The sequence below is a fragment of the Proteus vulgaris genome (assembly GCF_023100685.1).
In the GTDB taxonomy this organism is placed as follows: Bacteria; Pseudomonadota; Gammaproteobacteria; order Enterobacterales; family Enterobacteriaceae; genus Proteus.
The window spans coordinates 2,359,919-3,282,664 of sequence record NZ_CP090064.1 but is presented as its reverse complement, the minus strand read 5'-3'; the positions used below and the strand labels follow the sequence as shown (position 1 = coordinate 3,282,664).

General features: G+C 37.1%; 804 protein-coding genes, 26 tRNA genes, 2 other RNA genes, 19 pseudogenes and 3 riboswitches (2 of these 854 only partly in view). Of the genes and pseudogenes, 450 read left to right on the top strand and 401 right to left on the bottom strand.

The genetic code is table 11. The features are described from left to right. The 15 genes and pseudogenes from tssC (LW139_RS15760) to LW139_RS15690 all read right to left on the bottom strand — a co-directional run. A protein-coding gene (gene tssC / locus LW139_RS15760; protein ID WP_247850206.1) for a type VI secretion system contractile sheath large subunit crosses the window boundary here: on the bottom strand, positions 1-909 show its 5' portion. It extends 570 nt beyond the left edge of the window; the window shows 909 of its 1,479 coding nt (coding positions 1-909); its start codon is at positions 907-909; its stop codon lies beyond the left edge, outside the window. 20 nt (positions 910-929) lie between these two features. Next, positions 930-1,427: a type VI secretion system contractile sheath small subunit gene (gene tssB, locus LW139_RS15755; RefSeq protein WP_088494827.1), complete on the bottom strand. Its 498-nt coding sequence runs from the start codon at positions 1,425-1,427 to the stop codon at positions 930-932. 746 nt (positions 1,428-2,173) lie between these two features. Continuing rightward, complete coding sequence (locus LW139_RS15750; RefSeq protein WP_166539860.1) at positions 2,174-2,659, bottom strand: hypothetical protein; 486 nt, start codon at positions 2,657-2,659, stop codon at positions 2,174-2,176. 108 nt (positions 2,660-2,767) lie between these two features. Then, a complete protein-coding gene (locus LW139_RS15745; protein WP_247850205.1) occupies positions 2,768-3,250 on the bottom strand; it encodes a hypothetical protein in 483 nt (160 codons plus the stop codon). Positions 3,251-3,597: 347 nt separating this feature from the next. Beyond that, positions 3,598-3,822, bottom strand: a complete 225-nt coding sequence (locus tag LW139_RS15740; RefSeq protein WP_247850204.1) for a hypothetical protein — start codon at positions 3,820-3,822, stop codon at positions 3,598-3,600. 174 nt (positions 3,823-3,996) lie between these two features. Next, the gene (locus LW139_RS15735) at positions 3,997-4,329 is read right to left on the bottom strand and encodes a hypothetical protein (RefSeq protein ID WP_247850203.1); all 333 of its coding nucleotides are present in this window, start codon (positions 4,327-4,329) and stop codon (positions 3,997-3,999) included. Positions 4,330-4,386: 57 nt separating this feature from the next. Next, positions 4,387-4,878 carry a hypothetical protein gene (locus LW139_RS15730; RefSeq protein ID WP_247850202.1) on the bottom strand — a complete coding sequence of 164 codons (492 nt, stop codon included), beginning with the start codon at positions 4,876-4,878 and terminating at the stop codon, positions 4,387-4,389. 53 nt (positions 4,879-4,931) lie between these two features. After that, positions 4,932-5,402, bottom strand: a complete 471-nt coding sequence (locus LW139_RS15725) for a hypothetical protein (protein WP_227335925.1) — start codon at positions 5,400-5,402, stop codon at positions 4,932-4,934. Positions 5,403-5,415: 13 nt separating this feature from the next. Continuing rightward, positions 5,416-6,024 carry an aminopeptidase gene (locus LW139_RS15720; protein ID WP_166539865.1) on the bottom strand — a complete coding sequence of 203 codons (609 nt, stop codon included), beginning with the start codon at positions 6,022-6,024 and terminating at the stop codon, positions 5,416-5,418. Positions 6,025-6,230: 206 nt separating this feature from the next. Then, the gene (locus LW139_RS15715; RefSeq protein ID WP_247850201.1) at positions 6,231-6,554 is read right to left on the bottom strand and encodes a hypothetical protein; all 324 of its coding nucleotides are present in this window, start codon (positions 6,552-6,554) and stop codon (positions 6,231-6,233) included. A gap of 189 nt (positions 6,555-6,743) precedes the next feature. Continuing rightward, positions 6,744-7,073 (bottom strand): hypothetical protein, encoded by a 330-nt coding sequence (locus LW139_RS15710; RefSeq protein WP_227335923.1) that lies wholly within the window; start codon positions 7,071-7,073, stop codon positions 6,744-6,746. A gap of 120 nt (positions 7,074-7,193) precedes the next feature. Continuing rightward, positions 7,194-8,411, bottom strand: coding sequence for an RHS repeat domain-containing protein (locus LW139_RS15705; protein WP_247850200.1), 1,218 nt, complete (start codon positions 8,409-8,411; stop codon positions 7,194-7,196). A gap of 131 nt (positions 8,412-8,542) precedes the next feature. Continuing rightward, the gene (locus tag LW139_RS15700; RefSeq protein ID WP_210813821.1) at positions 8,543-8,695 is read right to left on the bottom strand and encodes a hypothetical protein; all 153 of its coding nucleotides are present in this window, start codon (positions 8,693-8,695) and stop codon (positions 8,543-8,545) included. 607 nt (positions 8,696-9,302) lie between these two features. After that, positions 9,303-9,737, bottom strand: a complete 435-nt coding sequence (locus LW139_RS15695) for a hypothetical protein (protein WP_166539869.1) — start codon at positions 9,735-9,737, stop codon at positions 9,303-9,305. Then, positions 9,738-10,628 (bottom strand): annotated as a pseudogene (locus LW139_RS15690) (RHS repeat-associated core domain-containing protein); the annotation flags it as partial. Positions 10,629-10,726: 98 nt separating this feature from the next. Between LW139_RS15690 and LW139_RS15685 the strand changes: the two are divergent. Then, positions 10,727-10,915: a SymE family type I addiction module toxin gene (locus LW139_RS15685; RefSeq protein ID WP_247850199.1), complete on the top strand. Its 189-nt coding sequence runs from the start codon at positions 10,727-10,729 to the stop codon at positions 10,913-10,915. Between the two features lie 138 nt (positions 10,916-11,053). Here LW139_RS15685 and LW139_RS15680 read toward each other — a convergent pair whose 3' ends face one another. The 11 genes and pseudogenes from LW139_RS15680 to LW139_RS15630 all read right to left on the bottom strand — a co-directional run. Further along, positions 11,054-11,326 (bottom strand): hypothetical protein, encoded by a 273-nt coding sequence (locus LW139_RS15680; protein ID WP_247850198.1) that lies wholly within the window; start codon positions 11,324-11,326, stop codon positions 11,054-11,056. Then, entirely contained in the window at positions 11,323-12,000 is a 678-nt protein-coding gene (locus LW139_RS20785; RefSeq protein ID WP_432652191.1) for an RHS repeat-associated core domain-containing protein, read from the bottom strand. The genes LW139_RS15680 and LW139_RS20785 overlap by 4 nt, the downstream gene beginning before the upstream one ends. 540 nt (positions 12,001-12,540) lie before the next feature. Continuing rightward, positions 12,541-13,071, bottom strand: coding sequence for a hypothetical protein (locus LW139_RS15670; protein ID WP_247850197.1), 531 nt, complete (start codon positions 13,069-13,071; stop codon positions 12,541-12,543). Next, positions 13,068-13,838, bottom strand: a complete 771-nt coding sequence (locus LW139_RS15665; RefSeq protein WP_247850196.1) for an RHS repeat domain-containing protein — start codon at positions 13,836-13,838, stop codon at positions 13,068-13,070. The genes LW139_RS15670 and LW139_RS15665 overlap by 4 nt, the downstream gene beginning before the upstream one ends. A 513-nt stretch (positions 13,839-14,351) precedes the next feature. Beyond that, positions 14,352-14,603, bottom strand: coding sequence for a hypothetical protein (locus tag LW139_RS15660; RefSeq protein WP_247850195.1), 252 nt, complete (start codon positions 14,601-14,603; stop codon positions 14,352-14,354). Beyond that, the gene (locus tag LW139_RS15655) at positions 14,603-15,019 is read right to left on the bottom strand and encodes a zincin-like metallopeptidase toxin domain-containing protein (protein WP_247851229.1); all 417 of its coding nucleotides are present in this window, start codon (positions 15,017-15,019) and stop codon (positions 14,603-14,605) included. Before LW139_RS15655 ends, LW139_RS15660 begins: the two co-directional genes overlap by 1 nt. Positions 15,020-15,040: 21 nt before the next feature. Continuing rightward, a pseudogene (locus LW139_RS20780) lies at positions 15,041-15,413 on the bottom strand (RHS repeat-associated core domain-containing protein); the annotation flags it as partial. Between the two features lie 198 nt (positions 15,414-15,611). Continuing rightward, on the bottom strand, positions 15,612-16,148 hold the full coding sequence (locus LW139_RS15645) for a hypothetical protein (RefSeq protein ID WP_166540402.1): 537 nt from the start codon (positions 16,146-16,148) through the stop codon (positions 15,612-15,614). A gap of 59 nt (positions 16,149-16,207) precedes the next feature. Beyond that, the gene (locus tag LW139_RS15640) at positions 16,208-16,510 is read right to left on the bottom strand and encodes a hypothetical protein (RefSeq protein ID WP_247850194.1); all 303 of its coding nucleotides are present in this window, start codon (positions 16,508-16,510) and stop codon (positions 16,208-16,210) included. Positions 16,511-16,843: 333 nt separating this feature from the next. After that, positions 16,844-17,308, bottom strand: a complete 465-nt coding sequence (locus LW139_RS15635) for a hypothetical protein (RefSeq protein ID WP_210813966.1) — start codon at positions 17,306-17,308, stop codon at positions 16,844-16,846. A 371-nt stretch (positions 17,309-17,679) separates the two neighbouring features. Then, positions 17,680-18,147 (bottom strand): annotated as a pseudogene (locus LW139_RS15630) (RHS repeat-associated core domain-containing protein); the annotation flags it as partial. Positions 18,148-18,263: 116 nt separating this feature from the next. On the opposite strand from LW139_RS15630, the pseudogene LW139_RS20660 reads away from it, so the two are divergent. After that, positions 18,264-18,350, top strand: a pseudogene (locus LW139_RS20660) (SymE family type I addiction module toxin); the annotation flags it as partial. 231 nt (positions 18,351-18,581) lie between these two features. On the opposite strand, the gene LW139_RS15625 reads toward LW139_RS20660, so the two are convergent. The 31 genes and pseudogenes from LW139_RS15625 to LW139_RS15445 all read right to left on the bottom strand — a co-directional run bounded on the left by LW139_RS15625 (position 18,582) and on the right by LW139_RS15445 (position 48,426). After that, positions 18,582-18,791: a hypothetical protein gene (locus LW139_RS15625; protein ID WP_210813820.1), complete on the bottom strand. Its 210-nt coding sequence runs from the start codon at positions 18,789-18,791 to the stop codon at positions 18,582-18,584. A 4-nt stretch (positions 18,792-18,795) separates the two neighbouring features. Then, positions 18,796-19,188: a hypothetical protein gene (locus LW139_RS15620; RefSeq protein WP_247850193.1), complete on the bottom strand. Its 393-nt coding sequence runs from the start codon at positions 19,186-19,188 to the stop codon at positions 18,796-18,798. A gap of 713 nt (positions 19,189-19,901) precedes the next feature. Continuing rightward, positions 19,902-20,366, bottom strand: a complete 465-nt coding sequence (locus tag LW139_RS15615) for a hypothetical protein (RefSeq protein WP_165122666.1) — start codon at positions 20,364-20,366, stop codon at positions 19,902-19,904. After that, complete coding sequence (locus tag LW139_RS15610; RefSeq protein WP_247850192.1) at positions 20,363-21,280, bottom strand: RHS repeat-associated core domain-containing protein; 918 nt, start codon at positions 21,278-21,280, stop codon at positions 20,363-20,365. The genes LW139_RS15615 and LW139_RS15610 overlap by 4 nt, the downstream gene beginning before the upstream one ends. 6 nt (positions 21,281-21,286) lie before the next feature. Beyond that, entirely contained in the window at positions 21,287-21,535 is a 249-nt protein-coding gene (locus LW139_RS15605) for a hypothetical protein (protein ID WP_247850191.1), read from the bottom strand. Between the two features lie 442 nt (positions 21,536-21,977). Further along, complete coding sequence (locus LW139_RS15600) at positions 21,978-22,751, bottom strand: hypothetical protein (RefSeq protein WP_247850190.1); 774 nt, start codon at positions 22,749-22,751, stop codon at positions 21,978-21,980. 243 nt (positions 22,752-22,994) lie between these two features. After that, the gene (locus tag LW139_RS15595; protein WP_247850189.1) at positions 22,995-23,726 is read right to left on the bottom strand and encodes an RHS repeat domain-containing protein; all 732 of its coding nucleotides are present in this window, start codon (positions 23,724-23,726) and stop codon (positions 22,995-22,997) included. Between the two features lie 420 nt (positions 23,727-24,146). Then, positions 24,147-24,398, bottom strand: a complete 252-nt coding sequence (locus LW139_RS15585; RefSeq protein WP_247850188.1) for a hypothetical protein — start codon at positions 24,396-24,398, stop codon at positions 24,147-24,149. Next, positions 24,398-25,525, bottom strand: coding sequence for a zincin-like metallopeptidase toxin domain-containing protein (locus tag LW139_RS20605; protein WP_282186880.1), 1,128 nt, complete (start codon positions 25,523-25,525; stop codon positions 24,398-24,400). Before LW139_RS20605 ends, LW139_RS15585 begins: the two co-directional genes overlap by 1 nt. A gap of 362 nt (positions 25,526-25,887) precedes the next feature. Continuing rightward, positions 25,888-26,268, bottom strand: a complete 381-nt coding sequence (locus tag LW139_RS15570) for a hypothetical protein (protein WP_166540420.1) — start codon at positions 26,266-26,268, stop codon at positions 25,888-25,890. 16 nt (positions 26,269-26,284) lie between these two features. Continuing rightward, positions 26,285-27,127, bottom strand: a pseudogene (locus LW139_RS20775) (RHS repeat-associated core domain-containing protein); the annotation flags it as partial. Between the two features lie 452 nt (positions 27,128-27,579). Beyond that, entirely contained in the window at positions 27,580-28,194 is a 615-nt protein-coding gene (locus tag LW139_RS15555) for a DUF1963 domain-containing protein (RefSeq protein WP_247850186.1), read from the bottom strand. 11 nt (positions 28,195-28,205) lie between these two features. Then, positions 28,206-28,754, bottom strand: a pseudogene (locus LW139_RS15550) (RHS repeat-associated core domain-containing protein); the annotation flags it as partial. 624 nt (positions 28,755-29,378) lie between these two features. Further along, on the bottom strand, positions 29,379-29,681 hold the full coding sequence (locus tag LW139_RS15540; RefSeq protein ID WP_247850185.1) for a colicin immunity domain-containing protein: 303 nt from the start codon (positions 29,679-29,681) through the stop codon (positions 29,379-29,381). Further along, positions 29,671-29,892, bottom strand: a pseudogene (locus tag LW139_RS15535) (colicin D domain-containing protein); the annotation flags it as partial. The gene LW139_RS15540 and the pseudogene LW139_RS15535, both read right to left, overlap by 11 nt. A 78-nt stretch (positions 29,893-29,970) precedes the next feature. Further along, positions 29,971-30,456 (bottom strand): annotated as a pseudogene (locus LW139_RS15530) (RHS repeat-associated core domain-containing protein); the annotation flags it as partial. Between the two features lie 412 nt (positions 30,457-30,868). Then, positions 30,869-31,312, bottom strand: coding sequence for a hypothetical protein (locus LW139_RS15525; RefSeq protein ID WP_166540396.1), 444 nt, complete (start codon positions 31,310-31,312; stop codon positions 30,869-30,871). 414 nt (positions 31,313-31,726) lie between these two features. Beyond that, a pseudogene (locus LW139_RS15520) lies at positions 31,727-32,203 on the bottom strand (RHS repeat-associated core domain-containing protein); the annotation flags it as partial. 417 nt (positions 32,204-32,620) lie between these two features. Beyond that, positions 32,621-32,893, bottom strand: a complete 273-nt coding sequence (locus LW139_RS15515) for a hypothetical protein (RefSeq protein WP_210813599.1) — start codon at positions 32,891-32,893, stop codon at positions 32,621-32,623. A gap of 431 nt (positions 32,894-33,324) precedes the next feature. Then, positions 33,325-33,801, bottom strand: a pseudogene (locus LW139_RS15510) (RHS repeat-associated core domain-containing protein); the annotation flags it as partial. Positions 33,802-34,024: 223 nt separating this feature from the next. Continuing rightward, the gene (locus tag LW139_RS15505; protein ID WP_247850184.1) at positions 34,025-35,110 is read right to left on the bottom strand and encodes an ankyrin repeat domain-containing protein; all 1,086 of its coding nucleotides are present in this window, start codon (positions 35,108-35,110) and stop codon (positions 34,025-34,027) included. Positions 35,111-35,446: 336 nt separating this feature from the next. After that, positions 35,447-35,845, bottom strand: a pseudogene (locus tag LW139_RS20770) (RHS repeat-associated core domain-containing protein); the annotation flags it as partial. A gap of 408 nt (positions 35,846-36,253) precedes the next feature. Next, positions 36,254-36,907, bottom strand: a complete 654-nt coding sequence (locus LW139_RS15490) for a hypothetical protein (RefSeq protein ID WP_247850183.1) — start codon at positions 36,905-36,907, stop codon at positions 36,254-36,256. 14 nt (positions 36,908-36,921) lie between these two features. Further along, the gene (locus LW139_RS15485; protein WP_247850182.1) at positions 36,922-37,188 is read right to left on the bottom strand and encodes a hypothetical protein; all 267 of its coding nucleotides are present in this window, start codon (positions 37,186-37,188) and stop codon (positions 36,922-36,924) included. Positions 37,189-37,680: 492 nt separating this feature from the next. Beyond that, positions 37,681-38,061 carry a hypothetical protein gene (locus LW139_RS15475; protein ID WP_166539024.1) on the bottom strand — a complete coding sequence of 127 codons (381 nt, stop codon included), beginning with the start codon at positions 38,059-38,061 and terminating at the stop codon, positions 37,681-37,683. 367 nt (positions 38,062-38,428) lie between these two features. Continuing rightward, positions 38,429-39,394: pseudogene (locus LW139_RS15470) on the bottom strand (RHS repeat-associated core domain-containing protein); the annotation flags it as partial. Positions 39,395-39,625: 231 nt separating this feature from the next. Further along, positions 39,626-40,030 carry a hypothetical protein gene (locus tag LW139_RS15465; RefSeq protein WP_210813997.1) on the bottom strand — a complete coding sequence of 135 codons (405 nt, stop codon included), beginning with the start codon at positions 40,028-40,030 and terminating at the stop codon, positions 39,626-39,628. Between the two features lie 10 nt (positions 40,031-40,040). Further along, positions 40,041-44,657, bottom strand: coding sequence for a DUF6531 domain-containing protein (locus tag LW139_RS15460; protein ID WP_247850180.1), 4,617 nt, complete (start codon positions 44,655-44,657; stop codon positions 40,041-40,043). A 14-nt stretch (positions 44,658-44,671) separates the two neighbouring features. Further along, positions 44,672-45,676 (bottom strand): DUF2169 family type VI secretion system accessory protein, encoded by a 1,005-nt coding sequence (locus LW139_RS15455; protein WP_247850179.1) that lies wholly within the window; start codon positions 45,674-45,676, stop codon positions 44,672-44,674. Between the two features lie 9 nt (positions 45,677-45,685). Then, positions 45,686-47,806: a type VI secretion system Vgr family protein gene (locus LW139_RS15450; RefSeq protein ID WP_247850178.1), complete on the bottom strand. Its 2,121-nt coding sequence runs from the start codon at positions 47,804-47,806 to the stop codon at positions 45,686-45,688. 101 nt (positions 47,807-47,907) lie between these two features. Next, on the bottom strand, positions 47,908-48,426 hold the full coding sequence (locus LW139_RS15445) for an Hcp family type VI secretion system effector (RefSeq protein WP_036939804.1): 519 nt from the start codon (positions 48,424-48,426) through the stop codon (positions 47,908-47,910). Positions 48,427-49,401: 975 nt separating this feature from the next. Between LW139_RS15445 and LW139_RS15440 the strand changes: the two genes are divergently transcribed. The 3 genes from LW139_RS15440 to LW139_RS15430 all read left to right on the top strand — a co-directional run bounded on the left by LW139_RS15440 (position 49,402) and on the right by LW139_RS15430 (position 52,883). After that, positions 49,402-50,817: an NAD(P)/FAD-dependent oxidoreductase gene (locus LW139_RS15440; RefSeq protein WP_109410189.1), complete on the top strand. Its 1,416-nt coding sequence runs from the start codon at positions 49,402-49,404 to the stop codon at positions 50,815-50,817. A 254-nt stretch (positions 50,818-51,071) separates the two neighbouring features. Continuing rightward, complete coding sequence (locus LW139_RS15435) at positions 51,072-51,776, top strand: hypothetical protein (protein ID WP_109410188.1); 705 nt, start codon at positions 51,072-51,074, stop codon at positions 51,774-51,776. Between the two features lie 813 nt (positions 51,777-52,589). Then, complete coding sequence (locus LW139_RS15430; protein ID WP_166540107.1) at positions 52,590-52,883, top strand: helix-turn-helix domain-containing protein; 294 nt, start codon at positions 52,590-52,592, stop codon at positions 52,881-52,883. A 150-nt stretch (positions 52,884-53,033) separates the two neighbouring features. Here the strand turns inward: LW139_RS15430 and LW139_RS15425 are convergent, their stop codons facing one another. The 34 genes and pseudogenes from LW139_RS15425 to LW139_RS15260 form a co-directional block, all read right to left on the bottom strand. Beyond that, positions 53,034-53,771, bottom strand: a complete 738-nt coding sequence (locus tag LW139_RS15425; protein ID WP_208105153.1) for an ankyrin repeat domain-containing protein — start codon at positions 53,769-53,771, stop codon at positions 53,034-53,036. A 412-nt stretch (positions 53,772-54,183) separates the two neighbouring features. Further along, positions 54,184-54,765 carry a hypothetical protein gene (locus LW139_RS15420; RefSeq protein WP_247850177.1) on the bottom strand — a complete coding sequence of 194 codons (582 nt, stop codon included), beginning with the start codon at positions 54,763-54,765 and terminating at the stop codon, positions 54,184-54,186. Positions 54,766-54,835: 70 nt separating this feature from the next. Then, entirely contained in the window at positions 54,836-56,212 is a 1,377-nt protein-coding gene (locus LW139_RS15415; protein ID WP_247850176.1) for a VasL domain-containing protein, read from the bottom strand. A 90-nt stretch (positions 56,213-56,302) separates the two neighbouring features. After that, entirely contained in the window at positions 56,303-56,731 is a 429-nt protein-coding gene (gene tssE / locus LW139_RS15410; protein WP_247850175.1) for a type VI secretion system baseplate subunit TssE, read from the bottom strand. Positions 56,732-56,733: 2 nt separating this feature from the next. Beyond that, complete coding sequence (tssJ, locus tag LW139_RS15405) at positions 56,734-57,297, bottom strand: type VI secretion system lipoprotein TssJ (protein WP_166540096.1); 564 nt, start codon at positions 57,295-57,297, stop codon at positions 56,734-56,736. Beyond that, positions 57,272-58,369 (bottom strand): type VI secretion system baseplate subunit TssG, encoded by a 1,098-nt coding sequence (gene tssG / locus LW139_RS15400; RefSeq protein ID WP_166540095.1) that lies wholly within the window; start codon positions 58,367-58,369, stop codon positions 57,272-57,274. The genes tssJ and tssG overlap by 26 nt, the downstream gene beginning before the upstream one ends. Beyond that, positions 58,333-60,096, bottom strand: coding sequence for a type VI secretion system baseplate subunit TssF (gene tssF / locus LW139_RS15395; RefSeq protein ID WP_166540094.1), 1,764 nt, complete (start codon positions 60,094-60,096; stop codon positions 58,333-58,335). The genes tssG and tssF overlap by 37 nt, the downstream gene beginning before the upstream one ends. A gap of 32 nt (positions 60,097-60,128) precedes the next feature. Then, on the bottom strand, positions 60,129-61,751 hold the full coding sequence (gene tssA, locus LW139_RS15390; RefSeq protein ID WP_166540093.1) for a type VI secretion system protein TssA: 1,623 nt from the start codon (positions 61,749-61,751) through the stop codon (positions 60,129-60,131). 8 nt (positions 61,752-61,759) lie between these two features. Next, positions 61,760-62,326 carry a hypothetical protein gene (locus LW139_RS15385; RefSeq protein WP_247850174.1) on the bottom strand — a complete coding sequence of 189 codons (567 nt, stop codon included), beginning with the start codon at positions 62,324-62,326 and terminating at the stop codon, positions 61,760-61,762. A gap of 247 nt (positions 62,327-62,573) precedes the next feature. Then, positions 62,574-63,119: a DUF3304 domain-containing protein gene (locus tag LW139_RS15380; RefSeq protein WP_247850173.1), complete on the bottom strand. Its 546-nt coding sequence runs from the start codon at positions 63,117-63,119 to the stop codon at positions 62,574-62,576. Beyond that, positions 63,104-63,652, bottom strand: a complete 549-nt coding sequence (locus LW139_RS15375; protein WP_247850172.1) for a DUF3304 domain-containing protein — start codon at positions 63,650-63,652, stop codon at positions 63,104-63,106. The genes LW139_RS15380 and LW139_RS15375 overlap by 16 nt, the downstream gene beginning before the upstream one ends. Next, positions 63,637-64,158: a DUF3304 domain-containing protein gene (locus LW139_RS15370; RefSeq protein ID WP_247850171.1), complete on the bottom strand. Its 522-nt coding sequence runs from the start codon at positions 64,156-64,158 to the stop codon at positions 63,637-63,639. Before LW139_RS15370 ends, LW139_RS15375 begins: the two co-directional genes overlap by 16 nt. A gap of 183 nt (positions 64,159-64,341) precedes the next feature. Continuing rightward, positions 64,342-67,692 carry an ImcF-related family protein gene (locus LW139_RS15365; RefSeq protein ID WP_247850170.1) on the bottom strand — a complete coding sequence of 1,117 codons (3,351 nt, stop codon included), beginning with the start codon at positions 67,690-67,692 and terminating at the stop codon, positions 64,342-64,344. Continuing rightward, positions 67,689-68,831 carry a hypothetical protein gene (locus LW139_RS15360; protein WP_247850169.1) on the bottom strand — a complete coding sequence of 381 codons (1,143 nt, stop codon included), beginning with the start codon at positions 68,829-68,831 and terminating at the stop codon, positions 67,689-67,691. The genes LW139_RS15365 and LW139_RS15360 overlap by 4 nt, the downstream gene beginning before the upstream one ends. A gap of 2 nt (positions 68,832-68,833) precedes the next feature. Next, positions 68,834-69,100: a PAAR domain-containing protein gene (locus LW139_RS15355; RefSeq protein ID WP_166539420.1), complete on the bottom strand. Its 267-nt coding sequence runs from the start codon at positions 69,098-69,100 to the stop codon at positions 68,834-68,836. A 465-nt stretch (positions 69,101-69,565) separates the two neighbouring features. Beyond that, entirely contained in the window at positions 69,566-70,132 is a 567-nt protein-coding gene (locus LW139_RS15350; RefSeq protein WP_247850168.1) for a hypothetical protein, read from the bottom strand. A 43-nt stretch (positions 70,133-70,175) separates the two neighbouring features. Next, positions 70,176-70,970: a hypothetical protein gene (locus tag LW139_RS15345; protein WP_247850167.1), complete on the bottom strand. Its 795-nt coding sequence runs from the start codon at positions 70,968-70,970 to the stop codon at positions 70,176-70,178. Positions 70,971-71,001: 31 nt separating this feature from the next. Continuing rightward, on the bottom strand, positions 71,002-71,796 hold the full coding sequence (locus LW139_RS15340) for a hypothetical protein (protein ID WP_247850166.1): 795 nt from the start codon (positions 71,794-71,796) through the stop codon (positions 71,002-71,004). A gap of 31 nt (positions 71,797-71,827) precedes the next feature. Then, positions 71,828-72,622 (bottom strand): hypothetical protein, encoded by a 795-nt coding sequence (locus LW139_RS15335; protein ID WP_247850165.1) that lies wholly within the window; start codon positions 72,620-72,622, stop codon positions 71,828-71,830. After that, the gene (locus tag LW139_RS15330) at positions 72,570-74,483 is read right to left on the bottom strand and encodes a lipase family protein (protein WP_247850164.1); all 1,914 of its coding nucleotides are present in this window, start codon (positions 74,481-74,483) and stop codon (positions 72,570-72,572) included. Before LW139_RS15330 ends, LW139_RS15335 begins: the two co-directional genes overlap by 53 nt. A 486-nt stretch (positions 74,484-74,969) precedes the next feature. Continuing rightward, the gene (locus LW139_RS15325; protein ID WP_166540034.1) at positions 74,970-75,593 is read right to left on the bottom strand and encodes a type VI secretion system amidase effector protein Tae4; all 624 of its coding nucleotides are present in this window, start codon (positions 75,591-75,593) and stop codon (positions 74,970-74,972) included. After that, positions 75,583-78,321, bottom strand: a complete 2,739-nt coding sequence (locus tag LW139_RS15320) for a type VI secretion system Vgr family protein (RefSeq protein WP_247851223.1) — start codon at positions 78,319-78,321, stop codon at positions 75,583-75,585. Before LW139_RS15320 ends, LW139_RS15325 begins: the two co-directional genes overlap by 11 nt. A gap of 108 nt (positions 78,322-78,429) precedes the next feature. Continuing rightward, a complete protein-coding gene (locus LW139_RS15315) occupies positions 78,430-78,867 on the bottom strand; it encodes a hypothetical protein (RefSeq protein WP_247850163.1) in 438 nt (145 codons plus the stop codon). Beyond that, on the bottom strand, positions 78,867-81,110 hold the full coding sequence (locus LW139_RS15310) for a T6SS phospholipase effector Tle1-like catalytic domain-containing protein (RefSeq protein WP_247850162.1): 2,244 nt from the start codon (positions 81,108-81,110) through the stop codon (positions 78,867-78,869). Before LW139_RS15310 ends, LW139_RS15315 begins: the two co-directional genes overlap by 1 nt. Beyond that, complete coding sequence (locus tag LW139_RS15305) at positions 81,095-81,625, bottom strand: DUF3304 domain-containing protein (protein ID WP_247850161.1); 531 nt, start codon at positions 81,623-81,625, stop codon at positions 81,095-81,097. The genes LW139_RS15310 and LW139_RS15305 overlap by 16 nt, the downstream gene beginning before the upstream one ends. Then, a complete protein-coding gene (locus LW139_RS15300) occupies positions 81,610-82,128 on the bottom strand; it encodes a DUF3304 domain-containing protein (RefSeq protein ID WP_247850160.1) in 519 nt (172 codons plus the stop codon). The genes LW139_RS15305 and LW139_RS15300 overlap by 16 nt, the downstream gene beginning before the upstream one ends. A gap of 24 nt (positions 82,129-82,152) precedes the next feature. Next, entirely contained in the window at positions 82,153-84,825 is a 2,673-nt protein-coding gene (tssH, locus tag LW139_RS15295; protein ID WP_247850159.1) for a type VI secretion system ATPase TssH, read from the bottom strand. A gap of 342 nt (positions 84,826-85,167) precedes the next feature. Then, a complete protein-coding gene (locus LW139_RS15290) occupies positions 85,168-85,659 on the bottom strand; it encodes an Hcp family type VI secretion system effector (RefSeq protein ID WP_023583757.1) in 492 nt (163 codons plus the stop codon). A 22-nt stretch (positions 85,660-85,681) separates the two neighbouring features. Further along, a complete protein-coding gene (locus LW139_RS15285; RefSeq protein ID WP_227335864.1) occupies positions 85,682-87,400 on the bottom strand; it encodes an OmpA family protein in 1,719 nt (572 codons plus the stop codon). Further along, on the bottom strand, positions 87,400-88,068 hold the full coding sequence (tssL, locus tag LW139_RS15280; RefSeq protein WP_227335863.1) for a type VI secretion system protein TssL, short form: 669 nt from the start codon (positions 88,066-88,068) through the stop codon (positions 87,400-87,402). Before tssL ends, LW139_RS15285 begins: the two co-directional genes overlap by 1 nt. Then, a complete protein-coding gene (gene tssK / locus LW139_RS15275) occupies positions 88,065-89,402 on the bottom strand; it encodes a type VI secretion system baseplate subunit TssK (RefSeq protein WP_166540608.1) in 1,338 nt (445 codons plus the stop codon). The genes tssL and tssK overlap by 4 nt, the downstream gene beginning before the upstream one ends. Before the next feature lie 12 nt (positions 89,403-89,414). Then, on the bottom strand, positions 89,415-90,962 hold the full coding sequence (tssC, locus tag LW139_RS15270; RefSeq protein ID WP_166540609.1) for a type VI secretion system contractile sheath large subunit: 1,548 nt from the start codon (positions 90,960-90,962) through the stop codon (positions 89,415-89,417). Positions 90,963-90,985: 23 nt separating this feature from the next. Beyond that, positions 90,986-91,483, bottom strand: a complete 498-nt coding sequence (tssB, locus tag LW139_RS15265; protein WP_227335862.1) for a type VI secretion system contractile sheath small subunit — start codon at positions 91,481-91,483, stop codon at positions 90,986-90,988. Positions 91,484-92,239: 756 nt separating this feature from the next. Beyond that, positions 92,240-92,530, bottom strand: a pseudogene (locus LW139_RS15260) (LexA family protein); the annotation flags it as partial. 162 nt (positions 92,531-92,692) lie between these two features. Here LW139_RS15260 and LW139_RS15255 point away from each other — a divergent pair. Then, on the top strand, positions 92,693-93,316 hold the full coding sequence (locus LW139_RS15255; RefSeq protein WP_247850158.1) for a hypothetical protein: 624 nt from the start codon (positions 92,693-92,695) through the stop codon (positions 93,314-93,316). 44 nt (positions 93,317-93,360) lie between these two features. Here the strand turns inward: LW139_RS15255 and LW139_RS15250 are convergent, their stop codons facing one another. From LW139_RS15250 to LW139_RS15220, 7 genes are all read right to left on the bottom strand, one after another. Beyond that, positions 93,361-93,942 carry a DJ-1/PfpI family protein gene (locus tag LW139_RS15250; protein WP_166540612.1) on the bottom strand — a complete coding sequence of 194 codons (582 nt, stop codon included), beginning with the start codon at positions 93,940-93,942 and terminating at the stop codon, positions 93,361-93,363. Positions 93,943-93,947: 5 nt separating this feature from the next. Beyond that, the gene (locus tag LW139_RS15245) at positions 93,948-94,589 is read right to left on the bottom strand and encodes a bifunctional 4-hydroxy-2-oxoglutarate aldolase/2-dehydro-3-deoxy-phosphogluconate aldolase (RefSeq protein ID WP_109407524.1); all 642 of its coding nucleotides are present in this window, start codon (positions 94,587-94,589) and stop codon (positions 93,948-93,950) included. Further along, positions 94,570-95,541: a sugar kinase gene (locus LW139_RS15240; RefSeq protein ID WP_166540613.1), complete on the bottom strand. Its 972-nt coding sequence runs from the start codon at positions 95,539-95,541 to the stop codon at positions 94,570-94,572. Before LW139_RS15240 ends, LW139_RS15245 begins: the two co-directional genes overlap by 20 nt. Next, entirely contained in the window at positions 95,538-96,392 is an 855-nt protein-coding gene (locus LW139_RS15235) for a tagatose bisphosphate family class II aldolase (RefSeq protein ID WP_166540614.1), read from the bottom strand. Before LW139_RS15235 ends, LW139_RS15240 begins: the two co-directional genes overlap by 4 nt. Positions 96,393-96,506: 114 nt before the next feature. Continuing rightward, positions 96,507-97,982, bottom strand: coding sequence for a DUF2264 domain-containing protein (locus LW139_RS15230; RefSeq protein ID WP_247850157.1), 1,476 nt, complete (start codon positions 97,980-97,982; stop codon positions 96,507-96,509). A 54-nt stretch (positions 97,983-98,036) separates the two neighbouring features. Beyond that, complete coding sequence (locus tag LW139_RS15225) at positions 98,037-99,647, bottom strand: sulfatase family protein (RefSeq protein ID WP_227335860.1); 1,611 nt, start codon at positions 99,645-99,647, stop codon at positions 98,037-98,039. A 38-nt stretch (positions 99,648-99,685) separates the two neighbouring features. Beyond that, positions 99,686-100,921 carry an anaerobic sulfatase maturase gene (locus tag LW139_RS15220; RefSeq protein WP_247850156.1) on the bottom strand — a complete coding sequence of 412 codons (1,236 nt, stop codon included), beginning with the start codon at positions 100,919-100,921 and terminating at the stop codon, positions 99,686-99,688. Between the two features lie 535 nt (positions 100,922-101,456). On the opposite strand from LW139_RS15220, the gene agaR reads away from it, so the two are divergent. The 11 genes from agaR to LW139_RS15165 all read left to right on the top strand — a co-directional run bounded on the left by agaR (position 101,457) and on the right by LW139_RS15165 (position 111,477). Next, positions 101,457-102,236: a transcriptional repressor AgaR gene (gene agaR / locus LW139_RS15215; RefSeq protein WP_036912386.1), complete on the top strand. Its 780-nt coding sequence runs from the start codon at positions 101,457-101,459 to the stop codon at positions 102,234-102,236. Between the two features lie 53 nt (positions 102,237-102,289). Continuing rightward, positions 102,290-103,570 (top strand): tagatose-bisphosphate aldolase subunit KbaZ, encoded by a 1,281-nt coding sequence (gene kbaZ, locus LW139_RS15210; protein WP_166540617.1) that lies wholly within the window; start codon positions 102,290-102,292, stop codon positions 103,568-103,570. A gap of 12 nt (positions 103,571-103,582) precedes the next feature. After that, entirely contained in the window at positions 103,583-104,773 is a 1,191-nt protein-coding gene (locus LW139_RS15205) for an SIS domain-containing protein (protein ID WP_210813054.1), read from the top strand. A 24-nt stretch (positions 104,774-104,797) separates the two neighbouring features. Then, on the top strand, positions 104,798-105,292 hold the full coding sequence (gene agaV / locus LW139_RS15200) for a PTS N-acetylgalactosamine transporter subunit IIB (RefSeq protein WP_072069319.1): 495 nt from the start codon (positions 104,798-104,800) through the stop codon (positions 105,290-105,292). Positions 105,293-105,340: 48 nt separating this feature from the next. Then, positions 105,341-106,108: a PTS N-acetylgalactosamine transporter subunit IIC gene (gene agaW, locus LW139_RS15195; protein ID WP_069367637.1), complete on the top strand. Its 768-nt coding sequence runs from the start codon at positions 105,341-105,343 to the stop codon at positions 106,106-106,108. After that, complete coding sequence (locus tag LW139_RS15190; RefSeq protein WP_072069318.1) at positions 106,098-106,988, top strand: PTS system mannose/fructose/sorbose family transporter subunit IID; 891 nt, start codon at positions 106,098-106,100, stop codon at positions 106,986-106,988. Before agaW ends, LW139_RS15190 begins: the two co-directional genes overlap by 11 nt. Before the next feature lie 101 nt (positions 106,989-107,089). Then, complete coding sequence (agaF, locus tag LW139_RS15185) at positions 107,090-107,524, top strand: PTS galactosamine/N-acetylgalactosamine transporter subunit IIA (RefSeq protein WP_109407516.1); 435 nt, start codon at positions 107,090-107,092, stop codon at positions 107,522-107,524. After that, positions 107,521-108,690 (top strand): N-acetylglucosamine-6-phosphate deacetylase, encoded by a 1,170-nt coding sequence (nagA, locus tag LW139_RS15180; RefSeq protein ID WP_247850155.1) that lies wholly within the window; start codon positions 107,521-107,523, stop codon positions 108,688-108,690. Before agaF ends, nagA begins: the two co-directional genes overlap by 4 nt. Before the next feature lie 42 nt (positions 108,691-108,732). Continuing rightward, positions 108,733-109,563: a 5-dehydro-4-deoxy-D-glucuronate isomerase gene (gene kduI / locus LW139_RS15175; protein WP_109407514.1), complete on the top strand. Its 831-nt coding sequence runs from the start codon at positions 108,733-108,735 to the stop codon at positions 109,561-109,563. A gap of 79 nt (positions 109,564-109,642) precedes the next feature. Further along, the gene (kduD, locus tag LW139_RS15170) at positions 109,643-110,398 is read left to right on the top strand and encodes a 2-dehydro-3-deoxy-D-gluconate 5-dehydrogenase KduD (protein WP_109407513.1); all 756 of its coding nucleotides are present in this window, start codon (positions 109,643-109,645) and stop codon (positions 110,396-110,398) included. A gap of 17 nt (positions 110,399-110,415) precedes the next feature. Further along, a complete protein-coding gene (locus LW139_RS15165; RefSeq protein WP_166540619.1) occupies positions 110,416-111,477 on the top strand; it encodes a glycoside hydrolase family 88/105 protein in 1,062 nt (353 codons plus the stop codon). Positions 111,478-114,034: 2,557 nt separating this feature from the next. On the opposite strand, the gene LW139_RS15160 is transcribed toward LW139_RS15165, so the two are convergent. The 8 genes from LW139_RS15160 to LW139_RS15125 form a co-directional block, all read right to left on the bottom strand. Then, the gene (locus tag LW139_RS15160) at positions 114,035-117,085 is read right to left on the bottom strand and encodes a chondroitinase family polysaccharide lyase (protein WP_247850154.1); all 3,051 of its coding nucleotides are present in this window, start codon (positions 117,083-117,085) and stop codon (positions 114,035-114,037) included. 54 nt (positions 117,086-117,139) lie between these two features. Next, entirely contained in the window at positions 117,140-120,205 is a 3,066-nt protein-coding gene (locus tag LW139_RS15155) for a chondroitinase family polysaccharide lyase (RefSeq protein ID WP_227335857.1), read from the bottom strand. Between the two features lie 12 nt (positions 120,206-120,217). After that, positions 120,218-122,383 carry an autotransporter outer membrane beta-barrel domain-containing protein gene (locus tag LW139_RS15150; RefSeq protein WP_166540912.1) on the bottom strand — a complete coding sequence of 722 codons (2,166 nt, stop codon included), beginning with the start codon at positions 122,381-122,383 and terminating at the stop codon, positions 120,218-120,220. Between the two features lie 36 nt (positions 122,384-122,419). Then, positions 122,420-123,304: an OmpG porin family protein gene (locus LW139_RS15145; protein WP_072069308.1), complete on the bottom strand. Its 885-nt coding sequence runs from the start codon at positions 123,302-123,304 to the stop codon at positions 122,420-122,422. 145 nt (positions 123,305-123,449) lie between these two features. Beyond that, positions 123,450-125,009: a sulfatase-like hydrolase/transferase gene (locus tag LW139_RS15140; RefSeq protein ID WP_109407507.1), complete on the bottom strand. Its 1,560-nt coding sequence runs from the start codon at positions 125,007-125,009 to the stop codon at positions 123,450-123,452. Positions 125,010-125,335: 326 nt separating this feature from the next. Then, positions 125,336-125,827: an N-acetyltransferase gene (locus LW139_RS15135; protein WP_166540911.1), complete on the bottom strand. Its 492-nt coding sequence runs from the start codon at positions 125,825-125,827 to the stop codon at positions 125,336-125,338. Between the two features lie 237 nt (positions 125,828-126,064). Then, the gene (locus LW139_RS15130) at positions 126,065-126,814 is read right to left on the bottom strand and encodes a hemagglutinin (RefSeq protein ID WP_166540910.1); all 750 of its coding nucleotides are present in this window, start codon (positions 126,812-126,814) and stop codon (positions 126,065-126,067) included. A 222-nt stretch (positions 126,815-127,036) separates the two neighbouring features. After that, entirely contained in the window at positions 127,037-127,864 is an 828-nt protein-coding gene (locus LW139_RS15125; RefSeq protein ID WP_109407504.1) for a MurR/RpiR family transcriptional regulator, read from the bottom strand. 494 nt (positions 127,865-128,358) lie between these two features. Between LW139_RS15125 and LW139_RS15120 the strand changes: the two genes are divergently transcribed. The 6 genes from LW139_RS15120 (at position 128,359) to tehB (ending at position 133,496) form a co-directional block, all read left to right on the top strand. Next, on the top strand, positions 128,359-128,559 hold the full coding sequence (locus LW139_RS15120; RefSeq protein WP_109407503.1) for a hypothetical protein: 201 nt from the start codon (positions 128,359-128,361) through the stop codon (positions 128,557-128,559). Between the two features lie 319 nt (positions 128,560-128,878). Beyond that, on the top strand, positions 128,879-129,433 hold the full coding sequence (locus LW139_RS15115; protein ID WP_109407502.1) for a cytochrome b: 555 nt from the start codon (positions 128,879-128,881) through the stop codon (positions 129,431-129,433). 33 nt (positions 129,434-129,466) lie between these two features. Further along, the gene (locus tag LW139_RS15110) at positions 129,467-130,045 is read left to right on the top strand and encodes a YceI family protein (protein ID WP_109407501.1); all 579 of its coding nucleotides are present in this window, start codon (positions 129,467-129,469) and stop codon (positions 130,043-130,045) included. Between the two features lie 237 nt (positions 130,046-130,282). After that, on the top strand, positions 130,283-131,368 hold the full coding sequence (locus tag LW139_RS15105) for a linear amide C-N hydrolase (RefSeq protein WP_247851222.1): 1,086 nt from the start codon (positions 130,283-130,285) through the stop codon (positions 131,366-131,368). Between the two features lie 22 nt (positions 131,369-131,390). Next, entirely contained in the window at positions 131,391-132,563 is a 1,173-nt protein-coding gene (locus LW139_RS15100; RefSeq protein WP_166540909.1) for an NAD-binding protein, read from the top strand. 78 nt (positions 132,564-132,641) lie between these two features. Continuing rightward, entirely contained in the window at positions 132,642-133,496 is an 855-nt protein-coding gene (tehB, locus tag LW139_RS15095; protein ID WP_109407498.1) for an SAM-dependent methyltransferase TehB, read from the top strand. A 69-nt stretch (positions 133,497-133,565) separates the two neighbouring features. On the opposite strand, the gene clcA is transcribed toward tehB, so the two are convergent. Further along, positions 133,566-134,987, bottom strand: coding sequence for a H(+)/Cl(-) exchange transporter ClcA (clcA, locus tag LW139_RS15090; RefSeq protein ID WP_210813064.1), 1,422 nt, complete (start codon positions 134,985-134,987; stop codon positions 133,566-133,568). 196 nt (positions 134,988-135,183) lie between these two features. On the opposite strand from clcA, the gene LW139_RS15085 reads away from it, so the two are divergent. Beyond that, on the top strand, positions 135,184-136,590 hold the full coding sequence (locus LW139_RS15085; RefSeq protein WP_109407496.1) for an alanine/glycine:cation symporter family protein: 1,407 nt from the start codon (positions 135,184-135,186) through the stop codon (positions 136,588-136,590). 187 nt (positions 136,591-136,777) lie between these two features. On the opposite strand, the gene LW139_RS15080 is transcribed toward LW139_RS15085, so the two are convergent. Then, complete coding sequence (locus LW139_RS15080; RefSeq protein WP_166540907.1) at positions 136,778-138,259, bottom strand: aldehyde dehydrogenase family protein; 1,482 nt, start codon at positions 138,257-138,259, stop codon at positions 136,778-136,780. 492 nt (positions 138,260-138,751) lie between these two features. Between LW139_RS15080 and hcp the strand changes: the two genes are divergently transcribed. From hcp to mgtE (LW139_RS15060), 4 genes are all read left to right on the top strand, one after another. After that, positions 138,752-140,404, top strand: coding sequence for a hydroxylamine reductase (hcp, locus tag LW139_RS15075; protein WP_072069297.1), 1,653 nt, complete (start codon positions 138,752-138,754; stop codon positions 140,402-140,404). 57 nt (positions 140,405-140,461) lie between these two features. Then, positions 140,462-141,466 (top strand): NADH oxidoreductase, encoded by a 1,005-nt coding sequence (hcr, locus tag LW139_RS15070; RefSeq protein ID WP_166540906.1) that lies wholly within the window; start codon positions 140,462-140,464, stop codon positions 141,464-141,466. 271 nt (positions 141,467-141,737) lie between these two features. Next, entirely contained in the window at positions 141,738-142,073 is a 336-nt protein-coding gene (locus LW139_RS15065) for a DUF6694 family lipoprotein (protein ID WP_247850153.1), read from the top strand. Positions 142,074-142,289: 216 nt separating this feature from the next. Further along, a riboswitch (M-box (ykoK) riboswitch) is annotated at positions 142,290-142,461 on the top strand. Positions 142,462-142,537: 76 nt separating this feature from the next. After that, entirely contained in the window at positions 142,538-143,611 is a 1,074-nt protein-coding gene (mgtE, locus tag LW139_RS15060; RefSeq protein WP_109407492.1) for a magnesium transporter, read from the top strand. 70 nt (positions 143,612-143,681) lie between these two features. Here mgtE (LW139_RS15060) and LW139_RS15055 read toward each other — a convergent pair whose 3' ends face one another. Next, positions 143,682-144,197 carry a SprT family zinc-dependent metalloprotease gene (locus tag LW139_RS15055; RefSeq protein ID WP_247850152.1) on the bottom strand — a complete coding sequence of 172 codons (516 nt, stop codon included), beginning with the start codon at positions 144,195-144,197 and terminating at the stop codon, positions 143,682-143,684. 105 nt (positions 144,198-144,302) lie between these two features. Here LW139_RS15055 and LW139_RS15050 point away from each other — a divergent pair, with 105 nt between their 5' ends. From LW139_RS15050 to LW139_RS15040, 3 genes are read left to right on the top strand one after another with little or no spacing between them, the layout of a single operon-like run. Continuing rightward, the gene (locus LW139_RS15050) at positions 144,303-144,626 is read left to right on the top strand and encodes an ArsR/SmtB family transcription factor (protein WP_036912417.1); all 324 of its coding nucleotides are present in this window, start codon (positions 144,303-144,305) and stop codon (positions 144,624-144,626) included. 3 nt (positions 144,627-144,629) lie between these two features. Then, positions 144,630-145,064, top strand: coding sequence for a YeeE/YedE family protein (locus tag LW139_RS15045; RefSeq protein ID WP_006533791.1), 435 nt, complete (start codon positions 144,630-144,632; stop codon positions 145,062-145,064). A gap of 4 nt (positions 145,065-145,068) precedes the next feature. Continuing rightward, a complete protein-coding gene (locus LW139_RS15040) occupies positions 145,069-145,482 on the top strand; it encodes a DUF6691 family protein (RefSeq protein WP_227335851.1) in 414 nt (137 codons plus the stop codon). Positions 145,483-145,563: 81 nt separating this feature from the next. Here the strand turns inward: LW139_RS15040 and bcsC are convergent, their stop codons facing one another. From bcsC to bcsR, 5 genes are read right to left on the bottom strand one after another with little or no spacing between them, the layout of a single operon-like run. Then, positions 145,564-148,872: a cellulose synthase complex outer membrane protein BcsC gene (gene bcsC, locus LW139_RS15035; protein ID WP_247850151.1), complete on the bottom strand. Its 3,309-nt coding sequence runs from the start codon at positions 148,870-148,872 to the stop codon at positions 145,564-145,566. 4 nt (positions 148,873-148,876) lie between these two features. Continuing rightward, positions 148,877-151,198 (bottom strand): cellulose biosynthesis cyclic di-GMP-binding regulatory protein BcsB, encoded by a 2,322-nt coding sequence (gene bcsB / locus LW139_RS15030; protein ID WP_247850150.1) that lies wholly within the window; start codon positions 151,196-151,198, stop codon positions 148,877-148,879. Between the two features lie 59 nt (positions 151,199-151,257). Further along, positions 151,258-153,843 (bottom strand): UDP-forming cellulose synthase catalytic subunit, encoded by a 2,586-nt coding sequence (gene bcsA / locus LW139_RS15025; RefSeq protein ID WP_247850149.1) that lies wholly within the window; start codon positions 153,841-153,843, stop codon positions 151,258-151,260. Beyond that, the gene (locus LW139_RS15020) at positions 153,843-154,580 is read right to left on the bottom strand and encodes a cellulose synthase operon protein YhjQ/BcsQ (RefSeq protein WP_227335848.1); all 738 of its coding nucleotides are present in this window, start codon (positions 154,578-154,580) and stop codon (positions 153,843-153,845) included. The genes bcsA and LW139_RS15020 overlap by 1 nt, the downstream gene beginning before the upstream one ends. 8 nt (positions 154,581-154,588) lie before the next feature. Then, complete coding sequence (bcsR, locus tag LW139_RS15015) at positions 154,589-154,780, bottom strand: cellulose biosynthesis protein BcsR (protein ID WP_166540900.1); 192 nt, start codon at positions 154,778-154,780, stop codon at positions 154,589-154,591. Between the two features lie 852 nt (positions 154,781-155,632). Here bcsR and bcsG point away from each other — a divergent pair. Then, positions 155,633-157,387 carry a cellulose biosynthesis protein BcsG gene (gene bcsG / locus LW139_RS15010; RefSeq protein ID WP_166540899.1) on the top strand — a complete coding sequence of 585 codons (1,755 nt, stop codon included), beginning with the start codon at positions 155,633-155,635 and terminating at the stop codon, positions 157,385-157,387. Between the two features lie 181 nt (positions 157,388-157,568). Here the strand turns inward: bcsG and metK are convergent, their stop codons facing one another. Next, on the bottom strand, positions 157,569-158,723 hold the full coding sequence (gene metK / locus LW139_RS15005) for a methionine adenosyltransferase (protein WP_109407482.1): 1,155 nt from the start codon (positions 158,721-158,723) through the stop codon (positions 157,569-157,571). Positions 158,724-159,413: 690 nt separating this feature from the next. On the opposite strand from metK, the gene speA reads away from it, so the two are divergent. The 3 genes from speA (at position 159,414) to LW139_RS14990 (ending at position 163,471) form a co-directional block, all read left to right on the top strand. After that, entirely contained in the window at positions 159,414-161,321 is a 1,908-nt protein-coding gene (gene speA / locus LW139_RS15000; protein ID WP_109407481.1) for a biosynthetic arginine decarboxylase, read from the top strand. Positions 161,322-161,424: 103 nt separating this feature from the next. After that, entirely contained in the window at positions 161,425-162,345 is a 921-nt protein-coding gene (speB, locus tag LW139_RS14995; protein WP_247850148.1) for an agmatinase, read from the top strand. A 346-nt stretch (positions 162,346-162,691) separates the two neighbouring features. Then, a complete protein-coding gene (locus LW139_RS14990; RefSeq protein ID WP_166540897.1) occupies positions 162,692-163,471 on the top strand; it encodes an acetoin reductase in 780 nt (259 codons plus the stop codon). Between the two features lie 88 nt (positions 163,472-163,559). Here LW139_RS14990 and mutH read toward each other — a convergent pair whose 3' ends face one another. The 6 genes from mutH to leuA form a co-directional block, all read right to left on the bottom strand. Then, positions 163,560-164,237 carry a DNA mismatch repair endonuclease MutH gene (gene mutH, locus LW139_RS14985; RefSeq protein WP_166540896.1) on the bottom strand — a complete coding sequence of 226 codons (678 nt, stop codon included), beginning with the start codon at positions 164,235-164,237 and terminating at the stop codon, positions 163,560-163,562. Between the two features lie 633 nt (positions 164,238-164,870). Beyond that, entirely contained in the window at positions 164,871-166,541 is a 1,671-nt protein-coding gene (gene sgrR / locus LW139_RS14980; protein ID WP_227335846.1) for an HTH-type transcriptional regulator SgrR, read from the bottom strand. Between the two features lie 278 nt (positions 166,542-166,819). Next, complete coding sequence (leuD, locus tag LW139_RS14975) at positions 166,820-167,425, bottom strand: 3-isopropylmalate dehydratase small subunit (RefSeq protein ID WP_166540894.1); 606 nt, start codon at positions 167,423-167,425, stop codon at positions 166,820-166,822. 8 nt (positions 167,426-167,433) lie between these two features. Next, entirely contained in the window at positions 167,434-168,843 is a 1,410-nt protein-coding gene (leuC, locus tag LW139_RS14970) for a 3-isopropylmalate dehydratase large subunit (protein WP_247850147.1), read from the bottom strand. A 1-nt stretch (position 168,844) separates the two neighbouring features. Beyond that, positions 168,845-169,936: a 3-isopropylmalate dehydrogenase gene (gene leuB / locus LW139_RS14965; RefSeq protein WP_109407475.1), complete on the bottom strand. Its 1,092-nt coding sequence runs from the start codon at positions 169,934-169,936 to the stop codon at positions 168,845-168,847. Between the two features lie 2 nt (positions 169,937-169,938). After that, complete coding sequence (leuA, locus tag LW139_RS14960) at positions 169,939-171,498, bottom strand: 2-isopropylmalate synthase (RefSeq protein ID WP_166540893.1); 1,560 nt, start codon at positions 171,496-171,498, stop codon at positions 169,939-169,941. A gap of 869 nt (positions 171,499-172,367) precedes the next feature. Between leuA and leuO the strand changes: the two genes are divergently transcribed. The 19 genes from leuO to lpxC all read left to right on the top strand — a co-directional run bounded on the left by leuO (position 172,368) and on the right by lpxC (position 194,809). Next, a complete protein-coding gene (gene leuO, locus LW139_RS14955) occupies positions 172,368-173,312 on the top strand; it encodes a transcriptional regulator LeuO (protein WP_166540892.1) in 945 nt (314 codons plus the stop codon). 519 nt (positions 173,313-173,831) lie between these two features. Then, positions 173,832-175,637: an AMP-dependent synthetase/ligase gene (locus LW139_RS14950; protein WP_227335844.1), complete on the top strand. Its 1,806-nt coding sequence runs from the start codon at positions 173,832-173,834 to the stop codon at positions 175,635-175,637. Positions 175,638-175,859: 222 nt separating this feature from the next. Further along, entirely contained in the window at positions 175,860-176,867 is a 1,008-nt protein-coding gene (cra, locus tag LW139_RS14945; protein ID WP_247850146.1) for a catabolite repressor/activator, read from the top strand. 684 nt (positions 176,868-177,551) lie between these two features. After that, complete coding sequence (gene mraZ / locus LW139_RS14940; protein WP_072069274.1) at positions 177,552-178,010, top strand: division/cell wall cluster transcriptional repressor MraZ; 459 nt, start codon at positions 177,552-177,554, stop codon at positions 178,008-178,010. A 3-nt stretch (positions 178,011-178,013) separates the two neighbouring features. Then, positions 178,014-178,961 (top strand): 16S rRNA (cytosine(1402)-N(4))-methyltransferase RsmH, encoded by a 948-nt coding sequence (rsmH, locus tag LW139_RS14935; protein WP_109407471.1) that lies wholly within the window; start codon positions 178,014-178,016, stop codon positions 178,959-178,961. Beyond that, positions 178,962-179,279, top strand: a complete 318-nt coding sequence (ftsL, locus tag LW139_RS14930; protein ID WP_082151795.1) for a cell division protein FtsL — start codon at positions 178,962-178,964, stop codon at positions 179,277-179,279. Between the two features lie 11 nt (positions 179,280-179,290). Then, positions 179,291-181,087 carry a peptidoglycan glycosyltransferase FtsI gene (gene ftsI, locus LW139_RS14925; protein WP_247850145.1) on the top strand — a complete coding sequence of 599 codons (1,797 nt, stop codon included), beginning with the start codon at positions 179,291-179,293 and terminating at the stop codon, positions 181,085-181,087. Further along, positions 181,074-182,561 (top strand): UDP-N-acetylmuramoyl-L-alanyl-D-glutamate--2,6-diaminopimelate ligase, encoded by a 1,488-nt coding sequence (gene murE / locus LW139_RS14920; protein WP_166540889.1) that lies wholly within the window; start codon positions 181,074-181,076, stop codon positions 182,559-182,561. Before ftsI ends, murE begins: the two co-directional genes overlap by 14 nt. Continuing rightward, positions 182,558-183,940 (top strand): UDP-N-acetylmuramoyl-tripeptide--D-alanyl-D-alanine ligase, encoded by a 1,383-nt coding sequence (gene murF / locus LW139_RS14915; RefSeq protein WP_247850144.1) that lies wholly within the window; start codon positions 182,558-182,560, stop codon positions 183,938-183,940. The genes murE and murF overlap by 4 nt, the downstream gene beginning before the upstream one ends. After that, the gene (gene mraY, locus LW139_RS14910) at positions 183,934-185,016 is read left to right on the top strand and encodes a phospho-N-acetylmuramoyl-pentapeptide-transferase (protein ID WP_023581493.1); all 1,083 of its coding nucleotides are present in this window, start codon (positions 183,934-183,936) and stop codon (positions 185,014-185,016) included. The genes murF and mraY overlap by 7 nt, the downstream gene beginning before the upstream one ends. 1 nt (position 185,017) lies before the next feature. Continuing rightward, the gene (gene murD, locus LW139_RS14905; RefSeq protein WP_166540887.1) at positions 185,018-186,328 is read left to right on the top strand and encodes a UDP-N-acetylmuramoyl-L-alanine--D-glutamate ligase; all 1,311 of its coding nucleotides are present in this window, start codon (positions 185,018-185,020) and stop codon (positions 186,326-186,328) included. Beyond that, on the top strand, positions 186,328-187,521 hold the full coding sequence (gene ftsW, locus LW139_RS14900) for a cell division protein FtsW (protein ID WP_109407466.1): 1,194 nt from the start codon (positions 186,328-186,330) through the stop codon (positions 187,519-187,521). Before murD ends, ftsW begins: the two co-directional genes overlap by 1 nt. Next, positions 187,518-188,600, top strand: a complete 1,083-nt coding sequence (gene murG, locus LW139_RS14895; protein WP_210813311.1) for an undecaprenyldiphospho-muramoylpentapeptide beta-N-acetylglucosaminyltransferase — start codon at positions 187,518-187,520, stop codon at positions 188,598-188,600. The genes ftsW and murG overlap by 4 nt, the downstream gene beginning before the upstream one ends. Positions 188,601-188,641: 41 nt before the next feature. Further along, positions 188,642-190,105, top strand: a complete 1,464-nt coding sequence (gene murC / locus LW139_RS14890; RefSeq protein WP_072069267.1) for a UDP-N-acetylmuramate--L-alanine ligase — start codon at positions 188,642-188,644, stop codon at positions 190,103-190,105. 5 nt (positions 190,106-190,110) lie between these two features. Then, positions 190,111-190,467 carry a hypothetical protein gene (locus LW139_RS14885; protein ID WP_166540885.1) on the top strand — a complete coding sequence of 119 codons (357 nt, stop codon included), beginning with the start codon at positions 190,111-190,113 and terminating at the stop codon, positions 190,465-190,467. A 1-nt stretch (position 190,468) separates the two neighbouring features. Beyond that, positions 190,469-191,254: a cell division protein FtsQ gene (gene ftsQ / locus LW139_RS14880; RefSeq protein ID WP_036934971.1), complete on the top strand. Its 786-nt coding sequence runs from the start codon at positions 190,469-190,471 to the stop codon at positions 191,252-191,254. Positions 191,255-191,299: 45 nt separating this feature from the next. Further along, positions 191,300-192,556, top strand: a complete 1,257-nt coding sequence (gene ftsA / locus LW139_RS14875) for a cell division protein FtsA (protein ID WP_006533748.1) — start codon at positions 191,300-191,302, stop codon at positions 192,554-192,556. A gap of 70 nt (positions 192,557-192,626) precedes the next feature. Beyond that, positions 192,627-193,793, top strand: coding sequence for a cell division protein FtsZ (gene ftsZ / locus LW139_RS14870; RefSeq protein ID WP_072069264.1), 1,167 nt, complete (start codon positions 192,627-192,629; stop codon positions 193,791-193,793). A gap of 98 nt (positions 193,794-193,891) precedes the next feature. Then, entirely contained in the window at positions 193,892-194,809 is a 918-nt protein-coding gene (gene lpxC, locus LW139_RS14865) for a UDP-3-O-acyl-N-acetylglucosamine deacetylase (RefSeq protein WP_036913397.1), read from the top strand. A gap of 34 nt (positions 194,810-194,843) precedes the next feature. On the opposite strand, the gene LW139_RS14860 is transcribed toward lpxC, so the two are convergent. Continuing rightward, positions 194,844-195,359 (bottom strand): DUF721 domain-containing protein, encoded by a 516-nt coding sequence (locus tag LW139_RS14860; protein WP_166540884.1) that lies wholly within the window; start codon positions 195,357-195,359, stop codon positions 194,844-194,846. 45 nt (positions 195,360-195,404) lie between these two features. Between LW139_RS14860 and secM the strand changes: the two genes are divergently transcribed. Both secM and secA read left to right on the top strand, forming a co-directional pair. Beyond that, positions 195,405-195,932, top strand: coding sequence for a secA translation cis-regulator SecM (gene secM, locus LW139_RS14855; protein WP_166540883.1), 528 nt, complete (start codon positions 195,405-195,407; stop codon positions 195,930-195,932). Between the two features lie 99 nt (positions 195,933-196,031). Then, entirely contained in the window at positions 196,032-198,740 is a 2,709-nt protein-coding gene (gene secA, locus LW139_RS14850) for a preprotein translocase subunit SecA (RefSeq protein ID WP_247850143.1), read from the top strand. 90 nt (positions 198,741-198,830) lie between these two features. On the opposite strand, the gene cueR is transcribed toward secA, so the two are convergent. From cueR to LW139_RS14830, 4 genes are all read right to left on the bottom strand, one after another. Continuing rightward, positions 198,831-199,280, bottom strand: coding sequence for a Cu(I)-responsive transcriptional regulator (cueR, locus tag LW139_RS14845; protein ID WP_166540881.1), 450 nt, complete (start codon positions 199,278-199,280; stop codon positions 198,831-198,833). A gap of 111 nt (positions 199,281-199,391) precedes the next feature. Further along, the gene (locus LW139_RS14840; RefSeq protein ID WP_227336970.1) at positions 199,392-199,466 is read right to left on the bottom strand and encodes a hypothetical protein; all 75 of its coding nucleotides are present in this window, start codon (positions 199,464-199,466) and stop codon (positions 199,392-199,394) included. A 333-nt stretch (positions 199,467-199,799) separates the two neighbouring features. Then, positions 199,800-204,533 (bottom strand): calcium-independent hemolysin HpmA, encoded by a 4,734-nt coding sequence (hpmA, locus tag LW139_RS14835; RefSeq protein WP_247850142.1) that lies wholly within the window; start codon positions 204,531-204,533, stop codon positions 199,800-199,802. Between the two features lie 33 nt (positions 204,534-204,566). Further along, positions 204,567-206,252 carry a ShlB/FhaC/HecB family hemolysin secretion/activation protein gene (locus LW139_RS14830; RefSeq protein WP_166540879.1) on the bottom strand — a complete coding sequence of 562 codons (1,686 nt, stop codon included), beginning with the start codon at positions 206,250-206,252 and terminating at the stop codon, positions 204,567-204,569. An 827-nt stretch (positions 206,253-207,079) separates the two neighbouring features. Here LW139_RS14830 and tnaC point away from each other — a divergent pair. The 4 genes from tnaC (at position 207,080) to mutT (ending at position 210,524) form a co-directional block, all read left to right on the top strand. Beyond that, complete coding sequence (gene tnaC / locus LW139_RS20765) at positions 207,080-207,184, top strand: tryptophanase leader peptide (RefSeq protein WP_071788547.1); 105 nt, start codon at positions 207,080-207,082, stop codon at positions 207,182-207,184. A 114-nt stretch (positions 207,185-207,298) separates the two neighbouring features. Continuing rightward, positions 207,299-208,702, top strand: a complete 1,404-nt coding sequence (locus LW139_RS14825) for a tryptophanase (RefSeq protein WP_109407456.1) — start codon at positions 207,299-207,301, stop codon at positions 208,700-208,702. A gap of 72 nt (positions 208,703-208,774) precedes the next feature. After that, positions 208,775-210,025 (top strand): aromatic amino acid transporter, encoded by a 1,251-nt coding sequence (locus LW139_RS14820; protein WP_166540878.1) that lies wholly within the window; start codon positions 208,775-208,777, stop codon positions 210,023-210,025. 106 nt (positions 210,026-210,131) lie between these two features. Then, a complete protein-coding gene (gene mutT / locus LW139_RS14815; protein ID WP_166540877.1) occupies positions 210,132-210,524 on the top strand; it encodes an 8-oxo-dGTP diphosphatase MutT in 393 nt (130 codons plus the stop codon). Positions 210,525-210,601: 77 nt separating this feature from the next. On the opposite strand, the gene yacG is transcribed toward mutT, so the two are convergent. The 6 genes from yacG to ppdD form a co-directional block, all read right to left on the bottom strand. Then, positions 210,602-210,814 (bottom strand): DNA gyrase inhibitor YacG, encoded by a 213-nt coding sequence (yacG, locus tag LW139_RS14810; protein ID WP_166540876.1) that lies wholly within the window; start codon positions 210,812-210,814, stop codon positions 210,602-210,604. Between the two features lie 54 nt (positions 210,815-210,868). Further along, positions 210,869-211,621: a cell division protein ZapD gene (zapD, locus tag LW139_RS14805; protein ID WP_166540875.1), complete on the bottom strand. Its 753-nt coding sequence runs from the start codon at positions 211,619-211,621 to the stop codon at positions 210,869-210,871. Further along, on the bottom strand, positions 211,614-212,237 hold the full coding sequence (gene coaE / locus LW139_RS14800; protein WP_247850141.1) for a dephospho-CoA kinase: 624 nt from the start codon (positions 212,235-212,237) through the stop codon (positions 211,614-211,616). Before coaE ends, zapD begins: the two co-directional genes overlap by 8 nt. A gap of 233 nt (positions 212,238-212,470) precedes the next feature. Then, entirely contained in the window at positions 212,471-213,670 is a 1,200-nt protein-coding gene (locus LW139_RS14795; protein WP_166540873.1) for a type II secretion system F family protein, read from the bottom strand. Next, positions 213,667-214,767: an ATPase, T2SS/T4P/T4SS family gene (locus LW139_RS14790; RefSeq protein ID WP_208105209.1), complete on the bottom strand. Its 1,101-nt coding sequence runs from the start codon at positions 214,765-214,767 to the stop codon at positions 213,667-213,669. The genes LW139_RS14795 and LW139_RS14790 overlap by 4 nt, the downstream gene beginning before the upstream one ends. Positions 214,768-214,851: 84 nt before the next feature. Beyond that, positions 214,852-215,295: a prepilin peptidase-dependent pilin gene (ppdD, locus tag LW139_RS14785; protein WP_109407448.1), complete on the bottom strand. Its 444-nt coding sequence runs from the start codon at positions 215,293-215,295 to the stop codon at positions 214,852-214,854. 211 nt (positions 215,296-215,506) lie between these two features. Here ppdD and ampD point away from each other — a divergent pair, with 211 nt between their 5' ends. The 11 genes from ampD to LW139_RS14730 all read left to right on the top strand — a co-directional run bounded on the left by ampD (position 215,507) and on the right by LW139_RS14730 (position 229,980). Then, positions 215,507-216,049 (top strand): 1,6-anhydro-N-acetylmuramyl-L-alanine amidase AmpD, encoded by a 543-nt coding sequence (gene ampD, locus LW139_RS14780; protein WP_227335839.1) that lies wholly within the window; start codon positions 215,507-215,509, stop codon positions 216,047-216,049. Between the two features lie 325 nt (positions 216,050-216,374). Beyond that, positions 216,375-217,145, top strand: coding sequence for a pyruvate dehydrogenase complex transcriptional repressor PdhR (pdhR, locus tag LW139_RS14775; RefSeq protein ID WP_166540924.1), 771 nt, complete (start codon positions 216,375-216,377; stop codon positions 217,143-217,145). A gap of 163 nt (positions 217,146-217,308) precedes the next feature. Then, positions 217,309-219,975 carry a pyruvate dehydrogenase (acetyl-transferring), homodimeric type gene (gene aceE / locus LW139_RS14770; RefSeq protein WP_109407446.1) on the top strand — a complete coding sequence of 889 codons (2,667 nt, stop codon included), beginning with the start codon at positions 217,309-217,311 and terminating at the stop codon, positions 219,973-219,975. Between the two features lie 12 nt (positions 219,976-219,987). Beyond that, positions 219,988-221,844, top strand: coding sequence for a pyruvate dehydrogenase complex dihydrolipoyllysine-residue acetyltransferase (gene aceF, locus LW139_RS14765; RefSeq protein ID WP_247850140.1), 1,857 nt, complete (start codon positions 219,988-219,990; stop codon positions 221,842-221,844). Positions 221,845-222,045: 201 nt separating this feature from the next. Further along, the gene (lpdA, locus tag LW139_RS14760; RefSeq protein ID WP_072063363.1) at positions 222,046-223,473 is read left to right on the top strand and encodes a dihydrolipoyl dehydrogenase; all 1,428 of its coding nucleotides are present in this window, start codon (positions 222,046-222,048) and stop codon (positions 223,471-223,473) included. A gap of 517 nt (positions 223,474-223,990) precedes the next feature. After that, entirely contained in the window at positions 223,991-226,588 is a 2,598-nt protein-coding gene (gene acnB, locus LW139_RS14755; RefSeq protein WP_166540870.1) for a bifunctional aconitate hydratase 2/2-methylisocitrate dehydratase, read from the top strand. Positions 226,589-226,726: 138 nt separating this feature from the next. Next, positions 226,727-227,098 (top strand): YacL family protein, encoded by a 372-nt coding sequence (locus tag LW139_RS14750; RefSeq protein ID WP_109407443.1) that lies wholly within the window; start codon positions 226,727-226,729, stop codon positions 227,096-227,098. Positions 227,099-227,190: 92 nt separating this feature from the next. After that, entirely contained in the window at positions 227,191-228,051 is an 861-nt protein-coding gene (mscS, locus tag LW139_RS14745; RefSeq protein WP_247850139.1) for a small-conductance mechanosensitive channel MscS, read from the top strand. A 118-nt stretch (positions 228,052-228,169) separates the two neighbouring features. Beyond that, entirely contained in the window at positions 228,170-228,394 is a 225-nt protein-coding gene (locus LW139_RS14740; protein WP_166540868.1) for a hypothetical protein, read from the top strand. Between the two features lie 140 nt (positions 228,395-228,534). Next, positions 228,535-229,158: an arginine exporter ArgO gene (gene argO / locus LW139_RS14735; protein ID WP_166540867.1), complete on the top strand. Its 624-nt coding sequence runs from the start codon at positions 228,535-228,537 to the stop codon at positions 229,156-229,158. Between the two features lie 87 nt (positions 229,159-229,245). Next, on the top strand, positions 229,246-229,980 hold the full coding sequence (locus tag LW139_RS14730) for an oxidative stress defense protein (RefSeq protein ID WP_166540866.1): 735 nt from the start codon (positions 229,246-229,248) through the stop codon (positions 229,978-229,980). A 71-nt stretch (positions 229,981-230,051) separates the two neighbouring features. On the opposite strand, the gene LW139_RS14725 is transcribed toward LW139_RS14730, so the two are convergent. After that, complete coding sequence (locus LW139_RS14725) at positions 230,052-230,951, bottom strand: LysR family transcriptional regulator ArgP (RefSeq protein WP_166540865.1); 900 nt, start codon at positions 230,949-230,951, stop codon at positions 230,052-230,054. Positions 230,952-231,112: 161 nt separating this feature from the next. On the opposite strand from LW139_RS14725, the gene rpiA reads away from it, so the two are divergent. Both rpiA and serA read left to right on the top strand, forming a co-directional pair. Continuing rightward, entirely contained in the window at positions 231,113-231,769 is a 657-nt protein-coding gene (gene rpiA / locus LW139_RS14720) for a ribose-5-phosphate isomerase RpiA (protein WP_072063358.1), read from the top strand. Between the two features lie 272 nt (positions 231,770-232,041). Beyond that, positions 232,042-233,292, top strand: a complete 1,251-nt coding sequence (gene serA / locus LW139_RS14715) for a phosphoglycerate dehydrogenase (protein WP_109407437.1) — start codon at positions 232,042-232,044, stop codon at positions 233,290-233,292. Between the two features lie 70 nt (positions 233,293-233,362). Here the strand turns inward: serA and LW139_RS14710 are convergent, their stop codons facing one another. The 6 genes from LW139_RS14710 to zapA form a co-directional block, all read right to left on the bottom strand. After that, positions 233,363-235,483, bottom strand: coding sequence for a type I secretion system permease/ATPase (locus LW139_RS14710; protein ID WP_247850138.1), 2,121 nt, complete (start codon positions 235,481-235,483; stop codon positions 233,363-233,365). 18 nt (positions 235,484-235,501) lie between these two features. After that, on the bottom strand, positions 235,502-236,863 hold the full coding sequence (locus LW139_RS14705) for an HlyD family type I secretion periplasmic adaptor subunit (RefSeq protein WP_247850137.1): 1,362 nt from the start codon (positions 236,861-236,863) through the stop codon (positions 235,502-235,504). Between the two features lie 2 nt (positions 236,864-236,865). Further along, on the bottom strand, positions 236,866-238,926 hold the full coding sequence (locus LW139_RS14700) for a peptidase domain-containing ABC transporter (protein WP_247850136.1): 2,061 nt from the start codon (positions 238,924-238,926) through the stop codon (positions 236,866-236,868). Positions 238,927-239,047: 121 nt separating this feature from the next. Then, the gene (locus LW139_RS14695) at positions 239,048-239,641 is read right to left on the bottom strand and encodes a 5-formyltetrahydrofolate cyclo-ligase (protein WP_166540861.1); all 594 of its coding nucleotides are present in this window, start codon (positions 239,639-239,641) and stop codon (positions 239,048-239,050) included. 172 nt (positions 239,642-239,813) lie between these two features. Then, positions 239,814-239,997: non-coding RNA, 6S RNA (gene ssrS, locus LW139_RS14690), on the bottom strand. 110 nt (positions 239,998-240,107) lie between these two features. Then, the gene (gene zapA / locus LW139_RS14685) at positions 240,108-240,437 is read right to left on the bottom strand and encodes a cell division protein ZapA (RefSeq protein ID WP_036934918.1); all 330 of its coding nucleotides are present in this window, start codon (positions 240,435-240,437) and stop codon (positions 240,108-240,110) included. Between the two features lie 176 nt (positions 240,438-240,613). Here zapA and LW139_RS14680 point away from each other — a divergent pair, with 176 nt between their 5' ends. The 7 genes from LW139_RS14680 to gcvP all read left to right on the top strand — a co-directional run bounded on the left by LW139_RS14680 (position 240,614) and on the right by gcvP (position 250,119). Next, complete coding sequence (locus tag LW139_RS14680) at positions 240,614-241,192, top strand: YecA family protein (RefSeq protein ID WP_247850135.1); 579 nt, start codon at positions 240,614-240,616, stop codon at positions 241,190-241,192. Positions 241,193-241,243: 51 nt separating this feature from the next. Then, the gene (pepP, locus tag LW139_RS14675; RefSeq protein WP_247850134.1) at positions 241,244-242,554 is read left to right on the top strand and encodes a Xaa-Pro aminopeptidase; all 1,311 of its coding nucleotides are present in this window, start codon (positions 241,244-241,246) and stop codon (positions 242,552-242,554) included. 13 nt (positions 242,555-242,567) lie between these two features. Next, the gene (gene ubiH, locus LW139_RS14670; RefSeq protein ID WP_247850133.1) at positions 242,568-243,740 is read left to right on the top strand and encodes a 2-octaprenyl-6-methoxyphenyl hydroxylase; all 1,173 of its coding nucleotides are present in this window, start codon (positions 242,568-242,570) and stop codon (positions 243,738-243,740) included. A gap of 201 nt (positions 243,741-243,941) precedes the next feature. Beyond that, on the top strand, positions 243,942-245,177 hold the full coding sequence (ubiI, locus tag LW139_RS14665) for an FAD-dependent 2-octaprenylphenol hydroxylase (RefSeq protein ID WP_247850132.1): 1,236 nt from the start codon (positions 243,942-243,944) through the stop codon (positions 245,175-245,177). 414 nt (positions 245,178-245,591) lie between these two features. Beyond that, positions 245,592-246,686, top strand: coding sequence for a glycine cleavage system aminomethyltransferase GcvT (gene gcvT, locus LW139_RS14660; RefSeq protein WP_210813435.1), 1,095 nt, complete (start codon positions 245,592-245,594; stop codon positions 246,684-246,686). A 34-nt stretch (positions 246,687-246,720) separates the two neighbouring features. Next, on the top strand, positions 246,721-247,113 hold the full coding sequence (gcvH, locus tag LW139_RS14655; protein ID WP_166540857.1) for a glycine cleavage system protein GcvH: 393 nt from the start codon (positions 246,721-246,723) through the stop codon (positions 247,111-247,113). A gap of 129 nt (positions 247,114-247,242) precedes the next feature. Then, positions 247,243-250,119, top strand: a complete 2,877-nt coding sequence (gene gcvP / locus LW139_RS14650) for an aminomethyl-transferring glycine dehydrogenase (protein ID WP_166540856.1) — start codon at positions 247,243-247,245, stop codon at positions 250,117-250,119. Between the two features lie 67 nt (positions 250,120-250,186). On the opposite strand, the gene LW139_RS14645 is transcribed toward gcvP, so the two are convergent. Continuing rightward, complete coding sequence (locus LW139_RS14645) at positions 250,187-250,789, bottom strand: HD domain-containing protein (RefSeq protein WP_109407425.1); 603 nt, start codon at positions 250,787-250,789, stop codon at positions 250,187-250,189. A gap of 27 nt (positions 250,790-250,816) precedes the next feature. Further along, the gene (gene ygfZ, locus LW139_RS14640) at positions 250,817-251,803 is read right to left on the bottom strand and encodes a tRNA-modifying protein YgfZ (RefSeq protein WP_109407424.1); all 987 of its coding nucleotides are present in this window, start codon (positions 251,801-251,803) and stop codon (positions 250,817-250,819) included. Between the two features lie 264 nt (positions 251,804-252,067). On the opposite strand from ygfZ, the gene sdhE reads away from it, so the two are divergent. Together sdhE and LW139_RS14630 are read left to right on the top strand one after the other, a co-directional pair. Next, a complete protein-coding gene (gene sdhE / locus LW139_RS14635) occupies positions 252,068-252,343 on the top strand; it encodes an FAD assembly factor SdhE (protein ID WP_036938885.1) in 276 nt (91 codons plus the stop codon). A 466-nt stretch (positions 252,344-252,809) separates the two neighbouring features. Then, positions 252,810-253,217 (top strand): protein YgfX, encoded by a 408-nt coding sequence (locus LW139_RS14630; protein WP_109407423.1) that lies wholly within the window; start codon positions 252,810-252,812, stop codon positions 253,215-253,217. A gap of 16 nt (positions 253,218-253,233) precedes the next feature. Here LW139_RS14630 and fldB read toward each other — a convergent pair whose 3' ends face one another. Next, positions 253,234-253,752 (bottom strand): flavodoxin FldB, encoded by a 519-nt coding sequence (gene fldB, locus LW139_RS14625; protein WP_247850131.1) that lies wholly within the window; start codon positions 253,750-253,752, stop codon positions 253,234-253,236. Positions 253,753-253,860: 108 nt separating this feature from the next. On the opposite strand from fldB, the gene xerD reads away from it, so the two are divergent. The 8 genes from xerD to LW139_RS14585 all read left to right on the top strand — a co-directional run bounded on the left by xerD (position 253,861) and on the right by LW139_RS14585 (position 264,858). Further along, positions 253,861-254,799 (top strand): site-specific tyrosine recombinase XerD, encoded by a 939-nt coding sequence (gene xerD, locus LW139_RS14620; protein ID WP_166540855.1) that lies wholly within the window; start codon positions 253,861-253,863, stop codon positions 254,797-254,799. Between the two features lie 33 nt (positions 254,800-254,832). Further along, positions 254,833-255,540, top strand: coding sequence for a bifunctional protein-disulfide isomerase/oxidoreductase DsbC (gene dsbC / locus LW139_RS14615; RefSeq protein ID WP_072069225.1), 708 nt, complete (start codon positions 254,833-254,835; stop codon positions 255,538-255,540). Between the two features lie 9 nt (positions 255,541-255,549). Continuing rightward, on the top strand, positions 255,550-257,283 hold the full coding sequence (gene recJ, locus LW139_RS14610; protein ID WP_247850130.1) for a single-stranded-DNA-specific exonuclease RecJ: 1,734 nt from the start codon (positions 255,550-255,552) through the stop codon (positions 257,281-257,283). 171 nt (positions 257,284-257,454) lie between these two features. Next, positions 257,455-258,553 (top strand): peptide chain release factor 2 gene (gene prfB, locus LW139_RS14605; RefSeq protein ID WP_247850129.1). Its coding sequence is split into 2 segments (ribosomal slippage): positions 257,455-257,529 and positions 257,531-258,553, totalling 1,098 coding nucleotides; the frame shifts between segments, so codons are not numbered across the junction. Positions 258,554-258,561: 8 nt separating this feature from the next. Beyond that, a complete protein-coding gene (lysS, locus tag LW139_RS14600; protein WP_166540851.1) occupies positions 258,562-260,076 on the top strand; it encodes a lysine--tRNA ligase in 1,515 nt (504 codons plus the stop codon). A gap of 164 nt (positions 260,077-260,240) precedes the next feature. Then, positions 260,241-260,314: transfer RNA gene (locus tag LW139_RS14595), tRNA-Gly, on the top strand. A gap of 355 nt (positions 260,315-260,669) precedes the next feature. Next, positions 260,670-262,934, top strand: a complete 2,265-nt coding sequence (locus LW139_RS14590; RefSeq protein ID WP_247850128.1) for a TonB-dependent receptor domain-containing protein — start codon at positions 260,670-260,672, stop codon at positions 262,932-262,934. Between the two features lie 373 nt (positions 262,935-263,307). After that, the gene (locus LW139_RS14585; RefSeq protein WP_247850127.1) at positions 263,308-264,858 is read left to right on the top strand and encodes a methyl-accepting chemotaxis protein; all 1,551 of its coding nucleotides are present in this window, start codon (positions 263,308-263,310) and stop codon (positions 264,856-264,858) included. Between the two features lie 412 nt (positions 264,859-265,270). Here LW139_RS14585 and LW139_RS14580 read toward each other — a convergent pair whose 3' ends face one another. The 3 genes from LW139_RS14580 to LW139_RS14570 all read right to left on the bottom strand — a co-directional run bounded on the left by LW139_RS14580 (position 265,271) and on the right by LW139_RS14570 (position 267,037). After that, on the bottom strand, positions 265,271-265,474 hold the full coding sequence (locus tag LW139_RS14580; protein ID WP_166540848.1) for a hypothetical protein: 204 nt from the start codon (positions 265,472-265,474) through the stop codon (positions 265,271-265,273). A gap of 296 nt (positions 265,475-265,770) precedes the next feature. Next, positions 265,771-265,980, bottom strand: coding sequence for a sigma-S stabilization anti-adapter protein IraP (locus LW139_RS14575; protein WP_072069219.1), 210 nt, complete (start codon positions 265,978-265,980; stop codon positions 265,771-265,773). Positions 265,981-266,488: 508 nt separating this feature from the next. Then, the gene (locus LW139_RS14570; protein WP_166540847.1) at positions 266,489-267,037 is read right to left on the bottom strand and encodes an NADPH-dependent FMN reductase; all 549 of its coding nucleotides are present in this window, start codon (positions 267,035-267,037) and stop codon (positions 266,489-266,491) included. A 439-nt stretch (positions 267,038-267,476) separates the two neighbouring features. Here LW139_RS14570 and LW139_RS14565 point away from each other — a divergent pair, with 439 nt between their 5' ends. After that, positions 267,477-267,974 (top strand): hypothetical protein, encoded by a 498-nt coding sequence (locus LW139_RS14565; protein ID WP_227335827.1) that lies wholly within the window; start codon positions 267,477-267,479, stop codon positions 267,972-267,974. Positions 267,975-267,979: 5 nt separating this feature from the next. Further along, entirely contained in the window at positions 267,980-270,796 is a 2,817-nt protein-coding gene (locus tag LW139_RS14560; protein WP_247850126.1) for a sugar transporter, read from the top strand. 71 nt (positions 270,797-270,867) lie between these two features. Here the strand turns inward: LW139_RS14560 and LW139_RS14555 are convergent, their stop codons facing one another. Next, positions 270,868-271,743 (bottom strand): T3SS regulon anti-activator ExsD domain-containing protein, encoded by an 876-nt coding sequence (locus LW139_RS14555; protein WP_247850125.1) that lies wholly within the window; start codon positions 271,741-271,743, stop codon positions 270,868-270,870. A gap of 84 nt (positions 271,744-271,827) precedes the next feature. Beyond that, positions 271,828-272,664 (bottom strand): helix-turn-helix transcriptional regulator, encoded by an 837-nt coding sequence (locus LW139_RS14550; RefSeq protein WP_166540843.1) that lies wholly within the window; start codon positions 272,662-272,664, stop codon positions 271,828-271,830. 1,172 nt (positions 272,665-273,836) lie between these two features. On the opposite strand from LW139_RS14550, the gene LW139_RS14545 reads away from it, so the two are divergent. Both LW139_RS14545 and LW139_RS14540 read left to right on the top strand, forming a co-directional pair. Next, entirely contained in the window at positions 273,837-274,352 is a 516-nt protein-coding gene (locus tag LW139_RS14545) for a bactofilin family protein (protein ID WP_227335824.1), read from the top strand. A 74-nt stretch (positions 274,353-274,426) separates the two neighbouring features. Next, positions 274,427-274,984, top strand: a complete 558-nt coding sequence (locus tag LW139_RS14540) for a GNAT family N-acetyltransferase (RefSeq protein WP_247850124.1) — start codon at positions 274,427-274,429, stop codon at positions 274,982-274,984. On the opposite strand, the gene LW139_RS14535 is transcribed toward LW139_RS14540, so the two are convergent. After that, a complete protein-coding gene (locus LW139_RS14535) occupies positions 274,962-275,312 on the bottom strand; it encodes a nitrous oxide-stimulated promoter family protein (protein ID WP_247850123.1) in 351 nt (116 codons plus the stop codon). The two genes, LW139_RS14540 and LW139_RS14535, sit on opposite strands and share 23 nt — an antisense overlap. Before the next feature lie 178 nt (positions 275,313-275,490). Between LW139_RS14535 and LW139_RS14530 the strand changes: the two genes are divergently transcribed. Beyond that, positions 275,491-275,736, top strand: a complete 246-nt coding sequence (locus LW139_RS14530; RefSeq protein WP_162556965.1) for a DinI-like family protein — start codon at positions 275,491-275,493, stop codon at positions 275,734-275,736. Between the two features lie 119 nt (positions 275,737-275,855). Here the strand turns inward: LW139_RS14530 and LW139_RS14525 are convergent, their stop codons facing one another. Both LW139_RS14525 and LW139_RS14520 read right to left on the bottom strand, forming a co-directional pair. Continuing rightward, a complete protein-coding gene (locus LW139_RS14525) occupies positions 275,856-276,095 on the bottom strand; it encodes a YecH family metal-binding protein (RefSeq protein ID WP_109407408.1) in 240 nt (79 codons plus the stop codon). Positions 276,096-276,205: 110 nt separating this feature from the next. Beyond that, positions 276,206-276,421, bottom strand: coding sequence for a DUF465 domain-containing protein (locus tag LW139_RS14520; protein ID WP_247850122.1), 216 nt, complete (start codon positions 276,419-276,421; stop codon positions 276,206-276,208). Positions 276,422-276,685: 264 nt separating this feature from the next. Between LW139_RS14520 and eco the strand changes: the two genes are divergently transcribed. Then, on the top strand, positions 276,686-277,165 hold the full coding sequence (eco, locus tag LW139_RS14515) for a serine protease inhibitor ecotin (RefSeq protein WP_166540839.1): 480 nt from the start codon (positions 276,686-276,688) through the stop codon (positions 277,163-277,165). An 86-nt stretch (positions 277,166-277,251) separates the two neighbouring features. Here the strand turns inward: eco and LW139_RS14510 are convergent, their stop codons facing one another. Beyond that, complete coding sequence (locus tag LW139_RS14510; protein WP_023581562.1) at positions 277,252-277,689, bottom strand: universal stress protein; 438 nt, start codon at positions 277,687-277,689, stop codon at positions 277,252-277,254. 535 nt (positions 277,690-278,224) lie between these two features. Between LW139_RS14510 and LW139_RS14505 the strand changes: the two genes are divergently transcribed. Beyond that, entirely contained in the window at positions 278,225-279,139 is a 915-nt protein-coding gene (locus LW139_RS14505; RefSeq protein WP_247850121.1) for a cation diffusion facilitator family transporter, read from the top strand. 75 nt (positions 279,140-279,214) lie between these two features. On the opposite strand, the gene ghrB is transcribed toward LW139_RS14505, so the two are convergent. After that, the gene (ghrB, locus tag LW139_RS14500; RefSeq protein ID WP_166540837.1) at positions 279,215-280,174 is read right to left on the bottom strand and encodes a glyoxylate/hydroxypyruvate reductase GhrB; all 960 of its coding nucleotides are present in this window, start codon (positions 280,172-280,174) and stop codon (positions 279,215-279,217) included. 579 nt (positions 280,175-280,753) lie between these two features. Between ghrB and galE the strand changes: the two genes are divergently transcribed. From galE to LW139_RS14450, 10 genes are all read left to right on the top strand, one after another. Further along, complete coding sequence (gene galE, locus LW139_RS14495) at positions 280,754-281,770, top strand: UDP-glucose 4-epimerase GalE (protein ID WP_166540836.1); 1,017 nt, start codon at positions 280,754-280,756, stop codon at positions 281,768-281,770. A gap of 45 nt (positions 281,771-281,815) precedes the next feature. Then, on the top strand, positions 281,816-282,871 hold the full coding sequence (locus LW139_RS14490; RefSeq protein WP_166540835.1) for a UDP-glucose--hexose-1-phosphate uridylyltransferase: 1,056 nt from the start codon (positions 281,816-281,818) through the stop codon (positions 282,869-282,871). A 131-nt stretch (positions 282,872-283,002) separates the two neighbouring features. After that, positions 283,003-284,163, top strand: coding sequence for a galactokinase (galK, locus tag LW139_RS14485; RefSeq protein ID WP_166540834.1), 1,161 nt, complete (start codon positions 283,003-283,005; stop codon positions 284,161-284,163). Next, positions 284,163-285,233: a galactose-1-epimerase gene (galM, locus tag LW139_RS14480; RefSeq protein ID WP_247850120.1), complete on the top strand. Its 1,071-nt coding sequence runs from the start codon at positions 284,163-284,165 to the stop codon at positions 285,231-285,233. The genes galK and galM overlap by 1 nt, the downstream gene beginning before the upstream one ends. A gap of 181 nt (positions 285,234-285,414) precedes the next feature. Then, a complete protein-coding gene (locus LW139_RS14475; protein ID WP_109407551.1) occupies positions 285,415-286,425 on the top strand; it encodes a substrate-binding domain-containing protein in 1,011 nt (336 codons plus the stop codon). Between the two features lie 326 nt (positions 286,426-286,751). Further along, positions 286,752-288,386: a sodium/sugar symporter gene (locus tag LW139_RS14470; RefSeq protein ID WP_166540832.1), complete on the top strand. Its 1,635-nt coding sequence runs from the start codon at positions 286,752-286,754 to the stop codon at positions 288,384-288,386. Between the two features lie 255 nt (positions 288,387-288,641). Then, positions 288,642-290,678 carry an IreA family TonB-dependent siderophore receptor gene (locus tag LW139_RS14465; RefSeq protein WP_247850119.1) on the top strand — a complete coding sequence of 679 codons (2,037 nt, stop codon included), beginning with the start codon at positions 288,642-288,644 and terminating at the stop codon, positions 290,676-290,678. A gap of 115 nt (positions 290,679-290,793) precedes the next feature. Further along, positions 290,794-291,651 (top strand): alpha/beta hydrolase, encoded by an 858-nt coding sequence (locus tag LW139_RS14460; RefSeq protein ID WP_247850118.1) that lies wholly within the window; start codon positions 290,794-290,796, stop codon positions 291,649-291,651. 392 nt (positions 291,652-292,043) lie between these two features. Further along, a complete protein-coding gene (locus LW139_RS14455) occupies positions 292,044-293,213 on the top strand; it encodes an MFS transporter (protein ID WP_227335817.1) in 1,170 nt (389 codons plus the stop codon). Positions 293,214-293,416: 203 nt separating this feature from the next. After that, the gene (locus tag LW139_RS14450; protein ID WP_247850117.1) at positions 293,417-294,004 is read left to right on the top strand and encodes a DUF1287 domain-containing protein; all 588 of its coding nucleotides are present in this window, start codon (positions 293,417-293,419) and stop codon (positions 294,002-294,004) included. Positions 294,005-294,485: 481 nt separating this feature from the next. Here LW139_RS14450 and LW139_RS14445 read toward each other — a convergent pair whose 3' ends face one another. From LW139_RS14445 to LW139_RS14410, 8 genes are all read right to left on the bottom strand, one after another. Further along, positions 294,486-294,869, bottom strand: coding sequence for a YkgJ family cysteine cluster protein (locus LW139_RS14445; RefSeq protein WP_109407394.1), 384 nt, complete (start codon positions 294,867-294,869; stop codon positions 294,486-294,488). Positions 294,870-295,273: 404 nt separating this feature from the next. Continuing rightward, on the bottom strand, positions 295,274-295,618 hold the full coding sequence (locus tag LW139_RS14440; RefSeq protein ID WP_109407393.1) for a DMT family protein: 345 nt from the start codon (positions 295,616-295,618) through the stop codon (positions 295,274-295,276). A 254-nt stretch (positions 295,619-295,872) separates the two neighbouring features. After that, positions 295,873-296,418, bottom strand: a complete 546-nt coding sequence (locus LW139_RS14435; RefSeq protein ID WP_247850116.1) for a hypothetical protein — start codon at positions 296,416-296,418, stop codon at positions 295,873-295,875. Between the two features lie 480 nt (positions 296,419-296,898). Continuing rightward, a complete protein-coding gene (locus LW139_RS14430) occupies positions 296,899-297,603 on the bottom strand; it encodes a LutC/YkgG family protein (RefSeq protein ID WP_227335815.1) in 705 nt (234 codons plus the stop codon). Between the two features lies 1 nt (position 297,604). Then, positions 297,605-299,026: a LutB/LldF family L-lactate oxidation iron-sulfur protein gene (locus LW139_RS14425; RefSeq protein ID WP_166540825.1), complete on the bottom strand. Its 1,422-nt coding sequence runs from the start codon at positions 299,024-299,026 to the stop codon at positions 297,605-297,607. An 11-nt stretch (positions 299,027-299,037) separates the two neighbouring features. Continuing rightward, complete coding sequence (locus LW139_RS14420; protein WP_099659343.1) at positions 299,038-299,757, bottom strand: (Fe-S)-binding protein; 720 nt, start codon at positions 299,755-299,757, stop codon at positions 299,038-299,040. A gap of 120 nt (positions 299,758-299,877) precedes the next feature. Beyond that, on the bottom strand, positions 299,878-301,404 hold the full coding sequence (locus LW139_RS14415) for an L-lactate permease (protein ID WP_109407390.1): 1,527 nt from the start codon (positions 301,402-301,404) through the stop codon (positions 299,878-299,880). Between the two features lie 1,945 nt (positions 301,405-303,349). Next, on the bottom strand, positions 303,350-304,900 hold the full coding sequence (locus LW139_RS14410) for a methyl-accepting chemotaxis protein (RefSeq protein ID WP_166540824.1): 1,551 nt from the start codon (positions 304,898-304,900) through the stop codon (positions 303,350-303,352). A 447-nt stretch (positions 304,901-305,347) separates the two neighbouring features. Here LW139_RS14410 and LW139_RS14405 point away from each other — a divergent pair, with 447 nt between their 5' ends. After that, on the top strand, positions 305,348-305,935 hold the full coding sequence (locus LW139_RS14405; RefSeq protein WP_227335813.1) for a phosphoglycerate mutase family protein: 588 nt from the start codon (positions 305,348-305,350) through the stop codon (positions 305,933-305,935). Between the two features lie 149 nt (positions 305,936-306,084). Here LW139_RS14405 and LW139_RS14400 read toward each other — a convergent pair whose 3' ends face one another. Then, complete coding sequence (locus LW139_RS14400) at positions 306,085-306,999, bottom strand: LysR family transcriptional regulator (RefSeq protein WP_247850115.1); 915 nt, start codon at positions 306,997-306,999, stop codon at positions 306,085-306,087. 79 nt (positions 307,000-307,078) lie between these two features. Between LW139_RS14400 and LW139_RS14395 the strand changes: the two genes are divergently transcribed. The 3 genes from LW139_RS14395 (at position 307,079) to LW139_RS14385 (ending at position 309,882) form a co-directional block, all read left to right on the top strand. Continuing rightward, on the top strand, positions 307,079-307,957 hold the full coding sequence (locus LW139_RS14395) for an HARLDQ motif MBL-fold protein (protein WP_432652190.1): 879 nt from the start codon (positions 307,079-307,081) through the stop codon (positions 307,955-307,957). A gap of 24 nt (positions 307,958-307,981) precedes the next feature. Further along, on the top strand, positions 307,982-308,770 hold the full coding sequence (locus tag LW139_RS14390) for a MipA/OmpV family protein (RefSeq protein WP_227335812.1): 789 nt from the start codon (positions 307,982-307,984) through the stop codon (positions 308,768-308,770). A gap of 644 nt (positions 308,771-309,414) precedes the next feature. Then, positions 309,415-309,882, top strand: coding sequence for a hypothetical protein (locus LW139_RS14385; protein ID WP_247850114.1), 468 nt, complete (start codon positions 309,415-309,417; stop codon positions 309,880-309,882). Between the two features lie 186 nt (positions 309,883-310,068). Here the strand turns inward: LW139_RS14385 and LW139_RS14380 are convergent, their stop codons facing one another. Continuing rightward, a complete protein-coding gene (locus LW139_RS14380) occupies positions 310,069-310,221 on the bottom strand; it encodes a hypothetical protein (RefSeq protein ID WP_227335810.1) in 153 nt (50 codons plus the stop codon). Positions 310,222-310,361: 140 nt separating this feature from the next. Here LW139_RS14380 and LW139_RS14375 point away from each other — a divergent pair, with 140 nt between their 5' ends. From LW139_RS14375 to LW139_RS14355, 6 genes and pseudogenes are all read left to right on the top strand, one after another. Next, on the top strand, positions 310,362-311,792 hold the full coding sequence (locus LW139_RS14375) for a DNA translocase FtsK (RefSeq protein WP_247850113.1): 1,431 nt from the start codon (positions 310,362-310,364) through the stop codon (positions 311,790-311,792). Between the two features lie 588 nt (positions 311,793-312,380). After that, positions 312,381-312,950 carry a hypothetical protein gene (locus LW139_RS14370; RefSeq protein WP_166540816.1) on the top strand — a complete coding sequence of 190 codons (570 nt, stop codon included), beginning with the start codon at positions 312,381-312,383 and terminating at the stop codon, positions 312,948-312,950. Between the two features lie 178 nt (positions 312,951-313,128). Then, positions 313,129-313,215 (top strand): annotated as a pseudogene (locus tag LW139_RS20760) (type I restriction-modification system subunit M N-terminal domain-containing protein); the annotation flags it as partial. Positions 313,216-313,712: 497 nt separating this feature from the next. Further along, positions 313,713-314,315 carry a hypothetical protein gene (locus tag LW139_RS14365; RefSeq protein WP_166540815.1) on the top strand — a complete coding sequence of 201 codons (603 nt, stop codon included), beginning with the start codon at positions 313,713-313,715 and terminating at the stop codon, positions 314,313-314,315. Between the two features lie 189 nt (positions 314,316-314,504). Beyond that, positions 314,505-316,289, top strand: coding sequence for a colicin-like bacteriocin tRNase domain-containing protein (locus tag LW139_RS14360; protein ID WP_247850112.1), 1,785 nt, complete (start codon positions 314,505-314,507; stop codon positions 316,287-316,289). A 2-nt stretch (positions 316,290-316,291) separates the two neighbouring features. Continuing rightward, positions 316,292-316,552, top strand: a complete 261-nt coding sequence (locus LW139_RS14355; protein ID WP_166540812.1) for a bacteriocin immunity protein — start codon at positions 316,292-316,294, stop codon at positions 316,550-316,552. Positions 316,553-316,632: 80 nt separating this feature from the next. On the opposite strand, the gene LW139_RS14350 is transcribed toward LW139_RS14355, so the two are convergent. After that, a complete protein-coding gene (locus LW139_RS14350; RefSeq protein ID WP_166540811.1) occupies positions 316,633-317,007 on the bottom strand; it encodes a hypothetical protein in 375 nt (124 codons plus the stop codon). A 268-nt stretch (positions 317,008-317,275) separates the two neighbouring features. Between LW139_RS14350 and LW139_RS14345 the strand changes: the two genes are divergently transcribed. After that, positions 317,276-318,618 (top strand): IS3 family transposase gene (locus tag LW139_RS14345; protein ID WP_432652189.1). Its coding sequence is split into 2 segments (ribosomal slippage): positions 317,276-317,726 and positions 317,726-318,618, totalling 1,344 coding nucleotides; the frame shifts between segments, so codons are not numbered across the junction. Positions 318,619-319,219: 601 nt separating this feature from the next. Here the strand turns inward: LW139_RS14345 and LW139_RS14340 are convergent. After that, positions 319,220-320,827 (bottom strand): hypothetical protein, encoded by a 1,608-nt coding sequence (locus LW139_RS14340; RefSeq protein ID WP_247850110.1) that lies wholly within the window; start codon positions 320,825-320,827, stop codon positions 319,220-319,222. A gap of 360 nt (positions 320,828-321,187) precedes the next feature. Here LW139_RS14340 and LW139_RS14335 point away from each other — a divergent pair, with 360 nt between their 5' ends. Both LW139_RS14335 and LW139_RS14330 read left to right on the top strand, forming a co-directional pair. After that, positions 321,188-322,273: an AAA family ATPase gene (locus LW139_RS14335; RefSeq protein ID WP_042844860.1), complete on the top strand. Its 1,086-nt coding sequence runs from the start codon at positions 321,188-321,190 to the stop codon at positions 322,271-322,273. Beyond that, positions 322,263-324,458: a S8 family peptidase gene (locus tag LW139_RS14330; RefSeq protein WP_247850109.1), complete on the top strand. Its 2,196-nt coding sequence runs from the start codon at positions 322,263-322,265 to the stop codon at positions 324,456-324,458. Before LW139_RS14335 ends, LW139_RS14330 begins: the two co-directional genes overlap by 11 nt. A 70-nt stretch (positions 324,459-324,528) precedes the next feature. On the opposite strand, the gene LW139_RS14325 is transcribed toward LW139_RS14330, so the two are convergent. Together LW139_RS14325 and LW139_RS14320 are read right to left on the bottom strand one after the other, a co-directional pair. Then, positions 324,529-325,143 carry a hypothetical protein gene (locus LW139_RS14325; protein ID WP_247850108.1) on the bottom strand — a complete coding sequence of 205 codons (615 nt, stop codon included), beginning with the start codon at positions 325,141-325,143 and terminating at the stop codon, positions 324,529-324,531. Next, positions 325,144-325,590 carry a hypothetical protein gene (locus tag LW139_RS14320; RefSeq protein WP_247850107.1) on the bottom strand — a complete coding sequence of 149 codons (447 nt, stop codon included), beginning with the start codon at positions 325,588-325,590 and terminating at the stop codon, positions 325,144-325,146. Between the two features lie 225 nt (positions 325,591-325,815). On the opposite strand from LW139_RS14320, the pseudogene LW139_RS14315 reads away from it, so the two are divergent. The 3 genes and pseudogenes from LW139_RS14315 to LW139_RS14305 all read left to right on the top strand — a co-directional run. Further along, a pseudogene (locus LW139_RS14315) lies at positions 325,816-325,941 on the top strand (ash family protein); the annotation flags it as partial. A gap of 24 nt (positions 325,942-325,965) precedes the next feature. Further along, on the top strand, positions 325,966-326,139 hold the full coding sequence (locus LW139_RS14310; protein ID WP_247850106.1) for a host cell division inhibitor Icd-like protein: 174 nt from the start codon (positions 325,966-325,968) through the stop codon (positions 326,137-326,139). After that, positions 326,132-326,320, top strand: coding sequence for a hypothetical protein (locus LW139_RS14305; RefSeq protein WP_247850105.1), 189 nt, complete (start codon positions 326,132-326,134; stop codon positions 326,318-326,320). The genes LW139_RS14310 and LW139_RS14305 overlap by 8 nt, the downstream gene beginning before the upstream one ends. Before the next feature lie 19 nt (positions 326,321-326,339). Here the strand turns inward: LW139_RS14305 and LW139_RS14300 are convergent. Then, positions 326,340-327,508: pseudogene (locus tag LW139_RS14300) on the bottom strand (IS3 family transposase). A gap of 77 nt (positions 327,509-327,585) precedes the next feature. Between LW139_RS14300 and LW139_RS14295 the strand changes: the two are divergent. Beyond that, on the top strand, positions 327,586-328,389 hold the full coding sequence (locus tag LW139_RS14295) for a hypothetical protein (protein WP_247850104.1): 804 nt from the start codon (positions 327,586-327,588) through the stop codon (positions 328,387-328,389). 39 nt (positions 328,390-328,428) lie between these two features. Here LW139_RS14295 and LW139_RS14290 read toward each other — a convergent pair whose 3' ends face one another. The 3 genes from LW139_RS14290 to smpB all read right to left on the bottom strand — a co-directional run bounded on the left by LW139_RS14290 (position 328,429) and on the right by smpB (position 329,874). Next, positions 328,429-328,788 carry a hypothetical protein gene (locus LW139_RS14290; RefSeq protein ID WP_247850103.1) on the bottom strand — a complete coding sequence of 120 codons (360 nt, stop codon included), beginning with the start codon at positions 328,786-328,788 and terminating at the stop codon, positions 328,429-328,431. Between the two features lie 177 nt (positions 328,789-328,965). Next, positions 328,966-329,332, bottom strand: a transfer-messenger RNA (tmRNA) gene (gene ssrA, locus LW139_RS14285). Positions 329,333-329,391: 59 nt separating this feature from the next. After that, a complete protein-coding gene (gene smpB, locus LW139_RS14280) occupies positions 329,392-329,874 on the bottom strand; it encodes an SsrA-binding protein SmpB (protein ID WP_109407355.1) in 483 nt (160 codons plus the stop codon). Between the two features lie 155 nt (positions 329,875-330,029). Here smpB and LW139_RS14275 point away from each other — a divergent pair, with 155 nt between their 5' ends. Beyond that, positions 330,030-330,464, top strand: a complete 435-nt coding sequence (locus tag LW139_RS14275) for an SRPBCC family protein (protein ID WP_006533588.1) — start codon at positions 330,030-330,032, stop codon at positions 330,462-330,464. Continuing rightward, positions 330,454-330,750, top strand: coding sequence for an RnfH family protein (locus LW139_RS14270; RefSeq protein ID WP_413685691.1), 297 nt, complete (start codon positions 330,454-330,456; stop codon positions 330,748-330,750). The genes LW139_RS14275 and LW139_RS14270 overlap by 11 nt, the downstream gene beginning before the upstream one ends. A gap of 202 nt (positions 330,751-330,952) precedes the next feature. On the opposite strand, the gene bamE is transcribed toward LW139_RS14270, so the two are convergent. The 3 genes from bamE to nadK form a co-directional block, all read right to left on the bottom strand. Next, a complete protein-coding gene (bamE, locus tag LW139_RS14265) occupies positions 330,953-331,315 on the bottom strand; it encodes an outer membrane protein assembly factor BamE (RefSeq protein WP_088495022.1) in 363 nt (120 codons plus the stop codon). A gap of 113 nt (positions 331,316-331,428) precedes the next feature. Continuing rightward, complete coding sequence (gene recN / locus LW139_RS14260; RefSeq protein WP_166540809.1) at positions 331,429-333,090, bottom strand: DNA repair protein RecN; 1,662 nt, start codon at positions 333,088-333,090, stop codon at positions 331,429-331,431. 87 nt (positions 333,091-333,177) lie between these two features. Continuing rightward, positions 333,178-334,077 carry an NAD(+) kinase gene (gene nadK, locus LW139_RS14255; RefSeq protein ID WP_109407352.1) on the bottom strand — a complete coding sequence of 300 codons (900 nt, stop codon included), beginning with the start codon at positions 334,075-334,077 and terminating at the stop codon, positions 333,178-333,180. Between the two features lie 100 nt (positions 334,078-334,177). Between nadK and grpE the strand changes: the two genes are divergently transcribed. Beyond that, entirely contained in the window at positions 334,178-334,789 is a 612-nt protein-coding gene (grpE, locus tag LW139_RS14250) for a nucleotide exchange factor GrpE (RefSeq protein ID WP_166540808.1), read from the top strand. Positions 334,790-334,908: 119 nt separating this feature from the next. Here grpE and ung read toward each other — a convergent pair whose 3' ends face one another. Beyond that, entirely contained in the window at positions 334,909-335,589 is a 681-nt protein-coding gene (gene ung / locus LW139_RS14245; RefSeq protein ID WP_247850102.1) for a uracil-DNA glycosylase, read from the bottom strand. Positions 335,590-335,923: 334 nt separating this feature from the next. On the opposite strand from ung, the gene grcA reads away from it, so the two are divergent. Beyond that, positions 335,924-336,307: an autonomous glycyl radical cofactor GrcA gene (gene grcA, locus LW139_RS14240; RefSeq protein WP_023581591.1), complete on the top strand. Its 384-nt coding sequence runs from the start codon at positions 335,924-335,926 to the stop codon at positions 336,305-336,307. A gap of 143 nt (positions 336,308-336,450) precedes the next feature. Here grcA and srmB read toward each other — a convergent pair whose 3' ends face one another. After that, positions 336,451-337,815, bottom strand: coding sequence for an ATP-dependent RNA helicase SrmB (srmB, locus tag LW139_RS14235; protein WP_247850101.1), 1,365 nt, complete (start codon positions 337,813-337,815; stop codon positions 336,451-336,453). Positions 337,816-338,079: 264 nt separating this feature from the next. Between srmB and trmN the strand changes: the two genes are divergently transcribed. From trmN to acpS, 12 genes are all read left to right on the top strand, one after another. Beyond that, the gene (trmN, locus tag LW139_RS14230) at positions 338,080-338,835 is read left to right on the top strand and encodes a tRNA(1)(Val) (adenine(37)-N(6))-methyltransferase TrmN (protein ID WP_227335780.1); all 756 of its coding nucleotides are present in this window, start codon (positions 338,080-338,082) and stop codon (positions 338,833-338,835) included. A gap of 296 nt (positions 338,836-339,131) precedes the next feature. After that, on the top strand, positions 339,132-339,710 hold the full coding sequence (gene rpoE / locus LW139_RS14225) for an RNA polymerase sigma factor RpoE (protein WP_023581594.1): 579 nt from the start codon (positions 339,132-339,134) through the stop codon (positions 339,708-339,710). 38 nt (positions 339,711-339,748) lie between these two features. Further along, positions 339,749-340,378, top strand: a complete 630-nt coding sequence (gene rseA / locus LW139_RS14220) for an anti-sigma-E factor RseA (RefSeq protein WP_208105208.1) — start codon at positions 339,749-339,751, stop codon at positions 340,376-340,378. Between the two features lie 46 nt (positions 340,379-340,424). Beyond that, a complete protein-coding gene (gene rseB / locus LW139_RS14215; RefSeq protein ID WP_166540803.1) occupies positions 340,425-341,393 on the top strand; it encodes a sigma-E factor regulatory protein RseB in 969 nt (322 codons plus the stop codon). A gap of 12 nt (positions 341,394-341,405) precedes the next feature. Further along, on the top strand, positions 341,406-341,870 hold the full coding sequence (gene rseC, locus LW139_RS14210) for a SoxR-reducing system protein RseC (protein ID WP_072068725.1): 465 nt from the start codon (positions 341,406-341,408) through the stop codon (positions 341,868-341,870). Between the two features lie 301 nt (positions 341,871-342,171). Next, entirely contained in the window at positions 342,172-343,968 is a 1,797-nt protein-coding gene (gene lepA / locus LW139_RS14205; RefSeq protein WP_166540801.1) for a translation elongation factor 4, read from the top strand. Between the two features lie 14 nt (positions 343,969-343,982). Continuing rightward, entirely contained in the window at positions 343,983-344,954 is a 972-nt protein-coding gene (gene lepB, locus LW139_RS14200; protein ID WP_166540800.1) for a signal peptidase I, read from the top strand. Positions 344,955-345,149: 195 nt separating this feature from the next. Continuing rightward, a complete protein-coding gene (gene rnc / locus LW139_RS14195) occupies positions 345,150-345,830 on the top strand; it encodes a ribonuclease III (protein ID WP_166540799.1) in 681 nt (226 codons plus the stop codon). Continuing rightward, on the top strand, positions 345,827-346,735 hold the full coding sequence (gene era / locus LW139_RS14190; RefSeq protein WP_036935334.1) for a GTPase Era: 909 nt from the start codon (positions 345,827-345,829) through the stop codon (positions 346,733-346,735). The genes rnc and era overlap by 4 nt, the downstream gene beginning before the upstream one ends. A gap of 9 nt (positions 346,736-346,744) precedes the next feature. Then, positions 346,745-347,485: a DNA repair protein RecO gene (gene recO / locus LW139_RS14185; protein ID WP_088495032.1), complete on the top strand. Its 741-nt coding sequence runs from the start codon at positions 346,745-346,747 to the stop codon at positions 347,483-347,485. Positions 347,486-347,554: 69 nt separating this feature from the next. Further along, entirely contained in the window at positions 347,555-348,286 is a 732-nt protein-coding gene (pdxJ, locus tag LW139_RS14180; RefSeq protein WP_109407343.1) for a pyridoxine 5'-phosphate synthase, read from the top strand. Beyond that, positions 348,286-348,666, top strand: coding sequence for a holo-ACP synthase (gene acpS / locus LW139_RS14175; protein ID WP_247850100.1), 381 nt, complete (start codon positions 348,286-348,288; stop codon positions 348,664-348,666). Before pdxJ ends, acpS begins: the two co-directional genes overlap by 1 nt. 41 nt (positions 348,667-348,707) lie before the next feature. Here the strand turns inward: acpS and LW139_RS14170 are convergent, their stop codons facing one another. The 3 genes from LW139_RS14170 to LW139_RS14160 form a co-directional block, all read right to left on the bottom strand. Beyond that, positions 348,708-348,968, bottom strand: a complete 261-nt coding sequence (locus tag LW139_RS14170) for a YfhL family 4Fe-4S dicluster ferredoxin (RefSeq protein WP_072068718.1) — start codon at positions 348,966-348,968, stop codon at positions 348,708-348,710. A 246-nt stretch (positions 348,969-349,214) separates the two neighbouring features. Beyond that, complete coding sequence (locus tag LW139_RS14165; protein WP_166540798.1) at positions 349,215-349,523, bottom strand: addiction module antidote protein; 309 nt, start codon at positions 349,521-349,523, stop codon at positions 349,215-349,217. A gap of 11 nt (positions 349,524-349,534) precedes the next feature. Continuing rightward, complete coding sequence (locus tag LW139_RS14160) at positions 349,535-349,843, bottom strand: type II toxin-antitoxin system RelE/ParE family toxin (RefSeq protein ID WP_247851220.1); 309 nt, start codon at positions 349,841-349,843, stop codon at positions 349,535-349,537. Positions 349,844-350,016: 173 nt separating this feature from the next. Here LW139_RS14160 and LW139_RS14155 point away from each other — a divergent pair, with 173 nt between their 5' ends. After that, positions 350,017-350,652 (top strand): LysE family translocator, encoded by a 636-nt coding sequence (locus LW139_RS14155; RefSeq protein WP_166540797.1) that lies wholly within the window; start codon positions 350,017-350,019, stop codon positions 350,650-350,652. 107 nt (positions 350,653-350,759) lie between these two features. Continuing rightward, positions 350,760-351,290, top strand: coding sequence for a tRNA adenosine(34) deaminase TadA (gene tadA / locus LW139_RS14150; RefSeq protein WP_109407340.1), 531 nt, complete (start codon positions 350,760-350,762; stop codon positions 351,288-351,290). Between the two features lie 8 nt (positions 351,291-351,298). On the opposite strand, the gene LW139_RS14145 is transcribed toward tadA, so the two are convergent. The 6 genes from LW139_RS14145 to mltF form a co-directional block, all read right to left on the bottom strand. Then, positions 351,299-351,847, bottom strand: coding sequence for a fimbrial protein (locus LW139_RS14145; protein ID WP_247850099.1), 549 nt, complete (start codon positions 351,845-351,847; stop codon positions 351,299-351,301). Beyond that, on the bottom strand, positions 351,847-352,917 hold the full coding sequence (locus tag LW139_RS14140) for a fimbrial protein (RefSeq protein ID WP_109407338.1): 1,071 nt from the start codon (positions 352,915-352,917) through the stop codon (positions 351,847-351,849). The genes LW139_RS14145 and LW139_RS14140 overlap by 1 nt, the downstream gene beginning before the upstream one ends. A gap of 25 nt (positions 352,918-352,942) precedes the next feature. Further along, complete coding sequence (locus LW139_RS14135; protein WP_166540795.1) at positions 352,943-353,707, bottom strand: fimbrial biogenesis chaperone; 765 nt, start codon at positions 353,705-353,707, stop codon at positions 352,943-352,945. A 36-nt stretch (positions 353,708-353,743) separates the two neighbouring features. Next, positions 353,744-356,224, bottom strand: a complete 2,481-nt coding sequence (locus LW139_RS14130) for a fimbria/pilus outer membrane usher protein (protein ID WP_166540794.1) — start codon at positions 356,222-356,224, stop codon at positions 353,744-353,746. Between the two features lie 190 nt (positions 356,225-356,414). After that, on the bottom strand, positions 356,415-356,963 hold the full coding sequence (locus LW139_RS14125) for a fimbrial protein (RefSeq protein ID WP_247850098.1): 549 nt from the start codon (positions 356,961-356,963) through the stop codon (positions 356,415-356,417). A gap of 809 nt (positions 356,964-357,772) precedes the next feature. Continuing rightward, positions 357,773-359,245 (bottom strand): membrane-bound lytic murein transglycosylase MltF, encoded by a 1,473-nt coding sequence (gene mltF / locus LW139_RS14120; RefSeq protein WP_166540792.1) that lies wholly within the window; start codon positions 359,243-359,245, stop codon positions 357,773-357,775. A gap of 264 nt (positions 359,246-359,509) precedes the next feature. Here mltF and purL point away from each other — a divergent pair, with 264 nt between their 5' ends. From purL to LW139_RS14085, 7 genes are all read left to right on the top strand, one after another. After that, positions 359,510-363,400, top strand: a complete 3,891-nt coding sequence (purL, locus tag LW139_RS14115; protein ID WP_247850097.1) for a phosphoribosylformylglycinamidine synthase — start codon at positions 359,510-359,512, stop codon at positions 363,398-363,400. A 689-nt stretch (positions 363,401-364,089) separates the two neighbouring features. Continuing rightward, positions 364,090-365,538 (top strand): sensor histidine kinase, encoded by a 1,449-nt coding sequence (locus tag LW139_RS14110; RefSeq protein ID WP_162556961.1) that lies wholly within the window; start codon positions 364,090-364,092, stop codon positions 365,536-365,538. Continuing rightward, complete coding sequence (qseG, locus tag LW139_RS14105) at positions 365,538-366,569, top strand: two-component system QseEF-associated lipoprotein QseG (protein WP_244179630.1); 1,032 nt, start codon at positions 365,538-365,540, stop codon at positions 366,567-366,569. The genes LW139_RS14110 and qseG overlap by 1 nt, the downstream gene beginning before the upstream one ends. A gap of 11 nt (positions 366,570-366,580) precedes the next feature. Beyond that, positions 366,581-367,918, top strand: a complete 1,338-nt coding sequence (gene glrR / locus LW139_RS14100) for a two-component system response regulator GlrR (RefSeq protein ID WP_087803278.1) — start codon at positions 366,581-366,583, stop codon at positions 367,916-367,918. A gap of 73 nt (positions 367,919-367,991) precedes the next feature. Further along, a complete protein-coding gene (locus tag LW139_RS14095; protein WP_166540790.1) occupies positions 367,992-369,608 on the top strand; it encodes an NAD+ synthase in 1,617 nt (538 codons plus the stop codon). A 15-nt stretch (positions 369,609-369,623) separates the two neighbouring features. Beyond that, positions 369,624-369,962: a nitrogen regulatory protein P-II gene (gene glnB / locus LW139_RS14090; protein ID WP_109392985.1), complete on the top strand. Its 339-nt coding sequence runs from the start codon at positions 369,624-369,626 to the stop codon at positions 369,960-369,962. A gap of 266 nt (positions 369,963-370,228) precedes the next feature. Then, positions 370,229-370,876: a hypothetical protein gene (locus LW139_RS14085; RefSeq protein ID WP_166540789.1), complete on the top strand. Its 648-nt coding sequence runs from the start codon at positions 370,229-370,231 to the stop codon at positions 370,874-370,876. 106 nt (positions 370,877-370,982) lie between these two features. On the opposite strand, the gene hmpA is transcribed toward LW139_RS14085, so the two are convergent. Then, positions 370,983-372,179: an NO-inducible flavohemoprotein gene (gene hmpA / locus LW139_RS14080; RefSeq protein WP_247850096.1), complete on the bottom strand. Its 1,197-nt coding sequence runs from the start codon at positions 372,177-372,179 to the stop codon at positions 370,983-370,985. A gap of 366 nt (positions 372,180-372,545) precedes the next feature. Here hmpA and glyA point away from each other — a divergent pair, with 366 nt between their 5' ends. From glyA to LW139_RS14060, 4 genes are all read left to right on the top strand, one after another. After that, positions 372,546-373,799, top strand: coding sequence for a serine hydroxymethyltransferase (gene glyA / locus LW139_RS14075; protein ID WP_164526493.1), 1,254 nt, complete (start codon positions 372,546-372,548; stop codon positions 373,797-373,799). 92 nt (positions 373,800-373,891) lie between these two features. Next, positions 373,892-375,046 (top strand): 3-phenylpropionate MFS transporter, encoded by a 1,155-nt coding sequence (locus LW139_RS14070; RefSeq protein ID WP_166540787.1) that lies wholly within the window; start codon positions 373,892-373,894, stop codon positions 375,044-375,046. A gap of 165 nt (positions 375,047-375,211) precedes the next feature. After that, a complete protein-coding gene (locus LW139_RS14065) occupies positions 375,212-376,480 on the top strand; it encodes a M24 family metallopeptidase (protein WP_227335767.1) in 1,269 nt (422 codons plus the stop codon). A 26-nt stretch (positions 376,481-376,506) separates the two neighbouring features. Continuing rightward, complete coding sequence (locus LW139_RS14060) at positions 376,507-377,169, top strand: CerR family C-terminal domain-containing protein (RefSeq protein ID WP_166540785.1); 663 nt, start codon at positions 376,507-376,509, stop codon at positions 377,167-377,169. 87 nt (positions 377,170-377,256) lie between these two features. On the opposite strand, the gene suhB is transcribed toward LW139_RS14060, so the two are convergent. Continuing rightward, the gene (gene suhB, locus LW139_RS14055; RefSeq protein ID WP_166540784.1) at positions 377,257-378,060 is read right to left on the bottom strand and encodes an inositol-1-monophosphatase; all 804 of its coding nucleotides are present in this window, start codon (positions 378,058-378,060) and stop codon (positions 377,257-377,259) included. Positions 378,061-378,184: 124 nt separating this feature from the next. On the opposite strand from suhB, the gene trmJ reads away from it, so the two are divergent. The 24 genes from trmJ to LW139_RS13935 all read left to right on the top strand — a co-directional run bounded on the left by trmJ (position 378,185) and on the right by LW139_RS13935 (position 405,378). Continuing rightward, positions 378,185-378,913 (top strand): tRNA (cytosine(32)/uridine(32)-2'-O)-methyltransferase TrmJ, encoded by a 729-nt coding sequence (gene trmJ, locus LW139_RS14050; protein WP_166540921.1) that lies wholly within the window; start codon positions 378,185-378,187, stop codon positions 378,911-378,913. 131 nt (positions 378,914-379,044) lie between these two features. Continuing rightward, positions 379,045-379,539, top strand: a complete 495-nt coding sequence (gene iscR / locus LW139_RS14045) for a Fe-S cluster assembly transcriptional regulator IscR (protein WP_006533450.1) — start codon at positions 379,045-379,047, stop codon at positions 379,537-379,539. A gap of 68 nt (positions 379,540-379,607) precedes the next feature. After that, positions 379,608-380,822, top strand: coding sequence for an IscS subfamily cysteine desulfurase (locus LW139_RS14040; RefSeq protein WP_072068700.1), 1,215 nt, complete (start codon positions 379,608-379,610; stop codon positions 380,820-380,822). Between the two features lie 24 nt (positions 380,823-380,846). After that, positions 380,847-381,233: a Fe-S cluster assembly scaffold IscU gene (iscU, locus tag LW139_RS14035; protein ID WP_036935393.1), complete on the top strand. Its 387-nt coding sequence runs from the start codon at positions 380,847-380,849 to the stop codon at positions 381,231-381,233. Between the two features lie 89 nt (positions 381,234-381,322). After that, positions 381,323-381,646, top strand: coding sequence for an iron-sulfur cluster assembly protein IscA (gene iscA / locus LW139_RS14030; RefSeq protein WP_036935396.1), 324 nt, complete (start codon positions 381,323-381,325; stop codon positions 381,644-381,646). A gap of 48 nt (positions 381,647-381,694) precedes the next feature. Then, positions 381,695-382,216 (top strand): co-chaperone HscB, encoded by a 522-nt coding sequence (gene hscB / locus LW139_RS14025; protein ID WP_109407324.1) that lies wholly within the window; start codon positions 381,695-381,697, stop codon positions 382,214-382,216. A gap of 11 nt (positions 382,217-382,227) precedes the next feature. Further along, on the top strand, positions 382,228-384,078 hold the full coding sequence (gene hscA / locus LW139_RS14020; RefSeq protein WP_227335766.1) for a Fe-S protein assembly chaperone HscA: 1,851 nt from the start codon (positions 382,228-382,230) through the stop codon (positions 384,076-384,078). Positions 384,079-384,080: 2 nt separating this feature from the next. After that, complete coding sequence (fdx, locus tag LW139_RS14015; protein ID WP_006533442.1) at positions 384,081-384,416, top strand: ISC system 2Fe-2S type ferredoxin; 336 nt, start codon at positions 384,081-384,083, stop codon at positions 384,414-384,416. 15 nt (positions 384,417-384,431) lie between these two features. Next, on the top strand, positions 384,432-384,626 hold the full coding sequence (gene iscX, locus LW139_RS14010; protein WP_072068697.1) for a Fe-S cluster assembly protein IscX: 195 nt from the start codon (positions 384,432-384,434) through the stop codon (positions 384,624-384,626). Positions 384,627-384,905: 279 nt separating this feature from the next. Further along, complete coding sequence (gene pepB / locus LW139_RS14005; RefSeq protein ID WP_109407322.1) at positions 384,906-386,201, top strand: aminopeptidase PepB; 1,296 nt, start codon at positions 384,906-384,908, stop codon at positions 386,199-386,201. A gap of 27 nt (positions 386,202-386,228) precedes the next feature. Then, positions 386,229-386,654 (top strand): enhanced serine sensitivity protein SseB C-terminal domain-containing protein, encoded by a 426-nt coding sequence (locus LW139_RS14000; protein ID WP_247850095.1) that lies wholly within the window; start codon positions 386,229-386,231, stop codon positions 386,652-386,654. A 294-nt stretch (positions 386,655-386,948) separates the two neighbouring features. Continuing rightward, positions 386,949-392,042, top strand: a complete 5,094-nt coding sequence (locus LW139_RS13995) for an alpha-2-macroglobulin family protein (protein ID WP_247850094.1) — start codon at positions 386,949-386,951, stop codon at positions 392,040-392,042. Between the two features lie 48 nt (positions 392,043-392,090). Next, positions 392,091-394,412, top strand: a complete 2,322-nt coding sequence (gene pbpC, locus LW139_RS13990; protein WP_247850093.1) for a peptidoglycan glycosyltransferase PbpC — start codon at positions 392,091-392,093, stop codon at positions 394,410-394,412. Between the two features lie 345 nt (positions 394,413-394,757). Further along, positions 394,758-395,183 carry a nucleoside-diphosphate kinase gene (gene ndk / locus LW139_RS13985; protein ID WP_023581630.1) on the top strand — a complete coding sequence of 142 codons (426 nt, stop codon included), beginning with the start codon at positions 394,758-394,760 and terminating at the stop codon, positions 395,181-395,183. Positions 395,184-395,339: 156 nt separating this feature from the next. Then, positions 395,340-396,521, top strand: a complete 1,182-nt coding sequence (locus tag LW139_RS13980; protein WP_109407318.1) for a bifunctional tRNA (adenosine(37)-C2)-methyltransferase TrmG/ribosomal RNA large subunit methyltransferase RlmN — start codon at positions 395,340-395,342, stop codon at positions 396,519-396,521. 88 nt (positions 396,522-396,609) lie between these two features. Beyond that, entirely contained in the window at positions 396,610-397,044 is a 435-nt protein-coding gene (locus LW139_RS13975) for a hypothetical protein (protein WP_166540780.1), read from the top strand. A gap of 74 nt (positions 397,045-397,118) precedes the next feature. Continuing rightward, entirely contained in the window at positions 397,119-398,087 is a 969-nt protein-coding gene (rodZ, locus tag LW139_RS13970) for a cytoskeleton protein RodZ (protein WP_210812925.1), read from the top strand. 47 nt (positions 398,088-398,134) lie between these two features. After that, on the top strand, positions 398,135-399,256 hold the full coding sequence (ispG, locus tag LW139_RS13965) for a flavodoxin-dependent (E)-4-hydroxy-3-methylbut-2-enyl-diphosphate synthase (RefSeq protein ID WP_166540778.1): 1,122 nt from the start codon (positions 398,135-398,137) through the stop codon (positions 399,254-399,256). Between the two features lie 122 nt (positions 399,257-399,378). Then, positions 399,379-400,662 carry a histidine--tRNA ligase gene (gene hisS, locus LW139_RS13960; RefSeq protein ID WP_247850092.1) on the top strand — a complete coding sequence of 428 codons (1,284 nt, stop codon included), beginning with the start codon at positions 399,379-399,381 and terminating at the stop codon, positions 400,660-400,662. A gap of 10 nt (positions 400,663-400,672) precedes the next feature. After that, on the top strand, positions 400,673-401,293 hold the full coding sequence (locus tag LW139_RS13955; RefSeq protein WP_227335761.1) for a YfgM family protein: 621 nt from the start codon (positions 400,673-400,675) through the stop codon (positions 401,291-401,293). 14 nt (positions 401,294-401,307) lie between these two features. Continuing rightward, the gene (bamB, locus tag LW139_RS13950; protein WP_227335760.1) at positions 401,308-402,480 is read left to right on the top strand and encodes an outer membrane protein assembly factor BamB; all 1,173 of its coding nucleotides are present in this window, start codon (positions 401,308-401,310) and stop codon (positions 402,478-402,480) included. Between the two features lie 119 nt (positions 402,481-402,599). Beyond that, the gene (gene der, locus LW139_RS13945; protein WP_109407312.1) at positions 402,600-404,090 is read left to right on the top strand and encodes a ribosome biogenesis GTPase Der; all 1,491 of its coding nucleotides are present in this window, start codon (positions 402,600-402,602) and stop codon (positions 404,088-404,090) included. 202 nt (positions 404,091-404,292) lie between these two features. After that, entirely contained in the window at positions 404,293-404,862 is a 570-nt protein-coding gene (locus LW139_RS13940) for a hypothetical protein (RefSeq protein ID WP_247850091.1), read from the top strand. Positions 404,863-405,030: 168 nt separating this feature from the next. Continuing rightward, entirely contained in the window at positions 405,031-405,378 is a 348-nt protein-coding gene (locus LW139_RS13935; RefSeq protein ID WP_247603573.1) for a hypothetical protein, read from the top strand. A gap of 220 nt (positions 405,379-405,598) precedes the next feature. Here the strand turns inward: LW139_RS13935 and hemF are convergent, their stop codons facing one another. Next, positions 405,599-406,507, bottom strand: a complete 909-nt coding sequence (gene hemF / locus LW139_RS13930; protein ID WP_247850090.1) for an oxygen-dependent coproporphyrinogen oxidase — start codon at positions 406,505-406,507, stop codon at positions 405,599-405,601. Positions 406,508-406,640: 133 nt separating this feature from the next. Here hemF and LW139_RS13925 point away from each other — a divergent pair, with 133 nt between their 5' ends. From LW139_RS13925 to cysM, 8 genes are all read left to right on the top strand, one after another. Continuing rightward, a complete protein-coding gene (locus LW139_RS13925) occupies positions 406,641-407,078 on the top strand; it encodes a GNAT family acetyltransferase (protein WP_166540773.1) in 438 nt (145 codons plus the stop codon). A gap of 333 nt (positions 407,079-407,411) precedes the next feature. Next, positions 407,412-408,029: an RpoE-regulated lipoprotein gene (locus LW139_RS13920; protein ID WP_227335758.1), complete on the top strand. Its 618-nt coding sequence runs from the start codon at positions 407,412-407,414 to the stop codon at positions 408,027-408,029. 120 nt (positions 408,030-408,149) lie between these two features. Next, positions 408,150-409,046 (top strand): Dyp-type peroxidase, encoded by an 897-nt coding sequence (locus LW139_RS13915; protein WP_166540772.1) that lies wholly within the window; start codon positions 408,150-408,152, stop codon positions 409,044-409,046. 235 nt (positions 409,047-409,281) lie between these two features. After that, positions 409,282-410,301: a thiosulfate ABC transporter substrate-binding protein CysP gene (gene cysP, locus LW139_RS13910; RefSeq protein WP_247850089.1), complete on the top strand. Its 1,020-nt coding sequence runs from the start codon at positions 409,282-409,284 to the stop codon at positions 410,299-410,301. Further along, positions 410,301-411,134: a sulfate/thiosulfate ABC transporter permease CysT gene (gene cysT / locus LW139_RS13905; protein WP_072068681.1), complete on the top strand. Its 834-nt coding sequence runs from the start codon at positions 410,301-410,303 to the stop codon at positions 411,132-411,134. The genes cysP and cysT overlap by 1 nt, the downstream gene beginning before the upstream one ends. Beyond that, the gene (gene cysW, locus LW139_RS13900) at positions 411,134-411,976 is read left to right on the top strand and encodes a sulfate/thiosulfate ABC transporter permease CysW (protein WP_247850088.1); all 843 of its coding nucleotides are present in this window, start codon (positions 411,134-411,136) and stop codon (positions 411,974-411,976) included. The genes cysT and cysW overlap by 1 nt, the downstream gene beginning before the upstream one ends. Positions 411,977-412,008: 32 nt before the next feature. Continuing rightward, complete coding sequence (gene cysA, locus LW139_RS13895; RefSeq protein ID WP_247850087.1) at positions 412,009-413,097, top strand: sulfate/thiosulfate ABC transporter ATP-binding protein CysA; 1,089 nt, start codon at positions 412,009-412,011, stop codon at positions 413,095-413,097. Between the two features lie 169 nt (positions 413,098-413,266). Then, the gene (gene cysM / locus LW139_RS13890; protein ID WP_109407304.1) at positions 413,267-414,151 is read left to right on the top strand and encodes a cysteine synthase CysM; all 885 of its coding nucleotides are present in this window, start codon (positions 413,267-413,269) and stop codon (positions 414,149-414,151) included. Positions 414,152-414,736: 585 nt separating this feature from the next. Here the strand turns inward: cysM and crr are convergent. The 4 genes from crr to cysK form a co-directional block, all read right to left on the bottom strand. Next, on the bottom strand, positions 414,737-415,246 hold the full coding sequence (gene crr, locus LW139_RS13885; RefSeq protein ID WP_036935451.1) for a PTS glucose transporter subunit IIA: 510 nt from the start codon (positions 415,244-415,246) through the stop codon (positions 414,737-414,739). A 49-nt stretch (positions 415,247-415,295) separates the two neighbouring features. Next, on the bottom strand, positions 415,296-417,023 hold the full coding sequence (gene ptsI / locus LW139_RS13880; protein ID WP_109407303.1) for a phosphoenolpyruvate-protein phosphotransferase PtsI: 1,728 nt from the start codon (positions 417,021-417,023) through the stop codon (positions 415,296-415,298). 138 nt (positions 417,024-417,161) lie between these two features. Then, complete coding sequence (gene ptsH, locus LW139_RS13875; RefSeq protein WP_006533407.1) at positions 417,162-417,419, bottom strand: phosphocarrier protein Hpr; 258 nt, start codon at positions 417,417-417,419, stop codon at positions 417,162-417,164. Positions 417,420-417,751: 332 nt separating this feature from the next. Continuing rightward, positions 417,752-418,705, bottom strand: coding sequence for a cysteine synthase A (gene cysK, locus LW139_RS13870; protein ID WP_109407302.1), 954 nt, complete (start codon positions 418,703-418,705; stop codon positions 417,752-417,754). A gap of 236 nt (positions 418,706-418,941) precedes the next feature. On the opposite strand from cysK, the gene LW139_RS13865 reads away from it, so the two are divergent. Next, positions 418,942-419,472 carry a hypothetical protein gene (locus tag LW139_RS13865; RefSeq protein WP_109407301.1) on the top strand — a complete coding sequence of 177 codons (531 nt, stop codon included), beginning with the start codon at positions 418,942-418,944 and terminating at the stop codon, positions 419,470-419,472. Between the two features lie 114 nt (positions 419,473-419,586). On the opposite strand, the gene cysZ is transcribed toward LW139_RS13865, so the two are convergent. Beyond that, the gene (gene cysZ / locus LW139_RS13860; RefSeq protein WP_210812930.1) at positions 419,587-420,357 is read right to left on the bottom strand and encodes a sulfate transporter CysZ; all 771 of its coding nucleotides are present in this window, start codon (positions 420,355-420,357) and stop codon (positions 419,587-419,589) included. A 223-nt stretch (positions 420,358-420,580) separates the two neighbouring features. Here cysZ and zipA point away from each other — a divergent pair, with 223 nt between their 5' ends. The 4 genes from zipA to LW139_RS13840 all read left to right on the top strand — a co-directional run bounded on the left by zipA (position 420,581) and on the right by LW139_RS13840 (position 425,492). Beyond that, complete coding sequence (gene zipA, locus LW139_RS13855) at positions 420,581-421,615, top strand: cell division protein ZipA (protein ID WP_432652188.1); 1,035 nt, start codon at positions 420,581-420,583, stop codon at positions 421,613-421,615. Positions 421,616-421,672: 57 nt separating this feature from the next. Beyond that, complete coding sequence (gene ligA, locus LW139_RS13850) at positions 421,673-423,700, top strand: NAD-dependent DNA ligase LigA (RefSeq protein ID WP_247850086.1); 2,028 nt, start codon at positions 421,673-421,675, stop codon at positions 423,698-423,700. A gap of 228 nt (positions 423,701-423,928) precedes the next feature. Then, entirely contained in the window at positions 423,929-425,113 is a 1,185-nt protein-coding gene (locus tag LW139_RS13845; RefSeq protein ID WP_036935465.1) for a NupC/NupG family nucleoside CNT transporter, read from the top strand. A gap of 163 nt (positions 425,114-425,276) precedes the next feature. Continuing rightward, the gene (locus tag LW139_RS13840) at positions 425,277-425,492 is read left to right on the top strand and encodes a DUF3820 family protein (protein WP_023581656.1); all 216 of its coding nucleotides are present in this window, start codon (positions 425,277-425,279) and stop codon (positions 425,490-425,492) included. A 2-nt stretch (positions 425,493-425,494) separates the two neighbouring features. Here the strand turns inward: LW139_RS13840 and LW139_RS13835 are convergent, their stop codons facing one another. Beyond that, on the bottom strand, positions 425,495-425,935 hold the full coding sequence (locus tag LW139_RS13835; RefSeq protein ID WP_166540764.1) for a MarR family winged helix-turn-helix transcriptional regulator: 441 nt from the start codon (positions 425,933-425,935) through the stop codon (positions 425,495-425,497). 180 nt (positions 425,936-426,115) lie between these two features. Between LW139_RS13835 and LW139_RS13830 the strand changes: the two genes are divergently transcribed. Beyond that, on the top strand, positions 426,116-426,871 hold the full coding sequence (locus LW139_RS13830) for an SDR family NAD(P)-dependent oxidoreductase (protein WP_166540763.1): 756 nt from the start codon (positions 426,116-426,118) through the stop codon (positions 426,869-426,871). Positions 426,872-426,932: 61 nt separating this feature from the next. Here LW139_RS13830 and LW139_RS13825 read toward each other — a convergent pair. From LW139_RS13825 to gltX, 3 genes are all read right to left on the bottom strand, one after another. Further along, positions 426,933-427,008, bottom strand: a tRNA-Ala gene (locus tag LW139_RS13825). A gap of 26 nt (positions 427,009-427,034) precedes the next feature. Next, positions 427,035-427,110, bottom strand: a tRNA-Ala gene (locus tag LW139_RS13820). Positions 427,111-427,267: 157 nt separating this feature from the next. Further along, complete coding sequence (gltX, locus tag LW139_RS13815; RefSeq protein ID WP_166540762.1) at positions 427,268-428,686, bottom strand: glutamate--tRNA ligase; 1,419 nt, start codon at positions 428,684-428,686, stop codon at positions 427,268-427,270. Between the two features lie 319 nt (positions 428,687-429,005). On the opposite strand from gltX, the gene LW139_RS13810 reads away from it, so the two are divergent. From LW139_RS13810 to LW139_RS13775, 8 genes are all read left to right on the top strand, one after another. Then, positions 429,006-429,081 (top strand) — tRNA-Val (locus tag LW139_RS13810). A 39-nt stretch (positions 429,082-429,120) separates the two neighbouring features. After that, positions 429,121-429,196 (top strand) — tRNA-Val (locus LW139_RS13805). A 43-nt stretch (positions 429,197-429,239) separates the two neighbouring features. Beyond that, positions 429,240-429,315: transfer RNA gene (locus LW139_RS13800), tRNA-Val, on the top strand. Positions 429,316-429,356: 41 nt separating this feature from the next. Continuing rightward, a tRNA-Lys gene (locus tag LW139_RS13795) sits at positions 429,357-429,432 on the top strand. 38 nt (positions 429,433-429,470) lie between these two features. Further along, a tRNA-Lys gene (locus tag LW139_RS13790) sits at positions 429,471-429,546 on the top strand. Positions 429,547-429,586: 40 nt separating this feature from the next. After that, positions 429,587-429,662: transfer RNA gene (locus LW139_RS13785), tRNA-Lys, on the top strand. A gap of 14 nt (positions 429,663-429,676) precedes the next feature. After that, positions 429,677-429,752 (top strand) — tRNA-Val (locus tag LW139_RS13780). 2,175 nt (positions 429,753-431,927) lie between these two features. Beyond that, the gene (locus LW139_RS13775; RefSeq protein WP_166540761.1) at positions 431,928-432,230 is read left to right on the top strand and encodes a helix-turn-helix domain-containing protein; all 303 of its coding nucleotides are present in this window, start codon (positions 431,928-431,930) and stop codon (positions 432,228-432,230) included. Positions 432,231-432,820: 590 nt separating this feature from the next. On the opposite strand, the gene LW139_RS13770 is transcribed toward LW139_RS13775, so the two are convergent. The 6 genes from LW139_RS13770 to LW139_RS13745 form a co-directional block, all read right to left on the bottom strand. Continuing rightward, on the bottom strand, positions 432,821-433,870 hold the full coding sequence (locus tag LW139_RS13770) for an ABC transporter substrate-binding protein (protein WP_247850085.1): 1,050 nt from the start codon (positions 433,868-433,870) through the stop codon (positions 432,821-432,823). Between the two features lie 12 nt (positions 433,871-433,882). Next, positions 433,883-436,024: a TonB-dependent receptor gene (locus LW139_RS13765; protein ID WP_247850084.1), complete on the bottom strand. Its 2,142-nt coding sequence runs from the start codon at positions 436,022-436,024 to the stop codon at positions 433,883-433,885. Positions 436,025-436,302: 278 nt separating this feature from the next. Further along, the gene (gene phsC / locus LW139_RS13760; RefSeq protein ID WP_109407292.1) at positions 436,303-437,082 is read right to left on the bottom strand and encodes a thiosulfate reductase cytochrome B subunit; all 780 of its coding nucleotides are present in this window, start codon (positions 437,080-437,082) and stop codon (positions 436,303-436,305) included. Then, positions 437,079-437,657: a 4Fe-4S dicluster domain-containing protein gene (locus LW139_RS13755; RefSeq protein ID WP_247850083.1), complete on the bottom strand. Its 579-nt coding sequence runs from the start codon at positions 437,655-437,657 to the stop codon at positions 437,079-437,081. Before LW139_RS13755 ends, phsC begins: the two co-directional genes overlap by 4 nt. 14 nt (positions 437,658-437,671) lie before the next feature. Continuing rightward, positions 437,672-439,951 (bottom strand): thiosulfate reductase PhsA, encoded by a 2,280-nt coding sequence (phsA, locus tag LW139_RS13750; RefSeq protein WP_109407290.1) that lies wholly within the window; start codon positions 439,949-439,951, stop codon positions 437,672-437,674. Between the two features lie 861 nt (positions 439,952-440,812). Then, the gene (locus LW139_RS13745; protein ID WP_227335750.1) at positions 440,813-441,616 is read right to left on the bottom strand and encodes a sulfite exporter TauE/SafE family protein; all 804 of its coding nucleotides are present in this window, start codon (positions 441,614-441,616) and stop codon (positions 440,813-440,815) included. A gap of 104 nt (positions 441,617-441,720) precedes the next feature. Between LW139_RS13745 and LW139_RS13740 the strand changes: the two genes are divergently transcribed. The 3 genes from LW139_RS13740 (at position 441,721) to LW139_RS13730 (ending at position 444,098) form a co-directional block, all read left to right on the top strand. Further along, complete coding sequence (locus LW139_RS13740; protein ID WP_166540757.1) at positions 441,721-442,497, top strand: AraC family transcriptional regulator; 777 nt, start codon at positions 441,721-441,723, stop codon at positions 442,495-442,497. Positions 442,498-442,692: 195 nt separating this feature from the next. Next, positions 442,693-442,767 (top strand) — tRNA-Arg (locus tag LW139_RS13735). Positions 442,768-442,931: 164 nt separating this feature from the next. Beyond that, complete coding sequence (locus LW139_RS13730; protein ID WP_247850082.1) at positions 442,932-444,098, top strand: tyrosine-type recombinase/integrase; 1,167 nt, start codon at positions 442,932-442,934, stop codon at positions 444,096-444,098. Between the two features lie 43 nt (positions 444,099-444,141). On the opposite strand, the gene kwaB is transcribed toward LW139_RS13730, so the two are convergent. The 11 genes from kwaB to LW139_RS13675 form a co-directional block, all read right to left on the bottom strand. Next, a complete protein-coding gene (kwaB, locus tag LW139_RS13725) occupies positions 444,142-445,116 on the bottom strand; it encodes an anti-phage protein KwaB (protein WP_247850081.1) in 975 nt (324 codons plus the stop codon). 9 nt (positions 445,117-445,125) lie between these two features. After that, on the bottom strand, positions 445,126-445,728 hold the full coding sequence (gene kwaA / locus LW139_RS13720) for an anti-phage protein KwaA (protein ID WP_247850080.1): 603 nt from the start codon (positions 445,726-445,728) through the stop codon (positions 445,126-445,128). Between the two features lie 746 nt (positions 445,729-446,474). After that, the gene (locus tag LW139_RS13715; RefSeq protein WP_247850079.1) at positions 446,475-446,630 is read right to left on the bottom strand and encodes a hypothetical protein; all 156 of its coding nucleotides are present in this window, start codon (positions 446,628-446,630) and stop codon (positions 446,475-446,477) included. Further along, positions 446,620-446,847, bottom strand: a complete 228-nt coding sequence (locus LW139_RS13710) for an ogr/Delta-like zinc finger family protein (protein WP_247850078.1) — start codon at positions 446,845-446,847, stop codon at positions 446,620-446,622. The genes LW139_RS13715 and LW139_RS13710 overlap by 11 nt, the downstream gene beginning before the upstream one ends. Before the next feature lie 288 nt (positions 446,848-447,135). After that, positions 447,136-449,838, bottom strand: coding sequence for a DUF927 domain-containing protein (locus LW139_RS13705; protein ID WP_247850077.1), 2,703 nt, complete (start codon positions 449,836-449,838; stop codon positions 447,136-447,138). Beyond that, complete coding sequence (locus LW139_RS13700) at positions 449,835-450,065, bottom strand: hypothetical protein (protein ID WP_247850076.1); 231 nt, start codon at positions 450,063-450,065, stop codon at positions 449,835-449,837. The genes LW139_RS13705 and LW139_RS13700 overlap by 4 nt, the downstream gene beginning before the upstream one ends. Further along, positions 450,062-450,487, bottom strand: coding sequence for a host cell division inhibitor Icd-like protein (locus LW139_RS13695; protein WP_247850075.1), 426 nt, complete (start codon positions 450,485-450,487; stop codon positions 450,062-450,064). The genes LW139_RS13700 and LW139_RS13695 overlap by 4 nt, the downstream gene beginning before the upstream one ends. Positions 450,488-450,633: 146 nt before the next feature. Next, on the bottom strand, positions 450,634-451,167 hold the full coding sequence (locus LW139_RS13690; RefSeq protein ID WP_247850074.1) for a GPO family capsid scaffolding protein: 534 nt from the start codon (positions 451,165-451,167) through the stop codon (positions 450,634-450,636). Next, complete coding sequence (locus LW139_RS13685) at positions 451,164-452,180, bottom strand: P2 family phage major capsid protein (protein ID WP_247850073.1); 1,017 nt, start codon at positions 452,178-452,180, stop codon at positions 451,164-451,166. The genes LW139_RS13690 and LW139_RS13685 overlap by 4 nt, the downstream gene beginning before the upstream one ends. 17 nt (positions 452,181-452,197) lie before the next feature. Then, the gene (locus LW139_RS13680) at positions 452,198-453,067 is read right to left on the bottom strand and encodes a hypothetical protein (RefSeq protein WP_247850072.1); all 870 of its coding nucleotides are present in this window, start codon (positions 453,065-453,067) and stop codon (positions 452,198-452,200) included. Then, the gene (locus LW139_RS13675; RefSeq protein ID WP_036918688.1) at positions 453,057-453,287 is read right to left on the bottom strand and encodes an AlpA family transcriptional regulator; all 231 of its coding nucleotides are present in this window, start codon (positions 453,285-453,287) and stop codon (positions 453,057-453,059) included. Before LW139_RS13675 ends, LW139_RS13680 begins: the two co-directional genes overlap by 11 nt. A 913-nt stretch (positions 453,288-454,200) precedes the next feature. Between LW139_RS13675 and LW139_RS13670 the strand changes: the two genes are divergently transcribed. The 4 genes from LW139_RS13670 to mlaA all read left to right on the top strand — a co-directional run bounded on the left by LW139_RS13670 (position 454,201) and on the right by mlaA (position 457,251). Continuing rightward, on the top strand, positions 454,201-454,758 hold the full coding sequence (locus LW139_RS13670; RefSeq protein WP_247850071.1) for a fused DSP-PTPase phosphatase/NAD kinase-like protein: 558 nt from the start codon (positions 454,201-454,203) through the stop codon (positions 454,756-454,758). A 108-nt stretch (positions 454,759-454,866) separates the two neighbouring features. Beyond that, on the top strand, positions 454,867-455,115 hold the full coding sequence (locus tag LW139_RS13665) for a GDCCVxC domain-containing (seleno)protein (protein WP_166540755.1): 249 nt from the start codon (positions 454,867-454,869) through the stop codon (positions 455,113-455,115). A gap of 294 nt (positions 455,116-455,409) precedes the next feature. Beyond that, positions 455,410-456,306: an AAA family ATPase gene (locus LW139_RS13660; protein ID WP_227335740.1), complete on the top strand. Its 897-nt coding sequence runs from the start codon at positions 455,410-455,412 to the stop codon at positions 456,304-456,306. Positions 456,307-456,513: 207 nt separating this feature from the next. Next, the gene (mlaA, locus tag LW139_RS13655) at positions 456,514-457,251 is read left to right on the top strand and encodes a phospholipid-binding lipoprotein MlaA (protein ID WP_166540754.1); all 738 of its coding nucleotides are present in this window, start codon (positions 456,514-456,516) and stop codon (positions 457,249-457,251) included. A 79-nt stretch (positions 457,252-457,330) separates the two neighbouring features. Here mlaA and fadL read toward each other — a convergent pair whose 3' ends face one another. Beyond that, complete coding sequence (gene fadL / locus LW139_RS13650; RefSeq protein ID WP_227335739.1) at positions 457,331-458,686, bottom strand: long-chain fatty acid transporter FadL; 1,356 nt, start codon at positions 458,684-458,686, stop codon at positions 457,331-457,333. Between the two features lie 344 nt (positions 458,687-459,030). Here fadL and LW139_RS13645 point away from each other — a divergent pair, with 344 nt between their 5' ends. From LW139_RS13645 to sixA, 4 genes are all read left to right on the top strand, one after another. Next, positions 459,031-459,327, top strand: coding sequence for a YfcZ/YiiS family protein (locus LW139_RS13645; RefSeq protein WP_247850070.1), 297 nt, complete (start codon positions 459,031-459,033; stop codon positions 459,325-459,327). Between the two features lie 235 nt (positions 459,328-459,562). Beyond that, positions 459,563-460,867: an acetyl-CoA C-acyltransferase FadI gene (gene fadI / locus LW139_RS13640; RefSeq protein ID WP_109407283.1), complete on the top strand. Its 1,305-nt coding sequence runs from the start codon at positions 459,563-459,565 to the stop codon at positions 460,865-460,867. After that, the gene (gene fadJ / locus LW139_RS13635) at positions 460,867-463,026 is read left to right on the top strand and encodes a fatty acid oxidation complex subunit alpha FadJ (protein ID WP_432652187.1); all 2,160 of its coding nucleotides are present in this window, start codon (positions 460,867-460,869) and stop codon (positions 463,024-463,026) included. The genes fadI and fadJ overlap by 1 nt, the downstream gene beginning before the upstream one ends. A gap of 390 nt (positions 463,027-463,416) precedes the next feature. Further along, the gene (sixA, locus tag LW139_RS13630) at positions 463,417-463,890 is read left to right on the top strand and encodes a phosphohistidine phosphatase SixA (protein ID WP_109407281.1); all 474 of its coding nucleotides are present in this window, start codon (positions 463,417-463,419) and stop codon (positions 463,888-463,890) included. Positions 463,891-463,969: 79 nt separating this feature from the next. On the opposite strand, the gene smrB is transcribed toward sixA, so the two are convergent. Beyond that, entirely contained in the window at positions 463,970-464,512 is a 543-nt protein-coding gene (gene smrB, locus LW139_RS13625) for an endonuclease SmrB (RefSeq protein WP_247850069.1), read from the bottom strand. A 590-nt stretch (positions 464,513-465,102) separates the two neighbouring features. Here smrB and prmB point away from each other — a divergent pair. From prmB to LW139_RS13590, 7 genes are all read left to right on the top strand, one after another. Next, the gene (gene prmB / locus LW139_RS13620) at positions 465,103-466,035 is read left to right on the top strand and encodes a 50S ribosomal protein L3 N(5)-glutamine methyltransferase (RefSeq protein ID WP_109407279.1); all 933 of its coding nucleotides are present in this window, start codon (positions 465,103-465,105) and stop codon (positions 466,033-466,035) included. Between the two features lie 84 nt (positions 466,036-466,119). Then, positions 466,120-467,205 carry a chorismate synthase gene (gene aroC / locus LW139_RS13615; RefSeq protein WP_109407278.1) on the top strand — a complete coding sequence of 362 codons (1,086 nt, stop codon included), beginning with the start codon at positions 466,120-466,122 and terminating at the stop codon, positions 467,203-467,205. Positions 467,206-467,378: 173 nt separating this feature from the next. Further along, complete coding sequence (locus LW139_RS13610) at positions 467,379-468,179, top strand: sulfite exporter TauE/SafE family protein (protein WP_072068644.1); 801 nt, start codon at positions 467,379-467,381, stop codon at positions 468,177-468,179. 18 nt (positions 468,180-468,197) lie between these two features. Next, on the top strand, positions 468,198-468,752 hold the full coding sequence (locus LW139_RS13605) for an elongation factor P hydroxylase (protein WP_166540749.1): 555 nt from the start codon (positions 468,198-468,200) through the stop codon (positions 468,750-468,752). A 152-nt stretch (positions 468,753-468,904) separates the two neighbouring features. Then, a complete protein-coding gene (locus LW139_RS13600; protein WP_109407276.1) occupies positions 468,905-469,177 on the top strand; it encodes a YfcL family protein in 273 nt (90 codons plus the stop codon). 327 nt (positions 469,178-469,504) lie between these two features. Beyond that, the gene (locus tag LW139_RS13595) at positions 469,505-470,401 is read left to right on the top strand and encodes a hypothetical protein (protein WP_227335737.1); all 897 of its coding nucleotides are present in this window, start codon (positions 469,505-469,507) and stop codon (positions 470,399-470,401) included. Between the two features lie 110 nt (positions 470,402-470,511). Continuing rightward, positions 470,512-471,063, top strand: a complete 552-nt coding sequence (locus LW139_RS13590; RefSeq protein WP_247850068.1) for a GNAT family N-acetyltransferase — start codon at positions 470,512-470,514, stop codon at positions 471,061-471,063. 78 nt (positions 471,064-471,141) lie between these two features. Here LW139_RS13590 and mnmC read toward each other — a convergent pair whose 3' ends face one another. Further along, complete coding sequence (gene mnmC, locus LW139_RS13585) at positions 471,142-473,193, bottom strand: bifunctional tRNA (5-methylaminomethyl-2-thiouridine)(34)-methyltransferase MnmD/FAD-dependent 5-carboxymethylaminomethyl-2-thiouridine(34) oxidoreductase MnmC (RefSeq protein WP_247850067.1); 2,052 nt, start codon at positions 473,191-473,193, stop codon at positions 471,142-471,144. A 205-nt stretch (positions 473,194-473,398) separates the two neighbouring features. Here mnmC and fabB point away from each other — a divergent pair, with 205 nt between their 5' ends. Then, positions 473,399-474,610, top strand: a complete 1,212-nt coding sequence (fabB, locus tag LW139_RS13580; protein ID WP_109407272.1) for a beta-ketoacyl-ACP synthase I — start codon at positions 473,399-473,401, stop codon at positions 474,608-474,610. 562 nt (positions 474,611-475,172) lie between these two features. Here fabB and LW139_RS13575 read toward each other — a convergent pair. Continuing rightward, positions 475,173-476,093, bottom strand: coding sequence for a DMT family transporter (locus tag LW139_RS13575; protein WP_109407271.1), 921 nt, complete (start codon positions 476,091-476,093; stop codon positions 475,173-475,175). A 121-nt stretch (positions 476,094-476,214) separates the two neighbouring features. Here LW139_RS13575 and LW139_RS13570 point away from each other — a divergent pair, with 121 nt between their 5' ends. The 11 genes from LW139_RS13570 to LW139_RS13520 all read left to right on the top strand — a co-directional run bounded on the left by LW139_RS13570 (position 476,215) and on the right by LW139_RS13520 (position 486,961). Further along, complete coding sequence (locus tag LW139_RS13570) at positions 476,215-476,997, top strand: AraC family transcriptional regulator (protein WP_109407270.1); 783 nt, start codon at positions 476,215-476,217, stop codon at positions 476,995-476,997. A 149-nt stretch (positions 476,998-477,146) separates the two neighbouring features. Further along, positions 477,147-478,289: a 4-phosphoerythronate dehydrogenase PdxB gene (gene pdxB, locus LW139_RS13565; RefSeq protein WP_227335732.1), complete on the top strand. Its 1,143-nt coding sequence runs from the start codon at positions 477,147-477,149 to the stop codon at positions 478,287-478,289. Between the two features lie 45 nt (positions 478,290-478,334). Continuing rightward, the gene (locus LW139_RS13560) at positions 478,335-479,345 is read left to right on the top strand and encodes an aspartate-semialdehyde dehydrogenase (protein ID WP_247850066.1); all 1,011 of its coding nucleotides are present in this window, start codon (positions 478,335-478,337) and stop codon (positions 479,343-479,345) included. Then, positions 479,345-480,229 (top strand): tRNA pseudouridine(38-40) synthase TruA, encoded by an 885-nt coding sequence (gene truA / locus LW139_RS13555; RefSeq protein WP_227335730.1) that lies wholly within the window; start codon positions 479,345-479,347, stop codon positions 480,227-480,229. The genes LW139_RS13560 and truA overlap by 1 nt, the downstream gene beginning before the upstream one ends. Before the next feature lie 24 nt (positions 480,230-480,253). Continuing rightward, positions 480,254-480,955, top strand: a complete 702-nt coding sequence (locus tag LW139_RS13550; RefSeq protein ID WP_109407267.1) for a DedA family protein — start codon at positions 480,254-480,256, stop codon at positions 480,953-480,955. A 169-nt stretch (positions 480,956-481,124) separates the two neighbouring features. After that, positions 481,125-482,087 carry an acetyl-CoA carboxylase, carboxyltransferase subunit beta gene (accD, locus tag LW139_RS13545; protein ID WP_166540742.1) on the top strand — a complete coding sequence of 321 codons (963 nt, stop codon included), beginning with the start codon at positions 481,125-481,127 and terminating at the stop codon, positions 482,085-482,087. After that, complete coding sequence (folC, locus tag LW139_RS13540) at positions 482,080-483,378, top strand: bifunctional tetrahydrofolate synthase/dihydrofolate synthase (protein WP_247850065.1); 1,299 nt, start codon at positions 482,080-482,082, stop codon at positions 483,376-483,378. The genes accD and folC overlap by 8 nt, the downstream gene beginning before the upstream one ends. Beyond that, positions 483,368-484,036, top strand: coding sequence for a cell division protein DedD (gene dedD / locus LW139_RS13535; RefSeq protein ID WP_247850064.1), 669 nt, complete (start codon positions 483,368-483,370; stop codon positions 484,034-484,036). The genes folC and dedD overlap by 11 nt, the downstream gene beginning before the upstream one ends. Before the next feature lie 184 nt (positions 484,037-484,220). Next, positions 484,221-484,712, top strand: coding sequence for a colicin V production protein (gene cvpA / locus LW139_RS13530; RefSeq protein WP_023581692.1), 492 nt, complete (start codon positions 484,221-484,223; stop codon positions 484,710-484,712). A 30-nt stretch (positions 484,713-484,742) separates the two neighbouring features. Beyond that, on the top strand, positions 484,743-486,260 hold the full coding sequence (gene purF / locus LW139_RS13525; protein WP_072068629.1) for an amidophosphoribosyltransferase: 1,518 nt from the start codon (positions 484,743-484,745) through the stop codon (positions 486,258-486,260). Positions 486,261-486,379: 119 nt separating this feature from the next. Then, positions 486,380-486,961: a UbiX family flavin prenyltransferase gene (locus LW139_RS13520; protein WP_166540740.1), complete on the top strand. Its 582-nt coding sequence runs from the start codon at positions 486,380-486,382 to the stop codon at positions 486,959-486,961. 198 nt (positions 486,962-487,159) lie between these two features. Here the strand turns inward: LW139_RS13520 and LW139_RS13515 are convergent, their stop codons facing one another. Both LW139_RS13515 and LW139_RS13510 read right to left on the bottom strand, forming a co-directional pair. Continuing rightward, positions 487,160-488,065 carry a TIGR01777 family oxidoreductase gene (locus LW139_RS13515; RefSeq protein ID WP_166540739.1) on the bottom strand — a complete coding sequence of 302 codons (906 nt, stop codon included), beginning with the start codon at positions 488,063-488,065 and terminating at the stop codon, positions 487,160-487,162. A gap of 64 nt (positions 488,066-488,129) precedes the next feature. Then, positions 488,130-488,747 carry a glutathione binding-like protein gene (locus tag LW139_RS13510; RefSeq protein WP_072068626.1) on the bottom strand — a complete coding sequence of 206 codons (618 nt, stop codon included), beginning with the start codon at positions 488,745-488,747 and terminating at the stop codon, positions 488,130-488,132. Between the two features lie 198 nt (positions 488,748-488,945). On the opposite strand from LW139_RS13510, the gene yfcD reads away from it, so the two are divergent. Beyond that, entirely contained in the window at positions 488,946-489,488 is a 543-nt protein-coding gene (gene yfcD / locus LW139_RS13505) for an NUDIX hydrolase YfcD (RefSeq protein ID WP_072068625.1), read from the top strand. Here the strand turns inward: yfcD and LW139_RS13500 are convergent. Then, a complete protein-coding gene (locus LW139_RS13500; protein ID WP_227335728.1) occupies positions 489,485-490,531 on the bottom strand; it encodes a LacI family DNA-binding transcriptional regulator in 1,047 nt (348 codons plus the stop codon). The genes yfcD and LW139_RS13500 overlap by 4 nt on opposite strands. A 227-nt stretch (positions 490,532-490,758) precedes the next feature. Here LW139_RS13500 and LW139_RS13495 point away from each other — a divergent pair, with 227 nt between their 5' ends. From LW139_RS13495 to LW139_RS13485, 3 genes are read left to right on the top strand one after another with little or no spacing between them, the layout of a single operon-like run. After that, positions 490,759-491,202: a PTS sugar transporter subunit IIA gene (locus LW139_RS13495; RefSeq protein WP_072068623.1), complete on the top strand. Its 444-nt coding sequence runs from the start codon at positions 490,759-490,761 to the stop codon at positions 491,200-491,202. Positions 491,203-491,232: 30 nt separating this feature from the next. Next, the gene (locus LW139_RS13490; protein ID WP_088495113.1) at positions 491,233-491,520 is read left to right on the top strand and encodes a PTS sugar transporter subunit IIB; all 288 of its coding nucleotides are present in this window, start codon (positions 491,233-491,235) and stop codon (positions 491,518-491,520) included. A gap of 10 nt (positions 491,521-491,530) precedes the next feature. Continuing rightward, the gene (locus LW139_RS13485) at positions 491,531-492,787 is read left to right on the top strand and encodes a PTS ascorbate transporter subunit IIC (protein ID WP_227335726.1); all 1,257 of its coding nucleotides are present in this window, start codon (positions 491,531-491,533) and stop codon (positions 492,785-492,787) included. Positions 492,788-492,864: 77 nt separating this feature from the next. Here the strand turns inward: LW139_RS13485 and LW139_RS13480 are convergent, their stop codons facing one another. Next, positions 492,865-493,047, bottom strand: a complete 183-nt coding sequence (locus LW139_RS13480; RefSeq protein WP_247850063.1) for a helix-turn-helix domain-containing protein — start codon at positions 493,045-493,047, stop codon at positions 492,865-492,867. A 292-nt stretch (positions 493,048-493,339) separates the two neighbouring features. Here LW139_RS13480 and alr (LW139_RS13475) point away from each other — a divergent pair, with 292 nt between their 5' ends. Next, positions 493,340-494,563 (top strand): alanine racemase, encoded by a 1,224-nt coding sequence (alr, locus tag LW139_RS13475; RefSeq protein ID WP_247850062.1) that lies wholly within the window; start codon positions 493,340-493,342, stop codon positions 494,561-494,563. A gap of 70 nt (positions 494,564-494,633) precedes the next feature. On the opposite strand, the gene LW139_RS13470 is transcribed toward alr (LW139_RS13475), so the two are convergent. The 3 genes from LW139_RS13470 to ackA form a co-directional block, all read right to left on the bottom strand. Next, positions 494,634-494,777 carry a Hok/Gef family protein gene (locus tag LW139_RS13470; RefSeq protein ID WP_166540735.1) on the bottom strand — a complete coding sequence of 48 codons (144 nt, stop codon included), beginning with the start codon at positions 494,775-494,777 and terminating at the stop codon, positions 494,634-494,636. A 410-nt stretch (positions 494,778-495,187) separates the two neighbouring features. Then, complete coding sequence (pta, locus tag LW139_RS13465) at positions 495,188-497,332, bottom strand: phosphate acetyltransferase (RefSeq protein WP_166540734.1); 2,145 nt, start codon at positions 497,330-497,332, stop codon at positions 495,188-495,190. Between the two features lie 77 nt (positions 497,333-497,409). Then, positions 497,410-498,612, bottom strand: coding sequence for an acetate kinase (ackA, locus tag LW139_RS13460; RefSeq protein WP_072068617.1), 1,203 nt, complete (start codon positions 498,610-498,612; stop codon positions 497,410-497,412). Positions 498,613-499,004: 392 nt separating this feature from the next. On the opposite strand from ackA, the gene yfbV reads away from it, so the two are divergent. The 4 genes from yfbV to LW139_RS13440 all read left to right on the top strand — a co-directional run bounded on the left by yfbV (position 499,005) and on the right by LW139_RS13440 (position 502,730). Further along, a complete protein-coding gene (yfbV, locus tag LW139_RS13455) occupies positions 499,005-499,460 on the top strand; it encodes a terminus macrodomain insulation protein YfbV (protein WP_166540732.1) in 456 nt (151 codons plus the stop codon). 139 nt (positions 499,461-499,599) lie between these two features. Next, the gene (locus tag LW139_RS13450) at positions 499,600-500,094 is read left to right on the top strand and encodes a YfbU family protein (protein WP_072068750.1); all 495 of its coding nucleotides are present in this window, start codon (positions 499,600-499,602) and stop codon (positions 500,092-500,094) included. 34 nt (positions 500,095-500,128) lie between these two features. Beyond that, positions 500,129-500,791 carry a sugar phosphatase gene (locus LW139_RS13445; RefSeq protein ID WP_166540731.1) on the top strand — a complete coding sequence of 221 codons (663 nt, stop codon included), beginning with the start codon at positions 500,129-500,131 and terminating at the stop codon, positions 500,789-500,791. A 109-nt stretch (positions 500,792-500,900) separates the two neighbouring features. After that, positions 500,901-502,730 carry an SLC13 family permease gene (locus LW139_RS13440; RefSeq protein ID WP_166540730.1) on the top strand — a complete coding sequence of 610 codons (1,830 nt, stop codon included), beginning with the start codon at positions 500,901-500,903 and terminating at the stop codon, positions 502,728-502,730. Between the two features lie 57 nt (positions 502,731-502,787). Here LW139_RS13440 and yfbR read toward each other — a convergent pair whose 3' ends face one another. Together yfbR and LW139_RS13430 are read right to left on the bottom strand one after the other, a co-directional pair. After that, the gene (yfbR, locus tag LW139_RS13435) at positions 502,788-503,369 is read right to left on the bottom strand and encodes a 5'-deoxynucleotidase (protein WP_004243705.1); all 582 of its coding nucleotides are present in this window, start codon (positions 503,367-503,369) and stop codon (positions 502,788-502,790) included. 135 nt (positions 503,370-503,504) lie between these two features. Next, positions 503,505-504,719: a pyridoxal phosphate-dependent aminotransferase gene (locus LW139_RS13430; protein WP_072068611.1), complete on the bottom strand. Its 1,215-nt coding sequence runs from the start codon at positions 504,717-504,719 to the stop codon at positions 503,505-503,507. Between the two features lie 853 nt (positions 504,720-505,572). Here LW139_RS13430 and hexA point away from each other — a divergent pair. The 14 genes from hexA (at position 505,573) to nuoN (ending at position 522,239) form a co-directional block, all read left to right on the top strand. After that, positions 505,573-506,490, top strand: a complete 918-nt coding sequence (hexA, locus tag LW139_RS13425; RefSeq protein WP_166540729.1) for a transcriptional regulator HexA — start codon at positions 505,573-505,575, stop codon at positions 506,488-506,490. 800 nt (positions 506,491-507,290) lie between these two features. Continuing rightward, complete coding sequence (locus tag LW139_RS13420; RefSeq protein ID WP_072068609.1) at positions 507,291-507,743, top strand: NADH-quinone oxidoreductase subunit A; 453 nt, start codon at positions 507,291-507,293, stop codon at positions 507,741-507,743. 17 nt (positions 507,744-507,760) lie between these two features. Then, on the top strand, positions 507,761-508,435 hold the full coding sequence (locus LW139_RS13415) for a NuoB/complex I 20 kDa subunit family protein (RefSeq protein WP_004243697.1): 675 nt from the start codon (positions 507,761-507,763) through the stop codon (positions 508,433-508,435). Positions 508,436-508,511: 76 nt separating this feature from the next. Further along, the gene (gene nuoC / locus LW139_RS13410) at positions 508,512-510,308 is read left to right on the top strand and encodes an NADH-quinone oxidoreductase subunit C/D (protein WP_166540727.1); all 1,797 of its coding nucleotides are present in this window, start codon (positions 508,512-508,514) and stop codon (positions 510,306-510,308) included. Between the two features lie 2 nt (positions 510,309-510,310). After that, positions 510,311-510,856, top strand: coding sequence for an NADH-quinone oxidoreductase subunit NuoE (gene nuoE / locus LW139_RS13405; protein ID WP_006533305.1), 546 nt, complete (start codon positions 510,311-510,313; stop codon positions 510,854-510,856). Then, complete coding sequence (gene nuoF / locus LW139_RS13400) at positions 510,853-512,217, top strand: NADH-quinone oxidoreductase subunit NuoF (RefSeq protein ID WP_072063177.1); 1,365 nt, start codon at positions 510,853-510,855, stop codon at positions 512,215-512,217. The genes nuoE and nuoF overlap by 4 nt, the downstream gene beginning before the upstream one ends. A 53-nt stretch (positions 512,218-512,270) precedes the next feature. Beyond that, on the top strand, positions 512,271-515,003 hold the full coding sequence (gene nuoG, locus LW139_RS13395; RefSeq protein WP_227335719.1) for an NADH-quinone oxidoreductase subunit NuoG: 2,733 nt from the start codon (positions 512,271-512,273) through the stop codon (positions 515,001-515,003). Further along, entirely contained in the window at positions 515,003-515,980 is a 978-nt protein-coding gene (gene nuoH / locus LW139_RS13390) for an NADH-quinone oxidoreductase subunit NuoH (RefSeq protein WP_006533300.1), read from the top strand. The genes nuoG and nuoH overlap by 1 nt, the downstream gene beginning before the upstream one ends. Positions 515,981-515,994: 14 nt before the next feature. Beyond that, positions 515,995-516,537: an NADH-quinone oxidoreductase subunit NuoI gene (gene nuoI, locus LW139_RS13385; protein WP_006533299.1), complete on the top strand. Its 543-nt coding sequence runs from the start codon at positions 515,995-515,997 to the stop codon at positions 516,535-516,537. Between the two features lie 12 nt (positions 516,538-516,549). Then, complete coding sequence (gene nuoJ, locus LW139_RS13380; RefSeq protein ID WP_072063175.1) at positions 516,550-517,083, top strand: NADH-quinone oxidoreductase subunit J; 534 nt, start codon at positions 516,550-516,552, stop codon at positions 517,081-517,083. After that, positions 517,080-517,382 carry an NADH-quinone oxidoreductase subunit NuoK gene (nuoK, locus tag LW139_RS13375; RefSeq protein ID WP_023581731.1) on the top strand — a complete coding sequence of 101 codons (303 nt, stop codon included), beginning with the start codon at positions 517,080-517,082 and terminating at the stop codon, positions 517,380-517,382. The genes nuoJ and nuoK overlap by 4 nt, the downstream gene beginning before the upstream one ends. Beyond that, positions 517,379-519,214: an NADH-quinone oxidoreductase subunit L gene (nuoL, locus tag LW139_RS13370; RefSeq protein WP_247850061.1), complete on the top strand. Its 1,836-nt coding sequence runs from the start codon at positions 517,379-517,381 to the stop codon at positions 519,212-519,214. The genes nuoK and nuoL overlap by 4 nt, the downstream gene beginning before the upstream one ends. 19 nt (positions 519,215-519,233) lie before the next feature. Next, on the top strand, positions 519,234-520,763 hold the full coding sequence (gene nuoM / locus LW139_RS13365; protein ID WP_166540724.1) for an NADH-quinone oxidoreductase subunit M: 1,530 nt from the start codon (positions 519,234-519,236) through the stop codon (positions 520,761-520,763). A 6-nt stretch (positions 520,764-520,769) separates the two neighbouring features. Beyond that, a complete protein-coding gene (gene nuoN / locus LW139_RS13360) occupies positions 520,770-522,239 on the top strand; it encodes an NADH-quinone oxidoreductase subunit NuoN (protein ID WP_109407241.1) in 1,470 nt (489 codons plus the stop codon). Positions 522,240-522,299: 60 nt separating this feature from the next. Here nuoN and LW139_RS13355 read toward each other — a convergent pair whose 3' ends face one another. Continuing rightward, positions 522,300-523,346 (bottom strand): alpha-xenorhabdolysin family binary toxin subunit B, encoded by a 1,047-nt coding sequence (locus tag LW139_RS13355; protein ID WP_247850060.1) that lies wholly within the window; start codon positions 523,344-523,346, stop codon positions 522,300-522,302. A 15-nt stretch (positions 523,347-523,361) separates the two neighbouring features. Then, complete coding sequence (locus tag LW139_RS13350) at positions 523,362-524,573, bottom strand: alpha-xenorhabdolysin family binary toxin subunit A (protein WP_109407239.1); 1,212 nt, start codon at positions 524,571-524,573, stop codon at positions 523,362-523,364. Positions 524,574-524,784: 211 nt separating this feature from the next. Here LW139_RS13350 and LW139_RS13345 point away from each other — a divergent pair, with 211 nt between their 5' ends. The 6 genes from LW139_RS13345 to menE all read left to right on the top strand — a co-directional run bounded on the left by LW139_RS13345 (position 524,785) and on the right by menE (position 532,161). Beyond that, a complete protein-coding gene (locus LW139_RS13345) occupies positions 524,785-526,116 on the top strand; it encodes an isochorismate synthase (RefSeq protein ID WP_166540722.1) in 1,332 nt (443 codons plus the stop codon). A 352-nt stretch (positions 526,117-526,468) separates the two neighbouring features. Then, positions 526,469-528,163 carry a 2-succinyl-5-enolpyruvyl-6-hydroxy-3-cyclohexene-1-carboxylic-acid synthase gene (gene menD, locus LW139_RS13340; RefSeq protein WP_247850059.1) on the top strand — a complete coding sequence of 565 codons (1,695 nt, stop codon included), beginning with the start codon at positions 526,469-526,471 and terminating at the stop codon, positions 528,161-528,163. Next, a complete protein-coding gene (gene menH / locus LW139_RS13335; protein WP_166540720.1) occupies positions 528,138-528,905 on the top strand; it encodes a 2-succinyl-6-hydroxy-2,4-cyclohexadiene-1-carboxylate synthase in 768 nt (255 codons plus the stop codon). The genes menD and menH overlap by 26 nt, the downstream gene beginning before the upstream one ends. Before the next feature lie 12 nt (positions 528,906-528,917). After that, positions 528,918-529,775: a 1,4-dihydroxy-2-naphthoyl-CoA synthase gene (menB, locus tag LW139_RS13330; protein WP_109407235.1), complete on the top strand. Its 858-nt coding sequence runs from the start codon at positions 528,918-528,920 to the stop codon at positions 529,773-529,775. Continuing rightward, entirely contained in the window at positions 529,775-530,746 is a 972-nt protein-coding gene (gene menC, locus LW139_RS13325; protein ID WP_227335717.1) for an o-succinylbenzoate synthase, read from the top strand. Before menB ends, menC begins: the two co-directional genes overlap by 1 nt. Next, positions 530,734-532,161 carry an o-succinylbenzoate--CoA ligase gene (gene menE, locus LW139_RS13320; RefSeq protein ID WP_247850058.1) on the top strand — a complete coding sequence of 476 codons (1,428 nt, stop codon included), beginning with the start codon at positions 530,734-530,736 and terminating at the stop codon, positions 532,159-532,161. Before menC ends, menE begins: the two co-directional genes overlap by 13 nt. Before the next feature lie 178 nt (positions 532,162-532,339). On the opposite strand, the gene LW139_RS13315 is transcribed toward menE, so the two are convergent. Next, positions 532,340-533,794 (bottom strand): catalase, encoded by a 1,455-nt coding sequence (locus tag LW139_RS13315; RefSeq protein ID WP_166540717.1) that lies wholly within the window; start codon positions 533,792-533,794, stop codon positions 532,340-532,342. 284 nt (positions 533,795-534,078) lie between these two features. Between LW139_RS13315 and LW139_RS13310 the strand changes: the two genes are divergently transcribed. Then, the gene (locus LW139_RS13310; RefSeq protein WP_166540716.1) at positions 534,079-534,621 is read left to right on the top strand and encodes a YfaZ family outer membrane protein; all 543 of its coding nucleotides are present in this window, start codon (positions 534,079-534,081) and stop codon (positions 534,619-534,621) included. An 84-nt stretch (positions 534,622-534,705) separates the two neighbouring features. Here LW139_RS13310 and tyrP read toward each other — a convergent pair whose 3' ends face one another. From tyrP to ubiG, 6 genes are all read right to left on the bottom strand, one after another. Further along, entirely contained in the window at positions 534,706-535,917 is a 1,212-nt protein-coding gene (gene tyrP, locus LW139_RS13305; protein ID WP_166540715.1) for a tyrosine transporter TyrP, read from the bottom strand. A 182-nt stretch (positions 535,918-536,099) separates the two neighbouring features. Continuing rightward, positions 536,100-536,333 (bottom strand): YgdI/YgdR family lipoprotein, encoded by a 234-nt coding sequence (locus tag LW139_RS13300; protein WP_166540714.1) that lies wholly within the window; start codon positions 536,331-536,333, stop codon positions 536,100-536,102. Between the two features lie 90 nt (positions 536,334-536,423). Further along, positions 536,424-536,702 (bottom strand): class I ribonucleotide reductase maintenance protein YfaE, encoded by a 279-nt coding sequence (gene yfaE, locus LW139_RS13295; protein WP_109407229.1) that lies wholly within the window; start codon positions 536,700-536,702, stop codon positions 536,424-536,426. Positions 536,703-536,727: 25 nt separating this feature from the next. After that, entirely contained in the window at positions 536,728-537,858 is a 1,131-nt protein-coding gene (gene nrdB / locus LW139_RS13290) for a class Ia ribonucleoside-diphosphate reductase subunit beta (protein WP_247850057.1), read from the bottom strand. Between the two features lie 11 nt (positions 537,859-537,869). Then, a complete protein-coding gene (gene nrdA / locus LW139_RS13285) occupies positions 537,870-540,161 on the bottom strand; it encodes a class 1a ribonucleoside-diphosphate reductase subunit alpha (protein WP_166540713.1) in 2,292 nt (763 codons plus the stop codon). Positions 540,162-540,509: 348 nt separating this feature from the next. After that, complete coding sequence (gene ubiG, locus LW139_RS13280; protein ID WP_109407225.1) at positions 540,510-541,247, bottom strand: bifunctional 2-polyprenyl-6-hydroxyphenol methylase/3-demethylubiquinol 3-O-methyltransferase UbiG; 738 nt, start codon at positions 541,245-541,247, stop codon at positions 540,510-540,512. Positions 541,248-541,419: 172 nt separating this feature from the next. Between ubiG and gyrA the strand changes: the two genes are divergently transcribed. Together gyrA and rcsC are read left to right on the top strand one after the other, a co-directional pair. Continuing rightward, positions 541,420-544,047 (top strand): DNA topoisomerase (ATP-hydrolyzing) subunit A, encoded by a 2,628-nt coding sequence (gene gyrA, locus LW139_RS13275; RefSeq protein WP_227335715.1) that lies wholly within the window; start codon positions 541,420-541,422, stop codon positions 544,045-544,047. A 192-nt stretch (positions 544,048-544,239) separates the two neighbouring features. Continuing rightward, positions 544,240-547,074 (top strand): two-component system sensor histidine kinase RcsC, encoded by a 2,835-nt coding sequence (gene rcsC, locus LW139_RS13270; protein WP_247850056.1) that lies wholly within the window; start codon positions 544,240-544,242, stop codon positions 547,072-547,074. Between the two features lie 307 nt (positions 547,075-547,381). Here the strand turns inward: rcsC and rcsB are convergent, their stop codons facing one another. Both rcsB and rcsD read right to left on the bottom strand, forming a co-directional pair. Then, positions 547,382-548,038, bottom strand: a complete 657-nt coding sequence (gene rcsB, locus LW139_RS13265; RefSeq protein WP_036935620.1) for a response regulator transcription factor RcsB — start codon at positions 548,036-548,038, stop codon at positions 547,382-547,384. A 2-nt stretch (positions 548,039-548,040) separates the two neighbouring features. Further along, on the bottom strand, positions 548,041-550,749 hold the full coding sequence (rcsD, locus tag LW139_RS13260) for a phosphotransferase RcsD (protein ID WP_166540711.1): 2,709 nt from the start codon (positions 550,747-550,749) through the stop codon (positions 548,041-548,043). A gap of 203 nt (positions 550,750-550,952) precedes the next feature. Here rcsD and LW139_RS13255 point away from each other — a divergent pair. The 4 genes from LW139_RS13255 (at position 550,953) to LW139_RS13240 (ending at position 551,585) form a co-directional block, all read left to right on the top strand. Continuing rightward, positions 550,953-551,040, top strand: a tRNA-Ser gene (locus LW139_RS13255). A 6-nt stretch (positions 551,041-551,046) separates the two neighbouring features. Next, a tRNA-Thr gene (locus LW139_RS13250) sits at positions 551,047-551,122 on the top strand. Between the two features lie 293 nt (positions 551,123-551,415). Next, positions 551,416-551,503, top strand: a tRNA-Ser gene (locus LW139_RS13245). A 6-nt stretch (positions 551,504-551,509) separates the two neighbouring features. After that, a tRNA-Thr gene (locus LW139_RS13240) sits at positions 551,510-551,585 on the top strand. Between the two features lie 129 nt (positions 551,586-551,714). On the opposite strand, the gene LW139_RS13235 is transcribed toward LW139_RS13240, so the two are convergent. Further along, positions 551,715-552,452: a S24 family peptidase gene (locus LW139_RS13235; protein ID WP_109407864.1), complete on the bottom strand. Its 738-nt coding sequence runs from the start codon at positions 552,450-552,452 to the stop codon at positions 551,715-551,717. A gap of 239 nt (positions 552,453-552,691) precedes the next feature. Here LW139_RS13235 and LW139_RS13230 point away from each other — a divergent pair, with 239 nt between their 5' ends. The 7 genes and pseudogenes from LW139_RS13230 (at position 552,692) to LW139_RS13200 (ending at position 555,957) form a co-directional block, all read left to right on the top strand. Continuing rightward, complete coding sequence (locus LW139_RS13230) at positions 552,692-553,507, top strand: antitermination protein (protein ID WP_166540710.1); 816 nt, start codon at positions 552,692-552,694, stop codon at positions 553,505-553,507. Between the two features lie 364 nt (positions 553,508-553,871). Continuing rightward, positions 553,872-554,180 (top strand): phage holin, lambda family, encoded by a 309-nt coding sequence (locus LW139_RS13225; RefSeq protein ID WP_072068579.1) that lies wholly within the window; start codon positions 553,872-553,874, stop codon positions 554,178-554,180. After that, on the top strand, positions 554,173-554,577 hold the full coding sequence (locus LW139_RS13220; protein WP_166540709.1) for a structural protein: 405 nt from the start codon (positions 554,173-554,175) through the stop codon (positions 554,575-554,577). Before LW139_RS13225 ends, LW139_RS13220 begins: the two co-directional genes overlap by 8 nt. After that, positions 554,574-554,882: pseudogene (locus LW139_RS13215) on the top strand (lysis system i-spanin subunit Rz); the annotation flags it as partial. The gene LW139_RS13220 and the pseudogene LW139_RS13215, both read left to right, overlap by 4 nt. Beyond that, on the top strand, positions 554,791-554,985 hold the full coding sequence (locus tag LW139_RS20655; protein WP_347877533.1) for an Rz1 family lipoprotein: 195 nt from the start codon (positions 554,791-554,793) through the stop codon (positions 554,983-554,985). The pseudogene LW139_RS13215 and the gene LW139_RS20655, both read left to right, overlap by 92 nt. 62 nt (positions 554,986-555,047) lie before the next feature. Next, a complete protein-coding gene (locus LW139_RS13205; RefSeq protein ID WP_432652215.1) occupies positions 555,048-555,365 on the top strand; it encodes a tail fiber assembly protein in 318 nt (105 codons plus the stop codon). A gap of 172 nt (positions 555,366-555,537) precedes the next feature. Continuing rightward, a complete protein-coding gene (locus LW139_RS13200) occupies positions 555,538-555,957 on the top strand; it encodes a GNAT family N-acetyltransferase (protein ID WP_166540708.1) in 420 nt (139 codons plus the stop codon). Positions 555,958-556,317: 360 nt separating this feature from the next. Here the strand turns inward: LW139_RS13200 and LW139_RS13195 are convergent, their stop codons facing one another. After that, positions 556,318-556,497: a GhoT/OrtT family toxin gene (locus tag LW139_RS13195; protein ID WP_109407857.1), complete on the bottom strand. Its 180-nt coding sequence runs from the start codon at positions 556,495-556,497 to the stop codon at positions 556,318-556,320. A gap of 699 nt (positions 556,498-557,196) precedes the next feature. Between LW139_RS13195 and LW139_RS13190 the strand changes: the two genes are divergently transcribed. Further along, a complete protein-coding gene (locus LW139_RS13190; RefSeq protein ID WP_166540707.1) occupies positions 557,197-557,739 on the top strand; it encodes a DUF924 family protein in 543 nt (180 codons plus the stop codon). A 71-nt stretch (positions 557,740-557,810) separates the two neighbouring features. Here the strand turns inward: LW139_RS13190 and LW139_RS13185 are convergent, their stop codons facing one another. The 4 genes from LW139_RS13185 to LW139_RS13170 all read right to left on the bottom strand — a co-directional run bounded on the left by LW139_RS13185 (position 557,811) and on the right by LW139_RS13170 (position 563,267). After that, positions 557,811-558,587, bottom strand: a complete 777-nt coding sequence (locus tag LW139_RS13185; protein WP_210813148.1) for a dimethyl sulfoxide reductase anchor subunit family protein — start codon at positions 558,585-558,587, stop codon at positions 557,811-557,813. A 3-nt stretch (positions 558,588-558,590) separates the two neighbouring features. Next, the gene (locus LW139_RS13180) at positions 558,591-559,208 is read right to left on the bottom strand and encodes a DMSO/selenate family reductase complex B subunit (protein WP_023581764.1); all 618 of its coding nucleotides are present in this window, start codon (positions 559,206-559,208) and stop codon (positions 558,591-558,593) included. An 11-nt stretch (positions 559,209-559,219) separates the two neighbouring features. Continuing rightward, a complete protein-coding gene (locus LW139_RS13175) occupies positions 559,220-561,652 on the bottom strand; it encodes a DMSO/selenate family reductase complex A subunit (protein WP_227335707.1) in 2,433 nt (810 codons plus the stop codon). Positions 561,653-562,010: 358 nt separating this feature from the next. Continuing rightward, positions 562,011-563,267, bottom strand: a complete 1,257-nt coding sequence (locus tag LW139_RS13170) for a mechanosensitive ion channel family protein (protein ID WP_227335706.1) — start codon at positions 563,265-563,267, stop codon at positions 562,011-562,013. A 597-nt stretch (positions 563,268-563,864) separates the two neighbouring features. Here LW139_RS13170 and LW139_RS13165 point away from each other — a divergent pair. Continuing rightward, on the top strand, positions 563,865-565,484 hold the full coding sequence (locus LW139_RS13165) for a hypothetical protein (RefSeq protein WP_166540704.1): 1,620 nt from the start codon (positions 563,865-563,867) through the stop codon (positions 565,482-565,484). Between the two features lie 101 nt (positions 565,485-565,585). On the opposite strand, the gene LW139_RS13160 is transcribed toward LW139_RS13165, so the two are convergent. Then, entirely contained in the window at positions 565,586-566,164 is a 579-nt protein-coding gene (locus tag LW139_RS13160) for an HdeD family acid-resistance protein (protein ID WP_109407851.1), read from the bottom strand. Positions 566,165-566,358: 194 nt separating this feature from the next. Between LW139_RS13160 and LW139_RS13155 the strand changes: the two genes are divergently transcribed. Then, on the top strand, positions 566,359-567,213 hold the full coding sequence (locus LW139_RS13155) for a D-amino-acid transaminase (RefSeq protein WP_227335705.1): 855 nt from the start codon (positions 566,359-566,361) through the stop codon (positions 567,211-567,213). A 92-nt stretch (positions 567,214-567,305) separates the two neighbouring features. Here LW139_RS13155 and LW139_RS13150 read toward each other — a convergent pair whose 3' ends face one another. Further along, a complete protein-coding gene (locus LW139_RS13150; protein WP_166540702.1) occupies positions 567,306-567,866 on the bottom strand; it encodes a helix-turn-helix domain-containing protein in 561 nt (186 codons plus the stop codon). A gap of 84 nt (positions 567,867-567,950) precedes the next feature. On the opposite strand from LW139_RS13150, the gene LW139_RS13145 reads away from it, so the two are divergent. Together LW139_RS13145 and LW139_RS13140 are read left to right on the top strand one after the other, a co-directional pair. Continuing rightward, positions 567,951-568,613, top strand: a complete 663-nt coding sequence (locus LW139_RS13145) for an AzlC family ABC transporter permease (RefSeq protein WP_166540701.1) — start codon at positions 567,951-567,953, stop codon at positions 568,611-568,613. Then, positions 568,613-568,939 carry an AzlD domain-containing protein gene (locus tag LW139_RS13140; RefSeq protein ID WP_166540700.1) on the top strand — a complete coding sequence of 109 codons (327 nt, stop codon included), beginning with the start codon at positions 568,613-568,615 and terminating at the stop codon, positions 568,937-568,939. Before LW139_RS13145 ends, LW139_RS13140 begins: the two co-directional genes overlap by 1 nt. Positions 568,940-569,020: 81 nt before the next feature. On the opposite strand, the gene LW139_RS13135 is transcribed toward LW139_RS13140, so the two are convergent. The 3 genes from LW139_RS13135 to LW139_RS13125 form a co-directional block, all read right to left on the bottom strand. After that, complete coding sequence (locus LW139_RS13135; protein WP_166540699.1) at positions 569,021-570,424, bottom strand: ATP-binding protein; 1,404 nt, start codon at positions 570,422-570,424, stop codon at positions 569,021-569,023. Next, on the bottom strand, positions 570,425-571,090 hold the full coding sequence (locus LW139_RS13130) for a response regulator (protein ID WP_109407845.1): 666 nt from the start codon (positions 571,088-571,090) through the stop codon (positions 570,425-570,427). It lies immediately after the preceding gene. A gap of 697 nt (positions 571,091-571,787) precedes the next feature. Beyond that, positions 571,788-572,519 carry a hypothetical protein gene (locus LW139_RS13125; RefSeq protein ID WP_227335704.1) on the bottom strand — a complete coding sequence of 244 codons (732 nt, stop codon included), beginning with the start codon at positions 572,517-572,519 and terminating at the stop codon, positions 571,788-571,790. Positions 572,520-572,673: 154 nt separating this feature from the next. On the opposite strand from LW139_RS13125, the gene LW139_RS13120 reads away from it, so the two are divergent. The 7 genes from LW139_RS13120 to LW139_RS13090 all read left to right on the top strand — a co-directional run bounded on the left by LW139_RS13120 (position 572,674) and on the right by LW139_RS13090 (position 578,435). Continuing rightward, complete coding sequence (locus LW139_RS13120) at positions 572,674-573,012, top strand: DUF5713 family protein (RefSeq protein WP_247850054.1); 339 nt, start codon at positions 572,674-572,676, stop codon at positions 573,010-573,012. 295 nt (positions 573,013-573,307) lie between these two features. Further along, complete coding sequence (locus LW139_RS13115; RefSeq protein ID WP_109407842.1) at positions 573,308-573,586, top strand: DUF2798 domain-containing protein; 279 nt, start codon at positions 573,308-573,310, stop codon at positions 573,584-573,586. Positions 573,587-573,912: 326 nt separating this feature from the next. Beyond that, positions 573,913-575,004 (top strand): NADH:flavin oxidoreductase/NADH oxidase, encoded by a 1,092-nt coding sequence (locus LW139_RS13110; protein ID WP_166540696.1) that lies wholly within the window; start codon positions 573,913-573,915, stop codon positions 575,002-575,004. A 257-nt stretch (positions 575,005-575,261) separates the two neighbouring features. Then, positions 575,262-575,891 carry a CatB-related O-acetyltransferase gene (locus LW139_RS13105; RefSeq protein WP_247850053.1) on the top strand — a complete coding sequence of 210 codons (630 nt, stop codon included), beginning with the start codon at positions 575,262-575,264 and terminating at the stop codon, positions 575,889-575,891. Between the two features lie 431 nt (positions 575,892-576,322). Continuing rightward, on the top strand, positions 576,323-577,546 hold the full coding sequence (locus LW139_RS13100) for a hypothetical protein (protein WP_432652186.1): 1,224 nt from the start codon (positions 576,323-576,325) through the stop codon (positions 577,544-577,546). Further along, positions 577,521-577,985, top strand: coding sequence for a YadA-like family protein (locus tag LW139_RS13095; protein ID WP_247850051.1), 465 nt, complete (start codon positions 577,521-577,523; stop codon positions 577,983-577,985). Before LW139_RS13100 ends, LW139_RS13095 begins: the two co-directional genes overlap by 26 nt. A gap of 132 nt (positions 577,986-578,117) precedes the next feature. Beyond that, entirely contained in the window at positions 578,118-578,435 is a 318-nt protein-coding gene (locus tag LW139_RS13090) for a hypothetical protein (RefSeq protein ID WP_166540694.1), read from the top strand. Positions 578,436-578,665: 230 nt separating this feature from the next. Here the strand turns inward: LW139_RS13090 and LW139_RS13085 are convergent, their stop codons facing one another. From LW139_RS13085 to ttrS, 7 genes are all read right to left on the bottom strand, one after another. Next, positions 578,666-579,076, bottom strand: coding sequence for an acyl-CoA thioesterase (locus LW139_RS13085; RefSeq protein ID WP_072068555.1), 411 nt, complete (start codon positions 579,074-579,076; stop codon positions 578,666-578,668). A gap of 108 nt (positions 579,077-579,184) precedes the next feature. After that, entirely contained in the window at positions 579,185-579,964 is a 780-nt protein-coding gene (locus LW139_RS13080; protein WP_227335701.1) for a PhzF family phenazine biosynthesis protein, read from the bottom strand. A 156-nt stretch (positions 579,965-580,120) separates the two neighbouring features. Beyond that, complete coding sequence (locus LW139_RS13075) at positions 580,121-581,656, bottom strand: peptide MFS transporter (RefSeq protein ID WP_227335700.1); 1,536 nt, start codon at positions 581,654-581,656, stop codon at positions 580,121-580,123. A gap of 420 nt (positions 581,657-582,076) precedes the next feature. Further along, on the bottom strand, positions 582,077-583,285 hold the full coding sequence (mdtG, locus tag LW139_RS13070) for a multidrug efflux MFS transporter MdtG (RefSeq protein WP_072068552.1): 1,209 nt from the start codon (positions 583,283-583,285) through the stop codon (positions 582,077-582,079). A gap of 272 nt (positions 583,286-583,557) precedes the next feature. Further along, positions 583,558-584,499 carry a Kdo(2)-lipid IV(A) acyltransferase gene (locus tag LW139_RS13065; protein WP_166540691.1) on the bottom strand — a complete coding sequence of 314 codons (942 nt, stop codon included), beginning with the start codon at positions 584,497-584,499 and terminating at the stop codon, positions 583,558-583,560. A gap of 74 nt (positions 584,500-584,573) precedes the next feature. Further along, a complete protein-coding gene (gene ttrR, locus LW139_RS13060; RefSeq protein ID WP_166540690.1) occupies positions 584,574-585,176 on the bottom strand; it encodes a tetrathionate respiration response regulator TtrR in 603 nt (200 codons plus the stop codon). A gap of 10 nt (positions 585,177-585,186) precedes the next feature. Next, positions 585,187-586,950, bottom strand: coding sequence for a tetrathionate respiration histidine kinase TtrS (gene ttrS, locus LW139_RS13055; RefSeq protein WP_247850050.1), 1,764 nt, complete (start codon positions 586,948-586,950; stop codon positions 585,187-585,189). 177 nt (positions 586,951-587,127) lie between these two features. Here ttrS and ttrB point away from each other — a divergent pair, with 177 nt between their 5' ends. Genes ttrB through ttrA form a run of 3 tightly spaced genes read left to right on the top strand, consistent with a single transcriptional unit; the run spans position 587,128 to position 591,969 of the window. Beyond that, positions 587,128-587,871 carry a tetrathionate reductase subunit TtrB gene (gene ttrB / locus LW139_RS13050; RefSeq protein ID WP_072068548.1) on the top strand — a complete coding sequence of 248 codons (744 nt, stop codon included), beginning with the start codon at positions 587,128-587,130 and terminating at the stop codon, positions 587,869-587,871. Beyond that, positions 587,868-588,896 (top strand): tetrathionate reductase subunit TtrC, encoded by a 1,029-nt coding sequence (gene ttrC / locus LW139_RS13045; RefSeq protein ID WP_166540688.1) that lies wholly within the window; start codon positions 587,868-587,870, stop codon positions 588,894-588,896. Before ttrB ends, ttrC begins: the two co-directional genes overlap by 4 nt. Then, the gene (ttrA, locus tag LW139_RS13040; RefSeq protein ID WP_247850049.1) at positions 588,889-591,969 is read left to right on the top strand and encodes a tetrathionate reductase subunit TtrA; all 3,081 of its coding nucleotides are present in this window, start codon (positions 588,889-588,891) and stop codon (positions 591,967-591,969) included. The genes ttrC and ttrA overlap by 8 nt, the downstream gene beginning before the upstream one ends. Before the next feature lie 264 nt (positions 591,970-592,233). On the opposite strand, the gene LW139_RS13035 is transcribed toward ttrA, so the two are convergent. From LW139_RS13035 to LW139_RS13010, 6 genes are all read right to left on the bottom strand, one after another. Beyond that, the gene (locus LW139_RS13035) at positions 592,234-592,836 is read right to left on the bottom strand and encodes a response regulator transcription factor (RefSeq protein ID WP_166540686.1); all 603 of its coding nucleotides are present in this window, start codon (positions 592,834-592,836) and stop codon (positions 592,234-592,236) included. A 291-nt stretch (positions 592,837-593,127) separates the two neighbouring features. Beyond that, positions 593,128-593,382 (bottom strand): biofilm formation regulator BssS, encoded by a 255-nt coding sequence (gene bssS, locus LW139_RS13030; protein ID WP_064720401.1) that lies wholly within the window; start codon positions 593,380-593,382, stop codon positions 593,128-593,130. 211 nt (positions 593,383-593,593) lie between these two features. Next, positions 593,594-594,646, bottom strand: a complete 1,053-nt coding sequence (pyrC, locus tag LW139_RS13025) for a dihydroorotase (RefSeq protein ID WP_166540685.1) — start codon at positions 594,644-594,646, stop codon at positions 593,594-593,596. Between the two features lie 198 nt (positions 594,647-594,844). Then, positions 594,845-594,920 (bottom strand) — tRNA-Asn (locus tag LW139_RS13020). Positions 594,921-595,210: 290 nt separating this feature from the next. Then, positions 595,211-595,286: transfer RNA gene (locus tag LW139_RS13015), tRNA-Asn, on the bottom strand. A gap of 323 nt (positions 595,287-595,609) precedes the next feature. Continuing rightward, a tRNA-Asn gene (locus LW139_RS13010) sits at positions 595,610-595,685 on the bottom strand. A gap of 297 nt (positions 595,686-595,982) precedes the next feature. On the opposite strand from LW139_RS13010, the gene LW139_RS13005 reads away from it, so the two are divergent. Both LW139_RS13005 and LW139_RS13000 read left to right on the top strand, forming a co-directional pair. Then, positions 595,983-596,924 carry an AraC family transcriptional regulator gene (locus tag LW139_RS13005; protein ID WP_247850048.1) on the top strand — a complete coding sequence of 314 codons (942 nt, stop codon included), beginning with the start codon at positions 595,983-595,985 and terminating at the stop codon, positions 596,922-596,924. 89 nt (positions 596,925-597,013) lie between these two features. Next, positions 597,014-597,607 carry an NAD(P)H-dependent oxidoreductase gene (locus LW139_RS13000; RefSeq protein ID WP_227335697.1) on the top strand — a complete coding sequence of 198 codons (594 nt, stop codon included), beginning with the start codon at positions 597,014-597,016 and terminating at the stop codon, positions 597,605-597,607. Positions 597,608-597,789: 182 nt separating this feature from the next. On the opposite strand, the gene LW139_RS12995 is transcribed toward LW139_RS13000, so the two are convergent. After that, a tRNA-Asn gene (locus tag LW139_RS12995) sits at positions 597,790-597,865 on the bottom strand. Between the two features lie 157 nt (positions 597,866-598,022). After that, positions 598,023-598,529, bottom strand: coding sequence for a YlaC family protein (locus LW139_RS12990; protein WP_227335696.1), 507 nt, complete (start codon positions 598,527-598,529; stop codon positions 598,023-598,025). Between the two features lie 455 nt (positions 598,530-598,984). Between LW139_RS12990 and cspE the strand changes: the two genes are divergently transcribed. From cspE to flhA, 17 genes are all read left to right on the top strand, one after another. Continuing rightward, positions 598,985-599,197, top strand: a complete 213-nt coding sequence (cspE, locus tag LW139_RS12985) for a transcription antiterminator/RNA stability regulator CspE (RefSeq protein WP_004243573.1) — start codon at positions 598,985-598,987, stop codon at positions 599,195-599,197. A gap of 110 nt (positions 599,198-599,307) precedes the next feature. Beyond that, positions 599,308-599,502 (top strand): protein DsrB, encoded by a 195-nt coding sequence (gene dsrB / locus LW139_RS12980; RefSeq protein ID WP_109407827.1) that lies wholly within the window; start codon positions 599,308-599,310, stop codon positions 599,500-599,502. Between the two features lie 405 nt (positions 599,503-599,907). Further along, on the top strand, positions 599,908-600,606 hold the full coding sequence (locus LW139_RS12975; protein WP_072068540.1) for an MgtC family protein: 699 nt from the start codon (positions 599,908-599,910) through the stop codon (positions 600,604-600,606). A gap of 3,593 nt (positions 600,607-604,199) precedes the next feature. Continuing rightward, positions 604,200-604,550 carry a flagellar transcriptional regulator FlhD gene (gene flhD, locus LW139_RS12970; protein ID WP_036935704.1) on the top strand — a complete coding sequence of 117 codons (351 nt, stop codon included), beginning with the start codon at positions 604,200-604,202 and terminating at the stop codon, positions 604,548-604,550. A gap of 2 nt (positions 604,551-604,552) precedes the next feature. After that, positions 604,553-605,134 (top strand): flagellar transcriptional regulator FlhC, encoded by a 582-nt coding sequence (gene flhC / locus LW139_RS12965; protein ID WP_006533207.1) that lies wholly within the window; start codon positions 604,553-604,555, stop codon positions 605,132-605,134. A gap of 134 nt (positions 605,135-605,268) precedes the next feature. After that, positions 605,269-606,162, top strand: coding sequence for a flagellar motor stator protein MotA (gene motA, locus LW139_RS12960; protein WP_036935706.1), 894 nt, complete (start codon positions 605,269-605,271; stop codon positions 606,160-606,162). Positions 606,163-606,164: 2 nt separating this feature from the next. Next, positions 606,165-607,211: a flagellar motor protein MotB gene (motB, locus tag LW139_RS12955; RefSeq protein ID WP_109407826.1), complete on the top strand. Its 1,047-nt coding sequence runs from the start codon at positions 606,165-606,167 to the stop codon at positions 607,209-607,211. A 35-nt stretch (positions 607,212-607,246) separates the two neighbouring features. Continuing rightward, complete coding sequence (gene cheA, locus LW139_RS12950) at positions 607,247-609,421, top strand: chemotaxis protein CheA (protein ID WP_166539680.1); 2,175 nt, start codon at positions 607,247-607,249, stop codon at positions 609,419-609,421. Between the two features lie 21 nt (positions 609,422-609,442). Continuing rightward, positions 609,443-609,943, top strand: coding sequence for a chemotaxis protein CheW (gene cheW / locus LW139_RS12945; protein ID WP_023581802.1), 501 nt, complete (start codon positions 609,443-609,445; stop codon positions 609,941-609,943). Positions 609,944-610,327: 384 nt separating this feature from the next. Then, complete coding sequence (locus tag LW139_RS12940) at positions 610,328-612,034, top strand: methyl-accepting chemotaxis protein (RefSeq protein ID WP_227335695.1); 1,707 nt, start codon at positions 610,328-610,330, stop codon at positions 612,032-612,034. A 59-nt stretch (positions 612,035-612,093) separates the two neighbouring features. Then, positions 612,094-613,740, top strand: coding sequence for a methyl-accepting chemotaxis protein (locus tag LW139_RS12935; RefSeq protein WP_247850047.1), 1,647 nt, complete (start codon positions 612,094-612,096; stop codon positions 613,738-613,740). Positions 613,741-613,746: 6 nt separating this feature from the next. Continuing rightward, positions 613,747-614,637: a protein-glutamate O-methyltransferase CheR gene (gene cheR / locus LW139_RS12930; RefSeq protein WP_109407822.1), complete on the top strand. Its 891-nt coding sequence runs from the start codon at positions 613,747-613,749 to the stop codon at positions 614,635-614,637. Next, positions 614,630-615,682: a protein-glutamate methylesterase/protein-glutamine glutaminase gene (locus LW139_RS12925; RefSeq protein ID WP_109407821.1), complete on the top strand. Its 1,053-nt coding sequence runs from the start codon at positions 614,630-614,632 to the stop codon at positions 615,680-615,682. Before cheR ends, LW139_RS12925 begins: the two co-directional genes overlap by 8 nt. Positions 615,683-615,741: 59 nt before the next feature. After that, on the top strand, positions 615,742-616,131 hold the full coding sequence (gene cheY / locus LW139_RS12920) for a chemotaxis response regulator CheY (protein ID WP_023581807.1): 390 nt from the start codon (positions 615,742-615,744) through the stop codon (positions 616,129-616,131). A gap of 9 nt (positions 616,132-616,140) precedes the next feature. Further along, positions 616,141-616,797 carry a protein phosphatase CheZ gene (cheZ, locus tag LW139_RS12915; protein WP_023581808.1) on the top strand — a complete coding sequence of 219 codons (657 nt, stop codon included), beginning with the start codon at positions 616,141-616,143 and terminating at the stop codon, positions 616,795-616,797. Positions 616,798-617,216: 419 nt separating this feature from the next. Next, on the top strand, positions 617,217-618,365 hold the full coding sequence (gene flhB / locus LW139_RS12910; protein WP_227335694.1) for a flagellar biosynthesis protein FlhB: 1,149 nt from the start codon (positions 617,217-617,219) through the stop codon (positions 618,363-618,365). After that, positions 618,358-620,448, top strand: coding sequence for a flagellar biosynthesis protein FlhA (gene flhA, locus LW139_RS12905; RefSeq protein ID WP_227335693.1), 2,091 nt, complete (start codon positions 618,358-618,360; stop codon positions 620,446-620,448). Before flhB ends, flhA begins: the two co-directional genes overlap by 8 nt. A 380-nt stretch (positions 620,449-620,828) precedes the next feature. On the opposite strand, the gene LW139_RS12900 is transcribed toward flhA, so the two are convergent. The 3 genes from LW139_RS12900 to flgA form a co-directional block, all read right to left on the bottom strand. After that, complete coding sequence (locus tag LW139_RS12900; RefSeq protein ID WP_227335692.1) at positions 620,829-621,266, bottom strand: flagella synthesis protein FlgN; 438 nt, start codon at positions 621,264-621,266, stop codon at positions 620,829-620,831. Between the two features lie 17 nt (positions 621,267-621,283). Further along, positions 621,284-621,583: a flagellar biosynthesis anti-sigma factor FlgM gene (flgM, locus tag LW139_RS12895; RefSeq protein WP_099075771.1), complete on the bottom strand. Its 300-nt coding sequence runs from the start codon at positions 621,581-621,583 to the stop codon at positions 621,284-621,286. A 628-nt stretch (positions 621,584-622,211) separates the two neighbouring features. Then, positions 622,212-622,868: a flagellar basal body P-ring formation chaperone FlgA gene (gene flgA, locus LW139_RS12890; RefSeq protein WP_166539684.1), complete on the bottom strand. Its 657-nt coding sequence runs from the start codon at positions 622,866-622,868 to the stop codon at positions 622,212-622,214. Positions 622,869-623,077: 209 nt separating this feature from the next. Between flgA and flgB the strand changes: the two genes are divergently transcribed. From flgB to flgL, 11 genes are all read left to right on the top strand, one after another. After that, positions 623,078-623,488, top strand: a complete 411-nt coding sequence (gene flgB, locus LW139_RS12885) for a flagellar basal body rod protein FlgB (protein WP_006533174.1) — start codon at positions 623,078-623,080, stop codon at positions 623,486-623,488. A 10-nt stretch (positions 623,489-623,498) separates the two neighbouring features. Further along, a complete protein-coding gene (flgC, locus tag LW139_RS12880; protein WP_023581815.1) occupies positions 623,499-623,903 on the top strand; it encodes a flagellar basal body rod protein FlgC in 405 nt (134 codons plus the stop codon). 12 nt (positions 623,904-623,915) lie between these two features. After that, complete coding sequence (locus LW139_RS12875) at positions 623,916-624,746, top strand: flagellar hook assembly protein FlgD (protein ID WP_109407818.1); 831 nt, start codon at positions 623,916-623,918, stop codon at positions 624,744-624,746. A 27-nt stretch (positions 624,747-624,773) separates the two neighbouring features. After that, complete coding sequence (flgE, locus tag LW139_RS12870; protein ID WP_247850046.1) at positions 624,774-626,126, top strand: flagellar hook protein FlgE; 1,353 nt, start codon at positions 624,774-624,776, stop codon at positions 626,124-626,126. Positions 626,127-626,147: 21 nt separating this feature from the next. Further along, positions 626,148-626,903 (top strand): flagellar basal body rod protein FlgF, encoded by a 756-nt coding sequence (locus LW139_RS12865; RefSeq protein WP_166539686.1) that lies wholly within the window; start codon positions 626,148-626,150, stop codon positions 626,901-626,903. A gap of 19 nt (positions 626,904-626,922) precedes the next feature. Next, positions 626,923-627,705: a flagellar basal-body rod protein FlgG gene (gene flgG, locus LW139_RS12860; protein WP_072068525.1), complete on the top strand. Its 783-nt coding sequence runs from the start codon at positions 626,923-626,925 to the stop codon at positions 627,703-627,705. 63 nt (positions 627,706-627,768) lie between these two features. Then, on the top strand, positions 627,769-628,512 hold the full coding sequence (locus tag LW139_RS12855) for a flagellar basal body L-ring protein FlgH (RefSeq protein ID WP_166539687.1): 744 nt from the start codon (positions 627,769-627,771) through the stop codon (positions 628,510-628,512). A gap of 14 nt (positions 628,513-628,526) precedes the next feature. Then, positions 628,527-629,633: a flagellar basal body P-ring protein FlgI gene (locus LW139_RS12850; RefSeq protein ID WP_109407815.1), complete on the top strand. Its 1,107-nt coding sequence runs from the start codon at positions 628,527-628,529 to the stop codon at positions 629,631-629,633. After that, positions 629,633-630,619: a flagellar assembly peptidoglycan hydrolase FlgJ gene (gene flgJ, locus LW139_RS12845; RefSeq protein ID WP_247850045.1), complete on the top strand. Its 987-nt coding sequence runs from the start codon at positions 629,633-629,635 to the stop codon at positions 630,617-630,619. The genes LW139_RS12850 and flgJ overlap by 1 nt, the downstream gene beginning before the upstream one ends. A 117-nt stretch (positions 630,620-630,736) precedes the next feature. After that, a complete protein-coding gene (gene flgK / locus LW139_RS12840; protein WP_166539688.1) occupies positions 630,737-632,389 on the top strand; it encodes a flagellar hook-associated protein FlgK in 1,653 nt (550 codons plus the stop codon). A gap of 31 nt (positions 632,390-632,420) precedes the next feature. Next, complete coding sequence (gene flgL / locus LW139_RS12835; protein ID WP_166539689.1) at positions 632,421-633,365, top strand: flagellar hook-associated protein FlgL; 945 nt, start codon at positions 632,421-632,423, stop codon at positions 633,363-633,365. A gap of 86 nt (positions 633,366-633,451) precedes the next feature. On the opposite strand, the gene LW139_RS12830 is transcribed toward flgL, so the two are convergent. The 15 genes and pseudogenes from LW139_RS12830 to fliF form a co-directional block, all read right to left on the bottom strand. After that, positions 633,452-633,943, bottom strand: a complete 492-nt coding sequence (locus LW139_RS12830; RefSeq protein ID WP_247850044.1) for a GNAT family N-acetyltransferase — start codon at positions 633,941-633,943, stop codon at positions 633,452-633,454. Beyond that, a pseudogene (locus LW139_RS12825) lies at positions 633,931-634,198 on the bottom strand (DUF1778 domain-containing protein). The gene LW139_RS12830 and the pseudogene LW139_RS12825 overlap by 13 nt, the downstream one beginning before the upstream one ends. 123 nt (positions 634,199-634,321) lie before the next feature. Then, a complete protein-coding gene (fliR, locus tag LW139_RS12820) occupies positions 634,322-635,104 on the bottom strand; it encodes a flagellar biosynthetic protein FliR (protein WP_109407809.1) in 783 nt (260 codons plus the stop codon). A gap of 5 nt (positions 635,105-635,109) precedes the next feature. Beyond that, positions 635,110-635,379 (bottom strand): flagellar biosynthesis protein FliQ, encoded by a 270-nt coding sequence (gene fliQ / locus LW139_RS12815; protein ID WP_072068516.1) that lies wholly within the window; start codon positions 635,377-635,379, stop codon positions 635,110-635,112. Between the two features lie 14 nt (positions 635,380-635,393). After that, positions 635,394-636,164, bottom strand: coding sequence for a flagellar type III secretion system pore protein FliP (gene fliP / locus LW139_RS12810; RefSeq protein WP_072068515.1), 771 nt, complete (start codon positions 636,162-636,164; stop codon positions 635,394-635,396). Beyond that, a complete protein-coding gene (gene fliO / locus LW139_RS12805; RefSeq protein WP_109407808.1) occupies positions 636,164-636,610 on the bottom strand; it encodes a flagellar biosynthetic protein FliO in 447 nt (148 codons plus the stop codon). Before fliO ends, fliP begins: the two co-directional genes overlap by 1 nt. 3 nt (positions 636,611-636,613) lie before the next feature. Then, positions 636,614-637,024: a flagellar motor switch protein FliN gene (gene fliN / locus LW139_RS12800; protein WP_006533153.1), complete on the bottom strand. Its 411-nt coding sequence runs from the start codon at positions 637,022-637,024 to the stop codon at positions 636,614-636,616. Next, complete coding sequence (gene fliM / locus LW139_RS12795) at positions 637,017-638,045, bottom strand: flagellar motor switch protein FliM (RefSeq protein WP_088495228.1); 1,029 nt, start codon at positions 638,043-638,045, stop codon at positions 637,017-637,019. The genes fliN and fliM overlap by 8 nt, the downstream gene beginning before the upstream one ends. A 5-nt stretch (positions 638,046-638,050) precedes the next feature. Beyond that, positions 638,051-638,533 (bottom strand): flagellar basal body-associated protein FliL, encoded by a 483-nt coding sequence (gene fliL / locus LW139_RS12790; RefSeq protein ID WP_006533151.1) that lies wholly within the window; start codon positions 638,531-638,533, stop codon positions 638,051-638,053. Positions 638,534-638,710: 177 nt separating this feature from the next. Continuing rightward, positions 638,711-640,114, bottom strand: a complete 1,404-nt coding sequence (locus LW139_RS12785) for a flagellar hook-length control protein FliK (RefSeq protein WP_247850043.1) — start codon at positions 640,112-640,114, stop codon at positions 638,711-638,713. Then, on the bottom strand, positions 640,114-640,560 hold the full coding sequence (gene fliJ, locus LW139_RS12780) for a flagellar export protein FliJ (RefSeq protein WP_006533149.1): 447 nt from the start codon (positions 640,558-640,560) through the stop codon (positions 640,114-640,116). Before fliJ ends, LW139_RS12785 begins: the two co-directional genes overlap by 1 nt. Before the next feature lie 36 nt (positions 640,561-640,596). Further along, a complete protein-coding gene (gene fliI / locus LW139_RS12775) occupies positions 640,597-641,964 on the bottom strand; it encodes a flagellar protein export ATPase FliI (RefSeq protein WP_247850042.1) in 1,368 nt (455 codons plus the stop codon). After that, positions 641,964-642,683 carry a flagellar assembly protein FliH gene (fliH, locus tag LW139_RS12770; protein WP_109407805.1) on the bottom strand — a complete coding sequence of 240 codons (720 nt, stop codon included), beginning with the start codon at positions 642,681-642,683 and terminating at the stop codon, positions 641,964-641,966. The genes fliI and fliH overlap by 1 nt, the downstream gene beginning before the upstream one ends. After that, positions 642,676-643,674 (bottom strand): flagellar motor switch protein FliG, encoded by a 999-nt coding sequence (fliG, locus tag LW139_RS12765; protein ID WP_109407804.1) that lies wholly within the window; start codon positions 643,672-643,674, stop codon positions 642,676-642,678. Before fliG ends, fliH begins: the two co-directional genes overlap by 8 nt. Continuing rightward, entirely contained in the window at positions 643,671-645,398 is a 1,728-nt protein-coding gene (gene fliF, locus LW139_RS12760; RefSeq protein WP_166539692.1) for a flagellar basal-body MS-ring/collar protein FliF, read from the bottom strand. The genes fliG and fliF overlap by 4 nt, the downstream gene beginning before the upstream one ends. A 276-nt stretch (positions 645,399-645,674) precedes the next feature. Here fliF and fliE point away from each other — a divergent pair, with 276 nt between their 5' ends. Continuing rightward, positions 645,675-645,986 carry a flagellar hook-basal body complex protein FliE gene (fliE, locus tag LW139_RS12755; RefSeq protein ID WP_004248328.1) on the top strand — a complete coding sequence of 104 codons (312 nt, stop codon included), beginning with the start codon at positions 645,675-645,677 and terminating at the stop codon, positions 645,984-645,986. A gap of 466 nt (positions 645,987-646,452) precedes the next feature. Here fliE and LW139_RS12750 read toward each other — a convergent pair whose 3' ends face one another. From LW139_RS12750 to LW139_RS12740, 3 genes are all read right to left on the bottom strand, one after another. Next, positions 646,453-647,079, bottom strand: coding sequence for a hypothetical protein (locus tag LW139_RS12750; protein WP_247850041.1), 627 nt, complete (start codon positions 647,077-647,079; stop codon positions 646,453-646,455). A gap of 164 nt (positions 647,080-647,243) precedes the next feature. After that, complete coding sequence (locus tag LW139_RS12745; protein WP_109407801.1) at positions 647,244-648,470, bottom strand: hypothetical protein; 1,227 nt, start codon at positions 648,468-648,470, stop codon at positions 647,244-647,246. A gap of 57 nt (positions 648,471-648,527) precedes the next feature. Further along, a complete protein-coding gene (locus tag LW139_RS12740; RefSeq protein WP_247850040.1) occupies positions 648,528-649,178 on the bottom strand; it encodes a hypothetical protein in 651 nt (216 codons plus the stop codon). 249 nt (positions 649,179-649,427) lie between these two features. On the opposite strand from LW139_RS12740, the gene LW139_RS12735 reads away from it, so the two are divergent. Beyond that, a complete protein-coding gene (locus LW139_RS12735) occupies positions 649,428-649,598 on the top strand; it encodes a DUF2933 domain-containing protein (protein ID WP_166539695.1) in 171 nt (56 codons plus the stop codon). Positions 649,599-649,668: 70 nt separating this feature from the next. Here LW139_RS12735 and LW139_RS12730 read toward each other — a convergent pair whose 3' ends face one another. Further along, positions 649,669-650,040 (bottom strand): DUF4440 domain-containing protein, encoded by a 372-nt coding sequence (locus LW139_RS12730; protein WP_247850039.1) that lies wholly within the window; start codon positions 650,038-650,040, stop codon positions 649,669-649,671. Positions 650,041-650,193: 153 nt separating this feature from the next. On the opposite strand from LW139_RS12730, the gene LW139_RS12725 reads away from it, so the two are divergent. The 5 genes from LW139_RS12725 (at position 650,194) to LW139_RS12705 (ending at position 653,242) form a co-directional block, all read left to right on the top strand. Continuing rightward, positions 650,194-650,532, top strand: coding sequence for a GlpM family protein (locus tag LW139_RS12725; protein ID WP_208105127.1), 339 nt, complete (start codon positions 650,194-650,196; stop codon positions 650,530-650,532). Between the two features lie 54 nt (positions 650,533-650,586). Continuing rightward, positions 650,587-650,817: a DUF6500 family protein gene (locus tag LW139_RS12720; RefSeq protein ID WP_166539698.1), complete on the top strand. Its 231-nt coding sequence runs from the start codon at positions 650,587-650,589 to the stop codon at positions 650,815-650,817. A 104-nt stretch (positions 650,818-650,921) separates the two neighbouring features. Continuing rightward, positions 650,922-651,137, top strand: a complete 216-nt coding sequence (locus LW139_RS12715; RefSeq protein ID WP_006533140.1) for a hypothetical protein — start codon at positions 650,922-650,924, stop codon at positions 651,135-651,137. Between the two features lie 351 nt (positions 651,138-651,488). Beyond that, complete coding sequence (locus LW139_RS12710) at positions 651,489-652,622, top strand: hypothetical protein (protein WP_227335579.1); 1,134 nt, start codon at positions 651,489-651,491, stop codon at positions 652,620-652,622. 164 nt (positions 652,623-652,786) lie between these two features. Next, the gene (locus LW139_RS12705; RefSeq protein ID WP_227335578.1) at positions 652,787-653,242 is read left to right on the top strand and encodes a GNAT family N-acetyltransferase; all 456 of its coding nucleotides are present in this window, start codon (positions 652,787-652,789) and stop codon (positions 653,240-653,242) included. Between the two features lie 153 nt (positions 653,243-653,395). Here the strand turns inward: LW139_RS12705 and fliT are convergent, their stop codons facing one another. Genes fliT through fliD form a run of 3 tightly spaced genes read right to left on the bottom strand, consistent with a single transcriptional unit; the run spans position 653,396 to position 655,604 of the window. Then, on the bottom strand, positions 653,396-653,749 hold the full coding sequence (fliT, locus tag LW139_RS12700) for a flagellar protein FliT (protein ID WP_166539701.1): 354 nt from the start codon (positions 653,747-653,749) through the stop codon (positions 653,396-653,398). Positions 653,750-653,767: 18 nt separating this feature from the next. Beyond that, positions 653,768-654,166 (bottom strand): flagellar export chaperone FliS, encoded by a 399-nt coding sequence (fliS, locus tag LW139_RS12695; RefSeq protein ID WP_023581844.1) that lies wholly within the window; start codon positions 654,164-654,166, stop codon positions 653,768-653,770. Between the two features lie 19 nt (positions 654,167-654,185). Then, positions 654,186-655,604: a flagellar filament capping protein FliD gene (fliD, locus tag LW139_RS12690; protein WP_247850038.1), complete on the bottom strand. Its 1,419-nt coding sequence runs from the start codon at positions 655,602-655,604 to the stop codon at positions 654,186-654,188. A 386-nt stretch (positions 655,605-655,990) separates the two neighbouring features. On the opposite strand from fliD, the gene LW139_RS12685 reads away from it, so the two are divergent. From LW139_RS12685 to fliZ, 4 genes are all read left to right on the top strand, one after another. Further along, complete coding sequence (locus LW139_RS12685) at positions 655,991-657,076, top strand: FliC/FljB family flagellin (RefSeq protein ID WP_247850037.1); 1,086 nt, start codon at positions 655,991-655,993, stop codon at positions 657,074-657,076. 316 nt (positions 657,077-657,392) lie between these two features. Beyond that, positions 657,393-658,514, top strand: a complete 1,122-nt coding sequence (locus tag LW139_RS12680; protein ID WP_166539704.1) for a FliC/FljB family flagellin — start codon at positions 657,393-657,395, stop codon at positions 658,512-658,514. Positions 658,515-658,956: 442 nt separating this feature from the next. Beyond that, positions 658,957-659,679, top strand: coding sequence for an RNA polymerase sigma factor FliA (locus LW139_RS12675; RefSeq protein ID WP_036912728.1), 723 nt, complete (start codon positions 658,957-658,959; stop codon positions 659,677-659,679). Between the two features lie 58 nt (positions 659,680-659,737). After that, complete coding sequence (fliZ, locus tag LW139_RS12670) at positions 659,738-660,268, top strand: flagella biosynthesis regulatory protein FliZ (RefSeq protein WP_006533125.1); 531 nt, start codon at positions 659,738-659,740, stop codon at positions 660,266-660,268. A gap of 466 nt (positions 660,269-660,734) precedes the next feature. Here the strand turns inward: fliZ and putA are convergent, their stop codons facing one another. After that, entirely contained in the window at positions 660,735-664,697 is a 3,963-nt protein-coding gene (gene putA, locus LW139_RS12665; RefSeq protein WP_247850036.1) for a trifunctional transcriptional regulator/proline dehydrogenase/L-glutamate gamma-semialdehyde dehydrogenase, read from the bottom strand. A 467-nt stretch (positions 664,698-665,164) separates the two neighbouring features. Between putA and putP the strand changes: the two genes are divergently transcribed. After that, a complete protein-coding gene (gene putP, locus LW139_RS12660) occupies positions 665,165-666,649 on the top strand; it encodes a sodium/proline symporter PutP (protein ID WP_109407791.1) in 1,485 nt (494 codons plus the stop codon). Between the two features lie 114 nt (positions 666,650-666,763). Here the strand turns inward: putP and LW139_RS12655 are convergent, their stop codons facing one another. The 3 genes from LW139_RS12655 to LW139_RS12645 form a co-directional block, all read right to left on the bottom strand. Then, on the bottom strand, positions 666,764-667,594 hold the full coding sequence (locus LW139_RS12655; RefSeq protein WP_247850035.1) for a hypothetical protein: 831 nt from the start codon (positions 667,592-667,594) through the stop codon (positions 666,764-666,766). Between the two features lie 601 nt (positions 667,595-668,195). After that, complete coding sequence (locus LW139_RS12650; protein ID WP_247850034.1) at positions 668,196-669,026, bottom strand: hypothetical protein; 831 nt, start codon at positions 669,024-669,026, stop codon at positions 668,196-668,198. 220 nt (positions 669,027-669,246) lie between these two features. Beyond that, a complete protein-coding gene (locus LW139_RS12645) occupies positions 669,247-670,083 on the bottom strand; it encodes a hypothetical protein (RefSeq protein ID WP_247850033.1) in 837 nt (278 codons plus the stop codon). A gap of 317 nt (positions 670,084-670,400) precedes the next feature. Between LW139_RS12645 and LW139_RS12640 the strand changes: the two genes are divergently transcribed. After that, a complete protein-coding gene (locus tag LW139_RS12640; RefSeq protein ID WP_166540593.1) occupies positions 670,401-670,844 on the top strand; it encodes a DUF6386 family protein in 444 nt (147 codons plus the stop codon). Positions 670,845-671,261: 417 nt separating this feature from the next. Here LW139_RS12640 and LW139_RS12635 read toward each other — a convergent pair whose 3' ends face one another. The 5 genes from LW139_RS12635 to LW139_RS12615 all read right to left on the bottom strand — a co-directional run bounded on the left by LW139_RS12635 (position 671,262) and on the right by LW139_RS12615 (position 674,504). After that, positions 671,262-672,071: a hypothetical protein gene (locus LW139_RS12635; protein WP_247850032.1), complete on the bottom strand. Its 810-nt coding sequence runs from the start codon at positions 672,069-672,071 to the stop codon at positions 671,262-671,264. Continuing rightward, positions 672,064-673,050: a phage integrase gene (locus LW139_RS12630; RefSeq protein WP_247850031.1), complete on the bottom strand. Its 987-nt coding sequence runs from the start codon at positions 673,048-673,050 to the stop codon at positions 672,064-672,066. The genes LW139_RS12635 and LW139_RS12630 overlap by 8 nt, the downstream gene beginning before the upstream one ends. Continuing rightward, positions 673,037-673,477, bottom strand: a complete 441-nt coding sequence (locus LW139_RS12625) for a hypothetical protein (protein ID WP_109407784.1) — start codon at positions 673,475-673,477, stop codon at positions 673,037-673,039. The genes LW139_RS12630 and LW139_RS12625 overlap by 14 nt, the downstream gene beginning before the upstream one ends. Before the next feature lie 14 nt (positions 673,478-673,491). Then, positions 673,492-673,683: a hypothetical protein gene (locus LW139_RS12620; protein WP_247851217.1), complete on the bottom strand. Its 192-nt coding sequence runs from the start codon at positions 673,681-673,683 to the stop codon at positions 673,492-673,494. A 745-nt stretch (positions 673,684-674,428) separates the two neighbouring features. After that, a tRNA-Lys gene (locus LW139_RS12615) sits at positions 674,429-674,504 on the bottom strand. A 259-nt stretch (positions 674,505-674,763) separates the two neighbouring features. On the opposite strand from LW139_RS12615, the gene cycA reads away from it, so the two are divergent. The 3 genes from cycA to LW139_RS12600 all read left to right on the top strand — a co-directional run bounded on the left by cycA (position 674,764) and on the right by LW139_RS12600 (position 677,931). Further along, entirely contained in the window at positions 674,764-676,176 is a 1,413-nt protein-coding gene (gene cycA, locus LW139_RS12610; protein WP_109407760.1) for a D-serine/D-alanine/glycine transporter, read from the top strand. Positions 676,177-676,482: 306 nt separating this feature from the next. Continuing rightward, positions 676,483-676,917 carry a universal stress protein gene (locus LW139_RS12605; protein WP_109407759.1) on the top strand — a complete coding sequence of 145 codons (435 nt, stop codon included), beginning with the start codon at positions 676,483-676,485 and terminating at the stop codon, positions 676,915-676,917. A 195-nt stretch (positions 676,918-677,112) separates the two neighbouring features. After that, complete coding sequence (locus LW139_RS12600) at positions 677,113-677,931, top strand: MBL fold metallo-hydrolase (RefSeq protein WP_227335554.1); 819 nt, start codon at positions 677,113-677,115, stop codon at positions 677,929-677,931. Positions 677,932-678,120: 189 nt separating this feature from the next. Here the strand turns inward: LW139_RS12600 and LW139_RS12595 are convergent, their stop codons facing one another. Continuing rightward, positions 678,121-678,567, bottom strand: coding sequence for a universal stress protein (locus tag LW139_RS12595; protein WP_109407757.1), 447 nt, complete (start codon positions 678,565-678,567; stop codon positions 678,121-678,123). Positions 678,568-678,804: 237 nt separating this feature from the next. Between LW139_RS12595 and psiE the strand changes: the two genes are divergently transcribed. Together psiE and rlmA are read left to right on the top strand one after the other, a co-directional pair. Next, positions 678,805-679,218 (top strand): phosphate-starvation-inducible protein PsiE, encoded by a 414-nt coding sequence (gene psiE / locus LW139_RS12590; protein WP_072068485.1) that lies wholly within the window; start codon positions 678,805-678,807, stop codon positions 679,216-679,218. Positions 679,219-679,353: 135 nt separating this feature from the next. Continuing rightward, positions 679,354-680,169: a 23S rRNA (guanine(745)-N(1))-methyltransferase gene (rlmA, locus tag LW139_RS12585; RefSeq protein WP_247850030.1), complete on the top strand. Its 816-nt coding sequence runs from the start codon at positions 679,354-679,356 to the stop codon at positions 680,167-680,169. A gap of 94 nt (positions 680,170-680,263) precedes the next feature. Here the strand turns inward: rlmA and mntP are convergent, their stop codons facing one another. The 4 genes from mntP to pabB all read right to left on the bottom strand — a co-directional run bounded on the left by mntP (position 680,264) and on the right by pabB (position 685,032). Continuing rightward, positions 680,264-680,851, bottom strand: coding sequence for a manganese efflux pump MntP (gene mntP, locus LW139_RS12580; RefSeq protein WP_109407755.1), 588 nt, complete (start codon positions 680,849-680,851; stop codon positions 680,264-680,266). 59 nt (positions 680,852-680,910) lie between these two features. Continuing rightward, a riboswitch (yybP-ykoY riboswitch) is annotated at positions 680,911-681,050 on the bottom strand. A gap of 499 nt (positions 681,051-681,549) precedes the next feature. Further along, entirely contained in the window at positions 681,550-682,911 is a 1,362-nt protein-coding gene (locus LW139_RS12575; protein WP_166540587.1) for an L-serine ammonia-lyase, read from the bottom strand. Positions 682,912-683,096: 185 nt separating this feature from the next. Beyond that, positions 683,097-683,660 carry a CoA pyrophosphatase gene (locus LW139_RS12570; RefSeq protein ID WP_166540586.1) on the bottom strand — a complete coding sequence of 188 codons (564 nt, stop codon included), beginning with the start codon at positions 683,658-683,660 and terminating at the stop codon, positions 683,097-683,099. Beyond that, entirely contained in the window at positions 683,647-685,032 is a 1,386-nt protein-coding gene (pabB, locus tag LW139_RS12565) for an aminodeoxychorismate synthase component 1 (RefSeq protein ID WP_247850029.1), read from the bottom strand. The genes LW139_RS12570 and pabB overlap by 14 nt, the downstream gene beginning before the upstream one ends. A gap of 112 nt (positions 685,033-685,144) precedes the next feature. Between pabB and LW139_RS12560 the strand changes: the two genes are divergently transcribed. Both LW139_RS12560 and yebF read left to right on the top strand, forming a co-directional pair. Next, the gene (locus LW139_RS12560) at positions 685,145-685,327 is read left to right on the top strand and encodes a YoaH family protein (RefSeq protein ID WP_072068479.1); all 183 of its coding nucleotides are present in this window, start codon (positions 685,145-685,147) and stop codon (positions 685,325-685,327) included. A 96-nt stretch (positions 685,328-685,423) separates the two neighbouring features. Then, positions 685,424-685,813: a protein YebF gene (gene yebF, locus LW139_RS12555; protein WP_166540584.1), complete on the top strand. Its 390-nt coding sequence runs from the start codon at positions 685,424-685,426 to the stop codon at positions 685,811-685,813. A gap of 98 nt (positions 685,814-685,911) precedes the next feature. On the opposite strand, the gene LW139_RS12550 is transcribed toward yebF, so the two are convergent. Further along, the gene (locus tag LW139_RS12550) at positions 685,912-686,145 is read right to left on the bottom strand and encodes a DNA polymerase III subunit theta (protein ID WP_247850028.1); all 234 of its coding nucleotides are present in this window, start codon (positions 686,143-686,145) and stop codon (positions 685,912-685,914) included. A gap of 1,340 nt (positions 686,146-687,485) precedes the next feature. Between LW139_RS12550 and LW139_RS12545 the strand changes: the two genes are divergently transcribed. Next, positions 687,486-688,958 carry an alanine/glycine:cation symporter family protein gene (locus tag LW139_RS12545; RefSeq protein WP_227335552.1) on the top strand — a complete coding sequence of 491 codons (1,473 nt, stop codon included), beginning with the start codon at positions 687,486-687,488 and terminating at the stop codon, positions 688,956-688,958. 98 nt (positions 688,959-689,056) lie between these two features. Beyond that, positions 689,057-689,896, top strand: coding sequence for an N-acetylmuramoyl-L-alanine amidase (locus tag LW139_RS12540; protein WP_247850027.1), 840 nt, complete (start codon positions 689,057-689,059; stop codon positions 689,894-689,896). Between the two features lie 130 nt (positions 689,897-690,026). Here the strand turns inward: LW139_RS12540 and brnQ are convergent, their stop codons facing one another. From brnQ to LW139_RS12525, 3 genes are all read right to left on the bottom strand, one after another. Continuing rightward, entirely contained in the window at positions 690,027-691,373 is a 1,347-nt protein-coding gene (gene brnQ / locus LW139_RS12535) for a branched-chain amino acid transport system II carrier protein (protein WP_109407747.1), read from the bottom strand. A 302-nt stretch (positions 691,374-691,675) separates the two neighbouring features. Next, entirely contained in the window at positions 691,676-692,482 is an 807-nt protein-coding gene (gene yidA / locus LW139_RS12530) for a sugar-phosphatase (protein ID WP_166540582.1), read from the bottom strand. Between the two features lie 127 nt (positions 692,483-692,609). Beyond that, a complete protein-coding gene (locus tag LW139_RS12525; protein WP_006533085.1) occupies positions 692,610-692,996 on the bottom strand; it encodes a helix-turn-helix domain-containing protein in 387 nt (128 codons plus the stop codon). A gap of 339 nt (positions 692,997-693,335) precedes the next feature. Between LW139_RS12525 and mgrB the strand changes: the two genes are divergently transcribed. The 4 genes from mgrB to LW139_RS12510 all read left to right on the top strand — a co-directional run bounded on the left by mgrB (position 693,336) and on the right by LW139_RS12510 (position 695,832). Further along, the gene (gene mgrB / locus LW139_RS20650; RefSeq protein ID WP_227335537.1) at positions 693,336-693,512 is read left to right on the top strand and encodes a PhoP/PhoQ regulator MgrB; all 177 of its coding nucleotides are present in this window, start codon (positions 693,336-693,338) and stop codon (positions 693,510-693,512) included. A 148-nt stretch (positions 693,513-693,660) separates the two neighbouring features. Continuing rightward, on the top strand, positions 693,661-695,043 hold the full coding sequence (locus tag LW139_RS12515) for an amino acid permease (protein ID WP_109407745.1): 1,383 nt from the start codon (positions 693,661-693,663) through the stop codon (positions 695,041-695,043). A 304-nt stretch (positions 695,044-695,347) separates the two neighbouring features. Further along, positions 695,348-695,548, top strand: a complete 201-nt coding sequence (locus LW139_RS20755) for a retron system putative HNH endonuclease (RefSeq protein ID WP_432652214.1) — start codon at positions 695,348-695,350, stop codon at positions 695,546-695,548. 98 nt (positions 695,549-695,646) lie between these two features. After that, the gene (locus tag LW139_RS12510) at positions 695,647-695,832 is read left to right on the top strand and encodes a hypothetical protein (RefSeq protein WP_166540579.1); all 186 of its coding nucleotides are present in this window, start codon (positions 695,647-695,649) and stop codon (positions 695,830-695,832) included. A 64-nt stretch (positions 695,833-695,896) separates the two neighbouring features. Here the strand turns inward: LW139_RS12510 and pagP are convergent, their stop codons facing one another. Next, entirely contained in the window at positions 695,897-696,532 is a 636-nt protein-coding gene (gene pagP / locus LW139_RS12505; protein WP_247850026.1) for a lipid IV(A) palmitoyltransferase PagP, read from the bottom strand. A gap of 600 nt (positions 696,533-697,132) precedes the next feature. Then, positions 697,133-697,777 carry a hypothetical protein gene (locus LW139_RS12500; protein WP_227335530.1) on the bottom strand — a complete coding sequence of 215 codons (645 nt, stop codon included), beginning with the start codon at positions 697,775-697,777 and terminating at the stop codon, positions 697,133-697,135. A gap of 316 nt (positions 697,778-698,093) precedes the next feature. Then, a riboswitch (TPP riboswitch) is annotated at positions 698,094-698,182 on the top strand. Between the two features lie 51 nt (positions 698,183-698,233). Between LW139_RS12500 and thiD the strand changes: the two genes are divergently transcribed. The 5 genes from thiD to LW139_RS12475 all read left to right on the top strand — a co-directional run bounded on the left by thiD (position 698,234) and on the right by LW139_RS12475 (position 709,274). Next, positions 698,234-699,031 carry a bifunctional hydroxymethylpyrimidine kinase/phosphomethylpyrimidine kinase gene (gene thiD / locus LW139_RS12495; RefSeq protein WP_166540576.1) on the top strand — a complete coding sequence of 266 codons (798 nt, stop codon included), beginning with the start codon at positions 698,234-698,236 and terminating at the stop codon, positions 699,029-699,031. A gap of 157 nt (positions 699,032-699,188) precedes the next feature. Further along, the gene (locus tag LW139_RS12490; RefSeq protein WP_227335526.1) at positions 699,189-701,027 is read left to right on the top strand and encodes an AAA family ATPase; all 1,839 of its coding nucleotides are present in this window, start codon (positions 699,189-699,191) and stop codon (positions 701,025-701,027) included. Further along, the gene (locus tag LW139_RS12485; RefSeq protein ID WP_166540574.1) at positions 701,027-701,656 is read left to right on the top strand and encodes a 4Fe-4S single cluster domain-containing protein; all 630 of its coding nucleotides are present in this window, start codon (positions 701,027-701,029) and stop codon (positions 701,654-701,656) included. The genes LW139_RS12490 and LW139_RS12485 overlap by 1 nt, the downstream gene beginning before the upstream one ends. 17 nt (positions 701,657-701,673) lie before the next feature. Next, complete coding sequence (locus LW139_RS12480) at positions 701,674-707,922, top strand: protein kinase domain-containing protein (RefSeq protein ID WP_247850025.1); 6,249 nt, start codon at positions 701,674-701,676, stop codon at positions 707,920-707,922. Next, on the top strand, positions 707,919-709,274 hold the full coding sequence (locus LW139_RS12475) for a hypothetical protein (RefSeq protein ID WP_247850024.1): 1,356 nt from the start codon (positions 707,919-707,921) through the stop codon (positions 709,272-709,274). Before LW139_RS12480 ends, LW139_RS12475 begins: the two co-directional genes overlap by 4 nt. A 61-nt stretch (positions 709,275-709,335) precedes the next feature. Here the strand turns inward: LW139_RS12475 and fbaB are convergent, their stop codons facing one another. From fbaB to LW139_RS12435, 8 genes are all read right to left on the bottom strand, one after another. Then, positions 709,336-710,385, bottom strand: coding sequence for a class I fructose-bisphosphate aldolase (fbaB, locus tag LW139_RS12470; protein ID WP_109407737.1), 1,050 nt, complete (start codon positions 710,383-710,385; stop codon positions 709,336-709,338). Positions 710,386-710,434: 49 nt separating this feature from the next. Beyond that, positions 710,435-711,328, bottom strand: coding sequence for a lipid kinase YegS (gene yegS / locus LW139_RS12465; RefSeq protein ID WP_247850023.1), 894 nt, complete (start codon positions 711,326-711,328; stop codon positions 710,435-710,437). A gap of 296 nt (positions 711,329-711,624) precedes the next feature. Further along, a complete protein-coding gene (yegQ, locus tag LW139_RS12460; RefSeq protein WP_072068445.1) occupies positions 711,625-713,004 on the bottom strand; it encodes a tRNA 5-hydroxyuridine modification protein YegQ in 1,380 nt (459 codons plus the stop codon). 119 nt (positions 713,005-713,123) lie between these two features. Beyond that, positions 713,124-713,831: a two-component system response regulator BaeR gene (gene baeR / locus LW139_RS12455; protein WP_109407735.1), complete on the bottom strand. Its 708-nt coding sequence runs from the start codon at positions 713,829-713,831 to the stop codon at positions 713,124-713,126. Between the two features lie 23 nt (positions 713,832-713,854). Further along, positions 713,855-715,231: a two-component system sensor histidine kinase BaeS gene (baeS, locus tag LW139_RS12450; RefSeq protein WP_247850022.1), complete on the bottom strand. Its 1,377-nt coding sequence runs from the start codon at positions 715,229-715,231 to the stop codon at positions 713,855-713,857. Beyond that, positions 715,228-718,311 carry a multidrug efflux RND transporter permease subunit MdtC gene (mdtC, locus tag LW139_RS12445; RefSeq protein WP_247850021.1) on the bottom strand — a complete coding sequence of 1,028 codons (3,084 nt, stop codon included), beginning with the start codon at positions 718,309-718,311 and terminating at the stop codon, positions 715,228-715,230. Before mdtC ends, baeS begins: the two co-directional genes overlap by 4 nt. Next, positions 718,308-721,439, bottom strand: a complete 3,132-nt coding sequence (locus LW139_RS12440; RefSeq protein WP_247850020.1) for an MdtB/MuxB family multidrug efflux RND transporter permease subunit — start codon at positions 721,437-721,439, stop codon at positions 718,308-718,310. Before LW139_RS12440 ends, mdtC begins: the two co-directional genes overlap by 4 nt. Beyond that, positions 721,439-722,674, bottom strand: coding sequence for an MdtA/MuxA family multidrug efflux RND transporter periplasmic adaptor subunit (locus LW139_RS12435; protein ID WP_247850019.1), 1,236 nt, complete (start codon positions 722,672-722,674; stop codon positions 721,439-721,441). Before LW139_RS12435 ends, LW139_RS12440 begins: the two co-directional genes overlap by 1 nt. 561 nt (positions 722,675-723,235) lie before the next feature. On the opposite strand from LW139_RS12435, the gene dtpA reads away from it, so the two are divergent. Next, complete coding sequence (gene dtpA, locus LW139_RS12430) at positions 723,236-724,702, top strand: dipeptide/tripeptide permease DtpA (RefSeq protein ID WP_166540566.1); 1,467 nt, start codon at positions 723,236-723,238, stop codon at positions 724,700-724,702. A 164-nt stretch (positions 724,703-724,866) separates the two neighbouring features. Here the strand turns inward: dtpA and LW139_RS12425 are convergent, their stop codons facing one another. Continuing rightward, entirely contained in the window at positions 724,867-726,240 is a 1,374-nt protein-coding gene (locus LW139_RS12425; protein ID WP_247850018.1) for an MFS transporter, read from the bottom strand. A gap of 771 nt (positions 726,241-727,011) precedes the next feature. On the opposite strand from LW139_RS12425, the gene LW139_RS12420 reads away from it, so the two are divergent. Next, positions 727,012-727,233, top strand: a complete 222-nt coding sequence (locus tag LW139_RS12420; protein WP_166540565.1) for a hypothetical protein — start codon at positions 727,012-727,014, stop codon at positions 727,231-727,233. Positions 727,234-727,316: 83 nt separating this feature from the next. Here LW139_RS12420 and mgtE (LW139_RS12415) read toward each other — a convergent pair whose 3' ends face one another. From mgtE (LW139_RS12415) to purM, 6 genes are all read right to left on the bottom strand, one after another. Further along, complete coding sequence (mgtE, locus tag LW139_RS12415) at positions 727,317-728,780, bottom strand: magnesium transporter (RefSeq protein ID WP_109407727.1); 1,464 nt, start codon at positions 728,778-728,780, stop codon at positions 727,317-727,319. Between the two features lie 232 nt (positions 728,781-729,012). Then, positions 729,013-730,545, bottom strand: a complete 1,533-nt coding sequence (gene ppx, locus LW139_RS12410; RefSeq protein ID WP_227335507.1) for an exopolyphosphatase — start codon at positions 730,543-730,545, stop codon at positions 729,013-729,015. 4 nt (positions 730,546-730,549) lie between these two features. Next, complete coding sequence (ppk1, locus tag LW139_RS12405) at positions 730,550-732,631, bottom strand: polyphosphate kinase 1 (RefSeq protein ID WP_109407726.1); 2,082 nt, start codon at positions 732,629-732,631, stop codon at positions 730,550-730,552. Positions 732,632-732,677: 46 nt separating this feature from the next. Further along, complete coding sequence (speG, locus tag LW139_RS12400) at positions 732,678-733,268, bottom strand: spermidine N1-acetyltransferase (RefSeq protein WP_072068434.1); 591 nt, start codon at positions 733,266-733,268, stop codon at positions 732,678-732,680. Positions 733,269-733,375: 107 nt separating this feature from the next. Continuing rightward, the gene (gene purN, locus LW139_RS12395) at positions 733,376-734,005 is read right to left on the bottom strand and encodes a phosphoribosylglycinamide formyltransferase (protein ID WP_166540563.1); all 630 of its coding nucleotides are present in this window, start codon (positions 734,003-734,005) and stop codon (positions 733,376-733,378) included. 13 nt (positions 734,006-734,018) lie between these two features. Next, positions 734,019-735,059 (bottom strand): phosphoribosylformylglycinamidine cyclo-ligase, encoded by a 1,041-nt coding sequence (gene purM, locus LW139_RS12390; protein WP_109407724.1) that lies wholly within the window; start codon positions 735,057-735,059, stop codon positions 734,019-734,021. 231 nt (positions 735,060-735,290) lie between these two features. On the opposite strand from purM, the gene upp reads away from it, so the two are divergent. From upp to hda, 4 genes are all read left to right on the top strand, one after another. Then, positions 735,291-735,917: a uracil phosphoribosyltransferase gene (gene upp / locus LW139_RS12385; protein ID WP_072068431.1), complete on the top strand. Its 627-nt coding sequence runs from the start codon at positions 735,291-735,293 to the stop codon at positions 735,915-735,917. Between the two features lie 191 nt (positions 735,918-736,108). Continuing rightward, the gene (uraA, locus tag LW139_RS12380) at positions 736,109-737,410 is read left to right on the top strand and encodes a uracil permease (RefSeq protein ID WP_166540562.1); all 1,302 of its coding nucleotides are present in this window, start codon (positions 736,109-736,111) and stop codon (positions 737,408-737,410) included. A 267-nt stretch (positions 737,411-737,677) separates the two neighbouring features. Beyond that, complete coding sequence (locus LW139_RS12375; protein ID WP_109407722.1) at positions 737,678-738,883, top strand: mechanosensitive ion channel family protein; 1,206 nt, start codon at positions 737,678-737,680, stop codon at positions 738,881-738,883. Between the two features lie 248 nt (positions 738,884-739,131). Next, entirely contained in the window at positions 739,132-739,839 is a 708-nt protein-coding gene (hda, locus tag LW139_RS12370; RefSeq protein WP_166540599.1) for a DnaA inactivator Hda, read from the top strand. Positions 739,840-740,046: 207 nt separating this feature from the next. Here the strand turns inward: hda and LW139_RS12365 are convergent, their stop codons facing one another. The 3 genes from LW139_RS12365 to LW139_RS12355 all read right to left on the bottom strand — a co-directional run bounded on the left by LW139_RS12365 (position 740,047) and on the right by LW139_RS12355 (position 743,843). After that, on the bottom strand, positions 740,047-741,297 hold the full coding sequence (locus LW139_RS12365) for an MFS transporter (protein ID WP_166540561.1): 1,251 nt from the start codon (positions 741,295-741,297) through the stop codon (positions 740,047-740,049). Between the two features lie 708 nt (positions 741,298-742,005). Continuing rightward, positions 742,006-742,362, bottom strand: a complete 357-nt coding sequence (gene arsC / locus LW139_RS12360; protein WP_166540560.1) for an arsenate reductase (glutaredoxin) — start codon at positions 742,360-742,362, stop codon at positions 742,006-742,008. Between the two features lie 8 nt (positions 742,363-742,370). Next, the gene (locus LW139_RS12355) at positions 742,371-743,843 is read right to left on the bottom strand and encodes a tetratricopeptide repeat protein (protein WP_109407719.1); all 1,473 of its coding nucleotides are present in this window, start codon (positions 743,841-743,843) and stop codon (positions 742,371-742,373) included. 154 nt (positions 743,844-743,997) lie between these two features. Between LW139_RS12355 and LW139_RS12350 the strand changes: the two genes are divergently transcribed. Further along, on the top strand, positions 743,998-745,074 hold the full coding sequence (locus LW139_RS12350; RefSeq protein WP_166540559.1) for an AI-2E family transporter: 1,077 nt from the start codon (positions 743,998-744,000) through the stop codon (positions 745,072-745,074). An 83-nt stretch (positions 745,075-745,157) separates the two neighbouring features. Here LW139_RS12350 and bcp read toward each other — a convergent pair whose 3' ends face one another. Together bcp and LW139_RS12340 are read right to left on the bottom strand one after the other, a co-directional pair. Continuing rightward, positions 745,158-745,628: a thioredoxin-dependent thiol peroxidase gene (gene bcp, locus LW139_RS12345; RefSeq protein WP_166540558.1), complete on the bottom strand. Its 471-nt coding sequence runs from the start codon at positions 745,626-745,628 to the stop codon at positions 745,158-745,160. Positions 745,629-745,646: 18 nt separating this feature from the next. Then, entirely contained in the window at positions 745,647-746,204 is a 558-nt protein-coding gene (locus LW139_RS12340; RefSeq protein ID WP_166540557.1) for a glycine cleavage system transcriptional repressor, read from the bottom strand. Between the two features lie 215 nt (positions 746,205-746,419). On the opposite strand from LW139_RS12340, the gene dapA reads away from it, so the two are divergent. From dapA to purC, 4 genes are all read left to right on the top strand, one after another. Further along, complete coding sequence (gene dapA / locus LW139_RS12335) at positions 746,420-747,319, top strand: 4-hydroxy-tetrahydrodipicolinate synthase (RefSeq protein WP_072068421.1); 900 nt, start codon at positions 746,420-746,422, stop codon at positions 747,317-747,319. 16 nt (positions 747,320-747,335) lie between these two features. Next, a complete protein-coding gene (gene bamC, locus LW139_RS12330) occupies positions 747,336-748,382 on the top strand; it encodes an outer membrane protein assembly factor BamC (protein WP_072068420.1) in 1,047 nt (348 codons plus the stop codon). A gap of 289 nt (positions 748,383-748,671) precedes the next feature. Beyond that, the gene (locus LW139_RS12325) at positions 748,672-749,262 is read left to right on the top strand and encodes a phosphatase PAP2 family protein (RefSeq protein WP_072068419.1); all 591 of its coding nucleotides are present in this window, start codon (positions 748,672-748,674) and stop codon (positions 749,260-749,262) included. Positions 749,263-749,774: 512 nt separating this feature from the next. Beyond that, positions 749,775-750,488 (top strand): phosphoribosylaminoimidazolesuccinocarboxamide synthase, encoded by a 714-nt coding sequence (gene purC / locus LW139_RS12320; protein ID WP_247850017.1) that lies wholly within the window; start codon positions 749,775-749,777, stop codon positions 750,486-750,488. Between the two features lie 174 nt (positions 750,489-750,662). Here the strand turns inward: purC and LW139_RS12315 are convergent, their stop codons facing one another. Next, a complete protein-coding gene (locus LW139_RS12315; protein WP_247850016.1) occupies positions 750,663-751,274 on the bottom strand; it encodes a glutathione S-transferase family protein in 612 nt (203 codons plus the stop codon). Between the two features lie 92 nt (positions 751,275-751,366). After that, on the bottom strand, positions 751,367-752,065 hold the full coding sequence (locus tag LW139_RS12310; RefSeq protein WP_109407715.1) for a helix-turn-helix transcriptional regulator: 699 nt from the start codon (positions 752,063-752,065) through the stop codon (positions 751,367-751,369). Positions 752,066-752,285: 220 nt separating this feature from the next. On the opposite strand from LW139_RS12310, the gene ypfJ reads away from it, so the two are divergent. The 3 genes from ypfJ (at position 752,286) to LW139_RS12295 (ending at position 755,735) form a co-directional block, all read left to right on the top strand. After that, positions 752,286-753,170 carry a KPN_02809 family neutral zinc metallopeptidase gene (gene ypfJ, locus LW139_RS12305; RefSeq protein ID WP_109407714.1) on the top strand — a complete coding sequence of 295 codons (885 nt, stop codon included), beginning with the start codon at positions 752,286-752,288 and terminating at the stop codon, positions 753,168-753,170. Positions 753,171-753,231: 61 nt separating this feature from the next. After that, the gene (locus LW139_RS12300) at positions 753,232-753,684 is read left to right on the top strand and encodes a DUF441 domain-containing protein (protein ID WP_006533030.1); all 453 of its coding nucleotides are present in this window, start codon (positions 753,232-753,234) and stop codon (positions 753,682-753,684) included. 2 nt (positions 753,685-753,686) lie between these two features. Further along, positions 753,687-755,735, top strand: a complete 2,049-nt coding sequence (locus tag LW139_RS12295) for a tRNA(Met) cytidine acetyltransferase TmcA (RefSeq protein ID WP_247850015.1) — start codon at positions 753,687-753,689, stop codon at positions 755,733-755,735. On the opposite strand, the gene LW139_RS12290 is transcribed toward LW139_RS12295, so the two are convergent. Next, positions 755,698-755,907 (bottom strand): YpfN family protein, encoded by a 210-nt coding sequence (locus tag LW139_RS12290; protein ID WP_036936107.1) that lies wholly within the window; start codon positions 755,905-755,907, stop codon positions 755,698-755,700. The genes LW139_RS12295 and LW139_RS12290 overlap by 38 nt on opposite strands. 99 nt (positions 755,908-756,006) lie before the next feature. Between LW139_RS12290 and LW139_RS12285 the strand changes: the two genes are divergently transcribed. After that, positions 756,007-756,390 (top strand): DUF454 family protein, encoded by a 384-nt coding sequence (locus LW139_RS12285; RefSeq protein WP_247850014.1) that lies wholly within the window; start codon positions 756,007-756,009, stop codon positions 756,388-756,390. Positions 756,391-756,392: 2 nt separating this feature from the next. Here the strand turns inward: LW139_RS12285 and LW139_RS12280 are convergent, their stop codons facing one another. The 3 genes from LW139_RS12280 to LW139_RS12270 are packed head-to-tail and all read right to left on the bottom strand — an operon-like array spanning position 756,393 to position 758,565. Continuing rightward, on the bottom strand, positions 756,393-757,061 hold the full coding sequence (locus LW139_RS12280) for a M15 family metallopeptidase (protein ID WP_247850013.1): 669 nt from the start codon (positions 757,059-757,061) through the stop codon (positions 756,393-756,395). Next, positions 757,058-758,188 carry a succinyl-diaminopimelate desuccinylase gene (dapE, locus tag LW139_RS12275; protein ID WP_247850012.1) on the bottom strand — a complete coding sequence of 377 codons (1,131 nt, stop codon included), beginning with the start codon at positions 758,186-758,188 and terminating at the stop codon, positions 757,058-757,060. Before dapE ends, LW139_RS12280 begins: the two co-directional genes overlap by 4 nt. A gap of 5 nt (positions 758,189-758,193) precedes the next feature. After that, positions 758,194-758,565, bottom strand: a complete 372-nt coding sequence (locus LW139_RS12270; RefSeq protein WP_072068406.1) for an ArsC family reductase — start codon at positions 758,563-758,565, stop codon at positions 758,194-758,196. Between the two features lie 206 nt (positions 758,566-758,771). Here LW139_RS12270 and LW139_RS12265 point away from each other — a divergent pair, with 206 nt between their 5' ends. Beyond that, on the top strand, positions 758,772-759,332 hold the full coding sequence (locus LW139_RS12265; protein WP_109407709.1) for a hypothetical protein: 561 nt from the start codon (positions 758,772-758,774) through the stop codon (positions 759,330-759,332). Positions 759,333-759,410: 78 nt separating this feature from the next. On the opposite strand, the gene LW139_RS12260 is transcribed toward LW139_RS12265, so the two are convergent. After that, positions 759,411-760,034, bottom strand: coding sequence for a response regulator (locus LW139_RS12260; RefSeq protein ID WP_166540552.1), 624 nt, complete (start codon positions 760,032-760,034; stop codon positions 759,411-759,413). Between the two features lie 762 nt (positions 760,035-760,796). Here LW139_RS12260 and maeB point away from each other — a divergent pair. The 5 genes from maeB to LW139_RS12235 all read left to right on the top strand — a co-directional run bounded on the left by maeB (position 760,797) and on the right by LW139_RS12235 (position 769,568). Further along, a complete protein-coding gene (gene maeB / locus LW139_RS12255) occupies positions 760,797-763,079 on the top strand; it encodes an NADP-dependent oxaloacetate-decarboxylating malate dehydrogenase (RefSeq protein WP_166540551.1) in 2,283 nt (760 codons plus the stop codon). Between the two features lie 182 nt (positions 763,080-763,261). Beyond that, positions 763,262-764,131 (top strand): ChaN family lipoprotein, encoded by an 870-nt coding sequence (locus LW139_RS12250; protein ID WP_166540550.1) that lies wholly within the window; start codon positions 763,262-763,264, stop codon positions 764,129-764,131. A 45-nt stretch (positions 764,132-764,176) separates the two neighbouring features. Beyond that, complete coding sequence (locus tag LW139_RS12245) at positions 764,177-764,959, top strand: energy transducer TonB family protein (protein ID WP_247850011.1); 783 nt, start codon at positions 764,177-764,179, stop codon at positions 764,957-764,959. A gap of 28 nt (positions 764,960-764,987) precedes the next feature. Continuing rightward, the gene (locus LW139_RS12240) at positions 764,988-767,156 is read left to right on the top strand and encodes a S9 family peptidase (protein ID WP_247850010.1); all 2,169 of its coding nucleotides are present in this window, start codon (positions 764,988-764,990) and stop codon (positions 767,154-767,156) included. A 168-nt stretch (positions 767,157-767,324) separates the two neighbouring features. Next, positions 767,325-769,568 carry a TonB-dependent receptor gene (locus LW139_RS12235; RefSeq protein ID WP_247850009.1) on the top strand — a complete coding sequence of 748 codons (2,244 nt, stop codon included), beginning with the start codon at positions 767,325-767,327 and terminating at the stop codon, positions 769,566-769,568. 108 nt (positions 769,569-769,676) lie between these two features. Here LW139_RS12235 and xseA read toward each other — a convergent pair whose 3' ends face one another. Further along, positions 769,677-771,059 (bottom strand): exodeoxyribonuclease VII large subunit, encoded by a 1,383-nt coding sequence (gene xseA / locus LW139_RS12230; RefSeq protein ID WP_166540546.1) that lies wholly within the window; start codon positions 771,057-771,059, stop codon positions 769,677-769,679. A gap of 169 nt (positions 771,060-771,228) precedes the next feature. Here xseA and guaB point away from each other — a divergent pair, with 169 nt between their 5' ends. Both guaB and guaA read left to right on the top strand, forming a co-directional pair. Beyond that, positions 771,229-772,695 (top strand): IMP dehydrogenase, encoded by a 1,467-nt coding sequence (gene guaB / locus LW139_RS12225; RefSeq protein ID WP_109398397.1) that lies wholly within the window; start codon positions 771,229-771,231, stop codon positions 772,693-772,695. An 83-nt stretch (positions 772,696-772,778) separates the two neighbouring features. Beyond that, positions 772,779-774,356: a glutamine-hydrolyzing GMP synthase gene (guaA, locus tag LW139_RS12220; RefSeq protein ID WP_109407702.1), complete on the top strand. Its 1,578-nt coding sequence runs from the start codon at positions 772,779-772,781 to the stop codon at positions 774,354-774,356. An 82-nt stretch (positions 774,357-774,438) separates the two neighbouring features. Here guaA and LW139_RS12215 read toward each other — a convergent pair whose 3' ends face one another. Together LW139_RS12215 and LW139_RS12210 are read right to left on the bottom strand one after the other, a co-directional pair. Continuing rightward, entirely contained in the window at positions 774,439-775,062 is a 624-nt protein-coding gene (locus LW139_RS12215) for an XRE family transcriptional regulator (protein WP_247850008.1), read from the bottom strand. Between the two features lie 221 nt (positions 775,063-775,283). Further along, entirely contained in the window at positions 775,284-775,877 is a 594-nt protein-coding gene (locus tag LW139_RS12210) for a hypothetical protein (protein WP_166540543.1), read from the bottom strand. Positions 775,878-776,024: 147 nt separating this feature from the next. On the opposite strand from LW139_RS12210, the gene LW139_RS12205 reads away from it, so the two are divergent. Together LW139_RS12205 and LW139_RS12200 are read left to right on the top strand one after the other, a co-directional pair. Beyond that, complete coding sequence (locus LW139_RS12205) at positions 776,025-776,804, top strand: nucleotidyltransferase domain-containing protein (protein WP_247850007.1); 780 nt, start codon at positions 776,025-776,027, stop codon at positions 776,802-776,804. Next, positions 776,788-777,843, top strand: coding sequence for a DNA polymerase beta superfamily protein (locus tag LW139_RS12200; protein ID WP_247850006.1), 1,056 nt, complete (start codon positions 776,788-776,790; stop codon positions 777,841-777,843). The genes LW139_RS12205 and LW139_RS12200 overlap by 17 nt, the downstream gene beginning before the upstream one ends. Positions 777,844-777,965: 122 nt before the next feature. Here LW139_RS12200 and sra read toward each other — a convergent pair whose 3' ends face one another. Then, positions 777,966-778,199, bottom strand: coding sequence for a stationary-phase-induced ribosome-associated protein (sra, locus tag LW139_RS12195; protein WP_166540540.1), 234 nt, complete (start codon positions 778,197-778,199; stop codon positions 777,966-777,968). A gap of 391 nt (positions 778,200-778,590) precedes the next feature. After that, on the bottom strand, positions 778,591-778,899 hold the full coding sequence (gene cutA / locus LW139_RS12190; protein ID WP_166540539.1) for a divalent-cation tolerance protein CutA: 309 nt from the start codon (positions 778,897-778,899) through the stop codon (positions 778,591-778,593). Between the two features lie 371 nt (positions 778,900-779,270). On the opposite strand from cutA, the gene LW139_RS12185 reads away from it, so the two are divergent. The 4 genes from LW139_RS12185 to LW139_RS12170 all read left to right on the top strand — a co-directional run bounded on the left by LW139_RS12185 (position 779,271) and on the right by LW139_RS12170 (position 782,762). Beyond that, positions 779,271-780,254, top strand: a complete 984-nt coding sequence (locus tag LW139_RS12185; RefSeq protein ID WP_166540538.1) for a sugar-binding transcriptional regulator — start codon at positions 779,271-779,273, stop codon at positions 780,252-780,254. Positions 780,255-780,508: 254 nt separating this feature from the next. Beyond that, positions 780,509-781,264, top strand: coding sequence for a molybdate ABC transporter substrate-binding protein (gene modA / locus LW139_RS12180; RefSeq protein ID WP_166540537.1), 756 nt, complete (start codon positions 780,509-780,511; stop codon positions 781,262-781,264). A gap of 101 nt (positions 781,265-781,365) precedes the next feature. Continuing rightward, on the top strand, positions 781,366-782,142 hold the full coding sequence (locus LW139_RS12175) for an ABC transporter permease (RefSeq protein WP_109407692.1): 777 nt from the start codon (positions 781,366-781,368) through the stop codon (positions 782,140-782,142). After that, positions 782,136-782,762: an ABC transporter ATP-binding protein gene (locus LW139_RS12170; RefSeq protein WP_247850005.1), complete on the top strand. Its 627-nt coding sequence runs from the start codon at positions 782,136-782,138 to the stop codon at positions 782,760-782,762. The genes LW139_RS12175 and LW139_RS12170 overlap by 7 nt, the downstream gene beginning before the upstream one ends. 21 nt (positions 782,763-782,783) lie before the next feature. Here LW139_RS12170 and LW139_RS12165 read toward each other — a convergent pair whose 3' ends face one another. Continuing rightward, entirely contained in the window at positions 782,784-783,476 is a 693-nt protein-coding gene (locus LW139_RS12165) for an XRE family transcriptional regulator (protein WP_109407690.1), read from the bottom strand. Positions 783,477-783,586: 110 nt separating this feature from the next. After that, on the bottom strand, positions 783,587-783,844 hold the full coding sequence (locus tag LW139_RS12160; RefSeq protein WP_109407689.1) for a hypothetical protein: 258 nt from the start codon (positions 783,842-783,844) through the stop codon (positions 783,587-783,589). An 811-nt stretch (positions 783,845-784,655) separates the two neighbouring features. Here LW139_RS12160 and LW139_RS12155 point away from each other — a divergent pair. From LW139_RS12155 to LW139_RS12140, 4 genes are all read left to right on the top strand, one after another. Continuing rightward, positions 784,656-785,063: a DUF4878 domain-containing protein gene (locus LW139_RS12155; protein ID WP_247850004.1), complete on the top strand. Its 408-nt coding sequence runs from the start codon at positions 784,656-784,658 to the stop codon at positions 785,061-785,063. Beyond that, complete coding sequence (locus LW139_RS12150; RefSeq protein WP_244179645.1) at positions 785,060-785,617, top strand: YiiX/YebB-like N1pC/P60 family cysteine hydrolase; 558 nt, start codon at positions 785,060-785,062, stop codon at positions 785,615-785,617. Before LW139_RS12155 ends, LW139_RS12150 begins: the two co-directional genes overlap by 4 nt. 255 nt (positions 785,618-785,872) lie before the next feature. Further along, the gene (locus LW139_RS12145; protein ID WP_247850003.1) at positions 785,873-786,586 is read left to right on the top strand and encodes an RNA ligase family protein; all 714 of its coding nucleotides are present in this window, start codon (positions 785,873-785,875) and stop codon (positions 786,584-786,586) included. Then, positions 786,573-787,709, top strand: a complete 1,137-nt coding sequence (locus LW139_RS12140; protein WP_247850002.1) for an AAA family ATPase — start codon at positions 786,573-786,575, stop codon at positions 787,707-787,709. Before LW139_RS12145 ends, LW139_RS12140 begins: the two co-directional genes overlap by 14 nt. 151 nt (positions 787,710-787,860) lie before the next feature. On the opposite strand, the gene LW139_RS12135 is transcribed toward LW139_RS12140, so the two are convergent. Further along, positions 787,861-788,352: a DUF4822 domain-containing protein gene (locus LW139_RS12135; RefSeq protein ID WP_247850001.1), complete on the bottom strand. Its 492-nt coding sequence runs from the start codon at positions 788,350-788,352 to the stop codon at positions 787,861-787,863. A gap of 1,016 nt (positions 788,353-789,368) precedes the next feature. On the opposite strand from LW139_RS12135, the gene LW139_RS12130 reads away from it, so the two are divergent. From LW139_RS12130 to LW139_RS12115, 4 genes are all read left to right on the top strand, one after another. Beyond that, complete coding sequence (locus tag LW139_RS12130; RefSeq protein WP_247850000.1) at positions 789,369-790,589, top strand: PfkB family carbohydrate kinase; 1,221 nt, start codon at positions 789,369-789,371, stop codon at positions 790,587-790,589. 27 nt (positions 790,590-790,616) lie between these two features. Beyond that, positions 790,617-791,354, top strand: a complete 738-nt coding sequence (locus tag LW139_RS12125) for a glutamine amidotransferase (protein WP_166540531.1) — start codon at positions 790,617-790,619, stop codon at positions 791,352-791,354. A 129-nt stretch (positions 791,355-791,483) separates the two neighbouring features. After that, positions 791,484-792,440: a DMT family transporter gene (locus tag LW139_RS12120; RefSeq protein ID WP_166540530.1), complete on the top strand. Its 957-nt coding sequence runs from the start codon at positions 791,484-791,486 to the stop codon at positions 792,438-792,440. A 10-nt stretch (positions 792,441-792,450) separates the two neighbouring features. Continuing rightward, positions 792,451-793,482: a phosphotriesterase family protein gene (locus LW139_RS12115; RefSeq protein ID WP_166540529.1), complete on the top strand. Its 1,032-nt coding sequence runs from the start codon at positions 792,451-792,453 to the stop codon at positions 793,480-793,482. 108 nt (positions 793,483-793,590) lie between these two features. Here LW139_RS12115 and glpX read toward each other — a convergent pair whose 3' ends face one another. Further along, positions 793,591-794,571, bottom strand: coding sequence for a class II fructose-bisphosphatase (gene glpX / locus LW139_RS12110; protein WP_166540528.1), 981 nt, complete (start codon positions 794,569-794,571; stop codon positions 793,591-793,593). Between the two features lie 206 nt (positions 794,572-794,777). Between glpX and LW139_RS12105 the strand changes: the two genes are divergently transcribed. From LW139_RS12105 to LW139_RS12060, 10 genes are all read left to right on the top strand, one after another. Continuing rightward, positions 794,778-797,810 carry a DUF2339 domain-containing protein gene (locus tag LW139_RS12105; RefSeq protein ID WP_166540527.1) on the top strand — a complete coding sequence of 1,011 codons (3,033 nt, stop codon included), beginning with the start codon at positions 794,778-794,780 and terminating at the stop codon, positions 797,808-797,810. 97 nt (positions 797,811-797,907) lie between these two features. Continuing rightward, positions 797,908-798,312, top strand: coding sequence for a GFA family protein (locus tag LW139_RS12100; RefSeq protein WP_166540526.1), 405 nt, complete (start codon positions 797,908-797,910; stop codon positions 798,310-798,312). Positions 798,313-798,508: 196 nt separating this feature from the next. Further along, the gene (locus tag LW139_RS12095; RefSeq protein WP_227335440.1) at positions 798,509-799,192 is read left to right on the top strand and encodes a LuxR C-terminal-related transcriptional regulator; all 684 of its coding nucleotides are present in this window, start codon (positions 798,509-798,511) and stop codon (positions 799,190-799,192) included. Next, positions 799,176-801,008, top strand: a complete 1,833-nt coding sequence (uvrC, locus tag LW139_RS12090) for an excinuclease ABC subunit UvrC (RefSeq protein ID WP_247849999.1) — start codon at positions 799,176-799,178, stop codon at positions 801,006-801,008. The genes LW139_RS12095 and uvrC overlap by 17 nt, the downstream gene beginning before the upstream one ends. 55 nt (positions 801,009-801,063) lie before the next feature. Beyond that, positions 801,064-801,612 (top strand): CDP-diacylglycerol--glycerol-3-phosphate 3-phosphatidyltransferase, encoded by a 549-nt coding sequence (gene pgsA / locus LW139_RS12085; RefSeq protein ID WP_109407677.1) that lies wholly within the window; start codon positions 801,064-801,066, stop codon positions 801,610-801,612. 141 nt (positions 801,613-801,753) lie between these two features. Then, positions 801,754-801,829: transfer RNA gene (locus tag LW139_RS12080), tRNA-Gly, on the top strand. Positions 801,830-801,854: 25 nt separating this feature from the next. Continuing rightward, positions 801,855-801,928 (top strand) — tRNA-Cys (locus tag LW139_RS12075). Positions 801,929-801,933: 5 nt separating this feature from the next. Then, positions 801,934-802,020, top strand: a tRNA-Leu gene (locus LW139_RS12070). A 126-nt stretch (positions 802,021-802,146) separates the two neighbouring features. Next, a tRNA-Leu gene (locus LW139_RS12065) sits at positions 802,147-802,233 on the top strand. Positions 802,234-802,398: 165 nt separating this feature from the next. Continuing rightward, positions 802,399-802,485 (top strand) — tRNA-Leu (locus LW139_RS12060). A 50-nt stretch (positions 802,486-802,535) separates the two neighbouring features. On the opposite strand, the gene LW139_RS12055 is transcribed toward LW139_RS12060, so the two are convergent. From LW139_RS12055 to copM, 3 genes are all read right to left on the bottom strand, one after another. Continuing rightward, on the bottom strand, positions 802,536-803,705 hold the full coding sequence (locus LW139_RS12055; RefSeq protein WP_166540524.1) for an iron-containing alcohol dehydrogenase: 1,170 nt from the start codon (positions 803,703-803,705) through the stop codon (positions 802,536-802,538). 241 nt (positions 803,706-803,946) lie between these two features. After that, the gene (locus LW139_RS12050; RefSeq protein ID WP_109407675.1) at positions 803,947-804,858 is read right to left on the bottom strand and encodes an AraC family transcriptional regulator; all 912 of its coding nucleotides are present in this window, start codon (positions 804,856-804,858) and stop codon (positions 803,947-803,949) included. A gap of 168 nt (positions 804,859-805,026) precedes the next feature. Beyond that, complete coding sequence (gene copM, locus LW139_RS12045; RefSeq protein WP_109407674.1) at positions 805,027-805,392, bottom strand: CopM family metallochaperone; 366 nt, start codon at positions 805,390-805,392, stop codon at positions 805,027-805,029. Positions 805,393-805,683: 291 nt separating this feature from the next. Here copM and LW139_RS12040 point away from each other — a divergent pair, with 291 nt between their 5' ends. The 5 genes from LW139_RS12040 to LW139_RS12020 all read left to right on the top strand — a co-directional run bounded on the left by LW139_RS12040 (position 805,684) and on the right by LW139_RS12020 (position 809,591). Beyond that, positions 805,684-806,469, top strand: coding sequence for a class I SAM-dependent methyltransferase (locus tag LW139_RS12040; RefSeq protein WP_166540522.1), 786 nt, complete (start codon positions 805,684-805,686; stop codon positions 806,467-806,469). 202 nt (positions 806,470-806,671) lie between these two features. Next, positions 806,672-807,091 carry a hypothetical protein gene (locus LW139_RS12035; protein WP_247849998.1) on the top strand — a complete coding sequence of 140 codons (420 nt, stop codon included), beginning with the start codon at positions 806,672-806,674 and terminating at the stop codon, positions 807,089-807,091. Positions 807,092-807,553: 462 nt separating this feature from the next. Next, positions 807,554-808,783 carry a sugar transporter gene (locus LW139_RS12030; protein ID WP_166540521.1) on the top strand — a complete coding sequence of 410 codons (1,230 nt, stop codon included), beginning with the start codon at positions 807,554-807,556 and terminating at the stop codon, positions 808,781-808,783. Between the two features lie 133 nt (positions 808,784-808,916). Then, a complete protein-coding gene (locus tag LW139_RS12025) occupies positions 808,917-809,249 on the top strand; it encodes an SMR family transporter (protein ID WP_072068325.1) in 333 nt (110 codons plus the stop codon). A gap of 33 nt (positions 809,250-809,282) precedes the next feature. Further along, a complete protein-coding gene (locus tag LW139_RS12020) occupies positions 809,283-809,591 on the top strand; it encodes a putative hemolysin (RefSeq protein ID WP_166540520.1) in 309 nt (102 codons plus the stop codon). Between the two features lie 74 nt (positions 809,592-809,665). Here LW139_RS12020 and dsbB read toward each other — a convergent pair whose 3' ends face one another. Next, positions 809,666-810,190, bottom strand: a complete 525-nt coding sequence (gene dsbB / locus LW139_RS12015; protein ID WP_109407670.1) for a disulfide bond formation protein DsbB — start codon at positions 810,188-810,190, stop codon at positions 809,666-809,668. Positions 810,191-810,364: 174 nt separating this feature from the next. Then, positions 810,365-811,909, bottom strand: a complete 1,545-nt coding sequence (nhaB, locus tag LW139_RS12010) for a sodium/proton antiporter NhaB (RefSeq protein WP_247849997.1) — start codon at positions 811,907-811,909, stop codon at positions 810,365-810,367. Positions 811,910-812,142: 233 nt separating this feature from the next. Here nhaB and fadR point away from each other — a divergent pair, with 233 nt between their 5' ends. The 5 genes from fadR to LW139_RS11985 all read left to right on the top strand — a co-directional run bounded on the left by fadR (position 812,143) and on the right by LW139_RS11985 (position 818,965). Continuing rightward, positions 812,143-812,862, top strand: a complete 720-nt coding sequence (gene fadR, locus LW139_RS12005; RefSeq protein WP_109407668.1) for a fatty acid metabolism transcriptional regulator FadR — start codon at positions 812,143-812,145, stop codon at positions 812,860-812,862. A 472-nt stretch (positions 812,863-813,334) separates the two neighbouring features. Beyond that, entirely contained in the window at positions 813,335-814,639 is a 1,305-nt protein-coding gene (locus LW139_RS12000) for a D-amino acid dehydrogenase (protein ID WP_166540518.1), read from the top strand. 13 nt (positions 814,640-814,652) lie between these two features. Further along, positions 814,653-815,765, top strand: coding sequence for an alanine racemase (gene alr, locus LW139_RS11995; RefSeq protein WP_227335428.1), 1,113 nt, complete (start codon positions 814,653-814,655; stop codon positions 815,763-815,765). A 49-nt stretch (positions 815,766-815,814) separates the two neighbouring features. Further along, entirely contained in the window at positions 815,815-818,118 is a 2,304-nt protein-coding gene (hypF, locus tag LW139_RS11990; protein ID WP_227335426.1) for a carbamoyltransferase HypF, read from the top strand. Between the two features lie 94 nt (positions 818,119-818,212). Then, positions 818,213-818,965, top strand: coding sequence for a MipA/OmpV family protein (locus LW139_RS11985; protein WP_227335424.1), 753 nt, complete (start codon positions 818,213-818,215; stop codon positions 818,963-818,965). A 103-nt stretch (positions 818,966-819,068) separates the two neighbouring features. Here the strand turns inward: LW139_RS11985 and LW139_RS11980 are convergent, their stop codons facing one another. Continuing rightward, positions 819,069-819,953 carry a D-hexose-6-phosphate mutarotase gene (locus LW139_RS11980; RefSeq protein ID WP_247849996.1) on the bottom strand — a complete coding sequence of 295 codons (885 nt, stop codon included), beginning with the start codon at positions 819,951-819,953 and terminating at the stop codon, positions 819,069-819,071. A gap of 114 nt (positions 819,954-820,067) precedes the next feature. After that, complete coding sequence (gene gapA / locus LW139_RS11975; RefSeq protein ID WP_036936343.1) at positions 820,068-821,063, bottom strand: glyceraldehyde-3-phosphate dehydrogenase; 996 nt, start codon at positions 821,061-821,063, stop codon at positions 820,068-820,070. A gap of 343 nt (positions 821,064-821,406) precedes the next feature. On the opposite strand from gapA, the gene msrB reads away from it, so the two are divergent. Both msrB and LW139_RS11965 read left to right on the top strand, forming a co-directional pair. After that, positions 821,407-821,844 carry a peptide-methionine (R)-S-oxide reductase MsrB gene (gene msrB, locus LW139_RS11970; protein ID WP_072068316.1) on the top strand — a complete coding sequence of 146 codons (438 nt, stop codon included), beginning with the start codon at positions 821,407-821,409 and terminating at the stop codon, positions 821,842-821,844. An 82-nt stretch (positions 821,845-821,926) separates the two neighbouring features. Beyond that, entirely contained in the window at positions 821,927-822,208 is a 282-nt protein-coding gene (locus tag LW139_RS11965; protein WP_036912841.1) for a YeaC family protein, read from the top strand. Positions 822,209-822,314: 106 nt separating this feature from the next. Here LW139_RS11965 and pncA read toward each other — a convergent pair whose 3' ends face one another. The 3 genes from pncA to sppA all read right to left on the bottom strand — a co-directional run bounded on the left by pncA (position 822,315) and on the right by sppA (position 826,106). Next, positions 822,315-822,959 (bottom strand): bifunctional nicotinamidase/pyrazinamidase, encoded by a 645-nt coding sequence (pncA, locus tag LW139_RS11960; RefSeq protein WP_247849995.1) that lies wholly within the window; start codon positions 822,957-822,959, stop codon positions 822,315-822,317. Between the two features lie 22 nt (positions 822,960-822,981). Next, a complete protein-coding gene (gene ansA, locus LW139_RS11955; protein ID WP_109407661.1) occupies positions 822,982-824,004 on the bottom strand; it encodes an asparaginase in 1,023 nt (340 codons plus the stop codon). Between the two features lie 245 nt (positions 824,005-824,249). After that, complete coding sequence (gene sppA / locus LW139_RS11950; RefSeq protein WP_227335412.1) at positions 824,250-826,106, bottom strand: signal peptide peptidase SppA; 1,857 nt, start codon at positions 826,104-826,106, stop codon at positions 824,250-824,252. Between the two features lie 546 nt (positions 826,107-826,652). Between sppA and LW139_RS11945 the strand changes: the two genes are divergently transcribed. The 3 genes from LW139_RS11945 to LW139_RS11935 are packed head-to-tail and all read left to right on the top strand — an operon-like array spanning position 826,653 to position 830,229. Continuing rightward, positions 826,653-827,204, top strand: a complete 552-nt coding sequence (locus LW139_RS11945) for an NAD(P)H nitroreductase (protein ID WP_166540510.1) — start codon at positions 826,653-826,655, stop codon at positions 827,202-827,204. A gap of 15 nt (positions 827,205-827,219) precedes the next feature. Beyond that, positions 827,220-828,263, top strand: coding sequence for a selenide, water dikinase SelD (gene selD / locus LW139_RS11940; protein WP_166540509.1), 1,044 nt, complete (start codon positions 827,220-827,222; stop codon positions 828,261-828,263). Positions 828,264-828,267: 4 nt separating this feature from the next. Further along, positions 828,268-830,229 (top strand): DNA topoisomerase III, encoded by a 1,962-nt coding sequence (locus LW139_RS11935; protein WP_166540508.1) that lies wholly within the window; start codon positions 828,268-828,270, stop codon positions 830,227-830,229. A gap of 66 nt (positions 830,230-830,295) precedes the next feature. Here the strand turns inward: LW139_RS11935 and xthA are convergent, their stop codons facing one another. Beyond that, on the bottom strand, positions 830,296-831,102 hold the full coding sequence (gene xthA / locus LW139_RS11930) for an exodeoxyribonuclease III (RefSeq protein WP_166540507.1): 807 nt from the start codon (positions 831,100-831,102) through the stop codon (positions 830,296-830,298). A 425-nt stretch (positions 831,103-831,527) separates the two neighbouring features. Between xthA and LW139_RS11925 the strand changes: the two genes are divergently transcribed. Further along, positions 831,528-832,391, top strand: coding sequence for a LysR family transcriptional regulator (locus LW139_RS11925; protein ID WP_166540506.1), 864 nt, complete (start codon positions 831,528-831,530; stop codon positions 832,389-832,391). Positions 832,392-832,421: 30 nt separating this feature from the next. On the opposite strand, the gene LW139_RS11920 is transcribed toward LW139_RS11925, so the two are convergent. The 3 genes from LW139_RS11920 to LW139_RS11910 form a co-directional block, all read right to left on the bottom strand. Then, positions 832,422-832,506, bottom strand: a tRNA-Tyr gene (locus LW139_RS11920). A 254-nt stretch (positions 832,507-832,760) separates the two neighbouring features. Beyond that, positions 832,761-833,609 carry a formyltetrahydrofolate deformylase gene (gene purU, locus LW139_RS11915; RefSeq protein ID WP_166540505.1) on the bottom strand — a complete coding sequence of 283 codons (849 nt, stop codon included), beginning with the start codon at positions 833,607-833,609 and terminating at the stop codon, positions 832,761-832,763. A 38-nt stretch (positions 833,610-833,647) separates the two neighbouring features. Next, positions 833,648-834,121, bottom strand: coding sequence for a YchJ family protein (locus LW139_RS11910; RefSeq protein WP_166540504.1), 474 nt, complete (start codon positions 834,119-834,121; stop codon positions 833,648-833,650). Positions 834,122-834,270: 149 nt separating this feature from the next. On the opposite strand from LW139_RS11910, the gene rssB reads away from it, so the two are divergent. From rssB to LW139_RS11895, 3 genes are all read left to right on the top strand, one after another. After that, positions 834,271-835,290, top strand: a complete 1,020-nt coding sequence (rssB, locus tag LW139_RS11905; RefSeq protein WP_109407653.1) for a two-component system response regulator RssB — start codon at positions 834,271-834,273, stop codon at positions 835,288-835,290. 178 nt (positions 835,291-835,468) lie between these two features. Beyond that, positions 835,469-836,377, top strand: coding sequence for a UTP--glucose-1-phosphate uridylyltransferase GalU (gene galU, locus LW139_RS11900; protein WP_109407652.1), 909 nt, complete (start codon positions 835,469-835,471; stop codon positions 836,375-836,377). 270 nt (positions 836,378-836,647) lie between these two features. Further along, positions 836,648-837,655 (top strand): NAD-dependent epimerase, encoded by a 1,008-nt coding sequence (locus LW139_RS11895; RefSeq protein ID WP_109407651.1) that lies wholly within the window; start codon positions 836,648-836,650, stop codon positions 837,653-837,655. A gap of 229 nt (positions 837,656-837,884) precedes the next feature. Here the strand turns inward: LW139_RS11895 and hns are convergent, their stop codons facing one another. After that, positions 837,885-838,289, bottom strand: a complete 405-nt coding sequence (hns, locus tag LW139_RS11890; RefSeq protein WP_072068302.1) for a histone-like nucleoid-structuring protein H-NS — start codon at positions 838,287-838,289, stop codon at positions 837,885-837,887. A 509-nt stretch (positions 838,290-838,798) separates the two neighbouring features. On the opposite strand from hns, the gene LW139_RS11885 reads away from it, so the two are divergent. Further along, the gene (locus LW139_RS11885; RefSeq protein WP_072068301.1) at positions 838,799-839,395 is read left to right on the top strand and encodes a thymidine kinase; all 597 of its coding nucleotides are present in this window, start codon (positions 838,799-838,801) and stop codon (positions 839,393-839,395) included. 1,259 nt (positions 839,396-840,654) lie between these two features. Here LW139_RS11885 and adhE read toward each other — a convergent pair. After that, positions 840,655-843,321: a bifunctional acetaldehyde-CoA/alcohol dehydrogenase gene (adhE, locus tag LW139_RS11880; RefSeq protein WP_109407650.1), complete on the bottom strand. Its 2,667-nt coding sequence runs from the start codon at positions 843,319-843,321 to the stop codon at positions 840,655-840,657. A 514-nt stretch (positions 843,322-843,835) separates the two neighbouring features. Between adhE and LW139_RS11875 the strand changes: the two genes are divergently transcribed. Next, positions 843,836-844,480, top strand: coding sequence for a YchE family NAAT transporter (locus LW139_RS11875; protein WP_109407649.1), 645 nt, complete (start codon positions 843,836-843,838; stop codon positions 844,478-844,480). Positions 844,481-844,561: 81 nt separating this feature from the next. Here the strand turns inward: LW139_RS11875 and LW139_RS11870 are convergent, their stop codons facing one another. The 5 genes from LW139_RS11870 to LW139_RS11850 all read right to left on the bottom strand — a co-directional run bounded on the left by LW139_RS11870 (position 844,562) and on the right by LW139_RS11850 (position 849,609). Further along, positions 844,562-845,275, bottom strand: a complete 714-nt coding sequence (locus LW139_RS11870) for an ABC transporter ATP-binding protein (protein WP_166540502.1) — start codon at positions 845,273-845,275, stop codon at positions 844,562-844,564. Next, positions 845,265-846,101, bottom strand: a complete 837-nt coding sequence (locus LW139_RS11865) for an ABC transporter ATP-binding protein (protein WP_247849994.1) — start codon at positions 846,099-846,101, stop codon at positions 845,265-845,267. Before LW139_RS11865 ends, LW139_RS11870 begins: the two co-directional genes overlap by 11 nt. Further along, positions 846,094-846,924 (bottom strand): ABC transporter permease, encoded by an 831-nt coding sequence (locus tag LW139_RS11860; RefSeq protein ID WP_247849993.1) that lies wholly within the window; start codon positions 846,922-846,924, stop codon positions 846,094-846,096. Before LW139_RS11860 ends, LW139_RS11865 begins: the two co-directional genes overlap by 8 nt. After that, positions 846,924-847,967, bottom strand: a complete 1,044-nt coding sequence (locus LW139_RS11855) for an ABC transporter permease (RefSeq protein ID WP_247849992.1) — start codon at positions 847,965-847,967, stop codon at positions 846,924-846,926. Before LW139_RS11855 ends, LW139_RS11860 begins: the two co-directional genes overlap by 1 nt. A gap of 76 nt (positions 847,968-848,043) precedes the next feature. After that, positions 848,044-849,609 carry an ABC transporter substrate-binding protein gene (locus LW139_RS11850; RefSeq protein ID WP_247849991.1) on the bottom strand — a complete coding sequence of 522 codons (1,566 nt, stop codon included), beginning with the start codon at positions 849,607-849,609 and terminating at the stop codon, positions 848,044-848,046. A gap of 604 nt (positions 849,610-850,213) precedes the next feature. On the opposite strand from LW139_RS11850, the gene nirB reads away from it, so the two are divergent. From nirB to oppF, 9 genes are all read left to right on the top strand, one after another. After that, positions 850,214-852,760, top strand: a complete 2,547-nt coding sequence (gene nirB, locus LW139_RS11845; RefSeq protein WP_247849990.1) for a nitrite reductase large subunit NirB — start codon at positions 850,214-850,216, stop codon at positions 852,758-852,760. Next, positions 852,757-853,101 (top strand): nitrite reductase small subunit NirD, encoded by a 345-nt coding sequence (gene nirD / locus LW139_RS11840; RefSeq protein WP_247849989.1) that lies wholly within the window; start codon positions 852,757-852,759, stop codon positions 853,099-853,101. Before nirB ends, nirD begins: the two co-directional genes overlap by 4 nt. A 14-nt stretch (positions 853,102-853,115) precedes the next feature. Then, positions 853,116-854,498: a siroheme synthase CysG gene (cysG, locus tag LW139_RS11835; protein ID WP_247849988.1), complete on the top strand. Its 1,383-nt coding sequence runs from the start codon at positions 853,116-853,118 to the stop codon at positions 854,496-854,498. 654 nt (positions 854,499-855,152) lie between these two features. Beyond that, positions 855,153-856,790: an ABC transporter substrate-binding protein gene (locus LW139_RS11830; protein ID WP_227335394.1), complete on the top strand. Its 1,638-nt coding sequence runs from the start codon at positions 855,153-855,155 to the stop codon at positions 856,788-856,790. 272 nt (positions 856,791-857,062) lie between these two features. After that, positions 857,063-858,700, top strand: coding sequence for an oligopeptide ABC transporter substrate-binding protein OppA (gene oppA / locus LW139_RS11825; RefSeq protein ID WP_227335393.1), 1,638 nt, complete (start codon positions 857,063-857,065; stop codon positions 858,698-858,700). Positions 858,701-858,778: 78 nt separating this feature from the next. Continuing rightward, positions 858,779-859,699, top strand: coding sequence for an oligopeptide ABC transporter permease OppB (oppB, locus tag LW139_RS11820; protein WP_023581988.1), 921 nt, complete (start codon positions 858,779-858,781; stop codon positions 859,697-859,699). 18 nt (positions 859,700-859,717) lie between these two features. After that, complete coding sequence (oppC, locus tag LW139_RS11815) at positions 859,718-860,626, top strand: oligopeptide ABC transporter permease OppC (RefSeq protein ID WP_166540494.1); 909 nt, start codon at positions 859,718-859,720, stop codon at positions 860,624-860,626. A gap of 10 nt (positions 860,627-860,636) precedes the next feature. After that, the gene (locus LW139_RS11810; protein WP_166540493.1) at positions 860,637-861,623 is read left to right on the top strand and encodes an ABC transporter ATP-binding protein; all 987 of its coding nucleotides are present in this window, start codon (positions 860,637-860,639) and stop codon (positions 861,621-861,623) included. Next, positions 861,620-862,627, top strand: a complete 1,008-nt coding sequence (gene oppF / locus LW139_RS11805) for a murein tripeptide/oligopeptide ABC transporter ATP binding protein OppF (RefSeq protein ID WP_036936438.1) — start codon at positions 861,620-861,622, stop codon at positions 862,625-862,627. Before LW139_RS11810 ends, oppF begins: the two co-directional genes overlap by 4 nt. Before the next feature lie 94 nt (positions 862,628-862,721). On the opposite strand, the gene LW139_RS11800 is transcribed toward oppF, so the two are convergent. The 5 genes and pseudogenes from LW139_RS11800 to LW139_RS11775 form a co-directional block, all read right to left on the bottom strand. Continuing rightward, positions 862,722-862,979, bottom strand: coding sequence for a hypothetical protein (locus LW139_RS11800; RefSeq protein WP_247849987.1), 258 nt, complete (start codon positions 862,977-862,979; stop codon positions 862,722-862,724). Positions 862,980-863,221: 242 nt separating this feature from the next. After that, positions 863,222-864,927, bottom strand: a pseudogene (locus LW139_RS20750) (T6SS effector phospholipase Tle3 domain-containing protein). Continuing rightward, positions 864,927-865,679 carry a T6SS immunity protein Tli3 family protein gene (locus LW139_RS11785; protein WP_247849984.1) on the bottom strand — a complete coding sequence of 251 codons (753 nt, stop codon included), beginning with the start codon at positions 865,677-865,679 and terminating at the stop codon, positions 864,927-864,929. The pseudogene LW139_RS20750 and the gene LW139_RS11785 overlap by 1 nt, the downstream one beginning before the upstream one ends. A 165-nt stretch (positions 865,680-865,844) precedes the next feature. Continuing rightward, positions 865,845-866,597 carry a T6SS immunity protein Tli3 family protein gene (locus LW139_RS11780; protein WP_247849983.1) on the bottom strand — a complete coding sequence of 251 codons (753 nt, stop codon included), beginning with the start codon at positions 866,595-866,597 and terminating at the stop codon, positions 865,845-865,847. 165 nt (positions 866,598-866,762) lie between these two features. Then, entirely contained in the window at positions 866,763-867,515 is a 753-nt protein-coding gene (locus tag LW139_RS11775) for a T6SS immunity protein Tli3 family protein (RefSeq protein WP_247849982.1), read from the bottom strand. Positions 867,516-868,120: 605 nt separating this feature from the next. Between LW139_RS11775 and LW139_RS11770 the strand changes: the two genes are divergently transcribed. Then, the gene (locus tag LW139_RS11770) at positions 868,121-869,020 is read left to right on the top strand and encodes an endonuclease/exonuclease/phosphatase family protein (protein ID WP_247849981.1); all 900 of its coding nucleotides are present in this window, start codon (positions 868,121-868,123) and stop codon (positions 869,018-869,020) included. Positions 869,021-869,092: 72 nt separating this feature from the next. On the opposite strand, the gene LW139_RS11765 is transcribed toward LW139_RS11770, so the two are convergent. Then, positions 869,093-870,250: a pyridoxal phosphate-dependent aminotransferase gene (locus LW139_RS11765; protein ID WP_247849980.1), complete on the bottom strand. Its 1,158-nt coding sequence runs from the start codon at positions 870,248-870,250 to the stop codon at positions 869,093-869,095. A 158-nt stretch (positions 870,251-870,408) separates the two neighbouring features. After that, positions 870,409-871,284, bottom strand: coding sequence for a LysR family transcriptional regulator (locus LW139_RS11760; protein ID WP_109407624.1), 876 nt, complete (start codon positions 871,282-871,284; stop codon positions 870,409-870,411). Between the two features lie 202 nt (positions 871,285-871,486). Between LW139_RS11760 and LW139_RS11755 the strand changes: the two genes are divergently transcribed. Then, a complete protein-coding gene (locus tag LW139_RS11755; RefSeq protein WP_247849979.1) occupies positions 871,487-872,101 on the top strand; it encodes a LysE family translocator in 615 nt (204 codons plus the stop codon). 62 nt (positions 872,102-872,163) lie between these two features. Here LW139_RS11755 and LW139_RS11750 read toward each other — a convergent pair whose 3' ends face one another. Further along, entirely contained in the window at positions 872,164-874,206 is a 2,043-nt protein-coding gene (locus LW139_RS11750; RefSeq protein WP_109407622.1) for a choline transporter, read from the bottom strand. A 209-nt stretch (positions 874,207-874,415) separates the two neighbouring features. Between LW139_RS11750 and betI the strand changes: the two genes are divergently transcribed. From betI to LW139_RS11725, 5 genes are all read left to right on the top strand, one after another. Beyond that, the gene (betI, locus tag LW139_RS11745) at positions 874,416-875,018 is read left to right on the top strand and encodes a transcriptional regulator BetI (protein ID WP_109400562.1); all 603 of its coding nucleotides are present in this window, start codon (positions 874,416-874,418) and stop codon (positions 875,016-875,018) included. A 24-nt stretch (positions 875,019-875,042) separates the two neighbouring features. After that, positions 875,043-876,518 carry a betaine-aldehyde dehydrogenase gene (gene betB, locus LW139_RS11740; protein WP_227335388.1) on the top strand — a complete coding sequence of 492 codons (1,476 nt, stop codon included), beginning with the start codon at positions 875,043-875,045 and terminating at the stop codon, positions 876,516-876,518. Between the two features lie 39 nt (positions 876,519-876,557). Then, positions 876,558-878,237: a choline dehydrogenase gene (gene betA, locus LW139_RS11735; RefSeq protein WP_247849978.1), complete on the top strand. Its 1,680-nt coding sequence runs from the start codon at positions 876,558-876,560 to the stop codon at positions 878,235-878,237. Between the two features lie 365 nt (positions 878,238-878,602). Then, the gene (gene codB, locus LW139_RS11730; RefSeq protein WP_166540023.1) at positions 878,603-879,853 is read left to right on the top strand and encodes a cytosine permease; all 1,251 of its coding nucleotides are present in this window, start codon (positions 878,603-878,605) and stop codon (positions 879,851-879,853) included. Further along, positions 879,843-881,120 carry a cytosine deaminase gene (locus tag LW139_RS11725; protein ID WP_227335384.1) on the top strand — a complete coding sequence of 426 codons (1,278 nt, stop codon included), beginning with the start codon at positions 879,843-879,845 and terminating at the stop codon, positions 881,118-881,120. The genes codB and LW139_RS11725 overlap by 11 nt, the downstream gene beginning before the upstream one ends. Positions 881,121-881,181: 61 nt before the next feature. Here LW139_RS11725 and LW139_RS11720 read toward each other — a convergent pair whose 3' ends face one another. Further along, the gene (locus tag LW139_RS11720; protein ID WP_227335382.1) at positions 881,182-881,922 is read right to left on the bottom strand and encodes a hypothetical protein; all 741 of its coding nucleotides are present in this window, start codon (positions 881,920-881,922) and stop codon (positions 881,182-881,184) included. Positions 881,923-882,211: 289 nt separating this feature from the next. Between LW139_RS11720 and LW139_RS11715 the strand changes: the two genes are divergently transcribed. Continuing rightward, complete coding sequence (locus tag LW139_RS11715) at positions 882,212-882,430, top strand: hypothetical protein (RefSeq protein WP_036912865.1); 219 nt, start codon at positions 882,212-882,214, stop codon at positions 882,428-882,430. 2 nt (positions 882,431-882,432) lie between these two features. Then, the gene (locus LW139_RS11710) at positions 882,433-882,777 is read left to right on the top strand and encodes a low molecular weight protein tyrosine phosphatase family protein (RefSeq protein WP_227335381.1); all 345 of its coding nucleotides are present in this window, start codon (positions 882,433-882,435) and stop codon (positions 882,775-882,777) included. A gap of 112 nt (positions 882,778-882,889) precedes the next feature. Here LW139_RS11710 and LW139_RS11705 read toward each other — a convergent pair whose 3' ends face one another. From LW139_RS11705 to LW139_RS11690, 4 genes are all read right to left on the bottom strand, one after another. Continuing rightward, positions 882,890-883,354: an HIT family protein gene (locus LW139_RS11705; RefSeq protein WP_247849977.1), complete on the bottom strand. Its 465-nt coding sequence runs from the start codon at positions 883,352-883,354 to the stop codon at positions 882,890-882,892. A gap of 171 nt (positions 883,355-883,525) precedes the next feature. Then, on the bottom strand, positions 883,526-884,503 hold the full coding sequence (gene hemB, locus LW139_RS11700) for a porphobilinogen synthase (protein ID WP_072064069.1): 978 nt from the start codon (positions 884,501-884,503) through the stop codon (positions 883,526-883,528). Between the two features lie 315 nt (positions 884,504-884,818). Further along, complete coding sequence (locus tag LW139_RS11695; protein WP_006536483.1) at positions 884,819-885,181, bottom strand: hypothetical protein; 363 nt, start codon at positions 885,179-885,181, stop codon at positions 884,819-884,821. Between the two features lie 729 nt (positions 885,182-885,910). Further along, positions 885,911-886,132: a DUF2594 family protein gene (locus LW139_RS11690; RefSeq protein ID WP_036936466.1), complete on the bottom strand. Its 222-nt coding sequence runs from the start codon at positions 886,130-886,132 to the stop codon at positions 885,911-885,913. Positions 886,133-886,395: 263 nt separating this feature from the next. Here LW139_RS11690 and LW139_RS11685 point away from each other — a divergent pair, with 263 nt between their 5' ends. The 7 genes from LW139_RS11685 (at position 886,396) to LW139_RS11655 (ending at position 891,129) form a co-directional block, all read left to right on the top strand. Then, entirely contained in the window at positions 886,396-887,280 is an 885-nt protein-coding gene (locus LW139_RS11685) for an NAD(P)H-hydrate dehydratase (protein WP_227335379.1), read from the top strand. A 142-nt stretch (positions 887,281-887,422) separates the two neighbouring features. Next, positions 887,423-887,851 carry a universal stress protein gene (locus LW139_RS11680; protein WP_036912874.1) on the top strand — a complete coding sequence of 143 codons (429 nt, stop codon included), beginning with the start codon at positions 887,423-887,425 and terminating at the stop codon, positions 887,849-887,851. 114 nt (positions 887,852-887,965) lie between these two features. Then, positions 887,966-888,304, top strand: a complete 339-nt coding sequence (locus LW139_RS11675; RefSeq protein ID WP_109407610.1) for a hypothetical protein — start codon at positions 887,966-887,968, stop codon at positions 888,302-888,304. 66 nt (positions 888,305-888,370) lie between these two features. Next, a complete protein-coding gene (locus LW139_RS11670; protein ID WP_109407609.1) occupies positions 888,371-888,808 on the top strand; it encodes a universal stress protein in 438 nt (145 codons plus the stop codon). Between the two features lie 249 nt (positions 888,809-889,057). Further along, positions 889,058-889,471: a hypothetical protein gene (locus tag LW139_RS11665; RefSeq protein WP_166540018.1), complete on the top strand. Its 414-nt coding sequence runs from the start codon at positions 889,058-889,060 to the stop codon at positions 889,469-889,471. Positions 889,472-889,861: 390 nt separating this feature from the next. After that, positions 889,862-890,665, top strand: coding sequence for a threonine/serine ThrE exporter family protein (locus LW139_RS11660; protein ID WP_109407607.1), 804 nt, complete (start codon positions 889,862-889,864; stop codon positions 890,663-890,665). Further along, positions 890,656-891,129, top strand: a complete 474-nt coding sequence (locus tag LW139_RS11655) for a threonine/serine exporter (protein ID WP_176694679.1) — start codon at positions 890,656-890,658, stop codon at positions 891,127-891,129. Before LW139_RS11660 ends, LW139_RS11655 begins: the two co-directional genes overlap by 10 nt. Positions 891,130-891,133: 4 nt before the next feature. Here LW139_RS11655 and LW139_RS11650 read toward each other — a convergent pair whose 3' ends face one another. After that, positions 891,134-891,316, bottom strand: coding sequence for a hypothetical protein (locus LW139_RS11650; RefSeq protein ID WP_036912881.1), 183 nt, complete (start codon positions 891,314-891,316; stop codon positions 891,134-891,136). 253 nt (positions 891,317-891,569) lie between these two features. On the opposite strand from LW139_RS11650, the gene LW139_RS11645 reads away from it, so the two are divergent. After that, positions 891,570-892,553, top strand: a complete 984-nt coding sequence (locus LW139_RS11645) for an endonuclease (RefSeq protein WP_247849976.1) — start codon at positions 891,570-891,572, stop codon at positions 892,551-892,553. Between the two features lie 15 nt (positions 892,554-892,568). On the opposite strand, the gene LW139_RS11640 is transcribed toward LW139_RS11645, so the two are convergent. Then, positions 892,569-893,012 carry a methyltransferase family protein gene (locus LW139_RS11640; protein ID WP_109407605.1) on the bottom strand — a complete coding sequence of 148 codons (444 nt, stop codon included), beginning with the start codon at positions 893,010-893,012 and terminating at the stop codon, positions 892,569-892,571. A 350-nt stretch (positions 893,013-893,362) separates the two neighbouring features. Between LW139_RS11640 and phoH the strand changes: the two genes are divergently transcribed. Then, the gene (gene phoH / locus LW139_RS11635) at positions 893,363-894,148 is read left to right on the top strand and encodes a phosphate starvation-inducible protein PhoH (protein WP_109407604.1); all 786 of its coding nucleotides are present in this window, start codon (positions 893,363-893,365) and stop codon (positions 894,146-894,148) included. Positions 894,149-894,249: 101 nt separating this feature from the next. On the opposite strand, the gene LW139_RS11630 is transcribed toward phoH, so the two are convergent. The 5 genes from LW139_RS11630 to LW139_RS11610 all read right to left on the bottom strand — a co-directional run bounded on the left by LW139_RS11630 (position 894,250) and on the right by LW139_RS11610 (position 898,870). After that, positions 894,250-895,095 carry a siderophore-interacting protein gene (locus tag LW139_RS11630; protein WP_109407603.1) on the bottom strand — a complete coding sequence of 282 codons (846 nt, stop codon included), beginning with the start codon at positions 895,093-895,095 and terminating at the stop codon, positions 894,250-894,252. 391 nt (positions 895,096-895,486) lie between these two features. Continuing rightward, positions 895,487-895,870, bottom strand: a complete 384-nt coding sequence (locus tag LW139_RS11625) for a DUF805 domain-containing protein (protein WP_088495407.1) — start codon at positions 895,868-895,870, stop codon at positions 895,487-895,489. Positions 895,871-896,396: 526 nt separating this feature from the next. Further along, positions 896,397-896,558 carry a DUF2474 domain-containing protein gene (locus LW139_RS11620; RefSeq protein WP_072068259.1) on the bottom strand — a complete coding sequence of 54 codons (162 nt, stop codon included), beginning with the start codon at positions 896,556-896,558 and terminating at the stop codon, positions 896,397-896,399. Then, complete coding sequence (gene cydB / locus LW139_RS11615) at positions 896,539-897,546, bottom strand: cytochrome d ubiquinol oxidase subunit II (protein ID WP_109407602.1); 1,008 nt, start codon at positions 897,544-897,546, stop codon at positions 896,539-896,541. The genes LW139_RS11620 and cydB overlap by 20 nt, the downstream gene beginning before the upstream one ends. Then, the gene (locus tag LW139_RS11610) at positions 897,536-898,870 is read right to left on the bottom strand and encodes a cytochrome ubiquinol oxidase subunit I (RefSeq protein ID WP_166540016.1); all 1,335 of its coding nucleotides are present in this window, start codon (positions 898,868-898,870) and stop codon (positions 897,536-897,538) included. Before LW139_RS11610 ends, cydB begins: the two co-directional genes overlap by 11 nt. Positions 898,871-899,000: 130 nt before the next feature. Between LW139_RS11610 and LW139_RS11605 the strand changes: the two genes are divergently transcribed. Together LW139_RS11605 and LW139_RS11600 are read left to right on the top strand one after the other, a co-directional pair. Then, on the top strand, positions 899,001-900,416 hold the full coding sequence (locus LW139_RS11605) for a PLP-dependent aminotransferase family protein (protein ID WP_109407600.1): 1,416 nt from the start codon (positions 899,001-899,003) through the stop codon (positions 900,414-900,416). A 115-nt stretch (positions 900,417-900,531) separates the two neighbouring features. Next, positions 900,532-901,101 (top strand): HutD/Ves family protein, encoded by a 570-nt coding sequence (locus LW139_RS11600; RefSeq protein ID WP_166540015.1) that lies wholly within the window; start codon positions 900,532-900,534, stop codon positions 901,099-901,101. Positions 901,102-901,158: 57 nt separating this feature from the next. Here LW139_RS11600 and LW139_RS11595 read toward each other — a convergent pair whose 3' ends face one another. Continuing rightward, positions 901,159-901,770: a LysE family translocator gene (locus tag LW139_RS11595; RefSeq protein WP_109407598.1), complete on the bottom strand. Its 612-nt coding sequence runs from the start codon at positions 901,768-901,770 to the stop codon at positions 901,159-901,161. A gap of 161 nt (positions 901,771-901,931) precedes the next feature. Here LW139_RS11595 and LW139_RS11590 point away from each other — a divergent pair, with 161 nt between their 5' ends. Further along, entirely contained in the window at positions 901,932-902,396 is a 465-nt protein-coding gene (locus LW139_RS11590) for an Lrp/AsnC family transcriptional regulator (RefSeq protein WP_166540014.1), read from the top strand. Positions 902,397-902,901: 505 nt separating this feature from the next. On the opposite strand, the gene bla is transcribed toward LW139_RS11590, so the two are convergent. After that, complete coding sequence (gene bla, locus LW139_RS11585; protein ID WP_247849975.1) at positions 902,902-903,798, bottom strand: class A beta-lactamase; 897 nt, start codon at positions 903,796-903,798, stop codon at positions 902,902-902,904. A gap of 170 nt (positions 903,799-903,968) precedes the next feature. On the opposite strand from bla, the gene LW139_RS11580 reads away from it, so the two are divergent. Continuing rightward, complete coding sequence (locus tag LW139_RS11580; protein WP_247851216.1) at positions 903,969-904,847, top strand: LysR family transcriptional regulator; 879 nt, start codon at positions 903,969-903,971, stop codon at positions 904,845-904,847. Positions 904,848-904,915: 68 nt separating this feature from the next. On the opposite strand, the gene lhgO is transcribed toward LW139_RS11580, so the two are convergent. The 10 genes from lhgO to LW139_RS11530 all read right to left on the bottom strand — a co-directional run bounded on the left by lhgO (position 904,916) and on the right by LW139_RS11530 (position 914,255). Beyond that, the gene (lhgO, locus tag LW139_RS11575; protein WP_166540012.1) at positions 904,916-906,118 is read right to left on the bottom strand and encodes an L-2-hydroxyglutarate oxidase; all 1,203 of its coding nucleotides are present in this window, start codon (positions 906,116-906,118) and stop codon (positions 904,916-904,918) included. A gap of 15 nt (positions 906,119-906,133) precedes the next feature. Next, the gene (locus tag LW139_RS11570) at positions 906,134-906,847 is read right to left on the bottom strand and encodes a FadR/GntR family transcriptional regulator (protein WP_109407595.1); all 714 of its coding nucleotides are present in this window, start codon (positions 906,845-906,847) and stop codon (positions 906,134-906,136) included. Then, on the bottom strand, positions 906,848-908,815 hold the full coding sequence (locus LW139_RS11565; RefSeq protein WP_166540010.1) for a TRAP transporter permease: 1,968 nt from the start codon (positions 908,813-908,815) through the stop codon (positions 906,848-906,850). It lies immediately after the preceding gene. A gap of 12 nt (positions 908,816-908,827) precedes the next feature. Then, positions 908,828-909,862 (bottom strand): TAXI family TRAP transporter solute-binding subunit, encoded by a 1,035-nt coding sequence (locus LW139_RS11560; RefSeq protein ID WP_109407593.1) that lies wholly within the window; start codon positions 909,860-909,862, stop codon positions 908,828-908,830. A 387-nt stretch (positions 909,863-910,249) separates the two neighbouring features. Then, positions 910,250-910,762 carry a DedA family protein gene (locus LW139_RS11555; RefSeq protein WP_247849974.1) on the bottom strand — a complete coding sequence of 171 codons (513 nt, stop codon included), beginning with the start codon at positions 910,760-910,762 and terminating at the stop codon, positions 910,250-910,252. Between the two features lie 58 nt (positions 910,763-910,820). Further along, entirely contained in the window at positions 910,821-911,642 is an 822-nt protein-coding gene (locus tag LW139_RS11550; protein WP_247849973.1) for an energy-coupling factor ABC transporter ATP-binding protein, read from the bottom strand. After that, a complete protein-coding gene (locus LW139_RS11545; RefSeq protein WP_166540006.1) occupies positions 911,626-912,471 on the bottom strand; it encodes an energy-coupling factor ABC transporter ATP-binding protein in 846 nt (281 codons plus the stop codon). Before LW139_RS11545 ends, LW139_RS11550 begins: the two co-directional genes overlap by 17 nt. After that, the gene (locus tag LW139_RS11540; protein ID WP_166540005.1) at positions 912,462-913,166 is read right to left on the bottom strand and encodes an energy-coupling factor transporter transmembrane component T; all 705 of its coding nucleotides are present in this window, start codon (positions 913,164-913,166) and stop codon (positions 912,462-912,464) included. Before LW139_RS11540 ends, LW139_RS11545 begins: the two co-directional genes overlap by 10 nt. A 2-nt stretch (positions 913,167-913,168) precedes the next feature. After that, positions 913,169-913,750, bottom strand: coding sequence for an ECF transporter S component (locus LW139_RS11535; RefSeq protein WP_109407589.1), 582 nt, complete (start codon positions 913,748-913,750; stop codon positions 913,169-913,171). A 76-nt stretch (positions 913,751-913,826) separates the two neighbouring features. Then, positions 913,827-914,255, bottom strand: coding sequence for a PPC domain-containing DNA-binding protein (locus tag LW139_RS11530; protein WP_247849972.1), 429 nt, complete (start codon positions 914,253-914,255; stop codon positions 913,827-913,829). A gap of 296 nt (positions 914,256-914,551) precedes the next feature. Here LW139_RS11530 and LW139_RS11525 point away from each other — a divergent pair, with 296 nt between their 5' ends. After that, on the top strand, positions 914,552-917,047 hold the full coding sequence (locus tag LW139_RS11525; protein WP_247849971.1) for a sel1 repeat family protein: 2,496 nt from the start codon (positions 914,552-914,554) through the stop codon (positions 917,045-917,047). Between the two features lie 70 nt (positions 917,048-917,117). Here LW139_RS11525 and alsS read toward each other — a convergent pair whose 3' ends face one another. Together alsS and budA are read right to left on the bottom strand one after the other, a co-directional pair. Continuing rightward, positions 917,118-918,797 (bottom strand): acetolactate synthase AlsS, encoded by a 1,680-nt coding sequence (gene alsS / locus LW139_RS11520; RefSeq protein ID WP_247849970.1) that lies wholly within the window; start codon positions 918,795-918,797, stop codon positions 917,118-917,120. A gap of 68 nt (positions 918,798-918,865) precedes the next feature. Beyond that, positions 918,866-919,669, bottom strand: a complete 804-nt coding sequence (gene budA / locus LW139_RS11515; protein ID WP_432652213.1) for an acetolactate decarboxylase — start codon at positions 919,667-919,669, stop codon at positions 918,866-918,868. Between the two features lie 446 nt (positions 919,670-920,115). Between budA and LW139_RS11510 the strand changes: the two genes are divergently transcribed. Then, positions 920,116-920,259, top strand: a complete 144-nt coding sequence (locus tag LW139_RS11510) for a hypothetical protein (RefSeq protein ID WP_247849968.1) — start codon at positions 920,116-920,118, stop codon at positions 920,257-920,259. A 228-nt stretch (positions 920,260-920,487) separates the two neighbouring features. Here the strand turns inward: LW139_RS11510 and ychF are convergent, their stop codons facing one another. Together ychF and pth are read right to left on the bottom strand one after the other, a co-directional pair. Next, positions 920,488-921,579, bottom strand: a complete 1,092-nt coding sequence (ychF, locus tag LW139_RS11505; RefSeq protein WP_072064039.1) for a redox-regulated ATPase YchF — start codon at positions 921,577-921,579, stop codon at positions 920,488-920,490. 184 nt (positions 921,580-921,763) lie between these two features. Further along, entirely contained in the window at positions 921,764-922,348 is a 585-nt protein-coding gene (pth, locus tag LW139_RS11500) for an aminoacyl-tRNA hydrolase (RefSeq protein ID WP_072068240.1), read from the bottom strand. Positions 922,349-922,692: 344 nt separating this feature from the next. Here pth and ychH point away from each other — a divergent pair, with 344 nt between their 5' ends. Next, positions 922,693-922,746, top strand: partial view of a stress-induced protein YchH gene (gene ychH / locus LW139_RS11495; RefSeq protein WP_072068239.1) — the beginning only. Its footprint extends 225 nt past the window's final position; only the first 54 of its 279 coding nucleotides appear in the window; the start codon lies at positions 922,693-922,695; the stop codon falls past the right edge of the window.

Here is a 922,746-nt window from a genome sequence, read left to right as displayed (position 1 = left end):
ACTTTGAGGACCAATAATATTTGGACTCCAGCGATATTTTGCAAAGCTATCATTAATACAACTTGCTAATAAGAAAGCAGTATTACCCCATAAGTAATGCTCATGATCTTGCTTCACATCTTCAGAGTAATTAAATAACTTAATTGGATTCTCAGTAGGTGAATAAGGTAAGCGCACTAAGAAACGAGGTGCTGTTAAACCTAAATAACGTGCATCTTCAGATTCGCGCAATGAACGCCATTTTGTGTGAGCAGGACCTTCAAATACTGATTTCAAATCTTTAATAGCTGGTAATTCAGCATAGCTATTAATGCCTAAGAAATTAGGTGAAACAGATGAAATAAATGGCGCATGAGCCATTGCGCCCACAGCACTGACGTACTGCATTAATTTCAGATCAGGCGTGGTGTTATTAAAGGCATAGTTACCAATCACAGTCGCGACAGGTTCACCACCGAATTGACCATAGCCTGAAGAGTAAACGTGCTGATAAAAGCCTGATTGTACAATCTCAGGTGAAAATTCAAAATCTTCTAATAATTCTTCTTTTGTCGCATGTAAGATATTGATTTTAATGTTTTCACGAAAGTCAGTACGATCAACAAGTAATTTTAATGAACGCCATGAAGACTCAATTTCTTGAAATTTTGGCGCATGTAAAATTTGATCGACTTGAGCACTTAGTTGAGAGTCCAACTCAACGAGCATTTTATCAATCAAAAGCTTATTAATAGGCTCTTCTTCTGACGGATTAGCAAAAATATTACTAATAAAAGCAGCAACGCCTTGTTTGGCAATATCATAAGCTTCGGTTTCTGGCGACATTCTAGATTGCGCCATAATTTCATCAAGTAAAGAGCCACCAGATGTTATTACCTGCTCTTGTTGGGCTTCATTAACTAAAGACATAGAATAATCCTCTGTAAATATTATTTTTGGCTAGCAATATCGAGCTCTTTGAGTAACTGTTCGCGTGTGGCTTCATTTTCCAGAAGCTCTTGCAGACGTTTTCTAAAAGCAGGAATATTGCCAAGAGGACCTTTTAGCGCAACGAGCGCTTCTCTTAGTTCTAATAGTTTTTTTAGCTCAGGAACTTGGCGTGCGATATTATCAGGAGAAAAATCTTGTAGTGATTTAATCTCTAAATTGACGTTAAGATCAGATTCACTTTTTTCATCTAATGCATTTGGAACCGCAATATTTAGATTAATACCGGCGCTTTCCATAACAGAATTAAAGTTGTTCTGGTTAATCGAAATGGTTTTACGATCTTCAATGGGGGTTTCTTCCGTCTTTCCTTTCATATCGCCCACAATAAGCATATTTAAAGGCAATTCGACTTCAGATTGAACACCACCATCATTAGGAATGTATTTAATATTAATACGTTCTTTGGGCGCAACACTACCAAGAGTATTTTTACTCATTTAAACTAAGCTCCTTATTTAGCTTAAGTTCTTAATTAAATACTCAGCGTATTGATGAATAATTTAAATTAAGAAATACCTATCCTAGGCAATAATGTAATTACCTTATATGAGTTTAATTTTCCTGGTAGAAATAAAATAATAACTAAAAATAAAATAATAAGTAATTTTTTCTAATATATGCATTTAGTTTTATATAAAACCGTCCTTGAGTCAATAAGAAATATTTAATGTTTTTTACTTTTCATTACATTTAATTAGTATCGTATTTAATTTAAATATAATGATTTAACTTTATAAGTAAGTTTTTTCATCTATTTTACTCATATTATGCAACTCGATAGGGATAAATTAATTTATATTTAATTTAAATTGCAAATATGGAAAATATAAATTTCACTATGAATTATTTATTCCGAATCTCTATAACCATAAGAAATTTAACGTTAATTTTACTTTAATTTTTGGTTGGTTATTTATTTTATTTTTTTATATTTAATGTTTGTTTTGATGAAAAATAGAACTGTGATATAAGTAAAAATAATGTAACCTAGCGTTATTGTTATGGTTGAAAGTTAAATTTAATATAAGAAAATAATATTAAGTGAAATTGTTTGATAAAAACAAGAAAGAATTCTTAAGTCATTTTGAATATAATTAGTAAGATTTTAAATGATATATTACTTATCTCTGATTTATTGAAAATATGATATTTAACTTAAATAAAGGTAATTTACCCGTTACCATTATCTTTTATTTTGTTTATGGAATGTTTTCCATTCGATATCACTATTGAAGTCTGAACGATAGTGGCAGACGATAGAGCCTGAACAATTCCACGGATCGTAAGATACGCCGATATGCATTTTTTGACTTGCAATCGGGAGCTTCATTCTGGTTTCTTGATGAAACCATTGTTTTAGATTGTGGGTTATTTTTCCTTTAGGGCTATTTTGTATTCCATCCATTAATTTTTCGGGTGCCAAGTACCATGAACTTAGCAAGGCGTTTTCATTTGCGGGTGATGTAAAATGAGTGACTAAAAATAACCGACCATATCGGTTTTTCGCTTTACCTAAAACTAGCCGATAAGCAACAGTTTCGCCTTGGGAGTTGGTTATCCATTTTTCCCAAGAATAAAGGGAAGTGATGATATCTTTCAGGGTACAGATAGGAGTTAAGTAGATATCGTTATTTATGATAATTGTATTATTTTTTTCGTATTTAATCATAGAGATAATAAGGTATTTATTGCTAATAGTCTTAGTATAATTTAATCAACTGAGAATAAAGTTGCTATGAGGATGAGTCTTAAAGAGTAATAATTGTTGAGCCTTTTGTTATTTACTAGTACTAATAATTTGATCAATAGAATAAAAAGTATAGTAATAGCTTTGATTATAATGTTCTACATGATCTGCTAATGTGCGTAGTTGCTTGTTTTGTATTCTTTTTCTAACTAAGCATGAATAATTAGCTAATTCCATTCTCAATCGACTTAATGTATATATTTTGCATGATTTATCATAGATAAGTTCTTTAGTACTCTTTAATAAACAAAGAATATTCAATACTTCTGTATGAGTTAAATATCCTTTTTTAACTGTTTTTATATATAAATAAGAGAAGGTATTATTATGTTTTTTCTTTTCAATTTCTTCTAATTGAAGTATTAATTTATCCGTCAATGATTTTTCTTGTAGAAATATTGTTGCGTTTTCCCATTTATCACATAATCCTCTAGCAATAGATAAATCTGTTTGCCGAAGATAAGCATAGACTATAATTAATAAATCATCATCATAGCAATATAAAGTATCCAAATGTTTTATATCCTAAACTATAAAGTTATTTATAACTTATTCATGAATAATAGAAGTATATTCTGGTGCTTCTTTAGATATATTTCGATATGAATTTTTTTCATCATCTTTCCACCAATCAACTTGAAATTTATCCAGAGATTTAAATTCATAAATTGCAACAACTCCCAATAATCCACAAGGAGTATCACTAATAAAATCCCATCCCTCTTTTTCAGCATAATAGGTTCGAATTTTTTCATCATACTAAGCGCGATATCCTTTTTGATCTAAAATATTTAAAGCAGTATTATAAACATTAATATATTCAGACAGTGCTGGCACTTTAAGTTCCTCTGGTTTAGTATTTAGTTAATTTTAATTATATTACAATTATTTTTTAGTAAAATCTCTATAAAGACATCATAATAATTATAACTACAAGGGCTTATTCTCTCTAAAAATAATTTTAATTTTTTCTCATCTTTGATATAAATATTCGTCTTAGCATGTAACTCACTTAGTTGATCATCAAATCCGTGAAAATCTCTACCAATATAGCCTTTTCTTCCCCAGAATTCTTCTCCTAGCATACAGAAAAAATCAAGATAATTATTAACGTTATCTAAATTTAAGTTAACATCAATAGATGTTTGCTTGTTCTTAGGAAAAAGCTGTTGCCAATATAGACATGAGGTTAACCATAAGCTTTTAGCCTCTTTACATCTATTATCTTTCCAGTAAAAAATTTCATTTCCATCTGCCCACTATTTCAAAATGGTAGAAACAGTTAATGGTGGAAAATCTGTTGTTTTCATTAATAATAAAAAAGGATTTTCTTTCTTTAAATTTACTTCATTTTCTAATATATAACCGCTTAACTCATAAATACAGATGTTATTTATATAAAAAAAGATATCAATGATATCTTCTTCTCTTATTATTATATCCCTATTTACTTTTAGGTTTGGTTGTTTAATTAATAAAGTTTGAAATGTTTGGTTATTTTCTTCACTTAAGTTATAAAAATAGAGGTTATCACTAGAGGTTATTCTTATATTATTGATATGTATATAATAGATGCTATTAATTTCTTTCATTGTTTTTTAATTAAAATCCAACTCTAAAGTAATACAAGGTATCATGTAATGAAAACTTTATAAAAGATTATTTTTTAAACAGAATACACTATCCACTTCTTTTAATTCACTAGTACCCAATTTCATAAATAAAACTTCTAATGATTCCCAAGGATATGGATGCTCATAAATGATAATCTCTATTTCCAAGTTTTCAATATCAATTTCATTTATTCTCCATAAAAACCAAAATCTATTTTCAGGCTCTAACCAATATAACCAATCATCTAGGCTCCAATCATCGGGGGTAGTAGAATTTAAAAAAGAATTAATAAATTCTTTAGGTAGAATAGAATACCATTCATCAATTGTTGGCCATTTTGAAAAACTATATTTTTGTATTAATAATAATATATTTTTTGCTATGTTAGCTATTTGGCTGCTATTTTTTTCATTACAATAAGTTGTGTATCTCATGATGAAGTTATTATTGTCTTTCTCAAAACAGGGAGATAGTATTCTTTTTCTTTCTTCAATTAGGTCTTTTTTTATACTTTCTGATAGCATCATAATGGTACCTTTGATAAATAATTTATATTACTATTAAAACAAAATATTTTATTTTAATTCTCTATAAAAACATTGCTATTAATTAAATTAAATTTAACAAAAAAATTAGAAGTTGATTGAAAATAAACTATATTTTCTTTTCGTTCTATACTTATAAATGGGTTTGAAGTTGTTGAATATAAAAACCATAATATATTATTATTTATATCTGTTTTTACAATAAAACCATCACTACCCATTTCACCTTCACCACATAATAGAATGTATTTATTATCAATCAATATTTTATTATTTATCTGAATTTCAGACCAAAGATCATCATCACTTTGAAGCAAGTTATCGACAGTTGTTTCACCTTTATATGAAAGGAAATATTCCTTTTGATAGGAATGTATTAATTGAGGATTATCAATAAAATCAATGTCGATAAATCTTATCAATCCAGAAGGCTCATAAACAAGATCCAGCCCGATTAGCTGATTATTTATCCATTTTTTTTGGATGGGGTTAGTTGGATTTTTCATAATTTATAGCATATTAAAAATAACCATTTGGAAAAATTTCTGATAAACTTTTTTTATAAAATTCTATTTTTTTAGAATGACTGATGATCCCACATGCTCTATTAAAATATTGGCTTAACCAGTAAGCATGAATGTAATTAAAATACTCATGTGGATTATTTTCTGAAAAATTTATGATAGATTCTAATGTTTCTATAATCTGTTTTTCACTAAAAACCTCATTATAAGATTGTACAATGATATTTTTTAATTTCATATAAATTTTATTAAATTTATTTACACTTAGAGGATCTTTTGATTTATCGTAATTAATAAATAACGCTGACTCTATATCATAAATGAAAAGATCATCAATTAAAGTAAGTTTGTTTTTTAGTTTTTTAATATAATTAACAAAACTTTCACTTTGAACGGATTCTATAACAGGGATGATAATAGTGTCATGATATAAAATTTCAAGATATTTATCTTCAACTGTACTGTATAAATTTATAAGGAAATCGCTATCAATATCTATCAATTCTATAATCGGCCAAAAAAAAGATTCATTTAAATTAAACCACAAATTAAATGAAAGAATTTCATCACATTTTTCTTTAATCTTATAAATTCTGTTTTCCATATTAATCCAATGGTGACTAATTAAGAACAGGCTGTATTATAACTAGATAATAGTCCGATAAGTTAAAGTTATTAAGTTCATCTGATTTTTATAAAAATCAAGTCTTATAATGGTTTTTTATTATAAAATTACACTGTTAATGTAAAAATCCTAGTTGTGTATTTTTATTATTTTCTTTATTAAATTTCTTTAATTTACATGAAAATTTATCCCTGAACAATTATTTTATATTCAATAGAGTCTGCAATTATATGTACCCATTCTTTTGAAGAAAAAAACTCTGCTAAAAATGAAAATGAATACTTTCCACCTAGATGAAAATATTTTTGGTAGTTTGGCGAGTGTTCTAGAAAATGTATTCTATCAGTAACTTTTATAAATTCTCCATTTGTTGTATCTATCGTCCATGACAGCGGTGCATCAATATAGCTTACATTTCCAAATTTTAATTCAATAAGATAATTTTGGTCTGTTATATCCAAACATCCTTTAACGATTAGATCATTTTTATGGAAGCCACATATTTCCATATCACACCAATCATTTTATTTTAAAATAGAGCTTATTTTTTCTATATTCATAATATCAACAATATTTTTAATAAGATATATAAGCGGTAAAATATTATAACTACTGTTTTCTACACTTAATCTTAAGTAAAGAAGTTATCATATATCAAATGATAATTTAATGCATTAATATATTCGTTTATAGTTGAATCATTCTGGCCCATCCCATTCAAGTTTATCTTTTAAATTTTCCGGAACTAATTTAAATAATAATTTAATATTTTTTTTATGAGAATTGTAGTTGTTGAAATGTTGTGGGCTAGCATTTTCTAAATAATAACGAGCATGGTGATTAAGAAAATATACATCATGCTCAGTCATTTGTGGATAGGATAGTGATTTGACAATATCATGCAACAATTCTGCTTCTTGATAACAAGTCTTGTCTAATGCTTTTTTTAAGGCAGACAGGGTTTGAATGTTTCTTATATAGGATAATACCTTGTTAAGCATGTCAATATATATATTTATTTTGTCCATTAAATTTAAATCCCTGTTTGTTTCTTAATAATTTGCATGATCAGGTAAAATATATTTTTTCGTGTCCTCATCATAGTAGAAATAATGATTGTAATATAGCTCATTTTCTTTATCTTCATATTACTCAGTAAAATAAAAATGATATTCAGTATTGTTATCGGCATAAATCTGGATTTCTTGCACCATTTGGTCGCCAGACCACAGGTAATCAACACGCTGAATGCGTTTATTTTTAAACGGTGAATTGGGCGGTGAAATAGGGCGATTATCGACCACCTTACTTTTACTGAGTCGTCGCCCAAAAGCATCGTAAGTGTAACGCCAACATTCACCCTCAGGATTAAAACAGGCGATAAGTTGGTTAAGCGTATTCCATTGGTAATACCACGTTTTTGCTCGAAAACCGTGTTGATGAACCACTTTTGGGGTTAATCGGCCATTAATATCGTAGTGATAATCTTGATAACCTTTGGCGGTGATACGGCGAGTGGCACGGCCTTTTTGTTGCTGCTGCGCCAGTTGTAAAAACGCACCTTGCGCATCAGATGGAATAAACTGATGCTCTGTGATGTTCAGATTGTTATCGTACTGAAACTTCTCGCTTTGGCGTTCAAACTGGTTGCTATATTGCGTTTCAATAATTTGGTCGTTGGCGTTATAGCGGTATTGTGTACGGTTCCAGCGAGCATCATCGATATTGACCAGATTAAAGGCTTTATCGTATTGATAACCTCGATGAACATCGGTCGACATCGGTGGTTGAAGCGGATTATCGTGTAATGACTGTAAAAAGGACTCCGTTCCCCGTCCAGCACGTTGATGCGCTAATAACCCAGTGGCGGTGTAATGGCTGGAGTTAGCAAAACCCGCTTGGCTTTGGCGTAAAAACTCTTGGCCTAAGGCGTTATAACTAAATTGTAAGGGCGCATGTTGATTGACTTGCAGCGAGGTCAGTTCATGGAGTTGACCAAAGGTATAATTAAGCTCACGCTCACCAAAGCGGGTTTGGGTGAGAATATCGTGCTCCTCATCCCATTGATACGTAATCTCTTGTCCATTAATACGCTCGCAACATAAATGCCCTCGGTCGTTATACTCAAATTCCACCACCGAATCAGGATTGGTGGCACGAATAAGTTGTAAACGTTCATTGTATTGATACGTGGTGGTAGAAAGGCATTTATTCTCAATATCATCAGCAAGCCAAATGCTTTGTTCGGTGACTAATCCTGTCTCATCATAATGATAACGGAGTTCATGATTATCAGGATAACGAGTCGCAATACGTCGCCCTAAGCGGTCATCGCGATATTGGATTTCACGTCCTGCAAAATCCACTTCACGAATAATTTGACCGGCTTTATCACGCTCATAAGAATAGACATCGCCGGTGGCGTTGATGACGTTTTTGAGTCGTGTTAAAGAGATAATCCATTTTCAAATAATTTGATTAATAAGCTAATAGATAATTAAAATCCTTTAGTGAAATATTCCAAAACATCATCCATGGTTTCTTTATATTTAAAATTACCAACAAAAATAATTTTATCTACAAGTTTTATTTTTCCCCTATAGTTAAAATCAGGAACAGCAAGAACAAAGTTTATTTTATCAATTTTCATTTTTCGTAATTTTTTTCAACTTGAGGCCAAAAATCCGAAACTAGTTCGTTATTACCAATTTCATCTATTTTTTTTCCTGTGTAATCTAATTCTTCTGTAGATAAGATAATTAGGTGTTCATCATCAAAAAAATCACTACCATTATCTATTTTGAAATCTATCTTTAATTTAATATCATTATTGCTAATTTAAAAAAGATCTTTTATTTTTTTATTTGAAATAGATTCAGCAACCCATACAGCTATAGTTGTATATTCGTTCATTCCCAAAAACCTCGAGGTAAATTATATTGTCCAAAAGGAAGGTGTTTTCCTGACCATTCTTTTATAGCATTAAAATAGCCTGATTTGGTTTGAGCTAATTTTGCCATTTGAATTAACTGTCTATGTGCTTGAGCAGATGATTTTGATACTCCCCCTGTATATGTTGTATGAGCTCCGTATCTACCAAATTTATCAAGAAAACCAACAACAGCCAGCGCAGCTAACCGCCATACGGCACAGTATGCGCGAGCTGATGGCAGAGTATATCAGCGGTTAAAAGGTAAACTGAGCGGCTCTTAACAACGAAGAAGCCAGAAGATTGGATGATTTTCTGGCCTCTGCGTTTAAATATCAAAGAAAAACTCTAAAAAATCACTAAAACTAGACCATTGCGGCTTCAAAGTACCAGACATAAAATCGTGAATTTCTTTGCCTAAACCTAATCCAATAACTTCTCCAGTTTTTTGATTATAAAAATAGCCGTATTCACCTTCAAAATTATCTAGTGGCAAATATTCTTCTGGCATTTTTAATGCTTTATGTGTTCTTTCAATACTTAATGGATAACTATTACTATTAATTAAAAACCAACCAATTTGATAGATCTCTCTATTTCGGCCTAAAAATGTTGGGCAATCTTCAACATGTAAATAAAACTGTGCGAAATCAGAGTTAATATCAACATTAATACTCAACAAGGCACCACGGTACTCATTTGAGGGTTCATCAAACCACCAATTTTTATTTTTAAAATAATCAATCAATTTAGGGGTTAACATTTACCCTCCTTTTTTACAGCAATTAATCAGATTTCTACGATTGAGTTCTTCTCCAGCTCTTTGCTTCCAGTAAGCTTTCCAATCTGCATCAAAAAGATTACGATCTACAGGATTGATAGGGTGAGCATCCAGTAAATGTGGATGTAAAGCATTACTATATCTATATTGTTCGTGCGTTGGTGTTGATAACTCAAATAAAGGCCCTAAGCCATTTTGTTTAGAGTGATGTAGACTCACGATCTCATATTTACCATTTTTCACCACCATAGGACTTCGACCATCTTCAAGAACTATTTGAAGGTTAGTTTTTACACCATCTCGTGTATTAACGTTTAAATCCCAGTCAATAGGTTGTTGATAGACAGTATAAGTAATGCCTGAAGGTCCTGTAAAAGTCGATCCTGTAAATAAGCCACTAAGGCCTAATGGATCAACCCACCCAGTAGGACAATGCACGTACCCATACGGATTAAAGCCACCTAATAATCCGATAGGGTCAGGTGAAATATATTGCCCTGTGTCCTTATCATAGTAGCGAAAGCGATTGTAATACAAGCCACTTTCTTTATCTTCATATTGTCCGGCAAATCGAAAATGACATTCGGTATATTCAGGGTCATTATCGGCATAATCATCATTCGATTGCCAAAACGCCATTTGTCCCCAGGTATTTAACCGTCCTGCCCAGCTGACAATGCCTTTTTCGCTAAAGATTTCTCGTGGCGTGCCTTGATGGTCAGTGACGACATAATGCAGTTTTCCACGTTGATAACGCGCTGTTGGAGTAATTTCGCCGGGTTGATAGAGCCACTGAATTTGAGCGTCATAAGCCGGTGTGCCATCGGCGTAAATCGGGGTTTCTTGCACCATTTGGTCGTCAGACCATAGGTAATCAAGTACACCAATACCATTAACAAACAATTAAAGGTAAGGGATAGTTGCTATGGTTAAGATGAATTCTAAGCAACCCAAGTGGTAAATACTACGCGGTGGGGTATGTTCCGAGTGGCCATAAAACCAGCCTATCACTGGCAATCCACTTAACAGGGCATTGGTTAAAAGACGTAGGTTTTGAGACCGGTTTCACGTTCACAATGAAGATATTAAACGGCTGTTTGGTATTGATACCCGACAGCGACGACACTCGCACCATGAAGCAACAGTACCAACGCCAGTAAGACCAGCTAACTGCCATACGGCACACCATGTGCGAGCTGATAGCGGAGTATATCAGTGGCTAAAGGCAAAACTGAGCAGCTCTTAAAAACGGAGAAGCCAGAAGATTAAATGATCTTCTGGCTTATAGATAGGCAATTTTACTTCTTTTTTCTTATTTTTTTGTAATTGTAATCAGCATCAATCAAAGCTGAGATAAGACCAGCCTCATCAGGCCAATCCATGATAAATCTAGGATATGATGGCTTGTATTCTTGAGGATCCATCACTCTTATCATTTCAGTTAATTCACTTTTCACCTTGTTCAATACATCAATAGACAAAGGTGCATTTTTTCCATTTTTATGCAATTCAATTGCATCTTCAACAGACTGAAGGGGGGGCGTCAAAAATGTGTTATTTAATGTTTTCATTTCATTAGAGATCCATATTTCCATGGTTCGAGTATAAACAATTGTTCAGCCCCTCCACCATACTGAGAACCATACTCATATTGTGGCGCAGCCTTTCCTTTAATAACAGTTGTTCCAGGTTTTATTTGAAATTGTTGGATTCCTGTCATTTCATTCCAAGCAGGGGGTAATGCCAAACCACTTCTATTAGTTTGGGATGTAAATGTTTCAAATACATACTGTCCTTCAGGTCTAGCATTTTTTCCAAAATCATGGAAACGTGTACCATAAAGGTTATCTCCAGCTTTTGAAACAGACATTCCAGATAATTCAAAGGAATCAATTATTTGTTTTCGTTGGCTTCTGCTAACATCCATTGAACGCAAATACTCTGATGCATCTCTAACACCCTGATATGGATGAGGTTGTTCACTACCGAGACTTGATGTTCCACACAACCCAAACGGATCTACCCACCCAACTGGACAATGCACATACCCATATGGATTAAAGCCACCTAATAATCCGATAGGGTCAGGTGAAATATATTGCCCGGTGTCCTTATCATAGTAGCGAAAGCGATTGTAATACAAGCCACTTTCTTTATCTTCATATTGACCGGCAAAACGAAAATGACATTCAGTGTATTCTGGGTCGTTATCGGCATAATCATCATGAGATTGCCAAAACGCCATTTGTCCCCAGGTATTTAACCGTCCTGCCTAGCTGACAATGCCTTTTTCGCTAAAGATTTCTCGTGGCGTGCCTTGATGGTCAGTGACGACATAATGCAGTTTTCCACGTTGATAACGAGCTGTTGGGGTGATTTCATTGGGTTGGTAAATCGCTCGAAAACCGTGTTGATAGACGAAATAAACTGGTGCTCGGTGATATTGAGGTTGCTATCGTACTGAAACTTCTCACTTTGGTGTTCAAACTGGTTGCTGTATTAGGTTTCAACAATTTGGTCGTTGGTGTTATAGCGATATTGTGTACGGTTCCAGCGAGCATCATCGATATTGGCGGTTGAAGTGGATTATCGTGCAATGACTGTAAAAGAGATTCCGTTCCCCGTCCAGCGCGTTATAGATAATCCAGTTTTTCCCCATTATCATATGTTCTGGAATGCTATACTCAATCTAAATAACACAAATTGCATTATAATTAGACTGAGATTTATAATTTTATATACATCGAGTTAATAATAAAGATGAGTGTTTTATTTATTGGATAATCTATAAAAATCCTTTAATTGTATTTTGTTTATTTTCTGTATTTTTTTCTAACACTAGAAATTCTTTATTTCTTAATTGTATTAAATTGTTTTTTATTATTTCATCTAGGTTTTTTCTTTCATTAATATATAAATTAATTTCATCTTCTGAAAATATAATAAATAAAGATGATTCAAAATTCTTTGAAGCTAAGTAAATTGCTATTATTTCATTGTAATTTGAGTTAAAAAATAATTTTATATTTTCCACTATAAATGAAGGTGTGATTATTTTCTTTATTTCATGTAATTCTTTATAGGTTGAATATAAGTTGAAGCTATCAAGTTCATTTATTTTTTCTCTGGTAACGAAGGGGTTGCTATCGTTTTTATAAAATCCAACAACATTTTTTGAATTAATTTCAAAAAATAATACGTTATCTATATTTTCGCCTTCTTCATCATTAATAAAAATAATATTTGTTATTTTTTTAAGAAAAAAAAGTGTAGATATTTTTTTTAAAAACGAGTGATGGAATTTTTCTTGTTTCATTTTATAGCCTCCTGTAAGTAAGGTGATATTCTGTTCTTATGAAGAAATGTCAAAATTTCATTTGTAGAATTATTTATCAATACAATAGCATCACCTTTAACATAAATTCTTGTTGATTCAATTGTGTTCCATTTAAAATTAGGATTAACTAAATTTTTATCATCATTAACAATGGATAGAATGAAATTTTTCATACCATCCTTATCACCTTTTACAACAGTAACTCCTAATCTTCTTGAAGTTTCATATATATCTTGAGCGTGTTTTTTCAATTTTTTATCAAAATTTTCACTAAACTTAGGGGGACAAGGAATTAACCCAAACGGATCAATCCACCCCGTTGGACAATGCACGTACCCATACGGATTAAAGCCACCTAATAATCCGATAGGGTCAGGTGAAATATATTGCCCTGTATCCTTATCATAGTAGCGAAAGCGATTGTAATACAAGCCACTTTCTTTATCTTCATATTGACCGGCAAAACGAAAATGACATTCAGTGTATTCTGGGTCGTTATCGGCATAATCATCATGAGATTGCCAAAACGCCACTTGTCCCCAGGTATTTAACCGTCCTGCCCAGCTGACAATGCCTTTTTCGCTAAAGATTTCTCGTGGCGTGCCTTGATGGTCAGTGACGACATAATGCAGTTTTCCACGTTGATAACGAGCTGTTGGAGTAATTTCGCCGGGCTGGTAGAGCCACTGAATTTGCGAATCATAAGCGGGCGTACCATCGGCATAAATCGGAGTTTCTTGCACCATCTGGTCGCCAGACCACAGGTAATCAACACGCTGAATGCGTTTATTTTTAAACGGTGAATTGGCGGGGGGGTAATAGGGCGATTATCGACCACTTTACTTTTACTGAGTCGTCGCCCAAAAGCATCGTAAGTGTAACGCCAACATTCCCCTTGCAGGGTTAAAACATGCAACAAGTTGATTAAGCGTATTCCATTGGTAATACCATGTTTTTGCTCGAAAACCGTGTTGGTGAACTACTTTTTGTATTAATAGATCGTAATCAAATTTAGATGTGAGCTATGTTTTTACGGTGAAGTTTTTAAATGATTGTTTTGTATTGATACTCAATAGTGAAGATTGAATAGCCATTAAGTAACAAAACTAGCAACAGTAGTGGTAACAGAGTGCGACTATGTTGTGATTGTAGGAGCGAGTTATTGAGTAATATATAGGTATTTACTTGCTTTGATTTTTAAATATACATCAAAGCAGGCAACTTTATGATTTAAGTTATAGTTCTTATTATATCAAGTTCTATAGCATATCAGGGATATAAACTTCTTCATCGTCCTCTGCTACAGCGATAAAAATCATATTTGGTTCAAAGGAATCAGGAACATTTAATTTAGCAGAGATTAACCATCCTGATTTTTTATTATGTTCAAAATTCAATTTTGTATCATAGTTAATATCTAATGTTTTAGTATCATATGATATTTTATTTCGAGCTAATGTATCTCTAGCTATTTGAATAGCATCATTATTACTACGCTTTTTAATAAGCATTAGTTTATTGCTCCTCTAAAATATTTACTCTTAAGGTATCTCATATAACCAATGGCATGTTTAAGCTCTGCTGAAGAAAATATTGTTCTATTTCCTATAATCGTGTTAAACACATGAGATTCTCTTGCATAAGTGCCCAAAGCGATATAGGCCTCTTTACCAATAGCCGCGTATTGCTTTGCATGCGTCATTTCATGAAATGCTTCATATCGGGTAGCACCTCTTTTTAAATAGACTGTTCCAGAAGTATAATCGAATCCACCGCGTGTATGAGGTGGTAATAGCCTATCTGCATTTTTCACAAATTTAATACCTAATTCGTTCAATTCATTCCGGATATCTGTTAGCTCTCGTCTAGAAAGTCTAGGGCTATTTAAATATCCAGTATGTCCACTAACTGGTCTTCCATCTCCAATATGGTCTATTGTTGACGTCCCACTTAACCCAAACGGATCTACCCACCCAGTAGGACAATGCACATACCCATACGGATTAAAGCCACCTAATAATCCGATAGGGTCAGGTGAAATATATTGCCCAGTGTCCTTATCATAGTAGCGAAAGCGATTGTAATACAAGCCACTTTCTTTATCTTCATATTGTCCGGCAAACCGAAAATGACAGTCGGTATATTCGGGTCGTTATCGGCATAATCATCGTGAGATTGCCAAAATGCTATTTGTCCCTAGGTATTTAAATGTCCTGCCCAGCTAACAATGCCTTTTCGCTAAAGATTTCGTGTGGCGTGCCTTGATGGTCAGTGACGACATAGTGCAGTTTTCCGCGTTGATAACGGGATTCTGGGGTTAATGAAATTTATATTTAAAAATATATCAGAGAGCAAGAAAACTGGATTTAATTGAAGGTAAATCAAGAGCGAAAAAATATATAAAACTCTTAAATAGTGGAAGAATAAATAGTAGACTTACCTGAATTTAATGAAAAATAATATTAATTAGGTAAGGAGGATATTTGATTAGTAAAAATCCCCGTTATACGGGGATATAATTAATGTAACGATGAAAACTTTTCTAAATAGTCAATATTATTAATTATCCAATATTTTTTATTTCTAGGTAGAATTTTTTTATCTAGATTACGCATAAAATCAGTAAATTCACCTTTCCAATCATCTGGAACATACCTTTCAATAGGTACATTTCCCGGATATGGATAACATGCACTTAATTTTTTTGAATCAAAATCAATAAATGCAATTGGAAATATATCATGAGCTTCCCACCAAGAAGATGATTCTTTTATTTTATTTTGTATAACTTCTAATTTTTCATCATCAAGTCTAAAGGGAGAAAGATTTTTAATAAAATCTACTTTATTTTTATCATTAATAACCAGAATACCAAATCTATCATCTGCATTATCTTCAGAACAAGTTATATTTTTATCGATAAAATCTTTATTCCATTTATATCTATCCATTATCCATATTTCTCTATCAGCTTGATACCAAGTAATCAAATTTTTATATTTTATTGCTACAATAACATTATCATCTGATAATAAATCGTTACTTTCTTCTAACATATAAATACCTTAATCTATTTTTTTATTTTACCTGAACCTGGAATTGCATTTTCTTCTAACTATTTTGCCCATACACTAGGAAATTCGTATGAATCAACAGGAGTTGTTGGATCTACTATTTTAGGTGCAAGTCCTTTTTGGTATAATGGATTTATTTTATAATTTCTTTGCTGAATAGCATTTTCTTTAATAAATTCATTGAGCCAATTAGGTATTTCAAATGAAACAGTTTCAATATCTTCACCCCTAATACTTTTAAAATATTCAGCATGCTTTGTATCTCCAATACTGATATTTAAAGTGGTATTTTGACTTATAAAATCTAACAATATTTTTTGAATCAATTTCAAGAAATAATGCATATATCTATATTTTTTTCCTTCTTCATCATTAATAAAAATAATATTTATTGTTTTTTAAAGGAGGAAGGATGTAGATGTTTTTTTAAATGAGTGATGAGGTTTTTCTTGTTTCATTTTATGGCTTCCTGTAAGTAAGAAGATATTCTATTTTTATTAAATAATTTTTTGGTATTGAAATGATAAGATATAAGAATATAATTAGATTATAAAGTTAACAACAGAAACTAATAACAATACGTAAGTTAATGTTGGAAATTATCAGCTCCTAAAAACTGCATGGACTCTTAAAAATAATGAAGCCAGAAGATTCGAGGTTCTTCTAGCTGACTAAAATTATTCAATTTCATAAAAGGTCATACAAAAACCATCTTCATCAAATAAACCTTCATCAGTAATAATAAACTCAAATGTTTTACTAGGGTAAAGACTTTGTAATCTAACTCCCCAAAAATATTTAAGAACCTCACTAAATTCAGTCATTAGTATTTCATCTTCACATGCTTTATCTGCCGCCATTAAAAAAAAATCACTAATGGGAAAAACATTGTTGGCCATTTCTAATGTTTTTTTATCTTTACCGTAACCTTCATAAGGTATAAATTTTTGATTATTATTTTCGCTACGATAAATGGCGCCTTCAATTTCAATAATTTCAGGGCAAAATAAACCTGCACAAGCGAGAATAGATTCCAATCCAACGCAGTTTGCCACAAAATTAGGTAGACTTGCATTTAATGGATAAGATGTAGGAAATCTTCCTATTAATTCATTAGAAACAATACTTTCGTGTATTTTCATATTTATTCCAACAATTTTTTGATTTTGTCTGGTATTACTCTGTTAGCAAATTTAGTATCGCTACCAACATCAGGATAATACTGCCCATTTGGTGCTTTATTCCATTCTGTGATTTTAATTCTTTCTTTACTAATATCTGCTATTCGTCGACCATCAGGGCCAAAAACAATAACATGCCCACCATTTGTTTTTGAATAGGTGTTTGGGGTACCCATTGTTGGTAATTTATTACCACCTCGTCCCCCACCTTTGATTATCTCACCGGATGGCTTCAAGTTTCCAAAATACTCAAGATCTAGAACTTGAGCATTTGAGTCAATCAAGAATCGGGTTTTATTTTCACCTGAAGGGTCATCAGGCTTCGACGTTCCCGCCAATCCAAACGGATCAACCCACCCCGTTGGACAATGCACATACCCATACGGATTAAAGCCACCTAATAATCCGATAGGGTCAGGTGAAATATATTGCCCTGTGTCCTTATCATAGTAGCGAAAGCGATTGTAATACAAGCCACTTTCTTTATCTTCATATTGACCGGCAAACCGAAAATGACATTCGGTGTATTCAGGGTCGTTATCGGCATAATTATCATGAGATTGCCAAAGCGCCATTTGCCCCCAGGTATTTAACCGTCCCGCCCAGCTTACAATCCCTTTTTCGCTAAAGATTTCTCGTGGGGTGCCTTGATGGTCAGTGACGACATAATGCAGTTTTCCACGTTGATAACGGGCTGTGGGAGTGATTTCGCCGGGTTGATAGAGCCACTGAATTTGCGAATCATAAGCGGGAGTACCATCGGCATAAATCGGGGTTTCTTGCACCATTTGGTCGCCAGACTACAGGTAATCAAGTACACCAATACCATTAACCAAACAATTAAAGGTAAGGGATAGTTACTATGACTAAGGCGTATTCTAAGTAAAACCAAGTGATAAATACCTCTCTCTAAAAAATAGAGTGTTATTACACGGTCGGGTATGCCTCGAGTGGGGGTAAAATCGGTTCACCACTCACAATCCACTTAACAGGGCATTGGCTGAAGGAAGTGGGTATTGAAACGGGTTTCACGTCTGCAGTGAGGATATTAAACGGGGGAATTGATATTGGACAGCGAAGACATTCGATCGTTGAAGCAACAGAACCAACAACAGCAAGCACAAGCTGATGGCAGAGTTTATCAGCGGTTAAAGGGTAAACTGAGCGACTCTTGAAAACGAAGAAGCCAGAAGCTCCTTCAATCTTCTGGCTTCTTTTATATTGATAAACTAATTTAGCAATAATAAAAGTAAATAGCGCGAATTAAGCCTCCATCATCTTGACTAATTATTTTTACTCCAAAATCATTAATATCTGCTAATATTCCTTTTACAGGTACATCATCTCTATCAATATAATTATATATTTCATCTTTTTTATTTTTATCGACTACGTATTTATCGGCTAAATATCTAAGGTTTTTTCGTAATTCATCTTCTGTCATATAATTATTCCGGAATAATTGTAACTTTATCGAAAGTTACAGGTAAATTTTTCTCTACAGGTAATAACTGGACTGCACCACCTTTACCATATTGAGGATACGCACTAGTGAATAGTTCAAGTTCAGGTCCTTTACCACCATTAGCAAGAGGAACTTTAACTTGTGGTACCCCATTTTTATAAAGTTGCAATGTATCAAATTCACCCAGTAGTCGAGCATCACTCCAAGATGCAGGATTGCCTTTTTCATAAAATATTTGATAGGCATCACGAGCTTCTTTACCAGAGCCATATTTTGTATAGCCAAAATAGCTCAATGGTGCAGTTTTATTTTCTAATGTAGCGGCACTCCATTCAGATTGGCTATTAAATAATTGGTAAAAATCCTTTAAATACATTTTATTTATTCTCCATGTTTTTTTGAGTACTAAAAATTTTTATTCTTGAATTGTATTAAGTTGTTTTTTATTATTTTATCTAAGTTTTTATTTGTATATGAATGGGATTTCACCTTGTGAAAATATAATAAATAAAGACAAGTTTAAATTATTGATGCTAAATAAATTTCTACAATTTAATTATAATTTTAATTAAAAATAATCTTATATTTTCCACTATAAGTGAGGAGTGATTTTCTCCTTGATTTTATGTGGCTCTTTATAGGTTGAATATAAGTTGAAGCTATCAATTTCATTTGTTTTCTCTATAGAGATAAAGGGGGCGCTCTCGTTGTTATAAAATCCATCAACATTTTTGGAATCAATATCAAGAAATAATACATTATCTATATTTTTGCCTTCTTCATCATTAATAAAAATAATATTTGTTGTTTTTTCTAAGGAAAAATGTAGATATTTTTTAAAAAAAAGTGATGAATTTTTTCTTGTTTCATTTTATGGACTATTGTAAGTAAGAAGGTATTCTATTTTTATTAAATAATTGCTTGGTATTGAATTACTAAGATATATGAATATAATTAGATTATAAAGTTAACAACAGAAACTGATAACAATACGTAAGTTAATGTTGGAAGTTATCAGTTCCTAAAAATTGCATGGACTCTTAAAAATAATGAAGCCAGAAGATTCTAGGTTCTTCTAGCTGACTAAAGTTATTCAACTTCATAAAAGGTCATACAAAATCCTTCTTCGCCATATAAACCATCATCCGTAATAATGAATTCAAATATTTTATTTGGGTATAGGCTTTTTAATCTAATATTCCAGAAATACTTAATAACTTCACTAAATACAGTTATCAGCATATAGTCATCACTAGCTTTATCATTTTCCATCAAAAAAAACTGACTAATTGGAAAAACATTACTTGCCATTTCTAATGTTTTTTTATCTGTTCCATATGAGTCATTTGGGTATACTTTTTGGTCATTATTTTCACTTCGATAAATAACGCCATCTATTTCTATGATTTCGGGGCAAAATAATGCAGAGCAGGCAATAACTGCTTCTAGTCCAACACAATTCGCTACAAAGTTGGTTAAGCTAAGTTCTGTTGGAAAATCAGATGGGAACTGACCAATAAGTTTATTAGACACTATGCTTTTATGTAATTTCATTCTAATCCCCATAATTTTTTTATTTCATTAGGTATTTCTCTACCTGCAAATTTTGTATCACTACCCGTTCGAATAAAATATTGTCCTTTGGGTGAGCGATTCCATTCAACTATTTTTATTCTTTCTTTACTTATATCTGCAATTCGGCGACCATCAGGACCAAAAATAATGATATGTCCACCTGTAGTTTTAGAGTATGTAGCAGGTTCACCCATCATAGGTAACTTGCCTCCACCTCGCCCAGCATCAAGAATTTGCCCATTAAATTTCAAGTTTCTAAAATATTCAATATCTAGAACTTGTCCTTTTGAATCAATCAAGAATCGGGTTTTATCTTCACCTGAAGGGTCATCAGGCTTCGACGTTCCCGCCAATCCAAACGGATCAACCCACCCAGTCGGGCAATGCACGTACCCATACGGATTAAAGCCACCTAATAATCCTATGGGGTCTGGTGAAATATATTGCCCTGTGTCCTTATCATAGTAGCGAAAGCGATTGTAATACAAGCCACTTTCTTTATCTTCATATTGACCGGCAAACCGAAAATGACATTCGGTGTATTCAGGGTCGTTATCGGCATAATTATCATGAGATTGCCAAAGCGCCATTTGCCCCCAGGTATTTAACCGTCCCGCCCAGCTTACAATCCCTTTTTCGCTAAAGATTTCTCGTGGGGTGCCTTGATGGTCAGTGACGACATAATGCAGTTTTCCACGTTGATAACGCGCTGTTGGAGTAATTTCGTCGAGTTGATAGAGCCACTGAATTTGAGCGTCATAAGCGGGTGTGCCATCGGCATAAACTGGCGTCTCTTGCACCATTTGGTCGTCAGACCACAGGTAATCGACACGCTGAACACGTTTATTTTTAAAGGGAGAATTGGGCGGTGAAATAGGGCGATTATCGACCACTTGCTTTCACTGAGGCGCTAGTTGTAAAAAGGCACCTTGTGCATCAGGAGGAATAAACTGATGCTCGGTGATATTGAGATTGCTATCGTACTGAAATTTCTCGCTTTGTCGTTCAAACTGGTTACTGTATTGGGTTTCAACAATTTGGTCGTTGGTGTTATAGCGATATTGTGTACGGTTCCAGCGAACATCGTCGATATTGACCAGATTAAAAGCTTTATCGTATTGATAACCTCGGTGAACATCGGTCGACATCGGGGGTTGAAGCGGATTATCGTGTAGGGATTGTAAAAAGGACTCCGTTCCTCGTCCTGCACGTTGATGTGCTAATAACCCAGTGGCGGTGTAATGGCTCGAGTTAGCAAAACCCGCTTGGCTTTGGCGTAAAAACTCTTGGCCTAAGGCGTTATAACTAAATTGTAAGGGCGCATGTTGATTGACTTGCAGTGAGGTCAGTTCATGGAGTTGACCAAAGGCATAATTAAGTTCACGCTCACCAAAGCGGGTTTGAGATAGGTTCCATTTTTGTTACCAAAATCTTAAACAGCTGTTTGGCATGAATACTAGAAGGTAAAAACTTAAATATAATATACGTAAGGTGATGGTGATATATTAGAGGCTAACGATTTGGTTGAACAATTTTTATCAAATTCTAAAAGAAATTAATCATTTTTTGGATTCCGTATTTTTAAAATAATTAAATACTGTAGTAATTATTTACTATGAAGTCACATTGTTTATATAATGACTTTAATTGAATGTGTTGTACATTAATTTTAGTTATATTATTTTTAATTTCATTTATCTTACTTAGCATAATTAAATCACCATCATTTATCCTATCCCATCCTTCTTCATCAACTAAATCAAAATAGGTAATAAAAATATTTTTTTCATTTGAAGATAAAGGTACTTTATTTTCGTTCTCATATTCATAGTTTATATCATCAAAGAAAACCAGTTTCTCAAGTGGTCTAATTAGTAAAAAACCAATCATTTTCTTGTTTAAAAAGATAAATTCAAAATCATTTTGAGTTTTTATTCTCTCAATATATCCATCCAAACTTATATTAGATAGACATAGCAAATAATCTCCATCTCGACTTAAATATCTAAAGTCGCAAGGTGATACTGAATTAAATTTAATCGGATTTATTATTTCAATAGATGCATATGTAGAATCAAAAGATAGGATAGTATTTAACACATCAGGATTAAAATAGTTATTATCGGGAATGTACAAAAACACATCACTTAATAATTTATCTGATGTATCAAATATATATCCATCATCACCTATATAATGACTACTACCAATATATTCTGGTAAAAGGTAGTTACTTAGCTCATCCGCAAAAATATTATCGGAAATTATAATCTTATCAAACACCCATTTAACTGCTGATTTTATCTTTTTTGAGGAAGTTAAATTTATTTCGATTTTTCCCCCATCAGTGTTTATGTAATACATATTTTATATTATCACTCAATTTTCCAAATGGATTCAGCTTTAGGAACAGTACCTGATTTACTTGGTATTGTTCCAGACACTATACTTTCTGAAGTAACAATACCACCTCTTGGGGTATTTGGTACACTACCTAAAGGTACTCTTCCTTCACTCCCCAAGGGACCATAATTAGTTACCACCCAGCCCTTTTCAGATCCTTTAGTTCCTACGATGACGACATTCTCTCCATCATGAAAAATTAACCTAGGATTTTTCCCCCCCACTTCTGAAGATTTCTTTAGGATTATTAATTATATTTTCGATATCTTTCGAATTTTCAAAATGGCCATGCCTCACTCTTGTATGAAGCTTTCCTGTAGCTATTTTATCAATTAATCCCTCAATTACTTTTTTTTCATCAGCATTAAGTGCATAAATATACAGACAACCCGCCAACCCTAACGGATCAACCCACCCAGTTGGACAATGCACATACCCATACGGATTAAAGCCACCTAATAATCCGATAGGGTCAGGTGAAATATATTGCCCAGTGTCCTTATCATAGTAGCGAAAGCGATTGTAATACAAGCCACTTTCTTTATCTTCATATTGTCCGGCAAATCGAAAATGACATTCGGTATATTCAGGGTCGTTATCGGCATAATTATCATGAGATTGCCAAAACGCCATTTGTCCCCAGGTATTTAACCGTCCCGCCCAACTGACAATCCCTTTTTCGCTAAAGATTTCTCGTGGGGTGCCTTGATGGTCAGTGACCACATAATGCAATTTTCCGCATTGATAACGGGCTGTGGGAGTGATTTCATTGGGCTGGTAGAGCCACTGAATTTGCGGATCATAAGCGGGCGTACCATCGGCATAAATCGGAGTTTCTTGCACCATCTGGTTGCCCGACCACAGGTAATCAACACGCTGAACACGTTTATCTTTAAAGGGCGAGCTTAAAGGTGGTATAGGGCGATTATCGACCACTTTACTTTTACTGAGGCGTCGCCCAAAGGCGTCGTAAGTGTAACGCCAGCATTCCCCTTCAGGGTTAAAACAGGCAATAAGTTGATTAAGCGTATTCCATTGGTAATACCACGTTTTTGTTCGAAAACCGTGTTGGTGAACTACTTTTTGTATTAATAGATCGTAATCAAATTTAGATGTGAGCTATGTTTTTACGGTGAAGTTTTTAAATGATTGTTTTGTATTGATACTCAATAGTGAAGATTGAATAGCCATTAAGTAACAAAACTAGCAACAGTAGTGGTAACAGAGTGCGACTATGTTGTGATTGTAGGAGCGAGTTATTGAGTAATATATAGGTATTTACTTGCTTTGATTTTTAAATATACATCAAAGCAGGCAACTTTATGATTTAAGTTATAGTTCTTATTATATCAAGTTCTATAGCATATCAGGGATATAAACTTCTTCATCGTCCTCTGCTACAGCGATAAAAATCATATTTGGTTCAAAGGAATCAGGAACATTTAATTTAGCAGAGATTAACCATCCTGATTTTTTATTATGTTCAAAATTCAATTTTGTATCATAGTTAATATCTAATGTTTTAGTATCATATGATATTTTATTTCGAGCTAATGTATCTCTAGCTATTTGAATAGCATCATTATTATTACGCTTTTTAATAAGCATTAGTTTATTGCTCCTCTAAAATATTTGCTCTTAAGGTATCTCATATAACCACTGGCATGTTTAAGCTCTGCTGAAGAAAATATTGTTCTATTTCCTATAATCGTGTTAAACACATGAGATTCTCTTGCATAAGTGCCCAAAGCGATATAGGCCTCTTTACCAATAGCTGCGTATTGCTTTGCATGTGTCATTTCATGGAACACTTCATAACGCGTTGCACCTCTTTTCACGTAAACGGTTCCTGTTGTATAATCAAACCCGCCTCGAGCTTGAGGTGGTAAGTGTTTATTGGCATTTCTCACGAAATTTATACCTAATTCGTTCAATTCATTCCGGATATCTATTAGCTCTCGTCTAGAAAGTCTAGGGCCATTTAAATATCCAGTATGTCCACTAACGGGCCTTCCATCTCCAATATGGTCTATTGTTGATGTTCCACTTAACCCAAACGGATCAACCCACCCAGTCGGACAATGTACGTACCCATACGGATTAAAGCCCCCTAATAATCCGATAGGGTCAGGCGAAATATATTGCCCCGTATCCTTATCATAGTAGCGAAAGCGATTGTAATACAAGCCACTTTCTTTATCTTCATATTGACCGGCAAAACGAAAATGACATTCAGTGTATTCTGGGTCGTTATCAGCATAATCATCGTGAGATTGCCAAAACGCCATTTGCCCCCAGGTATTTAACCGTCCTGCCCAGCTAACAATGCCTTTTTCGCTAAAAATTTCGCGTGCTGTACCTTGATAGTCAGTGACGACATAATGCAGTTTTCCACGTTGATAACGTGCTGTTGGGGTGATTTCATTGGGTTGGTAGAGCCACTGAATTTGCGGATCATAAGCCGGTGTGCCATCGACATAAATCGGAGTTTCCTGCACCATCTGGTCACCAGACCAAAGGTAATTGACACGTTGAATTCGTTTATCTTTAAAGGGCGAATTGGGCGGTGTAATAGGGCGATTATCGAACACCTTACTTTTACTGAGACGTCGCCCAAAAGCATTGTAAGTGTAACGCCATAATTCCCCTTCAGGATTAAAACAGGCAATGAATTGATTAAGCGAACTCCATTGGTAATACCACGTTTTTGCTCGAAAACCGTGTTGATGAACCACTTTTTGTATTAATCGACCATTAATGTCGTAGTGATAATCTTGATAACCTTTGGCGGTAATACAGTCTTTTTATTGCAGCTATCCAATAATCCAATTGCAGTGTAATAGCTAAAATTAGAAAAATAGGTTTGGCTTTGGCGTAAAATTCTTGTCTGTTTATCTGCTCATAATAGAGTTGCCATAAATGGTTCTAACGATATCGAACTTCATGTTCTATAAAACGCACATTCACGAATGATTAAGTTTTATTATTAGTATTATAAAAATTTATTCATGTAGTAGGTTGTCACTCAAAATTTTTGAGTAACATATGGACTTGGGTATAACCATATATGAAAAGTTAATTTTATTTTTACATATAATTAGAGTAACCGAGTTCTTAGTTTTTTAGTGAGTTCTTTAATATATTCAATATCACCAAGATATAAGTAACCATCTCCATGGTCAGGTAGTGATAAGGTATTGTTTATAACGCTATTTAAAATTAATAGTTTTGATTTTTTCATTTGAGTCTCATATATAAAATCAATACCTTTTTCTTTGTCAAGATCACTTTTTTTGATAAATGTCTCTATACTTTTAATTGCCTCTTTTTTGTTTTTATATTTTTTTTTAAATTCAATGTTGAAATCTAAATCTCCAATAATAGAAAATTCAATAGATGCTATATTGTCATCAAGATATATTGTTCTCTCAACTAAAGGGAGGGTTTTTAACTCTCTATTATCTATTATTTCTTTCATTTTTCACTTTTCCTTTCTATGGAACTATTATTATTCCTGCTTTGGTGCCATTTTTAAATAAAATATTATAATGAGGATTTAAATCATGCAGTTTATTACTCGATTCATGTACAACATCAGACAATGGATTTCTTATATTATATAAATCACCTCGATAAGTACCAACTGGTTGTTTCCATACATCACCAAATACTGTTCCACGATATAATTCACCTGATTTAGCGGGGAATAAATCTATATGAGGGCGAAGCTCTGGCATGTTATCTAATAATTGTCTTGCTTCTTCGACATTTCTAACTGTAACATCCTTACCTTCTCTAAGATTGGAAATATTTTTCCGTTGTGCTGAATTAAGTTTGAGTAGCTTATCACAATCCTCACCCGCCAACCCAAACGGATCAACCCACCCAGTCGGACAATGTACGTACCCATACGGATTAAAGCCACCTAATAATCCGATAGGGTCTGGTGAAATATATTGCCCTGTGTCCTTATCATAGTAGCGAAAGCGATTGTAATACAAGCCACTTTATTTATCTTCATATTGTCCGGCAAACCGAAAATGACATTCGGTATATTCGGGGGCGTTATCTGCATAATCATCATGGGATTGCCAAAACGTCATTTGTCCCCAGGTATTTAAACGTCCAGCCTAACTAACAATCCCTTTTTCGCTAAAGATTTCGCGCGGTGTACCTTGATGGTCGGTGACGACATAATGCAATTTTCTACGTTGATAACGCGCTGTTGGAGTAATTTCGTCGGGTTGATAAAGCCACTGAATTTGCGGATCATAAGCAGGTGTGCCATCAGCATAAACTGGCGTTTCTTGCACCATTTGGTCGCTAGACCACAGGTAATCAAGCACACCAACACCATTAACCAAACAATTAAAGGTAAAGGATAGTTACCACGGTTAAGACGAATTCTAAGTAAAACCGAGTGATAAATACCTCTCTCCAAAAAAACAGAGTGTTATTACACCATGGGCTATGCTCTGAGTGGCAGCAAAACCAGCCCACTGCCGGCAATCCACTTAACAGGATATTGATTAAAAGATGCAGTCTTTGAGACGGGTTTCACGTCTGCAGTGAAAATTTTAAACGGCTGTTTGGTATTAATCCCGGACAGCGAGGATATCCGGACGATTAAGCAGCAAAATCAGCAGCAACAAGCCCAGATCGCCGCATTTAAGCTTAAAGTTAAGGCGCTGATCGGGGAGTGATGTGGTGATTTACCTGCTTTGGTGTGCTGTTTTAGCCAAAGCAGGTGATTATATAATTTGAGTTATAAGGATGGCTATTAGGATTTTTATGCCGTTTGCACGAAGAAAAGACCTTCTATATTATTTCCTTCATTTTTAATAAATAAGTATCCTATGGCATCAGACAATCCCAATACATCTTTAAAGGGATAAGGAAAGTCAGCGGAATAGACCTGGCAGACAAAATGATAATTATTAAAAACCTCATCCACACAGGTTAAACCATTGGGAATATGTTTTGAGAAAAATGATATCATTGGATACTCTTCACTATCAATTCTCGTATTTAATAAATCAACTTTAGTTTCAGGTATAAAATTTTCATTACTTTCACTTAAACTACCAGTCAATGAATAAGATACAAAAGTGAAGCCTGACCGAATCAAATTCAAATCATCTTCATCACCAAAGTATGTTATTTCATCAAGAAAGTAATCACTGCTAGAATATGTTGAAAATATAGACAAATAACCGGTTTTTGGCAAAACACCATCAGCGACCTGAGGAGCTACCTTTTCACAATCTATAGAAAAAAGATGCAATAGCTCCTTTCCGTTTGGATTAACAGGCCATTCAGACACATATCCTTTATTGCCCCCTATAATTAAGCCTGAGTCTATATCTTTGTTATCACTTACAATAAATTGAGTAATTTCATACATGATATATATTCCTATTTACAACCTTTTGCTTTTGCAGCAGCTTGTTGTTTATAAAATTTCAATGCATCTCGTCTTAATTGTTTAACTCGACTAGCAGGAACACCAGCTTTTCTTAAACCACCTGATGTTATATCTAATTCACGTTTTAATGTTGATGCAAACTCATTTCTACCCAGACCTTGATTCGCTCTAATTTCAGCCTCATGCCAATGAGCACCGCCAATACCTCGAGTATCCTTCAACGGGCCTCTGGTATGATGATCCAAATCTAAAGCTATAGATGGATTTCCAGATAAACGTGATGTGTTTGCAAGACCTTGCTGTTTTAAATATTCGTGTCTCAATAATTCGTGAGCTTGTAATTGATCCCGCACATGTGAAGGGCCATTTAACTCACCATAGGTGCCTAATGCAAATAGCTTAGCCCAACCCCACGGATCAACCCACATCAGCGCATACTGATACAGATTCAGCCCGCCCATCAGCCCTATCGGATCATGCTGGGTAAATCGACCAATATCAGGATCATAATAGCGAAAGGTATTGTAGTGTAAACCTGAATACTCGTATCATCCTGATACTCGCCCTACGGGCCAGCGTAAATGCTGTTCAAATTTGTTCCCGACAAATTTGTCTCTATCGAGATATTGCCCCTGAAAACGTAAGTTTTGATCACGATTTTGAGGTAAACGTTGTTGTGCCTGTGGTAGTTGTAGTGCAGGAAGATATTCGACAGTTTTATGTAAACGACGCCCTAATGGGTCGTAATCAAATTGGACAAAACATCGTTTTTCTTCTGGATTAACAGGATGATGAAGTACGGTTTTTAAACGGTGCTCAGCATTATAGGAATAAGTCCAAGAGCCAGTATCGGTGCGTTTCTCAATCGTCCTACCATAAATATCATATTGATAATACTTCCAACCATAAGGTACTGTTTCTTATTGTGTGGTGATTAAATTATGGCGTAAGTCATAATCCCAACGGGTTTCATTGATAGGGCGCATATATTGCCCCTGATGATATTGAGCTTATAGTAAATTTTGCCACTTAAAGTGTGTTCTATACCAGCAACTTTATATGTACACTAGAGAAAGATGGATGTAATGAATTGGTATATCTATATTGTTTATATGTTAATGTAGATAATTCAAATAATAACCTCAATCTATTTTGTATAGTTATTATTTATTGTTTTTTAGTAGTTCCCATCCGTTTTTTATCTTAATAATTTCTTCTAATAAGTTATCTTCATCAAAATCATATTCATCTCTGATTTCTGGATCTGAACAATAAAGATCAACAGTTGTAAAAACACGATTAATATATGTTTTTGTATTATTATCAATTTCATTTTGAGCATTAAAGTCTCTATAAATTCTCCACATAACAATATAATTATCTTCAAACTTAGTTGCTGATATGTTACCAGAGATTAAATTATCAATTAGTTCTAATAATTCAGTTGTAACTTTTTTAGAACACATTTCCTTTCTCCAATAAATCAGTTGTTTGTTTTTCTGATAATTTCCATCTAGATATAAAACTCCCATCCATATCGATCATAACATTAAGATTAGTTTCTAGATTAAAATAATGATAAACATCTTGAACCCATCTATATTGTCTCTTTATTTTTATTGTGCTAGATAAGCTCATATGATTTTTCATCGCAATTTCAAATTTGGCTATATTTATCTTATTAGTATTATCTGTAACACCAAGATTAATGGCATGTTTAAAATTCTTTTGTAATTGTTTTGAATCAAAAATATAAGGACTACCCGCCAACCCAAACGGATCTACCCAACCCGTTGGACAATGCACATACCCATACGGATTAAAGCCACCTAATAATCCGATAGGGTCTGGCGAAATATATTGCCCAGTGTCCTTATCATAGTAGCGAAAGCGATTGTAATACAAGCCACTTTCTTTATCTTCATATTGACCGGCAAACCGAAAATGGCATTCAGTGTATTCAGGGTCGTTATCGGCATAATTATCATGAGATTGCCAAAATGCCATTTGTCCCCAGGTATTTAACCGTCCTGCCCAACTAACAATGCCTTTTTCGCTAAAGATTTCTCGTGGTGTGCCTTGATGGTCAGTGACGACATAATGCAGTTTTCCACGTTGATAACGGGCTGTTGGGGTAATTTCGCCGGGTTGATAAAGCCACTGAATTTGCGAATCATAAGCTGGTGTGCCATCGGCATAAATCGGGGTTTCTTGCACCATCTGGTCGCCAGAACATAGGTAATCAAGTACAACTAGGGGTAGTTACTATGATTAAGATGCATTCTAAGTAAAATTGAGTGGTAAATACTCCTTCCTCAAAAACGGAGTGTTTTACATGATGGGATATGCCCAGAGTGGGAGTAAAATCGGTTCACTACTCACAATCCACTGAACAGGGCATTAGTTAAAGGGCACAGGTTTTGAGGCCAGTTTCACGTTCACAGTGAAGATTTTAAACGATAGTTTGGTATTGATGCCTGACAGCGAAGACATTCGAGCGATAAAGCAACAGAATCAACAACAGCAAGCGCAACCGAGCACAATATGGCACACGAGGCGTGAGCTAATGGCTGATTATCTTAGCGGCTAAAGACTGTAAACTGAACAGCTCTTAATAATGAGTAAGTCAGAATTATTGAAATATCTGGCTTGCTTATATTTTTCTCTTCATTAGAACAAGATTTTTTCTGAACTCATTATTTGAGAGTTCACCTAATGAAATGAGTATATCTTTTTCATTTATTATGGTTTTATGTGTGTAAGATTCATAATCCTCATTAAATGTCAAAAAGTACCACTCATTTAAATTTTTGTTTATCATTTTCAAAAAATTAATAATGGTATTAATATCTTTAGAAGTATTTTTTAATTCTAATTTATATGAATAAAAGTCATTTAAATTCAATGTCTTACTAAAGATATAATCAATAACAAAACCCTCGCACTCATACTGGGTTAATGTAATTAAAGTTTCCCATTTAAATACTTTTGGCTCCTGAGAGAAAGATTGTTCTCCCCAATAAACTAATTCTTCATTTAAATTTAACTCTTTTAGATTTAAACTTTTTTTAAGTAAAATAGAAAAATATATTTCCATAATTATCTCTGCTAATAATTAGTTATGTTTTAGTGGGTAATAAGGTACTTGATTCTGTCGCTTCCACCCAAATTTATCTTCATATAAAAACATATGCTGATGTGGATTCGTATGAAATTGAGGGGAACCGTGATCGCCCCAATGTACTTCACTGAACGGGACTGGCTTACCATTTGCTGTCGGCCAAGTTGATGATGGGAAGGTGGCTGATTGTCTATATAACTGACCATTTTCGCTACTTATTTTCCCACCTAAAACAGTATGAGCTCTACCTTCCGCCATAGGATCTGGTAAAGGAATATCTTGCCCATTGACCCTTTGCTTATCTAAAGGTGTTGGTCTGCCATTTGCATCACGAGGAATATAATGTTTATCTACAGGGCTAATATTCTCATTATCAAGCTTCGACGTCCCTGACAACCCTAACGGATCTACCCATCCTGTCGGACAATGTACATACCCGTACGGATTAAAGCCTCCTAATAATCCTATGGGGTCTGGTGAAATATATTGTCCCGTATCCTTATCATAGTAGCGAAAGCGATTGTAATACAAGCCACTTTCTTTATCTTCATATTGTCCCGAAAAACGAAAATGACATTCGGTATATTCAGGGTCGTTATCGGCATAATCATCATGAGATTGCCAAAATGCCATTTGTCCCCAGGTATTTAACCGACCTGCCCAGCTGACAATGCCTTTTTCGCTAAAGATTTCGCGTGGTGTGCCTTGATGGTCAGTGACGACATAATGCAGTTTTCCACGTTGATAACGGGCTGTTGGAGTAATTTCGCCGGGTTGATAAAGCCACTGAATTTGCGAATCATAAGCCGGTGTACCATCAGCGTAAATCGGGGTTTCTTGCACCATCTGGTCGCCAGAGCACAGGTAATCAAGTACAACTAGGGGTAGTTACTATGATTAAGATGCATTCTAAGCAAAATTGAGTGGTAAATACTCTTTCCTCAAAAAACGGAGTGTTTTACATGATGGGATATGCCCAGAGTGGGAGTAAAATCGGTTTACTACTCACAATCCACTGAACAGGGCATTAGTTAAAGGGCACAGGTTTTGAGTTCGGTTTCACGTTCACAGTGAAGATATTAAACGGCTGTTTGGTATTGATTCCCAACAGCGAAGACATTCGAGGGATAAAGCTGCAAAACCAACAACAGCAAGCCCGCCATACGGTACACCATGCACGAGCTGATGGCAGAGTATATCAGCGCCTAAAGGGTAAACGGAGCGACTCTTAACAACGAAGAAGCCAGAAGATTAGATGATCTTCTGGCTTATAGATAGGCAATTTTACTTCTTTTTTCTTATTTTTTTGTAATTGTAATCAGCATCAATCAAAGCTGAGATAAGACCTGTCTCATCAGGCCAATCCATGATAAATCTAGGATATGATGGTTTGTATTCTTGAGGATCCATCACTCTTATCATTTCAGTTAATTCACTTTTCACCTTGTTCAATACATCAATAGACAAAGGTGCATTTTTTCCATTTCTATGCAATTCAATTGCATCTTCAACAGACTGAAGGGGGGGCGTCAAAAATGTGTTATTTAATGTTTTCATTTCATTAGAGATCCATATTTCCATGGTTCGAGTATAAACAATTGTTCAGCCCCTCCACCATACTGAGAACCATACTCATATTGTGGCGCTGCCTTTCCTTTAATAACAGTTGTTCCAGGTTTTATCTGAAATTGTTGGATTCCTGTCATTTCATTCCAAGCAGGGGGTAATGCCAAACCACTTCTATTAGTTTGGGATGTAAATGTTTCAAATACATACTGTCCTTCAGGTCTAGCATTTTTTCCAAAATCATGGAAACGTGTACCATAAAGGTTATCTCCAGCTTTTGAAACAGACATTCCAGATAATTCAAAGGAGTCAATTATTTGTTTTCGTTGGCTTCTGCTTACATCCATTGAACGCAAATACTCTGATGCATCTCTAACACTCTGATATGGATGAGGTTGTTCACCACTGAGACTTGATGTTCCACTCAACCCAAACGGATCAATCCACCCCGTTGGACAATGCACGTACCCATACGGATTAAAGCCACCTAATAATCCGATGGGGTCTGGCGAAATATATTGCCCTGTGTCCTTATCATAGTAGCGAAAGCGATTGTAATACAAGCCACTTTATTTATCTTCATATTGTCCGGCAAACCGAAAATGACATTCGGTATATTCGGGGGCGTTATCTGCATAATCATCATGGGATTGCCAAAACGTCATTTGTCCCCAGGTATTTAAACGTCCAGCCTAACTAACAATCCCTTTTTCGCTAAAGATTTCTCGCGGGGTACCTTGATGGTCAGTGACGACATAATGCAGTTTTCCACGTTAATAACGGGCTGTTGGAGTAATTTCGCCGGGTTGATAAAGCCACTGAATTTGCGGATCATAAGCCGGTGTGCCGTCGGCATAAATCGGAGTTTCCTGCACCATCTGGTCACCAGACCACAGGTAATCAACACGCTGAATACGTTTATTTTTAAAGGGAGGATCTAAAAATGAAGAAAGGGGATATTAGCGTATTTATTTTTATTTAGTTATTGAATTATGAATATTATAGATAGAATATTAACACTCACTTTTTTATTATAATACTTTTGGGTTTTTATTGTATATCTTGATTAATTATTATAAAGGCATTGTTAATACAATGCCTATTTTATAAATAAAAAATAAATTATTTATCTGAGAGCCAATCATTTTTAAATGAAATACTTTTCCATGATGCTGTTCTTTTTCTCTTTAGCCATTTTTCTAATTTGTCCCCATCTGGTTTTCCTGTTTTAGTATATTTCATTGGGATTAATAGTAATAAATTAACCTCTTCATCTTCAGGAATAGATATTTCTTTTTCTTGATGATCGAAGGAATAATCAACGGTAACGAGTGCATCGATTTCATCAGGCCAATGAAGGTGTTTCCATTGCTCGTCATTTTTATCTAAAATGAAACCTTCTTTAATGATTTCACTTTTTTTATAATATTCAGAGAGTGAGAAAAGTAACTTCATTGGGAAATTATCTTTGTAATTACTTTGGAGTATTGCCCGATTAATTGGCCAATTATAAGGCAAGCAGATTAAAAATTCAGTGTGAGGTAATCTTTTAAAATTGCCGAAGGTAAAAAATAATTTATGGTAATTACCATTTCCTACCCATGATGTCATTAACCTAATATTATCAGAAGAATATTCATCAGTTAGAATAGGGCCAACATTTTTATAAATATGGGAGAGAATACCATCGCCTTCAATGACGCCAGCTTGCATTTCTTCGAATGCTTTTCGTCCTCCTATCGATTGTAAATATTGAGCAACATCGGTATGCCCATAGGATATAGCGAGATCTAAAACAGTACGATTAAAATTCATCTGTAAGCGGTTAATCTCTGCGCCTGATTTGATAAGTAATTTGACAATGTCTAAATGACCACCACATGATGCCTCAATTAATGGTGTAGTGATCCCTCGAGGATCTCCATCAATCCATGCTTTATTATTAAGCAAAAGAGTTAATATATTTATATATCCTTCAAATGCGACCTCAACAAGAGGTGTTAGATAGCTACTATCTATCACATTAGTATTGAAACCTTTATTTATTATGAAGTCACATAATAAATATTTACCTTCTTCTGAAAATCTATGTAATAGTGATTTATCAAATTTAATCTCAGATAAGTTTAAATCTTTTAGATATTCTGATAGTTTTTCTACATTCTCGTCTTTTATTATTTTATATATATCTATGTTATTTTCTTTCATAAAACTTACCTTTTATCATTTCTTTCCCTAAATCATTTAAAGCTTCCTCTACAGCATTTTTTCCTTGAGGTGCCGCAGTTATTATTTTTTCGTGAACATGTTGTGCCGCTTTTATTGTATGAGCACCACCACCATTTCTAGCCCAAGTGAAATTTCTTAAATCTGTATTTAGATCAATGCCATAGTATTTAAGAACATCTTGTGCTTGGAGTATATAATCTCGATTTTCTTTAGACCAATTTGAAGGTGCATTCTCTCTAACTTATGGTGTCTATGTGGGTTTTTCATTCCGTCAGGTGCGGACCCTAGTTTTTCTAGATCTTCTTTAGATAAACGGCATTTTTCCCAACCCCAAGGATCAACCCACACTAATCCATTGGGTGCATATTGATACAGATTTAACCCACCAGCTAACCCAATAGGGTCATGCTGGGTAAATCGACCAATATCAGGATCATAATAGCGAAAGGTATTATAGTGTAAACCTGAATACTCGTATCATCCTGATACTCGCCCTACGGGCCAGCGTAAATGCTGTTCAAATTTGTTCCCGACAAATTTGTCTCTATCGAGATATTGCCCCTGAAAACGTAAGTTTTGATCACGATTTTGAGGATAATAATGAAACTCCCCTAATTCAATTTCTGTTTTACCCCAAGAGGTGAAGCGAGCTTGCCATTGAATATCACCGTTACCATCAACTAACGCATCAGGTGAACCATTAGGCTGACAATGAAAATAAAAAACAGTTTGTTTATTTTTTAATGTATCAACGCGCGCTAAGGGAGAGTAACTGCCCACATCTTCATAGATATAGAGCATGTCAATGCCGTGTCGATATTCGCTTAATAATCGCAAGCCTTCCCATAAAAAGGTAGTCGTACCACAAGTGTGTGCTTTTAAAGGCAAACGTTGTTGTGCTTGTGGTAGTTGCAGAGAGAATGATGAAGTACGGTGTTTCAAACAGTATTTTGTATAATAGGAATAATGCTAATATTTATTTTTTGTAAATTTTAATGTGAAATATAGATATATTTAAGCTGTTTAGATAAGAGATATCATCTATTTTATTTTTTATAAATAAATATCATGTTCCCGATTTAAATCAGCTAGTTATAAAAATAACCAGCTGATTATTAAAGCTTATAAATATTGTATGAAGAAAAAACCAGCATTAGATGTCTTATTTGTGTTCTTTATTTTATAATCTAAGAAAATATATCCCATACCATCGTTAAATATATTTTCATATGCTTTATTGAAATTTTTTAGATCCGTTTCATTTATTTGTGTTATAAAGTGATATCTGGAATTTATATTTATTTGATCTTGTAACCAAGCTGGTCTTCCAAATTGTTTGGAAATTTCAATACCATTTATTTCATCTTCTATTTCTTCTTTGAGTTCATCGCTTGATAAGCTTTTCAAATTAATAAATCCTTTAGGTAAAGCAAATTCATTAGGGATAATCAATTCATTAGTTCCCTTCCGATGAATTAATACTTTAGCACTTAATTTTTTTATATCAATATTATCAATATTTAGATTTAAAGAAATATCTCTAAAGTAATTTATGGAAAATATATTTTTTTTAGGTAAAGGTAAAAATACAGTTATCATCATATGATCTGGAAAAGCATTTGTTGGAAAAAAATTTTTTTCCAAGCTAATAAAAGGAAACATTGGTCGTTTATTATTATCCATAGGCCAATCTGCTATATTTTCTAGGTATGCTCCACCACCAATATAGCCTATTTTATGATCTACACTGTCTATAGTAATTTTATTAAATCCCATTAGATATACCTTATTTAATAACAACCTTTAGATTTTGCAAAGGATTTTGCATATCTTCTTGCTGTTCTCAATTGTTGTTGTGAAATTATATTGGTATCAACAAGTGATAGTTGTATAGCTTTAGACATTAGTTTTATTTCTAATCTAGCTGAACTAAGCATATCATTTACACCTAATTTCATAGCTTTACGTAATGTATTTTCAGCCGCATGAACCCAATCATGGTGTTCAGGTGTTAATGCTATTGATGGATTTCCTTTAACTCTTCTTCCTCTCATCATACGATCCCACCATGATTGTTTTTATCTTTTAAAGATAAGGGGGTTCACTTGGTATTATTGCTGTGGCCCTATTACTACCAAGATATGTTTGAACTAAGGTATCTTTGTGAACTTCATATTCTATATAGGATCCTTGTCCATTTGCACCTACATCTTTAGCGCTAGTAAAAGGAGTATCTTTAAAGGGAGAGCTTAAAGGTGGCGTAGGGCGATTATCGACCACTTTACTTTTACTAAGCCTTCTGCCAAAAGCATCGTAAGTATAACGCCAGCATTCCCCCTCAGGATTAAAACAGGCGATAAGTTGGTTCAGCGTATTCCATTGGTAATACCACTTTTTTACAGCGAAGAATCAGAGCTATGAAGCAACATCACTAACAATGGCAAGATACAAGAACTGATGGCAGAATATGCCAGTAGTTAAAAGGGATGTTGATCAATTTTTAAAGACAATTCAGTCAGAAGATTTTAAGATCTTCTGACTATTCTTAATTACTTAATGAATACACTATCTCTAATTTTTCTAATTTCTGGAGTTAATTCAAAACAGTCTTCTAATGGCTCATTATCTAAAGACCAGTGTTCTATTAATTGTAAATGAATCTGATTATTATCAGATAATAAAGTTAAAACTTTTATTATCAAATCATCATTCTTATTATTTTGAACCAATAAATCATTTACAATGTCAAGCATCAATTCCATTAATTCATTCTTTTCAAATGTATTATATTTATCATTCGTGTATGCTTGAATATATTTTTTTAACCATTCTTTTGTACGATATGGTTCTGATAATTCATAGCTCCAATCTTGAGTATATTCATCCCCTACTGGTAATTCTAAGTCTATAGCCAATTGATTTATATGCATAAATAAGGGTCTCTATTTAATTGGGATGAGATGAGTTATATGGAAATGATGTTCTAATCGAGCCATCAGGCTTTACGACCACTCTGGCCATATCTGGTTTTATTTCCACTCCATTAGGTAAATAACCGCGACCATTTATATTATTGGGCAAAGGAACATCATGAACACCAGGTCCTTTTTTAGCAACATCAGAAATAAAATTAGCAGCCGCGTTATCATCTAAATATTGTCCTATCTGATGATTTTTAGCTCTGGCTCTATCCATAAGTTGAAGAGGTTTTAATTTTTGGCCATGATCAATAAATGTATGTCCATAAGTTGGTTTGCTTTTAGGGTTTCCCCACTTCAACTTATCACAATTCTCACCCGCCAACCCAAACGGATCAACCCACCCAGTTGGACAATGCACATACCCATACGGATTAAAGCCACCTAATAATCCTATGGGGTCTGGTGAAATATATTGCCCGGTGTCCTTATCATAGTAGCGAAAGCGATTGTAATACAAGCCACTTTCTTTATCTTCATATTGTCCGGCAAACCGAAAATGACATTCGGTGTATTCTGGGTCGTTATCGGCATAATTATCATGAGATTGCCAAAACGCCATTTGCCCCCAGGTATTTAACCGTCCCGCCCAGCTTACAATCCCTTTTTCGCTAAAGATTTCTCGTGGGGTGCCTTGATGGTCAGTGACGACATAATGCAATTTTCCGCTTTGATAACGGGCTGTGGGAGTGATTTCATTGGGTTGATAGAGCCACTGAATTTGCGGATCATAAGCGGGCGTACCATCGGCATAAATCGGAGTTTCTTGCACCATCTGGTTGCCCGACCACAGGTAATCAACACGCTGAATGCGTTTATTTTTAAAGGGAGAGCTTAAAGGTGGCGTAGGGCGATTATCGACTACCTTGCTTTTACTGAGTCGTCGCCCAAAGGCATCGTAAGTGTAACGCCAACATTCCCCATCAGGATTAAAACAGGCGGTAAGTTGGTTAAGCGTATTCCATTGGTAATACCACGTTTTTGCTCGAAAACCGTGTTGATGAACCACTTTTTGGGTTAATCGACCATTAATATCGTAGTGATAATCTTGATAACCTTTGGCGGTGATACGGCGAGTGACACGGCCTTTTTGTTGCTGTTGTGCCAGTTGTAAAAAGGCACCTTGTGCATCAGATGGAATAAACTGATGCTCTGTGATATTGAGATTGCTATCGTACTGAAACTTCTCGCTTTGGCGTTCAAACTGATTGCTGTATTGCGTTTCAACAATTTGGTCGTTGGCGTTATAGCGGTATTGTGTGCGGTTCCAACGCGCATCATCGATATTTTATGAAGAGAAAAGAGCCACGGCTAAAATAAGCAAATTTAGATATGAGCCATATTGTTACAATGAAGATTTTAGATGGTTGTTTTATATTGATATCTGATGGTGAATCTATTCGAGCGATTAAACAACAGTCGGCATTCTTAGCGTAGTGCACTAAGCTAAGAATGCTTTAGATAAATATAAAGTAGTAGGTTGAAAGCAATCCTTCTTGGTTCATCAAATTTAAAATTATTTAATCCAGTAGGCTAGCCTTTGCTGCGGTAATAGATTTTCTCTTTTATAATAAAAAACGGTATCAAAATTGACTGAAAATGATTTTGCAATAATAGTAAACATTTGCTTATTTTCTGAAAAGAAAGTTAAGCTATTAATGGTGTTATTTTCTATATCTTCTTTATTTGACTCAATATTTGCTTTAATAAAGTCATCTGATATATCACTGCTCCATTCCATATATCCTTGCATGTATATTGGAAAGTCTATCCTTATTTCCATATTGTGATAATAAGAAAAATCATCACTTGCTACTATTATCAATTTTTCTTTTTCATAAGAAAATATAGAAAAATCTAACCAAGGAGCATTCCATGTATGATTTTTGATCGAGTTAATCAAATCGTAGTCTTTAGTCATATATCTTCTCCTATGGTATAGGTATATGTGTATTATTAGCTGCAATTGGGTTGTAATTGGGACTATTTGGTTTCAATATTGATGTATGATGCCAATTTCCATTATGATCAATTTGTTCCCATCCATAACCTTGTTTTGTAGTAGGGTTAATGCCTTGTTTACTACGGGCTATTCGATATATAGGGCCTACTGCAGAATTACTTCCTGGCGGTGCATTTAAGTTTATCCCGTGGGCTCTCACTTCATATTTATAATTACCACCGGTAAAGACCTCTTTAAATTGAGTAGGGTATTGTCCTGAAGGTATTCCTTGTCGGCTCATAGCGTAATTGAAGATTTCTTGAGGTGAGGCATTTTCTAGAGCATCACTTCCTTTTATGAATTTACCTGTTGAGCTATCACGCCATCGTTTTGCGTTTGAATCCCATTTAGGACACCCTTCCAACCCAAACGGATCTACCCACCCCGTTGGACAATGCACATACCCATACGGATTAAAGCCACCTAATAATCCTATGGGGTCTGGTGAAATATATTGCCCGGTGTCCTTATCATAGTAGCGAAAGCGATTATAATACAAGCCACTTTCTTTATCTTCATATTGTCCGGCAAACCGAAAATGACAGTCGGTATATTCAGGGTCATTATCGACATAATCATCATTCGATTGCCAAAAGGCCATTTGTCCCCAGGTATTTAAACGTCCTGCCCAGCTGACAATGCCTTTTTCGCTAAAGATTTCGCGTGGTGTACCTTGATGGTCAGTGACGACATAATGCAGTTTTCCACGTTGATAACGAGCTGTTGGAGTAATTTCGCCGGGTTGATAGAGCCACTGAATTTGAGCATCATAAGCAGGGGTGCCATCGGCATAAAGCGGGGTTTCTTGCACCATCTGGTTGCCCGACCACAGGTAATCCACACGCTGAACGCGTTTATCTTTAAAGGGAGAGCTTAAAGGTGGCGTAGGGCGATTATCGACCACTTTACTTTTACTAAGCCTTCTGCCAAAAGCATCGTAAGTATAACGCCAACATTCCCCCTCAGGATTAAAACAGGCGATAAGTTGGTTAAGGGTATTCCATTGGTAATACCAGGTTTTCGCCCGAAAACCGTGTTGATGAACCACTTTTTGCGTTAATCGACCATTAATATCATAGTGATAATCTTGGTAGCCTTTCGCGGTGATACGGCGAGTGACACGGCCTTTTTGTTGCTGTTGTGCCAGTTGTAAAAAGGCACCTTGTGCATCAGGAGGAATAAACTGATGCTCGGTGATATTCAGGTTGTTATCGTACTGAAACTTCTCACTTTGGCATTCAAACTGGTTGCTATATTGCGTTTCAACAATTTGGTCGTTGGCGTTATAGCGATATTGTGTGCGGTTCCAGCGGGCATCATCAATGTTGACCAGATTAAAGGCTTTATCGTATTGATAACCTCGATGAACATCGGTCGACATCGGTGGTTGAAGCGGATTATCGTGTAATGACTGTAAAAAGGACTCCGTTCCTCGTCCTGCACGTTGGTGCGCCAATAACCCAGTGGCGGTGTAATGGCTCGAGTTAGCAAAACCCGCTTGGCTTTGGCGTAAAAATTCTTGCCCCAGTGCGTTGTAGCTAAACTGCAAGGGCGCATGTTGATTGACTTGCAGTGAGGTCAGTTCATGAAGTTGACCGAAAGCATAATGGAGTTCACGCTCACCAAAGCGGGTTTGGGTGAGCATATCGTGCTCCTCATCCCATTGGTGCTTAATTTCTTGTCCATTAATGCGCTCACAACACAAATGCCCTTGGTCGTTATACTCAAATTCCACCACCGAATCAGGATTGGTAGCACGAATAAGTTGCAAACGTTCATTGTATTGATAAATGGTTGTAGAAAGGCATTTATGCTCAATATCATTGGCAAGCCAAATGCTTTGTTCGGTGACTAACCCTGTCTCATCATAATGATAACGGAGCTCATGATTATCAGGGTAACGAGTCGCAATACGTCGCCCTAAGCGGTCATAGCGATATTGAATTTCACGTCCTGCAAAATCCACTTCACGAATAATTTGACCCGCTTTATCACGCTCATAAGAATAGACATCACCGGTAGCGTTGATGACGTTTTTGAGTCGAGTGAGTGAGTCATATTCAAAGCGAATTTCTGTCCCATCAGGGCGTATGGTGGCGAGTAATAAATCAAAGGGACCATAGCGATAGCGCGTAGTTTTACCTTCGCCATCGGTGACAGCAACAACACGGCGTTCGCTGTCATATTCAATATGTTGATGGATATCATCAGGTAATAAAATATCACTGAGACTGCCGTTAACACCATCATGCTCTTTACTGTATTGATAGCGAGTGGTGTGGTTTAGTGCATTGGTGACTTGCAGTAAGCGACCTAGCTCATCACTTTGGTATTCCGAGCTATGTTGATAAGGGTTGGTGCTTTTTATTAATTGATTAGCTTGGTTATATTCATAGTGCCACTGTGCACCATTCGGCTGAATAGCTTTGAGTAACTCGCCATGTTGGCTGTATTCATAGGCTTGTTGGCGACCTTGTGGATCGGTAACTGTGGTTAAGTTACCTTTGTTATCGTAGGTGAGTTGCCATTTGTCGCCAAAGGGGGAGACATATTCTATCAACTGACCTTGAGTATTATATTGATACTCAATGGATCGCTCATCAGGAAAGGTAATTTGTGCAATATTGCCATCATAATGATAGAGATAAGACGTTGTTTGCCCTAATGCATTGGTTTCACTTATTTTTTGATTATTATGCCACTGTGTTTTGGTTTCACGCCCTAATGCATCAATCGCATGTGTAACGAGACCGGCATCATTATAATAATAGTAAGCTTGCTCTCCTTCATTGTTGAAATAGGTGGTCATCTTATGAACATCATCATAAATAAAACCACCACACCAATAACCGGAGGGTGAGCTGTTTTTTATCGCTCTGCCGTATTTGTCATATTCAAGGTAATAATCCGTTTGGTCTGTATCATGCCAACGAGACATAAAACCTTCAGCCGTGTATTCATGCCATAAGTGATTTTGCTGGTAGGCATTACATTCACTTAAATAACCTTGTTTATCATACTGACAAGTCACCAAAGGCTGAGAGATAACCTTATTCGCTAAGGTGATATGGCTTAATTGATGAGAATGGTAGTCCAAATAAAGCGCAGTAATACCATTACGCGATACAGAGATTAATTGGTGTTGTTCGTTGTAAATAAAATCAATGCGTTGATGATTATTATCTGTAATGGCAGAGAGACGTCGATAAGATCCATCGATATGGTTGAAATGATGCGTCAACTGGGTGCGATTGTCGAATAAACCTATATTAGCTTGTGTATCACCAGAGAGCAGAACATGGGGATAATAAGTATTACGGATATTGAGGTGATTATCCGTATAAGGATAGGTGATTTGTGTCCCTTCCTCATTGTGATAAATAATATTCTCTGATTGAATTTCTAAGAATATCGACCAGTTATCTGTCCATTTGGGACCAAATAATCCAGAGGCGGAGCCTGTGGAACGATAGGTTCGTTGTAATGAAATGGGTAAAAGCCCTGAAAGGGAGAGCACATCCCAAACTTGAATAAAATCACCTGTGGCAACGTTCACAGGATCGGATTCACAGACCGCTTTATTGTTGCAGGATTTATTGGGTTTTATATTGGCACTGTTTTCGCCTTGCGGTTTTGTTATTACCGTGACTTCTTTCGGCGGAGGTGGATCTTTTCTAATGAGTCGAGGTAATGCTTTAATGCCATTTTGTAGTAAGCCAGCTGCCGCTTTGGTGAGAAAAACGTATTCACCCACTTCTTCTATTAAGGCACCTGATTCTTGTGCTTGGTTGTCGTATTTTAGCCGTTCAAATTGGGGTAAGTTTTCCTCTTTGCGCATTTCATGAGCAAGTGACGTCATTGTCTCTGCGTATTGTTGTTTTCCTTCTTCTGACATAAACCATGTTGCAGGGCCATAGGCTTGCGATTCCATTTGATAAGAGGCACTGACGGCATTGGCTTTGGCAACGGTTTCAGCCAAACTAATTAAACCATTTAAAAAGCCTTTTCCTGCACCTATGGTGGTATCAGGTAAATTTTCTCCACCAATTAATTCTGCCTCACGGTCTGAATCATCTATCAAGTGTTTCAGTTCTCGATAGGTCATCTGTTCTGGACGTTTTTTTTCAGGTGGTACTTCAGTAGAGATCTCGGTGGCTTCATTGGCTTTTTGTAGCGCTTTTTCTTCAGAATAGAGGCGACCTGGTACATTATTGTTGTTCATCATGACGTCAGAGCCATGAAAAGCCGCCGATTGTCCACAAAAACGCACGGTTGGCGAGCCACTAGTAATAACGCAGTTTCCACGTCCTAAACTGGTGCCCGAAATAATGCCAGACCCCGTATTTCCTTGTGTTCCTTTAATCACACTTCCCACTGTTAATGTCGGTACACCATTCACGCGTACCGTGGAAACATAGGTTTCTTCTGCACTGAGTTGCTGAAAACTGTCAAAAGGAACAACAATATTGCCGACTTGGCAAACATCAGGACCTGTGGCGATAACGCAGTAATCGGCATTTTTATTCCCGACGATTTTTTTTGTCATGAGTAATATCCTTATTACAACTTATAAGCTTGAAGTTGCAGAGTGCTTTCCATCGTCGAGATCAATTGGCGATAACGCCATGTGAGGTATAGCTTTTGTTCATCAAGCGACACACATATTGTGTCTAGCTCTAATAATTCATAGGGCGTTTTTGAATGAGACAAATGAGGAATGGCGACAAAACCAATATTAGGCAATGCAAGATCTACACGAGGCGTTTGTGCAAAGAAACCACTCAGTGAGAGGAGTTCATTGCCCACAAAAAAGCCTTGTTGATGTTGGTCAACGGGCGTACTCATAAAGAAATCAGACTTAAAATCATCAGGATAATAAGGTTTTATGTGATTGAGCCATTTGTCTTTATAGGTACCCGCAAATTGTGATCGTTGTTGCCACCAACGACTATATTGCCCATAGCCTGCAACCTCCCACGGTTTATTCAGGTGAAAGACTTGCTCTGAAAAGGGATAGTGAATTTGAGGCGCTGGGTATTGAAGCGCTTTATCAAGATAGCGACTTTCATACCAACCTAAACCAACAGGGTTTTTCTCATAAGCTTTTTGATGGCTATTCTTGCCACCATAAGTATTTTCATAAATAAGCGGTAAGGCAGAAATGGGCTGTGGAGAGCTTAATTGCCAATCATGGTGATGTTCCCAATAACGAGGGCCACTGATAGTCAACTTCTTGTGTATTTGACCTATTGAGAGCTCGGTCTCCCACTGAGCCAAAGGTGTTTCATCTAATGTTCGGGCGGTACCCACAAGATAAATTTCAGAATTGGGTTTATAAGACACAAGATCTGTTTCGTGCAATAAACTGCTATTTTCAGGCGTTGTGCGGTAAACATCCGCCATAATGAGCGGTTTTTGCTCATCAGCAATGTCACACATACCCGTGAGAGGATCAAAATCACAAGTGACTTTTATCGCAATAGTTTGCCAATGCTCATCTTTATACCCCAGTTTTTCAAAGGAAAAATGAGGAAAAGGAGTCTGGTTAATAACGTGTGCTAACATCCCAAACCCCTAGTTGATATCGACATCTTTGCCCGTGATCTGCACCGGGCCTGAGGCTTCAAAACTAAATTCCGTACCATTAATAGTGATATGGCCTGCACTATCCATTCTTAACACGCTGGCACCGCAACGCAGCTCAAGGGCATCACCTGCATCAATCGCTAACGTATTACCCACACTGATTTTTTTATGCTGACCGACGGTTTCGGTGTTATTTTCATTGATGGTTTCAGTGCGATTACCTTTTACCTGCATCTCTTGATTTTTATCGATGATCTCAGCGTGGCTATTGAGTACATGCGTGGTGCGATTGTTGAGCACCACCGTATTCATATCCTTCTGCGCATGAATAAAAATCTCCTGCTTACCACCCGCATCTTCAAAGCGCAGTTCGTTAAAACCATCGCCTTTATGGGTTTTGGTTTTGATTGTCGTGCGGGTCATATTTTCAGGGAATTTCAGCGGGGGGGCGTTGCGACCGTTATAGGTGCACCCTGTAATAATCGGTCTATCAATATCGCCATTAAGATAAGAGACAATCACCTCTTGCCCGATACGCGGTACAGCAGAAAAACCATAGCCATTGCCATTCCAACCCATTGCTACACGCACCCAGCACGAGGCACTGTGATCGGGCTTGCCATAGCGATCCCAATGAAAATAAACTTTCACGGCACCCACTTCGTTGACGTAAATCTCTTCACCGGGAGGGCCTACCACTGTGGCAACTTCATCACCATCCGCCGTCGGTTTGTAATAATGCGGCGGTCGCCATTCTTGCGTGCCGGGAATAAATTCGACGCTATTAGAAAGCTGTGTACCTTCGCCTCCGCTGTTATCTGCCAAGGGTTGCACGCCATGATGTGAAACTTGAATAACTTGCCAGTTATCATTCATCATTAAACTAGGGTGATTGCTCAGCGAGAAAATCTTGCCTGGCATTAAGGCAAAACAGTTGGTGCTGGCGCGTCCAACACGACTGCCGTTGCGCAGTTGTTCAAAACGAATGGCCGTTAAAGGGGCACCTTGCGCATCTTCTTGAAAGCGTCCATAGCTTTCGAACACACTATGTTGACCGCCCTTTTCTAATTTGGCTTGGTGCGCTAATGGGTAAGAAGGGCGGATAAAGTTATTGTCTTTTTGAATGGTTTCATCCACACAGAGATATTCACCGTATTGCCATGTGGTCGCTGTGCTATCCGTAATATCGCTTTCAGCTTGCGGGTTATAGGTAAGGTGAATGCCCGCCGTCATGCCCATATGTTCATCGCTATAAAACAGTTGGTTCTCTTCAAACCAAAAGTTAATCCCTTCTTCAAAGGCTAAACGACACCAAAACGCATAGGCAGATTCCCGTTTTTGCGTGGTATAGGGGCGTTTTTGGTGTAAATCATCGCGATAGAATTTGCTGTCTGCTTTGATATGGGCCTCTTCTAACAGCGTTTTTAAAATCTCAGGCACTTTTTTATGCTGGAAAATACGACTGTCTTGATTAAGCGTCATCACCCACATTTCAGGGCGAATATCGAAGTGATACCACGTTTTTACACCGTCGGTATTGCCTTGCACGGCACCGGCTAAGATCCCACGTACAGTACGGATTTCTTTGCCATTACGCTTAACGGTTAACGAGGACGCCACACCCAATAGCGATTGAAAATCGATAAAAGGTAAGGTGGTGACGGCGCTAATTGACAGTGAAAATAAACGTGATAACCCTTCATTTAGATTAAATTCCGTGACTTGAAAGGTGCTTTCAGGCAAGCCAGCAATTTGGCAAGTGAAGACTAAACCAGAAGGTGATACCGCACCTAATAGCGAATCTAACAGTTGTGCATAGGCTTTATTTTTAGCCAATCCTTCAGAGAAGGTAAGTCCCGGTACATCATCGTTATTTATTCCACCGGTAAAACCGCCACCAGGAATAAGTGATGAGGCTTGAGAGGCCATTGACGAGGCTTGCGAAAGCCCTTGTTGTGCCGTTTTTGCTGTGGCTAGCGCTTGCTGAGTAGAGGCTGAAAGTGTCGATGTTGCTTTAGCAATCGCTAAATCCTGCGCTTTATTGAGCGCCTTCTTTTTTAATCCACCAAGCTGAGAGGTGAGATTATTTTTTTTATCTTTCGCAAACATCATTCGCTCCAATATCCACTGAGCAAGCTACCGCTTGTTTTATCCATTAAGAAAATGCAAAGAAACACCCACACACCTTGGTGTGCAGGTGAAAAGAAGGATTAACCTTCGAGAGGGGCGCGCCAGTCGTCAGAGCCAGACGTGCCTGCAACGGTGTGTTCCCAATCAATTTTGCGATAAGACAGGGAGACTTCGATCAGTTGTGTGAAGTCTGATTTTGCCGGATCTTGGCAGTGTGGCATTTGGCAATCGATGTTGACGATAGTCGCATCGGTTAATGTGGTGGTGAAGAAATGCTCTTGTTTCCCTTCAACTGAAGTGCGATACCATTTTAAGGTGGTTTTCGGCAGCATTTCGCCTGAGGCTAATGCGTTATACAGCAAAGGAACGGCTTTGTTTAGCGCCACCGTAAAACGGAAAGGTTTATGGGCGCGTTGACCGGAAGGCTGACCCGATTGTGGATCAGTCGGTACGGTGACTACGTGAGAAAATGCTTGCACCAGCATTTCATCTTCGTGACCTTGAACATAAATATTACCGACGGATTCCGCGGTAAATGCGCCCGCAGTGATGTTACCTTGAGTTTTCCCTTCGATAGAGATATAGCATGGAGTTGGCATGGCAAGTCCTTAATTTATAGTGAATAATCGTTTCTCAACAAAATCATTTTGTTGAAGTCCTTTCGATAAAAATCAGCCAGTGCGCACAGCGATTTGATAAGAGTAGCTTAAGTAATTTTGGAAGGAAGTAAAGAAAGCGGCAGAAAGAAAGGGCGTTGTATCCTCGTAGGATAAGTGACTTAGCGTAAAATAATTGTTCACGCGATATTTAATGCTTTCGTTTCTTATTATAAGTGTATTTGCTTATATGATTTACTTTCGTAAATGTCCGAAATCTCGCTAAAGCCAGTCCGTTCTAATGTACATGGATTTTTAATATGTAACAAAATGTGTATTTTGTTTCAAATTGTAACAATGTTGATTTATAAGGAAAAATTAAGGTCTATTTTACAAAAATAATCAAAAAAAGACTTATCTTGTTATTGGTTTAAAAATGAACACTTAAAATTTGGTTATACAAAGAGATAAATATAATCTTAAGTATGGTCATTTCAACTACCTCCTTATTTTCTTCTGAATCACTATCAAATAACCAGCCCATTGTTATATTTCTTATCATTATCTCCTTTTTATATACCCAACTTATTATCTTAGTAACATTAGTAATTTTGTGGATTATTTGTTAATCAATTTATTTAATTCAACTTATTTATTTGTAATTTGAATGTGTAATAACGTGATGTTTAACAAGTGGGTTGTAGCACTTTAATAGTGGAAAATTTTATATATTGATGAAAAAACCAAGAAAACAACTAGTTTGATATGCTCTAATCTTACTTAATTGACTTAAATAATCGATAAAAAACAAAATGATAATTAATCCCCTTCTTTGTATAAGTAAATTAAATAGTACGGATTTTTAAGAAAAAAACAGATGAAAAAGTTTACAAATACTTTACTAATAGTTTACAAATGAAATAAGATATCGTTATTGTTTTAATGCTAATAATTCATTGAGTAAAAGGAACGAGTAAAATGGCGATATCTAGAAGAAAATTTATCATTGGTGGAACAGTCGTGGCTGTAGCGGCTGGTGCGGGAATTTTAACACCAATGTTAACTCGCGAAGGGCGCTTTGTTCCGGGTACACCAAGACATGGTTTTGTTGAAGGTACGGAAGGGGCTTTACCAAAACAAGCGGATGTTGTTGTTATTGGTGCGGGTATTCTCGGTATTATGACGGCCATTAATCTTGTGGAACGTGGTTTATCTGTTGTGATTGTAGAAAAAGGTAATATCGCGGGTGAGCAATCTTCTAGATTCTACGGTCAAGCAATTAGCTATAAAATGCCTGACGAAACATTCTTATTACACCATTTAGGTAAATATCGCTGGCGTGAAATGAATGCAAAAGTAGGTGTTGATACCACTTATCGTACACAAGGCCGTGTAGAAGTTCCTCTTGATGAAGAAGATTTAGTAAACGTAAGAAAATGGATTGACGAAAGAAGTAAGAATGTTGGCTCAGATATTCCATTTAAAACCAGAATTATTGAAGGGGCTGAATTAAATCAACGTCTTCGCGGTGCAACAACAGATTGGAAAATTGCTGGCTTTGAAGAAGATTCAGGTAGCTTCGATCCAGAAGTTGCAACCTTCGTTATGGCTGAATACGCTAAAAAAATGGGCGTTCGAATTTACACTCAATGTGCGGCTCGTGGCTTAGAAACACAAGCGGGTGTGATTTCTGATGTTGTAACAGAGAAAGGTGCAATTAAAACTTCTCAAGTTGTTGTTGCTGGTGGTGTTTGGTCACGCCTATTTATGCAAAATCTCAATGTTGATGTACCAACACTGCCTGCCTATCAGTCTCAACAGTTAATCAGTGGTTCACCAACAGCACCGGGTGGCAACGTTGCTTTACCGGGCGGTATTTTCTTCCGTGAACAAGCTGATGGTACTTACGCAACTTCTCCTCGTGTTATTGTGGCTCCAGTAGTGAAAGAATCTTTCACTTATGGTTATAAATATCTGCCATTATTAGCTCTACCTGATTTCCCTGTGCATATTTCTTTAAATGAACAATTAATCAATTCATTTATGCAATCAACACATTGGAATTTAGATGAAGTTTCTCCGTTTGAGCAATTTAGAAATATGACAGCACTGCCAGATTTACCTGAGCTAAATGCTTCATTAGAAAAATTAAAAGCAGAATTCCCAGCCTTTAAAGAATCGAAATTAATTGATCAATGGAGTGGTGCAATGGCTATCGCACCAGATGAAAATCCAATTATCTCAGAAGTTAAAGAATATCCAGGCTTAGTGATTAATACAGCGACAGGTTGGGGTATGACAGAAAGCCCAGTATCAGCAGAATTAACAGCTGATTTGTTACTTGGTAAAAAACCTGTTTTAGATCCAAAACCATTTAGTCTTTACAGATTCTAATCCATATAGTTTAAAAAGCCCTCTAGTAGAGGGCTTTTTTTGTATATACTTAATCATAACTAAACTTATTGTTTTAATTAATTGAAAATATTATTTGGGTTATGAAATAATATTGTTTTTTTATAAGTTAGATATTTAAATAAATAACTATCTATTTATTCTAAATAAAATGTAAGTTGATAAAAATAAGAGCAACTGCTATTGTTGCTTCAATATAAAGGATTATTAATTAATAATAGAATAAGGATATTTATATGGCTAACCGTTCTTACTTATATAGTATTTCTAATCAACCTAGTAATCATAATGATCGACCTGATATTGTTTATGGATTATCTGAATGGGCTTACTCTGTTCCTCTAATACATCGAATTCTGATGTCTGGTGATCCTAAACGATGTGAGTCTTTGATCTTCTCTGGATTAGAAAGTGATGATTTTGATGAAGATGAATGCGAAATTGATGAAGAGCAAGATCTTCCTTTATATGCAGTAACCAGTCATTTTGAACCCGGATATAAACGATTAAAGAAATTTTTATCCATTCTTGAAGTTCTCTTTTCTGATGTAAAAAGTCATATTGTCGAAGATATTCAGGAAACAATTTGTTTCTTAGAAAAAAATAAATTGCCTTATTTAATATTAGATACTGTTGAAATTGATATGATGTTAATTTCAGGTGCTGATAATTTACGAGATGCTGTCGATGAAGAGGTTGAACGCTGTTTATCTATAGGGAAAGTTATTGATGAGTTACCTGATAATATTGAAGAAGCAGCGAAGATAATAAAATCAGCCATAATAAAACCTAAAGCGAATGAGCTTTATGTTTTCTCTGATATTCGATTAGATGAAACTTACGATCATATTCGTTGCGGTGAGCCTCTAGGGTTGTCTTATTGGAGTAATGAATTATATTATTATCTGCTTAATAAAAAAGAATTCGAAGAAAATAAATAATAAGCACTCCCAATAATCTAAAAGTAGATTGTTGGGGGGGGGTATTAATTAATATTAATTTAAATAAAAACTATTTATAATAGTGTATTTTCTATTTTTCTATTTTTATAAAAGATATTTTTGCTATTGCATATTTTGTTTTTCTTTATTTTAAAATAAAAGCAATTAATATTATTAATAGTGATATAAAACTAATAATAGTTAATATTATCATGCTGTTAAATAAAGAATATAATAAAATGTAAAGATATAAAAAATGAAAATAAAAATATTAGATAGGTTTGTACTAATTTATAATATTTTTAATTCAGTTTTTAATTGTTGTTATTTGAAAAAATTATTATTTATTTGTTGAGTTATAATTTTTTAATATAGTATGAAATTGTTACAAAAATAATAACATAGAGATATCTTTATGATGTATTATAGCTTCTATATTAATGATAAACATCCATCTATAAATTATTGATTATATCCATATGTTTTTATTTTAGAATAAAGCCCTTTTTTCTAAGAAAAAAATAGATAAAAACTATCTAACATATTGAGTTACATGTCGATTACGAATTCGATATTTAATACTATTGCGTTACTCTAAATATGATGTAGATTAAAATAACATATAGAAATGTAAATTACTTTAAATTTAAAATATCGGAATAACCTTATTAACAGAGTTCGTGAAAGTAAGTACTGTTACGAGTGTTCAATAACAAATGGTTAAGTATTTTCAGTTTATGATTTGATCGTTTTTAAACTGTAATTCGGTGTTTTATCGATATGATCATCTAATAAAAGAAGGAGAACAATGGGATGATTAACACCAAAGTTGGAAATAGAATAAAAATGATAAGAAGACAATTGAAAATAACAGAGAATGAAATGTCTGAAAGGTTGGGAATAAGCATATTACATTATTCTCAATTAGAAGATGGGCATTTAAAAATAACGGTAGATCAATTGATTACTATTTCTTTTATACTGGGTGTTACACCTCAAAGCTTAATTTTAGAGGCTAAAAAAACAGATTTTATGATTTTTGAAGATAGAGAATCAATAACACAACCTAGTGAGATTGTAATATTTAGAAAGAAAAAGGTAGTTTGAAGAAATAGTATTATAATATCTTTATTAACATTGAGTTCAGATAAATATATTAAACTGTATTTTTAATTGTTTTAATTAAAGTTATACTTCATTAAAACTTAATAAATAATAGCATAAATGCCATCTTATTATGAGATGGCATTTATGTATTTAATGGCAGGACGTTGTACCGGTTCTATGATTTATAGCACCGTTTCTAATCAGTAGCCTCTGCATATCTTTAAGATTATTTTGGCAAGCATAGCTTAATGCACTATGATTATAAGAAAATAGTGATGTATCTTGTGTTGTGGTAACAAGATTAACATCTGCACCTTGAGAAATAAGATATTTTACAATATCAATGCGATTATTGCTTGCAGCAATCATAATAAAGGTTTCACCATCACTTTCTACTCTTTGATTATTAATTTCAATATCACTTCTCATTAGGGCGTGAATTTTTTTGACTACATTAACGTTGTTTCCTAATACAGCTGACTTAAAGACATTATAAACATCGCCTTTATCTGTAGCCCATAAATTAGCACCTTGAGAAATAAGATAATCAACCATTTCCTCATCACCAATAAATGCGGCCCAACCTAGTGCTGTTTGGTCTAAGCTACCTGTATCTTTTGCTTCAATATCTTGACCATTAGCAAGCATCTTTTTAACTTCATTTAAATCACCGTGTTTAACAGCATCAAACCATAGCGCATTTCTACCTGTACTTGGTGAAGTATAGAAAACACGATGTGGCAAGCGTGATTTATTAGCCAACTCAATCATATCAGAATAATTTGATTTAAAAGATTGATATTCTGGTGGATTATTTTCATTAATAATCAATGCTTGTGCGCCAAAAGAAACCAATAATAATGAAATAACAAACATTTTTATATTCATTCAAACACCTTACAATCTAAATAATTAATAAAATCTACTACAATTAGTTTATTAAAAATTAATATTTATTAGTGTTGATAATTGAAACAGAATGTAATTAAGGTGTGTTTTAGTAATACGTATTTGTAATAAAGATAAATCTTATTAATTGATTTGTTTCTTTAGTGATTTAAAATACGTATTTTTACTTGTATTTTGTTGAATATAATGAGAATTATTCATTTTTAGTCATTATATGATAATTTAATTGTGTCATGCACTGATGGTTTAATACTGTAATTTTATTATTATCTTCTTTTTTAGTTATTAATTTAAAAGCTATTTTGTAATAACTCGTTACTTTTTAATGAATATTTCTATCAGTATTAAAAATAGTGCAATTATGATTATTTTTAACTTTTCAATATTTAATTTAATGATAGGTTATTTTGTCGATTTTATAGTCTTTTTCATCTATTGTTATTTTTGATTTTAATGTTGAATTATTGTTTTTAATTATAAATTCTTCATCTGATCTATAATTTGTTTCTGATTGAGAACCAGTAAAAGTTATATTTAAACTGAAATTATTTTTTTTACTGAAAATATAGAGATTAGCAGAGGATAGTTTATAATCAGGATAGCGAATATCTCTTTTCTCATAATCAACTAATGGTAATTTGTTTTCTTTATTGTTCATGATTAAATATATTTCTGATTCTATTACCTTATTTTTATCATTTTGATATACAAGGTCTAATAAAATTTTGTATTCATTCTCATCAGGAAATGTAAAGTTTATTGAACCAATATTAGTTTTAGAAGATAAAATATCTTCTTGATTTAGTGTAATATCTGCAACTTTTATTGGTCTTGGCTGATTATTATAATAATTAATAACAGGTTCTGATCGAGTATTGTTAGATGGGCTTATTCTTTCATCTTCAGAGTCAAAAATTATTTTAATAAAATCTATAGGGCCAACAAAGATAGCTCCTCCATAAGGTGAACCCATAATACAACCACTTAATAAACTAACAATGGTAATAAGGATTAAGTTCCTTATAAAATACATATTTTTTTCCTTATTTAGAACGTAATAACGAATATCGATTTAATAGTTGTTTAAAATGGTTATCTATTTGTTGATATTCATAGTCTGAAATTGCATTTTGTGTTGGTTGCTTTTCAAGTAAGCGTAACTCTTCCTCTAAAGGCTTAGCTTGGTTGAAATGTTGGCGAACTTTAAAAATGATCGATTTTAATTCAGAGCCTGTTATGTAATTTTTGGGATTACCATCAAAGCTATCTAGCCTTTGGCTTAATCCGTCGAGTTCAGCCATCCCTTTAGACCATTGATTGAGTTGTTCATCCGTGGTGGCATTTATTTTTAGATTATTTTTCCAAAGCTGCGTAAATGATAAAAGCTCTGGATTATCTTCATACTGCTCATTCAAATAACTGATTACTTCAAGTCCATAACTCTGTGCCCATGTGGGAGAAAGTAATGCGAGTTCATCTAAACGTTGTTGTATCACGTCAATCTGCTCAGAATTGAGTATTTTTGTTATATTTTTACCATTTGCAGTTTGCTGTTCAATAAGAGAGCCTGCATGTGCATTAATAGTTGGAATATAAGGAAAAGCATCTGTCAGATTGTTATTTTTTAATTCAGATAACCAAAAATAAAATAGGATAACAAAAAATAAACTACTGGTTAATGTGCCAATTAAAATACCTTTCCATAATTCTTGATGGTTGTTTTTTTTAGCTGGTGTTTGTAATGCAATAGATGGGGAGATATAGGTTTTAGGTGGTATGGTCTTTTCAGTTAAATGAGGGGATGTAGATAATGCTGATTCAGCAATTTGAGGTTGATTGTTTTCTTCTTTATTAATAATAGGTGATAAATCAGGTGAATAAAAATTATTATCTAATGTATCTGCATTTTCTAGTTGTCTCGCTTGGGTGATAATTAAATTTTGTAAATAATCAAACTGGATAAGATGTTTTATTTCTAATGTTTGAAGGTGATGATTAATATTTTTTAATAACTCTTCAATTTGATAAAGAATAGGTAAGTCAGTATAAACAAATGTTGTTCCTCGAATGCCAGAAATTAATTGTTGGCTTAATGTAGAAAGAATATTAATACGAGTATGTGTTTGTACAGGCCATAATGTTTGCCAATACTGAGTTAATATTTTATGGGTTAGATAAAGGCCTTCATTTAAACCATCTAATCCAGACTGTTGCTGACGAGATAAAACAAACCAAGCTGCTGTTTGAAGATCAACACCATTTTGATTAAATAAAGAAATACACAATTCATGGACATATTGCCAATTAATATCAGGGCGTGCTGGATGAAAGCGTTTATCAAGTTCCTCTTTAATATTAAGAAATTGATTAAATACACGAGGATCACCTCCAACAGGAAGTGAGTCTAAGTAAGAGTTCATAGAAGCCTCAAGTTAATTTAAGGTCTAAATGCTATAAGATAAAGTTAAACAAAGGAAAATAGGCTAAGAATAAAATGAATGGAAATATATTTACGATAAGTTAAATTGTTTTTTTAAATGATGGAGAAATATTCGTCCATCAGGAGAAAATTCAGTGCCATAACGTATAAGCCCTCTTTCATGTAATTCAATATCTAAAGAATAATATAATTTTCCAAATTCATTTTCAGGTAATATACCTAGTGTTACTGATTTTATTCTAGGTTCATACTTGAGTAATGTTTTTGATAATATTGCCATTACTTTATGTGAACTTCCTGGTAATCCTTGAATAAGTTTGCTCATATCGGGTAAGCCATAATCAGGTAGATGTTTTAATGTTCCTGCTCGTGAGTTTAATATTCGACGAATATTATCCATAACAGATAAAATAACTTGGTCTTCTTCGGAGATGGCATCTACAGGCAATCCTCCAGAAAAATATCCCGTTAGCATTTCATAAAGAGAGGGTTGTGGCATCGTTATTTTTTATCCAAAGGTTGTAATGTTAGTGTATTTTCAGCTAACTCAATTTTTCGTGCTTTATCAGGATCAAGTTCATTTTTAGGAATAACAATACGCCAGTTATTTTTAATTTCATCAGGAGTGTGAAACATTACTGCTATTGCAACAAATTCTGTTTCTTTCTCCATTGGCATATCTAAAGAAATAGATTCTCCAGGACGAATACGTAAGTCTTTTTGTGTTAGCAATGAAGATTTTAAAATATCGTTATTTTGATTAAACAGCGAAAGATAATCACTATCATTAAAGGTGTCAGCAGATTTTAGTTGGAATACTCTAACAATGACGGAAAGTGAAGAACCGTTATCGTCAGTATTAAGTGCTTCTCGTGCAGTAAAATCTAAATGTAGCACTTTAATTTGCTTATAGAAAATAGATTTAGTTAAAGAGACTGTACCATCACTAATAGTTTGTGTTAGACCACATCCTGCAAGAGTAAAAACACCAATAAGTAATAGTGCTAGTCGGTAAGTATGGGAGAAAAATATTTGAGGTTTAGAATTGATAATTGCCATATTCATCACTTTTATAATGTTGAGTGCGGAGTGTTAGATATTGATAAAAACCAAGGCCGATGGTGATAAAAGAGGGCGTTGATGGTTTTTCAATAATGTAATGAGGTCGCATAACTGCAGTTCTACCCAGTTGCACACCTTGGCTTTTAGAGGTGCTCAGTGTTGCATCAGGTAATAAATCTCTTGGTAGTGTTAAACGCAATCGTGCATTAACGCGAGAACCTAAATAAACACGAAGCAATGCCATAAAATCTTGATAAATACTGCCATCAGGTAGCCAGCCTTTTGCTTCATCTTTATTTTCAGTATGTAACTTTATTAATACTTGGCTATTTACGTCTATCGCATAACTCCCCAAAACGGGTTTGTTTTCTAATGTAATAGGGGATGTACACGACATTGCGGTGGGGATCTCTAGCGCTATTCTTCGTGGATCATGAGGAATAATATTGACCTTTGTCGATGGTGCTAATAATTTTACTAATGCACTAATTCCTTCCGCCGTGCGTGTAGGTAAGCGTAATATTCCTAATAAAGCTAAAAAGCGAGATAGGGGAGACTGCACCTGATTAGCACAACCTGGAATACCTAAACCAATTAAACCATAAAGATATTGTGATGTATTATCACTGCCTCCTTCATCGAAGGTTGCAGGATACGAATATTTACGCCAAATTCGATAAAATTGTGTAGTAAGTCGATGGTTAAAAATATCTAAAAAATCAGTGAGTGAATCCGTACCATCTCTATATTGTGCAATATCGTCAAGGTAAGATGTTGGAAGAGGTGAGGTGATACCATAAAGTCCTAGAAAGGTAGTACGTAAGCTTGGTACTGTACTTTTACGATATTTATCAAGGGAGTCAATCCCTTTGATTTCAGTCACTGGAAAACCCATACCTCGATGAGGGCGAAAACGAATAGGATCATCTTTAGGGTCGTGAGAACGCCCTAATTCATAGAACTTAGCATTGGATTTTTCAAGTAGTTGGCAAAAGCGATAGAAATTTATATAAGGTAATTTTTCGCCTAAAGCCTCAATTAACGGGGTAGCTGTGGATTGTGGATCTCTTTCCATTGAATGCGTTTTCCTGTTGGTAAGATAATCAGTGTTAATTGATTAAACAGATGAACATCGGCATAAAGTGCAAAAAAGCGATTAAGCATTTCACCAAATAAATGCATATCCCCTTCACCATTAAAACCATTACTGTCTAATGTCACTTCAATATCAATGCCTCGTTGTAAAAAACCTTTCTCAAAACGCTCAATTAAATGGTGTTCAACATGAATAATGGCATCGAGTTTTCGATGATTCATATCATCATCTCGCCAGTCATAGAGTGCGAGTGTACCTCGGAGCACTTCGGCATTGTCCATCATATTAAGAAAACTTGAACCAAGGTGGCTGAGTACTCGCCAATGAAAGCGATCTTCTGAAGGTGGATAAAGCGGTAAAGTGGGTTTACATAAATTACGAACAGTTAATGGAATTTGTAAGGTTTGTTCTGTTCTATCAAGCAATGTACTTTGCAGTGCTTTACGAGGTAATTGCCCATTAGTGCCAGTGAGTTGTAATGAAAGTGTTTCTGTTTCGGTAGCTAAATCAAGATCTTGTTTTTCACCCCCCAAAATAAGCCAAGTATCATGAAGTCCCGCTACACCACGTTTAACACGGGTATGATAATAACGTTCGGGGGCATTATGGCGTAACATACCACCACGATGACGAAAGCTAGTAAATGGCACATAAATAGATTCATTTGTTCGTTGAGAACCATGTACGCTATCCACACTATAAATTTCAGTATGCCCATCTTGAATACGACGCGGGCGTAGTAAATATTCGCTTTCCAATCCATTAACTGTGAGGGGATCTGCTTCTATATTGAAAAGATTAATAACAGGAATACAATGTAAACGGATATTTTCATCACTTAATGTGAGTGAGCTATCCCATAAAGTATTTAGAACAATATCTAACTCAAATTTTGATGTTTCTTCAGGAAAATGGATATCACCTAATCCATTAAGTGACACAAACATAAACTTTTCACGAAAAGAAAAATATTCCAGTAGCAATTGATAACCACTAAATGTGGTATCACCTTTAGGCCAAAGGGCATCCGTATCCTTAAATCCTCCTGGTGAAAAATAGAGGGGCACCGCTATTCTGTCTTTTGATTGAGGAAGTTTTAAATAGATTTTTGAAACTTGTTTGGTTAATGCTAAATGCAGTGCATTAGTTGTTGGAATATCACCAGATAAATAAAATGAAAGCTTATGAAGGTTAACCTCAGACCAGTTAATAATTTCACTACATGTAAATTTTAACTGAATAACTGAGCGTCCATCTGGCTCAGTTGTTAAATTAACGGTCTCTATTCTTATTGGATTAAGTGTTAAATCTTGCGTTGTTCGATAGTGACAAATTGTTTTTTTCGGGCCAATAGGACGAGAAAGTACCTCGAATTGAGCCGATATTTTATCTGTCATTTTCATTTTCTGAATATCTGGTGTTAATTCAATGATTGATAATGAAGGAATTGTTTGTAAATAATGAGGCCACAATAAACTAACAAGGCCTTCTGTTAACTCAGGTAAATCATCATCAATTTTTTGTCTTAATTGCCCCATTGAAAAAGCAAAGCCTTCAAATAAGCGTTCAACAAAAGGATCGGGTGTACCTGCTTTATCTAAATCGAGCATTGCGGCTCTATCGGGGTGTGCTTGTGCAAACTCTTTTGCGGCTTCTCTAAGATAGCGCATTTCCGCATCAAAATAGCGAAGGGTTAAATCATCCATTAATTTGATACCTTGATTTTTTGAGTAAAATATTAAGAATATAAAATTGAAGAACGTACAGGATCGATAGCTGTCAATTCACTGAGTAACAGTTCCATTTGTTGTTCAATGCGGTTTTTATCTGAAGTATTACGTTGAATTTTGGCTCTATAAAGGTGAAGTTGTCGTGCTTTCACTTCAAAAATATAGTTAGGCTCCCATTGTGTTAATGGCATTGAAAGTGCTTTTTTATCAAGTTCTCGTAATAAATTTAATGCCAGATCGTGACGAGCAAATTGTTCTGCTACTCTTGCCATAACTAGGTTTAATAGCCATTTTTGTCTTGGCGTGTTGATATCAGGACGATGTTGTAGCCATTTTAAGGCAATCTCAATGCCTTCATTATCTGCTTGAGTAATGGCTTCAGGCTCTAGTGCTAATATAGGCTCGTCTTCGGATTGGTGAGATGATGAACTTGATAATCCCTGCATGGCATCAAAATTCTCTTCCATAACATGCTGTTTTATCCAACTTAAGGTTACTTCATCAGCAAAGGGAGTACCATCTTCCCATGACAGTTTTTCTAAATCAGGAAGGCGAGTAAGAAATTGTTTTAAATCGTTTTTTATAACATCAGACCATGCATTCCAAGGGGCAGAGGATTTGCTGAGTGCTTGATATAAATACCATTGCACATCTAACCAAAAATGGTTAACACCTTCAGCAAAAAGCTTGTCAGCTTGTTCTGCCAGTTCACCCCAGCTTTGTTGTAAATAGAGGCGTTTAAGTTGTGCTCTTGCATCCGTTCTTGGGGGGGAAAGGCGAGTACAACCTTGTTGATCTTGTGGTGGAAGTTGATGAAGCGTATCCCATCTCACTACTTTCATTAATCTATGTCCTGCTAACCAGCCATTAGGCTGATTGCGTAAGTAGTTAGCAAGCATTTTAGATTGATCTAATAATTCACGACCTGATTGTATTGTCTCTATTGGCGTGTTTTGTGATAAAGAAGATGGCTTTGAAGAAGAGTTATAAGCAGATTCATTTCTGCTGATATTTTGTGGTACTAATGAGCTTGTGCCACCAGATTGAGCAAGGCGTTTTTCGAGTGCTTGATGTAATCCCGCAAGTTGTGGCCTTTCAGCTTCGTTCCATGTTTCAAGCTCAGTTTCAATGGTGGCTAATAGGGCGATAATCCGAGAAAATTCATTATGATCGACTTCGGGATAAAGCGATAAGCTATCTAAAACGCGTTGCCCTGATAACCACTCTAAGGCCGATTTTCTACTGGTGGCTCGGCTAGGTAATAGCGTGTCGTGATAGCGAATAAGCAATCCACTTAAAAGTCCTAAAGAATCGGCAAGTCCGTGTTCACCTTCTTTGTGTAAGCGTGCCCAAATATAATAAGTCACCACACGCACATCTTTGCAGGAATTGAGCAATAATTTTTCAGCCAATAAGCAAATCAGTTCAGTATCTGCGCCAGAGAGTTTATTGACTTCTTCTTTCATTCGCTCAAAGTCATCTTCATAACTGGGATCATCACCAATGGGGTGATTGGGTGTAATGGGTAATAACCAACGATCCCACAAAGCGATTTGTTGTTGAGCAAGTTGTGTTTCTAAGGATGCGTCTTTATTGAAACAAGCAGTTCTAAGAGATGTTAATATAGACATGTATTTTCCTAGTAATAATTAATATTATCATTATTATCTATTGCCATGAGTAAACTAAGTCTTCCTCCATTATTATCACCTATGATATTTAATATAGTGGTAACGTTATTGGTATCATATTGGCTTTTTATTTCACCACACTCTTTATTTTCGAGACATTGGAAAAAAGTATTATCTCGAGGGATATTATCAATTTGATAGCTAGGTGGGCCAAATATATTAAATAATGACTGATTTAATTTATTGTAGTTATTTAATAGTGTTTGTTGGTTATTTTGATTTTTTAATTCTAGAATAAGAAGAGATGCAAGACCTTTATCTCTTAATACCACAAAAAAGTAATAATAACTGTCCTTTATACCATAAGGAGATGACCATGAAGAACATGCCCATCCTTCGGGTGCAGATGTACATTTTAAATTAGCTAAATCTAATTTTTTAATATCATCCATTGATTGATGCCATTTAAAACCATGCATGATTTTTTTAATATCTGCTTGTTTGTTATCACAAGAACTAAGTGTTGAAATAACAAATGCCAAACTAATTAAAAATAAGATTTTTATTTTTTTCATTAAGTACTCATTGTTTTATTAAGAAAACTTATTTTTTGTTGATTACAATTTTTATAAAATAAATTTATAAATATTTATTTTATTGTATTACTTTAATAATAAAGTGGATAAAGATATGTGAAAATTTCGACTGCAGTTATAATTTTTTATTCTTCTCGTGTTTTATAATTATTTTCTATTTGTTGTTGAGATAATTCCAATCGCCCATCATTAGGGAAATGATTAGGTACCCAAACTGGTTCTGCTTTTATTTCTTCAAACATACGGTTGGCTCCTTCATATTATGAGGTTCATTAATTGGGTATTCAGGATGACCATATCCTTTACAGGAGGTAGTGATTTTCACTTCATTACAAGGTAAGAAATGCACTTTGACGCTACAAGGTTCATCATATTGTGGGATTGGCACCCAAGTTTCGTGACTGGAGGTATTGTCGCGGAGTTGTTGTTTCCAGTGTTTATAGGCTTCTACTTGGCTAAATTTTGGAGGTGGTGGAAATTTGCTGGTATCGACAGTTTCCCATCGAATATGTGCGGTTAAATTAGGACGCCATTTTTCGGGGATCATCACACAACAGACCGTACCGCCAATACTGCCATACCCTTCATTAATCGAAAAACCTGAAATTTCAAATTGAGTGTGGTTATAGCCTTGAAGACCTGCTCCCAAGATGGAGTTTTCTGGTTTTGCGCCCCAAGAGCCTGCATTAGCACAACCGGAAAGTAACAGAGAGATGATCAAGAGCGTGGTAAGTTTAGGGGAAGTTTGCCAAAAGGTTATTTTTGAGGACATACAGCAGGCTCCTTCATATTATGAGGTTCATTAATTGGGTATTCAGGATCACCATAGCTATAGCAAGAAGTGGTAATTTTCACCTCATTACAAGGTAAAAAATGAACGTCGACACCACACACTTCTTTATCATATTGTGGAATGGGCACCCAAGCTTCGTGATAGGTCGTATAGCGGTCTAATTCTTTTTCCCAGTGATCATAGGCTTCGACTTGATCAAAATCAGGAGCAAGAGATATTTTGCTTTTATCGAGTTTCTCCCACTTTATGTGAGCGATTAAATTAGGACGCCATTTTTCGGGGATCATCACACAACAGACGGTTCCGCCAATACTGCCATATCCTTCATTAATCGAAAAACCGGTAATACTGTATTGAGTGTGGTTATAGCCTTGAAGTCCTGCTCCCAAGATGGCGTTTTCCGGTTTTGCGCCCCAAGAGCCGGCATTAGCACAACCGGAAAGCAACAGAGAGATGATCAAGAGCGTGGCAAGTTTAGGGTAAGTTTGCCAAAAGGTTATTTTTGAGGACATACAGCAGGCTCCTTCATATTATGAGGTTCATTAATTGGGTATTCAGGATGACCATATCCTTTACAAGAGGTAGTAATTTTTACTTCATTACAAGGTAAGAAATGCACTTTGACACTACAAGGTTCATCATATTGTGGGATGGGTACCCAAGCTTCGTGACTGGAGGTATTGTCGCGGAGTTGTTGTTTCCAGCGTTTATAGGCTTCGACTTGGTCAAAATCAGGTGGTGGTGGAAATTTGCTGGTATCGACTGTTTCCCATCGAATATGTGCCATTAAATTAGGGCGCCATTTTTCGGGGATCATCACACAACAGACGGTTCCGCCAATACTGCCGTAACCCTCATTAATTGAAAAACCTGAAATTTCAAATTGAGTGTGGTTATAGCCTTGAAGTCCTGCTCCCAAGATGGAGTTTTCCGGTTTTTCGCCCCAAGAGCCCGCATTAGCACAACCGGAAAGCAACAGAGAAGAAGTGAGAATTAATGATATTACTTTTAATGACATAGAATAATTAAGATTTATTTAAATGTTAGTTTGTTATTTAACTTAAAAGAAAGCTTTCCAGAGATCTTTTGGCTAAATAGGGCGGTGACTAGTTAATATTCCAATATAATGGAGAATACTTGGTGTAAAAATAACTGAGATATCAATAATCCATTTTAATCATCTTTTTATTTATTTAAATTTTTAATCTAAAAAGATCTTTTCTGGTAAAACAAAATTGCGTAGTTGCAAGAGTGCGATTGGGCCATCGCCCATTTCTGTTCTTAAAGTGTAATTGAGTGACTGTCCATTTAAGGTTTTCCAACTGACAGAGTAACTGCTGGTGCTACCAGCATAAGGGGCGATATTGGCATCCTCCAATAACCGAATGATGCCCCAGACGCCACGATAATCGCCATAAATACGTGTACCTGTATTGGTGGTGATCCAACTCAGCGATGCACCTGAAGCAACGGTATCAGCTGGCCAAACAAAGCGTTGCCATTGCGGTTGTTGGTTATCATAGATAAGAGATTGTTTATCTATCATTAGGTGGGTTTGCATAATGTCAGGTGATGTACCTGGACGTAATTCAAAGTAAAGACGCGCTTCACCATTCGCAAAAACGACATCTCCGAGATAGCTTAGTTTGTCTAAGGCTTTTAAGAACTCAGGGTTAAAGGTTAAGCCCTGTGCATTTGTGGTATCGGGTACCCAGTGCGTACCTTCTTTATGCAAAACGCCGTTAAGGTGAGTTTCAAGGAAGCGCTGAATACGACCATTATCAGGGCGTAGATATTGCGCCATTAAAGGTAATGAGATTTCACTTTGCGTATTTTTGAGTGGATAGCGACCACCGAATGCCATATTCCAGTCATTAACAACGGCATTTCGCCATTGAGTGTTAATACCTTGCGAAGTGGGCGCTAATAACTGTTGCCATGCTTGAGACATGGGTTGCACAAGCAATGTATCACCAAAGCTATTCCACTCTTGCCCAAAGCTTGCTGCAATCAAACTGCCGTAATCTTGCGTTTCTGATAAATCGACGGTTTTTCCTTCAAAAACACTTCGAGCCAATGCTTGAGACATGGCTTGTGGATCGGGTGCATTAACAACTTGTTGAAGTTTTAAGCGAACTCGAGTCACGCGTGTGAGGTAGGCTTGTAGGCTTAACGCATCACTGTTTTGCGCTGAAGATTGAGGATCGGTAAAGGCCAGTATTGGCGCAAAAACAGGCTCTAGAGGGCCGGTAAATTCCGCTTTTTGACTAATAACCGGCTGTTGTTCTTTGTTTAATAAATCTTTGGCTGAGTTAACAAAAGAGTCTGCTAATTTTTCTTGTTGGCGACCGGTTTTACCTTGATAAGAAAGCGTATTCATTAGAGCAATAATGGGGGATTGTCTGACATCGCTCATTAAGGTGAGTTGATCAATGGTATCTGAAAGACTTTGTGTTTCTCGCCACTGCAAACCATTGAGGAAGCTTAACCAACTGCCTGAAAAATCATTAAAATAGCGTTCTGTGAGATTTTGCTGGAGTTTTTCAGGTGAAATATCAATATCGGTTTCTTTTTGTGTGTCACTTAATACCCAATCTATTTCTTCTCGTCTTTCATAAACGGCTTTTTTAATCGCGGGCTCAATCGACTCTTCCCACGCTTTACGGGTAAAAATACCGGGTACGGTTTCAGTGGTACTGAGTAAGAAGCTAACATCAGTATCACCGGTCATATCATCTAAGCTCATATCTGCAAAGTTATGCTGTGCCTGTTGTAAGATTTTTTGGTAAAGCGCAGATTCGCCATTACGTTGACCAATTTGGCGAATAAGAATGGTTCGGCTTCCTGCCACTAAAGTACGATTAGGCTTGATTGTCCATTCATGGTGATAAGGCAATTGAGAGGCATAGAAGGTTAATAATTCGGTGCCTAATGTCTGCCATTCCCCCTCTTTTAATCCGTTATAGTCAGGCCAAATGCGTAATGCACTTTCAGTGAAGAATGCAGGATCAATACGGGATGGATCGCTCATCATTAAATAGGCTTTTAATGCTTGATAAGCGGATTGAGCACCTTCAATACGTTCTGCGCTTTCTGGTGGGAGTTGCATAAACGCGTGAAGGTAATTTTCAAGGTGTTGTTGGGTTGAATCGCGCAATAACGGCAACATAGATTGGCTATAAACCGGCCATAGATGACTAAGTAATGCGTTATTACTGCTTAAGCCAAAGCGTAGCCAAAATGGAACAGAAGTTTTTTCTCGATGGCTTAATAAACCTAAGGTTTGTTGTAAGCCATATTGTGCCTGCAAGCGGGCAAATTCAGATTGATGATTGTCTGTTGCTAACTGCGCTTGTTGTTGGCTTTGGGTAATTAATTGGCGATTCATAAAATAAGAAACCACCATACCAATCCCCCACAGTGTCATGGCAGTGGCAACGGTATATTGCAAAATACGTTTTGAGTTTAGCCCTAAAGGTGATGCCTTTAGTTGAGGGGGAAGGTGTGAATTTGCCGTGAGAAGCGCTTTCCAATGGGGATTGGATATCCATTGATTATTTTGTGATAAAGTTGCAGACACGTTATTGTCAACAGGTGTACTAAAGAGCACACCAGCGAACGGCAAGGAGCGATAACCTGATAAAAGCGGTGCCAAAGTATTGGCGAGTTTTTCACATCCTTCATGTTGAAGAAAACGCGCTAATGCTAATAGGTAAGTTTGTGTTGGGTTATGCAAGACAGCTAGTGTGCCTTGTTCCACTAGTGCCGGTAAAAGCGTTTTTAAGTCATTAGAAAGCGTTTCAGATGTCGCTTTTAAAGGGGCTGAATAAAGGATTGTGGGTACTTCATTTGTTGTTATTTCACCGTTATTACTGATATTCCAAAGCCAAATGGGGGCTTGCCAGCGTAATTGACGAAAGAGCTGGTGGAAATAACGGCTTGCCATATCGGTATTGGTCGGCGTTAAGTGATTAAATAAGGAATGGCCCAGCGGTTGTTGCGATAAGTTGTTTTCTGACACCCAAATAACCGCATCGAGCGGACGACGTCGGCGCAGTTGTTTTAAATCTTGAATTAAATTTTCATCAATACTTTGATGGATATCACCACCATAGATAAGCAACGTGCCGTTGTTTTCTTGCCAGATGTCCGTTGTTAGATTGGGAGTCAGTTTTTCGATAGAAGTAGAGGTGCCTATTAACAAGTTAATTTTTACTTTACTCTGCCAAAATAAGCCATAAACTCTTTTCATTCTTTCTAATAAAAGATTATTACTATTACCTTCTTCTTTTATTCTATTTTCTTCAGATGGGTATTTGTTGAAATTTTTATCATTATTTCTATATTTATATTTTTTGATTTTATTGAAATAAAAAAATAATGTGCTAATAAAAAAAGACACCAATGCTAGAATAATAATAGCTACTTCTTTCTTTCTTGTCGTATCGATGAAAAAATATTCACCATAACGCCAGATGACGATACAAAGTATTAATATAATAAAAAAGAAGAAGATAGTTTTTATAGACAATGATAAAAATTTTGCATTCATTCTATTTGCTCATTATTTGTCGTTACTGTATTAATATAAAAATTATTTTCACTCTGACATAAAGAAAGAATGTTTTTTTTATATTGATATACAAAATTTACGGACAATCCCATTGTTATCCAAGAAGAATAATCATCAATAGGTCCAATAAAATACTCTATATCTAAGGTATTATCTAATGATATATCATTTAATGAATTGTCATTATTAAATAATGCCATAAGGATATTACTATTTGCTTTACTATCTAGAATAATATGCGTGGCTAAATTCGAATCAATTTGAATTTCACTAAAGATATTTAGTGCTTCTTGATAATTTTCATCTTCTGCTATTAACATTGGACGCTGAACATTAGCCATTATGTCAATATGATGTTTTTTGATTATATCATCTGATGACATGATCAATATTCCCAAGGCCGCAGATTGATTCTCTTTAACACTCTGATCGATAATTATTATTTCAATATTATCATCATTATTTGCTATAGTGTTTTCTATATGCTGATACGATAAGCCATCAACTATTTCAAAATCAGGTATTTCTTTATTAAGAAAGAGTTCTCTCCATACAAGATAAAGTTCATCTCTTATTTTGTTTTTATCTTTAGTCGTTAGATATTTTATTTTGATAGACAATTTATCAAGTAATTTTTCTATGGTTGGTTGTGTACTTTTTAATAAATAATAAACTGATGGTTTTTTCTCATCTAAATAGTCGATATTCTGAGGAATGTGATAACATGATATATGTTCTGCTGCATTATTGTTTATATATGAAATCGTTGTTTTTTGTGGAAGGAAAAAAATGCTATCGATAACACAAACACTACGTCTTCCCCAATCCTCCCATTTTTTATCTGCAAATTTTTTCTCATTATATAAAAAAGAATAAATATTTTTGTTTTTTATATAAACTATATGCTTATATAAAAATGTAATTATTGTTATTAAAAAAGGAAGAATAGAAATAATAATTCTAAAGAATTCTTTTTGTTGTGTAACTTCATCTTTATTTTTTAAACTTAAAGAGTAGATTAGAAATAAAATCGACAAACCTATTGCTAAACACCATTTAAAATAAGGAAGATGAGTTGGTTTTGATGTTAATTTAATTGATTTTTTATTCCATGCCATAATTAATCCAGTGAAAAATCAGTAATGCTAGCAATAAGATAACAACCACACTCTGTATGGCATCCCTCAGTCGCAAGAGCTGTACCTTGACAAGTAAAATAAGATGAACCTTCAATAATAGAATTAATTCCATGTCCTTTCTTTGGGCAATTAACTTTATCTCCTACTTTAGCCGCTTTTTTTCCATTGATAATAAAATCAGAGGTCGCTGTAATAACTATGCCGCCATGACTGGTTTTATCTCCTAATAAAATAACTTTTTTATTCATAAATCATTCCATTAATATACATTAAAGGGTGATAATCCAATTTTTTAGATATTGAATACCAACGGTAAGCTATTTAGTGTCAAATAAAGAACTGTATTTTATCACTACGAGGTGCACAGCCTTGGATCATAATGATGATAGGCAGTAAGAGAAAACATTTATAAACGCTCCATCTCTTCTTTTGCCTTACATTTGAAGTAAATGAGTTCAAATAATCTCCTAGATTTTAATTGGAATTATATTCAGTTAAGACTTTTTAATTTATTATAATTGGGTCTCCAATATTTTACTTTTTCTATAGTACCATCTGAATAATAAATAATAACACCCGTTCCTCGCTCTTTAGGGATATCAATATTCGTGATATTATCCTTATGAAAGAGAGGGGTAAATAATATATTTTTTTCATCATTGACTGATATATATTGAGGCCTATCCCAACTATTAAATAGGATTATTTTTTTTCTATTTTCTATTTTCTATTTTACTATTAATAAATACTGGATAGTAATTAAGTTCTATTTTTTCATTTTCTATTAAATTTCTTATAATTTCTCCTTCATTATATTTATTGTTATTAAAGAGTAAAATAAGTTTATGTGATGGTATTGCTTCAAAGTCACTATCAGTATTCAGAGTTTTTTTGTAAATGATTGATATCCAAACTTCACTTAATTGCCATTGACATGAACCGCCTCCATTCAGGGCGATTTTAGTCTGATAGATATCACTGCTACCTTGTTGTTTAAGTGCTACGGCGTTAGGATTAAAACCAGAAATATACTCTTTCTCACCTGCAGAGTTATATTGAGCGCGTTGGCAAATTTCGGAACGATAAAGCACATTTAAAGGTAATACCTCAATTCCTGCTGGAAGCTTGATCCCGACGGTAACCCACTCTGTATTAGCAGGAGGAGACAGTGTTTTATTTTTATCACTACGAGGAGCACAGCCTTGGATCATGATGATGATAGGCAGTAAGAGAAAAAACTTATAAACGCTCCATTTCTTCTCTTGCCTTATATTTGACATAAATAGGTTCAAATAACCTCCTGAATTGTAATTGAAGTTATATTTAGTTAAGACTTTTTAATTTATTATAATTTGGAGGCCATGAAGATTTTTTTTCTATGGTGCCATCTGAATAATAAATAATAATATCTTTTTCTAGCTCTTTAGGCATGTCAATCTTCGTGATATTATCCTTATGAAAGAGAGGGGTAAATAATATATTTCTTTCATTATTAACTAATATATATTGAGATCTACCCCAATGGTTAAATAAAGTTATTTTTTTTTCATTTGATACTTCGTTATTAATAAATACCGGATAGTAATTAAGTTCTATTTTTTCATTTTCTATTAAATTTCTTATAATTTCTCCTTCATTATATTTATTGTTATTAAAGAGTAAAATAAGTTTATGTGATGGTATTGCTTCAAAGTCACTATCAGTATTCAGAGTTTTTTTGTAAATGATTGATATCCAAACTTCACTTAATTGCCATTGACATGAACCGCCTCCATTCAGGGCGATTTTAGTCTGATAGATATCACTGCTACCTTGTTGTTTAAGTGCTACGGCGTTAGGATTAAAACCAGAAATATACTCTTTCTCACCTGCAGAGTTATATTGAGCGCGTTGGCAAATTTCGGAACGATAAAGCACATTTAAAGGTAATGCCTCAATCCCTTCTGGAAGCTTGATCCCGACGGTAACCCACTCTGTATTAGCAGGAGGAGACAGTGTTTTATTTTTATCACTACGAGGTGCACAGCCTTGGATCATGATGATGATAGGCAGTAAGAGAAAAAACTTATAAACGCTCCATTTCTTCTCTTGCCTTATATTTGACATAAATAGGTTCAAATAACCTCCTGAATTGTAATTGAAGTTATATTTAGTTAAGACTTTTTAATTTATTATAATTTGGAGGCCATGAAGATTTTTTTTCTATGGTGCCATCTGAATAATAAATAATAATATCTTTTTCTAGCTCTTTAGACATGTCAATCTTCGTGATATTATCCTTATGAAAGAGAGGGGTAAATAATATATTTCTTTCATTATTAACTAATATATATTGAGATCTACCCCAATGGTTAAATAAAGTTATTTTTTTTTCATTTGATACTTCGTTATTAATAAATACCGGATAGTAATTAAGTTCTATTTTTTCATTTTTTATTAAATTTCTTATCAGTTCTGGTGGACGAAAATTATGGTCCTTAAAGATTAAAATAAGTTCATCTGATGGTATTGTTTCAAAATCATTATAAGTATTTGGTGTTTTTTTATAAACGATTGACATCCAAACTTCACTTAATTGCCAGTGACATGCCCCGCCCCCATTAAGGGCTATTTGTGCCTGATAGATATCACTGTTACCTTGTTGTTTAAGTGTTACGGTATTAGGATTAAAACCCGGAATATAATATTTCTCGCCAGCTGAATTATATCGAGCACGTTGGCAAATATCGGAGCGATAAAGCACATTTAGAGGTAATGCCTCAATGCCTTCTGGAAGTTTGATCCCGACGGTAACCCACTCTGTATTAGCAGGAGGAGACAGTGTTTTATTTTTATCACTACGAGGTGCACAGCCTTGGATCATAATGATGATAGGCAGTAAGAGAAAAAACTTATAAACGCTCCATTTCTTCTCTTGCCTTATATTTGACGTAAATAGGTTCAAATAACCTCCTGAATTGTAATTGAAGTTATATTTAGTTAAGACTTTTTAATTTATTATAATTTGGTCTTGAAGAGTTGATTTTTTCTATAGTGCCATCTGAGTAATAAATAATATTAGCACTTCCTAGCTCTTTAGGCATATCAATATTCGTGATATTATCTTTATGATAGATAGGGGTGAATAATATATTTTTTTCATCATTGACTGATATATATTGAGGCCTATCCCAACTATTAAATAGGATTATTTTTTTTCTATTTTCTATTTTACTATTAATAAATACTGGATAGTAATTCAGTTCTATTTTTTCATTTTCTATTAAATTTCTTATTAGTTCTGGCGGGCGAAAATTGTGGCCATTAAAGATTAAAATAAGTCTATGTGATGGTATTGCTTCAAAGTCACTATCAGTATTCAATGTTTTTGTGTAAATGATTGATATCCAAACTTCACTTAATTGCCATTGACATGAACCGCCTCCATTCAGGGCGATTTTAGTCTGATAGATATCACTGCTACCTTGTTGTTTAAGTGTTACGGTATTAGGATTAAAACCCGGAATATAATATTTCTCGCCAGCTGAATTATATCGAGCACGTTGGCAAATATCGGAGCGATAAAGCACATTTAGAGGTAATGCCTCAATGCCTTCTGGAAGTTTGATCCCGACGGTAACCCACTCTGTATTAGCAGGAGGAGACAGTGTTTTATTTTTATCACTACGAGGTGCACAGCCTTGGATCATAATGATGATAGGCAGTAAGAGAAAACATTTATAAACGCTCCATCTCTTCTTTTGCCTTACGGCTAAAACGGATAAGGGCATTTTCGCCTCCTGGAATTGATTTTGTGATATTAAGAGTGATAGCCACTGATTCTTGCATGCCTAAAAAACATTTATCTCTTGCAACTCTTTTGGGAGGGATCCTAGTTTGATCAGTATCATTTCTATTGGTGTATTGTTGTATTTGTTCTTTAAACTTCTGTCGATTGAGTTTGCGTTGTAATTCTAGCTCTGGCCAAGAAGCTTCTAATAATTCATTGTTTATATATGGAACATACATATCTGACATAGAATGATTTCTAGGATCTGTAAAGCTATCTAACAATGGATTTGTATTGGAGGGGAACAAATTTTCATAATCATCGAGGTTATATTCTTCCATTAATGCTTCTTGGTTAGCCCGTGCCTGCTCATTATCTAGCTTTGCTAACGATGGAACAAGAAAAAGCTTTACTTTATAAGGAAGTGGGCTAGTTTGCCGACGGCAATATAATTGTAAAGTATAATCATGGCATACTAAATATTCAATATGTTGTGATATTTTAAAAAAGCAAACTAATTCACCATGATGCCAAAAAGGATCTCCAGATATGGCGCCTATTTTATCTAATGGAAGTTGAACTAAACCCGCCCAAATAAAACCAAAAGTGTTACCCAAGTAACCAAATTTGCCATATAACCAGTTATCTAAATCAGCGTCAGGAGGCACGCTGGTGACAGTATCGGAATCATTAACATGTCGGTAATGAACAAAACTAGTCATCGTTTGAATGGCTTTAGCTGAAAAAATACGAGGCATACCATAAGTATATAATAAAGGTTTATAATTTTTCATTTCAGCGGCATAAGTTAGACCAAGTGCGCCTCCTAAACTATGTCCACAAATAAATGTTTTTTTATTTTTTATTTTATCAACTAGCTCATCCCAAATATCTTTAAAACTCACTTTTGCTATATTATAGGCATCTAAAAACCCCCCATGTATTTTCCCTTCAGAGGCAATCTCTTTTGGGCAAATACTTGGAATATAATTAATATCAGTAAACCAATCTGGTGCCTCCCATGTACCTCGCCAAGAAACAATAATATGCTCTTTATTTTCAACATAAAAAAGTTGCGTATTACCAACTGGAGTTTTTGCGTTTGCCGTATCCATAAAAACAGGAGGATAGTAACGTTCACTAAATGGGACATCATTCACTACGGTGTAAGGCATACTCTTGGATTTTGTCAGTTGTGGAATAGTCGATAAATCTTGAAAGTCACGATTGAAAAATTTAATTAAATCGGGTTCATCAAGGTAGGCTAAATCAGACATCACAGCGAGATTATATGCATTAACTAGGGAATATTCGGGTATATGATGAAGAATGAGTAACCATGCGCGGAAAGGGCAAATTTCAATAACATGACGTTTATCTAACTGTTGATCGGAAATTTTATATCCATTAAATTTATTTCCATTTGGGAAATGATAAAATGGTAATTTATCATCATCCCAATTTTCAATTACAGGAGCTTGGTTGCATAGTTCCCCAATTTTTGCATAGTGATAAATATGGCTCTTATCTGTATAATATTTGACTGTTGAACTTTCATCAGATCGGCTTAATCTAAGTTGTCGTTTTTCCATTTCATCAGCAAATTCCTGAGCCTCTAGAAAGAGAGAAAGTTCCAGTTTATGTAAGTTTTTAATGGTAATTATTCCATCTTTATCACTTTTTCCTTTATAAATCTTATTATGCCCACAATGTGTTGATTCATTTTCAGCATACCATGATATACCAGCAATAGGTTTATTTAGCTCATCAACTAACTTTATTTCAACCCAGTATTTTTTTTGATTATTATTCAAACTTACTATTTTTGTTTGACAGACGGACGATGTGTTATTAGAAAACATATTTATTTCCTTATAAATTTTTACTTTTACTTTTACTTTTTTTAAAAAAACTTATTAATGTAATGCTGAAAATGGAAATTATAGTGAATATTCGAAACATAAAAGAGAAAATTTGTTGCGTACGTTCCTCTCCATTATAAATAACCCCATTGTAAAAAATAAAAATATATTTATCATATAAATAGGTGTTTAAACTTGGCATTAATATGATGGCAAAATAAATAATCAATGAAATGAAAAATGAAGGTATAATTACTGAACTAACTTTCATTCTAAATTGTTTAAATAGAGAAAATGCTATTGTATTTAATATTATTATTATAATAAATAAAAAAATAAAAGAATAAGTAGGAGTAAAAAATGACGGAAGCTCATTTAATAAATTATTAATTTTACTATTTCGTTGAAAACCATCAATGGATAACAATAGAATTAAAGAATAAAATGAAATGATTAAAATTGATAAAACACTTAAAATACATTTATTCATAAAATCTCCCAAAAAAGAACTTTTTTTGCTTTTTCAAGGGATGTTACTCGCGCATTTGAACCAAATAAGTCAGTAAAACTTTCTGTAAAATTAGGAAAAGTCACTCTAAAAAAAGAGCCTATTGTTCCACTACCGGCTAATTCACCTTTATTCCATAAATCAATATGGTCTCCTGTTGCTGTTTTTTCTCCTGCCCGTAACCAATAATCTTGAAAGAATATAATGCCAGTTTTATCTGATATTACGCTTTCGTATGAACTCCCAGTTAATTCTATTGCTTTAGGACAACCTGCAAAAGGTTGATTTTGTAAATAATTACTTAATTCTTGTGCCCTAATTGCATGTATCCCTTTTTTTGTTTTATCGTCAGGTGTTGGGCAATGCCAACAACGAGTACCATGGAAACTCCTCATGAGTATTCCACATTGATATAGTGCTTCACTGACATGTATAGCACAGTGATCTGAAAAAACATCATCTCGCGTTTTAGGATCTTTGTGTTCTATTGTTGAAGATGGATAAGCATCCCATAATTTCTCAAATTGTAAGACATTAAGTGAGAGTGTTTTGATCGAATTTGAGTTTCCATTAGTTTTAGCTGTTGTCTCTTTATTCGGCATTTGTTTCTCCTAGTTCTATTTTTTCTAGTGCTTCATCTCCCCATAAAATTTTGATGTCAGATTCAACACCTGTTTCAAATCGTTCTGTTAATCCCTCACTGTTTGTATATCCAAATAAAATCTTACCGTTATTTGATGTCATATAATATGGGTAATTAGGAATAGGAGCTCCTGTCAATATATTGGTTGCTTTGAATTGCTCATCGTGAATGGTATCAGGAAATTCGATTTCTAATGAGTTGGGATAAGACGTATAGATAGTTAGTGTTTTCCCATCTTTATCAGAAACTCCATTATATTCTTCGCCTTCCTCTGTTGTGATTTTATAAGAAGTGAAAGCCAATGGCTCTCCAGTTTGTTCACTCGTTAATACATATTCACCACTAAAACCTCGAGGAAGTTCATTAATTGGGGTTGATAAGGAAGCAGCTCCCATTTTTTGGACATTAGATGATCTTAATAGAATATTTTTAGGACAACCCAGTTCAATATTTCCATTTTTAAGCGTAATATAAGCATCACCACAAGTTAAAGTAAGCTCTTGCTCAGCTTTAATAAGAACCTTACCTTGCTCACTACTTAATAATATATTGCTTAATGCGATGGCATTTAATTCATCATCCTGAGCTTGTAATTCTAATTTTCCTTGTCCTGCAAATAATTTCATTCCTGATTTTCTAGCAAATAAACTTATTGTTTCACTCGCTGTTGCTGTTATTGAATTTTCTGCACTAATATCCGTATTATGGCCCGATATGATCCCAATGCTTTCAACTCCAGAAGAAAGCATAATAGCTTTGGGACTTAAAATACCAATACCTTTTGGTGCATGTAAAAGCATACCTGCGGAGGATAAATATTTTAAAGTTGAATTTAAACTTGATTGACTTTCTAAATCATTGCTACTGGCATGAGCGACTATAGCTGCTTTTTGTAGATTTCTAGCGAGTGATAAAGCCTGCTCTAATTGTTCAATAGCCTCCTCCATTGCCAGCACTTCACCACCTGCTTTGGCTTGATTATCTGCACTAATAAACAATCCTTTACCTGCTCTTATTGCTCCCCAACTGTCAGTGCGTAACTCAAAACCTTCGCCACGTTTATCACGATTGGCATCGACAATATGACCTAAGCTTAACTGAGATTTACCACCATATTCGGTGCTGAGTTTAATATGCTCCTGTCCACGTTTATCCTCCATTCGCAATTTATTATTTGCAGGGGTACGAATCACATTACGAGTGTTGTTTCTATCCGTTACATGATCGGGATGACGCGAATCATGCAATACATGGGCGATGTAAGGCCGGTCTGGGTCGCCCTCATGAAAGGCGATAGCGACTTCAGTACCTTGAATTAACGGAAAATGCATCCCGTAAGTGTCACCTGCATAAGGTTTTGCCAAGCGTACTGGCATACTTTCATAGCCCATGGGTTTTTCATCACGGTCAGCATCAAATTTTACCCAATAAAAACCGTGTTCATTTTGGTGAGCGTAAATATCGTTATCTTTTGCACTCGTAATACGCGCAGTCAGTGTGCCTGTAATAATTGGACGAGGTTTAATAACTGGACGCCAACAAAGTGTTTCACTATAAGGAATGGCATTAAACCGCACTTGTAGTGCTTTTTCTCGACCACCACTAAAGCGTAAGCGAGTGATTAAAATCGGTGATTGAAACACAGACGGTAATGATGAAGGTATTGCGTTATCAGTGATTGAAAGGACTTGTAGCGGTGATAAAAAGTCGGCATTACTTTCACCTTTTAAGCGCGTTTGTCGAGTGAGAAAACGTTCATGATCGAGTCTTGCCCAAAAGTTTGCCGTTTCTGCTTCAGGTGTGAGTTTATCGCCACGAGTAAGATGTCTTGCTCGGTAATGATAAACTTCACCATAGTGGATTTCATCACCTTCACCACGTGTCATATCAGCAACTGCAGATAATAATGTGTCTTGCGCTTGACGATGGTTATAGTCTTTGGTGAATACATTCTGTTCGACCACTTGATGGTGTAATGATAATCCCCATACACTTTCTTGGTGATTATCATTCATGCCCGATGGGCTATTTAAAGGTAGTGTTTTATCAAAGGTGTAAGCGCTTTGGCGATCGGCAAAACGGATGACTTCGGTTTGTGTTTGGTCTTGTAAATAAAAAGAGTAAAAAATACCGACTTCACTTAATAGTCGTTCAATAAATTGGCGATCACTCTCATTGTATTGATTAATTTGCTCGCGTTTGGGATATTCATTTTTAAGTGTAAATTCAAACTCCCAATCTTTAAAATTATGCTCACGTAAAATTTGGCTTACAACATCGGGCACAGATTGATTGAGAAAAAATCGATGAGAGCGGATTTGATGACGTAATAATGCAAAGACAGGCTCAATAACGAGTTGATAACGCGCTTCATCCACCGAACCTGATAAACGCCGAAATTGTGTGATAACACCATGAACTTGCTTAGTGATGGGCTCTTGCGTTGCCAAATCGGTAATACTATTAATTGGCGGTGTAAAGGATAGCGTTGCACTACGGCGCAAGAGTTGTTGTGGCTGTAAATCTTGAGCTTGGCAAGTAAAGGTAATTTGATAATGGTAGGGTTCACTTATTGCTTCGCGTCCTGTGAAGTGTTCTACATCAAGTAAAACATCACACTCTTGTACAGTAAGATGATAGCGATTGTGTCCATTAAGTAGAGTCTGAGTTGTTTTTTTTAAGTTCATAGCTGAGTTATACAAACACATCCCGTTTGTTTATTATTAACAAACTTTCGGTGTTTATCCTTGTGAAGGAGTTTTAATTGATATAATAACGTTTAATAATTGTAGATATTATTTTTCAATAATTACTTGTAAATCTTGCATAGTATTATTTAATTCTTCTTTTTTTTGTTGCTTAATAAGTTCTGATATTTGATCAACTAAATAATATGTTGGAGGGGGAAATTTAGCTATATCTATAGGAGCTTCTTTTCCTGTCGATAAATCTACAAATATAATTCCATATAAAGGTTTATATGCTATACCTAGTAGTATTATTGTATCTAAATAACTAGATGTTCCTTCAGGTTGCATAATTAATTGCATAGATTTATTTGATTTATGACCAAAGTAGATCATTCTTGATAAAAAATAACTGCTAAAAGGTTCTCGAAGTCCACTCTCTGAGTGCATAAACCATGCACGGGAATCATGTATTTGATCATCAAGCAAATTAATAACATTTTTAAGGTCTACATCTTGAGTTGTTTTTCTCATTGATAAAGACATTATTTTTCTAAATATGGTACTGCTAATCGCTTTAAACTTAGATATTCTTGTCTTTCATCTTGAGTTGTCGCTATGTAGACATACTTATTAGCAGATTGTAATGCGTTTAGTAAATTTGCTTGAGATATAACATCAGATGGAAAAATAACTTCAGGATCATTTTTACAGTTTTCTAAATGTGTTTGATATATTGATGATCCTTCACCATGCACTTTTTTAAACCATTGTGCTTCTTGTTGACATTCTACTTTTGATTTTTGGTTTATTTTTATTAGAGGCGTAGGTCTGGATACTCCTTTTAAATCTTCTAATTCAAATTTAAATTCTAAAGATGCCTCCCATAACTGACCTCTAGCATTTGTTGCATCAAAAAGTGGTGGCCCTATATTTTTATCACTTGGTTTCCAATTAGAAAGGCCAGTTATTGTCTTTTTTTCTTTATCTCTGAGTGATGTTTTCTCAGCGATATCTTTTGCTTTTTTCTCATATTCTAGAGCTAACACCGCTGTAGCTTGTCTTGAAAATTTAGCATCATAAGGTTCGACTGAAATGTCAGGGTGTTGCGGTGCATTTGTAAAAAATGGTTGATACGTTAAATTAATTTTTTCACTTTGTTTTGTACCATAGCGGCCAATTCTCCAGGCTGTGATTAAAATAAGCTGAATTTCCATAGCATATTCTAAAGTACTCGTTACAAAACGTGGAGGTATAAAACATAAGGTTTCATTACTAGTAGCAGTAATATGATTAGATAAAGCAGGCTGTTCAGGTAAAGTATAGTTTCGCCAAGAGTTAAATTTATCTACTAAATCTTCTGATATTGCAAATTCTTTTAGAGCTGATGGAGATATTATCCGGAAAGAATATTCATTTTTAATTTCTGGTAATTGTATAAGAATATCTTCTCTAATCGCTAATGGTGCTCCTGCATCGATTGCTGCTGCATACATATCATGTAATGTGATTTGTGATAATAATTCTTTATGGTGATTCCTTGCTTTACCTTGGTCGCCTGGTGGATAACCTCCACCAATATCAGAGTGTACTCCTGGGTAAATGACTTCAACAGAATTCAAGGGATAATGGCCTTCAGGTGTTCTAATTGAGTCAACAGTAAAACATTGTCTCTGTTCATGGGCAGCAACAAGATGACAAATATTTTTGACAAGTGATGACTTTGGCAACTGTTGTGTACCACTTGCCCAGCCATTATGTCCCGTAGCGCCAGGGATAACATTAGCTAATCCCACCGCAGCAACAGTGTCAAATAAGCCTAGAAATTCAACGGAAACAGGTAAACTATAAATGGTTCCCAAAGGACACGGTTTTTTCCATGCGTGAGGTAACTCTTCAAAATGATAATTTAAAAATTGATTAAGCCAGTAAACAAAAGTACGTGCTTCTGCTGCACCTCGAGAAAATCCATAAGCGTAAATTTTTAAAGCGACAATATGCGGTTTTACTTTAGATATTTTCCATTTTAGCGGTTTAAGTAAATCGTTTAACGGTTTGACGGGATTATAGGTTTTATTAAATTTACTATATGCGGAACCAACGATTAACCCTAGACTACCCATAGCGACGGCTCCAGTCACGCCATAAAAAATATCCGTAGAGTCTAGATCGGTATTTATCATTGATTCAAAATTTAAATCTGTACTCATTTCTTTAAGTAGGTCTCGTTTATCTGCTAAAGAGAGACCATCACCTGTTACTGCATGGTAAATTGCATCACAAACTTGAATTAATCCCCAACTTATTCGAGCTTCGCCACCGGTTGCAAAAATTAATCCATCAGAATAGTACTCATCAGTGCCGATATCTGGAAAAGGGGTACCAACACCAGGAATATAATAACTATAGAAACCCTTATTCTTAACTTCATTCTTTTCAGGAGAAGAGGCATGATAAAGCTTAGCAACATTAGAGGGATGTGGTGGAGTTGATGCTTTAGTATCATTGTAATTATTATTATTAGTACCATCAAAAAATAAACTCACGTGTAATGTTTTACAACATAACGCTTTTTTTTGTTTTTTAGCGTTTTGATAATATTCCTTTTCTTTATTTGTTAATTTTTCATGATTATTACGAATTTGTTTCTGAGTAAGTTTTAAGCGCCCATCTTTAGGAAATAAGGGGGGAGCCCAACAAGGATCACCTTGAGATCTTATGGTTGAAATAGCTTTAGTGGCTTCTGCTTCTATAGTTTCAATAAAAATGGAGTTTATTTGCTTGGACATGTTTCTGGTTCCTCCATATCATCGGGTTCATTGACTGGATAGTCAGGGTGTCCCCATGATTTACAAGACAAGGTGATCTTGACTTCTTGGCAGGGAAGAAAATGCACTTTGACATCACAGGGGTCGTCATATTCGGGAATTTCTACCATTTTGCTATAACGACGGTAATTGGCCTCATGTAGCCTCATATATTCATCGTAGTAAGGATCGCTAAACTCGGGAATATCACCGGGATAAGCATTGGGATCGACTTCCCATTCCACTTTGACCCATTGATTCGGCGTCCACTTGGCGGGCACGACAATACAACAAGTCCCGCCACCCCCTTTGCCATAATAGCCATTGACCATAAACCAATTTACAGAAGTACCTTTGACATGATTAAACCCGTGTAAATTCCCAGCAAGGTAGTCATCTTGTGGTTTTTTTTGGGGGAAAAACAGTGAACTCACGGCAACAATGGCAAGAATAACACCCACGACAATAACTTTTTTACGGGTTATTTTTTCGAGCATATTGCAGGCTCCTCCATTTCTAATGGTTCTTTTATTGGATATTCGGGAAGCCAAGGGGAATAACAAGACAGGCTAATTTTTACTTCTTGGCAAGGGAGAAAATGGACTTTGACACTACAAGGCTCATCGTATTCGGGGATTTCTACCATTTTGCTATAGCGACGATAATTTGCTTCGTGTTTTTTCATATAAGCATCAAATTTGGGATCTGTCACACCCGGTGAATCTGTAGGGTAAGCATTGGGATCGACTTCCCATTCCACTTTGACCCATTGATTCGGCGTCCACTTGGCGGGCACGACAATACAACAAGTCCCGCCACCCCCTTTGCCATAATAGCCATTGACCATAAACCAATTTACAGAAGTACCTTTGACATGATTAAAGCCGTGTAAATTCCCAGCAAGGTAGTCATCTTGTGGTTTTTTCTTGGGAAACAACAGTGAGCTCACCACAATAACGATGAATGTGAAAATAATTATAGTGAGCGTTTTACGAGTCATTTTGGCGATAGATCTTAGTTATTGTTAGTTTGGCAACTCATCACTAAAACTCAACGTAATACCTTCTTCTTCATTAAAACCTAAAATAACATATCGTGATTTTTCAGCATTGGCTTGGCGTAGAAGGAGTTGCTGGCTAAGAATAGGGAGAATTTGTTGATTAAGCAGGCTATCGATATTTCGCGCACCTGTATCGGGTAATAAACAGGCATCTACAATGGTGTCGTAGAGGGCTTCTTCAACAATACCTGTTAATCGATAGTGAGTGTAAAGTCGCTTGATCACATTTTTTAATTTCATCTCAACAATAATACGTAGTGCCGTTGCATCAAGAGGACGGTAAATTAATGTTTGGAAACGAGCCAGTAGTGCGGGTTGAAAATGGTCACGTAAAATAGGGCGAAGCGTTTCTTGTAAATCGCTATCTGTACTTAATGGTGACTCTTCCAGTTGTTGCATTAAATCATCACTGCCTAAATTTGCAGTCATTAAAATAACGGTATTACGAAAATCAATTTCACGGCCTTCACCATCACGCATAAAGCCTCTATCAAATACTTGATAGAAAAGATTGAGTACATCGCGATGTGCTTTTTCAACTTCATCTAATAACACAATGCTATAAGGCCGTTTTCTTACGGCTTCAGTTAATACGCCACCTTGACCGTATCCGACATAACCTGGAGGCGAGCCTTTTAATTGGCTGACAGTATGTGCTTCTTGATATTCAGACATATTAATAGTGATTAGGGATTTTTGACCGCCAAACAGACATTCTGCCAGCGCAATGGCAGATTCTGTTTTACCTACACCACTTGGACCCACTAATAAAAATACCCCTTGAGGGCCGTTTTCAGACACTAATCCTGTTCTCGATGCACGCAGACGTTGTGCTAACGCGAGTAAAGCACTGTCTTGTCCAACAACATATTTTGATAAGTTACTTTCTAGCTCTAATAGGCCGATTTGTTCATCTTTAAGAAGACTTGAAAGTGGAACACCTGTCCAATCGGCAATAACCGTTGCCACTGTGCGAACGTCTACATCAGGATTTAAAAGTGGTGCTTCTTGTTGTAATTGTGAGAGTTGTTGCTGTAACTGTGCCGATGCTTCGGTATTTTCGGGATCTTGTCTGCTTTCAATTAGCTGACAGATAATCTCTTTTTCTTGCTCAAAACGCTGTTCTAAGGCTTCAAGTTGAAGTGCTAATTGGGCATCTTGAGAAGATAAATCAGATAACTTGGTTTGATTGGTTAAATTACCAATAGTGATGTCATCAAGTATTGCTTTTTGTTCTAGTTCAAGTGCATAACGCTTGGCTTTAATGCGAGTGAGTTCTTCAGGTAAGGTGTCTAAACTCATTCGAATACGCGCACTTGCTGTATCAAGTAAATCCACCGCTTTATCAGGAAGTTGGCGACCTGTTAAATAACGGCGAGATAAAGTGACGGCGGCTTTTACTGCATCATCAGTAATGTGTACGCCATGATATTTGGCATAACGAGATTTTAATCCTCGTAACATTAAAAAGGCTTTTTCATCATCAGGCTCGTCAACTTTAACTATTTGAAAACGACGTTCTAATGCGGCATCACGTTCAAAATATTGTTTGTATTCTGACCAAGTGGTTGCTGCGATAGTCCGTAATTCACCGCGAGCCAATGCGGGTTTTAATAAGTTAGCGGCATCAGCACCACCAGCTTGATTACCTGCACCAATAATGGTATGCGCTTCATCGATAAAAAGTAGAATTGGTGTGGGTGATTGTTGAACGGCATCGATAACGTTTTTTAACCGCTGTTCAAATTCACCTTTTACTCCCGCCCCCGCTTGTAATAGACCTAAATCTAGAGTGCGTAATGAGGTAGTTTGTAAACTGATAGGAACATTTTTTTCAGCAATACGTAATGCTAATCCTTCAACAAGTGCGGTTTTACCTACACCAGGCTCTCCAACAAGAATAGGGTTATTTTTACGACGACGAGAGAGAATATCGACCATTTGACGAATTTCGTCATCTCGACCAAAGACAGGATCAATTTCACCCAGCCGTGCTTTTTCTGTCACATCAAGAGTGAATTTATTTAATACTGCTTGTAATGCATCACTAAGAGTGTGACCAATAATGGCGTTATCTGTCGTTGAGGATGGAGTATTGGTTTCATTATGTTGAGTAAGAGGGGCTTCAGGTAAATGATTATGTGAAGCTAACTGCTGAATTTCTGGTCTTTCATCAGATTGAGCATCAAGTAGAGGTCTTAATCGTTGTAGTTGTGTCTCACCTAATGTCATTAAAGGCCAAAGTGCATCGAGTGGAACTAATGCAGGTTGTTTTGTCATTGTGTGTAATAAATGTACACTGCGAATTTGTTCGATATCTTCATCAAGAGAAGCAATTACCCATGCATTTTTAATTAATTCTAGTAAGGATTTGGATAATTGAGGTCGGCTACGTACAGAGCGGGGCAATTTATCAATCGCATCAAGTAAGCTTTGCCAAAGTGCAGATAAATCCCATTCATAGCGACGTGCTAATACAGTGATATCACTTTCGCCAAGTTCTGGAATTTTTAATAGCCAGTGTTCAATAGTGACTTCTGCATGGGCACGGGTTTGGCATAATGAGGCCGCCGCTTCCAGCGCTTTTGCACAATAAGGATTTAAGCGACGTAATAGCATGACAGATTGATTTTCCATATTTTCTCCCAGTAATGAAGTCCCTATTGAGGGAATTTAGGTACGCTACCGCCCTTAGCCATAGACCGAGGCTCATAAGGTATACTTGTCATATTTCAAGTTGTAGCGTTGTTGGCTATGCTCATTCGCACTAGCCACATACTTTTGTATGCTCCTAGCAACTCATTCATTTGTCGCCTAGCTACATCTCGAACTATTTAGAGTATTTGCTCGTTGTGCTTTAAATAGTGATCTTGCTATGCCTTGAACTATTTAGAGTATTTATTTGTTAAATTTTGAGTTGTGGTGCTTTACAATAATTGGTAGTTAAAACAGGCGGTTAACCGCCTGTTTGTTTTGGTTTTACGCAGTGGCGCGTTCATTCCATGAATCTGAATGAATGATATTTCCGTCTTTGTAAGTCCAAGTGATTTTTTCGTAACGCAATTCAACTTCTTCAAGGTGATTGTGTTTTTCTTTAGTTGGATCTTTGATGTTGTGCATCTTAGGAGCCACTTTTACGACTTTGACGTTTTCAAGCGTAGTGTTGAAATATTCAACTTCTTGGCCTGCATCATCGATGCGATACCACTTAAACTCTGCCTTTTTCAAGGTTTGCCCAGTTGTAACTGCTTTGTATAAATACGGACTGGATGCATCAATTTCTTTTACGAAGATAAATGGAGTATGGATACGTGTACCGGTTAATTTGCCGGTATTGTTATCTGTTGGAATGTACAAGTTGTGATCTTGAGCGACGACTTCAATACTGCCTTCACGATCTTGAACATTAACAGAACCTTTGATATCCGCATTACCGTCATCTTTTAACCAGAGGTATACAGGAATAGCCATAATTACATCTCCTTTCTAAGGTTTAGTTGCCACCATCCTTCAGTGGCGTAAGGTCATCAGCTAATACCTGACAAGCATCGGCTTGAGGTATCAGGCGAATTTCAACTCGACGATTACGAGCACGTCCATCGAGTGTTGAGTTATCTGCAACAGGTTGGCGCTGACCATATCCTTGCACTGCAAAGCAAGAAGGTGCGATATCACTGGTTTTAATCATCCAGTCGCGCACAGCTTCAGCTCGTTTAAGAGAAAGTTTTTGGTTTAAATCGGGGTTACCTGTGTTGTCGGTGTACCCTGAAATAACAATTAACCAACCCGGTTTCGCTTTGATATTGATAAGGGCATCAACAAGTACTTTGGTGGCTTCATTTTTTAATTCGTATTGACCAGAAGCAAAGAGAGCAAGACTATCTAAAGTCACCATTTCAGGGACTTCTTGCACAATAATGGGAGCTGGTGGCAGTGGTGGGGACCATGAACTGAGTAAAGTATGCAAATAAGGCAATATGTTATTACCTTGGTATAACGCTAAAGAGTAACGAGCAGGAATACCTTCTCGTTGCCAATGAGAAAGAAAAGCTGCATCTGAAAGTAGCTGTTTATAAGCTACTTTTTTAGGTTCTAAGTTTTCATCAGTAATACTTTTAAAGTGATGAATATCATTACCTATATCATAAATTAGCTGTTTGTTATGATGATAACTTCCTGATATTGCTCCAATAAGAAATAATCCACAGATCATGCCAACAACACCAAAGGTGTTTTCTATTTGCAGTAAGTTAACATCGTGGGTGAATTTATTAATCAGAACATCAGGTAATGGTAATTCTTCACTTTGATTGGGGGCTTTAGTAATAGATGGGAATAATGTGGTTTTATGATGAATAAATTGAGCCCAGCTGTTATCTGAAATGGTAGGTACGGTCGTAAATTGCATTGCCCAGGCCACAGGAATAAGACTTGGAGCACCAGATTGAGCAATGGTAAGCAGAGGAATAAACGTATTTTTTAACCAAGCAAGTAATTGATCAATCCAGAGTGCCATAGTGAGTTGATGTTCAACGTGCTTAATGTTTTGTGATAACCATTTTGAAATAGGCTGTGTTGCTAAGTTATCAGAAACAACGAGTAATTCTTGCTGATCTTTTAAGTGAATGATCCATGGTGTAGTGTCATCAAGATGTGAATTTAGATAATCAATGGGAGAATTAAGATAAAGAGTCACCCAAAATGGCAGGGATTTGCTCGCTTTTTTATTACATTCATTAATAGCTCTACGCCAATTTAATGTGTCTTGGGTAACTTCCTCTAATTGTGATAACTGTTCTGGTAAGAGAGAATATAACAGCGATAAACGGTTAAATTGAGTAGGTGAAACATCACTAATATGCTGAGTAATGTTAATCAAATCAATTGGCGATGACGCACGGATATACCAGCCTTTAGCTGTTTCTCGATAAGTTTGATTTTCTTCAAAAAGAGCTTGTGATTGTCCACAAACAATAACAACATCACCTTGGTAGTTTTCAGGGGGAAGTTGGTTTGTTTGAGTATCTTTAAGATAAGGTATACTTTTTTGTTGGCGGAAAAACCAAATACATAAAGAGAGTGTGACAATACAAATAAACGCCGTCAGGAAAAAAGAGATCTCTTTACCAAAAGACCAAAATCCCCAAATTAACCATAATAGTAAGCTTGCTGAAAACAATGTAATACACTGTTTTATCCTGTTTTTTTGCATCACTTTCCTTGAATTACCCATTGTTGAAGTAAATGTTCTAATGACACAGAAAAGCCCCACCACAATGCTGCAATCACGATAAATCCGCCTAACCACCCTAGCCAATATAGGTGACGACGATTCATTCGGTTTTTGGGTTTCATTACTAAAGGTAAATCACTTGATAGGGCATAAGTGGGAAGTTGGGTATTAAGTAACTCAATTATTTTTTCTCGCTCTGGAGCATCGGTTTGGCGATATTTGCCAACAAAACCAAGCGTAATAACACGATGAAAACAGATAAGCACATCATGGTTTGGTGCTGGTTCATTTAATAGATTACGTAATCTATCCCAAAGCTTATCTCCAGCTTCTAACGTATTGAAATATTTGGCTTGTAATGGAGATTGTATCCACTGTAAGTAGCCATCATCACGCTCAGTCCGATTCATCACGCTTTCATCAATTAAGGCACACTGTGCATAAAGCATGTTTTCAATGGCAGATTGTGAGTAACCTTTTTCAGTGAGATTTTGGCGTGTTTTGTCAATATGTTCGCAAACGCGTCGATAGAAGGTTTTCCCATCAGTAATTTCAGCTCCTTGACGTAGTTGACATACCATTAACCAAGTATCAGCAAAAAGCACATCAATCAGGTTATTTTTAACTGTTCTTGAATTAGTCATCATGATCGAAGCACCGCAAAAAGTTCGAGTTGAATTTCACCTAATGTTCCCGGTACATAAAAGGCGCAATGACCTGAAGACAACATGGCTTGGCCTGCTGAATTATTGAGTTCAAGCGCAAAATAGTGGTTTTCTAAACGTAGAGGGATAGCGGCAGGAACATGCGTTAATGGTTGTAATGGAATACCGTTAAGCGCCACGTTAACGACACTAGCAACATCGTCATTACTGCCTGCTTTACAAAGCAATGGAAATTGAGTGATCAACAAGTGAGCTGGCAATGCAGAACGTACTGAAAGATAGAAATCAGCGTCTTCGCGTAGGCGAGGATCATGCAATTCACCACGCCAGAAAGGCCCTTCTTTATCAAGCACAATACTAATCACACGAGAAGGTAAACTTGCTTCTAATAAGGTGTTAAGTAAATTGAATAACGGTGGAAAAACCTGTTCAGGAAAAGCGTGTTGATAAAGAGGAATATCACCATTTTCATGATCGAGTGAAAATGTCAGTAGTGCCCCAGCTAAACGTACTAATTCACGATAAAGAAGCTCTGGGTGGCGACCCATTGATGATAGTAATTCGCTTAATACTGGTTCAGCGCTATTAATCGCATTTAGTAGCCAAAAAAGCGAGACATCAGCAACCGCAAAATCTGCCATTTGCTCATTATTTTCGCGACGCATAGTCATTAGGCGACGGCGCTTTGCGACTAAGCGATGCATGAATTCTGAAAACAATATGGTTAATTCAGCGCTCGCACTACAACTTAATAATGGAGGAATAAAATGCTTATCTATTTCCCATGCACCTTGTGCATTGCGAATTAATCGAGCAACGGGACAAGTCATATATGCACTGTTTTCTTCATGGGCATAGCGCAAAGTAATACTGTGGCGTAATACGGCAATATCCGTTTGTTCTTGACCAACTAAATCTTGGACTTTCATCCACTCTTGATAGAACTGTTGTGGTCTATCAGAGCGACCCTCTTGCATAAGATTGCCACCATTGGCTTGCAATAAAGGTAAGGCAAGAACGATATCAAGTGTTTGATGTTGAGAGTAATGGCTGAGTTCATTGACTGGCGGTAAATTGTCAGCCAGTGTCGTATCGATCAGTGTTCCATCAGGAAAACGCACAATTAATTTTTGTGCGCTAAGGCGTGAAATCGTTAAAGCACTTTCATCAAATTCAGCACAAATCACGCCCCATGTTGATGCAATCGTCATATTGGCGATTGTGCTAATGAGATAGCTATCCCATCTTGCTTGTTGTTGAAATTGCTGAGGAGCCAAAAAGGCCCCATCACTCCAGAGGGGGCGGTATATTTTCATCCGTGCTTCACCTTATGCTTTCGCTTTTGGCATTTGAGATACTAACGAGAGATCTACATCCATTCCTTCTACTTGGAAGTGAGGAACGGCATACAGTTTCACTCTGAAAAATCCTGGATTATCTTCAATATCTTCTACAACGACTTTGGCATCGCGCAGTGGGTGAGAAGCTTGTAAATCATCACTTGGATCAGTCATTTCAGTAACTAAACCACGAACCCAATTATTTAATTCGAGCTCTAATAAACGGCGATCTTTAGTAGTACCGATATTTTCACGCTGAATTAATTTTAAATAATGAGCAATTCGTGAAAGTAGGAAGATATAAGGTAAACGCGCATTAATACGGCTGTTTGCAGTTGCATCAGCGGTATCATAAATAGCGGGTTTCTGAGCCGAGTTTGCTGAAAAGAAACAAGAATAATCACGATTTTTATAGTAAGACAATGGAATAAAACCGAGGTTGGCAAATTCAAACTCTCGTGTCTCAGGGATCATGACTTCAGATGGAATTTTGACCTGACTTCCTGTGCCTAAATCATAAAGATGAATAGGTAAATCTTTTACAGCTCCGCCAGCTTGAGGGCCGCGAATTTGTACACACCAACCATTATTAATAAAGCTTTTAACCATATTTGCAGCAAAAGCAAAGGTTGCATTTGTCCACAAATATTTTTCATGATCTGGGCCTTTTACTTCTTCAATATAATTAAAACTACGTACAGGAACGGTATCAGGACCATAAGGAAGGCGGCCTAAAACGCGAGGCATTGTTAAACCAATATAGCGGGCATCGTCAGAGTCACGGAAAGATTTCCATTTGATGTATTCAGCACGGTCAAAATAGTTGCTGATATCTTTAATGGCAGCGACTTCTTCCATAGAGTCTTTACCAAAAAATGCAGGGCCAACAGAGCCAACAAATGGCATATGTGCGGACGCTGAGATTTTTGCAATATTACGTAATAACGCAATATCTTGTGGGCTACGATCAAACTCATAATTAGAGACAATAGCTGCAATAGGCTCACCACCGGGAGTATCATATTCTTCGATATACGTATGGTGATAAAGGCCACTTTGAATAGTTTCAGGGCAATCTTCAAAATCTTGGCGTAAATCGTCTTTGGCTACATCGAGTAATTCGATTTTCACATTTTGGCGAAAATCAGTGCGATCCACTAAGAATTTTAGTCCACGCCATGCTGATTCTATTTTTTGGAAATCGGCATGATGCATGACTTCATCAAGTTGCTCACTAATTTGTCTATCTAAATCTGCAATATGGTGATCGAGTAGAGTTCTATCTAAACGTTCAACCTTTTGGCCTGAAGATTTCAAACGATCGAGAAAAACTTGAACTGCAACAGTAACGCGTTCATTTGCAGTTGTATCAGCCAGAGCACTATTGTCTTGGAAGATATTAATATCGCTCACCTGAGAAACAGGAGTGAGATTGATTTTCTCAAAGAGAGAGGCGTAAACACCGCTATTGGCGGGCTCATCAAGTACAGTTGTTGTACTTTTTGAAATACTTTCGCTATTCACTGACATAAGCATAATCCTGTAATGATAAAACCCAATTAGTCTTTTTTCGGTGCGAGTTGAGATAACTCTTCGCGTAATTCATCACTTAATGCAGGATCTTTAAGGATATTTTCGAGTTCACGGCGAAAAGTGATGTTATCAAGAAGGTTAGATTTCAAATCACGTAAGAGATTACGCATTGCCAGCATGGCGCGCAGTTGCGGTATTTGGCGAGCAACTTGTTCTGGCTCAAAATCAGCCATTTCTTTAAATGACAGATTAATATTTTCTTCGCTACCATCATTCGTTAATGTGTTTTTTACGGTAAGACTGATCGATGGAGAAAATTCAGTAAGAACACTATTGAAATTATTTTTATTAATATTGACCTTTTCTCTTTCTGAAAGAACACGTTTATCTTTTCCGTTACTGTAGTCACCAATGGCCAATAGTTTTAAAGGCAACTCAACTTTTTTCTGTGCACCACCTGTGTGCAAGTCGAGTTTTATATTTACCCGCGCTTTAGGAACTTCATTTTGAAAGCTATCTGACATAATAAAATCCTTGTATTAAAACGAATAAAGGATCTCTTGAGAGTGGGAATAATAAGTAAATCCACTACCAGGAAATTTAATTTAAGGCATGATTACTTATATTAAATTATTTTAAATAAATCAATTTATCTTAACGTTTTTAAGAGATATCTCTAAAAATAAAATGTAACAACAAATAGGAGTAAATAATTTATTAGTTTTATATTTCTATATTTATTTGCATTTTTAGTATTTATATAAAAATTATAATTTAAATATTTATTTTATTCTGCTATGGGTCGTAAAAAACATCCTTACTCAGTATTTGTACATAGAACATATGTTTAATAATTTACATTAGATACTATAACTCTTTTTCTAGTTTCGTTAAGTTATTAATTAGGGGTAAAGAAATAAGAATGTAAGTTAAGCCATGAAGAGTATGAGCGTAAATCACTTTGAATCTAATTGGTCAGACATTAATGAGTAATGAAAAAATATTGAGGGAGTGATAACTACGCATGTATTGATAGCGATACTCAGTGGGATGTTGCGAGTGATTACAGCATATTACATGATATTTAGCTGTTTTCTGTTTCTGGGCGCTATTACTAAACAGAAGAAAAAAATACGTGAAGGCAAAGTCCAGACAACTATGGGATTCACGATTATTTATCACTAAATCTATGATGAAAGTATTAAACAGATAAAACTGTTTTTTGAGTTCAACCGCAATAATAGAGTTAGTTATTATTGGGGTACTTTTGGGAATAATAGTTATCGTTTACGACGATAAATGCGATGTCCAATCATTGTACCAATGATCATTAATGGTGTGTTTTCACTGCTAATTATTGGATAATCATTATTTAATGGTACAAGTTTAAAATGTTCATTGTTATTTGCATCAATGCGAGTTGGCCTGTATTTCTTAAATGTTGCCTCTCTTTCATGATTAGCAGCAACAATAAATTCACCAGGATGTGGTTTTATCTCAGGATCGACAATGATTACATCTCCTGATTTAAAATCAGGTTCCATTGAGTCACCTTCTATTTTTAATGAAAAAGGAAGTGATTAAGTATCATGTGGAAATAATTAAAATTGTATTAAATTATCATATGTCTGATAAATCATGTTGTTATAGGAATAAAAATATTTTATCTATATTAATTGAAAACTAATTATTTAAATAATATGGACGCCCTGTTTGTAAAATAAAGGAATATTATGAAACTTATTGATGGATTGAAAACAGAATTAAAAGGTTTCTTCAATGAAATATCAGAAAATAACTATGTGAAGATTTTTGACACTCCTCATATATGGGGAATGCCATTTGGTAAAGAAATTATGCCAAAAGCGATAGAACGTGAGGCTGAGTTTGAACAGGCTATTACATCTATCTTAGATAAAATGCTATATCGCTGTGATATTTCATCGCTTAATGCCCCTGATGAGGAGTGGCGTAAAATTATTCTTGCTGCAATTGATAAATCTTTTTCTGAAAAGAAAGGACGTAAAGAACGCACTCAAATTCGATTTTTATTTGCACAAACACCAACAGTTTTATTAAACGGTGTGAAATATTATTTTAGTGGAACACCTGAATACCTAACATTGAAAAAAGATCTTATTGAATTAATTAAAGAGCGTGGAAAATATTGGGAAGGGCCTGATATGCGCACTGATTATAAGAAAGGTTCCGAAAAAATGAAGGAATACCTTATAAAAAATGCGAAGAAAAAAATTCGTATGTCTCAGCAAGATGTTGTGAGCGCATGGAAGAAAATATGGAAAGATCACCCAGTTTGCCATTGGATCATTGAAGCGTTATTAAAAATAAAACTATAAAGGGGAGTTAATCCCCTTTATATCGTAAATAATAATTAATTTAGCTATTTTAGATAACCTAACGGCCAGTGTTTGAAATAAATATGATTAGCTTGCCAGTCTACTTTTTCTGTATTGTCGCTTAATAAATGGCGAGCCACAGTAAAGGCAAATTCAAAACTTACACCTAATCCTTTTGCACTGATAAATTTTCCATCGACAACTACATCTTGATCAAGATAATTGCCATCATCATATTTATCTGCCAATTTATCGCCTGTGCTGTAATTACGACCGTCAAGAAGATGGTGTGCCGCTAATACTTTTGCTCCAGAAGAGCATAGCGCACAAATATATTTATCTTCAGCAATATGGCGTTTAATAAATTGAATAACTTGTTCATTCGCACATAAACGATCAGTACCTTTAGGACCACCTGGCATCATTATTGCGTCATAGCTGTGTGTCAGTTTTTCAGTTAATAGAAAATCAGCACTGATTTTAGTTTCAAAATAAGTATTTAATACCAATGTATCCATGCAAGAAAGTACATCAACATGAATATCAAGACGGCGCATGATATCAATAAAAACAACGGCTTCGCCTTCTTCGAATCCGTCTGCTAATAAAACGGCAACCTGTTTCATTGTATTTATCCTTTATTGATTTTTAGTAATGAATGGATACTTTGAATATGATTAACAATGGTTTGCTTATCTTGTTTATCAATAGCTTCAGTAGTTGCTATCCAGCTACCGCCACATGCCACCACTTGTGGAATAGCGAGATAATCACTGACATTATTTAAACTAATGCCACCCGTCGGCATAAATTGCATTTGTGCGTAAGGTGCCGCAAGTGCTTTTAGCATTTTTATACCGCCAGAGGCTTCTGCTGGGAAGAATTTAACTAAGGTTAGGCCTCTTTCAAGGGCTACTTCTATTTGGCTTGGATTATTAATTCCCGGCACAATGTTGATGCCATTATTCAGACAATAATCAACTGTACTTGGGTTATAACCTGGAGAAATGACAAAGCTTGCTCCAGCTTCTTTTGCCATGTCTGCTTGTTGTGCCGTTAATACTGTTCCTGCGCATAAAATAAGCTCAGGAAAATGCTCATGCATTAACTTAATAGCTTTAGCTGCCGCAGGTGTACGAAAGGTGATTTCAGCAACAGGTAATTGATTTTGGGTTAGAATTTCACCCAGCCAGATTGCATCTTCTGCGCGATTAATTTGGATCACGGGGATCACTTTCAGTGAGGAAAGTGTATCAACAATTGACTGTGTCATGGTTATCCTTGATTAATGTATAGAATGAATCGGTGACTTTATGAGGGATGATGGCGCCATGGTGTTGAATAACGAGTCCGGCTAATGTATTTCCCCATAAACAGCAAGTTGGTAAGCGATTATTTTGTAGCCAAGCAGCAATAAAACCAGCATTAAACGAGTCGCCCGCTGCGGTAGTATCAACAACCAAATCAATCGGTTTGGGAGAGATATAGCCCGTATCTATGCCATCAGACCAGAAAGCGCCATGAGCACCGAGTTTGACAATCACGTTTTGATTGCCCCATTGATGAAGGCGTTGTGCAATATCTTGTTCTGTCAAAATGGGTTGTTGCCAAAGCATTTGCTCATCATCACCCGTAACTAAAGCGATATCGCTAAGCCTGTACAGTTTTTCAAACCATTCTTGTGCATGAGATATTGAATCCCATAAGCGAGGTCGATAATTTGAATCCACAATTAAAGTGATCCCACGCTGTTTAAGGTGGATTAATTGCGTGAGTAGAGACTCTTTTCCTTCCGGCGTTAAAATAGCAAGAGAAATTCCGCTGAGATAAATTACACTATTATCAGGTAGTGCATTGAGATGTGTTGTAAAACGGCTATCTGTTGCAATATAACGTGCGGCCGCATCATTACGCCAATAATGAAAACTACGCTCACCGCAGGGATCAATTTCAATGGCATATAGGCCGGGAAGTTTTTCGGGAATAGTAATAACAGACTGGCAGTTAATTCCTTCTTCTTCCCATGCTTTTTGCATTAAGGCACTGTAAGTATCAGTGCCTAAACCTGTCATATAGTACGGATGTAATGTAGGGATAAGTCGCGCTAAGTACAGCGCTGTATTTAGCGTATCACCGCCAAAGCGCTGTTGTTGTGGTAAAAACGGTTGACCACTAAGCTCTATCATACATTCGCCAATAATGGCGACAGTTCTATTTGTTTTCACAGTTTCCCATCACTTTTACAGACACGAATTTTATCCGCAACCACCGCTTTCATTGCGGCTTTGCCCGGTACAAGGTAATGGCGAGGATCACTTGCATCAGGATTATCTAAAAAGTACTGCTTGATTGCGTTAGAGAAAGCTATTTTTAGTTCAGTTGCGACGTTAACTTTACAAATACCTAAATCGATACAACGGCGCACATCCGCATCAGGAATACCCGATGCACCATGAAGAACTAAAGGGACGTCTGTTTTTTGGCGAATAATCTCTAAGCGATCAAAATCGAGATGAGGCTCATGTTTATACATGCCGTGTGCTGTACCGATTGCAACAGCTAATGAATCAATACCCGTTGCTTTAATAAATTGTACCGCTGAATCAGGATCGGTGAATAGGGCATCTTTAGCATCAACGATAAGATCATCTTCCTGTCCACCAAGACGACCTAATTCAGCCTCTACAGTGCAATCCCAATGATGGCAGAAATTGACCACTTCTTTGACGATACGAATGTTTTCTTCAAAATGAAAATGAGAGGCATCGATCATGGCGGAGCGCACACCTGAAATGACTTTATGGCAAATATCAGGAATATCTTCATGGTGATCTAAATGTAGTGCAACGGGAATTCGGTATTGCTCTGCGGCTTGTTGACAAATAGAGATCAAATAATCACTACCTGCATAAGCAAACGTACTTGGTGTACCAGCTAAAATGACGGGAGATGCCATTTCAGCAGCCGTCTCCATCACAACTTGGATAGTTTCCAAGTTGTGAATATTAAAAGCAGGCACAGCATAATTTTCACGCTGTGCTTTATTGAGCATATTACGAGTAGAAACCAGATACATGTTTGCCTCTCATCTTTCGTTTAATTACGAATTATAATAAACGAAAGAAATGGAAAGGTAAAAGATCTAAATCACATTTTTATTCCCTTCGCACTGAAAGCAAATGAAAGGTAGTTAGAAAAAATGTGCCATTTTTGAACTATAACTGGTGATCCCTTTGCGTAATAAGTTATTTTTAGGTCGTCTTGACTGTCCTATTACGGTTTCAGTGACTTTTTGTGCTAAGGTCTGTTTTTCTAAACGGCGAGTTAATGGGGTTTGCTGAGTTGTATAATCTTCACAAAAAATGACAGTTACCTCTTGTGTTGCTTTCATTCCAGTTACTAAAGCTTGGATAGATGGAATTTCGAAACGAAAGTTATCTTTTTCGATAGGTAAAGGAAGTGAAGGCGTTTGCCATAAATTGATACGATCAGCACAATAGAGCGCGATAATCACAGCACGTAATGACCAAAAACTACTGGCTGGCCCACTGTAGTTATCGACCAAACGAGGATCGTGAGTAAATAAGCCTTGAGTTGGTGCGCCATTTTTTAATGCACCTTGAGAAATAAAATAACGTAAGCTACTTTCAAAGGCGCGTTTTGCCTCACCTACTTTGACTGAAGGGCAATGCAAATCGACGCCTGCTAATAATGGCGCAGAAACCGCAAGGCGATAGCAGGCACTTCGACCAAAGAAAGGAATACCTTTGGGAGTCATAAAATAAAGGTAGTGCTGATTAAAGGTGTTAAGTGATTGAGTAATAAATGTCGAATCAAATTGAGGGTCGATTTGCGCTAACCAATACAGTGAATAGTAAAAACCCCACGCATTGTAGTAATCATAATTACCTTTTGCGCCATCACGAAACCATCCATCACCAACATAAAACTCTTTTAATCGTTCATAACGCCAATGGGCAATTGTGTCTTTTCCTGTGAGTGCTTTAATGACAAATTGGACGGTAAGAGGGAAGAAATGCCAATTATTATCAACAATTTCACAATGATTAACTTGTTCGAACCAAGCAATAATTTGTTGTTGTGTTGCTGGTGCTAATGTATCCCAAACCCATTCACGGCTTATCCAAAGTGTGAGCGCTAAATCAGATGCTTCACAAATTCGTTGATCGTAATTTTCAAGTTTCCCCCAATATCCTTTATGAAGTGGATCAGTACCATGAATAAAACTTTGTTTGATCATTAATGGTAAATTAAATGCTTGCTGATTTAATCCCATCAACGTACTTTTTTTGCTGCTAACTATCCATGCTGCAAGTAGAGGAAGTACTCTGCTAACACCTTCAAGAGCATCCGTTCTTGCTGTTTGTTGCCCGGGACTTCCGGGATAATAAGCATGGGAATAACCCCAGACTTGATAATGATGAAAAGCCTGAGTGACATACTGTGTCAACATTTCGCATAAAGAGAAAAGAGACTGATTTTCATCATTAAAAAAGTGAGTGATCGTTTTATCATAGCGACGATAAGCTGATTTTCTGACTAATCGTCGAATGATATTTTCCTTAAATAAGCGTTGATAGATTTCTACGTTTGGGTGCTCATAAGGGAGTTTTGGACGTGCTGAAGATGCAATTTTAATAGCCATTTTCGTATCTCAGAAAAAAGACGCATCCTTGCGAAACAAAACGGAGGTTGAATATTAAGGTTTTGCAGAATCCACTAATATTTGATAGTGATCTTGCCCCCAAATAACGGGCTTTGGCTTATCTTTGATCCACTGGTAATACGCATTTTTTAGCTCTGTAACTTTTTGTGGGTTTTGTTTGGCAAGATCAATTGATTCGGACGGATCGTTTTTATCGTTAAAAAGTTGAGGCTGATTTTTCCCGTCATCATAAAAATAGAGCGCCCATTCACCGTCGCGTACAGCCCAAGCACCTTTAGAGAGTTTTTCTAAATTAGGATTTGTAGGCGGTGTTTTACGTTGATAGGTTATCCATTGATGATATCCATGCCAAAATTCTTGGTTTTCCTCACTGTAATGTTTAGTGCCAGGACCGGCCCAATAAAGATAATTGTGAGGGGATTTTGTTGTTTCACCTTTGAGTAAAGGCATGATGTTTTTCCCTTCAACATTTAGATTGTCAGGAATAGTAATACCTGCTGTTTGTAGCGCAGTCGGTAAAATATCAAGTGCGGAGATCATCTCATCACTTTTTGTACCAGCAGGAATAGTGCCGGGTTGATAGGCAATGAAAGGTACTCTGACCCCACCATTAAACATTTGTCCTTTAAAGCCTCTATCCATTGCATTCATTGGCATTGGTGATTCATTAACTGCACCATTGTCGGATAAGAAAAAGATAAGTGTATTTTCTAATTCACCATTTGCTTTTAATTTTGCAAGAATTTGACCAATACCTTCATCGGCTGCATTTAATGCTGCAAAGTATTTATCTGCTTCAACATTACCAGTATCAAATTTTTCCATATATTTCGCAGGTGAGGCTTGTTCCAACGGAATATGAGGAACGCTATAGGAGAGATTAATAAAGAATGGTTTATCTTTATGTTCATCAATAAATTTTAAGGTCTCATCCGTTAATAAATGTGTGGTATAGCCCGGAGCTGGAACATTGACACCATTACGCCAAAATGCAGGCGAATTCCATAAAGCCACACCCGATGCGTAATAGCTAAAGTCATAATCAAAACCTCGTTCATGAGGTGTGTAACCCACTTCTGGTGTTGAAATCATGTTGTCGTGATAATCGCGAGTTTGTTTACTTTCATTAATTTTCGGTTTGCGGATCACTTTTGCATTGTGCCATTTTCCAATGCTGGCTGTGGCATAGCCATTTTCTTGGAAAAGTGAAGGCAATAGTTTGATATCTTTGGGAATACCTAAAATGGCATCATCATTACTGTAAGTACCAAAGCTTGCAGGAGAACGGCCCGTAAAAATACCTGCTCGAGAAGGGCCACAAACAGGATGAGCAACAAATGCATTGGTCATTTTGGCACCATTTGTAGCCATTTGACTGACATTTGGCATTGCAATGCGTGCAGCTTCAACCATCTTATTGATATCGCCTTCATAACGTGGCGGTGTCGGTCTTTGTGCTAATTCATCAACATTTAAGGTATCCAGTACAAAATCAAGCTGTCCTGTTCCTAAATCATCCATCACTATCAGTAAAATATTTGGCTTTTCAGGTGTACCACCTGCATTGGTAGTGATTGGGATGCTTAAACATGATGTAGCAATCAGCCCAGTGAGTAAGCTTTTTTTAACAGAAGGTAAGATCACGGATTGTCTCCAGAATAAACAAGATAAAATAAAAAGAGTTACTTTAAGTAGTTTTTTTTCATCGCAGGAAGTGCATCACTAGCAAGGCCTCCGCGCGAAATAGCTTGTTGCATTAATTGCATGCCTATCGCGGTATGGTGAAATATTTTTTTATAAGAGCGACATAGGTAGTTATGGCGATGTTTTTCACCTTCAATAGCAATAATGCGATGTTTAGGGCAACCGCCGTAACATAAGCTTTGCACTTCACACTGTTTGCAAAGGCTAGTTTGTTTATCATATTTATTTTGGCCAAAGCGCTGCTGCTGTTTTGATGTGGCTAAATGAGCAAGACTATTTTGATGAATATTGCCCAAATTATTGGCGGGATAGACATAGTGATCGCAAGAGTAAACATCACCATTGGCTTCAATGATCAATGCCTGACCACAGGTTTTAGATTGAATACAGGTTGATGCGGGATATCCCATCCATGTGCCTAATAAACTATCAAATAAGCGGATATATATTTTCCCGATATCGCCTTGCCGTATCCATTCATCAAATACTTCAGCCATAAATTGCCCATAGCCTTCAGCCGGAACAGAAAATGGTGCTAATTGTGCATTAGGGCCCGGCGCATAATGTCCTCCGTGAGTATGAGGAAAGCGTCTATCGACTTCGACAATGGGAATAAATTGAAAGAAAGTGGAACCTAATTCTTTTAAGGCTTGATAAGTTTCTTTTCCTTTATTCCAGTTTTGGTCATTAACGACAGTGAGTGTGTTAAATTCGACGCCATATTCATTGAGTAACTTAATTGCACGTTTTACTCGTTCAAAAGTAGGGCTTCCATTGACTGAAATACGATATTTATCATGAACAGCTTCAATACCATCAATTGAAACGCCTAATAGAAAGTGATTATCAGCAAAGAATTGTACCCATTGGCGATTAATAGCAATTGCATTGGTTTGTACACTATTTGTAATTGTCTTGCCGTTAGCAAATTGCTTTTGGTATTTGACAACTTGCTCAAAGAAAGCCAATCCTGCAAGCGTTGGCTCTCCACCTTGCCAAGAGAAATCAACCTGATCTCCACCGTGTGACTGAATATAGTCTTTAATATAACGACGAAGTACACCATCTGGCATCACGGTATGGTCTGTCTCTTTTTTTTCATCTTGAAAAATATTTTCTTTTTCCAGATAAAAGCAGTATTCACACTTAATATTACAGTGGTAGCTTGTAGGTTTTGCCATCATATGAAAATAAGCAGGTTGATTTAATGCCATTAGTCATTTCCTGAGTTTCTTTTTTATCCTGTTACATTACGTAAAATTTATCAAAACAAAAGAGATTAAAATCACAAATACGAAACAACGAAAGTAAATGAAAGATTTTTTCGAAAGATAAATACTGTTTTTTTCGATAAAAATACTTTCGATTCGATACTATTTCATATTCTATTGACTATTTGAGCTATTTAGTTTGATTTGTTTTTCGAAAATAAATGAATGTATTGAAGTTTTAATCTTTATTTTGTGAGATAAGGCGAAATTAAATCTATGTTATTGTGCTTTACCTAGCTGTATATGGTGTAATCATAAGTATAGTGTTGCGTTATATCATTTTATTTATTGGAAACTGATGGCCTGAAGGCTATCATTGAAATGACACGAAAATAATCGTAAGCATTCGATGATGAATCGAAACTTTGTGAAAGAGATCAAAAGTTTTGTTTTTTTTCATTGTCGGTTAAAATTGGCGTAGTAAACTACATTCGAAACCAATCGAAAGAAAGTCTTTTGGTTTCGTAAGGAGACGAAAGTGAAAGCGGCAGTTGAGAGGCGTATGGAAATCCTCGATATGGTAAACCAGCAAGGTAAAGCCAGAGTCGAAGATCTCGCTGAATTATTTAAAGTCTCAAGTGTCACTATCCGCAGCGATCTAAGCTTTCTTGAAAAAAATGGTTATATCGTTCGCTCTCATGGTGCAGCAATTCCTAACACAGGATTTATTGCCGAATTGAGTATCCACGAAAAACGTGGACAAAATGCGGGCATAAAAACATTAATCGGGAAAGCAGCCGCAACGCTGATAAAGGATGGAGACACCGTCATTCTTGACTCGGGGACAACTACTCGCGAAATCGCGACACATTTAAAGTCGCGCGAAAATGTAGTGGTCATGACTAACGGTCTGGATGTCGCAATGGAGTTAGCAAATACCTCAGGTGTGGAAGTATTAATGACCGGTGGTGTATTGCGAAAAAGTGCGTTGTCTTTTTCAGGCTCACAAGCTGAAAATAGCCTTAGAAATTACCGTTTTGATAAGGTTTTTCTAGGTGTTGACGGATTCGATTTACGTGTTGGTATTACTACACACAATGAACAGGAAGCTAGTCTTAACCGTTTAATGTGTGATATCTCAGAAACGATTATTGCGGTTGCCGATTCTACGAAATTCAGTAAACGCAGCTGTCATATGATCAGAGAGTTTGGTGATATTGATATATTAGTGACCGATTCAGGTATCCCTGAAGAATATATTCAGGAACTGAAAGATCACAAAATCGAAGTGATTATCGTCGACGATAAGGCATCGTAATTTGCTAACTCCATTAGCAACACCGCCGGTGTTGATTATGGAGTTAGTATTTAATGCATCCTTTAGAAAAGATTGTTCAGCTACACAAATCAGGCAAACAGAATGGTATTTATTCTGTTTGTTCTGCCCATCCTTTAGTAATAGAAGCAGCTCTATTACAAGCGCTGGATAATGATTCCTTTCTGCTAATTGAAGCCACCTCTAATCAGGTTGATCAGTTTGGTGGTTATACAGGAATGACTCCCGCTGACTTTTACCAATATGTTATTGAACAGGCTAAAAATGTCAGCTTTCCTATCGAGAAGCTTATTCTTGGTGGCGACCATTTAGGGCCTAATCGTTGGCAACATCTAAACGCTGAAGAAGCGATGGCGAATGCAGATGTGTTGATTGCACATTATGTTGCCGCAGGTTTCAAAAAAATCCACCTTGATTGCAGTATGTCTTGTGCTGACGATCCCGTTCCTTTAACCGATGAAATTGTGGCATCTCGTGCAGCACGCCTTGCTGTTATTGCAGAAAATACAGCAAAAGAGACTTTTGGCTCGAGTGATATTGTTTATGTTGTTGGCACAGAAGTGCCTGTCCCGGGCGGTGCCGCTGAAGAGCTTGATACGGTTGAAGTGACTTCACCTGATGCTGCACGTAAAACCTTAGAATGTCATCGCCAAGCTTTTCAACATGCTGGTGTCGGTGATTGTTGGGAACGTGTTATTGGTTTGGTGGTTCAACCGGGAGTCGAGTTTGATCATACAGGTATCATCGACTACCAACCAGAAGAAGCACAAGCATTAAGCCAAGTCGTAAATGATTATTCTCATCTTGTTTTCGAAGCTCACTCAACGGACTATCAAACCAAAGAGGCTTATAAACAATTAGTTCACGATCATTTTGCAATTTTAAAAGTTGGGCCTGCACTAACGTTTGCTATGCGTGAGGGTTTATACGCACTTTGTGCCATTGAAGAGACTTTATTTCCGCAAGAACAGTGCTCTAAATTGCGTGAAAAGATGGAACAACTGATGTGCCGTGAGCCTGGATTTTGGCAAAAATATTATCACGGTGATGAGCGTCAACAAGCCTTTGCTCGAGTGTATAGTTTTAGTGATCGTATTCGCTATTACTGGCCTGATGCTGAAATTAATGCCGCTATAGATACGCTAATGGATAACTTATCCGTTAAACCAATTCCACTGCCGTTACTGAGTCAATATCTGCCTTATCAATTTACCCAATTTAGAGAGGGCATGATTGACGGCTCCCCTGAATCTTTTGTTATTGCGAAAATTCGTGACGTGTTATCGGTGTATGCCGATGCCTGCTATGTCCATTAATTGAGGGAAACCATGGAATATTTAAGCTATCAGACCGCTAAATTAGAGCAACTGAATGCATTTTGGACTGCGAAAGAAATTGAGCAACAACCAGAATGTTGGAAGAAAACATGGCAATCAGTAAAAGAGAAACGTGCTGATATTGAAGCCTTCTTAGATAAAGCGCTCGCAGCGCCTCATGCACGAATTATTTTAACAGGTGCTGGTACGTCCGCATTTGCTGGAAAAGCATTAGCCCCTATTTTAAGTGGCCATACAAAACGTCGAGTAGATGCTATTGCAACAACCGATTTAGTGGCTGATCCACAAGAATATTTAGCAGAAGACATCCCAACGTTATTAATTTCTTTTGCGCGTTCAGGGAATAGCCCTGAAAGTGTGGCGGCGTTAGATGTTGCGACTGAATGTCTATCTCAGTGTCATCACTTAGTACTGACATGTAATGCAAATGGCAAGCTTTATCAGTATTGCCAAAATAACAGTAGAGCATTGGCATTGTTGATGCCTGAAGAATCCAATGACCGTTCTTTAGCAATGACTTCTAGCTTTTCATCCATGATGATGGCTGCAGTGACTATCTTTTTAGGAGATAACGTCTTTAGTGATTCTATTGCACCTTTTTTTAGTCACTATAAAGCACAGTTTAATAAAGCGAATCAAATTATTCGGGATAAATACGCGGGTAAGTTTAAACGGGTTATTTATCTAGGAAGTGGTGGATTGCAAGGTTTAGCGCAAGAAGCTGCGTTGAAAATGTTAGAGCTTACAGCGGGTAAAGTGGTTGCGAGCTTTGATACTCCATTAGGTTTTCGACATGGGCCTAAGTCTATCGTAAATAAAGAAACTTTAGTGGTGATGTTTTTCTCTAATGATCCTTATACACGTCAATATGAGACTGACTTATTACGAGAGGTTATTCACGATAATGCATCAGGCAAGGTGATCGCGATCACCGCACGAAATGATAAAGCTTTTTCGCCTGAGAGTTTTGTTTATATTCCTGCGTTAGAGAACTGTTCTGATGTGGCGCTATTGTTCCCTTACTTGATGTTGGCGCAATCATTCGCATTTCACAGTTCCATTGCACTAGGGAATACGCCTGATAACCCGTCTCCAACAGGAGAAATCAATCGTGTTGTACAAGGCGTCACTATTTATCCGTTCTCATACAAAAAAGACGACACACAGTCTGCTTTAAATTAATAAAATATAATAAGAGAGCTAATCATGAACACACCGAATATTGTCTGGACCCGCATTGATGAACGTTTACTCCATGGTCAAATCCGCATTACATGGGGAAAACATACAGAAGCAAACCTGATTTTAGTGGCTAATGATGACGCAGCAGAAGGCCCAAACGCCGCATTCATGCAAGCTGGAATGAAAGCATCAGCAGGTGGTGAATATGCTGTTCGCTTCTTCTCTATTCAAAAAACCATTGATGTTATTAGCAAAGCATCACCTCGTCAGAAAATTTTTGTGTTGTGTAATAACCCGAAAGATGTTGCCCGTTTAGTGGAAGGTGGCGTGCCCATTACTCACTGCAATGTTGGCAATATGCATTTTCATGAAGGGAAACGCCAAATTGCAAAAACAGTATCCGTTGATGAAACCGATATTGATGCATTTAAACGCCTTGTTGCAAATGGGGTAACTTGCACAATTCAAAACACTCCCGATCAGACACCTGTTGATGTATTAACACTCGCATCTGCTTGATAAATTTCTGAATAAAAAAACCTGCATTAGCAGGTTTGAGGATTATTTATGATTTTTGAAGCTTCTTTAGTGGCTTTATGGGCCTTCTTTTGCGGTATAGATAAGTATGACGTTGCATTAAATATCCATCGTCCATTAATTACAGGGCCTGTTGTCGGGCTGATTATGGGCGATATGCAGGTTGGATTGATTGCAGGGGCAACATTAGAACTTGCTTGGTTAGGACTTGTTCCTAACGCTGGTGCTCAGCCACCAGATGTAACATTAGGCACTATTGCTGCGGTTGCTTTTGCAGTAATGACAAATCAATCACCTGAAGTTGCTATGGGTATTGGTATGCCAATTGCGGTGTTAATGCAAATGTTGGTGATTGGCTTCTTTGCAATGACTGCGTTCACTATGGGAAAAGCCGATAGATACGCAGAAAGAGCCGATGCTGGTGGTGTGTCACGGCTACTGATTATCACGATTATAGTACGTTCATTACTCTACGCATTAGTTGCCTTCGTAACGGTCTATTTCGGTGAACATGCGGCCCAGTGGATTGATGATAATACCCCGAAAGTGTTGCTTGAAGGTCTAGGTATTGGCGCGAAGATGGTTCCGGCTATTGGTTTCGCAATGTTGTTGAAAATCATGTGGTCAAAAGAAGTTGCTGGTGTGTTCTTCATTGGTTTCGTGATGACAACCTATTTAAAACTCCCAATTATGGCGGTCGCTATTTTAGGCGCATCAGCCGCTGCACTCTACTTCTTCTTTAGCGGTAATAACAAAAATACAAGTCAGCAAAATGAGGATTTCGAAGATGGTATCTGATAACAGCACTGCATTGAAAACACAAGATAAACCAGAAACGGGTTCTTTGATTGATGGCATTGATGAGTACCAAGATACTACGGTCAGAAAAGTTATCACTAAAGGTGATCTTTGGAAGTGTGCGTTCCGAGGGTTATTTATGGAAGGTAACTTTAACTTTGAACGTATGCAAGGCGGTGGATTTGCCTTCTCAATTATTCCGGCACTAAAGAAGATCCACGGGAATAATAAACGCGATTATGCAACATCACTGAAAAACCATCTGCAATTTTTTAATGCCAGTCCTAAGCTGTTTACCTTTTTATTAGGTACAGCTGTTGCAATGGAAGAAAACAAAGAAAAACCATCAACTGTTAACGTGATGAAAGTAGCAGGAATGGGGCCAACAGGGGGCATTGGTGACGCTATCGATCATATGACCTTAATGCCACTTACATTAGCATTGGGCGCATCTATTGCAATGGAAGGCTCGATTGCGGGACCTTTTGTTTTCTTCTTTTTATATCAAATTGTGCACTTTTTAGTGTATTTCGGGCTGATGTTTATGGGTTATCGCGCGGGAACTGCTGCGATGGTCAATATGAGTGATGCCACTGAAAAACTGGCTAAAGCCGCCAATATTATGGGGATCTTTGTCATTGGGGCGCTCTCCGCGACCTTTATCAAGGTGCAAACCACCGCCTCGTTAGAGCTGGGAGGAAAGGTGGTCGAATTGCAAAGCGCGCTCTTTGACAAAATCATGCCGAATTTACTGCCTCTGTGCTTAGTTTTCCTGATGTACAAAATGGTAAAAAGCACCGGCTTTTGGGGAAAACCTCCGGTATTGATTTTCTCAACTCTTGCATTTGGTGTTGTCGGCCACGTATTAGGATTCTTATAACAGAGAGCCTTTACCACCGTCGTTATCGTCAATCGAAATACATTATTAACTTGCTATAAACGGGCAGGAGAGTCTTCTGTTGCCCGCAAGGAGTCACACTCATGATAGGTCTTATTGTTTCAGGACATCTTAATTTTGCTTCAGGTATGGCATCAGCCGTAAAAGCGATTGCTGGCGAGCAAGAAGATATCGCATTTATCGATTTTGTTGAGTCAATTTCTCCTGATGAACTTGAAGAAAAAATGCGTGAAGCGATTAACTCAATGTCATGTCAGCAATATCTATTCTTAACAGATTTACCCGGTGGAACCCCTTGTAATAGGGCAATGGCCATTATGATGCAGAACCCTGCTGTTGAAGTGTTAGCGGGTGTGAATCTACCGATGATTGTTAATGCGGCCTTTGAACGAGAAGGATGTTCAACGTCAGAGTTAGTGCAAACGTTACGCGAAATAGGTCAAGACAGTATTCAAGATATTCGTGAGCAATTGGCTCAAATAGACAGCAATGATACTGATGAAGAAGACGGCTTATGAGTCAGCGATACGCCATTTTGGCAGATAGAACGTTTACGCCTGAAGGAATTCGTTATCTCTGTTATGTCTGTGTTAGGGGCGATGTCATTGAATCGATCACCTCGCAAGCACCAACAGATTGCCCCATTATTCGCCTAAAAGGGAAATCATTATTACCCGGTTTTGTGGATATCCATATTCATGGTCGTGAAGGTGCAGATGTCATGGATGCGACTGAACAAGGGTTGCAAACCATTGCTGATGCTTTAGTGAAAACAGGCGTTGTAGCGTGGGTTGGTACAACAGTTACTGCGCCTATAGATGATATTCGCCTCGCATTATCACAAGTACGTGAGTTTTTATCAAAGCCACAAATGTCCGGTGCGTTGTTGCTTGGGAGTTTTTTAGAAGGGCCTTATTTTACCGAACGCCATCGAGGCTCTCACCCAGTGAAATATCTAAAAGCACCAACAATATCAGAGTTAGAAACACTGCTTGAAAGTGCAGGTGACACATTATTGCGTGTCGCTGTTGCGCCAGAAGCACAAGGTTCAATAGAAGCGATTGATTGGTTGGTCAATCGAGGTATTAAACCAAGTGTGGCGCATACAGCGGCAACTTACGAGCAAACTTCAGATGCTTTTTTACATGGAGCTGATTGTGGTGTGCATTTGTATAACGGTATGACGGGACTTCATCACCGTGAGCCTGGATGTTGTGGTGCCGTGTTATATCACGATGTATTAGCAGAATTGATTGCCGATGGCATTCACGTTCATCCCGTGATGATGCAATTAGCGTATCGCATGAAAGGTTACCAGCAACTCGCGTTAATTACAGATTGCATGCGTGCAGGTGGGTTGCCTGATGGTGATTATACGTTGGGTGCTCAAACAGTGAGTGTTACTCAAGGCCAGGCCAAAACAGCAGATGGCTCTTTGGCTGGGAGTACCTGTAGCTTAGATAGTGCATTGCGAAATATGGTGCAACTTGCGCACATACCTGAGTGGGAAGCTGTACAAATGGCGACTGCGATCCCAGCTGAGTATCTCGGTATCGGCGACAAATTGGGTTATATCAAAGTAGGGCAACAAGCCAGCTTTGCTGTGGTGGATGAGTGTTTTCATCTCACCGATACATTCATCAGAGGAAATCATATTTACTCTGTATCCGGGGAAAATGTATAGCTTTTCAGTTATGCACCCATCAGTAAAAATGAGGTATTTATAATGGAAATTCGTCAGCCAATTCATAGTGAACATGCTAAAAGGCTTGATACAGAAGGACTTCGCAAGGAGTTTCTGATAGAGAACCTATTCTGTGAAGGGGAAATGAATCTCACTTATAGCCATATAGATCGTATTATTGTTGGCGGTATTGTTCCTACAACACAGCCTTTAGCATTAATGGCGGGTAAAGCCTTAGGCGTTGATTTCTTTTTAGAAAGACGTGAGTTAGGTGCCATTAATATTGGTGGCGCTGGTAAAGTGGTTGTTGATGGAGAAGTATTTGATATTGGTCCTCGTGAAGCCATTTATATTGGAATGGGGGCTAAAAGTGTTGAGTTTATGAGTGATAATATGGAAACTCCAGCTCGTTTTTATATGAACTGTGCGCCAGCTCATCATACTTATCCAACACGCAAAATAACGCAGCAACAAGCATCACCAGAAAAAATTGGTAATGCAGAAAATTGTAATGTTCGTACTATTTATAAATTCTTACACCCTTCAGTTCTGCCAACGTGCCAATTATCCATGGGGATGACAGTTCTTGAACCAGGTAGTTTATGGAATACCATGCCTTGCCATACTCATGAGCGTCGCATGGAAGTGTATCTCTATTTTGATATGAAAGATGATAACGTGGTGTTCCATTATATGGGAGAACCAACGGAAACTCGTCATTTGGTTGTTCGCAATGAACAAGCCGTCATCAGCCCTAGCTGGTCAATTCACTCAGGTGTAGGCTCTGCATCTTATACCTTTATTTGGGGAATGGTTGGTGAAAATCAAGTCTTCCACGATATGGATCATGTGGCAATGAAAGATCTGAAATAACCACAAATAGTTACATTTTCTTCTTACCCTACTTATAAAAAAGGTGTGGCAATAAAGCCACACCTGAGAGGTTACTGCTATGAATTTATTCGATTTAAATGGCAAGATTGCTATTGTCACTGGTTGTAATACAGGTTTAGGCCAAGGTATGGCTATTGGTTTAGCCAAAGCGGGCGCAGATATTGTGGGGGTGGGCATTCAAGATGCGCCTGAAACTCGTCAGCAAGTGGAAGCATTAGGTCGTCGTTTTCATTACATTACACAAAATTTAATGAAACAAGATGGGTTACAAGCGCTGGTGGATGAAGCTGTTTCTGTTATGGGACGTATTGATATTTTGGTGAATAATGCAGGGATTATTCGTCGAGAAGACCTTTTAGAATTTAGTGAAAAAGATTGGGATGATGTGATTGATATTAATCAGAAAACATTGTTTTTTTTATCTCAAAAAGTAGCTCGCCAATTTGTAAAACAAGGTGACGGTGGAAAGATAATTAATATTGCTTCTATGCTCTCTTATCAAGGAGGTATTCGAGTACCTTCCTACACAGCAAGTAAATCTGCAGTCATGGGATTAACCCGTGCATTGGCAACGGAATTATCTCAATACAATATTAATGTCAATGCAATTGCTCCTGGTTATATGGCAACAGATAACACTGCAGCCCTACGTGCTGATGATGCACGTAATGCGGCTATTTTAGAGAGAATTCCGTTAGGGCGCTGGGGTGTTCCCGAAGATGTTGCAGGTCCTGCTATTTTCTTAGCGTCTAAAGCCAGTGATTATGTTAATGGATACACCATTGCGGTTGATGGTGGTTGGTTAGCTCGTTAATTTCATGGAGAAATAGGATGGAACACGCTAATACAGATACTTTGCAAAGAGAGCTTGTATTAAAAAACATGAAGCGAGTGTATCGTTATCAATCGGCTAATCAAGTTCGCAGTGTTCGTCGCCGTAGTGGTAAAACCCGTTTTATTAAAGATACCGACTGGGAACGTGGTGTTTTATGGAGTTGTGTAAGTGCAGCATGGCAGGCAACACAAGATGAAGAGTATCTCAATGGTGTGTTGAATTACACTTTACATACTGGGTTTAGAACAGGCCCCAACGCACGTTTTGCAGATGATCATGTTTGTGCACAAGCTTATCTGGCTATTAGCCCGCTTTTTGAACAATCTGAAGTGGTTGAACCAACAATCAAAGCGTTTGATATTATGCTTAATGAGCCAAAACGCGGTCGTGAGGATTGGTGGTGGTGTGATGCACTCTTTATGGCGCCTCCAGGCTTTGCTGCATTAGCTGAAATTACCAATGAGCGACGTTATTTAGATTATATGCACACAGCTTATTGGGATGCGATTGACCATTTACGTGATCCTGAAACAGGGCTTATCTTCCGTGATCATCGCTATATTCCTGATGGTCAAGGTAATGAATTACGCGAAGCTAATGGTGAAAAAGTATTTTGGAGCCGTGGTATCGGTTGGGTCTTAGCTTCGATACCGCGTATTTTAAAATATATGCCTGATGATTATCATGATCGTGAGCGTTATATTGCACTGTTTAAAGAATTAGCGACATCCATCCTAGATTATCAACATGAAGATGGTTTTTGGCGAACAAGTTTACTCGATCCTGATAATTTTCCTGCACCAGAAAGTTCAGCAACAGCGCTATTTTGTTACGGATTAGCATGGGGAATTAATCAGGGAGTATTAGAGAAAGATGTGTATTTTCCTGCATTAAATAGAGCATGGTCAGCATTACAAACCTGTATTCATGACAATGGCATGATAGGTTGGGTTCAACTTCCGGCATTTAACCCTCGTGAAGTGAAGTTTGAACATAATATGGATTATGGTGCTGGTGCTTATTTATTGGCAGGAAGTGAAGTTTTAAATCTTTTGTAAAATTGCTAGCGCTTTGATATTGACGCTTTGTTGTTTTTCTTGCGCTTCACATGCCTTCCGCGCAATATTTTCCTATCTAGGATGCCGACCAAAAAATAAGGTCGGCTTTTTTATTTTTAATATAATAAGAGGTAACGCTGATCTGTTACCTCTTATTATAAATTTGGGTGCTGAGATAAACACACAATAATTGAAAAAAGAAACTGTGGGGGAATGCTCCCCCACAAAATTAATATAAAGTGAAAGCTATATTAACCTGAATAATTAAATATCCATTGTTTGGTATGAGTAAATAAGATATTTACGCTCTAATAATACATGACTTGGTAATATCATTGTCACGATCACTAGCCCGATTAAAGAATATTTTTTCATTTCCTCTTGCACTCCGTTAAAAATGGAGGCAGAATCAAATTGTTTGTGTTTGAGTCCGCCTCGGTTAATATGAATATATTATCCGGGGCTTTTCTCTTTCTGGTGCTTGCGATATGCTTGAACCAGATTGATCCAAGCACCCGCGCAGAGAATAACAAATTATTTAAATGAGACGACACATTTATTATTAATAATAAATTTATCGATTTGTTTTTGCTATTTTAAATAATTAATTGATTCGTTAACTGGTGTGGTTAATAGAGTAAGAGGTAACAATAATCTGTTACCTCTTATTCTAAAATTGGGTGCTGAGATAAACACACAATAATTGAAAAAGGAAACTGTGGGGGAATGCTCCCCCACAAAATTAATATAAAGTGAAAGCTATATTAACCTGAATAATTAAATATCCATTATTTGGTATGCGTAAATAAGATATTTACGCTCTAATAATACATGACTTGTTAATATCATTGTCACGATCACTAGTCCGATTAAAGAATATTTTTTCATTTCCTCTTGCACTCCGTTAAAAATGGAGGCAGAATCAAATTGTGTATGTTTGAGTCCGCCTCGGTTAATATGAATATATTTTCCGGGGCTTTTCTCTTTCTGGTGCTTGCGATATGTTTGAACCAGATTGATCCAAGCACCCGCGCAGAGAATAACAAAATAATCATCGAGCACAACACATTTATTATTAATAATAAATTTATCGATTTGTTTTGCTATTTTAAATAATTAATTGATTCGTTAACTGGTATGGTTAATAGAGTAAGAGGTAACAATAATCTGTTACCTCTTATTATAAATTTGGGTGCTGAGATAAACACACAATAATTGAATACGGAAATTGTGGGGGAATGCTCCCCCACAAGATTAATATAAAGTAAAAGCTATATTAACCTGAATAATTAAATATCCATTGTTTGGTATGCGTAAATAAGATATTTACGCTCTAATAATACATGACTTGGTAATATCATTGTCACGATCACTAGTCCGATTAAAGAATATTTTTTCATTTCCTCTTGCACTCCGATAAAGATAGAGGCAAAATCAAATTGTTGGGTAAGATTTGGCCTCGGTTAATGTTGAATAACGTAATCGGGGCTTTTCTCTTTCTGGTGCTTGCGATATGCTTGAACCAGATTGATCCAAGCACCCGCGCAGAGAATAACAAATTATTTAAATGAGACAACACATTTATTATTAATAATAAATTTATCAATTTGTTTTGCTATTTTAAATAATTAATTGATTCGTTAACTGGTGTGGTTAATAGAGTAAGAGGTAACAATAATCTGTTACCTCTTATTCTAAATTTGGGTGCTGAGATAAACACACAATAATTGAAGACGGAAACTGTGGGGGAATGCTCCCCCACAAGATTAATATAAAGTGAAAGCTATATTAACCTGAATAATTAAATATCCATTGTTTGGTATGAGTAAATAAGATATTTACGCTCTAATAATACATGACTTGGTAATATCATTGTCACGATCACTAGTCCGATTAAAGAATATTTTTTCATTTCCTCTTGCACTCCGATAAAAATGGAGGCAGAATCAAATTGTTGGTGTTTGAGTCCGCCTCGGTGAATATATAAATATATTTTCCGGGGCTTTTCTCTTTCTGGTGCTTGCGATATGTTTGAACCAGATTGATCCAAGCACCCGCGCAGAGAATAACAAATTATTTAAATGAGACAACACATTTATTATTAATAATAAATTTATCGATTTGTTTTTGCTATTTTAAATAATTAAATATCCATTGTTTGGTATGAGTAAATAAGATATTTACGCTCTAATAATACGTGAGTTGGTAATATCATCGTCACGATCGCTAGTCCGATTAAAGAATATTTTTTCATTTCCTCTTGCACTCCGTTAAAAATGGAGGCAGAATCAAATTGTCTGTTTTTGAGTCCGCCTCGGTTAATATGAATATATTATCCGGGGCTTTTCTCTTTCTGGTGCTTGCGATATGCTTGAACCAGATTGATCCAAGCACCCGCGCAGAGAATAACAAATTATTTAAATGAGACAACACATTTATTATTAATAATAAATTTATCGATTTCTTCTGGTTATTTTAAATAACTAATTAATTCGTTAATATCTTTTAATAATAAAAGAGTCTCGATGTTTCATATCGAGACTCTTTAGTTTAAATTTTATGAATTATACTTAACTAGATTAATAACAATAGGTGCTGCCTGTATTGTTGTTGTCGAAATAAGAGTGTTGTTATTGTGATGCTTAATAATAACACCGGCTTGAGGTGTTGCTAATTTCCATATTCCTTTTACGGTAATAGTGCTGTTTATTGGTTGAGATTCTGCTGTAAGCCAATCTCGAGAATAAACACTGACCTCAATTTGATCACCTTTATGATCAATTTGATCTTTTTCTATACCTTGATATAAATTTAAATCAGGGTTAACAATACTTAATGTTAATTGCTGATTTTGTGTTTTAGCCATGACCATAACCGGTGCATCACTGGATAATAATGTTGCATTCGCTGAATCTAACTGGGTGGCTTCAAAAAAAGCATATCCCTCCTCTTGGGTTAATTTATCTTTTACCGCATGAAGTTGATTATTATGTTGTAATACTGTGTATTCGGGGGATTTATTATCTTGAGATTCAATCGCTATCGCATACTCATAAGTTGCATTACTAGGCGCGTTACCATGAGAAATAACGGCTGTTGCAAATAATTGTTCTGTTGGTTCTGAATTTCTGTCATCAAGCGAATGTTGTTTTTGATAACTAAATTTTACAGTTTGTCCTTTTGTGAGCTTATATAAGTTTCCAGCAGGATCAATTAAAGTATCTGCATTATTTAAGGTTAATTGAGTATCTAATTGATTCACCTTTTTACCATTAATTATCACTGACTGTAATTTAGGAACGGCAAACTGGAATAGCGTTGTTTCGGTTGTATGTTGTTTATCGTTATTTTCAATACCAGAGCCTAAAGCGATAACTCTATTATCAAATAAGAAATAGGATTTATTAGCTCTTAAGCTTTGTTGTTGATATTTACTGTGACCATGTAATTTCATGGCAAACATACTGTTATTATTAAGTGTATTTGCACCAGAGTAACTTTCTGTTGAAAGCAACATTTCTTCAATACCGGCAGCAGGTAATTGACTAAGTTTTGCTTCAAGTTCGTTATAGGGAAGATGAATAGTTGTTGTACCTGGATATCTATTCCAATCCCATCCAGCATGACTAAACCCTGATTGAGTTAAATCAGCTGGAATAATTTCTAATTGTCCATATTGTAAATAACGACCATAACGGTTGTTATTTTCATAGCTTTCATTACCAACAAGATAACGGCTAAAACCACGCGCTATGGCGAGCCAGCTTTGTTGCGGTGATTGAGTCGATGCTCTTCGTTGTATTGCCATTGATGCATAATTCATTGCCCATGCACCAACCGGTTCACTTTCAGCTTTAATATCTTCAAAATGCGTTTTGTTGTCTAATTTTGCATAAGCGGCGGATAATGTGGTATCTAACTTTTGTTTACCATCTGGTGTTCCTGCTAATGCCATCCATTTAAATGGAGCGATCCCTATTTTATGCAATCCAGTTGGGTGACGACCACTTAATACCACAGGAATTTGTGCCTCTTTGGTGTAGATCCGCATTTTTAACAAAACATCTTTTAAACGTTCATGTGCTGAAGTAGTTAAGCGAAAAGGTGAATCACTTAACGCATAAATACTGGGCGCTAAACCACCAAATGCGTCTTTCGCATAAGCAGGGTAATGTTGTGAATGATGAAAAATAGAACCATCAGATTTGAAACCGCCAGCAACACCTTTTGAGCTTAGTATCGTTTTACTTAACCAATTTTGCAGTTGTGCTAAGGCTTGTTGACGTTGCTGATAATCAGGTAGCATCAATAAACTTTTTATCATCCATTGCAATTGAGTATTGAGAATATCGACATTTGCATCAACGATTTCATTATCTTTTTCAAAAATTCGTCCTGTAGCGTTGTACCACATCATGGCCTGTTGAGTGGGCGCTAGAAGGTTATTTTTTGCGAGAATATGACGGCCAATAAACCATGCGTCAAAAAGTTCTCTGGTTTGATAACCAACATGAGTAATAATTTGATAACCACTACCACGTGTAAAACCTTGTTCGAGAACGTAACGAGTGCCTAATAAATAACGATCTTCTAATTTTTGCCTATCAGTCGTTGATAATGAATTACTACGCAAATAAATAGCAGTTTGAAGAAGCGTTTTACCTACATCTCTTAGCATATTGGTATCAAGTAATGCTTTTTTAGTCTCCTCACTAAATACACCTTCGACTTTCATAAAATTCTGTCGGTTAGGGTGATCAAGTGCTCTTCCTGTGATTGATCCATCAGCGTGTTGCGTTAATTCTAATTTTTCCCAAAGTGCTAAATTTTTATTGAGCATGTCAGAGGTGATTTTTTTATCACTATCAATTCCCTGATAATGCTCAAAACGCTGATAAATCGAAGTCATTTCTATTTGATCATCGCGAAATTCAGTATCGAAGTTTAAAGTGGGGTAATGAGCTTGAAACATTTGATCGTACATCAATAACGCACTCCAGTTTTTACTAACCATCGTGTTTACTGCGTTATTTACGTAAGGTGTTTGATAGTCAGGAACAGCCCAACGATTGTCTAACGGTACGCTCATCATTATTTGATCAAAAAAGAGTGTTCCGGCTTGGTTTGGGGCAGTGATCACCAATTGTTCAAATTGACCTGTTGCAGAGCCTTTCATATCACGAAAAGGAACAGCAATACCTCGCCATCCCGTAAAATTAAGTTCAGTATTAAAACTTAGTGCAATTTTATTATTTTGTTTAAATGCGAACGTTAATGGGGAAGATTGAGGTTTTTCATTATAAATCCACATCATAAAAGTGAGTGGAGTTGCTGTATTTTTATCATCTTGGTAATTAACAATATTATTTAGCGTTAATGTTGCTTGTGGTTGATATTGCCATTGTAGTGATTTTTCACCGTCTTTAGCATGCTGTTTGCTTAGCGATAATTGATTATTATTTGAAGTAATAAGGGTATTAGGTAGTTCATTTTCAAAAAGATAAATATCGCCGAAAGTTTCATGAGATAGAGAGGGTAATGCTTGTGCGGGTAATGATAAACAGAGGCTTAATGTAACCGCGTGGGCTAAAGGGTTTTTTATTAGCATAATCAGATTTCCTGCAAATAAAAAAGGAACGCAAGAGCGTTCCTTTTAATTAAATCAAGGGAGTGGTGAGAGTTTGATTTCTTGTGGAATACCAAAGTAGCTGGTAAAAGTCAGTTCAGTGTTATCACCTGAAACGCTATATTTTACGTTGCTATTTTTATCAGCAGATTGCCATTTACCATTAATCGTGACATTGATGGTGACAGGCGTTGCTGCTTTTTGGCGAGTCATATTTAAATCAGGTGTAACAGCACTGACAATAAGAGTATCTTTTTGTCGATGAGTCATCACAATCGCGGGTTTATCAACTTTTTTGATCCATTTATCTTCAATTGAAGTAGACTGATAAAAGGCATATCCCGTTACATTACTGAGTTTATCGAGAATAATATGAACGTCTTTATCCTTACGAAGAACCTGATATAACCCATTATTTTCACGAAATTTTTGTGCTATTTCTCCCATTCTTTCAGGAGTAGCATCTAAAAAGACCATATACTCATAGTTGGAATCTTTAGGTTGAACACTGTGATCAATCCATGCCGAGCTAAAGTTTCCTTCTGTTGGTTGGCGATTTTTATTTTCAGCCGAAGTCTGGTGTTGACGGCTAATATTTACTTTTTCAGCTTGCGTAATTAAATAGCCATTACCGTTGCTATCAATTAACCAATCACCTTGTTTAAGTGTTGCTTGATAAGGAAAGGTCTCAACTTTTTGTCCATTAACCCAAAGGGTATTTAATGTTGGTGTTATGGCATGTTGAAATAAAGTCGTTTCAACATTTTTATTTTTATCACTACTATTTATATTGCTACCAATAAAAATTAAGTGATTATCAACGGCTAATACACTCTTTTTCGCAGTGAAATTAGGATCAAAACGTTCAAGGTTAGTAGGATAAATAAGATCGAATGCCATCATTCCATATTTACCATCAAGGGCAGATGTTCCGCTAAATCCACGCTCGCCACGTTGCATTAATGTATGAGGTTTAGGGCTATCTAACTCTTTAAGAGAAAGATGAATAGTGGTTGCTCCTGGCATCCTATTCCAATCCCAACCTTCTTGCTGATAGCCCTGTGAAAGCTGCGAACCATTACTCACTATTTGAGCGACACCATGACTTTGATAACGACCATAACGGTTATCTTTATTATAAATTTCAGATGACCAAACATTGGTATTATAAGCTTTCAGTGTCACCATTTTATCTTGCCAACGATGAATACCAAAAGCCCCGCCATTAAAGGCATAGAAACCTTGAGGCAACGCTGCTGGTGCAATAGTTTCTCCAAAAATAGCCTTCGATTCATTTTGTGTTTTATCACTTATTGCAAGATAAATAGACGCGAGTGTTTTATCTGGAGACGGTTTTGCAGACATGGCAAGCCAGTAGTAACCTTGAGCGACTGATTTTAACGAAGGTGAGTTAAAAGGGTGCCTTCCAGCAAGAGGTAATCCAACTTCTGGATTACTGTAGATCCACGCTGAAACCATCGCTTTTTTTAGGTTATTCCAACCACTTTCACCTACTGAAAATGGGGTACCACGTAGTAAATAAATAAGTTGAGAGGCATTTTTAAAGGCAGGGAAAGAGTAGCCTGGATAGTTGCCTTCATGTCGCCACGCAGTACCGTCAGGGCGTAAACCATCTTTACCACCCGGCGGTACTTGAGTTAATGCGCCAGTGATGTAATGGCTGAAGGTATTAACTAAGTTGATACGTTTTTGATCATCAGGCTCTAGTAGTAATAAGGCTAAGTGTTGACGAGATAGGGTATTGAAATAGTCTAAGTCGGAGCTATCTGCACCCACTTTCATATCAAAACTACTTTTAAACTCTCGTGAATACCACAACAATGAATCATAAACTTGAGTTTGTAAGTTTGCCTCTTTTAGAGCATCAGACATTAGTAATGTGGAAATATACCACCAACGAGAACTATACCCCCAGTGATGGGTTGTGACTAATGCACTTCCTTTAACAAAGCCTTGATCTAATAAGTGTTTTGTCATTAATAAGTACATCTGCTTTAGTTGAGCTTTTTGTGAGGGATCTTTTTCCAGCACATAAGCCCGACTAATATTAAACATCAATGTTGTGTAATTACCTAAAATGACATAATTATCAAATAGTTGTTTATCTTGAGGGTTGAGATTTTCAGGTTGGTAAATAATAGTTTGTTTGTCTGTGATCAGGTGTCGCCCTTGTATTGTGCCATTCTCTAAAGCGTGAATATTAAGAGCATCAAAATCACTTTTTAACTTACCAATATTTTCTTCTAGTGCGAGATTTGTCTCTTTTTCGCCGCCAACAAACTCATTTATCAAACGTTGGCGAATAAGGTCAATTGCAGCTAGATTTTCAGGTGTCACCGGTAACTGAGGTTGTACGTTATGAAACTGAATTTCAGGTTCCGATAAACGCGTTTTTACTTGATAATCAGACCATTGGTAGCGAGCATCATCGATAGAAAACATAATACGATCGATATAGATTTCACCTTGTCCAACATTCGAGGGGGCTTTAAAGCGAATGCTATCGACATTAGCGCCTAAAGAGCGCCCAATGCTGTCTTGAGTACCATCAGAGGAGGTATTCATTGCATTTAAGGTCATCTCACGATTTTCAAGATCGTTATTTAAAGAGACACCCACTGCACGCCAACCAGTGAAATTTAGTTTTACTTTAAATCCAGCTTGAGCCTCACTGATTGAATTGAGTTTTTCCCCAAAATCGATAGTGAGATAACCATCAATGGGTTTTTCGTTATAAAGCCAAAATGAAAAAACGGGTGTAGATGCACGCCCCCATGCTTTAGATGCTTCTTTATCTGTTGGGACAATCAACGTTTTATGTAAAGTAAAACTACTGCCACCTTTCCATTTCCACAAAAGGGATTGGTTTCCCATAATGCTACGTTTATCAGATAACGTCAGTGTTGAATTCTTATCTGATGAGAAGTCTGCTAATGGGTTATTTTGTGCAAAATGATAGATTTCTGACTGCATCAGATTTTTAGGATCAAATGCAGGATTGCTGGTGGCTGCCATTGCGTTATAAGGGGCTGATAATAGCCCCAATGTCATTGCAAGTGCAGTAAAACGAAATATCGGCATTATTTTTTCTCCTTAGAAACGCTGGCTAAAAGTGAAACCAATGCGTCCTTCATTAAATTTGTCATAACGCTGATAGCCCATCGTTGTGCCTAAATTTAATGATTGAGTGATATCGAGATTGGCACCTAATTCCGCACTAATAATGTCACCACCAACAGTATTTCCTTTAATATCAAAGGTATCTCCTCCAGTATTAAAATAAGTCAGACTGTGGCGTTGATTAATATTATTGTCACCTGCGATATCTTTGAAATAACGAAGATTAAGGGATGGGGTTAATTTTCCATAAGCAGTTTGATAGCTATTCCATAAAGCAACAGAGCCACCTAATTGATTAACAGCATATCGTTGGCCATAAGTACGCATAGATAAGGCGGAGCCTGTTTCTTCCCAAGAATCAATATTGAGCCATTGATATTGGTAAGTCAGCATCGGTTTAATATAGATGAAATCAAAATCAAAATAGGTTCCAGCGTTAATTTGATAACCTAATTGCACACCAGAATAATCACCTTTTGCTTTGGTATTTCCTTCCCATCCAGTATTATCACCAATATCTCGTTCGCTATCGACAGTGTAATAACCAATATTTAAATTACCGTTTAGGAATAATGTGTCACTATACCAACCGGTGTAAGGCATAAATTCAAAATGGTTAATTTCTTTACTTGCGTTACGTTGTTTGGCGTCAGCCTTTGCGTAGTTATAAGCAAAAGAAACACCAATAAGAGCATCTTGATTAATTTCATAATCAGTACCGATTTGAATACCAGTACGATAAGTGTTGTAACCGTTAATTCCACCCTGATTGCTTTGTGTGCCATAACCATACAGTAAATTGGCCCAACTATTCCAGCCAGCTTCTCTTTCTTCAATTGGCAATTGGTTATCATAGCGTAAATAGCGATGTGCGATATTATTGCGCATATCTTCAACCATGATTAATCCCGCTTGAATATCACTGCCATCAGCAATAGGGGCTAAATCATTTGATAATGCAGCAATATTATTATCGTCATTTCCAGCTGCAACTAATAAACTCAAAGCCTCATCTGAAATTTGACTACGGGTATTATTAAATTCATTTAAAACAGTTGGAATAATAAAATTAGCTGCTGTTAATCCATTTTCATTGACGCCACCACGTTCAGCAGCACTAATAAAGTTATTACCACCTTCATAGCTAATGCCATAACGTGCAACTAATTGATTGCCGCTAACACCACCACTAATATTAGGCGGTGTAGTTTCTAACCATGAATCTGTTTTTTCTAATAAAGGAGATACATCTGGTGCAATGGCATTGGCGTCAGTAACCGTAATACCAGCTTCATCTTTAATCGCTGAATTGGAAGAAATCAAAATAATATCTTTATTTATAATGTTATCGACACTGGTGCCTTTAAAATCTAATTTGGCTTGGCTGCCTTTTTTAAAAGTGACATCACCGTCAACATGAAGAATGGTTTCATCAGTATTGGTATTATCATCGAGACGGAAAATTAACTGGCTATTTTCCTTATTCATGAAATTACCTTCCCAATGAATCGTTTTATCTTTTCCTTGGATAGTTAAATTGCCATGGTTTTCAATTAATGGAACACCCGTGATTTGATATCCATCAAATAAGGCGTTTTGAGCCCCACCTTGATATGCAAAGTTTATTTTAGTATCTGCGTGACCATTTCCTAATATATCGCCGTGGATCTCACCATTTACATCACTTCTAAAACCTGTTTTTAGTGTTCTAAAATCAATGGCTGCGGTTTTTCCACGAATAATGGCACCGTCTCTTACATAAACGCCAGTACCTCGTTTAGGAAAATCGCCTTCAACCAATATGGCTGTGCCATTTTCACTAGTCACATTAGCGCCATTTAGGTTGATATTACTGCTAAAAGAAGCACCTTGATTTATCTTAAGGCCACTTGCGCCATCACCAGTAACAGTAATGTTTTTTGTGATTGCTTGAGCTTTATATTCTGTTGATGAGCCATTAAATACAACACCATCACCTTGAGAAACCGTAACATCTTTATTTATTTGAGCCGTATTACCGTCATTAACATTAACCGTTTCACAGATATTTAAAGTAGGATCACATTCTGTCGCCCATGCTGAACCATAAATAGCTGATAAAATAGCAGCGCTCAAAAATAACAATTTTTTATTTTTCACAATATAACTCCATGAACAATTATATGATTTTAATTATTAGAATGTTGCTCGGAATGAAACTTTGAAATAATCCTGAGTCGATTTACTACCATCATTTTTATTTTCAACTCGTTCATTATAATATTCCGTCATGACACGCCATTGAGGTGATATTTGATATGCCATTTGTAGGGTATAACGTGTCATATCTTTTTCGATATAAACGCCTTTATTTGTTCTATCTTCTATTTTTCCAAAAATAGATTTACGCATTGATGGAGAAACTATTAATCCTATTGGTGTTGTCCAGTTCACATACATACGTAATTGTTGATTATGGTTTGTTTCTTTTGTGTCGTATTCTTCATGTCGTATTGCTTGCTTACCACCATCAAAATAAGCAACAGTAGTATTAATATTAGGGGTAACAAAATAACGTAGACCAGGTTCAATTTCCCAGCCTAAATAATCCGTATTTGTGACACCATTGCTACGTTTGTCTTCTTTCTTTTGTAAGCCAAATAAAACACTACCTGTTAAAACCCAATCTTTATTAATTGGAAATTGGTAATTGGTTTTTGATTCATAAAAATCAATAGTTAAACGACTGCCGTTATCATAATTAGTGAGATCTTGGCGGATTTTTAAACCAGGTTGGATCCAACCATTGTTTAATTTAAAACGATAACTACCTTGTAAATCATAACGTTGGTAGCGGTTTTTATTATCATGTTCACGTTGGCGAAAGCCAACATCGAAATACCAGTTAGATTTTTCTGGATTAATATTAAAATCAACACGATAACCAGCATAGTTATTGGGTGTGTCGTAATCTGCTGTTTCCCAAGAAAACATGGCGTTGACATTAGCTGCCTGAGAATGAAAAGAAGTTAAACCTAAGCCAAGAAGAGGTAAGAAAAGAGCAATACGAAGTTTGTTCATGGTATATATCCAATTCTTTATTCGCTTTTATTAATGTCAATTTTTAGGTGTAGGACGTCTTTCCTTTTATTCTATTAAAAGGATTTTTATATAAGCGAATTGGGTTTATATATAGCGCCATAAAATAATGGCGCAGATATTTTTATTATTTTTCTTTACATGTCGATATTGTTTTATTTAATTTATTGGTTGTTGCCGTAATAAATTCAGAGGCGCGCCAAGAATCTCCTGTTTTTTCCAACCAAGGGGTTAATTCTTCTTTAATTAATTTCTCAATTAAAGGCATATTGTCTTTGGCAATATTTTTCATTTGATAGGGATCATTCACATTGTCATATAAGGTATATTTCAATGGATGACCATCTTGTCTATCGATAACCAGTGTATGAGTTTTGGTTCTGACACCTCGTTTACCAAATGAAGGTTCTCCATAAGGAATAAAAAGATAAAGCTGCGAGTTTGCTGTGTCGCCTTTGCCTGTGACCACTCGGTCTGAAAGATCACTGCCTTCGACAGAATCAGGTATCCATTCGGATAAGCCAAGTAGCCCTAAGATAGTTGGGTAAATATCAGGCGCTGACATTAGTGCGTCATCAGATCCTGGTTTGATTTTACCCGGTAAACGAAACATCATAGGAACACGCATGGATTCTTCATAAGGGTTATTTTTTGTTGCCTGCCCATTTGACCCTAAGCAACTACCATGATCAGAGAAGAAAACAACGAGAGTATTATCTGCAAGGCCTTGTTTTTCTAATTCATCGACGATGCGACCAAATTGCTCATCAACACCGTTGACCATTGCCATGTATTCTTTGAAATATTGAGGTCCATAGCCTTCTTGGTATTCACTTTCCCATTGTACGTTCGGGCGAGTGTTGAGCTCTTTAGACGTTTTACCTTGATAAGCATCGAGATATTTCTTCGGTACTTGGTCATAAGGCGAATGCGGTGGATTCATTGAAACCACTAATGCAAATGGTTTTGAATTATCCCTAAATTGATTGTTTTCATTTTTGAGGAACTTGATTGCCATGTCAGCTTCATGTTCAGGCCCCCATTGATCAATGTAAATTGGTTTATCACGAGGTGTATCGTTTGCCCAATACATAGGTTTTAAATGTAAATCGTAGGTACCATAAGAATACCAAAAGTCAAAACCATGACGTCTATCAGGAGCTGCCCATTCATTCCAATAACGACCTTCCATTGGATTATTGTAACTTTCAATAAATGGTTCGTAAGGTGCATCAAGATGCCATTTTCCAATATAGCCAGTGCTGTAATCGAGTGATTTTAAAACATCAGACCAGCATTTTGCATAAGGAGATAAATCAATACCTACTTTGCCACCATAATCATGTGCATTTCCTGTAATGCCATTGCGAACAGGGTATTGCCCAGTCATAAACATGCCGCGGAAAGGAGAGCAAAGAGGGTAATTTGAAGCCATTTGTGTCATTACTTTGGCTTGCTTCGCAAATTTATTCAGATTTGGTGTAATTGAGGGATCTTCTCCCATAAACTGTAATGCGTGTGCCCGCATTTCATCAGGAAAAACAATTAATAGATTAGGGGCGTTTTCCGGACGAGATCGCGTGTTAGAGGCAGTGCTTCCTGAATTAGCAATAACAGGGGTAGAAACAGTCATTGCTGCTCCGCTGGCTGCAAGCCCTTTTATAAAAGTTCTGCGGGAAACAGTCATTGCTTCCTCCTATTTTACGTTTACTTTCGAATTGGTGTCTTTTATCTTATTTATACTTTTACATAAGATCAAAAAGTAAGTTAACGAAAGATCAAGAATTGAAAGGGAGATCACAGAATGGTGTCAAATTGTAAGCAATTTGACAGCTAAAATAGGAGTTGGAATATTGTTAAGAATAGATTAACTTTTTACAAAACAATATAATTAATTGATTTTAAATGATATCTGTTGTTTTGTGATGATGGTTGCAAAAATACCTTAAAGTTTCATTTTTTAGCTAGAAAGTTGGATAACAGAAAGTGTAAGTCTTTTTCTTTCGTTTGTTTTCATTGTCCCTTTATGACCCACCAAGATGTTCCTTTAAACTCAATGCTTTTAACTATCTTCATGCCTAACTTTTGGTGAGCTTTTAGAGATCGAATATTATCACCATTAACAAATGCAATAGGATGTCCACCATATAAAGCGCAAATATGTTGGTAAAGATCGCTTAATAGTGATTTTCCTCGATGTGATTTATCAATACAGACTGGACCATAAAACCAATTATTTTGTGTTATCTCTGGAAAGCGTCGATTAATTTCTTGAGCAATAGGCGGAATTGAGAATGATGTGACAGGGAAGCTGAAAACAACCGCAACGATATTTTCTTGATTAAGTGCAACAATAGTATTTGTACTACTTTGATACATTGCCTCAACTTTGTTTTGGGGATATTCACCATATAATCCGCCTTGTTGAGATTCTGAATTTGACTGTAATAATGTTGCCACTGAACTGATATCTTTAGATGTCATTTTTCGAAATATATAATCCATTTTCTTATTCCTTTTTATGCTAAATTATAATCTTAGTATATAAAAAATATTTTATAATACAAAAACATATTAATAATGCTAAAGATAAATTTATTAATTTAAGTGCGGTTATTTAATTTTGACTATCTAAAAAATCTCTTTTTGAAAGAAATGTAATAAAAGCAGCAATAGAATATATTTATTACTGCTTAATTAATAACATGATTTTTATTCTTTATTTATAGAAAATAGACGTAATTAGAAACCATAGGCTAAACCACCCCCGATAATGATTTCTTGTTCACTGTTTATTGACGAATTTAATCTAAATGCAATGTCGTTATTAGGTTTATATTGTATGCCTCCGGCAAAAGCCGTACCAGTTCGATAATTACTAATACCAATTCCCCCACTTAAGGTGTGATGGCTAAGATAAGGAATATTCGTCATTGCAACAGATGAGGCAATACCTGCAAATACTTTCTTTTCTAATGCGATGATTTTTTTATCTAAATTTGCAACCGAGTCTGTGATTTCAGCTTGTCTTTTCCTGTAATATTGATCAAACGTATTAACATGAGTTTTGAGATCATTAATATCTGTACTGATACTTCTTTTTAGCTGATTGATGGCGTTATTTGTTGTTATTCTGTTTTTATCTACCATTTTTTTAGTCTGGATAAGATTGACGGCATCTGTATTATTTTTACCATCACTAATATTAACTAATCGAGATGTATGGTTCTTTTCAGTGTTACCAAATGAAACCGTATTTTCTTCTGTGGCTAATGCATTATGACCAATAGCAACAGAGTGTGTATTTTTAGCTTGGCTATTGACACCTATGGCAATTGAACCATTACCTGAAGCATTACTATTATCACCTAATGAAACACCAGGGATGTTAACGATAATAGGTATTTCTTCTTTTCCTTTTGTTGAGTCTACATTTGAATAAGAAAATGAAGGAAATAATATAAAGAATAAAAATAACTTTTTAAATAACATTTAATTTAACCCTTTGAAAGGAATTTTTGGCGTAAATCAATGCTAAATGATTGTTTTTTTCATCACAAATAAAACATTCTGGAATTACTCTTAAAAATAGTTTTAAATAAAATTATATATTTTTTAATGTATTATTAATTATTTTTAAATAAAATTATATTTGATAAGTTATTAAATAAAAAACTGCATTTTTATTAAAATGCAGTTTTGGATAAATGTTAACTAATGTTTTTTCCTAAAGGCAAAAGCAACAGAAATCGCTTGTAGCAAACACATTGTTGATGTTTGAGAGCGAAAGGTTTTTATTTGAGCTTCTTTTACCGTTAAACAAACGTCACTCAAACTCGCCAATGGGCTAATGGGACTGTCTGTAACAATAATTTGTTTAGCTTCTTTATATGTTGCCATCTCACACATTTTTTGCATTTCATCTGAGTATGGATGGAAATGAATGCCAAAAAGCACATCCCGATGCGTAATATTTCTCAATTGCTCTTTGTACATTCCTCCTAAGCTGTTTACAAAGACAGTTTCACAAGGAATGTGCGAGAGCGCATGAAAAAAATAACTCGCAGCACTGAATGAGTGATGAAATCCACAAATATAAATTGTTTCAGCATATTCGAGTAATTGTAATGTTTTATTTAACATTTCTCTGTGAGTCTGATTTGCCAATTGTTGCAATGAATGGCTATTTGCTTGTGCAAATTCTTGCAAAATGTAGGCAGGCTCATTCAGATTAGGTGGTTCCTCTTTATATTTCTGTTTATAAGTTAAATTTTCATTTTCATTTACCATTTCATTCATCAAGTGATGTTGAAATAATTGTTTCATTTCATTAAAACCATTGAAATGAAACGCATTGGCAAAACGAATTAATGTCGATGGAGGAACATTTGCTTTATCTGCAAGGATTGCAATTGTATCAAATGCCACACTGTTTTTATTATCAAGTAGATAATGTGCAACCTGCTGTAGCCTTTTACTTAATCCATTATAGCGGGAGCGAACTTGTTCCTGTAGTTCATTCAGATTTGTTGCAGTAGACATAGTGCCCTCAATAAAAATACTGCTGTAATTGTAGTGTTTTTTGAGTCGAAATTGAATGTTTTTAGCTAATAGCAATTAAAATGAAATATAGAGTTAATTCAAAGTAAATGAATAAACTAAAGGTAATTATTTGATGTTTAAAACTCTATTTTATTTATTCTTTATTAGTTTTATTATCACTTATCGAAATTAATTTTCTTTATTTGAAATTAAATGAAATTATTATTTCATTTTGGTAAGGTTGGGGTAATAACAATATCGTTTCTATTTATTCGATTTTGTTTTATTTAACCTATTTCATTTCATATTGTTGTTAATTTAACTTAGAATGATATTTTTTATTATTGATGTTGTTGTAAATTGAAGATTGAAGTGTTTTAATATCTTTGTGCGCAATGATTGATATTCATAATACAACACTTGTTTTATTTGTTAATGATAGTAATTTATCACTATCTTAATTTAAATATACTTATATTGGTTGAAATTTTTATATGCAAAACGATCATTCGTGGATTAATTTATTAATGCACTATTTTCATGATCACTACTCAGAAATGATGCCTGTTATTTTTTTTGTATGTATTGTGGGAATTATTTTTGGTGTTGTACGTGAAATGCGTTGGTTATCTGTTTTTTTTACTGTACCTTTAATTATCATTGTATTTTGTTTAATTAGTTCTAATTTAGGATAAGTAAATATACAATTGTTATGAAGGTTGAACAATAGTTGTATAAATCTTATTTTTAGGCATTGTTTTTCTCTATATTTTCTTCTGTTATTGAGTGTTATAAATCAGCAATGTGTTTATTCTATTTTGCCCATAAGCGATGATTTCAACAATACTATTGATTAGATAATCAACTAAGTGACTAATAAGAGCTTATTACTTATTGATTATTATTGATAAAGATAAGCAAATTATTTGTTGAATTATGGACTAACATTTTATTCCCAATACACTAAACTAGATAACATTATTTTAATGAATTAGAAACTATTGGGTTTTTATTATGCAATGGCGAAATAACACTTCTCGCTACGGGCACTTGTCACTCCTTTTGCATTGGGGGTCAGCACTTACTGTTTACGGTATGTTTGCTTTAGGATTATGGATGGTGACGCTAGGTTATTATGATAGTTGGTATCATTCAGCACCTGAAATACATAAAAGTATCGGTATTCTTTTATTTATTATTCTGATAGTACGTGTGATATGGCGTTGGATATCGCCACCACCTAAAGCATTAGCAAGCTACAGTAAATTTACTCGTATTAGTGCCCATATCGCGCACATGCTCTTATATTTAATTTTATTTTCCATTCTCATTAGCGGTTATTTAATTTCCACTGCTGATGGTCAAGCGATATCTGTATTTGAATGGTTCTCTGTGCCCGCTATTTTTACAGGGGAAGCCGAACAAGCAGATTTAGCAGGTGATATTCATCTTTATTTAGCATGGTCAGTTGTTTTGTTATCACTATTACATATGGCTGGTGCCTTAAAGCATCATTTTATTGATAAAGATGTAACGTTAAAACGCATGCTAGGAATGCGAACTAAATAATTAAATTTATAAAACAAAATTATGGAGATAGCCATGTTTAAGAAAGCTTTATTGGGTTTAACCGCAGGTGCGTTGTTATTTAATGCGAGCACTGCTTTAGCAGCTGATTATGCTATTGATAAACAAGGTCAGCACGCATTTGTACAGTTTCGTATCCAACATTTAGGCTATAGCTGGTTATATGGCACATTTAAAGATTTTGATGGTACTTTTAGTTATGACAAAGAAGATCCATCAAAAGATAAAGTTGATGTTGTGATCAAAACTGGAAGCTTAGACACAAATCATGCTGAACGTGATAAACATTTACGCAGTGCTGATTTCTTTAATGTGAGCAAATATCCTGAAGCACGATTTGTATCAACCAACGTTACTCGTGAAGGTGAGAACTATGTAGTGGTTGGTGATTTAACATTAAATGGTGTGACTAAGCCAGTATCATTAAATGCAAAATTAATTGGCGAAGGGACTGATCCTTGGAAAGGTTACCGTGCTGGTTTTGAAGCAACAGGTAAAGTAAACCTAAAAGAGTTTAATATTAAATCAGATTTAGGGCCAAAATCACAAGAAGCTGAACTAATTATCTCAGTTGAAGGTGTAAAAAAAGCGTAATTAAATGCTTTCTGTAGGGCAATAAAGCCTCTTATCACCTAGATAATTTATAAACCGATACCTTAGAGTATCGGTTTTTTTATGCGCAATTAAGGTGAGTTGTTTTATACTTAGGCAATAGTTCTTATTTTTTCATACAGTTAATAAAAGTCTATTTATTAGCTAATCTATTTTATGTAAGGATAAAAAAAGAAAAATTTTCGCCATCTCATCCATTCATTTAACGGGAAAGAGTCAATAATGAAAAAACTACGTCATACTTTTTTGGGTACTCTGCTTATTTCTGCTTTTTTTACAGCAGGAGTGTCAGAGGTTGATGCGTGTACTCGGCTTGTCTATTTAGGTGATAATAATCAAGTTATTACAGCTCGTTCAATGGATTGGAAATACGATATTGGAACCAATTTATGGATATTTCCACAAGGTATGCAACGTTCAGGAGAGGCGGGTGATAATTCAATTAAATGGGCATCTAAATATGGAAGTGTTGTTGCATCCGGTTATGATATTTCAACAACAGATGGTATGAATGAAAAGGGATTGGTTGCTAATTTATTATGGTTGGCAGAATCAGATTACCCAGCTTATACCAAAGAAAAACCAGCTATTTCGATTTCAGCATGGGCTCAGTATGTGCTAGATAATTTTGCTACCGTAGAAGAAGCCGTGACAGCATTAGAAAGTGAACCTTTTATTGTTTTAACGGATAAAGTGCCAGGACAGGATAGGATGGCAACGTTACATCTTTCTCTTTCGGATGCTACAGGTGATAGTGCCATTATTGAATATATCAACGGCAAACAAGTAATTCATCACAGCAAAGAGTATCAAGTGATGACGAACTCGCCTATTTTTTCAGAGCAGTTAGCATTAAATAGTTATTGGCAACAAATTGGCGGAACCGTGATGTTACCAGGAACAAATCGTGCATCTGATCGTTTTGCCAGAGCTTCTTTTTATGTGAATGCTATTCCTAAGGCTCAATCGAGTAAAAAATCGCTTGCTAGTGTTTTTGGTGTGATCAGAAATGTTTCTGTTCCTTATGGATTAAGTACCGTTGAATCGCCTGAAATCTCATCTACACGCTGGAGAACGGTGGCTGATCATAAGAATCAATTATATTTTTTCGAATCAGCATTATCACCAAATACCTTTTGGGTTAATTTAAAGGAAATTGATTTTTCAAAGGAAAGCGGGAAAGTCATGGTGCTATCATTAGGTGAAGAGCAATCAATCATTTATTCAGCTAATGCAACAAGCCATTTTAAACCAGCAGAGCCTTTTAAATTTCAAGGATTAGATAATATTCCTTTAAATAACTAGTCGAGTATTCACGATACCTAATATGAAATTATCCGTAATACTAAATGTGATAGAGACATCTAAAGTGACAAGAAAGATGATGTCTTTATTACTTATCTTAAATGGTATATTTATCATTTATTCAATTTTGTTGTCCCGTGGTATTTATCTGGATTGGGAAATACACGGTTTTTCTGCATGGCTTAAATCATTGGGTGTATTAAAGCTTCTTGATATACCTAAAGTGATGTTAGCTTGTGCGTTGATCTTGCTTTCAATATTTATGTATTTAGGTGCAAGGATCGCATGGTGTGTCTCTATTATTTTATTAGCTACCATTGTTTTTCTTGATGTTGCGGTTTACCAGCAAATTGGTTTTCAGGCTTACTTTTCTTTTGCTTTGGTGGTTGGATTATTAATCAGTTGGCGAGCTTTTCCACATCATAGTTTAACTAGTGCTGGCTTTGTGGCTTTTATCTGTATCCTTTCTTTGCTGTTATTCTCAATGTTAGGAAGCCTTTATATTGGGAATGAGTTTAGGCCTCATATTACAACATTGATGGATGCATTTTATTTTTCTATTGTCTGTATGACGACATTGGGATTTGGCGATATTGTGCCAATTAGTACAAATGCACGTATTTTTACACTAACTGTTGTGATCTTGGGAATAACCGTTTTTACCACATCCATTGTTTATGTCATGGGATTTCTTGCTCGAGGGACTCGTGAGATTGTTAAGAAAAGGATCGCTAAAATGCATAATCATTTTATTATTATTGGATCTTCGGCACTGGCATCACAATTAGAAAAAGGATTAAGAGAGCAGGGAAAACCAGTTATTGCGATTTGTACTGATAAAAGTAAAGCTGTTTATGATGCACAAGCAAATATTATTGAAGGTGATCCGACTAACCTTAAAACACTTGAATCCGCTAATATTGCGAAAGCCAGCTGGGTAGCAACTTTATCTGAAAGTGACGCTGAAAATACCTTTATCCTACTCACTATCCAAGAATGTTCTAATGTTGATGCCAAGTTAATTACTATTATTAATCAGGATGAAAATAGAGATAAAATCAGTCGATTACGTCCTGATATGTTGTTTTCTTTAGCGTCGTTAGGTAAAGAAATTATGATGAAGGTATTATGTGGTGAATCTATTTCTTCATCAGATGTGACAGATCTGCTTTTAAACAAATATTTAAAATCATAATTTTGTTCAAACTATCTTTACGAACGATAATGATTACCATAAGATGTATTTAAAATGCATCTTAATTGAGGTTGGATTATGGAACTTGTTAGTTATAAAACAATGCCAGAGTGGACACGAACATCAATTCCTTTGGCGTTATTAGAACGCCACAATACAAAGGAAGGCACTTATGCTCAAATGCGAGTCCTGCAAGGTAATATGACATTTGTTGTATTTAATGATGATGGTTCACAAATTTCGGTGGATTGTGATACGGAAAATCAACCCCCATTAATCCAGCCTCAACAATGGCATAAGATTGATAAAGCGAGCGATGATGTACGTTGTCAGCTTTCATTTTTATGTGCGCCAGAAGATAAACTTTTTAAAGAAAATGACTTATCACTACCACACTCAGAAGTTCGTTACATGGCAACATTGACTCAACCTTGCAAGGTTTTGGATTTAGGTGCAGGGCGTGGGCGCAATAGCTTCTATTTAGCGTCTCAAGGGTATGATGTCACCGCATTAGATATTAATGTTTCTCATATTGATGCAATTGAATCCGTTAAAGCTAAAACGGGTTTGGCAGTAAAAAGCGGTTTATACGATATAAATGAAGCTTCACTGACTGAAAAATATGACATCATTATTTCAACCGTTGTATTGATGTTCTGTCAACGTGAACGCATCGAAAGCATTATTAAAAATATGCAAGAATGTACCAATAATAATGGTATTAATGTGATTGTTTGTCCGGTTGAAACAGCAAATAGTGATCCTGCTGAAATTCCTTTTAAAACCTTTTTACGCCAAGGTGAATTAGCGGATTACTATAAAGACTGGGAAATTATTAAATATAATGAAAACCCTGGGCATTTACATAAAACAGATGCCAATGGTAATCGTATTGCTTTGAATTTTGCGACGTTAATTGCCCGTAAAAAATAATTCAGGCCATATCATTTATTTTGAAATACCCCATTTTATGGGGTATTTTTTTATCTGTTAGAGCCTGTTTTATTGTTGTGGTGATTTATCACTTTTAACGTCATCAGCTTGGTCTGTTTGTTCTTTTGTTTCAGACTTTTGTAAGATGCGCTCTAATAAAACAGTATAAATAGGACGACCACCTAATAGCTGAGCCAACATTGTCGCTCCTAAACAGGTGATTATCATTGGAAGGATAAGCTGATAATTATCTGTCATTTCTAAGACTAAAACTATTCCTGTCAGTGGTGCTCTTACGGTTGCGGCAAATAAAGCGCCCATTCCTGCAATAGCAAACGTACCAATTTGAATTTGATAATCAGGGAAAAGTAATGTTGCCATTAATCCGAAAGCGCTACCGAATAGCGTACCTAATGCCAGAGTGGGGGCGAATATACCGCCAGGAGCACCTGAGGCAAAACTGATAATAGATGTGATAGTTCGTAAAATAAAGAAAAGTAACAGTGCAATAAGAGAATATTGTCCGGTACTGAGTGCTGGAATAATGCTAAATCCACCCCCCGTAATTTCAGGAATAATTAGTGCCAATAGGCCACAAAGCCCACCAATAATACCGCCGGTTAAAACAAAACGTGAAGTTTTATCTTGGTAAAAATGTTGGAATTGAGTTTGAACATAAAAAAGCAATTTACTGAAAATGACACCAATAACGCCGAATAACATACCTAAGACTAAATATAACCAAAGCGTATTAAGTGGGGCTGATGAAAATTTACCGATATGAATAACACCGCCTTCACCATTAAATAGGCGAAAGACAATGCATGACATAATTACTCCAATAAAAACCGCTTTAATTGAAATCAGGCTGTATTTAAATTGAGGGCGCATCTCTTCAATAATAAACAAAATACCCGCAAGAGGTGCATTGAAAGCTGCGGTTAATCCGGCAGCGGCGCCGGTTGCTAATAATGTGTGACGTGATTCTTTATCTTTTAAGCGAGAAATATCATTTACTAATTGACCAATATTGGCACCCAATTGAACCGTTGGGCCTTCACGACCTAATACCATGCCTGAGCCCAATGTTCCAATACTGGCAATAAATTTTACTGGTAATACTCGCCACCAACGAACAGGGCGAATATCTATCATTGCACCTTCAATTTCAGGGATACCAGATCCCCCTGATTCAGGTGAGAATTTTTTCACTAAATAGTAACCAAGCATGGCTAAAATAGAGGAAAAGAGCAATGTAATAATCGCTAGAACATAAGGGTTGGTGAAGGTTTTGACGAGTTCTTCTTGCCTGAAGTTTATTACCCAGCTCACGCTTTTTTCAAATAAAACACCCACAAATCCAGCAAGCGAACCGACTATGGCAGACAGTAGCAGGACTTTCAGTGGCGCAAGATTGGTTTCTTGTGCTTTTCTGAATAAATTAAAACGTCGTTCATTTTGGCTATTTTGGATAGATTTACGGTTATGCATAACTTTGATTTATGTATTGTAACAATGAACATAATGATAGCGTAATTTTGTATTGAAGTGATATTTCTCACATAACGTAATCAATTTTAGAGTTAGTCGTTTTTTTTTCTAGCATATTTTCACTTTTTCATCTTTAGTGTAATTGATAACAAAAAATACATATTTATATAACATTTTGGACGAGAAAGGGTAATTTATGGATTTCATCACGAATATATTAAGCGCTATAAATGGCGTGGTGTGGGGAGTACCGATGCTTGTCGGTATTCTAGGTATTGGTCTTTTTATGCAGTTTCGGCTCGGTTTCTTACCTATTCGAAAATTAGGTACAGGATTTAAGCTTCTATTTGAAAAAAATGATAAAAGAGGCGAAGGACAAATATCGCCCTTTAATGCACTAATGACGGCCCTTTCAGCAACTATCGGAACAGGTAATATAGCTGGTGTTGCAACGGCCGTTGTATTAGGTGGCCCCGGTGCTTTGTTTTGGATGTGGATGACGGCATTAGTGGGGATGGCAACAAAGTATTCTGAGGCTGTACTAGCGGTACGTTTTCGTGAAGTTGATAAATACGGGAACTATGTTGGTGGCCCAATGTATTACATCAAAAATGGTTTGGGTAAAAATTGGGTTTGGTTAGGTACTGTTTTTGCTATTTTTGGTAGTTTTGCTGGTTTCGGTATTGGTAATACAGTGCAAGCTAACTCAGTCGCAGATGTATTACAAAGTAATTTTGGCATTTCAACTACTATTACAGCCATTGTGTTAGTTGTCTTAGTTGGCGCGGTACTCATTGGTGGGATCAAACGTATTGCCGATGTTGCGGGTAAATTAGTTCCTATCATGACTGTCGGTTATTTTGGTGCTGGTATTGTTGTTTTAGCGCTAAACGTGACAGCTATTCCTGATGCTATTGTCCTTATCGTTAAATCAGCATTTACCCCAGTTGCTGCTCAAGGCGGGTTTGCTGGTGCTGCCGTTTGGGCCGCGATCCGTTTTGGTGTAGCTCGTGGTGTTTTCTCTAACGAAGCGGGATTGGGTAGTGCGCCTATTGCACACGCAACAGCAAAAACACAAAATCCTGTTCGGCAAGGTTTGATTGCGATGTTGGGGACATTTATTGATACTATCATCGTTTGTTCTGTTACGGGATTAACCATCGTTATTACTGGCCAATGGCTAACAGGACAAAGTGGAGCGACATTAACTGCTGCATCATTCTCTATCGCTATTCCGGGTGGTAACTATATTGTGGCCATTGCTTTAGCTATCTTTGCATTTACGACTATTTTAGGTTGGAGTTTTTACGGTGAGAAATGTGTGCAATATCTTTTTGGACCTAAAGCTATTATGCCATTTCGTATTGCATGGTTGATTGCATTACCAGTAGGGGCAACACAATCATTAGAGTTTGTATGGTTATTAGCCGATACACTTAATGCAATGATGGCTATTCCTAACTTAATTGCATTAGCCTTATTGAGCCCAGTAGTTTATCGCTTAACAAAAGATCATATAAAAGATGTTAATGCTGACAATATCGGGTTAGATTTAGATAAAGAAACTCATTCAGTGAACAAAAAAGAAGCCGAAGCAGAGTAACTCGTTCTTACTTATTGGCTAAAAAAACACAACAAAAAACCGTATGCATTTAGAGTTTGGCATACGGTTTTTTTATGGTGGTAACTTAAAGTGTGAGAAATTACAGATAATAAAAAGCCTTCTGGGGAGAAGGCGAAGAGATGAGTATAGATATTATATTTATAAGAATTTAGAAAAGAGAGAAATCTTATTCTTTCATACTGATGAAGATGTTTTTCACTTGGCTATAAGCATCTAACATCATTTTATGAGTTTCACGTCCTAAACCTGATTTCTTGTAACCCCCAAATGGTGCGTGAGCGGGGAGTTCATGATAAGTGTTAACCCACATACGACCAGTTCTTACTGCTTTTGCAACACGCAAGGCACGGTTAATATCTTGAGTCCAAACACCACCACCGAGTCCATATTCTGAATCATTTGCCATTTCGATCACTTCATCTTCATTATCGAATGGAATAACACATAATACCGGTCCAAAAATTTCTTCTCGTGCAACGCGCATTTGGTTAGTTGCGTTGATGATGATAGTAGGGCGAACAAAGAATCCATCATCGTAACCTTCACCCGTAATACGTTCACCACCAGTTAAAACAGTAGCACCTTCTTTTTTTGCGAGTTCAACGTAGCCTAAGATAGTATCCATTTGATCTTGGCTAACTTGTGTGCCCATTTGTGTATTAGGATCAAGGGGATCACCGACACGAATACTCTCAAATTCAGTTTTTAATGCTTTCAAAAAGTCATCATGAATATCTTTGTGCAAGAACAGACGTGAACCTGATTCACAAGCTTGTCCTTGGTTCATTAATATTGCCAATGCTGAATATTTGACCGCTTTTTTCATATTTGCATCAGGGAAAACAATATTGGCTGATTTTCCGCCTAACTCCAGTGTTGCTGGAACCATTTTTTTCGCGGCAGCTTCTGCTACGGTATAACCCACATTGGTAGAACCTGTAAACGCCAGTTTATCAATATCTTGGTGTTCTAAAATAGCTTGTCCTACAACAGATCCACGTCCCGTAACAATATTAATTACACCAGCTGGTAATATTTCATTTAAAATACGACCTAGCTCTAATAATGAAAGGGAAGTCAGTGTTGCTGGGTTAATTACGACAGTATCACCCGCGGCAATTGCTGGCGCCAATTTCCATGCTGCCATTAATAATGGGAAGTTCCATGGAATAATTTGTCCAACTACGCCAATGGGTTCACGAATAACAAGGCTAATGGTATTTTCGTCTAGGATGGCACTTTCATCGGTATGAGAGCGTATCACGCCTGCAAAATATCGAAAATGGTCAATAGAGGCTGGTAAATCTATGTTTTTCGACTCATTGAGTGGCTTACCATTATCTAATGATTCAATCCAAGCAAAACGTTCTTGTTCTTGCTCTAAGCGATCTGCAATTTTTAATAAGAGGGCTTGGCGCTCTGCTGGAGATGTTTTACTCCATGTTTTGAATGCCTTACGTGCGGCAGTGACTGCACGATCAACGTCTTCGGCACTTCCTGATTGGTATTCACTTAATAATTCACCAGTTGCAGGGCTATAGGTTTTAGTTGTTTTTTGCGATGTGCTAGTTACCCATTCTCCTCCAATTAGCATTTTGTAGCTTTCTAGAGGACGAAATTCTGATGGAACATTATTTAATTTAATCATTTTTAATCTCCAATGTAGGGGTGAGCATCATTTAAACTTATAGTTTCATTTCGTAATACTCGTGCTAATAACATATATCAAATGAAATAATTTGATTAGCTATTGATGCAATAGGTGATATTAACTATAAAAAATAGTAATGAATATTACTGATTTAACAAAAATGAATTAACTTAATCGTTTCATCTCTCAGTCTTTATATGATTAAACAAAAAATACCCATCAGTTATTCTTCAATATTCTTTCTTATTTGCTCATCAAAGGTGTAATGCGATTAAGCAAACTGTTTAAAAAACAGGCTTTAGACTTATGTGAAATCAATAGATAAAAAAAGAGATATTAAAAGATCCACTAGAAATTGCGTTAGATCAAACAACATTTAAATTGTTCAATATTGCACTTTCTCTCTGATAAAAATGGCGTATTCTTATGTTGCATATGAAATGCAACTTATAAAAATAAAGCGTTATCTTATATTAGAAGGAATACGATATGTATTGTGTGCAATGTGAACAAACAATGAAAACGCCTGTAGGTAATGGTTGTGCCTATGCGCAAGGTATGTGTGGTAAAACAGCAGAAACTTCAGATCTTCAAGATTTACTGGTTGCTGTATTAGAAGGACTTTCTGCCTGGGCATTAGCGGCACGTAGTGTTGATATTATTGATCATGATGTAGACAGCTTTGCGCCTCGCGCTTTTTTCTCTACGTTAACTAACGTCAATTTTGATTCTGATCGTATTGTTGGCTATGCGAAAGAAGCTATCTATTTCCGTGAAAGTCTGAAATCTCGTACCTTAGCAAAAAATGCAGCGATTCAAGTCACTAATCCAAGAGCTGAAATTCAATTAGCTGGAAATGATTTAGACAGTTTACAAAAACAAGCCCAGCTTTTTGCCTTAAATGGTGATAAAGCACAGATTGGTGATGATCTTCATGGATTACGTATGCTGTGCTTGTATGGCTTAAAAGGGGCTGCGGCTTATATGGAGCACGCACATGTTTTAGGTCAGTATGACAATGAAATTTATGCAGAATATCATCGTTATATGGCGTGGTTAGGTACTGATCCTGCTGATATGAATGAGTTGTTAGAAAATGCGATGGGCATTGGCCAAATGAACTTCCGCATTATGGCTATTCTTGATAAAGGCGAAACTCAAGCTTACGGCAACCCAACGCCGGTTACTGTTAACGTTCGTCCTGTTGCAGGTAAAGCTATTTTAATTTCAGGCCATGACCTGAAAGATTTACAAATGCTACTTGAACAAACTGAAGGTAAAGGCATCAACATTTATACCCATGGTGAAATGTTACCTGCTCATGGTTACCCTGAACTTAAAAAATACAAACACTTAGTGGGTAACTATGGTAGTGGTTGGCAGAATCAGCAAATTGAATTTGCGAAATTCCCAGGCCCTGTACTAATGACATCAAACTGTATTATTGATCCTAATGTAGGTAATTACGGTGATCGTATTTGGACTCGTAGTATTGTTGGCTGGCCGGGTGTAAAACACATCACAGGTGATGATTTCTCTGAAATGATTGAACAAGCTCAATCATTAGAAGGTTTCCCATATAGCGAAATTGAGCATTTAATTACGGTTGGTTTTGGTCGTGAAACACTATTAAATGCGGCTGATACAGTAATTGATTTAGTTTCACAGAAAAAATTACGTCACGTTTTCTTAGTTGGTGGTTGTGATGGTAGCCGTGGTGAGCGTAGTTATTACACTGATTTAGCAAGAGAAATACCACAAGATTGTTTAATTATGACATTGGCGTGTGGTAAATATCGCTTTAATAAATTAGATTTTGGTACTTTAGAAGGGTTACCACGCTTACTTGATGTGGGTCAGTGTAACGATGCTTACTCTGCGATTATGCTAGCAGTTAATCTAGCTGAAAAATTAGGTTGTGGTGTCAATGATTTACCATTGTCCTTAATTTTGTCTTGGTTTGAGCAAAAAGCGATTGTTATTTTATTAACTCTGCTTTCATTAGGCGTAAAAAACATTTATACCGGCCCTACAGCACCTGCGTTCTTAACAGATAATCTGCTGGCGGTCTTAAATGAGAAGTTCGGTATGCGCTCTATTACTACACCAGAACAAGATCTTAAAGAGATCCTTTCAGCTTAATCGTTTAATTCATCATCATTGCCGAAGCCTACGGGCTTCGGTAAGGAATAAATATCCATGACGATGCCAAGTTCCCTTTGTCCTAATCGTATGCAGGTTCACTCAATTGTTCAGGAAACCCCTGAAGTGTGGACACTAAATTTAATTAATCACGATTTTTATTCATACAAACCAGGCCAATTTGCATTGGTTAGTATCAATAATAGTGATGAAACAATGCGTGCTTATACCATTTCATCTTCTCCAGGATTAAGCCCTTTTGTCACTTTAACTGTCCGCCGTTTAGAAAATGGTATCGGGTCAGGTTGGTTAACATCACAAGTAAAACCTGGTGATTATCTTTGGTTATCTGATGCCCAAGGTGAGTTTACTTGTGCAGGAAAAGAAGATGCTCGCTATTTAATGTTAGCTGCAGGGTGTGGTGTTACCCCTGTGATGTCGATGACACGCTGGTTGCTAAATACTCAACCTAAAGCAGATATCACTGTTATTTTTAATATTCGTGAGCAAAGCCAGTTTATCTTTGAGAAAGAGTGGATCGAATTAGCCAATGCGTATCCCTATAATCTCAATTTTATTATGATGCCTAAATTACCTGACAATAAAGGGATATTTAGTGGTCGCATTTCTCAAGAAAAATTAGCTGCGTTAGTACCTGATATTGCGAGTCGCACTGTTATGTGTTGTGGCCCAAATAGTTACATGGAAGATACAGGACGTTTTGCAAGAAATCTTGGCGTACCTGCTGAGAATATCTTTATGGAACGTTTTGGTGATGAACCCGTTTGCGTTGATGAAAATGAACAATTAACCATGACTATTCGTCATCCATTATCGCAAATTAAAGTTCCTGTTGGTGTCACTTTGTTAACGGCAATGGAAGAGAATAAAGTACCCGTTTTTGCTGCTTGTCGTGCAGGTGTTTGTGGCAGTTGTAAAACGAGAATTGTTAGTGGTGATTATGATGTTTCCAGCACCAGTACATTAACGCCTGAAGAGATTGCGCAAGGTTACGTGTTAGCGTGTAGTTGCCGTTTAAAGGGTGATGTTGAGCTAGCATAATCGCTTTTTATTAAACTCTTTCCTTCTATTCTTCTATTTTTTTGCCCTGTTAATTTATTAACGGGGTTTTTTATGTCTATTCTTCCCATTAAATGTGGCATTAATCTGGAAAATACCCCCCTTTATTTTAATTTAAACTCCCTTTTTATTTATTCAGAATAATAAGAATATTGAAATGGGAGAGTTAATAAAAATATATTTTAATCAGTGTGGAGTTTCCTTATAAACATTCTGCTATTATTTAAACCATTGATTGGGTAAGGGGGGATATATGAAAAAATTGTTAGTTATTTGTTTATTTAGTGTCGTGTTATCTGGCTGTGAAAAACCTCAACAAACCCTTGATGGCTCTAATGTAGAGTCATTACGTATGTCAATTGTTGAAATGCGTAATTCTCTCCCCCTCGATGAGCAAGCGCGTTTTGATGAAGCAATAGAATTAGCGATCCTTAATGATATTAATTTTAATGATTTAGTGATTGCAGGGCGTCATAAGAATGGCGATATGATCACCCGCAAAATGTGCCAATCATTAGATGGTAAAACAGTAAAAGAGATATTTTCACAGGCAGAAGAAATAAAAGTGCAAAAATTAGCATTTAAATAATCAATTAATAAACAGATTATCTCTGATTATGCGATTTTCACTTTCGTAGAAGAGGTTTATTTCTTTTTTATATATTAGTTCCAAATGGAATTATATTATTTAATTGTATGATGAATATTCTTGGCGTCATTTTCAATAGAACTTAAACAAAATCGTTATCGTGCTTTCCATTATAGTGTGAGTGGTTATAATGCGCGCCGCATTCGCAAGAAAATGGCAGTATCTCGTTAGGCGAGGCTCCTATACAAACACAGGTTACTGATCTGACGACGTCGAGAGACGCCCAAGATTAGGACAGGATATATCGACCGAAGGTATATCCCCATGTAACTTCCAGTATTCATCGGATACGTTGTATAGTGCTAAAACCGAGACGTGTAGATAGCTTTTGCATTCTCGCTTCTGGTTTCGCCCCTATGGAGAACTGATTTGCTAAACACAAACAGTAATAGGGAACCACAAAAATGACTTTCAATACTCAAAACAAAATGGATGCTGTCTTAGTTGCAGATGCATCCTTAAACACACCACAAAATAATTCAACACAAGATCAATACAATCGTTTAAAAGATGATACAACGGTTAGCGCATATATGAGCCAGTCTTATATTGCGGTTTCTGTTGCCGATTCAGTTGAGAATGTAAAAACCCAACTGGTTAATGATTTAAAAGATGAATTAATTCCAACCTATCTCTATGTTGTTGATAAAGATAATTATCTTAATGGAATTTTACCTGTTAAATCATTATTAACCGCGGCAAATGATCTGTTTGTGTCTGATGTTATGCGTCAAACTTTTTTCTCTGTATCACCTGAACAGAATCGACATGATGTGTATCAATTGATTAGCCATAGCGGTTTAGACAGTGTGCCTGTGATGCATTTTGGAAAATTAGTGGGTGTGTTACGTCCTCAAGATATTGCGGAATTGATTGAAGATGAAAATACCCTTGATGCACAGATGCAAGGGGCAACGTCACCATTAGAGCAGCCTTATTTAGAAACCAGTCCAGTAACATTATGGCGTAAACGTGTTGTATGGTTATTGATGCTGTTTGTGGCAGAAGCGTATACCAGTACGGTATTACATGCTTTTGAAGATAGACTAGAAGCCGCTATTTCATTGGCATTCTTTATTCCATTACTGATTGGTACTGGGGGAAATAGCGGAACACAAATTACCTCAACGCTTGTTCGTGCGATGGCGTTAGGTGAAGTTAGCTTACGCAACGTGTGGTCTGTTTTAAGAAAAGAGATAACAACATCTATCATGGTTGCGTTAACCATGGGGATCGCAGGTTTTGTACGAGCTTGGTTCTTAGGCGTTGGAATGGAAGTGATGATTGTTGTTGGATTAACACTTGTTTCCATTACCGTTTGGAGTGCAATTGTTTCGTCTGTTATTCCAATGGTATTAAAGCGTTTAGGGATTGATCCAGCCGTTGTGTCAGCACCGTTTATCGCAACGTTAATTGATGGTACAGGTCTTATTATTTACTTTGAAATTGCATCTCATGTGATGAGCGAGTTTGCCTAAGACAATCCTACATATTCATTTTCAAGATAAAGCCGATGTGATTTAACTAACACATCGGCTTTATTTTTATCTACACGAGTTCGTGTTCTTTAAATTGCAAAATTGACTGACAATGACGGCAACGATATTGAGTTTCACCACGTAATACCTTGTTATGACGTCGAATTGTAAGCTGATGTTCTTCTTCACATTGGCAAGCATAACGAAAGGTTTTGGCTTTAACGGTACTAACATCAAAATGATGGGTACGTTTAGCCGAAACGCCTAATACTGTTTCCATCATCCATTTCCACTCTTTTCCATGAGGCGCTACGCGGCCGAAATGGCGATTAACTAATAAGTGCGCCAGTTCATGAGGAATAACTTCCTCAATAAAATTCTGTTTATTTTCAATCAATAATGTAGGATTAATACGGATTTCCCAATTTGCATAATAGGCACTGCCTGCAATAGTTCCTCTCTGATTATAATGTAGAGTAGGTTCTGGGTAATTTGTATTAAGATAAAGATTAGCCTGCTGCAATTTTTCACGCAGTGTTCGCATAACGCTTTGCACTAAGGCGATGGGGACTCTTACCGTTTTCATGTTACAGAGCATATAGCGCCTTATACAAACACGCAATAAAAAGAAAACTTGCACAATATATAAATTAACATATTATTAAAAAGTATATTGATTATGGAGTTTACCATGACACAACGAGTTCAACCTGATTTATTAGATGCAATGAAATTGGCGGCTAATGAAGCGTCTAGCATGCTTAAGACGCTAGGGAATGGCGATCGCCTCTTATTATTGTGTCAATTAAGTCAGGGCGAAAAAAGTGTGAGTGAATTAGAAGAAAGTTTAGGTATACGTCAACCAACACTTTCTCAACAACTGACTGTTTTACGCAATGAAGGATTAGTGAATACTCGTCGTGATGGGAAACGTATCTTCTATTCTATTGCTGATGAAAAAGTATTAGTGCTTCTTAATACGCTTTATCAGCTTTATTGTCCTATAGCAGGTTAAGTTATGAATATAGATTGGGTTCACTTTACGCCTTTAAGTGCGGCAATAGGTGGACTAATGATAGGTGCGGCTGCCGCTATTTTATTGTTATTTAATGGTCGCATCGCAGGAATAAGTGGAATTTTAGGTGGTATTTTATCAACAAAACAGCAGGGTAATGGTTGGCGTTGGGCATTCTTAATTGGCATGTTAATCGCACCGACACTGTTTTATTTTTTTGATAAACCTTTAGCGCCAGTGATTGAAACATCGCCTTGGATGTTGATTATTGCAGGTGTGCTGGTGGGAGCCGGTACACGTTTAGGTAATGGTTGCACTAGCGGTCATGGTATTTGTGGATTAGCTCGATTATCGCGTCGTTCTATAGTTGCTGTGATAGTGTTTATGGTGACGGCTTTTATCACTGTTTATATTCAGCGTCATGTAATAGGAGGCTAATAAAATGACAAAGTTCGTTGCTTTTCTTTGTGGCCTTCTATTTAGTGCAGGGTTGATCGTGGGTGGGATGAGTAACCCGCAAAAAATCTTAGGATTTTTGGATATTACAGGAAACTGGGATCCTTCTTTATTGATAATCATGGGGGTGGGTCTTGTTGTCAGTATTATTGGCTACCAATTAACACGCCGTAGACAACAAAGCATATTAGCCTGCCCTTTAAATATTCCAACCAATAAGGTTATTGATAAACCTCTCGTATTGGGAAGTGTGTTATTTGGGATTGGCTGGGGATTAGCTGGGATTTGCCCAGGCCCAAGTTTGGTATTAGCGGGTGCGGGATTTTATCAAGGTATTTTATTTGTTCTTGCAATGATTGCTGGTTGGTTGTTAGTCGGTTTTTTGCGTAAAGCACCGTAATGGTAATGTAATCTGTCTATATTTGTGGAAATATTAAACGGGAAGCTCTAGGCTTCCCGTTTGTGTCTGACGAGTTGAACATTATTTAAAGTCAGCGTAAGGGATCAGCGGATTCGGTGGTAAATCTAAATCTCCGTTCCAGCCATCAAAAGAATAACGTAAATACATTAATGCATGGCTAGGGGTATAGTTTTTAGCTTGTTGAATATCGATAGCTGCACCGATAAACCAATGCGGTGTAATGCGATGTTCAACTAATGCTCTTGCGGTATAACCAACGCCAGTACCTGAGTCACCTTCATCAACCGCATTGCGCTCTTGATAATAAAGTTTCATCATTTCTTCTCGATCTTCGGGGCTAAGTTCATTCATATAGCGATTAAACTTATCGACGGAGACGAGATTTTGTAAGGGATAGCGTTTTCTGTCATCAGTTTGGGAGTAGGACCAAGAAACAGAACCTGATAATTCCCAAGACCAGTTTTCAGTGCGTTCACGATAATTAATCGGTATTCCCAAAGAAACATATTTTTGAGGGCTATAATAACCACCTTGGCCTAAGGTATAGCCACTTAAATCTTTATCGTAATGCCAAAGCATCGAACTTAATCCTACGGAAACCCGACGATTATTTTCATTGATAACTTTGTAATAGTAGCCGCCCATACCTCGGATACTACTATTATCTTCAACGTTTTTACCAGTGAGTTTATCAACAGAAATCTCCCCCCAATAACCGTCTTTTCCACCAAGATCATAACTTCCACTCAAACGGATACCGGTTCTTCTTACCCCCCCCCACGTTTGGTTTGTCCAAATATCTCTTTGCCCACCAAAAGCAAGTAAAGAGCTATTAACCGGGCGACGATGAATATCAAGTGTCCAACCAACATTAAAAAGATCATGACTATAGGCAATTTTACCAACCCAGTCTGTCACTTCAAAACCTAATGGTGTTGTACCCAGATCCCACTGCCATTGTTCATTTTCCCAACCAATTGCAGGACTGACACCAAAGGCTTTTTGCTCTAGAGGAAAGCAGCCTGTACGGTAACAAGTTCCAAATTTAGAGTCATAAGGTGATGTGCCAAGTTTACCACTGTTGAGATTGACTAAATCTGCCCGCCAAAAAAAACGGCCATCATAAACAGGATGATCAAGTTGTAACATCGTAGTGTGAGCACGTAATTTTGAATAGCCTTCACTTCCACTAGAGCCCCAATAATCATGTTCCAGTGTAAAACGCCATTCTTGCTGGCGATAGAGTGATTCTGCATCGGCACGTAAGCTTCGAGATAACCAATTATCTTTTTCGTCATTACGCATTAATGTGGTGTATTCAATATTATCGTTGGGCAATCTATCTGTTATTCCGTCTTTGATCATGGCTTGTTGATAATAATAGTGGGCTTGTTGACGGTGTTGTCCATCACGCTGAAAACGTGCAATATCGCGTAACACTAATGCATCAGCACTATCCGGCTCTTTTTCGATTTGTTGCGTTAAATACGCAAAGTAATGTTGTGCTTTTTCTGTATTACCCACCTCTTTTTCTGCATTAGCAACGCGCCTAAGAGAATTGCTATTAAATTGGTTGGGTGAAAGGGTTTCAATTTTAGCAAGATAATATTTTGCCTGTGCTTTCTTCCCTTGCTCTAAGGCAATATCTGTCGCGCCTAATAATGCAGTTTCATTGTTGGGCTCTAAATTGAGTGCGGTATGATAATAACTTAAGGCTTGTTCAAGGTTATTTCGTTCTTCAGCCCAATTGGCTAATAGTAAATAAGTCTGTATTTTTTGCTCTGGTGGAATATGAGCAAAAAGATAATCAACGGCTTGTTGTTCTTGTCCTTTTGCACGTAGAGACTCAGCATGTGCAAATATTTCACCAGAACGTAATCGGCTATCTAACGCTTTCATACTTTCACTACGTTGAGATAAAGGGATCATTTTTAGTGTATCAAGAGCCTGTGTTTCTCGGCCTGTTTTGTTCAGGTATAGCGCATAAGCATAAAGGCGAGATGCGTCATTAGGGAGACGACGATTTAATTGATTAAAATATTCTTCGGCAACGTTGGTTTGTTGTGTCATTAATAAATCATCAGCAAGACGATAAATATTCCAAACATCATTAGGATAATCTTTAGCGATCGCCTTACGTTTTTCAATGGCACTTAGATATTGCTCTTTATGCTCTTCATCGGCAGCTAAATCTTGTCTGATACCAGAAATGATATAACTATAATCTTCCGCTAAATTTTTATATTGTCTTGGCGTTAAATGGGAAATAAATTGTTGTGCCTTTTCATGGGACTGTTGGCGATAAAGCTTCGCTAAGCTATGTAAAGTGGCAGGATGATTGGGTTGATATTTTAATGCCTGTAAATAATGTTTTTCCGCTATCTCCAATTGGCGTTGTGCGACAGCGATATCACCTAAGCCAAGATAAGGTTCACTTTCATAAGGGCTTAATTTATTAAGTTGATTGAAATAGCGCTCAGCTGTTTCATAATCTTGTTTTAATAGGGCATCATCTGCTTTTGAAAGCAAATACCAATATTGATTAGACTGCAACATTGTTCGCCATTGACCACTATTATCATGATTTGGCGCTAATTTTAACGCCTGAGAAAGATAATAAATTGCTGCACCACGTTGATTAGCACGAGAATAGCGTATCCCCAAGGCACCTACAATATCAGCATTATCAGGCTGCTGGCGTACTTTTTGCTTCAATGTAACGAGAGGCAATGACGAAACATCAGATTTAGGCTTTATGCTTGCCATACTACTTGTTGTTGCCATCGTTGTTTGTTGCTGATAAATACTCGCTATTTTTGCATTTTGAGAGTATTGACGATAAACCTGATTGAGTCGCTCTATTTTATCCTCGAGTGAGGATTGCATTAGCACTTGGATATACTCTAGTGCTAAGGTTTCATCAGGTGGCATTCCCCGATAGATTTCATCGTATAAAGTTAAGGCATCATCATAACGCCCAGCGGTGCGATAAAGCTGGGCTCTTTGTAGTTTTTGCCGATTTTCATCTGTTGTTAATGATAACGTTTTTATTGCACGCTGATATTGCTCTGATTGTGGAAATTGAGTGCCTAATTGAGTAAATAACAGTTGTGTTTTTGCACTGTCTTTCTGTTTTACAGCAAACTGAATTTGCATTAATAGGATATCAGGATCATTGGGTTTAATTAAAGATAAACGATGTAGCGATTGAGCCACTAAAGCTTCATTTCCTGTGGATGTCCCTAATCTAACTTGCTCTTGCAAAAAGGCTTCAGTTGTTTCTTCACTGGCTTGTGTGACAGGCAAGAAGCCTGTCAGCACAAAGAGAGCAATAATAGATTGTCGATGCGAGTGACCAAAATGCCACATAGCCTTAGTCCTTAGCCGCTAAACGACGTTGGCTTCTTATTTTCATTGCTCGCCAAATAAGAAGAGAGACAAGAATAATACCGATGATTGCCGCTAAACCAAGCCAGACTGGGTGAGAAGCAAAGACATACCAAACTTCCTCCCACCAAGGTAAGTAACCTACGTAATATGTATCACCAACACGTAAGCTATTAACGCCAGATTCTCTGACTAATACCACGGAGCCATGCATTGCATCACGTTTACCGCTATCACTAATAGCTTCATTTAATAGCTTGTAACCTTGGGTACTGTCAGCTAACAGCGCGACCACGCTACGTTGTGAAAAGAACGGTGATTGGAATCCGATAATGGCGCCCATTGATCCCTTAGAGGTCAATGAGATCCGACTATCAGGACGTTTATCTGTCGGTTGATAGCTAGTATGACTAAATATACTGATCTCACGAGAAGGCAATGTAATTTCACTACGTGCCTTATCAATCAATACGTTCATCTGTTTGTCATTATTTAATGCGGGTGGAATAGTCCCAATGAGGAGTAGGTCGGCATCCCTTTTTTGCAGCTCTTCTAATGAATCAGTTAGCGAAACATTAAGCGCTGGGTAGCCTGTTTGAGCACCAATATTCCCTGTAGAGATCAAAAGAGTCGATAACTGCGTCGGTGACGGTTGCTGATTGACAAAAATTAGTGTTTCAGAAAGGTCGGCATAACGGCTAAACGGGAAGCCTGCGTGGCTGTAAACACGTAAATCAGGTAAGGCAATATAATGTCGATAATCACCTGTAAAATTAAAACTGGATAAATCATCAATAGCAACAGCGTTTGGAACGGGTTGATAAGTAATACACTGGTCAGCTGAACCTCCCGGTATTGGATTAGTGTAATCAAATGCAAATGTAATTTGGTTACGTTCACCTAATTTTACTGCAGGGATATTCAATAAATTTTTATGCTCAATCCAACCTTGAATAAGCGGTAAATAAGCAATGACAAGATTGTCTTTTTTATCTTTTTCGAGAGGATAGGACTTAATAAAATGGTCATTTACTGAAATAGACATGCGAGAATTATCTTGAAATGCAGGTGCGGTATAGCGATAACGCAATTGCATTTGTAATCCCGTATTATTAAACATAAAGAGATCAGGTGGTAAGGTCATATTTAACGTAATCGGATTAGGTTTTAATCCCCGTGATTGCAATTGACCTGCATAATCTTGTAACGTATTAAAATAAATAGGTTTATTTAATTGTACCCATTTGGGTGCATCATAAGGCTCGCGAGGGATAAGCTTTTCTACTTCATTGATAGTGACAACATTTCCTCTAAAAATAACTTGCCCACGAGCGATGCCATTTACAGCAGTGATCAAATCATTATCATCACGTCCCATAATAAGAAGTAATTTGATATAAGGATTTGTTGGATGTGTCAGCATCTCGATAGTGGGAGCATTAACATCAGCATGCTGTTTTAAAAATTCAGGTTTTTGTTTATTGGTCGCAAAAACAATACTGTGTTGATTTGGTAATGCATCGTAATACACAGGATAATTTTGCTGACGCCAATCGACTTGAGTACCAAACCAAGAGGTGAGTATTGCAGCCGCTTTTTGTTGAGTGAGGTTAGGTGATTGGTTGAAAACCATCGGTAGAGTTATTGAACCGAAATCACGACTATCAAAGAATGGCTCAGGAAAATGCGCTAATTCATTACTTAAACGGAGTGACTGAAAGGTCAGATTTAATTGACTATTTTTACTGACGTCAAGCCAAAGCGTAGTATTGGCTTGGTTTTCACAAATTTCACGATAGTGACCAATAAAAGAGAGTTTTATATGGTTAAAATCTTGAATGAAAAGTGGATCAATCGGTAGGGTAATCTGATTTTTCTTACCTAAATCTTCTGGTTTTAGAGTAATAACCCCCATCATTTCATCGTTTAAATAGACATTAAGATGAGACTCGACAGGGAGTAAAGACGGCGAAGGAGTGAATTCTAAATCTAGGGTCGCCTTTGAAACATATTCATCACTCCGTACACCAAATTCTAAATAGCCATCTGGGCTGACTCCGGTTAAATGAATAGCGCCATAGCTAGGGGCTGTATTTGCAAATTTCAGTATTTTTTGACGTACAGAAGGTGTTATATCACCAGATGACAATGGTGTATTTACTGGTTCTGCTTGAGAAATAATTTCAGATGTTGCTTCAGTTATTGTGACCGGTGGCACTGAAGTATTCGTTTGCACTTCTTGCGTTTCATCTCCATGAACTGAAGAAGTCAGCATAAATAAGGCAAGTATGAGAAAACGTTTTTTCATTATTGTTACCCAATGATCTTATTGTTTATTAATAAATTCCCAAAAAACGGAGTTTTCCTTTAAGACTGATGCAATATTTTTGAAACATTAACGTGTTGAGGGAGTAAAGATGAAAGCCACAGCAAAAAGAGGCCAAGTAGGCGGAAAGTGGCATAAATAAAGTAAGGTGCTCGTTTTAACAAGGTGTTATAGCCTTGCATGCTGATGAAAATAATATTTTTTAGACTATTTAAAGGTTTATCCACAGGAAGATCGTGTTGCCAATCAGCCCAGGTATCAGCTCTATCAAAGGTACAAGCTGTAAAATCAATGGCTTTTTGCGTGGTCATTTCAAGTAGTTGCAACCCAATAATTTGTCCATCTATACGTGAAATATTGGCTTTAAAAGCATGCTCTCGCTGATTTTGGCTCAACAGTAGCGTGATATTTTCATTTTGAGGTAAAGAGAGAGTGACATTATCAGGCAATAAAATAGCGCAGCTATTATCAGAGAAATCATAGAGATAGCATCTGTATAGAGCTCCGTTGTTTAACAACAACATAGCCGGAACCTTGACTCTAACGCGAGGGAAACGGCGTTGTTGTTTAGTTTCAACAGAAACGGCAATTGCAACACCTAGTAAGACAAGGTTATAGCAAACCCATAATAAACACATGACAGCAGCCCAAACTTCGTCAGGATCGCCAGTTGCTATACGCCAAAAAGCAAATAAAATGCCCAATAAATTGAGATTGAAAAAGATTAAGTAAGGGCGGTTAATATTCCAATCAACAAACCCTTCTTCCATCACTCCGCCTTTTTCAGTGACGTTGAATTTGCCTTTATATGGGGAAAATAGTGTGCTTAATACAGGTCTAGTGGTGTACCACGCTAAAATTGTTTCATAGACCTCACCCCAAAATGAGTGGCGATAAGCACCTTGTAATTTCGCACTTGCCAGAGATATGTGGATCAAATATGGCACAACGTATAAGGCGATAGCGATAGCAGGCGCATAAATGATATAGGCGTGAAAAATAAGAAATGTCAGAGGGGCTAATAAGAAAATCATACGAGGAATGCCTGAGAAAAAATGCAACATGGCATTTAAATAACAGAGGCGTTGAGGAATGCTCAGTCCTTTACCGAATAGAGGATTATCGAGGCGAAATATTTGTACCATACCTTTTGCCCATCGAATACGTTGCCCTATATGTGCTGATAATGATTCAGTTGCTAGCCCAGCAGCTTGTGGTATACGGATATAGGCAGATCGCCAACCATGGCGATGTAAACGTAATGAGGTATGCGCATCTTCGGTGACAGTTTCAACAGCAATACCGCCAATTTCATCTAGTGCTGTGCGGCGTATAACTGCGCAAGAGCCACAGAAAAATGCCGCATTCCAAGTATCATTTCCATCTTGAACTAAACCATAAAATAGTGTGCCTTCATTTGGTGTTTCACGGAAATTGCCTAAGTTACGTTCAAATGGATCGGGTGAGAAAAAATGGTGAGGTGTTTGTACTAATGCCATTTTTTCGTCTTTTAAAAACCAACCCATCGTAAATTGTAAAAATGAACGTGTTGGAATATGGTCACAGTCAAAGATAGCGACAAACTCACCTGTTGCGTGTGTTAATGCATGATTGATATTACCTGCTTTGGCAAAGTCATGTTTTTCACGTGCGATATAACGAATACCCACTTCTTGTGCAAATGCTTTAAATTCAGGGCGATTACCATCATCAAGTAAATAAATAGAGAGTTTATCTTTAGGCCAATCTAAATTTAAGCTGGCATAAATAGTGGGTTTAACCACTTGCAGATCTTCGTTATAGGTGGGGATAAAAATATCGACACTTTGCCATTTTGTAATATCTTCAGGCATAGAAACTGGGTTTCTATGCAGTGGCCAAATACATTGCATAAAGCTGAGAAATAGCACACACCATGCGTAAGTTTCAGCAAGTAACAGCAGTAAACCGCAAAAAAGACTAAAATTATCAACCCAATACAGCGTAGATTGATAACGCCACCAGATATATCGACATGCAATGGTGAGTGCCAACATAATCATGGCAATGGAGGCCAAGCGACCAGGGATCTCACGGATCGCCAAAGCTACTAACCAAAGAACAATGACAAAAACAAATTGGAAAGTGAGATCAAATGGCTGGGTAATACTCAGTAAAATAAAGAAAATAGCTAAAACAGCAATGGCAGAGTAAAGCAAATATTGCCAAATGGGGGTGTTTTTTTTCTTGTGTTGAATGATTTCAATTGCAATAGGTGAAACCTGAACAAAGAATTTTTTGTATAGGTTTCGGATATGGGAAATAAACTGAGTTGGTTTCTTTACCAATAAATACCCAATGTAATGACATGTCAGCCAAATACTTTGTAATAAATAGCGTAAGGGATCGAAAATTTTAGGGCAACGAGGGTTAATATGAGGAAATAACTCACGCTGTTTTCTAGCTATTTTTCGCCAAAAAGGTGATTCCATTCGTAAAAAAATCCACATAATGCCGATAAATAGCTCGTTAACAATGGCTGCACTACGAGAGGCTCCGTTATGGCGATAGAATTTGTAATAACGAATAAGAATGTGTTGTGGCACATTCTTTTCTGTTTTTTGCTTGGCATCGAAAGATGATGGCATTATGGCTGTCCTTCTTTCCTCTCTAATAACGGAATACACCATTGGGTTAGTTGTGTAATTTCTTCAACTAACATGCAATTGGCTCGATAATCATATAAAGGTAAACGTGAGGCACAGGCTTCTAATGACGCCTCATCTCGATGAAGAACCATTGGGCATAAGGGAAAAGAAGTAGTTTGCCAAAATTGATAAAAATCTTGGTGAACTTGGCTAGTTGCTCGAAATTGATTAATGAGTATGTACTCATTTTTACTAAATTCATGTTGATTTAGGCGGATATGGCAGTTGCTTTCAGCCATTGCAACAGTGAAAAAAATAGCTGCTTTTTCTATCCAAGGGGTAAATAACGTATCTTGTGTATGTTGCAAGTCCATTAAAATAATGGCGTCTGGATGCAGTTGAATAAAGGATGATAAAAAGTGATTGAAATGCTGTTTTGCTGAAAATGATAACTGTAAGAGTAAATTATCCTTCGTGTTAACAAAACCAAAGGGTAAAACTTGATAGTGTGATCGATAGCTAAAAAGACACTCCTCTATAGGGGTTTGTGCCAATAATGCCTGACTTAATGTGGTCATTTCTTGCTGTGCAGGGAAATAATAAGACAAAATACTTTCAGTGCAATTATCAATAATAAGCACTTTTTTATTTTGTTGGTTAAATTGCCGAGCAAGAGCAATTGCAGTGGATGTTGTACCCACTCCGCCTCGTATCCCTTTTAGTACAATAAGTGGCATAGTTAGCCTCATTTAGTCATGTAATGAAATGCATTGAGTAATGGCCATCGATAAATAAGCACACTATTTTCTTCTTCTTTATTAATATCCTGATAGTGATAGTTATTTAATGAAAATAATTTTTTTAATTTATCGATGTCCTTATTTAGATTATTTTTTTCTATTTTTATATTTGAGTTAATAAAAGTTTCATTTTTCATATTAATAACCTCTAGATAAAAACAAAATAAATCCTTTCCAGGATTAAATTCCCGGCAAAAGAATGTTTAATTAATCTTGTTTACTAATTATTTAAAACTTCCATTTTAGAATATGCTTTAAAAATAATTATTTCAATTACGTAAAAACACATAAAATAGATATTTATTATCTTTTTTATGTAATGGGTGGTTATTGGTTTTTCTTTTTAATTTATATTTTGTTTTTTTAATAATTGACTTTTCAAATAATGAACAAATGAGTTTAACTGCAAAATAAGGCAAAGAAAAAGAATTGTAAATTGCCTGTTTATAACAATATATTAAATTATTTAATTATGATGTTCATTATTGTATATTGATCTTAATCATTTTTAATCAAAAAGTTATTATTAGATAGTCACTTTTTGATTATTTATGTTTTTATATTAAGTGAATTATTTATTTATCGTAGTTGGTGTTTTTAAATTGTTATTTATCTGTTGCTTATTTTGTTTTTGTTTAGAAATATAAAAATAAGATAACTCTGTGTTTTATTAATTAATGAAAATAATGCACCATTTTTAAAAATAGTGGCTATTATATAAATAGAAGCTTGAGTGTTTTCTTTTAATACCGACTTAAATAAGTTGGTTTTTATTATTATCTTTATTTTTATATAAGAGGCCAGTATCCGTCTGGTTAATTTCTTTTTTGTTTTTTTTATTTAAGGGTTTTTACTAAGTGGTTAAATAAATATTCTCTTATATCTTTATTTAGTAGTTAATTTAATATCAGAAGTAATAAAAAGACAGATATGAATCATCATATAACTGTCGAGTTGGATTTATTTATACTAATAAGTAGGAAATCAAAATGAACAAGTCTAATTCAACCCAATTCGATTTTTTACATTACTGGCATGGGTTGGGAGCATGGAATTTCTATTTTTTACTAAAGTTTGTTTTACTTTGGTATGGTTATTTAAATTTTGATGCTTTTAGTAATCTACTTTTCCTCGCATTTTTATTGTTTCCATTACCTAAAAACATTTGGCATAAAATGCGCAATTGGATTGCTATCCCTATCGGAGCCATTTTATTTTATCATGATACATGGTTGCCCAGCTTTTCAACGGTATTAGCGCAAGGTGGACAACTTAAACAGTTTTCGTTTGATTATCTTGTTGAATTATCTGTTAATTTTATCAACATTAAAATGATCGGTGTTGCCTTTATTTTGCTGGTGGCTTACCTGTTTATTGAGCAGTGGGTAAGGGTTTCTGTCTTTATCATTGCGGGGGTCCTTTGGTTAAATATTGGAGGGTTTACCCATTTTTCGCAAGGTATGGTACCTGCTGTTTCAGCCAATAGCTTTACCCAAGAAAATAGTGTCAATAATGAGATAAGTAGTGAAAGAGCCAGTGAAATTGAAGTGTTACCCGCAACTGTTGGATCTCCAGCTGTGACACCTGTAGCGCCTGAAGTTATTACGAAACCGGTAGAACAAACAGTAATGGGAACACTTTATCCTCCCCAAAAACATCAGTTTAATAATAAAGTATTAGATGATTGGTTAACTCAATTTTATAGCTATGAGAAAAAACGTATAACGCCATTCCCAGTGCAGTTGTCTGCAGATGCTCAACCTTTTGATATCTTAATTATTAATATTTGTTCACTTTCAACAGCGGATGCCGCAGCTGTAGGGCTACAAGAGCATCCTATTTGGGGAAATTTTGATGTGCTATTTAGTCACTTTAATACCGTATCTTCTTATAGTGGCCCTGCATCACTAAGATTATTACGTGCTAGTTGTGGTCAAACTCACCATTCTGATTTATATGATCCGACCGATACACAATGCTTGTTAATGGACAATTTATCTTCGTTAGGTTTTGCAAAGAAATTGGTGCTCGATCATAACGGGAAGTTTGGCAATTATCTTCAAGAAGTTCAGCAACTTGGTAATCTTAATATCGCCTTACAAGATCAAGAGAATCTTTCTCATCAAATAACGGCCTTTGACGGCACTAAAATTTATAACGACAAAGAGACGTTGATGCGTTGGTTGCAAGGACGTGAACAATCAAATGAGAGTCGTAGTGTGACGTTTGTGAATTTAGTGTCATTACATGATGGTAATCGTTTTGTAGGGGAAAATAACACCGCTGATTACGGTAAGCGAGCCAGCACTTTATTAGACAGTTTAGATAACTTTATGAATGAGTTAGATAAAAAAGGAAGAAAAGTGATGGTAGTCATTGTGCCGGAACATGGCGCCGCTTTACTAGGTGATAAAACACAGATGTCAGGTTTAAGAGACATTCCTAGTCAAAGTATTACCACAGTACCTGTCGGTATTCGTTTTACAGGGATCAAAGATAGAGCACAATTTTATCCACCTGTGATTGTTGAAGAGCCAAGTAGCTATTTGGCCTTGTCTGAATTTATCTCTCGTAATGTGAATGGTGATGTTTTTAATCAATCTTCTATTGATTGGAATGCATTAGCCAGCGGATTACCTCAAACAGCCAATGTTGCAGAAAACCAAGCTACCATTGTGGTTGATTATCAAGGTCAGTCTTATATCAAGTTAAATGGAGGTGAGTGGATTAATTATCCTAACTAACTTGTTATAGAAAATCATTTCATTATAAGTCTATGTTCTCGTTTTCTCCTTTTGAGATCCCCGTGTTGATTGCGGGGTTTTTTTTATAGATTTAGAAATAAAATGAACAGCAATAAAAAACCACATCTCAAAAGATGTGGTTTTATCAAATAGTTAATAGCGTGATGTTAATAGCAGAGGATTATTTTAAACCCGCAGCTTCACGTAAGATTTCTGCTTTATCTGTTGCTTCCCAAGGGAATTCAGGGCGACCAAAATGGCCATAAGCCGCTGTTTTTTGGTAGATTGGATGCAGTAAATCTAGCATTTGAATTAATCCATAAGGACGTAAGTCAAAGAATTCACGTACTAACAGAATAAGTTGTGCTGTTGGGACTTTTTCAGTACCAAATGTTTCTACCATAATTGATGTTGGCTCTGCCACACCGATTGCATAAGAAACTTGAATTTCACAACGGTCTGCTAAACCAGCAGCAACGATATTTTTAGCAACGTAACGTGCGGCATAAGCTGCTGAACGGTCTACTTTCGATGGATCTTTACCAGAGAAAGCACCGCCACCGTGACGGGCCATACCGCCGTAAGTATCGACAATGATTTTACGACCTGTTAAACCACAGTCACCCATTGGGCCACCGATAACAAAACGACCCGTTGGGTTGATGAAGTATTTAGTTTGCTCATTTAACCATTCTGCTGGCAGAACAGGTTTAATGATCTCTTCCATCACCGCTTCATGCAGGTCTTTTTGTGAAATATCTTCAGAATGCTGAGTTGATAATACAACCGCATCAATACCAACAACTTTATTGTTGTCGTATTGGAGGGTAACTTGGCTTTTCGCATCAGGGCGTAACCAAGGTAAAGTGCCACTTTTACGTACTTGTGCTTGACGCTGAACTAAGCGGTGAGCATAAGTAATTGGTGCTGGCATTAATACGTCAGTTTCATTTGTTGCATAACCAAACATTAAACCTTGGTCACCAGCACCTTGTTCTAAAGGATCAGCTCGGTCAACACCTTGGTTGATATCTGGTGATTGTTTACCAATCGCACTGATAACTGCGCAGGAATTAGCATCAAAGCCCATATCAGAACTGGTATAACCGATTTCACGAACGGTATTACGTGTAATTTCTTCGATATCGACCCAAGCTTTGGTGGTAATTTCTCCGCCTACCATAACCATGCCTGTCTTAACGTAAGTTTCGCAGGCAACGCGCGCTTTTGGATCTTGTTCTAAAATTGCATCCAGAACAGCATCAGAAATTTGATCTGCAATTTTATCTGGATGACCTTCTGAGACTGATTCAGAAGTAAATAGGTGTGTAGTCATTATATCTCGTTACCTTAATACAAACGGTTTAAGGATGGATGTTTTAACATCTAGACGTCTATTTTATGACTCTTCTCTCTTTAATTCCAGCTTTTTTTAATCAAATATAGGGATAAAATAGAATCAAACAGTTAATCTTGTTTTTTATTGTGTGCTATTTTCTGATGATAAAAGATCGAAAATAAGAAAAAAAAGGTTTTTGTGCATTTTGCTTTTGCATTTTATGTTAACTACAGGTATAAACTCGCGGTTACTGTGAAATCTGAACACAGTGTAAACCGCAGAATTTCTAATTCTGTTTCTCTGTTAGGGAAATGGCTTATAGGTTTAAGCCATGTGTGGAGTGAATGGGTAATGATCCATTGTCTACAGGTTAGTCTTTTCAAAAACCAAAACAGCACTCGTCAATACTATACACGTAGTATATCTAGAGTGATTTCCTCTCTGAGCTCTTTCTCTTTAGAGCGAAGTTGTCTGTTACTTGCCAATAGGTGATTGTGTTAACTCGTTATAGGTTAACTCAAGAACTTTCTACTATTATGTCCGGCGAATAGCTGGATAATCATATAAAAATATATAGTGAGTCATTACTTCCAACTGTTATTTATCAGTCGTTTCAGATTTTCAATAAATTATTGACTACTATAGTGACAGGCAAGGTATAAACTCATACTCCCTAAGGAGAATGTCATGAATGATAACATCGCTCGTAAGATGCAGCAGACCTATAATATTGCATATTGGGGTGGCGGTTACTATTTAGCGAACAATCGGGGAAATATTAGCGTTTGCCCTAATCCTGATGTTCCTGATGCCACTTTTGATTTAACTGAATTGGTTAAACGGGTTCAAGAAGAGCAATCACATCTGCGCTTACCTGCACTTTTTTGTTTTCCTCAAATTCTACAGCATCGCTTACGTTCGATTAATGCGGCGTTTCATCGTGCGCGTGAATCTTATGGTTATAAAGGTGACTATTTTTTAGTTTACCCAATCAAAGTTAACCAACAACGCCGTGTTATTGAGTCATTAGTCAATGCAGGAGAGCCTTTAGGTTTAGAAGCTGGTTCTAAAGCTGAATTAATGGCCGTGCTTGCTCATGCCAATATGACAAGCTCTGTGATTGTGTGTAATGGTTATAAAGATCGTGAGTATATTCGCTTAGCACTCACAGGCGAAAAGCTTGGGCATAAAGTTTTCTTAGTGATTGAGAAAATGTCTGAGATAAAAATGGTACTTGAAGAAGCTGAACGTTTAGAGGTTATTCCTCGTTTAGGCGTTCGCGCTCGTCTTGCTTCTCAAGGATCAGGCAAATGGCAGGCAAGTGGTGGTGAAAAATCAAAATTTGGTTTAGCTGCGACACAAGTTCTGCAATTAATTGATATGTTACGTCAAGCTGATCGCTTAGAGAGTCTGCAATTACTGCATTTCCATTTAGGCTCTCAGATGGCGAATATCCGTGATATCGCAACCGGTGTTCGTGAGTCTGCTCGTTTCTATGTTGAGTTGCACAAATTAGGTGTGAATATTCAATATTTTGATGTGGGTGGCGGGCTAGGTGTGGACTATGAAGGCACTCGTTCACAATCTGATTGCTCGGTTAACTATGGCCTTAATGAATATGCAAATAATGTTATTTGGGCAATTGGTGATGCGTGTGATGAAAATGATTTACCACATCCAACCGTAATTACCGAATCAGGCCGTGCGTTAACTGCACATCATACCGTATTGATTTCTAATGTCATTGGTGTTGAGCGTAATGAATTTACCGCGATTACGCCACCGGAGGAAGATGCAGCAAGACCAATCGCTAGCCTTTGGGAAACATGGGAAGAGATGCAAACCAAAGGGCATAGTCGTTCATTACGTGAATGGTTGCATGATAGCCAATTAGACTTGCATGATGTGCATACTCAATATGTTCATGGCATGTTAAGCCTGACAGAGCGTGCATGGGCAGAAGAGTTATATTTAAATATCTGTCGTCGTATCCAATATGATTTAGATCCAAGTAATCGTGCTCATCGCCCGATTATCGATGAGTTACAAGAACGTATGTCAGATAAGTTCTATGTTAACTTCTCATTATTCCAATCTTTGCCTGATGCATGGGGTATTGATCAATTATTTCCTGTATTACCGATTGAAGGGTTAGATAAACCACTGGATCGTCGTGCGGTACTACTCGATATTACGTGTGACTCAGATGGTATTATTGACCATTATGTTGATGGTGATGGCGTTGAAACAACGATGCCTATGCCAGCTTATGATCCTGAATACCCGCCTATGATTGGCTTCTTTATGGTTGGGGCTTATCAGGAAATTTTAGGCAATATGCATAATTTATTTGGTGATACTGCTGCTGTTGACGTTTATCTTGATGAAAAAGGTAATCTTACTTACGTCCAAAGCGAAGAGGGCGATACCGTTGCCGATATGCTTCAGTACGTTAAGTTAAATCCAACGGTGTTGTTAGATCGTTTCCGTACCCAAGTAAAAAATGCACAGTTAGATGAAGCGTTGCAAGAACAATTCCTGACTGAATTTGAAAGTGGCTTATACGGTTATACGTATCTGGAAGAAGAAGAGTAATTCTTAATTTTCCAATGCAGGAGTGATGTTATTAAACATCACTCTTTATCTATCATATTGATTTGTATGTTACTTATTTAAAATAAGTGACAGAGGTAATAGCATGAAAAATAGTACGTTAGGTAATGAGACTGATAATTCATTGATCTCTAATGCATTTGGTTTTTTACGTTTTCCACTGAATTTTCAGCCTTATAGTAGTGATGCGGATTGGGTTATTACGGGTGTACCTTTCGATATGGCAACATCGGGTCGTGCGGGAACTCGTCATGGACCAGGCGCTATCCGCCAAATCTCAACCAATTTAGCGTGGGAAGGAAACCGCTGGCCTTGGGATTTTGATATGCGTGAGCGCTTAAACGTTGTCGATTGTGGTGACTTAGTTTTTAATTTCGGTGATGCACAAGATATGAGCGATAAACTACAAGCTCATACAGAGAAGCTATTAGCCGCAGGTAAAAAATGTTTAACCTTTGGTGGTGACCACTTTGTCACATTACCTTTACTACGTGCTCATGCTAAACATTTTGGCAAAATGGCATTAGTCCATTTTGATGCGCATACCGATACTTATGGTAATGGCAGTAAATTTGATCACGGTACCATGTTCTTCCATGCACCTAATGAAGAATTAATCGATCCTAATCATTCTGTTCAAATTGGTATTCGTACCGAGCATGACAGTGATAACGGCTTTACCGTGTTAGATGCTGCACAAGTTAACGATCGTGGTGTGACTGATCTTGTCGATCAGATCAAAGGAATTGTTGGTGATTTACCTGTTTACCTGACTTTTGATATTGATTGTCTTGATCCTGCATTTGCACCTGGAACAGGAACACCAGTCGTCGGTGGCTTAACAACCGATAAAGCACTGAAGATCTTACGTGCATTACAACCGTTAAATATCGTCGGTATGGATTTAGTTGAAGTCTCTCCAGCTTATGATCAATCTGATATTACAGCACTTGCTGGAGCTACAATTGCACTTGATATGTTATATCTGCAAGCAACAAAAAAATAATTTCTGTTAACCCCAGAAAATAAAGATAAAGCGATATCTTGTAGGTATCGCTTTTTCTATTTCTATTTCTATTTTTCTTCTATCTATGAATAAGTTAAGCATTTTTTGCTAATAAATAAACTTACTTCTCAAATGCCTTTTCTGCTCTTTTTAGTGCTTATTTTATCATTTATTGAGCACTTATTCTAAATGATAATTATTTACAGAGTGTTTGATCGCTATTATTGAGTTTACTAGCGAATGATCGTTATTTTGTCACCCGCCTGTTTAATTGCTACTGTTAATCTATTAACAAAGTTCTTTTTTAGAAGAGCTTTTTCATCTGTAAATATTCAGGAGAAAGACAATGGCTTTGAATGGTAAAGTAATTTTAGTTACAGGCGCTGCTCAGGGAATTGGCCGTGGCATTGCATTGCGTTTAGCAAAAGAAGGTGCTGATATTGCTCTGGTTGACTTGAAAGCAGATAAGTTAGCGGATGTTGCAAAAGAAATTGAAGCTCTCGGACGTAAAACAACAATTTTTGCTGCAGATATTAGTCATCGTGATGAAGTTTTTGCTGCTGTTGAACATGCTGAAAAGGCATTAGGTGGCTTTGATGTGATGATCAATAACGCAGGTATTGCCCAAGTTAAGCCTCTGGCTGACGTAACACCTGAAGATATGGATAGGATCTTCAAAATTAACGTAAATGGCACCATGTGGGGGATCCAAGCAGCATCAGAGAAATTTAAAGCATTAGGTCATAAAGGTAAAATTATTAATGCTTCTTCTATTGCAGGACACGATGGCTTTGCAATGTTAGGTGTTTATTCCGCAACTAAGTTTGCTGTACGTGCGCTGACACAAGCCGCAGCAAAAGAGTATGCTAGTGCTGGTATTACTGTAAATGCTTACTGCCCAGGTATTGTAGGCACAGATATGTGGGTTGAAATTGATGAGCGATTTGCTGAGATAACTGGAGCACCAAAAGGCGAAACCTATAAGAAATATGTTGAAGGTATTGCATTGGGTCGTGCTCAAACCCCTGATGATGTTGCTGCCCTCGTTGTTTTCTTATCAAGTGATGATTCTGACTATATTACAGGCCAAGCAATTTTAACTGATGGCGGTATTGTTTATCGTTAATCAATAAAATAAAAAGTTATTTATCAATACCCTGTGTGATTTAAAAGAATGACACAGGGTTATTTATTGCGAGCGATTTATAACGAAATCAAAGCTGAAAATACCGTGCCAGCAGCGGGGCGGTAAAATTCTTTTTCAAATAGAAGCCTCTGGGTAAGGTCATAATACGTTTTCCATCTTCACCAATAGCTTCTGTTAATGCTTTACTGTTTGCGGCTTTTGGACGGATTTGTAACACTTGTCCGTGGCGTGCAGTAATACTTTCTACTTTACCCAGCACAATCATATCCATTAACTCTTCCCAATCATGGCGTAAGAGTTCTTCTTCCAGACTATTAGGGCTCCAAAGTAACGGAGAAGCGACACGACGTTGTGCTAATGGTATTTCCCTTTCACCTTCAACAGGAACCCATAAGACTCTAGAGAGCTTACGTTTTACATGGCTGTTTTCCCATGTAATACCACTATTACCTGTTAATGCAGCAACACAGACAAAGGTGGTTTCTAAAGGCATACCTAGTCTGTCAATCGGGATTGTTTTAAGTTCAATACCCAATTCACTGAAATCTTGTTCGGGTTTACTGCCTGCACTTGCACCTAAATAATATTCTAACAACATTCCTACCCAGCCTTTATCTCTTTTTAGGTTGGCAGGAATAGGCAATTGTGCAAAAGCAGCAAGTTCACCAAATGTATAACCTGCTAGGGCTTTTGCCCGCTCAAATAAAACTTGCTCATTTTCAGGTGCTACAGGTGGCGTAAACATAGTTATCATCTTCTTGTTTAAAAAATAGACAGAAAAAAAAGGTTGTTGATAATGTATTTCACTTTATTTTATTTAAATCATAATAGCATGATATATCATCATTTTTTTGAGTTAATCCTTCAATTGAAATTTATAATATCAAGTTGTGCACGGTTATCCTGAAATCATAAACAGGCTTTTACACTAGGTTATCCACAGCTTTATGGGATAACTCACAGAAAGTGAGATCACTGTTCTGATTTACAGCCTTGACTTTTGCAGATATTCCTCAAAATAATCCTATTTTGTCTAACTAATCGGCATAACCTGTGGATAAAACATCCTGTGATTGTTTTTTGTACGATTTAAGGCGGTGAGTCTTTTAATTGTTTTATCTAATCGCTGAAATAGGCATTAAAAACTAGCTACTAATTTGAATTATAAGTGATATTTTAAAATTTATATCAACAGCCTTTTTTATGATATAAAAACTATACCCTGATTATCTCACTCTTTTTCACATAGATATCCACAGAAAAAGTGAATAAATCCCCTAAGCATTTATGTGGGTGTTTATAACTTTCAAGTTTTCTGTGAATTAACTTAAATCGTCACAATCATGACGATGAAAAAGTTCGTTATCTCTTATTCTGGTTACTGTGGCTCAATATCGGGTGTGAACCATGCTGATTTGAAATCAAACCAACCAAAAGTATTCATTTTGACACCACGTATGGTTCTTTCTCCTTGTAACTCAAGTAAATGGTGGAATAAAGGATAAAGCCAAATATTGTGTGTTAACTGACGACACCACTCTTCTAGTGGTAGCTTTTTTTGATGCCATAAAGAGAGCTCGTGTGTAAATGAACGCCCTAAACAGTGATGAAAAAGAGGTAATTCATAAAGAGTAGCGAAAATAGAAAATTCTAAAGGTTTATAGAAATTTACCGTTGCTAACCAGATATCACTTTCTGCCTGGCCGTAATACCATTGTTCGTAATCAAGAACTTGAATGGTGAGCTCAATACCATACAGAGATAAAATATTTTTGATGAGTTCAGCGATAGTGCTGTATTCATGATGCTCTTTATAGAGTGTGACAGTCAGTTTGGTTAATGATGCAGGTTTGGGATGTTGACGTATTAATTTACTGTGATGCCAATGAAGTAGTAAACCATAAGCAGGAGACCAATGGCGTTGATAGAAAGGATCGCAATGTGTCAGCATATTAACTGGAGTTAATACACTGCTTAACCACTCTCTTATTTCTATTTGCTGGCATTGTGCTGAGCGACTATCGTAAAGTAAAAAATAACATCCTTCCTCTTTACGACTTTCCAGTGAATCTTTGTTTGTATCATCATCTGTTAAATGAATGGTTGAACAGACCATTTTTTTATTCAGTTCAGGTACAACCCATATATCAATTTCATCTAATAATGCTCGTAACCCAAAATAGCGACTAAAGGCTTTGATTTGCAGTTTATGCTGATCATTAGCCATGATTTGATAAGCACCTGTTCCTATTGGGTGCTGTGCAAAGTCTGAGAGTGATGCCCATTCTTGTGGCAAAATAACAGCTTGAGGGCTCCCTAATAATGTAGCAAATTGTTTATCCGCTTCGTTTAAGAAAATATCAAGCACATAAGGTTGAGGTGAGGAAATACGTTCTATATGTGCATAAAGTGGATTACAGTGCTTCATACGCATTAAGGAAGTGCTGATATCTTCAAAAGTAAGCTCGCGACCATGATGAAAGTAGATAGAAGGGCGTAAATAAAATCGCCAATGTTGCTCTGTGATCATTTGCCAATGGTGAGCTAATTCTGCTTCAACTTCCCCATTTTCCTCTTTTAAATACACCAGAGAATTAAATATTTGACTCATTAAATGTAATTCAGATCGCCTTAAAGGCGTTCCTGGCAATAAATTTCTAAAAGGACGATAGTAAATAATCCGAAGTAACTGTTGACCAGGATGAAAACTTTTTTCAATTTGAGAGAGCACCATTTGGCGCACGGAGTCTTTGTCACCCATTAGTGCAACAAGCTTTTCAATATCGTTCTCTTTTATTAATCGCTCAGCACGATTTTGTTGAATTTCCTGCGCATTAGATTGAAAACTCAATGTGGACTTTTTGCCTCTACCTACTTCTGCTTGCCAATTTATCCAGCCTATTTCTTGCATTTTATTTAATAAAGAACGGACATGACGGCGCGTACAATGTAGCGTTTGTGCTAATTCTTGTAAGGTAGTTTCAGATGTTTTTCCCTGAAAGGCTTGCCATAGGCGAATAAATTGTAACTCTAAGCGGGGTGTAGTCATAAAAGAGGAAATCCCTTAATAAAGTGATCAATTTTAATTTCCTTATATTAGACCGATAATGTTTGTGTTTAAAGTTAGCTCTCATGTTAGTTATCACAAATTATGAATACTGACAGACTCCCCCATTTGAGCATTCGGTGATTGCCGGCCAGTGATAATTGATCACTGGCTTTTTTATTGGCTATTTATTGAGATAAAAAAAAACCGTAAACGAATTTACGGCAAGAATGACAAAGTAAACATCACAGAAAGTAGAAGAAGGTAAGAAATTGTCTTTATTAGCGCATAAAGGCAGGTTGTTTTGCCTCGTAAGCACTAATGTCATCTTGGTGTTGTAGCGTTAATCCAATACTGTCTAATCCTTCAATCATGCAATGACGGCGAAATGAATCGATTTCAAAAGAGAAACATAATTCACCGGCTCTGACTTCTTGTGCCACCAAATCGACAGTAATAGGGGTACCTGTGTGTTGTTTCACCCAATCAAATAATTGTGAAACTTCATTGTCACTTAATTTGATTGGCAACAGTTGGTTATTAAATGAATTGCCGTAAAAAATATCAGCAAAACTAGGGGCGATAACGGCGTGAAAACCATAATCTGTTAATGCCCAAGGAGCATGTTCACGAGATGATCCACACCCAAAGTTTTCTCGTGCTAATAAAATAGAAGCGCCTTGGTAAATAGGCTGATTCAAAATAAAAGCTGGATTAGGCTGAGTACCTTCATCATCTAAGAATCGCCAATCATGAAACAGATGCTTACCAAAGCCAGTACGAGTGACTTTTTGTAAAAATTGCTTAGGAATAATGGCATCGGTATCAACGTTTGCTGCATCTAAAGGAACCGCAATACCCGTATGTTGAGTAAATTTATTCATCATGTTCTCCTTTAGGATGCCACTGCAAATGTACGGATATCTGCAAAATGGCCATTAATTGCCGCAGCTGCTGCCATTGCAGGACTGACTAAATGTGTTCGGCCTCCACGGCCTTGACGTCCTTCAAAGTTACGGTTGCTGGTGGATGCACAACGTTCGCCCGGATTTAATCGATCGTTATTCATAGCTAAACACATCGAACAACCCGGTAAACGCCATTCAAAACCTGCTTCAATAAAGATTTTATCTAAACCTTCGGCTTCAGCTTGTGCTTTAACCGGCCCTGATCCCGGAACAACAATAGCTTGAACATGGGATGCAACTTTATGGCCTTTTGCGATTTCAGCTGCAGCACGTAAATCTTCAATGCGTGAGTTTGTACAAGAGCCAATAAAGACTTTATCAATAGCGACATCTGTTAAATTAACGCCTTCACTTAATCCCATATATGCCAAGGCTTTTTCAGCAGAAGCGCGTTCAACAGGATCATTAAAGCTATCTAATAACGGTACGATTTGATCAATAGCAATAACTTGCCCTGGGTTGGTACCCCATGTAACTTGTGGTGCAATGTCGGCAGCATTAATCGTGACAGTGGCATCGAAAGTGGCATCATCATCAGACTTTAAGGTTCTCCAATAAGCAACAGCCTCATCCCATGATTGGTCTTTAGGGGCAAATTGACGACCTTTTAAATAAGCAAAAGTGGTGTCATCAGGCGCCACTAAACCTGCTTTAGCACCCATTTCAATTGCCATATTGCATAAAGTCATTCGACCTTCCATGCTTAAGGCTTCAATAGCTTCACCTGCAAATTCGACGATATAACCAGTACCACCAGCACTACCTAATTTGCCAATAATCGCTAATACGATATCTTTTGCGGTGATCCCAATGGCAGTCTTGCCTTGAACTTCAATTTTTAATGTTTTAGCTCGTGATTGTTTTAACGTCTGAGTTGCTAAAACGTGTTCAACCTCAGATGTGCCGATCCCAAAAGCTAATGAGCCAAAAGCACCATGAGTTGCTGTATGTGAATCACCACAAACAATCGTCATTCCGGGCAAGGTTAAGCCTTGTTCTGGCCCCATTACGTGAACAATCCCTTGATATGGATGGTTTAAGTCATACAGCGTAACGCCAAATTCTTGGCAGTTTTTCATCAACTCTTGCATTTGAATTCTCGCCATATCACCACAAGCATTAATATCTTTAGTCTGTGTTGATACGTTGTGATCCATCGTTGCAAAGGTTTTATTGGGTTGACGAACAGGACGACCTTTTGTTCTTAATCCATCAAAGGCTTGAGGTGATGTCACTTCGTGCACTAAATGGCGATCGATATATAAAATCGGTGTTTCATCACTCACTTCTCTGACAACATGTGCATCATAGATTTTTTGATATAATGTTTTACCCATGTTATGCCCCTTCACGAATATATTGAGTGATACGATCACCCATTTCTGTCGTTGTAATTGCGTTACCATCTCCCGCTAAGTCTGCGGTACGATAGCCTTCTGCTAATACTTGAGTGATAGCATCTTCAATGGCTTGGGCCGCTTTGTCTTCATTAAAGCTGTAACGCAGTAATAATGCAGCCGACAAAATTTGTGCAATCGGGTTAGCGATATTTTTACCTGCAATATCTGGTGCTGAACCACCAGCTGGCTCATATAAGCCAAAGCGTTCTTCATTAACGCTTGCGGATGGTAACATCCCCATTGAACCAGTGATCATGGCGCATTCATCAGATAAAATATCGCCAAAAATATTGGAGCACAGTAATACATCAAACTGAGATGGATCTTTAATTAACTGCATTGTGGCGTTATCGATATACATATGCTGAATTTCAACATCTGGGTATTCTTTGGCAATACCAGTTACGACTTCACGCCATAAAATAGAGCTTTGTAAAACGTTCGCTTTATCAATAGACGTTACTTTATGGCGACGTTTACGCGCTGATTCAAATGCAAAACGGGCAATACGCTCGATTTCGTAACGATGATAAACTTCAGTATCAAAAGCGCGTTCTTGAGCACCTTCGCCTTCACGGCCTTTAGGTTGACCAAAATAGATACCGCCTGTTAATTCACGTACACACAAAATATCAAAGCCACGCTGTGCAATATCAGCACGTAATGGACAATAAGCTTCTAAACCTTCATATAGGCGAGCAGGGCGTAAATTGCAGAACAATTTAAAATGTTTGCGTAAAGGCAGTAACGCACCACGTTCAGGTTGTTCATTAGCGGGTAAATGCTCCCACTTAGGGCCACCGACAGAACCAAATAAAATAGCATCGGCTTGCTCGCAACCTGCTAAGGTATTTGCTGGTAATGGTGTGCCATGATTATCGATGGCAATACCACCGATATCATATTCTTTTGTAGTGATATTGAGTGAGAAACGCTCACTTATGGCATCCATCACTTTGTGTGCTTGAGCCATAACTTCAGGACCAATACCATCTCCGGGTAATACTGCAATATGATAATTTTTTGACATAATTAAACCGCTTCTTGTGTTGTATGTTGTTTGCGTTTTTCTATTTCGACTTGCTCTGAGCGCCAAATACTATTGATAACGTGGATCATGGCATTGGCGGATGAACCAACTATGTCTGTTTCTAACCCCATTCCATGAAATTTACGGCCTTGATACTCAACGACAATATCAACTTGTCCTAAAGCATCTCTACCTTCACCTTTGGCTGTTAATTGGTAAGTTACTAACTTTAATGGGTAACCCGTTGCACGGGATATTGCTTGATATACTGCATCTACGGGGCCATTACCGGTTGCTGCTTCAGTAATTTCTTTATCACCATGTGTAATGCTGACACTTGCGGTGGCAACAGTTGATGAACCAGATTGAGTATTAAAATAGTTCATAACAAATTCATCTGGCTCTTGTTGTTGCTGACCAATAAATGCTAATGCCTCTAAATCATAATCAAAGACTTGGCCTTTTTTATCTGCTAAACGTAAGAAGGCTGCATATAAATTATCTAAGTTATAATCTTTTTCTCGATACCCCATTTCTTCCATACGATGTTTGACTGCAGCTCGGCCAGAACGAGAAGTTAAGTTTAATTGCACTTCTTTTAATCCAATTGATTCAGGTGTCATGATTTCGTAGGTTTCACGGTTTTTCAGTACGCCATCTTGGTGAATACCTGATGAATGGGCGAATGCATTGGAGCCGACAACCGATTTATTAGCATGAATAGGTGTATTACATAATTGGCTGACTAATTGACTGGTACGATAAATTTCTTTGTGATTAATGCGTGTTTGAACATTCATCATTTGTTCACGGACTTTTATTGCCATGATAACTTCTTCTAATGCACAGTTACCTGCGCGTTCACCTAACCCATTAATAGTACCTTCAACTTGTCTTGCACCTGCTTGTACTGCAGTAATCGAATTAGCAACAGCCATGCCTAAATCATCATGACAATGGACAGAGATAACTGCTTTATCAATATTAGGTACTCGCTCAAATAAGTTGGTGATAATGCCACCGAATTGATAAGGTGTTGTATAACCTACAGTATCAGGAATATTAATTGTGGTTGCCCCAGCATTAATGGCGCTTTCTACGATCCGACATAAATTATCAATATGAGTACGACCGGCATCTTCACAAGAAAACTCCACATCATCGGTATAACGGCGAGCACGTTTTATGGAATTCACACCCATTTCAATAATATCTTCGAACGATTTCTTCAATTTATGTTCAGCATGTAATGCCGAGGTCGCCAAGAATACGTGGATACGAAAAGCTTCTGCGACTTTTAAAGACTCTGCTGCAACATCAATATCGTTATCAACGCAGCGTGCTAATGCACAAATACGGCTATTTTTGATCTCACGTGCAATAGTTTGCACTGATTCAAAATCACCTGGAGAAGAAACAGGAAAGCCCGCTTCAATGATATCCACACCTAAACGCTCTAAGGCATAAGCAATTTGTAACTTTTCTTTTACGCTTAAGCTTGCTTGCAATGCCTGTTCGCCATCTCTCAATGTGGTATCAAAAATAATCACGTTGTTGCTCATAATCTGTTCCTTTCTCTTTTTATTTGCTGTTTGCGCTCTCCCAGGTATAAAAAAACCCGCGACTAGCGCGGGTTTTCTCTTTAAGGGTAGGTGTGTTTCATTTTTTACCCATAAGCCGACCGCGCATAAAAGTTGCGAGTAGTAGTAGGCTTGATAGTAAAATTGCGTTTAACATGAAACACCCTTAGATAAGTTCTCAATAATCTTTATTTATTGATACCTAATACCAATAAAGATGTCAAGCATTGGAATTTATAAAATCATTTAGCCATATTATTTATAAAATTTTCACAGTGATTTTGACTAATATCTAAATTTTTACTAATGATTATGACTATCAGCAAATCATTGATTGGGTTAATGTTCCGTACATTGTTTAAAAAAGAGTGAAATGAAAAATTAAACAACTGTTTGCTTTTTTTTTAATCAGCTAAATGAGAAGGAAAAAGAGTATCAATGAGATAGTAAAGATTAATAAATGTAAGCAAGGTTTTGAATGTAAGCATAAAAATCATTGTATTATTAGAGTTGATAGCTCTTGGATACTTATTTTAGGAATGAAAATACATCATTTTATTATGATTTTTATCATACTTTGTTTTATTATTTGCAAGGCAGAAGGTAAAACAGGTTGTAATATATATTGATATAATCATTTTCTATACATGTAATTTTAATATCAATTTTTCATCTTTATATGAAAAATGTTTTTTTATTGATATGAAACTTATGTGTTTAGTTATATGCATGGACGATGAATAATAAATTTTAATAAATAGTTAAAGTAATAGTTAAGACATATCTATTATTAATAATGCCTTTGTTAATAATAGTTAATTAACCATTATAATAACATAGTGGAGTAAGAAATGACGGATTACACATCAGCAACAGTTACCAGTAAAGAATCAGCAGATATGCATTTACGTAATGTTGATCTTAATTTATTAACGGTATTTGATGCTGTTATGCAAATGCAAAATGTCACTCGAGCCGCACAGGTTCTTGGCATGTCACAACCCGCAGTTAGTAATGCAGTATCTCGACTTAAAGTAATGTTTAATGATGAATTATTTGTTCGTTATGGTCGTGGTATTCAACCTACATTAAGAGCAAAACAGCTTTTTGGTCCTGTTAGACAAGCATTGCAATTAGTACATAATGAACTTCCAGGGGCTGGGTTTGAACCAGAACAAAGTGAACGTATATTTAATTTATCTATTTGTAGCCCGCTAGATATTAAATTAGCACCAAAAATAGTTGAACAAATTAAAAATAAAACACCTAACATTAATGTTAATATTAAATCTTACTTAAATAGTAATATAGAACACCAATTAAAATATCAAGAAGTCGAATTCTTTATTAATTATAAACAATTTGATAGAGCAGAGTTTCATTCACAGCCATTGTTTAATGATGAACTTGTTTTAGTTGTTTCTAATAAGCATCCACGTATTAAAGAAAGTGTGACACAAGAGATGTTATTAAATGAACAACATTCAATTGTTTCTTTAGATGATGTTGGTTCATTTAGTACTCCTTATTATAAAGATACTCATTTAGAAAATCTTATCACTTATCAGGGAACTGATTTAAATAGCGTATTAAATATTGTCTCTAAAACTTATTTAGTTGCTATTGCACCAAAATGGTTAGTGGAATGCAATGCTGAGCAATTAGACATCAAAGCCATTTCGTTACCTTGGGAAAAGACACTGCGTCCATGTTATTTAATTTGGCATGAATCAACCGAGCGTGACAAAGGTCACTTATGGATGAAAAATTTACTTAGTGAAGTTTGTCAGAACTAGAGTGTTTTCGCTCATAATTAGTTTTTATTTCTAATTATGCAGAAATAGTGGCAGATAACATTAGTTGTTAGACTAATGACCAACATGAGTTTTATGCGGTTAGATAAAATAAATTGGATTGCTGTCACTATTTTTGCCCTTTATTTATAATAATGACTATTATTCGCATTTTACTCGCTCAACGGTGATTTTCTACACCAATACTCTTTTCTATATATTGTCACTGATTACGTAATAACAGTTACTTGTTGTTATTCATCTATTTTTCTTTTTATCTTCCATAAAAAAATAGAATTGTAATGTCGAACTCCCTCACTGAGGTGAGATAGCTCCTTTTGACAAAACTTTTCATAACTCACAATTTTACAAATTTATGTAAAATTGAATTCCTTTATTTTGGTGGATCACTTAGACTTTTATCCGAGTCAGCGAACAAGTGTAAGCTGAAATTATAAGTGGCGTATTTTGTCCATTTCAGTTTGATAACACGGTCGCTTTTCCATAAATAGCAGGAAAATTATGATAACTAATAATAATCTTCAAGATTATCATATAATTAGAAGATTGCAGATGCGGTTTTTGCACAGCGGGAATAATATTGCTTATCGTCAGTGGGATGCTAAGCGCAATATCGAAATGTCATGGACAGAGGTTGAAAAGAAAACACGCGCGCTCTCAAATGCATTATTAGAAATGGGTGTGAGTGTTCAAGAAAATATAGGGATCTTTTCTCAAAATACCATTGATTGGTCTTTGGCTGATATTGCTTCTTTGCAATTACGTGCGGTAACTGTTCCTCTTTATGCAACCAGCAATGTTGAACAAGCCGCTTATATTTTAAATGATGCAAATATTCGCATTCTTTTTGTTGGCGACCAAAAGCAATACGATATTGCTTCTGAATTATTAGCGTTATGTCCTCAACTTGAACATATTATTGTATTTAACTCTGATGTCGTATTAAACACAAATCCAGCTTCATGTTATCTCGATAGTTTAATTAATAACACTCAATATCAGTATGATGACGTGTTAGTACAACGCATTGGTGAGTGTAATTTAGACGATCTGTTTACCTTGATTTATACATCAGGAACAACAGGGGAACCTAAAGGTGTAATGCTTGATTACACGAGTTTAGCATCTCAACTTTACCTGCATGACGAACGTCTTTCATTATCAGATAAAGACGTTTCATTATGTTTCTTACCGCTTTCTCACGTTTTCGAACGTGCTTGGAGCTTTTATGTCATGCACACGGGAGCTGTCAATGTGTATTTAACGGATACTCATGCTGTTAGAGAAGCAATGAGTGAGGTTAAGCCTACCGTTATGTGTGCTGTTCCGCGCTTCTATGAAAAAGTATATAGCGCAATTCAAGACAAAGTGTCTCAGGCTTCACTATTACGTCGATTTATTTTTAAATGGGCAATCAAGCAGGGTGAAAAACAGCGCGAAGCACAACTTAATCAGCGTAATCTTAGTTTCATTTCTCGTTTATGTTATCGCTTTGCTGATAAGAAGGTTTTAAAACCATTACGCCAAATTTTAGGTGGACGAGTCCGCTTTTTACCAGCAGCTGGTGCGCGTTTAGATGATGCTGTTATTCGTTTCTTTTTAGCAACAGGCATTAATATTAAATACGGTTATGGTATGACCGAAACCTGTGCCACTGTTTCATGCTGGGAAGAAAATAAGTATAAATTAGGCTCTATTGGTACACCACTACCAGGTATTGAAGTTCGTATTGGGGCTGAAAATGAAATTCAAGTCCGTGGTAGCATTGTTATGAAAGGGTACTTCAATAAACCAGAAGATACCGCGGCTGCTTTTACAGAAGACGGTTGGTTACGTACTGGTGATGCCGGCGCGCTTGATAGTGATGGTGCACTATTTATCACTGAACGTTTAAAAGACTTAATGAAAACGTCGAATGGTAAATATATTGCACCACAAATGATTGAAGGTACTTTAGGGCAAGACCGTTTTATTGAGCATATTGCGGTGATTGCTGATACGCGTAAATTTGTTTCTGCGCTGATTGTGCCTTGTTTTGATGCTCTTGAAGAACATGCCCGAGCATTAAATCTAAAATACCATGATCGCATCGAATTATTACGTCATACAAAAATTAAAGAACTGTTTGATGAGCGTTTACGTGAAATGCAAAAAAACTTTTCTAGTTTTCATCAGGTTAAGCGATTTACGTTGCTTGCTGAAGGTTTTTCAATGGAATCAGGTGAGTTAACACCGACATTAAAACTTCGCCGTAAAATTATTTCAGAACGTTATCGAAATGAAATTGAATTGATGTATCAAGATTAAATTTAAGCAAGAAAAAGCACCTTTAAGGTACTTTTTTCTTGTGAAATTACTGATTGATAGATAATGATGATTGAAATAATTGATAAAAGGCATAAACGGAAACGTTGACGCATACGGTTTTATCAGTAAATTGTGTTAAAATGCAAAATCAGATCAGCATAATGACTGAAGTTCATAGCAATATGTAATAAATAACACATTTAATAATTAAAAGAGGCTAATGTGAAACTGGATGAAATCGCCCGCTTGGCTGGTGTTTCACGAACAACAGCAAGTTATGTCATTAATGGTAAGGCGAAACAGTACCGTGTAAGTGACAAGACTGTTGAAAAAGTGATGGCGGTGGTCAGAGAGCATAATTACCACCCGAACGCTGTTGCCGCGGGATTACGTGCTGGTCGTACGCGTTCTATTGGTTTGGTTATTCCTGATTTGGAAAACACCAGTTATACCAGGATCGCAAATTACCTTGAACGACAAGCACGCCAACGCGGTTATCAGTTGCTAATTGCATGTTCAGAAGACCAACCTGACAACGAAATTCGTTGTGTTGAGCATTTATTACAACGTCAAGTTGATGCCATTATTGTTTCAACGGCATTGCCACCAGAACACCCTTTTTATCAGCGTTGGGCTAATCGCTCATTACCGATTATCGCGCTAGATAGGGCATTAGAAAGTGAGCATTTTATCAGCGTTGTTGGTGATGACTTAGAAGATGCCAAAATGTTGGCAACTGAACTGAAAGCTTTTCCTTCGCAATCTGTACTTTACTTAGGGGCCCTTCCTGAACTCTCTGTGAGTTTTTTACGTGAACAAGGTTTCCGTAGTGTTTGGAAAGATGATCCTCGAGAAGTAACCTACCTTTATGCTAATAGCTATGAGCGAGAAGCCGCAGCAGTCGCTTTCTCAGAATGGCTAAACAATAATCCAATGCCAGATGCATTATTCACAACTTCGTTTGCTTTATTGCAAGGGGTTATGGATGTGACGTTACAACGAAGTGGCCGTTTACCAACACAATTGGTTATTGCGACTTTCGGTGATCATGAGTTATTGGATTTCCTTGAATGCCCTGTTTTATCTGTCGCTCAACGACATCGTGATATTGCAGAACGTGTATTAGAACTTGTTCTTGCTAGTCTGGAAGAAGAACAAAAACCGCAAGCGGGAATTACACGTATTCGTCGTGATTTATGTCGCCGAGGCAGTTTAGGACGCGCACGTTAATTTGATATTGCTTTATCATAATTACCTGCATTTATACTCATCCCTGTTTTATTAAATTAAAACGGGGATGCTTTATTTGATTTAAGAATGTCGAATAGCTTAGAGAATATTAAATTTGAGATTAATCTTAAGCTTTTTTTTACTATTTCTTTCATTTTTCTAAGTTAATAGATTAAATTTTGACATACCCATAAGTGATATTGCTTAACTTTAATAAATAACAGATTTTACTTTAGAGAAAGTGAGAAGAAAATAAATAACTATCTGCCTGATATTGAATTATTTTTTTAAGCCTTTCTATTTTTATTTATATAAAAGCACCCTCAAATGATTATGTTGGCTAAAGGTAAATGAACTGCTATAAATTAGTTTTTTATCATTAAAATTATTATTTACTCATTATGATTTCTTTATCTGGTTTTCTTCCTTGTTATCGTTATAAATAATTACTTTTCGTAATTAAAAATATAAAATGAAAAATAATCGCTATTAATCATAGTGTTAATATTCCTTATTTCTTTTTTGTCAATAATTTCAACATTTCGGTGTACTCATCAAATTACTGTAAATATAAATAAAGCTTCCTACATCTGGCTTGACAACGTTTTCATACCATCCGTAAACTCTATTTGTGGGGATTTGTGGGATAATGTGGTGTAAATTACAAAGCTGAGGGTAATGAGGATGTTTCGTGGAGCAACACTCGTTAATCTTGACAGCAAAGGGCGAATAACAGTTCCTTCCCGTTATCGAACAACGCTGAGTGAGATTTCTGAAGGTCAAATGGTTTGTACCATTGATCTCAATCAGCCGTGTTTATTGCTTTATACACTTCCTGAATGGGAAAAGATTGAGTTAAAATTGGCGGCTTTGTCTTCCATGAACCCGGCTGAACGTCGAGTTCAACGTCTGTTATTAGGACATGCCAGCGAATGCCAAATGGATAGTGCAGGACGTCTTTTGCTAGCTAGCACGCTAAGACAGCATGCGGGGCTAACCAAAGAGGTCATGTTAGTCGGTCAATTCAATAAATTTGAATTGTGGGATGAACAGGTCTGGTATAGCCAGATTGAAAAAGACATTGTTGCCGAGCAAACCTCTCAGGAACCGTTATCGACACGACTATTGGATTTATCACTTTAAATAATGACAACAAATAATTTTAGCCATACCAGTGTACTACTGGATGAAGCAGTGAATGGCCTGAACATTAAGTCTTCAGGTATCTATATCGACGGAACATTTGGTCGCGGAGGCCACTCCCGTTTAATTTTATCGCAATTAGGTGAGCAAGGTCGCTTGATAGCGATAGACCGAGATCCACAAGCTATTGCAGTTGCCAATGAAATAGATGATGCACGATTTTCTATTGTTCATGGGCCTTTTTCAAATATTGAACAGTATGTCAAAGAGTTAGGTTTAGCTGGGAAGATTGATGGCGTTTTGCTGGATTTAGGCGTTTCTTCTCCTCAGCTTGATGATCCTGAACGTGGTTTTTCTTTTATGCGAGACGGGCCACTTGATATGCGTATGGACCCCACTTCAGGGCAATCTGCTGCGCAATGGCTAATGACAGCTGCAGAAGATGACATTACTTGGGTACTGAAAACATTTGGTGAAGAACGTTTCGCTAAGCGCATTGCACGCGCCATTGTTGCTCGTAATAAAACAGAAGAGCCGTTGACACGAACTAAGCAGTTAGCTGATTTAATTAGTGAAGCAAGCCCTGTAAAAGAGCGCCATAAGCATCCAGCAACACGAAGCTTTCAAGCAATTCGAATCTATATCAACAGCGAATTAGATGAAATTGAAAAAGCATTAAAAGGTGCAGTCTCAGTTTTAGCACCAGAAGGGCGTTTATCTGTGATTAGCTTCCATTCATTAGAAGACCGATTAGTAAAACGCTTTATTCGTGATGAAAGCAAAGGGCCAGTTGTCCCAGCGGGTATTCCACTCACAGAAGCGCAGATAAAAGAGTTAGGAAGTGCTCGCTTATCCAGTATTCACAAGATGAAACCGACAGGTATAGAGGTGGAAGAGAACCCACGGGCACGAAGCTCTGTATTACGTGTAGCACAACGTATTGAGGAATAAATGTCTACAGAACGACACACACTACCAGGAGTTATAGGGCAGGATTTACTGCGTCATGGCAAGTTACCTGTATGTTTACTGATAGCCGTGATTATTTCTGCGGTGTATGTCGTGACGACAGCGCACAAGACACGTTTATTGACAGCAGAAAAAGAGCGTTTAGTGCTGGAAAAAAATGTATTGGATATCGAATGGCGCAACCTCATTCTTGAAGAAAATGCACTGGCCGATCATAGCCGAGTAGAGCGTTTTTCAAGTGATAGTTTGGGGATGGTTCATGTTGATCCAACAAAAGAGAACATCGTGGTTACTAAATAATTAAGGCAAGTATGAAATTTTCACGTTCGGCAAAAGCGAAAGCAAAGACAAAGTCAAATGCCAAACTACGCAAGCCTGAAGAAAAAACAGGATTTGTGAGTTGGCGTTTTGCGTTGCTTTGCACAGGCATTGGTATCGCTTTAGCCGCGCTATTAATCCGTGTTGCCTATTTACAAATTATTAATCCAGATCCCCTAATTCGTGAAGGGGATATGCGTTCTTTACGTGTACAAAAAGTCCCAACAGCAAGAGGGATGATCAGCGATAGAATGGGAAGACCTCTTGCAGTCAGTGTGCCTGTGTATGCTATTTGGGCAGATCCTAAAGTTGTATTGGATGCCAATCCAGATATGACAGATTCTCGTTGGTTAGCGCTTGCTGACGCACTAAAGATCTCCGTCAGTCAAATCGAACAGAAAATTGCTGCCGCACCTTCCGCACGTTTTATCTATCTTGCTCGCCAAGTTAATCCCGAAATTAGTGATTACATTAGTAAATTGAAAATTACTGGGATTAACATGCGCCAAGAATCCAAACGTTATTATCCATCGGGTGAAGTAACTGCTCATATTATTGGTGTAACGAATATTGATGGTGATGGCATTGAAGGTGTTGAAAAAAGTTTTAACCAATGGCTAACAGGTGCTCCTGGTGAACGTGTCGTTCGTAAGGATGGTTTCAATCGAGTCATTGAAAATATTGCTCAAACAGATAGTCAAGCTGCTCATAACTTGATGTTAAGTATTGATGAACGCCTACAATCCGTGGTTTATCGTGAATTAACCAATGCTGTTATCAAGAATAAAGCAGAATCTGGAACTGCTGTTTTAGTAGACGTCAATACAGGCGAAGTGTTAGCAATGGCGAATAGCCCATCTTATAACCCGAATAATTTAGCGGGAACGCCTAAAGATGCGATGCGTAATCGTGCTATCACCGATATTTTTGAACCAGGTTCTACAGTAAAACCGATGGTTGTGATGAGTGCTCTGCACAATCATATTGTTAAAGAAAATAGTGTTATTAATACAATTCCTTATCGTCTTAACGGACATCAAATAAAAGATGTGGCGTTATATCATGAGTTATCGATAACAGGAATATTACAGAAATCGAGTAACGTTGGTGTTTCACGACTAGCGTTAGCGATGCCTGCATCTGAACTTGTGGATGTTTATTCACGATTTGGATTCGGGAAGCCAACTAACTTGGGGCTAGTTGGTGAAAGTAGTGGCATATTTCCAATAAAAAAACAACGGTGGTCCGATCTTGAAAGGGCCACCTTCTCATTCGGATATGGGCTAATGGTAACACCGTTACAATTAGCGCGTGTCTATGCAACGATTGGTAGTTTTGGTATTTACCGTCCACTCTCAATTACAAAAGTTGATCCTCCTGTACCAGGAACGCGCGTATTTCCTGAGCCAGTAATGAAAACGGTCGTGCATATGATGGAAAGTGTTGCATTGCCCGGTGGCGGTGGTGTAAGTGCGGCTATTAAAGGGTATCGCATTGCGATTAAAACAGGTACGGCGAAAAAAGTAGGACCAGACGGAAAATATATCAATCAATATATCTCTTATGCGGCGGGCGTTGCGCCTGCGAGTCGTCCACGTTTTGCGTTGGTTGTGATAATCAACGAACCTAAAGCGGGTAAATATTACGGGGGCGCAGTATCTGCACCGGTGTTTGGCACAATCATGGGCGCGGTTTTACGAACAATGAACGTAGAACCAGATGCATTGATGCCAGACGATAAAAATGAATTTGTAATTAAAAAAGAAGAGGATACAAGTGGCCGATCCTAACTTAAGTGACCTATTAGGGGCACTAGGGATACAAGCACCGTCATTGATGCTCAAAGACATGACACTCGACAGCCGAAAAGCGGCAAGCGGTGATCTTTTTATCGCCATTAAGGGTCATGAAACTGATGGTAGACGCTATATTCCTCAAGCAATTGCTCAAGGTGTTTCTGCGGTATTAGCGGAAGCACAAGATGTTGCAACGCATGGTGAAATTCGTGAAAGCCACGGCATACCTGTTATTTATATTGATAATCTCAATGCGGAATTATCAAAATTAGCTGGATATTTTTATCATCAACCAGCTGAAAAACTGAAATTAATTGGTGTTACTGGAACTAACGGAAAAACAACAACAACACAATTGTTAGCGCAGTGGGCACAAGGATTAGGCGAAACCAGTGCTGTGATGGGAACAGTAGGTAACGGGCTATTAGGTCACGTTGTTCCAGCCATGAACACCACAGGCTCTGCGGTTGATATTCAATTAGAGTTACAACAACTATTAAATCAAGGCGCGACATTTACAGCGATGGAAGTCTCTTCTCATGGCTTAGTGCAAGGTCGCGTTAGCGCTTTACCTTTTGTGGCCAGTGTGTTTACTAATTTAAGTCGTGATCATCTTGATTATCATGGTGATATGGCAAATTACGAAGAGGCCAAATGGTTATTGTTCTCCACACATCATAGTGGTGAGAAAATCATTAATGCGGATGATACTGTTGGTCAAAAATGGTTATTACGTTTGCCTGACGCTGTTGCAGTGACAATGGATAATAAATTGCCTGTAAATTGGCAAGGTCGCTTCGTTAAAACAACAAACATTAATTACCACGATGAAGGTGCAACTATTCGCTTTAGCTCAAGCTGGGGTGAAGGGGAAATTGAAAGCCCATTAATGGGGGCATTTAACGTCAGTAATCTATTATGTGCTTTAGCGACATTGTTAGCACTGGAATATCCATTAGATGCTGTGATTAAAGCATCGTCTGCACTTACTCCTGTTTGTGGTCGAATGGAAGTGTTTAGTGCAGATAATCGTCCTACCGTTATTGTCGATTATGCTCATACTCCTGATGCACTAGAAAAAGCACTCCAAGCCACTCGTTTACACTGCACTGGTAAATTGTGGTGTGTGTTTGGTTGTGGTGGTGATAGAGATAAAGGTAAGCGCCCACTAATGGGTGCAGTTGCAGAAGAATTAGCAGATAAAGTTGTTATCACTGATGACAATCCACGTAGTGAAGAGCCAAAAGCCATTATTCAAGATATTCTTTCTGGTTTAATGGAACCTGGCCGTGCAATTGCTATTGAAGGCAGAGCAGAAGCAGTGACTAACGTGATTATGCAAGCCGATGCTAATGATATGATTTTAGTCGCAGGCAAAGGGCATGAAGATTATCAGTTAGTCGGTTCACGTCGCCTTGATTATTCGGATAGATTAACCGTTGCACGGTTATTAGGGGTGATAGCATGATCCCTTTATCACTAGAAATCATTGCACAAGTTACAGATGGTCAGTTGAGCCATATTGCTCAAAGCCAAGCTAATCAGTTAACGATTAAATCAATTTCAACAGATAGCCGCAATATTGATGAATATTGCCTCTTTATTGCATTAGCAGGTGAGCGTTTTGATGCGCATGACTTTATCGCTGATGTCAAAGAAAAGGGCGCCGTTGCCGTATTGGTTAACCGTGAAATTGATATTGATTGTCCGCAAATCATTGTGAAAGATACTCGTTTGGCAATGGGGGCGATTGCTACTCATATCCGTTCACTGAGCAATGCTAAAATTGTGGCATTGACAGGCTCTTCAGGAAAAACATCTGTCAAAGAAATGACGGCTTCGATTTTGCGTCATTGTGGTGAAACTTTATATACTCACGGTAATTTAAATAATGATATTGGTGTGCCACTAACACTGTTTCGTTTAACACCAGAGCATCGTTTTGCCGTTATCGAGCTAGGTGCAAATCATATTGGTGAAATTGCCTATACCGTGGATATGGTTAAACCTGATAGCGCTTTGGTAAATAATCTCTTTTCTGCTCATATTGAAGGTTTCGGCTCACTTGAAGGTATTGCCCAAGCAAAAGGCGAAATCTTTACACATCTAAAAGAGCAAGGTACTGCCATTATTAATCGTGATAGTAATGACTTACCTCTATGGGAACGCCACTTTAATGCGCGTCAAACGCAATGGTCTTTCTCTTTATCAGCTCACAGTAATGCTGATTTTTATCCGACGGATATCGCTATTAAGCAATTCACCACTAACTTCACCTTACATACACCAGAAGGTTGTGTTGAAGTCACTCTTCCATTGCCGGGACGTCATAATATTGCCAATGCTTTAGCTGCTAGTGCGTTGGCACTTTCAGCAGGCGCAACGCTTGATGCGGTTCGCCTTGGGTTATCAACATTAAAAGCGGTACCTGGGCGATTGTACCCTGTGGAGTTAACCACCGGGAAAATGGTGTTAGATGATACTTATAATGCGAATGATGGTTCGATGATTGCGGGCTTGCAAGTGCTCTCTCAATTGCCGGGATATAAGATTTTTGTTGCGGGAGATATGGCTGAGTTAGGTAAAGACTCAGAGAAATGTCACCGTGATGTGGGACGTTTTGCACACAATGCAGGGATTGATAGTGTATTTACCGTAGGGGATCACAGCCACTTTATTAGTGATGAAAACCAAGGTGGTCAGCATTTTACATTTAAAGCCGACTTACTCGCTCAATTAATTCCATTATTACAGCAGCATGATGTTGTTTCAGTTTTAGTAAAAGGTTCACGAAGCTCCGCAATGGAAGATATCGTGAACGCATTAAAGGAGTGCTTTGAATGTTAGTTTGGCTAGCCGAATATTTGGTTAAATACCATACATTTTTTAATGTGTTTTCTTATCTGACATTCAGGGCGATTGTTGGTTTATTGACGGCATTAATTATTGCTTTGTGGATGGGGCCTCACCTCATTGCTTGGTTACAAAAAATGCAAATTGGACAAGTGGTTCGTAGTGAAGGGCCAGAGTCTCACTTTAGCAAACGTGGCACACCAACAATGGGCGGGATTATGATCCTGTTCTCTATCTCCATTTCCACATTACTATGGGCAAGACTAGACAACCCTTATGTTTGGTGTGTGTTATTGGTTTTAATTGGTTATGGCGTTATCGGCTTTGTTGATGATTATCGCAAAGTCGTTCGTAAAGATACTAAAGGCTTGATCGCACGTTGGAAATATTTCTGGCAATCCGTGTTGGCGTTAGTCGTTGCATTTAGTATGTATGCTATTGGTAAAGATACTCCTGCAACACAGCTAGTCGTTCCATTCTTTAAAGATGTTATGCCTCAATTAGGCATGCTTTATATTTTACTGGCTTATTTCGTCATTGTGGGAACAAGTAACGCCGTTAACTTAACGGATGGTTTAGATGGTTTAGCCATTATGCCAACTGTTTTTGTCGCCGCTGGTTTTGCATTAGTCGCATGGGCGACAGGTAACGTTAATTTTGCAAGTTACTTGAAGATCCCCTATTTAATGCATGCGGGCGAATTAGTGATTGTATGTACCGCTATCGTCGGTGCGGGTTTAGGTTTTCTTTGGTTTAACACTTACCCAGCGCAAGTCTTTATGGGAGATGTTGGTTCTCTCGCATTGGGTGGTGCGTTAGGTACGATTGCTGTGTTATTACGCCAAGAATTCTTATTAGTGATTATGGGAGGTGTGTTTGTTGTTGAAACACTCTCCGTTATTTTACAAGTCGGTTCATTTAAATTACGTGGTCAGCGTATTTTCCGTATGGCTCCAATTCATCACCACTATGAATTAAAAGGCTGGCCTGAACCTCGTGTTATTGTCCGCTTCTGGATTATTTCACTGATGTTAGTGCTTATTGGTCTGGCGACGTTAAAGGTACGTTAAGATGGCAAATTATCAGGGAAAAAAAGTCGTTGTTGTTGGGCTTGGAATAACAGGTCTTTCCTGCGTTGACTTTTTTATCCGTCAAGGTGTTACACCTAAAGTGATTGATACGCGCCAAAAACCAGGAGGCTTAGATAAGCTTCCTGTTGACGTTGAATATCATACAGGTAGCTTTCACCAAGCATGGCTTAACGATGCTGATTTAATTGTCTCAAGTCCTGGTATTGCCCTTTCGACTCCTGAGCTTGTTGAAGCTGCAAGTCATGGTGTCGAAATTGTGGGGGATATTGAACTGTTTTGTCGCGAAGCAAAAGCACCTATTGTGGCTATTACAGGCTCTAATGGTAAAAGCACAGTTACAATGCTTGTGGGTGAAATGGCAAAAGCGGATGGTATTCGAGTTGGTGTTGGGGGGAATATTGGTGTTCCTGCACTGACCTTGCTAACTGAGCCTCATGATCTTTATGTATTAGAGCTATCAAGTTTCCAACTAGAAACCACGTATAGCTTAAAAGCAGCTGCGGCGACAGTCTTAAATATTAGCGAAGATCATATGAATCGCTATCCATTAGGATTGGAACAGTACCGTGAAGCGAAATTACGTATCTATGATAATGCTAATACCTGCGTTTATAACCAAGATGACACACTCACATTACCTTTAATGGGTAAAGATGGCCGTTGTGTCAGTTTTGGAGTAGGGCAAGGTGATTATCAGCTTGATAACACAAATCGCGTCTTAAAAGTAAATGGTGAAAAAGTTCTTTCAACGTCCGAAATGTATCTTTCAGGACAGCATAACTATACCAATGCATTAGCGGCACTAGCACTTGCAGATGCAGTGGAGATTTCTCGTCAAGCAGCAACTGAAGTACTGAAAACGTATCACGGTCTTGCTCATCGTTTTCAATTAGTTTATTCACATCAAAATGTACGCTGGATAAATGATTCGAAAGCGACCAATGTGGGAAGTACAGAAGCGGCATTACGAGGACTCGACGTCGAAGGTACATTGCACCTTTTATTAGGTGGTGATGGAAAATCAGCCGATTTTACAGCTTTATTGCCTTATATCAGTGGTGACAATATTCGCCTCTATTGCTTTGGACAAGACGGGCAAGCTCTAGCTAGTTTACGACCAGATGTCTCTTTATTAACAGTGACAATGGAAGAGGCAATGCGTGCATTAGCCCCTACTGTTAAACCAGGGGATATGGTGTTGCTTTCACCAGCTTGCGCAAGTTTAGATCAGTTTAAATGTTTTGAGCAACGTGGTGATGAATTTGCGCGCTTGGCAAGGGAGCTTGGCTGATGAGCATATTCGCAATGCGAAGACTAAAACAGTGGTTAGTGGGCAGTTATCAAACTGAGAATACGGCGTTTGTGCCGTATGATCGCACTTTGCTCTGGTTTACTTTCGGATTAGCGGTTATCGGTTTTGTCATGGTGACATCAGCTTCAATGCCTGTTGGTCAACGACTTGCAGAAGATCCTTTCCTATTTGCAAAGCGTGATGGAATTTACCTTATCGTGGCGTTTTGTATTGCGTTAGTCACTATGCGTATTCCTATGGCAATTTGGCAACGTTATAGCAGTCTAATGCTGTTTGGTTCAATACTACTTTTATTAGTGGTATTGGGCGTCGGAAGTTCGGTTAATGGTGCTTCACGTTGGATTGCTGTGGGGCCATTAAACTTTCAACCTGCTGAATTATCAAAATTGGCTTTATTTTGTTACTTATCTAGCTACTTAGTTCGAAAAGTTGAAGAGGTCAGAAACAACTTTTGGGGTTTCTGTAAGCCGATGGGCGTTATGTTAGTACTGGCTGTTTTACTGTTATTGCAGCCAGACTTAGGTACCGTGGTTGTGTTGTTTGTTACCACATTGGCACTTTTATTTTTAGCGGGTGCTAAGATCTGGCAATTCTTAGCGATTATCGGTTCAGGTATTGCCGCTGTGGTTATGCTTATCATTGTTGAACCTTATCGTGTTCGCCGGATCACTTCTTTCTTAGAGCCTTGGGAGGATCCATTTGGTAGTGGTTACCAATTAACGCAATCTTTGATGGCATTTGGCCGAGGCGATTTGCTTGGACAAGGTTTAGGAAACTCAGTACAAAAACTGGAATATTTGCCAGAAGCACATACCGACTTTATTTTCTCCATTTTGGCAGAAGAACTTGGTTATATCGGTGTGGTTTTAGTGCTTTTAATGGTATTCTTCATCGCTTTTCGCGCGATGCAAATTGGGCGACGTGCATTGATACTCGATCAGCGCTTTTCAGGCTTTTTAGCGTGTTCAATTGGGATCTGGTTTACATTCCAATCCTTGGTCAATGTAGGCGCAGCAGCAGGCATGTTGCCAACGAAGGGATTAACTCTTCCTCTTATTAGTTACGGTGGTTCAAGTTTGATTATTATGTCAACAGCCATCGTGATGTTGTTACGAATAGATTATGAAACACGTCTAGCACAAGCTCAGGCGTTTGTAAGGAGCCCGAAATGAGCGAGCGTAGACGCCGTTTAATGGTAATGGCTGGTGGTACGGGGGGACACGTATTCCCCGGGCTAGCTGTTGCTCATTATCTACAATCCCAAGGTTGGGAAATCCGATGGTTAGGAACGGCGGATAGAATGGAAGCTGATTTAGTACCCAAACACGGTATTGATATTGAATTTATTCGTATTTCTGGCTTACGTGGTAAAGGTATTAAAGCATTAATAGCAGCGCCAATTCGTATAATTAAAGCCATTTTTCAGGCGCGCGCCATTATGAAACGTTATCAACCCGATGCTGTGCTTGGTATGGGCGGTTATGTTTCAGGCCCCGGTGGTGTTGCGGCTTGGATGTGTGGCATCCCCGTTATTTTGCATGAACAAAATGGGATTGCTGGATTAACCAATCGTTGGCTATCCAAGATTGCTAAACGTGTATTACAGGCTTTTCCGGGCGCATTTCCTAAAGCGCCAGTTGTTGGGAATCCTGTACGTGAAGATGTATTAGCGCTTGAAGCGCCATCGGTACGATTAAAAGAGAGAACTGGTCCGATTCGAGTGTTGATTATTGGTGGTAGCCAAGGCGCTCGAATTTTAAATCATACCTTGCCGGTGGTCGCTGGTTTGCTTGGTGAACATGTTACAATCTGGCATCAAGCAGGAAAAGGTGGCGAAAGTGATACAAAAACACGCTATCAGAATGAATTAGCGAAAAATTCAGTTAAATCTGAATACAAAGTTACTGAATTTATTGATGATATAGCGCAAGCTTACCAATGGGCTGATGTTGTCGTATGTCGTTCCGGCGCATTAACAGTCAGTGAAATTGCCGCTGCGGGATTACCCGCTATTTTTGTTCCCTTCCAGCACAAAGATAGACAGCAATATTGGAATGCCCTGCCATTAGAAAAAGCGGGGGCAGCGCGAATTATCGAGCAAAATGATTTAACTCCAGAAGTCATTGCACAAACCCTAAAGCAGTGGGATAGAGAAACATTGTTAGCGATGGCAGAAAAAGCAAAAAGTGTTGCGATTACGGATGCCACAGCGCGTGTAGCGAATGTGATAATCGAAGTGGCAAAGAAATAAACGTAACTTGTAACCATTAACTTAGAGTGAAGAAGTAAATAGTGAATACACAACAACTGGCAAAATTAAGATCGTTTGTGCCTGAAATGAGAAAAGTTAAGCATATTCACTTTATTGGCATCGGTGGTGCCGGTATGGGTGGGATTGCTGAAGTGCTAGCGAATGAAGGCTATGAAATCAGTGGTTCTGATTTAGCGCCAAATGCCGTTACACAACAGCTCGTTGCTTTGGGCGCAACTGTTTATTTTAATCACCGCCCTGAAAATATTCGTGGCGCTAGTGTTGTTGTGGTCTCGACTGCAATCAGTGCTGAGAATCCTGAAATTATTGCCGCGAGAGAGGCACGTATTCCAGTTATTCGTCGTGCTGAGATGTTGGCTGAATTAATGCGTTATCGTCATGGTGTGGCGATTGCAGGAACTCATGGTAAAACCACCACGACAGCAATGATTTCAAATATTTATGCACAAGCAGGATTAGATCCTACTTTTGTAAATGGCGGATTAGTTAAATCAGCGGGTACGCATGCTCGTTTAGGATGTAGCCGTTATTTAATCGCTGAAGCTGACGAAAGTGATGCATCGTTTTTACATTTACAACCTATGGTGGCTGTGGTTACGAATATCGAAGCAGACCATATGGATACATATCACGGTAATTTTGACAATTTAAAAGAGACGTTTATTACCTTTTTGCACAATTTACCGTTCTATGGTCGTGCAGTGATGTGTCTTGATGATGATGTTATCCGTTCTATCATCCCTAAAGTGGGTCGTTATATTACGACTTACGGGTTTAGTGAGGATGCAGATGTTCGTATTACGCATTATGAACAAAAAGGTGCTCAAGGTTTCTTCACTATTTCTCGTGAAGATATGCCTGATTTACAAGTTGTATTAAATGCACCTGGTCGTCATAACGCATTAAATGCAACTGCGGCAGTGGCGGTTGCTACTGAAGAAGGTATTGCTGACGAACATATTTTAGCTGCATTACTTAACTTCCAAGGTACAGGACGCCGTTTCGACTTCTTAGGTAATTACGGTCTTGAACATGTTAACGGTCAAGAAGGTGAGGTGATGTTAGTTGATGATTATGGTCATCACCCAACAGAAGTTGACGCAACGATTAAAGCAGCGAGAGCCGGTTGGCCAGATAAACGTCTTGTAATGATTTTCCAACCGCATCGTTATACACGTACACGTGATTTGTATGAGGACTTTGCTACTGTTCTCAACCAAGTTGATATTTTATTATTAACAGACGTTTATTCTGCCGGAGAAACTCCGATTGCAGGCGCAGACAGTCGCTCACTTTGTCGAACAATTCGTCAGCGTGGCAAGCTAGATCCTATCTGGGTATCTGATGTCGATAATATTTCATCAATATTAGCGGGTGTATTAACAGATAATGATCTTGTTTTAGTTCAAGGTGCTGGAAATATTGGTAAAATAGCGCGTCGCTTAGCAGATACAAAATTACAGCCATCTTTAAGCGAGGATTAAGACGGATGTTTGAGCAAGTGAACATCATTTATGGTGAAATGGGTAATCAACTCGCTGTAATGATGAGGTGTTATGAGAAAAATAGCACTGTATTGGCGAAAAAAATGAACAAGAATTCGCTTGCTCAAAACCGTGTTGAGAGAAAATTTCAGTTAAAAAGCAAGAAAAACGCAGAAAAATTCGCAATTTCTTCTTTTAAAGTAAATAATTCTCAACAGATTGAACAATTTAGTGATTTAATTATCAAACCTAAAGGTGTTCATAAAGTATATATATGTAGGAAAAGTATTAATCGAAGGAACATCGGACAAAAGGATGGGCGATTCTCTGGTTTAAACGTTGCTCAGGAGTTAGTGGGTTAATATGTCACAAGCAGCGCTAAATATAAAAGAACACAAAGAGAAACAGCATTCTGACAGACCGAGTAATGGTACTTATTTATCAGGATTAATCTTTTTCTTATGTGTGATTGCCACTATCGTTTGGGGTGGAATACAAGTAGTTAACTGGATGAAAGATGCAAATCGTCTTCCTATCTCAAAACTTGTATTAACCGGTGAGAGGCATTACACAACGAATGATGATGTGCGTCAGGCGATTTTATCTTTAGGACAGCCAGGCACATTTATGACACAGGATGTGAATATCATTCAGCAACAAATTGAACGTATGCCATGGATTAGGCAAGTCACTGTGCGTAAACAGTGGCCTGATGAGCTTAAGATCCATCTGGTAGAGTATGTTCCCTTTACCCGCTGGAATGATACTTACTTTCTTGATAAAGAAGGGCGCGTTTTCAGTCTGCCAACGCAATTGGAAACCAAAGGTAATTACCCTTTGTTATATGGCCCTCAAGGAAGTGAAAAAATGGTGTTATCAGGTTATGTAGCAATGAGAGATCAACTTCTTGCAAGTAACCTGAATTTAAAAGCAGCGTCAATGTCTGCACGTCAAGGATGGCAATTAGTTTTAGACAATGATGTCCGATTGGAGTTAGGTCGTAAGGATAACGAAAAACGGATCGCTCGCTTTATTGAGTTGTATCCGATACTGCAACAACAAACAGATAAACGAGTTGATTATGTTGATCTGCGTTATGACAGTGGTGGTGCAGTCGGATGGGCTCCTTTATTACTTGAGAATGAATAAACAAGACGTGGCAGATGACACGATGAAGGCGAAGGCAGAACAATAATGATCAAAGCGACGGACAGAAAATTAGTAGTTGGTCTTGAGATTGGTACGGCCAAAGTAGCCACCCTTGTCGGTGAGATCCTGCCTGATGGTGTTGTGAATATTATTGGGGTGGGAAGTTGTCCATCTCGAGGCATGGATAAAGGTGGCGTTAACGATCTTGAATCCGTCGTAAAATGTGTGCAACGGGCGGTAGATCAGGCTGAATTGATGGCTGACTGTCAAATATCTTCAGTATATTTGGCGTTATCAGGCAAGCATATCAGCTGCCAAAATGAGATTGGTATGGTGCCAATTTCAGAAGAAGAAGTGACTCAAGATGACGTTGATAGCGTGGTTCACACTGCGAAATCCGTCAAAGTAAAAGATGAACATCGTGTTTTACACGTTATACCGCAAGAGTATGCCATTGATTATCAAGAAGGGATCAAAAACCCTGTTGGATTGTCGGGTGTACGTATGCAAGCTAAAGTTCATCTAATTACCTGCCATAACGATATGGCAAAGAATATTGTAAAAGCAGTTGAACGCTGTGGGTTAAAAGTGGATCAACTGATTTTTGCGGGACTAGCTTCAAGTTTCGCTGTATTGACAGAAGATGAACGTGAACTTGGTGTGTGTGTTGTTGATATTGGTGGCGGTACGATGGACATTGCCATTTATACTGGTGGAGCATTAAGACACACTCGCGTTATTCCTTATGCTGGCAATGTAGTAACAAGTGATATCGCTTATGCGTTTGGTACACCCCCAAATGACGCTGAAGCTATCAAAGTTCGCCATGGTTGTGCATTAGGCTCTTTAGTTGGTAAAGATGAAAATGTCGAAGTTCCTAGTGTCGGAGGCAGGCCACCAAGAAGTCTGCAACGACAAACTCTTGCTGAGGTGATTGAGCCTCGTTATACCGAATTGCTCAATCTTGTTAATGAAGAGATTTTAAAAGTTCAAGAACAATTACGTCAGCAAGGGATTAAGCATCATTTAGCCGCAGGTATTGTGCTAACAGGTGGTGCTGCACAGATTGATGGACTTGTTGAATGTGCTCAACGTGTTTTTCACACGCAAGTACGGATCGGTAAACCGTTAAATATTACCGGGCTAACAGATTATGCGCAGGATCCCTACTACTCAACAGCGGTTGGGCTCTTGCATTACGGTAAAGAATCCCACTTTGGTGAGGAAACAGAAACCGAAAAACGCTCTGCTGTCAGTGGTTTGTTTAAGAAACTCACCGGCTGGCTGAAAAGAGAGTTTTAATAATCAGACAAATTTAAAAAGAGGTCGTTTGAGCAAGCGACCCTGAGAAGGCACAAAACGGAGAGAAATTATGTTTGAACCTATGGAATTAACCAACGATGCGGTGATCAAAGTCATCGGCGTTGGTGGCGGCGGCGGTAATGCGGTTGAGCACATGGTTCGTGAACGTATTGAAGGCGTAGATTTCTTTGCAGTCAATACGGATGCTCAAGCGCTACGTAAAACAGCGGTCGGACAAACTATCCAAATTGGTAATGCCATTACGAAAGGCTTAGGTGCAGGTGCAAACCCTGAAGTGGGTCGTAATGCCGCAGAAGAAGACCGTGAAGCGTTGCGTGCAGCGCTTGAAGGTGCCGATATGGTCTTTATCGCAGCAGGTATGGGCGGTGGTACTGGTACAGGTGCCGCACCAGTTGTTGCTGAAGTTGCTAAAGAATTAGGTATTTTGACCGTTGCTGTAGTAACTAAGCCTTTTAATTTTGAAGGCAAAAAACGTATGGCATTTGCGGAACAAGGTATTACTGAGTTGTCAAAACATGTTGACTCATTAATCACTATTCCTAATGACAAATTATTAAAAGTATTGGGTCGTGGAATTTCATTATTAGATGCGTTTGGCGCGGCTAATGATGTCTTAAAAGGCGCAGTTCAAGGTATCGCTGAGCTAATCACCCGCCCTGGTTTAATGAACGTTGACTTTGCTGACGTAAGAACCGTGATGTCTGAAATGGGTTATGCCATGATGGGCTCTGGTGCTGCTAAAGGTGAAGATCGCGCTGAGGAAGCCGCAGAAATGGCGATTTCAAGTCCATTATTGGAAGATATCGACCTGTCTGGTGCGCGTGGTGTGTTAGTCAACATTACCGCTGGCTTTGACTTACGTCTTGATGAATTTGAAACAGTGGGTAACACCATTCGTGCATTTGCATCAGACAACGCGACTGTGGTTATCGGTACATCCCTTGACCCAGAAATGAATGATGAACTGCGTGTAACTGTCGTTGCAACAGGTATCGGCATGGACAAACGTCCAGAAATTACGCTGGTAACGAATAAGCAAAATCAGCAAAGCGCAATGGAGAATCGTTATCAGCAAATGCAAAATAGCATGTCTTCTTTTACCGCTGTAGAAGAAAGCAAGCCAGCAGCAAAAGCAGTTAACGAACAATCTACTCAGGCGAATAAAGAGCCCGATTATTTAGATATCCCTGCGTTCCTGAGAAAACAGGCTGATTAATCGCCAAAAAGATTGGCATCTCCGCTTTTTGTGCTAAACTGTCCTGCCAATTATAAGTATAATGATTGGTAGGACGGATAACATTGCGAGATAAAATGATGATCAAACAACGGACATTAAAACGAATTGTACAAGCAACTGGTGTGGGACTTCACACGGGTAAAAAAGTTACGCTTACAATGCGTCCGGCGCCAGCCAATACTGGGGTCATCTACCGTCGTACTGATTTAAATCCACCGGTGGATTTTCCAGCAGACGCAAAATCAGTTCGTGACACTATGCTATGTACTTGCTTAGTTAACGAAGATGATGTGCGTATATCAACCGTTGAGCATTTAAACGCAGCACTGGCTGGTTTAGGCATTGATAATATCGTAATTGAAGTGAATGCACCTGAAATTCCAATAATGGATGGAAGTGCAGCACCTTTTGTTTTCTTGTTACTTGATGCAGGAATTGAAGAACTTCGTACTGCGAAGAAATTCATTCGTATCAAAGAAACAGTACGTGTAGAAGATGGTGATAAATGGGCAGAAATGCGTCCATACAATGGGTTCAAATTAGATTTTACTATCGATTTTAATCACCCAGCCATTGATGCAAGTACACAGCGTTATAAATTAGATTTTTCTGCTGAATCCTTCATGAGCCAAATTAGTCGTGCTCGTACTTTTGGATTTATGCGTGATATTGAATATCTGCAATCTAAAGGATTGTGTTTAGGCGGAAGCTTCGATTGTGCGATTGTAGTTGATGACTATCGTGTTCTCAACGATGATGGTTTACGTTTTGAAGATGAATTTGTTCGTCACAAAATGTTGGATGCAATCGGTGATTTATTTATGTGTGGCTATAACATTATCGGTGAATTTACCGCGTTTAAATCCGGTCACGCATTAAACAATAAATTACTCCAAGCTGTATTAGCAAAAGAATCTGCATGGGAATTCGTCACATTTGAAGACGAAGCACAAATGCCAGTGGCATTTAAAGCTCCCTCAATGGTTTTTGCTTAATTCCAGTAATGGAAAGCACGTTAATTATCTCTAATTAACGTTCATCTTTGGTTGCACTTGTACTCTCTCCGGCAAGTGCAGCCAACCGTTCTAATTTCTCTCTTAACTTCTTCGGACTTTTCTGCGCCAAATACCTTAATGATTGAGCACTTTCTAAACTCAAGTGACGTCTCTTTGTAGGCTCTTGTTCTTTTAATGATGATATTAAAGATCTTTTTTCCGGTTTTATTCCTAAAGTCGGATTAATTTTGATGTCTATTGAGGATAAGGATGGTAAAATTTCTTGTCTTAATGCAGAAAGTAATGATGGAGTTTCATAGCGTAATCGCGTTAACCAACTTGCGTTTGCTACTTCAATAATTAAAATAGCATTGCGATAATTTGCGACACGGCATTTATCTCGTAAAGGAACAGGTAAAAGAGCCATGACGGCGCGATTTAATTTTAGTAAAATCGTTGCACGCTGTTGTATGAGTTGTAATGTATTCTTATTGGAACCTTCAAGTTCTATGAAGATTTTTTCCAATGATTGTGGGTAACTATCCCGCATAGATTTTGACTCCACAAAATAAAAATTAATGAGCAACAAAGATTAATGAGCATTATAAGTTTTTGGCGACAGTTTGGCAGGCGATATTTTTGGTCGCATCTGCTTTTAGGGATGGTAGCAGCAGGTATTGGAATACCTTCGCTGTTGTCTGCTCATGCCGAAAATCCACAGCAAACAGATACACCTTCTTCACAGAATCGTCAAAGTCAGGCACTCATTGCATTTGATAACTTATTCTTACGTCAAAGTGTACAGAATCCTGCCTCATCCTTCACCTTTAATTACTGGCAACAGCATGCAGTAAAAAATGTTATTAAACAGCTTTCTTTTGCGTTCACCATTAATTCTCCTGAATTGATGGTTAAAGCCAAAGATGAGCCGTCTCCTGTTTCTAATGTTGCAGAGGTCATGCTTGATACTCTGTATGCGTTACTAACAAACACATCATCAACCGCATTAACTCATTTACCGCTTTCTGGCTATGCTTTAGTACAGAACACCACTTCTTATCATACCGGATTGTGGCTTGCACAAATCCGTGGGATCCGCGCTGGGCCTTACCTAACTGCTTAATTGAGTCACTTAATCTAATAAGATTATGATTATCTCTGTTAATACATAAAACAGAGGCTTTTTTCGGCGTTTTCACGCCATAAATGAGAATAAAGATTTATGTTAGGTAAAATTGTAACCAAGATTTTTGGTAGCCGTAATGATCGTTCTATCCGCCGTATGCGCAAAGTAGTTGTTGAAATTAATAAACTAGAGCCAGAATTTGAAAAACTGACTGATGATGAATTAAAAGCAAAAACAGATGAGTTTCGTGAGCGCTTAAAAAAGGGTGAAAAAGAAGAAGGTATTTTACCAGAAGCGTTTGCAACTGTTCGTGAAGCAAGTAAACGTGTCTTTGGTATGCGTCATTTCGATGTGCAGCTAATCGGTGGTATGGTGCTAAATGAACGTTGTATTGCTGAGATGCGTACAGGTGAAGGTAAAACATTAACTGCAACATTACCGGCATATTTAAATGCGTTATCAGGTAAAGGGGTTCACGTTGTTACCGTCAATGACTACTTGGCACAACGTGACGCCGAAAATAACCGTCCTTTATTTGAGTTTTTAGGATTAAGCGTTGGTATCAACCTACCGAATATGGCACCACCAGTAAAACGTGAAGCCTATAACGCTGATATCACCTATGGTACTAACAACGAATTCGGTTTCGATTATCTGCGCGATAATATGGCATTTAGCCCACAAGAGCGTGTTCAACGTAAATTACACTATGCATTAGTGGATGAGGTTGACTCAATCTTAATCGATGAAGCGCGTACACCTCTGATTATTTCAGGCCCAGCAGAAGATAGCTCTGAGCTTTATATCCAAATGAACAAAGTGATCCCTCATTTGGTTTCTCAAGAAAAAGAAGATTCAGATACTTTCCAAGGCGAAGGTGATTACTCTGTTGATGAAAAAACACGTCAAGTAAATATCACAGAACGTGGTCTGGTTAAGATTGAAGAATTATTAGCAGATGCGGGCATGATGAAAGAAGGCGAGTCTTTATACTCACCAGCTAATATTATGTTAATGCACCATGTGACAGCGGCATTGCGTGCTCACGCTCTATTTACTAAAGATGTTGACTACATTGTTAAAGATGGCGAAGTTATCATTGTTGACGAACATACTGGTCGTACAATGCAAGGTCGTCGTTGGTCAGATGGTCTACACCAAGCAGTTGAAGCAAAAGAAGGTGTGAAGATCCAAAATGAGAACCAAACATTAGCGTCAATCACATTCCAGAACTATTTCCGTTTATACGAAAAATTAGCAGGGATGACGGGTACTGCGGATACTGAAGCGTTTGAATTTAACTCTATCTATCGTTTAGAAACGATTGTTATCCCAACGAACCGCCCAATGGTGCGTAAAGATCTGCCTGATTTAGTTTATATGAATGAACAAGGTAAATTTGCTGCCATTATCGAAGATATTCGTGAGCGTACCAAAAATGGCCAACCTGTACTTGTTGGTACTATCTCAATTGAAAAGTCAGAAGAAATCTCTAATGCGTTAACGAAGGCGAATGTTCACCATAACGTGCTGAATGCGAAATTCCACGCAATGGAAGCTGATATTATTGCTAACGCAGGTTTACCTTCAGCGGTAACTATTGCAACTAACATGGCGGGTCGTGGTACTGATATCGTGTTAGGGGGTAGCTGGCAAACTGAAGTGGCTAAACTTGAAGAGCCAACTGAAGAGCAAATTGAAGAAATCAAAGCTAAATGGAAAGAGCGCCATGACGCAGTATTAGCTTCAGGTGGTTTACATATCATTGGTACTGAACGTCACGAATCTCGTCGTATTGATAACCAGTTACGTGGTCGTGCGGGGCGTCAAGGTGATGAAGGTTCTTCTCGTTTCTATTTATCTATGGAAGACTCCTTAATGCGTATTTTTGCTTCAGATAAAGTATCTGGCATGATGCGTAAATTAGGTATGAATGAAACCGAAGCGATTGAGCACCCTTGGGTAACTAAAGCAATTGCAAATGCGCAACGTAAAGTAGAAAACCGTAACTTTGATATTCGTAAGCAACTGCTTGAATATGATGACGTAGCTAATGACCAACGTCGTGCAATCTACACTCAACGTAACGAATTACTGGATGTGGCAGATGTAAGCGAAACTATCGACAGTATTCGTCAAGATGTCTTCACTACAATGATCGATAACTACATTCCGCCTCAATCACTGGAAGAAATGTGGGATATCGAAGGTTTAACGGCATGTCTACAAAAAGACTTTGATTTAAATTTACCAATCAAAGAATGGTTAGATAAAGAGCCTGAGTTACACGAAGAAACATTACGTGAACGTATTTTAGAAAAATCTATTGAAGTCTATAAAGCGAAAGAAGAAATTGTTAGTGCTGAAATGATGCGTAACTTTGAAAAAGGTGTGATGTTACAAACGCTAGATTCATTGTGGAAAGAACACTTGGCCGCAATGGATTACTTGCGTCAAGGTATTCACTTACGTGGTTATGCACAAAAAGATCCAAAACAAGAGTACAAACGTGAATCGTTCGCGATGTTTGCTAATATGTTGGAATCACTGAAATACGAAGTGATCAGCACACTAAGCAAAGTCCAAGTTCGTTTACCGGAAGAAGTTGAAGAGTTAGAACGTCGCCGTCGTGAAGAAGCAGAACGTTTAGCTAAACAACAGCAGTTAAGCCATGAAGTGACAAAAGAATCTCAAATGTCAGCGGTTGATGGTCAAGTGGCTGCGGGTAAAAAAGTGGGTCGTAATGAACCATGCCCTTGTGGATCAGGTAAGAAATTTAAACATTGTCATGGTCAATTAGGTTAATTGACGAACTGATGATAATAGCTATTTAATCGAGCTTTTAATAAGAAAATCCCGCTGAGTAATAAGCGGGATTTTTTTATCACAAATAAATTAGATTGAAGAGCGAAGGCGAGAGAGATGGCTTTTGGTTATTCTCTTTTCAGAAGTCTCTTCAGTCGCCGCTAATCCTGCAATAATCGGACAATTTGGATTATTGTCACCTTGGCAATCTTTTGCTAAATGTTCTAGTGTTTGTGTCATCTGCTGAAGTTCAGCTATTTTGCGGTTAAGCTCTTCAATATGAGAAATGGCTATGGATTTCACATCTGCGCTAGCTCGCTCTCTGTTGTTCCATAAAACTAATAACGTTGATATTTGCTCGATTGAAAAGCCAAGTGCCCGAGAATGACGAATAAAACGAAAGCAAGCCACATCTGCATCTGTGTAATCTCGATAGCCTGAACCAGTACGAATAGCCTTTGGAATTAAGCCAATCTGCTCATAATAACGGATCATTTTGCTGGAAATACCGGACTTTTTTGCTGCTTGACCAATATTCATCATATTTTCCTTATTAGAATAATGAAGCGTGCTTTTATAAGTATAGGATAGTCGCTTTATAGTATTGAGTCTGGTCATAGAGGTGATCTATCTATTTTATAACCAGAATGCTCAATGGCAGTAACGGCAATGATAGGGCGCTTTTAATGCTCGTTCAACACGACCAACACATGAAGCACATGTCATGCCTTCCACTGGTAAGCTCAGCCGGCTGGCAGAGATAATGCTGTCTTCGCATTCATTAAAATTCCCCTTCTAAATATGGTATGAAATAAAGCTTAGGCTTTACCATTAGGGGAAGGTCAAGGGTTGTGTGTTATTTATCTTTTACAGTGTTGAGTAATTTTTTACTTTAATTCAAATGATTATGTTTTTATAAGGCTATTTGGAATATTAGAAAATGTAAATTTATGGGAGAAGAAAAGGCTAAAATACAAAAAGATAAAAACCCCGCTTACTGTAATAACAAGCGGGGTTGGCTTATAAAAGAATAGGCATTACTCTTTTATCAGGTATCTATTACTTTTCAGAAATAGATGATTTTGTGTTTACAGTCTCATTGACTTTAACTGGTGATTTTAATGATAAATCACCACCTGCCAGTTGTTTCACTAAATCAACGGCTGATGATTTCAGATCAAGATCTGCTCCCGCTTCATAATGATGGCCTTCAATATTATTTAATTGAACGTTGCTACCACCTAAATCAACCTGTCCTTGCTCACTTTTCACTTCTGCACCTGTAAGTTTAGTTGTGCCACTTACATTTAATGAAATGTCATTTTTGCTGGTTAAGGTCGAGGTTTGGGCTACAGCATCATTATCAATATGAGAGACATTGATATCGGCATTGGCGGTATGACCTTCCGCACCAGTAACGATATTTTTGATACCGTTACCCACTGTGCCAACACCTTTATCAATTTTTGCTTTTGTCTCACCACTGATACCGGTTTTATCTGCAATAGTGGAAGAAAGAGAATTGTATTTATCAGAAATAACATCTGTTGCAGATTTAATTCCTGAATCAATAGTCTCTTTGATCGTATTTTCTAACAATGATCCGCCTGCTTTGGCTGTTTTATCAACTTGGCTAGATTTAGGATCATTGTTGTGGTTGTAACCGACATTTACATCAACATTAACATGACGATCACTGTCTTTCTGGCTAGTTACTGTAAAGTCACCACCTACATTACCCGTTACATTATCCGCAGAAACATTTGCACCAGAAAGAGCGAGGTTTTTATCGCTATTTACAGTTAATGTGCCTGTTTCTACAGAGGCATTTTGGTGAGTAGATTTTTGCTGATCTTCAACGTTTACTAAAACTTTGCCACCAATATTATGGATAGAGGTTGCTGGATTTTCTTCAGTCACTTCTTTTGGCGTAGTATTGGTTTGTTTGCCATTTAAAGAAATATCAGTACCCCAATTGTTTTTGTAATCAGTTGATTGTGCTGATGTGAGTGTAGTATCTCCAGATTGAGACGTTAATTGCGTATCTTTGCTATTAACTTTAGTACCTTGAAGGTTAACTGAACTACCATTAACGGTTAAATTACCTTGGTTAGCGATTGTGCCACCTTCACGCGAGACTGTTTTTTCATCTTGCTTACCAATAGCAAATTCAGCGCCACCTAATCCATTGACAGAAGAGGATTTCTCTCCCGTTTTTTGGCCAAATCCTGCTTGTAATCCACCTGATAAGTTTTTACCTGTTTCAGTACGTTGAGATTCAGTTGCTTGGAAATCAACTTTGTTGGTTGCGGTCAGAGCAACATCATTTTCGCTGGTTAAATGAGTGCCTTGTAAAGTCAGATTATGGCCTGAGTTTAACTCAATACCTTGAGAACCATTTACTGAACCCGCTTTTGCTGTTGTCTGATCTTTTTGATGATTTGCACCACCTGCGTTAAAGCCGCCACCATAATCTTTATTGTCTGGTGTTGTACCTACTTTTAGGTTTGCGCTACCATTCACGTTATGTTGACTTTCAGTATGGGTATCTGTTGCTTGTGCAAGCGTTAAATCGCCCCCAGCATTAATGACAGTTTTACCCTCTTGAGCATCAAACTTAGCGCCTTCATAATGTGCATCTTCGCGTACATTAATATTGATATTGCCTGCTGAGTTAAATTGGCTACCTTCAGCTTTTATTGTCGTTAAACTAGTGTCAGTGGTTTTACCTTCACCTTTAATTGCTACGGTAATGTCAGAGCCAGTTTTGGTGCTGACACCTACTTGACCACCACCTGTTGTTTCATGGAAGGAGCCTTGGTGTTTATTTTGTGCTGCTTCACTAGTATGAGTGTTAGCAGTTAGTGCAACATCACCTTGGGTTGATTGATAATGAGTTCCTTGATCATGTAAGGTGTTATTGCTGTCAGTATTAATTTTACCAGCAGTAATCGATGTTGAAACCGCTTGGGTATCGTTTTGTGATTTCTGACTTCCGCCACCTTTCACTCCAACTTCAACGCCCACATTAGGTGCTTCTAAGCTACTTAAGTTAGCAAGATTGCTAATGGCATCTCTAAAGGTAACTTTTTTATCAATACCTTTGTTGCTGTCTGGATTAGTAGCATCAACACCATCTTCAACGGCTTTCTTAATTGGTTTAGTGACGCCACTATAATCAAGATTAACACCCACATCGACACCTACATTTAAAGTATCTGTTTTAGATGTTGCACTATCATTGGCGGCAAGGTGATTAATATTTTCACCTGATTCTTTATAAGCGCCATCAACTTTGTGTGATGCACCTTGGTGGGTTACATCATTGTTTGCAGTGATAGTTAAATCACCCGCAACTTGAGTTTCGCTACCTTTATTTTTGGTGATTTCGGTTGTTGTATGTTGTTTGTCATATTGGAAATCAGCTTTGTTACCGATTTTATCAACGCCACCAGTATAGCTAAAGCCACCTGAAATGGTTCTATCTGTACTGTCAGTCTCTTTTTTGTTTTCTGTTGAAACAAAGGCAACATTGTCACCAGAAACGGTGGCATTACCTGCTGTTGTTTTTAGGTCAGAACCAGCAAAAGTGACATCTTTATCCGCTTGAACTTTAACACTGCCACCACTGAGAGTAGAGCCGACTTGTTCTGCCTCTGTGCTATTGTTTTTATTGGATGTATGAGTGATATGAAAACCAGCGCTATATTGTTTGTCTTCAACTTCTTTAGCGTGGCCAGTGATTTCTAATGATGTTTTTTCATCATTGATTTTTGTAGTTTGTTGTGCCGATTTAACGTTGATATCACCTAAAGATTCAATACCTAACTCATCAGCACTTTTAATTAGGCTACCGATGACATTGACATCTTTCCCACTGACAACAGTTAATTGCGCATCAGAAACTAATTCACTACCAGTTGAAAGTTGTTGATTAGTTTCATTTTTGTGGGAGTTTTTAGTAATATTAAAAGCTGTACCTGTGCGTTCATCCGTTTTAGTGATGGTTTCGCTAATTGCATTATCAATTACGATATCACCTTGGATTGTCTTAACAAAAGCACCTTGATTGCCTTTGACTTGGCTCCCAGTGATTTTGACACTGTTATCTGCCGCAAGTAACAGTTGTCCATCTGCCGTTAATTGTGTTGAATGGCTGACTTCTTGTTTGTTGTTATTGTTCTTATTATTACCACCGCCGATCCCGCCCCAAACAACATGATTGTCGGTCACGGTTTTATCATTGTTGGTATTTTGAACATTAAGATTGATATTCTCTTTGGCGTTAACCACAACATTCTCATTAGAATGTAATTTTGTACCTTGAGCTGTTACTGAGCCTTCAGCATTTAAGCCTAGTGTTTTACCTGCAGTCAATTCACTGGCTTTTAACGTTTCTGTTTGATGGCTATTGCTCCAACTACCTGTCTCTAGACGAGAAGTGTGGTTACGTTTATAGCCATTTTCACTGCGATTTTCTTTTTCAATTAATCCATTGATATTAATATCTTTATTGGCATTAATTGCCAGAGTATTACCTGCATTAACTTTTGCACCTTCAAGAGTGACATCACCTTGAGTTGCTGTTAGTGTGGCATTGTTTTTGGCATCAATATGGCTACCAACTTGTTGTACGAGTTCTTTTTCTTTAGTGACATCATACTGCCAAGAATAGAACCAGCGATTGTCGGTATCAGTCTCTTTTTGTTGTAGCTGCTTTCCATCAACAGTTAAATGAGCGCCTTGTAATAAAATATCATCACCCATTAAATCAGAGGCTTTGATTTGGTTTTTATTATCAGCAATTAATGTGATGTTTTTACCTTTTAACTCTGTTTTTGTTAGAGTTTGGCTTGAACCACTATTATTAACTGCGATACCACCACGGTAATTTTGGTAATTTTCACTGCCATCTTTGTCGAAACTATCGTAACGAACTTGACTATCTGTTTGAATGTTATCTGCTTTTACACTTAATTCATTATCAGAAATGAATTTACCAGTTAACTTAACACCACTTCCTTCTGCGGTATTAATAATACGAATACGACCAGATTGCATGCTTCCGAAGAAATAGCTATCTAGTGCAGAAGTTGGTTTTTGTGATGTAAGAATATCAAAACGTTGAGAGAAGGTGTTTTGTCCTGTTAACGCTGAAATTTCAGCAGCAGTTATTTTTCCTTTGCTATCAATACGCGGCGCTATTAAATCTAAAAGACCCGGAGCATATAAACCGTTTTTACCAATAGAAAGTAAATTGGTGTTGTTAAGTGTGCTATATCCTTTTAACTCACCGTTTTCAAACAGTGGATTACCCACGACTAAAGAAGACCGGCTTGTATTGATAAAACCACAGCCATCACAAGTGATGCCATTCGGGTTAGACAGAACATATTCCGCAGCAATACCAAAGACTTCTTGTTGACCTAATAAGAATGATGGGTTACGGCTAACAACTTCATTTAAAATTAAAGACGCGGCTTGCCCATTTAAATTACTGTTGGCATTTAATTGCCCTGCAAGTTGTGATTGCCCGGCTTCTAAGGCGTTGTTAAATACTGCGCCAGGTTTGCCTACATTAAAATCTTGATATTGGTTGTGAGAAATACCTTCACTATTTGGTGTAACGATATTAATGACTTGAGTGCCACCATTGACTGATGAAACATTCGGTCCTTGATTGCCCGAATCAGGAACAATACCGCCAGCATATGCATTTAATGATACGAAAATAATCGCTAAAGATGCAGCAAGCCTACCCGAAGGAGAGAGCTTGAAATTTTTTGAGTTCATAGAGTTTTCTCCGTTTATTGCTATGAGTGTGAATCAAAATAAATATGAAAATCTAACTAACACTTGAGTAGGGTCTTTGGTTTTATTGGAATTCGTTTGGTTGTAAAGCAAATGCCCCTTAGCAACTTCAATATCAAATTGTGCTTTTTGATATTGAAGATTTAAGCCTGAACTGAGTCCATAACCATTACGCCATCCTTCATAGTTGCCATGTTGTTGAACACGACCTGCATCTAGGCCAATTCTAGGGGTGATTGAAAAGGTATTTCTTCGATAAGGATAAGAAAGGGTATTACGTAAATACCCTCCGTTATCGCCAGAAAGCGTGCTTTGATCAAAACCGCGGATCGCATTTTTATCGGTTAAACTGAGCCATTCAACTCCCGGTAAGGTGTCAGGACTATATTGACCAATGAAAGCGCTATTGAATAAAAATGTAGAATCCGATAATGAAAAGCGATGTTGCCAATTGGCAAAAAGTTTAACTTTTGTAAAGCGATAGTCATTACCACCACCATTAGCAACATGAGGTGAGCCGTCTGCACCAAACCAACCAATGGCTTTTTCTGCGCTTAAATTAACACTGACAACGCCGTTGGAAATAATGTGTAAATGGTTGATGCCTAGCTCTACGGTTGTGAGTGCTGGACTACTTAGATCTAAGCGGATTTGGCTGAAATAGTTGCGTATCCGTTTATGTGTTATCTGCATGTTTAAGGTATCTATCTGTTTTTGACTACGATAAAAAGCGTAATCTCCCCTTAAACCTACTTGTGTGGTATTCCCGGATAAACGTATCGTACGTGTTTGTAATGCTTGATGAAATTCGTACTCTGAATAGCTACCAAAAGCACTTAATGTTAATGCGCCATAAGGTAAAGAATAGAGTAGAGTATAAGCACGATTAAAACGTGCATTTGGATTGTCTGTGGTGATGCTAGTATTTAAGCTGATAAAATCGGATAGCCCCAAAGGGCTGTCTAAGCTTGCATTCGTTCGAACTAACCAGCGTCCTGAGTTTTTTTGCCCATAATTATCACTTGAAATATTCAAGTGCCAAGGCGCTTGGCGTTGATTGGTAAGCTGAATAATGGAGCCACCTAATTGTGTACCCGGTAATATATCCAGTTTGACCTTATTGGATTGTAAACGGTTAGCTTGATCAAGTCCCTGATCAAGCTTTGACAGTTTTAGCGGTTTTCCTTCAATATGAGGAAAAAGTAAAGTTGTGTTAACACCTCGGTCACCACCCTGTATTTTTTCAATAAAGCCTTCAATAACATATAATCCAAGCTGTTGTTCTTCATTAGGGCGTAAAAATTGGACCCTGGCTGTGATATAACCATGTTGAAGGTAGCGTTGAGTTAACTCTTTGACTAATCGGTTAACGTCTGCACTTTTTATACATTGCTCTGGTATTGGTGTTAATGAATCAAGATCTTTTTCATTAAGTAAAGTAATTCCTTGAACATAAACACCATTAATAGGTAAACAATGTTCTGATTCAGTAATAAGTGTGGGGGTAGGTGAAACCTCTAATGCATTTTCTTGAAGTTGCTGATAGCGATTTTGTTCAATAAGTTGATTTATTTCACGTTGGCTATCTTGTAATGCGCGCCGCGATTCTCCCATCGAGCCTAAATAACCGGCGTCATTTGCTGTTAATCCACTGGTTGAAAATCCACTTAATAGTGTTAATAAAATAACTTTTTTTCTCATTTTACCTCAATATAAAGGTATTAATTCAAATATAAATAATATGGCTTAAATATAGTAAGATAATAATTAATGTTTTTATATTATCTTTAATTTAAAAATAATAAATACCAGTCACTCTCAATATGAAAAGAAATTAAAAATCAATGAAATAAAGATAAATTTTTATCTCTTTTAACATAAAATATCGCCATAACTAAAATGATTAATATTGATAATAGTGTTAATTAAACAAATGATTCAATTGAATGCTATCTATAACATTGATTTTCATAGTTATAATCTATCATGTTATTTTTCTCTCTGTTTAAGTTAACATCAATTTTTCTGTGTTAATTAATAAAATTTCGTTTTTTATTAAGAGAGTGTAAATAATGAGAGGAAGTTCTAGTAAATGAAGAAATTTAAAGTAATCCCTTTTCATTTGTTATTTGCAAGTTTATTAATGTTGTATTATGAAATAAAGATTTTATGAATTATTATTTCATTTTAATGAATAAAATAGGATTTATAAAAGTAAAGACATCATGTTTTCATTGTTAAATAATTAGTCATGATTAAAAGTAAGGTTATTGGGGTTTTATTTCAATATTATGAAAATGTAATATAAATACAGGTATTACCACTTAATGATATCAATAAAAATTTAAACTATAAAAAATAGTTTATTAAAAATTGAAGTAAGTGATAGTGATCACGTTAATATATTATTTATCATAAATAGTGTGATAACTGTCCAAAATATACTATTGTTATATTACTAATCGTGTTTAACTGTTATATAAATTAGCATGTAAATTGTACTATTTCCTGACTATAAGGGTTAAAGTATGTTCTCATCATTTAATGTCTTGATAATATTAAGAGGTTTCTTCAGATTGAAGAAATGGTTTAATATTGATTCTGAACTCGCCTTCTTCTTTCCTGAAAAATAATCCTTTTTTATATCTATCAAAATAATTTAATACTCTTTTTCCGTTTAATTTAAATGGAAAGATTATTTTATTTATTCGTAATTTTATAATTTAATATATATTAAAGGTATTATCATGGCTAAAAGAATTGTAGAACCATTCCGCATTAAAATGGTAGAAAAAATCCGTGTTCCTTCAAGAGAAGAACGTGAGGCTGCATTAAAAGAAGCTGGTTATAACCCATTCCTATTACCAAGTCATGCCGTTTATATAGATTTATTAACAGACTCTGGTACTAACGCAATGAGTGATCATCAATGGGCAGCGATGATCACAGGTGATGAGGCTTATGCAGGTTCAAGAAACTATTATGATTTAAAAGATAAAGCCAAAGAACTATTTAATTACGATTATATTATTCCTGCTCACCAAGGTCGTGGTGCTGAAAATATTCTTTTCCCAGTATTATTAAAATATAAACAAAAAGATGGAAAAGCGAAAAATCCTGTTTTCATTTCTAACTTCCATTTTGACACAACAGCAGCACACGTTGAATTAAATGGCTGTAAAGCAATTAATATTGTTACTGAAAAAGCATTTGATTCAGAAACCTATGATGATTGGAAAGGCAATTTTGATATTGCTAAATTAAAAGAAAATATTGCTAAGCATGGTGCTGATAACGTTGTTGCCATTGTTTCAACCGTGACCTGTAATAGTGCTGGTGGTCAGCCTGTTTCAATGGATAATTTAAAAGAAGTTTATGAAATTGCCAAACAACACGGTATTTTTGTTGTGATGGATTCAGCTCGTTACTGTGAAAATGCGTATTTTATTAAACAGCGTGATCCGAAATATAAAAATGCCACAATTAAAGAAGTTATTTTAGACATGTATAAATATGCTGATGCATTAACCATGTCAGCGAAGAAAGATCCATTGTTAAATATCGGTGGTTTAGTCTCTATTCGTGATAATGAAGAAGTCTTTACATTAGCAAGACAGCGTTGTGTACCGATGGAAGGTTTTGTCACTTATGGTGGTTTAGCTGGTCGTGATATGGCTGCTATGGTACAAGGTTTAGAAGAGGGTACAGAGGAAGAATATCTGCACTATCGTATTGGTCAGGTACAATACTTAGGCGATCGCCTACGTGAAGCGGGTATTCCAATTCAATATCCTACAGGCGGACATGCTGTTTTCGTTGACTGTAAAAAACTAGTGCCACATATCCCTGGTGATCAATTCCCTGCTCAAGCGGTAATTAATGCTCTTTATTTAGAATCTGGTGTCCGTGCAGTTGAAATTGGCTCGTTCTTATTGGGTCGTGATCCTGCAACAGGTGAACAAAAACATGCAGATATGGAATTTATGCGTTTAACCATTGCTCGTCGTGTTTATACTAACGACCATATGGATTATATTGCTGATGCGCTTATTGGCTTAAAAGAGAAGTTTAAAACGCTTAAAGGTCTTGAGTTCGAATATGAACCACCTGTATTAAGACACTTTACTGCTAGATTAAAACCTATCAAATAAATAATACTCCACAATAATAATGGCTCTCGTGCAATGCGAGAGCCCTATCCTTATTTCAGTAAGGACTAAAAAATGGAAAATAAGTCGGTAAATAAAGAACCCTCAATTATTGTAGGGGGATTTGTGTTGGGTGGCGCCATGATCGGTGCGGGAATGTTTAGCCTCCCAACAATAATGTCTGGCGCTTGGTTTATTAACTCACTCTTTATATTGTTTATTGTTTGTTTTTTTATGTTTCACTCAGGGATTTATATTCTGGAATGTATTTCAAAATATGGGGCAGGAACAAACTACTTTCATATATCAAAAGAGTTATTGCCAACATGGGCCTGTTATCTTGCTAATGCATCTTTAATATTTGTATTATATATATTAATTTATGCTTATATTTCTGCAGCGGGTTCGATTATTTATGAGGCGTCATTATTATATGGCATTAATCTAAACCTTAAAGCAATATTTTTTGTATTCACTATCGTGCTTGGAGCAACAATATGGTGGGGAGGCGCTTGTGCGAGTCGCTTAACTTCCATTTTCTTATTTATTAAAATTGTTCTATTTGTATTCGCTTTTTCTGGTTTATTTTTTAAAGCAAGTGGCGACTTATTATTTAGCGCAACTTTTGAAGGGAAAAGCCAGTTATATCTTTATCCATTTATTTTTATCATTATTCCTTATGCGATAACTTCATTTGGATATCATGGAAACGTTTGTAGCCTTTATAAGCTTTATCATGAAAATGAAAGAAAGGTTGTTAAGAGTTGTGTGATTGGTTGTGTATTAGCGCTAGTGATTTATTTACTTTGGATGATTGGTACTATGGGGAATCTACCCCGTGAACAATTTATTACCATTATTCAAAAAGGTGGTAACTTAGATGCCTTTATTGATTCGTTATATACCGTCTTGAATAGTAAATATATTGAAGGTTTTTTATTATGGTTCTCAATTAGTGCCGTATTCTGTTCATTCTTAGGGGTAGCGATTGGTTTGTTTGACTATATTTTAGCATCACTGAAATTTAAAGATAACAAAACAGGGCGCTTAAAATCAGGTGTTTTATGTTTCACACCACCTTTATTGCTCTGCTTGCTTTTCCCTAATGGTTTCTTAATTGCAATTGCGTATGCAGGTACGGCGGCTTGTGTCTGGGCAATTATTTGTCCTGCAGTTATGGCATTGAAAGCGCGAGAAAAATTTCCTAACTCAGGTTTTAAAGTGTGGGGGGGGAAAGGGTTAATTTATTCTGTTATCGCTTTTGGTGCTGTAGGTATTATTTGCCAAACATTAGCACAGTTTGGTTTCTTGCCTATTTATCGTTAATTAATCGATATAATCAGGGAAAGAAAACCAGAGTAGCGCCATTGGATATACGTTATAATAACGTTAAGTTGTTATAATAACTGGACTATTCAATAGGTTGCCTATAATGGATAAAAAAAAGCTACATATTGCTGCGGGTATTATTTGTGATCAAAACAATAATGTCTTTATCACCCAACGCCCTCTAAAATCGCATATGGGGGGATTTTGGGAATTTCCGGGGGGAAAGTTAGAAGATAAAGAAACTCCGGAGCAGGCGTTAGTGCGTGAGTTACAAGAGGAAATTGGTATTGATGTAACACAGTGCTCGCTTTTTGAAACGGTAGAGCATGATTTTCCAGATAGGCACATCACATTATCTTTTTTCTTAGTGACTCAATGGGATAATGAGCCATACGGTAAAGAAGGGCAAGATTCAAAATGGACTTCTATCGCATCATTAAATGCTGATGATTTTCCACCGGCTAACCGCACAATTGTGGCGTTGTTACAAAAATAAAAGTATATAAATGATGTAGTAATAAATAAAATAGCCACTCCAATGAGTGGCTATTTTTTATATTCTTAATCGGAGCATTAAAAATCTTTAGGCTCAGATTGTGGCGCTTCACTCCAGTCGTCACTGTCATTGATATCGCTTTGACTTGGAATGCGTTTTGATTCGTCAGCCCATTCACCTAAATCAATAAGTTGGCAACGTTTACTACAAAAAGGACGATAAGGGCTACTTTCATTCCAAATAACTTCTGTTTGACAGGTTGGACATTTCACAATTAATTCTTCGCTCATCATCTCTCCTAGATTTCATTGGCGCGATAGGTGTTCATGGTAATCAACACAATGTTAGCAACAAGCAATCTCAAAGGGTAGTTCTAGCGGTATTGTTCCATTTTCACTATTAAGTGGTAAGAAGCGGATCGCGTAACGATTTTTATGACCAGATACTTGAGGGTAGATCTGGTGGTCAATGGCAATTTTAAGACGTAGCAATTCACCTTCTTCAGCACTATCTTGGTAAAAACCACGATGGCTTAACGCTGGTTTAAAAATATCTGATTGTCGAATAAGCGTTAGTAAGCTATTTAATGCATTTTGTAATGGTAACAAACCTGTCATCCAGTTTTGTAATCTTTCATCACGGGTGGTTTGAGGTAAACTTAACCACAAATGCAATGCTGGCACATCAAAGTTACAGCATCCACCAGGAATGCTTAGACGCTGTTTGACTAAGCTAATCACTTTATCTTGTTTTAAGTGCTGACCAATTCGCGGAGCTTGACTTAATACCGCTGCATTTTCGGCCAGTTCATTAATAATTTGAGTGACAATTTCTTTATCAACATTGGGAAATGAAAGCCATTGTTGTAATTTTTTTTGTCTTTTTTCTAATTCTTTAAGTAGTTCAGCACGAATTTCACCACGATCAAGCACTTCAATAAATTCTGATATCGCGCGGAAAAAAGAGAGTGCGGTGGGTAATGAATCAATTGTCCGAAAACTGTTAATTTGAATTAATGAGTTTTCAATTCTAAGCCATGAACGCATTTTTTCATTTAAGGGATGTTCGAAGATGATAGTTGTGATGTCATCACTCATGGCTGTTGTCCTGTAACGCTTGTTGAGCTAATTCTAAGTAATGCTGATGGAGTTGCTTAACTTTGCCAATTATATTTTGGCTATTATCGTGATTTTCAATAATATCATCAGCAGCGGCTAATCGTTCTTGTCTTTGAGCTTGTGCCTTTAAAATATAGAGTACTTGCTCTCGGCTTACGCCATCCCGTTTCATTGTTCTTACTATTTGTTCTTCTTGGGTGACATCAACGACAAGAACACGAGAGGCTAAGTGAGTTAATTTATTTTCAATTAATAAAGGAACAACCCAAATAAAATAAGGGGTTTTAATTTGTTGTATTTGTTTTTGAGTCTCTTGCTGTATCAAAGGGTGAAGAAGATTATTGACCCAAGTTTTTTCTTCATCATTTTGAAAAATAATCTGGCGTAGCTGAGCTCGGTTTAATGAACCATCAGGCAATAAAATGTTGTCACCAAAATGTTGATGTAGCGCATTTAGCCCAAAGGAATGAGGTTCTACCACTAATCGAGCAATAACATCAGCATCAACAAGAGGTACACCTAATGAGGCAAAAGCATTAGCAATAGTGGTTTTACCACTACCTATTCCGCCTGTAAGAGCAACCGTATAAGCCATTGTGTTTATCTATTTTTAATGAATTAAAATTTGCTATTAGTATGGATATTCTAAAGCCTAATTTTGTTTTTATCACAAGATAATAACCGCAATATTTAGGTTTTATTCGGTTATTATGATAGATGATTTTCTGCTACCCTGACATCCTACCTCATAATCAGTAATAGAATTATCATCAATCAATCACTTAGCGAGAAAGATCACAATAGCATATTACTCATAAAATTTGTGATTCACTGTATAGTATCACCTAACTGTAATATAGGAAGATACATAGCCATGATTAATGTACCAATAATCAATGCAATTATCGCCATTAACATCGGCTCTAACCATGTACTGATAGTATTTAATTGTTCTTCAAGCTGATGATAAAACCAATCACTTAATTGTTGACAAAAATAGAGTAACTGTCCTGAATTTTCTGCACAAATGATAAATTGATGGCAAATGGGTGGAAAATAAGACGCATTTTTCATAAATAAACTTAATGATTTTCCTTGCGTAATGTGTTCACTCATTTGTAATAGCTGGCGTTTATAAATGGGATGTGTAAGTTGTTCTATAATAATCGTTAAGCCTTGTAATAACGGTAATCCAGCTTGTTGTGTAATACTTATTATCTGAAAAATAAGATAGAGTTGATGGTATTTTAATAGCGTACCGAAATAAGGTAGATGAAGCAAAATAGCTTGTTCATAATAATAAAAGAGTGGTGAATAATGCCGGATAAAATGATAAAGCAATATTAGCCCAATAAAGGAAACGAGCATTATAAAAATATAGTTAGAAAACCATTTTGAGAAAGAAATTAATGCTAATGTTAAATCAGGAAGCTCAGTATTAAAGGCACTGTATAAGGATTGATATTCTGGTAAAACATATAACAACATAATACTGGTAATAGAAAATAAAATAACCAATAAAAAAAGTGGGTATTTAAAAGATTTTTTTATTTTTTTAACTATTTCTTGTTGTTTTTTTAATTGTGTTATTTGAAGTGTTATGACTTCATTTAACTTTCCACTTTCTTCGCCAATAAAAATAAAGCGTACTAATGAAAGTGGAAAATAAACGGGATAACGGCTTAACTGTTTTGATAATGTACCGCCTTGCATTAAGTTAAAAATAATATCATCTAATACACATTGCCAATGAACATAACGACACTCATTTTTTAATAGCGTTAAAGCAGGTAAAAGTGCTAAACCTGAGTGAAGTAATAATGCGAGTTGTTCAAGTAATTGAATACGATATTTTTTATCATTTTCTTGGAATATCACGATTTTGTATAAATGTATTTTTATGGGAATTTTTTGTTGCTGTACTAATTTAATAAAAACATCATTATTTGATGATGCGAGAATGTTTCCTGAACACCATTCGCCTTGATAGCTCAATGCATCGTAATGATAAATTTGCTGTAATCTCATTCAATATCCCCCAGTGTTTGATAAACCTCCTCAAGTGTTGTTATCCCTTGTTTTATTAATAGAAAACCTGAATGGAGTAAATTATAGGGAGATGCATGTGCTTGTTTTGTTGGTTCAAAACAGTCATAGATTGCCGTTCTTCCTTTATAACCAGAACTGCATTGCTGGCAACCTATTGCTTGCCAATTCGGTAATTCAATGATTTCTTCATTGATATTAATCTGTTTTTTATTGGGTAAGCAGGTTTTACAATGTGAGCATAAACAGCGCACTAATCGCTGTGAAATAATCAAACTAATACAAGAGTGAATAAGATCTTTTGCAATGCCTAAATTATGTAGGCGCATTAAGGTGGCATCTGTGGAGTTAGTGTGTAATGTGGATAAAACAAGATGTCCTGTTTGTGCTGTTTTTATTGCCATTTCAGCAGTGGGGGGATCGCGAATCTCACCTACCATTATAATATCGGGATCTTGACGTAATAATGCGCGTAGTATTGTAGTAAATGTGATCCCCATTTTTTCACAAATCTGAATTTGATTAATACCATCTAGTGGTAATTCGATGGGATCTTCAACACTATTTATATTACGGTTATCTTTATTTAAATAATGTAAGCAACTATATAAAGTTAGTGTTTTTCCACTACCTGTTGGGCCTGTGACTAAAATCATACCTTGCGGTAAATTTAAATATTTTTTTAATAGTGTTAAATGAGATGGTTGAAATCCTAAATGGTTTAATTCAGGTTGTTGGAGGTTATTAATAAGGCGCAAAACGATTTTTTCACCATAAAGAGTGGGAAGTGTGGCTATTCGTATTGAATAGTTTTTATCATGATAAGACCAAGTAAATTGACCATCCTGAGGTAATCGTTTTTCTGTAATATTTAAGTTAGCCAATATTTTTAAACGTGTCACTATTTCTTCTGAAAATTCATCCGGAGGTGGAGAAAATAAATATAAATGGTTATCTATTCTGGCTCTAATTCTAAAATTGAATTGTTGAGGTTCAATATGTAAATCAGAAACACGCATTAAAATGCTATGGCGTAATAGATGTTCAATAAATTCTGTTGCTGAGTATGTGATATCCATTATTCACCTTTTTATATTTACTTTATTTGCGTTGTTTTAATACAGGAACATTCGATACGAATGCTCCCCAATATCCATAATGTATTAATATGATTTGAATATTTCAGTGCATTGCTTTTGTAACCTAGTATTAGTGGCGGAGCATTGTGTCCTCCATATAGGAAGATAATCTCCCGCATTTTTTTCTAAAGACATAACAATAGTTAGGCCTTCAAGTTGTGCTTTCCCGGTTGCATTAATGACACCATTTAATACGGATACTTCAGAAAGATATCGACTGCGAAATTGTGGTGGCATAAATGTTGAGTCAGAATCGCAATGGTGAAGTTCATTTTCATAACGACATAATTCAACGGCTGAACGATAAGGGGAGAGCGTTTGCAAAATATCGGTTAAAGCCGCTTTTTGGATATAGCCTTGATAAGCAGGAATAGCGACAGAGCTTAGAATAGAAATAATGGCAATGACAATCATGAGTTCCATAAGGGTAAAGCCATTTTCAGATGAGTGATAATTAAGTGCGTTCATCTAGCGTCCTCCTTGATTAATAGACACTAGAAGTATGAAAAAAAAGGACTTTATTGGCGAATAGATAAAATAAAATTTGAGTAAAATATCGAAAAGAAAACAGAGTTATACAAAATTAACCTTTATTATTGAGAGAAAGTTCGCATTTATTGATGAATATGAGTTAATAAAATTATTGATAATAGCTAAAACATAGTAGAAGAGGGTTGATGTGGAAATTAAACAAGGTTGGCTTATTGATGTAAGAAAAGTACCTTCACCAAATCATGATAAAAGGCCTGAAGGCGAAGCCCCCTCTTTACTGATTGTTCACAATATCAGTTTGCCACCAGGTCAATTTGGTGGGCCTTATATTGATAGGTTATTTACCAATACGTTATCAGAGGAAGATCATCCTTTTTTTAGTGAAATAATCGACTTAAGAGTATCTGCTCATTGTCTTATTCGGCGTGATGGTGAAATTGTGCAATATGTGCCTTTTACAGATAGAGCGTGGCATGCGGGCGTTTCTTTATATAAAGGTAGAGAAAAGTGCAATGATTTCTCTATTGGTATAGAGCTTGAAGGCACTGATAATTGTGATTTTACACCAAACCAATATCAGCAATTAGCCAAGATAACTCAATCACTTATTACGCTTTATCCTGCCATTAAAGAGAACATTACAGGGCATAGTGATGTTGCACCAAATAGAAAAACAGATCCAGGGCCTCACTTTGATTGGGACTATTTTCATAGTTTGTTAACGAAATAACAGAGATGGATGAATTAAAAACTGATTATAATGATTGTTTATTCAGTTAATTATTGCTGTCACGCTTCAGTTTGACTGTTTATGTGTTTAAAAAACGTTAAAAAATTTATTTTTAACGTTTCAGTATAATGCGATCTAGTTATCACTTTTGATGAATTTTTAAAATAATTTGTTAAAATTTGCAGGTTTTTATGATTTCGCTCAACAACTGTATGGACAGTTAGTGAATACTTTGTTACTTTATTATCCGTTATATTAAATTGGTATTACCAATTGACAACTCAATCACAAAGGTAATAGTTATCCAATAATGGCTTCCAGCAATATGGCTTATACAAAAATCCGTCAACCTAAGCTTTCTGATGTCATTGAGCAACAGCTTGAGCATCTGATTTTAGAAGGCACTCTGCGTCCAGGAGAAAAACTCTTACCTGAGCGTGAGCTGGCGAAGCAATTTGATGTATCCCGCCCTTCATTGCGTGAAGCTATCCAAAAATTAGAAGCTAAAGGTTTTTTACTTCGTCGCCAAGGCGGTGGAACATTTGTTCAGCATAATCTCTGGCAAAGTTTTAGTGATCCTTTAGCTCAACTGCTTAGCGGACATCCCGAATCTCAATTTGATCTCTTAGAAACGCGCCATGCCCTTGAAGGTATTGCTGCTTATTATGCAGCGTTACGCGGTACTAATGAAGATCTTGCTCGTATCAAGGCAAGCCATGATTGTATTTTGAAGGCCCACGAAAAGGGTGATTTAGTCGCTGAGTCTGAAGCTGTATTGCAATATCAATTAATTGTCACGGAAGCTGCTCATAATGTTGTTCTATTACATTTATTAAGATGCATGGTACCTATGCTTGAGCAGAATATCCGCCAGAATTTTGAGTTTCTTTACACTCGTAAAGAGATGTTAACTGCCGTAAGTGAGCATCGTAGTCAGATTTATCAGGCTATTATTAATAGAGAGCCAGAGGTAGCGCGTGAAGCTTCACATCGCCATTTAGCCTTTATTGAAGATGTTTTGTTGGATATGAGTCGTGAACATACTCGCCGTGAGCGCTCTTTGCGCCGGCTCCAACAACACCCTGATTTATTTTAGTAGCACAGATCCTGACCGCTGAGTCTGTACTACCTATCTCCCTGTGATTTTCAGGGATAGCGGTAATAACAGCAGGGTCTATCTTCCCGTCATATCAAATGGGTATAACGGGAAGATAGACTCCCATAACCATTAAAAACAGATAACAGATAAGGAATACACCATGTCAGATATGCTGAAAAATGACGTGGATCCGATCGAAACTCGCGACTGGTTACAAGCGATCGACTCGGTCATCCGTGAAGAAGGTGTTGAGCGTGCACAGTTCCTGATTGATCAGGTATTAAAACAAGCCCGTAATGGCGGTCTTAATATTGCTTTAGGCGGCTCTGTACACAGTGATTATATCAATACCATTCCTGCTGAAGATGAACCCGCTTACCCTGGCAATCTGGAATTAGAGCGTCGTATTCGTTCTGCTATTCGCTGGAACGCAGTAATGATGGTTCTGCGTGCATCCAAAAAAGATTTGGAACTCGGCGGACACATGGCGTCATTCCAATCTTCTGCAACGTTATATGAAGTGTGCTTTAACCACTTCTTCCGTGCTCAAAATGAAACTGATGGCGGCGACTTAGTTTACTTCCAAGGACATATCTCCCCAGGTATCTATGCACGCGCATTCTTAGAAGGTCGTTTAACAGAAGAACAATTAAACAACTTCCGTCAAGAAATTGGTGGTAAAGGTTTATCTTCTTATCCACACCCTAAATTAATGCCTGAATTCTGGCAGTTCCCAACTGTTTCTATGGGTCTGGGGCCTCTATCTGCAATTTATCAAGCTAAATTCCTGAAATATTTAAATCACCGTGGCTTAAAAGATACGACTAAACAAACTGTTTATGCGTTCTTAGGCGATGGCGAAATGGACGAACCAGAATCTAAAGGTGCAATCACCATCGCAGTTCGCGAAAAATTAGATAACCTGTGCTTCGTTGTTAACTGTAACTTACAACGTCTTGATGGCCCAGTTACAGGTAACGGCAAAATTGTTAACGAATTAGAAGGTATCTTTGCCGGTGCTGGCTGGAACGTTATCAAAGTAATGTGGGGCGATCGTTGGGATGAGCTTCTGCGTAAAGACACCTCTGGTAAACTCATTCAATTAATGAATGAAACCCTGGATGGTGATTACCAGACATTTAAATCTCGTGATGGCGCTTATGTTCGTGAGCATTTCTTCAATCGTTACCCAGAAACTGCTGCATTAGTTAAAGATATGACTGATGATGAAATCTGGGCATTAAACCGTGGTGGTCACGATCCGAAGAAAGTTTTTGCTGCATTCCAAAAAGCAAAAGATACTCAAAACAAACCAACTGTTATTTTAGCTCAAACCATTAAAGGTTATGGTATGGGTGAAACAGCAGAAGGTAAAAACATTGCTCACCAAGTTAAAAAAATGAACATGGATGGCGTTCACCATTTCCGTGATCGTTTCAATATTCCAGTTGCTGATGAGCAAATCAAAGACCTGCCTTATATTACTTTTGACAAAGAGTCAGAAGAATACAAATACCTGCACGCACGTCGTCAGGATTTAGGCGGTTATTTGCCAGCACGTCGTCCTCGTTTTGAAGAAAAACTGGATATTCCGACACTGGAAGATTTCAGCCAATTACTGGAAGAACAATCTAAAGAGATTTCTACAACTATCGCATTCGTTCGTGCACTGAACGTAATGTTGAAAAATAAATCTATCAAAGATCGTTTAGTTCCAATTATTGCTGACGAAGCACGTACTTTCGGTATGGAAGGCCTGTTCCGTCAAATCGGTATTTATAGCCCGAATGGCCAGCAATATACGCCTCAAGATCGTGAGCAAGTTGCTTACTATAAAGAAGACGTTAAAGGTCAAATTCTGCAAGAAGGTATCAACGAACTGGGTGCTGGCGCATCTTGGTTAGCAGCTGCAACATCTTACAGCACTAACAACCTGCCAATGATCCCATTCTATATCTACTACTCAATGTTTGGTTTCCAACGTATTGGCGACCTATGCTGGGCAGCAGGTGACCAACAAGCTCGTGGCTTCTTAGTGGGTGGTACTTCAGGCCGTACAACACTTAATGGTGAAGGTTTACAACACGAAGATGGTCATAGCCATATTCAATCGCTGACTATCCCTAACTGTATCTCTTATGATCCAGCATTTGCTTATGAAGTTGCTGTTATCATGCAAGATGGTTTAGAGCGTATGTATGGTGATAAACAAGAAAACGTTTATTACTACATCACTACACTCAACGAAAACTACCATATGCCAGCAATGCCAGCCGGTGTTGAAGAAGGTATCCGTAAAGGTATCTACAAACTGGAATCACTGGAAGGCGCGAAAGGTAAAGTTCAGTTACTGGGTTCAGGTTCTATTCTGCGTCACGTTCGTGAAGCAGCACAAATCCTGTCTACTGAATACGGTATTGGTTCTGATGTTTATAGCGTAACTTCATTCACAGAACTGGCTCGTGATGGTCAAGATTGTGAACGTTGGAACATGCTACACCCATCTGAAGCACCGCGTGTACCTTACATCGCTCAAATTATGAATGATGCACCAGCTGTAGCCTCTACTGACTATATGAAACTGTTCGCTGAACAAGTTCGTACTTATGTACCAGCAGATGATTACCGCGTATTAGGTACAGATGGTTTCGGTCGTTCTGATAGCCGTGAAAACCTGCGTCACCACTTCGAAGTTGATACTTCTTATGTGATTGTTGCTGCATTAGGTGAATTAGCTAAACGTGGTGAGATTGATGTGAAGGTTGTTGAAGAAGCAATCAATAAATACAACATCAACCCTGAAAAAGTAAACCCACGTCTGGCGTAAGAGGTAAAGTGAATGTCTATTGAAATTAAAGTCCCAGATATCGGTGCTGATGAAGTTGAAGTCACCGAAGTGATGGTGAAAGTGGGCGACCGTATTGAGGAAGAACAATCCTTAATTACTGTAGAAGGTGACAAAGCTTCTATGGAAGTCCCATCACCACAAGCGGGTGTAGTGAAAGAGATCAAAATTGCTGTGGGCGATAAAGTCCAAACTGGTTCTCTTATCATGATTTTTGAAGCAGAAGGTGCCGCGCAAGCTGCACCAGCTCAAGCCGCAGCTCCTGCGCCAGCAGCATCGCCTGCAACGGCAGAATTAAAAGAAGTTCATGTACCTGATATCGGCGGTGACGAAGTTGAAGTTACCGAAGTGATGGTAAAAGTGGGCGATAGCGTTGCTGAAGAACAATCGCTGATCACTGTAGAAGGTGATAAAGCTTCTATGGAAGTTCCAGCTCCATTTGCTGGCGTTGTGAAAGAAATTAAAATCGCAACTGGTGATAAAGTGAGCACAGGCTCTCTTATCATGGTATTTGAAGTTGCAGGTAGCGCACCTGTTGCTCAAGCAGCTCCAGCAGCATCTGCACCAGCAACATCTGCTGTGAAAGAAGTGAATGTTCCAGATATCGGTGGTGACGAAGTTGAAGTTACTGAAGTGATGGTTAAAGTAGGTGATTCCATCTCTGAAGAACAATCACTGATCACCGTTGAAGGTGATAAAGCTTCTATGGAAGTTCCAGCACCATTTGCAGGTGTGGTTAAAGAGATCAAAATTGCAGTGGGCGATAAAGTGAAAACTGGCTCACTGATCATGACGTTTGAAGTTGCCGGTGCAGCACCTGTTGCTCAAGCAGCAGCAGCCGCACCTGCGCCAGCAAGTTCTGCACCAGCAGCACCTGCTAAAGCACAAGCAACTGCACCAGCAGCAAAAGAAGAATTCGTTGAAAATGATGCTTACGTTCATGCAACACCTGTTATTCGTCGCTTAGCGCGTGAATTTGGTGTGAATTTAGCGAAAGTGAAAGGTACTGGTCGTAAAGGCCGTATCTTACGTGAAGACGTTCAGTCTTACGTGAAAGAGTTAATTAAACGTGCTGAATCAGCGCCAGCAAATGCAGGTGGCGGATTACCAGGCATGTTACCTTGGCCGAAAGTTGACTTCAGCAAGTTTGGTGAAATTGAAGAAGTTGAATTAAGCCGTATCCAGAAAATCTCTGGTGCTAACTTAAGCCGTAACTGGGTGATGATCCCTCACGTAAATCTGTTCGATGAAGCAGATATCACTGAGGTTGAAGAATTCCGTAAACAGCAAAATAAAGAAGCAGAGAAGAAAAAACTGGATGTTAAGATCACTCCGTTAGTCTTCGTGATGAAAGCAGCAGCAAAAGCACTGGCAGATATGCCACGCTTTAACAGCTCTATCTCTGAAGATGGACAGAAACTGATCCTGAAAAAATACATCAATATCGGCATTGCTGTAGATACACCTAACGGTTTAGTTGTTCCTGTTTTCAAAGATGTTAACAAAAAAGGCATTATCGAACTGTCTTATGAGTTAGCTGAAGTTTCTAAGAAAGCACGTGCAGGTAAACTGACAGCTGCGGATATGCAAGGCGGATGTTTCACAATTTCTAGCCTTGGTGGTATCGGTACTACCGGTTTTGCACCAATCGTTAACGCACCAGAAGTTGCGATTATGGGACTTTCCCGTTCTTCTATGAAACCTGTATGGAATGGTAAAGAGTTCGTACCACGCTTGATTCTACCAATGTCATTATCTTTCGATCACCGTGTGATCGATGGTGCTGATGGTGCTCGATTCATCACTCTGATTAATCAGTACATGAGCGATTTACGTCGTTTGGTAATGTAATTATTTAAACCGGTGCTTAGCGCCGGTTTCTCTGATTACGATGATAGATTTTACAGTCATACATCTTAGGTTGTGAGATCCGTCATGTTAGAGCGCTTTTCAGTTTATTAACATTTCTGTAAACTGCATGCGGTATGTAAGTCTCGGTGTTAAATATGGATTTTCGTCTGACTCGCCGGACAAATAAATAATGAGGTCACGATGAGTACTGAAATTAAAGCACAGGTAGTGGTTCTCGGCGCAGGCCCTGCGGGTTATTCCGCGGCGTTCCGTTGCGCTGACTTAGGTTTAGAAACAGTTTTAGTTGAACGTCACTCTACTTTAGGTGGTGTTTGTCTGAATGTGGGTTGTATCCCTTCTAAAGCGTTACTCCACGTTGCTAAAGTTATCGAAGAAGCGAAAGCATTATCTGAACATGGTGTTGTTTTTGATGCACCAAAAACAGATATCGACAAAATTCGCATCTGGAAAGACAAAGTTATTTCTCAATTAACCGGTGGCTTAGCGGGCATGGCTAAAGGCCGTAAAGTGACTGTTGTTAATGGCGAAGCACGATTCACTGGTTCTCATACATTGTCTGTTGAAGGTGGTGAAGGTACAACTACCATCACTTTTGAAAATGCAATCGTTGCTGCCGGCTCACGTCCAATCGAATTACCATTTATTCCACATGAAGACCCACGAGTATGGGATTCAACAGATGCGCTGCAACTGAAAACCGTACCAGAGCGTTTACTGGTTATGGGTGGCGGTATCATCGGTCTGGAAATGGGAACGGTTTATCACTCTCTGGGTTCTCAGATTGACGTGGTTGAAATGTTTGATCAGGTTATTCCTGCTGCTGACAAAGACGTGGTTAAAGTATTTACCAAACGTATCAGCAAGAAATTTAACCTGATGCTAGAAACCAAAGTAACTGCGGTTGAAGCAAAAGAAGATGGCATCTACGTAACGATGGAAGGCAAAAAAGCCCCAGCAGAACCACAACGTTACGATGCAGTATTGGTTGCTATCGGTCGTGTACCTAATGGTAAATTATTAGACGCAGGTAAAGCAGGCATCGAAGTTGATGATCGTGGCTTTATCCATGTTGACAAACAAATGCGTACTAATGTACCTCACATCTTTGCTATCGGAGACATTGTTGGTCAACCAATGCTGGCTCACAAAGGTGTTCATGAAGGTCACGTTGCAGCAGAAGTTATTTCTGGTAAAAAACATTACTTCGATCCTAAAGTTATTCCATCAATCGCTTATACTGAACCAGAAGTTGCATGGGTTGGTATGACAGAAAAAGAAGCGAAAGAGAAAGGCGTTAGCTATGAAGTGGCTTCTTTCCCATGGGCTGCATCAGGCCGTGCAATCGCATCAGATTGTGCTGATGGTATGACTAAACTGATTTTCGACAAAGAAACTAACCGTGTTATCGGTGGTGCAATTGTTGGTTCTAACGGTGGTGAACTGTTAGGTGAAATTGGTCTGGCAATCGAAATGGGTTGTGATGCTGAAGATATCGCATTAACTATCCACGCTCACCCAACGTTATACGAATCAATTGGTATGGCTGCGGAAGTATTTGAAGGTAGTATCACTGACCTGCCAAATCCAAAAGCGAAAAAGAAAAAATAAGCGACTTTTTACTGGAAACGGTTTTGCTGAAAATAGCTTTACTGAAAACAGTTTACTAAAGTAGTTTAAATGATAAGGGCTAAGTTCTTTATGGAACTTGGCTCTTTTTTTATATTTTTTATTGAAATGCTGATCGTCTTCTACTGTGTGATGCTGGTTATTTTGTGTGATTGATGTTTATTTGGCCGCAAATTTTACTTTAGTGCTAATTTGAGGATGAAAAAAACTATAAAAAGTGTGGTTATTAACCAAAATCTTGGTTAAAAGTCCCTGTTATATATTTTGTTTAAGTGTTTTAATCTGAATAAGTGGATATTTGAATCTGATTAATGTTACTTTTATGTGAACGAATTAACATCGTGTTGAAGATTTGCTATGCTGATAGCCCTTAGCTGGGCATAATTTTACAACCTCTTATGTTTTATGCGAGCAAAAGATCCTCTGACCTGGCATCCTTCAACAGACAGGGTGCAGACAGCCGGGTTATACAAAATGACAAAGAAGCGAGGAGACAGTCGTGCTAGAAGAATACCGTAAGCACGTAGCAGAGCGTGCAGCTGAAGGTGTCGTTCCAAAACCTCTCGATGCCACACAAACAGCCGCACTTGTTGAGCTATTAAAAAATCCCCCTAAAGGTGAAGAAGAATTTCTTCTTGATTTAATTGTTAACCGTGTTCCACCCGGAGTTGATGAAGCTGCCTATGTTAAGGCGGGTTTTTTAACTGCCCTCGCGAAAGGCGAAACCACATCACCTCTTATCTCGCCAGAAAAAGCCGTTGAATTATTAGGTACCATGCAAGGTGGCTATAATATTCATGCTTTAATTGAATCTCTGGATAACAACAAATTAGCCCCAATTGCAGCCAAAGCGCTTTCTCACACATTACTGATGTTCGATAACTTCTATGATGTTGAAGAAAAAGCCAAAGCAGGCAATGTGTATGCTAAACAGATTATGCAATCTTGGGCTGATGCAACATGGTTTACTGAACGTCCAGAATTAGCAGAAAAAATTACTGTTACCGTATTTAAAGTCACTGGTGAAACCAATACCGATGACTTATCTCCAGCTCCAGATGCTTGGTCTCGCCCAGATATCCCATTACATGCTTTAGCTATGTTAAAAAATGCGCGTGAAGGGATTGAACCAGATCAACCGGGTAGTGTTGGTCCTATCAAACAAATCGAAGCATTAAATAAAAAAGGCTTCCCACTAGCTTATGTTGGTGACGTTGTAGGCACTGGTTCTTCTCGTAAATCAGCGACAAACTCCGTGCTTTGGTTTATGGGGGATGATATTCCATTCGTTCCTAATAAACGCGGTGGCGGGGTTGTTCTCGGTGGTAAAATTGCACCTATCTTCTTTAACACAATGGAAGACGCAGGTGCATTGCCTATCGAAGTTGATGTTTCTAAATTAAATATGGGTGATGTCATTGATATTTACCCATATAAAGGTGAAATTCGTAACCATGAAACGAATGAGTTACTGGAAACCTTTGAGTTAAAAACCGAAGTATTAATTGATGAAGTTCGTGCTGGTGGCCGTATTCCATTAATCATTGGTCGTGGATTAACATCAAAAGCGCGCGAATCACTAGGTTTACCAGTTAGCACACTGTTCCGTCATGCTAAACCTGTTGCAGAAAGCAACCGTGGTTTCTCACTAGCTCAGAAAATGGTAGGTCGTGCTTGTGGTCGTACAGGTATTCGCCCGGGCGAATATTGCGAGCCAAAAATGACCTCAGTAGGTTCACAAGATACAACAGGTCCAATGACTCGTGATGAGCTAAAAGACTTGGCGTGCCTTGGTTTCTCTGCTGATTTAGTAATGCAATCATTCTGTCATACTGCGGCTTATCCAAAACCGGTAGACGTTACAACGCATCACACTTTGCCTGACTTTATTATGAATCGTGGTGGTGTTTCACTGCGTCCGGGCGATGGTATTATCCACTCATGGTTAAATCGTATGTTATTACCTGATACTGTTGGTACAGGTGGTGACTCGCATACTCGTTTCCCTATTGGTATCTCATTCCCAGCAGGCTCGGGCCTAGTGGCTTTTGCTGCAGCAACTGGGGTTATGCCATTAGATATGCCAGAATCTGTTCTGGTTCGTTTTAAAGGCAAAATGCAACCGGGTGTGACACTGCGTGATTTAGTTCATGCTATTCCTTATTACGCAATTCAAGATGGTTTACTGACAGTTGAGAAAAAAGGTAAGAAAAACATTTTCTCTGGTCGCATTCTTGAGATTGAAGGCTTACCAGAGCTGAAAGTAGAACAAGCATTTGAGCTTGCTGATGCATCAGCAGAACGTTCAGCTGCGGGTTGTACCATTAAACTGGATAAAGCGCCTATCATTGAGTACCTCCAGTCTAACATTATCTTATTGAAATGGATGATATCTGAAGGTTATGGCGATCGTCGGACTATTGAACGTCGTATTACTTCAATGGAAAACTGGTTGAAAGATCCGCAATTACTTGAAGCGGATGCTGATGCAGAATATGCCGCAGTGATCGAAATTGATTTAAATGAGATCAAAGAGCCAATTCTATGTGCGCCTAACGATCCAGATGATGCTCGCTTACTATCTGAAGTGGCAAACAGCAAAATTGATGAAGTGTTCATTGGTTCTTGTATGACTAACATTGGTCACTTCCGTGCTGCGGGTAAACTGCTTGATCAACACAAAGGTCAATTACCAACACGTTTATGGGTTGCTCCACCAACAAAAATGGATGCGGCACAATTAACGGAAGAGGGCTATTATAGCGTCTTTGGTAAGAGTGGAGCACGTATCGAAGTACCTGGTTGTTCACTGTGTATGGGGAACCAAGCGCGTGTTGCTGATGGTGCAACTGTTGTTTCAACCTCGACACGAAACTTCCCTAACCGCTTAGGTACAGGTGCAAATGTGTATCTTGCTTCAGCAGAACTTGCGGCAGTTGCGTCATTATTAGGTCGTTTGCCTGAGCCACAAGAGTATCTCGACTTTATGAATAAAGTTGATGAAACCGCAGAAGATACTTATCGCTATCTGAACTTTGATCAACTTGCTCAATATACAGATAAAGCAGACCAAGTTATTTTCCAAACAACGGTATAACGATTAATTTATTGCTTTAAACGTATTTAATATGAACAAACGGGAGGCTAATACCTCCCGTTTTTTGTTATTTTTGTCATAATAAGAATAAGGTATTTTTTTATTAAAAAAGCGGTAGCTTAATAAGGGGCGTACACCATGGACTATGAATTTCAGCGAGACCTCACTGGCGGTATACTAGCCCGTTTTTCGATGGATCATGAAGCGATAGGCTATTGGCTGAATGATGAAATTCAGGGCGATATTAGTCTGATAGATCAAATTCTTGAAGAGATGGATGGTATTAAAGGCAGTGAAAGACAGTGGGAGCTAATTGGTAAAGAATATAGCCTTTCGATTGATGATGAAGAAGTAATGATAAGAGCCAATACTTTGCATTTTGAAACAGATGAAATGGAAGAGGGCATGAGCTATTACGATAACGAAAGTATCTCTTTTTGTGGTTTAGATGATTTTGCTACCATGCTACAGAAATATCGGTTATTTATTCTGGAAAATAAAGAAAATTAACAAATACTATATATTTTTTGAATAAATCTGCCACAATATATTACTGAATTGCTATTCTTCTATTATATTTTTAAGATTTAAAAGGTGGTCTAATGAATGAATTACCTGTTAGTTTAGATGAAGCATCAGGTTGGTTTGTCGCAAATCAGGATCTCTTTATTCAATATGCTGTGAATATTGTAGCCGCATTTTTGATCTTATTTATTGGTCTTTTTGTCGCAAAAATGATCGGTAAAGGTGTCGCAAGAGTTCTTACATTGCGTCATATTGATGCTACTGTTGTGACATTTTTATCTGTTTTAGTTCGTTATACTGTTGTTGCTTTTACCTTAATTGCCGTATTAGGACGATTAGGTGTTCAAACTGCGTCGGTTATCGCGGTATTAGGTGCTGCTGGTTTGGCGGTTGGTTTAGCCTTACAAGGATCACTATCTAACTTTGCAGCGGGCGTATTAATTGTTATCTTCCGTCCGATCCGCACAGATGAATATGTCATGATTGGCTCTGTAGAAGGTACGGTAAGAGATGTACAAATTTTCTCTACCACATTACGCTCAGCCGATGACAGAATTATCGTTATTCCAAATAGCAAAATTATCAGTAGCGAGGTTATCAACTTAACGCGTGAGCCTAATCGCCGTACACAAATTATTGTCGGTGTGGCTTATGATGCTGATATTGATAAAGTAAAACAAGTACTGGGTGATGTTGTTGCTAAAGACAAACGTATTCAACATGATAAAGGTGTGACTATCCGTTTACATGAAATGGCACCGTCTTCATTAAACTTTGTGGTACGTGTTTGGACAACCAATGGAGATGCATGGCCTGTTTATTGGGATTTGATGGAAGATTTTAAACGCGCATTAGATGCGAATAATATCGGTATTCCATTCCCACAAATGGATGTTTATATGCATCAAACACCAAGTGCGACGGCAAAAGCAGAATAGTCTCACAAGAATAGATGACATAGAGCCACGTTAATAGCGTGGCTTTTTTGTATGATAAGAAATAAGAAAGGAAGAATAATGAGATAACACAGACTATAAAAGGGATTAAGTATTAAAAATGGAGATAATCTTAAGGAGTTTCTTTTTTGTTTTTCATTATGCTGATGGCTATCTTGTTTTTTCTTTGGCGCTATTATTATTGTGGTATTCACATAAAGTAGCTAAAAAGCGAACACGTATTATCTTATTTATTACTGCATTAATTGTGGTAACACCTCATGTTACTATCTGGTCTAATTTTATTTTTATTCTATTAATGAATATGGTTATTTCATCTTATTAACCTTACTGAAATTATTATTTTTATCTATTTTATGGCCATTAGTTTTTCTTATTATCAATAAGAATGATTCATTTCCTCTAATATCAAAATCCCTCTATTATTCAGCTAATATCTAACGAATAATTATTAAGGTATTTTGCATGTTTACAACTTTTTTTCAGGGTTTTTTATTGAGTGCAGCCATGATTTTACCTATAGGTGCTCAGAATGCTTTTGTTTTACAGCAAGGGAGTAAAAAACAATTTCATTTAATGAGCGCATTTTTATGCGCTTTAAGTGATGTTGTATTAATAACAGCAGGTGTCTTTGGTGGCAGTGCATTGCTTAGTCAATCAGAAACACTTTTATTATTGATCACATGGGGAGGAGTGGTATTTTTACTTTGGTATGGTTGGAAAGCATTTAAAACAGCTTTTTCAAAAGATATCGAATTATCACAAAGTGAAAATCAGGTAAAAAACCGTTGGCGTGTGATTGTGACATTAATTGCCGTAACTTGGCTTAATCCTCATGTTTATTTAGATACTTTTGTTGTGATAGGCAGTATAGGTGGACAATTAACCACAGAGCTTCGCCCTTGGTTTACAATTGGTGCTGTATTTGCCTCTATAAGTTGGTTTTTCGCATTATCACTACTTGCGGCTTGGTTTTCTCCAATATTAAGCAAAACACACTCTCAACGCATTATTAATATGTTTGTAGGATGTGTGATGTGGTTTATTGCTGTTCAATTAGTAGCACAAGGATGGAAAACTCTCTTTTAATCTTAAAGAACTTTACATCATATATGCTAATGTTCTTCTTAGTCCTAAAAACAGGACATTAAAATTAATTTTGTCAGGGGGTTTTTTGTGAAATTAAGAGCGATTGTATTAGCATCCATGTTTACGCTGGGATTACCTTCCATTGCGCTAGCTGCTTCGGAGCCAGAAGGACCACATATTACAACATCGGGTAATGCGACAATTAAAGCAGCTCCTGATATGGCGACATTAAATATTCAGGTTAATGAAAGAGCAAAAGATGCGGCTCAGGCTAAGAAACAAGTCGATGAGCGTGTTGCAAAGTATTTTGCCTTCTTAAAAGAAAATGGTGTTGTGAAGGAAGATATCGACGCTGCTAATATCCGTACTCAACCAAACTATGAGTATGATAAAAAAGCAGAGCGTTCGGTGATTAATGGTTATACAGCAACACGTACTGTGAATGTCAAAATTAAGAAATTAGAACAGCTTAATACGTTACTTGATGGCGCATTAGCGGCTGGTTTAAATGAAATTAATAACGTTGAGTTTGGCGTAAATAATCCAGAACAATACAAAGTAAAAGCACGAGAAGTGGCCATTAAAAATGCCATTGATCAAGCAACTTCTGTTGCAAAAGGTTTTGGTGCTGATTTAGGTGCAGTCTATAGTGTAAGCTATCGTGCGCCAGAAGCGACACCTTATCCAATCGCACAAGTACGTATGGATGCAATGGCATTAAAAGCCCAAGCACCAGCAGCAGTGCAAGAAACTTATGAACAACAAAGTATCGAATTTAAAGATTATGTGGATGTTGTTTTTGAACTAAAACGCACTAAATAATTATGTTACGGTAAAAAAAATAGGCTTCTTAGAGAAGCCTATTTTTTGTGTTAAAAGATGAAATAGCCGTGCTACTCTTCACCTTGTTTTAAAACCTTACGGCCAAAATTAATCAGTGCATCTGTCACTTTTCTCATCGTTCTACTTTCTGGTGCAAAACGATGCCAATAAAGCATACGCCGCTGGCAAAGTCCCGGAGTTAAATCAACCAGCTCTCCACTCTTTAGCTCATTAGCAATTTGTAGATGAGGGATCATGCAACATGTCGAACCTTGTTTTGCTAATTGCACAAATGCTTCAGAAGAATTAACGATATGGCAAGGTACGCTACCCGGAGATAAACCAAAGTTTTGCTGTAAAAATGCTTGATGCATATCATCAAGATGGTCAAATGCGACTGCAGGGGCTTTTAATAACGATGACTTAGTTACGCCATTTGCAAAATAACGCTGAGCAAAATCAGGAGAGGCCACAAATAGATAATCAAGAGCGCCTAATTGATCAACAAGGCAACTTGGTAATGCTTGTGGCTGAATACTGATTGCACCAACGACTTCGCCTCTTCTTAAGCGTTCTTGTGTTCGCGTTTCATCTTCAACTTGTATATTAAGCCGAATAGGCAGTTGTGTTAAAACTGGGTGCAAAGCGGGTAATAACCACGTTGCTAAACTATCAGCATTCACCGCCAAAGAGAGTAAAAGCGGTGTGGAGCCACTATTTTCATCACCTAACCATTGTTCTTCAAGTAATTCTACTTGATGCAATAATGCCAATAGTTTTTGCCCTTGCTCTGTGGGCTTAGGGGGAACAGTTCGCACTAATAATGGTTGGCCGAATAAGTTTTCTAATTGTTTAATACGCTGTGAAACGGCAGATTGTGTAATACATAACTTTTGTGCAGCTCTTTCAAAACCACGTTCGCGAATGACGGCATCAAGGGCTTGTAATGCTCGATAATCAGGGCGTTTCATTAACAGACTCTCTTTGATTTTATATTCTGTTGCTTACTATGCCATATTTTTTGTTGTAATGAGTTAAAATGTTGCTTCTCAGTTTTTGATGTGTCTCGTGCTAGTTTTGAATGCAATATGCTATTCTTAGTCCATTAACGTGATAAATAAGGTTTTTTTAAATGACTCAGGATGAATTGAAAAAAGCAGTAGGTTGGGCGGCGCTTGAATATGTAAAACCCGGTACTATCGTGGGAGTGGGAACAGGCTCCACAGCTTCTCATTTTATTGACGCATTAGCGACAATGAAAGGTCAAATTGAAGGTACGGTTTCAAGTTCAGAAGCATCAACAGCAAAACTAAAAAGTTACGGCATTCCTGTTTTTGACTGTAATGAAGTCGATTCTTTAGATATCTATGTTGATGGTGCTGATGAAATCAACCACCATATGCAAATGATCAAAGGTGGCGGAGCTGCATTAACGCGAGAAAAAATTATTGCAGGTGTGGCAAAAACATTTATCTGTATCGTTGATGAATCTAAACAAGTGGATGTATTAGGTAAATTTCCTCTACCTGTTGAAGTTATTCCAATGGCGCGCTCTTATGTAGCTCGTGAATTGGTTAAATTGGGTGGTTTGCCTGAATATCGTGAAAACGTGGTAACAGATAATGGAAACGTTATTTTAGACGTTCATAACTTAACAATTCTTAACCCTATTGAACTGGAAAATAAAATTAACAGTATTCCAGGCGTGGTTACAGTAGGATTATTTGCTAATCGTGGTGCAAATGTCGTTTTAATGGGAACATCTGAAGGCGTTAAAACTATTAAGTAAGATGACTAAAAAGAGGTGGCGATGGCGACCTCTTTTTAAAATTATTTTAGAAACTGCAAATTCAGTGATATATATCACACCATAGTTATATCTCTCTTTAAAATCCTGCCTTTTTCAAAGTCAAAATCATTTTACTCGGTAGAAAATCGCTTTCTTTATCGCTTATTCTGCCATCACTGCAATCGGTTGTATTGCCACAAACTCTATTTTTGTTATGTTGTTGAGACAGGATTTTGTTTTTCATTAAATGTAACAACGATAGGGCAGGGTAAATGGTCAAAGTATCTTTGGAAAAAGAAAAGATAAAGTTTCTACTCCTTGAAGGTGTGCACCAAAGTGCAGTAGAAAATTTAAGAGCTGCGGGTTATACCAACATTGAATATCACAAAGGTGCGTTATCGGACGAAGAATTAAAAGAAGCTATCCGTGATGCACGTTTTGTTGGTCTTCGTTCCCGCACTCATTTAACAGAAGAAATTTTTGCAGCCGCTGAAAAATTAGTTGCTGTAGGATGCTTCTGTATTGGGACCAATCAAGTTGATTTAGATGCGGCAGCTCGTCGCGGTATCCCTGTTTTCAATGCGCCTTTCTCAAACACTCGTTCCGTGGCTGAGATGGTGCTAGGTGAATTACTGTTATTACTGCGCCGTATTCCGGAAGCCAACGCGAAAGCACATCGTGGTGTTTGGGATAAGCAAGCCAAAGGCTGTTTTGAAGCGCGTGGTAAAAAACTAGGTATTATTGGTTATGGCCATATTGGTACACAGTTAGGTATTTTGGCTGAAAGTGTCGGTTTAGATGTTTATTTTTATGACATTGAAAATAAACTGCCACTGGGTAATGCAACACAAATTCGTCATCTGTCTGAACTATTGAATATGTGTGACATTGTCAGCTTGCATGTACCAGAAACACCATCAACAAAGAATATGATTGGTCATGAAGAAATTCAGCGCATGAAACCAGGTTCAATTCTTATCAATGCTTCTCGTGGTACAGTGGTTGATATTCCTGCATTAGCACAAGCGTTAGAATCAAAACATTTATCTGGTGCTGCCGTTGACGTGTTCCCATCTGAGCCAGGTGCAAATAACGATCCTAACGATCCGTTTGTCTCTGAACTTATTAAATTCGATAACGTGATATTAACGCCACATATCGGTGGTTCAACACAAGAAGCGCAAGAAAATATTGGTTATGAAGTTGCTGGTAAATTAGCTAAATATTCAGATAATGGCTCTACGCTATCTGCGGTTAACTTCCCTGAAGTTTCATTACCAAGCCACGGCGATGATGTAAACCGTTTACTGCATATTCATGAAAACCGCCCAGGTATGATGAATAGTATCAATAATGTGTTTACTGAACAAAACATCAACGTGGCAGCACAATTCCTGCGAACTTCAGGCAATGTCGGTTATGTTGTGATTGATATTACAACGCAAACCAAGGCTCAAGCAGAGTTAGTGTTGCAAAAAATTAAAGCATTACCTGGTACTATTCGTGCTCGTATGCTGTACTAATTATTGATGTAATCATCAGTAAAATATTGAAGGCTCGGTATTTCGAGCCTTTTTTGTTTTTTAAACTTTATTATTGAATTTGCTGTTTCCATAATTGGTAATAAAGCGCTCTATTTTCAAGCAAATTAGAATGTGTTCCTTCTTCTAATATCCGTCCTTTATCTATGACATAAATATAATTTGAATGTGCTAAGGTATTGAGACGATGTGCAATACTAATCACGGTTCTGTTTTTACAAATCCGAGGTAAATTTGCCAAAACTTGCGCTTCAGAGATGTAATCTAATGCTGATGTGGCTTCATCTAAAATAAGAATACGTGGGTTTGTTAATAAAGCTCTTGCCAGTGCAATACGTTGGCGTTGCCCTCCTGATAAATTAGCTCCTCGCTCTCCGACTTGAGTGTTAAATCCCAAAGGAAGTTGCTCAATAAACTCTAGAGCGCCTGCAAGTTGGCATGCTTCTATTAATTCTCTTTCATTTGCATTGGGCTTTGATAAACGAATATTTTCGATAATAGATCCACTAAATAAAAAACTTTCTTGTAAAACAATGCTAATACTTTGGCGTAATGAGAGAGGATCGGCGATAGCCAAATCCATGCCATCAATATAAATTTGTCCTTGTTGAGGCGTATAGAGACGTTGAATTAAACGTGTAACGGTACTTTTTCCTGAGCCAGAGCGACCGGTAATACCAATAAATTGTCCAGCAGGAATAGAAAACGAGAGAGATTCAATAACATCTGGCGTATGAGCGGTATAACGAAAATAGACATTTGAAAAATCAATACGACCTATGATTTGGGGTACTGTTGCTAATCCATAATATTGATGTTCTGTCGGCGTATTTAAAATTTCACCGATACGACGTAGAGAAATCGTTGCTTGTTGAAAATCCTGCCAGCATTGTGCTAAACGTAAAATAGGTTGTGTGATATGCGCAGTAAAGAGATTAAATGCAATAAGTTCACCCACGGTCATTTGTGCATTAATAATTAAATTAACACCTTGCCACAAAATAATCGCCGTTGTGATTTTATGAATGATAAATATAAGCTGCTGAGCTAATAAAGTTTTTTTAGTAGCTGAAAACCGTTTGTTAATATGGTCGGTGAGTTTATATTGCCATTTGTCGATAAAGCGATTTTCTGTTGCTGTAATTTTGATAGTTTCTATACCGTTCATTGTTTCGGTTAATAGGCTGGTATTATCAGCATTAGCTTGATATTCCTGTTCAACCCAATAACGAATAAGAGGGCCAAGGATCAGCCAAAGTGTAAAATAAATAATTAATGCCCCTAACGTTACCCAAGTTAATGGTGTGGAATAAGTAAACATTACAGAAATAAACACAATAATAAAAATCAGGTCGAGCACTAACATTAATGCGGAACCAGTAATAAATTGACGAATATGTGAAAGCTCTTGAATACGAGCAATTATTTGGCCTGACTGTCGCTGATTAAAAAAAGCACTCGGTAAGCGAATAAGATGCTGATAAATTTTTCCTGAAAAATCGGCACTAAATTGGCAAGAAATAAATGTATACAGTTTGTCTCTTAGAAAAAGATAAACAGGTTCGGTAATTGCTATTAAGAGTAATAAATAACCTAATAGATGTAAGTTTGATAAATTTCTTCCAGTTAATACCTTATCAATTAATGTTTCAAAAATTAAAGGGTTAACTAATGCGAAGAGTTGGCTACAACATGATAAAATAAAAATCAGTAAGAGTGATTTTTTTTGTTTTAAAATAGTAGAAATAAACCAATTAATATCAAATTTATTACGCAATGAGGTGTGCTGTTGATTGCTTATTAATACTATACTTAATTTTTGTTTTTTATCTATTCTATATTCAATGGTAATATTGCTTTCGAGATCGAATATTATCAAAAACTTTTCATTTTTTTCTTTTAAAACATACCATTTGTTATTTATTTCAATAAGGGTATCAATAAGATGATGTTTTTTACTCTCATAATCAATAATATCGAATTTACAGTTTAAATTAAGTAATTGAGCTGCTTCTAGAATGTTCCATTCATTAAATGAAGTGTCATTTCCAAGAAAATGAAAAATGTTCTCCCTTTTTATGTTTCTATTATTTTTTTTAGAAAAGTAAATTAATCCATCAATAATAGAGCAAGGATATTGTTTCATTTTTGCTACATTAGTTATATTTTCCATGATATTAAATACCCAATCCTATTTTTCAGTCAGTGCGTTATATCGATAAACTTCTATTGGGCTTAAAATATAATCAATAACACGGCGTTTATCTGTAATTATCTCAGCGACTAAAGACATCCCCGGAGTAAGTTGATAATATTGATTATTCTTTTCAATGGTTTGTTTATTTAATTTAATTGTAGCGGGGTAAACTAAACCTAATTGTTCATGTTGAATAGAATCTTTAGCGATATTAATAATTTCCCCTTCAATTGTGCCATAACGAGTATAAGGAAAAGCATCTATTTTTATCATCGCTTTTTGTCCAATATGAATAAAACCGATATCTCTATTGAGAAGATTAACCTCTGCAAAATTCTCTTGATGATTGGGTACTATCGTCATGACATTTTGTGAAGGTTGTAATACGCTGCCGAGTGTATAAATAGAAATTTGTTGCACTGTTCCTGTGATGGGTGAACGTACTATTTTGAGTTGCTGTCGCTTTTGGAAATGATTAAGATTTTGAGTATAAATTAATAACTCGCTCTCATATTTCTTATACTTATCATGCCATTCTAGTTTTTTTTGTTTTTCTAATTGATTTAAATTTTTATTTAATTGTTGTTCTTGGCTTTTAATAATATGTAATTCTGCATTCTTTATTGTTATTGAACGATTTATTTCTAATAATTCTTTTTCACTTTCAAGATATTCCATTTTGCTAATTATTTTTTTATTGTAAAGATTTTCTCTAATAATAAATCGTTGCTTTATGTTTTTTTGTATCTTTTTTAAAGACAATAGATCATTGTAAGTTAATGTTTGATTTTTATTATTTACTTCAATTTCGGTTTCTAATACATTTATATTGCTATCAAATTCATCTTTTTCTTTCTGATAACCTAATAAGATTGATTTTTTTATTTTATTATCTAATTTATTAAAATGATAAAGATTTTTAGGTGATACTTCTTGGCTCAAGGCTTGATAGCGAATTTTAAGTAATAGTAGATCATCCCTTTTTTTTCTTATCCCTTTAATTTCCTCATCAATACCCAATATATCAAGTGTTAATAAAGCATCACCTTGATTAACTTTTTGCCCATCTTTTACATGAAGAATAGCCAATCGACTAGGCTCATGTATTTGAATTATTTGGGAACGACCAGTAACGACAAGCTTACCCATTGCAGGGGATTGCACATCTAATTTCCCAAAATAAATCCACAAAATAAAAGCCACAATACTGAGTGAAATGATAGAAGCAATATAACGACTATAAGGGGTCAATGGTTTTTCTATAAGAGCTATATGATTAGGATAAAAATCATAGTAGAGCGACTTTTTATTAGGTTGAAAGACCGTCGATAATAAGTGTTTTATATTTAGTTTCATGCTCAACATCCTTGTTGAATTTGCCAAAGTTTTTTGTAATCACCGTTATTTTTAATTAAAACTTCGTGTCTCCCTTCTTCTACAATTTGTCCCTTATTTAACACAATAATACGATGACAATCTCGTATTGTTGACAGACGATGGGCAATGATAATTACGGTTTTATTTTGTGTAATAAGTGGAAGGTTATTTTGAATAATCGTTTGAGAATCATCATCTAACGCGCTGGTAGCTTCATCAAAGATCAAAATTTTAGGTGATGTTAATAAGGCTCTAGCAATAGCAATACGTTGGCGTTGCCCTCCTGATAAGGATGTTCCTCCCTCGGTGATCAAGGTGTCATATCCTAACGGTAATTTTAAAATAAACTCATGTGCACCTGCGATTTTTGCAACATCAATCACTTCTTCTAAAGAAGCTTGGGGGTGCATCAGTTTAATATTGTCAAAGATCGTTAAGTGAAATAAAAAATTTTCTTGTAGTACAAAACCAATTTGTTGGCGTACACACTTTAAATGAAGCTGTGATAGCGGAATATTATCAAATTTTATACAACCTGATTGTGGTGTATACAGACCCGAAATCAGACGCGCTAAGGTGCTTTTCCCCGAACCGGAAGTTCCCACAATACCAATAACTTCATGTTTTTTTATCTGTAATGAAATATTGCGTAAAATAAGTGGTGTATTATTTTGATAACAGAAACTTACGTTATCAAACGTAATGTCACCTTGAAGTTTGGTGTTTGAGCCTATGATATTTTGCTCATTAGGTAGATTAAGAATATCTTGTAAATTATAAATGGCTGTTTTTGTTCTGATATATTTTCCCCAAACATCAATAGCGACTGCTAAAGGTTGTAGGCAATATCCTAGTAGCATAATAAAGGCAATTAGCTGACCAATTGTCATTGAGTGTGAAATCACTTCATAAGCACCTAGCCATAGCAGTAATGCTGTTGTTGTTTTATTGATAAATAGCACAATAAAGCGAGAGAGTGAGTCTATACTCTGAAGTGTTAAATTTTTACAGGTAAGCTGATGAATTTGTGTATGCCATTGTTGTGTAAATCTAGGCTCCAGAGAAAGGCTTTTAATGGTTTCGATGCCACTTAAACTTTCGGTAAGAAATGCCGTATTGGTCGCTATTTTTTGATAAAGCTGTTGAACGGCTAGTTCTATCTTTGGGGCAAGCAATTTAGCCAAAATAAAATAAAGTGGAAGGGTTGCCATAAAAAATAATGTTAGCTTTATTGATAAAATTGCCATGACAAAGATAAATATAAAGATAAAAGAAAAATCGACAAATAACATTAATAATGTATTGGTGATAAAATCTCTAATAATATCTAACTCTTTTACTCGAGTTACAATGATCCCAGTTTGTCGAGACTTAAAGTAACTTATGGGTAATTTTAATAAATGGTTAGCCATTTTTAAACTTAAGCTGATATCAATTTTATTTGCGGTATGATGATATATATATTCTCTAATGCCTTTCAAAGTTCCTTCTGAAATAGCAATAAAGATCAATCCAACTACTAATACATCAAGTGTTGATAATGCTTGATGTACAATTACTTTGTCCATAATGATTTGTGTAACTAAAGGACTAGCCAAAGATAATAACTGTAAGATTAATGAATAGAATAAAACACGATAAAAAATAGCTTTATAGCGTATGAATATAGGGAAAAACCAATTGATATCAAAATGATGCTGTGCTTTAAAATCAAGGTGATAAGCATGGATTATATTTATCTTAATGATTTTATCTTTATTAATTTTCTCTATTTTATGAGTTTGATAATTATAAATAAGAAAATCATTTTTATTTTGTTTTAATAATATGAATAAATTTTTACTTTCGTCATAAAAAATAATTTTATGATTAAGTTGTTTTTTAAATATAAGTGATGATTTTATTTTTTTTAATTTAAATTTATATTCTTTTTCTAAATCCTTTATTGTGTGATTGTTTTTTATTTCTATTTCTTTGTTTTTAGTTAGGCTGATAATAATGTTAATGCATTTTATAAGATGAACATCTTTTTCATTTTTCATTTAAATAAAAATACCTTTAGATTGGTTGGGGTATAAAAAGGTATTTAAAGTTTTTTCTAAAATAAAAAATATAAAAAAACACAGATAATGTTCGGTGTTTTAAAATGAGTTGTTCAGAATATTAAAAATTCCATATTTTTTCTGGAGTGATGATCTCAGGTAATGGAACATCCCAATTTGCAATAGGGAGATGTTCAACTTGTTGGCAAGCATGAGCAAGCCCTATTGGATAAAATGATTTTTGTTGCCAGTTTTCTAACGTTCTATCGTAAAAACCGCCTCCCATACCTAATCGTTGGCCTTGAGCATCAAAAGCCACTAATGGTGTAAAAATAATATCGATATTATCTGGGGGAATAACTGCATTTACATTTAAAGGCGGTTCTGAAATTGCAAAGCGATTTTTCACTAAAACAGTGGTTGGTGTATAACGTAAAAAGAGAAGATGATGGCGATGAAAAGGGTGTAAAACGGGTAAACAAATCTGTTTCTTCATTGCCCATAATTGTGAAATTAAAGGTGATGTATCAATTTCACCATCAAAAGAGAGAAATAAGGCAAGGGTGTGTGCATGTTGGATTTTGGGATGACTGAGAACGCGTTCACATAATTGATATGCAGCTCGCTGCTGCTGTTGTGATGTGAGTAAACGTCTTTTTTGGCGAATTGCTTTACGTATCTCATCTCTTTGTTGAAACAGTGATGTCTGAGTCATTCATCAATCCATCAATAAGTAGTGGTCATTAAGTGGGAATTATCATTTTAGTCAATTTATCACACTTTAGAGGTAAGAAAGCGAAGAAGTTGAAGAATTAAGGAATTAGACGCATAAAAAAAGTTCTAAATATTAAGTATTTATAAAATACTCAGTATTCAGAACTTTAGTAGAGGTCTCCAAGATGCCGCCGTAGGCTGTAACCCTTGAACCCATGGTCCAAGGTGAACATAGTGTTGTTACCATTAGGCTGCCTGAACGAATCAGGTATGCTCACAAGTAACAGATCACCACATTCTATGTGTTTCGAATATCGGCTCAGGGGACTGGCCCACTGGCAAACATCTCAGAGAAATTTGGTGGATGCTGTTAAGCACCTTATCTATGAACTATTGTATTATTTTAATTGTAGAAAGCAACCTATTATCTGTGAATTTCGTGGCGTACGCATGCTTTCTGAACAAATCTACTTCGCAGTTGAAAAAGTGCGATCGTGGTGCTTGCCTTGATCGTGTAAAGCTTGTTCAATAGATTGTTGTAGCATTTTTATCTTCTCTTCCATGTTGTAGGCATAGTCTCTAGTTTTTAACTTTTCTTCTGCCAACTCATGACTCATATTTAATGCCACGATAAAAATTAAGTGCTCTGTATTGGAAACACCACTGCGCTCTTTGAGATCTTGTAATCGTTGTTCAAGTTCAGCAGCAGAAGCCAGTAAAGCATCTTTTTGTTCTGGTGGGCAATTGACACGTAATGATCGCCCAAAAATTTGAAGTTCAACGGGTTGTGCGGACATGATTCCTTCCTGACATAAAATCTGTGCTACGTGTTGAGTAGTGTATACGGTTATAACGCTGTATTAAACGCTATTACTACAAAAATTCCAATGATTAACATGGCTTAACTGGTACAGCGACTTCTATTGATGGTAGCATATCTTGAACTATTCCCCTAAATGCGACGTTTATTCTTATGTCAAAACAAAACACATTACCAAATTATCAATCTATTGATGCTTTATTACAGCAACATACTGTGCCTTTAACGGTAGCTGAAATGCACGGATTGATTACAGGATTTATTTGTGGCGCTGTGCGCGACAGCAGTTGGAAAACCTTATTGCATGATTTAACCAATGAAGGTTTAGCTTTCCCTAAAACGTTATCAGACCCACTCGAAGCGCTTTATCACATTACTTACGAACAACTTGATGACAGTGTATTTAACTTCTCAATGTTAGTTCCCGATGAATCCGAATCCGTTTTTCTAAGAGCAGATGCTCTTGCAGGGTGGGTTAATCATTTTCTTTTAGGCTTGGGTGTTGCACAACCTAAATTATCTGAGCATAAAGAGTTGACTGAAGTTATCACCGATTTACGTAATATTGGTGCGCTAGGTTATGAAGAAGATGAAAACCAAGAAGAACTTGAAGATGCGCTAGAAGAAGTTAGCGAATATGTGAAAGTATCTGTTCAACTTTGTTATATCACATTTGTCGCACCAAAAGACAAAGAAAATAATGAACAAAATGAGCAACGTATACTACATTAATGGCATCATTCATTAGATAATCATAAAGATAAACGAAAGACAGGAGTGGGTATGAATAAGCAAGAATTTTTATCCCGTCGTCAGGCATTATTAGCTCAAATGAAGCCTGCGAGTGCCGCCATCTTTTTTGCCGCACCACCAGCGCAACGTAATGCGGATAGTGAGTATCCTTATCGCCAGCATAGTGATTTCCTTTATCTAACTGGTTTCAGCGAACCTGAGGCTATTCTTGTACTGATTAAGAGTGATGAAACACATAACCATAGTGTGCTCTTTAATCGTGTAAGAGATTTAACGACTGAGATCTGGTTTGGTCGTCGTCTTGGACAAGAAGCTGCGCCTGAAAAATTAGGTGTTGATAAGGCACTTCCTTATGAAGATGTTGGTGAGCAACTTTACCAATTATTAAACGGATTAGATGTTGTTTATCACGCTCAGGGCGAATATGCATTTGCTGATGAAATCGTTTTTAATGCATTAGAAACCTTAAGAAAAGGCTCTCGTCGGAATTTAAAAGCGCCTCAAACTATTATTGATTGGCGTCCTCTCGTTCATGAGCAACGTCTCTTTAAATCTGACTTTGAACTTGAATTACTGCGTAAGGCAGGAAAAATTACAGCGTTAGCACATACTCGAGCGATGCAAAAATGTCAGCCGGGTATGTATGAATATCAGCTGCAAGGTGAAATAGAACATGAGTTCGTTTCTCACGGCGCTCGTTTCCCTTCATATAACAGTATTGTAGGGAGTGGTGAAAATGGGTGTATTCTTCACTACACCGAAAATGAAACCAAAATGCGTGATGGGGATTTAGTACTCATTGACGCAGGCTGTGAATATGAAGGTTATGCAGGTGATATCACTCGTACTTTCCCTGTCAATGGTAAATTTAGCCGTCAACAACGTGAAATTTATGACATTGTATTAAAATCCATCAATGTATCTTTGGAATTGTACAAACCTGGTACAAGCATCAAAGAAGTCACTGAGCATGTCGTGTATATCATGGTCGAAGGATTGGTTAAACTGGGCATTATGCACGGTGAAATTGAGCATCTTATTGAAACCAAAGCTTATCAGCGTTTCTTTATGCATAGCCTAAGCCATTGGTTAGGCCTTGATGTTCATGATGTTGGACATTATGGCACAGATCGTGACCGTATTTTAGAACCAGGCATGGTGCTGACTATCGAACCGGGATTATATATCGCGCCAGATGCCGATGTACCACAAGAGTATCGCGGTATTGGTATTCGTATTGAAGATGACATTGTTATCACTGAAACGGGTAATGAGAACTTAACGGCATCTGTCGTTAAAGATCCTGATGAAATTGAAGCTCTGATGGCAGGAAAAATTTAAGGCTAAAATCAGTATGAATGTGATTATTGTGGGTGGTGGAATGGCGGGTGCAACATTAGCACTGGCTCTTTCTGCATTAAACAAAGGCAATATTTCAATTTCGTTAATTGAAGCAAGAGAGCCTGATAATGGGCACCCTGGATTTGATGCAAGAGCGATTGCATTGGCCCATGGAACCGCAAAGCGGTTATCACAAATTGGGCTTTGGTCAACATTAAAACCTTTTGTTACCCCCATTAATCACGTTCATGTCTCAGATAGAGGTCATTGTGGTTTTGTTAATATTCATGCACAAGACTATGATATATCCGCTCTGGGTTATGTGATTGAGCTGCATGACGCAGGACGGCAACTCTTTGCCAAGCTAAAAAAGCAATCTAATATCACGCTTTATTGCCCTGCTAAAGTTGAACAAGTTCAGCGTAATATAGACTGCGTTGAGGTAACGCTTGATAATGGTACGCAATTAACAGGTGATTTACTGATTGCAGCAGATGGTACAAATTCGCCTATAGGCCACCAATGCCATATTCAATGGCAACGTGAGCCTTATCATCAAGTCGCCGTAATTGCTAATGTCAAAACAGAAATAAACCCAGAGGGAAAAGCCTTCGAGCGTTTTACTGAATTTGGCCCATTAGCAATGCTACCGATGAGTGAAGGACGTAGCTCATTAGTGTGGTGTCATCCGATTGAAAAATGGGATGAAATTTCACGGTGGGATGATGAAACAACCATCGCACATTTACAACGTGACTTTGGCTGGCGTTTAGGAAAAATAGAGCATATCGGTAAACGAAATTGCTATCCTTTAGCGCTACAAAAAGCCAATCAAATTATCAGTCACCGTTTAGCCTTAGTAGGCAATGCATCACAAACACTCCATCCTATTGCTGGACAAGGCTTTAACCTTGGTTTACGTGATGTTATGGCACTCGCCAATACGCTCACTCAAGCGATTAATACTAATACTGATATTGGTAGTTACCGAGTGCTCTATCAATATCAACAACTTCGCCAACAAGATAGAGAAAAAACAATCTCTATTACTGATGGGTTGGTGAAAGTGTTTGCAAATCGTTGTGTGCCACTGATTGTTTCTCGCAACTTAGGATTAATGACGATGGAGTTGCTCCCAATGATGAGAGATAAATTGGCGCATCAAACACTGGGCTGGACAGACTAGAGCGTGTTGATCTTTGATGGTCAATTTTCATCGAACCTATAAGGCTGTTTTTTAACGTCTATTTTTATTTTAAGTGGTCATTGTTAATATCAATCAATACTTAAAATAATAGATAGGTTGCTTTATAAATTTTTTTTGTTTTAAAAATAAGCAGAAAAGAACAGCGCGCTCTAAAATAATCGCTTTTTAGGATATTTTATTATGAAATCATTTGATGTTGTTATTGCTGGTGGTGGAATGGTTGGGCTTGCATTAGCCAGCGGATTACACGGGTGTGGATTACGTATAGCGATAATAGAAAATCACCCAGTAACAAAACATTTTCACCCGCAAGATGATTTTTCATTACGGGTATCCGCTATTAATACTGCCAGTGAGATGTTGCTGAAAAAATTAGGTGTTTGGGAAAACTTAAATGCTTTACGAGCAACGCCTTACCAAGGTATGGAAGTTTGGGATCAAGATAGTTTTGGTCGTATTGAATTTTCGGCACAAAAAGAAGGGTTCAGCCATTTAGGCTCTATTATCGAAAATAACCTTATTCGAGAAGTGCTTTGGCAAAAATGTGAAAGCCACAGTGATATAACCTTCTATTCATCGACACAAATTGAACGTGTTGTTTGGGGGGAAAATGATGCATTTATTACCCTTAATGATGGTGAAATGTTGACGGCAAGATTAGTTGTCGGAGCCGATGGTGCTAATTCATGGTTACGTAAACATGCAGATATTCCTCTGACTTTTTGGGATTATGAACATCATGCCTTAGTTGCTACTATTCGTACTGAACAACCCCACGACAATGTTGCTCGCCAAGTCTTCCATGGTGAAGGTATTTTAGCATTTCTACCTCTTTCTGAACCTCATACTTGTTCTATTGTTTGGTCTTTACCAAGCCATCTAGCTGAACACTACAAAAATGCAGATAAAACCTTATTTGAGCGCACATTAGGTGTGACATTTGATATGCGTTTGGGTCAATGTGAATTAATCAGTGATCGCATGACAATACCACTAACTGGTCGTTATGCACGCCAATTTGCAGCGCCTCGTTTAGCGTTATTAGGAGATGCGGCACATACTATTCATCCTTTAGCAGGGCAAGGCGTTAACCTAGGTTTTATGGATGTTGCAGAGTTAATTGGTGAGATCCGTCGCTTAAAAGCAGAGGGTAAAGATTTTGGTGAATATCTCTATTTGAGACGATTTGAGCGTCGTCGCAAACATGCGGCTGCCGTGATGTTAGCCAGTATGCAGGGATTTCGTGAACTTTTTGCTGGCAACAATCCAGTTAAAAAGCTGGTTCGAGATATCGGCCTTTCGTTAGCAGATAGTTTACCGGGCGTAAAACCAAAGTTACTTGAACAAGCAATGGGGCTTTCTGATTTACCTGAATGGTTAAGTGATAAAAATTTCACTTCAGTTGAAAAAATCTAATTCCTCTCTTATTTCACATTACTTTTATTTATATCTGACTGAAGAAATAGAACTAAAAAAATCTATTTTTTCAGTCTATTCTTTGCACTAATTCCTTTTTCACAGGAATTCCTCGCCAAAAATGAGCGCTGATACGCATAATTGCAATCATTAGTTCTGCATACTCATATCTCTCTATTATGATTGAGAGACACAATACCCTATTTTAACTTATGGTTTATTTTTTCTGACAATGCTAAGTTCAAGAAGGTGGTATCGTTTGCGTTGTACGTTAATTGCTCGTATTTGTTAAATCCCTGTTTAAAAATAAACTTAAACTCGTGATTAATACGCTGATTTCTAATCAAGTTTAATTTTATATTTAACAAATTGCGTTCTCTGAATAATCTAAAGTAAAAGTAGAAAGAGGGAAGAATGGCAAAACAGACTCCGTTGTATGATGAGCACGTAGCCTGCGGTGCTCGTATGGTCGATTTTCATGGTTGGATGATGCCACTGCATTATGGCTCTCAAATAGATGAACATCACAATGTACGCCGTGATGCAGGTATGTTTGATGTTTCTCATATGACCATTGTTGACTTACATGGCTCGCAAGTTAAAGATTTCCTACGTTATTTATTAGCGAATGATGTCGCTAAACTCACCGAAAAAGGTAAGGCGCTTTATACCGGTATGCTTAATGCTTCAGGCGGTGTAATTGATGATCTTATCGTCTATTACTTTGATGATTCTTTCTATCGCCTTGTGGTGAACTCCGCTACTCGTGAAAAAGATCTGGCATGGATTGAGCAACATGCTTCAAATTACGTGGTTGATATTACTGTTCGTGATGATTTGGCATTAATCGCGGTTCAAGGCCCTCACGCACAAGAAAAGGTTCAACGTTTATTAACTGAACAGCAACGCCAAGTTGTTTCAGCTATGAAGCCTTTTTATGGTGTAGAGCTTGATGATTTGTTTATCGCAACAACAGGCTATACCGGTGAAGCGGGTTATGAAATTGCGATGCCAAAAGAGCAAGCCGTCAATTTCTGGAAAAAATTATTAGCGGTGGGTGTTAAACCTGCCGGATTAGGTGCAAGAGATACATTACGCTTAGAAGCTGGAATGAATCTTTATAGCCAAGAGATGGATGAAACTATTAATCCACTTGAAGCTAATATGGGCTGGACGATTGCGTGGGCACCTGAAGATCGTCAATTTATTGGTCGAGAAGCATTAGAAAAATTACGCGCAACAGGCACAGATAAACTTGTTGGACTTGTTATGCGAGAGAAAGGTGTGCTACGAGCAGGTACTGCCGTACACTTTACTGATGATTTGGGGGAATTAAGAGAAGGTGTGATTACAAGTGGTACTTTCTCGCCCACATTAGGCTTTAGTATTGCATTAGCAAGAGTTCCCGCAGGTATTAAAGATAGCGCAATTGTATTAATGCGTAATCGTGAAATGCCAGTAGAAGTTGTTAAACCTGGTTTTGTTCGTTCAGGTAAAGCATTGGTATAACACGCACAATTATTTTAAATGGAGAGTAAGGTCAATGAGTCAAATACCTAGTGAATTAAAATACGCGCAGTCTCATGAGTGGGTCCGTTCAGAAGGAAATGGTGAATACACTATCGGTATTACTGAACATGCACAGGAATTATTAGGTGACATGGTGTTTGTTGATCTACCTGAAGTGGGTAGAGAAGTGGCAGCGGGTGATGATTGTGCAGTAGCGGAATCAGTAAAAGCTGCATCAGATATCTATTCACCATTATCAGGTGAAATTATCGCAGTAAATGAAGAGTTAGATGGTTCTCCAGAGCTGGTAAACAGCGCACCTTACGGAGAAGGTTGGCTATTTCGCATTAAAGCAAATAATGAAAGCGAATTAGATGACCTACTTGATGCTGCTGGTTATCAAGAGCTGGTAGATAGCGAAGAATAAAACTAAACGCCCCGTCAAACCATGCCGGGGCGTTTTTATTTATTAGCTTGTTATTTATAGCTATCACTACGTTCTTTAAGCCATGGCTATTACCTATCCATTCATCGTGAATTCAGGAAATTACTTGCAATGACACAGACTTTAAATCAGTTAGAGTATCGTGATGAATTTATTCGTCGCCATATTGGTTCATCACCAGAACAGATTAAAGAGATGCTCAGTGCTGTTGGCGTCTCCTCATTAAATGAATTAACCCAAAAAATTGTTCCAGATAATATCCAACTAGATACTCCACCAAATGTGGGAGCTGGAGCAACAGAGCAAGAAGCCTTGGCTGAACTTAAAGCCATCGCCAGCCAAAATAAGCGATTTACTTCTTATATTGGTATGGGTTATGCGCCTTCTGTATTACCTCCAGTGATTTTGCGTAATTTATTAGAAAATCCGGGCTGGTATACTGCTTATACACCGTATCAGCCAGAAGTGTCTCAAGGTCGTCTTGAGTCGCTGCTGAATTTCCAACAAGTCACTATTGATTATACGGGAATGGATCTTGCTTCTGCGTCGTTACTTGATGAAGCAACGGCTGCCGCTGAAGCAATGGCGATGGCAAAACGTGTAAGCAAACAAAAAAATGCAGATCGTTTCTTTGTCGCTGATGATATTCATCCCCAAACCCTAGATGTGGTAAAAACACGGGCAGATACCTTTGGTTTTGAGGTTGTTGTTGATAAAGCGGAAAAGGTATTAGAGCTTGAAGGTGTTTTTGGTGTGCTATTACAACAAGTTGGCACAACGGGTGAAGTTCATGATTACAGTAAGTTATTGGCTGAACTGAAAGAACGTAAAATCATTACTAGTGTTGCTGCCGATTTAATGGCGCTGGTGGTATTAACAGCACCGGGTCATCAAGGCGCTGATATCGTATTAGGTTCAGCACAACGTTTTGGTGTACCTATGGGATATGGTGGCCCTCATGCGGCATTCTTTGCTTGTCGTGATGAATATAAGCGAGCAATGCCAGGTCGTATCATCGGAGTGTCTCGTGATGCCGCGGGTAATCGTGCATTACGCATGGCAATGCAAACTCGAGAACAGCATATTCGTCGTGAAAAAGCCAACTCCAATATCTGTACATCTCAAGTTTTACTTGCCAACATTGCTGCTATGTATGCGGTTTATCATGGGCCAGAAGGGTTAAGAACCATCGCTCAACGTATTCATCGTTTAACAGATATTTTGGCTGCCGGTTTACAGCAAAATGGTATGGTCTTACGCCACCAAACTTGGTTTGATACCTTAACAGTTGAAACAGCAGACAAAGCCGCTGTATTACAACGTGCAAAAGACGCTGAAATTAACTTGCGTACTGATATTGTGGGTGCCGTTGGTGTCACATTAAGTGAGATTACAACTCGTGAAGATGTATCAAAGCTTATTGAGATCATCAGTGGTAAAGCATTGGTGGGTGATATTGATGCACTTGATAAACAAGTCGCTTTATCTTCAGCATCTATTCCCGTGTCTATGCAACGTAAAGACACTGTGTTAACACATGAAAATTTTCATCATTATCACAGTGAAACTGAAATGATGCGTTATATGCATCGTTTAGAAAATAAAGACTTAGCTTTAAATCAAGCCATGATCCCATTAGGTTCATGTACGATGAAACTAAATGCAGCTGCTGAAATGATCCCAATTACATGGCCTGAATTTACAGAGCTACATCCATTTTGCCCAGCCTATCAAGCGAAAGGCTATCAGGTGATGATTGGGCAATTGGCTAATTGGCTTGCTGCATTAACCGGTTATGATGCAATGTGTATGCAACCAAACTCTGGGGCACAAGGGGAATATGCGGGTCTATTAGCAATCCGCCGTTATCACCAAAGTCGTGGTGAAAATGTACGTCATATTTGTTTAATTCCAAGCTCTGCACACGGTACTAACCCTGCGTCTGCCCATATGGCAGGCATGACTGTGGTGGTTGTTGGTTGTGATGACAATGGCAACATTGATATTGCAGACTTAAAAGCCAAAGCAGAAAAACATCAAGCTGAACTCTCTTGTGTGATGGTGACATATCCATCAACACATGGTGTTTACGAAGAAGGTATTCGTGAAGTTTGCGAGATCATTCATCAATATGGCGGACAAGTTTATCTTGATGGTGCCAATATGAATGCGCAAGTAGGGATAACTACACCAGGCTTTATTGGCTCTGATGTTTCTCATTTAAACTTACATAAAACCTTCTGTATCCCTCATGGCGGCGGCGGTCCAGGTATGGGGCCTATTGGTGTGAAATCACACTTAGCGCCATTTGTACCAGGACATTCTGTTGTTGAAATGGAGAATGTCACTACACAAGGTGCCGTTTCTGCGGCCCAGTTCGGTAGCGCTTCAATATTACCAATTAGTTGGATGTATATTCGTATGATGGGGTCACAAGGGCTTAAACAAGCAAGCCAAGTGGCAATCTTAAATGCGAACTATATCGCGCAACGTCTGAAAAATGACTATGACATTCTTTATGCTGGTGCTGATGGTTATGTCGCACATGAATGTATTATCGATATTCGTCCATTAAAAGCGAATTACGGTATCAGTGAAATGGATGTGGCTAAGCGTTTAATTGACTACGGATTCCACGCTCCAACCATGTCATTCCCTGTTGCGGGTACATTGATGATTGAGCCGACAGAATCAGAAAGTAAAGTAGAAATTGACCGCTTTATTGAAGCTCTGCTTTCTATTCGTGCTGAAATTGCACAGGTAGATAAAGGTGTATGGCCAATTGATGACAATCCATTAGTTAATGCACCTCATACACAATATGAATTAGTGCAAGAGTGGCCACACAGTTATAGCCGAGAATGTGCTGTATTCCCAAGTGAAGCAACGAAACAAAGCAAATATTGGCCTGCGGTTAAACGTCTTGATGATGTGTATGGCGACCGCCATTTACATTGTTCATGTGCGCCAATTAGTGATTACGAATAAGCTTTAATCTAACAATATTCCTAAATAAAATACCGATGGTTAAGTTAGCCATCGGTATTTTTTGTTGTTATTTTAACCAGCCTTTTTTCTGCGCCTCTAATAATTGAGGGTAGAGATATTGCCAAAACTCTGGCCACTGTTTTTCAATAAACAGATTGCGCGCTAATACTTGTTCTAAGCGGATATTATTTTCTACCCAACTTTGACCTTCATTATGTAAGTTCATCAGCATTGGCATGGCACGATCAAGAATATTAGCAAACTGAGATTCAGGTGTTTCAGCCGCATCATATTCCAGCCATAAATTGAGGAAATATTCACTTTGTGGAGAAGGTAATAAAGCAAAAATGCGTCTTGCCGCTTTTTGCTCGTGTTCTTTGATGGCTTCACGAGCAGCAACGTCATACACCATAACGTCACCAGCGTCGATTTCAACGATATCGTGGACTAAAGCTAATTGAATAGCACGGCCCATATCTATATCGCCCGCATAAGGTTGGAAACTCATTGCAGCAACCGCAAAATGCCAGCTATGTTCTGCCGTATTTTCAGAACGGCTATTGTCTAATACATTATTTTTACGATAAACACGTTTAAGTTTATCTAATTCCATAATGAAATTAATAGTTTCTGAAAAGGGGCCAAAAGCCCCATTAGTTTGTTGTGTCATAAAAATCCATTCTGATTTAAATAAGTGTTACTCTTCTTCTAAAGAGTAAGGAAGAGGTTTAATGGATAAGCGACTGATGTTATCGCCTTGGACACGAAATACGCTGTCAGCTTCCATGTCGTTATTCATAATAACTTCTGCAAGAATAGTATTGTCAGCCATACGTACAGCACTTAATACAGTGCCCGTTTTACGCCATTTATCTTCACCCAATTGCCACTCAATACTACCGCCAATTTCTGGTAACTCAGTACTACCACCAGATAATAGATACATAGCACGTTTATTGGCACCTCTGAATTTTGCACGAGAGACCATTTCTTGCCCTGTATAACAACCTTTTTTAAAGCAAATGCTCAGTGGCAATGCTTGTAGGTTTGTTGCTTGAGGTAAAAACTGTTCGATATTAGGGGTATCAATAATAGGGTATCCAGCTTCAATATCTAAAGCTAACCATTGCTCACTATCACTTGTTTGCGCTTTTAATGTCGTGGCTAGATTTTTTGCTGTTTCTTCGTCCGTGACAATTAAGAAACGTTCAGTAGGTAAAGGCAGTTGAAGAATATAAGTATTGTCGTGATTAACGACTTCGTTCGCTTTGCGAGGAATATTAGGAAAATAGTCAGCTAAAGCCTGAGCTGCGCCTTGTCCTGCTAATCCTAATAATACGGCTTGTGTATTTTCTGCTAAGGTTATTTTTGAAAATACTGCGTATTTCTTTAATTCAGTCAGTTGTTTTTGTGCGACATTTTTACGCAAAATATAAGCAAAGCCGTCTTGCATATGGAAAAAGCGTAATGTACTCCACATTTTTCCTTTTGCTTCACAGTGTGCTGATAGTGTATGCGTGGTTGCAGGAAGTGCTGTAATATCGGTAGTTAATTGGCCTTGTAGATATTTTTCACTGTCAGCACCGGTTGCTGTTATCAGTGACCATTCATCTAAAGAAATCAGTGTTAACGGTAAATTGATTGCCGCATGAGGGCGTTTAGCCTGAGTCGAATTTTGAGTCATGATGTCACCAGCGATTAAATTAATCAGATACATCAGTTATGGTAAAAGAGTCACAAGACAATGCAAGTCATTATTATTTATAACGCACAGAAAATGAACCTGACAAATAATCAATAAATGTGTGTTCAATATGGTGTCTATGAGACGAAACCTGCAAACTGTGATCATTTTGATGTTAAAAATTTCGTGATAAGACTATCATCGGAAGCAGGAAGAAATCGTAGTATTTCTTGATTTGAACAATGTAAAGAGCAGAGTATGACTATCGATATAGAGAATAAAGCACGAATTAACTGGGCATGTCGCCGTGGAATGCGCGAGCTGGATATTTCTATCATGCCTTTTTTCGAAAATGAGTACGATACGTTATCTGATAACGATAAAGCGCTTTTTGTTCGTTTACTCGAATGTGCAGATCCTGATTTATTTAACTGGTTAATGAACCATGGTCGTCCTGACGATGAATCGCTCTATTATATGGTGAAGTTAATCCAAGAGCGTAATAGGGCGAGAATGGCAGAGATCGTTGATAAATATTAATAAAAAAAACGTATAAAATCAGCGATAGGCTAAATAATAATTTTTTGTTGATTATAAATGGCGCTTTTATTATCCAATAAAGGCGTTTTTTTATTTTTATATAAAAAATAATATTAGTCATGTTCTAAAATGTGATGAAATAAAGAACAAGTTTACGATAAAAATGCGTGTTATCTCTATAAATTACCGTTTAAATGATTTTTTTTCACGATTATCTTCTGAATATTTAGTCAATCAGGTATGCTCATTTTATTAAAACAGTAATTAAAAAAGAATAAAAATTACGTACTTATTATTAAATTGTGTTTTTTTGATTAAGTATAAAAAAGTCAAAAATAATAAAAAATTAAATCTAAAATATAAGGTAAACTATTTACAAGGTTAAAAAAGAAGTTACATTATAAATAGGTTATTCTTTAACGCTATTTATATCGGTATAGAACTAAAGCAGGAGTTAATATAACTCGTGATCTTATGGAAATCGCATCTTACAGTGTCATGGTTTACACAACTCTTTTCAACGGCAATTTATGTTGCTTTCGAAATAGGCTTATTGCTATATCCATGGCCTCCTGATTTTATTTATATTTGGGTGCCTTTATTACTATTTTTGATTGGAAGCTGGTATTTTACGCAAAAAAACATTAGTCGAATCAAAGGCGATTTTGCTTTACTGAATGGCAATAGAGTGCAATGGAAACTTCATGAGTGGCAAATAACAAAGCGCCCTTGGATTAGTCGATTTGGTACTCGAATAACACTGACCTCTATTTTGAATAAAAAACAAATCACGTTATGGGTCGCTTTTGATAGTATGACTGAAAATGAATGGCGTAATTTTTCGCAATTATTAATGCAATACCCAGATATTTAATCTCTGGGCATTATATTTATAGATTTTCTTCTATTTCACGTAAAATTTGCATACACCATTGTGATAAACGTTCATCAGTTTCTTCAAATTGATTAACGTCATCTAATGCAAGACCAACAAAATACTTACCATTATCTGACAACGGTTTTGGGCTGACAAACTCATATCCATCAACAGGCCAGAACCCAATAAATTTAACGCCACTTGGCAATAAATGATGGTAAAGCATACCTAGTGCATCAAGAAACCATTCGCTGTAATCGATTTGGTCGCCCATTCCATACATTGCAATAAGTTTGTTTTTTAAATTTAATGTTGGCAATGTTTCCCAAATATTGAGCCAATCTTCTTGGATCTCGCCAAAATCCCAAGTGGGAATACCTAAAATAAGAATGTCATATTGCTCCATAAGCGTGATATCACACTCTTGAACATTATGAAGATCAACGAACTCTTCACCGAGAATATCACGAATTTTTTCTGCTGCCATTTCGGTGTAACAGGTGCTAGAACCGTAAAATAGACCAATTTTCATAAAGATTTTTAGGATATTTTTGCCAATAAAGGTCACTATTGTATCAGAAAAAAAGTTTTATAAGGCATAATGTAAAGGCAATAAACTAAAGAGCAGGAGAGTAAGACTGTGCCACAAACCAAATTATCGACAAAAAAAACAACGCAGACTCATGAAGATACAGATATTATCATTGAGCAATTTCTCGACAATATTTGGTTAGAGCAAGGATTATCAGCCAATACACTCAGTTCTTATCGTTTAGATTTACAAGCATTAGGTCAATGGCTTATACATCATCAATTGGATTGGTTATCTGTGACCACCTTGGATTTACAATCCTTTCTCGCAACGCGTCTTGATGAAGGCTATAAAGCCAGTAGTGCTGCTCGTTTGCTCAGTACAATGCGTCGATTATTTCAATATCTTTATCGTGAAAAATTACGTTTAGATGATCCTAGTGCATTGCTCTCAACCCCAAAATTGCCGAAACGCTTACCTAAAGATTTAAGTGAACGGCAAGTGGATGATTTACTCAATGCGCCTTGTATTGATGAGCCATTAGAATTACGTGATAAAGCAATGCTTGAAGTGCTTTATGCCTGTGGGCTTCGTGTGTCTGAATTAGTGGGATTATCTCTTTCTGATATCAGCTTACGGCAAGGTGTATTAAGAGTGATCGGTAAGGGCGATAAAGAAAGATTAGTCCCTTTAGGGGAAGAGGCTATTTACTGGTTAGAGCAATATCTGCAATATGGAAGACCCACTTTAATGCAAGGAAAAACAGACGATATTGTTTTTCCTAGCCTAAGAGGGCAGAAAATGACACGACAAACTTTCTGGCATCGGATAAAACATTATGCTGTGATTGCTGGAATTGATACTGAAAAGTTATCACCCCATGTGTTGCGCCATGCATTTGCAACACATCTTTTAAATCATGGAGCAGACTTGCGTGTTGTACAGATGTTATTGGGGCACAGTGACCTCTCTACAACACAGATTTATACCCATGTTGCAACAGAGCGCTTGAAAGTGCTTCATCAGCAACATCATCCAAGGGGATAGCCACCAACACGCTGGCATTAAATAGGAATTTAAATGAAAAAGAAATTACTCTGGTTGCCAATACTATTAAGCATGGTGTCAATGCCTGTGCTTGCTGACAATGCTTCTATTGAAGCGCAACTGGCTAAAATGCAAATTAAAGCAGAAAGCATTCAACCAACTCCGATTGTTGGATTAAATGCAGTGTTATCCGATAAAGGTATTTTTTACATTACTGACGATGGTAAATACCTAACAGCAGGCCCTATTTATAATATCAGCAGCGGTGAGCCTGTTAGTATTGCCAATCAAGTTATTATGAAAAAAGTAGATTCACTTAAAAATGAAATGATCGTTTATAAAGCGCGTAATGAACGCCATGTGATCACCATTTTTACTGATATTAGTTGTCCTTACTGTCAAAAACTTCACCAAGAAGTACCTGAACTGAATAAACAGGGAATAACGGTACGCTATTTAGCATTTCCTCGTAATGGTGTTGGCAATAATATTGTGAGTAAAGAAATGAATGCTGTGTGGTGTAGCGGTTTCCCTAATAAATCGTTAGACAGTGCATTTAAAGGTGACAAAATTATTCCCATTGATGAATGTAAAAAAATCAATATTAATGAACATTTTAAATTAGGCACCATGATGGGAATTCAAGGTACGCCTGCTATTGTGTTACCTAATGCGAGTATTTATGGTGGATATATTTCTGCTCAAAACCTTATTGAATTATTAGATAAAAAAGAGAAGTAATCACGTTTTATGGTCACTATTGAACCGACACTACGTCGTCGAATTGCGCAGGCAACTCAATTGCCAAATAATTTAGATCCTTTATTACGACAGATTTATGCTAATCGTGGAATAACATCCGAAGTTCAACTAGAACGATCGTTAAAAGGCTTACTTCATTACCAAGCATTAACAGGAATTGAAACGGCACTTTCATTGCTCATTGAGGCTTTAAAACAGCAATCTCGTATCGTGATTGTTGGTGATTTTGATGCCGATGGTGCAACCAGTACAGCATTGGCTATCAAAGCATTACGCCAAATGGGATTTAAGCAAGTAAGCTATCATATTCCTAATCGCTTTGATGATGGTTATGGCTTAAGCCCTCAAGTTGTTCATGATGTTGCAAAAAAAGGGGTTGATCTCATTATCACAGTTGATAATGGTATTTCATCTTTTGAAGGTGTGGAGACTGCCCATGAATACGGTATTCGAGTCCTAGTAACAGACCACCATTTGCCGGGGCAAACATTGCCTGCTGCTGATGCGATTATTAACCCTAATTTGGCTGATTGCGATTTCTTATCTAAATCATTAGCTGGCGTTGGTGTTACTTTCTATTTAATGACGGCATTGCGAGCTGAATTAGAAAAATTAGGCTGGTTTGAGCAACACAATTTAGCTCGTCCTAATATGGCTGATTTTCTCGATTTAGTTGCATTAGGAACTGTGGCGGATGTTGTTCCTCTTGATGAAAATAACCGTATTTTTGTTTATGAGGGGTTACGTCGTATTCGAGCTGGTCGCTGTTGTGTAGGGATAAAAGCACTTACTGAGGTTTCTCGTAAAGAGCTATCTCAGCTGGTAAGCAGTGACTTAGGTTTTTCTTTAGGGCCACGCTTAAATGCTGCAGGGCGTCTTGATGACATGTCTGTCGGTGTTGCTCTACTTTTAACGGATAATATTGGTTCTGCCCGTGAAATTGCTAATGAACTTGATGGTTTAAATCAAACTCGCCGTGAAATTGAAGCGGGTATGCAAGAAGAAGCCTCCACTATTTTCCGTCAATTTATGGGCACTCAACATGTCTTGCCGAATGGTTTAGCAATTTATCATCCAGAATGGCATCAAGGTGTTGTGGGTATTTTAGCGTCTCGCATTAAAGAAAAACTACATCGTCCTGTTATTGCTTTTGCACCTAGCGGTGACGGTCTATTAAAAGGTTCTGGTCGTTCAATCAGTGGTGTACATCTCAGGGATGCGTTAGAACGATTAAATACTTTAAACCCAGGTTTGATGCTGAAGTTTGGTGGACATGCAATGGCTGCTGGGCTTTCACTTGAAGAAGATAAATTCCCGCTATTTCAGCGTCATTTTTCGTCTTTAATGTCTGAATTGGTTTCTGACGAGCAGTTGCAAGGTGTTATTTTATCTGATGGTGAACTAACGGAAAATCAATTATCGCTACCTATCGCTGAAATGCTAAGAGAAGCAGGCCCATGGGGGCAAGCTTTCCCTGAGCCATTATTTGACGGCAAATTTACGTTGTTGCAACAACGTATTGTCGGTAGTAAGCATTTAAAAATGATGCTTCAGCCTGTAAATAGTCATCTGATGATTGATGCTATTGCATTTAATGTTGATATCAATATTTGGCCTGATAACAGTATTAAAACCGTTGAATTAGCTTATCGATTAGATGTGAATGAATTTAGAGGGCAAAGAAATGCGCAACTGCTTGTTGAGCACATTTGGCCTTGTTAATACGAATAATTTAAGCAATTTATTGTGATATAAAGTAAAACGTTGTTATGGCAACAACTATTGAGTAGACAATTGTATATAAATGCTATAAACCCGTGGATATATCCGTTACAATATGCGGTTCAAAATTTATTCCAATTGTTTTTGAAAACAACATAAAGACGAAAAAGCATGTTTGAAATCAACCCAGTAAAACACCAAATTGAAGAAGTCTCTGAAAGAACAAATGTTCTCAGGGGGTATCTTTGACTATGATGCCAAGAAAGAGCGTTTAGAAGAAGTTAACGCTGAATTAGAACAACCTGATGTGTGGAATGAGCCAGAAAGGGCGCAAGCATTGGGAAAAGAGCGTTCATCTCTTGAGGCTATTGTAGAAACTATCGACCAATTAGACCAAGGACTAGAAGACGTTTCTGGTTTACTTGAATTAGCGGTTGAAGCTGATGACGAAGAAACATTTAACGAAGCTATTGCTGAATTAGGTGTGTTAAATAAAAAGCTTGAGCAATTAGAATTCCGTCGCATGTTCTCAGGTGAATATGACAGTGCGGCTTGCTACCTTGATTTACAAGCCGGCTCTGGGGGTACAGAAGCGCAAGATTGGGCAAGTATGCTGATGCGCATGTACTTACGTTGGGCTGAATCAAGAGGCTTTAAAACTGAAATTATTGAAGAATCTGACGGTGATGTTGCAGGATTAAAATCAGCGACTATCAAAATTATTGGTGAGTACGCTTATGGTTGGTTACGTACAGAAACAGGTGTTCACCGCTTAGTTCGTAAAAGCCCATTTGATTCAGGTGGTCGCCGCCATACCTCATTTAGCTCAGCCTTTATTTACCCTGAAGTTGATGACAATATTGATATTGAAATCAATCCAGCTGATTTACGTATTGACGTTTATCGTGCTTCAGGTGCGGGTGGACAGCACGTTAACAAAACAGAATCTGCGGTACGTATAACCCACGTTCCTACAGGTCTTGTCACTCAATGCCAAAACGATCGCTCTCAGCATAAGAACAAAGATCAGGCAATGAAGCAGATGAAAGCGAAGTTATACGAGCTAGAAATGCAGAAGAAAAATGCAGACAAGCAAGTAATGGAAGATAACAAGTCCGATATTGGCTGGGGTAGTCAAATTCGTTCTTATGTTCTTGATGATTCACGCATTAAAGATTTACGCACTGGTGTGGAAACGCGTAATACACAAGCAGTGTTAGACGGTGATCTTGATAAATTTATTGAAGCTAGCTTAAAAGCGGGCCTGTGAGGAAAAACATGTCGCAACAGCAACAAGGTGCGGAGCAGGCACCTGATTTAAATAACGAACTGCAAACACGCCGCGAAAAATTATCCGCTTTACGTGATAATGGTAACGCATTCCCAAATGATTTCCGCAGAGATGCACTGTCTGACGAATTACATCAAAAGTATGATGCAATGAGTGCAGAAGAGTTAGAAGCAGCGAATGTGGAAGTTGCTATTGCAGGTCGTATGATGACTCGCCGTATTATGGGCAAGGCATCTTTCGCTACATTGCAAGACATGGGTGGTCGCATTCAGCTTTATGTTTCTCGTGATGATTTGCCAGAAGGCATCTACAACGAGCAATTTAAAAAATGGGATCTTGGCGATATCTTAGGTGCTCGTGGTCGTGTTTTTAAAACGAAAACAGGTGAATTAAGTGTTCACTGTACAGAAGTGCGTTTATTAACTAAAGCACTGCGCCCGTTACCAGATAAATTCCACGGTTTAGCTGACCAAGAAATGCGTTATCGTCAGCGTTATTTAGATCTGATCTCTAACGACGGATCACGTAAAACTTTCCAAATTCGTTCACAAGTTATGGCGGGTATTCGTCAATTTATGGTGAACAAAGGCTTTATGGAAGTTGAAACACCGATGATGCAAACCATTCCTGGTGGAGCAAGTGCGCGTCCGTTTATTACTCACCATAATGCGTTAGATATTGATATGTATCTGCGTATTGCACCTGAGTTATATTTAAAACGTTTAGTTGTCGGTGGTTTTGATCGCGTATTCGAAATCAACCGTAACTTCCGTAATGAAGGTGTATCACCGCGTCATAACCCAGAGTTCACTATGATGGAACTCTATATGGCGTATGCAGATTACCGTGACTTAATTGAATTAACGGAAGAATTATTCCGTACATTAACTGAAAATGTACTGGGTTCTTCGTTAGTGAAATACGGCGACCAAGAGTTTGATTTTGGCAAGCCATTTGCCAAATTAACCATGAAAGAAGCTATCTGCAAATATCGTCCAGAAACTGTAATGGCTGATCTTGATGATATGGATAAAGCAGTTGCTATTGCCCAATCTATTGGTATTAAGATTGAGAAAAGCTGGGGCTTAGGCCGTGTTCAGTGTGAAATTTTTGAAGAAGTTGCAGAAAGCCACTTAATTCAACCAACTTTTATCATTGAATACCCGGCAGAAGTTTCACCATTAGCTCGTCGTAACGACGATAATCCATTTATCACTGACCGCTTCGAATTCTTTATTGGTGGTCGTGAAATTGGTAATGGTTTCTCAGAACTTAATGATGCACAAGACCAAGCTGAACGTTTTGAAGATCAAGTTCGTCAAAAAGAAGCCGGTGATGCAGAAGCTATGTTCTTTGACCATGACTATATTACGGCATTAGAACATGGATTACCGCCAACAGCAGGTTTAGGTATTGGTATTGACCGTATGGTAATGTTATTTACTGATAGTCATACTATCCGTGATGTCATTTTATTCCCGGCAATGCGTCCTAATAAATAATTGTTACTTCTTAATTAGAATAATAATTAATTTAAAGCCACCAATAGGTGGCTTTTTTATGTTTATTATTAATAGTTTATATTTTTCATGATGATTAAATAATCACTTAAATAAGAAGGGGATTGCTGTTCGATTAGGTGAGCGTATAATTGGAAAAACCAACTGCGGGCGTAGTTCAATGGTAGAACGAGAGCTTCCCAAGCTCTATACGAGGGTTCGATTCCCTTCGCCCGCTCCAACTTATCTTCCCTCAATATCATCTCAATACTCACTATTCAAATCCTATTTTCATTTATTTTATCAAACCAATAAGCCAAATGTTCAGAATAAAAATCTAAATGTTAACTAGATGATAATAATAGTTATTATTATATTGATAATTATTATCATTGGAGTATATTTCTATTCCCAAAATAAGCCATTAAAGGAATATAACCCTATAAATAATATAGTTATTTTGTTTTCATTCATTGTTCAAAAAGCTAATAGTTATTCAAATTTATTAGATAAATGACAGATGGGTTTTTAACATTCATCAAATTACTTGATGATATAAAACGATTGATAGTTGATAAGTGAAAGGCATTACTTAAATGATATTTCAAGCAAAGAAAAATATAATAACCTTGGTTATTTTATGCATATCAACGTCATCTTTAGCCAGCCAAAATACGCCAGCAAATCAAGAAGACAAACTTGTTGTTACCGCAAATAAAACTAAAACAGATATTAAGCATATTAATACAAAAGACATTAGTACGATAAGAGGAACGACTAATTCAGATATCTTTGCTAATGAAACATCGCTTCAAAGCAATAACTCTAGAAATGAAGCTGGGGCACTTGATATTGGTATTCGCGGATTACAAGGAAATGGCCGTGTTCCTATCATTATTGATGGAAGTCTACAATCAACCAATACTTGGCGAGGTTATCAAGGAAGTGCAGACCGAACATATATTGATTCAGACTTAATTGATTCTATTGAAATAGAAAAAGGCGCTTCCATGAGTAAATTCTCTGGGGGAGCGATAGGCGGAACCGTTAAGTTAAAAACGATTTCAGCAAATAGCATTATCCCTCAAGGGGATCAAGTCGGCTTTCTGTTTAAAGGCAGTCTCTATAATAATAATGTGCGACCAACAGTGAGTTCGAGTGAAGAAAATGAAGGTAGTTATCAGCCATCAACAGATTTAAAAAGTACCCATTTTAATAATGGTTCTTATACTGCTGGTGTGGCATATAGAAATGATAAATTCGACTTTTTAATCGCTTATAGTGACCGTACGCAAGGTAACTTTATTGCGGGTAAACATGGGTATGATAAATATAAACAGACGGATGCGCCGATTAAACCAGGTCAGGAAGTCGTTAATACCAGTTATGAAAGCCAGTCAACTTTATTGAAATCCAATATCTATTTTAATGCTGATTCCAGCCTAGAAATTAATTATCGTCACCATGAACAAAAGGCGGGTGAAGTTCTTGCCGCTTATTGGTATCAATATGATGGAAAAATGTCTCAATGGACACTCGGTAGCGCCAAAATAGATACAACATCTGTAAATTACTCTTATAAACCAGAATCGATTCTAGTGGATATGAATGTCGGTGTTTGGTGGACAAAAGGGAGATTTAATCAAAGAAATGGCTTAACGGATGATGTTACTGCTCATAATGGAAATCAATATAAACATAAATACAATGATGAACGTATTGGTTTTAATATAGAAAATACATCTCAGTTTGCGAATCAGCCAATAGATATCACTTATGGTATTGAGTATATGACCCAAACGACAAAACCATTAACCAAAAGATATGAATCTAATTGGAGTCCTGAGGGTACAACGCCAGGTAAAGAGCTTCCTCCTGCAAATCGGAATGCAAAAGGGATAACGAGCTCATTGTTTACCAATATTGCTTATAAAGGTGAATGGATTGATACATTGGGCGGTTGGCGTATTCATTCATTTAAAGTTGAAGATCATATCGCTGGAAAAACAACAACATATGGGCCTAAAAATGATTTCTTTGGTGAGATCCGTTTCCATGTGACACCAGACTTAGATCTTTATAGTAAATATTCAGATACTTATAGAGAACCAAGTTTATTTGAAAGCTCTGTATCAGATCAAACATATTCTTATAACCCTAAGTATCCGATTAAACCTGAAAATGCACGATCTTTCGAAGTCGGTATCCATTTAGATAAAGATAATCTTATTTTTGATGAAGATAATACGTCATTACGTATTGCTTATTTCAACAATGATATTAAGAATTATCTTTCTCAAGGGGTAAATCCAAATGGTGGATATTATCCTGAGTCTTACGTTATTACTAAGAATTACGATAAATTTAAATTATCAGGTTATGAAGTTGAATTAAAATATGATTCAAATTATCTTTTCGGTTCCGTTGATGCGACTTTCTATAATAAAGCTAATTTATGTTCAAAAGCTGAAATGGAATTAGGTCGTCTTGAATCAGCCTGTAATTCTGTTGGCTTTGCATGGGGATTATCGCCATCAAGAATACCACCAGAGAAAATTTTCTCCGGAATTGCGGGTATCAAAATGTTTGATCAAAAATTACAAACAGGTGTTAGGGTTCGTTATAATTCAGGAAAAGATTATCCTCAAAAATGGTTAGTTGGAACGGCGGCTGCTCCTGTTCAGAAATTATACTCATCAACGACTGTCGATCTTTTTGGTAAGTACGCATTAAGAAAAAACATCAACTTCACATTTAATATTGATAACTTAACGGATCGTTATACATTTGATCCTGGTACGGTTATTTATATGCCAATTCCAGGACGTACTGTTAGATTTGGGATAGAAACCACTTTCTAACTATTAAATACGAACACCTCAAGTCACGTATAACTTGAGGTGTTTTTTATTAATTGATTAAATTAAGAATATTCCAAAATTTATTTCCTCCCCAAATTATCTTTTTATTTCTTTAACACTTCTTATTTGTTATTTAAGTCACTAAATTTATAGTTAGTTGATTTTACGGTGTTTTTTGTTTTTTATATTAAATTATAAAAAATGATACATAAGTAACATTTTTGCTTCTCTTAACTAACTCTTTTTATGTATAGAAAATAAAAAACCAATTTATAAAAAACTTTAGTAAAAAATTAAAATAAATTGAAAAAGTGTCGATAAGAGTACATTACGCCCTATTGGGCTTACTTTATCTTGTTAGTTGAGAAATTCGATGCAGAAACTTCGTAACATTACTATTCGTCTGATGATGATAATCATACTGGGGGCTTTATGTGTGTTATTTGGCAGTGTGAGTCTTTATAGCGCATGGTCACTATCACAAATATCTGAAGGCAATCGGGCTGATAATCAAATAATAAAGCAAATGGCCGCACTCAGTCAGGGAAATGACCAATACTTTCGTTTTACTTCGCGGCTTAATCGTTTGGTTGAACAAAAAGCAGAGGGTAAAGAAGTTGACTTTGCACAAGCACAAATCGCAATGGAGAACATGGAAAAACAGATTGAATATATGAAATCTGTTTCTCCGGGGCCGATGGATGCAAAAGTATCAAAAGAGCTAATGGATGTATGGCAAACGCTTTTTGAGCAAGGAGTAAAAAAGCAAATGGAGTTAGCGCTCAATGGCACTATTGAGCAATATGAACACCATGCAAAAAATGTAACGCCTACGTTGAGCCGTGAATTGGGTAATGTGAGTGAAAACTTTAATAATGCCGCAAATATAAAAATTGATAGAACCATTGCAGAAGTGGATGAGCTTATCGAAGTGACACAAATCGTTATTATCATTAGCGCTATTTTAGGAGGAATTATTCTGATCCTAACTGATCGTTATTTAGTGTCAATGTTACAAAAACCACTCGAAAGTATTCGCCAACATTTTGTGAAAATTACAGAAGGTGATTTGAGTCAGCCACTCGAGCCTTTTGGTAATAACTGTGCTGGGCGATTAATACCATTATTGAATGGAATGCAAAATAGTTTACATGAGGCAGTAAGCACTATCCGTCAGGGAAGTGACAGTATTTATCGAGGTGCATCTGAAATTGCCAAAGGGAATAATGATTTGGCGTCTCGTACTGAAGAACAAGCGACGGCACTAGAGCAAACAGCCGCAAGTATGGAAGAAATCACAGCTGCCGTTAACCAAAATATGGAACATGCTTATCAAGCGAGAGAATTGGCTGAAGTCGCATCAATGACTGTTGAAAAAGGTAATGAATTAGCTGAATTAGTTGTAACAACAATGGATGGGATCTCTGACAGTTCAAGTAAAATAGCAGATATCATCACTGTCATTAATAACATTGCATTTCAAACAAATATACTGGCTTTAAATGCGTCAGTTGAAGCTGCAAGAGCAGGAGCTCATGGGCGAGGATTTATGGTTGTCGCTAATGAAGTGCGCAATTTAGCTGGAGATAGCGCAAAAGCCGCTAAAGAGATTGAAGTCCTTATTGCTGATTCCACAACGCGTGTAAGAAAAGGTGCCAGTTTAGTGAGTGATATGGAAAAAACAATGGAAGATATTTTGACTGGAGTAAAGCAGGTCACTTCAATAATGAAAGAAATCACTATTGCATCAGAGGAACAAAGTAAAGGAATTGGTCAAGTGAGTGTAGCAATTACTCAAATGGATGGCGTAACACAACAGAATGCCTCTTTGGTTGAACAGGTCTCAGCAGCTGCCATTTCGTTAGAAAGACAGACCGAAGAACTACAATTATCAGTAAAAAAATTCAATCTAGTGCATCATTAATATCAAAATACGTCCATAAATCATGTGTCTAAGGTGGTAAGTTTTTACTCGTTAGGCGCATAGATGAAATAAACAAAGGTATATATATTATTCTATATTTATTCAATATTGATAAGATAATTACTCAATCAGCTAACCAATCAGTCATTGATGAAGTATCAATATGATGATAATTTTTCTCAATCCATCTGAAAGTTAAAAAAATTTTATAAAATAGGCTATTTATAAGGAATTAATTCATTTATTTTATTTTTAATAAATTACAGAATATTTTCTATTTTGTTTTTTATAATCAATCAATCATTGATTACGTTATCTTTAAGATGATTTTAATTTTTAAAGGCGCTAATATAATTTACCTCAAAATAAATAATAATAAAAAGAGGTGTATGGATGATATAGCGCCAACTTTTTAGATCATTTTTTTTATATATTGTTCTGTCTTGGTTATAACATCTTTGTATTGAGGATGATTGATATAGGCATCATTGACGGTTTTGTTTATATCTTGAATTGCGATTTCTTTTTGTTTGTCTGTTAAAGTCAATAACAATGCCTTTAATACTACTTTTAATGCTGCAATTTCATACTCTATATTGATAACTTTTTTTTCCATATGACCCTCAAAAACAATGCTATATTACTGTATGATTAATTATTTTTTATATTAATTAATTGTTTAAGTAAAACCAAGGAAAAAATAAATCAGTCAAAAAGAACAAGAGTTTTGTGATGTTTTTGCTGAAAAATAAAATTAGGAATATTTGAGCTAGGGAGCAATAAGTTAATAAATTTCACTTAATGCTATATTAACAGGAAGAAATTAAAGCATATTCTATTTAACAAAATAAGTAGGATGCAATATGCACCCTATAATATTTTGGGAAATATAAATTTGAATAACTCTCTTTACTAAGCTTGAGTGAGTTTTTTTACATATTGCTCTGTTAAGTTAATAACTTCATTAAGCTGAGGATATCGATTTGATGTATCTTCAATTACAATAGATATATTGCCGAGCATATCTCTTCGTTGTTTATCACTTAGCGTGGAAAGTAAAGATTTGATAACAATTTTCAGTGCCGCAATTTCACACTCAATTTCTTTTAAATTTTTATCCATGGTTTACCTGCCAGTATTTAATGGATGAGTAATATAGGTAATTTTTTTGTTTATCACAATTATGGAAGCATATTATTTAGAGATGTATCGCACATTATGCCTAATATTCTAATCTAATATAAATTATTAGAAATAATTATCAAATTCTAAATTCCACCAATAAATATCGATAGAAGTTTATTGATATTTTCGAACTTTGATGTGACTGAGCGATGTGGTGTATTTTGATCTTGTCTCTGTTTTTATTTAAACTACTTTACTTTTGCTTATATAGTAAGCATTTTCATTATAATTGTAATGTGCGTCTTTTCAGGATGGTCTAAATTAGTCTTGATGTGTTGTTTAATATTAAAATGAGGTGGTTATATTATTCAGTAAATATTAAAACTTCTATCAGTGGTGATTTATTCATAGATGAGAAATAGAACACTTTATTTTTTTTAATGGTCAAAAAATGAAAATAAAAAGAGCCATGTATTAAAAACAAAGCTCTTTTTAGTGGTATTGATTATTGATTATTTTGTTTTACAAAAGCGACATAAGCATCAACCCAATTTTGCATAAAATGTGCTGTTTTTTCAGAAAATTCTCCATCTTCAACCATCCCATCATACCACTTCAGATAACACTCAGGCTGATTTAAGGTCGGCATATTTAAGAAAGATAACGAGTTACGTAGATGCTGTTGTGCTATAGCTGTACTAATATTACCGGTTGAAACACCGATAATACCCGCAGGAATTTTATCCCAAGCATTCATTCCATAGGGGCGAGATGCTTGATCAAGCGCATTTTTGAGGACACCAGGAATAGAACGATTATATTCTGGTGTGACAAAGATAATGCCTTGGCACTCTTTTATGTGTTGCTTGAAACTGATAACAACAGAAGGTGTATTATTGTCATCATCTTGATTATAGAGAGGAAGATTACCGATATCGATAAATTCGTGACTAAACTCTTTAGGAAATAACTTAACTAATGCATTTGCTGTTTGTTTATTATACGAATCTTTTCTTAAACTTCCGACAACAATACCTATTTTAAAATGATTCATTTTAGTTCTCCTATATTGAAGGATAGAAAAAATATCAGTGACAATATCTGATATTCATTTCTTGATTTTATCTTAGTCGTTAAAGAACGATAACAAAATATAAGCTTAATTTTCACACGTAAATGGTGTAAATAAATGATAAAATTAGTATTATTATTTTTATTATTATCTGGTATTATTTTACTGAAATAAAAAATAACCAGTTTATATGACAACATTTTTACTAAATAAATCCGATATTCAAAAAATGACATCTTTAGTGTGATGTAGGTAGTGTTTTGAGAAAAAATAAATGAAATGATAGGAGCACTCATTGCAACCTTGAGTGTTAGCCTATTTATTTAGTATGCAGTAGGTAATAGAAAATTATAATAAAATGGCTTAAAATGCGACAACTCATATGCTCTTATTTAAGTCTGATCGGGATTAAGGAAAAATGATGTCCTTATTACAAAATAAAAAGAATGTCCTTGCTGTATTTATAACAACCAGCATTCTCGCTTTGTCTGGGTGTGTTTGGTCAGATCAAACACGTCCAGTTGAGACGCCAGCACAGGCGCAAGCTCCAGCAACACAGCCCGTTGCTGTGACTCAGCCAGTAGCAACAGCACAACCGATTTCTATGACACCTACAGCAGGGGCTGTTGACAGTGGCGTAGATGCAAGAAAATTAGGATTAGCACCACAAAGCGCTTGTATTAAACAACTTGATTCTCTAAAAACTTTTTCTCCATCGGACTATCAATCCATGATGAGTTCATTTAAAGAAATTAGTGAAATTAATGCGATGTACCGTAGTGTTCAAGGTACTGCAAGTAAAGATAGCTTAGATTTACTAAAAATGAGTATTGAATCAAAAACAGAAGTTTTGTGTGCAAAAGTTCGCTATCTGTCGATTATGTCAGTTAATTCGACATTGAAAAAACTAGGTGAATAATTACTATGAAATTAAAGCAGAGTGTTTGTCTCGCTTTTATGCTGTTTCCAACACTGTCGTTTGCCAATAATGAGTTTAATTCTGTTATTGAAGATTTTGATCGTTATTTTGAAACGCAAGAGCCAATTAAAATTGAGCCTAAAACATCTGCTACAATTTCATCGTCAACGAGAACTGGTCAGGCTAATCGTGGAGTAAACCGTACAACAACGGTATCTCAACAAAACAAGCCAGAGCAACGAGTTAAGCCTTCTACACCAGCAGAAATAGATAATCAGGTTGTCGAGCCTGTAAAGACACCTGATATCACGCTGGCTGAAAATTGCCCAGTCTTACCTTCAGATTATTCTAAATTTAAGAGTGATAATACTCGTTATTTGACCCCATTACTCTCATTTGTTCCGATTAAACCTCAGTTTACACCCGAAGATCTTAATCGATATCAGTATAGAAATAATGCGACGGTCTATAATCCATTAGCGCTTTATTCGAAAGAAAGCTATTCAAAACCTCAACAAAATCAAAATTTATTATTAGATATTATTCCAGGCACATTTTATTCTGTGACTGCAATTCCTTTCCATTTTGTATATCAATTTAATCGCTCTGTGCTCGATCATAAACAACCTCTTTTTAATAAAACGTTGTTGAATCGTTTAGCCGACACAAGAAATAAATATCAAACTCTGTATCAGAAATATACAGAGCAAACACTAGCGTTAAAGGAACATTTAGAAAAACTTCAAAATGCGAATAACCAAATTAAGCAATTGGAACTATCGCTGGCTGAAACAGAAGAAAAATTAGCGACTGCAAATAACTTACTCAATGATGATACATTGAAACAAGCTGTTGCCAAGCTACAAACAGACCTGAAAGAAACAAAAGAAGAACGTGATTTATTAATTAAGCAATTAGCCGATAAAGAAAACGTGTTAAGTGCAACAACTGCAAAAAACACAGAGCTAGCAAAACAACAACAAGATTTCGAAAAACAATCAGAAACACTTAAAAATTTAGAAGTGAAGTTTACTCAACTTGAGCAAGAAAAAGAGCAATTACAATCTCAGTATTTGCAGGCTCAAGCGCTACTAAAAGATGATAGTGCTAAAAAAGAAATTGATAAGTTACAAAAGTTACTTGAGAGTACGAAAGCCGAACAAGAAAAACTATTAAGTCAATTAAATGAAAAACAAACATTATTGACTAAAATCGAGCAAGAAAAAGAAAATGTCCAAGCTCAATATGTACAAGCTGAACAATTACTCCAAGGTAGTCGTGAACAAAAAGAACAAGAATTAGCCAAGCTAGAAGCTGTAAAAAATAAAGAAATAATAGCATTAGAAAAGTCGTTATCGACAATAACCAATGAACAAACTAATTTGGCCAAGCAACTGGCTGATGTACAGAGCCAATTAGCAACCATTAAAAAAGAAAAAGAAGATATTCAATCTCAGTTTGTGCAGGCACAATCTTTATTAAAAGATAATACTGCGAAAAAAGAGATAGAGAAACTACAAAGTACATTATTGAAAATCACATCAGAACGTGAAGATTTATCTAAAGAGCTTGCATTAAAAGTAGCAGATGCAGAAAAACAACAAGATGCTAATAACAAACTTGTTGATGAACAACGTCAAGAGATAGCACAATTAAAAACACAAGTTGAAAAGAATAACCAAGAACAAACTCAACTTAATAACTCACTTTTAGCTGTTCAACAGCAAAAAGAGCAGGCTGATGAAAAGCTGAAAGCTATACCAGAATTAAAATTACAATTAGAGAGTAAAATAACAGAATTAGCTGACCTGAAAAAAAACTTATCTGCAGGTGAAAAAGCGGTTGATAATTTAATTACAGATAAAAATAATTTAATTGCTAAATTAGAAAAAGCACAAAATGAATTGTCAGCTAAATATCAAGCATTAGATACGCAATTTAAAGAAAGTAATATTGCATTAGCACAATTAACAGTGAGTCAAACAGAAAGTGCCAAGGCCTCTGCATTATTGGAAAAGCAGCTTACTGAAAAACAAAATGCTGTTGATAAATTAAGTAATCAATTAGCTGATGTAAAAGCACAATTAGAAAAACAAAATATAGAAAGCACACAGCAAATTAGTGTGTTAAAGCAACAGCAAACAGAAGCAATTGGGCAATCAAAACAGCAAGAAAAGACATTAGCTGACACCCAAAAAGAGATGCTTGATATCACTAAACAGCTTGAAACTCAACGTGCATTAACTCAATCTTTAGAAGAAAAGAGTACGCAATTAAACGAGAAAATTAAGGCAAAAGAAGCTGAATTAGCGAAAGCTAATACTGAGACAAGCAATGTATTAAAAGAAAATAAAACATTGAAAGAGCAGCTTGAGAAAATAGCAGGTGAAGGGCAAATGATCGCAGGGCAACTTGCTTATGCTTATTCAATTATTGGTAAAGATAATGCTCAACGCAATAAGTCTATTCTATCTGAGATTCAAAAACAAAATTATATACAGTATGACGATAATACCTATTTTAAAATTTTAAAACAGGGTAAACCTGTTGATTCAATTGCAGGTAAAACGGTTATATTTACGATGCATGAAGAGTTAACTGACGGGACTGTAACGCTTAATTATGATAAAGCTAAACCACTTACTTTACCTTACCGCCAACTACCATTACCACTGAATACCTTTATTGCTAAAGCTGGTATCAATGGTAAAGCTAAAATTTATATAAAACCAGGTGGTGGCTATGGGAAAAATGGTGTTCCTGGACAAGTACCACCGGAATCAATGTCTATTGTGACAATTGAAGTTTTAGACGTTAAATAAATGATTAAATGATTAAATGATTAAATGATAGTATCAGCTCTTTTTTCTTTAAAAGAAGAGCTGATTTTTATTTATTTCCATAAAAATAGATCATTCTTTAAACAAAGATCCCTTTCTAATAACCAATGTTTTAGTATATGACAATTTTCAGGAGCCTCTGGAATACTATTTAAAATCTCCCATAAAGGTTTTAATAGTTCAGAATTCGGTGTCACATTACGTATATAATCTAATGTATTAGTTATTTCAATATTAAAGACTGGTTCGGTCTCCCAATGTTCTAAGAGTAACTGAATACTTTTTTGTAATAAGTCATTAATGACAATCAATCTAACATTATCTGTACTAAGTTTAATATTGATATCATCTAAAGATAGAAAAGAGTCTTTTATATTTGATAATTGTTTTTTTTCAAATGACTTAATGTTTTCACATTGCTTAATTTGAAGCTCAAGCTCTTTTTTTGTTTCATAAAGGGTGAATAATTGAGGTGTAATATGTTGAGCCCACCAAATAAAAAGTGGTTTTATAATGGCTTGAATTAAGCGCATATGCTCATTGATATTAACGGTTGCTCTTAATGACTGATCCCAATCCATTACAGTAAAAGCAGAATATAACCGCGGTGGATGAAAAGAACGGGAAATCTCAATGATGTCGCGAATATCCTCTTTAGTAATAGCGATAAAGCAATGTTTTTTCCGTAAAAACCAAGTGGATTGTAATAAGCTATCTAAACTTTCACGGCATAGTACGCGAGATAATATTTTTATCTGTTGCTCGTTTATATTGTATTCGTTAGTAATATTTTCATTGATATGCAAAGAAAACTGTAGGTTAAATAGTCTATCTACAGTTTTTTTATCATTGCCAGCCATCATTTTTTTTAGTAATGCTAAGTAGTCATAATAATGAGGTTGGGGAGGGAATTTATGTTCTTTTATCACGATATACAACTCACTCATAAGAATAAATTCTAAGCATTCTAACGATGAATGGCTTTTTTATATTATGATAATCGACCGGATTTTTTATAATTTTAATCTAAGATTTCTCGCTTTGCTCGGTGTCATGTTAAAACGACGATGGTAGCTTTGTGTAAAGTAAGATTGACTTGAAAAACCAGATTCCATTGATATATCAACGATACTCATTTCAGTGGTAAGTAGTAACTGATGTGCATAAATGATCCTTCTTTCACAAATCCATGTTCTTGGGGACGTTCCATAGACATGGTTAAAAAGCTCTTTAAATGTTGTTAATCCCATACCAAATTCACGAGCAAATTGTTTGAGTTTCCAATTTTTTAAGTGATTTTTTTCCATAAACAGTTTTAAACGATCGATTTGGCGGTGACTGAGTTGGCGCAATAATGCCATTAAATCTGAGCCTTGTTCTGTTGAAAGCAAAAGGATTAAAAGTTCTTCAATTCGTAACTGTGTAAATGTTTCAGGGCAAGAGTGAATAGTAATATATTCAAAACCATTACTACAAAACTGTATAAGAGGCGAATTTTGGAAACAGATAAATGCACTCGAAAAATCCTCATCTCTTTCTATTTGACTCAGAATATCATTGTATTTTGATGTGAAATCTCTTAAAAAATCATCAGAGAGAGGTATGTAAATAATCTCTGCTGGTTCTGTAGCGGGTGTTTTTATTGTGTAATTACCTTGCTGTAAAAAAATAATCTGATCTTGATTAACTGTTACTGTATCAGTGCAGTTTTGTAAAATAAGTGTGTTTTTTCGTATTATAAAGAGTGCTTTTTGTTCATTTTCTAGTATTTGATATTGTGGATAAAAATAAGATTTCTTTTGAATCAAGCAATCATATTGGTTTTTATTATCACATTGTATGGTATTCATTTTTCGCCCAAAAAATCATTATATAAGTATCACTGTGTTTTTATAAAAATAAATATAATAGTATTTATAAAAACACTTCTTTATTATTTAAATGCTATTAAAAATAAAAAAAAGAATGTTTTCTTTAATTTGATGTGGTTTTTTTTTAGATATTAGACATTGAATTTCTATTGCTAATTTAAGATAAGGAGCATTGTTGATTTTAAGATGTTATTAATGATTTGCAAAAGAAAATTAAAGATAGAAAAAATTTAATCAGTAACAATAAAGGATGCTAAACATATTTATGTAATAAATAATTTACACTTTATTTTTTTATTATTAAATGTATTGTATAACAAATAGTTGGATTTATTGTTTTTCTTTACAGTGTAAAGAGATAGTAAGTGTATTTAAAATGTAACTATATTCTTTGTTTTTTAATTGTAGTTTATTTGATATCGATTTGTTGCTGTTTTTTTAGATTAATTGAGCGTTTTTTGTGTGTAAGAAAACTTAAGATTAAATTAATTTCATTTATTTTAAATAACGTTCCGTTATTATAACTTGCGTTTTTATAAGTTCTATAAAATGGAAAACAAAAATTTAATAAAAAATAAGTTTGTTCTTATTAAGAAGAGGTAGTTCTTTTTCTCACTGCTTTTCATTTATGCGACTATAGTCTCAGATTTTCAGTAGAAGCAAATAGAGAAGAGCTTGTTAAATTTAAATATTTTTTCTAAATAAAAAGATAAGTATGTACATATGATGTTAATTTGTATTAAAAAATATTTATCTAAAAAAGAGTGATGTTTTTACAAGTTACTTACATTAAATTTGGGTTATTTAAATAAATAGCTTTATAGCTTTATTCTATTTATGCAATTTCTCTTAAGGGACAAATCAATAAACTAAAAGGTAATAATAGCCTTATTACTGGCATCATGCTTAGCGTAAATTTATTAAAATAGTGAATGCATAAGTGTATTTATTGTCAGGGAGGTAGGGTATAGCTAATTATGGAGAATAAGCGGACACTGCGAAATATTATATTTAGTGGGATATGGATAATTTGGACTCTTGCATTAATCGCCTTTTGGCGTTCTAAAATGGCAGGAGAGTTTTTGATTATCTTGATCCTAATTTTTAGCATTATTATTTATTCCATGACTTTGAGGTTAAAAAAAACCGCTATGTTTAGTCGTAAAACTGAAACACCAAAAGTAGCAGAACCTGTTACACCAGTCATAACAGAAGAGAAAAAACCGATGCCAGAGCAGAAACTGTATACTATTATTGCGAAAGGAACGGTATTCCAAGGTGATATTAATGTCGATGGCGATATCCAAATTTGGGGTAAAGTATCAGGAAATATTAATGTCAAAGATGGTGTTATTCGTGTTATGCATGCAGGACAAGTTGAAGGTGAATTAACTGCGCCTGATATTATTATTGATGGTTTTGTTAAAGGCATTTGTGCTGCAAATAATCTAGATATTTTAGAGCATGGTGAGTTACGTGGTACCAGTCGTTGTGGAAGTATGTCTATTAAGCGTGGTGGTATTTTTACAGGGCAATCAGAGCAAGTTGAACATCAAGCTAAATCCGTTGCTCAACAACGAGTGGTTTCAATCAAAGAAAGTGCTAATGTAAATAAAGATAAAGTAACGGCACCTGTAGAAAACCAACTAAAAGAAAATAAAAAATAAGTCTTCTTTTCATTATTTTTTGCTTGTCCTATTTTATCGATATTACCTTAGCTCTGTATAAATAGAGAATAACGATGAATTTAGAGACTCCTAGACTACACTTACGAGAATGGCGTGAAAGTGATAAAGCGCCATTTTTTTATGAAGTTAACTCCTCATCTGAAGTGATGCGTTACTTTCCTTGCACTTTATCTCAATTAGAAAGCGATAAAATGGTTGAGACTATCCGTGAAAAATTTATTCAGCAAAATGGATGGGGAATGTGGGCGGTTGAATTAAAAGAAATCCAAGAATTTATTGGCTTTGTTGGGTTAAATATTCCAGCTGCCTCTTTACCTTTTAGTCCTTGTGTAGAAATTGGCTGGCGTATAGGACAAAAGCATTGGCGTAAGGGATATACTTATGAGGCCGCTTTAGCTGTATTTAAATTTGCTTTTGAAACGATGAAACTAGATGAAGTTGTTGCTTTTACTGCTGTTCCAAACCTTCCGTCTCAAGGTGTGATGCAAAAATTAGGTATGCATCAATTTGATAACTTCTTTCATCCCGCATTAGATAAAACTCACCCTTTAGCGGAACATGTTTTATATCGATTGAATAAATCTGACTTTATTTTTCAGTTGAACGAATAGTACGCTTTTTTTCAGGAAGCGGAGGTACCGGTTTTTTATCATCAATAAGATGACGTATTGCCAAAATTGGATGATAAATCAGCATCCGTGGACCAGCCCAACGCATGATTTGTTTCATGGTTTCTCTTTTTATAGGTTGGTAACAATGGATAGGACACTGCTTACAGGCGGGTTTGTCTTCACCATAGCGACATTTATCTAATCTGTTGTAGGCGTAATCGATTAATTTTTGATAATAATCTGAGTCGGTTTCAGGGTGTGATTTTGCATAAAGAGAAACCATTTTTTGAATGGTTTGTTTCTCACGAGAAATTCTTTTTCCTGACATATCTTTCTCTCTTAGCAATGGTGTATTTATTATGCATCTTATCATTAAGCCTATAGAGACGCTAAAAAATTATTTAATGAACAATGATGAAAAAATTTTAGTAAAAAGGCTTTTCTTTTTTCCTAGAATATAATACTGTATTTATATACAGTTTATTTGCCTTTAAATGGTGAAACCAATGCGTGTGGAAATTTTATTTAATAAACAATCTAAGATAACCGACTCATTATTTCCGCTTTTAGAACACGAACTAAGAAAAAAGATTATTCCAGAATACCCAGATATGCAGTTTCGTATCGCTTTTAGTAGCATGAACTCAATTCAAGTTACAGGCATAAAAGATGAAACTAAGCACGAACATATTATGGAACTTATTCAAAGTGTTTGGGAAGATGATTCTTGGTTACAAACAGATGATGATTAAAGTTCAATAAATAAAGTCCTTACGATTGCCAGAAATAATGGTCTTTTATTTTTTAAAGTTAAAAGCACATTAACTAGAAAAGGAAATCACTGGCAATCGAGTTTTAAATTGTATATTTATCAATGGCGACAAATTTTATTTTCACTTGTCGTAAAACCACCTTCAGCAGGAATAAATTTCCCTTTTTTTTCTAAGAAATCAACTAATTCAGTTGCTGTCATATTTTCAGCTGAACAAGTATGAAATCGAGAGTCATTGCCAAATTGCTGATGAATAGCATCAATAAGTGACGCTTTGGTAAAAGCGGTATCTGAAGAAAGGATCATTTGTAAAACTTCATGACCGTGGATCGATGACATGTTGAACCCCTAAAAAACAAAAGATACATTAATTATGCATCTTTATGGGGTGATATCTTTGCTTTTAATCATAAAAAGCGATGACATCTATCATCGCTTTAAAAAGAACATTATTTTTCACTTCTCTGAAGTATTTTTTGCATTTCATCTTTGAGATGAAGTTTTTCTTTTTTTAGTTTGACCACTTCATCATTATAGCCTGCTCCATTAGGGCCTTCTAATTTTGCAATTTCTTGATTGAGTCGATGATGTTTATCGTAGAGAGCCTGAAAGAGAGGATCACTGTTTCTTAATTGAGAAACAAGGGCTTGTTGATCTGAGAACATATAACCTCCTATGAAAAGAAATTGGGTCTCTATTTCAGTATAATCATAGATTGGATATCTGCATGGTGGAGTATCACAAATTTACATTTCATAAAAAAACATGATTTTTCTTTTTAAAACATTCAGAATTATCCTCTCATAGTGATATTTACTAAGATGTTAGCATTCAAGCACTAAAAATATTAGTATTCAGATAATGAGCAATAAAAACATCTGACTAATTTTATTAACAGCGAAGTGTTCGCTGTAAAAATGGAGAAAGTGATGAACAAAGTAATATTATCTTTAGTAGCAGCTATGTCTTTATCTGCGTGTGCACAAGCTACCGACAGTTTAGATAAAGTTGCGCCTTATCCTAAAGCTCAAGAAAATCAAGTTCGTCATGTTATCGAGTTAGAACAAAAAGATAATGAAGGTAATTACCAAGTTGAGCTAATCGTTGGTAAAGAGCTAAAAGTAGATTGTAATCATCAGTGGTTTGGTGCTGAACTAGATGAAAAGAATTTAGAAGGTTGGGGCTATAGCTATTATGTTGTTAGTGATTTAAATGGCCCAATGTCTACTATGATGGGTTGTGCGGATAACACGAAGAAAGATGCTTTTGTTCAGGCCAATATGGGCTCTGATGCCTTCATTCGTTATAACAGCAAATTACCTATTGTTATTTATGCACCAAAAGACGTTGATGTGAAATACCGTATTTGGTCTGCTGCTGATACTGTCCAAGATTCAGTTAAAAAATAACAGCTAGCTTTATTTAAAACGACCTTAATTTACTAAAAGCCCTTTGTTATTGAAACAAAGGGCTTTGTTATTATTGAAGTGACAGATTAACGGATAACTAAAACTGACATTTTTGCATGACGTACAATAGATGATGCTGTTGAACCTAATAAGTAGGATGAAACATTAGGTCGATGCGAAGCAATCGCAATTAAATCAGCGTCAATGTGGCGGGCATATTCTAAAATTTCATCTTTTGCATTACCAACACCCACATTACATATAATTTGCTCATCAGGAATTTTCGCATCTTTGATCATTTCTTGTAGTGCGACAAAAGCAAGACGAGTGCGTTCTGATGAATCTTTGAATTTTTCAGGAATAGCCGCAAATTCAATACCAAAGAAAAGTTCGGCGTTAGGGATAACGGTGAGGAAGTGGATCTCAGGTTTACCCACCTTTGCAATTTGTTCAATGTGAGCGATCAGTTCCTGAGAAAGTTCATCTTCTAAAATATCAATAGGAACTAGGATTTTCTTATACATTACAAACCTCACTTAGCGTTAGTTTAAAATATTTACTATTATTACATAATAGTGAAAAATAGCTGTGATCTGTGTTTTAAATAAGAGTGAGAATGATTATTTACTGCTTTACATTATAAATCATAAAAAAGTAAATACTGGCTGAAATAATATCAAAAATATAATTAAAATAAGTTATACACCTTAACTTACTGACAGAAAAGCAATTAATAATATCGTCTTAAAAATAAAAAATCTTTACCTTGTTCTCAAAGAGAAAATGCATAAAAGAATGATTATCAATTATATTATTGTTCTGTATCTATAAGATTTTATTAGTAAAAATAAGAGACATAAAGAATTAAATATGGCATATTAATAGGTAATGACATCTCAATATGATGTCTGGACAGCAATCTTAGTCCCTAAACTGGATTGTTATTCAGAGTCGTCCTTTATCCTCACCAATGAGTTATGGAACCTGAAATAACCTATGGAACTCTATTTAGCTATTATAAATAGAGTAGGCTATTTAAAACCAAATAAGATTATTATTATGACACATAATCACATTGATGATATTGAGTTGGATCGGGCTAGTAATACGCAGTCTGAAAAGTTTAAAGCAGCTAAAAAAAGCACGTTAGTGAGTATTTTTGTTAATATTTTTTTATCCATTTGGCAAATTACCGTAGGTTTTTTCTCACACTCTCAAGGCTTAATTGCAGATGGTATTCACTCACTTTCTGATCTTATTGCTGATTTTGTTGTTTTAATTGCTAATAAAGGCAGTCAAAAACAACCTGATGCAGATCACCCTTATGGTCATCTGCGTTATGAAAACGCAGCTTCACTTATCCTTGGAACTATTTTATTAATTGTCGGCTTAGGCATGGTGGTTTCTGCAATCCATAAAGTTTTAGATCCCTCAACTATTCCTGAAGTCCATCGCGTTGCATTGTATGTTGCTTTATTAGCGTTAGCGGCCAAAGAAGGGCTTTTTCGTTACATGCTTGGTGTCGCTAAAAAAGTAGATTCTAATATGCTGGTCGCGAATGCATGGCATGCGCGCTCAGATGCCGCCTCTTCATTAGTTGTTGCTATTGGTATTCTTGGTAGTCTTGCTGGATTTAAGTTCTTCGATCCGCTTGCAGCATTAATTGTAGGTTTATTTGTTGGCCGTATGGGATGGCGTTTTACTTATCAAGCCTTGCAAGATTTAATGGATAGAGGGGCAGATGAAGAAACCTTGGAAGAAATTAAACAGAAGCTGATTACAACCCCAGGTGTGCAAGGTGTGCATGATTTAAAAACCCGCCGTTCAGGTGATTATTTATTGGTAGATGTACATCTTGAAATAAAAGGGGATCTTACTGTTAGCGAAAGCCATGAGATTGTCGTTAGTGCTCGCAATAATGTTTTGCAAAATAAGCAGATATTAAGTGTGATGGCTCACGTAGATCCCGCTTAAATTAAAAATATAATAAAAAGGTAATGGTAAATTTCCATTACCTTTTTTGTACCTCAAAAAGATCTATTTACTACTTTAGAAATTAACGCAGTTTTCTTTTACGTTATCACTCAGTGCCGCAATCAGATTATCTACCGCACATTCGGCCATTGCGTAGCGAGTTTCTTTTGTCGCAGATCCAATATGTGGAACGGCAACCACATTTTTCATGCTCAATAAAGGTGATGACAGCGACAGTGGCTCTGTTTCAAAAACATCAAGTCCAGCACCTGCAATTTCTTTTTGTTCTAGCGCATTAATTAATGCTTTTTCATCAACGACAGCTCCTCTACCTGCATTAATTAAATAAGCGTCGGGCTTCATCATCGAAAACTGATTTTGGCTTATTAAATGATGTGTTTCTGGTGTTAATGGTAAGGTGATACACACAAAATCAGATTGCTGTAGTAGCGTATCTAAATCACAATACTTAGCATCAAAACGGTCATTTGCATCAGTATACTCTGTCCTTGAGTGATAAAGAATATTCATATTAAAACCAAAGTGGGCGCGTTGTGCCAATGCTTTGCCTATTCGGCCCATACCAAGAATACCCATGGTTTTATGATGAACATCAGTACCGTACCAATCTGGTGTGATACCTTTGACCCATAAGCCTTGTTTAACATTATCTGCGAGCTCTGGGATACGTCTTGATACAGCAAGCACTAATGCCATCATAGTGTCAGCAACGGTGTCTGTTAGTACGGTTGGCGTGTGCATTAGCTTTATATTGCGTTTAGTTAGTGCGTTAACATCAACATTATCATAGCCAACCGAAACGGTTGAAACCGCTTTTAAATGAGGGGCGTGGTCTATAAAATTTTTATCAATATTGCCACCAGCGCCTAGTAATCCAGAAGCATTGGCAAGTGCTGAACGAAAATCATTCGAGTCTAAAGAGAGCGTATTAAATTGTTTGATATCAGCAAAGTTAGACAGTTTTTTGTACAGTGTTTCGGGCAGGTTTTGGTAGAGCAAGACAATCGGTTTCATTATGTTCTCCATTCAATACTTGTCATACTTCAATACTCGTCATACTTCAAACTACATGCGTTTATTCGTACTAGTCACATACTAATACATGCTCCTAGCAACTCATTTACTTGTCGCCTAGCTGTGACTTGAATTATTTAGAGTATATATTCAATGTGCTTATTAATGGTGATTATTGTATGTAGTCGTTGACTCGTTTTTCCCCGAATTATCTAGAGGGGGAGTGTTCTTACTCCGCTTAAACATATTAGCGGGGAGCTTAATAAGGTATGATAAAACGTATTGAATGTCAGTTTTATCATGTAATTAACAGATTAATTTGGATGTAATCGTTTACTTTTACTAGGTATTGTTTTTAGTGATAAAGAGGTGGGATGTATTACATGCTTTATTAACTTACTGTAATACAATTCTAAATTAAGGTTTTTATAAAATATAAGCGTGTGCGAAAAGAGTGTAAACGTTTACATTAAATGTCGGTTTGATCACGAAATTATTTTGTTGATCTTGTTAAACTCTGTGTCAGTGAACAGAAACCGTCTTGCTCTTTTCCGTTGAATTGAATCAAAAGAGGTGAATGTGGAAATATTAGTGACAGGTGGCATGGGATATATTGGTAGTCATACTTGCGTTCAAATGATTGAAGCTGGTATGACCCCAATTATTTTAGATAACCTTAGCAATGCGAATGAAGAAGTGCTTAACCGCGTTGAAGCATTAACCGGTAAACGCCCACTGTTCTACAATGGTGATATTCGTAATGATCAATTATTAGCATCAATTTTTGCTAAACATACAATTCAATCTGTTATTCATTTTGCGGGATTGAAAGCAGTAGGTGAATCTGTTCAAAAGCCGATTGAATATTATGACAACAATGTTAATGGCACATTGGTGTTAGTGCGCTGTATGCGAGATGCTGGTGTTAAAAGTATTATTTTTAGCTCATCAGCAACGGTTTATGGAGATCCTCAATCTGTACCTATTAATGAAGATTCACCTGTTGGTGGTACAACCAATCCATATGGCACCAGTAAATATATGGTTGAGCGTATTTTATCTGATTTATATGTTGCTGATGAGAGCTGGTCTATCAGTTTACTGCGCTACTTTAATCCTGTTGGTGCCCATCCATCAGGCACGATGGGAGAAGATCCTAAAGGTATTCCAAACAATTTAACGCCATATATTTCTCAAGTCGCTATTGGTCGTCGTGAACACGTTGCTGTGTTTGGTAATGACTACCCAACAAAAGACGGCACAGGCGTTCGTGATTACATTCATGTTATGGATCTGGCGGATGGCCATATCGCTGCGTTAAATGCATTAGGTAAAAAAGCGGGTCTTCATATTTATAATTTAGGAACGGGCAACGGCACGAGCGTGATAGAAATGATTGAAGCATTTCGTAAAGCCAGTGGTAAACCGATCCCTTATCAACTACAAGCTCGCCGCCCTGGTGATATCGCTGAATGTTGGTCAAGCCCCGCAAAAGCAGAGAGAGATTTGCATTGGAAAGCCATTCGTTCAATTGATGATATGGCTGCTGATGCTTGGCGTTGGCAGTCACAAAACCCAAATGGTTATCTGAAATAAGATTTACAGTATTCAGATAATCTTGAATAAATAAGAGAGAAGGTTATGTCAAAACTGATTTTTGATCCTGTTGAACATCCTCATCGTCGCTATAATCCACTCACTGATCAGTGGATTTTGGTTTCACCTCATAGAGCGAAACGACCTTGGAATGGTAAAGATGAAAAACCTCAGATTGCGACCCTTCCCTCTTATGATCCGCATTGTTATTTGTGCCCAAATAATATACGTGTTTCTGGTGATCAAAATCCAGATTATACCGGAACGTATGTCTTTAATAACGATCACTCCGCGTTATTACAAGATGAATATGATGTTGATCCTTCATCAAATCCTTTATTTCAAACACAAGCAGTAAGAGGAATTAGTCGCGTTATCTGTTTTTCGCCTGATCATGGAAAAACAATACCTGAATTGCCTTTAAGTAGCTTACGTAAAATTGTCGATACTTGGGATAACCAAATAGAAGAGCTCAGTAAAGAATACCTTTGGGTTCAAGTGTTCGAGAATAAAGGTGAAACAATGGGATGTTCCCAACCGCATCCTCATGGGCAAATTTGGGCGAGTGATTTCTTACCTAATGAACTAGCGAAAAAAAATACACATTTGAAAACGTATTTTGAAAAATACGGGCGTAATTTATTAATTGATTATGTTGATGCTGAATGTAAAGACGCAAGCCGAACCGTTGTTGAAACTGAGCATTGGCTGGCAATAGTGCCTTATTGGGCAGCTTGGCCTTATGAAACAATGTTATTACCTAAAACGCATATTCGTCGAATGAATGAGTTAAATAGCGCTCAACGCGATGATCTGGCTATTGCAATGAAAAAACTAACCAGCCGTTATGACAATTTATTTCATTGCTCTTTCCCTTATTCAATGGGGTGGCATTTTGCGCCATCTTTTAAAGACAGCAGAAATACCGATCATTGGCAATTACATGCACTTTATTACCCGCCATTATTACGTTCAGCCACTGTGCGTAAATATATGGTGGGATATGAAATGCTGGCGGAATCGCAAAGAGACCTAACACCAGAACAAGCGGCAAATAATTTACGTCAATTAAGTGACATTCATTATAAAGAGCAACGTTAATAACCTGCAATATGGCAAGGTATTTTAGTTAATCTGCTTTTTGCGCACCAAATAAATTAAACCAAACATCTCATTATTTACATAATGATGTGGTGGGATTTTATTACTTAATTTTAAGCTAAGGATTTATTATGCAGGCACTTATTAATAATGTGACTCGTTCATTTACATCTATTTTTGGTTATGCGCCTACACATTTTATTCAAGCGCCAGGAAGAGTAAATCTTATTGGTGAACACACTGATTATAATGATGGTTTTGTTTTACCTTGTGCTATTAATTATCAAATGGTCGTCGCCGCAGCAAAACGAGAAGATAACATTATTCGAGTGATTGCAGTTGATTACCAAAATGAGGTTGATGAATTTAGCCTCGATAACACCATTGAATTTTTACCTAATAAAATGTGGGCGAATTATGTTCGGGGTGTTATTCATTTTCTACAAAAAGACAATTATTCTTTTCATGGTATGGATATCGCAATATCAGGAAATGTCCCTCAAGGCGCGGGATTAAGCTCCTCCGCTGCGTTAGAAGTGGCTATTGGTCAAACGCTTAAAACACTTTATCAATTACCTATTAGCCAAAAAGAGATTGCATTAAATGGCCAAAAAGCAGAAAACCAATTTGTTGGCTGTAACTGTGGCATTATGGATCAGCTTATTTCGGCTTGTGGTGAAGAAAATCATGCACTATTAATCGATTGTCGTTCACTAGAAACGTCAGCCGTAACGATGCCCGAAAATATGGTTGTGATGATTATCAATACCAATAAAAAGCGTGGCTTAGTTGATAGCGAATACAATACCCGTCGCCAACAGTGTGAAGAGGTTGCTCATATTTTAAATGTGACTGCATTAAGAGATGCCACATTAGAGGATCTACTCGCTAAAAAAGCAGTAATGAGTGATGTGGTTTATCGTCGGGCACGCCATGTTATTACTGAAAATAGTCGTACATTAGATGCTGCAGAAGCTTTACGTCGTGGTGATTTAACCACATTGAGTCAATTAATGATGCAATCACATCACTCAATGCGTGATGATTTTGAAATCACAGTCAAAGAGGTTGACTCATTGGTTGAAATCGTGAAATCGGTGATCGGTGATCGTGGTGGTGTGAGAATGACTGGTGGTGGATTTGGCGGTTGTGTCGTAGCATTAGTGACACCAGATTTAGTGGATAAGGTCGTTGACTCTGTTAAAGCGCAATATGAAGCCTTAACAGGGTTGAAAGAAACTATTTATGTCTGCTCTGCAAGCCAAGGGGCGGGCTATTCGGAGGCAAAATAATGGCGACTAATGAAATGCGATTTCTAGAGCCAGAACAAATGACTGCACAACCTGCATCAGACGGAAATCCTGCACAAGTGGTCGTGCTTAAAAATCGTTTTGGTATGTCGATTTCTTTAATGGATATTGGTGCGACTTGGTTAACTTGTATTGTACCTGTTAATGGATACCGTCGAGATGTTTTGTTAGGCTCTGCAGATATGAATACCCATAAACAGCAAACAGCTTATTTGGGGGCCACAGTAGGGCGTTTTGCCAATCGTATTGCTGGTGCAAAATTCGTATTAGAAGGGCAAGAATATCAAATCAGTGCTAATGAAGGTAAAAACACATTACATGGTGGTAAACAAAACTTCAGTCATCGTCGTTGGGGGATCACGGCACAATCATCTCAATCAGTGACCTTTTCATTGATTTCAAATGATGGTGACCAAGGTTTTCCCGGTACACTCAAAGCTAGTGTGACTTATACACTCACTGATAATAATGAAGTTTGTATCGATTATCAGGCAATAAGTGATAAAACCACGCCACTTAGTTTAACTAACCATGCCTATTTTAACCTTGCAGGTGAACACACTGAACGCACAGCGCTTGAGCACGATTTAAAAATCTGCGCTTCTCATTATTTGAAAAATGGTGAAGGCAATATTCCTACTGGAGAGTTTGTGAGCGTTGTAGGAACAGGATTTGATTTTGGTAAATTAAAACGCATCGGTCTTGATTTTATGGTTGATGAGTGTCAAAAAGCAGCGAGTGGTTATGATCATGCATTTATTTTAGATAAACAGGCTATCGACGATAAAGCACCTATTGCAACAGTCATTGCACCTGAGGGCGAGCTTAAAATGGATGTTTTTACTACTCTGCCTTCTGTTCAATTCTATACAGGTAACTTTTTAGCTGGAATAAAAGGAAAAAGTCGCCGTTATGGTAATTATTCTGGATTAGCTTTAGAGACACAATACTTTCCTGATGGGCCGAATCATCCTGAATGGCATGAAAATCAAGGTGTTTTACCTGCGAATACGCCATGGAATAGCCAAACTATCTATAAGTTTTACTCTTAACAATAAAAGGAAAGTGTAAACGCTTTCCTTTTCACTATTTATTTGATCTTTTTACTTTTTAAATTTCACTTCTTCGCTGATAATCAAGCCACTTAAATTTTATTATTTCCTTTTTTCTTTAGTCTTAGATTAACAACCCGTTATTTTTTGATAATGAAGAAAGGTGATCCATGAGGTGGATATGGCGACTATCAAAGATGTAGCAAAAGAAGCGGGAGTTTCTGTTGCTACGGTGTCAAGAGTCATTAATAACTCGCCGAAAGCAAGTAAGACATCAGTAGAAACAGTTAATGCGGCAATGCAAAAACTAGGTTATCGACCTAATGCAGCGGCTAGAGCGTTGGTCAGTCAAAGTACACAAACTTTAGGTGTCTTAGTCCATGATGTTTCTGATCCCTTTTTTGGCACATTGGTGAAAGCGGTTGATAATGTGGCAAGACAAGCGGGAAAACATATTTTGGTGTGTAATGGCTATCATGATGCACAAGACGAACGTCAATCTATAGAGTTGCTAATTAATAGTCGCTGTGATGGTTTAGTGATCCACTCAAAAGCACTCTCTGATGAAGAATTACTAGCTTATGCTCATGAAGTCAAAAGTATGGTACTGATTAACCGCTTTATTCCTGAAATTGCGGAACGCTGTGTCGCTTTAGATAATTACAAAGGGGCATGGATGGCAACAGAACATCTTATTCGCCAAGGGCACACCAAGATTGCTTATATCTCTTCCACGCATCATATTGAGGATACTACTCAACGCCTTGCGGGTTATAAGGCTGCTCTTGAAGCCAATAACATCATATTGCCCGAAAGTTATATTGAGTATGGTGAGCCTGAAGGTGAAGGCGGTGAAAAAGCAATGATGCACCTGTTAACGAAATCAATCGATTTTACAGCCGTAGTGACTTACAACGATTTTATGGCTGCTGGTGCTTTGTCTGTTCTCGATGAAAATGAGATCCCTGTACCTGAAAAAATCTCTGTTATTGGTTTTGATGATGTATTAATTGCTCGTTATATCCATCCTCGCTTAACAACCGTGCGTTATCCGGTACAAATGATGGCCGAACAGGCTGCTACGTTGGCTATTAGACTATCTAAAGGTGAAGTCCTCGAACAAAAACAACGTATTTTTTCACCTACTTTAGTTCAACGTAATTCTGTTTTTAATCTTAGCCATCTCTCTTAACCACATCACTTATTTTTATAATATTGTCGATCCTCTTAATGAGGATCATCATCACCTTAAAAGCCATTCTTACTTAATCTGTGTAATCGTTATCATTTTAATGTTTTTTTAAATTTCATTTTAAGATACTTTCTTCTTGGATAAATATTAAGAGAGGATTTTTAGTGATAATTTGGCTTTTCTCGTCATAGTAATCGTTTGTTTTTTATTTTTAGATGCATTTACGTAACATAAGCGACAAAATTGTGAAGGGAGTAACGGAAAAAGATTGTGAAAACGTTTACATTAAAAATCTATTCTCTCTATGGGTCTGAAAGGAAAATATTATGCATACAGAAGGTGTTGGATTAAGCACAATAGACTATGCAATTTTTGCCCTCTATGTTGTCATCATTATTAGTCTAGGATTGTGGGTTTCTCGTTCAAAGGATGGTGAGAAAAAAGGAACAAAGGACTATTTCTTAGCAGGTAAAACCCTTCCTTGGTGGGCAATTGGTTCTTCGCTTATTGCCGCTAATATTTCAGCAGAACAATTTATTGGTATGTCAGGTTCTGGTTTCTCCATTGGTCTTGCTATCGCTTCTTATGAATGGATGGCTGCACTGACACTGATTATTGTGGCGAAGTATTTTTTACCTGTATTTATCGAAAAAGGTATTTATACCATTCCTGAATTTGTTGAGAATCGATTTAAAAACCGTAACCTAAAAACGATCCTCGCAGTATTCTGGCTCGCATTATTTATCTTTGTTAACTTAACATCTGTACTTTATTTAGGCTCATTGGCACTAGAAACCATTTTAGGTGTACCAATGATGTATGCCATTATTGGTTTGGCATTATTTGCCGTTGTTTATTCACTTTATGGTGGCCTTTCTGCCGTTGCGTGGACAGACGTGGTGCAAGTATTCTTCCTTATTCTCGGTGGTTTATTTACTACGGTATTAGCTGTCAGCTATATCGGTGGTGATGGCGGGATCATGGAAGGCTTAAGCAAAATGACACAAGCCGCGCCCGATCACTTTAAAATGATCTTAGAAAAAGATAATCCGCAGTTTATGAACTTACCGGGTATTGCTGTGCTAATTGGTGGTTTATGGGTTGCTAACCTTTATTATTGGGGTTTTAACCAATACATTATTCAGCGTGCTTTGGCTGCTAAATCTATAAATGAAGCACAAAAAGGACTAGTGTTTGCTGCATTCTTAAAATTAATTGTTCCTGTTCTTGTCGTTGTTCCGGGGATTGCTGCATTTGTTATTACTACTAATCCAGACTTAATGGCAGGGTTAGGCACAATGGCTCCACAGCATATTCCAACGCTAGCACAAGCTGACAAAGCCTATCCTTGGTTAACACAGTTCTTGCCTGTAGGTGCAAAAGGCGTTGTTTTTGCAGCACTTGCGGCGGCTATTGTTTCGTCTTTAGCATCCATGCTTAACTCTATCGCGACTATTTTCACGATGGATATTTATAAAGAATATGTTGGACCTAAAGCTTCTGAAACACGCTTAGTGAATGTGGGGCGTATTAGTGCGGTTGTTGCTCTGATTATTGCTTGTTTTATCGCACCATTATTGGGTGGTATCGATCAGGCATTCCAATATATTCAAGAATATACTGGCTTAGTAAGCCCAGGTATTTTAGCTGTATTCCTATTAGGCTTATTCTGGAAAAAAACAAACGCAAAAGGTGCAATTATTGGTGTGGTTTTATCTATACCATTTGCTCTATTCCTAAAATTAATGCCTTTAGGTATGCCATTCCTCGATCAAATGATGTACACCTTTATGTTTACAACTGTCGTGATTGGTTTAGTGAGCTTAACCTCAACGAAAACAGATGACAGCGTAGGGGCGATTGCATTAACAGATAAGACCTTTAAAACACAAAGCGGATTCAACATCGCTTCCTATGCCATCATGGTTATATTATGTGTACTTTATGCTGTGTTCTGGTAATAACAGCGTGATGATTTGTTGATCCGTTAAATCTAAAAATATCCTACAAAAGAAGAAAGCAGAGGGTTAATACCTTCTGCTTTTTTACATCTGAAATTGTTTACAAAATGGCCTAGCGAAAATGGTGCTGATTTACTTTGATACAGATTAAAAAAAAACACTAAATATGAAAAGAAAATCATTCTCATGAATATTTGATTAAGATAATATTAATCATTCTCATTACTATAACTGTTATAATTTCAGGGAACCACTATGAACTTTAAAATGGGTGTTTTAACAGCCTGTATTTTATCTGCCTCTTACCCGCTGTATGCACAAGAAAATAAAGAAGAAAAACTTGTTGTATCAGCATCAGGGTTTGCTCAACAAATTACAGATGCACCAGCAAGTATCACCGTGATTAGCAAAGAACAACTTGCAAAGAAACCGGTTCATGATTTAGCTGATGCTGTAAAAGGGGTTGAAGGTGTTAGCATTAACGGTAATGCCAATAAACAAGAAATCACGATGCGTGGTTTGCCAGGTGAATACACGCTTATTTTAGTTGATGGCCGCCGTCAAAATAGCCGCGAGTCGCGCCCAAATGGGAGTGGTGGTTATGAAGGTGGTTTTATTCCACCCGCAGATGCGATCGAACGCATAGAAGTTATCCGCGGACCAATGTCATCACTATATGGCTCTGATGCAATGGGTGGTGTTATCAATATCATCACCAAACCAGTAACAAAAGAGTGGCATGGCTCTGTTGCACTTGGCGGTACGTTGCAACATAACCGTGATGCTGGCGATTCTATTAATGGTGATTTTTATCTTTCAGGGCCTTTAATTGAAGATAAACTAGGCTTACAGCTTTATGGCAGTAGCTACTTACGTGCAGAAGATAAAATTACTTATGGCCAAGGTCGTAATGACAATAAAAACATTACAGCGAAATTGGCATTTACACCAACTGATAATCAAACCATTTTATTAGAAGCAGGCCGCAATACGTTACAGCGTACAACGACTCCAGGTAAATCCATGAGTGAATTTACTATCCGTGGCGGCAAAGCGGATGAAAATAAAATGTTAGAAACCAATAATGACCGTAATCACTGGGCATTAACTTATAAAAATCAGTTTGATATTCTGCATTCAGAATTAAGTGTGTATCAAGAACAAACTAAGCGTATTACCAAAACAGAAATGATTGATAAAACGACGAAGGAGCGTGAAGAGTATTACGAAGATCGTCGTCCTGAAATCACTAACACCGTTTTTGATGCGAAATTTACTGCATTTTTACCTGATAACGTGATGACCTTTGGTGGTCAATATCAATACTCGCGCTTAAAAGATGAATCATCTACTGGCTCAGGCATTAAACAATCCACTATTACAGCGGATCAAAAAGCGTTATTCCTTGAAGATGAATATAGCGTAACAGACAATCTCGCGTTAACCGGCGGTGTGCGCCTTGATGATCACGAGTATTACGGTAATCATTGGAGCCCAAGAGCCTATGCCGTTTATCATTTAACGGATGAATTCACCTTAAAAGGGGGCGTGGCGAAAGCTTTTAAAGCGCCAAGCCTGCGTGAAATTAGCCCTGAATATGGCACTTCAACAGAAAAAGGCCGTGCAATTATGTACGGTAATCGTGATTTAAAACCTGAAACATCAGTCAGCCAAGAAATTGGTATTGGTTATGATAATGGGGATGGTGTGACTGCGAGTGTGACTTTCTTTAATACTGATTTTAAAGATAAGTTAACGAACTATGACTCAGGTGAAATAGATCCAATTACAGGTTTAAAACTGTACCAATACGATAATGTGGGTAAAGCCAATATTAAAGGGATTGAAACTGCGGTTGGTTTCCCAATTACAGAAAGCTGGCATGTCAATGCTAACTACACCTATATTGATTCAGAACGTAAAAGTGATGATGAAAAACTAGGCTCTGGTGAATCACTAAAAGGCTATCCATTAGATTTAACACCTAAACACAGTGCCAACGCGCGTGTTGATTGGCAGTTTGATGAAGCGACCAGTTTTTATGCCAATACGGCTTATACGGGCAAACAAATTTGGGCAGCTCAACGTAATGGTTACACAGGTGCGCGTTATCGTAGTGGCTACACAACCTTTGATTTAGGGATGACCTACAACTTTAATAAAAATACCATGTTTAACTTTGCGGTATTAAATATTACAGATGAAACAGGCCCTGCTGTGAATGATAAAGGCGGTAACTGGGTAGTTGATGAAGGACGTCGTTATTGGGCGAACATTAAATATAGTTTCTAATTGAGTCTAAATTGAAATAAACCCCGTATTTATATGGGGTTTATTTTTTTATCACTTTCTATTATTTTCAGTTTAACTGTTCACCTTTTTATATTACTGACAGAGTGTCTGATTTATGCGAATACTAATGTTATGTGGAATGATTATGTTATCTGCGGTTGCTCAAGCCAGACCAAACCAAGAAGTGCCTAAGATTGAAGATCAAGCACAATCTTATTATCAAATCACACAAAAAGAAGTCGCTTATGAAGGCAAACAATATCGCCTTTTTCTTGCTGTACCTAAAAATACAACAAAGACCACATTAATTTATGGTGTTGATGGTAATGCGCAATTTCCATTGATGGTCAATGAAGCCATAAAACAAAAAAATAGCCCATTACCTGCGATTATTAGTGTGGGCTATGTGGGAGATAAGGCCTATTTTATTACAGAAAGAACGCATGATTATACGCCAAGTGTAAAAGGTGAGGCATTTGGCGGTGGTGGAAATGCAGAGAGTTTTTATCATTTTATCCTAACGCAAGTCAGGCCTTATGTGTTTGAACAGCTTGCGAAAGAGAATATTTCAGTTACCCAGCAATCTCTTTTTGGTCACTCTTTTGGTGGTGTATTTACGTTGTACGTTTTATTTAATCATCCAGATACATTTCAACGTTATATAGCAGCAAGCCCTTCTTTATGGTGGGGAAACGGTGAGTGGGTAAAAAAAGAGCAATGGCAGGCTATTCCTAATGACATTTCCATTGCAATAACGCTAGGTGAAAGAGAAGAAAAACCAGATTTAAGTAAATTAAGTGAAGAACAACAAAAAAATTATCAAGAGCGCAGTAGTTGGTTAACGCAACGCCAGTTATGCCAATATTTATTGGATGAAGGAAAACAGTGTGAATTTTATCTATTTGAAGGTAAAGGCCATGGTGGTTCAATTCCTGATGCCATCAATATTGCTTTAGAAAAAAGCATGAAATAAACACCATAACTTCTTTAAGTTTAGCTATCCTATTCGATAACAATAGGGTAGCTATAACAATTTCTTATTTTATTTAATACGTATTTATCCGTAATAATTTTAATAAGAAAGACTTATCTTTTTATTAAAATAAATATCTTAACCAAGCTATTTCTTTTTTGTAGGAAAAGACGATAATCGTGATTGATATAAATAAAATTGTTTGTTGGCATTAGATTTTATAATTTTATTTATGGCAGTTTAAGCGCTATATTCGCGTCTCCTGAATTTAGGGACGCCATCCACTGTTTTCACCTTAGTTTCTTTTATCTCTCCTAGATAAAAGAATTGCCTCTATCAGGCATCGAGAAAACAGCGCATTATCAACCGTTTTGATTGTGGAGACGAGGGTAGTGAAACAGAACACTACTTTGGTACATCAAGGCGACAGTACACTAGTACCTGTAGCTGGGTTAACGGTATTTGCTATCGCGTCAGGCTATTTAATGAGTTTAATTCCACTGTCTATGGACAGTTTTGGAATGGATACACTCTATGCTAGCTGGTTAGCAAGTATTTATTTTATCGGATTATTAATAGGTTCAGTGATGATAGAACCTATTATTGCAAGAATAGGGCATCGTCTTTCTTTCGTCGTATTTTTATTATTACTGGCAGTGACTGTCGGTATATTACCTTTAATGCCTTATTTATCAGCATGGATGGTTTTTCGTTTTATTGGTGGTATGGCGGTTGCTGGTATTTTTGTTGTGGTCGAGTCATGGTTATTAATTGGCGATAATCCTAAAGAGCGGGCTAAACGCTTAGGTTTTTATATGACCTCGCTGTATGGTGGCACAACATTAGGACAGTTAGCGATTGGTGCAATTGGCACACAAGGTGCAATTCCGTTTATGACGGTATTAGCCTTGTTATTAATTGCAGTATTGCCGCCTCTGTTTTTTAAACAAGGGCAACCCCAAGGGCATGACCATAAAAGTTTATCACTTAAACAAATGCGCCGTTTAAATAAAGCCGCTTTAGTGGGCTGTATGGTCTCTGGTGTGGTGATGGGCAGCATTTATGGCATGATGCCCTTAGCATTAAACCAAGGGCAATTTACAACAGACCAAATAGGTGTGTTGATGGCAGCAATTATTTTAGGTGGAATGGTAATTCAGCCTGTTATTAGTAAGTTGTCTGTGGCTATCAGCAAAACGTTGTTATTAGCGATGATGTGTTTAGTGGGCGTGTTTGCTATGGGGCTGACTTATCTTTCTAACGATTATATGGTGCTTATAATAGCACTGGCGTTATTGGGAATGTCTTCTTTTGCACTTTATCCTATCGCTATCACTTTGGCGTGTGATCATGTTAATGCAAGCTATATTGTTGCAATCACACAAATCATGTTATTAAGTTATAGCATTGGTTCTGCCATTGGACCTTTAGGTGCAGGAATGTTTATGGCTCAAGCTGCTAATAATGGCATTATGAACTTCTTCTTTGTGGTGTTATTAGTGACAGCGATTTATATGCTTTTTGCCAGCTTACGGCGCAAAAGCCATATTGTGTTGAACTAACAATTTCTCTTACTTTGATCTTTTTCTCTTTCATTTTATTATCAGCCGAGCTTACTGTAAAAAGTAGCTCGGTTTTTTTATGTTATATTTAAAAATGAATTAAGATTCCACTTATATTTTTATACTGTGTTTTATCAGTATAAACAGATCACCCAATCCCTTCTTTAAAGATAATGGATTTAACTTTTCATGGAGATTATATAATGAAAATAACGGTACCCAGCTTTTTGCTTCTATTGATTATTCCTTTTTCAAGTGCCAAAGCAATAACGGCAGAGCAAAATAAAAAGCTGGTGGAATATGCCGCCGATTTACCAAGAGCCGTAATCTATGACTCTGATTATCGCAAAATAGATTACCCAAATGGTGATGTTCCTGCTTATAAAGGGGTTTGTAGCGACGTTATTATTCGTAGTTATCGTGGAATTGATATCGATCTACAAAAATTACTGCATGAAGATATTAAGGCAAATTTTTCAGCTTATCCGAGTAAACGGATGTGGGGATTGAATAAGCCAGATACAAATATAGATCATCGCAGAGTGCCTAATTTGGAGGTTTTTTTCTCACGAAAAGGCAAAGTAAAGCCTATTACCAAAAATGCAGAAGATTATGTACCCGGTGATATCGTTAGTTGGCGTTTAGACAACGGTCGTCCTCATATTGGTATCGTGGTAAATAAAAAGAGTTGGGACAATCAACGTTATCTTGTCATGCATAATATTGGCTTTGGACAAGTTGCCGAAGATGTTTTATTTTCATGGAAAATAACGGGGCATTTTGTTTACTAAATAAAAACAGGTATTAGAGAAAATAGAAACTTTTAATTTTTATAAAAAATAAAATAGAAGTAATAACAACAAAATAAATCTAAAAACTAAACGATAAGTAAAATAATGCCCATACTAATTTTATGTAAAGTATGGGCATTATTTCTGGGAAAGAATATTTTCATCAGAAATATTCATAATTATTCCTCTAAGCCACCGAGTAACATACTAACGACAGCAGTAGAACAGATAAAAGAAAGGAAAAGGATAAAAAAAGAGCTACTGATCATAATGCCCTCCAAATTTATTGCTATTTTTAAATAAAAAACCTCACAAAAGACACGTTATTAATTCATTACCTTATATATTAGGTTATTTAAAAATAAAGTCAAACTAACGTATTATTTAATAATGATTTTTTATGATGTAATTTTATTTTTTATAAAAACAAATAGATTGGATAGTGTTAAATGATCAGGAGGGGCTTAACCCCTCTGATGTCTTACGCAGAGTGAGGTAACGTAGTGCGTGTTAATGGTGGTAGACCATAAGCAGCTCTAGCACGATCACATGCTTCATTAGGAACACCATTTACCCAAGATTGTTGAAACTCACGACAAGGGGAAGGGCGCTGTTCGTAAATAGAACAACTTACACACTCACCCACTTCTCCAATAAGTTTGTCACAGCGCGGTTTTTTAGAATTTGTGCCTTTCATACAAGAGAGGAAAGGAGTAAGTGGCTCAGTTAACTCATCAGGAACAACTCCTCCTCCACTCACCATTTCAGCCCAATAGAACGAAACTCTAAAATAGGCACAACAAGCGCCACAATGCATACAGGGATTATCCTGCATATAAATAAAATCATTAGAATGTTTGCTCATACCAGATACCATTTTATCTGACGTTAAAATGACAAAAAGCACGTTTTAAAGGTGCCGTTGTTTAAGAGAAGCAAAAATAAAGGTAGAGAAACGATGCTTCTCCTAGAGCAATCATTATGCGCCGAATGAAAAATATTTTTCAAGAGAAATGTTTCTGTATGCAGAATATATTTATTTCAAAATAGACTATTATTTTGTAAAAAATAGCTATGTAGACTATATGACTTAATGATAAGTGATTTTATTATTTAACACTTGTAAAAAGCACATCCCAGATAGTATTAAAAATAATCAAAAATTGAGGTTTTAAATAAAAAGAAGCCCTATCATTTTTGATAAGGCATAAAAAAGCATAGACAAATAAGGTTGAAAAATGAGCTATATTGTTTATTTATAGAGGGGACTTAAAAAGGGCCTTTAAAAATAAATAAGGCGCCTGCACCAATTAAAAGAAAACCAATAAAGTGATTTAATGTGAAATTTTCGCCTAAATAAGTGACAGAAAAAATAGCAAAAATCGTTAATGTGATCACTTCTTGTATGGTCTTTAATTCTGCTGCGCTGTAGTAATTATGGCCAATTCTATTTGCAGGCACAGCAAAACAATACTCAACAAATGCGATCAACCAGCTTAGAAGAATGACGATGATCAGAGGTTTATTGCCATATTTTAGATGACCATACCAAGCGAACGTCATAAAAATATTAGAAATTATCAGAAGAATGATAGGTGTAAATTTGTAGAACATTATGCTCATACCATTGGATGATTTTCTGGCGATTTTGCCAATAAGAATGACATGAGATTACTGCAAAAAAAGCGGGTTTTCTATCAGTATGATAAGGAAAATGGTGTAATTTACATTGAGATTATTTTATCTTAAAGAAAAAACATTGAACTATTAAATAGTCGAGTAATTACTTAAATTATTAAATACTATTTAAAATAAAGAAAGGTTATTAACCTTTCTTTATTGAAATAATAAGATAACGACTATTTAAATTAATTATCTTTATTTTTTGTAGCTGTTAATAAATTATTTATTTTGGTCATTGATAAATTCTGAATCCCAAGTCTATCTGGAAGAGTTTTATCATCAGAGCTAAAATAAATATCAACTTCTTCAATAATTTTTTCTTTTAATTTTATTGTTTCGTCATGAATTTTATTCATTTTAGGTATGATTTCATCTGTATTTTGTGTGGTAAATTCAAATGCTTTTTGGTGTTTTTCTTCTAATTTCTTAAAGTTATTATCAATACTATTTTTTTTGGTGCCTAAGAGTTTGATTTGTTTTTCTGAATAGAGATTAGCTTCTGTTTTTTCGTTCTTAATTTGTTGGTTTGTAATTTCGATAAGATGATTAACTAAGACACTGATTAACTTTTTACTTAGCTCGGTATCTAACAATATTTTCTCTCGTAATGTTTCTATTTTTTGTTGATTACTCCCCATTTTTAAATTAGTGTTTTTTATTAATATATTTGTCGTTTTTGTCGTTTCTGGGTCTTTGATGCTAGGGGATTGATTTATTTGTGATATTCTCATTTTTTAATACCTTTTTATATTTTGAAAGTTAAAATATCTTTATGTTTTATTAATGATGGAATAAATAAAACAAGAGTATTATTAATATTATAAATAGGTAGTTTTTATTAATATCAGATTTCAAACTAGACATTATTTTATGTTTTTTAATAGTATAAATATTAAAATAATAAGCTTTTTTTGAAAGAATTTTTTATCAGTATTAAAGGGAGGATGTAACACTTGTATTAATATGATATTAACTTATCAGTCAATAATATTGAAAATTCTTTGAAAATTGGGTTGTTGAAGGTGATGTATTGAGCTGAAAAAATTGAGAAAAATTATTCACATTGATTGTGTAGATCAAAGTTCCCATCTGAAAATGGGAACTTTATCAGTAATTCTAAGGTGTTATATACCTTTTTATGTTGGTCAATCCTTTGACCATGACTTTAAGTTATTTAGTTATCGTACTTTTTATTGTTGATTTATATTGAATTAACAATCTTCTATGATCAAATAAGCCGCATGAACAGGGCCATGAACCCCCCATACTTTAATCAATTCAATGTCTGCTGTAGAACTTGCACCACCAATTAAATTGATACAAGACGGCATTCTTACGCCTTCTTGTGCCATTTTATGTAAACGTTCAGCAATTTGAGCTACTCGAGGCAAAATATCACTTTTACGTAGAATAACAATTGATGTTTCAGGTAATAAACTAACAGCACGTCCTTTTTCTGGTGAAGAAAATAAGACAATCCCTCCAGATTCAGTCAGACCCGCTTCTGCAAATACAATTCCAATTTGAGAGCGTTCCGCATGAATAATATTTTCATGACCAAGTTCTGGGTTCCAAATATAGGTTTCGTATTTTTCACTGATAGCTTTTGTTACACCTAGTGCATTTAGGCGATCATCACCACTTATTACCACTGAGCCTTTACAATCATAGCTTTCACAGAGATCAATTAAGCTATTAATGAGCTCTTCTGGTTTACTAACAACACATTTCACCATTTGGGTTTGTGCAAAATCGGTAAATTCTTTGCACAATTCATCTTGACTCAGATTAGCTAAACGTGTTTTAGCTAAATTATTCACTGGAGTTGGTTGTGGTTGCGGTTTATGCGCAATTGGACGCCCTAATTTTTCAGCAATAGTTTGCAAAAATTCATTACGGTTTTGTTCGTTTAACATATTATTTTTTTCCTTCTGCTTTATGGCGTTTAAACCAACTACGGAAGCTATAGCCATCCGGTTTAGGGAGATCTCGTGACTCCATCCAATCATTAAGAACACTGATTTTGATTGGTGTAGAACCATTTTTGATCATTAATCCCGCCATTTTCGCACCAACATTCATTCCCACTTTCCAAAGTGCGGGGTGTGAATTGAGGTAGTTAAACATACCTGTGACTCGGCGTTCTGCTTTCGGTGTTAAACCGGTTTCAGCCATCACTCGACGATGTTTTAAAATTAACTGAGCTAAAGGAATTTTGACTGGGCAAACCACATTACATGCATTACATAATGAACAAGCGTAAGGGAGATCGTGGAAATCTTTATAACCCCCTAGTAGTGGAGAAATGACCGCACCAATTGGACCTGGATAAATTGAACCATAAGCATGGCCACCAATATTACGATAAGCAGGGCACGTATTAAGGCAAGCACCACAACGGATACAGCGTAAAATATCTTTAAATTGTGAGCCTAAAATTTCAGAACGGCCATTATCCACAATTACTAAATGGAATTCTTCAGGACCATCAACATTGCCGGCTTCACGAGGACCAGTCACCCAAGTGTTATAACTGGTTAAACGAGAACCAACTGCGCTACGGCATAACATCGTAATTAATGGATCAACTTCTTCAAATGTCGGTGCCACACGCTCCATACCCATAACAGCAATATGGGTTTTAGGTAACGTGGTGGTCATTCTGGCATTACCTTCGTTGGTGACTAAACAGACTGTGCCTGTTTCAGCTACCGCAAAGTTACAACCAGTAACGCCAATATCAGCAGAGAGGAAATCTTGTCTTATACGTTGTCTAATGAAAAGTGTCATATCTTCAGGCGTTTCACTGCCTTCATAATTGAGTTTTTCATTTAAGACTTTGCGAATTTGATAACGATCTTTGTGGATTGCTGGAACGACGATGTGAGACGGTGGATCGTTATCTAATTGAAGAATATACTCGCCAAGGTCAGTTTCGATGATCTCAATGCCTTCATTTTGTAAGGCTTTATTCATCCCAATTTCTTCGGTGACCATTGATTTAGATTTTACGATCTTCTTCGCGTTTTTCTTTTTGGCAACGTCACAAATGTAACGAGAGGCATCTTCTGCTGTTTTAGCAAAATAAACATGACCTCCGTTTTCTGTTACTTTTTCAGATAATTGATAGAGATAAGCATCTAAATTTTCAAGAACATGGTTACGGATTTGTTCAGCGCGATCTCGCCATTCTTCCCAATCCCCCAGCTCTTTGACCATGATTTGACGGTTAGCCCCAATGCGCTCTTGTGCCATAACGACCGCATTACGCATGATTGTGTCTTTCATTTCATGTTCTAGGCGAGGTCTGAAATCGATATCACTGGTTTTGATAGACATAGCAGGCTCCCTTATTGGCTCATTAAAACTTGTGCAATGTGCAACACTTTTACAGGGCGTTTTTCACGGCTTAGACGGCCTTGTATGTTAATTAAGCAACTCGTATCTGCACCAATGACATAATCAGGACTAACATCCATAATATGTTTTACTTTTTCGGTTACCATTTCGCCTGAAATTTCAGACATTTTTACAGAGAATGTTCCACCAAAACCGCAACAGGTTTCTGAATTAGCAAAAGGTAACATTTCAAGACCCTCAACGTGTTTTAATAGTGTTAAAGGCTCACTAACAACACCCAGTTTTCGGGTTAAACTGCATGATGGATGATAAACCGCTTTACCCGGAAGACGGGCACCAACATCGACAACACCCAAGGTATTAACAATAAAACTGGTTAAATCAATAAGACGATCGGCAACACCTTGTGCTCGTAATGCCCATTGTGGTTCATCAGCAAGATAAGTTGGGTAGCCTTTTATGGCATAAGTACAGGAGCCAGCGGGGGAAATAATCGGGTAGTCATTTACTTCTAATGTTTCAATTAACGATTTCATGGCAGGCTTTGCGTTATTGACATAACCGCTATTAAGTGCGGGTTGACCACAGCAACCTTGGCGCTCTTGAAATAGTACTTCGCAACCTAATTTCTCAAGTAACAAGACGGTGTCTCTGGCTGAATCTGCTTTCAGCACATCACCAAGACAGGTCGCATAAAAATTAACTTTCATTAATCGAACTCCAAAACATCGCTCAGATGTTGTCATTTTTACTAAAGATAAAATTCTTTTTATTGCTTCGTTATAAGAGGAGAAGGGAATGGAATAAGCTCATTCCCTTTTCCTTATTAATTAGTTCATTAAGTGATAAATAATGCCGATCTTAGCCCCAAGAATAACGATATAGGCGATACAATATTTTAAGGTTTCACGCATAATGGCACTGCTTTGGCCATCCATTTTTGTCGCTGAAACAGCGATGGCGATACTTTGAGGTGAGATCATCTTACCGCCCGTTGCGCCAGAGGTATTGGCGGCAGCCAGAATGAATGGGTCAATATTAAGTTTAGCTGCAGCACTGGTTTGTAATTTACCAAATAGCACGTTGGAGTTAGTGTCACTGCCAGTTACAAATGTTCCCAATGCACCGATCACTGGGGCAATAAAGATAAATCCTGCACCTGTAAAATCGACCAAGGTTTCAGCAATACTGCCAATCATGCCACTGAAATCCATGACTGTTGCCATTGCCACAATTGCAGTGATAGCAATAATCGAGTTTTTCAGTTGGATAGTTGTTTTAACAAGCACAGAGATAAGTGTTGAAACGCTAGCACCTTGAATGGTTCCCCCTACAAAGCTAGCTAAAATAATCAACACACCTGGTGTGCTTAACCAAGCAATGGTTTGATATTCAGTTTGTGTTTCACTTAATACAAACGGGATCTTTGTGGAAATAGCCCCCGCCATACTTTGTATCGCAGGAAATAAAGGTGAACATGCTAAAATAAAGATAAAGGTAAACAGATAAATAGAACTTGCTACTAACAACTCTTTTCCAGTGTGCTTTTTGACATTTTTTTGTTTGTCACCACTGTTTTTCATGCGTTTAGCAAGGAAAATAACGACAATTAAGCTGACTAAGCTACCTGCAAACGCCGGTAATTCAGCACCTAAATTGGCTGCAACGATATATTGAGGGATTAGTGTACTGATACCACACATTAAGGTAATAAATCCGACACCTTTAATTGCTTTAATGCCACCACCCGCAATGGCTACGATGACAAAAGGTAAAAGGATATTGAATAATCCCAACTGAATAATGATGGTTTTACTCAACACTAATACATCAAGCCCAGTGTTTTGCGCCAAAATAGAAACTGGGATACCCACTGCACCAAAAGCAGTAGGAACGGTATTGGCAACTAAAGAGGCAACAGCGGCTTTAAAAGGATCAAACCCAAGTGCAATTAAAATACCGATAGGAATGGCAACTGCAGTACCATACCCCGCAACCGCTTCAAGAAATCCCCCAAAGCACCATGAGATAAGCAAAACTTGCACTCGTTTATCATCACTTATTCCTGCAAGCACATCTTTAAGTACTTCCATCCCCCCTGTTTTTAACATTAGGTTATAACTATAAATAGCAGCAAGGATCACGATAATGATTGGCCACAATCCTTTTATTGCGCCATAAAGCACAGAAACAGAGGCAAATTGAATGGTGTTGTTCCAATGGAAAATAGCAAGTGCAACAGTTATCACTAAAGAAACTAGTACGGCATGATGAACGGCTGATTTCATTTTTAAGATCATAAAAATCAAAACCGCTAAAGGTACTATACCTAATAAGAATGAGAGATAGTCTGACATGATTATTTTTATCCTTAAGTTTGCAATTTTTATCGTTTATAACTGCGTTGGCAAACCTATAAGTTGGTCATTATATAATTGTGTAGGGTACTAGGTTTTATTAATGCTCTACTTTGCTGAAACGATAAATCATAAATAAAAAAAGATAGTTACTAACCTAAACAATGAAAGGTATCATTACTTAGGAAATTGTCAGGTTAGATTAGTTGGCTATTGTAGGGAATATTTATTGAGATGTAATAGAATAAAATCAATTGTGTGACAAATATAAAAAAATTCCTTTTTTCTCATTATTTGCTTGTTAATTGTCGAGTTTTTTGATGTTCATCAATGTAATTGAGTTATTAATGTTGTTATCAAATTGGTTTTTGATGAAAAAAAGAACGATATTGATGGTTCCAGTCATGTAACAGAACAGTGAAAGTAGACAGCAAATGTCATTTTTTATGATAAAAACAACTATAATAACCACGCTGAATATTAAAATAAATTAATGTATTTTAATTGTGTTTACTTTATTAGTAAATAAAATAAAAATTATCTTTTATTTATATTTCATTTATTTTTTGTTTTTTAAATTTTCTTTGTTTAATTATTTTAAAAGTGTTTAAATTTCATTTGTAATAAATTTAATATTGTTTTTTTGTTTTTATTTTATTTTTTTTTATTAGTGATGGTTTGAAGTTAAATATTAATTGTTTTTTATTTTTATTTTATCAATGACTCTATTTTTATTATTTGTTTTGTTTTTAATTTTTAGTGTTTTTTATTTGTATTTTTATTATTTTATATTGTTTAATTTTTAAATTAAAAGTTATTTATATTATTTGCTTTTATTTTAATTATTTTTTTAATTTATTATTTTATTTTTAATTATACTTATTTTATATTTTTGCATTAACTGTTTAAATAATTTTTAATGTAATTTATAATCAATGATTAACTTCTTTTTGATGCTTAAGTCGCATGATTGTTCAGTTTTATGAGATTTTTATTTGTAATACAAATCATAGAGATAACAAATACTTGATGAGAAGAATAATTAATAAATGAGAATGATTCTTTTTAAATTCACTCACATAATAGTATAGATAGAGTGATCTTGATCATATAGAAAAAAAGGTATAGCTATATTTTTTATTTTTTTATCACAAAAAAATAGACAATATATTTATTTTTAATAATAGGGAATGCCTTATTAAACCAGTTTGTTTACCATTTTAGAGAGTTTTAATGGATTTTTAAAGAAAAGGGAAAAAATGAAATGTTTTTGAAGTTATTGGGCTCATTTTTTGAAGAGATATAAATTTCACCTTGGTAATTGTCATACAAATAATTAAGATGAAAAAAGATGACCGAAAATGAGTGTACAGATAATCATTGTAGCGTTAACTACGTAATAACCTCTAATGAGGTATTTTCTTTTGATGGAAAGTAACCATAGCTCCTTTTTTTCCTTTTTCGTTATCAGTATTTGTTTCACAACTAATGGCATTATTGTGGGTAATTAATTGTGGGAATATTAATGATGAAAAGATTCTACCCATCATCAAATAGCCCTATTTTGATAACAAAAATCAGCGATTATGTTAGTGATGTTTTAGGATTTAACATTTGAGACCGTATTTTTTTTCTAAAAGAATGGGAGAGTTAACAACAACCTGTCTGATATTAGGAAAATTGTCTGTATTTCATCGTTGATAAAATGACAAATAAAAAAAGAACCAAAGTGTGAGCTAGGTTCCTTTTTTAGTTACTGTAAATTGGAATTAAAGATGGATCGAAGCTGTGTAATGGCTATTTTTACATGGCAGTTGTGTCTAATAAGTATGCCTTGTAGTAATAATTTATTATTTTTGTACGGTTGCTTGAGAGGAGCGTTGATATAAAGGCCACTTAAATATGACGTTAAGTGACCTTTATATGAAGTTAATATAAACGTGAATTAGGCGCGAGTGATCTGGAAGTAGTTCACTAATTTGTTAAGATTGAGCGCCTGTTCATTGAGTGAACCCGCGGCAGCAACCGACTCTTCCACTAATCCTGTATTTTGTTGCGTTGTTGAATCAAGCTGGCTTACGGCATTGTTGATTTGTGAAATACCATCACTTTGCTCATTACTTGCTTGTCCAATTTCTCGTAATAATGCACTGATTTCTTCAACATCTGTGATCATTTTTTGGATCTGTAATTCGGCTTGTTCCACTAAATCCATCCCTTCTTGTGTTTGGGTTGATGAATTTTCAATCAGTGTACGTATATCATTTGCTGAATCAGCACTTTTTTGTGCTAGTAATCTGACTTCACTTGCGACAACGGCAAAACCTTTACCATGTTCGCCAGCTCTTGCCGCTTCAACCGCAGCATTAAGTGCAAGAATATTTGTTTGGAAAGCAATGGAATCAATCAAGTTAATAATGTCTGTCATTTGAGATGATGAATTATTGATTGCTCTCATTTTTTCCGTTAACTGAAGCATCATTTCACCATTATGATGGACGGCAATTTCTGTTTTTTCAGCAACATTAATCGCATCAAGAGTATGCTCTGCAGTATTTTTAACCGTTGACGTCATTTGCTCCATTGAGCTTGCCGTTTCTTCTACGGAAGTTGCCTGTTCTTCTGTTCTTGCTGCTAAATTTTGGCTACCTGCTGTGATCTGCTCAGCGGCAGATGAAATGTTTTCAGCACCGTTTTGTACATTTTGCACAACATCTAATAGATGTTTTTTCATTTCAGCAAGCGCTTGCAATAACATTCCTGCTTCATCATGATAATTAGTGTTTACTTCTTGTGTTAAATCACCATTAGCAATCGCTTTAGCAAAGTTCACAGCTTCATCTAACGGGCGAGTAATGCCTTTCGTAATAAACCACCCTAAAACACTACCCAAAATAATGCTAATAAGTGTTAATAATACTAAAAATACTCTCTTCTCAATAAAATCGCGTTCAACAGCTTCACCTGCCGCATTCATTTTTTGATTTTGTAACGCAATAAATTCCAAAAGTTTATCGCGATACATAAGTTGAATACCTGCTGTTTTGGTGATTAATTCATTAACAGCGGCGTGCCGATTATTTTCGTTAAATGCTTTTACTACAAAATTTTGAGAGGTGATATATTTCTGACGGATCTCATAAACTTCAGCGAGTATTTTTTTTGACTCATCATCGTGAGCCGTTTCTTCTAACTCTTTTAGTAATTGAGCAACTTTGGCGGTGATCTCAGCTTTTTTACTCTCTTGTTCAGAGGCTAAACTTCCTTGCTCATCTAGCATGGTGAGTTGCTGAAAGATAATAAATTCATTGAAATTATTAATTAGCAAATTGGCTTTTACTGTGGCTGGATAGATATCGTCAACGACATCATGAATATCTTGATTTGCACTATTCAATCCTATTAATGCAAAACTAGAACCTAACATAATTAACATTACCAATGTTGTAAATGCGATAGTTAACTTGGTACGAATTTTAACGTTTTTAAAGAACATGCTTAACCCTGGATAAATAATAATTAATAAGTATTAGTAACTTATTGAAGAAAAGACAGTATCGGTAAGCAGTGACAGAACTTTAGTCATTAAACGAAATAAAGGCAGATAAAAAGACTTGCATTGATTTTTAACACACTATTTTTAGTGTGAAAAAGAGATTTCCTCCCTTTTTTTATCTAAATGTGCTTAGTATTTAATTTTCATTCAATTTTATAAAATTGAGAGTTAATTAATAAGAGCTCAAGATATTCTTTATTTTTTGTTAACAATTGTTTGCCTTGTTTTTATGTATGTTAATTTGATCTTGAAGATTAAGAAGATATCGTCTCTGAAAAATTTTCGGCTATGATAAACTGAGTGAGCCGCACAGGTAAGTGTATGGCTAGTGTTAAATATATAACTCTCCATACTTCTTATACTTAACTGACTTAAAGGTAACGCTGTATGCGCAGTGTATTTATATTTTTGAGCGTATTTATTTTAGGGTTTAGTCATATGGCGTATTCAGATCAAACACTCGTTTTTATAAGACATGGTGAAAAACCTGATAATGAAAGTGGGCAACTGACCTGTAAAGGATTAAATAGAGCCCTCGCTTTACCTGATGTACTTATCAATCAATTTGGCAAACCTGACGCATTATTCGCGGCGGCGCCTAAACAAAGTAAGTTAGGTAATTCATTACGTTCACTTCAAACTATCTCTCCTATTGCTATTAAAATGTCATTACCTATCCATCTTCATTATCATGCTAAAGAGATAAAAGAGTTACGTGAAGACCTGTTAAGCCAGCAATATGAAAACTCAGTTATTTTTATTGCATGGGAGCATGATAATTTAGTCAAAGTGGCACGAGATATCATAAAGAAAGAAGGGGGAGATCCTAAATTAATCCCTAAATGGAAGAGTAGTGATTTTGATAGTATTTATATCTTAAAAATAATCCGAGAAGGTGATAAAAAAAGTATCATCTTTGAACAAAGACAACAAGGGTTAAATGATGTGTCGGACGATTGTGGTAAGGCCTATTAAATTTATTATGTATAAACACAAATAGTATTAATTGTGATAAGGAGTAATTAAATGAGGATGGGTAGTTATAGTTAATAAAGGTCGTTAAATAACGACTTTTATCTTTTGCCTAGTATGTGAATTTTTTTTTGTAAAATCTCTACATATTGTTATTGATCAGTCGGTTTATAGTACACCGCAACTTTCGCTTTAAGTGACGATACAATTTTTTTCTTCCACGGCAACATTGATTTTCTATTCATCATAAATAAATGCCCTACAGCAAGGCTATCAACGAGCTTAATTTTATAAACGGTATGTTTGAGTGATTGATATTCTAGCCATGGTTCAGGCACAACAGCTATATATGGGCTGCTATTAATAGCGGGTATAACTTGTGCATATTCAGGACATTTAAATCCGATCGTTCTAAATAGTCCTCTTCTACGTAATTGCCTATCAAGTTCATTATCATCTTGAGACCAAGGTAAACAATAAACATGTTTATAAGAAACCAATTGTTCAAGACTAAAATCGTCAATATTTTTTAAAGATGATCTTAATGGCTCTCCATAAATAATAACGAGCCTACTTTTACCTATAGTTTCAAATTTTAAAGACGATACTGGGTTTTGATCTCCACCAACAGCAAAGACTAAGTCTACAGTGCCATCAAGTACTTCTTCTCGCCAAGAGCGACGTTGGTATGGAATACATTCCGCATAGAAGTTCAACTCAAAAGAGAGTTCAGAGAGTGTTGGGGTAATAATGTTCATTAACGCAGGGGGACAAACCACTTTAAAACTTCTTGAACCATCAAAAGTATCGGTAAATAGATCATCATTTAAAGAAATAAAAAGAGGAACTAATTTTGCTTTTAGTGTTAAAGCAAATGGTGTTGGGACTTGAATATTATTTTCTCGTTTAAATAAAGGATCGCCCAGTGTTAAGCGTAGTCTACTTAGTGCATGACTTACCGCAGAAGGTGAAATACCCAGTTTATGAGCTGCTTCTTTAGTACTTCCAGTCAAAAGCAAGGCATAGAGCACTTTGAGAAGATTAAAATCAAATTGAGCAAGATTCATTTTGTCTCTTTATAAATGAGCAGAATTCAATTTACTTATACTATTATCTCAGCTTAACGACAAACAAATAATGGTATATATGAAAAAGTTAACATTAATTGCATTGCTTTGTATGCAAGGATTGGCTATGCCAACTACGGTTTATGCATCATTGCACCCAGAACAACCGTTATCAACAGTACCGCCGAAAAGTGTATTTACACAATGGGCCAAACCTATAACGTCTTTTAAAATAGCACCTCAAGTTTGGTATGTAGGAACAGAGAATTTAACTTCTATACTGATCACTACAGATAAAGGCCATGTTCTTATTGATGCAGGCTTAAATGAAAGTGCAGAACTAATCCAAAGTAATATTGAAAAATTAGGATTTAATATTAAGGATGTTAAATATATTCTGAATAGCCATGCGAGATTAGATCAAGCTGGTGGAATAACAAAATTAAAAGAAATAAGTGGTGCACAGGTTATCTCAAATAAAATAAATGCAGAACAACTAGCGTTAGGTGGAGCGAATGATTTTGCTTTAGGTGATGCATTATTGTTTCCGCCAGTGAAAGTAGATCTTATATTAAACGATAATGAATCATTTGAGCTTTCTGGTGTGATGTTTACAGCTTTACTAACGCCAGGGCATTTACCAGGTAGTACGTCATGGAAAGTAAAGTTAAATAACAATGACATACTTATTTATGCGGATAGTTTAGCGACACCAGGATATTATTTGGTTAATAACCTTAATTATCCAGAGATAGTTAATGATCTTCATTACAGTTATCAAGTATTAAATAATCAAAAGGTGGATATATTTATTGCGAGTAAAGGAGATCGATTCAATTTATTAGACAAAATTAAAGATTTAAATAATGGAAATGAAAAGGCATTTTATGATGCTAATGGCCTTAAACCATATGTTGAAAAATCAAGAACATCCTTAATAAACCAATTAAAAAAATAACTTTTAATAAAGAATGGAATATATATGTCATTAAAATATTTACTCCCCATTTTTGGTGCTTTTGTTTGCTCAAATTCTTATGCAGATGAATTAAAAATAGGCGCAGGCATTGGCATGTCTTCGCCATACGAAGGATCGGATAAGTATATTTTAATTCCAGATGCTATGCTGCAATATACAACAGAAACAAATAGTTTTGGTTTATTTAGTCTGGGCACCAGTGGAGCAAAATGGCAATTTAATATTTTTGATAATATTCATATTGCTCTGCTTGGAACGTATATGCAGGGTCGTAAAGAAGAAATAGGCTTTTCTGGTAGTAAAAATAAAGATTTAAAAGGAATGGGAGATCTAAAAGGAGCCGCTGGTGCAGGTGTTGAACTAAGTTATAATATTATTGGCCATTCTTTTTATATAAATTCGCTGACTGCTATTGGTCATAGAGATTATGGTGGTAAAAATATTGATAATGCCACTCGGTTCGAGTTTGGTATTAATTCGCATTTCGATATAAATAAAAATTGGTCTATTGATTCGAATATATCCACAAGATATGTAAACAAAAACTATAGTCAGGCTTATTTTGGTGTCACAGAAAAACAGGCACTTAATACTGATTATTCTATTTATACACCAAATTCTGGAATTAAAGATGCCGGTATTTTAATTGGAATAAATTATAAAATAAGTGAAGGTTTTTTTGTTAATCTAAAATCGGGTGGTTATTACTTGTTTGGTGATATGGCAGACAGCCCGATCACAAAACAGAAATACGGATTAGTAAATATAATTGGCCTATCATATATTTTTTAAAGATCATGAAAATAAATACTAAATGTTTTTTATTTATATCCATGTTTATATTGAGTGGGTGTGTTGTTGGCCCAGGTTGGTATAAAGAAGGAGTAAGCTATGAAAACTCTCAAGATATATTAGCGAAGTGTAAATATGATATTGGTATCGCTAAAGTAAATATAAATGAAAAGCCAGAACTAATAGCTGAGTGTATGAAATCTCAAGGATATAGATATAAAAACTATTCACATACTTATTAAGTAAATGTTTTTAATAATAAAAGATGCTGATTTACAGCATCTTTTTTCTATTTATAAATAGTATTGCTTTAATGTTGTTTAATCATTTTTAATAATATTTTATTAAAAATAATTTATAACATGAAAACTATATACAATATCGAGAGAAAAAATATAGACTGAAATAAAGGATTGATTGTTATAAACTAATATTTATTAGAAAGTAAGTATGTATAGCATACGGCTTTTTAAGCACTAAATTAGTTTTAATATAAAACTAATAGATAAATGTTCTGCGAAAAATTTTTTAACTGGTATAAGGTTTATATGGACTATCAATTCAAATCATATAGTAAGAATAGCAAGAAAAAATCACTGCCTATTTACCTTATCTTTATTCCTTTTGTTCTCTGGATAGCTTACATGGGTTGGTCAATAAGTTTACACCGTAGAGTCGTGATGTTTGAATGGTTTCCCAAATGGACTATTTCTATTACTTTTGCTGTTTTTTTAGGAATGATTGGGGGGATTTGGAGTATTTTTCGTCGCCCAATAAAACATGCATTTAAAAATTTCCTCTCGACTGGGTTTGCTGGTTTTGTATTAATAGTACCTGCATTTGATGTGCTGACGTATTTATTATCAGTGAATACAATTCGCTATCAGACAGAATATAAAATTACATCACCAGGCCCTATAACCAACAGATTTGGTCGATGTGAACACGGTATATGGATAAAAGAAATCTATACTGAACGAGGGGCATTATTTTGTATTAGTGATCCAAAATCGAAAACTCAGAAAAACATAGGAACACTATGGGTCACAACAATGACGGGTCCTATTGGTTCATATATTGTTGATTATCAGTTCACACCATTCAATTCTTAATTATGGTTTTACATGTAATGATACTTTAAGGAGACTTATATTCTTGCCAAAGTGTCTAATTCCATCTTCAATAATCTCTTTATTTTTAATGTGTGACTATTTTTATTGTGAAAATTGCCAATAAACACAGATTTATTGTTATATAGATCTAATAAATCACCAGCATAAATTCCTAATTCCTCTGGATTAAGAATATAATATTAATTTCCCGATAATAGTGTCTTCATCAAATTCTTTATAGTTATAAATATCACCTTGAATTTCAAATAAATTTCTCTCTTCATAATCGGAAGTTATTGATGTAAATTGATAATCAATATGATTTATTTGTTCTTTCATAATAACAGTTACTTTTTATTTTAAATGTAAGTAAGCATTTGTTGTTAATAAATGGTAGACTTTTTATAAGATTAAAAATAGTTGTTTTTAATTTATTTAACTTTATGTTTTACATGGTATTTATACTTTTGGATAATGCAATGTATCAATTAATAAAACAAGAAATAGGATCTTGCTGGACACGTCAGGAATTAGATGAGATGTCTCATTCTATCGAATCATGCCTACTTATTTATAAAGTAAATGTGTCAGTGGTTGATTATTTCATGGGGTCATCATTTACTCTTTTTAGATTAAAAGTTGATGCTAAAATACGAGGAATGCATGTTAAATCATTGATAACTGAGTTATGTCGAGCCCTTAATGTTATTAATATTAAAGTAATTGATTTTTTACCAGGAACACCCTATATCGGATTACTGATAACGAATAAATATCGTCGATTAATTCCTTTTTCATCATGTTTTAATCAATGGTTAAAACAGAAAAATATTTCTCCATTATCGATTATGTTGGGTGAAAATATTATAGGGGAGCCTATCGGTATTGATTTGATCCCATGCCCACATTTATTAATTTCAGGTTCTATTGGTTCAGGAAAATCAACATTAATTCATTCTATTATTATGAGTATAATATATCGTCTATCTCCTAAAGAGATTAGACTGATTATATTTGATACAAGTGGAATAGAGCTGACTCCTTATTTTAATCTTCCTCATTTAATGTTTCCAATAGTTGATGATATGTCTGAAGTTATCAGAGCATTAGATTGGATTATAGCTGAAATGAATAAACGCTATAAATTGTTTAGTGCTTTAGGTGTTAAAAGTATTGATAATTATAATGAAAAAATTATCCAAGCAGAAAAATTCAATAGATCAATTCCAGATCCTTTTTGGAAGCCCGCTAATATTAATGATGTTTCAATGCCTTTTCTGAAAGTTATGACTCCTATAATGGTTGTTATGGACGATTATATTCAATTTATATCTTATAATAATGAAATTGGTCGTAAGTTAATTACCTTAAGTCAATCAGCAAATATAGTTGGAATACACCTTATTTTATCTACAAGAAATCTATTATCATCGAGCATAGATAATCAACTGAAAGTTAATATACCGACTCGTATCTCTCTTACTATGCCTTCTAAAAAGGAATCACGTTCTATTTTAAATCAAAATGGTGCAGAAGAATTATTTGGAAATGGCGATATGCTTTATTTATCACCTTATCTTGAAAGGTTAGAGCGTATTCAAGGTGCATTTGTTACTGATGAAGATATATGGCAAGCAATAGGTCATACTTTAAAATGGGAAAGGGCTGAATATATTAATTTAAGCTCTAAAACTGATTATTTATTAAAAAATAGCGATTTTGATGAGTTAGATATTTTATTTTATGAAGTTGTTGAGTTTATCGCAGAAAAAAATAGAGTTTCTATATCAGGTATTCAAAGAAAATTTAGAATTGGATATAACAGAAGTGCAATGATTGTAGAGCAGCTAGAAATGCAAGGATTAATAAGTATTCCTGATCATAATGGAACTCGAACTATTTTAATATAATTTTAGGGGTTATTAACGATTTGTAGCGTAGATATAAATATATAACCATGTTCCAGTGGCGATTTAAATCGCCACCAAATCTATCCATTAATGCAGTTCGGTTTAGTTCATATGTTAATGAATTCTGATTGAAGCAATACTTACTGTTAGTTGCGCTGTGGACTAATGAGACAGTGGCTATTCAGTCAATAATCAGTACTTCTTTTTCTTCAACTGTGGTGGATTTTGGACATTTAATCTTAAGCTGTTTGGCCACATCGTCTACAATTTCGGCGTATTTAATACCGTTACGACGGATCGTATTCGCTAATGTTCTACTACCAAAATACTGTAGTTCCCGAACAAGTAGATGTAGAGTTTCTTCATCTGATTTATTATAGTTTTTAGCGTTCAGTCACACACTTTTTACTTTATTTGACATTGAAAAATCATACTTACCAGTATTATTTATGTAATCAATCAGCAAATTGATGTCACTTTAGAGTTTAAAATAATGGTTCTCATTATTTTCACGGAAGGTTATGGTTAGTAAATAGGTAGCCAATCTGAACTATAAATAATTAATTTAGGGAAATAATTAAGGTTTCTATGGAATATCAATTCAAATCATACAGTAAAGGTAGTAAGAAAAAATCATTGCCTACTTACATTTTTATTATCCTTTACGGCTCTTGGTTAGTTTATCTATTTTTGTCGTTTTATTTAGGCGATAACATTGTATTATTTGAATGGTTTCCTAAATGGACGATTATTATTGTTTTTGCCATTTTTACAGGGATTATTGGAGGAATATGGCAGCCCTTCTTTCGCCCATCAAAGTATGTAATCATTGATTATTATTGGGGCGCCTTTCTTGGGCTTATGTTTATTATTCCAACTTTCAATGTGCTTGTTTATTTATCATTAGACCAAACAATTCAATACCAAACAGAATATGACATCGTATCGCCAGGGCCTCCGCGCCTTAAATCCCCTCAATGTGAATATGGTATACGGATAAAAGAAATCTATACAGGAGAATGGGGTTTATGGTGCATTAGCGATCCAAAATCGCAAACAAAGGAAAATACGGGAACAGTGTGGGTTACAACAAAAACAGGACCTATTGGTGCATACATTGTTGATTATCAGTTTTCTCCTCCTAACTTTAAGCAATAAGTATTGGGCTATATAGGTTGATATAATGTTAGCTTTAGCCGCTCAAACCCACCTGATTTTTATACGATAATCTTACCTAAACTTATTTTGTATACATTATCGGCAGTTAGCGTAAAAATAACTGACACTAACTCTGCGCTTGCCGATAATAACTGATAAGAAAAGAGAATCTATCTACATGGCTAAATCACCCGCGAAAAAACCGACGAAAGGCTTTGAAGAAACCCTTTGGGATATCGCTAATCAACTGCGTGGCAGTATTCAAAGAACGACAGGCTAAGTACATAGCGTCAGGCATTAATAGAGTTCTTTGGTTACACAAATTGAGAAAAGGTAAAGAATTTTATTTTCGTGATATTTGTATATCCAACGATTTACCAATGTTCGGTATGCTACAAGACGAAAATAATAATTACTATCTGCCTCAATTCTCGGTTTCAGTAGATCAGTTCATTACTGGTGTTTTAAATAAAAAGTTAGCTTGGTACCCACAAAATAATGCAAAGCTACAAGCTAAGGTTATTTTGTATAAAGAGAAATATTGGTGCTGCGGAAAGAATACTAACAGCGTCCGAGGAATAGGGGGGGGATTATGGGATAGGTGCGAATGCGCCTTATTTTACTGATAATGATGTAAAAGATAACTCGAAAGGAACTAATTTCTTTTCTCAGGAGGCCGCTGTTGGTAGTAATTATTTCGGTGGGTATGGCTCTGGTCTTTCAATTAAATATGACAATAGCATATCATTTAAACTTTTTATTATGGGAGATGGCGCTGTAATTGCTGAGTGTTTAAATACTGGGAATCAACGCCGTAATGTTCTATGGGGAACAAGAAATACAACCATAGATAGCAACGGCTTCATCAAAAAAGCCTCTCCAATCATTGACATCAACCCTGATGGCACATTCACTACTAACGACGAATCAGAAGGCGCTACGGTTACTCGATTAGGGCAGGGTGAATATCTTATCGAAGGTGTATTGGGTTTTAACTCAGACGCAGAATGGGGCGGTGTTGATGGTGGTATTGAAATTCCACTTGATGTAAATAAACAACCCCTTATTTGGGTAGACTCCAAAGTTAACAAAGACGGCTCTATTCTTGTTAAAACGTATCACCGCACTCATCCTAACGCGCCTGAGTTTGCCCGTAATGATATTGACGGCTTCAACGATGGCGACCCAATTGATATCCCTGATGGTCGTTTTATTTCTGTACGTGTACAGATGCCAGAGCAATCAATCTATAACGTGAGAATGCGTGAGATGGAAGAGGCGCAGAAAGTGGAAGAGGAGCGTAGACAAAAAGAAGAGGAGATGAAAGCGCAATTCGGGTTAGGTGAAAATGATGTATTACTTTAATAATCAGAACACCAATAAGACACCAGAAATTGATAATTAATCAAATGCATTTAATTCAAGGAAGAATTAAATACTAATGATAATCATTCCTAATACAGCCGAAATAAGACGATTGTTTTACGACTACCATTGATTATACTGTATTTGTATACAGTGATCGTGTGCTGTTAAATATAAAAAGGAATTTATATGAGCGATAATGAAGATAGAGATATTCGGATTGAAATAACCGATGGCGTCAATAGTCATGATTACTATGATTATGACGAAGATGATAATTCAAATTACACAGATAATGACAATGAAGATCGAAATAGCGGTGGGAATCACTCGTCATGGTCTGACATTGATCTAAAAGAAACACCTGAAGCAATGGCTGTGATGTCTTATGCCGCCATTCCAATGACAGCATATCCAATTAATGGAGTTTTGGGTTTCACAATTAATTGGGGAGCCATCGATGCAGCCTTGGTTCAGGGAGTTAATGTTTTAAGTAAAGCATTGCCTTATGCTGGTGGGTTGACCGCTGGTGTTTTAGTCGGAGCTTTATATCCTAGCCAAACAATTATGTCAGAAGCTAGAGAACAGGCTTTGCTAGATCAATATAGAGGTGCTAATTTTCTTGATAAAACGAAGCCATATCAAATTGTTAGTTTGCCGAGTAGCGCTGTTACCACTCTTCCTGCCAATCAGATTTCAAAGAGCAAAGTTGTTCCTGTTAGCGTGCTGGCAGAGCCTGTTGTTAGCTTAGATACTAAGAAACGGGAAGTAGCTATTACACAACAGACAATTTCAACTATGGTTTCTGTTGTTCAAGCTCAAAAAACTAAACAACGTGATGTTTATACAGCACAAATTATACCGGGAATGAAACCGGTACAAATTCAAGTTAATCAGACTAAATCTGATAATACAAAAAATACAAAAGCAAATACAAAACCGAAAGTCGATTATGTATTGCCTATTGCTTCAGCAATTAAAGGAGTGGAAACACACCATGCTGTAGTCTATTTTGATGATTCTCATGATCCTGTTTATGTGTCTATTTCGCAAAATCCCAAAGAAAATAAGAATGTAATTGAGACCACTCTAGCTGAATGGAGTTCTTTGTATCCACTTGAAGTTGCTAAATACGAGTTAGAACAAGCAAATAATCAACTGGAGAAAGAAAAGCAATTAGTTGAAAAATATCAAAAAATTATATATTCAGCGAAGCAAACTAAAGAATATCAAACGTTATTAGATCCAGTAAAATCACCTTATTATTATCAAAAAGCCTATATAGAAACACCCGATGAATTAACAATGATATTAAGTGAGCAGGGAGTTGAAGCGTTATCTGCTTATATCATGGTGGTAAATAATTGGTTTGGAGTAATTACTGATACAGATCAGGCAAATAAATTTAATCAAAGAGTATCAGCTCTGCATAGTGATGTTGAGTTTGTTCGTAATAAACTTATTAATATTCAGAGTCAGGTAGCTGAAGCTGAAACATTACTATTGATTGCGGTGGAAAATCGCAAAAAAGCAGAAGAAAAGAAAAAATCTGCTGAAGATAAGGTTAAAAAAGAAAATAAACGCTATCAACCAGGAAAGGCTACGGGTAAAGGGCAAAAAGTAGGTGATAAATGGCTTCATGATGCAAGCAAAGAATCCGGTGTGCCAATCCCTGACCGGATTGCGGATAAACTGCGGGATAAGAAATTTAATAACTTCGATGACTTCCGGAAGCAATTCTGGGAAGAAGTGTCAAAAGATCCCGAATTGTTAAAGCAATTTAGTAAAAGTAATCAAACATTGATAAAAAACGGTAATGCACCTTATCCGATCCCTGAAGAGCAAGTTGGAGGTAGGGAAACATTTGAGCTTCATCATGTTAAGCCTATTATTGAAGATGGTGGAGTTTATGATATGGATAATATCCATGTTATTACTCCTAAACGACACATTGACATTCATAGAGGACAATAATCATGGAACTGAAAAATAGTATCAGTGATTATACTGAAGCTGAGTTTTTGAAATTGTTACAGGGAATCTGTAATGTAACAACTTCTAATGAAGAAGAACATAAATCATGGGTTAGACATTTTGTTAAATTATCAGAGCATCCTCGTGGTAACGGTTTGATCTATTATCCTAAAGATGGTGAAGATGATTCACCAGCAGGGATTTTGAACACAGTTAAAAAATGGAGAGCTCAGAATGGTAAGCCAGGATTTAAAAAAGGTTAACTATTGCTCTTGTTAATTGATAGAAGCCTCTTAAATGTGGCTTTTATCTTTTTAATTAGTGACTTAGATGAATTGGTTATTTAATCAATCTTAACACACTCACCTTTAATAAAATCCTCTCCGTCATTTTCGTATTTCACAAGACGACATTTCCCACATAAACCATATCGAGTGACGACGCAACGAACACCAGGAGAACTGCTTGAGCCTTGGTGTTTGTTTTGTCGCCTCTCATAGCTAGATACCTTTTCTAACAAGCCATCTTTAACCATGCTATCTAATGTTCTACGAGTAGATTCAAGAATGCTTTTCTTGTTAAAAGAATCCATTCCCTTAAGCATATAAGCTACACCTGAAACATCAAAAGGTGGTGCGCCAATTTCACCCGTTACCCATTCAAGATTGTCGGGTTTAAATAATTCCATTATCTCTTTTTTACGTGCAGTCATTCTCATTTTTAATATTCCTTATCGTGGGTTATATCTATCCTACAATAAGGAGCCGGAGGGAGATATAAATAAAAGAGGCTGCCTTCCAGTATGTTGAGTAAGGGAGTTAGATGACATGCATATTATTTCAAAATTAATGAATTAATATTGTTCTAGAGTTCTTTTTTAATGTAGGGATTGAAAGAAATAATTTATTACACTTTGTTACAAATAGAAAACCCCAAGGAATGAACTGCACCCCAAAAGTTGGACACCAACTTTGGGGTGTTTTTCTATGGCTAAATATTCTCTTGATTTTAAACTAAATGTGATTAATTTTTATCTCGAAGGCAATGGTTTTCTATCAACGGCTAAGCATTTTTCTATTGATACTTCTCAGGCTCGTCACTGGTGCTCCGCTTATCAATTGCATGGTATTGAGGGGATTAAGCCTCGAAAATCCAAAGCAATCTATTCTCTTGAGCTAAAAATGCATATATTGTCTCACATGGCAAAACATTCGCTCTCTATCAGAGAAGCCGCCGCTCTTTTTAATATTCCAACCTTTACAACTCTATGGGAATGGAAAAATATTATGGATATTCATGGTATTAAAGCATTAGCTCCCAAGAAAAAAGGAATACCTACATTGACTAAAAAGAAAACAGAATTACCTAAAAATGACAAAGATAAATCGGTTAAAGAACTTTTAAAGGAACTCGAGTATTTACGTGCTGAGAATGCTTGCTTAAAAAAGTTACAAGAATTGCAGGAAACAAAACGACGGTAAAACAACGTGTTGCGGTCGTTAATCAACTAAAAATGATTTATCCTATTTTGGTTTTATTACGTGCCCTTTCCTTATCAAAAAGTACGTTTTATTACCATCAAAAAAATAGTAATAACTCAAAAGATAAATTATTAAAAGATAAAATAAGGACTATTTATCATCAACATAAAGGTCGATATGGTTATCGAAGGATCACTGCTGTACTGCGAAATGAAGCCGTTATTAATCATAAAAAAGTACAACGATTAATGCAGGCTCAAGGATTAAAATCAGTTGTAAGACCTAAAAAATATCATTCTTATAAAGGTCAATTAGGCCGAATTGCTGATAATCATCTCAAAAGAAATTTTCATGCCAGCAAGCCCAATGAAAAATGGGTTACCGATGTCACCGAATTTAAGGTAAAAGGTGAAAAGCTTTATCTTTCGCCTATTCTTGACTTATTTAATCAAGAAATTGTTTCCTATCAAATAGCTAGACGTCCTCATTACAACATGATTGAACAGATGCTTACCCAAGCCTTTTCAAAATTGACTCAGGGAGGCGAGCTTATACTGCACTCAGATCAAGGATGGCAATACCAAATGAGCCGTTATCACAATAGCCTTAAGAAACAAGGCATTACTCAAAGTATGTCACGAAAAGGAAATTGTTTAGACAATGCAGTAATAGAGAATTTTTTTGGCATATTAAAAACAGAATGTTTTTATACAAAGCAATTTAGAGATTTGGATGAACTAGAAGAAGAACTTCATGAATATATCAAGTATTACAATACGGAACGGATCAAGATAAAATTAAAAGGACTGAGTCCAGTTCAATACCGAACTCAGTCTTTACCTAACTAATTTAAACTGTCCAATAAACTGGGGTCAGTTCAGAATGACCCTCAGGGTTTTATTTTCAAATGCACGTGCATTTCGCGTGCACTTCATAGTCCTACTGTTGTCAGTGTGTAGTCCTATCGATTTCGCTAACTTCTTGTTTTTGAAACCGTTGTCCTATCATTGACCCACCAAATTTGGGGTGGAGGAATTGGAATTGGTAATGTAATCATTTGATAAATAATGTTATTTGCATTTATTATTTTTAATTTTACTACCAAGCTTACTACCAAAGTATTTTGCTAGGAGGGTTAGACCGAGGAGGGGGAGAGTATAGTATTTTTATAAATACATTTATCTATTTGTGTTTGTCCCGCTGTCCCATCTGTCCTATATAGTATATATAAATATAAAAATATTATATATATTATATAGTTAATATACCTGCCTAACGTACATATCATGGGACAATGCACAGGACACTCATTTTTCAGTGTCCCGAGTCTGTACCCCTCCTCGGATTGTACCTAATAGGTGTGGCTGAATTTTAACCTGTGCTTTTCTGTACCAGTTTTTATATGTTCAATCGCCCTTTTTGAATTTGTAAGAGGTTACTGCAGCATATTTAAACATAGTGTTTTCGTAGTTCATTCTGCAAGTTAGTATTATTAATAAGGTGATCACGCTCTGTCGTTAAATACCCTTTTTCTATAAATCGATTTAACATTGCGGATAAAATTTCCTTTTTATTAAAAAATTTCTTGCTATTTTTCTCTATATATTGACTATTCTGTATGAAATTTTCATATTCATAAAATTCATTTTTTATTGGTAAAATATCCACTAAGGTATCAAATAATTTATTATGTTTAATCTCGGAACCAATAGGATGCTGATCAATTAAAATAACTAATACACTTAAAACAAAAACATTCCAATTATTGAACATCCAAAAATAAGAGAAGTTTTTGTTGACTCTAAAAAGCTTTGGAATGGTCATTTTCTCATTATAGTTTAACGGGGTTATCTCATACAGTTTTAACCATTTTAACCACTCTTTATAATCTTGAGAATATGCTTTGTTTTTATTAAAAAGGATGTATTCATCTACCATATTTAAAAGTATATTTTCTATTTCTAGCGCATTCATTACTCTTACTTTTATACAATCTATTACCTTTTTTTTATATTTGTAATTTAGCCAAGATAATTTAGCTCCTTGGTTCTTATTATAATAATCAATACATAAAGTCATTGAACTAACGTTTTTATCTTCAAAATTAGGTATTGCGAAACCATAGAAAGGAATAATTATCTTCAATAATTTATCTTTTATATAGCAATTCAAAGTGATACACGTCTTCGTTTCATGTGTAATGATGTTATCGAATATAAAAGGTTTCTTTTTTTCTAGAAGGTCAGCATGAACTGTTTTTACTCCCCCATTGAAATTAACAGTAATATCTTCGTAAAGTTCAGGTGGAACTAGTTTATTTTTTGACTCTATCTCTTGTGACTTTTCTTTTGCAATATCTATTGATACTAAGTACTTACGTTCTTCTTCTAATTCAGATACCTTGCTTTGATATTCAATATCTAACTTAACTTTATTCTCATAATATTCTTTTTTTAAATACTGAGTCCAGCTAACTGGTATATTATTCATACTTATATCATGAAAAACTTGAGTTATTGGTATATCTCTATAATTACTAAAATCGTATTCTAAAGATGCTACATTGTTATTTTTATAGTAATTTATCTTTTCTTCTTCATTTTTATGTGTAACAAATATTTCTATTGCAATATTACCTAATTTTGTCTCTAGTAGCACATCAGCATAATACTGACCTATTTTAAACTCTAGTTTAGCGCCAAGAACTTTAACTTTTCTTTTTGGGACATTAATACTTTTATCAAAAATCGAAAGTTCAGCAGCAGGGAGAGAGAGAAACTCTAGACACGCGAAATGTTGCTGCATTACTTTATGTAACATAGTCATATAGCATGATTCACGTTCTGTTTTATTCGAATGTGCGAAATGATGAACCTTAACCTTACCTTTTTTAGCAATCATCGGATCATGGCAATCTGGACAGATACAATTACATTCTAGTCCTTTCTTAACACTATCTACATGAAGCAGCTCATTTGTATCATTACTTACCGCATACTCAAATATGGCCATAAAATAAGATTCCCTCCCTATATGCGGTACTTTTGCATAGCCCAAAAACGATACCCCTAGCAGTATCACTTAGAAGTCTATTCTAAGAGACATTATGATTAGGTAAAGTCCAAACTCGCAAAAATTCGCAACTTATGCGATATGGATATTTTTAGCTTGTGAGCTAATCAGCAAAAATGAAAGGTAATCTATTGAAAGTGAAAGGCTATAGCACTGTTACCTCTGTTGTGTAATCAGCGGCTGCCTGAACTTTGAGCAAAGATAATTACTATAAAACAGATTGGTAATAAAATTTGAATTAATGGCAATAAAAAATAGAATTAAAAAACAAAACAACTGGATATTTGCACAATATGGTATATCATTTAGCTAATTTTGGTAAAGATTGCCTTTGGAGTGGTTAATATGATAAACATCACTAAGGATATGTTTGTTGAAGTGATGAATGATGCATTACAAGGAAAGCGAGAAAGCTTAGAAATGCGCCTTCGGATCATGATTAGAAAAATCAAAAAAGATTCCCCTGAACTAGCCTCTGAGCTTAGCGATATGCTTATGCGAGCTACAGGAACAATGCATGCTGTGAGAGGGGCATCAATTCAAAGGCTACCCGCACCTGTTGATGCTGATACGCGACAAAAACTTTTAGTTGAAAGCTATCCAGTTCAAATATCTATAGACCCGTTATGGCCTGAGCATATATCGACTTCACTTGTACGTTTCATATCTGAGTGGGAGAAAAAAGAACAACTTTTAGAAAATGGCTTACTTCCGTCTAGATCTTTATTAATGGATGGTCCACCAGGAGTAGGTAAAACCTTAGCTGCAAAATGGTTAGCAGGGAAGCTAGATCTACCCTTAATGACTTTAGATTTAGCAAGTGTAATGAGCAGCTTTCTAGGAAAAACGGGGAATAATATCAGAGCCGTATTAGATTATGCACGCTCATTTCCATGCATATTATTACTGGATGAATTCGATTCCATTGCCAAGAAAAGAGATGATTCATCCGATGTTGGTGAACTAAAAAGATTGGTCACGGTACTATTACAGGCTATAGATGAATGGCCAAATACATCAATACTTGTTGCTGCTACAAATCATGGTGAATTGCTAGACCCTGCAGTTTGGCGGCGATTTGATCGGGTAATCAGTTTTGATTACCCGTCAGAAGACCTAATTGAAAAATTTCTTATAAAACATGAAGTGCCACAAGGTATAGCAAAAAATATTAGTAACAAACTAGTAGGCCGTTCGTTTGCGGTTATAGAGCGCTCAATAAATCAAGCCAAGAGAAATTCAATACTTGAAGGTATCCCTGTAAATAAAGCGATAGTTGAAGAGCTATTTGAAAATGAATCATTAGAGCAACTAGTTAAGCAGCTATATGAGAAAGGAATGTCTCAAAGATTAATATCTTCTGAGCTTTCTTTATCTAGACCTTTAGTTAAAAAATTAATCCAATTTGAGGGTAACGATAATGAAAAATAAAAACTTATTATTAGGATATGGAGAAACTTTAACTAAAGAAGTTAAATTAGATAGGGGGGGAGGAACAAAAAATAAACCTTATACTTACGAAGAAAATAAAATTATCATCATGCAAGAACTGCTTTCATTGGTTGATTGCATCAAGGATATTCCTGATAACGCCAAACCTAATGGTGAGGCTGTTGCAAAAATAACACTTCACCCAGCATTTTTAGCAAAATCCTATTTTCCTGTAAATGTTTTTAAACATTTTAGTTTGCGTAGTATAGGTAGTAAATCTGTTAAAGTAAGGCCAAGAAAAGTCGTTCAAGGGCGGGGGAAAATAAAAGAAGAATATTCAAGTGCTTGTATCTATGTTTCTGGAAAAGTAAAAAGTTTTCAGGATCTTTACAGTGCAATGGATAAAAATACCCTTAAAAAGGGAGAAAAAGATGAAATCATTACTTTTGAAGAGATTTCTTTTTTTGATGCCAATGATAAAATAAAAAATATCGAACAATCTCAAAATATTAGAAAGTTAGAAATAGCGCTTCATACTCCAAATGAAGACAAAAGTATTATTAACAGTTTTATTCAATATGCTGAAAGTTGTGGAGCACAAACAAATAAGAATAAGATAATTTCAATTAATGGGTTGACTTTTTTACCTATTGAAGCGAGTGCGTCGGCAGCGAAACAAATAGCTAATTTTTCTTTTTTACGTGTTATTCGTGACCTTCCAAGTCTACGAATAAATAATCCTGTTTTTACTAGATCAATTAGTGAAAGTAAATTTAACATCCCAAAGGAAAAAGCCTTAAATAATGATATTAAAGTGGCTATTTTCGATGGAGGAATCGGTAATACAGACTTTGAACCTTGGGTTCAAGAATATACTTTTTCTGATGATGCTAAAACTAGTGGTCAGCTTTTATCTCACGGGCAGGATGTCACTTCAACCGTTCTTTTTGGACCAATAGCTGAGGGCCAAGAGCATTTACCTGTCCCCTACACAAATATCGATCACTATAGAGTTCTAGACGGTACGATAAACGGCAGTGATGAAGACTTTTTTGATGTGCTTATTAGAATTAAGTCCGTATTAGACTCTAAAAATTACGATTATATTAATCTCAGCTTAGGTCCTAGGTTTCCAATAGAAGATGATGACGTTCACGCTTGGACTTCAACGCTAGAGCAATATTTATCCTCGGGTAAGACCTTATGTACTGTAGCCGTAGGAAATGATGGAGAACTTGAGGAAGGACTAAATCGCATTCAACCACCATCAGATCTAGTCAATGCATTAGCTGTTGGCGCTGCAAGTTCACTATCAGATATTTGGGAAAAAACTGATTATAGCTGTATAGGCCCCGGAAGAAGCCCCGGTTTTGTTAAGCCTGACGGTGTCGCGTTCGGAGGATGCAAAGACGAACCTTTTAAAATATTCAGTCCATTTTTAGGTAGCATAGCAAATACCGCAGGCACAAGCTTTTCATCACCTTTAGTTTTAAGACAAGCAATAGGTCTAGCAGCTAGTTTACAATACGATATAACACCTTTAACGGCAAAAGCGTTACTTATACATCATGCTGAGAATCTTGGTTTCGAACGTAGCCATGTAGGCTGGGGAAAATTCCCTCATGAAATATCTAGCTTAATTTATAGTGATGATAATGAAGTTAAAGTTATATATCAGGGTACTCTAAAACCGACCCAAAACTTACGAGCGTCCATACCTTTTCCTGATACCGCTATAAATGGAAAAGTGACATTGAAAGCCACTTTCTGCTTTACAACACCTGTTGATGTTGAGCATCCTGTTAACTATACAAAAAGTGGTCTAGAAGTTATCTTAAGAAAAACACCAAATGATAGCCCAGGCTCAACATTTGCCCTTTTTAACAAAAAGCATATTTATGCTACGGAAGAAGAGTTACGTGAAGATTCCCACAAATGGGAAACTACATTACGTAGTGAACATACTTTCAATAAAGATACATTAAAAGATCCTTGCTTTGATGTTACATACCATGGTCGTGAAGGGGGGTTGCCTGTTGAAGTAGATGATTTACCAGATCTTCCCTATGTATTAATCGTTTCTCTACAGGCAGTAGATACACCTGAATTGTACAATAGCATACGGCAAAGATATCAAACATTACAGCCAATACAAATAAGGCAACAAATTCAACTTAAATTATAAAATAGCTATTCATCAAAGCATGGTGTAAGGCCATGCTTTACTTTATAGCTAAAGGTACAGGATCGGATTCTTATTTCTTATTACTGTTTTCATCTTGAATCCTTGATAGGCTAAAATGTCCTTTACCATTTCTTGATGTAAAATATTGACCATTTAGATTATTACTGTCATTTTTTATTTTTAAAATAGCAGTACCTAAATAAATATCGGGGAGTGAACTATCATCTTGTTTTATAACCTCATTTCTGTAGATGTAATGGAGCTTTATATATCCTGATATCAAATCTTTTTCAGCAGATATAGACAGAGTCTCAGATTCTGATGTTTCTGTCTGAATATTTATGCTTAAACTATAAATATTTTGATGTATTTGGCATTTCCCTTCAATTTCTTTTGTTTTATTATCCTCTTTATTAAAATATTCGATGGTTATTATCCAGTCTCCACTTAAATTTGGAAAGAATATTTTAGAGAGTAATGGGATTTTTTTCCATAGATATTCCCATGTAAAACACAAAATGAAAATTATTAACCAAGTGAACGAAATAGCTTTGAAAAACATACTTAGATATGAAAATAGTCCATCAGTAGTGTAGTAATAGAATGTAAATAGGATGGATATAATTATGAAATATAAAGATAATATAAAGATAACTATGGTTTTAGGTTCTATTAGTTTTAACATTTAATTATCCTCATGGTAAATTTCAATTCCATTATTAAATATGGATATCCCAAAATTATTGCTGGCAATTCCGGTTAACATAATTCCATCAATACAACTTCCAAATAATGCAGCTAAATACCTGCCTCCAAACCCATCTTTCCTTGTTAAATTAATATTATTGATAATGGGTGGAGAAAAATATTGAGAGACATGAGTGATTTCTAATCGATTATTTAGTAGATGAAATCCATCGTGAAAGCCACTGGTATACTCAGATATTTTTTTCAAATGATCTATTGTATTCAAGTGAATGTAAGGTGATTCTTTCACTCTCAAAGGGTAAATTGGTATTGATTTTAAGTCAGAATAAACAATTAGGCCAAGCCCCGAAAAGTTGTGTGCTTCATGTTTTACGGCTTTTAGTATAAATTTCAGTTGTTCTATATTTTCAACCATATCGTTCATATTACATTCCGAGTAACAATTCACGGTAGTCTAGCATTTTAAGACTCACAAAAGCATTCAAAATAACTTGCTTCTATTGGTATCAATTCGATATAGTGATCCTGCACTAGCAAAATCTAGTGTCAGGATTGAGACCCTGAAACAGTTACTGGCGACACACGACGCGCCAGCGTCTTTTTTTGTGTCTATGCCTACGCATACCTATTAAATACGGTATTATACCGTTCCGAATCTATGGTGGCGTTGGCGGGGCAGCCTTCGGGCTGGCTGGAATCCAGTAACTCCAGTAGTCTCAACCCTGTCAACGTCACCACCCCTTTAGAGATTGAGACCTCTCGTGGTGACTCCCTAACTAAGTTACTGGAGATCATCTTTATGATGGCTACCCCTGCCCAAACTCATCCTAAATTTATATGGCGTTTTTTCTCCTGCCAACAATTTAAGTACTTCATTGTTGAAGCCACCAGCGAACAAGAAGCGCGTTCATTACTTCCCGACTCACCTTGTGTATTTTCTGCGCGTATTCGTCAGGAGGTGGCACATGCCTAATCATCCTGTTTTTGCTACTCCAGCGGATGTTATTCGCCCAATTGCTGCAGCATTAGAAGCGGCTCAGTTCTTGGCGTTAGATCCACAGGCTAAAGACCTCTCCAATGACCTAATCGCATGGGCGCAAGAAACCGCTGCACAAATGGCTATTAAGATGCAAAACGAAAAGCCAACTGATTAGTAATTGGTGTTTGTAGTGGTCAACTAAAACTGGCCATCGTTTTAGAGTTTTTCCAGTATCTCTTTTCGGATTCGTTTGGTGATAATCCTCCGTTATATTCGTGAGGTCTGTGTACGCTGTAATACCCGACAATATAGTCCGTTATTGCATGGACAGCATCACTAAAACTTATGTAGCCAGTCATGGGTACCCACTCGTTCTTCAGGCTCCTAAAGAAGCGCTCCATTGGACTATTATCCCAGCAGTTTCCGCGTCTACTCATACTTTGTTTGATCCGATATCTCCATAGTAACTGCCGAAACTGATTACTTGTATAGTGGCTACCCTGATCACTGTGGAACATCATCCCTGCTGGTTTATCCCGAGTTTCCCACGCCATTTTCAGCGCTTTGATGGTCAATCGACTGTCCGGAGAGAACGACATTGCCCAGCCCACCAGTTTTCTGGCGAACAAATCGAGAACAACGGCGAGATACGCCCAGCGTTGGCCTGTCCAGATATAGGTGACATCGCCACACCACACTTGATTGGGCTCAGTCACTACAAATTGACGTTCGAGATGATTCGATATAGCAATATGTTCTTGTCCGCCACGTTTGTAGCGGTGTTTCGGTTGTTGACAACTTACAAGGCCGAGCTATTTCATGAGCCTACCGGCAAGCCAACGCCCCATAGGGAAGCCCTTGAACGTTGCCATTATGGCAATACTCCTTGCCCCAGCAGAGCCATGGCTGATGTTGTGTAGTTCCTGAACTTGACTGCGCAATACGGTGCGTCTTCTATCAGGCTGAATAGGACGGGCATTCCAATATTTATAACTGCTGCGATGAACCCCGAATACATGGCAGAGAGTGGTTACGGGATAACGCGCCCTGAGCTTTCCGATTAACGTAAATTGTTCAGGGAGTCTGACATCAAGAGCGCGGTAGCCTTTTTTAATATTTCATTTTCCATTTCAATACGTTGAAGTTTCTTTTTGAGTTCACGTATTTCAATTTGCTCTGGCGTGATGGGAGAGGCTTTCGGCGTTTTGCCAGCCCGTTCATCGCGCAACTGTTTTACCCATCGGGTCATAGTGGAAAGACCGATATTCATGGCTTTAGCTGCATCAGCAACAGTGTAGTTCTGATCAACAACTAACTGAGCAGATTCATGTTTAAATTCTGCACTGAAATTTCGTTTTTTCATTAAGGCACCTTTATTGTTTGAGGTAAGCATATCACCTCTATTCAGGTGGCCAAATTTATTAAACCACTACATATAGAATGCGAAATGTTAACAACTGGACTTATTGGTCTGAGTTAATGAATGTGCGTAGCGATGGAGTTAAATCATCTAAAGCAGATTTTTTAGATAACGGATTTTATACATCAACTGGAATTGATAATGATCTCCCATCTACTGTTTATAACGGGATCATATCAGCACATGCTCATCAACCAACGTCTTATCAGATGGGAATATTTGGGCGAAATAAAAAGCTTTTATACACTCATAAAGAAAATGATAGTTGGGTTGGTACGTATGAAATTCTTCATACAGGTAATGCTAAACCAGACTCTAACGGGTTCTATAAAAAAGCCTCCCCAATTATCGACATCAACCCTGATGGCACATTCACAACTAACGACGAATCAGAAGGCGCAAATGTTACTCGAGTAGCTCAGGGTGAATATCTTATCGAGGGTGTGCTTGGTTTTAACTCAGATGCAGGCTGGGGCGGTGTTGATGGCGGTATTGAAATTCCACTCGATGTAAATAAACAGCCGTTGATATGGGTTAACTCTAAAGTTAACAAAGATGGTTCGATTCTCGTTAAAACCTATCACCGCACTCACCCTAACGCACCTAAATTTGCCCGTAATGATATTGACGACTTCAATGACGGCGACCCAATTGATATCCCTGATGGCCGTTTTATCTCCGTGCGTGTACAGATGCCAGAGCAATCAATCTATAACGTGAGAATGCGTGAGATGGAAGAGGCGCAGAAAGTGGAAGAGGAACGTAGACAAAAAGAAGAGGAAGAAAATCAGGACACCAATAGCGCACCAGAAATTGATAACTGATTGATTATATAACTCGGTCGGTTCCATCGAGCATCGGAACTACTCTGTTTCTTTCAATAAATTAGCCATTTCTGACATCCGTTTAGATCTGGAATTTAATTCCTTTATTATATCCAAGGCTGTAATTGAAGTGTTGGACTCTATCATTTTTACTACATCATTTATTTCACTAACTCGCGCTGATAATTCGACAATAGATGTGCGTCTATTATTTTCTTGTAGATCTCCCCACATCTCATCGGCATCATAGGAGTTGAATTGAATATATGTATTGGGTGGGGCGTGGTAAACATTTTCAACGCCACAGGGGAGCCAGTCATCACCAGTAACAATGTCAGCATCAAAAGGTACAGTTTTATCTATTTCTTGTAGCTTCTTAATTAATTCTGACGTTTTCATTTTTCACCCTTATCGATCTTAATAAAAAGGCCCACCGAAGTGAGCCTTTTAAACTTTAAATGATCCGCGTGTCATTTGCGTGTCATTTATAGTCCTTTTGTTGTCAGTGTGTAGTCTTGGTGATTTCGCTAACTTCTTGTTTTTGAAACCGTTGTCCTATCACTGACCCACCAAATTTGGTGGAGCTGGCGGGAGTTGAACCCGCGTCCGAAATTTCTACGTCCTCGGTACTACATGCTTAGTCTATCTTTAATTTCACTTACCCACTGCGGACAGACGCGCCATGAATAAGCTAGCTTGATTAAGTTTAACGCTTTGACCCCAAGCTAGGTCTCCACGCGATCTCTTTTGGGTTTGACCTCTCTTGATCCCCGTCTTAAGAGCGGAAGCTAGGGAGAGAGGGCTCTAAGCAGGTTATTAAGCTGCTAGTGCTTCGTACTGATTGTCGTTTGCGACTATCTTTTTTGCGGCTTTTTACGAGGCCAACCGCCCCTCGGCATGCACCTTGGGTTTCGCAAATCCCGTCGAATCCAGAATCAGCCCCAAGTTGTTGAAAGCGAGTATATCAGAAAAATACTTGTAATTGCTAGTACTTAACGAAATTTAGCGGTTAGCATTTTTCATGATACGTGCTTTGTCTAATTTCCACTCACGATCTTTAATGGTATCGCGTTTATCATGATCTTTTTTACCTTTGGCTACGCCAATTTTAATTTTACACCATGCATTCTTCCAATAAAGAGAAAGAGCAACGACGGTGTATCCATCACGATTGATTTGACCGTAAAGTGAATCTAATTCGCGTTGTTTTAATAATAGTTTACGGGTACGAGTCGGGTCACAAACGACATGGCTTGATGCAACATTTAAAGGAGTAATGGTTGCACCAAAAAGATAAGCTTCGCCATCACGCATGATAACATAGCTATCACTGATGTTTGCTTTACCGGCACGCAGTGATTTAACTTCCCAGCCTTGTAACGACAGACCCGCTTCAATCTCATCTTCGATGAAATATTCATGGCGAGCACGTTTGTTTAACGCAATGGTCGCGGAACCAGGTTTGTGTGATTTTTTCTTTGTCATAATGTCCACATTATACTGTATGAGCAATAGAAAGAAATCATTTAACCGACTGTTTTCTTTTCAATTGCATAAAACTTAAGCTATATTCCATTAGATTTTTAATTAGTCACTGTTCAATGATATGATCCACACAGTGTTGTCGTACAGGAATAACTATGCCTCAGATTAGTCGATCTGCTCTCGTCCCTTTTAGCACAGAGCAAATGTTTAAACTGGTTAATGATGTTCTTACTTATCCTGATTTTCTACCAGGATGCGTTGGAAGTAAACTGATCAAAAGCACACCAGAAGAAATGATTGCATCAATAAATGTCTCAAAAGCGGGAATTAGTAAAACATTTACTACCCATAACTTTTTAAAGACTAATGAACGTGTTGATATGCGTCTTGTTGATGGCCCCTTTCGTAAATTGACTGGGGGATGGGTGTTTACCGCACTTGATGATAATGCGTGTAAGATAGAATTTCAGCTAGACTTTGAGTTCACTAATAAATTAATTGAGTTAGCTTTTGGCCGTATTTTTAAAGATTTAACGAACAATATGGTTCAAGCATTTACTCACAGAGCGAAAGAGATCTATCGTGACTAAAATATGGGTAGAGGTAACCTATGCGTTGCCTGATAAACAGTATCTTATCCCTGTAGAACTAACGCTAGGGGACACTGTTGAACAAGCCATTATTGCTTCAAATATCTTAACTATTTGTAATGATATTGATTTAACTAAGAATAAAGTTGGCATTTATAGTCGGCCAGCAAAGCTAAGTGATAATGTGAAAGACGGTGATAGAGTTGAAATTTATCGACCTTTAATTGCCGACCCTAAAGAAATGCGTCGTAAGCGTGCTGAAAAAGCACGACAAAAAGCGGAGTAATACCATGCTTTTGCCCAATATAGGGGCGCTACATACTGCATTGATAGGCGCTTGATTACAGACAGATACAATAAAAGATAACACTGCTATAAAGTAATTTCTCTTTATAAAAACACACCCCAACGTCAAATTTAACGTATGGGGTGCAATTCGCTTTTGCCAATCTTATATAAAACTAAGCTTTCTTAGCACTGTAATCACATTACGATTTAGTTGCAGGTGCTGAGAAATTAGGCATATTGCCTTGCTTGTCAATCTTAGTCAGTATGCCATTGCTATCAAAAGTTAGTGTCAGCGTTTCTTGACGTACTTCCTGGTGACCTGGCTCCTCACGGAAAACATAATACCAAGTTTGGCTTCCGAAAGGATCTTTAAGCATTGGCGTACCAAGGGCAAATTGAACTTGCTGCTGTGTCATTCCTTGCTGAACTTTTGCGACTTCGGCTGGTGTTAAATAATTTCCCTGATTGATATCTGGGTGATAAACCAGTCTCTCGAACATAGAGCAACCTGAAGTCATTACGACTAAAGATAAGGCGGCAACTTTTAACAGTTTAAAACGCATGGTTATTACATTCCTTTTAGGGTCATAGTGACGATGATAATCGACAACGCAGCAATTGAAAACCTTTCACGCTCTGCCTATGACCCTAAATATCAATAAAAGTTTGTTAATCGTTATGCAGCCAACAAATCTTTCGCATTTGCTAAGGTATTTTTGGTGACTTCACTTCCTGCTAATAAACGGGCGAGCTCTTGTAATCGTTCTTTTTTCGATAATAGTTTCATTGTGGTTTCTGTCTCTTCACCGTTGGTTTCTTTATTAACAAAATAGTGTTGATGTCCACAACCCGCGACTTGAGGTAAGTGAGTAACACACATTACTTGAGTTGATTCACCCAATTCTCGCAATAATTTACCTACAATAGCGGCTGTAGGGCCACTGATCCCCACATCTACTTCATCGAAAATTAGAGCTGGTGTATCCATTTTTTTCGCTGTGATCACTTGTATTGCGAGCGCAATGCGAGATAACTCACCACCAGAAGCCACTTTAGAAAGCGCTTGGTGAGGTTGTCCTGGATTAGTAGTGACATTAAATTCAACTTTTGTGGCGCCATCGATTTGCAGTGAACTGTCATCAAAGTAAGTATCAACAGTAAAATAACCATGAGGCATTGATAACTGATGCATACTGTTTGTGATAAGTTGGCTTAGTTCATTAGCATATTGTTGGCGAACTTGATGTAATTGTTTAGCAACATCTAACGCCATTAAATGATCTGCCTTTACTTGTTCGATTAACGTTTCACAATCATCATTTTGGCGAAGTAAGGCATTTTTCTCTTCAATTAATTGCTGATGAAGATCATATAATTCTTCAGGTGCTACGCGATGTTTACGTGACAAACTAATGTATTTAGACATGCGTTTTTCAACTTCAAATAAGCGATTAGGATCCATTTCTAAACGATCACTATAGTGGCGAAGTTCGTCACTCACTTCACTAATTTGGATTGAGGCTTCTTCTAGCATCTCTAACAATGAATTAAATTGACTCTCCATAGAGGTGAGCTCTGCAATTTCATGTTTAACGACATTGAGCATACTTAAAATATTTTGTTCTTCGTTGTCGCTTAAGAGTTGTAAGCTATTTTGGCTTAAGGTCAAAAATTGTCCGCAGTTAGATAGGCGTTTATATTCTTGATCTAATTCAGGATATTCACCTTGTACTGGTTGAAACTCGTTAAGCTCTTTTAAATGATAATCAACCAGTTGTTTCCTTGCTTCTCTTTCTAGGGAAAGTTGTTGAAACGAGGCCAATGTCTGACAACTTTGATGCCATGTTTGATAGGCTAATTTCATGCTTTTTAATAAAGCAGGCTCATGAGCATAAATATCAAGCAGTTGTTTTTGATAACGAGGTTCTAAAAGTTGCTGATGAGCATGTTGCCCATGAATTTGGATAAGTAAAGAACCTAGCTCTCTTAATTGTGAAAGGGGCACGGAAGTACCGTTGATAAAACCACGAGAACGCCCATCAGCGGAGATGGTTCTTCTTAATAGGCATTCGTTATGATCATCAAGATGATGTTCTTCAAGCCAACGTTGTGCTGATGGCGTGTCAGAGAGTGAGAATCGTGCGCATAAATCAGCTCTAGCTGCACCTGGGCGCACCATATTAGCATCACCACGGTTACCTAAGCATAAACCTAGTGCATCAATGGCAATAGATTTACCGGCACCAGTTTCACCCGTAATGGTCGTCATGCCACCAGAAAAATCGATTTCAAGTTCACGGACTATGGCAAAATGACTAATAGTTAATTGAGTCAGCATAGTGCCTCTCCTGTGTATAAAAACATATCTGTAATTACATACAGTATAAACTGGTTTTTTATACAGTAAAGTAGTGAGGCACAAAAATTAGAACATTTTTTTTGACCAACCTAATTTTGAGCTGAGTGTATTAAAATAATTGTAATCAGTCGGATGAACCAAATTGAGTTTTTGACGGCTACGTTTAATGATAACTTCATCGCCTTCTTTAATAGGTAATACTAATTGGCTATCACAACTTACTTCGTAATCGATATTCGTTTGTGAGAATTTTAGACGAATTTGACTATCACTACTGATAACTAAAGGGCGTGCTGACAAGGTATGGGGAAACATAGGTACAAGCGCAATAGCATCAAGATTGGGCGTTAAAATAGGGCCGCCAGCAGACAATGAATAGGCGGTTGAACCTGTGGGGGTAGCTATAATTAAGCCGTCAGAACGCTGTGAAAAGGCAAAGCGATCATCAATATAAACCTCAAACTCAATCATATGAGCCACTTTACCAGGATGAAGCACGACTTCATTTATTGCTGTACCAATACGTGTTCTTTGACCTTCAGCGCAGACTCGAGCTTCAAGTAAGAACCGTTTTTCTTCACGATAGTGTCCTGCTAAGACATTAGTTAATTGTTGTAAGGCATTATCAGGATCAAGATCAGTAAGAAAACCTAAGTTACCACGGTTAACGCCAATTACTTTGATATTATAGCGAGATAACACTCGCGCAGCACCGAGCATGTTGCCATCACCTCCGACGACAATCACGAGATCAGCGACTTTACCCACTTGTGTTAAATCACCCGTTTGTGCATTTTCAAGTTTTAGCTCATGAGCGACTTGTGTATCAATAATAACATCATAGCCTTGAGCTTGTAGCCAATGATAAAGCATTTCATGTGTTGAAAGTGCCTCTGGATGGCGAGGATGGCCGACAATGCCAATACATTTAAAGTGTTTTTTTTCCGTTACGGTATTATCTGGCATTTTTTTACCCTCGTTTTGCGCCAATTCCTTGAAACCCGTTTATTGATCCCCATAATAAACTAAATATGAAGATGAATACCAAAACTACGCGGAGATGTTCATGAGTAGTAAAGAACAAAATGTACATGAAGAGCAAGTCTCAAAAGAAAAAGAAGGAATGGGATCGGTAATGGATGAATCTCAAGAACAGGTAATGACCGAAGAAGAACAAGCGGATTTTAATGCTCAAGCTGAATTAGTTGAGGCATTAGCGCGTATTGATTCTCTTGAAAAACAACTGGAGCAATCACAAAAAACAGAGCGTGAAGCTATGGCTCGTGCTTTGGCTGAAGTTGAAAATGTGCGTCGCCGTACCCAACAAGATATTGAGAAAGCTCATAAATTTGCACTTGAAAAATTTTCTAATGAATTATTGCCGGTACTTGATAATTTAGAGCGCGCTTTATCTGCTGCTGATCATGAAAATGAATCGCAAAAACCAATGATTGAAGGGTTAGAGTTAACACTGAAGTCATTCTTAGATGCCGTGCGTAAATTTGGCATTGAAGTCGTTGAAGAAAAAAATGTGGCATTCAACCCTGATGTTCACCAAGCGATGACATTGATTGATAGTCCTGAACATGAATCTAATCATGTTGTTGATGTTATGCAAAAAGGATATACCTTAAATGGTCGTTTATTACGTCCAGCTATGGTTATCGTTTCTAAATAGCATTAATAAAAGTATTCGTTATCACACGTTTTATTCAGTGTAGATAAAGTAAACCGCACAATACGAAGTTTATAAATCTTCAAGTTATTGTGCGGTTTTATATTTTTTAAAGGCAGGTCTTACTCAATCGCGTCAAGATACCAATTGATAGGTGTTCGGCCTTGTTGCTGTAAAATATCATTAGCCTGTTTAAAATGACCACAGCCTAAAAAGCCTCTATGTGCTGAAAGTGGTGATGGGTGAGGTGCTTTTAAGATAACGTGTTTATTTGTATCAATAAAACGACCTTTTTTCTGAGCATGGGCTCCCCAAAGTAGGAAAATAACCCCTTCTCTACGTTGATTAATCTGCTCAATAACAGCATCTGTGAATATTTCCCAACCATAATTAGCGTGAGAATGTGCTTGGCCTTTCTCTACGGTCAATACGGTATTAAGCAATAAAACACCTTGTTTTGCCCAACTTTCTAAGTAGCCATGGTTAGGGCGCTTAAAATCAGAGTATTCTTTTTCAAGCTCTTTATACATATTAACTAGTGAAGGGGGGGCAGGTACACCTGGGCGTACAGAAAAAGAGAGTCCATGAGCTTGGTTTGGGCCATGATAAGGATCTTGTCCTAAAATAACGACATTCACATTTTCAAAAGGCGTAAAACGAAAAGCATTAAAAACGTCTTCTTGAGGGGGATAAATAATTTTTCCGGCTTCTCTTTGTTGTGCGACTTGAGACATAATTTGATGAAAGTAAGGCTTTTCTTTTTCAGCACCTATTACATCATGCCAAGTTAATGCGGTAGTCATAACATAAAATCCTTATTGATATCTTATAGTGCCTAAGCTTACAGATTTCATTGAATGAATGAAAATATAACGGTTTAAAAATTAGAATTAATTGAATATTCAAATTTTCTTTTAAAATTTACAAAAAAAATTGCAAATCAAGAAAGGGCGATTGTTGATTTAAAACAACACTTTGCACCTTGGTTGATAAAGTGCTTATGAATTTTATTGATATTAGTCAAAGAATGACGCCATTTATACTGGTATATAAGTAGACAGAAACATTGGTTAGACCAAATACCCAAGTTCTGATACGAGATTAGAATTTGATTTTGCGCCCATATTGGAGGTCGAAATGATTACTGGTATCCAAATTACTAAAGCTGATAACGACGATTTATTACACTCTTTCTGGTTATTAGATGATGAAAACGGCGAAGCTCGTTGCATCTGTGCTAAAAAAGGCTTTGAAGAAGGCCAAGTGATTAACCGTAAAGAGTTAGGCAATATCGAATACCGTGAAGTGCCTGTAGAATCTAAACCGGTTGTTCGTGTAGAAGGTGGTCAACACCTTAACGTTAACGTGTTAAGCCGTGAAACACTGGAAGATGCAGTTAACAACCCTGAGAAATATCCTCAATTAACTATTCGTGTTTCTGGTTATGCAGTGCGTTTTAACTCACTGACTCCAGAACAGCAACGTGATGTTATTACTCGTACTTTCACTGAAAGCCTGTAATTTTCACTAAAGTAATAAGTTAATGATAAAGCTCGATATGAAAATATCGGGCTTTTTTATGCACAATAAGTGTTATTAAATAATAAAAAACCGTAGCGATATTAATTCGCTACGGTTCTAAATAAATGAAGAAATAATGCAGATTATTCGCTATCAGTCAGTGTTTCTTTTGCTGAATTTACTGGTGCCGCACTTTTTGTCGCGCTATTGGTGGCCGTTTTACGACGCTTGCCAATATTTTTACGATCGCGAGCGCGTACTTTTTCTTTGACTGCTTTTTTCTCTTCGTCTTTTTTCGCTTTACGTTTAGCCAGTACTTTTTTAGATGGCTTAAAGGTTGCTTTTTGACTCGGTGCTTTAGTGGTTGGACGTAGTTCAGCGACGACACGGTATTTTATTGGCTCTTGAACATAACGGCCAATCTTGCCTAATAATGGGTGATCGTGTGCTTCAACCAATGAAATGGCGATACCTTTACGACCAGCACGTCCTGTACGACCAATACGGTGCAAATAAACATCAGCAGTGCGAGGTAAATCAAAGTTAAACACATGGGTGATGTCGTCCAAATCAAGACCACGAGAAGCAACATCTGTCGCGACCAATACATTCATTTGGCCTGATTCTAATCGTTTTATTGCATCATTACGTTGTGTTTGCGCCATCTCACCTTCAAGATAGCTACATTTAATACCTTGTTTTTCTAACGCAGAAACGAGCTCTCTTACTCGCTCTCTTTTACGCACAAAGACAATCGATTTTTTAACATCGTCTTGCTTTAGCAATGCGGCCAGTAATGCTGTTTTATGTTCAAGATTATCTGCATGATAATAGAACTGCTGAATTTTTTTACGTTCACGGCGTGAAGGGTCAGCATTCAGTTCAACGGGCTCATTGAGGATACGTTGTGCAAAATCAATGACAGCATTACCTTCAAGTGTTGCTGAGAATAGTAATGTCTGTTTGCGCCAGCGAGTTTCGCCCGCGATGGTTTCAATATCATTAGCAAAACCCATATCTAACATGCGGTCTGCTTCATCTAAAATCAGCATTTCTACCGCACGGCAGTCAAAGTTTTCTTCTTTGATGTACTGTAATAAACGACCTGTTGTTGCAACAACGATATCTTGGTTTTCGCTGAAGACTTCAGCGTGATTCATATAAGCAACACCGCCCGTGATAGTGGCGATATCTAAATGTGTGTGCGCACATAATTCTTTTGCCTGCTCGGCAACTTGCATAGCAAGTTCGCGTGTTGGTGTCAGTATAAGAATACGTGGCGGGCCTGATTTTTTACGTGGGTAATCAAGCAAGTGTTGAATTGCCGGAAGTAAAAAGGCCGCAGTTTTCCCTGTGCCTGTTGGCGCAGAGCCTAAAATATCACGTCCATCCATTGCTGCTGGAATAGCATCTGCTTGAATTGCAGTAGGACGTTGATATCCTTTTTCTTCTAATGCGGTCAATAAACTTTCATCAAGTTCAAGACTAGAAAATGTCGTGGCTGTCATTGTATACCTCTGTTTAGGGCGCGGATTTTGACATTATCCCCTGCTAAAAGCCAGCGGATTTACCGCTATCACATTATATATTACCGATAGACGAAGGTATTCGTTGTTTTTAGGCTTAATCTAAATAAGCGCGCATCGTATACAAATAGTTTAATGTTAAGATAGGGGTTGCAGAAGCGTTATCATACCATATATCTCTTTTTCAATGACATGAATGATAAGTAATAAAAAAGAGATAGTAAGACGAATCAATAGAGCCTATAGATGAATCAAAAGAAAGTGAAAAAAGCGGGATTACGCAAAGGTGGTTTTACATTTAAACAATTTTTTGTTGCTCATGATAAGTGTGAAATGAAAGTAGGGACAGATGGCGTTTTACTCGGAGCCTGGGCACCTATCGAGAATGTAAAAAGAGCTCTTGATATCGGTACGGGGAGTGGATTAGTTGCTTTAATGTTGGCTCAACGGGCTAACCAAATTGAGTGTATTGATGGCATTGAACTTGATGAAAATGCGGCATTACAAGCTACAGACAATGCCCAAGCATCACAATGGTGTTCATTAATTCATATTTATCATTGTGATATTCATCATTATGCAGAACAAACACAAGGTAAGTATGATTTAATTGTCAGTAATCCCCCTTATTTTGAGCCGGCAATTGCTTGTCGTAATGATGTTCGTGAACAAGCTCGTTATACTAAAACATTAACGCATGAGGGATTATTGGACAGTGCGCAATCACTTATTACAGATGATGGTTTATTTTGTGTTGTGTTGCCCTATGCTATTGGTGAACAATTTATTGAAATAGCAGAAAAAAAAGAGTGGAATATTGTCAAGCGAGTGAATATCAAAGATAGCGCAGACAAACCCTACCATCGAATATTGTTAGCATTTCAAAGACAAAGTGAAAGTTGCATTGGATGTAATATAGAAGAGCTTATTATTCGTCATAATGAAGGTCATTACACTGATAAGTTTCAATCTTGGGTAACTGACTTTTATTTATATTATTAAATCTATATTTAATAATGCCTTGTTTAAGATAATATATATTGTTGTAAGTAATCGTATATATCTAAATAATATCATTGTGTTATCGTTTCTTTATTGGCAAATTGCATATTGGCTGGTGATCACCATGATAATTTTTTTGTGATTCATCTCTTAAAATAATGATTGAATTGAACTTCATACTATTTTTACGCTCTAAGTCATGTAGCTCATAAAAAACGAGAAGGAATAACGAGAGTAAATATGACGGAGTCATTTAAAAATAGTGCGAAGCTTGACTTCGGGAGAGTCCATCTCTAATGAGCGAGCAGTTAACGGACCAAATGTTGGTTGAAAAGGTACAAAATGGTGACCAGAATGCGTTTAATTTGCTGGTTATCCGCTATCAACACAAGGTAGCAAGCCTGATTTCCCGTTATGTACCACAGGGTGATGTGCCAGATGTTTCGCAGGAAGCCTTTATTAAAGCTTACCGAGCCATAGGTTCTTTTCGTGGTGATAGTGCTTTTTATACATGGCTTTACCGCATTGCGGTGAATACCGCAAAAAATTATCTGGTGGCACAAGGGCGACGTCCGCCTTCAAATGATTTAGATGCGAGTGATGTCGAAAATTTTGAATCACCAAACGCATTAAAAGAAATTTCGAACCCTGAGAATTTAATGTTGTCTGAAGAGTTACGGAGAGTGGTTTTTCACACCATAGAGTCATTACCTGAAGATCTAAGGGTTGCTATAACACTTCGGGAACTTGACGGACTGAGCTATGAAGAGATAGCCGTCATTATGGATTGCCCTGTCGGAACAGTACGTTCACGTATTTTTAGGGCGCGAGAAGCTATTGATAATAAGGTTCAACCATTAATACAAGAGTTTTGATTGTGGGTGAACCATCATTGACTGAAGGGTACTTTTACATGCAAAAAGAAAAACTTTCTGCATTTATGGATGGCGAAGTTCTTGATAAAGAATTAATGGGAACAATTGCGCGTGATGACTCCATGAAAGAGACATGGCAACGTTACCATTTAATTCGTGACACAATGCGTGGTGATGTAGGTGAAGTAGTCCACTTTGATATCGCAAGTCGCGTTGCGCTCGCTTTAGAGAATGAGCCTGTCCGCATAAGTCCTGAACAACAACGAGAGCAGCAACCTGCGCCATCACAATGGCGTCAGCACTCTTTCTTACAAACGTTACGTCCTTGGGCAAGTCAGTTAACTCAAATCGGTGTCGCGGCTTGTGTTTCATTAGCTGTTATTGTTGGTGTTCAGCAATATAATGGAAAGAATGGTTCTGAAGATTTCCAAGTAGACACTCCTGTATTTAATACCCAACCTATTATGGGTTCAGGTGCGCCAGTGAGTTTAAATCTTCAAAACGATACTTTAGGCAAAGACCAGCAAACACGTTTACAAGAGCGCAATCAGCGCCTTGGCTTAATGTTGCAACAGTACGAGTTAGATCGTCGTATTTATAATGCACCACAAAATGAAGCACCTGCGAATGAGCAAGGTGTCACTCAACCAGTAGCTGCACAGCAATAATAACGACGTAAATGTATAAATAACGTGTGGGAATGAAACAGTCGTAATGAAAAAATCATGGTTATCCGCCTTATTATTGGTGGGCAGCCTGTCAATGTCGATACAAGCCTTGGCACAACCTCAAACGGGTAGTGTCGAGGCTTTGTTGCAAAAGATGGGTCATACAAGTCAAACTTCTACCTATGAATTATCTTTTATCAATATCAATTCTCAAGGTATTGTCCCTATTCGCTATCGTCATACTCTTATTGATGACAAACCCCTTGCACAACTAATGCAAATGGACAGTACACGTCGTGAAATTGTTCAACGTGGTAATGAAATTAGTTATTTTGAGCCAGGATTAGATGCCTTTAGCTTGAGAAATGATCATATTGTTGATTATATTCCAGCTATTATCTACCAAGATTTCAATGAGTTATCGGGATATTATAACTTTATCGATGCAGGTAGAACACATATCGGTGATATTCCAAGTCGCGTTGTGCGTGTGCTATCAAAAAATAATGACCGTTATGATTATGTCCTGTTTATTGATGAAGAAAGATATCTTCCTTTAAGAGTGGATCTTTTAGATAAAAATAATGACATTATTGAACAATTTAGGGTGATCACGGTGAATGAAGGCAATGAGGTTGAAACTAAATTGAATTCATTACGTACGGTTAATATGCCGCCAGTGTTACTTATTCCTAAATCTAAATCTTTAGTTTATAACTGGTCAGTCAGCGAGTTACCTGATGGTTTTAAAGAAGTAAAACGTAGTAATCATCAGATTTCTGAAACTGAATTTAGTCAGTCTATTTTATTTAGTGATGGCTTATTTGACTTCTCTATTTATGTTAATAAAAGTGGTCAGCAAACAAATTCGCCCGAACGCGATAAAATGTTAAGGTATGGTCGTAATACAATTTATACCTATGACAAAGAAGGCAATGAAATTACCTTTATTGGTCAATTACCATTTTCTACGGCACAGAAGATAGTCAACAGTGTTGTATTTACGAAAAAGTAAAAGGTATAAGTTATGGTTAAAGAGTGGGCAACAGTTATACATTGGCATGAAGGAAGAGCGTTATTGCGCTACGGTTCCTCTTCTGGCTGTGGTAGTTGCCAAGCTCGTGCCGCGTGTGGCTCTTATTTATTAAATAAAATAGGGCCCGAAACTGTTCATCAACTCGAACTTCCTGTTGCACAACCTTTAGTTGAAGGGCAAAAAGTGGAAGTAGGGATCCCTGAAAATAATTTACTCCTTTCGGCTATGTTGGTGTATTTAACGCCACTTATTGGTCTATTTATTGTTGCGGGTATTGCGAGCCTTTGGTTTTCCAGTGAATTTGCTATTTTTTGTAGTGGTCTTGCTGGTGGCCTTCTTGGCTTTTTATTAGCAAAAAAAGTGGCAACATGGTGGAGTAAAGACGAAGGGTTTGAGCCTGTTATATTACAAATAGGTCTTCCTCCTCATGAACTTAAGGTTCAATTTCAAGAGTAGCTGACAGATAAAAAAGATGGGGCATTAGCCCCATTATTTTTGCTTGGTTAATTTTGTTATCGTTTTCATCTTAAATTAACACGTTTCGATATCTGGAAATTACCTCAAAAAAATCACAAATAAATGTAAGTCTTAGCATAAATGTTTGTGTTTGATGAACGTTTCTTTGAGTATAATGTCTCTAGTGTGTAGAATGCGTCATCAATAATAACTCCTGCAATATAGAGTTTTCGCTTTGTGTCCATGAATGACTCCAAAGCCAGATTTATAGAGCAAAGCAATAGAGAAAAATAATTTCAGAATGAAAAACATACGTAACTTTTCCATTATCGCACATATTGACCACGGTAAATCGACGTTATCAGATCGAATTATTCAAATTTGTGGTGGCTTATCAGATCGTGAAATGGCTGCGCAGGTTCTTGATTCTATGGATCTTGAGCGTGAACGTGGTATTACAATCAAAGCGCAAAGCGTAACCTTGAATTACACCGCAGATGACGGTGAAGTTTATCAGCTTAACTTTATCGATACCCCAGGACACGTTGACTTCTCTTATGAAGTATCTCGTTCACTTGCTGCTTGTGAAGGCGCCTTATTGGTCGTTGATGCAGGACAAGGGGTTGAAGCACAAACATTAGCAAACTGCTATACGGCGATGGACATGGATCTCACCGTCGTTCCAGTTTTAAATAAAATAGATTTACCTGCAGCTGAACCTGAGCGCGTTGCTGAAGAAATTGAAGACATTGTGGGAATTGATGCCACAGATGCAGTTCGTTGTTCTGCAAAAACAGGTATTGGTGTTAAAGAAGTTATCGAACGCCTTGTTAAAGAAATTCCAGCACCTGAAGGTGATCCCGATGCTCCATTACAAGCACTGATCATTGATTCATGGTTTGATAACTACCTAGGTGTTGTTTCACTGATCCGTGTTAAAAACGGTAAAGTGAGTAAAGGTGATAAAATTAAGGTGATGAGTACTGGTCAAGTTTATAACATTGACCGTATTGGTATTTTCACACCAAAACAAATTGATACAACACAATTAAATTGTGGCGAAGTAGGTTGGGTTGTTTGTGGTATTAAAGATATTTTAGGTGCGCCTGTTGGGGATACTTTAACAGCAGCCCAAAAACCAGCAGATAAACCATTACCGGGCTTTAAAAAAGTGAAGCCACAGGTTTATGCAGGTTTATTCCCAATTAGCTCTGACGACTATGAATCATTCCGTGATGCATTAGGTAAATTAAGCCTGAATGATGCTTCATTATTCTATGAGCCAGAAAGCTCAACCGCGTTAGGTTTTGGTTTCCGTTGTGGTTTCTTGGGTCTTCTTCATATGGAGATCATCCAAGAACGTTTAGAACGTGAATATGATCTTGACCTGATCACAACAGCTCCAACCGTAGTTTATGAAGTTGAAATGACGAGCGGTGATATTGTATTAGTGGATAGCCCGTCTAAATTACCGCCACTGAATAATATTGAAGAAATCAGAGAGCCTATTGCTGAATGTCATATGTTATTACCGCAAGAATACTTAGGTAATGTAATTACTTTATGTATCGAAAAACGCGGTGTTCAGACCAATATGGTCTATCATGGTAATCAGGTCTCATTGACTTACGAAATTCCGATGGCTGAAGTGGTCTTAGATTTCTTTGATCGATTAAAATCCACATCACGCGGTTATGCCTCTTTAGACTATAACTTTATCCGCTTCCAAGGCTCTAACATGGTGCGTGTTGATGTCTTAATAAATAGTGATCGTGTTGATGCATTAGCATTGATTACACATAACGATAATGCACCTTATCGTGGCCGTGAATTGGTGGAAAAAATGAAAGAATTTATTCCACGTCAACAGTTTGATATCGCTATTCAAGCGGCAATTGGTAACCATATTATTGCTCGTTCAACTGTTAAACAGTTACGTAAAAACGTATTAGCCAAATGTTATGGTGGTGACGTTAGCCGTAAGAAAAAACTGTTACAAAAACAGAAAGATGGTAAAAAACGTATGAAGCAAATTGGTAACGTAGAGCTACCACAAGAAGCGTTTTTAGCCATCCTTCATGTTGGTAAAGATAAATAATTTAAGGAGAAAACATGGCTAACACGTTTGCCTTGATCCTAACGCTGGCAACGCTAATAACGGGAGTTTTTTGGGGAATTGAGCGCTTTAAGCTCAAGCCAGCCCGAAAAGCAAAACTAAAGCGTCTTCAAGAGATGACGCAAGGGACCGAGGATCAGCAAGAGTTAGCAAAATCAATTAATAAACCAAGCTGGGCTGAAACCTTAGGTTCTCTTTTTCCAGTATTGATTATTGTTTTGGTTCTGCGTTCATTTGTGTATGAGCCGTTTCAAATACCTTCTCGCTCCATGATGCCAACCTTATTGGTTGGCGATTTTATCTTGGTTGAAAAGTTTGCTTATGGATTAAAAGATCCAATAACACAAACAACGTTAATAAATACAGGAAAGCCAAAACGAGGTGATATTGCTGTCTTTAAATATCCTCGTGATCCTTCTACTGACTTTATTAAACGTGTTATTGGATTACCGGGCGATAAAATTGTTTATGATATGATGTCGAAAAAAATACATATCTACCCAAATTGTAATAAAGCGATTTGTAACGATGAGATTTCGGTGACATATGGTACCGCTTATCCAAGTGAATGGACGCTGTTGTTACAAAATGTACCGGGTGGTCAGCGTATAAATGGCATGAAATCAATTCCGATTGAAGATCCTATTTCAACAGCAACTCAACTACGTGAAGAAGAACGCGTAGAAACGATAGGAAAAGTCTCTCACCGTATTATGACAATACCTGGTGATATGACAATGCCTGAGTTTATCCAACCAGGATTACCCGTTGGTACTTGGATTGTTCCTGAAGATCATTATTTTATGATGGGGGATAATCGTGATGGAAGTTCTGACAGTCGTTTCTGGGGCTTTGTACCAGAGAAAAATTTAGTCGGTAAAGCGACAACAATCTGGATGAGCTTTGAAAAAGTAGAGAATGAATGGCCTACAGGTGTTCGTCTCAGTCGTATCGGTGGCATTAAGTAACTATTGACAAAATAGCTACAGCATTCCTTTCTATCTCAGTGTAGAATATGCCACTTCTTTAAATATGATTGGCTCCTGTTATTCACAGGAGCCAGTGCAAACGCAACAGTTCTGTTATCCAACCCGATAATTTCTCGTTGTCTTAAACAGATTTGTTGCGTGTGCTTCAAATTAAGTTATGGAACTTGATCGCACATGAATACTTTATTAGTAAACCAGTTACAAAAGAAACTGGGCTATACTTTTACGCAAAATGAATTATTACTACAGGCTTTAACGCATCGTAGTGCAAGCAGTAAACACAATGAACGTTTAGAATTTTTAGGTGATTCAATTCTAAGCTATGTTATTGCTAACGCGCTCTATCATCAATTCCCTCGTGTTGATGAAGGGGATATGAGCCGAATGAGAGCAACGCTTGTTCGTGGAAATACACTTGCTGAATTAGCGCGTGAATTTGAACTAGGTGAATGTCTGCGTTTAGGCCCTGGAGAATTAAAAAGTGGCGGTTTCCGCCGAGAATCAATTTTAGCGGATACGGTGGAAGCTTTAATTGGTGCTATTTTCCTTGATAGTGATATTCAAAATATCGAAAAAATTATTTTAAAATGGTATGAGAATCGTTTGGCTGAAATCAGCCCAGGCGATAAGCAAAAAGATCCTAAAACTCGTCTGCAAGAGTATCTGCAAGGGCGCCATCTACCACTACCATCTTATATTGTGGTACAGGTTCGTGGTGAAGCCCATGACCAAGAGTTTACGATCCATTGTCAGATAAGCGGTATCGATCAACCAGTCAAAGGGATGGGTACAAGCCGTCGAAAAGCTGAACAAGCCGCTGCTGAACAGGCATTAATACAACTGGAGCTTGAATGAGCGAAGAACAAACCTATTGCGGATTTATTGCGATAGTCGGTCGCCCAAATGTGGGAAAATCAACACTACTGAACCAATTATTGGGGCAGAAAGTATCTATTACATCACGTAAACCGCAAACAACGCGTCATCGTATCATGGGTATTGATACTGACGGTGCTTACCAAGCGATTTATGTTGATACACCGGGCTTGCATATTGAAGAAAAGCGAGCTATCAACAGACTAATGAATCGCGCAGCAAGTAGCTCGATTGGTGATGTTGAACTGGTGATTTTTGTTGTTGAAGGCACCAACTGGACGCCTGACGACGAAATGGTATTGAACAAATTAAAATCATTGCGTTGCCCTGTTTTATTAGCAATTAATAAAGTGGATAACGTCATTGATAAAACCAAGTTACTTCCACATATTGGCTTTTTAAGCCAACAAATGGATTTTCTTGATGTTGTGCCAATCAGTGCAGAAAAAGACATGAATATCGATACAATTGCAAAAATTGTTCGTAAATGTCTGCCTGAAGCTATTCATCATTTCCCAGAAGATTATATTACTGATCGCTCTCAACGTTTTATGGCGTCAGAAATTATTCGTGAGAAATTGATGCGTTTCTTAGGTGAAGAATTACCTTATTCTGTCACTGTCGAAATTGAGCAATTTGTGACTAATGAACGCGGTGGTTACGATATCCACGGATTAATTCTGGTTGAGCGTGAAGGCCAGAAAAAAATGGTTATTGGTAATAAAGGCGTAAAAATCAAGAAAATTGGCACCGAAGCCCGTATGGATATGGAAGACCTATTTGAAAACAAAGTTCACTTAGAACTTTGGGTGAAGGTTAAAGCAGGTTGGGCTGATGATGAACGTGCCTTACGTAGCCTTGGCTATGTGGACGATTTAAAGTAGGTAACTGAAGTGGATGGCTGGCAACGTGCATTCGTTATCCATGCTCGACCTTACAGTGAAACGAGTTTATTACTCGATTTTTTCACTGAAAATGAAGGGCGAGTACGCATATTGTCAAAAGGTGCGCGAGGCCGTCGTTCTCCCTTAAAAGGGGCACTTCAACCTTTTACTCCTCTGCTCATTCGTTGGAGTGGGCGAGGAGAAGTTAAAACCCTTCGTGATGCTGAACCTATCTCTTTAGCTTTACCGCTGACAGGCTCTGTTCTTTATAGTGGCCTGTATCTTAACGAACTCTTATCTCGTGTTTTGGAAAATGGCACTTCTTACAGTGTGCTTTTTTTTGAATATCTTTCTTGCTTACAAATTCTTGCAGCTAGCGACACTACACCAGAAGCAGCCTTAAGACGCTTTGAACTGGCGCTATTAACCCAACTTGGTTATGGACTGGATTTTTTGCATTGCGCAGGAAGTGGAGAGCCTGTTTCAGATTCGATGACTTATCGTTATCGAGAAGAAAAAGGTTTTATTGCGAGTTTAGTGGTTGATCATAATAGTTTTACTGGATTTGAATTAAAATCCTTAGCCAGTCGCGAATTTCCTACTGTTGAAACATTAAAAGCGGCAAAAAGGTTTACTAGAATGGCATTAAAGCCTTATTTAGGTGGAAAACCATTAAAAAGTAGAGAACTTTTTAGACAATTTGCCATTAAAAAAGCCCCAAAGAAAAGAGCATTGATGGTAGAACAGTAATATTGTCTTTTTCTTCTCTATGGAATGTGTAAACTAAGGTAATGCAACGTTATTTTTCAGGAGAAGAGCATGTCTGATATTCTACTTGGCGTTAATATTGACCATATCGCCACCCTTCGTAATGCCCGTGGCACAACGTATCCCGATCCTGTTCAAGCGGCTTTTGTTGCAGAACAAGCGGGCGCTGATGGTATCACTATTCATTTACGTGAAGATAGACGTCATATCACTGATCGTGACTTAATGCTGATAAGCCAAACAGTTCAGACAAGATTAAATCTGGAAATGGCTGTCACTGAAGAAATGATCGAGATCGCGTGCCAAACACAACCTGATTTTTGTTGTTTAGTGCCTGAAAAACGCCAAGAAGTAACAACAGAAGGTGGTTTAGATGTTGTTGCTAATGAAGAAAAGATAGCTGATGCCATTAAACGCTTATCTTTGGCGGGTATTAAAGTTTCTCTGTTTATTGACCCTGACCATGAACAAATTAACGCGGCGGATCGTGTTGGCGCACCTTTTATTGAGATCCACACTGGCGCTTATGCTGACGCTGAAGATGAAATGGCTCAAGAAAAAGAATTTGTACGTATTCGTGATGCAGTGACTTATGCCGCCTCTAAAGGCTTAAAAGTAAATGCAGGGCATGGTTTGCATTATCACAACGTACAACGTATTGCTGCCTTACCTGAATTGTATGAACTGAATATAGGTCATGCCATTATTGGTAGAGCCGTATTTAGTGGTTTAGCGCCAGCAGTTGAAGAAATGAAACGTTTAATGCGAGAAGCGCGCCGCTAATGGCTATTGTTGGTTTAGGTATGGATATTGTTGAAATATCGCGTATCGAAGAAATTATAGGGCGTACTGGTGAACGCCTTGCTCGTCGCATTCTCACTAATGCAGAATGGGAAATTTACCAATCCCATAAACAGCCAATACGTTTTTTAGCTAAGCGGTTTGCAGTAAAAGAGGCCGCTGCAAAAGCATTAGGAACAGGTATTCGTTTAGGATTGGCTTTTAATCATTTTGAAGTACGTAATGATGAGTTAGGTAAACCCACATTGCATTTTTTAGCGGTTGCAAAAGAAATGGCAGAGAAAGCGGGGATAAACTCTATTCACGTGACACTTGCTGATGAACAGCGCTATGCTTGTGCGACAGTTATTTTAGAAAAATAGCTCTCTTAGATTTATCACCCACAAAATCATGGATATAAGGTTTAGATCTTATCTGCGTGGTGGATCAACACGAATTTTTCCCATAACTCATCTTGAGATTCAGTATGAGTAGGATCAATGATGATCGTGTTAGTAATCGGACAAACCGATTGGCAAGTTGGTTTATCGTAATGTCCTACACATTCAGTGCAAAGATCAGGATTAATTTCATAAATATCATCCCCCATTGAAATAGCATCATTTGGACACTCTGGTTCACACATATCGCAGTTGATACATTTCTTCGTAATTAGTAAAGCCATATCAGTCACTTAATATATAAATTATTAAATTTCAGTAACTTATATCTTGCACTTATATGTTACCATCTATCAGTTTTGTGTCGCTATATCCGATAAAGTAGTGTTTTATCATTCAAATAGGAATATTACCCCAATCTTTTTGCTTAATAGGCACTATAAGTATAGGGGGGAGTAAGGTTACCATTTATAGTGAGTTTCCTAAAGTAGCATCGCTCAAATGCTTTATTAGAATGTATAAATAAAAGATTAAATATTTGCTAATGAAGAGAAATGAAAGCCAGTTGCACTAATAACATTACGTAATGTTTTTAATGTTGGGTTTCCTGTTGGTGATAATGTTCGATAAAGCGTTTCTCGAGATACTCCTGCTTTTTTGGCAATTTTTGCCATACCGCCCCGAGCTTCTACGACATGGCGTAATGCCATAAGAAAAGCTTCTTGCCCACCATCTTCATCAATATCAAGAAAAGCTTGGTGTAAATATACTTTTGCAAAACTAGGATCTTCACGCAAAAGCTCAATCATTGCGTCATTGTGTAAACGAGATTTTGGCATAATCTACCTCTTTAAATAATCTTCAGACATAGGATGGCTTTATTGATGTCAGCATCCTGAGTTCGTTTATCTCCTGCTAGAAGTAGCAATATAATTTCGCCATTGATTAAACTATAGTAGACGCGATAATCCACATCTTGATCAATTCGTAGCTCCCAAATGCTTTCACGACAAGGTTTATGATCGCCAAAACATTCACTTGCCATTCTATTTACTCGCGATGCAATTTTGGCTTTAGCAACAGGATCACGTATCTTTCTGAAATAGTCGGCATATAAGTCTTTGCCATCTATTGTTAGATAATGTTTGATAGTTTTTATTGGCAAAATGTAGCTTATAAGCTACTAAAATATATCAGTAATATATATTTAAAGCAAAACTATCTAAATAGAAAAATGAAAACAAATAACAAAAAATAGTATTTTTTGTGGTATCCCGCACACCTAACACTCTGTTATTGATGTTAAATAATGCAATAAATAAGGGGTGTATTATGCCAACACTGTTTAATATGTGGACATTTGCGCTTTTGTCCTTGGGTTTGGTATTAACACCAGGCCCTAATATGATTTACCTGATTTCACGCTCAATCTCTCAAGGGAAAAAGGCTGGATTTATTTCATTAATCGGTGTGGCTGTTGGCTATATTTTTTATATGTTATTAGCTGCATTTGGTATTACGGCTATTTTTATGGCGGTACCTTATGCTTACGATACATTAAAAATTTGTGGTGCTATTTATCTGTTTTATATTGCTTGGCAGTCGATTAAACCTGGTGGACGCTCTATCTTTCATCCGAAAAAACTCCTTTCAGGTAATACGACAAAGCTTTTTGTAATGGGATTTGTCACTAATCTTCTCAATCCTAAAATCGCATTGATGTACCTTTCACTTCTACCTCAATTTATAACTATTGGGAATGGTAGTGTATTAAATCAGTCATTAGTCCTTGGTAGTATCCAAATTATTATTAGTATTACAGTGAATGCCTTGATTGTTATTGCTGCGGGATCAATCGCTGGATTCTTTATGCAAAGACCACGCTGGGCATTAATTCAACGTTGGTTTATGGCGACAATCTTAGGGGCTTTAGCTATAAAATTAGCCACAGAAGCGCGCGTAAACTAAAGTTTTATCTTGCTATCTTTGTCATAAACAATTCAAGACAATCTCTTTAGTTATCAATAGAAAACAGGGTACAATATCCCGCTATATGATAATGAAGAGATATCCTTGTGAATAAAGTTAAAGATGATATTTATTGGATGCATAAAGCGATTGAGCAAGCGCAAAAAGCACAAGAAATCGGTGAAATACCGGTGGGCGCTGTATTAGTCGTTGATAATAAAATCATTGCTAAAGGATGGAATCATTCAATTATTGATAACGATCCCACGGCACACGCAGAGATTATGGCGTTACGCAAAGGGGGAAAGCATTTACAAAATTATCGTCTCCTTGATGCTACTCTCTATATTACTCTCGAGCCTTGTGTGATGTGTGCTGGAGCGATTGTACATAGCCGTGTAAAACGCGTGGTTTATGGTGCATCCGATCTAAAAACAGGTGCTGCTGGCTCATTTATTGATATCTTACAGCATCCGGGAATGAACCATAAAGTTGAGATAACGTCAGGTGTATTAGGTGAAGAGTGTTCACAGCTTTTAAGCCAATTTTTTAAGATGAGAAGGGCTGAAAAGAAACAACTTAAAAAGCAAAAGAATAGCCCTGTTTTAGTCAATACAGAACAAGCTACAAAAGAATAAATATCTGTTTACTGATAATTAAGGGTATAGGTTGCTTGTGCTTGGAAAGGGCCTGTTAGCAATGTTTGATTTTTCAGTGCAGAGGGTGATGCCTCAACATACGTCATAAAATTAAACTGAATACGTTTATTATTAAGAAGTCGAGTTGTGCTCGGCTTTTTTAATTGAATAACATTGCGTTGCACATCAGTAAATACAATCCCGATACTTTTAGGATCTTCAGATCCTGTACCAACAACGGCAAGATGATTCGACATAGTTGGATGCTCTTTCCCATCAAGTGTAATTGTGACACTTTTATAAATATCTTGGCTGCAATTTTCTAAACTAATACTAAAAGCAACGGGTTCACTTTTTTGAAAGGTATAGAGATCTTTGGCGGATATCTGCTTAAAATCGATTACCTTATTTTCATCACCAGCAACTATGGTACAACCATGTGTAACCACAACGCCTTTAAACTCCATATCACCACCAATCAGCTCTGTCGCAGCAAAGGTAGAAGGTGATAGTAACAATAAAAGAAAAATAGCAGATTTTATTATTGGATTTTCCATTACATAAACTCCGCAACTAATGTGGCATGTGCTGAAAACTCACCTTCTGTGATTTTGCTCCCTGCCTTTGCAATCGGAGCAGCAGTGACTTCCCAATTACCTTTAAAATTATTCAGCTTCCCGACAGAAAAATATTTATTAGGTGGCACAATCGTTCCTGATTTATCTCTTAAAACAATACCTAAATTTGTTCTATCTACAGGTCCTGTTGTACCAAGATAATTAGGATTAAAGCTGGCAACACCTGAGCTTCCTGTTTGAATTTTAAACATAATTCGACTGTTAGGGTTAGTAAAACTACCACCTTCACATTTTATTGGAATATTGCGTGTGATTTTATAGTTTTGGCCATTTAAATAGTCAGAAGTATTACCAACATTGCCAAAATCAAAGGTAATTGGAGAGCCATTATTAAATATGCATCTATCTTCAGTGGTTAAGATCCCTGAACTAATCACTAATTTTGAAATTGGTTCAGGGCCATACTCTTGATATAAGCCATTACCTACACGGGCATACATTTGCGCTACAGCTTGCCCTGTTAATGAAACCCCATTAATAATCGGTTTTTTCAGACGAAATACTAATACACCGCTACTTCCGGATGACATGTTGGGTTTTGGTGATTCAGGAACGCGACAACCTTGTTGCCCATTTCGATTGTTCGGCTTTTCAATAAAAGGAACTGTAGGAAGTGTTTCTGGGCCCCAAATAGAAAACTTGATCTGAACATCGACGTATTCATTAAGTTCATAGTAATTATTGCCTAAATAGCGTAGATCAGAATTCGCCATATAATAAGTGCGAGAATTCGGAACTAAGGGATCTTTAGGACAATAAACCGTTGCTAAATATCTATCAGGTAAAGAAAAATTTACTGTGGCAGTTTCACCGGGTCTGTTATTAGGAAATGTTGCGTTATTTAACTCAACTCTAAAAATATTAGGTCCTCCGACAGTGCGAACTTCACCATGAATATAAGCAGATGCCACAATCGGAGTACATAATATTGCGCCAGTAAAAAATAATTTTAGCGTATTGAAATAAAAATTTGCTGTTGTTGGTTTCATTTTATTCCTACCGGCGTCAAGTTGATTAATATTTTGGTTGTTGTTCTTTCGGTGCCACTTTGCAGCTGTTTTGTTGGCAAACAAATTTCAATTCAGGATGTCCACCATAATCATTTACATACATCATATAAAATTGATTGACGCCATTGGTTTTAACTGGAATTTCCAGTGATGATTTAGGTGCAACCATTAAACCAGGGAAAGTGGTTAACTTATCGCTATCTTCACCATTTAATTTATTCGAAAGACCAATAATAGTGATGTAGTAAGGTGTTGGATTTTCTGCGATAAATTGATTATTTTGTTTCTTAAATACCAACTGATCTTGCCAAACCATGCCCGGTTTTTCAGGAATAATAGCCGTAGGTCGATAGAATAATTTGATTCGTGACTGCATTGCCATTTGCAACACATTCGCTTGTTTTGGTGCTGGTGGAATTTCACGAACGTTTAAATAAAACAATGATTCTCTATCTTGTGGCAAAAGCCCAATCTCTGCAGTTTTAGTTATTCTTACAACCCCTTTTTGGTCACCATCAAGACGTTGTAAAGGAGGAAGCGCCACTAAAGGAGAGGCAATTTTTTGCCCATGTTCATTTTCAACCCATGATTGAGCCAAAAATGGAATATCAGGGCTAGTATTTTTTAAATTTACGCTGGCTGAATTTTCACTACCAGTTAACACGATCCGTGTTCTATCTAATGACACACCAGCTTGTGTTGTATTCACCATGCTTAATGCAAGTAGTGAACCGCAAAAAAGTGTTTTAAGTGTGTTGAATGAGTTCATACATTTATCTCTAGTAATTCATTTTGTTCATTAAAATCACTGACATAATAACAATTCACGTTTTAGTGGATCGTTAATGGTTGCCGGGATCGTAATCGTACATTGGGTTTTACCACCCCAGATCACGTTTAATGATTCATTGAGGTTAACACCCGCAATATAAACTAGGCCTTCTTCCATCACCATTCCCATATTTTCACCATCTTTATTAGTGACGTCAGCACCAAACGGCGGATATTTTTGATCAGCTGTTTGTAAGATAGCCATTAGACGTTCACCTTGACGCACTGGGAATGTGTAGTAACCAATAGCCCCTTCAGTTAATGTTGTGGAGGTGATGGCTTTATGTGTTTCAATATTTGAATCCATTTTATCAACATCAATACGCGCATCAACGTTGTTATAGCTGGTTAAGTCAGTAATTACCCCAATACCAAATAGATTTGTTGTCGTACTTTGGTTATTAAACGGCACACCTGGGACGCCATCTGTATCAACCATCATTCGAGCTGTACTGGATGTCATGCTGCTACTATGTAATGCAGCTCCATGACGAGTAGCTGTAAATCCGCCTTTTACTGTCGCACCTACAGCAACATAATTATCTTGTTGATAGCTTGCATTAGCGTTAATTTCAGCATATTGCGAACGGTGTTGATAATAACCATCAGTATTGGCTTTATGGTCTGAACTTAACCCCGCACGGACACGCCACAAATTATTATAATTGCTGTTATCGGAATAAGAGGCCATTTGGTTCACTTTTCCGTTACTGTCTTGCAGGCTATAACCTATATTTTTGCCACTACCTAATGGAACTGAAATATTGAAAGAAATACTGTCATCAGTATTTCCTTTATGCTGAGTACGGAATGCAGACAAGTTAGTGTTAATCTGCTCTATACCCATAATCGAAAAGTTACGGCTTACCGTTACACCATATTGTTCTTGTGTATTTTTATCCCAATAATTTTGATGACGATAAGAAAGATAAAGTGTTGTTGATTTTTCAGTATCATCAGCCCAGAAAGTTTTGTTACCAGTAATGGTATACATCTCTTTTTCATAACCATTGTTATTGATAGCGTTGTAACGCTCATCAATATATTGAGAAAAAGAACGGAATGTTTTCTCTGAAAAACGATAGCCTGCAAAAGTAATTGTACTATGGTATTCATCGAATGTTTTCGCATAGTTCAGTTTGAATGACATTCCGTTGATATTTTCATTATCATAGGTTTGGCTATAAGATTGAGTTACATCACCAGAAAGCGTACCTAGGCGCCCCATATCGTGACCTAAACCTAATGACCACGCATTGTAATCTTTAGCTGTTAATAAAACACCACCATACAGTGACCATGTGTTATTCATTCCCCATGAAAAATCACCTTGATAAAAAATAGGGCCTTGCATTTTATGGTTGTTGAGTGATGGCTGACCGATTGATGTGTTATAACGCACTGAACCAGGGCGTGTCATATACGGTAAATTAGCTGTTTGCACTTGAAATTCGTTTACTTTGCCGTTTTGTTCTTCCACTCGAACATCTAATTGACCTTGTACCGTATCTTGTAAATGTTTAATAACAAAAGGGCCAGCAGGAACAGTGGTTTCATAAATTAAGCGACCATTTTGAGTGACGGTAACTTTAGCATTAGTATTTGCAATACCATGAATTTCTGGTGCATAACCTTGCAAAGATGGTGGCAACATTCTTTCATCACTTTGGATATTGGCGCCAGTAAAACGAAAACTATCAAAAACTTGGGAATTTAAATACGTTTCACCTAACGTTAATTTAGCTGCTTGAGTGGGCAGTGGTTTGTAGGCGTAGATCTGATTCCAATCAAAGCTATTGTTTGATGAGTATTCAGATGAATAATTTCCTTGGTATTCAGCGCGTAAACGCCATTCACCAAAGTTAATACCCGCTTGCCCATAGCCTGTCAGCGAGTTGTTATTGTTACCTTTATTAGGACGTGTTGATGTTCCTGTTAAGGTATAGTCAAGTAACACCCCTGATACACCTGGGTCCCATAATTCGGGAGGAGTCCAGTCTGCATCTTCGTATTTCATTAATGAACGAGGAATAACAATATCAAGAATACCGCCATCATTTTTGATGGAGATACCAGGTAATTGATTGATATTGAAGCAATCAGGGGAAATTTCTTCGATAAATTTTTGATTTTCTTCGTTAATGGTTAATTTTTTTAGAAGAGAAGGGTCAATACAAGCAACAGAATAATTAGGTTTTACTTCAACATAATTAATGTTTTGGCGAGGGAAATCACGTCCATTTATACGGATATCCAAATAGTACATACCAGGAATAATGTAATTAGAAGTTGCAAAGCGAGACAGATCGACATTATCTCTATCTTCAGCATCTAACATGTGAATGTTAAATTCCACAGAATCATCTTGCTCGGCTTGAGCGAAAAACGCTAAGCACAATAGCAAAATGGCACAAATGTTTTTCCATATTGTGCTGTGAAAATAAGAAATTAACATGAATAAACGCCTAATTATTAATTAAATAGAAACTAATTAATTAAATAATGAATATTTATTTAATTACTTTTTATTTTTATTTTTATTTTTTATTAAATTGAAGTGTTTTATCAAATTTAACGCAGAGGAAATCCCCTGCGTTAATGCAGTAATTAATTTATTATTTAATTAATTTAAATAAATAAAACGATTACTGATAATCAACTTGGAAGTTGATAACGGCTTGGAATTCACCCGGAGTTACAGTTGCGTCTGCTGATTCAGCTTGAACGTAAGCAACGAATGGAATTTTTGAAACACCATTAACTAATTGTACTGGCGTTGTTGCTGTATTCCATTTAACTGATTTGCTACCAGCATCCATTAAACCGATACCCGCACCAGAAGCTGAGCCAGAAACGAAAGATGCTAAATCTTTGTTTGTTGCATTAACAACGCTTGGTGTATAGCTAACAGTTGCTGTTTTTGCTACGGTAGTATCACAGTCTTGTAATTCGATATCTTTTTTAACGTTACCCGCTTTTTGCATATTTGCTAATGCAGATGTTGGGATTTCGCTGAAATCAACAATAACTGGACTTGAAGAAGCTGCTAATCCACAAGCTGAATTAACAATTTCACCTTTTAATTGAATTTCGCCTTTAGTTGCGCCAACTTTTGGTGTAGAAGTTTCAGCAGTTGCAACAGAATTAATACCAAATACTAAAGCAGCAGCTAAAGCAATTTTACTCAGTTTCATTATAGATAATCCCTTGAAGATCGTGCGTATTATTATTTATGAAAAAATAATATTAATGTCGGAATATAAAAATTGATTTGCATTATATTTCGAGTTGTTTCGAATAATGACTGGTTTATATGATATCAACAAAGGCATTCTATTTGATATAACGTTTTGTCAGTTTCCGCAAATTTCAGATTTAATCTGGCCTATTCCACATTAATAGAATTTTATATAGATTTATTCTTTTTATTACTCAATTTATGGGTAAAAAAGTTTATCAGGCAGATAAATTTAATAGACAATATAATTAACATTGTTTTAACTTTATAGAAATTGATATTATTAACATTACTTTAAGAAAATTAATAAAATCAATTATAGATTATCATAATGCATACAATTCAAAGGGTTATATGTTAATAACATAGATATTAGGTTAATTTTTATCGAAAAAAAAGTTTTCCAAAAAGAATAATCATAAAATGAACAATAACTAATGAGATAATTCCTACGTATTTAAGTTAATTTTTTCTTATATTTCACCTATTCTGATAGTCAAAAAAAGACTTGTTGGGCTATTTTTGATACATTTTACTCATCGAGTGAGTGATTTAACTAATGAGTGTTACCATTCATTAACACGATTTTTTTCCAACTTTGGTTAAATAAAGGTAGGGGAAAATGTAACAATTTTTAATATTAAGAAAATATTAAGGAGATATTGAGAGGGAAAATCTGCTATGGGATATCAGGAATGGCAGGGTAAATGTGTTAAGCCTAGAATAAGCCTCTATAAAAGAGGCTGAACGGTATGTAGTACATCATTAATAACGAGATGATTCTTGCGTTAATGTTAATGATGATGTCTCTTGATCCGCACCTTCAGTGCTTTCTTTGTCTTTAGATAGGATCTTGTTTTTACTCTCTTTAGCTTGGAGATAGCCTACAAGGCTCAGTTGATATCGACGAATATTCTCAACGTAGCGATAAGCTTCATGTCCTCTTGCGTAGCCATAAGGGAGGTCAACATAATATTTTTTCTGACTAAGTAGCGGTAATCTTGATTTCACATCTAACCAACTGTCAGGATCTGCGCCTTGTTGTTCGGTCAGCCTTCTGGCGTCAAGCATATGACCAAAGCCCATGTTGTAGGCGGCTAATGCAAACCAAATTTTCTCATCTTCAGGGATAGACTCAGGTAAACGAGAAAGAAGATGTTTAAGATATTGAGCACCACCACGAATACTTTCTTCAGGATCAAGCCTATCAGTGACTCCCATACTTGATGCTGTAGGGCGTGTTAGCATCATAAGCCCCCTAACGCCTGTTGGTGACGTTGCATGAGGATCCCAATGTGATTCTTGCCATGCCATTGCTGCTAATAATCGCCAATCAAAGGTATCCGCATATTTCTCAAAAAGAGGTTGATAGTTTGGCAAAATGGAATCAATTGCAGTAATAAAAGAGATAGTGTCGAAGTAATCAAATGAACCTACATGACCAAAATACTTTTCTTCTAATCGTGCTAATACATCTTCTTGAGATAATTGGTTAAAGTAATCTAGCATAGCGGCATACAAACTATTATCTTCACTATCAGGTAAATACCATGTCAGAGGACGACTTTCAGTGACTTCAAATCCTACGGCAACATTAGGGTGAATACGTTGTTGTACCGCAACACTGATTGAGTCGGCTAAAACATAGGTAATTTTACCTTCTGATAGCGCTTCAAGTAGTTGAGAGGTTGTTTGATTGTCTGATTCTTCCCACTCAAGCTCAGGGTATTGCGTTTCTTTTAGTGTACGCAATAAGCTTGCATGGGCTGATCCTGCTGTGACGACAAGGCGTCCATCTAAAGCATCAAAGCTACGTGGCCTTAATGTTCCTTTACGGTAAATTAATTGCTGAGACACTGAAAAGTAAGCAGGTCCACTACGTGTCGTATCTAATCTCTCTTTGTTGTAAAGTAATCCAGCTGCGATAAAGTCTGCTTTATTGTTCTCCAGATCATCAAACATTTGGTTGATATTTGTCCGCATATTAACGACAAGCTTCACGCCCAGATAATCAGCAAAGCGTTTCACTAATTCATAATCGAAACCTACGGGGTCCTTTTTATCGTTCATCGTTATCAATGGTGACGGCATCGTACTAATTCTTAACTCACCACGAGATAAAATCTTATTTATCTGCGCTTTTTGCCTATCGGGCCAAGTAATATTCAACGCAATAATTGCCGCTGAAAAGAGCGCTATGATAACGATAACGAAATAGTTTATCCTTATATTATTCAATAGGTTATTTCTCGTTAACGTTGTTTGTTGTTGTGTGTAAAGTCGTTATCTTAACATGGATAAATTTCCAGTAATCGAGCATTTTGCTTAACATATTGGTAATACGCAACTTGATTACACCAATTAATCATTAAAACACACTAAGTCAAATGCCGTTATTTTGTTCACGCAAACGGTTTCGTCTGAGCGGTTATTCTATTATACTAGGCGCGTTTCCCCTGAATGATTGATCAGGCTAGCTGCTAAAAGAGAGAACTCAATACTATGGAAATCCTGCGTGGCTCCCCCGCTTTATCCGCGTTTCGTATTAATAAATTACTCACTCAATGTCAGGAAAATGACCTTCCTGTGCAAGGTATATATGCGGAATTTGTTCATTTCGCAAAAGTGGAAGGGCAGTTATCTGAAGATGACCAGATTAAATTAAGCCAATTATTACATTACGGGCCTTCATTAACAGAGCATGAGCCTGTTGGGGAAATGCGAGTGGTGACACCTCGCCCTGGAACGATTTCACCTTGGTCTTCTAAAGCAACAGATATTGCACATAACTGTGGTTTATCCAAGGTGGTCAGAATTGAACGTGGTATCGCTTACTTTATTGAAGGCGATACGATGACAGAAACTCAATGGCAACAGCTTTATGGTTTGATTCATGACCGAATGATGGAAACCATTTTCTTAAATCATCAAGATGTGAATGCACTGTTTGCAGAGCAAACGCCAGCACCATTAAAAACGATAGATGTGCTTGCTAAAGGTAAAGATGCGCTTGTTAAAGCAAACATTGAAATGGGATTAGCACTTGCTGATGATGAAGTTGATTATTTAGTCGATGCTTTTAATCGTTTAGCGCGTAATCCAACTGATGTTGAGCTTTATATGTTTGCACAAGCCAACTCTGAACATTGTCGCCATAAAATATTTAATGCAGATTGGATTATTGATGGCAAAGCGCAAGATAAGTCATTATTTAAAATGATTAAAAATACGTTTGAGCAAACTCCTGATTATGTCATGTCAGCATATAAAGATAATGCGGCTGTTATGGAAGGGTCGGTTGCTGGACGTTTTTATCCAGATGCTGAAAAAGGGCATTACCATTATCATCAAGAACCCGTACATATCTTGATGAAAGTAGAAACACACAACCACCCAACAGCGATTTCACCTTGGCCGGGAGCTGCAACAGGCTCTGGTGGTGAAATTCGAGATGAAGGTGCAACGGGGCGTGGTGCTAAGCCTAAAGCGGGTTTAGTAGGATTTTCAGTATCTAACCTGCGTATTCCAGGATTTGAACAGCCTTGGGAAGAAGATTTTGGCAAACCAGAGCGTATTGTTAATGCATTAGACATCATGACAGAAGGTCCACTGGGTGGTGCCGCATTTAATAACGAGTTCGGTCGTCCTGCATTACTAGGCTATTTCAGAACTTATGAAGAACAAGTTAATAGCCATAATGGTGTTGAAATTCGCGGTTATCATAAACCAATTATGCTAGCTGGTGGCATTGGTAATATTCGTGAAGACCATGTTCAAAAAGGGGAGATCACTGTTGGCGCTAAGTTGATCGTATTAGGTGGCCCATCTATGAACATCGGTCTGGGCGGCGGTGCGGCTTCTTCTATGACTTCAGGGCAATCTGATGCGGACTTAGATTTTGCTTCTGTTCAACGTGACAATCCAGAAATGGAGCGACGTTGCCAAGAAGTTATCGATCGTTGCTGGCAGTTGGGTGATGATAACCCTATCTTATTTATTCATGATGTAGGGGCTGGTGGTCTTTCTAATGCGATGCCTGAATTAGTCAATGATGGTGGTCGTGGTGGTCGTTTTGAACTGCGTGATGTTTTAAATGATGAGCCGGGGATGAGCCCACTTGAAATCTGGTGTAATGAATCTCAAGAACGTTATGTGTTGGCAGTATCACCAGAAAAAATGCCTCTGTTTGATGCGTTATGCCAACGTGAAAGAGCACCTTATGCTGTAATTGGTGAAGCAACGCAAGAGCGTGAATTAGTATTAAACGATACACACTTTGATAATAAGCCCATTGATATGCCATTGGACATATTATTAGGTAAAGCGCCTAAAATGTTACGTGATGTGAAATCACAAAAAACAGAAGGTGAGTATCTAGATCGTAAAGATATTGATTTAAAAGATGCAGTTTATCGAGTGCTTCATTTACCTACTGTGGCAGAAAAAACCTTCTTAATTACCATTGGTGACCGCACTGTAACAGGCATGGTTGCTCGTGATCAAATGGTTGGTCCTTGGCAAATACCTGTTGCTAACTGTGCTGTTACCACAGCAACATTAGATAGCTATTATGGTGAGGCAATGTCGATTGGTGAACGGGCGCCAATCGCACTATTAGATTTTGCCGCATCTGCACGTATGGCTGTCGGCGAAGCGTTAACAAATATGGCTGGCTGTGATGTAGAAGCACTTAATCGCATTAAGCTTTCGGCTAATTGGATGTCGGCAGCGGGGCATCCTGGTGAAGATGCAGGTTTGTATGATGCAGTGAAAGCTATTGGTGAGGAGTTATGCCCAGAGTTAGGTATCACTATTCCTGTTGGTAAAGACTCTATGTCAATGAAAACACGTTGGCAGGATAAAGATGGAAAAAACAAAGAAGTTACCTCTCCGCTTTCTTTAGTTATTACAGCATTCTCTCGCGTTGAAGATGTACGTAAAACGGTAACGCCTGAATTATCGACACAATCAGGTAACCGTTTATATCTGATTGATCTGGGTAATGGACATAACGCATTAGGTGCGACAGCTTTAGCACAAGTTTATCGCCAGTTAGGTCAAAAAGCCGCAGACCTTCGTAATGTAGAACAGCTAAAACAATTCTTTAATGTGATGCAACAATTGGTCAATGAAGGCAAATTGTTGGCTTATCATGATCGCTCTGATGGCGGTTTATTTGTCACTCTTGCAGAAATGGCGTTTGCTGGTCACTGTGGGTTAAATGTTGATATTAGTGCTTATGATGAAGATATCTTAGCGGGACTCTTTAATGAGGAGCTAGGTGGCGTGATCCAAATTAGTGCTCAACATCAAGATGCAGTTGAATCATTATTTACCCAATGCGGTTTAGCCGATTGCTTACACTATTTAGGTCAAGCAACACAAGATGATGCCGTTATAATTCAAAGTCGTGAAACTGAAGTTTATAATGAAAAACGCAGTACGCTACGTCTTTGGTGGGCTGAAACAACATGGCAAATGCAACGTTTACGCGATAACCCTGAGTGTGCTGATGAAGAACATCAGGCAAAACAGGACATCAATGATCCGGGATTAAACGTGCATTTAACCTTTGACCCAAGCGAAGATATTGCAGCTCCTTATATTGCAACAGGAAGCCGCCCTCGTATTGCTGTACTAAGAGAGCAAGGCGTTAACTCTCATGTTGAAATGGCGGCAGCTTTTGACCGAGCTGGTTTTGATGCTATTGACGTTCATATGAGTGACCTACATTCGTCACGACGTTCATTAAGTGATTTTGATGTGCTGGTGGCGTGCGGAGGATTCTCTTACGGTGACGTATTAGGTGCAGGTGAAGGTTGGGCTAAATCTATTCTATTTAATTCTCGTTTACGTGATGAATTTACTCAATTCTTTGAACGCCAAGATACCTTATCGCTTGGTGTCTGTAATGGTTGTCAAATGATGTCAACATTATCTGAACTTATTCCGGGGGCGGATTTATGGCCTCGTTTTGTTCGTAACCGTTCTGAGCGTTTTGAAGCTCGCTTTAGTTTGGTCAAAGTGACAGAAAGCCCATCATTATTGCTACAGGGCATGGTGGGTTCACAAATGCCTATCGCTGTTTCTCATGGGGAAGGTTTTGCGGAATTTCGTCATGCTGAACAATTAGCACAATTAGAGGCACAAAATTTAGTGGGATTACGTTTTGTTGATAATTATGGTCAACCAACAGAACAATACCCATTAAATCCTAATGGTTCAGTAAAAGGGATCACGGCTGTTACAACAAAGGATGGACGTTCAACTATTATGATGCCTCATCCTGAGCGTGTATTTAGAACGGTCAGTAACTCTTGGCATCCTGATAACTGGGGTGAAGATAGCCCTTGGATGCGACTATTCCGTAATGCAAGGAAGCAGTTTGATTAATTAGAAGTAAATTATCTTAGTAGTAAATACATAAAGCCTCTACTTAGCGAGAGGCTTTATTGTATTGATAATAAAGGCATTATTTTTTATTGTGTAAAAACAACGACACTTAGTCATTAGCTTGTCTCTTTTTGGCGACACTTAATTTATTGAAATATAAGCGTTTATAAAATATGGGGTAACTCTGTCTGGATATGGAGACAGCTTGGTTACTTTATAACTAGATAAAAGAGAGACGTAATTAAAATATCATAGAGGTGTTTTTATTTCTTGTTTTCTTTCAATTACTTAATGTTATTCTTGAAAAGTTGGCACGCGTTGTGCATTATATAAATCAGTTGCTCATTCAACTTTTTATGTCGGTCCACAATATGGGTGGGAACATACCACATAAGCCAGGAATGACGCCAGAGTAAGGTGCCTACCGTCCAACATCATGATACTCGTCTTCGGACCTTATCAAACACAGGGCGACACGTGGAGTGAGGCACCACCTTCATCCTCTTTTAGAGAGAAAAGAGATGAAATTTTGACGGGCGGAATATCTCAGTAAGATATTCCGCTCTCCCACTTCTAGAGCCTGTCATATTTTCTCGCTTGTGTTTGTTATCCTCACCTGATTTTCTAATGTCGGACTTTTTTCTTGTTATCAAGTCATGTAGCATCGCATTACTCTAATAGGTGTTGAGATGATTTCATTGAAAAAGTGGCGTATTTTTCCTCGTTCTTTAAGACAGCTCGTGATAATGGCATTTTGGATGGTGCTATTACCTTTACTTGTCCTTGCTTATCAAGCTTATCAAAGTCTCGATCAATTAAGTAATCAAGCAGCAATTACTAATAAAAATGCATTAGCTGATACTGAACGCAGTGAAGTTATGCGAAATTTAGCTATTGAGATGGAAGGAAACTATCGTCGTTATTGTGTTTTACGTGATAAGACTGATGATGATATGTACCAACAACGCTATCAGCAATACACCAAACTCTTCTCAACATTACAACAAACCATAATTCCACTTTCTTCATCTAAAGAAGCCGACGTGCTTAATTCTTCACTTGAAAAGCTAAAGTCTATTCAGTGTGAAAGCAGTGAACCTACGAAAGATATGCAACAAGCTCTTGAGCAGTTCTCTTATGCCAATAATCGTATAGTAATGCTAACAAAAGAGATTATCTTTAGCCGTGGCGAACAGTTACAAATGGCAATTGCTGAGAAAGGACGTTATTTCGGCTGGCAAAGTCTTATTGTGTTCGTATTCAGTTTGATCCTCATCGCACTATTTACACGAATGATCATCGGCCCAGTTAAGGGAATTGAAAAGATGATCAATCGATTGGGAGAAGGGCGAACGCTTAGTAACAATTTGGATTCTTTTCAAGGGCCTAGAGAGCTTCGATCGTTAGCTCAACGTATTATTTGGTTAAGTGAACGATTAGCATGGCTTGAATCACAACGTCATGAGTTTTTACGTCATATTTCTCATGAGTTAAAAACGCCACTTGCTAGTATGCGAGAAGGTACAGAATTATTAGCTGATGAAGTTGCGGGTCCTTTAACGCTCGATCAAAAAGAAGTGGTTTCTATTCTTGATAATAGTAGTAAACAGTTACAGTTATTGATTGAACAACTACTTGATTATAATCGTAAACTTTCTGAGGTTCCTCAGCAAATTGAAGAGGTCGATTTAACTCATTTAGTGAATGATGTGGTATTAGCACACAGCTTACCTGCTAGAGCAAAAGAGATTAAAACGATAATTTCACTTAATCTGACAAAATGTCGAGCAGAAGCGACATTATTATCACGAGTTATCGACAATCTCTATTCGAATGCGGTGCACTATGGTGCTGAATCAGGTAATATCTGGATCTCTAGTTATCAAGTTGAACAGAAGATAGTGATTGATATAGCCAATAAAGGAACGCCTATCCCTGAATCTGAACAAAAAATGATTTTTGAGCCCTTTTTTCAAGGTTCTTTACTACGCAAAGGTGCTGTAAAAGGAAGTGGTTTAGGTTTAAGCATTGCTCATGACTGTATCAAAAGAATGGAAGGTGAATTAAGTGTTGTTCCTTCTGACTATGCCGATGTCTGTTTTCGTATTGAATTACCGCTACTTTCTGAGAATAAATAATGCAAATCAGGTCACAAATACAAGCATCTCCTCATCATGAGTATAAAAAAATAAATAAACAGATGCTTGGTACTGAACCGTTATCTATGGCTCCTGCATCAACTAGAAAGATCGCATTAAATTGGAAACAGTGTGTCTTGTTTATTATGCTTCCACTGGTTCTTTCGGGCTGTACACCAAAGTCGCTCACTGCGTCGTTAGAACCCGAGCCTGATGTACCCGTTGTTAAACAAAGAACAATTGATTACCGTTGGGCTGAATGTAAAACATTAAGTGCTTTTTATGATGAAGGCATTAATAATGCACTTTATTGGTTACGCACAATTGAATGTACGAATCGCATTATGACTACAGAAGCACAACGCCAAGCAAATAGTGTTGTCGTTACAGGTTGGGATGATGCATTTTATAAAAGCATTTTATTAGAGCGTGCTGGTATGACGATTGCTGATCGTCGAACACAATTAGTGTTACTAGAAAGCTATAAGCTACAATTTCCAAGTTCTATGCGTGTTTTATTATCAACATGGATTGAAAATCAAACACTCATTCTCTCTTTAGCAGAAGAAAAAAATCGTTATCGTCGTTTAACCACAGAAACAGATAATAGAATAGATACCCTAAGAAAAGAGAATAATGCATTACAGCATGAACTGAATATCACACTGAAGAAGCTTGAAAGCCTTACCCAAATTGAAAGGCAGTTATCGAATAGAAAACAAAGTGGCTCTGTTGATTCGTTATCACAAAATGAAGACTTAACGGAGAGTGTGGCAACCACATCCCCTGAAACAGAAAAGACAGTTGTTGAAAAGCCAGTCGTTGAAAAACCGACTGAAAAGTCTACTTCTACACATACACAATCGATAACAGAAAAAACAAAGGGTGAGGAAAAAACACCTTCTGCAACAGCGGTTAAACCTGAACCTTCAAAACCAGAATCTGCAAAACCTGAAGTGGTTAAACCTGAGCCTGTTAAAACTGAAATAGAAAAACAGGATGCTAAACCGACTGAAGCAGGATCTAAATAAGGAGAATGTGCATGGCTGGCCATAAATCAGCAAATCTTTTACTTGTCGATGACGATCCTGGGCTATTAAAGTTACTTGGTATGCGGTTAACAAGTGAAGGTTTTCATATCTTCACCGCTGAAAGTGGGCAAGAAGCACTAAAACTTCTCTTAAAAGAAAAAATAGACCTTGTTATTAGCGATCTGCGCATGGATGAAATGGATGGTATGGCATTGTTTGCTGAAATACAGCGCCAGCAACCCGGAATGCCAGTCATTATTCTAACTGCTCATGGCTCTATTCCTGATGCCGTTGCAGCAACACAACAAGGTGTATTTAGCTTTTTAACTAAACCCGTTGATCGAGATGCACTTTATAAGGCAATTGATGAAGCGCTGGAATTAGTGACCACGGTTTCAGATGAAGAGTGGTCAAAAGATATCGTGACGCGTAGCCCACAAATGCTACGTTTATTAGAGCAAGCAAAGTTAGTCGCACAATCTGATGTCAGTGTACTTATTAATGGCCAAAGTGGTACAGGTAAAGAAGTTCTTGCTCAAGCTATTCATCGTGCAAGTCCTAGAGCCAAAAAGCCTTTTATAGCCATTAACTGTGGCGCCTTACCAGAACAACTTTTAGAATCTGAACTATTCGGTCATGCGAAAGGTGCTTTTACAGGAGCAGTAAGTAGTCGTGAAGGTCTATTTCAGGCGGCTGAAGGCGGTACACTGTTTTTAGATGAAATTGGCGATATGCCAATGGCATTACAAGTTAAATTATTACGTGTTTTGCAAGAGCGAAAAGTTCGCCCATTAGGAAGCAACCGTGATATTGATATTGATGTCCGTATCCTTTCTGCCACACATCGTGATTTACCTAAAGCGATGGAACGTAATGAATTCCGTGAAGATTTGTTCTATCGTTTAAATGTGGTGAATCTACGAATTCCTACATTAAGTGAGAGAGCTGAAGACATTCCTGTGCTTGCAAATCACCTATTACGCGAATCAGCTAAACGCCATAAGCCTTTTGTCCGAAGTTTTTCCACTGATGCGATGAAATGCTTGATGACAGCAAGTTGGCCCGGAAATGTGCGTCAATTAGTTAACGTGATTGAACAATGCGTCGCTTTAACGACAGCTCCAGTTATTAGTGAAGCTTTAGTGACACAAGCCTTACAGGGTGAAAATACCGCTTTACCCACATTTGCTGAAGCAAGAGGGCATTTTGAAATGACTTATTTGAGAAAGCTACTGCAAATGACGAAAGGCAACGTGACTCAAGCGGCACGCATGGCAGGACGCAATCGAACTGAGTTTTACAAATTGTTATCCCGTCATGAGCTAGATGCGAATGATTTTAAAGAATAACCTTTTCAGATAACGAATATATTTTTAAACTAGCTTTCTTTTAATGCGAAAGATAGCGGAGAGACTAATTTTTATGAGTCGTAAATTAAAACTCGCAATGGCTCAACTCAATTGGGTTGTTGGCGATATAGAAGGTAACTGTGAACGCATGTTATCTACCGTTAAAGCGCAAGAAGAGGCCGATTTGGTCATGTTTTCTGAGCTGGCGTTATGCGGTTACTCTCCTGAAGATCTGCTATTTCGTCCTGATTTCCAGCAACGCTGTGAAACACAACTTACGCGTTTAGAACAAGCAAGTAAAAAAACAGCAATTGTTGTTGGACATCCTTGGTGGCAAAACGGCAAAATTTATAACGCACTCTCATTTTTCTATAAAGGTGAGTTACAAGCACGTTATTTCAAACAACAATTACCTAATTACGGTGTGTTTGACGAAAAACGATATTTCCAACAAGGAAATGAACGTTGTGTTGTGCCATTTAAAGGTTACCACTTAGGTTTGTTAATTTGTGAGGATATCTGGATTAATGAGCCTATCGATGCATTAAAACAAGCAGGGGCAGATCTTGTTTTATCTATTAACGCCTCGCCATATAACCGTGAAAAACCCCATGTCCGTACACAGTTAATTAAAGAGCATTGTCAAAGAACGCATCTTCCAGTGATCTATCTTAATCAAATTGGCGGTCAAGATGAGCTGGTCTTTGATGGTTGTTCTAAAGTATTTGATGAAAGAGGCACGATCACTCATCGTTTAGCTGCATTTGATGAGCAAACCGCAGTTGTAGAGCTTGATGAATTAACGATTATCCCAATGGTAGATCCCGCACCAGAACTTTCACCTTTAGCGCAAGTGTATCAAGCATTAGTGCTTGCAACGCGTGATTATGTCACTAAAAACGGTTTTAAAGGGGCAATTCTCGGATTATCTGGAGGGATTGATTCTGGATTAACGGTTGCTATTGCTGCTGATGCATTAGGAAAAGAGAGTGTTCAAGCGGTTATGATGCCTTTTCGTTATACTTCTGAAATGAGTATTCATGATGCCAAAGAACAAGCAGATTTATTAGGTATCGAATTCGATACGGTATCTATTGAACCCATGTTTGATGCCTTTATGGCACAGTTAGCACCTATGTTTAAAGATACTGCCGCTGATACTACAGAAGAAAATCTACAGGCTCGCTGTCGCGCGGTGATCTTGATGGCGATGTCAAATAAACGCCGTCGTTTAGTGCTCACCACAAGCAATAAAAGTGAATCCGCAGTGGGATACTCGACATTGTATGGTGATATGGCAGGGGGCTTTGATGTGTTAAAAGATGTCCCTAAAACATTAGTTTTTGAACTATCTAAATATCGTAATACACTTTCACCGGCTATTCCTCAACGTGTGATTGATAGACCACCATCAGCAGAGTTAGCGCCGGGGCAAACTGACCAAGATAATTTACCACCTTATGATATTCTTGATGCTATTCTTGAAGGTTATGTTGAACAGGATAAATCTGTTTCTGATTTAGTTGCCGCTGGATTTGATGAAGCAACGGTCCGTAAAGTGATAAAATTAGTCGATATTAATGAATACAAGCGACGTCAAGCCCCTGTCGGGCCACGTATTACAAGTCGTAATTTTGGTAAAGATCGCAGATACCCAATAACAAGCGGTTTTGGTCGCCACAACTGGTAATAGCAGGATAATACGATGAAAAAAATTGAAGCGATAATTAAGCCGTTTAAGTTAGATGATGTAAGAGAAGCGCTTGGTGAAGTGGGTATCACTGGAATGACCGTAACTGAAGTGAAAGGTTTTGGTCGTCAAAAAGGGCATACTGAACTTTACCGTGGTGCGGAATACATGGTCGATTTTTTACCTAAAGTAAAAATTGAAATTGTTGTTGCTGACGAAATTGTTGAAACCTGTGTAGATACAATTATGACAACAGCACAAACAGGTAAAATTGGTGACGGTAAGATTTTTGTTTTTGATGTGAATCGTGTTATTCGTATTCGTACTGGCGAGCAAGACGAAGAAGCTATTTAATTATTGTTCAAACTTAAGCTAAATAGTTACATTATTTATTTTTATTAAAGCCTGATATTTTTTAATCAAAATATCGGGTTTTTTCATTTTCTTGCGCATAATTAATTTTTTTATGTTTTACCTAAAATGCTATTTATATCTTATGCAAGTCTATTGATGATTATTAACAATTTATTTTACTATTTTTTATAAATTCTAAGGCACAAAATGTTATTCAATAACTTTTAAGTAAAGCTATTATCATCGACATTAAAAATCATTAAGGTATGGGCAAAATAATGTTTAATTATTTATTAAAGCGTCTTGCTTTATTTTTATGTGCAGCAGTGTTAATCGCTATCACTACGGGATTTATATTTCTTGATATTTTTGTTTTTGATAATGGTATTTCAGAAACGTCAGTAACTGAATTAGGCCAAGAAACTATTGTCGCAATGATTTGCTTATTCTTTTTTGTTAAAGCCTATCAAGACAGTGAACAACGGGGAGCGTTCACTCTAATTATGGGCTTTTTCTTGTGTATTTTAATTCGTGAGTTAGATGGTGTTTTTGATCAGATTGCACACGGCTCTTGGGTTTGGTTTGCTCTAACGGTGACGTTTATTAGTATTGCTATTGCGATCAGAGAAGGTAAGAGAACATTAAAAGGCTTAATTCACTTTATTACTCATCCAAGCCATGGAATGTTAGTTGCAGGCCTATTATGTATTTTGTTGTTCTCTCGTCTATTTGGTATGGGAATATTATGGTCTAAATTATTAGGTGAGGATTATAACCGCACTGTTAAAAACATGGTGGAAGAGGGATCTGAATTATTTGGTTATACACTCTGTCTAATTAGTGTTATTTGGTACGGTTTTTCTGCTAAAGATCATGTTATTCCTGCTACGATTGAAAATAAATATCAACCATAAAAATAGTATGATCTAAATAACAAAAGCGCTGATAAATATGATGCTATCAGCGCTTTTTCATTATTCTATTTTAAAGCTTTGTTTTAATGGTTTGATTATTTATTGATTATAAATCTTGCATAATAACAGCATGAGGGCCAAAACATTCATAATGAAATTTTTCACGATTAATACCTAATTCAATAAGTTGTTTTGCAACAGACTGCATAAAAGGTAATGGTCCGCAAAAATAGAAATGCATATCAGGAATGCTTATCCAATCCTCAACTTGTTTTAATGTCATTAGACCTTCAAATTGATATTCTTGATTTTGTACATCTTCAGGTCGTGGTGTGCGATACCAAACTGCTTGTTGATAATGTGGAAGTTTACTACCGACTTGATGAACTTCACTTTTAAAGGCATGAACACCTCCATGTTCAGCAGCATGTAACCAATTAACATTGGCTTGATGAGCAGAAAGTGTGTGTAACATTGATAACATGGGGGTTAAACCCACACCCGCTGAAATTAATGTAACAGGTGTTGTTGGTGATACCTCTAAATAAAAATCCCCCCCTGGTGCGGCGACTTGTACAGTATCCCCTTCTTGAATATGGTCATGAAGAAAATTCGATAAAATACCTTTCTCTTCGCGTTTGACTGCGATGCGGTATGTTTTATTATTTGAAGATTGAGTTAATGAATATTGACGTATTTCTTGGTTTTCAAGACGTTCATCACGGATATAAAGACTTAAATATTGCCCAGCTTGATAAGGTGTAATATCAAGGCCGTCTTCAGGCGCTAATTCAAAGCTGGTAATAACATCACTTCGTTTTACTTTATGTGTGACTTTAAAAGCTCGTAATCCTCTCCAACCACCGCTTGTTTGTTCTTTTTGTTGATAAATTTGCTCTTCACGATTAATAAAAACATCTGCTAACACTTGATAAGCGGCGCCCCAAGCGTCTAACACTTCTTGCCCGGGATTAAACATTTCATCAATTGTAGCCAATAAATTTTCACCTACGATGGGATAATGCTCAGGAAGAATATTTAAACTGACGTGTTTTTGTGCGATTTTTTCAACTGCCGGTAAAATTGTAGGTAAGTTTTCAATATTAATTGCATAAGCGCATATCGCATTAAATAAGGCTTCACGTTGAGCGCCACTACTTTGGTGACTCATGGTGAAGATATCTTTTAATTCAGGATGACGAGAGAACATTCGATCATAAAAATGTGCGGTTAATGCAGGGCCTGTTTTAGCAATAAGAGGAATTGTTGATTTAATTGTCGCGATAGTTTGTGCATCTAACATAATTGCTCCTGAAAAATTTTCAGTTTATTGTGAATTTTTATAAATTGCATTTTATATGCAACTTATCGCTTTTTGATTATTTTGTAAATAACTGTTTTTATTTTTTAACAAAAAATATCAAATCTTAGAGAATGATGCGGGGTGTTTGCATAATAAGGCGAGATGTGCCTCAAAAAGAGGAATAAGCACAGGATAAAATGAGGTTGTTAAAAAGTAATAAGGTGCTGTTATAATTGAATGGCAAACGATTGCGTATTTTTTCATTAGGGGCTATCTCAATGAAGAAAAAGAGTTTACACTGTATGCCATTCTTTCTCCCGTATGGGAGTTTGTCTTTAGTGAAGTTAGCTGAGTCAGGAGATCTGAATGTTAAAACGTGAAATGAATATTGCTGATTACGATCCAGAATTATGGAATGCAATGGAAGGTGAAGTGACTCGTCAAGAAGAGCACATCGAACTTATTGCTTCTGAAAACTATACCAGTCCTCGTGTTATGCAGGCGCAAGGATCTCAGCTGACAAATAAATATGCTGAAGGCTATCCGGGTAAACGTTACTACGGTGGTTGTGAGTATGTGGATGTTGTAGAGCAACTGGCAATCGATCGTGCAAAAGCATTATTTGGTGCTGACTATGCTAACGTACAGCCTCACTCAGGTTCACAAGCGAATGCGGCTGTTTATATGGCATTGTTAAAACCGGGTGATACTGTTTTAGGTATGAACTTAGCACAAGGCGGTCACTTGACTCATGGTTCACCAGTTAACTTCTCTGGTAAACTATATAATATCGTACCTTATGGTATTGATGAATCAGGTAAAATTGATTACGAAGATATCGCTATTCAAGCTAAAAAACATCAACCAAAAATGATTATTGGTGGTTTCTCTGCCTATTCTGGTTTGGTTGATTGGGCAAAAATGCGTGAAATCGCAGATAGCATTGGTGCCTACCTGTTTGTTGATATGGCGCACGTTGCAGGTATGATTGCTGCGGGTGTTTATCCTAACCCAGTTCCTCATGCACATGTTGTTACAACAACAACGCATAAAACATTAGCTGGCCCACGTGGTGGCCTTATCCTTGCTAAAGGCGGAGATGAAGAGTTCTACAAAAAACTGAACTCAGCAGTGTTCCCTGGCTCTCAAGGTGGCCCTTTAATGCACGTTATCGCGGGTAAAGCGGTTGCATTAAAAGAAGCTATGGAACCTGAATTTAAAGTTTATCAGCAACAAGTTGCTAAAAACGCGAAAGCAATGGTAGACGTTTTCTTAGAACGCGGTTATAAAGTAGTGTCTGGCGGAACTGAAAACCACCTGTTTTTATTAGACTTAGTTGATAAAGATATTACAGGTAAAGATGCAGATGCAGCGCTCGGTCGTGCAAATATCACTGTTAACAAAAACAGTGTACCAAATGATCCACGTAGCCCATTTGTCACTTCTGGTGTTCGTATCGGTTCTCCTGCAATTACACGTCGTGGTTTTAAAGAAGCGGAAGCTCGTGAATTAGCCGGTTGGATGTGTGATGTCCTTGATAATATCAATGATGAAGCGAACATTGAAAAAGTGAAACAAAAAGTCTTGGATATCTGCGCTAAATTTCCAGTTTACGCATAAGTTTGTAACGATATAATAAAACCCGTTGTACAAGCCCGCTTCGAGAACTTGTTCTTGGCGGGTTTTTTTGCATCTTAAAAATGGGGGATTGGATGGTTATTCCATCAACACTGTGGCTTGCCTTAGATTATTTTACGTATTTTTTCTCATACGGTATCTTTTTACCTTTTTGGTCAATATGGCTAAAAGGAGAGGGTGTCGATCCTGCGATGATAGGTCTGTTATTAGGTGTAGGTTTAACTGCACGTTTTGTCGGTAGCCTTATCTTAACGCCTGCAGTAAAAGATCCATCAAAACTTATCACAGCATTACGACTATTCGCCTTTCTCTCATTACTCTTTACTGTTGCATTTATGATGGGCAGCCATTGGGCATGGCTATTCTTTGTGATGACTGGATTTAACGTATTCTTTTCACCTATGGTGCCTTTAGGGGATTCCTTGGCTGGAACTTGGCAAAAACAGTTCCCCTTTGATTATGGAAAAATCCGTGTTTGGGGCTCTATTGCTTTTATTATTAGTTCATCATTGTTGGGGATTTTAATTGATGCTTTTGGGCATCCCATCATTCTTTATGGGTTGATTGCCAGTACCCTCGCATTATTTCTTACATCGATGCTTCGTCCTAAAGTCATGCCTCAAGGAAAGGTCAAAAAAGCAAAACAGAGTAATGTGTCTTTTATGAAACTCATTTCTGATGGGCCTGTTTGGCGCTTTTTGTTATGTGTTTCTCTACTACAAGGCGCACATGCAGCCTATTATGGTTTTAGCGCGCTTTATTGGGAAAAGGCTGGGTATGACACTGCAACAATTGGCTATCTTTGGTCATTAGGTGTGGTTTCTGAAGTTATCGTTTTTATGCTCAGTCACCGTTTATTCCGCCGGTGGAGTGCAAGAGATCTACTGCTACTTTCTGCTTTTGCAGGGCTTTTACGTTGGGGATTAATGGGAAGTTTTACCGCATTACCCGCACTTATTGTCGTTCAAATCTTACATAGTGGTACGTTCACAGTATGTCATTTAGCTGCAATGCGTTTTATTAGCGCCCGCCAAGAACACGAAATTATTCGTCTGCAAGCAGTGTATTCCGCTTTAGCAATGGGAGGAAGTATAGCCATTATGACGATTATATCGGGCTGGCTATATGAAAAACTCCCAAATCAAGAATCGTTGATCTTTTGGTTAATGGCAGCATTAACGATCCCAGCGATGTTTATCAGACCCAAAGTACAACCTCAAAATACCTAATTCTTTTATTTCATAAAAATTAAGATCTGTAATGTTTCTGATATTGCAGATCTTTTTTTTCTCCTTTTAAAAGCGCATTTTTTGATCAAAAGAATAATTGACCATTTCAAATATTAGGTTTAAATTTAATTCATTCAAATGAATTAATGCAGAGAGAGTATTATTATGAACAATAAATCGGTGATCCCAGCGAGTTTTTCTTTACAAGAAAGAGACAGACGCTGGCAATTAGCTAGAGATATTATGAAAGATAATCAGTTAGATACATTGATTATCTATGGTGATAGAGAATCCGCAGCACCTGCACCATTTTGTATTGATCACTATTTTACAAATGATCGACTAGGCTCAGTTGTTATTTTTCATGAAGATAAAAAACCCTTAATTGCCACTTTTGCTCCAATGATGATCGCTGATCATATGCAGGCAAAATTACGCGGTGATTTGCAATGGATAGATGAAGATAATCTTGTTGTAGGAAAAACAGGGCGTAATATTGCTCAATTTCTGAAAGAAATGGGTGTACAGCAAAATGCACATATTGGTGTTATTGGTTTAGAGCCTTATCCTCCATTCTATTTTGATGGTGCAATGCCATTTAATACTCTAAACGGTATTAAAGATGCATTCCCTCATGCGAAATTTAGCTGTGTGTATCGTGATTTCTTTAAGCGCGCATCGGTTAAAAGTGAAGAAGAACTGACACATGTAAGATATGCAGCCGCTATTGGTGAAGCAATGAGTGAAGCAATGCGAGTCACCACTAGACCTGGAGCGACAGAAGCCGATCTTGCTGCCGCCATTACTGCAACTTGCTTATCAAGAGGTGGATTTACGGCTGAAATTCTAATGGGATCAGGTTCTGAATATATCGGTTGGGGGCCTCCAGCTTGGCAATATCGTTCACAAGCACCTCGTGAAATTCAAATTGGTGATATTGTGTTATCAGAAATTTTTGCTTTATATGGAATGTATGAAACACAACATCAGGCTGCTGTTGCCGTAGGTAAAATTCACGAAAACTTAGAAAAAGCCGCTTTGGTTGCTCGTGAATGCTATGAAATAGGTGTTGAACATTTAAAGGCGGGGATTACTTTTGGTGAAGTGGTTGATTTAATGGAAAAACCATTATTAAAATCAGGAGGATGGCATGTGCATCCACTTATCCATAGTATCAATCCATACGGACCTATTGGGTTTGGTACTGCTCCAGGTATCGAATCATTGCCATTAGCGAGTCGCTATAAACAAATTGAACGATTACCAAATCCGGGACGAGAGCTTGTATTACAAGAAGGCATGACGTTTGCGTTTGAGCCTAACTGTGGCTTCGGTCATCACTTATGTAACTTAGGTGGTACGGTTGTTGTTGGTAAAAGTAAAGGGATTGAGTTAAATTCAAACTCAACACAATTAATGCGTGCTGATCTATAAGCCAAATATAAAATAGTTAACAAATAATGAAAAACACCAGTAAAACCGCGATAAGTACAGAACAGACTCAAGAAAAGTTAATACAAGAAGGGATTAAACTTTTTGCGCTACATGGAATTAGCGGGTTGAGAACGCGACAACTTGCGCAGGATGCTGGTGTTAATCAGTCAGCAATTCCTTATCATTTTGGTGGGAAACTTGGCGTGTATACTGCTGTTATTCAATATATTGCGACAGAATTAGCCTCAGAAATTCATTTTGACCAATTTGATAATAAACTTCAGCGTATATTAAAAGAAGATAAACTTAATTATGAATTATTTGCTGAGTTAATTCCTTTATTGATGACGGGATTAGCGCGAGCGTTATTAGCACCAGAGCGCCATTATTATAGTCAATTGATTTTACGGGAACAGTTAGAACCGACTGAAAATTATGAATTAATTTATCATAATCTCATAGAACCTTTTCATATAAGACTTTCCCATCTTATTGAATTAATAGATAAAGATTGCGATAAATTAACCACTACTATTCGTGCTCATGCGATGATTGGGCAAATACTAGGATTTGTGATAGCCCGAAAAGCATTTTTATTACGTATTGATAAGCAAGAAATAACATCGCAATTACTGGACAAGATAGCGCTAGAAATCAGCAAATTATCAGTAAATGCATTATTAATATAATAAGAAATGGATAGGTGAGAAAAAAGGCCATTACATTTCAGTGATGGCCTTTTTCGTTATATTTTTATCGCTATTTGTACTGACAAATTAACGTTTTAACGCATCTGTGAGTTCGCTACGAATTTCAGCTAATAATGCTCTAACAACACGAGGGTTACCAGCAACAATGTTACCTGTTTGGAGATAGCCATGATTACCAGTAAAGTCAGAAACGATAGCACCTGCTTCACGAGCAATTAACTCACCACCTAAGAAATCCCAAGGTTTTAAGCCAATTTCAAAGAAGCCATCAACACGGCCAGCGGCAACATAAGCTAAATCTAATGCAGCTGAACCTGTACGACGGAAATCAGCACAAGGAACAAACAGTTTACTTAACATGTTCATATAAGCGGCTGAATGTTGTTTGCTTTTGAATGGGAAACCAGTTGCAAGAACAGCACCATCTAAATCACGGGCATTAGAGCCACGCAGACGATAACCATTTAATTGAGCGCCTTGACCACGAACGGCTGAGAATAATTCGTTACGCATAGGATCATAAACAACAGCCACTTCAGTACGGCCTTTAATGCGTACAGCAATAGAAACAGAGAAGTGTGGAAGACGTTTAATGAAGTTAGTCGTGCCATCAAGTGGATCAATAACCCATTGTATGTCGTGATCTTCACCGAGTAACTCGCCACTTTCTTCCGTAATAATGGTGTGTTTTGGATAAGATTTACGGATGATTTCAATGATTGCTTGTTCTGCGTCACGGTCAACGTTAGTGACAAAATCATTGGTACCTTTCTGATTAGTTTCTACAGATTCAGGATTTTCGTAATTTTTGGCGATTAAATTACCAGCCTTACGTGCGGCACGTATGGCAATATTCAGCATCGGATGCATGGTTATCTTCCACAAGATGTTAAAGAACGGGGATAAAAAACGTGCGAGAGTATAACAGGCATTCGTGTTTCTGGCTACATTTGTGATAAAATAGATGGATCACAAAGCAATTAACAAGAAATCAATGTTAGAAAATATTCGCATCATCCTTGTAGAGACCTCACATACAGGCAATATGGGCTCTACAGCTCGAGCTATGAAAACCATGGGATTGACCAACCTTTATTTTGTTAATCCGAAAGAAAAACCAGATTCACACTCTATTGCCCTATCAGCAGGTGCAAGTGATGTTATTGGCAATGCACGTATTGTTAATAGTATCGATGAAGCGATTGAAGGTTGTGGTTTAGTGATTGGAACAAGTGCTCGCAGTCGTACGCTTTCTTGGCCCATGCTTGCTCCCCGTGAATGTGGTGAGCGTTGTGTTATGGAAGCTAAAAATAAGCCAGTTGCGGTTATTTTTGGTCGTGAACGCACAGGTTTAACCAATGAAGAATTACAAAAATGTGACTTTCATCTATATGTTCCGACTAATCCAGAATATGGTTCTTTAAATTTAGCGATGGCAGTTCAGCTTGTTTGTTATGAAATTCGTATGGCAGCACTTGCCCAAGAAGAAAAACAAGAGGAAAATAACCCATCAGAGATTGATTATCCACCAGCAGATGATATTGAACGTTTTTATGTTCACTTAGAACAGGTGCTTAACGAGTCTGGCTTTATTCGCCCTAAACATCCAGGACAGGTCATGAGCCGTTTACGTCGTCTATTTACGCGTGCACGCCCGGAAACACAAGAGCTCCATATCTTACGTGGTATTCTAACGTCAGTTGAGAAATGGGCTAAGAAATAGAGGGCAAAGTTGATTAACTTAAGTCAATTTTGGGCTGAGTATAATACTTGACTAAAACACTCGGATAAATAGTTGACTAAATTACTCGGGAATGACACAATTTGATTATTGTTCACCACGGAGTATTTGTTATGAGACTGACATCAAAAGGGCGTTACGCAGTTACTGCAATGCTTGATGTTGCATTGCATTCACAGCAAGGCCCTGTTCCCCTCGCCGATATTTCAGAGCGTCAAGGGATTTCCCTTTCTTATCTTGAGCAGCTTTTCTCGCGTTTGCGTAAAAATGAATTAGTTGCAAGTGTTCGTGGTCCTGGCGGCGGCTATTTATTAGGCCGTGATGCTGGGCAAATTTTTGTTGCTCAAGTTATTTCTGCGGTTGATGAATCTGTCGATGCTACCCGCTGTCAGGGTAACAAAGAAGGTTGTCAAGGTGGCGATCGTTGCCTGACTCATACTTTGTGGCGTGATTTAAGTGATCGTATAACCAGTTTCCTAAGCAGTATCAGCCTTGAAGAGTTAGTGAATAACGAAGAGGTTATGGATGTCGCCGATCGTCAAGACAATGAAAAACGCCATGCTATCAATGGTCGTTTACAAGAAACCATTGTTAATATGCGAGTTTAACGGCGATCTCTAGGTAGGCAAAAACAAAATTATTAAAGAAGATCCGTCGTCTTTGGAGTTAGTGAGCAATGAAATTACCCATTTATCTAGATTATTCAGCAACCACTCCTGTTGATCCACGAGTTGCTGAAAAAATGATGCAATGCCTAACTATTGATGGCATTTTTGGTAACCCAGCCTCTCGTTCACATCGTTTTGGTTGGCAAGCAGAAGAAGCTATTGATATTGCACGTAATCAGATTGCTGATTTAATCGGTGCTGATCCTCGTGAAATTGTATTCACATCAGGTGCAACTGAAGCTGATAACCTCGCACTAAAAGGTGTTGCTAACTTTTACCAGAAAAAAGGTAAGCACATCATCACTTCAAAAACCGAACATAAAGCGATTTTAGATACTTGTCGCCAACTTGAGCGTGAAGGTTTTGAAGTCACTTATTTAGCACCAAAAAGTGATGGTCTGATTGACCTGAAAGAACTTGAAGAAGCAATGCGTGAAGACACTATTTTAGTTTCTATCATGCATGTAAATAACGAAATTGGTGTTGTACAAGACATTGCTGCTATCGGTGAACTATGCCGTAGCAAAGGGATTATTTACCACGTAGATGCAACGCAAAGCGTTGGTAAATTACCTATTGATCTTTCTAAGTTAAAAGTTGATTTACTTTCTCTTTCTGCGCATAAAGTTTACGGTCCTATGGGGATCGGTGCACTTTATGTTCGCCGTAAACCACGCATTCGTTTAGAAGCACAAATGCATGGCGGTGGACATGAACGTGGTATGCGTTCAGGTACATTAGCCGTTCACCAAATTGTAGGTATGGGCGAAGCTTACCGTATTTTGAAAGAAGAAATGGCTGATGAAACTAAACGCTTAAACGAATTACGTTTACGTTTATGGAATGGCATTAAAGATATTGAAGAAGTTTATATCAACGGTTCTTTAGAACACACTGCGCCAAATATTCTTAATGTAAGTTTCAACTATGTTGAAGGCGAATCATTAATGATGGCACTGAAAGATCTTGCTGTTTCTTCAGGCTCTGCCTGTACTTCAGCAAGTTTAGAACCTTCTTATGTACTGCGTGCTTTAGGGTTAACTGATGAACTTGCACACAGTTCTATTCGCTTCTCTCTGGGTCGTTTCACAACAGAAGAAGAAATAGATTATGCAATTAAACAAATCCACAGTGCTATTGGTCGCCTACGTGATCTTTCGCCTCTTTGGGATATGCATAAACAAGGTGTTGATATCAACAGTATCGAATGGTCTCACCATTAATCAGACGTTTTCAGGAGTTAAATCATGGCTTATAGCGATAAAGTAATTGATCATTATGAAAACCCTCGTAACGTGGGCTCATTTGATAACAACGACCCTTCTGTAGGAAGTGGTATGGTAGGCGCACCTGCTTGTGGTGACGTCATGAAATTGCAAATCAAAGTTGATGATAACGGCGTAATTGAAGATGCGCGTTTTAAAACTTATGGTTGTGGTTCAGCGATTGCATCAAGTTCACTGGTTACAGAATGGATGAAAGGCAAAACATTAGATGAAGCCGAATCCATCAAGAACACTGCAATTGCAGAAGAATTAGAATTACCACCAGTGAAAATTCACTGTTCAATTCTTGCAGAAGATGCAATAAAAGCAGCGATTGCAGACTATAAAAGCAAACGCCAAGGCAAGTAATTGTCTTTTATAATAAAAAAATAAAATATTGGCGGATGCTGAAACTTTTTTTCAGTATCCGCTTTCGTTCTTTATGAGTGAGGTGTGCCATGTCAATTTCCCTTACAGAATCCGCCGCTAATCGTGTTCGCTCTTTCCTGTCTAATCGCGGTAAAGGTGAAGGTTTGCGTTTAGGCGTAAGAACATCTGGTTGTTCTGGAATGGCTTATGTTCTTGAATTTGCTGATGTCATCAATGACGAAGATACTGTTTTTGAAGACAAAGGTGTGAAAGTTATCATTGATGGTAAAAGCATGGTCTATTTAGATGGAACTGAGCTTGATTTCGTCAAAGAAGGATTAAACGAAGGCTTCAAATTTAACAACCCCAATGTATCCAATGAGTGTGGTTGTGGTGAAAGCTTCACCGTGTAATTTGTGTTAAAACACGGTATTAACGTTAATTAATCCAAGAGTAGATGTATGGACTATTTCACACTATTAGGCATGCCTAATCGTTTTGATATTGATAAACAGCAGCTTGCTACACGTTATCAAGATATGCAACGTCAGTATCACCCAGATCGCTTTGCTGGTAAATCTGATAAAGAACAGGTTCAAGCTATCTCGTTTGCCTCGACTATCAATCAGGCTTATCAAACCTTAAAAAATCCACTCTCTAGAGCTGAATACATGCTCTCATTACACGGTATCGACATTGCCAATGAGCAACAAACAATGCACGATACTGCATTTTTAATGGAGCAACTCTCATTACGTGAAGAGCTGGATAACATTGAGCACAGTGCTGATGCCGAAAGTTTGTTAGCTGATTTTTCTGCGCGTTTAGAGAAAATGTACACTTTACGCCATGATGAAATGGTTAAAATGCTAGATAACCAAACTTGGGATATTGCTGCGGATAATGTGAGAAAATTACGTTTTCTTGCAAAATTAAAAGAGCAAGTAGAGCAACTTGAAGAACGCTTGTTTGATGGTTTTTAAGGGAAATTGTTATGTCATTATTACAAATTAGTGAACCAGGTCAAACACCTGCACCACATCAGCGTAGACTTGCCGCAGGTATTGATTTAGGAACGACACACTCATTAGTTGCCACTGTACGTAGTGGGCAAGCCGAAGCGCTTTCAGACAACGAAGGTCGCTATTTATTGCCATCTGTTGTGCAGTATCAAGTTGATAATATCAACGTTGGTTGGAATGCTAAAAAAGACGCAGAAAAAGATCCTGCTAACACGATAAGTTCAATTAAAAGAATGGTGGGTCGCTCACTAAGTGATGTGACAAGCCGTTATCCAAATCTTCCTTATCACTTTCATGAAAATGACAATGGTTTACCGTTAATTAAAACAGCAGCGGGTATTGTCGATCCTATTCAAGTCTCTTCTGACATCTTAAAAACATTGGCAGAACGTGCAACGCAATCATTAGGTGGTGAACTTGATGGTGTTGTGGTCACTGTTCCTGCTTATTTTGACGATGCTCAACGCCAAGGTACAAAAGAAGCGGCTCGCCGTGCAGGGTTGCATGTTTTACGTTTATTAAACGAACCAACAGCCGCTGCTATTGCTTATGGTTTAGATTCAGGAAAAGAAGGCACCATTGTTGTTTATGACTTGGGCGGTGGTACCTTTGATATTTCCGTTTTACGTTTAACCAAGGGTGTTTTTGAAGTCTTGGCAACCGGCGGTGATACCGCTTTAGGTGGCGATGATTTTGATATGATGTTGGCGGATTGGATAAGAGAGCGCGCAGGTTTTGGCCATCAAAAAGATGCGATATTACAACGCCAACTGCTGGATGTAGCATCAGAAACTAAAATTGCATTAAGTGATAATGATGTTGTTGATATCAATATTAATGGTTGGAAAGGTGAAATTACTCGTGCTGAGTTTGAATCATTAATTCAATCATTGGTGAAGCGTACATTGTTGTCTGTCCGTCGTGCTTTAAAAGATGCAGATATTGACGTTGATGAAGTTTTAGAAGTGGTTATGGTTGGGGGTTCAACACGAGTTCCATTAGTTCGTCAAATGGTTGGCGACTATTTTAAACGTGAACCACTAACCTCTATCGATCCTGACAAAGTTGTCGCTATTGGCGCTTCAATTCAGGCTGATATTTTAGTGGGTAATAAACCTGATAGTGAAATGCTATTGCTAGATGTTATTCCACTTTCTCTTGGTCTTGAAACGATGGGCGGATTAGTTGAGAAAGTGATCCCTCGTAATACCACGATCCCTGTTGCGAGAGCGCAAGAATTTACGACATTCAAAGATGGTCAAACGGCAATGAGCGTTCATGTTGTTCAAGGTGAGCGTGAATTGGTTAGTGATTGTCGTTCTCTAGCACGTTTTACATTACGTGGTATTCCGCCGATGGCTGCAGGTGGTGCTCATATTCGTGTGACATTCCAAGTTGATGCTGATGGTTTACTTAGTGTCAGTGCGATGGAAAAATCAACGGGTGTTGAAGCTTCAGTACAAGTCAAACCCTCTTATGGTCTTAGTGATACTGAAATCGCTAAGATGATCCAATCTTCGATGGAAAATGCCCAAGAAGATTTACAAGCTCGTCGCCTAGCCGAGCAAAAAGTCGAAGCAGCACGTGTGTTAGAAAGTTTAACCGCGGCATTAGAAGAAGATGCTCATCTGCTAAATGAAGATGAGAAAACCGCTATCGACAAAGTTGTAGATACCTTAATAGAGAGCGTTGAAGGAACAGATCCTGTTGCCATTGAAAACGCGATTAAACTACTGGATAAGCAAACTCAGGATTTTGCAGCGCGTCGAATGGATTCATCTATTCGTCAAGCGTTGGCAGGTCATTCTGTGGACGAGATATAACTATGCCTAAAATTGTATTTTTACCCCATAGCACACTGTGCCCTGAAGGTGCTGTTGTTGACGCAACAGAAGGTGAGTCTATTCTAGATGTTGCATTACGCAATGGTATTGAGATTGAACATGCTTGTGAAATGTCTTGTGCATGTACAACTTGTCACTGTGTAGTGCGTGAAGGTTTTGATTCACTGGAAGAGAGCTCTGAGCTTGAAGACGACATGTTAGATAAAGCATGGGGTTTAGAGCCTGAAAGTCGCTTAAGTTGCCAAGCTAAAGTGACTGACGAAGATTTAGTCGTTGAGATCCCTAAATATTCGATTAACCATGCAAGAGAGCACTAATTTTAGGAGCCAAGTATGAAATGGAGTGATACTCGTGAAATAGGGGAAGCGTTATTTGATCTTTACCCTGACACTGATCCTAAAACTGTGCGCTTTACAGATATGCATCAATGGATCTGTAATTTAGACGGTTTTGATGATGATCCACAAAAATCTAATGAAAAAATTCTTGAAGCCATTTTGCTTGTTTGGCTTGATGAATTTGAATAATTGATTGCATTATAAATTGAAAAGACTGGCTAATTGCTGGTCTTTTTGCATTATGGCGTCTGCATTGAATAGATTAATCACGTTATAAATAACTCTAAAGAGGGATGCCTTGGGTTTTTGTTATGAGAGATATTCCGAAGAAGACAATGCAAGAGCCTAATATAAATTGATGATGATAGTGGTCTCTGGATTTTTGCAGTAAATTGATCACGCTAAAAGGTAAATATCTGGTAGTCTGAATAGGTTAACTGTCACCAGTAATAATAAGTGAGATAATAAATGAATAAACAAATTATGCCTATCATGCTGTCTAATGAACCTGCAGCAGCATGTTGGGGTGATAAAGCACTAATTAGCACTAGCGAAACAGGCATGACAATCCATTTAACGGAAGAAAACCGTTTAGGCGCGATTCAGCGTGGTGGACGTAAAGTTGATAGCCAAGGTATTCGTAATGTTGCTCTTGTTGGTGAAGGCTGGGATATAGAGCGTAGCTGGGCTTTTTGGTTAGGTTTTAGAGCACCTAAAGGCGCTCGTTCTATCGAATGGCCACAATTAAGCGAAGCGGATAAACACGAATTAGAATCACGTATTCGTATCGTTGATTGGGTTAGAGACACAATTAATACGCCGGCTGAAGAATTAGGCCCAGAGCAACTGGCACAGCGTACTGTTGATCTTTTCTGTGGTCTTGGCAAAGAAGACATCAGCTATAAGATCACTAAAGGCGCCGATCTGCGCGATCAAAACTATGCCGGAATTTATACTGTAGGTCGCGGTTCTTCTCGTGATCCTGTCTATTTAGCATTAGATTTTAATCCGACTCAAGATAGCAATGCTCCTGTATTTGCATGTCTAGTAGGTAAAGGTATCACCTTCGATTCAGGCGGTTATAGCATCAAACCCTCATCATCTATGAATTCAATGAAAGCAGACATGGGTGGTGCAGCAACGTTAGCGGGTGCTTTAGCATTAGCAATTACTCGTGGTTTAAATAAACGTGTGAAACTACTGCTATGTATCGCAGATAACATGGTTAGCGGTAATGCCTTTAAGCTGGGTGATATCATTCGTTACCGTAATGGTAAATCAGTCGAAATCATGAATACAGATGCGGAAGGCCGTTTAGTGCTAGCTGATGGCTTAATTGATGCAAGTAATATTGCTCCAGAACTGATCATTGATGCTGCAACATTAACAGGCGCAGCTAAAGTTGCTGTGGGTAATGACTATCATTCAGTATTAAGTTTCGATGATAAATTAGCGGCTGAATTACTGACAAGTGCTGAACAAGAAAATGAGTTGTTCTGGCGTTTACCATTAGCTGATTTTCACCGTAGCCAATTGCCTTCAAGCTTTGCTGATCTGAATAATATTGCAGCGCCTTCGCATACTGCGGGAGCAAGTACAGCCGCGGCTTTCTTATCGCATTTTGTCACTAACTATAAAAAAGGTTGGGTACATATCGACTGTTCAGCAACTTACAGAAAATCGTCTGTAGAACAATGGGCTGCCGGTGCGACAGGTTATGGCGTGCGTTCTATCGCAAATCTGTTATTAGCAAAAGCAAAATAATAAACGTTATTGGATTTGGAGTTTGTAATGGGTGTATCTGAACAATTTGAGACACAAGAAATTGTTTCTGTTGAAGGTTCTTCGTTGAAGTTAAGTGTTTTAGAACCACAACCTGAAAAATTAACAACCGCACTTAGCGAATTTTTTGGTGAACATAAACCAATCCGCCGTGCCTTTATTGTTAATGCTCAGGAGCTAGATAATGAAGAGGAATTTTATCTTATTGGTTTAGAGATAACTGGCGAAGAAGATGTGATTGCGCAGATACTCCCACAAGCGGCTGAATCAGCTTTTGAATATTTAGAAGAAGGGCAATCCTTAGATTTTTGTTTTGTGAATAAAGAGGAAAAAGGTGTGAGCCATTTTATGATCCATCACGTATCACCTTTTTATCAACGCAAACTTGGGGGATTTTTAAGAAAAGGCATCCCGATAGTGAATTTGGATAGTTAATTTTGCCCTTTAAATTTAGGCGATATCTCATCAGATATCGCTTTTTTTTATCCTATAATAGAAAGTTGACTAATTTAGCAAATTGTTTGCATTTTTATGTAACGCATTGTTTTATCAGATCTTTATTTTTAATGTAAAAATAGGGCGACTTTTGCCTGTAAAGAACTTCATTATTTTCGATAAAATATAGTCAATATTGTTATTTTTTATCTTATTAGAACAAAGAAAAATCTATATTATCTCTGCCCGGCCTGCATAAAACATCGCATTATTCAGGGGTTGAATTTAAAGGAAATGGATATGAATCAAAACCAATTTAGACAATATACAGAAAAGAGAGGCTATCGTTGGTGCTCACTTGCTGTGGTATTGGCGTCTGCGTTGGCACTGAGTGGGTGTGATGACAAAGCTGATGAAAGCTCGTCATCAACAGACAAAGCGCAAAACGTACAAACAACTGAGCAAAAAAATACAGCTCAAAATGCACCAGATACTGCCACTCAAACTAGCGAAAAATCAGCAGTTACAACAAAAACGAATAATGAAACTGCATTAAAAAGTAAAGAAGTTCGTGATGAATTGGCTATGCGTTTTGCAGGAAAAGATGTCACTGTATTAGATGCATCAGAACTGCAACGTGATGGTGCAAGTACTATGGTGGTGACTTTCTCTGTACCACTTGATCCAGACCAAAAGTTTGATAACGTTATTCATCTTGTTGATACCAAAAAAGGAAAACTGGAAGGTGCGTGGGAGTTATCAGACAACTTGATGGAGTTGCGTTTTCGTCATTTACCACCATCAACAGAATTGAATTTGACCATTGATGAAAAAATCAAAGGTATTAATGAGCGTACATTAACAACGCCTTTTAGCCAGAAATTAACCACAGAAGAAATTTTCCCTTCAGTTGGATTTACCAGTAAAGGATCGTTATTACCATTTGATGCTGCTGAAGGCTTACCTATTATTGCCTTAAATGTAGATCAAGTGGATGTTAACTTTTTCCGTGTAAAGGACGAGCAATTGGCTCAATTCTTAACGCAATGGGAAAGTCGTTCCAACATTAACTATTGGGAATCTGATGAATTTTTATCTCAAGCTGATTTGGTTTATACCGGTCGTTTTGAGTTAAATACAGAAAAAAATACCCGTGAAAACGTATTATTACCGTTAAAATCAATAGATGCCCTGAAAAAAGAAGGCGCCTATATTGCTGTAATGCAACAAGCCGGTAAATACTCTTATACGGTGCCGGCTACGGTATTCACTTTTAGTGATATCGGATTGTCGATGCACAGCTACCTTGATTCGTTAGATGTTTTCACCCAATCACTTAAAAATGGTTCTGCGTTAAATAAAGTAGAAATCCGCTTATTAGATGAAAAAGGTGGTTTAATCTCCAAAGCACAAACAGATAGCCAAGGACATGCCACACTTGAGAAAAGTGATAAAGCGCGTTTATTAATGGCTATTCGTGATGGTCAAACTAGTATGATTGATTTGCGTAAACCTGCGCTTGATCTTTCTGAGTTTGATATCGGTGGCCCTCAAGGTTATAGCAAACAGTTTTTTGCTTTTGGCCCTCGTGATCTTTATCGTCCAGGTGAAACTTTAATTGTTAATGCATTACTGCGTGATGGCGACGGTAATCCAATTAAAGAGCAGCCCGTTAAAGTGGATTTACTCAAAACAGATGGCCAAGTGTCACGTAGTTTTGTATGGCAACCTGAAAATGGGCTTTACCAGTTAAAATTAGCTATTCCTGCTGATGAAAATACCGGTACACGTACCTTACGTTTTGATGTAGGCGATGGTACTCCTCGGTTCTATGAATTTCAGGTCGAAGATTTTATGCCAGAACGTATGGCATTAGTTATTACGGGTAAAAAAGGCATTTTACTTAGTGGCAATGATGCTTATTTTGATCTTGAAGGGCGTTATCTCTATGGCGCGCCAGCGGCCGATAATCGCTTACAAGGGCAAGTATTCTTAAAAGCCTCTCGTGAAGCGGTCAGTAAATTACCTGGCTATGAATTTGGTGCCGTAAAAGATGAAAACTTCAGTCGCTTATTGGATGAGTTTGAACTTAATTTAGACTCTGATGGACAAGGTGAATTAAGTGTTGATAGTGATCGCTATGCTGAACTGAAATCACCAATTAATATTATTTTACAAGCAAGCTTGCTCGAAGCAGGTGGCCGTCCGGTTACTCGCCGTTATCAACAAGCTGTTTGGCCAGCCACTCATCTTGCTGGCATTCGTCCAGTCTTCCCTAAAAAAGAAGTTTATGACTACCGTACAGACAAATATAAATCAGGTTACAGCGTTGATGAAAATTCAATGGCTGAATTTGAAATTGTCTATACGGACCAAGACGGTAAAAAGCTACCTGCTAACGATCTCAAAGTGAAGTTTATCTATGAACGTCATGATTATTACTGGCGTTGGTCTAGTTCGAATGGCTGGGAATCTGGCTATAACGAAAAAGATCTGCAAATGGATGAGCAAACAATCAAGATTGCAAAAGATGGCACTGCAAAAGTGGCCTTCCCGGTTGAATGGGGTTCTTATCGTATTGAAGTGGTCGATCCTAAAACAGAATTAGTCAGTAGCCTACGTTTTTGGGCAGGTTATTCTTGGATGGATAACACTGGTGGAACAGGTGCTGTAAGACCAGACCAAGTTAAACTAAAACTGGATAAAGACGGTTATTTACCGGGCGAGAAAGTGAAGTTAAATATTGTTGCTCCTCATCCGGGTAAAGGTTATATCTTATTAGAATCAAGTAATGGGCCTTTATGGTGGCAAGAAATTGATGTGCCAGAAAAAGGACTCGATGTTGAAGTGCCGATTAATAAAGAGTGGGCAAGACACGATCTCTATCTGACATCTGTTGTTGTAAGACCTGGTGATACGTCAAAACAAGCGACTGTAAAACGTGCTGTTGGTATTTTACATTTACCATTACAGGATAAAAATCGCCGTATTGATATTTCACTTGATGCACCTGAAAAAATTCGTCCAAATCAAGATTTAAAAATCCGCATTAAAGCGAATCCAGTTGCAGGTCAGCCATTACCTGAAAATATTAATGTATTGGTTTCTGCGGTAGATACGGGCGTATTAAATATTACAGAGTATAAAACACCTGATCCTTACGATGCTTTCTTTGGTCGTAAACGTTACAGCATCGATCAATATGATGTTTATGGACAATTAATTGAAGGGCAGGGTCGTTTAGCGAACTTACGCTTTGGTGGTGATGGTGGTGAAGCTGCCGCGCTATCTCGTGGTGGTAAAAAACCATTAACTGATGTGCAAATCATTGCTCAACAAACAGCACCTGTAAAATTAAATGCCCAAGGTGAGGGTGAAGTTTCTTTACCTATTCCTGAATTTAATGGCGAAGTTCGTTTAATGGCGCAAGCTTGGACAGCTGATAAATTCGGTAGTCAAGAAGGTAAAGTGGTTATTGCGGCACCTTTAGTGACTCAACTTTCATTACCTCGATTTATGGCGGGTGGTGATAATGCGCTGTTATCTTTAGATTTAACCAATCTAACGGATGATGCACAATCTATTACGTTAAATTACACCGCTTCTGGTCTGGTAGGATTAGGTGGTGCAGAAAGTAAAACAGTATCGCTGACGAAAGGTGAACGTACCCAAGTTCAGATCCCAGTAAAAGCAAAACATGGCTTTGGTCAAGGCGAATTCTCACTATCTATTTATGGTATTAAAGTACCCGGTGAAGAAATTAAGCCTTACCACAACACATGGAATATAGGCGTTCGTCCTGCTTATCCGGCAGAAACACTTCATTATGCAAGTACGTTACAAGATGGTGAGACGTGGCGCTTGCCAACAGACGTTTTAAATCGTTTTAATAACTCAACGCTTGAAGGTGAATTATTACTGACAAGTCGTCCTCCATTACAAATTTCACGTTATGTAAGAGAGTTGTTTGCTTACCCTTATGGTTGCTTAGAACAAACCGTCAGTGGGCTTTATCCTTCTTTATATTCAACAGAAAAAGAGTTGAAGCAATTAGGAATTAAAACGCAAACTGATGCGGATAGAAAATTGGCAATTGAAAAAGGTATTGCGCACCTGCTGACAATGCAAAAAGCAGAGGGCGGATTCTCTTTATGGAGCCAAGATGGGCGTGAAGAGTATTGGTTAACAGCCTATGCTACTGACTTCTTATTCCGCGCTTCACAACAAGGTTATGCTGTTCCGGCGGAACCATTAAAACGTGCTAATGATCGCTTATTACGCTATTTACAAGATAAAAGCTTAGTTAACTATGAATATGCGGTTAACCAAGATGCTGCCCGTTTCTCTGCCAGAGCATATGCAGCACTTGTATTAGCGAATCAGCAAAAAGCACCTTTAGGTGAATTACGTCGTCTTTACCTTGAACGAAATGATGCCGGTAGTGGTTTGGCGTTAGTTCAGTTAGGTATTGCGTTGAAACTGATGGGTGATAACAGCCGTGCAGAAGGTTTAATTGCAGAAGGTGTGACAACAACTCGTAAATATAATTATGGGTTAGGTGATTACGGTAGTGTTATTCGTGACCAAGCGTTAATTATTGCTTTATTAAGTGAAAATAATCTTGAAACACAATCTCGTGATGCAAGTATGATTACGTTATCAGATAACTTAATGAGTCGTGAATGGTTCTCAACACAAGAAAGCAACTCTTTATATCTTGCGGGTCGCTTCTTTATTAATATGTCTGAGCAACCTTGGGAAGTCGCTGTAAATCGTCAAGTCCCTGCAATCAGTAGCGATCGCGCGGTGAATGAAACATTAACATCAACGCAATTACAAGAAGGGTTGGAATTAAACAACCGTGGTGGTGCTGCGATTTATTCTCGCATGAATATCGTAGGCTATCCAAAAGTAGCTCCAGCACCTTATAGTAATGTGTTAAATGTTCATCGTAGTTACTACGATTTAAAAGGAAATCGCGTTCATCCAAATCGTTTACAAAGTGGTGAAATGCTGGTGGTGAAACTAGAGGTTTCAGCAGATAGAGATGTACCTGATGCTTTGGTTGTTGATTTATTACCAGCAGGTCTTGAAATCGAAAACCAAAACTTAGCATCAAGCAGTGCAAGCTTGAGTGATAGTGCTGCCGACTTACAGGAGTTTATCGACGATATGGGGCAAGCGAATATTAAGCACCTTGAATATCGTGATGATCGCTTTGTTGCCGCAGTTTCTGTAGATAGATATCGTCCGACAACATTACTCTATTTAGCAAGAGCAGTTACACCGGGTAGCTATCAAGTACCACCTCCACAAGTTGAATCAATGTATGTGCCTTATTGGCGAGCAATAGGTTCAACAGAAACCAAGATTGATATTGTTCCTTAAATCTTGTAGCCCTTTCTTCGGAAAGGGCTTTTTCCTTTGAGTGATTGAATGAAACTAGGATATAAACGGCTTATTGCTGTTATCATTATTTTTCTGTTTGTGACCCCCATTTTAGTCTGGATGGCAGACAAAATTTGGCCTCTCCCTGATCCTGAACCTCAAATAGCAACTATTGTCACGGCACAAGATGGTACACCTCTTTGGCGTTTTGCTGATAAAGAGGGGGTGTGGCGTTATCATGTCAAACTTGCAGATGTTTCTCCTGAATATTTAGATGCTCTTATCACCTATGAAGACCGTTGGTTTTATCAACACCCAGGTGTTAACCCAATGGCAATATTACGAGCCGCATGGCAAGACTTGAGCTCAGGAAGGATTGTCTCAGGGGGAAGTACATTATCAATGCAAGTGGCTAGACTGATTGATCCACATTCTCGAACTTTGAGTGGAAAAATCAAACAGCTTTGGCGTACCTTGCAATTAGAATGGTATTACTCAAAAGACGAAATTTTGGAGATTTACCTCAATAGAGCACCTTTTGGCGGTACTTTAGAAGGTATTGGTGCGGCAAGTTGGGCTTATTTAGGTAAATCGCCCGCTGATTTGTCTGCAGGTGAAGCAACATTAATGGCGGTATTACCGCAAGCACCAAGTCGTTTGCGACCTGATAGATACCCTGAACGAGCTCAAGCTGCTCGCGATAAAGTGCTAGATAGGCTGGCAGAATATCAGATATGGTCACAAGAAAAAGTTGATGAAATAAAAGAAGAACAGGTTTTATTAGCACCAAGACAGACGCCACAATTGGCACCATTGCTTGCTCGTCGTATGTATAACGAAAAGCGAGAGCCTGTTATTACAACAACGATTGATATTAATATTCAACGACAACTTGAAGATATTGCCAATCAATGGAAGTATCAATTAGCCGATAAAACATCCTTGGCCATCTTAGTGGTTGATCATACGGATATGAGTGTGAAAGGGTATGTTGGCTCTGCGGATTTTAATGATAATTCGCGCTTTGGTCATGTTGATATGATCAGCGCATGGCGCTCGCCAGGTTCAACATTAAAACCTTTTATTTATGCACTTGCATTAGATGAAGGGCTTATTCATGCGGAATCACTCTTACAAGATGTACCTCGTCGATTTGATAATTATCGCCCCGGTAATTTTGACTCTGGTTTCAATGGTGCAGTCAGTGCCAGCGAAGCCTTAAGTCGTTCTTTGAATCTACCAGCAGTACAACTTATTGAGGTGTATGGTGCCAAGAAATTTGCAGCAAAATTGCGGCATAATCATCTTGAAATGCGCTTTCCTTATGGTTCAGAACCTAATTTAGCTCTGATTTTAGGGGGAACAGCAACACGTATGGATGAACTTGTTTCCGCCTTTAGTGCGTTGGCAAGGCAAGGAAAAACAGCACCTTTACGTTTTAAACCAGAGCAGATAATCGAAAATCGGGTATTAATGTCACCGGGCTCTGCGTGGATCACAAGGCGTATTTTGGCTGGAGAAGCCAGACCTCGTCCAGATAGTACTATTTCCCCCGTTGTTCCTTTGGCTTGGAAAACTGGTACCAGTTATGGCTATCGTGATGCATGGTCTATTGGAGTAAATGCACGTTATACCATTGGAGTCTGGGTGGGGAGGCCAGATGGCACTCCGGTTGCAGGACAATTTGGTTTTGCAACAGCGGTACCTATTATGAATCAAGTCAATAACTTACTCACAGGCTATTTCTATCAAAATAAACAGCGTCCACCGACAGATCTACGTCCTAGTAGTGTAACGGCGGCAACCATTTGTTGGCCAACAGGTAAGGCACTACCAAAAGAAGATAGCAATTGTAGAGTCAGTCGTCGAAGTTGGATCTTAGATAACACCATTCCACCAACTTTATTAAATGATAACCAAGAAGGTATTTTGGGGATCAACGAAAAAATTTGGTTAGATAATGAAGGTAAACGCACAGGGCCTAATTGCCCTAATGCAGAGTTAAAAGATATCGCCTTATGGCCGATAGCATTAGAAGCATGGTTGCCTGAAAAAGAGCATAGAGCAAAACGACTACCACTGATTTCTGAAACTTGTCCACCAATTAAAGAGGACATTATTCCCTTGTTTATTTCGGGTATTCGTGCGGGTGATTTACTAAGACCATTACCTGGTGAAACTAATCTTGAAATAACCGTTTCTACGCAAGGTGGAAGTGGTATGCAATGGTGGTTTTTAAATGGTGAACAAATAGGGAAGACTGAAAATGGTGAAACGTTCTCTTATTTACTAGAGAAACAAGGTAAATACCAATTATCGGTGCTTGATTTAAGTGGTCAAACGGATATGGTTAATTTTATATTCCGTTAAACTGAAACGATGAGATAAACGAGAACCGAGTGATTTTTAACTAAAATACGCTTTTTAATAAAGATAAAAGGATGATTAATAGCGTTTCATTACGGTTCTTTTTTATTATCATTTTTCAGTTTGAGCATGGGAAACGTTAAAAATGTGATTAGATCGATAATTTATAACTTTTTTGCCACAGTTTTTTAAAAAAAAAGGCTATTCAATCTGTGCAATTCATTTTTATCCTCCTATAATCGAGCCCTTATTTTTTGCAGGGAATGCGGTTTTTGATTCGTTTTTCCATGATCTGCGATAAAAGAGATAACAAAAGTTATCATTAATAAAATAATTTAGAGGTAAGACATGGCTATTCAGCGCACATTTTCTATTATCAAACCAAACGCAGTGAAAAAAAATGTTATCGGTGCTATCTACCACCGTTTTGAAAGTGCAGGTTTTAGCATCATTGGCGCTAAAATGTTGCATTTAACTCGCGAACAAGCTGAAGGCTTTTATGAAGAGCACAAAGGCCGTCCATTCTTTGATGGCTTAGTTGAATTTATGACTTCTGGCCCAATTATGGTTCAAGTGTTAGAAGGTGAAAATGCGATCCAACGTCACCGTGATCTGATGGGCGCAACTAATCCAGACAATGCATTAGCAGGCACATTACGTGCTGATTACGCTGACAGCTTTACTGAAAATGCGGTACATGGCTCAGATTCAGAAGCTTCTGCTGCTCGTGAAATCGCCTACTTCTTCACTGAAAACGAAGTTTGCGCGCGCTAATTTATTAGCATCTCTACGCGAAAAACAGTACAATGCGACGCCCTGTTTGATTATTAACAGGGCGTTTTTATTTATTGTTTAATTATACAAATATATAAGTATCCCATTAGCATCCATGCTAATGCAGGCCGCATAGTGTAACAACGAGGCAATGTCATGACCCAATCTACCACCCCAGCGCCAAGCGCTTCTGTCGCTGTTTCTAAAGAAAATACTGTGAATCAAAAAACTAAAATTAATCTGTTGGATTTAAATCGTAAACAGATGCGAGAGCTTTTTGTCTCTATGGGCGAAAAACCTTTCCGTGCTGACCAAATTATGAAGTGGATGTATCACTACTGTTATGACGATTTTGATCAAATGACAGATATCAACAAGGTGTTACGCAATAAATTAAAAGAAATTGCTGAAATTAAAGCACCTGAAGTTTCTGAAGAACAACGTTCAACTGATGGCACGATTAAATGGGCAATTAAAGTTGGCGATCAACAAGTCGAAACTGTGTATATCCCAGAAGATGATCGTGCAACGTTATGTGTTTCCTCCCAAGTCGGTTGCGCTTTAGAGTGTAAATTCTGCTCAACTGCACAGCAAGGTTTTAACCGTAACCTAAAAGTGTCTGAAATCATTGGGCAAGTGTGGCGTGCTGCTAAAATTATTGGTTCATTAAAAGAGACAGGGCGTCGTCCTATTACTAACGTTGTTATGATGGGAATGGGCGAGCCATTACTGAATTTAAATAATGTTATTCCAGCTCTTGAAATCATGATGGATGATTTTGGTTTTGGTTTATCTAAACGTCGTGTCACTGTATCTACATCAGGTGTTGTACCTGCATTAGATAAATTAGGTGATGCTGTTGATGTAGCGTTAGCTATTTCATTACATGCGCCAACCGATGATATTCGTGATGAAATCGTACCAATTAACAAGAAATATAATATTGAAATGTTTCTTGAAGGTGTTCGCCGTTATATTGCTAAATCAAATGCGAACCAGGGACGTGTTACTATTGAATATGTCATGCTTGATCATATTAATGATAGCACAGAACAAGCTCACCAATTAGCTGAGCTTTTAAAAGATACACCATGTAAAATTAACTTAATTCCATGGAACCCGTTCCCAGGCGCGCCATATGGACGTAGCTCTAATAGCCGTATTGATCGTTTCTCTAAAGTATTAATGGAGTATGGTTTCACAACGATTGTACGCAAAACGCGTGGTGATGATATTGATGCAGCGTGTGGACAATTAGCGGGTGATGTTATTGACCGCACAAAACGTACGCTGAAAAAACGCCAACAAGGTGAACTAATTTCAGTAAAAGCAGTCTGATACAGTTGGATATCTCTTTCTTTGTGAAGTGTATTACATAATTGCAAAGTAGAGAGAACAAGGATGAATATATTTAAGGAATATGACGATGATAAGGATATCATCAGTAATTATAACTATTGGCTTGATGTTATTGACACTAGGTTGTCAATCATCAGCCAATCAAGAACGTGTTGCAGTATTGACACGTTTACAATTAGGTGATGCTTACTTAGCTGAAAGGCAATACCAAGCCGCACAATATCATTTCCAAAAAGTGTTATCGGTGATGCCAAATCACCCTGAAGCTAATTTAGGAATGGCATTAACATCGCAGTTACTAGGGAATTCTATTCAAGCGTTAGATTATTACAAATTAGCGATGAAGTCGAAGCCAGTAAATGTTAATGTATTAAGGCTTTATGGTAATTTCCTTTGTGAACAAAAACTATTAAACAATAATAGTGTGTTAATTGAGGATATACCGCCAGATTATTTGGTCTGTCAGCAAAGTTTTCATAAAATATCAAAAAATTCGCGGTGATACGCTAAAGTACTTTGTGCTTTTGCGAGTTCATCAATGTTAAACATCCAATAGCCACAGTGCCTAGATTGCTAATGAATACTGAAAACAAAACCGAAGAAGTGAAATTAACAGCAGGTCAACTTTTACGTCAGGCACGAGAAAAAGTAGGGCTAACACAACAAACTGTTGCTGATCGACTTTGTTTGAAGTTATCAACAGTTCGCGAAATTGAAACAGATTCCGTTTCTTCTGATATTGCACCAACCTTCTTACGCGGATATATGCGTTCTTACGCCAAATTAGTTGGCGTTCCTGAAAAAGACATCCTTGGTTTTATCGACCAACAAGCGCCTGTGAAACAAATTAGGATGACAACCACACAAAATTATTCATTAGGTAAGCGTCACAAAAAACGTGAGGGTTGGCTGATGAAAATCACATGGGTGATTGTCATTGTAATGGTCGCACTCGTTGGTGTTTGGTGGTGGCAAGGTCATCAGGCGGATCAACAAGAATTAGTCTCTATGGCATCACAAGACATAGGGCAAAATAGTACACAAGAAAACACCAATACGGTAGATTCTCCATTAGCAACCTTAGATAATACGTCAACATCTGAAGGTGATAATTTACAAGTACCTGCATCGCCATTAGTCGATACTCAGGGGAGTAATGTTGCTACGTCACCAACAATTGAAACGACAACACCAGCACCTATAGAAGTTAGAACAGTTCCATTACCGGTATCGCCGTTAACAACATCAACAACTTCTCGTGCAAATTCAACACAAGAATCAACATCATCACAAGCGCCAGAGATAGCAAACCAATTAGTGTTAATGTTTGATGGTGAGTGTTGGTTAGAAATTCGTAATGCTCAAAATAAAATCTTATTTAATGGTATTAAGAAAGCGGGTGATCGTTTGGAATTTGATGGTGAGCAACCTTATAAACTAAAAATAGGCGCACCTTCTGTTACTCGCTTACAGTTTAATGGTGAATCAATTGATTTAAGTCGTTTTACTGGAAAAATAGCAAAAATAACAGTACCGAGCGCTTAATCTGACTACACATTTGAGCAAGCATGGAAGCATGGGAGAATTAATCAATGCATAAAGAATCACCTATTATTCGTCGCAAATCGACCCGAATTAATGTAGGTAATGTTCCTGTTGGCGATGGCGCACCTATCGCTGTACAGTCGATGACGAATACACGAACAACAGACGTAGAAGCGACTGTTCGCCAGATAAAATCTCTGGAACGTGTTGGGGTGGATATTGTTCGTGTTTCTGTACCTACAATGGATGCTGCTGAAGCATTCAAATTAATTAAGCAACAGGTTAATGTGCCTTTAGTAGCTGATATTCATTTTGACTATCGTATTGCATTAAAAGTCGCTGAATATGGCGTTGATTGCTTGCGTATCAACCCAGGTAATATTGGTAGTGAAGAGCGTATTCGTCAAGTTGTTGACTGTGCTCGCCATTATAATATTCCTATTCGTATTGGTGTAAACGGAGGCTCACTTGAAAAAGACATTCAAGAGAAATACGGAGAGCCTACACCTGAAGCGTTAGTTGAATCAGCAATGCGTCATGTCGATATTCTCGATCGACTGAACTTTGAACAATTTAAAGTTAGTGTAAAAGCCTCTGATGTTTTCCTTGCCGTAGATTCTTATCGCTTATTAGCGAAAAAAATTGATCAACCTTTACATCTTGGGATCACTGAAGCCGGTGGAGCAAGAGCAGGATCAGTTAAATCGGCTATTGGTTTAGGGATCTTATTATCAGAAGGTATTGGCGACACATTAAGAATTTCATTAGCGGCTGATCCTGTTGAAGAGGTTAAAGTCGGTTTTGATATTCTAAAATCATTACGTATTCGTTCTCGTGGTATTAACTTTATTGCGTGTCCGACATGTTCCCGTCAAGAATTTGATGTTATTGGAACAGTTAATGAATTAGAACAACGTCTAGAAGATATTATCACTCCAATGGATGTCTCTATTATCGGTTGTGTTGTTAATGGCCCTGGTGAAGCTGAGGTATCAACTTTAGGCGTTACTGGTGCTAAAACACGCAGTGGTTTTTATGAAGATGGCGTAAGACAAAAAGAACGTCTTGATAATGGTAATATGATTGATTTATTAGAAGCGAAGATCCGCGCTAAAGCGTCAATGCTTGATGACAGCATGCGTATAAATATAAATCAATTGGATAAATAACACTCAAAAAACTGGCTCATTAATCAATGAGCCAGTTTTACTATTGATTTCACGTTGAATACTGATTGATTTCGCTTCTATAATCAGCCTAACAATCAACTAATAACTATTAGAGAAGAAAAGTGGCACAAAAAATCCAAGCCATTCGTGGTATGAACGACTATCTACCTGCTGACACTCGTGTATGGCAGAAAATCGAAAATACGCTAAAACAAATTTTAGCGGGTTATGGTTTTAGTGAAATCAGAACACCTATCGTAGAGCATACCCCTCTATTTCAGCGAGCAATTGGTGAAGTCACTGATGTTGTTGAAAAAGAAATGTATACTTTTACCGATCGTGGTGAAGATGCGCAAAGCCTGACGTTACGCCCAGAAAATACTGCGGGCTGTGTACGTGCAGGTATCGAACATGGTTTGCTTTATAACCAAGAACAACGTTTATGGTATTTAGGGCCAATGTTCCGCTATGAGCGCCCTCAAAAAGGTCGTTATCGTCAATTCCACCAGTTAGGTGCAGAAGTCTTTGGTCTACAAGGCCCAGATATTGATGCGGAATTAATTATGTTAACTGCGCGCTGGTGGAAAGCGTTAGGTATTGCAGAACATGTAACATTAGAACTTAACTCGATTGGTTCATTAGAAGCGCGTGCTAAATACCGTGAAGCGTTAGTTGCTTTCTTAGAGCAGCATGTAGATAAGCTAGATGAAGACTGCAAACGTCGTATGTATTCTAACCCATTACGCGTTTTAGACTCAAAAAATCCAGAAATTCAGACTTTATTGAATGATGCGCCTGAACTTTTCGATTATCTTGATGACGAATCAAGAGCGCACTTTGATGGTCTTTGTGCATTACTAGATGCTGTGGGTATTACCTACCGCGTTAATCAGCGCTTAGTGCGAGGTTTAGATTATTATAACCGTACTGTTTTTGAGTGGGTTACCAGCGCATTAGGATCACAAGGCACAGTTTGTGCCGGTGGGCGTTACGATGGTCTAGTGAAGCAACTTGGCGGACATCCAACACCAGCGGTGGGTTTTGCAATGGGTATGGAGCGCATGATTTTATTAGTTCAAGCGGTTAACCCTGAATTTGTTGCAGACACTAATGTGGCTGATGTTTACCTTGCTTCTTTTGGTGAGAAGAGCCAAAGCTCAGCATTAATGCTTGCTGAAGAAATTCGTGACCAATTACCAACCTTACGTCTAATGACGAATCACGGTAACGGTAACTTTAAAAAGCAATTAGGACGTGCCGATAAACAAGGCGCTAAAATTGCATTGATTTTAGGCGAAGATGAAATTAATGCTGGCACCGTTGCAGTGAAAGATTTGCGTTCAGGAGAACAAACAATCGTTGCTCGTAATGAGCTAGCTCAGCAATTGACTCTGTTATTAGGTTAAGGAGAGACTTGTGGAAGTTTATAGCACCGAAAACGAACAAGTTGATGCAATTAAACAGTTTATAAAAAATTACGGTTTAACCATTGTTTTAGCTGCAGTTATTGGTTTTGGTGGTGTGTTTGGTTGGAAATATTGGCAATCACATCAAACAAATCGCCTGCAAGAAAGTGCAGGGGCTTTTGCAACAGTGAGTGAAGCACTCGCTAAACCGACTCCTGAAAATATTGCGTTAGCCGAAAAATTTGTTACAGATACAAATGATATTTATGGCGCATTAGCGTCATTAGAACTTGCACAGATTGCTATTGATGCTAATGACTTAGTTAATGGTGAGCGTCATCTGACAACCGCTGTTGCAAAAGTAAAAAATGATGCATTTGCAGATATGCTTAATCTTCGTTTAGCTCGCGTACAATTAGCATTAGATAAAACTGATGCAGCTTTGATTTCGTTAGAGCAAGTGAAAGGCAAAGCATGGAATGGAATGAAAAATTATATCCGTGGTGATGTATTAGCGAAAAAAGGCGATAATGCAGGTGCAGCAACGGCTTATCGTAGCGCATTAACAGATGAAAATGCGGGTGCTATTCGCTCACTGGTTGAACTTAAACTCAATAATTTATCCAATTAAAGGGATCTTCAGACATGCAACTGCGTAAAACTCTCCTGGTTGGTCTACTAGCATCTGCTTTATTGGCAGGGTGTTCTAGTGAACAGGATAATGTGACAATGTCTCCATTACCTGAGGTGCAGAGCCAATTTACACCTAGAGCTGTTTGGGACAAATCAGTTGGAAATGGTATTGGTAAATACTATTCTCACTTGTCACCAACATGGGATGGCCCAGTTGTCTATGTCGCTGATCGCCATGGTTTAGTTAAAGCGTTAGATTTGGAAACAGGTAAAGAGCTTTGGTCACAAGATCTCTCTATTAAAACCGGTTTTCTTTCATCTAATGAATCCGCATTACTTTCTGGTGGGCTGACTGTTTCAGGTACTCGTGTTTTTGTGGGAACTGAAAAAGCCAAAGTCTATGCGCTAAATACTGATAATGGTTCTATTGATTGGGAAACCGATGTTGCAGGGGAAGCCATTTCAAAACCTGTTGTTAGTGATGGATTAGTGCTTATTCATACCAGCAATGGCTTATTGCAAGGATTGGATTTATTAACTGGCGAAATATCATGGACAGTTAATTTAGATACCCCATCATTATCTCTTCGTGGTGAATCTGCGCCAGCTGTCGCTTATGGTGCTGCAATTATTGGTGCAGATAATGGCCGTGTCAGTGCAGTTATCCTTTCTCAAGGACAGCTGATTTGGCAACAAAATATTTCACAAATTAAAGGCTCAACAGAAATTAGCCGATTAAATGATGTGGATATGACACCTATTATTGATGAAAATACAGTATATGCAATGGCATATAACGGTAGCTTAGTTAGCCTTGATATGCGTTCTGGACAAATTCTTTGGAAACGCGATTTAGGTTCAGTCAATGATATGGTGCTATTAGGTGATAATCTTTACCTTGTTGACCAAAATGACCGAGTTTTATCTGTTCGTAAATCTGATGGTGTGACATTATGGACACAAGAAGATTTATTGCATCGTAATTTAACCGCACCTGCTATTTTTGATGGCTATTTAGTGGTTGGTGATGCAGAAGGTTATCTCCATTGGATTGATACTTCGACAGGTAAATTCATTGCACAAAACGAAGTGAATAGCTCTGGTTTATTAAGTCGTCCTCAAGCGGTAAATGATAAACTGATGATCCAAGCTCGTGACGGTAAGCTTTATCTTTATAGTCGGTAATTAATTACTGACAAATCTATTTATTTTACGGCTCCTTTAAAGGAGCCGTTTCGTCTTTTTAGTAATTACATGTAAAATACAATCAGAATTATGATTGTATTTTTATGAGGCATCAAAAAATGATACCCGTTATTGCCTTAGTAGGGCGCCCTAACGTGGGTAAATCCACGTTATTTAATCGACTAACACGCACCAGAGACGCATTAGTTGCCGATTTTCCAGGCCTCACTCGTGACCGTAAATACGGTCGTGCAGAGTTAGAGGGCGAAGAGTTTATTATTATTGATACTGGTGGTATTGATGGTGCTGAAGAGGGTGTTGAAACCCATATGGCATCACAATCATTACAGGCAATTCAAGAAGCCGACGTTGTACTCTTTTTAGTGGATGCACGTGCCGGTTTAATGCCAGCAGACCAAGGCATTGCCAAACATCTTCGTGGTGTTGAGAAAAAAACATATCTAGTTGCGAATAAAACAGACGGTATTGATACTGATACAGCATTAGCTGATTTCTATTCTTTAGGTTTAGGTGAAATTTTCCCAATTGCGGCTTCTCATGGTCGTGGTGTGGCTCAATTAATTGAACAAGCATTATTACCGATTACAGGAAAAGTGGTTGAAGAAGAAAAAGAGCTGACTGAAGAAGAAGAGAATGCAGCATATTGGGCTGCATTAGAAGCTGAGCAAGAAGCACAAGCATTAGAAGAGGAAGAAGATGACTTCGATCCTTCTACATTACCTGTAAAATTGGCGATTGTTGGTCGCCCTAATGTAGGTAAATCGACGCTGACAAATCGTATGCTTGGTGAAGATCGTGTTGTTGTTTACGATATGCCCGGTACAACCCGCGATAGTATCTACATTCCTATGGAACGAGATGATAAAGAATATATCATCATCGATACAGCAGGCGTTCGTAAGCGCGGCAAAGTGAAAGAAACTGTAGAAAAATTCTCTGTTATCAAAACGCTGCAAGCGATTGAAGATTCTAATGTTGCATTGTTAGTTATTGATGCGCGTGAAGGTATCTCAGACCAAGATCTTTCATTACTAGGTTATATCTTGAATGCGGGTCGTTCATTAGTGATTGCTGTTAATAAATGGGATGGCATGACACAAGACGATCGTGAACAAGTAAAAGCCATGCTTGATCTTAAACTGGGCTTTGTTGACTTTGCGCGAGTTCACTTTATTTCTGCATTACATGGTAGTGGTGTAGGTAATCTTTTTGAATCTATTCAAGAAGCTTATGTCTGTGCAACGCGTCGCGTAGGTACATCAATGCTCACTCGTATCATGAAGATGGCTGAAGATGATCACCAGCCACCAATTGTTCGTGGACGCCGTGTAAAAATGAAATATGCACACGCTGGTGGTTATAATCCACCTGTTGTAGTTATTCATGGTAATCAGGTAACTGATTTACCAGATAGCTATAAGCGTTATTTGATGAACTATTTCCGTCGTACTCTGCAAGTTATGGGGACGCCAATCCGTATTCAATTTAAAGAGGGTGAAAACCCTTATGCGGATAAGAAAAATAAATTAACACAATCTCAGTTGCGTAAACGTAAGCGTTTAATGTCACATTTGAAGAAATCAAAATAAGTTAATTTAGTACCAAAATAAAAACTGAGTTCAATTTATAATGAACTCAGTTTTTTTATCTCTAAGCATTATTTTTGGCTGCTTTCTTTCTATTATTGACGTGCTAACATCGCTAAGATAATTTAGTCTCTATTATTTATAAAAATAGTTATCACTGCCAGCTATAAAACTGGTGTTCCTTTCTTATTTTTGAGAAATATCTATGCTTAGAGTTATTCTTCTTTTTATTCTTTTGGGATATCAACATGTTGCTTTTAGTAGCAATGGTTCGGATGATTTTTCTATTGGACTCGTTTCCAATAAAGAAGATGGACTTTTTTTATACACCGATAAAGCGATACTTACAGGGCAATCTGTTTATACTTGCTTTAATGATCTCACAGATAAAAACAACGATCGTTGCTTATCATTAAAAGGTGAAGATTTTACCATTTCAGACAAACACAATGTGGTTTATGATCCTGTTGACGATAAAATAACTTATACATTTATTTATAATAAAAAAACGATGCAACTTGCACATTTTATGGATGAGTTGTCAGTATCTGTTATTTACCCTAATAACCCTAAGCAAGAAAATACAGTTAAAATCACAGGTGTTTTAAAGCAAGTTGAAATTACCTTTAATGAAAACAAAGTGAATATAACGAATTGCTATAGCTCTGAGGGAATACATATTTATAATAAAGATAATCTGAAAAAATATCACTTATATTATTATTTAGGCTTTGATGTTATTTCAGATTGCCCTGATGAGTTATTTGAAGAATAAAAAAAGCATCATTTAAACAAGGTGTTACTCCTCATTTGATATTGATTTCATTAATTTTTTTAATTTAATTATCATATAATGATATGGTTTTCATAAAAACTTAATTTAATTTTTCAAATAATAATTTAAAATGTAATTGATTCCTATTCGTCTTAATGAGCTATTATTTTGAAAAAAACAATTATCATTGCATCAATTTTTATGCTTTCTGCTTGTGCAACACCTGAAAAATGGGAAGCAAACACCAGCACACCATCTCCTTTAGATATCGCTAAAAATATGTGTATGCAAGAAGCCAATGCACGATATCCTGCGAGATATGTGGCTTCAAGTCAGCCTTCTTTTGCTCCAATGAAAATAAATGGTAAAGATATTCCAACTTCAGGGGCCGGGACATCTTTTCCTTCAGATGCGAATGAATGGCAGCGTAGGGATTATTTTAATACCTGTATGAGAGGAGAAGGCTGGGAAAATAAAAATAAAGTTACAGGATTACTGGCCTTTTTGTTTAATTGACTTTTAGTTAGTTAAACAAAACAAGTTAAAAATGAATTAAATACCCTGAATTTATAATAAATTCAGGGTTGTTTTTTCAGCATTAAGTAATGTGATATCAATGGTAAGCATACTACCTATCGCATCAATATAACGTTTAAGTATTAATAGTTTAAGGTCATTATCAGCACGTTACATTGTGGCGGTCGCGTGTGGCTGTACCTTTAATGATTTATTTTCTTTATACCCACTCTTTTTGGATCAAAAAGTCACTGTATAGCTTTGCTTCTGGAGTATCTGGCTCAGGCGAATAATCATATTCAAAACGGACCAAAGGTGGCATAGACATTAAAATAGACTCTGTTCTTCCACCACTTTGCAAGCCAAATAAAGTTCCTCTATCCCACACTAAATTAAACTCAACATAGCGACCACGGCGATAGAGTTGGAATTGGCGCTCACGCTCTCCCCAAGGCATTGATTTGCGTTTTTCAACTATAGGTAAGTAAGCATCAATATAACCAAGGCCGACACATTGAACAAACTCGAAACAATGGTCAAAATCTGGTGTATTTAAATCATCAAAGAAAAGCCCACCGACACCACGGGGTTCGTTGCGGTGTTTAATATAAAAGTAATCATCACACCATTTTTTATAACGTGGATAATAATCTTCACTAAAAGGGGTACAAACAGATTTAGCAACCTTATGCCAATGAATAACGTCTTCTTCAAATCCATAATAAGGTGTTAAATCAAAACCACCGCCAAACCACCAAATGGGATCTTCACCTTCTTTTTCAGCAATAAAAAAACGCACATTAGCATGAGAGGTAGGAATATAAGGATTAAGTGGGTGAATAACTAATGAAACACCCATTGCTTGGAAACGGCGTCCGGCTAATTCAGGACGATGTGCTGTTGCCGATTTAGGGAGTGACTCACCATAGACATGTGAAAAATTAACACCTGCTTGTTCGAAAAGTGCGCCATGAGTTAATACACGAGTACGGCCACCACCACCTTCTTTTCTTTCCCAATTATCTTGCTGAAAAGTAGCTTTTTGGTCTATGTTTTCAAGAGAGTGACAAATCGTATCTTGTAGTGATAAGAAAAATTCTTTAACGCGATGAATATCAGGTAAATTCATAATAACCTACAATTTTTATCATATTTATTAAAAATAGAACTCCATATTGTCTATGTTCTCATTTTCAAGTTGATTCATAAACCAAACAAGCGATAATAAATTCAGATTTGTATGAACAATAACAGGCAAAACCATGGAAATACGTGTATTTCGCCAAGATGATTTTGAGGCAATTATTACACTTTGGGAACGTTGCGATTTAATTTCGCCAGAGAACGATCCCGAAATTGATATTGAAAGAAAAATAAACCATTCACCTGATTTATTTCTGATTGCAGAAGTGGCCGGTGAACTAGTGGGGAGTGTAATGGGGGGCTACGATGGTCATCGTGGATCTTTATACTATTTAGGGGTTCACCCAGACTTTCGTGGCAGAGGCATTGCGAATGCATTGATCTCTCGATTAGAAAAAAAACTGATCGCGAAAGGATGCCCACAAATTACATTAGTTGTACCAGAAGAAAATGATGCAACGATTTTTATGTTTGAAAAGCTGTTGTATGAAGATCAAAACCAAGAAAGTACAACTTATACTAAACGATTAATTGTCGATCAGGATTTTGATCTCTAACATGACATAAGCCCTCAATATTTTGAGGGTTACTCTTACTTTTGTGTTTGCCTTTTCTGTTTCTCTATTTTTATCCCACACTTTATTCCCTTATTTTATACGTAAAATCTGATATTGCTTTTTCTGTGGAACAAACCGTGATGTAAAGGGTCGTAACTAGGCTTTCTTTTTCATGAGATTATTCGACGTTAAATTAGGTAATACTTTGTTATGCTAATTTATTGTGGGTGTTTTAGTCTGATGATTGAGGTGCGGTAAAGAGTAAGATAAGGTGTGCCTAATGACATCAATATCTATTTTAATGAGTGATGAAAAAGTTTAACGGAGAAATAAATGATGCCTAAATTTTGGTTACCCTTGTGTTTAAGCACAAGCGTTTTGTTATTAAGTGGCTGTTCATCCATGGGAGGAATGTCTTTTTCTGCACTAAATCCGATGAATTGGTTCTCAAATGATACGCTAACCGTTTCCGCTAATGGATTAGGTAATATTACAAACTCAACAAAAATTACAGAAAATGATATTAAGAATGAGTTAGGAAGTCGCTTTCATTATCGTGAAGGTATGGAAATGCAAGGCAATGATATTATCGTCGTTGTTCAGGGCCTAGATGATAATAAAATTCAAGTGGCTTTCTACGGCAAAGAAAAAGGCACAGTAGAGAAAATAGAAGTCTTTGATGCCAAGGCAACGACAGATTGGGGTACAACTATTGGTACACCATTTAAAGATATCTATAAAAAAGCCTTTGGTGCATGCAGCAAAGGCCCTAAGGATGAAAAACAGAGAACAATTTTATGTCAATCCACAGAAGCTAAATCGGTGAGTTATGTCTTTAGTGGACAATGGGATGGTCCTGATGGATTGATGCCACCGGATGAAGTTTTATCAAATTGGACGTTAACGCAAATTATTTGGCAGAACAAAACGCCTACACGCTATTCTCTATAATATATGGAAGATTTTATAATCAGACTGTCTGATATTTGTTAAAAGGCAAATCTTCGGAAAAAAATATTCGATATAATTAACATTATTCCGAGCGTTTTGATTATTGATTAGGGAAGCAATATGTCTCATGCACAAAGTGGCATTTTAGTCGCACATAGTAAATTTGGTCTTTTTATCGAAGCAATGGTCGTGGGTGAATTAGAATTTCTGCGTCAAGGATGTCAGAAATTTATGCAATCATTATCTGATTTACAAAAGCAATTTCCTGATGCGTCATTAGGCGCAGTTGTTGCATTTGGCTCTGATCTTTGGAAAAAATTATCAGATGAAAACAGTGCTCCTGAGCTAAAACCTTTTCGCCCATTAGGTAAAGGTTTAGCACCAGCGACACAACGTGATCTGCTTATTCACATTCAATCTATGCGCCATGATGTGAACTTTTCATTGGCACAAGCGGCAATTGCAGCTTTTGGGGATGTGATTAAAGTTGAAGAAGAAATTCATGGTTTCCGTTGGATAGAAGAGCGTGATTTAAGTGGTTTTATTGATGGTACTGAAAACCCACAAGATGATGAACGCTACGGTGTTGCATTGATTAATGATGGTGTAGATGCTGGTGGTAGTTATGTTTTAGTTCAGCGTTATGAGCATAACCTAAAAAAATGGGCTCGTTTTAGTGAATCAGATCAAGAAAAAATGATCGGTCGAACTAAAAAAGACAGTGTTGAACTTGATGAATCAGAACGTAATGTCACATCTCATGTTTCTCGTGTTGTGATTGAAGAAGATGGCGAAGAGTTAGCAATTTTACGTCACAGCCTCCCTTACGGTACTGCAAGTGGTAAACATGGTTTATATTTCTTAGCTTATTGTGGTCGTTTATATAATATTGAACAGCAATTACTAAGTATGTTTGGTGAATTAGATGGTAAACACGATGACTTATTACGTATGAGTAAGCCTGTTACAGGAAGTTATTACTTTGCTCCATCTTATGAAGTCTTAAAAGCACTATAAATTGCCAAGCATTAAATAATTTTTTATTGATAAAATGCCTGCTTTAATCGCAGGCATTTTTGTCTGAATTTTTTTCACATTAATTCCAATTGATGTAAATTTAATTAATTAGCTTGCGTTTTACTCAATTTTAATAGCTTTCAGTTATATCAAATAACAAAAGCTAACTACACTGTTATAAATAAAGCCGATAAAGTAACCATTAGAATAAAACTTACAATGATGGGTACTTTTGATGAAGAAAAACACAATCAGAACCTTTGCATTACAAGCAACTACAGCATTGTCTTTGGTTGTCAGCAGTTATGCAGGGGCTGCTCAATTACTTAATAGCTCTTATGACATTGCGCGAGAGTTATTCACACAGCTAAATAGTGATTTTAAAACTCAGTGGGATGCACAGCATCCTGATGACAAAGTGACTATCAAACAATCTCATGCGGGTTCTTCTAAGCAAGCACTTGCGATATTGCAAGGGCTACCTGCTGATGTAGTGACATATAACCAAGTGACCGATGTGCAAATTCTGCATGATAAAGGCAAGCTTATTCCTGCGGATTGGCAACAACGTCTTCCTAATAATAGCTCACCTTATTATTCCACTATGGCGTATTTAGTGCGCAAAGGTAATCCTAAAAATATTACGACATGGGAGGATTTAATTCGCGAAGATGTCAAAGTGGTTTTCCCTAATCCAAAAACATCAGGTAATGGGCGCTATACCTATTTAGCTGCTTGGGGAGCTTTTGAAAAAGCCTATGGTAATGATGAGAAAACCCAAGAAGCAATGAAAAAGTTCCTTAAAAATGTTGAAGTGTTTGATACAGGAGGGCGTGGCGCTACAACCTCTTTTATTGAGCGTGGTCTTGGGGATGTGCTGATCAGTTTTGAATCCGAAGTTAATAATATTCGCCAGCAATATGGTGAAGATGAATATCAAGTTATTGTGCCACCCGTAGATATTCTAGCTGAGTTTCCAGTCGCTTGGATTGATAAAAATGTGCAACGTAATGACACAGAAACATTGGCAAAAGCTTACCTCAATTATTTATACAGTCCTAAAGCACAAGAGATCATCACGCAATTTAACTATCGCGTGAATGATAAAGCTGTTATGGCTCAAAAAGCAGCACAATTTCCAGCAACATCTTTATTTACCGTTGAAGAGATATTTGGTGACTGGAATAACGTGATGAAAACGCATTTCACAACTGATGGCATGCTTGACAAGTTATTAGCGCAAGGACGTCAATAATGTTTACCACAACCAGTAAACGAGTATTACCGGGATTTGGATTAAGCTTAGGCGGAACACTGTTTTATACCTGCTTGATCTTACTATTACCAATGAGTGCGCTGGTTGTGCAACTTTCTGATATGAGCTGGGCGCAATATTGGGCCGTCATAACGCATCCCCAAATTGTTGCCGCGTATAAAGTCACACTACTTGCGGCTGCGGTTGCCAGTATTTTTAATGCTATTTTTGGCATGTTGCTTGCGTGGATCATTACACGTTACCGTTTTCCAGGTAGACAACTACTTGATGGTTTAATGGACTTGCCTTTTGCTTTACCTACTGCGGTTGCAGGATTGACGCTCGCTACTCTGTTTTCAACGCAAGGTTGGTATGGCTTTGTGTTAGATAAATTTGATATCAAAGTAATTAACACATGGATTGGTATCGCTGTTGCGATGGCTTTTACCAGTTTACCTTTTGTAGTAAGAACGGTTCAGCCAGTGCTTGAAGAGTTAGGCCCAGAGTATGAAGAGGCCGCTGAAACGCTAGGAGCGAGCCGTTGGCAAACATTTCGTAAAGTTGTATTACCTGAATTATCACCCGCGCTAATTGCTGGAACCGCGCTCTCTTTTACACGCAGTTTGGGGGAGTTTGGTGCCGTTATTTTTATTGCCGGTAATATTGCATGGCAAACAGAAGTGGTTTCCTTGATGATTTTTATTCGATTACAAGAGTTTGATTATCCTGCAGCTAGTGCTGTGGCTTCTGTGATTTTACTTGTTTCTTTAGTCTTACTGTTTTCAATTAATGGATTGCAAAGCCGATTTGGACAACGGTTGAGGGGGCATTGATGTCAGATATTATACAGCAACGCTCTATTTATCGTCGCCAGATTGATTGGATAAAATGGGGATTAATCCTTACAGGCGTTGTGTTATCCATTTTATTTTTAGTTGTGCCTATAGCGTGGATCTTTATGACCGCGTTTTCAAAAGGTATTGAAATATTTACTGAAAACTTATTAGACGGCGATATGTTACATGCTGTCTGGTTAACGGTATTAATCGCGTTAATCACCGTACCTGTCAATATGTTGTTTGGTGTCAGTATGGCATGGCTGGTTACTCGCTTTCGTTTCCCAGGACGCCAACTATTAATGACACTAATTGATATTCCTTTTGCGGTATCGCCCGTTGTCGCTGGACTGCTCTACTTACTTTTTTACGGTAGTAATGGATGGGCAGGGCAATGGTTATCTCAGTTTGATATTCAGCTTATGTTTTCATGGCCGGGAATGGTATTAGTTACGGTGTTTGTCACTTGCCCTTTTGTGGTTAGAGAACTGGTGCCGGTGATGATGAGTCAAGGTAGCCAAGAAGATGAAGCCGCTGTGTTATTAGGAGCGAGTGGATGGAAAATGTTTTGGCGTGTGACATTACCGAATATTCGCTGGGCATTGTTATATGGTGTGATATTAACCAATGCCAGAGCCATTGGTGAGTTCGGAGCTGTTTCAGTGGTATCTGGTGCTATTCGTGGTGAAACCTATTCACTGCCGTTACAAGTTGAATTGCTACATCAAGATTACAATACCGTTGGTGCCTTTACGGCCGCCGCATTACTCGCCATGATGGCGATATTCACCTTAATGTTTAAAAGTGCATTGCAATGGCACTTAGCGCGTCAGCAATGACATCATTATTGACACAAAAGTAGAGGCAAAATATGAGTATTGAAATTAATAACGTCACAAAATATTTTGATCGCACCGAAGTGTTGCATGATGTCAGTCTTGATGTCGCTTCAGGTGAAATGGTGGCATTGTTAGGGCCTTCAGGATCAGGAAAAACAACACTTTTACGTATTATTGCGGGATTAGAACATCAAACCCAAGGGAAAATCTGTTTTGAAGGACAAGATGTTAGTCGATTACATGCTCGTTCACGTAAAGTCGGTTTTGTTTTTCAGCATTATGCGCTGTTTCGCCATATGACCGTATTTGAGAATATTGCATTTGGCTTAACCGTATTACCACGTCGTGAAAGACCAAGCAAAGATGCTATTCATAAAAAAGTGACTCAACTATTGGAGATGATCCAATTGCCTCACTTAGCTCAACGTTATCCTGCACAATTATCGGGTGGGCAAAAACAGCGGGTGGCTTTAGCAAGGGCTTTGGCTGTTGAACCTCAAATTTTACTACTCGATGAGCCTTTTGGCGCTTTAGACGCAAAAGTAAGAACAGAATTACGCCGTTGGTTACGTGAGTTGCATGAAGAACTTAAATTTACTAGCGTTTTTGTGACTCATGATCAACAAGAAGCAATGGAAGTGGCTGATCGCATTGTGATAATGGGGAATGGAAAAATAGAACAAGTAGGTACACCACAAGGAGTGTGGCAATCACCTTCAAGCCGTTTTGTACTCGAATTTCTAGGTGATGTTAATCATCTACAAGGTGAGATTAATGGCGCACAATTACATATTGGGGGCTATCACTTGCCATTATCGGTGACACCGCTTTATCAAGGTGAAGTAGATGTATTTTTACGTCCTTGGGAAATAGCATTAAGTACACATGAAAATAGTGTCTGTCGATTACCGGTTAAAGTCATTGAGGTTTCACCTAAAGGACATTATTGGCAATTGATTTTACAACCCATTGGATGGAGTAAAACGCCAATTACGGCAGTATGGAATGAGATGTCTTTAACGCCAGCAAAAGGAAACACCTATTATATGGGAGGTGCCCAAGCCCGTTTATATTCGGGTGATACTCCCTTAAAAACCGTGTCGTTGGCGTATACCGCGTAATTATATTTCTCATTGTACTTTCTAATTATCACCCATGCCTATTTTTAAGCATGGGTGTTTTGGTTTTGACAATAGCCTAAAGTTATCTAAATACGTTAATGCTATTGCGTTAATAAGTTAAATGTGATTTCTTCATTAATACAGACAAATAAATGAGCAGGGACTTATTGTGGCAGGGTTAGAACAATTTATTGGTAATACACCATTAGTAAAACTACAACGACTTACGCAAGAAGTAGACGCTGAAATCTGGGTTAAACTTGAAGGTAATAACCCAGCAGGTTCAGTGAAAGACAGAGCCGCATTATCTATGATTGAACAAGCAGAATTACGTGGTGAAATAAAGCCAGGTGATACGCTTATTGAGGCAACTAGTGGTAATACTGGGATTGCCTTAGCCATGATTGCAGCGGTAAAAGGTTACCGTTTAAAGCTGTTAATGCCTGAGAATATGAGTAAAGAACGTCAAGCATCAATGCAAGCTTATGGCGCAGAATTGATTTTAGTGAGTCGTGAAGTCGGTATGGAAGGTGCACGAGATCTCGCACAACAAATGGAACAGCAGGGAGAGGGAAAAGTATTAGATCAATTTAATAACCCAGATAATCCAAGAGCCCATTTTTTGTCAACAGGCCCCGAAATTTGGCAACAGACGCAAGGTCGTATTACACATTTTGTTTCGAGTATGGGAACAACGGGGACGATCACCGGTGTGGGTAGTTACTTAAAAACACAATCTGATAGCGTGCAAATTATTGGACTTCAGCCAGAAGAAAAAAGCCAAATTCCAGGTATTCGTCGCTGGTCGCCCGCTTATTTGCCGGGAATTTTTAAAAAAGAGCTGGTGGATAGTGTGATTGATATGTCTCAAACCGAAGCAGAATCAACGATGCGCCTTTTAGCAAGTCAAGAGGGTATCTTCTGTGGTGTGAGTTCTGGAGGCGCTGTTGCTGGCGCTCTGCGCGTTGCAAAAGAAAATCCAGGGGCAGTGATTGTGGCCATTGTGTGTGATAGAGGGGATCGTTATTTATCAACAGGCGTTTACTCGTCATAATTCAAGTTGTAGCGTTGTTGACTGCGCTCATTCGCACTAGTCACATACTTGTGTATGTTCCTAGCGACTTATTCCCTTGTCGCCTAGCTACACCTTGAATTATTTAGAGTATTTACTCGTTATACTTCAAGTTGTAGCGTTGTTGACTGCGCTCATTCGCACTAGTCACATACTTGTGTATGTTCCTAGCGACTTATTCCCTTGTCGCCTAGCTACACCTTGAATTATTTAGAGTATTTACTCGTTATACTTCAAGTTGTAGCGTTGTTGACTGCGCTCATTCGCACTAGTCACATACTTGTGTATGCTCCTAGCGACTCATTTACTTATCTCCTAGCTACACCTTGAATTATTTAGAATATTTACTCGTTATACTTCAAGTTGTAGCAGTTGTTAACTGCGTTCATTCACACTAGTCACATACTTATGTATGTTCTTAGCGACTTATTCCCTTGTCGCCTAACTGCATCTTGAATTATTTAGAGTAATAATATCGTCGAATGAGTTAGAGTATTTTTTGGGTTTTGAATATAAAAAAACCGCCACATTATTGGTGGCGGTTTAAATAGAGAACATCTCAGAAGATTATTTTTTAATCTGAATAATAACGGTTTCACCAACAGTAACTGGGCCTGTCATTTTGGTTAAACCTTGAATTTCATCCATATTAGAAATGACAACTGGCGTTAGAACTGATTTTGCTTTTTCTTCTAATACAGCCAAGTCAAATTCTAAAATAGTATCACCAACTTTTACTTGCTGACCTTCTTCAGCGATACGTTTAAACCCTTCACCTTTCAGTTCAACAGTGTCGATACCGAAGTGGACAAATAACTCGATACCGTTGTCAGACTCAATAGAGAAAGCATGGTTAGTCTCGAAAATTTTACCGATAGTACCATCGACTGGTGCAACAATTTTATTACCAGCAGGTTTGATAGCAATACCGTCACCTACGATTTTTTCAGCGAAAACAACATCAGGAACATCTTCGATATTGACGATTTCACCTGAAAGTGGTGCAACAATATCAATCGTGCCACTGCCTTTCTTTTCCTCTGAAACCAGTGATTTTAATTTATCAAACAGACCCATGAATCTTCTCCTAATTATTGTAGTTGGGACCGGGCTCTGGCTAATGCGATTAGCACAGTGTCTTTTCTTTAGTAAAAGTTTCTACTAAGTCCATCAATTCTTTTGCAGTTGGCTGAGCAAGTGCTTGCTCTGCTAGTGCTCTTGCATCATCGTAATTCGCATTGCGGATCACTTTTTTGATGCGAGGAATTGAAATAGCACTCATACTAAACTCATCTAATCCCATGCCTAGAAGGAGCAGTGTTGCTCGTTCATCTCCAGCAAGTTCACCACACATTCCAGTCCATTTACCTTCAGCATGTGATGCATCAATCACCTGTTTTATCAGGTTGAGTACTGCAGGTGACATTGGATTATATAGATGAGATATCAGCTCATTTCCACGGTCTACAGCCAGAGTATATTGTGTTAGATCGTTAGTCCCAATACTGAAAAAGTCAACTTCTTTTGCCATATGGCGAGCCATTACTGCAGCTGCTGGTGTTTCTACCATCACACCGACTTCAATAGACTCATCAAAAGCTTTATTTTCTTCACGAAGTTGGCTTTTCAATATTTCAAGTTCTGCTTTCAATGCGCGGATCTCTTCAACAGAGATAATCATTGGAAACATAATACGCAGTTTACCAAAAGCAGATGCTCTTAAGATAGCACGTAATTGTGAATGAAGGATCTCTTTACGGTCAAGACAAATACGAATTGCACGCCAACCTAAGAATGGGTTCTCTTCTTTGGGTAGATTCATGTAAGGTAAGTCTTTATCACCGCCAATATCCATAGTACGAATAATGACCGCAGGACTTCCAACCGCTTCTGCTACCGCTTTATAGGCTTGGAATTGCTCATCTTCTGTTGGTAAAGAGTCTCTATCCATAAATAAAAATTCAGTACGATACAGACCAACACCTTCAGCACCGTTACGTTCAGCACCAGCAACATCACGAACTGTACCAATATTAGCGCAAACTTCGACTTGGTGCCCATCAAGTGTAATGGCAGGTAAATCTTTGAGTTTTGCTAATTCTTCTTTTTCGTGCAGATACTCTTCTTTGATGGCTTTTAATGCTTCGAGTTCTTCGTCAGATGGATTAATAATGATTTTGTTATTAATCGCATCAAGAACCAGATAATCGTCTTTTTTAATGGTTTGTGTCGCATTAGATGTGCCCACAATAGCAGGGATTTCTAATGAACGAGCCATAATAGAAGTGTGAGATGTTCTGCCCCCTAAGTCAGTAATAAAGCCTAATACGTTATCTAGGCTTAATTGAGCTGTTTCAGAAGGGGTGAGGTCAGTTGCCACTAGAATAACTTTTTCTGAAATAGCACTTAAATCGATAATTGGCATTTCTAAAATATTACGCATCAAGCGTTTACCAATATCACGAACGTCAGCAGCACGCTCTTTTAAATACTCGTCATCTAATGCTTCTAATGCGGTGGCTTGATCTTCAATAACAGATTGAACAGCAGCTTCGGCAGTTTTTTTGTCGCTTTTGATAAGAGTAACAATTTCTTGTTCCAACTCTTCATCTTCTAACAACATGATATGGCCTTCAAAGATTTCGGCTTTATCTGCACCGAGATTCTTTTCAGCACGCTCTTTAATGATTTCTAGTTGTTGTGCAGATTTATTACGGCCATCTTTAAAGCGCTCGATTTGATTCTCAATTTCATCACTTTGGATCTTACGTTGGCTAATGATGATTGGTTCTTCTTTGAGGAGAAGGGTTTGACCAAATGCGATACCGGGTGATGCTAAAATTCCTGAAATCATAATTTATCCTACGACTTGCTGGTGATAATCTTAAAAGAATAGGATTGCAAAATACTGTTGTTTTAAAATCATCATTAGAGGTTAACTCCCCTGAATGGTTTCAGGGGAATAAATACTGTGCTAATGCTTAATCGCGAATTATTCTAATTCCGCCATTAATTTTACCAGTGCTTCAACGGCTTGCTTTTCGTCTTCGCCTTCAGCAGAGATAGTCACTACAGTACCTTGGGTCAAACCTAAGGTTTGTAATTTGAAAAGGCTCTTAGCACTAGCAGATTTACCACTAGAGATAAGGGTGATATCAGAAGAGAACGTTTTGGCTTCTTTTACAAATTGTGCCGCAGGACGAGTATGTAAGCCGTTTGGTGCTGTAATAGTAACTTCTTGCTGGTACATAGGATTTTTTTCCTTTTATAACTCAATTGTTCACATTAAGTCAGGACTTAGTAAGTGTAGATGAAATTGTCCTGCTTTGCGTAGCTATATCAGATAATATTAAGTCGTAAAGCGTCATCTGATAAAAATAGTGTTCAGGAAAATAAAAGAGGGTGATTTTATCATCTCGGTTATTTTCTGATTAATTTCGACCTTCGAAATAATTAATTGATTAAATACTAAACTCGAAGGAATAAATCACCTGTCTGGATGACAAAGTTTGATCTCTACCACAAAAAAAGCACCTTTAAGGTGCTTTTTTAATAAATATTTTACAATTGAGATGATGCGATTTAGCTATCAGAAATGTCAGCAAAAAGTGGTGTGCTTAAATAACGTTCACCTGAAGAAGGTAAAATTACCACAATTTCTTTGTTTGCAAATTCGGGTTCTTTTGACAGTTTTACGGCGGCTGCAATCGCTGCTCCAGAAGAAATCCCCGCTAAAATACCTTCTTTGGTCATTAATTCTCGCGCAGTATCAAAAGCTTCTTCGTTGGTGATCTGAATAACGCGATCCAGTAATGATAAATCTAGGTTTTCAGGGATAAAACCAGCACCAATACCTTGGATTTTATGAGGACCTGGTTTAATCTCTTCACCAGCTAAGGCTTGTGTAATAACAGGGGAACCAGTTGGTTCAACCGCAACCATTGTTACTGCTTTACCTTGAGTCTTTTTCAAGTAACGACCAATACCCGTAATAGTACCGCCTGTGCCAACACCTGCAATTACAGCACCGACTTCACCATCAGTGTCGTTCCAAATTTCAGGGCCTGTGGTTTTTTCATGAATTTCAGGGTTAGCTGGATTACTAAATTGTTGTAGTAGGAGATAACGGCTAGGATCGCTATCACGAATTTCATTGGCTTTATCGATAGCCCCTTTCATGCCTTTCGCGCCATCAGTTAGCACTAAGTTGGCGCCTAATGCTTTGAGTAGTTTTCGGCGTTCAACGCTCATGGTGTCAGGCATGGTTAGCGTCAATTTGTATCCGCGTGCAGCTGCAACATAGGCAAGTGCAATCCCTGTATTACCACTTGTCGGCTCTACAAGTTCAACACCTTCTTTTAGGATACCTTTCTTTTCAGCATCCCAAATCATGTTGGCACCGATACGGCATTTCACACTAAAGCTTGGGTTACGAGATTCCACTTTAGCTAGAATGTTTCCATTTCCGAAATGCTTTAAGCGAATTAAGGGAGTGTGTCCAATAGTTTGCGAGTTGTCTTCGAAAATCTTGCTCATTTTTATCCTCGGTACATGATTTTTTATAAGGTCAGATGAAATTACCATACGCCATCAAGACAAAGATGGAAATAAGCTTTATGAATAACCTTATAACTTTTTCTTCTTTTTATTCCAAAAGGTTCTAATCAAGAGTGAGTGAGAAGATTCACAAATTAATAAATCAAGAGATGTGCAGTATATTGATGGCTGATAATCTATTTTTAACTACGTTTATTGTAAATACAGGGGTCATAATGGAAACTATTGAAGAGTTGATTAGCGCACTGGAACTCGCTGTACCTGAATTAGACGCGCAAGCTTTGCGTGAAAATTTACCTGAGTCTGATGCTCAAGAAGATGTACTTAATTGGCTATACGAATCACTCTCTGCTCAAGGATTAATGGATTATGTGGAATGGACAGAATATTTTGGTGATATTCCTGATTTGAAATCCTTAGAACAAATTTCTTTGTCTGAATCACCTAGCGCATTGATTTTATCTCAAGTTGAAAATATTGATTGGGATGAGGTGAGTGTTGATCCTTATATGTTGCCTTATGAATTACCTTATCTGGAATATATTAACCACTTTTTGACAGAAAAAGGGTTACGGTTAGTGGATCTCACACCGTTTGAAAATGCGTATATTTTCTGTATTCGAGACGATGAAGAGCTGATTGAAAAATTAGATGGTGCTTTAAATATCTTTGAAATGGGCATCAATGAACGTGAGCCGATGGATAGAGAAGAAACGAAAGATTATATTCGTTCACTCATTGAGTAATATGTTCAATTGCTAAATAAACACAATTAGCATTTTAAATATAACCTATAAAATAAAACCCCGTTTTAATAAAACGGGGTTTTTCAACATGATCGATAAGCGACGAGATAATGCTTACCACTGCCCTTGTTGTGTATGTTGTTTGCGATAACGATCGCACCACATTGCTGTTGCACCACAAATAGCGACAGGCATGATGACTAAATTTAGAATAGGGATCATGGTAAAAATATTAATAATCATACCAAATTGAAGATTATTCCATTTGTCCTGTTTGAGTGAGGATTTCATCGCTGCAAATGAAATTTTATGGTTATCAAATGGGAAGTCATTATATTGAATTGCCATCATCCAAGCACCAAAAGCAAACCATAAAATAGGAGCAACAGTTTGTCCGACAACAGGGATAAAATAAAGTAATAACAAGACAATAGCTCGAGGTAAATAATAAGCTATTTTGGTTAATTCACGTTTTAGAATACGTGGAATATCTTTTAATATACCCGTAACTCCCGTATCTGGTGGTGCAATACCGGTTATTTGACCTTCTAATTTTTCAGCCAACAGACCATTAAAAGGAGAGGCAATAATATTAGCTAAGGTGCTAAAGAAATAAGTGAACACCAATAAAATAAAAATAACGGATAATGGCCAAATTAAATAGCTTAGCCATTGTAACCAATCAGGGACTTTTTCCATCATCCAATTGACCATATCGCCAATTTGACCATATAACCACCAAAAGGCACTTCCGAGAATAATAATATTGGCAAGTAACGGCAAGATAACAAAACGTTTTAGCCCTTTGCGTGTAATTAAACGCCAACCAAGAGCAAAATAATGAAATCCATTTAAATTTTTATTCGTTTCTGTCAAATTTGTCATACTTCCTATTCTCTCCAATGAGGGCAAGCTAGTATCATATAGGGAGATAATCAGCCTTACTAGTCATGAATTGTCTAAAAAATGCGCATAAGAGATTGAAGTGTGTATCTTTGTGACAAGAAAATTAAGTATTGGCTTGCACTTATGAGCATTGGCAAATACTCTTAGTAAAAAGTAATATTCGCCAACGTGGCTATTAAACCTCAAGACAACAGAGATAGAAATGATGCAGCAAAATTTGCGTCTGATATTAATCGTTGTTGGTGCGATTTTAATCATAGCTTTGTTATTACACGGCTTATGGATTGGTCGAAAAGAGCGTTCTAAGCTTTTCCGTAATCGCCCAGTAAAACGTCAGAAACAGAATTATCAGTCAGATGAGAACGATGACGAACCACAATATGCTGAGACTAGTCATCAGACATCAACTTTATCCTCTACTGAAAAGCGGGAGAGTGAGCTACCGATAAAATCGGAGTCTCTACATGAACCTGAATTTTCGGTGGCAGATAGAGATCCATTAATGTCTGAGAACCAAGCAAAAGGGCATTCTAATGAAACATCACTACAACAAGAGCCAAGCCTTGGAGTATTTGATGTTATTGAAAAAGAATCTGCACCTGTTGTTAGGGATGAGCCAAGACAAGCTCCAGTGGTCAATGTAGCGGGTGAAATAAAATCACACGTTAATGCAAGCTCATCGGTGAGCTCAGAGCCTTCGATTTCAGAGACAACGGCTCATGTGACTCCTGCTGAAACTGAATCTTCGCATCATGCTCCGGCTGAAGAGCCAAAAACGGGATCTGCGCCAGTTGTAGAACCTGTAGAAGAAGCAGAGAAAGAGCTGGTTATTGTCTTAAACGTAAGTGCGCACCATGGTCAAATGTTGGATGGTGAAATATTGATGCAAAGTATTATTCAAGCTGGATTCCAGTTTGGAGAAATGAATATTTTCCATCGTCATCTAAATCCAACGGCTAATGGTCCTGTTTTGTTTAGCTTAGCCAACATGGTGAAGCCGGGAACCTTTGATATAGATACCATGGCTGAATTAACCACACCAGGTGTCTCTATGTTTATGATGGTGCCATCTTATGGTGATGCTAACCAAAACTTTAAATTGATGTTGCTTGCAGCTCAACGTATTGCATCTGATGTGGGAGGAGTTGTACTTGATGATGAGCGCAAACTCTTAACACCACAAAAAATCGAGCTTTATAAATCTAGAATTCGCAGGACGCTGGATTTAAATCAATAGTTTCTATCTGTAAAAAAGCCCCCGCTTGCGGGGGTTTTTCTTCTTTGGTGATAAATCATGAATAAAAATACTCAACAAAAAATTGATAAACTTCGCGTTACCTTACGTCACCATGAATATCTTTATCATGTCATGGACGCGCCTGAAATACCTGATGCTGAATACGACCGCTTAATGAATGAGCTAAAAGCATTAGAAGCCCAACATCCTGAATTAATTACCTCGGATTCACCTACACAACGTGTTGGTGCATTACCACTCACTGCATTTGAGCAAGTGAGACATGAAATTCCAATGTTGTCTTTAGATAATGCTTTTGATGAAACCAGTTATCAGGCATTTGATAAGCGTTTGCGAGATCGTTTAAAAAATAGTGAAGAAATCACTTTTTGCTGTGAATTAAAACTTGATGGACTTGCAGTTAGCTTACTTTATGAAAATGGAGTTTTAGTACAAGCTGCAACGCGAGGGGATGGTACAACAGGAGAGAACATCACTGAAAACGTAAGAACCATTAAAGCTATTCCATTGCGTTTATATGGTGAAAATATTCCTGCACGTATTGAGATCCGTGGTGAAGTCTTTATGAATGAAAAAGGCTTTGAATATTTAAACGAAGAAGCTCGTCGCACAGGGGGAAAAGTATTTGCTAACCCTCGTAACGCAGCTGCGGGATCTTTACGACAACTTGATCCGCGTATCACAGCGAAACGCCCATTAACCTTTTTCTGTTATGGCGTTGGTGTACTCGAAGGTGGTGAGTTACCTACAAGCCACTATGCCCGTTTACAACTATTTAAAGAATGGGGATTACCTGTCAGTGATGCAGTAAAACTGTGTACTGGTAGTAAAGCCGTTCTTGAGTTTTATCATCATGTAGAAGAAATTCGCCCTAACTTAGGCTTTGATATCGATGGTGTCGTTATTAAGGTGGATGATATTGCGCTGCAAGAAGAGCTGGGTTTTGTCTCAAGGGCACCACGTTGGGCTATTGCTTATAAGTTCCAAGCTCAAGAGCAAATGACGATTATCAAAGATGTTGAATTCCAAGTAGGGCGTACTGGTGCAATTACCCCGGTTGCCCGTTTAGAGCCTGTGCAAGTTGCTGGTGTTGTCGTGAGTAATGCTACATTACACAATGCTGATGAAATCGAACGCTTGGGATTGCGTATTGGCGATACTGTGGTTATTCGTCGTGCGGGTGATGTTATTCCTCAGGTTGTTAGTGTGATTGAAGAGAAACGTCCTGCTGATGCACAAGAGATTATTTTTCCAACGCAATGCCCAATTTGCCAATCTGATATAGAGCGTATTGAAGGCGAAGCGGTAGCGCGTTGTACTGGGGGATTAATTTGTGGTGCACAACGTAAAGAAGCGCTTAAGCATTTTGTTTCTCGTCGTGCGATGGATGTTGATGGTATGGGCGATAAAATTATCGACCAATTGGTTGAAAAAGAGTATGTCAAAACACCAGCAGATCTTTTTCGTTTAGATGAGAAAATCTTGTCTGGTTTAGAGCGAATGGGTGAAAAATCAGCAAAAAAATTAATTGCTGCATTAGATAAATCAAAATCAACAACATTTGCGCGTTTTATTTATGCTCTTGGAATTAGAGAAGTTGGTGAAGCAACGGCAAGTGGATTAACCGCTCATTTTTCTACGCTTGAAGCATTACGAAATGCAGATGTTGAAGCACTAAAATCAGTCCCAGATGTGGGAGATATTGTGGCTAAGCACGTTGTGAATTTCTTCCAAGAAGAACACAATAAAATGGTTATTGATCAGCTAATTAATGACGCAGGCATTACATGGCAAGCACCAGTAATAGTCACTCATGAAGCGGGTGATAATCCTTTTGCTGGTAAAACCGTAGTGTTAACAGGCTCACTATCACAATTAACACGCGATGAAGCAAAAGATAGATTAGTGGCTTTAGGGGCAAAAGTGAGTGGAAGTGTCTCTAAAAAAACTGATATGGTGATTGCAGGTGAAGCGGCAGGTTCTAAGTTAGTGAAAGCTAACGAGTTAGGGATAGACGTTATTGATGAAGATGAAATGATAAGATTACTTGATCAATCTAAATAATCACTCTATTATTTAGTAAATGCTACTGAGAAACGCTCTCAGTAGCATTTTTCACTTAAGTGAAATTTACATTTAATGTTTCTTTAGTAACTTATAAAGTGTGATCAACCTATCTTATTTAATAAATAGTGTGTATGCGGTTTCATGATATTGTGACAATAGTCACATCCTAATGTTACGCGTTACATAAAATGCTCCTCAAGATTTATTTTTATTTTTGGAGCATGCATGTCTTCTATCATTCACTTCGTTTTAGCACTCGCCGTTATTGGCGCATTAGCATTCATTGCGAGTAATAATCGCAAAGGGATCCGTCTGCGTTATATCGTGCAGTTATTAGTTATTGAAATCGCATTAGCATGGTTCTTCCTCAACTCTGATGTTGGTGAAGGTTTTGTTCGTGGTTTTGCTGGATTATTTGATCACTTATTAGGTTACGCTGCCCAAGGTACTGAATTTGTATTCGGTGGCATGATGAAAGGTGGTTTAGCATTCTTCTTCCTGAATGTATTATGTCCAATTATCTTTATTTCTGCATTAATTGGTATTCTTCAACATATCAAAGTATTACCTTTCGTGATCCGCATTATCGGTACTGTGCTTTCTAAAGTGAATGGTATGGGGAAACTGGAATCATTCAACGCAGTTAGCTCATTAGTTCTTGGTCAATCAGAGAACTTTATTGCCTATAAAGATGTTTTAGGCAAAATGTCTCAGCGTCGTATGTACACCATGGCTGCAACAGCAATGTCGACAGTATCAATGTCAATTGTTGGTGCATACATGACAATGTTAGATCCAAAATACGTTGTTGCTGCTCTAGTACTGAATATGTTCAGTACCTTTATCGTCCTTTCTGTGATTAACCCATATTCTGTTGAGAATGAAGAAGATATTCAAATGGGTAATCTTCATGAAGGTCAAAGCTTCTTTGAAATGTTAGGGGAATACATTCTAGCTGGTTTCAAAGTTGCATTAATCGTAGCTGCAATGCTGATTGGTTTCATTGCTTTAATTGCTGCAGTGAATGCAATTTTCAGCATGATTTTTGGTATTAGCTTCCAAGATTGCTTAGGTTACGTTTTCTATCCATTAGCATGGGTAATTGGTGTACCAGAACAAGATGCATTACGTGTTGGTAGTGTGATGGCAACGAAATTAGTGTCTAACGAATTCGTTGCAATGGGTAGCTTACAAGATATCGCAGCCGATATTTCACCACGCTCAGTGGGTATTTTATCAGTATTCTTAGTTTCATTTGCTAACTTCTCTTCAATCGGAATTGTAGCAGGTGCGATTAAAGGTCTAAATGAAATGCAAGGTAACGTTGTTTCTCGTTTCGGTCTGAAATTACTGTTCGGTTCTACATTAGTGAGCTTCTTATCAGCGGCTATCGCAGGTTTGTTTGTTTAATCGCTCAAGATAAAACAGATAGCATGTGAATAAAATAACAATGTAAACCACATTACTTGTTCATCAGGTAATAAAAAATCAAGCAGTACCTTCGGGTACTGCTTTTTTTATCTTTAAATTACCCTATAATTGATCCTTTCCTTCGATAACAACGGTATAGAATATGCTAGAAAAACAGCATCTTATTGATATAGCAAACACACAAATGCCATTTGGTAAGTACAAGGGGCGAATGTTGGTTGATTTACCTGAAGAGTATTTATTATGGTTTGCTAAGAAAGGAGAGTTCCCTGAAGGAAAACTAGGGCAACTCATGGAGATGACCCTTGCAATTAAAATTGAAGGCTTAGAAGGACTATTAAAGCCCTTAAAGCGGTGATATTAATTATTATCTAGACCTGATTTTTCAGGTGCTAATGCGTTAATAATTTTCTGACTTAATTCAATAAATAATGTTTGTTCTCCCAATGTCAAACACTCACTTATTTTTTCAGCATTTTGTTTACGACCTAATGCTGCTCTTGCTAAAAAAGCGTGGCCATCATCAGTTAAATGGGTAATAAACTCACGTTTATCTTTTTCTGAACGATACTGTGCAATAAATCCTAAGGTTTTTAACCCTCGCATAAACTTCGATAAATTTTGTCTTGAAATCGCTAACGAATGACTTAATTGGGATGGGGTTAAATCACCTCGTAAGCGCAATAATTCTAAAACATCATATTGACCCCAAGTGACTTGTTCTGGGGTATAACGAGTGCGTTGCGCGACTAATGTGCATTGTAATAATGATAATGCATTTTCTAATTCACATTTTTCCATAAATACGTCATCTCATGAATAATATTAACTAAAGTTAATTTTATCAGGTCATCCCGCGTGAAGAAACTTTATATTGATTAACTAAAGTTAATCAAATATCATGATGTATAGTTAACTTTAGTTAATTACCTTCCGATTGTACGATAAAACGAGATGTCATTGTTAATAGGTGAAATAAAAATGAAAGATTATTTTAAGGATAAAGTGATTTTAGTCACTGGTGCAAGTACAGGTGTAGGTGAAGGTATTGCACAATTGCTATTTCAACGTGGTGCGACGGTTTTCATTACCGGTAGGCATTTAGATCAAGTAATAAAAACAGCGTGTTCTATTGATATAACGGGTAAAAAAGTCATTGCTTTGCAGGCTGATATGACCTCACCTTCTCAGGTCGAAAAAATGATTGAGGCTGTTATGTCGCAAGCTGGAGCATTACATGGCTTAGTTAACAATGCAGGGATCACGGGGCCTCATAATACATCTATTGTGGATTATGAGATTGAAGATTGGAAAGCAGTAATCGATACCGATATTAATAGCGTATTTTATGGCTTGAAATATGGTATACCCGCAATATTAAAAAGTGGGGGAGGGAGTATTGTTAATCTTTCTTCATCTAATGGCGTTGTCGGTATTGCAGGTATTTCAGCATATACGGCAGCTAAACATGCCGTATTAGGGATCACTCGTTCAGCTGCACTTGAATTTGCAGATAAAGGAATAAGGATCAATGCAATAGGTCCTGGTTATGTCGATACACCAAGGATGCAAATGCTACCCAACGAAGTACGTGAATGGATGGCAGATACACACCCAATGAAACGTATGGCAACCAGAGAAGAAGTCGCTAAAACCGTTGCTTTTTTACTTTCAGATGAAAGTAGTTTCACAACAGGTGCATTTTATGCCGTTGATGGGGGTTACACTGCACAATAGAAATGAATAAGGAGTAGAAAACAAAAAATCCCGAAGATTTCTCTTCAGGATCTTGAAATTCTGGTGGAGCTAAACGGGATCGAACCGTTGACCTCTTGCATGCCATGCAAGCGCTCTCCCAACTGAGCTATAACCCCACATATTGGATTGTTCTAGAGTATATTGGTGGAGCTAAGCGGGATCGAACCGCTGACCTCTTGCATGCCATGCAAGCGCTCTCCCAACTGAGCTATAGCCCCAACATACTGGAACGGGCTTGATAATAGGCAACAAGCACAATACTGTCAATCAGTTAATCTCACATTATTTGTTGATTGCTGAAAAAGAATACAAAAAAAAGATACATTCCGTAATTTAGGAATGTATCTCTCTTAGTCAGCAAGTTTAATGTGTAAATTAAGCTTGATTTTCTCTTTCTGTAATAAAGTCTAATGCTTTATTAATACGCGCAATACTACGTGTTTTACCAATAGCATGAACAGTAACATCTAAGCCAGGAGATTGGCCTGCACCCGTTACAGCAACACGTAATGGCATACCAACTTTACCCATACCGATTTCTAATTCATCAGCGGTATCTTGAATAGCTTGGTGAACATTTTCAGCAGTCCAATCAGTAATAGCAGATAATTTATCACGAACCACTTCTAATGGTTGGCGAGCGACTGGGCGTAAATGTTTTTTCGCAGCTGTTTCTTCAAAGGTTTCGAAATCAATATAGAAGTAATGACAACTTTCAGCCATTTCTTTTAATGTTTTACAGCGTTCACCTAATAATTTGATCAGCTCAACTAATGATGGACCATTGCTGGTATCAATATTTTGTTGTTTGATATGCCAATCTAAATGAACAGCGACTTTTTCTGCTGGCAACGTATTGATGTAATGATGATTTAACCAAAGTAATTTATCAGTATTAAATGCACTGGCTGATTTGCTGATAGCTTCTAAAGTGAAGTGCTCAATCATTTCATCAATAGTAAAGATCTCTTGGTCACCATGAGACCAGCCTAAACGTACTAAGTAGTTTAATAGTGCTTCTGGCAAATAGCCGTCATCGCGGTATTGCATCACACTTACAGCATTATAACGTTTAGACAGTTTTTTACCGTCATCACCTAAGATCATTGATACGTGAGCATATTCAGGTACAGGTGCACCCAATGCTTTGAGAATATTGATTTGGCGAGGAGTGTTATTGATATGATCTTCACCACGGATCACGTGAGTAATTTCCATATCCCAGTCATCAATAACAACACAGAAGTTATAAGTTGGAGAGCCATCAGTACGACGAATAATGAGGTCATCCAATTCTTGGTTGCTAAATTCAATCGGGCCACGGATTTTATCATCAAAAATCACAGAGCCTTCTTGTGGGTTTAAGAAACGCACAACATGGGGTTCATCAGCACTGTGATTATGATTACCACCACGGCAACAACCATCGTAACGAGGTTTTTCACCTTTCGCCATTTGATCTTCGCGTAACTGTTCTAAACGTTCTTTAGAGCAGTAGCAACGGTACGCAGTGCCCGCAGATAACATCTGATCGATAACTTGGTTATAGCGATCGAAGCGTTTAGTCTGATAATAAGGACCTTCATCCCAATTCAGATTTAACCAATTCATACCGTCCATGATTGCATCGATGGCTGGCTGAGTAGAACGTTCTAAGTCGGTGTCTTCAATACGCAGTACAAACTCGCCCTTATTGTGACGGCTATATAACCAGGAATAAAGTGCGGTGCGCGCACCACCAACATGTAGATAGCCAGTAGGACTTGGTGCAAAACGGGTTTTTATTTTACTCATTGGGATTGCCTTAGTACGTCTTACTTATATAGATAAGTAATCGTGATTATCAAAAAAACGAAATGGTTGCCTTATTTTATCACTGGATGCTAATTCCTCAATGACATTAAGCTTTTAACAGAGATAAAAATTTCAAATTGATGATGTTTTGTTTGACGAAGGCTACTCATAAGATTATTTTGGTTAATTGCTGTGTCACTTATGGTGCTAAAAAAAGCATCTTGACTAAAAATAAAACGAACAGTCATTTTCACGATAAAAATCTGATAAAAATCGTTGACTCATAGCGCAGTATCCCTATAATGCACCCCATCACGACGGGCGGTTAGCTCAGTTGGTAGAGCATCTCCCTTACAAGGAGGAGGTCGTTGGTTCGAGCCCAATACCGCCCACCATTATTTTCGTTGTGATACGTTGTATGATTTGATGTAATTGGGCGGTTAGCTCAGTTGGTAGAGCATCTCCCTTACAAGGAGGAGGTCGTTGGTTCGAGCCCAATACCGCCCACCAATTACATTAAAGCGTGGTAGTGAGAATTTAGTCATCATGAAGTGGGCGGTTAGCTCAGTTGGTAGAGCATCTCCCTTACAAGGAGGAGGTCGTTGGTTCGAGCCCAATACCGCCCACCACTTCATTCGGTTATTTCGCGCAATATCACATAATTAGGTATGGGTCGTTAGCTCAGTCGGTAGAGCAGTTGACTTTTAATCAATTGGTCGGGCGTTCGAATCGCCCACGACCCACCATTCCTAAAAATACAACATAAAGTAGTGAACATTGTGACGGGTCGTTAGCTCAGTCGGTAGAGCAGTTGACTTTTAATCAATTGGTCGGGCGTTCGAATCGCCCACGACCCACCATTCACAAAGCTACTTACAGATTTACGCAAAATTATTAAATGGGTCGTTAGCTCAGTCGGTAGAGCAGTTGACTTTTAATCAATTGGTCGGGCGTTCGAATCGCCCACGACCCACCATTTAATAATCAAGCGGGCGGTTAGCTCAGTTGGTAGAGCATCTCCCTTACAAGGAGGAGGTCGTTGGTTCGAGCCCAATACCGCCCACCACTTCTTTTTATCCTCTCTCATTACTTTCTTATTTACTTCCTATATTCTCTTTAAATAATCATGATCAGTGATTTAACGTTTTATTTTTATATGTTGTTCTACAACCTAACTAATTGATTTTTAAATTAGCTTTTCATAAGTTATCGCATCGTTTTAGCTATTACACTAACTTCAAGTGTATGCGCTTTCTAAGTCATCCTAATGGCTTCATTCATTTTCATGTACCACAGCTCGTTTCATTTTCTTTGATTCTTTCCTCTTATTCACTCTGTTTCTATATGGTTGTTTTAGCCTATTCAGACATTAAGCCTTCTACATGATGCAAAAGTTAAAAGGCGGTTTTTCAAAACGTTTTTTACATTTTGTTATGTTTATCCGGAAAATAGAGGTGTTTCCAAAGAGAAAATAAGGGCTTTCATATCTTAATTGGCATTCTATATTTAAAACAAAGATGAGTAACTCTTTGAATACCTTCTACGTATTAGCCTGAAATATTCAAAAAACGATATTAATATTAAAAGAAAGATCTGCTCTTTTTTTGATGATTTATAGGTTTTTTCGGTTTATTTATAAAATTAAATAACCTTAAAAACAGTATATTGAATGACTCTAACGTATTTAGTGAGCCAAAAACTCCATAAAATGAGTGGGTTAAAACATTTTTCATAACTATAAATAAACGTACATTTGATTATTTCTAATGAGGAAATTGAAGGAATAAAGATAAAAAATACAATTTTATAGTTAATCTTTCTTAATTATCATCCATTTATTACTAACGTGATGAAATTAAATGATTAAATATAATAATATTTAATTTTTTTCATTCTTCTTTTAAAGAAACTTTAAGTTAAAAATATCTACATAACTAAATGATTATTATGTTATTTTTATAAAAAATTGATATTTGTCAAAATTTGCACCATAATGAACTACGTAGTAAATGATATGAAGCAAAAAGAACTTATTTCATCATTAATTGATTTGCCATTAAGTGGTTAATTTCATTTTTTACTGAAAATGGAGAAAATTGTGCATTTGACAGGAATATAAATTATATAAAAATATTAATGTTTATTTGGGCCTAAGAATAACTCTTATATAGAATGAGTATAAATACTTAGGACATAAAAAGAATATTTCTTATGTTTTTTAACAAAATTAGATCATACCAAAATGGATATTTAACAGCTTATTCATTTTTAAATTTAATTTAAGTTGTAATAAAGATTCTGTTTTTACGCTATCCAAATGCGCGTATTTGAGTGAAAAAGAAAGAATAGAACAATGTGATGATAAAATGTTCAATTTTTATTGTGGTGAGCTCAAGTGTCGAATAACTTACTGATAAAGCAAAAAATATTTATATCAATGATTATGTTTTTTTATTGTAAAAATGAGATTTTTAATCTTATTAAAAATAAAAGGTAATTATTCATTAATAAAAATTCAAAAAAAATGATTAATTAAATGTATTGCCTATTTATGCCAATGTAATAAAGATTTATTACATCTTAAATATATTTAGCTGAAACGCTAAGGGTTTATGCTTATATAAATTAATTAACAAATGTTTAAAAGGTGATCTATATCTTAATCCTAATGTAATAATTGTAATTTGTTGATTTTAAATAATAATTTATATGAAATTATTAATTCATCAGATTTCATTGACATTACTTAAGCTATTTTAGAAAAATAGGAAAATTACCTTCTTTATGAGGTTAATTTATTATTTTAAATAAATTAGACTAATACAACTTGATTTATTTTTGCACAATTCGGGTTATCACGCTTTAAATTAAGAAGATGATAGATAATTATTCTGATTAATGAGTAAAGTTTAAGAAAAAAAAAGCGCTATTTTATAAATAAAATATTTTAACTATATGAAAACAAAGAATATATAGTGCTATCCTAGGTATTGTTTACTAGTATGAGTAAAGTACCAAGCCTTGATTGTCTTTTTTCGACTAGTTGAAAGTGTTTAAATGCGTAGTATATTATTTACATATGATAAGTCATGTTATGAATTGTAATATTTCTTATCTACTAAAAATAATATTTTATTAAAACAAAAAGGTGTCCTCGATAATATATAATTTTATATATTATTGCGCGATAACACACCATTATAAATTAGATATCAATCAAAGTGAAAAGCGAGAACATATTATGAGTAGCAAGTATCCAGTCGCTTATGCAGTTGGACAAAAAATTAAGTCATTAAGAAAATCTCAGGGTTATACTGTATTTCAGTTAGCAAAAGAGATTGATATTAGTGAGCAACAATTATTCCGTTATGAGCGTGGTGTAAACCGTATTGATATTGATTGCTTAGTTAGAGTGCTTGAAGTACTAGGCGTTAATATTGGTAGCTTCTTTGAAGAAGTAACAAGTGGAATGACTCAAGAAATTGAGCATAATGAACAACATATTCCAGCTCATTTCGATAGTAAGGCTCTTTCTATTTTCTAAAAATATCTTTAAATTAGAAGATAACTCATTTTAGAATAACTAAATTGAGTAGGATAATTCTTATATATGTATATCTTTAAGATTAGTAAATAATAAGAATTTTCTTAATTATAGAAATAAAGCCTCTATATAATATTAATGCCCTTATTAGGGCATTTTACGTTTTTATGGGAATGAAATTTTTTAATTCTCTTCAAGAAAAAGAAAAATATTATCGCAGAATATCCGAGATTTACATATCTGTAGAAATATACTCTCATACCTATTGTTATGTGTAAATTAACAGGGGATAGATACCTATAAATATAAATCTATTACTAATCAGCTCTTATATTACCTGCTATGATTTTACTTTTTGGTAACATTTTTAAAGCTATTAATGTATAACTTGTGTGCTTTATACCAAGGAATTTAAAAAGCATAAACGTTGATACGATAAAACTTGAAAAAGAGAACTGGGTCAGAAATTAGGATTAGATCAAATTTTCAAATTTAAGCATTTAATAGCAATGTAGAAATGGCAACAGATAGTCTTTATACAAGAGGAGAGCTTACAGCCTCTTCACCTTCATGATGAAAAGGCTGTTAGTTTAGTCTTGGAGTGGCGGTGTCAAAATATATTCGACCTGTTGATCGCTCAGGGAGATATTAAAAAATGTTTGGTAAAACTGTTTTGTCTCTTTGATGATATCAAAGTGCTGTGTTTGCTCTGGGTATAAAATTGTTGCAAGCCATAAAAATTGTAGCGCTTCTTCTGTCGTTTCTCTGCACCACCAAAATAGACCTTTGGGATTTGTGTAGACACGACCTTCACGTACCGCAGTAATTGATTGCCATTCAGGTGAATTCTTGATGATTTCCGTATCTCTTGCATACATAGTGACAATGACATCAGGATTAGCATGAATAACTTGTTCTAAGGAAACTTCACCTGCTCGACTAGGTACATTGTCAAACCAATGTTCTGCAACATTGACTCCTCCAGCAAGTGTTATCCAATCATGATTTAGCGAAGGCGCGCCAGATGTTCTTAATGGCGACCCAAAAGCATGATAAACCTTTATTGGTTTCTTGATGCTTATCTCGCTTACAGCACTGTTTACAAGCGCCGTATTACGCTGAAAGTAAGCTAAATAATCTTTTGCTAATTGGTGGCTACTTGAGCCTAAAATTTCACCCGTGATCACGGTTCTTTCTAACAAGGCATCCATTGAGCCTGACTTTAATAATGCAACACTGATCCCTGCATTTTCTAGCGTCGTCATTTGTGCATCAGATAGCTTTCCTGTTGCAAAAAAGATTTGAGGCTGGCTAACAATTAATGTTTCGATATTCAGTGTGTCATTATTACCTTTACTGGAAATTGAAGCCGTTTTTATAGCTGGAACAATCTCAGTAAAAAAGGGAATAGTTTTGACTAAATCGGTTGTAGAAACAATTTTATCTCCAGCACCAAGCATCGCAAGGATTGCATTTTGTGCATTCCAACTCGTGGCGACTCGTTCTGGGGTATCAGGAACAGTAATTGATTGATCTTGATAATATTGAATAACTCTTTGTGCCTGTACATTGGAAGAGGTACTGAGGGCCGAAACCCCCAGTAATGCAATGCACAGGGTTTTAAAAAACCCTTTATACATTTAACTATCCCCTTAGAGTTCAATACTGACAGATGCGGAAATTTGGCGAGGTGTACCTAAGAAAGCATTAGCACCACCAATTGCACCATTTTGGTTACCAGAGAAGATAGACGCCCAATAATGTTCATTAGTCACATTATCTAAATTGAGGCGGAAAGTTGTTTTCTTATCCCAATATTGTGTTTGATAACGAGCCCCTAAATCGAGCGTGGTATAGGCTTTTGCCCACATTGTATTAGTAGTATTTGCTGCACGCTTACCTGTGTAGTGAACATTAGCACTGTAGATAACATTTGGCACGGTAGGGTAATGGTATTCGGCTAATAGATTTGCTTGGTATTTTGGTACACCCACAACATCTTTATCCTGGGTTTTCGCATTACCTGTATTAGTTAATGTTGGATCTAACCATGTCATGCTACTGAATACGAAAAGTTCATCAGTCACTTGTCCATTAGCAATCAGCTCCAATCCTCGATTACGTTGTTTGCCTTGTTCTTTAAAGATATTGTCATTTCCTACGTAAGCAAAAGGACGTTCTAATTGAAAAATTGCAGCATTTAAATTGAGATCGCCAATTTGTGATTTAACCCCCATTTCCCACTGCTCACTGCGGTAAGGTTTTAGCACTTCACCTTTGTTATCTGCAGTATCGGGCGCTGAATCACCTTCTTCTAATGAATCAGCATAAGAAACATAAGTCATTACTTCTGGAATAGGTTTAAACATTAATGCGACAGCAGGGCTTAAACCATTTTCGGTGTGATTCTCACCACCAGCACGATAGGAAGTTTCTTTGATCCAGTTTTGGCTTAGCGATCCCATCACTGACCATTGCGGATTAAAGGTAACTGTATCACCGAAAGTAACGGATTGAACTTGTGAGCGACTGTTTTTGGTGCGAGCGCTGCCAGTATAGAAGCCTTCATTAGATGGATCATCATAACGATGCGGATTATTAATATCTTGAGTTGGTAATGTAAATTTCAGATCGTTGCCGTTTGCTCCGTAAATATCCCAACGATAACCGCTAGTAGCGAGCACTAAATCATGAGAAAGTGCGCCTGTCATCACATGACCATTAACATTGACAGAATGACTTAAAACAGTAAAACGACCATAAGTAGAAGGAACGGATAACGTTGGTGTAAATTGCTTACCATCATTACTTAGCTGGTTAGAAACAGAACGGAATCCGCGATCAGCCGTTTGATAGCCAATTGCTGCACTGATTTGCCAATCTTCGTTAAAATCATGTTTTAGTCGGCTACTTACTGTTCTGGTATGAAGATCAACGCCCGCAAAAGCTTGACCATAGCCCGCTTTAGTTGGATCTGGTGCATCAGGTAATGCGGTGACTTTTGGTCCATACGAAAATGCACCCGGATAACCCATTTTTTTAAACCAATAATCACTAAAATTCACTTCTAAGACAGTATCAGACGAGATATTCCAATCAAATGCGGTACTGATTAGCTGGCGACGTGTTTTGCTACCTGCGACATAACCTTTACCTTCATCATGCATTAGATTAATGCGATAACCAAAAGTGTTGTTATCATCAATAAAACCGCCTAAATCAAGATGGCCTTTAAATTGGTTATCATTGATATAAGTAGCATTCAGTGAAGTTAAGCGTTTTAAGGTTGGGCGTTTTTGTGTGAAATTAAATTGCCCACTTGGACTTGCTGGTCCATAAAGTGAACCTGTTAGGCCATTTATAATATCTACGCGTTCAAGCATTTCGACAGGAAATGCAGTGGTAGAAATAATATTCACACCATCTAAACGAGAGTTAGCGACAACATTACCCTGCATTCCACGGTTTTGAGGACGACCAACATCCATACCACCACGTGCTTGCATTTGAGAGGAGGCATTATATTTTAAAATATCCGCAACACTGGTAACTTGTTGATTTTCAATCATGGATTGAGTGAAGGTATTTGTTGTGTAAGGTGTATCTAACCATTTTTTTTCACCTAATGGCCCCATATCAACTTCACGAGTAACAAATCCCGCACCGGCTTCACTATTATTCACTGGCTGTGCAGTAACGACGATTTTTTTAGCATTTTCAGCGGCTACACTTGCTGATACAGCGAATGTTTGCGCTATAGCACAAGCTATTGTCGAAATGATAAATTTCTTCACGATAGACTCCCAAAATATATTTTTTAGTTATTTAACTCCATCGATATTAAAAAATTTATACAACGATGCTCATCGCAAATGTGATGCAATGTATATCATTGTATAGGTTTTTATATAGCGAGGATGGGCGCTGACTATACACCGAATAACATGTAAATAAAATGATATATTTGCTAATAATAAGATTATGAAATTGTTTCTGAATTAAGATCAAAAAAATGCCCGTTTACACGGGCATTTTAGATAATGATCTTTCTGTAAGGAGTAACCAGAGGGAATTAATGCTCTGCTTTTTTAGTTACTGAACCATGAGTATCATGCTTTTGGTGGCGATGATGACCATCAACCATACTGCGGAATGTCTGTGTAAAAGTGTCTCCTAATGTACATAAATAGAAGTGAGCACAAATAAACATTAATGCCACAATACCCAAAACTAAGTGTGCTTTTAACATCCAATAGCCATAACCAAGTACTTCTGGGTATAAACATAATAATCCAGTAACAAGTAACAGTGGCACTAAACCAAACATCACACCTAAGTAAGCAAGTTGTTGAAGAGGGTTAAACTTATCAGTTTCAGTTGCAGCAAAAGGATGTGGTTCACCTTTCATTATGCCATAGAGGTAAAAGCGAGCTTGTTTGATACAACGGCCAATTAACCCATTAAATCTTACTTTGTAATGTACACCGTTACTGGTTGTTAGATTAATCAGAATAAAACCAATCCAGAACGCGATAAGTACAAAACCACAGATTTTATGTAATAGCACCATTGAAGTGACATTTCCGATAGAGAAATGCCCTAAAAAGCCACTTAGTAATAATAGGATAAAAAGTAAAGCATTACCCCAGTGCCAAAAACGGATCGCTTTAGAATATAAATAAACACGCTCTTCTTCGTAATGGCCTGAATGTTTTGGTGCAAGGGCATAGCGTAGCAAGCCATGAATAACTAAAATGGCTATCATGGCAACAATTAATAAACCTGCCGCCATTAACCATACAGGCCAATAATCTGGCGTATAATGGAGTTCTGCTCCCCAGATACTAGTCATGCTTTATCCCCCTGATGGATTTCTTTACGACGGAATAAACTTGGTTTTCCGACATTATCTAATTGGTATTGATAAACGGATTTTTGTTTGATCCAAGCCTGAATTTCAGGTGAGTCGATACGACCAAAAGCAAGTGCATCCGTTGGGCATACCGATACACACGCAGGTAATTCACCCTCAGCTAATCGAGTATCTGAGCAGAAATTACATTTATCTGCGATATGCGTCATTGGGTTGATATAACGAACATGGTAAGGACAGGCACCAACACAATAATCACAGCCAATACACAACTCTTTTTTTACCTGTACGATGTCATTTTCATCAATAAAAGAGGCGCCAGTTGGGCAAACAGAAACACAAGGTGCATCTTCACAGTGCTGACATGAAACACGGAAAAATTGATAATGTGGATCACCCGCTTCATCGTTGTGTGGGCCTTGAATTTGAACTTGAAGTCGGCTGAAACCTTCAGGAATGTCATTGATGACTTTACACGCAACAGTACAGGCCTGACACCCAATGCAACGTTTTTCATCATGTAGCATGACAAATTGTTTATCATTATTGTTCATCGTTATTTTTTTCCTTAAGCACGACTAATTCTGACACCTGATGTATGCACATCAGTACCCGATACAGGACTAATTTCATGAGGTAATAAGTTGCCACAGTGAACACCTGTTGTAGTCGCTGCTGTTTTTGCACCCGCTTTTGCACCCGAACCCATATAAACAAATACGGTGTCAGGGCGAATGCCTTCAGTGATTAAAGCGTGTGCTTTTTCTTTGCCTATATTGTTTTCCAGAATGATTTCATCACCATGTTTAATACCATGGTTTTTTGCTGTTTCTGGATGAAGCCAAACTGGGTTTTCCCACATTAATTCAGCTAATAACGGTACATATTGTGTTGCACCATTAGTATGAACGGCGACTTTGCCTTGAATAAAATAAAGCTCGTCTTTTTCTTTTAATGGGAAGTTGTGGAAGCGAGGAATACCGTAATTTTCTAAACGGCTTTCTAATTCTTCAGAGTAGATTTCAATTAAGCCACTTGGTGATTTAAATGAGAGCGCTTTTTCCATTGTGTTATTGCTATCAACATGTTTGATGGCTTCTGGATATTGCTCAACAAAAGCTTTTACATAAGAAGGTTCGCGTAACAATAATGGAATACCATAAGAGACATAGCCTTTTTTATGCATCTCTTTGTATAGCGCTTCGCTACCATTAACTTGATAAAGCTGTCTTACCCCCATGTTTTCCCAAGGGAAATAAGCTTCTAATCCCAACGCTTTACCTAATTCCATCCAAATTAACCAACTTGGTTTGGTATCACCAATAGGTTCGACAACTTGCTGGCGTAATGCATAAGCGGGATTTAAACCTGAAACATCAGCAACTTCTTCATCACGTTCTAAATAGGTGCATTCAGGTAAAAGGTAATCGGCATAAGCGGCACTTTCGCTTAAATACACGTCACAACTAACAATTAAGTCCAACTTCTGCGCTGCTTTTTCTAGCTCAGGACGGCAACTGACTGTTTGGAATGGGTTATGACGAGACATAATCCATGCTTTTGTTTGATATGGTACGCCTTCTAATGTTGAGTCGATAATCGATTGAACAATACCGCCACCTTTATTGATATATTTAAATTGAGGCGCTGTCGCATCAATGCGTTTTGCGGTAATTTCAGGCATACCTTTAACACTTGGTTTTGCCAATTCAGGAGCAATATTAATACCTGCTAATTTATTGTATTTTGCTGCTGCCTTTTTCTGATACATACCACCTTCACGTTCAATGTTGCCTAGTAAAGCATTGAAGGTGAAGATCATTCTGCGCATATTGATCTCTTCTTTATTAAAGGTCGCGCGGTGGCCTGGCATAATCAGTGCATGAGGAGCTTTTGCTGCAATTTCTCTGGCGATACGAGCAATATCTTTAGCAGGAACATCTGAGTGTGCTTGAGCCCATTCAGGAGTTGTATCTTGTAGAACTTCTTTTAATTGTGGGAAACCTACCGTAAATTTCTCAACAAACTCTTTATCGTAGAGATCTTCTTTAATTAAGATATGGCACATTGCCATTAGAACAGGTAAATCGCCACCAGGGCGGATTGCGAACCACTCGTCTGCTTTACTTGAAACGACAGATAAACGAGGATCAAAACTGACTAATTTTGCACCACGTTCTTGTGCTGTCATTAATTCATGCGTTTCAGCAACTTCAATGCCCTCATAAAGGTTATGACCAAAAGAGAGAATATATTTAGAGTTTGCTAAATCCATTGCAAGATCACCACCCATCATAACGGATGCTGCAATGGCTTTACCTGCTGGGCAAGTAGTTGCGTGTGTAAATGTATTTGGAGAACCAAATGCGGCGGCTAAATGGAAAAGGTGAGAAGAAAGCGATCCTGACTTAGATGAAAAAGAGATGCTTTCAGCTCCATAGCTTTGTTTTATTGCATTCATCTTTTCAGCTATTTCTTTATAGGCTTGTTCCCAGCTTATGACTTCCCATTCACCTGCACCTCTAGGGCCTTTGTGTTTCATGGGTTTGACAATACGGTTTGGATCGTTAACCAGACTAACGCCACTTCCACCTCTGGCGCAAATACGGCTACTTTGATGCTCTGCGTTTCTGTTTCCTTGGATAAATACAGTTTTATTGTTAACAACCTGAGCTTCTATAGGACAACGATAAGAACACATCTCACATAGACTAGGTGTTAATGTTGACTGACCCTTAAGAGAATCTACAGGATTAAATGCAAGTGCACCCGGTGGTAAACTACTCACAGTACAACCCACACATCCTATCCCCATCCCCTTAATGAAAGAACGACGACTAATACTCATATAACCTCCAGTTTCTTCTTATAGCTAAATATTATATACAGACGATTAAATAAATATTTGAAGGCGTCTCCAGTTTATTAATCCATAAGTGATGAGTTAGTTGTAAATAATAAATAATAGAGAATAAGACGTTAATAAATGTCACAAAATAAATTAACTAAAATAGACAAAATCAAATGATAATTATTTTCTTCTATTAACTCGTGTTATAAAGATTTTGAGGAGAAAGAGAGGATCTTAGAGGCTGAGGCATTTATGCTTACTTCTTTTAAATTCACTTACTTACGACATTAATTTGTTTTATTAAAGTGTATTTTAAATATATGATTAAATACAATAAATAATTGACAAAAAAGCCTATCGATATATAATTATTTATATATCGAAGTTCAACGTTATTGTAATTAATTTGTTATTTAAAAATCAAATTAAATAATATTTTTTAGCGTTATTTAAATCCAGTTTCTTCTTAAAATATATTTTGTAAAAAATAGCTAACTTATTATTTTGATGATAAATACGAATAAAAGAGAAAAATAAAGAGATGATATTTTGTGCAGAAAATGCTCAGTGAAACGTAATCAAACTGATACTAAAAATGAGACAATCTATAAATTATTATTCATTATGTTTAAATATTAATTAATAAAGCTAATAGTTATGGGGCTGTATATTGATTGTCAAAAAGAGCTGTTTTTTGTTTTATACATCTTAATAATATTAACGCCAAGTAAATATGCGTAGGAAAAGGTTTAAAGCAAATGTTAAAAATAAAGTGGCTCATTAAATATTGAAAGCCACTTTGTTTGCGTGTTGTCAAAATTGTTTTTCTGTTTATCTTTTTTATATAAAAGAAAGGATTTAAAACAACATAACGATTAAGACAAGGCTCAGTAATAAGGGATAAACTCTTGCATGCCATTTATCGGGAATACGAGATAAAAAGCGCTCAGAGATCTTTAACCCTATCCATGTGCTACAAATCAGAATAAAGGCTGCCTTTAGCCAAATATAACCAATAAAGCCAGATTCACTATTTAAAGGTGATGCAAAGGAAAGTGTGACATAAGTGAATGTTGCAGTGAGAGCTAAAGGTAAGGTTAAGGCATTTGCCATTGCTGCAGATTGTGCCATTGGTGTACCTCTACGACGTAATAGAGGAACTGTCATTACACTTCCGCCAACCCCTAAAAAAGCGGCAATAATACCAATCACAGTGCCATTAATGCTTTCTTGTGCTTTGGTCACCTTTTTTGCGTTGTGAGTCGGTGCCATAAAACCAGGGCGAAAATAGCAATCTAAAATAGTGACAAAGAGATAACCAATAAAGATCCATTTGATCCAAGTACCTTCAACTGTTAATGCGAGAAGGGCACCAAAGATCCCCCCAAACGCAATCCCAATAAAAAGGATGAACATGATATGCCAATCAAGCCTTTTTGCCTTATGGTGTTTAATGGTTGTGACTGTTGCAGAAAACAACATAATTAATGCAGAGGTGGCAACTGCGATTTGCATAGCATGTTCGGCAGGTAAACTGTCTATTCCCCAGAGCGTCAGAATAAGTGTATAGAGTAAGGGAACCGTGACAAAACCACCGCCAAAGCCAAATAGCCATGTTGTGATGCCCGAAATTAAACCAAAAGAAATCAGCCAGAGTGTCATTTCAAATCTCCTGTTGAGTCAGGAGATTAACAATATAGAATAAAACGATGGCTTACCCACGCGATAATGACAAGTTTATATGAATTTAGGACAATTTTAATATTATGCGTAATATCGATATTAACAGTGTGGATCATCTTCCTCGTGATATTTTAGCATTAGGCTCTGATTATCCTTATGACACATTACTTGAAGCACATCATCATCGGCGAGCCCAATTTTTATATGCACCCAATGGCGTAATGAAAGTCAAAACAGAAGATGGCCAATGGATTGTATTACCTTACAGTGGTGTGTGGATCCCAGCTGAAAAAACACATCAAGTATTAATGTTGGGTAGCAGCACTTATAGTCTCTATATTGAGCCGAATAAAGTACCTCGTTATTCGGAATATTGTGAGGTTTTACACGTTTCGCCTTTGCTTCATCAGCTATTACTTTGTGCAAATCAACTTCCTTTACTTTATGATTTAGGTGGGAGAGATAGCGCTTTATTAACGTTACTTTGTCATGAACTAGCTGAGGCCAAACCATTACCTTATTTTACTCCTTTGCCCCAACATGCTTTATTAGATGGGTTGTGTACTGAATTTATGTCACAACCGAATATTCGTACTACGCCAGAAATGTGGGCTGAAAAGTTAAATAAGAGTCTACGCACTTTTACGCGTTTATTTCATAAGGAAACAGGGCTTTCTTTTCGAGAATGGCGTCAAAAAGCATGTTTAATGTATGCATTAACGGCGTTAAAGAAAGGTCATTCAGTTACCGAAATTGCTTTAGAATTAGGATATGAGAATCCGAGTGCCTTTAGTGCAATGTTTAATAAAGAGATGGGATACTCACCGAAATTATTTTTGAAGCAATTGAAAGAATTTTAGTAAAACTGTTATATATAAGAATAAACACAATCATTGATGATGGTATTTATTATTCCTTTTTTAAGGTAAATTTCACTGTTCAAAAAAGAAACAAAAAAATTCCTTCCAATATCAGTGCGTTAAAACTTGATTAATAGAGAGTGAGGGAGGTAAAATACAGCCCATCCATTAGTCATACATTACCTCGTTACGTACGTTCCCTTAGTTAAATGGATATAACAAGCCCCTCCTAAGGGCTAGTTACAGGTTCGATTCCTGTAGGGAACGCCATCTATACATCTCATGATGTTCAGTAATATCTAAAATAATAATTTAAACAATAAGTTATTTAAAAATAGTGTTCAGTAATGTTCTAAGATGTTTACTGGAATCCAGCCACTAATGTGTATAAAATTGAGTGTACTTCTAGGTTCAATGGAAAAACTATACACATTATGCCATTAACAGATATTCAAATCCGCAAAGCTAATCCCAAAGAAAAGCCGTATACATTGAATGATGGTAACGGATTATCTCTATTGATTGAACCTAATGGCTCTAAGGGATGGCGTTTCCGTTATCGTTTTGCGGGCAAACCTAAAATGATTTCGTTGGGCGTATATGGGCAAGTCACACTAGCTGAAGCAAGAAAGAAACGTGATGAAGCTAAAAAGCAGTTAGCTGAGAATATTAATCCAAGCGATGCCCGTAAATCAGAAAAGATAGCGTTAAGATACGCAACAGAAAATACGTTTTATGCAGTAGCGATGGAGTGGCATAGCTCTAAATGCTCTACATGGAGTGATGGTTATGCAAGCGAGATATTGCGTTGTTTTGAAAATGATATTTTTCCCTATATAGGAAAGCGACCTATCGACCAAATTGCTCCCTTAGAATTATTAGCTGTTCTTCAAAAAATTGAGAAAAGAGGTGCATTAGAACAAGCAAATAAAATCCGTAGGCGCTGTGGTGAAGTTTTTCGTTATGCAGTCATAACGGGTAGGGTAAAATATAATCCTGCACCTGATTTAGCGGGAGCAATAAATAAACCTGAAACTAAACACTTCCCATTTTTACGTGAAGATGAGATCCCTGATTTTGTTAAAGCGTTAAATAACTATCAAGGCAGTAAAATAACGAAGTATGCCACCCAGCTGTTAATGCTGACAGGTGTTAGGACTGTTGAATTGAGACTAGCTGAATGGTCAGAATTTGATTTCGATAATGTTATTTGGGAAATACCCAAAGAGAGAATGAAAAAGCGCCGTCCTCATTTAGTACCATTATCCCCACAAGTTATTGCGATACTCAATGAGTTAAAAGTAATTACAGGATATTACCCATTATTATTTCCTGGTCGAAATGATGTAAGAAAACCAATCAGCGAAGCTAGTATTAATAAAGTTATTGAAAAGATAGGTTATAAAGGCAGATTAACAGGGCATGGATTTCGCCATATGATGAGTACTATTTTACATGAAAACGGTTTTGATAGCGCATGGATAGAGTTACAGCTTGCTCATGTTGATAAAAATTCCATCCGTGGAATTTATAATCATGCTTTGTACCTTGAAAACAGAAAAAACATGCTCAAATGGTATTCATCTAATATTATGCGTTGATATAATACACTTTTGTTTTTTCTTTGTATAAATGATCATTGTCTTAACTATCAACTGATTCAGCAATCAGCGCATCTTTAGCGATGCTATCATAGTAAAACTGAGTTAATTGAGATGTTAAAAAATCATCCATCAATACTTTAATAAATAAATCCTTTGAAACTTTTGTATCCAAAGTGATCATTGTGTCATCTTCATTAAATCTAATACGCCCTTTTAGAGTTGGATAAGATTTACAAAATGAAATAATGCTTGAATTATTAATACCAGCCTGAATTACTGGGGAAGATTTAGCGACGCGAGTCAATTTCCTTGCGTATTTAACGTCATCAATTAATTCTTGTATAACATCGATATTTGAGATTAAATTCATATTACGAATAGACCGTATTCCCTGGTTGGCCTCTTTTTTTATAACATCATGAAAACCAAACATTTTTTCGACCAAACTCAAATCTATAACGTAAAGTTCTCCATTTACTTTAATTAGTTGAAAATTTCCGCTAACTCTGAAAAAATCCTGCTTGATCTCTTTAAATCTGGTATCAGATTTTACAAGAAAGAAACTATCTCGTGAAAATATATTTACAGTAGCCATTGTTTTATAAATAATAATATTATTTTCTGCATTACCTATACAGATTAGTAAAGCTTTTATTTCATCTATATTATGCGTATTAAAATCAAATTCTTGCTCGTTCTCGTTCTCTAAAATAGTATTTATGCACACTAACTCCTGAGGGAGCTCAATATCATAATGATATAATACATTATTTCGTTCATCTGCTGACGATAGAGGTAATATAGTTAACTCACTATTTTTAATAATCTCATTATCTATAAAGTTTAAAAATAAAGATTTAAGTCCAGATTGAGCTGGAGATTCTATATCCATTCTTAAAGGTACATTATTACCCTTAATAATAGCATAAACTACTACGGCAATGTCATTAATATTATTAACATAATATTGTAGATCAATATCTAAGCTCTCTTTAGTCGGTATATTTACAGCCATAACTAATCCTTAATCACCAGAATAATAAACCCTATCATCAAGTACTATATAACTAATTTTATCTTTTATTTTTAATTTTTTACGAGTTATAACTATTACACATTCCTTTATATCATTCTTACCTATCTTTATATTAACTTTATAGATATTAAAACCTAATAATGCTAAAGAAGGGTTAGCATAAAAAAGATCTGTTTTTATATAAATAATACCCATAATTATTAATAATGCAGCTAAAACTAGAATATAGCGTTCTTTTTCAAAGTCAAAAGTTATCAACGGTATTATATATGTCGCCAAAAAAGTTAAATGTTCATAGTTGATTTTATCTATCTTTATAATTTCGACAGGAAGTTCAACAGATCGTTTTGTATCATATTTAAACCTTAAATATGCGTAGGATGCATACATCAATAAAAGTATGCAAACAATAGGGACGACATTAATTTTTAATAATTCTAAAAAACCAATAAACTCACATTGTGATGAGAAGCATATAGGTATTTTACCTGTAATAAAAATAAAAAAAACAAACAAAATAGCAAGAGATAAGATATATAAATCTATTTTTCTTCTTGTTCTCTCCTTATTTTTTTTTGATTCATCACTCATTTTTCATTCCTTAATGAGGTCAAAAAACACCTCACCTTTTAAAATACTTATAACCCAGCATAGTACAATAACTATGAACATCATATATGTAGCTGATCACATCCTTTTATATGAAAAAGATAACTTATTGATAAATTTTCAGTACAATAAGAAACCTTATCAAGCTTAAGTATGGCTAAAAATTATAAAACTACAAATCTAAATTATTTAGAAATGTTATCCAGTGATGAATATCATATTTTTAAAAACATTTTATGTTAGCGCAAGTTCATTTGTACCTTTTTGCTAATATCATATTTAGTTAATACTTAGCAGAATAAGTTCTAAACCAAAATAAAACAGTAGTCTATCCATTCCGCATAACTATTTAGAATTCATTATAAAGCTCAGGAGTTTACAAAGATAAAATAAAACTCCACGTAAAATGCACTACTCCGCACCCGCCTGCACAATTTGGATCTAAAAATTATTTCAGTTTGAATTTTTTACAAAACATATCGCGAGAGCGCATGGTAACTGGGTTCTTTGCATCAGCGTCAAACTGAAATGATTGAAAAAGATTTCAGGTTATTTCAGTTTGACGAAAAAAAGAGAGAATCAAGCAGGCTTGTAATATCATGAAAGTAAAAGAGTTTTCATACTTTACGTGAGAATTGTTTATAATGTAAACCCCACATGAAAAACTGAAATGCCCAATTCATGCGGGTTCACAGAAAATTCAAACTGAAATCAAATGAAAAAATAAATCAGGAGTGGGGCGGTAACAATGGATGTTTTACTTGTTCTGATACGAGAGCCTGAATAATTTTTATTGAATCTTCAGCACCAAATCCAGATAAATTAATCACCATTGAATTTTGATTTACTTCGACAGAAATAGACGGTGTTGTTTTAAATAACATGACTATTTTCTCCTTGTTCAATGGAAGGACTAGATTGTGTTAATTTACTGGGATTCAATGTGTGTGAAAAAGTGACATCTAAAACAAACGTCATGCCACACTCCAAGTCATTACAAGCACAATACAATTCAGGGTCATTATTTTCGCCTTTCATTTTAATGTAATGGATCTTCGCTTTTGCTGAACATGCAGGACAAAGCACTTTTATTAATTTCACCTTGTTTTTCCTTAATCGTTTTTTATGCCCGCCAGAAAAAAGCCAATTAAATACATCTCTTGCTATTTTGATGGGTAACACGGGTAACATGGGTTACAGCGTTGAATATAAAGAAATTATTCTGTTACCTAATTAAAAAATAAAAGGGTAACAAGGGTAACAAAGCGGGTATGTTACCCATTGTTACCCATAAAAAAGTTAAATGGGTAACAACTAAAACCTTTTAAAATCAATCTTGTAACCCAAGTTACCCTTGTTACATTAAAAAGATAAGAGGGTCAGTTTTTCTTACTCTATTTCGGAACAACCTAAAACTTCGCTATTAAAGATATAAACCCGTTTAACGCCTATTTCTGGCAGGCGAATACTGGTCTGTGGTTTGCCGTCTTTACCCGTTTCAAGCCACCCTTTTTCAACACACAAACGCACTACTTTACGGGCATCAAATCCTTTACATATTTCTTTCCATGCAGTGGGTAACACATAAAAGGTGATACTGCTTTCACCATTACCCGTGTCTTTCTCAACACGCCTAAAACCCATCATGCTTGCAGGTCGGCTGTATTCATCGTACCAATCCGCAAAACGGCTAAATTGATGACGAGAAATAAAATCACTGACTTGCTCCAATGCGGTCATATCTTCCTGATTTGCCGTGTGCCCGCGCTCTTTCATCCATGCGGATAAGCATTTCTTCGCCGATATAAACGCTTCGCCTTCTTTCCAGCCTGTAATACCTGCACGCGTGGCCATTTCTCCCGCCATAGCTACTAACGCAAAGCGTGTAATGGCACGACCCACTTGATTTCCTGCATTTTCAGGCATCAATCTTGTGGTGTACTCTTTCAATAAGGCTTTAGCGGTATTCGACACATCAGATAAATTGTTAGTGATGTATTTGAGCCAATCACGAAAGGGCGTTCCGTGATAGCGTGTGACGGCATGTTCAAGGTATTCGGCAATCGCTTTACCACTGGTAAAGTGGTGTAAGTCTTCAAAAACACCGTATTTACCTGAGTCACTCGGAATTTGTATCATCCGCACTTCAACCCCCGCATAAGTGCGTTCACCTGCGTTTGAGGCGTGTTCAACAAGCGAGAGTTCCCCTGTTGATAGGAATAAGAGATTCCAACGGTTGGTCTCACGGACACTGCCGTCTGTTTTGGCGCGGGCTTTTCCTTGTCCGTTTGCCAGCATATAAGCAATGTTACCCGCTTCGCGTCCGTCTACTTCCCTAATTTCATCTAACATCAACGTGGCATCATTACGACGGCAAGCCGTTCCTTCAAGGGCATTCCCCGTAGCACGCCATGTATACCAATAATCCGTACCGCCACACACTGACGATGCCACTTTCATTGTGGTTGTTTTACCGTCTGTGGATTCACCTTTTAAGTGATAACCGCCACCGCCTACACCTGCTAACCGTAATAAAGGGGAAGCAAAGGCAAGGCTCACCGAAAAGGTAAGGCGGGCATTACCGACACAATATTTACCAATATGCTCACGCCATTGTTCGCTTGTGCCTGAGACTCTAAAGTCTTTACCCTGAACGCTAGACGTTTGTAAAATTACCGAGTCCGCCCCGTTGCCGACCACTTCATCTTGCAGAACGTACACATTGCCATGCCAACCCGTTTTATTTACACAGGTGACTTTTCTTTCTGGGCGACAAAGGGAGATATACTCCATTAAATGGGCGCGCGCCTGTCCTGAGATATTGATATAAGATAATCCGTTCACCAAAAGTACACGGCGTAACTCTTCCCCACTTCCACTTAACATCTCCATCGGCATTGCCCATTTACGACAGTTACCGTAAGTGTCTTCCCATTCCAATAAGCGTCCGTAGTTACTCCCATCGGCATCACACGTAATCGCAGTAACTTTTATTGGACTGCTGATTTTGATGTTTCTGACTTCGATATCACCGTCTGATTTAGTGATTTGTTTATCAAACCACAGATATTCTTGCGTGAGACGAAAACCTTGCGGTAAACGGGTACGGTCTTTGCCGTAATACGTCATTTCCTCAAAGAACGCTTCTTTGAGCTTTTCAAGACTATTTTCTTGTCGGAAATCATCCCAATCGGCTTTATAGTGCGTTGGCGGTAATGTCACCCATCCGTCAACCGCTTTCCCTGCACGCTCCGCCCACATTTTTCCCGTGTTGTCTTTACCATCCACAAAGTCATTATCCCCTGCGATAATTATCTTCGCGTCAGGGTATTGCGCCCGTAGCTGTTGAGCGACTTTCACTAAGTTAGTCGCGGAAACACTCGCCACAATCAACGCATCAAGGCATTTTGAGAGACTTAATCCCGTGGCAAAGCCTTCTGTGATAACGATTTGCTCTAAAGGCTTCTTCTCTGGCTGGCGAACGATAATAAAAGAGCCTGAAAGGGTTGAGCCTGATAACAGACTTTTTTCACCGTTTAGGCTAATCAGTTGCCCGCCTTTAATCACCGAATCGGTATCAACCAACGGAAGCAATAAAGAGCCTACTGGAAAGCTAAACTCACCCTGTGTATACTGTTGGCGAGTTATTAAGCATTGATGGTTTGATAACCCTTTATTGATTAAATATTGGCTTTCGCCCAAAGAACAAAAGGCTTTTATTTTTTCATAATGTTCAATGCCTTTCTTAGCGCTAACGTTCTTCACGGGAGTTGGCGCTATTTCTTTAAATGCGGGTAATAAAATAATTTTATTCACTTCCTGACACGCTGTTTTCGTCTCTTTCCCTGTTACTAATTTGACTAAATCTAACCCATCACCGTGTCCGCATTGGTTACAAAACCATGTGCCTTTGCCGTTCTTATCATCAAAACGAAATCGGTCTTTACCTCCACATTTAGGACAAGCACCGTGTTTATGGTTATCAGGTACGGTAATACCGAGATTCGCTAGGATATAGAGCCAGCGCCCTTGTGACGCTTTCACAATATCGGTGACAGAGGAGGTTTCTGCTGAAAAATGAGTCTGAGTCATGACTTGATCTCCTCCGTCATTAAACTGCTTTCTTGAATAATGGATTCCATTTGCTCAGAAAGGCATTCCATCAGTGCGCCCATACCTTCACAAGATACGACTTCGCTTCCTGTCATGCTGTGGCTGACTAAAAGTTCAGAAATAAATGCGGTAACTTGTGCCATGCGAATGAGTTGCTTTTCACCCACAGAAGACAGCGTAGTCAATTGAGATAAGCCATTTTTCATTGTGCATTCCCTCTTGTGTGCAGAGGAATTTGCCCCGCAAATGACAAAACATAATCACGAGAGAGAGACAAACGGGCATCATGTTCATTAGATGCTGTTACTTCCAAACGACAAGGTTTAGCCGTGGTATCTGCGCGTTTAACGCTCAAAAAGAGGAATTTAAATTGAGTTAGGGTAGGGATAGCCATCATGATGATGATCTCCTTGTACTTGGTAAAGGAGTCACCGCAAGAGTTTCCACGCTCAATAGGGGCGGTGACGTTATCAGAGGTGGAAATACTGGTGTACAAGGTAACCAGCCACCCTTTCGGGTGCTCCAATAACGCCACCATAGAATCTGTATAGGCGCAATTCGCCATAAGGTAGGCATTATCAACGACATAAAAAAAGACGCATGTGGCGTCTATTGTCGCCTTGTACATTTTCAGGTTTCCACGCCTGACGTTAGATTTTGCTAACGCGTCAACAATATAGCCTATCCATTTAAAGGTATGCAACACTTTTATTATCCTTAAAAAAGTTGAATAGGGGGATGACATGAAAAGCCCAGCCGAAACTGGGCATCGTATTAACCCGCAGAGATAGCGGAAAACCAGAGATTTTTGGATTGCTTCAAACCTTTATCTAAATGAAAAACGGAAGGTGAACTTAAACTCAACTTACGTTTTCTTCGGGAAAAATGTGCCCGATTGATACTAAATTGAAGCCTATCCGTTCCTACACTGGCGGGGCTATCAGTGACGGCAAGTCCACCTAAATAAAAAATCCCTCTGCCTTGAAAATCGTCTTCTACTTCGATTGAACAAAATAGCTTTTGTCCTTTTTCGTTGTAATTCAGTAGTTTTCCATTTGGTCTTAAACGAACATAGAGTTTTGTTTCACCGTCAACGATATCCACTTTGGCATCGAGCACTTCGCCTAGATTATCCAGATTACGGTTATGCTCTTCCCAAATTAACGCGGTGTAATAACTGGGATCGTAATACTCGGCAATATCAGTTAGCCATTCCGCCTCAATTTCACGGTCATCCATACTCGTGAGTCCCGCTGTTGCGACACAAATCCAACCGGTTGTTAATTGTGATGTGCTTTTATCACTCATAAGGAATAGACTCCTTCCTCAATCTCAATGGCACTTTCATCAATCGAAGCATACAAATTGATATCACCTAAGCCATAACCCTCGTTACGTAAATAGCTATGCTCATAGGCTGAACGGTCATCAACAAACTCAGCTCTAAAGCGACGGCTTCCTGTTTGTGTGTAGATATGCAAATTATCAAGACGAGTAACAACAATGCGTCGCCCAGGCATAAAGGGGGGAACAATAGCAAGACGACCTGCAACGGTACTGAGCATTTTTTGACTGGCATTTAAATCGGATGGGCTGTTAGCACCATTAAATAAGGATGTGCGATACATGCCTGCTAATTCAGCGCCCACAAGTACCACTAAGCGAGGGTCTTCGCGGTATTCTTCGGGAATTTTTTGCATAATGAGGTAATTCACCAACGCATCTAAATTAGGAAATTTTCCATCCTTACCTAAGGTAATTTTGTCAGTAATAATTTGAGCACCATCATTCGTGGTTTTGGCGATTTCATGCCAACCGATATTAACATCTTGCCCTTTAGGGAATTTTTGCGGATTGGTCGGATAGTTACAAAAGTGACCATTAAAGCCAATGCGTAACATATCTAAAGCAACCGCTTTTGACATATAATCGGACATGGATTTATTGATATGGTCATCATCTCCACTACCACTATTGCAAATTAAAGATAATTGTTGATACGTGAGCGAACAGCAAGTGTCTACTTCCTCTAGTGCAAAAGGTGTTCCTGCAAAGGCAACATTTTTATAGAAACGGCTTTCAACTTCTCGCCCAGTATGCAGTGAATTGTCCCCTAAATTAACGGTATCCCCTTTAGCTTCATCAACATCAGCAAGCGTTAATTGATTAATCAACCAATTAGAATCCATCAACGCAACACGAATTAAATTTGTTGACGGTTCTGATAATGAAAAATAACGACGCGCTGAAGATAAATACTTTACGCCATGGGTGAAATTCTCGTGAAAAACCCTTGCGCCCTGAGGTGCAATATAAGACATAATTAATTTCCTTATTATTAAATAAATGATTTAGTCATTAAGTATTTTTTATCGTGAACTTCTTTCTCTTGAGTTAGAATATAATTCACATAATCATCTGCACTCAAAATAGTTTTTATAATACAATCTGTCTGACTGTAATAATATTGATATAACTCTACACCTCGTTGGTGCTCCCACATTCGCAGTTTGTATCTATCATTAGATGGTGTGCAGGAATTAAGAATGCGTAAGATATTTTCATTCAGTTTTTCAAAAGATGATTCAATATATTGATACGCATCTTTATATTTCATCGGTTTTCCATAATATACATTTATACGAAATTTATTCCCTTTATATATTTCATCAGGAATGACATTCATCTGTTTTTTGTTAATGTTTTTTATGTTTTCTTGTGGAAGATATTGAATGATTATTCTCAACAACCCAAAAATGCCATTAAAATCATTTAATTGCTCTTTAGCAATAAGTAAATTACTTTCATGCTGACTTACTCTAGCAGAAAGACTTTCTTTCCAAGCCTTTACTGATGGGGCGCTATCAGGTTTTTTAAGTCCACCTTCTTCGGCTTTTTCTTTTATATTTTTTGCCAAATCATAATTCTTTGATAATTCAGTAACGATTTCTTCATTCTGCTTTGAAATAGCTTTCCCTCGTTCAATTAATGCAATAACTTCTTCTATTGATGGTTCGATATTATCTAACGTTAACCCTGTAAGCTTTTGCAATTGTATTAATTGATTTTTAATTTGAGTAAACTTAAATAGCTCAATAATACGAATAATAAAACCATTGTCCTCGTGTTTTTCATTAAATGGAATGGCTTTATAATTTGCAATGGCGTGTAAGTTTTCATCTTTATAAAACTTTATTTCATTTATCATTATTTTTTCCTTTTGTTAATTTGTCATTAATCCATTCATATATATCTGCTTCAAGCCAAGCGATAGAGCGTTCACCTATTTGTATTTTGGGTGGAAATTCTTTCTTCTTCATTTTGAAATAAATGGAAGAACGAGATAAGCCTGTTAGTGAAATAACATCTGGCATCCTTATTAGCCTACTTTTTTTAGGGCGAAGGCTACCCTCAGATAATAAGCTCATGGCTTTTCCTTGATATAAATTAGACGTTATTGTATTTTGTTGAATATTATTGCATCTCATTGAATGAGACAATAATTGCATATAATTACTCATAGGTAAAACAGTAGAAAATATTAAAATTTATTTAATTTAAAAATATAAAACTTATAAATATATAAATTGTAAAACTTTAAATTTTAAGTGTTAGCCTTTATTAACCCTTGTTAATGCTTGTTAACTAAAAAGCACAAAAAACACCCAATAAATATTTGTAATAAATTGTAATAAAATGTAACAAATTATTTCCTCTTGAGTATTTTGGATGTTTTTTATTATAAAACAATATGTTAATTTATTATTGGTTAATACTTTAAATAATAAAAATTATTCTTAAGTAATAAATGCATAGAATTTCACTTGTTATTAAATTAGATGTCATAGTGTTTTATTGGATGTCGTTGTATCTCCTTGGATGCGACAATCTTTGCATATAATTCCAATAAGGTAAATTAGTTTGAAGTGTTTTAAAAATAACATTTTATAGATTATTATTCTGATATTTTAATATTATTTCTTTCTTTATACTTTCTACACGATTGTCCACTAATCATCACCAATCCTCGCCAATTAACACGATGTATTTTTTAGTGTAAATATATGTAAATATTCACATTCTATATATATTAACTTTAATGGTAAGAGATTAGGCTAGAAACTTTGTGTGTAGTTTTGTGTGTAGATATGTTTTTTTATTTTTAAATAATGTTTTAATTCAATGTGTTATTTGTTTTTTTAGATTCCTGTAGGGAACGCCATCTATTGCCCATTCGGTCATTTTAGAAATTATTCTTAGAGCCACGCTTATCAATTCAGGCTATTATCGCTATTGTTTTACTTCCTCATTCAATAACCAACAATAAATTTAGGTTTTTATATGGATATAAAATCAACTAATGATATTCGCTATTTAAAATTTTTATTTATTGTTTGTTTTTTTCTGCTGGTGGGATGTAATTCAAGGCCAACTGATATTCTTGTGCCGCCTGAAAACTTTTACCAAGTTTCAGAAAAAGTTTATCGTTCAGGGCAACCAACGCCGGGTGAGATGAAATGGTTGGAAACCCAAGGCATAAAGACGATTATTAATTTACGTGAATATCATAGTGATAATGATGATGTAAAGAACACGCAACTAGAAGCTTTTCAAGTAAAAATGAACGCAGGTAGAATAACGGATGAGGATATTATTGCGGTATTGCGCAAAATAAAAAGTACGTCTGGGGCAGTCGTGGTGCATTGTTGGCATGGTAGTGATCGTACAGGAACTATCATAGCAATGTATCGGTTAATCTTCAAAAATTGGACAAAAGAGCAAGCAATTACTGAATTAAGAAAAAAAGAGTATGGCTATCATGAGCTTTTTTTCCCTAATATTGTTCAGTATTTAGAAGAAGTGGATATTTCAGCAATAAAACAACAAGTATTCGATTAATAAGTGATGGATAAATAAACAATTTATTGATTTTATATGCTATTGAAAAATAAAAAGAGCGTATTCTAAACAACAAAGATGATGTTTATAAATTTATGTGGAAATAAAATGTCAAATAATCAGATTAACTTGATGTCAGAAATCACTTGCCCGCATTGTCATACGAAAAAAATGGAAACAATGCCAACGGATGCTTGCCAATGGTTTTATGAATGCACACATTGTCATGCTTTATTAAAACCCCTTGAAGGAGACTGTTGTGTATTTTGTTCTTATGGAACAGTACCTTGCCCACCTATTCAAGAAGCCAAATTATCTGGGAAAACATCATGTTGTTGCCAACATGAGAGCAAATAATTATTTATCTATAACAGTTAAATAAAACAGTTTTATATTCAAAGGTAAATTAAACATCAATTAATTTATTGGTTTGATTTTAAAAATATATTCTTGTTTAAAAAATAAATTACTGCTAGATTTTGTTTAGTCTATTTATAAGGTTTATTTTTATGTCATATTTTACAACCTCTCCAGCAATTATTATTACCATCACTTAGTGGTGGGGATTGGTTGTATTAAGAACCCGCCAGATAAGCGGGTTTTTTTATTTTAAACTCCTTATCTGGTACAAAGAAAAGATAAGGATAAAAAATGTTTACTCCACAAGAAGTTGAACAACATACCCAATCGCTAACACAACTAATTGCAAATGCAGATCAAGCTATTACTGACGAAAACTTTGAGTATTTAATGAACTTTTATACTGAAAATGGCACGTTGGTGGTTAAAGATGATTTGCATGTTTCTGGTAAGCCTTCACTGAAAAAAGCATTTATGGCGATTGCCGAATTTTTTAATCACTCACTGCAAGTTTCTCAAGGTAAAGTAAAAGTTATTTTTGGTGAAGATTGTGCGCTTGTTTTAGCACAAACACTTTTAAGTGCAAATATGCCAAATGAAGGAAAGTTTAATACGGTAAGAGAAGCTACTTATGTTTTTAAACTTATTAATGACCAATGGCTTTGTGTTATCGATAACTCTTATGGTACTGATTTATTAAAATTATCTTCTGATGCTCGTTTGCATTTTTTCTGTGGAAAAATTGCTTCTGGTAAATCAACGTTAGCAAAATCATTTGCTAAATCACCCAGAACGGTATTAATCAATGAAGATGAATGGTTATCGCGACTTTATCCAAATCAAATAAAGACAGTAACTGACTATATTGAAAAAAGTGAGTTAGTGAAGAGTGTATTAAGCGAACATATTGCAGTTCTTCTTAAAGCTGGAAATACCGTTATTATGGATTTTCCGGCGAATACAGCGAAGCAACGACAATGGTTAAAATCATTAGCTGATAATACGGGAATGCCCTATTTATTTCATGTTTTGAAAGTAGAAAGTGCTGAGTGTAAAAAACGATTATCTTTACGTAATCAATCAGATGAGAACCCGTTTAAAACCACAGAAGTAGAGTTTGATTTTATCACAGAGCATTTTTCGTACCCTGTTCCAGAAGAGCGATTAGTGATAAAAGAATATAATTAAATAACATCATAGATTTTTATATTAGCCCATAATATTGGGCTAATATTGTAAATTAGCTCAATGGGATAATCCTAAAAACTGAATTATCTTATAAGATCAACGCCTAATAAAAGTACCACTTGTTACGCATTGACAGTATTATATATAGAGTTTATGAATATGCGAACTATGATGCTGCTCATCATAAGATAATTAGCGGAGAACATTATGAAGTATCGCCTGTGCGGTGTTGCTCTTTCAGTCGCCTTACTTTCAGGATGTGCAAGTACCCCTAATAATGGGGAGGGGCGCTCTGACCCATTGGAAGGGTTTAACCGCCAGATGTTTGATTTTAACTACTATGTTTTAGACCCTTATATCCTACGCCCCGTTGCTGTTGTTTGGCGTGACTATGTACCGCCACCAGCAAGAAATGGCTTATCTAATTTTCTCGGTAACTTAGAAGAGCCCGCTAGTATGTTAAATAGTGTATTGCGTGGCGATTTTGAAAAAGGAGCAAAACATTTTGGTCGTTTTTGGATCAATACAGTCTTTGGTATGGGTGGCTTAATTGATGTTGCTGGTATGTCCAAAGAAACGATGGAAAAAGAAGTTCCAATGCGATTTGGTAGTACATTAGGTCATTATGGTATGGATTATGGCCCTTATGTGGTTGTACCGGGCTATGGTAGCTTTACTGTCCGTGAAGAGGGTGGTGACTGGGCTGACTTAACGTATCCTATGCTGAGTTATTTAACGTTTTGGATGTCAGCCGGTAAGTGGGCATTAGAAGGCATTGAAACACGGGCACAATTGCTCGATTCTGATGCTATTTTGCAAAATTCGTCTGATCCTTACTTAATGATGCGTGAAGCTTACTTCCAGAGTAATGACTTCAAAGCTGGTACGGTAAAAGAGAACCCTAATGCGAAAGCGATTGAAGATGATTTAGATTCAATTGACTAATTTTTGTGGTTAGTTTTATGTATAAATAAAAAATGGTCTTAAAAAAGACCATTTTTTGTATAAAAAGCACAGTGAGAAATTAGAAACGGTAATTAAAGTTCATACCGTATAACCATGCTTTACCTGATGACTCGAATTCATAAGCAGGCAATGGCAGATCTTCAGATAATTTCTCTTTGATTGTGACTTTTTTACCATGCATATATGCTAAGCCAACATCAATAGACATATCTTTGTTAAATGCGTAGGTTGTACCCGCACTTAACCAGAAACGATCTTGGTCTGGAATGGAGATAGAACGTTTATCAGCAGGGACTGGGCTATCATCGAAAGCGATACCGGTACGGAATGTCCAGTTATCATCGTGATAATAGGTTGTACCTAAAGCCACACGCCATGCATCACGGAAGCCTTCTTCTTTCCTGAACAGTTGTTGACCATCACTCTTACGTGTGGCCTTTAACTCTTCGAAAGCACTCCAGCTTGTATAAGCAAAGTTATAGTGAACCGCCCATTTTGGCGCTACACGATGATAAGCGGCAAACTCCCAAATTTCTGGTAAGTTAAGATCAAGTTTACCTTTAATGGTTTCGCCGTTAGTACCTACAATTCCCATTCCTTCGAGTTGTGGAATTGAACGTAAGTCACTTTGGTATTCACCGTCTTTAAATTTCACTTTAACTTTAGAACGGTAAGTAAAGCTTATACGGTTGCCTTCGTCGAATTCATATAATAGACCGGCGTTCCAGCCAAAGCCCCATGCATCACCTTTCAATTGAGCAAAGCGATCACTTGGCGATAGGCTTGATAAATAACTGCCTAATTGTCCCATGCCCGGTTTTTGTGATACAGCACTACCTAAAACTTTACCCGCTTCACCAACATGGCGGGTAATTTCAGCATCAGCATAAAGGGCATTTAAGCCTAAGCCGACACTGAATTGATTATTTACTCGATAACCTGCACTTAAGTTTAAGTTCATGGTTTTTAAATCGGTTTTACCACCAATAAGGCCTGCAGCATAATCCTTTTTAAAATCAGTCGCTAAGCCAAAGTTTGTTGTGCCCGAGGCACCAATCGCCCATTTATCATTAATAGGGGCAACAAAGTGGATATTAGGGACTAATGCACTTGGTGCGATATCACCAGCAGTAGTGCTAGTTCCTGTAAGTGGAGATTTACCTTTAATGTCGACGCTTGGATTAATATGGATAGCACCAACAGAGAATTCAGGACGATCAAACATAGTGAGTGCAGCTGGGTTACGGCTACCTACGCTTGCGTCATCGGCAATAACGCCTTCTCCTGAAAATGCACGCCCTAGTGCTGAAGTAGAATATTCATTTAACTGAAAACCGGCAGCACCTGCTTGAGAGGAGATAACACCTACCAAGGTAGCTAGTGCTGTGCGGGTAAACAGGTTTTTACGGTTCATGACCTAAACCCTCATAATTTTTTTAAGTTGTTACTTCTGATTAGAAGCGCTGGATTTTAGGTGCGGTTGTCGCTATGACAAATCAGACCAGTTGTTTAAGTATAAAGTTGAACACCCCAAATGTTGCAAGTATGTTTTGCAAATATTGCTGTTTTGATTTAATAATTGGGATTTACTTAACATTATTTTCACAAAACATCCCAATAAAGATATTTTTGATTGTTAAATAAACAGAATAATCAATTATTTTTGTAAAATTGTAAGATAATTTGAGCTAAAGCAGTTTATTTTATTTTTTTGCAATTATGATAGATAATTAACATTTCTTTCGTTGGGAGACTAAAATGGCAGACGCAATTAATCGTTGTAGTGCAGAAGAAACCGCTGCTTGCTGTTGTGTAGATGTGGGTACTATTATTGACAATAAAAATTGCACTGCGTCATATCAGCATGCCTTCGCTGATAAAGTAGAAGCGCAAGCAATGTTGGATCAACTCAGTGCAAAAGCACAATCTATCGCTTCAGAGCCTTGCAAAATTAATCAACAATTTGCTGATGTAGATGGTGGTGTTCAACTTACTGCTGATTTTACATTTTCGTGTGAAGCAGAAAACCTGATCTTCCAGTTAGGATTACGTTAATCCGCTGAAAATAAATAGATTTAAGGCTGTTGAAATTCAACAGCCTTTTTTATTGCCCACCATTGTGTTTTTACCCTTTCTATCGTTATTGTTGGGTTTCAGACATTCTATCGAAATAATGCGCGCTAACTCCCACTTCTCATAAAATGATGTTTCTGATAGGTGAAATTTTTGTTAACACTATTGTCAGGTCAGACCTCTTTGGTGTTAGGAACTCATTTTGTCAGGAGCCGTTATGAAGTCATCAACGAACAGTGCTATGAAAGATCGCATCGCCATTGTCAGCGGGCTACGCTTACCTTTTGCTAAACAAGCGACTGCGTATCGAGGAATACCTGCGGTTGAATTAGGGCGTTCAGTGGTTCAAGAATTAGTGACTCGCAATGAAATTCCTCCCGAAATTATCGATCAACTTGTTTTCGGACAAGTGGTTCAAATGCCAGAAGCACCGAATATTGCCAGAGAAATTGTACTCGGTGCTGGCTTAAGTGTAAAAACAGACGCTTACAGCGTTACAAGAGCATGTGCAACGAGTTTTCAAGCGATTGCAAATGTTGCTGAAAGCATGATGGCAGGGCATGTTTCTGTCGGTATTGCGGGTGGCGCAGATTCATCATCAGTTTTACCAATTGGTGTCAGTAAAAAATTAGCGGATGTCTTATTAAGTCTTAATAAAGCAAAATCATTAGGCCAGCGTTTAAGTTATTTAAGTCAATTGCGGTTTCGTGATCTTCTCCCTGTTGCTCCTGCTGTGGCTGAGTATTCAACGGGATTACGTATGGGAGATACCGCTGAGCAAATGGCAAAGACTTATCATATTTCTAGAGTTGCTCAAGATGAATTAGCACATCGTTCTCATCAATTAGCCACTAAAGCATGGGAAATGGGAAAACTAGATAATGAGGTAATGACCGCTTTTTTCCCGCCTTACAAAGAAGGTTTTCATCAAGATAACAATATTCGTAAAAACTCCGTTCTTGATTCTTACGCCAAGTTAAAACCGGCTTTTGATCGTCGCCATGGTAGTGTTACTGCTGCAAACAGTACGCCATTAACGGACGGCGCAGCCGCAGTATTAATGATGAAAGAGTCAGTTGCAAAAAGCTTAGGCTATCAACCGATTGGTTATCTACGTAGTTATGCGTTTACTGCAACAGATGTCTGGAAAGATATGTTATTAGGACCATCTTATGCCACGCCACTTGCGCTTTCGCGCGCAGGCCTCTCTTTGAGTGATCTAACATTAATTGATATGCATGAAGCTTTTGCTGCGCAAACGTTGAGTAATTTGACGTTATTTGCGAGTGAACGATTTGCTAAAGAGCAATTAGGATTATCTAAGGCAATTGGAGAGGTGGATATGGATAAATTTAATGTGCTAGGTGGTTCTATTGCTTATGGACACCCATTTGCAGCAACTGGGGCAAGAATGGTGACACAGACGCTCCATGAGCTTAAACGCCGAGGTGGTGGGTTTGGGTTAACGACTGCATGTGCGGCTGGTGGATTAGGTGCAGCTATGATTTTGGAGGTGGAATAATGGAACAACAACAAACAACACTAGAAAAACCTTCCGTTTTCCAATTTTCAGTTCGTAACGATAAAGTCGGCGTTATAACAATTGATGTTATCGGCGAAAAAGTGAATACCTTAAAAGCTGAATTTGTACAGCAGTTCCAAGATGTTTTGAAACAAGCGCAACAACATTCTGGTGTAAAAGGATTAATTATCACATCAGGTAAGGCAGATAGTTTTATTGCTGGCGCTGATATCTCAATGATTGCAGGTTGCAAAACAAAAGAAGAAGCAAGTGCACTCGCAAAAGCAGGACAAGACCTTTTTACCCAACTTGAAAATTACCCATTACCCGTTGTTGCAGCTATCAATGGTGCATGTCTTGGTGGGGGACTTGAATTAGCATTGGCCTGCCACGGACGAATTTGTTCGGATAATAACAAAACACGTTTAGGGCTTCCTGAGGTGCAACTTGGGTTATTGCCCGGCTCAGGGGGAACTCAGCGTTTACCTCGTCTTATTGGTGTGACGTCGGCGTTAGATTTAATTTTAACAGGTAAACAAATCAATGCTAAACGAGCGTTGAAATTAGGTCTTGTTAATGATGTTGTTTCACAAGATATTTTATTAGATGTTGCAGCAAAATGGATTTTGTCGGGTAAAAAAGAGCAGAAAAAACATTCAATCATGGATCGTTTCTGGGCAAATACCACATTAGGGAGAAATATACTTTTTGGGCAAGCGAAAAAACGCGCATTAGCTAAGACAAAAGGGCATTATCCTGCAGTTGAACGTATTTTGCATGTAATAGAGCGTGGACTCGAAAAAGATATTCAAACAGGGTTTAAAGAAGAGGCAACTGCTTTTGGTGAGTTAGCGATGACACCAGTTTCATCGTCGTTAAGACATCTCTTTTTTGCTTCAACAACACTTAAAAATGAGACAGGTTCATCTCAAAAACCTGATGGTTTGCATCATATCGGTATTTTAGGTGGGGGATTAATGGGGGGCGGTATTGCTTTTGTTACTGCCACAAAGGGCAATTTACCTGCAAGGATCAAAGATATTAGCGATAAGGGAATTGCTCAAGCCTTAAATTATAGTTGGAAAGCGCTTTCGTCCAAGGTCAGTAAAAAAAGATTATCTGCACGTGAACGTCAACGCCAAATGAGCTTACTTTCTGGTTCATTGGATTACAGCGGTTTTCATCAATCCAACATTATTGTTGAAGCGGTGTTTGAAGATCTTGCTTTAAAACAGAAAATGGTGGCAGATATTGAAGATGTGGGGAAAGGTAAAATTATTTTTGCATCTAACACCTCTTCATTACCTATTCATGAAATTGCAAAAACAGCGAAATATCCAGAAAAAGTGATTGGGCTTCACTATTTTAGCCCTGTAGAAAAAATGCCATTAGTTGAAGTTATTCCACATGATAATACTAACGAAAAAACTATTGCAACAACGGTGGCTTTCGCTAAAAAGCAAGGTAAGGTTGCGATAGTTGTAGGTGATAAACCCGGATTCTATGTTAATCGTATTCTAGCTCCTTATATTAGTGAAGCATTGACCTGTTTAGTACAGGGTGAACCGATTGAAAATATTGATAAAGCACTCGTTCAATTTGGCTTCCCTGTAGGGCCTATTCAGTTATTGGATGAAGTTGGTATCGATATTGGTACAAAAATAACACCAATATTAGTGAATGCATTTGGTGAACGATTTGCTTCTCCACCTGCTGTTGATGCCATTATTGCTGATGATAGAAAAGGGCGTAAAAATGGCAGAGGTTTTTACCTTTATACAAAACATGTTCTGCCTTTTTCATTTGGAAAAAATAAAAAACAGCCCGATCCTACTATTTATCGTCTTTTACAAATTAAACCCAAAAGCCAATTGTCTTACTCTGAAATCACAGAACGTTGTTTGTTATTGATGCTAAATGAAGCAGTTCGTTGCTTAGATGAAAATATTATAAAACAACCTCGTGATGGTGATATTGGTGCTGTTTTTGGTATCGGTTTCCCTCCTTTCTTTGGTGGCCCTTTCCGTTATATGGATAGTATGGGAACAACAAAAGTAGTAGAAAAACTTAATCAACTTGCTGATAAATATGGTGAAAGATATCGTCCTTGTGAACGGTTAGTTGAAATGGCTAAACGAAATGAACGTTTTTATGACTAATTAAACCTCTATACCATTGCATTTTCCTTTTGTGACACTTGTTTAGATTGAGGCGCTTAGGCGCCTTTTTTCTTGTACTTTTTGCGTCAGATTAATAATTGATGAATTTTTAATGGAAAAAAGGGTCGAAAGTGTTAATGATAGCCAGATATGGCAATATAGTTATTTGAAAATAAATTTAAAAATGAAGTTTTTTAAAATAAAATCCTGAAAAATGACATGAAATTTGTAAGACAATGGCATGATTTTAAATAGGTGAATTATGCAATTGCAATTAGGACATTGGCGATTTGATATAAGAATATATTCATTTTATCTTGATTAGATTAATTATCTTAAAAACGTTAATGCCAGTAATTACAAAAAATAAAATAGGTTTAATAATTTACTATGCAAATTTTTATTATGCGCCATGGAGAAGCAGCGCTTGATGCTGCAAGCGACGCACTACGACCACTGACTGAGCGTGGAAGAAGTGAATCAATAAAGATGGCTGAATGGATGACAACGCAAGGGCATCCTATCGATTATGTTTTAGTTAGCCCTTATTTACGAGCTCAACAAACATTAGAGGCTGTAAAAACAGATTTAGCGCTACCAAGCAAAATAGAAACCGACGAAGGGCTTATTCCTGGTGGTAATCCTTCACATATTGCACATTATTTACGTGCTTTAGGAGATACAGGATATCAAAATATCTTGGTTATATCCCATTTGCCTTTAGTCGGCTATGTTGTGGCTGAATTGTGCCCTGCAGTGTGTGCGCCTATGTTTTCAACATCAACGATTGCTTGTGTTGATTTTGATTTGTCAAAAGGTGCAGGGGAGTTGCTATGGCAAGTCTCACCTTCAACATTGAAATAAATTAATTCAATAAAAATAATTAACGCCTTATTTCACCATTCGGGTGATTTAAGGGTTAATGCTTGAGATAACTGATATATCAACGACGGGCAATATCATCATTTTCGACTAACACTAATAACGCGGCATCACCTCCCCATTCTTTTGGGGCTTGATGGAACGCAATGACATCTGGGTGCTGCGCTAACCAAAGTGGTGTTTGTTGTTTTAAAATATGTTTGCCATGTCCATGCATAATACAAGCACAGTAAACGTGCTCTCGCCTACAGGCTGCAATCAAAGCACCAATCTCTTGTTTGGCAATTAGTTGTGTTAAACCATGTAAATCTAGAAAAAAATCAGGAACATAATCGCCACGACGTAGTTTTTTCAACTCATAAGCATTTGCGCCTTCTCTTAGGTAGCGCATAGGGCCTTCTGTCGCTAAATTAGGTTGAAATTCATCAGAAAAATAATATGAAGCATCAACTTGTTCTTGTTGCAAACGTTCAATAGCGTAGTGTGTCACTTTTTTACGTTTTGGCGAGTGAAGTATTTTATCTTGAGGTAATTTCTTTGTACCTTTTATCATTTCCTGAAATAACTCAATTTCAGAAGGTGGCAGTGAAAATTTTTTATTCATTTTTTATGATTCTTCATAGTGTTACTGTTTTTATAAGGCAATAGTACATGAAATAGTGTCAGAGATAAAAAAGTATAGGTTATAAATTTGGCATAAAAAAAGGCAGGGTATCTACCCTGCCGAAATAGTCACATAGCTAGCAAATACGAGGTGATTAACAAGTTGCTTTGCTCAGAATATCTGTGGAACATAAACTTTTTTATATCTTAAGCTTGCGGTAAAACTAAGATAAAAAGATATCAAAAAGAGTTTTCAAAAATTATGTATTTGTTATCAAGTGACTGCACATTGAATGAAAAACATCTCTAGGCGCATATTGGTATACAGTTAATTCTTTCATGTATTAAGTATGGTTCATTTTTAATTTCTTGCTAATGAAAGTTAAATTAAAAGTATAAAATATCAAATTTTAATTTTAAATAGTTTGTATGTTTTGCTTTTTATTCTATGACTGAAGTATAAAACCATAATAAGTGTGTTGATATAATCCGTAGTGATAACGTTGTTATGTTTTTTTACGGTTTCCCGCTGATTTATCACCATCTTCATGGCAAACTACAGACTTTCTATTTCTTCAGAGGACAACCATTTTGGATATAACACTAAAAGAGGAAGCAGTTGCTGATTTAAGCACTATCCTAGATATGCTACGTTGGGCTATGAGTCAGTTTAATTCATCTGACATTTATTATGGTCATGGCACAGATAACGCATGGGATGAAGCATTACAGCTTGTATTACCAACTATTGCACTTCCTTTAGATATTCCAGATGCGCTGTTATCGACTAAATTAACAACCTCTGAAAAAATGGAAATTATTACTCTGATTGAAAGTCGAATTGAGGAAAAGATCCCTGTTCCTTATTTAACTCATCGAGCTTGGTTCTGCGGTCATGAATTTTATGTTGATGAACGTGTGCTTATTCCTCGTTCCCCTATTGGTGAATTAATCAATAACCATTTTGATGGTTTAATCCAGCAAGAGCCAACACGTATTCTTGATTTATGTACCGGAAGTGGTTGTATCGCCATTGCATGTGCTCATGAATTTGAAGATGCGGAAGTGGATGCGGTTGATATTTCTGTAGATGCTCTGGAAGTGGCAGAATTTAATATTGAAAACCACGGTCTGGCTCATCGTGTTTACCCAATGCAATCTGATTTATTTAACGCTATTGTTCCAACGCCTTACGATATTATTGTGACGAATCCGCCTTATGTTGATGTTGAAGATATGGGTGATTTACCAGATGAATACCAAGTTGAACCAGAATTAGCATTGGCATCAGGTATTGATGGTCTTGATATTACACGCCAAATTTTACTAAAAGCGCCTGAATATTTAAGTGAAAAAGGTGTTCTTGTGTGTGAAGTAGGAAACAGCATGGTTCATCTTATCGAACAATTCCCAGACGTTCCGTTTACATGGCTTGAGTTTGATAATGGTGGGCTTGGTGTCTTTATGTTAACTCGCGAACAGCTTGTCGAATATTCAGCGTGTTTTTCTACTGATAAACGTTGATGTAACAGCAATGAGACGGTAGATTGTTATTTATTGCAAATAACATATTGATAACATCACACAGTAAAAGATAGGAATAAAGGGATGGCAGGAAACAGTATCGGACAATTATTCAGAGTGACGACTTTCGGTGAGTCTCATGGTGTTGCATTAGGTTGTATTGTTGATGGTGTGCCTCCTGGATTACCTTTAACAGAAGCCGATTTACAAGTTGATTTAGATAGACGTAGACCCGGAACTTCACGCTATACCACACAACGTCGTGAGCCTGATCAAGTTCGTATTTTGTCGGGTGTATTTAATGGTGTCACTACAGGAACTAGCATCGGTTTGTTGATTGAAAACACTGACCAACGCTCTCAAGATTACAGTGAAATCAAAGATGTTTTTCGTCCTGGTCATGCTGATTATACCTACGAACAAAAATATGGTTTACGTGATTATCGTGGTGGTGGACGCTCTTCTGCTCGTGAGACAGCTATGCGTGTTGCCGCAGGTGCAATTGCAAAAAAATACCTAAAAGAGAAATTAGGTATCGAAGTTCGAGGTTACCTATCTCAATTAGGGCCAATTACGTGTGATCTTGTTGATTGGTCTATTGTCGAAAGTAATCCATTTTTCTGTCCTGATCCTTCGCGTTTAGATGCACTTGATGAATATATGCGCGCACTTAAAAAAGAAGGCAATTCTATTGGTGCAAAAGTCACCGTTGTTGCTCAAGGCGTACCTGCTGGATTTGGTGAACCTGTCTTTGATCGACTAGATGCTGATTTAGCACATGCTTTGATGAGTATTAATGCCGTTAAAGGTATTGAAATTGGTGATGGTTTTGGTGTTGTAACATTAAAAGGTACAGAGAACCGAGATGAAATCACCAAGAATGGTTTTACCAGTAATCATGCTGGTGGGATTTTAGGGGGAATTAGCAGTGGTCAGCCTATTGTTGCACATATCGCATTAAAACCGACCTCTAGTATCACGATTGCAGGCAAAACAATTAATCGTGACGGTGAGGAAGTCGATATGATAACTAAGGGGCGTCACGATCCTTGTGTGGGAATACGCGCTATTCCAATTGCAGAAGCGATGATGGCAATTGTATTACTCGATCATGCATTGCGTCAGCGTGGTCAGTGTGGTGATGTTGTGCCACCTTTAATGCAGTGGTAATCATTCTACATCAATAACGTGATTGATAAGCTGTAGTAAGTTTGATGTTAGCTTTAAAGGTGTGAGCGCCTAATTTTATTATGCTCAGACTGTGTTGCTGTTACTCTCTTCAAAATAAATAAACGAAAGAGACAGCAACACGTCCTTTCATTTCTGATAATTCGGATAGATAAATGGATTGGCTCTTTTCAGATGGCATCTACCTTCTTCTCTTCTTTGTCGCTTTAATTGCGGGTTTTATCGATTCAATTGCTGGTGGCGGCGGTTTAATTACTATTCCTGCTTTACTTTCGGTCGGTATTTCACCAGTACAAGCGCTTGCAACCAATAAACTGCAGTCTGTTGGTGGTTCATTTTCTGCAACACTCTATTTTATACGTCGCAGGGTTATTGATTTAAAATCCCAACGATTTGCGATTTTAATGACCTTTATTGGTGCGGTTTCTGGCGCTATGTTGGTGCAATTTATTAATCCAGAGGTTCTGAAACAAGCACTTCCTATTCTCACTATTGCTATTGGTCTTTATTTTCTTCTTACTCCGTCAATTGGTGCTCAAGACAGTAAACAACGTATTGGTTACTATACATTTGGCGCAATATTAGGCGGAGGTGTGGGTTTTTATGATGGTATTTTTGGACCTGGTACAGGTTCTTTTTTCGCTTTAGGTTATGTCATGTTACTTGGATATAATCTCTCAAAAGCGACTGCCCATGCTAAGTTACTCAATTTCACCTCTAATTTTGGATCCCTACTATTTTTTATTATTGGTGGGCAAGTTATTTGGACTCTTGGTTTAGTTATGCTTTGTGGGCAATTTATTGGTGCTCGCTTAGGTGCAGGCTTGGTTTTAACGAAAGGGCAAAAATTAATAAGGCCTATGCTGGTCATTATCTCCTTCTTGATGAGCATCAAACTCATTAATGACAATCATGGCGATACTATTGCACTTTGGTTCTCTGCACTTTTTAATTAGGAATAAATGGTTTTTTAAATGTCAGCACATCATTACCAACAGTTAATTGATATCTTTAATCAATGTTTTAGCGAAAGTTTTCAAACCCGTTTAATCAAAGGGGATGATGAGCCGATTTATTTGCCAGCAAATGAAGAGACACCTTATCACCAAATCATTTTTGCTCATGGCTTTTATGCGAGTGCATTACATGAAATATCACACTGGTGTATTGCAGGCGCGGCTCGTCGTCAACAAGTTGATTATGGTTACTGGTATTGCCCCGATGGACGCGACGAAACGACGCAAGGGCAGTTTGAGGCGGTAGAAATTAAACCTCAAGCACTGGATTGGTTATTTTGCCAAGCTGCGGGTTATCCTTTTAATGTCAGTTGTGACAATCTAGAAGGTAACTTTGAGCCTGATCGCTATGAGTTTAGAAACAAGGTCAGAGAACAAGTGCTTGCTTATTTACGAGATAAAAACACGCCACCTCGTGCTCAGCTATTTATTAATGCGTTACATTTGTTTTACAATACCCCTGAGCTAACGGAAGAGATGTTTCCTTATCAGGAAAACCCTTTAGTTAATTAAGGATTGCGAGAATAACTATCGCTTATCCACTGTGAAGGTTTTACCCGATAGGGTGGAGTCTGATGTAGTAAGGTTGCTGTATCATACGTTTTCTGCATTGATAATGCAGTGTAGATACTGAATACAGCAACATTATATATTGAGGATAAATAATGCTTTCTGAGTATGAAACGTACTTGTTAGATAGAATTGATAGCCGTGTTGAACATGCCACTGACGATGAGTTATTTGCTGGTGGATATTTACAAGGCCATATAACACTGGCTATTGCTGAGCTTGAGCAAGAAAACAACACACAATTAGAAGCGCTAAGAGCGCGTGTGGAAGAGAGCATTCAAAAGGCAATAAAAGCAGGTGAGCTATCGCCACCTGATCAAGTATTAGTATTATCTACGTGGCACGATTTAGTTAATTCAATTAATTAATTCTATATGTCTACCTAAGAGAACAACCGGCACAATCGGTTGTTTTTTCTTTCTTAAAATCTTATTAAAATAATGACACTTAAGTCATATTTAGGATATTTGCTGTTGAAAAAAGTGAGTGTTTAGTCAAAAATCAATCCTCACTATTTATCAATTGTTTTTATTTGATTTTTCAAAGTCGATGTATCTCTCATTGATTAAGCATAATAGTGCTATCTTTTGTAACACCTTGCCATTTCTGTAAAATTACTTTTAAATGTTTTTTAGGAATGTTTCTCGGGATGCAAATGATTTGCATAGAATATTTATGATAAGGATAACGATACGATGAAAAATTTCTTTAAAATAAGCCTACTTACAAGCGCCATTTTATTTTTGTCTGCTTGTGATCAAGTTGATTTAGATAATAAAAAAAATAAATTTTATTACAGTAATCCAAGCGAAAATATGATCAGCTTTAGTGTTGATGGTAAAGAATATCAGGTTGAACCTGGTAAAAATGGCTATATTACATTGTCGCCTGGTGAGCATAACTTAAAAGACAGTGCAGGCAATAATGCCCTTTTTATGATTTATGACAACAATAATGGTGGCATATTAAACCCTGATAATTTCATGTACTACACCCTTTCTGAAGTGTATGCCGTGAAAGGAAAAACAGACCAATTTAAAACGGTTGACTACCCACTGATTATTAATGGTTACGAGTTTGAACTCCCCGTACGTAGCACTAATGCTACATTAATTGATGGTAATACCTTTCAATGTACCTACCCTCTAGGCGAGCCATTTCCTAATGAAATTCGTACACGCAATAAAAATAATGACGGTGGTATAAAAAATAAGTGTTTTGATAAACCAGAATTTATTAAATACATTTCTGCTGAGTACGCTAAAGATTTAAATCCATTTACACAAGAAGATGAGTATAACGATTCGGTGAATCTCAATTTAGATTACATGCTACCGACGGCAGAATTTACTGATCCCGATATTCAAGCAGAAGCAGAAGAGCTTGTGTCGCTTTTAAATCAAATTCAGGAAAGTGAAGATCCAAAGATCCACAACGCATTAAAAGATAAACTTTATAAGGCGACATTGGCAGTCTCTAATGCGTATGCTAATAGGGCTGTAAAGGACTCGGTAGAAGATAATAAATATTACACACGTTTTATTGAGGCGAGTGGTCAGTTTCAATCTTATGGTATTTTACCGAAAGATTAAAATAGCTGAAAAAGTAGTCATCAATTTAGTGTTAATGTAAGCCATCCAATAGGATGGCTTTTTAATAAGTTTAACTATCAAAGTATTAAAGTATAGAACTGGAAATAGATATGACGATCACACAAAATAAAATAAAAAATAATGGTATTACACTTCGCCAAACACAAATTGATGATGCCATTAAATTACCTACGATTGAGCAATCTGCAGGGCAACTTTTTAGCATATTAGAAGACTTAAAGTGGATCAGCGAAAGTGATGTCCAAGGGGTTGAAACACATCTAGAATTTATTAACCAACATGAACATTGGGTTGCGGTTAATCACGACAATGAACCTGTGGGATTTATTATGACGCAAGCATTGACTGATAGTTTATTTATTCATGAACTCTCTGTCAGCCAAGATTGGCAAAATAACGGAATTGGTAAATTACTTATTCAAAAAGTCAAAGATGAAGCAACGGCGCGCCAATTCAGTACCGTTACATTGACAACATTTCGTCATGTTCCTTGGAATGCACCGTATTATCAACGCTTAGGTTTTTCTATTTTGCCAGAAAATGAAGTTCCACACTCTTTGCAAGAAATCTTAGACGATGAAGTTGAAAGAGGGGGGTTCGTGAAAGAAACGCGCTGTGCAATGAAATGTAAGGTTTATTAGTTCATAACATTAAAAAATAATAACGTTAAAATAAGCAACCTAAAGCGGTTGCTTATTCACTAACGGGAGAAGCTACTTTTACTTTTTTACTTCAATCGGTTTTCCGCGTAGTAAAGGCCTTACCCAAAAACGATTAGGGTGTAAGGCATTCAACACACTATCTTCGACAGGGAAGGGTTCATCAAAAATTTGGCTTGCGAGAATTTCGGCTGATAACGGTGCTGAACATAATCCACGAGAGCCTAATGCACTGATGATATAAAGCTGATGATAAGCAGGCGCTAAAACGGGCGTTTGTCTTCTCCGCTTAAACCTATCTAAATGGGTATATGCTAATAGCAAGTTTTCAAAGTTGGGTACTTCACCTAATAGCGGTAGATGATCGCGTATCGTACAACGAATACCGACTCGTGCATTGTTTTGGCTAAAATCAACATCAAAGCACCAAGGTGTTTTGGCTAAACAGTGCGTAAGATGATATTGATTGTCTTCTTGCTCCTCACTGGAAACCGTCAAATCTAACCTATCTCTGCGAAAGCTTGCGCCAACACAATGCAAATTATCTTGATTATCAACTGGCGTAAAATAGCCATCATAACAAAGCACTGTTTTTAATTTTGATAGTGTATTTGTTGTTGGAATATGACTAACTTGGCCTCTAACCGCACTAATCGGTAACTTGGCACTTTGGGTAAAGTCGGTAATTCGATGTCCATTTGCCAAAATTACGCAATCATGTTGTGATTGAATTTGTGTCACATGATTATCGTTATGATGAACGATATTTAAGCTCCAAGATGAGTCATGTTGCATTATCTGCGTAACTTGATGATTAAAATGCAGTGTTAAACCCAATTGTTGAGCATGTTTTAGTGCTTGAGTGGTTAATTCAGTGGGAGAAAGCCAGCCAGCTTGCGGGTAAAAAAGCCCTTCGTAATTAATATCTAACCCGCACTGGGTATTTATCTCATCTTGAGAAAGGTAACAAGCTATTTCATGAAAAGATGCAGAATGATTAATTATTCGTTCTGCTTTTTTTCGCACTCTATCATTATAAATAAGTTGAGCAACACCAGACCATTGGTGAGAAAACATAATGCCAGCTTGGCTTAGATTGTCATAAGCACGTCGAGCAAATAAGAATGCGGTTGTAAAAAATTGCTCTATTTCGTCTGACTTACCATTTAACAAAGGGTATAAAACACCTTGTCGATTACCTGATGCATTTGTTGCGGGCTGTTTACCTTCACAATATAAGGTGACTTTAGCGCCTCTTCTTAAGCAAGAAAGTGCGATAAAGGTGCTAGCAATACCACCACCTATGATAGCGATATCTTGTGCTTGTGTTGCATGAGGTCGTGCATAATAAGGTAGGTATTCGGGGGAGGATGAATGAGGGAATACACCTGTCAACATCTCTCTTTTTTGCCCAAATCCTTTGATTTTTTTTATCTCAAACCCAACACTTTGCAAACCTCGTTTTACAATACCGGCAGCAGTAAATGTCGAAAATGTACCATTTTCTCTCATTGAATCTGCCATGGATTGAAAGAGTGTTTCACTCCACATTTGTGGATTTTTAGAAGGGGCAAAGCCATCGAGAAACCATGCATCTACTTTATTGCGTAGTGCTTGGCGAGTTTGCGGTAACAAGGTGTTGATATCACCAAACCATAAATCTAGTGTGATTGCCCCATCTGCGAGAATAATACGGTGGCAACCAGCGATAGGTAATGGCCATTGAGAACAAAGTGCTTTTGAATATTTTTCAAGTTCAGGCCAATGGCAATGAGCGGATTGTAAATCATTTTTTGTGAGAGGGAATTTTTCAAAGCTAACATAGTGAAGGCGCTTTAAACATGCGTTGGGTGATGTTTGTCTAAATTGCTCAAACGCTTGCCACAGTGTTAAAAAATTCAGTCCAGTACCAAACCCTGTTTCTGCAATAACACATTCAGAGCGTACATGTGTACCAAAACGTAATGGAAAATGATTTCCCTGTAAGAATACGTGTCTTGTTTCTTCTAGGCCGTCTTGGTTTGAAAAGTAAATATCGCCAAATTGTTCTGAGATAGGCGTACCAAGTTCATTCCAACTTAAAGATGCGGTATTTATCGGGCTATTATTCACGGAACTGCCTGTATTTCTCCAAAAAATTGTCTAATATCTTAGCGCTGTTAGCTAGGTTGTACCAGCCTTTAAGGGGAAACTGTTTTATCAGCTTATCTGCATTTTTGTAAAAAAGATCCTGATCGGACTTGTTCAGCGTACAACTGTACGCTAGAGTGCTACTCAGAAATCCCGCAGCTACAACTATTATTGTAAAGAGGTATGAATGAAGCGCGCAGTGATCACGGGTCTGGGTATTGTTTCGAGCATTGGTAATAACCAGAAAGAAGTGCTGGATTCTTTAAAGGAAGGCCGTTCCGGGATAACTTTCTCAGAAGAATTTAAAGAGATGGGGCTTCGTAGCCACATTTGGGGCAACGTTAAGCTTGATACTGAAGGTCTTATTGACCGTAAAATCCGCCGTTTTATGAGCGACGCATCGGTTTATGCCTATTTATCTATGCAAGAAGCGATAGCAGATTCAGGTCTGAGTGAAGACCAAGTTTCTAATATTCGTTCAGGTTTAGTCGTAGGATCTGGTGGTGGTTCTCCACGTAACCAAGTCCAAGGTTCTGATGGCATGAGAGCAAAAGGTCTACGTGGCGTAGGTCCTTATATGGTGACTCGTGCAATGGCATCGGGTGTTTCAGCGTGTTTAGCAACACCTTTTAAAATTAAAGGCGTTAACTATTCAATCAGTTCTGCTTGTTCAACATCAGCACACTGTATTGGCCACGCCGTTGAGCTTATCCAATTAGGCAAACAAGATGTTGTGTTTGCAGGTGGTGGCGAAGAATTAAGTTGGGAAATGACCTGCGAATTTGACGCTATGGGCGCACTTTCAACGAAATATAACGAAACACCAAGTAAAGCTTCCCGTACTTACGATAAAAACCGTGATGGTTTTGTTATCGCTGGTGGTGGCGGTATTGTGGTTGTTGAAGAGTTAGAACACGCATTAGCGCGTGGTGCACATATTTATGCTGAAGTTGTAGGCTATGGTGCAACTTCCGATGGCGCAGATATGGTTGCTCCTTCTGGTGAAGGTGCTGTGCGTTGTATGCAAATGGCAATGCAAGATGTTGAGAAAGTTGATTACATCAATACACATGGTACTTCAACGCCAGTTGGTGATTTAAAAGAACTTGAAGCTATCACTGAAGTATTTGGTACACATACACCAGCTATTTCAGCCACTAAAGCGATGACCGGTCACTCATTAGGTGCGGCTGGTGTACATGAAGCAATTTATAGCTTATTGATGTTAGAGCATGGTTTTATTGCACCAAGCATTAATATTGAAGAATTAGATGATAAAGCACTGGGTATGAATATTATTACTCAGCCAACAGAACAAAAGTTAAACACTGTAATGTCAAATAGCTTTGGTTTTGGTGGTACTAATGCTTCATTAGTAATGAGCAAATATAAAAACTAGTTAGTTATACTTATATTTTCTTATTAAAAAAGGCAGGCTTCATTTTAATGGAGACTGCCTTTTTATTTTAAATTCACAAGTTAAAATAAATTATTATTCTAATAAAGATACTTTTTGAATAAAAACTATTTAAAAAAGATTATATAAATAATCTTTAAAAATACCCCTTCTAATAGTTACCTGTTTTATTATTCTAATAAAATAGACGGTTTTTTATAACTAATTGTTTTAAATAATTAAATGAAATTAATCGTGTTTTATTTCAATCGTTTAATTTAATTGTAACTAAAATCATTAAATGTTTTGTTTTATATGGAGTTAGGTTAATAGAAAGGACTAATAGGACAAAAAGAGCTGAAAAAAATTGATCTGGATTATTTTATTACAAATAAGTAGAAGCTATTTAATATAAAAGTTGGTAATGTTTGCCACGGATACTTGTATTACTTTATATTTTATACTTTGATTTCTTATGTCAGTTTTATTTATAAAACCTAACATCATGATGTGACCGGCTAAGAATTTAGCCGGTATTTTTTATTGTTGTCTTTTTGACATTGACTCACATCTCCTGATGACAATCTGCTTTTTTCGTTGCAGACTGACGTCGGAAATTCAGTGGTGTTCTCAGTTGTTGCACTAAGAGCACACCCAATAACACAATACCACCACCCACTAAATGATAACTATGCATTTCTTCACCAAGAAGTGTGATAGCAATCATTGCTGTAAATAATGGCATTAGGTTCATAAAAATAGAGGTTGTATTCGCACCTAATTTCATCACACCTAAGATCCACAGGTAAGGAGCAAGAATAGAAGCACCAATCCCCGCGAAAATCACTAATCCAATATTGTCTTTCGTTAATGCCACGCTTTCGGCAAGAAAGAAGTTTGGTAATAATAACAGAACACCAAACCCAATTTGAACATAAAGTGATTGCCAATTAGGTAGTGCGATAGACCACCGTTTTGTTAAAACGCCATAAAGTGCGTATGATGCCGAAGCAATAAACATCATTAGCTCGCCATATCCCAATCCTTGAGAAAGTAACTGGGTCGGTTCTCCACGACTAATTAGCCAGACCAAACCACTAATTGAAAGCACAGTACCGAGTACTATTCCGACAGTAGGCACAACGCGTAAAACAAAAATACTGATAATAACCGTCAGTAATGGGATCAACGAGTTCAAGATGCCCATAAATGTGGCGCTAACATAATGTGCAGCATAATAAGCCAAACTCTGGTACATCACCATTCCTAATGCACCAAGAATAAATAATTTCCACCAATATTGTTTGACGGTTTTACGATGATGCCAAACAGGCATGATCAAAAAAGGCGTCATAATTAAAAAGGCGAGAAACCAACGATAAAAAGAGATAGCCGCAGGATCGATAACAGACGCAGCTGCTTTATTGACGACGGCATTAATGGACCAGATCAGTACTGCTAAAAGCGGAAATATTGCGTTTTTCATTGTTCTCACATCTATTTTTAAACCAGGTTGCTATTGTAAGCTTGTCTGATTAGATATATATAATGAAAACCAGACAACAGATAGGCCAATAAAGACAACATGACAAGAGAACAACATAAAGATGACAATTGAACAACAAAAAATGCAATGGTTATTGTCTGATCCAGATACAGTGCGATTTCGTGATGAGCAGCTATTAGCTGAAACCGAGTTTGTTTATCATCAACATGACTTTGGTCAGTTGCTTTATGTGATTTCTGGTGTCATGGATTTAGAAGCTGGAGGACAGCGGTTTTTAGCACCCCCTGAATTTAGTGTGTGGATCCCTAAAAATGTAGGGCATGCTAGTTATAATAAAAAGACACTCTCTTTTAAGGTGCTAGATATCGCACCAAGTTGGTGTGAAGGTTTGTTAGATAAACCGTGTTTAATTCAATTAAGTGCTATTTTTTCAACTATATTTTCTGATTTCTTTCATCGTGGAGTCTGTAAACCACAAACAGAAGAAGATTTTCGCTTAGCGCAAGTGTTGATAGATCAACTTAAAGCTTCACCGATTCATCATACATACTTACCTTCTTCTAAAGATAAATTACTTGCCCCAATACTTTCTGCATTAGAGCAGGACCCAGCTGATAATACTTCGTTAGAAGAATGGGCTAAAAAACGTTATACCTCAGAGAGAACACTTTCTCGTCGTTGCCAACAAGAATTAGGCATGTCTTTTAGTGAATGGCGTAAGCGCTTACGTTTTTTACATGCAATTTCTTTATTAGAACAAGGAAAAAGTGTGAATGAAATTGCGTTTGATGTGGGATACAGCTCTTCGTCTACATTTATTGCAATGTTTCAACAATTTGCTGGCACAACGCCAGAACGTTTTCGTCGATTACCCAATTGCTAAGTCTTCTTTTCATATATTTACTTAAAATCTAGGCAGATTTTACTGTCAATAATAGGCTTTGTTGTTAATAAGTGGCAAAATAGACCGCTTAAATTTATTTTTTGATTGATTGTTTACACACATAAATACCAAATCAGTGAGATAACACAGTGAAAATTCTGGTTGATGAAAACATGCCTTATGCGGAACAGCTTTTCCGCCAATTAGGTGAGGTAAAAGCGGTTTCTGGTCGTCCTTTACCTATTGATGAACTTAATGATTCTGATGCCTTAATGGTGAGATCGATTACTAAAGTCAATGAATCCTTATTATCAGGCAAGCCAGTGAGATTTGTTGGAACGGCAACGGCCGGTTTTGACCATGTGGATATTGCATGGTTAGAGCAACAACAAATTGGTTTTTCATCAGCACCAGGTTGTAATGCTATTGCTGTTGTAGAATATGTATTTTCTGCACTGATGATGCTCGCAGAGCAAGATGGCTTTCAATTAGTCGATAAAGTTGTTGGTATTGTGGGCGTGGGTAATGTCGGAGGGCGATTAGCGACACGTTTACGTGCATTGGGTGTCAATGTATTACTTTGCGATCCACCTAGAGCAGATAACGGTGATAATGAAGAATTTTATTCATTGGAAACGCTATTAGAAAAAGCGGACATTCTGACTTTCCATACACCTCTCAATAAATCAGGTCCATACAAAAGTTATCATTTGATAAATGAGAACAACCTCGAAAAATTACCTGAAGGACGTATTTTAATTAATGCGAGCCGTGGTGAGGTTGTTGATAATCAAGCACTATTATCTGTACTTGAGAAAGGTAAATCCTTACGTGTGGTATTAGATGTTTGGGAGCCAGAGCCTGATCTCTCTATTGAATTATTAAATAAAGTCGATATAGGCACTCCACATATTGCGGGTTATACCTTAGAAGGTAAAGCGCGCGGTACAACACAAGTATTTGAAGCTTACTGTGATTTTATTGGACAGCCTCAACAAGTTGAATTATCAACCTTGTTGCCAGCACCGACTATTTCAACAATTTCAGTACAAGGTGAGCTAACACAAACGTTATTAAAACAACTGATCCACCTTGTTTATGATGTGCGTCGAGATGATGCACCATTACGAAAAGTGGCCGGTGTAAAAGGAGAGTTTGATAAATTACGCAAACTTTATCCTGTACGCCGTGAATGGTCTTCACTACATGTAATTTGTGATAACCAAACCACGGCCAATACATTAAGTGCGATTGGTTTTAGTGCTACATACAAAAGTGCTACACGCAAATAAAGCACAACATTATTTTTAAAATTTTATGGTATTGGAGGATATCTTATGGGAGAAGGTTGGAATATTGCTGTTGTTGGTGCAACAGGTGCTGTTGGTGAAGCTATTTTAGAGCTGTTGCAAGAGCGTGAATTTCCCATTGGTGAACTGACCGCAATCGCAAGTGAAGACAGTATTGGAAAATCTGTGCGTGTAAACAGCAAAAGTGTTGCTGTTCAAGGTGTTCACAATATCGAATGGGCAGATATTCAATTAGCTTTCTTTGCTGCTCCGACAGAAATTAGTGCGCAATATGCACAGCAAGCAGCAGATTCAGGCTGCATCGTCATTGATTGTAGTGGCATATTTGCTATGGATTGGGATGTACCACTGATAGTCCCTGGCGTGAATAGCTCAATGCTTGCAGAATATCGCACCCGTAATATCGTTTCTATTGCTGATAGTATGGTAAGCCAATTGTTACGTGCGATTAATCCATTAACAGAAGCTGCTGGTTTGACTCGTCTTAGTGTGACCAATTTAATGTCAGTCTCCCGTTTTGGAAAACAAGCAGTTGATGAACTTGCTGGACAAAGTGCTCGTTTACTTAATGGTGTTCCACCTGAATTAGGCCGTTTTAATAAGCAACTGGCCTTTAATATTCTACCTCTTATGGTTGATGACGAAGGCTCAGTACAAGAAGAGCGTCGCATGGTTGACCAAATTCGTAAAATCTTACAAGACGAAGGTCTTCCAATTTCAGTCACTACATTACAAGCTCCAGTTTTCTATGGTAATGCGCAATCAGTGCAATTAGAAACATCACGCCCGATGGGCAGTGATGAAGCGCGTGAAACATTGCAAGAAAATGAAGGCCTGAGTATCAGTGATGAAAATGATTTTCCAACACAAGTGACCGATGCTTCGGGGAATGTGAGCCTAAATTTAGGTTGCTTCCGTAATGATTATGGTATGCCAGAAGCCTTACAATTTTGGTCAGTGGCAGATAATGTGCGCTTTGGTGGGGCATTAATGGCTGTTGAAGTGGCAGAACAATTAATGCAGGAGCAGTTTTACTAATGAATGCGCCAGTGAGTGCTGAAGTAACAGAACAACCTTTGACTGAGTCAACGGTTATTTCTGAAAGCACAACAATCAAAATCGCGTTAGGCGTTGAGTATGATGGTAGTCGTTATTATGGCTGGCAACGCCAAAATGAAGTGCGCAGTGTACAAGAACGGTTAGAAAAAGCCCTTTCACAAGTGGCTAATGAACCTATATCAGTTTTTTGTGCCGGAAGAACAGATGCTGGAGTGCATGCAACGGGGCAAGTTGTCCATTTTGAAACAACGGCGCACCGTAAAGATCCCGCATGGACAATGGGTGTTAATACCCATTTACCTGCGGATATCGCTGTACGTTGGGTAAAAACGGTTTCTGATGATTTCCATGCACGTTTTAGTGCAACGGCAAGACGTTATCGCTATGTGATTTTTAATCATCGCTATCGTCCCGCTATATTATCATCTGGAGTGACGCATTTTCATTACCCTTTAGATGCTGAGCGTATGCATCAGGCTGCACAATGTTTATTGGGTGAAAATGATTTTACCTCTTTTAGAGCCGTTCAATGTCAATCACGAACGCCATGGCGTAACGTTATGCATGTTAACGTTTCTCGATATGGTGATTATGTTGTGGTGGATATTAAAGCGAATGCTTTTGTACACCATATGGTGCGAAATATTGTCGGTAGCCTTTTAGAAATAGGGTGTGGCAATCAGGACATTACTTGGATGGCTGAATTATTAGCCTTAAAAGACAGAACCAAGGCTGCTGCAACAGCTAAAGCAAATGGCTTGTATTTGGTGGCAGTGGATTATCCTGAGCATTTTGAATTACCAAAACCTGCAATGGGCCCACTATTTTTAGCGGATAACCCTATTGAAATATCTCAATCATAAAAACACCCAGTTCTCTGAGGATTTATGGAAATATTAACGCAATTTGTTGATTTGATAAAATTTCTAATTGATTTTATTTTACATATTGATGCGCATTTAGCAGAGCTTGTCGCGCAATATGGTACATGGGTCTATGCCATTTTGTTTCTGATTGTTTTTTGTGAAACAGGGCTGGTGGTAACGCCATTTTTACCTGGTGATTCATTGCTGTTTGTTGCTGGTGCTTTAGCTTCTTTAGATACCAATGATGTGAATGTCCATATTATTGTCTTACTGTTGCTTTGCGCCGCGATTTTAGGTGATGCAGTGAACTATTCTATAGGGCGACTTTTTGGCGAAAAGCTATTTAGTAAGCCTAATTCACGTATTTTCCGTCGTGAATATCTGGACAAAACCCATGCTTTTTATGAAAAACATGGTGGTAAAGCGATTATTTTGGCAAGATTCGTGCCGATTATCCGAACTTTTGCGCCATTCGTTGCAGGAATGGGAAAAATGTCATATCGTCATTTTGCCTTTTATAATGTTACTGGGGCAATTGCATGGGTACTGTTATTTACTTATGCGGGATACTTTTTTGGTGACTTAGATATAGTTCAAAAGAACTTAAAATTGCTAATTGTTGCCATTATTGTTATTTCTATTTTACCGGGCGTCATTGAGATCATACGCCATCGCAGAGCGAGTGCAAAAGCGAAGAAAGAAAGTGATAGCAAAGAGGTTTGAGCAGTTATCATTAGTTTTTGCCGTAGAATAGCCATAATAAAGAGATGCGCTGAAATTCAGTAAGCGGTATCATCATAAACTTTGCTAACCACACAGCCAGTGCATTGTGGTTGATACGCTCACAATAATTTTACTGGCGAAGGTCAGATTCAGACGAAAAGGTCCGTTAATGAGCTGGATTGAAAAAATTCTAAATAAAAGCACTATCACAAGTTCACGTAAAGCCAATATCCCAGAAGGAGTTTGGACTAAATGTGATAGCTGTGGACAGGTACTCTATCGCGCAGAATTAGAGCGTAATTTGGAGGTTTGTCCTAAATGTGATCACCATATGCGCATTTCAGCGCGCCGTCGCCTTGAGACTTTCCTTGATACAGGAAGTACCACAGAATTAGGTAGTGAATTAGAGCCTAAAGATATTCTGAAATTCCGCGACTCCAAAAAATATAAAGACAGAATTAGCGCTGCTCAAAAGCAAACTCAGGAAAAAGACGCATTAGTCGTCATGAAAGGAACATTGAAAAAGATGCCAGTTGTTGCTGCTTCTTTTGAGTTTGCGTTTATGGGCGGCTCTATGGCTTCTGTTGTGGGGGCGCGCTTTGTTCGTGCTGTTGAACAAGCACTAGAAGATAATTGTCCTCTGATTTGCTTCTCTGCAAGTGGCGGTGCGCGTATGCAAGAAGCGCTGATGTCATTAATGCAAATGGCAAAAACCAGTGCAGCATTAGCAAAAATGCAAGAACGTGGTTTGCCTTATATCTCAGTGATGACTGATCCTACAATGGGCGGTGTTTCTGCAAGTTTAGCCATGTTAGGCGATATTAACGTTGCGGAGCCTAAAGCACTGATTGGTTTTGCAGGCCCACGCGTTATTGAGCAAACTGTACGTGAGAAACTGCCAGCAGGTTTCCAACGTAGTGAGTTTCTGTTAGAAAAAGGGGCGATTGATATGATTGTTCGTCGTCCAGAAATGCGTGATGAGCTGGCTGAATTACTGGCTAAGCTGACTCAATATGATTTAGTCGAAGATGAAGATGAAATTATTGGCGAAGAAATGATTGCTGATGAAATCGAATCTGCTGATAACGAGCCAGAAATTAACATCGAAACGAATAAAAAAGAAGATGTCTAATATCATAACTGCTCCTAAAGCCACATCGCCTCTGTCGGTGTGGCTTTCTTATCTTGAACACTTACATTCAAGCGCCATTGATATGGGGTTAGAACGTGTAGGCGAGGTAGGAAAAATATTAAATGTGTTACGCCCTGCACCTAAAGTCATTACTGTTTCAGGTACAAATGGAAAAGGCACAACCTGTCATATGCTAGAGTCAATCTTGATGGCATCAGGATTGAAAGTCGGCGTTTATAGCTCACCTCATCTTGTTCGCTACACAGAACGTGTACGTATTCAAGGCAAAGAACTTTCCGAAGATGCTTTTTGTGAAGTTTTTGCAGAAATTGAACAAGCTAGAGGCGATATTTCGCTGACCTTTTTTGAATATGGCACTCTGGCTGCGCTGAAGTTATTTCAACAAGCACAACTTGATGTTGTTATTCTTGAAGTAGGATTAGGCGGTCGATTAGATGCGACGAATATCGTTGATGCAGATATTGCTGCTATCACAAGTATTGCACTCGATCATACTGATTGGTTAGGTGCAGATAGAGAGCATATTGGTCACGAGAAAGCCGGTATTTTCCGTGCTAATCACTACGCTGTTGTGGGTGAGCCAGATATGCCTCATTCCATTGCTGAAGTTGCCAATGGAAAACAGGCTAAGCTTTTCCGTCGAGAAACGGATTGGTCTTTTGTTATTGTAGGTGATCATTGGCATTGGCGTTGTGCTGATTGTGAATTTGATGCGTTGCCTATCCCTAATATTCCGCTAGCCAATGCGGCGACAGCGATGGGGGTCATCCGTTGCTTGCTCAAATCTGATGATAAGGTCAGTCAAGCAATAACACAGCAAAGCATTGTTGAAGGAATGTCTCGAGCACAATTACCTGGACGTTTTCAGGTAATTTCACAACATCCTCTAGTTATCTTTGATGTGGCACATAATCCTCATGCAGCAGGATATTTAGCTGAAAAATTATCACAATTACCGCGTAAGTCTGATACCAAAGTGCGTATTGTTGTTGGTATGCTAGGTGATAAAGATATTGCGGGAACATTAGCGTGCTTAATGCCATTGGCGGATAGTTGGTATGTTGCGCCACTTAATGAATTTCGTGGCGCTTCAGCGGATGTACTTGCTCAACATCTTGAAAACCCATCGGTATTTGAGAGTGTAGAGGCGGCATGGAAACAAGCTATGTCCGATGCTAATCCTAATGATATCGTCGTGGTGTGTGGCTCATTTCATACAGTCGCACATGTGATGGAACTTTTGGAAAAGGAGAGTGTGGGTGGCGAGTAAATTTCAAAATCGCTTAGTCGGAGCCGTGGTATTAGTGGCAGTAGGGGTTATTTTTTTACCTGCGTTGCTTGACGGCGATAAGAAATATAACGAAGACCAATTTGCCGCTATTCCTTTAGTACCCAAACCAGGCGATGAACAAGAAATTGAATCTATCGCTCCTATAGAGCAAACAACGACGCCTTCAACACCATCAGAAGGCGCTTCTGAAGCAATGCTTTCTGAAGCAGTCACGGGTGTTGAACAATCTACGGCAACAGCACCACAACCACCAACCGTTGTTCCTGTTACGCCACCAGTACAACCAACGCCGACACCTCCTGTACAGCCAACGCCTGTACCACCGGTGGTCACGCCACCTGTACAACCACCAGCACCACCACCAGCACCACCAGTGCAAGAAACCAAACCACCAAAAGGTGAAGCTTGGGTTGTTCAATTAGGTGCATTGAAAAATGCGGCGAAGGTTGAAGAAATTATTGCGAAAATGCATTTCTCAGGTTACCCGGTGTATACCGTACCCGCGCGTCCTGTTGCTGGTCAAATGACTCGAATTTACATTGGGCCAAGTGCATCTAAGTCAGAATTACAGGCTATTTTGCCTCATTTAAAAGAGCTTACAGGCTTACAAGGTGAGGTAAGGGCATATAAGCCTTAATTTTTCTAAATGAGTCATCTGATGAGCGATGTAACAAAGCGTTAACTTATTGCGGCGATTATGATTTTTCATATCGCCGTAAATTATTTTGAAATTAGTGAAAATTAGCATTACGCAAACGTTTTCGTTTTCTGTTAGAATGCTTCCGTATTAATGCGGAGCATCATTTTTGGATAAAGAATTTATGGTCTGGATAGATTACGCCATCATTGCCATTATTGGTTTTTCCGCATTAGTCAGCCTGATCCGTGGCTTTGTTCGTGAAGCATTATCACTCATCACCTGGGGTTGTGGTTTCTTTGTTGCTAGTCAGTTTTATCCTTATCTTGCCGTCTATTTTACCCGGTTTGAAGATGAACTGGTTCGTAACGGGATTGCAATAGTCACTCTGTTTATTGCGACACTGATTGTTGGTGCTGTTGTGAACTATGTGATTAGCTCTCTTGTTCAACGCACAGGGTTATCAGGTACAGATCGAGTTTTGGGGGTCTGTTTCGGGGCATTAAGAGGCGTGCTGATCGTGTCAGCATTATTGTTTGTTTTAGGGGCATTTACGCCTATGGCAGATAGCGCTGATTGGCAACGTTCTGAACTTATTCCTCAATTCAACCATATTATTAGGTGGTTCTTTGACTACCTGCAAAATGCGTCAAGTTTCGTGTCGGAGAGAATATAACCTCTCCGTCTGGCTGATGAGGATCTATTCATGTGCGGTATTGTCGGTATCGCTGGAGCGAATCCAGTAAACCAATCAATTTATGATGCGTTAACGGTGTTACAACACCGAGGTCAAGATGCAGCTGGCATTGCAACGATAGACGGTAACAACGGTTTCCGTCTTCGCAAAGCTAACGGACTGGTTAAAGATGTGTTTGAAACCCGTCATATGTTGCGTTTAAAAGGTACTATCGGGATAGGGCATGTCCGTTATCCAACAGCGGGTAGTTCTAGTGCATCAGAAGCGCAGCCTTTTTATGTGAATTCACCTTTTGGTATTACGTTGGCGCATAATGGTAATTTAACCAATGCGCATTTATTACGTCGACAATTATTTGAAACAGCGCGTCGCCATATCAATACCACCTCTGATTCTGAAATCTTACTTAATGTATTGGCATATGAATTAGACCGTTTTGACCATTTCCCTCTAGAGCCTGATAATATTTTTGCTGCAGTCGCAGCAATGCATAAAAAATTACGTGGTGCTTATGCTTGCGTTGCGTTGATCATCGGCCATGGTTTATTAGCTTTCCGTGATCCCTTTGGTATTCGTCCTTTAGTTCTCGGTAAACGTACATTAGAAGATGGTCGCCATGAATATATGGTCGCATCTGAAAGTGTTGCATTAGATACTTTAGGCTTTGAGTTCTTGCGTGATGTTGCCCCCGGTGAAGCAGTTTATATCACTGAACAAGGACAACTCTTTACCCGCCAATGTGCTGAAAATCCACAATTAATGCCTTGTCTATTTGAGTATGTTTATTTTGCTCGCCCAGATTCCTTTATTGATAAAATTTCTGTTTACAATGCACGTTTGCGTATGGGGCAAAAATTAGGCGCTAAAATTGCGAAAGAGTGGGAAGATTTGCAGATTGATGTGGTCATTCCTATTCCAGAGACCTCGTGTGATATCGCATTAGAAATCGCTCATATTCTTAATAAACCGTATCGCCAAGGCTTTGTAAAAAATCGCTATGTGGGGCGTACTTTTATTATGCCCGGTCAACAAGAACGTCGTAAGTCAGTAAGACGTAAATTGAATGCAAATCGTGCAGAGTTTCGTGATAAAAATGTTCTGTTGATTGATGATTCTATTGTTCGTGGCACAACGTCAGAGCAAATCGTCGAGTTAGCAAGAGAAGCAGGAGCGAAGAAAGTCTATTTTGCTTCAGCTGCGCCAGAAGTTCGCTTCCCTAATGTGTATGGTATTGATATGCCAAACGCTAATGAGCTTATTGCTCATGGACGTGAAGTGGATGAAATTCGTAAATTAATTGGTGCTGATGGGCTTATCTTCCAAGATCTCTCTGATTTAATTGCCGCTGTACAAGAAGAAAATCCTGATATTAGTCAGTTTGAATGTTCTGTATTTGATGGTGTTTATATAACGAAAGATATCGACCAAGATTATCTAGATTATTTAGAAAATCTTCGTCGTGATGATGAACACAAAATTCGTGATCAAAATGAAATAGAAAACTTGGAAATCTATAACGAAGGTTAGTTTTTCGGTAATATAATGCCCTTATAAAGCGTCGATGCTAGCGTGTTCTGCATCGGCGCTTGTTTTTTGAGGGTTAATCATCATAATGATTTATGTTGATATATATTCTGAGGATTATAATGAAAAAGCTGATAGTTGGGCTAACCGGTGCCAGTGGTGCAATTTACGGTATACGTTTATTAGAAATTCTGAAATCTGTACCGTCAGTTGAAACGCATTTAGTGATTAGCCAAGCTGCTCGCCGTACTATTTCATTAGAAACTGATTATTTACTAAAAGATATCCATGCTTTAGCAGATGTGATTTATGACGATCGCGATATTGGTGCGTCAATTTCTTCAGGATCGTTTCGTGTCAGTGGGATGGTAATTTTACCTTGCTCAATTAAAAGTTTATCCGGTATTGTTCATAGTTATACCGATACTTTAGTCACTCGTGCTGCAGATGTTGTGCTGAAAGAAGGGCGTAAATTGGTGTTGTGTGTGCGTGAAACGCCTCTGCATTTAGGTCATTTGCGTTTAATGACACAAGCTTCTGAGTTAGGTGCCGTGATTATGCCACCTGTACCAGCATTCTATTTTCAGCCTAAAACCATTGATGATATTGTCAATCAAACGGTTAATCGTGTACTTGATCAGTTTGAGATTGATTTACCTGATGATTTGTTTCAAAGGTGGGAAGGCGATAAGCCTGCCCGCTAAGTATACTCGTCGTTACTCGTCATACTTCAAGTTGTAGCGTTGTTGACTGCGTTCATTCGCACTAGTCACATACTATTGTATGCTCCTAGTGACTCATTTACTTGTCGTCTAGCTACACCTTGAATTATTTAGAGTATCTATTAGGTAGAATATTTATTCGCACTAGTCACATCGAATTATTGAAAATAGAAAAAGAGATTATTTTCCTGTGGTTATAATATCTTTTAATGCCTCTTCTAAATGTGGGTAGCGAAACTCAAAGCCAGCACTGAGTAATTTTTCAGGAATGGCTTGTTGCCCGCCTAATACTAATGTGGCGCTTTCTCCCATCACTAAACGTAATACACTTTCAGGAACCGTCATTAAGGCAGGGCGATTAAATGCTTTTCCTAATAAGCGAGTAAATTCTTTATTCTGTACAGGGTTAGGTGCAGTTAAGTTAAAAGCGCCTTTAGCATCTTGAGTCTTAAGCAAGAAAATAATCGCACTGACCATATCATCAATATGGATCCACGGCATATACTGTTTTCCGCTTCCTAATTTGCCACCTAATCCTAACTTAAAGGGTTTACTCATTTTAGGTAGTGCGCCACCGAGTGTTGAAAGTACAATTCCTGTACGTAACAAACAAACACGAGTTAATGGTGTTTGTGCTTCAAGAGCAATACGCTCCCACTCAGCACAAAGCTCATGTGTAAACTCAGGGTTTGCTGGCGTCTGTTCAGTGACTTGCAAATCACCTTGGTCACCATAAAAGCCAACCGCAGAACCAGATATGAAAACAGAAGGGGGAGAGTCGCTGGCTTTAATTAACTCAACTAATTTTTGAGTTAAATCACAACGGCTGTTAATGAGTTTGTGTTTTTGAGCAGGTGTCCAACGGTTATCGGCAATGGGTTCTCCAGCAAGATTAATGACCGCATCAAACCCATTAAGATTTTGTTTATCACTGAGTTGAGTCCAACAGGTGATTTCATTACAAAAGTGCGAATAGACTTTTTGAGGAGAACGAGAAAGCACTGTAATATCATTATTAGACAGTGCAAGTTCACACACTAATGCTTTGCCAATTAATCCTGTACCACCTGTGATAAGTATTTTCATCACCATCCTCCTGATCATCTTACCTAATAAAGAATAAATATCATCCTGACATTATGAATTGCTTTTATTCACCAAAGAGTTTTTTAGCTGCTGGGCGTTGGTTGATCTTATTTAGCCATTTTTCTATCGCAGGATAATTAGCCAAATCAATATTGTGGTGAGCATGAAGACGGGCCCATGTATATGTAGCGATATCCGCAATGCTGTATTCTTGGCCACCAAGGTAAGGTGATTGCGCTAATCTTTTTTCCAATACGCTATATAGACGCTGTGTTTCTTCAGTATAACGTTTAATTGCATAAGGGACTTTTTCTGTGGCATAGCGGGTGAAATGATGATTTTGTCCTAACATGGGGCCAAAACCTCCCACTTGCCAAAACAACCATTGTAGTTGTGTTGTTTTTTCGCGTAAATTTTGGCTAATTAATTTGCCACTTTTTTCAGCTAGATAGATAAGAATAGCACCAGACTCAAAAATAGAGAGTGGTTCGCCTCCATCTGCTGGTGAATTATCAACGATGGCAGGAATTTTGTTGTTAGGGGAAATTGCTAAAAACTCAGGCTTAAATTGATCACCTTTACTAATATCAATGCGATGTAACTGATAAGGTAGGCCTGCTTCTTCGAGAAAAAGTGTTATTTTCTGGCCATTTGGGGTATCTGCATAATATAAATCAATCATTGAAAGCTCCAAAGTAAAGTAGGCACGAAATGTTTAGTATATCCACAGTCTGCCTTCTAACATCATAAAAAGCAAAAAAGCGCAAGATGGATAAGACAAGTCTCGTATGATTATTGTAGTGGTGAAAAATAGTGATTTTGGTATATTCAGGATAAAAATTACGATCGTTTAGTATCGGTTAAAAAAGGTTTGTTGAGGATGGAACAAGAAAAGACGGCATTGGTTGAGTGGGTTGATATTGTTGATGATAAAAATGAAGTCGTTGCACAAGCAACACGTCAACAAATGCGAGCTGAAAACCTACGACATAGAGCAACGTATATTGTTGTTCATGATGGGATGGGTAAAATTTTGGCGCAACGTAGAACAGAAACAAAAGATTTTTATCCCGGTTGGTTAGATGCCACAGCAGGTGGTGTTGTCCAACAAGGTGAAAATTTACTGGAAAGCGCGCGTCGTGAAGCAGAAGAAGAACTCGGCATTGCGGGGGTTCCTTTCGCTGAACATGGGCAATTTTATTATGATGATAAAAGCTGTCGTGTCTGGGGAAGTCTATTTAGTTGTGTTTCTCATGGGCCTTTCGCTCTGCAAGCAGAAGAAATAGAGGAAGTGTGCTGGTTAACCCCCTCTGAAATCACAGAGCGTTGTGACGAATTCACGCCAGATTCACTAAAAGCGCTTTCTCTTTGGTTAACACGTAATAACAGTACACGTTTAGAAACCCGAGAAACCGTCGATTAAGGGGTACTTTGCCCTATTTCAAAGCGATAAGCATAGTTGATAACGGTATCTTCGAATATAGCGTTATCATCTTCGTCTTTTAAGCGTTGTAAAAGGGCGATAAGGTGTTTTCCTGCCTCTTTTCCCATTTTGTGATAATCAAAACGAATTGACGTAAGAGATGGTGATATTTGATCACTATTATCAGAGCCTTCCAAACAAGCAATGGCCAGATCTTGAGGGATCTTAATTAATCGCCTTTGGCACTCAAAAATCATTCCTAACGCAATGCTCTCATGACTACAAATAACGGCATCTAATTCAGGTTGCCGCAATAAAATTTCTGTTAAAGCTTGTCTACCATAAGCCATAGATGCGGGATCAGGTGTAGTGACACTTTGCTCAGCATTTAAATAATTTTTCAGTAAGGCTCGTGACCAACCTGTTATTTGCTGGTGGTGTAAACGCTGGCCTTGTAAAGCGCCAATATAACCGATACAACGTCTTCCTTGGGTGATTAAATGACTAGTTAAATCATATGCAGCTTGCTCATAAGAGCAATCAATACTAATGGCGGCTTGTTCATCAGATTGACTTGCAACACTGACAACCGGCACGTTGGCATTACTAATATGTAAAAAATGAGTGGGACTGAGTTGTGATCCAAAGACAACCAATGCGGCAGGATTGCTTTGTAATAGCATATTAATCACATCACTGGCTTTATGTGGTTGATATTCATAACAACCAACGAGAATTTGATATTGATGGCGATTTAATATTTGCTGTAAAGATTGCATAAAATCAGCACTGGCTTTATCTGTGAAAGAGGGTAACAGTACTGCAATAATATGACTTTGAGCCGATGCTAACGCGCCTGCTGAGGCATTAGGAATATAACCAAGTTCCTCTACGGCTTGATTAACTTTCTCTCTTAACTTATCAGAGACCAACTCAGGGGTTCGTAATGCACGCGAAACGGTCATTGAACCGACTCCAGCGTGTTTAGCGACATCTTGTAATGTGACGCGACCTGTATTTCGGCGCTTACGTGTTTTGATCATGTGTGATTATGCTTGCTTAGCCTATTTTATTAACCGCAGATCCTACCTGAAATCTTTCTATTATGCTGAAACAATACAGTGTCAATTGTTGGCATTTTCTGCAATTAACATTTTATTAAAATGATAGCGCTATCACAATTACGAACGATCTATCTAGATAGCGCTACCATTAATGATTACTATCCTTAATAACGAAGCTCAAAGAGAGTCTTATTGAGGTTACAAAGATGCTTAAAACATTATTAACACCTGATGTGGTACAAGTGGTTCCAAGCGTTAGCGATTGGCGAGAAGCCGTTAAAGTGGCGTGTCAGCCATTAGTTGATAAAGGGTGCGTTGAACCTCGTTACATCGATGCTATTTACAAATCACATGAAAAAATAGGGCCATATTATGTTTTAGGTCCGGGTATTGCGATGCCTCATGCTCGTCCTGAAGATGGTGTTAACCAACTTTCTCTTGCATTAACGATTGTTGAGCAAGGAGTGGAATTTGGTGCTGATGAAAACGATCCGGTGAAATTACTGATTGTTTTAGCTGCAACAGATAACGATAGCCATATTAATGCCATTATGAAATTAGCCGAACTTTTTGATAACGATAAAGATATTCAAACGCTATTTAATGCGAAAAGCAAAGCGGATGTATTAGCAGTTATCAACAACTATTAATGACAATTTAAAATTACCAAGGGGAATACCATGAAAATTACAGTTGTGTGTGGAAATGGTTTAGGCAGTAGCTTAATGATGGAAATGAGTATCAAAAGTATTTTAAAAGATCTCGCTGTCAATGCAGAGGTGGATCACGTTGATTTGGGTTCAGCAAAAGGTACGCCAAGTGATATCTATGTTGGAACTCGTGATATTGCAGAACAGCTTAATTCTCAAGCCGTAAATGGAAGAGTAGTTTCACTGGATAATATGATTGATAAAGTTGCGATGAAAGAAAAACTTTCTGTTGCATTACGTGAATTAGGCGCGTTATAAGGAGCCTATCATGGACTTTTTCCGCTTTCTAATGAGTGATGTGCTTTCAGAGCCTTCTATTTTAGTGGGTTTGATCGCATTGATTGGATTAATTGCCCAGAAAAAACCAGTTACGGAATGTATTAAAGGCACGGTAAAAACCATTATGGGTTTTGTGATTTTAGGTGCTGGTGCCGGTCTTGTCATTAACTCACTGGGTGATTTCTCAACGATTTTCCAACATGCATTTGGCATTCAAGGTGTTGTGCCTAATAACGAGGCAATTGTCTCTATTGCACAAAAAAGCTTTGGTAAAGAAATGGCTCTGATTATGTTCTTTGCCATGTTGATTAATATTCTAATTGCTCGTTTAACACCGTGGAAATTTATTTTCTTAACGGGTCACCATACATTATTTATGTCAATGATGGTGGCAGTTATTCTGGCAACAGCAGGCTTAGAAGGCGCTGTATTAGTTGCGGTAGGTTCATTAGTTGTTGGGATTTCAATGGTGTTTTTCCCAGCCATTGCACACCCTTATATGAAAAAAATTACCGGTTCTGATGATGTGGCATTAGGACACTTCTCAACTATTTCTTATGTCGTTGCGGGCTTTATCGGCAGTAAATTTGGTAATAAAGAGCATTCAACAGAAGAGATGAATGTGCCTAAAAGCTTGCTATTTTTACGTGATACGCCAGTCGCAATTGCCTTTACTATGGGCATTATTTTTGTCATCACATGTTTATTTGCGGGCGATACTTTTGTTCGTGAAGTTAGTGGTGGTAAAAACTGGTTTATGTTCTCGTTAATGCAATCTATAACCTTCGCAGCAGGTGTTTATATTATTCTGCAAGGTGTGCGTATGGTTATTGCTGAGATTGTTCCTGCATTTAAAGGTATTTCAGATAAGTTAGTTCCTAATGCAAAACCTGCTTTAGATTGCCCAGTTGTATTCCCTTATGCACCCAATGCGGTATTAGTTGGCTTTTTAAGTAGCTTTGCTGCGGGTGTTATCGGCATGTTTATTCTGTATGCTTTAGATTGGACAGTAATAATTCCTGGTGTGGTTCCTCATTTCTTCGTGGGTGCAACAGCTGGGGTATTTGGTAATGCGACCGGTGGACGTCGTGGTGCGATTTTAGGGGCATTCGTTCAAGGCTTATTAATTACTTTCTTGCCTGTATTCTTATTACCAGTACTTGGAGACATCGGTATTGCTAACACCACATTTAGTGATGCAGACTTCGGTGTTATCGGTATTTTATTAGGTATTATTGTTCGTTGATATTTTTTGAATTTATTAATTAAAAAAACGCCTTGCTGAGTTAAATCAACAAGGCATTTTTTTACAAATATTATTATTCAAGTAAGTATCAGGCTGTTAGCAATGTTTGGATTTTTTTCTATCATTCGTAATAGTTTCAAACTACTTCCTGTCGGAAATCTACGCTTTTGTTCCCATGCTCGAACTAAAGAAGTCGATACACCAAGAGCAGTAGCAAAATCAGTTTGTTTTAATTTTGTCAATTTACGGATTTCTTTCACACAGGCTCTGTAACAGTAAATACTCGAGAAGGCATGACCTGTTTTTTATGTATTTGTACCGTTTCTTTTAAATTATCAAATAATTTACTATTAAAACAATAGGTTAAATTTTATCGTAATTTTTTTAGTGAATAAATAAACGAATTAATTCTAATTAAAACTTGTGAATTAATATCTTTATTTTATGAATAATAATGCTATTATCCTGAGTGAATATTCACTATGTGTATATTTTCGTACCTAATTAATTATAAAAATAGGTTTAACATCACAATCACTAAGGAAAAAGAAGATGTCTTTTGGTATTCGATATCTTGCGTTGTTACCACTTTTTGTTATCACTGCTTGCCAACAACCTGTTAATCACAATCCACCAGTGACTCAAACAGCTCAGGTTCAACCTGCAATCGTGAATAACTCATGGATTGAAATTTCACGTAGTGCGCTCGATTTTAATGTGAAAAAAGTACAATCACTTTTAGGTGATAAATCCTCGCTTTGTGCTGTTTTAAAAGGGGATGCATATGGCCATGATTTATCGTTAGTTGCACCTGTTATGATTGAAAACAATGTGCAATGTATTGGTGTAACGAATAACCAAGAGCTAAAAGAAGTGCGTGATCTAGGATTCCAAGGTCGTTTAATGCGTGTGCGTAATGCCACAGAGCAAGAAATGGCTCAGGCGACAAGCTATAACGTGGAAGAATTGATTGGTAACTTAGATATGGCTAAGAAATTAGATGCCATTGCTAAACAACAAAATAAAGTGATCCCTATTCATCTTGCCTTAAATTCAGGTGGAATGTCTCGTAATGGATTAGAAGTTAATAACAATGCGGGGCTTGAAGAAGCAAAGCAAATTGCTCAATTAGCTAACCTTAAAGTGGTTGGCATTATGTCTCATTATCCTGAAGAAGATGCGGATAAAGTAAGAGAAGATCTCGCTCGTTTTAAACAGCAATCACAAAAGGTATTGGGTGTTACTGGGCTAAACCGTAAAGACGTTACTCTGCATATGGCAAATACTTTTGCCACAATTACCGTACCTGGATCATGGTTAGATATGGTGCGTGTAGGCGGGATTTTTTATGGTGATACCATCGCAAGTACAGATTACAAACGTGTTATGACTTTTAAATCCAATATTGCCTCAATCAATTATTATCCTAAAGGTAATACTGTTGGGTATGATCGCACTTACACACTAAAACGTGATTCAGTATTAGCTAATATCCCTGTTGGCTATGCAGATGGTTATCGTCGAGTTTTTAGTAATGCAGGACATGCTTTAATTGGTGGTCAACGTGTGCCTGTTTTAGGTAAAACATCAATGAATACGGTGATTGTTGATATTACCGATCTTAAAAATATCAATTCAGGGGATGAAGTCGTGTTCTTTGGTAAGCAAGGTAATGCAGAGATCACTGCTGAAGAGGTTGAAGATATTAGTGGTGCACTGTTTACAGAGATGTCGATTTTGTGGGGGGCGACCAATCAGCGTGTACTCGTGGATTAAAGTAGGGTACTTGTGATCACCAATCTCAACAACTTTTGAGAGAAATTGTGGGGGAATTTCCCCCACAAAACTATTTATCGCAAGATAAAATAGCTTGAACTACGGTGTCGCCACTACTGATATTAAAAGAACATAATCTTTCATGTTTCAGTAAAGCAAAACACCAAACTGTAATACATACAGTAATCAGCCCTAATAGGGCAAGCTTAGTCACTTCTCTTGACACTCCTTTATAAAGGAGACAGAATCAAGTTGGTTGGTTTTGAGACTGCCTCGGATTTTAGTAAATTAAAATTCGGGGCTTTCGTCTTTTTGGCTCCTGCAAATGCTTGAACCAAAATGATCCAAGCACCCACCAGCATACTAACAGAAACTCACCTCACTCCTATCTTTTTCTGAATAATAAAGATATAAATAAGTAAGTAAAATCAATGTGTTAATTGTTTTTATGTTGAGTGTTTATATGTGTGATTTTATTTGACACTCTTTTATAAAGGAGACAGAATCAAGTTGTCTAGTTTTGAGACTGCCTCGAATTTTAGTCAAATAAGAAATCTGTAGAATAAAAAACGCCAAATGAAATTAATCATCTGGCGTTGTTTTATTTGAAGCGAACTTCAATAATTATGCGTTTTCTTGTTGGCTTGCTTGAATAGCTGTCAACGCAACGGTGTAGACGATATCGTCTACTAATGCACCACGAGAAAGGTCATTCACTGGTTTACGCATACCTTGTAACATTGGTCCGATTGAAACCAAGTCAGCTGAACGTTGTACCGCTTTATAAGTGGTATTACCGGTGTTCAGATCAGGGAAGATAAACACAGTCGCTTTACCTGCAACTGGTGAGTTTGGTGCTTTAGATTTAGCAACATCAGCCATAACAGCTGCGTCGTATTGTAAAGGACCATCAATCATCAGATCAGGGCGTTTTTCTTGCGCTAAACGTGTCGCTTCACGAACTTTCTCTACATCGCTACCTGCACCAGAGTTACCAGTAGAATAAGAGATCATCGCAACGCGTGGGTCGATACCGAATGCAATTGCAGAGTCTGCAGATTGGATTGCGATTTCAGCCAGTTGTTCCGCTGTTGGATCTGGGTTAATTGCACAGTCACCATAAACATAAACTTGTTCTGGTAACAGCATAAAGAACACAGAAGACACTAATGAGCTACCCGGTGCAGTTTTGATTAACTGTAGTGGTGGACGAATAGTGTTAGCCGTTGTATGAACAGCACCAGAAACAAGGCCATCTACTTCGCCTTTTTCCAGCATTAATGTGCCGAGAACAACGTTATCTTCTAACTGCTCACGAGCAACAACTTCTGTCATACCTTTGCTTTTACGCAGTTCAACTAAGCGAGGTACATAAATTTCACGTACTTCTTTAGGATTGACTAACTCAATGCCTGTGCCTAATTCAACACCTTGTGCGGTTGCTACACGACGAATTTCTTCAGGATCGCCTAACAGTACGCAAGTAGCGATACCACGATCAGCACAAATTGCTGCTGCTTTAACAGTACGTGGCTCATCACCTTCTGGTAAAACGATACGTTTTTTCGCTTTACGTGCTAATTCTGTTAATTGGTAACGGAATGCTGGTGGTGATAAACGGTTAGGGCGTTCAGAGTTAGCGGTCAGTGAATCAATCCATTGTGTATTGATATGTTGAGCAACGTAGTTCTGAATTTTTTCAATACGTTCATGGTCATCAGCAGGCACTTCTAAGCTAAAACTTTGAAGATTTAAAGAAGTCTGCCAAGTGTTTGCATTAACCATAAAGATTGGTAAGCCAGTTTCGAATGCACGTTCACAAAGTTGTTTGATAGGAGCATCGATTTGGTAACCACCTGTTAGTAGGATTGCACCAATTTCAACGCCATTCATTGCTGCAAGGCACGCTGAAACTAATACATCTGGGCGATCCGCAGAAGTTACTAAAAGTGAACCAGGGCGGAAGTGCTCTAACATGTGTGGAATACTACGGGCACAGAAAGTCACAGACTTAATACGACGGGTTTCAATATCGCCTTTATTGACGACAGTCGCATTTAAGTGTTTTGCCATATCTGTTGCACGGGTAGCGATTAAATCGAAGTTCCAAGGAATGCAACCCAGTAAAGGCAGTGGGCTATTCTTTTCAATGGTTTTTAAATCGACATTAGAGATAATCGCTTTACTTGAATCATCAAATATTTCAGATAAGTCAGGGCGAGTACGGCCTTGATCATCAACAGGTGCATTTAGTTTGTTAACAATAACACCGGTGATATTTTGGTTTTTTACACCGCCAAATTCAGCACGCGCAAATTCGATACGCTCTTTTAGCTGTTCAACCGTGTTGTTACCTAATGCAGTAACGAAAACAATTTCAGCACCTAATGTTTTTGCAATTTCATAGTTTAATGATTGTGCAAAAGGGTGCTTACGCATAGGTACCAGACCTTCGATGAGAATAACTTCTGCATCAGCGGTGTTTTCATGGTATCTAGCAACAATTTCTTCCATCAGAACATCTTTTTGGTTTGAGCTGAGCAGAGACTCAACATAATCCATGTTTAAAGGTTCTGATGATTGAATAGTGGAGTGAGAACGGATAATCGCAGTTGTCTGATCTAATGCGCCTTTTACACGAGGTTGTGCAATAGGTTTGAACACGCTAAGGCGAACGCCTTTTTGTTCCATAGAACGGATAACACCCAAGCTGACGCTGGTTAAACCTACGCGTGTATCAGTTGGGACTAACATAATTGTACGGGACACGGAAACCTCTTTAAATATCGGTTGCTCGTTATGTAAAACAGTACTGCCAGCATGACACTGGCAGTACATCAAAGAACTTAAGCGGTCAGGCGACTTGCGTCCTGAGCGATAACTAACTCTTCGTTAGTTGGGATAACAACAGCAAGACGGCTGTTATCGGTAGTGATAGTGCCTGATTTACCGAAACGTGCATCTAAGTTACGTTGATGATCAACTTCAAAACCTAATAGAGCCAGTTTTTTCAGAGATAATTCACGTACCATTGCTGCGTTTTCACCGATGCCACCAGTAAAGATAATAGCATCTAAACGACCTTCCATCAGTGCACAGTAAGAGCCGATGTATTTCGCTAAACGATGGCAATAAACGTCCATTGCACGTTTAGCATCTGCTTTAGTTTCATAGTTATCTTCAACATAACGGCAGTCACTAGTGACTTCAGTTAAACCTAATAAGCCTGATTCTTTAGTTAGCAGTTTATTAATGTCATCAACGCTCATACCTAAAGTATCATGTAAATGGAATACGATAGCAGGGTCGATATCACCACTACGTGTACCCATCACTAAACCTTCTAATGGAGTCAGACCCATAGAAGTATCAACACATTTACCGTTAACGATAGCAGATACAGAACCACCATTGCCTAAGTGGCAAGTGATTACATTCAGTTCATCAACAGGTTTATTTAACATTTTAGCGGCTTCACGGGAAACGAAGAAATGGCTAGTTCCGTGAGCACCGTAACGACGGATGCTGTGATCTTTATATAAGCTGTATGGCAGTGCATACAGATAAGCTTCTTCTGGCATTGTTTGGTGGAATGCAGTGTCAAATACCGCAACCATTTTCTCAATTAAATGAGGGAATGCTTTACGCGCTTCTTCAATACCAATAAGGTGAGCTGGGTTATGTAATGGAGCAAATGGGATAGCAGCTTCAATACCTTTGATAACTTCGTCAGTGATCACGACAGATTTAGTGAACTTCTCACCACCGTGAACAATACGGTGACCAATTGAAGCGATTTGTGCAGACAGTTCTGGTTTTTCAGCCAGAATAGTATTTACGATAAAGTTTAATGCTTCGCTATGAGCAGCACCTGCGCCTAACGCAGCTTCATGTTTTTGGCCATCCATTTTCCACTTCAGGCGGGCTTCAGGAAGGTTGAAGCATTCAGCCAAACCTGAAAGGAATTCTTCACCATTTTCTGGGTTGATAATTGCAAATTTAAGAGAAGAACTACCGCAGTTCAGTACCAGCACCAGCTTACTTGACATGGAATTACCTATTTATCTTGTTGTCGTAGTGTCTTTTATATTATAAAGACGGTGGTTAATAAAACGTCAATCATAAAAGCCTATCGCATTACTATGATGACATTAATGACGCGCATCATGCTTAAAGTAAAAAACTTGATGCTAATTATAGTTGCCAATCATTAATTGGACGATTTTTATTCACCCATTAGCTTTTCGCGTTAAAATCGGCGAAAAGGGTTGAAAATCACGCCGGCAAACAAAATATAGCGCTTTATTGCCACAAACCTTTAGAATGGGCACAGGATACAGAGTAAAGGCAACAAAGACAAAATATACTTAATTCTACTAAAAGATTTTTATTCTTTATAGATATTTTTTAAAAGTTACAGAAGAAATTGATTGAGGTCATTATGAGCGAACCGACAGTGACTCCTCCCGGCTTTTTTAAGAAGCTTCGTTTGGGTAATGAGTATTTAAAAACCTGGCCGGTTGAAAAGCAATTAGCGCCCGTATTCCCTGAAAATCGCATTGTCAAAGCAACACGATTTGGCATTCGCTATATGCCGCCGATCGCCATTTTTACAATGACATGGCAAATTGCTTTAGGGGGAAATTTAGGGCCTGCAATTACAACAGCGTTATTTGCCTGTAGCCTGCCAATGCAAGGGTTATGGTGGTTAGGTAAGCGTGCAGCAACCCCTCTTCCTGGCACATTATTACGCTGGTTTTATGAGATACGCGAGAAATTTGAAGAAGCAGGCATTGCTTTAGCACCTGTGGAACAAACGCCGACTTACCTTTCTCTAGCACATTTATTAAAACGTGCTTTTAAGCAACTTGATCGCTCTTTTCTTGATGATGTGTAGAACATTTGTTCTACCTTCGTCATTTGTCATTATTGTCTTTAGAATTACCCCGTTGAGATCAAAAAACGCGTAGTTAACACTACTCAATACTTTTGATTAATGTCATGCTCTTCTCAATGATTTCTTTGGAGAATTAATGATGGAAATGACACACGCACAACGCTTGATCCTCTCTAATCAATATAAAATGATGACTATGATGGATCCTGATAACGCTGAACGTTATCGTCGCTATCAGACAATCATTGAACGCGGTTACGGATTACAATTACGTGAACTAGACCGTGATTTTGATGAAATGTCAGAGGAGACTTGCCGTACCATTATTAACGTCATGGAAATGTACCATGCACTGCAAGTTTCTCGCGATAACTTAAAAGACCAAGAAATGCCGGATGCTCGTCGTGTTGCATTTATTGGCTTTGATGCGGCGACAGAATCCCGCTATCTTAGTTATGTGCGTTTTATGGTGAATACAGAAGGGCGCTATACGCATTTTGATAGCGGTAGTCATGGTTTCAACTCACAAACACCAATGTGGGAAAAATACCAAAGAATGCTGGCTGTTTGGTTAGCCTGCCCTCGTCAATATCACCTTAGCGCCGTTGAAATCCAACAAATTCTTAATGCGTAATAAGTAACGCATCATTCTAAGGTAGGCATAAATTATGGCGATCACATGTAAAGGCTTTCTGTTTGATTTAGATGGAACATTAGTTGATTCATTACCCGTTGTTGAATATTGTTGGGCGTTATTTGGTGAACGCGTTGGCATATCAACACAAGAGATTAATGACTATATTCATGGAAAGCCAGCCATTGAGTCGATTCGCCATTTTATGCCTAATGCTTCCGAACAAGAGATAACAGATACCTTTCGTTGGTTAGAAAAATTAGAATCAACACAAACAGAAGGTTTAGCACCGCTTCCGGGGGCTATTGAGTTAATTAATCACCTTAATGAATTAGATATTCCGTGGGCAATTGTGACTTCAGGTACCGTACCAATCGCATCAACGCGCCAATCTGTCACTGGTATTCCTGAACCTAAACATTGGGTTACAGCGGAATGTATTAGTAAGGGTAAACCTAATCCTGAGCCTTATCTTTTAGGAGCAAAAAAATTGGGTTTATTGCCTCAAGAATGTGTGGTTTTTGAAGACGCAGCGGCCGGTATTTACTCTGGTTTAGATGCAGGATGTCAAGTCGTTGCTGTTCATGCTCCTTTATCCCTTCCTCGCCGTAATGAGATTCATTTAATTATTGATTCTTTAAATGATATTCAAATCGAGAAGCAAGCTGAAAAAGTGATAATAACGCACAAAAGATAGTCTTTTCTTTGATCATACTAGAAGACTTATCGATGTAAAAATGGTCTACTTATCAATGTAGTGAATTGATGTCTTAACCTGTTTTCACTTATTGCTGATCGAGGCCATTTTGAATAGCGAATTATTATGGGTTTTAAGCCTGCTATTGATAGCTATTGTCCTTTTTACGACCAACAAAATCCGCATGGATGTGGTCGCTTTACTTGTCATCATCGCATTCGTTCTTAGCGGTACACTTACATTAAATGAAGCCACAGTAGGATTTAGTGATCCTAACGTATTACTTATTGCTGCCCTTTTTGTTATTGGCGAAGGGTTAGTGAGAACAGGCGTGGCTTATCAAATGGGTGACTGGCTTGTACGTGTTGCGGGTAGCAGTGAAGTTAAAATGCTTGTGCTATTAATGATATGTGTTGCAAGTTTGGGGGCTTTCATGAGCTCAACGGGCGTGGTAGCTATCTTTATCCCTGTTGTGCTGAGCGTTGCTGCTCGGATGAAAACATCACCAGGTCGTTTAATGATGCCGCTAGGTTTTGCGGGCCTTATCAGTGGATTAATGACCTTAGTGGCGACTCCGCCTAATATGGTTGTTAACAGTGAATTAGTCAGAGAAGGATTGCCAAGTTTTCAATTTTTCTCCATTACACCAATTGGTATTGCTGTATTGTTTGCCGGTATTCTATATATGCTGGTAGTACGTCGTTGGTTAGGAAATAACGATAATGGGAAGCAAAAAGAGGCTTATCGTCGTACTTTCCGTGATCTTATTCGTGATTATCAATTAGCAGGACGTGCTCGTCGTTTAGCCATTCGTAAAGGCTCCCCACTTGTAGGTCATTCACTTGATGAATTGCACCTACGTTCTCGTTATGGTGCAAACGTTGTTGGTATCGAACGCTGGAGGCGGTTTCGGCGTGTGATGGTCAGCGCAACAGGGGGCACTGAATTAAGAGAGCGTGATGTTTTATTGATAGATATGTCTGCCAGTGATGTTGATTTGCGCGAATTTTGCCGTGAACAGATGCTAGAGCCGATGGTATTACGAGGAGAATATTTCTCAGAACAATCCCGCGATGTCGGTCTTGCTGAAGTATCTATGAATCCAGATTCAGAGTTATTAGGCAAATCATTAAGAGAGATAAAATTCCGTACTCGCTACGGGTTAAACGTTGTTGCTATTCGGCGAGAAGGTAATGCGTTACCGGGTAAAATTGTTGATGAGCCATTACGCCTTGGTGATGTGTTGTTGGTTATTGGTGATTGGAAGCTTATTCGGGTTTTATCGACTAAACCACGTAATTTTATCGTGTTAAATTTAGCCGCAGAAATTGAAACGGTTGCGCCAGCTTCATCACAAGCACCTCATGCATTATTTTCGTTAGCATTAATGGTGGCATTAATGGTGACAAATGAAGTGCCTAACTTTATTGCTGCACTTATTGCTTGTTTATTAATGGGTAAATTCCGTTGTATTGATATGGAAAGTGCCTATCGTTCTATCCATTGGCCAAGTATTATCTTGATTGTGGGTATGATGCCATTTGCCGCGGCATTACAAAAAACGGGCGGTATTGAGCTTATTGTAAATGGTTTAATGGATGTCGCTGGTAGTGCAGGGCCTCAAGTGATGTTGGTATGTTTATTTGTACTCTGCGCATCAATTGGGTTGTTTATCTCAAATACGGCAACGGCGGTATTAATGGCTCCCATTGCGATTGCCGCTGCAAACCAAATGAATGTCTCACCGTTACCATTTGCAATGGTGATTGGTGTTGCTGCATCAGCCGCATTTATGACACCTGTATCATCACCAGTTAATACACTTATTCTTGAACCTGGCGGTTATAAATTTGCAGATTTTATTAAGATTGGTGTGCCATTTACGATTATTGTAATGTTTATTAGCGTATTCTTGATCCCGCTATTATTTCCATTCTAATGTTCTGCATTTTTCTGAAACGCCGTTTAGTTATTATAAACGGCGTTTTTTGATCATTTACTCACTAATTTCATCAAGAGATAAACTAAACCCAGGTACAAACACCTTCATAAAATAGTCCATTTCAGGGCTGTGTCTTTCTGCCAATGTTTTTTCTAAGCGATTTTTTGCTAGATTAAATTCACTGTTACCTGCAGCAAGTTCTTCAAGGCATTTTAAATAAGCACATAAACTATCAGCTTGTTTGACAATAAAGGTTTCTTCCTCACTATGTAATTGTTCATCAATAAGAGGACGAAAATCTTCTTGTAATTCTTCGGGTAGCATTTCAATTAATTTTTGCTGTGCGTATTTTTCTATTTTTTTATATTCATGAGCAATCTGTGGATTATGGTACTTAATTGGGGTTGGCATATCGCCAGTGATCACTTCGCTGGCATCATGATACATCGCTTGTAATGCAATACGCTCCGCATTGACATTACCATCAAACTTACGATTTTTAATCACCGCTAAAGCATGGGCGACAAAAGCGACTTGTAAACTGTGCTCAGAAACATTTTCTTGGCGAATATTACGCATTAAAGGCCAACGAGTAATGAGTTTCAAGCGAGAAAGGTGGGCAAAAAAGTAACTCATAATATCTCCCAATTGCGTGATTGATGACATTATTGTGAGTGGATAACTAACAGATGTAAACGTCAATAAAAAAGAAAATAAAAAAACGCAATATAACGGGTTGTTATACTGCGTTTTCTCTAATAGAAGACAATTTTATTGGTGATAACCCACAATAAAGCGCCCAAATTTTTGAATTGCCATATCTAAATCATCTTCACGGGGAAGGGTGACGATACGGAAATGGTCTGGATATGGCCAGTTAAAGGCCGTACCTTGTACCAGTAACACTTTTTCTTGCAGTAATAAATCAAGGATCATTTTCTGATCGTCTTTAATACTGTAGCGATTAAGGTCTATTTTAGGGAACATATACAATGCACCCATAGGTTTAACGCAAGACACACCAGGAATTTGATTGATCAGTTCCCAAGCACGATTGCGTTGTTCGTATAAGCGACCACCCGGTAGAATAAATTCGCTAATACTTTGATAACCACCTAATGCAGTTTGAATGGCGTGTTGCATCGGAACGTTGGCGCATAACCGCATGGAAGCCAGCATATTTAAGCCTTCAATGTAGCTTTTAGCATGCTTTTTAGGGCCGTTTAATACCATCCAACCTTGGCGGAAACCTGCAACGCGATAGGTTTTTGATAAGCCGTTAAAGGTGACTGTTAATAAGTCAGGAGCCATTGCTGCAATAGAGTGGTGTTCGGCATCATCATAGAGAATTTTATCGTAGATTTCGTCGGCGAAGATAATTAGGTCATGCTGACGAGCTATTTCAACGATTTCCATCAAAATATCTTTGCTATATACCGCACCTGTTGGATTGTTTGGATTGATAATGACAATACCACGGGTATTTTTTGTAATTTTGCTACGAATATCATCGAGATCAGGGAACCAGCCTTGCTGTTCATCACACATATAATGAACTGCGTTTCCCCCGGAAAGGGAAACAGCTGCTGTCCATAAAGGATAATCTGGAGCTGGTACCAGCATTTCATCGCCATTATTTAATAAGGCTTGCATCGCTTGTACGATTAATTCAGAAACACCGTTACCAATATAGATGTCTTCAACAGTGACGTCACGCATGTCACGAGCTTGATAATGCTGCATGATTGCTTTGCGCGCAGAGAACAGTCCTTTTGAATCACTATAGCCCTGTGAGCTTGGTAGATTGCGAATAACATCTACTAAAATTTCATCAGGTGCTTCAAAGCCAAAAGGTGCCGGGTTACCAATATTGAGTTTTAAAACTTTATTACCTTCTTCTTCCAGACGTTTTGCTTCTTGCAAAACCGGACCTCTAATGTCGTAACAGACATGTTCGAGTTTGTTTGATTTTTTAATCTGATTCATAGCGCGTTTACCTAATAGGGTCTGACGTGTATCTCTACTGTGGCGACTTAGCGACATTTATCGCCAATTGCTATTCATATAGAAAGATACAAATGAAAAGGCTGTCCCAGCAAATAACTGTTCTATCACTCTACTCTTACGTTACAAACTTTTGAAGATGCTAGGTAATTTTTGGTGTAAAAGGTCAGTTTATTCTTAGAATGTTATTTTGATGACTGATTGTGTGGCTTATGTGAGATTTATATTTCAGTTTCAAGAATAATTCTGGATTATTATTCTGGTGAATAAGGGCTTTTTAGTGTGGTTATCAGAAATAAGTTGATGTGATACATAGATAGATGGAATGTTGCATAATCAATTATTGAATAATTTTATCGGATTTGTATTATCTGACTTAATATATTAAATTTTCAAATAATATGGTTAAATCTACTTTATTCTATAGCAATCAATCAGTTTAAGTATAAATTAAATTTAAATCTTAAATTTAATTTATAGGGGAAGATACTTAAATTGGAATGTATAGTTAAGATAATTTAAATTATTTTCAAAATGTTAAAATTTATGTACGAGAAAGCAATATAGTATGATCCAAGTCTAACTTGTGATGATGGTATGCAGTTCTTTCTTGTGAATGCTTGAAATGATAATAAAATTTAATTTGTTACAAAAAGATGCAATTCCTTTCTATCTAGGAGGTGTAAACGATAAGAAACAAATGTAAAGTATTCGGTATGTCTTTGCTCTCCTTTTCAGAGTAGAGTACTGTCTAATTAGAAGTCTTTTTTAGACTTTTGATAAAAAACACCAGGTATATGTAATTTAAAAATCAAAAATAAGTGAAGAATAAACAATGATTAATGCAAATCGTCCGATAATGAATCTCGACCTCGATCTGCTTAGAACGTTTGTAGCTGTAGCAGATTTAAACACGTTTGCAGCCGCTGCAGCTGCCGTATGTCGAACCCAGTCTGCGGTTAGTCAGCAGATGCAACGTTTAGAGCAATTGGTGGGCAGAGAGCTTTTCGCCCGTCATGGTCGTAATAAGTTACTTACAGAGCATGGCCTTCAATTATTAGGTTATGCACGTCAAATTTTACGTGCGAATGATGATGCAACTGCATCATTAACGTATAGCGATGCGGAAGGGGAACTACGTATTGGTGCCTCTGACGACTCTGTTGATACTTTATTGCCTTTTTTATTAAATCGTATCGCATCAGTATATCCACGTTTAGCGGTTGATGTACGTATTAAACGTTCTCAATATATTGAAACAATGCTAGATAATCATGAAATTGATTTAGCATTAACAACAGCCCGTATTGGTCATCATCCACGTACAGCGTTACGCACTGCACCTGTGTTATGGCACTGTGCACCTGATTTCCAAATACAAATGAATGAGCCGCTCCCTTTAGTTGTGATGGATGAAACAAACCCATTCCGTCAATTAGCAACGAACACACTAGATGATGCGGGCATTCAATGGCGTATTGCTTATGAAGCGGCTTCTTTATCTGCTGTTCGTGCTGCCGTAAATGCAGAAGTGGGTATTACAGCGCGTCCACTTGAAATGCAAAATGCCGATTTACGTATTTTAGGCGAAAGCGAAGGTTTACCGCGTTTACCTGAAACACAATATTGGTTATATCGTAACTTTGATGAACAAAATGAAGCGGTGTTAACAGTATTCAATGCAATTGAAAACAAGAAAACACCTTATACCGTCACTGCACCTGAAGATATTAGCTCTACTGATCTGGAATAATCACATTAATCGTTGTGTAAATATTGAGTGTTAAAACACAAAAATTAAAGATTAAAAAAACAGTCAAATAAGACTGAATAGTGATGAATAATGATAAACGGGAATAGATGCAATTAAGCGCATTTATTTCCGTTTTTTTATTGTCATATTTGTATGTAGTAACATTATGTTAATATTTATGTTGATTTATGTATTTATCTTTGTGACATTTCATTCCATAACCGCCTTAACTGCTTGTTAAAAAAATGTTTAACTTCCTCCTGGGTTAATCAGTTGTAGGATTTGTTAACAAATAAAAAGATTGTCTAGGTTTTTAGAGAATAAAAACGCAAATCAAAACGGATATTTGACCTCCTCCACAATATTGGAAAGTTAATTTGTTAAAATTTGGATAAATTTTAAACTGATTAAGTATTTTTTCGACTATTTTGTGAGTTTGATCAAGAAAATAAGGCACATTTGCCTGTGTTGAGTCAGGTTTTTCCTGAGATACTGGTGTAGTAAAATCGAATTATCGGTTAGACTAAGCGTGTTAGCAAAAATTTTGTAGATTGACTGACACGTTTTAGCATTAGCCAGTAATTGGGTGTTAAAAATGAGTGTTAAATTTGTTAAATCGCGATAGAAAACAGCGTAATTTATTACAAAGTTTTCTAAAAAATAAGAAAGGTATAAATAGACTGTTATTATTTCTTTAATTAGCAAGCCTGTTTAATTCGCCTTTTTTTTCGTAATTAGAAATGTGGTGTAAACCGCCGGATAAGAGTTGGTTAATTGACACCACCTTTGATGAGTAAGCAATGAGTATGTCTACAACCACCGAAGTTATCGCCCATCATTGGGCATTTGCTGTCTTCCTCATAGGCGCATTGGGGTTATGTTCGCTCATGTTGTTGGGTGCCCGCTATTTAGGCGGACGCGCACAGGCAAGGGCAAAGCATGTTCCTTATGAATCTGGTCTTGATTCTGTTGGCAGCGCTCGTCTGCGCATGTCGGCTAAATTCTATTTAGTTGCCATGTTTTTCGTTATTTTCGATGTTGAAGCACTGTTTCTTTATGCCTGGGCTGTTTCCGTTCGTGAAGTCGGCTGGTTAGGCTTTATTGAAGCATCAGTCTTCATCGCTATTTTATTAGCTGGATTATTCTATTTGGTTCGCATAGGTGCATTAGATTGGACGCCTATTCGCTCTCGCCGTGAAACTGCGAGTAAAAGCCATGTTCGATTAACCAGCGGCAAACATCCGCAGCAGTAATAAGCGAGGCATTAGAAATGGATTATACCCTCACCCGCATAGATCCGAACGGTGAGAATGACCGTTATCCCCTGCAATCACAGGAAATTGTCAGTGACCCATTAGATGCTCACGTTCATCGCAGCGTGTATATGGGAAAACTGGAACATGCGTTGCATGACGTTGTGAACTGGGGACGGAAAAACTCTTTATGGCCATATAACTTTGGTCTTTCTTGTTGTTACGTTGAGATGGTGACGTCATTTACAGCTGTGCATGACGTGGCTCGTTTTGGTTCAGAAGTATTACGTGCATCCCCTCGTCAAGCTGACTTTATGGTGGTTGCAGGTACTTGCTTTACGAAAATGGCACCGGTTATTCAGCGTTTATACGATCAGATGTTAGAACCTAAATGGGTTATCTCTATGGGTGCATGTGCTAACTCTGGTGGTATGTATGACATCTATTCCGTAGTGCAAGGTGTGGATAAGTTCATTCCAGTTGATGTGTATATTCCTGGATGTCCGCCACGCCCTGAAGCTTATATGCAAGCATTAATGTTATTACAAGAGTCCATTGGTAAAGAACGTCGCCCATTATCATGGGTTGTCGGCGACCAAGGCGTTTACCGTGCCAATATGCAATCAGAACGAGAAAGAAAACACGGTGAGCGTATCGCAGTCAAAAATCTGCGTACTCCTGACGAAATTTAAAGGCTTTTGCCTAAGACGTAACCAGAGCAATGTGTTGCGATCATAGTAACCCTGATCAAAGTTGTGGTGAATAGAAATGACCGATCAGATAGCGCAAAAAGGCGCTCGGCCAGCGTGGGAAACGACCGATCATATTGATGATCAGGTGGTTAATGAACTGCGTCAGAAATTTGGGCCAGATGCGTTTACGTTCCAGCCTACTCGTACTGGCATGCCAGTTGTTTGGGTTAAGCGGGAACAACTCATTGAGGTAATGCAATACCTCAAATCTTTACCAAAACCTTATGTCATGCTGTTTGATATGCATGGCTTTGATGAGCGCCTTCGTACGCATCGTCAAGGCTTGCCCGCAGCAGACTTTTCCGTTTTCTATCATCTGATATCAATCGATCGTAATAAAGATATTATGTTGAAAGTCGCATTAAGTGAAAATGATCTTAATGTTCCGACAATCACATCTCTCTTTCCTAACTCGAATTGGTATGAGCGTGAAGTCTGGGATATGTTTGGGATTGTCTTTAATGGGCACCCAAATTTACGCCGTATAATGATGCTTCCTGATTGGGAAGGTCATCCACTGCGTAAAGATTATCCTGCTCGTGCGACAGAGTTCGATCCTTATGTGCTGACAAAGCAGAAGCAGGATCTGGAAATGGAATCGCTGACATTTAAACCTGAAGAGTGGGGAATGAAACGCGGTACGGAGAATGAGGACTTTATGTTCTTAAACCTCGGCCCTAACCATCCATCCTCTCACGGTGCATTCCGTATTATTCTTCAGCTTGATGGCGAGGAAATCGTCGACTGTGTGCCTGACGTGGGTTATCACCACCGTGGTGCTGAAAAAATGGGTGAGCGCCAATCTTGGCACAGCTATATCCCATATACAGATCGAATCGAATACCTTGGCGGATGCGTTAACGAAATGCCTTATGTACTTGCAGTGGAAAAACTTGCCGGTATTGAAGTGCCTGAACGCGTTAAAGTCATTCGTGTCATGCTGTCTGAGCTATTTCGTATTAATAGCCACTTACTGTATATCAGTACCTTTATCCAAGACGTTGGTGCAATGACACCGGTGTTCTTCGCCTTTACTGACCGTCAGAAAGTTTACAACATCGTTGAAGCGATTACTGGATTCCGTATGCACCCTGCATGGTTCCGTATCGGTGGTGTTGCTCATGACTTACCACGCGGTTGGGAACGCTTATTACGTGAATTCTTAGATTGGATGCCAAAACGTCTAGATTCTTACGTAAAAGCAGCGTTACAAAACAGTATTTTGAAAGGTCGTACTATCGGTGTCGCCTCATATAACTCGAAAGAAGCGTTAGAGTGGGGTGTCACAGGTGCAGGTCTTCGTTCAACAGGCGTTGAGTTTGACGTGCGTAAATGGCGTCCATATTCAGGTTATGAAAACTTTGAATTTGAAATTCCTGTCGCAAGTAATGGTGACTGTTACGATCGTGTAATGCTGAAAGTAGAAGAGCTACGCCAGAGCTTACGCATCTTGGAACAGTGCTATAAAAACATGCCAGAAGGGCCATTTAAAGCAGATCATCCACTGACAACGCCTCCACCAAAAGAGCGCACATTACAGCATATCGAAACCATGATTAACCACTTCTTACAGGTTTCATGGGGCCCGGTTATGCCTGCTAATGAATCATTCCAGATGGTTGAAGCCACTAAAGGGATTAACAGCTATTACTTAACCAGTGATGGCAGCACAATGAGCTATCGCACACGTATTCGTACGCCTAGCTTTGCTCACTTGCAACAAATCCCAGCGGTTATCCGCGGTAGCTTGGTTTCTGACTTGATTGTGTATCTGGGAAGTATTGATTTTGTAATGTCGGATGTGGATCGTTAATCATGCAAAATGAATTAAACCAAAAAGATGATGCGGTGCAGATTGAAATTGTTGATGTCACGCATTCAAAGAAAGCGACGTTTGTATTAACTGAAGAAGAACGTGCCGAAATTGAACAAGAAAAACATCACTACGAAGATCCGCGAGCAGCATCTATAGAAGCACTGAAAATTGTGCAAAAGAACCGTGGATGGGTGGAAGACGGCGCAATCTATGCGATTGCGGATGTTCTTGGGATCCCTGCTAGCGATGTTGAAGGCGTTGCTACGTTCTATAGCCAAATTTTCCGTCAACCCGTTGGTCGTCACATTATTCGTTTTTGTGACAGCGTGGTTTGTCATATTACAGGTTATCAAGGCATTCAAGCAGCAATTGAAAAGCATCTTAATATCATCCCTGGTCAAACAACACCAGATGGTCGCTTTACATTACTGCCAACCTGCTGTTTAGGTAATTGTGATAAAGGTCCTACCATGATGGTAGATGACGATACTCACAGCTTTGTTAAACCTGAAGAGATTGAAACGTTACTGGAGCAGTATCCATGACAGCAATTTCAGGAGCAAAACCGATTATTCGTAGCGCAGAAACGCACCCGCTAACGTGGCGCTTACGCGATGATCGTCAGCCTGTATGGCTGGATGAATACCGTGCTAAAAACGGTTATAAAGCGGCAGAAAAAGCATTAAAAGGCATGTCACCGACTGAAGTTACGACAGAAGTCAAAGATGCTGGCCTAAAAGGTCGTGGTGGTGCTGGATTCTCAACAGGCTTGAAATGGAGCCTGATGCCAAAAGATGAAAGCATGAATATCCGTTACATCCTTTGTAATGCAGATGAAATGGAGCCGGGAACATATAAAGACCGTCTCTTAATGGAAGAACTTCCACATCTGTTAATTGAAGGGATGATTATCGGTGCTCACGCACTAAAAGCTTATCGTGGTTATATTTTCCTTCGTGGCGAATATATTGAAGCGGCTAAGCATTTACGCCATGCAATCGAGGAAGCAAAAGCAGCGGGTTTCCTTGGTAAAAATATCTTCGGTTCAGGTATTGATTTTGAACTGTTCGTTCATACAGGTGCTGGTCGTTACATCTGTGGTGAAGAAACAGCATTAATCAACTCCTTAGAAGGTCGTCGTGCTAACCCGCGCTCTAAACCACCATTCCCTGCAACATCAGGTGCATGGGGTAAACCAACCTGTGTCAATAACGTTGAAACACTGTGTAATGTGCCCGCGATTATTGAACATGGCAAAGATTGGTATATCGGCTTAAGTGAAGGCAAAAGCCCAGATGCGGGTACTAAATTAATGGGATTCTCAGGTCGCGTGAAATTTCCGGGCTTATGGGAATTACCATTTGGTACAACAGCGCGTGAGATCCTTGAAGATTACGCAGGCGGTATGCGCGATGGTCTTAAGCTGAAAGCATGGCAACCGGGTGGTGCAGGTACTGACTTTCTAACTGAAGATCATCTCGACCTCCCAATGGATTTTGGCACGATTGCAAAAGCAGGTAGCCGTTTAGGCACAGCGCTTGCGATGGCAGTAGATAATGAAATTAATATGGTTTCATTAACTCGCAACTTAGAAGAATTCTTTGCGCGTGAATCTTGCGGCTGGTGTACACCTTGTCGTGATGGCTTGCCATGGAGTGTCGAAATCTTACGTGCGATAGAAAACGGTAAAGGTCGCCCTGGTGATATTGAAACCCTTGAGCATTTATGTCGTTCTTTAAGTCCAGGACACACATTCTGTGCTCACGCACCGGGTGCAGTAGAACCTTTACAAAGCGCCATTAAATATTTCCGTGAAGAATTTGAAGCGGGCATTATTCAAGAAGATTATACCAATGCCAACTTAATCAGAGGTATTCAGCCTAACTTGCTGAAAAGCCGCTGGTAATTTTTTACGACACATTCTAGGTTTAACGCCTGCTGTGCAGGCCTTTGGGAAGCATGCTGACTATGGCTACGATTCATGTAGACGGCAAAGAATATGAAGTTAACGGGGCTGATAACCTGTTAGAAGCCTGTCTTAATTTAGGCTTAGATATTCCTTATTTTTGCTGGCACCCAGCGCTGGGAAGCGTTGGCGCTTGCCGCCAGTGTGCGGTTAAGCAGTATCAAAATGCTGAGGATACCCGCGGTCGTTTAGTGATGTCTTGTATGACACCAGCGACTGATGGCACGTTTATTTCTATTGATGACGAAGAAGCGAAGAAATTCCGTGAAAGCGTTGTTGAATGGTATATGACAAACCATCCTCATGACTGTCCAGTTTGTGAAGAAGGCGGTAACTGCCACCTTCAAGATATGACGGTAATGACAGGTCACACTATGCGTCGCTATCGCTTTACGAAGCGTACACATAGAAACCAAGATCTGGGACCGTTTATTTCTCATGAAATGAACCGTTGTATTGCTTGTTACCGCTGTGTTCGTTACTACAAAGACTATGCTGATGGTACTGATTTAGGTGTCTTTGGTGCACATAACAACGTTTTCTTTGGACGTGTTGAAGATGGCACATTAGAGAGCGAATTCTCGGGTAACTTGGTCGAAATTTGTCCGACGGGTGTATTTACTGATAAAACTCACTCATCACGTTATAACCGTAAGTGGGATATGCAGTTTGCACCAAGTATTTGCCAAGGTTGTAGCATGGGCTGTAATACAAGCCCAGGTGAACGTTATGGTGAATTACGTCGTATTGAAAACCGTTATAACGGGACTGTAAACCGCTATTTCCTCTGTGACCGTGGTCGTTTTGGCTATGGCTATGTGAACTTAGCAAGCAGACCTCGTCAACCTAAAAAACGTTTAGGTAGTAACTGGTTAGAGATCAATGCTGTTCAAGCAACTCAAGCTGCTGCGGATATGCTGAAAAAAAGCCAGCGTATTGTTGGTATTGGCTCACCGCGTGCAAGTATCGAAAGTAACTTTGCATTACGTGAAGTTGTGGGTGCTGAAAACTTCTATAGCGGTATTTCTGCATCAGAGCAGAAACGTTTGACATTAATGCTAGAGATTTTACAAAAAGGTGGTGTTCATACTCCATCTCTACGTGAAATTGAAGATTACGATGCAGTTTTAGTGTTAGGTGAAGATTTAACGCAAACCGGTGCTCGTATGGCATTGTCTGTACGCCAAGCAGTGAAAGGTAAAGCTCGCGAAATGGCAGCAGCTCAAAAAGTGGCTGATTGGCAAATCGCTGCGATTATGAATATCGGGCAACGTGCTAAATACCCACTGTTTGTGACTCATGTTGATGAAACTCGTCTTGATGATGTTGCTGCGTGGAGTTATCGCGCCCCGGTTGTTGATCAAGCACGCTTAGGTTTTGCAATTGCCAATAACATTAATGGTGAAGCACCAGCGGTTGATGGCATTGATGAAGCGCTGAATAAACATATCGAGATGGTTGTTCAAGCACTTTCTCAAGCGAAAAAACCATTAATTATCAGTGGTAGTCATGCAGGTAGCGAAGACGTTATTAAAGCCGCTGCCAACATTGCGTTTGCATTAAAAGCAAAAGGCAATGAAGTGGGACTTTCTTTCGTTGCTGATGATGCAAACAGCATGGGTCTTGCCATGATGAATGCGCAACCTCTTGATGATGCGTTAAAAATCATGCGCAGTGGTCAAGCAGACACCGTTGTTGTTATGGAAAACGATTTATATCGCCATTACGATGCTGATGTGATTGATGATGCGGTTGCGAAAGTGGATAACTTAATTGTTATTGACCACCAGCAAACAGACATTATGGCGAAAGCACATCTGGTTCTCCCTGCTTCTTCATTCGCTGAAAGCGATGGAACAATGGTGAGTCAAGAGGGCAGAGCACAGCGTTACTTCCAAGTTTTCGAACCTTCTTTCTATAACAAAGAAGTCGTGATGCATGAAAGCTGGCGTTGGTTAAGTGCGGTTGATTCACAATGGCATGAAAGAACACTGGATTGGACACAGTTAGACAATGTGATTGAGCATTGTGCAACACGTCTTCCTCAGTTTGCGGGCATTGTTGATGCTGCACCGAATGCGTCATTCCGTATTCGCGGTCAAAAACTGGCACGTGAACCACATCGTTATAGTGGTCGTACATCTATGTTGGCGAATGTGTCTGTTCATGAACAGCGTCAGCCAAAAGATATCGACACACCATTTGCATTCTCAATGGAAGGTAATAACAGCCCAACAGCGCCTCGCCAGCAAATTCCATTTGCATGGGCACCGGGTTGGAACTCACCTCAAGCATGGAATAAATTCCAAGCCGAAGTGGGTGGCAGCTTACGCTTTGGTGATCCAGGCGTGCGTCTAATTGAATGTGGTGATAATACACTAGGCTACTTCACGGATATTCCTGCGCCATTTAATGCACAGAAAAATCAGTGGACTGTCGCACCTTGCTACCGTTTATTTGGTAGTGAAGAATTATCACAACGTGCAGAAGTTATCCAATCTCGTATGGAAACGGCTTATCTAACATTGAGCGAATCTGATGCACAAGCATTAGCGTTAACTCAGGGTCAGCAAGCCATGTTTACTTACGAAGGTCGTGAATTCACCTTACCTGTGAAAATCAGTGCTCACCTGACTCAAGGTCAAATCGGCTTGCCGTTAGGTATGGCAGGTATTTCTCCATCGCTGGTGGGTGTATCGGTTCGTCAACTGCGGGGTATTGCATAATGAGCTGGTTATCTCCTGAAGTTACAGAGATTTTACTCACCGTTCTAAAAGCCGTGGTGATCTTGCTTGTCGTGGTTACCTGTGGTGCTTTTATGAGTATGGGGGAACGCCGTTTACTGGGATTATTCCAAAACCGTTATGGGCCTAACCGTGTAGGTTATGCAGGTTCAGCACAGCTAATTGCGGATATGATCAAAATGTTCTTTAAAGAGGACTGGATCCCAAAATTTGCTGACCGCTTTATCTTCACCATAGCACCAGTAATTGCGTTTTCATCTTTATTACTGTCATTTGCTATTGTACCTGTTAGCTCAACATGGGTTGTTGCTGACTTAAACATCGGTATTTTATTCTTCTTGATGGTTGCGGGTATCGCGGTTTATGCCGTGTTATTTGCGGGTTGGTCAAGTAACAATAAATACTCATTGTTAGGTGCAATGCGTGCATCAGCACAAACCGTAAGTTATGAGGTGTTCTTAGGACTCTCAATCTTAGGGGTTGTTGCTCAAGCAGGCTCTTTTAACTTGACAGATATTGTGAATTCACAAGCGAATATGTGGAATGTCATTCCACAATTCTTCGGCTTTATTACGTTTGCGATTGCTGGCGTTGCTGTTTGTCACCGTCATCCATTTGACCAACCAGAAGCAGAACAAGAACTTGCTGATGGTTATCACATTGAATATTCCGGTATGAAATTCGGTCTGTTCTTTGTCGGTGAATATATCGGGATCGTTGCAGTATCAGGTCTTATCGTGACGTTATTCTTTGGTGGTTGGCAAGGTCCTTTCTTACCATCATTCATTTGGTTTGCACTGAAAACAGGATTCTTCATGATGATGTTCATCCTTATTCGTGCATCGTTACCGCGTCCGCGTTACGACCAAGTGATGTCTTTTGGTTGGAAAATTTGCTTACCGTTAACTCTTATCAATCTGCTGGTAACTGCTGCAGTGATACTTTACAACGCTCAATAAGGGGTGATTGAACCATGACTTTAAAAGAGTTATTGACTGGTTTCGGCACCCAGGTACGAAGCATTTGGATGATTGGCTTACACGCCTTCGCCAAACGTGAAACACAGATGTACCCGGAAGAACCTGTCAATGTTGCACCACGCTACCGTGGACGTATTGTATTGACGCGTGATCCCGATGGTGAAGAGCGCTGTGTTGCTTGTAACTTGTGTGCAGCAGTTTGTCCAGTTGGCTGTATTTCATTACAGAAAGCAGAACATGAAGATGGTCGTTGGTATCCGGAATTTTTCCGTATCAACTTTTCTCGCTGTATTTTCTGCGGTTTATGTGAAGAAGCTTGTCCAACAACGGCGTTACAATTGACGCCTGATTTTGAAATGGGTGAGTTTAAGCGTCAGGATCTGGTTTATGAAAAAGACGATTTGTTGATTTCTGGACCCGGCAAATATCCTGAATATAACTTTTACCGTAAAACAGGTATGGCGATTAACGGCAAAGACAAAGGTGATGCAGATGATGAAGCTAAACCTATCGATGTCAAAAGCCTGTTACCGTAAGGAGCGATATTCATGGAATTTGCATTTTACATCGCGGGGCTGATTGCCATCCTTGCAACATTGAGAGTTATCACTCATACCAATCCAGTACACGCATTGTTGTACTTAGTGATTTCATTGATTGCACTCTCTGTGGTTTTCTTCTCGCTGGGCGCCTATTTCGCAGGTGCATTAGAAATCATCGTTTACGCTGGCGCCATTATGGTGTTGTTCGTTTTCGTGGTGATGATGCTCAACTTAGGTAAATCCGTCGTTGATCAAGAGAGAAAGTGGCTACAACCGAAGTTTTGGATTGGGCCAGCACTTTTATCTCTGATGCTATTAGTCGTGCTTATTTATGCAATTAGTAGTGTTACTCACGGTGAAATTACTGGAGAAATAATTGGCGCGAAAGAGGTCGGTATTAGCTTGTTTGGGCCTTATATTCTGGCTGTTGAGTTAGCATCTGTTCTCTTATTGTCAGGATTAATAGTTGCTTATCACATTGGTCGTGATCAGAGCCATGACGATCTCGTCGAAAACGAAAACGCAGGGGAGCAAAAATGATACCTCTTCAACATGGTTTGATCTTGGCTGCGGTACTGTTTGTGTTAGGTTTTACCTGCTTAGTACTTCGCCGCAACCTGTTGTTTATGTTGATCGGACTAGAAATTATGATTAATGCGGCTGCACTGGCATTTGTTGTCGGTGGTAGCTTTTGGGGTCAAACAGATGGTCAGATTATGTATATTCTGGCAATCAGCTTGGCAGCGGCAGAGGCAAGTATTGGTCTGGCATTGTTGTTACAGCTTCATAGACATCGCCAAAACATCAATATTGATACAGTCAGTGAGATGCGCGGATGAATATACTCTATTTAACCATTCTGCTACCACTGCTGGGATTTTTACTGCTCGCTTTCTCACGTGGTCGTTGGTCTGAAAACGTATCAGCATGGATTGGTACAGGTTCGGTTGGTTTATCGGCTTTAGTTGCACTTTGGGCTGGTATGGATTTCTTTGCCAATGGGCAAGAAACTTATGTTCTGACTTTATGGAACTGGATGTCAGCAGGGAATTTTAATATTCCATTCACTCTGGTTCTTGATGGTCTTTCATTAACCATGCTGGGTGTTATTACCGGTGTTGGCTTCCTTATTCATATGTATGCATCGTGGTATATGCGTGGAGAAGAAGGATATTCTCGCTTCTTTGCTTATACCAACTTATTTATCGCAAGTATGGTTGTTTTAGTACTGGCTGATAACATGATGCTGATGTATATGGGGTGGGAAGGGGTTGGCTTATGTAGCTACCTGTTAATTGGTTTCTATTATAGCAATCCTGCCAATGGCGCAGCGGCGATGAAAGCGTTTATCGTAACGCGTATCGGTGATGTGTTCTTAGCTATCGGTATGTTTATCCTGTTTGACCAATTAGGTACATTAAGCTTCCGTGAAATGGCAGTGCTTGCTCCTGAGCAATTAGCAGTAGGTTCAAGTGTTATTAACTGGGCAATGTTAATGGTATTAGGCGGTGCCGTAGGTAAATCTGCACAGCTTCCATTACAAACTTGGTTAGCCGATGCAATGGCAGGCCCAACACCTGTATCTGCATTAATTCACGCCGCAACCATGGTTACAGCAGGTGTGTACTTAGTGGCACGTAGTAATGCGCTATTCTTAATGGCACCAGAAGTACTGGAGTTAGTTGGTATTATCGGTGCTGTGACATTAGTGTTAGCGGGTTTTGCTGCCTTAGTACAAACAGATATTAAACGTATTCTTGCTTATTCAACCATGAGCCAAATTGGTTATATGTTCTTGGCTTTAGGCGCTCAAGCATGGGATGCCGCAATTTTCCACTTAATGACCCACGCTTTCTTTAAAGCGTTACTGTTCTTATCCGCAGGTTCGGTAATTGTAGCCTGCCACCACGAACAGAATATCTTTAAGATGGGCGGGTTACGTAAGAAGATCCCATTTGTTTATGCATGTTTCTTAATTGGTGGTGGCGCATTAGCGGCATTACCACTGTTAACAGCAGGGTTCTTCAGTAAAGATGAAATCTTATGGGGTGCGTACTCAAACGGGCATTTTAACTTAATGCTAGCAGGGTTAATTGGTGCGTTATTTACGTCACTTTATACCTTCCGTTTGATTTTCATCGTATTCCATGGTGAAACCAAAACCGAAGCACACCAAGTTAAAGGTTTTACACATACTTTCCCATTAGCGGTATTAGCACTGTTATCAACGTTTATCGGTGCATTAATTACTCAATCGTTAGGTGCTGTGTTCCCTGAAGGAAGCGCATCTCATGATGGTAAGTATGTGTTAGAAATACTTTCTGGTGTGGTAGCGATTGTAGGCGTTGCCATTGCAGCATGGTTATACCTGAAACAGCGTCAATGTGTTTCTAAGGTTGCCAATACTCGTACCGGTCGTTTCTTCTCAACATGGTGGTTCCATGCTTGGGGATTCGATGCTCTGTATGAAGTGCTGTTTGTCAAACCTTATAAAGGGGCGGCGTGGCTTATCCAAAATGATCCTGTGAACCAATTCTTTAATTTATTTGGTTGCTTGCTTAAAGGCACCAATAAAGGATTAAGTTTCAGTGAAAATGGATTAGCACGTTGGTATGCGGCTTCTCTCGGTTTAGGTGCAGTGCTGGTTATCGCTCTGCTGCTTCTGGTTTAATTAAGGGACACATTGCGCCATGTTATTACCCTGGCTAATACTTATTCCCTTCATCGGTGGCCTGCTAAGTTGGCAGGCTGAACGAATTGGCTCGCAAGTTCCTCGCTGGGTTGCGTTGCTGACGATGGGATTAACACTCGTTATTTCTGTGCAACTTTGGTTGCAAGGCGATTATCAACTACTCAGTGCTGATGGAGCACCACGCTGGACAGAGTATTTCTTTGTGCCGTGGATCCCTGCGTTAGGGATCAACATCCAGTTCGCACTTGATGGTATGTCATTACTGATGGCTGTATTAACTGCGATTTTAGGTATCTTAGCGGTACTTTCATCGTGGAATGAAAATCAACCATCACAAGGTGCTTTCCATTTTAACCTGCTGTGGATCTTAGCAGGTGTAATGGGGGTATTTTTAGCGACGGATCTGTTCTTATTCTTCTTCTTCTGGGAAATGATGTTGATCCCAATGTATTTCCTGATTTCTTTATGGGGACACAAAGGAAGTAGTGATAAAGCACACGTCAGTGCAGCAACGAAATTCTTTATCTATACACAGGCAAGTGGCCTGTTAATGTTGCTGGCCATTATCGGTTTAGCGGTTGCTTTCTACCGTGAAACAGGTATTTGGACGTTTAGCTATGACACCTTATTACAAGCACACACCGTATTAGGTACTGAGCTACAATTTATCCTGATGCTAGGTTTCTTCGCTGCATTTGCGGTGAAAATGCCAATTGTTCCTGTTCATGGCTGGTTAGCTGATGCGCACGCAGAAGCACCAACAGCGGGTTCTGTTGACTTATCCGGTATTTTGTTAAAAACAGCAGCTTACGGTTTATTGCGTTTTAACTTACCACTGTTCCCAGAAGCATCAGCATTGCTTGCTCCTGTGGCAATGTGGTTAGGTTTAATTACCGTATTTTATGCAGCATTACTGGCATTTCGTCAGACAGATATTAAACGTCTTGCGGCTTACAGTAGTATTTCTCACATGGGCTTTATCGTGATTGCGATTTATGCTGGCTCTGTATTGGCTTATCAAGGTGCTATCATTCAGATGATCACTAACGGTTTGTCAGCTGCAGGTCTATTTATCATGTGTGGCATGCTGTATGAACGCTTAGGTACGCGTGATATGAATCAAATGGGTGGATTGTGGAAAAGCATCCGTTTCTTACCTGCGTTTTCACTGTTCTTTGCAGTTGCCTCTTTAGGTATGCCAGGAACAGGTAACTTCGTTGGTGAGTTTATGATCCTGTTTGGTACTTATGGCAACTTTAAGCTGATCACGATTATTTCGGTCTTTGGTTTAGTCTTTGCATCTGTTTACGCACTATGGATGATGCAACAGGCTTACTACGGTTCACCGAAAACAGCTGAAAGAACCTATAAAGGGTTGGATCTGAGAGAATTCTTTATCCTGATCACCTTGGTGGTTTTACTGGTTATTTTGGGCTTCTTCCCACAACCAGTATTAGACACCTCGGCATCAGCGATGGAAAATCTCCAGACTTGGTATTCCGCTTCTATTTCAACAGTAAGGCCGTAATTCGCCATGACAATAACTCCTGAACAATTGATCGCAATGCTACCGCTATTAATCGTCGGATTGACGGTGGTGGTTGTGATGCTGTCCATTGCGTGGCGACGCGATCATTTCACCATTGCCACTTTGACAGCAACGGGTTTCATTATTGCGTTGGGATCACTCTATTACGTTAATGCATTAGGCGTCGTTGACGTGACCACGCTTTACCATGTTGATGGATACTCTAGCTTCTTTACTGCGCTAGTTATTCTTTCTGGTATTGGTACTATCGCTTTTGCTTATCCTTGGTTAGAAGGCTATCAAGATAACAAAGAAGAGTTTTACTTGCTGATTGCGATTGCAGTAGTGGGGGGGATTTTACTCTCATCTGCTCATCATTTCGCATCGATGTTTATTGGTATTGAATTGCTGACATTGCCACTGTTTGGTCTTATCGGCTATGCATTCCAACAACGTCCATCACTGGAAGCGGGTATTAAATACATGCTGCTTTCAGCAGCTGCGTCTTCTTTCTTACTGTTTGGTATGGCACTGCTCTATGCAGAAGCAGGAAACCTTTCCTTTACTGCTATGGGACAAAGTTTAAGTGATAGCAATATCCATAAACCATTAGTGCTTGCAGGTTTAGGCATGATGTTGGTGGGAATTGGATTTAAATTATCTTTATTCCCATTCCAATTATGGACACCTGATGTTTACCAAGGTGCGCCAGCACCAACGGGGGCATTCTTAGCCACTGCAAGTAAGATTGGTATTTTTGCAGTTGTGATGCGTTTATTCCTTGAAGCGCCTGCAGCAGATAGTGAAACCTTACGGATGATCTTAGGTTTCATGGCAATTGCCTCTATTCTGTTTGGTAACATTATGGCGTTAACGCAAAAAAGCGTGAAGCGCTTACTGGGTTACTCTTCGGTATCACATCTTGGTTATCTGCTAGTGGCATTAATTGTATTGCAATACAGTCCTGTGCTGGCGCAAGAAACGGCCGAAATCTATTTAGCGGGTTACTTGTTTGCAAGCTTAGGTGCATTTGGTGCAATCGCGGTAGCTTCAAGTCCTTATCGCGAAAGCGAAATGGATTCACTAGAAGATTACCGTGGATTATTCTGGCGCCGTCCTGTTGTTGCTGTAGTTATGTCCCTGATGATGTTATCACTGGCTGGTGTACCAATTACCTTAGGATTCATTGGTAAACTATATGTGATTATTGCAGGTATTAACTCAAGCTTATGGTGGTTAACTGGTATGGTCGTGTTAGGTAGTGCGATAGGTTTATTCTACTACCTACGTGCAGCTGCGATTGTTTTCTTACGTAAACCAGACAATGACAATACGCCAGCGGTTGCAACCACATCACAAAATATGGCGACATTTGTTGCATTAATCTGTGCGATTGTTGTGATTGCATTAGGTGTATGGCCACAACCATTAATTGAATTGACGAATTTTGCGATTATTGCACCTGCTGTAAATTAATCGTAAGAACAAAAAATTCAAATAATAAAACGGCTCTTTTTATAGAGCCGTTTTTTATGGTTAATTCTCGGTGTATTTTAATTGTTCTTTATTACTATAATATAAAGTGAAGTCATCTAAGAATGGGAAAAGGGGGATAAGAATTTTTTCCGTTAATGACATATTACTTTTCAAAGTTGTAAATTGTGAATTTATCATTTTCCAAGACTTATTTAACACGATTAATTGTTCAATAAATTCCCTTAAAAAAAGGTCAATATCAATTAACATATAGTAGTGTTTTAATGTAAATGAAGTATTTTGCTTCTCATTTTTTAATTGGCTAAGTTGTTTTATTTGTGAAAGAAAAAGCGTTGTGAGTTGATGACGAGTTTCAACAATTTTAGCATATGAAAAACCATGGCTTAATGTAGAAAATAATTTATCAAGTATTTCTATCAATGAAGATAAAATATTTTTTTCCTTATTTTCAATGTTAAGTGCTTCAATTTCTGATTTTAAAGGAATAGAGCCATTAAAAAGGTCGAAAAAACTCCGTTTGTTTAAAATATCTTCACTTTGGCGTATGATATCGAGTTCTTGTTTTGTCTTTTCATTTTCATGCTCTAATGTTGCAATTTGAGTTGTTAATGTATTGATGAGATTTTCTTTATCAATAATAAAAGGCATGATCCTATCACTAACAAACTGTGTTTTGAGTTGATTTATTTCTGATGAAAGAAATAGACAATGTTCATCAATGATTTTTTTAGTTTCATTGACTTCATTTAGAAATATATCTAGTATCTCTTTCTTTTCCTCTTCTAATTTTATTTTTAATTCGATACTGAGTGAATCTTTTTTTATCTCATTATCAATTTCATTAACTATTTTAAATGTATCATTAAGTAATTTCTGCCTTAATCTTGTTTTTAAAACAAGTGAGAAATAGATAATGTTTTCAATATTTTTATTATTTCTTTCTATGAATAAGGTTAATTCGTTGTTGAAATCATTATTCATGTAACATTTATTATTACTTAAATAAAGAATGTTTCGATAAGCATGAAATAGTTTTGTATGCTCAAATTTTATTTCAGGCGTTACCTGTTTTCTACTATTATTCATAACAATTTCCTTTTGTTAATTTGATGAGTAAAAAGAAGAGAGTGCATTATCAAAAGAAATAAAAATCTCTTTTGAATACCCAATAACCATATACCAAGGTGAAATGATTTTTTCTAAATAGATACTAAATTTAATGAGTTCTAATGCATTGTTTATTTTATTGAAGTTACTTATTGATGCATCTATCTCTGTTATTATGGCCTGCCAGACATATTCAATATGCTCTAATGCTATATTTGTATCTTCGATAAGTTGTTCTACATCGTCCAATTCAATATAAAGAGAATTTAAATAGAGAGATAAGTTAGTATAGATATCTATCTCCTTATTAAGGCTTTTTACTTTTTCTATTGATTCATTTCTCTTTTTGCGTATTTTTTCAGCTTTAGCGCCAAAAATACCTCCTGTAATAATAACGCCAATAATACCTGCCGCAAGTCCTGTAAAAGCAAGACCAACATAGTTTTTATACTCCTCTTTTAATATTTTAATATCCTCAATCAGTAAGTCTCGTTCATCAATGAGAGAGATATTATTACTATTATTGAATTCATTAATGAGTTTTTTTTTGTTAATGACCTCATGATAAATAGATTGATATTGTATATTTCTACTATCTTTCCCACCCATTATTTTACTTCTAAAGGTAGATAAAAGATCTTTTATTTTAAGGGTTTTATCTCGTTCAGTTTCGATATCTTGTTTCATACTTTCTAATATATGAATAAGTTGAGTCGAAATTTGTTTATCCTGATCGGTATATTTAATATTAGCCAATTCTTGATCGGAAAGATCATTGATAACAGTTGAGATTTTGGTTAATAAAGGCATTTGGCTAATAAATAAAATGATGTTTTCACCCGTAGATGTTATTTCCCTTCCCATGATTTCTAAATCAATAGCTTGTTGTTTTATTGCATATTCAATTTTATTCCATTCAAATGCATGTTCTCGGATCCGAACAAAAAGAGACAAGATATTATCAGAGGAGAGTTGTTGTATGCTTATTTCATTGTAACCAATAAAATTGATAACATCTTCTAATTTGTAAGGGAGTGAAAGTGCTTTGTTAATATAAGATTTTATCTTAATTAAATCATGAGAAGTAACAATTCCGGGTAAGCGCCCATTTTCGTTATCTATTCCGAGTATTAAGCTGAGTGCCTCTTTGGGAATATCGGGCGTTTCGATAATTTTATCTATATGTTCATAGGTGGTTGTATCCATATAACCTCTCTTATGTATAATAATTTTTTATCTATACAGCATGTTCTTAGAATGATTTGTTTACTATTTAGGATTTACAGATTAATGCTTCTACTTTGTAACATGAAAAATACAAAACTTTGATAAATGACAAAGGTTATAATTAATCAGCCCTTTGATAATTCTTATAGAGACGTATAATCTCCCTTTTAATTAGTTGTGGGTATTTGGAGTGGAAAAGGTTAATCCTGTGTTTTCGACACTGTACGAAAAAGTTAAAAAAATAAATCTGACAGCACAAGGTAATCTTTTACATTTGAAAGTCGCCTTGCCGTCAGAGGTTTCGTTCCCATTACTCTCATGGCTTGCTGCTCAAGTGTATTATCCGCAATTTTACTGGCAGCATCGCGATGAGAGTGAAGAAGTGGCAGCATGTGGGCAATTATGTTGCTTCAATCATATTCAAGACGCTCGCCAATTTTTAGCAATTCATCAGTCTGATATAAATATTGATGATGTGCGTATTTGGGGCTTAAATGCGTGGGATACCATTATTCCTGGCCGTATAGATGAGATAAATGGGGATGATGCCTATCTTTTTTTACCTAGAATTGAAATTAGGCGCCACCAGCAGCAGCTTTCTGTTCATTTAAATCTACTTGATGACGCTGATAAAAAAGACACCTTAGATTTTCTGCAAACATTAAATCAATCGCTAGATATTGAGCCTCTTTCTGTTTCTGTGACTCAAGTTAATCACTCTTTAACGCAAGAGCAGTGGACTCATTATCTTGATATTGCATTAGATGAAATTAACCAAGGCTTATTTGAAAAAGTAGTGCCAGCAAGGGCTACATGCTTAACATTAGATAATCCACTTAAAGCCATTCAATTTATGAAAGCAAGTCGTGATGTCAATCATCATTGCTATCATTATATGCTGGCATTTTCACCTTCAGATGCCTTTATGGGATCAACTCCTGAAAGATTATATAAACGTGATGAGTTGATGTTGTATACCGAAGCGTTAGCTGGAACTGTAGCGAGTTCGGATAATGAGCAACAAGCGATAGCGTTTGCAGATTGGCTGATGAATGACAAAAAAAACCAGCATGAAAATTTGGTTGTCGTTGATGATATTTGTCAACGATTACAAGGTGGTGTTGACGGTATTGATGTCTCTCCAGCTGATGTTATCCGTTTACGTAAAGTACAACATCTTCGTCGTTATATTCATGGAAAATTAATTAATTCAGATGATATTGATTGTTTAAAACGATTACAGCCAACTGCGGCGGTGTGTGGATTACCAAGAAGTGTTGCGCGCGCTTTTATTCGCAAACATGAGCCTTTTGAACGTCGTTGGTATGCCGGATCTGCAGGGTATTTATCGCTTCCTCATGCCGAATTTGCAGTAAGCTTGCGTTGTGGTGAGTTGCACGATGATACCTTGACGCTGTATGCAGGTGCGGGTGTTGTGGCCGGCTCTGATCCACAGCAAGAGTGGACAGAAATTGAAAATAAAGCGGCGGGTTTACGAACATTGCTAGAGAAAGAGAGTTAATTTTCTACTAAAAGTCTGAGTTAGGATAAATAGCATCAGCAATAATCATCATAATTTGATGAGTGTTTTTTTACAGTCAGTTATTTAGTGCTACTCTTCAAATAACCACTGCTAGTTGTTAACTAATTGATGCTATTCTTTAGCACTGTAGCGTTATTTATTCTTATTCTTAACGATAAAAAAGAGCGCTTTGAAAATAAGGCGGACAACTCGCCTAAATAATGCACTCTTTGAGTGTTTTCTTTAACGATTTATTTAACGAAAACTTCTGTTCATTGAACTAGGCTAAGGAAAAGTATTTAGGAACAGATATTATAATAGCAATTGCAGGTTTTCGTTGTTGGGATGATCAATGTCTAATAGTTCGTTTAATCGCCAATGGGCTAAAGTTATACTCGAAACTTTGACTCGTCATGGTTTACGCCATATCTGTATCGCACCCGGATCACGTTCGACTCCTTTAACACTCGCAGCTGCCGCTAATCAAAAATTAATATGTCATACGCATTTTGATGAACGTGGGCTTGGTCATTTAGCTTTGGGGTTGGCAAAAGCAACCAAAGATCCTGTTGCCGTGATTGTGACATCAGGTACCGCTGTCGCTAATTTGTATCCGGCATTAATTGAAGCGGGATTAACAGGGGAGCGTGTTATCTTTTTAACCGCAGACCGACCGCCCGAATTAATTGATTGCGGTGCAAATCAAGCTATCCGTCAGCAAGGTATTTTTGCAACGCATCCTTCACAAACACTCTCTTTACCACGACCGACAGCGGATATTCCCGCAAACTGGTTAGTTTCTACACTTGATAATGCGATGAATACATTGGTTCATGGCGCGTTACACGTTAATTGTCCTTTTGCTGAACCGTTATATGGTGATGATGTTGAAACATTAACACCATGGACTGAAGCTTTAGGGAATTGGTGGCAAAATGATAAACCGTGGTTACATGAAACTCGCTTTAATGCAGTTTCAACACATCCTCAATGGAATGAGTTACGCCAGAAAAAAGGTGTTGTGATCGCTGGGCGTATTAGCCCAGAAGAAGGTGTTGAAGTCGCAAAATGGGCATCACAATTAGGTTGGCCTTTATTAGGTGATGTATTATCCCAAACAGGGCAACCGTTACCTTGTGCTGATTTATGGTTGAATAACTCACAAGCAAAATCAAAACTCAATAATGCCGAAATCGTTATTCAATTTGGCTCAAGCTTAACAGGTAAACGTTTATTGCAATGGCAAGTGGGATGTTCTCCCAACGCTTATTGGATTGTTGACCTTATTCCGGGACGCTTAGATCCCGGCCATCATCAAGGTGAAAAATTCACATTATCACCCATGCAATGGTTAAGGGCACACCCAGCTGTTGATAATTTATCTTGGGCTAAAGCATTAACAGATATAGCTACACAAACCTATCAAAAGGTAAGTGAAATAACGAATTATTTTGGTGAAGCACAGGTTGCACATCAATTAGATAAATTACTTCCTAGTGATGGACAGTTATTTGTTGGCAATAGTCTGATAGTGAGATTAATTGATGCTTTTGCTCGATTACCACAAGGTTATCCGGTAATGAGTAACCGAGGTGCAAGTGGTATTGATGGTTTAATTTCAACCTCTGCAGGTGTTCACCGCGCGACAAAAAAGCCAACATTAACAATTTTGGGCGATTTATCGGCATTGTATGATTTAAATAGTTTAGCGTTACATCAACAAGTTTATGCACCTAATGTTATTATCGTAGTGAATAATAACGGTGGGCAAATATTTTCTATGTTACCCACGCCAGAGGCAGAACGAGAACGTTTTTACTGTATGCCTCACTCATTAAATTTCAAACATGCAGCCGCAATGTTTGGTTTGCATTATGTATCACCAACAAGTTGGGATGCACTGTTAACGACTGTTCAGGATTGCTGGACAGGGGCGCCAACAACAACATTAATTGAATTAATTGTTGATGATACTGATGGCGCAAAAACATTAAATCAGCTGGTAAAACAGGTAACATCTCATGACTTTAGCATGTCAGCGATATAATACCCATAATGAAGGGCCTTGGTTAGTTTGGTTGCATGGGCTATTAGGTGAAGGTTGTGAATGGGAGCCTGTCATTCAGGCTTGCCATGAATATCCATCACTTGTGATTGATTTGCCTCGTCATGGTGGTTCTGCATCTATCAGCGCGAAAGATTTTGTTGAAGTGAGCACTTTGTTAACAGACACTCTAAAAGAGCAAGGTATTGATCACTATTGGTTAATTGGTTACTCGTTAGGTGGCAGGATCTCGATGTATCATGCATGTTTTGGTGATACGGCAGGATTAATGGGATTGATTGTAGAAGGTGGCAACCCAGGTTTAAATGATGCAACAGAAAGGCAAAATCGCATTGCGCATGATAAATGTTGGGCTGAGCGTTTTCGTAATGAACCTATTTGTGATGTATTAACACAATGGTATCAACAACCTGTATTTGCTGATCTAAGTGATGAAAACCGACAATTATTGATTGAAAAACGTCGCCATAATGCGGGGTTTTGTATTGCAGAAAGTTTAGAGATGCTTTCTTTAGGTCATCAGCCTTGGCTAGTCTCTGAATTGCAGCAACTCACTTTGCCATTTATTTGGCTTTGTGGTGAGAAAGATAAAAAATTTCAAGCGATAGCGCAGCAATATTCGCTACCATTAACGACTATCCCGCAAGCTGGACATAATGCGCATCAGGCACAGCCAGCTGCTTATGCTGCGGTGATAAATCATGTTTTATCCCTCTTTGGTTAAAGGAACCTAATTATGCTTTACCCGAGCGAAGAAAAGTTATATGCACCGATTGAATGGCTAGATTGTTCTGAAGGTTTTGAAGATATTCTCTACCATAAATCAGTCGATGGCATTGCAAAAATTACGATTAACCGCCCGCAAGTGCGTAATGCTTTCCGTCCTTTGACAGTGAAAGAGATGATCCAAGCATTAGCCGATGCACGTTATGATGACACAATTGGTACTATCATTTTAACGGGTGCAGGTGAAAAAGCATTCTGTGCTGGTGGTGACCAAAAAATTCGTGGTGACTACGGCGGATACCGTGATGATAGCGGTACGCATCACCTGAACGTGTTGGATTTCCAACGCCAAATCCGTACTTGCCCGAAACCTGTTGTGGCAATGGTCGCTGGTTATTCTATTGGTGGTGGTCATGTGCTTCATATGATGTGTGACTTAACTATCGCGGCAGAAAACGCTATTTTTGGTCAAACAGGCCCTAAAGTGGGTTCCTTTGATGGTGGTTGGGGTGCTTCTTATATGGCTCGTATTGTTGGCCAAAAGAAAGCGCGCGAAATTTGGTTCTTATGCCGTCAATATGATGCAAAAGAAGCATTAGAGATGGGCTTGGTTAACACTGTTGTACCTTATGCTGATCTTGAAAAAGAAACCGTTCGTTGGTGTCGTGAAATGCTGGAAAACAGCCCAATGGCATTACGTTGCTTGAAAGCAGCATTAAATGCGGATTGTGATGGTCAAGCAGGCCTGCAAGAATTAGCGGGTAATGCAACTATGCTGTTCTATATGACGGATGAAGGTCAAGAAGGCCGCAACGCCTTTAACGAAAAACGTCAACCTGATTTCTCTCGATTTAAACGTAACCCATAATGCGAAACGCCAAACTCTATTCATTCAGCCTACCTGTAGATGCAGGCGTTGTTCTGCGCTATCAAAGGCTAAAAACGCGTGATGGTTTTCTTGTCTGTTTAGAGCAAAATGGCAAACAAGGATGGGGTGAGATTTCACCTCTTCCTGAGTTTAGCCGTGAAACTTTAGAGCAAGCACAAGTATCAGCGCAATCTTGGTTAACTGCGTGGTGTGCGGGTGAAAACCCTGAGCACAGTGAACTGCCAAGCGTGGCTTTTGGCCTAAGTTGTGCATTAGCAGAGCTTGAAGGCACATTGCCACTAGAGGCAAACTATCGCGCAGCTCCTTTATGTAATGGCGACCCTGATGATTTGATTTTAAGCCTTAATGATATGGAAGGTGAAAAAGTCGCTAAAATCAAGGTGGGATTATATGAAGCGGTACGTGATGGGATTGTTGTTAACCTGCTATTAGAAGCCATTCCAGACTTAAAATTAAGGTTGGATGCGAACAGAAGCTGGACACCAGCCAAAGCAGAAGGATTTGCGAAGTATGTAAACCCTGCATGGCGTGATCGTATTGCATTCTTAGAAGAGCCTTGCAAAACACCAGAAGAGTCGCTGGCTTTTTCTCAAGCAACAGGAATTAATATTGCTTGGGATGAAACAGTGCGTGATGACGGTTTTGAAGTAAAACCACAACCTGGCGTCACTACGATTGTGATAAAACCTACGCTGGTGGGAAGCCTTGAACGCTGTCAACTGCTTGTTAAACAAGCGCATGCGTTAGGATTAGATGCCATTATCAGTTCAAGTATTGAAAGTAGCTTCGGGCTGACTCAATTAGCAAGAATTGCACAGTGGTTAACACCTAATAGCATTCCGGGGCTCGATACTGTTGATTTAATCAAACAGCAACTTATTCGTCCTTGGCCAAATGTGGATATTCCACTTATCTCTCTTGAACAGCTAGAGACAGTATGGCAACAGTAGTTCCATTTAAACAATGGCCGTGGCATCACTGGGCACAATTAACCCCAAATGAAACGGCCATCATTTCAGGCAATTCGCCTATTACATGGCAACAATTAAGTTGTCATATTAATCAATTAGCGAACCATTTTATTAAGCAGGGTATTAATACTCAAAGCACAGTATTGTTACGAGGCAAAAATCATATCAATCTTGTTTTTACACTACTCGCTATTTTTCAATGTGGTGCGAAGGTTTTACCTTTAAATCCACAGCTTCCAAAATCTTTACTTGATGAATTATTACCTCACTTAGGTATTGATTTTTATGCTGATTTGAGTGAGATACCGCTAGATTTAAATGCAACATTGCTTGATCTTAGAGGTATTGAGTTAGATAACACGTCACGTCAATATAAAACTCAAACTATAAATGATGTCTTATGGGAGCCATCTCGTATGGCAACACTTATTTTGACATCAGGTTCATCAGGTTTACCCAAAGCTGCGGTGCATACTTTTGATGCGCATCTTTGCAGTGCAACGGGGGTTTTGTCATTAATACCTTTTGAAAAAGGGGATAGTTGGTTACTTTCTTTACCTCTATTTCATGTCTCTGGGCAAGGTGTTTTTTGGCGTTGGTTGTTACGTGGCGCAACTCTAGTGGTACGTGATATGCACCCTTTTGAAAAAGCGTTACAAGGTTGCACTCATGCTTCTTTGGTTCCTACACAATTATGGCGCTTCTTACAAAGTAGAACGCAACAAGATAAGCAACCTATTACCTTAAAGTCGGTTCTATTAGGGGGAGCAATGATCCCTATTGAGCTAACGCAAGAAGCAGAACATTGGGGAGTTCAATGCTGGTGTGGTTATGGTATGACTGAAATGGCATCAACTGTTTGTGCAAAACGTGCAGATGGTAAAGCAGGAGTCGGGTTTCCACTAAAAGGTAAAGAAGTTAGGTTAGTGGATGATGAACTTCAGATAATGTCTGATAGTGTCGCATTAGGTTATTGGTTTGATGGTAAATTAAAACCGCTATCGCTTACGGCTGATGGCTGGTATTCAACGCGAGATAAAGGCTGTTTTAGTGCAGATGAGTGGTGTGTTTTAGGGCGCTTGGATAATCTCTTTTTCAGTGCCGGTGAAGGAATTCAACCAGAAGATATTGAAAAAATCCTTAATACACATCCAAGTATTAGCCAATCTTTTGTGGTCCCTATTGATGATGCTGAATTTGGGCAGCGTCCAGTCGCAGTTGTGGATGCTGATATTGAAATAATCAATCAATTACCACAGTGGTATCACTCTCGATTAGCCGGATTTCAACGACCCGTTGCTTGTTTACAACTTCCTGAAAGCCTTAAGAATGGCGGAATTAAAATCTCTCGTAAACAAGTGCAAGAATGGGTGAGAGGGCAAATGTTGAAGTGATATCTATGCATTTTTCGAACTTCCCCTCAAAAATATATATAAACTTAGTTTGAAGAATGCCTATTTTTGATAATTTATTTTAATAACAGTAAATCATAAAGATTATTAGAGATAATGAAGGCGCCCGAAGGCGCCTTTCTGTTTTGCCGAGTTGCTCACAAGGCTTCTTATTATGCAGTTACTTAGCTTCTGCTTTCGCTAAAGCTTTCATTGCTTTTTCAACGCCTGCGCCATATTCAGGATGGACTTTCTTAAATAAGGCAATTTGGCGTTTTTGTGTATCTTTACTTGCCTGTATTAATTCACCCGCGATACGAGCAAACATACGTTGATGCTCTTCATCACTCAGTAATTCATACAGTGCACGAGGTTGGCTGAAATAATCTTCGTCTTCACGATGGTTCCAGTGATCTGCTGCACCTTCGATAGATAATGGTGGCTCTTTAAAATTAGGCTGTTCTTGGAACATGCCACCATTATTTGGCTCATAAGTAATACCGCTACCACTATTACCATCGACACGCATTGCACCATCACGGTGGTAATTATGGAACGGGCATTTTGGTGCATTAACTGGGATCTGATGATGGTTAACACCTAAACGATAACGGTGAGCATCACCGTAAGAGAATAGGCGACCTTGTAGCATTTTATCTGGAGAGAATCCGATACCAGGAACAATGTTAGCAGGACTAAATGCTGCTTGTTCAACATCAGAAAAATAGTTCTCAGGATTACGGTTTAATTCAAAGTAACCCACATCAATTAATGGATAATCCGCATGAGGCCAAACTTTGGTTAAATCAAAAGGATTATAAGGTACAGTTGATGCTTCTTTTTCTGGCATCACTTGAATTTGTAAATTCCAACGTGGGAAATCACCGCGCTCAATAGCATTAAATAAGTCACGTTGTGAACTTTCTCTATCTTGACCTACGAGTGTTTGTGCTTCGTCATCCATCAGGTTTTTAATGCCTTGTTGGCAACGGAAGTGGAATTTAACCCAAAAACGCTCATTATCTTTATTAATAAAGCTGTAGGTATGGCTACCAAAACCATGAATAAAACGGTAGCTTTGTGGTAAACCACGGTCACTCATATCAATGGTTAATTGGTGTAATGCTTCTGGTAAATGAGAGAAGAAGTCCCATTTGTATGCCATATTACGTAGGTTAGTTTTAGGATCACGTTTTACAACGTGGTTTAAGTCAGGGAATTTCAGCGCATCACGAAGATAGAAAACAGGGGTGTTGTTACCCACCATATCCCAGTTACCTTCTTCAGTGTAAAATTTTAACGCAAAACCACGAATATCACGTTCTGCGTCTGCGGCACCTCTTTCACCAGCAACTGTTGAAAAGCGAGCAAACATTTCTGTTTTTTTACCCACTTTAGAGAAAATTTTAGCGCGAGTATATTGTGTAATATCGTGAGTAACTTTAAATGTACCAAAAGCGCCTGAGCCTTTTGCGTGCATACGTCTTTCAGGAATAACTTCACGATCAAAGTGAGCAAGTTTTTCTAGAAACCAGACATCTTGAAGCAACATTGGGCCACGTGGGCCTGCGGTCATTGAGTTATTATTGTCTACAACAGGTGCGCCAGACGCCGTTGTTAGCTTTTTCTTTTCCATCACATATCTCCAGTTTATGAAATAGTAAACGTTCTAAAAAAATAGCATGTGTGAATAAAACGAAGCGAACAGCCTTATATTTATTATGGTTAATATTGACTGCAAATCCACTTTAACAATATTAAACTCATTAATAAAACCGATTAGACCAATAATATTGATAGACGTAACTTATTTACATAGATTGAAAATTCTACAGATTAGCTTTCAATTTTGACTCAAGTTGTTTAATAAATTTGTTGTATAATTATAAGTTAGGACAATTATTTGCTGGAGTAATAACAATGAAAAAATATTTATTGGTCGGCGCTATAAGTACATTATTTATGGCGGCAAATGCCAATGCAGTATCAATGAATATTCAAGCGGGTGAGCATTATACGGACGTTCGAGCAGGACTAGGTAATCCTAATGCGGGCCTTTCTTTTAATGGTAACTGGGCTCGTAGTGATCATGATGGTCAGTTAGGTAGCTTAGGTGCGAAGTTTGCTCTGCCTTTAGGGCCTTTTTCAGCAAGTGTTGGTGGTAAAGCGCTCTATTTATCACCAAAAAATGGTGATGATGGCGCTGCTTTAGCGGGTGGTGTTGGGCTTAATTGGGATATTTTACCTTCTTTAAGTGTTTATGGTGAGGCTTATGGCTCTCCTGAAGGATTAACGTCTGGTAGCAAATCTTATTATGAAGCCGATGTGGGCGCGCAATTAACGGTATTTAAACCATTGCATGTCAATGCAGGTTATCGTGTGATTGAAATCGAAAACTCACATAATAGAAGTAATAATAAATTAGCTGATGGGTTCTATGTGGGTGCAGGTTTAAGTTTCTAAGCAAAAACTTGCAGTAACGTTAAATAAAAAGCAGGTGTTGAACAATCAACACCTGCTTTTTTGTTGTCTGTATAAAAAATGTGATTAACCGACTTGAGGTAATAAACCAAAAGTGATGGCGACTTGAATACTGATCACAACTAAGCCACAAGTAAAGACAATGGCTAATGCACCTTTTCCACCTTTGACTTTGTATTTATCCGCGCTGTGTTGCTCTTGTCTTACTTTCCAAACTAATAAGGCAGGTAGTAGCAATGCCAAAATAGATAATGCAATAGCTGCATAAGCTAATGCTTGTACAAAGTTAGGAAAATAAAGAGCACAAAGTAAAGGCGGAACGAAGGTTAATAAGCTTGATTGCATACGACCTGTAGCACGATTACTGCGTTTAAATAGGTCAGCAAGATAATCAAATAAGCCTAGTGCAACACCAAGGAATGAGGTAGCTAACGCCAATGCAGCAAATAGGTTTACTGCAATATTGACGCGAGGCGTTGCAACGACATCGCGGATAGCGGTAAGTAGGCCATTTAAACCTGATTGTTGCGCCATAATTCCCATAAAAGTATTTGTAGGAATGGCTCCTAATGTGGCAATTTGCCATAAAATATAGGCAACAAGAGGGATTGCACTACCAATAATAAAGATAATACGTAACTTTTTAATATCGCCATTCATATAACTTACAATACTTGGCACGCTACCGTGGAAACCAAATGAAGTAAAAATAACGGGAATAGCAGAAAGAATAAGCCCGTGAGCGACTGGCATTGACGTTAAATTGACACTTTCAACGTGGGGTAGCATCACAACCAGCATAAAGATTAAGAAGAAAACTTTTGCTGTAAATAGCAGCCGATTAATCATATCAACTGATGTGGTACCAATACCTACTACAGCACCACCAATCACTGTAAAGATTATAATACCTTGAGTGACAGAGAGTTCATGACCAATCCAAGAGGATAGGGTAGATGAAAGCAATTCGCCAGCGCCGCTAATGTAAGCTGTCGTCAATGCATACATCAATAAGAGTAGAGCAAGTCCAGTGATCACTTGACCACCAACACCAAGATAACGCTTAGCGATTGAACCAAGACCAGTATGAGGATCGTTGTATTGATAAACTTCCACTAGCAAGAGCGCGGTATAACTCATTAATAACCACAGTCCTACGAGTAATAGCATAATAGTACCAAAGCCAATACCCACCGCAGCCAGTGGCATTGCCAACATGCCTGCCCCAATTGTTGTTCCTGCAACAATAAAAACACTACCTATAGTGCGATTTTTCACTAAGTCCTCTGCTCGCTAGCTATTTTATTTATATAAAATGCAGAGTATAAGAATGGTAAATACCTGTCAAATTTTAATTACGTATACTGTAATTATTTCTTTACGGAAAATAAAAAATGAATAAAAAAACGCCAATTAATAAGTATCAATTGGCGCTTAATAGAGGTGATTAATTAAGAATATTAATCGTCAAGCTCTACCATTCGTCTTATCTGCTCACGATTAATTTGTTTCAATTGCCCAGTTTCTGCATCTTTATAGGTAATTAATCCAGTTTTTTCATCTTCTTGGGGCTTATCTGTTGTTAAAATCGTTTCCCCATTTACTGTTTCTATTTTTTGTGGAGTTGAACAACCCGCAACTAATAAAAGTGATGCAGAGATAGCAACAACTGAGAAAATAGAATTTAATTTCATAATGTTTTTCCTTTTTTCATCAATGTAATTTAATTCTAGTCAATGATGGACAACAATGTTAGAAAAAAAGGAAAATTAAGATAATTCAAATCATTCAGAGCAAATTTCTATTTCAATGTCACTAATAGGATGACAGCTACAAGGTAAGATTTCATCGGGTTGGATAAATGCTAAAGGTTCATTGCGATAGCAAACCTTGCCTTTCACTAAACGTAGACGACAAGAGCCACAATAACCCTCACGGCATTGGTATTCGACTTGAACTTTCCCATGCTCTAAAGCATCAAGCAATGAAGGGTGGGCGTCAGTATGAAATTCTAGTGGTGTTGAAAGACCCTGCTGATGCAGGGTCACTTTATGAGATGCCATAACGTATCAGTGTTATTTCTCGGTATTACAGTTCAAAATTACTCAAGTCATCAGTATCAACTTGTGAATCAATTTGGCCCACAAGATAAGAACTGACTTCAACTTCTTGAGGTGCTACTTGAACGTTGTCAGACACTAACCATGCATTGATCCATGGAATAGGATTTGAGCGCGCTTTAAATGGTAATTTAAGACCTACTGCTTGCATACGAATATTGGTAATATATTCAACATATTGGCAGAGAATTTCTTTATTTAAACCAATCATCGAGCCTTCTGAGAACAGGTATTCTGCCCACTCTTTTTCTTGCTCTGCGGCTTCAACAAACAAGTCATAACATTCTTGTTCACATTCTGTGGCTATTTCTGCCATTTCAGGATCGTCTTGACCTGAACGCAGTAGATTCAGCATGTGTTGCGTACCCGTTAAGTGCAATGCTTCATCACGTGCAATCAATTTAATGATTTTAGCGTTACCTTCCATTAACTCTCGTTCAGCAAAGGCAAATGAACACGCAAAGCTTACATAGAAACGAATCGCTTCTAACGCATTTACACTCATGATACACAAATAAAGTTGTTTCTTTAATTTGCGTAAAGTCACATTAACGGTTTTACCTTGAACATGATGATCACCTTCACCATACATGTGATAAAGGTTAGTTAATCTGATCAACTCATCGTAGTAAGAAGAAATATCACGCGCACGTTTTAAAATTTCTTCATTTTCAACGATATCATCAAACACAACTGACGGATCGTTAACAATATTACGGATAATATGAGTATAAGAGCGCGAGTGAATGGTTTCAGAGAATGACCATGTTTCAACCCATGTTTCTAACTCAGGGATCGAGATTAAAGGTAAGAATGCCACGTTAGGGCTTCTGCCTTGAATCGAATCCAACAGAGTTTGATATTTTAAATTACTAATAAAAATGTGTTTTTCATGATCAGGCAGTGCATTGTAGTCAATACGATCACGAGAAACGTCCACTTCTTCTGGACGCCAGAAGAAGGAGAGTTGTTTTTCAATTAGCTTTTCAAAAATAGGGTATTTTTGCTGATCATAACGCGCTACGTTAACAGGCTGCCCAAAAAACATGGGCTCCTGAAGTTGATCATTTTTAACTTGTGAAAAAGTAGTATAGGACATAGCTTCCTCAATTAAATTTTACACGCGCCGCCTTCACAATCTGAATCTTCAGTCTCAACGACTTCTTCCAGATCACCCTGTACATCATCTGCACCATCACGGGTGTTGTGATAATAAAGTGTTTTCACACCATATTTGTAAGCGAGCAGCAAATCTTTCAGCAGCTGGTTCATTGGAACCTTACCGCTAGGGAAACGAGTAGGATCGTAGTTAGTGTTCGCTGAAATCGCTTGGTCAACGAATTTTTGCATAATGCCCACTAACTGCAAATAACCTTCAATACTTGGCATTTGCCACAGTAATTCATAAGCGCCTTTCAAACGCTCATACTCAGGAACCACTTGACGTAAAATACCGTCTTTAGAGGCTTTAATACTGATATAACCACGAGGTGGCTCGATACCATTGGTTGCATTCGAAATCTGAGAAGAGGTTTCTGATGGCATCAGTGCAGACAATGTTGAGTTACGTAAGCCGTGCTCTTTAATGTCTTTGCGTAAGCCTTCCCAGTCGTAATGCAGAGGTTCTTTTGTCAGAACATCTAATGATTTTTTATAGGTATCAATAGGTAAAATACCTTCAGCATAAGTGGTTTCATTAAACCATGGGCATGCGCCTTGTTCTTTTGCTAATTCATTAGATGCTTTTAATAAATAATATTGAATTGCTTCAAATGCACGATGAGTTAAGTTATTTGCACTGCCGTCAGAGTAGCGAACACCGTGTTTAGCTAAGTAATAAGCAAAGTTAATAACACCAATACCTAAGGTACGACGGCCCATTGCGCCTTGTTTAGCGGCTAAGATTGGATAATCTTGGTAATCTAATAGCGCATCCAGTGAGCGAACAGCTAAACGAGCTAGCTCTTCTAAATCATCAAGATTTTCAATTGCGCCTAAGTTAAAGGCTGACAAGGTACAGAGTGCAATTTCACCATTAGGATCTTTAATATCGTTTAATGGTTTAGTAGGTAGTGCAATTTCTAAACACAGGTTTGATTGGCGGATAGGTGCAATAGCCGGATCAAATGGGCTGTGTGTATTACAGTGGTCAACATTTTGAATGTAAATACGGCCCGTAGATGCACGCTCTTGCATCATTAATGAGAATAACTCAACCGCTTTAACTTGTTTTTGGCGGATGCTCTTATCTTTCTCATATTGTACATATAAGCGTTCAAATTCATCTTGATCGGCAAAGAAAGCATCATATAAACCAGGAACATCAGAAGGGCTGAATAAGGTAATATCCTGGCCTTTGATTAAACGTTCATACATTAATTTGTTTAATTGCACACCGTAATCTAAATGACGAACACGGTTATCATCAACACCACGATTGTTTTTCAGTACCAGCAGGCTTTCAACTTCTAAATGCCACAAAGGGTAGAACAGTGTGGCAGCGCCACCACGAACACCACCTTGCGAGCAAGATTTTACCGCAGTTTGGAAGTGTTTGTAGAAAGGAATACAACCTGTATGAAACGCTTCGCCATTACGAATAGCACTGCCTAATGCACGAATACGACCTGCATTGATACCAATACCCGCACGTTGAGAAACGTATTTTACAATAGCGCTTGATGTTGCATTGATAGAATCAAGGCTATCGTCACACTCAATTAATACACAAGAGCTAAATTGACGAGTTGGTGTTCTGACGCCAGCCATAATTGGCGTTGGTAATGAGATTTTGAAAGTAGAAATCGCATTATAAAAGCGTTCGATATAGTCCATACGTGTTGCTTGTGGATAACGAGAGAACAAGCAAGCTGCAACTAAAACATATAAAAATTGTGCACTTTCGTAAATTTCGCCAGTAATACGGTTTTGAACGAAATATTTACCCTCTAGCTGTTTAACCGCAGCATAAGAGAAGTTCATATCACGTTGATGAACAACAAAGTTATTCATCTGCTCAAATTCTTCTTGGGTGTAATCTTCAAGAAGATGACGGTCGTATTTGCCTAGATCAACTAATTTTTTAACGTGCTCATAGAGCGTTGGTGGCTCAAATTGGCCATAGGCTTTTTTACGTAAGTTAAATACGGCAAGACGGGCAGCAAGATATTGATAATCAGGAGTTTCACCTGAAATTAAGTCTGCAGCAGCTTTTACCAGTGTTTCATGGATATCAGCAGTTTTGATACCATCATAAAACTGAATCTGAGAACGTAATTCAACTTGAGATACAGAGACATTTTCTAGGCCTTCAGCGGCCCAGGCGATTACACGGTGAATTTTGTCTAAGTCAATGCGTTCTTTATGACCATCACGTTTTGTGACGAGCAGGCTGTGATTCATGAGCGATGCACCTTTCTTGCATTAGTGCTACCTGAAATTTTATACCGCAAAAAAACGCTCCCGATGACAAAGAGTGTCAAGGAGTCTTGTGGTGTGAAATTTAAGGAAACACAATATATAGGGGTTGGTTCAAATGGTGATAACAAGATAAAGGTAATTGAGAGATTGATCAAGTGTACAAATCTGATTGTTTCTGTGGATAAATAGGGGATAAATTTTTTAATAACTGCCCGTACCCTGCGTAAATACAGGCAGTAAGAAACTCAAATTCAGGTGACAATGATGTAAAGTCAATTTTAAAAAATGTGATCGTTTGATGTTTTATTAAACCAAATCAAACTTTCAGTTTCACGAATTCGAGTTATGTGTCGATTGTGTGTGCACCATATAATTCACATCGACGTTTGGCGCTAATCGGAATTTGTCAGTGATTGGGTTATAATGTAAGCCAATCATATTTTTGCTACGTAAGTCGGTTTCATCAACCCAACTGAGCAGTTCTGATGGACGAATAAATTTATTAGCATCATGTGTGCCCTTAGGTACCATATTTAGAATATACTCCGCACCTACCACCAGCATTAGCCATGCCTTTTTATTACGGTTGATAGTTGAAAAGAAAACATGCCCACCTGGTTTTACTAATTTTGCACAGGCTCTTACAACAGAAGAAGGGTCTGGAACGTGTTCTAACATCTCCATACAGGTGACAACATCGTAAGCTTGCGGGTTTTCATTTGCATGGTTTTCAACGGTATCTTGAATATAAGTCACAGGAATACCTGACTCTAGTGAGTGCAAGCGTGCAACTTGTAATGGCTCTGTGCCCATATCAAGGCCAGTAACTTCGGCACCGACACACGCCATACTTTCAGATAAAATACCGCCACCACAGCCAACATCGAGGACTTTTTTTCCAAATAAGCCGTCAGCGCGTTCTTGGATATAGTTAAGTCTTAGTGGGTTTATACGGTGCAATGGCTTAAATTCACCTTCAAGATCCCACCAGCGTGATGCGACGCTTTCAAACTTGTCGATTTCATGCTGATCCACGTTAGCATGTAAAGAGGTTGTTTTATCATTCATCAGAAAGTATTACTCCTATTTTCATATTGCCATGATTCTACCAACGTTAGACGGTGAAATCGAAGAGAATAGCGAAAGGATCATTAATTTAGTTGTTTCCTTTTTCCAAAAATTGGCGATTTGTGGTATAGTTCTAAACCTTTGAATCCGTAGTATGAGGGACAGTGGCTCCATGAGCGACATTGCCAGAGAAATCACACCAGTTAATATCGAAGAAGAGCTGAAAAGCTCATATTTGGATTATGCGATGTCTGTTATTGTAGGACGCGCATTACCCGATGTTCGAGACGGACTGAAGCCAGTACACCGCCGAGTTCTTTTCGCGATGAATGTACTAGGAAACGATTGGAATAAACCTTATAAAAAATCAGCCCGTGTTGTTGGGGATGTTATCGGTAAATATCACCCGCACGGTGACAGTGCTGTCTATGAAACGATTGTTCGTTTAGCACAGCCTTTTTCTATGCGCTACATGTTGGTTGACGGGCAGGGTAACTTCGGGTCAGTTGATGGTGACTCGGCGGCTGCAATGCGTTATACCGAAGTTCGTATGGCGAAAATCGCCCATGAACTGCTGGCGGATTTGGAAAAAGAAACGGTTGATTTTGTTCCTAACTATGACGGAACAGAACATATTCCGGCAGTTATGCCAACCCGTGTTCCAAACTTGCTAGTCAATGGTTCATCAGGGATTGCGGTGGGGATGGCAACAAACATTCCTCCACATAACCTAGGCGAAGTTATCGACGGCTGTCTTGCTTATGTTGATAACGAAGACATCACTATTGAAGAGTTGATGGAACATATCACGGGGCCTGATTTCCCGACTGCTGCTATTATTAATGGCCGCAGAGGAATTTTAGATGCTTACCGTACTGGTCGCGGGAAAATTTATATCCGTGCTCAGGCTGATATTGAAACTGATGAGAAAACCAGTCGCGAAACAATTATCGTGACAGAAATTCCTTATCAGGTGAATAAAGCGCGTTTAATTGAAAAAATAGCAGAGCTTGTTAAAGATAAACGCATTGAAGGTATCAGCGGATTACGCGATGAGTCTGATAAAGACGGCATGCGTATTGTTGTTGAAATCAAACGTGATGCTGTGGGTGAAGTGGTATTAAATCACTTATTCTCACAAACACAAATGCAGGTTTCTTTTGGTATTAATATGGTTGCGCTTCACCAAGGCCAGCCAAAACTATTAAATCTAAAAGAAATTATCTCTGCCTTTATTCGTCACCGTCGTGAAGTTGTTACTCGTCGTACAATTTACGAATTACGCAAAGCGCGTGACCGTGCTCATATCTTAGAAGCGCTGGCTGTTGCATTGGCGAACATTGATCCTGTTATTGAAATGATCCGCCAAGCACCAAACCCAGCAGAAGCAAAAGCAGCATTAATTGCACAACCTTGGGATTTAGGTAGTGTTTCTACCATGTTAGAGCGTGCTGGTGACAGCAATGTTGCTCGTCCTGAATGGTTAGAGCCACAATATGGTGTGCATGACGGTAAATACTATCTTACAGAACAACAAGCTCAAGCTATTTTGGATCTGCGTTTGCAGAAACTAACTGGTCTTGAACATGAAAAACTGTTAGATGAATACCGTGACTTATTGCTGCAAATTGCTGAATTACTGCATATCTTAAGAAGCCCTGAGCGTTTGATGGAAGTCATTCGAGAAGAGCTAAATGCGATTAAAGATCAATATAACGATCCACGCCGTACTGAGATCACTGAGAATACAGCAGATATTAATATCGAAGACCTGATTAATGAAGAAAATGTAGTTGTTACACTTTCTCATCAGGGTTACGTTAAATATCAGCCACTTACCGATTACGAAGCACAACGACGTGGCGGTAAAGGTAAGTCTGCAGCAAGAATTAAAGAAGAAGACTTTATTGATCGCCTGCTGGTGGCTAACACCCATGACACCATTTTATGCTTCTCAAGCCGTGGTCGTCTCTATTGGATGAAAGTTTACCAGTTACCAGAAGCAAGTCGTGGTGCTCGTGGCCGTCCGATTATCAACTTATTACCTCTTGAGCAAAATGAACGTATTACGGCTATTTTGCCAGTGAGAGAGTATGAAGAAGGTAAGTTTGTCTTTATGGCAACGGCAAGCGGTACAGTGAAGAAAACACCTCTGCAAGATTTCAGCCGCCCTCGTAGCGCAGGTATTATCGCAGTCAACTTAAATGAAGGCGATGAGCTAATTGGTGTTGACTTAACCGATAGCACGAACGAAGTTATGCTGTTCTCTGCTGATGGTAAAGTGGTTCGTTTTGCAGAAGATTGTGTTCGTCCAATGGGTCGTACTGCGACAGGTGTTCGTGGTATGAAACTGAGTAATGATGATAAAGTCGTTTCTCTGATCATTCCTCGTGGTGACGGTGATATTTTAACCGTTACTGAAAATGGTTATGGTAAACGAACTGCACAAAGCGAGTACCCAACGAAGAATCGTGCTACACAAGGCGTTATCTCTATTAAAGTGAGTGAGCGTAACGGTAAAGTAGTAGGTGCAATTCAAGTTGAAGAAACTGACCAAATTATGATGATCACCAATGCAGGTACATTAGTTCGTACTCGTGTTTCAGAGGTCAGCATTGTTGGACGTAATACACAAGGTGTTACCTTAATTCGTACAACAGAAGATGAGTTGGTTGTTGGCTTGCAACGTGTTGAAGATGAAGATGACGCATTAGATGATGATGAAGTTAATGAGGTTATTAACGAGACATCACCTGAAGAGTCGGGATCAGATTTAACCGATGATGCAGATGAAGAATAATATTTATCATTATTGTGATGTATAAATAAAAGAAAGCAGGCATAATTGCCTGCTTTTTTTATGTGGTTGGATCAGAGTATCATCAGAAATAATTATCCTGATGATAAAGATCATATTATTCAGACATACAGTAATTTCTGCTAGAATAGAATAAGTTTCTTATGCGGTAGGAATATTGATTAGGGTGGTTGTTTGAGATATCTCTCGTCCTTTAAAACATCGTTAAAAATTTCCCGCTACCTTTTTCGCGTATTAGGTATCATGTTGTGGGCGATGGGGGCATTATTAACGATGTTTTACCTCATCAACATCTTTAATGATACTAAGTCAGATATTCGGCAAGAGTATAGTAATAACTACACTAATCTCCTCGGTTTTTTTCGACAAACTTCTGGCACTATCCGTGATTTACAATACCTCGCAGAACGTCATCAAGAGCAAATTAATTTAAATCCAGGTATAAAAAATTCATTATTTTATGAAGGACCATTTTCACTTCATAAACTCAATGAAACGGCGGACTGTGAATTATTTAAAGGACAAACCAATAACTATTTTCGTTCGTTTAACAGTATCTTATATTATTGGAAAGATAATACCCCTGCATTACAAGGGATAAACCAGGTTTTCATGGTAGGTTCGCACAGTATGTGCATGATTAACTTCCCTTTGCGCGCATCACCTGTAGATACTGAGATGTTGAAAAAAATGGTTTACGAAAATACACGTAACTACATTAATCAACGGGCGCAAGGCAAAGAAGTTAATCAATATTGGATAGTTCCAGATGCAAAAGGGGATAGTGGCATTTTATATGTTATGTCACCTGTTTATGCTTCTGGTAAATTTATTGGATTAATTGGTATTGAAAGAGCAATTCGCCTTGAATACTTCTCTCCAGCCAAAGACAGAGTAATTTCTATCCATCTTCTAAATAGCCGAAATACCACGGTATTAAGCTACCCTGCAGAAAATAATTATCGTTCTGTTAAGCAAGTCGCTGATGTGAGCGCACCTTATTTTGGTTTTGATGAAGATTTCAGTGAGTTAGTTGCAAAACGAAAACTATTGCCATCCTCTTTTAGTGTGGTGTATTCATTACCACTCAAGCAAATTTTAAATGAATTTAAATTCACGATTTTTAATGCACTGATTTTAAATATTATTTCTGCCATTTTTATTTTTATTTTTGTGTGGATCTTCGAAAGAAAAATATTCTCACCAGCAGAAAATAATGCTTCCCGATTAGAAGAGCATGAACAGTTTAACCATAAAATTGTGGCATCGGCACCTGTCGGAATTAGTATTCTGAGAATACGCGATGGCATGATCATTTTAAGTAATGAATTAGCACATAACTATTTTCGGTTACTCAGTCACAGTGATAAGCAAAATATTTTATCTATTATTGCTGAAAAAAGTAGCAATATGGTTGATGTAGTGACGAATAACCGTAATCACTTACAAATCAGTTTTGTTAATTCACGCTATCAAAATGAAGATGTGGCAATCTGTGTTTTAGTGGACATTAGCGCTCGTGTTAAAATGGAACGTTCGCTACAAAATATGGCAACAGCGGCAGAACAAGCTAACCAAGCAAAATCGATGTTTTTAGCTACGGTGAGTCATGAATTACGTACACCACTTTATGGCATTATTGGTAACTTAGAGTTATTACAATCCTTTGCACAAAACGATGATACAAGTCGATTATTAAAAACGATGGATAACTCCTCATCATTACTGCTAAAAATTATTAGTGATATTCTCGATTTCTCAAAAATTGAATCTAAACAATTAAAGATTGAGATTAAACCGTTTAATTGTCGCCAAGTACTCTCTTTTGTTATTTCTAACTATTTACCCTTGATTGCGAAAAAAGATTTAGCTATCTACTGCTTTATCGAACCAGATGTACCTAAAATTGTAAATAGTGATCCTGTTCGGGTACAACAGGTTATTTCTAATCTATTGAATAATAGCATTAAATTCACTACGACAGGGTGTATTACCTTACATCTTTATAAAGATGAGTATTACCTGTATTTTGATATTCATGATACAGGACGAGGGATTGGTGAGAAGGCATTACATGAGCTTTTTGAACCATTCTTCCAGGTTTCACAAAATACAGAAAGCGCATCTGAAGGTACAGGATTAGGTTTAGCTATTTGTGAAAAACTAATTAACTTAATGGATGGCGATATCAGTGTTGTTTCACAAGAAAATATTGGTAGCCGATTTACAGTTCGAATACCACTTTATGGTGTGTTAGAAGAGAATGAACTTGCTACCGAAAAGGATATTTATAAAGAGAGTACCGTTCGTTGTTTTATTGATATCAAAAACCTTTATTTAGAAGGGTTTATTGGGCGATATCTCAATTACTTTGGGTTGAATTGTGAATTATTAACAGAAGAAACAACACTCTCTTCAACTGATTTTATTATCACGGACTATGATTATCCGAGAGAGCATCATTGCCAATTTATTAGGCTTAATGAACATTACCTCGAACCATCCAAAAAAATAGCAGAAAACATATGGGTATGTAGTACTTATAAACTAAATGAATTAACAAAAATAATACTACAATTACCGCAAAACAAAATTGAAGCAAATTGTGTTGATATGGTTGAGTTGAATACCGATTGTGGTTTACAAGCGTTGACCATCTTGATTGTTGATGATCATCCAATAAATCGCTTATTGCTGACCGATCAACTGAAAAAAATTGGTTTTAACACAGCAACTGCAGAAGATGGGTGTGATGCATTAGCCTATTTAGCGAAAAATCATATCGATATCATTCTAACTGATGTCAATATGCCAAATATGAATGGTTATCAGCTTGCAACTCACATACGAGAAATGGGGAGTGATATGCCAGTAATTGGTGTAACAGCGAATGCAATAGCAGAAGAAAAGCAACGCTGTATTGATGCCGGAATGAATGATTGTGTGTCTAAACCGGTATCACTTTCCATCTTAAGAGAAGTTTTGGTAGGACATATACCTAAAAAGTAGTTTATGCAGCCACCATAAAAATAAACAAATAGAAAAGAGATTAATTTATTAATCTCTTTTCTATTTGTTAAGTAATAACAATATTAACTGCACGGATAAGATAGACATAAAGAATGATACCATAAATAACACATCCTATAGCTTCTAGGGCATTATCAGACAAAAGATGAGTGTAGGGTATATTACATCCGTTTAGCGCTTTGCGGGTGGGATGGAGCGAGAGAATAAAGACAAAAAAGCAGAGAAGCTCCCAAAATAGGTTGAGCTTCCTGATTTTATCGGTACTGCAAACGGTCGCTTGAAAAGATTAATCTGGGCCGTTAATTTCCTTATCAATAGTTACTGATGATAGGTAATTAAGTAATGCAATATCGTTATCAACACCCAGTTTCATCATTGCTGATTTTTTCTGGCTACTAATCGTTTTAATACTACGATTAAGTTTTTTTGCGATCTCAGTGACGAGAAAGCCTTCAGCAAATAATCTCAGAACTTCACTTTCTTTAGGTGACAAACGTTTATCGCCATAACCATTTGCATTTACTTTCTCAAGTAGTTTCGCGACACTTTCAGGCATAAATTTCTTGCCTTTTTGCAACGCTGCTAATGCTTTTGGTAGATCCGTTGGAGCACCTTGTTTAAGTACAATACCTTCAATTTCAAGATCAAGGACAGCACTTAAAATAGCTGGGTTGTTATTCATGGTAAGTACAATAATCGACAAATTCGGGTAATGTCTTTTGATGTACTTAATTAGTGTAATACCATCACCATACTTATCACCAGGCATAGATAAGTCAGTAATTAATGCATCTGCATTTAACTTAGGCAAGTTGTTGATAAGTGACGTTGAATCTTCAAATTCACCAACAACATTGACCCATTCAATTTGTTCTAAAGATTTACGAATACCGAATAAAACGATTGGGTGGTCATCGGCAATAATAATATTAAGGTTATTCATGTTTAATTGTTACCTTGCTGCAGCAACTGTTGAATCCATTTATCCAGTTGAGTGATACGTTCTTTGATCTCTAATTCATTATGATTTTTTATGTCATGTTCTAAATATTCACAGCTTTCTCTGAGATATTCTAAATCTAACATGGCAAAAACCCCTTTTAGACGATGAGCTGTCTGAGCTAGAGAATGAAAGTCTTTATTTGTTGCTTCTAAGTGTAGTTTCTCAACATCAATAGGAACAGTACTGATAAATAGTTCCTTATAATCACTACCATTCAACTTCTTCCTATAATTATTAAGAATTACTTCGTAATTATCAAGGTTATTATTTTCATCTAAAATACTCTCTTCAGTTGTATCTAGAGAAAATGACTCATTTTCTTCAATTAAATAAGTAATAGCTTCTATTAAAGGATCACCGAAGTTATAGTTACACTTTATTAAATTTTTTGATATTTTTTCAAATCCAACAATAGAGCTCATTAATAATATTGTTGGAGACTCTGGACTATCATCCGGAGTATCTTTAAGTATGATATCGTATTCGGGATAAAGATTCTCTCTATTTTTATCAAAGTATGTCGCGCCGTATTTATCAAGTTGTCGGCAGATGATTTTTTCTATTTCAGGGTTTTTTATGGCGAGTTTTGCGCTTATTCCTTCCAATAATATGTTAAAAGTTCGTTCTTCCGTATCTATATGCTGGTATGGGAGTGCAATCCGGAAATGAGAACCAATACTTTCTTGGCTCTTAATTGTTAACTCACCCTGAATTTTATTACATAACAAATGACATAAATAAAAAATAATCCCAGAGTTGGAGTAATATTTATCTCCCATCGCTTGTCCGAGGAATGGGTATTTTATATTAGCAATGTCTTGTGGTGTTAGCCCACTTCCACTATCAATAATATCAATAAGTATTTCTTCTTTATCTTTATTTTTAACTAAATTTAGATTAACAGTTATTTTTCCATAGTTAGTCGTACTAATGGCATAATTAATCAATGATAAAATAATCTTACTTAATGCTGGCCCATCATTAATTAAAAGTAAACCAGGCCTTATATTATTATGGAAATAAAGGGTTAAGCCTTTTCTTATCATAAATGGTGATGCAGTTATCAAAATAGATTCAACTAATGTTGAAAGCTCAAATTCATCTTTGTGAATTTTCCATTCTTGATTTTCTAACTTATTAATTAACGTAATATTTTCTATCCATTCGGAAATGTAATTTGTTTTTTCTAATAATAAGTTAAGCAATTGCTGATGCGTGCTTTCGGGCAACAGTTCTTTGAATTGATAAACCATCTCATTTATATCTTTAATCGGACGCATTAATTCTAATGACATATTAGATAAAATCTTACGTCGCGCGATGGTATTTTTTTCATATTCTTGCTGTGCAAGTTGTAATTTTTTATTGATAAGTGCTTCGTTGTCTTTATTCAGAAATATGAATAATGACGTATTGTCAATATTGCTGTTATTGCTGGTTCTAATCTCATAAATCTCATTATTGATCGCTGTTTGGATTAAGCCATTATGTTCAATCGCCATCTGTCGGATCTTTGATAAATCGATATGAGGTAATAGTTTTTCAGCATGGCTGTTGCTAATAATTTTATGGTTAGAGGAAAAATTGTATACCAATAAGCCGATAGGAAGATTAGAAATGATGTCATTAGTCATCTCTTCTTTGATGCGTAGATTACGAGTCATTGAGATGTACGGGAAAACATATTTGTTACGTATATAGATGTGTCCGAAAACAGAAACTGAAATAAAGGCAAGCAGGCTAATTAACAACCAGATGTTTTTATAAGCAATCTCTTTGATAATGAGTTTCAACGGATATTCATAAGAGAGTGAATAGGGAATGCCCGCAATAGGTTGAGAAAAAATCAAAGAAGAGCCATCGGTTGAAATTTCAATACTGTTTTTATCATAGACCGATTGTTGGCCTGTTGGCAGTAATCTTAAGTAGTGTGGTGATAGTTCTGAAGGTAAAAAATTATTGATAGGTAAATCAAAAGCGACCACGCTCGTAAGTTGCCCTGGCACATTAAACATAATGCGGTAGGTATAGTAATAGATATTTTCTGTAGACATCTTTCTAATAGGAGAAAGACTCTCTTTTTCATCTAAAGCGGTTGATTGCATCAGCAACTCAGAGCGTTTGTTCTCAGCGGTTAACGTCAGGTAGCTTTCTTTGTAACGAATTTCTGGTTTAAGCACAGAGTGGGTCGTAATTAAGATAAGATCATTTCCTTTACCATTTAGATAATAAAGTGAACTGTAATCATTACGTACACCCCAGATAATTTCGAGTGAATTTGCAAAGCGTTGTGCTAGCTGGAACGTTTGTTCGTTAGGTTTACCAAATATAATGGCATCTATAGTTTGATCCCGACCTTCAAGCCAAAAGACATCAGAGCGTAGTTTTATTGGAGTCAGTGGTAAGGAAGGGAAAAAGGCCGTGTCTGATATTTTATTTGATAACTGAAAAAGCTGATTAGAGTGATAACGGTAATCTTCAACCTGCAAAGCAAATTTATGAGTCGTGTTGTTGATAGCATTCTTTTTACTATCGAGCCAAGTATCAAAATAACTGTAAGCGTATAAAAAAAGTGATATGACCATAAAAAGAAGAAACAGGACATATAAGCGAGTTAGTGTATTTGGCTTGAGTTGGTTCAATGTACGCATTCAGTTTGCGAGCCTTTAAGAGACAATGTAGTTAAAAAAAGAAAAGTTGAATAAACAATCACCATTATTCAGTCATTATATTAACAGGTTATCGCTTTAAAAGGGATATTCGAATGAACTTTGAGCAAACAAACAAAAAAAACAGATTTTTTTACAATAGAAGCTAGACAGCGAGGTCAGAGATAGGCATAATTCCGCGCTATGGAAGGATGGCCGAGTGGCTGAAGGCAGCGGTCTTGAAAACCGCCGATGGGAAACCATCCTAGAGTTCGAATCTCTATCCTTCCGCCAGAATTAGCCGGCTTAGCTCAGTTGGTAGAGCAACTGACTTGTAATCAGTAGGTCACCAGTTCGACTCCGGTAGCCGGCACCATATAAGAACCCGTTATCTTGCAAGAGGTAGCGGGTTTTTTCTTACCTATATTTTATTTATCCGCATATTGCTACCATCAACTTTTTAAGTTTTTTTCCTTCTCTGTTGTTCCATATATCTCACAATACCTTCTTGTTTATTATTTTAAATTATCAAAATTTAACCACTATATTAGTGGTTTAGCATTTTTTAAGCAAAAAAAGACTGAGAATTAAGCAAACGGATAAAAAAGTCATTTTTTTTACAATCAGGACTAGACAGCAGGGTCAGAGATAGGCATAATTCCGCGCTATGGAAGGATGGCCGAGTGGCTGAAGGCAGCGGTCTTGAAAACCGCCGATGGGAAACCATCCTAGAGTTCGAATCTCTATCCTTCCGCCAGAATTAGCCGGCTTAGCTCAGTTGGTAGAGCAACTGACTTGTAATCAGTAGGTCACCAGTTCGACTCCGGTAGCCGGCACCATATAAGAACCCGTTATCTCGCAAGAGATAGCGGGTTTTTTCTTTGATCAAATCTTAATGCTAAAGTATATATGTACTAAAAAACACCACATTAATAAAAAGATGGTGGTGTTTTTAGGCATTACAATGATTACCAACCCATAACCGACCAGTTAAATACACGCCCCAAGATTTTCACTTCTTCTAATGTGGAACGTTCATCAGGATAATCAATCGTATTATAACTACGAATGATAATAGTGTTATTGGGGAGTCGATGTAAAATTTTAACTCTTAAAAGATCGCCTTGTTGAATAGCATAAATACCACCATCAACAATTTTTGTATGTCCTGTGCTGATAGTTACTATAGAGCCATCAGGAATAACAGGAGACATACTGTCGCCATGCACTTTAAAAGCAACAGCATCACTAGGTTGTACACCATAGCGATTAAACGTAGAACGAGAAAATCTCAACAATTCCACCTTTTGATTATCAGTGGTACAACTTCCGAAACCGGCAGCTAATTCAATAGTAGTATAGAAGGGGATTTCAACTTCATCTCGTTCTATCGGTGTATTATTATCCCAATCATCAACCGGAGTCATTTCATTTACTGAAACGCCGTCATTTCTTTTTGCTCCTCGCCCATATTCTAACCATTCTGGTCGAATATCTAACCATTGACTTAATGCTAAAATGTTAGTTGGATCAGGAATCGATTCACTGTTTAACCATTTCCATACTGCAGGGGCGCTGACTTTTATACCTTGTTGAGCTAACGCATCTGCAATTCTTTTACCCAGCCCACGACCAGCAATCCCTGAATCTAAGCATGCTTCTTGAAGCCTTTTTGTGAACTCCGTTTTATTATCATTTTTAACCATTGGTTAATTTCCTTTACCACTTGACGCCACTTTGGTTAAAATATAGCATTAACCAGTAGTTAATAAAAGTACGAAAAGTACAAAATAGTAACTAAATAAACCAATGCAAGAGTGGTAAGTAAAAATCACGTTGAGATAACGCCGTAAAATGCGGGTGATTTAGATGCATAAATGCCATGCCTTGTCGTGGTACATGGATGACCAAGTTAGTAATGATAGGAAATCAAAAGGAGCATTAAATGAGACTAGCAGACTTACCTAAATATTTTTCACCAAAAAGCATTGTATTAAGTGATGTAAGAACTGTTAAAGCAGTAGATTCGCTTTCTGTGACTGATGTGATGACATCAATTAGCCTAGTTACGCGAAAAGGACGGATGGGCATAGAGTTGTTTTTAGCTAAGCATAATATTAGTCACCCAGATGAAGCTATAGAAAGTCTTTATCAATACGCGTTAACTCAGGCATATCAATATAAAGCCATTGATAAACTAACTGAAAATGATAAAGCCAAGGTTTTACATATTATTGCCAATTATGCCTTTCAAGATTATGCAAGAAGTGCAGCAAGCAAAAAAGTTTGTCCTGATTGCAGTAATGGATTTATTGACGTTGATGTTTTCACTACCAAAAGCCATACATCAAAAACAGTTAAAGGCTTTGAGCGAAACCTTAAAAATGAACTTAAAGCCAAACCTATAGGTAATACTTCTTACCGAAAAGTGAGAGAAACAACTCGAGTTGTTTGCCCTACTTGTAAAGGGAAAGCTGAAATTCGCTTGGCCTGTCGTTGTCATGGCCGTGGTCAAGTTTTAGATAAAAAAGAGAGTGAAAAACAGGGCATGTCAGTTTTTAAACCTTGTAGTAAATGTGCAGGACGCGGATATCCTCGTTTAAAATTCAGTGAAGTATTAGAACAAGTACAAACGGTGGTGAGTGTTTCTAAAACAGTTGCATACAGTAACTACAAGGTATTATTTGAACATTTAGTGGAAGAATGCTTTAAAGAAGAGTCTTTATCAGAAAAAATTCTTCAAGAAGTAACTGTTAAGTAATAATTTTCTATCTTTATTTATTTTCGTAGAAACTAGCTGTTGACTTTCAGGAAAAATAAACATACTATATCCCCACAGTGAGAGATTTGTATCTAAAGACCTCACAACAGAATATAAAGAGCCTCACTTCGGTGGGGCTTTTTTGTATCTGCATTTTCTTAACAAATACAAAGTAACAATATTTGTTAAAGCTTATTTTCAATTGAAGACCACAATGTGGTCTTTTTTTATATCCGCCATTTATCTAACTAGATAAATAAAACATAAACATACTCATGTTAAAACCGTACTTAAATTTAAGCGCGGTAGATGAGTATCTTATTTATTACATTTCCTCCTATTTGGAGGTAAGCCATGAGAAACAATGAAAGAAAATCCAGATTTATGGGAACAGATATTTATTGCTCTTTCTTCAATGAAAGAACAAGGAATATCTGCCTCTCTAGCTGGAGGAATGGCTATTCTTCGAGGTTTATATAACGGCGGAGGATGGAAACAAACCTCTATAGATGGGCTGATGTGTGCAATGTTTGCTTGGTTTATTAAAGATATTTTAATTTTATTTAATATTAATCATGAGTTTGCTTATTTAGCCAGTGTGTTTATTGGTTATATCGGAGTAGATTCCGTGAGCAAACTTTTAAAAGGAAGAGCAGGAGTTAAAAATGGCTAAAATAGCGCGAGGTGAGCGTAATAATAACCCTGGCAATATCCGGCATGGTTCAAAATGGCAAGGGTTATCTGTTGAACAAACAGATAAAGACTTTTGCCAATTTATTTCACCAGAATATGGAATAAGAGCCATCTACAAATTATTGCAAACGTACCAAAAAAAATATGGCTTAAATACTATTAAAACCATTATAAATCGTTATGCTCCACCTAACGAAAATAATACAATAGGCTATATTAACCGAGCTTCAAAAGAGATAGGTATCGGAATTAATGCTCCTATTAATACACAATTAAAAAATATCACGATTCCTTTAGTAATAGCGATTGTTAATATTGAACTTGGATATCAACCTTATTCAGAGAAGGTTTTTGAAGATGCGTGGCTATTATTATGACTTCTTTATCTAGAATAATGGTAATAGTTATTTTATGCCTAGGTACAGGATTGGTTTGGTTAATTGATAAAAATAAATCTTTGAAAAGTGAATACGATGATATCTATCAATCTCTTATTCAACAAATTGCAGAGAATAAAGATTATCAATTAAGAATTAATCGACTTAATCAACTTGATAATCAGCATACACAGGAACTTGTTCATGCGAAAAATGAAATTGGCCGATTGCGTGATATTAGTGAGCGTATTCCTGAGCGGGTGTACATCAACGCTGAGTGCCCCAAAGCGTCAATCACTTCCTCCTCCAGCTTGGATGATGCAAACACCGCCAAACCTACTGATACCGCTATCCGAAATTATTGGTTACTCTGAGAACGAATTGCGCAGTCAGAACAGATCATTCTAGGTTTACAGGATTATATTCGCCAAAAGTGTATTAATTGAAAATATTTTTATACGACTTATGAAATAAAAATAACTAATGAATATTATGTTGAGCTTTGCATCGCTCAGAATGGTAATAAAAGAATTCAAGCAGATGAAAATGGATATCCAGTGCTTGTTGATTTAATAAATAATGATAACTTGGTTTTAGCTACAAAAGGAAATAAAAGAAGAAATCTAAAATGGGTCATTGATGAATTAAAATTATTAGATTGCTCTATGGAATTGGGAATTATTTCTTCAGATGAAAAAGTAAGAAGGAATAAATTAATGAAATATTTTATAGAAGTATATAATGTAAATGATGGTGAAAGTATAGAATGGCCAGAAAAACCAAATTAAGTCTATATTATTCATTTTGGTTTTTTATAACTAGCTCACTAATCTTATAGTGGTTGTGAGCTATGAAAAAGTTCTAAACTGTACCAATTCTAGTTATAGATTTTTCTGCAAAAAGTAATTCGATAATATAAACTTAACCTCTAAATATTAGAGACAGTTTAACAATAAAATCATGAAAATCATCTCCGCTACACATCATCATCTTTCTGCGCTTATTGAGTTAGATACCTATGCTCAACAGGATGCTTCACGTATTGAAGAAATTAAAGCTTGGCTTGATAGCCAAGCTGTTTATCTTCTTGAAGTGGATGCACAGATTGTGGGGTATGGTGTTATTCATCATTACTTTTTTAATCAGCCATTTATTGAACTAGTGATGATAGATAAAAAGTATCGTCAAAAAGGTTATGGAAAATGCTTGATCACTTATTTTCAAGAAAACACACAAGGAGATAAGCTATTTACATCAACCAATAAATCTAATCATTCAATGCGAAATATGTTAATTAAGTTAGGCTTTATTGAAAGCGGTTGTATTGAAAATCTTGATGAAAACGATCCTGAAATAATTTATTGTTTTATTAAAAAATAATAAATTATTTCAAAGTATTTAAACTCAAAACCATCTAGAGATAGATGGTTTGAGTGAGTTTATCTTATTTTTTATCATTAATGTAAATTTATAAAAATACTTATTTTATATCAGATTTTAAAATAACGTTTTATTTTCAAAAAAAACGAACATTATTCATAACACACTGATATAACTCGGTAAATATTGTTTTTATTGAATAAAGTAACGAGCAATTAGATATTCTTTTTTAAATAAAATCTAAGCTAAAAGTGTTATTTTTATAAAGTAATTAATTTATTATTTAAATTTAAAACAGTAAATAGTTATTATTCTAATTTAATAGAATATAACTATGTTTATTAAACATAAGATTAAAAACTAGCTGAAAATAGAAAAAATAAGCGCCATAGGAAAGCTAAGAGGCCAAGTGAGTGCGATTAATAATGCACTGAGAAGGCGCATAGCAAAACTGGGATCTTTGGTTAAAAAGAAAGTAATAATAAACGAGATCACAGCTCCAATAAGGTAGCTTATTCCAATAACAGAGATAGCAGACATAACAGATCATTCAGTAAATAGACTGTGGCAATTGTACTCCAAAATTGTTAAAGAAACAGAGGAATAGGGCAAACTTTTCAATAAATGTCATTACTAATGTGCAAATTTTAAACATTCATCTCACTTTTGATCTCTGATTTCTTTTAGGTGTAATCACACAAGATAATAACAAGGCTAAAGCCGAAAAATCAAAAAATGAAATGTAAGATATTGATTTAAATTATTATTTATAACAATCTTTATTGTCTTGAAATGATGCTCACTAAAAAAACAGTACAAGACGGCATAGATCTTTTTTAGTGGCTTCACTATAAATAATGAAATTTGCAAATGCTGATTTTTAAGGCAGGGTAGTGAGGCAGAGATAAGTTCTATGGTTGTAAAATGTACGGGTTAATTATATTACATCACAATATCAACAGAATGTAACAAATGGAATGAATGTCATTTATACATACTTGTAGATAAATTAGCTTATGGATGGCGCGACTTAATGGACTTAAGCGTTAGCTAGGAAGCATTTTAAATCCCCTTTTCAATGTTTAAAGGGGATTTATTTTTATATCTGTTTCGGATTGGGGTTAATAGCCGTCACTATATTAAAATGGTAACTTATCAAAGTAGTAACCCGTCAATGACGTTTATTTTAATGAAAATAAACGCTGTTTTGATTAATAAACAACAAGTGTGGTGGTTTTTATGATCCCTTATCAATCAACTTTGACGTTTTGGTTTGAAGAATGCACACCAGAGCAATGGTTTAAAAAAGATCTGCAGTTTGATAAAGAAATTAGCCGTAGGTTTGGTGAATTATGTTTAAGTGCAAGTCGTGGTGAACTTGCATCATGGCGTGAAACTATAGAAGGGCGCTTAGCTGAAATAATTATCCTTGACCAATTTTCTCGTAATATTTGGCGTGATACACCAAAAGCCTTTGCACAAGATAATATGGCTTTAATTTTAGCGCAGGAAGCTATTCGTTTACCTGAATACCTGACGCTAACTCCTGTTAAGCGTAAATTTATGATAATGCCATTTATGCATTCAGAATCAGCTAAAATACACCAAGATGCAGTCGTATTATTTTCTCAACTTAACGACGAAAATACGTATCAATATGAATTACGACATAAAGAAATTATCGATAAATATGGTCGTTACCCTCACCGTAATCAAATTTTAGGTCGTACATCGACACCTGAAGAATTAGATTTTTTACAGCAACCTGGCTCTTCATTCTAAAAAAATGCATACCTAAAAAGGTATGCATTTTGGTTTCTTTTTTATGGTTGATTAATCAGCCATAAAATTGATCACATTGTAATATGCCATAAGTTATAGAAAGCGATACGGCCTGATAACTCAGCAATAATCACCGCAGCGGCGCAAGTGACTAGTGTCATTTTTGACGCCTGTGCTTTTAGGGCAGTAAATCCTACGATAACAATACCCAATGCTAATACCGCTAATTGGAATCCCCAAAAAAGAGATTGGTCAGCACTCAGTTGAGGGCCGGTAAAGCCAAGGAAGCTGACATAACCTGAGCGTGTAGCAAAAGTGATAATAGCCCCGATAATAAAGGACAGTGCGCCTAAACGTCTTGCGCCTGTTGCCATTGCCAGTACACCGCCACCTACTAAGAGAGTCATCCAAAATTGCAAGGTAGTGTAATCTGTATTCCAGTTAGCAATAGTTGGAATGTGGTAAACCTGAGGGATTGACCAAACAAAGGCTAAACCAAAAATAACAGTAAGCAGATTACAAATTTCACGTAAACCTTTCCATTTTTTCATTATAGTGAGTGCGACAGTTGCAAAAGCAAATCCCGTAAACACACCACTTAGAAAGGCTTCGTTACTCATTGGAGAACGGCCAACCCCTAAGAGCATATTGAAAAAACGCAGTGGTTGACCAACGTGTAATCCACCAATACCTAAGCCAATTAACGTTAAGACTAAAGCTAAAATATTGGCATTACGCAGTTGGTTCTCATCAATCTGACCTAATTTTTTACTGATATAAGCAATAAGAAACAGGCCTGCTGCTGAAGAACCTAAAACAGTAAAAAAGACTAGAGGAAGTTCATGCATGGTTTATACCTCCGCCGCATTTTGAACTGAGCCGGTTTTATCACCAGAAGGTTTTGCTTCTTTGTGTGCTTTGATAACGATATTTGGATTAGTCAGGCTTGGGTCTGGCATTGGTGCAATACCGCACTCTGTGCCATGTTTCGCTCTGATCACTTCAATATCATCAAAATCAAGTGCGCGTTGAGGACAAGACTCAACACAAACCGGTTTCATGCCTTGTGCTACACGTTCATAGCAACCATCACACTTAGACATGAGTTTCTTCTTCTCATCGAATTGTGGCGCACCATAAGGGCAACGCAATTCGCAATAACGGCAACCAACACAAATATCTTGGTTAACAACCACTAAACCATCTTCTTCACGTTTATGCATAGCGCCAGTTGGGCAACCTGCAACGCAAGTAGGGTTTGAACAATGGTTACAAGAAATGGATAAATAATAACTATAAATATTTTGTGTCCAGATCCCGTCTTGTTTTGCCCAGCTACCGCCACCGTATTCATAAACACGGCGGAATTTAGGGCCTAAATCTAAATCTTTTTCATCCTTGCAACTGACTTGACATGTTTTACAGCCAGTGCATTTAGTGGAGTCAAAATAAAAACCATATTGCTTCATGAGTTAACTCCTTATGCACGTTTCACTTCAACAAGGTTTGTATGTTGTGGATTTCCTTTAGCAAACGGCGATGGGTGCCAGCTTGTTAATGTATTAATACATCCACCTGTATCTACACCTGTTGTATCAAGTGAACGCCATGCACCTTGCGGTACTGCAATCACACCAGGTAATACACGATCAGTAACTTTGACAAGAATATTTAAGCGACCACGTTCGTTATAAATTTCAGCGATATCGCCTGATTTTAATCCGCGTTCTTGCGCATCAATTGGGTTTAACCAGAATTGATGTGGGATAGCTTCACGTAACATAGCAACGTTATAATAGCTTGAGTGAACGTGGCCTTTATCGTGGAAACCCGTCATTTGCAGAGGGAATTTTTCTTTAAGCTTAACGTTTTCAACACCTTCTTCATTCTTACAATATTCTGGAATAGCAGGAATACGGTCGCCTTCAGGTAAAACCCAGCCTTCAGTATCTTGCATTAATTTTTCAGAATAAATTTCAATCTTACCTGACGCTGTTTTTAATGGGTTAGCGATAGGATCTTGACGGAATGCTTCAAGTGCTACGTATTGATTACGATTAGGTAATTTACGATCGATAATCCCCATATCATTGGTTTCTGTAAAAGTAGGCAATGCAGGGTTTTTCTCACGCATTTGGTTATAGCAATATTCAATCCACTCTTCGTAAGTCCGACCTTCGGTGAATTGCGCTTTAGTACCCATTTTTTCTGCAATGTCGGTTAAGACATCATAGCAAGGGCGGTTTTCCCAAAGTGGTTTAATCGCATTTTGTAAGCGGACAACATAGTGGTAAGCACCACTTGCGTAAGAGTTATTGATAAGATCGTTTGTTTCAACCGTTGTTACGTCTGGCAGTAGAATATCTGCGTATTTTGCAGAAGGTGTCATGTGGTTATCCCACACTAAAATAAACTCACATTTTGATTCATCTTGCAGCAAATCATGGGTTTTATTCAGATCAGCGTGTTGGTTACCAATCACGTTACTGGAATAACACCACATAAATTTAATGCCAGTATCGAGTTTATCTTTATTTCTAACACCTGCATTTTTACTCGTTAATTCTTCACCACGTGCAATCGCTTCAGACCACATAAATGTTGGGATCAGCGTTTTTACAGGGTTAGGAAGTGCAAAGCTTGCTACAGGATAAGCTACGTTACCGCCCCAACAGCCAGTATTTGTACCTGGACGGCCAATATGACCAGACATTAATGGCAGCATCATAATAGAACGGCAGGCTTGTTCACCATTGGTTGTACGTTGAATACCCCAACCTTGAGAGATCCACGCAGCTCTTGCACCACCAATTTCACGTGCCAATTGGATAATACGTGCAACAGAAATACCGGTTAATTTACTCGCCCATTCAGGAGTTTTGGCAATACCATCAGGACCATTACCTAAAATGTAATCTTTGTAAGAGCCATTTTCAGGTGCTGATGCTGGAAGTGTTTGCTTATCCCAACCGACGCAATATTCACGTAAGAAATCTTCATCGGTGATACCTTCTTGGATCATCACATAACCTAGTGCAGCAACTAATGCGGCATCGGTACCTGGATAAATCGGGATCCACTCTGCTCCCAGTGTTGTCACACTATCAGTACGGCGAGGGTCAATGATGATAACTTTACTTTTGCTCTTATCTAACGCATTTAGCGTTTCATAGAACTGGCCACCACCTGACATACGAGTTTCAGCAAGGTTATGACCAAACATCACAACGAGATCTGAATTCTCAATTTCTGTTAACAGAGATTCCAACATATCGCCATAAACATAAGGAACGATACCTGTTAATTGAGAGTAAGAATAAGTACCGTAATCACTTAAAAAACCACCCACAGTGCTTAATAAACGTTTACATGCGGTTCTACCGTGTAAGTTTGCGCCGGTAGAGCCTGTACCGTATTGGTAATAAATTGCTTCATTACCATACTTTTCGATGGTGTATTTTAATTTTTCGGCGATGATTGATGTGGCTTCATCCCAAGAAATACGTTCAAATTTACCTTCACCACGTTTACCAACACGCTTCATTGGATATTTTAAACGGTCTGGATTGTAGGTTTTCCAACGAACAGAACGACCACGCAGACAAGGACGAATTTGGTGAAGACCGAATGTTGAATCGTCATACATAGTTTCATTAGAAATGCGACGGATAACGCCATCTTTCACATGAACCTTTAATGGACAACGGCTACCACAGTTCACTAAGCATGCACTGTATTTGATAGTTTCTGAAGTCTCATCAGGACGAATACCCTGGGGGGTTTGAGCATTAGCAGCGAATGGTAATGAAACCGTTCCTGCAACAGCGGCAGCACCAGAAATAACTGCTGCAGACTGAATGAATCCACGCCGACTCATTTCAGTAATAGAAGTATTATTTTTAATTTTTGACATTGACATTACCCTAACATTTTTCACAACAAGTAAAGTTGTATATATATGTTAAGTTATAACCCTTCTACCTATAATGATTTATATCAATATAAAAAATGTTAATAACGTTATCTAAAAAAATAATTATTAAACAAATGGTTACATTTTTTGATAAATACCACTTTAGTGGTAAATGAAATATAGATTAAATAGGATTTAACAATCAATCGATATATAAAGAATAACATAGCGATTTTAAATACATTATAATTAAACAAGATTGTTAATATGATAACAAAATAAGAGATTCAAAATATTTGTTAATACAAAAAGTCAAAAAGGAGAATTTATCTCCTTTCTGATTTTCGATAAAAATGATTTATTGCTGATTATTCTCTACAGGAAATCTCAGTGCTCTTACATCATTTCCCGTTGGGGATTGATGCACTCTTAAACCAAATTGGGGCAAAATAGCAAAAATATGATCAAAAATATCGGATTGAATCGCCTCGTATTGTACCCAAACAGTTGTATTGGTAAACGCATAAATTTCAATAGGAAGCCCATCTGAGGTTGGTGCTAATTGTCTTACCATAATGGTCATTTGCTTATGAACATTAGGGTGATTTTTTAAATACGCTTCAACATATGCACGGAAGGTTCCGATATTGGTCATGCCACGTTGGTTTAATGGTGTTTGACATTCATTGCCTAAAGTCGCATTGAATTCACTAATTTCACTTTCCTTATTTTTGATATAAGGCGCTAATAAATGAGCTTTTTCTAAATCATCAAGTTGTTTTTTATCTAAGAAATGAATGCTATTAATATCAAGAGCAAGGCTTCGTTTAATACGACGTCCTCCCGATTTTGTCATAGCTTGCCAATTCTTAAATGAGTCTGAAATAAGTGAGTAAGTTGGGATAGTGGTAACAGTATTATCCCAATTACGGACTTTAACGGTTGTTAAACTAATATCGATAACCGCACCATCAGCGCCATATTTAGGCATTTCTAACCAATCACCTAGGCTTATCATGTTGTTTGCGGATAACTGAATACCAGCCACCAATCCCATTATGGGATCTTTAAACACCAACATTAATACTGCCGTCATTGCCCCTAAACCACTGAGTAAAATAAGGGGAGATTTTCCAATGAGCAGGGAAATAATCATTATCCCAATTAGGACTGAAGCGGCGAGTTTTAAACTTTGAAAAATACCTTTCAACGGTAATCGGCCAAAGGAGGATGAATTTCTCATGATCTGCATGCACAGATCCATAATAGAGAAAAGCATCAATAAGCCGAAAATTAAGCACCAAGCTTGGGCGCTGGTGGTGAGGACTTCTTGTGTTTTACCTGAACCCATCCAAACAAGTGCTTGGATATTAACAACGACACCTTGGATTAAAAAAGCAAAACGACTAAATAGTTTGTTTATTTCTAATGAAACTTGCCATTTTTGGTCATATTGATTGATGGCGCTCGAAATTCGAGGTAGGACTAATTTGTGTAAAATAAAATGAAGAACAAGGGCAACAAGAAAAATAATAACTAAAACGAGTAATAAAGAAGCGACTTGAGCGTATTCTTCATTGAATTGACGTATCCATGTAAGCAGTTGCTGCTGCATAAAATATCCTCATAGTTAATGTGTATTGTGTATTAAGAGTACAGAAAAGAGATCTTAGTTCAAGGAGGTGAATTTTTTGTTACGAAAGGTGCGCGGATAAATAAGGTAAGAAAAAAGAAAATATATAGAGTAAAAGCCAGAAATAGTCTTTTTTGCGATGAGGGGCTATTTCTGGCTTTGAGCTGTTTATTATTTTAAATCAAATAATTACAGTAAGCGAGTTGATGATAATTGTACAACAACCTGGTGCAAGTGAGTAATAAAAGAAGTCATTGATTTCATATTAAGTATCCTATTAATAAAATGTGATTCACGTCACAAATATTTTCTAAGATTGATTTTAATCACATTTTCATAACAGTCAATAGCTTTATACAAAAATATTTTAAATTTTAAATTATTTTTTATGCTAAAGGTATTTTCTGCCTATTTAAGCCGTGGTGCCTTATTGGTGAACCTATTTATCTTATTGTTTATTAATTGTTTTTTATTTCCGTTTATTAACAATACTCAGTTGACTTTTTTCTATTGTGATTTTCACTTGTTTTTTTTGCTTTAAGCTAAAAATGGAATCGGAAAAAGAAAGGAAATCACTCAATGGATATCGAAACAAAAGAAGAACGTTTGCAAAAAATCTTACAAGGTGAGAAAGAAACGCTAGCGTTTCAGCCGCCTGCCCATAGTGCTCAGGCTCAAGCTGTTGATGCGGATGTGAAGATTGAATTTAATCAGATCAAAGCATCGCCTGATGAAGTGGATAATGAAGTAAAGATAAATCGAGTTATTAAATATGAGGTTGTTGTAACCGGGATTAATTTGCGTTTGGCGGAATGGCGTACCAGCCCGAAAGGAATTTTAATTTTACCCAATAATAAAGATGTCTACATTACGATAGTTGATAACAATACAACAGAGATCTCATTAACGGGAAATCGTAATGGTGTGGCGTCATTACAATTGATATTAAAAGATGAAGATGATGAAAATATCGTATATTACGCAACACCGATACAAATTCGTGTTACACCGCCAAAAGCCAATCCTAATACTGACTGCACAGCGACTAACTGTGAGCGATTTGATGATTTATTGACAATACGTTCTGAGTCTATGCAGTGGCCAAGTAAATGGGAAAGTGTCTCTAAAAGCTTTGTCGTGCATTTACAGGATAAAGAGGGGGAGGATGCGTCAAATAAAGAAGTTAAATTAGTCTACGATGTTGATAATAGTACTCTTGACGTTGAACCCGAAATTTATAACGCAGATGGAGAAATGGTTAATGTTGGCAAAACGAATAAATATGGTATTGCGAATTTTAAAGTAAGGTTTAAAAAGAGTGAGCCAAAACAAATTGCCATTTTTCATGCTGAATCTGAAAATAGTGACGAGCCTACCAAGCCCATTAAATCAAGAGATTATTATGTTGAATTAACCACGGAGAAGCTACCCTCTCCGAAAGTGCCTGCAACATTAAATGGGATTTTAAGCTATCACAGTGAAAATTATTGTGTGAATGCAAATCTTATTTTAGGACGAGATATTAGTGAAAGTACTCAGGTTGGTTTTTATTTTAATGACCAATTAAAAATGTTGCCTTGCACTGATAAATCTGCAGTTTCTGTTAGATTGGAAAATCAAGCATTAACAAATGGTATCCATTACATCTCTTTCTTCACTGTTGATATATTCGATAATATTTGTTTTTCTCGCCGTGAGCGTATTATTGTTGATAACTCTTTAACGGGAGAGTGTAATAAGCAAATTAAAAATATTGCACCTAAACCTTGCGTTAGTGTCACTATTCCACAAATTTGTGATCGCTATTTTAATTCTGTCAATATTAGGCTTGTACCTTCTTTATGTTTACAAATTAAAAACCGTGTTGCAAAAATGCATATCCAGAAAATGGTTATCATTTTTAATGGTTATTCTAAAATGAATAGCAGTGAAAGAACGCTAGTGTATCGTTCAACATTGGAAATTTATGCAGATGATCCTCGTTTAGGTAACTTCTTGCATGATATAACACCAAATAATGAACCTATAAATATGGTTGAAATACTAGAACCTGTGTTAGAAAGTATTTTGGCTGATGCACTACCGAATATTGAAGTGGGGCAATTAGGTATCCAAGTGATGATATTTGAGAATACAGGGAATTGTTATCTTTGTGGTGAGAATATGTATACAGTATCTCTGCGCTTGCCTTGTGCTTAATACTTACACTTAATATAGAGAATAGTTTTCTGCTCAAGAGCCACATAATGTGGCTCTTTGCTTAGCAAAAACTAATAAGAATATGATTATTGTATAGCCTATTAACGAGTCATTCTTTTTATTGCACTGGTTATCGATAAAATGGTGAGTGAGCTTAAAATAAGCTGTATACCAATCAATGCCATTACCAGAGCTACGGATGTTTCAGGCCCAAACGCAAGTAAAAAATAGGCGATAACGAGATCTAAAAATCCTACCAAGATATTAAACCACCCATAAAAGTTATCTTTAATTTGCTTGAAGCCGATATTTAGGCGCAATATCCCCGCAAAAATAAAGAGAAAACCGATAAAAAAAGCCAGGCTAAGCATACCGTTTAGCGGATCAGTAATAAAAATATAGCCCAGTAAAAGATAAATAAAACCAGCTAATAATGTGATGAGCATTGACCAGCCTGAAGAGACTTGAGAATTGAAGCCACCAATAATGCTGGATATTGCACAGGCAAAGAAAACGATACCGAGTAATACACTGATAACAACACCAGAAGAGAGAGGGTTAATAATACAGATAAAACCTGCAATAAAGCCCAATGTGGCGATAATATTCATTAAGGTACATTGTCTTTTAACCAGTTTCTCTGTTAGCTGAGATAAATTATTTTTATTAATATCTAACATAGCAACCTCTTTATGTTTATATTTTGGACATAAGTTAAATTATAGCAATTTTTGTTTATATAACATGACTTCTTTAAATAAAACTATAATTAAAAAGAGGTAGGGAAGGTGATAAATCATCTTTGAAATATAAAATTGAAGGAGTAAGGTAGTGGCTAAGATTAAATGTTAATAAAAGTTATAACGGAGGTAAAATGTCTGATGTTGTGTATTTAAATAATCAGTTTGTACCTAAAGAGCAGGCTAAAATATCTGTTTTTGACCGTGGTTTTTTATTTGCAGACGCGGTTTATGAAGTTACCGCAGTTATTGATAGTCAACTCATTGACTTTGACGGACATTTCCAACGTTTACAGCGTTCGTGCAAAGAATTAGGATTATCCCTTCCTATCACGAAATTACAATTAATCGATATTCATCAAAAACTTATTGAAAGCAACCATCTTCATGAAGGGCTTATTTATTTACAAATAACCCGAGGTACTGATTCATCTCGCTTTTTTGATTTTCCGTCTTCATCTATTCCTTCCACAATTGTTGCCTTCGTTCAGCACTCCACAGTAATTAATCATCCTAATGCCAAAAAAGGCATTTCGGTAGTCAGTGTTGACGATATTCGCTGGCAGCGTTGTGATATTAAAACTGTTGCATTATTAGCCGCATGTTTAGCGAAACATTATGCACATCAACAAGGTGCTGATGATGCTATTTTAATAAAAGATGGCTATATAACAGAAGGTAGTTCAAGTAATTTTTTTATTGTAAATCATGATAATGAAATTATTACACGACCTTTGAGTCAGGACATTTTGCCAGGTATCACGCGCCAAGCAATTATTCAATTAGCGCAAGAAGAGGGGCTTAAAGTTATTGAGCGTTTATTTACGCTTGATGAAGCTAAAAAAGCAAAAGAAGCTTTTATTAGCTCAGCTACCACGTTAATTTGGCCTATAATTTCAATCGATAATGAAGAGATTAATCAGGGGAAAGTTGGGCATTTGTCTCAACGTCTACGAGAGATCTACCTTGATAAAGCACTTAAAAAATAATTGAATAGACAAATATACTTAATAAAATTTATCGCACTGTTTTTAGATTTTTATTGCAATATAACAGTGCGGTAAATTTATCATTTATTGTATTAATTATGATGTTCAATGATCATTACAGCGGTTGTATCTGGCTCTAAAGCCCGTAATACATGAGTAACATCACCGGGATAGCAAATGTAATCACCGGGTTGCAATTCTTGTTGATTATCTAGCGTTCCCACCATTGCACTACCACTAATAATAATAATATGCTCAGTCACATTTTTACTGTGAGGATCTGACACCCTATCTTTTCCCGGTTGAGCAATTACGGTATATATATCGCGTTTTGCCCCCATTGGGCAGGATGAAAGTAAAAAAGCATGGTAATACGCTTTTTCTGCGCTAATTTTAAAGCCATCACCTTTGCGAATAACTTTGACTTCAGATTGTGGTGCTGAAATAAGTTGAGAAAACGGAATGTTTAATGCAACACAAATCGCCCAGAGTGTTTCAATACTAGGGTTTCCTTGGCCTGCTTCTAATTGAGATAATGTGGATTTTGCAACACCGGCTCGTCTTGCAATTTCAGCAAGCGAAAGGCCCGCTTTTTTTCTCTCTCGGGCAAGGGCCTGAGAAATAATTTCAATAGGCGCACAAGGCGATGACATCATAGCTTCCTTTAAAATCATCTTGCAAAAAAATAAATCGTTCAACATAATGAACGATATGTTCAATAAAAAATACGATATTCTATGCAAATTAACAGTCGGCTTGATAATAACGTACTTAGAGACATTCTGCTTGTTTCATTAGCAGATGGTATTGTTGGTATCTCTTATGGTGCTTTGGCTCATACACAAGGGTTTGATTTTTGGGTGCCATTAGTGTTATCCATTTTCGTTTTAGCCGGCGCTTCTGAGTTTCTTTTTATTGGTGTAGTGGCGATGGGAGGAAGTGCAATTTATGCAGCGCTTGCTGGATTGATGGTTAATGCACGACATATTCCCTTCAGTATGGCTGTAAAAGATTTACCCGGAAAAGGGCTTAAATCATTATTAGGCTTTCATATATTAAATGATGAAAGTGTTGTATTTGGTTTATCTCAACGAACAGCTGAACAGAATAAACTTGCATTTTGGGCATGTGGGTTGAGCATTTTACTTGTTTGGCCTTTAGGAACCATGATAGGTATTTATTTAGGATCATTTATTGTTGATATTAAGATGTTAGGGTTAGATGCGATGTTCCCCGCTATTATCTTGGCACTAAGTTTGCCAGCATTAAAAAATAAACTAACACGTAATGCTGCAATTATTGGTAGTGCCATTGCTCTTATAACAACACTATTTTTACCTGTAGGGATCCCCGTTTTATTGTCATTAGTTGGCGTGTTATTTGTGCTAAGGAGAATTTAATGTCCACCGCATCTATTATTACAGGAATTATTATTCTTGCTGTTGGCACATATGCAATGCGTCTTTCCGGAATATTGCTTAACAATAGGTCCGGTGTTTCGCCTCGTGTAAAAGAGATACTTTCATTATCAGCAATTGTTATTTTATTTTCAGTGGCAACGACCTCAACATTTTTTGATGGCAATCAACTTGCTGATATATCAAAAATTATTGGCGTCGGGGTAGCGGGTGTTCTCACTTGGCAAAAAAAGCCATTTATTATGATTGTGCTTAGTGCCGCAATAGTGACTGCTGGGTTACGTTGGCTAATAAAGCTTTGGGAATAAATCAACAATTAACGCTACGGTGATAAAAGAAAAAGGAGGCATGAATGCCTCCTTTCTAATATTTTGTTAATTAACAAGTAATTAATCATTTTCTGATGGTTTTATTTCTAACGGTAGCGTGATAATAAAACCGATACCTCTATTATTAAGTCCTTCAGCCACAATTAATGAGGCTTGAATTTTATTAGCGAGGTTTTGTGCAATAGATAACCCTAAGCCACTCCCCGTTTCATTTGAACCAGGAACACGATAAAAACGTGAAAAAAGGGCATTAATATGTTCTTTTGCCACTCCTGGCCCATCGTCACGCACAAAAATGTTAACCCCTTCTGCATATCTATTTTCAATAGTAACTTCTACTTGGCTACCTTTAGGACAATATTTAATAGCATTATCAAGTAGATTATTAAATATAGAGAGTAATGCCTGTTTATCAGTTTTAAGGGGCAATGGATGCCCTTCATTTAGTGATAGTTCAATATTTTTACTAATTGCATAGGGAACACGTTGTGCTATTGCATTACCAATGATGTTATAGATATCAAGGGTTTCTATTTTAAGTGGAAAATCATCACATTCTAATCGTGCTAAATCAATTACTTGATGAGAAAGAGCTGCGGCTCTATCAAGTGATTGTTTCATATCATCAATAATCTCTTCGCGCTCATGTTGATCATCTACTAAAGAGAGTAGATGTAATTGAGCAATAACAGCAGCTATTGGTGTTCTTAATTCATGGGCGGCATCTGCCATAAATTGTTTTTCACGAATATTAGCTGCATCAATTCTTGCCATTAACTGGTTTAATTCTTTAAAGATTGGACGTATTTCTTTAAATTGTTGACCGACATTAATCGGCGTTAAATTACGAGGTTTACGATTAGAAATTAGTTCTGCAGCTTGCCTTAACGGACGTAAACTAAAATAAGCTGTAATTAAAATAGCAAAAATAACTGTTGCTAGAATAAACAGAAAGGGCACAAATGTTCCCTCAACAGGGTTACCTATAACATGCCCCCTATCTTCAACGGATTCACCAATAAATACTTTTATTTTGTGTTTTTCTCCCCAACTAAAAGAGAGGATCCACTTTTCACCCGCCACAGAGACTTTTTCGGATGCTAATGAAAGCACTCTGGTTGGAATAGGTAATTCAGGGCGGTTAGTATAAATCAGAGTATTATTTGCATCTAAGGCAATAAACCACGGCAGATATTGTAATTCATCATCTTCGCCATTGAGCATGGCATCTATATACATACCTTGTAAGTTATGAGCGATTTCTTTAAGGACTTCAGGCTGATCAGCAACACTTTCTAAGGTATTAGCAAAACCCTCAGCAATAATTTCTTGTTGTTTATTATAAATTTTTTCAAACTCAGCAAGATAATCAAATTGTATCCAAGCTAACCATACGCCCCAAAGCATAACAATAGAGATAATTTGAAGAACAATGGTGTAAATAAAGAAAGAACGGATCTTCATTTAGTTAGCATCTTTTTTTAATAAATAACCCACACCACGCACAGTGATAATTCGCTCTTTTCCTATTTTTCTACGTAAATTATGCATGTGGACTTCAAGTGAATTACTTTCAATTTTATCATCTAAACCAAATAGGCGTTGTTCTAACTCGGATTTACGCACTACATTATCAGTATTACGCATTAATTCGTATAACAACTGATATTCTTTACCTGATAATAAAAGCAGTTCGTCATTTAAGGTGACTTGATGGTTTGCAGGATTAAGCTGTAAATCCCCAATAGACCATATTTGTGATGAAAAACCAGCCATTCTACGGCTAACTGCTTTTACACGGGAAATAAGTTCAGGCATAGCGAAAGGCTTCGGTAAAAAATCATCAGCCCCTGAATCTAAAGTTTGTACTAAATTGTCGATTTGAGTTCGAGCCGTTAAAATGATGATCGGAATTTTTTCGCCGTTCTTTCTAAGTGCAATAAGTTCATCTTGTCCATCGCCATCCGGTAGACCCAAATCTAATAGCATTAAATCAAAAGGGCGCTGGCTCAGTTGAACACGAGCATCAGCAAGTAACCTAACCCAACATGGGTGAAAACCGGCAATTTCAAGCCCGCGACAAAGCGCTTTACCGAGTTGTAGATCGTCTTCAACCAATAAAATATTCATAATAATACCTATCTAAAATCGTCTTAAGAAAGTATAAGAGCCAAATAAAAATTGAGCAATATAATAAAATGTAAAATCAAGTTTGATTAATGAACTCTTAATGTAAGATAAGATTTTATTTAATATTTTTTTTTACTAAAAATAGGCGACTTTAAAAATAAAGTATTAATATGAATGGAGTTTCTAGATAATTTTGTTTTGTATTTTATTATTTTAAGGCATTTAATGTTAATTTTTAAAAACGAATTAAGTTAGAATTACTATTCTTGGTTTGTTATAGGTAGTATATTCTCACATTATTATGCTAAGTTAACTTAAATGATTTACCTAAGATGCTTGCTTTTTTAAAATGAAATATAACATTAGTTAAGAATGATTAAATGTGATGGTGTATTTAAGATAATATAAATATAAAAAAATAATTTCATTGATTAATATGTCTATTAAAATGATGCTTTATTGTTTTATTGAAATAAAATAATAGGATTATTATATCCCTGTTGTGCAACATTTTATTAGATTTAAATTATTTACTCTATTCATCTATACTCTTGCAATAGAACTTCGTGTTTTAAAAGGAATTTGATTTTTATTAAAAGGAATTTATATGAAATTAGATGGTGTTATTTAGTATAAATTAAATCATTCTGTGTCAGAAATGCTCCCATCCCTCTGGGAGCATTTCACATGGTGGTTATTACTCACAAAATGAGTTATCCCATAAATGTAAATCAAATGGTAAATTTAACGGTTTTGCTAGTTCATTCGCTATATTCTGAAATTCTGCTTTTGCGTGTTCTAGACGTTGTTTATCGCTTTCAGGAATAAAGTTATCTTTTGCAGGTAAATCATCTAAATTGTATTCTTCCACTAATACTCCATTATCCCAACGCTGAAATAGCCAATAACTACCAGGCATCAGTGTATAGTTAGTGCCTTCAATTAATGTTGTTCTATCAGATTGGTAATGTATGGGAATTAATTGATTAGCGACATTATCCCAGATCCAGCCTTTATAAGTGCCATCAGTTAAACGAGTTATCGACCAATGCATATCATCAGGCTGATAAAAATTAAGCTCTATTAGAGGCATATAAATTGGATTATCTGTGGAAAATGAGGCTTGAATGAGCCCATTTGTAAAATAAGAGATATCCAATGTTTTGTTATCGTTGTTTAAATTTAAATGACAATTATCCCATTTTGTTATTTTTAAACCGTTTTTTTCTGGAACTTCTGGAATTGAAATTATGAGATCTGTTGCACTGTCTTTTGCTGGTGGATAGTAACGACCTGTAATGTATTCACCATTACTGCCATAAAATTTCCATGTTGCTAAAGGGGAGTGCTTAAAATAGAAATTAAGAATAAAAAAAGAAAGCAAAGCGATAGTCAAAAAAAGAAAAATAATTCGTATTTTTTTAGTCATTTTACTTTATTGCCTATATTCTATTTACTCTTAAAGTTGTATAAATTCAGTGTAACAGAAATGAATCATTTAATTAAAGAAAGTAATATATCCTTACCAGAAAAAGGACATGTATTTAATGTCACTAAGGTAAATACTTAAATAGGATTTCACCATGATCAATAATTCAGTTTTAGCTTTACACTCTTTTTTAAAAGAGATGGAAAATGATGAGTATTATCCAGCTCACCTGGTAAAAAAAGGACAAGATTTACTTAAAACACTGTGTTTTAAAATTGAAGCGACTTCACCTAAAGATTTATCAGAGCTTTATATTTTAACTCAAGAAACAACAGATCAATTTAATGATCTTGCTGAGGAGTTTTGTGAAGAAGGTAGTGAGATTGAAACCGTTGCAAGAGAGTGTATTGCAGAAGATTTTGGTATTATTGCTGATGAATATGGTTTTAAAGATGCTGATATAGAAGAATTAATTGCAACAAGAGATTGGTAAAAAAGTGTGAGAAAACAAGATAATGTTTTCTCATTTTTATTATTTTTAATTGTTTAATTATATAAATAAATTTTATATAAAACAAAAGAAACGTATATTTATCTCATATCATTTATTCTCTAGATGAGAATAGAATAATTTAGTTGACAAAAAAATATTTATTAATAAACTAGCCTACAGTTTAGTCAATAAGACTCGTAAGCGTTTACGTTAATCAACGCATATAACTTAGTTTTAGCCTGTTGTATTGGCAGTTATGTGCCGTTGTACAATCGTATTATTGGGGTCTTTCACTATGTCTTTTCATGACAAAAATTATTTTTTAGGTATTCCTAAACTGCCTACTCGAGCAATGATTTTTCTTGTTCCTTTTTTCCTTTCTTTTATTATGTCAGGTATTGTTGCTTTTATTAGTACCGTCAAATCGTTAGGAATGGGTATGTATGTTATCTCCCCATGGTTAAGCTCTTGGGGGATCTCTTGGATGATTGCTTTTCCAACCGTCTTATTTGTATTGCCTATCGCAAGACGTTTCTCTCTGTTACTGGTTAAGCCTGCAAAATCGAATGACTAATTAGAAAAAAGATCAGTATTTAGTGCTGATCTTTTTCATGTTGTTCATTTCTTGTTTTATACGTTTCAAATAATATCTTATTCCGTTGTAGCAGATTAAAATAAGGTGATAGTTTATTGAGTAACTTTTACATTTTTTAATAACTATAAGGTTTAGGTAAGAATAAATAATAACTAAGAAATAAAGTATTTATCATCACAATGTGAAGTAGGGCATCGCCTTGATGGATAAGATCCGATAGCCTTAAACTTGTATATTAAATCCATTTATTTATAAGCAAAGTAATTTTCTTTGCATAAATTCTTATTGGTAGCAGGAGGCTTTATATGAGTTTGTTGTTTTCCCCTAAAAAATTAGGCCCCCATCAGTTAGATAATCGTATTATTGTTGCGCCAATGTGCCAATATTCAGCACAAGATGGTTATCCGACAACGTGGCACATTATGCATTATGGGCAGCTTGCATTATCAGGTGCTTCGCTTGTGATTGTGGAAGCTACTGCTGTTGAACCGAGAGGCCGTATTAGCTATAAAGATTTAGGCATTTGGTCTGATCAGCATGGCAGTGAATTAAAAAAATTGGTTGATAATATTAAGCAATATTCCTCTGCTAAAATTGGTATACAAATCGCCCATGCGGGGCGCAAAGCATCAACTGATTTACCTTGGAATGGTGGCGGATCATTAGCACCAGATTCTCCTTATGGTTGGCAAAAAGTTGCACCTTCAGCAATTCCTTTTGGAAAAAATCATCAGCCTCATGCTCTGACTATTGAAGAAATTGAAGAGATAAAGCAATCCTTTATTGAGGCAGCGAAAAGAGCAGAATCAGCAGGTTTTGATGTTATTGAAATTCATGGCGCTCATGGATATTTATTGCATGAATTCTTATCCCCATTATCAAATGATAGAACAGATCAGTATGGTGGTGATTTTAATAATCGTAGTCGGTTATTAGCAGATGTTTTTGTTGGAGTGAAAAATGCTGTTTCTGATAATGTTTGTGTTGGAGTGAGAATTTCTGCAACAGATTGGGTTGACGGTGGCTGGGATCTTGAAAGCACAGTTGCTTTAACGCAACATCTTGAAGAGTTAGGTTGCCATTATATTCATGTTTCTTCTGGTGGTTTATCTGATAAGCAAAATATTAAACTAGGCCCTAATTATCAAGTGCCATTTGCTCAGGCTATTTATAATGAAACACAATTGCCAGTTATTACGGTTGGACTTATTACCGAGCCAGAACAAGCTGAAGCTATTTTATTAACAGAGCAAGCTGACTTTATTGCATTAGGTCGAGGTATTTTATACGATCCTCGTTGGCCTTGGCATGCGGCAGAAAAACTGAAGCAAACCATAAAAGTAGCGCCTCAATATTTACGTTGTGCGCCTCATGGTAGTAAAGATTTTTTTAAATAGTCATTTCTTAAACCATGGATAGTCATAAAATGTTATGTAGATTATCCGTGGTTTTTTCGTCAATAAAGCTTATGATGACAGATAACAATAGTGGTATAAGTTTATCGAATAAAGAGACAGGATAATAAAGTAAAATGAAACAAAATCCTTTATTACTTCAACCTAGGATAGCTTAAGGCGATGTGTTTTGAATGCGAACACATCATCAGAGAATTAAGCATTCTTTGATGACTCATTAATTTATAGCGAGTCATATTATGAAAAATAAGCATTGGTCACGTGTAGAATATCTACATGAAACAGTAAAAAATAAAAACATTATCATCAAAGGACAACATAGCTATTACAGTGATTGTTGGGATGAGGGTTTTGAAGCTTCTGTTGTGCGCTATCTTTATGGTGATGAAGTTAGCCTGCAATGGGAACCATTATGGGAAATTGATAAATTATATATCGGTGATTATGTTTGTATTGGTGCACAAGCCGTTATATTAATGGGCGGAAACCATACTCATCGTGTGGACTGGTTCTCTCTATATCCTTTTATGGATAAAATTGAAGAAGCTTATATAGGTAAAGGTGATACTCATATTCAGGATGGTGCATGGATAGGAATGCGTGCAATGATAATGCCTGGAGTCACTGTTGGTGAAGGGGCTATTGTTGCTGCTAATAGTGTTGTTTCCAAAGATGTAGAGCCTTATAGCATTGTAGGTGGAACGCCAGCGAAACATCTTAAATTCCGTTTTGATCCAAATGTGATTGAGCAACTTTTATCGTTAAAAATTTATCAATGGTCAGAGAAGAAATTTGAAGCTCTTAGGCCTTATTTATGTCAATCCTCAATTGATAAATTATTAATCGCAGAAGCGACTTTTATTGAATAAACATAAATCCCTAAACATAAAAATGTTTAGGGATTTATACTTAGTTATTGTTGTAATATAAATTTATAATGCTATTAAAATATAAAAAAATAACGTTATTATTATTTGATCTTTATCTCAAAATTTAAAACATTTTAATTTTATTAAAATGGATCTTGTTTTTAATATTAAATATTATTCTTGTTTTTTTATTATTTGTCTTTTTTCTTTAGTGGTTGATTTTATTTTGAAAATAAAAAATAGTAATTTATTTTTTCATTGATTATCTAATTATATAGAGATGTTATTATTCATTTATAATGAAATTCCTGAGTGGAATTAAATTATTTTGTAAAATATATAATGTGTAAAAAATAAAATACATATTACTCTATGTATGAGTTTATTAATTATGGAGTGATATAAATATGATTTGTAATATAAGTTTTAAGATGAAACTATTGGCTATTATATTATTTTCATCTACATTTTCTTATGCCAACAATACCACTTTATTAGGTGGAGATAGTAAAGCAGATGGTAATGAGGCGACAGCAGTTGGATATAATACGTGGGCACATTCAGACCAATCAACAGCGATTGGAGCTAATGCCGGCGCTGAAGGTAAAAATGCAACAGCAATCGGTCATAAAAGTACGGCAATAGGGGATAATGCATTGTCATTAGGAAGTGGGGCAATGGCTATTGGCGAAGGTTCACTGTCTATTGGCTCTCAAGCTTATAGTGAAGGTAAGGATGCAATTAGTATAGGTAAAGGTGCAATAAATAATGCGGAAAATGGGGTGATATTAGGCAGTGGAAGCCGCCTTTCAGATAGCGCTGAAAATTCGGTCCTTATTGGCAGTAAGTCATCAGGAACAGCAAGTAATGCTATTATATTAGGTGATAAAAGCAGTAATAATCGAGATAATACGCTATCAATAGGTAGTGATAAAAATCAGCGACAAATTATTAATGTTGCAGCAGGAACACAAGATACAGATGCGGTGAATGTTTCTCAACTGCAAGAAGAGAAAAATAATATTCTTATTGAAGCTGATAAGCGTATTCGTGACAATAATGTCGTCATCAATGATAAAATTGAGCAAGAAAAAAATACTCTACTCAAAGCAACCACAACTCAAATAAATGAAAATAACAAAGTAATACAAAATGATATCTCTAAAGCAAGTGAAGCTGTATTAAAACAAAGTGAATCTAAAGCAAAGGCATTGGCTGATGATGCAAATAAAAAATCAAATCAATATACCGATAGTAAAATAAACGAATATCAAGATACAATTATTAATTATATCAATGAAGAAAAAAATGAATTCTACCTTTATACCGAAGATAAACTTTCAGATATGAAAGCCGGTGTTGAGTCTTATACTGATAATAAAATTAGTGAGTCTGAAACGGATATTAAAAATTACACAAATAATAGATTTATTGAAGTTGAAAATAGTGGTAAAGAGTATACTGATTTTAAAGTTAATCAGCATGATGTAAAAATAGTTGAGCATATTGATAATGTTAGAAATGAAATTACAATATCAACAGAAGGGCAAGTTAAAGCATCAGAAAAAAGTGCTAATACTTATACGGATATAGAAATTAGTAAAATAGCATCGGGTATGGAAGGGCTTATTGGAAAAAATAATAAAGGAGCGTGAGAAGTATATTGCTCAAAAAGGAAATGAGTATATTAATATCACTAATAGCATTATTAGTGATAGAGATGAATCGTTGAAGGAATATATAGAAAAATCAAAACATGACTCTATCTCTATTGCAAATGAATATACCAATAATAAAATTAAAAATATCTTTATTGATAACGATATTGCACTAAAAAATATGGATAATAAAATTGATAAGGCAGATAAGAGAGCAAGTGCTGGTATCGCTTCCGTTGCAGCTATGGCGAATATTCCCTATGTGACGGCTCACACTTTTAGTTTAGGTGTGGGGGTTGGTAATTATCGAGATGCTAATGCACTTGCAACAGGTGCTCAGTATCAAATAACAGAAAGTGCAATTATTCGTATTTCAGCTTCATGGAATACGGAAGATCGCGGTGTTGTCGGTGGTGGTGTTTCTTATGGCTGGTAAGTGTCTACTAAATAATATTGCTTAGGATAATAATGAGAAATAAGGTCGTTTTTTCTTATAGGATTGACTGGCTTTTATGCCGTCGATTTGAATAATAAGGATAACGACCTTTGTTTTTATAATGGGACTATCATGATCTATCTTCATTCTGGTGGTGGCTGTATAGAAAAGCAAGTAAGAGTAAATCAAGCCGCAACAGATAAAGCGCAAGAAATTGCTAACAATATAATGAAACCACTCATTCAAATAAGATCGCTTACTGACCTCTCTGGGGATAATGAGGATGTTGGCGTAATATTGCTCATTGAACCTTCCATCGATTTGGCGCTTGAAGTGGGCCGAAGATATTCACACTCTGTTGATATAGTTATTGCTGAAAGTGCAAAAATGGGAATGAAATTAACAGTTTGTCAGATTGAATTTTCAGTAATAAAGATCTGTGTTCTCTAATTCTCTGTTGTATACAGTTATCCACATTAACTGTGGATAACTCTTGTCTTACATGTTAGTAATCTTATTACTATTTGATTTTATTGAATATTTATCATTGATTGAAAAATATCCATTTGAATTAATTATTTTAATGTCTTGTTCTTACTAAGAATAATTTACGACATAATAAAATCATGTACTTTTTAATTAAGGCAGGTCAAAAGAGAGATAGTACTCTTTATAAGAGGCTATTTGTCGAATAATGGCGTGGGTTTTCCGGCATTATCGACAGCTACAAAATTAAATTGGCCATGGATCACTTCTTCTCGTCCTTCAGCGTACATATCTTCCAGAAAAATTGAGACATTAACCGTTAAGCTAGTACGTCCAACACGAATAACTTCACCGACTAGTTCAATAATCGTGCCTGATGGGATCGGATGATTAAAGTTAATCTTTTCGGTTGAGACAGTCACTAGGCGTTTACGACTAAAGCGTGTGGCGGTAATAAATGACACTTCGTCCATCCAAGCTAATGCAGTACCACCAAAGAGTGTGGAGTGATGGTTAGTTGTGGTTGGAAAGATAACTTTAGAAACGCGAGTAACTGAATTTTTGATTTTATCTTGCAGTTCAGGAGATAAGTCAGAGATAGACATAACAATAAAGCCTTCTTCTTTTTGATACTGTAGGGAAATTTTCCCCACAGTATAAAATAGAGTAAATTGAAAGCAAAGTAGATGAATGGCTGATAATGTCGTCAGTAATTAAAAGGTAATTTCACCTGCTAGAAAAAGAGTCGCGTCACCGGTAAGTAGAATACGACCATTTTTTAATTCACAGTCGATATTTCCACCTCGTTTTGAGACTTGTCTTGCGTGTAATTGTTTTTTATTTAGCTTATCACTCCAAATAGGAGCTAATACACAGTGAGATGTACCAGTAACGGGATCTTCATTAACCCCTTTTACAGGTGCAAAGAAACGAGAAATAAAATCAAAAGGTTTATTGCCTTTAGCTGTAATAATAACGCCAGGTAAATCTAACTGTGCGATTTGAGTGAAATCAGGTTGGTAGTTAATGACTGTTTTTGGATCAGATAAAAAGCAGACATAACGATCATGTGCTTGCCAAACTTCATTGATGATTAAATTAAGTTGTGTTTCGAGTTGTGATTTTATGCCGTTATTTAACGTTGCTGGAATGGTTGGAAAATCAAGCGTAAAAAATGAATCTTGGCAAGAGACGGTGAGCTCACCTGAAAGTGAATGAAATTTAAATAAATTATCTGGAGCGTGTTTGATCGTCTTTAATACAAATGCGGTGGCTAATGTGGCATGTCCACATAATGGTACTTCTATTTTTGGTGTAAACCAGCGAATGTGATCATCCACTAAAAAAGCGGTTTCAGGTAAATTAATCTCACTAGCAAGTGTAATTAAGGTGGCATCTGGCAACCATTCTTCTAACAAAACGACAGCTGCGGGATTCCCTGAAAAAGGTGTAGAAGAAAAGGCATTAACATAATAAATAGGAAGAACAGTCATTCCATTACCTTAGTGATAAATTATCAATCAATAGAAGATAATGAGATTAAGTGTTTTAAATACTAGGTGCAATATATAAAAATCACCTTTAAATAACAGGGTATAAAAGCCATGCCTAAGCAAATGAGGCATGGCTTCAATAATGAGCAACTGAAATTAAGCTTGTGCTTTCTCTTTGCTATCTGCGCTTTGTAAAATCTTACGAACTGGAATAATTAGTGCAGCAAGAACAACGGCACAAATAACCAGTGCGATAGAAACATGAGAGAAGAAATCAGGCATTACATCCAATTTGTCTGGACGAATATTTCCGCCCATTAAACCAGCGGCTAAATTACCTAATGCGCTTGCACAGAACCATAATCCCATGACCTGCCCACGCATTCTTGCTGGGGCTAAAATAGTCATTGTGGCAAGGCCAATTGGGCTTAGACATAATTCGCCTAATGTCAGCAATAAGATGCTACCAATCAACCAAAGTGGTGATACACCTTGTCCTGTTGCGATAACGCTTTCAGATGCAAACATCATGACGGTAAAGCCACCCGCTGCAAATAAAATACCAATCACAAACTTAGTAATGCTGCTTAAATTCATATTCTTACGTGCCATCATTGGCCATAACCAACTAAAGACAGGCGCAAGAACAATAATAAACAAGGCATTTACAGACTGGAACCAAACTGCAGGGATCTCAAAGCCCATAAAGTTTAAGTCTGTATAGTCATTGGCAAATAAGTTAAATGATGTCGGTTTTTGTTCGAATGCAGACCAGAAAAGGGCAGCTGAAACCAATAAAAGGAAACAAACAAATAAGCGAGAACGGTCACTACTACTTAATCCTGCGAATAGGAATAAATAGATAAAATAGGCGATAACACTACCGGAAATCACATAGACCATAAAGTTAGCCACAGCAACTGGGTTAAAAGGAATAACACCAGAAATGATAAGGCCAACAATTGCCATAAGAACGACAGATAACGCTAAAATCCATTGACCGACATTACGACGAACAACCGTTGGGCGATCCCAGCTTGAATCTAAACCTACTTCACTATCAAAGCGACGCATGGTCGGTACTGCGTAAAAGCGGAAAATCAGTAACGCAACAAGCATACCAATTCCACCAATACCAAAGCCCCAATGCCAGCCATAATCACGCACTAAGAAACCGGTGATGAGTGGTGCTATAAATGAGCCCATATTGATACCCATATAAAATAAGGAGAATCCACCATCACGGCGAGTATCATCCCTTTTATATAAGGTTCCTACCATTACTGTGACGCAGGTTTTAAATAATCCTGTGCCCAATACAATCAGTAATAAACCGATAAAGAACAGATCTTCTGACCAAAACGCAGAAAGTGCGATGGATAGGTGCCCTAATGCGATAAAGATAGAGCCATACCATACAGCTAGGCGTTGACCTAACCAGTTATCAGCCAGCCAACCTCCAGGTAGCGATGTTAAATAAACACCACCTGCGAAAATACCCACAATAGCAGATGCCTGCTCTCTGGGGATTTCCATGCCACCCTCATAAACGGTTGCCGCCATAAATAGAATTAATAATGGGCGAATACCATAGAAAGAAAAGCGTTCCCACATTTCAGTGAAGAAAAGGGAGCTTAATGGATATGGGTGGCCAAAGAAAGTTCGGCTAGATTTTGAGTGAGTAGATTGCATCTTAAATTCCCAAAAAAAACCTCTACAGGTCGTTTGCAAGTAAAAAGAACAAAATATTAGCAAGTGATGAAACAAAATTATTTCATTCTGTTATCAATATTCACCGCATTTAATTAATATATTTTTAACATACTTTTGTCAGAATTTAGCGACTAAAAGTATATTTAATACTTTATAAACCATTTTTTGGTGCAAAAGTCGATAAAAATCTCATTTTGCAATAGTTAACCTTGCAATTTTTTGAAAAAAGAGGACAAGAAAATTTTAGAGGTCTTAACAAACAGGCGTTAAGAATGTTCTTAATAAACAATAAATTACAAAAAATAGAATAAAAAAAGTAACAATTAGGCCTTTAAATGTAAAAGTGTAATTTTTTGAAGAAAAAAAACTATTAACTGATCTTATTTGTGGATTTTCTGACTACTTTTCTTGTGGCGTTCTAAAGCTTAACCAAGAATAAATTAGATTAAAAAAGACAACCGCTGCGGTGAAATAAAAAACAGCTCTAAATCCATAGCTTGCAGCAACAAAAGCACCCATTAACGGTCCTGTAACATTTCCAACATCCCTTAGTGCTTGGTTATAACTAAAAATTCGACCCGCAATAGCAGGGGTAATGTTATAGAGAATAAGCGTTTGCACTGCAGGTAACATAGCTGCATTGACTGCGCCAAGTAAAAATCGTAATGCACCAAGTTCCCAATAATTACTGACTAGTGCCATTGGAATTAGCATAAAAATAGAGAGGCCGAGGGTAAAAATAAGGACTTTATCAGGGCCAATTCGGTCACCAAGCTTACCAAAGCGAGGGGCACTAATCAGTGCAGCAATACCGGGTACGGAGGCAACAACACCACTGATAAAGGCAAGGTTACTGACTGATCCTGTTAATTCACGGATATAAAGTGTCAAAATAGGGGTAACTGAACCCGTTGCCACTTGAATGATCATTGTGGTGAAAAATAGGCATACAACGAGTCTTTTGTTTTTAAGTGATGAAAAAACCTGTTTTGTAGTTAGTGCGTCTTTTTTAGAAACCGGTGTGAAGTTTTCACTCACGAAAAAGAGGGTGACTAGAAAACAAATAAATAAAACCGCTGAAGTAATAAAGAATACAGGGCGTAAACCATAGAGGTCGGCAAGCATTCCTCCAATTAAAGGACCGATTAAAGCGCCACTTACAGCACCCGTTGAAAGAGTACCTAATGCCCAACCACTTTTTTTGACAGGGACTTGAGTTGCAATTAATGCGTTAGCATTAGGAACAAAGCCACCTAATACACCTAGCAAGGCACGTAATACCAGTAACTGCCATATATTTTGTGCAAAACCAATTAATACCATGACAATTGCCATGCCAAGGGCAGAGCGTAATAGCATTAATTTTCGACCTTTCCTATCAGACAATTTTCCCCAGAAAGGGGCGGCGATAGCAGAAAAAAGAAAAGTAATACTAAATGCTACACCCGTCCAAAGGTTAAGCTCTTCATGATCGGTTATACCTAATTCTTCAACATATAAAGGAAGAAAAGGCATAATTAAACTAAAACCTGCGCCAGTTAGAAAACAACCAAACCAGACAATATAAAGATTACGTTTCCAAGAATTATTTCGGGGCTTGAGATCCATGTTACTCCTTTAGCCGAGAACGAGAGAGTAAACCAAGAAAATAGGCTGAACATAACCGTGGTGATGTTGAATATTGTGACAACGCATCGGTCTTCTTATTTATAGTGAATAAGAATATAGCCATGATACAGAATAAGTGCGATAGGTCTTGCTCTTATAATGTGTTTTTGCAGGAGTTTACAGCTTGTGCTGTTGTTGATTTTATTATTGTTGTTTCAGCGTGTTGTCATATTACAAAGTGGCTGCTTTGGAATAAAACAGCCACTTCGTGATTAGTGTACTTTCTTTATTTCATTATATAAAGAAGCGTCCCCTTCTGGGCGGGTTTTAAAGCGGCGATGCAACCACATATATTGGTCTGGCGCACGTAAAATCTCTTGTTCAACCACTTTATTCATCGCCTTAGCAGTATTTTCCTCATTATCAACAGGAAAATCGGCAACAGCCGGAGAAATAATTAACTCATAACCCTTACCTTCAGGTAAGCGTTTGGGCGTAAATGGAATTAATGCAGGTTTGCTGGTTCTTGTCAGAATATAAGTTCCCGTTGTTGTTGCCGCTTTATCAACGGCAAACAAAGGTACAAAAACACTTTTACGTGGACCATAATCATGATCAGGTGCATACCAAACAATTTCTCCCGCTTTTAAGCTACGGATCATGCCTTTGACATCTTTTCTGTCGATCATAAATTTATTAGAACGTAATCGACCCCATGTTTGTAGCCAGTCCATAACGGGATTATCGTTAGGGCGGTAAACACCAACTCCTGGGTTATAGATACCAAAAATACGAGCACCTAGCTCAAGAGTAAGAAAATGTATCCCAATAAGTAAGATGCCTTGTCCTTTTTCTTGAACCGCTGAAATATTTTCAAGTCCGCTGACTTTAAACCAGCGCTTAACTCGCCATTCAGGCCAAAACCAAGCCATTCCAGTCTCAAACAATCCCATACCAACAGATTCAAAATTTTTATTAATTAAAGCTTCGCGTTCACTTTTTGGCATTTGTGGAAAACAAAGTTCAAGATTTCGTTCCGCTATTTGGACACGTTTTCTTAAAAAAACTTTAGAGAAACGACCTAGGCGTGTGCCTAGCCAATAAATGACAGGATAAGGAAGCAGAACCAGAATATAGAGTAATCCGATCCCAAACCAAGTCAGCCAATACTTAGGCTGCAAAAATGATTTTTTAAATGGAGGTGACTTTATCATAAGCCTATCTATTTACTATTTTTCCAATGAATATCTTATATTGTGACATTTTTTGGCGCAGATAAGAAATTTTGTCATAAATTAGGTGAAATTATTTCAATGCCTTGTAACGCAGTCACCAATTCAGCAATATTTTTAGCGGCCATTTTGTCCATCACTTTGGCTCGATGAACTTCAACAGTTCTTATTGAAACACAAGCAACTTCAGCGATTTCCCGGTTCATTAAACCTTGAATAACATAATAAGCAATGTCTTTTTCTCTTGGGGTTAATGATGCATAGCGACGACGAATATCATGCGCAGTAAAACGGGTATTTGTTTCAAGAAATGCGGCATCTAAGGCTGATAACAGTGCATTGCTATCAATGGGTTTTTGTAAAAAATCAATAGCGCCTTTTTTGATCTCCTCAACGGCCATAGGAATATCACCATGTCCTGTTAAAAAAATCACAGAAAGTGTACTGTGCTTATCAATTAAATGCTGGTGAACTTGTCTACCGTCAGGTTTTGGCATTCGCATATCTAACAGTACAACCCCTTGTTGATAGAGATTGACGTTGTTGATAAAGAATTCGCTATCATTCCAAACATGGGCTGAATAACCTAAGCTTTCTAATAAAAACTGACAAGCATCAGTGACAGCAAGATCATCATCAACAAGGTGAATAGTGGGCATTTTTTCTCCGTTATTTATTTTTATTAGGGAAAATAAGCGTGATTTTTAATCCGACATTATTTTGCTCATTTTGTTGATTTTCAATATGAATATCCGCACCTTGAGAAAGCAATAATCGCTGGCAAATCACTAAACCTAATCCAAGTCCTTCCGTTTTTGTTGTTTGGAATGGAGAAAAAGGTTGTTCAAGCTGACTATGACTCATTCCGCCTGCATCATCTTCAATAACAACAAGCAATCTATCTGGTGCTTTGTGTGAACTTATCTTTAAATGCTTTGCACCTGCTTGCAGGCTATTGGTGATTAAATTCGATAAAATTTGCTCTAATAAGGTTTCAGGTAAACACAGAGTATCATGTTCATCAACATTGGTTTTCAGTGAAACTTGTGGGTATTTTTCTTCTACACGTAAAAGTTTCCAAATATGGTGGATACATTCCGCAATATTCTGATGAGAAAGCGTAATCGTATCTGTGTTAGGTGCCTGTTTTCCAACCCATAAACGTAGATTTCTAATGATATCAGCACCGCGTTGTGCTTGCTTGTCTATTTGTTGCAATGCAGGTAATAGCGGGTGTGACTCATTTTCTTTTTTAAGGCGAATGACACTACCTTGTGCATAACTTTTTATGGCGGAAAGAGGCTGATTAAGTTCGTGAGCAAATCCTGAAGCCATCTCCCCCAATATATTTAAGCGTTGAGCGTGTTCTAACTCTTCTTTTTGCTGCCTTAATCGATTATGAGCATGCTCTAATTGTTGACTGCGACGCCTTACTAAATAGCTAATCCACACTTGGTTTAAAATAAGAAAAAAGATAGCAGCCAACGAAAGACCAATAATAAATTGGTGTTGAATTGCCCAGCTTTTTGCATCCAGCCAAAGTTGGCGTTGTCGAGGATGTTGGTTGACTTCCCTGAGTAAGTTTTCAACTTGTGTATGTGATGCAGGGGCTCCCCATTTCATGGGTTTACTGTCATCCGTGAGTAAAGCGCGAGTCACTTTATCAACTAACTCATCAGGCACAGTGTCTAATGCTGCAAATGACCAATTAGGATACAGGGGGGTACTGGTTAAGCACGGAGTGTTAGTTTGATAGGAAATGACTGGGCGATAATCACTTTTTCGAATCAACCCTTCATTATCCATATTTTCTAGTAGGCAGACGGGAATAATTGCCACGTTAATATCTTCATCTCGTAAGAGATAAAGCAAGGCATCGGCAGGAAAACCGGTAAAACGTAGAGTGAAATCTTTATCGGGATCGATACCTTCTTCGCGTAGTGTTTTATAACCTAAAAGATAACCACCAAAAGCATCGGGTGCAATAGCACCAACACGCTTTCCTATTAGCTCGTGAACAGAAGTAATTGGGCTGTCATTACGAACTAAAATTAGACTACCAATCACATTTCGTGTCGTGTTATCAGGCTCATAACCAGAGCGTAAAGAGAGTAACCAGCGTAATGGAAAAGCATTATCCAATTGAATAAATTGCGCAGGATTTGTTAGTAAGAAATCAACCTTTTTTTTCGCTACTGCTAGCTTCATTTCTTCCAGATTTAAGGGAACTAACACAAAATTTTCTGAAGGCAATTGTTCATTTAATGTTTGAACAAGAGGTAACCAGTGTCTTTGTGTTGAAGCATCACCCCGTAAGGCCAAGACGCCAATATTCCACTCTTTTGCAATGGCATGTAGAGGAAGTACAAAAAAGAGCAGTAATAATCCGATACTTACTGTATTTCTTATCCCAATTGTCTGTTTTATCGTCATAAATATCTAATGTTAAATATTGTTTTGGATCAAGTTCATACCCGGTATGTGGTAAACCACAATAGGTGTTGTCTTCAGTAATTTTTACAATGCACTTATAACAAAACACATACTTTTTACTTTCTATTTCCTTCACTCATTGTGAGATTGTGTTGTTGAGTGATGCTGGAGACAAATATGGATCTTGGAAAACGAAAATTTCTACAACAATTAGGGGTCCTTACTGCAGGTGCTTCACTGGTTCCTTTAGCTGAAGCCGGCATTAAATTATCACCTGAGCGTCGTGAAGGCTCAGAAGATAAACGCTATGGCATGCTGATTGATTTACGCCGTTGTGTAGGATGCCAGTCCTGTACTGTGAGCTGTAATATTGAAAATCAAACACCCCAAGGGCAATTTAGGACGACAGTAAACCAATATCAGGTTGCTATCAAGGGGCAAGAGGGGATAACCAACGTCTTGCTACCTAGATTATGTAACCATTGTGATGAACCACCTTGTGTGCCAGTTTGTCCTGTCCAAGCAACTTTCCAACGTAAAGATGGCATTGTTGTTGTTGATAATGAACGTTGTGTTGGTTGTGCTTATTGTGTTCAAGCATGTCCTTACGATGCCCGTTTTATCAATCACTCAACACAAACTGCGGATAAATGCACTTTCTGTGCGCATCGTCTTGAAGTTGGTTTATTACCTGCCTGTGTCGAATCTTGTGTTGGCGGCGCGCGTATTATCGGTGATATGAAAGATCCTAATAGCACTATCAGTAAAATGCTGCGTACACATGAAAAAGAGCTGAAAGTATTAAAACCAGAAAGTGGCACATTACCACAAGTTTTCTATCTCGGCCTCGATGATGCATTTGTACAACCGTTAGCAGGTCAAGGACAACCAGCATTATGGCAGCAGGAGGTTCACTCATGATCCCGCAACTCTCTCAAATTCAAGAAGTCATTGCGATCCCGCAAGAATATTTTTGGTTGCCTTGGGCTGTGCAGTATTTCTTTTTTATTGGTATTGCTTGTTGCGCAACACTTTACGCCTGTTGGCAGTGTTGGAAAGGCCGTGCAGGTAATCAACGTTTAGAAGCCGTAGCGGTATTTATTGCAGTGACCGCGGGTATTACAGCACCGCTTGCTTTAACTGCAGATTTACACCAAACAGCGCGTGTATGGCACTTTTATGCTTATCCAACACCGTGGTCGTGGATGGCATGGGGTTCAATATTACTGCCATTGTTTTCGGCGTTTAGCATGCTTTACTTTGCGGCAATGGTTGTTCGCTTAGTGTGGAAACGTGAATATAAATTAACACGTTGGGTTGCATTAGCTTGCTCATTAACTGCAATTGGTTTGCTGTTATATACAGGGCGCGAAGCTTCTATCTTAAAAGCAAGACCTGTGTTGTATACCTATTGGTTACCGATCTTACTGTTCTTTAGTGCAATGCAAGTGCTACCAACATTGTTGGCATTAGGAACGCGTCGTGAACCTGTACATCAACGTGAATTAGCGATGTGGTTTGTAAGCTCATTAATGTTATTAGCAGTATGTACGGGTTTTTGGGTTGCTGGCGATACGATCTCAGGTCAGGCCATTAGACAACAATTAGCCATGGGAAGTCTTGGCTGGTGGAGTGCCATGGGCGTTATCGCACTATGGGTTATCTCTGTTGCAATGGGACTTTTGATGGCAAAACAAGCCCGTTCGATCGTATTTATTACCATTATGGCATTTGTATCAATGGGGCTTGCGTGGGTATTACGCTGGTTAATGTTGATGGGTGCACAATATATTCCAAAATATAACATTATTACAAATCCTTATGAATTTACGCTAGGCAATGATGGACTGATGGCAATCGTCGGAACATTTGGATTGTGGATAGCGTTAACCATCATATTTAGAGAAAGTATTCGTTGGGTTGTCAGGAGAGTGCAGCATGGCTAAGTTTACAAGACGTCAATGGCTTAAAGGTGGATTGGTTATCGGTGGTATTGCCGCATTTGCTGCCAGCTACCGTGATGTTGCTAAACGTGCCATAGATGGTTTAGTTGATGGCACATCAGGTAAAGTGACACTTGACAGGATCAATGGCAACTCATTATTACCTGAAGGTAAGGTTGTTAAAGAGAGCAAATGGCAAGCGAATACTGATCAATCGGTTTGTATGACCCAATGTTTTGGTTGTTGGACGCAATGCGGTGTTCGTGCCCGTGTTGATAGAGCAAACAATAAAGTATTACGTATTGCAGGTAACCCTTATCATCCACTTTCTCATGATCATCATTTTGGCTACAACATGCCAATTAAAGAAGCATTTGAAAAAATGGGGGGTGAAAGTGGGTTAGAAAATCGCTCTACGGCCTGTGCGCGTGGTGCAACCATGATGGAAAGCCTTGATAGCCCAACACGTATTCTTGAGCCGATGAAACGAGTTGGTAAACGTGGTGAAGGTAAATGGAAACGCATCAGTTTTGAACAATTGATCCAAGAAATTGTTGAAGGCGGTGATTTATTCGGAGAAGGTCATGTTGATGGTTTGCGTGCGATCCGTGATTTAGACACTCTGATTGATCCCAAACAACCCTCATTAGGTCCTAAAGCTAACCAATTATTAATGACAAATGCGGGTGATGATGGACGTGATACATTTATTCGTCGTTTCGCTCAAAACTCATTTGGTAGTAAAAACTTTGGCGCTCATGGCTCTTATTGTGGGTTAGCGTATCGTGCTGGCTCTGGTGCGTTAATGAACGATTTAGATAAAAACGCCCACGTTAAACCAGATTGGGATTATGTTGAATTTGCACTGTTCTTAGGAACATCACCAGCACAATCAGGTAACCCATTTAAACGTCAAGGTCGCCAGTTAGCTAATGCACGTATTCGTGACTCGTTTAATTATGTGGTTGTTGCACCAGCTTTACCATTAACAACAACATTAGCTAACGATCATGGGCATTGGGTTCCTGTTCAACCAGGAACGGATGCTGCTTTAGTGATGGGAATGATCCGCTGGATCATTGAAAATAAGCGTTACAATGCAGACTATCTGTCAGTACCAAGCGAAGTTTCAATGAAAAATGTGGGTGAGAAGAGCTGGACAAATGCCACTCACCTTGTGATCAGTGATGAAAAACATCCACTTTCAGGACAAATGCTCACTACGGCACATTTGAATGATGTTGCTGAAGGGGAAGAGCAAAACTTAGTGTTATCGCTAGATGGTGAATTAGTTCCCGCAACACAAGTCGATAAAGCACAATTATTTGCTACGCATAAAATTACTTTAAAAACAGGCGCAGAAGTGACTGTTAAATCAAGTTTTCAATTACTTGATGACGCGGCTAAACGTATGACTCTGGCTGAATATAGCGAGCGCTGTAAAGTACCAGAAACGACCATTGCTGCATTAGGCCGAGAATTTACCGCTTATGGGAGAAAGGCTGCTGTTATCTCTCATGGCGGTATGATGGGAGGAAATGGTTTTTATACTGCTTGGAGCGTGATTATGCTCAATGCACTAATAGGTAACTTAAACCTTAAAGGTGGGGTATCGGTTGGTGGCGGTAAATTTAATGGCGCAACAGATGGCCCTTGTTACAAAATGGATAGCTTTAAAGGTAAAGTGAAGCCAAAAGGCATGGTGCTATCACGTAGTAAAGCAGCCTATGAAAAATCCGATGAATATCGTGAGCGTGTAGAGAAAGGAGAATCGCCATATCCTGCCAAAGCGCCTTGGTATCCGTTTGCTGCGGGGCAATTAACTGAGCAATTGGGTTCTGCATTAGCGGGTTATCCTTATTCATTAAAAGCATGGATCACGAATATGACCAACCCTGTTTATGGGATTGCTGGTATTCGTCAAGTAATGGAAGAGCGCCTTAAAGATCCAAAGCATCTGCCTTTAATTATCGGTATTGATGCCTTTATGAATGAAACAACTGCGCTGGCAGATTATATCGTGCCTGATACACACAACTTTGAAAGTTGGGGATTTAGCGCGCCTTGGTCTGGTGTTCAAGTGAAAGCAAGTACTGCACGTTGGCCGATTATTGAACCTCGTGTTGCTAAAACAGCGGAAGGCCAACCAATCTCAATGGAAACATTCTGTATTGCTGTTGCAAAAGCCTTAGATTTACCAGGCTTTGGTGATAAAGCTATTGAAGATATGGATGGAAATTTTTATCCAATCAACAGTGCAGAAGATTACTATTTACGTGTTGCGGCTAATATGGCGTTTATGGGTGAAAAGCCGGTTGCTCCTGCAACTAATGAAGATATTTTATTAAGTGGTGTTGATCGAATTTTGCCAGTAATGACTTCCACATTAAAAAATGAAGAAGTATTACGTGTTGCATATATTTACACTCGAGGCGGTCGTTTTGCGCCTTATGACAAAGCATGGAATGGTGATGAAACGGGACCTCAGTGGAAGAAACCATTACAAATTTGGAATGAAGAAGTTGCAAAAAACCATCATGCAATAACGGGTGAACGTTATAGTGGTTGCCCAACTTATTATCCACCACGCCTTTCAGATGGTAGCGATATTCACCAGCACTATCCTGAAAATCAATGGCCATTAAAATTAATGTCCTTTAAGTCTCATGTGGTGAGTAGTTCAACGGGTATGATACAACGTTTACGAATGGTGAAACCGAGTAACTTGGTCGCAATTAATCCTCAAGATGGTAAAAAATGGGGTGTTAACCATGGTGATAAGGTTCGTATTGTAACACCTGGTGGGCAAGTTGAAGCTGAGATTAGTTTACTCGATGGTGTGATGCCAGGTGTTTTAGCGATTGAGCATGGTTATGGGCATCAAGAATTAGGCTCCCGTCAACATTACTTAGATGAACAACCTTTACCGATGGATAAAGGTATTGGTAATGGTATCAATCTTAATGATTTAGGGTTCGCTGATCCAACAAGAGAGATAACCAACACTTGGTTAGACTGGGTATCTGGTGCCTCTGTTCGTCAAGGTTTACCTGCTAAGATTGAACGTATCGCTTAATTATCTATCTTGAGTTTTTATCCATCACTTCACTCTTTAAAATGGAGAGTGAAGTGATAACAAAGTAAATAGCTTATTTTTTATATTATAAAATAGATATAATATTAGTTTAATTATTTTAATATCACATGTACCCTACATACATAATATTATTATAAATTTAAGGTGACCAACACGCCTATTCGTCATCATGCTTACAGAGAGTAATAATAGGAATCGGACTCCTTTTTTCTTTTGTTTATTTTATAATATAAAAACACAAGACTACTTTTCATATATGTACTTTAAAATGTTATATATGAAAAATAGCTCAATTCTATTTTTTACATTAATCTTCTCAGTAATATGTCTCTTGTGTGAATATACCGTACTATTGCTAATACATAGCTTTTTAGCTATTTGGTGATTGGGTAATTCATTCATCCAGTAATTAATAATTTTTTGTTCTTGTGTGCTGAAAATAGAGCACATAGAGTGTTTATATGTTGGAAAAAATACTTGGCATCGTGATGTGAATAAAGATGTTTTTTCAAGCACCCAAGGAAGTACTCTTTTAGGTAGGATAAAACAGTTATTTGTCAAAGAGATAGGTCTTTCTTTGTCAGGATAGTTTGCATCAATGTAGAGATAAAGTCGGCAATTTCTTGTTGAAATGAAAAAGAGTTGCAAATGTTGGCAGTGTGCTATTTCTCGGCAATATCGGGTAAGATCAATGAATATGATATCAGGCATAGAATGATTAATATAATTATTAGCTTCTTGTATAGATGATACATCAATAATTTCATGTCTTATATTTCTTTTGGAGAAATAATGTTTTATACCGTTACGAGTAAAGAAACATTCATCAATAATTAATATTTTCACAAATAACTTCCTTGTTTGTTACTATTCTATTAATTTATTAAAATAAAGATAACTTCATTTTATGTCAATTCGGCATATATATTATTTTTTTCAAGATATATCGAATAAAATAATTATTATTACTCTTGTATTAAATGATGATTTATTTATTAATGTTGTTAATTGTTTTTTATGATATGAAATTTATAAATAGATAGTATATAAGAAATGATTATGCGGAATGATAAAAATGAGAACAGGAGTACATAGTACTCCTGCTTTGCGTTCGCTATCTTTTTGTCGATCTTTTTATTAATGCTTGGTGTTGTCTGAAACAGAATCTTCAGATGATTCAATTTTATCAATACCTGCTTGAAGAATATGAATCAACTGTTTAGCTATGTCTGTTGTGAGCCAAAGTGTCTTATCTACAACTGCATTTTCTGGATGATGTTCGTTTTCAGGAAGATAATGTAAACGCAACATCATGGCATCGTAGATGTCAACGGTACTGATATCCCAGCCTACAACAGGATGTGTCTGTATAACTTCATTTTTTCTACTCATAATACCTCCTAATCATACAGCCGGTTTTGACTAAGAGAGAAGCTCCCACGCAATGTGGTTACTTTTCAGTATACGAGATTTATCATGATTAAAAAGATAAATTTTTGTTGTAACAAAAAAATGTGTGCTGGCTCTGATAAAAGAGTAATGCACCATTAACAGTCGAACAAATGTTATATGGTGCATTTTAGAAAAATATCAAGGGGTGAGATTAATCGACAGTAATATCCCAGTGAATATTTTCATTCGCTAAGAATGGGATAAGAGCTTCATTACCACAAAGAATTTGAGCAGGTGCTTCAATGGTTTTTTCTGTTAGCGTAATGGTGCCTTCATTTACAGGTAACCCATAAAAACGTGGGCCATTGAGTGAACAGAATGCTTCAAAGTGCGCTAATGCATCAAGCTCTTTAAATACGGTTGCATAGGCGGCTAATGCAGTAGGGGCATTAAATACACCCGCACAGCCACAAGAGGACTCTTTTCGATGTTGCAAATGTGGTGCAGAGTCTGTTCCTAAGAAAAAGCGAGAATTTCCAGATGCTACTGCTTGTCTTAATGCCTCTTGGTGAACATTACGTTTAAGAATTGGTAAGCAATAGAGATGAGGTTTAACACCGCCAACTAACATATGATTACGGTTAAACATCAAATGTTGTGGAGTAATGGTGGCGCCAAGAAATTCATTTCCTTCTAACACATACTGAGCCGCTTCTTTGGTTGTGATATGTTCAAAAACTATTTTTAGCTCAGGAAATTGTTTGCGCACAGGGGACATGACGCTATCAATGAAACGTGCTTCTCTATCAAAAATATCAATATGTGAAGCAGTAACTTCGCCGTGGATCAACAATGGCATACCGATTTTTTCCATCACACTTAAGATTGGATAAATCTTTGTAATATCAGATACACCATGGCTTGAGTTTGTTGTTGCATTTGCAGGATAAAGCTTACAGGCGGTGAAAACACCTTGTAAAAAACCTTGTTCAACTTCTGAAGGCAGCGTGCTATCCGTTAAATAACAAGTCATTAAAGGTTCGAAGTTATCACTAGCAGGAATAGCAGCTTTAATTCGATCACGATAAGCGCGAGCTGCTTCAATAGTTGTCACTGGTGGAACAAGGTTTGGCATGACAATGGCTCTGCCAAAATAACGACTGGTATAAGGAACAACGGTTTTTAGCATGTCATCATCACGAAAGTGAACATGCCAATCATCAGGACGGCGAATAGTGAGGGTGATAGGTTGTGCAGTGGTCATATACCGGCTCCGTGTGTCTTAGGAAAATCGAAAGATCAAGGATTGGATTGGACTAAGTAGTCAAGCCGGAAACGAATGCTAATACGAAAACGATTAAATAGCTACCATTTAATCGTATTTTTTATTATGTCTTATGGAATGCTGTAAGGGAAAACAGAGAATAAAATCAAAAGGTTACGAGGGTGACACAAATAGAAATGGCTCCTCCAACTGGACTCGAACCAGTGACATACGGATTAACAGTCCGCCGTTCTACCAACTGAACTATGGAGGAATAACACTAAGTGGAGTGTATCATATAGCGGTCGTTTTGATATGTCAAAGGACAATCCTCGATATTTGTTTAAGTGCGTAGATAAGCAACATTTTGTGCATTTCTAAAACGTATGCTCTGATAAAGAGGTGATATTTTCTGCAATAATGAATAAAAATAAAGAGATAACGTACTCAACTGTAAAAACGGAGATCTTAAAAAATACATTAACAGAGAAGAGAATGAAATGAATTATGCTGAAGGTAGAAGGCAAAAAGCCCGCACTATAATAGCGCGGGCTTTTCTAAATTTGGCTCCTCCAACTGGACTTGAACCAGTGACATACGGATTAACAGTCCGCCGTTCTACCGACTGAACTATGGAGGAAGCGTGTTCTCGTGAGAACGAGACGGATAATAGCGAGGGTGATGAACTTTGTAAAGTGAAAAAAGTGAAATAATAGTTTAAGTGGTTAAAAAATAACTAATTTATAGATTTTAAATCAAATAAAGCTACTTTAAGATAAAAATGATTCAATAAATCACACTAGGTAAAATGGAAAATATAAAAACGAGTGTTTTTATTAGTCATTAAGTTATAGAAAGCGATTGATTCAACTTGAAGAAAAAGAGACAAGCAAAACCAAAGAAGAAAATAAAAAGTTAGAAAGCAAAAAGCCCGCACTATAATAGCGCGGGCTTTTCTAAATTTGGCTCCTCCAACTGGACTCGAACCAGTGACATACGGATTAACAGTCCGCCGTTCTACCGACTGAACTATGGAGGAAGCGTGTTCTCGTGAGAACGAGGCGAATAATAGCTATCCTTTGTCACCTTGTAAAGTAAAAAAATGAAAAAAAATACTGTTTGCTCAAGAGTGCATCAAGTTGTTTCTTTTTTGATAAAAATGTATAAAAAATAAATGGTTATCAGTAGACATTATGTTCAATAAGACATTTTTATTATGCGATGTAATTCTAAAGTCGATAAGGAACAATAAGAGGTCTTTTCAAAAGAAAGTTTTTCATACTGTTTAATAATACAATGTAAGTAATGCAGAGGTTAAATAGAAGATCCAGAGATAATGAATACCACCGATTTATCAACGCCGATTTTAATTGAGTTCGAAGAATTTAAAAAAACGCTCCTTTCCCATACGAAAGATAAAGAAGGAGGTTGGGATACGGCTGTTTCTGGATTAGCGCTGTGTCACTATACAACAACGACAGAATCAGAAGGGTGGATGTATGAGCCAAGTTTAGCTATTGCTGCTCAAGGTGCAAAACAAATAACAATAGGTTTAGAAACAAATTGTTATCGTCCCATGAATATGCTTTTGACATCATCTGATATACCCACTTTTGCTAAAGTTTGTGAAGCATCTAAAGAGGCGCCATTTTTAGCTATCTTACTTAAATTAGATCTCTCTTTATTACCTGAATTGTTAGCAGAGAATCGATTTGAATTATTGCAAGAAAGCAATCAACATAGAGCCCAACAAGTCGTTCCCGCCACAGCACCAATATTACAAGCAGTCACTAGACTTATTAAACTGATTGATACACCAGAAGATGTGCCTTTTATCGCTCCTTTGATCCAAAAAGAGATCCTTTATTACTTATTACGATCAAATGGTGGGGCAAGGCAGCAGTTATTGGCATCGCAACATCCTCAATGCCGCCAAATTAATCATGCTCTTGATTGGGTTAAAATGCATTATCGAAATACTATTCGTATTGAAGATTTGACCACATTAGTAGGAATGAGTACCTCTTCATTTCATTTCCACTTTAAAAATCGAACGGGTATGACACCACTACAATATCAAAAATGGCTACGCCTTAATGAAGCTCGACGCATTATGTTAATTGAAATGGCAGACGTTTCTGAAGCTGCATTTAGAGTGGGATATGAAAGCCCATCACAATTTAGTCGTGAATATCATCGATTATTTGGTTTAGCCCCTTTAAAAGATATTCAACGATTAAAAGAATCTGACACTGAAAGAGTATCTTTGGATTATTAGGCAAGAATAATGGAGAAATGAGTTAAAGCAATAATGAATGATTGCGTTACAGTCATGCTATTAGATTTTGGTATATAAAGGAGTGTGAAGTGGCTAACGTATTTATTATTAATGCATCAAAAGAATTCGATGGTTCTGAAGGAAAACTCAACGATCATTTAACGCAAGTTGCGACAACATTGCTATCTTCACATCAGATAAATGTGCAATCAACTCGTATTGATGATGGCTACGATAATGATGAAGAAGTTGATAAATATCTATGGGCTGACGTTATTATTTATCAAATGCCAGCGTGGTGGATGGAAGGGCCTTGGATCTTAAAAAAATATATTGATGATGTATTTAGTGCAGGTAGCGGTAAATTATTTATTGATGATGGTCGCACACGAAAAGATCCTTCAAAAAAATATGGTTCGGGAGGGTTGCTACAAGGTAAAAAATACTTACTTTCTGTGACTTGGAATGCGCCATTTGAATCTTTTGAAGAACAAGAGCAATTCTTTGAAGGAAAAGGTATTGATGCTGTGTATTTTCCATTCCACAAAGCAAATCAGTTTTTAGGTATGAAAGGATTAAAAACCTTCGGAATGTTTGATGTGGTAAAACAACCTCAAATTGAAAAAGATGTTGAGGCGTATAAAAAGCATTTAGAACAAGAAATTATTGGTTTGCATCGTTAAACTTAGTCAAGCGTATTTATGGGCTATCTCTTATTTACAAGAGGTCTAAACAGCCACAATGCGATAGAAATGAAAAAACAGATTAAAAAATGAGGAAAAGTGGCTGATTTTAATAGAAAAATATTGTTGAAATAGTTAATAGCAAAAAGCCCGCACTGTGATAGCGCGGGCTTTTCTAAATTTGGCTCCTCCAACTGGACTCGAACCAGTGACATACGGATTAACAGTCCGCCGTTCTACCAACTGAACTATGGAGGAAGCGTGTTCTTCTTGAGAACGAGGGGCATAATAACGATGATATATCAGAGTGTCAACGCTAAAAGTGGATTAAATATCTGTTTGGTTGGTTTATCGACAAAGTGGTTAAATAATAGAAGTTATTCTCCGTGTTTTTACGGTTAACACGGAGAATAGATCAAGATTGGGGAGATAATTGTGATGCTGAAATAGATTGCTGGACAGGATCGAACGCCATCAAATAGACATCATAAAAATGAATTTCTTGTTTTTTACTAATAATCTCACGAATGTCTTCTTTTATTTGTGGCGAAATTGCAGGATGTTGTTGAATTTCATTTACTGCTTCATCAGACAGTTTCTCAAAAGTATACCATTCACCGTTATAGCAAACTCTTAAATCAAGCACGCCGATATCTTCAAATTTATAGATAGGCTTAATGTCAAATAGTAACACTCCGGCCATCACTAGGAACATCAAAGAAAAAAGCACTAGTGAAATAATACCAAAATAAGGAGAGTAGATAAGTAATGCGGCAAGTAATATATAAGAGAGAACCATGCTGATACATAACCAGATATGGTTTTTCAAAAATTGACTATTAAAGTGTGGCTTTCCGTCTCTTTTTTCAGCTTTATTGATCCGGTTTAAATCACGCTCTAAGATTTCTTTTAATACATTCATTGTAAACACCTTAAGAGATGAATGTTGCAAACTTGTTTCTTGTTGCTAGATTATCACGGAGACAAGATAAGCAGGTAGAACAGTTTTTTTAAATTCTGACATTAACTGTTATTGTAATGCCATTAAGATTATTCTTAGTTACTGTTAATAATAGAGATAAAATATCAAATAAATTTTATACACAGTGATAAAAATAGAGGAAGAATTGTATTTTTAATGTGCAATTCGCATTTTTTTAATCTTTAGACGCATAAAACTATTGCTATTAAACTTGTCTCATGCGTTAATGAGTAAGGCCTCAATACAGACCTGATTTATGATTGACATTCTAAGTTAATGAGTTTTAAACAGCATCGCTTTTTGACCGTTTTCTTCATGTGTGCCCATAAGTTATAGGTAGTTCAGGCCAGTAGATGCCGAGAAGGCAACGTTTTATTGATATATAGGAAAGTCACATGTCTGACAAAATGAAAGGTCAAGTTAAGTGGTTCAACGAGTCTAAAGGCTTTGGTTTTATTACTCCAGCAGACGGAAGCAAAGACGTATTCGTTCACTTTTCTGCCATTCAAGGTAACGGTTTCAAAACTCTGGCTGAAGGTCAGAACGTAGAATTCACAATTGAAAACGGTGCAAAAGGTCCAGCAGCTGCTAACGTAACAGCTCTGTAATTTAAAGCCTTTTAAAAATTTTCTTCAAGCCTGTCACCTTATGGTGGCAGGCTTTTTCTTTATGGGTAAAATAAATAAAAAGAGAATGATAATATTTATCAGGAGAGAAAATGCAGATTAATGATAAGGTTGTTGTGAAAACGGATGGTGTTGACGATCGTGAAGGGATCATCCTACTTATTGAAGAATTTAACGAAGGTATTATGTATTTAGTATCACTCCCTGAATATCCAAAAGGAATTTGGTTTTTTAATGAAAAAGAGGGTGGGGAAGGGACATTTGTTAGACCAATACAAGAAAAGTGATTTGTGTTTAGGTTCGGTTCATTTACAATTTTAAATCAGCTACTTATACTTTTGCTAAATTTTAGTGGGGAGAAGTCACCTTGGATACGCAAAGTTGTAGGTTAACGGTAACTCAGTTAACCCAAAATAGATTTGTTCAAATCAATAGGTAGGCTGTTTTCTTCATTAAAACTGCTTACCATTTTTGGTGGGCAGTGCATTGTAATATTCCTTTCTTATATATTCAGATGTTTGCACTTACCCAAAAAATTTCCTTTATATTACTAATAAACAAGGTAAAGGCATGTGCTACATTTTTTTCTCTCTATTTCCTCCACCTAGGTTGATACGTTAATTCCAATACTCTGAACATTTAGAGAAAATTTTTCATACTTATTTTTTAATCATCATGTAGAGGAAATAAACATGACGATGACACCTTATATTTTAAATTTGGTGATTGCCATGTGTCTTGGTGCTTTGATTGGAGCTGAGCGTCAATGGCGACAAAGAATGGCTGGTTTAAGAACGAATGCACTCGTTGCCACCGGAGCAGCTGTTTTTATCTTAAGTTCAATCGAGACTTCACCTGATAGTCCTGGCCGAATAGCGGCTCAAGTGGTTTCGGGAATAGGCTTTCTGGGCGCTGGTGTAATTATGCGTGAAGGAATGAATATTCGAGGATTAAACACCGCGGCAACACTTTGGTGTTCTGCTGGAATTGGTGTGTTATGTGGTTTAGGTTTGTATCAATTGGCGACTATAGCAACACTTCTAATTCTTTGTGCGAATATTTTATTACGAGAAGCCGCTCAACGTATTAATGCTCAGCCACAACACCAAGCGATAGATATTGAGCAACGTTACTCAATTCGAATTATTTGTCATGAAGAAGATGAAGTTTTAGTGAGAACCCTTATTTTGCAAGCAATAAATGGTTTACATGTTCGATTACAATCTTTGAGTAGTGCAGATACATTGATGCCTAGCCAACTAGAAGTTTGTGCTGAGCTGCTTGCAACTCCCGTTGAACAAAAAGAGATAGAGGCTATTGTCTGCCGTGTTAGCTTAGAAAAAAGTGTAAGTGCTATTAATTGGAAAATTGCAGCTGAACACCCTGCTTAACTAACAATAGTTTGCGTTAAATGTGTCTCTTATGATGGCTCTCTATATTCTATATAGGGAGTTTTTTGTTTCCTTAATATAGGGAAGATATTAAAAAATAATTTAAAAAGAATATAAATGTTATAGAAAGTTATAAGCATATAACCATATTGTTTGTGAGCAAATAAACGTAATGGTTAATTTTAAAACTAAGTACCTTATTGAAGGTAGTGAGATCTGTATCATGTGTTAAGTATTATTACTGACATATATAAATAAAGTATTTTGTTTGCGTAATTATTATTTGTGTAACTATTACTCTACGGAATAAAAAATAGGACTTTTTATTCATAGCTGGCTAATTAGAAATACACAGAAAAAGAGAGGAATTATTTTCGTTTTATTTTAAATACCCATTTTTATGTAATTTGATTAATATGCAATTATTTATATTGTGGTTAACCCGTATTTTGTGAGCTTTAAGTGAAAATGACTGAATAGAGTTTTAGCGTATTTGATATGGTTTCTCTATTTTATTAATTATTGATTTCAGATTGGTTTGATTTATCACTGTTTATTTTATTTTGAATAAACGATGAACATCAAAATCAAGTAAGCGTTTGCTACAAGTTATTTACTTATTAAATGAGGTACTTAGGTGTATTGTAGGACAAAAAGTCGTTATTAAGGGACTTAGCGCAGTATAGAATTTTGGGTCGAAAAGCGTGTTTTCTATTGATTATACTGGGAATTTTTTTAATACCTAAATAATACTCTCAAATTATTTCAATGTATTTGGCGAAATATATATCAATGTTTTTTATCAGGTTTGGTTTAAGTTTCAATTTTTGAGTAATATTTTTAATTTAACCAAATTAGCGCCCAGAAAAAGTGGGCCGAGTGTAGTTAAATAGCAAGTTTAACCCGCTACAGCAAAGCTGATGAATGGCTGTGTAATGTTGTTTATAATTGCTCATCAGTGGTGTGCAAAATTTTTTGAAAGAATGTGATTTTTTTTGTAAAAAGCATGTAGGAAAAATGATACCAATAAGTAATCTTATAATGAGAATAGAAAAATCATACCAAGCATTTCTTTGTTTAAAATAATAATTTCATGATTTTATTATTTGTAACTTTGTCAAGGATGTAAATCTTACTTATTACAGAAGGAGAATTATCTTAGTGTGAAATAGCTATGCCATTGTCATTTATTCTGAAAATAAATATAAAGGATTATTGAGATATTGACCTTTTTTGATTTACTTAAAAAGATAAAAACAAGTTCGAACTACCATTAATTAAAAAACTATGTCATCAAAAAAAGATGATAAACATTTCACGATAGCAATCTCAAAAAGATAGGGCTCATTTCAATAGAACTGAAAGCAATACACAAACTATTTGTATTCACGGCATGAATAATCTCAATTATTTTCGATTTGAAAAATAAAGTTACAATATTTTTGCTGATTCTTCTTTTCACAAAAAACAGAACACTTTTGGGGTGTAAATGATGGAACCTTGTTATTGCTTTTTAAGCTTGATCTAATAAATGAGATATAGATCTAAATTACTTAGATATATCAATATTTTTATTACTTTTTTATGGAGAGAAAATGTCTTTTTAAACCCCAAATTACTCAAAAAAAGGGTAATAATACGGGCTAAATTAGTGATAAGTAGAGATGAATATTTAGATATGTATTTTAGCTATCTAAATAAAAATATAACGGTGTTTAAATATCAGCCTGTGCCTAACTCTGTCAACATCAACTTTTGTTAAGCAATGGTGTTACTTAATATCAGCACTTTTGGCTCTGTAATGCATTAAGACTTGTGCTAGCTAGGTTAAAATGAAGATTCTGAACACTGAAGGGGAGGGAAAGTGAAACAATACTCATCATTTTTAGGAGTAAAACAAATTACGGTGAAAGTTAGTTTCAATGATAAAAAGTAACATTTGATATTTTATAGTTTGTATTAATGATAATGGAGTAATCAATAAGATGTTATTTTGATCGCATTCATTTTGTCTTGTTTACATTTAAAAGGATTGGGTATACAAGTGTTAAGCATGGCGTGGTGTGTTTGTCTGTACAGGCTTTTTCAGCATTTTGCTGTAATCTCAAATAGAAGAAACAAAATTTATATTCGATTCTGTTCTTTTGTGAATTAATCACTTTATATTAGGGAACTCTAAATATTTTTTTTATAAAACTGAAATTAATATTTCAATTTCAGTCTATTTTTTATAATAAAAAAGGTAAATTTTATAATATAAAAAATCAAGTTCTTCTTAATTTTTTTATTTTTCTTCATTGAATATAATGTCTATAGTTTATTGAAATTTATTTTATCAATATATGTAATTGTGTTTTTAAATATTTATTTTTAAATTTTCTTTTTTTAACTTAATTAAATAGGGCTTATTTTTATAAATTAACTCAGTGTTTCTTACATTTTTCTTAAGCCAAATATTGTATTGTATTTATATTCTCACTTATTAATTTGATTGGTATGAAATTATTTACTATTAAATTTCTTTTTTCTTATTTCTATCTTTAATATTAAAAAAACAGCTAGCGCAAATATTGTCTGTTTATAAAATAAACTATAATTCATAAATAAAACTTACTTATATGGGGATATTATTTAGTCGTGACTAATTTACAGTCAATAAAACTCTTATTAAGAGTTCTGTAATTTAAGTGTTAAAAGGCTACCTTTAAATATAAGTATATTTATACTATTACATATGAAACTTTAATCTTGTGGAAATAAATATTCAATGATTTAAGGGTGATGGTGCATAACTAAGAATTTAATTTTATATGGCTTATCCTTCTGAATCATAAAAGCATGGATTTATCATTTTGATTTTAAAAGAAAAAATAGATGCTTAAATTAAGATAAAAAAAAGAATAACTAGAAATAATTATGGTAGTCTATTTTTCAAACAAATTGTAAATAAAAAGTGATCATTTCTGAGGGTTTAAGTAAATGATGAAAAAAATAATATCTGTAGAAATATTTATTAAACTGGAAGAGCTTGTTTAGATAAAGATGAGGAGTAGATATTGCAATATATGTTACTGTGATCAAAAAAATCTTCAATTGTGGATTTGTCAAATTTTTATGCTGTATTTTTAGGTTTATAAGTTTAATAGATCGTATAAAATAAAAAATTATCATTAATATTTTAATTTGGGTAGATTAGCTTATTAATTTACACAGAGTTTTATTACTTTTATCACTTGAATAGTTAATGAACTAATTCCATAATAATGATTATCTTTTTGTGATGTGACTCACATAGTATTTAAATTGGACTACTTTATCCGTTGAATAACTTAATCGTTAAGGAGTAAAGTTGTCGCGTTAGGATTATTCTTAACGAGCTATATTAGCGAGCATTTAAAGTTTACTTTTAATTTAAATGTTTTTTTCGCTACTTTTGAAAATGACCGTAACTAAGTAATACAAGGTAGTGTTACTACGTGTCATGTTCATAAAATGGGGCCTGGAAATTTAATATTACATTTATATTAATTTCCTCGGGATCTTTCATTAGGAAGATCCTCTTTGTTCAATATAATCGGACGGGATGTAAAGAGATGAGTACGGTTGAATTGCTTAAGCATATTTATGACATAAATTTATCGTATTTGCTTTTGGCGCAAAGGTTAATTAACCAAGAAAAGGCTTCAGCAATGTTTAGGCTTGGTATTAGTGATTCCATGGCTGATGCTCTTGCAGAGCTTACATTGCCTCAATTGGTTAAGTTGGCTGAAACAAACCAACTAATCTGTAATTTCCGGTTTGAAGACAGCGAAACAATAGAACAACTCACCAAAGAATCTAGAGTGGATGATTTACAACAGATCCATACTGGAATTCTTCTTTCTTCAAACTTGTTTCGTCAGTTAGCGGAACAAGATACTTCTGCAACAAAGAAACGGGCATAACAATGAGTGAGAAAAGTATCGTCCGAGAAGCGAAAGACATTCGCTTAGCAATGGAATTAATCACCTTGGGTGCCCGCTTACAAATGCTTGAAAGTGAAACTCAATTAAGTCGGGGGCGTTTAATTAAATTATACAAAGAATTAAGAGGGAGCCCCCCTCCAAAAGGAATGTTACCTTTTTCAACGGATTGGTTTATGACATGGGAACAAAATATCCATTCCTCAATGTTCTACAATGCTTACCGTTTTTTATTGAAAAATGGGGGATGTGTAGGAGTTGAGGCAGTTGTTAAAGCTTATCGTTTATACTTAGAACAATGTCCACCTGTTAAAGATCAAGAACCTATTTTAGCACTAACAAGAGCATGGACATTAGTACGCTTTGTTGAAAGTGGTATGTTACAACTTTCAGTTTGCACCAAATGTAATGGTTCATTTATTACACACGCACACCAGCCTGCTAGCAATTATGTTTGTAGTCTTTGCCAGCCTCCTTCTCGCGCAATAAAAAAACGTAAACTTTCCGCCAATCCTGCCGATATTAACTTACAACTGTTGGATGGTCTTGAACAGTTTGCAATGTGATTCGAGATTGAAAGTTAAATATCAGGTTATAGAGCTTAGTTATCTATAACCTGAGCCGTTTCCTCTCCCACTCCTATCTCTTGCTGCTATGTTCGCCATTCTCTCTATAACGAAATTAGCTAAAGGGATATCGCGTGTTAGTACTCTTAGGATATATCGTGGTTATGAGCGCCGTCATCGGGGGATATCTTCTCGTCGGTGGTAGTTTAGGCGCCTTGTACCAGCCAGCCGAATTTATAATCATTTTTGGTGCCGGTATCGGTGCTTTTATTGTAGGTAATAATGGTAGAGCAATTGTATCAACAATGAAGATCCTACCGAAATTACTTCGCAGTACCAATTACAATAAAGCGATGTACATGGATTTAATGGCACTCATGTTTCGTTTGTTGTCAAAAGCGCGTCAAAACGGCATGTTGGCATTAGAGAGAGATATCGAAAACCCACAGCAAAGTGATATTTTTTCCCAATATCCCCGCATTATGAAAGATGTCTATATGCTCAGTTTTATTACTGATTATATGCGTCTCATGGTGACAGGAAATATGAATCCTTATGAAATTGAATCTCTGATGGATGAAGAGATTGCAACTTTTGAGGAAGAGAGCGAAGTTCCTGCAACGGGATTATCTGCCATGGGTGATTCACTACCCGCATTTGGTATTGTTGCTGCGGTGATGGGTGTCGTTAATGCGTTAGGTGCAGCCGATAGACCTGCTGGTGAAATGGGCGTTCTCATTGGTCATGCAATGGTCGGGACTTTCTTAGGTATTTTATTAGCATATGGTTTTATTTCGCCATTAGCTTCTCGACTCAGACAGCGCTCTAGTCAACAAATGAAAATGATGGAGTGTATCAAAACAACACTGTTATCTAGCATGAATGGATATGCGCCACAGATAGCGGTTGAGTTTGGACGTAAAACCCTCTTTCTGGCAGACAGACCTTCTTTTATTGAATTGGAAGAACATGTACGTCAGGTACGGACACCGATGCAGGCAAATCCTGATGCAATGAAAGAAGAGTAATTATGAAGAGTAATTCACAAATCATTCGAGTTAAAAAGCGAGGGAGAAAGCAACATCACGCTCACGGTGGTGCATGGAAGATAGCTTATGCTGACTTTATGACTGCAATGATGGCTTTCTTTCTTGTGATGTGGTTACTTTCAATCTCTAGTCCACAAGAATTAACTCGTGTAGCAGAATATTTTCGTACACCGTTAAAAGTCGCGATTGAAAAAGGGCGATTTAGTGGAGATGCAACAAATCCTATTCCTGGAGGAGGGCGTGATCCTGTCTATAACGAAGGGGATGTCTTGCCAAAAGGCGAGGAAGATAAACAGCTCAATGAAAAGCAACAATTCCGCCGATTAAAAGATAATTTAGAACAGGTCATTTTAAATGATCCTAGATTAAAAGATCTGAAGCCTCATTTATTAATAGACATGATGGATGAAGGCCTACGAATTCAAATTATCGATAAAGCAAATCGCCCTATGTTTAGAGTTGGTAGCGCCACCGTTGAACCTTATATGAAGGATATTTTGACGGCTATTGCCCCTATTTTAAATGACACACCATATAAAATCAGTTTATCGGGTCATACCGATGATATTCCTTATGCAAGTGGCGCTTTTAAATATAGTAACTGGGAATTGTCAACCGATCGCGCTAATGCCTCTCGACGGGAATTAATTGGTGCAGGATTAAGTGAGTGGAAAGTGTTGCGTGTTGTAGGTATGGCATCAACAGTTCATTTAGTTAAAGAGGATGGTTTTGCTCCAGCTAACCGACGGATCAGTATTTTGGTCTTAACGAAGCAAGCAGAACAAAAAATTGTACAAGAAAATGAGCGGGTTGCACCGACAGTGACTGAGGCTTCAGAAATTGAGCCTCTACTTTCAGGGCAAGAAACCCCACAAGAAAAAGCAGCAAATACACAGGCGGGGTCGTCTGTGTCTTCTGCATCTGAGCTTCCCGAATCAAAAAAGGAAAATGTTGAAACAGGAGTTTCTGGGGAAAGTTTGCCATCACAATCGACAAATATTACTACAAAACAGGGAACAGCCCCCTAATTTGTTGGTAATCGCGTAAAGGTGAATGAGTAACGATGGATATTACTGAGTTTTATCAAACATTTTTTGATGAAGCAGATGAGTTGTTAGCTGATATGGAACAGCATTTACTGTTACTTGATCCAGAAAATCCAGATCAAGAACAGATGAATGCGATTTTCCGTAGTGCACACTCCATAAAAGGAGGAGCTGCAACATTTGGCTTCGTTAAACTTCAACAGACCACTCATGTGCTTGAAAACTTGCTCGATAGTGCAAGACGTCATGAGATGGCGCTCACCGACGACATTATTAACCTGTTTCTGGAAGCGAAAGATATTATGCAACAGCAATTGGATGCACATAAAAACTCACAAGAACCTGATGAGGAAACATTTAACTATATTTGTGAGAAGTTGCGTCAGCTGGCTCTCGATGTAAAAGAAGAACAATCAGCTCCTCATGTTGAGGCCGTTGCTGGATCTGAAACTTCAGTTTTACACGTCACTGAGACTGAAACTTCTGCCTCATCATCGGATGTTGAAAGTGTACAAAATGACGCCATTGTAGAAGAAACATCGAAAATGGCTGCTGATGGACATTATTACCATCACATTATTTTGTCTGATCTTAAAGAGACCGATATTGATTTAATGCTTGATGAATTAAAACATCTTGGGGAAGTAAGCCAAGTTGAAAAACAACATCATGGTCTTGAGGCAATATTAAAAACAACCGCAACAGAAGAAGATATTAGTGCGGTACTCTGTTTTGTGATTGAGCCTGAACAAATCTCGTTTAGACAAAATACCGCGACAGAAGAAACGGCAGAACATATTACGACATCAGAAGAGAGTGAAATATCTGCTGATGGCGCTCATATTGAAAACCAAGTTGAGCATCCAGCATCTGTTCAATCTATTGCTGCTGAAAAAGTAATAACACCAGAACCGGTTAAAACACCAGCTGCGACAGTGTCGACACCTGCTAAAAGACCCGCTACTGCACCAACTCCTAAAACAGAATCAACCAGTATTCGTGTTGCGGTTGAAAAAGTGGATCAACTTATCAACTTAGTCGGTGAATTGGTTATCACACAATCAATGTTGGCTCAGCATAGCGATAGCCTTGAACCGTCTATATACAGCGATTTATTAAGTTGTATTGCACAACTGCAACGCAATTCTCGTGATCTGCAAGAATCTGTGATGTCGATTCGTATGATGCCAATGGAATATGTATTTAGCCGATTCCCTCGAGTTGTACGTGATTTAGCAGGTAAAATGAATAAAAAAGTTGAGCTAAACATGATTGGTAGCTCGACAGAACTTGATAAAAGTTTAATTGAAAAAATTATCGATCCACTAACTCACTTAGTCCGTAATAGTCTCGATCATGGTATTGAAATGCCAGCAGATCGCGTTGCTGTTGGCAAGCCAGAAGCAGGACAATTAACATTGTCTGCTGAACATCAAGGCGGCAATATTTGTATTGAAGTGACTGATGATGGTGCTGGTTTAAACCGCGAACGGATTTTGAAAAAAGCCATTTCTTCAGGGCTTTCAGTTTCTGAAAATATGAGCAATGAAGAAGTTGCTATGCTGATTTTTGCACCTGGATTCTCAACCGCAGAAGTTGTGACTGATGTTTCTGGCCGTGGTGTGGGTATGGATGTTGTGAAACGAAATATCCAAGAGATGGGCGGTCAAATTCAAATTAGTTTTGAAGTGGGCAAAGGGACTCGTATTCGTATTTTACTGCCGCTTACATTAGCTATTTTGGATGGCATGTCAGTTAAAGTACAAGACGAAGTCTTTATTCTGCCATTAGGTACAGTAGTTAGTTCTTTACAACCTGAAGAGGATGATATTTATCCATTAGCGGGTGATGAGAAATTATTGCAAGTAAGAGGAGAATATTTACCTCTCATCGAATTGCATCGTACTTTTAATATTGAAGGTGCTCAAACAGATATTACTCAAGCGATTGCGGTTATCGTACAAAGTGCCGGACGCCGTTATGCTTTATTGGTAGATAAATTAGTTGGTCAGCATCAAGTGGTCGTTAAAAATATAGAAAGCAATTACCGAAAAGTACCGGGTATTTCTGCCGCAACAATTATGGGCGATGGTAGTGTGGCTTTAATTCTTGATGTACCAGAATTACAACGCTTAAGTCATACACAAATGACAAATAAGAAAAAGAATACAACTGCAAGCGCAGTCATTTAATAGTGAGGATAAAATAAGATTATGGCTTCGGAACATTTCGAGAAATTATCCGGTGAAACTGTTGGACAAGGATTTCTAATTTTTACGCTGGGCGACGAAGAATATGGAATTGATATTTTAAAGGTTCAAGAAATTCGTGGATATGATCAAGTTACTCGTATTGCTAATTCACCTAGCTTTATTAAAGGGGTAACAAATTTACGGGGCGTTATTGTTCCGATTGTTGATCTGCGTATTAAATTTTCACAAGAAAGTGTAACTTATAATGACAATACTGTTGTTATTGTGGTTAACTTATTAAATCGAATTGTGGGAATTGTTGTTGATGGCGTTTCTGATGTTCTTACGCTAAAGCCAGAGCAAATCTGCCCTGCGCCAGAGTTTGCGGTCACAATGTCTACAGAATATTTAACAGGTTTAGGCACTTTAGATGAAAGAATGCTTATTCTTGTTGATATTGAGAAATTGCTCAACAGCGAAGAAATGGAATTAGTTGATAGCGCAACAATTCAGGCTAAATAAGTTTTTATTTTTTAAAAATAATCTAAATACTGTTCCGGTAAATTTGCCGGAATAGCTATTTCTGTCTTTTTTATTTTATTAGCGAGTGCTAAAGCATTAAATTAACTTTAAGGTAAATTTAAAGATAAAAAAGAACTGATAATTTGAGTTAAGTTCTATTTTATTATTTATTAATTTATAAGTAGCTATCACCTAGTTGTAATGTTTTTCTACTGACGGAAATAAATATAAAGTTTTTTATACTTATAATTTTAATTAAAAACAAGTATTACCACCGCTTTTTAATGGGGCAAAAACGTGACTAAGACGAAATGAAACCTATAAAGTTTCTCTTAAGTCTGCCGATAACTTGCTCATTACCATTTATTATAAAAAAGGGAAACTATGTTTAGCCGAATGAAAATAGTGACTGGATTATTATCCATTCTTCTGTTGTTTGGTGTTTTGCAATTTATCTCCGGGGGAGTTTTTTACTCAAATATTATTGAGACAAGAAATGACCTGAATAAAACACTGATAATACAGGATCAACGTGAGCGCCTAGACGAAAGTTGGGCTAACTTACTCCAAGCTCGTAATAATATTAATCGTGCTGCGATTAGCTTTTTATTACAAGATAAAAACCTGAATGTGGATGATTCTCTTTCTGTTGACTATCTCACGGGTCTTGCTCGTAAAAATATGTCTCGTGCAGATGAGAAATTTAAAGAATTTGAAAAGAATATTACTGCTTATCAAGTTCACTCAGAAGATGATGTTCGTAGCCTAAAAGGGCGTTTTATCGAATATTTCTCTGCATTAAATCAATTGGAAATTTTACTTCAAGATAATAATTTAAAAGACTTTTTTGAGCAACCAACGACAGGTTATCAAGATGCTTTTTATAAAGAATATCTTGCCTACGTTATGCGTAATGAGAAGTTTAATGATGAATTAAACGTGGCATTAGAAGCCTCTCACCAACGTACTGTTATCACAATGGTTGTTTTAGCCATTATCGTTATCTCTGCATTAATTTTATGCTGGTTTGCGTTACGTAATGCCTTGATTAGACCATTAAATTCACTTCTATTAAGTATTAAAACCTTCTCCGAAGGGGACTTACGTCCAAATATTGAAGTGAATGGCCGTAATGAAATGAGCTTGTTAGCGAATGGCTTAAAGCATATGCAACAAGAGCTTATTCAAACTGTTCGTGGAGTCTATCAGAGCACAGAAAATATTTATAACAGCACGAGTGAAATTGCAGCTGGAAATAATGATCTGTCTGCACGTACCGAAGAGCAAGTGGCTTCACTAGAAGAAACTGCGGCAAGCATGGAACAGTTAACTGCAACGGTAAAACAGAACGCAGATAACGCTCGTCAAGCAAGTAACCTTGCCAACGATGCCTCAGATATCGCCCGTCAAGGCGGAAAAGTTGTTGCTAATGTGGTGCAAACAATGCACGACATAGCCGGAAGTTCTCAGAAAATCACCGATATTACTGCCGTTATCGATGGTATTGCATTCCAGACCAATATTTTGGCACTGAATGCAGCCGTTGAAGCAGCAAGAGCCGGTGAGCATGGTCGCGGATTTGCGGTAGTTGCCGGTGAAGTTCGTAACCTTGCACAGAGAAGTGCAGAAGCTGCTAAAGAAATAAAAACACTGATTGAAGATTCTGTAAGCCGTACTGAAACAGGCTCTGTGCTTGTTGAAAGTGCGGGTGAGACGATGACGCGTATTGTGGACTCTGTAACTCGAGTTACTGACATTATGGGCGAAATCGCTTCTGCATCAGATGAGCAAAGCCGAGGTATTTCACAAGTTGGCCTTGCGGTATCTGAAATGGATCGTGTCACTCAGCAAAATGCCTCTTTAGTAGAACAATCTGCAGCCGCTGCTGCTGGTCTTGAAGATCAAGCAGTTGCATTAACCCGCTTAGTTTCAATCTTCAAATTACCGGGTCAGGAAGAAAAAACGCTAGAAAGAAAGGAATCGGATGCAACCCCTGTAGTTAAAGCCGCTGCTCCACTTATAAAACCAGGAACCTCAGAAAAGAAAAAGAGCAGCAGTGTTGAAGATCCCGCTAACTGGGAAACTTTCTAACAACAACAAGTGGCTGACAAGCGGTGGCTTTTTACCACCGCTTTAAACGAGGTGAAGGCATGTTTAGGTTTCGCAAATTAAAGATATCCACCAGTCTATATTTATTACTGATGATGTTTTGCGTTATGCAGGTGATTTCTAGTGGTATTTCGCTAGGAATTATCCATTTGAATAACGAACAGATCACCAGAGTTGATTTAGATACATCTAAGCGAGATGAATTAGGATTAAGTTGGGCATCTTTAATACAAACACGTAATGCGATTAATCGTGTTGCTATCGCAGTGAAAACTGAACAGTCAACGGATTATATTCAATCTATTGAATCAATTGCACTTTCACGCCTGGAAACGGCGAATACTCATTTTCAAAATTTCCTTGCTGAAATAAATAAAGAGGCAATACCGACAGAAGAAAAAGAAATCGTTGAAGCGGTGAAAAATGATTACCGCGTTTTATATGGTGCATTAACTGAATTACATAGCATGTTAAAAAACGATAATTTCCAAGGTTTTTTAGATCAACCAACGGAACGTTATCAAACGGCAATGGAAAATTCATTTAATACTTATATGAATTACGTGCAGACAGAAATTACAGAATCGATAGAGCAAGGACATCGTTCTTATACTATCGCTATCTTAATGTTTATCGGTGCAATAGCGATGATTATTGTTGTGTCAATCGCGGCTCACCGTTGGCTAAGTTTTAATATCATTAAACCTTTCGCAAGTTTAAGCCGTTATTTTAATGATGTTGCGACTGGCAAATTAAATCGTGAAATTCTTGTATTTACGGATGACGAAATAGGGGATGTGTTTAGACAATTACGAGATATGCGTGGTGAGTTAGCGCGTTCTATTCGTATTGTTCGAGATAACAGCCACGCTATGTATTCTGGCATTCAAGAAATTTCCAAAGGAAATACGGATTTATCCTCAAGAACTGAACAACAAGCTGCTTCATTAGAAGAAACTGCGGCAAGCATGGAAGAGTTAACAGCAACGGTAAAACAAAATGCTGATAACGCCCTGCAAGCAAGTAAGCTCGCAGAATCTGCTTCTGAGACAGCCATGCGTGGTGGTCAAATTACGCATAGTGTTGTTGAAACCATGGATGCGATTACACAAAGTTCTCAAAAGATAGGGGCTATTATCAGTGTGATTGATGGTATTGCGTTCCAAACCAATATATTAGCACTTAATGCGGCTGTTGAAGCTGCTCGCGCAGGCGAACAAGGACGAGGATTCTCTGTTGTCGCTGGAGAAGTTCGTAATCTTGCTCAACGTAGTGCTGATGCTGCAAAAGAAATCAAATTATTGATTGATGAATCTGTTTTACGAGTCTCTCAAGGTTCTCAACTCGTTAATAATGCAGGGCAGACAATGGAGGAACTCGTCACATCAGTAAATAAAGTCACTGAATTAATGGCAGAAATCGCCTCAGCTTCTGATGAACAAAGCAGAGGTATTCACCAAGTCGCTGATGCAGTCAGTCAGATGGATCAGGTGACACAGCAAAACGCTGCTTTGGTGGAGCAATCAGCATCTGCTGCCGCAGCATTGGAAGATCAGGCTAATAACCTTGTTGATGCTGTATCGGCATTCGAGTTGCCTGACACGGATGAGAATAATACTTCTTCATCCCTAGAAGGTAATGGGTTGAAAAAAGCAGATAAAAAATCATTTTTTAAAAAGACCCATTAAAAAACAATGAAACGTAATGTTACTGAAGTCTTATCAGATATCGCTGCTCAACCGTTGGATATTTTTACCCAACGGTTCATGTTGTCCGATGATCAGTTCCAATCTATATGCCAATTGATTTATCAAAAGGCAGGTATTGTGCTGACTAACAACAAAAGGGAGATGGTTTATAACCGTCTCACTAGGAGGTTACGTGAATTACGGATGAATAACTTTGGTGACTATCTTGCGTTTCTTAAAAGTGATGTACGCAACCCTGAATGGCAAGAGTTTGTTAATGCTTTAACAACTAATCTCACTGCATTTTTCAGGGAAGCACATCATTTTCCTATTTTGGCAAAACATGCCAGAAAAAGAGCCGGAGGCGTCTACCGAGTATGGTGTGCAGCTGCATCTACTGGAGAAGAACCTTATTCAATAGCGATGACTTTACGCGATGTTTTTGGGAATAACCCTTATAAAACCAAAATTATTGCCAGCGATATCGATACAAATGTGTTGGATAAAGCACGAAAAGGTGTTTACCGACAAGAAGAGCTTAAAACATTAAATGATGAATATTTGAAAAAATATTTTCTCAAAGGTGTCGGCGATTTTGAAGGATACGTGAAAATTAGGCCACAAATCAGCGAGATGGTCTCTTTTCAGTATTTGAATCTACTCGACAAGCAATGGGATTTAGAAGGTAGTTTTGATGCGATTTTTTGTCGTAATGTCATGATTTATTTTGATAAAACGACACAGCAAACCTTACTTAACCGCTTTACCTCATTACTTAAACCAGACGGAATGCTGTTTGTTGGGCATTCTGAAAATGTAAGCCAGCTTAGCAAGGATTTCTACTTGCATGGGCATACCGTTTACGGGCTGACACCAGCAAGGAGAGGTTATGAATAAAATAACGGTACTCTGTGTTGATGATTCGGCGCTAATGCGTCAAATCATGCGAGAAATCATCAACAGTCATAGTGATATGGAGGTTGTTGATTGTGCACCAGATCCTATAGTGGCTCGTGACTTAATAAAAAAGTACAACCCACAGGTATTAACGTTAGACGTTGAAATGCCACGTATGGATGGTATTGATTTCTTGGAAAAACTGATGCGATTAAGACCGATGCCTGTCGTTATGGTTTCATCATTAACAGCTAAAGGCTCAGAAGTAACGTTAAAAGCGTTAGAACTGGGCGCTGTTGATTTTGTGACTAAACCACAGCTTGGTTTACGTGAAGGTATGCTCGCTTATAGTGAACTGATTGCAGAAAAAATTCGTGCTGCTGCTCTTGCTCGAATTAGTCGGCGTGAAGTTCAAGTCGTGCCTTCTAAATCATTGTCATTTACACCGATGATTTCGAGTGAAAAGTTGATTGCTGTAGGTGCATCAACTGGTGGCACAGAGGCTATTCGTAATTTTCTAGAACCATTACCCGTTACCAGCCCTGCGGTGTTGATTACACAACATATGCCAGCAGGGTTTACACACTCATTTGCAGAACGATTAAATCGTTTATGCCAAATCAGTGTAAAAGAAGCTGAAGATGGAGAACGTGTATTACCAGGGCATGCGTATGTTGCGCCGGGTGATTATCACATGGAGCTTCGTCGTAATGGTGCTAACTACCAGATCCACATTAATAAAGAACCAGCAGTAAACCGTCATCGTCCTTCAGTCGATGTGCTATTTCGTTCAGTCGCAAAATATGCGGGGCGTAATGCTATTGGCGTTATTTTAACTGGGATGGGAAGTGATGGTGCAGCAGGGTTATTAGAAATGCGTCAAGCGGGAAGTTATACCTTTGCACAAGATGAAGCGAGTTGTGTCGTCTTTGGTATGCCTCGTGCTGCGGTTGAAATAGGCGCAGTTGATGAGGTGAAAAGTATAAGCTCAATGAGTAAAGCGGTACTGATGAAAATCAGTAGCACGCAATCATTGCGTATCTGATTAAGTTCAGTTTAAAAAGCAACACAGTAATTTGCCGATATATTTTGAAGGAGTTTTCAATGGCAAGTAAGGATCTGAAATTTTTAGTGGTTGATGATTTTTCAACAATGCGCCGCATAGTTCGTAATTTGCTAAAGGAATTAGGATTTACGAATGTAGAAGAAGCAGAAGATGGTGCTGACGCGTTAGCTAAATTACGCAATTCGGCAATTGATTTTGTGATAACAGACTGGAACATGCCAAACATGGATGGTCTAGAGCTTCTTAAAAATATTCGTAGTGATGCGGGACTTGCAGCAACACCAGTATTAATGGTGACCGCTGAAGCTAAAAAAGAAAATATCATTGCAGCAGCGCAAGCCGGTGCAAGTGGATATGTTGTTAAACCTTTTACAGCAGCAATTCTTGAAGAAAAACTAAATAAAATTTTTGAAAAACTGGGCATCTAAGGAGTCGCAATGAGTGGGAATCCAATTATGCCGAAAGATAATATTGAAATGACATCTGATATTATCAGCCGGATCGGACAATTGACGCGGATGTTGCGCGACAGTTTGCGAGAATTAGGATTGGATAAAGCAATAGCCGAAGCAGCAGAAGCCATCCCTGACGCTAGGGAACGATTGGATTATGTTGCTCAAATGACCGCTCAGGCAGCTGAGCGTACATTGAACTGTGTCGAAGCTGCGCAACCTAAACAGGATGCGTTAAGTGCCGATGCAACTAAGCTTACTGAACGTTGGGACCAATGGTTTGAACAGCCAGAAGAGCTGAAAGATGTACGCTCTCTTGTAACCGATACCCGCAATTATTTGCGGGATATCCCTGAGAGTACGGCTTTTACTAACAGTCAGTTATTGGAAATTATGATGGCACAGGATTTCCAAGATCTGACAGGTCAGGTGATTAAGCGCATGATGAGTGTGGTTCAAGAAATTGAAAAACAACTCGTGATGGTATTAATGGAAAACCTGCCACCAGAGCAACTTGAAAAGTCTAATGTGAAAAAAGAGACTGATTCTTTATTAAATGGTCCACAGGTTAATAAAAACAACGCTGGTGTGATCAAAAATCAAGATCAAGTTGATGATTTGCTAGAAAGTCTAGGTTTTTGACCTGTGATGAGTTTTAGGGCGATAAGGACGTTGAGATATGCAGAACGCATTCGCTCTATGCTCTGCTCTTTAGGATGGTGTACTTTATGGATAAAAAATCACGTAATAACGCTTTGATAGCCCACGCTATTGAAGAAAATGTAAGCCGCTTTGTTTAAGCGGCTTTCGAGGTTGCTTAAATAAGCATCAATATAAAAAATACATTATTTTCTGTGAATTTCGCTGATTTCCTTATTATTAGCGCCAAAAATACCTTTATTGTTATTTTTATCATTAGGTCGGTTTCTAAACACCTACCGTCATAGCCCAAAAAGCCCCGTAAATTTGCGATTGTTCAGCCCATCAATTTCCTCTGAATTTGTCATGCTTAGAGTCATTTCATTCATGCTTTTAATCTCAATATCTAAATCGGACAGACTGTGGCTGAAGATAGCGATCTCGAAAAAACAGAGGACCCCACACCCCATAAACGGGAAAAAGCTAAAAAGGATGGGCAAATTGTTCGTTCTAAAGAGCTTTCATCCGTTTTAATGATCTTGGGTGGCGTGAGTTTGCTGTGGATGAGTGGTGGATTTATCACTCGTGGGCTATATGCCATGTTAACAGAAGGATTTACGTTTAATCATCACCTTATTGGTAATGAGAATTTGTTGATCCCTCGATTTGGTAGCTTGATTAAACAAGCTGTTTTTGCGTTATCACCTGTATTTTTTGGGTTAGTGCTTGTGGCAATTGGTGGCTCTGCTTTATTAGGCGGGATTAACTTTAGTAGTAAATCGATTAAGTTTGATCCGAAAAAATGGAACCCTATTTCTGGGTTAAAACGTATATTTTCAATGAATGCGTTAGCCGAGTTATTTAAAGCGATACTGAAATCAACCTTTGTGGGGATCGCTGCAACAGTTTTTTTATGGCACAACTGGAACGATATTCTTCATCTGATCACACTTCCACCGCTTAGTGCATTAGCCAATGCAATGCAATTGCTGATTTTTGCCGTCTACATTACGGTTTTTATGCTGATCCCGATGGTGGCATTCGACATTATTTTTCAAATCCGTAGCCATCTGAAAAAGCTACGTATGACACGCCAAGAAATTAAAGACGAATTTAAACAACAAGAGGGTGATCCTCAACTTAAAGCGCGTATTCGTCAGCAACAACATGCTATGTCTCGTCGTCGAATGATGGCTGATGTACCTAAGGCTGACGTCATTGTTACGAACCCAACACACTATGCTGTCGCACTGCAATATAACGACAAAATGACCGCACCTAAAGTGTTAGCGAAAGGTGCTGGGGCTATTGCGTTAAAAATTAAAGAAATTGGCGCAGAAAATCGAATTCCGCTTCTAGAAGCACCACCGCTTGCTAGGGCGTTATATCGTCACAGTGAAATAGGCCATGCAATACCTTCAACCCTTTATGCTGCGGTTGCAGAGGTGCTTGCATGGGTTTATCAACTGAAACGATGGAAAACCGAAGGTGGTTTAAAACCTAAACAACCTATGAACTTGCCAGTGCCTCCCGCACTGGACTTTGCTGGAGAAGATAATCGTCATGGCTAATTTGGCCTCATTACTCCGCTTGCCGGGAAATTGGAAAAGTTCTCAGTGGCAGATACTGGCAGGGCCAGTGCTTATCTTGTTGATACTGTCAATGATGGTATTGCCATTGCCACCTTTTCTATTGGATTTATTATTTACCTTTAATATTGCACTCTCCATCATGGTGCTGTTAGTGGCAATGTTTACCAAGCGTACTTTAGACTTTGCTGCTTTCCCGACTATTTTGCTGTTTACCACGTTGTTACGTTTGTCATTAAACGTTGCTTCAACGCGTATCATCTTAATGGAAGGACATACAGGGCCAGAAGCTGCAGGGCGCGTTGTTGAGGCCTTTGGCCATTTCCTTGTGGGCGGTAACTTTGCTATCGGTATTGTGGTCTTTATCATCCTTATTTTGATTAACTTTATGGTTATCACCAAGGGTGCGGGACGTATTGCTGAAGTGGGTGCACGCTTTGTGTTAGATGGAATGCCGGGTAAACAGATGGCAATCGATGCTGATCTGAATGCGGGTATTATCAACGAAGATGAAGCTAAAAAACGCCGTAAAGAAGTTTCATTAGAATCTGACTTTTACGGCTCAATGGATGGTGCGAGTAAGTTTGTTCGTGGTGATGCCATCGCCGGCTTAATGATCCTTGTGATTAACGTGGTGGGTGGCCTTATCGTCGGTGTTGCTCAACACGGAATGGCGTTAAACGATGCAGCAACGACTTATACTCTTTTAACCATTGGTGATGGCCTGGTTGCTCAAATTCCAGCATTGATTATCTCAACAGCAGCGGGTGTTATTGTTACTCGTGTTGCAACAGATGAAGATGTTGGGCAACAAATGGTGACTCAACTATTTGATAATCCTCGTGTACTGATGTTAACAGCTGGGGTATTAGGCTTGTTAGGTTTAGTACCAGGAATGCCTAATTTTGTTTTCCTCTTCTTCACAGCAGCATTAGGCGGATTGGGTTGGTATATCTTACGTCGTAACGCTAATCCCGAAGTGCAACAACAAAAAGAGATGGAAGAAGTTGAGAAGCAAAACCGTGTTGTTGAAGCGTCATGGGAAGATGTGCAACTGGAAGATCCATTAGCTATGGAAGTAGGATATCGCTTAATTCCGATGGTAGATAACCGCCAAAATGGTGAGTTATTAGGGCGAATTAGTGGTATTCGTAAAAAGTTCGCTCAAGAGACAGGATATCTCCCTCCTGTCGTTCATATACGTGACAATATGGAGTTAAGACCTTCCTCTTATCGTATTCTAATGAAAGGGGTTGAAATTGGTCATGGGGAAGCGCATCCGGGTCGTTGGTTAGCAATCAATCCGGGTAATGCAGTCGGCTCTTTAGACGGTGATATCACTCAAGAGCCAGCTTTTGGTTTGCCCGCAGTTTGGATTGATGACAGTTTAAGAGAGCAAGCACAGGTGCAGGGGTATACCGTTGTTGCTGCAAGTACCGTTATTGCAACGCACTTTAACCATGCATTAACGAAGTACGCATCAGAATTATTTGGTCGTCAAGAAGCACAAATGTTATTTGATAGGGTCAGTAAAGAGCTCCCTAAAATGACAGAAAATATGATCCCAGATATGCTTTCACTCACGGTGTTGCATAAGGTATTGCAAAATCTGCTTTCTGAACAAGTGCCTATTCGTGATATGAGAACCATATTAGAAGCCTTAGCGGAGCATGCACCAGAACAAAAAGATCCAGCTGAATTAACCGCAGTGGTTCGTGTTGCACTTCGCCGTGCGATTACACAACACTGGTTTGGTGATCAAGATGAAATCCAGGTGATTGGTTTAGACGCAAGCTTAGAGCGTATTCTTGTTCAAGCGATGCAAAGTGGCGGTGGATTAGAGCCAGGGCTTGCTGAAAATATTGAACAACAGGCGGCAGATGCTGTACGCCATCAAGAGATGTCCGGTGGTGCGCCAGTATTATTAGTGAATCACGCATTGCGTCCATTACTTTCACGCTTCTTACGCCGTAGCTTACCGCAATTGGCGGTGTTATCGAATATGGAAATTAGTGAAGGTCGCCGTATCCGAATGACATCAATGATTGGTGGGCAACCGCATTAATCATTCTCGCTGATATATCGTTATCTACAAGCGAAGGCCACTTTATTAAGTGGCCTTTTTTATATTGATAGACATAAAGGGGGATGTGTTAGCGCTTTTACTCATAATAAAGGGTGAAGTAGGTACATCAATAAATAAGTGGCTTAATGATGTTATGAAAAAGTGCAGTAATGGTGTGAATAAATGAGGAAGGAACAAAGAAACAAGGAATCAAAGGCTCAAATAACAGTTAAAACTTAGATCAGAGAAATGAAGGTTACGAGAAGAAGATAGATAATAATGATGTATGGTGGCTTAAAGTGAATAAAGTTTTATCAATAAAGAAAACGCCATCAATATTGATGGCGTTTCATGTGAATTCTGATAATTATCGAGAAAACCTAAACCTGAATTTTTCGCCCAGCTAATGTAGAACGCTGTGCTTGACCATCAGAACCATAAAGGGTTGGACTGTGGTTCTTCTGCAAAAAACGGATAGCATCACTATTACGAGAAATATGTTGCTCTAATAGCAATCCGTTATGTTGATTAAGATGTTTTAGCTCCGCCGTAATATCCATTACTTGTATCCATAAATCAGATAAGAATGGTAACCCTGTGTAAGGTTTTTCTACACCGGCTTGTAAGCTTAGCGTATGACGCTGTTGGTCTGTATGACCTAAAGCCGACAAGACAAAATTCTTCTGTTCAGTAACTTCGTGAAGTGCATTGATATCAATGTTACCTGCACACAATAACTGCTGTTCAGCACGTAGAATACCAGCAATGGTATTGAGCTGTGATAATTGAAGATCTAAAGTCTGGCGGAGTTCTTCCATCATAATCATATAAAATATTATTGAGTTATGCTTTCAGCAGCTTCACGGAAAAGAGCATCCGCGATTTTACCGCTGTCCATGGTTAATGTTCCGTTGGCAATTGCTTCTTTTAAGCGAGCAACTTTCTCAACGTTAATGTCTTTGTTTCCAGGCTGAACAAGTTTTTTCTGCGCTTCACTTAATTTAACCGAAGTGTCACCTGTTGCAGTTTTTTGTTCAGTTGTTCCCGATTTACGTGAACCCTGTGTAACTTCACTTGGGTTACGTTGTGCAATTGCGTTAATCGGAAGCAGTGGATTTGCGCGTTCAATACTCATAGGAAAATCCTTTGTTAGGCATCAATTAATAGTCAGATGAAGCCATTGTAAAACAACCTATGTGTTTTCGCCTATCATCTTGTTTCTTTATATCGGCTATGAAATCAAAAACTTTAATCTTAGTCGTCATACTCGTCATATTTCAAGCCGTAGCGTTGTTAACCACATTCACTCGCACTAGTCCCATTACTCGTCATACTTCAAGCCGTAGCGTTGTTAACCACATTCACTCGCACTAGTCCCATTACTCGTCATACTTCAAGCCGTAGCGTTGTTGACCGCATTCACTCACACTAGTCACATACTTATGTATGCTCCTAGCGGTTCGTTCATTTGTCGCCTAGCTACAACTTGAATTATTTAGAGTATGTATATGGTTGTATTTTTAATACAACTTGAATTATTTAGAGTATGTATATGGTTGTATTTTTAATACAACTTGAATTATTTAGAGTATGTATATGGTTGTATTTTTAATACAACTTGAATTATTTAGAGTAAAAAATGTATACAAATACAGTATTTGTTCAAATTGTAGCGCAAGAGAGTTTACCTTGGATTGCCGTAACTGAAACCGGTAACAAGCAATTCAATATAGGCTTATTCTGCTTATCAGCTTTTTAATTTATTAAAGAGGAATGCGAACAGAGCCATTTTCAAGTGCTTCACCAGTGACAATTTGGCCTGATTTTACTCTTACTCGGATCGTTTCATTGGCCACGGCGTTGTTTACTGCTTTACCTTCATAACGGATCTGAAAGTGAGGGCCTTGTGCAAAAACTGTTACTGTTTGACCCGCCAGTATTGCCCAAGGGCGACGAACCATGGTTGATGTTAAGGGTTTTCCTGCGGATATTTGTCGCATTGCGATCGCATTTTTAATTAATGCTGGATCACGCAATACATCATAAGGTTGTTTTTCTAACTCGCCGGTTGTCATGCTGACAGCCGATGTTTCAATGATGTCATCACGATTAATATCTTTTTTCGCGATTAAGTATTCACCATTAACGCTAACATCAACTTGAATAAAACGACGTTGTTTATCACATTGAATGGGAATCGAAAGACGTCCCCAATTGCGAGATCCAGCGTGGCGTTGGATCTCTTGTGTTTGACACACAGGCCATTTCTCTTCAGGTGTTAAAACTGTCACTGTCACTTTATCGCCTTGCTGATGAAGCGCGACAAAGAAATCTTGTAGTTCTTCAGGGAGTGATTTAGCAATACTCACATTCACCATAAAGAAAAAAGAAAACAGACCGATAAGAGTTTTAACTAACATAGTTTGTATCACCTTACAGAGTTGATGCTAATTGTGCATTTGTACTTATTTAGCCAGCACAGTGTACATCGTCTTTACACGCCTTAAACGCATAAATAGCAATCCAATTTACGCCTATTCCTCCAATCATCTTTTTTTTGAGCGTTTATTCTGTCAACTGAAATTGTTTTATCAGCTGAGGTAAGTGGCTTAGCCACCAAGGATAGAAGATGCTCGATAAATTAGAAAATACGTTTCATTTTCAACAAGAAGCGCTCTCAATACGCAATAAACGCCAAGAAATTCTCGCTGCGAATATCGCTAACGCAGATACCCCAGGCTTTCAGGCTCGTGATATTGATTTTGCTTCTGAATTGAAAAAAACCATTGAAAACGGACGCACGGGGAGTCATGGCATGCAATTAGCGATGACATCAGAGCGCCATATTCCAATCAAACCCGGTTACCGCTTAGAGGCAGACTTACTCTATCGCGTGCCTCATCAAACTGCGATGGATGGTAATACCGTGGATATGGACATGGAACGTAGTAATTTTGCTGACAATAGCCTTAAGTATCAGGCTGATGTGACATTTATTAATTCGCAAGTTAAAAGCATGATGGCTGTATTGCAACAGTAAGGTAAAGAGCATGTCTTTATTTAGTATTTTCGATATTTCAAGTTCAGCACTTTCAGCGCAATCACAACGTTTAAACGTGAGTGCCAGCAATATGGCAAACGCTGACAGTGTTGCGGGGCCAGATGGCGACCCTTATCGTGCAAAGCAGGTTGTTTTTCAAGTAAATGCACCAGCCGGCCAAGAAATTGGTGGCGTGCGTGTCACTGAGGTGGTGGATGATCCAGCCCCATTTCGTATGGAATATCAGCCAGGGCATCCTTTTGCCGATGAAAAAGGGTATGTACGTATGCCGAATGTTGATGTCGTAGGGGAAATGATTAATACCATCTCCGCTTCTCGTAGCTATCAAGCTAACGTTGAAGTCATGAACACGGCAAAATCACTGATGCAAAAAACACTGATGATAGGTCAATAGGGAGAATAAATTGTGGGTATTTCCTCCTCAATGAATGAACCTTATGATAATACCATTATCGGGGATGCACCTTCTTCATACCATACGAAAAAAAGTGGTAGTGATGATATTAAAGGGAATTTCCTGACACTTCTCATCACTCAGATGAAAAATCAAGACCCAACAAACCCAATGCAAAATAATGAGTTAACGTCTCAGTTGGCTCAAATTTCGACCGTTGAAGGTATCGAAACACTGAATAAAACAGTAAATAACATTGTTGGGCAAATTGATCAAAGTCAGGCGTTGCGAGCATCTTCCTTAGTTGGCCGTGGTGTCATGGTCTCTGGGAATAAAATTGTTGTCTTTCAGCCAACCGACGGTAAAGGTGAGACTGAAAAACCTGGTGACGGGGATGACACAATTCCAACACCTGATACTCAAAATGAGAAAACGCGCCAGCAAATGGGAACGTATAAATCAGAAAGTACTGACCCAACTGCGCCTAGCGACGAACACCTTTTTTCAACACCTTTTGGTTTTGAATTACTCAGTCCAACTGATTCTCTTACGATAAACATCACCAATGCGAGTGGTGTGACCGTTCGTACGATCAATATGGACAAAAAGATGCTACCGGATGTTTATAACTTCTCTTGGGATTGTACGGATGAAGATGATAATCCTGTTCCACCGGGAAGTTATAAATTTACCGTTAACGCCACGCTTAATGATGCTCAGGTCCCTGTTAAGACACTGAATTATGCGCTGGTGAATAGTGTGTCCATGGTGGATGGTGGTGCCCGCCTTGATGTTGGCTTAGGTAATACCGTTTCATTGGATGAAATTCGTCAGGTTCTTTAACTAACACATATTCAACTTGGAGGGCGCATGTCCTTTTCACAAGCAGTAAGTGGTTTAAACGCAGCAGCCGCTAACTTAGATACTATCGGTAACAATATTTCTAACTCCGCAACCTACGGTTTTAAAGGTGCAAACGTTTCTTTTGCAGACGTTTTTGCAGGTTCTGGTGCAGGTCTGGGTGTTAAAGTTGCAGGTATTAGCCAAAACTTTAAAGACGGTAGTATCACTACCACTAACCGTCCAACAGACGTAGCGATTTCTGGCGGTGGTTTTTTCCGTATTGAAGATCAAAACGGTGGTGTTTTCTACTCACGTAACGGTGAATTTGGTAAAGATAAAAATGGTTTCCTGACTAATATGCAAGGTATGCGCGTAACAGGTTACCCAGTACAAAGCGTTGATGGTAAAAACGTGGTTCAAAAAGGGGCGACACCCGCACCTATCGTTATTCCTACCGATATGATGAATGCAAGTGCAACCGAAAAAGTGGATATGGCGGTTAACCTGAATTCAGGTGAGGAAAAGATCGATACATTGATGCATCCTTTTGATCCTACAGATAATGATTCTTATAGTTTCAGTACAAACGTTACCACTTACGATAGTTTAGGTAATGAGCATAATGTTAACTTATTCTTCGTGAAGACAGATGATAATAAGTGGCAGGTACATGCTCAAGATAGCACAACTCATGCAAAACCAATCGATCTAGGCACAATTGCTTATACTGATTCTGGTGTGCTTAAGGATTTCACTCCATCTGTTGTATTAGATACCACAAAATTTAAACCATTAGATGATGGTACTGGCAAGCCAGTTTTAGATGCTAAAGGTAATCCAGTTACCGATCCAGCATCGAAAGTACCATTACTTGATGCTGATGGTAATACAACCCAAAATAAATTGGTTTTAGAATCTTATAAAGGATCTGCGGCAGGAACTATTGAATTGAGTTTCACTGGCAGTACCCAACAGAAAGTTTCTGAATCAAGCGTATCTAAATTAGCGCAAAACGGTTATCAAGCGGGTGAATTCACCAACTTCCGTATTGAGCAAGATGGCTCAATCATGGCGACCTACTCAAACCAACAAAGCCAAGTTGTTGGTCAAATCGCATTAGCTAACTTTGCAAACGCAGGTGGTTTGAGCTCACAAGGTGACAATATGTGGTCTGAAACTAATGGTTCAGGTTCACCAATTGTCGGTGTTGCAGGCTCTGGTGTGTTCGGCAAATTAACTAACAACGCATTAGAAGCATCTAACGTTGATATGAGCCAAGAGTTAGTCAACATGATCGTTGCTCAACGTAACTATCAATCAAACGCACAAACCATCAAGACTCAGGATCAGATCCTGCAGACTCTGGTTAGCTTGCGCTAATAACGCCGGAAATAATCTGTTATGGATCATGTGATTTATACCGCGATGGGCGGCGCCAGACACTCGATGGAAAATCAAGCTGTCGTGGCGAACAACTTAGCAAACGCATCAACGCCTGGATTCAAAGCGCAGCTTAGTGCAATGCGAGCCGTACCTGTCAATGGCGATACCTTACCAACTCGTACATTAACGGTAGCCTCAACGCCAGGTAGCGATCAGAGTCAAGGAACGATGAACTATACCGGCAGATCAATGGACGTTGCATTAAGTGATAACGGCTATTTGGCTGTTCAGCTTGATGACGGCACTGAAGCTTATACCCGAAACGGAAACATCCAACGTAATGCAGATGGCATGTTGATGGTACAAGGACGTTTGTTAATGGGGGATAACGGTGCGATTGAAGTACCTCCTCAGGCAAATGTCAGTATTGCCAATAACGGTATTGTGACTGCGCATGTTCCCACTGATCCACCAAAAATGTTGGGTCAGATTGGTCGTTTAAAAATGGTAAAACCAGAGCAAAACGACTTGGTGCGTGGTGATGATGGATTATTCCATTTATCACCGAAAGGCTCTGCGCGTGCTGGTGAGGAATTACCTGCGGATGATAGCGTGAAGGTGTTAGCTGGTGTGTTAGAAGGCAGTAATGTTAATCCAGCAGAAGCCATGGTCGATATGATAGCAAACGCACGACGTTTCGAAATGCAAATGAAGGTTATTCATAGCGCTGACGATAATGCGCAACGAGCTAACCAATTGCTATCACTGAGTTAAATAGTGTAAGGGGAAAACCATGATCCGTTCTTTATGGATTGCTAAAACTGGGTTGGATGCACAACAGACAAACATGGATGTGATTTCCAACAACCTCGCGAACGTCAGCACCAATGGCTTTAAACGTCAACGTGCGGTTTTCGAAGATTTACTGTATCAAACAATTCGTCAGCCGGGTGCAATGACATCAGAACAGACGAATGCACCTTCAGGTTTACAAATTGGTACGGGTGTTCGTCCGGTTGCGACCGAACGTTTACATAGCCAAGGTAACTTAGCGCCAACAAACGGAACACGTGATGTGGCGATTAAAGGACAGGGTTTTTTCCATGTTCAGTTACCTGATGGCACAGACGCTTATACCCGTGATGGCGCATTCCAAATGGACCAAAATGGTCAATTAGTCACCACCAGTGGTTTCCAAGTCGTACCAGCCATTATTTTGCCTGATACTGCGAAGAAAGTGATGATTGGTCGTGATGGTACAGTCAGTGTTGAAATGGAAGGTGATCCAGCTCCACAACAAGTGGGTCAATTGACACTAACTACCTTTATTAATGACAGCGGATTAGAAAGTGTGGGTGAAAACTTGTATTTAGAGACCGCAAGTTCTGGCGCACCAACTGAAAATGCCCCCGGTATCAATGGCGCAGGCTTGTTGTATCAGGGATATGTTGAAACCTCTAACGTTAACGTAGCTGAAGAGTTGGTCAATATGATCCAGACTCAACGTGCTTATGAAATTAACAGTAAAGCGATTTCAACATCTGATCAGATGTTACAGAAACTAACGCAACTCTAATTTCGTTTGTTCATTAGCCTGACAGGATTTCCTGTCAGGCGTATTACTAAAAGAGTATCGAAGATGGATACAAAGGTCATTACTGACAATTCTGGGGCAAGAAAGCTTAGTGTCAGATGGCGTCGTCATCAACGTTTAGGTACCGCCCTGTTGGTACTGACACTGTCGGGATGCGCATATATACCCAAAAAACCGTTAGTAGAAGGCAACACAACGGCGGTTCCAACGGCACCAACAGCACCTGCACCTAATGGCTCTATTTTTCAGTCAGCTCAGCCTGTTTATTTTGGCTATCAACCACTATTTGAAGATAGACGCCCTCGAAATATCGGTGACACGTTGACTATTACATTGCAAGAGAATGTGAGTGCAAGCAAAAACTCATCTGCGAATGCCAGCCGTAATGGTAAAGCAGGATTCCTTGCTGCGATTACGCCAGGATTTTTGGAAGGGGTATTTGGTAATAAACGTACCGATATGAGTATGGAAGGAAATAGTGACTTTGGCGGTAAAGGTGGCGCAAATGCGAACAATACCTTTAAAGGCACCATTACTGTGACCGTCGATCAACTTCTCGCCAATGGAAACCTGCACGTTATTGGTGAAAAGCAAATTGCTATCAATCAAGGTACTGAATTTATTCGTTTTTCAGGTGTTGTGAATCCAAGAACTATCAGTGGTGCCAATACCGTAAATTCAACCCAAGTTGCTGATGCTCGAATTGAATATATCGGAGACGGTTATATCAATGAAGCACAATCTATGGGATGGCTACAACGCTTCTTCTTAAATGTATCACCTTTTTAATGAGTAGGGTCCAGATGAAAAAAATAGCGATGAGCCTTTTCTTTATCGTGATGACATGTGTCGGTTTTTCCGCCCATGCCGAACGGATCAGAGATCTCACCTCTGTTGAAGGGGTAAGAGAAAATGCGCTGATTGGTTATGGTTTAGTGGTGGGATTAGATGGAACGGGTGACCAAACAATGCAAACCCCGTTTACCACACAAAGTCTGAATAACATGCTCTCACAATTGGGGATCACCGTACCACCCGGCACCAATATGCAATTGAAAAACGTTGCTGCGGTGATGGTAACAGCAAAATTACCGCCTTTTGGTCGTACTGGGCAATCAATCGACGTCGTTGTTTCATCATTAGGTAATGCAAAAAGCTTACGTGGTGGTACGTTGCTGATGACGCCACTCAAAGGTGTTGATAATCAGGTTTATGCTTTGGCTCAAGGTAATATTGTGGTTGGGGGAGCTGGTGCATCCGCAGGCGGTAATAGCGTTAAAGTTAACCAATTAGCGGGTGGACGTATTAGTAGCGGAGCGATTATTGAGCGCGAACTACCATCACAATTTGGTCAAACTGGTTTGTTGAACTTGCAACTGAATGAAGAAAACTTCACGTTGGCACAACATATCTCTGATACCGTTAATAAATTAAGAGGTGTGGGTACCGCTATTCCTTTAGATGCTCGTACAGTTCAACTACGTGTTCCTATTGGTAAAAGTGAACAAGTCCGTTTCTTGGCTGAAGTTCAAAATCTCGAAATTAAACGAGTTATTGCCGATGCAAAAGTGATCATTAATGCAAGAACGGGTTCTGTTGTTATGAATCGTGATGTGACATTAGGAAGCTGTGCGATTGCACAAGGCAACCTTTCTGTCACGGTTGATAGTCAAGTGAATGTAAGTCAGCCTAATACTCCATTTGCGGGTGGTAGCACTGTTGTAACACGTAATACGAGTGTGAATATGAGTGAACAAGGTGGCTCATTACAGCAAGTGAATGCAAGCGCAAGCCTAAACGAAGTGATCCGTACATTAAATGCATTAGGTGCAACACCGACTGATTTAATGTCGATATTGCAGGCAATGGAAAGCGCGGGTTGCTTACGTGCGAGATTGGAGATTATCTGATGAAAGATTTATCTCTGCTTTCTTCAATGCCGACGATGTCAGCGCCGGCATATGACAGTAATGCATTGAATAAACTTAAATATCAGGTCGGGCAAAATGCTGATCAACAAGGACTGCGCCAAGTGGCGCAGCAACTTGAAGGTGTTTTTGTTCAAATGATGTTAAAGAGCATGCGCGATGCAATACCTCAAGAAAGCATGTTTAATTCAGAAAGTACCAAAATGTACACCTCACTTTATGATCAACAAATCGCTCAAGACTTATCACAAAAAGGCTTGGGCTTTGCTGACATGATAGAAAAACAGCTTTCTGCAAAAGTTACGATGGACCCGAGCGAAATGGCGGGAAAAACGCCAATGCCATTAGATGGCAGTGATATTTTTCAATCCATGCCAACGCAAGCCTTGGGACAAATGTATCGTGCAATGCAGCCTTACCAAAATGCAATTGAAAGTACGATTGGCAAGCTTAAAGGGTTATCTGAAAGCAGTGCTTCTTTTGCATCTAAACTGTTAGGGCCTGCTAAACAAGCGACAGAAGGCACCGGTGTACACCATCTTTTAGTTGTTGCTCAAGCGGCGCTTGAATCAGGTTGGGGTAAACGTGAAATTCTAACGGGTGAAGGTAAGCCAAGTTATAATCTATTTGGTATTAAAGCAGGAAATAGTTGGAAAGGGCCTGTTACAAACATTATGACAACCGAAGTGATTGACGGTAAGTCAATTAAAATGCGTGATAATTTCCGCGTTTATGGCTCTTATGTTGAAGCCATTCAAGATTATCTCCGATTGATTACTGAAAGCCCTCGTTACGCAAAAGTGCCTCAAGCTCAAACCCCAGAACAAGCCGCTTATCGCATCCAAGAAGCGGGTTATGCCACCGATCCAGGTTATGCGAAAAAACTGGTTTCAATCATTGGTCAATTAAAAGGAAGCGGTGAGCAAGTTGTTAAAACTTATACTCACGATTTAAGCGATCTATTTTAATGCTTTCCCCTCAAGTTTAGAGGGGAAGTACCGATAATAAAGACCAGAGCATTCATTCCAACTTGCCAGCTATGCTCCGTGCATACGGGTGATGACTAAACGTAAAAGGATAGACAAATGTCCAACAGTTTAATTAATACAGCGATGAGCGGACTTAATGCGGCACAAGCTGCGATGAGCACTGTGAGTAATAACATCGCTAACCAAAATGTAAAATGGTACAACCGTCAAATGACTGTTTTTAATGAAAACAGCGGCACAATGACCGGTAATGGTTATATCGGTAATGGTGTTAATGTTAGCCGTATTCATCGTGAGTATAACGAATTCCTTGCCGGTCAAATGAACCGTGCAATGTCAAAACAAAGCGCACTTAATAGTTATACCCAAAATATCTCACAAATTAATGATTTGTTAGCAGATAAAGGGAATGATGTTTCAAGTGCGATTGACGAATTTTTTACCAGCTTACCAAACGTAACCAATAACGCAGAAGACAACCCTGCGCGTACAACGGTAATTGGTAAAGCGGAAGCAATGGTGAATATGTTTGCTAAAGCAGACCAATCATTGCGTGATCTAGAAAAAGATATTAATAGTCAGGTGACAAACACCTCTAAAAATATCAATGAATATACAAAACAGATCGCAAAACTAAATAACGAAATTAGTCGTTCTAAAGGCTTCAATGGCGCTGATCCTAACGACTTATTAGACCAACGTGATCGTTTAATTCAAGAGCTAAATACACTGGTTGATGTTCAAGTAACTCAACAGGATGGTGGTTTTGTTAACGTCACATTTGCTAATGGTTTGCCATTAGTATCTGGTACTCGCTCTTATGAAGTATCTGCTATCCCATCAAGTAAAAATAGCGAACGCCTTGTTATTGGTTATAGCAATGGCATTGATGAAGTTCGTGAAGTGGATGCAAAACGTATTAAAGGTGGCGAACTTGGCGGTGCTTATCGTAGCCGTGAAGAAGTGTTAGATCCAAGCCGTAACCAATTAAATCAATTAGCATTAGTGTTGGGTGATCAATTTAATAAACAACACGAACAAGGTTTTGATTTAGAAGGTAAAAAAGGTGAGAAATTCTTCGACCTTGGTGGCGCTCATGTTATGCCTAATGGTAAGAACAAAGGTGATGCCTCCTTTAATGTGGAATATACCGATACCAAAGCAGTGAAAGCGGCTGATTATACTGTTAAATATGACGGTAGTAAGTGGGATGTTACGGTAGAGCCGGGCGGTCGTAAAGTTGATGCTAAAGTAAGCGCAACGGGCGAATTAGAATTCGAAGGCATGAGTATCAAAATCAATGGTACAGCACAAAAAGACGATTCTATTATTGTTCAATCTGTAGGTAATGTGATTGCAGATATGAAAGTTGCGGTAACTGATCCAAGTAAAATTGCTGCTGCAGGTTCGTTAAATGCAGATGGTGAAACTGCACCAAGTGATAACGAAAACATGAAAAAACTGTTTGAGTTACCTGATGAAAAAGTTATTGATGGCAAAACAACAATTGCTGGTGGCTATGGTTCACTGATCAGTATGGTTGGTAACAAAGTGAATACGGCACAAGTTGACTTCGATGCTCAGGTTTCTATCACTAAAAGTATTATAGAACAACAACAGTCTGTTTCTGGTGTGAACTTGGACGAAGAGTACGGTGAGATGTATCGCATTCAAGAATACTACATGGCAAATGCAAAAGTTATTCAAACTGCAAACAGTATGTTTGATGCGATTATGCAAGTTTTCTAAGTAACCCTTCATCAGAATAAGGAATATCACTGTGCGTTTAAGTTCAAATCAAATTTTTAGCCAGCGAGTGGACAATATTACCAGTTCACAAAGTAAATGGATGACGGAAGGCAATAAAATCTCCAGTGGTCGTCGTGTTGAAAAACCATCAGATGATCCAATGGCAGCTTCCCAAGCGGTTATGGTGAAACAATCTGAATCTCGTAACCAACAGTATGCGACTGCTCGTGGATTTGCAAAAAACAGCATGTCTTTGCAAATGAGCTTAGCCAGTCAAATGGTTAATATCACAACGAAGATCCAAGAGACTCTGGTTGCCGCGGGTAATGATGCAACATTAAGCGATGAAGACCGTTCATCTTTGGCTGATCAATTACAAGGTTTAAAAGATCAATTAGTGGGTATTGGCAATACAAAAGATGGTGTTGGCCGTTATATCTTTGCAGGTTTCCAATCAGATAAACCACCTTTTGTCGCTGATGCAACAGGCAAAATCACCTATCAAGGTGGTGATAAGCAAATTACCCAAAAAGTAGATAGTAATATTGAAATGGTCACTAACTTCACTGGGATTGAAACATTACAATCTTCAGGGAGTAAAGGAACAGCGCCTGATATTTTTGAAGCATTAGATGGTGCTATTACTGCATTACGTGAACCGTTAACAGGTAAACCACAAGCTGATCGTGATGCAGCATTAGAAAAAATTGATGCAGCGAACCGCGTTAACCGTGCAACCTTAAATAATATTTCAAGTGTAGAAGCAAAATTAGGTTTACAACTTCAAGAAATTGATAATCTAGATGATTTAGGTGCGGATACATCGTTAAGAAATGCAAAGCGTTTAAGCGAATTACGCGATTTAGACTGGACTCAAGCAATTTCTGATTATTACCAAGAAGAGTCTGTATTACAGGCTTCTTATAAAGTCTTTAACGACATGAAAGACATGTCGATGTTCAAGATGTATCGCTAATTATTTTAGTTTTGTTTTAAGACATTTTGATATCACCCCTGGTATTTATTTATCAGGGGATTTTTTTATTTATTAAAAGCAATAAACTATATTTTCTTTTTTAATGCTAAGAATAAGATTTTATCTTGAGTCGAAGAAGCTTTGAAACCATGATGAAGGTAAAAATGTTTTGCGTTTTCAGTTAAAGCATGAACCATAATCGCTCTAACACCAATGTTTTCAGCTACATGATGACAACGCAAAACAGCATCTCTTAACAAATCGGCACCAAGATCTTTTCCATGAAAAGTTTTATCAACAGCAAGTCTAGCTAAAATGATCACGGGTATTGGGTCTGGCATATTGTGGCGAATATGACTAATTGCTTCAGTATGGTTAACACTACCTGTTGCTAAAGAATAGTATCCAACAATACGTTTTTTATTTTTTTCACAGACCACAAATGTACGTGATGCACCTAAAAATTGGTTTTTTAAACCTCTTTGTTTTATCCAGTAATCTAATACATTTTCACTACTATAAAAATCAACCACTTCATGTGAATTTGATAACGGCTCAGGTGCTGTTACTTTTCCCATAATGGTTTTCTTATTAATAACTTTTCAAGAGCAGGGTCAATATCAACCGGCGCATCAATAATTTCTATAAATTCCGCATATTGAGCATCATTTAAATTAAAGGTTCTACGGTCTAAAATGACGTCTTCAGCAGCTTGGCATGCTGTCTCAAGAATAAAGTCAGTACGAGATTTATGGAGAATTTCAGCAGCAGTATCAAATAAGTGCGCGTTGTGATTCTTTAGCGCGAATATTGAGTTGTACGTCAGCTTTCATATCACGCCTCCTTGTATAGCAATTGATATACATTGATTGTGGAATAAACAAACAATATTAGCTACAAAAAAGCAGATAAATTTTAATTTGAGGACTGCGATTAAAAATAAGTCGATTTAAATCTCAAGAAACCAGCTGATGTAATATCAAAGTGATGCGATTAAACGTATCGCTAAAGACGCGCTCTGTAAATACAGGCAATGCAGGCATAATCATTGATAATGCTAACATACCAATAGTCAGCGTAAGAGGAAAACCCACCACAAAGACAGAAAGCTGTGGTGTCATACGGTTTAGAATACCTAATGAAAGGTTGAGCACTAAAAGTAGGGTGATTAATGGCATGGCTAGCATCATACCGTTAATAAAGATTGTACCACCACTTTGAACTAAAGTGAGAATGGCTGAAGAGTTAAAAGTTTGATTTCCAATAGGAACCACATAGAATGTATCAACTAATATTGATATTAACCATAAATGCCCATCAAAGACTAAAAATAGCAATATCGTTAACATATTAAAAATACGTGCCAAAATAGGCATGTTAGGGCCACCAGATGGATCGACGAAGGTGGCGAATGAAAGCCCCATCTGTAAACCAATCACTTCACCAGCATGACGAACAGACGCAAAGGCTAATTGCATTGATAACCCTAAAATCGTGCCAATCAAAATTTGTTGTAATAATACCCAAAAGGCAATAATCGAGAATAGAGGCACATTACTTTGTGGTAAACCAGGTGCGACTAATGCGGTTATCAAAAAGGCGAGCGTAATACGGAATTTTTTTGGTGTCTGTTTTTCACTAAATAGCGGTGCAGTACTAAACAGTGCAAGAATACGCACAAATGGCCAGAAAAAATCACTAATGTAGCCGTTAAGCATTTCACTGGTCAGTGTTATCATTGCTATTAACCAATCATCCCTGGAATGCCTGTAAATAAGTTATGCATATAATCGATAAGCAAACTTAACATCCACGGGCCAGCCACTAAAATAGCCGCTAATACCGCAAGAATTTTAGGAATAAACGATAATGTCATTTCGTTTATTTGTGTTGCTGCTTGAAGCATACTGATCACAAGACCGGTCACAAGCGCTGACAATAAAAGAGGGCCTGCGAGTGATAAAGCGATTTTCATCGCTTCTGTGCCCAGTGCTAAGACGGATTCTGGTGTCATGGATTACCTCAGCGCTAATTAAAAAAGCTTTGTGCAAGTGAGCCCAGTATTAATTGCCAACCATCAACTAAAACAAAAAGCATAAGTTTAAAAGGCAATGAGACTGTTGCAGGGGGCACCATCATCATACCGAGCGCCATTAATACACTGGCAACGACTAAGTCGATGATAAGAAAAGGAATGAAAATCATAAAACCAATTTGAAATGCGGTTTTTAGCTCACTGGTGATATAGGCAGGAACTAGAATACGCATAGGTACACTTTCGCGTGTTTCAAATGCTGGGGCATCTGCAAGGCGTGCAAATAGAGCTAAATCTGTTTCGCGCGTTTGTTGCATCATAAATTCACGCAGGGGTTTTGAACCATTGTCTAACGCTTGTTCAAAGGAGATTTTATCTTCACTAAAAGGCATATAGGCATCTTGATAAATTCTATCAAAAACCGGTGCCATAATGAAAAAGGTCATAAACAACGCTAGACCAAGAACAACTTGGTTCGGTGGTGCTGATGGTGTTCCTAATGCATTACGTAATAATCCTAGTACGATGATAATCCGTGTAAAACTGGTCATCATCAGCAAAACAGCAGGAATAAAGCCTAATGCTGTAATGAAGATTAAGGTTTGTACTGGCAGTGACCAACTTTGACCACCTCCCGGTAATGATTGTGTAATAACACTCGGAAACTGAGCAAACGCACTGGTTGGGAACAAGACTAAAACCAGTACACTAGCGAAGAGACGCCAACGCGTTAATGCGTTAAAAAAAGTGACACACTGATGCATTATGAGTTGCCTTTATCTCGCTTTAGCGTTTTTTGTAATATTTGAGTAAACAATGGCGATGTAGATGATGTTGTCGCTTCCTGCGAGGCTTTTTCAGGAATAGGTAACTTATGCAATAGATTTATTTGCGATGATGTTACCCCTAATACAAGCCATTCCTGTTCAATTTCAACAACAACTACACGTTCTTTTGCACCTAATGAACAACTTGCTTTGACGCTCAGTTGTGCCGTTGTTCCTTTAAATGAACCACGGGTAAAGCCAAAACGGCGAAATAACCACATAGCAACAATAATAAGAACGATAATGCCCGCAAGCGCCGTGCTAACTTGAGCAAGGCTTTGACCTACAGGCAATGGTTGTGTAGGCGTTTGAACTGTTTGTGTTGTAGCGGGCGCGGTAGTATTTACCGCACCTTGGCTGGAAAAGGAAGGAAGCTGTTCCATAAATTAACGGCTCAGACGACGCATACGTTCTGATGGCGTAATAATATCGGTAATACGAATACCGTATTTATCAGAAACAACAACAACTTCGCCTTGAGCAATTAAATAGCCATTGATAAGAATATCAAGGGGCTCACCAGCTAAACCATCCAGTGAAACGACAGAACCTTGAGACAGGCTGAGTAATTTTTTAATGGTCATTTTGGTGCGGCCTAACTCTACCGTTAATTTGACAGGAATATCCATGATCAAATTAATATCGGATAGATGATTAAGCGTATCGTCTTCAGGTAAAAGATGTTCAAATAAATCGGAACTATTATCCTGGCTTTTCCCAGTTTGCTGTTCCATTGCATCAGCCCACATATCCTCAGCCGATTGTGAATTATCAGTTGGGCGATTTGCATCACTCATTGGTTTGTTCCTCATCCAGAGCGTTTAAAACAGGGTTAATTAGGTGTTCAACACGAAGGGCGTATTGCCCATTTACTGTACCGTATTGGCTTGTTAATACGGGCACACCATCAACATGTGCAATCAATCTTTCTGGTTTATCAATAGGGATAACATCCCCTTCTTTAAGTGTCAGCACTTTTGATAAACGCAGTGGGATGTCAGTAAAGTTTGCGACCAGTTCAAGTTCTGAATGCTGAACCTGGTTGACTAAACTATCTAACCAAACCCCATCTTCTTGACGAACATTTTCAATTGGTGGGTTGATCAGTCGTTCACGTAACGGTTCAATCATGGCAAATGGAATACAAATGCTAAATTCCCCGACCATCGAACCGATCTCTACCTGAAAAGGTGTCGTAACAACAATGTCATTCGGTGATGAGGTGATATTGGTAAATTTTACCTGCATCTCAGAACGAACATATTCAACTTGAATTTTGAAAATGGAATCCCAAGCATCACGGTAGGCATCAAGTGCCAATTTCAACATTTTGTTGATGATCCGTTGCTCTGTGTTGGTAAATTCACGTCCTTCCACAGGGATTGGAAAACGGCCATCACCACCAAACAGGTTATCTACCGCGATATAAACCAGATTCGGTTCAAAGGTAAATAACGCGGTTCCTCGTAATGGTTTTAAATGCACCAAGTTAAGATTCGTTGGTACAGGTAAATTACGAGCAAAGTCGTGATAAGGGTGGATTTTAACGCCACCAACAGTAATATCAGGGCTCCGACGGAGCATGTTAAACAGCCCCATGCGGAATTGACGCGCAAAGCGTTCGTTAATGATTTCTAACGACTGTAAACGTTCCCGAACCACACGACGTTGCGTGTTGGGGTCATAAGGCTGAATATCCGGTTCATTCGGATCCTTCGCTATCGCAGGTTCCCTGTTCGCGCTTTTGGCGTCGTCACCTGATGTGTCATCATTCAGCAGAGCATCAATCTCTGCCTGTGAAAGGATATTATCGCTCATAATGATTATCGCAGAATAAACGTGGTAAACAGTACATCGGAGAGGATCTGTTCAGATTCTCCCGGTACGAGAGTCGGTCTCAGCGTTTCTTTTACATCCGTCATTAGCTGGAGTTTTCCATTGTCTGTCGCAAGCTTGTTAGCTTGTTGACGAGAAAGCAGTAATAACAAGCGGCTACGAACTTCAGGTAAATAATCATGTAGACGCTTACGAGTGTCTTCATTATGCAATCTTAGTGTGATCCCTATGTAGAGCACTCTGTCTAAGTGTTCTTCGTCATCAATTAGATTTACCGTAAAGGGCTCTAATGACATAAAAACGGGTGCTGGTATAACTTTTTGCTGACTAGTGCCCGCTGAACCTGATTTAGCATGCTTCAATGCCCACCAACTATATCCACCGAATGCCGCTGCAATAATGGCGATCACCAATAATACGATGATCAGAATTAAGCTATAGCTTTTACGTTCATTGCTGTAATTAGACATGGACAGTTAAATTCCTGTTTTGTAGTGGATACGTGTTCACTGTTGTGGACTTCCATATCCATCTAAATCAACCTTAATTATCCCGCTATTTCTGTTTTTTAATGGCAGAAACAGATAGGGAAAAAACCATTAACTCTTACGTTTATTGACATAGTGTGTCCTCCCAATACATTTGTATTAGGCAAAAATATCAACACCACCACGAGCAGATGCTAATTCTTGAGGCGTAAGGGTTATCTTTTGTAGTGCCGGTTCAGAGGCTAATTGCATTGAATTACCCTCTCTTCCTTGATGATTATCGGCACCATCTCCACTAAATTGAGAGGAATCTGACATATTTTGTTGTTGCCAACTGTCATTAGTGTCGCTAGACACCTGACTTTGCGTGAGCTGGATCCCATTTTCAGAGAGGGCTTGACGCAATTGATGCATGGCATTTTCTAATACAGAACGAACTTGACCACTTTGTGACGCAAGGTGTAACTGTGCTTGCCCATCTTCTATTTTCATGCGGATATGCAATGAACCTAGCTCTTCAGGGTGTAAACGTAACTCAGCTTTCTGTAAACCATTACGACTAAACATGACAATTTGCTGGTTAAGTTGTTGTTGCCACTCAGGGGTGCCCACTTGTGCATTTAAAACCTGTGTTGCCATTGGTGAAAATTGCATTTGTGGTTGTGTTGATGAGTGAGCATGGCCCGTAATGCCTTGTGAAGCAAAAGAAGGTGAGTTAGTGAGTGTGTTGTGAAGGTCGCTTTCTGCAACACGGTTACCTGCCGCCATTTGCTGCGCAACATTGTCTGCTAATTTTGCATTTACAGCTTGTTTATCGCCGTTTAGCAATGCATTCACTTTTTCTGCTGTTGGCGTTAAAAGTGTTGCGATGCTATCGACTTTTTTCGCAGAAGGTTTTTCTGCTTGATTAGCACCAACAAGTGTACTTTGTGTTGCTAATGTCGCTGTCTCTGGGCGTAGCTGGGTTAGCAGTGACTTTTCATCTGATTTCGATAGATTGAGCTTGTCGGTAAGGTTGAAGTCCGACATATCGCTATCTTTTGAAATAGAGCGTGCTAATGAGGCTAAACCTTCACCACGTTTAACTGATTGAGGCTGTTGTAATGCTTGAGTCAGTTGTTCTGAGGGAAGGGTAAGTCGTTTTAATCCCGGTAGCCCTGCTAATTGAACGGGAAGCTCTGCGGCAAGTTCTTCAGCTGACATTAATGATGAGGCGGTTCTATTTTCAACAATCGCTGCAAATTGTTCATTATCAGGCAATGTAAGCGTGAGTTGAGATGTATCTAGAGAAGGCTCTTTTATCACGTTTGACTCGGTGGAAACAGACGCAAGCTGACTATCGTCTTCTTTTGTTTTGTCTTCATCTGAGTGTGAGTGTGTTTTATTCTCTTTGGTAGAATGGTTTGTGATATTGGCTGTCTTTTTATCACCCTGTGCTTGTTGGGGTTGAGAACCCAAAAGCTGAGCGAAAGTCGGGGCATTATCACCGGGTTGACTCTGGGTAGCAGATGCCGTTCCCGGGGAGGCTGCAGCGACATCCATGGTCAGAAGCGTTATCTCCATCAAGTTGTTCTCCGTAAAGTACTACGCTGTGCGTACTCGTCCATTTGTTTCTGTTCAATACGATCGAGATGTCGCTTACGGCTATCTTCGGCACGTTGCTCCAAAGTCTCAAATGCATTGAGTCGTTGCTGTTTTTCTCGCCATTGTTCAGTTGCAAGATCGAGTTGCGCCTGCCAATGTTGAAGTTGTTGTTTATGTTGTTCGATAGTCAATTCGAGCGTTTTGAGAAATTGTTGGTAGTTTTGCCACGATGCTGACGACATCCCCCCTAAATTCAACGTTTCGTTTAGACGTACACGGTATTCATCCTGATACCCAATCAACATATTGAGTTGCTGTTCCATTTGTTGATGACTCTGCCGGACCTGAGCCAGTTGAATAGCGGCTTGTTCAGCCGCTGTCTGTGCCAGTTCTCTCAGTGTCACTAAAGGTGACTGCTCCCGCATTGGAACCCTCTTTACTTTCTCTGATTATGTTCAGAATTAGTTTACTGTGATCAGTTGATTAAGTTGCTCACATGCACTTTGATAACTGCATTGCTCTTGGATATCTTGTTGTAAGAACTTCGCGAGAGACGGATAAAGAGCAATTGCTTTATCCAGCATTGGATCACTACCCGCGGCATAAGCGCCCACATTAATTAAGTCTCGGTTACGTTGATAACTTGATAAGAGCTGTTTAAACAGCTGTACACGACGGTAATGTGTTTTATCAATTAGCGATGTCATTGCTCGGCTAATAGATGCTTCAATATCAATAGCAGGGTAGTGCCCTGATTCAGCAAGTGAGCGAGAAAGCACAATATGGCCATCTAAAATGGCGCGCGCTGAGTCTGCAATAGGATCTTGCTGGTCATCACCTTCCGTTAAAACGGTATAGAAAGCCGTGATAGAACCACCACCATCAACGCCATTACCTGCACGTTCGACCAATGCAGGTAATTTAGCAAAGACAGAAGGTGGATAGCCTTTGGTTGCTGGTGGTTCACCAACAGCCAGAGCAATTTCACGTTGTGCCATACTGTAACGGGTAAGTGAGTCCATAATTAACAGGACATGTTTACCTCTATCGCGAAAATCTTCAGCAATACGTGTGGCATAAGAAGCACCTTGCATACGAAGCAGTGGTGATACGTCAGCTGGTGCGGCAACAACAACAGAACGAGCTAGGCCTTCAGTACCAAGGATATTCTCGATGAAGTCTTTAACTTCACGACCACGTTCACCGATTAAGCCAACAACAATGACATCCGCTTGAGTAAAACGAGCCATCATGCCTAATAGCACACTTTTACCCACACCTGAGCCTGCAAAAAGCCCCATACGCTGACCGCGACCAACCGTTAATAATGCATTAATTGCACGTACACCTACATCAAGAACATCTGTAATCGGTGTTCTTTGTAATGGGTTGATCGGTGGCGTAATGAGTGGGGCACGATAACCTGTATCCGGTGGTGGTAAACCATCTAAAGGGTAACCAGAACCATCTAAAACACGTCCTAATAACGCATCACCTAGTGGTAATTGGCGACCTTCATTTTCACCTCCAGGTGTGGCTTGGGCATAAACACGAGCCCCAGGCGTTAATCCCTCGACATCCTGTAAAGGCATTAACAACATCTGGCTACCATTGAACCCAACCACTTCACTTTCAACTTCTTCAACCGTTTTGCCAATGGTACGTTCGATTAAACACGTAGAGCCAAGAGGCATAACTAGCCCCTTAGCTTCCATGACTAAACCTGTTGCTCTGGTTAAACGGCCATATTGACGCACACGTGGAATTTTATTTAAACGTGCTTCTGCTTCACTGAGTTTTTCTAACCAACGCCCCAATCTTGCTGTCATTACAACGCCTCCGGTGCAGCAAGACGGCAAAGCTCATGCCAACGAGTTGCAATCGTGGCATCAAGATCGCCATCATTTGTTACAACACGGCATCCACCCACATGAATACTGTTATCGGCAACCACTTTCCAACCATGAGCAGAAAGGGAATCACCCAGCTCTTTTTCAATTTGTGGAATATGTCTTGGATTCACTCGTAACTGTGGATTGCTTGAGAACATTTGTTCTTGTTGCAACATTAAGGTTATTTGTGCAAGCAATGCAGAACCATCGCAGACAGCAGGTTGACCCAGAACTTCTTTGGCTGCTGTAAGGGCAATTTGCATTAAGCGTGATGCAATCACGCTGTCTAGTCCATTCAGTGAATGTCTAAATTCAGCTAATAACCCTTGCCACTCATTAATTAATGGTGATTGTTGAGCAATGCCTTGGCGAATACCTTCTTCAATACCTGATTGTAATCCAGCCTGATAGCCTTCCTGATAACCCTGGTTTTTCCCTGCCTCAAAGCCTTCAGCGTGGCCCAATTTCTGGGCCTTGTCTTTCATGTCATCAAGCATATTAATTTGCTCAAGAACTTTCTGTTGCTGAACAACTTCTTTTTCCTGTTTTTCGACTTCCTTTTCGTCTTCTGTCGTTTCCTCGACAGTTAATGCCCAATCAGTGAGTTCTTTGGGAACCCAAGGCTTCCAGTTAGTATCAGTATGTTTATCAGACATAGGTATCGTCTCCTCCATGAAGAACAACCTCTCCAGTCTCTGCTAATTTGCGTACCACAAGCAGAATTGCTTTCTGCTCTGCTTCCACTTGAGACATACGAACAGGGCCGCGAGAATTCAAATCATCACGCATGATTTCAGCAGCACGTTGCGACATATTGTTGAGGAAGTGATCGCGCAGCTCTTGTTCGCATCCTTTCAATGCCACAACCAAGGAGTCGGATTCCACTTCCTGTAGAATGCGCTGGATAGAACGGTTGTCGATATCGATAAGGTTTTCGAACAGGAACATTTCGTCGATAATCTTTTGTGCCAATTCGCCGTCGTAATCGCGTACCGCAGTAATAACATTCTCTTCCTGCTGGCTTTTCATCAGGTTGATAATTTCAGCAGCAGTACGAACACCACCCATTTTGCTGCGTTTGAGGTTTTGACCATCAAGCAGGTTATTCAGTACTTCAGTTAACTCTGCTAATGCTGACGGCTGAACACCACCAAATGTTGCGATACGTAACATCACGTCATTACGTAATTTCTCATCAAACAGGGCAAGAATATCCGCCGCTTGACCCCGTTTGAGGTGAACCAAGATGGTTGCGATAATCTGCGGATGTTCGTCGCGGATAATATCGGCAGCCATTTGTGGCTCCATAAAGTTAAGCGTCTCGATACCTGTTGTTGTTTCACGGGTTTCAGAGATCTCATCTAACAGATTATTTGCACGTTCTTCACCCAGTGCTTTGACCAGAACAGAGCGCAAGTAATCGTTCGCATTCACATTCAACGCTGCATATTGAACAGCGTCTTCTTCAAAGCTTGCCATAACATCAATCAATTGCTGATTTGAGATATGGCGCATTGATGACATTGCAATACTCAGCTGTTGAACTTCGCGCGTACTTAGATGTTTAAATACTTCCGCCGCCCGGTCTTCACCGAGTGTTAGTAACATAACGGCGCTTTTTTCGGTTCCAGTTAAGTTATTACTCATTGCTCTTTACTCATCCATTCACGAATTACCATTGCAACGACACGAGGATCTTTCTCTGCCATTTCACGGATACGTTGGCTTTGCAATTCGGCACTGACACGTTTACGTGCTTGTTTACGTCTTGCTTCGTCATCTAATTCTGTTTCATCAACATCATCTTTAACTTGTAGCTTCGTTTTCAGCACGGCTTTCTGTGCGGCAATTTCAGCTTCACGGCGTTTTTCAAGCTGTGGTTTCACCAGTTTGCGCCATAAGATCCATGCGATGATGACAAGTAATAACCAGCGACCTAAATCTAATGCTTTCGCAAGAATTTCTGGGTTTTCCCATACAGGAACAGTAATTACTTTCTCTTCAATATCATTGAACTGCGAGTTCACGACACTTAATGAGTCACCACGTTCTTGGGAATAGCCCATCGCTTCACGAACAAGTCCTTCAATTTGCTGAATTTGTTCATCAGTAAGCGGAATTTGTTTAGTTTCAACAACAGGCTCTTCGCCTTCAGCCGCTTCTTTCGTATCTTCAATCGTTTTATAGTTCACGATGACAGCAACAGAAAGACGTTCGACATTACCCACAGGGCGTTTTATATGACGAATTCGGCGATCAACTTCATAGTTGGTTGTTTCATCTAAACGGCTATTACTGTTTGGATTACGCGTTAATGTACGATTAGTGCCCGTTGTATTGGCTTCATCTGTTTTCTCATCTTCTTGCGCTTTTGGTGTTTCAATTGGCGCTTGAGGTGGAGCAACAGGTTGATTAGACAATGCTCCTGGTACACCGCCCGCTAACATGCCACCATTTTGCTCACTTTGGCTCAATTGTTTTGAACGCACAGCTGCTTGATTAGGTGGCTGATTCGGCTTGTACTCTTCAGCGGTTTCTTCGGTATGAGAGAAATCAACTTGAGCAGTTACCTGAGCATGAACATTTCCACGACCCACGATTGGACCAAGTAATGTTTCAATACGTTGTTGGTAGCGGCTTTCTAGCTCTTGAACATATTTTAGTTGAATAGAGTTAAGGTCACGACCTAACGCATCAGGTTGTGTCAATAATTTTCCACTTTGGTCAACGATGGTCACACTGCTATCAGGCATCCCTGCAACACTGCTTGCAACGATATGCACGATGGCATTAATTTGACCTTCATCCAGCGCTCTACCCTGTAAAAGACCCACCGTAACGGATGCAGAAGGGGATTTCTGTTCACGAACAAAAAGGGATGGTTTTGGTAGTGCTAAATGAACACGAGCATTTTGTACAGGACCTAATGTCTCGATAGTGCGAGCAAGCTCACCTTCAAGTGCACGTTGATAGTTAATCTGTTCACTAAATTGGCTGATCCCGAACTTTTCTTTATCTAACAGTTCAAAACCGGCAGCACCGCCTTTAGGAAGTCCCGCTTGCGCGAGTTTCAGGCGTAATTCATGAACCTGATTGTCAGGCACCATGATCGCTGCGCCATTTTGTGACAAGCGATAAGGTACGTTCATTTGTGTTAACTGTGTGACAATTTCGCCACCGTCTTTATCGCTAAGATTACTATAAAGCACCTTATAATCAGGGCTTTGTAACCATAAAAATGCAGCAACAAAAATGGCAATTGCCGCCGAACCCGCAATAATTAGCGGAATTTTCGGATCGGCTTTTATCCGGTTAATAATGGCGTTAAAACCTTTTTTCTGGTTCACAACGTCGGTTTTTTCGGCATTCATAGACAATCCTTGCCTTGTAGTTCGGGATGAATACTAAAAGCGTGGCGTAACAAAACAGACTCCCCTTACGCAAATAAATAAACCTACTCTCAGGTGTCTCATTATTGGCCTTTTGCGTTTCATTTAATGGCGTAATTAGCCCTTAACTTTTGCGTCAATTACTCGCTTTGGAATGAAGCCCCTGTGTTAGGGTATAACTCGGTAAGCGTGTTGGTTCACTTCCTTACTATGACATTGATTCAGTAATTGAATTAGATGATTAACGCAGAGGTTTATATGTCAATTCCAGCTATTGAAAGTGTTCTGGATAAAATGCAAATCCAGACTTTGCAAGCATCCAATATTGCAAAACCCCAGCCAGTACAAGCAGGGTTTGCTACTCAGCTTGTTCAAGCTGTGGGTAAAATTAATGAAACTCGAGTGAATGCAACCAACAAAGTGCAAGCGTTTACCTTAGGTACACCCGGTGTCGAATTAAACGATGTGATGGTAGATATGCAAAAATCCAGTATCTCATTACAAATGGGCGTACAAGTGCGTAATAAGTTGGTCGCCGCTTATCAAGAAATAATGTCGATGCAGGTGTAGTACCTTATCATTTGATAAAGGTGGCTTTTCTTTTATATAGCTATAAAGAAGCACCTAATCAAAACAGAATGGGGCATCTCGCTCAACGTCATTGAATGGATGATATAAGCTTTCGAATGTAATTAAACATTCGAATACTTATACTATTGTCTGTTATTTATGGTGATGAGTGCCCCGATTTGTGCACAAAGGATAAACACATCATTTTATTGATGTGCGTTTTTGCACATCTATACGAAAGCCACTCACTCTTTTATCTCTTCTTAGTATTAAAAACGGATAAAAGCGATTATCAAATAAGTGACTTAACCCATTATTTTATGAAACAGCAATAATATGAATAATATTAGATATGGCTGGTTTAATAAGAACTAGCCATATTTTTTATATTTAATAAAAAATACATACTAGATTTTTTCTTAGAGTAAGCACAATCCTTTATCATTCGATTTTTAAAGTTTTAGCTTTAATCAGTTTCTAATGATGCATTACATTGTTTTCTGATCTCTTTGATATTTCTTGATAAATCGTCAATGTATATTTCAGGATAAAAAAAGTAACTCACGGAAATATCATAATTTCCTTCCTCATTTTTCTTGTGTTGAACTTTCTGATCTTGGTTTATGATATCTCTAGAACTAAAATAAGAACGTTGAATATTATTTGCATCATAAGTAAGAAATCCACCATCGCTGGTAGTAACTACTTTTTTATATTGGCTATATTGAGAATCAAGACTTTTGATAATATTATTATCTTTAACTTTGAATTTATTTAAATCATTTGTTTCATAGGAGTAGACAACGCCATACAATCCTGTGAACTTTAATTCTTTGAATTTTTTATAAAAATAAACCTTATAATTTCCTTCTTTTTTTCCATCAATAATTTCATCAAAGGTTATTGCTGTCATTGGACAGGTTGAGGGATATTTATCGATAGGTTTTATTACAAAATTTGTTGTCTTCTGAAAATCATTAAATGACATTCCCCATGTTAATCCCAATGGAGCGGGTTCGTTATAAATAGCGTTTTCTGCACAGGCACCAAAACTAATTAACGTCATATAGCCTATAATCATTTTCTTTTTCATAATTATCTCATATTTATTGGTATTCATGTTTTGAGCATAGATATAGAAAAATAACATCGATTAATTATCTGTTAGTACAGGTTACTATCACCCAATACACCTTATATTCTTATTTTGAAATGTATTTACGGTATATTGGGTAAGAAACTCCATAGATACATAGATTATTGGGGATAATCCGACAGCTTTAATAAATCCTGTTCAAGGCAGTCCGCACGAGACTTTTGATTGTAATCGAGATCTGCTCCAGTTTTCCCGTATAACTGTTTTTTTGAAATATAATATTCCATATCAAATAGGTACGGATTATCGCGCCATTCCTTATAATCTTTACCTGATTCATAACTTTTCCACACTGATGGACTAACTTTTTTTAACTGGTCAAAAGGTGGAGCCTTAATTAATTTCTGGATATCTGCTGGTAATGTAGCTTGCTTTTCTGAAGGTAGAGCTCCTAACCGCCATAACGCCAGAAAACTTCCTTGTCGTACTGCTGTAATAAGATATTGCATTTTCTGTGCGGGGTCACGGGTTAAATCGGCTAGATATACACCAGCTAATGGGGCGTTACCTTTAGCGAGAGCTTGCTGATACAGTTTTATTCGTTCATCAACAGAAAATACCAATTTATGATCATTGTGCGTAGCCGCTTGATAACAGTAGGCTGGACCATAGTCATTAGCGAGTGCTTTGTTTAGCCAAAAAGTACGAGTTTCTGGATCATGATTGCTGGCATACCATAAATTTTTAAATCCATAGCGCGTGATATAACTACTTTTTGCCAGAAAAAGCTGAGCAGCAGGATTATTTTTATTGGCTTCTTCCTTCGCCAGTGCTAATTCCCGTTCATAATTTTCCTGATTAATCTCAGGCTCAGGTTTGGGGAGAGTGATCACTTGAGCATCAGGTGGCATAACACCAGAATTACTGATTTTTTCTACGTTTATTATCTGGAGAGATAGATGTAGAGGTAAAATAAATATATGATCGCCAGTAAATTTTTCATCAGACTGTGGCTCTGGCGGTGAGCGAAGAATGGAAGTGTATGGTTCGCCTTTTTTCACTTCACGGAGTACACCCACTCCGTTTACCCCCAGAGAACAGTTCGGAATTATAATACTATCTTTATTTTCTTCATTATATTTTATAAGAATTGCTTTTTTTTCAATGTATCGTTTATTACCAATCCCATAAAAAAACAGGTAATCAGAAGTATCATTTTTTGCTTTCTGAATATAAAAGGATGGTACCTGTGTTTCTGTAGAGATGTAAGTACCGACGAGGGAAGGGCAGGATAAGTATGATTGATGAGTACAACCTGTCAGGCTGATAATACCTGCCAACGCCGCTAGTGAAAATAATAAGTGTTTTTTAAATTTCCAGTTATACATAGTGATATCCTTAAATAAAAATACTTATAAATGAACCTAACGATAATAACTTGAAGTTCAGGGGGCACTAAGCAGAATAATATAAAGTGGTGCTACTAAAATAAGACTTATCGCTTGAAATGGCATTACTGCAATTGTTTTCAATGTATCTGATGGCGTTAAATGTTTGGAATAATAATTAACGTTAACAAAAATAGGCTTAGGTAAGGAATATTTATCTAATAATTCATCTTTATTAGATAAATTAACCATCTCTCCATTAGCATAAAATTTGCCAATAATAAAAAATCTATTTTGATAATTAGGTATCTGATTTTTAATCATTTCCTCATCGCTATTAGACTGATAGTTGCTGCTATAAAAATGATAAATACTGGCAAGTTCATCGAGTTCATCTATAGTGAAATCTTTAGGATCTAAATAAATCATATAGCTACCGTTAACAATACTCCCTGTTATTCCTAGGCTAGCGCTAAAATAAATCACTTTTTGATTATATTTAGATGTGGCAAATTTTTTCAATGCAGTAATAGCCTCACCTTTAAAATGATAATTAGTAGAATCACTAAGGATATATAAATTATCATTTTCAATAAGTGCTGATTTAACCTTAATGATATCTCCACTTTTGTTGCTATCAATTTTTGTATATGAAGAACAGGCAGTAAGAAATAAAACCATCAATAGTATTTTAAAAAATATTTTCATTGAAACCTCCATGTTAAATAAGTTTTTAAATCTTATTAGTGACTTATAGCAAACAATACTTAAATATAATTAAAGTATAGCAGGGGATGAATAAAGTTGAATTTTATAAAGAGAGTTATTGTGAAGAAGTTCAAATTAAGGTGCGGAAAGGTAATTGACAAACATACGGATTAAATAACAAATCCATACTAGACCTTCCTCTTAGAGTAAGGCCTATCATCTTTTTAAACGTGATTTAAGGAGATGATTATGTGGGAACTTCTAAGAGATAATTGGTTTATTTTGATGTTATTACTTTGCCCGTTAATGCATCTCTTTATGCATAAACATCATCATGGTGAAAACAGTTCACATGATTGCTGTAAGAATAAAAAAGAAACAACGGCACCAGAAAAAAAGAAAACACATTTAGATGCTTAAGAATGCGACTTTATATTGCTTTTGAGCTAAATAATGAGATTTAGCTCAACCAAATTTCTTGAGATGTGTATTATCCCTCCGATTTTGCTGTGCCTTGATGAAACCGTAGTTGCCAATCATCGTGAGAGTTTTTTATCCAAATAGATGAGCGATAAGTTTGTTTTATTTTTTTGTTATCTTCTAATTGATAACTGACATAAGTTAGCAGCACCGCATCATCACTTAGTTGTGAAGCTTGATAGTTTTCTGAATAAATCTCTATATTGCTATTGTCGCTTGTAAGGCTGTTAATTGTGTCTGTTTTATTAACGCAAATACCAGAGCGACAAAATTCCATAAACTCATTATGTAAAAGTTGAATAAGTACGTCTGTATTTTTTCGATGGGTACTTTTGTGAAGTGTTTTTTCTTGTTGGATTAGTTTTTTATAAAGTTCGGTCATATTTATCTTTGTTTTATGGTTAGATACATAGCATAGTGGGTTTTATCATCAAAAGTATCATACTATTTTAAACCACAAAAAATAAAATCAGCTCACATACAAATATGAATAGGTATGATAGTACTAAGATTTCTATAACTTGATGAAAAAATAATGGGTTTACTGGTTAAGGCACTGATAGGTGCGTTTGTCGTGGTGTTAATCGCTGTTTTATCGAAATCTCGCCATTACTATATTGCGGGATTGGTTCCGCTATTTCCCACTTTTGCGCTTATTGCACACTATATTGTGGGTTCTGAACGCTCTATTGAAGCGTTACGCACCACCATTATTTTTAGCCTATGGGCAGTTATTCCTTATATGGTTTATCTAATTTCACTCTATGTGATGATTAACTATGTCAAATTATTTACGGCACTAGTTACGGCAGTGATTTGCTGGGTTATTGCTGCTTGGTTACTTATTCAATTATGGAACAAATTTCATGGATAGGGTCTTTGCTCTATCCTATTTATTGGCATGTTGAAAAATAAAAATAGAGAGAATATGAGAAAATTACTACAACAAAAAATAATTCAAATATGTAATGATAAGATTTCAGCCAAAGGAGAGGGCGTGGGATTATCCTTTTATGCTTTTTTTGCAAATAAAAATGACAACCCTGAATTATTAATGGAAGCCGCAACATGGTGGATAATAACGCATAAACTGGATCACTTTGAAAAAGCAGTAAAAATAAAAAAATTAGTGCAATCAGAAATGGAATATCACGCCTGATTTTTCTACAATACGGTTCATTTTTTTATAAAACAATTTTATTAAACTAAAAATTATTGATTATTATCACATTAAAGCGAGTCATAAACCGCTATGGTAATTACATGATTAATAACGTAAACGGTGATGATATGGAATATTGGTTTATTGCGTATAAAGTGCGTTCCAGAAATGGTGATACCTACGCCGGACATAAAATTGTAGAAACAGAAAGTGGGATCACACCCCATATTGCGTTAGATAAAGCATGTCAGGAAGTTGCTGAAGGGGCACAAGCTGATATTCCTGCGGTGAGAGTAGTTGCTTTTAATCGTTTATAAGATATTCTACCTAATAGAAAATCCTGCATTTATTTAATGTGGGATTTTTTTTATTTAAATTTTAAATTTGGTTATTTAATGTTCTTTTTATAAGCTGATTTACTAATAGAAATAATAAAAAATAAAGAATTCATTTATATTATTTAATTACATTGATCTGATAGAGTTTTTTCATTTCTTTTACTTAAATAAAATTCAATTATGTGATCTCGACTCTGCTAATTCATTTTTTATAATTGAACAAAAAAAGGCTTATAGGTAATGTGCTGGTGGGCTAAGGAATAGCTCAATACAAGGAAATAAAAATCATTATTTTGATTTTTTAGTCATTATTAAAAGGAAATTTACACTATGACAGTATTAACCGTTTATTTATGTGGTACCAGCTCTAACTCATTTGATAATAATAATCCTACCTTTTGGCAAGGGGAGTTAGTTGCCACTTTAGCGCAAAATAACCAAGGACGAGAGTTCGCACAGTGGTTTATTGTTGATGGCCCAGGTAGTGGTAATCTACAAGAGGATGATTTATGGGTTGAAAGCCCTAATTACTCTGATATTAAAGGTTCGCTATTTGGTAGTGGTTGGGAAGAAAACGTCAACCATGCGCTTTGCTTAATGAAAGGTAACTTTGATTGGCAACGTGAAAAATTGACAGAAGAGCAGTATAACCAACTAAAAAAAGCGGGCATTCCTATTGATGATGTTAAGGTAACAGGCTCTTTTTTATGGCGTAAATATGACTATGGCGATCGCCATGTCACTCAACAGCAACTCCAACAACAAATTATTCGTATCTTCCGTAAAGATGGCATTATTCCAACACAAGTTAACCTCGTGGGCTGGAGTCGTGGTGGTATTACTTGCCATATGCTAGCAAATGCGATGTTGGCAGATCCTCAATTAAAAGATATTCCAGTAAATATTTTTGCGATCGACCCTGTTCCTGGCCCTCTGAATTTCCAACCTGAAAAAGTCACCTTGGGTAAAAACGTCAAAGAATATGTTGGATTTTATGCAAAAGATGAACGTTCAAAAGGATTTACTTGTGTGATCCCAACAGTTACATCTGAGACTAAAATGCATATTTTCCCTATTTCAGGGCGTCACGCTACATTAGTAGGTAATGCGTCTATTGATGGTAGTGAAGGTGAAAATGCACTATATGCACCGGGTTTAGTGGTTCGCCATTTTGCAGAAGTTTGTTTAACCCGTTGGGGCTGTGATTTAGCCAATAAATTAGCTTTAACGGATGCACAAATTACGGGCTATCACACCGATATTGCTAATGATGCAGATAAATATACAGCAATGCGTCGTAAAACCTATTCTATCCATGAAAGCACAGGTAAAGATGAACGTAAGGTTTCACTAGGTAAAGAGGGTAAAGCATTCTCTGAGATCGTTGGCGTACAATATAATCCATCAGCAGGTTTAACTGCAGATTATTTATCAGATAAGCAACTTTATGACGTGATTAAATAAATTATTATTTATCAAATTACTATGAGCTAATATGTCGCCTACACTACGTGGGCGATTTCTATTTCACTCTTTATATTAAACAAAACGATAAAATAAAGCTTTTTTCGATAATATTACATTATCATTGAGTGCTTTTTATTACTTTAAACCACGGGATAAAGCACATGAATTGGATTTTAAAATCATTTTCACAACTCACCACAGATGAGCTATATGCTATTTTGGCCTTAAGAAATCAGGTTTTTATTTGTGAACAGCAATGTGCTTATCAAGATCTGGATGGGATTGATCAAAATACATTGCACTTGTTTGCTAAAGAAGAAGATAGCCAGCAACTTATTGCTTATGCACGTCTGTTGCCTCAAGGCATCGCATTTAAAGAAGCCTCAATAGGGCGGGTGATTGTTGCTCAAAATCAGCGGGGAAGTGGTATTGCACATCAGTTAATAAAAGAGGCGATTGCAACTACGTGCCGTCAATTTAATACCCATACAATCAAAATAATGGCACAGGCATATTTAGTCTCATTTTATCAATCACATGGTTTTGTTATCGATTCAGAAACGTATCTTGAAGATAACATTCCACATATTGATATGGTGTTAGTACAATCTGTTTAATCGGTGTAATCAAAAAAATAAAAAAACAAAAGTAGAAAAGGGTAAACGTTGATTTTTACGTTACCGATAACAAATTAGGCTGAATAATAAGAGTGACTTTTTCTAAGTAAAGACGCCATTAGCTAATAAAACCGCTTTTGGCGCAGAGGAGAGTTATTTAAGATTGAGATCAGGATAATAACTATGTTCTGTAAACTGACCATAGCTATTTTGTACCCTCTGCTCTTGTTCAGTCTGTCTAATTAACACGCCGAGCTCATCTAGACGAGCCCGTAATAAATTTCGCGTCTCATTTTCGTTTTCTAAGATTTTCTTTAGCATATCTGTGAGGCGTTGTTGTAGTCTCAGCTCACCGTCAGCCGGTTTTATCATCTTAGTGATACTTTCAACGCTTTTTAAATAATCCATTTCCATTTCTATCAGCTTGTCCCATTGCTGATCTTTGGCAAGCGTTAACATTTGCTCACTTGATTTTAAAACCTGCTCGTAAGCCGCCATAATATCCATATTGTTGTCCACTCTAATTTAATAAGAATTAATCTGTGTGCCGATTTGTTGCCAAGCATCAGAAATTTCAGTTAAGAGCTTGATGACTTCATGAATTTTTTCTGGGTTATTTTTTAAGTTAGCATCGAGTAGCTGATTAACCATATAGTCATAAAGGAGCTCCAGATTCTCTGCAAGCTCGCCCCCTTTCTCTTTATCCAGACCTTGTTTTAATCCGTTACCAATAATATTAATGGCTTTAGAAATATTTTCGCCTTTACCAGCAATATTTCCTTGTTCCATTAATATTAATGCACGGCGAAGGGCGCTAAGCGCCCCATTAAATAGGATCTGGATCAGCTGGTAAGGCGTGGCATTTAAAATCTCGCTTTCAACGTCGATTTGAGCATACATTTTACTGGCTGATTGTTGATACATAGTGTCCTACTTTTAAAAATTACATTAATAAACGGCCGATTGAAGCACTGGAGTTAGTCATGGAGTTAACCATTTTATCTAACTGTTGGAACTGGTTTTTATAACGTTCCATCGTGGCTGCAATGTTTCGTTCCGTGTTTTTAATTTGTTTATCAAGCGTTTTTTTACGTTTTTTCACACCATCAGTGGCGATATCTAAAGTACCATCATTAGATTGCAGGGTTTTCTTTAGGTAATTATAGGTTTGAGTACCAAAACCTGTTTCTTTACCGTCACCCATAAAAAACTCTTTCACGTTGGCAGGTTTTTCTTTTAACGCTTCATCCAGTTTTTTATTATCGATCTCTAAAGAGCCATCGACCTTAAACTTAATACCCATTTTATTTAGGGTATCCATTTCAACGCCTTCTTGAGAACGAGTCACAAAACTTTTTAGCTCAGACATAATCATACGGCTAGTACCATCGCCGAGTAATACGCCATTATCTTTCGATGCTGCTTCACCTTTCTCTACTTGTGTATATTTAGTCAGAGATTTATAGGTACTATTTAGATCGTTATAAGCGTCTGTCCAAGCCTTTATAGCCTCTTTCATTGGCTCAATATCACGGGCAACAGTGACTATTTCAGGCTTATCTGCTTTGTCTTTATTATCAAAAGTCGTTTTTTTAAGATTTAAGGTGATACCTTCAGGTGCATCTTTAATCTCATTAGTTTGGCGCTCAATATCAATACCATTAATCGTTATTTGTGCATTATTTGCAGGAACGATTTGTTGCATTGCACCACTACTCGTTTTAGTTGAATAACTAATAAAGTCATTCAATTTGTTATCACCTTCAACAGTGATTTCCATTTGAGAATCAGTTCCTTCTTTACGAGAAGTCAGAACTAAATGGTTAACACCATCTTTGGCTTTAACAATAGTGGCAGAAACATTACCCTCTTTTTTATTGATTGCATCACGCAATTCGATAATAGATGTTTGCTTATCTGTTAACTCAATACGTAATGGTTCTTTCTCACCTTTTTGAGTTATTACTAAGGTGCGTTTATTCCCTTCACCTAAGGTTTCACCTATAGGAGTTTCAATATCAGGAATTGCTTTTGATTTCAGTGTCTGAGCATGAGCTAATTCTTTAATTGATACGGTATAGTTACCGATACTGGCTTTACCATCCGTCGTCACTTTAAAGGCATCAAACTCATCATCAACTTTAGTTGCAACAATCTTGTCGAATTTTTTTAAGTCTTCAGAGGCTTTTTGTAACTTATCAAGTTGGCCACGAATTTTACCGTAAGCGGTAATTTGCGCTTCGTAGCTTTTCATCTGTTTATCAAGGGGCTCAAGGCGTTTATTTTCCGCCGCCTCTAATTGTGCCAATGTTTGGCTAAGAGGCATCCCTGAGCCCGCTCCTAGTGAAGCAATACCAGCCATACCAGTCTCCTTTCTGTGTTCGTAAAATAATCCTCAAAAAGTGTTATCGGTAGAATCGGCGAAAAGTTTACGTCTATTTGGTATTTTTGATGAGTGAAACAGGCTGCCATATAGAAGCCTTTTATTGCCATTGGTGACCAAAGTCGAATTTAGAAGGGAAAAAAAGGGCTGAGACGAAAATTGATAAAAATTTAATAAAAAAATAATAAATTAATTTCTTTGTTTATCATTGACTTGATATTAATTCTATAAAAAAACACAGAAATATTTGTAGGAAAAGTTAAAGGTTGTATGTGGGGTGCCGATAAACTTGTTGCCGGTGATTAACACCGAAAATGAATAGGCAAACTTTTATTTTATCGACTTGATTTTAAAGGAATCTAGCTATGGCACAAGTCATTAATACCAACTATCTATCTCTGGTAACTCAAAACAACCTGAACAAATCTCAGGGAGCTTTAGGAAGTGCAATCGAGCGTCTGTCTTCTGGTATGCGTATCAACAGCGCTAAAGACGATGCAGCAGGTCAAGCGATTGCTAACCGTTTCACTTCAAACGTAAATGGTTTAACTCAAGCATCACGTAATGCGAACGATGGTATCTCATTAGCTCAAACAGCTGAAGGTGCTCTGAACGAAATCAACAACAACTTACAACGTATCCGTGAGTTAACAGTTCAAGCTAAAAATGGTACTAACTCAACTTCAGACGTTAAATCAATTCAAGAAGAAGTTGATGAGCGTTTAAATGAAATCCAACGTATTTCTGACCAAACTCAGTTCAATGGCGTTAAAGTATTAAGCGAAGATACTGATATGAAAATTCATGTTGGTACTAACGACGGCGAAGCAATCAATGTTTCTCTGAAAAAAATTGATAAAACTGAACTGGGTGTGAACGACTTTAAAGTGTTCACAGAAAAAGAAGGTGTAGCAATCACTGGTGGTGCAGCACAAGACGTTGAAGCTTTAGGTGGTACTGCAGCTAAGAAAATTCAAGATACTGCTGATGACGCTGAAGTAACTGTTGCTAAACGTAAAGAAGGTACTAAAGAGTTTGATGACAAATTTATTGCTACTAAAGGTGGTGATAAATTTGAAGTAACTTCTAAATCAATTGATGCTGATGGCAACGTTAAGCTAGTTTTAGGTAAAAAAATCGAAGATGATGCTAAAACTGCTTCTAAAGTTGAAGTTAATGAGACTTCATTAGCTACTTTAGATGACGCTATCAATAAAGTTGATGCTACTCGTTCTAACTTAGGTGCGATTCAAAACCGTTTTGAATCTACTATCAACAACCTGAACAACACTGTTAACAACTTATCTGCTGCACGTAGCCGTATCTTAGATGCTGACTATGCAACAGAAGTTTCTAACATGAGCCGTGGTCAAATCCTGCAACAAGCTGGTACTTCAGTACTTGCTCAAGCAAACCAAGTACCACAATCAGTTCTGTCTCTGTTACGTTAATTCGTACACTGACACAAAAGATACCTTTCTATATCCAAAAGGTCCTCGTAAGAGGGCCTTTTTTTGTTTTTGTATTTTATCTTTAAATCCACTCTTTTTTAGCTTTTATTTTTCTCTCAATTTAATTCTCTTTTCTTTTAACTCAATAAGTTCTTAAAAATTAACTGACTGGCTTTTATTGCTATTTTCGCGACGCCAAAAACCGTAAAACCCTCGAAATTGATGACGATAGTGTTTAGGCAACGTTATTACAGTGACGTAATAACAAACCTATTCATGAAAAAAATATTTTAAAATCAAGTCGAAGGAATATTGTATGGCACAAGTTATTAATACCAATTACCTGTCTTTAGTGACCCAAAATAATTTAAATAAATCCCAAGGCGCTTTAGGCACAGCCATTGAACGTTTATCTTCCGGTATGCGTATCAATAGCGCAAAAGATGATGCGGCAGGTCAAGCGATTGCTAACCGTTTTACTGCAAATATTAACGGCTTAACTCAAGCATCTCGTAATGCCAATGACGGTATTTCTGTTGCTCAAACTACAGAAGGGGCATTAAACGAAATTAATACCAATTTACAACGTGTTCGTGAATTAACTGTTCAAGCTAAAAATGGTACTAATTCAAATTCAGATATTAGCTCTATTCAAAATGAAGTCACTGAACGTTTAGCTGAAATTAATCGTATCTCTGAACAAACTCAATTTAATGGTGTAAAAGTATTGAGTGGTGATACAGAAATGAGCATTCAAGTCGGTACTAACGATAAAGAAGCGATTAAATTTAAATTAGATAAAATTGATAATGATGTTTTAGGTGTTGGAAACGATAAGTTATATACCGAAGCAACAGTTAAAAAAGGTATGACTGAAATCGGGACTGCTGTATCAGCAGGTGATCTTGGTTCAATTTTAACGGGTGCAACTAAAATGTCAGGTAATGACACTTTATCTGCATATAAGGAAGATGGTAAAGAAGTCAAAGGAAAATATATCTATCATGATGATACTGGTTCTAAAGACTATTTGGTTTCAGCATCTGACCTTGAATTAACAGGTACGACAGCTAAAAATGAAGTGAGCATAAAAATAACATCAAAAAAACCAGCTAATGAATTTACAGCCAGCACTGGTGTTGATGTAAAAACATTAACCGTCAATGATGATGCGCTAGAAACATTAGATTCTGCCATTAATAAAGTTGATGAGGCACGTTCTAAATTAGGTGCGGTACAAAACCGTTTTCAATCGACTATTAATAATTTAAATAATACTGTGAATAATTTATCTGCTTCACGTAGCCGTATTTTAGATACAGATTATTCAACTGAAGTATCCAATATGAGCAAAGGCCAAATTCTGCAACAAGCGGGTACAGCTGTGCTTGCTCAGGCAAATCAAGTTCCACAATCTGTTCTTTCTCTATTACGTTAATCCCATTTTTAAATAATCCTCAAATTATACCCACTGCAAGATTTTGTAGTGGGTATTTTTTCATCAAAACAATCGTTTTTTTAATTAATCATTTATGAGTATTTCAACTCGCTAATTAGACGCTAAAATCTCACAAAATAAAATACTATGATTTATATGTTATTTTTTTATGAACAGAATGCATATTCAATGCGTCGATTTCTTTTAATGAGATAAATTATCAATTTAATTAACGGTTTTTCTAAGGATTAGCTGCAGGTGTTTTAAGGTAAAGTAGTTCTCGTAATGCAATGACAAATTAATTTATCAATGAAAACCCGATTTTTGCTGAAAATTTGGCATAGGTGAAAAAGAGGCGCTTTTGTTTCACTGTTCAGCCGATTGCTAAATTTATTTCGCCAGATAATGGTTTCCGGTCTTTTATCCAAAGGTGTCTTTTGTTGTGAGTGATTTGTATACCGCCGAAGGCGTGATGGACAAAAATAGCCTCTGGGAGCGATATGTCCCGTTGGTTCGCCATGAAGCATTACGATTACAGGTCAAGTTACCTGCGAGTGTTGAATTGGATGATCTTTTGCAAGCGGGTGGGATTGGGTTATTAAACGCCGTTGAGCGTTATGACTCAATGCAAGGTGCTGCCTTTACCACTTACGCTGTTCAACGTATCCGTGGCTCTATGTTAGATGAGCTACGTAGTCGAGATTGGGCGCCACGCAGTGTGCGTCGCAATGCAAGAGAAGTTACACATTCTATTCATCAATTAGAGCAGGATCTAGGACGACCCCCATTAGAACAGGAAGTTGCTGATCATTTGCAGATTGAGTTAGCAGAATACCGGCAGATCCTATTGGATACGAATAACAGCCAATTGTTCTCTTATGACGAATGGCATGAAATTTACGGTGAAAGCTGTGAACCGTCTCAAGACGAAGATCATGATGACAATCCATTACAGATGTTATTAGAAAGTGATATTCGCCAAAGAGTCATAGACGCGATAGAATTGCTTCCCGAAAGGGAAAAAATGGTTCTTACCCTGTATTATCAGGAAGAACTTAATTTGAAAGAAATAGGCGCAGTGCTTAATGTCGGGGAATCCCGCGTGAGCCAGCTACACAGCCAAGCCATAAAAAGGCTGCGAGCACGCTTAAACCCAGAGAAATAGAAGTTTTGCTTATTTTTGTTTTTGTTTATTAAGACTACAACACAGGGCTTTATCTCTTATGTCTGTTTCAACACAAAAGAAACGGCCGCTAAGCCGTTACATTAAAGACTATAAACACAGCCAGACTCATTGTCTACATTGCCACAAGGCGCTTGATCGGATCTCTCTCGTATTCAATCGCCAAGTTATCAATAAAGAAGCCATTTCTGAAATGACGGATTTAATTGATGATGAAACGTGGGAAACGTTACAAGAGAAATTTTCTGCGCTATGCCGTTTTTGTAGTGAGATTTACTGTAATAGTGAAACTGACTACTTTGACATTATGTCTTTTAAGCAGTATTTGTTTGAACAAACGGAGATGAGCCACAGTACTGTTCGTGAGTATGTGGTTCGTTTACGTCGGCTCGATGAATTACTGACTTCAACTAATTTTCCTCGTCAAGAATTTACGACAGAGAAAATTCAGTCAGACCTGAGTAAAAAGCTCACTCCCTCTGCATTTAGTAACTACAATATTGCGCTACGTAAGTACGAGCAATATCTCGATTGGTGTCAAGAGCCACCATCGATGAATAGCAGTCACTAATTGCGCTCAAGAGAGACCTTAAAAGGAGTAGCCTAGCCTGCTCCTTTTTCTTTTGACCTAATTCAAATGCCCTTTCTGTTTTTTCTTATTTAATCTCTCGTTGTTTTTCTATTTATTTATCAATGAGTAAATACAATATTTTATTTATGGTATGCCATTAATATGGCATTAGCATGGCAATTAATAAGTAAAAAAAACGCCCCGAAGGGCGTAACTTTTAAGGTATACATAACGATATAATTCAATCAACTTCTAGGTTTTGGTTGACTTGGTGATAAGTATATTTACTAATTCAATAGTCGGCGATGGATAAATATAAAAAGAGTGAGAATAGTCACAGCATTAAGATAAATATCTATCTTGGCTATTTTTTATAACCATTAGATTAATAAAAGAAAAAACCACCTTTAATCAAAAAATTTTTAAAGGTGGTCTCAAAATAAAAAGAGAAAAAGAGGAGAGCTAATTAACTAATGGTCATTAAACTTGCGTTACCACCTGCGGCCGCGGTATTAATGCTTAATGCTCTTTCATGTAATAAACGCTCTAACAACAAGCCCGTTTCACCTCGTGAAAATCCTTGAACAGAAATTATTGCCCCTTTGCGTTGAGCAATTTTCTGGCAAGTTTCACGTAATTGATCACCATCACCATGATAAATAACCGCATTTATTTTCAGTGATTCATCATTCCAGTTTTCAGTCAATGTAATGGCTTTTCTAACAATATCAGGTAATTCACGGTATGTTTTTTGTGAGAATGCACTATTGACGATAATGGCATGACAACCCGAGGCGAGAACACCTGCTATTTGGGTTAACACATCTTGCTCATTATCTGAAATGCAAAGCACATTACCGCAAGGAACTAATTGGTAAGTATTACGTTCGCCAGTAGGACCAGGCAATACACGTAATGTTCCTGCTTGGGATGCAAGAGCATATTTTTCTAAGGCTTCATAGTGTGATTTATCTGCTTTGTTTGATAACCATTCCATATACTTATGGTAAGTTTGTAAATTACGCATAGAAGTATCAAGTGGGAATGTCTCATCTTGACGTGCTAGTGTTTGTGTTGCGGCATTTTCAGGGCGTTTAGATAATAAGCGATACAGATAAACAGGGCCGCCTGCTTTCGGGCCTGTACCGGATAAACCTTCACCACCAAAAGGCTGAACACCGACAACCGCACCAACCATATTACGATTTACGTATAAATTCCCGACTTTGGCATTTGAGGCAACATAAGCGATAGTCTCATCAATACGCGTATGAACGCCCATTGTTAAACCATAACCTGTTGCATTAATTTCTTCGAGTAATGCAGGCAAATCTTGGCTTGCATAACGCACAACATGTAATACAGGGCCAAAAATCTCTCTTTTTAGAGAACTGACTTTATCTAGTTCAATTAGAGTCGGTTGAACAAAGGTACTGTTATTTTCAATTTGTTTTGGCAGGTTATTGTGTGAAGCTTGATAAATATCGTAACCCGCTGTACGCATAACTTGAATATGTTTCTCAATACCTATTTTAGCTTCTTTATCAATAACAGGGCCAATATCGGTGGATAATAAACTCGGATCACCTATTACCGCTTGTGCCATTGCTCCTTTAAGCATCTCAATGGTGTGATCGGCCACTTCTTCTTGAATACATAAAAGACGTAACGCAGAACAGCGTTGACCAGCACTATCATAAGCTGAAGCCATAACATCTGTAACAACTTGTTCGGTTAATGCAGAAGAATCCACAATCATGGCATTTAAACCACCAGTTTCTGCAATTAAAGGAACAGGGTGACCTTCGCTATCTAATCGACCAGCTAAGGTCTTTTGTAAAATATGAGCAACATCTGTCGAGCCTGTAAACATCACACCACGAACACGTTCATCAGCCACTAAACGTGCGCCAATGGTTTCGCCTTGACCCGGTAACAGCTGTAATGCAAAGCGAGGAACACCTGCTTGATGGAAGAGTTCAACTGCTTTTGATGCAATTAAAGGCGTTTGCTCCGCCGGCTTAGCAAGTACGGTATTACCTGCGGCTAACGCTGCAGCGATCTGTCCGCTGAATATGGCTAATGGGAAGTTCCATGGGCTGATACAAACCACTGGCCCTAAAGGACGATGTGTATTGTTATCAAAATCTTGTGCAACTTGCGCTGCATAGTAATAGAGAAAATCAATCGCTTCTCGTACTTCTGCAATGGCATTGCTATAAGTTTTGCCCGCTTCGCGCACTAAAATTCCCATTAATGGACCCATTTGTTGTTCCATTAATTCCGCAGTGCGAACTAAGAAAGAGGCTCTTTGTGTAGGAGGTGTTGCAAACCATATTTCTCCATTTTCTTGAGCAACCGTTAAAGCAAAATCTACCTCGGCTTCAGTGGTTTCTCTTACTGTACCGACTGTATCAGTATGATTTGCTGGGTTTAGAACAGATTGAGGATCTGGTATTTTTTCTGAAGAATTAAACGTATCACCTAACAACGGTTCACAATGTCTATTTTCAGTGGCCGAGGTTAATAATGCACTAGAGAGTGATGCCAAACGGTGTTCATTTGACATATCAATACCTGGTGAATTTTTACGTTCATCACCATAAAGCTGATGAGGAAGTGGAATTTTAGGGTGTGAAAGCCCAACTTGCCCCTCAGCCTGTGCTATTTTATTGACTTCTTTGACCGGATCAGCGACCAACTCATCAAGGGAAATAGTGGTATCCGCGATGCGGTTTACAAATGAGGTGTTGGCACCATTTTCAAGTAAACGACGCACTAAATAGGCAAGTAATGTTTCATGAGTTCCTACTGGTGCATAAATGCGACAAGGACGACCTAACTTTCCGTCTGCTATTTTTCCTACAACTTGTGCATAAAGAGGCTCGCCCATGCCATGTAAACATTGGAATTCATATTGTCCGGGGTAATAGTTTTGTCCGGCCAAATGATAAATTGCGGAAAGGGTGTGCGCGTTATGTGTTGCAAATTGAGGATAAATAAAATTAGGTGATGCAAGTAGTTTCTTTGCACAAGCCAAATAGGAAACATCGGTATACACTTTACGAGTATAAACAGGGTAATCCTCAAGACCATCAATTTGAGCGCGTTTTACTTCACTATCCCAATATGCGCCTTTTACTAAACGGACCATTAAGCGACGACGGCTTCTGCGAGCTAAATCGATGACATAATCAATCACTAATGGGCAACGTTTTTGGTAGGCTTGAATAACAAAACCAATCCCATTCCAACCCGCTAATTCAGGTTCAAAACAGAGTTTTTCAAGGAGATCGAGTGAAATCTCAAGTCTATCCGCTTCTTCTGCATCAATATTAATACCGATATCATATTGCTTTGCTTGTAATGTTAATGAGAGCAGGCGAGGGTAAAGCTCTGACATAACACGTTCATATTGTGCACGACTGTAGCGAGGATGTAATGCTGAAAGCTTGATTGATATTCCTGGGCCTTCATAAATACCTCTGCCATTAGACGCTTTACCAATGGCGTGGATAGCTTGCTGATAGGAAACTAAGTAATCTTGTGCGTCTTTTTCCGTTAGTGCAGCTTCACCTAACATGTCATAAGAGTAGCTAAAGCCTTTCTCTTCAAGCTTACGTGCATTCGCTAGTGCTTGAGAAATAGTCTCACCTGTAACGAATTGCTCCCCCATTAAACGCATGGCCATATCAACGCCTTTACGCACTAATGGCTCACCACTTTTAGTCAAGATGCGATTTAAAGAGTTAGAGAGTTTTTCTTCATTATGTGTAGAAACTAATTTACCCGTGAATAATAAGCCCCATGTTGCTGCATTTACAAACATCGATTGGCTTTGTCCTAAGTGTGAGCGCCAATTACCATGACTAATTTTGTCACGAATAAGGGCATCACGTGTGGCTTTATCTGGAATACGCAGTAACGCTTCCGCTAAACACATTAAAGCCACACCTTCTTGCGAAGAAAGTGAAAATTCTTGTAATAAGCCTTGTACAAGTCCTGAACGTCCAATGCCATTTTTTTGTTTACGTAATTTTTCGGCAATGGAATAGGCTAATTTATGCGTTGCTTGGGCTTCATTTTCAGGTAATGTCGCTTGCTGCAACAGCATAGGAACAGCCTGTATCTCAGGTGTGCGATATGCAGAGGTAATGGCAGAGCGTAAAACAGATTGCGGGTGAATATGTTCAGCAAACTCTAAAAAAGGCTGATAATGGGCTATTGGTGTTTCAGTATCTCCTTCAAGATCTTGCTCAGCAAATGTTGTATTAACAATATTCACCTGATCATTTTCAATTTGTTCAAGATAATTGAAGATAGCTTGTTTAATTAACCAATGCGATGTTCTATCTAATTTTTGTGCAGCCTCTTTTAATCTATTGCGGGTATCTTCATCAAGTCTAACACCCATTGTTGTGCTACTCATGCAGTGCTCCTCATATTCTATTTCTCATTCACAAGTACTGTTACCCGTTATTTTTATTAATATCATTCATGTTGCAACTTTGTGCAACATTGTTAACAATTTATTTATAAATAATGTGAAAGTGGTCAGGTTTTATGAGTGATTAAAAATAAATCACTTTGTGTCTTTTAATATATCCATATAAATCAGTTAATTATATTTATTTTATTGATGTTTATATTTATAATGTTGTTCAAATTAAGACAAATAGTGTGAAGTGATAAACAAAAATTAAACATTTAAACGTTAATTTCTTGTTAAATGCAGTTAACTTATTCTAGGATTGATGTGAATGTTTTATCTGTTGCTGTAAGAAATTATTTTAATTAAAAACTGAAAAGATCATTAATGCGCAACTAAGTGCAACGTTCCTGTACAAGTCAGAAGCATATCGATGATCGAAAACAGATTTATGGAGAACTGCAATTATGGCCTTAACTTCGCCAATGCTAATTACATTTACGATCTATATTCTGGGTATGCTTTTTATTGGCTATCTAGCTTATCGCTCAACAAAAAACTTTGATGACTATATTTTAGGGGGACGACGGCTAGGCAGTGTAGTGACTGCGCTTTCAGCGGGCGCTTCAGATATGAGTGGATGGCTATTAATGGGATTACCTGGTGTAGTTTTTTTCGCTGGTATTTCTGAAAGTTGGATAGCTATTGGGCTCTGTTTAGGTGCATGGCTAAACTGGCGCTTAGTTGCAGGGCGTTTACGTTTGCAAACTGAAAAAAATAATAATGCATTAACGTTGCCTGATTATTTGACATCTCGCTTTGATGATAAAAGCAAAATGCTACGTATCATTTCAGCATTAGTTATTCTTACCTTTTTTACTATCTATTGTGCGTCTGGTGTGGTTGCTGGTGGAATGCTATTTGAATCAACCTTCCATATTCCTTATCACGAAGCAATGATTTATGGTGCGCTTGCAACAATTGCCTATACTTTTTTAGGTGGCTTTCTTGCTGTAAGCTGGACTGACACTGTTCAGGCAACACTCATGATTTTTGCTCTGATCCTAACACCGATTATTGTGATTTTCTCCATTGGTGGCATTGATACTTCTATTGCAATTATTAAAGCTAAAGATCCGTCTTATCTTGATATGTTTAAAGGTCTTGATTTTATCGCCATTATCTCTTTATTGGCGTGGGGATTAGGTTACTTTGGGCAACCTCATATCTTAGCCCGTTTTATGGCCGCAGATTCAAATCAAACAATTCGTAAAGCACGTCGTATCGGTATGACGTGGATGATCCTTTGTTTGGGTGGCACAGTTGCGGTTGGGTTCTTTGGTATTGCTTATTTTGAAATGAATCCGGCACAAGCAGGGGCTGTAACGGCGAAAAATGAACGTATTTTTATGGAATTGGCTTCATTGCTCTTTAATCCGTGGATTGCAGGTATTCTGCTGTCTGCAATTCTGGCTGCGGTAATGAGTACATTAAGCTGTCAATTATTAGTCTGTGCAAGTGCGTTAACAGAAGACTTATACAAGCCTTTCATCCGTAAAAGTGCAAGTCAAAAAGAGCTGGTTTGGGTAGGGCGTGGCATGGTGTTATTAGTTGCTATTATAGCGATTTTCTTAGCTCGTGATCCTAATAATAAAGTTCTCGATTTAGTAAGTAACGCATGGGCAGGATTTGGTGCCGCTTTTGGCCCTGTTATTCTTATCTCTGTGATGTGGAAGCGTATGACACGTAATGGTGCTTTTGCAGGGATGTTGATTGGTGCTTTAACTGTATTGGTGTGGATGCAATATAAATGGTTTGGGTTATATGAAATTATTCCTGGCTTCATTTTTGCCTCTATCGCGATTGTTGTTATTAGTTTAATGGGCAAAGAACCAAGTAAAGCAAATCAACAACGCTTTGATGAAGCAGAATCACTATACCGTAATACATAATCGTTAAGATACTTAATATAGAGTTTGGAAGTAAAGGTCACGGAGCTAAATAAAGTGACCTTTATTTTTTGATAACAGGGCACATTTAAAAGGAAGTTAATAAAAGCTAACTTATTAATAATATTCAAATTTATAATATACTGTAACTGTACTGGTATCGATTAATTTGTCACGTTGTTTAATGGTACTAACCATATCCCACATCACACAATTATTATATTTATCCCATTCTTTACATGTTTTATCATACTCCCGAACATCATCGTATAAGCTCGTATATATCTGTATATGTTGTAATATTTTTCCATCTTCGCCATAACGGAATTCTGACATGACATCATTATTATTATTTATTGTTTTTAATAAGCGGCCTTGTTCATCATAATGATAATGAAAGACATTTCCTTTATTATTAGAATTAGAGTCAATAATTGTTGATAATACAATTTTATTATCTTGGTATGAAAATTGACTTCTATCTATACCCATTAATGAACCATCATTGTCATAAAAATAAGATGTTTTTCCTATTAACTGATTTTGCTTGTTTTTATTATAAAATTCACTGAGGTAGAGAGTATGAGTTCGATGGCGGTTTTTTAATTGGTATATCTGTTTTATATTATCAGGTGATGGCGTTCTTAATAGGTTAGTCTCAATATTTTCATGGATATATTCTTGTGTAGAGAAACTGTATTTAGTGAGAAAGCCACATTCATCAAATTCAGTTTCACCCTGAAATGCTTTTAATCGACCTTTCTCAGGTAACTTGCTGGTGATGTTAATTGACTTTACTGGGCCATATGTAAAGTTAATTGTAATGAATGCATTATTAGCGATATTTATCTGTTTTTGTGATTCATCACAAGAGATCTGTATCGCAAAAGCAGAGGGGGTAATAAAAAGACAGCAGAGAAAAAAAATAAGAATTAATGGTAATTTCATGTAATGAGCCATCTTAAATTTTTATTAAAGGAAACCACGCTACAGAGCATATCATCATTAATTTACCTAAGTAATTTTACATAAATTATTTTTTAATGAAAGTATCATAGAAGAGTATTTAGTATGTGAAGAAAAATATAGAATAAATATATTAAAATAAATCTATTTTTGATGATGTTAAATTTTTTCACTCAAAAAATGAGCTTACAATCTAAATATGATTATTGATAAATGATTTATCATATAAAGGATTGCATCATTACTATCAATTTATTTTTACCAAGTTACTCTTGTTTAAAACATTTTATGGAATTGTTAATTGTAATCTAAAAAATAATTGAGTAGCTTTACAATTAATTGATTTGTAATAAGCCGTTCTATTTTATGGTTTTTTTATTTTTTTGTAGGTAAAATGTTAAATAAAATAATGAGCAATATTTTTGGTAAATTTGGATAAATAAAACAATACACAGTTAATGTAATAAGTTATCAAAAAAAGAGTATCGATATAAGTAACAGCGATTTTACTGCATAAAAAGCGTTTTTTTAACAATATAAGATCCTCAAATTGAGATTTCTTTATCCAAAAAAAAACAATAAGTTATTCATAATATTCATATTCATGGTAAACAGTGGCAGTGCTAGTGTCGATTAATTTATCATCTTTTCTTACTTCGCTTACCATATCCCAGATTAAGCAATTATTATATTTATCCCATTCTCGACAGGTGTTGTCATATTCTCTTATATCATCATATAGACTGGTAAATATTTGCATTTGACGTAAAATTTTACCGTCATTTCCATAGTGATATTCTAAGGTAATCTCATTATTATCAATCGCTTTTAAAAGACGTCCTTGCTTATCGTAGTGATACTGAATTGAGTTACCTTTATTTTCAGCAGTAGATCCAACAATAGTTTCCGCCACAATTTTATTATCTTTGTAAACAAGCTTAGTAAAATCAGTCCCCATCAGGGACCCATCATCATCATAGAAATAAGATGTTTTATCTATCAACTGATTTTGATTATTCTTTCCATAAAATTCAACCAGATAGAGAGTGTTTGATCTATGACGATTTTTTATTTGATATTTATACTTTAGGTTGTAAGGCGTTGACATTCTTAAAAGATTAGTTTCAATGTGTTCATGAATATACTCTTGTGTAGAAAAATCATATTTAGTCAAAGTTCCACATTCATCAAATTGAGCTTCTCCCTGAAAAGCTTTGAATCGTCCTTTTTCTGGTAATTTACTGGTCGTTGTGATTTTTTTTATTGGTCCATAGTTAAAATCGAGCGTAATAAACATATTGTTGGCTTTGTTGACCTGTTTTTGTGATTGACCACAAGAGAGGGGCGTAGCAAATGCAGGTAATGTAATAAAAAGTGTGTATAGAGAAAAAATAAAGAGTAATGGTAATTTCATGTAATGGGTCATCTTAATTTTATTAAAAGAGAACATGCTATAAGAACATATTCATCATTAATTGATTTAAGTAGTTTTACACAAATTGTTTTTTAATGAAAGTATCACTCAATTTAATTGTAGATAAATAATAGAGAAGAAAATATAAAAACCAGTCTATTTTTGATAGTCTGATTTTTATATTAATAGTTTATTCTAGGAATAATAAAGTATCTTTATATTATTCGTAGTAAGTAAATTCGTTATGTAGCACAGCTTTACTGTAATTAATCATTTCATCATCAAATTTTATAGTGCTTTCGAGTTGCTCTTTTGTACAGTTATCAAATTTATCCCATTCAAGGCAGGTAGAGATAAAAGCTTTATCTTCGCCATTCATTCCTTTTATATAGTTTGCTTGTTTGATAACTTTCCCTTGATCGTCATATTGGTACTCAACGTTTATTTTTTCATCTTCTGTGACTAAACGTAGCCTTCCTTGTGGATCATAAGCATATTCGGTTGTAAAAACCTCTTCAGAAGAGGTTGATGAATGTGCGATCTCTTTAACGATACGTCCTTCTTTATAGTCGAATTGGCTAGTGAGTGTATCTATCAATTCTCCATCATTAGCATAGTATTGAGTGATCTTTTTATTGAGTCGATTTTGCTGATCTTTACTATAGCTTTCCTGCATATATATAGAATGTGAACCATAGGAATTTTTTAGTTGGAATTGATACCGAATAACTAAAGGATTATCAGGAGTTGTTCTTATCAAATTAGTTTCTATGCTGCCTTCAATGTATTCCTGCATTGATGTGCTATCTTTTAGTAAGTTTCCACACTCATCAAGCTGAATTTCTCCTTTGAGCGCTTTAAAACGACCATCATTTGGCAATGTACTTGTCATCGTGACTGATTTCACCGGGCCATTAAAGGAACTGAGTAACATAATTGTAGTATTGGAAATGTTTGTTTGTTTTTCAGCATCAGTGCATTGTGTTGAAGCCGCGATCGCAGAAAATGAAGAAAATGCATATAGTGAAAGAGAGAGAAGGAATAATTGTGATTTCATAAGTCCGTCCATGTATATACTTGTCATACTTTAAGCTACAGCGTTATTGCTTGCGTTCATTCGTACTAGCCACATACTGATGTATGCTCCTAGCGGCTTATTCACTTGTCGCCTAGCTGTAACTTGAATTACTTAGAGTATCTGTTTGTATATATTCAAGTTGTTGCAAATATTTAGAGTATAAGTAGTGCATAAAATAGAAGTCTAGTATAGGGAATTGGTTTACTAAATAGTATAGATAAAATCTTATATGATTAACCGACATATAAAGGGAATGATATATGTTGTACGATCAAAACTGTTTTTGGAGCATTAAGATGTCAAACGTATTTTCTTTTATGACTGATACTGCAACGCTGGCCGTTTTTGATTTACAAGCGATCCAACATCGAAAATCAGATACAGCAGATTGGTGGAGCATACCTGATGATGAGTTAGATGAAATGAATAAAGGTAATATTGCCTTTATTGATATAGGAAATGATGGTTTTTACACAATTAATCTATGCGACAACATTGAAGATGCGGATGTGAAGATAAATATAAATTGTCCATCAGGTGAAATTTTTATTGGTGCAGGAGAGGATACAACTGGCGGTGATTTAGAGCCTGATGATCCTGAATATCGCTCTGGAAAGATTATTTTTTTGCCAACCGGTAATTATGAGATTTCAGTAAAAAAGAAAGATGATAATTTATTAATCGCTTTCAAGAAAAGTAAAATAGGGACAAACTTACTCAACAGTGTATTTTATATTTAATAAATGTAGTTGACGATAATTAACCAATAATAATTTAGTGATTAGTTAAATTTTAAATAAGGTTTTAGTGAGTTACTTTTAATCACACCTCCTTATTAGATAAATATCTTATCTCTCTCCTCCATTTTTCAAAAAATAACTGATTAATCTTTCAGCGAAGTTATATTCAAATGTGATCTTGAATTTAATATAAAAAGCACACTAGAAAATAGTGCTTTTGTCGTTAATTTCTTTCAGATACAAAAAAGCCACTTATTTCTAAGTGGCCTATCTGCCTGATTTCTCAGCGTAAAATTGGTGGGTCGTGGGAGGCTCGAACTCCCGACCAATTGATTAAGAGTCGTTTGAATGCAATATATAAAACAATAAGTTGTAAATAAAAACAATGAGTTAAATATAAATAAAGATAAATAATGATCATTGTTCCTTTTCTTGTGCGACACTTTTGCGACACTCGCTGTTGTAATATGCATCGGCGGCCATTTCTTCGGATTCTGATGGTGTGACTAGCCTTTCGCAATATTCAGGGATTTCATAGAATGGATAAAAATCATCTACTTCTTTCGCTATTTCAGGATAATTTCTTTTTGAGTACATATAGCAAGCAATCATAAATCTTAATTCATTATCAAAACATCCTAAAACCATAGATTTAGCTATTTGATGTGTTTTATTATTTTTATCTATTTTATTTATTGATTTCAACAATACAAAAAACATTTTACTTAAACCATCAAATATATTCATATCTTTGTGAGCGTAATAGTTTACAGCATAGTCGAAGATAATATCTGAATTATTTACTTCTTGTGTTTTAAAATTGTCATTAATTGATAACCTTAACCTTGATAAACATTGTATTATATCTAACCTTGTTCCTTCTGATGATGAAAATGTGTTGTTTTTTATAATGTGATTGATTGTATTTATTAACAATGTAATTTCATTTATAAAGTCTTTTTCTTCTTGTTTCCTCTTTTGTTCTTTATATTGTTTTATAGATTCTTTATTTCCCGCATGCATTATAATTGCAGTAAGTGTAAGAGCTATTATACTTATATATGTTAAAGCTAGATTTATTATTATAGATAAATTTGACCAATGAGATATGCTGTGCTCATTAAAATAAATATTGTCTTTATTAGTTAAAAATATTTTTGATATTATGAGAATAAATATAATATTGATAATTACAAAAACACAGATATATATATTTTTTTTATTCATGATTTTTACTCAAAGGATTAAATTTAACAGCATCTTCTAAATGCTCTGGAGAGAAATGAGAATATCTCATAGTCATTTTGATATCCGTATGACCGAGAATTCTTTGTAACACAAGAATATTGCCACCGTTCATCATAAAATGTGATGCAAATGTATGTCTTAATACGTGTAATGATTGGCGGTGAGGTAATTCTATACCTGTTCTTTTCATTGCCATTCTGAAAGCAGAATAACAAGGGGTAAATAAAGCACCACGCTTTTTAGGGATTTCATCGTATAAAGCTTTACTTATAGGTACTGTTCTATTGCGTTTGCCTTTTGTTTTAGTAAACGTAATTTTATAAGGTGTAATTTGTCGCCCTGTTAAACTTTCAGCCTCAGACCATCTTGCACCTGTTGATAGTGCAATTTTCACAATTAATTCCAAATCTTTAGCCATACTCTGGCGACAAGACTTTAATAGCGATTCTATTTGTTGCTGTGAAAGAAACGCCATTTCTGATCCATCAGTACGAAATGAGCGAACATTCTTTAATGGATTATCATCTTTCCATTCACCCAATCGATGCAACTCATTAAACATAGCGCGAAAATAGGCTAGTTCAAGGTTTGTTGTTCTTGGAGCAACGGACTTGATCCTATCGGCACGAGTAATCTTTCCACTTAATCGTTTTTCACGATAAACAGAAAATAACTTAGCATTAAACTCAGTTGCTAAAGGTTCGCCCATTGCTTGGCAACCGAATAACATCATTTGTTTTCGGCTTTCACCATCAGCTAATGTAATACCATGAGCACGAAACCAGATTTCAACCAACTCAGACAATAAACATTTATCTTCTGTTTGTTCAAGAACGTAACGTTCAAATGAAATGGCTTCGCCTTTTGTGGTGAATACTTTTCTAATTCGTTTACCTGTTCGACCGTTAGGGTAGCTCTCAACTTTCCAACGAGCATCTGGTTGTTTAGTTATCAACATAAGAGAAAATCTCTCCGCAATTTTCAACTAATTTCTGGTACATAGAATCATATAAGAGATATTCTTCTTTTAATCTGCTTTTATTAGAATTATCCTTTAAGTATAGATCCATAGCACTTGCTATACCGTTAACTTGAGCGATTGATGTAGTACCTAAATATATAGGATTGTTACTGTCTATTTTGTTTGCTAATGATCCATATTTATCTTTGAGATCTTCGAGTTTGTTAGGGTAATAATTTTTATACCATGTATGGTAATAGTTATATTCTCTAGGTTTATCATCGGAATCCATACCAAAAAGAAAAATATCGTTCATCAATGAATATGAATCTCTAAAAGCTTCTTTTGCAATATCACATTCACTCATTTTTGCAGATACATTTAGAGATAATAACAATCCGATTGTTAATGCTAGATATTTCATCATTAATACCTTTCTTACTGATTTTCAATAATAGTAATTACTCGACCGTTAATTCTTATATCAGAAATTTCACAATCAAAAGCCATTCCAATACCTGAAACTCTAACGCGTTGCATAGGCATTCTAGTCAGTTCTCTAATACTATTTTTTCCATCAATTTCGATGAGCCATTTTCCATCGAAAACATCGCTATATTTTTTATCAATAATGAAGTAACTATTTCCATCTTGGATAGATATTGGCTCTGATAGTAAAAGCGATTGTTATCGAGTAGCATCGAATAAAACCTAATATGGGATTTTGCCTTATGCATCCTAATATTACAATCAACATAAACACGCCTTATCTTATCAATCGACGCGTTCAGCACATTCTAGATCAACCATTCGCGATATGATCGCAGAGGGATGTTTACCTGTGCGCACTAAGTCAACAAATTGTTACTATCCTTGTTCGTCAATATATCCATTTCTACGTTATTTAATGGATCTTATCGATAGCGTGCAACTGCGCGCACATAATCCCACGAAATAAAATCATTTATGACGTAAAACGCACAAATCCGCACCCGTCTGCATAATTTGGATCTAAAAATTATTTCATTTTGAATTTTTTACAAAACATATTGCGAGAGTGTGTGGTGATTGGATTCTTTGCGTAGGCGTCAAACAGAAATGATTAAGAAAATTTATTTTTGAGATGCTTGGTTAACATAGAGTGGATGTGAATGGATTATCTGGCTTTATTATTTTTAATGGTTTTTTATTCTATTTGTTTTTTATTAATTATTAAATTTATTACGACTAATTATTTTTAAATAAAATCGACAACTTTCGGCTTTCGGAAGGGAGAGATAAAAACTTGTGCGATATTTTTGCGACACTCAGCTATAAAAACAAAAAAGCCACTTATTTCTAAGTGGCCTATCTGCCTGATTTCTCAGCGTAAAATTGGTGGGTCGTGGGGGGTTCGAACCCCCGACCAATTGATTAAGAGTCAACTGCTCTACCGACTGAGCTAACAACCCGATGCGCAGATTATTCTCTTCTCAAAAGCGATGGTCAAGCCCTTATTTTAATTTTTTTTCAAATGGATAAAATATCACCAAATAAATTAAAGAAAGGATCTTATCTGGTTATCAAAGCATCATTCATTTTACTAAAAGTGATCTTTTCATTACTTACACTGAGATTTGTGTCACAATAATTTCGCAAACATATTGCCACGTCAAAAAATAAAATAGTGGCAAAACAACATCAAAAATATGAACACATTTCAGGTATGGTATGGAAGAGCAAACAGAAATTTCTCCTCCCGCTAGAGTGAAAAATGCCACTCTACAACGCGGGCTAACAAATCGTCATATTCAATTAATTGCTATTGGTGGAGCTATTGGTACTGGTCTATTTATGGGCTCAGGGAAAACCATTTCATTAGCTGGGCCATCAATTATTTTTGTCTATATGATAATCGGCTTTGTCCTGTTCTTTGTTATGAGAGCTATGGGAGAGTTGTTATTATCAAATTTAGAATATAAATCATTTAGTGATTTTGCTGGTGATTTATTAGGGCCTTGGGCAGGCTTTTTTGTCGGTTGGACTTATTGGTTTTGTTGGGTTATTACAGGCATTGCTGATATTGTCGCCATAACGTCTTATATTAGTTATTGGGCACCTAATTTCCCTGAATGGGGAACATCGTTTATTTGTGTGCTGACACTGCTTATTTTGAACTTAGCGACAGTAAAACTGTTTGGGGAAATGGAATTTTGGTTCTCCATGATAAAAATAACAGCTATTGTTTCTTTGATTATTGTGGGGATTGTTCTTATCAGTATTGGATTTGAATCTCCTGCGGGACATACAGCGGCATTAGAGAATATCTGGAATGATGGGGGAATGTTCCCTAAAGGGCTAAGTGGTTTTTTTGCGGGCTTCCAAATCGCTATTTTTGCTTTTGTCGGCATAGAATTAGTAGGAACCGCAGCGGCTGAAACACGTAATCCGGAAAAATCGTTGCCAAAAGCGATTAATGCGATTCCCATTCGTATTATTACTTTTTACGTTTTGGCTTTAGCAATTATTATGTCGGTGACACCATGGCGTTCAATTTTGGCTGATAAAAGCCCATTTGTTGAGCTATTTGTCATGATAGGAATACCCGCAGCTGCAAGTTTAGTAAACTTTGTCGTATTAACGGCAGCCGCGTCTTCTGCTAATAGTGGTATATTTTCCACAAGCCGTATGTTATTCGGTTTATCAAAAGAGGGCGAAGCACCAAAGCAGTTTAGCCAATTATCTAAACGAGCTGTACCTGCCAATGGACTGTTATTCACCAGTTTATGTTTATCATGTGGAATTGTATTAATTTACTTTATTCCCGATGTTATGCATGTATTTACCTTGGTAACAACAGTGTCGGCGTTATTATTTATGTTTATTTGGAGTATGATTTTATGCTCTTATTTAGCGTATCGTAAAAAACGTCCACAGTTGCATGAGAAATCTATTTATAAAATGCCATTAGGTATTTTGATGTCATGGCTATGTCTTGCTTTTTTTGCCTTTATGACAGTATTATTGGCTTTTGAACATGATACTCGCCAAGCGTTAAGTGTGACACCATTGTGGTTTATTGCACTAGCAATAGGCTATCAATATGTTAAAAAGAACAAACAAAAAAAGAATGTTCAAAAATAAAGTATTCATCGCGTAATGAAAGAGAAAAGCCTTATTTAATTTAATAAGGCTTTTTTTTTGAATTTTTTATTACTGATAAAATAATTCATTTATAAAAAGACATAATCTAAAATAAAGATATTAGACTTATATATCCATAATCTCATTATAGGCTCAATTATTAATTTAATAAGTGTATGCTTTGTTATTTACTGAGTGAAAAATAGGCGTTATTTAGGTGTGATAAAATATTTTTAAAATATGTTAACTACATCCGGTAATTTTTTAAAAATACACTATCCTACAATTAAAATAAAAGGAGGCGGTATGTATAAGAATATTTTGGTTCCCATTGATATTGATGAAGATAACCTGATGAACAAAGCAATTCCGTTAGTGGAAGATATTGCAAAAAATGAAGATCCTTATGTTCATTTTTTGTATGTACTCCCAAAACTTCCACAATCTTCTTATTATCGACTTGTTATGAATGGTGATCAATTAGATCAAGGATGCTTAAAAACGTCAGCTGAGAAAGAGTTAAAAAAAATTATTGAACGGTTTGATTTACCTGAAGACAGAATGCAAACACATATTTGCATAGGAACACCACGAGATGCCATATTGCAGGTTGCAGATGAAGTAAACGCAGATTTAATCGTAATCGGCTCTCATAATCCCGAAGATGATTCTTATCATATTGGTTCAACAGCTGCTGATATTACACGCTACGCTAAACGCTCTGTTATGGTGGTGAGATAAGACTTAGCAGACTGTATAGTTGTATAAGAGTAACTGCAATTTATAATAATACCGCTGTTATATTTGATTTTAATATAACAGCGGTTGTGTAACGAGATAGTGGGGATCGCACAAATCAATGGTTTTTATATTTGGAACACTTCCTTTTTTTCATTACTATAAGCCATCTTCTAATAACGATAATCATCAAAACTAATGTTAACCATCACTGCATTACTAGAAAATAAATCAATCAATCCTGAGCTTAATCACTATCCTGGCTTATCATTATTATTAGAAGATGATGAGTGCCAAGCTAAAATACTTTTTGATACAGGAAAAGATCTTACCTTTATTTCAAATGCCAAAAAAATGGGAATTGATTTAACCACATTGAAAACAATTGTTGTCTCCCATGGGCATTATGATCATTTTGGTGGACTTACGCATTTACCAGTAGACTTTTTTCCCAATAAGCCACGAGTTATCGCTCATCCTCATCTATTTTCGGTTCGTTATTCAGCGCTTTTTTTAGGCAATAAAAATATTAAATTTAAACGATTAGCCCCTTTTTTTGATCGCAAAAAACTTGAAACACAATTTTCTTTTGAATTAACAGAAGTTCCTTTAACAATTGAGAAGAATTTCATTTATTCAGGACAGGTGACACAACGCCAAGTGAGTAAACGTTATGGTGTTATTATTCATCAATTAGGCGAAGAAGATGATTATGTTCTTGATGATAGCTTTCTTGTTTGGCAAGGAAAAAAAGGCTTAGTGATTATTACGGGCTGTAGTCACTCTGGTATTGAATCTATAGTTAAACATGCGAAAAAAATAACAGGTAATCATCAAATTCAAGCAATTGTGGGGGGATTACATTTGCGTTGTGCAACCCCATCAGCATTACAACGTGCTAAGAAAGCAATAGATAAAAATATTGATGTGTATGGATGCCATTGCACTGGCGTGTTAGGACGAAAATACCTTAATGCGAAAGATTTTAATGCAGGACAATCTTTATCTTTTGAGTAGAATTAATGTAAATATTGAACTGAAAAAAGACATGAAATTTTTGTTTTTTGGTCCGTATTCTAACAAGTTAATTCTTTGATATGAAAAAATTAATGTGCATTTAGTGCTATTTATAATCCGAAGGATGGCAGAATACTTTTGGCAATAAACAACCTAGCATTATTGCCAAAAGATAGGGGGCTAGTGATTTTATTTACGTATAACCATTACTGAACGTGACGTATTATTCACAATATAATCAGCAGTAGATCCTAGTAATATATTACGTTGATTACGCGAGCTTGAACCAATAATAATGGTATCTGCATCCACTTTTTCTGCTAATTCTAGAATATTATAATTAGGTGTGCCGATAACAGCATGGCACTGGTATTGCTCTTTAGGTAAGTTAAATTGTTGTTTTACACATTGTTCTAATTTTTCAGTTAGCAAAATTAGAGCTTGTTGCTTTTTCTCAACAACGGAAGTGCAATCACAATTAAGCCCATAAGCTTCTAAAGAGCGTAAATTAGGCATAACCGTAATAAAATGGAAATAATTTTCTGGTTTTGAGGCAAGGAAGTGAATATCAGCAATCATTCGTTGAATTCTGTTATCTTCTAATAAATCAATTGCAACAAGGTATTTGTTAGCCATAGTCTACCTTTTAAATAAATTAGCCCTTAAAAGTCAGTATAAGTAAATTAGCTTACAAGTTGAAATTTAAAAGCAAATATTGCGATTATTGCATCATTATTTTGGGTTTTTAAGCTCTAAAAGATAAAAAAATGGTGTTATGAACGAGTAAATCCTTTAAAATTTAGCCAATTGCCTAATAGCTATTTTTGTTCTTTTTACACATCCATGGAATGATCTCACTAGGTTATAGTTTATATGAGAAAATCAAGCGAAGACTTACTTAAATGTATTGCCACTATATTACAGTGGGTGCTTAATATTGGATTGCTTATTTTAGCAATTGTATTAGTTAGTTTTCTTATCAAAGAAACTTATGTAATTGCTTCATTATTATTTAATTTAGGTGCACAAGAGTCATCTTATCAATTACTAGAAGGTATTTTGATCTATTTTCTTTATTTTGAGTTTATTGCACTTATTGTTAAATATTTTTTATCTGGTGGGCATTTCCCGCTTAGATATTTTATCTATATCGGTATTACTGCAATTGTGCGTTTGATTATTGTTGAACACAAAGATTCTGTGGATACTTTAATCCAATCAGGCGCAATTTTACTGCTAGTTATCGCATTATTTATTGCTAATACTGAAAAGTTAAAACGGACTTAAAAATCGATAAATTATGTTTACTTAGTCACTGAGCATAAAAACAGTCTCAAAAATAAAAATAAGGTTTCCGCAAGATTGAGAGAGGTATGTTATTATCTCTCTCAATTTTATTAGGGGTTATACAAAAATATTACTATGTCCTATCAATGTCCATTATGTAATCAGGCACTTTCTCTTCGGGCTCACAGTTGGGTATGTGAAAATAATCATCAGTTTGATTGCGCGAAAGAAGGGTATGTAAATTTGCTGCCAGTGCAATTTAAACGCTCAAAAGAGCCGGGTGATAGCGCTGAAATGATAAATGCTCGCCGTGAGTTTTTAGATGCAGGTTTTTATCAGCCAATGAGAGATAAAGTAGCTGATTTACTACAAGCATTGTTGCCGATGGATAATAGCGTTGTATTGGATATTGGTTGCGGTGAAGGCTATTACACCCACCAGTTTTATCAAAATCTAAAATTACATAATCCTCAAGTGTATGGCTTAGATGTTTCTAAAGTTGCGATTAAATATGCAGCTAAACGTTATTCATCTATCCATTTTTGTGTGGCTTCAAGTCAGCGTTTACCTTTTTGTGATGCCTCTTTAAATGCTGTTATTCGTATTTATGCTCCTTGCAATAGTGGTGAATTAGCAAGAGTCATTGTAAATAATGGATATATTATTACGGTCACTCCTGCGCCTCGTCACCTATACCAGCTAAAAGCACTGATTTATTCAGAAGTACATCTTCATCCATTAAAAGAAGAACAATTTGATGGTTTCAATAAAGTGGCTGAGCATCAAGTTGCTTATATGATGAATTTAAACGGTAAGCAGGCATTTGATTTATTACAAATGACGCCGTTTGCATGGCAAGCAAGTGAAGAAGTGAAACAGTCATTAGCTGAAAGTGAATGTTTTGTATGTGAAACGGATTTTTTAATTCGAGTTTATCAACGTCATGTTTAATAACGAAAGCAATAAACAATTTATAATGTAAATAAAAAAGCTTAGGCATGATATTCAAACCTAAGCTTTTTATTGTGTTCTGTTAAATTGGTGATTATTTTGCGTACATAAATAATTCAAGATGTTCGAATACAATATTAAAGCCGATAGCAATTAATACGATCCCACCAATAATTTCTGCTTTTTTCCCAAGCACTGGGCCAATATAGCGCCCAATTAACATACCTAGTGTCGCCATGATCATCGTCATCATGCCAATGGTCATCGCAGTATGAACAATATTGACTTGAAGGAATGCTAAACCAACACCAATTGCCATTGCATCAAGGCTGGTGGCAATACCGGTTGCTATTAAAGAGAGCGATCCATGGCGTTGTGGCGCGGCTTCTTCGCAAGGACATTCATCACCACGTTTTACGCTTTGGTAAATCATACGACTACCAAGAACAAATAGTAATCCAAAAGCAACCCAGTGATCCCATTGAATAATATATTGGCTAGTATATAAACCTAATGCCCAACCAATAACGGGGGTGCTGGCTTCAATAATACCAAATATAAATCCAGTGCGGAGTGCTTCACGAAAACGAGGTTTATGTAATGTGGCACCTTTACAGACTGCAACAGCAAATGCGTCCATAGAAAGGGCAAGGGCAAGGATGATAGTAGCGTAGAAACTCATAATAAAGCCTCGGTTGGGGTATTTCCATATACACACAATTGACCCCCAACCAAAGAAGTACAATTATGTGTCTATGGTCTTGCCAACCGTATTACGGCATCTGCACCACGCTAAATAAAAATAAGCGAGTATGTTGATACAGACTTCTTAAAATAATTAAGTTTTATTTTAAGACAGGCTACTCCCCAATGACTTGATGCAGAAGATAACATATTATTTCTGAAAGGCAACATATTATTTATTATATTTCAAAGATGATATTGATAATAATTATCATTATTAACTTTGGCGATTTTAAATATATAAGGAACGTTTTTAAAATGTTAAAAAAATGATAACTCTCAATGTGATAAAATATTAACCATATAATAAACAATGGATTGTAATTATATTTATAATGAAAAATTAATTTTTTAAATTAAGAGGAATACACCTAAAAATAATAAGTTTAATTTTTTTAAATATTAAATGGATATTAAATAAGCCTATATTTAATGCGTCTATATTTAATCTTACGTTCTATATTTTATAAATATAGAAAAATAAAAAGTGGATTTTTTTAAAAAATATTTTTTATTTAATTATTAATCTTATGTTTTTCTTTAATTATCTATAGGTTAAGTGATCATTAAAAATAAAATTTCTAGTAATAAAAAAAGCCATTCAAAATGAATGGCTTTTAACTAAAACAAGGTTAATTAGTCACATTGTACTTTTATTGCTAAACCACCGCGTGATGTTTCGCGATATTTAGCATTCATGTCTTTACCTGTTTCATACATGGTTTCAATAACTTTATCGAGAGAAACTCGAGGTTCGCTGGTACGACGAATGGCCATACGTGCCGCATTAACTGCTTTAACCGAAGCAATGGCATTACGCTCGATGCATGGAACTTGTACTTGTCCTGCAACAGGGTCGCATGTTAAGCCGAGGTTATGTTCCATACCGATTTCAGCGGCAATACAGACTTGCTCTGGACTTCCACCTAATAATTCAGCAAGACCTGCAGCTGCCATTGAACAAGCTACACCAACTTCGCCTTGGCAACCTACTTCAGCACCTGAAATAGAAGCATTCATTTTGTAAAGAATACCAATTGCACCTGATGCTAAGAAATAGCGTAAGTAGATTTCTTGTGTCACAGGTTCGATACAACGATCGTAGTAAGCCAATACTGCTGGCACGATACCACATGCGCCATTAGTTGGTGCAGTTACAACACGTCCACCAGCTGCATTTTCTTCATTAACAGCCAGTGCAAACATGTTGATGAGATCAACAACTTTCATTGGATCGTTTGACAAGCTGTTGCTTGATGTTAATAAACGATTTAATGCAGCCGCACGGCGAGGTACACGTAATGGACCTGGCAATACGCCTTCTGTATTTAAACCATGTTCAATACATTCTTGCATTGTTTTATAAACATCAGCGAAATAGGCATTGATTTCAGCTTGAGTGTGCAGATCTAGCTCGTTTTTCATCATTAAGCTAGAAATGGATAAACCAGTTTCTTTGCAGTGCTTTAATAACTCTTCGGCGCTAGCATAAGGGTATGAAACAGGTTTACTATTAAGTGTTGATTTACCAAAGTTTTCTTCATCAACAATAAAACCACCACCAATAGAGTAGTAAGTTTTTCTATATACTTCTTTGTCGCCAGCAAAAGCATGAATAGTCATACCATTCTCATGCAATGAGAGGTTGTCATTACTGAAATGCATACTTTCTGCTGGGAAGTCGACAATTTTTAAGCCATTTGCTAATGATAGTTTGCCAGTTTCTTCAACGTTACGAATAAAGCTGGGAATGCTGTCAATATCGACAGTAGCAGGTGCGTTACCAGCTAAGCCCATAATAATTGCAATATCAGTGTGGTGACCTTTGCCTGTTAAAGACAAGGAGCCGTAAACATCAACAGCTACACGGGTGACAGACGCAATCAATTCCTGGTTGACTAAATCATCGACAAATTCTTTACCCGCTTTCATTGGCCCTACAGTATGAGAGCTAGAGGGTCCGATGCCCACTTTAAACATGTCAAAAACGCTAATCACGTCAGACTCCTTAATAATAAGAGAGAGGGTTAAAAAAGAATAAAATATAGTTATTTATAGTAAAGGGATCGTTTTTACGATTATATCGTCCCGTTAATGATGTAGTTTACAACATTTTTTTAAAATAGCTAAGTAGAGTTGTGAAGGCGATGATAAAAAGCACAAGCTGGACAGAAAATAACGCTTTAAGTGATATGTAAAGCAAGTTTATGTAAAATAGCCGCCGTTAATCCCCAGACAAGATGTCCATCATAAGGATAAAAATAGATCCGATGATTTTCACCTGAACGGCGAAAATCGAGTGGTTGATAGTGTTGTGCATTGAGTACATGACTTAATGGCATTTCAAAGATAGAGGCGACTTCAGCTGGGTTTTGGCGTAAAGATAAACCTGCTGGGATCACGCCCACAATGGGAGTAACTAAATATCCACTTGAACTTTGCAATGGTGGTAATTGCCCAATCACCGAAACGGCATTGGGTGGAATAGCGACTTCTTCGTGAGCTTCTCTGAGCGCGGTTTCAATAAGATTATTATCTTCAGGATCTCGTTTGCCACCAGGTAAAGCGACTTGACCTGCATGCGAGCGTAATGTTGATGCGCGTTCCGTTAATAATATGGTTGGATTAGGTTTATTGATAATCGGCAGCAATACTGCTGCCGTTTTTTGAGCATGGAGTGGCTGATTTACCCTATCATCAGGTAATGTGAGTTGAAAACGATTGATAAAAGTATCAATGGGTGTCATCGATAGTAGACTCACTTAAAACAGTTAATATTTGCCCAAGTTTATCGAATGTTTCTTGGTACTCTTTTTCAGCAACACTATCAGCAACAATACCGCCGCCCGCCCAACAGTAAATCTTATTTTTTTCTGTCAATAAAGTACGGATGCTGATATTGGTATCCATTGTGCCACAAAAACTAATATAGCCGATGGCACCACAATATCCATGACGGCGATGTGGCTCTAATTCTTCAATGATTTCCATTGCTCGGATCTTAGGTGCGCCAGTGATTGAACCGCCGGGAAACGCAGCTCTTAATAAATCTGTTGCTGTTAGATGTGAGGGAAGTTGTGCTGTAATAGTACTGACTAAATGGTGTACTGCTGGAAAACGTTCAACAACAAACAGTTCTGGTACTTTAACGGAACCGGTAACGGCAACTTTTCCAATATCATTACGCATAAGATCAACAATCATTAAATTTTCTGCGCGATCTTTACGTGAGCTTTGGAGCAGTAACGCTTGTTCATCATCTTCTGCGGGGGGCACTTTGCGTGGTAGTGTTCCTTTTATCGGGCGTGTTTCTATTTTATTATCAGCTAAATGAATAAAACGCTCTGGTGAAACACTTAATACAAAATTATTGGGCAAACACATAAAAGACGAAAAAGGTGCTTTATTTGCTTGATTCAATGTTAAAAATGCAGCCCATTCACTACCAGTATAATTTGCACAAAAACGTTGAGCTAAATTAACTTGATAACAATCACCAGAAAGTAAGTATTGATGAATTTTAGCAATTTTTTCGTTGTATTCAGCATTGCTAATGTTCGATTGCCAGTCTGTGGTTAAGGTAAATGGAGTATCAATCAATGTGGGCGTTTGGTTTTCTAGCCACTGCAATCGCTCATCAATATTATCATAGCTAATTAAAGTGGCTTTTTTTAATTCATGATCGACAATTAATGCCCAATCATAAATTCCAATAGCCATATCTGCAAAATTGAGTTCATTTTTAGCGTTTTCAGGTAGTTTTTCAATACGACGGCCTAAGTCATAACTCCAAATACCTAAAGCCCCACCTAAGAACGGCAATGAATCATTGTATTCTGGATGAAAACTAAACTGTTCTAGTTCTTGTTGGATCAGTGTAAAAGGATCTTTTTTAGAGCGTCTGATCGCACCATTTTTTTCTTTAATTGTTGTGGTTTGTTTGCGTGTTTCTAAAGTTACAAGAGGATCAGAGACAATAATATCAAAACGGTTATGAGGATGTTCGGCAAAGCCAGAATGAAGTAAACTAGACCAAGGCAATGAAGCGATGGGAGAGAATACCCGTAGTGCTAGATCTGGGGTATAAATGAGCTCACGTTGTTGTAATTGCATATCCATCTTATGACCATGTAAACAAAGTATGTTGTATCATTCGCACAATGAATTGTAATCAAAAAGATTATATTCATGTAAATACAAAATAGAAGTTGATAAAGATAAGAGTAACATTATGTTTCTAGGAATGCCTACATTAACACACGAAGAACAACAAAAAGCAGTAGAAAAAATTCAATCTCTTATGGCTGAGGGAATGAGTAGTGGAGAGGCTATTCAGTTGGTTGCTCAAGAATTAAGAGAAAAGCACACAACGCGTGAATCGGTTTCTATCATATTTGATGATGAGAATGAATAAAACATTTTTTTAACAAATGTCACAAATATGTTGTTAACCCTATGCTATGCTTAATGGAAACACATCCTGTTTTAAGGGATATTTTCGGGAGGTTATATGAAATTAAGCAAGTTAGCAGGTCAAACAGGGATACTTGGTGTAGCTCTTTTACTTGCTGTTTCTTTTGGGGCATCTGCAGAAAGTGTCGATAATGTTAATAAAGATATTGTACGCTCTGCACCTTTTGCGAGTTGCGTTAATTTAGACAACAACCAACTTGTTACTAGAGTGAAGAATGATTATCTACAGAATCGTCTCCCCCGTTGGCAAGAAGATAAAAAGGCGTTGGGTCCGAAACCTGTAGCAAGTATCAATGCTAACGAAGTTATCAAGATGGATAATAACTATCAGATGGTATTGAATGTTCGCGGAGCGAGAACAGATCTTCGTTACAATGTTCAAGTTAATTGCGACGAAAATACCATCACTTATGTTTCACCTAAATAATGAATAAGTGATAGTTTCCATTGTTAACAGATTGAAAAAAAGAGATAAACTTAAGTTTATCTCTTTTTTTGTCATTAAATTTTATCAAGAAAGTGCTATTATTTTTTCGCTTGAGGCTCATAAGGTAAACGAGAATAGTGTTGGCTTCTCGCTCGATAAAACATTAGCCTTTCTTGAAAATAAGCGTGAAGCGCTTGAGGCTGTTCTCGTAAAACTGCGTCAGCAACAACAGGCATATTATATCGCTCTTTAAAGGCAACACCTGAAGCGGCTAAGCTTACATTTATTTTGTTTTTTTCTTCTTGTGTTAATTCTGAAAGGTTATAACCCATCGTTCTCCTCCCTATAACAATACGAATAAAGTAAAAGAGCATGCTTATTAATGCAAGTAAATAAAGATATTAGTCATTATATAATGATAAAAAGCATCCGTATTATTTAGATGATTTTTTAATCAGTATCATTAAATATAACAATGAAAAATAAATATTCACTAATTGTTATACTACTTTATAGGTAATTTAAATAATGAAAATGATAAAAATCGCATTTATACACATAATTAAATCTATTTTAAAATAGACTAAAAAATAGTTTACCTTTGTAAAGAGTAAATAAATATAATGTTTAATTTGATTTAGATCAATGAACAAAACAAAGAAATTTGCATTAAAAATAGATAAATATTGTTAATTCATTGGGTGTGTGTGTGCTATGTGTTTGTTTTATATTACTTGATAGAGGGTTAAGATAAGGTGTTGAAATATTGATATAAAAAAATGCCCTGTTGGGGAAACAGGGCGAAAAATAATACAACACCAGGGAAAAACATAGTATAAATAAAATTAACTAAATGGTTAATAGGTAAACTTACGTGATTCTTCATTTTTTTATTAATATAAAATAAATATTTAATACTCTTTAATTAGTACTTAAAAAAAAGGAGCGCTATTAATGAATAGTAAGTGAATAAAAAAGAGAACGGATACCAATCAATGATATTCGTACAGATGACAGACAAAAAGATATATTAAAATTTAAATATTTATATAATTTTATAAGGAAAGTTATAAAAAATACTTTTTGTCTTACTATAAAATCTTATTAAGATTAAAGCACTTCATTGATTATGTAATACAAAGATTTTATTGTTAATGATTATAAAAAGCTTATTTCTTAAATGTTAATTATCATAATGATTAATCAAGATTAAAAAAATTACTTTAACGAATCGTTTTTATTTTTCATTATTAAATTTATTTTAGATAATAAAGAAAGTTATTTGTTGATGTTTTTTTGAGCTGTATGTTTTTTTTCTAAAATGACTGATTAACTTAATTATTAAAGTATTAACTTTTCTTTTTTGAGTTAATAAGATTAAGAGATATTTATTTATCTTAATGATATGTATTGATTTTTTATTTTGTAATATTGTTTGTTTTAGTTAATGAGATAATTAAATTCAAATACTAACATATAAAAAAATAAACAAAAAACATACATTTCGCACAATCTTGTGTTACATTTAATTCGCTTTTTATACAGCAATTTTTGATATTACATAAAGACATACTTGGATCATTAATTGATTCAATTACACGGTGTTTATTCGTTTTTATTTCAATAGCGATGTAAGGATAAGTTATATACGTTATTATACAGGGGGATTAATTTGACTGGGCTAATAAACTTTGCAAATAGCATTTTATGGGGATATGTCCTTATCTACTTACTTCTAGGAGTCGGTATTTATTTTACTATCCGTACTGGGTTTATACAAATCCGACATTTTAATCATATGTTCTCTATTTTAAAAAATAGCCATAAGTCAGATAAATCAGGGATCTCTTCCTTTCAGGCATTATGCACAAGCTTAGCTGCGCGTGTAGGAACCGGAAATTTAACCGGTGTTGCCATTGCATTAACGGCAGGAGGGCCTGGTGCTATTTTTTGGATGTGGGTTGTTGCTCTAATCGGTATGGCAACATCTTTAATTGAAAGCACACTAGCACAGCTTTATAAGACAAAAGACGATGAGGGTAATTATCGCGGGGGACCTGCTTATTATATGACGAAGGGATTAAAAATGCGCTGGATGGGCGTTCTCTTCGCTATTTTCCTAATCATTGCTTTTGGTTTAGTTTTTAATGCGGTTCAAGCCAATTCGATTGCGCAAGCAACAGCATCAGCCTTTAATTTTGATCCATTTTATGTTGGCATCTTTTTAGTGATAACTAGCGGATTTATTATTTTTGGTGGTCTACGCTGGGTTGCTCGTGTTGCAGAGCTAGTTGTTCCTATTATGGCAACTGCTTATTTATTATTAGCCTTCTGGGTTGTTGCTGATCATATTGAACGTTTACCTGATGTTTTCCTTTTAATCTTTAAAAGCGCTTTTGGTTTACAAGAAGCTGCGGCCGGTGCGATAGGTTACGGCATTAGCCAAGCAATGACTCAAGGTATTCAGCGGGGCTTATTCTCTAACGAAGCCGGAATGGGATCGGCTCCTAATGCTGCCGCTTCTGCAACACCTTATCCGCCACATCCTGCCTCTCAAGGTTATATTCAAATGCTTGGTGTATTTATGGATACGTTGGTTATCTGTAGTGCAACAGCAGTGATAATTTTGTCATCAGGAGTACTCGATAGTTATCCAGAAGGCATTAATGGCATTCAATTGACGCAATTGGCGCTGTCATCAAGTGTAGGTGGTTGGGGAAGTACCTTTATTGCTATTGCTATTTTCTTCTTTGCTTTTACCTCGATTATTGCCAATTATGCTTATGCAGAAAGTAATATGATTTTCCTTGGGCGTAATCATACAACAGGGCTATTCCTTTTACGCTCAGCTGTATTAGCAATGGTGATGTTTGGTGCTTTGGCAGATATGCCTCTTGTTTGGAAAATGGCTGATCTCTCCATGGGATTAATGGCAATGACAAATTTAATTGCCATTATATTACTTTCAGGCGTTGCATTAAAATTAGTCAAAGATTACAACCAGCAACGACAAGCTGGTTTATTGCCAACTTTTGATATACGCCAATATCCAGAGCTACAAGCGGATATTGAAGATGGCATCTGGGAAAATAATATCATTCCTGATGAGCCTTTAGTTAGATGTGAAAAAGTCAGCAATAACTGAAGAATATAAAAAAAGAGTTAAAACGGGAAACCTATATTTTTTAATATGGGTTTTTTTATTACAATTTAACTTTGGGAACATTAACTCAAGGATCAGAAATGAAGTCTAGTCGGTATTACATTGGATTACTTATTGCTGTAAGTCTCTTAAGTAGTTGCGTTCAACAACCTGAGTATATTGATCGAGGCGATTATATTGCTAAAGTTATCCCTAATAAGCAGGATGCTAACGACTGTGTTAAATATTTAGTCATGCATTATACCGCGCTAGATGATGAGCGTTCATTGAAGATTCTCACTGCTGGGCGAGTTAGTAGCCATTATCTTATACCAACACATCCCTCAACTATTGATGGAAAACCTGTTGTTATTTCATTAGTAGATGAAAGACAAATTGCTTGGCATGCAGGTGTTAGTCAATGGGGAGATGCGACAAGCTTAAATCATTGTTCTATTGGTATTGAGATTGTTAATCTGGGCTACCGTGATAATGGAAAATTTAGATATTGGTATTCTTATACAGCAGATCAAATTGTCACTATTTCAATGGTGATGAAAGATATTATTGAACGCTATGATATCGAGCCTCAAAACGTTTTGGGCCACAGTGATATTGCGCCTTTAAGAAAAGTTGATCCGGGTCCTTTATTTCCTTGGGAAAGATTAGCAAATCAAGGAATAGGTGCTTGGCCTGATAAACAGTTAGTACAAGCTTATTTAGCCGGTAGAGATCCTTCTGAGCCAGTTGATGTTGCAAACTTCCAAAAGCTATTACAGCAATATGGTTATCAAACACCAACAGATGGCATATTAGATAATGATGCACAAAAAGTCGTTAAGGCTTTCCAAATGCATTTTAGATCAGCGAAAGCCAATGGGATCCCTGATGCTCAATCAGAAGCTATTTTAAGGGCTTTGATTGAGAAATACCGAACTTAAAGTTTCCTTTGATGAATTGACAGTAAAAACACAAGGGATCAAAAAGCAAAAAGCGTCTCCACTATAGAAGTTGGAAGACGCTTTTTTTTGAACTTACAATCAGCGCTACAAGTTACGAGCTATATACTAATTATTTTGCTGTATTTTCTACTGAAAGATTTTCTTCTTTAAGATTTAAGCTAACAAACAGTGAAATTATGAATGCAATTGCACCGGGTAATACCCAACCTAGACCATAATCAGAAAGCGGGATATAGCTAAATAATTGCAGTAAATCAGCATTTAACCATTTCAATTGTTTCAACGTATCGAAAAGGCTCATTAATACGATGATGGCAATAGTAAAGCGATAGGTAAAACGCGGTGATTTTAATTTGTTACGAATAAATTGCAGTAATACCAATGTGACTGATGTTGGATAAATCATCAATAACGCAGGAATGGTCACACGTAATAAAGTATCAAGGCCAAACGTTGATACAATTGTGGTCATTAATGTAAAGACAACAACCCAGAAGCGATAGCCTAAACGGTGATGGAATGTCGCGAAATAGTCAGCTGCAGCACTTGTTACACCCACTAGAGTGGTCATACTTGCTAATAAAACAATCCCTCCCATTAGCCAAGTACCAACAGAGCCAAATAAGGCATCAACATAACGAGAGAATATTTGACCACCATTTGTGGCATTAAGTGCAGGATCTGCAAAAACAGAAACAGAATGGCTAGTGGCACCTAAATAGAACAGGCATAGATAAAGCGCAGCTAACAGTAAAACGGAAATGAGTCCTGCTTTTACGGTAATAAAACCGATTTGGCGTGGTTCAGTAATTCCTTTGGTATACAACGCACGCGCAACGATACCACCGAATGCCATAGCAGAAAGGACATCCATGGTTTGGTAACCGTCTATAAAGCCAGAGAAGAAACCATTAACAGCATAAAGACCTGTAGGCTCTCCAATAGGAGAAATAGGTTTAGCCACAACGGCAATGCCAACAACAACCAGCAAGACTAACAGTGCTGGAGTCATAAATTTACCAATAGCGCTGATCATCGTGCCTTGTTTTAGCATGAAGAACATACTTGTAATATTGAAAACAAGCGCGAAAGTTAGGTGTGTTGCGGTATTTTTCTCGATAAGACCTAATGGCAGGAAGCCCATTTCATAAGCGGTGTTAGTTACACGAGGCATCGCAAAAGTAGAACCTACGATAAGATATAGTGCAACCCAGAAAATGACAGCGACCCATGAAGGTAAATCAACAGAGAGACGTTCACCACGTCCTCGAATTGCAACAATGACTAAGGTAAGAAAAGGAAGTAAGACACCCGTAACAAGAAAACCTAAGGATGTGCTAAACCAAAGGCTTCCTGATTGAAAACCCGCCATTGGGGGGAAAATAATATTACCAGCGCCGAGGAAGAGTGCGAAAACCATCATTCCAAGAACGAGCATGTCTTTTGTAGAAAGCATAACTAAAACTACCTGTCTGTGAAGAAAATATATTAATGATTTATATTTGTTATTCTACTCTTAGCCTATTTAATAGCTGAATATGTTGTAAAAATGCAGTTTGAATAACGAAAAGTGAATTGATAGTAACAAATTCTGAAGGATATGTAAGAAGAAAGGCAGATTTAACGCTCATTTAACAGTAATTATAGAATAATAAAAGGCTATGTTTTTGGTCAAAAAGCAGTGTGATCCTCTGCTAAGGATCACAAATGCTATATAATTTTGTAGACATTCACGATAAAACACAAAAAAGATCGTGTTTAAATAAATTTATTGATAGCGACTGCAACACCGTGCTCTTCATTAGAAAGTGTGACGAATTTGGCGACTTTTTTCACTTCATCAGGAGCGTTTCCCATTGCAACACCTAAAGCAGCATATTTCAGCATTGCTAAATCATTACCTTGATCACCGATGCACATAATTTTTTCTGGAGTAATTTTTAAATGCTCAGCGACTTTTTGAACCGCACTTCCTTTATTGACATTAGTATTTAGTACTTCAATAAAATAAGGGGCACTACGTAATATGCTATATTGTTCGTAAATATTGGCAGGTAAATATTGGATGGCGTTATCTAAAACAGCTGGCGCATCAACAATCATAAATTTACTAAAATACATATCAGATTGCATTTCATTAAGTGGGCGATAGTAAAGAGGTGTCCAAGATAAGAAGGCTTCTTGGCAAGTGAAATGGCTAATATGACGATTAGTAGTGTAAATTTTATTATCACTAATGACGTGAAAATGAACACCTATCTCACGAGCGAGATTTTCAAAATAGAGGTAGTCTTCAAAATTGAGTAAATCCTGAATAATGACTTCACCATTATCTGCTTGATGAATTTGGCTTCCATTATTGCTAATACAGTAACAATCAGAAGTATCAAGACCGAGTATCTTTAAATAAGGGGAGATGCCATTAAAAGAGCGTCCTGAAGCTAGCACAATCTTAACACCAGCGTCTTTTGCTCGTTGAACCGCATTGTGTACTTCGGGCGTGATTTCGTGTTGTTTGTTGAGTAAGGTTCCATCTAAATCAATAGCGATAAGCTTAATACTCATTAGCATCCCCATATTAAATAAAAGCAATCATGATAAAGGAAGGGCGAAGCGGTCTATCATCACATAGCTTGAGTATTATTTATGTGACATTAAGGGCTATCTGTATAATGTCACATAAATAGAAGAGTTAATCACAACAAGGTGATTGTAAATGTAAGGGTTGTTTGGTTTCTAATACGATCTCTTGATTTTGCCGAAAGTCGAAAGGCGTAATGCCATACTCTTTACGGAACATGTAGGTAAAGTGAGACTGTGAACCAAAGCCAAAATCGAGGGCGATATCAAAGATAGAGCGCTCACTGGTACGTAATAAATGAATAGCGCCAGCCAATCTACGCTGACGGATATACTTTCCTAAAGAGGTGCCTGTGACTTCTTTAAAGATTTTCTGCATGTGCCAAAGAGAATACCCAGAATAAGCCGCCAACTCTTCAAGATGGATAACACGGCCTAAATGCTCCTCAATCCATTTACTTAGCGCGCAAACCAATGCGAGATGATTATCTTGTGGCATTACAGTTCCATTTTATCAATGAAGTTAAGGTAAAAATCAAAATTAACTCCCTAATCTTATACAAAAAGTGGCAGACAGAGAAATCCATATTAATGGATAGCTATTTCTTATCATTGGCAAAATGTGTAATAAAAATAAAAAGTGTTCATTTTGCCGACAGTTTAGAGAAAAATAGTGCAAATTATCTCAATTCTGTCGAGGAAGCGTTTACCTTTCATTATGAAAGTTATGCTAAATTCACTCATAGAGATAATTGATTGCGAATTTTATAACAACAACTCTCCGTGTTGTTATCGTATTTAAGCGAATGCTTATAATGTTATTAATCATACTAACAAAATGTATTTAAAGGATTTTAAATTGAACGCAAAGAAAATAATTATTAGTTTAATTATTGCATTAGCCATTAGTTTAGGTCTCTATCTTATGGCTTTAGATAACTTTTGCGATCGCGGAGAAGACTTTCAGCAAGGTCTTTGTCGGTTTACCACATTATTCCCCTCCAAACATAGCTAAAAAATCGCTTTTCTTATTATTTTTCGCCTAGCATAAAATGTATTTGTTATTCAAGTCAGATTAGTGTTTTAATGGGGGCTTGAAATAAACAAAATCGTAAATATTAGTTTACACGTTAAGTTGATAAAATAATAAGAGAAGAGGATGTATGGCGAGAGAGTCGCAACAGACAGAACTTAAGCGCGGTCTGAAAAATCGACATATCCAGCTTATTGCGCTGGGTGGTGCTGTCGGCGCTGGTCTGTTTCTTGGTATAGCGCAAACCATTAATATGACTGGCCCATCAGTAATACTAGGATATGCTATTGGTGGTTTTATTGCGTTTATGATCATGCGCCAGTTGGGCGAAATGGTTGCCGAAGAGCCAGTTGCGGGTTCGTTTAGTCACTTTGCCAATAAATATTGGAGCCCTTTTGCCGGCTTCTTATCTGGTTGGAATTACTGGGTGATGTTTATTCTTGTTGGTATGGCAGAATTAACTGCAGCAGGAAAATACATTAACTATTGGTTGCCTGATATCCCTGTCTGGGTTTCCGTTGCTATCTTCTTTGTGGCAATCAACTTAATCAATTTGATTAACGTTAAAATGTATGGTGAAACCGAGTTCTGGTTTGCCATTATTAAAGTATTAGCAATTGTTGGGATGATTTTATTTGGGAGCTACTTGCTGGCAAGCGGTAATGGTGGACCTCAAGCTTCTGTAAGTAATTTATGGGAGTTAGGTTTCTTCCCTCATGGCTTTACGGGCTTTATGTCGGCATTGGCGATTGTTATGTTCTCTTTTGGTGGGCTTGAGCTGGTGGGGATCACGGCGGCTGAAGCTGAAAATCCAAAAGTCAGCATCCCGAAAGCGACTAACCAAGTTGTTTATCGTATTTTAATTTTCTATATCGGCTCATTGTTGGTGCTACTGTCGCTTTATCCTTGGACTCAAGTAGTAAAAGGTGAAAGCCCATTTGTCCTGATTTTCCATAATTTGGATAATTTCTTAATCGCAAATATTTTAAACGCTGTGGTATTAACAGCCGCATTATCTGTTTATAACAGCGGTGTTTATTCTAATAGTCGTATGCTCTATGGTTTGGCAAAACAAGGTAATGCGCCACATGCACTTTCTCGCATTAATAAACGCGGTGTGCCGGTTGTATCACTACTCTTGTCCGCAATTGCGACTTCATTGGGTATTTTAGTTAACTACTTATTACCTGATCAGGCATTAGAGCTATTAATGGCATTGGTTGTTACTACGTTAGTGCTTAACTGGATTATGATCTGTTTGGCGAATTTAAAATTCAGAGCCGCAAAAAACAAAGAGGGTGTAGAGCCTTTCTTTAAAGCGCTTTGGTATCCTTATGGTAACTATATCTGCCTTGCTTTCTTATGCATGATTTTAGTGATTATCTTATTTATGCCACAAGTGAATATTTCGGTGATTTTAATGCCATTCTGGATTGCATTCTTGTGGGTTGGATTTAAGATTTCCCGTATGAAGAAAACACCAGATAATGCTCAAGCAAGCCAAGATATTTAAAAACTGAGTTGATGGTAAGTTGGTGTGTTGTGGAAATATATATAGTGCGATAAGTCTTAATAGACTCTTTAGCGTAGGACATATTATGTCTTGTCAGGTGATTAGCCAGACACTAATTTATTGCTCACATTTAGGGTTGCGAAAGTAAAGAGTAAAATTCGGGAGTACATCCGTACTCCCGTTTTCTTACAGGTGAAATTATGCAGATAATTAAACAATTAATAAAGAGAGTGTTTGGGCATTACTTGATGTAATGCAAAAAGGTTTTTGTGCTTACTGTGAATGTTCTTTAAAGTGAAAGCATATTGAACATTTTAGAACACGTGACTCTCATACAAATCTTACTTTTATATGGAGTAATCTTTTCGGTTCTTGCGGTGATTCAAGCCAAAAAGGTGGTTGGAATAGGTGTGGAATATATAAAGATAATGGTGCTGGTAGCTATGATGTTGAAAGCTTAATCAAGCCAGATGAAGATAATCCAAATGATTTTTTCTATTTTTAACAACAGGCAAGGTTCGAGCTAAAGATAACCTAAAAGATAAAGATTTAGTTAAAGCAGAAGAATCAATTCGTGTCTTTAATTTAAATGATGACTCAGTTTTGTTTAATAGTCGTAGAAGAAGTATTGAAAGTGAACAAAATGAAATAGATATGATGTATAGCTTATTTGATGAGTTTTCTGAAAAAGAGTGGGAAGAACTACTCACAACAGCATTAGAAAGAGTGAGTCAATTAGAATTTAGTACCGCTTTGACTCATGCTTGGCGCTATAACGGCCAGTATTAAAATAAAGATATACTCAGGATATTATCAAAATATTATTAAGTATATCTTTTGGTATTTTTATAGATCACTGCCAACGTAACCAAGCAAATAACACGTTACCGTTGTTATAAGTACCTGGTACATAGGTTGCTTGTAGTGAAAGATGCCCATAACCGACAGACACTAACGGCAAAGGAAGAGGCATCGGAATATAGTCATATTCATGGCGCGCAGTAATGCTCAGTGTAAATCCTGCCCCCATACGGAACCCGTCTTTATCGCCGGGATACCACATTTTCTCAAAACCATAGCCCATAATGGGCTGCACCCGGTTATTTGAATCCATAAATGCCATTGCATAAAGAGAGTGCCAATCGCCATCACTGTCATAACGATATTTCCCCATGCCAAAGCCCCAAGGCGTTTCGTTATAGCGATTAGTTTTTTCTCTATCGTAAGTAAAACGGTTATGCCAAGTCCATACTGGTAAATAGTAATTATATTGGTCGTTATCCCAAGTTTGATTGACATTACGCTTAAATTTCCCCCAATAACTCTCTTCGTTATTAGATTGAGATACATTATTGGTAGTTTGCTGTTTTTCTCTAGTAATAATCTGATGTGGAGGGGAATTATTTTCAGAAGCGAAAGCAGTTGTTGTTAACGTAAGCGAAAACAACGTGGTTGCTAAAACGCTAGGGTGAAAATAGGTTGAAAACATAATATAACTCCGAGTACGGCATTGCTATGATTCTGGTGATGACAAATAAACGTTACTAATAGTGTTATTTAATCGACAAGTATTTAAGATAAGAGGTATCTGAAACTTTACTTCTTAACTAAAATCTTAAGGGATATGAATCGGTTATAAAGAAAATAAACAAGTTTGTTGTATTTGTGAATGTGTTTATTTAAGACATTCAATATTGTTATCTTTTAATGGTAACGTATTGTTTTTAATTTAAAATTAATTTTTTATTAGATTGAAAATAAGGTGTTGATAAATAAGGGTAAAGAGATCTTATTTAAGATGAGTTATTTCCAATATAAAAAATTGACCAAATATCTATTTTTATGACTTAATTTAAATATTAGTAAAAATTTAATTTTAATAACATTAACTTATAAAAAAGGTATTTATTTTTGACAGGATGATAAAGTAATGAATAAAAAGAGTTAAATAAAAAAAAAGAAAAATTCTGTGTTGGTTTATAAATCGTTTAAGTTGTGTGGGTTTTATTTAGTGTGGTATCAGTTTTTTGGTGCAGATTATCCTAAAGCATAAACATTATTCACGCGTTATCAGGAGATAGATTACTTATTATTGAGATAATTTTTCTTGGCTAATGATAAGTAGCCGATGGGTATGCGTATCGCGATCTTTATCCCAGCAGAAAGCATCCCAGTTATTGTAAAAATCTTCAATACTGTTAATTAAGTGTAATGGTCTATCTTCCTCCGTTCCATCTGAGGCATAAATATAATGGCCTCTGCTAAAAGCCCATAAAATCATATCAATCCAAAAGCCTTTACCATCAGAAGTTTGCTCTTCATCAGTAACGACAATATTATGAATTTTTAAAAGATTACAGAAAAAAGTACGAGGTAATTCTCTTATAGCATCACGATGTTTAGGTATACGGGATCGCCAAACTTTTATTTGAGTACACGTTGTTTTTCCATAAACAATATCTTGTCGAAATCTAAGTTCAACAAGGTAGGCTGTTTCACTTTCTTTATCTGCGGTGATAAGTCTGTATTGATCTTTATGTAATGATTTAACTAAACGGTATCCAATTGGTGTGTCAAAACCTTCTAAATCAATATCTTTTACACCTTGGGTAATAAACTGAAGTGTATGTTCAATATTTTTAGCTGGTAGTTTCAACTTTTCATTAAAGTCTGCATCAGGAATAAGATAAGGCATTGATTGTCCATTATTCTGTTGCGATGGTTCATTTTTCATTTAGCCCCTCCGCATGGTGTAATTGTCCAGAAATGCATTATAAATACCTCATCTAGCAGATAATATATCCAACGTCGTTAAAACGAGTAAAATAAATTATTTTATTCTTCTTATTTAAGAATGACTAAAATATATTCTTTAAATTTATGTTTTCCACAATACAAGCCATCAGCTTAGTATTTATTATATACAACCTGAGCTGATTTATATTACTGAATAACAAGCCTCAAAAATAGAGAGTTAATAAATCGAGATTAGCTATCAAACTAGCATCTTTATCTTGAGCATGCGATACTCCTTATCGCCTGAATTTACAGGCTTTGGCTCGGGGCGCCTTATGGCTGAGATGAACCCGTATAACCTGATCTGGATAATGCCAGCGTAGGGAAGTCAAGGTAACTCTGCTGATTAACAGAGCCCGACTTTTCTGTAACTGGTAAAAGGAGGAGTTAATCAGTGAGATTCAATGCATTGTCTATCGCAGGCACCGATCCTAGTGGTGGTGCCGGTATTCAGGCTGATCTGAAAACATTTTCCGCACTGGGTGTCTATGGTACGACAGTAATGACAGCACTTGTTGCTCAAAATACCTGTGGTGTCCGTCGTGTCTATGATTTATCCCCCGATTTTGTTGCCGCTCAATTAGATGCTGTCTTATCTGATGTTCGAATTGATAGTGCCAAAATTGGTATGCTCTCTAATGCCACGATTATTGATGTGGTTTGTAACAAACTTCAGCAATATGCTATTCCTTTTGTTGTACTTGATACCGTAATGATTGCTAAAAGTGGTGATCCGCTATTGCAGCCTGATGCCGTTAATAAAATGGTTAATCAGCTTTTGCCTTTGGTTGATTTGATCACGCCTAATTTACCCGAAGCAGCAGCACTGCTAGGTTGTGAGGTTGCTAAAGATGAAATAACGATGAAACAACAAGGTTATGCATTACTAAAACAAGGATGCAAAGCGGTGTTGATGAAAGGGGGGCATTTAACTGAAGATGAAAGCCCTGATTGGTTATTTACTCAAGATGGCGAGTGGCGATTTACTTCAAAACGCGTTAATACAAAAAATACCCACGGTACAGGATGTACTCTTTCAGCCGCTTTAGCGGCTATTCGTCCTCAAGTCGCTAATTGGCAAATTTGTGTTGAACAAGCAAAAGCCTATTTACAGCAAGCGCTAGAACATGCCGACAGTTTAGAAGTTGGGCAAGGTTTTGGCCCTGTACACCATTTTCATCGCTGGTGGTAATTTTACTTACACTATTACTTATCTTAAATAGAGCCTTTATGGCTCTATTTCTATTTGATGATCATACTCTTTAGATAATTAACACTGTCCTCAATATAAACAGCCTGTATATTGAGGAACTAAGGTAAGATATATTTTATTTTCAATAAGGGATGATATGAATACAGCCTTTCAAAAACCACGTTGGTTACGTGATTTACTTCGCTTTATTCCATTGAAAAGTCAGTTTGTGTTATTTGGTAATGTACGTGACTTACAAGCCAGTGAAGTTGCGCCTAATATGATAACGCCACTGCCTTTTAACCAGACACTTTATAACAGTTTGTATGAAGTGGGTTACGTTCATATCATCACTTATACGCCGTTAGCTGGATTTCAATGGATAGCTAATCCTACCCAATCTTTGCAAGATGGCGCAATGTTAATGCAACAACTAGGATTAACCGTTACGGGCGATCGCGCATCGGGTAATATTGATAGCTTAAATAGCGTATTAGAAAAATGGCAAACAATAACAGGCCAGCCGATTGCGTTATGTATCGATTTTGCCTCTTGCTTACTTTCTCATCGTGATAATCTGATGCCTGCCGAACATAGCTTGTTTACACAAGCATTAGTCACTTCTCATCAAGCTAAAGCAAGACCTGCAGGTGAACATAATCAGCCTTTCTTTAATACGGTTTTTTGGATCGTAGAAAAAGAAACTGATTTACCAGATTGGTTTACCGTTAATAATCCTCGTATTCGAGCCATTCCTGTTGCAAAGCCTGATAACCAGATCCGTAGAGTTCTAGCACCCAATTTATTGGTATCACTGGCGGGATTTTCATTACTGGCTGAAAATGAAAAAGAGCCACTTTTGAATGATTTTATTGATGAAACAGAAGGGCTACTACTGCTAGATTTAGTGGCAATAGTGCAATTAGCGCGTATTGAAGAAGTGGAAATAACGCGAATTAGTGATGCGGTAAGGCGTTACAAAGTAGGTATTACTGAAGATCCTTGGCAGAAAATCGATAAACAAAAAATTCGCAATGCACCACAAATTATACAGCGTCGTGTTAAGGGGCAACAACATGCCGTCACGCACTTACTCGATATTATTAAACGTGCAATGACGGGAGTAGGTAACAATAAAGGCGGAAGACCACGGGGCGTACTGTTTTTAGCAGGGCCAACAGGTGTGGGTAAAACTGAGTTAGCAAAAACAGTCACTCAACTGCTTTTTGGTGATGAAAGTGCTTATATTCGCTTTGATATGTCTGAATTTAGTGCTGAACATGCAGATCAACGTTTAATTGGCGCACCTCCGGGTTATGTTGGTTATAACTCTGGTGGTGAATTAACTAATGCTATTCGTGAAAAGCCTTTTAGCGTTGTATTATTTGATGAGATAGAAAAAGCCCATCCTCATTTAATGGATAAATTCCTACAGATTATAGATGATGGCGTATTAACGTCAGGGCGTGGTGATCGCGTTTATTTTTCTGAAGCCTTAATTATATTTACCTCTAATCTTGGGATTTATCGCGTTGATAATAATGGCGAGAGAGTGGCAAATGTTCTACCTCATGAACCGTTTGAAAATGTCAGCCGTAAAGTAAAAAGTGAAATAGAACGTCATTTTAAATTGGTTTTAAATCGTCCTGAGTTATTAAACCGTATTGGTGAAAATATTATTGTTTTTGATTTTATTCGAGAAGATGTTGCAGAACAAATATTTGAACAAATGGTAGCAAATATCTTATCGAGCCTTGATAAGCAATCACTCATATTGTCGATATCAGAAACAGCTAAATCGACGTTAAAAACCTACTGTTTATCTGACCTATCAAATGGTGGTCGTGGTATTCGTAACCAATTAGAGGTTTATTTAATTAATCCTCTTTCAAGAGCTATTTTTGACAGTGATTTAGCAGTAGGAAAAGCCTATCAAATTGCGGATATTCAAATAGCTGAGATGACCAATATTATTTTAGTACCGCAGGCAGATTAATGCAGATCAGCTTATCTCGAATCCATTTCCCAGTCACAACATTGGGGCCAGGAAAACGAATTGGTATTTGGTTTCAAGGATGCTCTTTACGTTGTAAAGGCTGTTTATCACCAGATACATGGGAAAGAAAAGCCGAAAGCACCACAGTTGAGGCACTTATCCAACAAATTCAACCTTGGTTTGCATTTGCGAATGGTATTACGATTTCTGGTGGTGAACCTTTTGAACAACCAGAGGCGCTTTATGCGCTATTAATCGCATTGCGTCAGCAATTTTCGGGGGATATTTTTATTTATAGTGGTTATCACTGGAATGAGATAGAACCCCAACTCACTAAAATGTCAGGCTTAATTGATGCGTTAATGAGTGGTCGATATCAAGTAGAAAACACGCAAAGTTTGATGTTACGAGGTAGCGATAATCAGCAACTCCATTGTTTAACTGCACTGGGAAGTACACGTTTTAATGCTTTTGATAGAAGTGTGACCGAAGAAGATAAAGTGCTTGATCTCTCAATGGATAATCAAGGACGCATTTATCTTACAGGTATTCCTCAAAAGGGGGATATGGCTCGTTTGCGTGAATTATTAGCACAACAAGATGCACAATTAAAACAGATAAAAAGATAAGAGAGATGGAATAAAGGATGACCATGATACGTTTTTGTCCTCATTGCCGAACGGAGCGCCAGTTAACCGAAATTTTCTGTGCGGGACAGGTTAATAATAAGCCTTGTGGATGGGATCTAACAATTGAACCTATTCATGAGTCTGGGTGGCGTCCATCTCCTCCTATATCTTCATCCATTGATACACCTACGATTATTTCCGAGCTTAATCATGATCAGCCACGAAAATGCGTTAACGGGCATTTGATGGGGGAAGATGATTTTATCTGTTTTGAATGTGGTGCTGATCCTGCTGATGAGATTGAAAATAGCAGCATTACTGATAATGAAGCGTTTAGATTGATTGGTAATTGGCGTCTTGAGCAACGTATCAATTCTATTAATAGCGAAAGAGAGCGCTATAACGTAATCAATATCAAAACAGAGCAAGAAGGCGTATTAACACTCTATCTTAAAGGTGAAGAGCCTGATCCTGCTATTTATCAAGTCTTAAATCTGATCTCTACTGACCATATACCCGTATTTTATGAAACGGGTCGATGGGAAAACCGTGCTTGGCATGTTACCGAGCGATTAAACGGTGGTTCACTAAGCCAATTTATTGAGCGAGGTGATTTTTGGCAATCGGATGAAATTAACGTATTAGTTTCAGAATTAGGTACGGCGATCGCAGCGTTAACGGAACAAGGTGTGCGTCATCGTGCTTTAAAACCCTCAAACTTGATGATCCGCGCTCGTGATCCCCTTGATATTGTGGTGATTGAATATGGTTCAGCATGTTTATCAGAATTCGATCTCGATATTGTCTCCCCACTTGAAATTTCACGTTATAGTGCGCCAGAAATATTAGCGGGTGGTGTTTCAGCAGCATCAGATTGGTGGAGTTTAGGGATAATTTTACTTGAGCAATTAACGCAAGGAGCCTGTTTTAAACATATCCATGATAATGCGTTTTTAATTCAAGTAATGACCAATGGTGTTGAATTACCAGATGATTTAGAACCTAATATTCAATTACTTTTAAGGGGCTTGCTCTGCCGCGATCGTTTTCAACGTTGGCAATGGAACGAAGTTAATGCGTGGTTACAAGGTTTAGCGGTACAAGCACCTGATGTTAATTATCACAATGGAAGCCAGCAATACTATCAATTTCAATTTGAAAATCATCAATTTAATCAACCTGATGCGTTTGCGATGATGGCGGCACAAGCACAATATTGGGATCAAGCAACAGAATTATTTATTCATGGTGAAATCACGACTTGGTTAAGCCAATTTGATAATAGTGGCAAGCAAATTACTCAATTGCAGTCATTAGTTGAAAAACAAGATATTGAGCCAAGTTTACGTTTTACATTCGCGTTGCGAATTTTAAATCCTAATATGCCACTGATTTATCGCGGTGAGATCATTACACCTTCATGGCTTTTAGAACATCCCTTATTAGGTTATCAATTAATTTGTCAGCCTCTCGCTACGGAACTTCAATCTATTGATGATACACATTGGCTTGTTCAGCTTTATTATCGTCAACGTACGGTTCGTGAAAGGGCACAACAACAACGTATCCCACTAAATGAAGAAAGCTTACAACTCTATTTATTAATCACCTCTTTAAGTCAATTAGTTGCGCGCTGGGAAATTATTCGTGCAGAATTCCCAGATGCTTATAATGAAAATCTACGAGCCTTAATCGATCGTAAGAATATGCATGAAAATGACTATATTTTGTTATTAAGTGCAGAAATTGGGCAATATATCACGATAGATTCACTGGTAAATAATGCTACTAAATTAGCCAGAGATCTTGCTATTAAGACGTTTGATAAACAACAAGCAAAAGTATTATTAGCCACACCTCGATATCAGCTGATTGAACAACTTAGTGAAAGAATAGGGGATTTTAAGCGAGTTAATATCGATATTATTGATAGATGGGCTGATGATTTTCTTTTAACTCGTAGGTTGCCTCTTGAACAGATTATTGTGATGCTCTGTATTCCTGTTGAGCAATGGCAAGTACCTGAATCGCAAAAATATATTTTAGAAGTATTACATTTTTTTGCTAAAAAATTAGTTTCCACAAGTCAACGGGGTAATTTAGTCAGAATGCGTTTAACGCCAAATGCAGGACGCGTTGATTTAACGGAATGCAGTTTTGATAATGAAAAAGCGACAAACTTACTTGAGCATTTAATTAACCGTAAGAAAAGACTGTTCTCATTAGAGGGTGAAGTATTACGTCAACGTGAGAAATTAAATAATCGCTTGTGGCTCTTGCAACAAAATACTCAGTCTTACCAAAGAGATACGGGTATTAACGGCATGTATTTAGGCTTTCCTTTTGTAGTGCTAAATACGCAACCTAATAAAATAAAACCACGTATTGCACCGCTTTTCTTGTGGCCTGTTTCCATGAATATTTTGGGTGGCACTCAAGGCGCTGTGCAAATTGGGTTTGATACAGAGCGTGCATCGGTACGTTTAAATCCTGCTCTTGCTAATTTTGTCGGTATTCCTGCGGTTAATGAATGGCAAAAAGTGCTCGATAGTTTGATGTCACAAACAGGCTTAAGTGTCAGTGAAATGATGCTCACACTTTCATCTTTATTAAACACATCAGATCATACATTAAGTCCATTACCTTCATTAACTGAGGATATACCAGAAAACAGTGCTTATATTCATTGTTCTGCAGTGTTATTTCACACCTCTTTTATTGGGCAAATGATAAGTGCTGATTTACAACAAATTGCCAATTTACCTATCAATGGTACTGCCCTTGCTACTATGCTGAAAGTGCATACGCCAGTACAAGCATTAGAAACACAAGATCCACTGAGCGATAACTATTTGTTGTCGTTGGCAGATCCTTCTCAAAATACCATTATTCAAGCTGCAAGAAAGCAGACAGGATTATTGATAGAAGGGCCTCCGGGAACAGGGAAAAGTCAAACAATAGTTAATTTAATTGCTGATGCAATCGGGCGACAAAAAACGGCACTTGTGCTTTGTCAAAAGCCTGCTGCTTTGGATGTGGTGTATAAACGATTAGTTGCTAATGGCTTACAAGATAGAGTATTGATTATTCATCAAAATCCTAAAGGGCGAGAGATTATTTCAGCGATCAGAGAACAACTGGCATTAGAGCGTAAAAGACAACTGATCGCAGATATAAAGCAAGACACGCCTTTTGAGCGTGATAGAAGGCTTAACTTAATTCAATTTTATGAAACAACCTTAGATGCTTACTATAAAGCGTTATATCTAACGGATAAACAATATGATTATTCATATCGAGAAGTGTTATCTGGATTACTCGAATTAGAGTCACAGCAAAAGTGGATAACAAGTTCGGATAAATTAACCACACTGCTTTCTCAATATAATAAAATAACCTTTGTTCAATTTATCGATAACTTAACGCTATATGGTTTAGATTGGTATGCAATTAATTATGAACATACACCATTAAATAGCGTTGCTTTATTCTTGCCTGAAAGCACGTTATATCGTCAGTTCAATGAACGTATCATGCTATTTATTGAAGCAGAAAAGCAGCGTGATATGGCATATAGTTCGCCTTATCAACAAATCACAATTGATAAATTAACCGTTCACGAAACGACACTTGAACAGTGTAAACAGTGGTTAAAAAATCGCAATGAACAACAATGGGATAATTTATCGCGTTGGTTAACGTTATTTTTAAATGAACAAGGTAAGCAAAATAAAGGAGAACAGTTGATTGCTCAATTAGAGCAATTAGAGGCACGTTTACAGCAAATTGATAATGAAGATTGTGATCCTTTGATTTTCCGCTTACTTGCTCCGTTAGATAATGCAGCATTAGCAACGTTATCAAGAGCTGTGGCTGATAAAATTAAGCCCTCATTTCTGCGTTTCTTAAACCCTTATTATTATAGTAGAAACAGTAAGTTAAAAAGCTTTATTGCACAAAGTGGTAAAGAAGACAGAATTGAACATTATATAACACTGCATAAAACTATCATCACTGAACAACAATGGCGCTTGTTATATCAAGAGTTGCAACCTATTTACCAACAATTAGGAATAGAACAGCAGCTTAATCGACAAAATGCACAGTGGCAAAACACAATAAATACGACACTCACTGACCTTAAAGCCAGTGGTGATGATATTGCGATATTAGCGTTATATCCTCAGCCTGAACATATTGTTGAGTCGATTCAATCAGCGAAAAAACAGGGCTTTGAGCAACAATATTTAGAAATTGAAAATGCCATAGTTCGCGCTAAAGCACAGCAATCTAGCCTCGATAAATTAGCGGGTTTACAAGAAACCCTTACCGATCACTGCTATCAACAATTTTATGATGCGATCAAAAAAGGCGAATTGCTGACAACCACATTACAGCAATTAGCGTTAAGTTTGCCTTCTTTAAGCCAATTTCAGTTATTTCGAGAAAGAACGACACATTTTTCACCTAATGATTGGCAAGTTTTAGCATTATCACGCCAGTTGATTGATGAAAACTCATCTTCTGATCCTATCAAGCTTTTAAAAGCAACATTGAGTTATCTGTTTTATGTCGCGGTCAAAACTGACATTGAAATAAAAAATCCTGTATTAAAGACGCATGTTGAACAATTGCAGGAATATATTGAGCAACTGACGGATAGCTATCAGCAATTACAGCAAATTAATCGTGCATTATTAACTGAAAACATTGAATTATCAAAAATTGAAAGTGCGCGTCATTGGGAAAGAATAACACGCTTAGCTGGGCCTAGAGCATTACGGTTACGCGAATTTATTGATGAAGCAACACAAATGGGATTGTTAAGATTACGCCCTATTTGGTTGATGACGCCGGATGTGGCAAGCCAAATATTACCCCTAAAAGCAGGGCTTTTTGATAGTGTTATTTATGATGAAGCCTCGCAAATGCCGATTGAATTTGCATTGCCAACGTTATATCGCGGTAAACAAGCTATCGTCAGTGGTGATGAGAAACAGATGCCACCTTCATCTTTCTTCAGCGGTAAATTTAATGGAAATGAAGATGACGAAGATAACGATAACGAGGAAGATGAACAACAAGAGAAAAGCGGTGAACAATGGGACTCCAGTCAAATTTGCCATTGCCCTGATTTGCTTCATCTTGCTCGAACCGTATTGCCTATTCATACTTTAGATATTCATTATCGCTCTGCCTTTCGAGAATTAATTAATTTCTCAAATTATGCTTTTTATGAGAATCGGCTAAATATTCCTGCTCAACACTCAGTAAAAACCATTAGTAAAGTAAAACCTCTGCATTTTATGGCGATCAATGGTACTTATGTAAATCAAACCAATGAAAAAGAAGCTTTGGCGATCGTCGAACATTTAGCAACATTGTGGCAGACCCCCTTCGATAAACGGCCTTCGGTGGGAGTGGTGACGTTTAACCAAAAACAAGCTCAATTAATTAATCAACATATTCGTGATCGCAATGACTATGATGAGGAATTTTTAAAGGCTTATACGGAAGAAAGCGCGCGTTTGGATAACGATGAAGATATGTCGTTTTTTGTGAAAAACGTTGAAAATGTGCAGGGTGATGAACGGGATGTTATTTTGTTTTCGACAACTTTTGGTCGCAATGCACAAGGCACTTTTAGGCGTAATTTTGGAGTATTAGGACAAACAGGGGGAGAGCGTCGTTTAAATGTCGCTATTACCAGAGCGAAAAAACAAGTCGTGATCATGTCATCAATGCCGATTGATGAAATCTCTGACTTATTAAGTACCAATAAACACCCTGAAATTCCGCGTGATTATTTACAAGGCTATTTAACTTACGCGAGTCATTGCCATCAGATTAATAAGCAAGATGAAAATAAACGCTTATTAGCGCGCTTATGTCGTACTCAAGCTAATGTGATAACGCAAGATCAACTGAACGATCAATTTGTTATTGATGTAACACGCTTTATTCAATCTCAGGGATACCATATTGCACCATCACAACAAGCGGGTATTTTCTCTTTTGACTGTTTAATTGAAGATAAACAGCAAGGAAAAATATTAATGGGAATTGAGTGTGATATGCCACAACACGAGTGGTTATCCCAAGCTTGTGCGCGTGAATTATGGCGAAAAGATATTTTGCGCAAAGTGGTGCCTTATCATTATCGCATTTCGTTGACACAGTGGTTTTACCATCGCCAAGAAGCACAACAACAACTTCTTGAAGCCTTACAACATGCCTCTTTACTGAATGAAAAAGTGAGTGAATGATGAGTTCATCAGTACATTATATTTCTATGAAAGAAACCAATGTTATTCGCTATCACCGACAATTAGCGAATAGTAAAAAACAATTCAAACAATGGCAGGCATTAGTTGAACAACTTATGTATCGAGATGAACGAGTGAACCAAATTGTCTCCGCTTTTGATGCATTGGTTAAAGATAACCCTCAATTGGAAGCGTTAGATGCTCGGGCAGTAGGTCGGCTAACAGATAAATTAAGCCAATTTATCGCCCCGTTACGACAGGATATGAAAAATCTACGCGAACAAGTGCTCGAAGAAAAAGCGCTTGCACGTCATATTCAACAGGGTAAACAAAAATCATCGGCACTGTTAAGACAATTAAAATCACAATTAGCGACTGACAGTGTTTTGATAACTGAAATTGAGCGTAGTGAAAATATGAATGCTGAGGAAATCAGCATATTACTTTTTCGTGTAGCCAGTGAAATTGAAGTGCAGAAAGCGCAATTTAGCCCAGTTCAAACTGAACTATTGGCACAATTAAAAGCGCAATCTGTATATAGCCAACAATTATGGCAAAGTAATGAGCCTCAAAGCCCATTTGCACAACAATGTCATCAAATTGAGTTGATGATTGAAAAATTACGGCTTGTAGGAAATGAAGCCGAGGCCAATCACAATGCAAATCAGTTTATTGAAATGCAAAAGCTTGTTGATAGCAAAAAGCAGCGTTTACTAGCAGATTCAATGATCATGAATATGGCTGAAAGTTTGCGTAATAGCGTAAAGCGTATTGAATTAATGGAAGAACTAGCTCGTTTATGTGCAGAGCTTGAAAGCTTTGATGATGAAGAGATGGTGACACTTAGTCGGGATACTGAAGCGGTTGCCTCATTAGCAACAGCTGAACAGCTGGATATGATGATCATCAAGCTGAAACAGGCCATTGAAACTCATGAACAACAACTCTCAATGCGACAACAATGTGAAGCGGTATTGGCTGGTTTAAGTGAGTTAGGCTATGTGGTGCATGAAAATGCGGTAAATTCATGGATTGATAATGGGCAAGTTGTTGTGTCTCATGCCAAAATTCCTGATTATGGCTTAGAGTTAGGCGGGAAACAGGCGCGTTTTCAAGCGAGAACGGTGGCGTTAACACATCAACGAGATACGACGCGTGATAAAGATGTTGATGCTATTTGGTGTAGTCAGCATCAGCAATTACAAGCCATTTTGGCGAAGTCTCACGCAGAGTTATTGGTTGAGCGAGCATTACCAGCAGGACAAAATGCAATGAAGGTAATAGAAAGTGAAAGTACGGCTCATCAACATTTGGTCACACAAACGCAAAAACCAAAAACATTTAGTCGTTAGGCAATGAATAATAAAAGCCACTCAGTTTGAACTGAGTGGCTTTCACAGATAAATTTATCAATTAAGCAATAGTGACGGATTTATCCAAATAAACATCTTGTACTGCATTAATCAGGGCAACCCCGTCTTTCATTGATTTTTTGAACGCTTTACGGCCTAAGATCAGACCCATACCGCCAGCACGTTTATTAATAACGGCGGTGCGAACAGCATCTTCAAGATCATTATTACCAGAAGCGCCACCAGAGTTAATTAATCCCGCGCGACCCATATAGCAGTTTGCTAATTGGTAGCGAACTAAATCAATTGGGTTTTCAGTAGTGAGTTTCGTGTAAACACGCTCATCAGTATGACCAAAACCAATTGCTTTAAAGCCACCGTTATTTTCAGCCATTTTTTGTTTAACGATATCAGCACCAATAGTTGCCGCTAAATGGTTTGCCTGACCCGTTAAATCTGCACTTGCATGGTAATCTACGCCATCTTTTTTGAATGCTGGGTTGCGTAAATAGGCCCATAGTACAGTGACCATACCCAATTCATGAGCACGTTCAAAGGCCATTGAAATTTCTTCAATTTGGCGACGGCTTTCTTGTGAACCAAAGTAAATAGTCGCACCCACTGCAACAGCACCCATTTCAAAGGCTTGCTCTACGCTGGCATACAGTGTTTGGTCATATTGCGCTGGGTAGCTTAGGGTTTCATTGTGGTTTAATTTCACAAGAAAAGGAATTTTGTGTGCATAGCGACGAGAAACAGAAGCAAGAACACCATAAGTAGAGGCAACACAGTTACAACCTGCTTCAATCGCTAACTCAACAATATTTTTTGGATCAAAATAGAGAGGGTTTGCTGCGAAAGAAGCAGCTGCTGAGTGCTCAACACCTTGGTCAACAGGTAGAATAGACAGATAACCCGTTCCCGCTAAACGCCCGTGATTAAACAGGGTTTGCATTGAACGTAACACGCTATTAGGGCGATTATTATCAATCATGACACGATCAACAAAGTCAGAACCTGGCAGGTAGAGATTTTCGCTCGGGATGGTTTGGCAACGATGGTCTAATAATGATTTTGCATCAGCACCTAACAAACTTACTATATCAGTCATTACATACTCCAGTTCATGATGAGATGAGAGTGATTGTCATTTATCTACATTAAGATAACAAGTCACATTGAGGCGGTAACCGGCAGTGGATCGCTTCAGGTAACACAATAAATTCAAATTTATTCCCTAAAAGGGGTTCTCCATCTAAATTAAACACCATTTCATGAGAAGCACTAATGTTTACCCAGCGACTTTCTCGCTCAATTATCTTGTCATTTTTCTTGCTATCAAACATGCTGCTTAAAATAGAGGGGAGAAGTTCGTGAGCTTCAACAATGGTGATATTGAGTTTATTGTCATTAATTAAGGCTTCAGAGCATAATTTTTGTCCGCCACCCGCTTGACGGCCATTACCGATAGCTAAAATAAGAGACTCACCTTCCCAATGGAAATTTTCAGCTTCAATAGTGCAATAATCAGCTTTTAAAGAGTCGATACTTAAAAGACCATTAATAAAATAGGCTGCTCCTCCTAATGCTGATTTTAATGCCTCAGGGGTTTCTGTTGTGATTTTGGTTCCAAAACCACCTGACGCCATATTAATAAAATAGTGCGTCTTGTTCACTGAGATAACATCAATGGGAACAGCACGACCTTTAACCGCTAAATTAAGCGCATTTTCCATATCACGAGGGATTTGTGCGCTGGTGGCAAAATCATTTGCTGTGCCTAATGGGATAATACCAAGTGTCGGTAAAGATGAGGGGGAAAGATGAATTAATTCAGAAACAACGCTATTCATCGTTCCGTCACCACCTGCCGCAATCACTGTTTCTGCCTGTATATCTATAGCTTCTTGTACAAAACGACGTATATCACTGGATTCCCAAGTTACTCTTACTTGGAGGTTAAAACCTTCGTTACGTAATTGGTAAACGGCTTTTCTCAATGCACCGTTGTTAGCGCTTTTTCCATTAATGATCAGCAAACTAATTTTACTCATTGATGAGTCCCTTTAATTGAATCACTCTTTTAAAGGTAATGGATATCGAGAAAATTACTATTTTTTTTACAAATGATAACGAAAAAGAGAACGTGTTTACGTAAAGGAGAGTTGATAACGGTGATGAAAAAAGAAAAGGCAAATCCAAGGGAGATTGGATTTGCCAAGGAGGTGGTTCCTAGTCTTACTGTATTCATTCTAGTTCTTTATTTTTCGGAACTGATGATACGGTAAACAAATCATTATTGATGTGATCTGTATTTGAAATTGACCACTTTAAATCAGATTATGACGCTTTACTTCACTTCTACAGCATCAATCTTATGCGGTTGACGTGTTGTTGTACCTTGTAGGTTGCGGATCAACAGTGCGAAATCTAAATCAACATCTTCCGGAACAGACAAATAAACCATATGACCATTACCCGGCGCAACATCCGTTGGTTGTTGTTTTTTGTTAAACAACGATCCTAACGTGAACTGAATATTTCCAGTTGGTGTCATTAATTCTAGGCTATCACCTAAAACAAATTTATTTTTAACATCAACTTCAGCTAAACCGTTTACGCGTTTACCGGTGAATTCACCGACAAATTGTTGGGTGTCAGAGACAGAATAACCATATTCATAAGTTTGGTACGCATCATGGGTATGACGACGTAAGAAACCTTCTGTATAACCGCGGTGTGCTAAACCTTCTAATGTCGTTAGCAACGTTGGATCAAATGGTTTACCTGCAACAGCATCATCAATTGCACGACGATACATTTGCGCTGTACGGGCACAGTAATAGAAGGATTTAGTACGACCTTCAATTTTCAGAGAGTGCACACCCATTTGTGTTAATTGCTCAACGTGTTCAATCGCACGTAAGTCTTTTGAGTTCATGATATAAGTACCGTGTTCATCTTCGAACGCAGTCATATATTCACCAGGACGTTTTGCTTCTTCGATTAAGTAGACTTTATCTGTTGGCGCGCCAACACCTAAAGTAGGCTCAACGTTTTTAACTGGGATTGGCGTGTATTTTTCAACGATATTACCCACATCGTCTTCTTTACCTTCTTCGACTTTATATTCCCAACGGCAAGCGTTAGTACAAGTACCTTGGTTCGGATCACGCTTATTGATATAGCCAGATAGCAGGCAACGGCCTGAGTAAGCCATACATAATGCACCGTGAACGAAAACTTCTAATTCCATGTCAGGAACTTGCTTACGAATTTCAGCAATTTCATCAATAGAGAGTTCACGAGACAGGATCACTCGTGTTAATCCCATTTGACGCCAGAATTTTACGGTTGCCCAGTTAACGGCATTGGCTTGTACTGAAAGGTGAATATCCATTTCAGGGAAAGCTTCACGTACCATCATGATCAAACCCGGATCAGACATAATCAGCGCATCAGGGCCCATATCAATGACGGGTTTTAAGTCACGGATAAAGGTTTTTAATTTAGCATTATGGGGTGCGATATTAACCACAACATAGAAGCGTTTACCTAATTCATGGGCTTCTTGAATACCTTTGGCAAGGTTTTCGTGGTTAAACTCATTATTACGCACACGTAAGCTATAACGTGGCTGACCTGCATAAACGGCGTCTGCGCCATAAGCAAATGCATAGCGCATATTTTTTAATGAGCCAGCAGGAGAGAGTAATTCGGGTGTAAACATGGTTAATTTCCTGGTTCTGATTTCAAGTCAGTCCCCCACACATTGGGTAGGGGTATATCATAAAGGGGGGGATTCTAGCGCTTAAGTGTAGCGAGGTTCAATGTATTCCTGAAAAAATATCATCGAAATCGATAAGCTTGAGTCTCCCAACGATACCCTTGACCATAAATTGAGCGAATAAATTCAATTTGATCGTTAAGTTGCTCAAGTTTACGTCGTAAGTTTTTAATATGGCTATCAATGGTTCTGTCCGTCACAATGCGGTAATCATCATAAAGGTGATCCATTAGCTGATCACGAGTTAATATTTTTCCAGGTTGTGTGGCTAATGCTTTGAGTAAGCGGAATTCAGCTGTGGTTAAGTCGAGAATTTTATTGTTATATTGGATTTGATAAGCCTGTTCATCAATGACAACTAACTTATCGCTTTGAACAATATCTTGTGGTCGATAAAAACGGCGTAATAAGGTTTTGACTCTGGCGACCACTTCTCTTGGGCTATAGGGTTTACAAATATAGTCATCAGCACCAATCTCAAGCCCAAGCAATCTATCTACTTCCTCTGTTTTGGCGGTGACCATAATGATGGGAATATCGGAAAAATGACGTAACTCTTTGCAGATAGTAATGCCGTCTTTAACGGGTAACATCAGATCTAATAATATTAAATCGTAATGTTGCTGTTTTACACAATGGCTCACTTCGGCGCCATCTGCTAACCAATGAGTTTGATAACCTGATGCTTGAAGGTAATCAATAAGTAATTGGGCAAGTTTAGGCTCGTCTTCAACAATCAGGATTGAATAGGGTGATTCAGATGCTGTCATTTATTGGCTCAATAGTTATAGGCTTAGAGATCATCAGAATATGCGGGTAATTCTATAAGAATTTTCATGCCACCTAAAGATGAAGGCATAGCACTTATTTTACCATTATGAGCTTCAACGATATTTTCGCAAATCGCAAGACCTAATCCAGAACCTCCACTGGCACGATTTCGTGAGCTTTCTGTACGATAAAAGCGTTGGAAAACGGCTTGATACTGTGATTTATCTAATCCAGGTGCGCTATCTTCTAAGGCTATTAATACGCAGTTGTTCTCTTTTTTTGTCTTGATATGTAATTGCCCACCAGCATAGGTATAGCGCACACTATTTTCTAATAGATTATGAAAAAGCTGAATAAGTCGGTCAGGATCGGCTTGTACAATTAATGGAGAGACATCATCTAATTCAGTGTATAAGGCAATATCTTTGGTGTGATATGTATGGCGATAAGAAGCAACAGCTAATAAAATCACCTCATTAATATCAATAAAATCTTTACGATAAGTGAGTGAGCCTCTATCGGATAATGAAAGTTGGTGGAGATCATTCACCAGTTTTGTCAGGTTTGTTACTTCGAATAACAGAGAGTTTAATGTCTCTGCCGTGGGCTTTCTTACGCCATCTTGTAACGCTTCTAATTCCCCTTTTAAAATAGCGAGGGGGGTACGTAACTCATGTGAAATATCAGCCATATAATCACGGCGAATTTGCTCATTTTTCTCTAGTGTGCTGGCGAGTTGGTTAAAATCTGTGGCGAGTTGGCTGATTTCATCTTTACTACTGGGTGTGACGCGAACAGCAAAATCACCCGCGGCTAACTTATGTGTGGCTTCGACCAGTCGTTTAACGGGGCGTATCATATTGCGAGAAAGGATCAATGTAATAAGTAAAGCTAAAAGAACCGTTAAACCTGCAATTATCCAACTGGTACGCAGTTGTTGTTTATCAAAACTGATATCCGCTTCACTACTGATCTTATCTGCGGCACTGACAATCACCCAACCCACAATTTCATCATGGGAAGTAATTGGTTTTTTGAATGTTTCTTCAGGAAACTGATTATCATGACCAAATAAGCGCTTCATGTTTTTATCAACAATCCAAAACTGTGTGCGCCAGCCTTTTGGTGGTGGGCCTTCACTGCTTTGGCTTATTTGGTCAATACTGCGTAATATTTGATAAAGAGAACGATCATCTCTATTAAGAAAACGCCAGTCGCCAGTTAAAGCATATTGATCTGTTAAGGCTTCAGCTAAAAGAGTTGCACGCTGTTCACTGTTTTTCTTGATATAGCCAATAAACCCTTGTTGAAAGCTACCTCGAATACCAATATGCATTGCAAGAACCACAACCATACAGGTAGCGAAAATGACCAAGAACAGCTTGCTTCTCAGTTTCATGCTTTAGCCTCTTTCTTGCTGAAACGCCGTTGTTGCCAACGTTCACGCAATCCATCAAAAAATAGATAAATAACTGGGGTTGTATAAAGGGTTAAGAGTTGGCTCATTAATAACCCGCCTACGATTGTTATCCCTAAAGGTTGTCTTAATTCTGCACCATCTCCACTTCCTAACATTAATGGCAATGCGCCAAATAATGCGGCAAGGGTTGTCATAATAATTGGGCGAAAACGTAATAAGCTGGCCTGAATAATGGCTTCTTTGGCTGACAATTTACCCTCACGTTGTGCGGTGATCGCAAAATCCACCATAATAATGGCGTTTTTCTTCACAATACCAATCAGCAACATAATGCCAATAAGCGCAATCAAGCTAAAAGGTGTATCAAAAAGCTGCAACGCTAATAACGCACCGACACCCGCGGAAGGAAGGGTGGATAAAATAGTAAGTGGATGAATATAGCTTTCATACAGTACACCTAATACCAAGTACACAGTCACAATAGCTGCTAAGATCAGAATAAGCTGTGACTTAATAGTTTCTTGGAAGATCTGTGCAGTACCTGCAAAGGTGCCCCTTACGGTATTGGGCACGCCCAACTCGGTCATTGTGCGTTCAATAGAATCAATTGCATCGGCCAATGTATAGCCTTCAGGAATATTAAAAGCAATAGTTGAAGATGCAGATAATCCTTGGTGATTAACACTTAATGGCGCATTAGCTGGATACCAACTTGCAAACGCGGATAATGGAATGCGCTCACCTTGATTATTGACCACATACATTTTATCTAACGCAGAGACATCTTGTGTGTATTGCTCAGAGACTTCCATGACTACTTTATACTGATTTAATGGTGCATAAATGGTGGATATCTGACGTTGACCAAAAGCATTGTTCAGCAAATTATTGGCATCACTGACGTTAATACCTAATTGTGACATAGTATCGCGATCGTAAGTCAGTGCCATTTCAGCACCTTTATCTTCTTTATCAGAGTTAACATCCACAAGCTGAGGTAGTTCACCCAAAGCTTTACGGACAATCGGCTCCCATTTACGCAGCTCGCTTAAATCATCAGCTAATAATGTAAATTGATAACTGGCATTCGCTTGGCGCCCACCCGCTCTAACATCTTGCACTGGCATTAAAAAGAGGTTAGCGCCAGGTTCATCAGCAAGTTTGGCACGTAAACGATTGATCACTTGATTGGCACTATCAGTACGTTCTGACAGTGGATTGAGGGAAATAAACATAAATCCACTGTTAATACGACCGCCTCCCGTAAAACCCGTTACGCTATCCACGTCTTTATCTGCATTTATTTCTTGCATAAAACGGGTCATTTTTTCTTTCATTGATTGGAATGAAATACTTTGGTCAGCACGGACAAATCCCATTAAACGACCCGTATCTTGATCAGGGAAAAACGTCTTAGGTGCGCTGATGTATAAATAAGCATTTAAACCTAATGTGGCGAGAAAAATGGCCATAACCCAGCGTCGATGACGCAATGCGGCTTGTAATGTGACACTGTAACCTTGTTGAGCGCGGAAAAGTAACTTACCAAAACCGCGTAAATGCGATTGCGCTTTAGGTTTCATTCCTTTAAGTAAATGCGCGCACATCATGGGTGTTAGCGTTAGAGAAACAAATAGCGAGATAGCAATAGCGGTTGTTAAGGTAATGGCAAATTCTTTAAATAATCGCCCAACAAGACCATCCATTAACAGTAATGGAATAAAAACGGCAACAAGAGAAATACTCATCGAAAGGACAGTAAAACCAACTTCGCCAACCCCTTTTAAGGCGGCATCTTTAGGTTTTAAACCATTCTCAATATGGCGAGAAATATTTTCCAGCACCACAATAGCATCATCAACCACAAAGCCTGTCGCTACGGTTAATGCCATCAATGAAAGGTTGTTTAAACTAAAGCCACAAAGATACATGGCTGAAAAAGTACCAATTAATGAAACGGGTACAGCAACTGCGGGGATCAGCGTGGCGCGACCGGAGCGTAAAAATAAGAATACAACTAAAATCACTAACGCCACAGCAATGGTTAATGCGCGCTCAACTTCCGCTAATGATGCGCGAATAGTCGGTGTTCTATCTTGTGCGACTTTCAAGTCAACGCTTGCGGGAATAAGCTCACGTAATTCTGGAAGCTCATCACGAATGCGGTTAACCGTTTCAATAATATTAGCGCCTGCTTCACGACGAATAACCAGCAAAATAGCCGGTTCACCGCCACTCATCCCTGCGGCTCGTGAGTTTTGTACCGAATCAGTGACTTGCGCCACATCGCCTAAACGCACAACTGCATCTTGATTGTAATGCACGATCACAGGACGATATTCCGCCGCTTTGCTTAGCTCGTCATTGGTTTGAATTTGCCAACGATTTTCATCATTATTGACAAAGCCTTGAGGCCGTCGCACATTCGCTTGGTTAATCGCTTTTCTAACATCATCAAGGCTAACATTTTGGTTAAATAACGCATCAGGATTGAGAGCGACACGTATCGCTGGCAATGAACCGCCACCAACCGAAACTTCACTGACACCTTCAATCTGCGAGATTTTTTGTGCCAACCTTGTTGAGGCGAGATCGTAAAGCTCCCCTGTATTTTGGGTATCAGAAGTGAGCGTTAAGATCATAATCGGAGCATCTGAAGGATTCGATTTATAATAACGCGGACGGCTTGGCATACCTGAAGGCAACAAGCTTTGTGAGGCATTTAACGCTGCCTGTACATCTCGCGCTGCTGTATTGATATCTTTGTTTAAATCGAACACCAGTGTAATGCTGGTACTGCCAAGCGAACTGCTTGATGTCATTTCATCAATACCCGCAATTCGCCCTAAAGAGCGTTCAAGCGGTGTTGCCACAGATGACGCCATAGTTTCTGGCGACGCCCCAGGTAATGAGGCGTAAATATTAATAACCGGATAATCAACTTGAGGCAATGGGGCAACAGGGAGCAACATAAATCCTAATGCACCACATAGCGAAATCGCCAAACTGAGTAACGTAGTTGCTACAGGTCGTTGAATAAAGAGGGCGAAGAACTTCATGATACAGCCCCGTCATTATTCTCAATATGTTTATTGCGGTTTACATAGAGTGATAATTTATCAAATAGTAGATAAATTACTGGCGTAGTAAACAGAGTTAATATCTGGCTCATAATTAAGCCACCAACCATACAAACCCCTAATGGCTGACGTAATTCTGCACCCACACCGGTGCTTAGCATTAAAGGTAAAGCCCCGAGAAGTGCGGCCATTGTTGTCATTAATATTGGACGAAAACGTAATAAACACGCTTGATAAATAGCCTCGTAAGGGGTTAAACCTTGCTCTCGTTCGGCGGCAAGAGCAAAGTCTATCATCATGATCGCGTTTTTCTTTACGATCCCGATAAGCAAAATGATCCCAATAATCGCAATAATATCAAGTTCATTACCCGCGGCCATTAATGCAAGTAATGCACCGACACCTGCCGTAGGTAGCGTAGATAAAATAGTAATAGGGTGAATGAAGCTCTCATATAACACACCGAGTACGATATACATTGCCACAATAGCCGCGATAATCAGCCATAAAGTGCTAGAAAGCGCACTTTCAAATGCCAACGTCGCACCTTGGAATTGTGTGGTGATATCTCTTGGCATAGAAATTTGCACTTCAGCCAATTTTACTGCTTTTACTGCTTCTTCAAGCGACGATTGTTCAGCGACATTAAATGAAAATGTTGCTGAAGGAAATTGCTCTTGGTGATTAATAGAAAGTGGCGCTAGGCGTTGTTCTACGGATGCAATAGATAATAAAGGTACCATCGCACCATCTTTGCCAGTTAAATGTACGGCTGAGAGCGCCTGTAAACCATCACCACTGCGAATATCTTGTTCCAATACAACGCGGTACTGATTTGCTTGAGTGTAGATAGTTGAAATTAAACGCTGACCAAAAGCATTATAAAGTGCGTTATCAATCTCACTCATTGTAATACCTAAGCGACTTGCAGAATCTCTGTCTACTTTGATATACGCCATCATACCGCCGTCTTGCCAATCACTGCTAATGTCGGTTAGTTCTGGACTATTTTTTAATGATTGGGAAAGCTTTGGTACCCAATATGCCAATTCATCTAATGATGTTGCTTGCAACGTAAATTGATATTGAGTACGAGATACTTGCGTATCAATTGTTAGATCTTGAGTGGGTTGCAAATAGAGCGTTATGCCTGAAATAGAGGCTATGCGTTCTTGTAGACGAGGAATTATTGTATCAATACGCGAGTCGCGTTGATCAAGGGGTTTTAATGTGATTTGTAATCGGCCCGTATTGAGAGTTGCATTACTGCCATCAATGCCGACAAAACTGGCAATATTATCAACTGCAGGATCATCAATCAGTTTATCAACCACTTGTTGCTGTTTTTCAACCATTGATTGATAAGAAATAGATTGTGAGGTTTCAATGGTACCCTGCAATAATCCATTATCTTGTAATGGGAAAAAACCTTTAGGAATAAACATATACAGCAAAACAGTTAACACCAAAGTGCTGAGTGCAACACCAAGCGTTATCCATTGATGGTTTAATACACGTTTTAGCCAAACGGCATACACGGCAATCATCTTTTCAAAAAAGTGTTCACATGCTATTTCAAAACGATTGTGTTTGATTTCATTTTCAGGTTTTAGCAATCGTGCACACATCATTGGCGTTAATGTTAGCGAAACCACCGCAGATATTAAAATGGCGACTGCAAGGGTGATTGCAAACTCTCTAAATAAGCGACCAACAATATCCCCCATAAATAATAGAGGGATCAGTACAGCAATAAGAGAGAAAGTAAGCGAAATAATGGTAAAACCAATCTCACCAGCCCCTTTTAGCGCTGCAGCTAATGGTTTATCACCACGCTCAAGGTAGCGGGAGATATTTTCAATCACAACAATGGCGTCATCGACAACAAAGCCTGTGGCAATCGTTAATGCCATTAAAGTGAGATTATTGACAGAAAAACCGCAGAAATACATCACTGCGAATGTACCAACTAATGAAAGTGGTACGGCAATGCTTGGAATTAAGGTTGCGACACCATTACGTAAAAAGAGATAAATTACCATCACCACAAGGGCGATAGCTAAACCAAGCTCAAATTGCACATCTTTAACTGACGCGCGGATCGTTGTGGTTCTATCAGTTAAGATCTCAACATTCACTGATTTAGGTAAATTAGAGACTAAATCTGGTAATAAATTACGAATATTATCAGTGGTATCAATAACGTTAACGCCGGGTTGACGTTGAACATTTATAATAATCGCCTGTTCATTGTTGGCCCATGCACCTAACTGATTATTTTCAGGCGCTTGTTCGATAGTTGCGATATCAGATAAACGAATAGGTGCATCATTTTTATAGGCAACGATAAGTTGGCGATAATCTTCTAATGATTTCATTTGGTCATTAGCCGATAAGGTTACAGAGCGAGTAGGGCCATCAAGGCTTCCTTTCGCTGAGTTAACGTTCGCATTATTGATTGCTACACGAATTTTTTCGCTATCTAAACCGTAAGACGCCGCAGCTTGTGCATTGAGTCTGACTCTAACAGCGGGGCGCTGTCCACCCGCTAAAGCGACTAAACCGACACCATTAACTTGTGAAATTTTTTGCGAAATACGGGTTTCAACCATATCTTGCAACTGTGTCATCGGTAATGTTGAGCTAGTTACCGCTAAAGTTAAAATTGGTGGATCAGCTGGGTTTACTTTGCTGTAAATCGGTGGGTAAGGCAAATCGGAGGGGAGTAGATTCGTCGCTGCATTTATCGCAGCCTGTACCTCTTGCTCTGCAACATCTAATGGTAAGGTTAATTGGAACATCAGTGTGATCACCGATGCACCACCAGAACTTTGTGATGACATCTGTTTTAACCCAGACATCTGCCCAAATTGGCGTTCAAGTGGTGCAGTGACAGCTGATGTCATTACATCAGGGCTTGCTCCAGGATAGAGAGTAACAACCTGAATAGTTGGATAATCAACTTCAGGTAAGGCAGACACAGGCAACATACGATAGCCGACAATCCCTGCTAACAGTATGGCGACCATAAAAAGGGTTGTTGCAACAGGGCGCAGAATAAATAGGCGAGATGGTCCTCCACCTGTACCGTGTGTTTTTTCGGTCATTACGCTTTCTCCGCAACTACACGGTTATTTTCTTGAGTCTTTGGTACAGAAGGTGTCACGATTTCGACTTTTGCACCTTGTGTTAATCTATCCACACCATCCGTTACAACACGCTGATCTGCTGATAAACCAGACGCTATCACAACTTTTTCTGCATTTTGTAAGGCAACTTCTACGCGTAATTTGCTCACTTTATTTTCGTTATCCACAATCCAAACAAAGTGACCTTCATTACCCATTTGCAAAGCAGCATTCGGAATAACAACTGCTTTTTCTAATGTGGTGACATAAAGACGGACATTGACGAATTGATTAGGAAATAATGTTGTCTCTTGTTGTGGGAAGCGCGCTTTTAACTTAATAGTGCCAGTTGTAGCATCAATTTGGTTATCAACACTAAATAATTTTCCTTGAGCTAATTCAAATTGGTTATTTCTGTCTAATGCAGTGACAGGCAAATCAGTATTGTTTTTACGTGCTTGAATGACTTTTGCTAAATCTTGTTCTGGCAATGTAAAAAGCACATCAACAGGGTCCATTTGATTAATAACCACAATCGGCGTTGATGAACCACCTGAAATATAGTTACCCACATCAACTTGTTTTAATCCCACACGACCTGAAATCGGCGCCGTAATTTTGCTGTAAGTTAATTGCAGTTGCGCATTACTGATCGTAGCCTCATCAATACGGATACTAGCTTCTGACTGTTTCACTAAGGCTTGCTGATTATCCAACTCTTGTTGTGAGACTAAATTAGTTTTTGCCAACTTCTGATAACGTGCTAAATCAAGACGTGCGTTAGCTAATGTGGCTTGATCTTTTGCAAGTTGTCCTTTGGCTTGGGCTAATTGCACTTCAAATGGACGAGAGTCAATTTCTGCTAATAAATCACCTTGTTGAACGTGTTGCCCTTCCGTGAAATGCAAAGCCATTAATTGACCTTCAACTCGACTTGTCACCGTGACGCTATTAGTTGCTTTCACTGTACCTAAAGCCGATAAAAATTGAGGCACATCTTCTTGTATTGATGTTGCGACCTGAACGGGCGGCATAGGAGGGCGACGAGATCCAGTTGTGCTTCGACTTTGTGAGCTTGTTGCTTGAGTTCCTTTATTTTCAGCTGTAGCTGTTTTTGCTGCATTAAATTGCCAATAGGCGTAAGCACCTGCGGCTACGATGATTAAAGCGATAATAAGAGAAATTCTTTTTTTAGCATTTTTATTTTTATTCATTACTTTTGTGATCCCACTGGCAACTAGCTAATCAGAAATACTGAAATGAAATTTTGGAATAGTGACATTCTACCTGTTTCTACACAGTTAAAAATGGAGGAAATATGGAAATTAAGTCAAGGAATGTGTTTTATTGGCGTTATTTTAAGCAGTTAAAATGAAATGATACTGGCATTATTTTATCGTTGTTATTCAATAAGCCATTATTTATTAAAAAACAGACAAACAACAGCGTGGCTTAATTGTTTATATAGGGATAATTAAGTAGAAAATAATTTATTGATAATCAGTAAGTTATTTTGCTTGATGCTTTTTTAATCGCATAACTATTTTGTACAAATGCCTGTAACTATGATAAAACGCAATAGTTAGTTATAATTCTTAGATAATTATGCTTTCCAGTGATAGAATGCCAACCTTGTTTTTCTCTGTGTTTGAACTCTTTTCAAAGAATAACAATCCAGTATGAAATTCACCGAGCTTTAACTCTGTCTTAAAATAATCATTTTTGTAAAAATTAGCCTAAATATAAAGGCGTAATAAAATAATTAGAGGTTTTTAGTGTCAACTGCAAACACACCTGACGATGGACAAAAACCGAGCCTGAATGCATTTAAACAGCCTCGCGCATTTTATCTCATCTTCTCAATCGAATTATGGGAACGTTTTGGCTATTACGGTCTGCAAGGGATCATGGCCGTTTATCTGGTTAAAATGCTGGGCATGGGTGAGGCAGAAGCAATCACCGTTTTTGCTGCATTTACCGCATTGGTTTATGGTTTTGTTGCTATCGGTGGATGGCTGGGTGATAAAGTCCTTGGTACAAAAAGGGTTATAATCCTCGGTGCTATAGTTCTGGCAATTGGTTATGCAATGGTGGCTTTCTCAGATCACGATAAAGATGTGATTTATTGGGGGCTTGCAACCATTGCTGTAGGTAATGGTTTATTTAAAGCAAATCCATCCTCATTACTTGCAACCTGTTATGAGAAAAACGATCCGCAATTAGACGGTGCATTTACGATGTACTATATGTCTATCAACGTAGGCTCGTTCTTATCTATGTTAGCAACACCATGGTTAGCAGCTAATTATGGTTGGGATGTAGCATTTGCCTTAAGTGTTGTAGGTATGCTGATCACCTTAGCAAACTTTATGGTTTGCCGTGGTTGGATCAAAGATAAAGGTTCTAGACCTGATTTTGAACCGCTTAACTATTCAAAATTATTATTAACGCTGGTGGGGATTGTTGCATTAACTGCACTATCAACATGGTTATTGCATAATAATGAAGTCGCAAGTTGGTCTTTAGCTGTGATCTCATTAGGTATCATCCTAATTTTTGCGCGTGAAACCTTTATGATGAAAGGGGCTGCTCGCCGTAAGATGATTGTGGCGTTTTTACTGATGGTTGAAGCTGTGGTCTTCTTTGTTCTTTACGATCAAATGCCAACGTCTTTAAACTTCTTCGCAATCCATAATGTTGAACATTCCCTTTTAGGTTTCAGTGTTCAACCAGAGCAATTCCAGTCACTTAATCCATTCTGGATCATGTTAGCAAGCCCATTATTAGCGGCTGTGTATAACTTTATGGGTGATAAACTACCAATGCCATATAAGTTCACCGTAGGGATGTTCTTAAGTGCGACTGCATTCTTAGTGTTACCACTGGGTGCAAGCATGGCAAATGAAGCAGGTATTGTCTCTTCATGGTGGTTAGTAGCAAGCTATGGTTTCCAAAGTATTGGTGAGTTAATGATTTCTGGGCTTGGCCTTGCAATGGTTGCTCAACTTGTACCACAGCGTTTAATGGGTTTTATCATGGGTGCTTGGTTCTTAACTTCGGCAGCTGCTGCAATTATTGCAGGTAAAGTTGCAAGTTTAATGGCGGTACCAGAAGATGTTCAAAGCGCACATGCCTCATTAGAAATCTATAGCAGTGTCTTCCTACAAATCGGTATTGTGACAGGTGTTATTGCAATCTTAATGCTTTTAACTGCACCAATGCTGAGTAAAATGACACAATAATTTGTAGCATTAAAAAACGAAAGCTGAAGAAAATAGAGGATGCCAAAAGGCATCCTTTTTTGTATTTGTTACCATAAAATGTAGCACAAAAAAATACCGCCCATATTAAGGGCGGTATTGTGTAAGGGGATATTAATAGAGCATATTTATACATTGATAAAGACTTAACCAACTACTTTATCAATTTGTAATGCAACGTCTTTTTCACGAGTAGTTGGCTTTACCGCAGTCCAACCTTTATAAGCTAAAGGTAAGAATGCGACAGCAATTGCTAAGAATGAGACTCCAGCGACATAATAGGCACCCGCCATTGCTGTCTTTTCTAACCATGCACCAGTTAACATTGGGGTTAATCCACCAAACACGGCATAAGCCATATTGTAAGCAAAAGACAACCCTGAAAAACGAATTGATGGTGGAAATGCTCTTGTACTAACAATTGGTGTTGTGGCAATCGCACCAACAAAAAAGCCCATCAATCCATAATTAAATGCTAACTGAATACCCGACATTGCTGTATCTAAACTGCCATAGAAATGGAATGCAGTAACAATCAAACCACCCCATGATAATGTCATTGAAACTCGTGTTCCTAATTTGTCGCCAATCCAGCCCCAGAAGATACAACCTAAAGTTAAGGTTAATGTTGCAACACAGTTCGCTTCCAATGAGGTAGTTCTATCAATTTTGTAAATCCCTTCAACAATTACACTAGGTGTCATCAATATGGTGACAACAATCGCTGTTGATAAAGACCAAGTTAATACAGCTGTAATTAAACACGCTTGTTTATGGTTTTTAATGACTGAAATTACAGGCATTTCTTGTGCTAAGGCTTTTTTTGCAGCCATCTCTTTAAAGATAGGAGTTTCTTGCAAGAAACGACGTAAGTAAACAGAAATTAAGCCAAATATCCCACCTAAAATAAAGGGAATACGCCAAGCAAAATCATTAACTTCCTGAGCGCTATAACTACGCTGAACGATAATTGCGACGATCGATCCTAATAAAATACCGCCCGTAATACCTGACGTTAATGTCCCAACACCCAAACCATAACGTTGTTTTGGTGTATGTTCTGCAATAAAGACCCAAGCACCTGGCATTTCACCACCAATAGCAGCACCTTGCATGATACGCATCAATAACAGCAATAATGGAGCAGCGACGCCAATGCTGGCATAAGTAGGTAATAAACCAATAATTAATGTTGGAACGGCCATTAAAAAGATACTTAAAGTAAACATACGTTTACGGCCAATAATATCGCCGTAGTGTGCCATAATGATGCCACCCAAAGGACGAGCAAGATAACCGGCTGCAAAAATACCCAATGTCTGCATTTGTGCAATAAAGGCGTTATCACCAGGAAAGAACAAGTGGCTCAATGTTTTCGTAAAGAACACGAAGATTACGAAATCATAGAACTCCAAAGTTCCTCCTAGTGAGGATAAACCCAACGTTTTATAGTCGTTGCGATTTAATGGTCTTGCCGTAGGTTGACTCAACGGCTGAGTGGAGTGTGATTGTGATGTCATAATAACAACCTATAATAATCATCGTGATAAAATTAATAACTAATAAAGTCACAAATATATTCTTTTAGGATCAGCAAATAAAACAGGGTGGAAATAAATAACAGTAGATGGTTATTTATAGGCTATTTACGTGAGAAAGAATAATGTTGTGATGATGGTTTAAGTTATAACAGGAAGCTCTTAATGATGTAAATAGGTTAAAATAAAACAATTAAATAGACTTAAAAGTCACTAACTTGTGGGTTTAATATCTTAATTGTTTCGTTTTTGTAATATATTATATTAATAAATTGAAGTTATTATATATAATGTAAAAATATTACGTATTATTGTTTTTGGGATGGATTTTAATATCTCTAAATAAAAACGAGGTGATATTGAATATATTTATTATGCTTTAAATAAACAATTAAATAATAAAAGCGCTATGAATTTAATTTATTATTTTTTGTAAAAAAAGTTATTATTAGATAATTAAGAAAGTTATTCGTATTAATAGTGAAAGATATGATCTGATAGGAAATAGATTATTAGCATATTCTACTATATGTTAAATTCGCCTTCCTTGGTTTTGAAATTCAAATAATTAATAATTTGTGAAATTTAATGCCATTTAAATTTATAATCATAATCATATTTTTGTGTTTTTATGCATAATGTGATTTTTTAGAACAGTCTCTCAAATAAAAAAATAAAAACAAAAATAAGCATCAAAAAAGTTATTTTTGATTATAATTACAACAGTAAGTCAATTGATATGTCGGAGGATTTATGGTCTCTATCTCAATGAGTGCTATTCTCTTAGCTGCAATTGTTCTGTTTGCCTCACTTTCTATCGTTGCATTAGGTGGTGGTTTAGCGTTAAAAACCATACTAAATAACACTAAACACACTGATAATTATGCACTGAGTGCTTCTGTTAAAAAAACGTTTATCACATCGCTGATCATCGTATTGCTACTTGTTTACTATTACCTTTCAACAACGGTTTAATTATTTATTGTTAGTCACACAAAAAAACGCCACTGTATTTTATTAACAGTGGCGTTAGTGTAATAACGTATTATTGCGTGATTTTAAACTAGGAAGATAGTGGCTAAACCTAAGAAAATAAAGAAACCACCTGTATCTGTAATTGCGGTTATCATAACGCTTGAACCAATTGCAGGATCTTTACCTAATTTAATCATGGTCATTGGGATCAGTACACCCATCATGGCAGCCATTAAGAGGTTTAATACCATCGCCATTGTCATTACCGCACCCATAGCAAGGTCGCCATAGAGGAGGAAAGTGACAATTCCCATTATCCCTCCCCAAACAATACCGTTAATAAGGGCGACACCAAGCTCTCTTAAAATTAAGAATGAGAAGCTTCCGGTTTGAATTTGGTGCAGTGCTAAGGCACGTACAATCATTGTAATAGTTTGATTACCCGTGTTACCTCCAATACCTGCAACAATAGGCATTAGTGTGGCAAGCGCAACTAATTGTGAGATAGTATCTTCAAAGACACCGATAACACGAGAGGCAACGAAAGCGGTACATAAGTTGATAGCAAGCCAAGTCCAACGTGTTTTAACGGCTTGTCCAACTGGAGCGAAAACGTCCTCTTCTGGGCTCAACCCCCCCATACGACGAATATTGGTATCGCTCTCTTCATGCATGTTATCAACGATATCTTCAACAGTTAATCGCCCCATAAGAAGACCATTGCTATCAACCACAGCGGCTGAAATTAAGTCATAACGTTCGAACGCACCCGCCGCATCTTCGCCTTTTTCTTCTGGCATAAAGCTCACAGTATCTGTTTTCATTACATCTGATACAAGTTTGTCAGGAGATTGCGTTAAAACAGTGGTTAATGGAAGTTCGCCCAACAGATGATTTTTATTATCGATAACGAAAATTTTATCCGTTGCTTCAGGAATAGAGCCTCGTTGGCGTAAATAGCGTTGTACAGTTTTTAACGTGACATTGCCTCGCACAGTGACGAACTCAAAGTCCATCATTTGACCAACGCTGTCTTTTGGATATTGCAGGACTTCTCTTATCCTATTACGCAGGCTTGGTTCTAAATAGGTAAGAAGGCGACGCATTGTATCGCGTGGTAAGTGCTCTGCAATGTACGCTTGCTCATCCACATGTAATGTGGCGACCGATCGTAATAATTCACGGTCGGTCATATCTTTAATTAAGCTGTCCCAAACGGCGACAGACGCTTCGACTAAAACAGCACCACGTTCATTATTATCAACCAAATGCCACAATGCGAGACGCTCGTCATAGGGAAGGGCTTCAAGAATATCTGCAATATCTGCCGCGTGTAGATCTTGTAGTAATTCTCGAACAGTGGTGATTTTTTCATGAAGTTCGTGGTGGCTCAGCCTATCATTTTCACTTGCTTCCCCTAAAACGGTTTCAACAAATTGATCATCTTCAAGAAAGATACTCAAAATTTGCTGACGCAGGAGTGCCACTTTTTGTGAATACGGATTGATGGCAGCCGCAGTATCATTGTTGATAGCTGTTTGAGACATGTTATTCCTTTTTAATTCTTACGAGGGAGATAACCATTGACACTAATTATTCCATTTTAGGATGATTATCGGTCTTCTCCGTATAAAAAATATGAATCTTGAACAATATTGCGTTGGTGATGTTCATATTATGGTCACAAATCAAACCTATGTTGTTATGTGATAGTTGTTGTATGATAGATGCAACAAAAGACGCATTGACTAGCGTCTTTTTCTTTATAATATCATATTGTTAAGCAGATTCCTCTTTTATATCTAGTTTCCAGCCCGGAACTGACTGCCAATGCTCTTGTTCTTTTTCTAAATCCAACTCCATCAATGTGTTATCGGAAAGATATTTTTTAGGAAAATAAAGAGTCCAATGATTTTCATCAGTAGCTAAACGCAAAGATGCTGGTTTTGTCGTCGATTGTCGCTGATTATTAAGTAAAGTTGCTAATCTAAGTATTTGTACGAGTGGGAAATATTGTTTCTTTTTATAAAGATTAAATTTAGGCAATTCATCTAGCTTAATCCCTTTTCTGTGATAGCGAACTAAGGTTGTTAATAATAGCTGTTGTTCTTGGTTAAAACCTGGCAAATCTGTATTTGAAAGGATATAAGCAGAATGGCGGTGCAATCCACTTAAATTAATGCTTAATCCGACCTCATGTAACATGACAGCCCAAACTAAAATGGCTTCTAGATCAGGGCGAACGAGTTTAGGATTTTGTTGCGCCCATTGTTCGTAAAGGGACTGCATGGTTTCAAGTACACGTTTTGCTTGCTCTCTATCAATATTATAGTGCTCGGCAAGGCTTTTTGCTGTACGTTGGCGAATATCTTGATGGCGAAATCTGCCTTCCATTTCATAAAGCACACCTTCACGTAGAGCACCATCAGATAGGTGTAGTGCTTTTAATCCTAAAGAATCAAAAATACCGCATAAAATAGCCAAGCCTGGTACAAAAACATGCTTACGCTCATCGGATAACCCCGGTAATGAGATGTCTTTAAATTTCTTAAAGCGCAACACTTGTTTTGTTAACATAAGTAGACGTTCGGGGGTGATAACACCGTCTTTTTCGCCAAACTCAACTAAGATCTCATGAGCCGCTTTAATGGTGCCCGATGCGCCTAAAGCAACATCCCATCCCGTCATTTTATATTGCCATGCAATTTTTTCCATTTTACGTGCTGCTTTTTCTCGTGCTTTACGAAAAGCAGATTCACTAATTTTTTGCTCAGGAAAAAATTGACGACTAAAACTGACACAACCCATGCGCTGGCTTTCAATTAAGATCGGCTCAAAGTTTTCACCAATAACCAATTCTGTTGAGCCACCACCAATATCAATAACGAGTTTTCGACCTTTTTCTGATTGTGTATGTTCAACGCCCATAAAGATAAGTCGTGCTTCTTCATGTCCAGAAATAATTTCGATAGGGTAAGGGATAACTTCTTTTGCCCGTTGGAGAAAGACTTTAGCGTTAGTCGCAACACGCAATGTATGTGTGCCAACGACAGTAACATTTTCGGCAGGGAAGCCCTGTAACCTTTCAGCAAAAAGAGAAAGGGCGGAAAGCCCACGTAACATAGACTCTTCGCTTAATTCATTATTATCGTCAAGGCCATCAGCGAGATAAACACGCTGTTTTAAGCGACTTAACACTTGCAATGCGCCATTAACAACGCGCGCAATTATCATATGAAAACTATTAGAACCGAGGTCAATAGCTGCAATTTCTAAAGGACGTGGTGAAGAGTCATCTTGTGATAAAGGCATAAAATTACGCTCGTGATCCGGGTTGTTCTAACAATTTAATGTACTCATAGACAGCAAGCTGGGAACGAATTTTACGTTTATTTCCACGAGGAACATAGTTATTTGTTAAATCTTTATCAATAAAACGCGCTTTAACGGTGTCATTAAATTGAATATCTAATATATCAAGAACACGTTGTTTCAGTTGAGGATCAAGCAAAGCCACTGCAACTTCAATACGATAGTCAAGATTTCGCGTCATCCAATCGGCAGAAGATAAGAAGATTTTTTCATCACCTTTATTAGTAAAAACATAAACGCGATCATGTTCTAAAAAACGATCAACGATACTGGTAACTTGAATATTCTCACTAAATCCTGGCTGATTAGGAACTAAAGAGCACATGCCTCGCACTAAAAGCCGGACTTTGACTCCCGCTTCTGATGCGTCATAAAGACGATTAACCAACTCTTCATCGACTAAATTATTCACTTTTAATGTAATCCCAGCGGGATGCCCTGCTTGAGCACTGTGAATTTCATTAGTAATTAGTTGGTTTAAAAGAGTTCGTGAATTTTGAGGTGAAACCATCAAATGCTCAAAAATCACAGGGCGATAAGGGTTTTCTATAAAACTAAAAACGCGACGTACTTCATTGGTAATTTCAGTATTCGCAGTTAAGAGCGAATAGTCAGTATAAAGGCGCGCTGTTTTTTCGTTAAAATTCCCAGTACCAATATGGGCATAGCGAATAATTTCACCATCTTCTAAGCGAGAAATAATAAATAATTTCGCATGAATTTTTAAACCTGGAGCTGAGAATATAACGTGAACACCCGCTTCTGTTAGGCGTTTTGCCCAATGAATATTGGCCGCTTCATCAAAACGAGCTTGTAACTCTACAACCACAGTGACTCGTTTACCGTTGTGTGCTGCATGGATCATGGAATCTATAATTCGAGAGTCTTTTGCAACACGGTAAATATTGATTTTGATTGAAATAACGCTTGGGTCAAAAGAGGCTTGGCGCAACAATTCCAGCACATGCTCAAAAGTATGATAAGGATAATAAAGCAAGACATCACGTTCCCTAATGGCGTCAAAACCATTACGGAAATTATCAAACCAAATATGGCGTAAACGTGGAATAGGTTTATTTAATAGAAATTTACTACCTTCATTTGGAAAGTTAATAAAGTCTTTAAAGTTATGATAACGTCCCCCTGCAATAACGGAGTCGTTATTTGATAAACCTAATTTACTGCGTAGTAATGCTACCATTTCATCTGGCATATCACGTTGGTAAACAAAACGCACAGGCTCTGCGGTAAGACGTTGTTTTAAGGTTGAGGACATCATTTCAAGTAAACTTGATTCCATTTCTGTCGCAAGATCGTACTCCGCATCTCGCGTCATTTTCATAGAATAAGCATTCAATGAGTCATAATCAAAAAAACCTTTAAAAACTTCATCAAGGCAGTAACGTAAAATATTATCCAATAAAATCATGGATTTTTTCTTACTTCGTCCTTGATCCGTTGGCAGAATAACAAAGCGAGGAACTTTATCTGATGGAATTTCTAATAAGGCGTAATGAATAGTTTGCCCTTGTGCAATTTCAACGGCCAAATAGGTATAGTCGTCTTTAAGAAACTCAACCAAATTGGTTTCAGGATTAATTAAAATGGGCGTAATGTGTTTTCTTAAGTTTTGGCGAAAATATTGGCGTAACCAGATTTGTTGATTAGGTGAGATTTGACGTTCATTGATTAAGAAGATTTGATTTCGTGCCATCTCAAGCAATAAATCGTTATATAAAGCATCAAACTCTTGGTCAGCTTTAGCCACTTTTGACTGAATTTTTTTGATAAGATGGCGAGCATGACTTGAAGCAGAGCGAGAGCCTCGCTCTTCATTAATTAAGATACGGCGTTTAACATCAGCAAAACGGACTTTATAGAACTCATCAAGATTATTTGAATAGATCCCCAGAAACCTGACTCTTTCAATTAACGGGTTTCGTTTGTCAGCCGCCTCTTGTAATACACGTTCATTAAACGCAAGCCAACTGATCTCTTTATCAATATAGAGTCGTTCCTGGGACATCTGAACTCCAACTAGGGTTAAAGTTAAATCTTAATATCTGAATAAATCAGACATGTTGCTTAATAGTCGCACCCGGTTTGACAAAATTTTCGGGTTTTGCTTCTTTGGCTTTTTGCTCAAAATAAGGTGCTTGGAATGTACACATTCTAATTGCAGAACGATAGGCACCGTTAACAAAAAACTCATCTATTAAATCACCTTCTTTTTTAAAGCCAAGCTTTTCATAAATATGAATCGCTTTAGCATTCTCTTTATCAACGATTAAATAGAGTTTGTATAAATTAAGTACAGAAAAAGCATAATCCATCGCCAATTTTGCAGCTCTTGCGGCATAGCCATGACCCTGATGTGCAGGTGCAATGATAATTTGGAATTCGGCACGACGATGAACATAATCAATTTCAACCAACTCGACAAGTCCCACTTTAGTGCCTTCACTTTCAGCAATAAAGCGGCGTTCACTTTGGTCGTGAATATGTTTTTCATATAAGTCACTTAACTCAATAAAAGCCTCATAAGGCTCTTCAAACCAATAGCGCATAACGCTGGCATTGTTATCAAGTTGATGGACAAAAGAGAGATCTTCTCGTTCGAGAGGACGTAATTTTATAGGTGGAACTTTCCTACCACCGGACATAAGCACCTCGGTGAATGCATTGAATAAAAAAGAGAAAAGGGTGACACAAAAAAAGTCACGCGGGCTACAGTGTAGCACAATGTGACTTTTTAGCTTAAGCGAAATAGTTAATCAAGGCTGTCGAACAACGCGATATCATCAAGGAAAGCTTGATTATTCTTCATAGTCAATCGGTCTTCAGCTAACCAGCTGATCGCTAATGGGTAGATTCGATACTCTTCTATTTGTATTTTAGCTTGTAATGATTGTTCAGTGTCATCCGGCAAAACAGGAATACGTGCCTGAATAATCATTGGGCCACCGTCAAGTTCTTCTGTAACAAAATGGACGGTAACACCATGAAAAGAGTCTTTATTTGCTAAAACTTGGCGATGAGTATGCAGCCCTGGATATTTAGGAAGCAAAGAAGGATGAATATTTAATAATTTATGCTGATAATGAGTGACAAAATAAGATGATAGAATGCGCATGAAACCTGCTAAAACTACAATATCAGGCTGATAAGCATCAATTTTTTCTATTAGCGCTTTATCGTAATCAGCTCTATCATTAAATTCGGTTGGATCAACAAAATAGGCTGGGATCTCAGCCTTTTTTGCTCGTTCAAGGCCAAAAGCATCCGCTTTATTGCTGAAGACAGCAACCACATTACCTGTGATTTTATGTGCCCTACAGGCGTCAATAATCGCCTGTAGGTTGCTGCCGTTTCCTGAAATAAGGACAACGATATTTTTCATTCACATGTTTTCATTAGTTAATAATAACTTGTGCTTCACCTGCGGCTTGTGGTGCAATTTCACCGATGAGCCATGCATTTTCACCACATTTTGCAAGGTGTGCTAATGTTTTTTCAACATCATTTGGGTTAACTGCAATTAATAGTCCGACACCACAGTTAAAGGTGCGGTACATTTCATGTGTGCTAACTTGTCCTGCTTCTTGTAACCACTTGAAGACAATCGGCCATTCCCAACTGTGACTTTCGATGCGAGCTTGCGTATTTTCAGGTAGTACGCGAGGAATATTTTCCCAAAAACCGCCACCTGTAATATGTGCAACTGCATGAATATCAACATTCTCAATTAATGACAGCAGTGATTTCACGTAAATACGTGTAGGCGCTAATAGGTGATCAGCAAGTGATTTGTCACCTAATGATGTGCTATCTGCTTGTGTATTACTGACTTCAAGAATTTTTCTGACTAATGAATAGCCATTAGAATGAGGGCCACTGGATGCTAAAGCAATTAATGCATCACCGGCTTTAACTTTACTGCCATCAATAATCTCTGACTTTTCAACCACGCCAACACAAAAGCCTGCGATATCATAATCATTGCCATGATACATACCGGGCATTTCTGCTGTTTCGCCACCCACTAACGCACAGCCTGATTGTTTACAACCTTCAGCGATACCTGTTACAACTCGTGCTGCGGTATCGACATCTAATTTTCCTGTGGCATAGTAGTCAAGGAAGAAAAGGGGTTCGGCGCCTTGAACAATTAAATCGTTGACACACATTGCGACTAAATCAATACCGATGTCATCATGGCGATTTAAATCCATCGCAAGGCGGAGTTTTGTACCTACACCATCGGTGCCTGAAACTAAAATAGGTTCGCGGTATTTAGATGGAATTGCACATAGTGCACCAAAACCACCTAACCCCCCCATAACTTCAGGACGGCGAGTTTCTTTTACTACACCTTTGATACGATCGACTAAAGCATTACCTGCATCAATATCGACACCGGCATCTTTATAGCTGAGAGAGGATTTGTTAGTCACGTAGAGCCCTCACGGCAAGTTGCTGTTAAGAAAAAATGTGTGCGGGCGCTATTCTAACAGGCAAAGCAAACGTTTGCGAGGATCTTCTTTCTGGGTCACAATTATTCATGTTGGCGTGGTTAAAAGCTGTGCGCTTGATCAATATCAATAGAAAAACGATGGAATGTTGGCAAAAAAGCGGTATAATCTCGCGATTTTTTTGTCAGGCTGCGTCGTACATTAGGAGAAATTATGAAGATCGTTGAGGTAAAACACCCACTCATTCAACATAAATTGGGGCTGATGCGAGATCATGATATAAGCACTAAGCGCTTTCGTGAACTGGCTTCAGAAGTTTCCAGTCTACTGACGTATGAAGCTACCGCCGATTTAGCAACAGAGACGGTAACAATTGAAGGTTGGTGTGGTCCGGTAGAGATAGAACAGATTAAAGGAAAAAAAATCACAGTAGTTCCTATCCTCCGTGCAGGTATCGGGATGATGGATGGAGTATTAGAAAATATTCCTAGTGCCCGAATCAGTGTTGTTGGCGTTTACCGCGATGAAGAAACCTTAAAACCCGTCCCTTACTTCCAGAAATTAGCATCCAATATTGAAGAGCGTATGGCTCTTGTTGTTGACCCTATGTTAGCAACAGGCGGCTCTATGATTGCCACAATTGATTTATTAAAAAATGCGGGCTGTACTTCAATTAAAGTATTAGTACTGGTTGCTGCTCCAGAAGGTATTAAGGCATTAGAAGAAGCTCATCCAGATGTGGAGTTATACACTGCATCGGTTGATAGCCATCTTAATGAGCATGGGTACATCGTTCCAGGTCTTGGCGATGCTGGTGATAAGATATTTGGTACAAAATAATAATTAAGCCGACTTTGATAGTCGGCTTTTTTTTGGACCACTTATTTGTTCTATACTCTAAATATTTTAAGGTGCAGTTAGATGGCTAGGGCGAGTGGGTCTAGTCAGCAACATGGCGACTTAAAGTAAGACGAGTATGAAGTTAAAAATACAAACCAATTTCACATTCATATTAAAGAGAGGTCGTAAGCATGACTCGTCGTGCAATCGGGGTAGAAGAGCGCCCACCATTATTACAAACAATTCCGTTGAGCCTTCAGCATCTGTTTGCAATGTTTGGCGCTACCGTACTTGTGCCAATATTATTTAAAGTTAATCCGGCAACAATATTGCTATTTAACGGGATCGGAACCCTGCTTTATCTCTTTATTTGTAAAGGACGCATTCCTGCATATTTAGGTTCAAGTTTTGCGTTTATCTCACCTGTACTTTTGCTGTTACCATTAGGGTATGAATTAGCACTAGGGGGATTCATCGTCTGTGGCGTGTTATTTTGTCTTGTGGCAGGTATTGTAAAAATAGCAGGGCGAGGCTGGATTAATGTGATGTTCCCACCTGCGGCAATGGGCGCAATCGTTGCCGTTATTGGTTTAGAGTTAGCAGGAACCGCAGCAGGAATGGCGGGTTTATTACCAAGTGCAGATGCACCAGTTGATAATCAAACATTGCTTATCTCTATGGTTACTTTAGGTGTCACTATTTTAGGTTCAGTGATGTTTAGAGGATTCCTTGCAATTATTCCTATTCTTATAGGGGTATTAGCGGGTTATGCACTTTCTTTCTTCTTAGGGGTTGTTGATGTAACGCCTATTAAAGAAGCTAATTGGTTTGCACTACCAACATTCTATTCACCACGTTTTGAATGGAGTGCTATCTTTATTATTCTTCCTGCGGCATTAGTGGTTATTGCTGAACACGTTGGTCACCTTGTTGTGACAGCAAATATTGTGCAACGCGATTTAATGAAAAATCCGGGCTTACATCGTTCAATGTTCGCAAACGGTTTCTCCACCATTATTTCTGGTTTTTTTGGTTCAACGCCAAATACCACATATGGTGAAAATATTGGTGTTATGGCAATTACCAAAGTCTATAGCTCGTGGGTTATTGGTGGCGCAGCAATATTTGCAATCTTATTATCCTGTGTGGGTAAATTAGCCGCCGCTATTGCTGCTGTTCCTGTTCCAGTGATGGGTGGAGTATCTTTATTACTTTATGGTGTCATTGGTGCATCAGGTATTCGTGTTTTGTTAGATTCAAAAGTGGATTACAACAAACCGCAAAACTTGATATTAACTGCCATTATTCTGATTGTTGGTGTGAGTGGTGCTTCAATTCACATTGGTGCGGCTGAATTAAAAGGTATGGCTTTAGCAACAGTAGTGGGTATTGTTTTAAGCTTAATCTTTAAATTAGTCAGTGTGGTTCGACCTGAATCAGAATTTGTAGATAACACGATTGAATCAGTCAGTGGTACAGCAAATAAAAAATAAGTGATATGTTGAAGTTAACGAAAAAGGCGGATTATATCCGTCTTTTTTATTGCATCTTGTTTTTATGTTAAAATTAAAAACTGAGATATTTAACTTTTTAAGTGTTTAAAACTTAGAAAAGCATCAATAATTCAATCATGATGTTTATTTAAATTAAATAAATGAGACAATGGATGTCTGTTCTTATGCGAAATAGGCATTTAGTTACTATTTAAGTGGCATTCGTTTTAAGGTTGGAAAAGACTCAAAAAAGGTATAACGCAATTTATGGAAAAACTCATTGAAGTTTATGATTTCATAACATCAAAGCAGATATTTACCACAATATTCTTAGTTGTTGTGTTGCTGGTGGTATGGTTTCTCGCCAAGATGATTTTCCGTCGGATTGCAAAGCGATTGCTTTTTTTATTTACTGAACTTTCAGATGAAGAAACGATAGAAGACATTGCTAAAAAGAGTGCTTCTATAGTTGCAGTAACATTAGTTCTTTATATTAATCAGTTATTACCATCTTTTTCACATGAGATGAATGTTATCTTTGAGACGGTTGCTCGTGCTTTTATTATTATCAATATTGCCTCATTGCTTAATAATGCTCTCGATATTTTTAACATTAGACATGCCAAAAAGGCGTGGCATCGGAATAATTCCATTAAAGGTTATATTGAAATTGCCAAAATCGTCGTTTGGATAATTTCTTTTATCCTGATCATTGCACTTTTTACTGAACAATCACCACTTATTATTATCTCAAGTTTTGGTGCTATTGCTGCGGTATTAATGTTTGTTTTTCAACATACTCTTATCTCATTTGTTGCCAACATTCTTATTTCTAACGGTAAAGTTTTAAAGCTTTATGATTGGATAGAACTGCCAAGTAGTAATATCAGTGGTGAGGTGATTGATATCGCATTACACACTATCACAGTCCGTAATTGGGATAACACGATTTCACGTATTCCGACAAAGGATTTTTTGACAGAAAAATATACTAACTGGCAACCGATGTTTTCATCTGGAGGGCGTCGGATTAAACGTAGCTTTTATATTGACCAATCTTCGATTTCATTTGCAACGGAAGAATTAGTCCTTGAATTAAAAAATACTGCACATCTTCGTAAGAGCATAGAAACAATGCTTGAAGGCAAAGAAGAAGAAATTGGTGATATTAATGCATGGCTAGAAACAAAAGGGGTGACCAATTTACAGTTATTTAGAAAGTACATGTTAAATTGGATAAAAATGCGTGGTGATGTTAGGCCTGATATGTATTTAGTGATAAGAACAATGCCACCAACACCCATGGGATTACCCGTAGAGTTATACTGTTTTACCAGAGCGACAACATGGGTAGAATATGAAGAAACGCAATCTGAGATTTTTGAGTATATAAATGCATCAGCTAAATATTTTAAGCTTGATATTTATCAGCAGCCTTCAGGTAATGATGTCGCGAAATTAAAATTCAGATAATAAAAACATTAATTAGACAAAGAATACTTTTTGGGTTTTACGCTAAATAATTTGAAGTATAGCTTGGCAACTCCTGTAAATAAACAAGGTCAATGTTAGGGAAACTTGAAGCATGAGTGTTCATAAAATAGGCTATCACGAAAATCTTGCTGTTATCTTAATCAGTGTCATGTGCTTTTTTAATATTGGTTCTGACCTTGTGAGAATTTGTGTTAGAATCACCACGTTTATTAAACTATTCAGGTGAGGTGCTTCTGAATACGCCGTCACAGCTATCATTACCACTATCTCTGCCCGATGACGAGACATTCGATAGCTTTTATGCAGGGGAAAACGCGTCATTAGTCGCGGCAATTCGAACCGCCATTCATCAATCTCATGGCAGTTATATCTATTTCTGGTCCCGTGACGGAGGTGGAAAGAGCCATCTATTACATGCTGCATGTGCTGAACTTTCATTAAATGGTGATGCTGTTGGGTATGTTCCGCTTGATAAACGAGCCTATTTTGTTCCCGATGTCCTTGAGGGCATGGAGCATTTATCATTAGTTTGTATTGATAATGTCCAATGTATTGCAGGTGATGAAGAGTGGGAACTCGCCTTATTTAATCTTTATAATCGAGTTTTAGAGCATGGTCGAACTTGTTTATTAATTACCGGGGATAGACCACCTCGCCAAATTGAATTACAACTTCCTGATTTAGCATCTCGTCTTGATTGGGGGCAAATTTACCGTTTGCAGCCATTAAGTGATGAAGAAAAAATTCAAGCATTACAATTAAGGGCAAAGCTTCGTGGTTTCGAATTACCTGAAGATGTAGGTCGCTTTGTGTTAAAACGTCTTGATAGAAAAATGCGGACACTCTTTGAAATGCTTGATGAACTTGATCACGCTTCTATTGTAGCTCAACGTAAACTCACTATTCCCTTCGTGAAAGATATTCTTAAACTATAGCTTTTACCTCAATACTATCCCTCATCGAATTAGGTGAGGTGAATAACACAAATTTTCCTCTATTGTTTAAATTAAACCAATTAAAGGTAATGATTTTTCGTTATTTTTAATGGTGTTTTTTTGTATTAAAAACTATAAAAAAACCGCTTGTCTTTATAAAAGGCAAGCGGTGAGAAATACAAACAATAAAGGAGGAGGGTTAAATAATTAGTGTGCTTCTACTACTTTAGTTTTCTTCTGAGGTACCAGTAAGAAAATCAGATAAAGTGCAGTAATTGCAACTGTGTAGCCTGTGAAAATTAACCAGAATGATTTCCAGTCAACAGCACCATTTGTGGTATATAAGTCAATGACCCAGCCACTTAACATTGCACCTAAATAAGTACCAAAACCGTTCACTAAGGTCATAAACATACCTTGTGCAGTGGAACGATATTGTAATGGGATCTCTTTTTCTAAGAACAGTGAACCTGAAATATTAAAGAAGTCGAAAGCACAGCCATACACAATCATTGATAATAATAAGACGATTTGTCCCAATGATGTGTAGTCGCCGTAAGCAAAGAAACCGAAACGTAAAATCCAAGCAATCATACTAAATAAAACAATAGTTTCGATTCTTACACGTTTTAGTAACAGAGGTAGGAATAAAATAAAGACAACTTCTGAAATTTGCGAAATAGATAAGAATACAGAAGGATAACGTGCAAAGAATGAATCATCAGCGTTTGGTAATGCTGCAATATCTTGCAGGAATGGTACACCAAAAGTATTCGTAATTTGCAGAACAGATCCTAACAGTGTTGCGAAGAATAAGAAAACAACCACGTTTTTCTTTTTGAAAACTTGCAAAATATTAGAAAGACTAAATGCCACTTCTTCTGTTTTAGCTTCATTTTTATCAACAGTTTTTGTTGCAGGTAAGAACATGGCAAAAACAGCGAGAATAATAGACGCAATCGCAGCCACAAAGAGTTGATGATAGCTATTACCTAAACCTAAGAAGCTAATAACCCACATGGCCGCGATAAAACCGACTGTGCCGTAAACACGGATCTTTGGAAAGTAGTTGTTAGGTTCTAAATGTTTTTGCTCTAACAGTTCAAAGATGATGCTGTTTGCCATTGAAATACTTGGCATAAAGAATAATAAATGCAGCAGGGTAGCAAAAAATAATGTAGTAACAGTCGTCATTTGCGACATTAACACTAATGCTAATGCGGAAAAAATATGCAGGGTAATAAATACTAATTTGCGGTTGTTTATTTTATCTGCAATAAATCCCATAATGACAGGTGCGATAAGTGAGGCAAGCCCAAGAGCACTGAAAATAAGCCCAACATCACTACCTTTAAAATGCAGTTCTCCAAAGAGGTACGAGGCAAATGTTACTAGCCAAGATCCCCATATAAAGAACTGGAGGAATGAGACAAGTTTTAATCTAAGTACGATATTCATCTGTTTTCCTATTAGCCTAGCAATCACCCGACACCATAATGATGATTGGTTAGTTTTAATTGCCCATAATGTTGGCTATAACGTTGTTTATTTCATATACATCTATAACTTCATTTCACACCGATTAATTGTCATCAAATTAAAAATTAACAACTAAAGAAGAGATAGAGTAAATAACAAATTGAAAGTTTATTGCTGTATTGCAGTATTATTTAAAATGTATTTTTTTTGTTAATTTCTTTCTTGGATGATAATGGAAAAATAGAGTGGCGAGAATTTAGTGTTTATCAACTCTGCTATCATATTTTCTGATGCCCATGATATGTAGGAACGCATTTGTGTAAAGAGACTTGAGTCACAATATAAATGAAACACATGATTATTTTTTTCTTTTTAAGGTGACCTATAGTGGGATAGTGTGATCTTGATAGACTTTCCAAAAAATGACGATTTATTAGCCATAAAAAATATGAAACTGAGATGAATTTTTTTGAAGGCAAAAAGAGATTGATTTTTTTCTGTTGAGGAAATAAAGAACACTTTATTAATTGCTGTGATTACAATTTAATAACATTTGGTAATTTATGCCTAAATGGGGAAAAGAGAGTAAACGGTTGCGGATTAATGATAAAACAAAAAATAAAGCCTATTTCACACATCGCAAAGTATAGGCTTTAATTTTCGGAACTTAGCTATAAATTCTAGCTCTTAGCTAAATAACTCTTTCACTTGCTCTGGTGGGCGACCTAAACGGGCTTTATTCCCAACAATCACAATAGGGCGCTCAATAAGTTTAGGATTTTCATGCATTGCTTGAATTAATGCATCTTGCGATGTTTCGTCAGCAAGTTTGAGTGTTTTATAGATCTCTTCTTTTGTACGCATTAATTTTCTTGCATCATCAAACCCTAGCGCTTTAAGAAGTGTTTTAATTTCTGTTACTGAAGGCGCTGTGTCTAAGTAGAGATTAATCTCAGGGGTTACTTGCATTTCTTCTAATAAATGTAAGGTTTCACGGCTTTTTGAACAGCGTGGATTATGATAAATCGTCACTTTCTTGGTCATGTTGTCCCTTATTTAAATTGACTGTCTCTTTGCTGTATTTTTCTTAACTGGTCAATACGTGCATCAAAGCGTGCTTGGTCGTTACTGCCCAGTTTAACTTGTCTGCTTGCATCACCTAAATAACGGATCGCTGTTTCAAAGTCACCTCGGAGTGCTAAATCTTCCGCATAAGCCGCTAATTCATGAGCTCTATCACCTTGTTTAGCTGAGTTTTCTGCCATTAATTGCCAGCCAATAGGATCATTTGGATTATCAAAGGTATAACGATAAAGCAGACGATTAGCTTCGTTATATTGTTTATTATGTATATAAGAATTAGCCAAGTTAGCAATAATAACGTTGTTATTAGGGTTCTGCTTTAATGCCAATTGCAATCTTGCGACAGCATCACTTGCCCGATTTTGTTCTAAATCGATATCTGTCATTGCATCAATAAGCCAAATATTATTAGGCTCTTTTTCTAACATTGGAGTGAGTAATTTTCTTGCGTCATCAAATTTACGATCACGAGAGTAAATGAGTATTTGTGCATAGTTAGCCGCTAATTTTTCAAGCGTAGTACCTTGCTTAAACTGATCAAGCGTTGTTTGAAATGCATTATCCGCGGTGGGATTTTTATTTAGCATGGTTAATACACGCATTTTAGCAAACAGAAAATCTGCTGACTGAGGAAGTTGGCGCGCAGGATATTGGCTAGCTCGGCTTCTTGCATCGGATAATCGGCTATCCGGTAAGGGGTGCGTTAATAACATTTCAGGCGGTTTAGAACTATAGCGAACTTGGTCTGCAAGAATTTGCATAAAATCAGGCATCCCTTTGGGATCAAATCCAGCTCGATAGAGTGTTTGAATTCCAATACGATCTGCCTCTTGCTCGTTCATTTGTGTAAACGTGATCATATTCTGCTGCATCCCCGCCATACTCCCCGTAAAGGTTGCAAGCCCAGCGTTGGGATTGGCCATAAATATCAAAATAGAACCTAATACGCCAGCAAGTGCAAGAGGGGTTGTTTTTGCCTGATCTTCTAGCATTCGTGCTAAATGACGTTGAGTAACATGCGTGATTTCGTGAGCCATAACAGAGGCTAATTCACTTTCAGTTCGGCTATAGCGAAAGAGTGCGGAATGTAAAACAATGTTTCCCCCAAAATAAGCAAAGGCGTTAATATTGGGGTTATTAACTAAATAAAAGTGAAAAGGGGTTTTTACTGAGTTGGCATTAGAAACGAGTTTCTGCCCTAAATTATTAATGTAGTTAGAAAGTAAGGGGTCAAAAACTAATGGTGCACTATTTCGCAGTTGGCGAGTATAGTACTCACCCATAGCGATTTCTTGATTAATACTTAGCGTTGAACCTGCAGTGGTTCCCATATCAGGTAAAGAATCTTCAATATCAATCGCAGCATGTGCTGGTACTACTGATGTTGATAGCAGCGCAGAAACAAGAAGCGCGACTAATGGTTTTTTAAGTCTGAGTTTCATACAACTGTATCCTGATGGCTATCTTAACGAAAAATTAATAATTAATGATGTATGATAGCAAAACCTAACGTAAAATCTGTCAAAAGATTATTGCTTATATGAATGAATACATATAGCTCTATTGTTCTGATTATTATAAAGGATCTTTATTTTCATGCTGGACTTGCTTGTTCAATGGTACAAACGCCGATTTGCTGATCCACAAGTTATCGCCCTTGTGGTTATCTTAATTGCAGGCTTTTCAATTCTGTACTTCTTCAGTGGCATACTCGCTCCTTTGTTAGTGGCAATTGTACTTGCCTATCTTTTAGAGTGGCCAACTCATTTACTTGAGAAATTAGGATGTGCCCGAATTTGGGCCGTATCGATAATTCTGACACTTTTTATCGGTATTAGTGCCATCGTTATTTTGATTTTAGCACCAACGGTTTGGCAACAAGGGATGACTCTAATTTCAGATATCCCAAATATGATCAATAAGTTCAATGCATTTGCACATGAATTGCCTGATCGTTTCCCTGCATTAATGGATGCGGGTATTGTTGATATGATGGCAGAAAACTTACGTAGTAAGTTCTCAACAGTTGCGGAATCTGTCTTAAAGGTGTCTTTAGCTTCATTAATCGGTGTTATCACACTTTCTATTTATCTTATTCTTGTTCCTTTAATGACGTTCTTTTTGCTTAAAGATAAGCAACAAATGCTTAATGCTGTGCGTCGTGTTTTACCAAAAAATAGAATACTGGCAGCGCAAGTTTGGATTGAAGTTAATCAGCAAATAACCAACTATATTCGCGGCAAAGTGACAGAAATGGTTATTGTTGGCATTTTTACTTATTTTGTTTTTGCCTTCTTCGATCTACGTTATTCCGTACTGCTTGCTGTTATTGTCGGTGTCTCTGTTTTAGTGCCTTATGTTGGTGCTGTTTTAGCGACGATCCCTGTGATTGTTATTGCGCTTTCTCAATGGGGATTAGGATCTGATTTTTGGGCGTTATTCATCGCTTATCTTGTTGTTCAAGGATTAGATAGCAATTTATTAGTGCCAATTTTGTATTCTGAAGCCGTCAATATGCACCCTTTAGTCATTATATTGTCAGTGATTATATTCGGTGGAATGTGGGGATTTTGGGGCGTTTTCTTTGCTATACCATTAGCAACATTGATAAAAGCAGTATTGCATGCATTACCCGATGAAATTGCGAATGAGCAACATATAAAGAAAAGCTAAGTATCGCCTTGAATGTATTAACAAAAAACAAATAAAAAACAGACAGTGTAAACTGTCTGTTATCTTATCATTTTAACCATTTATTATGGATGCTGAGCGAGATATTCGAGAACGATTTGATGGTGATTAGTTGTTTTAAAGCTATCAAAAACATGTTCAATAACGCCGTTTTTATCAATTAAGAAAGAAGTACGATGAATACCATCGTAAGTTTTTCCCATAAATTGCTTTTCTCCCCAAATACCAAATTCTTCTGCAACTTTATGATCTTCATCTGAAAGCAACGTGAAATTTAACATCTCTTTTTCAGCGAAACGGAAAAGTTTTTCTGATTTATCTGTGCTGATACCTAGCACTTCAACTTTGGCTTTCTTTAATGCATCCATTTCATCACGTAAGCCACAAGCTTGAGTTGTACAACCCGGTGTCATTGCTTTAGGGTAAAAGTAAACGAGCACACGTTGGCCAGCGAAATCAGATAAATTAATTGTTTCTCCATCTTGGTCGGGCAGACTGAATTGAGGCGCCTTTTCACCGGCTTTTAATGGGTTCATTTGGTCATTCTCCATTTTTTACTGTTTCATCATCAGACTATTTACGATACTTATTGTGCCTTGAGCATTTAGCTCTGTACATAACTGATTGAATTTCTCATTAATAACAAGACCGTGATCATCTAATGGATTATGCGCCGTGATTTGTATCTCTAAACGGGCAGGAGTGCCATCTTCTGACAGGTGGGTTTTAGAAATTAATTCAGCAAGATTAAAATTATGCTGGCTAAACAAATTAGTAAAGCGTTCTACAATACCGGGTGCATCTTCAATATCAACCTTCGCTGCAATGGTAGAAGGATAGGTAATGGGAGCCCCATTTTTAGTTCTTTTCATGACGGTCAATAAATCAAGTTCCGCACTTTTAATCGGCAACAACGCTTCTAACTGTGCGATAGCGTTCCAGCCACCTGAGAGTAGCATGATAAACGTAAACTCTTGACCAAACATCGCAAGTCGGCTGTCCTCGATATTACATCCACATTGGCTGACTAATTGTGTAATGGTATCAACAATACCTGGGCGGTCAGCGCCTAATGCAGTAATGACGAGAAAATGTTTATCAGGTATGGGCAAAATGAGGTTCCTTTTGACTTTCAGTTTATTCTTAACAGGTAAACACAAATTTTGATTTCTGCCAAGATCCCTTGCTCACTATCTTCAATTATTATATCTCTTTAATTCATATCAAAGAATATTAGCAAATTTCATTAGAAACCTAGAGTTAAGTAGTTTTCAATAGAGCAATGAATGAGTACCATTGAGTATACGTCTATCTCGGAGCAATGATTATGGTGAATAACGAATTTAATTTTACAGGCAGTATGGTGGCATTGGTTACACCAATGGACGCAAAAGGCAATGTTGACCGGGTTAGTTTACGTAAATTAGTTGACTATCATGTTAATGCAGGCAGTGCTGCCATTGTTTCTGTCGGTACAACAGGAGAGTCTGCAACATTAAGTCATGACGAGCATGTTGATGTCGTTTTAATGACATTAGATATGGCAGATGGGCGTATTCCTGTGATTGCAGGTACGGGTGCCAATGCAACATCTGAAGCCGTTTGGTTTACACAACAATTTGAAAACAAAGGTATTGTGGGTTGTTTAAGTGTGACGCCATATTATAATAAACCTTCACAAGAAGGCTTGTATCAGCATTTTAAAGCGATTTCTGAAAGCACTGCACTACCACAAATCCTGTATAATGTGCCAGGACGTACTGGATGCGATTTATTGCCAGTAACAGTTGCACGTTTAGCCAAGTTGGATAATATTGTGGCAATTAAAGAGGCGACAGGGAACTTAAGTAGGGTTAGTCAAATCCAAGAGTTGGTTAATGATGATAGTTTTATCTTATTAAGTGGAGATGACGCATCATCATTAGACTTTATGCAACTTGGTGGTCACGGTGTTATTTCGGTTACTGCTAACGTTGCTGCGTCAGAGATGGTAGAATTATGTCGATTAGCAAATGCGGGTGAGTTTGCAAAAGCACGTGAACTTAATCGACGTCTGATGGACTTGCATCATCAGTTATTTGTTGAACCTAATCCAATCCCAGCTAAATGGGCGTGTCAACGTATTGGATTGATTGAAGACGCCACATTGCGCTTACCTATGACTCCGTTGACATCATCAGGTCAGCAAATTGTCGAGAAAGCGCTGTTAACAGCGGGAATACTGTAAAACTTAGGGAATTTTAATGGCAACACTATTGCATAAATCAAAGATTATGAAAGTCGCGGGTCTGTCGCTGGTGGTTTTACTGGCAGCCTGTTCAAGTGATCAGCGCTATAAACGTCAGGTCAGTGGTGATGAGTCTTATTTAGAGACGGCAGGGCTAAAGAATTTAGCTATTCCGGCGGGTATGGTGTTGCCTTTGCAAAATGGGGAATATGATATTCCAACCCCTAAAAAAACTGAGCCAGTAGGCTTAGCGCTTGATATTCGTCCACCGACTCAAGCTCTGAACTTATTAAGTGGTTCACGTAGTGAAAATAATGCAGATAACAGCAAACTGTTCTTACCTAGCACACCTGAAAATACAACACTATATGAGCAAGTAACGGCTATCTTAAAGGATAAAGGCGTTGCTATTGTAAAAAGTGATGCAGGGCAAAAAGAAATTCATACTGATTGGATAACATGGTTACGTGCAGATGAAAACGTGCCTTTCCAAACACGTCAACGTTTAGTAATAGCTCAAGCGGGTAATGTAATTTCATTAACCGTGACTAACGAAGGTTTACGCCAAGGCGAAACAGATGTTACTGATCCAGCTGAAGTGAAACGTTATAATATTTTAATGCTTAATGAACTGGTTGATGGTTTAAACCGTATGCGTAATTTAAGCGAAAATACAGCTACAAGTAATCTTCAGGGTATTATTGATGTCCAGAGTGGCAGTGATAATGCAGGGCTTCCAGTGATTATTGTACGTGCGCCATTCGATGTTGTTTGGGATAGATTGCCAATCGCATTAGAAAGCGTGGGAATGAAAATGGGCGACCGCACACGTTCTAAAGGTTCAGTTGAAGTGACCTATAAAGGAATGAGTAGCGCAAATTGGAGCTCGTTAGGTGTTGATAGACCAACTGTAGAAGAAGCGGATTATAAATTACAAGTAGGTGATTTAAATAACCGTAGTAGCCTACAATTTATTAGTGATAAAGGTAAGCCATTAACACAATCACAGAATGATCAAATGGTTGCAGCATTGAAAGCCGCTTTCAGTAAACCTGTGAAATAAGTATTCCGCTTTATAAAATAAAGAGAAACCGCACAATTGATATTGTGCGGTTTTTTTATGTCTTTAATAGGTAAAAGTTATCTATTCTTATTTTTATTTCTAGAGATTTAAATAGAGATTCACTATTAAATCTGTCATAAATTGAATGCTCTTTTAATGATAATGTTAAATTTGATGTTATTAATAATATTAATCTTAATGCAATGATCTTAAATCTATGTAATATTGCATCAATTCTTATTCTTAATAAAAATAACAAAGCATTCTCTGACTATATGAAGGAGTATTTATGAGTGCGGGTGATATGATTATTCACTTGATATTAAGTGGGATACTTATTGTAGGTGTTTATCAATTCTATTTTTTTACTCAACGATATACATTGAGAGAAGTGAAAGTAATTAATTCACCTGTTGATGAAAAAATTCCTTTCTGGCCTTGGTGGTCATGGATTTATAGTTTCTTATATTATCCAGCAATTCTATATCTTAACTGGATTATTCAAGACTCAAGACAATTTATTATGATTGTTTTTAGTTATATAGTTCTGTTGGTCATGCAAATGTTTTTCTTTGTAGTATTTCCTGTTGCAACCCCTGCACATTGGCGAACCATTAATCCAGGAAAAACGGCATCAGAAAAATTTCTTAAGTTTGTTCAACACTTTGATGACTCATCAAACTGCTTCCCTAGTATGCACGTTTCAGTTGCAACACTTACGGCTTGTCTTGCTTATGCAACACTAGGGCCTTGGGTTTTCTTATTCCCATTATTTATTGCTTTATCTTGTATGTTTACTAAACAACACTATTTAATTGATTTGCCAGCAGGTGCCTTATTGGGTTGGTTTGCTTATGAAATTTATTGCTTTATTATGTAATAAAATTTTTATGCCATTTGTATTCGTAGGAATATTTGAAAAATACAAAGATAAATGAATAAAAATAGCTTATTGCAATTTAGTAATAAGAGATATAACCAAATTAGTTTCTAATAAAAAAGAAATTAGTTTGGTTTTTTTATTCACAATAACTAAAAATAGGTGTAATGAAAAATGAATCAATCAATTATTAAAAATAATATAACTCTAAAAAGGAGATGATACAGTGGTATAAACTAAAAATATTCTTATTTTGATTTTTTATATTATCTATATTCTATACTTTATTATAGAAATTCTTTTTATTATTTTTAGTGGTTAATTATTGTTACTTTTAATGCTAAAGCTAATAATTTGCTTTTATTGTCTATAAACAGTGTTGTTATCAGTACGTTATCTTCAAGATTTTTTAGTGATAGTTCTCACGTTTTAAAAGCTTTTTTATCTAATCTAGAGTAGAGTATGGGAAGCAAATTTCTTGTTAAACCTATCACATCTTTGGAGTGTGTCAGATGCAGAAAAAAGCTGAGTTGTATCGTGGAAAGGCCAAGACAGTCTATGCCACTGAATCTTCTGATTTTCTTATCCTTGAATTCAGAAATGATACATCAGCGTTAGATGGCCAACGTATTGAACAGTTTGATCGTAAAGGCATGGTAAATAATAAATTTAACCATTTCATTATGAATAAACTGGAAGAAGCGGGTATCCCAACGCAGATGGAACGTTTGCTTTCTGATAATGAAGTGCTAGTCAAAAAACTCGATATGGTGCCTGTTGAATGTGTTATCCGCAATCGTGCGGCTGGCTCATTAGTTAAACGTTTAGGCGTTGAAGAAGGTATGCTTTTAAACCCACCTATTTTTGATTTATTCTTAAAAGATGATGCACGTCATGATCCTATGGTGAATGAATCTTATTGTGAAACCTTTAATTGGGTATCTAAAGAAAACCTCGCAGAAATGAAACGTCTTAGCTATAAAGCAAACGATGTCCTTAGTGAATTGTTTGATAAAGCAGGGCTTATTTTAGTCGATTTTAAACTCGAATTTGGTCTATTTCACGGCAAAGTTGTATTAGGTGATGAATTCTCTCCTGATGGTAGCCGTCTATGGGATAAAAATACCTTAGATAAAATGGATAAAGATCGTTTCCGTCAAAGCTTAGGCGGATTAATTGAAGCATACGAAGAAGTTGCACGTCGAATCGGTGTTTCTTTAGACTAAATACGCAAACGATTACGTCAAGTTAAACAAGATGTAATTAGAAAAGGTCAGCTTAAAAACTGACCTTTTGTCTTAATAGAAGCATTTTAAATGAAATATATTAAACAAATATAGCAATGCTACTAAGCAACTATGGTGATAGCTTAATTGAATTACGTTTAATAATAAGAAAATTTATCGTAATCCTAAGCTTTCTAATAATTGTTTAATTTCATTATTAAGTGCAAGGCTATCAATATATTGGTTAATCAGTGGTGTAGGCTGGATAAGTGCATACTTGCACAAAAATATAAGGAAATAACCTACATACACATCAACGGCAGTCAGATTTTTGCCACAAATATAAGGATTAGCACTAGCTAGCCCCGTTTCTAAACAATGAAAGGCTCGTTCAAATGAACCAAAACCAGAGGATTTTTGTTGTTCTTCATTCAACTCTATACCGAGATCTTTGACTGTAAATGCCGCTTCAATGGGTCCTGCGGTAAAAAAGAACCAACGATAATAAGCTGCACGTTCGGGGGAATTTAGTGCAGGTACAAATCCTTTCTCAATAAACTTATCCGCTAAATAAGCACAAATAGCTGCAGACTCAGTAACGACGATTTCGCCATCAACTAATGCAGGAACTTTTGCCATTGGATTAATGGCAAGATATTCAGGGGTACGCATTGGTTCGCCATATTCTAATTCAACACGCTGATAAGGCACATCTAATATTTTTAAGAAAAGCTCAACTGTGTTACCGCGAGACATTGTATTAGTATAAAGAATAAGTTCACTCATGATGTTTCCTTACTGTGTTGATTAATATGATGTTATTTAAACTGAAATAGCTAAACTATGAACAGTAAGGAAGATATTACGGAAGTTGAGTGTCAATTATTGTCAGGAGTGTCTTTGAGGATCTCTTTTTTCCATCTATCGAGCAAATAACTTTTTGGATAAGGTAAATTATCACTTAATACATCATAAGAAATAATTCTATCAAGTCTAAAATGGCGATAGCTTTGACGCAATTCACACCATGCAGCAATGACTTGTGAGTCTTGAAAGTAGCCAATCGCAATCGGCCAAATAATACGATGACTTAATTGTTTTTGAGCGTCTTTATAATCAATCTTCGCTTTTTTCTCTTCACGCAAACTTAAACGTAAATCTTTAGCAATAGTGTGGTTAACTTCAATAATTCGGTTTGTAGGAACAAATAACGTGTTTTTTTCCAGTAATGTTTGATGCTGTGTTGTGACCACGGCATTAATTTTATTAATTGCACGTAATGCCGAGTAGCTTAATTCGTTATCTGTATTATTTTCAACCCAACGTAACCCTAAGATAAGGGCCTCCAATTCATTAATATCAAAGGTTAATGGAGGAAGTAATAATCCTGATTTTAATTGATAACCCATACCCGCTTCACCCGTAATTTCAGCACCTTGATCACGTAGAGATTCAATATCACGATAAATCGACCGTACACTTATGTGTAATTTATCAGCGAGCGCTTCAGCAGTTATCGGATAACGGTTTTCTTTTAAAATTTGTAATAAAGTGAGTAAGCGTTGGGTCCGAGTCATTAAGATCTCAATGTGTTAACAAAAAATACGATGATTAGGAATAAGAATTCTATTATGAAATGACTAGAGTGTGTTGAGTTATTTTCTCTAATAGTCTCTATTACCTTGCTCTTAAAAAATAGGGAATAGAGATGGCAATTTTTTGTTATTATCTCAAATCAAGTGATAAATTTACTCATAATAAAGATAAATTAGCCTATTAAACCAGTGGGGATAAGTTATGCGTTGGAATGATCGCCGAAGAAGTAATAATGTAGAAGACCGAAGGGGACAACCTTCCTCTGCATCTGGTGGTGGCAATCTCCCATTAGGATTAATTGCACTTTTACTGCGTACTAAATATGGTTTTGTAATAATTATTGTTTTAGTTATCGCCAGCTTTATGGGATTTGATTTTAACACGTTAACGGGGGGCAACAATCAAGCCCCACAACGTAATGAGCAACAAACCGCACTTTATAATGAAGCTGCCGATTTTAGTAGTGTTATTTTAGCCAGTACTGAAGATTTCTGGCGGACAATTTTTGCACAAGCAGGAAAACAATATAGTGATCCTAAACTCGTGCTATATACCAATAGCACAACAACACAATGTGGAACTGGTACAAAAATAATGGGGCCATTTTATTGTCCCGCTGATCGAAAAATCTATCTTGATCTCTCTTTTTATAATGAAATGAAAAATAGCTTAGGTGGTGGTGGCGAATTTGCCCAAGGTTATGTTATTTCTCATGAAGTTGGTCATCATGTTCAGCATTTATTAGGCATTACAACTCAAATGCGTGAAAAACAACAAATGGCTCGCTCAAAAGCAGAAGCAAATCGTTTATCTGTAAAATTAGAGCTACAAGCTGACTGCTTTGCGGGAATGTGGGGGCATTTTATTGCAGGTGAAGGCCGTATTGATGAAAGTGATGTATTAACGGCAATTAAAACAGCGCAAGCTATTGGTGATGATAAATTACAGCAACAACAGCAAGGTTATGCAGTTCCTGATAGCTTTACACATGGCACCGCAGAACAGCGAAAAACTTGGTTTATGCGTGGTTATAACAGCGGTAGTATCAAATCTTGCGATACATTTGCTTCTTCGTCTTTGAACTAATACCATTCTTTGGTAAATAAAAGACAATTAACACTATAAAGAGAAAGGGTTAGGAACAAACATGAGTAATGTTGATCCCTCATTATTAATTTTACTGGTCCTCGCAGGGCTCGGTATTATTAGTCATAATATGACTGTAACGTTAGCTATGCTGGCTTTGTTAGTTATTAAAATTACACCATTAAATCAATATTTTCCTGTTGTTGAAAAATATGGCATGACCATAGGTATCTTAATTCTTACCATTGGCGTAATGACACCTATTGCAACGGGGCGTATATCAGGACAAGAAGTTCTTAATTCATTCTTAAATTGGAAATCACTATTAGCGATTGCTATTGGTATTGCTGTTTCTTGGTTAGGTGCTAGAGGTGTTTCTTTAATGAATAACCAGCCTTCAACAGTTGCTGGCTTATTAGTGGGAACGGTGATTGGAGTAGCGCTTTTCCGAGGTGTTCCAGTTGGGCCATTAATTGCAGCTGGTATTCTTTCGTTATTAATTGGTAAATCCTAGTAGTGTCATTCTCCCATTTGCATCAATACCAACAAAAGTTAGCGCGATTTGGGCAGCGTCAATTACTGCTATTAGCGGGCGATCCAACATGGCAAGCAGAACAGATCCTGCAAATTACCCAGTTATGCGAAGGTGATTGGATAACGATTTCCTCCAGTAAACCTAATGCTATTTTACCAGCGCACGCTATTCGTTTGCTAGGACGAGAGTTTCTACATGCTGTTTTTGATGCTAATGAGGGATTTAATACCGATGCTTTAGCGATGTTAACGGGCACATTAAAAGCTGGTAGTTTATTGATCCTGTGCTTACCCGATATTGATAATTGGGATCGCTACATAGATAACGATAGTCAGCGCTGGAATGATGCTCAAGGTATACTTTCAACACCAAATTTTATGGGATGGTTAAAAGATATCACGTTGGGTGGTGGTCAAGTGATTGTGTGGCAACAATCAACATTATTGAAATTGCCTACAATGATAGAAAAAACTAAACCTTGGGTGCTTCCACAAGGTGAACCAACCACAGAGCAGCAAGTGATTTTAGATAATTTGCTTATATCGACATCTGGTGTTTGGAGTGTTATTGCACCAAGAGGACGTGGGAAATCTGCGCTTGCTGGTATGTTTATCGAGCAATGTCAAGGTAATGTGATAGTTTGTGCACCAGCTAAAAATAGCACTGATGTTTTATCTTCCCATACCAACAAAGTCATTTCATTTTACTCTCCTGATAATTTATTAGCTCTGTGCAAAAATAATGCAATTCAAAGTGATTGGTTGATCATTGATGAAGCTGCTTCTCTACCAATTGCACAATTAGAAGTGCTGTGTGGTTATTTTCCTAATGTGTTAATGACAACCACAGTACAAGGTTATGAGGGAACAGGGCGCGGTTTTATGCTTAAATTAGGAGACAACATTCCCAATTTACGCATCTATCAATTACAAACACCAATCCGTTGGGCTAAAGATTGTCCATTAGAAAATTGGCTTAATCAGTTGTTATTGCTTGATGAACCTGAATATGATTTTGAACGCCAGCAACAAGGTGAAGTCGATATCCAGCAGCTTCAAGGAAATTGGCATAATAATATTCCACAATTACATGGATTTTATCAACTTCTTACTAGTGCGCATTATCGAACAACACCATTGGATCTACGGCGTTTACTTGATGGCCAAAAACAGCGTTATTGGTCAGCGATAATCAATAAAAAAATTGTAGGTGCCGTGTGGTGTATTGAAGAAGGGGGGTTACCTTTCAAACTTGCTTATGAGGTATGGCTGGGTACTCGTAGGCCTAGAGGTAATCTACTTGCACAATCATTAGTCACCTATGGTTTAACGCCAGATGCGGTGTGTTTAACCTCATTGCGTATTAGTCGAATTGCCGTTTTGCCTCAATATCGACGTCAGAAAATTGCCGCAACTTTAATAACTAATATTGTAAAAGAGAGCCAAAAACAGGCTATTGATTACCTTTCAGTGAGCTTTGGTTACACTGAAGTTTTAGCGCAGTTTTGGATGCAATGTGGCTTTCAAATAGTACGATTAGGGGTACATAAAGAGGCAAGTAGTGGATGTTATGCCGCAATGGCGATTTATCCACTAACAGAAAAAGGTGAGCAGTTATTACGCTCGTCTTTAAGCGCTTTTGCTTTGCAATATCAGAAGATAAAACAGCAAACAGGCATCTGTTTATCAATGAAATTGCTACCCCATCATATTGCTACACCACAAGATACTTGGTTAATGATGGCAGGTTTCGCATTTGCTCATCGTCCGGAGCTCACCGTTTATGAGAGTGTTGCCAACTTTTTGGTAGGTTATGAGCAACACTACCCGTTATTGGTGGCTTTTTTTGTAGAAAATAAAACAGTTGAACAGTGTGTAGCTGAGTTTTCTTTATCAGGAAAAAAAGTCTTAGCTAAGCAACTAAGAGAACAATGCGCAAAATTAATGGCTGAAAGAGATCCTCAATTAACATCGCATTATCAACAGTGGTTAGCTACTTGTTCTCATCCTTCTTGTTTTGATTTTGTTTAGGCCAATCATCTTCATCATCCCATTTATCATTAAAATCACGGTGTGGAGGTAATTTCCGCTTATTTTTAAGAAATTGTTTAGGATCGATTTTGTTCATATCTTTAATTGCGTTAATAATAATTCCCACCAAAAGAATTAAAATAACCCACCAATAGTCAGCAAACCAGTGCATAAATAAACCTTCTGTTTTAAAATCGTTATTGAGAATGAGGATCTTTTTTATTTAACGCTATAAAATGACCAAATACAGCATAAGTTGGAAAAGCACAGTATGAAACGGATATTATTGATTATAGCAGGTTGGTTATGTGTTGGATTAGCCACGCTGGGTGTTATTTTACCTGTATTACCCACAACACCTTTTTTATTACTTGCTGCATGGTGTTTTTCACGCTCATCAACACGCTTTCATCATTGGTTGCTTTACCGTTCTTGGTTTGGTTCTTATTTACGTTATTGGCAAACTTATCGTGCCATGCCTAAAGGGGCGAAACCTAAAGCTATCTTAGTGATCTTAATTACTTTTGCGATTTCACTGTGGTTAGTATCAATGCTATGGGTCAGAATATTATTACTCATGATCCTAGTTTGTTTATTAATTTTTATGTGGAGACTTCCTGTAAACGATCAACAAGAAGCCCCATGTGAGAAATAATTTTATTCAGGCAAAACAATATAACGTGAAAATATCTCGTCAAGATCCGTTAATAACCACTGCTTACCATAAATATCTTCTTCCTCTAACACTGATTTAAGAATTTCAGGTGTGTAAGCAAGTGAGGCTTCATGAGATAGAGGCCAATAACTGATATGCCAAGGTTCGTAAGCAATATCGCTCTCTTTATGAGTAAAAGGGCGATAAAAATCATATGCTGACATATTTTCCGTTAACCACTCATTAAGCTCTGCAAAATAGCCGCCGTCTTCATACTCCCAAGGCTCTAACTGTAATGATTGTCCTTCAGGTAAGCGAAAAGGATCATAAATATCAATTTCAGTTCCCCAATGGTGGCGACTTGCTCCCGGCAATGCTGACCATTTTAAAATGGCAGTACAACGCTCACCTTCTGATAGTGAATGAATATCTATTGGTTGGCTTTGTGCATCTAAGACAGGGCGCGTTCCTTCAAATTTGCCATTCCATATTGCCAGTTGGCGATTAAAATCGCGAAAAGAGCTGGCTGGCATTAATTTAAAACCTGCTTTTGTTGCTTGTTGCTGTAATGCTAAAAACGCTTTAGTGGCATTAAATTGTAAACGGTGTTGGCCTGATAAAGTGACCAAATGGTCAGTAGAACGACCCGTTAACATTAGAGGCGTTATCATAAAATAAGTTGCTCCATCACTCGCTGATAAATTCGACTAAGTTGCTGTAAGTCTGCCGCATTGACACATTCATTCACTTTGTGAATAGTTGCATTCACAGGGCCTAACTCAACAACTTGTGCTCCCATTTGAGCTATAAATCGCCCATCAGAAGTGCCTCCACTGGTGGAGAGCTCTGGTTCTAAATTGGTATAATGTTTAACAGAATAGCGAACCGCTTCAAGCAATTTACCTTGACCAGTAATAAAAGGTTGACCTGATAAAGACCATTCTAAATGATAACTAAGTTGGTGTTTTTGCAATAAAGCTTCTGTACGTTGACGAATTTCTTCATCAGTAATTGCGGTGCTAAAACGGAAATTAAATTGGATAAACAACTCACCAGGAATAACATTATTACTGCCAGTACCTGCATGAATATTGGCAATCTGCATGGTTGTTGCTGGGAAAAATTCGTTGCCTTCATCCCAAACCGTATTGACTAATTCTTGAATAAAAGGGGATGCAGTATGAATAGGATTTTCTGCAAGGTGAGGGTAAGCGACATGCCCTTGCACACCTTGAATTAATAAATTCGCTGTTATTGAGCCACGACGGCCATTTTTAACCATATCACCTAATTGATGTTGGCTTGAAGGTTCACCGACAAGGCAATAATCGAGACGTTCGCCTCGTGACATCAAAGATTGCACAACTTTCACTGTGCCATCTGCTGCTTTTGCTTCTTCATCGGAGGTAATTAAAAAAGCCAGCCGTCCACGATGATCAGGATAAGAATGAACAAAACGTTCTGCGGCAACAATCATTGCGGCAAGAGAACCTTTCATATCAGCAGCACCGCGCCCATAAAGCATGCCATCACGTATTGACGGTTCAAACGGTGGTTGTTCCCATAATGCAGGATCACCAGTAGGAACTACATCTGTATGACCAGCAAAGGCCAGAGTCTCGCCCTCACCACCACGGCAAGCCCATAAATTCTCTGTTTCACCAAAAGGCATTCTTTCAATAGTAAAACCAAGAGGAGCTAGCCTATCAATAATCAATTGTTGACAACCTTGATCGTCAGGGCTTATCGAAGGACGTGAAATTAATTGTTGTGCAAGTTCAATAACAGGACAGGACATAAATATTAGGCTCCTGTAAAGGTCAAATAGTCATTGGTATTAAAACCGACAATAAAGCGGTTATCTGATGAGACAAGAATAGGGCGCTTAATGATAGCGGGTTTATCTAACATCAGTGAAATAGCGGAGGTAACATCCGTGATTGCATTTTTTTCTTCATCAGATAATTGGCGCCAAGTTGTTCCTCTTTTATTCACAAGTGTCTGCCAATCTAAGTTTTCTGTAAAGGTGCGTAATAATGCTTCCGTCAAACCCTCTTTGCGGTAATCATGAAACGCGTAAGGAACATGATTATCATCTAGCCATTTACGTGCTTTTTTGATTGTATCGCAATTTTTTATGCCGTACATGGTATATGTCAGGTTTGTCGTGGACATGATATTTTCCTTATATGACAATACGTAATATTAGTATTGATGAGAATGAGTGTTATACAATTTCAAAATAACAGCTTTTGTTGTAGTGAAAAATCCTATTTACATTATAAAATATATCGGATATTAAACTGTCACGTTAGTGTAACGAATTGTGTAGCGTAGAGTAATACAAATACGAATAAAGATTTCCGTTGGTAAAAGAGAATATGAAAAGTATTTCACTGAGTCTTATATTACTTTTACTTTCTTCTTTTAGCTGGGCAGATGAAGAAAATGACAGTCAAAAAGTTGATGAGTATAAAATAGCCTTAGAAGCTTTTTTTAACAGTGATTATTTATTGTGTTTGGGCGAAGGGAAATGGCCTGTATATAGCAATGAAGATGATGCACCTTGGGTGTTAGAAAGAATGCATGCATTAGTTGAGGCTGGATTAATTGAACAAACAGCAAATGGAGAAGAATGGGTGTTCAATCTCAGTGAAAAAGGACGCACAGCGTGGCAACCTTACCAAGACTTCTGCTATGGTCATCTGTTTATTAGCCAAATAAAAGAGATCCAACCGATAGGATCAGGTAAAAGTAAAATTTATTTCTATTATGGTGTAAAAGGCATTCCTTCATGGGCAACTAATGAGGAAATACAATCCGCTTTTAGTGAACTTGATATTGTCATAAATGGAATTAATCGGGAGCTCTATCAGTTAAATATTGAAAAAATGCCAGATAACCATTTTAAAGTATTAAGTTACCCTGTTCCTATTGAGTAATGAATGACTTAATACATGTTTAAGCCAAATATTCAATAATAACTCTGATTACCCCGACCCAGTGTCGGGGTAAAACGTTTAATACTGGTGCTTAATAAGAATAAGACTAGCAGCTAAACGAGAAGTAACTTGCAGTTTCTTTAAAATGTTACGAATGTGAACTTTCACTGTTTCTTCAGAAATAAATAAGTTTTCAGCAATTTGCTTGTTTTTCATACCAACTGACACTTCATGAAGGACATCAAGTTCTCTTTTCGTAAGAGCTGAAAGTGGATCAGAATAGTTTTGTCTAAGTTGAATATATTGCCAAACTCGCTCGCTATAAACAGGATGCCCAACAGCCGCTTTACGCAAGCTTAGTAGCAGCATATCTAATTCACATTCTTTTAAAAGATAACCGTTTGCGCCTGCATCCAACGCAGCATAAACATCGTTGCGTGAATCAGAAACGGATAAAACAAGAACGTAAGATGTTAAACCAGAACGTCGAAGTGTCCGAATAGCATCAATACCTGAACGCCCTTGTAGATTTAAATCCATCATAATTAAATCTGGATTTAATTGTTTTGCAGCGGTTACAGCCTCTTGAACATTGCCACTTTCGCTTACTACGACAAAATCCTTGTCTTTTTCTAACAATAGCCGTAATCCATATCTCATGATAGGGTGATCATCCACTATCATAATTGAGTAGCTAGGCATAACCCCTCTCCCTAAAAAAAAATAATAATGTGCGTAATCTTTCCAAAAGTAGAAAATAAAAAAGTAAATTCCAAATGAGGAATAAAAATTAGAATCAGACATCTTATTAAAACAATAAGAAAATAAAATTGACGGTTGGCAATATTACACCAATTATTGTTACGGGTAAAAAAGAAAATAACCAAAACGCCTAACAAAAAATCTAATTCTATAAAATCTTTATAGTTACAATGAGTTGTATAGAAATGAGCCTATTTAAAAAATAATCAACAAGCGAAAATAGTTATTGTTTTTTTAAACAATATAAAAAATTTAATTATTTTAAATGTTAATTTAATATCTGATAAATAATAAACAAATATTGTCTTTTTTCTGTTCGAGTTTATTACAGTGGGGAAAATTAAATGACGTTAATAATATACCTATAACTAGGTATTAATTGTATATAACAAATTTAGAGTGTGTTGACCTTTGATGGTCAGTTTTTATTCGCATTAAAATGAGTAAAACGCCTTTTAATCGAACCCAGAGGGCTGTTTTTTATGGTTGTTTTTATTTTAAGTGATCACTATTAATATCATTCAATGCCTAAAAGAGCTGAGTAGGTCGTTTTATAAGCTTTTGTAGCGATAAAAATCAGCAAAAAAGATCAGTGTGTTCTAGCTTACTAAATTGAAAAAAGTGTCGGAGCCGTCATGATTTAACGCTCCATTACCATTATACTAACGAAGCCCTTACCCTATTGATACAAAGGATATGAAGATGGAAGACAAATTAAAACAAAGCGCTCTAGATTTTCATGAATTTCCCGTACCAGGCAAAATCACAGTAACACCTACAAAACCGTTAATTACCCAACGTGACTTAGCATTAGCTTATTCGCCGGGTGTTGCAGCACCTTGTTTAGAAATTGCAGCTGATCCTCTTGCTGCTTATCGCTATACCGCTAAAGGTAACCTTGTTGGGGTGATTTCAAATGGTACAGCAGTGCTTGGACTTGGAAATATTGGGGCCTTAGCCGGTAAGCCTGTAATGGAAGGTAAAGGCGTTTTGTTTAAGAAGTTTTCTGGTGTTGATGTTTTTGACATTGAAGTTAATGAAACGGACCCTGATAAACTTGTTGATATTATTGCTTCATTAGAACCTACTTTTGGTGGTATTAACCTCGAAGATATTAAAGCACCAGAGTGTTTCTACATTGAGAAAAAATTGCGCGAGAGAATGAATATCCCTGTTTTCCATGATGATCAACATGGTACAGCAATTATCTCAACCGCGGCGATCCTCAATGGTTTACGCATTATTCGAAAAGATATCAGTAAAGTAAAATTAGTGGTATCAGGAGCAGGTGCAGCTTCCATCGCTTGTATGAATCTATTAGTCGCTTTAGGGCTAACACGTGAAAATATCACAGTATGTGACTCAAAAGGAGTTATCTACCGTGGTCGTGAAGCTAATATGGCAGAAACCAAAGCTGCCTATGCGATTGAAGACAATGGTACGCGCACATTAGATGATGTTATTAATAATGCTGATATTTTCTTAGGTTGTTCAGGGCCTGGTGTATTAACACAAGAAATGGTTAAAAAAATGGCGCGTGATCCACTTATTCTTGCGCTTGCAAATCCAGAGCCTGAAATTTTACCACCACTAGCAAAAGCGGTACGTTCTGATGCGATCATCTGTACAGGTCGTTCGGACTACCCAAATCAGGTTAATAACGTATTGTGTTTCCCATTCATTTTCCGTGGCGCCTTAGACGTTGGTGCGACTGCGATTAATGAAGAGATGAAACTCGCGTGTGTACATGCTATTGCAGAGCTTGCACTGGCAGAGCAAAACGAAGAAGTCGCTTCAGCGTATGGTGATCAAGAGCTCTCTTTTGGTCCAGAGTACATTATTCCAAAACCGTTTGATCCACGCTTAATTGTAAAAATTGCACCAGCAGTTGCAAAAGCGGCAATGGATTCGGGTGTTGCAACACGCCCAATTGAAGATTTCTCGGTTTATATCGAACATCTTAATGAGTTTGTTTATAAAACTAACTTATTTATGAAACCTATTTTCTCTCAAGCGAAAAAAGAGAAAAAACGCATTGTGTTAGCTGAAGGTGAAGAAAACCGCGTATTACATGCCACACAAGAACTCGTTACATTAGGTTTAGCAACTCCAATCTTAATTGGTCGCCCTAGTGTAATTGAGATGCGTATTCAAAAACTAGGTTTACATATTCAAGCGGGCAAAGATTTTGAAGTAGTGAACAATGAAAATGACCCACGTTTCAAAGAATATTGGCAAGAATATCACCAAATTATGAAACGTCGTGGTGTTTCTCAAGAACAAGCTCGTCGCGCAATGATTGGTAATCCAACGCTTATAGGTGCCATTATGGTGCGTAGAGGTGAAGCGGATGGCTTGATTTGCGGTACAGTAGGGAGCTATGCAGAGCACTTCGAAATCTATAAAAATGTGTTTGGTTTACGTGAAGGTATGGAAACGGCAGGAGCAATGAATGCACTGTTACTGCCAAGCGGTAATACTTTCATTACAGATACTTATGTTAATGAAGATCCAACAGCCGAACAACTGGCGGATATTACTCTCATGGCAGCGGACACCATTCGTCGCTTTGGTATTGAACCAAAAGCCGCACTAGTTTCTCGCTCAAGTTTTGGCTCTTTTGATAGTCCATCATCAATTAAACTCAGAAAAGCGTTAGAAATTATCAAACAACGCGCACCTGAATTAGAAATTGATGGTGAAATGCATGCTGATGCGGCATTAGTAGAGTCTATTCGCCGTGATGTGATGCCTGATAGCCCATTAAAAGGCTCTGCGAATTTACTTATTATGCCAACAATGGAAGCGGCACGTATTAGTTATAACTTATTACGAGTAACTAGTTCTGATGGTGTGACTGTGGGGCCTGTTTTAATGGGGGTCGCTAAACCAGCTCATATTTTAACGCCAATTGCATCAGTACGTCGTATCGTAAATATGGTGGCATTAGCTGTTGTCGAAGCGCAAGCACAATCGCAAAATTAATTGTTAATAATCAAATTGTTTTACACATAAAGCGCCTTTTATCAGGCGCTTTTTTTATGCCATTGAAATAGATATAAAAGCATTAAATGCAAATAAATATAAGAATGATATTGATAATTATTAGTAACAACATTAACCTATGCGCTCAACTAAAATAGGTATATATAACTAATAGGACGATTATGTTTTTCTCAATATCAAAAAGGATCTTACTACTAGTTTCATTAATAAGTCTTTCAGCTTGTCACTCAATAGAAAAGCAACCTGTATCAACTGTAGATCTGACAATTATTCAGTCGGCAAACATTATTGATACTCAAACTGGGCAATCTATCACGGCAGATATATTGCTAACACGGTTAGCAAGCCAATCACGTGTGATCATTGGTGAAAAACATGACAATGCTTATCATCATGATATTGAATATTGGTTAATGACAGAACTACCTAAAAAGCGCCCTCAAGGCGCTGTTTTACTCGAGATGTTAACACCAAGCCAGCAATCCTTAGTTGATAATACAAAGAAACGTTATTCAGGTTCTGAATATCTACGGGATGAACGCCTAATGGCGGCATTAAAATGGAATTCAGGCTGGCCTTGGAAATGGTATGGCAATATTGTTAAAGCAGGGCTAAGCGCTGATTATCCTTTATTAGCTGCCAATATTGATCGCAGTGAAATATCTAGTGCGTATAAAAATCCGCCTATTATTGAAGGTGTACATTCAACTGATGCATCTGTTCGTCAACTTATTCAAAAAACAATCGAACTTTCTCATGGCGATGCGCTTGATAAAACACAAGCAGAAAAAATGACGGTTATTCAGCAATTGCGAGATCGTGCAATGGCGAAAAGTTTATTGGATGCTCCTACGCCTGCACTTTTAATTGCCGGCTCTTTTCATGCCACAAAAATAATGGGTGTACCTTTACACGTTGCTGATTTAGCGCCGAATGAAAACGTGACAGTCGTGATAATGACGGAAGAGGGAAGTGATATCACTCCAGTTCATGCCGATTATCTTTGGATAACACCTGTCGCATTACCTTAATTTATTGATAACACAATTATGCTTATTTCCTCTTGTATGGATCAAATGCCAAAATTTCAGCTTTGCAGTTCTAAAGCGTTAATTTTGGCTATCGGTGTACACGCTGTTTTTGTCATGGCTTATTTTTTTCTCAATAAAGAAAATACGGTATTAATACAAGAGCCTGAATTAGCTGTAATGATGAGCTTAAGTGAAAATGTACAAGCGCTCAGTGATGAAAAACAGGTTGTAGGGGTCGATCAACAACTGGCAGTGGCAAGCCAAAAAAAGGTAGAGCAAGATATTGCTGAAAAGCAGCCTGATCTTATTGTGAATGAAAATGCTGAAATTTTGATCGAAAAACCCAAAAAAAGGGTCAATGTAGAGCAAACGGCTAAAGTAACTCCTGTTACCTCTCCTGTAAAACCTGCACCGATTATGAGTGAAAATGTGTCTAGCCAATCAGCACCTTCAAGTAGTCGCTCCGCGGCGAGACAGCAATCTAATGATGTTAGTGCAAATTATGACAGTGATTCGGATAGTTCAGAAAGCGCATTAGCATTATGGCAAGCTAAAACAAAAGGACACCTTAATCGCTATAAAGCCTATCCTGAAGAAGCAAAAAGCAAAGGTAGAACGGGGATTTCTAAAGTGCGCTTTATTGTTGATGAACAAGGTTATGTCATATCGAGTGAATTAATTCTCAGTAGTGGTGTGCGTTCTTTAGATAGAGAAGCACAAAGAGTACTCAAACGCGCTGAGCCCTTACCGATACCGCCAATGGAGTTATTGTCGAAAGGTAAAATAATGGTTGAAATGCCAATTGAGTTTTCTACACTAACGTTCTAACGACAGGTTAAAAAGGAAATAAAACGTTATGCTAGTCGCAACAAAAAAACGGATGACGTTGCAATTAACGAGTGCGATCATGGCTTTGTTAATTTCAACAACACCTGCATTGGCTCAAAATCAAAAGGACTCCCTAGTGACGCCACCAAAAGCGAACAAAGTGCCTCATGTGATGATAGAACATGGCGATGCACGTACCGATAATTATTATTGGCTAAGAGATGATTCACGCCAAGATCCTAAAGTGCTTGATTATCTTAATGCTGAAAACGCCTATACCGAATCTGTAATGAAAGAAGGTAAGGCATTAGAAGAAACACTCTTTAATGAAATGGTGAGCCGCATGGCTCAAAATGATGAGTCAGTGCCTTACATTTATAATGGCTATACTTATCGTACTATTTACCAAGAAGGTAAAGATTTCCCTATTTATCAGCGTAAGCCAGTTAATAGCGAGAGTGAATGGGAAGTTCTGGTTGATGGAAACGAACGTGCTAAAGGACATGAGTTTTATCAATTAGGTGATCTGACTATCAGCCCAGATAACAAACGTATAGCGATTACTGAAGATAAAGAAGGGCGCAGAAACTATAATGTTGCCTATAAAGATTTGTCAGATAACACATGGAAAGAGAATGTGTTAACCAATATCTCAGCAAACTTAGTGTGGGCAAATGATAGCAAAACACTATTTTATGTTGATAAAGATCCGCAAACGCTACTACCTTATCAAATTTATCGCCATCAATATGGCACTGATCGCAAACAAGACGTCAAAATCTTTGAAGAAAACGACGATCGCTTTTATACATGGATGGGTAAAAGCAAATCTGAAGATTACATTCTTGTCTCTATTGAAAGTTCAACAACCTCAGAGTCTCGCTTAATTGATGCGAATGCACCAGAAAAACCGATGGTTATCTTCTCTGCACGTCAAGAAGGGCGCGAATATGATATCGACCATTTTAATGGTGAATTTTATATTCGTTCGAATCATGAGAGTGAATTGTTTGGTCTTTATAAAACAGCATCAATCGATAAACCTTGGAAAACCGTCATTGCGCCACAAAAAGATGTCGATTTAGAAGGTTTTGATCTGTTTAATCGCTGGTTGGTTGTGGAAGAAAGAAAACAAGGCCTAGTGTCATTACGCCAAATTGATTGGAAAACAGGTCAATCAACTAATGTCACGTTTGACGATCCTGTTTATATGGCATGGTTAGGATTTAATCCTCAAGCAGATAGTGAAGAGCTTCGCTTTGGTTATACATCCATGACAACACCATCTTCAACTTATCAATGGAATATGCAAACACATCAAAAGCAACTGCTTAAACAACAAGAAGTGAAAGGCTTTGAACGTGATTTGTATGAAAGTGAGCGCATTTGGGTAAAAGCACAAGATGGTGTTGAAGTTCCCGTATCATTGGTTTATCGCAAAGACTTATTTAAGAAAGGCGAAAATCCTATCTTAATTTATGGTTATGGCTCTTACGGTAGTAGCATTGATCCATCATTTAGCTCACCTCGTTTAAGTTTGTTAGATAGAGGTTTTGTCTATGCGATTGTTCACGTACGTGGTGGTGGTGAATTAGGTAAACGTTGGTACAACCAAGGTAAAATGGAACATAAAGTTAATACTTTTACTGACTTTATTGATGCCACTAAATATCTAATTGCCGAAGGTTACGGAGCACCTAAACATGTTTACGCAATGGGTGGTAGTGCCGGTGGTTTATTAATGGGCGCTGTTGTGAATATGGCACCAGAATTATACCGTGGTGTTGTATCTCAAGTTCCATTTGTTGATGTTGTGACAACAATGCTCGACGCTTCAATTCCATTAACGACAGGGGAATATGAAGAGTGGGGAAATCCTGCTGATAAAGACGTTTATTTCCGCTTAAAATCATATAGCCCATACGATAATGTTGTTGCTAAGGCTTATCCTCATTTATTAGTCACTACAGGATTACATGATTCACAAGTACAATATTGGGAGCCTGCAAAGTGGGTTGCTAAATTACGTGAATTAAAAACGGATAATAATCTATTATTACTTGATACTAATATGAGTGCAGGACACGGCGGTAAATCAGGACGTTTTAATCGTTTACGTGATACTGCAAAAGAATATGCTTTTATTCTGATGTTAGAACAACCGAAAGTTTATTTTAAAGCTCAAAATATTAACTAGATTAGTATGTAATAACAAATAAATTTAATAAAATCAGCCTGTCTCTCTTTAAGAGAGGCAGTGCTATTATTTAAGTTTATATAACAATAATAATATTATTTCTTATTTTTTGTTTTTTATATAAAGCAAAGTGAGCCTATTTAAATAAAAATAAAGAATAGGTTTATTATGAAATTTACAAGGAAAATACTTAGCACTCTTATATTATTTTCGGGTGTTAATCATCTTGTCATCGCATCTGAAACAGATAAAGCAGTTCAATTTAGTAGTTTAAAAGTCTCATCAGCACAAAAAGAAACACCAGAACAAAAAGCATTGGGAAAACCCGGTGCTTATAGCTCTATTGGTGAAATTAATAATCTCGAATCAGTTGAACAAACATTACGCTCAACGCCAGGTACGTATACTCAAATGGATGTAAGCCAACCTGGTGTTAGTGTCAATATTCGCGGGCTTAGTGGTTTTGGTCGCGTTAATATGATGGTGGATGGTGTCACACAAACGATGTATAGCACATCACCTAGTCAATATGCTCATGGTGCACAACCTTATAATCAATTTAATACGATGATTGATCCGAATTTTATTATTAAAATTGATATTTCTCGCGGTCAACAAGATGGTGAAAATAGCATCAATGCTTTAGCCGGTAGCGCTAATTTTAAAACAATTGGTGTCGAGGATGTTTTATTTGAAGGGAATTCATGGGGAGTAAGAAGTAAAGCCTCTGGTGGTACAAACGGTTTAGGTTATAACGGCATGGTCGCCTTTGCAGGGCAACGTTCATTATTTAATGATAATGGTACTGTTGGTGCAATGCTTGCATTAAGTGGACACAAAATAGAGTCTTCTTATAAAAATGGTGCAGGTTTTAATAGTGAAGAATTTGCGACAAGTAAAGAATTTAATCAAAGACCACACTCAGAATTGACTAAAATAAATATTAAACCCAATGATTCACATGAATTAGAATTAAGTGGTCGTTTTTATAACAACAATTTTAATCGTCGCAAAATTGATGCCAAAGATTATTATGCAAAATATCGCTATACACCATTAAATGATTTATTTGATAGTGAAGTTCTGCTTAGTCACAGCCAAGCATCACAAAAATTTGAGGGTGATTCTCTTGTGAGTTTACGAGAAGCGAATGCCAAAAATATATCTGATTCATTAGTGGCGAAAAATACCAGTCGCTTTAATTATGGTGAATTAGATATGGCATTAACGCTTGGCTCTAAATTAATGTCAACAGAATATAAACGTAGTGTTATTGCGCCTTCTACTGATCCTTGGCAATCACAAAACATGGTTGAATATAACTCTTTTGCACCTCAAGGAAAAAATGATTTAACCAGTTTCTTTTCACAAATGAAATTTGAATACGATATTTATACTCTCGACCTAAATTTAAATTATGTGGATTATCATATTAAAGGGCGTAAACCTGCTTGTGATCCAACCGCTGCCTGCTTCCCTGAAGGTGAAATGAATGTTAATCGTCATGATAGAAATTGGGATCCAGGAATGCTACTTTCGGCTGAAATTATTCCTGAATTTCAGCCGTTTGTCAGCTATGCTCAAACAATGAGAGCACCAACATCGCAAGAGATCTTCTTTGCCAATGAAGGTGGCGCTTCAATGAATCCATTTTTGAAAAGTGAAAAGGCAGATACCGTTCAAATTGGTTTCAATAGTTATCGCCCAGATTTAATTATTGAAGGCGACAGCTTACGATTTAAAGGATTGTGGTATCACACAAAAATTAAAGATTACATCTCTAGTAATTCTTATTTTGTATGTAACGGTGGCGTACGTTGTAAAAATGACGGTTCTTTAACGGATGAAGATTATGCAGGCATAGAATATGACGGCAATATTTTTCTGTATACCAATAGCCTTGAGCCTGTAACTTTGCGCGGTTATGAGCTTCAAGCCAATTATGATGCGGGCGTGTTTTACGCAACCCTTGCTTATAGCGATCAGCGCACATCACAGCCGACCTCAATCGCCAGTACTGATTTTGGGCAAACGCCGGCTTCTGAATTACCAAAATATTATGCCTCGATTGATACAGGTGTCCGCTTCTTTGATGATCAGTCATTAGAACTAGGAACAGTGATCCAAATCACAGGTAAATCACGTAAATCTTCACCTGAAGGTGTTGATTTTGATACGGGTAAAGTCCCTATGGTGCAACAAGATAATATTCCAACCGTTATTGATCTTTATAGTAATTACAAAATTAATAAAAATATTTCTTTGAAATTCGCAGTACATAATTTAATGAATAAAAACTATTCTAATGCGCTTGATAGAAGTAATTCAGCGCCAATGATGCAAGATCCAGGAAGTAATACTCAAACTGCTCGAGGACGAAGCTACCTTTTTGCAGGAGAGGTGCGTTTTTAATATAATGTAATGATTATCTTAAAATATAAATAATAAAAAACGGCACCAATATTATTTGGATGCCGTTTTCTTTTGTATTTATATAAATCTTAAATTACTTGATTTGACCTAATCGTTATTTTTAGCAGTTGCTTTGCGTTTTGCTCTTATCTTTTGTGTTTTCACCACTTCACTGGTGATCCAACCATCTTCAACACGTGTTTTTAATGGATCGCCCACTTTCACTTGTTTAGTGTTTTTCAGCACTTCTCCAGACTCTGTTTCGCTAATACTGTAACCACGAGAAAGTGTTGCGAGAGGGCTCACACTTTCTAAACGAGAACAACTAATAGCGAACTGTTCACGTTGACGAGATAGCTGTTGTGCAATACTTTCTCGCATACGGTAAATCAGCAGCTGTTGTTGACGAAGTAATGTTTGAATTTGGGAACTAGGTTCTTGGTAATTAAGGCGTTTTTGTAGTTGTGTTTGTTGATGTTGTTTGGCTTGTAATAATCGCTGAAAACTAGAAACTAAACGCTGTTGTGTTGAAGCCAATACATTTTGCTGACGAGCAAGGCGTAAATGAGGATGCTGTTGCTGTAAACGGTGATGAAGTTGTGTTATTGCGCGTAATTTTTTCGCTAAGTAGTAATCCATTGCCATTTCAAGGCGTTGTTGTTGTGATTGCAATTGGCGCAATAGCTCAAGCTTGTTACGGCTGATTAGTTCTGCCGCTGCAGAAGGTGTTGGCGCCCTAAGGTCAGCAATAAAATCAGCTATGGTTACATCAGTTTCATGACCAACCGCACTTACAATAGGAATTTCACTGGCAAAAATAGCACGGGCAACGCGTTCATCATTAAATGCCCAGAGATCTTCTAATGAACCACCGCCACGGCCAACAATTAAGACGTCACACTCTTTACGGCGGTTAGCAAGTTCAATAGCACGAACAATTTGCATAGGTGCTTCAGCGCCTTGAACGGCAGTTGGATAGATAAGTACGGGTAAAGAGGGATCACGACGACGAAGAATATTTAAAATGTCGTGCAGCGCAGCGCCTGTTGAGGAAGTGATAACACCAATTTGTTTTGCAGGTGATGGCAGGGGATTTTTATGAATAGCATCAAATAAACCTTCTGCACTAAGTTTTTGTTTTAATAGCTCAAACTGTTGTTGTAAAAGCCCGTCACCAGCAGGTTGCATACTCTCAACAATCAATTGGTAATCACCTCGTGGCTCATACAATGTGATTGTTGCTCGCACTAAGACTTGCTGACCGTGTTGAGGACGGAAAGTGACTTTGCTATTTTGTCCACGAAACATCGCAGCTCTAATTTGGGCGTTAGTATCTTTTAACGTAAAATACCAGTGACCAGAAGAGGGTTGAGTAAAATTGGAAATTTCAGCGCTGATCCAAATGCGACCCATTTCCATTTCTAATAATTGGCGAACGGTCTTATTTAGACGGCTAACAGTAAAAATATTATTGTTTATTGGTAGTGTCATGTGAGCCAGATCAAATTTTAAAACAAAGACTTAATTGATTGATACTACCTAAGTTCGCGGCAGGATCAATAAAAATTTTGAAAAAAAGCTAGAAGCAACCGATTACGGTGTGTATAATTCCGCGGCAATATTTTCTATTTCCTAAAAGCCGCCTTGGTGAGATATTGCTATGTTACGAATTAAAAAAGAAGCACTTACATTTGATGATGTTTTGTTAGTTCCTGCACACTCCACTGTTCTTCCTAATACTGCCGACTTGTCTACTCAACTGACTGAAACAATCCGCCTAAATGTTCCTATGCTTTCTGCTGCAATGGATACTGTGACTGAAGCGCCTTTAGCTATCGCATTAGCTCAAGAAGGTGGAATTGGTTTTATCCACAAAAACATGTCTATTGAACGCCAAGCTGAAGAAGTTCGCCGCGTGAAAAAACATGAAAGTGGTGTTGTCACTGATCCTATCACCGTAACACCAGAAACTTCTTTACGTGAAGTTCAAGCAATGACTGAACGCAATGGCTTTGCGGGTTATCCTGTTGTGACTAATGATAACGAATTAGTTGGTATTATTACCGGCCGTGATGTTCGTTTTGTGACTGATTTAGACCAACCTGTTACTGCGGTAATGACACCTAAAGAACGCTTAGTGACAGTACAAGAAGGTGAAGCACGCGATATCGTTATGCAAAAAATGCATGAAAAACGTGTAGAAAAAGCGTTAGTGGTTGATAACCACTTCCACCTGAAAGGTATGATCACAGTAAAAGACTTCAAAAAAGCAGAACGCAAACCTAATGCTTGTAAAGACGAACATGGTCGTTTACGTGTTGGTGCAGCTGTTGGTGCGGGTGCAGGTAATGAAGAGCGCGTGGCTGCATTAGTTGCTGCTGGCGTTGATGTTTTACTTATTGACTCTTCTCACGGTCATTCTGAAGGCGTACTACAACGCATTCGTGATACTCGTGCTTTATATCCTAACTTACCTATTATTGGTGGTAATGTTGCAACCGCAGAAGGTGCTTTAGCATTAGCGGATGCTGGTGTAAGCGCGGTTAAAGTAGGTATCGGCCCAGGCTCAATTTGTACAACACGTATCGTAACAGGCGTTGGTGTACCGCAAATTACCGCTATTGCAGATGCGGTAGAAGCACTAAAAGATCGCAATATTCCTGTTATTGCTGATGGTGGTATTCGCTTCTCTGGTGATATTGCGAAAGCATTAGCAGCGGGCGCGGCTTGCGTTATGGTTGGTTCAATGTTTGCAGGTACTGAAGAATCCCCAGGTGAAATTGAACTGTTCCAAGGTCGCTCTTATAAATCATACCGTGGTATGGGTTCATTAGGTGCAATGTCTAAAGGTTCATCAGACCGTTATTTCCAAACTGATAATGCCGCAGACAAATTAGTACCAGAAGGTATTGAAGGCCGTGTTGCTTATAAAGGCTTATTGAAAACCATCGTTCACCAACAAATGGGTGGTTTACGTTCATGCATGGGCTTAACAGGTTGCGCAACTATTAAAGAATTAAATACTAAAGCTGAATTTGTTCGCATCAGTGGTGCGGGTATTCAGGAAAGCCATGTTCATGATGTTACTATCACAAAAGAATCACCTAATTATCGCTTAGGTATGTAATTTATTCCGAGAAAGGCTTGTGGTAATAATACAGAGCAAGCCTTTCAACTTTATGACTTTATCTGTTTTGGAATTCACCACAAATGACAGCAAATATCCATAATCATCGCATTCTTATCCTTGATTTCGGTTCACAGTATACGCAGCTTATAGCTCGTCGTATTCGTGAAATCGGTGTTTATTGTGAACTCTGGGCATGGGATGTAACCGAAGAGCAAATTCGTGAATTTAATCCTAATGGTATTATTTTGTCTGGTGGTCCTGAAAGTACGACAGAAGATAACAGCCCTCGAGCACCAGAATACGTATTTAATGCCGGCGTTCCTGTATTAGGTATTTGCTATGGCATGCAAACGATGTCGATGCAATTAGGTGGCGATGTCGAAGTTTCTGGTGAGCGTGAATTTGGTTATTCACAAGTTGAAATTCGTGAGACTTGTGCGTTATTCCGCGATATTCAAGATTCAGTAAGTGAAGATGGCAAACCATTATTAGATGTATGGATGAGCCATGGCGACAAAGTAACCGCTATCCCTTCAGATTTTATCACAGTAGCAAGCACTGAAACCTGCCCGTTTGCTATTATGGCCAATGAAGAAAAACGCTTCTATGGCGTTCAATTCCATCCAGAAGTAACACATACTCACCAAGGTTTAGCGATTTTAAAACGTTTTGTTTTAGATATCTGTGGTTGTGATGCGTTGTGGACTTCTGCCGCAATTATTGAAGACACAGTTGCTCGTTTAAAAGAGCAAATTGGTGATGATCACGTTATTTTAGCGTTATCAGGCGGTGTTGACTCATCAGTAACTGCATTATTGTTAAACCGTGCAATTGGTAAGCGTTTAACCTGCGTATTTGTTGATAACGGCTTATTGCGTCTAAATGAAGCAGAGCAAGTCATGGAAATGTTTAAAGGTAAATTTGACCTAAATATTATCCATGTTGAAGCGGAAGAACGTTTCTTAACTGCACTGAAAGGCGAAAACGATCCAGAGAAAAAACGTAAAATCATTGGTCATTCTTTTATTGAAATTTTCGATGAAGAAGCACTTAAACAGCCACAAGTTAAATGGTTAGCACAAGGAACTATTTACCCAGATGTAATTGAATCAGCCGCATCAGCAACAGGTAAAGCCCATGTGATTAAATCACACCATAATGTGGGCGGTTTACCTGATGACATGAAACTGGGTTTAGTTGAACCATTAAAAGAGCTGTTTAAAGATGAAGTACGTAAAATTGGCCTAGAGTTAGGTTTACCTTACGATATGCTTTATCGTCATCCATTCCCAGGCCCTGGTTTAGGGGTTCGTGTTTTAGGTGAGATCAAAAAAGAGTACTGTGATTTATTACGCCGTGCTGATGCTATCTTTATTGAAGAACTACATAAAGCTGACTTATATAACAAAGTAAGCCAAGCATTTACCGTATTCTTACCTGTGCGTTCAGTCGGTGTTATGGGTGATGGTCGTAAATATGACTGGGTTGTTTCATTACGTGCAGTTGAAACTGTGGACTTTATGACTGCGCATTGGGCACATTTGCCGTATGACTTCTTAGGTCGTGTTTCTAACCGCATTATCAATGAAGTAGGCGGAATTTCCCGTGTTGTTTATGATATTAGCGGTAAGCCACCAGCAACAATCGAGTGGGAATAAAATACCATTTATCAGCAATAGTTGATAAAGGTTAAAAAACCAAGAGCCATCAGTAAGTTACTGGTGGCTTTTTTGTATATTTCTATTCATTAGTGATAGGATTATTTTTATGAATAATAAATTCAATAAAGTTTTGAATTGATATTTGCTCACTTAAAGGTAATTTAGAATAGGCTTTTCTATCGTAATTAATAGCGCCTTTATCATTTTTAGGAATTAATAATTCATAAGCTTGGCGATCCATTGCTTTAGCTATAGCATCAATACTTTCAGCGGTCGCACTGGCTTCACAATTAATAATGCGGTTAACCGTTGATTGCGCAAGACCAGAGTCAACAGAGAGTTTAACTCTTGACTTGATACCATCGTTTAACATGAATGTTGTGATGTTATCTGAGAGTATCTTGCCAATTTCTGTTGGAATATATTCTTCTTTTTCTGATCCCGCATGACCTTCTTTTAAATGGTCTACATCCATCCAATATTTGCTAATTCTAGTTACATATTCAACTTTGCGTGACATTGGATCGGTGAGTTCGCGGTGGCTTTTTAAACCTTTTGGTGATAGGTAACGAGAGATCATACTTGGTGCTACACCTAACGCATCAGCAAGTAGTTTTTGTTTGCCGTTGTAGTAGCGTTCAATAATATAGATCAGATTGTCTCTTCTAATTTCAGCAATGCTTCTTACATCGTTAGTATTCATAGAGAACTCCAATAGATAAAACCATAAAAGGATATTTTGAATCCAAGTGTAACCACTTTGGTTATTTTTATCTATAGTAATTTGCATCTGATTTAAAGGTTGCTCAATGATTTTTTTATTAATGTTTGCACTGACTCAACAAAATCTTGCTATATCGGGTAAATGGCAATTACTGCACTCCAATAAGTTTAATATAACAGGAAGAATAGTGATTAAATTCATTAGTATGAACTCCCACCCCCAACAAGCTTCCTTAATTCTTTTCTAATATCTTCTTCAAACCATGTATTGTTATTAATAACAACTATTCCATCGATATTATCCGCTAAAATAATCTCAGTTTTAATATCCCTTTTATCTAATAATGTTTGCATATGTTGTAAATAACGGCGTTTACCAGTAAACCAATTTTTATTAATAGTAAGTAAATTTATAGCATAAATATATCCGCATCCTATCCATTGTTTTAAATGAAGTAATGAGATTTTATTTTCTTTGGAAAAAGTAGGGCGAAGAAGATAAAATTGACCACATGCAGTTTGGGCATCGTAAATATCTTGCAGAAAATCCTCAACACTTTCTCCACTACCAACGATATCAATTTTACCCGTAGAGGTATCCACTAAATAGGCATTCACACCAACATAACAATATTCTAATTGATTATAAATTACATAACGTTCAGAGTTACAACGGATTATCCAAAAATCTTGTTTAGGCGATAACTCACAAAAATAAATAGCAAATTGTTCACCACAAGGTGATGAATGACAGTGATTAAGAACGATATCTTGTGCTTGTTGTGAGGTTATCATTTTAATTTATAAACCACCTAATTACACATGGGTAAAATGAGAATTTGACTAAGTTTGTATTGGCTTATGTCTGTGTTATAACCATAGAATATTAGTGTTGAGATGTAAATTAGTGAAAAAAGTCAAAAATAAGGAGATAAGGACATCATGCATAATGAGATATTAAAAAAATTACCGCAAATAGAACAAGAGCATCAAGTTAAATTACTTTATGTTGCAGAAAGTGGAAGTCGAGCTTGGGGATTTTCCTCAACAAATAGTGATTACGATGTACGAGGTATTTTTATACGCCCGCGTAATGCTTATCTTTCTATCGATAAACCTAAAGAGACTTTCGAATGGATAGAAAATAGCTGGTTTGATGTCGGTGCTTGGGATATTACCAAAGGACTACACCTATTACGGAAATCGAACTGTATATTATTAGAATGGCTTCAATCACCAATAATTTATCAACAATATCCTAATGTTCAAAAAGAGTTGTTTGAACTGGCAAAGCTCTATTACCAGCCAAAAGTAATTGTTCATCATTATAGAGGGATAGCTAAAGTTGTGAGTGGCTATTTTCCAGAAGATAAAACAAGAAATGAAGCTGATGCAAAACCTATAAAATTAAAAAAATGGTTCTATCTATTACGCTCTTTGCTGTCGGCTTATTGGACAGTAAAAACAGGTGATATCCCACCTATGGAGCTAAATAAATTGATAAAAATCTTATCTGTTGAAGAACAAAAAGTTATCCACGAATTAGTAGAATTTAAATCAGATAAAGATGAGCATTTTACTTGGGTACCAACGGAAACAATGCAACATCTAATCTTTTTTTTATGGCAAGAAACAGATGTGCAATTAGCAAAGCGAGAAATACCAGATAATGATGTTTTAAATAATTGGTTTAGGAAAAAATTAGATGAAACTGACAATTGAAGATATAAAGCCTTACCTTTTATTTGAAAGCATTGCGGGAAGCCGTTCACATAATCTTGCGACAGAAACATCTGATACAGATATTAAAGGTGTGTTTTATCTCCCTAAAGATCTTTTCTACGGATTGGAGTACACACCACAAGTTAGCAATAAAACCAATGATATAGTTTATTATGAGCTTGGCCGATTTATTGAATTGTTATGTGCTTCGAATCCAAATATTTTAGAATTATTGAATTCACCAGAACAAGTCGTTATTTATCGACACCCATTAATGTCATTAATAAAGCCGGAGTGGTTTTTATCTAAAACCTGCATTCAAACATTTGTTCATTACGCGGAAGGACAAATCAAGAAATCTCAAGGATTAAATAAAAAGATCGTCAATCCAGTCGAAAAGCAATTAAAGACTATTCTAGATTTTTGTTATGTGATTGAAGGTGGAAAAACGATACAAGTTAATTCTTGGTTAGATAGTCGCCACTGGAAACAAGAGCAACTAGGGTTAGCTAAATTAGCTCATGCTCAAGATTTATATGCGATGTATTATGATGATACTTCTCTTTTTCAGGGGATCATTAAAAAAGAGAATGCCAATGATGTATTGTTAAGCAGTATTCCTAAAGAAGCTAAAGTGCAAGGTTACTTGAGTTTTAATAAGGAAGGGTATAGCGCATACCGTAAGCAATATCATGATTACTGGCAGTGGGTTGAACAACGTAATGATGCACGTTACCAGCAAAATATTGATCACGGGCGAAGTTACGATAGCAAAAATATGATGCATACATTTAGATTGTTGTATGTTGCTTTAGGGATTGCACAAGAAAGTAAAGTAAAAGTTTGGCGTGATAATAGAGATGAACTATTAGCAATTAAAGCAGGTCAATTTAGTTATGATGAATTATTACTGCGTAGCAAAACGCTGATAAGAGATATTCAAAACGCATTTAAATTAAGTTGTTTACCAGAAGAAATTAATTATCAATCAGCAAAATTAGCGCTGATAAATATCAGAAAAGAACTTTATAAACTATAGATGAATAAATTAATTTAGAGTTTAATATCCCTTACATAACGTAAGGGATATGCTATTTATTAATAATTTAGTTATAAATTGATATGATAACTATTTATAAAATAGCGTTAACGTATAAAAATTTAATTAGTCGCAAGATACTCTGGGTAAGCATCTGTCAGCTTCATATATATACGTTTATTCTCTGCTTTTTTTCTAAAATCTTGCTTTAAACAGACTTGAGCCATACTTTTTAGCTCAGCAGGTAAGTTCTCGGCATCAGTAGAGGCAATAATGGAAAAACGCACTTTCTTTTTAGACCGACTTAAATTATAAGGTAAACCTAAAATACGTCTTGCGACTCTGTTTGTTTTCACAACTCACTCCTTTTCATGTGTAATTTAGAGAAAGCGTATTGAGTATAGCAGATAATAACGAGAATAAGATGTTGGTAAATCTATTAAATTAGAATTTAAAACTGTTTATCTTCTATTTTTAAAAAATAGAGAATGAAAATATAAAATAATTACTTTTTATGATTTTTCATAAACAAGCTAATATTCAAGATTATTTCTATAAAAGATTGAATGCTTATGATTATATACATGTAAATATTAAAGTGGATTCATTGATAATAAGAACATTAATTTAATATTAACGTGACTATACTTGTCTAACAATTGAGACATTGAAATATTTGTTATTAACAAACTATTATCATCTTCATAAAAATAATTAAAAAAGCTTTCTATAAAAGCGAATATTATTTTAATTCAACGATTGGTGTATCCAATTAAGATAACCTTTAAAACCATTTTCAATCGGTATTATAATAACCTCAGGAGTATCATAAGGATGTATTTCGATAATTGCATCAATTAAAACGTGTTGCTTGCTTTTTTCGGATTTAATCATCATAAGTACTTCATTATCTTCAATAATTTCATTATTCCAATGATAAATAGATTTTACATGGGGGATCAGATTTACACAGGCAGCCAGTTTTGCGTTGATGAGATAGTGAGCGATTTCATTAGCAATCATTTCATTTGGTGCAGTTGAGTATGCAATTATCATTGTTTTTCCTTTTGATATGAATCTATTTATTAACATTGGTGACTAGATTTGGGTGATTTTAATTTTACCAAAATAAAACTTTTTAAAACTTAAAGCTAATATTTTTATTTTTATCGAAATAAAACGGTATTTTCAAAAAAAACTTTCTCGTTATGAACCGTTTACGGCATTATTAAGGGCTTTTTACGTATTATGAGGTTCTTGTAGTAAAGAAAAATATCAGGGTGCCGATATTATTAGTAGATTAATAGAATGTATCTATTTGTGTTATAAGGCTTAATATAAGCAAAGATATTTTCATCTTCAATAATATCTCTAATATAAAATAAATTAATTAGTCAAAAGATTTATAAAAATTTGTGGGGTTTAAAATGGATAATAATTCGCTAAAGAACGCGAGTTTATTTGATAATGATCCCGTTCTCTATGCTGCGTGGCTTTACTATCAGGACGGACTCAGTCAAAGTGAAGTTGCAAATATTATGGGTGTTTCCCGAGTCACAGTCGTGAAATATTTGCATTTAGCTAGAGAAAAAGGATTCGTAAATATTAGTTTAGATTCATCAGTATTTTCTACGATTGATTATGCAATCAGAATAAAAGCAAAATTCGATCTTAATAATGTGCTTATTTTACCTGATGAAGAAAAAAATAAATCGCAACATACATTAAATATGAACAGAGAAAGACTAGCGAAAGCAGGAGCGATGTATCTTTCTCAAATAATGGGTGATGATGACATTTTAGGTGTCGCTTGGGGACGAACAATTTATAAGTTAGGTAATTATCTTCCACCCAAATCACTAAAGAATGTCACCGTACTACAAATGATAGGTGCTGTTGCACCACAACCTGATTTTAAAACGGCAGAAGCTGCTGCATTAATTGCAAATAAATTATCAGGATGCAGTATTAATTTACATGTGCCTGCTGTCGTTTCGAGTGCACGTTTAGCAATGGAGCTTCAAGCTGAGCCTATTATTAGACGTAATTTTTCAGCGCTGAATCAATGTAATAAAGCACTTTTTGTTGTGGGTAATACATTGGATGATAATCCTCTAGTGACAACCGGCGTGTTAACCAGCGGTGAAATGGCGCAATACCGTGATTTGGGTGCTGTAGGGGTGATTTGCGGACGCTTTTATGATGTGCAAGGCAATCCTCTGGTTTCTGATATTGACCTTAGGATAATGGGAATAAGCTTAGCTCAGTTAAGGCAAATACCGCAGCGACTTTTTATCGCCGGAGGTGTGGAAAATATTCAAGCAACAATAGGGGTGATAAAAGGAGGTTACGCTACTGATATTGTTATTGATGAAGTGACGGCCTTGGCATTATTAGAGTTAGAAAGCTAATAATAAAATCCTCGTGAATACGGGGATTTGTTGGCGAGCTACTACTTTTATAAGCTACTTATTTCTGATAGAAATGAACATATTGAAGTGTTTATTTTAATCAGCTTCTTTTGTAAAACTCATAGATAAATAAAAGGGTAAAAATGATAAGTTGTTAACATTTTTCTCTTTTTTTATATGAGCCTCTTGCCTTAAACTCTTATATCATTCACTATATAAAAAATTATATAATGATAGTTAGGGTTACCTATTTTATGAAACGTCAATTACTCGCTGGCTTAGGGCTAGCACTAGGATTAATTTGTCATAATACACTGGCAGCTGAGCTTCATCTTTATGCTGGTGCTGGTTTAAAACAACCAGTAGAACAAGTTGTTACTGTATTTGAAAAAGAAACTGGAAATAAAGTCACTATTGAGTATGGCGGTTCAGGTCAAATATTAACACGCTTTAATTTAACTAAGCAGGGAGATCTATTTTTTCCTGGCTCACAAGATTATGTGGAAAAGTTAGATAAAGAAGGGCAGGTTGTTAACCAATATTCTATTGTTCGCCATATTCCCGTAATTGCTGTACGCAAAGATAAAGTGGGCGATATTAAAACGTTAGAAGATCTTGCAAACAGTTCATTAAAGCTAGGTATGGGTGATGCTAAAGCTATAGCATTAGGAAAAAGTGGCGAACAACTTATTGATGCATCAGGTCAAGGTGATAAATTACGCGACAAAGTAGTTGTACGTACAGCAACGATTAAACAATTGCTTATGTATTTACTTAATGGCGAAGTGGATGCCGCTATTATTGGATATGCAGATGCAATGAAAAACCAAGATAAATTGGTTTTACTTCCAGTACCAGAAGGTAGTCCTGAAGAAGTAGCAACTCTGGCAATTTTAAAGACATCAGCAAATCCAAAAGAAGCACAATTACTTGCTGACTATTTTACACGTGCAGAGGGTATAAAAGCTTTTACTGATTATGGTTTTCTTCCTGTAATTTCGAAACCATAGATTTTTTTCTCACATAAATTGTGTTTTTTCGCCACCAACTCACTGGTGGCTTTTTTCATTATTACAGCAAAATAAATTTTATTTTTAGAAAAGGAAATAACGTGTTTCGTTGGGCATTAATTCCACTTTTTTTATTGTTATTTCTGATCTTAGGATCACTAATTGCATTAATATGCCAACTTTCATATGTTGAGCTTAGACAAGTCATTACTGATCCTGAATTTCATTTTGCTATTGGTATGTCACTTAGTACGGCATTAACTTCTTTATGTTTGGCAATTATCTTAGGTGTACCTGCCGCATGGGCAATGGCAAGAATTCCTTTTAAAGGACATCGCTTTATTGATGCGTTATTAGACTTACCTTTGGTTACTCCTCCATTAGTTATCGGTATCGGGTTATTATTATTGTTAGGAAATCAGGGACCTTTAACGGGTGTTTTTCCTGAATTATCGCGCTCTCTTTTTTCACCGTTAGGTATTATTATTGCTCAAACTTATGTTGCTAGTGCGATTATTATGAGAAATAGCCTCTCTGCCTTCAAGTCTGTTGATCCCGCTTATATTCAAACTGCGCAAAATTTAGGATTAACACCAACAAAAACATTTTTCTTGATTGAAATACCATTGTGTTGGCCAGCTTTAATGAGTGGAAGCATTATTGCATTTTCTAGAGCTTTAGGTGAGTTTGGCGCTACATTAATGTTAGCCGGTGCAACAAGATTAAAAACAGAAACGTTACCTATGGCAATTTATCTAAATATCGCCAGTGGAGACTTCACTTTGGCAATAGGTTGTGCGCTTGTTCTTATCGCTATTGCGATTACTTTATTATTTGCATTGCATCGTTTACAGCGAGAAAGGAAGGCATCATGTTAGAAATTCATTCATTAACATCGGATATATTAAAAGATGTCTCGTTAAAGGTAGAGAAAGGAACTTGTTTAGGAATAAGTGGTACATCAGGAAGCGGTAAAACTACACTTTTAAATGCGATTGCTGGATATACTTCGTACTCTGGAGATATCTACCTTGCAAATAAAAATATAAATGAACAGCCAGTGTGGTTGCGTTCCTGTCGATATTTAAATCAACGGCTTTATTTATTTCCATTTATGACGGTGACTCAAAATTTATGGTTAGCGCAATATGGTGCAAAACAGAAACGAAGCAAGGAGAGAGAAAGGGCGATATTAGAGCAGATGGGAATTGAACATCTTGCTACACGTTATCCTTATCAAATTTCAGGAGGGGAACAACAACGCGTGGCTTTGGCAAGAGCTCTTATTAGCCAACCCAAACTTTTACTACTGGATGAACCTTTTTCGAGTTTGGATTGGGAAACACGTTATCAGCTTTGGGATTTAATTGATTCCTTAAAATCTAAGGAAATAACGATGATCATGGTTACTCATGAACCTCGTGAAATCAGAGCGCTAGCAGATAAAACGGTTTTATTGTCTAAAGGACAAGTTATTACTGAAAATTCAATACGTTGAAATTATTGCTTTGATTATTGATTACCAAGCCATTACTGACCAATGGATGATACGGCCCATAATTTTTACAGAATCAGTTTCCGCTGATTCGTCAGGGAATTCGTCTTTATTATAGCTACGTATAATTAATTTGCCGCCTGGTTGACGATAAAGCAGTTTTATTCTGAATAAGGCATCTTGTTCGATAGCATAAATGCCACCATCAACAATGCGTGTGTTGCCTGTATCAACAGTGACCGTTGATCCATTTGGGATAACGGGAGACATACTATCACCATAAACAGAAAAACAAATGACATTTTGTGAGGAAGCGCCATAACGACGTAATGTGCTTTTAGAAAATCTCAATTTATATCCGTTATGATCTTCGTTAGTACAACAACCATCACCAGCCGCAAGTTCAATACTTTTAAAGTAGGGGATTTCTACTTCATCAGCACCTAAAGGGGTATTGCTATCCCATTCACTAACAGGTTGCCATTCATTTTCAGGTGGAATTTCAGAAGCAACATTAGGTTGCTCTTCACCTTCTAATAGCCAAGCTAAATCACAATTTAATGCTTTTGCTAATTCAGGTAAAAAACGTGGACGTTTAGTTTTGCCACTTTCTAGCTGTTCAATAGATTGCTGTGTGGTATTTGCTAAAGTAGCAAGTTCTGACTGTGTTAAACCTAACGCAATGCGCTTGTCTTTGGTTCGTTTCGCAATAGACATTAGTGACTCCTAATACGTGTCCTTACATATTCAAGTACAAAGAGTATATCGTAAAAAGAAAACAAATTAAATTGTATTTTATCTTAATAATAAAATTAAGGGTAGGTTAACTACTTAATTTGGAAAACATCATCTGCACTGTTTGGTGGCGTGAGATAAGGATTTTCATCAGTAACATCAGGATCTCTTAAGACTTCTCCACAGAAAATAATAAGGTCAGGTCTTTTTTGTTTTAAGTAGTTAAGTCGAGTTGTGCATTCATCTTTAGTATAAATAGTTTCTGTAACAGGAACTGCATCGCAAGAATCATTTCCACAAGGACTTACCAATAACACGTAACCGACCAGCATGAGCTGTGAAGTAAACATAAAATATCCTTTTAACTATTCATGTTTGGTCATCAAAATCAGACAGCTAGATTACCTATTTGTTGATAAAAAAGCAGTTTCTATTTGTCTTAAATAGGATTAATGATGCAAAAAGGTGTATGTGATCACAATTTTTCTAGTGTTTGTTTGTATTTATTAGTGATGTGTTATAGGCAAGTAGCTCAAATAATAGGGATGAATACGAGAAAATATATTGTGAAAACAAATAGAATTGTTTTTTAACATGATTTAATGTTGTAATATTGTTATTAATGTATTGGGTTGATACATCTCATAAAATATTAATATAAATAATGCTGGTTAAGTAGATAAATTAGGACTCATTACATTATATTTAGTCTAAATTAAAGTAGTTACTATAATAATAGCGAATAATTTTATTTTAAAGATCTTTTTAAAATATTGGTGCTTAGTATTCTTAATCTTTATCTTTAATAGATTATTAAAAAACGAAAAAATTAGATAAGTCGATAGAGTGAGGTTTTTAATATATTGATTTATAAGAATAAAAATGGTTATTTTATGGTGTTGTTTGTGAGTGTTTAAAATGTTCTTTTTATGAATACTGAAAGGCTATTTTAAAGTAATTTCTTTTCAAAAATAAATAATGATATAAAAATATGCCGAAATTTATTTTTATCACGTATAATTTAATAGAGAAAAAGTTAAAGTCGTGTTCTTTATTGAGTTAATTATTAAATAATGTATTAATTATCTTATATCTTAATATAGGACATCTTTTTATAAGTTTCATCGGTCAAAGAATATCATGCTAAGGTAAGGATAAATTATGTTAAAAAAAGTCATGGGAGCCCTATTTTTTATATTTGCAATAATAACACTATCAGCGTGTGGTGATAAAACAGATGATCCGGGTCAGACTGCAGTTGCATTTGTTGAAGCGATTGCTGCAGGGAATAGTGATAAAGTTATTTCATTAATTTACTTAAGCGAAATGCAAGGAGATCCAAATGCTGAACAATTTAAACGTAAATTTAAAATGATTGTAGAGGAAACGGGTAAGCAAGTTAAAAAGCAAGGTGGCTTGAGTAAAGTTGAAATTATCAGCGTTGAATATAGTGAAGATAAAAATAGTGCGATTGTGACATTAAAAACTAAATTAAAAGATGGTGTGGAAAAAACTCAAGCACAAGAGATGATTAATGTTGATGGTAAATGGAAAGTTAATTTTAAGTGATTACTCGTGCCTTTACTATTTTAATTTTATTCTTAGCGGGTGCATTTTATGCGCTCGCTTTACCTCTTGATTTAAAAAATGGAGATTTAGTTTTTCGTGAAGGTGATGAAGTTATTAGTGAAATAATTAAGCAAGTTGATAGAAGTGGATTTAGTCACGTAGGAATGGTGTGGATTTCAGATAATGGTATTAAAGTGATCCATTCAACACCAAGTGAGCATATAGGTATTAAAGATGGTGTTACCATTGATAATATAGACTTCTTTATTAGTCGAGCAAAACCCAATACTGTTCGTTTTTATCAAGTAAAAGGAAGCGAGGAAGCTAGAAATAATGCCGTAAAGATCGTATTAAAGCGCGTGGGAGAAAACTTTAGCATTTATTCCAAGCAAGGGGTTTATTGTACAGAATTAGTTGCTGATGCATGGCTAAAAGCGGGGGTATCTATTTCAACAGGAACTCAAACATTAGATATGCCGTTTATTTCAGATATTCCTCTTATTTTTCCTGAAAATTTAATTAATTCTGAAAATGTAATTCTTTATCCTCAATAAACACTATGATTAGCTTCTTTTCAAATCTCTACTAATACAAAGAGACAAATAAATTTGAAGATTAAATATCTAGCTCTTTTTGAAACTTACATGTAATATCCCTCCAGATTTATTTCCTTTCCCTTTTGATTATTTAGGTTGTAGTTATGTAATACGCATTAAGGCACTGAAGTCACGGTGCAGAAACAGAAAATTCACTTACCGAATAACTAGTTAAATTTGGTAGAACCTCTGTTACTTAATGAGTACAAGATAATGAATAATCAATCACAAAAATATGATAGAACCTATCACTATCCTTTTTCACCAGGCACAACAAACGACGATCGTATAAATGCGCAATGGTGGCAGGATATTTGCCAAATAAAACATCTTATCCATACAGAAAAGTTGGATGGAGAAAATAATTGCCTAAATAAAATGGGAGTTTTTGCTCGCTCTCATGCTACACCAACGCAATCCGCATGGACTTCTCAATTGCGTCAACGTTGGCAAATGATGAAAAACGATTTAGGTGAGTTAGATATTTTTGGTGAAAATCTATACGCCATTCATTCTATTGAATATGCACACTTAGAAGAATATTTTTATGTGTTTGCGGTTCGTTATAAAGATAAATGGCTAGGTTGGGAAGAAGTGCAGTTTTATGCTTCTCTGTTTGATCTTCCTACAGTGCCAGAAATTAAATTGCCGGAATGTCGGGATAAAGCAGAGTTTGAAAATATGATTGTTTCACAAGCCAAACAGGCGAGTTTTTTTCAATCTCAAGATGTTTTAACACAAAAACCAAGCCCAATGGAAGGTATTGTGACACGAGATGCTCAGTCATTTTCTTTAAATGATTTTTCTCATCGCGTTTTTAAATATGTTAGAAAAGATCATGTAAAAACGGATGTTCATTGGAAAAAAAACTGGCGACGTGCTCCGTTAATCTGGGAAAAAACACAGGGATTTCATGATGCTTCATAAGAAATTACACACTGAGATGTCATGGGAACACCTCTGTGAATTATACGATGAAATTAGTGATATGGCAGGTGTTATGCAGGACCCTATTCATCATGCAGAAGGTGATGTGGCGATACATACACAAAGAGTAATCAATTCAGTTAAATCATTACCTGAATATGGAACCCTGACAGAAAGAGAGCAACAAATTTTATGGATCTCGGCACTTCTTCATGATGTAGAAAAACGTTCTACAACACGGGAAGAAGAGGGGCGTATTATTTCTCCGGGTCATGCGCGTAAAGGTGAATTAACAACACGTTGTTTTCTCTACGAAAAAGTACCTTTAACTTTTGCCGATAGAGAGCAAATTGCAGCTTTAGTTCGCTTTCATGGATTACCTTTGTGGGTAATGGATAAGCCTGATCCTAAAAAAGCATTACTTGCAGCATCATTAAGAGTGGATTGTTATTTGTTGGCCTTATTGGCTAAGGCAGATATTTTAGGACGAGATTGTGATGATAAACAAGGGCTTTTTGATAAAATTACGTTATTTACACTTTATTGTGAAGAGTTAAATTGTTGGCGTAAACCTGCTCCATTTTCTTCAAATAAAGCCTGTTTTCACTATTTTCATACAGACAATAGTACTGATTGTAATTATGAGCCTTATCCTGAAAAAGGAAGTGACGTCACGGTGCTTTGTGGGTTACCTGGGATGGGAAAAGATACCTATATTCGCCAATATTGTGCAGATATTCCTATCGTGAGTTTAGATGAGCTACGCCGCCAACATAATATTAAACCTGATAATCGAGATGCTAATGGTTGGATAGCACAACAAGCAAAAGAGCAAGCTCGAGTTTATTTACGAGAGCATAAACCTTTTGTTTGGAATGCTACTAATATTACAAGAAAAATGCGAGATCAGCTGATCTCTTTGTTTTATCGTTATAATGCAAAAATAACGCTGGTTTACATTGAAGTGCCTTATGCTCAATGGCAAAAGCAAAATAATGCAAGGAACGAAGTGGTACCTATTAAAGTAATGGATCGTATGTTAAGTAAATTGGAAGTTCCAACACCAGAAGAAGCACATAAAGTAATTTATTGGATTGAAGGAAAATCACAAACCTTGATTTAATTTAGTGGGTTAATTTTGGTGTTTAGCATCATTCAAATAGTTACATGAGAAGTACGCTATAACCATAAAGCAAGGGCTATTTTGTTTCTACAAAATAGCCCTTTTTCTTGTTTATGAGGGATTTATTGGCAGGTAAAACAACGTATTAAATTTATTTTTTAATATGATGCACAATATCGAAATAGGTGTTGCGATCTTCAGCGTTTGGATAAATACGATAAGTATATTCATCATTTTTAATCGTGATATTTTCTACATCACGGGTAAACAACGTCTTACCTTCAGTGTCTTTAGCAACTAAGGTACGTATTTTGCCATCATCTGACATAGACCAATCGCCTTGCATTTTCTGTTTACCTTCGGGTGTAAACATAATAAATGTGCCATTAGGGTAATATTCAGCAAGGCCAAAATAATTACTCACTTGGGCATTATCTGCGTCTGTTTTATTGCCTTTTTCATCAATCGCATCGGTCGTTACCCAGACTTTTTCTATCATGAGTTTCTCATAGTTATTTAGTTCTTTTTGAGCTTGAATAACACCTTGAGCTTGCATATTAGTGGATGATGTTGAATTCTCAGCGGCAAAAAGAGAAAAGCTAGCGCTTAATAATGAGATTGCGATAAGTGATTTTATTTTCATTTATATATCCTTATTTTACGTTGTACTTTTTGTCAGGAATTTATGTTGTGTCTGACGATATGTATAAATTTAGGCATAAAATGGATGAAGTGCGAGGAAAGAAGTATGACAAAATGTTTCTGATAAAAAGGTTAACTGACAAAAATAATTAGCGATAAATATCGCTCGTGTGGTTTTTTTTAATCTTATTCTCTGCTTTTATTCTTATCCTAGTGATAATTACTTCAAACTGGGCGTGTAAAAAACGAATAGTCTTCATTAATGGCAAGTAAAAAAAATAAAATTCCTGTTTGATTTACAAAACAAAATTAAAGTTTGACTAAATGATGTATTAAATAGACAAAGCATAATGGATTTTTTTGATAAAAATCGCTAAAAAAAAATATAAATTCAAAAAATAAGTTTTATTTCTCCTAAAAAAGAACTTTGCTATCTGACTTAACGTAATCAAGATCACAAAAATGAAAGATAGAAATTGAGTATGTTTTTATCATTGCGTTTATATTTCTTAACTAAATCATTTTAATTTATAGAGAGAGAACGATTTCCATGTAAATATAATAATTAAAATCTATTCATTATAAGAATATTGTTAAAATAGCAATCATAAGTATAGTTAATGTATCATCTAGTTCAATTAAATCGTATTTGAATTAAGTAATATTACTTATTTTTATGTAAGGTTAAATTTGTTTTTTTTAACCTATTATCTTTAAAAGTAAATTTTATTTTTTTGTTTTAAATTATATTTTCATTCATAGTAAATAAATAAATTTTAGTATTAAATTTTTTTATGATAAATAAATTAAAAATAAATAATTTATCGAATAAGTTTTTTCTTAAAAAATTAAAATATTTATTAAATAATTTTACTATTGCTGTTTTTTATTTCTGTTTACTTTTGTTTTTCATTTTTTATTTCTGTTTTTTTTTGCTTTTAACAAATAACATATGATTGTAATCACAATCCCATAATAACCAATAAACTAAAGTTGTTGATATAGAGGGAACATTAAATGAAAGCAGAACGTCATAAAAAAATAATTAATCTGATTAAAGGTAATGGTGCAGTAAAAGTTTCTTTCTTAGCGAAAGAACTTGATGTTACCAAAGAAACAATACGTTCAGATTTAAATAAACTAGCTGAAAAAGGAATTATAAAAAGATGCCATGGTGGCGCTTTTATAGAATTTGAAACGTTGGATAAAGTTGCTAAGAAAGAAATCATACAATTTCTAGAGTGTAATGATCAAATTGATAAAAGCGATTTAGTGAATAAAATAGCAATCAATAAAGTATGTGTACTTGGCTCATTTAATGTCGATATGATTAGCTATTTGCCTAGATTACCAGAAGCTGGGGAATCCTTATTATCGAATAAGTTTATCTTTTCACCAGGCGGTAAAGGTTGTAATCAAGCACTCGCTGCAAGCTATGCTGATGCACAAGTGCACTTTATTACCAAAATAGGTACTGATCAATTTAGTGATTATGCAGTTAATTTTATATCGTCTTCAAGAATAAAAACATCAACGATATATCAAACTGAAAATTATCAAACAGGTACAGCCTCTATTTTTGTTTCAGAGGAAAGTGGCGAAAATATTATTTCCATTTACTCTGGTTCTAACATGGATATCTCTGCAGATGAAGTGAAAATACAGAAAGATAAAATTATTGATGCAGACATTATATTATTACAGTTAGAAACGAATATTGAAGCATTAAAAGAAATTATTGCTATTGGAAATGAAAATAATATTCCTATTATTCTTAATCCAGCGCCTTATAACAAAATAGTTAATGAATTACTTCCTATGGTAGATATATTAACACCTAATGAAACGGAAGCGAGTTTATTATCTGGAATAGAAGTTCTGGACATAGGATCTGCAAAGAATGCGGCAGTTTCTATTTATCAACAAGGTGTAAATAAGGTAGTTATTACGCTAGGTAGTAAAGGTTCGTTAGCTTACGACGGATATAAATATATTTATTCACCAGCATATCCGGCAGTGGTAAAGAATACCGCAGGGGCAGGTGACGCTTTTAATGGTGCGCTCGCTGCCTCATTGGCAAAAGGAAAGCAGTTTTCTTATGCGTTACGCTATGCATCAGCTTTTTCATCATTAGCTGTTGAGACGAGTAATGCTTCAGAAATGCCTGAAGATATTAATGTCATGCATCGCATCAATCAAACAACATATTCACAGATTGTTACCCAATCCCCCGAATAAATAATCTTTTTTGAAAGAGGAATCAAAATGAAAATCTTATTTATTGGTGAGTCATGGCATATTCATATGATCCACTCTAAAGGCTACGACAGTTTCACATCCAGCAAATATGAAGAAGGTTCAACGTTCTTATTAAGTTGCTTAAGAGAGAATGGTATTGAAGTCGATTATATGCCTGCTCATACCGTTCAGGTTGCTTTTCCACAAACAGCAGAATCATTGGCTAAATACGATGTCATTGTCATCAGTGATATTGGTGCAAATACGTTCCTTCTGCAAAACGATACTTTTTACAATATGAAAGTTATTCCTAATGCATTGGGATTAATTAAAGAGTTTGTAGCGAATGGCGGCGGCTTATTAATGATTGGTGGTTACCTGTCATTTATGGGGATTGAAGCTAAAGCAAACTACAAAAATACATTACTTGCAGAAGTTCTACCTGTCGAAATGCTAGATGGTGACGATCGTGTTGAAGCGCCTGAAGGTGTATTTGCAAGTGCCGTAAATGCTGAACACGTATCAGTGAAAGGTTTTGGTGAATGGCCAATGTTCCTTGGCTATAACAAAGTTTCAGCTAAAGAGAATACAGAAACTGTATTAAATATTGGCGAAGATCCATTACTGGTATTTGGTCAATTCAAAAAAGGGAAAACAAGTTGCTTTATGAGTGACTGTTCACCGCACTGGGGGAGTAAACAGTTTTTAGCATGGCCACATTATACCGATATGTGGGTCAACATTCTTAATCAAATAGCACGTTAGTTTGAATTAAAAATGACTGTTATAAAAAGTAAAAAGCGCAGAGTTGCAGCTCTGCGCAAATAAAAAATCGATTACTTAAAAAATAAAAAAAGAAATCACTCATAACCAATAATCCAAAAGGAACGTCTTATGAGTACAAAAAATTTATCAGTGCCCTTACTAATGTTAGCAACGGTGTTAGCGGGCATGCTATCACCAATGCAATCTGCGGTTAATGGTGAGTTAGGACACGTTTTAAACGATGGTAACGCTTGTGCAGTTATCTCTTTTGGCGGTGGTTTAGTGGTAATGTTTTTTATCATTATATCGAAAAAACAGTACCGTCAACAATTTGCTTCAATACCAAGTTTAATTAAAACACGTAAAATCCCATTATGGAACTGGCTTGCCGGTCTTTGTGGTGCGATGGTTGATTTCTCTGAAGGAGCTTCGGCAAGTGTATTAGGGATTGCTACATTCCAAACGGCATTAATTTCGGGAATGATATTGTCAGGTTTATTGTGTGACCGCTTTGGTGTGGGTGTGGATGAGAAAAAATATTTCACGCCATACCGTGTATTAGGTGCAGTGTTGGCCGTTGTTGCAACTCTATTGGTTGTTTATCCACAATGGCAATCAACGTCATTTATTTATTTAGCTAGCTTACCTTTCATTGCAGGTTTATTGGCCGGTTGGCAGCCAGCGGGTAACTCTAAAGTAGCAGAAGCAACGGGTTCTGTGATGGTGTCTATCACTTGGAACTTTATTGTTGGCTTTGCTATTTTAGCGATTGTTTTAGTTATTCGTATGGCATTAGGCCATATCACAATTGAATTACCTGGAACATGGTGGATGTATTTAGGTGGTCCTTTAGGACTGATGTCTATCGCATTAATGGCTATTTTAGTGCGTGGTTTAGGCTTGCTGATGTTAGGTGTTGCATCCACAGCGGGTCAGTTATTAGGTTCTGTCTTAATTGATCTGCTATTACCTGCATTAGGCAATACCGTTTATTTAATGACAATTATCGGTACATTATTTGCGTTAGTGGGCGCGATTGTAACCACAATCCCTGAATTTAGAGCCACTAAGTCAGCGAAAGCATAGGAGTAACATGATGAAAGATTATATTCAAACTGTGATGGGCCCCGTTAAAAAAGAAAATATGGGGCTGACATTACCTCATGAACATCTATTTAATGATCTCTCTAGTGTTGTTGATGAACCTTTTTATGAGTTCTCGCATGTATTAGTTGATAAAAAAGTCAGTGCAGATATTCAATGGGGACTAAAATACGATCCTTATTGTTGTTGCGATAACATGGATGAAAAGCCAATTGATGATGTTATTTTTGAATTAAATAATTTTAAAGAATTAGGTGGCGGAACAATTGTTGATGCAACGGGTTCTTCATCCATTGGTCGTGATATTAGAAAGCTAAGACAAGTTGCAGAAATAACAGGAATTAATATTGTTGCATCCTCAGGACTTTATATCGAAAAATTTGAAGGTCAACGTCTTGCTGATGATATAGAAGCAATGGTGAAAATTATTGATGACGAATTAAATGTCGGCATTGATGGTACAGATATTCGTGCAGGAATGATTGGTGAAATTGGGGTTTCTCCTTTCTTTACTAACGGTGAAAAAAATAGCTTACGTGCAGCAGCAATTGCTCAAAATAATAATCCTCATGTTTCTATGAATATTCATATGCCAGGCTGGCAACGTCGTGGTGATGAAGTTTTAGATATTCTGTTATCTGAAATGGGCTGTAACCCGGCTAAAATTTCATTGGCACACTCTGATCCCTCGGGTAAAGATATTGATTATCAATGCAAAATGCTAGATCGCGGTGTTTGGCTTGAGTTTGATATGATTGGCCTTGATATCTCTTTCCCTAAAGAGGGCGCTGCGCCAAGTGTTATGGATACTGTTGAAGCTGTCGCAACCTTAATTGAAAGAGGTTATGGTAGCCAAATTGTATTAAGCCATGATGTGTTTTTAAAACAAATGTGGGCAAAAAATGGGGGAAATGGCTGGGGATTTGTTCCGAATGTATTCCTTTCATTATTAGCTCAACGTGGTATCGATAACTCTATTATTAAAAAGTTATGCGTTGATAATCCAGCAAATTTATTGGCTTAAATCTGAGTTCAAATAAATAACAATAAACATACCCCTTGAAATATTTAGCGGCACCTTAATCGAGTGCCGCTTTTTTATGTCTCAAGGAGCAGAAGACAAACAGAAAAATTAACGTAAATGGTAATTTTCAATATAACGTAGTGAATGAGTTGAACCATTAATCACTAAAGAATGTGTCTGTAGATATTGGGATTGTTGCTTAACACCAGATAAAAGATCTCCAGCCGTAATAGCGGTTGCTGCAAACATCACATCTTGATTACGAACTAATGTATCTAGTGATAATTTGATGTTCACATCAGTTCCCATTTTATGACAGCGAGCAATTTCACTGACAGCAAGTTCTCTATTTTCTGCAGTATTTCCTTTTGCGGTATCACGTGTAATCAGACGAGCTTGCATATCACCACCAAGCGCTTTAGCTATTGCTGCACTAATAACACCTTCTGGAGCTCCGCCAATACCGTACATAACATCAATACTATTATTTGGCATTGTGGCATATAAAGAAGCAAGAACATCACCATCAGGTAGTGTAATGACATTAATCCCTTTGGAACGAAGGTCGTTAATAATATCGTGGTGGCGAGGCTTGTCTAAAATAGCCAGTGTGAGTTGCTCAACTGATTTATTTAATGTTTGTGCAATAGCATCAAGGTTATATTCTAGGCAGTGGTTCAGATCAATGACACCTGCAGCTTGTTTACCGACAATTAATTTTTCCATGTACATATCAGGAGCTTGTAGAAAACTGCCTTTAAAACCCGCAGCTAAAATAGCAAGAGAATTGTTTTCGCCCGTAGCGACCATGCGAGTACCATCAATAGGGTCAACAGCAATTTCTATTTTTTCACCTTTGCCATTACCGACTTGTTCACCAATATAAAGCATTGGTGCTTCATCTATTTCGCCTTCACCAATAACGATTTCACCATTGATATTTAAGCTATTTAAACGTGCTCTCATGGCACTTACGGCAGCATCATCCGCTGCATTTTTATTTTGTTTTCCGATCCAAGGCATGGCTGCAATGGCCGCAGCTTCTGTTACAGAAGCAATTGCGTTAGTTAGTTCGTCATTTAATTTCATATTATGAGTGTGTTTTTTAATACAAATGGAAGATTAAAGGAGTTGATAGATCATACCTTTTTTTTGAAATTGTGTGCTAGGTTTAAATCAAAAGTTCTTGAAATTGATTATTTAGGAATAAACTAAGATAAATCTGTGAAAATTAAAGTATAACTAAGGTTAAGAGATTAAAAATATACGGTGTATTATGCAAAAGGATTAGGTTGATGGATGATTTTCTGACACTCATCGTTACGATATTTGTCGTGGTATCTTTGTATTGGCAATATCATTCCTATACAAATACTAACTCATTGTTGTATCGAATTAAGCAACTTGAAGAAAAGCTTACTGAACAACAAGCTAAATTACTTAAGTTATTAAATAAAAATAGCTCTGCAAATGAGAGTGCAGATCTTGATGATAATAAAAATGAAATAGGCGATTTATCGCGTGAAATAAAAGGAGAGCCAAAATCAACTTCATCAAGTTATCAGCCTAAAACAAGCTCATTCATTAACAAAACAGAAGAGATACAAAATAAGGTTGAAAATAAAGAGCCACCTGTTTATCAACAAGCACAGGTATCAAGAGAAACAACATTCGATAAAGTTTCTCCTAAAGAACAACCTTCGATCGCAGATACTTCTATTAGCAAGGAACTTAATGTAGAAAATCCACACTCCAATAAGTCAACCTTCTCTAAGCAGGAGCAAAAACCTTACCAACCTAAAATTTCAACGAGCCGTTTTGCTCATCATTATCAGAACGAGCCTAAAAACACACCAACTGAAATTTCACCAACTCCACTTACAGAGAATATTGTGAATGTAGCGAGAGCCAATCAATCTGGATCTCAAACAGATAATATAGGTACAACAGCTCAAGCCAGACCCGCATCACAATATAGACCTGCTTTAAATCCTCGACCAAAACGTCAACAAAAATCAATTTTGGGACTTATTTGGAATTGGGTAGTAACAGGAAATCCGTTAGCTAAAATAGGGATGTTATTACTCTTTTTTGGTCTATCTTATTTACTTAAATACAGTATTGAGAATGAACTTGTCTCAGCATCAACACGTTTAATGATGGCTGGAACAGGATGTTTGGTCTTATTAGGCCTCGGCTGGTGGCTTAGAAAGAAAAATCTGATGTATGCACTTATTTTGCAAGGAGGCGGAATAGGTGGGCTGTATATCACTATTTTTGCAGCTACTAAAATTTATGATTTTATTCCTATTGGCATCGCATTAGCCATTCTGGTGTTTATTTGTATAGTCAGTGTTATTTTAGCGGTTCTTCATCGAGCAATTAGTTTAGCTGTATTAGCTTCATTAGGCGGTTATTTAGCACCTGTTTTATTGTCTACGGGCAGTGGCAATTATATTGCATTGTTTAGCTATTATCTTATTCTTTCCATAGGCATTCTTATTATTAGCCATTGGCAAGTTTGGCGTTTATTAAATCTTATTGGTTTTGCTTTTACTTTTGGTATTGGTTTTATATGGGCAATACCAAATTACACTCATGCCGATTATTTACCTTGCCAGCTATTTTTAATTGCAAATTGGTTGATTTTTGGTGTTGCAACGGAACTTTCAACATTAAAAAATAAGCTGAGGCTCAATATTCCTTTTGATGCCACATTATTATTTGGTACACCGTTGATTGGTTTTATTTTCCAACACCGATTAGCGTCAGAATGGGAATACGGCGTTGCTATTGCTTCATCTCTTTATGGATTAGCCTATTTTGCGTTGAGTTGGTTTGTCCTTAAACGCTATCGCGAAGAGGGTAAATTACTGGCTATTGCTTTCTTTATGCTATCAGCCACATTTGCTACTTTAGCTGTACCATTTGCTTTCTCTGCTGAATGGACATCTATGGTATGGGCAATTGAAGGAGTTATGATCCTTGCGTTTTCTGTTTTACAGCAACAAAAGAAACCAGCTATTGCCGGGACTATTTTAGTTGCAGTTTCCTTTGTTCTGTTATTTAACATGCGTGTTATTTCGTTAAGCGATTGGCTAATGTTTATAACACAAATGATTGTTGTATTTGCAGTGGCGATACTGTGGTATCGAGCTAAATTTATTAATATTGATAACCGTACTATTGGATATGTAACACTATTTATTGCTGCGGTGAGTTGGGGATATTGCGTATTCACTTTACAAGAGTATGGCGAATATTGGTTCTCTCCAAGTGTGAAATCCATCACTTTTGCTTTTATTCTTATTAGTTGCTGGGGAATGTATTTCGTAGGTAAAAAAACACAATTTTCTGAATTAGCGAGTTGCTCTGTTTTGTTGTGGCCAATGTCAGCGCTTATTCTGTTAGTGTATATTTTCCTTGCTGGGTCATTAATTGACAATTGGTTAAGTGCCATTGTATGGATAGCAATATTTGTGAGTGGCTTCTATTTACTTAAGGTTAATACGTTATTGCCTACACAAAGGTTAAATAAAGCATTAATTCATGTTATGCATCTTGTTTTTATTGGTTTGTTCTTATTCACTGAAATAATTTGGCTAATAGATACCACTTATCTTTATATAAGCCTGCATTTTGCCAGTGTTATTTTTTCCATTAGTTTATATATAGCAATAAGCACTATACTTGTTATGAGAGTTAATTGGATTAAAGTATATCTAAATACTTATTTAGTAATAACAGTACCTGTTTTAGCTTTACTCGCTCTTTCTTTAATTTTTGCAAATATGAATAATGGCACTGAAAGTGGTATTAAATTTATACCACTCTTTAATCTGATGGATCTCATGGGAATTGTGGGGATATGGGTTGGCTATAAATTTATTTCAGTAATGAAACAGTCTCCTAAATATCAACAGTTATTACAAAATAACTTCCCATTATACAATTATATTATTCCTGCGATAATTTTCTGGTGGGCTAACGGAGTTTTATTAAGAGGATTAGTCTTTACTACTGATATTGACTGGACAATGTATGAGATCATTAACTCTAAAGTGATCCAAACAGTATTAGCCATTATTTGGGCAATTACTGCATTAGTGACAATGATAATGGCAACACGCAAAAAATCACGTTCAAGTTGGTTTATTGGTGGTGGGTTATTAGCAGTTGTCATCGCTAAGCTCTTCTTAATTGATACATCGCTAAGTAGTGGATTACTTAGAGCATTGGCCTTTATTGGTGTTGCTATATTGATTTTGTTAATCGGTTATTTCTCACCATTACCGCCTAAAAAGCAAAGTCAGAAGACAAAAATGTAGGAAATATTCACGCTTAAAAATACTTATTTGAGAAATTAAATCATGCATATAATCTTAAAAAATTTATGCATGATTTAAAAAGAAGAGGAGAGTATCGATGCATCAAGGCCAATGTTTGTGTGGTGGTGTTAAATTGTCAACCACACGAGATATTTCTGATCTCAGCGCTTGCCATTGCAGTATGTGTTTACGTTGGAATGGTGGTCCTGGGTTTTCAATTGATTGTCAGTCAGATTTGAGTATCGAAGGTGAAGAAAATATCACACTCTATGATTCATCATTATGGGGTGAGAGGGCATTTTGTAAGCACTGCGGTTCTCATCTTTTTTATCATTTGAAAGAAGCCAATATTTATTATGTATCAGCAGGATTGTTTTCTGAAACCAAAGAAAGCAAGCTTACTCTACAAATTTATATAGATAATAAACCTCATTATTATAACTTTATAGAAAAAACACCGATGCTTACAGAAAAAGATATTATGGATATGTTTAATAAATAATATTGGTATTATTTATTAATTGTATACATTTACATTTTTGATTGTAATAAAGGCTCATTTATATGAGCCTTTATTTATATCTGAACAGTTAATAGATTGATTTAATAAAAATAAGATATGGTTGGGAAAAAGCTAGAATGTTAATGAGCAATGCAATATGATAATTAGATATTTAAATAAATACAGATTTTTTAACATGTTAACTGAAAAGGAAAAATTATTGATAAATACAATAATAATAAGTCAGGTTGAGTTATTTAGTTTGGGAATAAAAACACTTCTTAGTCAAATCAAAAAAATCAATATTAGAAATATTATGACTGATGAAACAGAAGCATTCCGCTATTGTCGTCAGTTTTCTATTAACCTTATTATTATCTACTCATCTCCTTCAGTTTCATTAATTGATTCAATAAAAAGGATTAAACGTTCATTCTTATCAATTAAAATTATTGTTATTTCACCTAATACTGATTCCATTTTATCTATACCGCTTCTTCAATTAGGAATTGAAGGTTTTGTGGTCATAGATGCCTCGTGTGAAAATATTCTTCAAGCCATTCGGCAAGTGTGCATTGGCCAGCGTTATTTAAGCCAAGAGCTTGCTATGGATATAGCATTGGCTAAATTACAAAAAGATTTGAATCCATTACATCATTTATCTGAAAGAGAATTGCAAGTGATGTCTATGATAATTAGAGGAAAAAAAATCACACAAATCGCAGATGAGCTAAATCTCAATACAAAAACAGTAAATAGTTACCGTTATCGAATGTTTAGTAAACTTAAAATCTCAGGTGATGTAGAATTAACTCATATAGCAATACGTTATGGGTTAATTGAGATAGAGAGTCATTTACAAAGTGGAAGACAAATTTGACGCCAAAGCATTCTTAAGCCGAGTCACTGATAAACCAGGTGTTTATCGAATGTACGACGCAACAGATACTGTAATTTATGTCGGTAAAGCCAAAGATCTGAAAAAAAGGCTTTCGAGTTATTTTCGTGTGCAAGTAAATAGCCGTAAAACCGAGGCATTGGTTAAGTGTATTGCAAATATTGATGTGACTATTACACATACAGAAACAGAAGCATTGTTGTTAGAGCATAGTTACATTCAGCGCTATCAACCTCGTTATAATGTGTTATTACGAGATGATAAATCTTATCCTTATATTTATTTAAGTGGAGATAAACACCCAAGACTTGCTAGCTACCGTGGTGCAAAGCATGCAAAAGGGGAATATTTTGGGCCTTTTCCTAACTCTTTTGCAGTAAGAGAAACCTTGGCATTGATGCAAAAATTATTTCCTATTCGTCAATGTGAAGACAGTGTGTATCGCAATCGTTCAAGGCCTTGTTTACAGTATCAAATTGGTCGCTGCCTGGCACCTTGTGTGAAAGGTTATGTTTCAGATGAAGAATACGCTCAACAAGTTAATTATGTACGGCTTTTTCTTTCTGGTGATGATACACAAGTGATTGAAGGCCTTGTGGCGCGAATGGAAGAAGCAAGCCAAGATTTACGCTTTGAAGAAGCCGCACGTATTCGTGATCAGATTCAAGCTGTAAGACAAGTGACGGAAAAACAATTTGTTGCCAATATTGGTGATGATCTTGATGTGATTAGTGTTGCTTTTAATGGCGCGATTGCTTGCGTGCATGTTCTCTTTTTCCGACAAGGTAAAGTGTTGGGAAGCCGAAGTTATTTTCCTAAAATTCCAGCAAATACTTCACTTGATGAGGTTGTTCAAACTTTTATTGGTCAATTTTATTTACAAGGAAGTGCTATTAGAACATTACCGACTGAAATTCTGCTCGATTTTAATTTGGAAGATAAAGCGATCCTTTCTGAATCTATCTCATCCATTGCAGGGCGAAAAATTCAAATTCAAACTAAACCTCGTGGTGATAGAGCGCGTTACTTGAAATTAGCTAGAACAAATGCAGCAACAGCATTGGCCTCAAAACAAGTCGAACAATCGACAATTTCACAACGCTATGCCTCATTGATGTCTCTTCTTGATATGAAAGAGATAAAACGAATGGAATGTTTTGATATTAGTCACACCATGGGGGAACAAACTGTGGCTTCATGTGTAGTATTTGATATGAATGGCCCATTAAAATCGGAATATAGACGTTATAATATTAGTGGTATTACTCCTGGTGATGATTATGCGGCGATGAATCAAGTACTCACTCGACGTTATGGTAAATCATTAGAAGAAAATAAAGTTCCTGATATTATCTTTATTGATGGTGGTAAAGGGCAATTAGCACAAGCAATAGAAGTATTTGCTTCTCTGGATGTTGATTGGGATAAGTCACACCCTAAATTAATTGGCGTTGCAAAAGGGAGTGATCGTAAAGCAGGGCTTGAAACCTTGTTTTTTGTCCCCGAAGGTGAAGGAATGGCATTACCTTCTGATTCACCTGCATTGCATTTGATTCAACATATACGTGATGAATCGCATCGCCATGCAATAACTGGGCATCGTCAACGTAGAGCGAAAGTGAAAAATACTAGCTCATTAGAGTCTATTGAAGGTGTGGGGCCTAAACGTCGTCAAATGTTATTGAAATATATGGGAGGGCTACAAGCTTTACGAGATGCAAGTGTAGAAGAAATTGCGAAAGTCCCCACAATTTCGACAGCATTAGCAGAAAAAATATTTAATGCGTTGAAACACTAAGTGTATTGATGCACCATATTAATAACTCTCACTTTTCTAGGTCGTGTAGAACGCTATGCAACTAAATATCCCAACTTGGCTAACTCTATTTCGTGTCGCTTTAATCCCATTCTTTGTTTTGGTGTTCTATTTACCATTCAAAGATGCTCCATTAGTATGTGCTATTATTTTTATGGTAGCCGCTGCAACTGATTGGTTTGATGGGTTTTTAGCACGTAGATTGAAACAAACTACTCGCTTTGGGGCTTTTCTTGACCCAGTGGCAGATAAAGTAATGGTTGCAACAGCACTTGTTTTAATTACAGAGTATTATCATGAGTGGTGGATAACTTTACCAGCAGCAACCATGATCGCTCGTGAAATAATTATCTCTTCATTAAGAGAGTGGATGGCAGAATTAGGGAAACGCAACAGTGTTGCTGTTTCTTGGATTGGAAAAGTGAAGACAACCGCACAAATGGGATCGTTAGTTGTGTTATTATGGCGTCCTACGGTTGAAGCTGAATGGTTTGGATTTGCATTATTGTATATCGCAACCGTGTTGACTTTCTGGTCAATGTTTCAATATTTGAGCGCGGCATGGTCAGATTTGCGTGAAGCTTGATCGAAATGACTGAAAATTCACCGAACAGTCAAAAAGATGCAAATATAGTGTTGACTAGATTCAGGAAATCAGTAGAATGCAACGCATCGAAAGGCACAACGGTTTACAGAAATAAATAAGTAAATCAGCAAGTTCGGTAAAGCGGGAATAGCTCAGTTGGTAGAGCACAACCTTGCCAAGGTTGGGGTCGCGAGTTCGAGTCTCGTTTCCCGCTCCAATCTCTTATGAGATTGAGCAGTTGAGGCGCGTTGGCAGAGTGGTCATGCAGCGGATTGCAAATCCGTGTACCTCGGTTCGATTCCGGGACGCGCCTCCATTAATGCCCAGGTGGTGAAATCGGTAGACACAAGGGATTTAAAATCCCTCGGCTGTAAGGCTGTGCGGGTTCAAGTCCCGCCCTGGGCACCATCTCTTTTAGATAAAGAGTTTGGTGCAAAAGAAAAGTCCATTGTGAATGGCATTGTGCAGTAGTTAAGTCGTCCATACCAGTATTTATCTTAATTATAAGAATTTACGGACGCACCACAGAATTTAGCCCAGGTGGTGAAATCGGTAGACACAAGGGATTTAAAATCCCTCGGCTGTAAGGCTGTGCGGGTTCAAGTCCCGCCCTGGGCACCATATAAAACGCGGACCTCAACTTAGGTCCGTTTTTTCTTCCACTAGCAACAAGTTAGTGAAAGAAAAGTAAAAGATTAAAGTTAGTGATTTTAGAAGTAAGTACTTTAAATTTATTTGTTACCTTGTTTATTAATAATATTATCTGTAACAGATAAATACAATTTAGCCCAGGTGGTGAAATCGGTAGACACAAGGGATTTAAAATCCCTCGGCTGTAAGGCTGTGCGGGTTCAAGTCCCGCCCTGGGCACCATATAAAAAAGCGGACCTCAATGAGGTCCGTTTTTTTGTATTTAAATCGTATTAAAAACAGTCCTCTAAGATAGTAAGCACATCTTTAGTTGTTAACTTTTTATAACCTTTACCAATAATTGTTGTGGATTGAGCAATACTTGGTAGCATTTCTTTTGTCGCACCTAGTGCTTCTAATGAAGTTACTATACCGCACTCTTTTGTGAAGCGTTCAAGTGCATCAATACCTTCAAGTGCAATTTGATCTTGATTTTTACCTTCAGTAGAAACTCCCCATACTTGAGTAGCAAAGCGTACAAACTTTTCAATGCCGAATTTATAGATAAGACGATAATAAGGCAGAGAAATTGCAGCAAGCCCCATTCCATGAGCACAATCGGTATAAGCGCCTAATTGATGTTCAATCATATGAACTTGCCAATCTTGTGTTTTTGAAAGCCCTGTCAAAGTGTTTAATGCCAGAGTTGCATTCCACATCAGATTACTTCTTGCTTCATAATCAGTTGGGTTTTTAAGTGCGATACGCAAATTATCAATAGAAGATTTTAATAAACTTTCAATTAAATAATCGGTTGTATTTGCGCCTTGATCTGAAAAGTATTGTTCCATCAGATGGGACATTGTGTCATATACGCCACTCACCATCTGATACTGAGAAACTGTAAAGGTATATTCTGGATTTAAAATTGAAAATTTAGGAAATACATTGGCTGGAAAAACACGGCCAATCTTATATTTTGTTTCTTCATGCGTAATGACTGAACCGCCATTCATTTCAGAGCCTGTTCCTACCATGGTAAGAATTGACGCGACAGGAATAATTTTATTTTCAATTTCTTGATATTCAATCCAATACTTTTGAAAAGGATCTTCATTTTCACAATAAGCAGAAACAGAGATGCCTTTGGCACAATCAATAACGGAACCTCCACCCACAGCTAAAATCAAGCTGACATTATGTTCACGTACTAATTGAGCGCCTTCCATCATTTTTGCATAGGTTGGATTAGGCATAACGCCAGATAACTCAACTACTTTTTTTCCTGCATGTTTTAGTATTGCCATGACCTCGTCATAAAGGCCATTAGATTTGATAGCATTACGGCCATACATCAGCATGATGGTTTCGCCATAATGTGATAATTCATCATTTAATTTAGCAAGAGAGTTCTTACCAAAATGAATGGTTGTCGGATTGTAGTAAGTGAAATCGAGTTGCATTTTGATATCCTATTGCAATATTAAGTTGATAGCTATCCCGTTGAAGTATAGTTTATTTTTCAACATCAAAAGATATGGTCTTTTTTGGGGTGATATAAATGCTATCGTTTTCGCATTTAGATATGAATGTCCGATCTTCTTAGTCTCTTGCCTATTTTTCCAAAAAACTAAAAAAATGATAATAAATAATATAAATAGACAATAATGATAAAACGATTGGGCTTATAAAAAGTGATTGTATTCAAACATTAGTAGATTCTTTGAGCATTTTAATATCAGTTGCAGGAGGTGCTCCAAATAATCGGCTATATTCACGACTGAATTGAGAAGGGCTTTCATAGCCAACACGAAATGTTGTTGTTATTGCTCCTAAATTTTCAGTTAACATTAATCGTCGAGCTTCGTTGAGGCGAAGTTTTTTCTGAAATTGGAGTGGTGTCATTGATGTCATTGTCCGAAAATGAGTATAAAAAGCAGATTTACTCATTCCTGTGTATGAGGCTAATTCATTGATATTGAGTGGTTTTACAAAATTATTTTTTAACCAATCAACGGCTTTTGATATTTGATGGCTATGACTACCCGCAGTGACGATTTGATTTAATCGCTCACCTTGCTCTGTTAGCAGCAAACGATAAAAAATCTCACGTTTTATACCTGGAGCAAGAATTTTAATACTATCAGGGGTATTAAGAAGATCGAGTAAGCGAATAAATGCATTTAATAGAGGCTCTGATAATTCACCAATTGCAATCCCTTTTTGAGCGCTTGAATTTAAATTAAATATTAATTCACTATCGACGATCAGTTGAGATATTTCTTGTAGATCTAATTCCATTACAAGCCCTAAAAAAGGTTTATCCTCACTGGCTTTCATAATATTTGCCATAACGGGAAGATCGATGGAAGAAATTAAAAAATGGTTGGCATCATAAATAAAACTTTCTTCCCCTAAAATCACTCTTTTTTCACCTTGAGCAATTAAGCATATACCTGACTTATGTGTATGACTGGTAATAGATGTAGGGGAAGTCCAGTGCGTTAATGCTAATCCTGGAATTTGGCTATCAAAATAATGTGTATTATGAGTCCATTTTGCAATTTGCATGGCAAGTTTTTGGGTTAATAATGCCATGTTTTCTCTATTATTCATGTGGACTCCATACAGGGTAAAGCGAAAAATATTACTCCAATAGTAAAATTATAATGTATGAGATGAATATTAGACAATTATTTGATTTAGCTTGAATAGGAAATTTGGCAGGGAATATTAAAAATAAAACCGGCTATGATCTAAAAGATCATAGCCAATAGGAATCTATTACTTATTAGTTTTATTCTTTTCTAACCATTTTTGCATTTGTTCAATTTCAGGGCCTTGAGCATCAATAATGGCTTGAGCTAGCTTGCGCATTTCAGGATCTGTACCATATTTCAATTCAATTTTAGCCATATCGATAGCGCCTAAATGGTGGGCAATCATACCATCAGCAAAAGCAACATCTGCATTATCTGTGTTCATTCCTTTTGCCATATCAGCATGCATTTTATTCATAGATTCATTGAGCTCTTTTTGCATTGGAGAGCTATTATGTGATGTATCCATATTCATATGTGTATTGTTTGCCATTGCGCCAAAAGAAATAGCACTCATTAAAATAATAGTGGCAGGTAAAATCTTTTTCATAACAGTTTCCTTTACTTTATCGTGAAATTGTTATCACTCTAAAGATTCCCCTTAGGGGAAGGTCAATGTTGTTATCCAAAGTTTAATATTCTTTACTTTTAATGACGTAATTACAGAGTAGTTTATTTAACTCATTCTATTTCAATAAATTTTATCTTACATTTAAGAATTTATTTATTGTGCACTTTAAGATTTTATTTATAAAAAAACGAGAAAAGCAATGATAACTATTCCCATCAAATGTTTTTTATTATAAAGTTGCATTATTAATGCAACTTTATGGGTGGCAATATGGAAACTCAAACAACAACACAATCTATATCTCAAGAACAATCAAAGGCAGGGCATACTTTTTTAGCTAGTTTAGGAAAAACACGCTTAAGACCGGGTGGTGTGGAGGCATCTGATTGGTTAATTAATAACGGGCATTTTACAACCTCAAGTTATGTTTTAGAGATTGCTTGTAATATGGCGACAACGTCAATTGAAATAGCACAAAAATATGGTTGTCACATTATTGCGATTGATATGGATGAAAAGGCATTAGCTAATGCACAACATAATGTTGAAAATGCGCAGTTATCACATTTGATTCAGCTAACAAAAGCCAATGCCTTATCTCTGCCTTTTCCCGACAATAGCTTTGATATTGTTTTAAATGAAGCGATGTTGACAATGTATGCGGATAAAGCCAAAGCTAAATTAGTAAAAGAATATTATCGTGTTTTAAAACCCGGTGGTTTGTTATTAACACATGATATTATGAAAAAAAATAATGATGTAGATAAAGATAATTTAATTGGGGTCGTAAAATCGAACGTGGCTCCTATGTTTAAGCAAGAGTGGCATGACTTGTTTGCTAATATTGGGTTTTCAGAAGTAAAAATGAAATCAGGCAATATGAGTCTAATGTCACCTACAGGTTTAATTCGTGATGAAGGTTTACTTAGAACCGCAAAAATAATTAAAAATGGGTTGAAAAACAAACAAAATAGAGAAAGGTTTCTATCCATGTTTCGTTTTTTTAGAGAAAACCGCCATAATTTAAATTATATTGCGTGTTGCTCTAAGAAATGATTTTTATCAAGATAAATTTATATATGATTATAAGCACCTACAATTAGGTGCTTATTTTTTATAAAAATAAAATAAGAATAATTAGAACTGTATACCTCAGTAATAAAATGTAAAAAATAAAAAGAATCGTAATCCAGATTGAACCTGAATTATTTAAACTATATATATTAAAAACAGAGATAACTAATATGTGGAGTTAAAGATGAAACAGATACTCATTATTGCAGGGGGGCTTTTATCACTGACAATCATGTTGGCTATTTTTATTGCCATTTTAATGGTGTCTGTCTTTAAAGAAACAACAGCTGAACTTTGGAATGAAGGCCGTGAAGTCATTGAAAATTCATCATCAAAAATGAGCGAAACTATTTCTACGGTAGAAGCAAAACGCGATACACTTATGGTTGTCTATAAGTCAAAAGAGAATAATGGTAGTTGCCAGCAATTAGCTCAAAAGCTAAATGAGGTTGATCATGCACTTTCTAATGGGCATTTAATTTTGCCTCGTCCGGCAGTAGAACAAATAGCTACCATTAAAAATGCTTTTGATGAATCAACTTCGCCCACAAGAAACATAGCTTGCGAGCAAGCAATTCAAGTTATTGATAATTTAAGTCAGTAATTACTATATCCTTCCTATTTTTATTCATTTTTCATATCAAATATAAGAATATTTTTAATAAATAAATTAATATTTCTTATCTTAATTCAATGAATATACTGCGTATTTTTACTCGGATTTGTTTGTTTTTATTATTTTAATTAGATTGCGAATGAGATATTTATATCTGCAATCTTTGTATGCTTAGAATATGTTAACGTTAAAAAGAAGTTGCACTAGGGATTTAAAGTCATGAGATGAATATGCTAAAATTGATAGCTGATTCGCTTTAGCTACAAAGTTTAGTCATAATTTGGTTTGTTTTTTGTTTTTAAAAAACACATTTTTTGTATTTATGCCATTTTTTTATTACCAATAAACCTAAACTTTTTAGAGTAAGTGGACAAAGCGAGTTACATGAAGGCTTATATTATAAAGCAATGATATATACATCAATATTATTTAAGAAAGCATCGACTAATTATGAATATCGCAACACCAAACATAAATGAAGTAAGCCGCCAAACAGCGTGGGTCAGGGTAATAATATTGTCGTTTGCAGCTTTCGTTTTTAATACAACAGAATTTGTTCCTGTTGCTCTGTTAAGTGATATTTCTGAAAGCTTTGGGATGATCCCAGCTCAAACAGGTTTAATGATCACAATATATGCTTGGGTGGTTGCTTTAATGTCGTTACCATTAATGATAATGACAAGTAAAGTTGAACGCCGTAAGTTACTTATTATCTTATTTATTCTTTTTATTTTAAGTCATATTTTGTCTGGTTTAGCATGGGATTTTAACTCGTTGATTGCAGGGCGTATAGGCGTTGCTTTTTCTCATGCAGTTTTTTGGTCTATTACTGCCTCATTGGCAATTAGAGTCGCACCTCCAGGTAAACGAGCACAAGCATTAGGTTTATTAGCAACAGGAACAGCATTAGCTACGGTTCTCGGCTTACCTATTGGGCGTGTTGTTGGGCAATGGTTAGGATGGCGTGCAACCTTTATGGGAATTGGTATTTTAGCTTTAATTACCATGTTTGCATTAATGCGTTATTTGCCTTTATTACCCAGTGAGCATTCAGGTTCATTAAAAAGTGTACCTGTATTATTAAAACGCGGGCCATTAATGGGGATTTTCCTGTTAACAGTTATTGCCGTTACTGCACATTTTACGGCTTATAGTTATATCGAGCCTTTTGTTATTGATATTGCAAAATTAAATCAAAACTTTGCTACGTTAGTTTTACTTATTTTTGGTGGTGCTGGTATTATTGGCAGTGTGCTATTTAGTCGTTATAGTGCCAAGTTGCCAACATCATTTTTATTTTTTGCACTAATTTTACTTACTGCTTGCTTAAGTTTATTAATGATAAGTAGCCAAAATTTAACGACATTCATTGTGTTGATTATATTTTGGGGGATTGGTTTTATGTGTATCGGCCTTGGTATGCAAGTTAAAGTGATTGATTTAGCTCCCGATGCAACAGATATCGCGATGTCTATTTACTCTGGTATTTTTAATATTGGCATTGGTGCAGGGGCTTTGATTGGTAATCAAGTTATCTTACATGCGGGTATGCCAAATATGGGTTATGCAGGAATGATATTAAGCATTATTGCTGTTATTTGGTGTGGCTTTATTTTTAGCCGTTATCGCGTTTCTATGGGGGGAAAGCCCCGTAAAAAGAATCAGCTTCATCAACACTAAATAAGTATTTTTATTTTAAAAGGCATCTATTCAATATGAAAGATGCCTTTTTTATTTGTTGTAGATGAATATCCTTAATATGGCTTGTGATAGAATTCACAAAATTGACTTTATATAAGATTAAGGCGAAAAAATGAATGGATTAACTTATCTAATGTTGGCGATTATATCGGAAGTGATTGCGACAACAATGTTAAAAGCCTCTGAAGGCTTTAGTCGATTATATCCATCAATTGTTGTTGTCATTGGCTATTGTTTTTCTTTTTGGGCACTTTCTCAAGTGGTAAGAGTTATGCCTTTGGGTATTGCTTATGCAATATGGAGTGGTTTAGGGATAGTGTTAGTTTCTGTTGCGGCAGTTTTTATCTATCAACAAAAACTTGATTTACCTGCCATTATTGGTATGGGATTGATTATTGCTGGTGTTTTAGTCATAAACTTACTCTCAAAAAGTGCTTCACACTAATAGTGAATAACAGCAGACATTAGGGTGCCTTTGATGCAAAAAAAATTTAAAACAACATGTTATCTGTTTATGTTAGTTGGCTTTGGTTTTATTGCAGGATGCAGTAGTTCAACCCAGACAGAATATTCATCAACACAAGCAGTGAATAAAAGCAGAACAATACCGACAACAAGTCTTAGTGTTCCTTTAGATGAATCGGCTAAGGCAACATGTGTTTTTTCAGGAGGGATACCTTCTTTAAACTATGAATTACATGGTGGGCAGACACCTGTGTGTCAGTTTGCTAATGGTAAACGCTGTAGTGAACAGGCTTTAATTGAAGGTGCTTGTATTCCAGGTTAGAACTATTTAGTCAATGTTGAAGTTTTATTTTTCGACAATAAATAGCCCTTAGTGTGTTACTAAGGGCTATTTTTTTATTCTTTTGATTTAAAAGAACTTGTGATTTGGCTCATTAAGACCAATAGACCCACAACAAAATAAGCAGAGAAAATAATTAGCATCCACTGAGGCATTTCTAATGTTAAGAATTGCCATTGGCTGACAGAGCAGTCACCCGTTGCTTGGAATACAGCAGGGAACCAATTTTGTAATGCAAACCAAGAAGGTAATGTGACAAAGAAGTCACATGTTGCAAAAGGTGATGGATTAAGAATAAGTTGCGTATGCTCCCAAGCCAATTCAATGCCTCGGTAAGCTGAATAAAGCCATAAAAAACTACCTGCCATACGCATGAGTGCCATTTTGGGTGCGCTTGCACCAATAAATGCGGCAACTAATATTCCTAATACTGCGATGCGTTGATAAACGCACATCACACAAGGCATTAATTCCATTCCGTACTGAAAATACAATGCAGCACCTTCAAGACCTATTGCTGTTAATGCAAGCAATAGCCATGAAAAACGGCGTTGTGACCAGTGACGAAGAGCAGTCAGCATAATAATGTCCATTTAAATATTAAAATAAGTGTCTATTTTGCCCAAAATTCAAGTGCAAAAAAAGTTAAAACCTGTTATTTCACAAATATTTACATTCAACCTTCTTTTAATGAAAAAAATAGGACTTTTATCAAGTAAAAGTCCTATTTATGTGGTGTAACTGTAGAACTATTGTTATGGAATAGCAACTAAGCCTATTTCATAAAACCAATGTGTTGTAGGAACTAGCCAGAATTCAACCGCTAGTAGACCAAATAATGTCATTACAATAGTATATGGCAGAGCCATTATTACCATTCGTCCATACGATAAACGAATAAGTGGAGATAGCGCAGAGGTTAATAAGAATAGGAATGCAGCTTGGCCATTAGGTGTGGCAACAGAAGGTAAGTTTGTACCTGTATTAATAGCAACACCAATATGTTCATATTGTGATTGACTAATTAATCCATCTTGTAAGGCCGTTAAGGCTTCGCTGATATAAACAGTACCCACAAAAACGTTATCTGAAATGGCAGACAATAGACCATTAAACAGATAGAAGAGAGAGAGCTGTGAGGACTCTGAAGCTTGGAGAACAAACTGAATAATTGGGCCGAATAATTGTTGGTCAATAATAACTGCAACAATTGAGAAGAAAACGGTCAATAATGCAGTGAAAGGTAAGGCTTCTTCAAATGCTTTACCGAGCGCATGCTCTTCTGTAATACCACAAAATGTAGTCGCAAGAATGATAACAGATAAACCAATAATACCGACTTCTGCTAAATGAAGAGCTAAAGCAACAATTAACCAGACTCCAATTAATGCTTGAACCATCAATTGTGCTTTTTCTTGAGAAGTGCGTTTTTCACTGTTTTTCTTATCGTATTCAGTTAAAACTTTACGAACTAAATCAGGTAATTCAGCACCATAACCAAAAAGCTTAAAGCGCTCAACCAAATAGCACACAGCAAGGCCTGCAAAGAAAACAGGAATTGTTACAGGTGACATTCGAATAAAGAAAGTCACAAAATCCCATTCTAAATGTTTTGCAATAATCAGGTTTTGCGGTTCACCTACCATGGTCATTACGCCACCTAATGCAGTACCTACACCAGCATGCATCATTAAGCTACGTAAGAAAGCACGGAATTGTTCTAATGTTTGTTTTTTCTCTGCGGTATCAATAAATCCATCATTATTTAGCTCTGTTCCTGCTTGGTTAGAGGCGAAATTATGATAAATAGAGTAGAAACCAAGAGAAACACTGATCACAACAGCGATAACGGTTAAAGCATCTAAAAAGGCAGATAAAAATGCACTTGCGAAGCAAAAAGCAATAGATAACATTCGTTTAGAACGAATGGATAAAAGCAGTTTGGTAAAAGCAAAAAGTAATAATTGCTTCATAAAATAGATACCCGCAACCATAAAGACTAAAAGTAAAATAACTTCAAGGTTGTTGGCAATTTCATGACCAATTTGTTTTGGGCTAGTCATTCCAATAATGACAGCCTCAATGGCAAGTAGTCCTCCTGGTTGTAATGGGTAACACTTTAACGCCATAGCTAGAGTGAAAATAAATTCTACAACTAATAGCCAACCGGCGACAAAAGGGTCAACAAAGAAAAAAATCAGTGGGTTGATAATTAAAAAAGTAAGAATAGCAAGCTTATACCAATCGGGAGAATTTCCCATAAAGTTCTTCAGTAGTGCTTGTCTTATACTCATATCCATTAGGTTTCTCATCCTCCAAACAGAGATTTTAAGCGCAATCATGCGCGATCTAACCATAGTACGCGTTAATTGCTGTGAAATTAAGCGCGTTAGTAATAATAAATTGATAAAACAACATCAGGTTTTATGATGCCACTCACTATTTAATGATGGTTGAGCTATATCAAAATTACGCATTCTGATATTATCTTTTTCATTATTAGCAGAAAAATCGCTTCGGAAGAAATAAAAATATGGTTATTAAGGCTCAAAGCCCCGCAGGTTTCGCGGAAGAGTATATTGTTGAAAGCATCTGGAATAATCGTTTTCCCCCTGGTTCTATCCTACCAGCGGAACGTGAACTATCTGAATTAATTGGTGTAACAAGAACCACATTAAGAGAAGTATTACAGCGTCTTGCTCGTGATGGATGGTTAACGATCCAACATGGAAAGCCAACAAAGGTAAACAATTTCTGGGAAACATCTGGCCTTAATATTCTTGAAACTGTAGCTCGTCTCGATCATGATCGTGTACCGCAATTAATTGATAATTTATTGGCGGTAAGAACTAATATTTCAGCTATTTTTATCCGCACTGCGTTTAGAAGCAATCCTGAAAAATGTATTGAAGTTTTAAACCATGAGCTTACTACTGAAAATAGTGCTGATGAGTTTAGTGAACTGGATTACAACATTTTTCGTGGCTTAGCTTTCGCATCAGGCAATCCAATTTATGGCCTTATCCTCAATGGTTTAAAAGGTCTGTATACGCGTGTTGGTCGTTACTATTTTTCAAATATTCAAGCCAAAGAGCTTGCTTTAGCATTCTATAAAAAATTAGCTGCATTGTGTGAACAGAAAGATGTTGAGCATGTAATGGAGTGCGTTCGCCAATATGGTAAAGACAGTGGGATTATCTGGCAAAGCTTGCAATCACCACTCCCTAGTGATTTGGAAGAAATTAAACGCTAATTTTTGCGGTTTTTGTCATAATAGAAAAAGCCAGTATCCTCATTGATTTGTGATACTGGTTTTTTTATGCTTTTAAAAAACAAAGTGTCATATTTTAGGCAATGCTTTAAATAGGCTAATTTTAGTAAAAAGAGTTACCAAAGTTAGTTAATTAAAAAATTATAATCTAATGTTTTTGCTATATTTGGTTTTTAATAAAACTCACACTCGGGTTTTCTACGGATTAAATTCTCATCAAAGTAAATTAATTTATTAACAAATATTCTTATAATTTATATATAAAAAAATATCTTGTTGATTTTATTTGTTAATTTGACAATTCTCGTTAAAAATTACTTATTCAATATTAGCCAAATGTGACTTAACTCTAAAATTTGCTTTTTTATTCGCCTAGATGATTATTCTATATTGGCTTTTTGTGTATGGAATATTATTCTTATGTTATATCAATGTAAATTATTGGAGTCTTGCCATGAAAGTGATCATCTTAGGTGGCGGCGTTATTGGTGTAACAAGTGCGTGGTATCTTGTGCAGCAAGGGCATGAAGTCATTGTTGTTGACAGACAAAATAGTGCAGCAGAAGAAACCAGTGCGGGTAATGCTGGTCAGATATCGCCAGGATATGCAACCCCTTGGGGCGCTCCGGGTATTCCATTAAAAGCAGTAAAATGGATGTTCCAGAAACATGCACCTTTAGCCATTAAACCGGACGGTTCACTTTTCCAATTACGCTGGATGTGGCAAATGTTACGTAATTGTGATGCATCACATTACACTATGAATAAAAGTCGTATGGTGCGCATTGCTGAATATAGCCGTGATTGTATTCGTCAGTTGCGTCAAGATACGGGAATAGAATATGAAGGGCGCCAAGGGGGAACTCTTCAACTTTTCCGTGATCAAAAGCAATTTGATAATGCCGCCAATGATATTGCTGTCTTAAAGCAAGAAGGCGTTGCTTATGAATTATTGACGGCAGAGCAACTTAAATTCGCAGAGCCTGCATTAGAGCATGTTAGTCATAAACTCACCGGTGGTTTGCGTTTACCAAATGATGAAACAGGTGACTGCCAAATTTTTACGAAAAAACTCGCTAAAATGGCAGAAGACGCGGGTGTTACATTCTTATTTAACAAAGAAATCAAACATTTGTTATTTGATGGTGATAAAGTAGCGGGCGTTCAATGCCATGATGGATTACTTACTGCGGATCATTACGTTGTCGCAATGGGTTCTTATTCAACGGAATTTCTGAAAAATAAAGTCGCCATTCCTGTTTATCCGCTTAAAGGTTATTCACTCACGATGCCGATTATTGATGCTTCAAGAGCACCAACATCAACTATTCTCGATGAAACCTATAAAATAGCAGTAACTCGTTTTGATGAGCGAATCCGTGTTGGTGGAATGGCAGAAGTTGTTGGTTTTAATTTGAATGTTTTAAAATCGCGCTGTGAAACATTAAAAATGGTTGTACAAGATCTCTATCAAGGTGGTGGCGATATAGAAAAAGCCACATTCTGGACAGGACTAAGACCTATGACACCAGATGGTACGCCTATTGTAGGGCCAACGGCTTATCGTAATTTATCTTTAAATACGGGACATGGCACATTAGGTTGGACGATGGCATGTGGCTCTGGGCAATTATTGGCTGATTTAATTTCAGGAAATAAACCTGCGATTGCTGCTGATGATTTATCTGTATTTCGTTATATCGATGGCTTTAATACTAAATTGCTCTTACCGGGGCAAAAGCTTGATGCTGCTTATTAATTGAGGAAAAAACATGTCCAGACCCACAAAAGTAACTATTAACCTCGATGCATTAAGCCATAACCTGTCTGTTATCAAAGAGAGAGTAAAAGGTAGCAAAGTGTGGTCTGTTGTGAAAGCAGATGCTTATGGGCATGGATTATCCTGTGTTTGGCCAGCATTGAGTCATACGGATGGTTTTGCATTAATTGAATTAGACAAAGCCATTATGCTAAGAGAGCAAGGATGGGTTGGCCCCATCCTTTTACTTGAAGGTTTTTTTAAACCTGAAGATGTTTATTTATTAGAACGTTATTCTCTAACAACAACAGTACATTCTGATTGGCAATTTGATGCCATAGAAAAAGCACAATTAGAACGCCCCATTAATATCTATCTTAAACTTAATAGTGGAATGAATAGATTAGGTTATCGTTCTGATGGTTATCAACAAGCTATCACCCGCGCTAAAAGCATCAATAACATTGGTTCTATTATTCAAATGTCGCATTTTGCTAATGCAGATACAGGACTGAATATGGATGCGCAAAAAGCGGTAATTAATCAAGCGATGGTCAAAGAATTACCTCGATGCTTAGCAAATTCGGCAGCAACGTTGTTTAACCCTGAAACATATCAAGATTGGGTGCGACCAGGCATTATTTTATATGGTGTTTCGCCTTCGGGTGTTTGGCAAGATATTGCTGATTTCGATTTACAACCCGTAATGACATTTAATAGTGAGATATTAGCCATTCAACAAGTGAAAAAAGGTGAGCCAATAGGCTATGGCAGTCGATATATTGCTGAGCGTGATATGCGAATAGGGGTTGTTGCCTGTGGTTATGCCGATGGTTATCCTAGACATGCGCCAGATGGTACACCAGTCATTGTTAATGGGCATAAAACACAATTAGTAGGGCGCATTTCGATGGATATGTTAACCGTTGATGTTACGGATTTCCCCGATATCAATTATGGTAGCCCAGTTGAATTATGGGGTGAACAACTACCTGTTGACGATGTTGCAACGGCCTGTGGCACTATTGGCTATGAGTTACTGTGTGCAATAGCGCCTCGAGTTACAGTTGAAGTGATGATAAATTTACCTAATTCCACTTTTTCTGATCTAAATGAAAGTTGTTGATAATCACTAAACTAGAATAAGCTTAAATTTATTTTGATTTGGTGATCCTATGAGTAACGGCATTGCATTGCGTGTGAAAGGTAAGGTTCAAGGCGTGGGTTTTCGTCCATTTGTTTGGCAATTAGCCCATCGTTTTGGTTTATTCGGGCAAGTGAGTAACGACAGTTTAGGTGTATTGGTGCATTTAACGTCTTCACCTAAAAATACACTTTTTATCGAAGCACTAAAAGCTGAATGCCCTCCATTAGCACGCATTGAACGTATAGAAGAATCACCCTATCAATGGGAACAGTTACCGACAGACTTTATTATTGTAAAAAGTGGTGGCGGTGAAATGGATACACAAGTGGTACCTGATGCCACGACTTGCAAAGCATGTATTGATGAACTGTTTGATCCCCAAAACCGTCGTTTTCATTATCCTTTTATTAACTGCACACACTGTGGACCTCGTTTTACTATCATAAAAAAAATGCCTTATGATAGGCCATTTACCTCGATGTCTGAATTTCCATTTTGCCCTGAATGTAAACATGAATATGAAGATCCTGCAGACAGACGATTCCATGCTCAGCCTAATGCGTGTCCTGTCTGTGGGCCTTATATTTGGCTTGCGAATGAGCAGGGGGAAGAGTTTGCAATCAAAGAATTTGCATTAACTCAAGCCTGCGAAGCGTTACTTGCTGGAAAAATTGTTGCTGTTAAAGGTATTGGTGGTTTTCATTTAGTATGTGATGCACGTAATAATGAGAGCGTTGCATTACTACGAAAACGCAAATACCGACCTGCGAAGCCATTAGCTGTGATGATCACTGGAATTGATCAAATTAAAGAAGATAATCAAGATCCTGATTTTCTTCCAACCGCTATCCAAACTCTGCAAAGCACTGCGGCTCCAATTGTATTAGTCCCTAAAACGGTTGCGCCTAAACTTGCGGAGCTTATTGCGCCAGGATTAACTGAAATTGGTGTTATGTTGCCAGCCAATCCATTACAACATTTATTAGCGCGCGGCACGAATATTCCACTGGTTATGACATCAGGAAATGCATCTGGTCACACTCCTGCATTAAGTAACGAAGATGCTTTAATGCAGCTTCACGATATTGCTGATCTATTCTTGATGCATAATAGAGAGATTATACAGCGAGCTGATGATTCATTAGTGCGTATTGAAGATAAGCAGAGTGTTATGATCCGCCGTTCTCGTGGCTATGTTCCTGATGCTATTTCATTACCTGACGATTTTGAACCACAACCCTCAGTGCTTGCAATGGGGGGGGATCTCAAAAATGTATTTTGCTTATTACGTCAGCATCAAGCCATTATGGGGCCTCATTTAGGGGATCTTGATGATTTAAGTGTACGCCAACAACTGATGAAATCATTAGATCTTTTTCAGCAAATTTATCGCTTTACGCCTAAAGCAATTGCGGTAGATGCACATCCTAATTACATTAGTCATCAACTGGGTAAACAATTTGCTCAAGAACAAAATATTCCTCTCATTGAAGTTTTTCACCATCATGCGCATATTGTTTCTTGTCTAGCTGAACATGGACATACCCATCAGCAAGGTGCTGTAGTAGGCATTGCACTTGATGGTTTAGGCTATGGGCAAGATGGTTCTTTATGGGGGGGAGAATGCCTACGGGTGGATTATCAAAAATCAGAACGAATAGGTGGGCTTCCTGCAGTTGCTATGCCTGGGGGAAATTTAGCTTCGATTCAACCTTGGCGAAACTGGTTCGCACATTTAGCTACTTTTTCTAAGAATTGGCAAGGTAGTGTTATCACCCAATTGATACCTAGTAATGATTTGCAAATATTAAGTAAGGCAGTAGAACGTGGTTTAAATTCGCCTAAAGCCTCTTCTTGTGGGCGTTTATTTGATGCGGTTTCAGCATCATTAGGATTAGCTCCTAAAGAAATAAGTTGGGAGGGTGAAGCAGCCAGTTACCTACAAACAGCAGCATTAGCGTGTCAAAAAGAAAAACAAACGGAAATTATCAAGCAATATGGGCATTTAATGCCTATAAAGAATAACTTGCTTGAACTGTCTGTTTTTTGGTCGCAATGGGAAAGTGTGAAGCTCAATGTCAGTGAAAAGGCGTGGCTATTTCATTATTTATTAGCTGAAAGTTTAGGCAATATTGCATTGCAATATGCCGATGAACATCAGATTGAGACCGTTGTACTTACGGGCGGTGTGTTAAATAACACATTACTCAAACATATGTTTAAGAAAAAATTAAACAATAAAAAAGTACTAACCCCTATGATGTTGCCCGTTGGAGACGGTGGTATTGCATTAGGGCAAGCACTGATTGCTACACATTTAATGCAAAACTAAAATAATTATAGGTAAAATAATATCGGTTCTAGTTAATTGTGACTGAAATTGGTTTTTGGTTGCTACTTTATTAATGACAATATGGAAAATCATCGTGAGTAATAAGAAGATTATCATTTCTTTAGCCGTTATTGCAGGACTTAGCACACCAGCAGCATTTGCTGGAGAATGGTCAATTGGTGGCTCAGTCTTAGCACAAGTCACTCCTTATAAAGGGGCTAAATCAAAAGATTATTTATTACCCGTGCCACAAGTTAACTACCAATCAGAAAATTTCTATTTTGCGACATTAGCCGCAGGGTATTACTTGTGGAACACACCTAAAGATAAACTTTCTGTTGATTTGCACTATTATCCTCAAGCTTATAAACCAAGTGATAGCGATGACGAGCAAATGAAAAAATTGAATCGTCGTCGTGATACTATGATGGGGGGGTTTACTTATAAACACCATGAATCATGGGGTAGCTTAAGAGCGATTGTTTCTGGTGATATGCTGGGTAAAAGTAATGGTATTATTGCTGATGCTGCCTATTTATATCCTTTCGAATTAGGTAATTGGTCTTTCCAACCTGGTGCGGGTATTGTTTGGGAAAACAAAAAGCAAAATCGTTATGCGTATGGTATTACTCATGCAGAATCACAGCGTAGTGGTTTAGCTGAATACACACCAAATGATAGTTGGAGACCTTATTTCGAGATTTCTGCCAACTACAAATTTGCTGAAAAATGGAACTTCTTTGCTATGGGGCGTGTTGACCATTTACCAAGTGAAGTTAAAGACAGCCCAATGGTGAATAAGTCTGTAACTGCGATTGTGTGGACTGGTGTGACTTATACATTCTAATCAATGTCTGTATGACGCTATAGATATTTTAATAGGCTATTTATGACAAAAAAGCTTCGATTTAAACCTCGAAGCTTTTTTATTTGTAATATGTGAATAATATTTATTTTTCAGCAATATTTTTACGAACACGTACTACCAAAGATAAACGACCAGGATGCACATTGTCTGGTTTTAATGGTTTATGGATACGTGCAGTTTCTACACAAGCCATTTTACGATAGCCGCCTGCACTCATATCTTTCATTGAACTTGCAAGCTCTGCGCCGGGGTTCCAGCACACCACATCACTATGGTGATAATGATGAACTTCAATTGTGCGATCCCAACCATCATCATGAATAAGATTAAAATCGTCAGGCTCTGTGTAAAGCCTGTCAGTGCGTCCATTAAAATGTAATGCGGTTTCATCAGTATAGACTTCTTTGTCCGCTACAGTGTCAATGTAGTGGCCTCCTAATCCGGTAACGGAGATATTATCAATATCACTCACATTAAAATAAGAGTGAAGGGCAGCTGTTGCTTCATAATCACCGTAAGATTCTAATTCTACTTCACAAGTTGCCCCTAATTTAAAACGAGCAATTAAAGTAAACGGATGAGGCCAATATTTTTGTGTTTGTTGGCTCTCTTTTAGTGTCATTGTAATAAGTACGCCGTCATCTTGTTCTGTGTGAGCGCTAAATTCCCAAGGTAGAATACGTGCAAATCCATGACTAGGTGTACCTGCTGAAGCGAACCAAGGCCAGCAAATAGGGATACCGCCACGAATGGCAACACCGGGAGTGAATAGAGATGCTTCACTGAGCCAAAAGACAGGGTGTTCTTGTGCTGGTTGCCAAGCAATTAAATGTGCACCTTGAAGGCTAATAGCTGCTCGTACTTTAGGATGTGAAATAACAAGGATAGGAAGTTCACCTAATTGCCGACGACTTAAATAAGGTGATATTTGTTCAATAATCGGCAATGAAAATATTTTCTCGTTCATTATCTTTTGGCCTTCTGTCACTGACTATTTCAATACAATAAACTGACTGGCTGGAAAATAAAAGAGCCACCTAAAAGGTGGCTCTAAGCAAAATCTTGATTTACTAGGCTCTAATTATTTAGAGATATGAGAAATCAGATCCAGAACTTTGTTTGAATAACCAACTTCGTTGTCGTACCAAGCAACTAATTTAACAAAGTTGTCGTTCAGAGCGATACCTGCTTTAGCATCAAATACTGAAGTCAGAACTTCGCCATTGAAGTCAGTTGAAACAACTGCATCTTCAGTGTAACCCAGAACGCCTTTCAGTTCGCCTTCAGCTGCTGCTTTGATAGCATCACAGATTTGTGCGTAAGAAGCTGGTTTTTCCAGACGTGCAGTCAGGTCAACAACAGAAACGTTAGGAGTAGGAACACGGAAAGACATACCAGTCAGTTTGCCGTTCAGTTCAGGAATAACTTTACCTACAGCTTTAGCAGCACCAGTTGATGATGGGATGATGTTTTGAGAAGCACCACGACCACCACGCCAGTCTTTTGCAGAAGGACCATCAACAGTACGTTGAGTTGCAGTTGTTGCGTGAACAGTAGTCATCAGGCCTTCAACGATACCGAAGTTGTCGTTGATAACTTTAGCTAAAGGCGCTAAGCAGTTAGTAGTACAAGATGCGTTAGAAACAATATCTTGGCCTGCGTATGATTTATGGTTTACGCCCATTACGAACATAGGAGTGCTGTCTTTTGAAGGACCAGTCAGAACAACTTTTTTCGCGCCAGCTTGGATGTGTTTACGAGCAGTTTCGTCAGTTAAGAACAGACCAGTTGCTTCTGCAACAACGTCAGCACCGACTTCGTTCCATTTCAGATTTGCTGGATCTCTTTCTGAAGTTACGCGGATGGTTTTACCATTAACAACGAGGTGGCCATCTTTTACTTCAACAGTACCGTTGAAACGGCCATGAGTTGAATCGTATTTCAGCATGTATGCCATGTAGTCTGCGTCTAACAGATCGTTAATACCTACGATTTCGATATCTGAACGTTCTTGAGCAGCACGGAAAACGATGCGGCCGATACGACCAAAACCATTAATACCTACTTTGATAGTCATATGTATTCCACCAGCTTTAATTTAGTGAATTAAAAAGTTGCTTCTAAAGTTACCAAAACCGCGCCAATCGTCAAGCGGAATCGTGTCAATAATTGCAAAAAATCAATTAAAAAAACACTTTTCGCTTAAAGATTGGTCGTTTTAGCTAAATGTTACGCTGTGTATTATCGGGATCAACGCCGATAAATGAAGTTACCTTTGCTCCGTTATGTGAAATTCATCACATTTCAAAAACTAAAGATTACTCTTGATGATTTTAGACTATATTTTTCAGATTTGTTGTTAAATCTTTGTTATTATTCGCTGTTGTTTTAAAAAGCATTTTTCTGAGCACGAGGTCGATATGGCAGATAATGAAAAGAAAGTGAATATTTCAAGCAATAACAATCACCTTGATTTATCAACACTCAATGAAATGCAACGTTATGTGACGCAACAACACGGCACAGAGCCTCCGTTTAGTGGTAAGTTATTACATAACCGTCAAACTGGGATTTATCACTGTTTATGTTGTTCTGCTCCTTTATTTTATTCAGATACAAAATTTGATGCAGGATGTGGCTGGCCTAGTTTTTACCAACCTGTTAACAGTGATGCGATCCGCTATATTGATGATTTTTCTCATAATATGAAAAGAACGGAAATACGTTGCCAGCAGTGTGATGCACATTTAGGTCATGTCTTTAATGATGGCCCTGCCCCTACAGGGGAGCGTTATTGTGTTAATTCAGCTTCACTGTCATTTACAAACAGTGAGACAGGTGAAGAGCAGAAAGGTTGATAGCCATTAAATTAACAAAAATATAACAAATGAAAAAACGATTCAGCCATTTTAAGTGATGATTTAGCTTATGGAGCAATCAATGGAAGTTAATGAACTTATTTCGATGGTAACCCCTGAAATTTACCAACGTATTTCCACCGCAGTTGAATTAGGCAAATGGCCTGACGGCGTTGCATTGACTGATGAACAAAAAGAACATTGCATGCAGATTGTTTTATTATGGCAAGCAAAAAATAACCACACACCTGAGCATATGACAGTAGGCACTAATGGGCAAATTACCATGAAGAGCAAACAAGAATTAAAAGCTCAGTTTCAATCTGAACGTTTGGCAACGCTAACGCCAATGGATGATGACTAAAACATATGGTGAATGGATAGAATTAATATAAAAAGGGCTACTTATTAACTGAATTGGTTAAAAATAGCCCCTTTCTGATTTTATGAAGATAAAGAAAGTAACGAACCTATTGATTGTTACGATTAAGCCAATGTGCTGAATCTATTAATGTCGCTCCCTTTGCTTGCATCTCTTCTAGCGCTACTTGGCTGTCATTATCTTGAATATTGACACCACGGCAACCGTCAGTAATAACAGATACTTGATAACCTAACTGTAAAGCATCCATGACTGTAAATTTAACGCAGTAATCAGTAGCAATACCAAGAATATAAAGATGTTTTATATTAAGCGTTTGCAAAAGGGTATGTAAGCCTGTTTGATATTCATGGTCGTTATCAAAAAAGGCACTATAGCTATCAATAAGGCGGTTTTGGCCTTTGTAAATAATATGGTTAATCAGTGTGTGATTGAGCTCAGGATGAAATTCAGCGCCGTGAGAATTTTGTACGCAATGTACTGGCCACCAAACTTGAGGTAACCCGTTCAGTTTCCCTATTTCACCTACAACAGTACCTGAGTTTTCAGCAAAACTAAGATGATCTGCAGGATGCCAATCTAAACTTGCAATAATTGGGCTTTTAGTTCGCTTGAAACCATTAATGAGCTGATTAGCTGTTTGAATAACCATCTCACTGTCGTTAACAGCTAAAGCACCCCCTGTACAAAAATCGTTTTGTATATCAACCAGTAATAGCGCAGAGTTTTTCACGAAAGTTGCCCTTTTATTAAGCTTAGTCGTTATCGTTTAATGTCATTTCACCGCGAAGGTTTTGTTGCATTAAGCGACAAATTTCAGTGTAATCATATTGTTGGCTAAGGAGATAATGCAGTTTAGTTAATGTTGCCTCAAATGTCATATCATAACCACTAATAACGCCGACTTCAGCTAAGGCTTGACCTGTTGCATAACCTTCCATATTCACTCGACCAGAAATACATTGTGTAAGATTAATAACCACAATGCCACGCTCTGTTGCTTCGCGTAGTGTAGAAAGTAAAGCAGGGTGTGACGGCGCATTACCCACGCCATAAGAACGTAATATTAATGCTTTCACGGGCTGCATCAGAATATTTTTAACTATTTCATCTGAAAGGCCTGGGTAAATGGTGACAACACCAATGGGTTGAGGCGTAATATTATGCGCAATAAATTCTCCTTTTCCTTTTGGAAATGAATTAATTTTAAATTGCTTAATATTAATCCCTGCTTCTAAAAGAGGGGCGCTATTCGGTGATGCAAACGCATTAAAACCATCTGCATGTGCTTTTACTGTGCGGTTACCGCGATACAGTGTGTTATTAAAGAAAAGTGCGACTTCATTAATTGGATGATGTGCAGCTAAATAGAGCGCATTTAATAGATTCGTTTGTCCGTCAGAACGCAAAGCTTCTAAAGGAATTTGAGAGCCAGTGACAATAATGGGTTTACTGAGATTCTCGAACATAAAAGAGAGTGCTGAGGCTGTAAATGCCATGGTATCAGTACCATGAAGAATAACGAATCCGTCATAGTTATGATAATTATCATTAATATCATCAGCGATAGATTGCCAGTCTTCAGGTGTGATATTTGAAGAATCAATTAAAGGAAGGTGCTCTTTGATTGTAAAATCGGGCATCTCTTCACGATGGAATTCTGGCATTTTAGCTAATTGGCGTTGTAAATGCCCTGATACAGGAATATAGCCATGTTCAGAATGTTGCATACCAATAGTACCGCCAGTATAAACAACGTAGATTGATTTCTTTTGCATCAGACAAAGCACTCTTATTAAGCTGTGAGAAATACCTGATTATAGGGAGTTTGTAGAATAAAAAAAGGAAAGGGCGCTAAAAAAAAGAAAATAGAAACTATCTAATATCTGCTTTAAATCATTGTGTTAAAAATTGCTTGAATACAAACGAACAAAAAGTATTTATCAGAAGATTATTCTACCAAAGGCCAGAAAAATAGAGGAATACACCCACTCTATATGAGCAGGTGTATAGATTGAAAAGATTATTGAATATCACCACAAGATAAACAATACGCATAGCGATTTAGCGGATCGTTCATATTGCGATAAAACTCAGTCTGTGTTTTAACTTCTTTTAAAACAGGTGCTGGCAAATAAGCTTGTAATGGATCAGGAATAAGCGCTTTTGCGTTAGAGGATAAACTCATTATGATCTGTTCTGACAGACTTAATTCAGGTTTCATCCAATCAACAACCGGTTGATCGATTTTTGCCATTTTAGCAACTGTATCAATAGCATCATCAAAATCACCAAACTCATCGACTAAACCGACATTTTTTGCATCTATTCCTACCCATACACGACCTTGAGCAATCAGATCAATTTGAGCCGGTGTTTTCTTCCGTGATTCAGCGACTAAATTAAGGAAAGTCTTATAACCACTTTCGATATTTAGCTGTAAAAGCTCTGCAAACTCTTCCGGTAGCTTATTAGTGACAGATAATCCGGCTAAGGGTGAAGTTGTGACGCCATCAGTATGAACACCAATAGACTCTAAGCTGTTTTCAAACGTATTAATAACGCCAAAAATACCAATAGAGCCTGTTAATGTTGAAGGGCTAGCAATAATCTTATTTGCAGGGGTTGAGATCCAATATCCGCCTGATGCAGCCATGCCACCCATTGATACAACCACATGTTTTTTCTGTTGTTTAAAAGCAGCAACTTCACTGCGTATTTGCTCTGAAGCTGAAACACTACCACCAGGGCTATTTACACGTAATACAAGCGCTTTAATGTTCGGATCTAAACGTGCTTGGCGAATTTGATTCGCAATAGTTGAACCACCCGCTGAGCCAGGGATGCTTTCACCATCAATAATCGCACCTTGGACAACCACTACGGCAATATTTCCTTCATCACTTGCAGGCAATGAAGAGGTTAGCGTATCGGCATAATCATAAATGCTGATATTGTTAAATTGCTTATTCTCTTTATCCCACTGGAAGGTTTCTGTCATATCAGCTTCAAATTGAGCGTATGAGCTTACAGAATCCACTAATTTACGATTTAGCGCATAAGTTGCGTTATCCCCATCTGCTTTGCGCAGCTGAGCAATCATCTCTTTTGCACCTGGGAAAACATCTTCTGTGGTAATACTACGGTTTTCGGCAACTTGGGTTAAATATGCAGACCACAGCGCATTAACTAAACGTAATGAAGCTTCACGAGACTCTGCTGACATATCATTGCGCATTAATGGCTCAACCGCAGATTTATACGTTCCTACGCGGAAAATATGGGTACTAATCTTTAAATTTTCTAACAGTGTTTTGTAATAGAGGTTTTGAAAACCAAAACCGTAAACACCCACCCCACCTTGGGGCGTGAGATAGACTTTATCGGCATAAGAGGCGAGGTAATATTGAGACTGGCTGTAATAACCACTTACTGCAAAAATAGGTTTACCTGTCTTTTTAAACTCATTAAGCGCTTTACCAATATAATTTAGTGAAGGTTGATCAGCACCTGCGAATTCATCAAGTTTTAATACCATTCCTTTAATTTTCGGATCTTGAGAAGCTAGGCGTAGCGTATCAACAACTTCAAATAAGGAGTTTTCTTGAAGTTGGCTACTTGATACACCTAAAAGCTCACGTCCAACTTCACCTAAAGGGTTTTGTGTTGCGGTTTGGTCAACAATCACACCTTTAAGATCAACAAGAAGGGCGCCTTCATAATCAACTGGTTTTTGTGCTTCTTTGGTGATTAAGAAAATACCAAAGACCATAAAGAGAAGGAAAAAGAAAATAACGTTTAAGATTAATTTCCTGATAAAGTTAATGGCTTGCCAACTAAATTTTAATATTGCGCCGATTAACTCCATAATTTTATTCATATTATCTCCACATCATGTAAAGCTAAATTTTAATCCTAAACAGTCATGCTAGAATTATTGGTAAGCAGGCTACATCCACATAATCTCATACTATTAAAACAAAATATGTTGTTAGCAATAGAGGGAATAGCAATAACAATGAAGGAATATTCTAATATAGCTCTTATTGAATGTCTGTCATTGATTTTTAGGAAACCATTAATGATAACCTTTTGTTTAAGGTGTTATTAAGCAAACATTTATCTTACGTGAAAATATCTAAAAAATGTCACATAAAAAGGCATCAAAGTAATATAGGAAATAGTCGAATTACAAAGGAAAGTAGGTTCAAAATAAGTTTAAATTAACTTAGGTAAGTTAAGATTAATCATTTTGTGAACAATAAATTACGATTAAATAATCATACAACTGATTTTTAGAAAAATTCCCGCCTAAATCTGTGGATGGTGGTAATATAACAGTTTGTTATACTGCGAATTGATAAGAACTGTCCATCCCCATAAGAATGGGATCTTGCTAAAATAAAATGCTGACAGGAGAATAAAAATGGATGCATTAACACTGCTTTTGAACCGCCGTTCAGCTTCTCGACTGACTACTCCAGCCCCCGATAGTGAAGCCCTTAATACTATTTTACAGGCGGGTATGCGTGCGCCTGATCATGGTGCACTTAAGCCTTGGCACTTTATTGTGATGCAAAACGAAGGCATTGAGCGTTTTAGCCAATTACTGCATAAAGCGGCTGTTGTGGGTAATTTAGGGCCAGAAGTTGAAGAAAAAGCAAAAAATGCACCTTTTCGTGCCCCTTTGATCATCACAGTTATTGCAAAAGTGAAAGATCATCCGAAAGTGCCTGAATGGGAACAAGTGGTTGCTGCTGGTTGCAGTGTACAAGCAATGCAAATGGCCGCTGTTGCACAAGGATTTGGGGGAATTTGGCGTTCAGGCTCTTGGACTCATGATGCAGTCGTAAGAGAAGGACTTGGCTGTGGTGAACATGACCAAATTATTGGCTTTCTGTATATAGGTACACCAGCCTTAAAAGCGCCAAACACGGTTTCTCCTGCCGATTTAACTGATTTTGTGACTTATTTTTAAAAAGGATGGCATGTTATGTCTGAAGCAATTCGTTTAACACAATACAGTCATGGTGCAGGCTGTGGTTGTAAGATCTCGCCAAAAGTTTTAGAAACTATTTTGCACAGTGAGCAAGCTAAATTTCATGATCCTCATTTACTCGTGGGTAATGAAACCAAAGATGATGCTGCTGTTTATGATTTAGGAAATGGCACCGGTATTATTAGTACCACAGATTTCTTTATGCCTATCGTTGATAACCCTTATGATTTCGGGCGCATCGCTGCAACGAATGCTATCAGTGATATCTTTGCCATGGGCGGAAAACCCATCATGGCAATTGCTATTTTGGGATGGCCTATTGATAAATTGGCGCCTGAAATTGCACGTGAAGTGATTGAAGGTGGGCGAGCCGCTTGCCAAGACGCTGGAATTTCACTGGCTGGTGGACATTCTATTGATGCACCAGAGCCTATTTTCGGGCTTGCTGTAACGGGTGTCGTTCCTGTGAGCAAAGTAAAGAAAAACAGTGAAGCGAAAGCCGGATGCCAGTTATTTTTAACAAAACCTTTAGGCATTGGTGTGTTAACAACTGCTGAGAAAAAAGGTTTGTTAAAACCAGAACACCAAGGTTTAGCAACAGAAATGATGTGCCGTATGAACAAAGCTGGTGCTGATTTTTCTGATATCGAAGGTGTTACTGCAATGACCGACGTTACAGGGTTCGGTTTATTAGGTCACTTGAGTGAGATTTGTGATGGCTCTGGTGTGCAAGCTACTATTCATTTTTCACAAGTACCAAGATTGCCAGAAGTTGAATCATATATCGAAAAAGGTTGTGTACCAGGAGGTACTGGGCGCAATTTCGAAAGTTATGGACACTTGATTGGTGAAATTACTGAAATGCAACGCAAATTACTTTGCGACCCACAAACTTCAGGTGGCTTATTATTAGCTGTATTACCTGAAGCTGTGGAACAAGTTAAAGACGTCGCGGCTCGTTTTGATATTGAACTAACCTCTATCGGTGAGTTAACTGAGCCAGTGGCAGGAAAAGCGTTGATTGAAGTGATTAACTAACGTAATGAGATTATTTATTGCAGAAAAACCCAGCCTTGCTCGTGCTATTGCTGATGTATTGCCAAAACCCCATAAACGGGGTGATGGCTTTATTCTTTGTGGTGATAACCAGTATGTGACATGGTGTGTTGGTCACTTGCTTGAACAAGCTGAGCCGGATGCATACGACCCGCGGTATGCCCGCTGGTCGTTAGATGATTTGCCTATTATTCCAGAAAAATGGCAACTCAAGCCTCGAGCTGATGTTAAAAAACAGCTAGAAACAATCAAGACACTACTTAAGCAGGCAAAAGAAGTGATCCACGCAGGTGACCCCGATCGCGAAGGCCAGTTGTTAGTCGATGAAGTACTTAACTATTTAAATATCAGCGAAGACCAAAGAAAGCAGGCGCGTCGTTGCTTAATTAATGACTTAAACCCAGCTGCAGTGACGCGCGCTATTGATAAATTACGTTATAACCATGAATTTATTCCATTATGTGTATCGGCTTTAGCAAGGGCAAGGGCTGACTGGCTTTATGGAATAAATATGACTCGAGCATATACGCTCTTAGGCCAGCGCAATGGTTATCAAGGCGTATTATCTGTAGGGCGAGTACAAACACCAGTATTAGGCTTAGTGGTTCGTCGTGATGAAGAAATTGAAAATTTTGTGCCTAAAGATTTCTTTGAAGTAAGAGCGCACGTTGTGACACCTGCAGATGAGCGCTTTACTGCAATTTGGCAGCCTAGTGAGCATTGTGAACCTTGGCAAGATGAGGAAGGGCGATTATTAAACCGAAAACTGGCAGAGCATGTTGTTGAGAGAATTAAAGACAAACCTGCCAATGTAACGGATTATCAAGATAAGCAAGAGTCTGAAATAGCACCACTTCCTTTTTCACTTTCCGCATTACAAATTGAAGCGGCAAAACGCTTTGGTTTAAGCGCACAACAAGTCTTAGATACCTGTCAGCGATTATATGAAACACATAAATTAATCACATATCCCCGTTCTGACAGTCGTTATCTCCCAGATGAACATTTTGCAGGTCGTCATGCGGTGATTAATGCCATTAGCGTGCATGACGGAAGTTTATTACCGCAAGAAACCTTAGATATTGATAAAAAGAATCGTTGCTGGGATGACAAGAAAGTGGATGCGCACCACGCCATTATTCCAACAGCAAAAACAGGTAATATTTCGTTAAATGAAAACGAAAAAAATATTTACTATCTTGTTGCTCGCCAGTATTTAATGCAATTTATGCCTGATGCGGTTTATCGCAAATGCGTGATTGAACTTGATATTGAAAACGGTAAATTTATTGCTAAAGCTCGATTTTTAGCTCAAGCAGGTTGGCGTGTGTTATTAGGTGCCAAAGAGCAAGATTCGGAAAATGATGGTTCTGCATTACCTATAGTAAAAAAAGGTGATGAACTGTTGTGTGAAAAAGGTGAGATTGTTGAAAAACAAACACAACCTCCAAGGCCTTTTACAGATGCAACATTACTTTCAGCCATGACAGGTATTGCGCGCTTTGTTCAAGATAAAGAACTTAAGAAAATCCTAAGAGCGACGGATGGATTAGGTACTGAAGCGACAAGGGCGGGCATCATTGAATTACTGTTTAAACGTGGTTTTTTGCAAAAGAAAGGACGAGCCATTAATTCAACGCCAGCGGGTAGAGCATTAATTCATGTATTGCCAGATATGGCAACCTTACCGGATATGACTGCACATTGGGAGTCGATACTCACACAAATTAGTGAGAAACAATTTAAATATCAAGATTTTATGATGCCATTAAATAACACCTTGATAGAATTGATTACTCAAGCGAAACGTCGCCCGAATATTCAAGCTTTCAGAAATCTTCCTGCGCCAGCGCATAATAAGAAGCGCAAGACAGCAACTAAAGGAAGTAACAAAGCAAGCGCCACAAAAAATAAAGCGCAGAGTAAAGAAGCTGCGACTGATAATTAAGCCATAAATAAAAAGCACTTCCTTAAATAATAAGGAAGTGCTTTTTTGAATAATGATTAAAGACGATTAGATTTTAAATTCAGCCCATACAGGGGCATGATCGGATGGTTTTTCCATTCCACGAATATCGTAATCAATTCCTGTTGAAATACAATTATCCGCTAAACAACGACTGGCTAAGAGTAAATCGATACGTAGTCCACGGTTGTCATCAAATCCTTTAGAACGATAATCAAACCACGAGAATTTATCATCTGTTTCAGGATGTTGTTGGCGGAAAGTATCTGTTAATCCCCAGCCCATCAATGTTGCCAGCCATTCACGCTCTTCAGGTAGGAAAGAACATTTCCCTGTTTTTAACCAGCGTTTCATATTATTTTCGCCAATGCCAATATCTTTATCTGTTGGGCTAATATTTAAATCACCCATAATAAGCACTGGGGAGGTTGGTTTTAAACTGGTAGTTAGGTAATTTTGTAAATCAGCATAGAATTTTTCTTTTGCTGGAAATTTAGTTTCATGATCACGACTTTCACCTTGAGGAAAGTACCCATTCATTACAGTGAGTAATCCTGCGGGTGTTTCAATATCTGCCATGATCATTCGACGTTGAGCATCTTCGTCATCGCCAGGAAAGCCTTTACGTACTGCAACAGGTTTTGCTTTTGTTAATAAGGCAACGCCATAATGTCCTTTTTGGCCATGATAAAAAACATGGTAGCCCAAAGATCCCACACTTTCTAATGGGAACATATCATCATGAACTTTCGTTTCTTGAAGCCCGATAACGTCAGGTTGGTGTTTTTCTATGATAGCTTCAAGTTGGTGAGGGCGAGCACGTAAACCATTAATATTGAAAGAGACAAATTTCATGTGACTGTAACCATTTATATATTGAATAATAGGATGCCTTATACTATCAGGATCATAAAATGAATGTAAGTAAATCACTTAAATCATGGCACGGCTTATCAATAGAAAAATAAAATCAGATAAAATAAAGAGCAATCAAAGAAAGTACGATAAATTAATAAAAATAGTTAATTGCATAATAAAAATTATTAATTAAACAAAGTAGAAACATAAACTAATCTTTGATAGAAGAATATAAGTATTATTATTCTTTATATGTAAGGAATAATGACATAATAAAAATAGCATTGCGGTTATAAATTGTATTCATTAAAAGGAGGTAAGGAAATATTTATATAAAATTAATTTTTAAATTAATTAATCTATATTTACATTAAATGAATTAATGAAATTATTTGTTCAACACAGCAAAGGAATGGTGAATTATGTTTTTTTCTCGTAAATTAGAAGCCTTTATGGCCGTAGTTGAAAATGGTTCATTAAGTAAAGCTGCTCGTGTCATGAATCGAACGACACCTCCAGTTGCTAAGTCTATAAAGGACTTTGAGGCAGTATTGGGAAAGCGTCTATTTAAGCGAGAGAAGTTTGGTATGAGCTTAACGCAAGAAGGGCTTGAACTTTATAATGATTTAAAATCACTTTATCTTCAGGAAAAAGAGATAACAAAAAAACATACCACAGGTATTATTAATAATAGTATTCATGTTTATTATGATTGGGGGAAAAGCCAGTATTTAACACAACTTTATCAGGCAGCTAATAAAAATTATTCACATATAAATATAATGCGATTCTCAAAAGAAAACTTTGATGAAATACCCGACTATGATGGAAATACATTAATATTAAGTTCAGAGAAAATTATTAGTGAAAGATTTAGTCTTATTCATAAAATAGACAATAAATATCTGGGGATTTGTTGTCAGCAAGAAGTTGCTAATAGTGCTAATAAGAATATTGATAAACTCTTAAGTGAAAATATTTGGTTATGTGATCCCGCATTATACAAAACAGCTAAAATAAAAAAATTAGAGAATGAAATAAGAGATGGGGGAAAATCTGTTTGCGTTAGAATGATGGATGATCTTAATTGTTGTTTACGTTTTATTCAAACGCACCATTCTCTTTTATTTACAGATGAAAACCCATTGAAAGATGAGTATGACGGAGAGCTCTGTTTTATTCCTTTAACTCAACCTACAATACTGTACAACTGTTATATTTATAAATCTAAGTATCATTCAAGCGTGTTGAATCGTTTTATTGATTTGATTGGAAAAATGGGATAAAAAATCTATTGGGATGAAGCTAAGAAGAGATGGTGGTGGGAGAAGGATTCGAACCTTCGAAGTCTGTGACGGCAGATTTACAGTCTGCTCCCTTTGGCCGCTTGGGTATCCCACCAACATTAAATTGTTCTGCTGTCCGTGACAGCGGGCGCAATAATACCAAATACCGAAGATCTGTAAAGCGCTATTTTGCTAAAAGTAGATCGTTTGCTGTAAAAATGTGCGTATTGTTCAGCTTTTGCGCTCTATCGTATTGATTTTAAGCAAAAACGTGAAAATTAATAGAAGATAAAACAAACCGCGATATGTTTTGTATCGCGGTTTATTTTTAGATAACTACAATGTATTCAATATTCATGGTTTGAGAACTTATAAAATAATTGTTCTGTTACCATAAACGAAGACACGTTGTGAAAGTACCCAATATAAAGCATGGCTAAGTACATTTTTCTCAACATCACGACCAGCTCTCATCATATCTTCTGCAGAAAATGTGTGGTCAACGTTAATTACGTTCTGTGTGATGATTGGGCCTTCATCTAAGTTATCATTTACGTAGTGAGCTGTAGCACCAATGATCTTGACTCCGCGCTCGTAAGCCTGATGGTAAGGGCGAGCACCAATAAAGGCCGGCAAGAAGGAGTGGTGAATATTGATAATTTGATTTGGGAAGTTTTGTACAAATGCAGGTGTTAATACACGCATGTATTTTGCGAGTACAACATAATCAGGTTTGTATTGATTAATTTGTGCAATTAACTTTTCATCATGTTGATCACGGGTTAATCCTTCATGACTAACAAGATGGAAAGGAATATCAAATTGCTCTACTAAATGTTTTAACGTGTCATGATTACCAATAACAGCGGCAATTTCCACATCCAGATCGCCAAATGCGCTCTTCATTAATAAATCGCCAAGGCAATGTGCTTCTTTGGTCACCATAACCACAATGCGACGACGACCTGCGGTATTCAATTCACGTTGAGAACCTTGCGGTAATGCATCATCTAAATCAGCAAGAAAAGTTTCATCATTAAAGATACCTTCAAGCTCAGTACGCATAAAAAAGCGACCAGTACGATGATCAACAAATTCACTATTTTGAACAATATTTAATTGATGCTTGTAGCAAATATTGGTGATTTTAGCGATAAGTCCTTTTGCATCAGGACAAATAGTACGCAGTATTTTTTTTTGAGTATTTGGGTGTTGCATGTATGGATAAATCCTTTCTTTTACTTCTGTGTTTGCAATTATTTGATGTTATTTTCACAACATTTTTTGTATTTACGCCCTGAACCACAAGGGCAGGGATCGTTTCGTCCCACTTTCGGTTTCACACCGTCAATATAAAACCAACAGCCGTCTATTTTTAGAAAACGAGAGCGTTCATGTAAGTACTGTTTATCATCGGCATTTCTTTCAATAAAGCAAGCCGAGAATTCAACGTATGCCTCATTTTTATTTGTGCTCGCTTGTAATGAGATAATTTTGAGTCCAAGCCATTGCGTATTTGGAAAGCCTGAAGTTAATTCATCGTGCAAGGATGCAACACGGCAAGAGGGGTGCCACGTCTTTATTAAGTAATCAGCATTATGTTTAACGAATGCGCTATAACGCGAACGCATTAATGCTTCTGCTGTTGGGGCATTTTTTTGCCCCGAATGGTAAGGCTCACAGCAATCAGAGTAGAATAATTGGCTATTACAGGGGCATAAATTCGACAAAATAATGTCCTAACTCACGTTATTAGTATGACGATTTCCCATAGATTGAAAAAAGTAATGATTGAGAATAATTAACGTCAATGTTGAACTAAACTAGTAATGTATCGCTAATTTATCAGCATGTGAAACGATAGTTACTGGAGTAACCAATGAATAAAGCCTTAGTGGGTAAAAAAATCTTGATAATTGATGATGAGGTTGTTTTTCGCACTATGCTGACGGAATACTTCTCACATGAAAAAGCGTGTGTTTATACAACCGATAACGGTAGCCAAGCATTATCTTTATTAGATAAGGGATTATTACCAGACCTTATTTTATGTGATATTCGTATGCCGGTTATGAATGGCCCTACGTTTTTGTGTCACCTTGAACAACGTAAACTTGCTATTCCTGTTATTGCTATTTCATGTACAGATAATATGTCTGAAGTAGATGATATGTTGCGCTTAGGGGCGCAAGAAATTTTTCTTAAGCCAATAACACATCTCGATAAATTAAAACAAAAAGTTATTGAAGTATTATGCCCAGGTTTTTTTGAATCAGTATTAATAGAAGGTATACATTTAGAACCTCTTTGGAATAGCTTGCGAAAAGATACACATTATATTCAGTCGTTCATAAAACAGATGCAACCTCAGGTTAAACAAGTTGTAGCGGGATATTGTGTTAATTATCGTCAGTTAAATGATATTGCTAAAATGGGATTGTTATTTGATATTGCTGCCTTATCAGAAGATCAAATTATTTTTTATTGTGTTGATATATCACGGGATGACGAAAATGGGCTTTTGGTCGCTTTACTCTTACGAGTTGTATTTAATGATGTATTAAAATCGTCAGAAAAAAATCGTTCCCTTCCAAGTATGTATAACATGTTGAATAAACTTAATAAAATGCTGAATGAAATAGGTGTAAAAGGGCAGTTTCCTATCACTTTAGGGTATTATCATACACAGAAAAAAAATATATTATTGGCATCAGCAGGATTACGAGCTGAAATAAAAACAGAGAGCAAAAAATTCGAATTGAATAGCGGTGTTCCTTTAGGTACTTTGCAACTTTTATATATTAACCAAATAAAATGTGAAGGAACAAATTGGCAATGTAAAATTTGGGATAATACGAATCAGATTAAATTAATGTTTTCCCCTATCTATAAAAGTTAAATTTAGATTAAATAAATACAGAATATCGTGCATATATTAAACATAAATGAAGAACTATCTCAATTAAGCGGTAGGGCTCTGTTTATCCTTAGATATTAGCTGGTATACTCTGGCGATTATTTTTTATGTACCCATTCATATTTAAAAATAGAACGGTACGAATTGCAGGAGAAGTATAATGTCATCAGCAGTGCGTAAAGTTAGAAAAGCGGTGATCCCTGTTGCTGGATTAGGTACAAGAATGTTACCTGCAACTAAGGCAATTCCGAAAGAAATGTTGCCTGTGGTTGATAAACCACTTATTCAATATGTGGTTAATGAATGTATTGCAGCAGGTATTAATGAAATTGTCCTTGTCACACATTCTTCTAAAAACTCCATTGAAAACCATTTTGATACCAGCTTTGAATTAGAAGCTATTTTAGAAAAACGAGTTAAACGTCAACTATTAGAAGAAGTACAAGGTATTTGCCCAAGCCATGTCACTATCATGCAAACTCGTCAAGGGATCGCAAAAGGATTAGGTCACGCTATTTTATGTGCAAAACCTTTAATTGGTGATGAGCCTTTTGCCGTTATTCTGCCTGATGTCATTTTAGATAGATACAGCGCAGATTTAACCAAAGTTAACCTGAAAGAGATGCTTTCCCATTTTGAGCGCTCTGGGGCAAGCCAAATTTTAGTTGAACCAGTACCCGAAGATGAAGTTTCTAACTATGGTATTGTTGATTGCATGGGAGAACAATTATGCCCAGGTGATAGCAAACCAATTACTCGTGTTGTCGAAAAACCGAAGAAAGAAGAAGCCCCTTCAAATTTATCTATCGTGGGCCGTTATGTGTTATCTGAAAGTATTTGGCCATTATTGGCAAAAACAGCGCCAGGTGCGGGTGATGAAATTCAGTTAACTGATGCGATTGCGATGCTGATTGAAAAAGAAGCCGTTGAGGCTTATCACCTACAAGGGAAAAGCCACGATTGTGGTAATAAATTAGGGTATATGAAAGCATTCGTAGAATATGGTATACAGCACGAAGAGTTTGGTGAAGATTTCGCACAATGGTTAAAATCACTAAAAGTAGAGTGAAATGACTCTGAATGATAATCATTTTGTATGGTAGCTTTTATTGTATGGTTCTTGCGAATACATTGTATTTTATAGACAGATGATTTTGTGAGAAATGCTAGATAAAGTGATCACAAGAGATTAAGGTATGGCTCAATGCAATCATGTATTGAGCCATACTGATTTTTGTAAAGTATGATAATGTTAAGCGTTATGATGTTTAATCAAGGTGATATTAAGCATGATAACGTTGACGTGAATAATAATTAATTGGGTTATTTGAGTGATAATATGAAAATATTAGTAACAGGTGCTGCGGGGTTTATTGGCTCTCATTTAAGTCAGCGTTTAATTGAAATGGGCTATCATGTTGTTGGAATAGATAATCTTAATGATTATTATGATGTACGCTTAAAAGAAGCTCGATTAGCTAAATTACAACAGTTAGAAAAGTTTCAATTTGAGAAAGTTGATATCGTTGATTCAGCAAAAGTGGCTCAATTATTTGTAACTCATCAGTTTGATCGTGTTATTCATCTAGCGGCTCAGCCTGGAGTACGCTATTCAATTGAAAATCCAATGGCCTATATTGATGCAAATATTGTCGGTCATATTAATATATTAGAAGGATGTCGTCACAATAAAGTAGGGCATCTTATCTATTCCTCTTCAAGCTCTGTATATGGTTTAAATCAAAAGCAACCGTTCTCAACGGAAGATAGTGTTGATCATCCTGTTTCATTATATGCAGCAACTAAAAAAGCCAATGAGCTAATGTCTCATAGTTATTCGCATTTATATCAATTACCCACAACTGGATTACGATTCTTTACCGTATATGGTCCTTGGGGTCGCCCAGATATGGCATTATTTAAATTCACAAAAGCAATGCTTGCTGGTGAACCTATTGATGTTTATAACGGCGGAAATATGACACGCGATTTCACTTATGTCGCTGATATCGTAGAGTCAGTTGTTCGTTTAATTGATATTGTTCCTAAAGCGGATGAAAGCTGGACAGTAGAAAAGGGCGAAACATCGTCTAGTTCTGCACCTTATAAAATCTATAATGTAGGTAATGGGCAACCAACAAAACTAATGGATTTTATTAAGGCAATTGAAAAATCATTAAATATTAAAGCAAAACTAAATTTAATGCCGATGCAAGATGGTGATGTCCTTTCTACCTGCGCCGATTGCCAAGATTTATCTCAGACTACCGGCTTCTCACCAAATACAAATGTAGAATACGGTGTAAAACAGTTTGTTGATTGGTATTTAAGTTATTATAAAAACTAAAGTTGTTGACTTAATAGAAACGAATAAAAAAGGAGCTATAAAGCTCCTTTTCTATTATAAATAAAAGTCAATAATGTGATTTTCACATTCTCTATTTTTGTTTCCCAACCTTATATACAAACAACATCAGCACATATTAAAATTAAACGCTTGTTTAATATCAGGGGCAAACAAGAAAATACCCTTTTAAATAATTAAAAGGGTATTTCAAATAGAATATTGACTTAAATTAGATAAGGAAATCTTCTAATGATTTGCCTTCTTCGTCAATTGCACGTTTGATTACAGCTGGTGTACGACCTTGGCCTGTCCAAGTTTTAGTTTCACCATTTTCATCAACGTAAGAATATTTAGCTGGACGAGCTGCACGTTTAGCACGGCCAGTTTTATTAACGGCACTTGCTTCAAGTAAGTCTGTTGGGTCAATACCGGCTTCTTCTAACATTTCACGGTATTTTTGTAATTTCTGAACACGCTCTTCTTCAGCTGCTTTTTCTAATGAGAATTCTTCACGACGCTCATTAACGACAACTTCGAGCTTTTCCAGCATTTCTTCTAAAGTTTCTAAAGAAGTTTCTCTTGCTTGTGCGCGGAGAGTACGGATGTTATTTAATATTTTTAAAGATTCGCTCATTTTCCTGGTCTCAAATAAATGTTGTTGGCTGATGTAATACTAATAATAGATTGCTATTTAAATTTCTGCAATACCTAAATACAAACCTTACGTAAAATTTCTTTTTTTTAAACTATTATCTCAACGAAAAAAATAATAAATGTTGAGGTATCTTTAGTCAATAAAGGAAATATGAGTAAGGAAATGCATCTTTTAACGGATGATAGCGCTAATGTAAAAGAATAGAAAGCTTTGTTCATTTTTTTATAATAACGGACTTTTTTATAAAAATGAGTTGGGGTTAACTTTCATACTTTAATAAACGTATATCAAGGCGTGTTTTAATATGTTAAGTACTTATTAAAGCTATTTATTTTTTAGGCAAAAATTAGCATTAACAATGAGTCTCATCTTTGAATGGTATATCTAGAATAGAAATAAAGGTAATAAATACTTGTTATTGATAACTTGCAGACTGTTTATGTTAGACTGTCGCCCGTGAAAATAAACACTATTTAAGGAGAGAGCTGATGGCTCAGCTTTACTTTTATTATTCAGCTATGAATGCTGGAAAATCAACATCTTTATTGCAATCCTCTTATAACTATAATGAGCGAGGAATGCGTACATTGATTTTTACAGCGGCTATTGATACACGCTTTGCAAAGGGAAAAATTAGTTCAAGAATTGGCTTAAGTGCTGATGCATTGCTCTTCAGTGATGATATGAATATTCGTGATGTTATTGTTGCTGAGCATAACAAACAACCTATTCATTGTGTATTAATTGATGAATGCCAATTTTTAAGTAAGGCTCATGTAGAACAACTTTGCGAAATAACGGACACCTATGATATTCCAGTTCTTACTTATGGTTTAAGAACAGATTTTAGAGGTGAGTTATTTACAGGTAGTGCTTATTTATTAGCGTGGGCAGATAAGTTAGTAGAGCTTAAAACAGTGTGTTACTGCGGTAGAAAAGCAAATAAAGTATTACGCTTAGATGATAAAGGAAATGTGCTGAGCGATGGTGCTCAAGTTGAAATTGGCGGAAATGAAAAATATGTTTCAGTTTGCCGTAAGCATTATACTCAGGCAACGCTAAAAGGGAGTATTGAACAAGAGTAACCTTTTTCATTTCCCTCTTTTGCGTATTTATAATGATGAAAGAGGGATTAAAATTAGTATCCAAATAAAAGCTTATATTACTTAATACTAAAAAATGTTTATCTATTTTTTAAATTTAGCCAATTTATTGGCTTTTTTTATATCAAAAATTGGCCATTCTGGTGTCCTTATGTAAAGAAATATTCTTTTTTTAAGAGAAAATTTATTCATTTCATAGATTTCATTATCATTAATCAAAAAAAACATAATCAAATATACGTAGGGTGTCTATTTTGTGATGCTGACATTGTTTTTTACAAATGATAAGACGTAAAAACATTTGATATACTAATATTATTCATAGTTTAATAAAATTGAATAAAGATAGTCATAATGGGCTATAAATCTATTTCTATTATCTATGCTTAACATAATGAAACATTTATATCGAGTCTCATTGGTGGCGCTTATTGGTTCATCTGAATCATTATCTAATAAATAAAAGATCTCACTCTATGAATTTTAATACAAGAAAGGAATTGCGCTTTTTATACTCCTAAAGGAGTAAGTCAAACCGTTAAGTGTACGAATAGCGACCTTTTGTCAGGTTATTACTTTATCAATACGCATACAGTATTTTGATAATATTTTATTGAAACTATGTGCTTTATAAAGTGAATGTTATTAATAACGTTGATGTGGGAATATTTTATATCAATATATTTTGATCGTTATTTAAAAGCTAAATGGATCGAAATGTTCATCTTTCTTCTTTTGTCTAATGAGAATAAAACTCACAGTGGACGAAAAACGGTGGTCTTAGTTTTAAAATATCTTTTTAGATCCATCCGATAAAGATAATTAGTTTAAAATAAAATTATTATGCTAACTAATGAAGAAGGTGAGGAGTTAGACGAGCGCTGTAACCTACACAGGCGGCTTTTTTTCGGATGGCTAATGCAAAGGGGTGGATGAAAAAGAAAATGGCTTAGCACTTCATTTAAAGCCATATAGGCTTAAACATCCAAAACCTTATTTTTAATAAAAAAATAATAGATGTTGGTTAAGGATAACTACTTATATTTTGTGGTTAAAAAATCGCTAAGCCACGATCAGTGGTAAAACAAAATTAAAAGGCCTGATCCCGATTGAATATCGAAATCAGGCCTTACAAGCCGTTTTATTAAAAGTGCCCAAATTTATAAGGGCACTTCATTAGCAGATTTTTATTAACAATAAATAATCGAATTTGAGGATCTGACTAACACAGAGTGTCTCGATTATTTTTTACTGCTTTTTTTAGCTGGTTTTGATTCTTCCTTTACTTCCACAACAGGATGTTCATTAAATTCACGACCGTAGTAAGAATCTAATAATAGTTGTTTCAGTTCAGAGATCAGTGGGTAACGTGGGTTAGCACCAGTACACTGATCATCAAATGCATCTTCAGATAACTTATCAATTCTTGCTAAGAAATCACTTTCTTGGACGCCTGCTTCACGAATAGAAGATGGAATACCTAATGAAGATTTCATTTCTTCTAACCATGCTAATAATTTTTCAATCTTAGCCGCAGTACGATCACCCGGTGCAGAAAGCTCTAAGTGGTCAGCAATTTCTGCATAGCGACGACGAGCTTGAGGGCGGTCGTATTGGCTAAATGCAGTCTGTTTTGTTGGGTTGTCATTTGCGTTATAACGAATAACGTTTGAAATTAATAACGCATTAGCTAAACCATGAGGAATATGGAATTCAGAGCCTAATTTATGCGCCATTGAGTGACAAACACCCAAGAATGCGTTTGCAAAAGCAATACCAGCAATAGTTGCCGCATTATGAACACGTTCACGAGCAACTGGGTTTTTAGCACCTTCATGATAACTTGCTGGCAGATATTCTTTCAGTAGTTTCAATGCTTGCAGTGCTTGTCCATCAGAATATTCGTTCGCTAATACAGAAACATAAGCTTCTAATGCGTGAGTCACTGCGTCTAAACCACCAAATGCACATAGTGATTTAGGCATATTCATAACAAGGTTTGCATCAACAATAGCCATATCAGGTGTTAATGCATAGTCTGCTAATGGGTATTTTTGACCAGTTTCGTCATCAGTTACTACCGCAAAAGGTGTTACTTCAGAGCCAGTACCCGATGTTGTGGTGATAGCAACCATTTGTGCTTTCACACCCATTTTTGGGAATTTGTAAATACGTTTACGGATATCCATAAAGCGTAGTGCTAATTCTTCGAAATGAGTTTCTGGGTGCTCATACATAACCCACATAATTTTTGCAGCATCCATTGGTGAACCACCACCTAATGCGATGATCACGTCAGGTTTAAAGCTGTTCATTTGTTCTGCGCCTTTACGCACAACACTCAATGTTGGATCGGCTTCAACTTCAAAGAAGACTTCGGTTTCAACACCAAATTTTTTCAGTACACGAGTTACTTCATCGACATAACCGTTATTGAATAAGAAACCGTCGGTTACGATAAAGGCGCGTTTTTTACCGTCACTCGCAATTTCTTCCAGTGCGATAGGTAAACAGCCACGGCGGAAGTAAATAGATTTAGGAAGTTTATGCCACAACATATTTTCTGCTCTTTTCGCCACGGTTTTAGTGTTGATAAGGTGTTTTGGCCCTACGTTTTCTGAAATGGAGTTACCACCCCATGAACCACAACCTAAGGTTAGAGAAGGAGCAAGTTTAAAGTTGTATAAGTCACCAATACCACCTTGAGATGCTGGAGTATTGATTAAGATACGAGATGTTTTCATTTTATCGCCAAAATAGGCAACATGTTCAGGGCAATTATCTTGGTCTGTATATAAGCAAGATGTATGACCGATACCACCCATTTCAACTAATTTTTCTGCTTTATGTACCGCATCTTCAAAAGTTTGAGCGTGGTACATTGCTAATAGTGGAGATAATTTCTCGTGAGCAAATGGCTCTGCTTCGGTTGTTTCTTTTACTTCACCAATTAAAATTTTGGTGTTTACAGGCACTTCAATGCCAGCCATTTCAGCAATTTTTGTTGCTGGCTGACCTACGATAGCCGCATTTAAGTTACCGTCTTTTAAGATGATATCTTGAACAGCTTTTAATTCTTTGCCTGTTAGCATATAACCGCCGTGAGTTGAGAAACGCTCACGAACTTGTTTATAGATGCTATCAACAACGATAACAGATTGTTCTGACGCACAAATTACGCCGTTATCGAAGGTTTTAGACATTAAGATTGATGCTACAGCACGTTTGATATCTGCTGAGTCATCAATAACAACTGGTGTATTACCCGCACCGACACCGATAGCAGGTTTACCTGAACTATATGCTGCTTTAACCATGCCTGGACCACCTGTTGCTAAGATCAGGTTGATATCTTCATGGTGCATTAATGCGTTAGAGAGGGCGACTGATGGCTCATCAATCCAACCAATAATGTCTTTTGGCGCACCCGCAGCGATAGCTGCATTTAAAACGATTTCTGCAGCGCGATTTGTTGCTTCTTTAGCGCGTGGGTGTGGCGAGAAAATAATACCGTTACGTGTTTTTAAGCTAATTAATGCTTTAAAAATCGCAGTAGAAGTTGGGTTAGTGGTCGGTACAATACCGCAAATGATACCAATAGGTTCAGCGATAGTCATTGTGCCGTAAGTCAGATCTTCAGATAAGATCCCACAGGTTTTTTCATCTTTATATGCATTGTAGATATATTCGGAAGCAAAGTGGTTTTTAATTACTTTATCTTCAACGATACCCATGCCAGATTCTTTCACAGCCAATTTTGCCAGAGGAATACGGGCGTCAGCGGCAGCTAATGCAGCAGCGCGGAAAATTGCATCAACTTGTTCTTGAGAGAAGTTAGCAAATTCACGTTGAGCTTTTTTTACACGAGCAACCAAATCATTGAGTTCAGTAACGTTAGTTACAGACATAAAGAGACTCCTGATAAAATGTTAAATTTTTTAAGCAAATTAGCCGTTTTGATCATCATTAATAAGAATAGTCTAGATAGATGACATCGTACTTATTTCAGTAATAATAATTAGAGGCCCTAATTTGCTTAAAAAACTTAAAAAAAACAACAATAAACATAAATATATTTTTAAAGTTACTCTCTTTTTTCGAATGATAACAGCTTACCATCTTTCTAATTAATTAACGTGATATATATCACAAAATTGATAAGCTGACACCTTTCAGCAAGGTGTTAAATGAGAATGAGAAGCATATGTAAAAAATCATCAACGATTTTTTTGTCGTACCCAATATTTCGATATAAAATTAAACCACTAGGTTTTTATCAGTTTGCAAGAGAATATTTTAGGTAAAAACTTGTTAACTAATAGAATTAACTGGTTTATTGATTTAAAGTAACGCGGATTTTTTAGAGTTACTCTATCTTTTATAGAATAATTCGCATGTTTATTAGCCAAGAAGGGGCTTTTCATGGGGTCACTGCTGGATTTATCCGGTTATATTAAGTTTTTTGTGGGTCTTTTTGCGATTGTAAACCCAATTGGTATTTTGCCTGTTTTTATTAGTATGACGAGTTATCAAACGGATGCGGGGCGAAACAGAACAAACTTAATTGCAAATGGCTCCGTTGCAATTATTTTGGTTTCATCTCTGTTAATTGGTGATTCTATACTGAGTATTTTCGGTATTTCTATCGACTCGTTTCGTATAGCAGGAGGGATGCTGATTGTTACAATTGCCATGACCATGATAAATGGGCGTTTAGGGGAAGATAAACAAAACAATCAAGAACGAAACGAATCCGCCGTACGTAATAGTGTTGCTGTTGTGCCTCTAGCGTTACCATTAATGGCAGGGCCTGGGGCAATTAGTTCTTGTATTGTGTGGAGTTCTCGCTGGGAAGGCTTTACTAACTTTTTAGGATTAGCTGCAACCAGTATCTTTTTTGCATTTTGCTGTTGGTTGCTTTTTCGTAGTGCAACACTGTTAGTGAAATACTTGGGACAAACGGGAATTAACGTGGTAACCCGTATAATGGGATTATTATTAATGTCTTTAGGTATTGAGTTTATTGTGACCGGTTTGCGTTCTATTTTTCCGGGCTTATTAGTTTAAATATCGTCAACACAGTCGCATTTTTAAAAATCGCAGTATTTTTTGAATACTGCGATTTTTTATTGCATCACTTCTTCTATGTTAATCAAGACGATGAATTCCTTTTGATAACGCATCTCTATCATAGTGTTGAGTCAATTCGCCATTTTCCATTAATGCGGCTCTATCAGACATATGAGCAATCACATCGGCATCATGACTCACTAATAAATAAGTCATATTATGCTGTTTTTTTAGAGTATTAAGCAGATTTAAGATCTCGGCTTGTACTGACATATCCAATGCTGAAGTTGGTTCATCTAATAATAACAATTGAGGTTGTAGCAAAAGGGCTCTTGCAATGGCAACTCGTTGGCGTTGCCCACCAGAGAGTTGATGAGGATAACGACTTGCCACATCCGCAGATAAGCCGACTTGAGCTAATGCCTGTTCAATTGTGCTGTTATCAAAAGAAATTTGATGAATTTTCAAAGGCTCAGAAAAAGCACGCTCAATACGGTGTTGGGGATGTAAAGAGGCATAGGGATCTTGAAATACCATCTGCACATTACGGCGCAATGCGCCTTGAAAACGTTGTTGTGGTTTAATGGTTTGCCCTAAAAGTGACATGTCACCTTGCCAATGGGGCAATAATCCAGCAATGACACGTAAAACAGTCGATTTTCCACAACCAGAACGACCTATCAAGCTAAAGGTTTCACCTTGTTGGACATGTAAGTTGATCCCTTTTACAACATGCTTTGCTTGTTTGCCTTGCTCAAATTGAACATGTAAATCATGAATATCAATTAGCATGATGCTGCCCCTTGAAATTAAGCGTCCTATCTAATACTGGCAATTGCGTGCCATAAGTGCTTGCATTAGGTCTACATGTCCAAAGTGTACGCGTATAAGGATGTGTGGCTGTCGGTAATGCTTTCGCATTGAGTTCATCCACTTGTTCGCCTTGGTACATCACCATGACACGTTCACAGTATTCAGCAACGAGAGGCAAATCATGGCTAATGAGTAGTAGACCCATCTTACGCAGCTCACATTGAGTGGTAATCAGTTCAAGAATTTGATGGCGTAATTGGGCATCAAGGGCTGATGTTGGTTCATCGGCAATTAAAATTGTTGGGTTATTAATTAGTGCAATAGCAATCATTGCCCGTTGTCCCATTCCTCCTGACAATTCACCGGGATAGCGGTAAATACTCTGCTCAGGAAAGCCAACAGACAACAGCATTTCGATAATCAATTGACGCCTATCTTGGCGTGAAAGTGTTTGATGGCGTTTTACTGTTTCTTCCACTTGCTGATAAATGGTTTTTACTGGATTTAATGCGTAACGGGGATCTTGCAATACCATCGAAATAGTATTACCTCGAGTGTTATTCCATTGGCGCGATGAAAAATTCAATAGATTATTTCCCATTAAATTGAGTTGCACTGCGCTAACTTTTCCTGGTTGACGTACAAGTCCCATTAATGCGCGGGCTGTCATTGATTTTCCAGAGCCTGATTCACCCACCACGGCCAAACGCTCTTGGCCTAAAGTGAAAGAGACGTTATTAACCACTCTTGCCGTTGGATAATCTATGCAGAGTTTTTTCACTTCAATTAAAGGTGTTTTATTCATGGGTATCTCCCAATATATCCCGAAGCCCATCACCTAATAAATTAAAGGCGAGACTACTGATCAAAATTGTTGTACCCGGAATAGCGGCTACCCACCATTGGTCAAAAATAACGGGCATACCTTCTGCTATCATTGCTCCCCATTCAGCCATAGGAGGGCGAGCACCTAATCCAAGAAAACCCAGACCTGCGGCAGCAAGAATAATCACCGCCAAATTAAGGGCTAAACGCACAATGGCTGATGGTAAGCATAGAGGTAAAATATGTCCCCATAAAAGTCGAACACCTTTTATACCCATCATCTCAGCCGCTGCAAGGTAATCACTATTGCGCAAATGTTGAATTTCACTGCGAGATTGTCGTGCATAAGCAGGCCATGCTGTTAAAGCCAGTGCTAATGCTCCATTAAGAAGGCCAGGACCTAACATTGCTACAAAGGCAAAAGCTAGGATCAATGAAGGCATTGACATCACAACGTCAGTGAATCGCATTAAAATACGTTCAGTCCATCCACCGTAATAACCCGATAAAATCCCGATCAACAACCCTAATGGTAAGGTGATAATAGCCACCAATCCCACCAAACCTAGCATTGGGCGTGTGCCATAAATAATACGGGAAAGGATATCTCGCCCATAATTATCTGTACCTAACCAGTGTTCAGCGTTGGGTGCTAATAAGCGTTGGGCTGCATGTTGCCAATTTGGATCGTAAGGGGCTAACCAAGGTGCAAAAATAGCAATAATCAACAGTAAAATAAGCAACGATAAACCGATAAATGCGGAAGGCGAACGCGCTATTTTTCTTAAAAATGAAGGTGACATTAGCGGAGCCTCGGATCAGTCAAACGAATAACGATATCGGTCATATTATTAATAAAGACAAAGCATAAACCGATAATTAAAGTACCGCCCATAATGGCTGTGGTATCACCCGCAAAAAGTGCAGTTGTAAGATATCGACCAATTCCCGGCCAAGAAAAGACCGTTTCTGTTAATACCGCACCTTCTAACATACCAGTATAAGACAGGGCGATTATGGTCAGTAATACACCACGAATATTAGGTAATACGTGATAAAAAAGAATACGTAACTCACCAATACCTTTTGCTCTTGCTAAGGTGACGTACTCTTTATTCATTTCGTTTAAACAGGCAGAACGAGTTAAACGAGTAATAGAGGCAAGGGCAAAATAAGCTAACAGAGAAACGGGCAAAATAAGGTGTGATAGCGCGTTAAAAAAGGCATCTTTATCACCCGCTAATAAGGTATCGATTAACGCAAAGCCTGTTACAGGTTCAATCGTAAATTGATAAATATCGTCTAATCGTCCAGGGCCTGCTGTCCATTGCAGTGTGGCATAGAAAATTAATAACAAAATTAAACCTAGCCAGAAAATAGGAACAGAGCTACCTAATAGTGTCAAAATGCGTAAAACAAAATCGAGAGGTGTACCGACAAAACGAGCACATAATACACCAAATAAAATGCCTAAACTGGTACCAATAATCAATGCAACTGTTGCTAACTCTAGAGTGGCGGGGAAAGTCGACAATAAATCATCAAGAACGGGTTGACCCGTTGATGTCGCTGTTCCCAAATGCCCTTGTAATAACGCTTCTACATAGTGAAAAAACTGCATATAGAGAGGTAAATCCAGCCCCAATTCATGTTTGACTTGGTTATAGGTTTCGAGGCTCGCATGATCACCAACAATTTGCAGAACAGGATCAACAGGGGAAAGAGCAGAAAGCGTGAAAGTAATTGCAAGAAGTCCAAAAATCGTGAGTACTAATGTCAATATTCCTTGAGCAAAAGTAATTAACTGACCTTTTAGACGAATAGGTAACGTCATAGCAGTATTCATACAGCAATAGCCTAGTGAAATGGCAAAAAATAGACCATCCACAATAGCATGACTGTGGATGGTTTCAGGAAAAATATTACTTAGTTACTTTGTCATAATAAACCATATCTGCATTTAGGCCTTGGGCATAATCTTTAACATTATCGCGCATAACGATTTGGTTTTTACCTTGGTCGATAAACACATAAGGTGAACTACGTTGTAACTCTCTTTGCATTTCAGTATAGAGTGATTGACGTTTTGTTTTGTCTGCTTCATTTAGTGCAGCCAATGTTTGTTGGCTTAGTTCAGGGATTTTCCAACCATTTAACCAAGCAACAGTATTGGATTGTCCATCGTTATAAGCAAAGGCACTCGCATTTGAATGCGCATCAAAATAGTCTGGGATCCAAAAACGGATCGCAGCTTGGTGTTGTTTAGCGCGTACGCGGCTATACACCTGGCTACCTGCCGCTGGTAATAAATCAACTTGTACACCTGCTTGAGCAAAGCTTGCCTGAATGGATTGCGCCACCGTAATGTAAGGAACTTTGTTCTCAACATCCAATGTAAAGCGAGCATTGGTAATGCCTGCTTTGGCTAAAATTGCCTTCGCTTTTTCGGGATCAAAGGTGAATGGATTATTTTTTAATGCACCCGGTAAACCTACTGGCAAAAAGCTTTGGTGAATAAAATACTGACCACGCATTAGATCTTCAGTAATGCCTTTGTAGTCAACTAAATAACGAGACGCTTCCCAAAATGCGGGGTTACTAAGTGCAGGGTTTCCGCTGGCGGTATTAAAAGCCATATAAACTTGTTCTGCGGAAGGAATATCTAAGATTTGAATACCGGCTTTGCCAGCCAGTGCCGCGGTTTGGTCAGTACCCAGTTCGCGTGCGATATCTGCATCGCCTTTCTCAATCAGTAAACGACGTGATGCTGGATCAGGTACGTTTTTAATAATGATATTCGCCATTTTAGGCGCGCCAGTTGGTGAGAGAGGGTTAGCTTCTAACACAATCGCTTGACGAGGTTGATAAGCACGCATTTTGTATGCGCCACTTCCTGCTGAGTTCATTTTCAGCCAGCTATTTCCAAAGTCATTATTTTTAATATGAGCAGAAACCAGCTTTTCATCAACGATAGAAGCAATCGGGGTTGAGAGGATATTTAGCACAACATCAGGGCTAACATCGGCGGTCCAACGCACTTCTAATTCATTATCACTGACTTTTTTCAGCAGTGAATTAATGTTATCTGTTTTCCAACCTAAGACATTTAAAATAAAGGCAGGTGATTTATTCATGGTGATCGCACGCTGATAAGAGAAGATAATATCTTCAGGGCGAACGGTGTTACCAGATGCAAATTTTGCATCAGGTTTAATTTTAAATACGATAGATTTTTGTTCAGGATTGGCTTGCCAGCTTTCAACTAAAATCGGTTCATTAATCTCAGGATTATCACGATTAGGTTGAACAATACGCTGATATAAGCTAGGTACAGTTTGAATACTAGACAGTTCATTACTTTCGGCGGGATCAAGGCTGACAATATCATCAAGCCCTTGTACCACAATTAATGTATTCGCGGGTGTTGCTGCAAATGCTGGTACGGAAAGGGCACCCACAACGAATAATGATAATAATTTTGCTTTCATGAGACGCTCCCTGAAACGGTGTAGCTAAAGTCGTTATGTCAATAACTTATTAGAGCGTGTTAGCCTTTTATGGTCAATTTTTATTCGAATTAAAAGCATTTTAGGCAAGGCGATAAACACTAGCCTAGTGAACTAAGCTAGTGTTTATCAACGCAGAATAAAATGAGTAAAACGTCTTTTAATCGAACCTGTAAGGCAGCTTTCAACACTTGTTTTTATCTTAAGTGGACATTGTTAATGGCAATCAATGTCCATACTCGTTGAGTCGTTTGCTTTACTCGGTTTTCTTGCTGTAAAAATAAGCAAAAAAGGTTAACACGCTCTAATTATTATTACTTTGTGAAATTAACTTAGGCAAAACGTGACCGATGCGCAAAGTTTTAATTACGCTTACATATAACGCTTGGTTATAAGCAACCAAGATTAATTATGGTAGAAGAATAATTAACCGCAAGAAGATGAGAATTAAATACTCCTTTAGTAGTAACTCGTTGACTATTAAGTTGTAGTAGCTGAATTGATTAAGCTATATTTGATATTCATCAATATTCCTTATGAGTGGTTTCGTATTTTAGCCTTAGAAATCTTTAAATCTGAGGCAAAAATGAGCAAGAAAACACTCGCAATCATCGGTAATGGTATGGTGGGACACCGTTATATCGAAAAGCTGATTGATAAAGGTGGCAATGAAGAATTTGATATTGTCGTCTTTTGTGAAGGACCTCGCGTTGCATATGATAGAGTCCATCTCTCCTCTTATTTTTCTCATCACACTGCTGAAGAGCTCTCTTTAGTTAAACAAGGATATTATGAGAAACACCAAATAGAAGTATTAATTGGTGAACGAGTAATAACCATCAATCGTGAAGAAAAAGTGGTACACACCAATACAGGGCGTTGTGTTAGTTACGATAAGTTAGTGATGGCAACTGGCTCTTATCCGTGGGTTCCTCCAATTAAGGGAAATAACTCACCGGATTGCTTTGTCTATCGAACTATTGAAGATTTAAATGCTATCGGATCTTGCGCACGCATTAGTCGTAAAGGCGCAGTAATTGGTGGAGGACTTTTAGGTTTAGAAGCCGCTGGTGCGCTAAAAAGTTTAGGTATCGAAACTCATGTTATTGAATTTGCACCAACCTTAATGGCGGAACAACTTGATACATTAGGTGGGGAGCAACTTAAGCGAAAAATAGAGCGTATGGGGGTAAAAGTGCATACCTCTAAAAACACACAAGAAATATTATCGACAGGCGAAAGTGCACGAAAAACACTGCAATTTGCCGATGGTACTTCTCTTGAAGTTGATTTTATTGTGTTTTCCACAGGTATTCGTCCGAAAGATAAACTGGCTCGTCAATGTGATTTAGACATTGCCCCAAGAGGAGGCATTGTTATTAATGATTACTGCCAAACAACAGATCCTGATATTTATGCCATTGGTGAATGTGCATCTTGGCAAAATAAAACCTTCGGTTTAGTAGCGCCGGGCTACAAAATGGCACAAGTTGCCGTTGATAATTTATTAGGTCATCACTCTGTCTTTCAAGGAGCCGATTTAAGTGCAAAATTAAAACTTCTCGGTGTCGATGTTGGCGGTATTGGTGATGCTCATGGGCAACAAGCAGGGTGTCGTAGCTATATTTATTTGGACGAAGGCAAAGAAATTTATAAACGCCTGATCGTGAGTGAAGATAATAAATACTTATTAGGGGCGGTATTAGTGGGAGATACTGAAGATTATGGCAATCTTCTACAGTTGTCACTCAATACTATTGAATTACCAGAACACCCAGATAGCTTAATTTTACCAGCACATGCAGGAAGTAAACCTGCAATCGGAGTTGATTCCTTACCTGAAACAGCGCAAATCTGCTCTTGTTTTGACGTTACAAAAGGCGACATTATTCAAGCAATTGAACGAGGTTGTCATACAGTTGCTGCCATTAAAGCGGAAACTAAAGCAGGTACAGGGTGTGGTGGTTGTATTCCTCTTGTGACTCAAGTCTTAAATGCAGAATTAGCCAAACAAGGTATTGAAGTTAATCACCATCTTTGTGAACATTTCCACTATTCTCGCCAAGAGCTTTATCATCTTATTCGTGTAGAAGGACTAAAAAGTTTTGATGAGCTGCTGAAAAAACATGGCCAAGGCTATGGTTGTGAAGTGTGTAAACCTACAGTGGGTTCATTGTTTGCCTCATGTTGGAATGAGTATATCTTGCGTGATGATTTAGTTTCTTTGCAAGATACTAACGATAACTTTCTCGCGAATATGCAAAAAGATGGGACTTATTCCATTATTCCTCGCTCTCCTGGTGGTGAAATTACCCCCACTGGTATTATCGCTATTGGGCAAATCGCTCAAGAATACAATTTGTATACCAAAATTACTGGCTCGCAACGAATGGCAATGTTCGGTGCGCACAAACAGGATTTACCTGCCATTTGGGAAAAATTAATTGCAGCCGGTTTTGAGACAGGCCATGCCTACGCGAAAGCATTGCGTATGGTAAAAACGTGTGTAGGTAGCAGTTGGTGTCGTTTTGGTGTTGGCGACAGTGTTGGTTTGGGGGTTGCGTTAGAGCATCGTTATAAAGGTATTAGAACACCTCATAAGATGAAATTTGGTGTCTCAGGCTGTACCCGTGAATGTTCTGAAGCACAAGGCAAAGATGTCGGTATTATCGCCACCGACAAAGGCTGGAACCTCTATTTCGGTGGAAATGGTGGCATGAAACCACGCCACGGAGATCTCTTTGCATCGGATCTTGATGAAGAAACCTTAGTACATTATATCGACCGCTTTATGATGTTTTATATTCGCACGGCAGATAAGTTACAACGAACGTCAGTATGGCTAGATAATTTAGAAGGGGGTATTGAATATTTACGTGATGTCATTATTCACGACAAGTTAGGCTTAAACACACAGTTAGAAAAAGAGCTGAAAGCCTTACAAGAACGGGTTGCTTGTGAATGGAAAGAAACGGTTGATTCTCCAAAAGCATTAAAACGTTTTGCCCACTTTATTAATAATTCAATGCCTGATCCGACAGTGCAAACGGTAAAAGAACGATTTCAACATCGTCCAGCACGTTTACATGAACGTATTGATATCAAATTGGTCACTGAGGAGGCGCAATCATGAGCCAATGGATAGCGGTTTGCCAAATAGATGATATTACACCGGGGACGGGTGTTTGTGCGCTGGTGGAGCAAGATCACGTTGCCATATTTCGCCCTTATTCTGATGCGCGTTTATATGCGTTAAGTAATATCGATCCCTTTGCACATTCTAGTGTTCTATCTCGAGGAATAATTGCTGAACATGAAAACGAGTTGTATATCGTTAGTCCACTAAAAAAACAGCATTTTCGTTTAACGGATGGTTTTTGTCTTGAAGATAAGAATTTCTCGATCACTCATTTTGATGTCAAGGTTGAAGGTAACACCGTTAGCGTACGTAGCCGTAATGGATCATCTCAATAAATAGGGGAATGAATATGGATTACTTTCCAATATTCTGTCAGCTTAAAGATAAACCTTGTTTATTAGTGGGAGGCGGTGAGATTGCTGAACGTAAAGCCAGATTGCTTATGGAGGCAGGCGCTGATCTTTCTGTCATCGCTCCTTCGTTTACAAGTCAGTTTATGCAATGGCACACCGAGCAAAAACTAAACTGTGTCACAGGGCTATTTACGGCTGATCATCTGTCTGGTAAATGGCTTATTATTGCAGCGACAAATAGCGAGCAAGTGAATCAACAGGTTTTCCAAATAGCAACAGAAAAACAGATATTTTGTAATGTGGTTGATTCACCAGAGCAAGCCAGCTTTATTATGCCATCTGTCATAGATCGCTCTCCTATTGTGGTGGCGATTTCATCGGGCGGAAAAGCACCTGTACTCGCTCGAATTTTGCGAGAAAAAATTGAGCAACTTCTCCCTAATTATTTAGGTGCGTTAGCACAACTTGCCGGAAAATTACGTGAGCAAATAAAACAGCGTTTTTCATCGATGAATGCTAGACGTTATTTTTGGGAGCAATTTTTTGCAGATAAATCATTACAAGCCGAAATAGAAGCGCAAAGAGACGACGGTATCCAGCAATGTATTAGCGCACTGTTATCTGAAAATCAGCAACCTCAAGGCAGTGTTGTTTTAGTCGGCGCAGGGCCGGGTGATGCTGGGCTAATGACGATTAAAGGTTTACAGCAGTGTCAGCAAGCTGATGTCGTAGTTTACGATAGATTAGTGTCTGATGAGATTATGGCTCTTGTTCGTAGAGATGCACAACGTATTTATGTTGGTAAGCAAGCAGGTTTTCACTGTGTTCCTCAAGATGAGATCAACCAAATTTTAATCAAAGAAGCTACTGCAGGAAAACGAGTAGTGAGATTAAAAGGAGGTGATCCCTTTATTTTTGGTCGAGGCAGTGAAGAGTTAGAAGCTTTAATTGAACACCGTATTCCATTCTCAGTGATCCCCGGTATTACGGCAGCATCAGGCTGTACAACTTATGCAGGTATTCCTTTAACGCATCGAGATTATGCGCAAAGCGTCCGTTTTATTACAGGACATGGTAAAGGGTTAAATGAAGCTCAGTGGCAATGTATTGCGCAAAAGAATCAAACATTGGTTTTTTACATGGGATTGAGTAAAGCTCATTACATTCAGCAAATGCTACTCAGTCAAAACATGTGTGCGACGATGCCTGTTGCTATTATCGAAAAAGGAACATTAACAGCACAAAAAGTGATTGTTGGGCAATTACATCAACTAGCACAGATGGCAGAAACAATGGAAAGTCCAGCGCTGATTATTGTGGGAGAAGTCGTCAAATTGAATGAGAAGCTACAATGGTTTCAATCAAAATCGGCTAACTAGCTGAAAAAATTTGAAGGTGTCGTTATAAAATAAAAAACCTCTTTAATATTACATATGTATATGTAAGAGGTTTTTTTCATCTAATACATAGAAACGGAAATGAAAATATTTTTTATTTTTATTTCAATTAAACATTTAGATTAAATTTTAAAAATAAACAATAAAAGTGAATATTTAATAATCTATAAATGTTTTTAAATTAGAATTATTATTCAGTCTAAAGATGAATTTATTGTTATTTATAATTAATTTCAAAAAGAAATTCTTTACAAACGAAGCATCATAAAGTTCTGCGAGTCGGTTAAAACCCATCCTAATTATATTAATTTTGTGAGCTAAGTAGGTTTTCTATCTATAAAACTTGCATGATGTTAATTTAATGTTTATTTGTTGTTTTGCCTCTCTCGATATGTATTTTTTATTTTCTCAAGATAGAACGCTAGAGGGCTCAATAAAGTTAAGTGATAAGAATACCGCATTAATTGACAAAATTTACGATAAGTGTAAAAAAGAAGGGTGTTGTTATCATTTTTTATCTCGTTAATATCAGCAAATATCTAAGAGCCACAAATATTACAATCAAAATTTAACAACGATACCTAACGTTAATTGAGCGACCCCGCTATAAATTATTGTTTATTAGGAGAGGTACCCATGAAAAATAAAGTTACGTTAAAAACAGTGTTTCCACTCAGTATTATGTCACTTGTCTTAACCTCCTTTTTTTCTCATGCCGTCACTCTTCCTGAAGGTACTATTCTGGCAAAACAACAGAATATTGTAATTAATAACGGAACTGAAGTTTCATCTCTTGATCCGCATAAAGTAGAAGGCGCACCAGAAACTAATATTATTTTAAATTTATTAGAAGGGCTGACTTATGTTGGACCGAATGGTGAAAGTATGCCGGGCGTTGCACAACGCTGGGAAACAGATGATAACAAGGTGTGGACATTCTATTTGCGAGAAGATGCAAAATGGAGTGATGGTTCTCCAGTTACTGCTGAAGATTTTGTTTATAGCTGGCGTCGAGTCGTAGATCCTAAAACCGGTTCACCTTATGCCAGTTATCTCGAATATGCTTATGTTGAAAATATTACAGATATTCTTAGTGGCAAAAAATCCCCTGAAACATTAGGTGTGAAAGCGATAGATCCTCACACTTTGCAAGTCAATTTAACCAAACCAATTCCTTATTTAATCGATATGGTCAGTCACACACCGTTGAAACCCGTTAAAAAAGAGATTGTTGAAAAATATGGCGTGAATTGGACTCGCCCAGAAAACTTTGTTGGCAATGGTGCTTATGTTATTGAAAATTGGGTTGTGAATGAAAAAGTGACTTTAAAGCGTAATCCACTTTATTGGGATAATAAAAATACCATTATAGAGCAAGCCACATTTTTGCCAATTAGCTCAGAAACTAGCGATATTAACCGTTATCGTAGTGGTGAAATTGATATTACTAACAGCGCTATTCCTCCAGTTCTTTATAAAAAAATGAAGCAAGAACAGCCTGATAATTTACACGTTACACCTTATCTATGTACCTTTTATTATGAACTCAATAATAAAAAAGCCCCTTTTGATGACGCCCGCGTTCGGGAAGCTGTGAAATTAACACTTGATAGGCAAGTAATTGCCGAAAAAATAATGGGGCAAGGGCAAATCCCTGCTTATTCTTTTACACCCTCTTTTATTGGTAATGGTAATTTTAAGCCACCTAAATGGGCATATTGGACACAACAACAACGTAATGAAAGGGCGCGAGAGTTATTAAAAGAAGCCGGATTTGATAGTAAAAATCCGCTGACTTTTACATTGCTTTACAACACATCAGATCAAAATAAACAGCAAGCTATTGCAGCCGCATCAATGTGGAAGAAAAGTATTGGCGCTAATGTCACGTTACAAAATCAAGAATGGAAAACGGCGCTAGAAAATCGTAATCAGGGCAATTACCAAGTTGCGAGAGCAACATGGTGTGCAGATTACAATGAACCAACTTCATTTTTAAACTCATTTCTTTCTAAAAGTAGCCTAAATACGGTCTTTTATGAAAATAAAGCCTATGACGACACATTAAATAATGCACTACTTGCACTCGATAATGGTGCTCGTCATCAACTCTATCAACGTGCTGAAGCCTTGCTAGATAAGGATTCAGCGATAGTACCTGTTTATTATCGCGTCAGTGTTAGATTAGTCAGTCCAAAAGTAGGTGGATTTACAGGTAAAGACCCCTTTGATTATACGGACTTAAAGCGCTATTTTATAAAGGTAGATAACTAAAACTGGTAAATTATCGGTATTCTATAGTTATGTACGATTTAAATGATTAAAAGTGACATTAACGGTAGTAAAAAATAAAAAAGCTACACAAAAAAAGATAACGGCATAAAAAAATTATAATGTTATCAGGCAATTAAGCACTGATGGCAATTAAGTAAGTTTGATTTATTTTTTGTAAAAACAATAAGTTGTGTAAACCGTTCTAAAACACAACTGAACATCACAGAATGGTTGTCTAACAACCAACTCACTAACTGGGAGTATTTTATAAGATGAGTAATTTAACTAAAAAGAGTGCGTTGGCGATTGCAATAAGCGCAATCTTTGGATTGTCAGCGCTAACAGCTAACGCTGCGGTTGTTCCAGATGGGGTGAAATTAGCTGAAAAACAAGTGCTTGTACGTAATAATGGTTCTGAACCACAATCGCTTGATCCTCATAAAATCGAAGGTGTGCCCGAATCTGCATTAGCTCGTGATCTTTTCGAAGGTGTGACAATAGTTGGCCCAGATGGCGAAATTTTACCAGGTTCAGCAACTAGCTGGGAAAATAAAGACTTCACCGTTTGGACATTCAAAATTCGTGAAGGCGCTAAATGGTCAAATGGTGAGCCTGTTACAGCACAAGATTTCGTTTATAGCTGGCAACGTTTAGCTGATCCTAATACTGCATCTCCTTATGAAAGCTATCTACAATATGCACATATCGTGAATATCGACGATATTATTGCGGGTAAGAAAAAAGCCACAGAATTAGGTGTTAAGGCATTAGATAACAATACATTAGAAATTACTTTATCTGAAGCAGTGCCTTATTTACCAAAATTATTAGCTCACTCCTCCATGTCGCCAGTTAACCAAAAAGTGATTGAAAAATTTGGCGAAAAATGGACACAGCCAGCTAACTTCGTCGGCAACGGCGCTTATAATTTGAAAGACTGGACAGTCAACGAACGTATTGTTTTAGAGCGTAGCCCAACATATTGGGATAACAAAAGTACCGTTATTGATAAAGTTACGTTCCTACCTATCTCATCAGAAGTCACCGACGTAAACCGCTATCGTGCGGGTGAAATCGACATGACATATAGCAATTTACCGATCGAACTTTTCCAAAAACTGAAAAAAGAGATCCCAGATGAATTGCGCATAAGTCCATATTTATGTACTTATTATTATGAAATTAATAATGAGAAAGCACCGTTTAACGATCCGCGTGTTCGTGAAGCACTTAAGCTTTCAATGGATAGAGATATCATCACTTATAAAGTAAAAAACCAAGGTGATATCCCAGCTTATGGCTTTACCCCTCCATTTACTGATGGTATTAAAGAGAATAAACCAGAGTGGTTTGCGACTTGGACTCAAGAACAACGTAATGAAAAAGCACGTCAATTGTTAGAAGAGGCGGGCTATAACAAAGCCAATCCACTGAAATTTAAACTGCTGTACAACACTTCTGATCTTCACAAAAAAGTAGCCATTGCTGCCTCTTCAATTTGGAAGAAAAACTTAGGTGCAGATGTATCTCTTGAAAACCAAGAATGGAAGACGTTCTTAGATACTCGTCACCAAGGAACTTATGATGTTGCTCGTGCCGGTTGGTGTGCAGATTATAATGAACCTTCTTCATTCCTGAACATGATGCTGTCTTACAGCAGTAACAACACTGTTCACTATAAAAACACAGAATTTGACGCATTGATCAAAGAGTCTTTACGTGTGAAATCTGATGATGAACGTGCCGCTATTTATCAAAAAGCTGAAGGTGTATTAGATAAAGATTCGGCTATCGTTCCACTTTACTACTATGTAAACACCCGCTTAGTGAAACCTTATGTTGGGGGTTATTCAGGTAAAGATCCATTAGATAATTTACATACTAAAGACTTGTATATTATTGCTAAGTAATCGGGCGAGGCCTTGTCTTTTTAAGGCAAGGTCTTTTTATCGTCACGCCTGAATAGGTTTGTGTTATAGGAACGGGCAATGCTCAAATTTATTTTTCGTCGCTTTCTGGAAGCGATACCGACTCTATTTATTCTAATAACGATTTCGTTCTTTATGATGCGCTTAGCGCCGGGTAGCCCTTTTACGGGTGAAAGAAAACTCCCGCCTGAGGTAATGGCAAATATTGAAGCGAAATACCATTTAAACGATCCCATTTATAAGCAATATTTCGATTATTTAATTCAGTTATCGAAAGGGGATTTAGGGCCTTCTTTTAAATATAAAGACTACAGTGTAAACACCTTAGTCGGTAAAGCATTCCCTGTTTCAGCTAAATTAGGGCTGTCGGCATTTATTTTTGCCGTAATTTTAGGTGTGGGGGCAGGCGTGATAGCGGCACTGAATCAGAACACCAAATGGGATTATACCGTCATGACTTTTGCCATGACGGGGGTTGTAATACCGAGTTTTGTTGTCGCACCACTGTTAGTGCTCATTTTCGCTATTACCTTAAGGTGGTTACCAGCTGGAGGTTGGAATGGTGGCGCGGTGCAATATATGTTGTTGCCAATGATTGCATTATCACTTTCTTACATTGCTAGCATCTCGCGTATTACCCGTAGTTCAATGATTGAAGTATTACACTCAAACTTTATCAGAACGGCAAAAGCGAAAGGTTTGCCGATGAAAAGAATTGTACTGCGTCATGCTTTAAAACCTGCGTTGCTACCTGTTATCTCTTATATGGGGCCTGCATTCGTCGGTATTATTACGGGCTCAATGGTGATTGAAACCATCTTTGGATTGCCGGGTATCGGACAACTTTTCGTTAATGGCGCTTTAAACCGAGATTACTCACTAGTATTAAGTTTGACCATTATCGTAGGTGCATTAACGATTTTCTTTAATGCAATTGTCGATATTTTATATGCTGTTATTGATCCGAAAATTCGTTATTAATAGACACTGGAGCGCGTTATGTTATCACTGAAGGAAAACAGCGAAGCTCTGGGGAATTTCTCGGAGCAGCTAGATATTGAAGGTCGTAGTTTATGGCAAGATGCTCGTCGTCGTTTTATGCACAATAAAGCTGCGATCACGAGTCTTGTGTTACTTTTCTTTATTTTATTATTTGTTATTTTTGCCCCAATGTTATCGCCATTTGTTTATGACGATACAGATTGGGAAATGATGTCGATGGCACCTGATTTTGCCTCTTCTCACTACTTTGGCACTGACTCATCAGGCCGTGACTTATTAGTACGGGTTGCGATTGGTGGTCGTATCTCATTAATGGTTGGTATTGCGGCAGCCTTTGTTGCGGTCATTGTTGGCACACTTTATGGCGCAATGGCGGGTTATATTGGTGGGCGTGTTGATTCAATTATGATGCGCTTACTCGAAATATTAAACTCATTCCCATTTATGTTCTTTGTTATCTTACTGGTGACATTTTTTGGTCAAAATATCCTACTGATTTTTGTTGCGATTGGGATGGTATCTTGGCTCGATATGGCGCGTATTGTAAGAGGACAAACCTTAAGTCTAAAACGCAAAGAATTTATTGAAGCGGCATTAGTCTGTGGTGTGTCATCACGCAATATTGTGTTAAGACATATTGTGCCTAACGTATTAGGCGTGGTGGTGGTTTATGCCTCTCTATTAGTGCCTAGTATGATTTTATTTGAATCCTTCTTAAGCTTCTTAGGTTTAGGAACACAAGAACCATTAAGTAGTTGGGGCGCACTATTAAGTGATGGTGCAAACTCAATGGAAGTTTCTCCTTGGTTGATACTTTTCCCGGCTGCATTTTTAGTTATCACACTGTTTTGTTTTAACTTTATCGGTGATGGCTTACGTGATGCATTAGACCCGAAAGATCGTTAAGGAGAACAAAATGATAAATACAACAAACAAGTCGTTATTAAGTGTTAAAGATCTCAGCGTCACTTTTGGTACCGCAGATGGTGATGTCACTGCCGTTAATAAGCTGAACTTTGAATTATCAGCAGGTGAAACCTTAGGAATTGTTGGTGAATCGGGTTCAGGTAAATCGCAAACAGCATTCGCATTGATGGGATTATTAGCGAAAAATGGCCGTACAGCAGGTAGTGCCAATTTTAATGGCCGTGAGATCTTAAATCTTCGCCAAAGTGAATTAAATAAAATGCGCGCTGAAGAAATATCCATGATATTTCAAGATCCAATGACCTCATTAAATCCCTATATGAAAGTGGGCGCGCAGCTGATTGAAGTATTAATGCTACATAAAGGCATGAGTAAAAATGATGCTTATGCGGAATCTGTGCGTATGTTAGATGCCGTAAAAATGCCTGAAGCGCATAAACGAATGAGTATGTACCCTCATGAATTTTCAGGCGGGATGCGTCAACGTGTCATGATTGCAATGGCATTGCTGTGTAAGCCTAAACTGTTAATTGCAGATGAACCAACAACAGCACTTGATGTGACGGTTCAAGCACAAATCATGACACTGTTAAATGAGCTTAAAAATGATTTAAACACTGCAATTATTATGATCACCCATGACTTAGGGGTTGTTGCAGGGATTTGCGATAAAGTATTGGTAATGTATGCAGGGCGTACTATGGAGTACGGGAAAGCGCGTGATATCTTCTATCAACCCTCACACCCTTATTCTATTGGCTTGCTACAAGCCGTTCCGCGTTTAGACGGTGAAGATGAGCGACTAGCGACCATTCCGGGTAATCCTCCTAACTTATTGCGTTTACCAAAAGGTTGCCCATTCCAACCACGCTGTCAGTATGCAACAGAGCAATGTTTGTCGAATGAGCCTGAATTAGCGCAATTTGCACAAGGGCGATTACGAGCCTGTTTTAAAGCGGTGGAGGAATTGGTATGACGCAGGCCACATTACAAGATAGAAAAGTTATTCTTGAAGTGAATGACTTAAAGGTTTATTTCGATGTTCAAGATAATAAGCAGTGGTTTTGGAAAGCGAAAAAAAGTCTAAAAGCTGTCGACGGTGTCACACTGCGCCTATATGAAGGCGAAACCCTTGGTGTTGTTGGTGAATCTGGTTGTGGTAAATCGACGTTTGCGCGTGCCATTATTGGTTTAGTCAAAGCCTCTGGTGGAACTGTCTCATGGTTAGGTAATGATTTACTGGGAATGGGGAATAAGCAATGGCGAGATATTCGCCAAGACATTCAGATGATTTTCCAAGATCCGCTGGCTTCCTTAAACCCAAGAATGACGATTGGCGATATCATTGCTGAACCATTAAAAACTTATCACCCTAAAATGAAACAGGCACAGGTGGTTGAAAAAGTGAAAGCAATGATGATGCGGGTTGGATTATTGCCAAACTTAATTAACCGTTATCCTCATGAATTCTCAGGTGGGCAATGTCAGCGTATTGGTATTGCGCGTGCGTTAATTTTAGAACCAAAATTAGTGATTTGTGATGAACCTGTTTCAGCATTAGACGTATCAATTCAGGCTCAAGTAGTGAACTTGCTGAAAGATATTCAAAAAGAGATGGGATTATCTTTGATCTTTATTGCGCATGATCTGGCAGTGGTAAAACATATTTCCGATCGTGTGTTGGTGATGTATTTAGGACACGCGGTGGAATTAGGGACTTATGATGAAGTTTATCATCATCCATTACACCCTTATACCAAAGCGCTGATGTCAGCAGTGCCTATTCCTGATCCCGATAAAGAGCGTAACAAGCATATTGATTTATTAGAGGGGGAATTACCTTCTCCGATTAATCCACCATCAGGCTGTATATTCCGTACACGTTGTCCGATGGCTGATGAAGAATGTGCAAAAACACGTCCTTTATTAGAAGGGAGCTTCCGCCACGCAGTCTCTTGCTTAAAAGTGGATCCGCTTTAATGTAATCAATAAGTATTGATAAGAGAAGAAGTCCGTTTGAATAAATTCAAGCGGACTTCTTATTTTTAAGATTTAGAATATTGAGCATTTATTGTTATTTTTTCTTTAACGGGTTTTCGATGATATCTGGCATTTTTGGTAAATCTAATTCACCTTTTTCCATATAGATATCTAAGCCACTTAGCCAATCCGCATATTTTCTTAACTCATCCATCTTTTCTGGGCTTCTGCCTATTTCACAATAACCTATAGGTAAATCATAAGTGACTACGCGACGAAGAAACAGTGAATTTCTTGGTAATGTACCATGGTCGGTAGGGCGTTGATTATATTCACGAATACGAGTTCTCATCTCTTCTACGGTTTCATACTTTGTGGTTGCATTTTGATCTTGAGGATCTAATAGTCGATTATTCTTGAGTACTTTTTTCTCTTCTGGAGTGAGTTCTACCCAAATACGATGTTGATAAGAATAGAGATCTTTATAGAAGTAATATTCGGCATCTTTGGGCTCATAGCTCCTACTTTTGGAGTTATATATTAATTGTCCATAACCTTGACCTAAAGGTATCTTTTTTTTCTGGTTATCAGCATCTATATTAATTTCAGGGGCTGGGTTCTCCTCTTTTTTTCTATTACGGCAAAATCTTCATCAAAGGTTGCCAGTTCAGCGGGTGTAATAGGATGAGGTACTTCTGGAGCATTAATATTTAGTGAAATATTAGCTGAAGGCTCAGGCCATGCGAAGCCTTCTAATGTTTTGGTATTGCTGTCCCAAAAAATATTACCATCACTGAATCGTCTATTTGCATCAGTAAATATAGTTTTTGGATTAGGTTTTCCACCACAAGGCGTATTACGTGCTAACATTCTGATATAGGGTGGATGCTCAAGGGCAAATAATGGATGATACTGTATTTGTCCTCTTTCTTCAGTATTAGGAAGTGGGCACCAACCAATACTTTCTAACGGTGATGATCCCATTACACGATCGTGCGGATTACAATAAATATAGAACCGCCCGTGATTATCTCTTTCCTTAATCATTTCACCTCTAGCTAATTTTTCCTTATTGTTTTCCCTATTTTTTTCAATATTTCTTTTATCACTCACATCCAGTTTTTCTCCTTTATAGATGACGACATCAGGGGTCCAGCTTTTTTCATCGTCACTGAGTCCCACCACTAATCCTGAATAACTACAGGGGGATGATTTTAATCTATTTTTGTTTTTTGCAATCTTATCAATGATCGCTTCTAGTGTGGCTTCACGCTGGGCTTGGTCAATATTTTCATTGTAAACATAAGAGTAACTATTTAAGAAATTATCTTTTGTGGCATAGGGAGAATTTAAAACAAAGAGGCTATCAGGGGCTTCAATCGCTGCCGCTGCTAACGCTATCATCGTGCCTTGGCTGTGTGAAATAACAGTGACAGTATCATAGGGGTTGTTTTCACGTATTTTTTTGACTAAATTAGCTAAGCGTTTTACGGCATGGGCATAATAGTGGCGAGGGGGGATTTTGTTAATAGTCGGTCTGATTCAGGGTTAAAGGCCTGTACATTATAAGGAATAGGCATTGGGATCACCGTCCATAACATCGCGAGATTGCTAAAGCCATACTCACTCCATAAACTGACTAAATTATTACAGCCATTTTGAAACGGTCCACCGCCCCAGAAAAAAGGGCCTTTATGTTTAATTTTTTCATTAATAAAGAGGCATTTTTTACGGTAAGGCAGGGAATGGTATTCTTGTACAATATTGTATTTTTTTATATCTTCGGAAGTCCAATATCTTTCATCTTTATGACTGTATTCAGGATTAAGTATTTCATTAACTAAGCGGTGATAGCTTTCTCCTGCTTTATTTTTTAGTGGAATACAGTATTGACCTAAATCATCATCCGTTGCACGGTATCCCCAGTAAAAACGGATCACAGGGGAATTACCTAACTTTTTTAATGTTCGAATAGGCTCTTTATAAATATAGTGACTATTATCATAATTTTTTTCATCTAAGATAAATTTGGGTTGATAGTATATATTTTCTTTTAACTCATAAGCAGTATTAGTTAAATTTAGTCGTTCATTTAAACCTTTACAGATATCGACTTCAGCATCGTTATACCATTCTCCCTCTGAGTTCACCCCATGAACAAAAATAATAATCCCAGGTAAATGAGGTTTCACATGAATTTCTCCACCAATATTGGCAGCATGAGTGATAGAACGCCATTCTTGACTGCCATCAAGGCACTCTTTAGGTTTTAGCCAACGAGTTGAATTACTGTTACTCATCATTTTTCCGCCTGTGAAATAGGGTAAATAGAGGGGGCGCTGCAATCAAAACGGGTTTGTCCTGAAGAGGTTTTTAAATTATTTGAAGGTATTTCTTCGTCACCTACATCATTATGGACATAATTAGAATCAGTAGGATCAAAATAAAATTTTCGCCACCACGGTTTGGCTAATTCATCATTAATTTCTCGACGGCTAACTGAAGTCTTCCCTAAATAAAACCCCTCATTGGTGACGATAATATCAAAACTAGCCGATCTGAAACCAGGATAATCTGTATTGCTACCAAATCCGCCATTTGTGGGTCTAAAGGTTTTGCCACCATCAAGGGTGACAAGGATCGCGTTAACACAACCCCATTTAGTGCCTGCGCATTGATCTGTTCTTCGACTCAGTACCGCAGGGAAAACTAAAGCATCATCGCGTTCAGTTGCCCAAATAAGGCGTCCTTGGTATAAACAAGCTGATCCGTATAATATTTCTTGATGGATATTGTTTTTTGTATTGTTGTAATAGGTGAGCCCTTCTCGCCTTTCATTATATTTCTCTAAGGTAAAAAAACGATGGTCATCAATACGATAAATCACGGTGGGAGGGCCATAACTTTTAATTTCTTCGTCAATTAAACGCTGTTGCTCGGTTCTATCCTGTTCCGCTTTAATCGCGGCTTTTTCTTTTAAGGATAGACAGCCAGTTAATAACGAGGCACTTAAAATAAACAGTAAGGGAAATTTCAGTTGATGTAATAACATGGGTTATCCTTTTCGTGATGCCGTTTTATTGAAAACAATAAAGTGAGTAATTAAATAAAGCGATTGACGTTAGCTGTTATCGTGAATGGCTTTATTGACTTTTTGCCTTCTTCTTTCTTAGAAAATTTGGTGGTGCTAATTAACGGGGTTAGTCTCGATTGCTCATCATTTTTCCGCCTGTGAAATAGGGTAAATAGAGGGGGCGCTGCAATCAAAACGGGTTTGTCCTGAAGAGGTTTTTAAATTATTTGAAGGTATTTCTTCGTCACCTACATCATTATGGACATAATTAGAATCAGTAGGATCAAAATAAAATTTTCGCCACCACGGTTTGGCTAATTCATCATTAATTTCTCGACGGCTAACTGAAGTCTTCCCTAAATAAAACCCCTCATTGGTGACGATAATATCAAAACTAGCCGATCTGAAACCAGGATAATCTGTATTGCTACCAAATCCGCCATTAGTGGGTCTGAAGGTTTTTCCGCCATCAAGAGTGACAAGGATCGCGTTAACACAACCCCATTTAGTGCCTGCGCATTGATCTGTTCTTCGACTCAGTACCGCAGGGAAAACTAAAGCATCATCGCGTTCGGTTGCCCAAATTAGGCGTCCTTGGTATAAACAAGCTGATCCGTATAATATTTCTTGATGGATATTGTTTTTTGTATTGTTGTAATAGGTGAGCCCTTCTCGCCTTTCATTATATTTCTCTAAGGTAAAAAAACGATGGTCATCAATACGATAAATCACGGTGGGAGGGCCATAACTTTTAATTTCTTCGTCAATTAAACGCTGTTGTTCGGCTCTATCTTGTTCCGCTTTAATCGCGGCTTTTTCTTTTAAGGATAGACAGCCAGTTAATAACGAGGCACTTAAAATAAACAGTAAGGGAAATTTCAGTTGATGTAATAACATGGGTTATCCTTTTCGTGATGCCGTTTTATTGAAAACAATAAAGTGAGTAATTAAATAAAGCGATTGACGTTAGCTGTTATCGTGAATGGCTTTATTGACTTTTTGCCTTCTTCTTTCTTAGAAAGTTTGGTGGTGCTAATTAACGGGGTTAGTCTCGATTGCTCATCATTTTTCCGCCTGTGAAATAGGATAGATAGAAGGGGCACTGCAATCAAAACGGGTTTGCCCTGAGGGGGTTTTTAGTGTTGGAGAGGGGGATTCTTTATCCCCAACACTGCTATGGACATAATTTGGGCGAGAGGATTCAAAATAAAATTTTCGCCACCAAGGTTTAGCTAATTCATCATTAATTTCTCGACGGCTAACTGAAGTCTTTCCTAAATAAAATCCCTCATCGGTGACGATAATATCAAAACTAGCCGATCTGAAACCAGGATAATCAGTATTGCCACCAAATCCACCATTTGTGGGCCTAATGTTTTTTCCACCATCAAGGGTGACAAGTATCGCGTTAACACAACCCCATTTAGTGCCTGCGCATTGATCTGTTCTTCGACTCAGTACCGCAGGGAAAACTAAAGCATCATCGCGTTCGGTTGCCCAAATTAGGCGTCCTTGGTATAAACAAGCTGATCCGTATAATATTTCTTGATGGATATTGTTTTTTGTATTGTTGTAATAGGTGAGCCCTTCTCGCCTTTCATTATATTTCTCTAAGGTAAAAAAACGGTGGTCGTCAATGCGATAAATCACGGCGGGTGGGCCATAACTTTTAATTTCTTCGTCAATTAAACGCTGTTGTTCGGCTCTATCTTGTTCCGCTTTAATAGCGGCTTTTTCTTTTAAGGATAGACAGCCAGTTAATAACGAGGCACTTAAAATAAACAGTAAGGGAAATTTCAGTTGATGTAATAACATGGGTTATCCTTTTCGTGATGCTGATTCAATAATATTGCTGTCCTTGGTGGTTATAACCATGTTTCAGAAAAGGATAAAAAAGATCTTATTTATTCATTTTTAAAGATAATAAAATTTATTTGTTGTCTTTAAACTGAAAGTTATATTTTTATTCGATAATTTTAGTTATAGCAAGCAAGGTGCTAATTATCAATGTGTTGATTTTATTCTTAAGAAGAAATTCACAAAAAATAAATTTTCACTCTAGTAATAATACGTAATCCAAATTAATGTCATTAGTCTTTAATATATTGAATTAAAATACTAGAGATAGTAAATGTCATTGTTTTCATTTTAAATAATAAATTAAAAATAATATTAAGTATTTATAACGTGATGGAATACTATTTGAAAATTAAAAGTAAATAAAATTGGTACTATTTTATAGTGATATTATTATCTGACTAAACCTACCCTTTAGCTCTAAGGGCTTTTAATGCCACAATATCAGGTTGATTTTTTGCATCTCGAAATAACTTTGTGGATTGTATCACTGCGTCATATTTTCAGTGTGATAGTTTATTGTTGACCATCCATTAGCATTCTGTTTATTTTTCGGGGAAATTATGAAAAAAAGTGCAATATCTATCCTAGCCAGCACAGGTATATTACTGTCATCAATGGCAGTAGCAAATACCACAGGCTCAGAAATCCTTGCTGTACAATCAGGCGGTACACCCAATAAGGTGTATCAAAATAATAAACCGATACTGAAAGTAGCTACCTATAATATTGGTAAAAATGAAGTTTCAGCGGATGTCACCAATTTTGACAAGCTTAACCAAGCAATCAAAAATATCGATGCTGAGGTTATTGTTGTCACTGAAGTTGATAATAAAACAGCACGCAGTAAAAATATTAACCAACTTGAAGAATTAGCAAAAGCCAATAATATGCAGTTTGCTTTTGGCAAAGCGCTCGATTTTGATGGTGGGCAATATGGTGTTGGTATTTTATCAAAATACAAAATTGATAAATCACAGGTCGTTAATCTGCCTTCAGGTAATGCAGAACAACGTATTGTTTTATTATCACAGATTACTAAACCAGGGTTTGATTCACCGATTATTATTATGGGAACACACCTTGATTGGCAAAAAGATCCCACTATTCGTATCGGTCAAGTAAGACACATTTTAGATGCTGCAATTGGTGATACAGAAACAGGTTTCGATAATATTTCAACATCAATAAAAATATTGGCAGGTGATTTTAACTCTACTGCCAATGAGCAACCAATCCAAGAAATTAACTATTTTTGGAACCCTGTTGAAAAACCAAATAGTGATAAACGTACATGGCCAGCAATTAATCCAGCCATCGATATCGACCATATCTTTACCTTTAAAGGTCAGGTTTGGGATATCAAAAATATGACCATCCCACAAGATTCAGCAACATTTAAATGGTCAGATGCAAGTGATCATCTTCCTGTTATTGCAGAACTAGAGTTACAAGAACAGTAATAAATAAAAACGCCCTCGATATTATTTTCAAGGGCGTTATTCATCAACCAATAAAATAAGCATTAAATCAGATTAAATCCAACCTTTAGCTCTAAAGGCTTTTAATGTAATGACGAAATAGCTCATTTCTTCTGGTGTGCCTAAAGTTAAACGACTCCAACCAAAAGCAGGTGGAAATTCACGGCCGACCATAATATTCGCCTCTTTCATTCTATTTTGATAGGTTTTTACATCGCCTTTAACTTTATGGAATATAAAGTTTGCATGAGAAGGTGCGTATTCAATATTCAACTCTTTTAAGGCATCCACGACCATCTGACGTGAAACATCAATCGATTTACGGCTATATTCCACATAAGCTTTATCTTTCAGTGAGGCTAATGCGGCAACTGCACCTGCAGTATTAGTATTATCAATAGAAACAAAGGCATCAATTTGTGAGATTACTTCTGGGACGGCAACGCCATAACCTACACGCAGTCCTGCTAAGGCATAAATTTTTGAGAAAGTACGGGCGACAATCAGATTTTTATATCCTGCAACAACTAACGAAATTGCACTGATAAATTCAGGTGTTGAAACAAACTCAGCGTAAGCTTCATCAATAATAAAAAAGACATTCTCTTTTGCTGATTTTACCCAGTTCGATAATTCTGAGGTAGGCGTTAGCATTGCTGTAGGGTTGTTTGGATTACATAAGTAAACCATGCTAATACCATCAAACTCCTGTGCTTTTTTTTGCATAGTAGCTAAATCAAAAGCCAGAGTGCTATCAACAGGAATTTTAACGATTTTTACCCCTAAAGGTTCTGCATAAAGCTCGGCATAGTTAAATGTTGGATCAGGAACAATAAGTTGAACCGCTTTACCTTCTTTTTGAGCTTTATTTGCCACAAATTGCACGGCTGCTTGAATTGTCTCAGATGAGCCATTACCCAAAGTGATATGTTTATCTGAAAGTTTAAATTCTTTCCCTAATTCGCTAATTAATGCGCTACGTGCATCATCTGGATATCTAAATGCATTAGGTAAGGCATCAATAATAGCTTGTTTAGCTTTTTGCGACATGCCTAATGAGTTTTCATTAAAGTTAAGTAATAGCGGATTTTCTGCGTTAAAAACCAATTTGTTTTTCAATGATTCATTGGCATAAGCAGAGCTAACAAAAGAACTTAATGAAAGACCCCCAATCACTAAGCTTGATGATGTTAAGAATGAACGACGATTCATGTGATGTTTCCCAAGTAAATTATTCTATGTTTTATTAGTTCACATAGATTACTAAAAAATAGATTAAAGTAAATATGTATGCGTAAAAAATAGCTATTTATTCAATATTTTTTTAAAGGGACAAATCTGAGAATGGTTGTATTTTTGTGAAAACAGTATTAGAACGATCGTTCATCAATCTCTTTTGAACTCTTTTCAGCTTCGGCGATTATCCAGTTTTTAAATTTTTCCTGTTTAGAATCAGGGGCGATTTCTATTGGAGAAAGTAGATAATAACTTGAGTTATCTTTTACAAACCCATTTATAGTCACTAATTGCTGATTATGTAATTCATCTTGTACCATAAGAAAAGAGGCAATTGTTGCTCCCAATCCAGCTAATGTTGCTTGAATAGCTAGATAAAAATGCTCATATTCACTGGTTTTTGTATAGTTTGATACAACTCCTGAGTATTGAAACCAATCTTGCCAAGCTTGAGGCCGTGACAATGTTATTAATTGCTTATGTGAGTGATGAAGGTTATTCGGTTTTATGACAGCACCTATTTTTTCATCACAAATCTTGGTTGCATAAATATTCTTGCTCCAAAAAAAATCATTTCGTCTAAACGCTAAATCGACACCTTCTTTATTAAAATCAATTGCACCACCAGCGGCAACTAAGTGCAACGTGATTTCAGGGTGTAACGCATAAAAATGAGAAAGGCGCGGAATTAGCCATTTCATGGCAATAGTAGGTTCGCATGAAACCACTAACACGGGGTTATTTAAAGGAGAGCGCAAATGGGTGACGGTTTCTTCAAGTTGTTCAAATATTGCTGATGTTGTTTTATATAAATACTGACCCGCTTCATTTAAATAAACTGCACGATTACGGCGTTCAAATAAAGCAATGCCTAATTCATCTTCTAATAGCCGTATTTGTCGGCTTACTGCACTGTGTGTAACATGAAGTTGCTCCGCAGCACTGACAAAACTGCCTGTTTTTGCCGCGCTATTAAAAAAACGTAAGGATGTTAAAGAAGGCATTTTCATAAAAATAAGCCATAAAGTGAGTAATAAAATAGACGATTAAAAATTACAGATATACTGCAAGATAAATCGCTTTTTATTTTTAGTCAAATTAGCAAAATAGAGAGGTTAGGTGGATTAAATAAGTTTTTTATTCAAATAAAATCTTATTTTATGTCACTTTTTATTACATGTAATCAACTCAAATGTGAAAGTAAGGAAAGAAATGAGTGAGCTAATTGCTGTGGCGATGATCACGGTTTTGGCTGTGATTAGCCCTGGCCCTGATTTTGCTATGGTGACAAAAAATAGTTATTCCTATGGTGTGAGAGTTGGGCTGATTACAGCAATCGGTATTGCGATTGGTGTTCAGATCCATGTCTTTTATACTGTATTTGGTGTTTCTTTTATTATTACAGAGTCGCCGACACTTTTTTTTATAATGAAATTATTAGGGGTGGGGTATTTAATTTATTTAGGCTCTAAGTCATTAACGAATAAAACACAATTGACGGTTGAGAATGCAGTCAATTCAGCACCTAATATGTTCCAAGCATTAAGGGTTGGTTTTTTTACTAATGCTTTAAACCCTAAAACGATGTTATTTGTTATTGCGCTGTATACACAAGTGGCTAATTTGAGTAATCCACTCTGGATAAATCTTTCTTATGGTATGTTTATCTCTGTTGCTCATTGGGTTTGGTTTAGTTGTGTTGCGTTATTTTTCTCTACGCCTTTATTACGCACAAAAATACTTTCACATCAAAAAATGGCAGATAAAATTATTGGTGTGTTATTAATTCTTTTAGGTATAGGGCTATTGTTTATTTCAGTGAAGTAGAAAATTAATCAAATAAAAAGGAGATCAAATAACGATCTCCTTTTTTTATTTTAAGTTACGATTTAATTTGACTCAGGGAAAGTTAATGTCGATCCTGGAGCTTCACGACTAAGATGAATAAAGTTCAGATGTTTTTCATATTGGTCTAAAATATCAGTAATTACCTGTTCTTTGGTGTAATCCATTAAGTCATTTCCTTGGGTACCTTCCCATAAATAGGTTTCTAAACGGTAATAATCTGATTTACCTCGACGAGCACGATAAGTGAATGCTGGTACTGAATATTTTTGTGGCCAAATTTGATAAATAAAATTTTGCTCTTGGTCAAGATCGACCACAAGCTCTAAATGATGTAAACGTTCATTATCTTCAATTGGATAATAATTGAATTCAACTTTTGCTCCACGTAATAAAAGTTCTTTAGCCACATCTTGCATTGCTGGCATACAGGTTAAATCTAACATGCGTTGTGTATAGGTCGTTCCTGGGAAATTCATAACCCGCCCTAAACGCTGTTTCCAATTCATCGTAGTATTACCATAAAGTGGTGCTGGCGCATTGGTATTTAGCGAACTAACACGTCTAAAATCTTCGACTTTTAATGATTTATAAAGTCCAGCCATAATAAAGAAAATAACAAAGCTAAAGGGCAATCCCATTATTATAGTTGTGTTTTGTAAGGCCGAAATACCATCCGCCATTAACATACCTAACGTTAATAAACCAATAGCAATAGACCAGAAAATGCGAAGCCAATTGGGGGCGTCGTTATTAACATGACTTAATTGAGAGGTGAAATTGCCTAATACTAATGAACCAGAATCGGCAGAAGTGACATAAAATAATAATCCCGTAATTGTGGCGACAGAAGCCGTTAAACCAAAACCGGGATAGAGTTCTAATAATGAATAGAATCCTTTTTCGGGTGCTTCTAATACTGTTTGTGCGAGTGCTTTATTGCCATGGATCACTTCATATAAAGCGCTATTCCCAAAAATGGATAACCATAACAGTGTAAAAACAAAGGGAATAATTAAGGTACCTATGACGAATTGTCGAATTGTTCGTCCTCTTGAAATACGAGCTAAAAAGAGTCCAACAAAAGGTGACCATGCAACCCACCAAGCCCAGAAAAACAGTGTCCAGCTATTCATCCAATCCGTTGGTCTATCAAATGCAAAACTATTTAATGTCATGCCTAAAAAACGATTAGTGTAATCACCGACATTTAATACCAGTGCATTTAATAAAAACTCAGTATCACCTGCAAATAAGATAAATAAAATAAGCCCCAATGCGAGTAATACATTTAATTCAGATAAAATCCTGATCCCTTTGTTAACGCCCGATGTTGCAGAAATAACGGCCATAATAACAGATAATAGAATTAATCCGCCTTGAACGCTCAATCCTTGGGGTAAATCAAAAAGAACTTTTAGCCCATAATTAAGTTGTACAACACCAATACCTAACGTTGTTGCAATACCAAAAATGGTGCCTAATACCGCAGCAATATCAACTGTATGACCAATTGGGCCATAAATACGATTTCCAAAGATAGGATAAAGTGCAGAGCGTATGGTTAATGGCAAATTGTAACGATAGCTAAAATAGCCCAAAGCGATACCAATAAGTGCATACATAGACCAGCCCGTCAGGCCATAGTGGAATAAAGTCCACACCATCGACTGACGGGCTGCTTCTATTGTTTCACCTTCGCCGGTTGGCGGTAACATATATTGTGTAATCGGCTCTGCTACAGAGAAAAACATCAAATCAATCCCAATACCGGCTGCAAATAACATCGCAGACCAACTTAAAACACTAAATTCAGGTTTTGATTGTTCAGGCCCTAATTTGATATTTCCAAAACGAGATGTGGCAACAAAAATAACAAAAACGATGTATAACGTTGCTGCTAATAGATAGTACCAACCAAAGGTTTTTGATACCCATCCCAGTGTTGCCACAATCCATGTATTTGCTGTTTCTGTCATCAAAATAGTGAAAAAAGAAAACGCTAAAATCAGCGTTGCTGAAGCGAAAAAAACGACAGAATTGAGCTTGTCTTTCTGTGGTTTTTTTGTGCTGTTAAGAGTTGTCATCAGAAATTCCAAAAAATTATTTACCTAAAAGTTAAAAGTTGCATTCTTTGTTAACTAATTGAATTAGTTGCAAAGATTCAAATTTTCACAATATCCTCCTATATCTAAATGTAAATTAATTGTGATAAACAATAGTTAATATTGATTGAATGTTCAATTAAAAAAACGTTTAATGAATGTGTTCAATGTATTTTTTAGGTCTTTAAAACATGCCGAAGATAGGAATGCAGTCGATACGTAAACAGCAATTAATCCAAGCAACGTTAGCAGTGATTAATGAGGTTGGAATGCAAGAGGCGAGCATCGCATTGATAGCTCGAAAAGCCGGTGTTTCTAACGGCATTATTAGTCACTACTTTCGTGATAAAAATGGATTGTTGGAAGCTGCCATGCGCCATATCCAGTATCAATTGGGTTTTGCGGTGGCGATACGTTTAAGAATGTTAAGCGATGCAACACCTAAGCTACGTATCCAAGCTATTGTTGAAGGTAACTTTGATACTACTCAAACCAGTGAAGCGGCAATGAAAACATGGCTAGCATTTTGGGCAAGTAGTATGCATCAGCCTAATTTGAATCGTCTACAAAAGGTCAATGATAGAAGGCTTTATTCCAATTTAAGTTACGAGTTTGGGCGCGTTCTTACTAAAGATCAAGCACGTTTGGCTGCGAAAGGTTTAGCCGCATTAATAGATGGTTTATGGCTACGAAGTGCGTTAAGTAATGCACCATTCTCTCTTGAAGAGGCCAAAACCATTACTAATGAATATATCGATATGCAACTGACAAATCGGAGTCAAATAAAGACTTAAGAAACTAATAATAAAGGAGAAACTATGCCAAACCCACCGTTACATAAACTCTATATTCATGGTGGATATGTTGATTGCGCACAACCGGAGTGTGAACAATTTGAAGCGATTAACCCAGCTAATGGCGAAGTGATCGCCCATTTACAGTCTGCAAGTGAAGAAGATATCAATTGGGCTGTAGAGAGCGCAAAACAAGGGCAAAAAATTTGGCGTGCGATGACGGCTATGGAACGCTCTCGAATTTTACGACGCGCTGTTGATATTTTACGTGAACGTAATGATGAATTGGCTCATTTAGAAACCTTAGATACAGGCAAACCGCTATCTGAAACACGCTATGTTGATATTGTGACGGGCGCTGATGTTTTAGAGTATTACGCAGGTCTTATTCCTGCACTTGAAGGAGAGCAAATTCCACTTAGAGAAACCGCTTTTGCTTACACTCGCCGCGAGCCATTGGGAGTTGTTGCTGGTATCGGTGCATGGAATTACCCCATTCAAATAGCGTTGTGGAAATCTGCACCTGCACTTGCCGCAGGTAATGCAATGATCTTTAAACCAAGTGAGATGACTTCATTAACAGCATTAAAACTTGCCGAAATATACACCGAGGCAGGGGTGCCAAAGGGCGTTTTTAACGTTGTTACAGGAAAAGCGAATGTGGGGCAATGGTTAACACTGCATCCTGATATCGCGAAAGTTTCTTTTACTGGAGGAATTGAAACGGGTAAAAAGGTGATGGCAAATGCGTCTGCTTCAAGTTTGAAAGAAGTAACCATGGAACTTGGTGGAAAGTCACCTTTAATTATTTTTGATGATGCAGATTTAGATACCGCTGCTGATATTGCGATGATGGCGAATTTTTATAGTTCAGGGCAGGTGTGTACCAATGGCACTCGTGTCTTTGTTCCTGAAAGATTAAAACCTGCATTTGAAGCGAAAATTATAGAGCGCGTATCACGTATTAGGATCGGCTCACCTCTTGAAATGGACACCAATTTTGGCCCACTGGTCAGTTTTCCTCATCTTGAAAAAGTCTTGAGTTATATTGAGTTAGGCAAAGCTCAAGGGGCAAGATTACTTTGTGGTGGTCATCGTTTATTAGAAGGAAATTTTGCTCAAGGTGCTTATGTTGCACCTACTGTTTTCACAGATTGCACCGATGATATGAATATCACACAAGATGAAATATTCGGTCCTGTGATGAGTATTCTTAGTTATCAAACTGAAGATGAAGTGGTTTTACGCGCAAATAATAGCGTTTATGGTTTGGCCGCAGGTCTTGTCACCAAAGATCTCACAACAGCTCACCGTGTTATTCACCAATTGGAAGCCGGAATTTGTTGGATCAATACATGGGGCGAGTCTCCTGCAGAAATGCCAGTTGGTGGCTATAAACATTCTGGTGTGGGACGTGAAAATGGGCTTGTTACACTACAGAATTATACTCAAATAAAATCTATTCAAGTTGAACTTGGGGAGTTTTCATCCGTTTTTTAATCCATTCTTTTTTTAATGACTGAAACAGAGGAGATAACAATGGTCTATGACTACATTATTATCGGTGCTGGTTCAGCCGGTAACGTTCTTGCTACCCGCTTGACAGAAGATCCTGAAGTTACTGTGCTGCTCCTTGAAGCTGGAGGTCCGGACTACAGGTTCGATTTTCGTACACAAATGCCAGCGGCATTAGCCTATCCATTACAAGGTAGGCGATATAATTGGGCTTATGAAACAGAGCCTGAACCTTATATGAATAACCGACGCATGGAATGTGGCCGAGGGAAAGGGCTTGGTGGCTCATCATTAATTAATGGTATGTGCTATATCCGTGGTAATGCGATGGACTTTGATGGTTGGGCTAAATTACCTGGCCTTGAAGAGTGGGATTACTTAAGCTGTTTACCTTATTTTCGTAAGGCAGAAAGTCGAGATATTGGCGCTAATGATTATCATGGTGATAAAGGTCCTGTAAGTGTGGCTACGCCGAAAAAAGGCAATAATATCTTATTTAAAGCAATGATTGAGGCGGGTGTACAAGCAGGATACCCAAAAACGATTGATCTTAACGGCTATCAGCAAGAGGGTTTTGGCCCGATGGATAGAACCGTCACACCTAAAGGTCGTCGAGCAAGTACAGCAAGAGGCTATCTTGATCAAGCAAAAGTGCGTAAAAACTTGACGATAGAGACACATGCAACGACTGATATTATTGAGTTTGAAGGTAAAAAAGCAGTGGGTGTCCGTTATTTTTCAGGCGAAAATACCACACCTCATCGTGTTAAAGCCAATCGAGAAGTATTACTTTGCGCGGGTGCAATTGCTTCGCCCCAAATTTTGCAACGTTCTGGTGTTGGGCCTGACAAAGTATTAAACGAATTTAATATTCAGCCAGTACATGTATTACCTGGAGTTGGGGAAAATCTGCAAGATCACTTAGAAATGTATTTGCAGTATGAATGTAAAAAGCCCGTTTCACTTTATCCTGCTTTAAAATGGTATAACCAGCCTAAGATTGGTGCGCAATGGCTATTTCAAGGAACAGGGATCGGTGCAAGCAATCAATTTGAAGCGGGGGGATTTATTCGCTCTAGCGAAAAGTTTGCGTGGCCTAATATTCAATTCCATTTTCTACCCGTTGCCATTAATTATAATGGCACCAATGCAGTAGAAGTGCATGGTTTCCAAGCTCATGTAGGCTCTATGCGTTCACCCAGTCGCGGGCGAGTAAAATTAGCTTCTACAGATCCTCATCAACATCCCAATATTTTATTTAATTACATGTCCACAGAACAAGATTGGGAAGAGTTTCGCTCCGCTATCCGTATTACGCGAGAAATAATGGCACAACCAGCATTAGATGCTTATCGTGGCGAAGAAATTAGTCCAGGTAAACATATTCAAAATGATGAACAACTTGATGCTTTTGTTAGAGAACGTGCTGAAACAGCATTTCATCCTTGTGGCACATGTAAAATGGGAACGGATGAAATGGCAGTTGTCGATGGGGAAGGTCGAGTACACGGCATAGAAAACTTAAGAGTTATTGATGCATCTATTATGCCACTAATAATCACTGGGAATTTGAATGCGACTACAATTATGATTGCAGAAAAGTTAGCTGATAAGGTGAGAGGAATTAAATCTTTACCTAAAAGTCAGGCTAAATATTATATTGCAGGTGATCAAGCTGCAAGAAAAACGAATCTAAGCCTATAAATTAGGGCAGACAAAAGAGGAATATAAATTCCTTTTTTGTCTTTTTATCATTATTTTCTCTTTGTTGATATTGAAGTTATATAAAAATAATTTATATAAAATCTAAGTATTCAGGAAAAAATATGATTAATTTTTATCATAAGTATTTCTAAATAAAATCGCTTTATAAAAGAAATTCAAAATAACGGGATAAATTCAAGTAAAACAACAATTTTTCTGCCATTTCTGTGATGAATATCAACACTCCATAACTGAAGCATTCCATTAATTATAATAAACAGACGACGAAAACGTTTGCATAATATTTTTATGCAGATAGAATTCGTCAGATTTTTTTGGCCTGGTGAAATTAATAGGGGGTTAAAGTGTCTCAGGACAACAATTATAGTCAGGGCCCAGTGCCCATATCCGCAAGAAAGGGTGGATTGGCGTTAACCTTTGTGATGTTGGGATTAACGTTTTTTTCAGCCAGTATGTGGACTGGCGGCGCTCTTGGTACTGGTCTTTCCTTTAATGATTTCTTCCTCGCAGTTCTAATTGGTAATCTTCTTCTTGGTATCTACACCGCATTTCTTGGTTTTATTGGTTCAAAAACAGGTCTTACTACTCATCTCCTCGCGCGTTACTCTTTCGGTATTAAAGGTTCTTGGCTTCCCTCATTTTTACTCGGTGGTACTCAAGTTGGTTGGTTTGGTGTGGGGGTGGCAATGTTTGCCATTCCGGTAGGAAAAGCCACTGGTATTGATATCAATCTTCTTATCGCCATTTCCGGCATTTTAATGACCATCACAGTATTCTTCGGTATTTCTGCTCTCACTATTCTCTCTATCATCGCAGTTCCTGCTATCGCTATTCTCGGAAGTTACTCTGTTTATCTTGCGGTACATGATATGGGGGGACTTTCGACACTAATGGCGATAAAACCGGCTCAGCCATTAGATTTTAATTTAGCGTTAGCAATGGTTGTTGGATCGTTTATTAGTGCGGGTACACTGACTGCTGATTTTGTCCGCTTTGGACGAAACCCTAAAGTTGCTGTCATTGTCGCCATTATTGCTTTCTTCTTAGGAAATACCTTGATGTTTGTCTTTGGTGCGGCTGGTGCGGCTTCACTGGGAATGGCAGATATTTCTGATGTGATGATTGCGCAAGGATTATTACTTCCGGCTATCGTGGTGCTAGGTTTAAATATCTGGACAACGAATGACAACGCGTTATATGCATCAGGATTAGGTTTTGCCAATATCACTGGTTTATCAAGCAAAAAACTTTCAGTAATAAACGGTATCATTGGTACGCTGTGTGCATTATGGCTTTATAATAACTTTGTTGGTTGGCTTACCTTTTTATCTGCAGCAATTCCACCAGTAGGAGGTGTTATTATTGCAGATTATCTGATGAATAAAGCACGTTATAACTCCTTTAATGTTGCTACAATGCAATCGGTTAACTGGGTAGCACTACTCGCTGTTGCCATTGGCATTATGGCAGGGCATTGGTTACCAGGTATCGTGCCTGTTAATGCCGTGTTGGGGGGAGCAATAAGTTACGCTGTGTTAAATCCAATATTAAATCGTCGTACAGCTCGACAAGCGGAGATAAGTCATGCTGGGTAAAAATATCGAACAAATTAACCATGCTCGTCTAGTTGGAAAAGAAGGTTTATGGCGCATTACGCTAAAAAATAACAAAATTGAAGCCATTGCATCTCAACCTGAAAATGATTTTCATCCTGATGCCTTAGATGCTCAAGGCGGATTGGTTCATGCGCCTTTTGTTGAACCTCATATTCATTTAGATACTACACAAACTGCAGGGCAACCGAACTGGAATCAATCAGGTACGTTATTTGAAGGTATCGAGCGTTGGGCAGAGCGAAAAGCATTGTTAACACATGATGATGTTAAACAACGTGCATGGCAAACATTGCAATGGCAAATTGCTAATGGTATTCAGCATGTTAGAACACATGTGGATGTTTCAGATGCTTCACTCACAGCATTAAAAGCAATGTTGGAAGTAAAAGAAGAAATAAAACCTTGGGTTGATTTACAAATAGTCGCTTTTCCTCAAGAAGGTATTTTATCTTACCCTAATGGTGAAGCTTTATTAGAAGAAGCATTAAAGCTAGGCGCAGATGTTGTCGGTGCGATCCCTCACTTTGAATTTACGCGTGAATATGGTGTTGAATCTCTGCATAAAACCTTCGCTTTAGCACAAAAGTATGATCGTTTAATAGATGTTCATTGCGATGAAATTGATGATGAACAATCGCGCTTTGTTGAAACTGTTGCGGCTTTAGCCCATAAAGAAAATATGGGTTCAAGAGTGACTGCAAGTCATACAACCGCAATGCATTCTTATAATGGGGCTTATACTTCACGTTTATTCCGACTATTAAGAATGTCTGGCATTAACTTTGTGGCGAATCCTTTGGTTAATATTCACTTGCAAGGACGCTTTGATACTTATCCAAAACGTCGTGGTATTACTCGCGTAAAAGAGATGCTAGAAAGTAATATTAATGTCTGTTTTGGTCATGATGATGTCTTTGATCCTTGGTATCCATTAGGCACAGCAAATATGCTCCAAGTCTTACATATGGGATTGCATGTTTGCCAATTAATGGGCTATGGCCAAATTGATAAGGGATTACAGTTGATTAGTCATAATAGTGCTAAAACATTGGCGTTAACGGATTATGGTGTTGAAGTAGGAAATAGTGCAAACTTTATTATTCTGCCAGCAGATAACGGATTTGATGCTTTACGTCGTCAAGTACCTGTGCGTTATTCTATTCGCCAAGGTAAAGTTATTGCACAAACAGAGCCAGCAAAAACAGAAATTATGTTAGATAAGCCAACTCGAATTACTTACAAGTGATTTTTAATTTATCTTAATAATGGATCAGTAAATAATAACTGATCCATTATCACCAAATTTTTTATCGCCAAATATAATCCGAAAAGGCCAACATAATCACAGGGGTAGCGATCACATCTGCCACAAGCGTGAGTGGGGTAATGATAATATTACTAGCTAAATTACCTGGTTTAAATGAGTTGCTCTTTTCATAAGTATACAGTTCGACTTTATAATTTTCGTTTAATTTGTCTTTCAATGTCGCAGGCATTTCCATAACGTCTTTCTGGAATACGTATCCTTTGATAGGTATTGTTTTCACCCATGAACTGTCATCAGAATTACGTGTTTCTTTAAATCCTAAATTTTTTAATACTTCTGTTTGTTTGTCAGTTAATGTGAATTTTTTACTGATATAAACATGGTAATTTTCTTTAAATTCAATGACATTATCATTTTCTTTGGTAAGTTTTAGTCTAATGATACCTTCAGAATTATCAAATGCTTTCAATGGGATTGTTTTAATGATTTCATTTAATTGCATTAGTTCATCAGCACCTTGAGTTAGTATATAAATATAATTTTCACCTAAGAACCCATACCCAGATCCTGGTAATTGAATGGGCGCTAGATTTTCATTATTTTGATTATATTTAACTCTGAGATTTTTATATTCAAAAGCACCTACTATATTATCATTTACACTGGCCTGTTTTTTGTATTCTGAACCTACGACAGGATTACTATACCAAACAGCACCTGTTACACATCCAGTGGTACTTAAAATTAATAAGCTGAAAAAGAAGAATACTATTTTTTTCATTTTTTATTCTCGAGTTAAATTTATTCAATGATAATAGATTAAACCAGTTAGTTATTTAACACCATGGTTACTGTGTTCATTATTCTCTTTTTATATTAAATGTTCAGTATAATATTTTGTTTTTCTATTTTTAAATAATATAATTTAATTATTAAGGATAATTGCGTATAGAGACAAAAGATATCTTTTATTATTAAGTTTAGAATTTTATTTTTATCATGTATTATACATATGGTTAGACCCTCTCCGTATTACTGCGGCTGCTATCCCTTTAATCTGAGAGGTTTTTATGTCTACACAAAGAGATCGTGGTTGGCGCCAATGTGTTAACCGCAAAAATAAACATCAAGAAATGGGGTGTTCACGAGTGATGTTTAAACCAGAAAAAAAATGGTCTAATTTATATACTCGATCACTCAAAATGACCAGAGCTGCACAACTAGGAATTGAATATCCAAGAATTTCTCGTAGTCAGCGTCGATTAAATGCATTATCTGATAGTGAGTAATAATGAATATCTTATTTATTTGCAGTAAAAACCAATGGCGAAGCCCAACCGCTGAACTATTGTTTGCAGATAGAGAAGGAATTAATACACTTTCAGCAGGTACGCGCAAAGATGCGCAATGTGTTGTTGATAATGAATTGCTAAAATGGGCTGATTTAGTGCTTGTCATGGAATCTAAACATTTAAATCGTTTATCTGCACATTTTCCTGCAACCATGCGCTATAAAAAAGCCCATGTATTGGGAATACCTGATAATTATTGCTTTAATGATCCGGCATTAATTGAACTCCTTGAACAGAAAGTTCAGCCTTATTTACCGATGGAAGCAAAGCTTTCAACTAAATAATTTATTTATCTTGATCAAAAACGCTCAACTTAAAATATAAGGCTGAGCGTTTTTTTATATTTGAAAGCTTTGAGTATAAAAAATAAGTCAAATTTTTATTTGTTGTATTTATTTATTTATTGTTTTTTCTGATCAAGGCTGCTAATTGTGCAAGCTCTTCATCACTCGCACGTTCAAAATCGTGAGATGAAAGATAACCCGGATATTTATCAAAGAAAATCTTCTGCTTATTTTCAATAGGTGCCCATTTAGTCATATCACCAGTACCATGCATTGGACTAAGTTTACTATGAACATGATCAACACCAAAGCCTTCAAAAAACATTCCTGAACGAGACACATCAGGGAATGTTTTATCCAAGATTTTAGCAACTTTTTTGGTCGCAATAACGAGTAAGGCTAAGGTTTCATCGCTTAAATCAAACGCATAACTTGGATAGTGTTTTTTAGGGATAACAACAGTAAAGCCTTTGGTATTAGGAAATATAGAGAGAAAAGCGAGGTGGTGATCATCTTCCCAAATTTTATGGCAAGGTGCTTTTCCTGCTACGATTTGACAGAAAATACAGTTATCCATAGTAGCCCCATAATAAAATTACTCGTCATATTTCAAAGTGTAGCGTTGTTGCCTAGCTACACCTTGAATTATTTAGAGCATCTTCAACAAGTTGTTTACTGTATGTACACAAATGAAACATTGTGTATAGCTGTACCTTATACACCTTAGATCATTTTGAGCATAAGATGATTAAAGTAGGTTTCTTTCAGCTAAATCAAGTGCAAAGTAAGACAGAATTAAATCTGCTCCTGCACGTTTAATTGAACCTAAAGTTTCCATGACCACACGATCTTCATCGATTGCACCAGCTAATGCCGCAAATTTAATTTGGGCATACTCACCACTGATTTGATAAGCAGCTAAAGGTAATAACGTACGTTCACGCACATCGCGAATAATATCTAAATAAGCGCCTGCAGGTTTTACCATCAGCATATCAGCGCCTTCTTGTTCATCAATTAATGATTCACGGATAGCTTCACGGCGATTCATTGGATTCATTTGATAAGTTTTGCGATCACCAATTAAACGAGAGCCTGCTGCATCACGGAAAGGACCATATAAGGCGGAAGCGAATTTAGTTGAATAAGAGACAATGCCTGTATCACTAAAGCCTGCTTTATCAAGTGCTGCACGAATGGCGGCGACTTGTCCATCCATTGCTGCAGATGGAGCGATAAAATCTGCACCAGCTTGCGCGGCTGCAACAGCTTGAAGACCTAAATTATAGATAGTTTCATCATTATCAACATGTTCACCATGTAAAACGCCACAGTGACCATGTGAAGTGTATTCACAAAAACAAGTATCAGACATCACAATCATTTCTGGGACTGCATCTTTACAAATACGAGACATACGAGAAACTAAGCCATCACTTTTCCAAGCATCACTCCCAGTTTCATCAAGATGATGGGATACCCCAAAAGTCATGACAGTTTTAATGCCAGCTTTGGCAATGCGTTCAATTTCATAAGCAAGACGCTTTTCAGGAATACGAACCACACCCGGCATACTTTTAATAGGCTGATAATCATCAAGCCCTTCTTCAACAAAAATAGGCAGAGCGAGATCATTTTTAGTTAAGGTTGTTTCTTGAAAGAGAGCGCGCAGGTTTTCTGACTGGCGTAGTCTTCTTAAACGCTGGATGGATTGTTCGTTGCTCACAATATCTCCTTTTTATGGCCAGTACTAACAAGTATTTACCGAGGTATTATAAACCTTAATATTGATAGATAGATACTCTATAATTGATACTCGTCATACTTCAAGCCGTAGCGTTGTGACTGGATCCATTCGTATTGTATGCTCCTAGTGATTCCTCGAATTATTTAGAGTATAGAGAGTTAGTTATAGAGAAAGAGAAAAAAGCAAGGGAAAAGCAAAAGGTAAGAAGAATAAGTGATGGAGAGGGCGAAATAAAAAAGAGCAGGATAATTTCTACTCTTTAAATTGATTACTACTCATTTCTTAATGAGAAGATTATTTTTTTTGCTCTTCTAATGCAGAGATCATTTGAATTTTACAAGCTGCAACAATTTGAGTTAGGCCTTCTTGGAATTCTGCTCGAGAACCAATTTCAGCTTTTGCATCACGTAAAGAGTTAACAACTTCGATAGTGCCTTCAGTAAATTGTGCTTCAGTTGCTTCTAATTTTGCAAAATCAAATTTCTTTGCATTTAAAGAGGCTACTGCATCTTTGGCAATTTTCTCTGCTGGCTCTTTTGTATCATAAGCTTTAATTGAGATATCTTTAAAAGTATCGCAGTAATCATCAGCCATTTTTGTTGGGTTAGCGAAAGCAACTGCGGGCAATAATAGCAGAGATAAGAGAAGTGGTTTCATTTTAGCCTCATGTTTATTTTTTGGTACGTACTCATTGAGTGTAACATATAAACAGGGATGACGATAAATCAGAATAAGTGTAAAAAATATAAAACGTTAATTTTTTTAATCCGATTGAATCTAATTTCATAGCTATAATTGTGTTTAAGGACAATAAGCTAGCTTTTTATTTTCAAAGGAAAATTATAATTAACAATAAATAAAATAACATAAATTTAATAATATTAGGATTTATCTTTATTTACATTTTATGATGTTGATTTTTATTTACGTTAATAATAAAAAATAGAGAATTAAATATAAAAATAAGGATAAAATGATAACCTATAATACTAAGTTAAACTTAATTTACTGTATTCTATAGGTTAATTTGTAATCACCACACTAAAGGTATAAGATTTTTTATCTTCTTCTCTAATTCAAATAACATTAAAAACTCTTAACAAAAAGAATCTATTATTCAGATTATTAGCTAAAATAATGAATAAACAAAATAATTATCATTTATAAAATATGAAAAATTTTTTAATGGGAGAGTTAAAAAATGGGGATGAAAGAGAAAAAAATCCCCTCTATAAAGATAGAGGGGTAGCTAAATGAATAAAGAATGGTTTATTTCGAGATTAAGTATATAGAAATTTAAAACTAATTTTTGTTTATTTGTGCAGCACAAAAAGTTCAGAAAATAGAATAAAAATATGTACTAGTACCCAATCCAAAATAAATCAATTATTGGCGATAAACAGTTTTAATTTGGCTAATAGTATTACGGAATGTCTCTGCTTGTTTTTCGTCATCAACTTCTGCAATCGCGCGTTCAATATTTAAAATAATACGTCCTGCATCTGCTTGGCCTAATGCTTTTAACATATAAGTGACAAGAGTTTTTAAGCAAGCCACTTCTTCTGCCAATGTTTCAACATCTGCTTGTGTTTTAAATTTTTCGTTCATTATCTACTTCCTTTGTGTTTAATTGGCCAATGATATCAAATTAGGCCGATAGAATAGCAAAGTCTTGATGAGGGATGAATAGTATAGCCTTAAGCATTTTATCAGATTGGGATCGTTAGAGTGACAATTAGGCAAAATAGTAAGCTCACACATTTACTTACTAAAATCACGCTATACTTTGAATATCAATCGTGAAGGAGAGTTTGTATATCTATTGCGATTAATAATAAGAAAAAATGCAGGAAATGGTGGAGGAGAATAAGATGAAAAAAGAGCAACTATTACATGCAATAACACATTACCCTGCACTTTATCAGCGTAAAACAGGAAATACACATAAAGGTACATTTGGAACAATTGGTATTATTGGTAGCGCTGAAGGAATGAGTGGTGCCATTGTCTTGGCTGGTAAAAGTGCATTAAAAGCGGGCTGTGGAAAAGTTTTTCTTGGTTTCGCACAGTTACAACTTCCTCTTCCTTTTATTGATAGTGCACCAGAACTCATGCTAAAAACAGCGTCTGAGTTAGTGGATAGGCAAGATATTTCTGCTTGGGCGGTTGGTTGTGGATTGGGGTTGTCAGCAAATTCTGAAAATATTTTATTAAATGTATTAGCTCAGCGGAATGAAAATCAGCCTTATGTTTTTGATGCAGATGCGCTAGTGTTGATGGCAAAATTAAAATCACAAATCTCACTTAATCAACATTGTGTATTAACGCCACATCCCAAAGAAGCCGCTATTTTACTTAATTGTACATTGAGTGATATTCAAAATAACCGAGAACAAGCAGCCAAAGAAGTGACAAAACTTTACCACTGTTGGGCAATAATCAAAGGACAACATACAGTTATTACTTCTCCTACAGGGGAGATAATAATTAATAGAACAGGTAACAGTGGATTATCAACAGCAGGAAGTGGGGATGTATTAACTGGTATCATGGGGAGTTTTTTAGCGCAAGGAATGGTAATGTCTGATGCAGTTAAAAGTGCGGTTTGGATACATGGTATAGCTGCCGATATTTTAGTTGAAAAAGGTATTGGACCAATAGGCTTAACAGCTTCAGAATTGATTGATACTGTCCGCGATGTTCGTAATCAAATATGGGCGAGAACACAAAAACATAATGCCGATTATTTTGAATAAGATCTTTTGTTTTTTCGTATAACGTATTAATAATTAAAGTAGGTTTATATTAAGATTAGATTGTTTTTAGTTAATTCACTCACAGTAATCTTTGGGTTATTGCGGTAGGATTAAGGTAAATGGAGAGTTGAGAGGAGTTATTATGTATAAAACGATTTTAGTGCCTATTGATATTGTAGAAGAAGAGTTAACCAGTAAAGCAGTACGACATGCAGTGTATTTAGCAAAAGAAACGGGAGCTAACTTACATTTAATTCATGTTCTTCCTATCTCTTCGGCAATCATTAATGCTTATTCACTGGGTTATCCAGAAATTAAAGATAAAGCGACAGTGAAAGCAGAAAATGATATGCAAATGTTGGTAGATTCGGTGGATTTACCTGCTGAAAAGGTCGCTTATACGGTTACTTTTGGCTCACCTCGTGATGAGATTTTAGTTACAGCAAAAGATATTCAAGCCGACTTAATTGTCATTGGCTCACGTAGACCTAATATTAGCACTCATTTATTAGGCTCTACAGCTGCAGGCGTAGTTCGTTACGCGGAAATTTCAGTGCTAGTTGTTCGTTAATATATTCATTAATATGCTATGAGTATTCCTCGTAGCATATTCTTATTTTGCGTAGTTTATCTTATTTATTTAATAAGCCATTTATTGAATCGACACTCTATAGAGTGAATAAGAATGGAAAAATTTACCCAAGAACTTTTAAGGCTCGATCATTTTATTCTACGCATCTTACGCTATTATGTAATAGGCTCTATTTTCTTTTTTTTAGGGTTATTACCCGGTGTATTAGGATTCTATTTAATTGAAGGGCATAGCTTTATGGAGTCCGCATTAAATGCAATTTCTATGCTGAGTGGACAACCTGTAGAGCCAGCACCTGCAACCCCAACAGGGCGCTTTTTTATTGCAATTTATGGATTGTTTCTTCAGTGTGTTTTTATTTTATCAATTGGGCTGGTTGTCACACCGTTTATTCATCGACAATTGCATAAATGGCATCTTGAGGAAGATTAAATAAGCAAGCTGTGGGTTTAACGCTACAATAATAAACAGACAATAATCTGATAATGAGGAGTTGCTATGTACAAGACAATTCTAGTACCTGTTGATATTTCAGAAGATGAGTTAACAACAAAAGCCTTACAACACGCAGTTTATATTGCCAAACTAGAAGGGGCGAAACTGCATCTTTTTCATGCTATTCCTGATATTTCACGTTTTTCTATTAGCTATAGCTATCACTATGACATGTTAAGTTCTTTTGCCAACAAAGCACTTGAACGTGTACAAGAACAACTGCAAGAATTAGCTAATAGTATCGATTTGCCTAATGAACGAGTTGAGTATTCAGCCGTATTTGGCTCTGCAAGAGATAAAGTTTTAGAGCTAGCTGAAAAAATTAATGCTGATTTGATTGTGATTGGTTCACGTCGTCCAAGTATTTCAACACACTTATTAGGTTCAAATGCGTCAGGTATCGTTGCTTATGCTAAGCAATCTGTTTTAGTTGTCCGCTAAAATTTCTCATAAAAGTAAAAATAGTAAAAGCTCCTAAATTATTTATTTAGGGGCTTTTTTGCTTTAGTTTATAAAAAATTATTTATTATTTTGGATATACATTTTCACTTCAATACTAGATAAAAAAATATAGATAGGGCGCAATTGTTTATTAATGCGGTTTTTATGCAAACATAAGGAACTTCATTGATTGAGAATGATAGGCATTCTAAAGTAGAGACTGTTATTTTTTAATGAGAGATGAGTATTATGTTGAATAACCAAAATTTTGTTGTCATGGATGTTGGACAATTTCCTGTTGTTACTATGAAAATATTCCCAGAAACTTTGGAAGATGCCAACAATTGGACAGCTGAAATGGATGTAGTACTAAACGAAAAGAAAAAATTTGTTTTGGTATATCCGTCCATTAATAAAAAAGAGAAAGAGCATAAAAAAGAAGATATGGAAGGGATGAAAGCAGTAAGACGCTGGCTAAAAGAGGGTAAGGCACTTCTTAGTGAATATTGTGCTGGTATGATAATGACTGCTGATCCACAAAAAAATGATAAAGAGCAACTGGTACAACTCTCTTCTGTTATTTCAGCTGTTTATGGTGTTCCCGTATTTGTTGCAGAAACTCTGGATGAGTCGTATGTTAAAGCTAATGAGTTGGTTGCGTAATTAAACTTCATTATAAAATGACGAAAAAGCTATTTGAGGTGCCAGCGATTTTGGCATCTTTATTATTTTATATACTCGTCATACTTCAAATTACAGCGTTATAGACGACGGCGTCTATTAGCGCAAGTTATATACCATTGCTCGTATCCTAAAAGCGCTACTTATTGGCTAGCTATACCTAGAATGATTTAGATCACATATTATTTAATGGTTTTTTCTAAAGAAGAAATCTACGAATGAGAGAGTGAGTAAATAAAGATTGATCTACCTACTGCCTTAAATATTTTATTTGTTCATAATAGTATTGAAAGATAATAGAGCGAAAAATGAGCTATGCTGATAAACTTTATATTAGCAGTGGCTCGTTTGTGATTAAAACTAAGGCATGGTATGGATAATGAGATAATGGCGGACTGCACTGCCATTTCACAAGATAAACAGCGTGAAATTACCAAATTATGTATTCAAACTGCGTTATTGCTATTGCAACATGGCGCAGAAAGTATGCTGGTTGAACAGCTTTCAACCCGTTTAGGTTTAGCTTTAGGTGTACATCAAGTCGAAAGTGCAATTTCTGCTAATGCCGTTGTATTAACGACGATAGTTAATGGACATTGCCAGACATCAACACGAAAGATAGTTGATCGTGGCATTAATATGCATGTTGTGACAGAAGTTCAGCATATTGTTATTTTAGTTGAACATCACCTTGCAGATATCCATGAAGCAAGAAAACGCTTTGAGCATATAAAACCATTACGTTATCCACGTTGGGCGATTATTTTTATGGTTGCCTTATCTTGTGGCTGTTTCTCTAAATTAAATGGTGGCAATTGGGATGGTTTTTTAGTTTCAGCTATTGGTGGCGGTCTTGGTATGTTTGTACGCCAAGTATTAACGCATCGCCAAATGAATCCACTAATTAATTTCTGTATTACCGCTTTTGTTGCCACATCTGTTTCAGGTTTATTATTAAAACTCTCTTATTTTCAAACAACCGCAACTATTTCAATGGCCGCCAGTGTTTTATTACTGGTTCCCGGATTTCCTTTAATTAATGCTGTTGCTGATATGTTTAAAGGTCATGTTAATACGGGCTTAGCGCGTTGGGCAATGGCAACAATGTTAACATTGGCAACCTGTTTAGGGGTTATTTTAGCCATGGCAGTATGGGAGTTAAGAGATTGGGCATAATAACGATTATTCTTACCCTTATTGAAGATATGATTTTAGCAGCCATTCCTGCGGTGGGTTTCGCAATGGTATTTAATGTACCTTTACGTGCTTTAAAATATTGCGCGTTATTAGGGGCAATAGGGCATGGCTCACGTACTGTACTGATTATGAGTGGAATGAATATTGAATGGGCAAGTTTCTGTGCTGCAATTTTAGTCGGTTGTATTGGCATTCAATGGTCACGTTGGTGGCTTGCGCATCCTAAAGTTTTCACTGTCGCGGCTGTTATTCCAATGTTCCCCGGAATTAATGCTTATATCGCGATGATCTCTGTGGTGAAATTAACACAAATCGGTTATAGCGAGGAGATTTTTGAAGCTTTAGTTACTAATTTCCTTAAAGCTTCATTTATTGTCGGTGCGCTCTCTATCGGGCTATCCTTGCCGGGATTATGGTTATATCGCAAGCGTCCGAGTGTATAATTTCTTACATCGCGTGTTGTAGTGAATTTAATGTAATATCCAGTTCATTTTTGTCAGAAATAATAATTTGAATTCGTAATTTGTTTTCAGACTCCAAACTTGCATGCGCTTTAACATCTTCGTTATTCGCATGCTTTTTTGTGATCTCGACTAATTCATCCATCAAATTCAGCATATTCTCATTCATTTTTAAATTTCTCCAAATCATTGATGGACTAAACCATAGCAAATCCCTTTTGCGTTAATGTCGAGAATAACGGCTTTTTCTATTCCCATTCACGCTTATTGTTTTATTTTTTACATAAAAAATAGTAAGAAAGATTGCCCAAAATAAATTTAAAAAAGGTAAAATAAAGAAAAATAAAAATAAGATTATCAGTTGGTTATTAAAGATAATTCTTATTGGGTTTAATAAAATAAAGCGTAAGGCAGATACCACTTTGAGAAAAATATTACACTATACTGCGGTTGTGTTGGGTTTATTTATTTTTACATTAAATGTTCAAGCACAAGCGCCAGAAAATTTTACAAAAGCAAAAGAGATAGCAAAAGAACGTATCTATTATGATCAAAATCAAAAATCACAAGGAACGATTTATTGTGGCTGTGATTGGGAATGGGTAGGGAAATCAGGTGGTCGTGTTGATTTAGCTAGTTGTGGCTATCAAGTAAGAACACAACAAACAAGAGCTGCACGTATTGAGTGGGAACATATTGTTCCTGCATGGGTGTTTGGGCATCAGCGTCAATGCTGGCAAAATGGAGGAAGAGCTAATTGTGTGAAAAACGATCCTGTGTTTGGCAAGATCGAAGCTGATTTACATAATTTAGCGCCTTCTATTGGTGAAGTTAATGGCGATCGTAGTAATTTCAGCTTTGGGCAATTACCTGCTCAAGCGCCTTACCAATATGGCCAATGTCGTAGCCGTGTTGATTTTGCTTCACGCACCTTTGAGCCTCGTAATGAAGTGAAAGGTCAAGTAGCAAGGGTCTATTTCTATTTACATGACCGCTATAACCTCTCAATGTCACGTCAGCAACAACAATTATTAATGGCTTGGGATAAGGCTTATCCACCAACGGTATGGGAAAAAGAGCGTGATAATCGCATTGCTCGTGTCGTTGGATATCATAATCCTTTTGTAACGGGAGAAGTGAAGTGGCAATTAGGACATAAAAATAGTGGTGCCGGATTATCTGCAACAAATAATGCACCTGTCACTAAAGCTAAAACTGAAACACCTAAACAAGTAAGTACAGCACAATCTGAAAGTATTAAGGGTAATATAAATAGCAAGATTTATCATTTTGCCCATTGCTCTGGTTATAAAACCATGTCAGATAAAAATGCTGTCTTCTTTAAAACAGAGAATGAGGCTATTAAGGCTGGTTATCGTTTAGCAAATAATTGCAAACAGCCTTAAGGGTTATTATTGAGATTACATCCAACGACGAACGTGGCGACAATATTGTTGCCACGCTTGTGGAAATAACTCACTTAAGATCTTTTCTTCACGTACTATCGTATAGCGATCAGTAATAAAGTAAAACGCAATCGCAGCACCCAAAAATCCCCAATTACCAAAAATAAAAAACAGTCCAATACTGATATCCAAAAAACCGAGATACATAGGATTACGGCTAATTTTATAAGGGCCACTTGTCACTAATTGTCGAGGTGTGTGATTGGGATTAGGAGATGTTTTTTGTTTAATAAAAAATGAGAGGCAATAAAAAAGCCAGATCCCAGAAGTCGTAATCGTGAGTAAACCTAAATAAAAAAAGAAACCCATATTCAGAGAGCCTGAATGAAGTTCAAAACCAATAAATGGAATTAGGTTAAGTAGTAACCAATAAATAAAAGGTAATCGTAAGAAATTCATTTACTCCCCCTAAAATAACATTTATTGTTATTTTTATGTTAAGTTCATCTCGTTATAGATCGACTCAGTATTGAAAATATTTTTCTTTTGTCATTATACTGTCATAAAGCTTCGTTAATTTTCACTCTAACTCCATGATGGGGAATATGAATGATAGAAGCAATGGAAATATCTCGTTACTCACAGAAAACCGGCAACAACCGTTCATTGATGTTTAATGTTCAGGATTGTGACCGGTTTTTTTGTTTTCTGCGACTAAACAGAGTCTGAAGGGGACTCATCGGTAAGCGAATGGAATACAAATAGAGATGTCGATGACTTTTTGAAGACTAACAAGGGTAAATACCACTATGAGTAGACAAAAAGCAGCAACACGTTTACGCCGAGAAAATAAACGCACCTCACGTAAAGAACAACGTAATGGGGCGCATCGAGATAATGTTATGGTTTTACCAGGATTTGGGGATATTGATACCATTGGTATGGCGAGAGAAAAGCGTGATGAACGCTTGTTATCTCCTCGCAATGAAGTACAACGCCAATATATGAATGCAATTAAACATCAAGATCTTATTTTCGCTACAGGGGAAGCAGGGTGTGGCAAAACCTTTCTCAGTACTGCAATGGCTGCCGATGCCTTAATTAATAAAGAAATAGAACGTATTATTGTTACTCGACCAGTGTTGCAGGCAGATGAAGATCTTGGGTTTTTACCTGGTGATATTGCGGAAAAATTCGCACCCTATTTTCGTCCTGTCTACGACGTATTAGTGAAACGTTTAGGCGCTTCATTCTTACAGTATTGTTTACGTCCTGAAATTGGCAAGGTTGAAATTGCACCTTTTGCTTATATGCGAGGCCGTACTTTTGAAAATGCATTTGTTATTTTAGATGAAGCACAGAATGTTACTGTGAATCAAATGAAGCTATTCTTAACTAGAATGGGTGAGAATGTCACTGTTGTGGTAAATGGAGATATTACACAGTGTGATTTACCTTCTGGTGTACCGTCTGGATTAGCGGATGCTCTTATTCGATTTGAGGCTAATAGTCGAGTAGGTGTGATTAAGTTTATGCAGGAAGATTGTGTGCGATCTACATTATGTCATCATGTATTAGCTGCTTATAATGATTAAATTGGGCATAAGAAATTTTTTATAAAATAAAAAAGGCTGCATATTATTGAGGGAGTTAATATGCAGCCTGTACAGCCAACGTTTAATCTTTAATTTATTGCTTAGCTTACGTCTTCATTATCCATAACATGGTGACGTTCAGCGTGATAACCTTCTTCGTCATAACCAAAACGCCAATAAGGAATGGCATAAATTAAGCTACGATCATAACCGTTATCACGACGAATATGACGTCTTAATGCACGAATAATTTTGTCTTCACCTGCAATCCAAAATGCCACATCTTCAGCAGGTAATTCCCATGACATAAATTCATTAATTAAGTTTTCAGTTTGTTCTTCAACTGAGCCAATCAGCCAGATTATTTCTAATCCATTAGGACGTTTAATTTCTTGACGATGCGTTTCGTCTTCTACTCGGATAACGACTTTTCCTTGAACATTAGGCTGCATGGTTTCAATTAAAGCCATTAAAGCAGGTAATGAACTTGGATCGGCTGCCATATAGTAATGTGACGCAGGGGCTAAAAGGGGATCAGGGCCACCTGGATTAGTGATCCCAATGTAGTCGCCTTGCTTAGCATTTAGTGCAAAATGAATAGCTGGGCCAACATCGTCATGAACGGCAAATTCAATGTCTAACTCTTTTTGCTCTGGGCGAATAGCACGAACACTATAAGTTCGTACAATCGATCTTGGTTCGCCTTCAGGCCATTTAGGGCCTTTTTCAGAAAAACCCGGTACTGTAGGCTTCACTTGACCTTCTAATGGTAAAAATATTTTTAGATGTGCGCCCGCTGTATCAGCAGGGTAAGTATCTAAATCATCACTAGTAAAGGTAATACAGCGCATTCCTGGCGTGACATCAGTAATACGTTTTACTTGAACTAGGCGAGGAGGCGCTGGTTTATAAATGTTTTTTTCTTGAGGTGTTTTTTGGTTACTCACGTTTTTTTACCTGACTCATTTAATTGTTTTTTCGATGTAGATATTATCATTTTCAATTAATAATGATAGTCATTATCAACATTAACTTTGATTTAGTAAAGTGAGGTGTATGTTTTACTTATCATTGTGTGATTAGGCTCAAATTACGATAAAGAAAAAACTTAAAAATCAATGTAATAAGCTTGTGGTAATAATTCAGAGGCATTAATTAGAGAAATTAGAAGAAAATAAAAACACTAAAATACAATGTGGTAGGCGGGGGCTGGTATTATTTTATTTGAAGAAAGAAATAGTTTTAGATAGTTGAAATAAAGGCAGAAAAATCAATTAATACAGTGAGTAAACTTAAAATAGTATACTCACTGTATTTTTATATGACGCCAGTAATAGATTAAGCTTTAGGATCTGGGCCAAATCTGTTGTCGCCTTTAGTTCCTTCTAGGCACATAAAGACAAAAACAATTAATCCACCAACAGCAGGAATAAATGCAAGTAAGAACATCCAACCTGATTTATCTTGGTCGTGGAAACGACGAATAGTTACAGCAAGGCTAGGTACGATAATAGCTAAAGAATAAATACCGATAATAATACCTACAATCGAACCTAATGAACTCGTTTCACCAGTGTTCATGTCTATTGATGACATTAAAATAGCATATAGAACAGTAATGATAATGGTATTTACCAGAGTAAACATCCAATATTCTTTTCTGCGAGCACGACCTGAAAAGTTAGCGTAATTATTTTTAATGACTTCCAAATACCAATTCATGACTTCATCCTTAATTTAGTAGCAACAATACGTAAGCCTAGTTTAGGTGATCTTTCTTAGCAATTAAGATAATTCTAAATTATCAAAATATATTTTTTAAAAAGACATTATGGTCATTCCCTCTATTTCATAGGGATATAAGCTTAATTTTTAAGTTAATCAAATAGGTAATATCTAAATGATGCACAATATACGTCTTTATAAACTAATACAGGTGTGGAGTGCTAAGCGGCGGGTATCATAATTACTTTAGAAATTGAATTCAACAAGTACTCTATTTTATTTCTAGTGAAGATGGCTTTTTATAGGATTTTTTATATCTTTATTTATCGTCATAACAGAATAAAAAAGATTTTATCCCTTACTATTAATCAAAAATGATGTATTTATAGTTATTTTATCAATGCGTTTGATTTAATTTTAGTTAATTATGGGAAATAAGAAAGGGCTAAAATAATATCAGCCCTTTGTGTTTATTTTACCGTTGTGCGGTACTATGTTTTATATTGCTGTGTGTGTTTTGCCTTTACTTCACTTTCATTCCCGCAAGCGTCATTAAGAATCGAAAAAGAGAAGAAACCGCAAATAAAGCTAAAACACTACAAAACCAAATTGTAATTAGCCAGCCCCATTTTTTTAATAATGAGGGTTTGCTTTGTATTTGTGGATCAGTGATAGCCTTCTTCATAATTGGTTTTTCCTCTGAAAACGTAATAACTCCAGAATGTGTAAACGAGAATAATTGGAATAATAAAGAGTGCGCCAACTAGCATAAATCCTTGGCTTTCTGGTGGTGCAGAAGCTGCTACAAAACTCACGGCAGGCGGAATAATGTTAGGCCAAATACTGATGCCTAATCCGGCAAAACCTAAGAAAATTAAAGCCAATGCTCCAAAGAAAGGAAGATAATGTCCTTGTTTTTTTATCGAACGCAAAATCAGCCATGAGCTGTATAACACTAAAAGTGGAACGGGCAAAAAGAAGAACAAGTTAGGTAACGTGAACCAGCGTTCAGCAATGGCAGGTTGTGCTAGTGGCGTCCATGCACTAACAACAGCGATCACAGCAAGCATTACCAGTGTCAGTGGTTTAGCAACTTTATATAAATTTTGCTGTAAATGGCCTTCGGTTTTCATAATTAGCCAGCCACATCCTAATAAGGAGTAGGCGATAACTAAACCAAAACCACAAAAGAGTGCAAAAGGCGACAGCCAATCAAAATAGCTACCTGCAAATGTACGATTAACAACAGGTAAACCTTGAACTACGCTACCAACGACAACGCCTTGCATAAAGGTTGCTAGTATTGATCCGAAAATAAAGGATTTGTCCCAAAAGCTTTTGTGACTGTTATCTGCTTTAAAACGAAATTCAAAGGCAACACCACGGAAAATCAGCGCGACAAGCATTAAAGTTAAAGGCATTGCTAATGCATCAAGAATAACAGCATAAGCAAGCGGAAATGCCCCAAATAATGCAGCTCCCCCCAAGACTAACCATGTCTCGTTACCATCCCACACTGGGGCTACGGTATTCATCATTAAGTCACGATCTTGGTCGCTTTTAATAAATGGATAGAGCATACCGATACCGAGATCGAAGCCATCCATTACAATATACATTAATGTACTAAATACGATGATGATGAACCAAATAACGGGTAAATCAATTCCCATGATGAACCTCCGAAGTACCTTTACGGATCAGTCTTAACATATAGGCATATCCAACACCGAACACAGAACCATAAACAACAAAGAAGATCAGTAGGCTTATACTCATATGCATTTCACCATGAGCAGAGACGGCGTCTCGTGTTCGCTGTATGCCATAAACAACCCAAGGCTGACGACCTACTTCTGTTGTAAACCAACCTGCAAGAATAGCGATAAGACCTGATGGCGCCATTAAAAATGTTAAACGTAAGAAGGTCTTAGATTCATAAAGTCTCTTTTTATATCGCAGCCAAGTTCCCCAAACACCCACTAAAATCATTAACATCCCTAGGCCAACCATAATGCGGAAAGACCAGAAAACGATAAGTGAATTAGGTCGGTCTTCTTTAGGGAATTCTTTTAATGCCGGAACTTGTTTTTCTAAGCTGTGAGTTAAGATCATGCTGCCAAGATAAGGGATTTCTATCTTATATTTCGTTTCTTCAGCATCCATATCAGGCATACCAAAAAGAATTAACGGTGTTGCTTCACCCGGTTTATTTTCCCAATGGCCTTCAATAGCAGCAATTTTTGCAGGCTGATGTTTTAAGGTATTTAAACCATGGACATCACCAATGAGTGCTTGAATTGGTGCTAAAATTAAAATCATCCACAAAGACATTGAAAGCATCTTTTTCATTGCTGATGTTTTATTGCCTTTAAGGAGATGCCACGCTGCAGAAGCTGCAATAAAGAAAGCAGAAGCAAGGAATGCGGCAACACCCATATGAGCGAGACGATAAGGGAAAGAGGGGTTAAAAATAACCGCAATCCAATCTACGGGTACAACTTGGTTATTAATGATTTCGAATCCTTGTGGTGTCTGCATCCAGCTATTTGATGCCAAGATCCAAAACGTTGACATCAATGTGCCTAATGCCACCATACAGGTTGCGAAAAAGTGAAGTTTTTCACCCACTTTATTCCAACCAAATAGCATTACACCCAAAAAACCCGCTTCTAGGAAGAAAGCGGTAAGTACTTCATAAGTCAGCAAAGGGCCTGTAATTGAGCCGGCAAAATCAGAAAAAAAGCTCCAGTTGGTTCCAAATTGATAGGCCATAACCAAACCAGAGACAACACCCATAGCAAAGTTAACAGCGAATATTTTTGACCAGAAATGAAATAACGCTAAATAATCCTTATTGCGAGTTTTTAACCATAAACCTTCCAATACAGCTAAAAAACTAGCCAGTCCGATAGTAATTGCGGGGAAGATAATATGAAAAGAAACTGTGAACGCAAATTGGATACGCGCCAAATCGAAGGCACTTAACCCAAGCATAAAAACCTCGTTTTATTGATATGTAAATTGCAGGTAAATCGTGTGGATTAGTAGACCATATGACAGTAAGCTATAATAGTGACAATAAGTTTAAAAATGACTATAACAGTTTTGAGGTGAACAGTTTTATATGACTCGATATGAACAGCTTGCAGCGCAAATACGCCAGCAGATTGAAGATAATATCTGGCAATCTGGCGACCGTTTACCTTCATTGCGGGATACGGTAAAACAATCAGGTTTAAGTTTAATGACTGTTTTACAATCGTATCAGTTATTAGAAAGCCAAGGATGGATAACCGCGCGACCACAATCAGGTTATTACGTTGCACATCGTAATACACGCTTTGGTCAAGTGACAGCCAGTAAAGGACTACACATGAGTGAAAATGTTGAGATTAGTACCTCCATTTTTAATGTGCTCCAAGCATGTAAAGATCCTGAGATTATTCCTTTTGGTTCAGCATTTCCCGATCCTAGTTTATTTATCCAACCTAAACTCAGCAGTGCATTAGCATCGGCAGCAAGGCATTTAGCACCTCAAAGTTCAGTAATTAATTTACCACCAGGAAATGAAAAGTTACGCCGTAACATTGCACAACGCTATGCATTGCAAGGCATTCACGTCTCTCCAGATGACATTGTTATTACTGCGGGTGCAATGGAATCATTGAGCTTTAGTTTACAGGCTGTAACCGAACCAGGTGATTGGGTTGTGATTGAATCACCTGCATTTTATGGCGCGTTACAAGCTATTGAACGTTTACGTTTAAAAGCCATTGCGATTCGAACAGATCCTGTAACAGGAATTTGTTTAGATGAACTCGAAAAAGTAGTGGATCAATACGATATAAAAGCGTGTTGGTTGATGAGTCATTGCCAAAACCCATTAGGTGGAACAATGCCTGATGAAAATAAAATAAGGCTGGTGGAGATATTAGCGAAAAAACAGATAACGTTAATTGAAGATGATGTCTATGGAGAACTCTATAACAGTCAAAAGGCACCAATGCCAGTAAAAGGCTTTGATAAAACGAATAGCGTATTACATTGTGCTTCTTTTTCTAAATGTTTGGCTCCAGGCTTTCGCGTAGGTTGGGTTGCTGCAGGAAAACACGCAACAAAAATACAACAGCTACAAATGATGAGTACAGTTTCTGCGAGTATGCCGACACAGCAAGCCATTGCGGACTACCTATCTCAAGGAGGCTATGATACGCATCTTCGTCGATTAAGATTATTATTAGAACAAAGGCGTTATCGTATGTTACAAGCCATACAGTCACATTTACCTGAAGATGTAAAAGTGAATATTCCGACAGGCGGATATTTTCTCTGGCTAGAATTTGAATCAACATTTGATGCAAATAAACTGTATCACTTTGCATTGGAAAGAGGGGTCAGTATTGCACCGGGTTCTATGTTTTCCACCAGCTCTCAATTTAACCATGCCTTTCGTTTAAATTCTTCTTTTCAATGGAATAGCAGGACAGAAAAAGGAATGGAAATTATCGGTGAAGGATGTAGAAAATTACGACGTAAATAGCGGACGTTAGCGCACATTTTTAAAAGTTATATATTGATTTATGAACGGTAATCTCCAATGATTAATTCTTAACCTCATTATCAGACTGACTAGCCAGATATTGCAGGAGGACACAATGAAGCTACGTTGTTTTGATCAACAAGAGTTACCGTTTATTCCATGGAGTAATCAAAAAGGCACAACCCAAGAAATTGTGTGTTGGCCTGTGAATAATGATTTTTCATGGCGAGCGTGTTTAACATCTATCGAAGATAATGGCTCATTAGGGCAGTTTCCTGATATAGAACGGCAAATGGTGCTATTAGAAGGCAATGGACTTAATTTAAATAGCGCGGGGTTCCTGAGTCACTCTGTCACTGATCCTTATCAACCTTTTGATTTTTCAGGTGATATTCATGTTAAATCAGAGCTGATTAAAGGAGGCGTAAAATGTTTAAATATTATGGTACGCAGAACATGCTGGAAAGCAGAAACCACATTAGTAACGCAACCACTAATATTACCAAGTTCTCATGCGGGACTTATTTATATAACGCAAGGTGAATGGACTTTAACTGGCGCTACTTGTCAGCATTTATCAAAAGGGCAAGGTGCATGGTGGTTACCTGATATTCGAGAAGGTGAGATAAGGCCGTTAACCGCAAATTGCCAATTATTATGGGCAGATATTCGACCACTAAAATAAAGGTATTTTTTGTGGTCAAATACTGACTGAAATAATAAATGATGCTTAGGATTATGGCTAATTAAAAGCCAGATTAACGGCGGCAAAAGTGAGTAATCCACCGGCAATACCATCGTTATAACGACGACGTTTATCACTTAAACCGCCTTTTAAGCCGATATAAGCAAAGAAGCTACCAAGAAGACCATAAATAATTAAGCAAGTCGTGATAAATATCCCAGATAACAGCAATGATTGTGTTGCGACATCATTATGATTATCAATAAAGTTTGGTAAAATAGCGAGATAAACTAATAAGCCTTTAGGATTAAGGAAACTGGTTAAAAAACCTTTACGAAATAGAGATGAAGTTTTAGTGGCATTAAGGACTAACTTTCCTTTTTTGCAGGCTGATATCAACATTTTAATGGCAAGATAACTGATATAGGCAACACCGACCCATTTGAGTAAGTGAAATATAATGGGAGATGTAGATACTAAGGCGGCAAGCCCTAAGGCACTCAATAACGCATGGGTTAAATAACCGGATATCACGCCTAAATTCGCAATCCATGCTGATTTCATTCCCCCTGATAACCCTTGGGATGAGATAAAAAGAATATCAGGCCCAGGTGTACAGATAAGCGGTAGAACAGTCAGTGCGAATAATAATAAAGTGTTAAATTCCATCTTTTCACCTGATAGAGATAGATTAAGAGAAACATCGTTTTTGCTGTGAAATTTAGCGGAAAGATTATATGATGTTTTCGAAAAAATCGGGTTGCTTTGTTGCTAACAAAAAGAATTAATTGGCAATAAAATTCCACAAATAGAATTAAGGTTAATCTTTGATGTCAATAAAATTAGATAAGATAGATAAACATATTTTGCAGGTGCTTCAACGTGATGGCAAAATCCAAAATATTGAGCTAGCAAAAGAAGTTGGGCTCTCACCGTCACCTTGTCTTCGCCGAGTGCGTTTACTTGAAGAGTCGGGAGTGATCACGCGTTATGTTGCTGTATTAGATGGTAGTATGGTTGATGCAGGTTTATCTTTATTCGCAAGGATCTGGTTTAGAGCACAGGATGCAGAAACCATAGAAGAATTTGTAACGGCCATTAAGGTGTTACCTGAAGTGGTTGAGTGCCATTTAATGGCCGGCGAGTGTGATGCGTTAATTCGGATAGTGACTAAAGATTTAGCAACATATCGTCGTTTTCATGCCGATTATTTAACACAAATTCCAAGCATCCAAAGTATAAAAACAGAAGTACCAATGGAAACGGTAAAAGTGAGTTTTGCTTTACCACTTTAATTTTCTAAATATTTAGAATTATTTTATTTTTAATTATCACAGACATATTTAATAGAGAAAGCCTCAAGTTAAATCTTAACAGAGGCTTTTTTATTGGTATAAGTTAAACTATCCAGCTTTTAATAAACCGATATATCTCTGGTGTATAAAGTAACATACAGAAAAATAATGAGGCACCAATAAAATAGAGATAAAACGACCAAGTACATAAAGAGACAATAATTAGCATTAATATGGTAAGAATAACGATACAAAGCCTGATCTGAGTGAGCGTGATTTGACCCGCGCACGATAATAATTCACCAATTAATTCAAAAAGATCGGCAATTTTCCTTCCTTAAAATAAATCCATTTAATTGAAATCAGTATATTGTGCTTGTTTATTATAGTCTAATTGTTTATCTGCAAGTTATTTATATTATTTTTTGTGTACTTATAGTAATAGAGCCAATAAATAGCTCTATTACTATATTTGATTTCTTGTTTAGATTATCAATAAAGAAACTTATTTTGTTTGAGATAAATTGGAAAATTCTTTTGTTACAATTTCAGTTGCTTTAACAATAATATCTTTACGGTATTTCGCATTCTGTTCTTGTTGTGTGAAATAGACGACTAAAATTAATGGTGCATGGTTTTCAGGCCAAATAACGGCTATATCATTAGTTGTGCCATAATCACCACTACCGGTTTTATCTCCAACAATCCAATGCTTTGGTAAACCCGCTTTAATACTGTGATCGCCTGTTGTATTACCTTTTAACCAAGTAACAAGTTGTTGGCGTTGAGATTGACCTAATGCGTCACCTAATGTTAATGCTTGAAGGCTTTTAGCCATCGCAATTGGAGAGGTGGTATCACGAGGATCACCATGAATGGCTGTATTTAATTCAGGCTCTTTGCGATCTAGGCGATAAGTTACATCATTAATTGAACGTGCAAATTGAGTAACACTGGAAGGTCCTCCTAAATAATCTAGGATTTTATTCATTGCCGTATTATCGCTATATTGCAAGGTAGCCGCACTTAATTGAGCCAATGTCATTCCAGTTGCTAAATGTTTTTCTGTAATTGGGCTATATGGGACTAAATCGGCTTTTTTGATGGTTATATAGTTATTAAGCAATCCTGCTTGTTTTTCACTCTCTTTTAAAACGGCGGCTACAGCCATAACTTTGCTGGTACTAGCCATGGCAAAGCGCTCATCACCACGATAAGTTATTTGTGAGTTATCTTTAGTATTAATTAACGCAACGCCTAAACGGCCTTGGCTATTTTTTTCAAGTGTCGCTAATTGTTCTTCAATAGTGCTATTTGTTTTAGCCCATAGCATTGGTGAAGCCAGTAGAGATATTAATGAAACTGCGATCACTGCAATTTGACGGTATGTTGTTTTAAACATAGAAATTGATGCTCATATTAATTTAATAAAGAAAGTTCAATATAAATAGATGGTTATCGACAAGAGATAATGCTATTTATTTACTAGGTGCAATATCCTATTTAATTGATTTATTGACAATCGATAATAAATCGCCTTAGCCTATAGAAAATCTAATGGCTCATAATATTATGCGAACACATCTTCCTCTCAATGCACTACGTGCTTTTGAAGCATCCGCAAGACACCTTAATTTCACCAAAGCTGCATTAGAACTCTATGTGACTCAAGGCGCGGTGAGTCAACAAGTGAGAATGCTAGAAGAACGTTTGGGCATGATGCTGTTTAAGCGTTTACCCCGTGGTTTGGAGATAACAGATGATGCACAGATCTTATTTTCGGTATTAACAACCGCGTTTAGTGATATCGAACGAGTATTTAAACAGTTCGAGCGAGGTGAATACCGTGACGTTGTTTCGATTGCCACTGTGGGAACATTTGCTGTTGGCTGGTTATTACCTCGATTGGCTGAATTTAAGCAACAATATCCAAGAATAGAAGTGAATTTAAGAACAAATAATAATGTAGTTAATTTGGCAACCGAAGGACTTGATTTTGCCATTCGATTTGGCGAAGGGTTATGGCCTTTAACTCATAATAAAGCCTTATTTTCTGCACCATTAACGGTCTTGTGCTCACCAACAACAGCAAAACGACTACATTATCCAACTGACTTAATAAATGAAAATTTATATCGTTCTTATCGAGAAGATGAATGGTCACAATGGTTTGAAAAAGCAGATATGCCACCAATAAAAATAACAGGTTCTATTTTTGATTCTTCACGTTTAATGGTAGAAAGCGCGATTTATGAAGACGGAGTTGCATTAGCGCCTGCAAAGATGTTTTCAAGAGAAATAGAAAGTGGTCAACTAATACAACCTTTTAAAATAGAAGTTGAAATGGGTAAGTATTGGTTAACGTATTTAAAATCAAAACCAATGACCGCATCAATGGAAATATTTCAGCAATGGTTAATGAATGAAGCGCTAAAAGAGTGTAGTAAGTGATATAAAATAAATAGCACTGATTAATGTCAGTGCTATTTATTATTTTTTACTCGTCGTATATTTTTTAATTACAAAGAAAAATGTTCTCTAACGATTTCTCTGCCTATTTCAATAGATGCTGTTGCTGCAGGTGATGGAGCATTACACACATGTAATGAACGTTTACCTTTTACAAAATGGAAATCATCTACTAGTTTTCCTTCACGAGTTAATGCTTGAGCTCGAACTCCCGCAGGACCCGGATGAATATCTGCTTCACGTAAATCAGGAATTAATTTTTGTGCATTCGCAGTAAATAATTTGCGGGAATATGAACGACGAAGCTCTGCCATTCCTTCGCCTAAATAATTACCTGCAATTTTCCAAAAGCCCTTATAAGTGAGCACTTCAGCGAGATCTTTTAAGTTAATATCGCTTTTTTTATAACCTTCGCGTTTAAACGCTAATACCGCATTAGGCCCAACATCGCGATGTCCGTTATACATGCGCGTGAAGTGTACACCTAAGAATGGAAAATCAGGGTTAGGAACGGGATAAATTAGATGGTTGACTAAGTAGTTTTTATTGGCATTAAGCATAAAGTATTCACCACGGAATGGGACTATCTTCATACCAGTGTCATAACCTGCCATTTTAGCAATACGATCACTAAATAACCCTGCACAATTAATCAACCATTTGCCTGTAAATCGTTCATTGGATGTCGTTACAGTGACACTATCATCGGTTTCATTAATTGCTGTAACCGCTTGTCCAAATATAAATTCACCGCCACGAGATTGAATAATTTCAACGTGTTTTGCTGCAATTTCAGAGTAATTCACAATACCTGCATCAGGAACTAATAAGGCAGCAATACCATTGACATAAGGCTCTCTAACTTTAAGCTCACTTTCAGTCATTTTGATAACTTCAAGCCCATTATCAATGCCACGTTGATAAATGTTTTCTAACGCATTTAGCTCTTTTTCATTGGTAGCGACAATCACTTTGCCACAACGATCGTAATAAAGATTATGTTGTTGGCAAAACGCATAAGTGGTGATATTCCCTTGTTTAGCCAGCCTTGCTTTAAGGCTCCCTGGAGTATAATAAATACCAGAATGAACAACATTACTGTTATGTCCACTTTGATGAGCCGCAGGGCCAGATTCTTTATCAATCACTAGTAGTTTTAGTTCAGGTTGACTTTCTTGTAGCGCACTTGCAACCCCTAATCCGACTAATCCCGCACCAATAATAATCACGTCATACGTCATAATCTTATCCATTTTATAAATTTTAAATTAACAAGGTTCTTGTTGTAAGCGCTTTAATTTGCCACGTACATTAGTTAAGTGAAGGCGCATTTTATGGCTTGTTTCATCGTGATCTTGTTGGCGTATTGCTTCAACAATTGCTTCATGCTCTGCGATAACACGCTCTGTTTCTGTTTCTCGCCCTTTATTTTGACTTAATGAATACATTAAGACACCAAGATAAAGCTCATGCATATTATCTAAAATCCTGACAAAAAAAGGATTGTGTGCAGCAACCATAATAGAACGATGAAATTGATAGTCTTCTTCATGACCAATACTTTTATTCTGTCTTGTTGCTAAAACAAAGGCATCGTGGGCATTTTCGATAGCGCGTAATTCTTCTGGTGTTCGACGTAAAGCGGCAATAGCTGCCGCTTCATGTTCAATGACCTCTCGCATCTCAAGCAGTGAATCAATCTCTTCAGGGCAAGCAATTTCCATGACTAATGGTTCATATTTACTGAGTATAGAATGGTCAATGACACGGCGACCGCCTCCTTGGCGTGAAGTCACAATGCCACTGGCTTCTAAAACACCTAATGCTTCTCTGATCGGGACTCGACTGACGCCAAAGGCATCAGCGAGTACATTTTCAGAAGGTAACTTTTCACCAATAGGGTATGTTCCGTTACTAATATTTTGCTTTATTTGCTCAAGAATTTGATGCGACGCTTTTTGGCGTGAGATCTTTTGTATCATCTAGTTTTCTCCAGATGCATGCTCCATATTAGCTAACTGTTTTTTAGACCGTAATAGATGGAATGCACCAGTTAATAGGATCAAGGCAACACCTAAAAGATCGGTATATAAGCCCGGTTTAATCATTAGAATTGCCGCTGCTGCAAATGCAATACGTTCAAACCACGTTGTTTTAATCATCCAAAAGTTTGCTGTTGCGATACTTAGTGCATAAATTCCGACTAATGCAGTAATAATCATTAATCCAATAGAAAGTACACCTAAATTATCACCTTGCATCAGTAAAGCAGGGTTATAGACTAAAATAAACGGAATAATAAAGCCGGGAAGGGCTAAACGAACTGCATCCCATGATGTTTGCATCGGATCTGCTCTTGCAATACTTGCGGCAGTATAACTGGCTAAGGCAACAGGAGGTGTAATATTGGATAGTGCCCCAAACCAGAATACAAAGAAATGAGCAGCTAAAGGCATAACACCCGCTTTAATTAAGATAGGTGACACTGTAACGGCAACGACAATATATAAAGCCGTTGAAGGTAACCCCATACTTAATACAATACACACTAGCATAACAACTAATAAGATCATCCATAGTGTATTATCCGTCATTGAGACGATATTAAAGGCTAATGTTGCCCCGATACCCGTCATTGTAACTACACAGATAATCACGCCAATAGCCGCACAAGCAACAGTTACTTGAACTGAACCGCGAGCCGCTTCGGCTAAGGCATCAGCCACTTTCGTTAAAGTCATACGAACAGTTTTGTCAGGTGTTATCCAACTTGCAACAATAATGGTTAGAATACCTAAGAAGCCAGCATAAATAGGTGTTTTACCTACTAATAAGGTTCCAATTACAATAACCAATGGTAATAACAGTAAGCCACGGGCTTTTAATACGGCTTTAACTTGTGGAATATTTTCTTTGCTTAGCCCTTTTAACCCTTGTTTCTTGGCTTCAATGTCAATGGCCATAATTAATGCGGCGTAATACAACAGTGCTGGAATAATGGCTGCAATAACAATGGTGGTATACGAAATTCCTAAAAAGCCTGCCATAATAAATGCAGCTGCACCCATAATCGGAGGCATGATCATACCACCCGTTGATGCAGTTGCTTCTACAGCCCCAGCAAAACGCGGAGTTAACCCAATACTTTTCATTAAAGGAATGGTGAAAGTACCCGTTGTTGCTACGTTAGCAACAGCACTTCCGCTTAAAGAGCCTGTTAATGCAGATGAAATAACCGCAACTTGGGCAGGCCCTCCACGACGACGACCTGCGATAGCCAGCGCTAAATCATTAAATAAAGCAGTAGCACCACTGACACTCAAGAATGAACCAAAGAGAATAAAGACCACAATAGCGGTGGAGGCCGTTGAAAGAGTAATACCAAAAATCCCTTCACTGGTCATAAATAAACGGTATAACAATCTTTCTACAGAAAATCCTGCATGACCGAAAATACCCATAAAATACTGACCAAATAAAGCATAGATAATGGCAAAAGTTGCAAGCCCTGGAATGAAATAACCAGTAGTTCTTCTTGCTGCTTCAAACAGTACGATAATCCCTAATATAGCCATGACATAATCAGTAGTATTTGGAATACTTTTTCTTACTACATGAAGATCAACGTAATTAAAGAAAAAATAACCATAACTGATTAATGTTAAAGCAATAAAAAGATAATCCCATCCATTAAATTTAGGTGTGGAAAAACGCTTAGAGAATGGGAATAAAATAAAGCCTAAAATTAAAATACCACTAAGAAAAATAGTATTGCGGTAAAACTCTTGAGTATTTGATAATGCATTTGAGTAAATCGCATAAAGTGAAATTAATATTGCAAGAGTCGTGGTAATTTTCAGGTAAATGCCAGCAAGTTGGCGATTGCCAGAGCTTGCTTCTTTATCTAATGCAGGTGGCTCTACCGGAGTTAGGTGGTCATTATTAGTCATAACTCACTCCTGTTATTTATTATTAGTCTGCGTTTGAGCTTCTGGTGGAATAAGATAATCAGGGATCTCTAACCCGATTTCTTTGTAGTAGCGGTAAGCCCCTAAATGTAATGGCACAGAAACACCTTTTAATGCATTTTCTGTGGTGATGTATTTAGCTGCGCTATGAACTTGATGAACCTCAGGAAGGTTCTCAAACATAGTTTTTGTTAGCTCATAAACTAAGTCATTATCAATACTGGTTGTGGCCATTAAAATATTAGGTTGAGCTATTGTATTGACTATTTCAGTTTGACGAGGATAGGTATTCGCGGGTATTTCAAAACGAAACCATGAATTTGCCACATGATTGATATCATCAAGTTGTTTATCTGTGACTTCGAGTAGTTTTGCGCTGACACCACTAGCATACATGTCGGTGACGGCTGAAGCTGGAACGCCAGCAGGTAAGGCGCCACCGTCAAGACGGCCGTCTCGCATGGCAGAAACAGTGTCTCCATATCCAAGATATTCAGGGGTAATATCTTTTTTAGTTAAATTAACACCTTTAAGAATGATAATTGTGGATTGTTCTGTACCGCTAGCTTGAGGGCCAACAGAAAAACTTGTCGCACGAATATCATCTAATGTGCCGGTTTTTACTTTGTCATTCATTAAAACAAAGTGTTCAACATTGGGCCACAACATAGAAATTGAGCGCAGATTTTTTTCTGGTTTACCTTCAAAATTGCGCACACCTTCATAAGCTTCTACAGCTAAAAGACTTTGCAAAATAGAGAGCTGAGCTTCATTTTTTTGCATTAAATAGATGTTTTCTATCGATCCTGCCGAAGATTGGCCTGTTACTTGAACGCCTCTATCCTTAAGGTGTGTACTCCATACGTTTGCTAATCCCACTCCCATCGGATAATACGTTCCTCCTGTTGAAGCGGTTGCTACAGAGAGAAATTGTTTATTCGCATTCTCTTTTTTGCCAGCTATTGCTAATGAGACAACCGCAATAACAGCAACAATACCGATGGCAAGCTTTGTTTTTCTTATTCTCATGATGTTGTTCCTGTACATAAAAACGCAGGTGAATGTTTCACACCAACTTGTATACAACATGACAACTTTTATAGAAATAAGGAGTGTTAAGAAATTGTGACGTGACGTAATGAAATTAAAACAAGAAGATAACAAATTGTGATCGATATAGTAATTATGCAAATTTTAATCATAATTATGGTGATAGGCACAAAATGCGAAAGAAAATATCAATAAAGCATGGAAGAAAAGATAAAAGAAGCTAAAAAATAGTCTATTTATCGATAATTAAAAATAAAATGAAAAAAAGAGGGGGCAGAAAATATTTAAACAATATGATTATGTAAAAAGAAAATAGGCCACTTTTAGTATTAATAGAAAGATTAAAATTAAGTGTTAATTCGCCACTTATAAAGCAAAAGTAAGTACACCTGTTGCGATTAAAACAAACATTGCAGACCAAACTAAAGCAGAAATAGCGCTGGTGATATAAACACCATATGCAGGTAGTTTTAATAAGCCAGCACTAAAGGGAGTTAAGTAGCGAAAGACAGCTAAGAATCGAGAAATAAACAAAATATAGTGAGTTTTATTTTTTAATAATTGTTGAGTGCGATTAATTTTTGACTGATAGCGATTAACCCATATTTTAAGGCGAGGAAAACGATAGATAGAGCGCCCTAACTCATAGCTTAAAATTGATCCTAATAGAGCACCACAACTGGTGGCTAGCCAAAGAAAGATTGGAGAATAAAGTGGTAAACAAGCACCAAAGATAAAGATCAACATTAAAGAAGCAGGGGGCAAAAATGAAGAAATACCAATGGTTGATTTGCCTGCTGTGATTAAAATAATAGATAAGAATAGGGTAATAGGAGACAAGAGACTCAAGGAGTCGAATAAAGTGTGAATAATTTCCATTTAATTATCTCCAACTACTTATAAATAAACATAATAATAGTGATAAATATTAAGATTATTATGAGGTTATTTTAGAATTTTTATTCATTTCAACTAACATTGTCGCCCATTCAATAGGTGTATTTTTAATTGGCAATTTCAGTTTCTGACTTAATGAGTATAGCGTAGGCGCAGGAATATCAGAAAGGGATTGCAGTGTTGAATTCATTAGCACTTTATCAGGGGAACCATCAGCAATTAATTTACCTGAGGATAAATGGATAACACGCTGAAAATGACGAGCAGTAAAATCAAGATCATGACTAATAGCCAATACCGTTGTACCTAATGTTTTTTGTACCTGAAGCCAATTCTCAAAACAGCTTAACCAATATGCATCAAAATCACGAGTGGGTTCATCAAGTAATAATATTTGAGGTGATAAAATACTTAAGCTCGCAACAGCAACCATTCTACGTTGGCCAGCATGTAAATCTAAAGGATGAACATCTGCAACATCATTTAAACCACAAAGCGACAGTGTTTCATCTAAACATTTTTTAATTTCTTCTTTCGGAAATTTACGTTGCTTTAAACCAAACGTGATCTCTTTCTCAACAGTATTATGAAAAATTTGTCGTTCAGGCTCTTGAAATAATACCCCAATATAATGAGCGCGTTGCTGTGCTTTTAGTTGAAAAAGTGACTGATTATTGAGTGTTATATCACCTTCGTTGGGAGTTAATAGTCCTGCAATTAATCGCAATAAAGTAGATTTACCAGCGCCATTATCGCCGACTAAGCTTATCCATTCTCCTTGATTTAACGTTAAGGATAATTGAGAGATACAAGGCGGAACCTCATCACTCCAGCGATAAGTCACATTATTGAGCTGTAACATAAAATTCCTTAAAAGCATTAAGTAAGGCTTTATCATTATTCACAATATTCTTATTCCAATGATGGTTTTCAATTAACCAATGTAAAGCTTGCCATGCATCAGGAGCATTAATTGTTGAAAATAAGAACGGAAAAATAGAGTCTAAAGTACCTTTTGCCTTCATTTTTCCTGCTTCCAATAATAAAAATTGCCCACTCAGACTTATTGCAGGTAATAAATTGCGTTCAAAAATAACTACACTGCATTTATGCTCTTTTGCATAATGTTTTATGCGTTGGTGTAATTGTTGGGTTGCATAGGGCGTTAAGCGACTAAAAGCTTCATCAAGTAATAATAATTTTGGGTGCATAGCAAGCGCACTAGCTATGACAACACGTTGAGCCTCACCACCAGAAAGGGTTGAAGGGTGACGAAAACGCAAGTATTCACATTGTGTTAATGCCATAGCTTCTTTTACTCGAAATCGAATTTCATTATCGCTCAACCCCAAATTTTCAGGGCCAAAGGCAATTTCTTGCTCTACAGTGAATGCACATCCTGAAAGTTGTAATTGTGGCGATTGTTGAACGAGCTGTCGTCCGGGTGCTAGCGATACTAATCGGCTTTTATCGAGGGCAATGTTTTGTACAATTCCCATGCCTTGCACTGAACCTGTTAATAAATCGGGGTACCAACCGGCTAGTAATTGCGCAAGAAGGCTTTTTCCGCTGCCATTGCCCCCTAAAATCACAAGCCATTCCCCTTGTTTTAACTGTAAATCAATAGGGCCAAGAATAGATTTTTCGTCACCTTTGGGGGTAAAACTCAATTGCTGAAGATTTAGTACCATAGCCAAATACCTCCTTCAACCAAAATAAGCAATAAAATCAAGTAGCGAAGCATTGTTTGAAGTGATGTATCCGTTGGTGGGTATAAGGTTGTTCGTTTTTTAATAATACGAAATCCTCGCATATCTAATGCTGCACTTCTAATCGTTAAATCACTTAATACGTGACTAATAAGAGGCAAAATAATCGCTGGTAATGTGATGAATCGTTGCCAAAATGATCCATCAAGAGGAACACCTCGCGCTAATTGCGCCTCTCTTATATTGTGTAATTGTTGGCGTAATTGTTCTACAAGTAGCAAAGGCCCTGCTAATAAATAGGAAAGGCTCATAGGTAAACGGCTAGCAAATAGCGCTCTAATAAATTGCTCTGTTGATGAGTGTTGTAACCACAATTGAGCACCACTTATTATTGCTAATAATCTTAACCATAGCGTTATTGCCATAGTTTGTTTACTAGTATCTAAAGATCCACCTACTAACCAATAAGCTAACCAACCACTATGGACTAACCATAATCCGATTGCCATTGGGATCATTAACCAAGCAATAAAACGCCAACGCCAGCGAGATGCTTTCCAAATCAATAAGCTAATAAAAATACCACTGCTGATTATCAGCAGTGGTAAGCCTAATGATAAAAAAAGTACACTAGCACTTAGCCAAAGCCATAATGCCAATGAGGTAAATGGATGCATTATTAGCGAACCTTGGCAATCGCAGGAAAATTACGTTGTGTTCGTTGTGGTAATTGACGTACTAATAACCAAGCGACAATCGCTGATAATATTTTATCTGCGAGATTTGCACCTAATACAGTAATGGCAACAGACTCAATAAGCCCTTCACCCACAGCATGAAAATAAGCAACAAAGAAATCAGCACCACTACCTGTTGCGCCACCAAATAAATAAGTACGAATTGGAACGGCGACAATCATTAACGCTAAAGTAATGACAATTCCCGAACCAATAACGCGAATTAAAGAACGAAAACCACCTGCACGAGCCAATAAACCTGCACTTAATCCTATCATCATGGCTACTGGAGCAAATGCAGCCGCCATTGGACCACTAATTAATCCCCATAATAGATTGGTTAATAATCCAGTGAATAATGCGACCCATGGGCCACCTAATAAGGCACAAATCAGTGTACCGATAGAATCTAAAAAGATAGGGAGTTTTACCATTGAGGTAATTTGGCCGCCGATCATATTTATTGCAATAGATACAACAATGAGTACGAGTGTACGACTCGAAATTTGAGGAGTTGTAGACATAGTTTAAAAACCTTTACAAAGGATAGTGACTATTGGTTTTATTGTTTTGCATACATAGCTATTTTTTATAAAAAAGCTATTTACGCGGTGTGATGACCAACTCCTCATAACCAGAGTGTTCACAAGGCTGACGGCTAAAAGTCACTTGCTCTAACTCACCAATAACGAGCTCTAGCGTCGTGCGCACTGTACAACCTGGCATCATATGTCCACCACACATTAATCCATTTTCATCTGAGATTGCTAAATGCAAATGTTCACCTTGACTATCTAATGTTCCAATTAATGAAACAATCTCAAATTTACCTGTAAGATAGCGATTTTCTTCGCGTCCTGCAAAGCGTAATACCACATCTGTTAAACTTCCCACACAACCTGCAATAAATGCTGATTTTAGGTTTTGTTCTTTTATAATCTGTCGTAATGCCATAATCACATTCTCGTTAGGGAGAAGGCGAAGTGCAATAAATCGGGCATGAGAAGAAAGATGAGGTGATTGTAGCATGGGGTTATCCTAAAGATTAAATAAGGCAATGATTTGAATTTATTAGCCAATTAGATATTAATCGATATTCACTAAGTCTAGAATATCTCTTCTTCATTATTCACGGAATATGTTAAATAGGGAATAGACAGCCTACGCATTTTTAATGAAAAAGTGTTTGCTACATAAAGAATTGGTAAGTTATCGATTGACTGGTGTAAATAGAAAAATGACACTTAACTAAATCAAAATCCATCATTTTTGAGCTATAGCGGTTGATTATTTAAAAATAAATTATGTAACGTAAAAGGATAATTATGTCTCGTAAAATAAAAAATATACTTATATTTGTTTCATTAATTGTTATTGTTTTAGGTTTATCTTTCAAGAAAGATAAAGTTGAATCAGTGTCAGATGAAGCTAGCAGAAATGCAGAATATGCATTAATACCTATCAATGATGATCACTCTTTGGCAGAAAAAAAGGCAACACTTGAAGAGTTAGAAAAACTAGCTAAGACAGGAAATAAAGAGGCCATATATCAATATTTAAATAATCCAGATTCCCCTAAGAGATCACTAAAAACAGAAGCTCTTATAAAGCCTTTTATTGAAAGCAAAGATCCTAAAATGATGTATTTAAAATATACATTAATAAGAGAAGATATTAATCTACTTCTTGATGCGGCAAATACAAATTATCCGGATGCGGTATATCTTCTTTATCAAATTTATAATGGTGATGAAGAGGGAAATCTTCTCAGAAAAGATGACTTATTAGCTAAAGTATATTTAACGTTATCGGCAGATTTGGATCATCATGATGGATTAATTAAAAAAATTGAGGATTTAACTCAAAATAATAGTAATAATTCACCATACTTTAGTGAAACACTTAAAAAATATATAGATAAGCTTTTAGAAAAATATCCTGATTCTTATCAAGCGATGCTAACCGTTGCTAATGTTTATTCAAATCCTAAAGGTAGCATTTATGATCCTGATAAAGCCTTTGAGCTAGTAAGTTCAGCTTATAAAATACAACCGTCTCCAGAAAGTAAACTAAGCCTTGCGAAGCTATATGCTAATGGTGAAGGAACGGTACAAGATTTGAAAAAAGCGGTTAATTTATTACAAGAAAATATCAGAGATAATAAATTATTAGATGAGAGTCAACATCTATTAGTCAGGATCTATTTTGAGTTTGATATTTCAGAATATATCGCAAAAGAGCACATTGTTGATATTTTAAAAGAGAGTGTGAATAAAAATAAAGTTAACACATTTAATCAAGATTATCGTCTCGCACACTATTACGCGGATATACTTTTAGAACAAGATGCCATTAAAAATAAAGAATATGCTTTTTTATTATATAAAAAAGCAAGTTATTACACTTATGCTGCTTATCTTCATCAAGCCATTGCAATCATGAAATATAAAAATAGAATAAATAATGATGTTTTTATTTATGTAATTAAAGCGCTGGAAGATGATTTAGAAAACGGGATTCTCACTAAAAAAGAGCGAAAAGAAGGTTATGATCTTCTTTTGAAATACGGAATGAATTCGCCAAGAGTAATTGATTTTATTGTTGAACGTTCTTTGTTTGACGAGGAAGTTAGAACGCAGGTTCAACCCCTGTTAAATAAAAACATAAATCTGGCATTTAAATATACAATAAGAAATATTATTTATGAAAACACTGCCCAAAAGCTTAATGAAGAAAAATTAAGAAAATATTATAAAGATATTTTTAAATTGGCTGAATTAGGTTCTACTGATGCAATGCAATTTATTGTCACAACAAGATATGTTGATGAAAATATGTCTGGAAGGCTTTATCAAGATCATAACTTTGATAATTTAACCAATATTACCACTAAAGAACGTTTTGCTTGGCGTGATAAATGTGCAAATCTGGGGAATAATATTTGCTTAAAAGATTTATCCTTAATTTATCAAGAAGGTAAAGAAGGCATTCAAAAAGATGCAGTAAAAGCACAAGAATATGAAAAACGCATTAGTATTGATTTATCTAGCCCTGAATTAGAATTATATGAAATAGTGACAAGAACTCGTGAGGGAAGAGATAATGATCTTAATCGTTTAATGAAACAAGAAGAGAGTGATAAGAAACTACTTGAATTAGCAAGGTTTTATTCTTATGAAGACCGCCAAAAAAGTTTCACTTATGCTGAAGAAGCCTATGATTTAGGAAATAAAAAAGCGAGCCAATATCTTTATAATTACTATATGGAAAACATTTGTGAAGATAAAGATAATATCAATAAAGCAGCGAACTATTTTAAAGAGTGGATAGAAACAGAAAAACCGCGTAGTAACGAATTTACTTATAATAGCGCTAGAATAATTGCTGACTATTATTTAGATGCGCCTTGTTTAGTGGAGCAAAACTTAGATAAAGCCATTGAGTGGTATCAATTATCTTTAGATTATCCATTCAGTATAGATAATCGCATCTATACTGAATTAAATAAAATATACTCCAATGGGCTGGATAGTGTAAGCCAAGATCCTGCGGTAAATATATATGTTTCTACTTTAAAAAATCATAATGACTATATTATAGATATGAATGTTCGATTAGGAAAAATGAGTTTCGCAGAGTCTTCTTTCTCAAAGCTCTATGAAGCATATCTGTTTAAAAGTGATGCTAAAGAAGCATACTATTATGGTTTATTAATGAATAGGGATGTGAGCAATGTTGCTATATTCTATTCTTTATCAGAAAGTGAGCGTAAAAATATTGAAACTCGTGTCGCTGAGTATTTAAATCAAAATAAACAGTAGTACCATATTATAAAGTCCTCAGTAGTGTTTTATACTATTGAGGGCTTTTATATGATGAGTGTAGAATACACTAAATAATCAAATTATAATCAATATGTTCCATTAGTTTAGCGTTATCTCGATAATCGACAGGAATAGCAAGTACCGCGGGGCCATCAACAGCTATTGCTTCATGTAAAACGGAACGTAATTGAGAAGCACATTCAACAGAAAACCCTTTAGCGCCAAAGGACTCAGCGTAACGTTTAAAATCAATAGCTCCAAATTTTACACCAGAATAACGGCCATATTTTTCTTGTTCTTGCATTTCGACCATATTATAAGCATTGTCCACCCAGATAATATGCAAGATATTAGTATTTAAACGAACTGCGGTTTCTAGCTCCATAGACGATTGCATAAAACCCCCATCGCCAGAAATAGAGATAATTTTATCAGAAGGTCGAACAAAAGAAGCGCCAATCCCCCAAGGTAATGCAACACCCATTGTTTGTTGCCCATTAGAAATTAGCATTTGTCTTGCTCTAAAACTATAAAGATAACGAGCGAGCCATATATGAAAACTTCCCATATCAATGCAGAGTGTTACATCGCTATCAATAATATTTTGCATCTCATGGATGATGGTTAAAGGGTGAATAGGAGAACCATGTCGAAAATAACTATTTTGTTGCAGAATTTCTCTTTGGTGACGAATTTTCTCTAAAATCTGACGAGTATTATTTGAGAGTGTAATTTGAGATGTAGATTGCTTAGTAAAATAGTGAGTTAAATTATTAATTGTTAATTTGATATTACCTGTTAATTCTAAATCAGGGCAGTAAGCTAAATCAATTTCAGCGGGGATCTCGTCTATATGAATAATATTGGCATTATTGTGATTCCATAATGACGGCTCATATTCGATAGGGCTATAACCTAGAGTAATTACTAAATCAGCGTGAGATAATAACTCATCACCCGGTTGATTATTAAATAAACCAATACGACCAGCAAATAAAGAAAAATGGCGTTGAGCAATCGCACCAGCCGACTGATAAGTGCCAACAATCGGTAGCGGGCAAATATCAAGTAGCTTTTGTAATGCTAATGCATTTTCAGGGTAACTAGCTTGTAGCCCTAATAAAATAACGGGATTTTTTGCATTCAGCAGTAATTTAACGGCTTCTTGGATGGCATCATTATTTGCACTACCAATATTGGATTTTGATTTGGGAATTAATATTGGGCTATTAACTTCATTATTTAAAATATCCATTGGAAAAGTTAAAAAAGCGGAGCCTGGTCTTCCTGATTCTGCATGGCGAAAGGCATTAGCCATAGTTTCGGAAATTGATTTCGAGGAATCAATTTCTGCGCAAAATTTAGTAATAGGATTAAACATGGTCACGGTATCCATGCTTTGATGAACCAGTTTTAATCTATCAGAGGATTTTACTGATCCTCCCAACGCAACTAATGGATCACCTTCAGATGTTGCTGTTGCAATGCCTGTCGTAAGATTAGAGCATCCCGGACCTGATGTTGCGATAGCCACTCCCGCTTTACCCGTTAAACGACCAACCGCGGCAGCCATAAATGCGGCATTAGCTTCATGGCGAACAACTACTGTTTTAATTCTGGAATCAACAAGAGAATCAAATACACGATCAATTTTTGCACCCGGAATACCAAATACTTGTTTAATGCCATGTTGTTCTAATTGTTTGACAACTAAATCTGCACCACATTTCCAATGAGGAGTATTCATATAACCTTCTTTAATTTTGCAAGTGAATAAAAAATTGGATTTAGAATAAAGTGAAGCGGTCTTTTGAATTAATTTTCGGCTTGTTCTATTGCTTGATGAAGATTATCTGGCATTAAGTTAGCTTGTAGGAAAGCTGACTGGCTGGGTAAATCAATGGTAAGGCGAGAAATGATGCCGATTTGTAATGTGCCTTTTTTTAAGTAGTAATCAAGAACATGTCCACCACCTTGGCGTTGTTGATTAATATAATGTTCATGAAATCCTGCAACATTTATGCCTTGGGTAAATTGTGGTGATCGAAAACCTGCAATAGTTCCTGTTTCATTGTGAAAAGTGAAAATAGGCTGATTTTCGATAGCTTCTAACATTGGGCGGTAGGGAGGTTCTTGACGAGGAACTGTGCGTGTTTTAACTAATTCAAATTCGCCTTCAATTCTGATCGCACAAAATAGATTGTCGGAAGGAACATACTGATTAATTACATTGTGTATTTCTTTTTGCGATGCACCATAAGAAAAGTGATGTTCAATATCACAATTGAAAAATGTCATTACAGCAAAAGGAGATTTTTGAGAATTTAATGCCTTACGTGCGCTACCATCAGAGCGTAATTGAAAAACATTATTGTTGAATGCAACTAGCTCGCCATCAAGTTGTTCAAAAGTTCCTAAACCAAAATCACCATGCTTTAATAAATCAGCAATAGTGACATCACTATCATATATACCCGCAATTAAACTACTCATTAATGAATTTTGATAAATAGTACACTCGGGATGTTTAGTAATATAATTATTTAAGTTGGTTATTATTTCTTGTCCACATTGGCAATGATGGTTTTTATTGTATTTTATATCGCTATTATCTCGCATGTTAGGTTGAAAATTAGTATTCATGGTAAAGCTATTCCTTTATTTAATAAGTATCGATCATTAATCGAGCATCAAATTAAGTATTACTCCAATTAATAAGTATTTCAAATGTTTTAATTGTTATTGAATAGTGCGTGATAGTTGTGTATTTATAAATTAAATACAGATAATTGTTTTTTATTTAATTAATAAGATTTAGTGATTAAAATAATTTGATGTTTTATTTTATTCTTGAGAAGGGGAATGTATTATTAGTGATTACATTTATTAAAATGTAAATAATTAATACTTAATTTAGAAATAATCGTAATACATCAATTAATAAAATTAAAATAGATGGTTTTTTATCATCAATTAATCTTGGTATGTATCAAAATTTATTCCAGTCAGCGTGGGTAGATGTACCTATTACAGCTAAGGATAAATTAGTTGGTATAGATAAATATATGTTCAATATTGATAATGATTACTATCAAATGCAATTGAAATATGCTTGTACATTGATGAATAAAGCAAATGAATTAAATCCAGAGCTAATGGGGCGAAAGTTTACAATATGGGAAAATACACTGTCTAATTTATCTTCGTAAAATAATGAACTTAAATTGCTTTTATCTAAAATGAAAAAATACGCAAATAAACATTTTGAACAGGTTTATCGTAAAATAATACCTTTACATTGGATAAAGTAATAAGAGTAAGTGTTTTTTTGAAAAATAAAAAATATATTTTATCTTGTTCATAGGTAATTAATAAAAAACCACGTATTTGAGTTTTTCTCAATTTACGTGGTTTGGCATTATGAAAGATAGAAGAACTTACACGTTAAATAAGAAGTTCATTACATCGCCGTCTTGAACGATATATTCTTTACCTTCTGCACGCATTTTACCAGCTTCTTTAGCGCCTTGTTCACCACCGTAAGTGATAAAATCGTTATAAGCGATAGTTTGAGCACGGATAAAACCTTTTTCAAAGTCAGTGTGGATTTTACCTGCGGCTTGTGGCGCTGTTGCACCTACAGGGATTGTCCATGCACGTACTTCTTTAACGCCAGCAGTGAAGTAAGTTTGTAAGTTCAATAATGAGTAACCCGCGCGAATAACACGGTTTAAGCCAGGCTCTTCAATGCCTAAATCTTGCATAAATTCTTCGCGTTCTGCATCTTCTAACTCAGCAATATCTGCTTCGATAGCGGCACAAACAGGAACAACCACAGAGCCTTCTGCTTCTGCGATTTTGCGAACAGTTTCAAGATATGGGTTGTTTTCAAAACCATCTTCATTAACGTTTGCAATATACATTGTTGGTTTTAACGTTAAGAAGCTTAAATAACGAATTGTTGCTTTTTCTTCTTCCGTTAAATCTAAAGCACGTAACATGCCAGCATTTTCTAAATGCGGTAAGCATTTTTCTAACACTTCCATTTCTGCTTTAGCAATTTTATCGCCACCTTTTGCTTTTTTCTGATTACGGTGCATTGCACGTTCACAGGTATCTAAGTCAGAAAGCGCTAATTCAGTATTAATAGTTTCGATATCTTCAGCAGGATCAACTTTACCCGCAACGTGAATGATATTGTCATTTTCAAAACAACGAACTACATGACCAATCGCTTCAGTTTCACGGATATTCGTTAGGAATTGGTTACCTAAACCTTCACCTTTAGATGCGCCTTTTACTAAGCCTGCAATATCAACAAATTCCATTGTTGTCGGTAAAATACGCTGTGGCTTAACAATTTCAGCCAGTTTATCTAAGCGAGGATCAGGCATTGGAACAACACCTGTGTTTGGCTCGATAGTACAGAATGGGAAGTTGGCTGCCTCAATACCTGCCTTAGTTAAGGCATTAAACAGTGTAGATTTCCCTACGTTAGGCAGACCGACGATACCACATTTAAATCCCATAAACGTTCACCTTGTCACATAAAAACAACAGGAGGGAGTATTCCTGTTGTGTGCTGTTAAAAAAAATTTGGCGCTATTATAGAGCAAATCCCTGTTTGATTAAATCATCAGGAATTAATCGCACAAAAGAAGAGGGCATTTTACCCTCTGAATATTGAAATTACTTAATTTATCAATGCAATGATTATGCTTTAAAACTATGTAAGCGATTTATTGCTTTCTCATAACCATCACGCATTAAAATATCTGTGCACGAAAGGGCTTCATCGATAGCGTCATCAATTAATTTTTGTTCACTCATTGGTGGTTTGCCTAATACAAAGCCAACAACTTTATTTTTATCACCAGGGTGACCAATACCAATGCGTAAACGATAGAAATTTGGATTATTGCTAAATTTACTTTGAATATCTTTTAATCCGTTATGGCCACCATTACCACCACCTAATTTCATTTTGACAACACCGGGCGGTAAATCGAGTTCATCATGTGCAACTAAAATTTCATCAAGTTCAATGCGATAAAAGTTCGCCATTGCTTGTACCGCTTTACCACTTAAATTCATAAAAGTGGTCGGAACCAATAAGCGAACATCATTACCGTTTAAATTAATGCGTGCGGTGTAACCAAAGAATTTGCTCTCTTCTTTTAGAGATTGCTGATGACGTTGAGCCAATAAATCCACATACCAAGCACCCGCATTATGGCGAGTCTGGGCATAATCTGCACCGGGGTTTGCTAACCCGACGATAAGTTTAATTTTACTCACAATAGCCTTTCACTGTTATCGTCTTAAAAGAAAGCCCATAGTTTACCTGTCTAAGCACAGAAGCACAAAATAGATTGCATAGAATGTTTTTTAGAAATGCAGGGGCAAGGAAATACCCTTATTTTAATTTAACAAAAAGAGCGAAAACGATAAAAACAGTGTTATTTTCTACATTGAAAAGAAAAAAACACATTTTTTGTGAAGATTTGTCAATAAATATCAGAACGATGTGATCGCTTCGACAATACCTTTTTAGGATTTATGGCTATAATAACCACAATGAATAAAAGTTATTCGATGTATTTTGTTGTTGAATCGTCTGACGACGCGCTTGGAGGTGCAACATGAAATATAAACATGCATTTGCAGTTGGTAATTTATGTATGGCTACGGGGATG

Excerpts from the sequence above, each read along its gene's own strand:
- LW139_RS14475 (WP_109407551.1), top strand. The coding sequence starts at position 285,415 with ATGGCGACTATCAAAGATGTAGCAAAAGAAGCGGGAGTTTCTGTTGCT.
- tehB (WP_109407498.1), top strand. The coding sequence starts at position 132,642 with ATGGAACTTGTTAGTTATAAAACAATGCCAGAGTGGACACGAACATCA.
- LW139_RS12730 (WP_247850039.1), bottom strand. The coding sequence starts at position 650,040 with ATGACCGAACTTTATAAAAAACTAATCCAACAAGAAAAAACACTTCAC.
- LW139_RS15370 (WP_247850171.1), bottom strand. The coding sequence starts at position 64,158 with ATGTCATTAAAAGTAATATCATTAATTCTCACTTCTTCTCTGTTGCTT.
- cycA (WP_109407760.1), top strand. The coding sequence starts at position 674,764 with ATGGAAGAGCAAACAGAAATTTCTCCTCCCGCTAGAGTGAAAAATGCC.
- pdxJ (WP_109407343.1), top strand. The coding sequence starts at position 347,555 with ATGTCTGATATTCTACTTGGCGTTAATATTGACCATATCGCCACCCTT.
- agaV (WP_072069319.1), top strand. The coding sequence starts at position 104,798 with ATGAACACACCGAATATTGTCTGGACCCGCATTGATGAACGTTTACTC.
- cysA (WP_247850087.1), top strand. The coding sequence starts at position 412,009 with ATGAGTATTGAAATTAATAACGTCACAAAATATTTTGATCGCACCGAA.
- LW139_RS11555 (WP_247849974.1), bottom strand. The coding sequence starts at position 910,762 with ATGGAAATTATTCACACTTTATTCGACTCCTTGAGTCTCTTGTCTCCT.
- fliQ (WP_072068516.1), bottom strand. The coding sequence starts at position 635,379 with ATGACACCAGAATCCGTCTTAGCACTGGGCACAGAAGCGATGAAAATC.
- LW139_RS14570 (WP_166540847.1), bottom strand. The coding sequence starts at position 267,037 with ATGAATCATTTTAAAATAGGTATTGTTGTCGGAAGTTTAAGAAAAGAT.
- sppA (WP_227335412.1), bottom strand. The coding sequence starts at position 826,106 with ATGAATAAAATTATGGAGTTAATCGGCGCAATATTAAAATTTAGTTGG.
- LW139_RS14550 (WP_166540843.1), bottom strand. The coding sequence starts at position 272,664 with ATGAATACCATACAATGTGATAATAAAAACCAATATGATTGCTTGATT.
- LW139_RS13740 (WP_166540757.1), top strand. The coding sequence starts at position 441,721 with ATGCGTAATATCGATATTAACAGTGTGGATCATCTTCCTCGTGATATT.
- ypfJ (WP_109407714.1), top strand. The coding sequence starts at position 752,286 with ATGCGTTGGAATGATCGCCGAAGAAGTAATAATGTAGAAGACCGAAGG.
- LW139_RS13715 (WP_247850079.1), bottom strand. The coding sequence starts at position 446,630 with ATGTTATTTAAAACAACACCGTCTATTTCTGTCGAAGTAAATCAAAAT.
- fliD (WP_247850038.1), bottom strand. The coding sequence starts at position 655,604 with ATGGCTGGTATTGCTTCACTAGGAGCGGGCTCAGGGATGCCTCTTAGC.
- LW139_RS12425 (WP_247850018.1), bottom strand. The coding sequence starts at position 726,240 with ATGACATCACAATCACACTCCACTCAGCCGTTGAGTCAACCTACGGCA.
- fldB (WP_247850131.1), bottom strand. The coding sequence starts at position 253,752 with ATGAAAATTGGTCTATTTTACGGTTCTAGCACCTGTTACACCGAAATG.
- ppdD (WP_109407448.1), bottom strand. The coding sequence starts at position 215,295 with ATGAACGCACTTAATTATCACTCATCTGAAAATGGCTTTACCCTTATG.
- LW139_RS14310 (WP_247850106.1), top strand. The coding sequence starts at position 325,966 with ATGATGGCTACCCCTGCCCAAACTCATCCTAAATTTATATGGCGTTTT.
- LW139_RS15730 (WP_247850202.1), bottom strand. The coding sequence starts at position 4,878 with ATGATGCTATCAGAAAGTATAAAAAAAGACCTAATTGAAGAAAGAAAA.
- LW139_RS11760 (WP_109407624.1), bottom strand. The coding sequence starts at position 871,284 with ATGAAAATGCCTTCTTTAACATCCTTACGTTTTTTTAATAGCGCGGCA.
- LW139_RS14510 (WP_023581562.1), bottom strand. The coding sequence starts at position 277,689 with ATGTATAAGAAAATCCTAGTTCCTATTGATATTTTAGAAGATGAACTT.
- bcsB (WP_247850150.1), bottom strand. The coding sequence starts at position 151,198 with ATGAAAAAACGTTTTCTCATACTTGCCTTATTTATGCTGACTTCTTCA.
- LW139_RS11875 (WP_109407649.1), top strand. The coding sequence starts at position 843,836 with ATGGGGTCACTGCTGGATTTATCCGGTTATATTAAGTTTTTTGTGGGT.
- fadR (WP_109407668.1), top strand. The coding sequence starts at position 812,143 with ATGGTTATTAAGGCTCAAAGCCCCGCAGGTTTCGCGGAAGAGTATATT.
- lepB (WP_166540800.1), top strand. The coding sequence starts at position 343,983 with ATGGCTAACACGTTTGCCTTGATCCTAACGCTGGCAACGCTAATAACG.
- LW139_RS11610 (WP_166540016.1), bottom strand. The coding sequence starts at position 898,870 with ATGCTTGGGTTAAGTGCCTTCGATTTGGCGCGTATCCAATTTGCGTTC.
- bamC (WP_072068420.1), top strand. The coding sequence starts at position 747,336 with ATGGCAACACTATTGCATAAATCAAAGATTATGAAAGTCGCGGGTCTG.
- LW139_RS13115 (WP_109407842.1), top strand. The coding sequence starts at position 573,308 with ATGTCTTTTCATGACAAAAATTATTTTTTAGGTATTCCTAAACTGCCT.
- LW139_RS13675 (WP_036918688.1), bottom strand. The coding sequence starts at position 453,287 with ATGAGCTTATTATCTGAGGGTAGCCTTCGCCCTAAAAAAAGTAGGCTA.
- LW139_RS14750 (WP_109407443.1), top strand. The coding sequence starts at position 226,727 with ATGGACTATGAATTTCAGCGAGACCTCACTGGCGGTATACTAGCCCGT.
- LW139_RS15330 (WP_247850164.1), bottom strand. The coding sequence starts at position 74,483 with ATGTTTTCTAATAACACATCGTCCGTCTGTCAAACAAAAATAGTAAGT.
- galM (WP_247850120.1), top strand. The coding sequence starts at position 284,163 with ATGGCGACTAATGAAATGCGATTTCTAGAGCCAGAACAAATGACTGCA.
- LW139_RS15305 (WP_247850161.1), bottom strand. The coding sequence starts at position 81,625 with ATGCTCGAAAAAATAACCCGTAAAAAAGTTATTGTCGTGGGTGTTATT.
- LW139_RS15600 (WP_247850190.1), bottom strand. The coding sequence starts at position 22,751 with ATGTATTACATAAACACTGATGGGGGAAAAATCGAAATAAATTTAACT.
- LW139_RS15450 (WP_247850178.1), bottom strand. The coding sequence starts at position 47,806 with ATGTTTGCGAAAGATAAAAAAAATAATCTCACCTCTCAGCTTGGTGGA.
- flgE (WP_247850046.1), top strand. The coding sequence starts at position 624,774 with ATGTCCTTTTCACAAGCAGTAAGTGGTTTAAACGCAGCAGCCGCTAAC.
- LW139_RS12480 (WP_247850025.1), top strand. The coding sequence starts at position 701,674 with ATGACCATGATACGTTTTTGTCCTCATTGCCGAACGGAGCGCCAGTTA.
- LW139_RS11600 (WP_166540015.1), top strand. The coding sequence starts at position 900,532 with ATGAAGCTACGTTGTTTTGATCAACAAGAGTTACCGTTTATTCCATGG.
- LW139_RS14320 (WP_247850107.1), bottom strand. The coding sequence starts at position 325,590 with ATGAACGATATGGTTGAAAATATAGAACAACTGAAATTTATACTAAAA.
- cheY (WP_023581807.1), top strand. The coding sequence starts at position 615,742 with ATGGCAAGTAAGGATCTGAAATTTTTAGTGGTTGATGATTTTTCAACA.
- ttrA (WP_247850049.1), top strand. The coding sequence starts at position 588,889 with ATGGCTAAGTTTACAAGACGTCAATGGCTTAAAGGTGGATTGGTTATC.
- agaF (WP_109407516.1), top strand. The coding sequence starts at position 107,090 with ATGATAGGTCTTATTGTTTCAGGACATCTTAATTTTGCTTCAGGTATG.
- nirD (WP_247849989.1), top strand. The coding sequence starts at position 852,757 with ATGAGCCAATGGATAGCGGTTTGCCAAATAGATGATATTACACCGGGG.
- purN (WP_166540563.1), bottom strand. The coding sequence starts at position 734,005 with ATGAAAAATATCGTTGTCCTTATTTCAGGAAACGGCAGCAACCTACAG.
- LW139_RS14825 (WP_109407456.1), top strand. The coding sequence starts at position 207,299 with ATGGCTAAAAGAATTGTAGAACCATTCCGCATTAAAATGGTAGAAAAA.
- LW139_RS15725 (WP_227335925.1), bottom strand. The coding sequence starts at position 5,402 with ATGAAAAATCCAACTAACCCCATCCAAAAAAAATGGATAAATAATCAG.
- nuoI (WP_006533299.1), top strand. The coding sequence starts at position 515,995 with ATGACTTTAAAAGAGTTATTGACTGGTTTCGGCACCCAGGTACGAAGC.
- LW139_RS11705 (WP_247849977.1), bottom strand. The coding sequence starts at position 883,354 with ATGGATAACTGTATTTTCTGTCAAATCGTAGCAGGAAAAGCACCTTGC.
- LW139_RS12645 (WP_247850033.1), bottom strand. The coding sequence starts at position 670,083 with ATGAAATCACAATTATTCCTTCTCTCTCTTTCACTATATGCATTTTCT.
- LW139_RS11855 (WP_247849992.1), bottom strand. The coding sequence starts at position 847,967 with ATGAATACTGCTATGACGTTACCTATTCGTCTAAAAGGTCAGTTAATT.
- kwaA (WP_247850080.1), bottom strand. The coding sequence starts at position 445,728 with ATGAGTGATGAATCAAAAAAAAATAAGGAGAGAACAAGAAGAAAAATA.
- LW139_RS11620 (WP_072068259.1), bottom strand. The coding sequence starts at position 896,558 with ATGAAGAAGGCTATCACTGATCCACAAATACAAAGCAAACCCTCATTA.
- nhaB (WP_247849997.1), bottom strand. The coding sequence starts at position 811,909 with ATGGATATGAGTATAAGACAAGCACTACTGAAGAACTTTATGGGAAAT.
- LW139_RS11800 (WP_247849987.1), bottom strand. The coding sequence starts at position 862,979 with ATGAGAACTCGTATTCGTGAATATAATCAACGCCCTACCGACCATGGT.
- LW139_RS12605 (WP_109407759.1), top strand. The coding sequence starts at position 676,483 with ATGTATAAGAATATTTTGGTTCCCATTGATATTGATGAAGATAACCTG.
- flhA (WP_227335693.1), top strand. The coding sequence starts at position 618,358 with ATGGCTAATTTGGCCTCATTACTCCGCTTGCCGGGAAATTGGAAAAGT.
- mgtE (WP_109407727.1), bottom strand. The coding sequence starts at position 728,780 with ATGTCTCAAACAGCTATCAACAATGATACTGCGGCTGCCATCAATCCG.
- LW139_RS14645 (WP_109407425.1), bottom strand. The coding sequence starts at position 250,789 with ATGACACAACAAACTAATGGGGCTTTTGGCCCCTTTTCAGAAACTATT.
- LW139_RS14375 (WP_247850113.1), top strand. The coding sequence starts at position 310,362 with ATGTATCAATTAATAAAACAAGAAATAGGATCTTGCTGGACACGTCAG.
- LW139_RS14290 (WP_247850103.1), bottom strand. The coding sequence starts at position 328,788 with ATGAAAACGTCAGAATTAATTAAGAAGCTACAAGAAATAGATAAAACT.
- hscB (WP_109407324.1), top strand. The coding sequence starts at position 381,695 with ATGGACTATTTCACACTATTAGGCATGCCTAATCGTTTTGATATTGAT.
- upp (WP_072068431.1), top strand. The coding sequence starts at position 735,291 with ATGAAGATCGTTGAGGTAAAACACCCACTCATTCAACATAAATTGGGG.
- budA (WP_432652213.1), bottom strand. The coding sequence starts at position 919,669 with ATGCGAGATAATAGCGATATAAAATACAATAAAAACCATCATTGCCAA.
- LW139_RS14505 (WP_247850121.1), top strand. The coding sequence starts at position 278,225 with ATGACACATAATCACATTGATGATATTGAGTTGGATCGGGCTAGTAAT.
- LW139_RS15505 (WP_247850184.1), bottom strand. The coding sequence starts at position 35,110 with ATGAAAGAAAATAACATAGATATATATAAAATAATAAAAGACGAGAAT.
- hns (WP_072068302.1), bottom strand. The coding sequence starts at position 838,289 with ATGAGCGAATCTTTAAAAATATTAAATAACATCCGTACTCTCCGCGCA.
- dapE (WP_247850012.1), bottom strand. The coding sequence starts at position 758,188 with ATGTCCTGTCCTGTTATTGAACTTGCACAACAATTAATTTCACGTCCT.
- LW139_RS12265 (WP_109407709.1), top strand. The coding sequence starts at position 758,772 with ATGAAAAGTATTTCACTGAGTCTTATATTACTTTTACTTTCTTCTTTT.
- LW139_RS11670 (WP_109407609.1), top strand. The coding sequence starts at position 888,371 with ATGTACAAGACAATTCTAGTACCTGTTGATATTTCAGAAGATGAGTTA.
- rcsD (WP_166540711.1), bottom strand. The coding sequence starts at position 550,749 with ATGCGTACATTGAACCAACTCAAGCCAAATACACTAACTCGCTTATAT.
- LW139_RS12855 (WP_166539687.1), top strand. The coding sequence starts at position 627,769 with ATGGATACAAAGGTCATTACTGACAATTCTGGGGCAAGAAAGCTTAGT.
- LW139_RS12200 (WP_247850006.1), top strand. The coding sequence starts at position 776,788 with ATGAAACTGACAATTGAAGATATAAAGCCTTACCTTTTATTTGAAAGC.
- LW139_RS13600 (WP_109407276.1), top strand. The coding sequence starts at position 468,905 with ATGCTTTCTGAGTATGAAACGTACTTGTTAGATAGAATTGATAGCCGT.
- srmB (WP_247850101.1), bottom strand. The coding sequence starts at position 337,815 with ATGACAGCCACGACATTTTCTAGTCTTGAACTTGATGAAAGTTTATTG.
- fliH (WP_109407805.1), bottom strand. The coding sequence starts at position 642,683 with ATGTCTGATAAACATACTGATACTAACTGGAAGCCTTGGGTTCCCAAA.
- nuoM (WP_166540724.1), top strand. The coding sequence starts at position 519,234 with ATGTTATTACCCTGGCTAATACTTATTCCCTTCATCGGTGGCCTGCTA.
- lhgO (WP_166540012.1), bottom strand. The coding sequence starts at position 906,118 with ATGGATAAGATTATGACGTATGACGTGATTATTATTGGTGCGGGATTA.
- LW139_RS14490 (WP_166540835.1), top strand. The coding sequence starts at position 281,816 with ATGTCAAAACTGATTTTTGATCCTGTTGAACATCCTCATCGTCGCTAT.
- LW139_RS14095 (WP_166540790.1), top strand. The coding sequence starts at position 367,992 with ATGAGTCGTAAATTAAAACTCGCAATGGCTCAACTCAATTGGGTTGTT.
- LW139_RS12680 (WP_166539704.1), top strand. The coding sequence starts at position 657,393 with ATGGCACAAGTTATTAATACCAATTACCTGTCTTTAGTGACCCAAAAT.
- LW139_RS11895 (WP_109407651.1), top strand. The coding sequence starts at position 836,648 with ATGAAAATATTAGTAACAGGTGCTGCGGGGTTTATTGGCTCTCATTTA.
- ttrB (WP_072068548.1), top strand. The coding sequence starts at position 587,128 with ATGGATCTTGGAAAACGAAAATTTCTACAACAATTAGGGGTCCTTACT.
- LW139_RS15680 (WP_247850198.1), bottom strand. The coding sequence starts at position 11,326 with ATGAAAACATTAAATAACACATTTTTGACGCCCCCCCTTCAGTCTGTT.
- ftsQ (WP_036934971.1), top strand. The coding sequence starts at position 190,469 with ATGTCACAAGCAGCGCTAAATATAAAAGAACACAAAGAGAAACAGCAT.
- LW139_RS13185 (WP_210813148.1), bottom strand. The coding sequence starts at position 558,587 with ATGCATGAACTTCCTCTAGTCTTTTTTACTGTTTTAGGTTCTTCAGCA.
- copM (WP_109407674.1), bottom strand. The coding sequence starts at position 805,392 with ATGAAAAAGATTTTACCTGCCACTATTATTTTAATGAGTGCTATTTCT.
- LW139_RS12170 (WP_247850005.1), top strand. The coding sequence starts at position 782,136 with ATGTTAGAAATTCATTCATTAACATCGGATATATTAAAAGATGTCTCG.
- LW139_RS13140 (WP_166540700.1), top strand. The coding sequence starts at position 568,613 with ATGTCCACCGCATCTATTATTACAGGAATTATTATTCTTGCTGTTGGC.
- LW139_RS12145 (WP_247850003.1), top strand. The coding sequence starts at position 785,873 with ATGAATAATCAATCACAAAAATATGATAGAACCTATCACTATCCTTTT.
- LW139_RS12280 (WP_247850013.1), bottom strand. The coding sequence starts at position 757,061 with ATGATAACGCCTCTAATGTTAACGGGTCGTTCTACTGACCATTTGGTC.
- LW139_RS15120 (WP_109407503.1), top strand. The coding sequence starts at position 128,359 with ATGCAAAACGATCATTCGTGGATTAATTTATTAATGCACTATTTTCAT.
- LW139_RS14700 (WP_247850136.1), bottom strand. The coding sequence starts at position 238,926 with ATGAAAAATGAAAAAGATGTTCATCTTATAAAATGCATTAACATTATT.
- rssB (WP_109407653.1), top strand. The coding sequence starts at position 834,271 with ATGAATAAAGCCTTAGTGGGTAAAAAAATCTTGATAATTGATGATGAG.
- fliS (WP_023581844.1), bottom strand. The coding sequence starts at position 654,166 with ATGTATCAACAATCAGCCAGTAAAATGTATGCTCAAATCGACGTTGAA.
- LW139_RS12850 (WP_109407815.1), top strand. The coding sequence starts at position 628,527 with ATGAAAAAAATAGCGATGAGCCTTTTCTTTATCGTGATGACATGTGTC.
- acpS (WP_247850100.1), top strand. The coding sequence starts at position 348,286 with ATGGCTATTGTTGGTTTAGGTATGGATATTGTTGAAATATCGCGTATC.
- kduD (WP_109407513.1), top strand. The coding sequence starts at position 109,643 with ATGAATTTATTCGATTTAAATGGCAAGATTGCTATTGTCACTGGTTGT.
- lepA (WP_166540801.1), top strand. The coding sequence starts at position 342,172 with ATGAAAAACATACGTAACTTTTCCATTATCGCACATATTGACCACGGT.
- LW139_RS20655 (WP_347877533.1), top strand. The coding sequence starts at position 554,791 with ATGAAATTGGCCGATTGCGTGATATTAGTGAGCGTATTCCTGAGCGGG.
- LW139_RS11590 (WP_166540014.1), top strand. The coding sequence starts at position 901,932 with ATGTCAATAAAATTAGATAAGATAGATAAACATATTTTGCAGGTGCTT.
- speA (WP_109407481.1), top strand. The coding sequence starts at position 159,414 with ATGAATGATAACATCGCTCGTAAGATGCAGCAGACCTATAATATTGCA.
- LW139_RS15320 (WP_247851223.1), bottom strand. The coding sequence starts at position 78,321 with ATGAACTTAAAAAAAACAACTCAGACTCTACTTAATGGACACAATCGC.
- baeR (WP_109407735.1), bottom strand. The coding sequence starts at position 713,831 with ATGACAGCATCTGAATCACCCTATTCAATCCTGATTGTTGAAGACGAG.
- LW139_RS11725 (WP_227335384.1), top strand. The coding sequence starts at position 879,843 with ATGCTGGGTAAAAATATCGAACAAATTAACCATGCTCGTCTAGTTGGA.
- LW139_RS12185 (WP_166540538.1), top strand. The coding sequence starts at position 779,271 with ATGGATAATAATTCGCTAAAGAACGCGAGTTTATTTGATAATGATCCC.
- glpX (WP_166540528.1), bottom strand. The coding sequence starts at position 794,571 with ATGAAATTAAATGACGAACTAACTAACGCAATTGCTTCTGTAACAGAA.
- ftsL (WP_082151795.1), top strand. The coding sequence starts at position 178,962 with ATGTCTACAGAACGACACACACTACCAGGAGTTATAGGGCAGGATTTA.
- tssG (WP_166540095.1), bottom strand. The coding sequence starts at position 58,369 with ATGGAAAGAGATCCACAATCCACAGCTACCCCGTTAATTGAGGCTTTA.
- LW139_RS13430 (WP_072068611.1), bottom strand. The coding sequence starts at position 504,719 with ATGAATCAGATTAAAAAATCAAACAAACTCGAACATGTCTGTTACGAC.
- LW139_RS12655 (WP_247850035.1), bottom strand. The coding sequence starts at position 667,594 with ATGAAATTACCATTAATTCTTATTTTTTTTCTCTGCTGTCTTTTTATT.
- fdx (WP_006533442.1), top strand. The coding sequence starts at position 384,081 with ATGCCTAAAATTGTATTTTTACCCCATAGCACACTGTGCCCTGAAGGT.
- fliR (WP_109407809.1), bottom strand. The coding sequence starts at position 635,104 with ATGATAACACTGACCAGTGAAATGCTTAACGGCTACATTAGTGATTTT.
- LW139_RS13610 (WP_072068644.1), top strand. The coding sequence starts at position 467,379 with ATGGATTGGCTCTTTTCAGATGGCATCTACCTTCTTCTCTTCTTTGTC.
- LW139_RS12365 (WP_166540561.1), bottom strand. The coding sequence starts at position 741,297 with ATGAATATCGTACTTAGATTAAAACTTGTCTCATTCCTCCAGTTCTTT.
- LW139_RS15665 (WP_247850196.1), bottom strand. The coding sequence starts at position 13,838 with ATGGTGCAAGAAACTCCGATTTATGCCGATGGTACGCCCGCTTATGAT.
- LW139_RS13685 (WP_247850073.1), bottom strand. The coding sequence starts at position 452,180 with ATGTCTTATATTGCACCTCAGGGCGCAAGGGTTTTTCACGAGAATTTC.
- LW139_RS14520 (WP_247850122.1), bottom strand. The coding sequence starts at position 276,421 with ATGTTCTCAGATCAACAAGCCCTTGTTTCTCAATTAAGAAACAGTGAT.
- LW139_RS14330 (WP_247850109.1), top strand. The coding sequence starts at position 322,263 with ATGAAAAATAAAAACTTATTATTAGGATATGGAGAAACTTTAACTAAA.
- phsC (WP_109407292.1), bottom strand. The coding sequence starts at position 437,082 with ATGACTAGTATCTGGGGAGCAGAACTCCATTATACGCCAGATTATTGG.
- folC (WP_247850065.1), top strand. The coding sequence starts at position 482,080 with ATGTCTAATATCATAACTGCTCCTAAAGCCACATCGCCTCTGTCGGTG.
- iscR (WP_006533450.1), top strand. The coding sequence starts at position 379,045 with ATGAGACTGACATCAAAAGGGCGTTACGCAGTTACTGCAATGCTTGAT.
- ygfZ (WP_109407424.1), bottom strand. The coding sequence starts at position 251,803 with ATGACTCAAAATTCGACTCAGGCTAAACGCCCTCATGCGGCAATCAAT.
- leuA (WP_166540893.1), bottom strand. The coding sequence starts at position 171,498 with ATGAGCAACAACGTGATTATTTTTGATACCACATTGAGAGATGGCGAA.
- LW139_RS13645 (WP_247850070.1), top strand. The coding sequence starts at position 459,031 with ATGGCAGACGCAATTAATCGTTGTAGTGCAGAAGAAACCGCTGCTTGC.
- LW139_RS14155 (WP_166540797.1), top strand. The coding sequence starts at position 350,017 with ATGCCAACACTGTTTAATATGTGGACATTTGCGCTTTTGTCCTTGGGT.
- LW139_RS13235 (WP_109407864.1), bottom strand. The coding sequence starts at position 552,452 with ATGGTTAAAAATGATAATAAAACGGAGTTCACAAAAAGGCTTCAAGAA.
- LW139_RS12640 (WP_166540593.1), top strand. The coding sequence starts at position 670,401 with ATGTCAAACGTATTTTCTTTTATGACTGATACTGCAACGCTGGCCGTT.
- murF (WP_247850144.1), top strand. The coding sequence starts at position 182,558 with ATGATCCCTTTATCACTAGAAATCATTGCACAAGTTACAGATGGTCAG.
- LW139_RS15615 (WP_165122666.1), bottom strand. The coding sequence starts at position 20,366 with ATGAAATTACATAAAAGCATAGTGTCTAATAAACTTATTGGTCAGTTC.
- cheR (WP_109407822.1), top strand. The coding sequence starts at position 613,747 with ATGAAACGTAATGTTACTGAAGTCTTATCAGATATCGCTGCTCAACCG.
- LW139_RS15130 (WP_166540910.1), bottom strand. The coding sequence starts at position 126,814 with ATGTTATTTAAAAAGTTATTTTTATTCTTTATATTATTTCCTTCATTT.
- LW139_RS15645 (WP_166540402.1), bottom strand. The coding sequence starts at position 16,148 with ATGTTAGAAGAAAGTAACGATTTATTATCAGATGATAATGTTATTGTA.
- yfbR (WP_004243705.1), bottom strand. The coding sequence starts at position 503,369 with ATGAGTTACTTTTTTGCCCACCTTTCTCGCTTGAAACTCATTACTCGT.
- LW139_RS12940 (WP_227335695.1), top strand. The coding sequence starts at position 610,328 with ATGTTTAGCCGAATGAAAATAGTGACTGGATTATTATCCATTCTTCTG.
- LW139_RS15255 (WP_247850158.1), top strand. The coding sequence starts at position 92,693 with ATGAAACTTATTGATGGATTGAAAACAGAATTAAAAGGTTTCTTCAAT.
- LW139_RS14950 (WP_227335844.1), top strand. The coding sequence starts at position 173,832 with ATGATAACTAATAATAATCTTCAAGATTATCATATAATTAGAAGATTG.
- LW139_RS14470 (WP_166540832.1), top strand. The coding sequence starts at position 286,752 with ATGCATACAGAAGGTGTTGGATTAAGCACAATAGACTATGCAATTTTT.
- eco (WP_166540839.1), top strand. The coding sequence starts at position 276,686 with ATGAACAAAGTAATATTATCTTTAGTAGCAGCTATGTCTTTATCTGCG.
- dsrB (WP_109407827.1), top strand. The coding sequence starts at position 599,308 with ATGCAGATTAATGATAAGGTTGTTGTGAAAACGGATGGTGTTGACGAT.
- LW139_RS15700 (WP_210813821.1), bottom strand. The coding sequence starts at position 8,695 with ATGAAAATTGATAAAATAAACTTTGTTCTTGCTGTTCCTGATTTTAAC.
- leuB (WP_109407475.1), bottom strand. The coding sequence starts at position 169,936 with ATGTCAAAAAATTATCATATTGCAGTATTACCCGGAGATGGTATTGGT.
- LW139_RS13595 (WP_227335737.1), top strand. The coding sequence starts at position 469,505 with ATGAAAAATTTCTTTAAAATAAGCCTACTTACAAGCGCCATTTTATTT.
- LW139_RS13975 (WP_166540780.1), top strand. The coding sequence starts at position 396,610 with ATGATAAGGATATCATCAGTAATTATAACTATTGGCTTGATGTTATTG.
- LW139_RS14365 (WP_166540815.1), top strand. The coding sequence starts at position 313,713 with ATGGGAGATGGCGCTGTAATTGCTGAGTGTTTAAATACTGGGAATCAA.
- LW139_RS14445 (WP_109407394.1), bottom strand. The coding sequence starts at position 294,869 with ATGAGCAAACATTCTAATGATTTTATTTATATGCAGGATAATCCCTGT.
- LW139_RS13680 (WP_247850072.1), bottom strand. The coding sequence starts at position 453,067 with ATGATAAATGAAATAAAGTTTTATAAAGATGAAAACTTACACGCCATT.
- ttrS (WP_247850050.1), bottom strand. The coding sequence starts at position 586,950 with ATGACGATAAAACAGACAATTGGGATAAGAAATACAGTAAGTATCGGA.
- LW139_RS15380 (WP_247850173.1), bottom strand. The coding sequence starts at position 63,119 with ATGTCCTCAAAAATAACCTTTTGGCAAACTTCCCCTAAACTTACCACG.
- yfcD (WP_072068625.1), top strand. The coding sequence starts at position 488,946 with ATGGAACAAGAAAAGACGGCATTGGTTGAGTGGGTTGATATTGTTGAT.
- rseC (WP_072068725.1), top strand. The coding sequence starts at position 341,406 with ATGGTTAAAGAGTGGGCAACAGTTATACATTGGCATGAAGGAAGAGCG.
- fliO (WP_109407808.1), bottom strand. The coding sequence starts at position 636,610 with ATGGAACAGCTTCCTTCCTTTTCCAGCCAAGGTGCGGTAAATACTACC.
- LW139_RS14435 (WP_247850116.1), bottom strand. The coding sequence starts at position 296,418 with ATGAGAATATCACAAATAAATCAATCCCCTAGCATCAAAGACCCAGAA.
- LW139_RS13160 (WP_109407851.1), bottom strand. The coding sequence starts at position 566,164 with ATGTTAGATATTAATAAAAATAATTTATCTCAGCTAACAGAGAAACTG.
- LW139_RS12740 (WP_247850040.1), bottom strand. The coding sequence starts at position 649,178 with ATGAAAATATTTTTTAAAATACTATTGATGGTTTTATTTCTTACTGCC.
- LW139_RS13575 (WP_109407271.1), bottom strand. The coding sequence starts at position 476,093 with ATGAAAAACGCAATATTTCCGCTTTTAGCAGTACTGATCTGGTCCATT.
- LW139_RS15045 (WP_006533791.1), top strand. The coding sequence starts at position 144,630 with ATGAATATAGATTGGGTTCACTTTACGCCTTTAAGTGCGGCAATAGGT.
- LW139_RS12710 (WP_227335579.1), top strand. The coding sequence starts at position 651,489 with ATGACAGTATTAACCGTTTATTTATGTGGTACCAGCTCTAACTCATTT.
- LW139_RS12550 (WP_247850028.1), bottom strand. The coding sequence starts at position 686,145 with ATGGGTTATAACCTTTCAGAATTAACACAAGAAGAAAAAAACAAAATA.
- LW139_RS15435 (WP_109410188.1), top strand. The coding sequence starts at position 51,072 with ATGGCTAACCGTTCTTACTTATATAGTATTTCTAATCAACCTAGTAAT.
- LW139_RS12140 (WP_247850002.1), top strand. The coding sequence starts at position 786,573 with ATGATGCTTCATAAGAAATTACACACTGAGATGTCATGGGAACACCTC.
- LW139_RS12000 (WP_166540518.1), top strand. The coding sequence starts at position 813,335 with ATGAAAGTGATCATCTTAGGTGGCGGCGTTATTGGTGTAACAAGTGCG.
- hcp (WP_072069297.1), top strand. The coding sequence starts at position 138,752 with ATGTATTGTGTGCAATGTGAACAAACAATGAAAACGCCTGTAGGTAAT.
- LW139_RS14415 (WP_109407390.1), bottom strand. The coding sequence starts at position 301,404 with ATGTCAGACTATCTCTCATTCTTATTAGGTATAGTACCTTTAGCGGTT.
- LW139_RS13940 (WP_247850091.1), top strand. The coding sequence starts at position 404,293 with ATGCTTAGAGTTATTCTTCTTTTTATTCTTTTGGGATATCAACATGTT.
- LW139_RS14565 (WP_227335827.1), top strand. The coding sequence starts at position 267,477 with ATGTCCTTATTACAAAATAAAAAGAATGTCCTTGCTGTATTTATAACA.
- LW139_RS13315 (WP_166540717.1), bottom strand. The coding sequence starts at position 533,794 with ATGGAAAAGAAAAAGCTAACAACGGCGTCTGGCGCACCTGTTGTAGAC.
- LW139_RS11785 (WP_247849984.1), bottom strand. The coding sequence starts at position 865,679 with ATGTTATTACATCAACTGAAATTTCCCTTACTGTTTATTTTAAGTGCC.
- LW139_RS11570 (WP_109407595.1), bottom strand. The coding sequence starts at position 906,847 with ATGATACAAAAGATCTCACGCCAAAAAGCGTCGCATCAAATTCTTGAG.
- phoH (WP_109407604.1), top strand. The coding sequence starts at position 893,363 with ATGAGTAGACAAAAAGCAGCAACACGTTTACGCCGAGAAAATAAACGC.
- LW139_RS12240 (WP_247850010.1), top strand. The coding sequence starts at position 764,988 with ATGCTAGTCGCAACAAAAAAACGGATGACGTTGCAATTAACGAGTGCG.
- LW139_RS12720 (WP_166539698.1), top strand. The coding sequence starts at position 650,587 with ATGAGAAAATTACTACAACAAAAAATAATTCAAATATGTAATGATAAG.
- pgsA (WP_109407677.1), top strand. The coding sequence starts at position 801,064 with ATGCAACTAAATATCCCAACTTGGCTAACTCTATTTCGTGTCGCTTTA.
- sixA (WP_109407281.1), top strand. The coding sequence starts at position 463,417 with ATGCAAATTTTTATTATGCGCCATGGAGAAGCAGCGCTTGATGCTGCA.
- rcsB (WP_036935620.1), bottom strand. The coding sequence starts at position 548,038 with ATGAATAACCTTAATATTATTATTGCCGATGACCACCCAATCGTTTTA.
- LW139_RS14710 (WP_247850138.1), bottom strand. The coding sequence starts at position 235,483 with ATGGAAAATATAACTAATGTAGCAAAAATGAAACAATATCCTTGCTCT.
- fadJ (WP_432652187.1), top strand. The coding sequence starts at position 460,867 with ATGGAACAACAACAAACAACACTAGAAAAACCTTCCGTTTTCCAATTT.
- rodZ (WP_210812925.1), top strand. The coding sequence starts at position 397,119 with ATGAATACTGAAAACAAAACCGAAGAAGTGAAATTAACAGCAGGTCAA.
- LW139_RS15220 (WP_247850156.1), bottom strand. The coding sequence starts at position 100,921 with ATGGCATTAAATCAACCTGCTTATTTTCATATGATGGCAAAACCTACA.
- nagA (WP_247850155.1), top strand. The coding sequence starts at position 107,521 with ATGAGTCAGCGATACGCCATTTTGGCAGATAGAACGTTTACGCCTGAA.
- LW139_RS15415 (WP_247850176.1), bottom strand. The coding sequence starts at position 56,212 with ATGAACTCTTACTTAGACTCACTTCCTGTTGGAGGTGATCCTCGTGTA.
- metK (WP_109407482.1), bottom strand. The coding sequence starts at position 158,723 with ATGACTACACACCTATTTACTTCTGAATCAGTCTCAGAAGGTCATCCA.
- LW139_RS14885 (WP_166540885.1), top strand. The coding sequence starts at position 190,111 with ATGTTTGAGCAAGTGAACATCATTTATGGTGAAATGGGTAATCAACTC.
- LW139_RS12375 (WP_109407722.1), top strand. The coding sequence starts at position 737,678 with ATGGAAAAACTCATTGAAGTTTATGATTTCATAACATCAAAGCAGATA.
- serA (WP_109407437.1), top strand. The coding sequence starts at position 232,042 with ATGGTCAAAGTATCTTTGGAAAAAGAAAAGATAAAGTTTCTACTCCTT.
- LW139_RS13560 (WP_247850066.1), top strand. The coding sequence starts at position 478,335 with ATGGGAGAAGGTTGGAATATTGCTGTTGTTGGTGCAACAGGTGCTGTT.
- suhB (WP_166540784.1), bottom strand. The coding sequence starts at position 378,060 with ATGCATCCGATGCTGAATATTGCCATACGTGCCGCACGTAAGGCTGGT.
- LW139_RS11525 (WP_247849971.1), top strand. The coding sequence starts at position 914,552 with ATGTCTCGTAAAATAAAAAATATACTTATATTTGTTTCATTAATTGTT.
- LW139_RS12040 (WP_166540522.1), top strand. The coding sequence starts at position 805,684 with ATGGAAACTCAAACAACAACACAATCTATATCTCAAGAACAATCAAAG.
- LW139_RS15115 (WP_109407502.1), top strand. The coding sequence starts at position 128,879 with ATGCAATGGCGAAATAACACTTCTCGCTACGGGCACTTGTCACTCCTT.
- purC (WP_247850017.1), top strand. The coding sequence starts at position 749,775 with ATGCAGAAAAAAGCTGAGTTGTATCGTGGAAAGGCCAAGACAGTCTAT.
- LW139_RS11665 (WP_166540018.1), top strand. The coding sequence starts at position 889,058 with ATGTTGAATAACCAAAATTTTGTTGTCATGGATGTTGGACAATTTCCT.
- LW139_RS14820 (WP_166540878.1), top strand. The coding sequence starts at position 208,775 with ATGGAAAATAAGTCGGTAAATAAAGAACCCTCAATTATTGTAGGGGGA.
- gcvT (WP_210813435.1), top strand. The coding sequence starts at position 245,592 with ATGGCAAAACAGACTCCGTTGTATGATGAGCACGTAGCCTGCGGTGCT.
- LW139_RS13230 (WP_166540710.1), top strand. The coding sequence starts at position 552,692 with ATGAGACTAGCAGACTTACCTAAATATTTTTCACCAAAAAGCATTGTA.
- LW139_RS15515 (WP_210813599.1), bottom strand. The coding sequence starts at position 32,893 with ATGAAAACATTAAATAACACATTTTTGACGCCCCCCCTTCAGTCTGTT.
- ubiH (WP_247850133.1), top strand. The coding sequence starts at position 242,568 with ATGAATGTGATTATTGTGGGTGGTGGAATGGCGGGTGCAACATTAGCA.
- LW139_RS14725 (WP_166540865.1), bottom strand. The coding sequence starts at position 230,951 with ATGAAACGCCCTGATTATCGAGCATTACAAGCCCTTGATGCCGTCATT.
- LW139_RS13355 (WP_247850060.1), bottom strand. The coding sequence starts at position 523,346 with ATGAATAATAGTAGAAAACAGGTAACGCCTGAAATAAAATTTGAGCAT.
- fabB (WP_109407272.1), top strand. The coding sequence starts at position 473,399 with ATGAAGCGCGCAGTGATCACGGGTCTGGGTATTGTTTCGAGCATTGGT.
- fliG (WP_109407804.1), bottom strand. The coding sequence starts at position 643,674 with ATGAGTAATAACTTAACTGGAACCGAAAAAAGCGCCGTTATGTTACTA.
- LW139_RS12055 (WP_166540524.1), bottom strand. The coding sequence starts at position 803,705 with ATGCAACTCGATTTCACTTACTACAATCCGACAACCATTCATTTTGGT.
- LW139_RS12235 (WP_247850009.1), top strand. The coding sequence starts at position 767,325 with ATGAAATTTACAAGGAAAATACTTAGCACTCTTATATTATTTTCGGGT.
- zapD (WP_166540875.1), bottom strand. The coding sequence starts at position 211,621 with ATGAGTGATGACATCACAACTATCATCTTCGAACATCCCTTAAATGAA.
- LW139_RS11535 (WP_109407589.1), bottom strand. The coding sequence starts at position 913,750 with ATGTCTACAACTCCTCAAATTTCGAGTCGTACACTCGTACTCATTGTT.
- LW139_RS15110 (WP_109407501.1), top strand. The coding sequence starts at position 129,467 with ATGTTTAAGAAAGCTTTATTGGGTTTAACCGCAGGTGCGTTGTTATTT.
- bla (WP_247849975.1), bottom strand. The coding sequence starts at position 903,798 with ATGTTTAAAACAACATACCGTCAAATTGCAGTGATCGCAGTTTCATTA.
- glnB (WP_109392985.1), top strand. The coding sequence starts at position 369,624 with ATGAAAAAAATTGAAGCGATAATTAAGCCGTTTAAGTTAGATGATGTA.
- LW139_RS11690 (WP_036936466.1), bottom strand. The coding sequence starts at position 886,132 with ATGAACGAAAAATTTAAAACACAAGCAGATGTTGAAACATTGGCAGAA.
- LW139_RS15350 (WP_247850168.1), bottom strand. The coding sequence starts at position 70,132 with ATGTCAAATATAAGGCAAGAGAAGAAATGGAGCGTTTATAAGTTTTTT.
- mutT (WP_166540877.1), top strand. The coding sequence starts at position 210,132 with ATGGATAAAAAAAAGCTACATATTGCTGCGGGTATTATTTGTGATCAA.
- cysT (WP_072068681.1), top strand. The coding sequence starts at position 410,301 with ATGTTTACCACAACCAGTAAACGAGTATTACCGGGATTTGGATTAAGC.
- LW139_RS12435 (WP_247850019.1), bottom strand. The coding sequence starts at position 722,674 with ATGAATAAAAATAAAAATGCTAAAAAAAGAATTTCTCTTATTATCGCT.
- ftsW (WP_109407466.1), top strand. The coding sequence starts at position 186,328 with ATGAGCATATTCGCAATGCGAAGACTAAAACAGTGGTTAGTGGGCAGT.
- ispG (WP_166540778.1), top strand. The coding sequence starts at position 398,135 with ATGCATAAAGAATCACCTATTATTCGTCGCAAATCGACCCGAATTAAT.
- yidA (WP_166540582.1), bottom strand. The coding sequence starts at position 692,482 with ATGAGTATTAAGCTTATCGCTATTGATTTAGATGGAACCTTACTCAAC.
- iscU (WP_036935393.1), top strand. The coding sequence starts at position 380,847 with ATGGCTTATAGCGATAAAGTAATTGATCATTATGAAAACCCTCGTAAC.
- fadL (WP_227335739.1), bottom strand. The coding sequence starts at position 458,686 with ATGAACCGTAAAAACCTGTTTACCCGCACAGCACTAGCTACCTTGGTA.
- ung (WP_247850102.1), bottom strand. The coding sequence starts at position 335,589 with ATGACTACCGCATTAACTTGGCATGATGTAATAGGTGCTGAAAAAGAA.
- LW139_RS14740 (WP_166540868.1), top strand. The coding sequence starts at position 228,170 with ATGGAGATAATCTTAAGGAGTTTCTTTTTTGTTTTTCATTATGCTGAT.
- galU (WP_109407652.1), top strand. The coding sequence starts at position 835,469 with ATGTCATCAGCAGTGCGTAAAGTTAGAAAAGCGGTGATCCCTGTTGCT.
- LW139_RS13590 (WP_247850068.1), top strand. The coding sequence starts at position 470,512 with ATGACGATCACACAAAATAAAATAAAAAATAATGGTATTACACTTCGC.
- LW139_RS13195 (WP_109407857.1), bottom strand. The coding sequence starts at position 556,497 with ATGTCTGCTATCTCTGTTATTGGAATAAGCTACCTTATTGGAGCTGTG.
- smpB (WP_109407355.1), bottom strand. The coding sequence starts at position 329,874 with ATGACAAAGAAAAAATCACACAAACCTGGTTCCGCGACCATTGCGTTA.
- LW139_RS11865 (WP_247849994.1), bottom strand. The coding sequence starts at position 846,101 with ATGAATAAAACACCTTTAATTGAAGTGAAAAAACTCTGCATAGATTAT.
- LW139_RS12205 (WP_247850007.1), top strand. The coding sequence starts at position 776,025 with ATGCATAATGAGATATTAAAAAAATTACCGCAAATAGAACAAGAGCAT.
- LW139_RS13450 (WP_072068750.1), top strand. The coding sequence starts at position 499,600 with ATGGAAATGACACACGCACAACGCTTGATCCTCTCTAATCAATATAAA.
- LW139_RS14135 (WP_166540795.1), bottom strand. The coding sequence starts at position 353,707 with ATGAACTCATTCAACACACTTAAAACACTTTTTTGCGGTTCACTACTT.
- hcr (WP_166540906.1), top strand. The coding sequence starts at position 140,462 with ATGACGATGCCAAGTTCCCTTTGTCCTAATCGTATGCAGGTTCACTCA.
- fbaB (WP_109407737.1), bottom strand. The coding sequence starts at position 710,385 with ATGACTGATATAGTAAGTTTGTTAGGTGCTGATGCAAAATCATTATTA.
- mscS (WP_247850139.1), top strand. The coding sequence starts at position 227,191 with ATGAATGAATTACCTGTTAGTTTAGATGAAGCATCAGGTTGGTTTGTC.
- LW139_RS13730 (WP_247850082.1), top strand. The coding sequence starts at position 442,932 with ATGCCATTAACAGATATTCAAATCCGCAAAGCTAATCCCAAAGAAAAG.
- yacG (WP_166540876.1), bottom strand. The coding sequence starts at position 210,814 with ATGAGCGAAGAATTAATTGTGAAATGTCCAACCTGTCAAACAGAAGTT.
- LW139_RS13180 (WP_023581764.1), bottom strand. The coding sequence starts at position 559,208 with ATGAAGCAATATGGTTTTTATTTTGACTCCACTAAATGCACTGGCTGT.
- yfbV (WP_166540732.1), top strand. The coding sequence starts at position 499,005 with ATGAGCGAACCGACAGTGACTCCTCCCGGCTTTTTTAAGAAGCTTCGT.
- murD (WP_166540887.1), top strand. The coding sequence starts at position 185,018 with ATGGCAAATTATCAGGGAAAAAAAGTCGTTGTTGTTGGGCTTGGAATA.
- LW139_RS13225 (WP_072068579.1), top strand. The coding sequence starts at position 553,872 with ATGAAAGAAAATCCAGATTTATGGGAACAGATATTTATTGCTCTTTCT.
- rpoE (WP_023581594.1), top strand. The coding sequence starts at position 339,132 with ATGAGCGAGCAGTTAACGGACCAAATGTTGGTTGAAAAGGTACAAAAT.
- LW139_RS13170 (WP_227335706.1), bottom strand. The coding sequence starts at position 563,267 with ATGCAGCAGCAACTGCTTACATGGATACGTCAATTCAATGAAGAATAC.
- gapA (WP_036936343.1), bottom strand. The coding sequence starts at position 821,063 with ATGACTATCAAAGTAGGTATTAATGGTTTTGGTCGTATCGGCCGCATC.
- LW139_RS13300 (WP_166540714.1), bottom strand. The coding sequence starts at position 536,333 with ATGAAATTAAATTCTATTTTCTCAGTTGTTGCTATCTCTGCATCACTT.
- LW139_RS12355 (WP_109407719.1), bottom strand. The coding sequence starts at position 743,843 with ATGAAACTCAGACTTAAAAAACCATTAGTCGCGCTTCTTGTTTCTGCG.
- rnc (WP_166540799.1), top strand. The coding sequence starts at position 345,150 with ATGAATACTTTATTAGTAAACCAGTTACAAAAGAAACTGGGCTATACT.
- LW139_RS13145 (WP_166540701.1), top strand. The coding sequence starts at position 567,951 with ATGCAAATTAACAGTCGGCTTGATAATAACGTACTTAGAGACATTCTG.
- LW139_RS15750 (WP_166539860.1), bottom strand. The coding sequence starts at position 2,659 with ATGATTAAATACGAAAAAAATAATACAATTATCATAAATAACGATATC.
- aceF (WP_247850140.1), top strand. The coding sequence starts at position 219,988 with ATGTCTATTGAAATTAAAGTCCCAGATATCGGTGCTGATGAAGTTGAA.
- LW139_RS13690 (WP_247850074.1), bottom strand. The coding sequence starts at position 451,167 with ATGAGTGATAAAAGCACATCACAATTAACAACCGGTTGGATTTGTGTC.
- LW139_RS14295 (WP_247850104.1), top strand. The coding sequence starts at position 327,586 with ATGCGAAATGTTAACAACTGGACTTATTGGTCTGAGTTAATGAATGTG.
- LW139_RS14830 (WP_166540879.1), bottom strand. The coding sequence starts at position 206,252 with ATGAGAAAAAAAGTTATTTTATTAACACTATTAAGTGGATTTTCAACC.
- LW139_RS15375 (WP_247850172.1), bottom strand. The coding sequence starts at position 63,652 with ATGTCCTCAAAAATAACCTTTTGGCAAACTTACCCTAAACTTGCCACG.
- ftsA (WP_006533748.1), top strand. The coding sequence starts at position 191,300 with ATGATCAAAGCGACGGACAGAAAATTAGTAGTTGGTCTTGAGATTGGT.
- LW139_RS12155 (WP_247850004.1), top strand. The coding sequence starts at position 784,656 with ATGTTAAAAAAAGTCATGGGAGCCCTATTTTTTATATTTGCAATAATA.
- LW139_RS13420 (WP_072068609.1), top strand. The coding sequence starts at position 507,291 with ATGAGTATGTCTACAACCACCGAAGTTATCGCCCATCATTGGGCATTT.
- xthA (WP_166540507.1), bottom strand. The coding sequence starts at position 831,102 with ATGAAATTTGTCTCTTTCAATATTAATGGTTTACGTGCTCGCCCTCAC.
- LW139_RS13845 (WP_036935465.1), top strand. The coding sequence starts at position 423,929 with ATGTCTTCTATCATTCACTTCGTTTTAGCACTCGCCGTTATTGGCGCA.
- LW139_RS12210 (WP_166540543.1), bottom strand. The coding sequence starts at position 775,877 with ATGATAACCTCACAACAAGCACAAGATATCGTTCTTAATCACTGTCAT.
- LW139_RS14530 (WP_162556965.1), top strand. The coding sequence starts at position 275,491 with ATGCGTGTGGAAATTTTATTTAATAAACAATCTAAGATAACCGACTCA.
- tssK (WP_166540608.1), bottom strand. The coding sequence starts at position 89,402 with ATGAAAATATACCGCCCCCTCTGGAGTGATGGGGCCTTTTTGGCTCCT.
- LW139_RS11860 (WP_247849993.1), bottom strand. The coding sequence starts at position 846,924 with ATGTCACCTTCATTTTTAAGAAAAATAGCGCGTTCGCCTTCCGCATTT.
- LW139_RS13075 (WP_227335700.1), bottom strand. The coding sequence starts at position 581,656 with ATGCAATCTACTCACTCAAAATCTAGCCGAACTTTCTTTGGCCACCCA.
- grpE (WP_166540808.1), top strand. The coding sequence starts at position 334,178 with ATGAGTAGTAAAGAACAAAATGTACATGAAGAGCAAGTCTCAAAAGAA.
- nuoK (WP_023581731.1), top strand. The coding sequence starts at position 517,080 with ATGATACCTCTTCAACATGGTTTGATCTTGGCTGCGGTACTGTTTGTG.
- LW139_RS13745 (WP_227335750.1), bottom strand. The coding sequence starts at position 441,616 with ATGACACTCTGGCTGATTTCTTTTGGTTTAATTTCGGGCATCACAACA.
- LW139_RS11810 (WP_166540493.1), top strand. The coding sequence starts at position 860,637 with ATGATAAATACAACAAACAAGTCGTTATTAAGTGTTAAAGATCTCAGC.
- LW139_RS15710 (WP_227335923.1), bottom strand. The coding sequence starts at position 7,073 with ATGGACAAAATAAATATATATATTGACATGCTTAACAAGGTATTATCC.
- cysK (WP_109407302.1), bottom strand. The coding sequence starts at position 418,705 with ATGAGCAAGATTTTCGAAGACAACTCGCAAACTATTGGACACACTCCC.
- LW139_RS12250 (WP_166540550.1), top strand. The coding sequence starts at position 763,262 with ATGTTTTTCTCAATATCAAAAAGGATCTTACTACTAGTTTCATTAATA.
- ftsZ (WP_072069264.1), top strand. The coding sequence starts at position 192,627 with ATGTTTGAACCTATGGAATTAACCAACGATGCGGTGATCAAAGTCATC.
- pbpC (WP_247850093.1), top strand. The coding sequence starts at position 392,091 with ATGAAACTAGGATATAAACGGCTTATTGCTGTTATCATTATTTTTCTG.
- mraZ (WP_072069274.1), top strand. The coding sequence starts at position 177,552 with ATGTTTCGTGGAGCAACACTCGTTAATCTTGACAGCAAAGGGCGAATA.
- nadK (WP_109407352.1), bottom strand. The coding sequence starts at position 334,077 with ATGCCAGATAATACCGTAACGGAAAAAAAACACTTTAAATGTATTGGC.
- LW139_RS15205 (WP_210813054.1), top strand. The coding sequence starts at position 103,583 with ATGGAATATTTAAGCTATCAGACCGCTAAATTAGAGCAACTGAATGCA.
- LW139_RS15715 (WP_247850201.1), bottom strand. The coding sequence starts at position 6,554 with ATGGAAATATGTGGCTTCCATAAAAATGATCTAATCGTTAAAGGATGT.
- gltX (WP_166540762.1), bottom strand. The coding sequence starts at position 428,686 with ATGAGTAAAATAAAAACCCGTTTTGCACCAAGTCCTACTGGCTATCTA.
- kwaB (WP_247850081.1), bottom strand. The coding sequence starts at position 445,116 with ATGGCTGTAAATATACCGACTAAAGAGAGCTTAGATATTGATCTACAA.
- yegQ (WP_072068445.1), bottom strand. The coding sequence starts at position 713,004 with ATGTTTACACCCGAATTACTCTCTCCTGCTGGCTCATTAAAAAATATG.
- lpdA (WP_072063363.1), top strand. The coding sequence starts at position 222,046 with ATGAGTACTGAAATTAAAGCACAGGTAGTGGTTCTCGGCGCAGGCCCT.
- LW139_RS15525 (WP_166540396.1), bottom strand. The coding sequence starts at position 31,312 with ATGGAAATATATTTTTCTATTTTACTTAAAAAAAGTTTAAATCTAAAA.
- clcA (WP_210813064.1), bottom strand. The coding sequence starts at position 134,987 with ATGCATAACCGTAAATCTATCCAAAATAGCCAAAATGAACGACGTTTT.
- LW139_RS13520 (WP_166540740.1), top strand. The coding sequence starts at position 486,380 with ATGAAAAAGCTGATAGTTGGGCTAACCGGTGCCAGTGGTGCAATTTAC.
- LW139_RS12245 (WP_247850011.1), top strand. The coding sequence starts at position 764,177 with ATGCCAAAATTTCAGCTTTGCAGTTCTAAAGCGTTAATTTTGGCTATC.
- LW139_RS12715 (WP_006533140.1), top strand. The coding sequence starts at position 650,922 with ATGATTAATAACGTAAACGGTGATGATATGGAATATTGGTTTATTGCG.
- LW139_RS13220 (WP_166540709.1), top strand. The coding sequence starts at position 554,173 with ATGGCTAAAATAGCGCGAGGTGAGCGTAATAATAACCCTGGCAATATC.
- LW139_RS13700 (WP_247850076.1), bottom strand. The coding sequence starts at position 450,065 with ATGAAAAATGGCTTATCTCAATTGACTACGCTGTCTTCTGTGGGTGAA.
- LW139_RS14125 (WP_247850098.1), bottom strand. The coding sequence starts at position 356,963 with ATGAAACTGAGTAAAATTGCTTTAGCTGCTGCTTTAGTATTTGGTATT.
- gcvH (WP_166540857.1), top strand. The coding sequence starts at position 246,721 with ATGAGTCAAATACCTAGTGAATTAAAATACGCGCAGTCTCATGAGTGG.
- LW139_RS13350 (WP_109407239.1), bottom strand. The coding sequence starts at position 524,573 with ATGGATACAACCACCTATGAACATATAGATAAAATTATCGAAACGCCC.
- bssS (WP_064720401.1), bottom strand. The coding sequence starts at position 593,382 with ATGAGTAGAAAAAATGAAGTTATACAGACACATCCTGTTGTAGGCTGG.
- ghrB (WP_166540837.1), bottom strand. The coding sequence starts at position 280,174 with ATGAAACCGATTGTCTTGCTCTACCAAAACCTGCCCGAAACACTGTAC.
- bcsC (WP_247850151.1), bottom strand. The coding sequence starts at position 148,872 with ATGTGGCATTTTGGTCACTCGCATCGACAATCTATTATTGCTCTCTTT.
- cydB (WP_109407602.1), bottom strand. The coding sequence starts at position 897,546 with ATGGGAATTGATTTACCCGTTATTTGGTTCATCATCATCGTATTTAGT.
- recJ (WP_247850130.1), top strand. The coding sequence starts at position 255,550 with ATGGTCACTATTGAACCGACACTACGTCGTCGAATTGCGCAGGCAACT.
- LW139_RS14460 (WP_247850118.1), top strand. The coding sequence starts at position 290,794 with ATGCGAATACTAATGTTATGTGGAATGATTATGTTATCTGCGGTTGCT.
- LW139_RS11775 (WP_247849982.1), bottom strand. The coding sequence starts at position 867,515 with ATGTTATTACATCAACTGAAATTTCCCTTACTGTTTATTTTAAGTGCC.
- menE (WP_247850058.1), top strand. The coding sequence starts at position 530,734 with ATGGCAACAGTAGTTCCATTTAAACAATGGCCGTGGCATCACTGGGCA.
- LW139_RS12285 (WP_247850014.1), top strand. The coding sequence starts at position 756,007 with ATGAAACGGATATTATTGATTATAGCAGGTTGGTTATGTGTTGGATTA.
- LW139_RS15570 (WP_166540420.1), bottom strand. The coding sequence starts at position 26,268 with ATGAAAGAAATAATAGATAATAGAGAGTTAAAAACCCTCCCTTTAGTT.
- rseA (WP_208105208.1), top strand. The coding sequence starts at position 339,749 with ATGCAAAAAGAAAAACTTTCTGCATTTATGGATGGCGAAGTTCTTGAT.
- LW139_RS13120 (WP_247850054.1), top strand. The coding sequence starts at position 572,674 with ATGATCAATAATTCAGTTTTAGCTTTACACTCTTTTTTAAAAGAGATG.
- LW139_RS15040 (WP_227335851.1), top strand. The coding sequence starts at position 145,069 with ATGACAAAGTTCGTTGCTTTTCTTTGTGGCCTTCTATTTAGTGCAGGG.
- LW139_RS12990 (WP_227335696.1), bottom strand. The coding sequence starts at position 598,529 with ATGAATGTATTAAAAGAAATCTTAGAGCGTGATTTAAACCGGATCAAT.
- LW139_RS12785 (WP_247850043.1), bottom strand. The coding sequence starts at position 640,114 with ATGGAGATAACGCTTCTGACCATGGATGTCGCTGCAGCCTCCCCGGGA.
- LW139_RS14350 (WP_166540811.1), bottom strand. The coding sequence starts at position 317,007 with ATGAGAATGACTGCACGTAAAAAAGAGATAATGGAATTATTTAAACCC.
- hemF (WP_247850090.1), bottom strand. The coding sequence starts at position 406,507 with ATGAATTTACCTGATATTCATCGCGTTAAAGAATTTTTCTTATCACTA.
- gyrA (WP_227335715.1), top strand. The coding sequence starts at position 541,420 with ATGAGCGACATTGCCAGAGAAATCACACCAGTTAATATCGAAGAAGAG.
- LW139_RS15230 (WP_247850157.1), bottom strand. The coding sequence starts at position 97,982 with ATGGCTATTAAAATTGCATCTTCAGCACGTCCAAAACTCCCTTATGAG.
- bcsG (WP_166540899.1), top strand. The coding sequence starts at position 155,633 with ATGAACAAGTCTAATTCAACCCAATTCGATTTTTTACATTACTGGCAT.
- LW139_RS12270 (WP_072068406.1), bottom strand. The coding sequence starts at position 758,565 with ATGTCCACGACAAACCTGACATATACCATGTACGGCATAAAAAATTGC.
- kduI (WP_109407514.1), top strand. The coding sequence starts at position 108,733 with ATGGAAATTCGTCAGCCAATTCATAGTGAACATGCTAAAAGGCTTGAT.
- LW139_RS11540 (WP_166540005.1), bottom strand. The coding sequence starts at position 913,166 with ATGCATCCATTTACCTCATTGGCATTATGGCTTTGGCTAAGTGCTAGT.
- LW139_RS11595 (WP_109407598.1), bottom strand. The coding sequence starts at position 901,770 with ATGGAATTTAACACTTTATTATTATTCGCACTGACTGTTCTACCGCTT.
- brnQ (WP_109407747.1), bottom strand. The coding sequence starts at position 691,373 with ATGCTTTCTACAAAAGACATGCTCGTTCTTGGAATGATGGTTTTCGCA.
- LW139_RS14370 (WP_166540816.1), top strand. The coding sequence starts at position 312,381 with ATGGAATATCAATTCAAATCATACAGTAAAGGTAGTAAGAAAAAATCA.
- LW139_RS13415 (WP_004243697.1), top strand. The coding sequence starts at position 507,761 with ATGGATTATACCCTCACCCGCATAGATCCGAACGGTGAGAATGACCGT.
- LW139_RS13125 (WP_227335704.1), bottom strand. The coding sequence starts at position 572,519 with ATGACTAAAAAAATACGAATTATTTTTCTTTTTTTGACTATCGCTTTG.
- tssB (WP_088494827.1), bottom strand. The coding sequence starts at position 1,427 with ATGAGTAAAAATACTCTTGGTAGTGTTGCGCCCAAAGAACGTATTAAT.
- LW139_RS15065 (WP_247850153.1), top strand. The coding sequence starts at position 141,738 with ATGAAAAAATTGTTAGTTATTTGTTTATTTAGTGTCGTGTTATCTGGC.
- LW139_RS11980 (WP_247849996.1), bottom strand. The coding sequence starts at position 819,953 with ATGAACGAGAAAATATTTTCATTGCCGATTATTGAACAAATATCACCT.
- LW139_RS13770 (WP_247850085.1), bottom strand. The coding sequence starts at position 433,870 with ATGTATAAAGGGTTTTTTAAAACCCTGTGCATTGCATTACTGGGGGTT.
- der (WP_109407312.1), top strand. The coding sequence starts at position 402,600 with ATGATACCCGTTATTGCCTTAGTAGGGCGCCCTAACGTGGGTAAATCC.
- menH (WP_166540720.1), top strand. The coding sequence starts at position 528,138 with ATGACTTTAGCATGTCAGCGATATAATACCCATAATGAAGGGCCTTGG.
- LW139_RS14400 (WP_247850115.1), bottom strand. The coding sequence starts at position 306,999 with ATGAATCTTGCTCAATTTGATTTTAATCTTCTCAAAGTGCTCTATGCC.
- nrdB (WP_247850057.1), bottom strand. The coding sequence starts at position 537,858 with ATGTCCTATACTACTTTTTCACAAGTTAAAAATGATCAACTTCAGGAG.
- LW139_RS14335 (WP_042844860.1), top strand. The coding sequence starts at position 321,188 with ATGATAAACATCACTAAGGATATGTTTGTTGAAGTGATGAATGATGCA.
- LW139_RS15670 (WP_247850197.1), bottom strand. The coding sequence starts at position 13,071 with ATGAAACAAGAAAAATTCCATCACTCGTTTTTAAAAAAAATATCTACA.
- sgrR (WP_227335846.1), bottom strand. The coding sequence starts at position 166,541 with ATGACTACACCCCGCTTAGAGTTACAATTTATTCGCCTATGGCAAGCC.
- flgK (WP_166539688.1), top strand. The coding sequence starts at position 630,737 with ATGTCCAACAGTTTAATTAATACAGCGATGAGCGGACTTAATGCGGCA.
- LW139_RS13925 (WP_166540773.1), top strand. The coding sequence starts at position 406,641 with ATGGAAATACGTGTATTTCGCCAAGATGATTTTGAGGCAATTATTACA.
- LW139_RS13980 (WP_109407318.1), top strand. The coding sequence starts at position 395,340 with ATGACCCAATCTACCACCCCAGCGCCAAGCGCTTCTGTCGCTGTTTCT.
- flgB (WP_006533174.1), top strand. The coding sequence starts at position 623,078 with ATGCTCGATAAATTAGAAAATACGTTTCATTTTCAACAAGAAGCGCTC.
- ppx (WP_227335507.1), bottom strand. The coding sequence starts at position 730,545 with ATGCCTTTATCACAAGATGACTCTTCACCACGTCCTTTAGAAATTGCA.
- cheA (WP_166539680.1), top strand. The coding sequence starts at position 607,247 with ATGGATATTACTGAGTTTTATCAAACATTTTTTGATGAAGCAGATGAG.
- LW139_RS13570 (WP_109407270.1), top strand. The coding sequence starts at position 476,215 with ATGACAATTGAACAACAAAAAATGCAATGGTTATTGTCTGATCCAGAT.
- LW139_RS13695 (WP_247850075.1), bottom strand. The coding sequence starts at position 450,487 with ATGTACAAGGCGACAATAGACGCCACATGCGTCTTTTTTTATGTCGTT.
- tnaC (WP_071788547.1), top strand. The coding sequence starts at position 207,080 with ATGTTCTCATCATTTAATGTCTTGATAATATTAAGAGGTTTCTTCAGA.
- LW139_RS15285 (WP_227335864.1), bottom strand. The coding sequence starts at position 87,400 with ATGCAAAAAAACAGGATAAAACAGTGTATTACATTGTTTTCAGCAAGC.
- LW139_RS15325 (WP_166540034.1), bottom strand. The coding sequence starts at position 75,593 with ATGCCGAATAAAGAGACAACAGCTAAAACTAATGGAAACTCAAATTCG.
- adhE (WP_109407650.1), bottom strand. The coding sequence starts at position 843,321 with ATGTCTGTAACTAACGTTACTGAACTCAATGATTTGGTTGCTCGTGTA.
- LW139_RS15465 (WP_210813997.1), bottom strand. The coding sequence starts at position 40,030 with ATGACTAAAGACTACGATTTGATTAACTCGATCAAAAATCATACATGG.
- LW139_RS15625 (WP_210813820.1), bottom strand. The coding sequence starts at position 18,791 with ATGACAGAAGATGAATTACGAAAAAACCTTAGATATTTAGCCGATAAA.
- hmpA (WP_247850096.1), bottom strand. The coding sequence starts at position 372,179 with ATGTTAGATGCACAAACTATCGCGACAATTAAATCAACAATTCCTCTT.
- grcA (WP_023581591.1), top strand. The coding sequence starts at position 335,924 with ATGATTACTGGTATCCAAATTACTAAAGCTGATAACGACGATTTATTA.
- rseB (WP_166540803.1), top strand. The coding sequence starts at position 340,425 with ATGAAAAAATCATGGTTATCCGCCTTATTATTGGTGGGCAGCCTGTCA.
- fliP (WP_072068515.1), bottom strand. The coding sequence starts at position 636,164 with ATGCATCAGTGTGTCACTTTTTTTAACGCATTAACGCGTTGGCGTCTC.
- accD (WP_166540742.1), top strand. The coding sequence starts at position 481,125 with ATGAGCTGGATTGAAAAAATTCTAAATAAAAGCACTATCACAAGTTCA.
- LW139_RS13445 (WP_166540731.1), top strand. The coding sequence starts at position 500,129 with ATGGCGATCACATGTAAAGGCTTTCTGTTTGATTTAGATGGAACATTA.
- LW139_RS14140 (WP_109407338.1), bottom strand. The coding sequence starts at position 352,917 with ATGAAACCAACAACAGCAAATTTTTATTTCAATACGCTAAAATTATTT.
- LW139_RS13500 (WP_227335728.1), bottom strand. The coding sequence starts at position 490,531 with ATGATCAAAACACGTAAGCGCCGAAATACAGGTCGCGTCACATTACAA.
- LW139_RS15020 (WP_227335848.1), bottom strand. The coding sequence starts at position 154,580 with ATGCCACTTATTGTACTAAAAGGGATACGAGGCGGAGTGGGTACAACA.
- nuoJ (WP_072063175.1), top strand. The coding sequence starts at position 516,550 with ATGGAATTTGCATTTTACATCGCGGGGCTGATTGCCATCCTTGCAACA.
- LW139_RS14585 (WP_247850127.1), top strand. The coding sequence starts at position 263,308 with ATGCAGAAACTTCGTAACATTACTATTCGTCTGATGATGATAATCATA.
- tssH (WP_247850159.1), bottom strand. The coding sequence starts at position 84,825 with ATGGAAAATCAATCTGTCATGCTATTACGTCGCTTAAATCCTTATTGT.
- LW139_RS15080 (WP_166540907.1), bottom strand. The coding sequence starts at position 138,259 with ATGATTAAATTAAATAATGTTCCATCAGAATTTCGTCCTCTAGAAAGC.
- LW139_RS11605 (WP_109407600.1), top strand. The coding sequence starts at position 899,001 with ATGACTCGATATGAACAGCTTGCAGCGCAAATACGCCAGCAGATTGAA.
- tssJ (WP_166540096.1), bottom strand. The coding sequence starts at position 57,297 with ATGAATATGGCAATTATCAATTCTAAACCTCAAATATTTTTCTCCCAT.
- tssC (WP_166540609.1), bottom strand. The coding sequence starts at position 90,962 with ATGCTTATGTCAGTGAATAGCGAAAGTATTTCAAAAAGTACAACAACT.
- selD (WP_166540509.1), top strand. The coding sequence starts at position 827,220 with ATGTCTGAAGCAATTCGTTTAACACAATACAGTCATGGTGCAGGCTGT.
- LW139_RS13310 (WP_166540716.1), top strand. The coding sequence starts at position 534,079 with ATGAAAAAATATTTATTGGTCGGCGCTATAAGTACATTATTTATGGCG.
- putP (WP_109407791.1), top strand. The coding sequence starts at position 665,165 with ATGGCCTTAACTTCGCCAATGCTAATTACATTTACGATCTATATTCTG.
- LW139_RS15190 (WP_072069318.1), top strand. The coding sequence starts at position 106,098 with ATGGTATCTGATAACAGCACTGCATTGAAAACACAAGATAAACCAGAA.
- LW139_RS14060 (WP_166540785.1), top strand. The coding sequence starts at position 376,507 with ATGAAAAACACCAGTAAAACCGCGATAAGTACAGAACAGACTCAAGAA.
- hypF (WP_227335426.1), top strand. The coding sequence starts at position 815,815 with ATGAGTAACGGCATTGCATTGCGTGTGAAAGGTAAGGTTCAAGGCGTG.
- alr (WP_227335428.1), top strand. The coding sequence starts at position 814,653 with ATGTCCAGACCCACAAAAGTAACTATTAACCTCGATGCATTAAGCCAT.
- LW139_RS11640 (WP_109407605.1), bottom strand. The coding sequence starts at position 893,012 with ATGAATTTCTTACGATTACCTTTTATTTATTGGTTACTACTTAACCTA.
- flgA (WP_166539684.1), bottom strand. The coding sequence starts at position 622,868 with ATGTTAGTTAAAACTCTTATCGGTCTGTTTTCTTTTTTCTTTATGGTG.
- nuoL (WP_247850061.1), top strand. The coding sequence starts at position 517,379 with ATGAATATACTCTATTTAACCATTCTGCTACCACTGCTGGGATTTTTA.
- baeS (WP_247850022.1), bottom strand. The coding sequence starts at position 715,231 with ATGAAACTGAGAAGCAAGCTGTTCTTGGTCATTTTCGCTACCTGTATG.
- iscX (WP_072068697.1), top strand. The coding sequence starts at position 384,432 with ATGAAATGGAGTGATACTCGTGAAATAGGGGAAGCGTTATTTGATCTT.
- LW139_RS14525 (WP_109407408.1), bottom strand. The coding sequence starts at position 276,095 with ATGTCATCGATCCACGGTCATGAAGTTTTACAAATGATCCTTTCTTCA.
- maeB (WP_166540551.1), top strand. The coding sequence starts at position 760,797 with ATGGAAGACAAATTAAAACAAAGCGCTCTAGATTTTCATGAATTTCCC.
- LW139_RS12025 (WP_072068325.1), top strand. The coding sequence starts at position 808,917 with ATGAATGGATTAACTTATCTAATGTTGGCGATTATATCGGAAGTGATT.
- LW139_RS15620 (WP_247850193.1), bottom strand. The coding sequence starts at position 19,188 with ATGTATTTAAAGGATTTTTACCAATTATTTAATAGCCAATCTGAATGG.
- LW139_RS14680 (WP_247850135.1), top strand. The coding sequence starts at position 240,614 with ATGTCAAAACAAAACACATTACCAAATTATCAATCTATTGATGCTTTA.
- glyA (WP_164526493.1), top strand. The coding sequence starts at position 372,546 with ATGTTAAAACGTGAAATGAATATTGCTGATTACGATCCAGAATTATGG.
- LW139_RS14405 (WP_227335813.1), top strand. The coding sequence starts at position 305,348 with ATGCGCAGTGTATTTATATTTTTGAGCGTATTTATTTTAGGGTTTAGT.
- bcsA (WP_247850149.1), bottom strand. The coding sequence starts at position 153,843 with ATGCCATCATCTTTCGATGCCAAGCAAAAAACAGAAAAGAATGTGCCA.
- rsmH (WP_109407471.1), top strand. The coding sequence starts at position 178,014 with ATGACAACAAATAATTTTAGCCATACCAGTGTACTACTGGATGAAGCA.
- LW139_RS13915 (WP_166540772.1), top strand. The coding sequence starts at position 408,150 with ATGTCTCATGCACAAAGTGGCATTTTAGTCGCACATAGTAAATTTGGT.
- nuoH (WP_006533300.1), top strand. The coding sequence starts at position 515,003 with ATGAGCTGGTTATCTCCTGAAGTTACAGAGATTTTACTCACCGTTCTA.
- gcvP (WP_166540856.1), top strand. The coding sequence starts at position 247,243 with ATGACACAGACTTTAAATCAGTTAGAGTATCGTGATGAATTTATTCGT.
- LW139_RS14085 (WP_166540789.1), top strand. The coding sequence starts at position 370,229 with ATGGGCAAAATAATGTTTAATTATTTATTAAAGCGTCTTGCTTTATTT.
- LW139_RS15735 (WP_247850203.1), bottom strand. The coding sequence starts at position 4,329 with ATGAAAGAAATTAATAGCATCTATTATATACATATCAATAATATAAGA.
- LW139_RS12725 (WP_208105127.1), top strand. The coding sequence starts at position 650,194 with ATGGGTTTACTGGTTAAGGCACTGATAGGTGCGTTTGTCGTGGTGTTA.
- motB (WP_109407826.1), top strand. The coding sequence starts at position 606,165 with ATGAAGAGTAATTCACAAATCATTCGAGTTAAAAAGCGAGGGAGAAAG.
- purF (WP_072068629.1), top strand. The coding sequence starts at position 484,743 with ATGTGCGGTATTGTCGGTATCGCTGGAGCGAATCCAGTAAACCAATCA.
- LW139_RS13830 (WP_166540763.1), top strand. The coding sequence starts at position 426,116 with ATGAAAGATTATTTTAAGGATAAAGTGATTTTAGTCACTGGTGCAAGT.
- yfaE (WP_109407229.1), bottom strand. The coding sequence starts at position 536,702 with ATGGCATCTCATAAAGTGACCCTGCATCAGCAGGGTCTTTCAACACCA.
- oppB (WP_023581988.1), top strand. The coding sequence starts at position 858,779 with ATGCTCAAATTTATTTTTCGTCGCTTTCTGGAAGCGATACCGACTCTA.
- flgG (WP_072068525.1), top strand. The coding sequence starts at position 626,923 with ATGATCCGTTCTTTATGGATTGCTAAAACTGGGTTGGATGCACAACAG.
- LW139_RS15635 (WP_210813966.1), bottom strand. The coding sequence starts at position 17,308 with ATGAAAATACACGAAAGTATTGTTTCTAATGAATTAATAGGAAGATTT.
- LW139_RS11550 (WP_247849973.1), bottom strand. The coding sequence starts at position 911,642 with ATGTTACAGCTCAATAATGTGACTTATCGCTGGAGTGATGAGGTTCCG.
- LW139_RS15425 (WP_208105153.1), bottom strand. The coding sequence starts at position 53,771 with ATGAATATAAAAATGTTTGTTATTTCATTATTATTGGTTTCTTTTGGC.
- LW139_RS12095 (WP_227335440.1), top strand. The coding sequence starts at position 798,509 with ATGTTAACTGAAAAGGAAAAATTATTGATAAATACAATAATAATAAGT.
- ndk (WP_023581630.1), top strand. The coding sequence starts at position 394,758 with ATGGCTATTCAGCGCACATTTTCTATTATCAAACCAAACGCAGTGAAA.
- lpxC (WP_036913397.1), top strand. The coding sequence starts at position 193,892 with ATGATCAAACAACGGACATTAAAACGAATTGTACAAGCAACTGGTGTG.
- LW139_RS13995 (WP_247850094.1), top strand. The coding sequence starts at position 386,949 with ATGGATATGAATCAAAACCAATTTAGACAATATACAGAAAAGAGAGGC.
- LW139_RS12315 (WP_247850016.1), bottom strand. The coding sequence starts at position 751,274 with ATGAGTGAACTTATTCTTTATACTAATACAATGTCTCGCGGTAACACA.
- rpiA (WP_072063358.1), top strand. The coding sequence starts at position 231,113 with ATGACTCAGGATGAATTGAAAAAAGCAGTAGGTTGGGCGGCGCTTGAA.
- mlaA (WP_166540754.1), top strand. The coding sequence starts at position 456,514 with ATGAAGTATCGCCTGTGCGGTGTTGCTCTTTCAGTCGCCTTACTTTCA.
- LW139_RS12115 (WP_166540529.1), top strand. The coding sequence starts at position 792,451 with ATGAAAGATTATATTCAAACTGTGATGGGCCCCGTTAAAAAAGAAAAT.
- LW139_RS15420 (WP_247850177.1), bottom strand. The coding sequence starts at position 54,765 with ATGGGTTCACCTTATGGAGGAGCTATCTTTGTTGGCCCTATAGATTTT.
- LW139_RS14990 (WP_166540897.1), top strand. The coding sequence starts at position 162,692 with ATGGCTTTGAATGGTAAAGTAATTTTAGTTACAGGCGCTGCTCAGGGA.
- pdhR (WP_166540924.1), top strand. The coding sequence starts at position 216,375 with ATGGCTTATACAAAAATCCGTCAACCTAAGCTTTCTGATGTCATTGAG.
- ttrC (WP_166540688.1), top strand. The coding sequence starts at position 587,868 with ATGATCCCGCAACTCTCTCAAATTCAAGAAGTCATTGCGATCCCGCAA.
- LW139_RS14860 (WP_166540884.1), bottom strand. The coding sequence starts at position 195,359 with ATGCGGGATAGTTACCCACAATCATTGGAAAAAATCTTCATAGAACTT.
- LW139_RS12975 (WP_072068540.1), top strand. The coding sequence starts at position 599,908 with ATGACGATGACACCTTATATTTTAAATTTGGTGATTGCCATGTGTCTT.
- LW139_RS14590 (WP_247850128.1), top strand. The coding sequence starts at position 260,670 with ATGATATTTCAAGCAAAGAAAAATATAATAACCTTGGTTATTTTATGC.
- LW139_RS12515 (WP_109407745.1), top strand. The coding sequence starts at position 693,661 with ATGGCGAGAGAGTCGCAACAGACAGAACTTAAGCGCGGTCTGAAAAAT.
- tssB (WP_227335862.1), bottom strand. The coding sequence starts at position 91,483 with ATGTCAGATAGCTTTCAAAATGAAGTTCCTAAAGCGCGGGTAAATATA.
- guaA (WP_109407702.1), top strand. The coding sequence starts at position 772,779 with ATGACAGCAAATATCCATAATCATCGCATTCTTATCCTTGATTTCGGT.
- LW139_RS14145 (WP_247850099.1), bottom strand. The coding sequence starts at position 351,847 with ATGGAAAATCCAATAATAAAATCTGCTATTTTTCTTTTATTGTTACTA.
- LW139_RS11935 (WP_166540508.1), top strand. The coding sequence starts at position 828,268 with ATGAGATTATTTATTGCAGAAAAACCCAGCCTTGCTCGTGCTATTGCT.
- argO (WP_166540867.1), top strand. The coding sequence starts at position 228,535 with ATGTTTACAACTTTTTTTCAGGGTTTTTTATTGAGTGCAGCCATGATT.
- LW139_RS12165 (WP_109407690.1), bottom strand. The coding sequence starts at position 783,476 with ATGTCTATTGCGAAACGAACCAAAGACAAGCGCATTGCGTTAGGTTTA.
- oppF (WP_036936438.1), top strand. The coding sequence starts at position 861,620 with ATGACGCAGGCCACATTACAAGATAGAAAAGTTATTCTTGAAGTGAAT.
- cutA (WP_166540539.1), bottom strand. The coding sequence starts at position 778,899 with ATGATAATTGCATACTCAACTGCACCAAATGAAATGATTGCTAATGAA.
- cueR (WP_166540881.1), bottom strand. The coding sequence starts at position 199,280 with ATGAATATTGGTCAAGCAGCAAAAAAGTCCGGTATTTCCAGCAAAATG.
- LW139_RS14580 (WP_166540848.1), bottom strand. The coding sequence starts at position 265,474 with ATGGAAAAAAAAGTTATCAATATAGAGTATGAAATTGCAGCATTAAAA.
- ligA (WP_247850086.1), top strand. The coding sequence starts at position 421,673 with ATGAATAAAAATACTCAACAAAAAATTGATAAACTTCGCGTTACCTTA.
- LW139_RS12625 (WP_109407784.1), bottom strand. The coding sequence starts at position 673,477 with ATGAAATATCTAGCATTAACAATCGGATTGTTATTATCTCTAAATGTA.
- LW139_RS14065 (WP_227335767.1), top strand. The coding sequence starts at position 375,212 with ATGAACAATAAATCGGTGATCCCAGCGAGTTTTTCTTTACAAGAAAGA.
- fliI (WP_247850042.1), bottom strand. The coding sequence starts at position 641,964 with ATGACAGCAAGATTGGGGCGTTGGTTAGAAAAACTCAGTGAAGCAGAA.
- mraY (WP_023581493.1), top strand. The coding sequence starts at position 183,934 with ATGTTAGTTTGGCTAGCCGAATATTTGGTTAAATACCATACATTTTTT.
- leuC (WP_247850147.1), bottom strand. The coding sequence starts at position 168,843 with ATGGGTAAAACATTATATCAAAAAATCTATGATGCACATGTTGTCAGA.
- LW139_RS12050 (WP_109407675.1), bottom strand. The coding sequence starts at position 804,858 with ATGAATAATAGAGAAAACATGGCATTATTAACCCAAAAACTTGCCATG.
- LW139_RS11510 (WP_247849968.1), top strand. The coding sequence starts at position 920,116 with ATGTTCAATATTGATAATGATTACTATCAAATGCAATTGAAATATGCT.
- zapA (WP_036934918.1), bottom strand. The coding sequence starts at position 240,437 with ATGTCCGCACAACCCGTTGAACTTCAAATTTTTGGGCGATCATTACGT.
- tssL (WP_227335863.1), bottom strand. The coding sequence starts at position 88,068 with ATGATGACTAATTCAAGAACAGTTAAAAATAACCTGATTGATGTGCTT.
- putA (WP_247850036.1), bottom strand. The coding sequence starts at position 664,697 with ATGAGTAGCACAACAATGGGTGTTAGACTTGATGAAGATACCCGCAAT.
- era (WP_036935334.1), top strand. The coding sequence starts at position 345,827 with ATGAGCGAAGAACAAACCTATTGCGGATTTATTGCGATAGTCGGTCGC.
- nrdA (WP_166540713.1), bottom strand. The coding sequence starts at position 540,161 with ATGAATCACAGCCTGCTCGTCACAAAACGTGATGGTCATAAAGAACGC.
- LW139_RS15445 (WP_036939804.1), bottom strand. The coding sequence starts at position 48,426 with ATGCCAACTCCATGCTATATCTCTATCGAAGGGAAAACTCAAGGTAAC.
- LW139_RS11545 (WP_166540006.1), bottom strand. The coding sequence starts at position 912,471 with ATGGTACTAAATCTTCAGCAATTGAGTTTTACCCCCAAAGGTGACGAA.
- alr (WP_247850062.1), top strand. The coding sequence starts at position 493,340 with ATGTCTTTTGGTATTCGATATCTTGCGTTGTTACCACTTTTTGTTATC.
- purL (WP_247850097.1), top strand. The coding sequence starts at position 359,510 with ATGGAAATCCTGCGTGGCTCCCCCGCTTTATCCGCGTTTCGTATTAAT.
- LW139_RS15310 (WP_247850162.1), bottom strand. The coding sequence starts at position 81,110 with ATGTCCAAGCAAATAAACTCCATTTTTATTGAAACTATAGAAGCAGAA.
- LW139_RS13090 (WP_166540694.1), top strand. The coding sequence starts at position 578,118 with ATGATCTATCTTCATTCTGGTGGTGGCTGTATAGAAAAGCAAGTAAGA.
- LW139_RS12020 (WP_166540520.1), top strand. The coding sequence starts at position 809,283 with ATGCAAAAAAAATTTAAAACAACATGTTATCTGTTTATGTTAGTTGGC.
- LW139_RS12650 (WP_247850034.1), bottom strand. The coding sequence starts at position 669,026 with ATGAAATTACCATTACTCTTTATTTTTTCTCTATACACACTTTTTATT.
- LW139_RS15360 (WP_247850169.1), bottom strand. The coding sequence starts at position 68,831 with ATGGCATGGAATAAAAAATCAATTAAATTAACATCAAAACCAACTCAT.
- LW139_RS13670 (WP_247850071.1), top strand. The coding sequence starts at position 454,201 with ATGGATATAAAATCAACTAATGATATTCGCTATTTAAAATTTTTATTT.
- LW139_RS13665 (WP_166540755.1), top strand. The coding sequence starts at position 454,867 with ATGTCAAATAATCAGATTAACTTGATGTCAGAAATCACTTGCCCGCAT.
- LW139_RS15245 (WP_109407524.1), bottom strand. The coding sequence starts at position 94,589 with ATGACACAGTCAATTGTTGATACACTTTCCTCACTGAAAGTGATCCCC.
- LW139_RS11750 (WP_109407622.1), bottom strand. The coding sequence starts at position 874,206 with ATGACAACTCTTAACAGCACAAAAAAACCACAGAAAGACAAGCTCAAT.
- LW139_RS15140 (WP_109407507.1), bottom strand. The coding sequence starts at position 125,009 with ATGACTGTTTCCCGCAGAACTTTTATAAAAGGGCTTGCAGCCAGCGGA.
- kbaZ (WP_166540617.1), top strand. The coding sequence starts at position 102,290 with ATGCATCCTTTAGAAAAGATTGTTCAGCTACACAAATCAGGCAAACAG.
- ubiI (WP_247850132.1), top strand. The coding sequence starts at position 243,942 with ATGAAATCATTTGATGTTGTTATTGCTGGTGGTGGAATGGTTGGGCTT.
- LW139_RS15740 (WP_247850204.1), bottom strand. The coding sequence starts at position 3,822 with ATGCTAGGAGAAGAATTCTGGGGAAGAAAAGGCTATATTGGTAGAGAT.
- betA (WP_247849978.1), top strand. The coding sequence starts at position 876,558 with ATGGTCTATGACTACATTATTATCGGTGCTGGTTCAGCCGGTAACGTT.
- LW139_RS12135 (WP_247850001.1), bottom strand. The coding sequence starts at position 788,352 with ATGAAAATAAAATCACTTATCGCAATCTCATTATTAAGCGCTAGCTTT.
- LW139_RS12120 (WP_166540530.1), top strand. The coding sequence starts at position 791,484 with ATGAGTACAAAAAATTTATCAGTGCCCTTACTAATGTTAGCAACGGTG.
- LW139_RS13755 (WP_247850083.1), bottom strand. The coding sequence starts at position 437,657 with ATGAACAATAATGATAAACAATTTGTCATGCTACATGATGAAAAACGT.
- LW139_RS15050 (WP_036912417.1), top strand. The coding sequence starts at position 144,303 with ATGACACAACGAGTTCAACCTGATTTATTAGATGCAATGAAATTGGCG.
- cheW (WP_023581802.1), top strand. The coding sequence starts at position 609,443 with ATGGCTTCGGAACATTTCGAGAAATTATCCGGTGAAACTGTTGGACAA.
- qseG (WP_244179630.1), top strand. The coding sequence starts at position 365,538 with ATGCAAATCAGGTCACAAATACAAGCATCTCCTCATCATGAGTATAAA.
- LW139_RS14110 (WP_162556961.1), top strand. The coding sequence starts at position 364,090 with ATGATTTCATTGAAAAAGTGGCGTATTTTTCCTCGTTCTTTAAGACAG.
- LW139_RS15235 (WP_166540614.1), bottom strand. The coding sequence starts at position 96,392 with ATGTATCTGGTTTCTACTCGTAATATGCTCAATAAAGCACAGCGTGAA.
- mdtC (WP_247850021.1), bottom strand. The coding sequence starts at position 718,311 with ATGAAGTTCTTCGCCCTCTTTATTCAACGACCTGTAGCAACTACGTTA.
- LW139_RS12540 (WP_247850027.1), top strand. The coding sequence starts at position 689,057 with ATGAAGTCTAGTCGGTATTACATTGGATTACTTATTGCTGTAAGTCTC.
- LW139_RS14450 (WP_247850117.1), top strand. The coding sequence starts at position 293,417 with ATGAAAATAACGGTACCCAGCTTTTTGCTTCTATTGATTATTCCTTTT.
- mgtE (WP_109407492.1), top strand. The coding sequence starts at position 142,538 with ATGACTTTCAATACTCAAAACAAAATGGATGCTGTCTTAGTTGCAGAT.
- oppA (WP_227335393.1), top strand. The coding sequence starts at position 857,063 with ATGAGTAATTTAACTAAAAAGAGTGCGTTGGCGATTGCAATAAGCGCA.
- LW139_RS15455 (WP_247850179.1), bottom strand. The coding sequence starts at position 45,676 with ATGTTAGCACACGTTATTAACCAGACTCCTTTTCCTCATTTTTCCTTT.
- LW139_RS14385 (WP_247850114.1), top strand. The coding sequence starts at position 309,415 with ATGGGTTGGTCAATAAGTTTACACCGTAGAGTCGTGATGTTTGAATGG.
- LW139_RS14305 (WP_247850105.1), top strand. The coding sequence starts at position 326,132 with ATGCCTAATCATCCTGTTTTTGCTACTCCAGCGGATGTTATTCGCCCA.
- LW139_RS12900 (WP_227335692.1), bottom strand. The coding sequence starts at position 621,266 with ATGGAAGAACTCCGCCAGACTTTAGATCTTCAATTATCACAGCTCAAT.
- modA (WP_166540537.1), top strand. The coding sequence starts at position 780,509 with ATGAAACGTCAATTACTCGCTGGCTTAGGGCTAGCACTAGGATTAATT.
- LW139_RS13100 (WP_432652186.1), top strand. The coding sequence starts at position 576,323 with ATGAAACTATTGGCTATTATATTATTTTCATCTACATTTTCTTATGCC.
- LW139_RS13190 (WP_166540707.1), top strand. The coding sequence starts at position 557,197 with ATGATCCCTTATCAATCAACTTTGACGTTTTGGTTTGAAGAATGCACA.
- LW139_RS14425 (WP_166540825.1), bottom strand. The coding sequence starts at position 299,026 with ATGTCTATCAAAACCAGTGATATCGATTTCAGACCTCGCCTAGAACAT.
- nuoC (WP_166540727.1), top strand. The coding sequence starts at position 508,512 with ATGACCGATCAGATAGCGCAAAAAGGCGCTCGGCCAGCGTGGGAAACG.
- LW139_RS11770 (WP_247849981.1), top strand. The coding sequence starts at position 868,121 with ATGAAAAAAAGTGCAATATCTATCCTAGCCAGCACAGGTATATTACTG.
- aceE (WP_109407446.1), top strand. The coding sequence starts at position 217,309 with ATGTCAGATATGCTGAAAAATGACGTGGATCCGATCGAAACTCGCGAC.
- xseA (WP_166540546.1), bottom strand. The coding sequence starts at position 771,059 with ATGACACTACCAATAAACAATAATATTTTTACTGTTAGCCGTCTAAAT.
- LW139_RS13510 (WP_072068626.1), bottom strand. The coding sequence starts at position 488,747 with ATGATTGATTTATATTATGCAGATACCCCAAATGGCCAGAAAATAACA.
- crr (WP_036935451.1), bottom strand. The coding sequence starts at position 415,246 with ATGGGTCTGTTTGATAAATTAAAATCACTGGTTTCAGAGGAAAAGAAA.
- ubiG (WP_109407225.1), bottom strand. The coding sequence starts at position 541,247 with ATGAATGATAAAACAACCTCTTTACATGCTAACGTGGATCAGCATGAA.
- fliJ (WP_006533149.1), bottom strand. The coding sequence starts at position 640,560 with ATGCGGGAGCAGTCACCTTTAGTGACACTGAGAGAACTGGCACAGACA.
- LW139_RS12440 (WP_247850020.1), bottom strand. The coding sequence starts at position 721,439 with ATGACCGAAAAAACACACGGTACAGGTGGAGGACCATCTCGCCTATTT.
- LW139_RS20785 (WP_432652191.1), bottom strand. The coding sequence starts at position 12,000 with ATGGCGTTTTGGCAATCTCATGATGATTATGCCGATAACGACCCAGAA.
- LW139_RS14465 (WP_247850119.1), top strand. The coding sequence starts at position 288,642 with ATGAACTTTAAAATGGGTGTTTTAACAGCCTGTATTTTATCTGCCTCT.
- LW139_RS15385 (WP_247850174.1), bottom strand. The coding sequence starts at position 62,326 with ATGAAAAAAATAAAAATCTTATTTTTAATTAGTTTGGCATTTGTTATT.
- fliN (WP_006533153.1), bottom strand. The coding sequence starts at position 637,024 with ATGAGTGATGCAAATCGCCCAACTGATAATTCACAATCGGCTGAGGAT.
- cheZ (WP_023581808.1), top strand. The coding sequence starts at position 616,141 with ATGAGTGGGAATCCAATTATGCCGAAAGATAATATTGAAATGACATCT.
- flgJ (WP_247850045.1), top strand. The coding sequence starts at position 629,633 with ATGAAAGATTTATCTCTGCTTTCTTCAATGCCGACGATGTCAGCGCCG.
- menD (WP_247850059.1), top strand. The coding sequence starts at position 526,469 with ATGTCTAATAGTTCGTTTAATCGCCAATGGGCTAAAGTTATACTCGAA.
- LW139_RS11530 (WP_247849972.1), bottom strand. The coding sequence starts at position 914,255 with ATGCTACAATCACCTCATCTTTCTTCTCATGCCCGATTTATTGCACTT.
- LW139_RS13485 (WP_227335726.1), top strand. The coding sequence starts at position 491,531 with ATGGACTTTTTCCGCTTTCTAATGAGTGATGTGCTTTCAGAGCCTTCT.
- ppk1 (WP_109407726.1), bottom strand. The coding sequence starts at position 732,631 with ATGTCCCAGGAACGACTCTATATTGATAAAGAGATCAGTTGGCTTGCG.
- LW139_RS12685 (WP_247850037.1), top strand. The coding sequence starts at position 655,991 with ATGGCACAAGTCATTAATACCAACTATCTATCTCTGGTAACTCAAAAC.
- tssA (WP_166540093.1), bottom strand. The coding sequence starts at position 61,751 with ATGTCTATATTAACATCTCTTAGAACTGCTTGTTTCAATAAAGACGCA.
- oppC (WP_166540494.1), top strand. The coding sequence starts at position 859,718 with ATGTTATCACTGAAGGAAAACAGCGAAGCTCTGGGGAATTTCTCGGAG.
- LW139_RS14430 (WP_227335815.1), bottom strand. The coding sequence starts at position 297,603 with ATGTTAAACGAACAAAACCGTAATGAATTTTTGCAAACTATTGCTGAA.
- LW139_RS15290 (WP_023583757.1), bottom strand. The coding sequence starts at position 85,659 with ATGGCTATTCCTGTATACCTCTGGTTAAAAGATGACGGTAATGCGGAT.
- LW139_RS12290 (WP_036936107.1), bottom strand. The coding sequence starts at position 755,907 with ATGCACTGGTTTGCTGACTATTGGTGGGTTATTTTAATTCTTTTGGTG.
- LW139_RS15460 (WP_247850180.1), bottom strand. The coding sequence starts at position 44,657 with ATGACAAAAAAAATCGTCGGGAATAAAAATGCCGATTACTGCGTTATC.
- LW139_RS13065 (WP_166540691.1), bottom strand. The coding sequence starts at position 584,499 with ATGATAAAGTCACCTCCATTTAAAAAATCATTTTTGCAGCCTAAGTAT.
- betB (WP_227335388.1), top strand. The coding sequence starts at position 875,043 with ATGCCAAACCCACCGTTACATAAACTCTATATTCATGGTGGATATGTT.
- LW139_RS12600 (WP_227335554.1), top strand. The coding sequence starts at position 677,113 with ATGTTAACCATCACTGCATTACTAGAAAATAAATCAATCAATCCTGAG.
- LW139_RS15695 (WP_166539869.1), bottom strand. The coding sequence starts at position 9,737 with ATGTTAACCCCTAAATTGATTGATTATTTTAAAAATAAAAATTGGTGG.
- LW139_RS11755 (WP_247849979.1), top strand. The coding sequence starts at position 871,487 with ATGAGTGAGCTAATTGCTGTGGCGATGATCACGGTTTTGGCTGTGATT.
- LW139_RS15155 (WP_227335857.1), bottom strand. The coding sequence starts at position 120,205 with ATGCCGATATTTCGTTTTACTGCACTTGCAATGACATTGGGGCTATTA.
- bamB (WP_227335760.1), top strand. The coding sequence starts at position 401,308 with ATGCAACTGCGTAAAACTCTCCTGGTTGGTCTACTAGCATCTGCTTTA.
- LW139_RS13920 (WP_227335758.1), top strand. The coding sequence starts at position 407,412 with ATGATGCCTAAATTTTGGTTACCCTTGTGTTTAAGCACAAGCGTTTTG.
- LW139_RS15300 (WP_247850160.1), bottom strand. The coding sequence starts at position 82,128 with ATGACTCGTAAAACGCTCACTATAATTATTTTCACATTCATCGTTATT.
- LW139_RS15355 (WP_166539420.1), bottom strand. The coding sequence starts at position 69,100 with ATGAATAAAAAAGTTATTTTATTAGGAGATAAAACCAGTCATGGCGGC.
- secM (WP_166540883.1), top strand. The coding sequence starts at position 195,405 with ATGAGCATTATAAGTTTTTGGCGACAGTTTGGCAGGCGATATTTTTGG.
- mntP (WP_109407755.1), bottom strand. The coding sequence starts at position 680,851 with ATGAGTTTCTACGCTACTATCATCCTTGCCCTTGCCCTTTCTATGGAC.
- LW139_RS12130 (WP_247850000.1), top strand. The coding sequence starts at position 789,369 with ATGAAAGCAGAACGTCATAAAAAAATAATTAATCTGATTAAAGGTAAT.
- LW139_RS11885 (WP_072068301.1), top strand. The coding sequence starts at position 838,799 with ATGGCTCAGCTTTACTTTTATTATTCAGCTATGAATGCTGGAAAATCA.
- mdtG (WP_072068552.1), bottom strand. The coding sequence starts at position 583,285 with ATGGATCTCAAGCCCCGAAATAATTCTTGGAAACGTAATCTTTATATT.
- LW139_RS14390 (WP_227335812.1), top strand. The coding sequence starts at position 307,982 with ATGTCATTAAAATATTTACTCCCCATTTTTGGTGCTTTTGTTTGCTCA.
- LW139_RS14795 (WP_166540873.1), bottom strand. The coding sequence starts at position 213,670 with ATGAGATTACAGCAAATTTATCATTACGATGCATTGAGCTATCAAGGC.
- LW139_RS15605 (WP_247850191.1), bottom strand. The coding sequence starts at position 21,535 with ATGTCGACCGATGTTCACCGAGGTTATCAATACGATAAAGCTTTTAAT.
- nuoE (WP_006533305.1), top strand. The coding sequence starts at position 510,311 with ATGCAAAATGAATTAAACCAAAAAGATGATGCGGTGCAGATTGAAATT.
- LW139_RS14395 (WP_432652190.1), top strand. The coding sequence starts at position 307,079 with ATGAAAAAGTTAACATTAATTGCATTGCTTTGTATGCAAGGATTGGCT.
- LW139_RS12925 (WP_109407821.1), top strand. The coding sequence starts at position 614,630 with ATGAATAAAATAACGGTACTCTGTGTTGATGATTCGGCGCTAATGCGT.
- LW139_RS11710 (WP_227335381.1), top strand. The coding sequence starts at position 882,433 with ATGAATATCTTATTTATTTGCAGTAAAAACCAATGGCGAAGCCCAACC.
- LW139_RS13165 (WP_166540704.1), top strand. The coding sequence starts at position 563,865 with ATGGATATCGAAACAAAAGAAGAACGTTTGCAAAAAATCTTACAAGGT.
- LW139_RS11945 (WP_166540510.1), top strand. The coding sequence starts at position 826,653 with ATGGATGCATTAACACTGCTTTTGAACCGCCGTTCAGCTTCTCGACTG.
- glrR (WP_087803278.1), top strand. The coding sequence starts at position 366,581 with ATGGCTGGCCATAAATCAGCAAATCTTTTACTTGTCGATGACGATCCT.
- LW139_RS12160 (WP_109407689.1), bottom strand. The coding sequence starts at position 783,844 with ATGTTTACTTCACAGCTCATGCTGGTCGGTTACGTGTTATTGGTAAGT.
- leuD (WP_166540894.1), bottom strand. The coding sequence starts at position 167,425 with ATGATGAATAAATTTACTCAACATACGGGTATTGCGGTTCCTTTAGAT.
- coaE (WP_247850141.1), bottom strand. The coding sequence starts at position 212,237 with ATGGCTTATACGGTTGCTCTTACAGGCGGAATAGGTAGTGGTAAAACC.
- nuoF (WP_072063177.1), top strand. The coding sequence starts at position 510,853 with ATGACAGCAATTTCAGGAGCAAAACCGATTATTCGTAGCGCAGAAACG.
- LW139_RS14000 (WP_247850095.1), top strand. The coding sequence starts at position 386,229 with ATGGGTGTATCTGAACAATTTGAGACACAAGAAATTGTTTCTGTTGAA.
- fliM (WP_088495228.1), bottom strand. The coding sequence starts at position 638,045 with ATGAGCGATAATATCCTTTCACAGGCAGAGATTGATGCTCTGCTGAAT.
- LW139_RS13550 (WP_109407267.1), top strand. The coding sequence starts at position 480,254 with ATGGAAATATTAACGCAATTTGTTGATTTGATAAAATTTCTAATTGAT.
- bamE (WP_088495022.1), bottom strand. The coding sequence starts at position 331,315 with ATGCGTTTTAAACTGTTAAAAGTTGCCGCCTTATCTTTAGTCGTAATG.
- ftsI (WP_247850145.1), top strand. The coding sequence starts at position 179,291 with ATGAAATTTTCACGTTCGGCAAAAGCGAAAGCAAAGACAAAGTCAAAT.
- LW139_RS11720 (WP_227335382.1), bottom strand. The coding sequence starts at position 881,922 with ATGAAAAAAATAGTATTCTTCTTTTTCAGCTTATTAATTTTAAGTACC.
- LW139_RS11850 (WP_247849991.1), bottom strand. The coding sequence starts at position 849,609 with ATGAAAGCAAAATTATTATCATTATTCGTTGTGGGTGCCCTTTCCGTA.
- galK (WP_166540834.1), top strand. The coding sequence starts at position 283,003 with ATGCAGGCACTTATTAATAATGTGACTCGTTCATTTACATCTATTTTT.
- agaW (WP_069367637.1), top strand. The coding sequence starts at position 105,341 with ATGATTTTTGAAGCTTCTTTAGTGGCTTTATGGGCCTTCTTTTGCGGT.
- LW139_RS14355 (WP_166540812.1), top strand. The coding sequence starts at position 316,292 with ATGGAACTGAAAAATAGTATCAGTGATTATACTGAAGCTGAGTTTTTG.
- LW139_RS12420 (WP_166540565.1), top strand. The coding sequence starts at position 727,012 with ATGGTCTCTATCTCAATGAGTGCTATTCTCTTAGCTGCAATTGTTCTG.
- secA (WP_247850143.1), top strand. The coding sequence starts at position 196,032 with ATGTTAGGTAAAATTGTAACCAAGATTTTTGGTAGCCGTAATGATCGT.
- LW139_RS11965 (WP_036912841.1), top strand. The coding sequence starts at position 821,927 with ATGGAAGTTAATGAACTTATTTCGATGGTAACCCCTGAAATTTACCAA.
- pyrC (WP_166540685.1), bottom strand. The coding sequence starts at position 594,646 with ATGACCACTGCACAACCTATCACCCTCACTATTCGCCGTCCTGATGAT.
- LW139_RS14420 (WP_099659343.1), bottom strand. The coding sequence starts at position 299,757 with ATGAAAGTTAATTTTTATGCGACCTGTCTTGGTGATGTGCTGAAAGCA.
- LW139_RS13605 (WP_166540749.1), top strand. The coding sequence starts at position 468,198 with ATGTCAGCACATCATTACCAACAGTTAATTGATATCTTTAATCAATGT.
- flgC (WP_023581815.1), top strand. The coding sequence starts at position 623,499 with ATGTCTTTATTTAGTATTTTCGATATTTCAAGTTCAGCACTTTCAGCG.
- LW139_RS12630 (WP_247850031.1), bottom strand. The coding sequence starts at position 673,050 with ATGTTGATAACTAAACAACCAGATGCTCGTTGGAAAGTTGAGAGCTAC.
- cysW (WP_247850088.1), top strand. The coding sequence starts at position 411,134 with ATGTCAGATATTATACAGCAACGCTCTATTTATCGTCGCCAGATTGAT.
- zipA (WP_432652188.1), top strand. The coding sequence starts at position 420,581 with ATGATGCAGCAAAATTTGCGTCTGATATTAATCGTTGTTGGTGCGATT.
- LW139_RS14790 (WP_208105209.1), bottom strand. The coding sequence starts at position 214,767 with ATGGATATCACATACTCAGCAACAGAATTTATTGAACATCTATTACGC.
- LW139_RS15315 (WP_247850163.1), bottom strand. The coding sequence starts at position 78,867 with ATGTCTTTATCAATGAGAAAAACAACTCAAGATGTAGACCTTAAAAAT.
- LW139_RS13110 (WP_166540696.1), top strand. The coding sequence starts at position 573,913 with ATGAGTTTGTTGTTTTCCCCTAAAAAATTAGGCCCCCATCAGTTAGAT.
- trmJ (WP_166540921.1), top strand. The coding sequence starts at position 378,185 with ATGTTAGAAAATATTCGCATCATCCTTGTAGAGACCTCACATACAGGC.
- trmN (WP_227335780.1), top strand. The coding sequence starts at position 338,080 with ATGAATCAAAAGAAAGTGAAAAAAGCGGGATTACGCAAAGGTGGTTTT.
- LW139_RS12750 (WP_247850041.1), bottom strand. The coding sequence starts at position 647,079 with ATGAAAAAGAAAATGATTATAGGCTATATGACGTTAATTAGTTTTGGT.
- LW139_RS14705 (WP_247850137.1), bottom strand. The coding sequence starts at position 236,863 with ATGAAACTAAATATAAAACACTTATTATCGACGGTCTTTCAACCTAAT.
- LW139_RS13085 (WP_072068555.1), bottom strand. The coding sequence starts at position 579,076 with ATGTCTATCTCTGACTTATCTCCTGAACTGCAAGATAAAATCAAAAAT.
- iscA (WP_036935396.1), top strand. The coding sequence starts at position 381,323 with ATGTCAATTTCCCTTACAGAATCCGCCGCTAATCGTGTTCGCTCTTTC.
- LW139_RS13005 (WP_247850048.1), top strand. The coding sequence starts at position 595,983 with ATGAATACCACCGATTTATCAACGCCGATTTTAATTGAGTTCGAAGAA.
- LW139_RS12525 (WP_006533085.1), bottom strand. The coding sequence starts at position 692,996 with ATGCCACAAGATAATCATCTCGCATTGGTTTGCGCGCTAAGTAAATGG.
- ttrR (WP_166540690.1), bottom strand. The coding sequence starts at position 585,176 with ATGCCCACTATTCACCTTGTTGATGATGATCTTGCTGTCACTGATGCT.
- nuoN (WP_109407241.1), top strand. The coding sequence starts at position 520,770 with ATGACAATAACTCCTGAACAATTGATCGCAATGCTACCGCTATTAATC.
- LW139_RS12485 (WP_166540574.1), top strand. The coding sequence starts at position 701,027 with ATGCAGATCAGCTTATCTCGAATCCATTTCCCAGTCACAACATTGGGG.
- leuO (WP_166540892.1), top strand. The coding sequence starts at position 172,368 with ATGACGGATTACACATCAGCAACAGTTACCAGTAAAGAATCAGCAGAT.
- alsS (WP_247849970.1), bottom strand. The coding sequence starts at position 918,797 with ATGAATACTCCTCATTGGAAATGTGGTGCAGATTTAGTTGTCAAACAA.
- LW139_RS11660 (WP_109407607.1), top strand. The coding sequence starts at position 889,862 with ATGGATAATGAGATAATGGCGGACTGCACTGCCATTTCACAAGATAAA.
- LW139_RS12560 (WP_072068479.1), top strand. The coding sequence starts at position 685,145 with ATGTTTCTAGGAATGCCTACATTAACACACGAAGAACAACAAAAAGCA.
- ackA (WP_072068617.1), bottom strand. The coding sequence starts at position 498,612 with ATGTCAAGTAAGCTGGTGCTGGTACTGAACTGCGGTAGTTCTTCTCTT.
- LW139_RS12215 (WP_247850008.1), bottom strand. The coding sequence starts at position 775,062 with ATGAATACTAACGATGTAAGAAGCATTGCTGAAATTAGAAGAGACAAT.
- LW139_RS13200 (WP_166540708.1), top strand. The coding sequence starts at position 555,538 with ATGAAAATCATCTCCGCTACACATCATCATCTTTCTGCGCTTATTGAG.
- cysP (WP_247850089.1), top strand. The coding sequence starts at position 409,282 with ATGAAGAAAAACACAATCAGAACCTTTGCATTACAAGCAACTACAGCA.
- fadI (WP_109407283.1), top strand. The coding sequence starts at position 459,563 with ATGAAGTCATCAACGAACAGTGCTATGAAAGATCGCATCGCCATTGTC.
- LW139_RS15485 (WP_247850182.1), bottom strand. The coding sequence starts at position 37,188 with ATGATGAGAGGAAGAAGAGTTAAAGGAAATCCATCAATAGCATTAACA.
- fliF (WP_166539692.1), bottom strand. The coding sequence starts at position 645,398 with ATGAATGCCGAAAAAACCGACGTTGTGAACCAGAAAAAAGGTTTTAAC.
- LW139_RS14170 (WP_072068718.1), bottom strand. The coding sequence starts at position 348,968 with ATGGCTTTACTAATTACGAAGAAATGTATCAACTGCGATATGTGTGAA.
- LW139_RS12830 (WP_247850044.1), bottom strand. The coding sequence starts at position 633,943 with ATGGGAAAAGTAACAGCACCTGAGCCGTTATCAAATTCACATGAAGTG.
- mutH (WP_166540896.1), bottom strand. The coding sequence starts at position 164,237 with ATGTTTACGCCACCTGTAGCACCTGAAAATGAGCAAGTTTTATTTGAG.
- LW139_RS13175 (WP_227335707.1), bottom strand. The coding sequence starts at position 561,652 with ATGTCAAAAATTAAAAATAATACTTCTATTACTGAAATGAGTCGGCGT.
- ptsH (WP_006533407.1), bottom strand. The coding sequence starts at position 417,419 with ATGTACCAGCAAGAAGTTACTATTACAGCACCAAACGGCTTACATACT.
- LW139_RS12490 (WP_227335526.1), top strand. The coding sequence starts at position 699,189 with ATGAATACAGCCTTTCAAAAACCACGTTGGTTACGTGATTTACTTCGC.
- LW139_RS11685 (WP_227335379.1), top strand. The coding sequence starts at position 886,396 with ATGAAAAAAGAGCAACTATTACATGCAATAACACATTACCCTGCACTT.
- truA (WP_227335730.1), top strand. The coding sequence starts at position 479,345 with ATGAATGCGCCAGTGAGTGCTGAAGTAACAGAACAACCTTTGACTGAG.
- hexA (WP_166540729.1), top strand. The coding sequence starts at position 505,573 with ATGATTAATGCAAATCGTCCGATAATGAATCTCGACCTCGATCTGCTT.
- LW139_RS12105 (WP_166540527.1), top strand. The coding sequence starts at position 794,778 with ATGGATGATTTTCTGACACTCATCGTTACGATATTTGTCGTGGTATCT.
- pepB (WP_109407322.1), top strand. The coding sequence starts at position 384,906 with ATGAATAAACAAATTATGCCTATCATGCTGTCTAATGAACCTGCAGCA.
- LW139_RS15365 (WP_247850170.1), bottom strand. The coding sequence starts at position 67,692 with ATGAATGCAAAATTTTTATCATTGTCTATAAAAACTATCTTCTTCTTT.
- LW139_RS15145 (WP_072069308.1), bottom strand. The coding sequence starts at position 123,304 with ATGAACAAACTTCGTATTGCTCTTTTCTTACCTCTTCTTGGCTTAGGT.
- fliT (WP_166539701.1), bottom strand. The coding sequence starts at position 653,749 with ATGGATATTATGGCGGCTTACGAGCAGGTTTTAAAATCAAGTGAGCAA.
- LW139_RS12570 (WP_166540586.1), bottom strand. The coding sequence starts at position 683,660 with ATGACACCCATTGATACTTTTATCAATCGTTTTCAACTCACATTACCT.
- LW139_RS12125 (WP_166540531.1), top strand. The coding sequence starts at position 790,617 with ATGAAAATCTTATTTATTGGTGAGTCATGGCATATTCATATGATCCAC.
- LW139_RS14545 (WP_227335824.1), top strand. The coding sequence starts at position 273,837 with ATGTTTAGTCGTAAAACTGAAACACCAAAAGTAGCAGAACCTGTTACA.
- ychF (WP_072064039.1), bottom strand. The coding sequence starts at position 921,579 with ATGGGATTTAAATGTGGTATCGTCGGTCTGCCTAACGTAGGGAAATCT.
- LW139_RS15250 (WP_166540612.1), bottom strand. The coding sequence starts at position 93,942 with ATGAAACAGGTTGCCGTTTTATTAGCAGACGGATTCGAAGAAGGCGAA.
- purU (WP_166540505.1), bottom strand. The coding sequence starts at position 833,609 with ATGCAACACCCAAATACTCAAAAAAAAATACTGCGTACTATTTGTCCT.
- LW139_RS13495 (WP_072068623.1), top strand. The coding sequence starts at position 490,759 with ATGCTTAAAACATTATTAACACCTGATGTGGTACAAGTGGTTCCAAGC.
- LW139_RS13705 (WP_247850077.1), bottom strand. The coding sequence starts at position 449,838 with ATGACTCAGACTCATTTTTCAGCAGAAACCTCCTCTGTCACCGATATT.
- LW139_RS14070 (WP_166540787.1), top strand. The coding sequence starts at position 373,892 with ATGGTTATTCCATCAACACTGTGGCTTGCCTTAGATTATTTTACGTAT.
- LW139_RS12745 (WP_109407801.1), bottom strand. The coding sequence starts at position 648,470 with ATGTATAACTGGAAATTTAAAAAACACTTATTATTTTCACTAGCGGCG.
- LW139_RS15085 (WP_109407496.1), top strand. The coding sequence starts at position 135,184 with ATGGATTTCATCACGAATATATTAAGCGCTATAAATGGCGTGGTGTGG.
- LW139_RS13105 (WP_247850053.1), top strand. The coding sequence starts at position 575,262 with ATGAAAAATAAGCATTGGTCACGTGTAGAATATCTACATGAAACAGTA.
- hpmA (WP_247850142.1), bottom strand. The coding sequence starts at position 204,533 with ATGAACTCAAAAAATTTCAAGCTCTCTCCTTCGGGTAGGCTTGCTGCA.
- pagP (WP_247850026.1), bottom strand. The coding sequence starts at position 696,532 with ATGTTTTCAACCTATTTTCACCCTAGCGTTTTAGCAACCACGTTGTTT.
- recN (WP_166540809.1), bottom strand. The coding sequence starts at position 333,090 with ATGCTGACTCAATTAACTATTAGTCATTTTGCCATAGTCCGTGAACTT.
- LW139_RS11780 (WP_247849983.1), bottom strand. The coding sequence starts at position 866,597 with ATGTTATTACATCAACTGAAATTTCCCTTACTGTTTATTTTAAGTGCC.
- LW139_RS15430 (WP_166540107.1), top strand. The coding sequence starts at position 52,590 with ATGATTAACACCAAAGTTGGAAATAGAATAAAAATGATAAGAAGACAA.
- fliL (WP_006533151.1), bottom strand. The coding sequence starts at position 638,533 with ATGTCTAATTACAGCAATGAACGTAAAAGCTATAGCTTAATTCTGATC.
- LW139_RS12635 (WP_247850032.1), bottom strand. The coding sequence starts at position 672,071 with ATGAATAAAAAAAATATATATATCTGTGTTTTTGTAATTATCAATATT.
- LW139_RS13865 (WP_109407301.1), top strand. The coding sequence starts at position 418,942 with ATGGAAACTATTGAAGAGTTGATTAGCGCACTGGAACTCGCTGTACCT.
- LW139_RS12935 (WP_247850047.1), top strand. The coding sequence starts at position 612,094 with ATGTTTAGGTTTCGCAAATTAAAGATATCCACCAGTCTATATTTATTA.
- flhC (WP_006533207.1), top strand. The coding sequence starts at position 604,553 with ATGAGTGAGAAAAGTATCGTCCGAGAAGCGAAAGACATTCGCTTAGCA.
- LW139_RS14380 (WP_227335810.1), bottom strand. The coding sequence starts at position 310,221 with ATGAAAGAACAAATAAATCATATTGATTATCAATTTACATCAATAACT.
- LW139_RS15160 (WP_247850154.1), bottom strand. The coding sequence starts at position 117,085 with ATGCTAATAAAAAACCCTTTAGCCCACGCGGTTACATTAAGCCTCTGT.
- LW139_RS12500 (WP_227335530.1), bottom strand. The coding sequence starts at position 697,777 with ATGAAAAATGAACCATCGCAACAGAATAATGGACAATCAATGCCTTAT.
- LW139_RS14695 (WP_166540861.1), bottom strand. The coding sequence starts at position 239,641 with ATGACTCAGACATCACTGTTTCAACAAAGAGATGAGATACGTAAAGCA.
- cspE (WP_004243573.1), top strand. The coding sequence starts at position 598,985 with ATGTCTGACAAAATGAAAGGTCAAGTTAAGTGGTTCAACGAGTCTAAA.
- LW139_RS14360 (WP_247850112.1), top strand. The coding sequence starts at position 314,505 with ATGAGCGATAATGAAGATAGAGATATTCGGATTGAAATAACCGATGGC.
- LW139_RS12350 (WP_166540559.1), top strand. The coding sequence starts at position 743,998 with ATGCTGGACTTGCTTGTTCAATGGTACAAACGCCGATTTGCTGATCCA.
- hscA (WP_227335766.1), top strand. The coding sequence starts at position 382,228 with ATGTCATTATTACAAATTAGTGAACCAGGTCAAACACCTGCACCACAT.
- flhD (WP_036935704.1), top strand. The coding sequence starts at position 604,200 with ATGAGTACGGTTGAATTGCTTAAGCATATTTATGACATAAATTTATCG.
- rlmA (WP_247850030.1), top strand. The coding sequence starts at position 679,354 with ATGTCCTATCAATGTCCATTATGTAATCAGGCACTTTCTCTTCGGGCT.
- LW139_RS14130 (WP_166540794.1), bottom strand. The coding sequence starts at position 356,224 with ATGTTAATTTCTTATTTTCACAGCACAATATGGAAAAACATTTGTGCC.
- LW139_RS15585 (WP_247850188.1), bottom strand. The coding sequence starts at position 24,398 with ATGCTTATTAAAAAGCGTAATAATAATGATGCTATTCAAATAGCTAGA.
- LW139_RS12100 (WP_166540526.1), top strand. The coding sequence starts at position 797,908 with ATGCATCAAGGCCAATGTTTGTGTGGTGGTGTTAAATTGTCAACCACA.
- LW139_RS14410 (WP_166540824.1), bottom strand. The coding sequence starts at position 304,900 with ATGTTCTTTAAAAACGTTAAAATTCGTACCAAGTTAACTATCGCATTT.
- nuoG (WP_227335719.1), top strand. The coding sequence starts at position 512,271 with ATGCTGACTATGGCTACGATTCATGTAGACGGCAAAGAATATGAAGTT.
- betI (WP_109400562.1), top strand. The coding sequence starts at position 874,416 with ATGCCGAAGATAGGAATGCAGTCGATACGTAAACAGCAATTAATCCAA.
- LW139_RS15135 (WP_166540911.1), bottom strand. The coding sequence starts at position 125,827 with ATGGATTATATATTTCGAAAAATGACATCTAAAGATATCAGTTCAGTG.
- LW139_RS15100 (WP_166540909.1), top strand. The coding sequence starts at position 131,391 with ATGAAATTATCCGTAATACTAAATGTGATAGAGACATCTAAAGTGACA.
- menC (WP_227335717.1), top strand. The coding sequence starts at position 529,775 with ATGCGAAACGCCAAACTCTATTCATTCAGCCTACCTGTAGATGCAGGC.
- LW139_RS11715 (WP_036912865.1), top strand. The coding sequence starts at position 882,212 with ATGTCTACACAAAGAGATCGTGGTTGGCGCCAATGTGTTAACCGCAAA.
- psiE (WP_072068485.1), top strand. The coding sequence starts at position 678,805 with ATGAGAAAATCAAGCGAAGACTTACTTAAATGTATTGCCACTATATTA.
- LW139_RS15660 (WP_247850195.1), bottom strand. The coding sequence starts at position 14,603 with ATGCTTATTAAAAAGCGTAGTAATAATGATGCTATTCAAATAGCTAGA.
- cysZ (WP_210812930.1), bottom strand. The coding sequence starts at position 420,357 with ATGACAAATTTGACAGAAACGAATAAAAATTTAAATGGATTTCATTAT.
- LW139_RS11650 (WP_036912881.1), bottom strand. The coding sequence starts at position 891,316 with ATGAATGAGAATATGCTGAATTTGATGGATGAATTAGTCGAGATCACA.
- LW139_RS11765 (WP_247849980.1), bottom strand. The coding sequence starts at position 870,250 with ATGAATCGTCGTTCATTCTTAACATCATCAAGCTTAGTGATTGGGGGT.
- yebF (WP_166540584.1), top strand. The coding sequence starts at position 685,424 with ATGAAATTAAGCAAGTTAGCAGGTCAAACAGGGATACTTGGTGTAGCT.
- flgM (WP_099075771.1), bottom strand. The coding sequence starts at position 621,583 with ATGAGTATTGAACGCGCAAATCCACTGCTTCCGATTAACGCAATTGCA.
- LW139_RS15335 (WP_247850165.1), bottom strand. The coding sequence starts at position 72,622 with ATGCCCTTATCCGTTTTAGCCGTAAGGCAAAAGAAGAGATGGAGCGTT.
- aroC (WP_109407278.1), top strand. The coding sequence starts at position 466,120 with ATGGCAGGAAACAGTATCGGACAATTATTCAGAGTGACGACTTTCGGT.
- cvpA (WP_023581692.1), top strand. The coding sequence starts at position 484,221 with ATGGTCTGGATAGATTACGCCATCATTGCCATTATTGGTTTTTCCGCA.
- dsbC (WP_072069225.1), top strand. The coding sequence starts at position 254,833 with ATGAAAAAGAAATTACTCTGGTTGCCAATACTATTAAGCATGGTGTCA.
- LW139_RS11565 (WP_166540010.1), bottom strand. The coding sequence starts at position 908,815 with ATGACTAATAATGACCACCTAACTCCGGTAGAGCCACCTGCATTAGAT.
- LW139_RS11830 (WP_227335394.1), top strand. The coding sequence starts at position 855,153 with ATGAAAAATAAAGTTACGTTAAAAACAGTGTTTCCACTCAGTATTATG.
- arsC (WP_166540560.1), bottom strand. The coding sequence starts at position 742,362 with ATGACCAAGAAAGTGACGATTTATCATAATCCACGCTGTTCAAAAAGC.
- LW139_RS13835 (WP_166540764.1), bottom strand. The coding sequence starts at position 425,935 with ATGGAAAAATGTGAATTAGAAAATGCATTATCATTATTACAATGCACA.
- ansA (WP_109407661.1), bottom strand. The coding sequence starts at position 824,004 with ATGCAAAAGAAATCAATCTACGTTGTTTATACTGGCGGTACTATTGGT.
- tssE (WP_247850175.1), bottom strand. The coding sequence starts at position 56,731 with ATGCCACAACCCTCTCTTTATGAAATGCTAACGGGATATTTTTCTGGA.
- pepP (WP_247850134.1), top strand. The coding sequence starts at position 241,244 with ATGAATAAGCAAGAATTTTTATCCCGTCGTCAGGCATTATTAGCTCAA.
- LW139_RS14535 (WP_247850123.1), bottom strand. The coding sequence starts at position 275,312 with ATGTCAGGAAAAAGAATTTCTCGTGAGAAACAAACCATTCAAAAAATG.
- LW139_RS12735 (WP_166539695.1), top strand. The coding sequence starts at position 649,428 with ATGTGGGAACTTCTAAGAGATAATTGGTTTATTTTGATGTTATTACTT.
- bcsR (WP_166540900.1), bottom strand. The coding sequence starts at position 154,780 with ATGAAAAATGAAACTTTTATTAACTCAAATATAAAAATAGAAAAAAAT.
- cysG (WP_247849988.1), top strand. The coding sequence starts at position 853,116 with ATGGATTACTTTCCAATATTCTGTCAGCTTAAAGATAAACCTTGTTTA.
- murG (WP_210813311.1), top strand. The coding sequence starts at position 187,518 with ATGAGCGAGCGTAGACGCCGTTTAATGGTAATGGCTGGTGGTACGGGG.
- msrB (WP_072068316.1), top strand. The coding sequence starts at position 821,407 with ATGGCAGATAATGAAAAGAAAGTGAATATTTCAAGCAATAACAATCAC.
- LW139_RS14040 (WP_072068700.1), top strand. The coding sequence starts at position 379,608 with ATGAAATTACCCATTTATCTAGATTATTCAGCAACCACTCCTGTTGAT.
- LW139_RS13490 (WP_088495113.1), top strand. The coding sequence starts at position 491,233 with ATGAAAATTACAGTTGTGTGTGGAAATGGTTTAGGCAGTAGCTTAATG.
- LW139_RS14440 (WP_109407393.1), bottom strand. The coding sequence starts at position 295,618 with ATGTTCTACAAATTTACACCTATCATTCTTCTGATAATTTCTAATATT.
- LW139_RS12705 (WP_227335578.1), top strand. The coding sequence starts at position 652,787 with ATGAATTGGATTTTAAAATCATTTTCACAACTCACCACAGATGAGCTA.
- LW139_RS14575 (WP_072069219.1), bottom strand. The coding sequence starts at position 265,980 with ATGGATAAAAATTTAAAAGAAATTGAGTGTGAAATTGCGGCACTGAAA.
- LW139_RS15055 (WP_247850152.1), bottom strand. The coding sequence starts at position 144,197 with ATGAAAACGGTAAGAGTCCCCATCGCCTTAGTGCAAAGCGTTATGCGA.
- LW139_RS11695 (WP_006536483.1), bottom strand. The coding sequence starts at position 885,181 with ATGAAACCACTTCTCTTATCTCTGCTATTATTGCCCGCAGTTGCTTTC.
- speG (WP_072068434.1), bottom strand. The coding sequence starts at position 733,268 with ATGTCCGGTGGTAGGAAAGTTCCACCTATAAAATTACGTCCTCTCGAA.
- LW139_RS15440 (WP_109410189.1), top strand. The coding sequence starts at position 49,402 with ATGGCGATATCTAGAAGAAAATTTATCATTGGTGGAACAGTCGTGGCT.
- mgrB (WP_227335537.1), top strand. The coding sequence starts at position 693,336 with ATGTATTTAAAGGATTTTAAATTGAACGCAAAGAAAATAATTATTAGT.
- LW139_RS13135 (WP_166540699.1), bottom strand. The coding sequence starts at position 570,424 with ATGAAGATCCGTTCTTTCTTTATTTACACCATTGTTCTTCAAATTATC.
- fliZ (WP_006533125.1), top strand. The coding sequence starts at position 659,738 with ATGTCTGTTTCAACACAAAAGAAACGGCCGCTAAGCCGTTACATTAAA.
- uraA (WP_166540562.1), top strand. The coding sequence starts at position 736,109 with ATGACTCGTCGTGCAATCGGGGTAGAAGAGCGCCCACCATTATTACAA.
- LW139_RS13515 (WP_166540739.1), bottom strand. The coding sequence starts at position 488,065 with ATGAAAATACTTATCACAGGTGGTACAGGATTAATTGGCAAAGCATTA.
- LW139_RS14165 (WP_166540798.1), bottom strand. The coding sequence starts at position 349,523 with ATGCCAAAATCTCGTTTACACAATGACGCAATGATTGAGCTTTTGCGT.
- LW139_RS14560 (WP_247850126.1), top strand. The coding sequence starts at position 267,980 with ATGAAATTAAAGCAGAGTGTTTGTCTCGCTTTTATGCTGTTTCCAACA.
- bcp (WP_166540558.1), bottom strand. The coding sequence starts at position 745,628 with ATGAACCCATTAAAAGCCGGTGAAAAGGCGCCTCAATTCAGTCTGCCC.
- speB (WP_247850148.1), top strand. The coding sequence starts at position 161,425 with ATGAAAAATAGTACGTTAGGTAATGAGACTGATAATTCATTGATCTCT.
- LW139_RS12325 (WP_072068419.1), top strand. The coding sequence starts at position 748,672 with ATGAGTGCGGGTGATATGATTATTCACTTGATATTAAGTGGGATACTT.
- LW139_RS13660 (WP_227335740.1), top strand. The coding sequence starts at position 455,410 with ATGTTTACTCCACAAGAAGTTGAACAACATACCCAATCGCTAACACAA.
- LW139_RS12260 (WP_166540552.1), bottom strand. The coding sequence starts at position 760,034 with ATGCCTAGCTACTCAATTATGATAGTGGATGATCACCCTATCATGAGA.
- yegS (WP_247850023.1), bottom strand. The coding sequence starts at position 711,328 with ATGAGTAAAATTAGTTTGCTGATCATTAATGGAAAAAGCGCTAACAAC.
- LW139_RS12865 (WP_166539686.1), top strand. The coding sequence starts at position 626,148 with ATGGATCATGTGATTTATACCGCGATGGGCGGCGCCAGACACTCGATG.
- LW139_RS12035 (WP_247849998.1), top strand. The coding sequence starts at position 806,672 with ATGAAACAGATACTCATTATTGCAGGGGGGCTTTTATCACTGACAATC.
- fliE (WP_004248328.1), top strand. The coding sequence starts at position 645,675 with ATGTCAATTCCAGCTATTGAAAGTGTTCTGGATAAAATGCAAATCCAG.
- ptsI (WP_109407303.1), bottom strand. The coding sequence starts at position 417,023 with ATGATTTCAGGAATTTTAGCATCACCCGGTATCGCATTTGGTCAAACC.
- LW139_RS11870 (WP_166540502.1), bottom strand. The coding sequence starts at position 845,275 with ATGCTAATTGATATTCATGATTTACATGTTCAATTTGAGCAAGGCAAA.
- LW139_RS11675 (WP_109407610.1), top strand. The coding sequence starts at position 887,966 with ATGGAAAAATTTACCCAAGAACTTTTAAGGCTCGATCATTTTATTCTA.
- LW139_RS13840 (WP_023581656.1), top strand. The coding sequence starts at position 425,277 with ATGCTAGAAAAACAGCATCTTATTGATATAGCAAACACACAAATGCCA.
- LW139_RS12030 (WP_166540521.1), top strand. The coding sequence starts at position 807,554 with ATGAATATCGCAACACCAAACATAAATGAAGTAAGCCGCCAAACAGCG.
- nirB (WP_247849990.1), top strand. The coding sequence starts at position 850,214 with ATGAGCAAGAAAACACTCGCAATCATCGGTAATGGTATGGTGGGACAC.
- LW139_RS12300 (WP_006533030.1), top strand. The coding sequence starts at position 753,232 with ATGAGTAATGTTGATCCCTCATTATTAATTTTACTGGTCCTCGCAGGG.
- LW139_RS11625 (WP_088495407.1), bottom strand. The coding sequence starts at position 895,870 with ATGAATTGGTATTTGGAAGTCATTAAAAATAATTACGCTAACTTTTCA.
- LW139_RS15540 (WP_247850185.1), bottom strand. The coding sequence starts at position 29,681 with ATGTGTTCTAAAAAAGTTACAACTGAATTATTAGAACTAATTGATAAT.
- smrB (WP_247850069.1), bottom strand. The coding sequence starts at position 464,512 with ATGAATAAAAAATTTTCACTGCCACCTTCTGAAATTGAGTTATTTCAG.
- LW139_RS12475 (WP_247850024.1), top strand. The coding sequence starts at position 707,919 with ATGATGAGTTCATCAGTACATTATATTTCTATGAAAGAAACCAATGTT.
- LW139_RS15555 (WP_247850186.1), bottom strand. The coding sequence starts at position 28,194 with ATGTATGAAATTACTCAATTTATTGTAAGTGATAACAAAGATATAGAC.
- LW139_RS11680 (WP_036912874.1), top strand. The coding sequence starts at position 887,423 with ATGTATAAAACGATTTTAGTGCCTATTGATATTGTAGAAGAAGAGTTA.
- LW139_RS13130 (WP_109407845.1), bottom strand. The coding sequence starts at position 571,090 with ATGAATATTTTATTGGTTGAAGACGATCTACAACTCGGTAAAGCGCTT.
- guaB (WP_109398397.1), top strand. The coding sequence starts at position 771,229 with ATGTTACGAATTAAAAAAGAAGCACTTACATTTGATGATGTTTTGTTA.
- LW139_RS11580 (WP_247851216.1), top strand. The coding sequence starts at position 903,969 with ATGCGAACACATCTTCCTCTCAATGCACTACGTGCTTTTGAAGCATCC.
- phsA (WP_109407290.1), bottom strand. The coding sequence starts at position 439,951 with ATGAGTATTAGTCGTCGTTCTTTCATTAAGGGGATGGGGATAGGATGT.
- LW139_RS14275 (WP_006533588.1), top strand. The coding sequence starts at position 330,030 with ATGCCTCAGATTAGTCGATCTGCTCTCGTCCCTTTTAGCACAGAGCAA.
- lysS (WP_166540851.1), top strand. The coding sequence starts at position 258,562 with ATGTCGCAACAGCAACAAGGTGCGGAGCAGGCACCTGATTTAAATAAC.
- dsbB (WP_109407670.1), bottom strand. The coding sequence starts at position 810,190 with ATGCTGACTGCTCTTCGTCACTGGTCACAACGCCGTTTTTCATGGCTA.
- LW139_RS15165 (WP_166540619.1), top strand. The coding sequence starts at position 110,416 with ATGGAACACGCTAATACAGATACTTTGCAAAGAGAGCTTGTATTAAAA.
- LW139_RS14325 (WP_247850108.1), bottom strand. The coding sequence starts at position 325,143 with ATGTTAAAACTAATAGAACCTAAAACCATAGTTATCTTTATATTATCT.
- LW139_RS15490 (WP_247850183.1), bottom strand. The coding sequence starts at position 36,907 with ATGGGATTTAATAAAATTACTATAGACAGTGTAGATCATAAAATAGGC.
- dapA (WP_072068421.1), top strand. The coding sequence starts at position 746,420 with ATGGTGAATAACGAATTTAATTTTACAGGCAGTATGGTGGCATTGGTT.
- LW139_RS15475 (WP_166539024.1), bottom strand. The coding sequence starts at position 38,061 with ATGCATATAAATCAATTGGCTATAGACTTAGAATTACCAGTAGGGGAT.
- LW139_RS12310 (WP_109407715.1), bottom strand. The coding sequence starts at position 752,065 with ATGACTCGGACCCAACGCTTACTCACTTTATTACAAATTTTAAAAGAA.
- LW139_RS13150 (WP_166540702.1), bottom strand. The coding sequence starts at position 567,866 with ATGTCATCGCCTTGTGCGCCTATTGAAATTATTTCTCAGGCCCTTGCC.
- LW139_RS13155 (WP_227335705.1), top strand. The coding sequence starts at position 566,359 with ATGTCTGATGTTGTGTATTTAAATAATCAGTTTGTACCTAAAGAGCAG.
- pabB (WP_247850029.1), bottom strand. The coding sequence starts at position 685,032 with ATGGATATGCAATTACAACAACGTGAGCTCATTTATACCCCAGATCTA.
- LW139_RS11560 (WP_109407593.1), bottom strand. The coding sequence starts at position 909,862 with ATGAGAATAAGAAAAACAAAGCTTGCCATCGGTATTGTTGCTGTTATT.
- LW139_RS12595 (WP_109407757.1), bottom strand. The coding sequence starts at position 678,567 with ATGGCTAACAAATACCTTGTTGCAATTGATTTATTAGAAGATAACAGA.
- LW139_RS13080 (WP_227335701.1), bottom strand. The coding sequence starts at position 579,964 with ATGACTGTTCTTCCTATTTATTATGTTAATGCCTTTTCTTCTACACCT.
- LW139_RS15720 (WP_166539865.1), bottom strand. The coding sequence starts at position 6,024 with ATGGAAAACAGAATTTATAAGATTAAAGAAAAATGTGATGAAATTCTT.
- LW139_RS14540 (WP_247850124.1), top strand. The coding sequence starts at position 274,427 with ATGAATTTAGAGACTCCTAGACTACACTTACGAGAATGGCGTGAAAGT.
- menB (WP_109407235.1), top strand. The coding sequence starts at position 528,918 with ATGCTTTACCCGAGCGAAGAAAAGTTATATGCACCGATTGAATGGCTA.
- tssF (WP_166540094.1), bottom strand. The coding sequence starts at position 60,096 with ATGGATGATTTAACCCTTCGCTATTTTGATGCGGAAATGCGCTATCTT.
- LW139_RS15125 (WP_109407504.1), bottom strand. The coding sequence starts at position 127,864 with ATGTCTACTGCAACAAATCTGAATGAACTACAGGAACAAGTTCGCTCC.
- LW139_RS15640 (WP_247850194.1), bottom strand. The coding sequence starts at position 16,510 with ATGCATTATTTCTTGAAATTGATTCAAAAAATATTGTTAGATTTTATA.
- LW139_RS11925 (WP_166540506.1), top strand. The coding sequence starts at position 831,528 with ATGTTTTTTTCTCGTAAATTAGAAGCCTTTATGGCCGTAGTTGAAAAT.
- LW139_RS13775 (WP_166540761.1), top strand. The coding sequence starts at position 431,928 with ATGAGTAGCAAGTATCCAGTCGCTTATGCAGTTGGACAAAAAATTAAG.